General features: G+C 55.4%; 844 protein-coding genes, 21 tRNA genes, 1 other RNA gene, 10 pseudogenes, 3 riboswitches and 1 other annotated feature. Of the genes and pseudogenes, 466 read left to right on the top strand and 410 right to left on the bottom strand.

Translation table 11 applies throughout. The annotated features are described in order from the left end of the window. The first annotated feature begins 10 nt into the window (after positions 1 to 10). Together PYW49_RS09285 and dkgB are read left to right on the top strand one after the other, a co-directional pair. Positions 11 to 87, top strand: a tRNA-Asp gene (locus tag PYW49_RS09285). Between the two features lie 161 nt (positions 88 to 248). After that, the gene (dkgB, locus tag PYW49_RS09280; protein WP_134348985.1) at positions 249 to 1,052 is read left to right on the top strand and encodes a 2,5-didehydrogluconate reductase DkgB; all 804 of its coding nucleotides are present in this window, start codon (positions 249 to 251) and stop codon (positions 1,050 to 1,052) included. 29 nt (positions 1,053 to 1,081) lie between these two features. On the opposite strand, the gene yafC is transcribed toward dkgB, so the two are convergent. Continuing rightward, a complete protein-coding gene (yafC, locus tag PYW49_RS09275) occupies positions 1,082 to 1,987 on the bottom strand; it encodes a DNA-binding transcriptional regulator YafC (protein WP_134348986.1) in 906 nt (301 codons plus the stop codon). 104 nt (positions 1,988 to 2,091) lie between these two features. Here yafC and PYW49_RS09270 point away from each other — a divergent pair, with 104 nt between their 5' ends. The 3 genes from PYW49_RS09270 (at position 2,092) to PYW49_RS09260 (ending at position 5,053) form a co-directional block, all read left to right on the top strand. Next, a complete protein-coding gene (locus PYW49_RS09270) occupies positions 2,092 to 3,267 on the top strand; it encodes an MFS transporter (protein WP_320386299.1) in 1,176 nt (391 codons plus the stop codon). A gap of 136 nt (positions 3,268 to 3,403) precedes the next feature. Beyond that, on the top strand, positions 3,404 to 4,204 hold the full coding sequence (locus tag PYW49_RS09265; RefSeq protein WP_047347395.1) for an endonuclease/exonuclease/phosphatase family protein: 801 nt from the start codon (positions 3,404 to 3,406) through the stop codon (positions 4,202 to 4,204). 75 nt (positions 4,205 to 4,279) lie between these two features. Further along, positions 4,280 to 5,053 (top strand): class I SAM-dependent methyltransferase, encoded by a 774-nt coding sequence (locus PYW49_RS09260; RefSeq protein ID WP_320386298.1) that lies wholly within the window; start codon positions 4,280 to 4,282, stop codon positions 5,051 to 5,053. A 52-nt stretch (positions 5,054 to 5,105) separates the two neighbouring features. On the opposite strand, the gene mltD is transcribed toward PYW49_RS09260, so the two are convergent. Together mltD and gloB are read right to left on the bottom strand one after the other, a co-directional pair. Next, positions 5,106 to 6,470 carry a murein transglycosylase D gene (gene mltD / locus PYW49_RS09255; protein ID WP_134348989.1) on the bottom strand — a complete coding sequence of 455 codons (1,365 nt, stop codon included), beginning with the start codon at positions 6,468 to 6,470 and terminating at the stop codon, positions 5,106 to 5,108. 68 nt (positions 6,471 to 6,538) lie between these two features. Then, on the bottom strand, positions 6,539 to 7,297 hold the full coding sequence (gene gloB / locus PYW49_RS09250; RefSeq protein ID WP_320386297.1) for a hydroxyacylglutathione hydrolase: 759 nt from the start codon (positions 7,295 to 7,297) through the stop codon (positions 6,539 to 6,541). A 32-nt stretch (positions 7,298 to 7,329) separates the two neighbouring features. Between gloB and PYW49_RS09245 the strand changes: the two genes are divergently transcribed. Further along, complete coding sequence (locus PYW49_RS09245) at positions 7,330 to 8,049, top strand: class I SAM-dependent methyltransferase (RefSeq protein WP_134348991.1); 720 nt, start codon at positions 7,330 to 7,332, stop codon at positions 8,047 to 8,049. Here PYW49_RS09245 and rnhA read toward each other — a convergent pair. Then, complete coding sequence (gene rnhA / locus PYW49_RS09240) at positions 8,046 to 8,513, bottom strand: ribonuclease HI (protein ID WP_023310485.1); 468 nt, start codon at positions 8,511 to 8,513, stop codon at positions 8,046 to 8,048. The two genes, PYW49_RS09245 and rnhA, sit on opposite strands and share 4 nt — an antisense overlap. Positions 8,514 to 8,577: 64 nt before the next feature. Between rnhA and dnaQ the strand changes: the two genes are divergently transcribed. Together dnaQ and PYW49_RS09230 are read left to right on the top strand one after the other, a co-directional pair. Beyond that, a complete protein-coding gene (gene dnaQ / locus PYW49_RS09235; protein WP_029739690.1) occupies positions 8,578 to 9,309 on the top strand; it encodes a DNA polymerase III subunit epsilon in 732 nt (243 codons plus the stop codon). A 132-nt stretch (positions 9,310 to 9,441) separates the two neighbouring features. Beyond that, positions 9,442 to 9,518: transfer RNA gene (locus PYW49_RS09230), tRNA-Asp, on the top strand. Positions 9,519 to 9,555: 37 nt separating this feature from the next. Here PYW49_RS09230 and PYW49_RS09225 read toward each other — a convergent pair. Further along, positions 9,556 to 10,488, bottom strand: a complete 933-nt coding sequence (locus PYW49_RS09225; protein WP_320386296.1) for a DMT family transporter — start codon at positions 10,486 to 10,488, stop codon at positions 9,556 to 9,558. Between the two features lie 101 nt (positions 10,489 to 10,589). On the opposite strand from PYW49_RS09225, the gene PYW49_RS09220 reads away from it, so the two are divergent. Both PYW49_RS09220 and PYW49_RS09215 read left to right on the top strand, forming a co-directional pair. After that, entirely contained in the window at positions 10,590 to 11,504 is a 915-nt protein-coding gene (locus tag PYW49_RS09220; RefSeq protein WP_134348993.1) for a LysR family transcriptional regulator, read from the top strand. Positions 11,505 to 11,649: 145 nt separating this feature from the next. After that, positions 11,650 to 13,596 (top strand): TonB-dependent copper receptor, encoded by a 1,947-nt coding sequence (locus PYW49_RS09215; protein ID WP_320386295.1) that lies wholly within the window; start codon positions 11,650 to 11,652, stop codon positions 13,594 to 13,596. A gap of 76 nt (positions 13,597 to 13,672) precedes the next feature. Here PYW49_RS09215 and PYW49_RS09210 read toward each other — a convergent pair whose 3' ends face one another. The 3 genes from PYW49_RS09210 to PYW49_RS09200 form a co-directional block, all read right to left on the bottom strand. Next, positions 13,673 to 14,359, bottom strand: coding sequence for a response regulator transcription factor (locus PYW49_RS09210; RefSeq protein ID WP_320386294.1), 687 nt, complete (start codon positions 14,357 to 14,359; stop codon positions 13,673 to 13,675). An 85-nt stretch (positions 14,360 to 14,444) separates the two neighbouring features. Then, positions 14,445 to 17,783: an ATP-binding protein gene (locus PYW49_RS09205; RefSeq protein ID WP_320386293.1), complete on the bottom strand. Its 3,339-nt coding sequence runs from the start codon at positions 17,781 to 17,783 to the stop codon at positions 14,445 to 14,447. Positions 17,784 to 17,785: 2 nt separating this feature from the next. Continuing rightward, positions 17,786 to 18,382: a response regulator transcription factor gene (locus PYW49_RS09200; RefSeq protein ID WP_134348997.1), complete on the bottom strand. Its 597-nt coding sequence runs from the start codon at positions 18,380 to 18,382 to the stop codon at positions 17,786 to 17,788. A 555-nt stretch (positions 18,383 to 18,937) separates the two neighbouring features. Between PYW49_RS09200 and PYW49_RS09195 the strand changes: the two genes are divergently transcribed. The 4 genes from PYW49_RS09195 to PYW49_RS09180 all read left to right on the top strand — a co-directional run bounded on the left by PYW49_RS09195 (position 18,938) and on the right by PYW49_RS09180 (position 22,463). Beyond that, positions 18,938 to 19,675: a winged helix-turn-helix domain-containing protein gene (locus PYW49_RS09195; RefSeq protein WP_320386292.1), complete on the top strand. Its 738-nt coding sequence runs from the start codon at positions 18,938 to 18,940 to the stop codon at positions 19,673 to 19,675. Next, the gene (locus PYW49_RS09190; RefSeq protein ID WP_320386291.1) at positions 19,645 to 20,124 is read left to right on the top strand and encodes a hypothetical protein; all 480 of its coding nucleotides are present in this window, start codon (positions 19,645 to 19,647) and stop codon (positions 20,122 to 20,124) included. Before PYW49_RS09195 ends, PYW49_RS09190 begins: the two co-directional genes overlap by 31 nt. A gap of 148 nt (positions 20,125 to 20,272) precedes the next feature. Then, entirely contained in the window at positions 20,273 to 21,871 is a 1,599-nt protein-coding gene (locus PYW49_RS09185; RefSeq protein WP_320386290.1) for a glycosyl hydrolase family 18 protein, read from the top strand. 64 nt (positions 21,872 to 21,935) lie between these two features. Further along, complete coding sequence (locus PYW49_RS09180) at positions 21,936 to 22,463, top strand: cytochrome b (RefSeq protein WP_134349001.1); 528 nt, start codon at positions 21,936 to 21,938, stop codon at positions 22,461 to 22,463. On the opposite strand, the gene PYW49_RS09175 is transcribed toward PYW49_RS09180, so the two are convergent. Continuing rightward, on the bottom strand, positions 22,426 to 23,502 hold the full coding sequence (locus PYW49_RS09175; protein ID WP_320386289.1) for a hypothetical protein: 1,077 nt from the start codon (positions 23,500 to 23,502) through the stop codon (positions 22,426 to 22,428). The two genes, PYW49_RS09180 and PYW49_RS09175, sit on opposite strands and share 38 nt — an antisense overlap. A gap of 285 nt (positions 23,503 to 23,787) precedes the next feature. On the opposite strand from PYW49_RS09175, the gene PYW49_RS09170 reads away from it, so the two are divergent. Together PYW49_RS09170 and PYW49_RS09165 are read left to right on the top strand one after the other, a co-directional pair. Beyond that, a complete protein-coding gene (locus PYW49_RS09170) occupies positions 23,788 to 24,006 on the top strand; it encodes an ANR family transcriptional regulator (RefSeq protein ID WP_134349003.1) in 219 nt (72 codons plus the stop codon). A 45-nt stretch (positions 24,007 to 24,051) separates the two neighbouring features. Then, positions 24,052 to 24,801: a prepilin peptidase gene (locus PYW49_RS09165; RefSeq protein WP_320386288.1), complete on the top strand. Its 750-nt coding sequence runs from the start codon at positions 24,052 to 24,054 to the stop codon at positions 24,799 to 24,801. A 117-nt stretch (positions 24,802 to 24,918) separates the two neighbouring features. Here the strand turns inward: PYW49_RS09165 and PYW49_RS09160 are convergent, their stop codons facing one another. From PYW49_RS09160 to PYW49_RS09140, 5 genes are all read right to left on the bottom strand, one after another. Next, positions 24,919 to 26,685, bottom strand: coding sequence for a lytic polysaccharide monooxygenase (locus PYW49_RS09160; RefSeq protein ID WP_320386287.1), 1,767 nt, complete (start codon positions 26,683 to 26,685; stop codon positions 24,919 to 24,921). 16 nt (positions 26,686 to 26,701) lie between these two features. Continuing rightward, positions 26,702 to 27,139: a hypothetical protein gene (locus tag PYW49_RS09155; protein WP_320386286.1), complete on the bottom strand. Its 438-nt coding sequence runs from the start codon at positions 27,137 to 27,139 to the stop codon at positions 26,702 to 26,704. A gap of 324 nt (positions 27,140 to 27,463) precedes the next feature. Next, positions 27,464 to 27,838 carry a hypothetical protein gene (locus PYW49_RS09150; protein WP_320386285.1) on the bottom strand — a complete coding sequence of 125 codons (375 nt, stop codon included), beginning with the start codon at positions 27,836 to 27,838 and terminating at the stop codon, positions 27,464 to 27,466. 66 nt (positions 27,839 to 27,904) lie between these two features. Beyond that, the gene (locus PYW49_RS09145) at positions 27,905 to 28,666 is read right to left on the bottom strand and encodes a polysaccharide deacetylase family protein (protein WP_320386284.1); all 762 of its coding nucleotides are present in this window, start codon (positions 28,664 to 28,666) and stop codon (positions 27,905 to 27,907) included. A gap of 78 nt (positions 28,667 to 28,744) precedes the next feature. After that, positions 28,745 to 30,433 (bottom strand): endonuclease, encoded by a 1,689-nt coding sequence (locus PYW49_RS09140; protein ID WP_320386283.1) that lies wholly within the window; start codon positions 30,431 to 30,433, stop codon positions 28,745 to 28,747. A 740-nt stretch (positions 30,434 to 31,173) separates the two neighbouring features. Here PYW49_RS09140 and PYW49_RS09135 point away from each other — a divergent pair. The 3 genes from PYW49_RS09135 to PYW49_RS09125 all read left to right on the top strand — a co-directional run bounded on the left by PYW49_RS09135 (position 31,174) and on the right by PYW49_RS09125 (position 33,920). Further along, positions 31,174 to 33,024 carry an Ig-like domain-containing protein gene (locus PYW49_RS09135; protein WP_320386282.1) on the top strand — a complete coding sequence of 617 codons (1,851 nt, stop codon included), beginning with the start codon at positions 31,174 to 31,176 and terminating at the stop codon, positions 33,022 to 33,024. Beyond that, entirely contained in the window at positions 33,009 to 33,539 is a 531-nt protein-coding gene (locus PYW49_RS09130; protein ID WP_320386281.1) for a hypothetical protein, read from the top strand. Before PYW49_RS09135 ends, PYW49_RS09130 begins: the two co-directional genes overlap by 16 nt. A 141-nt stretch (positions 33,540 to 33,680) precedes the next feature. Continuing rightward, the gene (locus PYW49_RS09125; protein WP_134349011.1) at positions 33,681 to 33,920 is read left to right on the top strand and encodes a hypothetical protein; all 240 of its coding nucleotides are present in this window, start codon (positions 33,681 to 33,683) and stop codon (positions 33,918 to 33,920) included. Between the two features lie 44 nt (positions 33,921 to 33,964). Here PYW49_RS09125 and PYW49_RS09120 read toward each other — a convergent pair whose 3' ends face one another. Continuing rightward, positions 33,965 to 34,192, bottom strand: coding sequence for a hypothetical protein (locus tag PYW49_RS09120; RefSeq protein WP_134349012.1), 228 nt, complete (start codon positions 34,190 to 34,192; stop codon positions 33,965 to 33,967). Positions 34,193 to 34,258: 66 nt separating this feature from the next. Then, a complete protein-coding gene (locus PYW49_RS09115; protein ID WP_320386280.1) occupies positions 34,259 to 34,654 on the bottom strand; it encodes a hypothetical protein in 396 nt (131 codons plus the stop codon). A gap of 264 nt (positions 34,655 to 34,918) precedes the next feature. On the opposite strand from PYW49_RS09115, the gene PYW49_RS09110 reads away from it, so the two are divergent. Further along, positions 34,919 to 35,833, top strand: coding sequence for a hypothetical protein (locus tag PYW49_RS09110; protein WP_320386279.1), 915 nt, complete (start codon positions 34,919 to 34,921; stop codon positions 35,831 to 35,833). 226 nt (positions 35,834 to 36,059) lie between these two features. On the opposite strand, the gene PYW49_RS09105 is transcribed toward PYW49_RS09110, so the two are convergent. From PYW49_RS09105 to gspG (PYW49_RS09050), 12 genes are read right to left on the bottom strand one after another with little or no spacing between them, the layout of a single operon-like run. After that, complete coding sequence (locus PYW49_RS09105) at positions 36,060 to 36,548, bottom strand: type II secretion system protein (protein WP_134349015.1); 489 nt, start codon at positions 36,546 to 36,548, stop codon at positions 36,060 to 36,062. Then, positions 36,535 to 36,897 (bottom strand): type II secretion system protein, encoded by a 363-nt coding sequence (locus tag PYW49_RS09100; RefSeq protein WP_134349016.1) that lies wholly within the window; start codon positions 36,895 to 36,897, stop codon positions 36,535 to 36,537. The genes PYW49_RS09105 and PYW49_RS09100 overlap by 14 nt, the downstream gene beginning before the upstream one ends. Then, a complete protein-coding gene (locus PYW49_RS09095; RefSeq protein ID WP_320386278.1) occupies positions 36,884 to 37,360 on the bottom strand; it encodes a type II secretion system protein in 477 nt (158 codons plus the stop codon). Before PYW49_RS09095 ends, PYW49_RS09100 begins: the two co-directional genes overlap by 14 nt. Then, positions 37,360 to 39,201 (bottom strand): secretin N-terminal domain-containing protein, encoded by a 1,842-nt coding sequence (locus PYW49_RS09090; protein WP_286164325.1) that lies wholly within the window; start codon positions 39,199 to 39,201, stop codon positions 37,360 to 37,362. The genes PYW49_RS09095 and PYW49_RS09090 overlap by 1 nt, the downstream gene beginning before the upstream one ends. A 47-nt stretch (positions 39,202 to 39,248) precedes the next feature. Beyond that, entirely contained in the window at positions 39,249 to 39,761 is a 513-nt protein-coding gene (locus PYW49_RS09085) for a hypothetical protein (protein ID WP_134349019.1), read from the bottom strand. Further along, complete coding sequence (locus tag PYW49_RS09080; protein ID WP_134349020.1) at positions 39,758 to 40,276, bottom strand: hypothetical protein; 519 nt, start codon at positions 40,274 to 40,276, stop codon at positions 39,758 to 39,760. The genes PYW49_RS09085 and PYW49_RS09080 overlap by 4 nt, the downstream gene beginning before the upstream one ends. After that, positions 40,260 to 40,775 (bottom strand): hypothetical protein, encoded by a 516-nt coding sequence (locus tag PYW49_RS09075; protein ID WP_320386277.1) that lies wholly within the window; start codon positions 40,773 to 40,775, stop codon positions 40,260 to 40,262. The genes PYW49_RS09080 and PYW49_RS09075 overlap by 17 nt, the downstream gene beginning before the upstream one ends. Next, positions 40,753 to 41,469: a hypothetical protein gene (locus PYW49_RS09070; protein ID WP_320386276.1), complete on the bottom strand. Its 717-nt coding sequence runs from the start codon at positions 41,467 to 41,469 to the stop codon at positions 40,753 to 40,755. Before PYW49_RS09070 ends, PYW49_RS09075 begins: the two co-directional genes overlap by 23 nt. Then, positions 41,453 to 43,072, bottom strand: a complete 1,620-nt coding sequence (locus tag PYW49_RS09065) for a GspE/PulE family protein (RefSeq protein ID WP_320386275.1) — start codon at positions 43,070 to 43,072, stop codon at positions 41,453 to 41,455. The genes PYW49_RS09070 and PYW49_RS09065 overlap by 17 nt, the downstream gene beginning before the upstream one ends. Further along, on the bottom strand, positions 43,072 to 44,241 hold the full coding sequence (locus PYW49_RS09060; protein ID WP_320386274.1) for a type II secretion system F family protein: 1,170 nt from the start codon (positions 44,239 to 44,241) through the stop codon (positions 43,072 to 43,074). Before PYW49_RS09060 ends, PYW49_RS09065 begins: the two co-directional genes overlap by 1 nt. Next, positions 44,238 to 44,702 (bottom strand): lytic transglycosylase domain-containing protein, encoded by a 465-nt coding sequence (locus PYW49_RS09055; protein ID WP_134349025.1) that lies wholly within the window; start codon positions 44,700 to 44,702, stop codon positions 44,238 to 44,240. Before PYW49_RS09055 ends, PYW49_RS09060 begins: the two co-directional genes overlap by 4 nt. A 2-nt stretch (positions 44,703 to 44,704) precedes the next feature. Continuing rightward, positions 44,705 to 45,124, bottom strand: a complete 420-nt coding sequence (gene gspG / locus PYW49_RS09050; protein WP_134349026.1) for a type II secretion system major pseudopilin GspG — start codon at positions 45,122 to 45,124, stop codon at positions 44,705 to 44,707. 403 nt (positions 45,125 to 45,527) lie between these two features. On the opposite strand from gspG (PYW49_RS09050), the gene PYW49_RS09045 reads away from it, so the two are divergent. The 9 genes from PYW49_RS09045 to PYW49_RS09005 all read left to right on the top strand — a co-directional run bounded on the left by PYW49_RS09045 (position 45,528) and on the right by PYW49_RS09005 (position 55,889). Then, on the top strand, positions 45,528 to 47,357 hold the full coding sequence (locus PYW49_RS09045; RefSeq protein WP_320386273.1) for a glycosyl hydrolase family 18 protein: 1,830 nt from the start codon (positions 45,528 to 45,530) through the stop codon (positions 47,355 to 47,357). Positions 47,358 to 47,399: 42 nt separating this feature from the next. Continuing rightward, positions 47,400 to 47,777 (top strand): hypothetical protein, encoded by a 378-nt coding sequence (locus PYW49_RS09040; RefSeq protein ID WP_320386272.1) that lies wholly within the window; start codon positions 47,400 to 47,402, stop codon positions 47,775 to 47,777. A gap of 337 nt (positions 47,778 to 48,114) precedes the next feature. Continuing rightward, complete coding sequence (locus PYW49_RS09035; RefSeq protein WP_108090747.1) at positions 48,115 to 48,834, top strand: FadR/GntR family transcriptional regulator; 720 nt, start codon at positions 48,115 to 48,117, stop codon at positions 48,832 to 48,834. After that, the gene (locus PYW49_RS09030; RefSeq protein ID WP_134349029.1) at positions 48,831 to 49,844 is read left to right on the top strand and encodes an ABC transporter ATP-binding protein; all 1,014 of its coding nucleotides are present in this window, start codon (positions 48,831 to 48,833) and stop codon (positions 49,842 to 49,844) included. Before PYW49_RS09035 ends, PYW49_RS09030 begins: the two co-directional genes overlap by 4 nt. Further along, positions 49,841 to 50,923, top strand: coding sequence for an ABC transporter ATP-binding protein (locus PYW49_RS09025; protein WP_320386271.1), 1,083 nt, complete (start codon positions 49,841 to 49,843; stop codon positions 50,921 to 50,923). Before PYW49_RS09030 ends, PYW49_RS09025 begins: the two co-directional genes overlap by 4 nt. Before the next feature lie 2 nt (positions 50,924 to 50,925). Then, positions 50,926 to 52,440, top strand: coding sequence for an ABC transporter substrate-binding protein (locus tag PYW49_RS09020; protein WP_320386270.1), 1,515 nt, complete (start codon positions 50,926 to 50,928; stop codon positions 52,438 to 52,440). 18 nt (positions 52,441 to 52,458) lie between these two features. Then, positions 52,459 to 53,400, top strand: coding sequence for an ABC transporter permease (locus PYW49_RS09015; RefSeq protein WP_134349031.1), 942 nt, complete (start codon positions 52,459 to 52,461; stop codon positions 53,398 to 53,400). Positions 53,401 to 53,402: 2 nt separating this feature from the next. Continuing rightward, positions 53,403 to 54,278 carry an ABC transporter permease gene (locus PYW49_RS09010; RefSeq protein WP_134349032.1) on the top strand — a complete coding sequence of 292 codons (876 nt, stop codon included), beginning with the start codon at positions 53,403 to 53,405 and terminating at the stop codon, positions 54,276 to 54,278. A 9-nt stretch (positions 54,279 to 54,287) separates the two neighbouring features. Next, positions 54,288 to 55,889 carry a gamma-glutamyltransferase family protein gene (locus tag PYW49_RS09005; protein WP_320386310.1) on the top strand — a complete coding sequence of 534 codons (1,602 nt, stop codon included), beginning with the start codon at positions 54,288 to 54,290 and terminating at the stop codon, positions 55,887 to 55,889. A gap of 84 nt (positions 55,890 to 55,973) precedes the next feature. On the opposite strand, the gene PYW49_RS09000 is transcribed toward PYW49_RS09005, so the two are convergent. Together PYW49_RS09000 and fadE are read right to left on the bottom strand one after the other, a co-directional pair. Then, complete coding sequence (locus PYW49_RS09000) at positions 55,974 to 56,744, bottom strand: amidohydrolase (protein ID WP_134349033.1); 771 nt, start codon at positions 56,742 to 56,744, stop codon at positions 55,974 to 55,976. Positions 56,745 to 56,852: 108 nt separating this feature from the next. After that, complete coding sequence (gene fadE, locus PYW49_RS08995) at positions 56,853 to 59,297, bottom strand: acyl-CoA dehydrogenase FadE (RefSeq protein ID WP_134349034.1); 2,445 nt, start codon at positions 59,295 to 59,297, stop codon at positions 56,853 to 56,855. A gap of 239 nt (positions 59,298 to 59,536) precedes the next feature. On the opposite strand from fadE, the gene lpcA reads away from it, so the two are divergent. Together lpcA and PYW49_RS08985 are read left to right on the top strand one after the other, a co-directional pair. Further along, positions 59,537 to 60,115: a D-sedoheptulose 7-phosphate isomerase gene (gene lpcA, locus PYW49_RS08990; RefSeq protein WP_003863232.1), complete on the top strand. Its 579-nt coding sequence runs from the start codon at positions 59,537 to 59,539 to the stop codon at positions 60,113 to 60,115. Between the two features lie 48 nt (positions 60,116 to 60,163). Continuing rightward, positions 60,164 to 60,931, top strand: a complete 768-nt coding sequence (locus PYW49_RS08985) for a class II glutamine amidotransferase (protein ID WP_010427885.1) — start codon at positions 60,164 to 60,166, stop codon at positions 60,929 to 60,931. Here PYW49_RS08985 and dpaA read toward each other — a convergent pair. After that, positions 60,902 to 61,642 carry a peptidoglycan meso-diaminopimelic acid protein amidase gene (gene dpaA / locus PYW49_RS08980; RefSeq protein ID WP_134349035.1) on the bottom strand — a complete coding sequence of 247 codons (741 nt, stop codon included), beginning with the start codon at positions 61,640 to 61,642 and terminating at the stop codon, positions 60,902 to 60,904. The two genes, PYW49_RS08985 and dpaA, sit on opposite strands and share 30 nt — an antisense overlap. A gap of 298 nt (positions 61,643 to 61,940) precedes the next feature. Between dpaA and PYW49_RS08975 the strand changes: the two genes are divergently transcribed. The 8 genes from PYW49_RS08975 (at position 61,941) to dinB (ending at position 69,147) form a co-directional block, all read left to right on the top strand. Then, complete coding sequence (locus PYW49_RS08975; RefSeq protein ID WP_320386269.1) at positions 61,941 to 63,284, top strand: Na(+)-translocating NADH-quinone reductase subunit A; 1,344 nt, start codon at positions 61,941 to 61,943, stop codon at positions 63,282 to 63,284. 3 nt (positions 63,285 to 63,287) lie between these two features. Further along, the gene (locus PYW49_RS08970; protein ID WP_320386268.1) at positions 63,288 to 64,523 is read left to right on the top strand and encodes an NADH:ubiquinone reductase (Na(+)-transporting) subunit B; all 1,236 of its coding nucleotides are present in this window, start codon (positions 63,288 to 63,290) and stop codon (positions 64,521 to 64,523) included. Further along, complete coding sequence (locus PYW49_RS08965; RefSeq protein ID WP_134349038.1) at positions 64,516 to 65,310, top strand: Na(+)-translocating NADH-quinone reductase subunit C; 795 nt, start codon at positions 64,516 to 64,518, stop codon at positions 65,308 to 65,310. The genes PYW49_RS08970 and PYW49_RS08965 overlap by 8 nt, the downstream gene beginning before the upstream one ends. Beyond that, entirely contained in the window at positions 65,303 to 65,941 is a 639-nt protein-coding gene (locus PYW49_RS08960; RefSeq protein ID WP_008500256.1) for an NADH:ubiquinone reductase (Na(+)-transporting) subunit D, read from the top strand. Before PYW49_RS08965 ends, PYW49_RS08960 begins: the two co-directional genes overlap by 8 nt. A gap of 6 nt (positions 65,942 to 65,947) precedes the next feature. Next, positions 65,948 to 66,544, top strand: coding sequence for an NADH:ubiquinone reductase (Na(+)-transporting) subunit E (nqrE, locus tag PYW49_RS08955; RefSeq protein ID WP_044867920.1), 597 nt, complete (start codon positions 65,948 to 65,950; stop codon positions 66,542 to 66,544). 10 nt (positions 66,545 to 66,554) lie between these two features. Continuing rightward, entirely contained in the window at positions 66,555 to 67,778 is a 1,224-nt protein-coding gene (gene nqrF, locus PYW49_RS08950) for an NADH:ubiquinone reductase (Na(+)-transporting) subunit F (protein WP_320386267.1), read from the top strand. 2 nt (positions 67,779 to 67,780) lie between these two features. After that, a complete protein-coding gene (gene nqrM, locus PYW49_RS08945; protein ID WP_023293208.1) occupies positions 67,781 to 67,981 on the top strand; it encodes a (Na+)-NQR maturation NqrM in 201 nt (66 codons plus the stop codon). A 107-nt stretch (positions 67,982 to 68,088) separates the two neighbouring features. Further along, the gene (gene dinB, locus PYW49_RS08940) at positions 68,089 to 69,147 is read left to right on the top strand and encodes a DNA polymerase IV (RefSeq protein ID WP_320386266.1); all 1,059 of its coding nucleotides are present in this window, start codon (positions 68,089 to 68,091) and stop codon (positions 69,145 to 69,147) included. A gap of 55 nt (positions 69,148 to 69,202) precedes the next feature. Here the strand turns inward: dinB and pepD are convergent, their stop codons facing one another. After that, positions 69,203 to 70,660, bottom strand: a complete 1,458-nt coding sequence (pepD, locus tag PYW49_RS08935; RefSeq protein ID WP_134349041.1) for a cytosol nonspecific dipeptidase — start codon at positions 70,658 to 70,660, stop codon at positions 69,203 to 69,205. Between the two features lie 260 nt (positions 70,661 to 70,920). Here pepD and gpt point away from each other — a divergent pair, with 260 nt between their 5' ends. From gpt to crl, 3 genes are all read left to right on the top strand, one after another. Next, complete coding sequence (gene gpt, locus PYW49_RS08930; RefSeq protein WP_010427903.1) at positions 70,921 to 71,379, top strand: xanthine phosphoribosyltransferase; 459 nt, start codon at positions 70,921 to 70,923, stop codon at positions 71,377 to 71,379. Between the two features lie 104 nt (positions 71,380 to 71,483). Then, entirely contained in the window at positions 71,484 to 72,728 is a 1,245-nt protein-coding gene (frsA, locus tag PYW49_RS08925) for an esterase FrsA (RefSeq protein ID WP_134349042.1), read from the top strand. Positions 72,729 to 72,785: 57 nt separating this feature from the next. Beyond that, complete coding sequence (crl, locus tag PYW49_RS08920) at positions 72,786 to 73,187, top strand: sigma factor-binding protein Crl (protein WP_045330370.1); 402 nt, start codon at positions 72,786 to 72,788, stop codon at positions 73,185 to 73,187. A gap of 79 nt (positions 73,188 to 73,266) precedes the next feature. Here crl and phoE read toward each other — a convergent pair whose 3' ends face one another. Further along, positions 73,267 to 74,319 (bottom strand): phosphoporin PhoE, encoded by a 1,053-nt coding sequence (gene phoE, locus PYW49_RS08915; protein ID WP_320386265.1) that lies wholly within the window; start codon positions 74,317 to 74,319, stop codon positions 73,267 to 73,269. Positions 74,320 to 74,623: 304 nt separating this feature from the next. Here phoE and proB point away from each other — a divergent pair, with 304 nt between their 5' ends. From proB to PYW49_RS08890, 5 genes are all read left to right on the top strand, one after another. Next, a complete protein-coding gene (proB, locus tag PYW49_RS08910) occupies positions 74,624 to 75,727 on the top strand; it encodes a glutamate 5-kinase (protein WP_008501877.1) in 1,104 nt (367 codons plus the stop codon). Between the two features lie 11 nt (positions 75,728 to 75,738). After that, positions 75,739 to 76,992, top strand: coding sequence for a glutamate-5-semialdehyde dehydrogenase (proA, locus tag PYW49_RS08905; protein ID WP_320386264.1), 1,254 nt, complete (start codon positions 75,739 to 75,741; stop codon positions 76,990 to 76,992). Positions 76,993 to 77,103: 111 nt separating this feature from the next. Next, a tRNA-Thr gene (locus tag PYW49_RS08900) sits at positions 77,104 to 77,179 on the top strand. A 139-nt stretch (positions 77,180 to 77,318) separates the two neighbouring features. Then, on the top strand, positions 77,319 to 77,867 hold the full coding sequence (locus PYW49_RS08895) for a type IV secretion protein Rhs (RefSeq protein ID WP_320386263.1): 549 nt from the start codon (positions 77,319 to 77,321) through the stop codon (positions 77,865 to 77,867). After that, positions 77,864 to 78,220, top strand: a complete 357-nt coding sequence (locus tag PYW49_RS08890) for a putative T6SS immunity periplasmic lipoprotein (RefSeq protein ID WP_320386262.1) — start codon at positions 77,864 to 77,866, stop codon at positions 78,218 to 78,220. Before PYW49_RS08895 ends, PYW49_RS08890 begins: the two co-directional genes overlap by 4 nt. A gap of 421 nt (positions 78,221 to 78,641) precedes the next feature. Here the strand turns inward: PYW49_RS08890 and catA are convergent, their stop codons facing one another. The 5 genes from catA to PYW49_RS08865 all read right to left on the bottom strand — a co-directional run bounded on the left by catA (position 78,642) and on the right by PYW49_RS08865 (position 83,884). Further along, on the bottom strand, positions 78,642 to 79,319 hold the full coding sequence (gene catA, locus PYW49_RS08885; protein WP_320386261.1) for a type A chloramphenicol O-acetyltransferase: 678 nt from the start codon (positions 79,317 to 79,319) through the stop codon (positions 78,642 to 78,644). A 62-nt stretch (positions 79,320 to 79,381) separates the two neighbouring features. Continuing rightward, positions 79,382 to 81,313, bottom strand: coding sequence for a putative bifunctional diguanylate cyclase/phosphodiesterase (locus tag PYW49_RS08880; protein ID WP_320386260.1), 1,932 nt, complete (start codon positions 81,311 to 81,313; stop codon positions 79,382 to 79,384). A gap of 17 nt (positions 81,314 to 81,330) precedes the next feature. After that, positions 81,331 to 81,825: a molybdopterin-dependent oxidoreductase gene (locus PYW49_RS08875; RefSeq protein ID WP_134349054.1), complete on the bottom strand. Its 495-nt coding sequence runs from the start codon at positions 81,823 to 81,825 to the stop codon at positions 81,331 to 81,333. A gap of 407 nt (positions 81,826 to 82,232) precedes the next feature. Then, on the bottom strand, positions 82,233 to 82,814 hold the full coding sequence (locus PYW49_RS08870) for a cytochrome b (protein ID WP_320386259.1): 582 nt from the start codon (positions 82,812 to 82,814) through the stop codon (positions 82,233 to 82,235). Continuing rightward, the gene (locus tag PYW49_RS08865) at positions 82,811 to 83,884 is read right to left on the bottom strand and encodes a catalase family peroxidase (protein ID WP_320386258.1); all 1,074 of its coding nucleotides are present in this window, start codon (positions 83,882 to 83,884) and stop codon (positions 82,811 to 82,813) included. Before PYW49_RS08865 ends, PYW49_RS08870 begins: the two co-directional genes overlap by 4 nt. Before the next feature lie 304 nt (positions 83,885 to 84,188). On the opposite strand from PYW49_RS08865, the gene PYW49_RS08860 reads away from it, so the two are divergent. Continuing rightward, a complete protein-coding gene (locus PYW49_RS08860; RefSeq protein ID WP_320386257.1) occupies positions 84,189 to 84,482 on the top strand; it encodes a hypothetical protein in 294 nt (97 codons plus the stop codon). Here PYW49_RS08860 and PYW49_RS08855 read toward each other — a convergent pair. Further along, a complete protein-coding gene (locus PYW49_RS08855) occupies positions 84,479 to 86,263 on the bottom strand; it encodes a diguanylate cyclase (protein WP_320386256.1) in 1,785 nt (594 codons plus the stop codon). The two genes, PYW49_RS08860 and PYW49_RS08855, sit on opposite strands and share 4 nt — an antisense overlap. 120 nt (positions 86,264 to 86,383) lie before the next feature. Next, the gene (locus PYW49_RS08850; protein ID WP_320386255.1) at positions 86,384 to 87,493 is read right to left on the bottom strand and encodes an AI-2E family transporter; all 1,110 of its coding nucleotides are present in this window, start codon (positions 87,491 to 87,493) and stop codon (positions 86,384 to 86,386) included. A 365-nt stretch (positions 87,494 to 87,858) separates the two neighbouring features. On the opposite strand from PYW49_RS08850, the gene mmuP reads away from it, so the two are divergent. The 6 genes from mmuP to tauD all read left to right on the top strand — a co-directional run bounded on the left by mmuP (position 87,859) and on the right by tauD (position 93,815). After that, the gene (gene mmuP / locus PYW49_RS08845) at positions 87,859 to 89,259 is read left to right on the top strand and encodes an S-methylmethionine permease (protein WP_320386254.1); all 1,401 of its coding nucleotides are present in this window, start codon (positions 87,859 to 87,861) and stop codon (positions 89,257 to 89,259) included. Beyond that, positions 89,246 to 90,178 (top strand): homocysteine S-methyltransferase, encoded by a 933-nt coding sequence (gene mmuM, locus PYW49_RS08840; protein WP_320386253.1) that lies wholly within the window; start codon positions 89,246 to 89,248, stop codon positions 90,176 to 90,178. The genes mmuP and mmuM overlap by 14 nt, the downstream gene beginning before the upstream one ends. Before the next feature lie 224 nt (positions 90,179 to 90,402). After that, a complete protein-coding gene (tauA, locus tag PYW49_RS08835; protein ID WP_134349062.1) occupies positions 90,403 to 91,365 on the top strand; it encodes a taurine ABC transporter substrate-binding protein in 963 nt (320 codons plus the stop codon). Between the two features lie 10 nt (positions 91,366 to 91,375). Beyond that, positions 91,376 to 92,143: a taurine ABC transporter ATP-binding subunit gene (tauB, locus tag PYW49_RS08830; protein ID WP_320386252.1), complete on the top strand. Its 768-nt coding sequence runs from the start codon at positions 91,376 to 91,378 to the stop codon at positions 92,141 to 92,143. Further along, a complete protein-coding gene (tauC, locus tag PYW49_RS08825; RefSeq protein WP_134349064.1) occupies positions 92,140 to 92,967 on the top strand; it encodes a taurine ABC transporter permease TauC in 828 nt (275 codons plus the stop codon). Before tauB ends, tauC begins: the two co-directional genes overlap by 4 nt. Next, positions 92,964 to 93,815: a taurine dioxygenase gene (gene tauD / locus PYW49_RS08820; RefSeq protein ID WP_320386251.1), complete on the top strand. Its 852-nt coding sequence runs from the start codon at positions 92,964 to 92,966 to the stop codon at positions 93,813 to 93,815. Before tauC ends, tauD begins: the two co-directional genes overlap by 4 nt. A gap of 79 nt (positions 93,816 to 93,894) precedes the next feature. Here tauD and PYW49_RS08815 read toward each other — a convergent pair whose 3' ends face one another. Continuing rightward, on the bottom strand, positions 93,895 to 95,595 hold the full coding sequence (locus PYW49_RS08815; RefSeq protein ID WP_320386250.1) for a lysophospholipid acyltransferase family protein: 1,701 nt from the start codon (positions 95,593 to 95,595) through the stop codon (positions 93,895 to 93,897). A 72-nt stretch (positions 95,596 to 95,667) separates the two neighbouring features. Further along, a complete protein-coding gene (gene hemB / locus PYW49_RS08810; protein ID WP_021241687.1) occupies positions 95,668 to 96,642 on the bottom strand; it encodes a porphobilinogen synthase in 975 nt (324 codons plus the stop codon). A gap of 441 nt (positions 96,643 to 97,083) precedes the next feature. Here hemB and PYW49_RS08805 point away from each other — a divergent pair, with 441 nt between their 5' ends. Further along, positions 97,084 to 99,858, top strand: coding sequence for an autotransporter outer membrane beta-barrel domain-containing protein (locus PYW49_RS08805; RefSeq protein ID WP_320386249.1), 2,775 nt, complete (start codon positions 97,084 to 97,086; stop codon positions 99,856 to 99,858). Between the two features lie 86 nt (positions 99,859 to 99,944). After that, positions 99,945 to 100,568 carry a helix-turn-helix domain-containing protein gene (locus PYW49_RS08800; protein ID WP_134349068.1) on the top strand — a complete coding sequence of 208 codons (624 nt, stop codon included), beginning with the start codon at positions 99,945 to 99,947 and terminating at the stop codon, positions 100,566 to 100,568. Positions 100,569 to 100,570: 2 nt separating this feature from the next. Here PYW49_RS08800 and ampH read toward each other — a convergent pair whose 3' ends face one another. Beyond that, positions 100,571 to 101,731: a D-alanyl-D-alanine-carboxypeptidase/endopeptidase AmpH gene (gene ampH / locus PYW49_RS08795; protein WP_320386248.1), complete on the bottom strand. Its 1,161-nt coding sequence runs from the start codon at positions 101,729 to 101,731 to the stop codon at positions 100,571 to 100,573. 204 nt (positions 101,732 to 101,935) lie between these two features. Between ampH and PYW49_RS08790 the strand changes: the two genes are divergently transcribed. From PYW49_RS08790 to PYW49_RS08780, 3 genes are all read left to right on the top strand, one after another. Then, positions 101,936 to 102,469, top strand: coding sequence for an isochorismatase family protein (locus PYW49_RS08790; protein WP_320386247.1), 534 nt, complete (start codon positions 101,936 to 101,938; stop codon positions 102,467 to 102,469). 114 nt (positions 102,470 to 102,583) lie between these two features. Continuing rightward, complete coding sequence (gene sbmA / locus PYW49_RS08785; RefSeq protein WP_320386246.1) at positions 102,584 to 103,804, top strand: peptide antibiotic transporter SbmA; 1,221 nt, start codon at positions 102,584 to 102,586, stop codon at positions 103,802 to 103,804. Between the two features lie 14 nt (positions 103,805 to 103,818). Next, positions 103,819 to 104,916, top strand: coding sequence for a DUF1615 domain-containing protein (locus PYW49_RS08780; protein WP_320386245.1), 1,098 nt, complete (start codon positions 103,819 to 103,821; stop codon positions 104,914 to 104,916). On the opposite strand, the gene PYW49_RS08775 is transcribed toward PYW49_RS08780, so the two are convergent. Continuing rightward, positions 104,913 to 105,212: a DUF2755 family protein gene (locus PYW49_RS08775; protein WP_008503287.1), complete on the bottom strand. Its 300-nt coding sequence runs from the start codon at positions 105,210 to 105,212 to the stop codon at positions 104,913 to 104,915. The genes PYW49_RS08780 and PYW49_RS08775 overlap by 4 nt on opposite strands. A 248-nt stretch (positions 105,213 to 105,460) precedes the next feature. On the opposite strand from PYW49_RS08775, the gene PYW49_RS08770 reads away from it, so the two are divergent. Further along, the gene (locus PYW49_RS08770) at positions 105,461 to 105,697 is read left to right on the top strand and encodes a DUF2754 family protein (protein WP_025756225.1); all 237 of its coding nucleotides are present in this window, start codon (positions 105,461 to 105,463) and stop codon (positions 105,695 to 105,697) included. Here PYW49_RS08770 and ddlA read toward each other — a convergent pair. Then, the gene (gene ddlA / locus PYW49_RS08765) at positions 105,694 to 106,794 is read right to left on the bottom strand and encodes a D-alanine--D-alanine ligase (RefSeq protein WP_320386244.1); all 1,101 of its coding nucleotides are present in this window, start codon (positions 106,792 to 106,794) and stop codon (positions 105,694 to 105,696) included. The genes PYW49_RS08770 and ddlA overlap by 4 nt on opposite strands. A 103-nt stretch (positions 106,795 to 106,897) precedes the next feature. Between ddlA and PYW49_RS08760 the strand changes: the two genes are divergently transcribed. From PYW49_RS08760 to adrA, 6 genes are all read left to right on the top strand, one after another. Next, entirely contained in the window at positions 106,898 to 107,581 is a 684-nt protein-coding gene (locus PYW49_RS08760) for an extensin-like domain-containing protein (protein ID WP_320386243.1), read from the top strand. A 168-nt stretch (positions 107,582 to 107,749) separates the two neighbouring features. Continuing rightward, on the top strand, positions 107,750 to 108,964 hold the full coding sequence (locus PYW49_RS08755; RefSeq protein WP_134349076.1) for a multidrug efflux MFS transporter: 1,215 nt from the start codon (positions 107,750 to 107,752) through the stop codon (positions 108,962 to 108,964). Between the two features lie 208 nt (positions 108,965 to 109,172). Further along, positions 109,173 to 109,433, top strand: coding sequence for an anti-adapter protein IraP (iraP, locus tag PYW49_RS08750; protein WP_134349077.1), 261 nt, complete (start codon positions 109,173 to 109,175; stop codon positions 109,431 to 109,433). A 99-nt stretch (positions 109,434 to 109,532) separates the two neighbouring features. Then, entirely contained in the window at positions 109,533 to 110,948 is a 1,416-nt protein-coding gene (phoA, locus tag PYW49_RS08745; RefSeq protein WP_320386242.1) for an alkaline phosphatase, read from the top strand. 89 nt (positions 110,949 to 111,037) lie between these two features. Then, positions 111,038 to 111,358 (top strand): phosphate starvation-inducible protein PsiF, encoded by a 321-nt coding sequence (gene psiF, locus PYW49_RS08740; RefSeq protein WP_134349079.1) that lies wholly within the window; start codon positions 111,038 to 111,040, stop codon positions 111,356 to 111,358. A 102-nt stretch (positions 111,359 to 111,460) separates the two neighbouring features. Further along, positions 111,461 to 112,564 (top strand): diguanylate cyclase AdrA, encoded by a 1,104-nt coding sequence (gene adrA, locus PYW49_RS08735; RefSeq protein WP_320386241.1) that lies wholly within the window; start codon positions 111,461 to 111,463, stop codon positions 112,562 to 112,564. A 16-nt stretch (positions 112,565 to 112,580) separates the two neighbouring features. Here the strand turns inward: adrA and proC are convergent, their stop codons facing one another. Then, positions 112,581 to 113,390: a pyrroline-5-carboxylate reductase gene (gene proC, locus PYW49_RS08730; RefSeq protein WP_024906789.1), complete on the bottom strand. Its 810-nt coding sequence runs from the start codon at positions 113,388 to 113,390 to the stop codon at positions 112,581 to 112,583. A gap of 97 nt (positions 113,391 to 113,487) precedes the next feature. On the opposite strand from proC, the gene PYW49_RS08725 reads away from it, so the two are divergent. The 5 genes from PYW49_RS08725 to ppnP all read left to right on the top strand — a co-directional run bounded on the left by PYW49_RS08725 (position 113,488) and on the right by ppnP (position 116,125). After that, entirely contained in the window at positions 113,488 to 113,946 is a 459-nt protein-coding gene (locus PYW49_RS08725; protein WP_047347309.1) for a YaiI/YqxD family protein, read from the top strand. A 144-nt stretch (positions 113,947 to 114,090) separates the two neighbouring features. Next, positions 114,091 to 114,615, top strand: a complete 525-nt coding sequence (gene aroL / locus PYW49_RS08720; protein ID WP_008503273.1) for a shikimate kinase AroL — start codon at positions 114,091 to 114,093, stop codon at positions 114,613 to 114,615. Between the two features lie 44 nt (positions 114,616 to 114,659). Then, positions 114,660 to 114,851, top strand: a complete 192-nt coding sequence (gene yaiA / locus PYW49_RS08715; RefSeq protein WP_023334675.1) for a protein YaiA — start codon at positions 114,660 to 114,662, stop codon at positions 114,849 to 114,851. A 237-nt stretch (positions 114,852 to 115,088) separates the two neighbouring features. Next, positions 115,089 to 115,766: an AroM family protein gene (locus tag PYW49_RS08710; protein ID WP_008503271.1), complete on the top strand. Its 678-nt coding sequence runs from the start codon at positions 115,089 to 115,091 to the stop codon at positions 115,764 to 115,766. Between the two features lie 71 nt (positions 115,767 to 115,837). Continuing rightward, entirely contained in the window at positions 115,838 to 116,125 is a 288-nt protein-coding gene (gene ppnP, locus PYW49_RS08705) for a pyrimidine/purine nucleoside phosphorylase (RefSeq protein ID WP_025756214.1), read from the top strand. Between the two features lie 46 nt (positions 116,126 to 116,171). Here ppnP and rdgC read toward each other — a convergent pair whose 3' ends face one another. Then, positions 116,172 to 117,086: a recombination-associated protein RdgC gene (gene rdgC / locus PYW49_RS08700; RefSeq protein WP_023310540.1), complete on the bottom strand. Its 915-nt coding sequence runs from the start codon at positions 117,084 to 117,086 to the stop codon at positions 116,172 to 116,174. A gap of 123 nt (positions 117,087 to 117,209) precedes the next feature. Between rdgC and mak the strand changes: the two genes are divergently transcribed. Continuing rightward, the gene (gene mak / locus PYW49_RS08695) at positions 117,210 to 118,121 is read left to right on the top strand and encodes a fructokinase (protein ID WP_320386240.1); all 912 of its coding nucleotides are present in this window, start codon (positions 117,210 to 117,212) and stop codon (positions 118,119 to 118,121) included. 98 nt (positions 118,122 to 118,219) lie between these two features. Here mak and sbcC read toward each other — a convergent pair whose 3' ends face one another. Beyond that, positions 118,220 to 121,351 (bottom strand): exonuclease subunit SbcC, encoded by a 3,132-nt coding sequence (sbcC, locus tag PYW49_RS08690; protein ID WP_320386239.1) that lies wholly within the window; start codon positions 121,349 to 121,351, stop codon positions 118,220 to 118,222. After that, complete coding sequence (gene sbcD / locus PYW49_RS08685; protein WP_320386238.1) at positions 121,348 to 122,553, bottom strand: exonuclease subunit SbcD; 1,206 nt, start codon at positions 122,551 to 122,553, stop codon at positions 121,348 to 121,350. The genes sbcC and sbcD overlap by 4 nt, the downstream gene beginning before the upstream one ends. A gap of 187 nt (positions 122,554 to 122,740) precedes the next feature. Here sbcD and phoB point away from each other — a divergent pair, with 187 nt between their 5' ends. The 7 genes from phoB to PYW49_RS08650 all read left to right on the top strand — a co-directional run bounded on the left by phoB (position 122,741) and on the right by PYW49_RS08650 (position 134,002). Further along, positions 122,741 to 123,430 (top strand): phosphate response regulator transcription factor PhoB, encoded by a 690-nt coding sequence (phoB, locus tag PYW49_RS08680; RefSeq protein ID WP_008503265.1) that lies wholly within the window; start codon positions 122,741 to 122,743, stop codon positions 123,428 to 123,430. Positions 123,431 to 123,451: 21 nt separating this feature from the next. Beyond that, positions 123,452 to 124,747: a phosphate regulon sensor histidine kinase PhoR gene (gene phoR / locus PYW49_RS08675; RefSeq protein ID WP_320386237.1), complete on the top strand. Its 1,296-nt coding sequence runs from the start codon at positions 123,452 to 123,454 to the stop codon at positions 124,745 to 124,747. Positions 124,748 to 125,156: 409 nt separating this feature from the next. Beyond that, a complete protein-coding gene (gene brnQ / locus PYW49_RS08670) occupies positions 125,157 to 126,476 on the top strand; it encodes a branched-chain amino acid transporter carrier protein BrnQ (protein ID WP_134348646.1) in 1,320 nt (439 codons plus the stop codon). 81 nt (positions 126,477 to 126,557) lie between these two features. Next, on the top strand, positions 126,558 to 127,931 hold the full coding sequence (proY, locus tag PYW49_RS08665) for a proline-specific permease ProY (protein WP_320386236.1): 1,374 nt from the start codon (positions 126,558 to 126,560) through the stop codon (positions 127,929 to 127,931). A 164-nt stretch (positions 127,932 to 128,095) separates the two neighbouring features. Then, positions 128,096 to 129,913, top strand: coding sequence for a maltodextrin glucosidase (gene malZ, locus PYW49_RS08660; protein WP_320386235.1), 1,818 nt, complete (start codon positions 128,096 to 128,098; stop codon positions 129,911 to 129,913). A 91-nt stretch (positions 129,914 to 130,004) separates the two neighbouring features. Next, positions 130,005 to 132,620, top strand: a complete 2,616-nt coding sequence (locus PYW49_RS08655) for a DUF2339 domain-containing protein (RefSeq protein ID WP_320386234.1) — start codon at positions 130,005 to 130,007, stop codon at positions 132,618 to 132,620. Then, entirely contained in the window at positions 132,617 to 134,002 is a 1,386-nt protein-coding gene (locus PYW49_RS08650) for a DUF3999 domain-containing protein (RefSeq protein ID WP_320386233.1), read from the top strand. The genes PYW49_RS08655 and PYW49_RS08650 overlap by 4 nt, the downstream gene beginning before the upstream one ends. A gap of 45 nt (positions 134,003 to 134,047) precedes the next feature. On the opposite strand, the gene PYW49_RS08645 is transcribed toward PYW49_RS08650, so the two are convergent. Then, positions 134,048 to 134,650, bottom strand: a complete 603-nt coding sequence (locus PYW49_RS08645) for a peroxiredoxin (protein WP_014168840.1) — start codon at positions 134,648 to 134,650, stop codon at positions 134,048 to 134,050. 127 nt (positions 134,651 to 134,777) lie between these two features. Beyond that, positions 134,778 to 135,359 (bottom strand): ACP phosphodiesterase, encoded by a 582-nt coding sequence (gene acpH, locus PYW49_RS08640; RefSeq protein WP_320386232.1) that lies wholly within the window; start codon positions 135,357 to 135,359, stop codon positions 134,778 to 134,780. A gap of 92 nt (positions 135,360 to 135,451) precedes the next feature. Between acpH and queA the strand changes: the two genes are divergently transcribed. The 7 genes from queA to PYW49_RS08605 all read left to right on the top strand — a co-directional run bounded on the left by queA (position 135,452) and on the right by PYW49_RS08605 (position 142,120). Beyond that, positions 135,452 to 136,522, top strand: a complete 1,071-nt coding sequence (gene queA, locus PYW49_RS08635; RefSeq protein WP_134348641.1) for a tRNA preQ1(34) S-adenosylmethionine ribosyltransferase-isomerase QueA — start codon at positions 135,452 to 135,454, stop codon at positions 136,520 to 136,522. Between the two features lie 55 nt (positions 136,523 to 136,577). Then, a complete protein-coding gene (tgt, locus tag PYW49_RS08630) occupies positions 136,578 to 137,705 on the top strand; it encodes a tRNA guanosine(34) transglycosylase Tgt (RefSeq protein WP_134348640.1) in 1,128 nt (375 codons plus the stop codon). A gap of 22 nt (positions 137,706 to 137,727) precedes the next feature. Next, positions 137,728 to 138,060, top strand: coding sequence for a preprotein translocase subunit YajC (gene yajC / locus PYW49_RS08625; protein ID WP_042320789.1), 333 nt, complete (start codon positions 137,728 to 137,730; stop codon positions 138,058 to 138,060). A 27-nt stretch (positions 138,061 to 138,087) separates the two neighbouring features. Next, on the top strand, positions 138,088 to 139,935 hold the full coding sequence (secD, locus tag PYW49_RS08620; protein ID WP_134348639.1) for a protein translocase subunit SecD: 1,848 nt from the start codon (positions 138,088 to 138,090) through the stop codon (positions 139,933 to 139,935). Positions 139,936 to 139,945: 10 nt separating this feature from the next. Next, positions 139,946 to 140,917, top strand: a complete 972-nt coding sequence (gene secF / locus PYW49_RS08615; RefSeq protein ID WP_134348638.1) for a protein translocase subunit SecF — start codon at positions 139,946 to 139,948, stop codon at positions 140,915 to 140,917. A 142-nt stretch (positions 140,918 to 141,059) separates the two neighbouring features. Next, a complete protein-coding gene (locus PYW49_RS08610; RefSeq protein WP_134348637.1) occupies positions 141,060 to 141,425 on the top strand; it encodes a VOC family protein in 366 nt (121 codons plus the stop codon). Between the two features lie 14 nt (positions 141,426 to 141,439). After that, entirely contained in the window at positions 141,440 to 142,120 is a 681-nt protein-coding gene (locus PYW49_RS08605) for a helix-turn-helix transcriptional regulator (protein ID WP_134348636.1), read from the top strand. 118 nt (positions 142,121 to 142,238) lie between these two features. Here the strand turns inward: PYW49_RS08605 and PYW49_RS08600 are convergent, their stop codons facing one another. Together PYW49_RS08600 and PYW49_RS08595 are read right to left on the bottom strand one after the other, a co-directional pair. Beyond that, entirely contained in the window at positions 142,239 to 143,123 is an 885-nt protein-coding gene (locus PYW49_RS08600; RefSeq protein WP_025756198.1) for a nucleoside-specific channel-forming protein Tsx, read from the bottom strand. A gap of 270 nt (positions 143,124 to 143,393) precedes the next feature. Next, complete coding sequence (locus PYW49_RS08595) at positions 143,394 to 143,933, bottom strand: SadB/YajI family lipoprotein (protein ID WP_134348635.1); 540 nt, start codon at positions 143,931 to 143,933, stop codon at positions 143,394 to 143,396. A 152-nt stretch (positions 143,934 to 144,085) separates the two neighbouring features. Here PYW49_RS08595 and nrdR point away from each other — a divergent pair, with 152 nt between their 5' ends. The 5 genes from nrdR to thiL all read left to right on the top strand — a co-directional run bounded on the left by nrdR (position 144,086) and on the right by thiL (position 147,691). After that, positions 144,086 to 144,535 (top strand): transcriptional regulator NrdR, encoded by a 450-nt coding sequence (gene nrdR, locus PYW49_RS08590; protein WP_006176872.1) that lies wholly within the window; start codon positions 144,086 to 144,088, stop codon positions 144,533 to 144,535. 4 nt (positions 144,536 to 144,539) lie between these two features. Then, complete coding sequence (gene ribD, locus PYW49_RS08585) at positions 144,540 to 145,643, top strand: bifunctional diaminohydroxyphosphoribosylaminopyrimidine deaminase/5-amino-6-(5-phosphoribosylamino)uracil reductase RibD (protein WP_320386231.1); 1,104 nt, start codon at positions 144,540 to 144,542, stop codon at positions 145,641 to 145,643. Between the two features lie 87 nt (positions 145,644 to 145,730). Then, on the top strand, positions 145,731 to 146,201 hold the full coding sequence (gene ribH, locus PYW49_RS08580) for a 6,7-dimethyl-8-ribityllumazine synthase (RefSeq protein ID WP_006176874.1): 471 nt from the start codon (positions 145,731 to 145,733) through the stop codon (positions 146,199 to 146,201). Positions 146,202 to 146,222: 21 nt separating this feature from the next. Continuing rightward, entirely contained in the window at positions 146,223 to 146,642 is a 420-nt protein-coding gene (gene nusB, locus PYW49_RS08575; protein WP_006809908.1) for a transcription antitermination factor NusB, read from the top strand. 77 nt (positions 146,643 to 146,719) lie between these two features. Beyond that, positions 146,720 to 147,691, top strand: coding sequence for a thiamine-phosphate kinase (thiL, locus tag PYW49_RS08570; RefSeq protein ID WP_320386230.1), 972 nt, complete (start codon positions 146,720 to 146,722; stop codon positions 147,689 to 147,691). A 62-nt stretch (positions 147,692 to 147,753) separates the two neighbouring features. Here thiL and PYW49_RS08565 read toward each other — a convergent pair whose 3' ends face one another. From PYW49_RS08565 to xseB, 4 genes are all read right to left on the bottom strand, one after another. Beyond that, the gene (locus tag PYW49_RS08565; RefSeq protein ID WP_134348633.1) at positions 147,754 to 148,728 is read right to left on the bottom strand and encodes an aldo/keto reductase; all 975 of its coding nucleotides are present in this window, start codon (positions 148,726 to 148,728) and stop codon (positions 147,754 to 147,756) included. A gap of 63 nt (positions 148,729 to 148,791) precedes the next feature. Beyond that, positions 148,792 to 150,654 (bottom strand): 1-deoxy-D-xylulose-5-phosphate synthase, encoded by a 1,863-nt coding sequence (gene dxs / locus PYW49_RS08560; protein WP_320386229.1) that lies wholly within the window; start codon positions 150,652 to 150,654, stop codon positions 148,792 to 148,794. A 24-nt stretch (positions 150,655 to 150,678) separates the two neighbouring features. Next, positions 150,679 to 151,578, bottom strand: a complete 900-nt coding sequence (gene ispA / locus PYW49_RS08555) for a (2E,6E)-farnesyl diphosphate synthase (protein ID WP_320386228.1) — start codon at positions 151,576 to 151,578, stop codon at positions 150,679 to 150,681. Next, positions 151,579 to 151,821 carry an exodeoxyribonuclease VII small subunit gene (gene xseB / locus PYW49_RS08550; protein WP_008503331.1) on the bottom strand — a complete coding sequence of 81 codons (243 nt, stop codon included), beginning with the start codon at positions 151,819 to 151,821 and terminating at the stop codon, positions 151,579 to 151,581. It lies immediately after the preceding gene. A 191-nt stretch (positions 151,822 to 152,012) separates the two neighbouring features. Between xseB and thiI the strand changes: the two genes are divergently transcribed. Further along, a complete protein-coding gene (gene thiI / locus PYW49_RS08545; protein ID WP_134348630.1) occupies positions 152,013 to 153,461 on the top strand; it encodes a tRNA uracil 4-sulfurtransferase ThiI in 1,449 nt (482 codons plus the stop codon). 94 nt (positions 153,462 to 153,555) lie between these two features. Here the strand turns inward: thiI and yajL are convergent, their stop codons facing one another. Together yajL and panE are read right to left on the bottom strand one after the other, a co-directional pair. Then, entirely contained in the window at positions 153,556 to 154,149 is a 594-nt protein-coding gene (gene yajL, locus PYW49_RS08540) for a protein deglycase YajL (protein WP_134348629.1), read from the bottom strand. Continuing rightward, a complete protein-coding gene (gene panE, locus PYW49_RS08535; protein ID WP_320386227.1) occupies positions 154,112 to 155,023 on the bottom strand; it encodes a 2-dehydropantoate 2-reductase in 912 nt (303 codons plus the stop codon). The genes yajL and panE overlap by 38 nt, the downstream gene beginning before the upstream one ends. Positions 155,024 to 155,144: 121 nt before the next feature. Here panE and PYW49_RS08530 point away from each other — a divergent pair, with 121 nt between their 5' ends. Beyond that, positions 155,145 to 155,636, top strand: coding sequence for a YajQ family cyclic di-GMP-binding protein (locus PYW49_RS08530; protein ID WP_023334701.1), 492 nt, complete (start codon positions 155,145 to 155,147; stop codon positions 155,634 to 155,636). Positions 155,637 to 155,666: 30 nt separating this feature from the next. On the opposite strand, the gene PYW49_RS08525 is transcribed toward PYW49_RS08530, so the two are convergent. From PYW49_RS08525 to PYW49_RS08490, 8 genes are all read right to left on the bottom strand, one after another. Beyond that, positions 155,667 to 157,028, bottom strand: coding sequence for an MFS transporter (locus PYW49_RS08525; protein WP_134348627.1), 1,362 nt, complete (start codon positions 157,026 to 157,028; stop codon positions 155,667 to 155,669). Positions 157,029 to 157,177: 149 nt separating this feature from the next. Further along, positions 157,178 to 158,065, bottom strand: a complete 888-nt coding sequence (gene cyoE, locus PYW49_RS08520) for a heme o synthase (protein ID WP_013095848.1) — start codon at positions 158,063 to 158,065, stop codon at positions 157,178 to 157,180. Between the two features lie 11 nt (positions 158,066 to 158,076). Continuing rightward, complete coding sequence (locus PYW49_RS08515; protein ID WP_006176899.1) at positions 158,077 to 158,403, bottom strand: cytochrome o ubiquinol oxidase subunit IV; 327 nt, start codon at positions 158,401 to 158,403, stop codon at positions 158,077 to 158,079. Continuing rightward, positions 158,403 to 159,017 carry a cytochrome o ubiquinol oxidase subunit III gene (locus PYW49_RS08510; protein WP_023334703.1) on the bottom strand — a complete coding sequence of 205 codons (615 nt, stop codon included), beginning with the start codon at positions 159,015 to 159,017 and terminating at the stop codon, positions 158,403 to 158,405. The genes PYW49_RS08515 and PYW49_RS08510 overlap by 1 nt, the downstream gene beginning before the upstream one ends. Then, a complete protein-coding gene (gene cyoB / locus PYW49_RS08505; protein ID WP_063144774.1) occupies positions 159,007 to 160,998 on the bottom strand; it encodes a cytochrome o ubiquinol oxidase subunit I in 1,992 nt (663 codons plus the stop codon). Before cyoB ends, PYW49_RS08510 begins: the two co-directional genes overlap by 11 nt. A 16-nt stretch (positions 160,999 to 161,014) precedes the next feature. After that, the gene (gene cyoA / locus PYW49_RS08500; protein ID WP_134348625.1) at positions 161,015 to 161,962 is read right to left on the bottom strand and encodes a cytochrome o ubiquinol oxidase subunit II; all 948 of its coding nucleotides are present in this window, start codon (positions 161,960 to 161,962) and stop codon (positions 161,015 to 161,017) included. A 477-nt stretch (positions 161,963 to 162,439) separates the two neighbouring features. Further along, positions 162,440 to 163,915: a muropeptide MFS transporter AmpG gene (gene ampG, locus PYW49_RS08495; RefSeq protein WP_320386226.1), complete on the bottom strand. Its 1,476-nt coding sequence runs from the start codon at positions 163,913 to 163,915 to the stop codon at positions 162,440 to 162,442. Between the two features lie 46 nt (positions 163,916 to 163,961). Further along, positions 163,962 to 164,540, bottom strand: a complete 579-nt coding sequence (locus PYW49_RS08490; RefSeq protein ID WP_063144771.1) for a lipoprotein — start codon at positions 164,538 to 164,540, stop codon at positions 163,962 to 163,964. 302 nt (positions 164,541 to 164,842) lie between these two features. On the opposite strand from PYW49_RS08490, the gene bolA reads away from it, so the two are divergent. The 11 genes from bolA to PYW49_RS08435 all read left to right on the top strand — a co-directional run bounded on the left by bolA (position 164,843) and on the right by PYW49_RS08435 (position 175,912). Then, a complete protein-coding gene (gene bolA / locus PYW49_RS08485; RefSeq protein WP_021241655.1) occupies positions 164,843 to 165,160 on the top strand; it encodes a transcriptional regulator BolA in 318 nt (105 codons plus the stop codon). A gap of 330 nt (positions 165,161 to 165,490) precedes the next feature. Continuing rightward, a complete protein-coding gene (gene tig, locus PYW49_RS08480; RefSeq protein ID WP_134348623.1) occupies positions 165,491 to 166,789 on the top strand; it encodes a trigger factor in 1,299 nt (432 codons plus the stop codon). Between the two features lie 260 nt (positions 166,790 to 167,049). After that, complete coding sequence (gene clpP / locus PYW49_RS08475; protein WP_010428105.1) at positions 167,050 to 167,673, top strand: ATP-dependent Clp endopeptidase proteolytic subunit ClpP; 624 nt, start codon at positions 167,050 to 167,052, stop codon at positions 167,671 to 167,673. Positions 167,674 to 167,800: 127 nt separating this feature from the next. After that, entirely contained in the window at positions 167,801 to 169,075 is a 1,275-nt protein-coding gene (clpX, locus tag PYW49_RS08470) for an ATP-dependent protease ATP-binding subunit ClpX (RefSeq protein WP_023334705.1), read from the top strand. Between the two features lie 182 nt (positions 169,076 to 169,257). After that, entirely contained in the window at positions 169,258 to 171,603 is a 2,346-nt protein-coding gene (gene lon / locus PYW49_RS08465) for an endopeptidase La (protein ID WP_320386225.1), read from the top strand. Positions 171,604 to 171,813: 210 nt separating this feature from the next. Next, complete coding sequence (hupB, locus tag PYW49_RS08460) at positions 171,814 to 172,086, top strand: nucleoid-associated protein HU-beta (protein ID WP_002444653.1); 273 nt, start codon at positions 171,814 to 171,816, stop codon at positions 172,084 to 172,086. Positions 172,087 to 172,298: 212 nt separating this feature from the next. Beyond that, a complete protein-coding gene (gene ppiD / locus PYW49_RS08455; protein ID WP_320386224.1) occupies positions 172,299 to 174,170 on the top strand; it encodes a peptidylprolyl isomerase in 1,872 nt (623 codons plus the stop codon). A gap of 148 nt (positions 174,171 to 174,318) precedes the next feature. Next, the gene (locus PYW49_RS08450; RefSeq protein WP_320386223.1) at positions 174,319 to 174,699 is read left to right on the top strand and encodes a helix-hairpin-helix domain-containing protein; all 381 of its coding nucleotides are present in this window, start codon (positions 174,319 to 174,321) and stop codon (positions 174,697 to 174,699) included. Between the two features lie 99 nt (positions 174,700 to 174,798). After that, on the top strand, positions 174,799 to 175,197 hold the full coding sequence (locus PYW49_RS08445; protein ID WP_134348620.1) for a YbgC/FadM family acyl-CoA thioesterase: 399 nt from the start codon (positions 174,799 to 174,801) through the stop codon (positions 175,195 to 175,197). Positions 175,198 to 175,245: 48 nt separating this feature from the next. Continuing rightward, entirely contained in the window at positions 175,246 to 175,611 is a 366-nt protein-coding gene (locus PYW49_RS08440) for a type II toxin-antitoxin system RelE/ParE family toxin (protein ID WP_320386222.1), read from the top strand. After that, on the top strand, positions 175,583 to 175,912 hold the full coding sequence (locus PYW49_RS08435) for an addiction module antidote protein (RefSeq protein ID WP_214605303.1): 330 nt from the start codon (positions 175,583 to 175,585) through the stop codon (positions 175,910 to 175,912). Before PYW49_RS08440 ends, PYW49_RS08435 begins: the two co-directional genes overlap by 29 nt. A gap of 2 nt (positions 175,913 to 175,914) precedes the next feature. On the opposite strand, the gene queC is transcribed toward PYW49_RS08435, so the two are convergent. Next, on the bottom strand, positions 175,915 to 176,610 hold the full coding sequence (gene queC, locus PYW49_RS08430; RefSeq protein WP_320386221.1) for a 7-cyano-7-deazaguanine synthase QueC: 696 nt from the start codon (positions 176,608 to 176,610) through the stop codon (positions 175,915 to 175,917). A gap of 65 nt (positions 176,611 to 176,675) precedes the next feature. Next, entirely contained in the window at positions 176,676 to 178,376 is a 1,701-nt protein-coding gene (locus PYW49_RS08425; RefSeq protein ID WP_134348617.1) for an SgrR family transcriptional regulator, read from the bottom strand. 101 nt (positions 178,377 to 178,477) lie between these two features. Between PYW49_RS08425 and cof the strand changes: the two genes are divergently transcribed. Beyond that, positions 178,478 to 179,296, top strand: a complete 819-nt coding sequence (cof, locus tag PYW49_RS08420) for an HMP-PP phosphatase (protein ID WP_134348616.1) — start codon at positions 178,478 to 178,480, stop codon at positions 179,294 to 179,296. 40 nt (positions 179,297 to 179,336) lie between these two features. Here the strand turns inward: cof and PYW49_RS08415 are convergent, their stop codons facing one another. Continuing rightward, the gene (locus tag PYW49_RS08415) at positions 179,337 to 180,383 is read right to left on the bottom strand and encodes a PLP-dependent cysteine synthase family protein (protein ID WP_320386220.1); all 1,047 of its coding nucleotides are present in this window, start codon (positions 180,381 to 180,383) and stop codon (positions 179,337 to 179,339) included. Between the two features lie 115 nt (positions 180,384 to 180,498). On the opposite strand from PYW49_RS08415, the gene PYW49_RS08410 reads away from it, so the two are divergent. From PYW49_RS08410 to amtB, 5 genes are all read left to right on the top strand, one after another. After that, positions 180,499 to 180,957 (top strand): Lrp/AsnC family transcriptional regulator, encoded by a 459-nt coding sequence (locus PYW49_RS08410; RefSeq protein WP_008503307.1) that lies wholly within the window; start codon positions 180,499 to 180,501, stop codon positions 180,955 to 180,957. 30 nt (positions 180,958 to 180,987) lie between these two features. Then, the gene (locus tag PYW49_RS08405) at positions 180,988 to 182,760 is read left to right on the top strand and encodes a SmdA family multidrug ABC transporter permease/ATP-binding protein (protein ID WP_134348614.1); all 1,773 of its coding nucleotides are present in this window, start codon (positions 180,988 to 180,990) and stop codon (positions 182,758 to 182,760) included. Then, complete coding sequence (locus PYW49_RS08400; RefSeq protein ID WP_134348613.1) at positions 182,753 to 184,534, top strand: SmdB family multidrug efflux ABC transporter permease/ATP-binding protein; 1,782 nt, start codon at positions 182,753 to 182,755, stop codon at positions 184,532 to 184,534. Before PYW49_RS08405 ends, PYW49_RS08400 begins: the two co-directional genes overlap by 8 nt. A gap of 221 nt (positions 184,535 to 184,755) precedes the next feature. Then, positions 184,756 to 185,094 carry a P-II family nitrogen regulator gene (gene glnK, locus PYW49_RS08395; RefSeq protein WP_008503304.1) on the top strand — a complete coding sequence of 113 codons (339 nt, stop codon included), beginning with the start codon at positions 184,756 to 184,758 and terminating at the stop codon, positions 185,092 to 185,094. 35 nt (positions 185,095 to 185,129) lie between these two features. Further along, positions 185,130 to 186,419, top strand: coding sequence for an ammonium transporter AmtB (gene amtB, locus PYW49_RS08390; RefSeq protein WP_047347266.1), 1,290 nt, complete (start codon positions 185,130 to 185,132; stop codon positions 186,417 to 186,419). Between the two features lie 96 nt (positions 186,420 to 186,515). Here the strand turns inward: amtB and tesB are convergent, their stop codons facing one another. Then, entirely contained in the window at positions 186,516 to 187,376 is an 861-nt protein-coding gene (gene tesB, locus PYW49_RS08385; protein WP_134348612.1) for an acyl-CoA thioesterase II, read from the bottom strand. Between the two features lie 203 nt (positions 187,377 to 187,579). Here tesB and PYW49_RS08380 point away from each other — a divergent pair, with 203 nt between their 5' ends. Then, positions 187,580 to 188,107 (top strand): YbaY family lipoprotein, encoded by a 528-nt coding sequence (locus PYW49_RS08380; protein ID WP_029741632.1) that lies wholly within the window; start codon positions 187,580 to 187,582, stop codon positions 188,105 to 188,107. A 33-nt stretch (positions 188,108 to 188,140) separates the two neighbouring features. Here the strand turns inward: PYW49_RS08380 and PYW49_RS08375 are convergent, their stop codons facing one another. Further along, positions 188,141 to 188,452, bottom strand: a complete 312-nt coding sequence (locus PYW49_RS08375) for an MGMT family protein (protein ID WP_025204849.1) — start codon at positions 188,450 to 188,452, stop codon at positions 188,141 to 188,143. Positions 188,453 to 188,622: 170 nt separating this feature from the next. Between PYW49_RS08375 and ffs the strand changes: the two genes are divergently transcribed. From ffs to PYW49_RS08360, 3 genes are all read left to right on the top strand, one after another. Next, positions 188,623 to 188,719: signal recognition particle sRNA small type (gene ffs / locus PYW49_RS08370), an RNA gene on the top strand. Between the two features lie 246 nt (positions 188,720 to 188,965). Next, entirely contained in the window at positions 188,966 to 189,217 is a 252-nt protein-coding gene (locus tag PYW49_RS08365) for a hypothetical protein (protein ID WP_047347264.1), read from the top strand. Then, positions 189,214 to 189,429: a hypothetical protein gene (locus PYW49_RS08360; protein ID WP_008503298.1), complete on the top strand. Its 216-nt coding sequence runs from the start codon at positions 189,214 to 189,216 to the stop codon at positions 189,427 to 189,429. Before PYW49_RS08365 ends, PYW49_RS08360 begins: the two co-directional genes overlap by 4 nt. An 83-nt stretch (positions 189,430 to 189,512) precedes the next feature. On the opposite strand, the gene yczR is transcribed toward PYW49_RS08360, so the two are convergent. Beyond that, positions 189,513 to 190,934 (bottom strand): MocR-like transcription factor YczR, encoded by a 1,422-nt coding sequence (gene yczR, locus PYW49_RS08355; RefSeq protein ID WP_320386219.1) that lies wholly within the window; start codon positions 190,932 to 190,934, stop codon positions 189,513 to 189,515. Between the two features lie 86 nt (positions 190,935 to 191,020). Between yczR and yczE the strand changes: the two genes are divergently transcribed. The 3 genes from yczE (at position 191,021) to PYW49_RS08340 (ending at position 195,973) form a co-directional block, all read left to right on the top strand. Beyond that, positions 191,021 to 191,632 carry a membrane protein YczE gene (gene yczE / locus PYW49_RS08350; RefSeq protein WP_047347262.1) on the top strand — a complete coding sequence of 204 codons (612 nt, stop codon included), beginning with the start codon at positions 191,021 to 191,023 and terminating at the stop codon, positions 191,630 to 191,632. 77 nt (positions 191,633 to 191,709) lie between these two features. Next, on the top strand, positions 191,710 to 192,777 hold the full coding sequence (locus PYW49_RS08345; RefSeq protein ID WP_320386218.1) for a LacI family DNA-binding transcriptional regulator: 1,068 nt from the start codon (positions 191,710 to 191,712) through the stop codon (positions 192,775 to 192,777). A gap of 103 nt (positions 192,778 to 192,880) precedes the next feature. Beyond that, entirely contained in the window at positions 192,881 to 195,973 is a 3,093-nt protein-coding gene (locus tag PYW49_RS08340; RefSeq protein ID WP_320386217.1) for a beta-galactosidase, read from the top strand. A 35-nt stretch (positions 195,974 to 196,008) separates the two neighbouring features. Here PYW49_RS08340 and PYW49_RS08335 read toward each other — a convergent pair whose 3' ends face one another. Beyond that, complete coding sequence (locus tag PYW49_RS08335) at positions 196,009 to 196,818, bottom strand: nickel/cobalt efflux protein RcnA (RefSeq protein WP_134348606.1); 810 nt, start codon at positions 196,816 to 196,818, stop codon at positions 196,009 to 196,011. A 135-nt stretch (positions 196,819 to 196,953) separates the two neighbouring features. On the opposite strand from PYW49_RS08335, the gene PYW49_RS08330 reads away from it, so the two are divergent. After that, positions 196,954 to 197,226, top strand: coding sequence for a metal/formaldehyde-sensitive transcriptional repressor (locus PYW49_RS08330; protein WP_024906840.1), 273 nt, complete (start codon positions 196,954 to 196,956; stop codon positions 197,224 to 197,226). On the opposite strand, the gene PYW49_RS08325 is transcribed toward PYW49_RS08330, so the two are convergent. Next, entirely contained in the window at positions 197,219 to 198,784 is a 1,566-nt protein-coding gene (locus PYW49_RS08325; RefSeq protein ID WP_320386216.1) for an EAL domain-containing protein, read from the bottom strand. The two genes, PYW49_RS08330 and PYW49_RS08325, sit on opposite strands and share 8 nt — an antisense overlap. A 219-nt stretch (positions 198,785 to 199,003) precedes the next feature. Between PYW49_RS08325 and PYW49_RS08320 the strand changes: the two genes are divergently transcribed. Further along, positions 199,004 to 199,264: a type B 50S ribosomal protein L31 gene (locus PYW49_RS08320; RefSeq protein ID WP_134348604.1), complete on the top strand. Its 261-nt coding sequence runs from the start codon at positions 199,004 to 199,006 to the stop codon at positions 199,262 to 199,264. A gap of 2 nt (positions 199,265 to 199,266) precedes the next feature. Continuing rightward, positions 199,267 to 199,407 (top strand): type B 50S ribosomal protein L36, encoded by a 141-nt coding sequence (gene ykgO / locus PYW49_RS08315; protein ID WP_003859006.1) that lies wholly within the window; start codon positions 199,267 to 199,269, stop codon positions 199,405 to 199,407. Here ykgO and PYW49_RS08310 read toward each other — a convergent pair. After that, a complete protein-coding gene (locus tag PYW49_RS08310; protein ID WP_320386215.1) occupies positions 199,404 to 200,114 on the bottom strand; it encodes a GNAT family N-acetyltransferase in 711 nt (236 codons plus the stop codon). The two genes, ykgO and PYW49_RS08310, sit on opposite strands and share 4 nt — an antisense overlap. A 101-nt stretch (positions 200,115 to 200,215) precedes the next feature. Here PYW49_RS08310 and pdxR point away from each other — a divergent pair, with 101 nt between their 5' ends. Then, positions 200,216 to 201,676, top strand: coding sequence for a MocR-like pyridoxine biosynthesis transcription factor PdxR (gene pdxR, locus PYW49_RS08305; RefSeq protein ID WP_320386214.1), 1,461 nt, complete (start codon positions 200,216 to 200,218; stop codon positions 201,674 to 201,676). Here pdxR and PYW49_RS08300 read toward each other — a convergent pair. From PYW49_RS08300 to acrA, 6 genes are all read right to left on the bottom strand, one after another. Further along, positions 201,648 to 202,115, bottom strand: a complete 468-nt coding sequence (locus tag PYW49_RS08300) for a YlaC family protein (RefSeq protein WP_320386213.1) — start codon at positions 202,113 to 202,115, stop codon at positions 201,648 to 201,650. The genes pdxR and PYW49_RS08300 overlap by 29 nt on opposite strands. Positions 202,116 to 202,232: 117 nt before the next feature. After that, positions 202,233 to 202,784, bottom strand: coding sequence for a maltose O-acetyltransferase (gene maa / locus PYW49_RS08295; protein ID WP_134348600.1), 552 nt, complete (start codon positions 202,782 to 202,784; stop codon positions 202,233 to 202,235). A 208-nt stretch (positions 202,785 to 202,992) separates the two neighbouring features. Then, positions 202,993 to 203,211: an HHA domain-containing protein gene (locus tag PYW49_RS08290; protein WP_008499287.1), complete on the bottom strand. Its 219-nt coding sequence runs from the start codon at positions 203,209 to 203,211 to the stop codon at positions 202,993 to 202,995. A 27-nt stretch (positions 203,212 to 203,238) separates the two neighbouring features. After that, the gene (gene tomB / locus PYW49_RS08285; protein ID WP_008499288.1) at positions 203,239 to 203,613 is read right to left on the bottom strand and encodes an Hha toxicity modulator TomB; all 375 of its coding nucleotides are present in this window, start codon (positions 203,611 to 203,613) and stop codon (positions 203,239 to 203,241) included. A 512-nt stretch (positions 203,614 to 204,125) separates the two neighbouring features. Continuing rightward, positions 204,126 to 207,272 carry a multidrug efflux RND transporter permease subunit AcrB gene (acrB, locus tag PYW49_RS08280; RefSeq protein ID WP_320386212.1) on the bottom strand — a complete coding sequence of 1,049 codons (3,147 nt, stop codon included), beginning with the start codon at positions 207,270 to 207,272 and terminating at the stop codon, positions 204,126 to 204,128. A gap of 22 nt (positions 207,273 to 207,294) precedes the next feature. After that, on the bottom strand, positions 207,295 to 208,488 hold the full coding sequence (gene acrA, locus PYW49_RS08275) for a multidrug efflux RND transporter periplasmic adaptor subunit AcrA (protein WP_023310601.1): 1,194 nt from the start codon (positions 208,486 to 208,488) through the stop codon (positions 207,295 to 207,297). 141 nt (positions 208,489 to 208,629) lie between these two features. On the opposite strand from acrA, the gene acrR reads away from it, so the two are divergent. Beyond that, positions 208,630 to 209,283 carry a multidrug efflux transporter transcriptional repressor AcrR gene (acrR, locus tag PYW49_RS08270; protein ID WP_320386211.1) on the top strand — a complete coding sequence of 218 codons (654 nt, stop codon included), beginning with the start codon at positions 208,630 to 208,632 and terminating at the stop codon, positions 209,281 to 209,283. Positions 209,284 to 209,396: 113 nt separating this feature from the next. Continuing rightward, positions 209,397 to 212,744 (top strand): mechanosensitive channel MscK, encoded by a 3,348-nt coding sequence (gene mscK, locus PYW49_RS08265; protein WP_134348597.1) that lies wholly within the window; start codon positions 209,397 to 209,399, stop codon positions 212,742 to 212,744. Positions 212,745 to 212,781: 37 nt separating this feature from the next. On the opposite strand, the pseudogene rsmS reads toward mscK, so the two are convergent. Next, positions 212,782 to 212,953, bottom strand: a pseudogene (rsmS, locus tag PYW49_RS08260) (pleiotropic regulatory protein RsmS); the annotation flags it as partial. Between the two features lie 13 nt (positions 212,954 to 212,966). Continuing rightward, positions 212,967 to 213,494, bottom strand: coding sequence for a primosomal replication protein N'' (gene priC / locus PYW49_RS08255; RefSeq protein ID WP_320386210.1), 528 nt, complete (start codon positions 213,492 to 213,494; stop codon positions 212,967 to 212,969). Between the two features lie 50 nt (positions 213,495 to 213,544). On the opposite strand from priC, the gene PYW49_RS08250 reads away from it, so the two are divergent. The 9 genes from PYW49_RS08250 (at position 213,545) to PYW49_RS08210 (ending at position 222,914) form a co-directional block, all read left to right on the top strand. Beyond that, positions 213,545 to 213,922: a DUF454 family protein gene (locus PYW49_RS08250; RefSeq protein WP_134348594.1), complete on the top strand. Its 378-nt coding sequence runs from the start codon at positions 213,545 to 213,547 to the stop codon at positions 213,920 to 213,922. Positions 213,923 to 214,073: 151 nt separating this feature from the next. Further along, entirely contained in the window at positions 214,074 to 214,625 is a 552-nt protein-coding gene (gene apt, locus PYW49_RS08245; RefSeq protein WP_000127359.1) for an adenine phosphoribosyltransferase, read from the top strand. A gap of 88 nt (positions 214,626 to 214,713) precedes the next feature. Further along, a complete protein-coding gene (gene dnaX, locus PYW49_RS08240) occupies positions 214,714 to 216,642 on the top strand; it encodes a DNA polymerase III subunit gamma/tau (RefSeq protein WP_320386209.1) in 1,929 nt (642 codons plus the stop codon). After that, positions 215,972 to 216,036, top strand: a sequence feature (DnaX frameshifting element). Its footprint overlaps the gene before it by 65 nt. Before the next feature lie 54 nt (positions 216,643 to 216,696). Continuing rightward, positions 216,697 to 217,029: a YbaB/EbfC family nucleoid-associated protein gene (locus PYW49_RS08235; RefSeq protein WP_010428194.1), complete on the top strand. Its 333-nt coding sequence runs from the start codon at positions 216,697 to 216,699 to the stop codon at positions 217,027 to 217,029. Continuing rightward, the gene (gene recR, locus PYW49_RS08230; RefSeq protein ID WP_008499298.1) at positions 217,029 to 217,634 is read left to right on the top strand and encodes a recombination mediator RecR; all 606 of its coding nucleotides are present in this window, start codon (positions 217,029 to 217,031) and stop codon (positions 217,632 to 217,634) included. Before PYW49_RS08235 ends, recR begins: the two co-directional genes overlap by 1 nt. Positions 217,635 to 217,744: 110 nt before the next feature. Then, entirely contained in the window at positions 217,745 to 219,619 is a 1,875-nt protein-coding gene (htpG, locus tag PYW49_RS08225; RefSeq protein ID WP_134348592.1) for a molecular chaperone HtpG, read from the top strand. Positions 219,620 to 219,814: 195 nt separating this feature from the next. Further along, on the top strand, positions 219,815 to 220,459 hold the full coding sequence (gene adk / locus PYW49_RS08220) for an adenylate kinase (RefSeq protein WP_006809841.1): 645 nt from the start codon (positions 219,815 to 219,817) through the stop codon (positions 220,457 to 220,459). A 125-nt stretch (positions 220,460 to 220,584) separates the two neighbouring features. Next, positions 220,585 to 221,547, top strand: coding sequence for a ferrochelatase (gene hemH, locus PYW49_RS08215; RefSeq protein WP_134348591.1), 963 nt, complete (start codon positions 220,585 to 220,587; stop codon positions 221,545 to 221,547). A 62-nt stretch (positions 221,548 to 221,609) separates the two neighbouring features. Further along, on the top strand, positions 221,610 to 222,914 hold the full coding sequence (locus PYW49_RS08210) for an inosine/guanosine kinase (RefSeq protein WP_024906855.1): 1,305 nt from the start codon (positions 221,610 to 221,612) through the stop codon (positions 222,912 to 222,914). A gap of 81 nt (positions 222,915 to 222,995) precedes the next feature. On the opposite strand, the gene ybaL is transcribed toward PYW49_RS08210, so the two are convergent. Continuing rightward, complete coding sequence (ybaL, locus tag PYW49_RS08205) at positions 222,996 to 224,672, bottom strand: YbaL family putative K(+) efflux transporter (RefSeq protein WP_320386208.1); 1,677 nt, start codon at positions 224,670 to 224,672, stop codon at positions 222,996 to 222,998. Between the two features lie 229 nt (positions 224,673 to 224,901). Next, positions 224,902 to 226,122: an MFS transporter gene (locus PYW49_RS08200; RefSeq protein WP_134348589.1), complete on the bottom strand. Its 1,221-nt coding sequence runs from the start codon at positions 226,120 to 226,122 to the stop codon at positions 224,902 to 224,904. 169 nt (positions 226,123 to 226,291) lie between these two features. Here PYW49_RS08200 and ushA point away from each other — a divergent pair, with 169 nt between their 5' ends. Then, entirely contained in the window at positions 226,292 to 227,944 is a 1,653-nt protein-coding gene (gene ushA, locus PYW49_RS08195) for a bifunctional UDP-sugar hydrolase/5'-nucleotidase UshA (protein ID WP_320386207.1), read from the top strand. Between the two features lie 94 nt (positions 227,945 to 228,038). Here ushA and ybaK read toward each other — a convergent pair whose 3' ends face one another. From ybaK to copA, 3 genes are all read right to left on the bottom strand, one after another. Continuing rightward, a complete protein-coding gene (ybaK, locus tag PYW49_RS08190) occupies positions 228,039 to 228,518 on the bottom strand; it encodes a Cys-tRNA(Pro)/Cys-tRNA(Cys) deacylase YbaK (RefSeq protein WP_134348587.1) in 480 nt (159 codons plus the stop codon). 199 nt (positions 228,519 to 228,717) lie between these two features. Next, complete coding sequence (locus PYW49_RS08185; RefSeq protein ID WP_320386206.1) at positions 228,718 to 229,512, bottom strand: TraB/GumN family protein; 795 nt, start codon at positions 229,510 to 229,512, stop codon at positions 228,718 to 228,720. Between the two features lie 50 nt (positions 229,513 to 229,562). Beyond that, entirely contained in the window at positions 229,563 to 232,061 is a 2,499-nt protein-coding gene (gene copA, locus PYW49_RS08180; RefSeq protein WP_320386205.1) for a copper-exporting P-type ATPase CopA, read from the bottom strand. Between the two features lie 108 nt (positions 232,062 to 232,169). Between copA and cueR the strand changes: the two genes are divergently transcribed. After that, complete coding sequence (cueR, locus tag PYW49_RS08175; RefSeq protein ID WP_063429293.1) at positions 232,170 to 232,580, top strand: Cu(I)-responsive transcriptional regulator; 411 nt, start codon at positions 232,170 to 232,172, stop codon at positions 232,578 to 232,580. Here the strand turns inward: cueR and PYW49_RS08170 are convergent. Genes PYW49_RS08170 through PYW49_RS08160 form a run of 3 tightly spaced genes read right to left on the bottom strand, consistent with a single transcriptional unit; the run spans position 232,577 to position 234,836 of the window. After that, positions 232,577 to 233,029, bottom strand: coding sequence for an NfeD family protein (locus tag PYW49_RS08170; protein ID WP_320386204.1), 453 nt, complete (start codon positions 233,027 to 233,029; stop codon positions 232,577 to 232,579). The genes cueR and PYW49_RS08170 overlap by 4 nt on opposite strands. Continuing rightward, the gene (locus tag PYW49_RS08165; protein WP_320386203.1) at positions 233,026 to 233,940 is read right to left on the bottom strand and encodes an SPFH domain-containing protein; all 915 of its coding nucleotides are present in this window, start codon (positions 233,938 to 233,940) and stop codon (positions 233,026 to 233,028) included. The genes PYW49_RS08170 and PYW49_RS08165 overlap by 4 nt, the downstream gene beginning before the upstream one ends. Positions 233,941 to 233,984: 44 nt before the next feature. Then, entirely contained in the window at positions 233,985 to 234,836 is an 852-nt protein-coding gene (locus tag PYW49_RS08160) for a hypothetical protein (RefSeq protein WP_134348581.1), read from the bottom strand. A gap of 143 nt (positions 234,837 to 234,979) precedes the next feature. Between PYW49_RS08160 and fetA the strand changes: the two genes are divergently transcribed. Beyond that, on the top strand, positions 234,980 to 235,651 hold the full coding sequence (gene fetA / locus PYW49_RS08155) for an iron efflux ABC transporter ATP-binding subunit FetA (protein WP_320386202.1): 672 nt from the start codon (positions 234,980 to 234,982) through the stop codon (positions 235,649 to 235,651). Further along, a complete protein-coding gene (fetB, locus tag PYW49_RS08150) occupies positions 235,644 to 236,426 on the top strand; it encodes an iron efflux ABC transporter permease subunit FetB (protein WP_039265869.1) in 783 nt (260 codons plus the stop codon). Before fetA ends, fetB begins: the two co-directional genes overlap by 8 nt. Before the next feature lie 49 nt (positions 236,427 to 236,475). Here the strand turns inward: fetB and PYW49_RS08145 are convergent, their stop codons facing one another. Genes PYW49_RS08145 through tesA form a run of 3 tightly spaced genes read right to left on the bottom strand, consistent with a single transcriptional unit; the run spans position 236,476 to position 238,811 of the window. Further along, positions 236,476 to 237,330 (bottom strand): co-chaperone YbbN, encoded by an 855-nt coding sequence (locus PYW49_RS08145; RefSeq protein ID WP_320386201.1) that lies wholly within the window; start codon positions 237,328 to 237,330, stop codon positions 236,476 to 236,478. 58 nt (positions 237,331 to 237,388) lie between these two features. Continuing rightward, positions 237,389 to 238,159, bottom strand: coding sequence for an SDR family oxidoreductase (locus PYW49_RS08140; RefSeq protein ID WP_134348578.1), 771 nt, complete (start codon positions 238,157 to 238,159; stop codon positions 237,389 to 237,391). Positions 238,160 to 238,187: 28 nt separating this feature from the next. Continuing rightward, positions 238,188 to 238,811, bottom strand: coding sequence for a multifunctional acyl-CoA thioesterase I/protease I/lysophospholipase L1 (tesA, locus tag PYW49_RS08135; protein WP_166790924.1), 624 nt, complete (start codon positions 238,809 to 238,811; stop codon positions 238,188 to 238,190). Between tesA and ybbA the strand changes: the two genes are divergently transcribed. From ybbA to PYW49_RS08120, 3 genes are all read left to right on the top strand, one after another. Further along, complete coding sequence (gene ybbA, locus PYW49_RS08130) at positions 238,782 to 239,468, top strand: putative ABC transporter ATP-binding protein YbbA (protein ID WP_320386198.1); 687 nt, start codon at positions 238,782 to 238,784, stop codon at positions 239,466 to 239,468. The two genes, tesA and ybbA, sit on opposite strands and share 30 nt — an antisense overlap. Further along, the gene (ybbP, locus tag PYW49_RS08125) at positions 239,465 to 241,879 is read left to right on the top strand and encodes a putative ABC transporter permease subunit YbbP (protein WP_320386197.1); all 2,415 of its coding nucleotides are present in this window, start codon (positions 239,465 to 239,467) and stop codon (positions 241,877 to 241,879) included. Before ybbA ends, ybbP begins: the two co-directional genes overlap by 4 nt. A 183-nt stretch (positions 241,880 to 242,062) precedes the next feature. Next, a complete protein-coding gene (locus PYW49_RS08120; RefSeq protein WP_320386196.1) occupies positions 242,063 to 243,208 on the top strand; it encodes a porin in 1,146 nt (381 codons plus the stop codon). Between the two features lie 123 nt (positions 243,209 to 243,331). Here PYW49_RS08120 and mnmH read toward each other — a convergent pair whose 3' ends face one another. The 6 genes from mnmH to ppiB all read right to left on the bottom strand — a co-directional run bounded on the left by mnmH (position 243,332) and on the right by ppiB (position 247,804). Beyond that, complete coding sequence (mnmH, locus tag PYW49_RS08115; protein WP_320386195.1) at positions 243,332 to 244,402, bottom strand: tRNA 2-selenouridine(34) synthase MnmH; 1,071 nt, start codon at positions 244,400 to 244,402, stop codon at positions 243,332 to 243,334. 85 nt (positions 244,403 to 244,487) lie between these two features. Next, positions 244,488 to 245,555 carry a 5-(carboxyamino)imidazole ribonucleotide synthase gene (purK, locus tag PYW49_RS08110; protein ID WP_320386194.1) on the bottom strand — a complete coding sequence of 356 codons (1,068 nt, stop codon included), beginning with the start codon at positions 245,553 to 245,555 and terminating at the stop codon, positions 244,488 to 244,490. Then, positions 245,552 to 246,061 (bottom strand): 5-(carboxyamino)imidazole ribonucleotide mutase, encoded by a 510-nt coding sequence (gene purE, locus PYW49_RS08105; RefSeq protein WP_320386193.1) that lies wholly within the window; start codon positions 246,059 to 246,061, stop codon positions 245,552 to 245,554. Before purE ends, purK begins: the two co-directional genes overlap by 4 nt. 171 nt (positions 246,062 to 246,232) lie before the next feature. Next, entirely contained in the window at positions 246,233 to 246,442 is a 210-nt protein-coding gene (locus PYW49_RS08100; protein WP_125914596.1) for a YdgH/BhsA/McbA-like domain containing protein, read from the bottom strand. Between the two features lie 141 nt (positions 246,443 to 246,583). Next, a complete protein-coding gene (lpxH, locus tag PYW49_RS08095) occupies positions 246,584 to 247,306 on the bottom strand; it encodes a UDP-2,3-diacylglucosamine diphosphatase (RefSeq protein WP_320386192.1) in 723 nt (240 codons plus the stop codon). A gap of 3 nt (positions 247,307 to 247,309) precedes the next feature. Continuing rightward, complete coding sequence (gene ppiB, locus PYW49_RS08090; protein WP_010428247.1) at positions 247,310 to 247,804, bottom strand: peptidylprolyl isomerase B; 495 nt, start codon at positions 247,802 to 247,804, stop codon at positions 247,310 to 247,312. A 174-nt stretch (positions 247,805 to 247,978) separates the two neighbouring features. On the opposite strand from ppiB, the gene cysS reads away from it, so the two are divergent. Further along, positions 247,979 to 249,364, top strand: coding sequence for a cysteine--tRNA ligase (gene cysS / locus PYW49_RS08085; protein WP_023334763.1), 1,386 nt, complete (start codon positions 247,979 to 247,981; stop codon positions 249,362 to 249,364). Between the two features lie 90 nt (positions 249,365 to 249,454). Here the strand turns inward: cysS and PYW49_RS08080 are convergent, their stop codons facing one another. The 5 genes from PYW49_RS08080 to folD form a co-directional block, all read right to left on the bottom strand. Further along, positions 249,455 to 249,976, bottom strand: coding sequence for a metal-dependent hydrolase (locus PYW49_RS08080; RefSeq protein ID WP_320386191.1), 522 nt, complete (start codon positions 249,974 to 249,976; stop codon positions 249,455 to 249,457). A 72-nt stretch (positions 249,977 to 250,048) separates the two neighbouring features. After that, entirely contained in the window at positions 250,049 to 251,065 is a 1,017-nt protein-coding gene (gene malI, locus PYW49_RS08075) for a Mal regulon transcriptional regulator MalI (protein WP_134348568.1), read from the bottom strand. Between the two features lie 86 nt (positions 251,066 to 251,151). Beyond that, positions 251,152 to 252,651, bottom strand: a complete 1,500-nt coding sequence (locus PYW49_RS08070; RefSeq protein ID WP_320386190.1) for a PTS transporter subunit EIIC — start codon at positions 252,649 to 252,651, stop codon at positions 251,152 to 251,154. 283 nt (positions 252,652 to 252,934) lie between these two features. Then, complete coding sequence (ybcJ, locus tag PYW49_RS08065; RefSeq protein ID WP_010428256.1) at positions 252,935 to 253,147, bottom strand: ribosome-associated protein YbcJ; 213 nt, start codon at positions 253,145 to 253,147, stop codon at positions 252,935 to 252,937. Position 253,148: 1 nt separating this feature from the next. Then, a complete protein-coding gene (gene folD / locus PYW49_RS08060; protein WP_320386189.1) occupies positions 253,149 to 254,015 on the bottom strand; it encodes a bifunctional methylenetetrahydrofolate dehydrogenase/methenyltetrahydrofolate cyclohydrolase FolD in 867 nt (288 codons plus the stop codon). 310 nt (positions 254,016 to 254,325) lie between these two features. Between folD and fimA the strand changes: the two genes are divergently transcribed. From fimA to sfmF, 6 genes are all read left to right on the top strand, one after another. After that, positions 254,326 to 254,889 carry a type 1 fimbrial major subunit FimA gene (gene fimA / locus PYW49_RS08055; RefSeq protein WP_134348566.1) on the top strand — a complete coding sequence of 188 codons (564 nt, stop codon included), beginning with the start codon at positions 254,326 to 254,328 and terminating at the stop codon, positions 254,887 to 254,889. Between the two features lie 68 nt (positions 254,890 to 254,957). After that, positions 254,958 to 255,503 (top strand): type 1 fimbrial protein subunit FimI, encoded by a 546-nt coding sequence (gene fimI, locus PYW49_RS08050; protein ID WP_047347218.1) that lies wholly within the window; start codon positions 254,958 to 254,960, stop codon positions 255,501 to 255,503. 34 nt (positions 255,504 to 255,537) lie between these two features. Then, positions 255,538 to 256,230 (top strand): type 1 fimbria chaperone FimC, encoded by a 693-nt coding sequence (fimC, locus tag PYW49_RS08045; protein ID WP_134348565.1) that lies wholly within the window; start codon positions 255,538 to 255,540, stop codon positions 256,228 to 256,230. A 14-nt stretch (positions 256,231 to 256,244) separates the two neighbouring features. After that, complete coding sequence (locus tag PYW49_RS08040) at positions 256,245 to 258,806, top strand: fimbrial biogenesis usher protein (RefSeq protein ID WP_320386188.1); 2,562 nt, start codon at positions 256,245 to 256,247, stop codon at positions 258,804 to 258,806. Next, positions 258,799 to 259,806 (top strand): type 1 fimbria D-mannose specific adhesin FimH, encoded by a 1,008-nt coding sequence (fimH, locus tag PYW49_RS08035; protein ID WP_320386187.1) that lies wholly within the window; start codon positions 258,799 to 258,801, stop codon positions 259,804 to 259,806. The genes PYW49_RS08040 and fimH overlap by 8 nt, the downstream gene beginning before the upstream one ends. Before the next feature lie 9 nt (positions 259,807 to 259,815). Next, positions 259,816 to 260,337, top strand: a complete 522-nt coding sequence (gene sfmF, locus PYW49_RS08030) for a fimbria assembly protein (protein WP_320386186.1) — start codon at positions 259,816 to 259,818, stop codon at positions 260,335 to 260,337. Positions 260,338 to 260,388: 51 nt separating this feature from the next. Here the strand turns inward: sfmF and fimZ are convergent, their stop codons facing one another. The 3 genes from fimZ to PYW49_RS08015 form a co-directional block, all read right to left on the bottom strand. After that, the gene (fimZ, locus tag PYW49_RS08025) at positions 260,389 to 261,021 is read right to left on the bottom strand and encodes a fimbria biosynthesis transcriptional regulator FimZ (protein ID WP_134348561.1); all 633 of its coding nucleotides are present in this window, start codon (positions 261,019 to 261,021) and stop codon (positions 260,389 to 260,391) included. 800 nt (positions 261,022 to 261,821) lie between these two features. Continuing rightward, positions 261,822 to 262,550 (bottom strand): helix-turn-helix transcriptional regulator, encoded by a 729-nt coding sequence (locus PYW49_RS08020; protein WP_320386185.1) that lies wholly within the window; start codon positions 262,548 to 262,550, stop codon positions 261,822 to 261,824. Between the two features lie 24 nt (positions 262,551 to 262,574). Next, the gene (locus PYW49_RS08015) at positions 262,575 to 263,273 is read right to left on the bottom strand and encodes an EAL domain-containing protein (RefSeq protein WP_320386184.1); all 699 of its coding nucleotides are present in this window, start codon (positions 263,271 to 263,273) and stop codon (positions 262,575 to 262,577) included. Positions 263,274 to 263,552: 279 nt separating this feature from the next. On the opposite strand from PYW49_RS08015, the gene PYW49_RS08010 reads away from it, so the two are divergent. From PYW49_RS08010 to pheP, 9 genes are all read left to right on the top strand, one after another. Next, a tRNA-Arg gene (locus PYW49_RS08010) sits at positions 263,553 to 263,629 on the top strand. Positions 263,630 to 263,887: 258 nt separating this feature from the next. After that, a tRNA-Thr gene (locus PYW49_RS08005) sits at positions 263,888 to 263,963 on the top strand. Positions 263,964 to 264,042: 79 nt separating this feature from the next. Beyond that, positions 264,043 to 264,873 carry a CPBP family intramembrane glutamic endopeptidase gene (locus tag PYW49_RS08000; protein WP_320386183.1) on the top strand — a complete coding sequence of 277 codons (831 nt, stop codon included), beginning with the start codon at positions 264,043 to 264,045 and terminating at the stop codon, positions 264,871 to 264,873. A 356-nt stretch (positions 264,874 to 265,229) separates the two neighbouring features. Further along, on the top strand, positions 265,230 to 266,246 hold the full coding sequence (locus PYW49_RS07995) for an iron ABC transporter substrate-binding protein (RefSeq protein WP_134348557.1): 1,017 nt from the start codon (positions 265,230 to 265,232) through the stop codon (positions 266,244 to 266,246). Between the two features lie 24 nt (positions 266,247 to 266,270). After that, on the top strand, positions 266,271 to 267,845 hold the full coding sequence (locus tag PYW49_RS07990) for an ABC transporter permease (protein ID WP_063429328.1): 1,575 nt from the start codon (positions 266,271 to 266,273) through the stop codon (positions 267,843 to 267,845). 1 nt (position 267,846) lies between these two features. Then, on the top strand, positions 267,847 to 268,878 hold the full coding sequence (locus PYW49_RS07985) for an ABC transporter ATP-binding protein (RefSeq protein WP_320386182.1): 1,032 nt from the start codon (positions 267,847 to 267,849) through the stop codon (positions 268,876 to 268,878). A gap of 149 nt (positions 268,879 to 269,027) precedes the next feature. Then, on the top strand, positions 269,028 to 269,303 hold the full coding sequence (yahO, locus tag PYW49_RS07980; protein ID WP_023310654.1) for a DUF1471 family periplasmic protein YahO: 276 nt from the start codon (positions 269,028 to 269,030) through the stop codon (positions 269,301 to 269,303). A 185-nt stretch (positions 269,304 to 269,488) separates the two neighbouring features. Continuing rightward, a complete protein-coding gene (locus tag PYW49_RS07975; protein WP_320386181.1) occupies positions 269,489 to 271,675 on the top strand; it encodes a TonB-dependent receptor in 2,187 nt (728 codons plus the stop codon). Positions 271,676 to 271,778: 103 nt separating this feature from the next. After that, positions 271,779 to 273,167 (top strand): phenylalanine transporter, encoded by a 1,389-nt coding sequence (pheP, locus tag PYW49_RS07970; RefSeq protein ID WP_134348554.1) that lies wholly within the window; start codon positions 271,779 to 271,781, stop codon positions 273,165 to 273,167. Between the two features lie 98 nt (positions 273,168 to 273,265). On the opposite strand, the gene PYW49_RS07965 is transcribed toward pheP, so the two are convergent. After that, positions 273,266 to 273,565, bottom strand: coding sequence for a helix-turn-helix domain-containing protein (locus PYW49_RS07965; protein ID WP_211446115.1), 300 nt, complete (start codon positions 273,563 to 273,565; stop codon positions 273,266 to 273,268). After that, positions 273,553 to 273,915, bottom strand: coding sequence for a type II toxin-antitoxin system RelE/ParE family toxin (locus tag PYW49_RS07960; protein WP_320386180.1), 363 nt, complete (start codon positions 273,913 to 273,915; stop codon positions 273,553 to 273,555). Before PYW49_RS07960 ends, PYW49_RS07965 begins: the two co-directional genes overlap by 13 nt. A gap of 205 nt (positions 273,916 to 274,120) precedes the next feature. On the opposite strand from PYW49_RS07960, the gene PYW49_RS07955 reads away from it, so the two are divergent. The 4 genes from PYW49_RS07955 to PYW49_RS07940 all read left to right on the top strand — a co-directional run bounded on the left by PYW49_RS07955 (position 274,121) and on the right by PYW49_RS07940 (position 278,582). Beyond that, positions 274,121 to 275,359 carry an MFS transporter gene (locus PYW49_RS07955; protein WP_320386179.1) on the top strand — a complete coding sequence of 413 codons (1,239 nt, stop codon included), beginning with the start codon at positions 274,121 to 274,123 and terminating at the stop codon, positions 275,357 to 275,359. A 15-nt stretch (positions 275,360 to 275,374) separates the two neighbouring features. Next, entirely contained in the window at positions 275,375 to 276,400 is a 1,026-nt protein-coding gene (locus tag PYW49_RS07950; RefSeq protein ID WP_320386178.1) for a sugar phosphate isomerase/epimerase family protein, read from the top strand. After that, positions 276,393 to 277,535: a Gfo/Idh/MocA family protein gene (locus PYW49_RS07945; protein WP_320386177.1), complete on the top strand. Its 1,143-nt coding sequence runs from the start codon at positions 276,393 to 276,395 to the stop codon at positions 277,533 to 277,535. Before PYW49_RS07950 ends, PYW49_RS07945 begins: the two co-directional genes overlap by 8 nt. Positions 277,536 to 277,610: 75 nt before the next feature. After that, positions 277,611 to 278,582, top strand: a complete 972-nt coding sequence (locus PYW49_RS07940) for a LacI family DNA-binding transcriptional regulator (RefSeq protein WP_320386176.1) — start codon at positions 277,611 to 277,613, stop codon at positions 278,580 to 278,582. Here the strand turns inward: PYW49_RS07940 and PYW49_RS07935 are convergent, their stop codons facing one another. Then, entirely contained in the window at positions 278,583 to 279,827 is a 1,245-nt protein-coding gene (locus PYW49_RS07935; protein WP_320386175.1) for a mechanosensitive ion channel family protein, read from the bottom strand. Positions 279,828 to 279,892: 65 nt separating this feature from the next. Then, positions 279,893 to 281,329 (bottom strand): MFS transporter, encoded by a 1,437-nt coding sequence (locus PYW49_RS07930; RefSeq protein WP_320386174.1) that lies wholly within the window; start codon positions 281,327 to 281,329, stop codon positions 279,893 to 279,895. A 107-nt stretch (positions 281,330 to 281,436) separates the two neighbouring features. On the opposite strand from PYW49_RS07930, the gene PYW49_RS07925 reads away from it, so the two are divergent. The 3 genes from PYW49_RS07925 (at position 281,437) to PYW49_RS07915 (ending at position 283,043) form a co-directional block, all read left to right on the top strand. Beyond that, positions 281,437 to 282,306, top strand: a complete 870-nt coding sequence (locus tag PYW49_RS07925; RefSeq protein ID WP_320386173.1) for a helix-turn-helix transcriptional regulator — start codon at positions 281,437 to 281,439, stop codon at positions 282,304 to 282,306. 139 nt (positions 282,307 to 282,445) lie between these two features. Further along, positions 282,446 to 282,775, top strand: a complete 330-nt coding sequence (locus PYW49_RS07920; RefSeq protein ID WP_320386172.1) for a type II toxin-antitoxin system RelE/ParE family toxin — start codon at positions 282,446 to 282,448, stop codon at positions 282,773 to 282,775. Beyond that, positions 282,756 to 283,043 carry a helix-turn-helix domain-containing protein gene (locus PYW49_RS07915; protein WP_063432519.1) on the top strand — a complete coding sequence of 96 codons (288 nt, stop codon included), beginning with the start codon at positions 282,756 to 282,758 and terminating at the stop codon, positions 283,041 to 283,043. Before PYW49_RS07920 ends, PYW49_RS07915 begins: the two co-directional genes overlap by 20 nt. 36 nt (positions 283,044 to 283,079) lie before the next feature. Here PYW49_RS07915 and nfsB read toward each other — a convergent pair whose 3' ends face one another. The 3 genes from nfsB to PYW49_RS07900 form a co-directional block, all read right to left on the bottom strand. Next, positions 283,080 to 283,733 (bottom strand): oxygen-insensitive NAD(P)H nitroreductase, encoded by a 654-nt coding sequence (gene nfsB, locus PYW49_RS07910; protein WP_320386171.1) that lies wholly within the window; start codon positions 283,731 to 283,733, stop codon positions 283,080 to 283,082. A gap of 120 nt (positions 283,734 to 283,853) precedes the next feature. Beyond that, a complete protein-coding gene (locus tag PYW49_RS07905) occupies positions 283,854 to 284,222 on the bottom strand; it encodes an MmcQ/YjbR family DNA-binding protein (RefSeq protein ID WP_134348540.1) in 369 nt (122 codons plus the stop codon). Then, on the bottom strand, positions 284,212 to 284,802 hold the full coding sequence (locus PYW49_RS07900; protein ID WP_134348539.1) for a TetR/AcrR family transcriptional regulator: 591 nt from the start codon (positions 284,800 to 284,802) through the stop codon (positions 284,212 to 284,214). Before PYW49_RS07900 ends, PYW49_RS07905 begins: the two co-directional genes overlap by 11 nt. 190 nt (positions 284,803 to 284,992) lie before the next feature. Here PYW49_RS07900 and PYW49_RS07895 point away from each other — a divergent pair, with 190 nt between their 5' ends. Both PYW49_RS07895 and PYW49_RS07890 read left to right on the top strand, forming a co-directional pair. Continuing rightward, the gene (locus PYW49_RS07895; protein ID WP_320386170.1) at positions 284,993 to 286,096 is read left to right on the top strand and encodes an MBL fold metallo-hydrolase; all 1,104 of its coding nucleotides are present in this window, start codon (positions 284,993 to 284,995) and stop codon (positions 286,094 to 286,096) included. 32 nt (positions 286,097 to 286,128) lie between these two features. Then, positions 286,129 to 286,470: a RamA family antibiotic efflux transcriptional regulator gene (locus PYW49_RS07890; RefSeq protein ID WP_047347388.1), complete on the top strand. Its 342-nt coding sequence runs from the start codon at positions 286,129 to 286,131 to the stop codon at positions 286,468 to 286,470. 53 nt (positions 286,471 to 286,523) lie between these two features. On the opposite strand, the gene PYW49_RS07885 is transcribed toward PYW49_RS07890, so the two are convergent. Then, complete coding sequence (locus PYW49_RS07885) at positions 286,524 to 286,772, bottom strand: DUF1158 domain-containing protein (protein WP_013097677.1); 249 nt, start codon at positions 286,770 to 286,772, stop codon at positions 286,524 to 286,526. A 488-nt stretch (positions 286,773 to 287,260) separates the two neighbouring features. Here PYW49_RS07885 and PYW49_RS07880 point away from each other — a divergent pair, with 488 nt between their 5' ends. From PYW49_RS07880 to PYW49_RS07870, 3 genes are all read left to right on the top strand, one after another. Beyond that, complete coding sequence (locus PYW49_RS07880) at positions 287,261 to 289,969, top strand: cation-transporting P-type ATPase (RefSeq protein ID WP_320386169.1); 2,709 nt, start codon at positions 287,261 to 287,263, stop codon at positions 289,967 to 289,969. Positions 289,970 to 290,073: 104 nt separating this feature from the next. After that, positions 290,074 to 291,138, top strand: coding sequence for an efflux RND transporter periplasmic adaptor subunit (locus tag PYW49_RS07875; RefSeq protein ID WP_320386168.1), 1,065 nt, complete (start codon positions 290,074 to 290,076; stop codon positions 291,136 to 291,138). Between the two features lie 9 nt (positions 291,139 to 291,147). Continuing rightward, the gene (locus PYW49_RS07870; protein WP_320386167.1) at positions 291,148 to 294,282 is read left to right on the top strand and encodes an efflux RND transporter permease subunit; all 3,135 of its coding nucleotides are present in this window, start codon (positions 291,148 to 291,150) and stop codon (positions 294,280 to 294,282) included. Here PYW49_RS07870 and PYW49_RS07865 read toward each other — a convergent pair. Then, the gene (locus PYW49_RS07865; protein WP_320386166.1) at positions 294,233 to 295,354 is read right to left on the bottom strand and encodes a YbdK family carboxylate-amine ligase; all 1,122 of its coding nucleotides are present in this window, start codon (positions 295,352 to 295,354) and stop codon (positions 294,233 to 294,235) included. The two genes, PYW49_RS07870 and PYW49_RS07865, sit on opposite strands and share 50 nt — an antisense overlap. A 105-nt stretch (positions 295,355 to 295,459) precedes the next feature. On the opposite strand from PYW49_RS07865, the gene PYW49_RS07860 reads away from it, so the two are divergent. Then, positions 295,460 to 296,350, top strand: coding sequence for an oxidoreductase (locus PYW49_RS07860; RefSeq protein WP_320386165.1), 891 nt, complete (start codon positions 295,460 to 295,462; stop codon positions 296,348 to 296,350). Between the two features lie 51 nt (positions 296,351 to 296,401). On the opposite strand, the gene PYW49_RS07855 is transcribed toward PYW49_RS07860, so the two are convergent. The 4 genes from PYW49_RS07855 to PYW49_RS07840 all read right to left on the bottom strand — a co-directional run bounded on the left by PYW49_RS07855 (position 296,402) and on the right by PYW49_RS07840 (position 298,942). Beyond that, positions 296,402 to 296,836 carry a hypothetical protein gene (locus PYW49_RS07855; protein WP_320386164.1) on the bottom strand — a complete coding sequence of 145 codons (435 nt, stop codon included), beginning with the start codon at positions 296,834 to 296,836 and terminating at the stop codon, positions 296,402 to 296,404. Continuing rightward, entirely contained in the window at positions 296,833 to 297,189 is a 357-nt protein-coding gene (locus tag PYW49_RS07850) for a tlde1 domain-containing protein (RefSeq protein WP_320386163.1), read from the bottom strand. Before PYW49_RS07850 ends, PYW49_RS07855 begins: the two co-directional genes overlap by 4 nt. 10 nt (positions 297,190 to 297,199) lie before the next feature. After that, on the bottom strand, positions 297,200 to 297,691 hold the full coding sequence (locus PYW49_RS07845) for an Hcp family type VI secretion system effector (protein ID WP_320386162.1): 492 nt from the start codon (positions 297,689 to 297,691) through the stop codon (positions 297,200 to 297,202). Between the two features lie 456 nt (positions 297,692 to 298,147). Then, positions 298,148 to 298,942: an AraC family transcriptional regulator gene (locus tag PYW49_RS07840; protein ID WP_320386161.1), complete on the bottom strand. Its 795-nt coding sequence runs from the start codon at positions 298,940 to 298,942 to the stop codon at positions 298,148 to 298,150. A gap of 76 nt (positions 298,943 to 299,018) precedes the next feature. On the opposite strand from PYW49_RS07840, the gene PYW49_RS07835 reads away from it, so the two are divergent. From PYW49_RS07835 to PYW49_RS07790, 10 genes are all read left to right on the top strand, one after another. Beyond that, entirely contained in the window at positions 299,019 to 300,989 is a 1,971-nt protein-coding gene (locus PYW49_RS07835; protein ID WP_320386160.1) for an FUSC family protein, read from the top strand. Next, positions 300,979 to 301,194 (top strand): DUF1656 domain-containing protein, encoded by a 216-nt coding sequence (locus PYW49_RS07830; RefSeq protein WP_320386159.1) that lies wholly within the window; start codon positions 300,979 to 300,981, stop codon positions 301,192 to 301,194. Before PYW49_RS07835 ends, PYW49_RS07830 begins: the two co-directional genes overlap by 11 nt. Beyond that, positions 301,191 to 302,054: an HlyD family secretion protein gene (locus PYW49_RS07825; RefSeq protein WP_320386157.1), complete on the top strand. Its 864-nt coding sequence runs from the start codon at positions 301,191 to 301,193 to the stop codon at positions 302,052 to 302,054. Before PYW49_RS07830 ends, PYW49_RS07825 begins: the two co-directional genes overlap by 4 nt. A 72-nt stretch (positions 302,055 to 302,126) precedes the next feature. After that, entirely contained in the window at positions 302,127 to 302,564 is a 438-nt protein-coding gene (locus PYW49_RS07820; RefSeq protein ID WP_320386156.1) for a DUF1795 domain-containing protein, read from the top strand. A gap of 17 nt (positions 302,565 to 302,581) precedes the next feature. Then, a complete protein-coding gene (locus PYW49_RS07815) occupies positions 302,582 to 306,769 on the top strand; it encodes an RHS repeat-associated core domain-containing protein (protein WP_320386155.1) in 4,188 nt (1,395 codons plus the stop codon). A 2-nt stretch (positions 306,770 to 306,771) separates the two neighbouring features. Continuing rightward, complete coding sequence (locus PYW49_RS07810; RefSeq protein ID WP_320386154.1) at positions 306,772 to 307,329, top strand: imm11 family protein; 558 nt, start codon at positions 306,772 to 306,774, stop codon at positions 307,327 to 307,329. Positions 307,330 to 307,482: 153 nt separating this feature from the next. Next, positions 307,483 to 307,827, top strand: a complete 345-nt coding sequence (locus tag PYW49_RS07805; protein ID WP_320386153.1) for a DUF7716 domain-containing protein — start codon at positions 307,483 to 307,485, stop codon at positions 307,825 to 307,827. Positions 307,828 to 307,936: 109 nt separating this feature from the next. Beyond that, on the top strand, positions 307,937 to 308,521 hold the full coding sequence (locus PYW49_RS07800) for a hypothetical protein (protein WP_320386152.1): 585 nt from the start codon (positions 307,937 to 307,939) through the stop codon (positions 308,519 to 308,521). A gap of 158 nt (positions 308,522 to 308,679) precedes the next feature. Then, on the top strand, positions 308,680 to 309,066 hold the full coding sequence (locus PYW49_RS07795) for a hypothetical protein (RefSeq protein ID WP_320386151.1): 387 nt from the start codon (positions 308,680 to 308,682) through the stop codon (positions 309,064 to 309,066). A gap of 363 nt (positions 309,067 to 309,429) precedes the next feature. Next, complete coding sequence (locus tag PYW49_RS07790; protein WP_320386150.1) at positions 309,430 to 309,816, top strand: hypothetical protein; 387 nt, start codon at positions 309,430 to 309,432, stop codon at positions 309,814 to 309,816. A gap of 60 nt (positions 309,817 to 309,876) precedes the next feature. Here the strand turns inward: PYW49_RS07790 and PYW49_RS07785 are convergent, their stop codons facing one another. The 4 genes from PYW49_RS07785 to PYW49_RS07770 form a co-directional block, all read right to left on the bottom strand. Continuing rightward, complete coding sequence (locus PYW49_RS07785) at positions 309,877 to 310,284, bottom strand: helix-turn-helix domain-containing protein (protein ID WP_320386149.1); 408 nt, start codon at positions 310,282 to 310,284, stop codon at positions 309,877 to 309,879. Between the two features lie 452 nt (positions 310,285 to 310,736). After that, on the bottom strand, positions 310,737 to 311,432 hold the full coding sequence (locus tag PYW49_RS07780) for a DJ-1/PfpI family protein (protein ID WP_320386148.1): 696 nt from the start codon (positions 311,430 to 311,432) through the stop codon (positions 310,737 to 310,739). 276 nt (positions 311,433 to 311,708) lie between these two features. Continuing rightward, entirely contained in the window at positions 311,709 to 312,980 is a 1,272-nt protein-coding gene (gene fabF / locus PYW49_RS07775; protein WP_320386147.1) for a beta-ketoacyl-ACP synthase II, read from the bottom strand. Between the two features lie 97 nt (positions 312,981 to 313,077). Continuing rightward, entirely contained in the window at positions 313,078 to 313,635 is a 558-nt protein-coding gene (locus PYW49_RS07770) for a winged helix-turn-helix transcriptional regulator (protein WP_024359106.1), read from the bottom strand. A gap of 1,180 nt (positions 313,636 to 314,815) precedes the next feature. Between PYW49_RS07770 and cspE (PYW49_RS07765) the strand changes: the two genes are divergently transcribed. After that, complete coding sequence (cspE, locus tag PYW49_RS07765) at positions 314,816 to 315,028, top strand: transcription antiterminator/RNA stability regulator CspE (protein ID WP_134348520.1); 213 nt, start codon at positions 314,816 to 314,818, stop codon at positions 315,026 to 315,028. Between the two features lie 230 nt (positions 315,029 to 315,258). Here cspE (PYW49_RS07765) and PYW49_RS07760 read toward each other — a convergent pair whose 3' ends face one another. Both PYW49_RS07760 and PYW49_RS07755 read right to left on the bottom strand, forming a co-directional pair. After that, the gene (locus PYW49_RS07760; protein ID WP_320386146.1) at positions 315,259 to 315,714 is read right to left on the bottom strand and encodes a hypothetical protein; all 456 of its coding nucleotides are present in this window, start codon (positions 315,712 to 315,714) and stop codon (positions 315,259 to 315,261) included. Positions 315,715 to 315,979: 265 nt separating this feature from the next. Next, positions 315,980 to 316,864, bottom strand: coding sequence for a LysR family transcriptional regulator (locus tag PYW49_RS07755; RefSeq protein WP_320386145.1), 885 nt, complete (start codon positions 316,862 to 316,864; stop codon positions 315,980 to 315,982). Positions 316,865 to 316,984: 120 nt separating this feature from the next. Here PYW49_RS07755 and gstA point away from each other — a divergent pair, with 120 nt between their 5' ends. Next, a complete protein-coding gene (gstA, locus tag PYW49_RS07750; protein ID WP_320386144.1) occupies positions 316,985 to 317,590 on the top strand; it encodes a glutathione transferase GstA in 606 nt (201 codons plus the stop codon). Between the two features lie 56 nt (positions 317,591 to 317,646). Here gstA and PYW49_RS07745 read toward each other — a convergent pair whose 3' ends face one another. From PYW49_RS07745 to PYW49_RS07735, 3 genes are all read right to left on the bottom strand, one after another. Next, positions 317,647 to 317,901, bottom strand: a complete 255-nt coding sequence (locus tag PYW49_RS07745) for a hypothetical protein (RefSeq protein ID WP_134348516.1) — start codon at positions 317,899 to 317,901, stop codon at positions 317,647 to 317,649. Between the two features lie 82 nt (positions 317,902 to 317,983). Beyond that, positions 317,984 to 318,574: a hypothetical protein gene (locus PYW49_RS07740; RefSeq protein ID WP_320386143.1), complete on the bottom strand. Its 591-nt coding sequence runs from the start codon at positions 318,572 to 318,574 to the stop codon at positions 317,984 to 317,986. 102 nt (positions 318,575 to 318,676) lie between these two features. Next, positions 318,677 to 319,570, bottom strand: coding sequence for a LysR substrate-binding domain-containing protein (locus PYW49_RS07735; protein WP_320386142.1), 894 nt, complete (start codon positions 319,568 to 319,570; stop codon positions 318,677 to 318,679). A gap of 106 nt (positions 319,571 to 319,676) precedes the next feature. Between PYW49_RS07735 and PYW49_RS07730 the strand changes: the two genes are divergently transcribed. From PYW49_RS07730 to PYW49_RS07720, 3 genes are all read left to right on the top strand, one after another. Next, the gene (locus tag PYW49_RS07730) at positions 319,677 to 321,230 is read left to right on the top strand and encodes an MFS transporter (RefSeq protein ID WP_320386141.1); all 1,554 of its coding nucleotides are present in this window, start codon (positions 319,677 to 319,679) and stop codon (positions 321,228 to 321,230) included. Positions 321,231 to 321,314: 84 nt separating this feature from the next. Further along, on the top strand, positions 321,315 to 322,133 hold the full coding sequence (locus PYW49_RS07725; protein ID WP_320386140.1) for an AraC family transcriptional regulator: 819 nt from the start codon (positions 321,315 to 321,317) through the stop codon (positions 322,131 to 322,133). Positions 322,134 to 322,208: 75 nt separating this feature from the next. After that, the gene (locus PYW49_RS07720) at positions 322,209 to 322,571 is read left to right on the top strand and encodes a cupin domain-containing protein (protein WP_320386139.1); all 363 of its coding nucleotides are present in this window, start codon (positions 322,209 to 322,211) and stop codon (positions 322,569 to 322,571) included. Between the two features lie 285 nt (positions 322,572 to 322,856). Here the strand turns inward: PYW49_RS07720 and PYW49_RS07715 are convergent, their stop codons facing one another. Continuing rightward, the gene (locus tag PYW49_RS07715) at positions 322,857 to 323,252 is read right to left on the bottom strand and encodes a hypothetical protein (protein ID WP_320386138.1); all 396 of its coding nucleotides are present in this window, start codon (positions 323,250 to 323,252) and stop codon (positions 322,857 to 322,859) included. A 301-nt stretch (positions 323,253 to 323,553) separates the two neighbouring features. Between PYW49_RS07715 and PYW49_RS07710 the strand changes: the two genes are divergently transcribed. Then, on the top strand, positions 323,554 to 324,729 hold the full coding sequence (locus PYW49_RS07710; RefSeq protein ID WP_320386137.1) for an efflux RND transporter periplasmic adaptor subunit: 1,176 nt from the start codon (positions 323,554 to 323,556) through the stop codon (positions 324,727 to 324,729). Further along, the gene (locus tag PYW49_RS07705; RefSeq protein WP_320386136.1) at positions 324,729 to 327,836 is read left to right on the top strand and encodes an efflux RND transporter permease subunit; all 3,108 of its coding nucleotides are present in this window, start codon (positions 324,729 to 324,731) and stop codon (positions 327,834 to 327,836) included. Before PYW49_RS07710 ends, PYW49_RS07705 begins: the two co-directional genes overlap by 1 nt. A gap of 3 nt (positions 327,837 to 327,839) precedes the next feature. On the opposite strand, the gene PYW49_RS07700 is transcribed toward PYW49_RS07705, so the two are convergent. Both PYW49_RS07700 and PYW49_RS07695 read right to left on the bottom strand, forming a co-directional pair. After that, positions 327,840 to 328,499, bottom strand: a complete 660-nt coding sequence (locus PYW49_RS07700) for a helix-turn-helix domain-containing protein (protein ID WP_320386135.1) — start codon at positions 328,497 to 328,499, stop codon at positions 327,840 to 327,842. 108 nt (positions 328,500 to 328,607) lie between these two features. Next, on the bottom strand, positions 328,608 to 329,489 hold the full coding sequence (locus PYW49_RS07695) for a LysR family transcriptional regulator (protein ID WP_320386134.1): 882 nt from the start codon (positions 329,487 to 329,489) through the stop codon (positions 328,608 to 328,610). Between the two features lie 105 nt (positions 329,490 to 329,594). Here PYW49_RS07695 and budA point away from each other — a divergent pair, with 105 nt between their 5' ends. The 4 genes from budA (at position 329,595) to PYW49_RS07675 (ending at position 333,463) form a co-directional block, all read left to right on the top strand. After that, positions 329,595 to 330,374: an acetolactate decarboxylase gene (gene budA / locus PYW49_RS07690; RefSeq protein WP_320386133.1), complete on the top strand. Its 780-nt coding sequence runs from the start codon at positions 329,595 to 329,597 to the stop codon at positions 330,372 to 330,374. Positions 330,375 to 330,387: 13 nt separating this feature from the next. Then, positions 330,388 to 332,067 carry an acetolactate synthase AlsS gene (gene alsS, locus PYW49_RS07685; protein ID WP_320386132.1) on the top strand — a complete coding sequence of 560 codons (1,680 nt, stop codon included), beginning with the start codon at positions 330,388 to 330,390 and terminating at the stop codon, positions 332,065 to 332,067. 20 nt (positions 332,068 to 332,087) lie between these two features. After that, a complete protein-coding gene (locus PYW49_RS07680) occupies positions 332,088 to 332,858 on the top strand; it encodes a (S)-acetoin forming diacetyl reductase (RefSeq protein WP_134348508.1) in 771 nt (256 codons plus the stop codon). Between the two features lie 131 nt (positions 332,859 to 332,989). Then, positions 332,990 to 333,463 (top strand): cold-shock protein, encoded by a 474-nt coding sequence (locus PYW49_RS07675; protein WP_320386131.1) that lies wholly within the window; start codon positions 332,990 to 332,992, stop codon positions 333,461 to 333,463. A gap of 69 nt (positions 333,464 to 333,532) precedes the next feature. Here PYW49_RS07675 and PYW49_RS07670 read toward each other — a convergent pair whose 3' ends face one another. The 5 genes from PYW49_RS07670 to PYW49_RS07650 all read right to left on the bottom strand — a co-directional run bounded on the left by PYW49_RS07670 (position 333,533) and on the right by PYW49_RS07650 (position 338,567). Beyond that, positions 333,533 to 334,237 (bottom strand): ABC transporter ATP-binding protein, encoded by a 705-nt coding sequence (locus PYW49_RS07670; protein ID WP_320386130.1) that lies wholly within the window; start codon positions 334,235 to 334,237, stop codon positions 333,533 to 333,535. Beyond that, positions 334,224 to 335,060, bottom strand: a complete 837-nt coding sequence (locus tag PYW49_RS07665; RefSeq protein WP_320386129.1) for an ABC transporter ATP-binding protein — start codon at positions 335,058 to 335,060, stop codon at positions 334,224 to 334,226. The genes PYW49_RS07670 and PYW49_RS07665 overlap by 14 nt, the downstream gene beginning before the upstream one ends. Next, positions 335,053 to 335,886 (bottom strand): ABC transporter permease, encoded by an 834-nt coding sequence (locus tag PYW49_RS07660; RefSeq protein ID WP_237846178.1) that lies wholly within the window; start codon positions 335,884 to 335,886, stop codon positions 335,053 to 335,055. The genes PYW49_RS07665 and PYW49_RS07660 overlap by 8 nt, the downstream gene beginning before the upstream one ends. After that, positions 335,886 to 336,899, bottom strand: coding sequence for an ABC transporter permease (locus PYW49_RS07655; protein ID WP_134348503.1), 1,014 nt, complete (start codon positions 336,897 to 336,899; stop codon positions 335,886 to 335,888). Before PYW49_RS07655 ends, PYW49_RS07660 begins: the two co-directional genes overlap by 1 nt. A 99-nt stretch (positions 336,900 to 336,998) precedes the next feature. Then, positions 336,999 to 338,567, bottom strand: coding sequence for an ABC transporter substrate-binding protein (locus PYW49_RS07650; RefSeq protein WP_320386128.1), 1,569 nt, complete (start codon positions 338,565 to 338,567; stop codon positions 336,999 to 337,001). A gap of 201 nt (positions 338,568 to 338,768) precedes the next feature. On the opposite strand from PYW49_RS07650, the gene PYW49_RS07645 reads away from it, so the two are divergent. After that, the gene (locus PYW49_RS07645) at positions 338,769 to 339,467 is read left to right on the top strand and encodes a GNAT family N-acetyltransferase (RefSeq protein WP_320386127.1); all 699 of its coding nucleotides are present in this window, start codon (positions 338,769 to 338,771) and stop codon (positions 339,465 to 339,467) included. Between the two features lie 31 nt (positions 339,468 to 339,498). Here PYW49_RS07645 and PYW49_RS07640 read toward each other — a convergent pair whose 3' ends face one another. From PYW49_RS07640 to betI, 5 genes are all read right to left on the bottom strand, one after another. Further along, complete coding sequence (locus PYW49_RS07640; RefSeq protein ID WP_320386126.1) at positions 339,499 to 341,193, bottom strand: thiamine pyrophosphate-binding protein; 1,695 nt, start codon at positions 341,191 to 341,193, stop codon at positions 339,499 to 339,501. Between the two features lie 33 nt (positions 341,194 to 341,226). Continuing rightward, complete coding sequence (locus PYW49_RS07635) at positions 341,227 to 341,967, bottom strand: SDR family oxidoreductase (RefSeq protein ID WP_134348499.1); 741 nt, start codon at positions 341,965 to 341,967, stop codon at positions 341,227 to 341,229. 273 nt (positions 341,968 to 342,240) lie between these two features. Next, entirely contained in the window at positions 342,241 to 343,920 is a 1,680-nt protein-coding gene (gene betA, locus PYW49_RS07630) for a choline dehydrogenase (protein ID WP_320386125.1), read from the bottom strand. A gap of 13 nt (positions 343,921 to 343,933) precedes the next feature. Then, positions 343,934 to 345,406 carry a betaine-aldehyde dehydrogenase gene (betB, locus tag PYW49_RS07625; protein WP_320386124.1) on the bottom strand — a complete coding sequence of 491 codons (1,473 nt, stop codon included), beginning with the start codon at positions 345,404 to 345,406 and terminating at the stop codon, positions 343,934 to 343,936. Between the two features lie 13 nt (positions 345,407 to 345,419). Further along, on the bottom strand, positions 345,420 to 346,007 hold the full coding sequence (gene betI / locus PYW49_RS07620) for a transcriptional regulator BetI (RefSeq protein ID WP_320386309.1): 588 nt from the start codon (positions 346,005 to 346,007) through the stop codon (positions 345,420 to 345,422). A gap of 128 nt (positions 346,008 to 346,135) precedes the next feature. Between betI and betT the strand changes: the two genes are divergently transcribed. Beyond that, complete coding sequence (betT, locus tag PYW49_RS07615; RefSeq protein ID WP_134348496.1) at positions 346,136 to 348,169, top strand: choline BCCT transporter BetT; 2,034 nt, start codon at positions 346,136 to 346,138, stop codon at positions 348,167 to 348,169. Positions 348,170 to 348,549: 380 nt separating this feature from the next. Next, positions 348,550 to 349,005, top strand: a pseudogene (locus PYW49_RS07610) (SymE family type I addiction module toxin). 88 nt (positions 349,006 to 349,093) lie between these two features. Here the strand turns inward: PYW49_RS07610 and PYW49_RS07605 are convergent. From PYW49_RS07605 to PYW49_RS07585, 5 genes are all read right to left on the bottom strand, one after another. Continuing rightward, on the bottom strand, positions 349,094 to 349,594 hold the full coding sequence (locus tag PYW49_RS07605) for an Hcp family type VI secretion system effector (protein ID WP_320386123.1): 501 nt from the start codon (positions 349,592 to 349,594) through the stop codon (positions 349,094 to 349,096). Continuing rightward, complete coding sequence (locus tag PYW49_RS07600; protein WP_320386122.1) at positions 349,594 to 349,950, bottom strand: putative T6SS immunity periplasmic lipoprotein; 357 nt, start codon at positions 349,948 to 349,950, stop codon at positions 349,594 to 349,596. Before PYW49_RS07600 ends, PYW49_RS07605 begins: the two co-directional genes overlap by 1 nt. Next, entirely contained in the window at positions 349,947 to 350,507 is a 561-nt protein-coding gene (locus tag PYW49_RS07595; protein ID WP_320386121.1) for a type IV secretion protein Rhs, read from the bottom strand. The genes PYW49_RS07600 and PYW49_RS07595 overlap by 4 nt, the downstream gene beginning before the upstream one ends. A gap of 158 nt (positions 350,508 to 350,665) precedes the next feature. Beyond that, a complete protein-coding gene (entD, locus tag PYW49_RS07590) occupies positions 350,666 to 351,307 on the bottom strand; it encodes an enterobactin synthase subunit EntD (protein WP_320386120.1) in 642 nt (213 codons plus the stop codon). 112 nt (positions 351,308 to 351,419) lie between these two features. After that, positions 351,420 to 353,669 (bottom strand): TonB-dependent siderophore receptor, encoded by a 2,250-nt coding sequence (locus tag PYW49_RS07585; protein WP_320386119.1) that lies wholly within the window; start codon positions 353,667 to 353,669, stop codon positions 351,420 to 351,422. Between the two features lie 214 nt (positions 353,670 to 353,883). On the opposite strand from PYW49_RS07585, the gene fes reads away from it, so the two are divergent. From fes to entF, 3 genes are read left to right on the top strand one after another with little or no spacing between them, the layout of a single operon-like run. Further along, the gene (gene fes / locus PYW49_RS07580) at positions 353,884 to 355,083 is read left to right on the top strand and encodes an enterochelin esterase (protein ID WP_320386118.1); all 1,200 of its coding nucleotides are present in this window, start codon (positions 353,884 to 353,886) and stop codon (positions 355,081 to 355,083) included. Positions 355,084 to 355,093: 10 nt separating this feature from the next. Further along, complete coding sequence (locus PYW49_RS07575) at positions 355,094 to 355,306, top strand: MbtH family protein (RefSeq protein ID WP_134348485.1); 213 nt, start codon at positions 355,094 to 355,096, stop codon at positions 355,304 to 355,306. Beyond that, a complete protein-coding gene (entF, locus tag PYW49_RS07570) occupies positions 355,303 to 359,160 on the top strand; it encodes an enterobactin non-ribosomal peptide synthetase EntF (protein WP_320386117.1) in 3,858 nt (1,285 codons plus the stop codon). The genes PYW49_RS07575 and entF overlap by 4 nt, the downstream gene beginning before the upstream one ends. A gap of 87 nt (positions 359,161 to 359,247) precedes the next feature. Here the strand turns inward: entF and fepC are convergent, their stop codons facing one another. The 3 genes from fepC to fepD are packed head-to-tail and all read right to left on the bottom strand — an operon-like array spanning position 359,248 to position 362,032. Continuing rightward, positions 359,248 to 360,042, bottom strand: coding sequence for an iron-enterobactin ABC transporter ATP-binding protein (gene fepC, locus PYW49_RS07565; RefSeq protein ID WP_320386116.1), 795 nt, complete (start codon positions 360,040 to 360,042; stop codon positions 359,248 to 359,250). Beyond that, the gene (gene fepG / locus PYW49_RS07560; RefSeq protein ID WP_320386115.1) at positions 360,039 to 361,031 is read right to left on the bottom strand and encodes an iron-enterobactin ABC transporter permease; all 993 of its coding nucleotides are present in this window, start codon (positions 361,029 to 361,031) and stop codon (positions 360,039 to 360,041) included. Before fepG ends, fepC begins: the two co-directional genes overlap by 4 nt. Beyond that, entirely contained in the window at positions 361,028 to 362,032 is a 1,005-nt protein-coding gene (fepD, locus tag PYW49_RS07555) for a Fe(3+)-siderophore ABC transporter permease (RefSeq protein ID WP_320386114.1), read from the bottom strand. Before fepD ends, fepG begins: the two co-directional genes overlap by 4 nt. 108 nt (positions 362,033 to 362,140) lie before the next feature. On the opposite strand from fepD, the gene entS reads away from it, so the two are divergent. Next, positions 362,141 to 363,379, top strand: a complete 1,239-nt coding sequence (gene entS, locus PYW49_RS07550; protein WP_320386112.1) for an enterobactin transporter EntS — start codon at positions 362,141 to 362,143, stop codon at positions 363,377 to 363,379. Between the two features lie 77 nt (positions 363,380 to 363,456). Here the strand turns inward: entS and fepB are convergent, their stop codons facing one another. Beyond that, positions 363,457 to 364,416 carry a Fe2+-enterobactin ABC transporter substrate-binding protein gene (gene fepB / locus PYW49_RS07545; protein WP_320386111.1) on the bottom strand — a complete coding sequence of 320 codons (960 nt, stop codon included), beginning with the start codon at positions 364,414 to 364,416 and terminating at the stop codon, positions 363,457 to 363,459. A 187-nt stretch (positions 364,417 to 364,603) separates the two neighbouring features. Here fepB and entC point away from each other — a divergent pair, with 187 nt between their 5' ends. The 7 genes from entC (at position 364,604) to PYW49_RS07510 (ending at position 371,994) form a co-directional block, all read left to right on the top strand. Continuing rightward, entirely contained in the window at positions 364,604 to 365,779 is a 1,176-nt protein-coding gene (entC, locus tag PYW49_RS07540; protein ID WP_320386109.1) for an isochorismate synthase EntC, read from the top strand. A gap of 9 nt (positions 365,780 to 365,788) precedes the next feature. Continuing rightward, a complete protein-coding gene (gene entE, locus PYW49_RS07535) occupies positions 365,789 to 367,399 on the top strand; it encodes a (2,3-dihydroxybenzoyl)adenylate synthase EntE (RefSeq protein WP_320386108.1) in 1,611 nt (536 codons plus the stop codon). 10 nt (positions 367,400 to 367,409) lie between these two features. After that, a complete protein-coding gene (locus PYW49_RS07530) occupies positions 367,410 to 368,264 on the top strand; it encodes an isochorismatase (RefSeq protein ID WP_320386107.1) in 855 nt (284 codons plus the stop codon). Further along, on the top strand, positions 368,264 to 369,016 hold the full coding sequence (entA, locus tag PYW49_RS07525) for a 2,3-dihydro-2,3-dihydroxybenzoate dehydrogenase EntA (protein ID WP_407057606.1): 753 nt from the start codon (positions 368,264 to 368,266) through the stop codon (positions 369,014 to 369,016). Before PYW49_RS07530 ends, entA begins: the two co-directional genes overlap by 1 nt. Continuing rightward, the gene (gene entH / locus PYW49_RS07520) at positions 369,017 to 369,430 is read left to right on the top strand and encodes a proofreading thioesterase EntH (protein WP_320386105.1); all 414 of its coding nucleotides are present in this window, start codon (positions 369,017 to 369,019) and stop codon (positions 369,428 to 369,430) included. Positions 369,431 to 369,631: 201 nt separating this feature from the next. After that, entirely contained in the window at positions 369,632 to 371,737 is a 2,106-nt protein-coding gene (gene cstA / locus PYW49_RS07515; protein ID WP_320386104.1) for a pyruvate/proton symporter CstA, read from the top strand. 59 nt (positions 371,738 to 371,796) lie between these two features. Then, positions 371,797 to 371,994 (top strand): YbdD/YjiX family protein, encoded by a 198-nt coding sequence (locus tag PYW49_RS07510; protein WP_006809671.1) that lies wholly within the window; start codon positions 371,797 to 371,799, stop codon positions 371,992 to 371,994. Here PYW49_RS07510 and PYW49_RS07505 read toward each other — a convergent pair. From PYW49_RS07505 to PYW49_RS07490, 4 genes are all read right to left on the bottom strand, one after another. Beyond that, positions 371,991 to 372,395 carry a helix-turn-helix domain-containing protein gene (locus PYW49_RS07505; protein WP_320386102.1) on the bottom strand — a complete coding sequence of 135 codons (405 nt, stop codon included), beginning with the start codon at positions 372,393 to 372,395 and terminating at the stop codon, positions 371,991 to 371,993. The genes PYW49_RS07510 and PYW49_RS07505 overlap by 4 nt on opposite strands. Next, positions 372,376 to 372,672, bottom strand: a complete 297-nt coding sequence (locus tag PYW49_RS07500) for a type II toxin-antitoxin system RelE family toxin (RefSeq protein ID WP_023303272.1) — start codon at positions 372,670 to 372,672, stop codon at positions 372,376 to 372,378. Before PYW49_RS07500 ends, PYW49_RS07505 begins: the two co-directional genes overlap by 20 nt. A gap of 183 nt (positions 372,673 to 372,855) precedes the next feature. Beyond that, a complete protein-coding gene (locus PYW49_RS07495) occupies positions 372,856 to 373,599 on the bottom strand; it encodes an SDR family NAD(P)-dependent oxidoreductase (protein ID WP_320386101.1) in 744 nt (247 codons plus the stop codon). A gap of 57 nt (positions 373,600 to 373,656) precedes the next feature. Continuing rightward, entirely contained in the window at positions 373,657 to 374,745 is a 1,089-nt protein-coding gene (locus tag PYW49_RS07490; RefSeq protein WP_320386100.1) for an oxidoreductase, read from the bottom strand. A gap of 160 nt (positions 374,746 to 374,905) precedes the next feature. Here PYW49_RS07490 and PYW49_RS07485 point away from each other — a divergent pair, with 160 nt between their 5' ends. From PYW49_RS07485 to PYW49_RS07470, 4 genes are all read left to right on the top strand, one after another. Then, complete coding sequence (locus PYW49_RS07485) at positions 374,906 to 376,408, top strand: sugar ABC transporter ATP-binding protein (RefSeq protein WP_320386099.1); 1,503 nt, start codon at positions 374,906 to 374,908, stop codon at positions 376,406 to 376,408. After that, entirely contained in the window at positions 376,405 to 377,400 is a 996-nt protein-coding gene (locus tag PYW49_RS07480) for an ABC transporter permease (RefSeq protein WP_134348469.1), read from the top strand. Before PYW49_RS07485 ends, PYW49_RS07480 begins: the two co-directional genes overlap by 4 nt. A 19-nt stretch (positions 377,401 to 377,419) precedes the next feature. Continuing rightward, positions 377,420 to 378,484 carry a sugar ABC transporter substrate-binding protein gene (locus PYW49_RS07475; RefSeq protein ID WP_320386098.1) on the top strand — a complete coding sequence of 355 codons (1,065 nt, stop codon included), beginning with the start codon at positions 377,420 to 377,422 and terminating at the stop codon, positions 378,482 to 378,484. A gap of 93 nt (positions 378,485 to 378,577) precedes the next feature. Then, on the top strand, positions 378,578 to 379,819 hold the full coding sequence (locus PYW49_RS07470) for an LVIVD repeat-containing protein (RefSeq protein WP_320386097.1): 1,242 nt from the start codon (positions 378,578 to 378,580) through the stop codon (positions 379,817 to 379,819). Positions 379,820 to 379,909: 90 nt separating this feature from the next. Here the strand turns inward: PYW49_RS07470 and mtnK are convergent, their stop codons facing one another. Continuing rightward, on the bottom strand, positions 379,910 to 381,109 hold the full coding sequence (gene mtnK / locus PYW49_RS07465) for an S-methyl-5-thioribose kinase (RefSeq protein WP_320386096.1): 1,200 nt from the start codon (positions 381,107 to 381,109) through the stop codon (positions 379,910 to 379,912). A gap of 104 nt (positions 381,110 to 381,213) precedes the next feature. Between mtnK and mtnA the strand changes: the two genes are divergently transcribed. After that, on the top strand, positions 381,214 to 382,230 hold the full coding sequence (gene mtnA, locus PYW49_RS07460) for an S-methyl-5-thioribose-1-phosphate isomerase (protein ID WP_134348466.1): 1,017 nt from the start codon (positions 381,214 to 381,216) through the stop codon (positions 382,228 to 382,230). Between the two features lie 42 nt (positions 382,231 to 382,272). Further along, positions 382,273 to 382,743 (top strand): SRPBCC family protein, encoded by a 471-nt coding sequence (locus PYW49_RS07455; protein WP_134348465.1) that lies wholly within the window; start codon positions 382,273 to 382,275, stop codon positions 382,741 to 382,743. 53 nt (positions 382,744 to 382,796) lie between these two features. Here PYW49_RS07455 and PYW49_RS07450 read toward each other — a convergent pair whose 3' ends face one another. Genes PYW49_RS07450 through PYW49_RS07440 form a run of 3 tightly spaced genes read right to left on the bottom strand, consistent with a single transcriptional unit; the run spans position 382,797 to position 384,636 of the window. After that, positions 382,797 to 383,339 carry a 1,2-dihydroxy-3-keto-5-methylthiopentene dioxygenase gene (locus tag PYW49_RS07450; RefSeq protein WP_134348464.1) on the bottom strand — a complete coding sequence of 181 codons (543 nt, stop codon included), beginning with the start codon at positions 383,337 to 383,339 and terminating at the stop codon, positions 382,797 to 382,799. After that, entirely contained in the window at positions 383,336 to 384,025 is a 690-nt protein-coding gene (gene mtnC / locus PYW49_RS07445) for an acireductone synthase (RefSeq protein WP_134348463.1), read from the bottom strand. Before mtnC ends, PYW49_RS07450 begins: the two co-directional genes overlap by 4 nt. Then, a complete protein-coding gene (locus tag PYW49_RS07440) occupies positions 384,022 to 384,636 on the bottom strand; it encodes a methylthioribulose 1-phosphate dehydratase (protein ID WP_320386095.1) in 615 nt (204 codons plus the stop codon). Before PYW49_RS07440 ends, mtnC begins: the two co-directional genes overlap by 4 nt. Before the next feature lie 123 nt (positions 384,637 to 384,759). Between PYW49_RS07440 and PYW49_RS07435 the strand changes: the two genes are divergently transcribed. Beyond that, the gene (locus PYW49_RS07435) at positions 384,760 to 385,920 is read left to right on the top strand and encodes a pyridoxal phosphate-dependent aminotransferase (protein WP_134348461.1); all 1,161 of its coding nucleotides are present in this window, start codon (positions 384,760 to 384,762) and stop codon (positions 385,918 to 385,920) included. On the opposite strand, the gene PYW49_RS07430 is transcribed toward PYW49_RS07435, so the two are convergent. The 3 genes from PYW49_RS07430 to citR all read right to left on the bottom strand — a co-directional run bounded on the left by PYW49_RS07430 (position 385,921) and on the right by citR (position 388,827). Continuing rightward, the gene (locus PYW49_RS07430; RefSeq protein ID WP_320386094.1) at positions 385,921 to 386,547 is read right to left on the bottom strand and encodes an IbrB-like domain-containing protein; all 627 of its coding nucleotides are present in this window, start codon (positions 386,545 to 386,547) and stop codon (positions 385,921 to 385,923) included. Further along, on the bottom strand, positions 386,532 to 387,755 hold the full coding sequence (locus PYW49_RS07425) for a phosphoadenosine phosphosulfate reductase (RefSeq protein ID WP_320386093.1): 1,224 nt from the start codon (positions 387,753 to 387,755) through the stop codon (positions 386,532 to 386,534). The genes PYW49_RS07430 and PYW49_RS07425 overlap by 16 nt, the downstream gene beginning before the upstream one ends. Before the next feature lie 172 nt (positions 387,756 to 387,927). Next, positions 387,928 to 388,827: a DNA-binding transcriptional repressor CitR gene (gene citR, locus PYW49_RS07420; protein ID WP_320386092.1), complete on the bottom strand. Its 900-nt coding sequence runs from the start codon at positions 388,825 to 388,827 to the stop codon at positions 387,928 to 387,930. A gap of 642 nt (positions 388,828 to 389,469) precedes the next feature. On the opposite strand from citR, the gene ahpC reads away from it, so the two are divergent. Beyond that, positions 389,470 to 390,033, top strand: a complete 564-nt coding sequence (ahpC, locus tag PYW49_RS07415; RefSeq protein ID WP_008501015.1) for an alkyl hydroperoxide reductase subunit C — start codon at positions 389,470 to 389,472, stop codon at positions 390,031 to 390,033. Between the two features lie 188 nt (positions 390,034 to 390,221). Next, positions 390,222 to 391,787 carry an alkyl hydroperoxide reductase subunit F gene (gene ahpF, locus PYW49_RS07410; protein ID WP_134348457.1) on the top strand — a complete coding sequence of 522 codons (1,566 nt, stop codon included), beginning with the start codon at positions 390,222 to 390,224 and terminating at the stop codon, positions 391,785 to 391,787. Positions 391,788 to 391,847: 60 nt separating this feature from the next. Here ahpF and uspG read toward each other — a convergent pair whose 3' ends face one another. The 3 genes from uspG to rnk all read right to left on the bottom strand — a co-directional run bounded on the left by uspG (position 391,848) and on the right by rnk (position 393,072). Beyond that, positions 391,848 to 392,276, bottom strand: a complete 429-nt coding sequence (uspG, locus tag PYW49_RS07405) for a universal stress protein UspG (RefSeq protein WP_023310731.1) — start codon at positions 392,274 to 392,276, stop codon at positions 391,848 to 391,850. 156 nt (positions 392,277 to 392,432) lie between these two features. Beyond that, complete coding sequence (yldA, locus tag PYW49_RS07400; protein WP_286164258.1) at positions 392,433 to 392,522, bottom strand: small membrane protein YldA; 90 nt, start codon at positions 392,520 to 392,522, stop codon at positions 392,433 to 392,435. A gap of 139 nt (positions 392,523 to 392,661) precedes the next feature. Beyond that, complete coding sequence (gene rnk / locus PYW49_RS07395; protein ID WP_032641735.1) at positions 392,662 to 393,072, bottom strand: nucleoside diphosphate kinase regulator; 411 nt, start codon at positions 393,070 to 393,072, stop codon at positions 392,662 to 392,664. Between the two features lie 244 nt (positions 393,073 to 393,316). Here rnk and PYW49_RS07390 point away from each other — a divergent pair, with 244 nt between their 5' ends. Beyond that, positions 393,317 to 393,934, top strand: coding sequence for a flavin reductase family protein (locus tag PYW49_RS07390; protein WP_320386091.1), 618 nt, complete (start codon positions 393,317 to 393,319; stop codon positions 393,932 to 393,934). On the opposite strand, the gene rna is transcribed toward PYW49_RS07390, so the two are convergent. Both rna and dcuC read right to left on the bottom strand, forming a co-directional pair. Beyond that, positions 393,928 to 394,737, bottom strand: coding sequence for a ribonuclease I (gene rna, locus PYW49_RS07385; protein ID WP_134348455.1), 810 nt, complete (start codon positions 394,735 to 394,737; stop codon positions 393,928 to 393,930). The genes PYW49_RS07390 and rna overlap by 7 nt on opposite strands. A gap of 94 nt (positions 394,738 to 394,831) precedes the next feature. Next, complete coding sequence (gene dcuC, locus PYW49_RS07380) at positions 394,832 to 396,199, bottom strand: anaerobic C4-dicarboxylate transporter DcuC (protein ID WP_059310813.1); 1,368 nt, start codon at positions 396,197 to 396,199, stop codon at positions 394,832 to 394,834. A 392-nt stretch (positions 396,200 to 396,591) separates the two neighbouring features. Between dcuC and pagP the strand changes: the two genes are divergently transcribed. Further along, positions 396,592 to 397,209 (top strand): lipid IV(A) palmitoyltransferase PagP, encoded by a 618-nt coding sequence (gene pagP, locus PYW49_RS07375; protein WP_134348454.1) that lies wholly within the window; start codon positions 396,592 to 396,594, stop codon positions 397,207 to 397,209. A 190-nt stretch (positions 397,210 to 397,399) separates the two neighbouring features. Further along, positions 397,400 to 397,609 carry a transcription antiterminator/RNA stability regulator CspE gene (gene cspE / locus PYW49_RS07370; protein WP_002439184.1) on the top strand — a complete coding sequence of 70 codons (210 nt, stop codon included), beginning with the start codon at positions 397,400 to 397,402 and terminating at the stop codon, positions 397,607 to 397,609. Positions 397,610 to 397,828: 219 nt separating this feature from the next. On the opposite strand, the gene crcB is transcribed toward cspE (PYW49_RS07370), so the two are convergent. Continuing rightward, positions 397,829 to 398,212, bottom strand: coding sequence for a fluoride efflux transporter CrcB (crcB, locus tag PYW49_RS07365; RefSeq protein ID WP_134348453.1), 384 nt, complete (start codon positions 398,210 to 398,212; stop codon positions 397,829 to 397,831). 66 nt (positions 398,213 to 398,278) lie between these two features. On the opposite strand from crcB, the gene PYW49_RS07360 reads away from it, so the two are divergent. Both PYW49_RS07360 and tatE read left to right on the top strand, forming a co-directional pair. Next, the gene (locus PYW49_RS07360) at positions 398,279 to 399,067 is read left to right on the top strand and encodes a deaminated glutathione amidase (protein ID WP_320386090.1); all 789 of its coding nucleotides are present in this window, start codon (positions 398,279 to 398,281) and stop codon (positions 399,065 to 399,067) included. A gap of 125 nt (positions 399,068 to 399,192) precedes the next feature. Continuing rightward, a complete protein-coding gene (gene tatE, locus PYW49_RS07355) occupies positions 399,193 to 399,396 on the top strand; it encodes a twin-arginine translocase subunit TatE (protein WP_023310742.1) in 204 nt (67 codons plus the stop codon). Between the two features lie 80 nt (positions 399,397 to 399,476). Here tatE and lipA read toward each other — a convergent pair whose 3' ends face one another. The 14 genes from lipA to leuS all read right to left on the bottom strand — a co-directional run bounded on the left by lipA (position 399,477) and on the right by leuS (position 414,439). Next, positions 399,477 to 400,442: a lipoyl synthase gene (lipA, locus tag PYW49_RS07350; RefSeq protein ID WP_134348451.1), complete on the bottom strand. Its 966-nt coding sequence runs from the start codon at positions 400,440 to 400,442 to the stop codon at positions 399,477 to 399,479. 207 nt (positions 400,443 to 400,649) lie between these two features. Next, positions 400,650 to 401,603 (bottom strand): YbeF family transcriptional regulator, encoded by a 954-nt coding sequence (locus PYW49_RS07345; RefSeq protein ID WP_134348450.1) that lies wholly within the window; start codon positions 401,601 to 401,603, stop codon positions 400,650 to 400,652. 291 nt (positions 401,604 to 401,894) lie between these two features. Next, complete coding sequence (gene lipB, locus PYW49_RS07340) at positions 401,895 to 402,536, bottom strand: lipoyl(octanoyl) transferase LipB (protein WP_134348449.1); 642 nt, start codon at positions 402,534 to 402,536, stop codon at positions 401,895 to 401,897. 95 nt (positions 402,537 to 402,631) lie between these two features. Further along, the gene (gene ybeD / locus PYW49_RS07335; protein WP_006177135.1) at positions 402,632 to 402,895 is read right to left on the bottom strand and encodes a DUF493 family protein YbeD; all 264 of its coding nucleotides are present in this window, start codon (positions 402,893 to 402,895) and stop codon (positions 402,632 to 402,634) included. Between the two features lie 105 nt (positions 402,896 to 403,000). Beyond that, complete coding sequence (gene dacA / locus PYW49_RS07330; protein ID WP_014069323.1) at positions 403,001 to 404,212, bottom strand: D-alanyl-D-alanine carboxypeptidase DacA; 1,212 nt, start codon at positions 404,210 to 404,212, stop codon at positions 403,001 to 403,003. A 139-nt stretch (positions 404,213 to 404,351) separates the two neighbouring features. Then, positions 404,352 to 405,464, bottom strand: coding sequence for an endolytic peptidoglycan transglycosylase RlpA (gene rlpA, locus PYW49_RS07325; protein ID WP_320386089.1), 1,113 nt, complete (start codon positions 405,462 to 405,464; stop codon positions 404,352 to 404,354). A gap of 16 nt (positions 405,465 to 405,480) precedes the next feature. Continuing rightward, positions 405,481 to 406,593, bottom strand: coding sequence for a peptidoglycan glycosyltransferase MrdB (mrdB, locus tag PYW49_RS07320; protein ID WP_008501037.1), 1,113 nt, complete (start codon positions 406,591 to 406,593; stop codon positions 405,481 to 405,483). A gap of 2 nt (positions 406,594 to 406,595) precedes the next feature. Beyond that, positions 406,596 to 408,497 (bottom strand): peptidoglycan DD-transpeptidase MrdA, encoded by a 1,902-nt coding sequence (mrdA, locus tag PYW49_RS07315; protein WP_320386088.1) that lies wholly within the window; start codon positions 408,495 to 408,497, stop codon positions 406,596 to 406,598. Positions 408,498 to 408,525: 28 nt separating this feature from the next. After that, positions 408,526 to 408,993 carry a 23S rRNA (pseudouridine(1915)-N(3))-methyltransferase RlmH gene (gene rlmH / locus PYW49_RS07310; protein WP_003858701.1) on the bottom strand — a complete coding sequence of 156 codons (468 nt, stop codon included), beginning with the start codon at positions 408,991 to 408,993 and terminating at the stop codon, positions 408,526 to 408,528. A 3-nt stretch (positions 408,994 to 408,996) separates the two neighbouring features. Next, complete coding sequence (gene rsfS, locus PYW49_RS07305) at positions 408,997 to 409,314, bottom strand: ribosome silencing factor (protein WP_023334893.1); 318 nt, start codon at positions 409,312 to 409,314, stop codon at positions 408,997 to 408,999. Positions 409,315 to 409,583: 269 nt separating this feature from the next. Beyond that, a complete protein-coding gene (gene nadD / locus PYW49_RS07300; protein ID WP_134348446.1) occupies positions 409,584 to 410,249 on the bottom strand; it encodes a nicotinate-nucleotide adenylyltransferase in 666 nt (221 codons plus the stop codon). Beyond that, positions 410,242 to 411,273 (bottom strand): DNA polymerase III subunit delta, encoded by a 1,032-nt coding sequence (holA, locus tag PYW49_RS07295; RefSeq protein WP_320386308.1) that lies wholly within the window; start codon positions 411,271 to 411,273, stop codon positions 410,242 to 410,244. The genes nadD and holA overlap by 8 nt, the downstream gene beginning before the upstream one ends. After that, the gene (gene lptE, locus PYW49_RS07290) at positions 411,273 to 411,842 is read right to left on the bottom strand and encodes an LPS assembly lipoprotein LptE (RefSeq protein WP_320386087.1); all 570 of its coding nucleotides are present in this window, start codon (positions 411,840 to 411,842) and stop codon (positions 411,273 to 411,275) included. The genes holA and lptE overlap by 1 nt, the downstream gene beginning before the upstream one ends. 14 nt (positions 411,843 to 411,856) lie before the next feature. Next, entirely contained in the window at positions 411,857 to 414,439 is a 2,583-nt protein-coding gene (gene leuS, locus PYW49_RS07285) for a leucine--tRNA ligase (protein ID WP_320386086.1), read from the bottom strand. 214 nt (positions 414,440 to 414,653) lie between these two features. On the opposite strand from leuS, the gene PYW49_RS07280 reads away from it, so the two are divergent. Then, complete coding sequence (locus tag PYW49_RS07280) at positions 414,654 to 415,136, top strand: zinc ribbon-containing protein (RefSeq protein ID WP_025756340.1); 483 nt, start codon at positions 414,654 to 414,656, stop codon at positions 415,134 to 415,136. Between the two features lie 67 nt (positions 415,137 to 415,203). Here the strand turns inward: PYW49_RS07280 and rihA are convergent, their stop codons facing one another. The 10 genes from rihA to miaB form a co-directional block, all read right to left on the bottom strand. Then, positions 415,204 to 416,145, bottom strand: a complete 942-nt coding sequence (gene rihA / locus PYW49_RS07275) for a pyrimidine-specific ribonucleoside hydrolase RihA (protein ID WP_320386084.1) — start codon at positions 416,143 to 416,145, stop codon at positions 415,204 to 415,206. Positions 416,146 to 416,265: 120 nt separating this feature from the next. Further along, entirely contained in the window at positions 416,266 to 416,991 is a 726-nt protein-coding gene (locus PYW49_RS07270; protein ID WP_047347097.1) for an amino acid ABC transporter ATP-binding protein, read from the bottom strand. Beyond that, on the bottom strand, positions 416,991 to 417,665 hold the full coding sequence (gene gltK, locus PYW49_RS07265) for a glutamate/aspartate ABC transporter permease GltK (protein WP_023334900.1): 675 nt from the start codon (positions 417,663 to 417,665) through the stop codon (positions 416,991 to 416,993). Before gltK ends, PYW49_RS07270 begins: the two co-directional genes overlap by 1 nt. After that, positions 417,665 to 418,405 (bottom strand): amino acid ABC transporter permease, encoded by a 741-nt coding sequence (locus tag PYW49_RS07260; protein WP_134348441.1) that lies wholly within the window; start codon positions 418,403 to 418,405, stop codon positions 417,665 to 417,667. Before PYW49_RS07260 ends, gltK begins: the two co-directional genes overlap by 1 nt. A gap of 155 nt (positions 418,406 to 418,560) precedes the next feature. Next, on the bottom strand, positions 418,561 to 419,466 hold the full coding sequence (locus PYW49_RS07255; RefSeq protein ID WP_008501049.1) for an amino acid ABC transporter substrate-binding protein: 906 nt from the start codon (positions 419,464 to 419,466) through the stop codon (positions 418,561 to 418,563). 403 nt (positions 419,467 to 419,869) lie between these two features. Further along, positions 419,870 to 421,408, bottom strand: a complete 1,539-nt coding sequence (gene lnt / locus PYW49_RS07250) for an apolipoprotein N-acyltransferase (protein WP_320386083.1) — start codon at positions 421,406 to 421,408, stop codon at positions 419,870 to 419,872. 5 nt (positions 421,409 to 421,413) lie between these two features. Beyond that, the gene (corC, locus tag PYW49_RS07245; RefSeq protein ID WP_134348652.1) at positions 421,414 to 422,292 is read right to left on the bottom strand and encodes a CNNM family magnesium/cobalt transport protein CorC; all 879 of its coding nucleotides are present in this window, start codon (positions 422,290 to 422,292) and stop codon (positions 421,414 to 421,416) included. 89 nt (positions 422,293 to 422,381) lie between these two features. Further along, positions 422,382 to 422,849 (bottom strand): rRNA maturation RNase YbeY, encoded by a 468-nt coding sequence (ybeY, locus tag PYW49_RS07240; protein ID WP_112792613.1) that lies wholly within the window; start codon positions 422,847 to 422,849, stop codon positions 422,382 to 422,384. Next, positions 422,846 to 423,892: a PhoH family protein gene (locus PYW49_RS07235; RefSeq protein ID WP_029740142.1), complete on the bottom strand. Its 1,047-nt coding sequence runs from the start codon at positions 423,890 to 423,892 to the stop codon at positions 422,846 to 422,848. The genes ybeY and PYW49_RS07235 overlap by 4 nt, the downstream gene beginning before the upstream one ends. Positions 423,893 to 424,055: 163 nt before the next feature. Beyond that, positions 424,056 to 425,480 (bottom strand): tRNA (N6-isopentenyl adenosine(37)-C2)-methylthiotransferase MiaB, encoded by a 1,425-nt coding sequence (gene miaB / locus PYW49_RS07230; RefSeq protein ID WP_134348437.1) that lies wholly within the window; start codon positions 425,478 to 425,480, stop codon positions 424,056 to 424,058. Positions 425,481 to 425,615: 135 nt separating this feature from the next. Here miaB and ubiF point away from each other — a divergent pair, with 135 nt between their 5' ends. Then, positions 425,616 to 426,791 (top strand): 3-demethoxyubiquinol 3-hydroxylase, encoded by a 1,176-nt coding sequence (gene ubiF / locus PYW49_RS07225; RefSeq protein WP_320386082.1) that lies wholly within the window; start codon positions 425,616 to 425,618, stop codon positions 426,789 to 426,791. Positions 426,792 to 426,897: 106 nt separating this feature from the next. Here the strand turns inward: ubiF and PYW49_RS07220 are convergent. From PYW49_RS07220 to nagB, 12 genes are all read right to left on the bottom strand, one after another. Then, a tRNA-Gln gene (locus PYW49_RS07220) sits at positions 426,898 to 426,972 on the bottom strand. Between the two features lie 36 nt (positions 426,973 to 427,008). Continuing rightward, positions 427,009 to 427,083 (bottom strand) — tRNA-Gln (locus PYW49_RS07215). A 44-nt stretch (positions 427,084 to 427,127) separates the two neighbouring features. Beyond that, positions 427,128 to 427,204 (bottom strand) — tRNA-Met (locus tag PYW49_RS07210). Positions 427,205 to 427,221: 17 nt separating this feature from the next. Continuing rightward, positions 427,222 to 427,296 (bottom strand) — tRNA-Gln (locus PYW49_RS07205). 32 nt (positions 427,297 to 427,328) lie between these two features. Further along, positions 427,329 to 427,403, bottom strand: a tRNA-Gln gene (locus PYW49_RS07200). Positions 427,404 to 427,426: 23 nt separating this feature from the next. After that, positions 427,427 to 427,511, bottom strand: a tRNA-Leu gene (locus PYW49_RS07195). An 8-nt stretch (positions 427,512 to 427,519) separates the two neighbouring features. Beyond that, positions 427,520 to 427,596: transfer RNA gene (locus tag PYW49_RS07190), tRNA-Met, on the bottom strand. 227 nt (positions 427,597 to 427,823) lie between these two features. Next, positions 427,824 to 429,488 carry an asparagine synthase B gene (gene asnB / locus PYW49_RS07185; RefSeq protein ID WP_089598893.1) on the bottom strand — a complete coding sequence of 555 codons (1,665 nt, stop codon included), beginning with the start codon at positions 429,486 to 429,488 and terminating at the stop codon, positions 427,824 to 427,826. A 249-nt stretch (positions 429,489 to 429,737) separates the two neighbouring features. Then, positions 429,738 to 430,490, bottom strand: a complete 753-nt coding sequence (gene nagD / locus PYW49_RS07180; RefSeq protein ID WP_008501057.1) for a ribonucleotide monophosphatase NagD — start codon at positions 430,488 to 430,490, stop codon at positions 429,738 to 429,740. Between the two features lie 45 nt (positions 430,491 to 430,535). Then, positions 430,536 to 431,756 (bottom strand): DNA-binding transcriptional regulator NagC, encoded by a 1,221-nt coding sequence (nagC, locus tag PYW49_RS07175; protein WP_320386081.1) that lies wholly within the window; start codon positions 431,754 to 431,756, stop codon positions 430,536 to 430,538. 8 nt (positions 431,757 to 431,764) lie between these two features. Then, positions 431,765 to 432,913, bottom strand: coding sequence for an N-acetylglucosamine-6-phosphate deacetylase (gene nagA, locus PYW49_RS07170; RefSeq protein WP_134349086.1), 1,149 nt, complete (start codon positions 432,911 to 432,913; stop codon positions 431,765 to 431,767). Between the two features lie 55 nt (positions 432,914 to 432,968). After that, on the bottom strand, positions 432,969 to 433,769 hold the full coding sequence (gene nagB, locus PYW49_RS07165) for a glucosamine-6-phosphate deaminase (RefSeq protein WP_023310765.1): 801 nt from the start codon (positions 433,767 to 433,769) through the stop codon (positions 432,969 to 432,971). Between the two features lie 328 nt (positions 433,770 to 434,097). Here nagB and nagE point away from each other — a divergent pair, with 328 nt between their 5' ends. The 4 genes from nagE to chiQ all read left to right on the top strand — a co-directional run bounded on the left by nagE (position 434,098) and on the right by chiQ (position 440,195). Further along, on the top strand, positions 434,098 to 436,119 hold the full coding sequence (nagE, locus tag PYW49_RS07160; protein WP_047633829.1) for an N-acetylglucosamine-specific PTS transporter subunit IIBC: 2,022 nt from the start codon (positions 434,098 to 434,100) through the stop codon (positions 436,117 to 436,119). 169 nt (positions 436,120 to 436,288) lie between these two features. Continuing rightward, a complete protein-coding gene (gene glnS / locus PYW49_RS07155) occupies positions 436,289 to 437,956 on the top strand; it encodes a glutamine--tRNA ligase (RefSeq protein ID WP_320386080.1) in 1,668 nt (555 codons plus the stop codon). 446 nt (positions 437,957 to 438,402) lie between these two features. Then, positions 438,403 to 439,818, top strand: coding sequence for a chitoporin ChiP (gene chiP, locus PYW49_RS07150; RefSeq protein ID WP_320386079.1), 1,416 nt, complete (start codon positions 438,403 to 438,405; stop codon positions 439,816 to 439,818). 47 nt (positions 439,819 to 439,865) lie between these two features. Beyond that, on the top strand, positions 439,866 to 440,195 hold the full coding sequence (gene chiQ, locus PYW49_RS07145) for a ChiQ/YbfN family lipoprotein (protein ID WP_134349110.1): 330 nt from the start codon (positions 439,866 to 439,868) through the stop codon (positions 440,193 to 440,195). A gap of 96 nt (positions 440,196 to 440,291) precedes the next feature. Here the strand turns inward: chiQ and fur are convergent, their stop codons facing one another. From fur to ybfF, 4 genes are all read right to left on the bottom strand, one after another. Next, positions 440,292 to 440,738 (bottom strand): ferric iron uptake transcriptional regulator, encoded by a 447-nt coding sequence (gene fur / locus PYW49_RS07140; protein ID WP_023310771.1) that lies wholly within the window; start codon positions 440,736 to 440,738, stop codon positions 440,292 to 440,294. Between the two features lie 290 nt (positions 440,739 to 441,028). Beyond that, positions 441,029 to 441,559: a flavodoxin FldA gene (gene fldA, locus PYW49_RS07135; protein ID WP_008501067.1), complete on the bottom strand. Its 531-nt coding sequence runs from the start codon at positions 441,557 to 441,559 to the stop codon at positions 441,029 to 441,031. Between the two features lie 155 nt (positions 441,560 to 441,714). Further along, entirely contained in the window at positions 441,715 to 442,002 is a 288-nt protein-coding gene (gene ybfE / locus PYW49_RS07130; protein WP_023334913.1) for a LexA regulated protein, read from the bottom strand. 128 nt (positions 442,003 to 442,130) lie between these two features. Further along, a complete protein-coding gene (gene ybfF, locus PYW49_RS07125) occupies positions 442,131 to 442,904 on the bottom strand; it encodes an esterase (protein ID WP_320386078.1) in 774 nt (257 codons plus the stop codon). A gap of 183 nt (positions 442,905 to 443,087) precedes the next feature. Between ybfF and seqA the strand changes: the two genes are divergently transcribed. Then, the gene (seqA, locus tag PYW49_RS07120) at positions 443,088 to 443,636 is read left to right on the top strand and encodes a replication initiation negative regulator SeqA (protein WP_008501070.1); all 549 of its coding nucleotides are present in this window, start codon (positions 443,088 to 443,090) and stop codon (positions 443,634 to 443,636) included. A 24-nt stretch (positions 443,637 to 443,660) separates the two neighbouring features. Continuing rightward, positions 443,661 to 445,301 carry a phosphoglucomutase (alpha-D-glucose-1,6-bisphosphate-dependent) gene (pgm, locus tag PYW49_RS07115; RefSeq protein WP_320386077.1) on the top strand — a complete coding sequence of 547 codons (1,641 nt, stop codon included), beginning with the start codon at positions 443,661 to 443,663 and terminating at the stop codon, positions 445,299 to 445,301. A gap of 92 nt (positions 445,302 to 445,393) precedes the next feature. Here pgm and potE read toward each other — a convergent pair whose 3' ends face one another. The 9 genes from potE to kdpF form a co-directional block, all read right to left on the bottom strand. Next, entirely contained in the window at positions 445,394 to 446,707 is a 1,314-nt protein-coding gene (potE, locus tag PYW49_RS07110; protein WP_320386076.1) for a putrescine-ornithine antiporter, read from the bottom strand. Then, positions 446,704 to 448,902, bottom strand: a complete 2,199-nt coding sequence (gene speF, locus PYW49_RS07105; RefSeq protein ID WP_320386075.1) for an ornithine decarboxylase SpeF — start codon at positions 448,900 to 448,902, stop codon at positions 446,704 to 446,706. Before speF ends, potE begins: the two co-directional genes overlap by 4 nt. Before the next feature lie 254 nt (positions 448,903 to 449,156). Continuing rightward, positions 449,157 to 449,261 carry a leader peptide SpeFL gene (gene speFL / locus PYW49_RS07100; protein ID WP_003858645.1) on the bottom strand — a complete coding sequence of 35 codons (105 nt, stop codon included), beginning with the start codon at positions 449,259 to 449,261 and terminating at the stop codon, positions 449,157 to 449,159. 279 nt (positions 449,262 to 449,540) lie between these two features. Next, entirely contained in the window at positions 449,541 to 450,218 is a 678-nt protein-coding gene (kdpE, locus tag PYW49_RS07095) for a two-component system response regulator KdpE (RefSeq protein WP_134349094.1), read from the bottom strand. After that, a complete protein-coding gene (gene kdpD / locus PYW49_RS07090) occupies positions 450,215 to 452,902 on the bottom strand; it encodes a two-component system sensor histidine kinase KdpD (RefSeq protein ID WP_320386074.1) in 2,688 nt (895 codons plus the stop codon). The genes kdpE and kdpD overlap by 4 nt, the downstream gene beginning before the upstream one ends. Continuing rightward, positions 452,903 to 453,478 (bottom strand): potassium-transporting ATPase subunit KdpC, encoded by a 576-nt coding sequence (kdpC, locus tag PYW49_RS07085; RefSeq protein WP_320386073.1) that lies wholly within the window; start codon positions 453,476 to 453,478, stop codon positions 452,903 to 452,905. It lies immediately after the preceding gene. A 12-nt stretch (positions 453,479 to 453,490) separates the two neighbouring features. Further along, positions 453,491 to 455,539: a potassium-transporting ATPase subunit KdpB gene (gene kdpB, locus PYW49_RS07080; RefSeq protein ID WP_032641682.1), complete on the bottom strand. Its 2,049-nt coding sequence runs from the start codon at positions 455,537 to 455,539 to the stop codon at positions 453,491 to 453,493. An 18-nt stretch (positions 455,540 to 455,557) separates the two neighbouring features. Then, positions 455,558 to 457,237: a potassium-transporting ATPase subunit KdpA gene (gene kdpA, locus PYW49_RS07075; protein WP_320386072.1), complete on the bottom strand. Its 1,680-nt coding sequence runs from the start codon at positions 457,235 to 457,237 to the stop codon at positions 455,558 to 455,560. After that, complete coding sequence (gene kdpF, locus PYW49_RS07070; RefSeq protein WP_014069365.1) at positions 457,237 to 457,326, bottom strand: K(+)-transporting ATPase subunit F; 90 nt, start codon at positions 457,324 to 457,326, stop codon at positions 457,237 to 457,239. The genes kdpA and kdpF overlap by 1 nt, the downstream gene beginning before the upstream one ends. Positions 457,327 to 457,634: 308 nt before the next feature. Here kdpF and PYW49_RS07065 point away from each other — a divergent pair, with 308 nt between their 5' ends. The 7 genes from PYW49_RS07065 to nei all read left to right on the top strand — a co-directional run bounded on the left by PYW49_RS07065 (position 457,635) and on the right by nei (position 463,747). Then, positions 457,635 to 457,841, top strand: coding sequence for a YbfA family protein (locus PYW49_RS07065; RefSeq protein ID WP_013097552.1), 207 nt, complete (start codon positions 457,635 to 457,637; stop codon positions 457,839 to 457,841). Positions 457,842 to 458,445: 604 nt separating this feature from the next. Next, positions 458,446 to 459,858: a deoxyribodipyrimidine photo-lyase gene (gene phrB, locus PYW49_RS07060; protein ID WP_320386071.1), complete on the top strand. Its 1,413-nt coding sequence runs from the start codon at positions 458,446 to 458,448 to the stop codon at positions 459,856 to 459,858. Between the two features lie 10 nt (positions 459,859 to 459,868). Next, positions 459,869 to 460,612, top strand: coding sequence for a type 2 GTP cyclohydrolase I (locus PYW49_RS07055; protein WP_134349111.1), 744 nt, complete (start codon positions 459,869 to 459,871; stop codon positions 460,610 to 460,612). A gap of 14 nt (positions 460,613 to 460,626) precedes the next feature. Continuing rightward, the gene (gene pxpB, locus PYW49_RS07050; RefSeq protein ID WP_134349099.1) at positions 460,627 to 461,283 is read left to right on the top strand and encodes a 5-oxoprolinase subunit PxpB; all 657 of its coding nucleotides are present in this window, start codon (positions 460,627 to 460,629) and stop codon (positions 461,281 to 461,283) included. Next, positions 461,277 to 462,209: a 5-oxoprolinase subunit PxpC gene (pxpC, locus tag PYW49_RS07045; protein WP_320386070.1), complete on the top strand. Its 933-nt coding sequence runs from the start codon at positions 461,277 to 461,279 to the stop codon at positions 462,207 to 462,209. Before pxpB ends, pxpC begins: the two co-directional genes overlap by 7 nt. Beyond that, complete coding sequence (pxpA, locus tag PYW49_RS07040; RefSeq protein ID WP_320386069.1) at positions 462,196 to 462,933, top strand: 5-oxoprolinase subunit PxpA; 738 nt, start codon at positions 462,196 to 462,198, stop codon at positions 462,931 to 462,933. Before pxpC ends, pxpA begins: the two co-directional genes overlap by 14 nt. A 22-nt stretch (positions 462,934 to 462,955) precedes the next feature. After that, entirely contained in the window at positions 462,956 to 463,747 is a 792-nt protein-coding gene (gene nei, locus PYW49_RS07035; RefSeq protein WP_320386068.1) for an endonuclease VIII, read from the top strand. An 84-nt stretch (positions 463,748 to 463,831) separates the two neighbouring features. Here the strand turns inward: nei and PYW49_RS07030 are convergent, their stop codons facing one another. Beyond that, on the bottom strand, positions 463,832 to 465,115 hold the full coding sequence (locus tag PYW49_RS07030; RefSeq protein WP_134349103.1) for a citrate synthase: 1,284 nt from the start codon (positions 465,113 to 465,115) through the stop codon (positions 463,832 to 463,834). 639 nt (positions 465,116 to 465,754) lie between these two features. Here PYW49_RS07030 and sdhC point away from each other — a divergent pair. The 26 genes from sdhC to pnuC all read left to right on the top strand — a co-directional run bounded on the left by sdhC (position 465,755) and on the right by pnuC (position 487,676). Next, positions 465,755 to 466,159, top strand: coding sequence for a succinate dehydrogenase cytochrome b556 subunit (gene sdhC, locus PYW49_RS07025; RefSeq protein ID WP_020684965.1), 405 nt, complete (start codon positions 465,755 to 465,757; stop codon positions 466,157 to 466,159). After that, complete coding sequence (gene sdhD / locus PYW49_RS07020) at positions 466,153 to 466,500, top strand: succinate dehydrogenase membrane anchor subunit (RefSeq protein WP_008501088.1); 348 nt, start codon at positions 466,153 to 466,155, stop codon at positions 466,498 to 466,500. The genes sdhC and sdhD overlap by 7 nt, the downstream gene beginning before the upstream one ends. Next, positions 466,500 to 468,266: a succinate dehydrogenase flavoprotein subunit gene (gene sdhA / locus PYW49_RS07015; protein WP_320386067.1), complete on the top strand. Its 1,767-nt coding sequence runs from the start codon at positions 466,500 to 466,502 to the stop codon at positions 468,264 to 468,266. Before sdhD ends, sdhA begins: the two co-directional genes overlap by 1 nt. Before the next feature lie 15 nt (positions 468,267 to 468,281). Then, a complete protein-coding gene (gene sdhB / locus PYW49_RS07010) occupies positions 468,282 to 468,998 on the top strand; it encodes a succinate dehydrogenase iron-sulfur subunit SdhB (protein ID WP_010428707.1) in 717 nt (238 codons plus the stop codon). Positions 468,999 to 469,236: 238 nt separating this feature from the next. Next, complete coding sequence (gene sucA / locus PYW49_RS07005) at positions 469,237 to 472,044, top strand: 2-oxoglutarate dehydrogenase E1 component (protein ID WP_320386066.1); 2,808 nt, start codon at positions 469,237 to 469,239, stop codon at positions 472,042 to 472,044. 14 nt (positions 472,045 to 472,058) lie between these two features. After that, positions 472,059 to 473,279, top strand: coding sequence for a 2-oxoglutarate dehydrogenase complex dihydrolipoyllysine-residue succinyltransferase (gene odhB / locus PYW49_RS07000; protein ID WP_008501093.1), 1,221 nt, complete (start codon positions 472,059 to 472,061; stop codon positions 473,277 to 473,279). A gap of 83 nt (positions 473,280 to 473,362) precedes the next feature. Continuing rightward, the gene (gene sucC / locus PYW49_RS06995) at positions 473,363 to 474,529 is read left to right on the top strand and encodes an ADP-forming succinate--CoA ligase subunit beta (RefSeq protein WP_023310791.1); all 1,167 of its coding nucleotides are present in this window, start codon (positions 473,363 to 473,365) and stop codon (positions 474,527 to 474,529) included. Continuing rightward, entirely contained in the window at positions 474,529 to 475,398 is an 870-nt protein-coding gene (sucD, locus tag PYW49_RS06990) for a succinate--CoA ligase subunit alpha (protein ID WP_008501094.1), read from the top strand. The genes sucC and sucD overlap by 1 nt, the downstream gene beginning before the upstream one ends. A gap of 733 nt (positions 475,399 to 476,131) precedes the next feature. Then, positions 476,132 to 477,700 carry a cytochrome ubiquinol oxidase subunit I gene (gene cydA, locus PYW49_RS06985; protein WP_134349112.1) on the top strand — a complete coding sequence of 523 codons (1,569 nt, stop codon included), beginning with the start codon at positions 476,132 to 476,134 and terminating at the stop codon, positions 477,698 to 477,700. A gap of 15 nt (positions 477,701 to 477,715) precedes the next feature. Further along, the gene (cydB, locus tag PYW49_RS06980) at positions 477,716 to 478,855 is read left to right on the top strand and encodes a cytochrome d ubiquinol oxidase subunit II (protein WP_134349106.1); all 1,140 of its coding nucleotides are present in this window, start codon (positions 477,716 to 477,718) and stop codon (positions 478,853 to 478,855) included. Between the two features lie 14 nt (positions 478,856 to 478,869). Continuing rightward, positions 478,870 to 478,983 (top strand): cytochrome bd-I oxidase subunit CydX, encoded by a 114-nt coding sequence (gene cydX, locus PYW49_RS06975; protein WP_003858598.1) that lies wholly within the window; start codon positions 478,870 to 478,872, stop codon positions 478,981 to 478,983. After that, on the top strand, positions 478,983 to 479,273 hold the full coding sequence (ybgE, locus tag PYW49_RS06970; protein WP_010428735.1) for a cyd operon protein YbgE: 291 nt from the start codon (positions 478,983 to 478,985) through the stop codon (positions 479,271 to 479,273). Before cydX ends, ybgE begins: the two co-directional genes overlap by 1 nt. Positions 479,274 to 479,421: 148 nt before the next feature. Then, positions 479,422 to 479,826 (top strand): tol-pal system-associated acyl-CoA thioesterase, encoded by a 405-nt coding sequence (gene ybgC, locus PYW49_RS06965; protein ID WP_003858593.1) that lies wholly within the window; start codon positions 479,422 to 479,424, stop codon positions 479,824 to 479,826. Beyond that, on the top strand, positions 479,823 to 480,515 hold the full coding sequence (tolQ, locus tag PYW49_RS06960) for a Tol-Pal system protein TolQ (RefSeq protein ID WP_008501101.1): 693 nt from the start codon (positions 479,823 to 479,825) through the stop codon (positions 480,513 to 480,515). Before ybgC ends, tolQ begins: the two co-directional genes overlap by 4 nt. Positions 480,516 to 480,518: 3 nt before the next feature. Beyond that, complete coding sequence (gene tolR, locus PYW49_RS06955; RefSeq protein ID WP_003858589.1) at positions 480,519 to 480,947, top strand: colicin uptake protein TolR; 429 nt, start codon at positions 480,519 to 480,521, stop codon at positions 480,945 to 480,947. A 28-nt stretch (positions 480,948 to 480,975) separates the two neighbouring features. Next, a complete protein-coding gene (tolA, locus tag PYW49_RS06950; RefSeq protein ID WP_320386065.1) occupies positions 480,976 to 482,277 on the top strand; it encodes a cell envelope integrity protein TolA in 1,302 nt (433 codons plus the stop codon). 129 nt (positions 482,278 to 482,406) lie between these two features. Then, positions 482,407 to 483,699: a Tol-Pal system beta propeller repeat protein TolB gene (tolB, locus tag PYW49_RS06945; RefSeq protein WP_134349113.1), complete on the top strand. Its 1,293-nt coding sequence runs from the start codon at positions 482,407 to 482,409 to the stop codon at positions 483,697 to 483,699. A 35-nt stretch (positions 483,700 to 483,734) separates the two neighbouring features. Then, entirely contained in the window at positions 483,735 to 484,256 is a 522-nt protein-coding gene (gene pal / locus PYW49_RS06940; protein ID WP_003858578.1) for a peptidoglycan-associated lipoprotein Pal, read from the top strand. Between the two features lie 9 nt (positions 484,257 to 484,265). Then, positions 484,266 to 485,060, top strand: a complete 795-nt coding sequence (gene cpoB / locus PYW49_RS06935) for a cell division protein CpoB (RefSeq protein WP_134349109.1) — start codon at positions 484,266 to 484,268, stop codon at positions 485,058 to 485,060. Positions 485,061 to 485,221: 161 nt separating this feature from the next. Then, positions 485,222 to 485,297 (top strand) — tRNA-Lys (locus tag PYW49_RS06930). A gap of 27 nt (positions 485,298 to 485,324) precedes the next feature. Next, a tRNA-Val gene (locus PYW49_RS06925) sits at positions 485,325 to 485,400 on the top strand. 3 nt (positions 485,401 to 485,403) lie between these two features. Further along, positions 485,404 to 485,479 (top strand) — tRNA-Lys (locus PYW49_RS06920). 46 nt (positions 485,480 to 485,525) lie between these two features. Next, a tRNA-Lys gene (locus tag PYW49_RS06915) sits at positions 485,526 to 485,601 on the top strand. A 24-nt stretch (positions 485,602 to 485,625) separates the two neighbouring features. After that, positions 485,626 to 485,701, top strand: a tRNA-Lys gene (locus tag PYW49_RS06910). Positions 485,702 to 485,890: 189 nt separating this feature from the next. Next, the gene (gene nadA / locus PYW49_RS06905; protein ID WP_320386064.1) at positions 485,891 to 486,934 is read left to right on the top strand and encodes a quinolinate synthase NadA; all 1,044 of its coding nucleotides are present in this window, start codon (positions 485,891 to 485,893) and stop codon (positions 486,932 to 486,934) included. Positions 486,935 to 486,956: 22 nt separating this feature from the next. Next, the gene (pnuC, locus tag PYW49_RS06900) at positions 486,957 to 487,676 is read left to right on the top strand and encodes a nicotinamide riboside transporter PnuC (RefSeq protein WP_320386063.1); all 720 of its coding nucleotides are present in this window, start codon (positions 486,957 to 486,959) and stop codon (positions 487,674 to 487,676) included. Here pnuC and zitB read toward each other — a convergent pair. Together zitB and PYW49_RS06890 are read right to left on the bottom strand one after the other, a co-directional pair. After that, positions 487,673 to 488,611 carry a CDF family zinc transporter ZitB gene (gene zitB, locus PYW49_RS06895; protein WP_134349384.1) on the bottom strand — a complete coding sequence of 313 codons (939 nt, stop codon included), beginning with the start codon at positions 488,609 to 488,611 and terminating at the stop codon, positions 487,673 to 487,675. The two genes, pnuC and zitB, sit on opposite strands and share 4 nt — an antisense overlap. A 105-nt stretch (positions 488,612 to 488,716) precedes the next feature. Further along, the gene (locus PYW49_RS06890) at positions 488,717 to 489,097 is read right to left on the bottom strand and encodes a protein YbgS (protein WP_134349398.1); all 381 of its coding nucleotides are present in this window, start codon (positions 489,095 to 489,097) and stop codon (positions 488,717 to 488,719) included. Between the two features lie 304 nt (positions 489,098 to 489,401). Here PYW49_RS06890 and aroG point away from each other — a divergent pair, with 304 nt between their 5' ends. Then, complete coding sequence (aroG, locus tag PYW49_RS06885) at positions 489,402 to 490,454, top strand: 3-deoxy-7-phosphoheptulonate synthase AroG (RefSeq protein WP_320386062.1); 1,053 nt, start codon at positions 489,402 to 489,404, stop codon at positions 490,452 to 490,454. A gap of 59 nt (positions 490,455 to 490,513) precedes the next feature. Here aroG and gpmA read toward each other — a convergent pair whose 3' ends face one another. The 7 genes from gpmA to modE all read right to left on the bottom strand — a co-directional run bounded on the left by gpmA (position 490,514) and on the right by modE (position 498,261). Beyond that, positions 490,514 to 491,266, bottom strand: coding sequence for a 2,3-diphosphoglycerate-dependent phosphoglycerate mutase (gpmA, locus tag PYW49_RS06880; protein ID WP_023310804.1), 753 nt, complete (start codon positions 491,264 to 491,266; stop codon positions 490,514 to 490,516). Positions 491,267 to 491,472: 206 nt separating this feature from the next. Further along, on the bottom strand, positions 491,473 to 492,513 hold the full coding sequence (galM, locus tag PYW49_RS06875; RefSeq protein WP_134349382.1) for a galactose-1-epimerase: 1,041 nt from the start codon (positions 492,511 to 492,513) through the stop codon (positions 491,473 to 491,475). Then, positions 492,507 to 493,655 (bottom strand): galactokinase, encoded by a 1,149-nt coding sequence (gene galK, locus PYW49_RS06870; RefSeq protein ID WP_320386061.1) that lies wholly within the window; start codon positions 493,653 to 493,655, stop codon positions 492,507 to 492,509. The genes galM and galK overlap by 7 nt, the downstream gene beginning before the upstream one ends. A 3-nt stretch (positions 493,656 to 493,658) precedes the next feature. After that, on the bottom strand, positions 493,659 to 494,705 hold the full coding sequence (gene galT, locus PYW49_RS06865; protein ID WP_320386060.1) for a galactose-1-phosphate uridylyltransferase: 1,047 nt from the start codon (positions 494,703 to 494,705) through the stop codon (positions 493,659 to 493,661). Positions 494,706 to 494,714: 9 nt separating this feature from the next. Continuing rightward, on the bottom strand, positions 494,715 to 495,731 hold the full coding sequence (gene galE, locus PYW49_RS06860; protein WP_320386059.1) for a UDP-glucose 4-epimerase GalE: 1,017 nt from the start codon (positions 495,729 to 495,731) through the stop codon (positions 494,715 to 494,717). 201 nt (positions 495,732 to 495,932) lie between these two features. Beyond that, positions 495,933 to 497,405, bottom strand: coding sequence for a molybdate ABC transporter ATP-binding protein ModF (gene modF / locus PYW49_RS06855; protein ID WP_320386058.1), 1,473 nt, complete (start codon positions 497,403 to 497,405; stop codon positions 495,933 to 495,935). A 67-nt stretch (positions 497,406 to 497,472) separates the two neighbouring features. Beyond that, positions 497,473 to 498,261, bottom strand: a complete 789-nt coding sequence (gene modE, locus PYW49_RS06850) for a molybdenum-dependent transcriptional regulator (RefSeq protein ID WP_320386057.1) — start codon at positions 498,259 to 498,261, stop codon at positions 497,473 to 497,475. Positions 498,262 to 498,388: 127 nt separating this feature from the next. Between modE and PYW49_RS06845 the strand changes: the two genes are divergently transcribed. From PYW49_RS06845 to modC, 4 genes are all read left to right on the top strand, one after another. Then, positions 498,389 to 498,538 carry an AcrZ family multidrug efflux pump-associated protein gene (locus tag PYW49_RS06845; RefSeq protein WP_320386055.1) on the top strand — a complete coding sequence of 50 codons (150 nt, stop codon included), beginning with the start codon at positions 498,389 to 498,391 and terminating at the stop codon, positions 498,536 to 498,538. Between the two features lie 178 nt (positions 498,539 to 498,716). Further along, entirely contained in the window at positions 498,717 to 499,490 is a 774-nt protein-coding gene (gene modA / locus PYW49_RS06840; RefSeq protein ID WP_320386054.1) for a molybdate ABC transporter substrate-binding protein, read from the top strand. Continuing rightward, positions 499,490 to 500,179 carry a molybdate ABC transporter permease subunit gene (gene modB / locus PYW49_RS06835; protein WP_320386053.1) on the top strand — a complete coding sequence of 230 codons (690 nt, stop codon included), beginning with the start codon at positions 499,490 to 499,492 and terminating at the stop codon, positions 500,177 to 500,179. The genes modA and modB overlap by 1 nt, the downstream gene beginning before the upstream one ends. 2 nt (positions 500,180 to 500,181) lie before the next feature. Further along, positions 500,182 to 501,240, top strand: coding sequence for a molybdenum ABC transporter ATP-binding protein ModC (modC, locus tag PYW49_RS06830; protein WP_320386052.1), 1,059 nt, complete (start codon positions 500,182 to 500,184; stop codon positions 501,238 to 501,240). On the opposite strand, the gene PYW49_RS06825 is transcribed toward modC, so the two are convergent. After that, positions 501,241 to 502,059 (bottom strand): pyridoxal phosphatase, encoded by an 819-nt coding sequence (locus tag PYW49_RS06825; RefSeq protein ID WP_134349375.1) that lies wholly within the window; start codon positions 502,057 to 502,059, stop codon positions 501,241 to 501,243. It abuts the gene before it with no gap. 140 nt (positions 502,060 to 502,199) lie between these two features. Here PYW49_RS06825 and pgl point away from each other — a divergent pair, with 140 nt between their 5' ends. After that, positions 502,200 to 503,195: a 6-phosphogluconolactonase gene (pgl, locus tag PYW49_RS06820; RefSeq protein ID WP_320386051.1), complete on the top strand. Its 996-nt coding sequence runs from the start codon at positions 502,200 to 502,202 to the stop codon at positions 503,193 to 503,195. A 90-nt stretch (positions 503,196 to 503,285) separates the two neighbouring features. Here pgl and PYW49_RS06815 read toward each other — a convergent pair whose 3' ends face one another. Beyond that, complete coding sequence (locus PYW49_RS06815; protein ID WP_047347046.1) at positions 503,286 to 504,569, bottom strand: putative acyl-CoA thioester hydrolase; 1,284 nt, start codon at positions 504,567 to 504,569, stop codon at positions 503,286 to 503,288. Positions 504,570 to 504,795: 226 nt separating this feature from the next. Between PYW49_RS06815 and hutI the strand changes: the two genes are divergently transcribed. From hutI to hutH, 5 genes are all read left to right on the top strand, one after another. Further along, positions 504,796 to 506,019 carry an imidazolonepropionase gene (gene hutI, locus PYW49_RS06810; protein ID WP_320386050.1) on the top strand — a complete coding sequence of 408 codons (1,224 nt, stop codon included), beginning with the start codon at positions 504,796 to 504,798 and terminating at the stop codon, positions 506,017 to 506,019. Further along, a complete protein-coding gene (hutG, locus tag PYW49_RS06805; protein ID WP_320386049.1) occupies positions 506,016 to 506,954 on the top strand; it encodes a formimidoylglutamase in 939 nt (312 codons plus the stop codon). Before hutI ends, hutG begins: the two co-directional genes overlap by 4 nt. 19 nt (positions 506,955 to 506,973) lie before the next feature. Then, entirely contained in the window at positions 506,974 to 507,708 is a 735-nt protein-coding gene (locus tag PYW49_RS06800; protein WP_134349397.1) for a histidine utilization repressor, read from the top strand. 126 nt (positions 507,709 to 507,834) lie between these two features. Then, on the top strand, positions 507,835 to 509,520 hold the full coding sequence (hutU, locus tag PYW49_RS06795; RefSeq protein WP_320386048.1) for a urocanate hydratase: 1,686 nt from the start codon (positions 507,835 to 507,837) through the stop codon (positions 509,518 to 509,520). Further along, on the top strand, positions 509,520 to 511,040 hold the full coding sequence (gene hutH, locus PYW49_RS06790; protein WP_134349370.1) for a histidine ammonia-lyase: 1,521 nt from the start codon (positions 509,520 to 509,522) through the stop codon (positions 511,038 to 511,040). Before hutU ends, hutH begins: the two co-directional genes overlap by 1 nt. 84 nt (positions 511,041 to 511,124) lie before the next feature. Here the strand turns inward: hutH and PYW49_RS06785 are convergent, their stop codons facing one another. Further along, positions 511,125 to 511,601 carry a kinase inhibitor gene (locus PYW49_RS06785; RefSeq protein WP_047347040.1) on the bottom strand — a complete coding sequence of 159 codons (477 nt, stop codon included), beginning with the start codon at positions 511,599 to 511,601 and terminating at the stop codon, positions 511,125 to 511,127. Between the two features lie 48 nt (positions 511,602 to 511,649). Next, a complete protein-coding gene (gene bioA, locus PYW49_RS06780) occupies positions 511,650 to 512,939 on the bottom strand; it encodes an adenosylmethionine--8-amino-7-oxononanoate transaminase (protein ID WP_407057605.1) in 1,290 nt (429 codons plus the stop codon). Between the two features lie 86 nt (positions 512,940 to 513,025). Between bioA and bioB the strand changes: the two genes are divergently transcribed. Genes bioB through bioD form a run of 4 tightly spaced genes read left to right on the top strand, consistent with a single transcriptional unit; the run spans position 513,026 to position 516,653 of the window. Beyond that, the gene (gene bioB / locus PYW49_RS06775; protein WP_134349368.1) at positions 513,026 to 514,066 is read left to right on the top strand and encodes a biotin synthase BioB; all 1,041 of its coding nucleotides are present in this window, start codon (positions 513,026 to 513,028) and stop codon (positions 514,064 to 514,066) included. After that, on the top strand, positions 514,063 to 515,220 hold the full coding sequence (bioF, locus tag PYW49_RS06770; protein WP_320386046.1) for an 8-amino-7-oxononanoate synthase: 1,158 nt from the start codon (positions 514,063 to 514,065) through the stop codon (positions 515,218 to 515,220). Before bioB ends, bioF begins: the two co-directional genes overlap by 4 nt. Continuing rightward, entirely contained in the window at positions 515,204 to 515,959 is a 756-nt protein-coding gene (gene bioC / locus PYW49_RS06765) for a malonyl-ACP O-methyltransferase BioC (RefSeq protein ID WP_134349366.1), read from the top strand. Before bioF ends, bioC begins: the two co-directional genes overlap by 17 nt. Next, a complete protein-coding gene (bioD, locus tag PYW49_RS06760) occupies positions 515,952 to 516,653 on the top strand; it encodes a dethiobiotin synthase (protein ID WP_166790944.1) in 702 nt (233 codons plus the stop codon). Before bioC ends, bioD begins: the two co-directional genes overlap by 8 nt. Here the strand turns inward: bioD and PYW49_RS06755 are convergent. Continuing rightward, on the bottom strand, positions 516,616 to 517,338 hold the full coding sequence (locus PYW49_RS06755; protein WP_320386045.1) for an ABC transporter ATP-binding protein: 723 nt from the start codon (positions 517,336 to 517,338) through the stop codon (positions 516,616 to 516,618). The genes bioD and PYW49_RS06755 overlap by 38 nt on opposite strands. Before the next feature lie 751 nt (positions 517,339 to 518,089). On the opposite strand from PYW49_RS06755, the gene uvrB reads away from it, so the two are divergent. After that, positions 518,090 to 520,105 (top strand): excinuclease ABC subunit UvrB, encoded by a 2,016-nt coding sequence (gene uvrB / locus PYW49_RS06750; protein ID WP_134349363.1) that lies wholly within the window; start codon positions 518,090 to 518,092, stop codon positions 520,103 to 520,105. Between the two features lie 74 nt (positions 520,106 to 520,179). Here the strand turns inward: uvrB and yvcK are convergent, their stop codons facing one another. Next, entirely contained in the window at positions 520,180 to 521,088 is a 909-nt protein-coding gene (gene yvcK / locus PYW49_RS06745) for a uridine diphosphate-N-acetylglucosamine-binding protein YvcK (protein WP_134349362.1), read from the bottom strand. 226 nt (positions 521,089 to 521,314) lie between these two features. Continuing rightward, a riboswitch (molybdenum cofactor riboswitch) is annotated at positions 521,315 to 521,449 on the top strand. Here yvcK and moaA point away from each other — a divergent pair. From moaA to PYW49_RS06715, 6 genes are all read left to right on the top strand, one after another. Then, positions 521,437 to 522,426 (top strand): GTP 3',8-cyclase MoaA, encoded by a 990-nt coding sequence (gene moaA / locus PYW49_RS06740; RefSeq protein WP_320386044.1) that lies wholly within the window; start codon positions 521,437 to 521,439, stop codon positions 522,424 to 522,426. It overlaps the preceding riboswitch by 13 nt. A gap of 24 nt (positions 522,427 to 522,450) precedes the next feature. Continuing rightward, positions 522,451 to 522,963, top strand: coding sequence for a molybdenum cofactor biosynthesis protein B (gene moaB, locus PYW49_RS06735; RefSeq protein WP_047347031.1), 513 nt, complete (start codon positions 522,451 to 522,453; stop codon positions 522,961 to 522,963). A gap of 3 nt (positions 522,964 to 522,966) precedes the next feature. After that, entirely contained in the window at positions 522,967 to 523,452 is a 486-nt protein-coding gene (gene moaC / locus PYW49_RS06730) for a cyclic pyranopterin monophosphate synthase MoaC (RefSeq protein ID WP_049008689.1), read from the top strand. Beyond that, positions 523,445 to 523,690, top strand: coding sequence for a molybdopterin synthase sulfur carrier subunit (gene moaD, locus PYW49_RS06725; protein ID WP_134349358.1), 246 nt, complete (start codon positions 523,445 to 523,447; stop codon positions 523,688 to 523,690). Before moaC ends, moaD begins: the two co-directional genes overlap by 8 nt. A 1-nt stretch (position 523,691) precedes the next feature. Continuing rightward, positions 523,692 to 524,144 (top strand): molybdopterin synthase catalytic subunit MoaE, encoded by a 453-nt coding sequence (moaE, locus tag PYW49_RS06720; RefSeq protein ID WP_320386043.1) that lies wholly within the window; start codon positions 523,692 to 523,694, stop codon positions 524,142 to 524,144. 64 nt (positions 524,145 to 524,208) lie between these two features. Then, positions 524,209 to 524,916, top strand: a complete 708-nt coding sequence (locus PYW49_RS06715) for a Bax inhibitor-1/YccA family protein (protein ID WP_063430017.1) — start codon at positions 524,209 to 524,211, stop codon at positions 524,914 to 524,916. A gap of 89 nt (positions 524,917 to 525,005) precedes the next feature. On the opposite strand, the gene PYW49_RS06710 is transcribed toward PYW49_RS06715, so the two are convergent. The 3 genes from PYW49_RS06710 to PYW49_RS06700 are packed head-to-tail and all read right to left on the bottom strand — an operon-like array spanning position 525,006 to position 527,964. Further along, positions 525,006 to 525,968 carry a lysylphosphatidylglycerol synthase domain-containing protein gene (locus PYW49_RS06710; RefSeq protein WP_134349356.1) on the bottom strand — a complete coding sequence of 321 codons (963 nt, stop codon included), beginning with the start codon at positions 525,966 to 525,968 and terminating at the stop codon, positions 525,006 to 525,008. Continuing rightward, positions 525,968 to 527,206, bottom strand: a complete 1,239-nt coding sequence (gene clsB / locus PYW49_RS06705; RefSeq protein ID WP_134349355.1) for a cardiolipin synthase ClsB — start codon at positions 527,204 to 527,206, stop codon at positions 525,968 to 525,970. Before clsB ends, PYW49_RS06710 begins: the two co-directional genes overlap by 1 nt. Further along, positions 527,203 to 527,964, bottom strand: coding sequence for an endonuclease/exonuclease/phosphatase family protein (locus PYW49_RS06700; protein ID WP_134349354.1), 762 nt, complete (start codon positions 527,962 to 527,964; stop codon positions 527,203 to 527,205). Before PYW49_RS06700 ends, clsB begins: the two co-directional genes overlap by 4 nt. 133 nt (positions 527,965 to 528,097) lie before the next feature. Here PYW49_RS06700 and PYW49_RS06695 point away from each other — a divergent pair, with 133 nt between their 5' ends. Beyond that, positions 528,098 to 528,508 (top strand): YbhQ family protein, encoded by a 411-nt coding sequence (locus PYW49_RS06695; RefSeq protein ID WP_320386042.1) that lies wholly within the window; start codon positions 528,098 to 528,100, stop codon positions 528,506 to 528,508. On the opposite strand, the gene PYW49_RS06690 is transcribed toward PYW49_RS06695, so the two are convergent. From PYW49_RS06690 to cecR, 5 genes are read right to left on the bottom strand one after another with little or no spacing between them, the layout of a single operon-like run. Further along, positions 528,470 to 529,576, bottom strand: coding sequence for an ABC transporter permease (locus tag PYW49_RS06690; protein ID WP_039261395.1), 1,107 nt, complete (start codon positions 529,574 to 529,576; stop codon positions 528,470 to 528,472). The two genes, PYW49_RS06695 and PYW49_RS06690, sit on opposite strands and share 39 nt — an antisense overlap. Before the next feature lie 9 nt (positions 529,577 to 529,585). Beyond that, positions 529,586 to 530,719, bottom strand: coding sequence for an ABC transporter permease (locus tag PYW49_RS06685; protein WP_320386041.1), 1,134 nt, complete (start codon positions 530,717 to 530,719; stop codon positions 529,586 to 529,588). Beyond that, entirely contained in the window at positions 530,709 to 532,448 is a 1,740-nt protein-coding gene (locus PYW49_RS06680) for an ATP-binding cassette domain-containing protein (protein ID WP_320386040.1), read from the bottom strand. The genes PYW49_RS06685 and PYW49_RS06680 overlap by 11 nt, the downstream gene beginning before the upstream one ends. Further along, positions 532,441 to 533,436, bottom strand: a complete 996-nt coding sequence (hlyD, locus tag PYW49_RS06675) for a secretion protein HlyD (RefSeq protein ID WP_320386039.1) — start codon at positions 533,434 to 533,436, stop codon at positions 532,441 to 532,443. The genes PYW49_RS06680 and hlyD overlap by 8 nt, the downstream gene beginning before the upstream one ends. Continuing rightward, positions 533,433 to 534,110, bottom strand: coding sequence for a transcriptional regulator CecR (gene cecR / locus PYW49_RS06670; RefSeq protein ID WP_320386038.1), 678 nt, complete (start codon positions 534,108 to 534,110; stop codon positions 533,433 to 533,435). The genes hlyD and cecR overlap by 4 nt, the downstream gene beginning before the upstream one ends. A 205-nt stretch (positions 534,111 to 534,315) precedes the next feature. Between cecR and rhlE the strand changes: the two genes are divergently transcribed. Then, positions 534,316 to 535,701, top strand: a complete 1,386-nt coding sequence (rhlE, locus tag PYW49_RS06665) for an ATP-dependent RNA helicase RhlE (protein WP_320386037.1) — start codon at positions 534,316 to 534,318, stop codon at positions 535,699 to 535,701. A gap of 97 nt (positions 535,702 to 535,798) precedes the next feature. Continuing rightward, entirely contained in the window at positions 535,799 to 537,976 is a 2,178-nt protein-coding gene (gene dinG, locus PYW49_RS06660) for an ATP-dependent DNA helicase DinG (RefSeq protein WP_320386036.1), read from the top strand. Here dinG and PYW49_RS06655 read toward each other — a convergent pair. The 5 genes from PYW49_RS06655 to PYW49_RS06635 are packed head-to-tail and all read right to left on the bottom strand — an operon-like array spanning position 537,963 to position 543,313. Then, positions 537,963 to 538,442, bottom strand: a complete 480-nt coding sequence (locus PYW49_RS06655; RefSeq protein ID WP_407057607.1) for a fimbrial protein — start codon at positions 538,440 to 538,442, stop codon at positions 537,963 to 537,965. The genes dinG and PYW49_RS06655 overlap by 14 nt on opposite strands. Before the next feature lie 28 nt (positions 538,443 to 538,470). After that, entirely contained in the window at positions 538,471 to 539,451 is a 981-nt protein-coding gene (locus tag PYW49_RS06650) for a fimbrial protein (RefSeq protein WP_320386035.1), read from the bottom strand. Between the two features lie 23 nt (positions 539,452 to 539,474). After that, positions 539,475 to 542,018 (bottom strand): fimbria/pilus outer membrane usher protein, encoded by a 2,544-nt coding sequence (locus PYW49_RS06645; protein WP_320386034.1) that lies wholly within the window; start codon positions 542,016 to 542,018, stop codon positions 539,475 to 539,477. A gap of 26 nt (positions 542,019 to 542,044) precedes the next feature. Further along, positions 542,045 to 542,719 carry a fimbrial biogenesis chaperone gene (locus tag PYW49_RS06640; protein WP_320386033.1) on the bottom strand — a complete coding sequence of 225 codons (675 nt, stop codon included), beginning with the start codon at positions 542,717 to 542,719 and terminating at the stop codon, positions 542,045 to 542,047. Positions 542,720 to 542,779: 60 nt separating this feature from the next. Further along, entirely contained in the window at positions 542,780 to 543,313 is a 534-nt protein-coding gene (locus tag PYW49_RS06635; RefSeq protein WP_134349345.1) for a fimbrial protein, read from the bottom strand. 223 nt (positions 543,314 to 543,536) lie between these two features. Between PYW49_RS06635 and ybiB the strand changes: the two genes are divergently transcribed. Then, positions 543,537 to 544,499, top strand: a complete 963-nt coding sequence (gene ybiB / locus PYW49_RS06630) for a DNA-binding protein YbiB (protein ID WP_320386032.1) — start codon at positions 543,537 to 543,539, stop codon at positions 544,497 to 544,499. Between the two features lie 117 nt (positions 544,500 to 544,616). On the opposite strand, the gene ybiJ is transcribed toward ybiB, so the two are convergent. The 3 genes from ybiJ to mcbA all read right to left on the bottom strand — a co-directional run bounded on the left by ybiJ (position 544,617) and on the right by mcbA (position 545,818). Next, positions 544,617 to 544,877, bottom strand: a complete 261-nt coding sequence (gene ybiJ, locus PYW49_RS06625) for a DUF1471 family protein YbiJ (RefSeq protein WP_320386030.1) — start codon at positions 544,875 to 544,877, stop codon at positions 544,617 to 544,619. A 285-nt stretch (positions 544,878 to 545,162) separates the two neighbouring features. Continuing rightward, complete coding sequence (locus tag PYW49_RS06620) at positions 545,163 to 545,429, bottom strand: DksA/TraR family C4-type zinc finger protein (protein ID WP_320386029.1); 267 nt, start codon at positions 545,427 to 545,429, stop codon at positions 545,163 to 545,165. Between the two features lie 122 nt (positions 545,430 to 545,551). Next, positions 545,552 to 545,818: a DUF1471 family periplasmic protein McbA gene (mcbA, locus tag PYW49_RS06615; RefSeq protein WP_134349342.1), complete on the bottom strand. Its 267-nt coding sequence runs from the start codon at positions 545,816 to 545,818 to the stop codon at positions 545,552 to 545,554. Between the two features lie 243 nt (positions 545,819 to 546,061). On the opposite strand from mcbA, the gene rlmF reads away from it, so the two are divergent. Continuing rightward, positions 546,062 to 546,973, top strand: coding sequence for a 23S rRNA (adenine(1618)-N(6))-methyltransferase RlmF (gene rlmF / locus PYW49_RS06610; RefSeq protein ID WP_320386028.1), 912 nt, complete (start codon positions 546,062 to 546,064; stop codon positions 546,971 to 546,973). A gap of 45 nt (positions 546,974 to 547,018) precedes the next feature. Here the strand turns inward: rlmF and ybiO are convergent, their stop codons facing one another. The 6 genes from ybiO to rhtA form a co-directional block, all read right to left on the bottom strand. Further along, on the bottom strand, positions 547,019 to 549,232 hold the full coding sequence (ybiO, locus tag PYW49_RS06605) for a mechanosensitive channel protein (RefSeq protein ID WP_320386027.1): 2,214 nt from the start codon (positions 549,230 to 549,232) through the stop codon (positions 547,019 to 547,021). Positions 549,233 to 549,356: 124 nt separating this feature from the next. Further along, the gene (gene glnQ, locus PYW49_RS06600) at positions 549,357 to 550,079 is read right to left on the bottom strand and encodes a glutamine ABC transporter ATP-binding protein GlnQ (RefSeq protein WP_148242769.1); all 723 of its coding nucleotides are present in this window, start codon (positions 550,077 to 550,079) and stop codon (positions 549,357 to 549,359) included. Next, complete coding sequence (gene glnP / locus PYW49_RS06595) at positions 550,076 to 550,735, bottom strand: glutamine ABC transporter permease GlnP (protein WP_010428919.1); 660 nt, start codon at positions 550,733 to 550,735, stop codon at positions 550,076 to 550,078. Before glnP ends, glnQ begins: the two co-directional genes overlap by 4 nt. An 84-nt stretch (positions 550,736 to 550,819) precedes the next feature. Then, a complete protein-coding gene (glnH, locus tag PYW49_RS06590; protein WP_023310880.1) occupies positions 550,820 to 551,563 on the bottom strand; it encodes a glutamine ABC transporter substrate-binding protein GlnH in 744 nt (247 codons plus the stop codon). Between the two features lie 362 nt (positions 551,564 to 551,925). Next, a complete protein-coding gene (gene dps / locus PYW49_RS06585; RefSeq protein WP_134349338.1) occupies positions 551,926 to 552,429 on the bottom strand; it encodes a DNA starvation/stationary phase protection protein Dps in 504 nt (167 codons plus the stop codon). A 299-nt stretch (positions 552,430 to 552,728) separates the two neighbouring features. Next, on the bottom strand, positions 552,729 to 553,616 hold the full coding sequence (rhtA, locus tag PYW49_RS06580; protein WP_320386026.1) for a threonine/homoserine exporter RhtA: 888 nt from the start codon (positions 553,614 to 553,616) through the stop codon (positions 552,729 to 552,731). Positions 553,617 to 553,970: 354 nt separating this feature from the next. On the opposite strand from rhtA, the gene ompX reads away from it, so the two are divergent. After that, positions 553,971 to 554,489, top strand: a complete 519-nt coding sequence (ompX, locus tag PYW49_RS06575; protein WP_024908709.1) for an outer membrane protein OmpX — start codon at positions 553,971 to 553,973, stop codon at positions 554,487 to 554,489. Between the two features lie 91 nt (positions 554,490 to 554,580). On the opposite strand, the gene PYW49_RS06570 is transcribed toward ompX, so the two are convergent. Together PYW49_RS06570 and mntS are read right to left on the bottom strand one after the other, a co-directional pair. Continuing rightward, complete coding sequence (locus PYW49_RS06570) at positions 554,581 to 556,164, bottom strand: phosphoethanolamine transferase (RefSeq protein WP_134349336.1); 1,584 nt, start codon at positions 556,162 to 556,164, stop codon at positions 554,581 to 554,583. Positions 556,165 to 556,446: 282 nt separating this feature from the next. Beyond that, positions 556,447 to 556,575: a manganase accumulation protein MntS gene (gene mntS / locus PYW49_RS06565; RefSeq protein ID WP_111963843.1), complete on the bottom strand. Its 129-nt coding sequence runs from the start codon at positions 556,573 to 556,575 to the stop codon at positions 556,447 to 556,449. Between the two features lie 183 nt (positions 556,576 to 556,758). Here mntS and mntR point away from each other — a divergent pair, with 183 nt between their 5' ends. From mntR to PYW49_RS06520, 9 genes are all read left to right on the top strand, one after another. Then, positions 556,759 to 557,232 carry a manganese-binding transcriptional regulator MntR gene (mntR, locus tag PYW49_RS06560; protein WP_134349335.1) on the top strand — a complete coding sequence of 158 codons (474 nt, stop codon included), beginning with the start codon at positions 556,759 to 556,761 and terminating at the stop codon, positions 557,230 to 557,232. Next, positions 557,229 to 558,338, top strand: a complete 1,110-nt coding sequence (locus tag PYW49_RS06555; protein ID WP_320386024.1) for an anion transporter — start codon at positions 557,229 to 557,231, stop codon at positions 558,336 to 558,338. The genes mntR and PYW49_RS06555 overlap by 4 nt, the downstream gene beginning before the upstream one ends. A 101-nt stretch (positions 558,339 to 558,439) precedes the next feature. After that, complete coding sequence (locus PYW49_RS06550; RefSeq protein WP_320386023.1) at positions 558,440 to 559,534, top strand: HlyD family secretion protein; 1,095 nt, start codon at positions 558,440 to 558,442, stop codon at positions 559,532 to 559,534. Next, positions 559,531 to 561,102 carry a DHA2 family efflux MFS transporter permease subunit gene (locus PYW49_RS06545; RefSeq protein WP_320386022.1) on the top strand — a complete coding sequence of 524 codons (1,572 nt, stop codon included), beginning with the start codon at positions 559,531 to 559,533 and terminating at the stop codon, positions 561,100 to 561,102. Before PYW49_RS06550 ends, PYW49_RS06545 begins: the two co-directional genes overlap by 4 nt. Continuing rightward, positions 561,102 to 562,625 carry an efflux transporter outer membrane subunit gene (locus PYW49_RS06540; protein ID WP_320386021.1) on the top strand — a complete coding sequence of 508 codons (1,524 nt, stop codon included), beginning with the start codon at positions 561,102 to 561,104 and terminating at the stop codon, positions 562,623 to 562,625. The genes PYW49_RS06545 and PYW49_RS06540 overlap by 1 nt, the downstream gene beginning before the upstream one ends. 104 nt (positions 562,626 to 562,729) lie before the next feature. Next, entirely contained in the window at positions 562,730 to 563,770 is a 1,041-nt protein-coding gene (locus PYW49_RS06535; protein WP_320386019.1) for an aldo/keto reductase, read from the top strand. A 147-nt stretch (positions 563,771 to 563,917) separates the two neighbouring features. Next, positions 563,918 to 565,294, top strand: coding sequence for a glycoside hydrolase family 1 protein (locus PYW49_RS06530; RefSeq protein WP_134349329.1), 1,377 nt, complete (start codon positions 563,918 to 563,920; stop codon positions 565,292 to 565,294). Positions 565,295 to 565,345: 51 nt separating this feature from the next. Further along, the gene (locus PYW49_RS06525; RefSeq protein WP_134349328.1) at positions 565,346 to 566,668 is read left to right on the top strand and encodes a PTS sugar transporter subunit IIC; all 1,323 of its coding nucleotides are present in this window, start codon (positions 565,346 to 565,348) and stop codon (positions 566,666 to 566,668) included. A 15-nt stretch (positions 566,669 to 566,683) separates the two neighbouring features. Then, on the top strand, positions 566,684 to 567,400 hold the full coding sequence (locus tag PYW49_RS06520; protein ID WP_320386018.1) for a GntR family transcriptional regulator: 717 nt from the start codon (positions 566,684 to 566,686) through the stop codon (positions 567,398 to 567,400). A gap of 8 nt (positions 567,401 to 567,408) precedes the next feature. Here the strand turns inward: PYW49_RS06520 and PYW49_RS06515 are convergent, their stop codons facing one another. Together PYW49_RS06515 and ldtB are read right to left on the bottom strand one after the other, a co-directional pair. After that, positions 567,409 to 568,218 (bottom strand): glycosyltransferase, encoded by an 810-nt coding sequence (locus PYW49_RS06515; protein WP_320386017.1) that lies wholly within the window; start codon positions 568,216 to 568,218, stop codon positions 567,409 to 567,411. 243 nt (positions 568,219 to 568,461) lie between these two features. Next, a complete protein-coding gene (gene ldtB / locus PYW49_RS06510; protein ID WP_320386016.1) occupies positions 568,462 to 569,382 on the bottom strand; it encodes a L,D-transpeptidase in 921 nt (306 codons plus the stop codon). 223 nt (positions 569,383 to 569,605) lie between these two features. Between ldtB and PYW49_RS06505 the strand changes: the two genes are divergently transcribed. Beyond that, positions 569,606 to 571,201, top strand: a complete 1,596-nt coding sequence (locus tag PYW49_RS06505) for an ABC-F family ATPase (RefSeq protein WP_134349324.1) — start codon at positions 569,606 to 569,608, stop codon at positions 571,199 to 571,201. An 85-nt stretch (positions 571,202 to 571,286) separates the two neighbouring features. Here the strand turns inward: PYW49_RS06505 and PYW49_RS06500 are convergent, their stop codons facing one another. Both PYW49_RS06500 and PYW49_RS06495 read right to left on the bottom strand, forming a co-directional pair. Continuing rightward, positions 571,287 to 573,650, bottom strand: a complete 2,364-nt coding sequence (locus PYW49_RS06500; RefSeq protein ID WP_320386015.1) for a glycoside hydrolase family 31 protein — start codon at positions 573,648 to 573,650, stop codon at positions 571,287 to 571,289. Between the two features lie 17 nt (positions 573,651 to 573,667). After that, positions 573,668 to 574,969: an MFS transporter gene (locus tag PYW49_RS06495; protein ID WP_134349322.1), complete on the bottom strand. Its 1,302-nt coding sequence runs from the start codon at positions 574,967 to 574,969 to the stop codon at positions 573,668 to 573,670. 219 nt (positions 574,970 to 575,188) lie between these two features. Here PYW49_RS06495 and PYW49_RS06490 point away from each other — a divergent pair, with 219 nt between their 5' ends. Further along, complete coding sequence (locus tag PYW49_RS06490) at positions 575,189 to 576,331, top strand: LacI family DNA-binding transcriptional regulator (RefSeq protein WP_320386013.1); 1,143 nt, start codon at positions 575,189 to 575,191, stop codon at positions 576,329 to 576,331. On the opposite strand, the gene PYW49_RS06485 is transcribed toward PYW49_RS06490, so the two are convergent. From PYW49_RS06485 to PYW49_RS06470, 4 genes are all read right to left on the bottom strand, one after another. After that, positions 576,328 to 577,584: a DUF1479 domain-containing protein gene (locus tag PYW49_RS06485; RefSeq protein ID WP_134349320.1), complete on the bottom strand. Its 1,257-nt coding sequence runs from the start codon at positions 577,582 to 577,584 to the stop codon at positions 576,328 to 576,330. The two genes, PYW49_RS06490 and PYW49_RS06485, sit on opposite strands and share 4 nt — an antisense overlap. Positions 577,585 to 577,733: 149 nt before the next feature. Then, on the bottom strand, positions 577,734 to 578,549 hold the full coding sequence (locus PYW49_RS06480; protein WP_320386012.1) for a Cof-type HAD-IIB family hydrolase: 816 nt from the start codon (positions 578,547 to 578,549) through the stop codon (positions 577,734 to 577,736). Positions 578,550 to 578,769: 220 nt separating this feature from the next. Beyond that, positions 578,770 to 581,202 carry a formate C-acetyltransferase/glycerol dehydratase family glycyl radical enzyme gene (locus PYW49_RS06475; protein ID WP_320386011.1) on the bottom strand — a complete coding sequence of 811 codons (2,433 nt, stop codon included), beginning with the start codon at positions 581,200 to 581,202 and terminating at the stop codon, positions 578,770 to 578,772. 4 nt (positions 581,203 to 581,206) lie between these two features. Continuing rightward, positions 581,207 to 582,106 (bottom strand): glycyl-radical enzyme activating protein, encoded by a 900-nt coding sequence (locus PYW49_RS06470; RefSeq protein ID WP_320386010.1) that lies wholly within the window; start codon positions 582,104 to 582,106, stop codon positions 581,207 to 581,209. Positions 582,107 to 582,234: 128 nt separating this feature from the next. Here PYW49_RS06470 and fsa point away from each other — a divergent pair, with 128 nt between their 5' ends. Next, a complete protein-coding gene (gene fsa, locus PYW49_RS06465; protein ID WP_320386009.1) occupies positions 582,235 to 582,897 on the top strand; it encodes a fructose-6-phosphate aldolase in 663 nt (220 codons plus the stop codon). An 86-nt stretch (positions 582,898 to 582,983) separates the two neighbouring features. On the opposite strand, the gene moeB is transcribed toward fsa, so the two are convergent. Then, positions 582,984 to 583,736: a molybdopterin-synthase adenylyltransferase MoeB gene (moeB, locus tag PYW49_RS06460; protein ID WP_134349316.1), complete on the bottom strand. Its 753-nt coding sequence runs from the start codon at positions 583,734 to 583,736 to the stop codon at positions 582,984 to 582,986. A gap of 1 nt (position 583,737) precedes the next feature. After that, positions 583,738 to 584,970 carry a molybdopterin molybdotransferase MoeA gene (gene moeA, locus PYW49_RS06455; protein ID WP_320386008.1) on the bottom strand — a complete coding sequence of 411 codons (1,233 nt, stop codon included), beginning with the start codon at positions 584,968 to 584,970 and terminating at the stop codon, positions 583,738 to 583,740. A gap of 188 nt (positions 584,971 to 585,158) precedes the next feature. Between moeA and iaaA the strand changes: the two are divergent. The 5 genes and pseudogenes from iaaA to gsiD all read left to right on the top strand — a co-directional run bounded on the left by iaaA (position 585,159) and on the right by gsiD (position 591,381). Next, positions 585,159 to 586,122, top strand: a pseudogene (gene iaaA / locus PYW49_RS06450) (beta-aspartyl-peptidase). Beyond that, complete coding sequence (gsiA, locus tag PYW49_RS06445) at positions 586,109 to 587,980, top strand: glutathione ABC transporter ATP-binding protein GsiA (RefSeq protein ID WP_320386007.1); 1,872 nt, start codon at positions 586,109 to 586,111, stop codon at positions 587,978 to 587,980. The pseudogene iaaA and the gene gsiA overlap by 14 nt, the downstream one beginning before the upstream one ends. Positions 587,981 to 588,003: 23 nt before the next feature. Then, entirely contained in the window at positions 588,004 to 589,542 is a 1,539-nt protein-coding gene (gene gsiB / locus PYW49_RS06440; RefSeq protein ID WP_134349312.1) for a glutathione ABC transporter substrate-binding protein GsiB, read from the top strand. 5 nt (positions 589,543 to 589,547) lie between these two features. After that, positions 589,548 to 590,468, top strand: a complete 921-nt coding sequence (gene gsiC / locus PYW49_RS06435) for a glutathione ABC transporter permease GsiC (RefSeq protein ID WP_134349311.1) — start codon at positions 589,548 to 589,550, stop codon at positions 590,466 to 590,468. Position 590,469: 1 nt separating this feature from the next. Beyond that, on the top strand, positions 590,470 to 591,381 hold the full coding sequence (gene gsiD / locus PYW49_RS06430) for a glutathione ABC transporter permease GsiD (RefSeq protein ID WP_134349310.1): 912 nt from the start codon (positions 590,470 to 590,472) through the stop codon (positions 591,379 to 591,381). A 63-nt stretch (positions 591,382 to 591,444) separates the two neighbouring features. Here gsiD and rimO read toward each other — a convergent pair whose 3' ends face one another. Further along, positions 591,445 to 592,770 (bottom strand): 30S ribosomal protein S12 methylthiotransferase RimO, encoded by a 1,326-nt coding sequence (gene rimO / locus PYW49_RS06425; RefSeq protein ID WP_134349309.1) that lies wholly within the window; start codon positions 592,768 to 592,770, stop codon positions 591,445 to 591,447. A 216-nt stretch (positions 592,771 to 592,986) separates the two neighbouring features. Between rimO and bssR the strand changes: the two genes are divergently transcribed. Next, on the top strand, positions 592,987 to 593,370 hold the full coding sequence (gene bssR, locus PYW49_RS06420) for a biofilm formation regulator BssR (protein ID WP_134349308.1): 384 nt from the start codon (positions 592,987 to 592,989) through the stop codon (positions 593,368 to 593,370). Between the two features lie 106 nt (positions 593,371 to 593,476). Further along, positions 593,477 to 594,595 (top strand): PQQ-dependent sugar dehydrogenase, encoded by a 1,119-nt coding sequence (locus PYW49_RS06415; protein ID WP_134349307.1) that lies wholly within the window; start codon positions 593,477 to 593,479, stop codon positions 594,593 to 594,595. Here PYW49_RS06415 and PYW49_RS06410 read toward each other — a convergent pair whose 3' ends face one another. After that, entirely contained in the window at positions 594,596 to 595,222 is a 627-nt protein-coding gene (locus PYW49_RS06410; RefSeq protein WP_047346980.1) for a glutathione S-transferase family protein, read from the bottom strand. It lies immediately after the preceding gene. 241 nt (positions 595,223 to 595,463) lie between these two features. Between PYW49_RS06410 and dacC the strand changes: the two genes are divergently transcribed. After that, positions 595,464 to 596,669, top strand: a complete 1,206-nt coding sequence (gene dacC, locus PYW49_RS06405) for a serine-type D-Ala-D-Ala carboxypeptidase (RefSeq protein ID WP_134349306.1) — start codon at positions 595,464 to 595,466, stop codon at positions 596,667 to 596,669. A gap of 87 nt (positions 596,670 to 596,756) precedes the next feature. Here the strand turns inward: dacC and deoR are convergent, their stop codons facing one another. The 3 genes from deoR to PYW49_RS06390 form a co-directional block, all read right to left on the bottom strand. Continuing rightward, positions 596,757 to 597,515 (bottom strand): DNA-binding transcriptional repressor DeoR, encoded by a 759-nt coding sequence (gene deoR, locus PYW49_RS06400; RefSeq protein WP_134349305.1) that lies wholly within the window; start codon positions 597,513 to 597,515, stop codon positions 596,757 to 596,759. Between the two features lie 68 nt (positions 597,516 to 597,583). Further along, a complete protein-coding gene (gene ybjG, locus PYW49_RS06395) occupies positions 597,584 to 598,192 on the bottom strand; it encodes an undecaprenyl-diphosphate phosphatase (RefSeq protein WP_320386006.1) in 609 nt (202 codons plus the stop codon). Positions 598,193 to 598,199: 7 nt separating this feature from the next. Then, on the bottom strand, positions 598,200 to 598,925 hold the full coding sequence (locus tag PYW49_RS06390; RefSeq protein ID WP_320386004.1) for a phosphatase PAP2 family protein: 726 nt from the start codon (positions 598,923 to 598,925) through the stop codon (positions 598,200 to 598,202). A 168-nt stretch (positions 598,926 to 599,093) separates the two neighbouring features. Between PYW49_RS06390 and PYW49_RS06385 the strand changes: the two genes are divergently transcribed. Then, positions 599,094 to 600,326, top strand: coding sequence for an MFS transporter (locus tag PYW49_RS06385; RefSeq protein ID WP_134349302.1), 1,233 nt, complete (start codon positions 599,094 to 599,096; stop codon positions 600,324 to 600,326). A gap of 60 nt (positions 600,327 to 600,386) precedes the next feature. On the opposite strand, the gene PYW49_RS06380 is transcribed toward PYW49_RS06385, so the two are convergent. Further along, a complete protein-coding gene (locus tag PYW49_RS06380; RefSeq protein WP_320386003.1) occupies positions 600,387 to 601,199 on the bottom strand; it encodes a Cof-type HAD-IIB family hydrolase in 813 nt (270 codons plus the stop codon). Further along, positions 601,189 to 602,403 (bottom strand): MFS transporter, encoded by a 1,215-nt coding sequence (locus tag PYW49_RS06375; protein ID WP_134349300.1) that lies wholly within the window; start codon positions 602,401 to 602,403, stop codon positions 601,189 to 601,191. The genes PYW49_RS06380 and PYW49_RS06375 overlap by 11 nt, the downstream gene beginning before the upstream one ends. An 81-nt stretch (positions 602,404 to 602,484) precedes the next feature. Between PYW49_RS06375 and PYW49_RS06370 the strand changes: the two genes are divergently transcribed. Beyond that, positions 602,485 to 603,036: a TetR/AcrR family transcriptional regulator gene (locus PYW49_RS06370; RefSeq protein ID WP_063439190.1), complete on the top strand. Its 552-nt coding sequence runs from the start codon at positions 602,485 to 602,487 to the stop codon at positions 603,034 to 603,036. On the opposite strand, the gene PYW49_RS06365 is transcribed toward PYW49_RS06370, so the two are convergent. From PYW49_RS06365 to PYW49_RS23370, 10 genes and pseudogenes are all read right to left on the bottom strand, one after another. Next, a complete protein-coding gene (locus tag PYW49_RS06365) occupies positions 603,033 to 603,803 on the bottom strand; it encodes an SDR family NAD(P)-dependent oxidoreductase (protein ID WP_320386002.1) in 771 nt (256 codons plus the stop codon). The genes PYW49_RS06370 and PYW49_RS06365 overlap by 4 nt on opposite strands. 118 nt (positions 603,804 to 603,921) lie before the next feature. Beyond that, complete coding sequence (gene arsC, locus PYW49_RS06360) at positions 603,922 to 604,353, bottom strand: glutaredoxin-dependent arsenate reductase (protein ID WP_320386001.1); 432 nt, start codon at positions 604,351 to 604,353, stop codon at positions 603,922 to 603,924. An 11-nt stretch (positions 604,354 to 604,364) separates the two neighbouring features. After that, positions 604,365 to 605,654 carry an arsenic transporter gene (locus tag PYW49_RS06355; protein WP_320386000.1) on the bottom strand — a complete coding sequence of 430 codons (1,290 nt, stop codon included), beginning with the start codon at positions 605,652 to 605,654 and terminating at the stop codon, positions 604,365 to 604,367. Positions 605,655 to 605,694: 40 nt separating this feature from the next. Then, positions 605,695 to 606,015 (bottom strand): metalloregulator ArsR/SmtB family transcription factor, encoded by a 321-nt coding sequence (locus PYW49_RS06350; protein ID WP_320385999.1) that lies wholly within the window; start codon positions 606,013 to 606,015, stop codon positions 605,695 to 605,697. A gap of 182 nt (positions 606,016 to 606,197) precedes the next feature. After that, positions 606,198 to 606,920 (bottom strand): hypothetical protein, encoded by a 723-nt coding sequence (locus tag PYW49_RS06345; RefSeq protein WP_134349295.1) that lies wholly within the window; start codon positions 606,918 to 606,920, stop codon positions 606,198 to 606,200. Beyond that, positions 606,913 to 607,084 (bottom strand): annotated as a pseudogene (locus PYW49_RS23375) (site-specific integrase); the annotation flags it as partial. The gene PYW49_RS06345 and the pseudogene PYW49_RS23375, both read right to left, overlap by 8 nt. A gap of 47 nt (positions 607,085 to 607,131) precedes the next feature. Beyond that, a pseudogene (locus tag PYW49_RS06340) lies at positions 607,132 to 607,896 on the bottom strand (phage integrase); the annotation flags it as partial. A gap of 115 nt (positions 607,897 to 608,011) precedes the next feature. Then, complete coding sequence (locus PYW49_RS06335) at positions 608,012 to 609,463, bottom strand: KAP family P-loop NTPase fold protein (RefSeq protein ID WP_134349294.1); 1,452 nt, start codon at positions 609,461 to 609,463, stop codon at positions 608,012 to 608,014. 195 nt (positions 609,464 to 609,658) lie between these two features. Then, positions 609,659 to 609,856: a hypothetical protein gene (locus tag PYW49_RS06330; protein WP_320385998.1), complete on the bottom strand. Its 198-nt coding sequence runs from the start codon at positions 609,854 to 609,856 to the stop codon at positions 609,659 to 609,661. 1 nt (position 609,857) lies between these two features. After that, positions 609,858 to 610,050: pseudogene (locus tag PYW49_RS23370) on the bottom strand (helix-turn-helix domain-containing protein); the annotation flags it as partial. 107 nt (positions 610,051 to 610,157) lie between these two features. On the opposite strand from PYW49_RS23370, the pseudogene PYW49_RS06320 reads away from it, so the two are divergent. Both PYW49_RS06320 and PYW49_RS06315 read left to right on the top strand, forming a co-directional pair. Then, positions 610,158 to 610,351 (top strand): annotated as a pseudogene (locus PYW49_RS06320) (regulator). 204 nt (positions 610,352 to 610,555) lie between these two features. Further along, a pseudogene (locus PYW49_RS06315) lies at positions 610,556 to 610,772 on the top strand (ogr/Delta-like zinc finger family protein). A gap of 288 nt (positions 610,773 to 611,060) precedes the next feature. Here the strand turns inward: PYW49_RS06315 and PYW49_RS06310 are convergent. Beyond that, complete coding sequence (locus PYW49_RS06310) at positions 611,061 to 612,746, bottom strand: aspartate:alanine antiporter (protein WP_014169303.1); 1,686 nt, start codon at positions 612,744 to 612,746, stop codon at positions 611,061 to 611,063. A gap of 273 nt (positions 612,747 to 613,019) precedes the next feature. Between PYW49_RS06310 and PYW49_RS06305 the strand changes: the two genes are divergently transcribed. Continuing rightward, entirely contained in the window at positions 613,020 to 613,394 is a 375-nt protein-coding gene (locus PYW49_RS06305) for an inner membrane protein YbjM (protein WP_320385997.1), read from the top strand. A 30-nt stretch (positions 613,395 to 613,424) separates the two neighbouring features. On the opposite strand, the gene PYW49_RS06300 is transcribed toward PYW49_RS06305, so the two are convergent. Then, positions 613,425 to 613,694, bottom strand: coding sequence for a GrxA family glutaredoxin (locus PYW49_RS06300; protein WP_134349292.1), 270 nt, complete (start codon positions 613,692 to 613,694; stop codon positions 613,425 to 613,427). 184 nt (positions 613,695 to 613,878) lie between these two features. Between PYW49_RS06300 and nfsA the strand changes: the two genes are divergently transcribed. The 11 genes from nfsA to PYW49_RS06245 all read left to right on the top strand — a co-directional run bounded on the left by nfsA (position 613,879) and on the right by PYW49_RS06245 (position 624,646). Continuing rightward, positions 613,879 to 614,601, top strand: coding sequence for a nitroreductase NfsA (gene nfsA, locus PYW49_RS06295; RefSeq protein ID WP_320385996.1), 723 nt, complete (start codon positions 613,879 to 613,881; stop codon positions 614,599 to 614,601). 69 nt (positions 614,602 to 614,670) lie between these two features. Continuing rightward, positions 614,671 to 615,573, top strand: a complete 903-nt coding sequence (gene rimK, locus PYW49_RS06290) for a 30S ribosomal protein S6--L-glutamate ligase (RefSeq protein ID WP_134349290.1) — start codon at positions 614,671 to 614,673, stop codon at positions 615,571 to 615,573. A gap of 63 nt (positions 615,574 to 615,636) precedes the next feature. After that, on the top strand, positions 615,637 to 616,113 hold the full coding sequence (locus PYW49_RS06285; protein ID WP_014169308.1) for a YbjN domain-containing protein: 477 nt from the start codon (positions 615,637 to 615,639) through the stop codon (positions 616,111 to 616,113). 351 nt (positions 616,114 to 616,464) lie between these two features. After that, positions 616,465 to 617,577 carry a spermidine/putrescine ABC transporter substrate-binding protein PotF gene (potF, locus tag PYW49_RS06280; RefSeq protein WP_047346966.1) on the top strand — a complete coding sequence of 371 codons (1,113 nt, stop codon included), beginning with the start codon at positions 616,465 to 616,467 and terminating at the stop codon, positions 617,575 to 617,577. Between the two features lie 143 nt (positions 617,578 to 617,720). Next, positions 617,721 to 618,854 (top strand): putrescine ABC transporter ATP-binding subunit PotG, encoded by a 1,134-nt coding sequence (gene potG, locus PYW49_RS06275; protein WP_048339039.1) that lies wholly within the window; start codon positions 617,721 to 617,723, stop codon positions 618,852 to 618,854. A 10-nt stretch (positions 618,855 to 618,864) separates the two neighbouring features. Beyond that, on the top strand, positions 618,865 to 619,818 hold the full coding sequence (gene potH / locus PYW49_RS06270) for a putrescine ABC transporter permease PotH (RefSeq protein ID WP_320385994.1): 954 nt from the start codon (positions 618,865 to 618,867) through the stop codon (positions 619,816 to 619,818). Then, on the top strand, positions 619,815 to 620,660 hold the full coding sequence (potI, locus tag PYW49_RS06265; protein ID WP_029739447.1) for a putrescine ABC transporter permease PotI: 846 nt from the start codon (positions 619,815 to 619,817) through the stop codon (positions 620,658 to 620,660). Before potH ends, potI begins: the two co-directional genes overlap by 4 nt. 42 nt (positions 620,661 to 620,702) lie before the next feature. Then, on the top strand, positions 620,703 to 621,200 hold the full coding sequence (locus PYW49_RS06260) for a YbjO family protein (protein WP_320386306.1): 498 nt from the start codon (positions 620,703 to 620,705) through the stop codon (positions 621,198 to 621,200). 40 nt (positions 621,201 to 621,240) lie between these two features. Beyond that, complete coding sequence (gene rlmC, locus PYW49_RS06255) at positions 621,241 to 622,380, top strand: 23S rRNA (uracil(747)-C(5))-methyltransferase RlmC (protein WP_320385993.1); 1,140 nt, start codon at positions 621,241 to 621,243, stop codon at positions 622,378 to 622,380. A 105-nt stretch (positions 622,381 to 622,485) separates the two neighbouring features. After that, positions 622,486 to 623,193 (top strand): response regulator transcription factor, encoded by a 708-nt coding sequence (locus PYW49_RS06250; RefSeq protein ID WP_320385992.1) that lies wholly within the window; start codon positions 622,486 to 622,488, stop codon positions 623,191 to 623,193. After that, entirely contained in the window at positions 623,177 to 624,646 is a 1,470-nt protein-coding gene (locus PYW49_RS06245) for a sensor histidine kinase (RefSeq protein ID WP_320385991.1), read from the top strand. Before PYW49_RS06250 ends, PYW49_RS06245 begins: the two co-directional genes overlap by 17 nt. An 84-nt stretch (positions 624,647 to 624,730) precedes the next feature. Here PYW49_RS06245 and artJ read toward each other — a convergent pair whose 3' ends face one another. The 6 genes from artJ to PYW49_RS06215 form a co-directional block, all read right to left on the bottom strand. Further along, entirely contained in the window at positions 624,731 to 625,462 is a 732-nt protein-coding gene (gene artJ, locus PYW49_RS06240) for an arginine ABC transporter substrate-binding protein ArtJ (RefSeq protein ID WP_021240923.1), read from the bottom strand. A gap of 179 nt (positions 625,463 to 625,641) precedes the next feature. After that, complete coding sequence (gene artM, locus PYW49_RS06235) at positions 625,642 to 626,310, bottom strand: arginine ABC transporter permease ArtM (RefSeq protein ID WP_025756070.1); 669 nt, start codon at positions 626,308 to 626,310, stop codon at positions 625,642 to 625,644. Next, positions 626,310 to 627,026, bottom strand: coding sequence for an arginine ABC transporter permease ArtQ (gene artQ, locus PYW49_RS06230; RefSeq protein ID WP_134349284.1), 717 nt, complete (start codon positions 627,024 to 627,026; stop codon positions 626,310 to 626,312). The genes artM and artQ overlap by 1 nt, the downstream gene beginning before the upstream one ends. Positions 627,027 to 627,032: 6 nt before the next feature. Beyond that, the gene (gene artI / locus PYW49_RS06225; protein ID WP_008500032.1) at positions 627,033 to 627,764 is read right to left on the bottom strand and encodes an arginine ABC transporter substrate-binding protein ArtI; all 732 of its coding nucleotides are present in this window, start codon (positions 627,762 to 627,764) and stop codon (positions 627,033 to 627,035) included. A gap of 19 nt (positions 627,765 to 627,783) precedes the next feature. Beyond that, the gene (gene artP / locus PYW49_RS06220; protein ID WP_320385990.1) at positions 627,784 to 628,512 is read right to left on the bottom strand and encodes an arginine ABC transporter ATP-binding protein ArtP; all 729 of its coding nucleotides are present in this window, start codon (positions 628,510 to 628,512) and stop codon (positions 627,784 to 627,786) included. Positions 628,513 to 628,738: 226 nt separating this feature from the next. After that, positions 628,739 to 629,257: a lipoprotein gene (locus tag PYW49_RS06215; protein ID WP_320385989.1), complete on the bottom strand. Its 519-nt coding sequence runs from the start codon at positions 629,255 to 629,257 to the stop codon at positions 628,739 to 628,741. Positions 629,258 to 629,354: 97 nt separating this feature from the next. Between PYW49_RS06215 and PYW49_RS06210 the strand changes: the two genes are divergently transcribed. The 3 genes from PYW49_RS06210 (at position 629,355) to PYW49_RS06200 (ending at position 631,391) form a co-directional block, all read left to right on the top strand. Next, a complete protein-coding gene (locus PYW49_RS06210; RefSeq protein WP_023310944.1) occupies positions 629,355 to 629,678 on the top strand; it encodes a heavy metal-binding domain-containing protein in 324 nt (107 codons plus the stop codon). Continuing rightward, complete coding sequence (locus PYW49_RS06205; protein ID WP_320385988.1) at positions 629,675 to 630,505, top strand: N-acetylmuramoyl-L-alanine amidase; 831 nt, start codon at positions 629,675 to 629,677, stop codon at positions 630,503 to 630,505. Before PYW49_RS06210 ends, PYW49_RS06205 begins: the two co-directional genes overlap by 4 nt. A gap of 262 nt (positions 630,506 to 630,767) precedes the next feature. Continuing rightward, positions 630,768 to 631,391, top strand: a complete 624-nt coding sequence (locus PYW49_RS06200; protein ID WP_320385987.1) for a helix-turn-helix domain-containing protein — start codon at positions 630,768 to 630,770, stop codon at positions 631,389 to 631,391. Here the strand turns inward: PYW49_RS06200 and PYW49_RS06195 are convergent. Both PYW49_RS06195 and PYW49_RS06190 read right to left on the bottom strand, forming a co-directional pair. Next, positions 631,388 to 631,996 carry a hypothetical protein gene (locus PYW49_RS06195; protein ID WP_320385986.1) on the bottom strand — a complete coding sequence of 203 codons (609 nt, stop codon included), beginning with the start codon at positions 631,994 to 631,996 and terminating at the stop codon, positions 631,388 to 631,390. The genes PYW49_RS06200 and PYW49_RS06195 overlap by 4 nt on opposite strands. Next, positions 631,996 to 633,549 carry an ExeA family protein gene (locus tag PYW49_RS06190; RefSeq protein WP_320385985.1) on the bottom strand — a complete coding sequence of 518 codons (1,554 nt, stop codon included), beginning with the start codon at positions 633,547 to 633,549 and terminating at the stop codon, positions 631,996 to 631,998. The genes PYW49_RS06195 and PYW49_RS06190 overlap by 1 nt, the downstream gene beginning before the upstream one ends. Positions 633,550 to 633,806: 257 nt before the next feature. Here PYW49_RS06190 and gspC point away from each other — a divergent pair, with 257 nt between their 5' ends. The 15 genes from gspC to PYW49_RS06115 all read left to right on the top strand — a co-directional run bounded on the left by gspC (position 633,807) and on the right by PYW49_RS06115 (position 650,145). Next, complete coding sequence (gspC, locus tag PYW49_RS06185; RefSeq protein ID WP_320385984.1) at positions 633,807 to 634,580, top strand: type II secretion system protein GspC; 774 nt, start codon at positions 633,807 to 633,809, stop codon at positions 634,578 to 634,580. Positions 634,581 to 634,592: 12 nt separating this feature from the next. Beyond that, a complete protein-coding gene (gene gspD, locus PYW49_RS06180; RefSeq protein WP_320385983.1) occupies positions 634,593 to 636,521 on the top strand; it encodes a type II secretion system secretin GspD in 1,929 nt (642 codons plus the stop codon). Positions 636,522 to 636,534: 13 nt separating this feature from the next. Next, positions 636,535 to 638,013 (top strand): type II secretion system ATPase GspE, encoded by a 1,479-nt coding sequence (gene gspE, locus PYW49_RS06175; protein ID WP_320385982.1) that lies wholly within the window; start codon positions 636,535 to 636,537, stop codon positions 638,011 to 638,013. Beyond that, positions 638,013 to 639,221, top strand: coding sequence for a type II secretion system inner membrane protein GspF (gspF, locus tag PYW49_RS06170; protein WP_320385981.1), 1,209 nt, complete (start codon positions 638,013 to 638,015; stop codon positions 639,219 to 639,221). The genes gspE and gspF overlap by 1 nt, the downstream gene beginning before the upstream one ends. Positions 639,222 to 639,223: 2 nt before the next feature. Then, positions 639,224 to 639,673 (top strand): type II secretion system major pseudopilin GspG, encoded by a 450-nt coding sequence (gene gspG, locus PYW49_RS06165; RefSeq protein ID WP_042716894.1) that lies wholly within the window; start codon positions 639,224 to 639,226, stop codon positions 639,671 to 639,673. Further along, on the top strand, positions 639,673 to 640,158 hold the full coding sequence (gspH, locus tag PYW49_RS06160; protein ID WP_320385980.1) for a type II secretion system minor pseudopilin GspH: 486 nt from the start codon (positions 639,673 to 639,675) through the stop codon (positions 640,156 to 640,158). The genes gspG (PYW49_RS06165) and gspH overlap by 1 nt, the downstream gene beginning before the upstream one ends. Next, positions 640,151 to 640,525: a type II secretion system minor pseudopilin GspI gene (gene gspI, locus PYW49_RS06155; RefSeq protein WP_320385979.1), complete on the top strand. Its 375-nt coding sequence runs from the start codon at positions 640,151 to 640,153 to the stop codon at positions 640,523 to 640,525. The genes gspH and gspI overlap by 8 nt, the downstream gene beginning before the upstream one ends. Next, positions 640,522 to 641,163 carry a type II secretion system minor pseudopilin GspJ gene (gene gspJ, locus PYW49_RS06150; RefSeq protein WP_320385978.1) on the top strand — a complete coding sequence of 214 codons (642 nt, stop codon included), beginning with the start codon at positions 640,522 to 640,524 and terminating at the stop codon, positions 641,161 to 641,163. The genes gspI and gspJ overlap by 4 nt, the downstream gene beginning before the upstream one ends. Beyond that, the gene (gene gspK / locus PYW49_RS06145; RefSeq protein WP_320385977.1) at positions 641,160 to 642,176 is read left to right on the top strand and encodes a type II secretion system minor pseudopilin GspK; all 1,017 of its coding nucleotides are present in this window, start codon (positions 641,160 to 641,162) and stop codon (positions 642,174 to 642,176) included. The genes gspJ and gspK overlap by 4 nt, the downstream gene beginning before the upstream one ends. Before the next feature lie 15 nt (positions 642,177 to 642,191). Next, positions 642,192 to 643,322 carry a type II secretion system protein GspL gene (gspL, locus tag PYW49_RS06140; protein WP_320385976.1) on the top strand — a complete coding sequence of 377 codons (1,131 nt, stop codon included), beginning with the start codon at positions 642,192 to 642,194 and terminating at the stop codon, positions 643,320 to 643,322. Beyond that, positions 643,319 to 643,804 (top strand): type II secretion system protein M, encoded by a 486-nt coding sequence (locus PYW49_RS06135; RefSeq protein ID WP_134349269.1) that lies wholly within the window; start codon positions 643,319 to 643,321, stop codon positions 643,802 to 643,804. The genes gspL and PYW49_RS06135 overlap by 4 nt, the downstream gene beginning before the upstream one ends. Then, positions 643,801 to 644,598, top strand: a complete 798-nt coding sequence (locus PYW49_RS06130) for a prepilin peptidase (RefSeq protein WP_320385975.1) — start codon at positions 643,801 to 643,803, stop codon at positions 644,596 to 644,598. The genes PYW49_RS06135 and PYW49_RS06130 overlap by 4 nt, the downstream gene beginning before the upstream one ends. Before the next feature lie 262 nt (positions 644,599 to 644,860). Further along, positions 644,861 to 647,587 (top strand): glycosyl hydrolase family 18 protein, encoded by a 2,727-nt coding sequence (locus tag PYW49_RS06125; RefSeq protein WP_320385974.1) that lies wholly within the window; start codon positions 644,861 to 644,863, stop codon positions 647,585 to 647,587. Positions 647,588 to 647,723: 136 nt separating this feature from the next. After that, positions 647,724 to 648,176: a type III secretion system invasion protein IagB gene (gene iagB / locus PYW49_RS06120; RefSeq protein ID WP_320385973.1), complete on the top strand. Its 453-nt coding sequence runs from the start codon at positions 647,724 to 647,726 to the stop codon at positions 648,174 to 648,176. Positions 648,177 to 648,312: 136 nt separating this feature from the next. Continuing rightward, on the top strand, positions 648,313 to 650,145 hold the full coding sequence (locus PYW49_RS06115; RefSeq protein ID WP_320385972.1) for a glycoside hydrolase family 19 protein: 1,833 nt from the start codon (positions 648,313 to 648,315) through the stop codon (positions 650,143 to 650,145). Positions 650,146 to 650,291: 146 nt separating this feature from the next. Here PYW49_RS06115 and PYW49_RS06110 read toward each other — a convergent pair whose 3' ends face one another. The 4 genes from PYW49_RS06110 to poxB form a co-directional block, all read right to left on the bottom strand. Beyond that, the gene (locus PYW49_RS06110) at positions 650,292 to 651,305 is read right to left on the bottom strand and encodes an NAD-dependent epimerase/dehydratase family protein (RefSeq protein WP_320385971.1); all 1,014 of its coding nucleotides are present in this window, start codon (positions 651,303 to 651,305) and stop codon (positions 650,292 to 650,294) included. Between the two features lie 92 nt (positions 651,306 to 651,397). After that, on the bottom strand, positions 651,398 to 652,834 hold the full coding sequence (locus PYW49_RS06105) for an SDR family oxidoreductase (RefSeq protein ID WP_320385970.1): 1,437 nt from the start codon (positions 652,832 to 652,834) through the stop codon (positions 651,398 to 651,400). A gap of 10 nt (positions 652,835 to 652,844) precedes the next feature. Beyond that, a complete protein-coding gene (gene ltaE, locus PYW49_RS06100) occupies positions 652,845 to 653,846 on the bottom strand; it encodes a low-specificity L-threonine aldolase (RefSeq protein WP_320385969.1) in 1,002 nt (333 codons plus the stop codon). 38 nt (positions 653,847 to 653,884) lie between these two features. Further along, entirely contained in the window at positions 653,885 to 655,603 is a 1,719-nt protein-coding gene (gene poxB / locus PYW49_RS06095; protein WP_320385968.1) for a ubiquinone-dependent pyruvate dehydrogenase, read from the bottom strand. Positions 655,604 to 655,754: 151 nt separating this feature from the next. Here poxB and PYW49_RS06090 point away from each other — a divergent pair, with 151 nt between their 5' ends. Beyond that, a complete protein-coding gene (locus tag PYW49_RS06090; protein WP_320385967.1) occupies positions 655,755 to 656,189 on the top strand; it encodes a DoxX family protein in 435 nt (144 codons plus the stop codon). A gap of 91 nt (positions 656,190 to 656,280) precedes the next feature. On the opposite strand, the gene hcr is transcribed toward PYW49_RS06090, so the two are convergent. The 4 genes from hcr to aqpZ form a co-directional block, all read right to left on the bottom strand. Next, entirely contained in the window at positions 656,281 to 657,249 is a 969-nt protein-coding gene (gene hcr, locus PYW49_RS06085; protein ID WP_320385966.1) for an NADH oxidoreductase, read from the bottom strand. 10 nt (positions 657,250 to 657,259) lie between these two features. Continuing rightward, on the bottom strand, positions 657,260 to 658,912 hold the full coding sequence (gene hcp, locus PYW49_RS06080) for a hydroxylamine reductase (RefSeq protein ID WP_320385965.1): 1,653 nt from the start codon (positions 658,910 to 658,912) through the stop codon (positions 657,260 to 657,262). A 144-nt stretch (positions 658,913 to 659,056) separates the two neighbouring features. Further along, positions 659,057 to 659,956 (bottom strand): lysine exporter LysO family protein, encoded by a 900-nt coding sequence (locus tag PYW49_RS06075; RefSeq protein WP_134349258.1) that lies wholly within the window; start codon positions 659,954 to 659,956, stop codon positions 659,057 to 659,059. 177 nt (positions 659,957 to 660,133) lie between these two features. Beyond that, positions 660,134 to 660,829: an aquaporin Z gene (aqpZ, locus tag PYW49_RS06070; protein WP_134349257.1), complete on the bottom strand. Its 696-nt coding sequence runs from the start codon at positions 660,827 to 660,829 to the stop codon at positions 660,134 to 660,136. Positions 660,830 to 661,119: 290 nt separating this feature from the next. Here aqpZ and PYW49_RS06065 point away from each other — a divergent pair, with 290 nt between their 5' ends. Further along, entirely contained in the window at positions 661,120 to 662,778 is a 1,659-nt protein-coding gene (locus PYW49_RS06065) for an ATP-dependent endonuclease (RefSeq protein ID WP_134349256.1), read from the top strand. Here PYW49_RS06065 and PYW49_RS06060 read toward each other — a convergent pair. After that, complete coding sequence (locus PYW49_RS06060) at positions 662,775 to 663,731, bottom strand: VirK/YbjX family protein (protein ID WP_320385964.1); 957 nt, start codon at positions 663,729 to 663,731, stop codon at positions 662,775 to 662,777. The two genes, PYW49_RS06065 and PYW49_RS06060, sit on opposite strands and share 4 nt — an antisense overlap. A 159-nt stretch (positions 663,732 to 663,890) precedes the next feature. Here PYW49_RS06060 and macA point away from each other — a divergent pair, with 159 nt between their 5' ends. Then, positions 663,891 to 665,006 carry a macrolide transporter subunit MacA gene (macA, locus tag PYW49_RS06055; RefSeq protein WP_320385963.1) on the top strand — a complete coding sequence of 372 codons (1,116 nt, stop codon included), beginning with the start codon at positions 663,891 to 663,893 and terminating at the stop codon, positions 665,004 to 665,006. Beyond that, positions 665,003 to 666,943, top strand: a complete 1,941-nt coding sequence (gene macB / locus PYW49_RS06050) for a macrolide ABC transporter ATP-binding protein/permease MacB (protein WP_320385962.1) — start codon at positions 665,003 to 665,005, stop codon at positions 666,941 to 666,943. The genes macA and macB overlap by 4 nt, the downstream gene beginning before the upstream one ends. A 70-nt stretch (positions 666,944 to 667,013) precedes the next feature. Here the strand turns inward: macB and cspD are convergent, their stop codons facing one another. Then, on the bottom strand, positions 667,014 to 667,235 hold the full coding sequence (cspD, locus tag PYW49_RS06045) for a cold shock-like protein CspD (RefSeq protein WP_008499993.1): 222 nt from the start codon (positions 667,233 to 667,235) through the stop codon (positions 667,014 to 667,016). A gap of 267 nt (positions 667,236 to 667,502) precedes the next feature. Here cspD and clpS point away from each other — a divergent pair, with 267 nt between their 5' ends. Further along, on the top strand, positions 667,503 to 667,823 hold the full coding sequence (gene clpS / locus PYW49_RS06040; protein WP_006174393.1) for an ATP-dependent Clp protease adapter ClpS: 321 nt from the start codon (positions 667,503 to 667,505) through the stop codon (positions 667,821 to 667,823). Between the two features lie 27 nt (positions 667,824 to 667,850). After that, entirely contained in the window at positions 667,851 to 670,130 is a 2,280-nt protein-coding gene (gene clpA / locus PYW49_RS06035) for an ATP-dependent Clp protease ATP-binding subunit ClpA (RefSeq protein ID WP_023335109.1), read from the top strand. A gap of 205 nt (positions 670,131 to 670,335) precedes the next feature. Here clpA and infA read toward each other — a convergent pair whose 3' ends face one another. From infA to trxB, 5 genes are all read right to left on the bottom strand, one after another. Then, entirely contained in the window at positions 670,336 to 670,554 is a 219-nt protein-coding gene (gene infA, locus PYW49_RS06030) for a translation initiation factor IF-1 (protein ID WP_002211347.1), read from the bottom strand. A gap of 284 nt (positions 670,555 to 670,838) precedes the next feature. Further along, positions 670,839 to 671,543: a leucyl/phenylalanyl-tRNA--protein transferase gene (gene aat / locus PYW49_RS06025; RefSeq protein ID WP_134349252.1), complete on the bottom strand. Its 705-nt coding sequence runs from the start codon at positions 671,541 to 671,543 to the stop codon at positions 670,839 to 670,841. Positions 671,544 to 671,588: 45 nt separating this feature from the next. Further along, positions 671,589 to 673,310 (bottom strand): heme ABC transporter ATP-binding protein/permease CydC, encoded by a 1,722-nt coding sequence (cydC, locus tag PYW49_RS06020; RefSeq protein ID WP_320385961.1) that lies wholly within the window; start codon positions 673,308 to 673,310, stop codon positions 671,589 to 671,591. Then, positions 673,310 to 675,076, bottom strand: a complete 1,767-nt coding sequence (cydD, locus tag PYW49_RS06015) for a heme ABC transporter permease/ATP-binding protein CydD (RefSeq protein WP_320385960.1) — start codon at positions 675,074 to 675,076, stop codon at positions 673,310 to 673,312. Before cydD ends, cydC begins: the two co-directional genes overlap by 1 nt. 114 nt (positions 675,077 to 675,190) lie before the next feature. Continuing rightward, on the bottom strand, positions 675,191 to 676,159 hold the full coding sequence (gene trxB / locus PYW49_RS06010) for a thioredoxin-disulfide reductase (RefSeq protein ID WP_134349249.1): 969 nt from the start codon (positions 676,157 to 676,159) through the stop codon (positions 675,191 to 675,193). A gap of 544 nt (positions 676,160 to 676,703) precedes the next feature. On the opposite strand from trxB, the gene lrp reads away from it, so the two are divergent. From lrp to PYW49_RS05960, 10 genes are all read left to right on the top strand, one after another. After that, the gene (gene lrp, locus PYW49_RS06005) at positions 676,704 to 677,198 is read left to right on the top strand and encodes a leucine-responsive transcriptional regulator Lrp (RefSeq protein ID WP_002439523.1); all 495 of its coding nucleotides are present in this window, start codon (positions 676,704 to 676,706) and stop codon (positions 677,196 to 677,198) included. A 135-nt stretch (positions 677,199 to 677,333) separates the two neighbouring features. Continuing rightward, positions 677,334 to 681,032, top strand: coding sequence for a DNA translocase FtsK 4TM domain-containing protein (locus PYW49_RS06000; protein ID WP_320385959.1), 3,699 nt, complete (start codon positions 677,334 to 677,336; stop codon positions 681,030 to 681,032). A 128-nt stretch (positions 681,033 to 681,160) separates the two neighbouring features. Beyond that, complete coding sequence (gene lolA, locus PYW49_RS05995; RefSeq protein WP_320385958.1) at positions 681,161 to 681,772, top strand: outer membrane lipoprotein chaperone LolA; 612 nt, start codon at positions 681,161 to 681,163, stop codon at positions 681,770 to 681,772. 9 nt (positions 681,773 to 681,781) lie between these two features. Continuing rightward, entirely contained in the window at positions 681,782 to 683,125 is a 1,344-nt protein-coding gene (rarA, locus tag PYW49_RS05990) for a replication-associated recombination protein RarA (RefSeq protein WP_320385957.1), read from the top strand. 92 nt (positions 683,126 to 683,217) lie between these two features. After that, complete coding sequence (gene serS, locus PYW49_RS05985; RefSeq protein ID WP_134349244.1) at positions 683,218 to 684,510, top strand: serine--tRNA ligase; 1,293 nt, start codon at positions 683,218 to 683,220, stop codon at positions 684,508 to 684,510. 211 nt (positions 684,511 to 684,721) lie between these two features. Continuing rightward, positions 684,722 to 687,166: a dimethylsulfoxide reductase subunit A gene (gene dmsA, locus PYW49_RS05980; RefSeq protein ID WP_320385956.1), complete on the top strand. Its 2,445-nt coding sequence runs from the start codon at positions 684,722 to 684,724 to the stop codon at positions 687,164 to 687,166. Positions 687,167 to 687,176: 10 nt separating this feature from the next. After that, positions 687,177 to 687,794: a DMSO/selenate family reductase complex B subunit gene (locus tag PYW49_RS05975; protein WP_021240882.1), complete on the top strand. Its 618-nt coding sequence runs from the start codon at positions 687,177 to 687,179 to the stop codon at positions 687,792 to 687,794. Position 687,795: 1 nt separating this feature from the next. Further along, complete coding sequence (locus PYW49_RS05970; RefSeq protein WP_134349242.1) at positions 687,796 to 688,659, top strand: dimethyl sulfoxide reductase anchor subunit family protein; 864 nt, start codon at positions 687,796 to 687,798, stop codon at positions 688,657 to 688,659. A 276-nt stretch (positions 688,660 to 688,935) separates the two neighbouring features. Beyond that, positions 688,936 to 690,084, top strand: a complete 1,149-nt coding sequence (locus tag PYW49_RS05965; RefSeq protein WP_134349240.1) for an MFS transporter — start codon at positions 688,936 to 688,938, stop codon at positions 690,082 to 690,084. A 122-nt stretch (positions 690,085 to 690,206) separates the two neighbouring features. Beyond that, positions 690,207 to 690,731, top strand: coding sequence for an anti-virulence regulator CigR family protein (locus PYW49_RS05960; protein ID WP_320385955.1), 525 nt, complete (start codon positions 690,207 to 690,209; stop codon positions 690,729 to 690,731). Positions 690,732 to 690,766: 35 nt separating this feature from the next. On the opposite strand, the gene pflA is transcribed toward PYW49_RS05960, so the two are convergent. From pflA to ycaO, 4 genes are all read right to left on the bottom strand, one after another. Beyond that, a complete protein-coding gene (gene pflA, locus PYW49_RS05955; protein WP_134349238.1) occupies positions 690,767 to 691,507 on the bottom strand; it encodes a pyruvate formate lyase 1-activating protein in 741 nt (246 codons plus the stop codon). A gap of 204 nt (positions 691,508 to 691,711) precedes the next feature. Continuing rightward, on the bottom strand, positions 691,712 to 693,994 hold the full coding sequence (pflB, locus tag PYW49_RS05950; RefSeq protein WP_134349237.1) for a formate C-acetyltransferase: 2,283 nt from the start codon (positions 693,992 to 693,994) through the stop codon (positions 691,712 to 691,714). Positions 693,995 to 694,045: 51 nt separating this feature from the next. After that, entirely contained in the window at positions 694,046 to 694,903 is an 858-nt protein-coding gene (gene focA, locus PYW49_RS05945) for a formate transporter FocA (RefSeq protein WP_008499974.1), read from the bottom strand. A gap of 406 nt (positions 694,904 to 695,309) precedes the next feature. Beyond that, positions 695,310 to 697,070 (bottom strand): 30S ribosomal protein S12 methylthiotransferase accessory factor YcaO, encoded by a 1,761-nt coding sequence (gene ycaO / locus PYW49_RS05940; RefSeq protein ID WP_320385954.1) that lies wholly within the window; start codon positions 697,068 to 697,070, stop codon positions 695,310 to 695,312. 127 nt (positions 697,071 to 697,197) lie between these two features. Here ycaO and PYW49_RS05935 point away from each other — a divergent pair, with 127 nt between their 5' ends. From PYW49_RS05935 to PYW49_RS05875, 13 genes are all read left to right on the top strand, one after another. Continuing rightward, positions 697,198 to 697,890, top strand: a complete 693-nt coding sequence (locus PYW49_RS05935; protein WP_134349234.1) for a DUF421 domain-containing protein — start codon at positions 697,198 to 697,200, stop codon at positions 697,888 to 697,890. A 162-nt stretch (positions 697,891 to 698,052) separates the two neighbouring features. Then, entirely contained in the window at positions 698,053 to 699,141 is a 1,089-nt protein-coding gene (serC, locus tag PYW49_RS05930; RefSeq protein ID WP_134349233.1) for a 3-phosphoserine/phosphohydroxythreonine transaminase, read from the top strand. A 68-nt stretch (positions 699,142 to 699,209) separates the two neighbouring features. Further along, a complete protein-coding gene (gene aroA, locus PYW49_RS05925; RefSeq protein ID WP_320385953.1) occupies positions 699,210 to 700,493 on the top strand; it encodes a 3-phosphoshikimate 1-carboxyvinyltransferase in 1,284 nt (427 codons plus the stop codon). 185 nt (positions 700,494 to 700,678) lie between these two features. Next, positions 700,679 to 701,362, top strand: a complete 684-nt coding sequence (gene cmk / locus PYW49_RS05920; RefSeq protein ID WP_134349231.1) for a (d)CMP kinase — start codon at positions 700,679 to 700,681, stop codon at positions 701,360 to 701,362. Positions 701,363 to 701,472: 110 nt separating this feature from the next. Beyond that, entirely contained in the window at positions 701,473 to 703,146 is a 1,674-nt protein-coding gene (gene rpsA, locus PYW49_RS05915; RefSeq protein ID WP_014169387.1) for a 30S ribosomal protein S1, read from the top strand. A 170-nt stretch (positions 703,147 to 703,316) separates the two neighbouring features. After that, on the top strand, positions 703,317 to 703,604 hold the full coding sequence (gene ihfB / locus PYW49_RS05910) for an integration host factor subunit beta (RefSeq protein WP_008499965.1): 288 nt from the start codon (positions 703,317 to 703,319) through the stop codon (positions 703,602 to 703,604). Positions 703,605 to 703,819: 215 nt separating this feature from the next. Continuing rightward, complete coding sequence (locus PYW49_RS05905) at positions 703,820 to 706,084, top strand: ComEC family protein (protein WP_320385952.1); 2,265 nt, start codon at positions 703,820 to 703,822, stop codon at positions 706,082 to 706,084. 36 nt (positions 706,085 to 706,120) lie between these two features. Next, positions 706,121 to 707,872, top strand: a complete 1,752-nt coding sequence (msbA, locus tag PYW49_RS05900) for a lipid A ABC transporter ATP-binding protein/permease MsbA (protein WP_134349229.1) — start codon at positions 706,121 to 706,123, stop codon at positions 707,870 to 707,872. Continuing rightward, positions 707,869 to 708,846, top strand: coding sequence for a tetraacyldisaccharide 4'-kinase (gene lpxK / locus PYW49_RS05895; protein WP_134349228.1), 978 nt, complete (start codon positions 707,869 to 707,871; stop codon positions 708,844 to 708,846). The genes msbA and lpxK overlap by 4 nt, the downstream gene beginning before the upstream one ends. Before the next feature lie 44 nt (positions 708,847 to 708,890). Next, positions 708,891 to 710,120 (top strand): winged helix-turn-helix domain-containing protein, encoded by a 1,230-nt coding sequence (locus PYW49_RS05890; protein ID WP_134349227.1) that lies wholly within the window; start codon positions 708,891 to 708,893, stop codon positions 710,118 to 710,120. 45 nt (positions 710,121 to 710,165) lie between these two features. Continuing rightward, complete coding sequence (gene ycaR, locus PYW49_RS05885; protein ID WP_006174474.1) at positions 710,166 to 710,348, top strand: protein YcaR; 183 nt, start codon at positions 710,166 to 710,168, stop codon at positions 710,346 to 710,348. Next, entirely contained in the window at positions 710,345 to 711,091 is a 747-nt protein-coding gene (gene kdsB, locus PYW49_RS05880; RefSeq protein WP_320385951.1) for a 3-deoxy-manno-octulosonate cytidylyltransferase, read from the top strand. The genes ycaR and kdsB overlap by 4 nt, the downstream gene beginning before the upstream one ends. Positions 711,092 to 711,231: 140 nt before the next feature. Beyond that, on the top strand, positions 711,232 to 712,125 hold the full coding sequence (locus PYW49_RS05875) for a YcbJ family phosphotransferase (protein ID WP_134349225.1): 894 nt from the start codon (positions 711,232 to 711,234) through the stop codon (positions 712,123 to 712,125). Here the strand turns inward: PYW49_RS05875 and elyC are convergent. Further along, on the bottom strand, positions 712,102 to 712,881 hold the full coding sequence (gene elyC, locus PYW49_RS05870) for an envelope biogenesis factor ElyC (RefSeq protein WP_134349224.1): 780 nt from the start codon (positions 712,879 to 712,881) through the stop codon (positions 712,102 to 712,104). The genes PYW49_RS05875 and elyC overlap by 24 nt on opposite strands. A 124-nt stretch (positions 712,882 to 713,005) precedes the next feature. Here elyC and cmoM point away from each other — a divergent pair, with 124 nt between their 5' ends. The 7 genes from cmoM to PYW49_RS05835 all read left to right on the top strand — a co-directional run bounded on the left by cmoM (position 713,006) and on the right by PYW49_RS05835 (position 723,642). Then, positions 713,006 to 713,785, top strand: a complete 780-nt coding sequence (gene cmoM, locus PYW49_RS05865) for a tRNA uridine 5-oxyacetic acid(34) methyltransferase CmoM (RefSeq protein ID WP_134349223.1) — start codon at positions 713,006 to 713,008, stop codon at positions 713,783 to 713,785. A 3-nt stretch (positions 713,786 to 713,788) separates the two neighbouring features. Continuing rightward, entirely contained in the window at positions 713,789 to 715,111 is a 1,323-nt protein-coding gene (gene mukF / locus PYW49_RS05860; protein ID WP_320385950.1) for a chromosome partition protein MukF, read from the top strand. Beyond that, positions 715,092 to 715,796, top strand: coding sequence for a chromosome partition protein MukE (gene mukE, locus PYW49_RS05855; RefSeq protein ID WP_134349221.1), 705 nt, complete (start codon positions 715,092 to 715,094; stop codon positions 715,794 to 715,796). The genes mukF and mukE overlap by 20 nt, the downstream gene beginning before the upstream one ends. Then, positions 715,796 to 720,247, top strand: coding sequence for a chromosome partition protein MukB (gene mukB / locus PYW49_RS05850; RefSeq protein ID WP_320385949.1), 4,452 nt, complete (start codon positions 715,796 to 715,798; stop codon positions 720,245 to 720,247). Before mukE ends, mukB begins: the two co-directional genes overlap by 1 nt. A 177-nt stretch (positions 720,248 to 720,424) precedes the next feature. Further along, positions 720,425 to 722,248 (top strand): L,D-transpeptidase, encoded by a 1,824-nt coding sequence (gene ldtD, locus PYW49_RS05845; protein ID WP_320385948.1) that lies wholly within the window; start codon positions 720,425 to 720,427, stop codon positions 722,246 to 722,248. 174 nt (positions 722,249 to 722,422) lie between these two features. Further along, complete coding sequence (locus tag PYW49_RS05840) at positions 722,423 to 722,974, top strand: YcbK family protein (RefSeq protein WP_023335137.1); 552 nt, start codon at positions 722,423 to 722,425, stop codon at positions 722,972 to 722,974. Positions 722,975 to 722,994: 20 nt separating this feature from the next. After that, a complete protein-coding gene (locus PYW49_RS05835) occupies positions 722,995 to 723,642 on the top strand; it encodes an MBL fold metallo-hydrolase (protein WP_134349218.1) in 648 nt (215 codons plus the stop codon). A gap of 48 nt (positions 723,643 to 723,690) precedes the next feature. Here the strand turns inward: PYW49_RS05835 and aspC are convergent, their stop codons facing one another. From aspC to pncB, 4 genes are all read right to left on the bottom strand, one after another. Further along, the gene (aspC, locus tag PYW49_RS05830) at positions 723,691 to 724,881 is read right to left on the bottom strand and encodes an aspartate transaminase (protein WP_320385947.1); all 1,191 of its coding nucleotides are present in this window, start codon (positions 724,879 to 724,881) and stop codon (positions 723,691 to 723,693) included. 184 nt (positions 724,882 to 725,065) lie between these two features. Further along, entirely contained in the window at positions 725,066 to 726,154 is a 1,089-nt protein-coding gene (locus PYW49_RS05825; protein ID WP_134349216.1) for a porin, read from the bottom strand. A 605-nt stretch (positions 726,155 to 726,759) separates the two neighbouring features. Continuing rightward, positions 726,760 to 728,160: an asparagine--tRNA ligase gene (asnS, locus tag PYW49_RS05820; protein WP_320385946.1), complete on the bottom strand. Its 1,401-nt coding sequence runs from the start codon at positions 728,158 to 728,160 to the stop codon at positions 726,760 to 726,762. Positions 728,161 to 728,327: 167 nt separating this feature from the next. After that, positions 728,328 to 729,530, bottom strand: coding sequence for a nicotinate phosphoribosyltransferase (gene pncB, locus PYW49_RS05815; protein ID WP_320385945.1), 1,203 nt, complete (start codon positions 729,528 to 729,530; stop codon positions 728,328 to 728,330). Between the two features lie 254 nt (positions 729,531 to 729,784). On the opposite strand from pncB, the gene pepN reads away from it, so the two are divergent. Then, positions 729,785 to 732,397, top strand: coding sequence for an aminopeptidase N (gene pepN, locus PYW49_RS05810; protein ID WP_134349213.1), 2,613 nt, complete (start codon positions 729,785 to 729,787; stop codon positions 732,395 to 732,397). Between the two features lie 103 nt (positions 732,398 to 732,500). Here pepN and ssuB read toward each other — a convergent pair whose 3' ends face one another. Genes ssuB through ssuE form a run of 5 tightly spaced genes read right to left on the bottom strand, consistent with a single transcriptional unit; the run spans position 732,501 to position 736,741 of the window. Beyond that, a complete protein-coding gene (gene ssuB / locus PYW49_RS05805) occupies positions 732,501 to 733,271 on the bottom strand; it encodes an aliphatic sulfonates ABC transporter ATP-binding protein (protein WP_320385944.1) in 771 nt (256 codons plus the stop codon). Further along, positions 733,268 to 734,059: an aliphatic sulfonate ABC transporter permease SsuC gene (gene ssuC / locus PYW49_RS05800; protein WP_134349211.1), complete on the bottom strand. Its 792-nt coding sequence runs from the start codon at positions 734,057 to 734,059 to the stop codon at positions 733,268 to 733,270. Before ssuC ends, ssuB begins: the two co-directional genes overlap by 4 nt. Positions 734,060 to 734,068: 9 nt before the next feature. Beyond that, entirely contained in the window at positions 734,069 to 735,214 is a 1,146-nt protein-coding gene (gene ssuD / locus PYW49_RS05795) for an FMNH2-dependent alkanesulfonate monooxygenase (RefSeq protein ID WP_320385943.1), read from the bottom strand. Beyond that, positions 735,211 to 736,173 carry a sulfonate ABC transporter substrate-binding protein gene (locus PYW49_RS05790; RefSeq protein ID WP_320385942.1) on the bottom strand — a complete coding sequence of 321 codons (963 nt, stop codon included), beginning with the start codon at positions 736,171 to 736,173 and terminating at the stop codon, positions 735,211 to 735,213. Before PYW49_RS05790 ends, ssuD begins: the two co-directional genes overlap by 4 nt. Then, positions 736,166 to 736,741, bottom strand: coding sequence for an NADPH-dependent FMN reductase (gene ssuE, locus PYW49_RS05785; protein ID WP_320385941.1), 576 nt, complete (start codon positions 736,739 to 736,741; stop codon positions 736,166 to 736,168). The genes PYW49_RS05790 and ssuE overlap by 8 nt, the downstream gene beginning before the upstream one ends. Before the next feature lie 248 nt (positions 736,742 to 736,989). Here ssuE and pyrD point away from each other — a divergent pair, with 248 nt between their 5' ends. Together pyrD and zapC are read left to right on the top strand one after the other, a co-directional pair. Further along, the gene (gene pyrD / locus PYW49_RS05780) at positions 736,990 to 738,000 is read left to right on the top strand and encodes a quinone-dependent dihydroorotate dehydrogenase (RefSeq protein WP_320385940.1); all 1,011 of its coding nucleotides are present in this window, start codon (positions 736,990 to 736,992) and stop codon (positions 737,998 to 738,000) included. Positions 738,001 to 738,165: 165 nt separating this feature from the next. Then, the gene (zapC, locus tag PYW49_RS05775) at positions 738,166 to 738,708 is read left to right on the top strand and encodes a cell division protein ZapC (RefSeq protein ID WP_134349207.1); all 543 of its coding nucleotides are present in this window, start codon (positions 738,166 to 738,168) and stop codon (positions 738,706 to 738,708) included. Here the strand turns inward: zapC and PYW49_RS05770 are convergent. Continuing rightward, a complete protein-coding gene (locus PYW49_RS05770) occupies positions 738,705 to 739,814 on the bottom strand; it encodes a YcbX family protein (RefSeq protein WP_320385939.1) in 1,110 nt (369 codons plus the stop codon). The two genes, zapC and PYW49_RS05770, sit on opposite strands and share 4 nt — an antisense overlap. A 98-nt stretch (positions 739,815 to 739,912) precedes the next feature. Between PYW49_RS05770 and rlmKL the strand changes: the two genes are divergently transcribed. From rlmKL to rmf, 6 genes are all read left to right on the top strand, one after another. Further along, entirely contained in the window at positions 739,913 to 742,021 is a 2,109-nt protein-coding gene (gene rlmKL, locus PYW49_RS05765; protein WP_134349205.1) for a bifunctional 23S rRNA (guanine(2069)-N(7))-methyltransferase RlmK/23S rRNA (guanine(2445)-N(2))-methyltransferase RlmL, read from the top strand. Between the two features lie 12 nt (positions 742,022 to 742,033). Further along, complete coding sequence (locus PYW49_RS05760) at positions 742,034 to 743,941, top strand: ABC transporter ATP-binding protein (protein WP_320385938.1); 1,908 nt, start codon at positions 742,034 to 742,036, stop codon at positions 743,939 to 743,941. A 13-nt stretch (positions 743,942 to 743,954) separates the two neighbouring features. Continuing rightward, a complete protein-coding gene (gene pqiA / locus PYW49_RS05755; RefSeq protein WP_320385937.1) occupies positions 743,955 to 745,208 on the top strand; it encodes a membrane integrity-associated transporter subunit PqiA in 1,254 nt (417 codons plus the stop codon). A 4-nt stretch (positions 745,209 to 745,212) separates the two neighbouring features. After that, positions 745,213 to 746,853, top strand: coding sequence for an intermembrane transport protein PqiB (gene pqiB, locus PYW49_RS05750; protein WP_134349202.1), 1,641 nt, complete (start codon positions 745,213 to 745,215; stop codon positions 746,851 to 746,853). Beyond that, on the top strand, positions 746,850 to 747,416 hold the full coding sequence (pqiC, locus tag PYW49_RS05745; RefSeq protein WP_134349201.1) for a membrane integrity-associated transporter subunit PqiC: 567 nt from the start codon (positions 746,850 to 746,852) through the stop codon (positions 747,414 to 747,416). The genes pqiB and pqiC overlap by 4 nt, the downstream gene beginning before the upstream one ends. A gap of 256 nt (positions 747,417 to 747,672) precedes the next feature. Then, positions 747,673 to 747,840 carry a ribosome modulation factor gene (gene rmf / locus PYW49_RS05740; RefSeq protein WP_010429337.1) on the top strand — a complete coding sequence of 56 codons (168 nt, stop codon included), beginning with the start codon at positions 747,673 to 747,675 and terminating at the stop codon, positions 747,838 to 747,840. A gap of 70 nt (positions 747,841 to 747,910) precedes the next feature. Here the strand turns inward: rmf and fabA are convergent, their stop codons facing one another. Together fabA and PYW49_RS05730 are read right to left on the bottom strand one after the other, a co-directional pair. Beyond that, entirely contained in the window at positions 747,911 to 748,429 is a 519-nt protein-coding gene (fabA, locus tag PYW49_RS05735; RefSeq protein WP_047347377.1) for a 3-hydroxyacyl-[acyl-carrier-protein] dehydratase FabA, read from the bottom strand. Positions 748,430 to 748,497: 68 nt separating this feature from the next. Further along, positions 748,498 to 750,258: an AAA family ATPase gene (locus PYW49_RS05730; RefSeq protein ID WP_134349200.1), complete on the bottom strand. Its 1,761-nt coding sequence runs from the start codon at positions 750,256 to 750,258 to the stop codon at positions 748,498 to 748,500. Positions 750,259 to 750,444: 186 nt separating this feature from the next. Between PYW49_RS05730 and matP the strand changes: the two genes are divergently transcribed. Further along, on the top strand, positions 750,445 to 750,897 hold the full coding sequence (matP, locus tag PYW49_RS05725; RefSeq protein WP_008499929.1) for a macrodomain Ter protein MatP: 453 nt from the start codon (positions 750,445 to 750,447) through the stop codon (positions 750,895 to 750,897). Positions 750,898 to 750,960: 63 nt separating this feature from the next. Here matP and ompA read toward each other — a convergent pair whose 3' ends face one another. After that, positions 750,961 to 752,016 carry a porin OmpA gene (ompA, locus tag PYW49_RS05720; protein WP_134349199.1) on the bottom strand — a complete coding sequence of 352 codons (1,056 nt, stop codon included), beginning with the start codon at positions 752,014 to 752,016 and terminating at the stop codon, positions 750,961 to 750,963. A 354-nt stretch (positions 752,017 to 752,370) separates the two neighbouring features. Then, positions 752,371 to 752,880 carry an SOS-induced cell division inhibitor SulA gene (gene sulA / locus PYW49_RS05715; protein WP_134349394.1) on the bottom strand — a complete coding sequence of 170 codons (510 nt, stop codon included), beginning with the start codon at positions 752,878 to 752,880 and terminating at the stop codon, positions 752,371 to 752,373. Positions 752,881 to 753,097: 217 nt separating this feature from the next. Between sulA and PYW49_RS05710 the strand changes: the two genes are divergently transcribed. After that, positions 753,098 to 753,724, top strand: a complete 627-nt coding sequence (locus PYW49_RS05710; RefSeq protein WP_134349198.1) for a TfoX/Sxy family DNA transformation protein — start codon at positions 753,098 to 753,100, stop codon at positions 753,722 to 753,724. Here PYW49_RS05710 and yccS read toward each other — a convergent pair. Together yccS and PYW49_RS05700 are read right to left on the bottom strand one after the other, a co-directional pair. Beyond that, positions 753,681 to 755,843, bottom strand: a complete 2,163-nt coding sequence (yccS, locus tag PYW49_RS05705; RefSeq protein ID WP_134349197.1) for a YccS family putative transporter — start codon at positions 755,841 to 755,843, stop codon at positions 753,681 to 753,683. The genes PYW49_RS05710 and yccS overlap by 44 nt on opposite strands. A gap of 19 nt (positions 755,844 to 755,862) precedes the next feature. Further along, positions 755,863 to 756,309, bottom strand: coding sequence for a YccF domain-containing protein (locus PYW49_RS05700; protein WP_320385936.1), 447 nt, complete (start codon positions 756,307 to 756,309; stop codon positions 755,863 to 755,865). 123 nt (positions 756,310 to 756,432) lie between these two features. Here PYW49_RS05700 and helD point away from each other — a divergent pair, with 123 nt between their 5' ends. Beyond that, complete coding sequence (gene helD, locus PYW49_RS05695) at positions 756,433 to 758,487, top strand: DNA helicase IV (protein WP_320385935.1); 2,055 nt, start codon at positions 756,433 to 756,435, stop codon at positions 758,485 to 758,487. Between the two features lie 83 nt (positions 758,488 to 758,570). On the opposite strand, the gene mgsA is transcribed toward helD, so the two are convergent. Beyond that, positions 758,571 to 759,029 carry a methylglyoxal synthase gene (gene mgsA / locus PYW49_RS05690; RefSeq protein ID WP_134349194.1) on the bottom strand — a complete coding sequence of 153 codons (459 nt, stop codon included), beginning with the start codon at positions 759,027 to 759,029 and terminating at the stop codon, positions 758,571 to 758,573. 80 nt (positions 759,030 to 759,109) lie between these two features. Beyond that, positions 759,110 to 759,772, bottom strand: a complete 663-nt coding sequence (gene csgI / locus PYW49_RS05685) for a curli synthesis inhibitor (RefSeq protein WP_320385934.1) — start codon at positions 759,770 to 759,772, stop codon at positions 759,110 to 759,112. Between the two features lie 173 nt (positions 759,773 to 759,945). Here csgI and PYW49_RS05680 point away from each other — a divergent pair, with 173 nt between their 5' ends. After that, positions 759,946 to 760,359, top strand: coding sequence for a CoA-binding protein (locus PYW49_RS05680; protein WP_134349192.1), 414 nt, complete (start codon positions 759,946 to 759,948; stop codon positions 760,357 to 760,359). Positions 760,360 to 760,395: 36 nt separating this feature from the next. On the opposite strand, the gene hspQ is transcribed toward PYW49_RS05680, so the two are convergent. Both hspQ and rlmI read right to left on the bottom strand, forming a co-directional pair. Continuing rightward, positions 760,396 to 760,713 carry a heat shock protein HspQ gene (hspQ, locus tag PYW49_RS05675; RefSeq protein WP_008499919.1) on the bottom strand — a complete coding sequence of 106 codons (318 nt, stop codon included), beginning with the start codon at positions 760,711 to 760,713 and terminating at the stop codon, positions 760,396 to 760,398. Between the two features lie 60 nt (positions 760,714 to 760,773). Further along, a complete protein-coding gene (gene rlmI, locus PYW49_RS05670) occupies positions 760,774 to 761,964 on the bottom strand; it encodes a 23S rRNA (cytosine(1962)-C(5))-methyltransferase RlmI (protein WP_134349191.1) in 1,191 nt (396 codons plus the stop codon). 172 nt (positions 761,965 to 762,136) lie between these two features. Here rlmI and PYW49_RS05665 point away from each other — a divergent pair, with 172 nt between their 5' ends. The 3 genes from PYW49_RS05665 to yccX are packed head-to-tail and all read left to right on the top strand — an operon-like array spanning position 762,137 to position 763,786. Next, positions 762,137 to 762,694, top strand: coding sequence for a kinase inhibitor (locus PYW49_RS05665; protein WP_320385933.1), 558 nt, complete (start codon positions 762,137 to 762,139; stop codon positions 762,692 to 762,694). A gap of 10 nt (positions 762,695 to 762,704) precedes the next feature. Further along, positions 762,705 to 763,493 carry an AraC family transcriptional regulator gene (locus PYW49_RS05660; RefSeq protein ID WP_320385932.1) on the top strand — a complete coding sequence of 263 codons (789 nt, stop codon included), beginning with the start codon at positions 762,705 to 762,707 and terminating at the stop codon, positions 763,491 to 763,493. A gap of 11 nt (positions 763,494 to 763,504) precedes the next feature. Continuing rightward, on the top strand, positions 763,505 to 763,786 hold the full coding sequence (gene yccX / locus PYW49_RS05655) for an acylphosphatase (protein ID WP_059310384.1): 282 nt from the start codon (positions 763,505 to 763,507) through the stop codon (positions 763,784 to 763,786). Here yccX and tusE read toward each other — a convergent pair. Continuing rightward, a complete protein-coding gene (gene tusE / locus PYW49_RS05650) occupies positions 763,783 to 764,112 on the bottom strand; it encodes a sulfurtransferase TusE (RefSeq protein WP_059386452.1) in 330 nt (109 codons plus the stop codon). The genes yccX and tusE overlap by 4 nt on opposite strands. A gap of 87 nt (positions 764,113 to 764,199) precedes the next feature. Next, positions 764,200 to 764,859 carry an FtsH protease modulator YccA gene (gene yccA / locus PYW49_RS05645; protein WP_023335168.1) on the bottom strand — a complete coding sequence of 220 codons (660 nt, stop codon included), beginning with the start codon at positions 764,857 to 764,859 and terminating at the stop codon, positions 764,200 to 764,202. Positions 764,860 to 765,128: 269 nt separating this feature from the next. On the opposite strand from yccA, the gene PYW49_RS05640 reads away from it, so the two are divergent. The 3 genes from PYW49_RS05640 to PYW49_RS05630 all read left to right on the top strand — a co-directional run bounded on the left by PYW49_RS05640 (position 765,129) and on the right by PYW49_RS05630 (position 767,523). Beyond that, positions 765,129 to 766,757 carry an ABC transporter substrate-binding protein gene (locus tag PYW49_RS05640; protein WP_320385931.1) on the top strand — a complete coding sequence of 543 codons (1,629 nt, stop codon included), beginning with the start codon at positions 765,129 to 765,131 and terminating at the stop codon, positions 766,755 to 766,757. Positions 766,758 to 766,887: 130 nt separating this feature from the next. After that, positions 766,888 to 766,975: transfer RNA gene (locus PYW49_RS05635), tRNA-Ser, on the top strand. A gap of 290 nt (positions 766,976 to 767,265) precedes the next feature. Continuing rightward, positions 767,266 to 767,523 (top strand): YjhX family toxin, encoded by a 258-nt coding sequence (locus PYW49_RS05630; RefSeq protein WP_320385930.1) that lies wholly within the window; start codon positions 767,266 to 767,268, stop codon positions 767,521 to 767,523. A 44-nt stretch (positions 767,524 to 767,567) separates the two neighbouring features. Here the strand turns inward: PYW49_RS05630 and PYW49_RS05625 are convergent, their stop codons facing one another. The 6 genes from PYW49_RS05625 to PYW49_RS05600 form a co-directional block, all read right to left on the bottom strand. Continuing rightward, positions 767,568 to 768,404: an alpha/beta fold hydrolase gene (locus PYW49_RS05625; RefSeq protein WP_320385929.1), complete on the bottom strand. Its 837-nt coding sequence runs from the start codon at positions 768,402 to 768,404 to the stop codon at positions 767,568 to 767,570. 174 nt (positions 768,405 to 768,578) lie between these two features. Then, complete coding sequence (locus tag PYW49_RS05620; RefSeq protein WP_320385928.1) at positions 768,579 to 769,607, bottom strand: diguanylate cyclase domain-containing protein; 1,029 nt, start codon at positions 769,605 to 769,607, stop codon at positions 768,579 to 768,581. A 146-nt stretch (positions 769,608 to 769,753) separates the two neighbouring features. Next, on the bottom strand, positions 769,754 to 769,972 hold the full coding sequence (locus PYW49_RS05615; protein WP_008499867.1) for an acyl carrier protein: 219 nt from the start codon (positions 769,970 to 769,972) through the stop codon (positions 769,754 to 769,756). 17 nt (positions 769,973 to 769,989) lie between these two features. Next, positions 769,990 to 771,423 carry an AMP-binding protein gene (locus tag PYW49_RS05610; RefSeq protein ID WP_134349185.1) on the bottom strand — a complete coding sequence of 478 codons (1,434 nt, stop codon included), beginning with the start codon at positions 771,421 to 771,423 and terminating at the stop codon, positions 769,990 to 769,992. Continuing rightward, positions 771,420 to 772,538, bottom strand: a complete 1,119-nt coding sequence (locus tag PYW49_RS05605) for an MBOAT family O-acyltransferase (RefSeq protein WP_320386305.1) — start codon at positions 772,536 to 772,538, stop codon at positions 771,420 to 771,422. Before PYW49_RS05605 ends, PYW49_RS05610 begins: the two co-directional genes overlap by 4 nt. Positions 772,539 to 772,666: 128 nt before the next feature. After that, entirely contained in the window at positions 772,667 to 773,803 is a 1,137-nt protein-coding gene (locus PYW49_RS05600; RefSeq protein WP_134349392.1) for a D-alanyl-lipoteichoic acid biosynthesis protein DltD, read from the bottom strand. A gap of 278 nt (positions 773,804 to 774,081) precedes the next feature. Here PYW49_RS05600 and PYW49_RS05595 point away from each other — a divergent pair. Beyond that, positions 774,082 to 774,169: transfer RNA gene (locus PYW49_RS05595), tRNA-Ser, on the top strand. Positions 774,170 to 774,632: 463 nt separating this feature from the next. After that, entirely contained in the window at positions 774,633 to 775,538 is a 906-nt protein-coding gene (locus PYW49_RS05590) for a LysR substrate-binding domain-containing protein (protein ID WP_134349391.1), read from the top strand. 47 nt (positions 775,539 to 775,585) lie between these two features. Here the strand turns inward: PYW49_RS05590 and cobO are convergent, their stop codons facing one another. From cobO to glmS, 10 genes are all read right to left on the bottom strand, one after another. Next, a complete protein-coding gene (cobO, locus tag PYW49_RS05585; protein ID WP_134349184.1) occupies positions 775,586 to 776,188 on the bottom strand; it encodes a cob(I)yrinic acid a,c-diamide adenosyltransferase in 603 nt (200 codons plus the stop codon). 9 nt (positions 776,189 to 776,197) lie between these two features. Then, positions 776,198 to 777,850 carry a class I fumarate hydratase gene (locus PYW49_RS05580; protein WP_320385927.1) on the bottom strand — a complete coding sequence of 551 codons (1,653 nt, stop codon included), beginning with the start codon at positions 777,848 to 777,850 and terminating at the stop codon, positions 776,198 to 776,200. An 82-nt stretch (positions 777,851 to 777,932) separates the two neighbouring features. Continuing rightward, positions 777,933 to 778,934, bottom strand: a complete 1,002-nt coding sequence (gene glsA, locus PYW49_RS05575) for a glutaminase A (RefSeq protein ID WP_320385926.1) — start codon at positions 778,932 to 778,934, stop codon at positions 777,933 to 777,935. A gap of 54 nt (positions 778,935 to 778,988) precedes the next feature. Next, the gene (locus tag PYW49_RS05570) at positions 778,989 to 780,281 is read right to left on the bottom strand and encodes a dicarboxylate/amino acid:cation symporter (protein ID WP_320385925.1); all 1,293 of its coding nucleotides are present in this window, start codon (positions 780,279 to 780,281) and stop codon (positions 778,989 to 778,991) included. A 165-nt stretch (positions 780,282 to 780,446) separates the two neighbouring features. Then, a complete protein-coding gene (locus PYW49_RS05565; protein WP_320385924.1) occupies positions 780,447 to 780,764 on the bottom strand; it encodes a DUF4387 domain-containing protein in 318 nt (105 codons plus the stop codon). Further along, a complete protein-coding gene (locus PYW49_RS05560; RefSeq protein ID WP_134349179.1) occupies positions 780,761 to 782,131 on the bottom strand; it encodes an acyclic terpene utilization AtuA family protein in 1,371 nt (456 codons plus the stop codon). Before PYW49_RS05560 ends, PYW49_RS05565 begins: the two co-directional genes overlap by 4 nt. Before the next feature lie 3 nt (positions 782,132 to 782,134). Beyond that, positions 782,135 to 783,376, bottom strand: coding sequence for a methylaspartate ammonia-lyase (locus PYW49_RS05555; RefSeq protein WP_320385923.1), 1,242 nt, complete (start codon positions 783,374 to 783,376; stop codon positions 782,135 to 782,137). Then, positions 783,376 to 784,821 carry a methylaspartate mutase subunit E gene (locus tag PYW49_RS05550; protein WP_320385922.1) on the bottom strand — a complete coding sequence of 482 codons (1,446 nt, stop codon included), beginning with the start codon at positions 784,819 to 784,821 and terminating at the stop codon, positions 783,376 to 783,378. The genes PYW49_RS05555 and PYW49_RS05550 overlap by 1 nt, the downstream gene beginning before the upstream one ends. 18 nt (positions 784,822 to 784,839) lie before the next feature. Further along, positions 784,840 to 786,228 (bottom strand): methylaspartate mutase accessory protein GlmL, encoded by a 1,389-nt coding sequence (glmL, locus tag PYW49_RS05545; protein ID WP_320385921.1) that lies wholly within the window; start codon positions 786,226 to 786,228, stop codon positions 784,840 to 784,842. Beyond that, positions 786,228 to 786,677: a methylaspartate mutase subunit S gene (gene glmS, locus PYW49_RS05540; RefSeq protein ID WP_134349176.1), complete on the bottom strand. Its 450-nt coding sequence runs from the start codon at positions 786,675 to 786,677 to the stop codon at positions 786,228 to 786,230. Before glmS ends, glmL begins: the two co-directional genes overlap by 1 nt. Before the next feature lie 519 nt (positions 786,678 to 787,196). On the opposite strand from glmS, the gene cobA reads away from it, so the two are divergent. From cobA to PYW49_RS05525, 3 genes are read left to right on the top strand one after another with little or no spacing between them, the layout of a single operon-like run. Then, positions 787,197 to 787,967, top strand: a complete 771-nt coding sequence (gene cobA, locus PYW49_RS05535; RefSeq protein WP_134349175.1) for a uroporphyrinogen-III C-methyltransferase — start codon at positions 787,197 to 787,199, stop codon at positions 787,965 to 787,967. Positions 787,968 to 788,005: 38 nt separating this feature from the next. Continuing rightward, a complete protein-coding gene (gene cobD, locus PYW49_RS05530) occupies positions 788,006 to 789,076 on the top strand; it encodes a threonine-phosphate decarboxylase CobD (RefSeq protein ID WP_320385920.1) in 1,071 nt (356 codons plus the stop codon). A 4-nt stretch (positions 789,077 to 789,080) separates the two neighbouring features. Continuing rightward, on the top strand, positions 789,081 to 789,728 hold the full coding sequence (locus PYW49_RS05525) for a precorrin-2 dehydrogenase/sirohydrochlorin ferrochelatase family protein (RefSeq protein ID WP_320385919.1): 648 nt from the start codon (positions 789,081 to 789,083) through the stop codon (positions 789,726 to 789,728). Here PYW49_RS05525 and PYW49_RS05520 read toward each other — a convergent pair. Then, positions 789,720 to 790,586, bottom strand: a complete 867-nt coding sequence (locus PYW49_RS05520) for an L-threonine kinase (RefSeq protein ID WP_320385918.1) — start codon at positions 790,584 to 790,586, stop codon at positions 789,720 to 789,722. The two genes, PYW49_RS05525 and PYW49_RS05520, sit on opposite strands and share 9 nt — an antisense overlap. Before the next feature lie 453 nt (positions 790,587 to 791,039). Beyond that, a riboswitch (cobalamin riboswitch) is annotated at positions 791,040 to 791,214 on the top strand. 100 nt (positions 791,215 to 791,314) lie between these two features. On the opposite strand from PYW49_RS05520, the gene PYW49_RS05515 reads away from it, so the two are divergent. From PYW49_RS05515 to cobT, 21 genes are read left to right on the top strand one after another with little or no spacing between them, the layout of a single operon-like run. After that, positions 791,315 to 792,694, top strand: a complete 1,380-nt coding sequence (locus tag PYW49_RS05515; protein WP_320385917.1) for a cobyrinate a,c-diamide synthase — start codon at positions 791,315 to 791,317, stop codon at positions 792,692 to 792,694. After that, positions 792,691 to 793,650 carry an adenosylcobinamide-phosphate synthase CbiB gene (gene cbiB, locus PYW49_RS05510; protein ID WP_134349170.1) on the top strand — a complete coding sequence of 320 codons (960 nt, stop codon included), beginning with the start codon at positions 792,691 to 792,693 and terminating at the stop codon, positions 793,648 to 793,650. Before PYW49_RS05515 ends, cbiB begins: the two co-directional genes overlap by 4 nt. Before the next feature lie 12 nt (positions 793,651 to 793,662). Further along, entirely contained in the window at positions 793,663 to 794,295 is a 633-nt protein-coding gene (locus PYW49_RS05505) for a cobalt-precorrin-8 methylmutase (RefSeq protein WP_320385916.1), read from the top strand. Further along, positions 794,292 to 795,431 carry a cobalt-precorrin-5B (C(1))-methyltransferase CbiD gene (cbiD, locus tag PYW49_RS05500; protein WP_320385915.1) on the top strand — a complete coding sequence of 380 codons (1,140 nt, stop codon included), beginning with the start codon at positions 794,292 to 794,294 and terminating at the stop codon, positions 795,429 to 795,431. Before PYW49_RS05505 ends, cbiD begins: the two co-directional genes overlap by 4 nt. After that, the gene (locus PYW49_RS05495; RefSeq protein ID WP_320385914.1) at positions 795,425 to 796,030 is read left to right on the top strand and encodes a cobalt-precorrin-7 (C(5))-methyltransferase; all 606 of its coding nucleotides are present in this window, start codon (positions 795,425 to 795,427) and stop codon (positions 796,028 to 796,030) included. The genes cbiD and PYW49_RS05495 overlap by 7 nt, the downstream gene beginning before the upstream one ends. Beyond that, on the top strand, positions 796,020 to 796,589 hold the full coding sequence (locus PYW49_RS05490) for a decarboxylating cobalt-precorrin-6B (C(15))-methyltransferase (protein ID WP_121425800.1): 570 nt from the start codon (positions 796,020 to 796,022) through the stop codon (positions 796,587 to 796,589). The genes PYW49_RS05495 and PYW49_RS05490 overlap by 11 nt, the downstream gene beginning before the upstream one ends. Beyond that, positions 796,582 to 797,355 (top strand): cobalt-precorrin-4 methyltransferase, encoded by a 774-nt coding sequence (locus tag PYW49_RS05485; RefSeq protein ID WP_134349166.1) that lies wholly within the window; start codon positions 796,582 to 796,584, stop codon positions 797,353 to 797,355. Before PYW49_RS05490 ends, PYW49_RS05485 begins: the two co-directional genes overlap by 8 nt. Beyond that, the gene (gene cbiG / locus PYW49_RS05480; protein WP_320385913.1) at positions 797,336 to 798,391 is read left to right on the top strand and encodes a cobalt-precorrin 5A hydrolase; all 1,056 of its coding nucleotides are present in this window, start codon (positions 797,336 to 797,338) and stop codon (positions 798,389 to 798,391) included. The genes PYW49_RS05485 and cbiG overlap by 20 nt, the downstream gene beginning before the upstream one ends. Then, positions 798,391 to 799,116 carry a precorrin-3B C(17)-methyltransferase gene (locus PYW49_RS05475; RefSeq protein ID WP_024908221.1) on the top strand — a complete coding sequence of 242 codons (726 nt, stop codon included), beginning with the start codon at positions 798,391 to 798,393 and terminating at the stop codon, positions 799,114 to 799,116. Before cbiG ends, PYW49_RS05475 begins: the two co-directional genes overlap by 1 nt. After that, positions 799,113 to 799,898 (top strand): cobalt-precorrin-6A reductase, encoded by a 786-nt coding sequence (locus tag PYW49_RS05470; RefSeq protein ID WP_320385912.1) that lies wholly within the window; start codon positions 799,113 to 799,115, stop codon positions 799,896 to 799,898. Before PYW49_RS05475 ends, PYW49_RS05470 begins: the two co-directional genes overlap by 4 nt. A gap of 10 nt (positions 799,899 to 799,908) precedes the next feature. Then, a complete protein-coding gene (cbiK, locus tag PYW49_RS05465) occupies positions 799,909 to 800,703 on the top strand; it encodes a sirohydrochlorin cobaltochelatase (RefSeq protein ID WP_320385911.1) in 795 nt (264 codons plus the stop codon). Further along, positions 800,700 to 801,410, top strand: coding sequence for a cobalt-factor II C(20)-methyltransferase (locus PYW49_RS05460; protein WP_320385910.1), 711 nt, complete (start codon positions 800,700 to 800,702; stop codon positions 801,408 to 801,410). The genes cbiK and PYW49_RS05460 overlap by 4 nt, the downstream gene beginning before the upstream one ends. Continuing rightward, positions 801,410 to 802,147 carry a cobalt ECF transporter S component CbiM gene (gene cbiM, locus PYW49_RS05455; RefSeq protein WP_320385909.1) on the top strand — a complete coding sequence of 246 codons (738 nt, stop codon included), beginning with the start codon at positions 801,410 to 801,412 and terminating at the stop codon, positions 802,145 to 802,147. Before PYW49_RS05460 ends, cbiM begins: the two co-directional genes overlap by 1 nt. 1 nt (position 802,148) lies before the next feature. Then, positions 802,149 to 802,430, top strand: coding sequence for an energy-coupling factor ABC transporter substrate-binding protein (locus PYW49_RS05450; protein ID WP_024908226.1), 282 nt, complete (start codon positions 802,149 to 802,151; stop codon positions 802,428 to 802,430). After that, the gene (locus PYW49_RS05445; protein WP_320386304.1) at positions 802,417 to 803,094 is read left to right on the top strand and encodes an energy-coupling factor ABC transporter transmembrane protein; all 678 of its coding nucleotides are present in this window, start codon (positions 802,417 to 802,419) and stop codon (positions 803,092 to 803,094) included. Before PYW49_RS05450 ends, PYW49_RS05445 begins: the two co-directional genes overlap by 14 nt. 11 nt (positions 803,095 to 803,105) lie before the next feature. Beyond that, positions 803,106 to 803,924: an energy-coupling factor ABC transporter ATP-binding protein gene (locus PYW49_RS05440; RefSeq protein ID WP_134349159.1), complete on the top strand. Its 819-nt coding sequence runs from the start codon at positions 803,106 to 803,108 to the stop codon at positions 803,922 to 803,924. Continuing rightward, the gene (locus PYW49_RS05435; protein WP_320385908.1) at positions 803,921 to 805,444 is read left to right on the top strand and encodes a cobyric acid synthase; all 1,524 of its coding nucleotides are present in this window, start codon (positions 803,921 to 803,923) and stop codon (positions 805,442 to 805,444) included. Before PYW49_RS05440 ends, PYW49_RS05435 begins: the two co-directional genes overlap by 4 nt. Further along, a complete protein-coding gene (gene cobU / locus PYW49_RS05430) occupies positions 805,441 to 805,992 on the top strand; it encodes a bifunctional adenosylcobinamide kinase/adenosylcobinamide-phosphate guanylyltransferase (protein ID WP_134349157.1) in 552 nt (183 codons plus the stop codon). The genes PYW49_RS05435 and cobU overlap by 4 nt, the downstream gene beginning before the upstream one ends. After that, positions 805,983 to 806,741, top strand: a complete 759-nt coding sequence (gene cobS, locus PYW49_RS05425; RefSeq protein ID WP_320385907.1) for an adenosylcobinamide-GDP ribazoletransferase — start codon at positions 805,983 to 805,985, stop codon at positions 806,739 to 806,741. The genes cobU and cobS overlap by 10 nt, the downstream gene beginning before the upstream one ends. Before the next feature lie 3 nt (positions 806,742 to 806,744). Next, a complete protein-coding gene (locus tag PYW49_RS05420; protein ID WP_320385906.1) occupies positions 806,745 to 807,353 on the top strand; it encodes an adenosylcobalamin/alpha-ribazole phosphatase in 609 nt (202 codons plus the stop codon). A gap of 11 nt (positions 807,354 to 807,364) precedes the next feature. Further along, positions 807,365 to 808,420: a nicotinate-nucleotide--dimethylbenzimidazole phosphoribosyltransferase gene (cobT, locus tag PYW49_RS05415; RefSeq protein ID WP_320385905.1), complete on the top strand. Its 1,056-nt coding sequence runs from the start codon at positions 807,365 to 807,367 to the stop codon at positions 808,418 to 808,420. 111 nt (positions 808,421 to 808,531) lie between these two features. Here cobT and PYW49_RS05410 read toward each other — a convergent pair whose 3' ends face one another. Continuing rightward, positions 808,532 to 809,389, bottom strand: coding sequence for an AraC family transcriptional regulator (locus PYW49_RS05410; protein WP_320385904.1), 858 nt, complete (start codon positions 809,387 to 809,389; stop codon positions 808,532 to 808,534). A gap of 228 nt (positions 809,390 to 809,617) precedes the next feature. Here PYW49_RS05410 and PYW49_RS05405 point away from each other — a divergent pair, with 228 nt between their 5' ends. The 4 genes from PYW49_RS05405 to PYW49_RS05390 are packed head-to-tail and all read left to right on the top strand — an operon-like array spanning position 809,618 to position 814,541. After that, positions 809,618 to 811,456: a DUF2264 domain-containing protein gene (locus tag PYW49_RS05405; RefSeq protein ID WP_320385903.1), complete on the top strand. Its 1,839-nt coding sequence runs from the start codon at positions 809,618 to 809,620 to the stop codon at positions 811,454 to 811,456. Further along, positions 811,453 to 812,733: an oligosaccharide MFS transporter gene (locus tag PYW49_RS05400; RefSeq protein ID WP_320385902.1), complete on the top strand. Its 1,281-nt coding sequence runs from the start codon at positions 811,453 to 811,455 to the stop codon at positions 812,731 to 812,733. The genes PYW49_RS05405 and PYW49_RS05400 overlap by 4 nt, the downstream gene beginning before the upstream one ends. Before the next feature lie 13 nt (positions 812,734 to 812,746). Continuing rightward, the gene (locus tag PYW49_RS05395) at positions 812,747 to 813,937 is read left to right on the top strand and encodes a glycoside hydrolase family 88 protein (RefSeq protein WP_320385901.1); all 1,191 of its coding nucleotides are present in this window, start codon (positions 812,747 to 812,749) and stop codon (positions 813,935 to 813,937) included. Positions 813,938 to 813,959: 22 nt separating this feature from the next. Then, complete coding sequence (locus tag PYW49_RS05390; RefSeq protein WP_320385900.1) at positions 813,960 to 814,541, top strand: DJ-1/PfpI family protein; 582 nt, start codon at positions 813,960 to 813,962, stop codon at positions 814,539 to 814,541. 71 nt (positions 814,542 to 814,612) lie between these two features. On the opposite strand, the gene PYW49_RS05385 is transcribed toward PYW49_RS05390, so the two are convergent. The 17 genes from PYW49_RS05385 to hpxO all read right to left on the bottom strand — a co-directional run bounded on the left by PYW49_RS05385 (position 814,613) and on the right by hpxO (position 834,406). Then, on the bottom strand, positions 814,613 to 816,721 hold the full coding sequence (locus tag PYW49_RS05385; RefSeq protein WP_320385899.1) for a YjbH domain-containing protein: 2,109 nt from the start codon (positions 816,719 to 816,721) through the stop codon (positions 814,613 to 814,615). Next, positions 816,718 to 817,467: a capsule biosynthesis GfcC D2 domain-containing protein gene (locus PYW49_RS05380; RefSeq protein ID WP_320385898.1), complete on the bottom strand. Its 750-nt coding sequence runs from the start codon at positions 817,465 to 817,467 to the stop codon at positions 816,718 to 816,720. The genes PYW49_RS05385 and PYW49_RS05380 overlap by 4 nt, the downstream gene beginning before the upstream one ends. Beyond that, the gene (locus tag PYW49_RS05375) at positions 817,467 to 818,111 is read right to left on the bottom strand and encodes a YjbF family lipoprotein (RefSeq protein WP_320385897.1); all 645 of its coding nucleotides are present in this window, start codon (positions 818,109 to 818,111) and stop codon (positions 817,467 to 817,469) included. The genes PYW49_RS05380 and PYW49_RS05375 overlap by 1 nt, the downstream gene beginning before the upstream one ends. Before the next feature lie 64 nt (positions 818,112 to 818,175). Beyond that, positions 818,176 to 818,436: a hypothetical protein gene (locus tag PYW49_RS05370; RefSeq protein WP_320385896.1), complete on the bottom strand. Its 261-nt coding sequence runs from the start codon at positions 818,434 to 818,436 to the stop codon at positions 818,176 to 818,178. Between the two features lie 126 nt (positions 818,437 to 818,562). Next, complete coding sequence (locus PYW49_RS05365) at positions 818,563 to 819,729, bottom strand: nucleotide sugar dehydrogenase (RefSeq protein ID WP_320385895.1); 1,167 nt, start codon at positions 819,727 to 819,729, stop codon at positions 818,563 to 818,565. Between the two features lie 12 nt (positions 819,730 to 819,741). Continuing rightward, positions 819,742 to 820,884 carry a glycosyltransferase family 4 protein gene (locus PYW49_RS05360; protein ID WP_320385894.1) on the bottom strand — a complete coding sequence of 381 codons (1,143 nt, stop codon included), beginning with the start codon at positions 820,882 to 820,884 and terminating at the stop codon, positions 819,742 to 819,744. A gap of 43 nt (positions 820,885 to 820,927) precedes the next feature. After that, positions 820,928 to 822,022: a glycosyltransferase gene (locus tag PYW49_RS05355; protein WP_320385893.1), complete on the bottom strand. Its 1,095-nt coding sequence runs from the start codon at positions 822,020 to 822,022 to the stop codon at positions 820,928 to 820,930. Positions 822,023 to 822,177: 155 nt separating this feature from the next. Continuing rightward, positions 822,178 to 823,095 (bottom strand): polysaccharide pyruvyl transferase family protein, encoded by a 918-nt coding sequence (locus PYW49_RS05350; protein ID WP_320385892.1) that lies wholly within the window; start codon positions 823,093 to 823,095, stop codon positions 822,178 to 822,180. Positions 823,096 to 823,154: 59 nt separating this feature from the next. After that, entirely contained in the window at positions 823,155 to 823,787 is a 633-nt protein-coding gene (locus PYW49_RS05345; protein ID WP_320385891.1) for a hypothetical protein, read from the bottom strand. Between the two features lie 680 nt (positions 823,788 to 824,467). Next, a complete protein-coding gene (locus tag PYW49_RS05340; protein ID WP_320385890.1) occupies positions 824,468 to 825,490 on the bottom strand; it encodes an EpsG family protein in 1,023 nt (340 codons plus the stop codon). A gap of 245 nt (positions 825,491 to 825,735) precedes the next feature. Then, the gene (locus tag PYW49_RS05335; protein WP_320385889.1) at positions 825,736 to 827,877 is read right to left on the bottom strand and encodes a polysaccharide biosynthesis tyrosine autokinase; all 2,142 of its coding nucleotides are present in this window, start codon (positions 827,875 to 827,877) and stop codon (positions 825,736 to 825,738) included. Position 827,878: 1 nt separating this feature from the next. Then, positions 827,879 to 828,331, bottom strand: a complete 453-nt coding sequence (locus PYW49_RS05330) for an arsenate reductase/protein-tyrosine-phosphatase family protein (RefSeq protein ID WP_320385888.1) — start codon at positions 828,329 to 828,331, stop codon at positions 827,879 to 827,881. Between the two features lie 2 nt (positions 828,332 to 828,333). Next, entirely contained in the window at positions 828,334 to 829,464 is a 1,131-nt protein-coding gene (locus tag PYW49_RS05325; RefSeq protein WP_320385887.1) for a polysaccharide export protein, read from the bottom strand. 86 nt (positions 829,465 to 829,550) lie between these two features. Further along, complete coding sequence (gene wecA, locus PYW49_RS05320) at positions 829,551 to 830,597, bottom strand: UDP-N-acetylglucosamine--undecaprenyl-phosphate N-acetylglucosaminephosphotransferase (RefSeq protein ID WP_320385886.1); 1,047 nt, start codon at positions 830,595 to 830,597, stop codon at positions 829,551 to 829,553. A 655-nt stretch (positions 830,598 to 831,252) separates the two neighbouring features. Beyond that, the gene (locus PYW49_RS05315) at positions 831,253 to 832,188 is read right to left on the bottom strand and encodes a PDR/VanB family oxidoreductase (protein ID WP_320385885.1); all 936 of its coding nucleotides are present in this window, start codon (positions 832,186 to 832,188) and stop codon (positions 831,253 to 831,255) included. Between the two features lie 11 nt (positions 832,189 to 832,199). Continuing rightward, a complete protein-coding gene (gene hpxD / locus PYW49_RS05310) occupies positions 832,200 to 833,234 on the bottom strand; it encodes a molybdenum cofactor-independent xanthine hydroxylase subunit HpxD (protein ID WP_320385884.1) in 1,035 nt (344 codons plus the stop codon). A 17-nt stretch (positions 833,235 to 833,251) separates the two neighbouring features. Then, positions 833,252 to 834,406, bottom strand: a complete 1,155-nt coding sequence (hpxO, locus tag PYW49_RS05305) for an FAD-dependent urate hydroxylase HpxO (RefSeq protein ID WP_134349151.1) — start codon at positions 834,404 to 834,406, stop codon at positions 833,252 to 833,254. Between the two features lie 239 nt (positions 834,407 to 834,645). On the opposite strand from hpxO, the gene uraD reads away from it, so the two are divergent. Together uraD and uraH are read left to right on the top strand one after the other, a co-directional pair. Further along, positions 834,646 to 835,146, top strand: a complete 501-nt coding sequence (uraD, locus tag PYW49_RS05300; protein ID WP_320385883.1) for a 2-oxo-4-hydroxy-4-carboxy-5-ureidoimidazoline decarboxylase — start codon at positions 834,646 to 834,648, stop codon at positions 835,144 to 835,146. Further along, the gene (uraH, locus tag PYW49_RS05295; RefSeq protein WP_134349149.1) at positions 835,143 to 835,466 is read left to right on the top strand and encodes a hydroxyisourate hydrolase; all 324 of its coding nucleotides are present in this window, start codon (positions 835,143 to 835,145) and stop codon (positions 835,464 to 835,466) included. The genes uraD and uraH overlap by 4 nt, the downstream gene beginning before the upstream one ends. Here uraH and guaD read toward each other — a convergent pair. Then, positions 835,446 to 836,762 (bottom strand): guanine deaminase, encoded by a 1,317-nt coding sequence (guaD, locus tag PYW49_RS05290; protein WP_320386303.1) that lies wholly within the window; start codon positions 836,760 to 836,762, stop codon positions 835,446 to 835,448. The genes uraH and guaD overlap by 21 nt on opposite strands. A 104-nt stretch (positions 836,763 to 836,866) precedes the next feature. Continuing rightward, entirely contained in the window at positions 836,867 to 838,363 is a 1,497-nt protein-coding gene (locus tag PYW49_RS05285) for an NCS1 family nucleobase:cation symporter-1 (RefSeq protein WP_032649014.1), read from the bottom strand. Between the two features lie 144 nt (positions 838,364 to 838,507). On the opposite strand from PYW49_RS05285, the gene PYW49_RS05280 reads away from it, so the two are divergent. The 3 genes and pseudogenes from PYW49_RS05280 to puuE all read left to right on the top strand — a co-directional run bounded on the left by PYW49_RS05280 (position 838,508) and on the right by puuE (position 840,914). Next, complete coding sequence (locus PYW49_RS05280; protein ID WP_134349148.1) at positions 838,508 to 839,224, top strand: GntR family transcriptional regulator; 717 nt, start codon at positions 838,508 to 838,510, stop codon at positions 839,222 to 839,224. Then, positions 839,224 to 840,097: pseudogene (gene hpxA, locus PYW49_RS05275) on the top strand (allantoin racemase). Before PYW49_RS05280 ends, hpxA begins: the two are co-directional and overlap by 1 nt. Next, positions 840,015 to 840,914 (top strand): allantoinase PuuE, encoded by a 900-nt coding sequence (gene puuE / locus PYW49_RS05270; RefSeq protein WP_320386302.1) that lies wholly within the window; start codon positions 840,015 to 840,017, stop codon positions 840,912 to 840,914. Before hpxA ends, puuE begins: the two are co-directional and overlap by 83 nt. Positions 840,915 to 840,983: 69 nt before the next feature. Here the strand turns inward: puuE and hpxZ are convergent, their stop codons facing one another. Genes hpxZ through hpxW form a run of 4 tightly spaced genes read right to left on the bottom strand, consistent with a single transcriptional unit; the run spans position 840,984 to position 844,542 of the window. Next, complete coding sequence (gene hpxZ / locus PYW49_RS05265; protein WP_320385882.1) at positions 840,984 to 841,370, bottom strand: oxalurate catabolism protein HpxZ; 387 nt, start codon at positions 841,368 to 841,370, stop codon at positions 840,984 to 840,986. Next, entirely contained in the window at positions 841,367 to 842,764 is a 1,398-nt protein-coding gene (locus PYW49_RS05260; protein ID WP_320385881.1) for an AtzE family amidohydrolase, read from the bottom strand. Before PYW49_RS05260 ends, hpxZ begins: the two co-directional genes overlap by 4 nt. Next, positions 842,761 to 842,949, bottom strand: coding sequence for an oxalurate catabolism protein HpxX (hpxX, locus tag PYW49_RS05255; protein WP_126816790.1), 189 nt, complete (start codon positions 842,947 to 842,949; stop codon positions 842,761 to 842,763). The genes PYW49_RS05260 and hpxX overlap by 4 nt, the downstream gene beginning before the upstream one ends. Before the next feature lie 9 nt (positions 842,950 to 842,958). Next, positions 842,959 to 844,542 carry an oxamate amidohydrolase gene (gene hpxW, locus PYW49_RS05250; RefSeq protein WP_320385880.1) on the bottom strand — a complete coding sequence of 528 codons (1,584 nt, stop codon included), beginning with the start codon at positions 844,540 to 844,542 and terminating at the stop codon, positions 842,959 to 842,961. Between the two features lie 130 nt (positions 844,543 to 844,672). Between hpxW and hpxU the strand changes: the two genes are divergently transcribed. The 7 genes from hpxU to hpxK all read left to right on the top strand — a co-directional run bounded on the left by hpxU (position 844,673) and on the right by hpxK (position 851,011). Next, positions 844,673 to 845,512, top strand: a complete 840-nt coding sequence (gene hpxU, locus PYW49_RS05245; protein ID WP_320385879.1) for a MurR/RpiR family transcriptional regulator HpxU — start codon at positions 844,673 to 844,675, stop codon at positions 845,510 to 845,512. 191 nt (positions 845,513 to 845,703) lie between these two features. Next, positions 845,704 to 846,486 carry a transporter substrate-binding domain-containing protein gene (locus PYW49_RS05240; RefSeq protein ID WP_320385878.1) on the top strand — a complete coding sequence of 261 codons (783 nt, stop codon included), beginning with the start codon at positions 845,704 to 845,706 and terminating at the stop codon, positions 846,484 to 846,486. A 4-nt stretch (positions 846,487 to 846,490) separates the two neighbouring features. Further along, entirely contained in the window at positions 846,491 to 847,156 is a 666-nt protein-coding gene (locus tag PYW49_RS05235) for an amino acid ABC transporter permease (protein ID WP_134349140.1), read from the top strand. Further along, entirely contained in the window at positions 847,156 to 847,812 is a 657-nt protein-coding gene (locus PYW49_RS05230) for an amino acid ABC transporter permease (protein ID WP_049008460.1), read from the top strand. The genes PYW49_RS05235 and PYW49_RS05230 overlap by 1 nt, the downstream gene beginning before the upstream one ends. Beyond that, entirely contained in the window at positions 847,793 to 848,530 is a 738-nt protein-coding gene (locus tag PYW49_RS05225; RefSeq protein WP_134349139.1) for an amino acid ABC transporter ATP-binding protein, read from the top strand. Before PYW49_RS05230 ends, PYW49_RS05225 begins: the two co-directional genes overlap by 20 nt. A 13-nt stretch (positions 848,531 to 848,543) precedes the next feature. Further along, positions 848,544 to 849,785 carry a pyridoxal-phosphate-dependent aminotransferase family protein gene (locus PYW49_RS05220; protein WP_320385877.1) on the top strand — a complete coding sequence of 414 codons (1,242 nt, stop codon included), beginning with the start codon at positions 848,544 to 848,546 and terminating at the stop codon, positions 849,783 to 849,785. Next, complete coding sequence (hpxK, locus tag PYW49_RS05215; protein ID WP_320385876.1) at positions 849,782 to 851,011, top strand: allantoate amidohydrolase; 1,230 nt, start codon at positions 849,782 to 849,784, stop codon at positions 851,009 to 851,011. Before PYW49_RS05220 ends, hpxK begins: the two co-directional genes overlap by 4 nt. 85 nt (positions 851,012 to 851,096) lie before the next feature. Here hpxK and PYW49_RS05210 read toward each other — a convergent pair whose 3' ends face one another. Further along, complete coding sequence (locus PYW49_RS05210) at positions 851,097 to 852,098, bottom strand: magnesium transporter (RefSeq protein ID WP_320385875.1); 1,002 nt, start codon at positions 852,096 to 852,098, stop codon at positions 851,097 to 851,099. Positions 852,099 to 852,158: 60 nt separating this feature from the next. Next, a riboswitch (M-box (ykoK) riboswitch) is annotated at positions 852,159 to 852,328 on the bottom strand. Between the two features lie 284 nt (positions 852,329 to 852,612). Here PYW49_RS05210 and PYW49_RS05205 point away from each other — a divergent pair. Then, on the top strand, positions 852,613 to 853,116 hold the full coding sequence (locus PYW49_RS05205; protein ID WP_320385874.1) for a DedA family protein: 504 nt from the start codon (positions 852,613 to 852,615) through the stop codon (positions 853,114 to 853,116). A 1-nt stretch (position 853,117) separates the two neighbouring features. On the opposite strand, the gene PYW49_RS05200 is transcribed toward PYW49_RS05205, so the two are convergent. Beyond that, on the bottom strand, positions 853,118 to 853,867 hold the full coding sequence (locus PYW49_RS05200) for an SDR family oxidoreductase (RefSeq protein ID WP_320385873.1): 750 nt from the start codon (positions 853,865 to 853,867) through the stop codon (positions 853,118 to 853,120). Between the two features lie 100 nt (positions 853,868 to 853,967). Here PYW49_RS05200 and PYW49_RS05195 point away from each other — a divergent pair, with 100 nt between their 5' ends. Further along, positions 853,968 to 854,327, top strand: a complete 360-nt coding sequence (locus PYW49_RS05195) for a winged helix-turn-helix transcriptional regulator (protein WP_134349134.1) — start codon at positions 853,968 to 853,970, stop codon at positions 854,325 to 854,327. A 1-nt stretch (position 854,328) separates the two neighbouring features. On the opposite strand, the gene PYW49_RS05190 is transcribed toward PYW49_RS05195, so the two are convergent. Beyond that, the gene (locus PYW49_RS05190; protein ID WP_320385872.1) at positions 854,329 to 855,123 is read right to left on the bottom strand and encodes an SDR family NAD(P)-dependent oxidoreductase; all 795 of its coding nucleotides are present in this window, start codon (positions 855,121 to 855,123) and stop codon (positions 854,329 to 854,331) included. Positions 855,124 to 855,249: 126 nt separating this feature from the next. After that, positions 855,250 to 855,693: a winged helix-turn-helix transcriptional regulator gene (locus tag PYW49_RS05185; RefSeq protein ID WP_320385871.1), complete on the bottom strand. Its 444-nt coding sequence runs from the start codon at positions 855,691 to 855,693 to the stop codon at positions 855,250 to 855,252. 152 nt (positions 855,694 to 855,845) lie between these two features. On the opposite strand from PYW49_RS05185, the gene agp reads away from it, so the two are divergent. Continuing rightward, positions 855,846 to 857,087 (top strand): bifunctional glucose-1-phosphatase/inositol phosphatase, encoded by a 1,242-nt coding sequence (agp, locus tag PYW49_RS05180; protein WP_134349131.1) that lies wholly within the window; start codon positions 855,846 to 855,848, stop codon positions 857,085 to 857,087. Positions 857,088 to 857,121: 34 nt separating this feature from the next. On the opposite strand, the gene PYW49_RS05175 is transcribed toward agp, so the two are convergent. Then, entirely contained in the window at positions 857,122 to 857,349 is a 228-nt protein-coding gene (locus PYW49_RS05175) for a YccJ family protein (RefSeq protein ID WP_008499832.1), read from the bottom strand. Between the two features lie 20 nt (positions 857,350 to 857,369). Continuing rightward, on the bottom strand, positions 857,370 to 857,966 hold the full coding sequence (gene wrbA, locus PYW49_RS05170) for an NAD(P)H:quinone oxidoreductase (RefSeq protein WP_181622990.1): 597 nt from the start codon (positions 857,964 to 857,966) through the stop codon (positions 857,370 to 857,372). A 391-nt stretch (positions 857,967 to 858,357) separates the two neighbouring features. Here wrbA and PYW49_RS05165 point away from each other — a divergent pair, with 391 nt between their 5' ends. Next, positions 858,358 to 858,528, top strand: a complete 171-nt coding sequence (locus tag PYW49_RS05165) for a con-10 family general stress protein (RefSeq protein WP_023311077.1) — start codon at positions 858,358 to 858,360, stop codon at positions 858,526 to 858,528. 116 nt (positions 858,529 to 858,644) lie between these two features. Continuing rightward, a complete protein-coding gene (locus tag PYW49_RS05160; protein ID WP_134349129.1) occupies positions 858,645 to 859,568 on the top strand; it encodes a DMT family transporter in 924 nt (307 codons plus the stop codon). Here PYW49_RS05160 and rutG read toward each other — a convergent pair. From rutG to rutA, 7 genes are read right to left on the bottom strand one after another with little or no spacing between them, the layout of a single operon-like run. Then, positions 859,556 to 860,878: a pyrimidine utilization transport protein G gene (rutG, locus tag PYW49_RS05155; RefSeq protein ID WP_320385870.1), complete on the bottom strand. Its 1,323-nt coding sequence runs from the start codon at positions 860,876 to 860,878 to the stop codon at positions 859,556 to 859,558. The genes PYW49_RS05160 and rutG overlap by 13 nt on opposite strands. 21 nt (positions 860,879 to 860,899) lie before the next feature. Further along, positions 860,900 to 861,391, bottom strand: a complete 492-nt coding sequence (rutF, locus tag PYW49_RS05150) for an NADH-dependent FMN reductase RutF (protein WP_407057604.1) — start codon at positions 861,389 to 861,391, stop codon at positions 860,900 to 860,902. Between the two features lie 11 nt (positions 861,392 to 861,402). After that, on the bottom strand, positions 861,403 to 861,993 hold the full coding sequence (locus PYW49_RS05145; RefSeq protein WP_134349126.1) for a malonic semialdehyde reductase: 591 nt from the start codon (positions 861,991 to 861,993) through the stop codon (positions 861,403 to 861,405). 9 nt (positions 861,994 to 862,002) lie between these two features. Next, the gene (gene rutD, locus PYW49_RS05140; RefSeq protein WP_134349125.1) at positions 862,003 to 862,803 is read right to left on the bottom strand and encodes a pyrimidine utilization protein D; all 801 of its coding nucleotides are present in this window, start codon (positions 862,801 to 862,803) and stop codon (positions 862,003 to 862,005) included. Between the two features lie 7 nt (positions 862,804 to 862,810). Next, the gene (gene rutC / locus PYW49_RS05135; RefSeq protein ID WP_010429508.1) at positions 862,811 to 863,197 is read right to left on the bottom strand and encodes a pyrimidine utilization protein C; all 387 of its coding nucleotides are present in this window, start codon (positions 863,195 to 863,197) and stop codon (positions 862,811 to 862,813) included. Between the two features lie 11 nt (positions 863,198 to 863,208). Beyond that, positions 863,209 to 863,898 carry a pyrimidine utilization protein B gene (gene rutB, locus PYW49_RS05130; protein WP_320385868.1) on the bottom strand — a complete coding sequence of 230 codons (690 nt, stop codon included), beginning with the start codon at positions 863,896 to 863,898 and terminating at the stop codon, positions 863,209 to 863,211. After that, a complete protein-coding gene (rutA, locus tag PYW49_RS05125; protein WP_320385867.1) occupies positions 863,898 to 864,989 on the bottom strand; it encodes a pyrimidine utilization protein A in 1,092 nt (363 codons plus the stop codon). Before rutA ends, rutB begins: the two co-directional genes overlap by 1 nt. A 243-nt stretch (positions 864,990 to 865,232) precedes the next feature. On the opposite strand from rutA, the gene rutR reads away from it, so the two are divergent. After that, positions 865,233 to 865,871 (top strand): HTH-type transcriptional regulator RutR, encoded by a 639-nt coding sequence (rutR, locus tag PYW49_RS05120; RefSeq protein ID WP_029742089.1) that lies wholly within the window; start codon positions 865,233 to 865,235, stop codon positions 865,869 to 865,871. Here rutR and PYW49_RS05115 read toward each other — a convergent pair. After that, a complete protein-coding gene (locus PYW49_RS05115) occupies positions 865,868 to 866,263 on the bottom strand; it encodes a lysozyme inhibitor LprI family protein (RefSeq protein ID WP_320386301.1) in 396 nt (131 codons plus the stop codon). The genes rutR and PYW49_RS05115 overlap by 4 nt on opposite strands. A gap of 101 nt (positions 866,264 to 866,364) precedes the next feature. Then, the gene (gene putA / locus PYW49_RS05110; protein ID WP_320385866.1) at positions 866,365 to 870,327 is read right to left on the bottom strand and encodes a trifunctional transcriptional regulator/proline dehydrogenase/L-glutamate gamma-semialdehyde dehydrogenase; all 3,963 of its coding nucleotides are present in this window, start codon (positions 870,325 to 870,327) and stop codon (positions 866,365 to 866,367) included. Between the two features lie 423 nt (positions 870,328 to 870,750). On the opposite strand from putA, the gene putP reads away from it, so the two are divergent. Both putP and PYW49_RS05100 read left to right on the top strand, forming a co-directional pair. Further along, positions 870,751 to 872,259, top strand: coding sequence for a sodium/proline symporter PutP (putP, locus tag PYW49_RS05105; RefSeq protein WP_134349120.1), 1,509 nt, complete (start codon positions 870,751 to 870,753; stop codon positions 872,257 to 872,259). A gap of 116 nt (positions 872,260 to 872,375) precedes the next feature. Beyond that, on the top strand, positions 872,376 to 872,795 hold the full coding sequence (locus PYW49_RS05100; protein ID WP_032658073.1) for a DUF3574 domain-containing protein: 420 nt from the start codon (positions 872,376 to 872,378) through the stop codon (positions 872,793 to 872,795). 31 nt (positions 872,796 to 872,826) lie between these two features. Here PYW49_RS05100 and PYW49_RS05095 read toward each other — a convergent pair whose 3' ends face one another. After that, on the bottom strand, positions 872,827 to 874,011 hold the full coding sequence (locus PYW49_RS05095; protein WP_134349119.1) for a NupC/NupG family nucleoside CNT transporter: 1,185 nt from the start codon (positions 874,009 to 874,011) through the stop codon (positions 872,827 to 872,829). A gap of 251 nt (positions 874,012 to 874,262) precedes the next feature. On the opposite strand from PYW49_RS05095, the gene efeU reads away from it, so the two are divergent. From efeU to phoH, 4 genes are all read left to right on the top strand, one after another. After that, a complete protein-coding gene (gene efeU, locus PYW49_RS05090; protein WP_320385865.1) occupies positions 874,263 to 875,096 on the top strand; it encodes an iron uptake transporter permease EfeU in 834 nt (277 codons plus the stop codon). Positions 875,097 to 875,136: 40 nt separating this feature from the next. Then, entirely contained in the window at positions 875,137 to 876,264 is a 1,128-nt protein-coding gene (efeO, locus tag PYW49_RS05085) for an iron uptake system protein EfeO (protein ID WP_320385864.1), read from the top strand. A gap of 5 nt (positions 876,265 to 876,269) precedes the next feature. Next, entirely contained in the window at positions 876,270 to 877,553 is a 1,284-nt protein-coding gene (gene efeB, locus PYW49_RS05080) for an iron uptake transporter deferrochelatase/peroxidase subunit (RefSeq protein ID WP_320385863.1), read from the top strand. 500 nt (positions 877,554 to 878,053) lie between these two features. After that, on the top strand, positions 878,054 to 878,842 hold the full coding sequence (phoH, locus tag PYW49_RS05075; RefSeq protein ID WP_008503509.1) for a phosphate starvation-inducible protein PhoH: 789 nt from the start codon (positions 878,054 to 878,056) through the stop codon (positions 878,840 to 878,842). A gap of 220 nt (positions 878,843 to 879,062) precedes the next feature. Here phoH and PYW49_RS05070 read toward each other — a convergent pair. The 3 genes from PYW49_RS05070 to PYW49_RS05060 all read right to left on the bottom strand — a co-directional run bounded on the left by PYW49_RS05070 (position 879,063) and on the right by PYW49_RS05060 (position 880,856). Continuing rightward, positions 879,063 to 879,150 (bottom strand) — tRNA-Ser (locus PYW49_RS05070). 147 nt (positions 879,151 to 879,297) lie between these two features. Next, the gene (locus PYW49_RS05065) at positions 879,298 to 879,975 is read right to left on the bottom strand and encodes an isochorismatase family protein (RefSeq protein WP_134349789.1); all 678 of its coding nucleotides are present in this window, start codon (positions 879,973 to 879,975) and stop codon (positions 879,298 to 879,300) included. A gap of 20 nt (positions 879,976 to 879,995) precedes the next feature. Beyond that, the gene (locus PYW49_RS05060) at positions 879,996 to 880,856 is read right to left on the bottom strand and encodes a pirin family protein (RefSeq protein ID WP_320385862.1); all 861 of its coding nucleotides are present in this window, start codon (positions 880,854 to 880,856) and stop codon (positions 879,996 to 879,998) included. Positions 880,857 to 880,965: 109 nt separating this feature from the next. On the opposite strand from PYW49_RS05060, the gene PYW49_RS05055 reads away from it, so the two are divergent. Beyond that, the gene (locus PYW49_RS05055) at positions 880,966 to 881,871 is read left to right on the top strand and encodes a LysR family transcriptional regulator (protein WP_134349791.1); all 906 of its coding nucleotides are present in this window, start codon (positions 880,966 to 880,968) and stop codon (positions 881,869 to 881,871) included. A gap of 132 nt (positions 881,872 to 882,003) precedes the next feature. Here the strand turns inward: PYW49_RS05055 and PYW49_RS05050 are convergent. Then, positions 882,004 to 882,091 (bottom strand) — tRNA-Ser (locus PYW49_RS05050). Positions 882,092 to 882,323: 232 nt separating this feature from the next. On the opposite strand from PYW49_RS05050, the gene ghrA reads away from it, so the two are divergent. From ghrA to PYW49_RS05030, 4 genes are all read left to right on the top strand, one after another. After that, entirely contained in the window at positions 882,324 to 883,262 is a 939-nt protein-coding gene (gene ghrA / locus PYW49_RS05045) for a glyoxylate/hydroxypyruvate reductase GhrA (RefSeq protein WP_320385861.1), read from the top strand. A gap of 84 nt (positions 883,263 to 883,346) precedes the next feature. Then, entirely contained in the window at positions 883,347 to 884,084 is a 738-nt protein-coding gene (locus PYW49_RS05040; protein ID WP_134349793.1) for a phosphatase, read from the top strand. Between the two features lie 20 nt (positions 884,085 to 884,104). Continuing rightward, positions 884,105 to 884,659, top strand: coding sequence for a TorD/DmsD family molecular chaperone (locus tag PYW49_RS05035; protein WP_320385860.1), 555 nt, complete (start codon positions 884,105 to 884,107; stop codon positions 884,657 to 884,659). A gap of 96 nt (positions 884,660 to 884,755) precedes the next feature. Further along, a complete protein-coding gene (locus PYW49_RS05030) occupies positions 884,756 to 885,238 on the top strand; it encodes a DUF1097 domain-containing protein (protein WP_134349795.1) in 483 nt (160 codons plus the stop codon). Positions 885,239 to 885,281: 43 nt separating this feature from the next. Here PYW49_RS05030 and csgG read toward each other — a convergent pair whose 3' ends face one another. The 4 genes from csgG to csgD are packed head-to-tail and all read right to left on the bottom strand — an operon-like array spanning position 885,282 to position 887,623. Then, positions 885,282 to 886,115: a curli production assembly/transport protein CsgG gene (csgG, locus tag PYW49_RS05025; RefSeq protein WP_134349796.1), complete on the bottom strand. Its 834-nt coding sequence runs from the start codon at positions 886,113 to 886,115 to the stop codon at positions 885,282 to 885,284. 26 nt (positions 886,116 to 886,141) lie between these two features. Then, positions 886,142 to 886,555, bottom strand: a complete 414-nt coding sequence (gene csgF / locus PYW49_RS05020; RefSeq protein WP_134349797.1) for a curli production assembly/transport protein CsgF — start codon at positions 886,553 to 886,555, stop codon at positions 886,142 to 886,144. A 23-nt stretch (positions 886,556 to 886,578) separates the two neighbouring features. Continuing rightward, the gene (csgE, locus tag PYW49_RS05015) at positions 886,579 to 886,968 is read right to left on the bottom strand and encodes a curli production assembly/transport protein CsgE (protein ID WP_134349798.1); all 390 of its coding nucleotides are present in this window, start codon (positions 886,966 to 886,968) and stop codon (positions 886,579 to 886,581) included. A gap of 4 nt (positions 886,969 to 886,972) precedes the next feature. Continuing rightward, on the bottom strand, positions 886,973 to 887,623 hold the full coding sequence (csgD, locus tag PYW49_RS05010) for a biofilm master transcriptional regulator CsgD (protein WP_134349799.1): 651 nt from the start codon (positions 887,621 to 887,623) through the stop codon (positions 886,973 to 886,975). Between the two features lie 764 nt (positions 887,624 to 888,387). Between csgD and csgB the strand changes: the two genes are divergently transcribed. The 5 genes from csgB (at position 888,388) to ymdB (ending at position 890,861) form a co-directional block, all read left to right on the top strand. Next, positions 888,388 to 888,843 (top strand): curli minor subunit CsgB, encoded by a 456-nt coding sequence (gene csgB / locus PYW49_RS05005; protein WP_134349800.1) that lies wholly within the window; start codon positions 888,388 to 888,390, stop codon positions 888,841 to 888,843. Between the two features lie 41 nt (positions 888,844 to 888,884). Further along, complete coding sequence (gene csgA, locus PYW49_RS05000) at positions 888,885 to 889,337, top strand: curli major subunit CsgA (protein ID WP_134349801.1); 453 nt, start codon at positions 888,885 to 888,887, stop codon at positions 889,335 to 889,337. A 61-nt stretch (positions 889,338 to 889,398) separates the two neighbouring features. Then, complete coding sequence (csgC, locus tag PYW49_RS04995; protein ID WP_320385859.1) at positions 889,399 to 889,731, top strand: curli assembly chaperone CsgC; 333 nt, start codon at positions 889,399 to 889,401, stop codon at positions 889,729 to 889,731. A 160-nt stretch (positions 889,732 to 889,891) separates the two neighbouring features. Then, complete coding sequence (locus PYW49_RS04990) at positions 889,892 to 890,212, top strand: fimbrial protein (protein WP_320385858.1); 321 nt, start codon at positions 889,892 to 889,894, stop codon at positions 890,210 to 890,212. 106 nt (positions 890,213 to 890,318) lie between these two features. After that, positions 890,319 to 890,861, top strand: coding sequence for an O-acetyl-ADP-ribose deacetylase (ymdB, locus tag PYW49_RS04985; protein WP_134349804.1), 543 nt, complete (start codon positions 890,319 to 890,321; stop codon positions 890,859 to 890,861). 34 nt (positions 890,862 to 890,895) lie between these two features. Here ymdB and mdoC read toward each other — a convergent pair whose 3' ends face one another. Continuing rightward, positions 890,896 to 892,035, bottom strand: a complete 1,140-nt coding sequence (gene mdoC, locus PYW49_RS04980) for a glucans biosynthesis protein MdoC (protein WP_320385857.1) — start codon at positions 892,033 to 892,035, stop codon at positions 890,896 to 890,898. 254 nt (positions 892,036 to 892,289) lie between these two features. Here mdoC and mdoG point away from each other — a divergent pair, with 254 nt between their 5' ends. From mdoG to PYW49_RS04965, 3 genes are all read left to right on the top strand, one after another. Further along, positions 892,290 to 893,843 carry a glucans biosynthesis protein MdoG gene (gene mdoG / locus PYW49_RS04975; RefSeq protein ID WP_032638672.1) on the top strand — a complete coding sequence of 518 codons (1,554 nt, stop codon included), beginning with the start codon at positions 892,290 to 892,292 and terminating at the stop codon, positions 893,841 to 893,843. Continuing rightward, positions 893,836 to 896,364, top strand: a complete 2,529-nt coding sequence (gene mdoH, locus PYW49_RS04970) for a glucans biosynthesis glucosyltransferase MdoH (RefSeq protein ID WP_320385856.1) — start codon at positions 893,836 to 893,838, stop codon at positions 896,362 to 896,364. Before mdoG ends, mdoH begins: the two co-directional genes overlap by 8 nt. 82 nt (positions 896,365 to 896,446) lie before the next feature. Further along, positions 896,447 to 896,674, top strand: coding sequence for a YceK/YidQ family lipoprotein (locus PYW49_RS04965; RefSeq protein WP_047349021.1), 228 nt, complete (start codon positions 896,447 to 896,449; stop codon positions 896,672 to 896,674). A gap of 6 nt (positions 896,675 to 896,680) precedes the next feature. On the opposite strand, the gene PYW49_RS04960 is transcribed toward PYW49_RS04965, so the two are convergent. Next, positions 896,681 to 897,070 carry a MysB family protein gene (locus PYW49_RS04960; protein WP_320385855.1) on the bottom strand — a complete coding sequence of 130 codons (390 nt, stop codon included), beginning with the start codon at positions 897,068 to 897,070 and terminating at the stop codon, positions 896,681 to 896,683. 426 nt (positions 897,071 to 897,496) lie between these two features. On the opposite strand from PYW49_RS04960, the gene PYW49_RS04955 reads away from it, so the two are divergent. Beyond that, entirely contained in the window at positions 897,497 to 898,063 is a 567-nt protein-coding gene (locus PYW49_RS04955; protein WP_320386300.1) for a DUF2778 domain-containing protein, read from the top strand. A 283-nt stretch (positions 898,064 to 898,346) separates the two neighbouring features. Here the strand turns inward: PYW49_RS04955 and PYW49_RS04950 are convergent, their stop codons facing one another. After that, positions 898,347 to 899,093 (bottom strand): hypothetical protein, encoded by a 747-nt coding sequence (locus PYW49_RS04950; RefSeq protein WP_320385854.1) that lies wholly within the window; start codon positions 899,091 to 899,093, stop codon positions 898,347 to 898,349. Between the two features lie 275 nt (positions 899,094 to 899,368). On the opposite strand from PYW49_RS04950, the gene PYW49_RS04945 reads away from it, so the two are divergent. Next, positions 899,369 to 899,653 (top strand): hypothetical protein, encoded by a 285-nt coding sequence (locus PYW49_RS04945; protein ID WP_320385853.1) that lies wholly within the window; start codon positions 899,369 to 899,371, stop codon positions 899,651 to 899,653. A 47-nt stretch (positions 899,654 to 899,700) separates the two neighbouring features. Then, a complete protein-coding gene (locus tag PYW49_RS04940) occupies positions 899,701 to 899,994 on the top strand; it encodes a hypothetical protein (protein ID WP_320385852.1) in 294 nt (97 codons plus the stop codon). A gap of 280 nt (positions 899,995 to 900,274) precedes the next feature. Here PYW49_RS04940 and PYW49_RS04935 read toward each other — a convergent pair whose 3' ends face one another. The 3 genes from PYW49_RS04935 to PYW49_RS04925 are packed head-to-tail and all read right to left on the bottom strand — an operon-like array spanning position 900,275 to position 901,825. Further along, on the bottom strand, positions 900,275 to 900,658 hold the full coding sequence (locus tag PYW49_RS04935) for a hypothetical protein (protein ID WP_320385850.1): 384 nt from the start codon (positions 900,656 to 900,658) through the stop codon (positions 900,275 to 900,277). Between the two features lie 15 nt (positions 900,659 to 900,673). Continuing rightward, positions 900,674 to 901,483, bottom strand: coding sequence for a DUF2971 domain-containing protein (locus tag PYW49_RS04930; RefSeq protein ID WP_320385849.1), 810 nt, complete (start codon positions 901,481 to 901,483; stop codon positions 900,674 to 900,676). A 27-nt stretch (positions 901,484 to 901,510) separates the two neighbouring features. Further along, positions 901,511 to 901,825, bottom strand: coding sequence for a hypothetical protein (locus PYW49_RS04925; RefSeq protein ID WP_320385848.1), 315 nt, complete (start codon positions 901,823 to 901,825; stop codon positions 901,511 to 901,513). A gap of 887 nt (positions 901,826 to 902,712) precedes the next feature. On the opposite strand from PYW49_RS04925, the gene PYW49_RS04920 reads away from it, so the two are divergent. Beyond that, a complete protein-coding gene (locus PYW49_RS04920; protein ID WP_320385847.1) occupies positions 902,713 to 903,141 on the top strand; it encodes a cupin domain-containing protein in 429 nt (142 codons plus the stop codon). 263 nt (positions 903,142 to 903,404) lie between these two features. Here the strand turns inward: PYW49_RS04920 and PYW49_RS04915 are convergent. Continuing rightward, positions 903,405 to 903,700, bottom strand: a pseudogene (locus PYW49_RS04915) (IS3 family transposase); the annotation flags it as partial. Between the last annotated feature and the right edge of the window lie 93 nt (positions 903,701 to 903,793).

Raw genomic sequence — 903,793 nt, 5'->3', positions numbered from 1 at the left:
AGTCTTCGGTGGAGCGGTAGTTCAGTCGGTTAGAATACCTGCCTGTCACGCAGGGGGTCGCGGGTTCGAGTCCCGTCCGTTCCGCCACTTATTAAAAGCCCTGAGTTAACGCTCAGGGCTTTTTCTTATCTGTTGCCTCATTATTGCTAAATCAGCAAAAATCCTCTGCGTTTTACGATCTTTTTCTTCATAACCGCTACAGCGATAATTCTCCTCAGTTAGCAAACATTATGAATAACGAGGATTATATGACTCTCCCTGCATTTGGTCTGGGCACTTTCCGCCTGAAAGACGACGTTGTTATCGCATCGGTTAAAACCGCACTTGAACTGGGTTATCGCGCAGTTGATACGGCACAGATCTATGAAAATGAAGCTGCCGTTGGACAGGCTCTTGAAGAGAGTGGTGTGCCACGTAATGAGCTGTTCATCACCACGAAAATCTGGATTGAAAACCTCAGCAAAGACAAGCTGATCCCGAGCCTGAAAGAGAGCCTGAAGAAATTGCGCACAGACTACGTGGATCTGACGCTGATTCACTGGCCATCACCGAACGATGCCGTTTCTGTGGAAGAGTTCATGCAGGCACTTCTGGAAGCGAAAGCTCAGGGCTTAACCCGCGAAATTGGTATCTCCAACTTCACCATTCCGCTGATGGAAAAAGCCATTGCCGCTGTAGGTGCAGAAAATATTGCGACCAACCAGATTGAACTGTCTCCTTACCTGCAAAACCGCAAAGTCGTGGACTGGGCAAAACAGCACGGTATCCACATCACCTCATACATGACGCTGGCCTACGGTAAAGCGCTGAAAGATGAAGTGATTATGCGTATCGCTGAGAAGCATAGCGCGACTGCCGCGCAGGTCATTCTGGCATGGGCAATGGGTGAAGGTTATGCCGTGATCCCATCTTCAACTAAACGTGAAAACCTGGCCAGCAACCTGTTAGCAACGGATCTTCAGCTGGATGCGGACGATAAAAAAGCGATCGCAGCCCTGGAATGCAACGATCGCCTGGTAAGCCCGGAAGGTTTAGCCCCTCACTGGGATTAAGCTTGATCCACCCTCTGTAACCTAAACCCTCATACAGCTCCTCCGGGAGCTGTTTTTATATGTTCACTCAGGAAATCAATAAAGGCACGGATGCGCGTGCTTACCGCTCTGTCACTGTAATACACCGCGCTAAAAGGCATCTCTACCGGTAGACGCTTATCGGCCATTAACTCCACAAGCTCACCGCGCGCAATTTCTTTATCAATCATGTAATCCGACAAACAGGCGATGCCATTCCCGGTAAGGCACAGCTGTTTTAGCGTTTCCCCGCTATTAGACGATAACCCGCAGGTGATTTCATGCAACTGACCATCATGACAGGCGACAGGCCAGGTGTTTAGCGACACCGGCTCCGTAAAGCCCAGACATAGATGCTGCTTTAACTCTTCAACCGTCTCTGGTTTACCATGTTCAGCAATATAGTCTGGTGAAGCGATGATTTTGCGATAGCTGGCAAAAAGAGGGCGGGCACGCAAGCTTGAATCTGTCAGGGTTCCCGCCCGGATAGCAACATCCACTTTTCGTTCGATGAGGTTGATAAACGTCTCTGAGGAGACCAGCGAGAGCGTCATCTCCGGATAACGTTCGCGGAAAGGTTTGATCAGCGGCATCAGGAAGTGAAGCACAACCGGCGTGGCCGCATCAACGCGCAGCAATCCACGTGGCGTGCTGCGGGTCTCCATAATCTCCGTCTCCGCTGCGGCCATCTCCTGCAATATCGACTGCACACGGCGGAAATAACGCTCTCCTTCTTCTGTCAGGCTCAGCTGCCGCGTCGTTCGGTTGAGCAGACTCACCCCAAGCTTCATCTCCAGTTTTTTTACCGAGCGGCTAATGGCTGAGTTAGCCTGCCCCAGCTGTTCGGCCGCACGGCTAAAACTGCCGCTTTCGACGACGGCGACAAAGATTGTCAGCTCTTCCGACGTTGCTTTCATTGTTGCACCACCTGCAAAATTCAATTGATATTTTGACCATTTTTGTTATTTAAGCACTGGCGCATACTGCCTGTCATCTTAATCCTGATGATACGGAGTATTTTATGCCACTGGCGCTACTTGCCCTGACGATCAGTGCCTTTGCAATTGGCACGACCGAATTTGTTATCGTGGGACTGGTTCCCACCATTGCTAATCAGCTTGCCATCTCGTTGCCCTCAGCCGGGCTGTTGGTGTCTATCTACGCCCTGGGCGTCGCCGTCGGTGCACCCGTACTGACGGCCCTGACCGGACGTTTTCCACGTAAGCAGCTGTTAGTCGCGCTGATGGTGCTGTTCACTGCGGGCAACATTCTGGCCTGGCAGGCGCCGGATTACACCACCCTGGTGATTGCCCGACTGTTGACCGGCCTTGCACACGGTGTGTTCTTCTCAATTGGTTCCACTATTGCAACCAGCCTGGTACCCAAAGAGAAAGCAGCTTCAGCCATTGCGATCATGTTTGGTGGGTTGACCGTTGCACTCGTCACGGGCGTACCGTTGGGAACGTTTATAGGTCAGCATTTCGGCTGGCGTGAAACGTTCCTGGCCGTCTCCTTACTGGGGGCCATCGCCCTGGTGTCCAGCCTGCTACTCGTCCCCTCGAATATTCCTGGCCGGGCGAGTGCCAGCCTGCGCGATCAGCTGAAGGTGCTCACGCATCCGCGTTTGCTGATCATCTACGCGGTTACGGCACTGGGCTATGGTGGGGTATTCACCGCCTTCACTTTCCTGGCACCGATGATGCAGGACCTGGCAGGCTTCTCTCCCAACGCAGTGAGCTGGATTTTGCTGGGATATGGTATTTCCGTTGCCATTGGTAATATCTGGGGCGGCAAGCTTGCAGATAAGCACGGTGCGGTACCGGCGCTGAAGTTCATTTTCGCCGCCCTGGTTGTTCTGCTGATGATTTTCCAGTTCACGGCTTCGATACACTACGCCGCGCTGGTCACGGTGCTGGTCATGGGGATCTTTGCCTTTGGCAATGTGCCCGGGCTTCAGGTTTACGTTGTCCAGAAAGCCGAGCTCTATACGCCAAATGCGGTGGATGTGGCATCGGGCCTGAACATTGCCGCATTTAATATTGGCATTGCGCTGGGCTCCATCATAGGCGGGCAAACCGTAGCGCATGTTGGATTAACCCAGACACCGTGGATTGGTGCGGTGATCGTCCTGGTGGCCTTCCTGCTGATTGGCCTGAGTGGACGTCTTGATAAACCTGCTAGTGTCGCGCTGGGATAACATCAGTAAGTGCTTGCTTACAAAACTGGAAAGCGGTTTCTCAGAAATTGCGTTGAAAGTGTGACCTAAAGTCCCTATAACATTAGAACCAGTCCGTTTTCCGGGCTGGTTCATGTTACAGAGGCTGTTTCCAAAAGTGCGAAAAAATACCTATGCCATGCGTTATGTTGCCGGAATGCCCGCGGAGAGGATCTTGCCTCCGGGGTCGTTTGCGAGCATAAGCCAGGCATTACCCGCCGGCACTCCGTTAAGCAGCGATGAAAAAATCCGCGTGCTGGTGTGGAATATCTTTAAGCAGCAGCGTGCGGAGTGGTTATCGGTACTCAAGAATTTTGGAAAAGATGCCCACCTGGTTCTGCTCCAGGAGGCGCAAACCACCCCTGAGCTGGTGCGGTTTGCGACCACCAACTATCTTGCCGCCGATCAGGTGCCTGCATTTGTTCTGCCGCAACATCCCTCTGGAGTAATGACGCTTTCTGCGGCACATCCCGTCTATTGCTGTCCGCTGCGCGAACGCGAGCCTATCCTGCGTCTGGCGAAGTCGGCGCTGGTGACGGTCTACCCGCTGCCGGATACCCGAATGCTGATGGTCGTGAATATCCACGCGGTAAATTTCAGCCTGGGCGTGGATGTGTATAGTAAGCAGTTACTTCCCATTGGCGATCAGATTGCGCATCACAGCGGGCCCATCATTATGGCCGGCGATTTCAATGCCTGGAGTCGTCCGCGCATGAATGCGCTGTACCGCTTTGCGCGCGAAATGTCGCTGCGTGAAGTTCGTTTTAACGATGACCAGCGCAAAAAAGCCTTTGGTCGGCCTCTCGATTTTGTCTTCTATCGTGGTTTGAGCGTGCACGACGCTTCTGTTCTGGTGACGCGCGCCTCCGATCACAATCCTCTACTAGTTGAATTCAGTCCCGGCAAACCTGATAAATAATGGTGTGTCAGGTCTGCCGTGGGGCAGGCCTGCGCGGGTGCTGCCCTTTATTTTTCACTCACAAAGGACAGTACGATGACAACAACACACTCCCATCACGACAACGTAGAAAAACAGTTTGGTTCTCAGGCAAATGCTTATCTGAGCAGCGCCGTGCACGCTTCCGGCCGCGATCTGGTCCGTCTCGGTGAACGCCTGGCCGCATTCCCGCAGGCGCACGTGCTGGATTTAGGCTGTGGCGCCGGGCATGCCAGTTTTACGGCTGCGCAGCAGGTGGCGCAGGTCACCGCGTATGACTTATCCAGCCAGATGCTGGAGGTGGTTGCTGAAGCGGCCAAAGCGAAAGGGCTGGAGAACATTGATACGCGCCAGGGCTATGCCGAATCCTTACCTTTTGATGATGCGTCGTTTGAGGTGGTGATCAGCCGCTATTCAGCGCACCACTGGCATGATGTCGGCCAGGCATTACGTGAGGTCAAACGCGTCCTGAAGCCGGGTGGCATCTTCATCATGATGGATGTGATGTCGCCCGGGCATCCGGTGCGCAATATCTGGCTGCAGACGGTGGAAGCGCTGCGCGACACCTCGCATGTGCAAAACTACTCCAGCGGAGAGTGGTTTTCATTTATGACTGACGCAGGACTGATTGCGCGCGCGTTGATTACTGACCGCTTACCGCTGGAGTTCAGCTCGTGGATCGCGCGTATGCGCACCCCGGAAGCATTAAGCCAGGCAATCAGGCTGTATCAGGAGAGTGCGTCCGCTGAGGTGAAGGCGTACTTTGAACTGCAGGACGATGGCTCATTTACCAGCGATACCATCATGGCTGAAGCGCAAAAAGCGGGATAAATAAAAAAGGCACCGAGGGGAATCGGTGCCTTTTAATCTTTCGATCGTGTTATCAGGAATCTGGCGTAGCGCTGTTCTTCACAAACAACGTCAGCTGGTCGCCTGGTTTCAGATTGTCAGTATCATTGTTCCAGCGCATCACATCTTTGATGTTCACGCCGTGTCGTTTTGCGATACTGGACAGTGAATCGCCCTTGCGCACGCGATAGGTAATGCTATCGCTGTTGCTGGCGAGACGCTGTGCGCTGCTACCTGCACCCACCGTCAGCGTTTGACCGACTTTCAGGCCTGAACTGCGCAGATTATTCCACTGCTGCAGATCGTTTGCCGTCACGCCAAGACGTGATGCAATGCCCGAAAGCGTGTCACCTGAACGAACCTTATAACTGCGGCTGTTAACTGATGATGCATCCGCGATCAGCGTTGACTGAACGGCGGCGATTTCACCAGAAGCTAAAGACTCACGTAACTGCTCGGCATGTTTCTGCGGAACCATTACATACTGTGGGCCACTTGCCCCCAGGGTTGAGCCTTTAACGCCAGCATTAAAGGTTTTCAATTTACTTACCGACATACCCGTCATATCAGCGACCTGTTGAATATCAACCGGATTGCTGAGGCGGACACGCGCCAGTGCACGACTTTCGTCTGGTGTTGGCAGTTGTACGCCGTAACGCTTGCTGTTCTTGAGAATATCGCTCAATGCCAGCATTTTCGGTACGTAAATCTTTGTTTCCTGTGGCAGTGAGAGCGACCAAAAATCGGTGGATTTACCCCGTGCTTTATTCGCTTTCATTGCCTTCAGTACACGACCTTCGCCGCTATTGTACGCTGCGACCGTTAACAGCCAGTCGCCGTCAAACATCTTGTTCAGACGTTGCATCATGTCGAGAGCGGCTGTCGTTGAAGCGACAACATCGCGACGCGCATCATAGTTGCGGGTCTGTTTCAGACCATAGTTTCGCCCGGTGCTCGGAATGATCTGCCAAATGCCTGCGGCATTGGCGCCAGACGTCGCGTGTGGGTCAAAAGCGCTCTCCACTATGGGTAGGAGTACCAGCTCCATAGGCATGTTACGTTTCTTAACTTGCCCGGCTATCCAGTACATATACGGCTCTGCCCGTAACGTTACATCGTGGAGATAGCTCTTATTTCTTAAATACTTTTGTTTCTGTTCGCGAATCCGGGTATTTTCCGGAATTCCCATCTTTAGCTCGTCGCCAATAGAGGCCCACAAGTCTTGTTCCTGCGCGAAAGATGTCCCATCGTCCAACCATCGCGCCTGACTTGTAAACTTCCCTGCTTCCCCTTGACCAGCTGCAGAAAGGCTCTGTGCGTGCTGTTGTACGTTGCTGCCGTTCTGCGACTGGCAACCTACAAGCAGGACAGAGGCGAGTAATATCGCTTTTGCCTTCATGTGTGTGTCAATAGTTGCTTAAAAGACGAGCGATAATAACGGCGAAATTTTGAAAAGGCAACCCGCAATTATCTGAAGTTATCTTTCTTTGACCTCAACCATGCAAATCGCTGCTCTGGTTGTTGCAACTTTGTTTCTTGGTTAATTTTACTAATTAAATCAATATCATCTGTTCGTAAAAATAAATTAATTTGGCGCTCATTTTTCAGAATTACGGGTAGTGTTTTTTGGTTTTTTGCACGTAACTCCTTCACTTTGTGATAATAATCCTGAATCGCCCGATCCTCAGGTAAGATGTTCACGGCAAACTTCATATTTCCTAATGTATATTCATGAGCGCAACAAATGAGAGTCTCATCGGGTAGTGCGGTAATCTTCTGTAAAGACTGGTACATTTGAGAAGGTGTGCCTTCAAACAGTCTTCCGCAGCCTCCGGAGAAAAGCGTGTCGCCGCAAAAAAGATAAGGTTTACTGTAGAAACACAGATGTCCTGAAGTGTGACCCGGTGTAGCAAATACGGAAAACTCCCACTCGCGTATGAGGATATTTTCACCGTCTTCGACTACTTGTGTTGTTCCTTTATCTTGTGTCTCAGCTGGTCCGTAAACCACAAGATGCGGAAAGTGGGCGCGCAGATCGGTCACACCGCCAGTGTGATCGTGATGATGGTGGGTCAACAGAATGGCTTCAGGCTGCCAGCCATTTTCCTTAATGGCATGCAAAACGGGGGCGGACTCTCCGGGGTCGACAATGACGCATCGACGATCGTCGTCAACCAAAACCCAGATGTAATTGTCCTCAAAAGCAGGAATACTGATAAGATTCATACATTACCTCTTATAGCGTGGCGGGTGTGTTGATGAAACCGGCAAGGATACCTCAGACTGTCGCAGCACCGGAACGTTGGGCGGAATTGCCCTGGGGTGAATACTATCGCGAGGCGCTAGAACAGCAGCTGAAGCCCTGGCTCGCGAAAATGTATGGCTTTCACCTGCTTAAGATTGGCAATCTCAGCGCGGAAATCAATACCGAAAGCTGCGCTATCTCGCATCAGGTCAATGTCTCTCTCGGTGGATCGCCGGTTCAGGTGAAAGCAGACCCTTTACATCTGCCGTTTGCGGAAAAATCCGTTGACGCGTGTTTGCTCGCTCACACGTTACCCTGGTGCAGCGATCCGCACCGTCTGCTTCGGGAAGCCGATCGCGTGCTGATTGATGACGGCTGGCTGGTACTTAGCGGATTCAATCCGCTGAGCCTTATGGGTCTGCGTAAGCTGGTACCGGTGCTGCGCCGAACTCCGCCTTACAACAGCCGGATGTTCACCATGATGCGTCAGCTCGACTGGCTGTCACTCCTGAACTTCGAAGTGCTCTGCTACGGGGGCTTTCAGGTGCTGCCCTGGGCGCGGCAGGGGGGCGTCGTACTGAGCACCCATCTGCCCGCATTGGGCTGTTTGCAGTTTGTCGTTGCGCGTAAGCGAACCATTCCGCTCACGCTTAATCCCATGAAGCAGAGCAAGTCGAAAACGCCCATCCGCCAGACCGTGGGTGCCACGCGGCAATACAAAAAAACCGATTAGGCGTCGGGCTGATAGCCCGCATCTTCATGAGCGGGATTAGATGCCGCAGCGCGCGCGAGTTCGTCGCAGCGTTCATTTTCCGGATGGCCAGCGTGGCCTTTTACCCACTCCCACTTAATCTGGTGTTGTCCCAGGGCAGCATCAAGTCGTTTCCAGAGATCGACATTCTTGACCGGTTTCTTATCGGCGGTCTTCCAGCCGCGTTTTTTCCAGTTGTGGATCCACTGGGTGATCCCCTGACGCACGTACTGGCTGTCTGTGCTTAACACCACGTCACAATGTTCTTTTAACGCTTCCAGCGCCACAATGGCCGCCATCAACTCCATGCGGTTGTTGGTGGTCAGAAAATAGCCTTCGCTAAAGGTTTTTTCGTGCTGGCGATAGCGCATAATCGCACCGTAGCCGCCGGGACCTGGGTTACCGAGACAAGATCCATCGGTGAAAATTTCTACCTGTTTACGCATCTCTGGTAGACTTCCTGTATTCGAAACGTTCAGTTAAACGATAAGTCTGACATAAATGACCGCTATGAGCACTGCAATTACTCGCCAGATTGTCCTCGATACCGAAACCACCGGTATGAACCAGATCGGCGCGCACTACGAAGGGCATAAGATCATTGAGATCGGTGCCGTTGAAGTGGTGAACCGTCGTCTTACGGGGAACAACTTCCACGTCTACCTCAAACCCGATCGGCTGGTGGATCCAGAAGCGTTCGGCGTTCACGGTATTGCCGATGAGTTCTTGCTGGATAAGCCGACTTTTGCGGATGTCGCTGACGAGTTCCTGGAATACATCAAGGGCGCCGAGCTCGTCATCCACAATGCCTCGTTCGATATCGGCTTTATGGATTATGAATTCAGCAAGCTTAATCGTGATATCCCGAAGACAAACACCTTCTGTAAGGTGACAGACAGCCTGGCGCTGGCGAGGAAAATGTTCCCCGGCAAGCGTAACAGCCTTGATGCACTCTGTTCGCGCTACGAGATAGACAATACCAAGCGAACGCTACACGGGGCGTTGCTCGATGCCCAAATCCTGGCTGATGTCTATCTGACGATGACCGGCGGGCAGACGTCAATGAAGTTCAGTATGGAAAATGAATCTCAGCAGACGCAGGGCGAAGCGGGCATTCAGCGTGTTGTCCGTCAGGCCAGCCGGCTGCGGGTCGTTTTAGCCAGTGATGAAGAGCTTCTTAACCACGAGTCACGGCTGGATCTGGTGCAGAAGAAGGGCGGAAGCTGTATGTGGCGCGCCTGAAAAAACACCGGAATGCCTGTAAAATCATCGTTTGGGCGATTTTTGCAGCAAACGATTCAAAACGTGAGAAAAAGCGTTGACGAGATCGGAGGCACACCGTAATATGCGCCTCGTTCCCCAAGCGGGAACAGTGGAGCGGTAGTTCAGTCGGTTAGAATACCTGCCTGTCACGCAGGGGGTCGCGGGTTCGAGTCCCGTCCGTTCCGCCACTATTCAGGCCCACGTTATTTATAACGTGGGCCTTTTTCATATCTGTACTTTTCCCTCTGCGCGTTCGTCTTTTACGACTTTTCTTTGCGTGGCGCGTGAACAGAGCGCAATGCCACACAGAATCAATACCGTGCTGACCAGATGATACGAATGTAACGTAACGTGCAGGAACATCACGCTGAATAAGCCCCCGCTCAGTGGAATGAGATGTGAATAAATCTCCCCTCGGGTTGCACCGATAACCGCAATGCCTTTATTCCACAGCAGATAAGAGAGCCAGGAAGGAAACACCACCAGATAGAGCAAACCACTTAAAAAACCGGGCGTTGTATAGGCTGCCCAGTCAGGCAAACCAGTTTTCATCAGCGATATCGCCAGGACTGGTAACAGAACCAGTGCGCCAAAGATTGCGCTCACCGCGACAAACGCATTTCCGCCAACGTTACGGGGTTTCATCCGCAAGAAGGCACAATAAACAGCCCAGCTGGCGGCAGAGCCCATGGTCCAGATATCGCCTCGATTCAAATTCTTAAGCGTATCCAGGTGCAGAAGGTCGCCCTGCATCACCAGCCAGACGACACCTAATGAGCTGAGCACCACCCCTGCAATATTCTGTGTTGATATTTTCTCTTTAAAGATGAGTTTATTAATCAATAATACCAGTGCGGGTGTTGTGGATAAATAAATAGCCGCGTTAAGTGATGAGGTATATTGCAGGCCGATATACAGCGTGAGGGGGAACAGAACCTGCCCGCACAGCGCAAGAAATATAATTGTGCCGCCAGCCTTTTTCATCATCGGCCACTGGGCACGGATCTGCTTAATATAAAGCGCAGATAAGAGCAGAGCCGTGAATATCCAGCGTGCGGCGGATAATATAATCGGGTCTGCATGTGCCACCAGTAAATGACCAACGACATAATTGCCGCCCCAAAAACAGGCTGCGAGACTGAGTAAAAAATAAGGCATAGAAACTCCTGATAATACGCATTTTGTCTGTGTCAAGAGTACTGCCGGGGCGGAATTAAATGCTAATATAATATTTTCATTCCACGGTATTGGCTGAAACTATGAAGTTTACTCTCAGGCAACTTGAGTTCTACATTGCGTTAGCGGAAACATTACAAATTTCCAAAGCGGCCAGCCGTTGTCATATTTCGCAATCCTCCATGACGGTTTCCATGCGTAATCTGGAAGATGCGGTCAATGCCCCCCTCTTTATTCGCCATGCAAAGGGGATTCAGTTAACGCCCGTCGGCGAGCGATTTTTGAATCATGCCCGCAAGATCCTCCACGATAGCCGCGCAGCGGTGGAGGATCTCCATCAGCAGCCTGAGGCGATTAACGGCGTCGTGCGTATTGGTATTGCCGAAACCCTTTCCGCTTATCTGTTACCGGATCTCTGGGGGGATATGGCGCAGCGTTTTCCGCTGCTGGAGACGGTATTTCACGAGGCACCGGCATCGCAACTGCTTCAGGCCTTGCGCCAGGGAACGCTCGATTTTTGTCTTCTGCTGACCTCTAATATCAGCCACGACAGTACGCTTGAGATCGAAACCTGGATCCGCTCGCCGCGCAGGCTATGGACCTCCATCGGCCATCCTCTCCTTAGCGGGCCTGAGCTACGGCTAAAGGAGGTGGAAAAGGTACCGTTTTTGCTGCTGGTGACGGATGACTATCCCGATGTGATAACAGACTACTGGCAAAGCCGGGGCTGCCATCCTGACATCCATTTTCGCACCAACTCCTTTGAGGCAATTCGAAGTCTGGTCGCACAGGGAAAGGGTGTGACGATTTTATCCGATCTCGTCTATCGCCCGTGGGCGCTTAATGGTCAGCGTGTGATCCGGCGAACCATCGACGACTGCATTACCTATATGGACGTGGGCATCGTTAAAAACGCCGGGCAACCGCTCTCTCCGGCCTCTTTGCGGTTGATGGATTTTTTACGACAGCAAACGGCGCGGCTGGGCGAACAGTACTGAAACACGCCCCTGAGATTTCCGTTGTCTGCCAGATATTTCCTGATTTCCATGAAGGCATTCTTGCCCGCAGGTCGTGTATTCCGTTGCAGGGGGGGATGACAATAAGCGCCTTGCTTATCTGTCTTTATCGAAACGGAATTGTGTTATGTCTGGTATCACCGAGAGCGGTACTCGCTCCCTGATAACCTCCCGTCCATTGTTGTTAGCTTTCTGCTGCGCGGCCGCTTTACCGGTATACGCTGAAGAGTCGATCACCGTTGAGGGTCATTATAGCGATCCCGTGTCATTAATTGCCCCGGCCCATTCCCCTGCGCAACAGTTGCCCGCCAGCGATGGCGCGGACGCGCTAAAAACCATACCGGGTTTTTCCGTGCTGCGCAGCGGCGGAAGCAACGGCGATCCGGTGTTGCGCGGGATGTTCGGCTCCCGCCTGATGCTGCTTACGGATGGCGTCAGTACACAAGGTGGCTGCGGCTCGCGCATGGATACCCCAACGGCCTATATCACGCCACAAAGTTACGACACGATTACCGTCATTAAAGGCCCACAAAGCGTGCTCTGGGGCCCTATGGGATCCGCGGGTACGCTGCTTTTTGAACGCCAGCCGGACTATTACAACGCACCCGAGCTGAAAGGCAGCGCTGAGTTGCTGCAGGGCGCGAACGGAAGAGCGGATCAGAACCTTAATCTCGCGTTTGGTAACCCGCACGGCTATGTCCGTCTTGACGGTAATCATTCGGTCGCGGATGACTACCGGGATGGTTACGGCAACCGCGTGCCGGGGCTGTGGCGTAAATGGAATAGTGGCGTCACGGTGGGACTGACGCCTGATGACGACACTCTGGCAGAGCTTAGTGTGGGGGCCAGCGACGGCAAAGCCCGTTACGCCGGGCGGATGATGGACGGTAGCCGCTTTGCCCGTAAAAGCGCGGCGCTAAAGCTGGAGAAGTACCATCTGAGCGAGCGTTTCAGCAAACTTAGCTGGCAACTATATGCCAATGATACTGACCACATCATGGATAACTACAGCCTGCGCCAGCCGGTTGGCGCAAAGCGTAAATCCGAAGTCGGCGGTGTGGTCATGGGCAGTCGCCTTACCGGCGTGTGGGAGGATGAGAGCACCTCAGTCACCGCTGGAGCAGACGTCATGCGCAAAAACCACCGCAAAAAAAGCGCCGGAGCGTGGCGTGACGATGCTCGTTTTACCCAGGCCGGTTTGTTTAGCGAATGGCGTCAGTCTGTCACCGCGGACGATACGGTCGTCGTGGGTGCGAGAATAGATAGCGTACAGGCGGACGATCGGCGAGGCGCGCAGAATGCCACGCGGCATAGCGTTCTGCCGGGCATGTTTACCCGCTACGAGTATCGCATGCCGGATGTCCCCCTGACGTTTTACAGCGGCGTAGGCTATACCGAGCGTTTTCCTGACTACTGGGAGCTTTTTTCCGGGAAGGCCGGACAGCAAAGCTTCCGTCAGTTGAAAACGGAAAAGACCCTGCAATGGGATACCGGCGTGCAAATGCACGGCGATAAGGTCAGCGCCTGGGCATCGGCCTACGTCGGGCGGACTGCCGATTATATTTTGTTTGATTACAGCCGAACGCCGTCACAGGCCAGCAATATCGATGCGGCCGTAATGGGCGCGGAGACAGGCGCAAACTGGAATCTGACGCCAACCTGGGCACTGACGGGAAGCCTGAGCTACGCCTGGGGGGAGAACCGCACCGATAAACAACCTCTCCCGCAGATGCCACCGCTGGAAGGACGCCTGGCGCTGGACTATACCGGGCAAAAATGGCGCACCGGATTACTGTGGCGCGTGGTTGCGCCGCAGCATCGCGTGGCACAAAACAAAGGCAACGTTACCGGACAAGATCTCGGTCCGAGCGCGGGATTTGGCGTGCTGTCGTGGAGCGCTGGCTACATCTTTAACGACCACTTTGAGTCCCGAGTGGGTATCGAGAATCTGTTCAATAAATACTACAGCGAGCACCTCAATCTGGCGGGCGCCAGCCAGTTCGGATATGCCACAAATCAGCAAATCCCCGAACCGGGGCGTACCTGGTGGCTGGCCATGACATACCATTTCTGACCTTACATGTAATTGCTGAGAGCGACCGTTGAGGCACCCCTTTGCCTCTACCGCCTGTTTACAGGCGGTTTTTTTTTCAGATAGCAATATCGAACATTTGTGTTTTGGAAAGCAGGCAATAGAGTTGACAGTCGCTGTTTACCCCCAGTTTTTCCATCGCCCGCAGCTTATGGGCACTGACGGTTTTATTACTCAAGTGCAACTGTCTGGCGATCTCTGTCAAACTCATCCCTTTGCAGAGCATACGTAACACATCAATTTCGCGGGGAGAGAGCTCTTGATCCGTTTGCGCGCCAGTCTGAAACAGCGAGTGCATCAGTTCGCGCTCTATATAAACTTCGCCATTTATCACCGACGTCAGCGTCCTGCTCAGGGTTTTTTCACAGGTATCCCGACTTATATAGGCTTTGGCTCCTGCCTCCAGCGACATACGGATAAGTTGCGTATTTTTATAAGGCGAAAGCACAACAATTTTAAGCTGCGGATATTTACGGCTGAGCCATTTAATCAGCAATACGCCGTCCATTCCGTTGAGCGGATTAACGGTTTGGCTGGTGGCCAGCGAAAAGCCAAGAAACAGAATATCGACAGGATGTTGGGACAGTAGCGACAGCAGTTCTGACGGCGAAGCCGTATCGCCCTGGATGCAAAATTCCGGGCGGGGAGAACCATCGCTGGAAAGAGACGGCAAATTGGTGATCATGGATAAGACGCCACGACGAATAATGGTGTGCTCATCGGCGATAGCGATACGAATTTTCATGGTTTCTCCTTCGAAAATATGGACGACGGCAGGGAATAACGTCGCCGGATGACCAGAAAGATACAGATCCTATACAGAGCATTCTTTAGTACTTGTCAGATAATTCCTTCAGTGCGGCGTCGAGCTGCTGCAGATTCGCTTCCATTCGCGCGCAGAAACGCGATGTCAGGCTGGGCAAGGCGTCAGGGGGGATAACGCCTACCGCCAGCATTTCCGGCAGTATTTCAATGGCCTGACAGCTACGGGTGGCATTGTGCATGGCAAAGAGACTCCAGGAGGCCTTCAGACGATGGGCGACCTGGCTGAGCATTTGCGGGGACGGGGTATTTTCCTGTAACTGTCGGATATCAAGGGTAATGGCATCGCGCATTTGCTGGCGCATCAGGACCATGATCTCTGGTTGCCCATTGGCCAGACGCCGTAGCTCGCTGAGATCGGGCACCTGATTGTGCTGCCCATGATGATGCGCCAGCGCCTGATGCAGGGCATTAAGGGAAAGCGGTTTTCGCAATAGCGCGTCCATCCCTGCATGTTTTGCCCGATCGTCCTCCCCCTGCAGCGCGCTGGCGGTGTAGCCGAGGATAACAGGCGGCGCAGTGATGCTGCCGGCAATATCGCGCAGCAGTATTAGCGAGGTAAGCTGATAGCCGTCCATGACGCTCATCTGGCAGTCGGTTATCAGAACATCAACCGGCTCGTTTTCCAGGTGGGTAAGCGCCTCGCTTGCGTTTGCACAAGAGATAACCTCCTGACCCAGCTTCTGTAACTGAAGCGATAACACCGTCAGGTTAGCCGGAAAATCGTCGACAATCATGACGCGGTGCCGCGGGAGCGGCGTTAAGGCAGGCGTCTCATCGGCAATCGCAACAGCGCGTGTGGCCTGCAGCGGTATGCTCACCGTCGCCTGCGTACCTTTCCCCGCTTCGCTGGTGATAGCTAACGCCCCTCCCATTAACTCAACGAGCTGATAGCAGATCGCCAGGCCCAGCCCGCTGCTTTGCGGTGTGCTGCTGTCCGTCTGGAACCATGGCTGACCAAGATGTGGCAGGGCATCGTCCGGGATCCCAATGCCTGTGTCGCGGATCACGAGCTGCAAATTTTCGCCATGGATCCGGGCGTGGAAATCAATTTCGCCCTGCGGCGTATATTTAATGGCGTTACCCACCAGGTTGGCGATGATCTGATTCAGCCGCGCTTTATCGAACAGGAACCACCCGTCGTGCGGCACGTTCAGCTCGCTGCGCCAGTGCAGACCTTTAGCTTTTGCGCTGCTCGCAAAAATCTCCACGCTGGCATTGAGCGTCTGCCACAGGGGCCAGGCGTCTGGCTCCAGCCTTAATTCACCTGCTTCAATGCGCGACAGATCTAACACACCGCCAATTACGTCGCGCAGCGAACCTGCTGCCTGCCAGGCGATGTTCAGTGATTCGCTTTTATCGCGCTCCATTTCCAGCAGGCCCAGCATGGCGTTGAGTGGCGTGCGAATGTCATGGCTCATGCGGGCGAGAAAATTCGATTTTTCGATGCTGGCTTGCTCAGCCTGCGCAAGCGCCTGATTGAGCGCAGCGGTCAGCGCGGCTTTTTCAGTGATATCAACCCATCCCCCGACAACGCCCTGAGGCCGCCCCCGGGTATCGGTATAGCGACACAGCCACCAGTAGAGGGTCGTATTATCCTCGGTGATGGTTTCACCCGTTAACGGTGTCGCGGTATGAAGCAACAAGAGGCGATGCGGCAATGTAAAGCGTTGGGCAAGTTCGCCCAGCGGCAATTGGGAAAAGGGCGATCCCTCTTCGGGCAATGTCGCGAGTAAGGGGGAGTGAATAAAGGTGTCGTTATAACGGGTTAGTCGCCCGGCCGGATCGCAGACAAACAACGGCACCGGGACATTGTTCATCAGGGTTTGCCACAGGGAGAGTGCGTTGTGCAATTCTGCCGTGTCCCGCTCGCGCAGGCGACGCTGGCTCTGCGCGGCGCTAAAGGTCAGCAGCGCGATTAACGCTGCGCAAATCGCCACCACGGCGAGCATCACCAGCCATAGCGATCGCACCGGGGCAGAGGTGGGGGTCTGTTCGGCCAGCGACAGGTTAAGGCTCGCGTAAATATCCGCCTGCGTCACGGACGCCAGGACGGCATTGACCCTTCTGGCGTCCCTCGGGTCAGAGATATTCGGCACAAACCATAGCGGCACTTCCGGCAACGCCAGCGGCGTTAGCGACAGGTTGCTGGCGTTACGCTGGCGCAACAGGTGATGAAGGATAAAGGCATCACCCGCGAGCCCATCGGCCCCTCCAGCTTTCAGTAATTCAAACCCTTGATCAAGTGAATCAACCAGCACCAGGTTATCTGCCGGTAACGCCTGACGCAGTAACGTGACGAGAGGCGAGATGCGCATAACGGCAATCCGCTTATGCTGTAATGCGGATAGTGCGCCAGAAAGCGGGCTTATGTCGTGACTGAGCAGGGCCCAGCTCAGCGAGTCAAACGTGATGGCATTCATGGAAGGCGGCGTTGCGCTGGCGACAATGCGCAATGTGTCATGCGCATACCGAAGCGGGGGCGCGTCAAGGCTGAAGGTCAGGTTAAACAGGCTGGGTGGAAAGAGGTTTAGCAACAGATCGCGCCATACGCCCTGAATATGCCCGTCAGACGCGAGCGTCACCAGGGGCGGTGAAATGGCGGGAAGCAGAACATGCAGCGCTATTTTCGGGGCATCTTCCTGAACAGGCGAGTGGCGTGCGTCAAAGACGCTGCCATCCGGCAACAGCCACTTTTGTTCCAGCCATTCGGCGTCCTCCGGGTTAACGGCGTGAATGCGCTCGTTGAATATTTCCAGCGTGCTGGCCTGCTCAGGCAGCGCCCAGGCGCGAAAATGTAGCGGTGGCGTATCGTCCAGCCGCGTCAGCGTCAGCGTGGTGGCGGGGGAGTGGGTCAGCCAGTTGCGCAGAATAAATTCCGGGGCGATGAATTCCCGCGCCTTCCCTGCCACCAGTTGCCTGACGTTTTCACCCGGTGACGCGGAACCCGCAACAGCGCAGCGGGAAGTCACCTCTGAGGGTAATTCCGGAAAGCACAACGTACCGCCGCGGCCCTCTTTTATGCTCAGCGACGCCAGGGGGAAAGTGAGCATGGGCTCGCTGGACACCAGGCCGGCGGCAGGACGTTTGGCGGCAATTAATACATCGATGCGATGCTGGTTCAGCGCGTCCAGCGCCGACGCTGTGGTGCTAAAACGCTGGACGTTCGGCAGCGTCGTATTGCTAAACAGTATGCTGAGCTCATCATCCAGAATCCCCGGCGGCCGATCGATGACGAGAAAAGGCGGCGCGGCGCTCTGCAGGCCAACGCGCAGCGCACCAGCCGCCGCATGTCCGCTTATCAGCGTGAGGATAAACAGTAATGTTGCCAGCCACCCTCTGCGCATGCTCAGCTAACCAGCCCCAGGCTTTGCGCGCACTGGAGCAACTCAAAATCATTTCTGGCGTTAAGTTTGCTCATGGCACTCTTTTTTTGCGTGCTGATGGTCTGCTTCGTGCGATTAAGCTGCGCGCTGATCTCGTTAACGGTGAACCCGCGTACCAACAGACGCAGCACTTCCGTTTCCCGTTCGGTCAACTGCGCCTGAGGTTTTAACGGTTCGACCTGTCCCCGCAGGGTGCTACGCAGCGTGTGTAGCAGATTGTTGGACAAGCTGGCTTTGTTAAGAACGGCATGTACCCCGCTGCGACGCAGCGAGTCCAGAAGCTCAGGATTGGTGATCATCGTGACGACCACAATCATGCTTTGCGGATAATGGCGAATCAGCGCGCGGATCATGGTCAATCCGTCCGGGTTACGCGTGCCGGGCATACTCAGGTCGGTGATGATGATATCAACGGGTTCGCATGCCAGTTTATCCATGAGCTCATCAGAACTGAGCGCTTCGTGGACAATCCGATAAAGATCCGGGCGTGTTTGCAGCAATGTGCGCAAGCCCAACAAATAGACTGGGTGGTCGTCGGCAATCAGAACGGTTTTTTGCATGACATCCGGTCCGGTAAGGAAAAAACAGGCCTTCACAGCACGTCTTAGCGAATGGCGCTAGCAGAGTGAAGTGAAAAAAGAGTAGCTAAAAAGTGGTGGACTGTATAGCGGTAAGGCGTGACGTCAGCCGATCCTGAATGAAAACCGAAAGTCAAAGTGGCGAAATTTTCATAGACTAAAGAATAGATTTTTCTCTGAGCGCCTGAGTGGCTTGTTATTTATCGCGAAATAGCGGCATTCAGGGTGATATTTCTCAGGTGCAGCAAGGGATTTCTTATTGTTCAGGTTGGTTATCAGGTGTTGCTCAGGTGTTTCTCAGAATAAACTTTCTGAAATCATGATTTGGTTGCGAAAAAATCAGGATGGAATATAGCGCTAATGGCGAAGGCACTATCATTTATAGGGATACATTGTTAATTTGTGCCTGAATTAGATAACAGACACGTAACTGTCAATGTATTAACGCAGCATTCAGAACGCTCCTGTTGTGTTAATACCAGTACGTTTTCGTCATAACAATGTAAACGCTGTAATTTTAATATCCAGGACCTACCCGTGAATAGCGAAGAAATCTCTCTTTCAGCGTCAGTAACGTTCGTACCGGAAAAATCATCTCTGGCAACCGCGGATCACGGTGATATTCACCTGACGCCTAATGAGCGCCGTTTGCTGGAGTTGATCCTCAGCGGCAAGTGCAAAAAAGAGACCATATTTGAAGAGATATGGCTCAACCAGGGAATGATTGTTAGCGAATCCAGCTATCACCAGCTTATAAAAATGCTACGCCGCAAGCTGCAAAATGCCGGCCTGCCGGGCTCAATTATTAAAACCATTCCCCGTTATGGTGTGGTACTGGCACCCTGTGAAACCCAGGTGCCTGAGGCTGCGTGCCCGCCAGAAGCGCCAGAGAAAGAGCCTTTTAACCTACCCGTCGACTGCTCATCATTACCGCCTATCCCAGCGGAGCCGATAAAGGCGACGTCGCATAAAAATAGCTTGCTGCTGGCAGCACTGTGCAGCTTATTGATTATTCTGCCGCTGCTGGTGGTGGTATGGACGGCGGATACTCCCCAGGCCTTTCAGGAAAATATTTACCTGGACGGAGTAACATTTCATCTCTCTTCGTTGCGCAGTGTCGATCAGCAGGCGCTGGCGCGTAAGCGGCATGCACTGCCGGAGGGCATTAATAATGTTTACATCGCGTCGAACGGCCCGAAAGTGTTTGTTGCGCAATGTGAAGGCGAGTTATCTAAGGAGGGAAAATGCAGTTACGAATACTATTCGTCATACTGATGGTCTGCATCAGCGTTTTGCTGGGTGGCGCGTTGGCGTACCTGACCAGCGGCTATCTGGAGAGTGAAAAGGTGCCCATCGAACCCTGCAGCAGCGTCATTCGTAATGGCAAATTTATTGATGAGAGCCTGCAGCATTACCAGTTTAATGGCGTGATTACATGGTGGCCAAAGCTGCACCGGTTAACGTTATTTGGGGTAAAAACCGATGAGGCCGGGGATCGGGTATTTAACCGAGCCCTGCAGTTAAAATCGGTGACCCAGAAAGGAAATGTCATTAACGGTAAGGTGGCAGAACTCAAAATCGCCGTTGGCGATCAGCTCCCGGAGAAGACCTTTCTGATCAGTGAGGATAATCAGTATATGAATCTGTTATTCAAGCCGATTAATAAAAATAGCTGGCTAATGAAAATTAATGATAACTGGGTGGCGATGTGTGAGTATAAATAATGCCGCGCTGAGTTAATTATAAGAAATATCCAGGCTGGCGTGTTTTAAATCTGCTGCTGTAGTTAGCCATTCTCCTGTTTACAGAGTGATGAATATCCTATCTTGCGGGACAGGATTTCATTATTAAACCTGGAGCAGGATTTCTCCCATGTTAAAGCAAAAAAAAATATCTCTGAGCGCGATCGCCGCTGGCCTGGCGCTGAGCGGATTGCTGGTCAGCACGTTTAGCCATGCGGCTGACACAAATGCTGCCTCACTGATGCCGGATATCAGTCAGAAAAAAATCCTCGTAGGCTACTGGCATAACTGGGGAATCAACCCGGAAGAGATAGACAAGGCGCGAGGCTATCAGGGCGGGCTGCCTTCTGATATGTCGCTGCGTGAAGTGCCAAAAGGTTACAACGTCGTCAATGTCGCATTCATGAAAGTCATGGATGGGCAGGGCGAGATCCCTACTTTCAAACCCTACAACGTGAGCGATGATGAGTTTCGCGCTCAGGTGGCCGAGCTGAACGAGCAGGGGCGCGCGGTGTTGATTTCACTGGGCGGCGCTGACGCGCACATTGCACTGACAGAAAAGCAGACTGATGCGCTCGCGGCGGAGATTATTCGCCTGACCGAAAAGTATGGTTTTGATGGACTTGATATCGACCTGGAGCAGACGGCCATTACCGCCGCTGAAAACAGTACGGTGATCCCGGCTGCGCTGAAAATGGTGCGCGCCCATTATCAGCAACAGGGCAAGCATTTCATTATCAGCATGGCACCAGAGTTCCCTTATCTTCAGGCTAATCGCGATGTGAACTACAAAGCCTACCTGAAAAATCTTGAGGGGGTGTATGACTTTATCGCCCCTCAGTATTACAACCAGGCGGGCGACGGCGTGAACATGATGACGCCTGAAGAAAAGAACGAAGTGGGCGAGTGGTGGCTACCACAGGAGTGGGGTACGGGCTATAGCGATCGCCAAAAAGAGCTTTTTCTTTACTATCTCACCGACAGCCTGGCAAACGGAACGCGTGGGTATGTGAAGATCCCGGCAAATAAGCTGGTGATGGGGCTTCCTGCTAACCCGGATGCCGCGGGCACCGGCTATGTGAAAGATGCGCAGAGTGTCTTCAACGCGCTTGCGCGGCTGGAAGCGAAAAATGAAGCGATCAAAGGCCTCATGACCTGGTCGGTTAACTGGGATAACGGCAACACGAAAAACGGCCAGCATTACGGCTATGAGTTTCTGACCCGCTATCAGAGCATTGTTGATGGCAGTCTGCCGGGTGGGGGCGACGACACGGATACCGAGGCGCCAACGCCAGTTAAGGACGTGCAGGCGACACTAACGGGACAGGCTGTTTCGCTCAGGTGGCCAGCATCTGAAGATAATACTGGCGTGGCGGGTTACGACATCTGGCGCGGTCTGGAAAAGATCGGCGATACCCGTGAACTTAGCTTTACCGACAGCCAAACTACGGCGGGGATGACCTACCGTTACACGGTTATTGCCTATGACGCCGCCGGTAACTACGCCGCCCCGAGCCAGCCGGTGACCGTTACCGTGCCTGAAAGTGACGGAGGCACTGGCGAAGAGGGCGGTCAGGGTGGCAACGTCATCGCGTTCACGCCGGGGACCGTCTATGCGGTGGGGGATAAAGTGCTCTATGAGGGCAAAGTTTACCGCTGTCAGATTGGCCATACCGGTGCCAGCCATTGGTCGCCGGATCGGGCCCTTAACTTGTGGGTAGCTGAATAACCTCTTTTTTAAACAGCATGGCTCCCTGGGGAGCCATGCTGTTGTGTTTTACAGGACAACGACTATGCAAACTTCTCTGGTTATTGCCAAACGCTATGACCGATTCTCTCGTCTTCTTCACTGGGTGGTCGCCGCTGTTATTATCTACGCGATGTGCATGGGCTATATTCTGCACGCGCTGGAAGGAACCCGCTGGTTTACCTTCTTTTCAGTGCTGAATATGTCGCTTGGCACTGTCGCTACGCCCATCATGATGGTGCGTTTTATCTGGCGCTTCTTCCGCCCTTCGGTGCCTTATCCGGCAACGGTAGCCGGGCGTAAAAAACAGCTCGTAGTGTTTATTCATGAGCTGTTTTATCTGACCATTATGGTTGTGCTGGTCAGCGGTTTTCTGATGCTGCAAAAAGATTACAACCTGTTTGGTCTGATACCGATTTCTCGCCCGATTACGATCGCCGAAGTGAATGCCTTTTTCTTTCAGGTGCATCGCTATAGCTGCATTCTGCTGGGCCTAATTCTGCTCGGGCATGTCGCAGCGGTAATGAAATACACTCTTAGCGGGCAGCGGGAGATCCTGCGGCGGATGCTGTAACAAAGAGGCTTACTCCCCCCATCAGATGCGCGGTGTTGCTGATCCTTTGAAACATCACCATCCCGCGCATCTGCTTTCCATGCAGCGTTTGCAGGATAACTTCCTGGGTAAAGCTGTTTCCATGTTGATGTGAATACCATGCGTGAAAGCGGGGCAGGAAAGGTGTATCGCAGTGAGCATCCAGTAGCGTCAGGGTGCTGAGCGTGTGTTCCTCATCGGGAAACAGCGCTTCAGTGCTGCCCTGCCAGTGGAGCTCCTCCTCCGGCATCGTGAGGCGAAACACGACGCTTGCACCGGTTTGCGAAAGGCGGGAAAGGAGAGCATTAGTGCTGGCTGCACGGGCCTGCTGGTGTTGGATCCAGCGGCGATATTGATATAAGCAGTTGGCAAGGATCGCCGAAAATACCAGATACCACTGCGCCTGCCAGATAGCCGGGATCAGATCGGGTGTCAGCGTGTAAAAAATGCCTTCCCGCTGCTGGGTCGCCAGTACCACAATCAGGTATTGAATGAGCAGCAGAAGACCAACGCAGCGCCCGGAGAGCGTAAAGACGCTCAGCAAGACCACCGTGGTTTGTACCAGCAGAAGGTTTAGCCCCTGCCAGAGCGTCGGCAGGAAAAAATAGCCCGTCACCAGCAAAAGCGTGTTCAAGGCAAGGAGAATACCTTCTCGCCAGTTAAAATCGCGTACTGGCGTTTTACACTCCCGCAGCAGCGGCAGAATGGCGAGTATCCCGGTTAATGCGGCCAGTACCCAGGATAAAAAATGCAGCGGCGCAATGGGATAACCAGACAGCAACAGGGCCAGATTGAGCAGCATACTGCCGCAAAAAATACTGAGTATTAATTGCAGGGGATAGATCAGTTCTCGAATAATCGGCTTGCGCGCAAAACGCAGCGCAGGCAGTTGCGTATTCAGACGAAAGACAGCCACGCACAGCGGAAAGATCGCGACATCGAAGAGGGCGAACAGGCTTGCCATCGTCAGCGGGCGGCCTATCCAGACGCCAACAAACACGTGCAGCAAGCCAGCGGTCACCAGCCACAGCGGCCACTCTCGTGGAGCCGTCAGCCATAACGCGGCGAAGAGCAGCGGCGCCGGGAGCCAGAGCGTGGTGGAGAGGCTCCAGCTATCCCGCGTGTGAAAGCTCAGGAATGCCAGCAGGGTATAGAGACCTGAAAAGGCCAGCCAGCGGATAATGTTGATAATCAGCGTCGTTCTCCCGTCGGGGGCGCTCAGCGTTATTCAGGTATTTATCATTTTAATCTCAATTAATTTATCGTCGCTATTGCTACGCTGGTATTTTTTAAAAAAGGGCTAACTATGGACTGGCAAAGCGACAAACTTGATTTCGCATCCCTGTGGTTTTCACTTTCTTCGCGTGCGGCAGAGCATGAGCAGGGAAGGGAGTGGCATATCGCGGCATTATTGTGGAAAGAGGCGGCGCAATATGCAAAAGCGCATCTGAATATTGAATGGGCGAACCTGCGCGGCGATTTTTGTGCCTTACGCGCCAACCGGCTGCCTAAATATAACGAATAGCCTCTACTATTATCGGATATTGCATGTCCCTCAGAGTGTTGAACCATGGCAGAGAGTGTAATACTCGTTTTTAGCGTTTTAGTGGGCGCCGTAATTGGCAGCTTTTGTAACGTCATTATCTATCGGCTCCCTTTGATTCTCCACGGTGAAGCACTCTCTTTATCGTGGCCTGCTTCCCACTGCCCCCACTGCAAACATCCCATTAAGTTTCGCCATAATGTTCCGCTGCTCGGCTGGCTGCTGCTGCGCGGGCGCTGCGCCAGCTGTGGCCAGGCGATCTCGTGGCGCTATCCGCTGGTAGAAGGGTTGATGGCTCTGCTGTATGGCGTGATTGTCTGGCAGCAGAGCATTACGCCGCAAAGCGTGTTTGATGTGCTGGCTGTGACATTTTTGCTGCCGCTGCTGTTTATCGACCTGCGCACCATGCTCTTACCCGATCGTCTGACGCTCCCCCTGCTGGCATTGTCATTATTGTTTGCCATCAGCGGCTATAGCCACGTGGCTCCGACGCAGGCATTGATAGCCGCTCTGCTGGGTTTTGGTGTGCCCTGGACGCTCTCTTTGCTGTTTCGTTTGTTGCGCGGTCATGAAGGTATGGGGATGGGAGATATGAAACTGCTGGCAGCGCTCGGTGCGTGGCTTGGCCCGCTGGCACTGCTGGATGTTTTTGTAGCCTCTACGCTGCTGGCACTACTTACAGCGTTGATTCTGCTGCGGATTAAACCCGGTCAACCGTTTCCTTTCGGCCCCTATCCGATTATCGCCGCGATAGGTTGGGTGGTGTTATACCGATAAAAAAGCGCCGGAAGGAAGGGGCGATTTCCGGCGCAAACATGATAACGAAAGTGTGGGTGGGGAATGATAGTGTGAGGCGCGGGTCCATGGAGACCCGGCCAGAGTTAACTTACTGTATTATTTGCATTTTGCTGGCATGTTTGCAGCGCCTTCTTTTTTCCAGACGCCCCACTCGCCATCGGAGCCAGGCTTAACGCCTCGGGTTTCCCAGCTGTTCAGCCAGATGTTGCCCTCATAGCTCACTTTTTCACAGGCCGCTTTGTAGGTCTTGTTGTGATCCCATGCTTTCACGTCGGTTTGCGCCGGGCGCAGCTTGATCACCTTCGTTGCCGTGGAGACTTTACCGGTATCAGGCGCCGTCACTTTCACCTGCAGCGTCACGTCCACATTGTCGGTATACGGATGTTTACCCATGAGGTTGGTGCTGAAGTTATTCGGTGACGAAATCTGAATCTTATCGGCGTGATTCAGTGCGGACCATTCCACTTTTGATCCCTTTAAGGAATCATCGTTTTTTGACACGACTGATGCGGCAATAACGTCACTGCCAACAATGGTGTCCTGGTTGTTGCCGGTATTGATCTGCACATCAGAAGCCTGCTGGGCTTCCTTCACGGTCACCGTGATATCGTCGGAATGGGCTTTGCCATTTTTGGCCGTCACCGTCAGGCGATAGGTCACCTTACCGATTTTGCCGGGCTTAATCAGCGCACGGGCTTTTGCCGTGTGAATAGTCTCATGCCAGCCGCCGCCATCTGCGTTCTGCAAAGTACCAATGTCCCCACCAGAGACGACAGTCCACTGATATTTATCTGCATTTTCACTTGCGGATCCATCAATGGCGTAACCACGGGATTCACTGTTGCTGGTGACGGTGAAGTCATTGCCTGCTTTGGCCTTCGGTGCGGTGCTATCCGCTTCTGCTTTGGCTTTCAGGGTGACGGTTTTGGAATCACTCACGTTTTTATCGTTGGTGACGGTCAGCTTCACATTTACGCTAAAGTCACTCTCAGGTTTAGCCTTCAGGCGGATGCTGGCTTTGGCACTGGTGCTGTTTTCCAGAACGACCTTGTCGGCATTGCTGGTGACGGACCAGCTGTACTTCAGCTCTTTCCCCGTAGAGGCGCTTCCGTCCAGCGACAGCGTGCTGGTCGACAGGTCATGGCTGGACGGCGTGACGCTGGCCACCGGTTTGGTGATCACTTCTCCGCCAAAATCGACGTCGATCATCTGATAAAATGCATTATCGGTATCACGCACGCGCCAGACAGCATAAATTTTCTGCTTACCTTCACGCTCCGGTACGTCACAGGTGTGTGTTTCGAAGCCTGTCGGAATCGATATATCGGCCGACGGGTTGCCTGGCGCATAGGTATAAACCTTATGGCAGAAAGGCTTATCTTCAAACATCGCTCTGGTCAGGCGTGAATCTGCACCCGGAAGCGAATGCCAGTCCGGCTTAGTGATGTAATAGGTAAAATAGGTGGTGCGGTGTTTAGCCGGTAAATGCCATTTAAACTGATGCGGACCCGCAGACATCGGGTTGTTATAGGTATTCTGCTTTTCGTCATCCAGCTTGCTGAATTCAGGGGTTGCCGTTGAGCCGCCGCTTCCCAGTTTGCCGTCCGGTGGGAACTGGAACAGCTGCTCGTTGGCGATCGGGGTTGGGCTCATATCGTTGCCAGCCGGAAGCTTCGGTGCTTCTACGGCGTCAGCAGGCCAGACGTTACTATGTTCGCCTTTATCATTCATCGGTGGGAAATGGATCACCGAACGGGATTTTGGCTCGAAAACATAACCATGCGCCAGCGCACCCGTGGAGTACAGGCCAACTAATGCCACGGCTAGCGCCGACGTAATGTTGTTCATCTTGAGTAATTTCAAAATAATCTTCCCTGAATTAATTGAAGGACACTTCTACGTGACTGATGGGGTTGCTCTCGTTGGCATAAACGCTATTCGACTGCGACTCATCGGGAGTAATTTCACCGTTGCTGTGCTGGAAACCCGCATGCAGATCGGGGTGCTGCTGGTTGATAGCCTGGGCGAGTACGTAGGACCAGTGGGCCTCTTCGCCCGCAAGGATGGTGACGCGGGTTTCCAGGGCTGGCAGTTCGGTTGCATCGTTAAAGAAGCGCGCACGAATCGTTTGCCCTTCAACGACCTTCACTTTCTCACCGTTGATCTTGCGCTCCAGTGAGCCAAGCGCTTTCATGCAGTTCTGGTGACCCTGTTCGCAGTTTGCCGCTGGCGGGGTCGTGGTGGCGTTGGCTGAAACGCTGACGCCCGCCCCAGCCAGTAAAGTGGCAAGGACAAAAGCAGATCCTGTTAATTTCATAAGTTCCCTTATTAATTACTGAACAATAACGAAAGGTAAATCTCACCTGCGGTGCAGGTAAAAAGGCGTTATTACCGTGTGATAACAGGGGGGGATAGTACCGAGAGGAGGTAACCGGCTTGAATAAGAGACGTCTCTGAGCCATTAAGAGTTGGGGAGCTCAGGCAGAGAAGAGAGACCTGTAATGTTGAAATTGGGGATAATGGCGTGATATGGGCAGGAAATGGACTTATAGAGTCAGGCGATCGCCTGGGCGATCACCTTTAACGATTTAGCCGTGACGCAGAATAACTGACAGGCTCTCTCACCTGTTCAAGGCGGAGTTCATTTAACCTTGCGTTTGAGAATCAACTGCTCATTGTTATTGCCGATTAATTTATAATTTTTAAATCTTCTCAGCACGAGCACGCCCGTTGCGATGGCAATCAGAGCGACAACAAGCGCAACGACTGGAATCGCGTATTCAGAAAGTATCGAATACATATCATCATGGGCCATTGCTCGGGTCTTGCCTTTTTCCAGTATTGAAACCACGTAATAGATTGAAAGACCAATTGCTGCCAACGCAACAGCCCAGGCCACATGGCCCACAGCCTGGAGTCTGACAGTTTTATTGACTAAATCACCTTCGATAACTATCGAGGATTGTTTATTCTTAACTGCCTCCAGTAACTCCTTTTCTGACTTCACTGTACTCATTTTGGCACCTTCATTTCATATTGTCTTTTCCAAAAATATGCGACTTTTTCATGTGAGTTGACGAACTCAGGGAATGATTAACCGCAAACCGGCGTGAATAACATCAGGGTTGTCAATTTGCGAGTCATTGGCCTCATAAATGGCACGCCACCGGGAGGTCGTCTTGTAATATTTCAGGGAGATGGATGACAGCGTCTCTCCAGCGACAACCCGGTGATAGCGTCTACCCGGGGCGTGCCCCTCTCCGTTGGAGCCTCCTGGTGCAGGAATATTTATCACCGATTCCAGATCGCAAAAAGTGCCGCCTGCGTTTCTTATTTTTTCAATAAATGTCGAAAGACCCGCAGCTGTTGTGGAGTGAATATCGTGCATCAGTACCAGACTTTCTTTTCGCCTGTTAATTTGATTAACACCATAATCTATCCAGCCATCCGGTTTTCTTTTCCAGTCTTCAGAATCAACATCCCAGAGGACTATCGTGTAACCAAGGGATTCTATAATCTTATTAATTCGACTATTCCGTGAGCCATAAGGTGGTCGAAGAATAAAGTCTGGATTCACATGCTGTGAGATCGCCCGTTCTGTTGAGGTTATTTCGTTGATGACATCCCGATCTGCGAGCGTGGTTAAATTTTTATGATTGAAGGTGTGGTTCCCAACCCGGTGGCCTTCCGCAGTCATTCGCTTCAACAGTTCCCCTTTTGCCTTTATCCTTTCCCCTAACACGAAAAAGGTGGCTTTAATTTTATACTTTTCCAGCGTGTCCAGTATACGGGGCGTGTTGTTTTGATGCGGGCCATCATCAAAGGTTAAATGTATTTTTTCCATTGTCATATCCTTAGCATTACATTATGTGTTAAGAAGTGGATAGCCCAGAGCCTTTGTCGGAATCGCAATTATTTCAGTTTATCCAGCTGTCCTTCTCTTAAGCACATCAAGGCATCTGTCGCCATAAATGCTTTGTGCAAACTCAGGATGATCAATAAACGGGTTGCGGTTCCCTTGTCGTTCGTAAATTCGGTTGTTGCGCTCACGTTCACGCGCCGAAACCGGATAATCATTATGCCATTGCAGTAATGTACAAAGCTTGCCCATCAAGGGAGAGTCTTTGGCCGTTTCGGTTTGATCAACGAGCATCAGATTAGGTACGTTCGAAACATCGTTGCCGTCATAACGAACATCCATATACATCATCATGCGGGCTACTGCGCCTTTTGCGTCATCTGCAGGTTCAAATGCTTGTTTTCCAACTTTATTATTTTTCAGTGTGATCACGGGTGAAGAAACAGTATCAAAGTCCAGATTTCCTCTTCTTTCATTGATAATGCGATAACTTGGACGAAGATGGTGAAGGTCTGTATAAGCAGTCATAGACTCCTTCTTAAAGCCATGACTTTTTGGCCATGTATGCTCGCGATTCCAGGCATAAGGGTCATTCTTTCCTTCCCCTCCAATTCGGTAAGGTTTGGGGACTGATTCACCCGCATATTGCACAATAATGTTACTGGTGTTGTCAGTATCTTCATCGATGTATTTCAGTTGATCCCACACTGCCTTATAGCTAAAAACCACCTGATTAGTAATAATGGAATTTAGTGCCTCATGCAGTTCTGTACCAGTCTTCCCCTTTGCATCGCTATAATAGTCTTCACTGAGCGTAATCAGCTGCTCTTCCTGTATTTCCTCCCCAGACCTGGTTCGTGCCACGATCGAAAATTTATATTTCCCAGGTTTTGCTTTTATTCCATGTGGATAATCTAGATTCATTACCGTAGGCACGTTAGGTTGTGACAACGCTGATGCAACCACGCTTGGCCCACTGCACTCTTCAGGATTAATATTTTCGCAGTGAATTTTTGCAGAAATTACCGCTTCCTTTGAGGTTGTGACGGTAAAGTTGAAACTGAATTTCCCCTCGCTATTAATCCATATTGTTTTATTAACATTGCTTACTTCAAGATGTAAATCTTCTTCTTCGGTCGCGTCATCGCAATGCGGGCGGGGCAGATTACCTGTGCCCGGAGTGCCATAGGCAATATTGCCGCCAGAGTAGACTACCCAGTCAGTGGGTATTGTCGATCCGGTGATACTTTTTCGGATAAGTGACGTGTTTTTAGCCGTAAGATCCCAGCCTGGTTTGGCCTTTTCCCAGGAGACCAGGTCAACAGATTTGTTATTGTGATAAAGCGCAACAAAATCTCCAGAATTACCTAATTTGACACTCATATTATCCATGTCAGGGAACCGGTCAAAAAGTTTTACGAATCCATTACGATCGTTTGTGATTGTTTTGTACTGGCCCGGTGCTATCTCACCACTTAATATATAAGCATCTTTATTGCCGTTGTTGTCCTGAATGCGATACTCTGCCAGGTCAATTACAGAACAGCTGGGGTTGTATATTTCAATGAACTCTCCACGCTCACCACCTGCAGGCAAAGAGGATAATGGTGAATGATAAAGTACTTCACTTAGTACCACTTCAGGGGAAGTTGTGGGTACACTCGAAAAAGAATAGCCAGGTAATGTTAAGAAAATAAAGCACAAGATATAATGCCGAATTTTTGCATTGCGGAATATTACTCCTTCTTTCATTTTTTTTGTCCTTTTCATAGTAAAAGTTAATTGATACCTGCAGAAAAATATCGTTTATTTTATTGTGTATCATCGCTTAAATAAATTCTAACGAAGTGAAGACGGTAACATGCAAGACCGTGATGAGAAATAATGGCCTGTCCAGTATTTTATGATTTTAAACTGAACTTGTAACGGAGTGTGTTTTCTTCGTGAGCATAATGTTTATATATTTTCGTCCGCTACGCAGCGTTATGCAGTACCAGCCATAAAGCCCTGTAGGGCTTATGGAATAACAACCTGAGTGGCAATTTCAACCAAAATGCTCGCAGTGAAGAAGAATGTATGTGATTGCAATACGATGTTTCTGACAGGGGTTGAGAAAAATCTCCTCAGGGAAATATAAGGCTGAAGCAGGGCTGAGTAATTTATGAAATAGCTGAGTATCCTGTTATACGGCGTCGCTTAACTGCTTCATTTGATGAGGGTCAGGCAATTTCATGAACATATCCTGAGTTCTGTATAGAGTTTAAGAATTATCTGGATCCTAATATGCATAACCAGGGAGTTTATTTAATAAGGGATGCGTCAAAATGCCCGGTCTTTCGCACTATTCTTTGCGTCAAAAATTATCCGTGTGGGTAATCCTCTTACATTATTTATTTTCCATTTTTTTGCTTACGGTGCCTCCCGTTGCGCGGGCGCAAACTGAACCTCGTGAAAAGGTTGAAACAGAAAGCAATCAACCCCTGCGGGATAAAATGGCCGGCATGTGGGGAAGCGCCCAACAAAACGGTGCCGGTGATGCGCTGCGCGGCGCGGCAAACAGCGAAGTGAATGCCGCGTTAACGCAGGAGGTGGAAGGTGGGCACGGCGGTGTGATTCGCTACACCTCCTCCAGCACGGCGATCGCGACCGTGGAGCCTGGCAGTGGGCTGGTGAACCCAACGCATCGGGGGGATGTCACCATCACCGCGACGGAAACATCCCCTGTCGATCCTGAGCATGTACTGAGTTCCGCCAGCTATCACCTCACCGTTACGGCGGGCGATTTTGCGCCTTCCGTCGAGGACGTTGCCATCGCGGGTGAAATGTCTCCCGGCGAAATCCTGACGGGGAGCTACCGCTATAAAAACAATGAAGGGGAAGATGAAGATCTTAAGCAAACCCGGCTACGGTGGTATGACGCGGACTCAGGCGTGGTGCTGAAGGAAGGTCACGCAGATGAAAAGGATAGCGCGTCGTATGAGGTACAAACGCGTGATATGACCCGCAGCGTGGTCTTCGAGGTCACTCCGGTCAACAAAAAAGGGATCCCGGGGGAAAGCGGGACGGCGAAAATTGCCGGTAGCGCAGCGATTACCCTGCGTATCGATCATCTGCTGTCGCCTGGCGAGATCCGGCGTGACGGCAGCGTGAAGTTCTTCGAAGAGAGTCACGGTGCGCTGCGGCTGGCAGCAGAGGTAAAAGACGGGCAGGATGCTCCCCTGGCCGGGCAGATGGTTTACTGGCAGAGCAGGAACTCGCTTGGCTCGCTGTCACAAAACAGCGTGCTCACTGACGGGCGCGGCCGGGCGCTGGTAGAAATAGAAGACATCATGGCGGATGGAGAGGATGAAATTACGGCCTCGCTGAGCCCGCCAGGCGGGATCCAGAGCCAAAGTGCCACCACCAATGATAGCGTTAAGCAGGAGAAGATGGCGCTGGTTGTCGATTTTGCCCACCCGCTTGCCATTCGTTTTGTGGCATCGCCCGAGCGTGCTGAAGTTGCCACGGAGAAGACGTTCACCGTTGAAGTGACCGACCAGGATGGTAAACCTCTCACGGTTGAGAAAAACGTCACCTGGAGCAGTAACGGTGAAAGCCTCAGCAGCAAGACAGATAGTGAGGGAAGGGCATCCATTGCGCTCACCGCACCGCAAAAAACCACAGAGAAGTGGGTGGTGAGCGCCACGGTGGACGACGTCAGTAGCCCTTCAGAACCGGTACTCCTTGACCCGGGGGCAGTGGCAAAAGTCGTCCTGGACGTTCCGGAAAGTGCGGTTGCAGGCAGTGCGGATAAAACCGTCAGTGCTCAACTGTATGACCGATTTGATAACGCGGTTACCAGCCGTAAACAGGCGATCGCCTGGCGGATTGAAGGGAGCCAGTTCCGGGAAACGCCCACCGGAGACAGCGATGAGCACGGTAATGTCAGTGCAACCGTCGTTATGCCTCAAAAAGCACCCTCGCAGGTGAAGGTCTATGCCGGTGATGAGCAGAAAATCATAAACGTGAATGCCGGGAAGGTTGATCGCATCGAGCTTACAGGCTCGCCGGATACGCTGAATGCCAATGGGAGCAGTACCTCGACGCTGACCGCCATCGCACTGGATGAGCACAACAATGGCGTGCCGGACGCTCCCGTAACGTGGACGCTACTCACGCAGCAGTTTGGCGCGCTGAGTAAAGCGATTGAAAAAACGGATGCGGACGGGAAAGCGACGGCAACATTTACTACCGCATCAGCAGGCGGCAATGCACAAATTGAGGTCGACATTGACGGCCAAAAACAGACGACGCAGCTGACGCTCAACGGTTATCCGGTACCCCGGAGGTGGGGCAGACCCTGAGGGCGGAATACACCTTCACGGCAAACGGATCGGGTTCGGATGCCTCCACCTGGCAGTGGCAGTGGAAAGATGGTCAGACCTGGAGGAATGTCGCTGGCGGCACGGCAAGAACGTTTACGTTGCCGGACAGCTATGCGGGCTATGACGTGCGGGTGGCCGTAACGCCTAAAGGTTCAGGGCAGTCCGTGCCCGGTACTGAGGTCTTTAGTAATGCTATTACCGTAAGATCTAAGCCAGTGCCTTTTGTAACAAACCTGGGTTACAGCGGTAAAACCGGGGCCTGTAACAGAATAACGGCAACCTACACTTACAATGCTAATGGCGGTGCATCCGAAGGCAACACTATATTTCAGTGGAAATGGGGAAGCACCGTTGTTTCCAACGTTCAGGGCGTTACGTTAGGCTATTGGGGGGAAGTCACACTTTATGTGACGCCCGTTAATAAAGACGGTATCAGAGGAAAGACGGAATCAAAAACGTTTAAAAATACTGGTTCAAGCACCTGCGACTGGTAAACACGTTAGTCCAGTCTAATGTGATATCCATACACCAGGGGGGATTTCCCCCCTGAAACCTTACCGGTTTAACGTTTTAGATATGGATTATTTGAATATTACCCTGCTGGGTAGGGGGTTACGAAAAGGAGGCTAGCATCCATGAATAATGTCTATCCTGAAAAGCAAGCATCAATACTCATTGGTGATGCAGCCATGTATTTATCCTTGCGTGGCATGAGCATTGATCATGTTTCTCTCAGTCATTATCTGAGTAAAAAGCTGGAGTATGCCCGGAGTATTGATGATTGCTTGTATGCTGAGGTAATTTGCCTGGCACTTTCAATGTTGAAGGATAACGCGAAGTCAACTGAAGAGTGCTGCTGCAAATATAAAAAGTAGCTAGAGAAATCTATCGATTAACGGTATGACCTTTTATTGCGTTTTCAGTCCTGCCTTCTGCTGTATCGGGCAATTTTGAGTTCTTCAGCAAAATCTAACGCTTCTTTATAATCAAAATTACGCGTCTTTGCATTATGCCTGCCGGGTAGCGGGGCAGGGATTTTCACTCCGAACAGCTCTCCCGTCGTCATAAGCGCATAAACTAATTCAGCCTCGGTGACGCCGGCCAGCTGCGCGAGTACATGTGTCTTAATACAGAAACTTAATTTCACTTTCAATTCTCCTTTTGCAAAATGACACTAAAAGAAAACGGATGAATTTCATGAGATGTCGAAACGCTATGACTTACTCAGGCTATTCACCCTCATTTCATTTCGGTAAAAATCAATAATATCGTCGAGGTTTGGACCCATGAAATTCATGGCGTCAATGGATTCACGCCAGCACGAGAGCGATTCATTCGCTTTTACGTACCATGGATGCTGCTCTTCCTGAGCGAAATGACCCGTAACTAAAACAAGCATATCGGGCTTGATTCTTCTGATGAACTCCAGATATTTCACCAGATGCATCCTCGTGCCAAACGTATCAGCATCGATAATGCATAGCATTCTGCTTTTGGCGATAAAGTAACAGCGTGCTATTTCCGTTAGCCCTTTTTCGAATAAAAAAGAGTTCGTTCGAACGCAAACCCGAATTTTTACATGGCTGTGTTTAACCGATTCTTCCATCATAAGTCTCGCTCAGTAGGGGCAATATATACGATGGCTTTCAAGTCTACTGTTTCAGTCTGAATGCTGACAAGACAACATGTAAATTATTCAGAATAAAATGAGGTGGTACTGATATTCTGCAAGAAAGGATTTATTGTTGAGTTGTGAAATAAAAATTAATTAATCCTGATTTCATTTGTACGTGTATTTTACTGGCTGGATGTTTCAGGTATGGTCATTCCTGCGTGAACTTGTTGCTTTTTATTTCATCAAAGAGGGTTTCTCATGACAAAGACCGTTGTTGCTTTAGCAATGCTTAGTATTTTCTCAACAGCATCAGTATATGCCAGTGACTATGCGCGAATGATGAATATCGAAAACCCTGATCATCTGAAAATCAGAGTGAATAATGCTACCTATGAGGAAGGTTACAGTAATGATTTTATTCCTCATCTCTGGTTTGGTAATGAAGATAACGGCGTGATGAAGGTTGTTGTTGATAATGGCGTGGTGTTGGATGAATCCATTGAAAACGGTCTTAACTGTAACTATGCCATGATTGTTAGTAAAGATAATGGTGTCAACTTACAGGCAAACGGGAAAAACTGTAGTTATAAGCAAAAGAATTACCGTTCCGTTAACTCGCCTGTGGTGACCATTATTAATGATTCATCTTTAAATCTGCTCCCCTATTTTTCTGTTAACGGGAATGACTTTTTTGCCGCCCGCGGCTCTATTATCCCCAACGGGATCCGAATGTTCACCGGAGATAGTGGTACCTGGAAAAAACAGAGTGTGCGCCACGGTGATAGCCTGAAAGTGAAGTTGAGCTACACGCTGGCAGAATCAGGTTCACAAAGAGAAGTTGTGTGCCCGTCTCTGGACGCGTTAACTGAAAACCGGCTTTATCGTCTTCAGGGCGGAGAACAGAATGCGCTCTGTGTCCTCGAAAGTAACGAGATTCAGATTCAACACGATCGTATCGTGGCCGGATGGAACAAGCCCCTGACCAAAGCAGAGCTTCTGCAGCGGATCGACGCAACCGCCGCAGATGATGACGTCATCATTGATATGCCAGATGATAAATACAGAGCGCTCTATACCCAGCCGGGCGAATATAAAATCCCGCTGAAAGCAGGGGACGCAAAAGCGACAATTACCTTAGTGGTTATCAAAGGGACAATTCCCGTCTCGCAGTAAAACGGACATACGTTAGTGAAAAGCTGAGAAGACTGTCAGGCAACATCTCACAGAGCATGTTGCCTGACACATTGGGCATCAAGGATGTGCCGTTATTTTCTGCTCGCCTGAATGTACCTCACTCTCCAGTTTGTGTATCCCAGCACATCGAGAGTGATGGTAAATAGCGTGACCGCGCAGGCCTCGTGGGTAAGGAAATGACATATTTTTATTCCTAATCATTCCATTAACGACCACAGGCGGCAGGTAACGGTGCCTGTAGATCGCTTTCCACCTGAAATTTCCAGTCGTAATACGTTTTTGCATCGGCAAACTGCTTTGGATCATGACGAAATCCGGTTTTTTTTCGCGGCGTGCCTTTTCCGAGACTGCGTACGCCAATCCAGCGCCCCTGCGGGTCGAGGATCATTCCCCAGTTTTTACTTCCCGTTAGCGGGTCGGCGTAGTGCTGGCGCAGATGATAAAGTGGTTTTCGCCCGCGTTTATCGGTAAGCAACTGTTCAAAACGCACCGGGAAGCAGCCATCACCGTTGCCGCGGTAGGCTTGTATCGCCGCGCGGATTTGATCCCCGCGGGATAAAAGCTCTGCCTCCTGCTGTTCCTGATAACGCATCTGCACCTCGTCGCGACTTTTCAGCAGCGACAGCGCCAACGTGGAGAGCGCAATCAACAGCAGGAGATAGGTAAAACCTCCCTGTCGTTTAATAGAATGCATCACCCTGTTCCTGCCCGGGTTTGGGTGGCGTCTCGACGTCAATAATTTGCCCTTCGTCATCGGTCTTTGCTTCCCAGATATCGCGGCGATTGGTTACCGGATCCAGCGGCATCTGGCGCAGATAACCGGCCTCTATCAGATCCTCAAGGCTGTATGGCCCCGCCAGGCGATCGCGGCGGTAGTGATCGATCGCGCTGCGCAGGGTATGCAGGTTGTGCTCGCGTACCACCTCTTTGGCTTTATCCGCGTGCTGGAAAAAACGTGGAGCAACCAGCGTCATTAATGTGGCGATGATCGCCATCACCACCAGCAGCTCGATGAGCGTAAAGCCTTTTTCACCATTGCGCATAGGGCACTCCATTCAGACCGCTGATCGTACTGGTACTACTGACGTCAAACACATCTTTGCCGCCGCCGCTGAAATCGCCGGGCGGCTGTGTGGATGCGCGTAACCGCCAGGTCTCTTCGTCGTTTTTTCCGTCGCAATCACACATCGGATCGCGCGGAATATGGCGCAAAAAGTAGATCATCGCGCCAGTAGGTGACGACTTATCCCGGACGCCTTCCACCAGACTTTTTAGTGACGGCGGGTATCCCGATTCGCTGGTTTTTTTCTCAATGCGTCCCTCCACACTCGCCTGATGATAGCGGTCAATAGCATCGCGCAGCGTCCGTAGCGACTCGCTTAGCTGCGTCTCCTGCTGCCGCTGGTGATAGTTACGCATCAGCGGCGCGGCGGCGGCGGCAAGCGTGCCGAGTAGCGCCAGCGTGACGATCATCTCAATCAGGGTAAAACCGCGCTGGCGCTGCATTACGATGCTCCATTTCCCGTTTCTGACGTATCGATGATCGGCGGTGGTAGCGTTGCCGCCCGGTCCGGGAAATGGGCTGGAGGCGCAAGCGCTGGTGCGGTGAACCCACTGCCGGGCTCGTCGCGTTGCAGGTCGCGCAACTGAATGCTATCGCCCGTTAAATCGTCGCTTCCCATCTCAATGGTACTGACGTGGCTGCCGGGTAAATCGAGGTTGCGTTCAATGGTCGGCGTAATCAACAGCACAACCTCGGTGCGCTCTTTGTTGTCGGTATTGCTGCTAAACAGGCGACCCAGTCCAGGAATATCGCTCAATAAAGGCGTCCCTTTTTGGGTACTGGTTTCGTCCTGCTTAATCAGCCCTGCCAGCATCTGGGTTTCGCCGTTCATGCTGCTGAGGGTGGTATTGGCTTCGCGTTTGGTCGTGCGGTAATACTTTGCGCCGTTCTCTCCGGGCTCCTCGGCGCCCAGGGCGCTGAGCGTAAACTTCACTTCCATCGAGATATTGTCATCCATACTGACTTCCGGCGTGACTTCCAGCTTCAGGCCGACATCCTGATAATCCACTTTCTGTTGTGAGATCCCGTCATTCACGGTGGTGGTCAGCACCGGTATGGTTTGACCAATATCGACCAGCGCTTTTTTATTGTTTTTCACCCGGATCCGCGGGTTTGCCAGGACTCTGGCATTGCTCAACACCTTTTTCATGTCAATGGTCATGTTGTCGATATCGACCATGATATTTTTGGCGTTCAGATCGCCAATGGGGATCCCGCTCCCCTTTAAATCACCGTCCTTACTTTTGGCAAAGCCCGCGCTGATGGCCTGCGGCAGCTTCACGCCAAGCGCTTCAAGATCGTTGGTATTCACTTCCAGCACCTCGACGGCCAGCGTGACCTCCGCTTCAGGGCGATCGAGCGTCACTAACAGACGCTCCGCTTTTTCCACGCTCTCTTTTGGCCCGCGCAGGGTGACGGAGTTGGTTCGTTCATCAACGTGCACATCCTTCAGCTTGACCATATTGCGCAGGGCAACATTGACCTCTTTCGCTTTCGCGTAGCCCAGGAAGATGGTTTTGACGACTACGTCGCGATAGATCTTCTCCTTTTGCGCGGTAGCGGGGTAGATGAGTAACGTATTGCTGTTCAGTACTTTTTTACGCAGGTTATTCGACAATAACAGGACGTTGATGGCATCTTCCGCGGTGGTGCGTTTGGCGATCAGGCTGCCGGTGGTGCTGGATGAAATATCTTTGTCAAAGATGATATTTACCCCGGTCATCTGGCTGATGGTGTTAAAGATGGCCAGCAGGCTGTGTTCGCGAAAATTAAGCGAAATGGTTTTTTGTAGCTCCCGGTTCAGCCGTTGTTCTGGCTGGTTGATCCGCGCGACCTCGCGCATCAGGTGATCGCGCAGGGCGCGTGCCTGTGGCCAGTTAGGATCTTCTTCCAGCACCTGCTGGATTTTGTGCAACGCGCGCGCCGGATCGCGGGTGCTGTTAGCCACCGCGTCTCTGTACAACGCGTCCAGCGCCCGACGGGCGTCGAGTTTGCGTAACCCCTGCAAGGCGCGCAGGTTGCCTGGCTCATAGGTGAGCGCATCGCGCCACATCTGTGCCGCCTGGGTGTAGTTGTTCTGACGCACCGCGAGATCGGCGTTTTTCAGATAGTCATTCACCAGCTTTTTGCTGATGTCAGCCTGCTCGGCGCGAAGCGCGATATCCTGCGGACTCGCGATGCGCTGTTGGTCAATTTCCTTCAGTCGCTTAATCAATACCGGCGGAGAGGCGGTGACCGATTCCCGGACCGGAGGCGTCGTCGTACGTTGCGCACAGCCGCTCACGAACGCGCATGACAACAAAAAAGTGAGAGCAATTATTTTCTTCATAATTAGTGTGTCGGTTCCGATTGCAGCTCATCCAGTTCCAGGCGTTGCTGGATATGGCTGGGCTGCCATTCAAACAGGAGGTGGTCGTTCGCCACCGCTTTTAACATCCAGTCGTCGATCGGCGAACTGCCGATCCAGATCTTGCCGTCTGCTTTACAGCGTTCGCACACCGGCCAGGTCTCTTTGCCATCCGTCAGCACAATGATCCTTTGACGGTTTTCCCACCAGGCACCAAGTACCTGTAGCGGTAGCGGCGGCGCGGCAGGTTGCGCCTTTTCTGCCCGCTCGCTTTCCGGCTTTTTTTCTGCCGCGTCTTGCGCTCTGTTACGCAGTGTTGAAAAGAGATCGATGCGCGTTGAGTGCGCCGTCTCCTGTTTTGCCGGTGCGGGCCGTGGGCGCGAGACAGGCTGCACCTGGTGCGGCGCTTGCGACACCTCTTCCCCGGCAACCAGACTCCAGATCGTCGCGCCGGCGGTCAGCACCAGCGCCAGCTGTAAATAGCGCGGCAGTTTCATGGCGACTCCTTCAACAGACGAAGTTGTACGGTGGCGCTGAGCTGGGTGTCCGATGGGCCTGCGCGGCGCAGGCTTAGCTGCTCAATGCGTAACGGCAAGGTGCGACTGAGCTGCTCCAGTGCGTCAACCAGCGGCAGATATTCACCGCGCAGCGGAATATCCAGACGTAGCGCCGTTTTGCCGTCGTCTTTTTCCAGCTGATAGCGACTGGCGTCGACCTTCAGCCCGCGGCTCCTGAACTGGGTAAAAAGGAGCCTTACCTGCTGATATTCTCCAGGGCTGATGCGGCTTTGCAGTTCAGGCTGTTGTTTATCCAGTGGCAGCGCGGTCTGTAGCTGTGCATGGATCCGGGCAAGGTTCTCCTGCAGCTGAATGGTGTGCGGCCGGACAGCCCCAAGCCACAACACCAGCAACCCTGCGGGCAGCCCGGTGAGCAACAGCGGGATCGTTCCGATGCGTCCGGCAAGCAATGCGGCCTGCCAGCGCAATACGGCGGACTTATTCTGAAACCGCATGCTGCTCCTCCGCCGTAACGTTGACGTCGAGCACCGCGTTAATCGGCCAGGCAGGATCGCCCTGCGCCGACTGGCGATGGTTTTCCAGCACCACGCGCGCGGGTAACTGCTGTAGTCGCTCGCTAAAGGCGAGCAGGGCGTCAAGATTGCTGGCAGCCACCGTGAGGCGCGCGTCGTATTTGCTGGCAGTGACTTCAATGCTCAGGAGCGCAATATCGGGCGTCAGTACGCTGCCGATGTTGTCCAGCAGTTTGATGGCCGGTGGAACGGCCTGCAGTTGCTGAGACAGACGCAATCGCCGCTGTTCGGCTTCACGCAACTGGCGCAGCACCTGCTGACGTTCTGCAAGCTGCTGCTGCGCCCGGGACGTCTGTAGCTCAAGGTGCTGGTGCTGGAGCAGGCCATACGTCACGGTGACGGCGAGCGGTACACAGAGGAGGCTGGTTAATAACAACGCGCGTGAGGCCCACGGGGAGTTACGCGTAAACAGCGGTGTCATGTGGTCTCTCCTGTAGCGCTAATTCCTGATGGTGCTCACCGTCGGTATGAATGACGTAGCCAGGACAATCCCGCATTCCGCTTAGCCGGGCGATAACCCGCAACTGGGCGTCCATCTCCTGCTGTGGCAGAGTGAGCGTCCAGACGTCGCGCCAGTTGTGATGCTGACGGCTGGCAATCCGGCTATGGTGGGGACTCATTGCCACAAACAGGCCGTTTTCCGGTAGTGCGTGGCTGAAGTGGTTAAACAGCTTTTGAAACGGGGTGATAACACCGCGAAAACGCAGCCGCTCCCTGCGCGCCAGCGCGCCAAGCATTTGCCAGCAAGATTGTTTCAGGCAGGCGGCCATCGCCGACTGCTGCCAGTCAAGGGTCTCAAAGCGTACCTGCCACTCGACGGGAGGACTCACGCGATGAACCGCCTGCTGCCGGGCAAGCTGGAGCAGCTCCTGCGGTGTGGTTACGCCGTCATGCCAGAGCTGAATTAAAAACGTCAGATCGTCGGTATCGAGGTGAAATTCCACCGCATCACGCCAGGGTAAGACGGACGGACGCAGGCGCAGTAGCGTTTCGAGCGCGGCCTCAAGGGGGGCATCGGGCTGGCGTTCATGCGTGGCGATCACCATATTGTTGCGGCGCAATCGCACGGCATGGGGCCAGATGTCGCACTGCCAGGTATTAGTGAGTGATAACACGATTCACCTCCTCCCAGGTGGTTTTGCCTTCGACCACGGCGCGCAACGCGATGGTCGAGAGCGGAACAAAACCGTCATTCAGCGCCACTTCCTTTAATTTGCGGCGGGGCGAGCGGGCCAGCATCGCCTCTTTCATCGCGTCGCTGAAATGCAACACTTCCGCCAGCGCCAGCCTGCCGCGATAACCGCTGTCGCGGCAGGTATCGCAGCCCCGGCCTCGTCGCCAGCGGGGGGAAAGCTGCTGCAGCGGGCCGGATTGCCACGCCGCGAGAAGATCATCTGCGGGCGTGGCGTCATCAATGCAGTCCGGGCAGATCTGGCGTACCAGCCGCTGCGCCACCACGCCGTTGAGAGCGGTGATCAGGCTGGCGGGTTCTACCTGCATATATAAAAAACGTTCCAGGACGCTAAAGACATCGTTGGCGTGAACCGAGGAGAGCACGACGTGGCCGGTGAGCGCTGCCTGGACGGCAATGCCGGCGGTTTCGCCATCGCGGATCTCACCCACCAGGATGATGTCCGGGTCGTGACGCAAAATGGCACGCAACCCACGGGCGAAGGTGAGCCCTTTTTTATCGTTTACCGGAATTTGCAGTACGCTGTTGAGCTGATACTCCACGGGATCTTCAATGGTGATGATTTTGCATTCGCCGCTGTTGAGTTCGCTGAGTGCCGAGTAGAGGGTGGTGGATTTCCCGCTTCCCGTTGGCCCGGTCACGAGCACCATGCCGTGGGGCAGATGGGTCAACTGACGAATGGCATCCAGCGTGTGTTCATCAAAGCCGAGCGTCTCCAGACGCAGGTTCTGATCGTGAGATTTATCCAACACGCGCAGCACGGCATCCTCACCGTAGACCCCCGGCATAATGGAGACGCGAAAATCAACGGGACGCTGGAGGATTAACGCCTTAAAGCGTCCGTCCTGAGGCGTGCGTCGCTCGGAAATGTCCATGCAGCTTAATACTTTAAGACGGGAGATAACCTGTTCCGCCTGCTGAAGCCCGGCGCAGTGGCGAATGCTATGCAAGACGCCATCGATGCGGTACTTCACCATTAGCCCGTCTGCTACGGCGCAAAGATGAATATCGCTGGCGCGGCTTTGCAGGGCATCAAATAGCGTGGCGTTGACCAGCTTAATGACGGCATGGGGTTCGCTGGCGATGGCCGCAGGGGTTATCTCCAGCCATCGCGCCTCTTTATTCTCGTCACTCTGTTGCTGCTCTAACTGATCGAGCGTGCGTTGTTGTTTTGCCAGTTCATCAAGCCGGGCGTTGAGCCGGGAAAGTGGGGCCAGCGCGGGAAGGGCGTTCATGTTATAGGCCCACTGGCGTAGAGCCAGCGAAAACGGATCGCCCAGCGCAACGTGGAGTTGACCGTTAACACGCAGCGGCAGTGCACGCTGACTGAGGGATTCGGTCAGCGGTACGCTATTGAAATCCTCTTCACCGTCGACAAGGAGTGCGGGTGAGAGCGGCGTAAGCCCCAGGGCTTCGGCGGCGCCTTCTAACGCGTCGGGAATACTGTCCAGCAGTTCCGCCAGTGCCTGAAGGCGCTGCTCTTCTGGCAGGTCGAAAAGGGGTTCTACAGATGGTGAGTGAGACATTATTGCAATCCTCCTGCCAGTTCAAAAATGGGCATGTACAGTAAAAACACGACGAGCCCAACGATGCCGCCAACGACCATCATCAGAATCGGTTCAAAAATTTTGCTAAAGGTTTCAATCGCGCGTTCCAGCGATTCATCATAAAAAGCCGCGATCCGCTCGCACATCGCAGGCAGTTCACCGCTGCGTTCGCCGACCTGGAGCAGGCGGCTGGCGACCGGAGTCGTCATCTGTTGGGCTTCCAGCATGCGGGATAGCGACTCACCGGCGGCGACGTCGCGGATAACCTGTTCAACCTGCTGCCGATGGCTGGTGGGCAGGATTTCCCGGCTCAGCATTAATGCATCAGGCGCGGGAAGGCCGCCCTGCAACAGCAGGCCCAGCGTGCGGTAGAAACGCACCAGCACTGAAAGCTGATGCTGCTGGCGTAACGCAGGAATGCGTAGCAACACACCGAGCGCTCGCTGGCGCAGGCGCGGGCTACGAACTGCCATCACGATGCCTGCGACCGCTACCGCACATCCGGCCAGCAGAAGTGAACCGTGACTCTGCGTCAGGCGCCCCCACCAGAGGATTAGCTGCGCGCTGGCGGACGGGTTCTTCATTCCATCAAACACCACGGAAAATCGCGGAATAATAAAGCCGAGCAGAAAGAACAGAATCGCTCCCCCGGCGGAGAGCACAATTGTCGGGTAGAGCAGGGTTGATTTAATCCGCTTGCGCAGAATTTCCATTCTGGATTCGTAAAACTGAAAACGCTTCAGCGCTTCGGGTAAGTGTCCGGTTTGCTCTGAAGAGGCAACGGTATTAATCAGCAGAGGTGGAAATAGCGCAGGTAACGCCATCATGGCGTGAGACAGCTGTGCCCCTTCGTAGAGCTTTTTAACCAGCGTATCCAGGACCAGCGAGGTGCCACCGTCGCGGCTACTTTCGCGCAGCGCTTCGACGGCCTCGACCACGACCAGCCCGGCCTCCAGCAGGGCGATAAGCTCCTGCAAAAACAGATTTAATGGAAAGCGTTTCTCCTTACGGGCGGGGCGTTCCTGCACCTGTAAAACAATGCCGCCGCTGGCAATAATGCGGGCGCTGGCATCATCAGGTGACGCGGCAAGCACGGTCTGATTGACGCGTTTCCCCCCCTGGAGGATGGTGACGATATATGGTTTCATTTTGGCGACAGTGTATGGCTCTGCCTTTTAAGGCGGGCATAATGCGGAGCCACTTTTTTTATATATTGTTGACGAAGCGCGCGGCGCTGCGGGGTATTTGCCGTTCCGGCGTTATAAGCCCCCACAGCGTCCCAGGTATAACCAAAGCGCTGGATTTGACCTGCCAGGATCCAGGCGCCGGTCATGACACTTTGGCAAGGATCGTTAAGCAGATCTTTTTGACTAATACGAAATTTACGTAGCGTATCGAAGTGAATGCTGTTGATTTGCATCAGACCGACATCCATTGAGCCATCACGGTTTTTGTTGATGGCTCGGGTATCGCCGTTGGATTCCACTATCGCTATCGCCTGTAATAGCTCTGGCTCAATGCCGTAACGTTCTCCTGCCATTTGCCAGCAATCGGCACGGCAGGAAAATACGCTGAAGATAAACAGCGAATATAAGGACAGGCGTAGCATTTTCAGAATCCGTACGTGACAGGCTTACCGTCTTTACCACCGGAAGTAATTTCGACTTCATTAATGGCGTCTTTTGTCCGCGAGGGGTTATGAAACTGATAGGGATTTCCCCAGGGGTCTAACGGCACATGCTGGCTGAGATAAGGGCCATTCCAGTTTTGCACGTTGGACGGTTTCTCGGTCAGTGCTTTCAGCCCTTGCGTTTCACTTGGATAACTGCCGGTGTCGAGGCGATATTGCCCTAGTGCCTCAGCAAGTGAGCGCATCTGTCGGGCAGCGGTTTTCTCTTTAGCCGAGTCGACATTGGAGAAGACCTTAGGTCCGACAAACCCTGCCAGCAGCGCAATAATCATCAGTACGACCAGCAATTCAAGCAGGGTGAAACCACCCTGTTTTCGCATCACGTTTGTTGCGTATTTCATTGAGAGCGTCCTTATTGGATATAAGTTGTGATTAATTTCTGAATTTTCCCTGAAAAAAGCGTGGGCACATAGGTATGCCATCTTTTTTAAGTAGTGAAGATGGGAAAGTTAAATAAAGAAGCGTCTTACAGGATGCGAGAATTTTCTCGATTTGTCGTTGAGGAATTTATTATAAATACGGGAGATATCTCTGATTGATTTCGTATGTGTAAATAATGGCAGATGTCCTGCGGCGGAATAAATATAAATGGCGCGGACTTTTTTAGCAAAAGATATTTCTTATTTAATGCGGACGGTTTCCTGACTCTCTTCTCTTTTATCCCCAACGATCTTAGCGCTAAAAAAAAAGACAATTTGAGAGGTAATCCACAGGACTATCATCACAAAGCGATAAGGAACTTTGATGAAAAAACTCACATTATCTCTGTTAATTGGTAGCGCATTAATGGCGCAATCGGCTTTCGCGGCGCAGGCACCTCGAGCAGTCACCTATCTTACCTCCTGGGGCAATATTCAGCCGGGGCTGGTTGAAGATATGAAAGAGGTGAAAGCTGATACCTTCCTGCTTTCATTTGGCGGCTGGGACGCAAGCGGTAAAATTTCCAGTTCAGATAATATTGTTGCTGTACCGCAATATGATCCGTGGTACATCAATGCGCCAGCCTATGTGGTCTGGAGCCAGCTGAAGCAGGCGCAGCCTGAGAAAAAAATGATGCTGGCGCTCGGCGGTGAAACGTATTCATCCATGTGGGCCTACCTGAATAACGAACAAACGCGTGAAACGCTGGCGCAGAATCTAGTGAATCTGCTGAACACCAACTTCCCGGTTTATAAAAAGAATTTGAAGCCGGAAGAGATGGTCGGCGAATGTCTGGGCACCAACTGGGAGGGCAAGTGTGATATGACGCTCTACCAAAAGGCCGGTACGGTTCAGCTTGATGGCATCGATTTTGACTTCGAAAAATCAGAACGCGTGACGCCGCAGGAGAATGCAAACTTACTGGATCTGGCTGAACGGGTTCGTAACAAGCTCAATGCCGCTGGCAGTAAAAAACTGCTGAGTCTGACTACCTATCACGTTGGCGCTGACCCGGAAGACTGCTCCAACAGTGCGGTAACAGAGAATTGCTCCTTCGTTGAGACCGCTCGCTCTTCACACCACGGTGAAGTGCTGCCGCTGCTGACTCAGGGGAAAAACGTTTTCGATTTCTTCAACGTCATGGCCTATGACGCCGGCCCGCGCTTTAAGTATGACGTGGCGATGGCCAACTACGCCCGCGCGGTGGGTGATAAAAGCAAAATCGTTCTCGGTCAGACCATCAACTCCCAGTGGGGACCCGAAGGGCGTTTTGTTGAGAGCCGACAGAACAACGTAAACCGTGCGGGCTGGCAGGCGGAGAAAGGCTATGGCGGATTCTTTATCTGGACACTGGGTGCAAACGACCAACAGATGTCCATGCCGCAGCAGGTTGACTACTTCAATGAAATGAAAGAGCGCGCCGATCTGATGTCGCCCGATCGCCCGGTAGATACTGTTGCACCTACCGAGCCGACGAAACTCAAGGTGTTGGAAAACAATACAACAATCACCCTCGGCTGGAATGCATCCGAAGATGAGGTAGGGGTGACGGGATATGACATCTACCGTGATGACGCTCAGGTCGGTACCTCAACGGGTCTCAGTTGGACCGATAACGATGTGGTTACCAGTGGCGTGACCTACCACTATTTCGTGAAAGCGCGTGATGCGGCAGGCAATATCTCAAAAAGCAGTAATGTGGTTGAGGTGAAGACCATTGTCGTTGATGAAGGGCTCCCAGGTCAGCCAACTGGACTGGCGGTGGTTTCGAAGACGGAAAACAGCCTGACGGTGAAATGGAATGCGGTAGACAAGGCGGAGAAATACCGCGTACTGCGCGACGGGAAGGAGCTGCTTATCGAGAAAGGTACGCAGATTTACGACACAGGCCTGCGCGCGGGCACGACCTACATCTATCAGGTGATCGCAGAAAACGCCAAAGGTCAGTCGCAGGCGAGTGCGCCACTCAAGGCCACGACGGACGAAGGGACGGTGACACCTGGGCCAGAAGGCGAGTGGAAAGTCGGTGTGAACTACAAAGTGGGAGAGGTGGTGACGTATGAAGGCAAGCAGTATCGCTGCCTGCAGGCTCATCCTTCTATGGCTCACTGGGCGCCTTCTATGGCTCCGGCGCTGTGGCAGCCTGTCCCTTAATCTTTCACGGCCCTCGCATGGGGGCCATTTTCAGGAGCCAGAGTGATGATGTTAAGGACGCTGATTGCCGTGCCGTTGATTGTACTATTTTCCGCTCCGCTCACGCAGATGGCGAATGCGCAGGCCCTTCAGGCTGCGCAACAGCATGTCGCAGAAAAACAAAACTGGAAGACGCTGGTATGGCTGGCAAAAGGGGACAAACTGATGGTTACCAACACCGGTACAACCGCGGTTCACCTTAAAAAGTCGATCGTGTTGATGCCCGATGAGATGGGGTTAATGCTGCATACCGACACCATTTTACCGGGCGAGACGCTGCAGGTAATGGGCGCGTGTCCGCACCATTTGCCGTTACAGAAAGAGGTGATTATTCATCTGCCCTCATCGGATGTACCGCACCGGCTGGTGCTAAACCATTAAGTGAATACGACCGGTACAAGACTTGTATTACTTTTTGTTAATGCAATGTTGCTTAAAATGGTGCATTTAATTAACATTTGCACAACAATAGTGCGTTATTTGCACTATGGTTGTGCGTTTTATGTTCTTTTTCTCAGATGCCAGCTTCCGGCATCGGCTACATTTGTAACAACGTATTGCTGTAACCCGTTAATTTCTTATTCTTTTTCCAAAAGATTCATGAACCAATGAAAGATTGGTTCGTTTATTGCTTAATCATTAACACGGTAAGTAGAACGTCATATCAATAGCTTATCGTTAATAAAAATAAAGTAATGATGAAAGCGAGCGAACCAATATGGAAAAACCGTCACGGTTTCTGGCAAATTCCAGCACCGCGCTTGAACAGCTGCGCGGGCTAATCAACCAGCACGAGTCAACACCAGGCACTCCGCTGCCCACAGAACGTGAGCTATCGGAGACTCTCGGCGTAGGACGACGTGAAGTGCGTCGTGCGCTGGATGTGCTGGAAGAAGAGGGGCGCATCTGGCGTAAGCAGGGCAAAGGGACGTTTATCGGTCCGGCGGCACCTGTTGAACCCCTGGCCCTTCAGGGATTGGTTCAGCAAACCAACCTTCTGGAAGTGATGGAAGCTCGCCTACAGCTCGAACCCGGCTTAGCCCGGCTTGCGGCACTGCGTGCCACCAGGGAAAACCTCGCGCTTATGCAGCGCATGCTGGAACGCATTGATAAGGTCAGCCCGGATGACCGCGATCTCAACGAACTGTGGGATAGCGCCTTTCACCGCGCGATTGCGGAAGCGGCGGGTAATCGCCTGATGCTCGGCCTGTTTGATGCCATTGATGCCGTCAGACGTGAACCGGGCTGGCAGCATCTGCGTGAATTAGCCCGCACGCCCGAACGTGTCGATAGCTATAACGACCACCATCACAAGATCATGTCTGCGATTATCCATCGCCAGCCTAACGAGGCAGCGGCCGCCATGCGCGAACACCTGCTTAGCCTGCAAACCGCCCTGATTCATGCTATCCACCTTGAGGACGACTTCACGCTATGACGACGATCCCGTTTAAGGATTCCACGCCTGTACTGCGGCTGAATAATCTCAACGTCAAATTTTCCGGCTCTCCGGTGAGCGTACTGGACGGCATTTCCCTGACGGTCAAAGCGGGCGAAACGCTGGCGCTGGTGGGGGAGTCAGGCTGCGGGAAAAGTATCACCTCATTGGCGCTGATGGGATTGTTGCCTGCCAGCGCGCAGATTGTCAGCGGGGAGATGCAGTTTCGCCGTCACGATCTGCGCAAGCTCTCGCCGCGGGAATATGCCGATCTGCGCGGCAGCGAGCTGGCGATGATTTTCCAGGAGCCCATGACCTCGCTTAACCCGGCGTTTACGCTGGGCGATCAGCTTAGCGAAGCGGTAATGCGACACCAGAACGTCTCGCGCGCAGAGGCGATGAAGGTCGCGCTGCAGATCCTCGAGAAGGTACAGATCCCGGCCGCAGAGATGAGATTGAAAGCGTACCCTCACCAGCTATCCGGCGGAATGCGCCAGCGCGTGATGATTGCCATGGCGCTGATTAACCACCCCAAATTACTGATTGCGGACGAACCCACTACCGCGCTCGACGTCACCATCCAGGCGCAAATTCTCGCCTTGCTCAACACCCTTAAAGAAGAAACGGGCACGGCGGTGCTGATGATCACCCATGATTTAGGCGTGGTGGCAGAAGTCGCCCAGCAGGTGGCGGTGATGTATGCCGGGCAGGTGGTGGAGCAGGGAAGCGTGGAGGCCATCTTTGCCGACCCGCAGCACCCTTACACCATCGGCCTGATGGGGTCGATCCCCTCTCTGGGCGCACGTAAAGGCCCGCTTTCCACCATTCCCGGATCGGTGCCGCTGCCGGAATCCATGCCGAAAGGCTGCCGTTTTGCCACCCGTTGCCCCTTTGCGCAGGCGCGCTGCCATGATGAAAAACCGCAGCTCGCTACGCCTGGAACCGGTCATCAGGTTGCCTGCTTCCGCGTGCCGCTCGAACACCACATTGCCCTGGGAGAGACCGCATGACTACGCCCATTCTTGAAGCCCGCGACCTTAGCAAGCTGTTCCCTGGCCCCAAAAAACTCTTTACCCCGGCCCGGTTTGTCACGGCGGTCGATCGCGTTTCGCTTGCCGTGATGCCGGGCGAAACGCTGGCGATAGTGGGGGAGTCGGGTTCAGGAAAATCTACTCTCGGTCGTCTGCTGCTGCGTCTGCTGGAAGCCAGTGAAGGGCGCGTGTTTTACCAGGGGGAGGAGATCACGCATGCATCGGGGGCTCGCCTCAACCAGCTCCGGCGTGAATTGCAAATTATCTTCCAGGATCCCTTTGCCTCGCTCAACCCGCGCATGACGGTGGAGCAGATCGTTGGCGAGCCGCTGTGGCTGCACCAGAACATGAAAAAAGCCGATCGTCAGTATCGCGTCGCCGAGCTGCTTAAGACCGTTGGCCTGCCCGCCGCCTGGGCCGGACGCTATCCGCACGAGTTTTCCGGCGGGCAGCGCCAGCGTATCGGCATTGCGCGCGCGCTGGCTTCGGGGCCGAAACTGCTGCTGGGCGATGAGCCTGTATCCGCGCTGGACGTCTCCGTGCAGGCGCAGGTGGTCAACTTGCTTGAAAGCCTGAAGCATCAGTTCGGCCTGACGATGGTGATTGTCGCCCACGGTCTGGCGGTTATCCGCCATATGAGCGACCGCGTGGCGGTGATGTACCTCGGGCAAATCGTCGAGCTTGCCACCGTCGACGAGATTTTTGACGCGCCGCTGCACCCCTATACTCAGGCGCTGATCGCCTCGGCGCCGCAGATGCAGCCCGGCGTGGAACGCGACGCACTGCTGCTGCAGGGCGATTTGCCGAACCCGGCTAACCCACCGTCCGGCTGCCGTTTCCACACCCGCTGCCCGTACGTCACCGATGAATGCCGCCAGGTCGAGCCGATCAATCAGGTGCTCGACGGCGGACGTCAGGTTGCCTGCCACCGCTGGCAGGAGATTAACCGCGATCGCAGCGTTATCCAGATCGCACCGCCATCCGCCGCTTTTCTGCGCCGCCGCGCGCTGTTTGAACACGCGGCCACTCACTCGTCCCTTCCTTCAAGGAACTCATGATAATGACAATGCGTAATTCTCTTTTGACCGTACTGGGAAGTGTTATGTTGCTTGGCGCGGCGCTGCCCGCCCATTCTGAAAGCGTGCTGCGTATTGGTCTGGGCGCAGACCCGGACATGCTCGACCCGCATCTGGCGCGCACCTACTATGGCCGCTTCGTGTTTGCCTCCCTGTGTGACAGGCTGGTGGATGTGGATGAAAATCTGAAGGTCGTACCCGGTCTGGCCAAAGACTGGGCGTGGAGTGACGACGGTAAAACCCTGACGCTCAATTTGCGTGAAGGGGTTACCTTCCACGACGGTGAGAAATTCGATGCCGCTGCAGCGAAATACAACCTCGACCGCGCCCTGACCATGAAAGGCTCTCTGCGTAAAAGCGAGATCTCGTCGGTGGAGTCGATTGTCGTCACCGGCCCGATGCAGATTGCCCTGCACCTGAAAACGCCCGATGCCGCGCTGCTGATGCAGCTCACCGACCGCGCCGGGGCAATGATGGCCCCCGAAGCGGCGAAAAAGCCTGACTTTGCCGCTCATCCGGTCTGTTCCGGCCCGTATAAATTCGACAGCCGCGTGTCGCAGGACCGCATTGTTCTGACCCGTTTCGACAACTACTGGAACAAAGACGCCTACCACTTCGACAAAATTATCTATCTGCCGATCCCGGATGCTTCCGTGCGCCTGGCTAACCTGCGCGCGGGCGATCTCGACCTGACTGAAGGCATCGCCGCCAGCGACGTCAAAACCGTCGAAGCCGACAGCAAGCTGGCGCTGGCGAAGGTGACGGGCCTGGGCTATCAGGGGATCACCTTTAATATCAATAACGGCAAGGTACCCGCCAACGATCCGTTCAAAGATGCCCGCGTGCGCGAGGCGTTTTCTCAGGCCATCGACCGCGATGCGTTAAACCAGGTGGTCTTTGAAGGGCTTTACACCCCGGCAAACCAGGCGTTTTCGCCGGTCAGCCCGTATCACGTCAACCTGCCGGTGCCGCCGCGCGACGTCGACAAAGCCAAAGCCTTGCTGAAAGCCGCAGGCGTGAGCACGCCACTGACCGTCAATCTGTTGGTGCCGAACAACCCAACCTCTCAGCAGGTAGGCCAGGTGCTTCAGGCTATGGTGGCAGAGGCTGGCTTTACCCTGAACCTGCAGATGACCGAATTCGCCACGCTGCTGGATCGCCAGCAGAGCGGTGACTATCAGCTGAGCTTCTCCGGCTGGTCGGGTCGCCCGGATCCGGACGGCAGCATCTACGGCTTTATCAACAGCAAAGGCACCCTGAACGACGGTCGCTACAGCAACGCGCAGGTCGATGAGTGGCTGACCCAGGCGCGCCAGAGCACCGACCAGGCCGCACGCCAGCCGCTGTACGACAAAGTGGTGAAGCAGCTGCAGACCGATATGCCGATTGCCTACCTCTACTTCGAGCCGCGCATTTTTGGCCTGAACAAGAAAGTGCAGGGCTTTAAGCCTTATCCGGACGGCATCGTGCGTCTGGCCGGTTTGACGCTGGCGAAATAAACGTCCTGAGGAGAGCCCATGCTGGAACTGATTTGCAAACGTCTGCTGCTGGCCGTCCCAACGCTGTTGCTGGTGAGCATGATGGTCTTCGGGCTGCAAAAGCTGCTGCCCGGTGACCCGCTAATCGCCATGGCCGGGGAGGAGCGCGATCCGGCGGTCATCGCCCAGCTGCGTGCGGAGCTGAACCTCGATGCGCCGATCCCCGTGCAGTATTTCAACTGGCTGACGCGCGCGCTGCAGGGCGATCTGGGCGTCTCCTTACGCACGCATGAACCGGTAACGCAGCTTATTGCCAGCAAGCTGCCGGTCACGCTGGAGCTGTCGCTGCTGGCGATGATCATCGCGCTGGTGTTCGGCATCAGCATGGGGATCCTCGCCGCGGTGAACAAAAACAGCTGGGTCGATCACGGGGCAAACTTTGTGGCGATCTCGGGGATCTCGATTCCCCACTTCTGGCTGGGGATCCTGCTGATTCTGGTCTTCTCGGTGAACCTGCAATGGCTGCCCGCGTCTGGCTATGTGCCGTTCAGTGAAGATCCGCTTCAGAACCTGCGTACGTTACTGCTGCCCGCTGCCGTGCTCGGAACCGGTCTGGCGGCGACGCTGATGCGCCATACCCGCGCGTCGATGATTGCGGTACTGAAGGCGGACTACATCCGCACCGCGCGGGCCAAGGGGCTATTGCCGAAAGCGGTGATCTTAAAGCACGCGTTTCGCAACGCGCTGGTGCCGGTGATCACCCTCACCACGCTGCTGTTCGGCGAGCTGCTGGGCGGCGCGGTGCTGACCGAGCAGGTCTTCACCATTCCGGGCTTCGGCAAGATGATCGTCGATTCGGTATTTAACCGCGACTATGCGGTGGTGCAGGGCGTAGTGCTGATCGTGGCGATCGGCTTTCTGATGCTGAACCTGCTGGCCGACGTGCTCTACGTCCTTATCAACCCGAAAATGCGAGGTTAATCATGGCGGAACTGACCACTCAAACCGTTGCGCCCGCGCTACCGCGCGCGCAAAACCGGGTGCTGAAGAAATTCCTCGCCAATAAAAGCGCGGTGATTGGCGCGGTGGTGGTGGGCTTCTTTGTGCTGGTGGCGCTGCTGGCGCCGTGGATCGCCCCGTTCGACCCGGTTAAAGCCAACTTCCTTGCGGTGCGCAAGGCGCCGTCGGCGATGTACTGGTTCGGCACCGACGAGCTGGGGCGCGACATCTTATCGCGCATTATCTGGGGCGCGCGCACCTCGCTGATGGCGGGCTGTATGTCGGTTGTTATCGCGGTAGTCATCGGCGTGCCGCTGGGGCTGGTGGCGGGTTACTTCCAGAAGATGTGGGATGGCGTGATCTCGCGCTTTATCGAGGCGCTGCTGGCCTGTCCGTTCCTGATCATGGCGATCGCGCTGGGGGCATTTTTGGGCCCGAGCCTCACCAACGCGATGATCGCCATTGGCCTTTCGGCGATGCCGATCTTCGCCCGCCTGACGCGCGGGCAGGTGATCGCCATTCGTAACGAAGAGTACATCGACGGCGCGCGGGCGATTGGCCTGCCGGATCGCTGGATCATCATCAAATACATCCTGCCAAACGTGATGTCGCCGATCCTGGTGCAGGCCACGCTGGCCATCGCCTCGGCGATTATCGCTGAAGCCAGTCTGTCGTTTTTGGGGCTGGGGCAGCAGCCGCCAAATCCGTCCTGGGGCTCAATGCTCAACACCGCGAAAGGGTTTCTTGAGCAGGCGCCGTGGATGTCCGTTTTCCCCGGCGTGGCGATTTTCCTTGCCGTGCAGGGCTTTAATTTACTCGGCGACGGGCTGCGCGATGCGCTCGATCCGCGCCACGACTAAGGAGTCATGATGACCAAAGCGCTTGATTTTACCTCCGGCTACGCTTCACGCCGCCCGCCGATGATGGGCCATAACGCGGTTGCGACGTCTCAGCCGCTGGCGGCACAGGCGGGCATGAAGATGCTGCAGCTGGGGGGGAATGCCGTTGATGCGGCCATTGCCACCGCGATGGCGCTGACGGTTGTCGAGCCGACCGGCAACGGGATTGGCAGCGATGCCTTTGCCATCGTCTGGGACGGCGAAAAGCTGCACGGCCTGAACGCGTCCGGTCGTTCGCCTGCCAGCTGGCATGCGGATCTGTTTGCCGGAAAAACCGCGGTGCCGGAAATTGGCTGGGACGCGGTGACCGTGCCGGGTGCGGTATCCGGCTGGGTGGCCCTGGCAGAACGTTTTGGCACGCTGCCGCTGACCACGCTGGCGCAGCCTGCCGTTGACTACGCGCGCAATGGTTTCCCGGTCTCCCCGCTGATTGGGCATCTCTGGCAGCGCGGCTATAACAAGCTGAAAGATCAGCCGGGCTTTAGCGCCTGCTTCGCACCGGAAGGCCGCGCCCCGCGTGTAGGGGAGATCTTCCGTAACCCGGCGCAGGCAAACTCGCTGGAGCTGATTGCGAAAACCAACGGTGACGCGTTTTATCGCGGCGAACTGGCGCAGAAAATTGCCGCCTTCGCCAAAGAGCACGGCGCACATCTGACGGCTGAGGATCTGGCAAACCATCGCGTGGACTGGGTAGACCTGCTGTCGCGCGACTTCGCGGGCGGTTCGGTTCAGGAGCTGCCGCCTAACGGCCAGGGGATCGCCACGCTGATTGCGCTCGGCATCCTGGAGCAGTGCGGCATTGAGAAGCACCATCCAGATTCCGTGCAGTCTCTGCACCTGTCCATTGAGGCGATGAAGTTGGCACTGGCGGATCTCGATCGCTACGTGGCGGATGAAGACCACATGGCGTTCGCGGCGAAAGAGCTGCTTAGCGATCGTTATCTGAAGTCGCGCGCGGCGCTGATCAACCACGATAGCGCCTCTGATTTTGTCTACGGTTCCCCGACGCAGAGCGGCACGGTCTACATCAGCACTGCGGATGCCAGCGGGATGATGGTCTCGTTTATTCAGTCCAACTATATGGGCTTTGGGTCAGGCATTGTGGTGCCGGATACCGGGATCAGCCTGCAAAACCGGGGCTGCGGGTTTGTGCTGGATCCAGAACACCCGAACGCGCTGGCCGGCAGCAAGCGTCCGTTCCACACCATCATTCCGGGCTTTGCGATGGACGGCAACGGTAAGCCGCTGATGTCCTTCGGCGTGATGGGCGGGCCGATGCAGGCGCAAGGGCATATGCAGATGGCGCTGCGCATTATGCTGCACGGGCAAAACCCGCAGGCGGCAATTGATGCCCCGCGCTGGCGCGTGGTGCAGGGCAGGGAGGTGATCGTTGAATCAACGTTCGATCGCAATACTATCGCGGCGCTGCGCGAGCGCGGACATCAGATCGTGGTGGAAGATCCGCTGCAGGATTACAACTTTGGCGGGGCGCAGGTGATTTACCGTATGCCGGAAGGGCACTACGTGGCCGCAACGGAAAGCCGCAAGGACGGGCAGGCGTTGGTGAGTTAATTAACGCCCGGTGGCGCTGCGCTTACCGGGCCTACGCAGTGCTTTTTGTAGGCCGGGGACGGCGTAGCCGCCACCCGGCTTTATTCACCCAATACTAAACGGATCCGCATCCTGCCACGCCGGAAACTTCTCGCGATACTCCTGCAGCGCCGTCAATGACAGTTCGGCATCAATACGCGTTGCCTGATGCGGCTCGGCAGTCGCAATAATTTCGCCCTGTGGATTCACCACCCGGCTGTCGCCGCGATAGTGATGCCCGTTGCCGTCAGTGCCTACCCGGTTACAGCCCACCACGTATGCCTGGTTCTCAATCGCGCGCGCCACAAGCAGCGACTGCCAGTGCAGAGAACGCGGCGCAGGCCAGTTGGCGACATACAGCGCCAGGTCGTAATCATTGCGGTTGCGTGACCATACCGGGAAGCGCAGGTCGTAGCAGACCAGCGGCAGAATACGCCAGCCGCGCCACTCAAACACTACGCGCTCGTTACCCGCTTCATAGTGATGATGCTCTTCCGCCATGCGGAACAGGTGGCGCTTGTCGTAGAAATGCACTTTCCCTTCTGGCTCAACCAGCAGGAAGCGGTTCACCGGCCCGCGATCGGTTTGCAGGGCGGCGCTACCGGCAATCAGCGCGTTCGTCTGCTGCGCTTTGGTATGCATCCAGGCGACCACCTCATCCTGCGGCATCGACTGTGTCGCCGCTTCCATGGCGAAGCCGGTGGTGAACATCTCAGGCAGGACAATCACATCTCGCCCGGTAATCTCTTCCAGTTGACGATCGAAGTGGCGCAGGTTGGCGGGGCCATCCATCCACACTAAAGGTTGCTGCAAAATAGAAATCTTCAGACCAGGCACAATTCAGACTCCTCAAACGACCGCTTTTTGACACTGTAGCACGACATAACGAGAAAATGTGGCAATAAAAAACCCCGCGCGAGGCGGGGTTTGTGCAGGCAAAATGCGTTATGCCGCTTCAGGTTTGCGGTGCTTCTCCGGCAGCTTTACCGGCTGCGTCGCCAGCTCGTCCGGTTCGAAATCATCGACGTTAATACTGCGCAGACGGCTCTCTTCGGCTTTCACCAGCAGAGCAGCTTCATCTTTATTGATAATGCCACCTGCCAGCGCCTGTTTCGCCAGTTCGTCCAGACGGGTAAACGGCAGGTTTTTGCCCAGCTGCTTACAAATTTTCTGGTGAATCGGGTCGGCAGCCATCACGTCCAGCAGCGCCTCTTCCAGCAGACCCACCGGGTTGTGCGGCGTCGGTGCCAGATACTGACCGCGGCCGATACGGGAGCGGGTTGCGCTCGGTACCTGCAGGATCTTCGCCACTTTATGGTCCAGCTTGTCAGACGGTGCCAGATGATGACGACCGGTCGGGAAGATCACCACGCGCAGGGCACCTGCGACAAAGCGGTTCGGGAAGTTCGCCAGCAGATCGTCAATGGCCTGCTCTGCCTGATACATTGCATCCTGAACGCCCCAGTGCACCAGCGGCAGATCAGCTTCCTGACGGCCTTCGTCGTCGTAGCGTTTCAGGACCGCAGAGGCCAGGAAGATCTGGCTCAGCACGTCGCCCAGACGGGCAGAGATACGTTCGCGACGCTTCAGGCTACCGCCCAGCACCGCCATCGAGACATCAGACAGCAGCGCCAGGTTGGCACTCAGACGGTTAAGATGCTGGTAATAACGTTTCGTCGCATCGCCGGTCGGCGTCGCGCTGGTAAGACCGCGCGTCAGGCCCAGCCAGAAGCTGCGCACCTTGTTGCTACCTACGTGACCGATATGTTTGAACAGCAGCTTATCGAAGGCATCCACGTCGTTATTCTGCGCAGCGGCCATCTCTTCGAGCACGTACGGATGGCAGCGAATTGCCCCCTGACCGAAGATCATCATGCTGCGGGTCAGGATGTTTGCCCCTTCAACGGTGATGGCAATCGGTGCGCCCTGATAGCCACGCGCCAGGAAGTTGCCTTCGCCGAGCATAATGCCCTTACCGCCTGCGATATCCATCGCGTCAATGATCGACTGCTGCGCGCGGTGGGTACAGTGGTACTTCACAATTGCGGACAGCACGGCCGGTTTTTCACCCAGCATAATGCCGTAGGTAATCAGAGAAGCAGCGGCATCCATCACGTAGGCGTTGCCTGCGATACGCGCCAGCGGCTCTTCGATACCTTCCATCTTGCCGATGGAGATTTTGAACTGACGGCGGATGTGGGCGTACGCGCCAATCCCCATCGCCACGGACTTCAGACCACCGGTTGAGTTCGACGGCAGGGTAATGCCGCGACCCACAGACAGACATTCCACCAGCATACGCCAGCCCTGACCGGCCATTTTCGGGCCACCGATGATGTAATCAATCGGCACAAAGATATCCTGGCCGCGGGTTGGGCCGTTCTGGAACGGTACGTTCAGCGGGAAGTGACGACGACCAATTTCAACGCCAGGGGTAGAGGTTGGGATCAGCGCACAGGTAATGCCCAGATCTTCTTCGCCGCCCAGCAGTTTTTCCGGGTCAGAGAGCTTAAAGGCCAGACCCAGCACGGTGGCGATTGGCGCCAGAGTGATATAACGCTTGTTCCAGGTCAGGCGCATACCCAGCACCTGCTCGCCCTGCCATTCGCCCATGCAGACCACGCCGGTATCCGGAATCGCGCCCGCATCGGAGCCTGCTTCCGGGCTGGTCAGCGCGAAGCAAGGAATTTCCTGACCGCGAGCCAGACGCGGCAGGTAATGATCTTTCTGCTCTTCCGTACCGTAATGCTGCAGCAGCTCGCCCGGGCCTAAGGAGTTCGGTACGCCAACGGTGATCGCCAGGATCCCGGAAACGCCCGCCAGCTTTTGCAGTACGCGAGCCTGAGCGTAAGCGGAGAATTCCAGACCACCGTACTCTTTCTTAATGATCATCGCGAAGAAGCGATGTTCTTTCAGGTATGCCCACAGTTCTGGCGGCAGGTCAGCCATTTCATGGGTGATGGCAAAGTCGTTCGCCATACGGCACGCTTCTTCCACCGGGCCATCAATAAAGGCCTGTTCTTCAGCGGTCAGGCGCGGCTGCGGATAGTTATGCAGCTTCTTCCAGTCCGGGTTGCCCTGGAACAGGTCACCTTCCCACCAGGTGGTGCCCGCATCAATCGCTTCTTTCTCGGTACGCGACATCGGCGGCATCACTTTACGGAAGCCCTTGAACACCGGCGCGGAGATCATTGATTTACGCATCGGGGCAAAGTTAAACGGCAGAAGAATGATGGCAAGAGGGACTAAAAGCCAGATATTCCACAGACCGGCGACGCCAAGTGCAGCGGTCCAGGCCAGAAGAATCAGGCTGCTCAGGAATAAACTGACGCGGTGATAGAACAACACACCGAGCAGAACAACGGTTGCGAGAATGCTCAAAATCATCATAAAGAAAAGCTCCCTTGCTTGTAGGAGGTCTGACCACTTGTGATGATATGGTTGTAGTTGATGTTATTTCCTTTAGCAATGTGTTTACAAAATAATTACAACCTGGTTCACATTGTTCGCGTTTTAGTCGGCACGAAAAAACAAAACGCCGGGCGATTCGTATGGCTTTAGCTTCTCGCTTTTCCCGCTATCCGGTACACTCCACTGTGTTATTTCATCAATACTGAAGGATTATCCTCATGTACCAGGATCTTATTCGTAACGAACTGAACGAAGCGGCGGAAACGCTGGCTAACTTTCTGAAAGATGATGCCAATATTCACGCTATTCAGCGCGCGGCGGTCCTGCTGGCTGACAGTTTTAAAGCCGGTGGCAAAGTGCTCTCCTGCGGTAACGGTGGCTCCCACTGTGACGCCATGCACTTCGCAGAAGAGCTGACTGGACGCTATCGTGAAAACCGTCCGGGCTACCCGGCGATTGCGATTTCCGACGTGAGCCACATCTCTTGCGTAGGCAACGACTTCGGTTACGACCATATCTTTTCCCGCTACGTTGAGGCGGTAGGCCGTGAAGGCGACGTGCTGCTGGGGATTTCTACCTCCGGTAACTCCGCTAATGTGATCAAAGCGATCGCTGCCGCGCGTGAAAAAGGGATGAAAGTCATCACCCTGACCGGGAAAGATGGCGGTAAGATGGACGGTACGGCGGATATCGAAATTCGTGTTCCGCATTTCGGTTATGCAGACCGCGTTCAGGAAATTCACATCAAAGTGATCCACATCCTGATCCAGCTGATCGAAAAAGAGATGGTTAAGTAAGGCTTCGCTGGGGGGCACTGGTGCCCCCCGCTGTTGTGGAGGTGACGTATGTGCGAACTGCTCGGGATGAGCGCCAATGTGCCAACCGATATCTGCTTTAGTTTCACCGGGCTGGTGCAGCGCGGTGGGGGAACCGGGCCGCATAAAGACGGCTGGGGCATCACCTTCTACGAAGGCAAAGGGTGTCGCACGTTCAAAGATCCACAGCCCAGCTTTAACTCACCGATTGCCAAACTGGTGCAGGATTATCCCATCAAGTCGCGCTCGGTGATTGCGCATATTCGCCAGGCAAACCGGGGTGAAGTCGCGCTGGAAAATACCCATCCGTTTACCCGTGAGCTGTGGGGCCGTAACTGGACCTACGCGCATAATGGGCAACTCACGGGCTATAAGTCGCTGGAGACGGGCAATTTCCGCCCGGTCGGCGAAACCGACAGTGAAAAAGCCTTCTGCTGGCTGCTTCACAAACTGACGGAGCGCTATCCCCGCACGCCTGGCAACATGGCTGCCGTGTTTAAATACATTGCGACGCTGGCGTCGGAGCTACGCGAAAAAGGCGTGTTCAACATGCTGCTCTCTGACGGGCGCTATGTGATGGCGTTCTGCTCAACGAATCTGTTCTGGATCACCCGCCGTGCGCCGTTTGGCGTTGCGACGCTACTCGATCAGGATGTGGAGATAGACTTTCAGAAGGAGACCACACCGAACGATGTGGTCACTGTCATTGCAACGCAGCCGCTGACGGGCAACGAAACCTGGCAAAAGATTATGCCAGGCGAGTGGGTGCTATTTTGTCTCGGGGACCGTGTAATTTGACGCCAGCTGTGGATGGACGACTTCGTGGCTCAGCGGTTTGCTGACTACGTAACGACCATCTACGATAGAGACCACCGGTGGCTTGTGGGTCTGCTCAAAGTAGTCGTAACCCGGCTTAAGCTGTTTCCAGAAATCCGCGTAGTATGAGAACTTGTGACGGGCCATGTTGGCATCCGTCATGCGGAACGGATAAATGCTGACCTGAACGTTAGGCTGCCCAAAGACCAGCGCGCCCGTTACAAACTGGAAGATCTCATCAATACCGGAGTCGGTCATCGCATAACAGCCGATAGACACGCAGGCACCGTGGATCATCAGGTATTTACCTTCATAACCGTGGGCACGGTCGTAGGCATTCGGGAAGCCGATGTTAATGGCTTTATAGAAGCGGCTGTCGGGTTTGAGCTGGCTACGCTGAACGTTGTAAAAACCTTCCGGACTTTTGAAATCGCCCTGACGTTGTTTTGGCCCCAGCCCGCCGGAGTAGTTACAAATCTTGTAGCTATCAAGCAGTTGATAAGTCTCACCCATTTTTACAAACAGATCGAGAGTGCGCTCTTCCTTGAAGATCTGAATATAAACCGGCGATCCCATTAACTGCTGTTTATATTCCTTGCTGACCGGCGTCGTTGAGCTATTACTGCTGAGCAGTCCGGCAAACGACATGCACGGAATCAGAAGCATCGCAATGAACAATGCGATTTTACGCATACTACTAGTTCCTTGATAAAACCATGACCAACTTGCCAGGACGGCAAAAGAGACCCGAAATCAGATTATTCTGTTAGGAGCGCTCACATTAGCACCACCAGAGATTTTCGCAAGAGCCGGGCGGTGAGTTTACAAATTAGTTTTACTTTATAAACCATCAACGTTGCGATGGCTCCAGGAACTTTGCGTATTAGCTCGCAATTTGGCGCGCGCGACGGCGGATTCCCTGCCCGCGGGAAGGGGAAAATGTTACACTTCGCGCCCACTGGATTGTTGTTCATGGAAACCTGCTAACCACATGTTTAAAATAAAAAAAGGACTTGATCTGCCGATTGCAGGCGTGCCAGCGCAGCACGTTTCGACAGGCGCAAGTGTCCGTCATGTCGCCATTTTGGGCGATGACTACCTGGGAATGCGCCCTTCAATGCTGGTACAGGAAGGCGATCGCGTTATCAAAGGACAGGCGCTCTTTGAGGACAAAAAAAATCCCGGCGTGATGTTCACGGCACCCGCGAGCGGCATCGTTGTGGCGATCAACCGTGGCGAACGGCGCGTTCTGCAGTCGGTGGTTATCCGCATTGAAGGCAATGAACAGCGTGAATTTGCCCATTACGACGTCGCAGACCTCGCGTCGCTGAGCCGTGACGCTGTTCAGGCCCAACTTCTGGCATCCGGTTTATGGACCGCGCTTCGTACGCGTCCCTTCAGCAAATCACCTGTTCCCGGCGCGGAACCGGCCGCAATTTTCGTTACGGCAATGGACACCAACCCGCTCAGCGTGGACCCGCAGCCGGTTATCCTGGCGCAGCGCAAGGCCTTTGATGCCGGGCTGACCCTTTTAACCCGCCTGACGTCGGGGAAAGTCCACGTTTGTCAGGCCGGTGGCGGCAAGCTCGGCGGCCATCCGCAGGGGCAGGTCACGTTTAATGAGTTTGCTGGCCCGCATCCTGCGGGGCTGGTTGGGACGCACATCCACTTCCTTGAGCCGGTAAGCCTGACAAAACAGGTCTGGCATCTTAATTATCAGGACGTTATTGCCATTGGCCATCTCTTCACCACCGGTGAACTGAGCGCTGAACGGACTATCGCCATTGGCGGACCGCAGGCGAGCCATCCGCGCCTGGTGAAGACGCTGCTGGGCGCAGACATCAATGAACTGCTGGTGGGTGAAGTAAAAGAGGGCGAAAACCGCCTGATTTCCGGTTCGGTGCTCAGCGGCCGCCATGCTGTTGATGCGCACGCCTATCTGGGCCGTTTCCATTTGCAGGTCAGCATTGTGCAGGAAGGTCGCGAGAAGGAGCTGTTCGGCTGGGTGCTGCCCGGCGCGGAGAAATATTCCGTCACCCGGACCACGCTGGGTCACTTCCTGCGTAACAGGTTGTTTAACTTCTCGACCACTACGCACGGCGGAGAGCGCGCCATGGTCCCGATTGGCAACTACGAGCGCGTCATGCCGCTGGATATTCTGCCGACCATGCTGTTGCGCGATCTCCTCGCCGGCGATACCGACAGCGCGCAGGCGCTGGGCTGCCTGGAGCTGGACGAAGAAGACCTGGCGCTCTGTACCTATGTGTGTCCGGGAAAATACGAATATGGACCCGTATTGCGCGAGGTGTTAACCCGCATTGAGCAGGAAGGATAACTGATGGGCTTAAAACACCTCTTTGAAAAAATTGAGCCGCACTTTACCGAAGGGAAGCTCAAAAAGTACTACCCGTTGTATGAAGCAACAGCGACTATTTTCTACACGCCTGGGCTGGTGACTAAAGGGGCGGCGCACGTTCGCGATGCCATCGACCTCAAGCGGATGATGATTCTGGTGTGGTTTGCGGTCTTCCCGGCGATGTTCTGGGGAATGTACAACGTCGGCCTGCAGACCATTCCGGCACTGCACCATATGTACGATGCACAGCAGCTGGCGCAGGTGCTCCAGTCTGACTGGCACTACCGTCTGGCCCAGTCCTTAGGGGTGAGCTTCGCTGCAGATGCAGGCTGGATAAGCATGATGACGCTGGGTGCGGTTTTCTTCCTGCCGATTTACATCACGGTATTTATCGTGGGCGGCTTCTGGGAAGTGCTGTTTGCCATCATCCGTAAACATGAGATCAACGAAGGCTTCTTCGTGACCTCTATTCTTTTTGCCCTGATTGTTCCTCCGACGCTGCCACTCTGGCAGGCGGCGCTAGGCATCAGTTTTGGCGTGGTGATTGCCAAAGAGATCTTCGGCGGGACCGGGCGGAACTTCCTCAACCCGGCGCTGGCGGGGCGTGCGTTTCTGTTCTTTGCGTATCCGGCACAAATCTCAGGCGACCTGGTATGGACGGCGGCAGACGGTTTTTCCGGCGCTACGCCACTTTCGCAGTGGGCAGCACACGGCGGCGAAGCGCTGGTTAACAACGCGACAGGGCAGCCTGTCACCTGGTTTGAGGCTTTTATAGGCAACATTCCGGGCTCCATCGGGGAAGTCTCTACGCTGATGATTTTGCTGGGCGGCGCGATTATTCTTTTCGGTCGCGTAGCCTCCTGGCGAATTGTGGCGGGCGTGATGATCGGCATGGTGCTAACCGCCACGATGTTCAATGTTATCGGTTCGACCACCAACCCGATGTTCTCCATGCCGTGGTACTGGCATCTGGTGCTGGGTGGCTTCGCGTTTGGCATGATGTTCATGGCGACCGACCCTGTCTCTGCCTCGTTTACGGATAAAGGTAAATGGAGCTATGGCGTGCTTATTGGCGCGATGTGTGTCCTGATCCGCGTGGTCAACCCGGCATATCCAGAAGGAATGATGCTGGCCATTCTGTTTGCCAATCTGTTTGCGCCACTCTTCGATTATCTGGTGGTGCGGGCCAACATTAAGCGGAGGAAGGCGCGTGGCTGAAGTTAAAAATAACGACAGCATCAGCAAAACGCTGCTGGTGGTGTTGGTGCTCTGTCTGGTCTGTTCCATTATCGTGGCCGGTTCTGCCGTGGGGTTAAAACCCCTGCAGCAGGAGCAACGTGCCCTGGATAAACAGCGCAACATTCTGGCCGTGGCCGGCCTGATGCAGGAAGGAATGAGCGCAGATGACGTTTCGGCCGTCTTTGCCGAACGGATTTCGGCGCGTCTGGTGGATTTAAAAACGGGCCAACTGCTGGAGAAAGATCCGGCAAAATTCAACCAGGCACTGGCGCTGAAAGATCCGCAGATGAGCCTGACGCTCGAGGCATCGCAAGATCCCGCCGGCATTAAGCGCCGCAGCAATCTCGCCGAAATTTACCTGGTGCGCGACGAGCAAAAACGCGTGCAGGAAATGGTGCTGCCGATTTACGGCAACGGCCTGTGGTCAATGATGTACGCCTTTGTGGCCCTTGATACGGATGGCCGCACCGTAAAAGGCATTACGTACTATGACCAGGGAGAAACCCCGGGGCTGGGTGGCGAAGTTGAGAACCCTAACTGGCGGGCACAGTTTGTCGGCAAGAAAGTGCTCGACGATAACGGCCTACCCGCGCTGAAGGTGATGAAAGGGGCTGCACGTCCCGGTGACGACTACGCCGTCGACGGGCTTTCCGGCGCCACGCTCACATCAAAAGGCGTGCAGCACAGTTTTGATTTCTGGATGGGCGAGCTGGGCTTTGGTCCTTTCCTGAAAAACGTACGTGAAGGAGCGCTGAACAATGGCTGATACCGGTGAACTGAAAGAAGTCAAAAAGGTGCTCATTGGCCCACTGCTCGCCAATAACCCGATTACGCTGCAGGTGCTGGGCGTATGTTCAGCCCTGGCGGTAACGACCAAGCTGGAAACGGCGGTGGTGATGACGCTGGCGGTAACGCTGGTAACCGCGTTCTCCAGCATGTTTATCTCAATGATCCGCCACCACATTCCCAACAGCGTGAGGATCATCGTGCAGATGGCGATCATCGCCTCGCTGGTGATCGTGGTCGATCAGCTGTTGCGCGCCTTCGCTTATGAAACCTCCAAACAGCTCTCGGTGTTTGTCGGTCTTATCATCACCAACTGTATCGTCATGGGGCGTGCGGAAGCCTACGCCATGAAAATGCCCCCGCTGGCGAGCTTTATGGACGGTATCGGCAACGGCCTCGGCTACGGTGTGATCCTGCTGACCGTTGGGTTCCTGCGTGAGCTCATTGGCAGCGGCAAGCTGTTTGGCATCACGGTGCTGGACACGGTGCAGAACGGCGGCTGGTATCTGCCAAACGGGCTGTTCCTGCTGGCCCCTAGCGCATTTTTCATTATCGGTTTGCTGATCTGGCTGATTCGTACGTTGAGACCAGAACAGCAGGAAAAGGAGTAACCGACGATGGCTCATTACCTGAGTTTGTTTGTGCGTGCGGTGTTTGTTGAAAACATGGCGCTCGCGTTTTTCCTCGGCATGTGTACGTTCCTTGCGGTTTCCAAAAAAGTGTCGACGGCATTTGGACTGGGCGTGGCGGTGACGGTCGTGCTCGGGCTCTCCGTTCCCATTAACAATCTGGTGTACAACTTTGTGCTGCGGGACGGCGCGCTGGTGGAAGGCGTTGATCTCAGCTTCCTGAACTTCATCACCTTTATCGGGGTGATCGCGGCGCTGGTCCAAATCCTTGAGATGATCCTTGATAGGTATTTCCCGTCGCTTTACAACGCGCTGGGGATCTTCCTGCCGCTGATCGCGGTGAACTGCGCCATCTTTGGCGGCGTTTCGTTTATGGTTCAGCGTGATTACAACTTCAGTGAATCCGTAGTCTACGGTTTCGGCTCCGGTATCGGCTGGATGCTGGCGATTGTCACTATGGCGGGGATCCGCGAAAAAATGAAATATGCCAACGTGCCTGCGGGTCTGCGTGGCTTAGGGATCACCTTTATCACCACCGGGTTGATGGCGCTGGGCTTTATGTCCTTCTCCGGTGTGCAGCTATAAGGGCTAACAGATGGAAATTATCCTTGGCGTGGTGATGTTCACGCTAATTGTACTGGTGCTGTCAGGGCTCATTCTGGCGGCGCGCGCGAAGCTGGTGAATTCCGGCGACGTGGTGATTGATATTAACGACGAGCCGCAGAATCAGATCCGCACGCCGGCGGGGGATAAACTGCTCAACACGCTCTCCGGCAACGGCATTTTTGTCTCCTCAGCCTGCGGCGGCGGCGGCTCCTGCGGGCAGTGCCGCGTGACGGTAAAAGAGGGCGGTGGCGATATTCTGCCAACGGAGCTGGCGCATATCACAAAGCGTGAGGCAAAAGAGGGCTGCCGTCTGGCCTGCCAGGTCGCGGTGCGTCAGAACATGAAGATTGAGCTGCCGGAAGAGATCTTCGGCGTTAAAAAATGGGAGTGCGAGGTTATCTCTAATGATAACAAAGCCACCTTTATTAAAGAGCTGAAGCTGCGAGTACCGGAAGGGGAAGATGTCCCGTTCCGCGCCGGGGGATACATTCAGATTGAGTGTCCGGAGCACACTGTGGCGTATGCGGACTTTGACGTTCCGCAGGAGTACCGTGCCGACTGGGACAAGTTTAATATCTTCCGCTTTGTGTCGGAGGTGAAAGAGCCGACGCTGCGCGCTTACTCGATGGCCAACTATCCGGAAGAAAAGGGCATTATCATGCTCAACGTGCGTATCGCTACGCCACCACCGAATGTGCCGGACGCGCCGCCGGGGATTATGTCTTCTTATATCTGGTCGCTAAAACCGGGCGACAAAGTGACGATCTCCGGCCCGTTTGGGGAGTTCTTTGCGAAAGATACCGACGCGGAAATGGTCTTTATCGGCGGCGGTGCCGGTATGGCCCCGATGCGATCGCACATCTTTGACCAACTGAAGCGGCTTGGCAGCAAGCGTAAAATCAGCTTCTGGTACGGGGCGCGCTCGCTGCGTGAGATGTTCTATGATGATGAATTCGAACAGCTGGCGCGTGAAAACCCGAACTTTACCTTCCATGTGGCGCTCTCCGATCCGCAGCCGGAAGATAACTGGACCGGTTACACGGGGTTCATCCATAACGTGCTGTATGAAAACTACCTCAAACATCATGCCGCTCCGGAAGATTGCGAATTCTATATGTGTGGTCCACCGATGATGAACGCCGCCGTGATTAAGATGTTGAAAGATCTTGGTGTCGAAGATGAGAACATCATGCTCGATGACTTTGGAGGCTGACGATGCTGACGTTTCTGGCAACCTTTGTGGTTTTTGTGCTTGTCATCTTCGGTATGTCGTTAGGCTGGATCGTTAAGCGTAAAAGCATACAGGGCAGCTGCGGCGGGATATCCTCCATTGGGATGGAGAAGGTGTGCGACTGCCCGGAACCGTGCGATGCCCGTAAAAAACGCATGGCGCGCGAGCAGCAGCGCATTATTTAGTCTGGTAGGTCGGGTAAGGCGAAGCCGCCACCCGACAATTCTCACGCACACTTCTCAACCCTCATTTGTTTACTGTATACTTATCCAGTAATGAGTGAGGGCTTACTATGCGCAAAATTATCCATGTTGATATGGACTGCTTTTTTGCCGCAGTGGAGATGCGTGACAACCCGGCGCTGCGGGATATTCCCATCGCCATTGGCGGCAGCCGCGTGCAGCGGGGGGTCATCAGCACCGCAAACTACCCTGCGCGCAAATTTGGCGTGCGCAGCGCCATGCCCACGGCGATGGCCTTAAAGCTCTGCCCTCATCTCACGCTCCTGCCAGGCCGGTTTGACGCTTATAAAGAAGCCTCGGTTCATATTCGCGAAATCTTCTCCCGCTATACCTCTCTGATAGAGCCACTATCGCTGGACGAAGCCTATCTGGATGTGACCGACAGCGTGCATTGTCACGGCTCCGCTACGCTAATGGCTCAGGAGATCCGCCAGACGATTTTCAACGAGCTGAATCTGACCGCATCGGCGGGCGTGGCACCCGTTAAATTCCTCGCCAAAATTGCCTCCGATTTGAATAAGCCCAACGGCCAGTACGTCATCACGCCGGAAGAAGTACCTGCATTTTTAAAAACGCTGCCGCTCGGCAAAATCCCCGGGGTGGGAAAAGTCTCCGCCGCAAAGCTGGAAAGCATGGGATTACGCACCTGCGAAGATGTGCAGAGAAGCGATCTCGCTATGCTGCTCAAACGCTTTGGCAAGTTTGGCCGCGTGCTGTGGGAGCGCAGCCAGGGGATTGACGACCGTGACGTCAACAACGAGCGTCTGCGTAAATCCGTCGGAGTGGAACGCACGCTGATTGAAGATATTCACGACTGGCCGGAGTGCGAAACCATTATCACGGAACAGCTCTATCCTGAGCTGGAGCGACGCCTGGCAAAGGTAAAACCGGACCTGCTGATCGCGCGTCAGGGCATCAAGCTGAAGTTTAATGATTTCCAGCAGACCACGCAGGAGCACGTCTGGCCACGCCTGAATAAAGAAGATCTTATCGCTACCGCGAAAAAAGCGTGGGAAGAACGGCGGGGCGGGAGAGGGGTCAGGCTGGTGGGGTTGCACGTCACGTTGCTGGATCCGCAACTGGAACGACAGCTGGTATTAGGACTGTAGGTTGTATCCATCGTAGGCCCGGTAAGCGAAGCGCCACCGGGCATCAGACGGCGAATTACTTAGCAGGAATCGCTTTCAGCAGTTCAGTCAGCAGTGTCCAGTAATGGCCCACGCTTTCGATATGAACTTGCTCATCCGGCGAGTGCGGACCGGTAATGGTTGGCCCGATAGACACCATGTCCATGTCCGGATATGGTTTTTTGAACAGACCACATTCCAGACCCGCGTGGATAACCTGAATGTTCGGGGTGCTGTTGAACAGACGCTGGTAAGTTTCACGTACGAGTGCCATCACCGGAGAGCTTGCATCCGGCTGCCAGCCTGGGTAGCTGCCTTTAGCGGAGGTTTTTGCACCCGCCAGCGTACCCAGAGATTCAAGCATGCTCACCACATACTCTTTACCGCTGTCGATAAGCGAGCGGATCAGGCAGATGATTTCCGCGCTGTCGTCGCTCATGGTCACCACGCCCACGTTCAGAGAGGTTTCCACTACGCCTTTCGCCACGTCAGAGTTGCGGATCACGCCGTTTGGTGTCGCGTTCAGCAGCTGAACGAAGGTGTCACGGGACTGCGCGGTCAGCGCGGCTTTATCCGTGGAGACGGATTCCAGCACCACGGTCAGGTTCTTTTCTTTCGCTGACAGTTCGTTTTTCAGGATATCCAGGTACACGCTGGAAAGTTTTTTCAGCTCGTCCGCTTTTGCCGCCGGTACGGCCACGGTGGCGAATGCTTCACGTGGGATCGCGTTGCGCAGCGTACCGCCGTTGAAATCGACCAGACGCAGATCCAGCTCAGCCGCATGGCCTGCCAGGAAGCGTGCCAGCAGTTTATTGGCATTACCCAGGCCCAGGTGAATATCACCGCCGGAGTGACCGCCTTTCAGCCCTTTCAGCGTCAGCTTAAAGGTCTGGAAACCGGCTGGAATCGCTTCGCGTGACAGCGGCAGGGTAGAGATGAAATCAATCCCGCCCGCGCAGCCCATGTAGATTTCGCCTTCTTCTTCGGAGTCGGTGTTGATCAGAATATCCGCCTGCAGCCAGTTCGCCTGCAGACCGAATGCGCCGTCCATGCCCGCTTCCTCGGTCATGGTCAGCAGCACTTCCAGCGGACCATGCTCAACGCTGTCGTCAGCCAGCACGGCCAGCGCAGAGGCCATGCCGATCCCGTTGTCCGCACCCAGCGTTGTGCCGCGCGCTTTCACCCAGTCGCCGTCGATATACGGCTGAATCGGGTCTTTGGTGAAGTCGTGAACGGTGTCGTTGTTCTTCTGTGGCACCATGTCCAGGTGCGCCTGCAGCACAACCGGTTTGCGGTTTTCCATACCTGCGGTAGCGGGTTTGCGGATCAGAATGTTGCCAACCTGGTCACGTTCAGCGTGCAGACCTTTTTCCTTCGCCCAACCCATAATATGTTCGGCAAGCTGTTCTTCATGGTAGGAAGGGTGTGGAATGGAGCAGATTTTGGCAAAAATATCCCACAGCGGCTGCGGAGATAATTGAGACAGTTCAGACACGATAAGTCTCCTTGTCGAGGCGCTGCAAACAGGGTTGCAGGTCACAGGGTTAGCAGGTTAATAGTTACCACAAGTCAGGCTTGCGAGATGAAACTGAGAATACCACTTTCTCTGCTGGCTGGTAGCATAAAGCATGTAAAAACTCAGGCAGAGGGCGCTAAACACTGGTTTTTAGTGCGTCAGATCTCTATAATCTCGCGCAACCTATTTCCCCCTCGAACACTTTTTAAGCCGTATAAAAACAGGCTGGGACACTTCACATGAGCGAAAAATACGTCGTCACCTGGGACATGTTGCAGATTCACGCACGCAAACTGGCTGCGCGTCTGATGCCTTCCGAACAGTGGAAAGGCATTATTGCCGTCAGCCGTGGCGGTCTGGTACCGGGGGCGCTGCTGGCACGTGAGCTGGGTATTCGTCATGTCGATACCGTTTGCATCTCCAGCTATGACCATGACAACCAGCGCGAGCTGACCGTGCTGAAACGCGCGGAAGGCGACGGTGAAGGTTTCATCGTTATTGATGACCTGGTGGATACCGGCGGTACTGCGGTGGCCATCCGCGAAATGTATCCAAAAGCACACTTCGTCACCATCTTCGCTAAACCAGCGGGTCGCCCACTGGTTGACGATTACGTGATTGATATCCCGCAGGATACCTGGATTGAACAGCCATGGGATATGGGCGTGGTCTTTGTGCCGCCTATTTCAGGCCGTTAATACCAGTACGTAACTTTACACGCCCGGCTATGTCGGGCGTTGTTCTTTTTAGTCTGCACCGCGTTACAATAGACTCCATATGACGTATCCATGGAGGCAACGCAATGACGCAGGCGAATCTCACCGAAACTCTCTTCAAACCCCGTTTCAAACACCCTGAAACGTCGACGCTGGTGCGCCGCTTTAATCCGGGTACCCAGCCAGCCGTCCAGTCTGCGTTAGACGGTAAAAACGTGCCTCACTGGTATCGCATGATTAACCGCCTGATGTGGATCTGGCGAGGTATTGATCCCCGTGAAATCCTCGATGTGCAGGCGCGAATCGTGATGAGCGAAGCCGAACGTACCGACAGCGAACTGTACGATACGGTAGTGGGTTACCGTGGTGGTAACTGGATCTACGAGTGGTCTAAGCAGGCGATGCTCTGGCAGCAAAAAGCCAGTCAGGAAGAGGATGCCACGCGCAGCGGCAAGCACTGGCTGCACGCCGCTAACCTGTACGGGATTGCCGCCTACCCCCATTTAAAAGGCGATGAACTGGCCGAGCAGGCTCAGGCGCTGGCGAATCGCGCCTATCAGGAAGCGGCTCAGCGCCTGCCGGGCCGGATGCGTGAACTTGAGTTCACCATTTCTGGGGGGGCGTCCGTTACCGGGTTCCTGCATATGCCTGAAGGTGAAGGCCCGTTCCCGACCGTCCTCATGTGCGGGGGGCTGGATTCGCTGCAAATCGACTATTACAGCCTGTATGAGCGCTACTTCGCACCAAAAGGGATCGCGATGCTGACGCTTGATATGCCCTCCATCGGTTTCTCATCCAAATGGAAACTGACTCAGGATTCCAGCCTGCTGCACCAGCATGCGCTAAAAGCACTGGAAAATATTCCGTGGGTTGACCACACCCGCGTAGCGGCATTTGGCTTCCGTTTTGGGGCGAACGTCGCGGTGCGTCTGGCCTACCTTGAATCTTCTCGTCTGAAAGCCGTCGCCTGCCTTGGTCCGGTTGTTCACGCTCTGCTCAGCGATCCTGCTCGCCAAGGGAGCGTACCTGAAATGTACCTTGATGTACTGGCCAGCCGTCTTGGCATGCATGATGCATCAGACGAAGCGCTGCGCATTGAACTCAATCGCTACTCGTTAAAAACGCAAGGGTTGCTGGGACGTCGCTGCCCAACGCCGATGCTGTCGGGGTTCTGGAAAAACGATCCGTTCAGTCCGGAAGAAGAGTCGCGCTTAATCACTTCGTCATCTGCGGATGGCAAATTGCTTGAGGTGCCGTTCAGCCCGGTCTATCAGAATTTCGACAAAGCACTGAAAGAGATTACGCGCTGGATCGCTCAGAGATTGTGTTAAGAGATTGCTAAATTTTGCTGGTTTGGTAAAACAGTGGCTTCACAAAAGGAGATCGCAATGACGTTACCGAGTGGACACCCGAAAAGTAGACTGATTAAGAAGTTTATGGCTCTCGGCCCGTATATTCGAGAAGAGCAGTGTGAAGAGAATCGCTTTTTTTTCGACTGCCTGGCTGTATGCGTCAACGTGAAGCCTGCACCCGAAAAACGTGAATTCTGGGGCTGGTGGATGGAAATGGAAGCCGAGGAAAAACGCTTCACTTATAGCTACCAGTTTGGCCTGTTTAATAAAGACGGCAACTGGCAGGCCACTACCATTAAAGATCAGGAAGTGATTGATCGCCTCGAATATACGCTGAAAGAGTTCCACGCGAAGGCAAGCGCGTTGCTGGCAACCCTGGATCTCAAGTTCGAGCCTGCGGATGACTTTTCCAGCGAAGCGGTGAAGCTGACTGCCTGATGGTGTCACGACGCCGGGTGGCGGCTTCGCTTACCGGGCAAAAAAAACCGGCATCAAGCCGGTTTTTTATTTCGCATAATCAGAACTGGTAGGTCATACCCAGAGCAACGATGTCATCGCTGCTCACGCCCAGTTTATTTTTGTCGTCAATCTGGTTGATTTTATAATCTACAAACGTGGACATATTTTTGTTGAAGTAATAGGTCGCGCCAACGTCAATATATTTCACCAGATCTTCGTCACCAATACCTTCGATATCTTTGCCCTTAGACTGGACATAACCCAGGGATGGACGCAGACCAAAGTCGAACTGATATTGTGCGACGACTTCAAAGTTCTGTGCTTTATTTGCAAAACCACCCGAGATTGGGGTCATGTTGCGGGTTTCTGAATACATGGCGGCCAGATAAATATCGTTCGCGTCATATTTCAGACCGGTTGCCCATGCTTCGGCTTTGTCGCCCTGACCACGCGCCAGCAGGTTCTGAGCATTGGTGCGGTCAGAGTTGGTGTACGCGCCGCTGACTGCGAAATCGCTGCCGCCGAAGTCATAGGACAGAGAGGTACCAAAACCGTCACCGTTCTGTTTCTTGGCGTCACGGTTTTCGTTTTTACCCTGGTATTGCAGCGTCATGTCCAGGCCGTCAACCGCGCCGAAGAAGTCGGTGTTACGGTAGGTGGCAAGACCGGTAGCACGCTTGGTCATGAAGTTATCAGTCTGCGCGGAAGAGTCGCCGCCGAATTCAGGGAACATATCGGTCCATGCTTCGACGTCATACAGGGCACCCAGGTTACGACCATAATCCAGAGAGCCAAAGTTTTTCAGCTTCAGGCCCGCGAACGCCAGACGGGTTTTCTGAGAGGAGTCGCTTTCGGCTTTGTTACCTGCAAATTCAGATTCCCAACGGCCATAGCCCGTCAGCTGATCGTTAATCTGTGTTTCGCCTTTAAAACCGAAACGAACGTAAGTCTGGTCGCCGTCTTTAGTGTCATCATCACTGATGTAGTGCATGGCTTTAACTTTGCCGTACACGTCCAGTTTATTACCGTCTTTATTATAAACTTCAGCTGCGTGAACGGATGCAGAAGCCACTACGCCCATAACCACTAATGCCAGAGTGCTCTTTTTCATTTTCGATCCTGTCTTATAAACGCGCTAAAAAATTCGCTGGACGATAAGCTCATGCTTAAGTCCCGTGAAAAAACAGAAAGGGTTTTATCGTTCTGGAGTGAAACTTTTATGACAAACTAAGAATAATTTTAAAAAACTGTGATTTATTATTTCGGTAATAAATTTGTCAAATTCTCCCGCTACGCTTCCTGATCCCGCGCAACAAAGTGTTTCTCGATGTGCTAAGGCAGTTGGCAACGGGGCTCACTCCTGCTAAAACGTTCGTTCGACATTACTTTCCCTTATCGTTGAACGGCAGAGAATCATGAGTGACAGCCAGACGCTGGTGGTAAAACTCGGTACCAGTGTTTTAACAGGCGGATCGCGCCGCCTAAATCGCGCCCACATTGTTGAGCTTGTACGTCAGTGCGCTCAGTTGCATGCCGCAGGGCATCGTATTGTTATTGTGACCTCCGGGGCGATTGCTGCCGGGCGTGAACACCTGGGTTACCCCGAACTCCCCGCGACGATCGCCTCCAAACAGCTGCTGGCCGCCGTGGGGCAAAGCCGACTCATTCAACTCTGGGAACAGCTGTTCTCTATCTATGGCATCCACGTCGGGCAGATGCTGCTGACGCGTGCTGATATGGAAGACAGAGAGCGCTTCCTGAACGCCCGCGATACCCTGCGCGCGCTGCTGGACAACAATATCGTTCCGGTCATAAACGAGAACGATGCCGTTGCTACCGCTGAAATCAAAGTGGGTGATAACGATAACCTCTCTGCGCTGGCGGCGATTCTGGCCGGTGCCGATAAACTACTGCTTCTGACCGATCAGCAGGGGCTGTTCACCGCCGATCCGCGCTCCAACCCGGAAGCTGAGCTGATTACCGACGTTCACGGTATCGACGATGCGCTGCGCGCCATAGCCGGCGACAGCGTGTCTGGCCTGGGAACGGGCGGTATGGGGACCAAGCTGCAGGCCGCGGACGTGGCGTGCCGCGCCGGTATCGACACCATCATTGCAGCGGGCAGCCGCCCCGGCGTGATTGGCGACGTGATGGAAGGCATTTCCGTTGGCACCCGCTTCCACGCCCAGGAATCCCCGCTGGAAAACCGTAAACGCTGGATATTTGGTGCGCCACCTGCGGGCGAGCTGGTCGTTGATGAAGGGGCAACCGCCGCGATTCTGGAACGAGGAAGTTCATTACTTCCTAAAGGAATTAAAAGCGTGACAGGCAACTTCTCCCGTGGTGAAGTGATCCGTATCCGTAACCTCGAAGGCCGCGACATCGCTCACGGCGTAAGCCGTTATAACAGCGATGCCCTGCGCCGTATCGCGGGTCACCACTCGCAGCAGATCGACGCCATTCTGGGCTATGAATATGGCCCGGTTGCCGTGCATCGCGATGACATGATTATTCGTTAAGGAGCCAGAACATGCTGGAACAAATGGGCGCCGCCGCGAAGGCCGCCTCTTACAAACTGGCGCTCCTTTCCAGCCGCGAGAAAAACCGCGTGCTGGAAAAAATCGCTGATTATCTGGAATCACAGTCCCAGGAGATTTTGCTCGCCAACGAGCAGGATCTGCTGGAAGCCCGTCGTAACGGTTTGAGCGAAGCGATGCTCGACCGCCTGGCGTTGACGCCGGCGCGCCTGAAAGGCATTGCCGACGATGTCCGTCAGGTCTGCAATCTTGCTGACCCGGTAGGGCAGGTGATCGACGGTGGGCTGCTCGACAGCGGTTTACGCCTTGAGCGCCGTCGCGTGCCGCTCGGCGTTATCGGCGTTATTTATGAAGCTCGTCCAAACGTAACGGTTGATGTCGCTTCCCTGTGCCTGAAAACCGGTAATGCCGCTATTCTGCGCGGTGGGAAAGAGACCTGGCGCACTAACGCCGCGACGGTAAAAGTCATTCAGCAGGCGCTGGAAGAGTGTGGCTTGCCCGCGGGTGCCGTGCAGGCGATCGAGAGCCCTGACCGCGCGCTGGTCAACGAAATGCTGCGCATGGACAAATACATCGACATGCTGATCCCACGCGGCGGTGCGGGCCTGCACAAGCTATGCCGCGAGCAGTCGACGATCCCGGTGATCACCGGCGGTATCGGCGTGTGTCATATCGTGGTGGACGACAGCGCTGAGATTGAACCGGCGCTGAAGATTATCGTGAACGCGAAAACCCAGCGCCCAAGCACCTGTAACACCGTAGAAACGCTGCTGGTGCATCAGGGTATTGCGGGCACCTTCCTGCCGGCCCTGAGCAAACAGATGGCAGAGAGCGGCGTGACGCTGCATGCTGACGCCAACGCGCTCGCGCTGCTGCAGAATGGCCCGGCGAATGTCGTTCCTGTAAAAGCGGAGCAGTACGACGACGAGTTCCTGTCGCTGGATCTGAACGTGAAAATCGTTACCGATCTCGACGACGCCATTGCGCACATCCGCGAACATGGGACGCAGCATTCCGACGCGATCCTGACGCGCACCCTGCGCAATGCCGATCGTTTCGTGAACGAGGTGGATTCTTCCGCGGTATACGTCAATGCCTCAACGCGCTTCACCGACGGCGGCCAGTTCGGCCTCGGCGCAGAGGTGGCGGTCAGCACGCAGAAGCTGCACGCGCGTGGCCCGATGGGCCTCGAAGCACTCACCACTTACAAGTGGATCGGCTTCGGCGACGATACGATTCGTGCGTAAATAATCACGGGTGATGCAAAAATAGCCGTTTGATTCAAAAGGGCATTGACGCATCACCCGGATAGATCTAACCTTTTGCCCCGTGGTTACGCTCGTAACCGGCCTCTCAGGGCCGATATAGCTCAGTTGGTAGAGCAGCGCATTCGTAATGCGAAGGTCGTAGGTTCGACTCCTATTATCGGCACCATCTAAGAAAATCAATCACTTATCATAAAAATTCTAGCGAATTATATTTTCAATTATCAGTCAGTGGTACTTGTTCGCGTATAGACTATTCCCACTAATAGATTTTACGATGCAGATAAATCATATAAGAAGGGCAGTTTATGAGCGCACAGGCGGAGGAAGGAACTTTACGCCGAATGACGTTGGGCGAGATTGCAATGGCTCGGAGAGTGTTTGGTGATTCGATAGTTTATAGCCGTGTCTGGATTCATTGTGACAGCTATTTACCATTCGGCCTTCAGAAACAGAACTACGCGATGACCCCAAACGGGGAACTATGGTATAGAAAAACAATGTACAGAGAGGATTTCTCTGCGAACTCGGCTTTCGTCGAAGATAAATATGTTTTTATCCATGAGTTGGGGCATGTGTGGCAGCACCAACACGGGCAATGGGTGAAAATGCGCGGTGCTTTTAGCTGGGCTGCTGAATATACATATAGATTGAATAAAGACAAACTCACTGATTATTCTCTTGAACAACAGGCATCCATTCTTGCTGATTATTGGCTGCTGCTGGTCTATGGGATCAGTAAGTGGTCTTACTATCAGAGACCTGGGCGAATGGGAATGTACAGGGGCGTAGATATGTTGCAGGATGTCCCTTCGCTTTATCAGAAAATCGTAACAGGGAAGGGGCGTAAAACATGAAAAACAAAATGCTGCTGGGGGTCGTATTTCTCTTAACCGGATGCCCTGGGCCTGGTGATCGAATGGTAGATCGAGAATCTACAACGGCATTTATCAAAGACAATCAAGTTTGTGTGGTGTCACCGCTGGCGCCACATGAACGGATCGCTGCTATTCAAATCAACAGCGATAATAGCAACTCTCTTCACAAGATTTTCGATGACAAGCCTGTTTATGTACCGAAGGGTGAGTGTCTCCCTGTATTCGGATTTAAGTTTAAATCTGGAGAGCGGTATAACTTCGCGTATGACATCCAATCTGATAAATCAGAGTCACATTTAGTCACTGCTGAATTTTCTTATCCCAACGAATAGGGGGCAGAAAGCCCCCTTATTCTTAACGGCGCGTAAATGCCAATCTGAGACCTAATCCAATGAATGTCACACCAACAATCCGATCCAGTATTTTTTGTAATCTTCTGTTTTGTGAAACGGTTCCAGCAGCACTACCTGCAAGTACGGCGAATGTTAAATCAGTCATAAAAGCGATCTGTATTGGCACACTAAATTTGTATAAAAAAAAACAGCCCCTGATTGGATGCTAAAAACGTTAGCCAAAGAAGTGGATACTTTTATTGAGTGTTATAAAGACAGGCTGGATGAAGAGTTCAACATTCGATATGCATTTGATTTTTTCACCTGAGCTGTGGAATTCGACACCTTTCGATTTCCTGATGACAGTGCGCAGACTTGCTGCCCACTCTTGATAAAGGGAACCATCAAGGCTTCTTACGCATTATGCGCTAAGTTCCCCCGACAGCTCCGCTAAACCATCACACATCTCCTGCAGCTCATTAAACATCCTTGCTACATGGAAACCATCGCACACGGAATGATGAACCTGAACCGCGAGCGGCAACAGCACTTTTCCATCCTGTTCGTAGTATTTTCCAAACGTGAACATCGGGGAAAAGAAGTTCTTCATGTGCGCAATATTCATATTAAAGTTCGTAAACGTTACCCACGGAATAGACGATACGAAAAAGACATTTTCCCGGGACTCTTCCTTAGGCCAGTATGAAAGGTTATTTCCATAGCGGGCGACATCTTCTGCATACGTGTCCTGGAAGTGATGAATATTGCCATCGTAGTGGCTCCATAATGACGAAAACGTCTCCGTTTCTTGATGGAAAATCGTATAGCTTGGATGAATTTCATTCCATATGACAAGCTCATTGTCCTTTATGGCCATACGGAACTCAGAATGCCGGTTCATGATTTTAGACAGGAGGAAAATAATAGTCGGGTAAAACTTCCAGCCAACCTCTTTGATATGTTTTCGCAGCGCGGTAATATCGATCAGAACAGTTTGGTTAATTGTACATTCAGCAAATGACTGAAATACCTCAAAGTGTTCCTTCCTTGGCCAACGAGATAAGTCAACAGGCGTATATTCCGGGACGGTCTTTTTCATTTTTTAACCTTGATTCGCAATCATCTGAATGGTGTTGGGCCAGAAACAACCGCAAAACCCTTTCAACCGTATCTGATCTTCCTGTCAATCTCAGGCTGCGGCTTTCCGAACAGATATCCCTGCACCAGATCGCAGCCAAGCACCTGAAGACGTTCAAGCTGTGCTTCGGTTTCAACGCCTTCTGCAATGACCCTCATATTAAGGCTCTTCGCCATACCGGTAATCAGTTTGACGATATTAAGCGCATCATCCTGCGTGGATATCGGGTTCACGAAGGATTTGTCGATTTTAATTTTATCAAAATTAAGCTCACTCAGTCTGGAGAGCGACGAATATCCCGTTCCGAAATCATCGATAGAAATTTTCACACCCAGCGCTCGGAGCTTTTTGAGAATAGTGAGCGGGGTGTTGCTGTCACTGAAGAGCGAAGACTCTGTCACCTCTAACTCAAGTCGGCTAGCTGGCAGCCCTGTCTCTTTCAGGATGGACTGTACCATCGTCGTAAACGATTTATTACCCAACTGAATAGGCGAGACGTTCACAGAGATCCTTGCTGGAACCGCCCAGGAAACGGCTTCCCGGCAGGCAAGTTCAAGCACAGTTTTGCCGATCTCATTGATCATCCCCGTTTTTTCAGCGACAGAAATAAAGTAATCAGGTGACAGCATTCCCTTCACCGGGTGTATCCAGCGAATAAGGGCTTCATAGCCATAAATTTCATTGCTGAATGAATCGACAATAGGCTGGTAATAAACAACGAATTCATTGTGATCGATCGCCAGGGCCATATCATGTTCAAGGGTTCTGCTTTCCTGTAACCTTTGCAGCATCCACTGACGGAAGACTTTTATCTGCTGTGAACCTTCTTTTTTGGCTTCGTAGAGAGCCAGATCGGCAAATTTATAAAGATAATCAGAGCGCCGTTCATTATCAGATAAAACGATACCCACACAGGTGGCAATTTTTATCAGTTGGTTATTAATCGTGTAGGGCTGGCTGATTTGATCGCTAATTTCTTTGGCGCGCGAAACTGCCGCGTTTTCGGTCAGTCCGCTGGACAGAAGGGCAAACTCGTCTCCGCCCAAACGGTAAAAGGTATCTGAAGCACTGCTCATCGAGGTGAGTCGCCGGGATACCTGATTCAACAGTAAATCGCCGGCATCATGGCCATAGGTATCGTTGACCTCTTTGAACCGGTCTAAATCAAATAACATCACCGTGACGGGGATATGGTTTTTATCTGCCTGAAGATTAATTTTGTTGAGATCGTCCCAGAAGAAAAGGCGGTTTTTCATGCCGGTGAGGGAATCATGATAAACATCATATTCCAGCTTCGCATTCTGAATTTGCAGTGTTTCTTTTGATATCTGAAGTTCGTCAGCAAGGCTTTTAACCTGCATGTGAGCTTTGAGAATATTTTTATTCTGATAGATCATTAAAAACCCAAGAATGAAGCTTAATATCACCAGGAGTAATGAAAGGGCCGAGTAAATATAGTAAAGAATCTGTATTTTATGATTGGATTCATTAACCGTGTTAATGTCTTTTGTTAATGCCGTTGCAGAAAGTTGGCTTAGCGGCGCATCGAGAACATGCATGTTTGTTAGATATGCTTGTAACTCTGAGTGGCTCATTTTTTCAAGATTGCCATCCAGATAGGCCAGTATTTCCTCTAAGCGTGCAGCAAGTTCCTGATGCATTTTATCGCTGTCAATATAGCGACCTAAATCTCCCCCCTTCATTAAGTCGCTCTGGCTTAGCATAATTTCGAGACGCATGCGGACCTGGTCTATCGTAACGTCATCAGTATCCGTTGCGTATAGACCAAGCCATGATTCAAATCGATAGTACTCTGATACCAGTTGTGCCACGGACCAGGACTCAGTGTATTGAGTCAGTTTTTGCAATTCCTGCTGACGATCATAAACAAGGAATGCAATATATCCTGTCGTGATAAAAAGAGAAAAAATGATACCAACCAGTATCCTGTTCATTATGTTCTCCTGAACTGCTATTCAATCTTCATTTTGCTAACCTGCCATGCTGATCGCGAGTAATAAATCTGATTATTCAACTCTGGAAGACTGTCATAGGGGTATACAATGAATGATGGACCTTTATCGCGGATGCGCATATATTCGCCGTTGACCTTTAAGGCAAGTATGGCGTTGTATTTTTTGAAATCGCTGAGAGGGATCACGGTAGAGTAATCATTGAGCGCAATAACGTTAATGTTAGTACCCTTCGCACCCACATAATCCATGAGTTTGCTCATCGGGACACCCTCAAACTTAGTCCGACCATTATACCAGGGGGAGGTTGTCTCGAAACTCACCACACCCAGTTTTTCAAGGCTGGCGAGATCAAACACTGCTTTTCCATTTTCATTCGTATTTTCTATATTACCGTAAATCGTTAAAATGGGTTTACCAACTGGTTTTGGCAGTTCGCCAGCCCAGGTTACACTTTGTACCAGACAGCATAACAGCAGTAGGGTTAATCGCATTTTGGCCTCCACTTTTTTACAGAAGTATAAGAATTATAATTTAGATATCACACGAGTTGATATATTTTGTTGTGGAGCAAGGATTTTTATCGTTTTTATTGATGTAATGTGATTTTTATCAATGGGTTAGGTGTTTTTAGTGGCAGGGTGTTTGATGGTCGAACGACGCTTAACTTTTTGATAAAAGCTAAAATTGCGGGCATAAATGCACTTGTGTTTAAAAAATGTGCGCTTTAATTGATTGATATTATCTTCCACCACCATAGTGGGGCTTTCGTGGCTTTTTGGGGGGCGCGAGTTTTAAGACAAATTACGCGCCCCGGCTGTGTCCGTTGTTTCAGGATGACGACGATAAGCGAGGCCACGAACATTCCGATTACGGTATATCCAATACCGCTATCCTGACTTCAGCTTCTCCTGGGCGCTGACGTCGACTTACCCCCTTTCGCCATACTGGCAAAAACAGCGTCCCGGTAGATCCACGCATGAACTAATGCAGCAGAGAGATGGACCAGCACCACCGCAAAAAGTAACTTTGCCAGAAGGCTGTGGGCGTCGTGGCACCATGCATACAGTGCCGGGCTGGTAGGGGCAATCGGAGGCAGGTTGATACCGTCAAACATCACAATCGGCACGCCCGCCGCCGACAGCTGTGCCCAGCCCAACAGTGGCATTGCCAGCATTAACGCATACAGCACCCAGTGTGATGCTTTTGCAGCAAGCACCTGCCAGACGGGCAAGTCGGCAGGAAGAGGGGGCGTTCGGCTAATGAGCCGGTTGGCCAGACGAACCAGTGCCAGCAGTAAAATGGCGATACCCAATGGCCGGTGCAGGTCGATTAACCAAATCCGATGATGTAATGACGTCATCATGGCGGCGCCGATGAACAGCATGGCCAGGATCATCACCGCCATCAGCCAGTGAAGGCTTCGTGCCAGGGTATTGAAATGCTGCGGAGCGTGCTCACGCATGCGTTTATTCGAGCTCATTTTACCTCCTGCTTTTGCACGGCTTCGGTGGCCTTGCCGTAACCGATTTCCCGCTCGCGGCGACTGAAGGAGTGCGAGTAAGCTGCAGAACGGGCATTTAAGATGGGATCATCCGATACCGCAACGCCCGCCGGAACAATTGAGGGATCGAAGTTAACGTCGCGGCACGCGCCCACGGATTGCGCTTCGACACGCGTCACTTCCAGCGTGCCGGCCACCAATTGCTTGCGATCCTCCGGCCAGGGCTGTGAAGGGTCATCCACCGGATCGCCCGGCTGTGCGAGCTGCAAAACGTAATCCCAGTAGAGTGGCTTCTGTTCGAGACGCTGGCGCAGGTTTTCGAACAGGAAATTGTCATCCGCTTTCTGGCGCTGTTCATCGCTCAGCGAGAAGTAAGGATCGTGCGGATGCATCATCCAGCGAACGGGTTGTCGATCCCCCTGCGCGTTCACAAGGTAGAAGGCGTTGATGCTGTAAAACGTCGCGCCGGCGAAGCTGCCGGGGGCGGGTTTTTGCGCCGCCCATTTAAGGTATTTCTCTGCCTCCGGGTACGCTTTCAAAAAGTCTGCGATACGCTGCGGATCCGGCTTGCCGGTGGCTGCATCAACAGCAGTGGCTTTGCGCAAGGCCAGAAACCCTTCCGGGTTGTGTGTGGCGAAGTAAGGCTCGTTGTTCATCGCCATCCGCCATTGTTGCTTGTCATCCGTCTTCAGCAACAGTGCCATACTCAGAGTTTTGGTCGTGCTATCCGGGGCATGTGGATCGCCAGTACCAATAGAGAATCGGCCCACCACGGGGATTTCCGGCTGCGAGAAGAGGCGGGAGGTTGACAGAGAAACCGCTGAGCCGTTTGGCACAAAGGTTCCGGCAAAGCAGATGCCTTTACCATGCGCACGGCGAAAGCCAGGCGGGAAGGGTTTTGGTGTTTCACCTACCAGCGTCTGGCTGACGGTGCGTGACCCAAGCCAGCCCGCCGTCCACGCAAAAGCGGATGCCAACGTACCCGCGATCACAGCGATCGACGCCAGGGCACCCCAGGTTTTTTTGGACCTCAAATCCAGTTTCGACATAGACGTTTTTCCATAAAAAATATCATCACATGCCGGGCACAACGTATCGTGTGCGGTACGTGTTAATACAGTGGCGAATATGACTCGATTATATGAGGCCTGGGAAATAAAGAGAGAATATCACGAAAAGTTTAACACTCTCCGTCGTCACGAAGCCGGGGCTACTTATCACAACGGGAATTGTGACCGGTACATGTCCCCACTGAGAAAGAGTGACGAAATAGATCCATTGACTTAAATCATGATATTTCTTTCATTCGCCACTTATCGTGTGCATACCCCTTCCGTAAAACGAGTCAAGAAAATGAAAAAAAGGCCATCCTTGATGGTGCTTTGCGCTGTGTGCTGCTTATTTGCTGCGGACATTGCTATGGCAAAAAATAGTTCAGTTTCCAGTGAACAGGTTAAAGAGAACGTTATTGCAGAGTCGATTGCATCTTATCCCGGAGTATGCGCCTGCCCTTTTAACCAGGCCAGAAACGGAAGCGCCTGTGGAAGACGCAGTGCATGGAGCAAAGCAGGAGGCTATGCTCCGATTTGTTATAAAAACGAAGTGACGGATGAGATGGTAAAGCAGTGGCGTGAAAATAATAGCTAGCCCGCTTCCAGCATTCCAAAGCTTACTATCCGCGCCCGGCCCAGCTCTTTCGCCCGGTATAAAGCCACATCCGCTGCGCGCAGCAGGTTGTCAGTCTGGGTATGTTGCGGGTAGCTGGCAATGCCAATCGACACATCCACCGGTCCAATCTCTGTCAGCCCGTAGCGAATCGACAGCTCATGCACGCCGCTGTAAATCTTCTGCGCGCAGGCGTACGCCTCTGCTTCATCGGCACCGGAAAGCAGAACCAGAAACTCCTCACCCCCATAGCGGAATGCCAGCCCGTTATCATGTGCGGCCCGTTGAACAATCGACGCCACGGTTTTGATCACTAGATCGCCCGCTTCATGACCGAACCGGTCATTAATGCTCTTGAAGTGATCGATATCGATCATCATGCAGCTTAACGGCACGCCGCTGCGCATCGCCTGTGTCGTTTGGGTTTGCAGGGTATCTTCCAGATGATGACGGTTACGCAGCCCGGTGAGCGGGTCAAACAAGGCTTTTTCCAGCAACGCGTCGCGCAGTCGTTGGTTGGCCAGCGCCAGACCGAGCGCCTCAGCCATCAGTTCCAGATACGCGCGGGAAGGGGCATTGTCCGCAGTGATATTCTGGAAGGAGAGCAAACCAATGGCCTCGCCCTGGGCGATAAGCGGCACGCACAGCGAGGTTTCCGCCTGTGATGGCGGAAGATGGTAGCAGGCGATATCCGGCTCACCGTTTACCGGCGGGTGGCTCTGCCCGCGACGTACGGCCCAGCACTCGTCCGGGTGGAAGGTTGTCTCTTCACCAACCGGTGAAAGCCAGTGTGCGACGCAGCGCATCTGCCACGGATCGCGGTCAAGAATGTAGAGTCGGCCCGCTATCCCCGGCGCAATGTTGGGGGCAAACAGCTCCGCCACGTTAATCACATCGTTAAAGTTCTCACACCCCTGCAGCCGCTGGGTCATGCGCGCCAGCAGCTCGCGGATGGCCCAGTCGGCATCGCGCTCTCTTTCCAGACGCTGTCGCGCAAGGCCGTTTTCACGGAAGATGCTGATGGCCTGGGCCATATCGCCGATCTCATCAATCTGGTTGAAATTGGGCGTTTCAACCGCGTAATCCTGTGACGCCAGGCGGTGCACCACGTCGCTCAGGCGCACCACGGGGCGCAGCACGCGGCGTTTTAATATAAAGCCGAGAACAAACAGGAACAGCAGGGCGGTCAGGCCGACCATTACCTCAGAGGCCGTACGCAGCGCTTTCGATTTTTTTGTCGCATCTTTTACGGAGCCGATGACGCGTTTGTCGAGGATCTGGCGAAAGTGGTCGATCTGGTTCTGCGCGCGCTCCAGCTCCTGCTCATAGGGGGCGCCATAGAGCAGGGCAACAGCCTGAGCGTCTTCTCCTTGCTCAAGGCTGGCGAGCGCGGTTTGCTGCTCGTCCTGCAGTTCATCAACGATTTTTATCCCTTCATGCAGCAGGGACAGTTCTTCATCCGATGCGCCATTATCCTGCAACTTTTCCAGCCGTAGCTCGATGTTCTTCAGACTGTTTTCTGCCTGGCTATATTCCTTGAGAATCTGTGGATCTTTTTTAATGACGTACAGCCGTGCTAAATCGGACTGCGCCCAGATATCGGTTTCGATATCTTCGGTGAGCTGATCAAATTTCTGCCGTTGTTCAACGGCCTGACGTTCGATGGTATCAGCATTGGACGCCATCAGCATGATGATGCCGGAGGCGATGGTCAGGCAGACCGTGGCGCCATAGGCCCAGTTTGTTATCGTCGCGATTCGCACCAGATGATCCTTTTACGACATGAGTAGGATGGCGTTCTTCAAATTATAGAAAACGTTTGATTTAAGGCGAAAAAAAAAGGCGGCACAGTGCCGCCTGGTGTGGTCTATATCGTCACATCCCTACAAATCTGGAGGATTTTTTCCTTCTTCGATGAAATCCGCGTCCAGCTCTTCGGCGTTACCTTCGTGATCGCGCCCTGAGAAGAGGTTCCAGCAGGCGATAAACAGCGCGGCAATGAGCGGCCCAATCACAAAGCCGTTAATGCCGTACAGCTCCATACCGCCGAGGGTGGAGATCAGAATCAGATAGTCCGGCATTTTTGTGTCTTTCCCCACCAGCAGCGGACGCAGAATGTTGTCCACCAGTCCGACAATGATGACGAAGAAGCCGACAATAAACAGACCCTGCCAGAGCTGATGCGTGGCGAAGAGGAAAATGGCGGCAGGCACCCAGACAATCGCCGAGCCGATGGCGGGCACCAGGGAGAGGAACGCCATCAGCGCGCCCCAGAGCACGCTGCCGTCAATACCCGCAATAGCAAAGGCAATCCCGCCGAGTATGCCCTGAACCACGGCCACCGCCGCCGTCCCTTTTACCGTGGCACGCGACACGCCGACGAATTTGGCGAACAGGTGTTGCTTGGCGAAATCAGACAGGGGCAGGGAGTCGAGGATTTGGCGCACCAGATACGGGCCGTCTTTCAGCAGGAAGAACAGCAGATACAGCATGATGCCGAAGCTAATCGCAAAGCCAAACGTCCCCTTGCCAATCAGAAACGCGCTGCCGGCGAGATATTGCCCGCCCTGCAGGGCGACATCGGAGAGTTTTTTCTGGATTTGCGCCGCGTTGGTCAGGTTGTGATCCGCCAGGAAGCCGCTGACCCAGTCAGGCAGGTGATTGAAGATGCTCGCCACTACTTCCGGGAACTGGGTGTTGTTCTCCTGCAGTTTGGTGTAAACCACGTTCAGCTCAATGGCGAGCGAGGAGAGGATTACCATCAGCGGGATAAAGACGATCAGGCAGATAATACCGATGGTCAACAGCGAGGCCAGCCCGTTGCGATCCCCCAGCGCGGTGCGCAGCTTGTTTTTTACCGGGTTGAAGATGACGGTCAGAATAGCGGCCCACAGTATTGCGGAGAAGTACGGTGAGAGCACGTCGAAGAAGGCCCAGGTCACAAGGGCGAGAATGAAAATAAAGAAACCTTTGGTCAGTCCGTTAAAGCGCATCAGTCAGTCCTGGTTACTAAGAAACAGTGTCGACTATAGAACTGATTGCAGGATTTACCAACCCTTGCGCCGGGGGGGCGGCTGCGCCTTGCCCGGCCTACGGGCAGTGTTGCGGTATGAATCCGTTATTCACGGATACCACTTTCGACTGACCGAAGACTGCCTCTTCCCCCACCATGCTGTAAGTATCTGCTTGCGGAGGTGCTTATGGCCTGGCGTCCGATTCTCTATGTGATCCTCACAACCCACCCCAGACTCAGCGCGCGGCGCGCCCGTTTGCGTCTGGTCATCTAGCTTTTTATTAACATTCGCGGTATAACACACCTTCTTTGGATGTTTAGATGTCCATACGTATAGAAGGTAATATGCAAACACAACAAGAAAATGAGCAGCTTAAGCGCACCATGAAAACACGCCACCTGATTATGCTCTCGCTGGGCGGCGTGATTGGGACAGGGTTATTCTTCAATACCGGATACATCATTGCGACGACCGGGGCGGCGGGCACGCTGCTGGCGTACCTGATAGGCGCGCTGGTGGTCTGGCTGGTGATGCAGTGTCTGGGCGAGCTTTCCGTGGCGATGCCGGAGACCGGCGCGTTCCACGTCTATGCCGCCCGCTATCTTGGCCCGGCGACGGGCTACACCGTGGCGTGGCTCTACTGGCTCACCTGGACGGTAGCGCTCGGGTCGAGCTTTACCGCCGCCGGGTTCTGCATGCAGTACTGGTTCCCGCAGGTGCCCGTCTGGGCGTGGTGCGTCGTCTTCTGCGCGGTGATTTTTGGCCTTAACGTCATCTCCACGCGCTTCTTTGCGGAAGGCGAGTTCTGGTTTTCGCTGGTGAAAGTCATCACCATCATTGCCTTTATTATCCTCGGCGGCGCAGCAGTCTTTGGCTTTATCCCGATGAAGGACGGTACACCCGCACCGGGTTTAAGCAATATCACCGCCGAAGGCTGGTTCCCGCACGGCGGCCTGCCGATCCTGATGACCATGGTAGCGGTGAACTTTGCCTTCTCAGGGACGGAGCTCATCGGGATCGCGGCGGGTGAAACCGAAAATCCGCACAAGGTGATTCCGGTCGCTATCCGGACCACCATCGCGCGGCTGATAATCTTCTTTATCGGTACCGTGTTTGTGCTGGCGGCGCTGATCCCGATGCATCAGGCGGGCGTGGAAAAGAGTCCGTTCGTGCTGGTGTTTGAAAAGGTCGGTATTCCTTACGCGGCGGATATCTTTAACTTTGTGATCCTGACGGCGATCCTCTCGGCGGCGAACTCCGGGCTGTACGCCTCCGGGCGCATGCTGTGGTCGCTCTCTAATGAGAAAACGCTGCCGCGCTGCTTTGCCAGGGTGAACAAAAACGGCGTGCCGCTGACGGCGCTTTCGGTTTCCATGCTCGGTGGCGTGCTGGCGCTGTTCTCAAGCGTTGTGGCTCCGGACACGGTGTTTGTCGCGCTCTCGGCGATTTCTGGCTTTGCCGTGGTGGCGGTCTGGATCAGCATCTGCGCGTCGCACTTTGTTTTCCGTCGTCGTCATCTGCAGTCCGGCCAGCCGCTCTCTGCGCTGCAGTATCGTGCACCGTGGTATCCGCTGGTGCCGGTGCTCGGTTTTATCCTCTGCGTGGTGGCCTGTGTCGGCCTGTGGTTTGACCCAAGCCAGCGTATTGCCCTTTATTGCGGGCTTCCGTTTGTTGCCCTGTGTTATGGTGCCTACTACCTGACCCGAAATATGACATCGCAGGAGCCTGAACATGTCGCAGAATAATCCGCTTACCGCCATCCTTGAAAAACAGCCGTTTGTGGTGCTGGATGGCGCGATGGCGACGGAGCTGGAAGCGCGCGGCTGTAACCTTGCAGACAGCCTCTGGTCTGCCAAAGTGTTGGTTGAAAACCCGGATCTTATCCGCGAAGTTCACCTGGACTACTATCGGGCTGGCGCGCAGGTGGCTATCACCGCCAGCTATCAGGCGACGCCTGCCGGCTTTGCGGCGCGCGGCCTGGACGACGCGCAATCCCGGGCGCTGATTGGCAAAAGCGTGGAGCTGGCGCGTAAGGCGCGAGAAGCGTATTTGGCCGAAAACCCGCATGCGGGCACGCTGCTGGTGGCGGGATCCGTTGGGCCGTACGGCGCGTATCTGGCGGATGGATCTGAATATCGCGGCGACTATGTGCGCAGTGCCGATGAGTTTACGGCTTTTCATCGCCCGCGCGTGGAAGCATTGCTGGACGCGGGTGCGGACCTGCTGGCCTGCGAAACGCTGCCCTCGTTTGGGGAAATCAGGGCGCTGGCGGCACTTCTGGCTGAGTATCCTCGCGCCCGGGCGTGGTTCTCGTTTACCCTGCGAGACAGTGAACACCTGAGCGACGGCACGCCGCTGCGTGAGGTGGTCGACGCGCTGGCATGCTATCCGCACATTGTCGCGCTGGGCATTAACTGTATCGCCCTGGAAAACACCACGGAGGCGCTGAAACATCTGCAAAGCCTGACCGCGCTACCGCTGGTGGTCTATCCGAATTCGGGTGAGCATTATGATGCGATAACCAAAACCTGGCACCACCACGGTGAAGCGTGCGAGACGCTGGCGGGGTATCTGCCGCAGTGGCTGGAGGCCGGGGCGAAGTTAATTGGCGGATGCTGTCGCACTACGCCGAAGGACATTGCTGGGTTGACGGCTCAGCGCTGAGGTCTTTGCCGGGTGGCGGCTGCGCCTTACCCGGCCTACAAATTGCACTCACCGAAGGCCGGGTAAGCGCAGCGCCACCCGGCTAAAACGAACCGCACAAATTTCGCTATCTTTTCCCGCTTTTTATCTAAAAACGAATCGTTATTAGCGATTCGTTTTTATTCCTTTATCAAAATTCCTCTGCCGGAAATACTGCCCTCATAACAACAAGGGGAGCAGGCACTATGGCAATTTCATCGCGAATCACATTACTCGGCGCACTGGCGCTGTGGGCTTTTCAGGCGCAGGCGGTGGACGTCACCGTCGCGTATCAAACTTCTGCGGAACCGGCGAAAGTCGCCCAGGCGGACAACACCTTTGCGAAAGAGAGCGGGGCGAAAGTCGACTGGCGTAAGTTCGACAGCGGGGCGTCCGTGGTGCGCGCGTTAGCGTCCGGCGATGTGCAGATCGGCAATATCGGATCCAGCCCGCTGGCGGTGGCGGCCAGCCAGCAGGTGCCGATTGAAGTGTTCCTGCTCGCCTCGCAGCTCGGTAACTCTGAAGCGCTGGTGGTGAAGAAAAACATCACCAAACCGGAAGACCTGATCGGCAAGCGTATCGCCGTGCCGTTTATCTCCACCACCCACTACAGCCTGCTGGCGGCGCTCAAACACTGGGGCATCAAACCGGGTCAGGTGCAAATCCTTAACCTTCAGCCACCGGCGATTATCGCGGCCTGGCAGCGCGGCGATATTGACGGGGCTTACGTCTGGGCACCGGCAGTGAACGAGCTGGAAAAAGATGGCACCGTGCTGACCGACTCCGAAAAAGTGGGCCAGTGGGGGGCACCAACCCTCGACGTGTGGGTCGTGCGCAAAGACTTTGCCGAGAAACACCCTGACGTCGTGAAAGCGTTCGCCAAAAGCGCGATTGACGCCCAGCAGCCGTACATCTCTAACCCGGATGAATGGCTGAAGCAGCCCGCCAACCTGGAAAAACTGTCGCGCCTGAGCGGCGTGCCGCAAGCGGACGTGCCGGGACTGGTGAAAGGCAATACCTATCTGACGCCCGCGCAGCAGGTGCAGCAGCTGACCGGCCCGGTGAACAAAGCGATTGTTGATACCGCTACCTTCCTGAAAGAACAGGGCAAAGTGCCCGCGGTGGCGGCGGATTACAGCCAGTACGTGACCGACCGCTTTGTGAAATAAGGAGTTCGCCATGCTGAATATTACAAATCTCTCTGCCGATTACGGTGGCAAACCCGCGCTGGAGGACATCAACCTGACGCTGGACAGCGGTGAGCTGCTGGTGGTGCTGGGCCCGTCCGGGTGCGGAAAAACCACGCTGCTGAATCTGATCGCCGGGTTTGTACCTTACCAGCATGGCACTATTCAACTGGAAGGCATAAAGGTGGAAGGCCCGGGCGCGGAGCGCGGCGTGGTCTTCCAGAATGAAGGATTGCTTCCCTGGCGCAACGTGCAGGAAAACGTGGCGTTTGGGCTACAGCTTGCGGGTGTCCGCCGCGAACAGCGGCTGGAAACTGCACGAGAGATGCTCAAAAAAGTGGGGCTGGAAGGCGCGGAGAAACGCTTTATCTGGCAGCTTTCCGGCGGCCAGCGCCAGCGCGTAGGTATTGCCCGCGCGCTGGCGGCAAACCCGCAGCTGTTGCTGCTGGATGAGCCTTTCGGGGCGCTGGATGCCTTCACCCGCGAGCAGATGCAAACCCTGCTGTTGCGCCTGTGGCATGAGACGGGCAAGCAGGTTCTGCTGATCACGCATGATATTGAAGAGGCGGTATTTATGGCCACCGAACTGGTGCTGTTATCGCCGGGGCCGGGCCGCGTGCTGGAGCGCTTGCCTCTGGATTTTGCCCGCCGTTACGTTGCGGGAGAACCCGTGCGCAGCATCAAATCCGATCCGCTGTTTATTGAACAGCGTGAATACGTCTTAAGCCGCGTGTTTGAACGACGGGAGGCTTTCTCATGAGCATCGTCTTCAGTGAAAAAACGCGCCGCACGCGCCTCGCACTGCGCTGGCCGTTCTCCCGTCAGATAACCCTCAGCGTCGGCACGCTGCTGGTATTGCTGGCGGTGTGGTGGGCGGTTGCTGCCCAGCAGTGGGTCAGCCCGCTGTTTCTGCCGCCGCCGGGACAGGTGCTGACCAAACTCATAACCATTGCCGGGCCGCAGGGCTTTATGGACGCCACGCTCTGGCAGCATCTCGGCGCAAGCCTGACGCGCATTCTGGTGGCGCTGCTGGCGGCGGTCATCATCGGCATTCCCGTGGGGATTGCGATGGGGCTGAGCCCGACGGTGCGCGGCATCCTCGACCCGCTGATTGAGCTTTACCGCCCGGTGCCGCCGCTGGCGTATCTGCCGCTGATGGTGATCTGGTTCGGCATCGGCGAGACGTCAAAAATCCTGCTGATTTACCTGGCCATTTTTGCGCCGGTTGCTATGTCCGCCCTCGCGGGGGTGAAAAGCGCCCAGCAGGTGCGGATCCGCGCGGCGCAGTCGCTCGGGGCCAGCCGTACGCAGGTGCTGCTGTTCGTGATTTTACCGGGCGCGCTGCCGGAGATTTTAACCGGACTGCGCATCGGCCTTGGCGTGGGCTGGTCAACGCTGGTGGCGGCAGAGCTGATCGCCGCCACGCGAGGGTTAGGGTTTATGGTGCAGTCGGCGGGAGAATTTCTGGCGACTGACGTGGTGCTGGCAGGGATTGCGGTCATTGCTGCGATCGCCTTCGGATTAGAACTGGGGCTGCGCGCGTTACAGCGCCGTCTGACGCCCTGGCATGGAGAAATACAATGAGTGAACGTCTGACCATTACCCCGCTGGGGCCGTATATAGGCGCGCAGGTGTCGGGCCTGGATGTGACCCGTCCGCTGAGCGATAACCAGTTTGAGCAGCTGTACCACGCGGTGCTGCGCCATCAGGTGGTGTTCCTGCGCGAGCAGGCGATCACTCCGCAGCAGCAGCGCGCGCTGGCGCTGCGTTTTGGCGACCTGCACATTCACCCGGTCTATCCGCATGCGGAGGGCGTGGAGGAGATTATCGTCCTCGACACCCACAACGATAACCCGCCGGATAACGATAACTGGCATACCGATGTGACCTTTATCGAGACGCCGCCGGCCGGGGCCATTCTGGCGGCGAAGCTGCTGCCGGATACCGGCGGCGATACGCTGTGGGCCAGCGGCATTGCGGCGTTTGAGGCGCTGTCGGCGCCGTTGCGGACGCTGCTGAGCGGGCTGCGTGCAGAACACGACTTTAAAAAATCGTTCCAGGAATACAAGTATCGCAAGAGCGAAGAGGAGCATCAGCGCTGGCAGGAGGCTGTCGCGAAACATCCGCCGCTGCTGCACCCCGTCGTGCGCACCCATCCGGTGACGGGCAAGCAGGCGCTGTTTGTGAACGAAGGGTTCACGACGCGCATTGTGGACGTGACGGAAAAAGAGAGCGAGGCGTTGTTAAGTTTCCTGTTTGCGCATATCACCAAACCGGAGTTTCAGGTGCGCTGGCGCTGGCAGGAGAACGATCTGGCGATCTGGGATAACCGCGTAACGCAGCACTATGCGAACGCGGACTATCTGCCGCAGCGGCGGATTATGCAGCGGGCGACGATTTTGGGGGATAAGCCGTTTTACCGTGCGCCTTGATTGCCGGGTGGCGGCGTTGCCTTACCCGGCCTACGTTTCATTGTAGGCCCGGTAAGCGTAGCGCCACCGGGCAACGGGGTTAAAGGTGCGCCTCAATATACCGCTGATAGCGGTTCGCCTTCAGGTAACACAAGTCCACCAGCACCAGCCCGTCGACGCAGTCGTTGAATGCCGGATCGCTGCCAAAATCAATAAACTGTACGCCGCCGGGTTCGCAGAGTTCGGAATATTGCTTGTAGAGCGGCGGAATGCCGCAGCCAAGATTGCCGAGCAGGGATTTCAGCTTCGTCAGATCGTCCACGTAGTCCACTCCGCCAAACTGCGCGAGAACGTCCGGGAGCGATGCCGGATATGGCTGGCGCGAGGCGGCTAGCGGATGGCTGGCCGGGAACCACAGGCGGTAAAATGCTACCAGCAAATCCCGTGCGGCAGGCGGTAAGCCACCGGAAATGGAGACCGGGCCAAACAGGTAGCGATAGTGCGGATAGCGCGCCAGATAAGCTCCAATGCCGGACCACAGATAGTCCAGGCCGCGGCGTCCCCAGTAGCGCGGTTGAATAAAGCTGCGCCCCAGTTCAATGCCATGTTCCAGCACGTCCTGCATTTTATCGTCGTAGTGGAAAAGGCTATAGCTGTACAACCCTTCCAGACCCCGATGCTCAACCTGGCGGGCTGTGGGCATAAAGCGATATGCGCCGACGATCTCCAGATCCTCATCATCCCACAGGATCAGATGCAAATAATCATCATCGTAACGGTCGGTGTCCCGGCGTTTGCCGCTCCCTTCCTCCACCGCGCGAAAGGCAATCTCGCGCAGGCGGCCCAGCTCACGCAGCAGCGGGGCATCTTCCTGGCCGTTGCGCTGCCAAAGATAGATGGTTTTACCGTCGCTGGTTTTGCCCAGGCATTCGGCCTGCGCCAGCGCGCGTTTCAGCGTGGCGCGGTCTTCCGGGCGGGCAATGGCGCACTGGGTTTTAAAGACGCCAGGCACTCCCTTGCCAAGCCGCATCACGTGCTGACGGCACTGCTCGGCCATCTCACGCGACGAAAGGGTGGTGCTATGCCAGTTATGCCAGGCAATCTGCTGGCCGATTTTAACCGGCAGCTGGCTGTGGCGGCGGCGAAACATTTGCTGCATCAACAGCAGCATCGACAGCGTCGGAGATACTAGCGTGCTGGCATAAAAGAGCAGGCTGTTATGCGCCTGAATATGCACCGGCAGCAGCGGCGCGCGCAGCTTGCTGGCGAGTTTGATAAAGCCGGAGTGCCATTTCTTATCGCGAATACCTTTGCGCGTGGGGCGGGAAACTTCGCCTGCCGGGAAGAAGATCAGCACGCCCGCGTTTTGCAGATGCTGTTCCATCTGGACCAGGGACGATTTCGCCGTCCTGCCGCCCATATTGTCCACCGGAATAAACAGCGAGCTGAGGGGCTCAAGGTGGGTCAGCATCCGGTTAGTCACGACTTTAACGTCGCGCCGCACGCGGGAGACGGCATACATCAGCGCCAGCCCGTCCAGCGTACCCGTCGGGTGGTTGGCAATAATGACCAGCGGGCCATGTTCGGGGATTTGTTCGAGATCGCGAGTGGAAACGGTGCAGAGAATATCAAGGTGTTCCAGAACTTGCTCCACCATATCCAGTCCTTTCAGGTGGCGGTGTGCTGCGGCAAACTGCTGAAACTCGTCTTCGTAAAACAGTCTTTTTAACAGACTTTTTTGCCAGGGTGCAGGCCTCGCCTGAGGCCAAAGATCGTCGAGAACGCTATCGAGGCTAAACATGGTCACTCCTCCTGCCGTCTTGCCCAGACAGTAGAAGGAGGAGATGTCGGTTGTATTGCAGTTTGGTGAAGATTAGCGGAGGATTTTTTTCTCGGCCAGGTCCAGCGCGAAGTAGCTGAAGATCAGATCCGCGCCGGCGCGTTTGATCGCCCCCAGGCTTTCCAGGATCACTTTCTCTTCGTCAATCGCACCGGCCAGAGCAGCGAATTTGATCATCGCGTACTCGCCGCTGACCTGATAAGCGCCCAATGGCAGCTCGGTGCGCTCGCGGATGTCGCGCAGGATATCAAGATATGCGCCGGCTGGTTTCACCATCAGGCAGTCTGCACCCTGGGCTTCATCAAGCAGGGATTCGCGAATCGCTTCCCGACGGTTCAGCGGGTTCATCTGATAGGTTTTACGATCGCCCTTCAGTGCCGTACCGGCTGCTTCACGGAACGGGCCGTAGAAGGACGAGGCGAATTTGGTGGAGTAGGACATGATGGCGGTGTCGGTAAAGCCCGCCGCATCCAGTGCCTGACGGATCGCCTGAACCTGTCCGTCCATCGCGGCAGAAGGCGCGATGAAATCCGCACCTGCAGCGGCAGCGACGACAGCCTGCTTGCCAAGGTTAAGCAGGGTGGCATCGTTATCTACGCCATGATCGCACAGCACGCCGCAGTGGCCGTGAGAGGTATATTCACAGAAGCAGGTGTCTGACATGACCACCATTTCTGGCACGGTCTCTTTGCAGATACGCGACATGCGGGCGACGAGGCCATCTTCTTTCCACGCGTCGCTGCCGGTAGCGTCGGTATGGTGAGAGATGCCGAAGGTCATCACCGAGCGGATCCCCGCGTTGGCGATACGTTCGATCTCACGTGCCAGATACTTCTCCGGAATGCGCATCACGCCTGGCATGGCTTCGATGGCCTTATAGTCATCAATCTCTTCTTCGACAAAAATCGGCAACACCAGATCGTTTAAGGTCAGGGTTGTCTCTTCAAACATGGCGCGCAGTGCAGGTGACTTGCGCAGGCGGCGGGGGCGTGCAATTAAATCGGTCATGGTATGCCTGATGTTTGTGGAACAAAGAGGGCTAGTGTACCTCAAAGTGGAGGCTGTGGTTTTACGAAAGTGGGCTTTTTGTTTTTGCAAAATGCGGCAGGGCAGGCTTCATCTCATCAATATATAATTAAGTGAAATATCACTCTGAAAGAGTGATGATATATTCGTGCTGCTTTTATATTAAGGGGGATATATAATTAAAAATGATCCATTATCTATTGTGATTTTTTTAGTATGGGTTTGTCTGTGTTTTAAGGTTTTGTTTTTGTAATATTTATTTGTAATGATTCATGCTTTCGGTGTTATTAGTCTGGATACGGACTTAATGGAAACATTCATTGAACCTTTTCGAAATGAAAATGCATAATTCCCTCCGCAATTAAATATTGCCAAATGATTTGATGGACAAACTTGCTTACGTCCCTGAGGAGGGATGACCCAATGCAAACATGGAAAAAGAAACTTGTTGTATCTCAACTTGCATTAGCCTGCACTCTGGCTATCGCTTCTCAGGCCAATGCGAAAGATATTTCCGGTACGACATATAATACTTTTGGATATGATAATACCGCATCTACCCCCTGGTATTATGGTTACGCTGACTGGGATTACTCTGGTGCCAGCCACGACGGTGATATTTATCCGGTGATTAATAAATCCACCGTGAATGGTGTTATTTCAACGTATTATCTGGACGATGGCATCAATGGTCGGGCGAATGCGTTGAGTATTTCCAACAGCACCATTAATGGCATGATTACCTCTAAATGCATGACCAGCTCGTGTGCTGATGGTCTGGATACCGATGGTACCAACCATTCTCAATACGATCGTTTTAGCCTGACCGTTGATAACTCCACCGTTAACGATACGTACGAGCATTATGCGTATGATGTCGTGAATGGGGAAAATACGGAAAGACACTATCTGGACACATATGGTTTGGGTAATGCAATTACCCTGGATGTGGAATCAGATATTGTTATCCAGAATAATTCTCACGTTGCCGGTATTACCCTGACGCAGGGTTATCATGAACTGGACAATACCCCGTATGACGGTGTTGAAGGCGTAGCCAACAGCAGCAACATCTTTACCGACACGCTGCTGGTGAAAGATTCTGTGCTGACTTCCGGCGCATACAGCGACTTGGGTACCAGCGGATTCTACGGCCAAACCGCGAAACCGAGCGACTACGGTGAAAACAACGCCACAGCGGCGGATGATGCGGCACTGATTGTAGCAGCTGGCGCGTCTGATAACGCGATGCAGACGTCTGCCACGTTTGATCATTCCACCGTGACTGGCGACATTCTTTTCTCCAGCACCTTCGACAACAACTTCTACCCGAACGGCGACCCGGCAACTGATACCACAGAAGACGGTATCTATAATCCAACCACCAACGGTTGGGACGGCACGGATAAGCTGGATGTTACCCTGACCAACGGCAGCAAGTGGGTAGGTGCCGCTCAGTCCAGCGTCGAGGCTATCGGCACGGCTCAGATGTACGGCCAGGGCTACAGCAACGTAGACTGGAGCAGCTTGTCCCCTAACAGCATTTGGCCGGATTCCACCTATGACAGCAACGGACACGTTGCGGGTGAAGCGGTGTATCAGAGCGGTCTGTTTAACATTGCACTGGATAACGGCTCTGAGTGGGATACCCGCAAGGTTTCTAACATCGACACACTGACGGTAAACAACCGCTCTCAGGTCAATGTTGAAAACTCTGGCCTGCTGGCGGATACCATCACCCTGACCAATGCCTCATCATTGAATATCGGTGACAGCGGTGGCGTGGCGACCGACCATCTGTATCTGGACAGCTATAGCCGTGCGGCACTGACGGAAGAAACTGCCGATCTGTATGCCAACACCATCACCGTGGATAACGGTGCAGAGCTGGCGCTGGGGCTGGGTCAGGTTGATACGCACAACATGGTACTGACCGATGGTGGTGTGCTGAACGTTGCCAGCCGTGATTACGTGCTGAACAGCGATCTGAACAACGCACGCTATATCACTAACGATAAACACAATGCCGATTACGACTACGGCGTCGTGGCGATTAACTCTGACGGCCATCTGGCGGTGAACGGTGACGTCGCGGGCAATTACAAAGTACGTATCGATGATGCGACGGGTGCCGGTTCCGTTGCCGATTACAAAAATAAAGAGATTGTCCGTGTCTATGACAATAACGCGGATACTGCAGCCAGCTTTACTGCCGCAAACAAAGCCGATTTAGGTGCCTATACCTACCAGGCGCAGCAGCAGGGCGACACCGTTGTCCTCCAGCAGAAAGCGCTGACCGACTACGCGAATATGGCGCTGAGCATCCCTTCTGCCAATACCAATATCTGGAACCTGCAGCAGGATACCGTAGGCACGCGTCTGACCAACAGCCGTCACGGCCTGGCGGATAATGGCGGGGCGTGGGTAAGCTACTTCGGTGGCAACTTCGACGGTGACAATGGCGTTATCGGCTACGATCAGGACGTGAGCGGTATTATGGTGGGTCTGGATACCCAGATTGACGGTAATAACGCGAAGTGGATCGTCGGTGGTGCAGCTGGGTTTGCGAAGGGTGATATCAGCGATCGTACCGGTCAGGTCGACCAGGATAGCCAGACGGCGATGATCTATGCGTCAGCGAAGTTTGCGAACGATGTGTTCCTCGACAGCTCAGTGAGCTACACCCGCTTCAACAGCGATCTCTCTGCTAACATGAGCAACGGTCAATATGTTGATGGCAATACCACCAATGACGCTGTTGGTTTTGGGCTGAAACTGGGCTATGACTGGAAACCAAACCTCTCTGGCTATGTTACGCCATACGCAGCCGTGTCTGGCCTGTTCCAGTCTGGTGATGATTATCGTCTGAGTAATGATATGCGCATGGACGGGCAATCTTACGATAGCCTGCGTTATGAACTCGGTGTTGATGCTGGTTACACCTTCAACTACGGTGGCGATCAGGCTCTGACGCCTTACTTCAAACTGGCCTACGTCTATGACGACGCCGATAATAATGCTGATATTAACGGTGACAGCATCGATAACGGTGTAGAAGGTTCAGCCGTACGTGTAGGGCTGGGTACTCAGTTCAGCTTCACGAAGAACTTCAGTGCGTACACTGATGCCACTTATCTGGGCGGCGGTGACGTTGACCAGAACTGGGGCGCCAATGTAGGTGTGAAATATACCTGGTAATGCATAAAAGCGGGGGAGGATATCCCCCGCTTTTTTATCGATAAAAATAATATTGAACCGACAAATACGGATGCCTTGAGGTCTGCATGAACGTTAATGCGAAACCACTTTCTGAATTAAGCCGGCTCGAACAGTGTCTGAAAGTAGCCAGTACCCCATTTAAATCTGCGCCACAACAAATAATTACATCCGGTGAGTGTAATGAGCCCGGCACCATCGTATTACAAACCGGTATCATCGAAATCCATCGTCATTCAGATGAACTGCTGGTCGGCATCGCGAAGGCTCCTTTTATTCTGGGACTGTCCACCGTGATGATTAATCACTGTCAGGAATACAACGTCATCGCCAAAACACCCTGCACGGGTTTTTATTTGTCCGCTGAAACCACCCGTCAACTCATACAGCAGAATGCTCTCTGGAAAGAGGCCTTCAGTTGGTTATCGTGGATAAATTACATTCTTGCGAAACGCGATATGCAGCTGGTGGGAAATAATTCCTATCACCAGATCCGCGCCATGCTGCTGAATATGGCAGAGTGGGATGAAACGCTGCGTTCAAAAATTGGTGTGATGAATCATATTCAACAAAGCACGCGTATTTCACGCTCAGTTGTTGCAGAAGTGCTCGCTGCCCTGCGGCAGGGAAACTACATCAATATGAGCCGGGGCAAGCTGGTCAGCATTAACCGCTTGCCCACGGAATATTAAAATTAGTTAGACGCTGTGAGAACCTGCGCTTCATTGGCGCTCAGTTCAGCCACTAAATTATTAATACCGTCGCTCATATTAACGAAGCGCGTATTCGGAGAGCGGGTGACCACCACAAACGCGCCCACGTTTGACTGTGGGATCATTGCCATATAGGTAATGAATCCGCCGCCGCCGCCGGTTTTCTGAATAATACCTGGACGGCCATTTTTCGGCGCCATATAGACCCAGCCCATGCCGAGCGCATCGGCTTTACCGGGTACGTCCATCCCGATGACGCGGTGCAGCTGAGTTCGCTGATAAATCAGGGTCTGCATACGATCGGCCTGACTGCTGCGAGCGTAGAAATCCGATGAAAGGAACTGCTGCATCCAGCGCATCATGTCACCAGGGGTAGAATACACTCCGCCGCTGCCCACGGCTGCCAGCGTGTTATTACAGGGGCTTGCGCCTTTCTCTGCCACCATCAGGCGGCGGCACTGATCCGGGGAAGGGGTAAAGGTGGTGTCTTTCATACCCAGCGGACGGGTAATCTGCTCTTCAAACAGCTGCGTGTAGGGTTTGCCTGCCGCCGTCGAGAGGGCATCCGCCAGCAGATCAAACGCCAGATTTGAATAAGAGGCCTGCGAACCCGGGGCCGCCTTCAGCGTGGCGGTACTCAGGTAGCTCCAGCGCTGGTCGCGCGTTGGCCAGACAAATACGTCTCGATGCGCAGCCCCGCCAGGCTGCTCACGCGGCAGGGCGCTGGTGTGGGTGGCAAGGTTAACAAGCCGGATGGGCGTACCCTGATAAGTCGGAACCCGGGCGCCTGGAGGTGCGTATTTGCTGAGCGGGTCATCGAGTTTCACCACGCCCTGGTCGAGCAGTTTCACCAGCATTTCGCTGGTCATCAGCTTGGTTAAGGACGCGATGCGGATAACGGAATCCAGCTGCGGGTGAACGTTATTTCCCGGGCGCGTTTCGCCAAAGCTGCGGAATACACGCTGGTTGCCGTCGATCACGACCATCGCCATACCGGTCGCGCCGCTGCCGTAATAGATAAGATTCGCGTAGCGATCGGCAATGTCTGAAGCTAAAACAGGTGCCGTCAGCGGTTGGGCTGCCTGGGCGGTAGAAAAGCTCACCGCACACAGCGCGGCAAAAGAGAGCAGACAACGTTTCAACGAAAAGCATCCATGAAGTGTATGAGGAAAGTAATGGGTATTTATACTACTAATCGGTACCGTGCAATGCCCGGAATTGCATAACGATAGCGAGAAAAACGTAACCATGGGTAAATATGAACAATTTACTTGCGAGCCATCTCCCATTTTGTGACATCGGGCTTATGATAGGCATCAGTGTCACTCAATCTTACGGAGAACGGTATGTCTGAAAAGCGTGTGGTTATGGTTGTCGATATGCAGCAGGGGGTGTTTGAAACGCCTCGTCATCAGCGCGAAATATGTGTTTCGCGTATCAACCAACTTACGCAGGCGTCAGATACCGTTATTTTTATTCAGCACGCGGGAGACGGTGGGCTGGAGGAGGGGAGCGAAGGGTTTGCACTGCTTCCCGAGCTAAACCAGCCGGCAGGCGCGTTTTACGTGACGAAGACCGCCTGTGATGCCTTCTATAACACCGCGCTTGAGACGCTATTGCGTGAGCAGGGCATTCGCGAGTTTGTCATCTGCGGCTGCGCCACCGATTACTGCGTCGACGCGACGATTAAGAACGGCGTCAGTCGGGGCTACCACATCACCGTGGCGGAAGATGCCCATACCACCGCCAACCGCCCGGCGGCTGATGCGCAGATTCTGATTAACCACTACAACGACGTCTGGCGCGACTTCATCGCCCCAGCGAATCCTCTCTCGGTGAAACGCACCGAAACAATTCTCGAAAGCTGGAAAGCGAACTAATAATCAACCCTCGGGTCTGACCTTTTTGCCTGCGTCGGGTGGCTGACTCAGGCAGTTTTTCGTGTGGTGATGTGTTGTGCACAGCAACAGCCATAACAACAAGAAGGAAGCATTATGTTTAAGTCTTTTTTCCCAAAGCCGGGGCCTTTTTTCCTGTCGGCATTTATTTGGGCACTCATCGCTGTCATTTTCTGGCAGGCGGGCGGCGGCGCATGGCTGGCTCGCATTATGGGAGCAACGGGCGATGTACCGATTAGCGCCGCGCGCTTCTGGTCGCTGAGCTATCTGCTGTTTTACGCCTACTACATGGTATGCGTGGGGCTGTTTGCGTTGTTCTGGTTTGTCTATTCTCCGCACCGCTGGCAGTACTGGTCGATCCTCGGCACATCGCTGATTATCTTTGTAACCTGGTTCCTCGTGGAGGTGGGCGTGGCGGTTAACGCCTGGTATGCGCCATTCTACGATTTGATCCAGACCGCGCTAAGTTCGCCGCATAAGGTAACGATTAACCAGTTCTACCATGAAGTCGGGATCTTCCTTGGTATCGCCCTTATTGCGGTTATCATCGGCGTGATGAACAACTTCTTCGTTAGCCATTATGTTTTCCGCTGGCGTACCGCAATGAACGAACATTATATGGCGCACTGGCAGCACCTGCGCCATATCGAAGGTGCCGCGCAGCGTGTGCAGGAAGACACTATGCGTTTCGCCTCCACCCTTGAAGACATGGGCGTCAGCTTTATCAACGCCATCATGACGCTGATTGCCTTCCTGCCCGTGCTGGTGACGCTCTCCGCGCATGTGCCGGATCTGCCGATTGTTGGCCATCTGCCGTATGGTCTGGTCATTGCCGCAATCGTCTGGTCGCTGATGGGAACGGGTCTGCTGGCGGTGGTCGGGATCAAACTGCCGGGTCTGGAGTTTAAAAACCAACGCGTCGAAGCCGCATACCGTAAAGAGCTGGTTTATGGCGAAGATGATGCCAACCGCGCCTCGCCGCCGACCGTCCGCGAGCTGTTTGGCGCCGTGCGTCGTAACTATTTCCGACTCTACTTCCACTACATGTATTTCAACATTGCGCGTATTTTGTATCTGCAGGTTGATAACGTTTTCGGTTTGTTCCTGCTGTTTCCGTCGATTGTCGCGGGTACGATTACGCTCGGTCTGATGACACAGATCACCAACGTTTTCGGTCAGGTTCGTGGGTCGTTCCAGTACCTGATTAGCTCCTGGACTACGCTGGTAGAACTGATGTCCATCTACAAACGTCTGCGCAGCTTTGAACGCGAGCTGGACGATCGTGACCTGCAGGAAGTCACCAACACATTTAGCTAATACAGGAAGTTGCTATGTCTTTTGCCGTACCGCGCGCGTTACCGTTGTCCTTACTGGCCGCCCTCGTACTGGCGGGCTGTGCCGAAAAGGGTGCCGCTCCGCTCAAAAAGGGCGAAAAGCCCGTCGATGTGGCAAGCGTTGTGCGGCAGAAAATGCCCGCCAGCGTGAAGGATCGCAATGCGTGGGCAGATGCGCTGGCAAAAACCTTTGAAAGCCAAAAGATTGCGCCGACGGAGGAAAATATCTGCTCGGTGCTGGCGGTGGCGCAGCAGGAGTCGATGTACCAGTCAGACCCGGCCGTGCCGGGTCTGAACAAAATTGCCTGGAAAGAGATCGACCGCCGCGCGGAATCCATGCATATCCCGGTATTCCTCGTGCACACCGCGCTTAAAATCACCTCGCCAAACGGCAAAAGCTACAGCGAGCGGCTGGATACGGTGAAAACCGAAAAACAGCTCAGCGCTATCTTTGATGATTTCATCAGCATGGTCCCAATGGGGCAGAAGCTGTTTGGCTCGCTTAACCCGGTACACACCGGGGGCCCGATGCAGGTGAGCATTGCGTTCGCTGAGAAACATATCGACGGCTACCCGTGGAAAATTGACGGTACGGTGCGCCAGGAGGTGTTCTCCCTGCGCGGCGGACTGTGGTTCGGCACGTATCATCTGCTGAACTATCCGGCGAACTACAATGAGCCGCTGTACCGCTTTGCCGACTTTAATGCGGGGTGGTATGCCAGCCGTAACGCAGCATTTCAAAGTGCAGTCAGTCGCGCAAGCGGCGTCAAGCTGGCGCTGGACGGCGATCTCATCGCTTACGGCAGCAGCGAGGCGGGAGGCACAGAGCTGGCAGTACGCAAATTATCGACAACACTTGGCTTGAGCAACAGCGACATTCGCCGCCAGCTTGAGAAAGGCGATAGCCTGGCATTTGAGAAAACGGATCTGTACAGGAAGGTGTTTGCGCTCGCAGAGCAGAAAAGCGGGAAGACGTTACCGAGGGCTATTCTGCCGGGGATCCAGCTGGAAAGCCCGAAGATCACGCGTAACCTGACCACCGCATGGTTCGCTAAACGCGTGGACGATCGCCGGGCTCGCTGTATGGGCCTTTAACGACGACGGCGAAAGCGCAGAACTAACGCCACAACGCCCAGAATCATACATCCCGCGAGGAAGGGAATCAGACCGAACAGGGTGCTGACACCAAACCCAATCTCAACCCGCGGGCGTCCGTTGTCCTGGACCTGCATCAGGTGTTCATAAACGCCTGGCGCATGGACCAGCATATTGAGCAGCTGCGAGCCAGCCCAGAAGCAGAACAGGACAAACAGGGCATAAGCGATATTACCCGCCGTGGAGGTTTTTGGTTTGCCGCCAAAAATCGGTTTCGACAATGTAAAGTCAGCCATAAGACCTCCCGAAATATCACTCTGTTTCAATACGCTTCGTACAGGGTGAGTTTGACAGGTCATCGCATTTGTCAATATCAGAATCGTGGTAATTTACCCGCCGGAATCCTCCTGGATTGTCGATTTCTGCAGCACATCACAATTTCATCACTTAAGTGAAATTGCGTCGCGTTTCAGAATTTCCGTATCTGCCACAGACCTGGCCGTAAAACTGTGAGAGGATGTCTTTTTTTCCTGCCGGAGTTGTTATGAAGCTCACGTCCAAACTACGCCGCGACTGGCACTACTACGCCTTTGCTATCGGGCTCATTTTCATTCTTAACGGCGTCGTGGGCCTGCTGGGATTTGAAGCAAAAGGGTGGCAAACGTATGCCGTCGGGCTGGTGACCTGGGTAATCAGTTTCTGGCTGGCGGGTTTGATTATCCGCCGTCGTCCTGAAGAGACGACAGCGGATGAGACGGAAACGGCGAAGAGAGCCGATTAACCGTTTACGGAACTTTTAAGCGCGCTGTCGGCGGCGTGACGCTCCAGCGCCAGTTCGATCAGGCGGGTGATCAGCTCTGAGTAGCCCAGCCCGCTCGCCTGCCACAGTTTCGGATACATGCTGATGTTGGTGAACCCCGGCAGCGTGTTGATTTCATTGATCACCACGTCATTTTCCGGCGTCAGGAACACATCCACGCGTGCCATGCCGCAGCAGCCGAGCGTCTGATAAGCGCGAATGGCGATCGCCCGGATCTTATCGTTGATCGCCGGATCGATATCCGCAGGAACAACGACCTGAGCGCCTTTGTCATCAATGTATTTAGTATCGTACGAATAGAAGTCGCTGTTTAATACCACTTCACCGCAGGTGCTCGCCTGTGGAAAATCGTTGCCCAGTACGGCGCATTCAATTTCACGGCCTTTAATGCCCTGCTCAACCACCACTTTATGGTCGAACTCAAACGCCAGACGGACGGCTTCTGCAAATTGTGCTTCGTCTGTCACTTTGCTGACGCCCACGGAAGACCCCTGGTTTGCAGGCTTCACAAACAGCGGCAGACCCAGCTGTTCGCTAATTTGTGCGAAGCTGTGCTTGTCGCGGTTGGCGCGGGTCAGGGTAACGAACGGCGCAACATTCAGCCCTGCATCGCGCAGCAGGCGTTTGGTGACGTCTTTGTCCATGCAGGCGGCGGAGCCCAGGACGTCCGAACCGACGAACGGCAGGTTGGCCATGCGCAGCATTCCCTGCAGGGAACCATCTTCGCCAAGAGTGCCATGAACGATGGGGAAAACAACGTCGATCTGGGCGAGAGCCTGCGCATTGCCTGCGTCGATGAGCTGTCCCTTCACGACGCCGGGTACGGTAGCGACGCTAATTTCCGAAGGATTAAGGGCGATGTGCGCCGGATCGTGGGCATTAAGCAGATACTGGCTGGCATCGTTAACGTGCCACTGACCCTGTTTATCAATGCCCAGCAGAACCACGTCGAAACGGCTTTTATCGATCGCATCAACGATATTTTTGGCCGATTGCAATGAAACTTCGTGCTCCGCTGATTTTCCCCCAAAGACAATACCTACGCGCTGCTTAGCCATCTCACTCTCTTCCAGTCTGACGAAAAGCCAATAACATACCACGATGCCCGGCGGGTTTCGCGACCTTCTGCCATAATGTTTTGGGGAATGTTGAGGGGGGAGTGTGAAAGGAAAAACGCTGCTGACCGTTTTGATTATTGTCGTAGTCGCAACGGTGGGTTACCGCTGGTTGCCGCCTGACTACAACCCTTTCATACCGCTGACGCTTGACGACCCGCCTGGCCGAATCACCCAGTTCAAGCTTCGGCGTTTAACCCCCGAGGCCTGCACAAGCCTGTTATCCCAGGCTAACCAACGAGATCTTATCCGCACTCAACCGGTGGCTGACAGCGGCGGGGAGTGTCCGCTTAGCAACGTCGTGCGCGTGCGTAGCTTCGGCCCGGTCAGCCTCAACGGCAGTTTTCTTGCAAGCTGTCCGCTGGCGCTCAGCTCTGCGCTGTTTATCAGCCAGCAGGCCCGGCCGCTGACAAAACGCTATATGGGCAGCGACCTGGCGCGTATCGACCACCTCGGCAGCTTTGCCTGCCGCAATATTTACCACCGCCCAGATGCCCGCCGCAGTGAACATGCCACGGCAGAGGCGCTGGATATCGCCGCTTTTCGCCTGACGAACGGTGAACGCGTCACGGTGCTGAACGGCTGGAAGGCAGCAAACACGCAGCCATGGCTGAAGGCAATGCTGACGGCAAGCTGTGGCTACTACGGGAACGGTCTGGGGCCAGAGTATAACGCGGCACATGCCAACCACTTTCATCTGGGGATGCACGGTTTTGGGCTCTGCCGCTGAAGCATAATATTCCGCCAGAAAATGGATGATTTGTGACTTATTTCACAAATATGATGACTGGGAAGATAAAACACCAAAGTCAGTCAGGTCGCATCTCTGGTACGACGTCAAAACGCGTAACTTGCTAATCTGTAGGCGAATTCGCCTAAAAATGAAGACTATTTCTTTATGGAATCCTGGAAAGTTAATCTCATCTCGGTCTGGTTCGGTTGCTTCTTTACCGGGCTGGCCATCAGCCAGATCTTGCCGTTCCTGCCGCTGTACGTATCGCAGCTGGGGGTGACCTCGCATGAAGCGCTCTCCATGTGGTCCGGTCTGACGTTCAGCGTCACGTTTCTGGTATCCGCCATTGTGTCACCGATGTGGGGCAGCCTGGCGGATCGGAAGGGCCGGAAGCTGATGCTGCTGCGCGCCTCGCTCGGGATGGCGATCGCCATTCTGCTGCAGGCCTTCGCTACCAACGTCTGGCAGCTGTTTTTCCTGAGAGCGGTGATGGGGCTGACGTCCGGGTATATTCCCAATGCCATGGCGCTGGTTGCTTCTCAGGTACCGCGCGAGCGTAGCGGCTGGGCCCTGAGTACGCTCTCCACGGCGCAGATAAGCGGCGTCATCGGTGGCCCGCTGCTGGGGGGCTTTCTGGCGGACCACGTCGGGCTGCGCGCGGTGTTTATCATCACCGCGATCCTGCTGGTGGTCAGTTTTCTGGTGACGCTCTTTCTTATCAAAGAGGGGGGGCGCCCGGTTATCAGTAAATCTGAACGCCTGAGCGGCAAGGCCGTTTTCGCCTCGCTGCCTTATCCGGGGCTGATGATCAGCCTGTTCGTGACTACCATGGTTATCCAGCTCTGTAACGGTTCGGTTGGTCCGATTCTGGCACTGTTTATTAAGTCGATGGAGCCGGAGAGCAATAATATCGCTTTTCTGAGCGGCATGATTGCCGCCGTGCCGGGCGTATCCGCGCTGATTTCCGCGCCGCGTCTTGGAAAACTGGGTGACAGGATTGGCACGGCGCGCATTCTGATGGCTACGCTGATCTTTGCCGTCGTGCTCTTTTTCGCGATGTCGTTTGTCACCTCTCCGCTTCAGCTTGGCGTACTGCGCTTTCTGCTTGGCTTTGCCGATGGCGCAATGTTGCCTGCGGTACAGACCCTGCTGGTTAAATATTCCAGCGACCAGGTGACGGGGCGTATTTTTGGATATAACCAGTCATTTATGTATCTGGGGAATGTTGCCGGTCCGCTTATTGGCGCTTCCGTTTCCGCAATGGCTGGTTTTCGTTGGGTATTTGCTGCCACGGCGATTGTCGTTTTAATCAATATTATCCAGCTGGCTATTGCGCTGCGTCGTCGCAGGCAAATGGCGGAGGCGAAATCAGTGAGATAACCGTTTCGCTGATGCATTATATATTCTTATAGTAGCCGTATTTTATATAACAAAATGCGGCGTTTTTTTATAGAAAAACGTTTCGCTGACGGCACGAGTCATTTATTTTCGTTCCTGTATCAATTTTGCATACCATAATATATTTCTTCTCTTTGCATAACGGATTCAGAATGCTAACTTCAGACAAAACTGATAAGGAAATAGCACGATGAAAAATCTGATTGCTGAATTGCTGGTCAAGCTTGCACAAAAGGAAGAAGAGTCAAAAGAGCTGGTAGCCCAGGTCGAAGCGCTGGAAATTGTGGTTACCGCGCTGCTGCGGCAGATGGCGAAAACCGATCAACAGGCGTTGATTGAGAGCGTGGAAGGTGCGCTGGACAGCGTCAGGCCTGAATCGCAGGTGCCGGCTGAGGATGCTGAGATGCTCCACCAGTACGTAAAGAAGCTGTTAAGGCATCCGCGCAGCTAAACCGTCACAGGACGTAACGACGTGTCATAGAATTGTCATGCAGGATGCCTATAGTCGCTCTGTTTTTATTTTTATGTATTTGTACATGGAGAAAATAAATTGAAACAGAGCGCACTTTTCATCGCATTACTTCCCCTGTTAATTACCCCGGCCATTTATGCGGACACCGTCCAAACCAGCGTGCTGGATAATCGTGCCGCAAAAGGGGATATCACCGAGCCTGGCGGCGCACGCAGATTGTCGGAAGATCAAACCGCCGCTATTCGCGCTTCGCTGAATGATAAACCGGCAAAAAACATTATTCTGCTTATTGGCGATGGAATGGGTGATTCCGAAATCACAGCGGCGCGAAATTATGCTGAGGGTGCGGGCGGCTTTTTTAAAGGTATCGACGCATTACCGCTGACCGGACAATATACCCATTACGCGCTGGATAAAAAAACCGGCAAGCCGGATTACGTAACGGATTCAGCAGCCTCCGCCACGGCGTGGTCCACTGGCGTGAAAACCTATAATGGCGCGCTGGGCGTGGATATTCACGAAAAAGATCATCAAACCCTTCTGGAGATGGCAAAAGCGGCGGGGCTGGCGACCGGCAACGTTTCTACCGCTGAGCTTCAGGATGCAACGCCTGCGGCGCTGGTGGCGCACGTGACCTCGCGTAAATGCTATGGCCCGTCAGTGACCAGCGAAAAATGCCCAACGAACGCGCTGGAAAAAGGCGGCAAGGGTTCGATTACGGAACAGCTGCTGAATGCACGCCCTGATGTGACGCTGGGCGGCGGCGCGAAAACCTTCGCGGAAACCGCGACGGCGGGCGAGTGGCAGGGTAAAACGCTGCGCGAGCAGGCGCAGGCTCGCGGCTATCAGCTGGTGAGTGATGCCAGTTCTCTGGCGGCGATAACCGAGGCGAGCCAGGACAAACCGCTGCTGGGGCTCTTCTCGGACGGCAACATGCCCGTGCGCTGGGAAGGGCCTAAAGCCTCATATCACGGTAATATCGATAAACCTGCCGTGACCTGTACGCCGAACCCGAAACGTACTGACAGCGTACCGACGCTGGCGGCGATGACTGATAAAGCGATCTCTCTGCTGAGTAAGAGCGAAAAAGGGTTCTTCCTGCAGGTTGAAGGCGCGTCGATCGATAAACAGGATCATGCTGCCAATCCGTGCGGCCAGATTGGCGAAACGGTCGATCTGGACGAAGCGGTGCAGAAGGCGCTCGCGTTCGCGAAAAAAGACGGTAACACTCTGGTGATCGTCACCGCGGACCATGCGCACGCCAGCCAAATTATCCCGGCTGATACCAAAGCACCGGGCCTGACGCAGGCGCTGAACACCAAAGATGGCGCCGTCATGGTGCTGAGCTACGGCAACTCTGAAGAAGAGTCCATGGAGCACACGGGCACGCAGCTGCGCATTGCAGCCTACGGCCCGCATGCGGCAAACGTGGTAGGCCTGACCGATCAAACGGATCTGTTCTATACCATGAAGGCGGCGCTGGGTCTTAAATGATAAAACCCCGGCGGAAATCACATCTGCCGGGTGGTTTTTTTCCTGTCACGAACCAGACTTACAGGGAATGTTCACAAAAGGATGGTGCAATGAAAACAACATTACTGGTTACTCTGCTCTCTGGCCTGTTCCTGATCGCATCGGCGAACGCGGAAGAGAAAACGTTAACGCCTCAACAGCAGCGTATGACCACCTGTAATCAACAGGCGACGTCTCAGAGTCTGAAGGGGGACGCCCGTAAGACCTATATGAGCGACTGCCTCAAAAATGGCGCCTCGAAACCCGCTGAAAAAAGCCTGACGCCGCAGCAGCAAAAAATGCGCGAATGTAATGCGAAGGCAACCGAGCAGTCCCTGAAAGGGGACGACCGCAGCAAGTTTATGAGTGCCTGCCTCAAGAAAAAAGTGTAGTTCTAACGGGTGAGCGGCTCCGGCGGCTCACCCGAAATTTCATACTTTCCCCGCAGACCCCCTCTCTATAATTTGGGAAAATGTTTCAGAATATTCCCAAAAATGATGAATGATGAAACCTATTACAACAAAAAGCGCATTCGGGAAGAGTGGAATTTAACCCTTTCTCAGGATGACCCTCACCGCGCGGGCATTCAGTTTGCCCGGCGAGTTCGGCTGGCGCGCGCTGTCGGGCTGGCGGCAATGTTTTTCCCCATTGCCGGAATGCTGGTCACCCATTTTTTACCCGGCGGCTGGTGGCTTTTACTGGTGGGATGGTCGTTCGTCTGGCCCCATTTCGCCTGGCAGTTATCCTGCCGCGCCTCGTCACCTCATCAGCAGGAAATCTTTAATCTGAAGATCGATGCCATTATCGCCGGGCTGTGGATTGGCGTGATGGGGGTGAATGCGTTACCCACGGCAGCGCTGGTGATGATGGTGGGGATGAATATGATGGGCTCCGGCGGCTGTCGCCTGTTTATCCCCGGGATAATGTTGACCTTGCTCTCCGCGCTGGTGACGTTGCCATTCGTCGGGAGGGTGGCTGTCTTCAACCCCGATCCCGTGGAGTGGGGCTTCACGCTTCCCGTACTCGTGCTTTACCCCATGCTGTTTGCCTGGCTCAGCCACCGAACGGCCGTCAGGCTTGCGGAGCATAAACGGCGGCTGGAAATGATGAGCACCCGCGACGGAATGACCGGGGTCTTTAATCGCCGGCACTGGGAAATGTTGCTGCGAAATGAATTTGAGCATTGCCGGCGCAGCCACATCACCGCCACGATACTGCTGATTGATATTGACCACTTTAAGAACATTAACGACACATGGGGGCACGATGTGGGCGACGAGGCGATCATCGCCATTACGCGCCAGCTCCAGATGTCGGTGCGTTCAGGCGATGCTATCGGCCGGTTTGGCGGGGATGAGTTTGCGGTGATTATGTCGCAGACCGCGGCGGAAAGCGCCATCGACGTGATGTCTCGGGTGCACGAGCGGCTGGAAAAACTGTCGTTACCGTGCGCGCCAAAAGAAGCGCTGCGCATAAGCGTAGGCGTTGCCCCCTGGGGACCGCAGTTTGGACATTATCGTGAATGGCTGAAGGCGGCTGACGTGGCGCTGTACAGGGCGAAAAATGCCGGGCGCAGCCGTACCGAAGTGGCCGCCTGACGCCCGACTGAGACCATCAGGATTTACTCAGTTTCTCTGATTTTTCCATGCATTTTGCCATCGCCTCAATGACCGCCGAGCGGAACCCGCGCTCTTCCAGCACCCGCACCGCTTCGATGGTGGTACCGCCCGGAGAGCAGACCATATCTTTCAGTTCACCAGGGTGTTTGCCGGTCTCCAGCACCATTTTGGCTGAGCCCATAACGGCCTGCGCGGCGAACTTATACGCCTGCGCACGCGGCATACCGCCAAGCACAGCGGCATCGGCCATCGCTTCCAAAAACATAAAGACATATGCAGGAGCAGAACCACTGACACCGACCACCGGATGGATCATCGATTCGGCAATCACCTCCGCTTCACCGAAGCAGCGGAAGATGTTCAGCACATCGGCCACTTCTTCTGTGGTCACCAGCGCGTTAGGCGTTACGGAGGTCATGCCGGCGTTGACCAGCGAAGGGGTGTTAGGCATCGCGCGGACGATTTTACGGTCGTGGCCCAGCGCGCGCGCCAGCTGATCGAGCGTGACGCCAGCGGCAATCGACACGACCAGCGTCTCTTTGTTCAGGCTGGAGGTGATATCGCTCAGCACTTTGATCATGATGTTTGGCTTGACGGCACCAAAGACGATATCGGCGACCTGGGCCACTTCCTGCGCGCTTTCGGCGGCGTTGATCCCGTACTGATCGCGCAATGCGGCAACCTTGTCCGGTGACGGGGTATAGACCCAAATCTGACCCGGCAGAACCTGCCCGCTGGCGATCAGACCGCCCAGGATGGCTTTGCCCATGTTACCGCAGCCGATAAACCCGATTTTCTTGTCCATCACGATTCTCCGTCATTATGCGTTGTTTTCTCTGATTGATAGCTTAACAACGAAATGCAGGCGACAATAGTCGGCAGAATCATTATGGGGAGACAATATGGCGATTTGGGTTGATGCGGACGCGTGTCCGAATGTGATTAAAGAGATTTTGTTTCGCGCCGCCGAGCGCGTCCAGATGCCGATGACGCTGGTGGCGAACCAGAATATTCGCGTGCCACCTTCGCGGTTCATCCGCTCTTTGCGCGTTCCGGCCGGGTTCGACGTGGCGGATAACGAAATTGTGCGCCTGTGTAGCGCGGAAGATCTGGTGATCACGGCGGATATTCCGCTGGCCGCTGAAGTGCTGGAAAAAGGGGCGGCGGCGCTCAACCCGCGCGGTGAACGTTACTCGCCTTCGACCATTCGCGAGAAGCTCACCATGCGCGACTTTATGGATACGATGCGGGCCAGCGGCGTGCAGACCGGCGGGCCGGACAGCCTGTCCCAGCGCGACCGTCAGCAGTTCGCTGCCGAACTGGATAAATGGCTGCTGGAAGTGAAGCGCCGCACTGCGTAATGATAATTATTGTCAATTTGTGGTACAGTGTGGCCTCCACAGGGTTGTCATCCCGTACCGCTTTGCAGTAAAGTAATCGCAACATCTTCTGCAATTATTTCTTTACACTCTTCAGCCATCCGGCATCAAGGGGAACACCTGGCTATGACCCAACCCATCTTTTTAGTTGGCCCCCGCGGCTGTGGGAAAACCACCGTTGGCCTGGAGCTGGCACGCGTGTGTCATCGCCAGTTTGTTGACACCGACCACTGGCTGCAAACCGAGGCCGGAAAAACCATCGCCGACATTGTTGAGCAGGAAGGTTGGGAGAGCTTTCGCGCACGCGAAACGGCCGCGCTGAAAGCGGTCACCACACCCTCAGCCGTGATTGCGACAGGCGGAGGCATTGTGCTGGCAGAGTGTAATCGTCACTTTATGCGCGAAAAGGGGATTGTTATCTATCTCAGCGCGCCGGTGTCGGCTCTGGTAGGGCGTCTGGAGGCATTTCCGGAAGAGGGGCAACGCCCTGCGCTGACCTCCAGGCCGCTCAACGAAGAGGTGAGTGAAGTGCTGGCCGAACGTGATGCATTATACCGCGAAGCGGCTCACCACGTGGTGGATGCATCAGCGTCTCCCGAAGACGTTGTGATTCAGATTATTACCGCCCTGCGTTTGGCTTGTGCAAGCTAACCGGCGTCTATACTTATAGCTCAGACATAAAAAAAGGATGAGCTATGCCAACCAGACCCCCCTATCCCCGTGAAGCGCGCATTGTTACCGTCGAAAAAGGCCATACGGGTCATACCGTGACCTGGTATCAGCTGCGTGCCGATCACCCTAAACCGGACTCGCTGATCAGTGAACACGAGACTGAACAGGAAGCGCTGGATGCGAAGCGGCGCTACGAAGATCCCGATATAACCTGACCGTTTTCCTAAACGCTCCAATATCGTGCCTGAATCACACTTTTTACTCATCGAGAAAGTTAAGCAGGAGTTAATATTTAGTTATTACAAGTAACTCCGGTATCGGCAGGCGATCTTTACATTTCGATGTCGGGATCACCTGCTACGCTTGGTGCTGTTTTGTTGAAAAAATGAGCTGCGCAGCGTAGTAAGCCTGTACCTGTGTGCACGATGTTGGAGTAATGGAAGGCGATAAAGATGAAGGCAACGTTGGCGATCCTCACCATTGGTGTGGTCCCTGTAAGCGAAGTGTTACCGCTCTTAACCGAGCATGTATCTGAACAACAGATAACGCATCTCAGCCTGCTGGGGAAGATGAGTCGGGAAGAGGTCATGGAAGACTACGCTGTAGAGGCGGGGGAGGATCCCCTGGCGACGTTATTAAGCGACGGTAAACTGGCGCATGTATCACGCCAGAAAATCGAACGCTCGCTGCAGGGCGTAATAGAAGTACTCGATAATCAAGGTTATGACGTTATTTTGCTGATGAGTACCGCACCCATTAAGGGGCTCACGGCGCGCAATGCAATTTTGCTGGAGCCGATGCGGATCATTCCGCCGCTGGTTGCCTCCATCGTCGATGGTCATCAGGTGGGGGTGATTGTTCCTATCGAGGAGCTCATGGACAACCAGGAGGCAAAATGGCACGTGCTTGAAAAAGTGCCCTTGTATGCGCTGGCAAATCCGTTCTGGGACAGTGAGGCCAAACTCATTGCTGCCGGGAAGGAGCTGCTGGAGAGAGGGGCAGATGTGTTGATCCTGGACTGCCTGGGCTTCCACCAGCACCATCGTGATTTGCTGCAAAAAGCGCTGGATGTGCCCGTACTGTTATCCAACGTTCTGATGGCGCGCCTGGCCTCGGAACTCCTGATGTAATGATTTTGCGTGACAGGTGATGAGCATGGCCCCTATAGTGAATTTTTATCTAAAAATATAAGGGCTAGTTCATGCTTCAGAGTAACGAATACTTTTCCGGTAAAGTGAAATCCATTGGTTTTACCAGCAGCAGCACTGGCCGCGCCAGTGTCGGCGTGATGGCTGAAGGGGAATACACCTTTGGCACAGCGGAAGCTGAAGAAATGACGGTGGTCAGCGGCGCGCTGAACGTCTTACTGCCGGGTGAAACGGAATGGAAAGTTTACGCTGCCGGACAAGCTTTCAACGTTCCTGGCCACAGCGAATTCCATTTGCAGGTTGCTGAACCTACCTCTTATCTGTGCCGCTACCTGAAATAATCTTCTTCCCTCTCCCCGTTGGGGAGAGGGTCAGGGTGAGGGGAAATTATCTCTGCGCTTCGCCGCCGAGACCTTCCACCAGATTCTGAATCAACGCAGCCAGCTCTCCGGTCATCAGGATGAAGTCCGCGTCAAAGCGCTGAGCGTAGTCTTCCCTGTCGATATCTTCGTTCTGATCGCGCAGCTCGTCGCAGAACTTCAGACGTTTCACGGAGCCGTCGTCGCACATCACGAACTGAATGCGCTGCTGCCAGTCGAGCGCCAGTTTGGTGACCACTTTGCCCGCTTCGATGTGTACCGCGATCTCGTCGCTCACCAGATCCTGTTTTTTCGCACGGATCACGCCGCCATCTTCCAGCAACGCTTTCAGTTCGGCCTCATCAAGGATCTGGAAACCTTGTGCCGCAGCACCGCTGCGTACCCATTCGGTCAGCGTCAACTCGATTGGCGTTTCCAGTGCCAGCGGAACGACCGGTAAAGAGCCGATACTTTTGCGCAGCAGGGCAAGCGTATCTTCCGCTTTTTTTGCACTGGCGCAGTCCACCATGATCAGCCCGTTAACGGTATCGATCCACATCATGGTCTGGCTAAAGCGGCTGAAGGCGCGCGGCAGCAGGGAATGCAGAACTTCGTCTTTCAGCGAATCTTTTTCGGTTTTTTTCAGCTTGCGACCCTGCTCGGCTTCCAGCTTGAAAATTTTCGCTTCGAGCGCCTGCTTAACTACCGGCGTGGGCAGTATTTTCTCTTCTTTGCGGGCGCAGACGATGATTTGACCCGTGCTACTGGCGTGGGTCAGTGCATCGCTTTGTGAACCCATTGGAGGAACCCAACCGGTTTTTGCCATATCCTGGCTACCGCATGGGGAAAAGGTATAAGCGGCTAACTGTTTTTCCATCTCTTCTGCACGCAGCGAAACGTCGCGGCTGAGACGGTAAACCATCAAATTTTTGAACCACAGCATGATAATTTCCACGGCCTTGTCGTTAAATCAGCGGGCATGATAACGAATTGTCGCATCGCTTGCATTGCTAATCGGGAAGCGTGCTTCTACTCTGTTGATAATCAAAATAATGAGGAGAGTCTTGTGCGTATTGGGATTGATTTGGGCGGCACCAAAACAGAAGTCATCGCGCTGAGCGAGCAGGGGCAACAGCTGTTCCGCCATCGTCTGCCGACGCCGCGCGATGATTATCACCAGACTATCGAGACGATTGCCAGGCTGGTTGAGATGGCAGAGCAGGCGACAGGGCAAACCGGCAGCGTCGGGATGGGGATCCCGGGGTCGATCTCGCCATATACCGGGGTGGTTAAAAACGCCAACTCGACCTGGCTCAACGGTCAGCCTTTTGATAAAGATTTAAGCGCGCGCCTGAACCGGGAAGTGCGTCTGGCCAACGATGCCAACTGCCTGGCGGTCTCTGAAGCCATCGATGGCGCAGCCGCCGGCGCCCAGACCGTGTTTGCCGTTATCATCGGTACCGGCTGCGGCGCGGGCGTGGCGTTCGGCGGGCGCGCCCATATCGGCGGTAACGGTACCGCGGGCGAGTGGGGACATAACCCGCTGCCGTGGATGGATGAGGATGAGCTTAAATACCGCGCTGAAGTGCCGTGCTACTGCGGAAAACAAGGCTGTATTGAGACGTTTATCTCCGGCACCGGTTTTGCGACCGATTACCACCGCTTGAGCGGCCAGCCGCTCAAGGGCAACAAGATCATACGGCTGGTCGAGGAGCAGGATCCGGTGGCCGAGCTGGCCCTGAGCCGCTACGAAATGCGGCTGGCGAAATCTCTGGCACACGTGGTGAATATTCTCGATCCAGACGTGATTGTGCTGGGCGGCGGCATGAGCAACGTCGACCGGCTGTATGCCACAGTGCCGACCCTGGTGAAACAGTGGGTCTTCGGCGGCGAGTGTGAAACCCCGATCCGCAAAGCCGTCCACGGTGACTCCAGCGGCGTGCGCGGCGCGGCGTGGCTGTGGCCAGTAAATTCGTAGGCCCGGTAAGCGAAGCGCCACCGGGCGAATTCAGGCATCCGCAATAAAAAAGCCGGGTGGCGGCTACGCCTTACCCGGCCTACAGAATGGAGTGGCCTTTACTGCACGGCAAACTCCCTGTCCAGCCTGCTATACCCCAGCCCGTTAATTTTCTTCACTTTGATCTGCACTGGAATGCGCTCTTTCATCGCCTCAACGTGGCTGATCACACCGATGGTTTTTCCGGTGGCGTTCAGCGCGTCGAGCGCATCCAGCGCGGTATCCAGCGTTTCACTGTCGAGCGTGCCGAACCCTTCATCCAGGAACAGGGAATCAATCCGCGTCTTATGACTCACCAGATCGGAAAGGGCCAGCGCCAGCGCCAGACTGACCAGGAAGCTCTCGCCGCCCGAGAGCGTACGGGTATCGCGAACTGCATCTGCCTGCCAGGTATCGACCACTTCCAGCTCCAGCGCGTCGCTGGCCTTACGCTGCAACAGATAGCGCCCGTGCAGACGGTTAAGCTGCTGGTTGGCGAGCCAGACAAGATTGTCCAGCGTCAGCCCCTGAGCGAACTTACGGAACTTGTCACCGGTGCTGGATCCGATAAGCGCGTTCAGATACCCCCAGTCGTCTGCCTGACGTGCGGCTTCTTCAATTTGCTGCATCAACGCCATCTGGTGCTGTCGGTTATCGCTGTCCTGCTTAAGCTGCTGACGGATCTCGCCCTGATGCGTGGTGTTCTCCCGAAGCTGTTGCGCCAGCAGTTGCAGCTGGATTTGCAGTGTGGCGGCGTCGGCGTCGAGTCCTTCCGGACGCAGCGCCAGATGAGAGTGCAGCTGTTGGTTAGCTTGTCCACACAGAGTCGCGGCCTGCTGTAACTGGTTTTCCAGCGACTGTTTCAGCTGTTCGAGGTGGCGAATGGTGCCATCATCCAGCAGAGCGGCAAGAAACGCGTCCCGATCGGCAAAACAGCTTGCTGAGAGCGCCGTGGTGAATTGCGTCTGTGACTGCAGCAGGCGCTCTCGCTCCAGCGCTTCCTGTTGCTGCTGGGCGCTAAGCTGGCTTTGCAGCGACACGCATTCGTCGTGGATGTCGCGCCAGTCATCAGGAATAGCCGGTTCGACTTCTTCACCGTCCGTTACCGGAAGCGCGTCAAGCAGCGGCTTCAGGGTGTTCATACGTTCCTGAAGCACGCCGTGCTGCGTTTGCTTCTCCTGCCACTGCGCGAATTCGGCTTCACGGGCGTGTAGCCAGGCGGCTTCATTGCCGTCTTCAGGTACGTTAAGCGTTAGCGAGAGCAGGGTGTGTTCCAGCGCCTGGCGCGTGGTCGTCAGCTGCTGCTGATACTGTCGTTCCTGCACTTCCTGCTCGTTCAGCTGATTTTGCAGGGTCAGACGCTGGCTGAGCTGATAAAGCTGGCGCTCATAATGTTCCTGCTCGTTCATCCATGGCGCGATATCATCCTGAATAGTCAACGCGACATTCAGGGACGTGCAGGTTTCCAGCCACTCTTTAGTGAGTGCTTGCTCTTCCTGAGCCAGGGTCTGCGCTTCGTCTGTCTCACGCTGGATCTGCTGGGTGAGGGCGTTGACCTGTCCCAGCACCAGCAGGCCTTCCTCTTTGAGTGAGGCGACCTCTTTCTCCAGGGCATCACGGCGGCGCTGATTATCCGTCAGTTCAAGCGACTGGTATGTCTCCACAGCGGGGTGCTCGCTGGAACCGCACAGCGGACAGGGTTTGCCTGCCTCAAGCTGGGAACGAAAGCTTTCCAGGTCTTTAATCGTCGCTTCACGTTCGCAGAGGGTCTTCAGGTCCAGATAGTGCTGGTGTTTCTCTTTGTACTGCTGGCGGCGCAGCGTCAGCGTTTCGTTGAGTTTATTTTGATCGGCCTGGGCCTTCTGAACACTTTCACCGCTCTGGCGCAGGCGCTTTTGCAACGGCTGATAGCGGGCATGCAGCGACGTTAGCCGCTGGCGCAGCGTGCGTGACCGGGACTGCTGCTCCATGGCGACGCTGACCTCATCCGCCGTCAGCGCCAGCGCATTTTCCGGCATCTCAGCCAGCTTGTTACGTAATTCACTCATCCTCGCAGAAAGCGAGGCTAACTGCGTTTTATCGCGGTTTAGCTGTGAGAACTGCGCGCGCCAGCCGGCAATCTCCTGACCCAACAGACGATAACGCTCGTGCTCCGCCAGCCACTGCGCCAGCGCGGTCAGTTCGGTCTGAAGCTGCTCGTGGTTACGCAGGGCGGTGTTGCGGATCCGCGCGCGCAGCGCGGTTTTAGCTTGTAAGCGAGTATTTACTTCGATAATTCGCTGCTGTGTCTGCGTCAGGCGCGCGGTTTGCTCCTGCTGATGCTCCCAAAGCGGCCGAAGCTGGGCGGCGGGCTGAGCAAGCTGAAGTTTTGCCAGTTCAGGTGCTGCGTCCGTCAGCGCCTGTTGCGCCTGCTGTTGCATCGTGGTGACGCGCTGTTGCTCGCGCACAAGCTCATCATGGCGCGTAAGCCACTGAAAATCTTTCTGTTGGCTTTGCTGCTGTTCCAGCAGGGTTTTCTCTTCGTCAGTAAGTGCCTGCAAACTTTGCTGTAACTGCTGCTGTTGCTCTTCGCTCAACAGCACGACGCCCGCAGCCTGCGCCTCGCACTTTTCAAGCACGCTGCGGGCGGCCTTGTGTTTCTCAAATACCATGGCGGAAATCTGGCCGTAGATCTCGGTGCCGGTCAGCTCTTCCAGCAGTTCTGCACGATCGCTCGGTTTGGCATTGAGGAAGGCGGCAAATTGTCCCTGAGAGAGCAGCATGGAGCGGGTAAAACGGCCATAGTCCAGCCCGGTGAGCGCGGCGGTTTGCTCCAGTTTATCCGTCACTTTATCGGCCAGAATTTTGCCATCTTCGCAGCGCGCCAGCTCCACGCGCGGTGCCTGCAGGTTCCCGTCAGGCTGATTACGCGCGCGGTTCTGGCTCCAGAAGGCGCGATAGGCAGTTCCTTTCACTTCAAACTCCACTTCGGCCAGACACTCAGCGGTGTCGCGCGTCATCAGGTCGTTTTGCGCCTGAGAAACCTTCTGCAGGCGTGGGGTTTCGTGATAAAGCGCCAGACAGATGGCGTCGAGCAGGGTGGTTTTGCCTGCTCCCGTCGCGCCGGTAATGGCAAACAGCCCGTTGCTGGCAAAGGGCTCAGCGGTAAAGTCAATTTTCCACTCGCCCTTGAGGGAGTTAAGATTTTTCAGGCGCAGGCTCAAAATTTTCATGCGTTTTCATCCTCATCATTGAGCGCATGCAGGGTATGAGTGAACAGCTCGCTAAGCCTTATGCGCTTCGCGTCGTCTATCTCCTCCTGCGAGAGCCTGCGTTCAAACACTTCTTCTACCCTCAGCTCGCTGAGGGTTTCGCGCTGGGCGCTGAGCAGAATTTTCTCGCGCTGCTCGCGGCTGCGGCGTACCAGTAACACTTCAACCGGCAAGTCTTCGGTCAGCGCCTGGATTTTTCGCTGCATATCATGCAGGTATTCATCGGTGGTAATTTCGATATCCAGCCAGACGGGAGGATTAAGCGCCGCGCCGCGCCACTGCTCAAGCTGGGCGGTAATGGCGTCGAGATCGCCTTTTAGCACCGCCAACGGCTGGGTGACCGGCACCTCCAGCGTCTCCACGGCGCTGAGTTTGCCCTCGGTGAAGCTCACCAGATGCACGGATTTGGCTTTGCCCGTTTCATCGAAGCTGAGCGAAAGCGGCGATCCGCAGTAGCGGATGTGCTCACAGCCGCCGATAACCTGCGCGCGGTGGATATGCCCGAGTGCAATATAGTCTGCAGGCGGGAAGTTTTGCGCCGGAAAGGCGTCCAGCGTGCCGATATAGATGTCGCGGACGGCGTCACTTTTACTGGCTCCGACGGTGGTGAGGTGCCCGGTCGCAATCACCGGAATCGGCTGGTCGCCGCGCAGAGCACAAGCTTCGGCGTACTGCTGGTGATAATAGTCGGTGATGGCCTGTAACAGATGTTGCTGCTTTTCTGCACCCGACAGCCCCGCCTGGCTTTGCACGATGTCCCGCGGACGTAAAAACGGTATGGGACACAGCACGGCCCCCGGCGTACCGTCGCGTTTTTTCAGGATCTGCGGGGCGTGCCCGGCGCTGGCGACCACGGTGGTATTGAGAAATGCCAGGATGTCGCGGGATTCATTGAGCGTCGCGACGGAATCATGGTTGCCGGCGACAATCACCAGATGGCAGCCGGTTTGCTGCAAATTCACCACGAAGCGGTTATACAGTTCACGCGCATAGCTGGGGGGAGAGCCGGTATCAAAAATGTCACCCGCCACAATAATCGCGTCCACCTCGTGCGTCTGGGCCGTTTCCAGCAGCCAGCTCAGGAACGCTTCATGTTCAGCCGCACGGCTTTTGCTGTAAAAATTTTGACCCAGATGCCAGTCCGAGGTGTGAAGTATGCGCATAGCTGATCCGTGGCAAAAAAGAGAAAGCAGGATTATAAACCTTCAGCGACGGGAAAATAACCGCTGTAATAAAACAACAGTTTGCCCGCGAACGTGGTACTGTTTTTCATAAATCTGTCATAAATCTGACGCATAATGGCGCCGAATTACAAACTTGTAACTTAAATAAGATAAGACAGGGCAAAGTATGGCGAGACGTATTCTGGTCGTAGAAGATGAAGCTCCAATTCGTGAAATGGTGTGCTTCGTGCTCGAGCAAAATGGCTTCCAGCCGGTTGAAGCGGAAGATTATGACAGCGCAGTGAACCAGCTAAATGAACCCTGGCCCGATCTGATTCTGCTGGACTGGATGTTGCCTGGCGGTTCCGGACTGCAGTTTATCAAACACCTGAAGCGTGAAGCGCTGACCCGCGACATACCGGTGGTGATGCTCACGGCGCGCGGAGAGGAAGAGGATCGCGTCCGCGGTCTGGAGACCGGCGCGGATGATTACATTACCAAACCTTTTTCACCGAAAGAGCTGGTGGCCCGCATTAAAGCCGTGATGCGCCGTATTTCGCCGATGGCGGTGGAAGAGGTGATAGAGATGCAGGGACTCAGCCTTGACCCCACCTCACACCGCGTGATGACCGGTGAAAATCCCCTCGACATGGGGCCTACCGAATTTAAACTCCTGCACTTCTTTATGACCCACCCGGAGCGCGTTTACAGCCGCGAGCAGTTGCTGAATAACGTCTGGGGAACTAACGTGTATGTCGAAGACCGGACGGTTGACGTCCATATCCGCCGCCTGCGAAAAGCGCTGGAACTGAGCGGCCACGATCGCATGGTGCAGACGGTCCGCGGCACGGGTTATCGTTTTTCTACCCGTTTCTGAATAATGACAGGAGTGTGACGCGTGCTGGAACGTCTGTCATGGAAAAGGCTCGTCTTTGAACTGATCTTATGTTGTATTCCGGCCTTCATTCTGGGGGCCTTTCTTGGATACCTGCCGTGGTTTCTGCTGGCGTCGGTCACCGGGCTGCTGATCTGGCATTTCTGGAACCTGCTGCGCCTCTCCTGGTGGCTGTGGGTTGACCGAAGCATGACGCCGCCGCCGGGAAGCGGCAGCTGGGAGCCGCTGCTGTACGGTCTGCATCAGATGCAGATGCGTAATAAAAAGCGCCGCCGTGAGCTGGGAAGCCTGATTAAGCGTTTTCGCAGCGGCGCGGAATCGCTGCCGGATGCCGTCATTCTCACCACCGAAGAAGGGACCATCTTCTGGTGTAACGGCCTTGCGCAACAGCTGCTGGGCCTGCGCTGGCCGGACGATAATGGCCAGAATATCCTCAACCTTCTGCGTTATCCCGAGTTCACGCTGTATCTGAAAAAGCGTGATTTTACCCGTCCGCACAATCTGAAGATCAACAATGGTCGCCATCTGGAAATCCGCGTGATGCCCTACAGCGATAAGCAGTGGCTGATGGTGGCGCGCGATGTCACCCAGATGCACCAGCTGGAAGGGGCGCGTCGCAACTTCTTCGCGAACGTCAGCCACGAATTACGTACGCCGTTGACCGTGCTTCAGGGTTACCTGGAGATGATGCAGGAGCAAACGCTTGAAGGTGCGCCGCGTGAAAAAGCGCTGCACACCATGCGCGAGCAAACGCACCGGATGGAAGGGCTGGTGAAGCAGCTGCTGACGCTCTCGAAGATTGAAGCGGCACCAACGCTTGCGCTGAATGACACCATCGATGTGCCGATGATGCTGCGGGTGGTGGAGCGTGAAGCGCAGACGTTAAGCCACAAAAAGCATCACCTGACCTTTGAGGTCGACAGCACGCTGAAGGTGCTGGGTAGTGAAGATGAACTGCGCAGCGCCATCTCCAACCTGGTGTATAACGCGGTGAACCATACGCCGGAAGGGACGGACATCGTGGTGCGCTGGCACCATACCCCAACGGGAGCCGAGTTTAGCGTGGAGGACAACGGGCCGGGGATCGCCCCGGAGCATATTCCGCGCCTCACCGAGCGTTTCTACCGTGTGGATAAAGCACGATCGCGACAGACAGGAGGAAGCGGCCTGGGGCTGGCGATTGTTAAACACGCGGTGAATCACCATGAAAGCCGTCTCGATATCCAGAGTACGCTGGGTAAAGGAACCCGCTTCAGCTTCGTGATCCCGGAACGATTAATTGCCAAAAAGATCGCCTGACAGCAGGTGTGTCATTTTACCTTTCCACGGGTCAGCGTCTGCTGGCCCGTTTGCTTTGCAGTCAAGCGAAACGCGGATGAATTTTATACGGCTGACTGTTTTTTGTTCGCATGATTAGCCATGGGTTTTTCTTATAAATAGCGTATTGTGCTGGCGTGTATTTTCATGCTGGCATATTGTTCTGGTTTTACGATCCCACCTTGCCTTTAAACGTTATAAGCGTTTAAATTGCGCCCCAGATACTGTCAGACCGACTGTATTTGCGTGGTAAATCGAAAAACTATTCTTCTCCACGCCAGGACGGGAGCATTTCCCGCTGAAATTGAGCAAATTTTCGGCTGTATCGTCCCGTCAGGGGAATCGGAAATCTCAATGTTTTCAACACCACATCCACAGGCAGTAAGGTTTTATGACCCATCACTTAAAATCGCGTGACATCATCGCGCTGGGCTTTATGACATTTGCGCTGTTCGTTGGCGCAGGCAACATCATTTTCCCTCCAATGGTTGGCTTACAGGCAGGTGAACACGTCTGGACCGCCGCGTTTGGTTTCCTGATTACTGCCGTGGGTCTACCGGTACTGACCGTCGTCGCGTTGGCGAAAGTCGGCGGCGGCGTGGATAGCCTCAGCACCCCGATTGGCAAAGTGGCTGGCGTTCTGCTGGCAACCGTCTGCTATCTGGCCGTTGGCCCGCTGTTTGCGACCCCGCGTACGGCGACCGTTTCCTTCGAAGTGGGTATTGCTCCCCTGACCGGTGACGGCGCAATGCCGCTGTTTATCTACAGCCTGATTTACTTCGCGATTGTGATTCTGGTTTCCCTCTATCCGGGCAAACTGCTGGATACCGTGGGCAACTTCCTGGCTCCGCTGAAAATTGTGGCGCTGATTGTTCTGGCGGTAGCGGCCATTGTCTGGCCTGCAGGCCCGATCAGCGACGCGATGGACGCCTATAAAAACGCCGCGTTCTCTAACGGCTTTGTGAACGGCTATCTGACGATGGATACGCTGGGCGCCATGGTGTTTGGTATCGTTATCGTTAACGCCGCGCGTTCCCGCGGTGTGACTGAAGCGCGCCTGCTGACCCGCTATACCATCTGGGCTGGCCTGATGGCCGGTGTGGGCCTGACGCTGCTGTATCTGGCGCTGTTCCGCCTGGGCTCCGATAGCGCCATGCTGGTTGATCAGAACGCGAATGGTGCGGCTATCCTGCACGCCTACGTTCAGCACACCTTCGGTGGTGCGGGCAGTATGCTGTTGGCGGCGCTCATTTTCCTGGCATGTCTGGTGACCGCAGTGGGCCTGACCTGCGCTTGTGCAGAGTTCTTTGCGCAGTATCTGCCGCTCTCTTACCGCACGCTGGTGTTTATCCTCGGTATCTTCTCCATGGCGGTATCCAACCTCGGTTTGAGCCACCTGATTCAGGTCTCTATTCCGGTGCTGACGGCGATTTATCCGCCGTGTATCGTGCTGGTGGTACTGAGCTTCACTCGCCCGTGGTGGAACAATGCCTCACGAATTATTGCGCCAGCCATGTTTATCAGCCTGATTTTTGGTATCCTTGACGGCATTAAAGCATCAGCATTCGCAGGAATACTGCCTGCATGGACACAGCGTCTGCCGCTGTCCGAGCAGGGTCTGGCCTGGCTGATGCCTACCGTTGTTGCACTGGTTCTGGCCATTATCTGGGACCGTGCTGCAGGGCGTCAGGTCGCATCAAACGCCCATTAATCAACGGCAACAAACTGTTTAACCACGGGGCTTAAGGCCCCGTGGTTTTTTGTTTTTTTCGTGTTGAATGGCAAGATTTAAATGGAAAGCACTAACAAACTCAAACGTGGGCTCAGCACGCGCCACATCCGCTTTATGGCGCTGGGCTCTGCTATTGGAACCGGTCTTTTTTATGGCTCGGCAGATGCCATCAAAATGGCCGGCCCAAGCGTTCTGCTGGCTTACATCATCGGCGGCGTGGCGGCGTATATCATCATGCGCGCCCTCGGTGAAATGTCTGTTCACAACCCGTCAGCCAGCTCATTCTCCCGCTACGCGCAGGAAAACCTTGGCCCGCTGGCCGGGTTTATCACCGGCTGGACCTACTGCTTCGAAATCCTGATTGTGGCGATTGCCGACGTAACGGCGTTTGGCATCTACATGGGCGTCTGGTTCCCGGCGGTGCCGCACTGGATTTGGGTCCTTAGCGTGGTGCTGATCATTTGCGCCGTCAACCTGATGAGCGTGAAGGTGTTTGGCGAGCTGGAATTCTGGTTCTCCTTCTTCAAGGTCGCCACCATCATCATCATGATTGTGGCCGGTTTCGGCATCATCATCTGGGGAATAGGCAACGGCGGGCAGCCGACCGGCATCCATAATCTCTGGAGCAACGGTGGCTTCTTTAGTAACGGCTGGCTCGGCATGGTCATGTCGCTACAGATGGTGATGTTTGCCTACGGCGGTATCGAGATTATTGGTATCACGGCCGGTGAAGCGAAAGATCCGGAGAAATCCATTCCGCGCGCCATCAACTCGGTGCCGATGCGTATTCTGGTGTTCTACGTGGGTACGCTGTTCGTGATTATGTCCATTTACCCGTGGAACCAGGTGGGTACCAACGGCAGCCCGTTTGTACTGACCTTCCAGCATATGGGCATTGCGTTTGCTGCCAGTATTCTGAACTTTGTGGTGCTGACCGCGTCGCTCTCTGCAATCAACAGTGACGTCTTTGGCGTGGGTCGTATGCTGCACGGCATGGCGGAGCAGGGCAGTGCGCCGAAGGTGTTCGCCAAAACTTCACGTCGCGGTACGCCATGGGTGACGGTTGTGGTGATGACCGTTGCGCTGCTGTTCTCGGTTTACCTGAACTACATCATGCCGGAGAACGTCTTCCTGGTGATTGCGTCTCTGGCGACCTTCGCAACCGTCTGGGTGTGGATCATGATCCTGCTGTCGCAGATTGCGTTCCGCCGCCGTCTGTCACCGGATGAGGCGAAAGCGCTGAAGTTTAAAGTACCGGGCGGCGTCGCAACCACCGTCGTCGGGCTGATCTTCCTGGTGTTCATTATTGCCCTGATTGGCTACCACCCGGATACCCGTATTTCCCTGTACGTTGGCTGTGCGTGGATCGTGCTGTTGCTGGTGGGCTGGATGTTTAAATGCCGCCGTGACCGTCAGCTGGTGGAAGCACAGTAAGGTAAAAATGCCGGGTGGCGCTGCGCTTACCCGGCCTACACTTCCTTTTGCCCCGGAAAAAAATCTCCTCCTCCTTTCTCCTCCCCCAATAATCCCGATCGTGATGAGCTATCCTTAACCACCCTGTGGCAAGGTGACGTCAATTTCATCAAAGGGGATTCGTGATGTTAAACGCCTGGCACCTACCGGTTGCCCCATTTGTTAAGCAAAACAAAGACAACCTTGTGATTACGCTCTGGCTGGCGGGGGAAAACCAGCCTGAACGCGTGACGCTCCGCGCCGAAATAGATAACGAAGAGACCGCGCTGAAAATGCACAAGCAGCGCAGCCAGCCGCAGCCGGGGATCACGGCGTGGCGAGCGAATATCGACCTGAGTAGCGGACAGCCTCGCCGCCGGTACAGCTTCAAACTGCTGTGGAATAACCGCCAGCTGTGGTTTACCCCGCAGGGGTTTAGCCGTTTCCCGCCCGCACGGCTGGAGCAGTTTGCCGTTGATTACCCGGATAACGGCCCGCAGTGGGTTAACGATCAGGTCTTTTACCAAATCTTCCCGGACCGCTTTGCCCGCAGCCAGAAGCGGACTGCCGAACAGGATAAGGTCTATTACCACCACGCCGCTGGCCACGACATTATTCTGAAAGAGTGGGATGAACCGCTAACCGCGCAGGCTGGCGGCTCGACGTTTTACGGCGGCGATCTGGACGGCATTAGCGAGAAGCTCCCGTATCTGAAAAAACTGGGCGTGACGGCGCTGTATCTCAACCCGGTGTTTAAAGCCCCGAGCGTGCACAAATACGATACCGAAGATTATCGCCACGTTGACGCGCAGTTTGGCGGTGACGAGGCGCTGTTGCGCCTGCGTAAGAACACCCAAAAAGAAGGCATGCGCCTCATTCTGGACGGCGTGTTCAACCATAGCGGAGATTCGCACGCCTGGTTTGACCGTCATAACCAGTCGATGGGTGGGGCATGCCATAACCCGGGCTCGCCGCAGCGCGACTGGTATAGCTTTAACGAGGAGGGCCGAGCGCTGGACTGGCTGGGCTATGCGAGCCTGCCGAAGCTGGATTTCCAGTCGCCAACGCTGGTGGATGAAATTTATGGTGGCGAAAACAGCATCGTGCGGCACTGGCTGAGCGAGCCGTGGAATATGGACGGCTGGCGTCTGGACGTGGTGCATATGCTGGGGGAAGCGGGCGGCGCGCGGAATAATCTTCAGCACGTCGCCGGGATTACGCGCTCGGCGAAAGCGGCCCAGCCAGAGGCGTTTGTGTTTGGCGAGCACTTTGGCGACGCGCGCCAGTGGCTGCAGAACGATGCGGAAGATGCGGCGATGAATTATCGCGGCTTTACCTTCCCGCTATGGGGATTCCTCGCCAATACCGATATCTCCTACGATCCGAATCATATTGACGCGGAAACCTGCATGGCGTGGATGGAGAACTACCGCGCCGGCCTGTCGCATCAGCAGCAGCTGCGGATGTTTAACCAGCTCGACAGCCACGATACCGCGCGCTTTAAATCCCTGCTCGGCAAGGATGTCGCGCGCCTGCCGCTGGCGGTCACCTGGCTCTTCACCTGGCCGGGCGTACCGTGCATTTACTATGGAGACGAAGTGGGGCTGGACGGGAACAACGATCCGTTCTGCCGCAAAACCTTCCCGTGGGCGCCAGAGAAGCAGGACAAGGCGCTGTTCAGCCTGTATCAGCGGCTGGCGAAACTGCGTAAACAGAGTCTCGCCCTGCACTACGGCGGCTGCCAGGTGGTGTACGCCCACGATAACGTGGTGGTCTTTGTCCGTGTTTATAATCAGCAGCGCGTGCTGGTGGCGATTAACCGGGGTGAGGCCTGCGAAGTGGTGCTGGAAGATTCACCGCTGCTGGCGGGGAAAACGTGGAAGAGCAAAGAGGGAAAAGCGACGTTCCAGGACGGCGTGCTCACGCTTCCGGCAATCTCCGCTGCGGTCTGGTTCGCCAGTTAATCGCGGGCGGAAGGGTTTTCACCTTTTAAGATGGCGCAAATGCAACTATTTGTGTCAATCTTAACGGATCGTTTACGGTGAAGGTGGAAACATGGACGAGCTTTACATCCTTGGCTGTTTGTTCCTGGTTTTTGCACTGGGGGTTGCGCCGGTGCTTGCGGTTATCGGCTTTAATCGAAGCACGGCGGCGAGACAGGAGATCGCCCGGCTTCGCCAGCGCATTGAGGCACTCGAGCAGCGCGGCGTGGCGGAGAACGCACCGGGGCCTGAACAGGCCGCTGCGCCGGAGGTAGCGCCCGAGCCCGTGGTTGAGGACGCGCCCGCGCCTGTCGACCCCTGGCGCCCCGAGATTCCCGCTGCCGCGACAAAACCCGCTCCTGCTCCTGCGCCCGCGGCAAAACAGCCTTCCGCCTTTGGCGGCATACTGACGTCGCTGGTGCGCTGGTTCATGCAGGGCAATCCGCTGGCGAAGCTTGGGATCCTGCTGCTTTTCCTCGGGCTCTCTTTCCTGCTGCGCTATACCGTCGAACACTCCCTGTTCCCGCTTGAGCTTCGCCTTGCCGCGACGGCGCTGTTTGCTATGGTTTTGCTGGCCCTCGGGTGGCGGCTGCGGCACAAACAGCGTGTCTATTCGCTGATTCTCCAGGGTGGGGCGACAGGCATCCTCTATCTGACCGTCTTTGGTGCCTTCCGGCTCTGGCAGATGTTGCCGATGACGCTGGCCTTTGCGCTGCTGGTGGTCATTTGTGCGGCGAGCGTCGGGCTGGCGGTGCTGCAGAGGGCGCTGAGCCTTGCCATGCTGGCGAGCCTCGGCGGGTATCTTGCGCCGCTGCTCTTGTCTACCGGGGGCGGCAGCTTTGTGGCGCTGTTCTCTTTCTATCTCCTGCTTTCCATCGGCATTCTCGCGATTAGCATCTGGCAGCACTGGCGCGAGCTGAATCTGCTTGGACTGCTGTTTACGTTCGGCGTCGGCGGTCTGTGGGGGCTGAACGACTACCGGCCTGAAGACTATTGGGTTTGCCAGCTGTTTTTGATTGCTAATACGCTGATATTCGGCGTGCTGAGCGTGGCGCTGTCGCTGCGGGCGCAGGAGAAAGGGAAGCAGATTATTGACGGCGTACTGCTGTTTGCCCCGCCGCTGATAGGCTTCGGGATGCAGTACGGCATGACCCGGCACTGGGAATATGGCCCGGCGCTGAGCGCCCTCGGATATGGCGCATTTTATCTTACCCTCGCGTTCCTTGCGCTGCGGCGCTATCCCTCTATCGGACGACCGCTGGTCATGGCGGCGCTGGCCATCGGCGGCGGGTTCGCCACGCTCGCCATTCCGCTGGCGCTGTCGGCGCGCTGGACGGCGATGGCCTGGGCGCTGGAAGGGCTGGGTATCCTCTGGCTGGGCGTGCAGCAGAACCAGCGTCGCATGAGCTATAGCGGGACGGCGCTGCTGGTGCTGGCGCTCGGCAGCGCGCTGTGGGCGCAAACGAACGGCGTGACGTCGCTGAGCCTGCTGCTGATCTTCACTATCCTCAGCCTTTCCTGGCTGAGTGCGGCCTGGCTGTGGCGGACTCTCTTTATGCCGGTCAGTTGGGCGCTGCTGGCCGGTGGGCTGCTGTTCTGGCTCGTGGCGCTCTTGGGCGCATCGGGGCTGGTGATGACGCAGGAATTACCGATTCTGGCGGGCGTGCTGGCGATGACGGCGGCGTCGGTCTGGGGCTGGCGGCAGGTGGCTGCTCGTCTGGCGTGGCGGGAGCTGGATGCCAGCAAATGGCTGCTGTGGCCGGTTATGCTGCTGATGGTGGGGTATCAGCTCTGGCACCAGCAGATCTTTGCCGCTGGCTGGTCAAATCTCGCCTGGTGCGTTGCACTTCCTGCCGCACTGATGCTGCTGCGACGTGACGGTGAAAGACTCCTGCCGCGCATCGCGATGGGACTGCATCTGTCGCTGTTATGGATGATTTTACTGGCGCTAGCCGCCGAGCTTTACTGGTTTGCCCGGTCGTTGCCGTGGGGCATGGCGGCCTGGGGCAGCGGATTAGCGATGGCAGCAGGCGGCGGTTTGATTATGGCGCTCTCTGCAGCGGTACGGCGTCGCGGATGGCCGTTCCGGGAATGGCCCGCGCTTTACGCCTGCCTGGCTCCGATCCCTGTTGTCGCGGCGCTGCTGGTGTTGCTGGTCGTGACCAATTTCCAGGACGGTGTGGTCTATCGCCAGACATGGCTACCGCTGGTGAACCCGCTTGAGGAAGGTGCCGCGTTCGCGTTACTGGGGCTGGTGATCTTTTATCAGGCAGTGGAGCGCTACTACCCCGCGTTGCTTTCGCAAGCCCGCCCGTGGCCCGGCGTCGCGATTATGGCGTTTGGCTTCTGGTGGCTTAACGGTGCGCTAATGCGCGCCCTGGCCTGGTATGGCGACGTGGCCTGGAATATGGAATCGTTGTGGGATTCGCGGCTTGTCCAGACCTGTTTTGCCCTGTTCTGGATGTTGAGCGCGCTGGTGGTCATGATCCATGCCACCCGCCGGGTTTCCCGGCAGGAGTGGCTCTGCGGCGCTGCGCTGCTGGGTGTGGTAATGGTTAAACTGATGCTGGTAGACAGCGCGGGCGGAGGCGGTCTGTCGCGTGCGGTGGCGTTTATCGGCGTGGCGATACTGGTACTGATCGTGGGGTATTTCTCACCGCTACCGCCCAAAACAGGAGATGAAAAATGAAATGGATGAAAGCGGTAGCGTATACCGCGCTGCTGGCGCTTTCCGGCCCGGCGTTCTGCGACGAGGTACAAACGGAATCGCCCCGGGACTATGCCTTTGGCCGTTCACTGGATACGTCTGTTCCTTCCCAGTGGTATCGGGTGATGCTGCCGCTCGCCGTCTATGAGCAGAGCACGTCACCGGATCTGCATGATGTCCGCGTTTTTAACCAGTCGGGCGAGCCGGTTCCCTTCAGCCTGATCGCCGCTACGCGTCCGCAGCCGTCAGTGCAATCTACAGCACTTCGCCTCTTTCCTCTGGACGCCTCGCCGCTTGCGTCTTCGCGAAACGGCGGTGATAGCGATAAAATTCTGCTCCGTTCCGGAAACGGCGTGGAGATTGTGCTCGAGGGGCAAAAAGCCGCCGCAGCCGGGCAACATTATCTGCTGACCTTGCCGGAGCAGGCTACGGGGGAGATGTCCATATCCCAGCTGCAGCTGCTCTGGAATACCCCTCAGACGCCGTGGCAGGGAACGGCGTCGGTCTATTACAGCGAGGATCTTAAGCGCTGGTATACCCTGCGCGAGGATATGCCGCTGCTGGACGTCGTCAGCGGTCAGGATCGTCTTAAGCTCGATCGGATCGATACCGATACTGTTTTATCTCCCGATGCGAATCGCTATCTCATGGTAGTGCTGAATACGCAAAACCAGGGGTTAACCTTGACTGGCGTAAACGCAATTAGCGCACCTGAGCAGGCGGCCCCGGAAGAGATTAACCTTGAGGGGGAAGGGGAGCCGCTATCGGCAAGTGAAGCGCAGTGGCGGTGGGCACGACCGCAACCGCTAAGTGCTGTCAGCATCTCACTGAATGGCGATGGCGTCCTTCCCGTGGAGATAGCGTGGCGGAGTTCGGAAAAAGACACATGGCACCCGCTGAAAAAAGAGGTTCTGTACCGTCTGGAGGGAAAAACGTCCCTACCGGTTTCGCTTAACGGGGGCCTGGTCCAGGCGGTGAAAATCACGGCGCTGAATGCGCGTTTGCCAGAATACCTGCCGAGCGTCACGGGGCATCGCGACCGCTATGACCTGGTGTTCAACGCGCAGGGGAAAGCACCGTACGTGCTCGCCTGGGGCAACGGGGCCGCAAAGCCTGCAAACGTGGAGCCCGGCATGCTGATCCCTGCCGACCTGCGAAAAACCTATGATATGGCGAACCTGCCGCAGGCTGACATTCAGGATAATATCGCGTTAGGCGGTGAGGAGCGTCTGACCGCTACCTCTGCGGCCGAGCGGGAGAGCAGGATGAACACGCTGCTGGTGTGGGGCGTGCTGATCGCAGGGGTGATTCTGCTGGCGGGTATGGCCTGGCGCATCTGGCGGGAGACGCAGCGTAAGGCATAAAAAAAAAGGCCCGCATAAGCGGGCCTTTTTCGTAAACCGTGCCGATTACAGGCTGGATACGTTCTCAGACAGGTATTTAGCCACGCCGTCTGGAGACGCGTTCATGCCTTCTTTACCTTTTTCCCACTGAGCCGGGCACACTTCGCCGTGCTCTTCGTGGAACTGCAGCGCGTCAACCATGCGCAGCATTTCGTCGATGTTACGACCCAGCGGCAGATCGTTCACAACCTGGTGACGAACGATGCCGTTGGCGTCGATCAGGAAAGAACCACGCAGTGCAACGCCAGCGTCCGGATGTTCGATACCGTAAGCCTGCTGGATTTCGCGTTTGATGTCCGCAACCATTGCGTATTTCACCGCACCGATGCCGCCTTTGTCGACAGGGGTGTTACGCCATGCGTTGTGTACAAATTCAGAGTCGAAGGAGACGCCAACCACTTCCACGCCACGCTTCTGGAATTCTTCATAACGTTTGTCGAATGCGATCAGCTCAGACGGGCAAACGAAAGTGAAGTCCATTGGCCAGAAGAACAGAACGGTCGCTTTACCGTTGGTGTGCTGTTTGAAGTTGAAGTTTTCAACGATTTCACCGTTGCCCAGAACTGCTGCAGCTGTAAAATCCGGAGCCGGACGAGTTACCAGAACCATATGATTCTCCTGTAGATACTAAGGTTATTTGGAACGCAACGCGAGCCAGTATAGAGAGTGTTCATGGATAAGACAAAGAGGTGGTGACAATCGTTCCGCCAGCTTTTACCTATCAATGCGAATTCTGTCAGAGCTGTTTGTTTTTCGCCTGCGCCATCATGCGCGGGTAAAACTGCCAGAAACGCGTTTCCAGCGCATCGTAATGTTCGTCAAGGTCATACCAGGAGTCGCGCAGCGCATCAAGCCGCGGGCGACGACTCGCCATCCCATTCAACACATTCTGGATGAAGTCCATCTCACGATAGCGCTCCAGCCAGCGTTCGGACCACAGATAATTATTCAGATTCACAAAGCGCGGCGGTGAGTCGGGCAAAATGATCGACACCTGCCGGTGGGCATAGCGAACAAAATCCGGCAATGGCATCTCCGGCGACAGCTGCTCCCAGTGACGCGACAGGAAGTGGTCCCACATCACATCAAGCGTGATCGGCGCAACGCGGCGCGTTTCAGGGCGAAACCACGCTTTGGCTTCCGTCACTTCCGGCAGCTTATCGGTCAATACGTCGATGCGGCGGTGCATAAAAATCCCGTCGACAACCTCTGGGGAATAGTCTTCAGCGGGGTTGCCGCGCACGAAATCGGCCAGCAAATTACCGGAAAGAGAGCTGTCAGCGAGATGAGCGAGATGCAGGTGAGCGAGAAAATTCATGCGTTTTATTTGTCCGGGGGCGGCTAGTTGTTGCAGCAAAAGGGTGTGAGCACTAGACTATGCCGCCTGTTTTTAAGTCACGAGTATACGTCATGCGCGTCGCCGATTTCTCCTTTGAACTACCTGAATCCCTGATTGCTCACTATCCAATGCCTGAGCGCAGTAGCTGTCGTTTGCTGTCACTGGATGGGCCAACGGGCGAGCTGACGCACGGTACTTTCACCGATTTGCTCGACAAGCTCAACCCTGGCGATCTGCTGGTCTTTAACAATACCCGCGTGATCCCGGCACGCCTGTTTGGTCGTAAAGCCAGCGGCGGCAAGATTGAAGTGCTGGTCGAACGTATGCTCGATGATAAACGTATTCTGGCACATATTCGCGCATCCAAGGCGCCGAAACCGGGCGCGGAACTGCTGCTGGGTGATGACGAGAGCATCAAAGCGACGATGACCGCGCGCCACGACGCGCTGTTTGAAGTGGAATTCAACGACGAGCGCACGGTGCTCGACATTCTGAACGCCATTGGCCACATGCCGCTGCCGCCGTACATTGAGCGTCCGGACGAAGAGGCCGACCGCGAGCTGTACCAGACCGTCTACAGCCAGAAACCTGGCGCGGTCGCGGCGCCAACGGCGGGCCTGCACTTTGATGAACCGCTGCTGGAAAAACTGCGCGCGAAAGGGATTGAGATGGCGTTTGTGACGCTGCACGTCGGCGCGGGAACCTTCCAGCCGGTGCGCGTAGACAGTATCGAAGATCACATCATGCATTCTGAATATGCCGAAGTGCCGCAGGATGTGGTGGATGCGGTGCTGGCCGCGAAAGCGCGCGGTAGCCGCGTCATTGCGGTCGGTACGACGTCGGTGCGCTCGCTGGAGAGTGCCGCGCAAGCGGCGAAAAACGATCTTATCGAGCCGTTCTTTGGCGACACGCAGATTTTTATCTACCCGGGCTATCAGTACAAAGTGATTGACGCGCTGGTGACCAACTTCCATCTGCCTGAATCCACGCTGATTATGCTGGTGTCCGCGTTTGCGGGTTATCAGCATACGATGAATGCCTACAAGTCTGCGGTAGAACAAAAATATCGCTTTTTTAGCTACGGGGACGCGATGTTTATCACGTACAATCCGCTGGCTTTGAATGAGCGTGTCGGGGAATAAGTCCGCGGCACCAGAATAATGTGTCGGACTGTTTTTCTGGCACAGAGGAATGAAAATGAAATTTGAACTCGATACCACCGATGGCCGCGCGCGTCGCGGTCGCCTGGTGTTTGATCGCGGCGTGGTAGAGACCCCCGCGTTTATGCCTGTGGGCACCTACGGTACCGTCAAAGGGATGACGCCGGAAGAGGTGGAAGCCACTGGCGCGCAGATCATCCTCGGTAATACCTTCCACTTGTGGCTGCGCCCGGGTCAGGAGATCATGAAGCTCCACGGCGATCTCCATGACTTCATGCAGTGGAAAGGCCCCATCCTGACCGATTCAGGCGGTTTCCAGGTCTTCAGCCTGGGAGATATCCGCAAGATCACCGAGCAGGGCGTACACTTCCGTAACCCGATCAACGGCGATCCGATTTTCCTCGATCCTGAAAAATCGATGGAGATTCAGTACGACCTCGGCTCTGACATCGTGATGATCTTCGACGAATGTACGCCGTATCCGGCCGACTGGGACTACGCGAAACGTTCTATGGAGATGTCTCTGCGCTGGGCGCAGCGTAGCCGCGACCGTTTTGACTCCCTGCAGAACAAAAATGCGCTGTTTGGCATTATCCAGGGCAGCGTTTACGAAGATTTACGCGATATCTCTGTTAAAGGTCTGGTAGAGATAGGTTTTGATGGCTACGCTGTCGGCGGTTTGGCTGTGGGTGAGCCGAAGGAAGACATGCACCGTATTCTGGAACATGTCTGCCCGCAAATCCCGGCAGATAAGCCCCGTTACCTGATGGGCGTGGGTAAACCAGAAGATCTGGTTGAAGGCGTACGCCGCGGCATTGATATGTTCGACTGCGTCATGCCAACCCGCAACGCGCGTAACGGTCATCTGTTTGTTACCGATGGCGTGGTGAAAATCCGTAACGCGAAGCATAAAAGTGACACCAGTCCGCTCGATGCCGAGTGCGATTGCTATACCTGTCGCAATTATTCTCGTGCGTATCTGCATCATCTCGATCGTTGTAATGAGATTTTGGGTGCACGTCTCAATACCATTCACAATCTTCGCTATTATCAGCGCTTAATGGCTGGTTTACGTAAGGCTATCGAAGAGGGTAAATTAGAGAGCTTCGTGACCGATTTTTACCAACGTCAGGGCCGGGATGTCCCACCTTTGAACGTTGATTAATTTTAATAATGAGGGAATTTGAATGAGCTTTTTTATTTCTGATGCGGTAGCAGCAACTGGCGCGCCTTCTCAGGGCAGCCCAATGTCTCTGATTCTGATGCTGGTTGTGTTCGGTCTGATCTTCTACTTCATGATCCTGCGTCCACAGCAGAAGCGCACCAAAGAGCACAAAAACCTGATGAACTCTATCGCGAAAGGCGATGAAGTGCTGACCAACGGTGGCCTGGTGGGTCGCGTGACCAAAGTAGCGGAAAGCGGCTACATTGCTATCGCCCTGAATGACACCACTGAAGTGGTTATCAAACGTGACTTCGTAGCTGCCGTTCTGCCGAAAGGCACCATGAAGGCGCTGTAATCCCAACTTTTCCCAAAGGGAACTGCCGTGTTAAACCGTTATCCTTTGTGGAAGTACATCATGCTGGTCGTCGTGATTATCGTCGGCCTGCTGTACGCACTTCCCAACCTGTATGGTGAGGATCCGGCCGTTCAAATCACTGGCGCGCGCGGTGTCGCCGCCAGTGAGCAAACGCTGATCCAGGTCCAGAAAACGTTACAAGAAGAAAAAATTACCGCTAAGTCTGTGGCACTGGAAGAGGGCGCTATTCTTGCTCGCTTCGACACCACCGACACGCAGCTCCGCGCTCGTGAAGCGCTGATGGGCGTGCTGGGTGATAAATATGTCGTGGCGCTTAACCTTGCTCCTGCAACCCCGCGTTGGCTGGCTGCTCTGAATGCAGAGCCAATGAAACTGGGTCTTGACCTGCGTGGTGGCGTTCACTTCCTGATGGAAGTGGATATGGACACCGCGCTCGGCAAGCTGCAGGAACAGAATATCGATAGCCTGCGCAGCGATCTGCGTGAAAAAGGCATCGCCTATACCACCGTGCGTAAAGAAGATAACTACGGCATGAGCATCACGTTCCGCGACAGTGCGGCACGCGACCAGGCTGTAACTTACCTGTCTCAACGTCACCGCGATCTGGTGATTACCTCTCAGGGCAGCAACCAGCTGCGCGCGGTGATGACGGATGCGCGTCTGAGCGAAGCGCGTGAATACGCCGTTCAGCAGAACATCAACATTCTGCGTAACCGTGTAAACCAGCTGGGTGTAGCTGAGCCGTTGGTTCAGCGTCAGGGCGCTGACCGTATCGTGGTAGAGCTGCCGGGTATCCAGGATACCGCACGTGCGAAAGAGATTCTGGGTGCAACCGCTACTCTCGAATTCCGTCTGGTTAACTCCAATGTCGACCAGTCCGCTGCTGCCGCAGGCCGTATTCCGGGTGACTCCGAAGTGAAACAGACCCGCGAAGGTCAGCCAGTTGTGCTGTACAAACGCGTGATCCTGACCGGTGACCATATCACCGACTCCACTTCCAGCCAGGACGAATATAACCAGCCGCAGGTTAACATCTCGCTCGATAGCGCGGGTGGTAACATCATGTCTAACTTCACCAAGGACAACATCGGCAAACCGATGGCGACCCTGTTCGTGGAGTACAAAGACAGCGGTAAGAAAGATGCAAACGGTCGTGCGGTGCTGGTGAAAGAGGAAGAGGTGATTAACATCGCCAACATCCAGTCTCGTCTGGGTAACAGCTTCCGTATTACCGGTATTAACAACCCGAACGAAGCGCGTCAGCTCTCCCTGCTGCTGCGTGCCGGTGCGCTGATTGCGCCAATTCAGATTGTAGAAGAACGTACCATTGGTCCTACGCTTGGTATGCAAAACATCCAGCAGGGTCTGGAAGCGTGTCTGGCCGGTCTGGTTGTCTCCATCCTCTTCATGATCTTCTTCTATAAGAAGTTTGGTCTGATTGCGACGTCCGCGCTGCTGGCTAACCTGGTGCTGATCATCGGCATCATGTCCCTGCTGCCGGGCGCGACGCTGACCATGCCGGGTATTGCGGGTATCGTTCTGACCCTTGCGGTGGCGGTCGACGCCAACGTACTGATAAACGAACGTATCAAAGAAGAGCTGAGCAACGGTCGCTCTGTGCAACAGGCGATTGAAGAAGGCTACAAAGGGGCGTTCAGCTCCATCTTCGATGCGAACGTAACAACACTGATTAAGGTTCTTATCCTGTATGCAGTGGGTACTGGCGCTATCAAAGGCTTTGCGATTACAACCGGTATCGGTGTCGCAACGTCAATGTTTACCGCTATTGTCGGCACCCGTGCCATCGTGAACCTGCTGTATGGCGGCAAGCGCGTCAAAAAGCTGTCTATCTGAGGAGTGCGTTGTGGCACAGGAATATACTGTTGAACAATTAAACCACGGCCGTAAAGTCTGGGACTTTATGCGCTGGGACTACTGGGCCTTCGGCATTTCAGGTTTTCTGCTGATTGTGTCCATCGTCATCATGGGCGTGAAAGGCTTTAACTGGGGTCTCGATTTTACCGGTGGTACGGTAATTGAAATCTCCCTGGAAAAACCGATCGATATGGACCAGATGCGCGAGTCTCTGCAGAAAGCAGGCTTTGAAGAGCCGCTGCTGCAGAACTTCGGCAGCAGCCGCGACATCATGGTGCGTATGCCGCCGGTACACGATGCCAACGGCAGCCAGGAGCTGGGTAGCAAGGTTCTGAACGTCATCAACGAATCGACCAGCCAGAATGCGGCGGTGAAGCGTATTGAGTTCGTCGGCCCAAGCGTAGGTGCTGACCTGGCGCAGACCGGTGCGATGGCGCTGATGGTGGCGTTGATTTCCATCCTGATTTACGTTGGTTTCCGCTTTGAGTGGCGACTGGCGGCAGGTGTGGTTATCGCTCTTGCGCACGACGTGGTGATCACCATGGGCGTACTGTCGCTGTTCCACATTGAGATTGACCTGACGATTGTGGCATCCCTGATGTCCGTTATCGGTTACTCACTGAACGACAGTATCGTGGTATCTGACCGTATTCGTGAAAACTTCCGTAAGATCCGTCGCGGTACGCCGTACGAAATCTTTAACGTGTCGTTGACCCAGACGCTGCACCGTACGTTGATCACATCCGGAACCACTTTGATGGTTATCCTGATGCTGTATCTCTTCGGTGGTCCGGTACTGGAAGGCTTCTCGCTGACCATGTTGATTGGTGTCACCATCGGTACTGCGTCTTCTATCTACGTGGCATCTGCACTGGCATTGAAACTCGGCATGAAGCGCGAGCACCTGCTCCAGCAGAAAGTCGAGAAAGAAGGGGCGGACCAGCCGTCCATTCTGCCGTAAGGCGACGTTTAGCGCGTTATCGAAATCCCGGTCTGTTGGCCGGGATTTTTTTTATCTGCTCCTGACAAACACTCCTGACAGTATGCTGTCAGGAGCCCTGTCGTAGACTCTTTTCGAACCCAAACAACAGTCAGGAGAATGTATGAAAAGCGTAATTAACTGGTTTGAAATCCCGGTCACGGATATGGATCGTGCAATTAATTTTTATGAGCCAGTGATGCAGGTTTCATTAAAAAGCGAGAAAATGGACTGCGTCGAGCTGGCCGTATTCCCGCATGAGGATCCGGGTACCGGCGGGGCGCTGGCAAAATTTGAGGGCATTGTACCGTCTCACGAAGGCGCTATTATCTACCTGCATACTGACAATCTGGCGGCCACGCTCGATCGTATCGCTAGCGCAGGCGGCGAGTGCGTATTCGGGCCGCTGGAATTGCCGCGTGGCATTGGCACTATTGCTCTGTTTACCGACTGCGAAGGTAATCGCGTCGGCCTCCATCAACCTGCCTGAGAGCTGAATAAGATATGACCCGACGCGCTGACCGTTTGTTCCAGATTGTGCAGATCCTGCGGGGCAGGCGTCTGACAACGGCAGCGCATCTGGCAGACCGGCTTGGTGTATCTGAGCGCACGGTCTACCGCGATATCCGCGACCTTTCACTTTCCGGCGTGCCGGTAGAGGGTGAGGCAGGAAGCGGATATCGGCTGATGTCGGGTTTTGACCTACCGCCGCTGATGCTGACAAATAAGGAGTCAGAGGCGCTGATCGTCGCGATTCGCCTGCTCAAAACCTGGGGAGGTGAGTCGCTGTCGCGCGAGCTGGAGTCGGCTCAGGAAAAGGTGCTGGCTATCCTGCCCGAGGAGAGCCGGCGAAAGGCGGAGCAGACGCGGATCTACGCGCCGGACTTTTGCATGCAAAGCCACTCCCGCAGCGATTTTGACATGATTCATCAGGCGATTTCCGCCCAGCGCGTGCTGGTGTTGCATTATCGTGATGAAGCCGGACAGCTCTCTAAGCGCGAGGTTCAGCCGCTGGGGCTGTTCTTCTGGGGGGAGCGCTGGCTGCTGGCGGCGTGGTGCGAACGGCGCGATGACTACCGCTGTTTCCGGCTCGACAGATGCCTCAATATTATGCAGACGGAGAGACGGTTTAGCGAGAGTGCGGATAAGTCACTGGCGGATTTTTTGCGGAAGGTGAAGCAGTGAAAAGCCGGGTGGCGAGGTAAAAGCAAAACGGCAACGATGTTGCCGTTTTTTGTGTTTGCGCCCTCTCCCGTGGGAGAGGGAAGGGGTGAGGGCACCAGCCCGCACAATCTCGCACTGATTAGAAGTTGTAACCCACAACCAGGTAACCACCCCAACCGGTAGAACGAACGCTGAAGTCGCCGTTGCCGAAGTTCAGGCTGGCGTCGTCGTTCCACTGGCCACCGTTGTGCCAGTAACGCGCAACAACAGAGTAGTGCCAGTGATCGTAGTTCAGCGCCAGGATGTGGCTGGAGGCGATGGAGTCGTTGGTGCGCGCTTTCTTACCGTTCAGGTCGCGGAAGTCGTTGTCGCCCAGATCTGAACCCCAGTCAAAGTTGGTGAAGCCGATATAGCTCAGGTTGCCGCCCCACAGCTGGGTGATTGGCACAAAGTATTTCACTTTGAAACGGTAGCCATCCCACTCGTTTTCGTTTGCGGCACCGTAGTTCTGCCACTGGTACTTAGCGTACACGTTCAGAGACAGGCTCATTGGCAGGCCGGTGTCGATGTCCGTACCCAGACCCATGTACCAGGTGCTCTGGCGACCGGACTTGTTGCGGCCCATGTCGTAGATGTAGTTGTTCGCGAAATACCACTCTTTAAACGGACCAAACGCCAGGCTGGTACCGGTCAGTTTATCAATAGAGAAGCGCGGTTCGATCTCCATGAACAGTGGGGAACCGTGGTTCCAGATACCTTTCGCGTCGGTGTTACCACCGAAGAAGACCGGTGCATCCATATAGCCATAGAAATCAAACCAGTCTTTCTTGGCGAATGCTTCATATTCCAGGTAGGTATCGTTGCGGATCTGTGGTCCGAAGCGGGTGTGGTAGCTGCCGACCACGTTAACGCTCTGATGCCACCAGTCGGAGAGGTATTGCGGTTTATCGTTTTCCGCTGCGTTAACAGTGAAAGAGGAGGACAGTGCCAGCACGGCCCCAGCTGCGAGTAATGTTTTTTTCATAATCATGCCACTGATTGAAATTCCCTTCCGGGAGTGAAAAATGCGCGAATTGCGTTTCTAAATATTTCGTATTTCTGCGGTGCCTATTATAGGAATCCCTGCTCACAAAAATATGTGTTGTTTCACATATCTCTCACACACGTAATCGATTGCGTTCACGTTTGCGTACTTTAAACGGCCGGGATTGTAGCGGCAATCATTTATGTTGCCAATCCATACGAAATGTAAATGTTAGCGGAGTGACATTTCACTCCGCTTAAGAGGATGGAATTACTGCGCGGCGGGTTGAATGTCGTGAATGCGGATAAAGCCTAACTGTTCCGGCGTAAGGCCGCTTAACTGAAGAGGAATTTCCACATCGCTGGGTGCTAAAACGCTGGCCGGGGCGGTGAAAAGCTGATTCTTCACGTTCACCTCCTGGTAATTCTCCGTGGTGCCCTGGATCTGCCCCCATTCGACGGTGCCGCTGAAGGCCGGAAGCGGATCGTTGGATTCGCCCTGGATGCGTAATGTTGCGCGAGTACCATCTGCATTCGCCGCCACGTTCACCAGCGACATCTTCAGCGTGCCAACCTGGCTGTTCAGGCGCGCAGGCGTATTTGCTCCCGGCAGCAGATAGACTCCGCTACTGGATTTAGCGTTAAGCGCGTTTTGCTGGGTGATCTTCACCGTTTCTTTGTTCAGTTTGTCCATCGCCGTATTGAGCGTATTCACGCTCTGTTTCATTTGACGGACTTCGGTTTGCTGTGCACAGGCGCTAAGGGTGAAGAGGCTCCCCACCAGCAAAATTTTCAGGTAACGTCTTGTCATTGCGTTTATTTCCTTGAAATAACGGATCGCTCTAATGGTAGCCAGCATCATCGTGTCAGACATAGATCCTTTATCTCAAAAAGCTCTTCCTTTGTTGTCAGGCCAGATCAGGGTAAAATGAAAATCAGTTAACCGGATAACAGGGATACCGTATGCATTGCCCATTCTGCTCCGCTGTGGATACCAAAGTCATCGACTCTCGTCTTGTGGGCGAAGGGTCATCCGTACGCCGTCGTCGGCAGTGTCTGGTGTGCAACGAGCGTTTCACGACCTTCGAGGTTGCGGAGCTGGTTATGCCGCGCGTGGTAAAAAGTAACGATGTGCGCGAGCCGTTTAACGAAGAGAAGCTGCGCAGCGGGATGCTGAAAGCCCTCGAAAAACGTCCTGTAAGCGCAGATGACGTTGAAATGGCGTTAAATCACATCAAATCTCATCTTCGTGGCTTAGGCGAGCGTGAAGTGCCCAGCAAGATGATCGGCAACCTGGTGATGGAGCAGTTGAAAAAGCTCGATAAGGTCGCCTATATCCGCTTCGCCTCTGTGTACCGCAGCTTCGAAGATATCAAAGAGTTTGGCGAAGAGATCGCCCGCTTACAGGATTAAGCTCATGCACGATGAGATTTACATGGCGCGCGCCATGAAGCTGGCGCAGCGTGGTCGTTTTACTACCCATCCCAACCCGAACGTCGGGTGCGTGATCGTTAAAGATGGCGAGATCGTGGGAGAGGGCTTTCACTATCGTGCAGGCGAGCCACATGCTGAAGTTCATGCGTTGCGTATGGCCGGCGAGAAGGCGCGCGGTGCCACGGCCTACGTTACGCTGGAGCCCTGCAGCCATCACGGGCGTACGCCGCCGTGCTGCGAAGCGTTGATTGCAGCAGGTGTTTCACGCGTGGTCGCATCGATGCAGGACCCGAATCCGCAGGTGGCTGGACGCGGGCTGTATCGACTGCAGCAGGAAGGCATTGAGGTCAGCCATGGGCTGATGATGCAGGACGCGGAAGCGATCAATAAAGGCTTCCTGAAACGTATGCGCACCGGGTTCCCGTATATCCAGCTTAAGCTGGGCGCCTCGCTGGATGGACGTACGGCGATGGCAAACGGCGAGAGCCAGTGGGTAACCTCGCCGCAGGCAAGGCGCGATGTGCAACGTCTGCGTGCGCAAAGCCATGCTATCCTCACCAGCAGTGAAACGGTTCTGGCTGACGATCCGGCCATGACCGTACGCTGGGACGAACTGAATGCCGATACCCAGGCGCTTTACCCGCAGGAGAACCTGCGTCAGCCGCTGCGTATTATCATTGATAGACAGAACCGCGTGACGCCTGAACACCGCATTGTCCAGCAGCCCGGTGAAACCTGGATTGCCCGCACCAAAGAAGATACGCGCGAATGGCCGGAAGGTGTGCGCAGCATCATGGTGCCGGAGCATAACGGTCATCTGGATCTCGTGGTGCTGATGATGTTGCTCGGCAAGCAGCAGGTGAACAACATCTGGGTAGAAGCGGGGCCAACGCTTGCCGGTGCGCTCTTACAGGCCGGACTGGTGGATGAATTGATTGTTTACGTTGCGCCTAAACTGTTAGGTCACGACGCGCGCGGCCTGTTTGTGCTGCCCGGCCTTGAAAAACTGGCCGATGCACCACAGCTCAAATTTAGCGAGATTCGTCCGGTGGGTCCGGATGTCTGCCTCCACTTAACGACAGCGTAATTGCTCCCGAAATAGGGAAGCAGTGCGCAAAGTATTATGATAAAATCCGCCCCCCTGCGGGGCCAAATGAACCCGTAAAGGAAGAGTATGAACATTATTGAAGCTGCTGTAGCTACCCCGGACGCTCGCGTCGCCATCACCATTGCGCGTTTCAACAACTTCATCAACGACAGCCTGCTGGAAGGTGCCATTGACGCCCTGAAACGTATTGGCCAGGTTAAAGATGACAACATTACCGTTGTTTGGGTTCCAGGTGCTTACGAACTGCCACTGGCAGCGGGCGCGCTGGCAAAAACCGGTAAATACGACGCAGTGATTGCACTGGGTACTGTTATTCGTGGCGGCACTGCGCACTTCGAATACGTTGCGGGCGGTGCAAGCAACGGTCTGGCACACGTTGCGCAGGATGCTGAAATTCCTGTCGCGTTTGGCGTGCTGACCACCGAAAGTATTGAGCAAGCCATCGAACGTGCTGGCACCAAAGCCGGTAACAAAGGTGCAGAAGCTGCACTGACCGCGCTTGAAATGATCAATGTATTGAAAGCCATCAAGGCCTGATTTTTTTGTAAGGGGAATTCCGTGAAACCTGCTGCTCGTCGCCGCGCCCGTGAATGTGCCGTCCAGGCACTTTACTCCTGGCAGTTGTCCCAGAACGACATCGCTGATGTTGAATACCAGTTCCTGTCAGAACAGGACGTGAAAGATGTTGACGTTCTGTACTTCCGTGAACTGCTGTCGGGAGTGGCGACTAATAGCGCGTATCTCGATGGTCTGATGAAACCTTACCTGTCCCGTCTGCTCGAAGAGCTGGGTCAGGTAGAAAAAGCAGTGTTGCGTATCGCGCTGTTTGAGCTGTCAAAACGTGATGATGTGCCGTATAAAGTGGCCATCAACGAAGCGATCGAACTGGCGAAAACCTTCGGCGCTGAAGACAGCCACAAGTTTGTAAACGGCGTTCTTGATAAAGCAGCACCTGCGATCCGTCCCCACAAAAAGTGATCCGCAAACCGGAGTCCTGCGTTGCCTGACGGGCAGTGCGGCTCCGGTTTTTTCTTTTATTTGCTGAGGCATAACGTATGGCATGCGGCGAATTCTCCCTGATTGCCCGTTATTTCGACCGTGTCAGAACCTCTCGTCTTGATGTTGAAACCGGCATTGGCGATGACTGTGCACTTCTCAATATTCCCGAAAAACAGACGCTGGCAATCAGCACCGACACCTTAGTGTGCGGACGTCATTTCTTACCGGATATCGATCCTGCCGATCTGGCGTATAAAGCGCTGGCGGTTAACGTTAGCGATCTGGCGGCAATGGGCGCCGATCCCGCATGGCTGACGCTGGCCCTGACGCTGCCTGAGGTGGATGAAGCCTGGCTTGAAGTCTTCAGCGATGCGCTGTTTGAGCAGCTCAACTACTACGATATGCAGCTGATTGGCGGTGATACCACAGCCGGGCCGCTGTCGATGACGCTGGCGATCCACGGCTATGTCCCGCTCGGTCGCGCGCTGAAGCGCTCGGGCGCAAAACCCGGCGACTGGATCTACGTGACCGGTACGCCGGGCGACAGCGCGGCAGGGTTGGCTATTCTGCAGGATCGCTTAACCGTGAAGGACGCTGACGATGCGGCGTATCTGGTGAAACGCCATCTGCGCCCGACGCCGCGTATTCTGCACGGTCAGGCGCTGCGCGAGCGGGCAAGCTCGGCTATCGATCTCTCTGACGGTCTCATCTCAGACCTCGGCCATATTCTGAAGGCCAGCGGCGTCGGCGCGCGCGTTGACCTGGACCTGTTCCCGCTGTCAGAACAGCTGCTTCGCCACGTTGAACCTGAGCAGGCCCTGCGCTGGGCGCTCTCCGGTGGCGAAGACTATGAGCTGTGCTTCACGGTGCCTGAGCTGAACCGTGGGACGCTGGATGTGGCGTTAGCGCATCTCGGCGCGAAGTTTACCTGTATCGGTCAGATCATGCCGGAGAGCGAAGGGCTGAAGTTTGTGAAAGACGGTGCGCCCGTTACGCTGGACTGGAAAGGGTACGATCACTTCGCGTAAGTTTGCGCGCTCTGTATTGCCGGGTGGCGGCTTCGCCTTACCCGGCCTACAAAAGATGGAGCTTACTTAAACCCCACCACCGGATGCTGCTGATATGGCGTCTCCAGCTCGGCAATCTGCTCCGGCGTCAGCGTGATATCCACCGCATTCAGCAGTTCATCAAGTTGCTCTTCCCGGGATGTGCCGATAATCGGTGCCGCGACGCCGCGTTTACCCAGCAGCCACGCCAGCGCCACCTGGGCACGAGTTGCACCGGTATCGTCGGCGATCCCGGCTAAGCGTTCGGCAATTAGCGCATCGCTGGCCTCTGTTCCTTCGTACAGGTTTTTTCCCACTTCATCCGATACCAGGCGGGCCGTGGTTTCTCCCCATGGGCGGGTCAGGCGGCCGCGTGCCAGCGGGCTCCACGGGATCACCGCCACGCCCTCCTGATGGCACAGCGGCAACATTTCACGTTCTTCTTCACGATAGATCAGATTGTAGTGATCCTGCATGGTGACAAAGCGCGCCCAGCCGTGCTGCGCCTGGAGATCCAGCGCCTGTGCAAACTGCGATGCATGCATAGACGACGCGCCGATGTAGCGTGCTTTACCGGCTTTGACCACGTCGTTCAGCGCGTCAAGCGTCTCCTCGACTGGCGTGTTGTAATCCCAGCGGTGAATTTGCAGCAGATCGACGTAATCCATATTTAACCGTCTGAGGCTGTCATCAATGGAACGCAGGATTTGCGCGCGAGAAAGGCCCTCAGCCAGGTCGCCCACCGGGTAGTACACCTTGGTCGCGACGACGATTTCATCACGACGGGCAAAATCGCGCAGGGCACGGCCGACAATCTCCTCGCTGCTGCCGTCAGAGTAGCTGTTGGCGGTGTCAAAGAAGTTAATGCCGCCCTCGATAGCGCGTTTGATAATCGGACGGCTGCTCTCTTCCGGCAGCGTCCAGGCGTGGTTTCCCCGATCGGGCTCGCCAAAGGTCATGCATCCCAGACAAAGTCTGGAAATTTTAAGGTCGGTTTTTCCTAATGTAGTGTATTGCACGGTCCGCTCCTGCTGTTTAAACACCAGGTTTAAGCATAGCAGGAGCGGAAAAGGGGGAGGGGGTCAGTCCAGCCAGGTGCGGATTTTGGCTTCGATACCGGCAGCGTCCAGGCCAATAGCCGCACGCGCTTCGTCCTGAGTACCTTGCGGAATGAAATGATCCGGCAGGCCGAGGTTCAGCACCGGAACGGCTTTACGGTTTGCCATCAGCACTTCGTTCACGCCGCTGCCCGCACCGCCCATAATGGCGTTTTCTTCCAGCGTGACCAGTACGTCATGCATTTCAGCCATACTCAGGATGAGGGACTCGTCGAGCGGCTTCACAAAGCGCATATCCACCAGGGTTGCATTCAGCGTTTCAGCCACTTTCGCGGCCTCCGGCATCAGCGTACCGAAGTTCAGGATCGCCACTTTCTCACCGCGACGTTTTACCAGACCTTTACCTATCGGCAGTTTTTCCAGAGGCTGGAGCTCAACGCCTACCGCATTACCGCGCGGGTAGCGAACGGCGCTTGGACCATCCTGATAGTGGTAGCCGGTAAACAGCATCTGGCGACATTCGTTCTCGTCGCTTGGCGTCATGACAACCATATCCGGAATACAGCGCAGGAACGACAGGTCAAATGCACCCTGGTGCGTCTGACCGTCAGCACCGACGATGCCCGCACGATCGATAGCAAACAGTACCGGCAGTTTCTGAATGGCCACGTCATGGATCACCTGATCGTAGGCGCGCTGCAGGAAGGTGGAATAGATAGCGACAACCGGCTTGTAGCCGCCAATGGCCAGGCCCGCTGCAAACGTCACCGCGTGCTGCTCGGCAATGGCCACGTCAAAATACTGGTCAGGGTATTTTCTGGAGAACTCCACCATGCCAGAGCCTTCACGCATGGCCGGGGTGACCGCCATCAGCTTGTTGTCTTTCGCTGCGGTTTCGCACAGCCAGTCGCCGAAGATTTTTGAATAGCTCGGCATGCCGCCGCTGCTTTTTGGCAGACAGCCGCTGGACGGGTCAAATTTCGGTACCGCGTGGAAGGTAATCGGATCTTTTTCCGCCGGTTCGTAGCCACGCCCTTTTTTGGTCATGATGTGCAGGAACTGCGGGCCTTTCAGATCGCGCATGTTCCTGAGTGTGGTCACCAGACCCAGCACGTCATGGCCGTCAACCGGGCCAATATAGTTAAAGCCCAGCTCTTCAAACAGGGTACCCGGCACGACCATGCCTTTGATGTGCTCTTCGGTGCGCTTGAGCAGCTCTTTGATCGGCGGTACGCCGGAGAAGACTTTCTTGCCGCCTTCACGCAGCGAGGAGTAAAGCTTGCCGGAGAGCAGCTGAGCCAGATGGTTGTTCAGCGCGCCGACATTTTCGGAAATCGACATTTCGTTATCGTTAAGAATAACCAGCATGTCTGGCTTGATATCGCCCGCGTGGTTCATGGCCTCAAAGGCCATACCTGCGGTGATGGCACCATCGCCAATCACGCAGACGGTGCGGCGCTGTTTGTTCTCTTTTTCGGCGGCAACGGCAATACCGATACCCGCAGAAATGGACGTGGAGGAGTGGCCGACGCTCAATACGTCATACTCGCTCTCACCGCGCCACGGGAACGGATGCAGGCCGCCTTTCTGTCGAATGGTGCCAATTTTATCGCGACGTCCGGTCAGAATTTTGTGCGGATATGCCTGGTGCCCTACGTCCCAGATTAGCTGATCGAACGGCGTGTTATAGACGTAATGCAGCGCCACGGTCAGCTCAACCGTGCCAAGCCCGGAGGCGAAATGGCCGCTGGAACGGCTAACGCTGTCGAGCAGGTAGCGACGCAGTTCGTCGCACAGCTTCGGCAGGCTCTCTTTCGGCAACAGGCGTAACTCCTGGGTGGAGTCCACTAACGCCAGTGTCGGGTATTTGGCAATATCAAAACTCATCAAAGGCTCATCGAGATAGTGTGTTTATTTATCACGCTGGATTATATAGTCCGCTAGCGCTTCCAGTGCCGAGGTATCCAGCGATTGCGCGGCCAGCTGATTCAGAGACTGGCGGGCATCCTCTATCAGATCCCGGGCTTTACGTTGGGCTTGCTCAAGGCCCAGCAAGGCGGGGTAGGTACTTTTGCCAAGCTGCTGGTCCGCACCCTGACGTTTTCCCAATGTTGCAGTATCGCCCACCACATCCAGAATGTCATCCTGAACCTGGAATGCCAGACCGATACTTTCTGCGTATCTGTCCAGAATCGGCAGGGCTTTGCGCCCTTGTTCACCCGCGCTCAGCGCGCCCAGGCGAACGGCTGAACGAATCAATGCCCCTGTTTTATGGCGATGAATACGCTCCAGCTGTTCCAGATTAACCTGACGTCCTTCCGCGTCCAGATCCAGGGCCTGTCCGCCGCACATGCCGGCTACGCCGCTGGCCATTGCCAGTTCGGAGATCATTGCCAGGCGGTCGCGGTCAGCCACTTCCGACATCGGCGCGTCGCTCAGAATCGAAAATGCCAGCGTTTGCAGGGCATCACCCGCCAGAATGGCATTCGCCTCGCCAAACTTGATATGGCAGGTTGGTTGACCCCGACGCAAATCGTCGTCGTCCATGGCCGGTAAATCATCGTGGATCAGCGAGTAGGCGTGGATGCACTCAACGGCGGCTGCCGGGGCGTCCAGCGTGTTATCGCTGATACCAAACATATTGCCTGTGGCGTAGACCAGAAACGGGCGCAGGCGCTTTCCACCCAAGAGTGCGCCATAGTGCATGGCTTCAACCAGTGGAGTGTTCTGAAAAGGCTGTGGCGCAATAAAACGGCGCAGGGCGTCGTTGGCGCGCACGACACGCGCCTGAAGCTCGGTGGCAAAATCCATTTACTCGGCGTCCGGTGTGAAAGGCGTGGTTTTCGCATCTTCGCTGTCGGACAGCAGGATCTGCACACGCTGTTCGGCCTGCTGCAGTTTGACCTGCCCCTGGCGTGCCAGCTGTACGCCGCGCTCGAATTCGTTGAGCGCCTCTTCCAGCGGGAGATCGCCGCTCTCAAGGCGGGTGACAATTTGCTCCAGTTCACTCAGCGCAGTTTCGAAACTGGCCGGTGCGTCGTTCTTCTTCGGCATAGTGAATTGACTCTTATATTCTTCGCCCCGACATGGTAACGGACTCGGGCGGATAAGCAAATAACGCGCAATGTGCACAGGAGCGGCGCGATGGTGATATACTTGCGCGCCTGGATGCAGCCACGGGTGTGGGCTGCTGTACTCTTTTCCATTACAAGCCTTAATACGCTTGCCTAAGAAACATTGCCGCCATGAAGTTTATCATTAAATTGTTCCCTGAAATCACCATCAAAAGCCAATCTGTGCGTTTGCGCTTTATTAAAATTCTCACCGGGAACATTCGTAACGTATTAAAGCACTACGACGAAACCCTCGCCGTGGTGCGCCACTGGGACCACGTTGAGGTTCGAGCGAAAGACGAAAACAAACGTCAGGATATTCGCGACGCCCTGACCCGTATTCCGGGTATCCACCATATTCTGGAAGTGGAAGACGTCCCGTTCAGCGATATGCACGACATCTTCGAGAAAGCGCTGGTCCAGTACCGCGACCAGATCGAAGGTAAAACCTTCTGCGTACGCGTGAAGCGTCGCGGTAAGCACGAATTCAGCTCCATTGAAGTGGAACGTTACGTTGGCGGCGGCTTGAACCAGCACGTCGAGTCTGCGCGCGTGCGTCTGACCAACCCGGACGTGACCGTCAATCTGGAGATCGAAAACGATCGCCTGTTACTGGTGAAAGGCCGCTATGAAGGCATCGGCGGCTTCCCGATCGGGACCCAGGAAGATGTTCTGTCCCTGATCTCCGGCGGCTTCGACTCCGGCGTCTCCAGCTATATGCTGATGCGTCGCGGCTGTCGCGTGCACTACTGCTTCTTCAACCTGGGCGGCGCGGCGCACGAAATCGGCGTTCGTCAGGTGGCGCATTATCTGTGGAACCGCTTCGGCAGCTCCCACCGCGTGCGTTTTGTGGCGATCAACTTCGAACCTGTGGTCGGCGAAATCCTCGAGAAAGTGGACGACGGCCAGATGGGCGTCATCCTGAAGCGCATGATGGTGCGTGCGGCCTCCAAAGTGGCTGAACGCTACGGCGTGCAGGCGCTGGTCACCGGCGAAGCGCTGGGCCAGGTCTCAAGCCAGACGCTGACCAACCTGCGTCTTATCGACAACGTGTCTGATACGCTGATCCTGCGTCCGCTGATCTCCCATGATAAAGAGCACATCATCGACCTGGCGCGTGAAATCGGCACCGAAGATTTTGCCCGCACCATGCCGGAATACTGCGGTGTGATCTCAAAAAGCCCAACGGTGAAAGCGGTGAAGGCGAAGATCGAAGCGGAAGAAGAGAACTTCGATTTCAGCATTCTGGAAAAAGTGGTGGCGGAAGCGTCCAACATTGATATCCGCGAGATTGCCCAGCAGACCGAGCAGGAAGTTGTTGAAGTTGAAACCGTAAGCGGTTTCGGTGCCAGCGATGTGATTGTGGATATTCGTTCGATTGATGAACAGGATGCCAGCCCGCTGAACGTCGAAGGCGTTGAGGTGGTTTCTCTGCCGTTCTACAAGCTGAGCACGAAATTTGGCGATCTCGACAAGAGTAAAACGTACCTGCTGTGGTGTGAGCGCGGGGTGATGAGCCGCCTGCAGGCGCTGTACCTGCGCGAGCAGGGCTTTGCGAATGTGAAAGTGTATCGCCCGTAGTTCATTGCCCGGTGGCGCTTCGCTTACCGGGCCTACGGTACCGTGCACGTGTAGGCCGGGTAAGGCGTAGCCGCCACCCGGCTTTTTTTATGCACTACTCTTCATAGTAGTTATAAATTCCCGCCGGCATCACCAGCGATGACGCAACCTCGTACGCTTTTTCGCGCCCGACCAGCAGGTCAATAATCTTTAAGCCAAAATCAATCGCAGTGCCGGGGCCCTGGCTGGTCAGCAGGTTGACGCGCGGATCCCAGACCACGCGTTTATCTACCCACTGGTCTTTCGGAATGGTCTCTTTCAGCCCAGGGAAGCCGGTCATGTTGCCGATGGGAAAGATGTCATGCGGAACCAGAACCGTGCCGGCAGCGGCGCAGATGGCTGCGACGATCCGACCGGATAAATGGAACTGGCGCACGGTTTCGACCAGCAGAGTGCTGTCACGAAAATACTCCGCGCCCTTCAGACCACCCGGCAGGACGATGATGTCGTAATCTCCGTCCGCCACCTGCACAAGCGGGGCATCCGCGAGGAGCTTCACCCCGCGCGAGCAGGTGACGGCCAGATTACCGTCGCTGGCGACGCTGGCAGTTGTCACGTTAATGCCGCCGCGCACCATCAAATCAATGGTGGTTACCGCTTCTGTCTCTTCGCTACCAGGGGCGAGGCAGATCAGTGCCGACGCGCTCATATTCACTCTCCTTACGTTTAACCAGGTCATACAGACGGGCGTTTTCCGGCACGGCGATACCGTGCGCTCGGGCGCGTTTTAGCAGATAGCCGGTAATGTAGTCGATTTCTGTGTGGCGTAATGCCCGAACATCCTGCAACATCGAGGAGATGTTTTCTGCGGTACTCTCAATAACCTGCTCGACATAACAGCGTAAATCGTCTGCTGAGGTATGCAGGCCTTCCCGCTCAACGACCGCTGCGACTTCCGCACACAGCATCGCAATATCCTGCGGATGATTTTTCAGCTCCCCGTTCGGGCAGTCCCACAGCGCCGTCAGCGGATTAATGACGCAGTTGACGGCCAGCTTGCGCCAGAGTTGAGGACGAATATGGTTATGCCAGGCCACGTCCGGCAACACCTTTTGCAGTACATCGGCAAGATAACTGTAGTCGCCATCCTGCGTTCTGGCGGGGCCGATGTGCGTCACCCCGCTGGCGACATGCACGATGATGTTACCGTCCCGGCGGGCAGCGTGAGTGGTCGTCGCCATCAGCAGGGGTTGCGGGACGCTTTTCAGCTCATCAAGCGTCCCCATGCCGTTATGCAGCAGCAGTATGGGGGAAGTGGGGGGGAGCTGCGCGGCCAGTGTTTTTACCGCGTCTGAGACCTGCCACGCTTTGAGCGTCACCAGTAAAAGGTCGCTTTGCGCCAGGAAATCAGGATCGTTCGCGGTGAGGGATTCGTTAAAGATGCTTCCGTCTTCACCAATCAGGTTTACACTGCAATAGGGCTGGGGCACGCGCAGCCAGCCCTGAACCTCATGTCCGTGCTTGCACAGCGCGGTCAGCCACAGCTGACCAAGCGCTCCGCATCCGAGCACTGTAATTTTCATTGTTCCTCCTCACCTGCAACTGCGCCAGGTGTTACAGCTTAATTATACAGCTAAGCTTCTGTTGAGTTATGCCTCGTAGCGGGTATTATGCAACGCAACAAAAGTGAAGGGAGAAGAAAAGATGCCATCTTTCGATATTGTTTCCGAAGTTGATATCCAGGAAGTTCGCAACGGCGTTGAGAACGCAACCCGCGAAGTTGAGTCACGTTTCGATTTTCGTGGCGTTGAGGCGTCGTTTGAGCTGAACGATGCAAATAAGACTATTAAGGTGCTGAGCGAGTCTGATTTCCAGGTGAATCAGCTGCTCGACATTCTGCGCGCCAAGCTGTTAAAACGCGGCATTGAAGGGACATCTCTGGATGTGCCGGAAGAGTTCGTGCACAGCGGTAAAAACTGGTTTGTTGAAGCTAAGCTGAAGCAGGGTATTGAGAGCGCGGTGCAGAAGAAGATCGTTAAGCTCATCAAAGACAGCAAGCTGAAGGTACAGGCGCAGATCCAGGGTGAAGAGATTCGCGTCACCGGCAAGTCCCGTGATGACCTGCAGTCCGTGATGGCGCTGGTGCGCGGCGGCGATCTGGGGCAACCGTTCCAGTTTAAAAACTTCCGCGATTAATAAAAAAGCCCGGTTTAACCGGGCTTTTTTTCAGGCTTTGAGCGCCTGTTCGACCTCGAAGCGGTTGGTCATTTTACTGTCTATTTTGACGTAAGCGCTGCGTTCTTCCGGAACAATAAGTACTTCTGTCACACCCTCTTTGGCTTCCAGACGCTGCTTCAGCGCATCGCTAATTTCTACATCATCCGGAATTTCTACCCGCAGGCTGCTCACGTAGCGCGGCTCTTTCATGGTGCTGGCGACCAGCAGCCAGACGGTCGCCAGTAGCGCACCTGCCAGAAACACGGTTTGCGAATCAAACAGCCCGTCCACCCATCCGCCAAGCGAGCCGCCAATCGCCACGCCGAGAAACTGGCTGGTGGAGTAAATGCCCATTGCTGTGCCTTTGTAACCGGCGGGGGACTCTTTGCTTATCAGCGACGGGAGCAGGGCTTCCATCAGGTTAAAGGCCAGGAAGAAGAGCTGCACGCCGGCGATCAGTTCCCAGAAGTGCGGGCCGGAGCCCCAGAGCACGATCTCGGCAATCAGCAGGACCGCCACGCAGCCCACGAAGACGCGCTTCATTTTGCGCTTCACTTCGGCGTAGATGATAAACGGCACGACGGAGACAAACGAAATCAGCATCGTGACCAGATATATTTTCCAGTGCTCTGCCGCAGGGAAGCCCGCAGCGGCAAGCTGACCGGGCAGGGCGACAAAGGTCGACATCAGCAGGATGTGCAGGCACATAATGCCAAAATTGAGCTTCAGCAGGCGTGGTTCAACAAGCACTTTGCTGAAGCAACCTTTTACCATCCCCGATTCACGGTTGAGGACGTGGTTTTTGCTGTCCGGCACTACCCACAGGGTTAAGGCAATACCGAGGGTCGCCAGCAGGGCAATCATCCAGAACAGGGCATGCAGGCCAAGCGCATGGGTAATAATGGGGCCCAGCACCATGGCAATCGCAAAGGTGACGCCAAAACTCACGCCGATGAAGGCCATCGCTTTGGTGCGGTTCTGCTCGCGGGTTAAGTCTGACAGCAGTGCCATTACCGCGGCAGCAATCGCGCCGGAGCCCTGCAGGGCACGGCCAAGAATAATGCCCCAGATGGAGTGGGAGAGGGCGGCAATGATGCTCCCGAGTACAAAGATCAGCAACCCACCGACAATCAGCGGCTTGCGACCCACCCGGTCAGAGAGCAGGCCAAAGGGGATCTGGAATACCGCCTGCGCCAGACCGTAAATGCCAATGGCCAGGCCAATCAGCGCCTCGCTGGCTCCCTGCAGTGCCATACCGTACGTGGTCAGAACAGGCAGGACCATAAACATGCCAAGCATCCGTAGCGAGAAGACAGTCCCTAAGCCCCAGGTCGCGCGTAGCTCGCCTGGCGTCATTTTATAATCGTTCATTACCACCTCAGTTCAAAAGCAGGCCATAGTGTAGTGCGGGGAAGGGGCGGGGTAAATAAAGGGTTATTTAACAAATATTACATGCGTTATTAATAGATTCGGTGAATAAAAAAGGGTGCCGAAGCACCCCTTTATTCACCTGTTGTGGCTTACCAGACGTAAGTCAGCAGGTTGTGTGAATCTGGCACCATGAAGTCAACGGACATCATCACGGACAGAGAGGTGATGGCGACAATCGAGAACACAAACAGTTTGCGCGCCCAGACTTTGTCATCTTCCACTTTGTAACCGCGCAGCGCCATACCGAGCCACCAGACGCTCACTGCAGCCGCTACCGCCAGATATTTATATCCAGCGTAACCACCCAGAGAGAGCATCAGCGTTGCGACAGCAAAGGCGATGATGTAGAGCGTGATGTGGTTCTTGGCAACGGAAATGCCCTTCACGACCGGCAGAACCGGAATGTTCGCTGCCTGATAATCCTTAAAGCGGAAAATCGCGATGGCATAGGAGTGCGGCATCTGCCACAGGCTAAAGATAGCCAGCAGGATCAGCGCACCGCTGTCGAACTCGTTCGTGACCGCGCAGTAGCCAATCACCGGCGGCGCAGCGCCGGAGAGAGAACCAATCAGCGTGCCGTAGACGGAGTGACGTTTCATATACAGGCTGTAGACGCCCACATAGACCACGAACCCCATCACCCCCAGCCAGCAGGCCAGCGGGTTAGCACCAAACCACAGCAGCATAAAGCCAGCAATACCCAGCAAGGTGGCGTACACCAGCGAGACGGAAGGGGCGATCAGGCCTTTCACCAGCACCCGATTTTTGGTCCTTTCCATCTTCTTGTCGATATCCATGTCGATGTAGTTGTTAAATACACAACCGGACGCAACAACCAGTGACACACCGACCAGCGTGTAGATAAAGAGGGTGTAATCAATGCTGCCTTTAGAGGCCAGCAGGAACCCTCCGATCACGGAGATCAGGTTGCCAAAGATGATGCCTGGTTTCGTTACTTGCAGGTATTGCTTAAACATACTCGCCGCTCTTAGTGAACCATCATGTTGTAGTTGAGGTTCCACATAATCCAGATGGAACCGACTACCAGGATAGCGATGATAATCACGGTAAAGATGAAGGCCGTCATGTTCCAGCCTTCATCGGACTTGGTGTTCATGTGCAGGAAGCAAACCAGATGCACCAGAATCTGAATCACCGCGGTCACCAGGATTGCACCCAGAATAACCGGTTTAGACGCAGAACCGCTCATCACCATCCAGAACGGGATCACCGTCAGGATGATCGACAGGATGAAACCTGTCATGTAGGTTTTTACGCTACCGTGGGAAGCGCCATGATCGTTTGAATGACTCATTACATCGCCCCCATCAGATATACAACAGAGAACACACAGATCCACACCACGTCCAGGAAGTGCCAGAACAGGCTCAGGCACATGATACGGGTACGGTTAGTGCTGGTCAGACCGCGACGGGATACCTGGAACATCAGTACCGCCATCCAGATCAGACCAGAGGTTACGTGCAGACCGTGGGTACCTACCAGCGCGAAGAACGCGGACAGGAAGCCACTGCGATCCGGACCGAAGCCTTCCAGAATCAGGTGATGGAATTCATAGATTTCCATCCCGATAAATCCAGCACCAAACAACCAGGTCAACGCCAGCCAGGAAACCACCTGGCTCTTGTTGTTTTTGTACATGGCGATAGCCGCCATGCCGTAGGTGATGGAGCTGAATAACAGCAGTGCGGTTTCAACCAGAACGAACGGCAGTTCAAAGATGTCCTTGCCAGCCGGGCCGCCCGCCGTGCCGTTCACCAGAACGGCATAGGTCGCGAACAGACAGCAGAACAGAATGCAGTCGCTCATCAGGTAGATCCAGAAACCGAAGACTTTGGTCGGTCCTGTATCGTGGTGCGCATGTTCATGCGCGTGGGCAGTCGAGTGCGCCAGAGTATCAGTTGCCATTTTTCAGCCCCGCTTTAGAAATCTCGTCGAAATGCTGATTTTCCAGCTTTTCAACTTCACGGACTGGTACGTAGTAGTCCACGTCCTCGTCAAAGCTCTTCACAATCCAGCTGATTACGATGCCAGCGAAGCCAACAATCGCCATCCACCAGATGTGCCAGATCATTGCGAAACCAAATACCGTTGCGAAGGCGGCAATGACAATGCCCGCACCGCTGTTTTTCGGCATGTGGATCTCTTCGTAATGAGCAGGTTGCTTGTACGCTTCACCTTTTTCTTTCATTTCCCAGAATGCGTCGCGTTCATGAACCTGCGGCACGATGGCAAAGTTATAGAAAGGAGGTGGAGAAGAGGTTGCCCACTCCAGCGTACGGCCACCCCATGGGTCACCGGTCAGGTCACGGTTCTGGTCGCGGTCGCGAATAGACACGTAGAACTGAATCAGCTGAGACGCGATACCACAGGCAATCAGCACCGCACCGCCCGCTGCAACCATCAACATTGGGTGGAACTGCGGATCGATCTGCTGGCTCAGACGACGGGTCATACCCATGAAGCCCAGCACGTACAGCGGCATAAACGCCACGAAGAAGCCGATGATCCAGAACCAGAACGCGCGTTTACCCCATTTTTCGTTCAGCGTGAAGCCGAACGCTTTTGGCCACCAGTAGGTTACGCCAGCGAAGCAGCCGAAGACCACGCCACCGATGATAACGTTATGGAAGTGCGCAATCAGGAACAGACTGTTGTGCAGAACGAAGTCAGCACCCGGTACCGCCAGCAGTACGCCGGTCATCCCACCCACAGAGAAGGTGACGATGAAGCCGATGGTCCACAGCATTGCTGAGTGGAACACGATACGGCCCTGGTACATGGTGAACAGCCAGTTGAAGATCTTAACCCCGGTAGGGATTGCGATAATCATGGTGGTAATACCGAAGAAGGCGTTTACGTTCGCGCCCGCACCCATGGTGAAGAAGTGGTGCAGCCAAACGATGAACGACAGAACGGTAATACACACGGTTGCCCACACCAGAGAGGTGTAACCAAACAGACGTTTACGCGAGAAGGTTGCCGCGATTTCGGAGAACACGCCGAAGACAGGCAGAACCAGAATGTACACTTCCGGGTGACCCCAGGCCCAAATCAGGTTGATGTACATCATCATGTTGCCACCCATATCATTCGTGAAGAAATGGGTGCCCAGGTAGCGGTCCAGGGTCAGCAGCGCGACGGTGACGGTCAGAATTGGGAAGGAGGCAATAATCAGGATGTTGGCGCACAGAGATGCCCAGGTAAATACCGGCATCTTGAACATGGTCATGCCAGGGGCACGCATCTTGATAATGGTCACGAAGAAGTTGATACCGGTCAGGGTAGTACCGACACCGGAGAGCTGAAGCGCCCAAATCCAGTAGTCGACGCCAACGCCCGGACTGTACTCAATTCCTGACAGCGGCGGGTAAGCCAGCCAACCGGTCTGCGCGAATTCGCCCACGCCCAGTGACAGGTTAACCAGGATAACGCCGACAACCGTGAACCAGAAGCTCAGGTTGTTCAGGAACGGGAACGCCACGTCGCGCGCGCCGATTTGCAGCGGAACGACAACGTTCATCAGACCGATAACCAGCGGCATCGCCACGAAGAAGATCATGATAACGCCGTGGGCGGTAAAGATCTGATCGTAGTGGTGCGGCGGCAGGAAGCCGGCTTCACCCGCAGAAGCGAGAGCCTGCTGGCTACGCATCATGATCGCATCCGCAAAGCCACGAATTAACATGACGATACCGACGATGCAGTACATGATACCGAGTTTTTTGTGGTCAACCGAAGTCAGCCACTCGTTCCACAGGTAGCTCCACTTACCGAAGTAAGTGATAAGGGCCAGTAAGGCCGCGCCACCAATGATAATTGCAGCCACCGTAATCACGATAATCGGTTCGTGATACGGCACTGCATCCAGTGTCAATTTTCCGAACATTTTCTTCCTCGGCCCCTTAGTGAGCGGTTTCCGCGTGGCTCATGTCCATGCCTTCCATACCTTCATGCGCGCTGTGCTCGCCTTCAGGCTGGGTCATGTCCATGCTCTTACCGTGATCCATAAATTTGCCAATAACCTCTTTGAACAAATCAGGTTTCACGTTAGAGAAGTACTCCACCTTGTTGTATTCGCTAGGTGCAGCCACTTTATCGAACGCCGCCATGTCAGACATGGTGTTTGGAGACTGCTTCGCTTTTTCAACCCACTGGTCGAAAGCGGCACGGTCTGGCGTTGCAATAGCTTTGAACTTCATACCTGAGAAGCCCGGGCCGCTATAGCTGGCGGAGATACCATCATAGGTGCCTGCTTCATTCGCGATCAGATGCAGGTTAGTCTGCATACCGGCCATCGCGTAAATCTGGCTACCCAGACGTGGGATGAAGAAGGAGTTCATTACGGAGTTGGAGGTCACTTTGAACTGAACCGGAGTGTTCGCCGGGAAGGCGATTTCATTCACGGTAGCAATACCCTGTTCCGGATAGATGAAGAACCATTTCCAGTCCATGGAGACCACTTCGATGGTAATCGGTTTCTCATCGTGAACCAGCGGTTTGCTTGGCTCAAGTGCGTGAGTGGTTTTCCAGGTCAGTACGGCAAGGAACAGGATGATCAGAATAGGGACCGTCCAGACCACAGCTTCCACTTTATTGGAGTGTGACCAGTTCGGGCTATACTTCGCATCTTTATTGCTCGCACGATACTTCCAGGCGAAACCAACAGCCATCAAAATGGCTGGAATAACCACAATCATCATCAGGCCAAATGCCGTCAAAATCAGTGAACGTTGTTCCAGTCCAATCTGTCCTTTGGGGTCTAGTAGTGCAGAATCGCAGCCACTGAGTAATACAGTGCCAGCGAATAATGACAACCATCCCAAACTTTTATTGTATTTCCTGAGTCTCATTTAACGACCTCAATTCCACGGAGTCTGGTGGCGTTTAAAGTGTGCGGGCATTTTACGGGAAGGTTACATTACTGTAAACATCATTAGACCTGTGTCAGGAAGGTGTTACCGGGTTCTGCCGCACATGTCACAAGTGTTGCAAATTATGTCGCTTTTTAAGACAAAAGCCGCATGGCGCGGGCTTTATAACGAAAGGGCCCCCAAGCATACCCTAAAAGGGGCAATTGGTATAACCATTGTTAAAAATAAACAAAAAATTAACAATTAATTATCAATAAAAAGACATCTAAAAAACGAAAAATCAAACTTACGAATGCTGAATCGTTTAATGGAAAATAGTGTTGTGGAATTGGCGCTAATAATTTCCAAATCCTATCCCGCACAAAACAACAAATATTTTTTTAGCGGTTGATGGCTATTTCACCGTTATAATTTCGTTTAGTGATTACAACGGGAAATAACCTTTCGCATTTTTCTTCAGGTCATCTGCGTTTTACGCAACGCCATGAAATCGAGCAGACCCCCTGTCAGGATCCCGGCGATTGCCATCAGGGCTCCGGCATCCAGCAGAAGGGCTTCGAAGGGGAGCGCCAGAGAAGTGCAGGCGTTAATAATGAGCACGACTAGCCAGAGCGCCAGCGCAAAGCAGCCCACCATTAACAGACGTAACGCAAAACGGTAGGCGCGATGATATTCGGTACGCGGCATAAAGTGTTCTGTCCGCTGGGTATATTCCAGCGTCTGACGGCAGACCAGCAACAGTAAAATCCCCGGCACGGCAGCCACGACCGAGAAGAGATAAAACGTCGGCCAACCGTGAGCTTCAACAAACCAGCCGGCAATTGGGCCAACATAGACGCGGCCAACGGCGGAGAGCGCCGAGAGCAGAGCGAACTGCGTGGCGGAAAACGACTTGTTGCACAGGGTCATCAGCAGGGCGACAAATGCCGCTGTCCCCATACCGCCACAGAGATTTTCGAAGAACACCGCGGCGGCCATGCTGAACGTATGTTTATCGGTAATCGACAGCAGCCAGTAGCCTGCGTTAGAGACGCCTTGCAGGATGCCGAAGATCAGCAGCGCGCGGAACAGCGTCAGGCGCTGCATCAATACGCCGCCGTAGAGCGCGCCAACGATGGTCGCAAACAGCCCCAGCGTTTTATTCACCACGCCCACTTCACCGGCATCAAAACCGACGCCCCGGATCAGGAAGGTGGTAGTCAGGCTCATTGCAAAGGCATCGCCCAGCTTATAAAGGACGATAAGTAGCAGAATCAGCCAGGCGTTGTTGCGACCAAAGAAGTCGCGCAGCGGTTCGGCGACGGCTTGCTCCAGCGAGCGGGGGACCGGGATGACATCACTTGGTTCGGGCGCGAATAGCGTAGCGATAATGCAGGGAATAAGCAGGGCAGCCATCAGCCAGTACATGCCCTGCCAGCCGAGATAGCGGTCGGCCAGCCACAGCGCCAGCCCGCCGGAGACCAGCATCCCGAGGCGATAGCCCAGCACGCTGATTGCCGCACCGGCACCGCGCTCTTCCGCAGGTAACACGTCCGTCTTCCAGGCGTCAAAGACGATATCCTGCGAAGCAGAACAGAAGGCAATCACTACCGCGAGCGCGGCCATCCAGCGTAACTGTGTGGTGGGCTCAAGAAAACCCATCGCCGCAATGGCCAGCAGCAGCAGGATCTGCGTCATCACTAACCAGCCACGACGACGCCCCAGGAAAGGCGGAGTGTAGCGATCCATGACCGGCGACCACAGGAACTTAAAGACATAGGCCTGACCCACAAGCGAGAAGAAACCAATGGTTTTAAGATCGATGTTCTCGACCGTCATCCACGCCTGAAGCGTGCCTGAAGTGAGTGCGAGGGGTAAACCCGAGGCAAAGCCGAGGATCAGCAGAATGGCTGATTTCGGTTGCTGGAAAATGCGTAAGTAATGGCTGGACATGTTCTTATAAAACTGACCCGGCGATATACCGGGTCAGTTAGCTGGATTAACGCGCGTTTTGCTTGATGAAGTCGTGAATGCTGGTGTCCTGCGCCATATCGGCGATGGTATCGGTCAGCACGCTGTTCACGGCGTTAGCAATGTTCTGGTTTGAGGCCTGGAAAGCCCCCTCAACGGAGTAGCTAGCGCGGTAGTTTTTGTTCATCTTGTTGCCATTCTTCGCGGTGGCAATAATGGCAATATCGGCTTTGGTCGCGATGTTGTAGCGCACGTTCCCCTGGGAAACGTCAGCGTACAGGTTGTTCACGATGATCTGCAGATCAACCGCGCCGCTTGGGCCAATCATATAGCCGCGAGCCGTCATCTGTTTCTCCAGCACTTCCTGGAGCAGGAAGCGCAGGTCACGGGACGCGGTGAGCGTAACCTGCTGGTTATCGCGGGTCACTTTTGCCAGCGCCTGATCCTGACGCTGGTCGGCACCGTTAATGCTCACGGTGACGCCCATCAGGCTTGGGTCCTGCTGAGGCAGGGTAATTTTTGGTGAGACATCAATGGTGGTAGGCGGGGTAGCACAGCCTGCCAGCATAAAAAGGGCTACCAATGGAAAGAAGAGTTTTTTTAACATTTTAAGGTTCTCACGAATCGTAAGCATAGAGAGAAAAATTGCCGCCATCATAACATTGCCAACGGTCAGGGGAAGTGGTCAACGCATGTAAATTCATCGCCTTGTCTGAAAACTGACCAGCTCACCCTTTTTCTCCCCTTGCGAATGACAAAAGGTATGAGCCTCACAGTGAACTTCATTCCTTTGAATGAGAAAATCAGATGAAAGCTAAATATTTGTTGTCAAGGTGTAATGGAAACGGTAAAAGCGGCTAACATTTAAAGGGATGGGTGACATCCTGGCGTTGTCGGAGGAGTAATTTCATGATGATACGTGAGCATATAGAAGATAAATTAAGGGCAGCGTTCAACCCTGTGTTCCTCGAAGTCGTCGACGAAAGCTATCGTCATAACGTGCCGGCAGGTTCTGAAAGCCACTTTAAAGTGGTTCTGGTTAGCGATCGCTTCACGGGAGAACGTTTCCTGAACCGACACCGCTTGATCTACAGCACCTTGACGGAAGAGCTCTCCACAACCGTACATGCTCTGGCATTGCATACTTACACCATTAAGGAATGGGAAGGTTTGCAGGATACGGTTTTTGCATCGCCGCCTTGTCGCGGAGCAGGCACCATCGCCTGATAAATCGGATTTGCAACGGCTGGAGCTTTTCCAGTATGTTGCTAAGAGATTTCCTCAAAACGGCCTCCGGGCCGTTTTGTTTTGTCTGAGTTTTGAGCGGATGGAGCGATTTTAAGGCTAAAAATAGGCTTAAAGTGTGAAAAAAGCCGCAGCAACATGCCCCAACCGTTCTCGACTCACCTAAGTGATGCCGCTATAATGCCGCGTCTTATTGAATGTCTTCGGGATGATTCTGGCGACAGGGAATGTGAATCTGCACTAAGAGAGCATCCCGGTATAACAGACAGATTCAGAGTTGACCGAGCACTGTGATTTTTTTGAGGTAACAAGATGCAAGTTTCAGTTGAAACCACTCAAGGCCTTGGCCGCCGTGTAACGATTACTATCGCTGCTGACAGCATCGAAACTGCTGTGAAAAGCGAGCTGGTCAACGTAGCAAAAAAAGTACGTATTGACGGCTTCCGTAAGGGCAAAGTACCAATGAATGTTGTTGCTCAGCGTTATGGCGCTTCCGTGCGTCAGGATGTGCTGGGTGAACTGATGAGCCGCAACTTTATTGATGCGATCATCAAAGAAAAAATCAATCCGGCCGGTGCGCCGAACTACGTTCCAGGCGAATACAAACTGGGCGAAGACTTCACCTACTCCGTAGAGTTTGAAGTGTACCCGGAAGTTGAGCTGAAAGGTCTGGAGTCCATCGAAGTGGAGAAACCGGTTGTTTCTGTAACTGACGAAGACGTTGACGGCATGCTGGACACCCTGCGTAAGCAGCAGGCGAACTGGAAAGAGAAAGAAGGCGCTGTTGACGCGGAAGACCGTGTGACTATCGACTTCACCGGTTCTGTAGACGGCGAAGAGTTCGAAGGCGGCAAAGCGTCTGACTTCGTACTGGCAATGGGCCAGGGTCGTATGATCCCAGGCTTCGAAGACGGTATCAAAGGCCACAAAGCGGGCGAAGAGTTCACCATCGACGTGACCTTCCCTGAAGAGTACCACGCTGAAAACCTGAAAGGTAAAGCAGCCAAGTTCGTCATCAACCTGAAGAAAGTTGAAGAGCGTGAACTGCCAGAACTGACTGAAGAATTCATCAAGCGTTTCGGCGTGGAAGATGGTTCTGTCGCGGGCCTGCGTACCGAAGTGCGTAAAAACATGGAGCGCGAGCTGAACGGCGCTGTGCGTAACCGCGTTAAATCTCAGGCGATCGACGGTCTGGTTAAAGCGAACGAAATCGACGTTCCAGCAGCCCTGATCGACAGCGAAATCGACGTGCTGCGCCGTCAGGCTGCACAGCGTTTCGGTGGCAACCAGCAGCAAGCGATGGAACTGCCACGCGAGCTGTTCGAAGAGCAAGCTAAACGCCGCGTTGTTGTTGGCCTGCTGCTGGGCGAAGTGATTCGTACCCACGAGCTGAAAGCTGACGAAGAGCGTGTGAAAGGCCTGATCGAAGAGATGGCTTCTGCATACGAAGATCCATCAGAAGTGATCGAGTTCTACGGTAAGAACAAAGAGCTGATGGACAACATGCGCAATGTTGCCCTGGAAGAGCAGGCTGTCGAAGCGGTACTGGCGAAAGCGAAAGTGTCTGAAAAAGCGACCTCTTTCAACGAACTGATGAACCAGCAGGCGTAATTTCGCCCCAAAGGTTTAAAGTTTGAACAGAAAACCCGTTGCCTTGCGGCAGCGGGTTTTTTTTATCGCAGCATTAGCCCAGGAAGAGTGCTAAAACGCCCTTTCGGTGTTAGCGTAACAACAAAAGGTTGTTATGCTTGAAATAGGGCACTGTGAACCCCATAAGTACGTAATCACGATGAATGAGACTGGCTGATAATCCGTCCGTAAGGTTACAATCAGTACAGCAGGTGTTTTCAATTTTGATCCAGGAGACGGAAATGTCATACAGTGGCGAACGAGATAACTTTGCACCCCATATGGCTCTGGTGCCAATGGTTATTGAACAGACCTCACGTGGTGAGCGTTCTTTTGATATCTATTCCCGTCTGCTCAAGGAACGCGTTATCTTTCTGACCGGCCAGGTAGAAGACCACATGGCTAACCTGATCGTGGCGCAGATGCTGTTTCTGGAAGCGGAAAACCCGGAAAAAGACATTTACCTGTACATTAACTCCCCGGGTGGCGTGATTACAGCAGGTATGTCCATTTATGACACCATGCAATTCATCAAGCCTGATGTAAGCACTATCTGTATGGGTCAGGCTGCATCGATGGGTGCGTTCCTGTTAACGGCAGGGGCTAAAGGTAAGCGTTTCTGCTTGCCTAATTCCCGCGTGATGATTCACCAGCCGCTGGGCGGTTACCAGGGGCAGGCGACGGATATTGAAATCCACGCCCGCGAAATTCTGAAAGTAAAAGCGCGCATGAATGAACTTATGGCGCAGCATACGGGTCAACCACTCGAGCAGATCGAGCGCGATACCGAGCGCGATCGCTTCCTCTCTGCTCCAGAGGCAGTTGAGTACGGCTTAGTCGACTCCGTGTTGACCCATCGTAATTGATGCCCGCGACGCGAGTGTGCCGCTATACTAAGGTAGGGCGGCATTCTGCCTGAGAGCAGCTTGCGTCTTAGAATGGCATTTGCGTCGTCATGTGCGGCACAAAGAACTTAAAAAGAGGTTTGGACTCATGACAGATAAACGCAAAGATGGTTCGGGCAAACTGCTGTACTGCTCTTTTTGCGGCAAAAGCCAGCATGAAGTGCGTAAACTGATTGCCGGGCCGTCCGTGTATATCTGCGACGAATGTGTCGATTTATGTAACGACATCATTCGCGAAGAGATTAAAGAAGTCGCGCCACACCGCGAACGTAGCGCGCTGCCAACGCCGCATGAAATTCGTCATCACCTTGATGACTACGTCATCGGTCAGGAGCAGGCTAAGAAAGTGTTGGCGGTAGCGGTATACAACCACTACAAACGTCTGCGTAACGGCGATACCAGCAATGGCGTAGAACTGGGTAAAAGTAACATTTTGCTGATCGGCCCAACCGGTTCCGGTAAAACGCTGCTGGCTGAAACCCTGGCGCGCCTGCTGGATGTTCCGTTCACCATGGCGGACGCCACCACTCTGACCGAAGCCGGTTATGTGGGTGAGGATGTCGAAAACATCATTCAGAAACTGTTGCAGAAGTGCGATTACGACGTACAGAAAGCCCAGCGCGGGATTGTTTACATCGATGAGATCGACAAGATCTCCCGTAAGTCAGACAATCCGTCCATCACCCGCGACGTGTCGGGCGAAGGCGTACAGCAGGCACTGCTGAAGCTGATCGAAGGTACGGTTGCTGCCGTTCCGCCACAGGGTGGTCGTAAACATCCGCAGCAGGAGTTCCTGCAGGTTGATACCTCCAAGATCCTGTTCATCTGTGGTGGTGCGTTTGCCGGTCTCGATAAAGTCATCTCCCACCGTGTTGAAACCGGCTCCGGCATTGGTTTTGGCGCAACGGTGAAAGCGACGTCCGAAAAACCAAACGAAGGCGAACTGCTGTCGCAGGTTGAACCAGAAGATCTGATCAAATTCGGTCTGATCCCTGAATTCATCGGCCGTCTGCCGGTTGTGGCAACGCTGAATGAACTGAGTGAAGACGCGCTGATCCAGATCCTGAAAGAGCCGAAAAATGCGCTGACCAAGCAGTATCAGGCGCTGTTCAATCTGGAAGGCGTTGACCTGGAATTCCGTGACGAAGCGCTGGATGCCATTGCCAAAAAAGCAATGATTCGCAAAACCGGCGCGCGTGGCCTGCGTTCTATCGTTGAAGCGGCGCTGCTCGACACCATGTACGATCTGCCGTCGATGGAAGACGTTGAGAAAGTGGTGATTGACGAGTCCGTTATTAGCGGTCAAACCAAGCCGTTGCTGATTTACGGTAAACCGGAAGCACAGCAGGCATCTGGCGAATAATTCACCAAATCATACAAGCAGTTAATCAAAAAGGGGGGATTTTATCTCCCCTTTACTTTTTCCTTATTCATAGCGTTGAATGTGTGGGAAACATCCCCATATACTGGATACATGTTAATGGTTATGTGAAGCACAGTGACATGACCAGCTTACCTGGCGGACACTAACTAAGAGAGAGCTCTATGAATCCTGAGCGTTCTGAACGCATTGAAATCCCCGTATTGCCGTTGCGCGATGTGGTGGTTTATCCGCACATGGTCATACCCTTATTTGTAGGGCGGGAAAAATCTATCCGTTGCCTCGAAGCCGCTATGGATCATGATAAAAAAATCATGCTGGTGGCGCAGAAAGAAGCATCAACGGATGAGCCGGGTGTAAACGATCTTTTCACCGTCGGGACCGTGGCCTCTATTTTGCAGATGCTGAAGCTGCCTGACGGCACCGTGAAGGTGCTGGTAGAAGGCCTGCAGCGTGCGCGTATTACCACTCTGTCAGACGATGGCGAACACTTCTCTGCGAAGGCAGAGTACCTTGATTCGCCTGAGCTTGATGAGCGCGAGCAGGAAGTGCTTGTGCGCACCGCGATTAGCCAGTTTGAAGGCTATATCAAGCTGAACAAGAAAATCCCACCAGAAGTGCTGACGTCGCTGAACAGCATCGACGATCCTGCACGTCTGGCGGACACCATCGCTGCACATATGCCGCTGAAGCTGGCTGACAAACAGTCCGTGCTGGAAATGTCCGACGTTAACGAACGTCTGGAATACCTGATGGCGATGATGGAGTCTGAAATCGATCTGCTGCAGGTTGAGAAGCGTATTCGCAACCGCGTGAAAAAGCAGATGGAGAAATCTCAGCGTGAGTACTATCTGAATGAGCAAATGAAGGCCATTCAGAAAGAACTCGGCGAGATGGACGATGCGCCGGACGAAAACGAAGCGCTGAAGCGTAAGATTGACGCGGCGAAGATGCCGAAAGAGGCGAAAGAGAAAGCCGAAGCAGAACTGCAGAAGCTGAAAATGATGTCTCCAATGTCGGCTGAAGCGACCGTTGTTCGCGGCTACATTGAGTGGATGGTGCAGGTTCCGTGGAACGCCCGCAGCAAGGTTAAAAAAGACCTGCGTCAGGCGCAGGAAATCCTCGATACCGACCACTACGGCCTGGAACGCGTGAAACTTGAGTACCTCGCGGTACAAAGCCGTGTAAACAAAATTAAGGGCCCAATTCTGTGCCTGGTAGGACCGCCGGGGGTGGGTAAAACCTCTCTGGGTCAGTCCATCGCCAAAGCGACCGGACGTAAGTATATCCGTATGGCGCTGGGTGGCGTACGCGATGAAGCGGAAATCCGCGGTCACCGCCGTACCTACATCGGTTCTATGCCGGGTAAACTGATCCAGAAGATGGCGAAAGTGGGCGTTAAAAACCCGCTGTTCCTGCTTGATGAGATCGACAAAATGTCATCGGACATGCGTGGCGATCCGGCTTCTGCTCTGCTGGAAGTGCTTGATCCAGAACAGAACGTGGCGTTCAGCGATCACTACCTGGAAGTGGATTACGATCTGAGCGACGTCATGTTTGTGGCCACGTCGAACTCCATGAACATTCCGGCTCCGCTGCTGGACCGTATGGAAGTGATCCGTCTCTCCGGTTATACCGAAGATGAGAAGCTGAACATTGCTAAGCAGCACCTGCTGCCGAAACAGATTGAGCGTAACGCGCTGAAAGCCAACGAGCTGACCGTAGAGGACAGCGCAATTATTGGCATCATCCGCTACTACACCCGTGAAGCGGGCGTGCGTAGCCTTGAGCGTGAAATCTCTAAACTGTGTCGTAAAGCGGTAAAACAGCTGCTGCTGGATAAGAGCCTGAAACACATTGTGATTAACGGCGACAATCTGCATGCCTATCTCGGCGTTCAGCGTTTCGACTACGGTCGCGCGGACAACGAAAACCGCGTTGGTCAGGTGACCGGCCTGGCATGGACGGAAGTGGGCGGCGATCTGCTGACCATCGAAACCGCCTGTGTACCGGGTAAAGGCAAGCTGACCTACACCGGTTCTTTGGGTGAAGTGATGCAGGAATCCATTCAGGCGGCACTGACCGTGGTGCGCGCGCGTGCGGAAAAACTGGGTATCAACCCGGATTTCTACGAAAAACGCGACATCCACGTGCACGTACCTGAAGGGGCGACGCCAAAAGATGGTCCAAGCGCGGGTATTGCCATGTGTACCGCTCTGGTTTCTTGTTTGACCGGTAACCCGGTGCGCGCTGATGTGGCGATGACCGGCGAAATTACACTGCGTGGCCAGGTTCTGCCGATTGGTGGTTTAAAAGAAAAACTGCTGGCGGCACATCGCGGTGGGATCAAAACCGTATTGATCCCTTACGAAAACAAACGCGATCTGGAAGAGATTCCGGACAACGTGATCGCCGATCTGCAGATCCATCCTGTGAAGCGAATTGAGGAAGTTCTTACTCTCGCATTGCAGAATGAACCCTCCGGAATGCAGGTTGTAACCGCAAAATAGTGACCTCGCGCAAAGAGCGTCAATAAAAACAAGGCTGGTAAGTCATTTCGCACTTGCCAGCCTTTTTTTGTATAGCTAATTTAGATTGCTGATTAGGTCAGCCATCAACAACGGGTGTTGTAAGGTCATGGCAGGCCTGATATAACTGCTGCGCGGTCGCGTTGTGAAGGATTCAGGCGCGATATAAATTATAAAGAGAGGAAGAGAACAGTGAATAAATCTCAACTGATTGACAAAATTGCTGCTGGTGCTGATATTTCTAAAGCTGCAGCTGGACGTGCGTTAGATGCATTAATTGCTTCTGTTACTGAATCTCTGCAGGCTGGGGACGACGTTGCACTGGTAGGCTTCGGTACTTTTGCTGTTAAAGAGCGTGCTGCCCGTACTGGCCGCAACCCTCAGACCGGTAAAGAGATCACCATTGCTGCCGCTAAAGTGCCTGGTTTCCGTGCAGGTAAAGCGCTGAAAGACGCAGTAAACTGATTGCTTTCCCGTCTCAGGGAAGCCGTATAGTACAAGGGCGCATCTTCTGATGTGCCTTTTTTGTTTGTCCAGACCTGATTTGTGCGAGTTTATGCGAGTTGTGGGCTGACAATCGCCCCGTTTTCTTGTCACAATACGACCTTACGCGCGACGGGCAGGATTTTCCGTCAGCGTCAGGTAACCAGTCACCTACAGCGGAGTGTTGTTACACCATGATGGACAGCTTACGCACGGCTGCTAACAGTCTCGTGCTCAAGATTATTTTCGGTATCATTATCGTGTCGTTCATATTGACCGGCGTGAGCAGTTACCTTATTGGCGGTGGCGCGAACTATGCCGCAAAAGTGAATGGCCAGGAAATCAGCCGTGGTCAGTTCGAGAATGCTTTTGCCGGTGAACGTAACCGTATGCAGCAACAGCTGGGCGACCAATTCTCTGAACTGGCGGCGAACGAAGGGTACATGAAGACCCTGCGCCAACAGACACTGAACCGTCTTATCGACGAAGCGCTGCTGGATCAGTATGCCAAAAAACTGGGCCTTGGCATCAGTGATGAGCAGGTAAAAAAAGCCATCTTCTCCACGCAAGCCTTCCAGTCTAACGGTAAATTCGACAACGCGCGTTACAACAGTATCGTCAATCAGATGGGCATGACTGCCGATCAATACGCTCAGGCGCTGCGTAACCAGCTGACAACCCAGCAGCTCATCAATGCCGTTGTGGGCACTGATTTCATGCTCAAAGGTGAAACGGATGAACTGGCCGCGCTGGTGGCACAGCAGCGCGTTGTACGTGAAGCGACGATTGACGTGAACACCCTGGCGGCGAAACAGCAGGTAAGCGACGCTGACGTTAATGCCTGGTACGAGCAGAACAAGAATTCCTTTGTTTCTCCGGAGCAGTTCCGTGTGAGCTACATCAAGCTGGATGCGGCTGCGTTGCAGGAAAGCGCGTCTGACGCGGAAATCCAGTCTTACTACGACCAGCATCAGGACCAGTTCACTCAGCCGCAGCGTAACCGCTACAGCGTGATTCAGACCAAAACCGAGGCTGATGCCAAAGCGGTTCTGGATGAACTGAACAAAGGCGCTGATTTCGCGACCGTCGCGAAAGCGAAATCCACCGATATTATCTCCGCGAAAAACGGCGGTGATATGGGCTGGCTGGAAGAGGCAACCACGCCGGATGAGCTGAAAAATGCCGGTCTGAAAGACAAAGGCCAGCTTTCAGGCGTCATTAAATCCTCCGTTGGTTTCCTGGTTGTCCGTCTGGACGACATCATTGCTGCGAAAACCAAGCCGCTGGCTGAGGTTCATGATGATATCGCGGCGAAAGTGAAGCAGGAAAAAGCGCTGGATGCCTACTACGCACTGCAGCAGAAAGTGAGCGATGCTGCCAGCAACGACAACGAGTCTCTGGCGGGTGCAGAGCAGGCGGCTGGGGTGAAAGCGGTTGAGACGGGCTGGTTTGGTCGTGACAACCTGCCGGAAGAGCTGAACTTCAAACCGGTTTCTGATGCCATCTTTAACGGCGGACTGGTCGGCGAGAACGGCACGCCAGGCAGCAACTCTGACATCATTACCGTTGACGGCGATCGTGCATTCGTTCTGCGCGTGAGTGAGCACAAGCCAGAAGCGGTCAAACCGCTGGCGGAAGTGAAGGATCAGGTTGTCGCCCAGGTTAAGCACAACAAAGCGGAACAGCAGGCGAAACTGGATGCTGAGAAGATTCTGGTTGATCTGAAAGCGGGTAAAGAGGACGCGTTGAAAGCCGCTGGCCTGAGCTTCGGTGAGGCGAAAACGCTGAGCCGTACGAGTCAGGATCCTGTCAGTCAGGCAGCGTTTGGTCTGAACCTGCCGGCAAAAGATAAACCAAGCTTCGGTACCGCCACCGATATGCAGGGTAACGTCATTCTGCTGGCGCTGGATGAAGTGAAAGCCGGTACCCTGCCAGAAGCGCAGAAGAAAGCGATGGTTCAGGGCATTACCCAGAACAATGCCCAGATTGCTTTCGAAGCCATGATGAGCAACCTGCGTAAAGAAGCCAAAATTAAGCTGGGTGATGTGATAACTCAGCAGCAATAATTACGTATCTGCTCGCAGAATTTCGTAACGCTCTGCAAAAACTAAAGGCCGCTTTCGCGGCCTTTTCCATTTCTGCAATCTGCTGTTTGTGCCTGTTTTTTTCGGCGGTTATCGTGACATGGCTGTCAACTAACAAGGAGATAACAGCATGAAACGTGGAATCAAAGCACTGTTAATTACGCTGGCTATTGCCACCACCGGGATGAGCGCTGGCACGATGGCGGCGACACCTGCCGCCAAACCACAGACGGTACAGGGCAAGACCGACGCAGCCGCGCCGGTTCAGGGGCAAACCAAAGCGACCGACGCCGGTAAAAACGTGGATGATGACGGTACACGGGTGAGTATCAATTCGGCAACTGCAGAAGACCTGGCCCGCGCGATGAATGGTGTCGGCCTGAAAAAAGCGCAGGCCATCGTCAGCTACCGCGAAGAGTATGGTCCTTTCAAAACCGTCGACGATCTCAAACAGGTTCCGGGCATGGGCAGCGCGCTGGTTGAGCGCAACCTCTCACACCTGACGTTGTAATCTCACATTTACTTGCACTGCCGCGATAATTTGCCAGGATAAAGAGGTCATACCAGTTATGACCTCTAATCCTACAATAACAGTAAAGGCTATTGCGCTATGCAGACAAAAATCAAAGTACGCGGTTTTCACCTCGACGTTTACCAGCATGTGAACAATGCCCGCTATCTTGAGTTTCTTGAAGAAGCGCGCTGGGACGGGCTCGAAAATAGCGAAAGCTTTCAGTGGCTGAGCGCGCACAACATCGCGTTCGTGGTCGTCAATATCAACATCAACTACCGCCGTCCGGCCGTGCTGGGCGATGTGCTCACCGTGACCAGTCAGGTACAGCAGTTAAGTGGCAAAAGTGGGGTATTAAGCCAGGTGGTAACGCTCGATCCAGAAGGGCAGGTGGTGGCCGATGCGCTGATTACGTTTGTCTGTATCGATCTGAAAACCCAGAAGGCGCTGCCGTTTGAAGGGGAGTTGCGGGAAAAGCTGGAGCTGATGATCGCTTAGAAATTTTGTCTTTTATAAAAGACAAAAGGATTTTTCAGGGATAGAATAATGGACAGGGACTACGTTGTTGAACGTTACCGGACCCGTGACGGAAAAATTCCGTTCGAGGAATGGGTAGCAAGGATGAGGAGAAAGGATCCGGAGTTAGCGTTTCGGATCCTTCTGCGAATTGACCGTGCTGAGAAAGGGAATTTCGGCGATTACCGATATCTCAGAGAGGGTATCTGGGAATTAAAAATTGATCGTGGTCCCGGCTATCGAATCTATTTTGCAGTACAACATCGGAAGATCTTGTTGTTGCTGATCGGCGGTGACAAAAAGAGTCAAAAGACTGATGTGAAACTGGCAATAGATTACTGGAAAGAACATCAAAAGGATAAACCGGATGAGCAAGAGCCAACGAAAATTTTCTAGTTCCGTCAGCCATGATGAAGCCGTCGTAAAAATGCTTCGTGAAAACCCTTCCTACGCTCAGCTATATCTGCAGGTTGCGTTGGATGAGATTTATGAAGACCAGGGGATCCCTGCATACTTAATCGCGTTAAGACGTGTTATCGAATCCCGCGGCGGCATAGGTGAAATTGCTGCTAAATCGGGTCTTTCCCGTCAGCAGCTATACCGAACCTTGTCTGACAACGGCAACCCAACGCTGACGACGTTAATGAAAGTCACGCGTGCTGCCGGTGTAAAACTGTTCGACAGCACGGTCAAATAACCCTATTTAAGCCCGGTTTTTTTCTGCATCGCGGCCATCACACCGGCTTTATCGGCAAGATAGTGATTCAGCCCCTTAGCGCGCAGGTTACAGGCGGCGCACTGGCCGCAACCGTCGCCTTTGATGCCGTTATAGCAGGTGAGGGTTTCGCTGCGAACCAAATCCAGCTTGCCCCAGTAGTCCGCCAGCGCCCAGGTTTCTGCTTTATCCAGCCACATCAGAGGGGTTTCAAAGCGCGTATCTTTCGCCATCCCCAGATTGACGGCGTGGTTTAACGCTTTCACAAACTCGTCGCGACAGTCCGGGTAACCGGAGAAGTCGGTTTCACATACGCCGGTTATCACCGCTTCGGCTTTTACCTGGTAAGCGTAAATCGCTGTCAGGGTCAGGAAGAGGATATTACGGCCCGGCACGAAGGTGTTCGGAATGCCGCTGGCATCGGGTTCGTAGTCCGGGACGGGAATACTGTCGCGGGTGAGGCTGCTGACGGCCAGTTCATTTAACAGCGTAACATCCAGTACTTTGTGCGCGCGTGCGCCCAGTTTCAGGGCCAGTTCACGGGCAACGTCGATTTCAGCACGATGACGCTGACCATAATCGAAAGTAACACAGTGAACTTCATCGTACTGATGAAGAGCCTGGACCAGGCAGGTAGTAGAGTCTTGTCCTCCGCTGAACACGACGACGGCACGTTTCATAAATCATCTCGACAGTTACGTAAAAACGTTATGTTACCGTCTGACCACGACGGCGACCAGCTTCTTCACGATTTGGGGGCGGGCAGCCAGGCTTCGGTAAAATCAAACCAGCCGCGGGTGTTGAGGCGTATGCCGTTTACCCCCGGTGGGGCGCTGATTTGATACTGGTAGTTAAAAAGCGGTGTAAGGACCGCGTTTTCCATAAGCTGGCTAAATATCGCTTTCAAGCCAGCATGCCTATCCTGTTCATCGGCCTGGGTTTGTACCGCATCCAGGGTGGCCTGCAGATGAGCATACTGTGGCGCGCTCAGCAGATGTGGCCAGAGGGCATCACAGCGCAGCCATTGCTCAAGCGTGTATTCCGGGGCTTCGCCAATCAGCCTGTCGCCCATCATCATGTCCGCGTCCGCCAGTTGCTGGCATCCATCCCAGGTTTTCGCATCGAAAAAGATAACCGTAAGCGCGCAGCCTTGTTGAGCAAGGTACTGTTTTAGCTGTCGAGCCATCGTGTGTAACTCAACCGGCAAATGGTAAATCAGGGTTAATTTCTTCGGTAGAGGGACATGTGTTAAATCCGGCCACTGGGGGATCGCCCAGCCGGGCAGTAATTCCTCTGTTGGGGTAATCAGCCCTTCGTTTAGCCCAAGCGTATGCAGAAGCGTTGAGAGATGAATAATATTGATGAGCCGTCGCGCCTGCATTTCACTCAGACGCGGGCTTTGCTTCAGTGTGAGATAACAAAAGCCCAGACTGATGCTGTTGGTTACCAGGCGCAGGCTCTCAAGTTCATCCGGCTCGCCAATGGCAATCTGCACCGGATGACGACAGCTGGTACCCAGACCAGAGTCAAACAGCGCCGGTGTGATCCAGTATTCAATAGCCTTAAGCAGCGGATGGCTGAGATGGTACTGTTCGTGACTCTCCAGACGAACCAGGTCGGGTTCATAGACGCTGAGTCTGAAGGGCCCGCTGCCCGTCATGGGCTGTTCGGGATGGGCAAGACGGCTGCAGTAGGTGGCCAGACGGTGTGCCAGCCAGTAATCCGGCTGGTGCAAGGTAAATGTCAGACACTGAGGGTGAGTGACGTCAACGCGTAAGACGCTCTGAAATAGCTTACGCAGGGCGGGCAGGGCAAAAAGCGCGGTCAGGCTTTGCTGAAGCTGTCCGGTCTCGACTTTATCGCCGTTATGCCAGTGCAGAGTGGATCGAATATAAAAATGCCAGCGCAGGCCGTCCTCTGACACCTCCCAGTGGTGGGCGAGATCGCCCGTGGGTTCACTGGAGCTGCCATGAAAGCGCGTCAGCCCGGAAAAAATCTGTCCGGCCAGATGCTGTTCCGCACGACCGGGCAGAAAACCCGGATGAAGCGGGTCCAGCGAGCGGTAATAGGGGATGCGCAGCGTCGGCGTGTCGTTTTGCCACTGTCCGCCTAAAAATGGATGCAGCAATGACCGCAGCGCGTCTGGTGCAAGCTGGGCCAGCTCAAGCACGTTGTGCTGCTGCCCACGTTTTAACGCCTCTTCCATCATCGCATTGCGCAGCGACTCCGGAGCGACATGGAACGTCAGTTCACCCCGTTTACCGCGGCCAGACTGCGCTCGCCAGCTCAGCCAGCCCGCTTCCTGGGCCTGTCGTAGCAGCGTTCGGACATGCCGCTCGCTACAAAAACAGCGGGCGGCCAGCTCGCTGATGGTGACCTTTTGCGTCGCACCCTCGGAAGGTTGCCAGAGGCGGTGATACTGATTAAGTCGATTAAGCTGGCGCATGAGAAACCCGGAACAATAATTATCATCTATTCACTATTACTTCCGTATATCTCACACGATACTGATGCACAAGTTAATCGCATCACATTTCGGGAGTAATCATGGCTCGGCTCGCTGCATTTGATATGGACGGTACGCTGTTAATGCCGGATCACCGTTTGGGGAAGAAAACCCTGAACACGCTGAAGCGCCTGCACGAGCGTGATGTCACCCTGACGTTTGCTACCGGGCGTCATGTGCTGGAAATGCGCCATCTACTTGGCGCGTTTTCCCTCGACGCCTTTCTGATCACCGGCAACGGGACGCGAATTCATTCTGTAGAAGGTGATGTGCTGCACCGTCAGGATCTCAACCCGGAAGTGGCGGATATCGTGCTGCACAGCACCTGGGATACGCAGGCCAGCATCCACGTCTTTAACGATCAAGGCTGGTTTACCGGACGTGAAATTCCGGAACTGTTGCATGCGCACGTCTACAGTGGTTTTAAATACCAGCTTATCGACCTGCGTCGGATCCCCGCCCATGCGGTGACCAAGATCTGCTTCTGCGGCGATCACGACGATCTCTGTCGCTTACGCATTCAGTTGAATGAGGCGCTGGGTAACCGGGCGCATCTGACCTTCTCGGCGGTGGATTGTCTGGAGGTGTTACCTGTGGGCTGTAACAAAGGTTCCGCCCTGGCAGTACTGAGCGACCACCTGGGCTTAACGCTGCAGGACTGTATGGCGTTTGGTGACGCTATGAATGACCGGGAGATGCTGGGCAGCGTTGGCCGTGGTCTTATTATGGGAAATGCGATGGCGCAGCTAAAAGCAGAGCTTCCCCATCTGCCGGTTATTGGGCACTGCGGTAACGAAGCGGTGTCTCATTTTTTGACGCATTGGCTGGACAACAACAACCTCCCGTATTCCCCCGAATAGTGAGACCCTTCCAGCAAGCCAGACCGAGGTCTGGCTTTTTTTATTTCAGCAGCTCTGCAATCCGGGCTTTCCACGGGGCGATATCGCCGATGTTGGTCTGCACCCATTCCGCATTGTAGTAGGTTTCAAGGTAGCGTTCGCCGCTGTCGCACAGAAGCGTGACGATAGAGCCGGTGCGGCCCGCTTCACGCATGCGTGCGGCGAGATGTAAGGCACCCCACATGTTGGTCCCGGTAGACGCGCCAACTTTGCGGCCCAGCTGCGTCTCCAGCCAGTGCGCCGTTGCCACGCTTGCGGCATCCGGCACGCGAAGCATTTCATCCACCACATCCGGGATAAACGATGGTTCAACGCGCGGACGGCCAATCCCTTCAATTTTGCTGCCCACCGGGCTGCGCAGGCTGGCATCGCGGTTTTGCCAGTAGTCGAGGAACACGGAGTTCTGCGGATCAACCACCATCAGCTGGGTATCATAGCCCTGACAGCGAATGTAGCGTCCGATCGTGGCTGACGTGCCGCCAGTACCGGCGCTCATCACAATGTACGACGGAACCGGATGCGGTTCGTGGGTCATCTGGCGGAAGATACTGTCGGCAATGTTGTTATTGCCGCGCCAGTCCGTCGCGCGCTCGGCGAAGGTGAACTGGTCCATATAATGGCCGTTGAGCTCGCGGGCCAGCATTTCGGAGGCGTCGTAGATTTCGCAGGCGCTTTCCACAAAGTGGCAGCGACCGCCGTAAAATTCGATCTGTTCGATTTTGCGTCTCGCAGTGCAGGAAGGCATCACTGCGATAAACGGCAGGCCCAGCAGGCGAGCAAAATAAGCTTCGGACACCGCCGTTGAACCGGATGAGGATTCAATGACAGTGGTACCTTCTTTAATCCAGCCGTTACATAAACCGTATAAAAACAGAGAACGCGCCAGACGATGCTTCAGGCTGCCGGTAGGATGGGTGCTTTCATCTTTCAGATAGAGCTGAATACCGTCAAATCCCGGCAGGGAAAGGCGAATCAGGTGCGTATCCGCCGAGCGCTGATAGTCGGCATTGATTTCGCTGATCGCATGTTTAACCCAGGTGCTATTCATCGTAGTTATCCGTTTGTCATTTTGTGCCTAGCATAGCGAAAAGCACAGAAAAAATTGTTGCTATCTGGCCTTTAAAATAGAATGAAGGGAGAAAAATTTTCTCTGTGAGGTGGGTATGCTAGATAAAATTGACCGCAAGCTCCTTTCATTGCTGCAGAGTGACTGTACCCTCTCTTTGCAGGCGCTGGCAGATGCCGTTAATCTGACCACCACGCCGTGCTGGAAGCGCCTCAAGAAGCTTGAAGATGACGGTATTCTTCTGGGGCGCGTCGCATTATTAGATCCCGAAAAGCTGGGGCTTGGGTTGACGGCATTCGTCCTGATAAAAACTCAGCATCACAGCAGCGAGTGGTATTGCCGCTTTGTCACTCAGGTGTCTGAAATGCCAGAGGTGCTCGGCTTCTGGCGTATGGCCGGCGAGTACGACTACCTGATGCGCGTTCAGGTCGCAGACATGAAGCGCTATGATGATTTCTACAAGCGACTGGTGAACAGCGTACCGGGATTATCGGACGTTACCTCAAGCTTCGCCATGGAACAGATTAAATACACCACAGCGTTACCGATTGAATAACTTCGTAAAATACCTTCAGGAACAAACCGCGTGCGATTATTTGCCCAATTAAGCTGGTACTTTCGTCGGGAGTGGCAACGCTACCTCGGCGCTGTATTCCTGCTTATTATCATTGCCATTTTGCAGTTGATCCCGCCGAAAGTGGTGGGATACGTCGTGGATGGCGTCACCGAACAGCATTACACCACCGCACGGGTGTTGATGTGGGTTGGCACGCTGGTGCTGACGGCCGTCATTGTTTATCTGCTGCGCTACGTCTGGCGCGTGCTGCTGTTTGGCGCGTCCTATCAGCTGGCCGTTGAGCTGCGTGAAGATTTTTATCGCCAGCTGAGCCGGCAGCATCCCGAATTTTATCTGCGCCATCGCACCGGGGATCTTATCGCGCGCGCCACTAACGACGTCGATCGCGTGGTCTTTGCCGCCGGGGAAGGGGTGCTGACGCTGGTGGACTCGCTGGTGATGGGCTGTGCGGTGTTGATCGTCATGTCCACGCAGATCAGCTGGCAGTTAACCCTGCTTGCCCTGCTGCCGATGCCGCTCATGGCGCTGGCGATCAATCGCTACGGCGAACAGCTGCACGAGCGCTTTAAGCTGGCGCAGGCGGCGTTTTCGTCTCTGAACGATCGCACCCAGGAGAGTATGACCAGCATCCGCATGATCAAAGCGTTTGGCCTGGAAGACAGACAATCTGCTCTGTTTGCGGCCGATGCCGCAGACACGGGGGCGAAGAACATGCGCGTCGCGCGTATTGACGCCCGTTTTGACCCGACGATTTATATCGCAATTGGCATGGCAAACCTGCTGGCGATTGGCGGCGGAAGCTGGATGGTGGTGCAGGGCGCGTTGACCCTCGGCCAGTTAACCAGCTTTGCGATGTATCTGGGTCTGATGATTTGGCCGATGCTGGCGCTGGCGTGGATGTTTAACATCGTTGAGCGTGGCAGCGCGGCCTATAGCCGTATTCGCGCCATGCTGGCTGAGGCGCCGGTGGTCAATGACGGTAGCGAATCGGTACCGGAAGGACGCGGTGTTATGAAGGTCGACGTCCGTCAGTTTGTCTATCCGCAAGCGGAACATCCGGTACTGGAGAACGTCAGTTTTACGCTTCAGCCCGGCCAGATGCTGGGCATTTGCGGCCCGACGGGGGCCGGAAAAAGTACCGTGCTCTCTCTGCTCCAGCGTCACTTTGACGTCACGCAGGGTGATATTCGCTTCCATGATATTCCCCTGACCAGGCTGGTGCTGGATGAGTGGCGAGGTCGCCTGGCGGTGGTGAGCCAGACGCCATTTCTGTTTTCAGACACCGTGGCGAACAACATTGCCCTTGGAAAACCGTCGGCAACGCAGGAAGAGATAGAGCATGTGGCGCGGTTAGCCAGCGTACATGACGATATTTTGCGTCTGCCCCAGGGCTATGATACGGAAGTCGGAGAGCGGGGCGTCATGCTGTCCGGCGGGCAAAAACAGAGAATCTCCATTGCCCGCGCGCTATTGCTGAATGCTGAAATCCTGATCCTGGATGATGCGCTTTCCGCCGTGGATGGCCGTACCGAGCACCAGATCCTGCATAACCTGCGCCAGTGGGGCGACGGACGCACGGTGATTATCAGCGCCCACCGTTTGTCAGCGCTCACCGAAGCCAGCGAAATACTGGTATTACAGCACGGGCATATTGCCCAGCGCGGGCAGCATGAAACGCTTGCTGAGCAACCGGGCTGGTATCGCGATATGTATCGCTATCAGCAGCTTGAAGCGGCGCTAGATGATGCGCCGGAACACGTTGAGGAGGCCACTCATGCGTAAGCTCGGAACGATGTGGCCGACGCTTAAACGTCTGCTGGCCTACGGCTCGCCGTGGCGTAAACCGCTGTCCGTGGCCGTGCTTTTACTCTGGATTGCGGCGATTGCCGAGGTGAGCGGCCCGCTGCTCATCAGCTACTTCATCGATAATATGGTCGCTAAAAGCTACCTGCCGCTGGGGCTGGTGGCGGGCTTAGGCGTGGCCTACGTTGGCTTACAAGTGACGGCTGCCGGGCTGCACTATGCCCAGTCGCTGTTGTTTAACCGTGCCGCGGTGGGCGTCGTACAGCAGCTGCGTACGGATGTGATGGACGCCGCGCTTCGCCAGCCGCTCAGCGAGTTTGATACCCAGCCGGTCGGGCAGGTGATTTCACGGGTAACCAACGATACGGAGGTGATCCGCGATCTGTACGTCACCGTGGTGGCGACCGTGTTGCGCAGCGCAGCGCTGATTGGCGCAATGCTGGTGGCAATGTTCAGCCTCGACTGGCGTATGGCGCTGGTGGCAATCACTATCTTCCCGGCGGTGTTGATTGTCATGGTTATCTACCAACGTTACAGCACGCCGATTGTGCGTCGGGTGCGCGCCTACCTGGCCGACATCAATGATGGCTTCAACGAAGTGATCAACGGCATGAGCGTCATCCAGCAGTTCCGCCAGCAGGCACGTTTTGGCGAGCGGATGGGCGAAGCCAGCCGCTCGCACTACATGGCGCGCATGCAGACCCTGCGGCTTGATGGGTTCCTGTTACGCCCGCTTTTGAGCCTCTTCTCCACGCTGGTGCTGTGCGGGCTGCTGATGCTCTTTGGCCTGACCACACGAGGAACCATTGAGGTTGGTGTTTTATACGCCTTCATCAGCTACCTTGGCCGCCTGAACGAACCCTTGATTGAGCTTACGACACAGCAGTCGATGCTCCAGCAGGCCGTAGTGGCAGGGGAGCGCGTATTCGAGTTGATGGACAGACCGCGTCAGACCTACGGCAACGATGAGCGTCCTCTGCAAAGCGGGGCCATTGCCTTTGATAACGTCTCGTTTGCCTATCGCGACGACCAAATGGTGTTGCAGGACATCACGCTTGATGTCCCATCACGCGGGTTCGTGGCGCTGGTGGGGCATACCGGCAGTGGCAAGAGCACGCTCGCTAGCTTATTAATGGGATATTACCCGGTAAGCCGCGGTGAGATCCGCCTCGACGAACGCCCGCTCGCATCTCTCAGCCACACTGTGTTACGCAAAGGCGTTGCGATGGTGCAGCAGGATCCGGTCGTACTGGCCGATACCTTCTACGCCAACGTGACCCTGGGGCGAGATTATACCCAGGAGCAGGTCTGGGACGTGCTGGAAAAAGTACAGCTGGCAGCGCTGGCGCGCGGGTTTAGCGACGGGATCAATACGAAACTGGGCGAGCAGGGGAACAATCTCTCCGTCGGACAAAAACAGCTCCTGGCGCTGGCGCGGGTGCTCATTGAAACGCCGCAGATACTGATTCTGGATGAAGCAACGGCCAGTATTGACTCCGGCACCGAGCAGGCCATCCAGCAGGCGCTGGCTGCCGTACGCGACCATACGACGCTGGTGGTGATTGCCCATCGTCTTTCGACCATCGTCGAGGCAGATACTATTCTGGTGCTGCATCGCGGACAGGCCGTTGAACGCGGTACGCACCGCGAGCTGCTGGAAGCAAAAGGGCGGTACTGGCAGATGTATCAGCTGCAGCTGGCGGGCGAAGAGCTGGCGGCCAGCGTGCGAGATGAAGAGTCGCTTAGCGCCTGATGCACCAAAATGAGGCGGCGCGCTAACAGTCATTCCTGTTGGTGCAAAACGGAAACGCACCCTGCACCGGCATGGTGCGTTTTTTTTCACCGGTTCGTTTATCGGTACCGTGTAACGCTCATCGCACCGCTGTTCCCCCCTGGTTTTCATTTCTGGCACACCCCTTGCAATACCTTCTGCGTTAGCTGCGGCCATTACCGAATTCTGACTGGAGGGGATCTATGAAGCTGGTTACGGTTGTAATCAAACCATTCAAACTCGAAGACGTGCGTGAAGCGTTGTCTTCAATGGGTATTCAGGGACTGACTGTCACCGAAGTGAAAGGCTTTGGTCGTCAGAAGGGTCATGCCGAGCTTTATCGCGGGGCGGAATACAGCGTTAACTTTCTGCCAAAAGTAAAAATTGATGTCGCGATTGCTGACGATCAGCTAGATGAAGTCATTGATGTCATTAGCAAAGCGGCCTATACCGGCAAAATTGGCGACGGCAAAATTTTCGTTGCCGAACTGCAGCGCGTCATTCGCATCCGTACCGGCGAATCTGACGAAGCGGCACTGTAATTAACGCCTGGCACACAGTGATAGGGAACGAGAAAATGAAGATAGCAACACTTAAAACGGGTCTGGGTTCGCTGGCACTGCTGCCGGGCCTGGCGCTGGCTGCTGCACCTGCGGTGGCAGACAAAGCCGATAACGCCTTTATGATGATCAGCACCGCGCTGGTGCTGTTCATGTCCATCCCGGGCATTGCGCTGTTCTATGGCGGCCTGATCCGTGGCAAAAACGTTCTCTCCATGCTGACGCAGGTTGCCGTAACGTTCGCGCTGGTCTGCGTGCTGTGGGTGGTTTACGGTTACTCGCTGGCTTTCGGCACGGGCAACGCGTTCTTTGGTAACTTCGACTGGGTGATGCTGAAAAATATTGAACTGACCGCGCTGATGGGCAGTTTCTACCAGTATATTCACGTTGCTTTCCAGGGCTCGTTCGCCTGCATTACCGTCGGGCTGATTGTGGGCGCGCTTGCGGAGCGTATTCGTTTCTCTGCGGTCCTGATCTTCGTGGTGGTCTGGCTGACGCTCTCCTATGTGCCGATTGCGCACATGGTCTGGGGTGGCGGTCTGCTGGCGACGCATGGCGCGCTGGACTTCGCGGGCGGTACCGTTGTGCACATTAACGCCGCGGTAGCGGGTCTGGTTGGCGCATACCTGATTGGCAAACGCGTGGGCTTCGGTAAAGAAGCGTTCAAACCGCACAACCTGCCGATGGTCTTCACCGGTACCGCGATCCTCTACTTTGGCTGGTTTGGTTTCAACGCCGGCTCAGCAAGTGCCGCGAACGAAATCGCCGCGCTGGCCTTCGTGAATACCGTTGTGGCCACGGCAGGTGCAATCCTCTCCTGGGTCTTTGGCGAGTGGGCTGTGCGCGGTAAACCTTCTCTGCTGGGTGCCTGTTCGGGGGCGATTGCCGGTCTGGTCGGTATCACCCCAGCATGTGGTTATGTCGGTGTGGGTGGCGCGCTGCTGGTCGGCCTGGTGTCAGGTCTGGCGGGTCTGTGGGGCGTGACGGCGCTGAAACGTATTCTGCGCGTTGATGACCCTTGCGATGTGTTTGGCGTGCACGGCGTGTGCGGCATCGTCGGCTGTATCATGACCGGGATCTTTGCAGCGAAATCGCTGGGTGGCGTGGGCTACGCAGAAGGCGTCACCATGGCCCATCAGGTGCTGGTGCAGCTGGAAAGTATTGCTGTCACTGTGGTGTGGTCTGCCGTTGTCGCTTTCATTGGCTACAAACTGGCGGACATGACGGTTGGTCTGCGCGTACCGGAAGAGCAGGAACGCGAAGGTCTGGACGTCAACAGCCACGGCGAGAACGCGTATAACGCATGATCTGAGCGTTTTGCCGGGTGGCGGCTTCGCCTTACCCGGCCTACAACTGCACAATCCGTAGGCCCGGTAAGCGTAGCGCCACCGGGCTTTTTTTCATCAACCTCTATTACGCATCACCCCTTCCTGCACCGTCGAGGCGACCAGCACGCCATCCTGAGTATAAAACTCCCCACGCACAAACCCGCGCGCGCTCGATGCTGACGTACTTTCCACGCTGTAGAGCAACCACTCATTCATGTTGAATGGACGGTGGAACCACATGGAGTGATCGATCGTCGCGACCTGCATCCCTTTTTCGAGGAACCCGACGCCGTGCGGCTGCAGCGCCACCGGCAGGAAGTTGAAATCTGACGCATAGCCCAGCAGATACTGATGAACGCGGAAGTCCTCCGTTACGGTACCGTTAGCCCGGATCCAGACCTGGCGCTTCGGTTCCGCGGTGTGACCTTTCATCGGGTTGTGGAACTCGACGGGGCGGATCTCAAGCGGCTTATCGCAGAGAAACTTCTCTTTGACCTGCGGCGGAAGCAGATGCGCCAGCGCACGGGCGATATCGGTCTCTGATTTGAGCTCGTCTGGCGACGGCGCCGGAGGCATCACTTTCTGGTGCTCGTAGCCGGGCTCAGGCGCCTGGAAAGAGGCGGTCATGTAAAAGATCGGCTTACCGTTCTGGATGGCCGCTACGCGGCGCGCGCTGAAACTGTTGCCATCTCTCAGGACTTCAACGTCATACACGATCGGTTTTGCGCTATCACCAGGACGTAAGAAGTAGCTGTGGAATGAGTGCACCAGACGGTCTGCAGGGACAGTCTCCTTTGCAGCGTACAGCGCTTGTCCAACGACTTGTCCTCCGAAGACCTGGCGTAAGCCTAAATCTTCGCTCTGTCCGCGAAAGAGTCCTTCCTCAATTTTTTCCAGATTCAGTAATGTCAGCAGATTGTTCAGTGCCTGACTCATAGTTGTCCTCAATAAACGCCGTAGCGAAAGATAGGCAGAGTATAACGCAGAAATGAAAGTGGTCCGATGGGTAGAATAATCTGAATATCGGGACGATTTCAGGCATTAATCAGTGATTTGTGCCACACTTGAATACGTTATGTGATTGAAACGACATCGGATGGGATCGATCCCGCTGGTGCATTGATGATAAGGAGACTTCAATGAAACTCGTGCCCATGCTAAGTGGTGTAGCTATTGCGGTGGCGTTGTCCGCCTGTGCCGGTAAGAGCGCCCAGGTGCCTGTACCAGCAGCCGATCCGAACGGGATTAATACCCTTTCGCAGCAATCCATTCAGCAGCCTAACGTTTCCGGTACCATCTGGATTAAACAGAAAGTCGCGTTACCGCCGGATGCGGTATTAACGGTGACGCTGTCTGATGCTTCCCTGGCCGACGCGCCATCGAAGGTTGTGGCTCAGCGCGCCGTCCGCACTGAAGGCAAGCAGGCGCCGTTTAGCTTCGTGTTACCGTATAACCCGTCGGACGTGCAGCCTAATGCCCGTATCCTGCTGAGTGCAGCGGTAACGATCAACGGTAAGCTGGTGTTTATCACCGATACGGTCCAGGAAGCGATTAACAACGGTGGGACAAAAGTCGACCTGAATCTGGTACCTGTGCAGCAGACCGAAGTGCCGGTCGCACCGCAGACCAATCAGCCGTCCCTGCCAACCCCACCAACTCAGATGTAATGATGGTATTTCCCCTCTCCTCCGGGAGAGGGGTCAGTACACCCAGCGGTACTTCTGCAAATCGATCTGACCCGAGCCTGACACCTGCACGCCCTCTGAAAGTAACGCCTGACGCTGACGCTGGAGATCCGGTCCGGTGAGCGAGATGGCGCCATGACGATTCACCACCCGATGCCAGGGCAACGTGCTTCCTTCCGGTAGCCGTTTCAGGACGCCTCCAACCTGTCGTGCCGCGCGCGGAGAGCCTGCCAGACGCGCGACATCACCATAGGTGGTGACATAGCCTTCCGGCACAGAGGCCACAATTTGCCATACGCGCTGTGGAAAGGAGTCGTGTTCGTCCATACCTTCACCTGTGGGGATTTTCTGGAGAGCCATGGTAAACGAAGATCGTGATGATTGCTGCGCCTGTTTGCGCAAGAAACCAGCATCCAGTTCCTGGCAGCTTGCAATTGGGCGTTAGCACAGGGATAATGCGCCAGCGCGTTGGTTATCAACGCTCTCAATGGGGGCTCTGTTGGTTCTCCCGCAACGCTACTCTGTTCACCAGGTCAGGTCCGGAAGGAAGCAGCCAGGGCAGACGACGTGTGTGCCGGGATGTAGCTGGCAGGGCCCCCACCCATTTCTGGCCTCATAGCGTCTTCCTCTTTAGCCTTATTCCACACAAATACAAAGCCTATATCGTGTAATATATATTTCATTTCACTGAAATATTAATGTCATAAACTTGTAATAATAGACTGGCATTTTATATTTGGATGTCTATTTTCTTCCATAACTCAAACAAATATATATCTGGATAACATTGTTAACTTCGTGTATTAAATAAAGTACTTATTCCGAAGGGAAGTGACAAACATGGCTACAGCGGTATTAAATGTTAAGATTGATGACGCGCTAAAAGAAAGACTTCGCCACTATGCGGAAGACAATAACGAGAATTTAAGCGTGACGACAGAGAAACTGCTGCTGCTGGCGTTTGAAGCAGTAGAAGAGGCGGGAGTATCGGAAGAGGATATTGATAATCAGCATACGGAAGAAGAGAGTATTTCTCCTTTTACTCCTAAAGAAATCAAAGCTCTACGTAAACTTCTGAAGAAGAGAAAATGAAACAACAACTGTCAACTGCCAGTGACTACAAAGAGGCCTGCGATCTGTTGCGTTCAGGCTACGTGAAGCACGTACGTCTTGGCTGGAATGTCGGTAGTGATGAGTTCTTTCGTATTGCGTCTGACTGGTGTGATACCGGCGCAAAAATAAAGAAAGATGGTGAAAACTTCGTTATTTCACTTAAAGGTTTTCCTATTCCTGCTCAGCATTAACTCCTGACTGGTGAAAGCTGCTGACTGCCTCCGTGACAGTCAGCAGCTTTTATTTTTTATGATCGGCTTCAAACTTTTTAATATTAAATCACGCTGCGTTTTACCGGCTGTACGTTTTTATTCAGAGCAAGCCATAGCGGTTTGATCCTCAGCAACGCCTGCTCAAGCTCTGTCGGTTCGAGCGAGAATGGCATTCGTAAATAGCGATCAAACGCGCCTGATAAACCAAACCGCGTCCCGGTCCCCAGATTGATCCCCAGAATTTCAGCCCGCGCGGCAAGCTGTGTCGCCAGCATGCCCGGGAGTTCTATCCAGTAAGAGAGCCCGCCTTCCGCTTCATGGAATGTCCACTCCGGGAAATGTTCGCGCAACAGTTCACCGCATCGATCGCGTCGTTCTGCCAGCATCTTCCGGCGTGCGGGCAGAAATGTCTCGCTGTTGTTCATGAGCCACAGCATCGCCAGCTGTTCCAGCAGCGGCGACCCTAAATCCAGGGTATCCCGCGTCTGGGCAAGCGTGGCGATAGTACGCGAAGAGGCGCGGATCCAGCCGAGACGCAGTCCTCCCCAGAAGCTTTTTCCCGCAGAGCCTAACGTGATGACGGTGGCCTGCGGGTTAAAGGATGCGAGAGGCGGCGGTGGCGGCGAGTCAAACCAGAGATCCACCATCGTCTCGTCTACCACCAGCGCCGTACGGGTTTGTGCAGCAATATCGGTGATGGTCTGACGGGTAGCGATGTCCATGCATCGTCCGGTCGGGTTATGAAAATCTGGCATCAGATACGCCAGCCGCGGCGCTGTCTGGGCAAGCGTTGCCGCGAAGCCGTCCGTATCCCAGCCGGTTTCCGGCAGTGACACCCCCACGGGCCGACACTGCGCCCCCTGAATGGCGGCAATCGCCAGCGGATAGGTGGGATGATCAACCACGACGCGATCCCCCGGCCCGGTCATCATCCTCAGTACCAGCGCAAAGCCGCTGACAGCGCCATTGACCACCATCACTTCTTCAGCGCGAGTGGGAAGACCGCGTGCGGTGTAGCGCGCAGCGATGGCCTCCCGCAGCGCCGGCAGTCCAAGCTGATCGTAGCCCGTCAGCGAGAGGTGTTGCGTAATGGCCGTGAGCGCATGGGTATACGCCTGGTGGATCTCCGGACCGGCATTCAGGGCGGCAGTGGAGAGGTCCAGTGCGGCACTCGCCGCTGAAAGAGTGGGAACAGCGCGCGTATCCGGGAGGATCACTCGTGACCCGCTGCCGTGACGGCTTTCAAGGTAACCCTCCTCACGCAGATGGGCGAGGGCGCTGCTGATGGTGGTCCGGCTCACGTCGAGTGCAGAGGCCAGCTCACGTTCGCCCGGCAGCCGCGTATTGAGTGCCAGCCGGCCATCAAGGATGAGCAGACGCAGCGCATCGGCCAGCTGACGCCAGAGCGGAGTGCGGGAAGAGGTTTGCTGCCAGTGGCCTAAAAGGCGTATCAGAGACTGGCTTCCGAAGCGGCGTGATGACATATGCAGTCCACTATTTGAAAACTGGACATTAATCATAGTGCCATTTTAGGTCAGGATGAAAGCCTGGTTCACTGGAGAAGATAAAAATGGTACGTCGTCTGCTACAACTTTATGTCGGTTTAGGGCTGTATGGCCTTTCCACCGCGATGTTTATTCGTTCCGATTTGGGCGTCGATCCGTGGGATGTTTTCCATCTTGGGGTGGGGATGCAGCTGGGGATGAGCATCGGGACGGTGATCATTTTAGTCGGCGCTGCGGTACTGCTGCTGTGGATCCCACTGCGTCAGATGCCGGGGCTTGGCACGATCAGTAACGTGATTTGTATCGGTCTGGCGGCAGATGCCAGCATGGCGCTTATCCCCGAACTGAGTTCGTTGCCCCTTCGAATCACGCTATTAGTCGGGGGCATTGTGATGAACGCAATTGCGACCAGCATGTATATCGGTGCCGGTTTCGGGCCTGGCCCGCGCGACGGCCTGATGACCGGTATTCATGCCCGGCTGGGATGGTCCATTCGCAGCGTACGTACCTCTATTGAGGTGTCTGTCCTGCTGATTGGCTGCGTGCTTGGCGGCACGTTTGGGGTGGGGACCGTATTATATGCCCTGACCATTGGCCCGCTTATCCAGCTCTGTTTGCCCTGGTTCCGCCAGAAGCCGCGCATTGCGGAAATTCCCCAGCCGGAGCGGGTTGTTTAATTTTGCGAAGCGCTCACATGTTTTAATGGCGTCGCTGTGCCAGAATAGAAACCCCGAAACACGCGATGCCAGAATGCATGAAAGCTATCACTCTCTATGATGTCGCCCTCCTTGCGGGGGTTTCTTATCAGACCGTTTCCCGCGTCATTAACGACGCGGAACATGTGTCTGCCCGCACGCGGGAAAAGGTGCAGCAGGCGATGGCGGAGCTGCACTACGTTCCTAACCTTCGGGCACAGCAGCTGGCGGGTAAACGCACCCGTACGCTGGGCCTCATCACTACCGATCTGGCCCTGCACGCGCCTTCGCAAATTGTATCGGCGGTAAAATCCCGTGCAGCAGAACAGGGGGCGAGCGTCCTCATTTCCATGGTGGAGCAACCACAGCAGTGTCAGACCGCGCTTCAGGCGTTGCTGGCGCAGCGCGTGGAAGCCCTGCTGGTGAATGTTCCGCTTGACGATGAACATGCCGAACAGCTCAGGGCGCTGGCGTCGCCTGTTCCGGTGCTGTTCCTTGATGTATCGCCCTCCGCGCAGGTAAACAGCCTTGTGTTTAACGCAGAACAGGGCGCGCGTCTGGGCGTTGAGCATCTGATTTCGCTGGGGCATCAGCGTATTGCCCTGCTGAGCGGGCCGGAAAGTTCTGTTTCAGCACGGGCGCGTCTGGCGGGATGGAAAGCCACCCTGACACGCGCGGGTCTGGAAGCCGTTGCAGTGGCATACGGTGACTGGAGCGCGGCCAGCGGATATGAGAAGGGGCATCTGCTGCTGTCTGGGGCATTACCGGATGCGATTCTGGTGGCGAACGATCAAATGGCGCTCGGGGTGATGCGCGCCTGCGCGGAAAAAGGGATCGCGGTGCCGGGCCAGATTTCCGTGGTCGGGTTCGACGATACGGCTGACAGCGCCTGGTTTTCCCCGCCGCTGACGACCATTCGTCAGGCCTTTCGCGAGGCGGGCGAGCGCAGCGTGGAGTGGCTGCTGGCCCCCACCGGGGGCGAAACGTGCTGGCAGGTTCAGCTGCCGGTTACGCTTGTTACCCGTCATTCCAGCGCGCGCCATGCTCCCCAGCAGGCTGAACGAGAGGAGCTGGCCCAGCAGCTCAGAAGTCTGGCACTGCTGGCCGAGCAGCTTGCCCGCAAATAAGACTTTTGTGATCTGACTCGCTACCCCGCGATTGAACGCTTTACCGTCGCAGAGTGCCAGGGCATGTTAACCAAAATTGTGAGCGCTTCGCAAAGAGGTTGATATGTCCAATACCCCATCGCTGACCCTCAGCGCCATTCTGGCCCGACGAGACTGGGAAAATCCGGGAGTTACCCAGTGGAATCGCCTGGCCGCACACGCGCCTTTACACAGCTGGCGTAATGAACACTCTGCCCGGGACGACACTGGATCCGTCAGCAGGCGCACTCTCAACGGGGTGTGGCGATTCAGTTTTTTTGCTGCGCCCGAGCAGGTTCCTCAGGCATGGGTAACCAAAGATTGCGACGATGCCGTTGCGATGCCCGTGCCGTCTAACTGGCAGATGCAGGGGTTCGATACGCCCATCTACACCAATGTGACCTATCCCATACCCGTTAACCCGCCTTTTGTGCCGCAAGAAAACCCGACCGGCTGTTACTCGCTCACATTTGACGTGGAGGAGGCCTGGTTACAGAGCGGGCAAACCCGCGTTATCTTTGACGGCGTGAACTCGGCGTTTCATCTGTGGTGCAACGGAGAGTGGATAGGCTATTCCCAGGACAGCCGACTGCCCGCCGAATTTGACCTCTCGGCGGCATTGCGCCCCGGGCAGAACCGCCTGGCGGTCATGGTATTGCGCTGGAGCGACGGCAGTTATCTGGAAGATCAGGACATGTGGCGCATGAGCGGCATTTTCCGCGATGTGACCTTACTGCATAAACCCGAGACGCAGATTGCCGATTATCACGTCCTGACAGACCTGAATGCGGAACTGGACCGCGCGGTGCTGAAGGTTGACGTCGCCCTGCAGGGAGCGCAATTTTCGACGTGTGAAGTGGCCTTTACCCTGTGGCGCAAGGGGGAGAAATGCGCCAGCGTTGTCCAGCGCCCGGGATCTGCCATTGTTGACGAACGCGGCAGCTGGGCCGAGCGCTTAAAGGTAACGATCCCCGTGGTGTCCCCCGCGCTCTGGAGCGCGGAAACGCCAGAACTGTATCGCCTGACGATGGCGCTGCTTAACCCGCGGGGGGAAGTGCTGGATATTGAGGCGTGCGATGTTGGCTTCCGCCGCGTTGAAATCTGCAACGGCCTGCTGAAGCTCAACGGTAAACCGCTGCTGATTCGCGGGGTTAACCGGCACGAGCATCATCCGGAAAACGGCCAGGTGATGGACGAAGCGACCATGCGTCGTGATATCGAAGTCATGAAGCAGCATAACTTCAACGCCGTGCGCTGCTCGCACTACCCGAACCATCCGCTGTGGTACCGGCTTTGCGATCGCTACGGGCTGTACGTCGTTGACGAAGCCAATATCGAAACCCACGGCATGGTGCCGATGAGCCGCCTGGCTGACGATCCCCGCTGGCTGCCCGCCATGAGCGAGCGCGTGACCCGCATGGTGCAGCGCGATCGTAATCACCCCTCAATTATCATCTGGTCGCTGGGCAATGAGTCTGGTCACGGCGCAAACCACGATGCATTGTACCGCTGGGTGAAGTCCACGGATCCGACGCGCCCGGTACAATACGAAGGCGGTGGAGCGAATACGGCGGCGACCGATATCGTCTGCCCGATGTACGCCCGTGTCGATCGGGATCAGCCCTTCCCGGCGGTGCCTAAATGGTCAATCAAGAAATGGATCGGCATGCCGGATGAAACGCGTCCGCTGATCCTCTGTGAATACGCCCACGCGATGGGTAACAGCTTCGGTGGGTTCGCGAAATACTGGCAGGCGTTTCGCAGCCATCCTCGCCTGCAGGGAGGGTTTGTCTGGGACTGGGTCGATCAGGCCCTGACGAAGAAAGACGAAAATGGTAACGCGTTCTGGGCCTACGGTGGGGACTTTGGTGATAAACCGAACGATCGGCAGTTCTGCCTTAATGGCCTGGTCTTCCCCGATCGCACGCCGCACCCGGCGCTGTACGAAGCGCAACGCGCGCAGCAGTTTTTTACCTTTACACGTGTAAGCACCTCTCCGCTGGTGATAGAGGTACAAAGCGGCTACCTGTTCCGCCACACCGATAACGAAGTACTGAGATGGACGCTTGCCCGTGACGGGGAAGTGCTGGCCGCGGGCGAGGTTACGCTCGCGATGGCCCCTGAAGGCGCTCAGCGTGTTGAGATCGCCCTGCCAGAGATGAAGGCCGAACCGGGTGAGGTCTGGCTGAACGTTGAAGTCCGCCAGCTGCTGGCAACGCCGTGGTCACCGGCTAATCATCGCTGCGCATGGGAGCAGTGGCCGCTTCCGGCTCCGCTCTTTATTGCGTCACCAGTGTCTGCGGGCGAACCTCCGGTTTTGATGCAAAACGAGCGCATGCTGGAGGTCACGCATCGTCAACAGCGCTGGCAGTTCGACTGCACCTCAGGCAACCTGACGCAATGGTGGCACGAGGGCGTTGAAACGCTGCTCGCCCCGGTGACGGATAACGTGAGCCGTGCACCGCTGGACAATGACATTGGCGTGAGTGAAGCGACGCAAATCGATCCGAACGCGTGGGTTGAACGCTGGAAAGCGGCGGGCATGTACGATTTCACCTCGCGCGTGCTGCACTGTGAGGCAGAGCAGCACGCGGGCGACGTCGTGGTCACCACCCTGCACGTCGGGGAGTATCACGGCAAAGCGCTGTTCCTGAGCCGCAAAACCTGGCGGGTGGACGATCGGGGGAGGCTGCACGGTGATATTCAGGTCGATATTGCGTCCGATATTCCGGAGCCTGCGCGCATTGGACTGAGCATTCATCTTGCCGAAACGCCGGAAAACGTTCACTGGCTGGGGCTGGGACCGCATGAAAACTACCCGGACAGAAAGCTGGCAGCAGAACAGGGGCGCTGGACATTACCCCTGGAGGCCATGCATACGCCGTATATCTTCCCGACGGAAAATGGTTTGCGCTGTGATACCCGCGAACTCGTGCTTGGAGCGCATCAGCTGAATGGCGCGTTCCATTTCTCAGCGAGCCGCTACAGCCAGCAGCAGCTGCGTGAGACAACCCATCATCATCTGCTGCGGGAAGAGCCGGGATGTTGGCTCAACCTTGATGCGTTCCATATGGGTGTGGGTGGCGATGACTCCTGGAGCCCCAGCGTTTCGCCGGAATTTATCCTCCAGAAACGCCAGCTTCGTTATTCCTTCTGCTGGCAGCAAAGCCTTAACTGACCATTGAGAGGCGGCCACGCGGCGTGGCCGCTGGCTTACGCCAGAATTCCGCTCAGGCCATGCAGGCTCATGTAAATCCCTACTACGGTTATCAGCGCTGCGGAGATCCACGGCGCTTTGCGGGAGAATTCGCTAAAGCCGGGCCAGCGTTTTGTCGCATGTTTGAGGCTTAAGGCGGCTATTGCGCCGGAAGCGACCAGCGTTAACGCCAGACCAATACTGAAGCTGAACACCAGCGTCGCGCCGAGGGCAAAATGCTTTAGCTGCAGGCAGATGAGTAGAACGGTGATGGACGCCGGGCAGGGAATGAGTCCTCCCGTCAGGCCAAACATCACGATCTGTCCGGTGGTGACGTTTTGACCGTTGAAACGCCGGTTAATATCCTGCGCGTGCGCGCGCTGGTGGGCGTCCTGCCACTCGTCATCAACCAGCGGGTGTTCGTGGTGGTGATGATCGTGATGGTGGTCATGGTGATGATCATGGTCGTGATGATGATCGTGCGGCTGGCTCTCTTTCCAGGTTCGCCACGCCATCCACAGAGCGATTGCAACGATTAATACGCCAGAGATCAGCTGGAACCAGGGCTCGGACGTATGCGCATCCCAGCCCCGTCCGAACCATAATCCTGCCATGGCAATAATCCAGACCACCGCCGTATGGGAAAGCGTTGCCGCAAGACCGAGCAGTACCGCCTGCTTCAGCGTGCCGCGGATGGCCACGATAAAGGCGGCCATCATCGTTTTCGAGTGGCCCGGCTCCAGGCCATGTAGCGCACCGAGCAGAATAGCGCTGGGGACAAACAGCCAGGCATTGCCCTGCTGCAGGAGTGAAGCAAAATCGTTCATGGAAAATTCCGGAGTGGAAAGCGTGACCTGATACTACTCCCCCCCAGTAGATTAATACTACCCCCCAGTAGAAAAATACTCAGGGGGAGTAGAGCGTGATATGCTTTAAATGCCAAAAAGATAAGGGTTGAAGAGATGTCACATACCGTTCGCGACAAGAAAATGTTATTGACTCGCCTGAAGAAAATTCAGGGGCAGAGTAACGCTCTGGAGAAAATGCTGAATAGCGATCACGAATGCGCCGAGGTATTACAGCAGCTGGCGGCGATCCGCGGGGCGGTCAACGGCATGATGATGCAGGTGATCGAAGGGCACTTAACCGATCATGTGGTGAAAGAGCCTGAAGAAGCGCAGCGTGAAGCCGATCTTGGCGTGGTGTTGCAGGTGATCAAATCCTATCTTAAGTAGAGTGCGTTCCGAGGTTATTTTCTGCCCAAAGAATAAATTCCGTTTTTGGCAGCGCTTTGCTGTAGTACCACCCCTGCCCATATTGCACGCCGTGTCGGTGCAGCCAGGCGAGCTGCCCTGCGGTTTCGACACCCTCTGCCACCATCGCCAGCTTCAGCGACTTCGCTATTTCAATGATGTGTGGCGTCACGTTTTTATATTCCAGCGCATCCACGAACGACTTATCGATTTTTAGCGTGTCGACGTCCAGATCCTGCAGATAGCTCAGGCTGGAATAGCCCGTGCCAAAATCATCAATATAGACAGGGTGTCCCGCGCGACGGAATGCGGCGATAGCCGGTGCGCTTATTTTGGGATCGGCAAAACCGCGCTCGGTTAACTCAAGGGCGATCTGTTTTGGATGGACTTTCCACTTATTCAGCAATTGACTCAGCAGAGGCGGCAGGATGCCGGTGGTTAAATCGGCAGGCGCGAGGTTGATGGAGATATGCTGATCCGGATGATGTTGTAGCCAGTGGCCCATATCTTCAAACACCTTTTCGATGACTAACTGCGTGAGCTGCGAGATGAGCCCCGTTTGCTCGGCAAGGGGAACAAAGATATCAGGCGACAGACTACTTCCGTCTGGCTGGGGCCAGCGCGTCAGCGCTTCTGCACCCACGATTTTTCCGCTGCACAGCGCCACGATGGGCTGGTAGTGAACCACAAAATCGCGGCTGTTAATGGCGTCAAGCAGGCGATTGCGCGGCGACTGGATACGGCGCAGTATCCGCAGGACAAAGAGCGCGGCAAGCAGGCTCATCAACATGCCGAACGGTAACCAGAAAAGAAGCTGCCGGTGCCAGGTTTCAGCCAGCGGTTTAAGCGTTGCCCATGCGACGACGGTAAACCCCAGTTCAGGTACAGACTTCATGACGTACATTGAACCGTTGTACTGAACGCTGGTCACACCCTGCTCCTGAATCATGTCGCGGATATGCGGATCGAGCTTATTGCTGCTGGCGAATATGCGGTGTGTTGTGCTTCCTACCAGGGCGGCATCAATCGCTATCTCACCGAAAGGGATCACATCCACAAGTGAGGCTGGATCGATCATGACAAGGTAATGACCTTTTCCCAGCACGGCCATGTAGTGGTGAAAACCAAGATCGTTTTGCGTGGTCAGCCAGGCACTGTAACCATCTTCGGTAATGCGCATCGGCGGTGGGAAAGGGGAGGCATGGCTGGTTTGCTCCAGGGAGGAGCAGAGCGGTTGAAGGTTGTCGATATAAATCACTTCCTGGACGTATCGCCACGAGAAAGCGACCCTGCGCATCTCCCTTAACTGCAGAGGGCTACACGGAACCCCCTCAAATGCCTGCAGGTGATTGAGCGCTTCTTTTGCCTGCTCCACGACCCTGTCGGTTCGTACCAGAACGCGCGAGGCATAGTTCTCCAGCGCATCGACAAATTTATCTTCCGCCTGGCGATGGGCCAGCCAGATGCTCAGGCAAATGGGGACCAGTATAGAAAAGATAAGTACGCCAGTCACCAGACTGACCAGATGTCGGGTTTTCATGCCGTCGTGTCCTTCCTCGTATACCCATTCCTGGGCGCTGAGTTCCCTGCCTGAAGAGAAAGATTTTACCGCGAAATGATATAGTTATAGCACGTGGATGGCGTGGCTATCATTTTATCTAAGGCAAACCCGAAAATATCGTCAGCAGAGAGGGGTTGTTTTTTCAGTCTGGCCTGGATATTATTTTGTTATGTTATAACAAAACATAAGGGATTTACGATGAAGCCAGATATCCACCCTGCCTATCGCACCGTGGTCTTTCACGACACCAGCGCCAATGAGTATTTTAAAGTTGGCTCAACCATTAAAACCGAGCGCGAAATTGAACTCGACGGTGAAACGTATCCGTACATCACCATCGACGTCTCATCAAAATCGCATCCGTTTTATACCGGTAAGCAGAAAACATTCTCCACGGACGGCAGCACAGCGCGCTTCCGCAAGCGTTTTGGCGGCTTTCTCAATGCGAAGCGGGGCTAACCATGCAGGTACTTAACTCATTGCGCAGTGCAAAACAGCGTCACCCGGATTGCCAGATAGTCAAACGCAAGGGACGCTTATACGTGATTTGCAAATCCAATCCGCGCTTTAAGGCGGTTCAGGGACGTAAAAAAAGACGCTAGGCGCGTGTTTCTCGCCAGCTTTCCAGGGATCTTTTTTGTTTGCCATCGGCAGTAAAATTGTCGGTGGCAAGCCAGTTTTCAAAGGCGCTTGCCAGCGCTGGCCACTCTTTGTCGAGAATTGAAAACCAGTCGGTATCCCGGTTATGACCTTTAATGACCAGCGCCTGGCGAAAACGCCCTTCAAACTGAAAACCCAAACGCAGTGCCGCTTTGCGGGAAGGCTCGTTCAGACTATTACACTTCCATTCATAACGCCGGTAGCCAAGGGTATCGAACGCATACCGCATCAGCAGATACTGTGCTTCTGTCGACATTGGCGTGCGGCTTAACAGCGGAGAAAAGTGAACGTGCCCCACTTCCATAACCCCGTTTTTGGGATCGATCCGCATCAGGGACAGCGTCCCGACCGGAGACTGGGTCTGGTTATCCATAACGGTAAAGTGGATAGGATCGGATAATTCGCTCACGCTTGCCACCCATTCGGCAAACTCCTCCGCGGTGGCATCGGGTTCACGCAGTAGCCATGTCCAGCTGCGAGTATCTTCGGCCAGGGAATACGCGGAGAACAGTGCGTCGGCATGCTCCACTCGCAGCGGCTCAAGCCGACAATAGCGACCCTGAAGTACCACCCGGGACGGGTGCTGGCGAGGTTGCCAGTCGTTAAGGGGTTCGCCCACTGGCTGTCCGAACTGATTGAATGTCTTCATCTTAATTTCCGTGACGTTGAAAAGAGCTTCAGACTAGTGAATTGATGGTTCCTTAAAAAGAACCACTGCGCTATGTTTTGATGGTGCCACGAGGAGTTAAGATGAATATACCGGGTGATGAATTTTATACCTTGCTCAATGCTGCCCTGAAAACACGTGGGGAAGAGACGCTCCAGCGCACGCTCTATCTCGCTTTGCGGGAAGCCATACTGTGCGGAAGGCTACGGTCCGGCAGCCAGCTTTCCGGTTCGCGAACGCTGGCTCTGCAGCTCTCCCTTTCCCGCAATACCGTCAATGCGGCGCTGGATCAGCTCACGCTCGAAGGGTATTTGCAGCGTAATCGCCAGGGAACGCGGGTGGCACAGTTAGCTCACCGTTCTGTCACCCAAACATTGCCGGACCCTGCCATCACGCTGGCAAAACGGGTCGGCCTGCTGCCTGCGCCAGTGCCCCGGGACACGCCGGTTCTGGCGTTTACCCCAGGGACGCCGGCCATCAACTATTTTCCTCTGCCGCTGTGGCGGCGAATTTACGACCGCGTGATGCGGGAGGAGGGATATGCCCTGTTAGGGTATGGCGACCCGGCCGGCGAGCCGTCGCTGCGGGCAGCGATTGCCCGACACCTTGCACTGTCTCGCGGCATTGACTGCGACGCCAGCCAGATTGTAATAACGGAAGGGGCGCTTGAGGGCGTTAACCTGTGCACGATGCTGTTGAGTGAGCCAGGCGATGTCGCCTGGGTAGAAAACCCCGGCTATAGCGGGGCAAAGAGCGCGTTTGTTAAAACCGGCCTGACGATGACGGGAATACCGGTAGATGATGAGGGAATGTGCTGGGAAGGGCTGGATACACCTACTCCCTCGCTGATTTTTACCTCGCCTTCACACCAGTTTCCTTACGGGAGCGTGCTCAGTGCACGGCGGCGTCTGGCGTTGCTGGAACTGGCCAGACAGCATAACGCCTGGATTATTGAGGACGATTACGACAGCGAGTTCCGCTATACCGGTGAACCGGTGCCGGCCATGCTGGGCATGGTCGCTAACGCGCCCGTTGTGTATCTGGGGACGTTCAGCAAAACGCTGTTTCCGTCGCTCAGAATGGGGTTCATGGTATTGCCGCCAGCGCTGGCGAAAGCGGCTCGCCCGGCCATCGGCTCGCTGTTGCGCGGTGGGCATCGTGCTGAGCAGCGCACCCTGGCGCTGTTCATTGAAGAAGGTCACTACGCCCGTCATCTTGCCGCCATGCGTCGGCTCTACCGTAAACGCTACCGCCAGCTGCGTGAGGTGTTGGGCACAGAGCTTCGCACGCCGCACCGTATTCTCGCTGGTGAGGGCGGGATGCATCTGACGCTGGCGATAGACGGTATTGATGACCAGAAGCTGGTGGAGCAGGCGAGGGCGTTTCAGCTGGCACCCGCTGCACTGAGCGGGTATTACCTGGAGACGAAGCAGGGGCAAACCGGTCTGGTTTTAGGCTACGGTAATACCTCTGCTTCTCAGTTTGTGCCGGGGATCCGACGTCTGCAGGCGTTAATTACGCAGCAGCAGGGCGGGAAAGGGTAAAGACATCATAGAAAGAGAGCTGACCTTTGGTGGAGACCATTTTCTGCAGCTTCTCTTTTTGCCCGGTTTCCACTGCCGGAGAGTGCAGGATGCTCTCGATCAGCTCCGTAGGCACGAAACGCGTGTTGTACCACTCGCCGTTGTAGCAGACCCGGAAATCGAGGACGTCGATATCTTCGTAACGGTAGCGCGGATTTACGTCGAAAAAGAAAAAGGCGTTAAAGACGATAAACAGTACAACCAGCAGCCAGACAGAGTCCACCAGCGTTTCGGACTGCAGCATCACAATAAGCGTCGCCAGCCAGGCGGCATACATTGCGACAAACAGCCCAGGATGTTTGCGAATAAAGCTAATGCTAAAGCGCGGGCGATTATCGCGCTTTTCGCGGAGGTTAAGATCGTTGATGGTGGCGGTAAGCAGGCGCTGTATCTCGGTCATTATTTGCCTTCATGAGAGTTGACAATACAGGGTGTCTGCCAATTTTAGGGGAGCCATCAGAGTGAAAAAAGTAACAGTCTGGCGCTAAAAGACCATAACAGTTGGCTCCCTGATACTTCACAGCGTTTTGATGATTCTTGCCGGATTGCCGCCAACGACGACGTTTGCCGGGACGTCTTTCGTCACGACGGCGCCGGAGGCCACCACCACATTATCACCGAGGGTGACGCCAGGATTAATGACCGCCCGGCCGCCAATCCAGACATTATTTCCAATGTTGACGGGTTTTCCAAACTCCACGCCGCTATTACGTGCCTCTGCATCCAGGGGATGGGTTGCCGTATAAATATGAACACCCGGCGCAAGCATGCAGTTATCGCCAATATGAACAGGACAGACATCCAGTATCACGCAATCAAAGTTAGCGTAAAAGTTTTTGCCCAGATAAATGTTATATCCATAGTCACAGCGGAAGCTCGGTTCTATATAAGCCCCTTCGCTTTGCCCCAAAAGTTCCGCCAGAATGTTCTGGCGTTCTGTTTTTTCATCAGGGGCGGTGTGGTTATAGCGGTAAACCAGATGGCGGGCCCGCAGTCGATCGGCCCGTAACGTCTCATCGCCGGGACAGTAATGTTCACCTGCAATCATTTTCTGTTTTTCTACGCTCATGGGAAACCTCTCTGGATATGATTACTGCAGGGTAATCGTAACAGACCGGCAGGGGAACGTTCCCGAAAAGCTGATGTGACTGGTGTCACAACATTATTGCTGATGAACACGTTTTACACGGAGACCTGGCCTGGGCACAGGGAGCATAACGGGATAGGTAAATACAACTTAGAACGTGGCGTAGAACTCTACAGACACCCTTCAAAGATTAACGGACAAATTTCCACACAGAAGTAGGGATTTTGTCATACAGTTTATTCATTGTCAGCTCAGCAAGACGATGGTCAGCAGCTGAATAAAATACCGCCAGTTCATTATCCGAAAGCTCGTATTTATTCTTTTCAATGACGCGTTCGAGCGTGTCAATTGACTGACAACGTCGCAAGCGCATCAAATAATCGATCTTTGTGAGTGGTTTATCAGACATAAATTCACCTTAGTAATTGTAATAATTTTAACAGGAAAGACTAACCGGGTTAGCTCTGCTCACGTTGACGAAACAGCGGAATAGCCGGTTTCCCGATTTACGCCATTTTTGCAAATCCTGGGCGTTAATGCCGTAACTGCTGAACAACATAAAGGTGTCGTCCAGGTATTCATCAATTTGCTCAATGAGCTTATTATCTTCATTGTACTTAATTTTATAATTAAGTGCGAAGGTTGCGATATGCTCAATCAGCTCATTCAACTGTAAATTGATGGCAGACGTTGGGTCGTTTACCCAGCCATGGTTACTTTCATCAAGATTGGCAAGGCAGTCATGGTACAAGGATTCGCAGAGAAATTTCAACTGCGCGATATCATGCCTTTTTGGCGAGTACTCGTCCATAGCGCATCCCCTTCTGAGTGATTTCTTACTCACCGAACATCAATGTCGGGATGGATACAACATACTTAGCCGCACGGGTGCTGTGTTCCTGATAACTCTAACTATAAGCCACTCGCTTCAAGATTTCATCGCGCTATTACGAAAAATTACAAATAAAACCGCAGACTGCGAGTGTTTACGCAATTGTTCGTCCAGGACTGAACTTTTTTATCCAAATGAAGAATGATTTTTTTATCGCTTCCTTACGTTTCATCGGCTTAGCTTAAACGATCAGAAAAGTTCAGATCCGGAGTTCTCTTTGTCTGAACTTGTTGTTAGGAATATTCCTAATAACTTAAGCGGGGAAATGAAATTAAAAAAATCCTGAATTCACCGATTAAGTTATCAGTTAATTATGATATGTCTTATTAAGATGGCAGAAAATAAATAGAACCACAATAAGCGTAATTTATGATTTTTTCTGTAAATGAAAAAGGCCGCTAATGCGGCCTTTTTATCACATGAAACCGGTATCAGTGAGGTTCTACCGAATGACTGTGTTCAACATCTTCATTCTTACGGCTGAAGCGGCGGCGAACCACCACGAAGAACACCGGTACGAAGAAGATAGCCAGTACGGTTGCGGTAACCATACCGCCCATTACGCCTGTACCTACTGCGTTCTGCGCGCCGGAGCCCGCACCAGAGCTGATAACCAGCGGCAGTACGCCGAGGATAAACGCCAGTGACGTCATCAGGATTGGGCGCAGACGCATACGAACTGCCTCAAGCGTCGCCTCAATCAAGCCTTTGCCTTCTTTCTCCATCAGATCTTTGGCGAATTCAACGATAAGTATCGCGTTCTTCGCCGACAAGCCAATGGTTGTCAGCAGGCCTACCTGGAAGTAAACGTCGTTGGTCAGTCCACGGAACGTTGCGGCAAGCAGCGCACCGATAACCCCGAGTGGAACCACCAGCATAACGGAGAACGGAATCGACCAGCTCTCGTACAGTGCCGCCAGACACAGGAAGACCACAATCAGTGAAATGGCGTACAGAGCAGGGGCCTGGTTACCGGACAGCCGTTCCTGATAGGACATACCGGTCCAGTCATAGCCGATACCCGAAGGCAGTTTGCTCGCCAGTTCTTCCATCAGGTTCATGGCTTCACCAGTGCTTCGGCCCGGCGCTGCCTGACCCAGGATCTCCATAGACGGCAGACCGTTGTAGCGTTCCAGACGTGGTGAACCGTATTCCCAGCGTGACGTTGAGAACGCCGAGAACGGTACCATCTGACCATTGCTGCCGCGCACGAACCAGCTGTTGATATCGTTTGGCAACATACGGTACTGCGCCTCTGACATCACGTACACTTTCTTCACACGACCGCGGTCGATGAAGTCGTTAACGTAGCTACCGCCCCAGGCTGCGCCCAGCGTGGTATTGATGTCACTGATGGACACGCCCAGCGCCTGGGCTTTCTCCTGATCGATATCGATTTTGTACTGCGGCGTATCTTCCAGACCGTTTGGACGTACGCCGACCAGCAGGTCAGGGTGTTTCGCCACTTCACCAAACAACTGGTTACGTGCCTGCGTCAGTTTTTCGTGACCCAGACCGCCCTGGTCGATCAGCTGGAAGTCGAAGCCGGTCGCGGTACCCAGTTCAACAATCGCGGGCAGGTTAAAGGCGAAGACCATCGCATCTTTAATCTGCGAGAAGGTGCCCATTGCACGGCCGGTGATGGCTTCAACCTTGTTCTCTTTGCCCGGACGTTCAGACCAGTCTTTCAGAGAGACGAAGGCAATACCGGTGTTCTGACCGCGACCCGCAAAGCCAAAACCGTTAACCGCAAACACGGATTCAACGTTGGCTTTCTCTTTGGTGAGGTAGTAATCGGTCATCTCATCCAGCACTTTCTGGGTACGCTCTTGCGACGCCCCCGCCGGAAGCTGAGCCATACTCAGGAATACGCCCTGGTCTTCATCCGGCAGGAACGAGCTTGGCAGACGAACGAACAGGAAAGCCATGCCCACCACGATGATGATGTAGAGCAGCAGGTAACGACCGGTGCTGCGCAGGATGTTACCCACGCTGTCGGTGTAGTGGTGCGTGCTCTTATCAAACATGCGGTTAAACCAGCCGAAGAATCCTTTATGCTCGCCATGGCCGCCTTTCTGAATCGGCTTCAGCATGGTCGCACACAGGGCTGGCGTCAGAATCAACGCCACCAGCACTGACAGCGCCATCGCAGAAACGATGGTGATGGAGAACTGGCGGTAAATCGCACCGGTGGAGCCACCGAAGAAGGCCATCGGGATAAATACCGCAGACAGTACCATCGCGATACCGACCAGCGCGCCCTGGATCTGACCCATTGACTTACGGGTTGCTTCCTTCGGCGGCAGACCTTCCTCCGCCATGACGCGCTCGACGTTTTCGACCACGACGATGGCGTCATCCACCAGCAGGCCGATGGCGAGCACCATCCCGAACATCGTCAGGGTGTTTATCGAGTAGCCAAATATCGACAGGATCGCAAAGGTCCCGAGCAATACCACCGGCACGGCAATCGTTGGGATAAGCGTTGCGCGGAAGTTTTGCAGGAACAGGTACATCACCAGGAATACCAGGATGATCGCCTCAACCAGCGTCTTAACCACTTCATGAATCGAGATTTTGACGAACGGCGTGGTGTCATACGGGTAAACGATTTTCAGACCTGACGGGAAGAACGGTTCCATTCTCTTCAGTTCTGCACGGATAGCCGTGGCGGTGTCCAGGGCGTTAGCGCCTGTCGCCAGTTTAATACCCAGACCGGAAGCCGGTTTACCGTTAAACTTCGCAATGATGTCGTAGTTCTCACCACCCAGTTCCACTTTCGCCACGTCACGCAGGCGAACCTGCGAACCGTCCTGATTCACCTTCAGCAGAATTTTGCTGAACTCATCGGCGGAGGTCAGACGGGTCTGCGCGATGATCGAGGCGTTAAGCTGCTGGCCTTTCACCGGCGGCGTACCGCCTAACTGACCGGCTGCAACCTGGGCGTTCTGGGCTTTGATGGCGCTGATGACGTCAACCGGCGTCAGCTGGAAGTTGTTCAGTTTATTCGGGTCCATCCAGATACGCATCGCGTACTGGGAGCCGAACAGCTGCACGTCACCCACACCGGAAGTACGGCTGATAGCGTCCTTCATGTTGGCGCCTACGTAGTCGGAAATATCCTCCTGCGTCATGGTGCCGTTGGTGTTGATAACGCCGACAACCATCAGGAAGCTACTGGACGATTTCTCGACGCTCACGCCCTGTTGTTGTACTTCCTGCGGCAGCAAAGGCATCGCCAGCTGCAGTTTGTTCTGCACCTGAACCTGCGCGATGTCGGCATCAGTACCTGACTGGAAGGTCAGGGTGATCTGAACCGTACCGGTGGAGTCACTGTTTGAGGACATGTACATCAGGTTATCGATACCGTTCATGTTCTGTTCGATAACCTGGGTAACGGTGTCCTGCACCGTTTTCGCATCAGCCCCCGGGTAGGTTGCGGAAATTGTCACCGCCGGTGGCGCAATCGTTGGATATTGCGCGACAGGCAGCTTCAGGATCGCAAGTCCCCCGGCCAGCATGATGATTATGGCGATCACCCACGCAAATATGGGGCGATCGATAAAGAAATTAGGCATGTCTTAACGGCTCCTGTTTAAGTTAAGACTTGGTTTGTTCTGACTGGCCAGCGGCCGAAGCTTGTTGTTTATCGTCAGATTTCACTTCCTGTGCTTTAACCTGCGCGCCAGGACGAACTTTTTGCAAACCAGTAACAATCACGCGATCGCCATCTTTCAGACCTTCCGTCACCAGCCATTTATCGCCAATCGCCTGGGTGGCGGTGATATTGCGCGTTTCGACTTTGTCATCTGCCCCGACAACCAGTGCACTCGCATCGCCGCGTGGCGTACGGGTCACACCCTGCTGTGGAACCAGAAGTGCGGTTGGGTTCGTTCCTTCTTCCAGACGCGCGCGAACAAACATACCTGGCAGCAGGTTTTTATCAGGGTTCGGGAAAATCGCACGTAAGGTGATGGAACCGGTGGTCTGGTCGACCGTCACATCAGAGAATTCCAGCGTACCTTCCTGCGGGAACTTGATACCGTCATTAGTAATCAGCTCCACTTTGGCTTTGCCGTTTTCCTGTTTCAGGGTGCCGTTAGCCAGCTCCTGTTTCAGACGCAGGAAATCATTGCTGGACTGCGTCACGTCGACGTAGATCGGATCAAGCTGCTGCACGGTCGCCAGCGCAGTGGTCTGACCGTTCTGCACCAGTGCCCCTTCCGTGACGGAAGATTTACCAATACGACCGCTGATAGGGGAGGTCACTTTGGTATAGGCCAGGTTAATGCGGGCGGTTTCGACTGCCGCTTTGGCTGCCACGACGGCTGCGTTAGCCTGCTGTGCATCGGCCAGGGCGGTATCGTAATCCTGTTGACTGATGTACTTGGTACCGAGCAGTTTCTGGTAGCGGTTCAGCGTCAGCTGGGCGATTTTGGCTGCAGCCTGTGCTTTCGCCAGGTCACCTTTGGCGCTTTCATAAGATGCCTGATAGGTTGCTGGATCAATCTGATACAGAGACTCACCGGCCTTCACATCACCGCCTTCGGTGAAGTTACGTTTCAGGATAATGCCGCTAACCTGAGGACGGACTTCCGCAATGCGGTAGGCATTTGTACGGCCTGGTAATTCGGTGGTGATTTGTAGAGGTTCAGATTTGAGCGTCACGACGCCTACTTCTGGCGCCTGCTGAGCTCCTTGTTGAGCCGGTTTGTCGTCACATCCTGTTAGCGCTAAGCTGCCTGAGAGCATCAGAACGACCGCCAGAGGCGTTAACCCTCTGTTTTTGTTCATATGTAAACCTCGAGTGTCCGATTTCAAATTGATCAAGGGTCCTGAGTCTAAAAACCCATTGCTGCGTTTATATTATCGTCATGCTATGGTACATACATTCACAAATGTATGTAAATCTGACTCCTGTAAATTCACTCACCTATGGCACGAAAAACCAAACAACAAGCGCTGGAAACCCGACAACACATTCTGGATGTGGCAATACGATTGTTTTCTCAGCAAGGTGTTTCGTCAACCTCGCTGGCGCAGATTGCTCAGGCTGCCGGCGTAACGCGAGGAGCGATTTACTGGCATTTTAAAGACAAGTCAGATCTGTTCAGTGAAATCTGGGAGCTTTCAGAGTCCAGCATTAGCGATCTCGAGAGTGAGTATCGGGCAAAATTCCCCGACGATCCACTCTCAGTATTGAGAGAAATATTAGTATATATCCTTGAAGCGACTGTAGTTGAAGAACGTCGTAGATTAATGATGGAAATTATCTTTCATAAATGCGAGTTCGTGGGCGAAATGGCGGTGGTGCAGCAGGCGCAACGCAGCCTCAGCCTTGAGAGCTATGACCGCATTGAACAGAACCTGAATCACTGCATGCAGGCAAACCTGTTACCGGCCAATCTCTTGACCCGCCGGGCGGCTATCCTGATGCGCAGCTACATTTCAGGCCTGATGGAAAACTGGCTGTTTGCCCCACAATCCTTTGACCTGAAAGCGGAAGCCCGCAGCTACGTGGCGATTTTACTGGAAATGCTCCAGCTCTGCCCCACGCTGCGCAGTGATACATCTTCTCTGACTGCCTGAGTCATTTCCAGGATTTATCTCAGAGGCTCACGTTCGCGCTATTCTGCTTCAGGCGAGCGTGATATTCTTCACGCCGGACTATTTTCGGTCATCTTCTGACATCATTCACAACTATGCTGCCCATCAATCGCTCGCAACATCCTGTTTTTGCATTGCTCTTTGCGATGCTGTTTTTCTTCGCCACGGCGCCGCTGACCTGGGCCCGCGCCGATAACAGCAATGATATTCCCTCGCGCGGCGATGTTCAGTCGCAGCTCGACACGCTGAACAAACAAAAAGACCTTTCTCCTCAGGAGAAACTTACCCAGCAGGATTTGACGGAAACGCTGGAAACGCTTGATAAAATTGAGCGCGTCAAAGCTGAAACCGCACAGCTTCGTCAGAAGGTGGCGCAGGCCCCTGAAAACATGCGCAAAGCGACGGAATCGCTGAACGCCCTGAGTGACGTGGATAACGACGACGAAACGCGCAAGACGCTCTCGACGCTCTCCTTGCGCCAGCTGGAGTCGCGCGTTGCGCAATTACTCGACGACCTGCAAACCGCGCAATCCGATCTCGCAACGTATAACAGCCAGCTTGTCTCCCTGCAAACCCAGCCTGAGCGCGTGCAAAACGCGATGTACACCGCGTCACAGCAGCTGCAGCAAATCCGCAACCGCCTGAACGGCACAACGGTGGGGGAAGGCACGCTACGTCCGACGCAGCAAACCCTGCTGCTGGTTCAGCAGACGTTGCTCAACGCGCAAATCGAACAGCAGCGTAAAAGCCTGGAAGGGAATACGGTGCTGCAGGATACGCTCCAGAAACAGCGTGATTACGTCACCGCGAATATTAATCGCCTGGAACATCAGCTCCAGCTGTTGCAGGAGGCGGTAAACAGTAAACGCCTGACCCTGACGGAAAAAACTGCTCAGGAGGCTGTATCACCTGACGAAACCGCCCGCATTCAGGCGAATCCGCTGGTGAAGCAGGAGCTTGAGGCTAACCATCAGCTTAGCCAGCGCCTGATACTGGCGACGGAAAACGGCAACTCGCTGGTTCAGCAAAATATCAAAGTCAAAAACTGGCTGGATCGCGCGCTGCAGGCTGAGCGCAATATCAAAGAGCAGATAGCAGTCCTGAAAGGCAGCCTTCTGCTGTCGCGTATTCTCTACCAGCAGCAGCAGACGCTCCCGTCCGCCGATGAGCTGGAGGACATGACCAACCGCATTGCGGATTTACGTCTGGAACAATTTGACGTCAACCAGCAGCGCGATGCCCTTTTCCAGAGCGATAACTTTGTCGCCAAAATTGAAGAGGGGCACTCCAGCGACGTGAACCCGGAAGTGCACGACGCGCTGCTCCAGGTCGTTGATATGCGCCGCGAACTGCTGGACCAGCTCAATAAACAGCTGGGCAACCAGCTGATGATGGCGATTAACCTGCAAATCAACCAGCAGCAGCTGGTGAGCGTCTCGAAAAGTCTGCAGGAGATTTTGACCCAGCAGATTTTCTGGGTAAACAGCAACAAACCGATGGACTGGGACTGGATTAAATCCTTCCCTGAGACGCTGAAAACGCAGATCAAGAGCATGAAAATCACCGTGAACTGGGAGAAAGCCTGGCCTGCGGTGACGATTGCCTTGCTGGCGGGTTTACCGCTGCTGCTGATTGCTGGCCTGATTCGCTGGCGTCTGGGCTGGCTGAAAAAATACCAGGCGAAGCTGGCGTCCGAAGTAGGGCAACTGCGAAACGATAGCCAGCTTCATACGCCGAAAGCGATTCTGATCGATCTCATTCGCGCCCTGCCGGTGTGTCTGATTATTCTGGCTGTGGGCCTGATTCTGCTCACGATGCAGCTCAACGTCAGCGATCTGCTGTGGGCGTTCAGTAAAAAACTGGCGCTGTTCTGGCTGGTGTTCGGCGTGTGCTGGAAAGTACTGGAAAAAGACGGTGTGGCCGTGCGCCATTTCAACATGCCTGCACAGCTGACCAGCCACTGGCGTCGTCAGATTGTACGCATAAGCCTGGCGCTCCTGCCGCTGCACTTCTGGTCGGTGGTCTCTGAACTTTCCCCGCTGCATCTGATGGATGATGTGCTGGGGCAGCTGGCCATCCTGTTGAACCTGCTGCTGATTGCTATCCTGATGTGGCCAATGTGCCGCGACAGCTGGCGTGATAAAGAGTCTCACAATATTCGTCTGGCCACCGTGACGGTGCTGGCGATCATTCCGTTGGCGCTGATGGTGCTTACGGCGACGGGTTACTTCTATACCACGCTGCGCCTGTCCGGTCGCTGGATTGAAACAGTCTATCTGGTGATCGTCTGGAACCTGCTTTATCAGACCGTGCTGCGCGGCCTGAGCGTAGCGGCCCGCCGCATTGCCTATCGCCGCGCCATAGCGCGTCGTCAGCATCAGGTGAAAGAGGGGGCCGAAGGGGCAGAGCCACAGGAAGAGCCGACCATCGCGCTGGAGCAGGTTAACCAGCAGACGCTGCGTATCACCATGCTGGTGATGATCGCTCTGTTTGCCGTGATGTTCTGGGCTATCTGGTCCGATCTTATTACCGTTTTCGCCTATCTCGACAGTATTACCCTCTGGCAATACAACGGAACCGAAGCCGGCGCGGCGGTCATGAAAAGCGTGACCATGGGCAGCCTGCTGTTTGCCCTGGTATCGTCGGTCGTGGCCTGGGCGCTGATTCGCAACCTGCCAGGCCTGCTGGAAGTGCTGGTCCTGTCGCGTCTGAACCTGCGTCAGGGGGCGTCGTACGCCATTACCACGATCCTCAACTACGTCATCATTATCGTTGGGGCGATGACGGTCTTTGGCTCGCTTGGCGTCTCGTGGGATAAACTGCAGTGGCTGGCGGCCGCCCTCTCGGTTGGTCTTGGTTTTGGCCTGCAGGAGATCTTCGGTAACTTTGTGTCCGGCCTGATCATCCTGTTCGAACGTCCGGTACGTATTGGCGATACCGTCACCATCGGCACCTTCTCCGGTACGGTCAGTAAGATCCGTATTCGTGCTACCACCATCACCGACTTCGATCGCAAAGAGGTGATCATCCCGAACAAAGCGTTTGTGACCGAGCGTCTGATCAACTGGTCGCTCTCCGATACGGTGACGCGCGTGGTGATCCGCCTCGGCGTAGCCTATGGATCGGATCTGGAGAAGGTGAAAGAGGTACTGCTGAAGGCGGCGTCAGAACATCCGAAAGTGATGCACGATCCTGCTCCGGCGGTATTCTTCACCACCTTTGGGCCGAGTACGCTGGATCACGAGCTGCGTTTATACGTGCGTGAACTGCGTGACCGCAGCTACACGGTGGATGAGCTGAACCGTTCTCTCGATCGTCTGTGTCGTGAAAACGATATTAATATCGCCTTCAACCAGCTTGAGGTTCACCTGCGTAACGAGAAAGGTGATGAGCATACAGAAGTGAAGCGCGAGATTAAGGGTGACGATCCCACTCCTGCCTAATCTGTTTCCCTCTGCCCTCAGGGGCGAGGGAACGATTTTCTCCCTCTCCCTCAGGGAGAGGGCTGGGGTGAGGGTAATTTCCCCTCAAAATCTCTTCGCACAATCTCCAGCGCCTTAAGTACCGTTTCTGCGGGGATCTCATGATTTTCCAGCAGCATGATCAAATCGACGGCCAGTTTGACCTCATCGGGTGCATTTTCCAGTGACATACGGATTCCTTATTTAGCGGGTCAGGCGTTCAATTACGCGCTCAATCTCATCCAGCGCCTGACGGCAGCGAACGATACGTCCTTCCAGCGCGCTAATCTCGCGCATCAATAGCTGCTGCTCTTCCAGCGTTTCGCTGTTGTTCAGCCTCGCTTCGCGTTCGCGCTTCATCTCAAATAGCCGGCGTTCAAACTCCTGGTTCTCCAGCCGCTTGCGCTGCCATTTGCCGAGACCGGGCGAGGGGCTGTCCCAGGCGCGCAGTGGCCAGGCGATGATTTCGCGATGCAGGGCGGTCATCTGCTCAGTGAGATGCTCAGCAAGCCACGCCACCTGTTCCTGCTGCTCGTTCTCTACCGCATGGCGTAACTCATCAAGATTTGTCTGCGCTTCGCCAAGGTAATCCTGTATGCGCGTGCTGCGGGTACGAAAAAGCTGCCGGTCAAAGCGCGGCTTCAGCGTGGCGTGCCCCAGCAGGGGGGTGGCCTCGGCTCGCAGGGTGGTCAGCTGTTTTTGCAGCATCTCCAGAAGCAAGTCTGTTTTCAAGGCGCTCTCCAGTGGTAAAGTAGCCGTTCAGTTTGATAACGATTCGCATTATGCAGCGTACTATTTTAATCATCATTGGCTGGATCGCGGTAGTGCTTGGCACGCTGGGTGTGGTTTTACCCTTACTGCCGACCACGCCGTTTATCCTGCTGGCGGCCTGGTGCTTCGCCCGCTCGTCACCGCGTTTTCACCACTGGCTGCTGTATCGCTCATGGTTTGGCGGCTATCTGCGGCACTGGCAAAAACACCGGGCCATGCCGCCCGGCGCGAAGCCGCGCGCGATCGCGGTGATCCTCATCACCTTCGCTATTTCATTATGGCTGGTGAAAATGATGTGGGTGCGGATCCTGTTGCTGGTCATCCTCACCTGTCTGCTTATCTTCATGTGGCGGATCCCCGTGGTTGATGAAAAGCAACAAAAGCACTGAAGCCTTATCAAGGCTGTTGCAATTATTGCGTACAGCCAGTAAATTCGACCGTTTTCGAGCACAGGTGCGCCTGGTTAAAGGTTAAACAATTGTTGCCTTGACCGACTCGTTGCGCGCTGTGAGTAACACTGTTTCATTTAGGCACAAACCGATGACCGCAACTGCACAGCAGCTTGAATATCTGAAAAACAGCATCAAAAGCATCCAGGACTATCCAAAGCCTGGCATTCTTTTCCGTGATGTCACCAGCTTGCTGGAAGACCCGAAAGCGTACGCGCTCAGCATTGAACTGCTGGTCGAACGTTATAAAAACGCCGGGATCACCAAAGTAGTAGGTACCGAAGCCCGTGGCTTCCTGTTTGGCGCACCTGTTGCGCTGGCAATGGGCGTGGGTTTTGTACCGGTGCGTAAGCCGCGCAAACTGCCGCGTGAAACCATCGCTGAGAGCTACGAACTGGAGTACGGCACCGATCAGCTGGAGATCCACGTTGATGCGATCAAGCCTGGCGACAAAGTGCTGGTGGTCGACGATCTGCTGGCAACCGGCGGTACCATTGAAGCGACCGTGAAGCTGATCCGTCGTCTGGGTGGTGAAGTGACCGACGCGGCCTTCATCATCAACCTGTTCGATCTCGGCGGTGAACAGCGTCTGGAAAAACAGGGTATTACCAGCTACAGCCTGGTGCCTTTCCCGGGTCATTAATCCCGGTTTTCACAACCTCGCTCAATGGGTGAGGTTGTGATAGCATTCCCCTCCATAAATTCACCTTCCAGCGTTGCAGAGCCTGCCCATGAGTTATCAGGTGTTAGCCCGTAAATGGCGACCACAAACCTTTGCTGACGTTGTCGGTCAGGAACATGTGCTGACGGCCCTGGCGAACGGCTTGTCGCTAGGTCGCATCCATCACGCTTATCTTTTCTCCGGCACCCGCGGCGTCGGTAAGACTTCTATTGCCCGTTTGCTGGCAAAAGGTCTCAACTGTGAAACCGGGATCACCGCCACGCCGTGCGGCGTGTGTGATAACTGCCGGGAGATCGAGCAGGGGCGATTTGTCGATCTGATCGAGATCGACGCCGCCTCGCGCACCAAAGTTGAAGATACCCGCGACCTGCTGGACAACGTGCAGTATGCCCCGGCGCGCGGCCGCTTCAAGGTCTACCTGATCGATGAAGTGCACATGCTGTCGCGCCACAGCTTCAACGCCCTGCTGAAAACGCTGGAAGAGCCGCCCGCGCACGTGAAGTTCCTGCTGGCGACTACCGATCCGCAAAAGCTGCCGGTCACCATTCTGTCGCGCTGTCTGCAGTTCCACCTGAAGGCGCTGGACGTTGAGCAGATCCGTGCGCAGCTTGAGCACATTCTTGATGAAGAGAAAATTGTCCACGAACCGCGCGCCCTGCAGCTGCTGGCCCGCGCGGCGGACGGTAGCCTGCGTGATGCACTCAGTCTGACCGATCAGGCAATTGCCAGCGGTGACGGCAAGCTCTCCACCGAGGCGGTCAGCACCATGCTCGGCACGCTGGATGACGATCAGGCGCTTTCGCTTATCGAAGCGATGATTGCCGCCAACGGCGAACGCGTGATGTCGCAGGTGAATGCTGCCGCTGCCCGGGGTATTGAATGGGAAGGACTGCTGGTTGAGATGCTCAGCCTGCTGCACCGCGTGGCGATGCTGCAGCTTTCTCCGTCCGCCATCGGTGCGGATATGGCCGCCATTGAACAGCGGATGCGTGAACTTGCCCGCACCGTGCCGCCTGCCGACGTGCAGCTTTATTACCAGACGCTGCTGATTGGCCGCAAAGAGCTACCGTTCGCACCGGATCCGCGGATGGGCGTTGAAATGACGCTGCTGCGCGCGCTGGCGTTCCACCCGCGCATGCCATTGCCGGAGCCTGAAGTGCCGCGGCAGTCTTTCGCGCCGGTCGCCCCTACGGCTGTGATGTCGCCGCAGCAGGTGCCACCGCAGCCGACACCGCCGCCACAGCAAGACGTGCCGCTGTCGGATGCCACCAGTTCGGTGCTTGCCGCACGCAGCCAGCTGCAGCGTGCCCAGGGAGTAACCAAACCAAAAAAGAGTGAACCGGCAGCGCCAGGAAGAGCGCGGCCGGTGAACAACGCCGCGCTTGAACGACTGGCCTCGGTAACGGAGCGCGTACAGTCGCGTCCTGCACCGTCCGCGCTCGAGCAGAAAGCCCCGGTGAAAGAAGAGGCTTACCGCTGGAAGGCAACCACCATCATCGAAACGGTGAAGGAAGAGGTCGCCACGCCGAAAGCGCTGAAAAAGGCGCTGGAGCATGAGAAAACGCCGGAGCTTTCCGCGAAGCTTGCCGAAGAATCTATTGCACGCGACGCCTGGGCCGCCGAGGTCAGCCAACTCCAGCTGCCGAAGCTGGTCGAGCAGGTCGCGCTGAATGCCTGGAAAGAGCAGGACGGCAATCAGGTGCGTTTACACCTGCGTCCGGGTCAACGCCACCTGAATTCGCCCGGTGCGCAAAAAGTGCTGGCGGAGGCGCTTGGCGCTTTACAGGGTTCACCGGTTGAATTGACTATCATTGAAGATGATAATCCGGCAGTGAAAACGCCGCTGGAGTGGCGTCAGGCCATTTATGAAGAAAAGCTCGCGCAGGCGCGCGAGGCGATTATTGCGGATAACAACATTCAGACCCTGCGCCGTTTCTTCGACGCCGATCTGGATGAAGAGAGTATTCGCCCCATTTGATCGTGAGTCTGACTTACGGTTGTAATCCTTAAACGTGAAAGAAGAGAGAAGCCTATGTTTGGTGGAAAAGGCGGTCTGGGTGGCCTGATGAAGCAGGCTCAGCAGATGCAGGAAAAAATGCAGAAGATGCAGGAAGAGATCGCTCAGCTGGAAGTCACGGGTGAGTCCGGCGCCGGTCTGGTCAAAGTGACCATCAACGGTGCGCACAACTGCCGTCGCGTTGAAATCGACCCGAGCCTGCTCGAAGACGACAAAGATATGCTGGAAGATCTGGTTGCAGCCGCGTTTAACGATGCTGCTCGCCGTATCGACGAAACTCAGAAAGAGAAAATGGCCTCTGTTTCCAGCGGTATGCAACTGCCGCCTGGCTTCAAGATGCCATTCTGATGCAAACTAGTCCGCTGCTCACGCAGTTAATGGAAGCACTGCGCTGCCTGCCGGGCGTTGGCCCGAAGTCGGCGCAGCGCATGGCGTTTACGCTATTGCAGCGCGACCGCAGCGGCGGGATGCGCCTGGCGCAGGCTTTAACCCGCGCCATGTCAGAAATTGGTCACTGTGCGGATTGCCGTACCTTTACCGAGCAGGATGTGTGTAACATTTGTACGAACCCGCGTCGCCAGGAAAACGGTCAGATTTGCGTGGTGGAGAGTCCGGCGGACATCTACGCCATCGAACAAACCGGGCAGTTTTCCGGCCGCTACTTCGTGCTGATGGGGCATCTCTCCCCGCTGGACGGTATTGGCCCGGATGATATCGGTCTTGATCGCCTTGAACAGCGTCTTGAGTCCGAAACCATCAAAGAGGTGATCCTCGCCACCAACCCCACGGTGGAAGGGGAAGCAACCGCCAACTATATCGCCGAACTGTGCTCGCAGTACGGTGTTGACGCCAGCCGCATCGCCCACGGCGTGCCGGTGGGCGGCGAGCTGGAGATGGTGGACGGCACCACGCTGTCCCACTCTCTGGCCGGACGTCACAAGATTATTTTCTGACCAAACGGAGGCTGCGTAAGCCGCCTCCGCTTGAAAATTCCTCCTCTTATCCCCATCTCTCACTCAACGTTTTACAACCCCATTAAATGGCATTGTTGAGGTCGACATAGATGAAAGGACAAGAAACCCGTGGTTTCCAGTCAGAAGTAAAACAGCTTCTGCACCTGATGATCCATTCCTTGTATTCCAACAAAGAAATTTTCCTGCGTGAGCTGATTTCCAACGCCTCGGATGCGGCGGACAAGCTGCGCTTCCGCGCGCTGTCTAACCCGGATCTGTACGAAGGCGACGGCGAGCTGCGCGTGCGCGTCTCGTTTAATAAAGAGAACCGCACCCTGACCATCGCCGATAACGGCATTGGGATGAACCGCGACGAAGTGATCGACCACCTCGGGACTATCGCGAAATCCGGCACCAAAGCGTTCCTTGAGTCCATGGGCTCAGACCAGGCGAAAGACAGCCAGCTGATCGGTCAGTTCGGCGTTGGGTTCTACTCGGCATTCATCGTGGCGGACAAAGTCACCGTGCGCACCCGCGCCGCGGGCGATAGCGCCGAGAACGGCGTGCTGTGGGAATCTAAAGGTGAAGGCGAATATACCGTTGGTGACATCACCAAAGCGGATCGCGGGACTGAAATCACCCTGCACCTGCGTGAAGGGGAAGATGATTTCCTGAACGACTGGCGCGTTCGCTCCATCATCAGCAAGTATTCCGATCATATCGCGCTGCCGGTTGAGATTGAAAAACAGGAAGAGAAAGACGGTGAAACCGTGGTCTCCTGGGAGAAAATCAACAAGGCGCAGGCGCTGTGGACGCGCAACAAGTCTGAAATCAAAGACGACGAGTACAACGAATTCTACAAGCACATCGCCCACGACTTTACCGACCCGCTGACCTGGAGCCACAACCGTGTGGAAGGTAAGCAGGAGTACACCAGCCTGCTGTACATCCCGGCACAGGCTCCGTGGGACATGTGGAACCGCGATCACAAGCACGGCCTGAAGCTGTACGTGCAGCGCGTCTTCATCATGGACGACGCCGAGCAGTTCATGCCGAACTACCTGCGCTTTGTGCGCGGTCTGATAGATTCCAACGATCTGCCGCTGAACGTCTCGCGTGAAATTCTGCAGGACAGCACCGTCACCCGTAACTTGCGCAACGCTCTGACCAAACGTGCGCTGCAGATGCTGGAAAAACTGGCGAAAGACGATGCGGAAAAATATCAGACCTTCTGGAAACAGTTCGGCCTGGTGCTGAAAGAAGGCCCGGCAGAAGACACCGCGAACGTTGAAACGATCGCCAAACTGCTGCGCTTCGCCTCAACGCATACCGACTCTTCCGCACAGACCGTGTCGCTGGAAGAGTACGTCTCGCGCATGAAGGAAGGGCAGGAGAAGATCTACTACATCACCGCCGACAGCTACGCGGCGGCGAAGAGCAGCCCGCATCTGGAGCTGTTGCGCAAGAAAGGCATCGAAGTGCTGCTGCTGTCTGACCGCATCGACGAGTGGATGATGAACTACCTGACCGAGTTCGACGGTAAGGCATTCCAGTCTGTCGCTAAGGCGGACGAGTCTATCGACAAGCTGGCGGATGAAGTGGACGAAAGCGCGAAAGAAGCCGAGAAGGCGCTGGAGCCGTTTGTTGAGCGCGTGAAAACGCTGCTGGGCGAGCGCGTGAAGGAAGTGCGTTTCACCCACCGTCTGACCGACACCCCGGCCATTGTCACCACCGATGCCGATGAAATGAGCACCCAGATGGCGAAGCTGTTCGCTGCTGCAGGCCAGGCGGTTCCGGAAGTGAAATATATCTTTGAGCTTAATCCGGATCATCCTCTGGTGAAACGCGCGGCGGATACCCAGGACGACGCCCGCTTTGCCGAGTGGGTTGAACTGCTGCTGGATCAGTCTCTGCTGGCCGAACGCGGTACGCTGGAAGATCCTAACCTCTTCATTAAACGTGTGAATGCGCTGCTGCTGGCGTAACTGACCACGCCTCCCCTGGTCTTCTCCCTCAACCCGTGGGAGAGGGCCGGGGTGAGGGCACCAGACCGCACTAACCCAAATAATCTCCTCCCATTAACCGTTTCAGCCCTCCCGCCTTCCTTGAGCGATACCCGTTCTGGTGGTATTGTTTAGCGCTTTTGAAAAATTGAATCGACTTTTGAGGGGATTTTCGCAATGCGTATTATTCTGCTTGGCGCTCCGGGCGCGGGTAAAGGAACTCAGGCTCAGTTCATCATGGAGAAATACGGTATTCCGCAAATCTCCACCGGTGATATGCTGCGCGCCGCTGTTAAATCTGGCTCAGAGCTGGGTAAACAAGCGAAAGACATCATGGACGCAGGCAAGCTGGTGACCGACGAGCTGGTTATTGCTCTGGTCAAAGAGCGCATTGCTCAGGAAGACTGCCGTAACGGTTTCCTGCTGGACGGTTTCCCACGCACCATTCCTCAGGCTGATGCCATGAAAGAAGCGGGCATCAACGTGGACTACGTTCTGGAATTCGACGTACCGGACGAGCTGATCGTTGACCGTATCGTTGGCCGTCGCGTACACGCTGCTTCTGGCCGCGTTTACCACATCAAATTCAACCCACCTAAGGTTGAAGGTAAAGACGACGTGACCGGCGAAGAGCTGACCACCCGTAAAGATGACCAGGAAGAGACCGTGCGTAAGCGCCTGGTGGAATACCATCAGATGACCGCGCCGCTGATCGGTTACTACACCAAAGAAGCGCAAGCGGGTAACACCAAATACGCGAAAGTTGACGGCACCAAAGCCGTGGCTGACGTGCGTGCAGAGCTGGAAAAAATCCTCGGCTAATCGCGCACCTCTCACCCGGGTTCTCCGGGTGAGAAATATTCTCATTTTATCTATCGCAGCAATGGGTTTCGTTTAAACGCATTTCCGCTACAATTGACAACCATTCAAATGGTTAAGAGGCGTGAATGAGTCAGGCGAAAACCGGCATCCTGCTTGCCAATCTGGGCACTCCAGAAGCACCTACATCAGACGCGGTAAAACGCTACCTGCGACAATTTTTAAGCGACACGCGCGTTGTGGATTTTCCACGACTGCTGTGGTGGCCGCTGCTGCGTGGCGTCATTCTGCCGATCCGTTCTCCGCGCGTCGCTAAGCTCTATCAGTCCGTCTGGATGGAAGAGGGCTCGCCGCTGATGGTCTACAGCCGTCGTCAGGAAAAAGCGCTGGCTGCCCGCCTGCCGGATGTGCCCGTCGCGCTTGGCATGAGCTACGGAAAACCGTCCCTGGAAAGCGCGGTGGAATCACTGCTGGCGCAGGGCGTGGACCATATCGTCGTACTGGCGCTCTACCCGCAGTACTCCTGCTCGACGGTGGCTGCCGTTTGGGACGAACTGGCGCGCATTCTCGCGACCCGCCGTCGTATACCGGGCGTGACCTTTATTCGCGATTACGCGGATAACGATCTCTACATCAAGGCGCTTGCCAACAGCGCGCGCGCGTCGTTTGAAAAACACGGCGAGCCGGATCTGCTGCTGCTCTCCTATCACGGGATCCCGCAGCGTTTTGCCAATGAAGGCGATGATTACCCGCAGCGCTGCCGCGATACCACCCGCGAGCTGGTTTCCGCCCTCGGCCTGCCGCCGGAGAAGGTGATGATGACCTTCCAGTCGCGCTTTGGCCGAGAGCCGTGGCTGACGCCGTACACTGATGAAACCCTCAAAATGCTCGGTGAGAAAGGCGTGAAGCATGTTCAGGTGATGTCGCCGGGGTTCTCGGCAGACTGTCTGGAAACGCTGGAGGAGATCGCGGTGCAAAACCGGGAGTTTTTCCTTGAGGCTGGCGGTGAGAAGTACGAGTACATTCCGGCACTTAACGACTCGCCTGAACACATCGACATGATGGTGTCGCTGGTGACAAACAGCCGCTGATCGCACTCAGAGCCGGGTTTGTGCTACCATTCCCGGCTTCTATTCCTTGCACAGTTCAGACCATGAAATTTCCCGGTAAACGTAAATCTAAGCACTACTTCCCCGTTGATGCCCGCGATCCGCTCCTGCAGCAAATCCAGCCAGAAAATGAAACCAGCGCGGCATGGGTCGTCGGTATCGATCAGACGCTGGTGGACATTGAAGCGAAAGTGGATGATGCGTTTGTCGCCCGTTACGGTCTGAGCGCCGGGCACTCGCTGGTGATCGAAGATGACGTTGCCGAAGCGCTGTACCAGGAACTGGTGCGTGAAAATCTGATCACCCATCAGTTCGCCGGTGGCACTATCGGCAATACCATGCACAACTACTCCGTGCTGGCAGACGACCGCTCGGTCCTGCTCGGCGTGATGTGCAGCAATATTGAAATTGGTGGATACGCCTACCGCTATTTGTGCAACACCTCCAGCCGCACCGATCTGAACTACCTTCAGGGCGTCGACGGGCCCATTGGCCGCTGCTTTACGCTTATCGGTGAATCCGGCGAGCGCACCTTTGCCATCAGCCCGGGGCATATGAACAAGCTGCGTGCCGAGAGTATTCCGGAAGAGGTAATTGCGGGCGCCTCGGCGCTGGTGCTGACGTCATACCTGGTGCGCTGTAAACCGGGTGAGCCCATGCCGGAAGCGACCATGAAGGCGATTGAGTACGCGAAGAAATACAACGTGCCCGTCGTTCTGACGCTGGGTACTAAATTCGTGATTGCCGATAACCCCGAGTGGTGGCAGGCCTTCCTGAAAGAGCACGTCTCCATTCTTGCGATGAATGAAGAAGAGGCCGAAGCGCTGACCGGCGAGAGCGATCCGCTGCTGGCTTCTGATAAAGCGCTGGACTGGGTGGATCTGGTGCTCTGCACCGCCGGCCCTGTCGGGCTGTATATGGCGGGCTTCACGGAAGAAGAAAGCAAACGCAAAACTCAGCACCCGCTGCTGCCTGGGGCGATTGCCGAGTTCAACCAGTACGAGTTCAGCCGCGGTATGCGCCATCAGGATTGCATCAACCCGCTGCGGATCTACTCTCACATCGCGCCATATATGGGCGGACCGGAGAAGATCATGAACACCAACGGCGCGGGCGACGGTGCGCTGGCCGCGCTGCTGCACGACATTACCGCCAATGCCTACCACAAAACCAACGTACCGAACTCCAGCAAGCACAAGTTCAGCTGGCTGACCTATTCGTCGCTGGCGCAGGTATGCAAATACGCGAACCGCGTGAGTTATCAGGTGCTGAACCAGCACTCACCGCGTTTAACGCGTGGCCTGCCGGAACGGGAAGACAGCCTCGAAGAGGCTTATTGGGATCGTTGATTGCTAAAAGAAAACCCCGGTGGCGCTGCGCTTACCGGGGCTACTTGTAGGCCTGCTAAGCGTAGCGCCAGCAGGCTTTTTTTAGCCCGTTACCGCCTCTTCAACCGGCGGTTTCTCCAGTAGCGTCAGCATCGTGTTCGCAATCTCGCGCTCGCCCATCACCACCTTATTCGCACCGCGCTCGGTGATATACTCCACTTCGTCGTCATAATGCGCCCGGGCAATAATCTCAATATTTGGGCACTTCTCGCGCGCGGAGGCCACAATCTCACCCGCTTCATAGCCGTTTGGTATGGTCAGCAGCAGCCAGCGCGCGCACTCCAGATGCGCCAGGCTCATGATCTCTTCGTTCGCCGCATTGCCCAGCACCGCACGAATACCGCGCTCGCGCAGCTCGTCGACGCGGGTGCGTGACGTTTCAATCACCACCAGCGGAATGTCCTGTGCCATCAGCTTCTCGCCGAGCAGGCTGCCCACGCGGCCAAAGCCGACCAGCAGGGCGTGATTGCAAATATCCACCGGGATCTGCTTCTCTTCTTCGATGGCTTCTTCCAGGGTCTGTTCTTCCAGCGTTTCGGTTTTATCGAGGTATTTTTCCAGCAGGGCAAACAGCACCGGGTTCAGCATAATCGACAGGATCGCGCCTGCCAGCACCAGGTTTTGCCCGGCCTGCGGCAGCAGGTTCAGGGCCATGCCCAGGCCGGCCAGAATAAAGGCGAACTCACCAATCTGCGCCAGGCTGGCGGCGATGGTCAGCGCCGTACGCGGGGAGTGACCGAACATCCGCACCAGGAAGAAAGCGGCGAGCGACTTACCAAAAATAATGATCGCCAGCGTGCCCAGCACGGCCAGCGGCTGGTGAATCAGGACCATCGGATCAAACAGCATTCCGACGGAGACGAAGAACAGCACGGCGAAGGCGTCGCGCAGCGGCAGGGTGTCGTGTGCTGCGCGGTGGCTCAGCTCGGATTCGTTCAGCACCATCCCGGCGAAGAACGCGCCCAGGGCAAAGGAGACATCAAACAGCTCAACGGCACCAAACGCGATACCCAGCGCCAGCGCCAGCACGGAGAGGGTAAACAGCTCGCGTGAGCCGGTCGCCGCACTGCGGGACATGATCCACGGCACCAGACGGCGGCCTACCAGCATCATGATGGCGATAAACGCCACCACTTTCCCGATGGTGATGCTCATATCCAGCGCCAGCGAGGCGAAGCCGACATTGTCTTTTTCCATCATGCCGGCGACGGCAGGCAGCAGCACCAGCGTCAGGACCATGACCAGGTCTTCAACAATCAGCCAGCCTATCGCGATTTGCCCACGCTGGCTGTCTATCAGCTGTCTCTCTTCAAGCGCACGCAGCAGCACCACGGTACTGGCGGTTGAGAGACACAGCCCAAATACGATGCCGGTCATTAACGACCAGCCCAGCACTGCCGAAAGTGCCATCCCCAGCAGCGTCGCCACCCCTATCTGGGCGATCGCTCCCGGTATGGCAATCGACTTTACCGCCATCAAATCCTTCAGGGAGAAATGCAGGCCGACGCCAAACATCAGCAGAATCACGCCCAATTCCGCCAGTTCAGGGGCCAGTTTGGTATCCGCAACGAAGCCTGGCGTAAACGGTCCCGCCAGTACGCCCGCTAACAGATAGCCGACAAGAGGAGAAATACGCAGTTTATTAGCAATCATGCCGAGGATAAAAGCGAGCACAAGTCCACCAACAATGGTGGTGATAAGCGGTGTGGCGTGGTGCATTCCGTCTCCTTTCGTTGTGGGTGTTCCTTTTTGGTGAAAAACCAAAAACTGAGTAATAGTTTATGACAATTTTTGCCCTTATGTTTATGAATAATTGTTGAAGTTTGAATAAAACAGCAATATGCGCCAAAAAAAGCGCATTTTGATAAATTCAGCGAGGGGAGGAAGAAGAAACCCTTATGGCATCAGGGTGTCAGGTAGCCAAAGTTAAACTTTGGCTACCTGTTATTTACGCTTTGTGGCGGTTATCAGGCAGGAATATGGTCAACATCCCAAGAAGTGGCAGGAAAGCGCAGATTTTATAAACCAGGAAGATGCTGGTGTGATCCGCAACCATCCCTAACACCGCGGCACCAAGCCCTCCCATACCGAAGGCGAAACCGAAAAAGAGCCCGGAAACCATACCGATACGTCCAGGCAGCAGCTCCTGGGCATAGACCAGAATCGCGGAAAAAGCGGATGCGAGGATAAAACCAATAATCACGGTTAAAATCCCCGTCCATTCAAGGCTGGCGTACGGCAAAATAAGGGTAAACGGCGCGACGCCGAGGATAGAGCCCCAAATGACATATTTACGCCCAATCTTATCCCCCACAGGCCCGCCAATGACCGTACCGGCCGCAACCGCGAACAGGAAGGCAAACAGGTGAATCTGGGCATTCTGTACCGATAATCCGAATTTTTGCATCAGATAAAAGGTGTAATAGCTGCTGATGCTTGCCATATAGAAGTATTTCGAGAAAATCAGTACCAGCAGCACGGAAACCGCCAGGATAACCTTATTGCGCGGAAGGGGATTGATAACCTTCGCTTTAGGTTTACCTTTATTCACGCGATGCTGAGCGGCATACCAGCGGCTGATCTGTGCCAGCACGATAATGGCCAGCAGTGCGGCCAGGACAAACCATGCCACGTTGCCTTTACCGTAAGGGGCAATAATCACCGCGGCCAGCAGCGGGCCCAGAGAGCTACCAAAGTTACCGCCGACCTGGAAGAGCGACTGCGCCAGACCGTGACGACCACCAGAGGCCATACGCGCCACGCGGGAAGACTCTGGATGGAAAACAGACGAGCCGGTGCCCACCAGCGCGGCGGCAATCAACACGGCTTCAAAGCTCCCCGCCATGGCCAGCAGCACCAGCCCGCTTAAGGTAAAGCACATGCCTATTGGTAGCGACCACGGCATCGGGTATTTATCCGTCCAGTAGCCCACCACCGGCTGCAGCAGTGAGGAAGCCAGCTGGAAGGTCAGGGTGATCATCCCGATCTGCACGAAGGTTAATGAGAACTCGGACTGCAGCAGCGGATAAATGGCCAGAATCAACGACTGGATCATGTCGTTGAGCAGGTGCGAGAGACTGATTGCGCCTAATACTTTAAAGGATGTGCGCGATGCTGGCGGAGACGCCGGCGCGCCCGGAACAGGCTGGGTTGATTCACTGATTGCCATAGAGAGAATTACCACGTCTTTAGTTATTAGAGATGCAGGGTGTAATTATTATCCGACTAACATACCCGCCCGGGACATTTGAAGAAAGTCGCAATTATGAAAACTTATTTGTCTATTCTTGTTAGTCACTGTAATTTTTGCCTTTGTCTATTGGTCAGGGAGAGAGAAGATGAAGTTAATGAAGCGGGGCGTCGCGCTGGCGCTCATCGCCGCATGGGGCCTGGTAAGCCTGCCCGCGCAGGCGTATGAAAAAGACAAAACGTATAAAATCACCATTCTGCATACTAACGATCACCACGGTCACTTCTGGCGCAGTGAATACGGCGAATATGGCCTGTCGGCACAAAAAACGCTGGTGGATGGCATCCGCAAAGAGGTTGCCGCCGAAGGTGGCAGCGTGCTGCTGCTGTCGGGTGGCGATATCAATACCGGCGTGCCGGAATCCGACTTACAGGACGCTGAACCCGATTTTCGCGGTATGAACCTGATTGGCTACGATGCCATGGCCGTGGGGAACCATGAGTTCGATAATCCGCTGAGCGTGCTGCGTCAGCAGGAGAAGTGGTCAAAATTCCCGTTCCTCTCTGCCAATATCTATCAGAAAAGTACCGGCGAGCGCCTGTTTAAACCGTGGGCGCTGTTTAAGCGTCAGGACCTGAAAATCGCGGTGATTGGCTTAACCACGGATGACACAGCAAAAATCGGCAACCCCGAGTTCTTTACCGATATCGAATTCCGCAAACCGGCAGACGAAGCGAAGCTGGTGATTCAGGAGCTGCAGCAAAACGAGAAGCCGGACGTGATTATTGCCACCACCCATATGGGGCACTACGACAACGGTGAGCACGGCTCTAACGCGCCCGGCGACGTGGAGATGGCGCGCAGCCTGCCTGCGGGCTCGCTGGCGATGATTGTGGGTGGTCACTCACAAGATCCGGTTTGTATGGCCTCGGAGAACAAAAAGCAGGTGGATTACGTGCCGGGCACGCCGTGCGCGCCAGACCGTCAAAACGGCATCTGGATTGTTCAGGCGCACGAGTGGGGCAAATACGTGGGCCGCGCGGACTTTGAGTTCCGTAACGGCGAGATGAAGCTGGTCCATTATCAGCTCATTCCGGTCAACCTGAAGAAGAAAGTCACCTACCCGGACGGGAAAAGTGAGCGCGTACTTTACACGCCAGAGATCGCAGAAAACCAGCAGATGCTCTCCCTGCTGACGCCGTTCCAGAACAAAGGCAAGGCGCAGCTGGACGTGAAAATCGGCACGATGAACGGTCGTCTGGAAGGGGATCGCAGTAAGGTTCGCTTCGTGCAGACCAACATGGGCCACCTGGTGCTTGCGGCGCAAATAGCGCGCACCGGCGCTGACTTCGGCGTGATGAGCGGCGGCGGCATTCGTGACTCTATCGAAGGCGGAAACATCACCTATAAAGACGTCCTGAAGGTGCAGCCGTTCGGTAACGTGGTGGTCTATGCCGATATGAGCGGGAAAGAGGTCATTGACTACCTGACCGCCGTGGCGCAGATGAAGCCGGATTCCGGGGCCTATCCGCAGTTTGCCAACGTCAGCTTTGTGGCGAAAGACGGCAAGCTTAACGATCTTAAAATCAAAGGCGAACCGGTCGACCCTGCCAAAACCTACCGTCTGGCGACCTTAAGTTTTAACGCCACCGGCGGTGACGGCTATCCGCATATTGATAATAAACCGGGCTATGTGAATACTGGCTTTATTGATGCGGAAGTGCTGAAGCAGTTCATCGAGCAGAATTCGCCGATTGACGTGAATGCGTATGAGCCGAAAGGTGAGGTGAGCTGGCAGTAGTGCGGGGCGTTTTTGCCCGGTGGCGCTGCGCTTACCGGGCCTACGGGCGCAAAATGTAGGCCGGGTAAGGCGTAGCCGCCACCCGGCTTTTCTTTTAATCCCGGCGCGCTATATCCGCAAATTTCGCGTCCAGCATTTTCGCCAGATCGCCCGCGGACAGCTCAATATCCAGCCCGCGTTTGCCACCGGATATAAAGATGGTTTCAAATTCCTGAGAAGGGGCATCAATCAGCGTCGGCAGGCGTTTTTTCTGCCCGAGAGGGCTGATCCCGCCCACCAGGTAGCCCGTGGTGCGTTGCGCAACCATCGGATCGGCCATATCCACCTTCTTCGCCCCCAGTGCTTTGGCGACTTTCTTCAGATCCAACTGTCCCGCTACCGGGGTGACCGCGACGGCGAGGTGTTTCATATCGCCATTCATCGCAACCAGCAGCGTTTTATACACCTGGTCCGCGTTCAGCCCTAGCTTGCGCACCACTTCATCACCAAAGTTGGTTTCATTCGGATCGTGATCGTAAGTGTGGATCCGGAAAGAAATATTGTTTTTTTCGAGTAATTTAACGGCGGGAGTCATAGCTATCCTTCTTACGACAGACAAATCATGCCAACAGCATACGCCTGACGTTTGTCTAAAAAATAGCACCATCTTGCGCAATAGTATTGGCAGTGATGGTCACTTTGAGCGACAATCGGCTCAACCGAAGGTCTCCTTCGGCATAATAAAAACGATGAAATTCCTCTTTGACGGGCCAATAGAAATATTGGCCACTTTTTTATTTCAGCAGCGACGGCAAATTCCCTTCTCCGTACAAATGTAACGCCCCGACCGCCACCACGTAATGCCCCGCAGGTAACGCATGCAGCGTTTCCCGCCAGGCTTTGTTGCGCGCGTTCATCAACACATCATATAACGATTCGCTGAACGTCGACGGTAGGGCCAGTTTGCCGTCCGCAGGCGGCGCATCCAGCCACCAGCCAATCATGGTCTGGAGCAGGCGCGCGTTGGTGTGCCAGTGGGTCAGCGTATCATCCAGCAACGTAAGGCCGTCGTCGGGAAGCTGTCGCAGGAGCGCAATCTGGCTGTCCGTCCCTTCCAGCTCGATGATGGGCAGACTGCGCGCCCTTGCCACGTTCAGCAGCTGGTAATCAATGCCGTAATCACCACGCAGGCCCAGACGTTGCGCCTGCGTGGCCTGCAGCACCATCGCAATTTGCCAGAGCGGCAGGGTGTCAATCATGGAGAGCGAGACGCCCGTTTCATCGGCGACGCGCGTCAGCTCCGCAAGCTGGTTTTCATCCAGACGTTCGGCCAGCGAGCGATCGCTCTCCAGTCCGGCAAACGGCGACTCGTGGCCCGAAATGTCTGCCTCAACGACCAGCGCATCGGCGTGTTTCAGCAGTTTAACCAGCGCGGGTGGCAGGGGAGACATATCCTGCGTACCCATATGAATACTGCCGACCAGATGCAGGTGTTGCCCACCGGGGAGGGAGATATCCAGACCCGGCCAGGCGTAACGGCGAGGAAAGAGGGCGCGAAACGATGTTTTTATACGATTAAACAGACCCATACGCGCTCCATGAATGGAAAGGTTCATGCTAGCGCGTACGAGTATAAGGTTCAATCCTTCGGTTTAAAGCGCAGCAGCCGGTTGGCGTTGCTCACCACGGTAATGGAGGAGAGCGCCATCGCCGCACCTGCGACCACCGGGTTCAGCAGCGTGCCGGTCAGGGGCCACAAAATGCCGGCAGCAATCGGGATCCCGAGCGAGTTATAGATAAACGCTCCCAGCAGGTTCTGCTTCATGTTGCGCAACGTGGCTTTCGAAATGGCCAGCGCATCGGCAACGCCCATCAGGCTATGGCGCATCAGCGTAATAGCGGCGGTTTCAATGGCCACGTCGCTCCCGCCACCCATGGCAATCCCCACATCCGCCTGGGCCAGCGCCGGGGCATCGTTGATGCCGTCGCCGACCATCGCCACCTGACGACCCTGACTTTGCAGTTTTTTGATGGCGTCTGCTTTACCGTCCGGCAGTACGCCCGCAATCACCTCATCAATTCCGGCTTCTTTCGCAATGGCGTTGGCGGTGGTCGGGTTATCCCCGGTCAGCATGACCAGGCGATAGCCCGCGCGGTGCAGACGCGCCAGGGCATCCACGCTGTCCTGGCGCAGCGGATCGCGAACGGCCAGCAGCGCGGCGGCTTTGCCACCTACCGCCAGCAGAACCGGCGTGGCGCCTTGCGACGCCTGCGCTTTCAGCTCGCTTTCCAGCGCGGAGGTATCAATACCGTTTTCATTGAGCAATGCCTGGTTGCCCAGCAGGAGCGCGTGGCCTTCTGCTTCACCGCTTACGCCGAGCCCGCGCAGAGTACGGAAGTTACTGACCTGCGGCAGGGCAGAAGCATTCGCTTTATCGAGGATGGCGCGCGCCAGCGGATGGCTGGAGCCTTGCTCAAGCGCGGCGGCGAGACGCAGCGCGTCCTCTTCCGCGATGCCTGCCGTAGTGACGGCCACCACCTGCGGTTTGCCTTCGGTCAGCGTGCCGGTTTTATCAAACACCAGCGTGTCCAGCGTGCTGGCCCTCTGCAGCGCGTCCGCATCCCGCACCAGCACGCCAAATTCGGCAGCGCGGCCTACGCCGGAGATAATCGACATCGGCGTCGCCAGGCCAAGCGCGCAAGGACAGGCGATGATCAGCACCGTGGTGGCGATCACCAGGGTGTAAACAATCTGCGGTGCGGGGCCGAAAACGTACCAGATAGCCGCGCTCAGCAGGGCAATGCCGACCACCACCGGCACAAAAATGGCAGAGATTCTGTCGGCGAGCTGGCCAATTTCCGGCTTGCTGCTCTGCGCCTGGCGCACCATGCGAATAATACGCGACAGCGTAGTGTGGCTGCCGACGGCGCTGGCGGTGAACAGCACGCTGCCGTCCTGTACCACCGTCCCGGCATGAACGGCGTCGCCGTCTGATTTCTGCTGGGGGATAGGCTCGCCGGTCAGCATCGCTTCATCCAGCCAGGCCTCGCCCTGCGTTATCTTACCGTCAACGGGAACGCGATCGCCCGTGGTCAGACGCAGCGTCATACCGGGTTGAACCTCTGCCAGCGGGACGCTCTTTTCCCCCTCGTTCGTGACCACGCGCGCGGTTGGCGGGGTTAAATCGAGCAATCTTTCCAGCGCTTTCGAGGAGCGCTGGCGGGCGTGGGCTTCCAGCATATGGCCTAAGTTAATCAGGCCGATAATCATCGCGCTCGCTTCATAATAGAGATGCCGCGCTTCCATCGGGAACCACTGGGGCCAGACGTTCACGCTCATGGAGTACAGCCATGCCGCACCCGTGCCGAGGGCGACCAGCGTATCCATCGTCGCGGTGCGATTTTTCAGGCTCTTCCAGGCGCTGGTATAGAAATGACCGCCCGCGAAGATCATCACGCCCAGGGTAATGACGCCAATCACCAGCCACAGCGTGCGGTTGTCGTCGGTGACCATCATGTTGTCGCCGATCATCCCCCACACCATCACCGGAATACCCACCAGCAGGGCGACAATCGCCTGCCAGCGGAAGCGCTTCATGGTGGCGATAGCCGTTTCCTGCTGGCGCTCGCGGCGTTCGGCATCATCTTCGATGGCCTCCGCCCCGTAGCCCGCTTTTTCAACGGCCTGCACTAAATCTGCTGCGGAGGCGCTGCCCATCACAAGCGCAGTGCGCTCCGCGAGGTTGACCCGTGCCTGCGCGACGCCCGGCACCGCCTGCAAGGCGTTTTGTACCCGGGAGACGCAGCTGGCGCAGCTCATGCCGTTGATCAGCAGCTGTTGGCTGTCATCAATATCATCAGCTGCCGGAAGCTCAGGAGTGGCCGCTGTCAGTGCTTCCGACGGGGATGATGACTCTGCCAGCGGTTTAGCCTTTGGGTGGCTTAGCTCCGCCCCGTAGCCGGCCTGCTTGATGGTATCAATCAGCGCATCCGCGCTGGCGCTGCCGGTGACGGCGGCATGATCGATACTCACTTCAGCGCTTTCGACATCAGGACGCTGTTCCAGACTTTCTTTAACGCGTTTGACGCAGTGGCCGCAGGAAAGGCCGTCCAGCGTCAGGTCAATAGTGTGAGACATAACAAAACTCCCGTATAATATTTTGGTCAGTTGTTGACCGGAGTAACGCTTTTCACTAACTGTTATAAAGGTTAAACCTTCCATCAAGGGGAAGGTCAAGGGGGAAATGTGAATATCAGCGATGTGGCAAAAAAAACCGGTTTAACCAGCAAAGCGATTCGCTTTTATGAAGAGAAGGGGCTGGTGACGCCGCCGCTGCGCAGTGAAAACGGCTACCGCAGCTACACGCAGCTGCATCTGGATGAACTTACGCTGCTGCGCCAGGCAAGACAGGTGGGTTTTAATCTGGAAGAGTGCGGCGAGCTGGTTAATCTGTTCAACGATCCGAAGCGTCACAGCGCAGACGTGAAAAAACGCACCCTGGAAAAAGTGGCCGAGATTGAACGCCATATCACCGAGCTGCAGGCGATGCGCAAACAGCTGCTACAGCTCGCGGAATCCTGTCCGGGGGATGACAGCGCCGACTGCCCGATTATCGATAATCTTGCCGGCTGCTGTCATCGTAAAGCCTCTGCTTAGCAGGCTTTAACCCGCAGGGTAATGCCTTCCACCGCAATGACCTCAACCCGCGTGCCGGCGTTGAGGTCGTCGTCGGCGACCACCGGCCACGAGCTGTCGCCCACGCGCATATGCCCCCGCCCGTTTACCAGCGCGGCATCGAGCGTAAAACGCTGGCCGACAATCTGTTGTCCGCGCTGGTTGAGATGCGCGTCCACCGGTTTCTGCTCGTTAACCCGTCGGTTAAGCCAGCGCCACCACAGCCACGCGGCCACCAGCGTCAGCACGGCAAACAACGCGCCCTGCCACGCCCAGTCAAGCGGCAAAATCCACACGAGCAGCCCGGTGATGACCGCGGCGACACCGCTCCAGAGCAGGTAACCATTGCCGCCCAGCATCTCAGCGGCCAGCAATAAACCCCCAAGGCTTAGCCAGAAAGCGTGAGGATGTGCGACGATGAGCTCAATCATTTTTTACGCTCGTTTCCGCTGTCTTTGATAAGCTCTGCAATACCGGCGATAGAGCCCATCAGGCTGCTGGCCTCCAGCGGCATCATCACCACTTTGCTATTGTTCGCGGAGCCGATCTCTTTCAGCGCATCGGTATATTTTTGCGCGACAAAGTAGTTCACGGCCTGGATATCACCAGCGGCAATCGCCTCTGACACCATCTGGGTGGCACGGGCTTCTGCCTCGGCTGAACGTTCACGCGCTTCCGCCTGTAAGAATGCAGACTGACGCTCGCCTTCCGCTTTCAGGATCTGCGACTGTTTTTCCCCCTCCGCTTTGAGGATCTCAGCCTGACGTACCCCTTCGGCTTCCAGAATGTAGGCACGCTTGGTTCGCTCGGCCTTCATCTGCGCGTTCATGGAGGCAATCAGCTCCGCCGGCGGGCGCACGTCGCGGATCTCAATACGGGTGACTTTGATCCCCCACGTGTTCGTCGCCTCATCGACAATGTGCAGCAGGCGCGTATTGATGCTGTCGCGCTGGGAAAGCATCTCGTCCAGCTCCATAGAGCCCAGCACGGTACGGATGTTGGTCATCGTCAGGTTAACGATCGCCAGCTCCAGGTTGCTCACCTCATAGGCCGCTTTAGGCGCATCAATCACCTGAATAAAGCAGACGGCATCAATGGTGACGTTGGCGTTATCTTTGGAGATGATCTCCTGAGACGGGATATCCAGTACCTGTTCCATCATGTTGATCTTGCGACCAATCCGATCCATGAACGGGACAATCAGGCTTAAGCCAGGCTGGAGCGTGTTGGTGTAACGACCGAAACGCTCGACGGTCCACTGATAACCCTGTGGGACAATTTTGACGCCTGCGCCCACAATAACCAGCGCAACGAAAATAAGGACAGGAATAACGATAAGCATAAAAACCTCCTGTTTTGCATGCTGTGATGAGTGAAAGTGTGTGTTTATTGCTCGTAAGTATAGGTAAAGTCAGAGATGAATCCATCACCCGCCTTCGCGATGGCTTTGGATAATCCCTGGTAGTACTTCTCCAGCCCCAGCGCTTCGATATGCTGGATTTGTTCGCGGATTGGGGCGCAGAACAGAACGGCATTCCCCGCCTCAACGCGCTTGTTATTGGGAGGAAGGTCGCCCGCGATGGCTTTGAACCACGTTCGGATACCCTGCTTTAAGCTGTGCGGCGCTTTTGCCAGGTTATCCATTCCCGTCAGGACCTGCAGGGTGGGAAACTCATCGGCCAGCACGGCGGTTTTCATGCGTGCAAAAAACTGGCTGAACAGCTCGAACGATCCCAGATCGGTGACGCGGGGCTTGGTGGTTTTACCGTTTTTATTGCCAATTTTGCCCGCTTTTGACGCTGCGGCCGGAACCGCATTCACCTTTTCCAGCTCCAGCCCGAATAGCAAATTGCAGTGTGCGCGGCGGGCTTTCAGCGGGTAGGACATCAGAACGTCAATGAACTGGGTCGCTTTCACTTCCGCAAGGTCATGGTTGATGAGCCACTGGGTGCGAGAAAATTCAGCCGGGGAGACGAACCAGTCGGGCACCTCATTGAAACGTTTTGATTTTCCTTTGCCGTCAAATTCCAGGAAGTGCGTCCCGTTGTCGAAGGCGAAATAGCAATTTTTGAAACTGCCGATCGTGGTGTTCACGATGAGCGCCTTCTTAACAAAATCGACCACCTCTGCACCAATGACAAAACGTGTGAGTTCCGAAGATTTGATGACTTCCATTAATGTTTCGACATCAGGAACACCAGGCTTCAGGGAAGGGAACTCATAAAAGATATGTGCCATGTTGCATACTTCCTGTAGTGATGGTGATGACAAATGACAAACAAAAAGTTTAACACTTGCTTTAGCGTGAGGCTATTCGCTCTGTGTGGACGAAAGGATTATGCTACAGACGGTTATGACAAAAAGCGGTTAACGAAAGCGCAATGAACGATAAAAAAAACGTATTACATCTCAGGGATGTCGGGTTTCGTGTCGGGGAAAACACTATCCTTCAGCACGTCGGGTTTTGCCTGTCGCCGGGCGAGTTTAAATTAATAACGGGCCCCTCAGGCTGCGGTAAAAGCACGCTGCTGAAGATTGTGGCCTCCTTGCTCAGCCCCACAGAGGGCACCATTCTGTTTGAAGGTCACGATATTGCGTCACTTTCACCGGAAAGCTATCGCCAGCAGGTTTCGTATTGTGTGCAAACCCCCACGCTTTTTGGCGATACGGTCTATGACAACCTGATTTTCCCGTGGCAAATCCGTCAAAAAACGCCGGAACCGGAAAAATTTATCAACGATCTGGCCCGCTTTGGCCTGGCGCAGGAGACGCTGACCAAATCCATCAATGCGCTGTCGGGCGGAGAAAAGCAGCGCGTCTCGCTGATCCGCAACCTGCAGTTTTTACCGAAGGTATTGTTGCTGGACGAAATCACCAGCGCGCTCGATGACGCCAACAAACGCAACGTTAACGAGATTATTCATCGTTACGTCCGCGAGCAGAATATTGCCGTGCTGTGGGTGACGCACGACGCCAACGAAATTACCCATGCGGATGACGTAATTACGCTCCAGCCGCACGGCGGAAAAATGCAGGAGGCAAACCGTGGGTGAGCATAATATTACGAACGAATCCCTGGCGTTTTCGATGGTGCTGGTGCTGATTGCGATTGTGGTCAGCTACCGCGAAAAGCTGGGGCTGGAAAAAGATATTGTGTGGAGTATCTGCCGCGCGGTGATTCAGCTCATCATCGTCGGCTATGTGCTGAAGTATATTTTCAACGTCAACCACGCGGTCCTGACGCTGCTGATGGTGCTCTTTATCTGCTTTAATGCGGCGTGGAATGCGCAAAAACGCAGTAAATACATTGATAAGGCGTTTATCTCATCGTTTATCGCGATTACCACCGGGACGGCGCTCACGCTGGCGGTGCTGGTGCTCTCCGGCTCGATTGAATTTACGCCGATGCAGGTTATTCCTATCTCCGGGATGATTGCGGGGAACGCCATGGTGGCCGTTGGGCTGTGTTATAACAACCTTGGCCAGCGTTTCAGCAGTGAACAGCAGCAGCTGCAGGAGAAATTAAGCCTGGGGGCGACGCCTAAAGTGGCCTCGGCGCGGCTAATTCGTGAGAGCATTCGTTCATCGCTGATCCCGACGGTGGATTCAGCCAAAACGGTTGGGCTGGTGAGCCTGCCGGGCATGATGTCGGGACTGATTTTTGCCGGTATCGATCCGGTAAAAGCGATTAAGTATCAGATCATGGTGACGTTTATGCTGCTTTCCACGGCAAGCCTGTCAACCATCATTGCCTGTTACCTGACCTATCGGAAGTTCTACAACGCGCGCCACCAGCTGGTGGTGACGCAGTTGAAAAAGACGGGGTAATATCGGCTTTTGTAGGCCCGGTAAGGCGAAGCCACCGGGCTTTTTTTTATCAATACAGCAGTGCGTACAGCTGACGACGGTACTTCGACGCCAGCGCGTCTCCGGTGCCCAGCGCGGCCAGGATCTCCTGGAACATCTTGCGCGCCTGGCCGTCTGCGGCAGCGAGGTCTTTTTGCAGATGGCTGAACAGCAGCTCAAGCGCCTCTTCGTTACGCCCCACCTGATGCAACTGCAGCGCCAGCTGGCTTGCCAGGCCCGCATCGGCCGGATTGTCAGCAACCTGCTGCTGCAACTGCTGAATCTCCGGGGTGTCCGCGGCCTGTTTCAGTAGTTCGATTTGCGCGACCAGGCCCTGATAACGGGTGTCCTGGTCCTGCAGCGGTACGGTTTTGAGTACGGCTTCCGCGTCTTCTGAACGGTGCAGGGCGATTTGCGTTTCCGCCAGCAGCAGGCCAATCTGGCTGTTCTGATTCGACAGCTGCCACGCGTCTTTGAGCAGCGGCAGCGCCTCGTCATATTTGCCTTCCTGCATCAGCGCCATGCCTTCCTGCGCTTTCAGCTCTTCTTCGCGCGGCAGCACTTTATCCAGCAGGGCACGGATAGCCTCTTCCGGCTGCGGCCCCTGGAAGCCATCAACAGGCTGCCCGTTCTGGAACAGATAAACGGTAGGAATGGCGCGCAGACCAAACTGAGACGCGACCATCGGCTCTGCGTCACAGTCCAGTTTGGCGAGAATGAACTGACCATTGTACTGGGCAGCAAGGCTTTCCAGCACCGGCGTCAGCTGCAGACAGTGTTGGCTGCGCTCAGACCAGAAGTAGAACAGGACCGGTTTGGTCATCGACTGTTCAAGGGTCTGTTGCAGGTTTGCTTCAGTAATATTGACGATATTCTGTACGGACATGCGGCTTTCTCTTTTGTCGGTTTGTTCTTTACATGGGGATGCGCGACGTCGCTTCAACTCAACCGTGTAAAATTTTGTCCATTATCCGGCCCGGCAGCAGGCGTTTTAACCAGCCTACGGCGTGGGTGACCAGCGTCACCGGATAGCGCATTTTGGGATGTTCACTCTCAAAAGCATGGCGCACTTTGGCAACAACCGCTTCGGGCCCGAGGGTAAAACGTGCGGCAATGCCGGGGTTCTCGACCGGTTTATCCGCCTGCGTCTGGTTCACGTTGTCGGTAAAGCGGGTGCGGATCGGGCCGGGTTCAATCAGGCTGACCTTAATGCCGCTGTGGCGTAGCTCCATGCGCAGGGCGTCGGACCAGGCCTCCAGTGCATATTTGCTGGCTGCGTAGGCGCCGCGGCCTGGGGTTGAAATCAGCCCCATCACAGACGATGTCATCACGATGCGCCCTTCACCGTGCGGCAGCATCGCGGGGAGCAGACGCATGGTGAGCTGATGTACGCCGAAGAAGTTGGTCGAAAACTGCTTCTCCAGCGTTTCGCGGGAGAGCGTATCCAGCGGACCATACACGCCGTAACCGGCATTGTTAAAGAGTCCGTACAGACGATTGTCGGTCAGCGCGATGACCTCATCGGCGGCGCGCTCAACGCTCTCCGGCGAGTCCATATCCAGCAGCACGCCGGTCAAGCCCAGCCCGTTCATGCGTTCGACATCGTCGGGTTTGCGGCAGGCCGCCAGCACCCGAAATCCCTGGCGCTTTAATTCAAGCGCGCTTTCAAGGCCGATTCCACTGGAACATCCTGTAATTAAGACCGATTTTTGCATAACTTTACCTGTCAGGATCTCCGCTTAATCAGGAGTCATGGTTAACTAAAGGAGCCAGCCGCGTTGCCATCCAGTCGGCAATAAACGGCTGAGCATCGCGATTGGGGTGGATCCCGTCGTCTTGCATCCATTGGGGTTTGAGATAGACCTCTTCCATGAAAAATGGCAGCAGCGGAATATCAAACTCTTTGGCAAGCTTAGGGTAGATCGCGCTAAAGGTCTCATTATACCGACGACCGTAGTTGGCGGGCAGGCGAATTTGCATCAGCAGCGGCTGGGCGTTTGCCGCCCTGATGTCCTGCAAAATGGTGCGCAGCGTTTGCTCCGTTTGCTGAGGCTGAAAACCGCGCAGGCCGTCATTACCGCCAAGCTCAACCAGCACCCAGCGCGGCTGATGCTGTTTGAGTAGCGCGGGCAGGCGCGATAAACCTTGCTGAGAGGTATCGCCGCTGATGCTGGCGTTGATTACAGACGTCTTGCTCTGCCATTTGTCATTGAGCAGGGCGGGCCAGGCCGCGCTGGCCGCCATGCGATAGCCCGCGCTCAGGCTGTCGCCAAGAACCAGTAACGTGTCCGCTGCCGCCGCGCGGAAGGTCATCAGAATCAAAAACAGGAAGGGCAAATGCCAGCGGAAAACAGTGTTGAAGTTCATCATCTTAAGAAGTCCGTCGGTCAGGGGGAACACGAGCTTTCCATCCTTACTGGAGTTGAACTCGTTGTCAAACGCGCCGAAACCATCGCGCTGATTGGCGAATCCGGTTCCGGTAAGTCCACGCTGCTGGCGATTTTGGCCGGTCTGGACGATGGCAGCAGCGGCGAAGTCAACCTTGTCGGGCAACCGCTGCATCAGCTTGATGAAGAGGCGCGGGCCGCGCTGCGCGCGCGTCACGTTGGTTTTGTCTTTCAATCTTTTATGCTGATCCCGACCCTGAACGCGCTGGAAAACGTCGAACTTCCGGCGCTTCTGCGCGGTGAAAATAGCCGTGAAAGCCGCGCTCACGCGAAGGCGCTGCTGGAACAGCTCGGCCTGGGGAAACGTCTCGACCATCTTCCCGCACAGCTTTCTGGCGGTGAGCAGCAGCGCGTGGCTCTGGCGCGGGCGTTTAACGGCCGCCCGGAAGTGCTGTTTGCCGATGAGCCCACCGGTAACCTTGACCGTAAAACCGGAGACCGAATTGCGGACCTGCTGTTTTCGCTCAACCGCGAGCACGGCACCACGCTGATCCTCGTGACCCACGATCCGCAGCTTGCCGCCCGCTGTGACCGTCGCCTGCGGCTGGTGAACGGTATGCTTCAGGAGGAGGTATGATTACCCGCTGGTTCTGGCGCGAGTGGCGTTCGCCCTCGCTGCTGATTGTCTGGCTGGCGTTAAGCCTGGCGGTGGCCTGCGTGCTGGCGCTCGGCAGCGTCAGCGACCGTATGGAAAAAGGGCTTAGCCAGCAGAGCCGGGAGTTTATGGCGGGAGACCGGGCGCTGCAAAGCTCGCGCGCCGTTCCTCCGGGCTGGATTGACGAGGCGCGCACGCTGGGGCTGAAGGTGGGAGAGCAGATTACCTTCCAGACAATGACCTTCGCGGGCGACACGCCACAGCTGGCGAGCGTCAAAGCTGTGGATGACATCTACCCGATGTACGGCGAACTGCAGACCAGCCCGCCCGGTCTGAAGCCAGATCCCGGCACGGTGCTGCTGGCCCCGCGGCTGATGGCGCTCCTGAATCTGAAAACCGGCGACAGTATCGACGTGGGCGATGCCACGCTGAAGATCGCCGGGGAAGTGGTGCAGGAACCCGACTCCGGCTTTAATCCCTTCCAGCTTGCGCCACGCCTGCTGATGAACACCGCGGATGTCGCGGCAACCCATGCGGTACAGCCGGGCAGCCGCGTCACCTGGCGCTATAAGTTTGGCGGCACGCCTGCCCAGCTTGATGCCTATGAAAAATGGCTTCTGCCGCAGTTAAAACCTGAGCACCGCTGGTACGGGCTGGAGCAGGATGAGGGGGCGCTCGGTAAATCTCTGGAGCGTTCTCAGCAGTTCCTGCTGCTGTCGGCACTGTTAACCCTGCTGCTCGCGGTGGCGGCGGTGGCCGTGGCGATGGGGCACTACTGCCGCAGCCGCTACGATCTGGTGGCGATCCTCAAAACCCTGGGGGCGGGCAGAGCGCAGCTGCGTAAGCTGATTGTCGGCCAGTGGCTAATGCTACTGATCCTGTCCGCGCTGACCGGCGGGATAATGGGGCTGCTGTTTGAAAAACTGCTGATGGTGATGCTGAAACCGGTGCTCCCGGCCGCATTGCCGCCGGCCAGCTTCTGGCCGTGGCTGTGGGCGATGGGCGCGATGACGGTGATCTCGGTGCTGGTGGGGCTACGGCCCTACCGCCTGCTGCTCGCCACGCAGCCGCTGCGCGTGCTCCGCAACGATGTGGTGGCGAACGTCTGGCCGCTGAAGTTCTACCTTCCGGTGATTATGGCGGTGGCGGTGGGGCTGCTGGCCTGGCTGATGGGGGGCAGTACGCTGCTGTGGGCGGTGCTGGCCGGAGCGGTTGTGCTGGCGCTGCTGTGCGGCGTGCTGGGCTGGATACTGCTCAGCGTCCTGAAACGACTGACGGTAAAATCGCTTCCGGTGCGCCTGGCCGTCAACCGTCTGCTGCATCAGCCCTGGTCTACGCTGAGCCAGCTTTCGGCCTTTTCGCTGTCGTTTATGTTGCTGGCCCTGCTGCTGGTGCTGCGCGGCGATCTGCTCGACCGCTGGCAGCAGCAGCTGCCGCCGGAAAGCCCGAACTATTTCCTGATCAATATCGCCCCTGAACAGGTCACGCCGCTGAAGGGCTTCCTGTCTGAGCACCATATTATCCCGGAGTCGTTCTATCCCATCGTTCGCGCGCGTCTGACGCAGATCAATGGCCAGCCAACGGAGGGAAGCAAGGACGAGTCGCTTAACCGCGAGCTCAACCTGACCTGGCAGGAGAAACGCCCGGATCACAACCCGATTACCGCCGGCACCTGGCCGCCGAAAGCGGGAGAGGTGTCGATGGAAGAGGGGCTGGCGACGCGCCTGAACGTGAAGCCGGGAGACAGCGTCACTTTTACCGGCGATACCCAGGATTTTACCGCGAAGGTTACCAGCTTGCGTAAAGTGGACTGGGAAAGCCTGCGGCCGAACTTCTTCTTTATCTTCCCGCCCGGCGCGCTGGACGGGCAGCCGCAGAGCTGGCTGACCAGCTTCCGCTGGGAAAACGGCAACGGTATGTTGACCCAGCTGAACCGGGAATTCCCGACGGTCAGCCTGCTGGACATCGGCGCGATCCTGAAGCAGGTCGGTCAGGTGCTGGAGCAGGTGAGCCGCGCGCTGGAGGTGATGGTGGTGCTGGTGACGATTTGCGGCGTACTGTTGCTGCTGGCCCAGGTGCAGGTGGGTATGCGCCAGCGGCATCAGGAACTGGTGGTCTACCGCACGCTGGGGGCCGGTAAGCGGTTGCTGCGGATGACGCTCTGGAGCGAGTTTGCGCTGCTGGGGCTGGTGGCCGGTCTGGTGGCGGCCGTTGGCGCAGAGACGGCGCTGGCGGTGTTGCAGACAAAAGTGTTCGACTTCCCGTGGGAGCCTGACTGGCGCCTTTGGTTGATACTGCCTCTGTGCGGCGCGGTGCTGCTTTCTCTTTGCGGAGGTTGGCTCGGTACGCGGTTGTTAAAGGGTAAAGCCCTGTTCCGTCAGTTTGCGAATTGATTTACCAGAGTGATAATTGCGCGCCGGGTTTTAATGCCGGCGCGCAATGTTTAAATAGCACAAAGTGATAATACCCACTCATTTAGTAGCACAAAACATTAAAAACCCGTCCACACAGCCCGATTATTTCCAGTTAATATTCACTCGCTAAATATTTAGCAGCGTGTCTATTAAGGAAAAATAATGACTATAAAAAAATCAGCGCTGGCGGTAACGATCGGCGCGGCAGTGGCATTAACAACCTTCGCATCTCAGGCGGAAATTACCGTTCTTAAACAGGATCCTCAGGCGGGCGATCCGCTGAGCCGCCTGAACTTCACCGTGGGCGGCAGTATCCGTCCGCAGTTCAACATGATGACCGGTGACGGCGACAAAGGTTCCTACAAGCGTAACGGCTTTGACGGCGGCACCCGTTTCCGTTTCGCAGCAGATTACTACCTGTTTGATGACATCAGCTGGATCAGCTACTACGAGCTGGGTGTGAACATCCCTGCGCTGTTCAACTGGGATAACCACTATGCCGAAGGTGCACACGACACCACGCGTCGTATGCTTTACACCGGTCTGAAGAGCGATACATGGGGTACGCTGACCTTCGGTCAACAGAACAGCGTTTACTATGATGTGGTTGGCGCGAAAACCGATATCTGGGACTACGACATGATTGGTCAGGCACCAGGTAACGGGATCAACGGCGACTACGACGGTTCTTATCGTTCACGCCAGATGCTGAAATATAAGAAAACCGTGGGCGATGCCGATATCTATGCATCCTACCTGTTTGAAGACAGCGAATACCTGCCGGGCAACGGCCTGCGCTACAAGCGTAAAGGCGGCGGTTCACTGGGTGTGGATTACCACCTGACCACCGATCTGACCTGGGGCGCTGCGTGGAACTATACCCGTGCGGATATGCGTAACCCGGACAACGGCGACAGCAAAACCTACGACCAGAACATCCTCGGTACCGCGCTGAGCTGGACGCCGGATAACTGGACCTTCTCCGCAGGCGGCGGCTGGTATCAGAACTTCCTGACCACCAAAAAAGTGTCTGTTAACGACTACTTTGCGGGTGATGCGTGGGGTATTGAATACTTCGCAGGGTACAAATTCCCAATCGGTCAGTACGCGGTTAAATCCATCCAGCCTTACTTCATGGGCGACCGTATTGAGTACGTGAACGGCCGTAACTACCAGCGCATCGACAACGGCGTGGGTATCAGCTTCCAGCTGGATTACGGTTTCCGCGTGGATTACGAACACGTGTTCACCTCCAGCACCGACGACCTGGGCGACATGAACCTGGTGCGTCTGCGTTACGACTTCTAAGTCGTCATGTAGGGTGCGGTCTGATGCCCTCACCCTGACCCTCTCCCACGGGGAGAGGGAACAAACATTAAAAACGGCAACCCTGGTTGCCGTTTTGCTTTTAACTCGCCACCCGGCTTTCTTTTAGCGATTAAGCCAGTCAGCGACCTCGCCATACGTCCCGCGATACACAATCTTCTCCGCTTTCTTCTCCAGCTGATAGCCATACATCGGGTCGTAATAATCCTTCAGCAGCGGCGCAAGCCAGCTGAAGTGCGCGTCCGTGCTGCCAGAGCGTTGCTGTTCTGACAGCGCGGAATCTAACAGCGCGGTGAATTCTGCATACCGCTGCAGCCCCAGACGGCGGCGAATGGCGAACAGGCCGTGGTGCAGGTACTCGCTGTATTCTTTCCAGCCCGCTTCCTCGCCGTATGCGGCAGAAAAGTCGGCCCACATATGGTCGAAATACTCTTCGCGAAGGCGTTCAAGCCGAATTTCAAACGGATCCTCTACCACGACGATCGGGGCTTCAACCATGCGATCGCGCAGGCATTCCGGCAGATGGTTGGAGCCAATCATCCGACCTTCATCTTCGAGCACCCAGCGCGCGGCATCTTTTTTCAGCAGCTCGACCGCAAGGTGGTTTTCAAAGCTTGCCTGGGATAGCTGCGGTGTCAGCGTGCGCCCAAACGACGAACCGCGATGGTGCGCGAGTCCTTCCAGATCGATTCCCTGCGCGTGCTGCTTCACCAGCAGCGTTTTACCGTTTCCGGTACAGCCGCCGATAAGCACCATCGGTTTTTGCGACTGCTCAATGGTCACCTGTATCGCCGTCTGGCGCAGGGCCTTATAGCCCCCGCGGATCAGCGGGTAATCGACACCCGCCTCTTTTAGCCAGGCCTGGGAGATATGTGAGCGCTGGCCGCCGCGCGCGCAGCAGAGAAAGCCCTCAGGACGGGCAAGGCTGGCTTCGCGCCAGGCGTTGATGCGTGCCTCACGCGTATCGCCGTTCACCAGACTATGGCCGAGCGCCAGCGCGGCGTCCGGACCCTGGCGTTTATAGCAGGTGCCCACGGCGGCGCGTTCGTCGTCATTCATCAACGGCAGGTTCAGGGCGGCGGGCATCGCGCCCTGGGCAAATTCGATCGGCGCGCGAACGTCGATTAAAGGGGTATCAGACGCGAGGATCGCGCGATAATCCGTTCCATCGTTCATGGGTATTCCAGAAGAAAGCTAAGCAGCAATGGGCGGGAATTGTACGCCGGGGAAAGAGGAGGTCAACTCCCCGGCGGAGGGAGAACTAGTTAAGCTTTGATTGTGCCCAGACAATACCGCTCGCATATTCTGGCGGCAGGAGCGGGATCATGGCTTCCAGGGTGGCGCTCAGGCGATCCGTGTCGGTGTCGCTCAGGTTGAGGTGACCCACTTTACGACCCGCGCGAACCTCTTTGTCATACCAGTGCAGGTGCACCAGCGGCAGTTTCAGCCAGTCGTAGTTCAGATCGGTGCCGATCAGGTTGATCATCACCGACGGGCTGTTCACCACCGGCTGCGGCAGCGGCAGGTCGGTGATGGCGCGCAGATGCAGTTCGAACTGGCTGATGGACGCACCGTTTTGCGTCCAGTGGCCGCTGTTGTGCACGCGCGGCGCAAGTTCGTTGATCAGCAGACCGGACGGGGTGATAAAACACTCCATCGCCATCACACCAACATAGCCCAGCTCGTGCATGATGGCAGAGAGCATATCTTCCGCCTGCGCCTGCTGGTCGGCATTGGCGTGCGGGAAGGCCACGCTGGTGCGCAGGATACCGTCCTGATGCAGGTTATGCGTCAGAGGGTAAAACACCGTGCGGCCATCGTGCCCGCGCGCGCCAACCAGCGACACTTCGCCGCTGAAGTTGATGCCCTGCTCAACGATGCACTCGCCGTAGCAATCATCCGGCAGCTCGGCGGTGTCGTTCGCGCGCAGACGCCACTGGCCGCGGCCGTCGTAGCCGCCCACGCGGCGCTTCACGATTGCCAGGTCGCCCAGCATCGCGAAGACGTCATTCCACTCGCTTTTATCGGACAGAAGCTGCCACGGTGCGGTCGCGAGGCCGAGCTTGTCGAACAGCTGCTTTTGCGTCAGGCGGTCGGCAATGATCGGGAACACATCGCGGTTAACAAAGGCGTTGTGACGCGCCAGCTCGCGCGTCAGGGCCGTCTCCGGCCAGCGTTCGATCTCGGCGGTAATCACGCTCTGGTGGAACGGTACGGCTTCAGGTTCGGCATCCAGCCCGACGGGCCAGACGGAAATACCCAGCGGTTCACCGGCCTGGCGCAGCATGCGGCCTAACTGGCCGTTACCGAGGACGCAAACCTGCTTCATGCCGCACCCCGCGGGTCCGGATTGTCCAGCACCTCGTCGGTCTGGGCTTTACGCCAGTCCGCCAGGCGCTGATGTAACGCTTTATCGTGGCTCGCCAGGATCTGCGCGGCCAGCAGGGCGGCGTTTGCGGCACCCGCTTTACCAATCGCCAGCGTGCCGACAGGAATACCGCGCGGCATCTGGACGATGGAATAGAGGCTATCAACACCGCTTAACGCGGCGCTTTGTACCGGAACGCCGAGAACCGGCACCAGCGTTTTGGCGGCAATCATGCCTGGCAGATGTGCTGCGCCGCCCGCACCGGCAATGATCACCTCATAACCGTTCTCTTCGGCACTTTCGGCGAAGCTGAACAGTTTGTCTGGTGTACGGTGCGCGGAGACCACTTCAACGTGGTGCGGAACATTCAGGATTTCAAAGATTTCGGCGGCGAACTGCATGGTAGCCCAGTCGCTTTTGGACCCCATCACGATGGCGACACGCGCCGGATTATTGCGGGAAGACATGCGTCTTAAAACTCCTGTGGTGCGAAACACACTGCTTTCGAGGGCACAGAGAATAGCATGTTATACGGGCAAGGAAAACGGTTGCGCGGTTAAAAGGTGAGCCGTTGTTGCCATCCATTCATAACAAAACAGACCGCATTCTGGCGGTCTGTTTTCGTCGTTCGGCAATCATTATTTAGTCAGTTCTGCGGTCATGTGCACGCGGTTGTTGAACTGTGCGCTGGTGATTTTGTAAGACGCGCCTTGTTCAGCGGCCTGTGCAGCAATTTTCGCTTCTGCGCGGTCAAGGGTTGAACCGGTTGCGCTCACGCTCTGAGCGAAAGAACCGAAAGAAACCAGAGAAAGAGCGGCAACTGCAACGAAAGTTTTGATGGATTTCATGGTCGTATTCCTTAAGTAATTTATCTGGGATAGGGCGTGTTGCCCTGATGTGATAAATAATAGACCGACCACGGACTGATTAAAATCAAAACAATTTGCCGATATCATTCAGTAAATTTGAATAAGTGTTGCGAGGGAGGATTAAAACGGAAAAGCGATCAGCTCTACGCCCTCAGGCGTGACTTTGACCATGGATCCTTCGCTGTGCCAGGCACCCAATACTACGCGGTGTGCGGGCTGGCCGTTGGCGATAAGGGAATGCACGTCAGGACGATGGGTATGGCCGTGGATCAACCACTGGACGCGATGCTTTTCCATCACGCTGACGACCGCCTGTGGGTTAACGTCCATGATGGTCATGGATTTGCTGCTGTTGGCGGCTTTACTGCCCGCGCGCATTCTGGCGGCGATTCGGTTGCGAATAAACAGCGGCAGAGCAAGGAACAGCGTTTGTATCCACGGGGTGTGGACTTTGGCGCGAAACGCCAGGTAGCCGGTATCGTCGGTGCAGAGCGTATCGCCGTGCATGATCAGCACCTTTCGGCCGTAGAGGTCGAGCACCTGTTCTTCCGGCAGCAGCGTCATACCGCTTTCGCGGGCGTAGCGCTTGCCGAGCAGGAAATCTCTGTTGCCGTGAATGAAGTAGCAGGGGACGCCAGACTCAACCAGCGCTTTTATGGCCGCAGCCATTTCACGGTGCAGCGGGTTAGGGTCGTCGTCGCCAATCCAGGCTTCAAAGAGATCGCCCAGGATGTACAGCGCGTCGGCGCTTTTCGCTTCACCGCGTAAAAAACGCAGAAAACCGGCGACGATCGCCGGTTCTTCTGTTTGCAGATGCAGATCTGCAATAAAGAGTGTCGCCACGAATTACTCGCTGACGGTCACGCTTGTAATCACAACGTCTTCTTTCGGAACGTCCTGGTGCATACCGCTGCGGCCAGTAGAAACGGCTTTGATCTTGTCAACCACGTCCATACCTTCAACCACTTCTGCGAATACGCAGTAGCCCCAGCCCTGCAGGCTTTCGCCAGAGAAGTTCAGGAAGTCGTTATCAGCCACGTTGATGAAGAACTGCGCGGTCGCGGAGTGAGGCGCCTGAGTACGGGCCATCGCCAGCGTGCCACGGGTGTTTTTCAGGCCGTTGTTCGCTTCGTTTTTGATCGCTTCTTTGGTTTCTTTCTGGTTCATGCCAGGTTCAAAACCGCCGCCCTGGATCATAAAGCCGTTGATCACACGGTGGAAGATGGTGTTGTTGTAGAAACCTTCGCGGCAGTAGTCCAGGAAGTTTTTAACTGTTTCAGGCGCTTTGTCATCAAAGGTTTTGATTACGATATCGCCATGATTAGTGTGGAAAGTAACCATTTTTGCATCCTGTTCCGTTATTGTGGTACATCGACCCGCGTTCGGGTCATATATAGGGGCTTGTTATAGCATAACCACAGGATGCGATCACCTTGCATTGTGTGCTGCTTCGGGTTTGAATTACGGGTAGAATACCCGGTTTTCAACCACACACGTGTTTACATGGAATCTTCGATGTTAAAAATCTTTAATACAATGACGCGCCAAAAAGAGGAATTTAAACCTATTCATGCCGGGGAAGTCGGCATGTACGTGTGTGGTATTACGGTTTACGATCTCTGTCACATTGGCCATGGCCGTACTTTTGTTGCCTTCGACGTGGTTTCGCGCTACCTGCGTTTTCTGGGCTATACCCTGAAATACGTGCGTAATATCACCGACATCGACGATAAAATTATTAAGCGCGCTAATGAGAACGGCGAAAGCTTTGTTGCGCTGGTCGATCGTATGATCGTGGAGATGCACAAAGATTTCGACGCCTTAAATATTCAGCGCCCGGACAGCGAGCCACGTGCGACCCACCATATTCACGAAATTATCGAGATCACGGAAAAGCTGATCGCGCGCGGTCACGCCTATGTGGCGGACAACGGTGACGTGATGTTCTCGGTGCCGACCGATCCCACCTACGGTTCTCTTTCCCGTCAGGACCTGGACCAGCTCCAGGCCGGCGCGCGCGTTGACGTGGTCGACGTAAAGCGCAACCCGATGGACTTCGTGCTCTGGAAAATGTCCAAAGAGGGCGAACCAAGCTGGCCATCCCCGTGGGGCGAAGGCCGCCCGGGCTGGCACATTGAATGTTCGGCGATGAACTGCAAACAGCTGGGCAAGCACTTTGACATCCACGGCGGCGGTTCGGACCTGATGTTCCCGCACCACGAAAACGAAATCGCGCAGTCCACCTGTGCCCACGGCGGCGAGTACGTTAACTACTGGATGCACTCCGGGATGGTGATGGTTGACCGCGAGAAGATGTCTAAATCGCTGGGTAACTTCTTCACCGTGCGCGACGTGCTGAAGTATTACGACGCGGAAACCGTGCGCTACTTCCTGATGTCCGGCCACTATCGCAGCCAGCTGAACTACAGCGAAGAGAACCTGAAACAGGCGCGCTCGGCGCTGGAGCGTCTGTACACCGCGCTGCGCGGTACCGACAGGTCTGTTCCTGCGGCAGGCGGCGAAGCGTTCGAAGCACGCTTTGTTGAGGTGATGAACGACGACTTCAACACCCCGGAAGCCTACTCCGTGCTGTTCGACATGGCGCGCGAAGTGAACCGCCTGAAGTCAGAAGATATGGCCGCGGCGAATGCGCTGGCGTCCCATCTGCGTAAGCTCTCTTCCGTGCTTGGCCTGCTTGAGCAGGATCCTGACGTGTTCCTGCAGAGCGGTGCGCAGGCGGACGACGGTGAAGTGGCGGAAATTGAAGCGTTGATCAAAGCGCGTCTGGAAGCGCGTCAGGCGAAAGACTGGGCTGCGGCAGATGCGGCGCGTAACCGTCTGACCGAGATGGGTATTATTCTGGAAGACGGCCCGCAGGGCACGACCTGGCGCCGTAAGTAAGTCTGTAATGCCCGGTGGCGCTTCGCTTACCGGGCCTACAAAAGCACGACCGTAGGCCGGGTAAGGCGTAGCCGCCACCCGGCTTTTCTTTTATCTCCGTTTCCACCACAGCAACCCCATCAGCACCACACCCGGTAGCCACACCCACATTAGTTCAGAGAGAATGACCTGGTGCCCGTACGGCGTGGTATAGCGTGACAGCGCAAACGGCGCGACCTTAATCACCTGCCATGGCGCAAAGAAGCGTTCATCTGACCACGGCCACAGCCAGCCGACGCCTTTCCCGCCTGTTGTAATTGAGTCCAGCAGGCTGTGCGAGAGCAATGACATGGTTAAAAACAGCCAGCACCGGGTCAGGCTGGCCCTGAACCATCGTCGGCCGATCAACACGCAGAGTATCGGCACCACAAAGGCAAACAGCAGGGAGTGGGTAAAGCCGCGATGGCCGAAAACGTTGCCGTAAGCGACGCCGAACTTAAACGCCAGCACGTCGGCGTCCGGCAGCATGGCGAGGACAATTCCGGCGAACAGCAGGCGGGGAGGAATAACTTTTGTTCCCAGACCTAAGCCCAGGCAAAGCGGAACAGCAGCGTGAGTAATAACGGTAGGCATCGTATTTATCCGTGGCAAATCATGGAACTATAGCAGTGAATGCTTCACATCCGACCCGTGCTAAATTCTGATTTACGCCGACTCGCGTGCGATAAGCTGTCCGGAGAGCGTAATACGCTGCGTTTGCAGCGTCGGCTCCTTCAGCGTGCGAATAATCAGCCCGGCCGCCTGACGCCCTGTCTCTTCGCTGGCGGACGAGACATAGGTAAATGACGGCGAGGTGAGGTTAACGTGCAGCATATCTTCGAAACCGACCAGCGCAACCTGCTGCGTCAGAAACACATCTTTACCGACCGTACGTCCTACCTGATGAATACCGGAGATGGAGCCTATCATCGCATCCGGCGAGTGGCAGAGCAGGGCGGTGATGGTGTTGTTTTTTTCCAGCAGCTGGCGGGTGGCGAAACCCGCTGCCAGCGTATCATCGCTGCAGGCCGGCGAGTATTCATCGCGCCAGACCAGACCGTTTTGCGTCATCGCGCTGCGAAAGCCGAGCAGACGCTGCTCGCGGATAAGACAGCCTTCACGCCCGCCAATGTAGGCGATATTGCGGTGGCCGCGCTCGATAAGATAACGCACCGCCAGATTTGCCGCCTGACGGTTATCGCGCATCACCAGGTTGCATTTTTCATCCAGTAGCGACTGAGAGACCACCACCAGCGGCAGCGGGCAGTGGCGAATCTGTTCCGGCAGGGTGGACGTGCGGGTGTCCGAAGCCAGATAGATAACCCCGGCGACGCCCTGCTGCTTAAACGACAGCATACAGCGCTCAAGATGGTCAGCGTCATTCTGCGGCTGGCCGAGAAAAACCATATATCCCTGTTTTTCCAGCTCCTGGACGATGCTCGCCATCACCTTGATGGAGAAGCTGTCGCTAAAGTCGCGGAGGATCAGACCAATTAGGTTGGAGGTGTTGGCGCGGAGGTTGGCAGCGGCGACGTTATGAACATAGCCCAGCGTATTGATGGCAGCGTTGACCTTCCCGATCGTTGCCTCTGAGATTTTCCCTTTCTGGCGCAGCACCAGCGAGACGGTTGAGACCGAAACGCCCGCGTGCTTTGCGACATCAATAATGCTGACTTTCTTCAAAACCGCTCCCTGAAATTAACCGATTATCAGCCAGATACGACAATGCGTCTCCCAGCGTACAGGAGACGCGTCGTTCAGGCATCTAATTATTTGCCGATCATGGTGGACATGGTCTGGGCGATAAACTGTGCTCTGGCACCGAAAATCACCTGAATACCGTTGTCGCCGACGAAGACCACGCCGCGCGCGCCGAGTCCGTTCAGTCCGTCTCTGTCTACCACCTCGCTTTTTGCCACTTCCAGGCGCAGGCGGGTGATACAGGAGCCAACGGAGTCGATGTTATGCGCTCCGCCCAGCAGGGTGATGATCTCGGTTGCGAGTTCTGAGTCAGACTTCTCATCCGCGTTGGCGGTCACCTCAGTACGGCCCGGCGTTTTCACGTCGAAACGGCGGATCACAAAGCGGAACGTGAAGTAATAAATCAAGCCCATTGGAATGCCGATGATAATGGCATTCAGGAAGTTGGTCTTGTAACCGTTAAAGGACGGCAGGATCCCGAATGACAGGTAGTCGATAAAGCCCGCGGAGAACGACTTGGCGATATGCGCATGCAATAAATACATGGTCATGTAGGCCAAACCCGCCATGATGGCGTTAAAGACGTACAGAATCGGCGCCACGAAGATAAAGGTAAACTCAACCGGTTCGGTGATCCCCGTCAGGAAGCAGGTGAGCGCCGCGGAGAACAGAATACCGGCCGCGATTTTTTTATTCTTCGTATGGGCTTCGTGATACATCGCCAGGCACGCGGCGGGCAGCGCGAACAGCATCAGCGGGAATTCACCCTGCATGAACTTACCGGCGTTCTGGTAGGTGTCGCTGCTGAAGGATTTCACCCCTTCTTCCAGCATCTTGAACCAGATGGTCTGGTCGCCGTGGATCACCTGGCCTGCCTGGGTGGTGTAGTCCCCAAACGAATACCAGAACGACGGATACCAGATATGGTGCAGGCCGAGCGGAATCAGCGCGCGTTCAACCAGCCCGAAGATAAAGGTCGATGCCGCCTGATTATCGCCGTTAACGACCACCGAGAGCGCGTCGATACCGGCCTGAATATGTTGCCAGACATACGGCAGCAGCAGCCCCATCAGGAATGAGAGGAACGCCGTTGCAATCGCCACGAAGCGCTTACCGGAGAAGAAGCCGAGGAATTCCGGCAGCTGCATGGTGTGGAAGCGGTTATAGCACCAGGCTGCGAGAATACCGCAGATCAGGCCGCCGAAGACGCCCATCTGCAGCGTCGGGATGCCGACGACCATGGCGTATTTTCCGCCTTGAGAGGCCATTTCCGGCGTGATGCTCAGTACGGTGCTGATGGTGATATTTGTGACAAACACCGAGACCGCCGCAGACAGCGCCGCAATGCCGGATTCCGATGCCAGACCGACGGCAGAGCCAATGGCAAACAGCATCGGCAGATTATCAAAGATAACCCCACCCGCGTTCATCATCAGCGGCAAATGAAACTTATCGCCGAAGGCCAGCAGCAGGCCCGCAGCGGGAAGCAGTGAAATTGGCAGCATTAAGGCGCGACCAATCATCGATAACTTAGACAGCGATTTAACAAACCCTGATATCAGACTCATGCTGATTTCCCCCGAGAAGCGCTTTTTTTGGCGCTGTTATTGTAAGTAGAACGTTTTAGTAGAACGTTCTACTTATCGTGGGCAAAGAGTGAAAAACGCGCAACTGAATTTTCATTTTTCAACAGAGGAAATAGTGATTATTTGAAGTTGATCGATAAATAACCGTGATGGGTATGAGGGGATTGTGAGAGAAATTGCCGGGTGGCGGCTTCGCCTTACCCGGCCTACAAGCGGAGATGGTACGTAGGCCCGGTAAGCGCAGCGCCACCGGGCGTCAAACGGCTCAGGCCGTAACGGTCACGCTCTGTCCTTCAAAGCTCACGGTCTGGCCCGCGACAATCTTGCAGCGCTTGCGGGTTTCCACCGCGCCGTCCACTTTCACCCGCCCGTCGGCGATAACGATTTTCGCCTGCGCGCCGCTTTCGCTCCAGCCTTCCAGCTTCAGCAGATCGCACAGCTCAACGTGCGGATGTTTACCTAATGAAAAAGTCGCCATCTTACGCGTCCTCTACGTCGTGATATTCTTCGCATGCCTGCAACGTATTCTGAATCAGTGTTGCAACGGTCATCGGGCCTACGCCGCCTGGTACTGGCGTGATGTAAGAGGCGCGAGCCGCGGCAACTTCATACACCACGTCGCCGACCACTTTGCCGCTTTCCAGACGGTTAATCCCGACGTCCACGACAATCGCACCCTCTTTAATCCATTCGCCCGGAATAAAGCCCGGCTTACCGACCGCGACGATCAGCAGATCGGCGTTTTCTACGTGGTGACGCAGGTTTTTGGTGAAGCGGTGGGTGACGGTGGTGGTGCAACCGGCCAGCAGCAGCTCCATGCTCATCGGACGGCCCACGATGTTGGAAGCACCAATAACCACGGCGTTCAGGCCGTAGGTGTCGATGTTATAACGCTCAAGCAGCGTCACGATACCGCGCGGCGTGCACGGACGCAGACGCGGCGCGCGCTGGCACAGGCGGCCAACGTTGTACGGATGGAAACCGTCAACGTCTTTATCCGGTGCGATACGCTCCAGCACCTTCACGTTGTCGATACCTGCTGGCAGCGGCAACTGAACCAGAATACCGTCGATCTCTTTATCGGCATTCAGGGTGTCAATAAGTTCCAGCAGTTCTGCTTCGCTGGTGGTTTCCGGCAAATCGTAAGAGCGGGAGACGAAGCCCACCTCTTCACACGCTTTGCGCTTGCTGCCGACATAAATCTGCGATGCCGGGTTGCTACCAACCAGCACAACGGCCAGCCCGGGGGCGCGTTTTCCGGCAGCTTTACGCGCCTTCACTTTTTCCGCGACCTCAGAGCGCACCTGCTGCGCAATCGTTTTACCGTCAATAATCTTTGCTGCCATCAGAGAGAAGATTCCGTCTGTAACGTTTGAAAGGGGGGATTGCCTGTATTTTGTCAGAAGCGAGCGCCGCTGTCAGTCACCCTTTACGCGTTTTTATCAGTGAGGCACAAAAACCCTTCTTAGCGGATGGTCAATTTCTTAGGCGGGATTAGGATGTGACCTGGCGAAATGGCAGCGTTTTGACATATTTAAAAAACGCGTCCTGAGCTACTTTGTCTCCTCCGAAATAAGCTTTCAATTAATCAATTGAACGTATTTCTTATTCCCGATTATTCGCGGGAAGGGTTATTTACATTTTAAAGGAATAGACATGAAACTCAGCAACATTGCTTCTACTGTTATTGCTACGTTGGCCCTGGTTGCGGGTGCCGCAAATGCAGCAGATCCTGCCACCCCGGTTTCCGTAAATGGCGGTACCGTACATTTTAAAGGTGAGCTGGTTAATGCTGCTTGTTCAGTAAATACTGATTCTTCCGAGCAGACCGTTAATCTGGGTCAGTATCGTACCGCGAAATTCACTAAAGTGGGCGACACCACCTCCAATATTCCATTCAACATTGAACTGAACGATTGCGATCCGCTGGTAGCGAAAACCGCCGCCGTTGCGTTCACCGGTCAGATCGACCCAACTGACAAAACTCTGCTGGCAGTGACCTCCGGTAGCAACGACAACACCGCGAAAGGCGTAGGTATCGAGATCCTCGACAGCAAATCCAGCGTTCTGACGCCGGACGGTGCAACCTTCTCTGCCGCGCAGAACCTGATCGAAGGGACTAACACCCTGAAGTTCACCGCGCGTTATAAATCAACGGCTGCGACCACCGAGCCGGGCCAGGCAAACGCTGACGCCACCTTCGTAATGAAATACGAGTAATTCCTCCGCACAGGGATGTTCAGGCCTCACGGATGAGGCCCGTCATACGCAAATGCCAGGAACGAAGGATGACAAGGACTGGAACACTACTGCTGTTAACCCTTGCGATGGCTGGCCCGGTATCGGCGCATACCGTGGTGATTGAAGGCGGCAAAGTGCATCTCAGAGGTGAACTGGTGAACGGCGGCTGCGCCGTGGCGCCGGACAGCCAGAATATGCGCATCGACATGGGGCAGTACCGAACCAATTCATTTTCCGGTGTGGGCAGTTTTTCCACGGTAAATGTGCCTTTCACCGTGCGGCTGCTGGACTGCAGCGTTGATGTCTCGCGCACCGTGGGGATCCAGTTTCAGGGTGTCACTCCCGCAGAAGATCCGCAGGTCTTTCTGGCGACATCGCGGCCGGGTGAAACACCTGTCAGCAGCGGCGTTGGGCTGGCGCTCTTTGACGAACAGCAGCGTCAGATTATCCCGAATGCCACGGCCGTCAGCTGGCTGCCGGTCGATACCCGCGAGCTGGCGTTCCATTTTAGCGCCCGCTATCGGGCTATTTCCGAACACCTCGAGCCAGGCAAAATTCAGTCGGATGTCTGGTTTACGCTGATTTATCCATAACACCTGCGAACACATTATTAAAGGTACGGTTGTGATGAATACCCTAATTAAACCAGGACTTTTTTTATCGTTTATTTTAATGATGGTTTCTGCATGCGCGAATGCGTCCGGCGGAATTGCGCTGGGGGCCACGCGCGTTATTTACCCGGCCGATGCGAAGCAAACGTCGCTGGCGATCACCAACAGCAACAAACAAGAACGCTATTTAATTAACGCGTGGATCGAAAATGCGAACGGGCAAAAAGAAAAAACCTTTGCCGTTACCCCGCCATTGTTTGTGAGCGAGCCGGACAGCGAAAACACGCTGCGTATTATTTATGCCGGGCCCGCACTGCCTGCCGATCGCGAATCGCTCTTTTACATGAACGTGAAAGCGATCCCGTCAGTGAACAAAGCGAAAACCGAAAACAATAACGTGCTGCAGCTGGCGATCCTCTCGCGCATCAAGCTGTTTGTGCGCCCGAACAACCTGGCGATGCAGCCGGAAGAGGCACTTTCCCAGCTGCGGTTTGAGCGTGCCGGCAACCATCTCAAAGTCAGCAACGCGTCCCCGTACTACATCACTTTGGTCAATCTGAAACTGGGCGGGCAGACGCTGGATAACCTGATGGTTGCGCCGAAAAGCTCGGCGCAGCAGGTGCTGCCAGCCGGTGCCGGCGGCACGCTTTCCTGGCAGAGCGTGAATGACTATGGTGCCATCACGCCGGCGCGTAGCGTTAACCTGTGAGCAGAGTCAGGGCGATGAAAAACCACCAGGGACGTTACTGCCCGGTTGCACTGGCGCTGATGGCGGCGCTCTGGCCGCAGGCTGGCTGGAGCGAAAGTTATTTCAACCCGGCCTTCTTGTCCGACGACGCCGCCAGCGTGGCGGATTTGTCGCGTTTTGAACAAGGGCACCAGCAGGCACCTGGCGTTTATCGCGTGGATATCTGGCGTAACGATGAGTTTATCGGTACCCAGGACGTGCGTTTTGAGCAGGCCGAGAACACGCCGCCGGTGGCGGGCGGGTTATCGCCGTGTATTACCCGCGCGATGCTCGATCGCTTTGGCGTCAACGCTGCGGCGTTTCCCGAGCTGGCTAACGTGCAGGGCGAGACCTGCGTTCCGCTGACCACGGCCATTCCCGGCAGCGAAACGGTATTCAACTTTGCCTCGCAGCGTTTGAACGTCAGCCTGCCGCAGGTGGCGTTGCAAAACAGCGCCCGGGGCTACATTCCGCCTGAACAGTGGGATGAAGGCATCCCCGCCGCACTGGTGAACTACAGCTTCTCGGGCAACCGGGGAAGCGAAGACGACAGCTACTACCTGAACCTGCAGAGCGGGTTGAACTACGGCGCCTGGCGTTTACGTAACAACGGCGCATGGCGGTACACGCAGAATAACGGGCAGCGGCACAGCGAGTGGCAGAATATCGGCACCTGGGCGCAGCGCACCGTCATTCCGTTAAAAAGTGAACTGGTGCTGGGCGACAGCAATACCGGGAATGACGTCTTCGACAGCGTGGGCTTTCGCGGCGGTCGGCTTTTCTCGTCTGACAGCATGTACCCGGACAGCCTGCAGGGCTACGCACCGACCGTGCGCGGGATTGCCCGGACGCCCGCCAAAGTGGTAGTGCGTCAGAACGGCTACGTTATCTATCAAAGCTATGTGCAGCCCGGCGCATTTGCCATTACCGATCTCAACCCGACCTCCTCAAGCGGTGACCTGGAAGTGACGGTCGAAGAGAAAGACGGCACCCAGCAGCGCTATACCGTGCCGTATTCCACCGTGCCGCTCCTGCAGCGTGAAGGGCGCTGGAAGTACGACCTCGTCGCGGGGGATTACCGCAGCGGTAACAGCGATCAGGATACACCGTTCTTCACCCAGGGAACGCTGATTACCGGCCTTGCCAACGGTTACACGCTCTACGGCGGCACGCAGCTGGCGTCACGCTATACCGCGGTGGCCATCGGGGCCGGAAAAAACCTCGGCGACTGGGGCGCGGTTTCGCTTGATATCACCCACGCCCGCAGCCAGCTCGCGGACGACAGCAAACATGAAGGCCAGTCTCTGCGCTTCCTCTATGCGAAATCCCTTAACGGCTTCGGCACCAACTTCCAGCTGCTGGGCTACCGCTACTCCACAAAAGGGTTTTATACCCTGGACGATGTCGCCTGGCGCTCAATGGAAGGCTATCAGTATGCCGACAGTCAGGACGATAACGATGTGCCGGACGTGCAGAGTTATCACAACCTGACGTGGAATAAAAAAGGCCGCTTTCAGCTCAACGTTTCTCAGTCGCTGGGGGATTACGGCTCGGTGTACATCTCCGGTAGCGAGCAGACCTACTGGGGAACGGACGAGACGAACCTCTGGTATCAGCTGGGGTATGCGGGGGGCGTGAAGGGGGTTAACTACTCCGTTTCGTGGTCGTGGAACAAATCCGTCGGGATCGACGGTACCGACCGGATCGCGTCGTTTAACGTCTCCGTGCCGTTCAGCCTCTTTACCCGTCAGGGCTATCGCCGGGACAGCGTCATTGACAGGGCCTACGCCACGGCGTCCGCCAGCCGAAACAGCGATGGCGACACAAGCTGGCAAACCGGGGTCAGCGGAACGTTGCTGGAGGATCGCAACCTGAACTACAGCGTGACCCAGGGACACGCCAGCACCAACGGCTCAAGCGGAAGCGCCAGCGCCAACTGGCAGGCCACCTACGGCACGCTGGGCGTGGGCTACAACTACAGCCGCGATCAGCACGATCTCAACTGGCAGCTCTCCGGCGGGGTGGTCGGCCATGCTGACGGCGTGACCTTCAGCCAGCCGCTGGGCGACACCAACGTGCTGATCAAAGCGCCGGGGGCATCAGGCGTCAGCGTCGAAAACCAGACCGGCGTGAGAACCGACTGGCGCGGCTATGCGGTGATGCCGTATGCCACCGTCTATCGCTACAACCGCGTGGCGCTGGATACCAACACCATGAGCAACAATACCGATATCGAAAACAACGTGAGCAGCGTGGTGCCGACCAAAGGCGCGCTGGTGCGTGCCAGCTTTGATACCCGCATTGGCGTGCGCGCGCTGCTGACGGTGACGCGCGGCAACCAGCCCGTGCCGTTCGGCGCGGTGGTCCGTGAAACCCAGAGTGGCGTGACCAGCATGGTGGGGGATGACGGACAAATTTACCTGAGTGGGCTGCCGCTGGAGGGCGAGCTGCTGATCCAGTGGGGCGACGGGGCACAATCCCAGTGTCGTGCGCCTTACAGCTTGCCTGAACAGAGCCTGCAACAGGCAATCACGCTTAAGGGGATTCGCTGTGATTAAAACTCAATACCTTGCCTTGTCGCTGCTGGCATTACTGCCTGCGACAAACGCATTCGCGACCGTGTGCGTCAATGAAAAAGGCGTGCCGACAGAGGTGCATTACAACCTGACGGATAAATTCAATAGTTCGAATAATCAGATTGGGCAGGTCGTGACGCTCAGCGAGAAGTCGCAGTGGGTAGGGGTGAATGCCGTCTGCCCGAAGGGCACGACCGGAAATACCACCAAGCGTAGCTATGTGACGGATTACCCGATCACCGGAACCAGCGATGGCTACCAGTATCTGAAACTTAACGACTATCTGGACGGGGCCATGAAAATCACGGACAGCTTTGCTGGCGTGTTTTATCCGCCCAAAAGCTATATTCAGATGGGCAGCCATCCTAACGTCTCCAAAAACAAACCGTTTGGCGTTCAGGACTCCAGCCTTGTCTTCCGTCTGAAAGTGACCCGGCGTTTTATTAATATGGTGGTGATCCCGCGTGCCACCATGTTCCGCGTTTATGTGACCACCACGTCTTCCGATCCGTTAACCTCGCCGGTCTATACCATCAGCTACAGCGGAACCATACAGGTGCCGCAAAGCTGTGCCATTAATGCCGGTAACGTAGTGGAGTTTGACTTCGGTGACATTGGCGCCTCCTTGTTCAGCAAAGCGGGCGTGGGTAATAAACCGGAGGGGGTCACATCGCAAAGCAAAACCATCGCGATCAAATGCACCAACGTGGAGGCGAACGCCATGCTGACGATGCGCGTCGAGGCGGAAAAAGTCTCTGATAACGTGCTGGTGTCGGATAACCCGGACGTGGGGTTCATCATTGCCAACGAGAGCGGTGCGCCGCTCACGCCCAATAACCTGACAAGCAAAATTCCGTTCCGCCTGGACGACAGCGCGCAGGCACAGGTAGGGATCCGGGTCTGGCCGGTGAGCGTGACGGGCAATAAGCCTGCGGAAGGGCGTTTCACCTCGCGCGGGTATTTGCGCGTGGATTACGACTAAGGAGCCGATATGCGAAACGGGATCCGTTTTATCACCGTGGCGCTCTTTGCGCTTTGCACCCAGGCTCAGGCGGACACCGCATTGGGTGAAATTAACATTCGGCTCTACGGCAATATTGTCGATTTCACCTGCGTTGCCGAAGGCAGCGACAGCGACAAGGCCGTCCCGCTGGGTACCTGGCCGACGAAACAGCTCAGCACCACCGGGAGCCGCACGCAGCCCATGCCGTTTACGCTCAAGCTGACCGGCTGCCCGCCAGGGGCGGCATCCATTACGTTTTCGGGTAAAGCCGATGGGAGCAATAACGGTTTGCTGGCGCTAAATGACGCCAGTACAGCAAGCCGTGTCGCGGTGGAGATCAGGGATGCGGATAAAACGCGTCTGGCTCTCCAGCAGGCCAGCCAGCCGGTTTCGGTTGATGCGCAGGGGAATGCGACATTGTCGTTTTATGCCAATTATATCGCCACTGCCGATAACCCTCAGCCCGGCCGAGCTGATGCAGATGCTACCTTCATGATTAATTATAATTAGCACTGACCGCACTCCCTGAAGCTCAGATAAGCTGCAGGGAGTGAATTCAGGTTATAGCAGTTCGTGCGCTTTGGCGTAATCAATTAATTCCACGATGCTTTGCACACCTAGCTTGGAATAAATATTGGATTTGTGCGCGCTAATGGTCTTGTTGCTTAATAGTAGCTGCTCAGCAATTTCCTTATTGGATAATCCATTCGCCAGATACCGTAATACCGTAACCTCGCGGTTCGATAATGGCATATCTACTGCCATCCCTTTCCCTGAACCCAAATGGTTTATAAAATTCAGCGTTTCCGACGGGAAAAAAGAATAGCCCATCAGAATCATTTCTACGGCGTTGTAGATCTCACCCAAATCTTTTCGTTTGCTGACAAAACCGTTTGCCCCGGCGCGAATGGCGCGACCCGAGTAAAATAACTCTGATTTAGACGAGAGGAACAGAACCTTGATGTTCTTGTTTAAATTTTTGATTCTCTTAAGTAAAGAGAAAGCATCCGTGCCCGTGAGTTCAATGTCAAGGATCACCAGATCGATAGGGTGATTGCGGATACAGTCAAGGACTTCATGGCTATCGCCAGACTTGAGCTTGACTGTGATATTCTTATTTTTCTGTAGCAGGACTTCTATCGACATTCTGACGATAGGATGTTCGTCCATAATGATAACGGATGCCGGTTTCATTTTTAATGCCTCAGATTGTTAAAAGCGTTATGCAGAGTTTGGTAAAACTCTCGAAATGCCGGAAGGATATAATGTGCAGATCCCTATACCGTAGTATTTCCCTGGAAAGAGCGAAAGCATCCCTGTTAACGTAATGAAAAGAACTATGCCTCAGCGCGGTCATCTCATTTGGCTGGTGTTGGCAAAAAGATTTTTCTTATTCAGATTTGGTACGCATCTTATTATACAGAGTAAGTTTTTTCCGAAAACCCTGTAAATTAATATCCGCTTAAGGGTTTGTATTATCTTCTGGATCTGAATCGCTATTTTTTTAAAATTAGCGGAAATATCCTGTTATCCCATTTACCGCATATTTTCATCTTTATGTAATAACAAAAAATAACAGATATCTCTGTATGTTGATCAATTGTTAACAAAAATACACCTCATTTCGGGGGACGACCCTACGGCGGTGAGGTGATAAATTGCCCTCGCAGGCCGTCAGGCCTTCATCTGAAAGTACCCCGGTTGACCAGGGTAACGGCGTCTGCTGCACAGGAGAACATGCTGCCCGCTTTGCTTTTTACTCCTGGGAGGTGTCGCTAAGCTGCTTGTTTTTACATCATTATCATCTTATTAACGCTTTCTGCATTCACTTAACGGATGGAGGAAAGTGCTGCCGTTCCGTCAATCTGTGGCATTTCACAAGGTTCGTGCCCATAAATTAGGAATAGTTGTAATTTCGTTTTTAATGTTAAGAAATAACATTTCTGTAACGCTGCTGGTAAGTAAATTCCTAAACCGCTTTAGGAAATAAGGGGTTAGGACGTGAGTGAAAACGTGCAGTCCGAAAGGTTATTAAGAAGATGCAGCAATTCCTGGCGATGGCTTAGCCCGAGTTTCAGCAGGATGCAGCTGAGACGATAAATAATGCGGCTATAGGGACGATTCTGCATAAGGGCAATCTGACGCAATGTCCTGCCCCGTGAGAGCTCCTGCAGGATGGGCCATTCGTTGCGAGAGAACCAGTCTTTGTCGGAACCCTGTGGAGGGCTGGTATCCAGCAGGCTGTGCTGGAGAGCCGCGGCGTTCAGCTGACGTTCGAGCACATGAAAGGGACCGGCCGCTTTGCAGAAGAGGCGGGTGTCGTAATTGTCGGCCCGAATTAACAGCCAGGGCGTAAGGAAAGGAGGAAACAGGCTATGCCTTCTCAACTGATCCAGGTTTTCCAGAAGCCCCGTGGACCGGCTCTCAATATCCACGACCAGACGGGCTGATGGCCACTGCGTTTGAGCGATAAGGGCGTCGTCCAGCGTGGCGTAGTCGCAGCAGCTGCTCAGGGGAAACTGCCCGTTGAGAAAACCGGTGCGCAGGAAGTGATCCTCCGTCACCAGAATGATAAACGGAGCGTCTGTTTTGCGGGGCTGGCTGATGGACTGGCTCAAAAATTCGAGCCGGTCGAAAAAGGGGGGAGCAAAAGGTGAGCGCGTAAATCCCAGTGCATCACTTCCGGTACGCCGCCGCCGGTAACGGCGCACTGTCATTCGCATGGTCTCCCTCCTGGAAATGGCGTTTTAATCCTCCGGCCATGTCCAGGACGGCCAGTAATATCCCTGGCCGAGATCTGCGCCTGCCTGCAGTGCCCAGGTACGATCGCGTTCAGTCTCAATACCTTCGATAAGCACTTTCCCGGCAAGCTGAAAGCAAAGGGAAACCAGTTGCCTCAGCGCAGGGGTATCGCGTAAACGCCAGAATGCTTCCTTATCTATTTTGATGCCGCTTAACGGGAGTCGGCAGGCTAAAAACGACTGCGCTAAGACTTCATCCACGTCATCCAGCCAGATTGCGTGTCCCTGTTTTCTGAGCTGCTGCAGATTCTGAATGACGCGCTGCTTCTGCGCGACGGGCAGCGCCAAAAAGGACGCGAGGTCGACAATCTCAATACTGAGCGGCGCGGCTGACAACCTGATAAGCCGCTGAAAAGACGCAGGCTCTGTCAGGACGGTTATCGGCAGATTAATAAAAAGGTTATGACCGTGCGGCGTATTTTTTAACGCGGCAAGCTGCGCTTCAAGCAGCGTTATCGACCAGCCTGCAGACCGATCGCAAAAAAAATCCTCGCTGTGCCGCGTGTCTGACAGAACGCTAAGTACCTCCACACCCACCAGGCGCAAGGAGGCGAGGGCGACGATAGGCTCAAGCTTAATGCCGACGATGTCCTGAGAAATGTACTGCAACCGGGGGGGCGTATCGATCGGGTTTTGCGCTGTCACTCCATTGTCCTGTTGTCTGTCAGCCTCCAGGGGGCCGGGATACCAGGCTCTAGTGTGACGAGCTGACGTACAGGAAAACAGCAGGCGTTACTTAAATGCAACTAAGCCTTTTCGCAGCACGAAATTGTACGGGAGAAAATCGGGGGGATGGAGAAAAAACAGCCATATTTACAATCAACTAGCCCTAATCAGGCCAGAAAACGGAAAAGGCATTGACTCACCTGCCATTGACCGTATAATTCTTCGCGTTTCATCGCCGCGAAGTTCACTCTTCTCAGTGCGCCCTTAGCTCAGTTGGATAGAGCAACGGCCTTCTAAGCCGTAGGTCGTAGGTTCGAATCCTACAGGGCGTGCCATTTAGTCTCAGCGCAATTCTTCCCCAGACCTACCAGCCACTACCGTTCCTTCACCCTGTGCCTGAATTTAACCGTCGGATTTGCATGGTTAATTCTGGATGTGTATCATCTTGCTCCCGGCTCTATAGCCTGTCGGTGAGTACCTTTGTTCCATCATCGACCGGTCAGCAAGGGCCACCATACCGCCACTAGCTCATCGGGAAGAGCGACAACCAGGATGTTGTAGTACGGGGTTCGAGGCTCCGGTGGCGGACCAACGCCGACTTAGCTCAGTAGGTAGAGCAACTGACTTGTAATCAGTAGGTCACCAGTTCGATTCCGGTAGTCGGCACCATATTTATGGCTTCCCCGCGGGATGCCTCCGGCACGACATTCCTTTTCACTGTTGTTCATACCGGTCATGAAGGACATTTATGTGGTATTTACTCGCAGCATCGCTTGCCGCACTCTCCCTTAATAAAAGCCTGGCTTACCTGATGCTGGGGTTAACGGCATTTCTCGGCTGGAAACAGAGCATTCTTGACGCCCCTGCGCTGCTGGTTATTGCATCAATCGTTGTTGGCTGGTCTGTTGTTGAATGGCTCCGCAATAAAAATAATAAATATACTTATCTGGTCGAAGTCCTGTGCGTGGTCATCGCCGTTGCCCTGGTTTTGCATGCGATCCCGGGCTTCCATAACCCCAAAGTGCTTGATGCTGTCGTCGTTGGTCCGCAAAGCATACCGTTCAGTATGTACTTTAATATGGACAAGGCCGTGGTGCCGTTCTTTTTAATTACATGCATGTCAACGTTATTCGTAGCAAAACCCCTCTATAAAGCGGGTAAGGTCAGCTGGGGAATATTGATTCTTGCGATACCCGCTCTGTTACTTCTTGCTGTTGCGTTGGGGGGGCTGAGAATTGAGCCGCATGCGCCAGAATGGTTCGCTCAATTTGCCCTTGCGAATATTTTCTTCGTCTCTTTGGCCGAGGAAGCCTTGTTCAGAGGCTACCTGCAGCAACGCTTGTCCCGGATTATTCATCCTGTTGTCGCGCTGTTGATTGCCTCAGTCATCTTTGGGCTGATGCATTATAGCGGCGGTTTACTATTGATTATTTTTGCCAGCCTCGCCGGTATTATTTACGGCCTGGCGTGGATGTGGAGCGGCAGGCTCTGGGTTGCAACGTTATTCCATTTTGGGCTGAACTGCGTGCATTTATTGTTCTTCACCTATCCGATGTATGCCCCTCACGCGGCTACGTGATGCGTTTTTTAATAGTAGCCTTATAATTTGGCTACTTCTGGATAAGCATAAAAAGCCCCGAAATATCGGGGCTTTTTTATATATGCCGGGCGCGTAAATAACAAATTTCACTTCGCGTCAGAATGAATAGAAGGCTAATTAATTTCATTGCGGGCAGGCTTAAGGCTTTCTTAATCTAAAAATTATCTCGGATTAAAATTTGGGTTTTTATCATTCTAAAACCTGCAATAAAGAAATTTTACACTTTTACGTCTAAACTCGATTGATACTAATTATCATTAGCGTTGTTGTATGATTTAATCCTCTCCCACAAAGCTATGAGTGGTTACTCCCGTTGGTCTATTAAGGATATGTTCATGAATTCTCGCCTGCTGTCCTGCTTCTCGCTTGCCTTGTTGTCTTCATCACTTTTCCTTTCTACACAATCGGTTGCTGCCGAAAACAACGAAGGTATCGTTGTCTATAACGCGCAGCATGAAAACCTGGTGAAGTCGTGGGTTGACGGTTTTACCAAAGAAACCGGCATCAAAGTGACTTTGCGTAACGGCGATGACAGCGAGCTGGGTAACCAGCTGGTTCAGGAAGGCAGCGCATCCCCGGCTGACGTATTCCTGACCGAGAACTCGCCGTCAATGGTGCTGGTGGATAATGCCAACCTGTTTGCGCCGCTGGAGGCAGACACCCTGAAGCAGGTACCGGCGGAATATCGTCCGGCGCACGGTCGCTGGATCGGCATCGCCGCCCGCAGCACGGTGTTTGTCTATAACCCGGAAAAACTGAGCGAACAGCAGCTGCCTAAATCGCTGATGGATCTGGCAAAACCCGAGTGGAAAGGCCGCTGGGCGGCATCACCGTCAGGCGCGGATTTCCAGGCCATCGTGAGCGCAATGCTGGCCCTGAAAGGCGAGCAGGCTACCCTGGAATGGCTCAAGGCGATGAAAGCCAATTTCGTTGCCTATAAAGGCAACAGCACCGTGATGAAAGCGGTCAATGCCGGCCAGATTGATGGCGGCGTGATCTATCACTATTACCGCTTTGTCGATCAGTCCAAAACGGGCGAAAACAGCAAAAACACCAAACTCTATTACTTCAAACACCAGGATCCGGGCGCGTTTGTTAGCCTCTCTGGTGGTGGTGTGCTGGCGTCCAGCAAACACAAAGCGCAGGCGCAGGCCTTCATCAAATACATTACCGGTAAAGAAGGTCAGGAAAGTCTGCGTACCAACAATGCCTTTGAATACGCCGTGGGCGTGAACGCGGCCTCAAACCCGAAACTGGTTCCGCTGAAAGATCTTGATGCACCGAAAGTTGAACCTTCAGCGCTCAACAGTAAAAAAGTTATCGAGCTGATGACGCAAGCCGGCCTGCTGTGATCCTGAGAGTGAAGTGAAGGTCTTATGTCTGGTCTGAGTCTCGACATCGGAAAAAACAGAGTGCAGGAGCCTGCTCGCAGGCGTCCTGCACTGCCGATGGTTGCGTTAGCTGTATTGTTTTCATTAATGGCGCTTCTGCCTTTGGGTTTTATCATTGCCATTGGCATTGAGACGGGCTGGGAAACCATTAAGGCGCTGGTGTTCCGCCCGCGTGTTGCTGAACTCCTCAGCAACACGCTGTGGCTGACGGCTTTAGCGGTACCGCTCTGTATCGTGACGGGTGTGGCGATCGCCTGGCTCACCGAGCGCACGCAGCTTGCCGGGCGGGGGATCTGGTCTGCGCTGGCGGTGGCCCCGCTGGCGATCCCGGCGTTTGTGCAAAGCTATGCCTGGGTGAGCGTTGTCCCGTCGATGCACGGGCTCTCCGCAGGCGTTTTCCTCTCCGTTCTTGCCTACTATCCATTTATCTACATGCCGGTTGCGGCTGTGCTGCGCCGCCTTGACCCGACGCTCGAAGATGTTGCCGCGTCGCTCGGCACGCCGCCGTGGCGGGTCTTTTTCCGCGTGGTGCTGCCCCAGCTCAAGCTGGCTATCTGCGGCGGCGCGCTGCTGGTGGCGCTGCACCTGCTGGCAGAATATGGCCTGTACGTGATGATCCGCTTTGATACCTTCACCACGGCGATTTATGACCAGTTCCAGTCTACCTTCAGCGGCCCGGCAGCGAACATGCTGGCGGGCGTGCTGGCCTTGTGCTGCCTGGCTATTTTAGTGCTGGAAGGCGTGACGCGCGGAAAAGCACGCTACGCGCGCATTGGCGCGGGGGCCGCGCGCGAGCAGAAACGCTGGCCGTTGAAGCCTGCGGCCGCCGCGCTGGGTCAGCTGTTTTTCATCGTGCTGATCGTGCTGGCGCTGGGCGTGCCGTTAATTGTTCTGTGCCGCTGGATTTGGCTCGGCGGCGTACAAAACTGGATGAGCGCCGATCTCTGGCACTCGCTGCGCCAGACGCTGATGCTCGGCGTGGGCGGAGCCCTGCTGACTACCGCATGCGTGATCCCCATTGCGTGGCTCGGTATTCGCTATCCGCACCGCATCTTCCGGATGCTGGAAGGGTGCATCTATATCACCAGCTCACTGCCGGGGATTGTCACGGCGCTCGCCCTGGTCACCGTCACCATTCATTACGCCCGTCCCATTTACCAGACGGAAATAACCCTGTTCCTTGCCTACCTGCTGATGTTTATGCCCCGTGCGCTCATCAACCTGCGGGCGGGGATTGCGCAGGCGCCGGTCGAGCTGGAAAACGTGGCGCGCAGCCTGGGCAGCACGCCCGCGAAGGCGCTCTGGAGCGTCACGATGCGGCTGGCCGCGCCGGGTGCGGCGGCGGGGGCAGCGCTGGTTTTCCTCGGCGTCAGCAACGAATTGACCGCCACGCTGTTGCTCTCTCCACTGGGCACGCGCACGCTCTCCACCGGATTCTGGGCGCTGACCAGTGAAATCGATTATGTGGCTGCCGCGCCTTACGCGATGCTGATGATCCTGATTTCACTCCCGCTGACCGCCATTCTCTATATGCAGTCGAAGAAAATTGCAGGGCTCTGACATGCTTGAATTAACCGCCATTTCTAAATCGTTTTCTGATGTGCAGGTGCTCGACAGCTTAAACCTGAGCGTTGCGCCGGGGAGCAGGACGGCCATTGTCGGGCCGTCCGGGTCGGGTAAAACCACGCTGCTGCGTATTCTTGCCGGGTTTGAAACGCCAGACACCGGGCGCATTGTCATGCAGGGGAGAACGCTGTTCGATGAAAACAGTTTTGTTCCCGCCCACCTGCGCCGGATCGGTTTTGTGCCTCAGGAGGGCGCGCTGTTCCCCCACCTCAATGTGGCAGATAACATTGCCTGGGGGCTGGACGGTACCCGCCACGAGAAGCGCCAGCGCGTTGAGGCGCTGATGGAGATGGTCTCTCTGGACAAGCAGCTCGCGACGCACTGGCCCCATGAGATTTCTGGCGGACAGCAGCAGCGCGTGGCCCTTGCCCGCGCGCTGGCCCAGCGTCCTTCAGTGATGCTGCTGGATGAACCGTTCTCGGCGCTGGATACCGGCCTGCGGGCCATGACGCGTAAAGCCACGGCCGATCTGCTGGCTGAAGCGGGCGTGGCCTCGATTCTGGTCACCCACGATCAGAACGAAGCGTTGTCCTTTGCCACTCAGGTTGCCGTCATGCGTTCCGGACGCTTCACGCAGGTCGGGACGCCTTATGAGGTTTACACCCGTCCCGTTGACGAAGAGACGGCGCTATTTCTTGGCGATGCGCTGATCCTGCCGGCAGAGCTCACCGCGGGTTACGCCGTGTGCGCGCTGGGCGAGGTGCCCACGGATAATGCCCATGCGACAGGACAGGGCAGAGTGATGCTGCGCCCGGAACAACTGAGCGTGACGGCATGTGCCTCGCATGAAAGCCCGATCTCCATTCTTGACGTGGACTTTACCGGCCAGCTGTCGACGCTCACCCTTGCGTTAGCCGGGGAGCAACAACCCGTTATTCTGAAGACCGTAAGCCAGCCAGGATGGAACCCCGGCACGGCGGTACGCATTGATATTGCTGGCTCCGCGCGGGTATTCGAATATTCTTAATATTCGTTAGTAATTTCATGCAACGGGTTGTTATAAAAGAATTTTCCCGAACGTATGGCATTTCCTCAGATTCTCTACCATGCTCATAAAACCTCACCATCCAGTGTGAGGTTTTTTGTAGTTGCTGATTAATCTCAAGGAAAAAGGTTATGAAAAAGACGACTGCTATTTTGTTGGGAACGGCATTACTGTTTACGACCAATGCTTTTGCTGCACAGCTACTGACTAAAAGCGAGTTCAAGAAAGTTGCGTCTCAGTATAAAAAAATCGGTACGGTAAACACCTCGAATGAGGTATCGGTTGATGATGCAAAAAAAGAACTGATTGAGAAAGCCGATAAAAAAGGCGCGGATGTCCTGGTGCTCACTTCCGGGAACACCAACAATAAAATTCACGGTACGGCCAATATTTACAAGAAAAAATAACGTTATTGCGGCCACCCCATTATGGGGTGGTTGTTCTTCATCTTCTCTCGCCACGCTTCCCTCCCGTACCCGGTTATACTTGCTAACGCATAGATAATGCGTATAGTTCTCATTTGCATTGCAACCAATATATTCTAAGGCCCGATAACGGGCCATTTTTGCGCGCACTTTCGAATGAGTTAACGATGAACAACACCAAAATACACAAAACGCTGCTGGCGCTCGCCGTTGGCGCGGTGACACATTCCGCCTTCGCAGCGGACGATAAAAAAGAAGACACCATTGTTGTGCAGTCTGCACCTGCCAGCGATTTTAAACCCGGCGGTGACCAGCCAGTGCCAGCCTTCCTTGACGGACAGGTCGCGAACGGCGGGCGTATGGGGATGCTCGGCCAGCAGAACGCCATGGATGTGCCGTTCAACATCATCAGCTACACCTCGAAGCTGGTGGAAGATCAGCAGGCGAAAACCATCGCTGACGTTGTCGCCAACGACGCGGGGGTACAGTTCGTTCAGGGCTACGGCAACAGCGCGGAAACTTACCGCATCCGCGGCCTGAAGTTCGACGGCGACGACATGACCTTTGGCGGGCTGTCCGGCGTTCTGCCGCGCCAGGTGGTGGATGCCCAGATGGTCGATCGCATTGAGATCTTCAAAGGGGCAAATGCCCTGATGAACGGCGCGGCGAGCTCCGGCGTGGGCGGGATGATCAACCTTGAGCCAAAACACGCGGGCGAGATCCCGCAGGCGAAAGTCGGGGTCGACTACACCTCGGATTCACAGATTGGTACCACGCTGGATGCGGGTCGTCGCTATGGTGACAACGACCAGCTTGGCGCGCGGGTGAACCTGGTGCATCGTGAAGGGGAAACCGGCGTACCGAACGATCGCCGACGCACCACGCTGCTTTCAACCGGCCTCGATTACAAAGGTGACCGCTTGCGCACCTCGCTGGATCTGGGCTATCAGAAAAAGACCTTCCACGGCAGCCCGACCAGCGTCAATATTTCGGCGGTGGATTTTGTGCCCGAGCCGCCGAAAAACGATCGCAACATCTCGCAGAAGTGGGCCTACAGCAATATCGAGAACGAGTTTGGGATGTGGCGCAGCGAGTACGACATCAGCGACAGCTGGACGGTCTATACCGGCCTGGGGGCCCAGCACGCGCACGAGGAAGGCACCTACAGCGCACCGAAGCTGGTTGATAAAAGCGGTAAGGCGACGGTCAGCCGCCTCGACACCAACCGCATCAGCGACGCCGTCAGCGGGATGGCGGGTATTCGCGGTAACTTTACTACCGGCTTTGTGTCGCATAAGGTGAACGTCGGCTATTCAGCGATGACGAAAAACGAAAAAATCGCGTGGAAAATGTCGGCAGCGAAGGATAACCCGACGACCAACATCTACCACAACACCGGCGTCGATATGCCGGACAGTACCAACTTCAACGGCTCTGGCGGAAAGTACAGCGATCCGCTGACCAGCGGACGCACCCGAACCCAGGGCTGGCTGCTGAGCGATACGCTGGGCGTACTGGACGATAAGCTGTTGTTCACCGCCGGGGCGCGCCACCAGAAAGTGGTCATCCGCGGGTATAACAAAATCACCGGTGCGGAAAACGACGCGGACGGCTTCGACGGCAGCCGCTGGATGCCAACCTACGGCGTCGTCTACAAGCCGTGGGAGCAAATCTCCCTCTATGCTAACCATACCGAAGCGCTGCAGCCGGGTAAAAACGCGCCTGACAGCGCCACTAACTACGGGCAGAGCACCGGTATCGTTCACTCTAAGCAGAATGAAGTGGGCGTGAAGGCCGACTTCGGTCGCGTAGGCGGCTCTCTGGCGCTGTTCGAAATCAAAATGCCTTCCGCTATTCTCGACAGCCAGACGAAGCATTACGGCCTGGACGCCGAGCAGCGCAACCGCGGCGTTGAGCTGAATGTGTTTGGCGAGCCGGTGCTGGGGATGCGTCTCAACGCCAGCGCCACCTGGCTACAGGCGGAGCTGACCAAAACCAATAACGGTCTCAACCAGGGTAATGACGCGATCGGTGTCCCGAACTTCTACGCCGTGCTGGGTGCGGAATATGACATTAAACCGATTGATGGCCTGACCGCGACCGCGCGCGTAAACCACTCCGGCACGCAGTATGCCGACCTCGCGAACAGCAAAAAGCTCGACAGCTACACCACGCTGGATCTGGGGATGCGCTATCGCTTCGCGGTGAACCACAATGCAAACCAGATGACGGTTCGCGCCGGCATCGACAACGTGACCAACGAAAACTACTGGGCCAGCGTGGACGATTCCGGCACCTACATCACTCAGGGTGAACCGCGGACCTTTAAGGTCTCGGTTGGCTACGAGTTCTAAGCGTTCCACCTCGTTATCCGGGGCAGGGATGCCCCAATCCCTTGCTACCTCCAGCATGAAGTGTTAAAACGTGCCCCTTCTAAAAAAGAGACAGGGGTAGGACGTGAAAGACGCGTCATCCGCTTCAGGCCATGGTAGCGCTGAAGCCTCGTCGGATCAGAATCCGACGCTGCAACGTGGTTTGCAAAATCGACATATTCAGTTAATTGCCCTTGGCGGCGCGATCGGTACCGGGCTTTTTCTCGGCATTGGCCCCGCTATTCAGATGGCTGGCCCGGCGGTTCTGCTGGGTTACGGTATCGCCGGGGTTATCGCCTTCCTGATCATGCGCCAGCTTGGCGAGATGGTTGTTGAAGAGCCGGTTTCAGGCTCCTTCGCGCACTTTGCTTATAAATACTGGGGCCCGTTTGCAGGCTTCCTTTCCGGTTGGAACTACTGGGTGATGTTCGTGCTGGTGGGGATGGCGGAGCTGACCGCCGCAGGTATCTATATGCAGTACTGGCTGCCGGATGTCCCGACGTGGATCTGGGCGGCGGCCTTCTTCATCATTATTAACGCCATTAACCTCGTCAACGTGCGCCTGTACGGTGAAACCGAGTTCTGGTTTGCGCTGATTAAAGTGCTGGCGATTATCGGCATGATCGGCTTTGGTCTCTGGCTGCTGTTCTCCGGCCACGGCGGCGAGCGCGCCACGATCGACAACCTGTGGCAGCACGGCGGTTTCCTCGCCACCGGCTGGAAAGGGCTCATTCTCTCCCTGGCGGTGATCATGTTCTCCTTCGGTGGGCTGGAGCTGATTGGCATTACCGCCGCCGAAGCGCGCGACCCGCACAAGAGCATTCCAAAAGCGGTTAACCAGGTGGTGTACCGTATTCTGCTGTTCTACATCGGCTCGCTGGTGGTGCTGCTGGCGCTCTATCCGTGGGTGGAAGTGAAATCCGACAGCAGCCCGTTCGTGATGATTTTCCACGATTTGAACAGCAACGTGGTCGCTTCTGCGCTGAACTTCGTTATCCTGGTCGCGTCACTGTCGGTCTACAACAGCGGCGTCTACTCTAACAGCCGCATGCTGTTTGGCCTCTCCGTACAGGGCAACGCGCCGAAGTTCCTCACCCGCGTCAGCCGTCGCGGCGTGCCGGTGAATTCCCTGCTGCTTTCTGGTGCCATTACGTCGCTGGTAGTGCTGATCAACTACCTGCTGCCGAAAGAGGCCTTTGGCCTGCTGATGGCGCTGGTTGTCGCTACGCTGCTGCTGAACTGGATAATGATCTGCCTGGCGCACCTGCGCTTTCGCGCCGCGATGCGCCGCAAGGGACGCGAAACGCAGTTCAAGGCGCTGCTCTATCCGGCGGGCAACTATATCTGTATCGCTTTCCTGGGGCTGATTCTGGTGCTGATGTGCACCATGGATGACATGCGTCTGTCGGCGATGCTGCTGCCGGTGTGGGTGGTGTTTCTGTTTATCGCGTTTAAGCTCTCGCGTAAAAAGTAGCACGGTTTTCTCCCTCTCCCTGTGGGAGAGGGCCGGGGTGAGGGCACCAGACCGCACCCGCCTTCACGCCCGGTCAGGCGAAGCAGCCACCTGCAGTATCAAATCTGAAACGCTATCCGTTTCCCATTCGGTAACGTCACATCAATGCTCATTTCACCGCCGAGCGCACTAACGTAGCGTTTGAGCGTTGAAAGCCGGGGATCGTTTCCCGGTTGTTCGATTTTCGCTACAGTGGGTTGTTTTACCCCCATTGCCTCGGCGAGTTCTGTCTGAGAAACCTTGAGCTCTTCCCGCAGTTGGTTCAGGGCAACAATTCTGCGCATCACGTCAACTTTAGCCGCAATACGCTCCTGACTTTCCGCGCTCTGTTGCGCCATGAGTTCTTTTAGCGTTGCCATATGGCCTCCTTATCCGCCAGATGTCTGCTGTACTCAACATCAGCCAGCGTAATCATTTCTTTATAAAACCGTTTTTGATTGCAACCGGTTTTGTCTCCAGCACAGAGCACAATTGCTTTACGTTCAGGATCAAAAGCAAAAAAGGCTCTGATGGGATTTCCCGCATGCTGAATACGTAACTCTTTCATGTTCGCATAGGCTGAAGCCTTAACGGTGTCTACGAATGGCCGCCCAAGCGTTGGGCCAAACTCGGCAAGGATATGCATCGCCGCCAGCACATCTTCTTTCAATGCCGTTGTTTGTTCAAAGAACCATTTGTCAAATTTGTCCGTTGTCTCGACGTTCCACATCGTTTCTCCTGTAGCTTCCTCGCTGCTTTAATTTATAGCCTATTGGCTATAATGACAATCAGAACATCTCGTTTTGTCATCCAGCGATCTTTATCGTGACTCCCCTCCCAAATCTGTTTTGATCCACAGGATCTTTAATTTGTAATCGATTACTTTTTATTTGAACTGTTTTGTAATCGATTACTTTTTCTGGGTGAGGCTCATCATGGTGTCAACAACTGAAAGTAGTGGAAAGGCGATAGCACAGCACCGGCTGCTGGTTCCGCGGCTGTCGTTAATGATGTTTTTGCAGTTTTTTATCTGGGGTAGCTGGTCGGTTACGCTTGGCCTGGTGATGACCCAGCACAACATGTCTTTGCTGATTGGCGATGCGTTCTCCGCTGGGCCAATCGCCTCTATTCTCTCGCCGTTTGTGCTCGGCATGCTGGTGGATCGCTTCTTTGCCTCACAGAAGGTGATGGCGGTGATGCATCTGGCGGGTGCGGCGATTCTGTGGTTCGTGCCGGGCGCGCTCGTTGCTGAAAACGGCGCGCTGCTGATCGGCCTGCTGTTTGGCTACACGCTCTGCTACATGCCGACGCTGGCGTTGACCAACAACATCGCGTTTCACAGCCTGGCGAACGTGGATAAAACCTTCCCGGTGGTGCGCGTGTTCGGCACCATCGGCTGGATCGTCGCGGGCATTTTCATCGGCGTGACCGGCGTGGCGTCCAGCGTGACCATCTTTCAGGTGGCGGCGGCCAGTTCCGTACTGCTGGCGCTTTACAGCCTGACGCTGCCGCACACCCCAGCCCCCGCTAAAGGGCTGCCGGTTAAGGTGCGCGATCTGTTCTGTGCGGATGCCTTCGCGCTGCTCAAAACCCGCCACTTTTTCGTCTTCTCCGTCTGCGCGATGCTGATATCCGTCCCGTTGGGCACCTACTACGCCTATACCGCCTCATACCTGGCGGATGCCGGGATTGCCGACGTCAGCACCGCCATGTCCTTCGGGCAGATGTCGGAGATCGTCTTCATGCTGGTGATCCCGCTGCTGTTCCGCCGTCTGGGCGTGAAATATATGCTGCTGATCGGCATGCTGGCGTGGTTCGTGCGTTACGCCATGTTTGCCCTCGGCGTGAGCGAAGAGTGGCGATTCCTGCTGTATATCGGCATTCTGCTGCACGGCGTGTGCTATGACTTCTTCTTTGTGGTGGGTTTTATCTATACCGACCGCGTGGCGGGCGAAAAAGTAAAAGGCCAGGCGCAGAGCATGATTGTGATGTTCACCTACGGCATCGGGATGCTGCTCGGCTCGCAGATTTCCGGTGCGCTCTACAACCGCCTGGTGGCGGGTCAGACCGTGCCGCAGGCGTGGGTGACATTCTGGTGGATCCCGGCGGTGGCCGCCGCGGCGATCGCGCTGATTTTCCTTCTCACGTTCAGGTATGACGATGACAAGGCGTAATGTTCAGGAGGTGGTATGAGGACGATGAAAGGACCTGGTATTTTTCTGTCGCAGTTTATTGGCGAAAAGGCACCGTTTAACTCGCTCGACGGGCTGGCTGGGTGGGCGGCAGGTAAAGGCTATAAAGCGGTGCAGATCCCCTGCAACCATCCGCACATTTTTGATGTGGAGAAAGCCGTAGAGAGCCAGACCTACTGCGATGAAGTCACCGCTAAGCTGGCCGCACAGGGGCTTGTCATCAGCGAGCTGTCGACCCATCTGGAAGGGCAGCTTGTGGCGGTAAACCCGGCTTACAGCGACGCGTTTGACCATTTCGCGCCCGCGTCAGTGCGCGGTAACGATGCGGCCCGCCGGGCGTGGGCCACGGAGAAACTGAAGCAGGCGGCGATTGCCTCCGCCAGATTGGGCCTGAAAGCGCACGCAACGTTCTCCGGCTCGCTGGCCTGGCCGTTTTTCTACCCGTGGCCACCGCATAACGAGCAGTGTTTCCAGGACGCGTTCGGGGAGCTGGCAGCCCGCTGGTGGCCGATTCTGGATACCTTCGATGAACAGGGCGTTGACGTCTGTTTTGAGCTGCATCCGGGAGAAGATCTGCACGATGGGGTGACCTTTGAGCGTTTTCTGGCGCTGGTGGATAACCACCCGCGCTGCAACATCCTCTACGACCCGAGCCATATGCTGCTGCAGCAGATGGACTACCTGGCCTTTATCGACATCTATCACGCGCGCATCAAAGCATTCCACGTGAAGGATGCCGAATACCGCGCCAGCGGGCGCAGCGGCGTGTATGGCGGCTATCAGCCGTGGATCAACCGTGCCGGTCGCTTCCGCTCGCTGGGCGACGGGCAAATCGACTTCAAAGGTATCTTCAGCAAGCTGACCCAGTACGACTATGACGGCTGGGCGGTACTGGAGTGGGAGTGCTGCCTGAAGGACGGTGATACCGGCGCGAGTGAGGGCAGCGCGTTTATCCGTCGCCACATTATCCCGGTCTCCGGGCGCGCGTTTGACGATTTCGCTGCAGGAGGCAAGCATGATTAACGTCGGGATTATCGGCAGCGGGTTTATCGGCCCGGCGCATATCGAGGCGCTCAGGCGCATGGGTTTTGTCCAGGTCGTCGCGCTGTGCGACAGCACGCTGGCGCAGGCGCAGGAAAAAGCGCGTCGGCTGAACATACCGCACGCCTACAGCAGCGTGGAGGCGTTACTCGCCCATCCCGATCTGCACGTGGTGCACAACTGCACGCCAAACCACCTGCACGCCGAGATTAACCGCCAGATCCTGCGTGCGGGAAAGCACGTCTTTTCCGAGAAGCCGCTGTGCATGACCCCGGACGAGGCGCGCGAGCTGGTGGCGCTGGCCGAGCAGGCGGGCGTGGTGCACGGCGTCAGCTTTGTTTATCGCCAGTTCGCGATGGTGCGCCAGGCGGCAAGCATGATGCGCGGGGGCAGCATCGGGCGGCTGTTTGCCGCGCACGGTAGCTACCTGCAGGACTGGATGCTGCTGGAAACCGACTACAACTGGCGGGTGGATGCCGCGCTCGGCGGCGCATCGCGCGCGGTGGCGGACATCGGCTCCCACTGGTGCGATACGGTGCAGTTCGTCACCGGGCGACGCATCACCGAGGTGATGGCCGATCTCGCCATCGTCTGGCCGACGCGCAAAGCCAGTATGTCGGGCAATCAGACCTTTACCCATGATGCGCACGCGCAGTATGAAGACAAGCCGGTCACCACCGAAGACTTCGGCTCGGTGCTGTTCCGCTTCGACGACGGCAGCAAGGGCAGCTTCAGCGTCTCGCAGGTGAGCGCGGGTCGCAAAAACCGCCTGACGTTTGAGATCAACGGCAGCGAGCGGTCGGTGGCGTGGGATCAGGAGATCCCGCAGCGGCTGTGGATTGGCCATCGCGCGCAGGCGAATCAGACGCTGAGCGACGACCCGAGCCTGATGAACCCTGACGTGGCCGACAGCGCCCATTTCCCCGGCGGGCATATTGAAGGCTGGCCGGATGCCTTTAAAAATATGATGGCGCAGTTCTACCGCGCCGTGCAGGCGGGCGCAATGCCGGATCGGCCTGCGTTTGCCACCTTCCATGATGGCGAAAACGTGATGTATATCATTGATGCAATAGTAAAAAGCCATCAGCAACAGCGCTGGGTTCGCGTGGCGCAATGACGCGTTGCCCGGTTCGCCGGGCAGCGAATTTATGGTAGCCTGCACAAAACGCTAACCGCAGGATGTGTCGTCGCTATGTCAATTCAGAAAATCGCCCAGCTGGCCGGGGTCTCCGTGGCGACGGTTTCCCGCGTGCTCAACAACAGCGATACCGTGAAAGCAAAAAACCGCGATCGCGTCCTGCAGGCGATTAAAGAGAGTAACTACCAGCCTAATCTGCTGGCGCGCCAGCTGCGCACGGCCCGCAGCTATATGATCCTGGTGATGGTCTCGAACATTGCTAACCCGTTCTGCGCCGAGGTGGTGAAAGGCATCGAAGAAGAGGCCGAGAAGAACGGCTACCGCATTCTGCTGTGCAACTCTGGCTCTGACATTGAACGCTCCCGCTCGGGCTTAAGCCTGCTGTCGGGCAAAATCGTCGACGGCATTATTACCATGGACGCCTTCTCGAAGCTGCCGGAACTGGCCGCGCTGATAGGTTCTGCCCCCTGGGTGCAGTGCGCCGAATACGCCGATGCCGGGACGGTTTCCTGCGTGGGGATTAACGACGTCGATGCGTCGCAGCATGCCGTCAGCCAGCTTGCTGAAGGTGGCCGCCAGCGCATCGCCATGATCAACCACGATCTCAGCTATAAATACGCCCGGCTGCGCGAGCGCGGCTACAAGAGCGTGATCCACCTTAAAGACCTGGAGTATCAGGCGGTGGAGTACGCGAGCGAACTCAGCTCCCGCGCGGGAATGGCCGCCATGCAAAATCTGCTGAAGGAAAACCCGCCGGACGCGGTATTTGCCGTTTCCGACACGCTGGCGGCAGGGGCCTTGCGCGCTATTCAGCAGGCGGGGCTGCGCGTGCCGGAGGATATCGCAGTTGTCGGTTTTGACGGCACCGAGCTGGCGGACATGATTTCGCTGACCACCATTGAGCAGCCGTCGCGGGATATCGGGCGCAAGGCGGTCGATCTGCTGATGAACAAAATCGACAACCCGGATGCGCCCACGGAAAGGGTGATGCTGGACTGGCGCTTTATTTCCCGCGCCAGTGCCTGATTATTTCGCCATCACGCCCGCCAGGGAGCGAATATCGTTCCCGGTCGGCGACTGGTGAATACGCAGACCAAATTCATCCACTACCGCAAAAATATGGTCGAAGATGTCGGCCTGAATCTCCTCATATTCCGCCCATACCACCGTATTGGTGAAAGCATATATTTCAATCGGTAAACCCTTCGCGTCAGGCGCTAGCTGGCGCACCATCAGCGTCATATCTTTACGAATACGCGGATGGTTACGCAGATATTCATTCAGGTAGGCGCGGAAGGTGCCAATATTGGTCATCTTGCGCAGGTTTAATACCGATTCGCCTTCGCCGTTCTGCTGATTCCACAGGTTAATTTCTTCATGTCTCGCGGCCAGATAGGGCTTCAGCAGCTTCGCCTGAATCAGCTTCTGCTGCTCCTGCTCGTCGAGAAAATGAATGCTGGTGGTATCAATATTCAGGCTGCGCTTAATGCGTCGCCCGCCGGAGGCAGACATGCCGCTCCAGTTGATAAAGGCGTCAGAGACCAGCGCCCACGTCGGAATGGTGGTGATGGTATTATCGAAGTTGCGCACCTTAACGGTGGTCAGGCCGATGTCCGTCACCGTGCCGTTAGCGCCGTATTTTGGCATCTCCAGCCAGTCGCCAAGCTTGAGCATATCGTTGGCGGAGAGCTGAATACCGGCGACTAGCCCCAGTATCGGGTCTTTAAAGACCAGCATTAACACCGCCGCCATGGCGCCCAGGCCGCTTATCAGAATCGCCGGAGACTGGCCGATCAGCAGGGAGATAATCAAAATCCCCACCAGAATGGCGCTCACCAGCTTGATACCCTGGAAGATCCCTTTCAGCGGCAGCTGCGACGCGGTGGCCATTTTCTGCGACAGATTGAAAATCACGTCCAGCAGCGAGAAGAAGGAGAGCAGGGCATATACCATGACCCAAAGTTTCGCGCAGGTGGTGAGAATTTCCGCCGCTTCGCTGCCTTTTTGCAGCCACAGCACCGCCTGAACGTTAACGATTATCCCCTGCAGGGTAAAGGCCACCCGATGAAATAACTTGTTCTGCGTGATGATCTGCAGCCATAAATGGCTGCTGGCCTGCGCGCGCTTCTCGAAGGCCCGCAGCACCAGCTTGTGCAGAATAAAATGAACGATGATGGCGGTAAGAAAAATAATACCAAAGATAATCACTAAAGAGGTTGTGTGATTAATTTCAATCCCTAACTCTTCAACCTGAGCAATTAATTCCTGCATAACGTCTCCTGTATTGATGCAGCCCCATAATGGCGGCTGCGGATCTATTATGCAAATTCACGGGCTTATTTGGCGGCCTGACAGACCTTCACTACCGGCAGGCTCAGGCGATGGCGCATGCGCAGCGTCGCCAGCGCCAGCACCACCATCATGGCCGTTTCCACCATCAGGAAGGTGTTAACCGCCTGGGTGTAATCCCCGTGATGGTGTTGCAGCGCGTGCAGCAAGATTGCGCCAAAGATGGCCGGACCCAGCCCCAGCGCGGCCTGCTGCAGCGTGCTCAAAATAGCGCTCGCGGCCCCTGCGTCGTCAGGCTGAATATCGCGCATCCCGATGCGATAGAAGCTGTTCACGATCAGCGCCTGCCCGTAGCCCACCAGCCCGGTCGCGGGGGCCAGCGTCAGCGCGGTGTTGTTCATGCCCCACAGCCGGAACGTCGCCATCAGCGCCAGCAGGCCGGCAATCTGGATCGCCAGGCCCGTCAGCAGAATGGTGCTGGTGCTGTAGCGGGCAATCAGACGCGGCGCGAACCACGCGGAAATAAAGTAGGTTACCCCCAGCGCAATAAAGCTGTTCCCGGACTGCCACGGCGCCATCCCCAGACCGGTTTGCATGGTCAGCGCCATGCAAAACATAAACCCGGACCAGACGCTGAAAAAGAGCATCGCAATCAGTACGCCAAAGCGAACGCTGCGAAGCGAAAGCAGGCGCGGTGGGATCAGCGGGTGGGCATTCTCACGCTCTTTTTTGCGCGCATTCAGCGCCATCAGCCAGGCCAGCGGGATAAGGGCGAGAAGCATCGCCTTCAGCGGCCAGGACCAGTGCCACTGTGGGCCAAGCGCCATCGGGAACAGCAGGCAGCAAAGCATGATGGCCAGCATCACGGTGCCAGCCCAGTCGATGCGAGACGGCGTCTCACGACGGGTTTCCGGTACGAAACGGCGGCTCAGCGCCAGTACCACCAGGCAAATCGGTACGTTGATAAAAAAGGCGTTACGCCAGCCCAGCCCGGCGATATCCGCCGACACCAGCCAGCCGCCGCCCATCTGGCCGACGATAAACGCAATCCCGCCGATGCCGCCAAACAGGCTGATGGCTTTTGCGTGAGCGGTACCTTTCAGCGTCACGTGCAGCGTGGCAAGAATTTGCGGCATGATCAGTGCGGCTCCTGCACCCTGAACGATGCGCGCGGCCAGCAGTTGTTCAATGTTCCCCGCCATGCCGCACAGCAGCGAGGTCAGGCCAAAGATCCCCACGCCCCACATAAACAGACGACGACGGCCAAAATTATCCCCCAGCTTGCTGCCGAGGGCGAGGCAGACGGCGAAGGCCACGCCGTAGAGGGCGACGATCAGCTCCAGCTCGGTGGCGGTGGCGTGCAGTGAATGGGTGATAGCGTCCAGCGCCACGTTGGTGATTGAGGTATCAATCATCGGCAGCATCTGTCCGGTTAACAGCAATATCAGGCCAGCGCGACCCGGTGAAACAACTGACGTATTCATGGTAACTCCATTGCGTCATTCAACAGATGGTCGTAGCATCAACCATCTAATAAACGGGTACCAGTTCTTGCTTATACTGGTACTGGCACTACCATGCAGGGGGATTTATGGCGCTGATGTCTGAACCTGTCGTCTCACTTAAGGACGACACCCGAAAACAGCTGGGGGCATTTTTGCGTGCCCGTCGGGAAAGCCTCGATCCGCAGCGCCTCGGTTTACCGCGCAGCGGCCGCCGCCGCACGCCGGGCCTGCGCCGGGAAGAGGTGGCGATGCTCGCGGATGTGGGCGTGACCTGGTACACCTGGCTGGAGCAGGGCAGGGACGTCAATCCTTCCAGCGTGGTGATGGCCGCTGTCGCAAAAGCGCTGCAGTGTACTCCAACCGAAGCCCGACACCTGTTTGTGCTGGCGGGGTTACCGCCGGGTGAAGCGCCGCAGGCGGTCTGCTGCGAGGGCATTAGCGAAGGCACGCGCCGCCTGCTGGATACGCTGATGCCGAAACCTGCCAGTATTCAGAAACCAAACTTCGATATCGTGGCGTGGAACGACAGCTTTGGGCACCTGATGGGCGTGGATTTCAATGAAATTCCACCAGAAGACCGCAACTGTATTTACCTGTTCCTCACGCATCCTGCGTGGCGCGCGCGTCTCGGCAGACGCGACGATGTGCTGCCGATATTTGTCTCCTATTTCCGGGCGGCGATGGCCGAGCACCGGGGCGACCCGCTGTGGGAGGCCAAGCTGGCGCGCTTCTTTGCAGTGTCAGAAGAGTTTAAGACCCTGTGGCACCAGCGCAACGACGTGCGCGGCGTGGAGAACCAGCTCAAGCTGTTTACCCATCCTGAGCTGGGGGAATTTACGCTGCAGCAGATGTACTGGTACTCCGCGCCGCGAAACGGGTCGCGGCTGCTGGTGTATTTACCGGTGGATGAAGCGGGGGAGCGGGCGATGGAATGGCTGGCGGAGCAGGGTAAATAAGTTTTTTGCGAGACGCTTTCAGGGAATCAACGCGGATCCGGTTCTGCCTGTTTAAAGCGCGTAAGGTGAGACACGAGAGGCTAAATTAGCCTTTAATACAAATTGCCTTATATGCTAATATCATCAGGGATGAAAAACCGTGTTCAGACTTATTGTTCATGAGGCGGTCAGGGAAGAGATTCTCTCACTGCCTGCTGGGGTACAGGCGAAGCTGATTCGCCAGATTGATAAATTACGCTCTAACCCGACAGTACTGAGAGAACCTGACAGCAAACCCTTACCCTATGGTTTGTTTGAAATCAGAACCGTCGGGCTGATCCACACCCGTGGGATCTACGTATATCAGCGGGAAAAGACAATTTTTCTGCTGCGGGTATTTATCAAGAAAACGCAAAAAATGCCCTCTGCTGAACTCCGTCTGGCATTGAAACGACAACAGGAGATGTTGGATGAGCAAAAAGATTATTGACTGGGATGAACTAAGAGCGGAGCTGTTAAGCGATTCAGACGTTCAGGCTTCTTTTGATGCCGAAGAACGCAAAGAGCGCTTGCGCGAAATGTTGGCGCAATGGCGAAACCAGGCTGGCCTGACGCGTGCTCAGGTTGCAGAAAGAATGGGCGTCAGCGCACCAACGGTTTCCAGAATGGAAGCGAATATTACCCGGGCGAGCCTTGATACGTTAACGCGCTATGCGCTGGTGTGTGGGGTGAAGCATCCGCAGATTACGCTTTATTGAAAACTGGCACGCCGGAACCCAGCGTGCCAGAAGGGATTAGCACTCGGTCACAATCGTGCTCAGCGGCAGGCGGGATTTCGGCAGCGTGGCGTTGAAATCTTCCACGCTGTGATGCCCAACTGGCACCACCACCAGGCTGGTAAAGCCTTTCTCTTTCAGGCCAAACTCTTCGTCGAGGATCGCGGCGTTGAAACCTTCAATCGGTACCGCGTCCAGACCCATTGCGCCAACGCCCAGCAGGAAGTTGCCGACGTTCAGGTAAACCTGCTTCGCCATCCACTGGTCGTCATCTTTCAGATCCACACGGTGCATGTCGGCAAAGTAGGTACGGCCCTTGTGGTTTGCGGCTTTGGCTTCCGGCGTGTTGAAACGACCATCTGCTTCTTCCTGGTCTACGACGCGTTCCAGCCAGGCGTCATCCAACGCGGTTTTCGCGCAGAACACCACCACGTGAGAAGCATCCAGCATTTTGCGTTCGTTGAACACGAAGGTGCCCGCGGCGGATTTCGCCACACGCGCTTTACCTTCCTCGGTGCTGGCGACAATAAAGTGCCACGGCTGGGAGTTGGTGCTGGACGGGCTGTACTGCAGCAGGGTTTTGATTTTTTCCGCTTCTTCAGCGGTCAGTTTTTTGGCTGGGTCGAACGCCTTGGTGGAGTGGCGTTTCAGGGCGACAGAAATGATATCCATAACAACTCCTGGTGATGAAATTCGCCCGCGTGCGGGCGCGAAAGGGGAGCAGATTACAGCGGGACGCGGAAAAAGATAAGTGCAATTCGAGCGTTTACTCTGTTCGTCTCAGACGAACAATCAGACCGGCCTGATCCACTTCTGGTCTTTTTTGGGCAGTTTATCCACCACCAGATTCCAGGAATCATTGATGAGGTCGGTCACCAGTTCCGGGGTCACATCGTCAGTGCCGTAAAGGGAAATCCAGTGCTTTTTACTCAGATGGTAACCCGGCTCTATCCCGCGATAGATCTGCTGATTGAGCAGGGATTTCTCCGGGTCTGACTTCAGGCTGACGTGCGGCCGTCCGTGCGCGAGCGCCATAATCATGAAAATTTTTCCGCCCACTTTGAAGACATCAAACTCCGGCCCAAACGGCCAGCAGTGTTCGGTGAACGGCAGCTCCAGCGCCACGCGTTTTGCGTGCTCCTGCAATGTCTTATTGTCCATCGCTCTCTTCCTGGGCAAGCCCGCGCCACATCACCTCAAAACCGAGCGCTTTAAAATCAACGGCGCGGGAAGGGTCGCGAGTGGCAAATTCCATCGTAGATTCGGCCAGCGATAAGAAAAGCGCATCGCCGAACGTTTTAAATTCATCTGACATAAACACCTGACGCACCGAGCGGCGGCAGAGTTCATGCAGCTCGGGGAACATCTCTTTCACGGCGTGTTCGGTCTCGGCGTTGATCTTCTCGCTGACGCCAAGCTGGCGAATAGCGGCGTGCGAGAGAGGGTTTTTGATCCCCCAGTCAACATAGCTGTTCCAGATGTTTCGCGTATGCTCTTTCGGTGTGGTGAGGCTGCGATCCAGGTTGGACAGCATTGCCTGGCAGAGATCCTGCTTCAGGTGCAGGTAGAGGGCATTCAGCAGATCGTCTTTCGTAGCAAAGTAGCGAAACAGAGTCCCTTCGGCGACGCCCGCGTTTCGGGCGATTAACGCCGTTGAGGCGGCAATACCTGACTGTGCAAATGCCACCGTTGCGGCTTCCAGTAAGGCCTGTTTTTTATCTTCACTCTTCGGACGTGCCACTAAATTTTTCCTCCTGTCAATTATAAAAACCCCGATTGAAACACGTGCTTTGACACGCTGCAACGCGGAATGTCAAAGATCGAAAACGTCTTGACGACTTTATCATCATATCTATAATGAGTGCTTACTCACTCATAATCAAGTTTACCCCGCGCAAACTATCGGATGGCGCGCGTTTTCGGGTCAGGATATGAAAAAACCTCTCTTCATCTGCGTGGTGTTAATCATGATTATTGCTTCAGTTGCGAGTTTGCCGTTTGTTCTGAATGCCGGATTTGGCCAGCCGCCGCAGGGTGAGCAGCTCACTGAAGTGGAGGCCTCCCCGCAGTATCGCGAGGGAAAATTCCACAATACGCTACCGACGCCGGGCTATAACGGTGACAAAAGTATGCTGGTTGCGACGTGGGATTTTCTCACCAAAAAAACCGAAAACGCCCGCCCGGCCCAGCCGCTGCCGCTGGTGAAAACCGATCTTGCAAGCCTGCCGCTGGAGCAGGATACCCTGGTGTGGCTCGGTCACTCCTCGTGGTACCTGCAGCTCGCGGGCAAACGCATCCTGATTGACCCGGTTCTTGGCAACTATGCCGCGCCGTTCTCGTTCCTTAATAAAGCCTTTGCCGGCGAGTATCCATGGCGCGCTGAAAGCATGCCGGAAATCGACCTGCTGATTATCTCGCACGATCATTACGATCATCTGGATTACGCCACTATCAGGGCGCTACTGCCGAAGGTGAAGCGCGTGGTGACGCCGCTGGGCGTCGGATCCCACCTGCGCTACTGGGGAATGAAGCCTGAGATTATCGACGAGCGTGACTGGAACCAGTCGGTGCGCATCAGCGATGAACTGACGGTGCATGTTCTGCCGGCGCGTCACTTCTCGGGGCGCGGTATCAAACGCGATCGGACCTTGTGGGGCAGCTTTATGTTCGTCACGCCAGAGCAGAAGGTTTACTACAGCGGTGATTCCGGTTACGGCCCGCATTTTAAAGCCATCGGCGAGCAGTTTGGCAGGGTTGACCTGGCCATCATGGAAAACGGGCAGTACGACCAGGACTGGAAGTACATCCACATGCTGCCGGAGGAAACGGCGCTGGCTTCGGCGGATCTGAACGCGAAAGCCGTGGTGCCCGGGCATAACGGACGCTTCGTGCTGGCGAAACACGCCTGGAACGACCCGCTGATCCAGCTGGCCAACGCCAGCAAGGGTAAAAATTATCGGCTGCTGACGCCGGAGCTGGGCGAGCCCGTCCGGGTGAGTGACACCACACAAACATTTCGTGCGTGGTGGGAATAATGTTTAAGCGAGAAGCAGAGGGGGAGAGCTGTATGACCATTTCCGCTCAAGTCATCGACACTATCGTCGAATGGATCGACGACAACCTGCACCAGCCATTACGGATTGAAGAGATTGCCCGCCACGCGGGTTACTCAAAATGGCACCTGCAGCGGTTGTTTATGCAATACAAAGGGGAGAGTCTGGGGCGTTATATCCGTGAACGCAAGCTGCTGCTGGCGGCGCGAGACCTGCGTGAGTCGGACGAGCGCGTGTATGAGATCTGCCTGCGCTACGGGTTTGACTCACAGCAGACGTTTACCCGCATCTTCACCCGCACGTTCAACCAGCCGCCTGGGGCGTACCGCAAAGAGAACCACAGTCGGACGCATTGAACGCAAACGCAAGCCGGGTCAGGCGTAGCCGCCACCCGGCTTTTTTTATTGGCTTACGACGCCAGTGAAAACCAGCGACGCCAGACGAAACGCAGCACAAAGAATTCGATGGCACCCAGCAGTAAAAACCACACGCAAAACAGAATAGTATAGAGCTGGTTAAGGTCGACCATATGAAAGGTCTGAACCAGCTTCTGGGCCAGCACCAGCCCAAGCGAGGGTGCAGGAAGCAGCAGGCACGAAAGCAGCGCCAGCAATAAAATGCCGCCTGCTGTGAGCAGCGATTCTAACGGGTGTTTCATCGTAATGTTAATCGTCAGTTAAAAATGTCATTGTCCGGCATCCCGGAACGTAAAGCAATATCAACCCGGCGTACGTTTTTTGAATAAACGAACGCGCTATTCTGCGAATAAATAACAGAAAAAATAATAATTCGACTAAAGCGATAAGATTATTATCGCGTAATGTAAATAAACGTCTGTATCAGGAAAATAATTTTACAAACGTATAGGTGCTATATCCAATTAACGTGGCAATAACAATGGCCACGATAACGTATAACACCAGTCGACGTCCGCGATAAATACCCATCATGGTTTCCCCTCGTTTAGTGTTGGTTTAGACATATTTTGTAAAAATCAGCTCATCGAAATAGTTTTAAACAGTTTTGAATAACCGAGAAGTCATTATATTGCGGTAGATCAATTTTACCCGCAAGACTTTAAAATGAATTTATTTAAGTCCGAAAGGAATTCAGACTTCTGTTCACCGGATATTGAAGGAAAATAAGATGACCGAAAAAAAGATTTCTCCAAACATGCCGCCTTCCGGCGGGTTGGCATACCAGCAGACCGTAGAGCAGGTGCTTGCTCACACGCAGAGCCAGGCCAGCGGCCTGGACCGTGCAGAAGCACAGGCGCGTCTGCAAAAAGTGGGGCCGAACGCGCTGCCGGAGAAAAAAGGTAAACCCGCCTGGCTGCGTTTTTTAGCCCATTTTAATGATGTTCTGATTTATGTCCTGCTGGCCGCCGCCGTATTAACGGCAATAATGGGCCACTGGGTTGATACGCTGGTTATTTTGGGCGTGGCGGTGATTAATGCCTTAATTGGCCACATTCAGGAAAGTAACGCGGAAAAATCCCTGAAGAGCATTCGCAATATGCTCTCCAGCGATGCGCGCGTTATTCGCAACGGCAGTCACGAAACTATCCCCACAACTGAAATAGTCCCGGGCGATATTATTGTATTACGCGCAGGGGATCGTATTCCGGCAGATATGCGTTTAATCGAGGCGCATAATTTACGCGTGGAAGAGGCTATTCTGACCGGTGAATCCACCGTCGTGGATAAACACACCGGCCCGCTGAGCGGAGAATTGCCGCTGGGTGACCGCACGAACCTGGTCTTCTCCGGAACCACCGTGAGCGCGGGCGGAGGCGTCGGCGTGGTGATTGCCACCGGGCAGGAGACCGAGCTTGGCCACATTAACCAGATGATGGCGGGCATTGAAAAGCACCGCACGCCGCTGCTGGTGCAGATGGACAAGCTGGGCAAAGCGATCTTCGCCATTATCCTCGTCATGATGGCTGCGCTGTTTATCTTCAGCCTGGTGTTCCGCGAGATCCCGATGGGCGAGCTGCTGCTCTCCCTGATTAGCCTGGCAGTGGCGTCCGTACCGGAAGGGCTGCCGGCCATTATCTCCATCATCCTCTCCCTGGGCGTGCAGGCGATGGCGCGCAAGCGGGCTATCATCCGCAAGCTGCCGACGGTTGAAACCCTTGGCGCGATGACCGTGGTCTGCTCGGATAAAACCGGCACCTTGACCATGAACGAAATGACGGTCAAAGCCATCATCACCGCCGACACCTGCTACCGCGTGGACGGCAACAGCTACGAGCCGGCGGGTAACATTTACCTGGAGGGCAGCGACGAGCCGGTGCAGATCCAGCCGGGCACCGTGCTGGAGCAGTACCTGCGCACCATCGACCTGTGTAACGACAGCCAGCTGATTCAGGACGAGCGCGGTCTGTGGGGTATCACCGGTGGGCCAACCGAGGGGGCACTGAAGGTGCTGGCAGCGAAGGCCAACCTTGAGCCGGTCATGACCACGCTGGTTAACAAGATCCCGTTTGACTCGCAGTACAAGTACATGAGCACCCACTATCGGATTGACGGTGAGGAGCAGATACTCATCACCGGCGCGCCGGACGTCCTTTTCGCCCTGTGCGCGCAGCAGCAGACCCGCCACGGCGCGGAAGCTTTCAACCGTGCGTACTGGGAAACCGAGATGGAGCGCTATGCGCGTCAGGGGCTGCGCATGGTCGCGGCGGCGTTCAAGCCGGCCAACGGCGAGCAGACATTAACGCACGACGATCTGAGCCACGGCCTGATCTTCCTCGGCATCGCCGGGATGATGGATCCGCCGCGTCCGGAAGCGATTGACGCGATTAACGCCTGCCAGCAGGCGGGGATCCGAGTGAAGATGATCACCGGCGATCATCCACAGACGGCAATGAGCATCGGCCAGATGCTGGGGATCGTCAACAGCGAGCAGGCGGTGACCGGCTACCAGCTGGAGAAGATGGACGACGCCGAGCTGGCGGACGCGGCGGTGAAATATGACATCTTCGCCCGTACCAGCCCGGAGCATAAGCTGCGCCTGGTGAAAGCGCTGCAGGACAAAGGCGAAATCGTCGGCATGACCGGCGACGGCGTGAACGATGCGCCGGCGCTGCGTCAGGCGGACGTGGGCATCGCGATGGGCATCAAAGGCACGGAAGTGACCAAAGAGGCGGCGGACATGGTCCTGACGGACGATAACTTCGCCACCATCGCCAGCGCGGTAAAAGAGGGGCGTCGCGTTTACGACAACCTGAAGAAGACCATCCTCTTCATCATGCCGACCAACCTCGCGCAGGGTCTGCTGATTGTGATTGCGCTGCTGGCGGGGAACATCATTCCGCTGACGCCGGTGCTGATTTTGTGGATGAACATGGCGACCTCCGCCACGCTCTCCTTCGGCCTGGCCTTTGAAGCCGCCGAGCGCAACATCATGCGCCGTCCGCCGCGCCAGACCGGGCAGCACGTGATGGACGCCTACGCCGTCTGGCGCGTGGCCTTCGTCGGCACCATGATTGCCATCGCCGCCTTTGCGCTGGAAGCCTGGCTGGCCCCGCGCGGCCACAGCGCGGAGTTCATCCGCACCGTGCTGCTGCAGATGCTGGTCTGCGCCCAGTGGGTGTACATGATTAACTGCCGCAACACCGAAGGGTTCTCCCTGAACCGCGGCCTGCTGGCGAACAAAGGGATCTGGCTGGTCACGGGCGTGCTGTTCCTGCTGCAGGCGGCCATTATCTACCTGCCGTTTATGCAGATGCTGTTCGGTACCGAAGCGCTGCCGCTGCGCTACTGGTTTGTGACCCTGGCGGTGGCGGGCGTGATGTTCTTCGTCGTCGAAATCGAGAAGCGACTGACCCGCAGGTTCCGCAAGGCTGCATAACTTTTTGCCCTCACCCTAACCCTCTCCCGCAGGGAGAAGGAACTCAGACCTCCCTCTCCCTGCGGGAGAGGGAGGTCTGAGGGGAACACATCTGAGGTACTCCCATGAAACTCCCACTCCTTTTCGCACTCCTCGCCAGCACCCTGCAACCCGCCTTTGCCGCCGCGATCCCCGTTCGCGTTGCCGCCGTGGAGCAGACCGCCCACGCCGCCGAGCGCCAGATCCCGGGCCGCATCGAAGCCATTCACACCATTGAGCTGCGCGCGCGTACGGAAGGTGTGATAACCAAAATCAACTTCCGCGACGGGCAGTACGTGAAAAAAGGCGACCTGCTGTTTGAGCTCGACGACGCCGAGCCGCGCGCGGCCCTGCGTCTGGCGCAGGCCGAAGTCAACAGCGCCGAAGCCACGCTGCGTCAGGCGCAGCAGCAGCTTTCGCGCTTTGAAAGCCTGGGCAACAGCAACGCCATCAGCCGTCACGACGTGGACAATGCGCGCATGCAGCGGGACGTCGCCCGCGCCGCGTTGGAGCAGGCCAAAGCCCGGCTTGAGGCCCGACAGGTCACCCTGACGTACACGCGCATTACCTCCCCGATTGACGGCCGCGTGGGGCACAGCCAGTTCCACGCGGGCAGCCTGGTTAATCCTGCAAGCGGCGTGCTGGTGGAGGTGGTGCAGCTCGATCCGATACGCATCGCCTTTGCGCTGGAAGAGGGCGCGTTTGCCGCTAAAGCCGGCCAGCATGCGGATATCAGCGCCATGAAGCGTGCCTGGCAGGCGCTGATCGACAGCAACGGCCAGCGCATCTCCGGTGAACTGACGTCCGTGGATAACCGCATCGACCCGCGCACTGCCAGCGTGATGCTGCGCGCCGAGTTCGCCAACCCGCGCCATCAGCTCCTGCCCGGCGGCAACGTAAATGTGTATTTGCGACCGATGAGCGAGAAGGCGGTACTAACCCTTCCTGCCGCGGCGGTCCAGCAGAACGGCGACGGGTTCTTTGCCTGGATGGTTAACGCCGACGGCAAAGTCGAAATGCGCCCGCTGACGGTCACCGGACAGATTGGCCAGCAGTTCCAGATTGCATCCGGCGTTAAGCCCGGTGAGCGAGCGATTACTGACGGCGCGCAGCGCGTGCAGCCAGGCGCTGCCGTCCAGATACTGAATTAAGGAGCCATCATGCTGACGTTTTTCATCAAACGCCCGCGCTTCGCGATGGTCATTGCGCTGGTCATCACCCTGCTGGGGGCCATCGCGCTGAAGATTATTCCGGTGGAGCAGTACCCGCAGATTACGCCGCCGGTCGTGAATGTGTCAGCGTCATGGCCGGGCGCGAGCTCGGCTGACGTGGCGGAAGCCATCGCCACGCCGCTGGAGACCCAGCTGAACGGCGTGGACCACATGCTCTACATGGAGTCCACCAGCTCGGGCGAAGGCAGCTACAGCCTCAACATCACCTTTGCGGCAGGCACCGATCCGGACCTTGCCGCCATCGACGTGCAAAACCGCGTGTCGCAGGCCGTGGCGCAGCTTCCCGCCGAGGCGCAGCAAAACGGCGTGCAGGTACGCAAGCGCGCCACCAACCTGATGATGGGGGTAAGTCTTTACTCACCGAACAATACCCACACGCCGCTGTTCGTCAGCAACTACGCCAGCACCCAGGTGCGTGAGGCGCTGTCTCGCCTGCCGGGCGTCGGGCAGGTGCAGATGTTCGGCGCGCGCGACTACAGCATGCGCATCTGGCTGCGTCCGGACCGTATGAACGCTCTGAACGTGACGACCGACGACGTGGCGCAGGCGCTGCGCGAGCAGAACGTGCAGGGTGCGGCGGGCCAGGTCGGCACGCCGCCGGTGTTTAACGGCCAGCAGCAAACCCTGACCATCAACGGGCTGGGGCGCTTAAGCCAGGCTGAAGACTTTGCCGACATCATCATCCGCGCGGGTGAGATGGGCCAGCTGGTGCGCCTGAAGGATGTCGCCACCATCGAGCTTGGCTCGCGCAGCTACAGCTCTGGGGCGCAGCTGAACGGGCATGATTCCGCCTACCTCGGCATCTATCCGACCCCGTCCGCCAACGCCCTGCGCGTGGCCGACGCGGTGCGCGCGGAGCTGGAACGACTCTCGACGCGCTTCCCGGACGATCTGGTCTACGAGGTGAAGTTCGATACCACCTCCTTTGTTGCCGCCACCATCAAGGAGATCGGCGTCTCGCTGGCGCTGACCATGCTGGCGGTGGTAGTCGTGGTTTCCCTGTTCCTGCAAAGCTGGCGTGCGACGCTGATTGTTGCGCTTGCCATTCCGGTGTCGCTGGTGGGCACTTTTGCGGTGCTCTACACGCTGGGCTATTCCGCCAACACGCTCAGCCTGTTCGCCATTATTCTGGCGCTGACCATGGTGGTGGATGACGCCATCGTGGTGGTGGAGAGCGTCGAAACGCTGATGGCGGAAGGGCAGAGCCGCACGGCGGCCACCGCGCTGGCGCTGCGCCAGATCGCCGGGCCGGTAATTGCGACGACGCTGGTGCTGCTGGCGGTGTTTGTGCCGGTGGCGCTGCTGCCGGGGATTGTTGGCGAGCTGTACCGCCAGTTTGCGGTGACGCTCTCGACGGCGGTGACGCTCTCAAGCCTGGTGGCGCTGACCCTGACCCCCGCGCTCTGCGCGCTGCTGCTGCGCCCGCGTCCGGCACGCCAGGCGGCTGTGTATCGCGTTTTCAATCGCGGACTGGATACTACGCGCAATGGCTATACCCGCATCGTCAATTTCTTCAACCTTCGCCCGTGGCTGGCGCTGCTGGCTACCGCAGGCGCGGCGGCCGTGGTGGCGTTCAGTTTTACGTCGATGCCAAAAGGCTTCCTGCCGCAGGAGGATCAGGGCTATTTCTTCGCCAGCGTTCAGCTGCCGGAAGCTGCCTCGCTGGAGCGGACCGAAGCGGTGATGACCACCGCGCGCGAGCTGATCGCCAAAAACCCGGCGGTGGAAGACGTGATTCAGGTCTCCGGGTTTAACATTCTCAACGGCACCAGCGCCTCCAACGGCGGGTTTATCTCCATCATGCTGAAGGACTGGAGCGAGCGGCCGCCGCTGGATGAGGTGATGGGCACCCTGCAGCGCCAGCTGCTGGCCCTGCCGGAAGCGACCATCATGACCTTCGCGCCGCCGACGCTGCCGGGTCTGGGCAACGCCTCCGGCTTCGATCTGCGCATTCAGGCGCAGGCGGGGCAGAGCCCGGCTGAGCTGGAGCGCGTCACGCGCGAGGTGCTGGCGAAGGCCAACCAGCACCCGCAGCTGAGCCGCGTGTTCACCACCTGGAGCAGCAACGTGCCGCAGCTGACGCTGACCGTTGACCGTGAGCGCGCCGCGCGTCTCGACGTGCCGGTATCGCGTATATTCAGCAGCCTGCAGACCGCCTTTGGTGGCACGCGCGCCGGGGATTTCAGCGTCAACAACCGCGTCTATCACGTGGTGATGCAAAACGAGATGCAGTGGCGCGAGCGCGCCGGGCAGATCAGCGAGCTGTTTGTCCGCAGCAACAGCGGCGAGCGGGTGCGTCTGAGCAACCTCGTCACCATCACCCCGACCGTCGGCGCGCCGTTCCTGCAGCAGTACAACCAGTTCCCATCGGTATCGGTGAGCGGTTCGGCGGCGGAAGGGGTGAGCAGCAGTACCGCGATGGCGGCGATGGGGCAACTTCTTGAGGATAACCTGCCCGCCGGATACGACTACGCCTGGAGCGGCATGTCGTATCAGGAGCAACAGACGGGTAATCAGGCGATCTGGATTGTGCTGGCGGCGGTGGTGATGGCGTGGCTGTTCCTCGTTGCCCAGTACGAGAGCTGGACGCTCCCGGCAAGCGTGATGCTCTCGGTGCTGTTCGCCCTCGGCGGATCGCTGGTCTGGCTGTGGTTGGCGGGATACGCCAACGACGTGTACGTGCAGATAGGTCTGGTGCTATTGATAGCCCTCGCCGCCAAGAACGCGATCCTTATCGTGGAGTTTGCCCGCGCGCGGCGCATGGAGGGGATGGCGATTGTCGATGCGGCGCGTGAAGGGGCATCGCGCCGCTTCCGCGCGGTAATGATGACCGCCGTGTCGTTCATTATCGGCGTACTGCCAATGATGCTGGCGACCGGAGCCGGTGCCCAGAGCCGCCGTATCATCGGGACCACGGTGTTCAGCGGCATGCTGGTGGCCACCGTGGTGGGGATTATCTTCATCCCCGCGCTGTTTGTGTTGTTCCAGCGCCTGCGCGAATGGGGCCACGGCCTTACGGACTCGTCGCCCACAGCTCGCAGTGCTTCTGAACCAGAGAAATAAGCGAGCCGCCATCGGCAATAAAATCGCGCATGCGCTGCGCCTCGCTCTTGCCCTGCTTTAACAGCAGGGCAATTTCATTGATTGCGCTTGTCGCGCCGAGCTTCCCGGCCGACGGCGCAACCTGCTCCAGCAGCCAGGCGATATCCTCCGCCACGGTCTTGTGCTCGCCGGTATGCACGTCCGTCAGGATCCCCTCCAGCCCGTAGCGGCAGGCCTGGAAACGGTTAAAGCGATACAGCAGAAAATCCTTTTCCTGATGCTTATACGGCCGCGTGGTCAGCAGCCAGTGGGATGTCGCCTGGATCAGCCCGGCGATGTTTATAGCGTGGCCGAGCGTCAGCGGCGTATCCATCACCCGCACCTCCACGGTGCCAAAGTGCGGGCTGGGGCGAATGTCCCAGTGCAGATCTTTAATGCTGTCGATCATGCTGGTCGCGCTCAGGCGGCGGAACAGCCCTTCGAACTCCTGCCAGCTGTTGACCCACGGCATCTGGCCGTTATCCGGGAACCCTGAAAAAATATTTAGCCGCGACGAGGAGAATTTCGTGTCCGTGCCCTGCATATACGGCGACGCTGCCGCCAGGGCGATAAAGTGCGGCACAAAGCGCGACAGGCCGTGCAGCAGGTAGATGGCGTCGTCGCCGGTCCGACAGCCGACGTGCACGTGCTGGCCGAACACCGTCGCCTGCAAAATCAGATAGCCAAAGCGCTCCAGCGTAATGTTATAGCGCTCATCGTCGCACACCTCCTGCCGCTGCCACTTCTGGAACGGATGCGTCCCGCCGCCGCAAATCTGGATATGCTGCTCCGCCGACGCGCGCAGGATGCTCTGCTGCATCATGGAGAACTGCGCGGCCGCCTGGTCGATGTTCTGGCACACGCCGGTGGCGATTTCGAGCATGCTTTCGGTAATGTCGTGCTTCACTTCGCCGCCTTTGATGTCGTCTTTGACGGCGGCGATAAGCGCGGAGGAGTCCTGGCTGAGATCGTACCCCGGCGGGTTAACCACCTGCAGTTCGAGTTCGATGCCGAGCGTAAAAGGTTCAGAGGATTTGAAATCAGGTAAAGGCATGGCGCACTCCGTTGTCTGTTGTGTGTTGAGTATAGACAACGACGTGGCGCTCACTTTTCAGGGTGGTATAACTGTTAGCAGGCTTAGCGAAAAGGGGAGTTAACCATGTCTGACAATCCAGTGATTGCGCTGATTGGGCCTGGCGCAATTGGTACCACCATTGCCGCGGTGCTGCACGACGCGGGCCGCACGCCGCAGTTGTGCGGACGCACCGCGCATCCTGAACTGCGTTTACGCCACGATGAGGGCGAAATAGTCGTGCCGGGTCCGGTATTAACCGATCCGAGCGTCATCACGCGCCCCGCCGATCTGGTTTTTGTGGCGGTAAAAACGACGCAAAATGCCGACAGCGCCGGGTGGCTGCGCGCGCTGTGTGATGAAAACACGGTGGTCTGTGCCCTGCAAAACGGCGTGGAGCAGAAAGCCCAGCTTGAGCCGTGGGTCAACGGTGCGGCGGTGCTGCCGTCGGTGGTCTGGTTCCCGGCGCAGCGCGAGCCGGATGCCTCCGTTTGGCTGCGCGCCAAACCACGTCTGACGCTGCCGGACGTGCCGCAGGCAGAAAGGGTGGTTGAGGCGCTTCGCGGTACGCGCTGCGCGGTTGAGCTCTCGGCAGACTTCTCAACGGTGGCCTGGCGCAAGCTGCTGCAAAACGCGGTTGCCGGGCTGATGGTACTGGCCAACCGACGCGCAGGGATGTTCAGGCGCGAGGATATCAGCGAGCTTGCGCTGGCCTATCTGCGCGAGGGGCTTGCCGTCGCCCGCGCCGAAGGGGCGAAGCTGGACGATGCTGTGGCTCAGGACATTCTGGCGAACTTCCAGCGTGCGCCAGCAGATTTAGGCACCTCGATCCTTGCCGACCGTCAGGCCGATCGCCCGATGGAGTGGGATATCCGCAACGGCGTGATCCAGCGCTACGGCCGCAAACACGGTATTGCGGTACCCATCAGCGACGTGGTGGTCCCGCTGCTGGCGGCGGGGAGCGAAGGGCCTGGGTGAGATACGGTCTGGAGCGATGAAAAGACCCGGCCGTTGTGCGCCGGGTGACTCTTACTTAGGCTGATGGGCTTTGTCTGCTTTTAGCTCTTCCATTGTTGCCTCCAGGATCCAGAGGCAATGAGCACCGTCTATGCTTTCCAGTAGCGCCTGGCGTGTGAGTTGATAGAATGCGTCGATTTCTGCGGGTGATTTTTCTAAAGGCGGGGTGCAGACGATATCACTGCCTACCATGTGCGGCCATTTTCCGGCGTCAATGGTGCGGAGCGCTTTCAGCGTGGCGTTCGTGTTTGTTGTGAGCGCTGCGGCCAGGGCATCCTCTAGCCGCTGCGCCTGGTTCCCATTAGCCACGGCAGCCAGCGCTGGGGCTTGCTCAATCCAGTGTTCATCACCTGAGGCGATTCCCTTAAGTGCTGAAGACCAGTCAGTAACGCCAGCTATTGCCGGGGCTATAAAAGCAGATAGCAGCAGTACGATCGGGTATTTCATCGTACAACCTCAAGCTTGCCGCCGTCGCGAAGGATCTTACGCCTTGTTGACGGTGAGAGAATGATGCATCCCTCGGATGCAAAACCGGCGGGACCATACTTGTGGTCACCATGAATGCGAAATTCTGAGCGTCCAAAACTTTCTCCCGAGGTTTGCTCAAGAATAATGGTTATCGGCCCTTTAGAATTCGAATGCCCCGCAATTTTATACGTACCGCGAGGCAGTGGCCCCAGTCCCTTCACATGCTGACGGTCCGGGTTGTTTTTATTTGTAAGAGCACCGGAATACCCGGTCTCAATTAATTTACCGTCTTTATACATCTTGCCGGTAGATTGCTCATACTTCCATCCCATAACACTCTCCTTATGCCGTCTTGCGGTCGTTCCAGCTATCTGAATGCATGATGTTACCGTCCACATAGCGCCAGGTAATTTTTTCATACAGCAGTTCTACCAGCTCAATATGGTTATGTTTCTCATAGTCAGGATCTTTGACGTCAAGCATCATTGGACAGACGCTGACGATCGTCACGCCTTCCATGCAGGTGGAAAAATATTCTACTTCCTGTCCTGCATCATTGATGTGATAAAATTTTACCTCTGCGGATTTAAACTTCTGGCCTGTGCTGACAGCCTTGTACAAATAGGGGCTGGAGGCATCAACCTCTTTATCGAAAGAATAGGGGGAATGGACGCGAAGACTGGTTGCCTTGCCGTTATGCTTATCGGTTGGTTGCGCCACGCCGTGATTCAGTCCGATTATCTCGATACTTCCTTCACGACCATATATATCGACAGAGCCTTTGATATCGGCACCGCTGTCATCTTTAAGCCATAAATAAGCGGGAATAGCCATTTGTATAAACTCCATTTAAGGAAATTCTGGAAAATCCTTTTGGTTTAGTGGGTTATGTAACTATGGCAACGCTAGCGCTTACAAGATGGTCAGTCAATTTTTGTACGGCATGGATATAAGACGATCTGCGGTTTCGTTGATGAAAATTAAGAAATGATGGGATCTTACGGTTTGGATCTGGATAAAGGGTTAATGATTAATATCGTTGTTTAACTTAAAATTTAATTAAGTGAATAATGATTGTAAGTGTAATAAATAGTTGATCTGTTATTAGGGTGACATCAATTTGACGATTTATGTATTGAGCAATAGTTCCTGATAGCTCGTCAGAATACCCGCCAGCCAGTAGGGACAGGTCTGAAAACGGTTAAAGCGGGAGAGCAGAAATACTTTTCCTAGTGTTTAAATGGCCACAATAAGCGCGGAGGAATCCTGGCTAAGAACGTACCCGCCGGGCTAACGGCCGCTGTTTTTCCGTTCGGCAAAGTAATGCGCGGGCGTGCTGCCCATCGCTTTTCTGAACATGGTGATAAACGCATTCACGGATTCGTACCCGAGCGTTGTCGCCACGTTCTGGACCGGCACGCCGCTTGCCAGCTCCCGCAGGGCAATAATCAAATGCAGCTGCTGGCGCCATCGCCCGAAGCTCAGCCCGGTCTCGCGCTGCATCAGGCGGGCAAACGAGCGCTCACTGAGGGCCAGCCGTTTCGCCCACGCCTTCAGGGTGCTTCTGTCCTCCGGGCGGCTGACCAGCGCGTCGGCCATGGCGCGAATTTTCGGGTCGGATGAGACCGGCAGGCTCAGCTTCTGCTGCGGCATGCTGGCGAGCTCATCCAGCGTGACCCGGGTCAGCCTGGCGACGTGGCCGTCGGGAGGATAATCAACGCCCTCATGCGTCAAACGATCGACCAGCTCCTTAATCAATGGCGAGATCGCTAACGTGCAACACTTCTCCGGCAGCGCCGCCGCACCGGGCTCAATAAACAGATAGTTCAGGTGTGCGTTCCAGGTTGCTTTTGCGCTGTGCGGGATCCCGCCCGGGATCCAGACGGCGCAGTCCGGCGGCACGATCCAGATATCGTTTTCCGCATAGCAGCTGACCGCGCCATAGCGGGCAATAATCAGCTGGCCCTTGCGGTGGGTATGTACCGGCACTTCCGCGGCGTAATCCACGAAGTCCAGATGACGCGCCACGGCAGGAGAGGCGCTAGAGTCAGGGTCGTACAGCGTATGAGCAAGTTGAGGCTTCACGATTCTGGCAGCTTTTAGGTATTTTTTGACAGAATAGAGTATTTAAGCGGGTCTGCAAGCCGGTAATAATCCCGGCATGAATAAAATCTTCTCTCATCCCGCGCTGCGAAACGACGCGGGGGCGCTGATCTACGCCGCAAAGAGTTTTGCTGCGGCGATGCTCGCGTATTACATCGCGCTGTCGATCGGCCTCGAACGTCCCTCGTGGGCCATTATTACGGTTTACATCGTGTCGCAGACGTCGGTGGGGGCATCGCTCAGCCGAAGCCTCTATCGTCTGGCCGGTACGGTTGTCGGGGCCAGCGCGACCGTTCTGATTGTGCCCACCTTCGCGAATACGCCGATCCTGTGCAGCTTGGTGCTGACGGGCTGGATCGCGTTCTGCCTGTGGCTCTCTCTGCTGGAACGCACGCCGCGAGCGTACGCTTTTGTGCTGGCGGGCTATACCGCGAGCCTGATTGGCTTTCCGGCGGTGTCCGATCCCGGCGGCATCTTCAACGTCGCCATTGTTCGCGTGCAGGAGATCGCGATTGGAATTTTCTGCGCGGCGCTGATTCACCGCTACGTGCTGCCCGCGCGGGTATCAGGTCAGTTCAACGCAAAGCTGTCCCAGACGCTACGGGCCGCCCGCGGGCGGGTGGCGGATACCTTAGCGGGTAAACCCGCTGCGGCTTCCGGCCCGCTGCATCTGGCCCTGGCGCTGCAGTTTCTGCAGGGCATCAGCCACCATATTCCCTATGATTTTGCCCTGTCCGCTCCGGTACGGCAGGCCAGAAACGCCATCCACGACCGGCTGGCGCGGCTCGTTATCGTCAACTGTGAATTACACGATCGCCTGCCGGCGAGCGGAACCCTGCCCGCCGACGTGCAGACGCTGCTGGGCGACGTTCAGGACTGGCTTGCCGGTGAAGACGCCAGCCGCAGCGGCACGGCGGAGGCGTTGCGGCACCGCAGCGCGCATCTTATCGCGCGGTATGCTGCGCAGGCGCAGACGTTTGAAGACGCGCTGCAGGTCAGTTTTATCCACTATCTCTCGGAGGCCGTCACCCTTCTGCAACAGTGCGAGCGCCTTTCCGGGGCCATTCGCCACGCGAAGCCTGTCTTCGGGGAGATACATACCCGTGCGGCAAAAGGCTACGTGTTCCACCGGGATCCCCTTACCGCAGCCCGCACGGCGCTGGGGGCTTTCGCCATTATCCTGAGCGGCTGCCTGGTCTGGATCTTCTCTGCATGGCCGGACGGCGGAACGGCGGTTTCAATACTCGGCGTCTGCTGCACGCTGTTTGGCAGTTTCGACACCCCGGCACCGCACATCGTGAAGTACATCATTGGCTCGTTCTGGGGCGTGGTGATTAGCCTGTTCTACAGCTTTGCGCTGCTGCCGCAGGTGAGCGATTTCCCGGTGCTGGTGGCGGTGCTTGCCCCGGCGTATCTGCTGGCCGGGTCGCTTCAGGCGCGCCCGCCCACCACGTTTATGGCGATGGGGATCACCCTGACGCTGCCCATTCTGTGCGAGCTGGGCGCGCGCTACAGCGGAGACTTCGCCATCGCCGCCAACACCGCCATTGCGCTCTTTGCTGCCACCGGCTTTGCCGTCGTCACTATGAGCCTGCTGCAAACCGTGCAGGCGGATGCCGCCATCGCGCGTCTGCTGAGCCTGTGCCAGCGCGACATTCGCCGTAGCGTGAAAGGTACGCTGCGGGTTGATGAAACGCACTGGATCAACCTGATGATGGACCGCACCGCCCTGTTGCTGCCGCGCCTGCAGCGCAGTGAACATGCGCCAGAGCTGGCGCTCGATCGGCTGCTGCACTCGCTGCGTCTGGGGCTTTCGGTTATGCATTTACGCCGCGGTGATATACCGCCTGGCGGCGAAATGGACGGGCTTTTTCATCAGATCAATACCGCAGACCGCAGCCCCTTACGCGAACGCATCGCCGACATCATCGAACACCACCTGCCTGCGGCAGATGAACGCTCGCGCGAGTTTGTCGGCAGGCTGGTGGATCTGCACTGTGCATTAGAGGGGCCAGAACGTGGTGAATGATTTCAATATTGGGGGGGTATTTATCCCCGGACTGCTGATGGTCGCCCTCGCGGCGCTGGTCTGCACGCTGGGCCTCGTGGCGCTTTTCTCTCTCAGCAGGGTTTACTGGCGCTTGCCGTATCGCCCGCTGCTGGATGTTTCAACCTGGATTGTCACCTTTTTCCTGCTGATGCAGGGCCTGACCGCGTTGGGGTTATTGTCATGAAATCACTGCTCTCTTTACTGGCTCGCTATGCGCTGACGCTCGGTTCCGCCGCAGCCGCAGCGCTACTGGCGTTTATGATGTGGAAACACTATGCCCAAACGCCGTGGACCCGCGACGGCCGCGTGCGGGCGGACGTGGTGCAGATTGCGCCGGACGTCTCCGGGCCGGTCATCAGCGTGGCCGTGCGGGACAACCAGTGGGTGAACCGGGGTGATGTGCTCTACGCCATCGATCCGCGCTGGCTCAAGCTGGCGGTGGCCAGCGCGCAGGCTGACGTGGAGTCAAAACGCCATGAGATGCTGATGCGCCAGGATGCGGCCCACCGACGCACGCTGATTAAAAACGCCATCTCCAGCGAAGATCTGCAGCAAACCGGCAGCGCGGCGAACGTCGCGGCGGCCAACTATCACGGTGCGCTGGCCGCGCTGGATCTGGCAGAGCTTAATCTGGCGCACGCCACCGTTCGCTCGCCGGTCTCGGGGTACGTCACGCATCTGCGGCTTCGCCCCGGAGACTATGCGACGGCGGGGGAGACAAAGGTCGCCATCGTTGATGCCCAAAGCTTCTGGGTGGTGGGGTACTTTGAGGAGACCAAGCTGCGCCATATTCGCGTTGGGGATCGCGCGCGGGTCTCGCTGATGGGCTTCGAGCCTGAGATTGCCGGGCACGTGGAGAGCATCGGTCACGGGATCGGGGACAGCAACGATGAGACGGGCGGGCTGGGTCTGCCCGACGTCGAGCCCACGTTTAGCTGGGTGCGGCTGGCGCAGCGCGTACCGGTGCGCATTCATATCGACACGTTACCTAAGGGGGTTGAACTGGTGGCGGGCCTGTCGGCGAGCGTGGCGGTGGGGCATTAATCTGGGGATAGTCAGCCTTAAACACATATGCGAAACTTACCGCTTCTGAAAATATGTGGTGGGACCCGCTCAATGTCAGAATCATCTTCGCAGTGCCTGTTCAATGAAGGACTGATCAATTTTCCTGAGGGCTATCAGGATCGTACCGTCAACGTTTTCGCGCCGCCCGCTGCGGATGCGCCAGCGTTCAACATTTCTCGCGACGCCCTCAACCCCGGCGAAGCGCTTGCCGCGTATATCGATCGCCAGCTCGCCCTGATGGAAAAACACATCAAGGGCTGGAAGCAGGGTGAGCGCAGCGCCGCTACGCTGGGCGACAGCCTTTTACAGGGTGAAACCGTTCATGCCAGCTACCTGCGCGACGGGAAACGCATCTGGCAGCAGCAGGCCGTGTTTAACGTCGACGGCAATAAAATTCTGGTATTCACCATGACCTGCACCCGCGCGTTGGGCGATGTCGACGGCGCGCTGTTTGGCGAACTTCTCAGGAGCTTCCGCTTCCACCATTAACTTCAGGGACCGTTGTTATGTTTGAAGCAGCACGCGTTGGTGATGATATCGGCCACTCCGGTGCGCTGGCCGGGATGATTGCCGGAACGATTGTCGGTGGCCTGATTGCCGCCGCCGGGGGCATTCTGGCAGGGGCCATGTTTATTGCGGGCCTTGGCGCATCCTGCCTTGGCGTGGGCGTCCTGCTCGTCGGCGCCAGCCTGGCCGTGGGGTATTACACCGGGGAGCTGGCGACCGCCGCCCGGGACAGCATCGCGGACGCCGGGGCATCCAGCATGACGAAGAAAGGCGTCATCACCTCCGGCTCGCCCAATGTGTTTATCAACGGCAAACCTGCCGCCATAGCCACGGACAGCGCGGTGAAGTGCTCTGACGACGGCTCGCAGCAGATGGCCGAAGGCTCTAAGCGTGTTTCTATTAACAGCCAGCCTGCGGCCCGCATTGGGGACCGCACCACCTGCGACGCGAAGGTAATGACCGGTTCGAACAACGTCATTATCGGCGGTGACCCGCAGCAAACCCTGCCTATTCAGTCTGAAGTCCCCGAGTGGCTCTACAAAGTCTCCGATCTGACCCTACTGTTCGCCGGGCTTATCGGCGGCTGGGGCGGTGCCGCTGGCAAAGTCGGGGCGCTGTCTAAGCTGCTGGGCAAAATTCCAGGGATCAATAAGCTGGCCCGTATCGCATGCCGCGCCGGCACGCTGATGACCGGCGTGGCGGCCGCGGGGATCATCGCCCGCCCGGTGGATATCGTCAGCGGACAGAAGTTTCTCAGCGGGGATGATGAACTCGATTTCGTTCTGCCTTCCCGTCTGCCGGTGCGCTGGCAGCGCTACTGGCGCAGCGGCAACCCCGGCGACAGCGTGCTGGGCCGCGGCTGGAGCCTGTTCTGGGAAAGCCGCCTGGAATCTTATCAGGATGGCCTGGTGTGGCGCGCGCCGTCCGGCGATTACGTCGCCTTCCCGAAGGTCCCGAAAGGGCTGCGCACCTACTGCGAAAGTGAAAAAAACTGGCTTGAACATCATCAGGACGACAGCTGGTCAGTGTATGACGTCAGCGGCGAGCGCTGGCACTATGCGCCGCTGCGGGATGATGCCCCTTCGCTGCTCCAGCGCATCTCTGAACCTTGCGGCAACGATATCCTCTTCGAGTGGAATGCGGATAATACCCTGCATGCCCTGACCGACAGCGCGGGCCAGCGGGTAGTCTGCCGCTACGACCGTGACAGGCTCGTCGGCGCCTGGCTGGATGACGAGATCTGCCTGGTCAGTTACGCTTATGATGAACAGCGCCAGCTGGTCTCCGTGACCGGCCGGGGCGGTAGCGTGCGCCGACGCTTCCGCTGGCAGGACGGGCTGATGAGCGCCCACGAGGACGCCAACGGCCTGCTGAGCGAATACCGCTGGCGGGAGATTGACGGCCTGCCGCGCGTGGTCGGTTTCCGCCACAGCGGCGGTGAACAGCTAACGTTCGAATACGATTTTGATAACGGCACCCGCCGCGCGACCCGCGAAGACGGCGCGCAGGCGCACTGGCTGGTGGATGACGACGACAACGTCGCGCGCTTCACGGATTACGACGGTCGCCAGACGACGTTTGTTTACCGCGACGGCGAGCTCTGCGACGTCATCCTGCCCGGTGGCGCAATGCGCCGCAGCACGTGGGACAAATACGGCCGCATGACCAGCGAGACGGACCCGGCGGGCCGCCACACGGAGTATCACTGGCATCGCCTGACCGACCGTATCACCCGCACGGTGTACCCGGACGGCACCTCAGCGCAGGCCATGTACGACCTTCGCGGTCGCCTGCTGTCGGAAACGGATCCGGCCGGTAGCACCACCGCGTATCACTATCCCGATGATGAAGAAAACCTGCCGGAGAGCATTACCGACGCCATTGGCGGCGTGGTGCGCCTGGTCTGGAACCACCAGGGGCTGCTGACGCAGCGCACCGACTGCTCCGGCAGCGTCACCCGCTTCACCTACGATCGCTTCGGGCAACTGGTTGCCAGCGAGGATGCAGAAGGGAATATCACGCGGCGGGAGTGGAGCCGTGCCGGGCTGCTGAGCGCTGTGATCCATCCGGACGGCAGCCGCGAGTCGCTGGTGTGGAACGAACGCGGCCAGCTCACGGGCTGGCGCGACCCGCTGGAAAGCGAAGTGAGCTGGGCCTATAACGCGCTCGGCCTCCCGGTCAGCCTTACCGACCGTATTGGTCGCGTGCGCCAGTGGCGCTACGACCCGCGCGGTAACCTGCTGCGGCTCGATAACGGCAACGGGGCGGAATACCGCTTCACCTACGACGCCGTGGGTCGCCCGCTCAGCGAAATGCGGCCGGACGAGACCGTGCGCCATATGGAATGGGACGCGCGAGGGTTCCTCTGCGCGCTCGAAGAAAACGGACGGCCTGCCGCCGACGGCGGCATTGCCCGTCGCATCCAGCAGTTCAGCTATGACGACAGCGGGCTGCTGATCGGGCGCACTCAGCGCCACGCGGAGTACCGCTACTTCCGCGACCTGAGCGGCCAGATTACCCGCATCCGCCGTACGCCGACGGCCGAAGGCGTTGCCCTGGGTATCGAAAGCGATGAGATCGCTTACCGCCACGATGCCGCCGGACGCGTACTGAGCGAGTCCGGCATTAACGGCGAGGTGGGCTACGAATGGGATGCCCTGAGCAACCTGACCGGCCTGACGCTGCCCGGCGAGCAAAAGCTGGCCTGGCTGCACTACGGCTCCGGCCACGTCAGCGCCATCCGCTTCGGGCAGCAGCTGGTGACCGAGTTCACCCGCGACCGCCTGCACCGCGAGGTGCGCCGCACTCAGGGCGCGCGCGAGCAGCTCCGCCAGTATGACAGCCTCGGCAGACGCACCCTGCAGCGCAGCGAGCTAAGCACGGACGTGACCCTGCCGGAGCAGGCGCTACTGGAACGCCTGTATCGCTACACCGCACGCGGCGAGCTTTCCGGCGTCAGCGACACCCTGCGCGGTGAGGTGGACTACGGCTACGACGCCGAAGGGCGTCTGCTGAAGCACTACGAGGCCCGACAGGGGCACAGCCGCGCGCAGTTCAGCTATGACGCCGCGGATAACCTCGCCGCCAGTGACGATGCGGTACCGGTCACAGATAACCGCCTGCAGCACTGGCAGGCGCTGTTTATGAAATACGACCACTGGGGCAACCTGGTCAGCCGCCGCAACGGGCTGTATGAACAGCATTATGCGTATGACGCCGAGAACCGTCTGGTGTCCGCCCGTGGAACCGGGCCGGAAGGGCGGTTTGAGGCGCGCTATCACTACGACGCGCTGGGCCGCCGCACGCGTAAAATCGTCACCACGACGCACGGCACCACCGACACCCGCTTCCTGTGGCAGGGCTACCGCCTGCTGCAGGAGCAGCAGGAGACCGGGCTGTGCAGCACCTATGTATACGACCCGAATGAAGCCTGGAGCCCGCTGGCGCGGGTGGATCACCTTCGTGACCAGAGCAGCGGTGAGATTTACTGGTTCAATACCGATCTGAACGGCGCGCCGCTGGAAGTGACCGACGAGCGCGGCGCGGTGCGCTGGAGCGGCCAGTACGGCAGCTTTGGCGAGGTGCGCCATCAGAGCGAAGGGTTCTCACGGGCTGTGAATCGCACGGCGATGGCTCACCAGCCGCTGCGCTATGCCGGGCAGTACGCTGACGGTGAAACCGGGCTGCACTATAACCTGTTCCGCTACTACGACCCGCAGGTCGGGCGGTTTATTGTGCAGGATCCGATTGGGCTGAATGGTGGGTGGAACCTTTATCAGTATGCGCCGAACCCGTTGGGGTGGATTGATCCGCTTGGATTGCTGACCTATAACACGATGCCGAGTATTACTGGTTTCCAAAAGCATCATATTATTCCACAACAGTTAAAAGGCCATGATTTAATAAAAGCGGCTGATTTTAATATCCATGATATTAAAAACGTTATTTATTTACCTAAGTCAGCTGATTACCATCCGACAAGAACAATCCATAGTGGGTCTCATCCTGTTTATACAAAAAATATAGGTGACCAGATGGATGCTATATATGAATACGGGAAGGAAAACGGCTGGAAACAAGCAGAGTATAAACAAGCTGTTAGTGAAATTATAAAAAATGAACGTGCCGATTTACGCGGTGGGAAAACTATTCTTAACAAAAACTCGGTTAGAAAAGCGAGGTGCTAAGTATGTATGAGCTACGAATTGCTTCTGATTACCCCAATAGTTATTGGTTTGAATACCAGCACCCTGACATATCTGGAAGTGCTTTTTCTCAATGTAAATCAATTGAAACTAACGAGGGGTATTTTTTTAAATTAAAATCTAATGTGAGTGAGAAGGCACTGCTTGCATATGATTTTTATTATAGTGATGGGCCTATATTCATATCACCCAGACTAGCATCACTAATTTCTTGTCACGATGTTTTTCGGACTGATGTTCAACTTATTGACGCAACTGTATCTGTAAATGAAACCCAACATCAAGGGTATAAAATAATTAATATACTAAGAGAGCTTTCATGCATCGATATGGAAGCTTCAGAAAGCCAACCTATATTAAGTTATTTACCTAATGGTCCAAGGAAGTTTAGTAAAATAGTTTTCAAAGAAAATGTTATTGAGGATTTTAGTATGGCAAGATGTAGTGAATATAAATCTTGCATAATTATTTCAAATGAATTTAAAGAGTTCCTTTCTAACCATAACGTGAAAGGAATCGACTTTGTTGACCCTATTTATTAATATGAGTAAGATTTAAATTAGCCAAAATGGTCCGGGGAATGATTTTCCCGGATTATAAAAATTAATTTAAATTACAGTTCAATGGAATATATGATCCTATCATTAACTACTTGCTTTGCAAAGTATGAAAGATAAACCTCAAGGATCGTGTGTATGAGTCAGTTAGAATACAGAAAAGCTTATGGTTTAGATGATATAATAAATAAAATCATGGGTGGGTATACATTGGGTGATTTTTGCGTGTATACAAAAGAATATGAATTATCTGCAAAAGCAGATCTTGTTTGTTATTTGGAAAGCTATCCTGTCATTAGTGATGACGATGAGGAAGTATACCCTGATTTTGTTGTCGATAATTTGCTGGAGTTGTTTTTCTATGGAGATCAATTTATAGATGTATTACATAATATTTCTAATCAAAGAGAAAAACCATCTGTAGAAGATTTCATAGCAGGTTTGAATTTTTATCTCGAGAATGATAACTTCATAGAGCTTTGATTTAAAGAACAAGAGGGTAATTGAAACTGATTTACTTAGCTTGTTAGAAGGTTATATATATCTAGGGATATTACACTAAATCAATGAATTATTACTGAGGGCTATATTTATGGATGCGCCTGAAACCATGGTGAATGAGTTTGAAAAAGCATTAAAACAACTTATTGTCATTTGCAATAAATACTCGCTGTCAGGGAGTTTCAGCACCGTCAATGATCTGGACAATGCCTTCCCGTCCAACTTACCTCGTTCGACAGAGGTGGAATTTTTATATGAAAATTATAATCCTGAAAACTTAAAGATTGAAACAGGCTTCACGCCAATTAAACTTCACTCAGTCAGTGAGCTCTTGAAGGCTCAAAGTGGTTATGAATACTTACCAGATAATTATCTTGTTATTGGCGATGATTTAGGTGGAGGTAAACCGATAATTGCGGTTATCGATGATGGGAGTTCCTCTGTTTCTGCAGGTTATGATGTAATTGAACCGTTTCAGATAGCTAGTAGTCTCTCTGGGTTCATATTTTCTCTAGCTGAGCTTATTGATTTGGTATATGGCCAATACGATATCTTTGATATAGCAGATGATAATGACGAAGTAAAAGATGATTTTATTGATGAGTTGCGGGAAAGGATTATGCCACTTATCGGTAATGAAAACTTCAATGCGTTTTATAATTATTTTTATGGATAGATTTTTTCTTTAAAAGGAAACCCTCACGATAAAATATTCTTTTATAGCGAGGTGATGTTCTCTTTTTTCTTACGGGTATTTTAAACAAGATTTAAAAGAGTAATGCTGTGTATTTATTTAAGTGGAATTAATCTAATGTACGAAAGGAGAAGGATTATATGCATACTACACGAGTAATGGGAGAAGGATATGAACCTTACGTTGAGCAATTAGGTGAAAAACTGATCTATTCATTACCTGTTGAATCGGGATTTGTCAGTTTTCATTTTGAGTTCGATATTCGTCAGACCGATCTTGACGTCCTGTTGTCCGATCATTACCGGCGGGCGGTCCTGGAGGTGTCCGCACACACTTTGCTCCAGTGCTCGACATTGAAGGGACATAAACGATTTACTCAGAGCGATTTTGATCACCTTATTGCCACTACCCTTCATGCATCGCAAGAGCATCTTAGCGCATTCATTTCTCAGATTAATCGGGAGCACAATATTTCGATTGAACATTATGTGAATGACATAGTGAATAGACGCATAACCAAAGGATGAATATACCGATCCCAGATAAGGTCAACATTCATCTTAAAATCAGGCTGTATCTACTGCTCTTTTCAACCTCGTGCTGCCGAAAGCGGCCAAATCGATTTCGTGATAACCTACGAATGCGGCTCGGTGCGCTGTGAGGTACATCATCAGAGCGAAGGGTTCTGATGTGTTGTGAATCTCACGGCGATGGCACATCAGCCGCTTCGCTATACCGGAAATATATACTTTGCTTTTAAAAGGAACAATATTAAAAATATTTGTGCGGATGCAATCTTCGACTGCTCTTACGATACTAACATATTAATGAATGCCAGGCTTTCGGTAAAAATTTGTCAGGAGCAAAACGGTTCAATATAAGGATAACTGATGAGTAATGTTAAAAATATTATTGCAGCGAGTATTAACTGCTATGAAGAAAATGGTGTCCTCACCATCGGAATAGGGGATGACAATCATGATCCAAAAAATTTTATCATTATCGGACGATTCGACGAAGATGAATTACCCGTTAACGAATGCATTGGATTCCAGAGTGAGTCAACGGAATATGAGTTAACAGACTCTATTCGTTCCGTTCAGCTCACTGAAGACAAACTTGTGATCGTGCTTAATGAAGATGCCGTAAAAATGATTGGTATCAGGGAATATCATGTGGTCATTCCTGCAGGAAAAGACTCTAAATCGCTTGGAAAGTGTTTGAGGGAAGTGTTTGAAGGCAGTGACGTGCCTCTACAATTATCACAGGAGTTTTAGCCGCGACATGGCCAGCTTGGCTGCGTCACTTTTTTCTTAATATAAAAAAAATCATCCTCATCAATTACCCACAAATGCACTTACCGGCACGCCAAAACGCTTCGCCAGCGCGCGCATATGATCCAGCGTTAACGTGCGCTGTCCGTTAAGGATCCGACTCACCAGAGACTTCTTGCCTATCTCGTTCTCAGTGAGATGGTACTGATCCATCAGCGTTCGCAATAACGCAACGCCTGACGGAATGCTGGCAACACGCGCGTTAAATTCTGCAAACTCCGGAGACTCGTTTTCGTATTTATCGATTTTCGCGGTGAGCATCTCTACCAGCGGACTATCGGGGTCATGCTCAATCAGATACTCCACCAATCCCAGAGCATCATCGTAATCTTGACGCGACGGGCTTGATCCCAGGAAAGGGAGCTTGCTTGTCAGATCGTTTGCCGTTTTGATGGCTGCTGCATAATTCATTCTTTCGTTCTCCGGTAGAGGTCTGTCAGCTTGTCATAAGCTGCGTGAGTGCTTGATTAGGAAATTGTTTGGTGGCCGCTTCGAAAGGCGCTCTTGAACTACGTATATCCTTGCCCCTTGTTTCCAGACTGGAAACATTATTGGTGGTAGGTGAGTTGGCAATGTGGAAACTACGATGAAATTACAGTTTCTACATGACCGTGAAAATGGAACTCGTGTATTCAGTGCGAGCACTTTAAGTAGTGGTGGCTTGAGATTAAAGTGGCAGGTATAGCCCGGCTTGGGGTATTTGTTTGATTTGCGTAGCGTATTCAGGAATTTTTTGCTGAGAAAGAGTGCGGTAGACGATGATTTTGCTCACAACCCTATATGGAAGTGTGTGAAAGATGCGTCCGCTTTGTTCCAGACGCAGACGTTGAAAATGAAAAGGGAAAACGCCTTTCGCTACTCCCTTATTTATGAAGTTTGGCTGCTGCTTTCAACGTAGTCTGTAGCCTCTTTTCAATAAATGGCGCAACTTGTTGCTGGGCTTTTTTTAGCTGTTCTTCAGATGCGGAGCGGGGCGAGCCACAGTTAAAGGGAGGGGCTGGGTCATATTCCATATGCAACTGAATATTTTGTGCAATATCAGGTCCGAATATTTCTGATACGACATTAAGGGCAAAATCGATACCTGAAGTCACTCCTGCGCCCGTGATACGGTTGCGGTCACGTACTACGCGCTCATTTACCGGCTCTGCGCCCAACAACTCCAGCTGCCCCAGTGAAGCCCAGTGCGTCGTCGCTTTATATCCATCCAGAAGCCCTGCGGCGCCCAGCACAAGCGCTCCGGTGCAAACAGAGGTTATCAGCTTTGCTTGTTTACTTTGAGCCCGGATAAACGAAAGGACTTCTTCATCCTCCATCAGGTTTATCTGGCCAGGCCCTCCGGGGACACAAATTACATCCAGTGCGGGACACGCATTGAATGTGGTGGTTGGTTGAATCGCCATACCACGATCTGAAACCACAAGGTCCAGGTTTTTCCAGATGAGATGAACCTTTGTATCTGGAGCCCGTGTAAAGACTTCATACGGACCGGTCAAATCAAGCTGAGTAAGAGCAGGGAACAGGAGCAGACCGATTGATATATCTGTGGAATGACTCATAAAAGTCCTTTCTCTAAAAATGAAAAATGATTGTTTCAATAGGTTTGTCAATGCACTGAAGCATGTCTAGACAGGACGAATGCCTGTCTGTTTTGACGAGGGGATCGTAATGTGCTCATCAAATGATCTTAGCTACCTTTCGCCAGTTGGTCAGGCGAACTTCTTTATGTTTTCTCAAGGATACATTTCTGAGTATTAGCTGGAAATCAGTGACTGAATATTTTGCTCTGGTGGAAGTCCCCCACCGACCTTTCCAGAGGGGGAGCTGAACTATTATTACCAGCGTTTCAGCAGCAGGCTGGCGTTGACACCGCCAAAACCAAAACCGTTCGAAAGCGCATAACGCATCTTCTGTGGGCGGGCCACCAGCGCCACCAGGTTCAGACCTTCCGCGTTTTCATCGGGGTGATGCAGGTTCAGCGTCGGCGGCACCATCTGGTCGCGCAGCGCCTGAATGGTGAAAATAGCCTCAATTCCGCCAGCTGCGCCTAATAGATGGCCGGTTGCTGATTTCGTCGAGGTAATGGCGACGGGATGCGCGCCAAACAGTTTTTTAATCGCCGCAAGTTCACCTTTGTCTCCAACCTGAGTCGAGGTGGCGTGAGCGTTGATATGGTCAATCTCTTCTGCTGAGATGCCCGCCTGACGAATGGCCATTTCCATGGCCCGACGTGCGCCATCACCATCTTCCGGGCCAGCGGTCAAATGATAAGCATCAGCGCTGGTGCCGTAGCCGACAAGCTCGGCCAGCGGCGTGGCGCCTCGCGCTAGCGCGTGCTCCAGCGACTCAATCACGATAAGCCCGGCACCTTCTCCCATTACAAAACCATCGCGGTCGCGGTCAAAGGGGCGGGAAGCGGCTTCCGGCTGGTCGTTAGAGGAGCTGGAAAGCGCCTTTGCTGCAGCAAACCCGGCAAGACTAACACGATGAATTGCCGCTTCTGCACCACCGCAGAGGGCGATATCTGCCTCGCCGCTGTGGATCATCCGTGCAGCATCGCCAATGGCCTGCGCGCCTGCCGCGCAGGCGGTTACCGGCGCGCCTATGGGGCCACGGAAACCGTGGGCGATAGACACATGCCCGGCGGCCAGGTTGGCAAGAAAAGAGGGGATGGTGAACGGAGACAGGCGACGCGGCCCGCGCTCATCCGTCGTATGTACCGCATTGGCGATCTCGCCGAACCCGCCGATCCCGGTGGCAATGACCGTTGCGGTGCGTTCTTGTTCTGTCGCTGATTCAGGCGACCACCTGGCCTGCGTTAGCGCCTCATGCGCGGCAACCAGCGCAAACTCGATAAAGCGATCCATCTTTTTGCGCTCTTTGGCCGGGATGATCGCTAGTGGATCGAAGCCGTGCAACGCATCGTGTTCGATGGACGGAACCAGTCCAGCCACTTTGCAGGGAATATCCGCGACCAACTGCTCGCTAAGCTTTGTAATACCTGACTTCCCTGCCAGCAGAGATTGCCAGACATGCTGTACGCCGCACCCCAGAGGGCTGACAATCCCCATCCCGGTTATGACAATGCGTTTAACTGAAACGCCCATAATCAACTCTCCTGTAATATTAGTGTTCCGGCGGTATTTCCATCAATAGAACCAGCAGCGTGGCAATCAAAAAACGATCATGATGAGGGCTCTTTTGTTACTGGCCGGATTCATCGCTGGCATCTCTATAAGACTCGGGTTGGAATTTTTGCCCACTATAACCTTCGCGTTTGCGCTGCAAATATTCGTGACGGTATTTCATCATCGGCGAGGCTGCGGGTCCCGGCACCATGGTGTATTTATCCGGTATAATCTCTTCACCGGTCGCTTTATCGACCAGGATCGGCTCCACGTGCCGCAGGGTTTCACTTTCCACCAATTGCATCTGACGGCCTTCGGGTGCGAAGTTGCGGTTACCCCATTCCGCCAACGCCAGCAGCACCATGCGAAAATCGCGGCCGCTTTGCGTGAGGTGGTATTCGTAACGAGGCGGTGTGCTGCTGTAGCAAATCTTCTCCAGTAGTCCATCGTCTACCAGTGACTTCAGGCGGCGCGAAAGAATATTGGGCGCGACGTTACTGCTTTTCTGGAACTCGTCAAAGCGGGTAAAGCCCGCAAAGGCGTCGCGCAGGATCATTATGCTCCAACTGTCACCGATGCGGCCAAGACTACGGGCGATGGGGCAGGGAGCGTGAAAAAGTGGTTCATTTTTCATGGGCAGGCCTGAATGAATTGGTGGCTTTCAGAAGCAAATTGACATAGTAACTATCAAAATGCAAGTCACTTAAAGAATGTTCTCTTAGAGGTTCATGGCGCAGTAGTTAAGGTAGACCGCGATATACCAATACAGGGTGGCAATACGGCTTAGCGGAAAGCGGCGGTGTACCGGGCAAATGCATTGAAAAGTACCGGATGAATACTGATTAAGTCGAGTTACTGCATTCCAAATACACATGCTGCATCGCGGCAGATAGGTGTAAGACTGAGTAAACCGGTGGTGAGGGCTGCAACGGCAGCCCTGTGCCAGAAGCATCGATACAATGAATAGCGGGATGCAGCACAGCCACTATCGCTGTTAATAAAAACATGTTTTAAAAAACAGTATTGACCGCAAATCTCAAATAAGTAAATTAGTACTTAGCAGCACAATGAAAGTGGTTAGTCAGTTAGTGAATAGAAAGAAGTTCTGGGTTAAGCCATTTTGCTATACAGGCCAGGAAGTTTGTTGTTTGGGATGTAGTTAGCTTTCAGGCCTCGTAGTGATTGTGCTGATTCGCAAAATGGTAGTGTTAGCGCGACGATGTAAGGCCTTGTTTTTTTTAGTTTATGCTGGCGGTTTCGTTTTTTGATGGCAACCGTATCAGTAAAGGGCAACGCATCAAAGAGTATATGTCGCGATGGGGGATGTGCTTGTTTAAGTTGCCACGCTTAGGTTTTGAAAGCGTAGGCGGTGTATAACGAGATAAATAGAGGGAGGTTTTTTAGTATTAATGCCCAATATTATCTGTAGTGAACGGGTACATTTAAAAGCAGTATAAATAGCAGTATCACTTTATTAAGTCCATTAATGTTAAATCTGAAGTCTGTAGTACCTTAAAAGCCCTGGCTGCAATGGTCAGGGCTTTTAATATTACTGCCCCTTTTGAATTGTAAGTTTTCCCACCAGATTACTGACAAAAATAATCTTGCTTATCAACTCATATGAGTCCACCATGCGTCATCGGTTTGGCATACAGACCTTATGAAAGCAGTTTTAGTAAAGCAGTCCTCATTTCAAGCGTTATCCTTAGATACTCTTCTGCATGAGCCTCCTCCTAAGTGCCCAATAAGTCCTCATCTGCAAGCAGGCCATGTTCGCCACAACGTGTGGCTCAAGAAAATTAAAGGAAGTATCTATGTCAAATAAAATGACTGGTTTAGTAAAATGGTTTAATTCTGAAAAAGGTTTCGGCTTCATTACGCCAACTGACGGCAGCAAAGATGTTTTTGTTCATTTCTCTGCCATTCAGAGCAATGATTACAAAACGCTCGACGAAGGTCAGAAGGTTGAGTTCTCGATTGAGAATGGTGCCAAAGGCCCGGCTGCAGGAAATGTTGTCGCGCTTTAATTGCCGATAACGACACAGACGCTTACGACAGCGATGACGGCACTGGCCTGAGCAGATAAGTGAATGTGATAAAAAACCCGCCCTGAGCGGGTTTTTGTGTTTCATGGATGACATGCAACAAGGATGTCTGCTCTTCGCTCTTAACGGACATTCAACAAACAACGTTGTACTTTGCGTAAGGCCGAAATCCTGATTTTTATCCAGCGGAACCCCGGCCCCCATTACCCGCCTCAGTGCGCCGTAATATACGGCTCCTTCACAAACTCCGCCATCAGCCAGACCATATCATGCAGCAGCCCGGTGAGTTCTTTCGCCACGCCCGCAGGCAGTGTCCCGCCCATCACCGCCAGCGTTAACGCTACGGTATAGTCCACTTGCAGCGTCGTCTCTTGCCAGCAGTCCGGCACGCAGGAGGTAATTTTTTCCCCTGCGATCAACTGTTCAACCAGATACGAAGGCAGTTCGGCATCGCAGCATTCCCGCAGCCGCTTAAGCGCAGCCAGCAATCGCTTGCAGAGAGTTGTAAACGTCACTGCATCGTCAGTTTCCACCAGCACGCTTACATACGCAGCGCAGGTGTCAGCCAGTTCGAAGAGATCTGCGGAATCGCAAAGCTGAAGATTAATGAGGTGATGAACGGCGCTTTCTTCAGAGAGCGCATAAGAAAATTTAGGGGTAGTAGCCATTTAGCATCCTCGTTGTGCAAAAAAATGTCTTGTTATGCTAACGGGTTCCTACGCCCGGTTACGGATGTGCCGCAACGCAGGCACTTTACGGCGGCGAAAAAAGGAAGGAAAGGGATGCTAATGAATTACATAAGGTTGTTTGCAGGTTTGCGAGGCGGCTTCCAGAATGGCATTGCCGGGTGGCGGCTACGCCTTACCCAGCCTACGAAAACACCAAACCTCCTCACGCCACGGGGTATGAATGTGGAATCATCAATAACTCCCTTCACGCAGACCTTTTCATTTTGCTCAACCCTTCTAATAACGTCTGCGTCGCGCGGGAAGATTTTCCTCCCGGCGAACAAACAACCCCAAACTCCCGGCACAGCGAAGGCGTCACGGGCACGACGCACAAACCGCGTAATTCACCCGGCAGGGCGGATTCCGGTATCAGCGCGACGCCCATGCCTTCGCGTACCAGCAGGCAGGCGCTGATCCAGTCGCGGACGGTCACGCGTACGTCAGACAACCGCAAGCCTGCCTGTTCCATCAGGCTTTTTCCATTAACGGCACAACCGCCTGTAGCGAGTACAAAAGGCTGGTCTGCCAGTTCCTCAAGGGTGATGCCGCGCGCGCGTGCATCACGAGCCTGACGGTGGCCGGCCGGCAGCACCGCGACCCACGCATCTTGACCCAGGATCGCATCCGCGCGTCCGGGAGTAGGGTTCATGACCACGCCCAGATCAACCGTATCTGCTGCAATCCATTCCTCGACTTCCTGGTCCGTCCCTTCCAGTACAACCACCTCGATTTCAGGATGCAGGCGCTTAAAGTCCCGCAGCAGTCCTGGCAAAAATGTGGATGTCACCGAAGGAAAGCTGGCAAGACGAATGCGCCCGCCATTCAGCCCCCGGCTCTCATCCGCCAGGACGCGGATGGCGTCCAGCCGCGCCAGCATACTTCTTGCTTCTTTAACAACCCGCTCACCCAGGGCAGTCACGCCGATGTGCCGACGCTCACGCGTGAATACTGCAAATCCTAATGAGGCCTCTAACTGGGCGATCGCCTGGCTGGCACCAGACTGCGTCATGCCAACCTCTTCAGCGGCACGCGAAATATTACTGGCATCGGCCACTGCAACCAGCAAGCGCCAGTGTATAAGATTCATCATATGTATCAGTAGTTCAGCTAATAGCTAATTTATGAATCATTAATTTTACAGCGAGAGCGGCTTTAAGCACAGTGTGTTCAAACCGAATCTTCACCACTCAGCCGCTTTAAAGGAGAGATTATGAAACTCTATTACGCCCCGGACACCTGTTCACTCTCACCCCATATCGTGCTTCGCGAACAGGGGATTGAGTTTGAGCTGGTTAAAGTGGACAACAGGCGCAAGCTTACCGCTGACGGGCGCGACTTCCTGACCATTAACCCTAAAGGTTATGTCGCTGCGCTTGAACTGGATGACGGGAAAATCCTCACCGAGGGGCCAGCCATTTTGCAGTACCTGGCAGACCTCAGGCCAGAAAGTGGGCTGGCACCGCGAGCAGACAGTTGGGAGCGAGTGCGGCTTCAGGAATGGCTAAACTTTATTACCAGCGAAATACACGCTGGATTGGCACCTCTCTTCAACAATACGTTGCCGGAAGAGGCCAAATCGATTTTTCGTGAGAAGCTGTTCAGGCGGTTCAGTTTTCTTCAGGCAACGCTCTCCACAAACGCTTATCTGACAGGCTCGTCGTTCAGCGTGGCGGATGCCTATCTTTTCACCGTTCTGGGCTGGTGCAAATTCTTCGCCATTGAACTGAATAACTGGCCCGCGCTACTGGCGTACTGGGAAAAAATCAGTGCCCGTCCTGCTGTGCGGGCCGCATTACGTGCGGAGGAGAACGTTTAGTTCTGCCTGAATGAGGAGAAGAGTGAGGATGCGTTAGCGTACCGTCACGCCTTATCTCATTGCCTGGCGCTTTTCACTGCATCCTGCTTCCCCGGATTGCATTGCTGTTTTGTTCCGGGAAGATAAAATTTTCCCGACGGGTCCGGGTCTGTTCCGCCCGGACAACCCGCACGGCCCGGCGCTGAGGCGGTACCATCGGAACCGTTACCGCCATCAGAGCCATTTCCTCCATCACCACCGTTACCGCCATCGGCAGCGTTTACAGCAAATGCGCTGAGTAAGAGCAAACAGGCAATAGCATGCTTATTCATCAAAACCTCCAGTGTTTAACCCTCATACGTTCAGGAAAATATCCCCGCGTGGATCCCTTTCAGGACATGTCACAGGTGTACCTCACACCTGGCTTTCAATATTCGCTTTAACAGCCTCAAGGGTCCTTTTACGGATCCAGCCGCTGCCTGCCCGTATTGCCAGCCAGTAAGCTGTCATTTTTAGCCGAGTGCTTTTGTCCGGACAATGGATGAAGGTTTCCGTACAGAGTTCATGTTGACCAGGCGCCAGTTCTGTTACCCGATAGCGAAACAACAGTTTCGCGCTGCCCGGCGCGGCTGGCGCCTGAAAAGCACCGGCATCCGGCACGTTTTCCAGACCGAAGCCTGCACGCCAGAATTGTCCTCTTAAGCCATAGCAGAGCTCAGATGCTGAGCTTTTCAAAAGCGTAAAGCTGTGCAACCCAAAGTTGTCTATCGCGTTAGCCTGCTGATTGCGCAGAAATTTCTGCGGAAATTTTCGCAAAGACATTAACCGCCGAATCACGGGGTCTTGCTGGACGTCAAATTTTGCAATCAACGGCAGAATATTTTCAGCGCGGGTAGTGTGAATGACCGCTCGGTGTTTTTCATGGAACTGGAACTGGGGTAGAAAAGCGGGAATATCCTGCCAGCTAGCAAGCGCTTTGCGGGTCACAAATCCGGGGTTCAGCATCTCTCTTCCTTGTCATCCTTTGAGCCCAGCCAGAGTAACAGATGGCTTGCCGCAGACAATTACCAGGAAAAAGTAGTGCCGAAGCGCGCATCAATAAAACCTTTACGGCTTTAAGAGCCCGTTCTCAGACACGAAATCAATAAAACAGCGAATTCTTGGCGAAAGGTGGCGTCTGGTTGCCCACAGTGCAGAAAACTGCCCTTGCCGGATACACGAACCCGGTAAAACTTCTCTTAACTCTCCCTTCTCCAGCGCTTCACGGACGACAAAATCCGGGACGTAACTGATACCCATGCCCGCAGTGCTCATGCGGATCACGGCTTCAATATTGTTGGCGGTTAAAACAGAAACCGGCGTAAAGTCACTTATCCCATCCACACCCTGCAGCTCCCAGGGCTGGAGTAATCCTGTTGAGGGAAAGCGGTAGAGAATGAATTCATGGTTGTTTAAATCCTGCGGGGACACCGGCGAACCATACTCCAGCAGATAAGCGGGGCTGGCGCAGAGAACAAACCGGAAGCTGCCGAGCTTCTTCGATGTGAGCCTGGAGTCCGCAATTTCACCGCTGCGTATCGCCACATCGAACCCTTCATCAATGATGTTTACCAGCCGGTCACTGAAGTCCAGATCCAGCTCTATATCCGGGTAGCGGCGGGTGAAGGAAGGAAGAAGAGGAAGCAGTAATCGATAGCCCGTTACCGGAAGAGAAACCCTGAGTTTACCAGAGGGCTGGGCAATATGGCTGGTCAGCTCTGCCTCTGCGTCCTGCAGCTGTTCAAGGATCTGCTGGCAGCGAACCAGTAATACCGCACCCTCTGCCGTCAGGCTGACGCTCCGGGTGCTGCGATTGAAAAGCCTTACGCCCAGTTTTTGTTCAAGCCTGGCGACATTTTTGCCAACGGCTGACGCTGAAATACCAAGTATCCTCGCTGCCTGAACAAAGCTCAGCGTCTCCGCAGTCCTTACAAACGAGGTGAGGGAAGTCAAACTATCCATTGATTATGAACTTTATCTCTATTCAGTCGGTATTTTCAGTCTATTTATCTTAGTAATTGTCCGCAATAACATGGCTCACGAATTTCACGCGAACCAGGGTAACCAGATGCGCTCTTTCATAACTTCATTTCTCCGGCTTGCCGGAAGCCCGGCCGCCGCCTCCATTTTTCTGGCGGCCATACTGCTGCCGGTCAGTTTTACCGGTGGCGTGGTGACCACCCCGGCAATCAGCCATGCACTGGGCGGTTCCGCTGCCGCACTCTCATGGCTGACGAATGGATTCATGCTGACGTTCGGTAGCTTTCTGCTGTCAGCAGGCGTAATGGCAGATGCAGCAGGCAGAAAACGTGTATTCATCCTCGGGTTATTTATCTTTGCTCTTAGCAGTTCGCTCATTTCCGTAGCCGATAATATCTTCTTAATCGGCGTGCTCCGGTCACTACAGGGCATCGCTGCAGCGATGACTTTAGCGGGCGGCAGTGCTGCACTGGCTCAGCTCTATGAGGGCGCTGCCCGAACCCGGGCATTCAGCATTCTGGGGACGATGTTTGGCGCAGGATTAGCCTTCGGCCCTCTGGTGATTGGGTTTATTACAGATGCTCTCGGCTGGCGGTGGGTGTATGCCTTGATGGCGCTGATCTCAGGAACGGTCATGCTGACGGGCACATTGTTCATTCCCGTGTCGGAAAAAAGCGCACATCGAGTGGTGGATTACGCAGGCTTAACGCTGTTTACAGCGGCACTGGTTCTGTTTACTGCGGGGATAATGCTGGTGCCGGTCTGGGGATGCTTATCCCTTCCCGGCCTGGCTCTGTTTGCTACCGCTTTACTGCTGTTCATCGCGTTTATGGCGCGCTGCCTGAACGTCGAAAATCCCGTATTCGACTTATCTCTTGTACGTGCCCCGCGTTTTGCTGGCGTCCTGTTACTGCCGATAGCAACCTGCTATTGCTATGTTGTGCTGCTGATTATCCTCCCGCTGCGTTTTATGGGCGGTGACGGCCTGAGCGAGACCCAGAGCGCGTTTTATCTCATGGCGCTGACGACACCGATGCTGATCGTTCCCTCGCTCTCTGCCTTACTGACCCGGTGGTTTAATCCGGGCTCTGTTTCAGCCGCAGGACTGATGTTATCCGCAGCCGGGTTGCTCATTCTCGGGCAGGCTTTACAGAGCACCAGCAGCATTCTGCTTCTGTTTTCGCTGGTCCTGACTGGCGCAGGCGCCGCACTTCCCTGGGGGCTTATGGATGGCCTGGCCATTTCCTCCGTACCCGTCGAAAAAGCCGGTATGGCGGCAGGTCTGTTTAATACTGTTCGTGTTGCGGGGGAAGGCATTGCGCTTGCCATGGTGTCAGCATTTTTAGTGGAAATGAACGCGCTCAATCTCAGAGAAAACCTCTCCGGTTATGCGCCAGAGAGTATCGATGGTGCCGCTTCATGGCTGGGAAGTGGAAATACTGAACGGGCCGCTGCGCTCTTGCCGGGTCTTTCACATCAGTTGCTCAGGGAAAGTTTTGACTCGGCCTATGTATGGTTATTTCGTCTCCTCGCCGCAATCACTGTGCTTTGTGCGTTCATGGTCTGGCGGGTGTTAGGACGGAGTCGTCCCGTTTATAGCGCCTTACCTTCAGCGGTATCCCGGGCCCGACCCCCGCGTTAGCCGCGTTGCCAACAACGACTTTCCAAACTGCACCCGATGCGTTTAAGGTGTTGTTTCACCCTCAAAGGGCATCAGGTGTCATACATGTCGAATGCAAAAGCTAACAAAGACTGGGTCAGACTGGCGCAACAACCCGGGAAAATAGAGCGTATAGAGGCGTATTTCAGCGGACATGGCTATGAGCCGCATCGTCATGACACCTACGCCATAGGCAGAACCTTGTCCGGGGTGCAGAGCTTTCACTATCGGGGCAGTCAACAACACAGCCTGCCGGGCGGGACGATGGTCCTGCACCCGGACGAAGTGCATGACGGGGAAGCGGGGACGACGGAAGGGTTTCAGTATCGGATGCTGTATGTCGATCCTGCAGACATTCAGAAAATCCTGGGCGGAAAACCGCTGCCGTTTATTCCCGGCGGGATCTCATCCGATCCCCGACTTTTCGCGGCGACGGAATCACTACTGAGAGCGCCGGAAGAGCCTGTTGATACGCTGGAAGAAGAGGATGCGCTCTACGATCTGGCTAACACTCTGGCCATTGTGGGAGGGCAACGCTTTCGCCGATGCGTATTCGATTATCCCTCCGCAGAGAGAGCGCGCGAGTATATACAAACAGAATTCTGCCTGAACATTACGCTGGATACGTTATCGGCCGTCAGCGGAAGGGACCGCTGGAGCCTGAGCCGGGATTTTCGCGCACTTTACGGCACAAGCCCCTATCGCTATGTGACAATGCGCCGTCTGGAATATTGCCGACGTTTGATTGAGAAAGGCCTCTCTCTTGCAGAAGTGGCCGTGGAGGCAGGGTTTTCCGACCAAAGTCATATGACGCGCCAGTTTATAAAAACGCTGGGGATCTTTCCGGGACGCTGGCAGAAATTCATCCAAAACAGCCGTGCCTGAGCTGCACGATCGTTCAAGACTGGCGCAGCGGCCTCACTCTATTCTGAACACTTCTCAACCGTAGGGAGTGTCACCATGTATCAAGCTGTTAATTTAGAAAATAAATTTTCCCTCTTCGACGCGCACTGGCAGCCGAAAGTCATCGCCCAGATGAATGACTACCAGTTTAAGATTGTGAAAATCGAGGGGGATTTTATATGGCACGCGCACCCTGAAACTGACGAAGCATTTATCGTTGTTGAGGGCGTGTTGCGTATCGATTTTCGTGACGGGCATGTGCTCGTCAATCCGGGGGAAATGTACGTAGTGCCAAAAGGCATTGAGCACAAAACCTCTGCTGAGAAGACCGTAAAAATGATGATGATAGAACCTTGCGGGGTCTTAAATACCGGGCATGAAGGCGGGGAGCGCACCGCAGAGAACGATGTCTGGATTTGACGCCTGTGGCTGACTTGCCGGGTGGCGGCTACGCCTTACCCGGCCTACAAAAAAACAAAACTCCCCGCGACACGAACCGTAGGCCCGTGCAAGCGCAGCGCCGCCGGGCGCAGCAGCACTGCATTAATGTGGGATCATGCCCCCGGTTACGACTGATAAAAAGGGAAGAAAAGCAGAAACCCTGAGTTGTACAAGGTTGCGAGGCGGCTTCAAGAAAAGGCACGCCGGGTAGGATTTTCCCGGCCTGCAATAACGTTAATAACGAGCGGGTAAATAACGACACCCTTATCCCGCTGCGTGCTGCTTATACATTTCCAGTAGTTTATTCTTTTGCTCCTGCGTAAGCATTTTACTGATGTTAGTATAATAGGTAATACGACAATGCGCAGCCTGCTCATGTAACCCATTCTCGATAGCCATTTGCTGTTTAAATATTTTTTCATCCATGGTGCCTGATTTAATCATTTTCAAAAAATCCTGCGGATGGAATTGACTCGCATCGATATTATTCATGCACTCCTGCGCATCTGCATGCAGATTTATGAGCTGTGTTTTTTGCGACTTATCTAACTGCAACACGCTACCAAAGGTTTCAGGTTGAGGGGTAAGTGGCTCTGCAGCCAGCGTCATGCCTGAAAAAATAAAGGTAGATAAGCCTAATGCGATAGTCGGAAATTTCATAGAATAGTGCTCCATTCGAATAAGTGATTTCACTGTAGCAAACACGGCAGCCTAAAAAAGTCTCATTTGGAACTTTCACCCAGGCTATTGGGGTAAAAAACTCTGCCACCAATATGTCGTGGCAGAGAAACCGGACTTTCAAGGTTGGAACGTATCTGACGATACGCAATAAACAGTAAAGTGAAATGATTATCCAGGTCAATTTTTGCAAAGTATCAAATGACACTCCAGTTATTTATTCAGGTCGGTATAGTTCGTCGCGATATTAAAAAAACAAACTTCGGACTTAAAGGCTTAACAGATGAAAAACAATTATCCCGGTTTATTCGGAGGGCTGGTCATATCCTGCTCTCTGTTACTCACCGCGTGTGACCGCAACGCGCCTGCACCCAGCGCACAGGCTCCCCATCCGGTGGGCGTGGTTAGGCTGCGCAGCCAGTCACTTCCTGTACAAAGCGAACTCCCCGGCAGGGTATCGGCGTTTCGCATGGCAGACGTACGCCCGCAGGTCAGCGGTATTATTCAGAAGCGTAACTTCGTGGAGGGCAGCCATGTGCATGAGGGCGAATCTCTCTACCAGATTGACCCGGCGACGTATCAGGCTGCGCTGAATAGCGCCAGAGGCGACCTCGCCAGGGCCACCGCTGCGGCAACGCAGGCTCACCTCACTGCCAACCGCTACCGGGCGCTGATCAAAACGCACTATGTCAGTCAGCAAGACTGCGACACGGCAGTGGCGAACGCGCAGCAGGCCGATGCCCAGGTTGTAGCCCAAAAAGCGGTTGTCGAGCAGGCGCAAATCAACCTCAACTACACCAAAGTCACGTCACCGATTTCAGGGGTTATTGGTAAATCCTCCGTGACCGAAGGGGCGCTGGTCACAGAGAGTCAGTCTTCTGCGCTCGCGACAGTGCAGCAACTGGACCCGGTTTATATCGATGTGACTCAGTCCAGCGACGATTTTCTGGAGCTGAAAAGCGAGATGGAAAAAGGGCAGATTAAACAGCAGAACGGGCAGGCTGACGTCATGCTGCAACTGGATAATGGTCGTCTGTATCCTCGTAAGTGCCAGCTTGAGTTTTCTGATGTCACCGTAGACCAGACGACGGGCTCGATCACGGTGCGGGCGGTTTGTCCAAACCCGGACAACACGCTGCTGCCAGGGATGTTTGTTCGTGCCCATCTCACTGAAGGCGTGCGCAAAGATGCCTTGCTGGTGCCTCAGCAGGCTATAACCCGTACACCGCGCGGTGATGCAACGGCGATGGTCGTGGACAACCACAACAAAGCGCAGGTTCGTCGTGTTCAGGCTGCGCAGGCCACGGGGAATCAGTGGCGCGTCACGGCAGGGTTATCGGCGGGCGATCGGGTGATTGCTACGGGTCAACTGATGCTGCGACCGGGGATGACCGTGATGCCAACTGAAGATGACAGCATGGCGGCCTGGGCGCCGGGCAACAGTGCGGGGGGCAAATAATGTCGAATTTCTTTATTAGCCGCCCGATTTTCGCCTGGGTGATTGCCATTGTGCTGATGCTTGCCGGTGGCCTGTCGATCCTGAAGCTGCCCGTGTCGCAGTATCCGACCATCGCGCCACCCGCAGTGCAGATCACCGCCAGCTATCCGGGCGCTGACGCCAAAACCGTGGAAGACACGGTGACGCAGGTTATCGAACAGAAAATGAATGGTCTGGACGGGCTGATGTATATGTCTTCCAACAGTGACGCGATGGGCAATACTACCGTGACGCTGACGTTCAAAAACGGCACCGACCCTGATATCGCACAGGTTCAGGTGCAGAATAAGCTTCAGCTGGCGATGCCGCTGCTGCCTGCTTCGGTGCAGAGCATGGGCATTAACGTTCAGAAAGCCAGCAGCAGTTTTTTGATGGTGGTGGGGTTTACGGGTGAGAAGGACAGCGCTTTAACCCAGGCCGATCTGGCAGATTATGTGGCGTCGACCGTGCAGGATCCCATTAGCCGGACACAGGGCGTAGGGCAGGTGCAGTTGTTCGGTGCGCAGTATGCGATGCGCATATGGCTTGATCCAAACAAGCTGAACAACTATCAGCTCACCACGCAAGAGGTGGTAAAAGCGATAAAATCCCAGAATAACCAGATTGCGGGTGGACAGCTCGGGGCATTACCGGCGCCGTCATCCCAGCGTCTGAATGCCTCTATCATCGCCCAGACCCGCTTAAGCACGCCGGAACAGTTTGGCAATATCATTCTGCGCGTCAATGAAGATGGCTCTGAAGTTCGCCTGCGCGATGTGGCACGTGTTGAACTGGGCAGTGAAAACTACAGTTCCAGTGCAGAATACAATGGCCAGGCGGCGGCCGGTCTGGGGATCAAGCTGGCCACCGGCGCGAACGCGCTCGATACGGCGAAAGCCATCAAAGCTGAAATCAATACCCTGAAACCGTTTTTCCCGGCGGGGATGAAGGTGGTGTATCCGTACGACACCACGCCGTTTGTCAAAATATCCATCCACGAGGTGGTGAAGACGCTGCTTGAAGCGATCGTGCTGGTCTTCCTGGTGATGTACCTGTTTATGCAGAACATCCGGGCCACATTGATCCCGACCATCGCGGTACCGGTAGTCCTGCTGGGGACCTTCGGGGTGCTGGCCGCCTGCGGGTTTTCCATCAATACGCTGACTATGTTCGGCATGGTGCTGGCGATAGGCCTGCTGGTTGACGATGCCATTGTGGTGGTGGAAAACGTCGAACGCGTGATGACCGAAGAGGGGCTTTCCCCCGTTGAGGCGACCCGCAAATCCATGGGGCAGATCCAGGGGGCTCTGGTCGGCATTACAATGATGCTCTCGGCCGTGTTTGTGCCGATGGCCTTTTTTGGTGGCTCGACGGGCGCTATCTATCGCCAGTTCTCCGTCACCATCGTGTCGGCGATGGTGCTGTCCGTGACCGTTGCCATGATCCTGACGCCTGCGCTGTGCGCCACCCTGCTCAAGCCGGGCAGTCATGTGCCGCAACGCGGTTTTTTCGCCTGGTTTAACCGGGTGTTCGACACTAATGCCGATCGCTATCAGAACGGTGTGGCACGTATCGTCAACAAGACCGGGCGCATGATGGCGATTTACCTGCTGATTGTCGCTGGCATGGCTGCGATGTTTGTCTTCCTGCCTACCGCTTTCCTGCCTGATGAGGATCAGGGCGTGTTTATGAACATGGTGCAGTTGCCTGCAGGGGCAACGCAATCCCGCACGCAGGCGAGCCTGGATAAGGTGACGCACTACTATCTGCATAATGAAGCGGCGAATGTGAATTCGGTGTTTACCGTGGCGGGTTTTGGCTTCAACGGCAACGGCCAGAACAACGGTATTGCGTTTGTCAGCCTCAAAGACTGGTCGGTTCGTCACGGAGCAGAAAACCGCGTGGAAGCGATTATTCAGCGCGCCAACCGCACGTTTGCCCGTACCATCCATGACGGCGTGGCTTTCGCCTTTAACCTGCCAGCCATTACGGATCTGGGCACCGCGACCGGTTTCGACTTTGAGCTGATTGATAAAGCCAACCGCGGTCATGCCGCGCTGACGCAGGCACGAAATCAGTTGCTGATGATGGTGCACAAGTTCCCCAATGTGGTGACCAAAGTCCGGCCAAACGGGCTGGAGGATGCCCCGCAGTTAAAACTGGATATCGATCAGCAAAAGGCGGAGGCGCTGGGTGTGAGCAATGACGCCATTAACAACACGATCTCCACCGCCCTGGGGGGAACTTATGTGAATGATTTCCTCGACAGGGGACGTGTGAAAAAGGTGTACGTACAGTCCGATCAGGCCTATCGCATGCTGCCGGATGACATTGATAGCTGGTACGTGAAGGGAAACCACAACCAGATGGTACCGTTCTCGGCCTTTGCCAGTGCTCACTGGGAATACGGTTCACCGCGCCTTGAACGCTACAATGGTCAGTCGTCGATGGAAATTCTGGGTGAGCCCGCACCAGGACGCAGTTCCGGGCAGGCAATGATGCTGATGGAAAAACTGGCAGCAAAACTGCCGACCGGGTTTGGCTACCAGTGGACCGGCATGTCCTGGCAACAGCAACAGTCAGGAAACCAGGCGCCCGCGTTGTATGCCATCTCATTGATCGTGGTGTTCCTCTGCCTGGCCGCCCTGTATGAGAGCTGGTCTGTACCGTTTGCGGTAATGCTGGTGGTTCCGCTGGGCGTCATTGGCGCGCTGGCGGGGGCTACGTTGCGAGGGCTTAATAATGACGTTTACTTTCAGGTGGGGCTGCTGACCACCATCGGCTTGTCGGCTAAAAACGCCATCCTGATCGTCGAGTTCGCCCGGGATCTGATGTTAAAAGAGGGGATCCCCTTGCTGGAGGCCACGCTGCAGGCAGTACGCATGCGACTGCGGCCCATCCTGATGACCTCGCTGGCCTTTATTCTTGGGGTTCTGCCGCTGGTGATCAGCAACGGCGCGGGAAGCGGAGCCCAGAATGCTGTCGGCACCGGGGTGATGGGCGGGATGATCAGTGCGACGCTGCTTGCCATCTTCTTCGTTCCGGTGTTTTACGTGGTGGTCATGCGCCTGACCACCCGCAAGAAATAGCCCTTAATAGCGTGGCGGCAGGTGAACGATACGGATCAGTTTCCCTCGCTGCGCTTCCACGTATCCGCCGTCGGTCAGGTCCTTGAGGATCCGCAGTACCGTGCTGCGGGACAGTTTGGTCGTGGACTGGATATAGCTGAGGATTGAATGCGTTTGACGAAAGGCATCGTCTTTTGTCTCCAGCTCCAGCAGTTTGCCACGGACGGTATCGTAGGCATTGTCGTTATGCAGATGCAGATCTCGCCAGGTGGAGAAGTGCAGATGAAACGCCAGCACGGTGGCGGCATCCTTCCAGAGTAAAGGCTGCTCACTGAACACCTGCAGCGCTTTTTGGCCGGACAGCACATAGACTTCGCTCTGTGGCGAAAAGCGAACGTAGGTGGTATCCCGCACGGGCATCAGCAATTCTGCAAGCCCGAAGATATGCGGCGCGACAGCCATGCTCAGTTCCAGACTGTCCTGCTTACGGTGAAGCCAGAAATGGCCCTCGGTCAGCAGGTAGATTTCCGGCCCGTTTTTATGAAAACTCCGGGGACGATGAACCAGTATCTTTTCAGCCAGCGGAAGCAGCGCATCCAGCAGACGCTGAATATTCTCCTTCGGCTTGAGCGCCAGTATTTTGTTCAGTGTGAGCTGGAAGGTATCGGCGTTCGGTGTGGTCATGGCGATGTGTGTTTATTTACGGGTTAGCAAACCAGTATTGCAGAACGCAAAATTATCGTCCACACAGGCGGTGGTGCCTTGCCCGCAAATGCAGGTACCACATCAACGTCACTTTTCATTCATCATCGCCAGAAACCGCTTCACCGTCCGCGAGCGTTCAAAACGCCGCCAGCAGAGCGCGATATCGGTATAAAGCTCCGGTGAGCTCAGTGCGTGATAGGTGACATTCGGCGGAGAAATGGCCGCCATCGATTTCGGTACCAGCGCAAACCCGCCGCCCGCGGAAACCATGCTCAGGGAAGACGAAAGCTGTGATGACTGCAGCGCGTGCTGCACGTCAATCCCGGCCCGTTCGCAGCAGCCGTAAACCCGGTCGTACAGGCCGGGCGCGACCTCCTGCGGGAACAGCACCACCGGCGTATCACGCAGTTGGTCCAGCGCCAGATCGCCGCTTGCTGCCAGCGGATGGTCGCGATGCAGCGCCACCACCATCGGCTCCCGGTCGAGGATTTTTAACTCGAACGCCTTGCTGCTCTCGCAGGGCAGGCGCACGAAGGCGATATCCAGCTCACCCTCCGCCAGCTTCGTCGTTAGCGAAGACATATTGGCTTCCACCTGGTGAACCTGCACCGCCATGTTCTGCACCTGAAACTGACGGATCAGCGCGAAAATTTTGGGATGAAAAGCGTCGGAGCTGGTAATCCCAATCGACAGGTTGCCGTTCAGCCCGCGCGCAATGCCCCGGGCTTTCTCCAGCGCGGCGTCGCTCAGCGCCAGGATCTTACAGGCGTCCTCGTAGAAGGCTTCTCCCGCTTCGGTCAACTCCACGCCCCGCGTCAGGCGTCTGAACAGCGGCGTGCCCACTTCCTCTTCGAGCCGTTTGATCTGCTGACTCAGAGGAGGCTGTGAAATACCCAGCGCTTCGGCCGCCCTGGTGAAGTGTCGCTCGCGTGCAACCGCGACAAAATACCGCAGATAACGAAGTTCCATATCTAAAACGTCTCAAACCACCATGGATTCTATATTGGAACTCTCTGCTGAATCGGGTCAACATTTATTTAACCTTTCTAAATAAAGTTGAAGAGGACGAGCGTGATGATGCATACATCTGCCTGCGACTGTGAGGCCAGTTTGTGCGAGACCCTGCGCGGGTTCTCCGCCCAGCATCCTGACAGCGTGATCTATCAGACATCGCTAATGAGCGCCCTGCTAAGCGGCGTGTACGAGGGGGAGACAACCATCGCCGATCTGCTGGCGCACGGTGATTTTGGTCTGGGCACCTTCAACGAGCTGGACGGCGAAATGATTGCCTTCAGCAGCAAAGTGTACCAGCTGCGCGCCGACGGCAGCGCCCGGGCCGCGAAGCCAGAGCAGAAAACGCCGTTCGCGGTAATGACCTGGTTTCAGCCGCAGTATCGTATCACCTTCAATGCGCCGGTCAGCCGTCAGCAGATCCACGACGCGATCGACCAGCAAATCCCCTCCGATAACCTGTTCTGCGCGCTGCGCATCGACGGCAACTTCCGCCACGCCCACACCCGCACCGTACCGCGCCAGACGCCGCCGTACCGCGCGATGACCGACGTGCTGGACGACCAGCCGGTGTTCCGCTTCAACCAGCGCGAGGGTGTGCTGGTTGGGTTCCGCACGCCGCAGCATATGCAGGGTATTAACGTGGCTGGCTATCACGAACATTTCATCACCGACGACCGTCAGGGCGGGGGCCATCTGCTCGACTACCAGCTGGAGAGCGGCGTGCTCACCTTCGGTGAAATTCACAAGCTAATGATTGACCTGCCCGCCGACAGCGCGTTTTTACAGGCCAACCTTCACCCCAGCAATCTTGATGCAGCGATCCGTTCCGTCGAAAACTAACAGGAGAACTACCGTGAACAGTGAGAAACAGTCACGTCAGTGGGCGCACGGCGCCGATATGGTTGTCGGCCAGCTGGAAGCGCAGGGCGTGAAGCAGGTGTTCGGGATCCCGGGTGCGAAAATCGACAAGGTCTTTGACTCCCTGCTGGACTCATCCATCGAGATCATCCCGGTGCGCCACGAGGCGAACGCGGCGTTTATGGCGGCGGCGGTAGGGCGGTTAACCGGCAAGGCCGGGGTCGCGCTGGTCACCTCCGGGCCGGGCTGTTCGAACCTGATCACCGGCATCGCCACCGCCAACAGCGAAGGCGACCCGGTTGTGGCGCTGGGCGGGGCGGTGAAGCGGGCGGATAAAGCCAAGCTGGTGCACCAGAGCATGGACACCGTTGCCATGTTCAGCCCGGTCACCAAATACGCTGTAGAAGTCAGTTCACCGGATGCGATTGCCGAAGTGGTATCGAACGCGTTTCGCGCGGCCGAGCACGGCAGGCCGGGGGGCGCGTTCGTCAGCCTGCCGCAGGATATTGTCGACCAGCCCGCCACGGGCGCGATTTTACCCGCCAGCGGCCCGGCGCTGATGGGCCCGGCGCCGGAATCCGCCATTAACGACGTGGCGAAGCTTATCGAAAAGGCCAAAAACCCGGTCATCCTGCTGGGGCTGATGGCGAGCCAGCCGGCCAACAGCGCCGCGCTGCGCAAGCTGCTGGAGAAAAGCCGTATTCCGGTCACCAGCACCTATCAGGCTGCCGGGGCGGTGAACCAGGAGCACTTCACCCGTTTTGCCGGACGCGTCGGCCTCTTTAATAACCAGGCAGGCGATCGTCTGCTCCATCTGGCAGACCTCATTATCTGCATCGGCTACAGCCCCGTGGAGTACGAGCCGTCCATGTGGAACAGCGGCGACGCTACGCTGGTGCACATTGATGTGCTGCCGGCCTATGAAGAACGTAACTATGTGCCGGATCTGGAGCTGGTGGGGGACATCGCCGAAACGCTGAACCTGCTCGCTAACCGCATCGAGCACAAGCTGGAGCTGAGCCAGCGGGCGTCAGAGATTCTGGTCGACCGCCAGCATCAGCGCGATCTGCTCGATCGCCGCGGCGCGTCGCTCAACCAGTTTGCGCTGCATCCGCTGCGCATCGTCCGGGCCATGCAGGACATCGTCAATAACGACGTGACGCTCACCGTGGATATGGGCAGCTTCCACATCTGGATCGCCCGCTACCTCTACAGCTTCCGGGCGCGTCAGGTGATGATCTCCAACGGTCAGCAGACCATGGGCGTCGCGCTGCCGTGGGCGATTGGCGCGTGGCTGGTCAACCCGGGGCGCAAGGTGGTGTCGGTATCCGGCGACGGCGGCTTTTTGCAGTCAAGCATGGAGCTGGAAACCGCGGTGCGCCTCAACGCCAACGTGCTGCACATCATCTGGGTGGATAACGGCTACAACATGGTGGCAATCCAGGAAGAGAAAAAATACCAGCGTCTTTCCGGCGTCGAGTTCGGGCCGGTCGATTTCAAAGTGTATGCCGACGCCTTCGGCGCGAAAGGCTTTGCCGTGGAGAGCGCCGAGGCGCTTGAACCGACGCTGCGTGCGGCGATGGATGTGGATGGGCCGGCCGTGGTGGCCATTCCCGTCGACTACAGCGATAACCCGCTGCTGATGGGCCAGCTCCATCTCAGCCAGATTTTGTGACTCACGATAAGGACAGAGAAATGCAAAAAGTTGCTCTCGTAACAGGCTCAGGCCAGGGGATTGGTAAAGCGATTGCGCTGCGCCTGGTGAAAGATGGCTTTGCCGTCGCCATCGCCGACTATAACGTTGAGACGGCGAGAGCCGTAGCCGACGAAATCATCCGCAACGGCGGCAACGCCGTCGCCGTGAAGGTGGATGTCTCTGACCGCGAGCAGGTATTTGCGGCGGTGGAAAAGGCGCGCACCGCGCTGGGCGGTTTCAACGTGATCGTGAATAACGCCGGGATTGCACCGTCTACCCCCATCGAATCCATCACGCCGGACATTGTCGACAAGGTCTACAACATCAACGTGAAAGGGGTGATCTGGGGCATTCAGGCCGCGATTGACGCGTTTCGCAAAGAGGGGCACGGCGGCAAGATCATCAACGCCTGCTCCCAGGCGGGCCACACCGGTAACCCGGAGCTGGCCGTCTACAGTTCCAGTAAATTCGCGGTGCGCGGCTTAACCCAGACCGCCGCACGGGATCTCGCCCCGCTGGGGATCACCGTTAACGCCTACTGCCCGGGCATTGTGAAAACGCCGATGTGGGCGGAGATCGACCGTCAGGTGTCCGAGGCGGCGGGTCAACCGCTCGGCTACGGGACCGAAACCTTTGCCAAACGCATTACGCTTGGCCGCCTGTCAGAACCGGAAGATGTCGCCGCCTGCGTTTCATACCTTGCCGGGCCAGACTCTGACTACATGACCGGCCAGTCGCTGTTGATTGATGGTGGGATGGTGTTCAACTAAATTCTAATAAGCTCTGACATGAGTTTTCCCCTGCCCCCGTGCAGGGGCTTTTTTTTGTCTCCTCCGCCATTGTGCATTACACTGCGCGCTGCAAAACTTTAGTCATTACGATCTGACAGGCGGTAACAGCGATGAACGGTACAATCACAACGTGGTTTAAAGATAAAGGCTTTGGATTTATCAAAGATGAAAACGGCGATAACCGCTATTTTCATGTGATTAAGGTCGCGAACCCCGATCTGATTAAGAAAGATGCCGAGGTGACCTTTGAGCCGACCACCAACAACAAAGGCCTTTCCGCCTATGCGGTGAAGGTGATCCCGGAAAGCAAGCACCTCTATATTGCGGGCGAGCGCGTGAAGCTCACCTCGATCAAATCCTTCGTGGTGTTTAACGAAGAAGAACCGGCGGATACCAAAATCGACAAAGAGAACGCGGTGCTGTCGGTTGGGCTGCTGATGAACAGCATCAAGCCGAAATCTGACAAAAAGCCGGGCGAAATGCGTACGGTGAAGAAGCTGGCGATCACCACCTTCCAGAACACGACGCTGATCTTCACCGAAGATGAGATCGACATCGATGCCACGGTGAAGCTGCTGAAGTGATTTTTTGCCGGGTGGCGGCTACGCCTTACCCGGCCTACGAAACCCGTGCGACGCTCGCCGCCACACGGTTTACCCCATCCTGTGCTCACCCCTTAACATCGCCTCCCGGTCAAACACCCGCTGGATCTCCCCGTGCGCCATAAACGCCGCCCGGTCAGACATGTGCGCAACCACGTCCGCGTCGTGGCTCACCAGCAGATAGGTCATGCCGTGCTCGGCTTTCAGACGGTTGAGCAAGTTCAGGATTTCCGCCTGCACCGACATATCCAGCGCCGAGGTCGGCTCGTCCAGCAGGAGTAGCTGCGGGCGCAGCAGCAGCGCGCGGGCAATCGCCACGCGCTGACGTTGCCCGCCGGAAAGCTGGTGCGGGTAGCGTTTCCCCGCGTCGGCGGAAAGCCCCACCTGCCGCAGCGCATCCGCGACCTTCTCCGCGACCTGCGTCTCGCCGTGGATATTCAACGGTTCAGACAGCGTGCGAGAAATCGTGTGGTTCGGGTGCAGCGAGGCCCACGGATCCTGAAAAACCATCTGCACGTTGCGGCGCAGCGGGCCGGTAAAACGCTGTCCCGGCCGTACCGCATTGCCCAGCAGCGAGAGGCTACCGCGCCACTCGCGCTGGAGCCCCGCCAGCACGCGCAGAAGGGTCGATTTCCCGCAGCCGGATTCGCCAATCAGGCTGAAGGTTTCCCCTTTTTCAATGGCAAAGCTGGCGGCTGAAACCGCCGTTTTCTCCCCGAAGCTCACGTGGAGCTGATTCACCTCAACGAGCGCCATTGTCGGCCTCCTTCCACGGCTGCGAACGGTCAAGCGTCGGCAGCATCTGCCCATAGGTACTGGCGTTCGGACGACAGGTCCACAGGGTGCGCGTGTACGGATGCGTCGCCTGCGGGAGCTGGCTTGCCGCCATCTCATCGACCTTTTCGCCCTGATACATCACCAGCACGCGGTCGCAGTGTTCCGCCACCAGCGGCAGGTCATGGCTGATGAGCAGCATCGCCATCTGACGTTCTTCGCACTGCTGCACCAGCAGCTCGAGGATCTGGTTACGCAGGCGGGCGTCCAGCGCTGACGTCGGTTCGTCGGCAATTAACACCTGCGGGTTGTTGATCAGCGCCATCGCTATCATCACCCGCTGGCCCATGCCGCCCGAGAGCTCGCCGGGGTAACGCTGAAGCATCTGTTCGCTCAGCCCGACGGCGTGGATAATCTGGTGAATGCGTTCGAGGCGTTCTGAACGGGGCAGGCGCTGATGCAGCGTGAGCGCCTCGTCGAGCTGGGCGGTAACGCTTTTCACGGGATTGAGCGCGTAGCGCGGGTCCTGCAGGACCATTGCAATCCCGTTGCCGCGCAGAGCCTGCCAGCGGCGGCTGTTCAGGGTCAGCAGGTCGTTGCCGAGTACGTTAAGCCGGTTCGCGCTCACGATGCCGGGCTTACGCACCAGCCCCATCAGGGCGCGGGCGGACATCGACTTGCCCGAGCCGGATTCCCCCACCAGCGCCAGCCGCTCGTTGCCAAGCGTGAAGCTCAGGTTGTTGACCACGCGTGCGGCGGGGTAGTCGATATTCAGCGCATCGACGATGACACGTTGTTCAGTCATGCTGTGGCTCCAGTACGTCGCGCAGGCCATCGCCTAAAAGGTTAAAGGCCAGGCTGGCAAACAGAATGGCTCCGCCCGGAATGGCGGCAATCCACCACTGGTCGAAAATCACCTGCATGCCGTCGGCAATCATCGCCCCCCATTCGGCCATAGGCGGACGTGCGCCAAGGCCGAGGAAGCCGAGACCGGCGGCGGCCAGAATAATGCCTGCCAGATCCAGCGCCAGCCGCACAATCGCGGACGGTAGACACAGGGGCAGAATATGGCCGACCAGCAGGCGCAGGCCGCGAATGCCCATCATCTCGGCGGCGGCCAGGTAATCGCTGTGGCGCAGGCGCTGAATTTCACTCCGGGCCTGACGCGCATAGGCCGGCCAGGTGGTTAAGGCCAGCGCCAGCGCGCCGTTAACCAGCCCCGGGCCAAGCATCGCCACAAACGCGAACGCGAGGATCAGGCGCGGCATCGACATCACCACGTCGGTAAAACGCATCAGGATGCGCTCCAGCCAGCCGCCGTAGTAGCCGGACAGGATCCCCACCAGCAGCCCGGCGGGCAGGGTAATGACGGTAACCAAAGCGACCAGCCCGAGCGCCGGGCGGGTGCCGTAAATTAAGCGTGAGAGCAGGTCGCGCCCGTAGCTGTCGGTGCCCAGCCAGTGCTGGCCGTTCGGTGCCTGCAGGCGCGCGGCGGCGTCCTGCCAGTTTGGGTCTAGCGGGGCAAGCCAGGTTGCGAACACGGCGATAAACACCAGCAGCGCGATGGCGATCAATCCGCAAAAGGCGGCAGGGGAGCGGCGCAGGCGGCGTAAGAAAATATAAAACGGCATCAGCGCACCCTGGGATCGGTTGCCCGCACAAGCAGGTCGGTAAGGTTATTGATCAGTACAAAGCTCACGCCAATCAGCAGCGTGCCGCCCATGATGGCGGTGGTGTCTCCGGCGAACAGGGCGGTAGTGAGGTAACGCCCGATGCCCGGCCACGAGAAGACGGTTTCTGTTAATACCGCCCCCTCCAGCATGCTGGTGTAGGCCAGCGCAATCACCGTCAGTAAAGTGCTGCGAATATTCGGCAGCACGTGGCGCAGCAGAATGGTCATCTCCCCGGCCCCCTTGGCGCGGGCGAGCAGGATGTACTCTTTGTTCATTTCGCTCAGGCAGGCAGAGCGCGTCAGGCGGGTAATGCTTGCCAGCGAATAATAGGCCAGCAGCAGCACCGGCAGCACCAGGTGGCTGATGGCGTTGCGAAATGCCTCCCGGTCGCCGGAAAGCCAGGTATCAATCAGCGCAAAACCGGTGCGTGGCTCCACGGTAAACTGCCAGATGTCGTCCAGCCTGCCGGGGCCCGCGCTCCACTGCAGCTTCGCGTAGAACAGGGCCAGCATCAGCAGGCCAAGCCAGAAAATCGGCACCGAGTTGCCGAGCAGGGTGAGCGTTCGGAGGGCTAAATCGAGCGGTGAACCGGCGTAGCGGGCGCACAGCACCCCGGCAATCACGCCGAGTACGGCACCGATGATTAAGGCCAGGGTTGCCAGCTCTAGCGTGGCGGGAAAGGCGTGCAGCAGATCCTGCAGCACCGGCTGTCCGGTGGCGCTGGCGGTACCTAAATCACCGTGAGCAAGGTTTTGCAGATAGTGCCAGAACTGCACGGGCAGGGGCCGATCCAGCCCGAGCTGGTGACGAACCTGATCGTAGGTGGACTGACTGGCATGATCGCCGACGATCTGCAGCACGCGATCGACCGGAGAAAACGCCGAAAGCGCAAACGTGACGAGCAGCAGCCCGAAGAGCGTGAGCAGCAGGGTCAACAGACCCTGGAGCACGCGGGTGGAAAGATGTGGCATGGGAAATCTCTTCATGCCGGGTGGCGGCTTCGCCTTACCCGGCCTACAAAAACCAGGAACGTAGGCCGGGTAAGCGCAGCGCCACCCGGCAAAAAAGGGCTACTTCGTGACGCGATCGTACCAGACCATATCCGCGTTCAGCCCCTGCTGATACCCCTTCACGTTATCGCGCACCACGATCTGGGTTTTGCCCTGATCGACGAACACGTACGGCGAGCTATGCTGCAGCTGTTCCTGCATTTTCTTGTACAGATCCAGACGCTTCGCCGGATCCGGCTCGGCCACCGCCGCCAGCGTGGCTTTGTTTAATTCCGGAATTTTCCAGCCGTTCAGACCGGCCACGGTACTGGATTTGCCGTCGTTCCACGCGAAGGCGCTGGCGTTGGAGTGTGCATCGAAGTAGTCCGGGATCCACAGACGAATCGCCGCCTGATGCTGCTTCGCGCGCACGCGGGCGTACACCTGGCTACCCGCCGCAGGCAGCAGATCGACCTTCACGCCACCCTGAGCAAAGCTCGCCTGCATCGACTGGGCGATGGTGATAAACGGCGGCTTGTTCTCCACGTCCAGCGTGAAGTGCGCGTCTTTAATGCCCGCTTTCTCGAGGATCGCTTTCGCTTTCGCCGGGTCAAATTTAAACGGATTGTCTTCCAGCGCGCCCGGCAGGCCGACCGGCAGGAAGCTCTGATGGACAAAATACTGACCTTTCAGCAGGTTTTTGGTGATGCCTTCATAATCCACCAGCCAGCGCGAGGCCTCCCAGAATGCCGGGTTGTTCAGCAGCGGGTTGGCGCTGTTGCCGGTGTTGAACACCAGGTAATTTTGCTCCGCAGACGGGATGCTCAGCACCTTGACGCCGGGCTTGCCGTCCAGGGCGCTAATCTGGTCTGCTCCCAGATCGCGCGCCACGTCGGCATCCCCCTGCTGGATCAACAGGCGGCGCGAGGCCGGATCGGGAACGTTTTTAATAATGATGCTTTTCAGCTTCGGCGCGCCACCGGGCGCGGAGTCGTTGGCTTCCAGCACGATAGCCTGATGCGGCTGATAGACGCGCATTTTGAACGCGCCGCTGCCCGCCGAGTGCATTTTCAGCCACGCGTTGCCGAAGTCGTTATCCTTCACGTTCGCCGCGACCTGCTTTTCATCCACGATGGAGGCAATCGGCGTGGAGAGAATATTCAGCGCCACCGACGGGCTAACGTCCGCCGTCCAGTGAAGCGTGAGGGTATGGTCATCCACCTTTTTCAGCTGGTTGGCGATGTTGCTGGCGTCCCAGCCCAGCACGTTGAGGATAAAGGCCGGGGATTTGTTCAGCGTCACGGCGCGGGTATAGGAGAAGATCACGTCTTCCGGGCGCAGCGGGTTGCCGGAGGCAAATTTTGCATCGGGCTTGAGTTTGATGGTCAGGGTTTTTGCTGCCGCGTCGGCCTCCCAGCTTTCCGCCAGAATCGGGGTGATTTTTTCCGGGTTATCGCGGTCCGGCTGCACCAGGCGCTGATACAGGCTCGGCACGGTCTGGATGCTGGAGAGCTCGTTGGCTTCAGCCGGGTCGAGGCTCACGATGTCATCAAGCCCCTGGGCCACAACCAGCGTGTTGGACGGAGTAGCAGCGTGGGCGGCGCCTGAGAGCGCAGCCAGCACCAGTAACGGCAGCAATTTTTTAGTCATAGCGATCCCTGAGAAGAATATATTGTGATTGTTTTATGCTCCGCTACGTTAGGTCGTCTCTGAAATTACGCAAAGTCGAAATTCAGCTTTGCTTATGCCTTCCGGGAATATTGCATGCGTTAGGGCTATTAGAATGCGCTGCTTTTCGCCCGCTTTTTAACCTGCTATAACAAACTCCTTACCTTTCAGGGAGTCAACGCCGTGCCAGAAATCAATCAACATGGTCAAACCGTTAACGATATCGTGCCTGGCTGGACCGGCGCGCGCGTCTTAACCCGCGCGCCGCTGTTCGGGCAGTACTGCCGTCTGGAGGTGCTGGATGCCGATCGCCACGCGGCCGATCTCTATGAGGCGTATGCCCTGGGCGACGACAGCGACTGGACGTGGCTTGCCAGCATGCAGCCAGCGAGCGTGGAGGCCACCGCGCACTGGGTCATGGCGAAGGTGAGGGACGATGAGCTGGTGCCGTTTGCCGTCATTGATTTACGCACCGAACGTGCCGTGGGGCTGGTGAGCTATATGGCCATCGAACGGCTGCTGGGGTCGGTCGAGATTGGTCACGTAACCTGGTCACGCAAAATGAAAGGGTCCCGCATCGGCACTGAAACGGTGTGGCTGCTGCTGAAAAATGCCTTCGAATACGGCTACCGGCGGCTGGAGTGGAAGTGTGATTCGATGAACATTGCGTCGCGTAAGGCGGCGGAGCGGCTCGGGTTTGTCTGGGAAGGGCGCCTGCGCCAGAAGCTGGTGCGCAAAGGTCGCAACCGCGACAGCGATATGCTTTCGATTATTGACGGCGAATGGCCGCAAAGAGATGCGGAGCTGCGCGCCTGGCTGGCGGCGGAGAATTTTGACGACGAAGGGCGGCAGATTAAGCGGCTTGAGGCGTTTCGTTTATAAGTGTTGTGTAGGGTACATCTGAAACGGTCGATCAATCTGCGGAAATGGCAATTTCAATCAAATTGGTTTTTCCAGACTGCAGCCCCTGCGTCACCGCCGTGGCGATATCCGCGGCCTGGGTAACCCGGCAGCAGCGGATGCCCAACGCGGTGCCCAGCGACTGGAAATCAATTTGGGGGTTAATCAGATCCATCCCGATAAAACGTCCCAGCTTTGTCGAACTGTAGCCCGGCTGTCCTTTCATAAAGTTCTTCAGGATGTTGTACTCCAGGTTATTCATTACGATAAAGGTGACGGGCAACTCTTCGTGTGCTGCCGTCCAGAGTGCCTGCGGTGAATAGAGTGAAGCGCCGTCGCCAACCAGACACACTACCGGCTCACGCCCCAGCCCCAGCGAGTGACCTACTGCTGCGGGCATCCCCCAGCCCAGACCGCCGCCGCGCATAAAGTAATACCGCTGATGCTGACGATCGGAAATAAACTTGCGGACGTGTCTGGCTGTGGCAATGGCCTCATCGACAATTGTCGTGCCTGCCGGAATGGCGCGGATGACTTCCCAGGCCGCCACCATAGGGGAGATAGCCGGGCGTAGCCGTTCGGCGGCCAGGCGTTCTTCCTGCTGCCGCCACTCGTTTTCCCGCTCCTCGCGCGCCTGAGCCAGCAATTGCTGGTGGCGCAGCTTGCTGGCAGCCCGGTGCTGGTCCAGTCTCGGCAGCAGGTCGTGCAGAGAGAGCTTGATGTCCCCCATCACCGAGAGGCGAGTGGCATACGTGCGGCCAAGCTCGTTCATATCCGCCGAGAGCTGATACACCGCACAGGTTGCCGGAATGGCCTCGCCCTCGCTATACAAAATGGTGATCAGGCTTCTGCCGCCGATGATAAACACGGCATCGTAGGCGTTGATGATGCTGGCGATTTCACTTGCGGTGGTGGGCATGTTGCCCCGCCAGAGCGCGTGCTGCGTGGGAAAAGGCAAATTCAGCGGCCAGGAGGAGCCGTAAACGTGGGCGCTGAGCGCTTCGGCAAGCTGAACAATCTCCTGCGTCGAGCCGCTGGAGTGAACTTCATCTCCCGCCACAATCATGATCCTGCCGGGGGTGACCTCGCTCAGCGCCTGCGCCAGCTCGTCGAGCGAGCCCGCGACGGTGTGATAGTCCACTCTGGACGCCGTTTGTATCCCGGCGTCGCTCAGTTCTTCCATGACGTTCATCGGCAGAGAGAGCAGGACCGGGCCTGCCGGAGGATAGCTGGCCGCGTGAAATGCGCGTCGCACCAGCACCGGGAGCTGGTCGGCGCTGGTGACTTCCTGCGCCCATTTCATGACCGGGGAACCAATGGAAACAATATCATCATACAGAAGCGGGTCGCGGACGTAGTGCCGCGTGTCCTGCTGCCCGACGGTGACCACCAGCGGGGTTTTCATGATCCGCGAGTTTATGAGATTCCCCATGCCGTGTCCCAGACCGCTGGCGGTATGCAAATTGATAAAACCGGTTTTGCCGGAGGCTTTCGCATAGCCGTCAGCAATGGCGACCACGCTGCTCTCCTGGAGGGCCAGAATATAGTGAATATTTTCATGACGAAGCAGAGCATCGATGAGCGGAAGTTCGGTGGTGCCGGGGTTGCCAAAAATATATTCCACGCCTTCACTCTCCAGCACTTCAAGGAGAATATCAGCGCCCGAACGCATATTTAAATCTGATAAGGACGTTAGTGATTTAATCATAATGACACCTCACTCAGTATTATTTAACGCATGCTAAAATTCTTCCTGCGTCGGACGAACAACAATTTCATTAATATCAACGTCGCCAGGCTGTTCGATGGCAAATAAAACGGAGCGGGCAATCGCGTCAGCCGAAATAGCCTGCTTATAAAACTCATGAAGAAATTTTTTACTCTCTTCGTCAGAGCTGCCGAACTGCAGCTCGCTGTCGACCGCGCCGGGAGAGATAAGCGTGGTGCGAATCGTTTTACCGGCTTCCTGGCGCAGACCCTCGCTTAGCGCGCGAACGGCGAATTTTGTCGCGCTGTACACCACGCCGCCGGGGGCCAGGACCTTGATGCCCGCCACCGAAGCAACGTTAATAAAGTGCCCACTTCCCTGACGCTGGAACACCGGCAATGCAGCAGCGATGCCGTACAGCACGCCTTTCAGATTGGTATCAATCATCTTGTCCCATTCGTCGGTTTTCAGCTCGCTAAGGGGGGCGATAGCCATAAAACCAGCGTTGTTGATCAGCACATCCACGCGCTGGTAGGCGGCGATGGCGGCGTCAATTACGTGCTGAACCTCGTCCTGACGGGTCACATCAGCCTTAACGGCGATGGCCTTACCGCCTTGCTGGATTATCCTGTCCACGAGGGCATTAATTCTGTCCAGGCGGCGCGCCACCAGCACCAGCGAAAACGCGTTATTCGCTAAATGGAGGGCAATGGCCTCACCAATCCCGCTGCTGGCACCGGTGATAACGACAACCTTGTTTGCACTATTATTCATGATCTTATCTCACTGTTGTGTGATTCAGAAAATAAAAGGCAGGGAAGAATGAAAGAATAATGAAAAATCCCTTCATTCTGGATTTGAATATATTGTATATGTCGGGATAAATAATCTTCGATTAAAACTTAATGGAGTTCAGGAGAGAGTGTCAACACTGTTTTAAATAATAAAACGTATTGCAGGGTAATAGTTAATTCTTATAGGTTACAGCAACGGTTTACCCGCGCTTTAATAGTGAAAACCCTCTCCTTTACGGAGAGGGCGTGACAATTATGCCTTCTGCGTTATCTGACGAACCGGCGCGCCGTTCGCCACGTAATACGCCGCCGTGCTCTTCGCCAGCGGCTCGCGCCCGCGAATGGCGTCGGCAACTTTCTCACCAATCATAATGGTGGTGGCGTTCAGGTTACCGGTGATGATCTGCGGCATAATTGACGCATCCACCACGCGTAACCCTTCCAGCCCGTGAACGCGGCCTTCGCCGTCGACCACCGCCATCTCGTCATAGCCCATCTTGCAGGTGCCGCACGGGTGGAAGGCGGTTTCGGCGTGGTTACGCACGAACTCGTCGAGCTGCTCGTCGGTCTGGCAGTCAATGCCCGGGCTGATTTCGCGGCCACGGTATTTGTCCAGCGCCGGCTGGTGCATGATCTCGCGGGTGATGCGGATTGCGTCGCGGAACTCCTGCCAGTCCTGCTCGTGAGACATATAGTTGAACAAAATCGCCGGATGCTGGTGCGGATCGCGTGACGCGATGCGCACGTGCCCGCGGCTCGGCGAGCGCATGGAGCCAACGTGGCACTGGAAACCGTGCTCTTTTACCGCGTTGGAGCCGTTGTAGTTAATCGCCACCGGCAGGAAGTGGTACTGAATGTTCGGCCATTCGAACTCTTCGCGGCTGCGGATAAACCCGCCCGCCTCGAAGTGGTTGCTCGCGCCCACGCCGGTGCCGTTAAACAGCCACTCCGCGCCAATCTTCGGCTGGTTCCACCACTGCAGGGCAGGGTAGAGGGAGACCGGCTCTTTGCATTCGTACTGAAGATACATCTCCAGGTGATCCTGCAGGTTTTCGCCCACGCCGGGTAAATCATGCACCAGCGGGATATCGAACTGCTTCAGCAGCTCTGCACTGCCCACGCCGGAGCGCTGCAGGATCTGCGGGGAGGCGATCGCGCCTGCACACAGCAGCACCTCTTTATTCGCCGTCGCTCTGGACGGAATGGTGCTTTCGCCTTCCAGCCACTCGACGCCTGCCGCGCGTTTGCCTTCGAAGAGGATGCGATCGGTCATGGCATGGGTGCGGATGGTCAGGTTCGGGCGTTTTTTGGCCTGGTCCAGGTAGCCGCGCGCGGTGCTGGCGCGTCGACCCTGCGGCGTCACCGTGCGGTCCATTGGCCCGAAGCCTTCCTGCTGATAGCCGTTAAGATCGTCGGTGCGCGGGTAGCCCGCCTGCACGCCGGCTTCGACCATCGCTTCAAACAGCGGGTTCACGCCTGGTTTCGAGGTGGTGACGCTCACCGGACCGTCGCCGCCGTGGTAGTCGTTCGGGCCCACGTCGCGCGTCTCTGCCTTGCGGTAGTAGGGCAGGCAGTTGAGGTAGCTCCAGTGCTCCAGGCCCGGCTCTTTAGCCCAGTTGTCCAGATCCATCGCGTTGCCGCGCACGTAGCACATGCCGTTAATCAGCGACGAGCCTCCCAGCCCTTTGCCGCGTCCGCACTCCATGCGGCGGTTGTTCATGTATGGCTCGGGCTCGGTTTCGTACGCCCAGTTGTAGCGTTTGCCCTGCAGCGGAAATGCCAGCGCGGCAGGCATCTGGGTGCGAAAATCCATGCGGTAATCCGGGCCGCCCGCCTCAAGCAGCAGCACGGTGGTGTTCGGTTCTTCAGTCAGTCGCGTCGCCAGTACGTTGCCGGCAGAGCCGGCACCAATAATGATGTAGTCAAATTGCAAATAAACCTCCCGGTTAAAATATGGACTGGAATTTACCCATCTCAACCTGGATGGACTTCACCTGGGTGTAGCTCTGGAGTGTCATGACGCCGTTCTCGCGGCCAATGCCGGAGTGCTTGTAGCCGCCAACCGGCATCTCTGCGGCGGATTCACCCCAGGTATTGATCCAGCAGATGCCCGTTTCGAGCTGATGAATGGTGCCGTGGGCGCGGTTCAGATCGGTGGTGACGATCCCCGCCGCCAGGCCGTAGTCGGTGTCGTTGGCGCGACGAATGGCTTCTTCATCCGTCTCGTAGGTGAGGATGGACATCACCGGGCCGAAGATCTCCTCGCGCACGATGGTCATCTCGTCGGTGCAGTCGGTAAACACGGTCGGGGCAACCCACGCGCCGCTGTCAAAGCCTTCGCCCTTCAGCACGTCGCCGCCGCACAGCACGCGCGCGCCTTCTTCTTTGCCTTTGGCGATGTAGCGCAGCACGCTGTCGCGGTGCGGGAAGCTGACCATCGGGCCAAAGTTGGTGTTTTCATCGAACAGATCGCCCGCGCGGATGCGGCCCACGCGCTCAACGATTTTCTGCTCAAACGCGGCCTTGAACGTAGCGGGCACGAACACGCGGGTGCCGTTGGTGCACACCTGGCCGGAGCTGAAGAAGTTGGCCATCATGGCGATGTCTGCCGCGAGATCGAGATCCGCGTCGTCGAAAATAATCAGCGGAGATTTACCGCCCAGCTCCATCGTCACCTCTTTCAGGGACGAGGCCGCCGAGTTGGCCATCACCTTTTTGCCGCTGGCGACGCCGCCGGTAAAGGAAACTTTGGCAATGCCCGGATGCTCGGTCAGGAACTGGCCGGTTTCCGCGCCTACGCCAGGCAGGACGTTAAACACGCCGTCAGGCAGGCCCGCTTCGGTGTAGATCTCCGCGAGCTTGAGCGCGGTGAGCGGGGTCACTTCGCTCGGCTTGAAGATCATCGCATTGCCCGCCGCCAGCGCCGGGGCGGATTTCCACAGGGCGATCTGGATCGGGTAGTTCCACGCGCCGATACCCGCCACTACGCCCAGCGGTTCGCGACGGGTGTAGACGAACGAGGTCTCACGCAGTGGGATCTGGCTGCCTTCCAGCGCCGGGATCAGCCCCGCGTAATACTCCAGCACGTCCGCGCCGGTGACGATATCCACGGTTGAGGTTTCGGAATACGCTTTACCGGTGTCGAGGGTTTCCAGCTTTGCCAGCTCGTCGTTGCGCTCGCGCAGGATATCGACGGCGCGGCGCAGAACGCGAGAACGCTCCATGGCGGTCATCGCCGCCCAGATCTTCTGCCCGCGCTGTGCGCTTTCCACGGCGCGGTCGACATCTTCGCGCCCGGCGGCCTGCACGGTCGCCAGAACTTCACCGTTGGCCGGGTTGATGGTCTCGAAGGTGCGACCGCTGGTGGCCGATGTATAACCACCATTGATATAAAGCTGCTGTTCTGCCATTCGGGACATAAATTCTCCTCGGTTAATCGGTCGGTAAATGCTGGCTGATAAAGTGGCTGGTAAGCGACTGGGCCAGCGTCTTATCCAGCGGTTTGCCGCTCAGGGCGGCGCGCAGCCATAGTCCGTCAATCAGTGCCGCCAGCCCGTAGCCCGCTTCCTGCGCCTGTTTGCGCGGCAGTTCGCGGCGGAACTCGTACACCAGGTTTGATAATAAGCGGCGGCTGCTCACCTGCTGCAGGCGGTAGAGCATCGGCTGGTGCATGCTGCTCGCCCAGAAGGCCAGCCAGGCCTTCATCGCCGCGCTGCTGATCTGGGTCTCATCAAAATTGCCGCCGACAATCGCCTGCAGGCGCTGCTCCGCGCTGCCGTTCGGCAGGGCGTGCAGGCGGCTCAATACCGCGTCGCGCAGCTGGCCGGTGATGTCGCGCATGGTCGCTTCCAGCAGACCATTTTTGTCTTTGAAGTAGTGACTGATGATCCCCGTGGAAACGCCCGCCCGACGGGCGATCTGCGCGATCGTCGCGTCATGCATTCCCACTTCATTTATTGCTTCCAGCGTGGCGTCGATAAGCTGCCTGCGCCGGATTGGCTGCATCCCCACTTTGGGCATTGTTGCCACTCCATTCATCAGCGTTGGTTAACCATTAAAGCGGTTTTTGATTGGACGTTCAATATAAAATGTGTCTTAATTGTTGCGGATTTGGATTTTAATAGTTACAAAAACAGTGGGGATACTGGATGACAGACCTTTCACAGGACAGAGAAAAAGACAAAATCAATCCGGTCGTTTTTTATACTTCCGCCGGGCTGATTTTGTTGTTTTCCCTGACGACGATTTTCTTTCGTGATTTTTCTGCCGAGTGGATTGGGCGCACCCTGAACTGGGTGTCGAAGACCTTCGGCTGGTACTATTTGCTGGCGGCGACGCTCTATATCGTCTTCGTGGTCTGCATTGCCTGCTCGCGCTTCGGTTCCGTAAAGCTCGGCCCTGAGCAGTCAAAACCCGAGTTCAGCCTGCTGAGCTGGGCCGCGATGCTGTTTGCCGCCGGCATCGGCATCGACCTGATGTTCTTCTCCGTGGCGGAACCGGTCACGCAGTATATGCAGCCGCCGGAAGGGGCAGGGCAGACGATGGAGGCCGCGCGCCAGGCGATGGTCTGGACGCTGTTCCACTACGGTCTAACCGGCTGGTCGATGTACGCCCTGATGGGCATGGCGCTCGGATACTTTAGCTATCGTTATAATTTGCCCCTCACCATCCGCTCCGCGCTGTACCCGATTTTCGGCAAAAAGATTAACGGCCCGATTGGCCACAGCGTCGATATCGCGGCGGTGATCGGTACCATCTTCGGTATCGCGACCACGCTCGGTATTGGCGTGGTGCAGCTCAACTACGGGCTGAGCGTGCTGTTTGATATTCCGGATTCGATGGCGGCGAAAGCGGCGCTGATTGCGCTCTCCGTCATTATCGCCACCATCTCGGTGACGTCGGGCGTGGATAAAGGCATCCGCGTGCTGTCCGAGCTGAACGTGGCGCTGGCGCTGGGTCTGATCCTGTTTGTGCTGTTTATGGGCGACACCTCGTTCCTGCTCAATGCCTTAGTGCTGAACGTGGGCGACTACGTGAACCGCTTTATGGGCATGACGCTGAACAGCTTCGCCTTTGACCGTCCGGTGGAGTGGATGAATAACTGGACGCTGTTCTTCTGGGCGTGGTGGGTGGCATGGTCGCCGTTTGTCGGCCTGTTCCTGGCGCGTATTTCGCGTGGCCGCACCATCCGCCAGTTTGTGATGGGCACGCTGATTATCCCGTTCACCTTTACGCTGCTGTGGCTGTCGGTGTTCGGCAACAGCGCGCTGCACGAGATCATTCACGGCAACGCGACCTTCGCGCAGGAAGCGATGGTGCATCCGGAGCGCGGCTTCTACAGCCTGCTGGCGCAGTACCCGGCGTTTACCTTCAGTGCGTCCGTGGCGACCATTACCGGCCTGCTGTTTTACGTTACTTCGGCGGATTCCGGCGCGCTGGTGCTGGGCAACTTCACCTCGAAGCTCAAGGACATCAACAGCGACGCGCCGAACTGGCTGCGCATCTTCTGGTCCGTCGCCATCGGCCTGCTGACGCTCGGCATGCTGATGACCAACGGTATTTCCGCCCTGCAGAACACCACGGTGATAATGGGGCTACCGTTCAGCTTCGTTATCTTCTTTGTGATGGCCGGGCTGTATAAATCGCTCAAGGTGGAAGACTACCGCCGCGTCAGCGCCAGCCGCGACACCGCGCCGCGTCCGATGGGCGCGCAGGACAGGCTGAGCTGGAAGAAACGTCTGTCGCGCCTGATGAACTACCCGGGCACGCGCTACACCAAACAGATGATGGAGACGGTCTGCTTCCCGGCGATGGAAGAGGTGGCGCAGGAGCTAAAGCTGCGCGGCGCGTACGTGGAGCTGAAAAACTTGCCGCCGGAGGAGGGCGAGACCCTGGGGCACCTGGATCTTCTGGTACACATGGGCGACGAGCAGAACTTTGTCTATCAGATCTGGCCGCAGCAGTATTCGGTGCCCGGTTTTACCTACCGGGCGCGCAGCGGGAAGTCGACCTACTACCGGCTTGAGACCTTCCTGCTGGAAGGGAGCCAGGGGAATGATCTGATGGATTACAGCAAGGAGCAGGTGATTACGGACATTCTGGACCAGTATGAACGGCACCTGAACTTTATCCATCTGCACAGGGAAGCGCCGGGGAATAGCGTGATGTTCCCGGATGTTTGAGGTTTGATCTGAAGAACGTACAAAGGCATCGCCGCTGCCCTCATGCCGGGTGGCGGCGATGCCTTACCCGGCCTACAAAACCGGTTTATCGTAGGCCTGATAAGCGAAGCGCCATCAGGCGTTTAATGAGCATTGGATCTGAAGGGCAATATTTCCTTTCTTTATATTCACCATTTTATTTTTCTTTATTTATTCGAGCAGCCTCGCATTTCCCTAATATTCGACCCCTGTACATTTATCCATGGCAGTATAATAGCGGCAGTTAAGCCAGCACTGAGATCTTGAAAGAATATGTAAAAAGGTAAGAAAAGGAATCGCGGTACAAAGGTGTGCGACCACCTCCATACCGCTAACCACAAACAACTAAACAGGAGTTGATTATGGCTGCGAAGAATTCTATGCCAGAGCGGGCTATTGCCCAAACAGAAAATGCAGAATGAGCTATTCAGCAAGAAAATCGCGAAAAGCTACGCAAAAAACGCATCCGGGCGTTGCATGACGAGCCGGTTCACTCTGCGTATCTTCATGAAAGAGGAGAGGCGGATTCCGCCTGTGTGGAACTTTATACTCGAATGGAGCGCAACCATCTTCCGTTATCCGGTGAGTGGTTAACCCGCGCCGGCTTCAGGGCGGGCATTGCAGTGAAGATCCGCGTGATGCCGGATTGTATTGTGATTACGCCGCAAAATTCCCGTGAGCTGTGGGGCTGTCTGGAAGGTGTCAGTGCAACGTATACCAACAAACTGAAGATGATGAAGTGGCTGGAGACGTTTCCGGGAGCGTTAATTGATACGGGGGATTTGCCAGTGAACGAAAGTGGAAAAGGGGTGCGGTAAATATCACGAGGCGATCCTGGGAATGCCAGGATCGCATTTCTGAGCAGCCACATACATTAATGTTTATTAATTAGATGAATCAGGATAGTTATGTGCTCGTTTTTTCTTTCTGCGCAGGTTTCATCCATGAATCATCATATCTGATATTTCCTTTCACATAGTTCCATTGAATGCCCCGAAATCGCAGGCCTACTACTTCATGCATGTTAGGCGCAGAACTACCTGGATAGTATACATGTGTAAAATCTAAAGATGAGATTACCACGCTATCAAGCGTAATAGTGTAGATCTCTCTTTCTGCTCCTGCTTCAATAATTTCATAATATTTGATGATGGCTTTCTGCAGCCGTTTTCCCTCGCAAGCGGCAACGGCAAGATAAGGGCTGACTTTATCTAATTGCTTATGCAGCGTAAACGGGCCATGCTGTCGTGTTCCGGTCATATTTCCGGTATGGCTATCGACGGCTAGTTTTATGCCGTAGCTGCTGTTCATGATTTCTATAGCACCTTCTCGACCTGGCATCATACATTCGCCCTGTACGAGCATTCCGTGCTCATCGTAGAGAAATAGGTAAGCGGGTAGTGACATTATCGTTCTCCTAAATTTATTAGCTTGCCATTTTTATCGATATCGAACTGATGTACATATTCTTTGTCATTTAAGCCGTAGTGAATTACGTAAGTATGTTCATTCTCCCATTTAATATTCTTACAGGTATCAGGATAGGAAGCGTTTAAATCACCGTATCCGGAACCCGTCAGTATGCTTATCTGATGGGCTTTGCTTGAGTAAATTGTATAATATTTCAAAATGTCATTTTTATTTATGCTGAAACAAATATGATTGCCGTTAATAAAAGTTAGTCGTGTTTTGGGGGCTCTTTTACCACCGGGACAACCGGTAATTGAAATACACATCGCAATAATAAACAGCAGTTTTTTCATCCGGGAAATCCTTTTAAAACTGTTTTGTATTTATTCAGGAGGCAATAGATTGTTTCTTTAAGATGCAGATCCCGGTATTGTAATAAACTCTGATTTTTGTCCAGACCAAAGTATTTCAATAACCAGTAATCACTTACAATTGATGCTTGCTGCTCTAACCCATAATGCAATAAATCTACTTTATCTAAGCTATAAGTATAGTCAGCAATACCGGAAAATAATCCTCTGGTCCTGACAAACATCCTCTTTTGTGTTTGCCAGACGTGCATCATCTCATGCATAAATCTATGTTTCTTAACTAAGTCGTCCTCTAATGAGAAATCAGGTGAATAAGTTTCTTCTCTAAACCACATTTCACCATTGGGACTCATCGCTATATCGACAGGCTGGAGATTAAAAGGAAGATAACTTTCCCTGTGCACCCACACCAGATGATAATGGATACTGTAACCGTAAAGCGTCTTCGCGAGGGCTATCTCACCGATGGTGAGTTGTCGGATACCGCCTGGGTTAATCGGGGTTCCTGAGGTAGGAATAATGCGTTCATTTACCGGCATTATAAATCCATTTTAATGTTATGATTATTGGGGTTTTATCCTACTCTTGCAGAAATGGAAAAGAAGATTGATATATTCCTAAAAAGTGTTTTTTGCATTGCGAGAAATAAAAGAACTTAAATAGTGGCTGAATAAAGATTTTCGATGCCTGACGCGCGTTACAGCAAAGTGATGACTTGATTACCATCAAGTAACCAGTGAACTGTAAATAACGTGTTTTCCTTAAACTCCGCCTGTGGTCGGGTCAGTGCCAGCGTAAGTGTTTTCTCATTGAGTCTTGTTATGCGGGCACAGTCAAAACCCATGTACGTCTTCACCCGCGGAAAGAGGGCCTTAAACAAACTCTCTTTGGCGCTAAACGCCAGCGTCAACCCCAGCGCGAAAGGGTAGTCCGAACGCGTCAGGCACATTGCCTCCTGCGAATCAATGATGCCGTCCTGGATTTCACGTGCTTCACGCTCCGGAAGAATGGCTTCGCAATCAATACCCACCAGCGCATCTGGAGCACGAACCACTACCGCCATCGCCTGTGTGCCGCTGTGGGTGATGCTCCCTGAAACCCCATCCGGCCAGAGCGGTTCGCCGCTGGGGCCAATGCCGGAAACGGTATGGTCAGGTAAGGCATGGGCGGCGGCGATGCGGCCAGCCAGATGCTCGGCTTTGCGTTTGCGCCCGGCGTTTGAAAGCTCAGCGTGGTGGGGGAGCCAGAGGAGATCGGTGTCGGTGAAGGTGGTGGGGTCGAAGGTGACGCGATGGACGGTGTGGCCGGCGAGAGAAAATGTGCTGTGGATGGTGTGCATGGTTTTCCTCTATCAGCAAATAGCGCGGACTGATGCCCTCACCCCGACCCTCTCCCACAGGGAGAGGGAGCAAACACTAAAAACGGCAACGGGGTTGCCGTTTTGCTTTTACCTAGAATCGCGTATTCACGCTCATATACCAGGTACGACCCGGCTCATTATACGTATACGCTCCCGCACCGTACATATACGCACCGGTAGTGGCATTTCCGGTGGTCTGGGCATTACCCGCACGCCACTGGCGCTTGTCGAAGACGTTATCCACGCCGCCGGTCAGGCTGACGTTTTTGGTCATGTCCCAGGTCGCGCTCAGGCCAACGATGCTGTACGGGCTGACTTCGTCTTTCTCCGAGCCGGTTACCGGCTGACCTTTGTAGTTGTACTTCTTCGGCTGCTGCTTGCCGTACCAGGTGAAGGTTGACTGGAGCGACACGTCCTGATGGACCTGCCAGCTCAGGGTCGAGTTCAGCGTGTACTCCGGGATGATCGACAGACGGTCGCCGGTCTCCTTGTTCTTGCTCTGCAGCATGTACGTAATATTGTTGGTCCAGTTAATCGTGTCGCTGACCGGCACGTTCAGGGAGCCTTCCAGACCTTCAACTACCGCCTTCGGCACGTTTTCCCACTGGTAGATATCGGTCTGCACCTTACCGGAAGAGGTGTGGCCAATCGGCGCGTAGCCCGCTTCAATCTTGTCACGATAGTCGTTACGGAACCACGTTACGCCCGCCAGCCAGCCGTCGCGCTTCCACTCCAGGCCAATCTCTTTGTTGATGCTGGTTTCAGCTTTCAGATCGTCGTTACCCATCATGTAGCAGCCCACGCCGTCGGAGCTTGCGTAGCAGCCCTGGCCTTTGCTGTAGAGCAGGTAGTTCGGGTTAGTCTGGTACAGGCTCGGCGCCTTATAGGCCCGCGCGATTCCCATCTTCAGCGTGAAGTTATCCCCCAGACCTTGCGACAGGTTCAGGGACGGGCTCCAGTTGTTGCCGACGATGGTGTGATGATCGAAGCGCAGTGCCGGGGTCAGCATGGTGCTGTCGGTCAGCTCCATGTTGTTCTCGGCGAACAGCGAGAAGATCTCTGCCGACGTGTACGGGCTTCGATCGTTACTCACGCCCGGAATAGTGCCGCCCTGTTGGGTTTGCGTGAAGGAGGTCGAGTCCTTCATGCGCTGCTGGTTCCACTCGGTGCCCAGCGTCAGGTTCTGGTTGACGAGGAAATCAATCGGCAGGTTGATTTCGCTGTGCAGCATCACGTCGGCCAGGTCGGTGTCGGTGAATTTGTTGCTGTTGAACAGCCCTTCCAGACCACCCGCCAGCCCTTCGCCCAGACGGGAGTTGCGGGTGTGCTCGTACTGCGCCCAGTTGCTGGTGGTGATGCCGTTATCCCAGCCGCCGTTCCAGGTCACCGCGAAGTTCTGGCGATAGATACGGTTGGTCTCTTTGCCGTAGTTTTTCTTCACCAGGCCGCTGGAGCTGTTGTCGTTGTTGGTATTCTGGGTATCGCCGGCGTAGAGGTTATTCTGACGGCTGTAGCCTGCTTCAAACTCCAGGGACTGCATTGGCGCGAAGTCCCAGCGAACCACGCCGTTAATGTCTTTGTTTTCCACACCCTCGCGGCCTGCAGGCAGCGTGTCGGCGTAGGCACCGGTACGATCGGACTGGTGACCCTGGTTGATGTCCCACGCGTCGGCCTGCGTTTTGTCCAGATTACCGAACATGCGGAAGCTGAAATCGCCGCCGAGCGGGCCGCTCAGGCTGAAGTTGGTGCGTTTGGTGGAACCTTCGTCCTTGTGTTCTGGCGCATTCAGGTAGGTGTTCCAGGAGCCGTGCCACTGGTCGTCGAACTTTTTGGTGATGATGTTCACCACCCCGCCTGCCGCACCGTTGCCGTAGCGTGCGGCCGCCGGGCCGCGGATTACTTCGATGCGCTCGATCATCTCAGGCGGCACCCAGCCGGTATCGCCGCGCGTATCACGCTCTCCGCGCCAGCCCAGACGGATGGAGTTACGGCTGGTCACCGGCTTGCCGTCGATCAGGATCAGGGTGTTTTCCGGCCCCATGCCGCGGATGTCAATCTGACGGTTATTCCCGCGCTGGCCGCTGGTGGAGTTCCCGGTCAGGTTAACGCCCGGCATGGTTCGGATGATTTCAGCCACGTCGCGCGCGGGCGGGTTTTTACGGATCTCATCGGCGGTGATGGTCGATACACCCGGTGCCTGCAGGTTCTGCTCGGCGGCGGTGATAACCATCGTATCTTCGTGCTGCGCGGAGGCGGTGTTGTCGTCTGCCAGGGCTGGCAGCGCGACGCCGTAAATCCCTAAGTTGACCAGCAAGGCCAGGGAGTGAATCTTCTTATTCATTGTACGTCCTGCTTTTCGCGCCGCATCCCCTGGCTCCATTCCCGAAGGGGAGAGGAGGCGGCATGGTGTCACCCGCAAGTGGGCATGATTGTTTTTTGAGCGCGCTTCCCACAGCGCGGCCACTACGCTATTGCAAATGCAAATAGTTATCAATAATATTATCAATAAAGTTTGTCTTGAAACAAAAAAGACTGTTAAACATGAGGTTATAAGGGTGACGACGTTAACAACGGGAAGTGAAGCGTGGTGGCAGTCGAAAAAAGGGCCTGAATGGACACCGGAAAAGAGACAATATCGCGTCACGTTCTGGTGGCGTGACCCGGCAGGAACGCAACATTCGTCACCGATCAAACGCGTCTGGCTCTATATCACCGGCGTGACCGATCACCATCAAAATGCCCGCCCGCAGTCCCTCGAACGCATCCCGGATACCGACGTCTGGCAGTGGCAGGGCGAGTTCAGCCCCGAGTGGCGCGGGAGCTACTGTTTTATCCCCTCTGTGAATGAAGACGATTTTGCCGACGCGGTATTTGAAGGCCAGCAGCCGGAACGCATGGCGCTGCGCGAAGGCTGGCGCAAACTGCTGCCGCATGCGGTGTCTGACCCGCTGAATCCGCAGAGCTGGCGCGGCGGCCGCGGTCATGCCGTCTCGGCGCTGGAGATGCCGGAAGCCCCGGTTCAGCCGGGCTGGCATCATCCGGATACGCTCCACAACGCGCCGGCCTGCATTGAATGGGAAAGCGCGCGCCTGAAAAACCGCCGTCGCGTATGGATTTTCACCACCGGGGACGATAACCCGGAACGCCCGCTGGCGGTGCTGCTCGACGGCCAATTCTGGGCTGAAAGCATGCCTGTCTGGCCTGCGCTGGCGTCGCTCACCGCCGAGCGCAAACTGCCGCCAGCCGTTTACGTGTTAATCGATGCGATCGACATGGAGCATCGCAATCACGAGCTGCCGTGTAACCCCGATTTCTGGCGGGCGGTACAGGAGGAACTTCTCCCTCTTGTCAAAAACCACGCGCCGTTCAGCGACCGCGCCGACCGTACCGTGGTCGCTGGGCAAAGCTTTGGCGGCCTCTCTTCCCTTTATGCCGCGCTGAACTGGCCCCGGCGTTTTGGCTGCGTGCTGAGCCAGTCCGGCTCCTACTGGTGGCCGCACCGCGGCGGAAAGCAGGAAGGGCTGTTAATCGAACAACTTAAAGCGGGTGAGATAACCGCGCGCGGGCTGCGCATCGTCCTTGAGGCCGGGCGCAACGAGCCGCTGATTTTCAATGCTAATCAGGTGATTTACGCCGAGCTATGCGCGCAGCAGCAGGTTTACTGGCGTCAGGTCGACGGCGGGCACGACGCGCTTTGCTGGCGCGGAGGGCTGACGCAGGGGCTGATGACCCTCTGGCAGCCGCTTATTCAATAACGGAGTCTGTATGGAATTCAGCAACCCTTTCGATAACCCGCAGGGACAGTTCGCCATTTTGCAAAACGATCAGGGGCAGTACAGCCTGTGGCCGCAACAGTGCGAGCTGCCGGCAGGGTGGCGCGTGGTATGCGAAGCGCAATCGCAGGACGCGTGCCAGCAGTGGCTGGCGGAACGCTGGCAAACGCTGGAACCGTCTCATTTTGCGGAGGGGAACGCATGAATCGTCTTCCTCTCGTTGCCGCCCAGCCGGGGATCTGGATGGCGGAACAGCTGTCAACATTGCCAAACGCCTGGAGCGTGGCGCACTACACCGAACTGAACGGCGATATTGACGCGCCGCTGCTGGCAAAAGCCATTGCGAAAGGCATGATGCAGGCCGATACCCTGCGGATGCGTTTCAATGAGGACAACGGCGAGGTGTGGCAGTGGGTGGATGAAACCTTAATTCTGCCTGAGCCGTCCATCGTTCGCGTTGATTCCCACGCCGCCGCCGTGGCGCTGATGGAAGCCGATCTCAACCAGAACCTGCGCGTCGACAGCGGCCAGCCGCTGGCGTTTCACCAGCTGATTCAGGTCGGCGAGCGTCAGTGGTACTGGTACCAGCGCTATCATCATCTGGTGGTAGATGGCTTCAGCTTCCCGGCCATTACGCGTCAGATTGCCGCGATTTATGCCGCCTGGAAAAAGGGCGAACCGACGCCGACCTCCCCGTTCACGCCGTTTGCCGAGGTGGTGGAAGAGTATCAGCGCTATCGCGACAGCGAGGCATACGCGCGCGACGGTGCCTTCTGGGCTGAGCAGCGCAAGCAGCTGCCTTCTCCGGTCTCGCTCTCTTCCGCGCCGCTGCCGGGGCGCGCCGCCACTACCGATATTCTGCGCCTGAAAATTGCCGCCGACGGCCGTGCCTTTAGCCAGCTTGCGCAGTCGGCAGGGCAGGTGCAGCGCACCGATCTTGCGCTTGCGCTGGTGGCGCTGTGGCTCGGGCGCCTCACCGGACGGCTGGACTACGCCGCCGGGTTTATCTTTATGCGTCGCATGGGTTCCGCCGCGCTGACCGCGACCGGGCCGGTGCTCAATGTCCTGCCGCTGGCGGTGAATATCAATCCGCAGGAGAGCCTGCCCGCGCTGGCGCTGCGCCTGGCTAACCAGCTGAAAAAAATGCGTCGCCACCAGCGCTACGACGCCGAGCAGATCGTACGCGACAGCGGGAAGGCCGCAGGCGACGAAGCCCTGTTTGGCCCGGTGCTGAACATAAAGATGTTCGATTATCAGCTGGATATCGACGGCGTGGAGGCCATCACCCACACGCTGGCGACCGGCCCGGTGAACGATCTGGAGCTGGCGCTGTTCCCGGACGAGCAGGGCGATCTCCGCATTGAGATCCTCGCCAGTAAACAGCGTTACGATGAAGCAACGCTCACCCGCCACGTCGCGCGCCTGAACGCGATGCTGATGCAGTTTGCGGCCAACCCGGACCTGCGCTGCGGCGAAGTGGAAACCGTTTCAGTACAGGAATACGCGCAGCTTGTGTGCATCAACGATACCGGGCTGGCGCTGCCGTCCACCACGCTCGCGGAGCTGGTGGCGGAGCAGGCGAACAAAACGCCGGACGCCCCCGCGCTGGCTGATGCAAACGTTGAGCTGAGCTACCGTCAGATGCGCGAGCAGGTCGTCGCGCTGGCAAACTTACTGCGCGAACGCGGCGTGAAGCCCGGCGACAGCGTGGCGGTGGCCCTGCCGCGCTCGGTGTTCCTGACGCTGGCGCTGCACGGCATTGTGGAGGCGGGCGCCGCGTGGCTGCCGCTGGACACCGGCTACCCGGACGACCGTCTGCGGATGATGCTGGAGGACGCGAAGCCGTCCCTGCTGATCACCACCGACGAGCAGCTTCCGCGCTTTAGCGATCTTCCGGTGACTACCTTTAGTTACAACACTCTGTTACCGACTGCGGGTACTGAACCGATGCGGCTGGCGAAGCCGGAGCAGACGGCGTACATCATCTTTACCTCCGGTTCGACGGGGCGTCCGAAAGGCGTCATGGTGGGCCATACCGCTATCGTTAACCGTCTGAAGTGGATGCAGGATCGCTACCCTCTGAACGCGAGCGACGTAGTGGCGCAGAAAACACCGTGCAGCTTTGACGTGTCGGTGTGGGAGTTCTGGTGGCCGTTTATCGCCGGGGCGAAGCTGGTGATGGCCGAGCCGGACGCGCACCGCGATCCGCAGGCGATGCAGAGCTTTTTCGCACGGTACGGCGTGACCACCACCCACTTTGTGCCATCGATGCTGGCGGCGTTTATCGCCTCGCTGACGCCGGAAAACGTCGACTGCTGCCGGACGCTTAAACAGGTGTTTTGCAGCGGCGAAGCGTTGCCGACGGAGCTGTGTCGCGAGTGGGAACATCTGACCCATGTGCCACTGCATAACCTCTACGGCCCGACGGAAGCGGCGGTGGACGTCAGCTGGTATCCGGCGTATGGCCCTGAGCTGGCGGCGGTGGAGGGCAATAGCGTGCCGATCGGTTTCCCGGTGTGGAACACGGGGCTGCGTATTCTGGACGCGATGATGCGCCCGGTGCCGTTCGGCGTGGCGGGCGATCTGTATCTCACCGGCATTCAGCTGGCGCAGGGGTATCTGGGCCGTCCGGATCTCACCGCCAGCCGCTTTATCGCCGATCCGTTTGCCCCTGGCGAGCGGATGTATCGCACCGGCGACGTGGCCCGCTGGCTGGACAACGGTGCGGTGGAGTATCTGGGCCGCAGCGACGATCAGCTAAAAATTCGCGGTCAGCGCATTGAGCTGGGTGAAATCGACCGGGCGATGCAGTCGCTGCCGGACGTGGCCCAGGCCGTGGCGCACGCCTGCGTGTTCAACCAGGCGGCGGCAACCGGCGGCGATGCCCGTCAGCTGGTGGGATACGTCGTCTCTGAATCGGGTCTGCCGCTGGACCGCGACGCGCTGCTGGAATCGCTCAAAGCCCAGCTGCCGCCGCATATGGTGCCGGTGGTCTTATTGCAAATCAGCGCACTGCCGTTAAGTGCAAACGGCAAGCTCGATCGTAAGGCGCTGCCGCTGCCTGAACTGAACCGTAAAACCTCGGGACGTGCGCCGGAAAGCGAAACCGAAGTCGCCGTGGCGCAGGCGTTCTCGGCGCTGCTGGGCTGCGAGGTCAACGACATTGAGGCCGACTTCTTTGCCCTCGGCGGCCACTCGCTGCTGGCGATGCGCCTGGCGGCACAGCTTAGCCGCGCGTTTGCCCGCAAGGTTACGCCGGGACAGATTATGGTCGCCTCCACGGTCAACAAGCTCAGCGCGCTGCTGGACTCGCAGATGAGCGACGAGCAGGCTCAGCGTCTGGGGTTTGAAACCCTTCTTCCGCTGCGTGAAAGCAGCGGTCCGACGCTGTTCTGCTTCCATCCGGCGTCCGGTTTTGCGTGGCAGTTCAGCGTACTGGCGCGCTACCTCAGCCCGCGCTGGTCCATCATGGGCATTCAGTCGCCGCGCCCGGACGGGCCAATGCAGCAGTGTGCGGACCTGGATGGGGCGATCGAACATCACCTGAACACGTTGCGTATACAACAGCCGCAGGGGCCATACTATCTGTTCGGTTATTCTCTCGGCGGCACGCTGGCGCAGGGCATTGCGTCGCGTCTTTGCCAGTTGGGTGAAGAAGTGGCGTTCCTGGGCCTGCTGGATACCTGGCCGCCGGAAACCCAGAACTGGGCGGAGAAAGAGGCCAACGGCCTTGACCCGGAGGTGCTGGCGGAAATCGAGCGCGAGCGCCAGGCGTTTATTGCCGCGCAGCAGGGGCAGGGCTCCAGCGAGCTGTTTAACGCCATTGAGGGCAACTACGCTGATGCGGTGCGGCTGCTGACTACTGCGCACAGCGCGCGGTTTGAGGGTAAAGCGACGCTGTTTGTTGCCGAGCGCACGCGCACCATGGATCCGCAGGTTGCGTGGTCGCCGTGGGTAGCGGAGCTTGAGGTGTACAGTCAGGATTGCGCCCACGTGGATATCATTTCACCGCAGGCGTTTGAGTCGATTGGGCCGGTATTGAGGGAGATATTGGGATAACGTCAAAAGCGCCGGGTGGCGGCTACGCCTTACCCGGCCTACACTCGGCTCCCGTAGGCCGGGTAAGGCGTAGCCGCCACCCGGCAATTACCGCCGACCTAACGGAACCACCAGCGGCGTGCCCGCCACCGGATCGTCAATAATCATGCAGCGCATACCGTAGATCCGCTCGATCAGCTCCGGCGTCACAATCTCCTTTGGCGCACCCTGCGCCACAATCTCGCCGTTGCGCAGCGCAATCAAATGCGTGGCGTAGCGGCACGCCTGGTTCAAATCATGCAGCACCGCCGCCAGGGTATATCCCTGCGTACGGTTCAGCTCGCTCAGCAGCTCCAGCAGGTCAATCTGGTGGCTGATGTCCAGCCAGGTCGTCGGCTCGTCCAGCAGCATGATGGAGGTTTCCTGCGCCAGCACCATCGCGATCCACGCCCGCTGGCGCTGCCCGCCGGAGAGGGTATCCACGCTTTGCAGGGCGAGCTCGGTAATTCCTGTCGCCCGCATCGCCCGGTTGACCGCCTCGTCATCCTCTTTACGCCAGCGGGTAAACAGCGGCTGGTGCGGGTAGCGCCCGCGCGAGACCAGCTCCTGCACCGTGATGTCCCCTGGCGTGGTGGCATTCTGCGCCAGCAGCCCGATGCGCCGGGCAACCTCTTTGCTGGCGAAGCGCTGGATCTGCTCGCCGTCGAGAAACACGCTGCCCTCAACCGGCGTCATCAGGCGGCTCAGCGTGCGCAGCAGGGTCGATTTACCGCAGCCATTCGGGCCGATAATTGCCGTAAAGTGGCCGTCAGGTATCGCAACGGTTAAATCACGGACAATGATTTTTTTGCCGTAGCCGAGGGTGAGGTTGTCGCCGCGCAAGCGGGTGGTGGTATCGGTCATTTCTTGCGTGACTCCTGAACGAGCAAGACGATGAGGTAAATCCCGCCAAGGCTGACGGTCACTACGCCCACCGGAAGTTGATAAGGCATAAACAGCCGCTGGGCGCAGAGATCGGCGGCCAGCAGGAGCAACGCGCCGCAGAGCGCCGCCTGAGTGAGTCCCCAGCGCGCCGTCCCGCTAAGACGACGCGCGATATGCGGCGCCACGAGCGCGATAAACGAGATCGGCCCGGCGATGGCCGTAGAGGCTGCGGTCAGTAATACCGCCACCAGCATCAGCATCAGGCGTGAACGCTCAACGCCCACGCCCAGCGCGCAGGCGCTGTCGTCGCCCATCTCCAGCAGCCGCATGCGCCGTACCAGCAGCAGCGCGCCGATAAACATCAGCAAAATCAGCGGCGCGGCGGGCCAGGTTTTGCCCCACGTCAGGCCGTTGAGCGAGCCGGCGTACCACAGCCCGGCGGAGAGCGCGGTTTCCAGCGAGGCCTGCAGCAGGAGCCAGGTATTAAAGGCCATCAGCATGGCGCGGATGCCGATACCAATGATGATCAGGCGGAAGGTGTCGATACCGTTGCGCCAGGCAAGCGCCCAGATAAGCAGGGAAGTGAGAATGCCGCCCGCCATCGCCGTAAAAGTGATGGCCGTCAGGTGCTGACCAAACAGCACCATCGCCACCAGCACGCCGCTCCAGGCCCCGGTGTTGAGGCCCATCACGTCCGGGCTGCCGAGCGGGTTACGCATCAACGACTGGAAAATCGCACCACTGACGCCGAGCGCCGCGCCCACCAGAATTGCCATCGCCACGCGCGGCAGTCGCCACTCCGTCACCACCAGGGTGATAGTGCGCGGTGCGCTGCCGGTAAGGGCGTTAAAGACCTGGGCAACGTCGAGCGTGACCGCGCCGCTGCGCAGGCCCCAGACCGCCAGCAGCAAAATGACGACGGTCAGCAGGAAAACGCTGATGATTAACCGACGGGACGGGGCTATCATGCGCCACCTCCGCGCTTACGGCGCACGAGGAAAATCAGTACCGGCGCGCCGATAAAGGCGCTGACCACCGAAACGCGCAGTTCGCCGGGCACCAGCAGGCGGCCCAGCACGTCGGCAAACAGCAGCAGTGCAGGAGTGGCAAGCAGCGTCACTGGCAATGACCAGCGGTGATCCGCTCCCACCAGCCAGCGCGCCATATGCGGCATCATCAGGCCGATAAAGGCTATCGGGCCGACCACGGCGGTCGCGCTGCCGCACAGTACGGTGATGGCAAGAAGGCCAATGAGCTGCGTGCGCGCGACGCGGTTGCCAAGCGCGGTAGCGGTGTCGCTGCCGAGGCTCAGGCTGTTGAGCGAACGGCTTAAAAGCAGCGCCACAGCAGCGGCAATCATCACTGGGGTCGCCACCACTTTCAGGGTTTCAAGGGTGCGGATATCCAGCGAGCCGGCCTGCCAGAAGCGCAGCTGATCGTAAACGTCCGGGTTGAGCAGGGCGATGCCGTTAGACAGCCCTTCGAGCACCGCGCCGAGCGCCACGCCCGCCAGCGTCAGGCGGACCGGACTCAACTGGCCGCCGCCCTGGCTGCCGGTAAAGGCCACCACCAGCGAGGCGGCCAGCGCGCCGCAGAAGGCCATCGCCAGCTGTTCGGAAGGTGAGGTCAACCCGAACAGCGCCGCGCCGAGCACGATGGCAAAGCTGGCGCCGGAGTTAACGCCGAGAATACCGGGGTCCGCCAGCGGGTTACGGGTGAGGGTTTGCATCAGCGCCCCGGCAAGGCCGAGCGCGCCACCGGCAAGCAGCCCGGCAAGGGTGCGGGGCAGGCGGGCGTCGAGCACGATAACGCAGTCGGCGCTCCGGCAGGTGCCGGTGAGCGCATCAACGATAACGGCCGCGGGCAGCGGCTTCGCGCCGACCAGCAGACTGAGCGTAATCGCAAGGATCAACAGCAGCAATAAAACGGGCACGGCAGTGGCGCGCACCGAAGAAGAGGGAAACGACATAGCAACATCCATGATTTGATAATGATAGTGATTATCGTTATCTATCTTATTTGGCTATGTTAGCATGTGCGTCCATGGAATGGGTAGAATTACACTCAAGGCTTTGTCATGAATCAAAAATCCTGGCTGCTCAACCTCAGCCTGCTCAAAACGCACCCGGCGTATCGCGCCGTTTTTATCGCTCGCTTTATCTCCATTTTATCCCTTGGCCTGCTTGGCGTGGCCGTGCCGGTACAGATCCAGACCATGACGCACTCCAGCTGGCTGGTGGGGTTATCCGTCACCTTAACCGGTGGCTCGATGTTTATCGGCCTGATGATCGGCGGCGTGCTGGCGGACCGCTACGAGCGTAAAAAGCTGATCCTGCTGGCGCGCGGCACCTGCGGAGTGGGCTTTATCGGGCTGTGTCTGAACGCCATGCTGCCGGAGCCGTCGCTGATCGCCATTTACGTCCTTGGCCTGTGGGACGGCTTCTTTGCCTCGCTAGGTGTGACGGCGCTGCTGGCGGCCACGCCCACGCTGGTCGGGCGCGAAAACCTGATGCAGGCGGGAGCCATTACCATGCTTACCGTGCGTCTGGGATCGGTGATTTCGCCGATGGTCGGCGGCCTGCTGCTGGCGACGGGCAATGTGGCGTGGAACTACGGGCTGGCGGCGGCGGGGACCTTTATCACCACGCTGACGCTGCTGCGCCTGCCGCTCCTGCCACCTCCGCCGCAGCCGCGCGAGCATCCGCTGAAATCGCTGATGGCCGCTATTCGTTTTCTGTTCAGCAACCCGCTGATTGGCGGCATTGCGCTGCTCGGCGGCCTGCTGACCATGGCGAGCGCGGTGCGCGTGCTGTACCCGGCGCTGGCGGGAGAGTGGCAGATGAGCGCCTCGGAGATTGGCATTCTCTACGCCGCCATTCCGCTCGGCGCGGCGTGCGGGGCGCTGACCAGCGGCAACCTGGCGCAAAGCGCACGGCCGGGGTTGATTATGCTGCTTGCCACGCTGGCCTCGTTTATCGCCATTGGCTTCTTTAGCCTGATGCCGGTGTGGGTGCTGGGCGTGTTGTGCCTGGTGATTTTCGGCTGGCTGAGCGCCATCAGTTCGCTGTTGCAGTACACCCTGATCCAGACCCAGACGCCGGAAGGAATGCTCGGGCGCATCAACGGCCTGTGGACCGCGCAGAACGTCACTGGCGATGCCATTGGCGCGGCGATCCTCGGCGGCCTGGGGGCGATAATGACCCCGGTGGCGTCGGCGAGCAGCAGCGGGTTTGTACTGGCGATGGTTGGCGGGATCCTGTTAATGGTATTAGCAGAATTACGCCGGTTCAGGCAGGAGGGGGTGTTGACCCTGTAGGTCGGGTAAGGCGTAGCCGCCACCCGACAAAACGCCCGGTGGCGCTGCGCTTACCGGGCCTACTGGGAAGGAACCTCTTATTTAAAAATTGAATTCAAACGCTGCAACACCAACATCGCGCTGTAATAATCCAGACGGAACGTCTCCGTTCCCAGCGCCCAGACGCGCTTGTTCTTCACCGACGGCAGATGCGCCAGCAGCGGGTTGGCGTAAATCGCATCCACGTCTTTCTGGTCGCCGGCAAACACAAACAGCCCTTCGCCGTTGAGTCCCGTCGCCAGATTTTCACCGCCTAACTGAATAATGTCGTGGCGTTTGCCCTGGCTTTTCGAGGTCTGTAACCCGGCAGGCAGCTCCGCCAGCGTAAAGCCCAGCTGGTGCAAAAGCTTGCCCTGGGCCGATTCTGCGGTCCACAGGTTGGCGGAATGCGCGGCGGCGGTGTAGACGATGGCGTTCACCGGCTGCGGCGGCAGTTTCATCTGCTGTTTCACCTGCGCAAGCTGTTTATCAAAGGCGGCAATGCGCTCTGCGGCCTGCTTTTCCTGACCCGTAATGGTGCCCAGCTGGGTGAGCAGCGCCTGCCAGCTCTTGTCGTCGTAGTTGATGATGAGCGTCGGGGCGATGGCGGAGAGCTGGTCGTACAGCGCCAGGGCGGAATCCCCGCCGGTGGCGCTAATCAAAATCAGGTCAGGCATCTGGGCCGCGACCGCTTCGGCGCTCGGCTCGCCAATGTACAGCCGCGCGACCTTGCGCTGTTTAGCAATATCACCCCACTGGCGCAGGAACCCCTGCGCGTCCGCCACGCGGTTGTTCGGCGCGGTTGCACCGCTGGCGACGACCGGGGCGTCAATCGCCAGCAGGGAGCCGGTTAAGGTCACGCTGGTAGAGACAATGCGCGTCGGTTTGCTCTCCAGGGTATGCACGCCGCGGCTGTCGGTGACCTGACGGGGCCAGTCGGCAGCGGTGGCTGAGGTAAGTCCTAAAACAAAAAGTCCGATTAAAAGCAGGGGAGTACGGCAAACGGCAGGGAATTTCACAGCGCGATATCCTGTTTTTGTTGAAGATAATGCTTCTCATTTTCATTGTTGCCGCGAAGGGATGCAAGTTTTTGTCACACAAGTTATTTGCCCGACGGTTGACAGCGAAGCGATGTGGGATTAGGTTAGCCGACGAAAATATAAATGATAATCATTATTGCTTCTTTTATCATTTGAGGAGGATGATATGGATACGTCCCTGGCTGAGGAAGTTCAGCACACCGCAACCACGCTGCAATCAGACCGCTTTTTCTTTATGTCGCCTTACCGCAGCTTTACCACGTCCGGCTGTTTTGCCCGCTTCAATGAACCTGCCGTCGGCGGCGACGATCCGGCAGGTCACTTCCAGCAGAAATTAGCTCAGGCCTTCCGGAATGCAAAAGCCAACGGCATTGCTCACCCGGTGATGGTGGGGGCGATCCCGTTCGATACCCGCAAGCCCTCATCGCTGTTTATTCCGCAACGCTGGCAGACCTTTTCACGTCCCGCACGTCAGCAGTCCGCACGCTATTTCACCGGCTCGCAGGCGCTGAAGGTGGAACAACGCACTGAGATCCCGCCGCAGCCCGTGTTCGAAGAGATGGTCGCTCGCGCCGCGTCGCTCACCGCCACGCCTCAGGTGAACAAGGTGGTGCTGTCGCGCCTGATTGATATCGCGACCGACAAACATATGGATAGCGGTGCCCTGTTAGAGCGGCTGATCGCCCAGAACCCGGCGAGCTTCAACTTCCACGTGCCGCTGGAAGACGGCGGGGTGCTGCTGGGGGCAAGCCCGGAACTGCTGCTGCGCAAAGAGGGCGCGCACTTTAGCTCGCTGCCGCTGGCGGGCTCGGCGCGCCGCCAGCCGGACGACGTGCTGGATCGTGAAGCGGGCAACAAGCTGCTGGCTTCCGAAAAGGACCGCCACGAGCATGACCTTGTGACCCAGGCGATGAAAGCCATTCTCGCGCCCCGGAGCCATCATCTCAGCATGCCTGACTCTCCGCAGCTCATCACCACGCCGACGCTGTGGCATCTGGCGACGCCCGTGGAAGGGGAAGCGCGTGAAAACGAGAACGCCCTGACCCTGGCCTGCCTGCTGCACCCGACGCCAGCGCTGAGCGGCTTCCCGCATCAGGCGGCAAAAGATCTGATTGCCGAGCTGGAGCCGTTCGACCGCGAGCTGTTCGGCGGTATCGTCGGCTGGTGCGACAGCGAAGGCAACGGTGAGTGGGTGGTGACCATCCGCTGCGCGCGTCTGCATAAAAATAGCGTTCGCCTGTTTGCCGGTGCGGGCATTGTGCCCGCCTCCTCCCCGGTGGGCGAGTGGCGCGAAACCGGTGTGAAGCTTTCCACCATGCTCAACGTTTTTGGTTTGCACTAAGGAAGACTCATGACCATTACCTTTACCCGTTGGCCCGAGGAATTCGCCCGGTACTACCGTGAAAAAGGCTACTGGCAGGATTTGCCGTTAACCCACATTCTGACGGATCGCGCGGACAGCGATGCGGTGGCAATTATCGACGGCGAACGTCGTGTGACCTACCGCGCGTTTAATGAGGCCGTTAACAACCTGGCGTCTGCCCTTCAGGCGCGCGGGCTTCAGCGCGGCGAGACGGCGCTGGTGCAGCTTGGCAACGTAGCCGAGTTCTACATCACCTTCTTCGCGCTGCTGCAAATTGGCGTCGCACCGGTCAACGCGCTCTTCAGCCACCAGCGCAGCGAGTTGAATGCCTACGCCACGCAAATCAAACCCGCTGTATTGATTGCCGATCGCGACCACGCGCTGTTCGCGGGCGATGATTTCCTCAATGCTTTCGTGGATGAACACCGTTCGGTACGCGTCGTCCTGCTGCGCGGCGACAGGGGCGAGCATGCGCTGGAAACCGCGATCGCGCGCCCGGCAGACAATTTTATTGCCAACCCGACGCCCGCCGACGAAGTGGCGTTTTTCCAGCTTTCCGGCGGCAGCACCGGCACGCCCAAGCTTATCCCGCGTACGCATAATGATTACGACTACAGCATCCGCCGCAGCAACGAAATCTGCGGCATTACCGCCGAAACGCGTTATCTGAACGCGCTGCCCGCGGCGCATAACTACGCCATGAGCTCGCCGGGGTCGTTAGGCGTCTTTAGGGCAGGCGGTTGCGTGGTACTGGCAAACGACCCGAGCGCCACGCTCTGCTTCCCGCTGATTGAAAAGCATCAGATTACCGTCACCTCGCTGGTTCCCCCAGCGGTCAGCCTGTGGCTGCAGGCCATCGCCGACGGGGCGGGCAACGCGCAGCTAACGTCCCTCAAATTGCTGCAGGTGGGCGGCGCACGCCTTTCCGCCACGCTCGCGGCGCGTATTCCGGCCGAGATTGGCTGCCAGCTGCAGCAGGTGTTTGGCATGGCGGAAGGGCTGGTGAACTACACCGCGCTCGACGATACGCCGGAACGCATCATCAACACCCAGGGGCGCCCGATGTGCCCGGACGACGAAGTGTGGGTGGCGGACGAGCACGGCAACCCGCTGCCACGCGGGGAGGTCGGGCGTCTGATGACGCGCGGACCTTATACCTTTCGCGGCTATTACAACAGCCCGGAACACAACGCCAGCGCCTTCGACGCCGACGGCTTTTACTGCTCCGGCGATCTGATCGCCATTGACGAGCAGGGTTACATCACCGTGCAGGGGCGCGAGAAAGATCAGATCAACCGCGGTGGCGAGAAGATCGCCGCCGAGGAGATCGAGAACCTGCTGCTGCGCCACGAGGTGGTGATCCACGCCGCGCTGGTGAGTATGGAAGACAGCCTGCTGGGCGAGAAGAGCTGCGCGTATCTGGTGGTGAAACAGCCCCTGCGTGCGGTCGAGGTGCGTCGCTTCCTGCGCGAGCAGGGCGTTGCCGAATTCAAGCTACCGGACCGCGTGGAGAGCGTGGATGCGCTCCCGCTGACGCCGGTCGGCAAAGTCGATAAGAAACAGTTGCGCCTGTGGCTTGCTGAACGCGCCCGGGGCTGAGGAACAGAGTATGGCCATTCCAAAATTAACCGCTTACGCGCTGCCAACCGCCGCAGAGCTGCCGACCAGCAAAGTGAACTGGGCGTTTGAGCCTGAACGTGCCGCGCTGTTGATCCACGATATGCAGGAATACTTCCTGAACTTCTGGGGCGAAAATAGCGCGATGATGCAGCAGGTGGTGGCGAACATCGCCAGACTGCGCGCGTACTGCAAAGAACATAACATTCCGGTTTACTACACCGCCCAGCCAAAAGAGCAGAGCGACGAAGACCGCGCCCTGCTCAACGACATGTGGGGGCCGGGCCTGACCCGCTCGCCGGAACAGCAGCGTATCGTCGCTCAGCTGACGCCGGATGAAGCCGACACCGTGCTGGTGAAATGGCGCTACAGCGCTTTCCACCGCTCGCCGCTGGAGCAGATGCTGAAAGAGACGGGCCGCAACCAGCTGCTGATTACCGGCGTTTACGCCCACATCGGCTGCATGACCACCGCCACCGATGCGTTTATGCGCGACATCAAACCGTTCTTTATTGCCGACGCGCTGGCGGATTTCACCCGCGACGAGCATCTGATGTCCCTCAACTATGTGGCCGGGCGCTCTGGCCGCGTGGTGATGACCGACGAGCTGCTGCCGTCGGTTCCGGCCTCAAAGGCCGCGCTGCGTGAGATGATCCTGCCCCTGCTGGACGAGTCCGACGAGCCGATGGATGACGAAAACCTGATCGACTACGGTCTGGACTCGGTGCGCATGATGGCGCTGGCCGCCCGCTGGCGCAAAGTGCATGGCGATATCGACTTCGTGATGCTGGCCAAAAATCCCACCCTCGACGCCTGGTGGGCGCTGCTCTCCCGCGGGGTGAAGTGATGGGATTTGATTTCACCGGTAAAACCGTCTGGGTGACGGGGGCGGGTAAAGGCATTGGCTACGCGACGGCGCTGGCGTTCGCTGAGGCGGGCGCGCAGGTGACCGGGTTCGATCTGGCGTTTCCGCTGGGGGATTATCCGTTTACCACCGAAACGCTGGACGTGGCGGATGATGCGCAGGTCAGCGAGGTGTGCGGTCGCGCGCTCGGCACGATTGAACGTCTGGACGTGCTGGTGAACGCGGCGGGGATCCTGCGTATGGGGGCAACCGACCAGCTATCGCAGGAGGACTGGCAGCAGACCTTCGCGGTCAACGTTGGCGGCGCGTTTAACCTGTTCCAGCAGACGATGGGCCAGTTCCGTCGTCAGCAGGGCGGCGCGATTGTGACGGTAGCGTCAGATGCGGCACACACGCCGCGCATCGGCATGAGCGCCTACGGCGCGTCGAAAGCGGCGCTGAAAAGCCTGGCATTGACCGTCGGGCTGGAGCTGGCGGGCAGCGGCGTGCGCTGTAATCTGGTGTCGCCCGGCTCAACGGATACCGACATGCAGCGCAACCTGTGGAAAAGCGACGATGCGGAGCAGCAGCGCATTCGCGGCTTTGGTGAGCAGTTTAAGCTCGGCATTCCGCTCGGTAAAATCGCCCGTCCGCAGGAGATTGCCAGCACGGTGCTGTTCCTCGCCTCCGATGCCGCCAGCCATATTACCCTGCAGGATATCGTGGTGGACGGCGGCTCCACGCTGGGGACATAGATGATCTGGAAACGTCATTTACCGCTCGAGGAGCTGAACGCGACCAGCCTGAACTCCCTGGTGGCGCATCTCGGCATCGTCTATACCCGCCTCGGGGACGACACGCTGGAAGCGGAGATGCCGGTGGATGCGCGTACCCACCAGCCGTTTGGCCTGCTGCACGGCGGGGCCTCCGCGGCGCTGGCAGAAACGCTCGGCTCGATGGCCGGGTATCTGATGACCCGGGACGGGCAGAGCGTGGTGGGCACGGAGCTGAACGCCACGCATCATCGCGCGGTGTCGCACGGCAAGGTGCGCGGAGTATGCCAGCCGCTGCACGTCGGGCGCTCCAGCCAGAGCTGGGAGATTGTGGTCTTCGACGAGCAGGGACGGCGGTGCTGTACGTGTCGGTTGAGTACGATGGTGTTGGGTTAGAACGTGCCGGATTGCCGGGTGGCGCTGCGCTTACCCGGTCTACAAAACCAAAGCGTGAGTCCAGGAAGTGATCGGGTTAACAATGTGGTGTAAATCTCTGGTTTGACCACACATTATTGCGTTTCAAAGTTGTTAAATTTTTGCGGTTGTTCTAGAAACAAAATGTAACATCTCACTGTTTCATAACAACGGATAACCACGATGAACAACTCAGGGAAATACCTTATATGGGCAGGGCTCTCCGTTGTGGGAGCCTTTGCCCTGGGCTATATCGCCCTCAACCGGGGGGAACAGATCAACGCGCTGTGGATCGTTGTCGCCTCCGTCTGCATTTATCTGATCGCATATCGTTTTTATGGCCGCTTTATCGCGAAGAACGTCTTAGGGGTTGATGCCACGCGCATGACGCCCGCTGTTCGTCATAACGACGGGCTGGACTACGTTCCGACCGATAAAAAAGTGCTGTTCGGTCACCATTTTGCGGCGATTGCCGGAGCGGGTCCGCTGGTGGGACCGGTGCTGGCGGCGCAGATGGGCTACCTGCCGGGGATGATCTGGATCCTCGCTGGCGTAGTGCTGGCGGGCGCGGTGCAGGACTTTATGGTGTTGTTCGTCTCCACCCGCCGCGACGGTCGCTCGCTGGGCGAGCTGGTGAAAGAGGAGATGGGGGCAAAGGCCGGGGTTATTGCGCTGGTGGCGACCTTTATGATCATGGTGATCATCCTTGCGGTGCTGGCGATGATCGTGGTGAAAGCGCTGACCCACAGCCCGTGGGGGACGTATACCGTTGCCTTTACCATTCCGCTGGCGCTGTTTATGGGGATCTACATTCGCTATCTGCGTCCGGGCCGCATTGGTGAAGTGTCGGTGATTGGCCTGGTGTTCCTCGTGTTCGCCATTATCTCCGGCGGCTGGGTAGCAGAAAGCCCGACCTGGGCACCGTTCTTCGACTTCACCGGCGTACAGCTCACCTGGATGCTGGTGGGATACGGCTTTGTGGCGGCGGTGCTGCCGGTGTGGCTCCTGCTGGCCCCGCGCGACTACCTCTCCACCTTCCTGAAAATTGGTACTATCGTCGGGCTGGCGATCGGCATTCTGATTATGCGCCCGACCCTGACCATGCCCGCGCTGACCAAATTCATTGACGGCACCGGTCCGGTCTGGACCGGCAACCTGTTCCCGTTCCTGTTTATCACCATCGCCTGCGGTGCGGTGTCGGGCTTCCACGCCCTGATTGCCTCCGGCACCACGCCGAAGATGCTGGCGAATGAAAATCAGGCTTGCCTGATTGGCTACGGCGGCATGCTGATGGAGTCTTTCGTGGCCATCATGGCGCTGGTCTCCGCCTGTATCATCGACCCGGGCGTGTACTTCGCGATGAACAGCCCGATGGCGGTACTGGCCCCGGCCGGCACCGTTGACGTCGTGGCGTCTGCCGCGCAGGTCGTGAGCGGCTGGGGCTTTGCGATTACGCCAGACACGTTAACCAGCATTGCGAATGAGGTGGGCGAGCAGTCGATTATCTCCCGCGCAGGCGGGGCGCCTACGCTTGCGGTGGGCATGGCCTACATTCTCCACGGCGCGCTGGGGGGGCTGATGGACGTGTCGTTCTGGTATCACTTCGCCATTCTGTTTGAAGCGCTGTTTATCCTGACGGCGGTGGATGCGGGCACCCGTGCGGCGCGCTTTATGCTGCAGGATCTGCTGGGCGTGATCTCCCCGAACCTGAAGCGTACCGATTCGCTCCCGGCTAACCTGCTGGCAACGGCGCTGTGCGTGCTGGCGTGGGGCTATTTCCTGCATCAGGGCGTGGTGGATCCGCTGGGTGGGATTAACACCCTGTGGCCGCTGTTCGGTATCGCCAACCAGATGCTGGCAGGCATGGCGCTGATGCTCTGCGCGGTGGTGCTGTTCAAGATGAAGCGCCAGCGTTATGCATGGGTGGCGTTGCTGCCAACGGCGTGGCTGCTGATTTGTACCCTGACCGCGGGCTGGCAGAAAGCCTTCAGCCCGGACAATAAGGTGGGCTTCCTGGCGATTGCCAACAAGTTCCAGGCGATGATCGACAGCGGCAAGATCCCGGCGCAGTATACGGAATCACAACTGTCACAGCTGGTGTTTAACAACCGTCTGGATGCCGGGCTGACCATCTTCTTTATGGTGGTGGTCGTGGTGCTGGCGTTGTATTCTCTGAAGACCGCGCTGGCGGCACTGAAAGAAGACAAGCCGACGGCGAAAGAGACACCGTACGAGCCAATGCCTGAGAACCTGGATGTAATCGTGACCCAGGCGAAAGGGGCACATTAACCGGTAAGCCGGGTGGCGCTAGCGCTTACCCGGCCTACATAACCTGTGAGACCTGAAAGATGTTCGACACCCTCTCTAAAGCAGGTAAATACTTAGGCCAGGCCGCCAAAATGATGATTGGCGTGCCGGACTACGACAACTACGTCGAGCATATGCGGGTTAACCATCCGGACCAGACGCCAATGACGTACGAAGAATTTTTCCGCGATCGTCAGGACGCGCGCTACGGCGGCAAGGGCGGGGCGAAGTGCTGTTAACCCTCTTTCGGTAAATAGAGGCTGATCTGCTCCTGCTTACAGCCGTAAATGGCCGCCAGTTTTTCGCGGGTGCGCCTTTGCGGACGGGAGTCCAGCGCCTCTAGCTGTGACACGGCAGACTGGCTGATGCCGAGTTTCTCCGCCACCTCCTGCTGGGACATGCCGCGAAGAATGCGCCACGCGGCCTGCAGGCTGACGTTCTCGTTATGCATGACGTCGCACACTTCGCCAGGTAATCCTACGTCATCATAACAATCGTGTTCGACTTCAATATCCTCTAGATCATCATCGGTTTCGTCGTCAATTTCTGCCATCTGTAAGCACATACGAACGTATTCATCATAGGGAATAACGACGTACTGCGCTTTTCCGTCATCGTCCTTAATTAGCTGAACAGCCATAGGGGGCTTTCTCCTCGTGAAGGTAGGTCGTTGATGTTCTGCGCTTGACGGCCAAAACATAACAATGATTATCGGGATCGTCCCGAAGTGTAATCAGAATGCGGTAATCGCCAACGCGTAGCCGGAAATGATTTTCTGTTGCCGATATTTTTTTGATATCGGGCCGGGGAGCTGAGCGATCGTCCAGCTCAGCAAGTTTTGCTTTGATTCTTCGCTGATATCGGCCATCGATCTTGGAAAACTCTTTCTTTGCATTCTTTGACCAGACAATCTTCATCCGTACCTCCACTGTACGCCCACACAAAATATAAGGAAATAATAAGGCTATTAGATAAATTCCGAATTTCTTATGGGGTACTGTAGAGCGGAGAAAAAACGCAGGTAAGAGGCAAAACACAAACCGTCGAGGCGGCTCGAAAACGCCTCTGCCAGGCGACAGAGGCTTGCAGAAAATGTGCGATCAGGCGTTCAGACCGCCATCCACGTCCAGCCCTGTGCCGGAGATCTGCCCGGCGGCCGGGCTGGCAAGGAAGGTGACCGCCGCCGCGATGTCTTCCGGCTGGCCGTAGTGACCGACGGCAATCATCTGGCGCTGGGCTTCCGCCTGTTCCCCGTCCTCCGGGTTCATATCGCTGTTTGTCGGTCCTGGGTGAACAAGGTTAACGGTGATGCCGCGCGGGCCTAAATCGCGCGCCAGGCCGCGGGTGAGGGAGTTGAGGGCGGATTTCGTCATTGAGTAAACGGCAATACCCGGCATGGCCACGCGGTTAGCCAGACAGCTGCCGATGTTGATAATGCGCCCGCCGTCGGACATATGCACCAGCGCTTCCTGGATGGCGATGACCACCCCACGAATATTGACGTTGATAAGGGCGTCAATGTCCGCCAGCGTCATGGACTCCAGCGGGCCGCCGCGCGCGATCCCGGCGTTGTTGACCAGAATGTCCAGCCCGCCGAGAGAACGCGCCGCATGGGTGACGGCATCCTGAATCGCCTGCGCGCTGGCGCTGTCGGCCTGCACCGCTTCACCGTGCCGTCCAAGCGCCTTTATTTCATCGGCAACCGCCTGGGCTTTGTCGGCTGATTTTTCATACGTAATAACCACGTCGGCACCGGCGCGTGCCAGCGACAGCGCGATAGCGCGACCCAACCCACGGCTGGCGCCGGTAACCAGCGCCTTCTTACCTGTTAAATCGATCTGCATGATGACCTCGTTGCGAGAGTGATGAGAATCATCATTAGGTATAGACGGTCGGGGCGATTAACGGCTGAAGTATTCCACCTTCTCAAACGCCGCGCGCAGAACCTCAGGCGTTAACGTCACCGGCAGATAATGAATCGACTCCACCGGGCGCAGGGTGTGGGCAATAACCTTATCCAGTTCGTCGCGGTTATGGATATCGACCTCCAGCGCGCGAAGCGTGGTCGGCAGGTTAAAACGCCGATACGCCGAGACCAGCTGGCCCAGCACGTCATCCTGGCCGAGCAGGGCGCTTTGCACCAGAATGCCGTAGGCCACTTTGGTGCCGTGCAGGTATTTTTCCGTCTGCGGCAGCACGGTTAAGCCGTTGTGCACCGCATGCGCCGCCGCCACGCGCGTATAGCGTTCGCCCAGCCCGCCGACCATCCCGCCACCGGCAATAATGGCATCCACCACGTCCCTGAACGCCTGGGTTTGTTCGCCGCGCTGCTGGTCAGCCAGCGCTTCCTCGCTGTGCTCCAGCAGCACGTCGCGGATCGCCAGCGCGCCGTTAATGCCCAGACGCACGGTCAGCGGCAGGTTTTCAGGCTGCGGCGCGAGAACCACCGCTTCGTACCACTTCGCCAGCGTATCGCCAATTCCCGCCAGCAGATACTCCGCTGGCGCGTTGAGGATGATTTGCGGCTCCACCAGCGCCAGGAAGTTGGCGTCGTTGAATATCTCAAACTGCAGCGCCTGACCGGCATCGTTGTACCAGACGGAGAGCGGCGTCCACGCCGCACAGGTGGCAGCCACGGTGGGGATACCCACGAACGGAACACCTAAACGACGCGCCACGGCTTTCACCGTATCCATCACCGCGCCGCCGCCAACGCCGATCACCACGCTCGCACCGCTGCCGGCTTCGTTCACCAGGTGGGTGACGTCGCGCTCGCTGCAGTGGCCTTTAAACAGCAGGTGCTTTGCGCCCGGGGTGTTAAAGCTCTCCGGCAGGAAAGGGCGCGCGCCTTCGATGGCGCGCTCGCCGTAAATCCACACCGCGCGGGAAAGCTGTTCCGGGGTAAAGAAGTCATGCAGACGCGCAAGGCTTCCGGGATGAGAGAAATAGTTCGCCGGGCCTGGAACGACGCGGATGTCGGTGTTGCTCATGAAGGTGTCCTTTTTTAGGGAAGCGCTAACCCGATGTTATGTCTGGACATCCGGATGGCTAATAATATTTCGCTTTATCTTATGCCTTTTCCGTCGTTGTCAGTCAACCGGAGCTGTGAAAAATTCGATAAATCAGAGGAGTAATGAAGGATTTACGCGGATGGTTTCCAGTCGCCTTGAGATGCGTGGTATCAGCCTGGCCTTTTCCGGCTTTCAGGCACTGTCGCGCGTCAATTTCACCTTAACCGGCGGTTCCGTGCATGCGCTGACCGGTGCCAACGGCGCGGGGAAATCGACGCTGATGGCGGTGCTGTGCGGAACGCACGACCACTATGAGGGTGAAATCTGCATTAACAACCAGCCGGTGAGCATTCGTGAACCGCTGGACGCCAAACGGCTGGGGATCCACCTTGTGCAGCAGGAAGTGGACGTAGCGCTGATCCCGGGATTAACCATTGCCGAAAATATCATGCTCGACAGGCTGGCGCAGCCGGGGCACCGCTTCAGCTGGCGCACCGTTCGTCAGCAGGCGAGACAGGCGCTGTCGCAGCTGGACGTCTCCCTGGACGTGCGTCGCGTTATCGACAGCTGCTCGCTTGCCGAAAAGCAGCAGATTTTACTGGCGCGGGCGCTGTCCCACCACTGCCGTTTTTTAATTCTCGATGAGCCCACCGCGCCGCTGGACGCGCACGAAAGCGAGCGTCTGTTTGCCGTGGTAAAACGCTTAAAGCAGCAGGGCATCGGCGTGGTGTTTATCTCGCATCGTATTCACGAGCTAAAAGCCATCTGCGACACCCTGACGGTGCTGCGTGACGGGAAGCTGATAGAGTCCGGCCCGATGGCGGACCTCAGCGGCGAAGCGATTGTCGAGAAGATGCTCGGCCACGTGCTGAGCGATATCTACCCGCCCGCACGGCCCCCGCACGGCGGCGAAACGCTGCTGCGCGTGGAGGGGCTGCACGACGACGCGCTGCTGAAAGATATCTCCCTGCACCTGCGCAAAGGCGAAATTCTCGGCATCGCCGGGCTGGCGGGCGCGGGCAAAACCGAACTCTGCAAGGCGCTGTTTGGCGCCAGCAAAAGCCGCGTGGCGCGCGGTGAGCTGAATCATCAGCCCTGGAAACCGCGCGACCCGGCGGATTCCGTGCTGCGCGGGCTGGCGCTGGTGCCGGAAGAGCGACGCAAAGAGGGCATCTTTATCGACGAGCCGGTAAGCATGAACCTGGCGGTGACGGCGGATAACAGCTTCTCGCGCTGGAGCCTCTTTGGCCATCGTCAGGCGTGGAGATGGGCGGAGGAGGTCATTGCCCGCATCGGCGTTCGGGCGCGCGGCCCAGGCCAGGTGCTGCGCCGTCTGTCCGGCGGTAACCAGCAAAAAGTCGCCATCGGCAAATGGCTGCGCAATGACGCCAGCGTGTTGATATTCGACGAGCCGACTAAAGGCGTAGACGTGAAGGCCAAAACCGATCTGTTCCAGCTGATTGATGGCCTGGCGCGCGAGGGCAAAGGGGTCATTTACGCTTCCGGGGAATTTGCCGAGCTGGTGGGATTGTGCGACCGCATCTGCGTGCTGTGGGACGGACGTATCGTGGCGGAAATCGCCGGGGCCGAGGCCCGTGAAGAGACACTACTTTATTATTCAACCGGAGGAACGGCGCCGTGAGCAAGGCCCTTTCAGTGAACGCGGCGGCGTCTGGCCGTCAGCAGATTTTCGATTTTCTCTACAAGTGGGGCATGTTGCTGACCGTCGTCGCGCTGGTGGCCGTTTTTGGCCTGGCGTCGGACAGCTTCCTCGATCCGAACAACATCATCAATATTCTGCGCTCGATTGCCATCGTGACGGTCATTGCCATTGGCGTGTCGATTTCGCTGACCATCGGCGGGTTCGATCTCTCCGTGGGGTCAACGGCGTCGCTGGCGAACGCGCTGGTGATTTCGCTGTTCGTCTGGCACGGCTTCGGCACCACTGAGTCGATCCTTATCACCCTCGCGCTCTGCACGCTGGTGGGGCTGTTTAACGCTTTTCTGATCGTCATCCTGCGTATTCCGGACATGCTCGCGACGCTTGCCAGCCTGTTTGTGATCCAGGGCGTGGCAATGACCTACAGCTACGGCGGGTCGATTACCGAGAACATGGTGCTGCCGAGCGGCGACATGGCGGAAGGCACCATTCCGGCGGCGTTTAGCCTGCTGGGGCAGGTGCCGACCATCGTCATCATCATGCTAGTGGTGACGATTCTGGCGCAGCTTGGGCTGTCGCTCACTACTCATGGTCGTCGGATGTACGCCATTGGCGGTAACCCGGAAGCAGCGCGCCTCTCCGGGATACGCACCACGCGCTACAAGGTAGCGGCCTACGTGATTGCCTCGCTGCTGGCGGGCCTGGGCGGGATTTTGCTGGCGTCGCGCATCGGGTCGTCGCAGGTGAATGCGGGCGGCGGGTATCTGATGGATGCGGTAGCCGCGGCCTGGATTGGCTTCTCGCTGGCCGGATCCGGCAAGCCGAACGCGCTGGGAACGCTGGTCGGGGCGATCATTCTTGGCGTGCTGTCGAACGGGCTGGTGATGCTCTCGGTGCCGTATTACGCCATGGACATTATAAAAGGGCTGGTGCTCGCTGCAGCGCTGGCCATTACTTACATACAAAAACGCTGACAACACAACGGGATAAAAAATGAAAAAGATTGCACTCTCTTTGGTGGCACTTGGGTTACTCACTTCTTTGCCAGGCTTTGCGGCCACGCCCGCGCCGCTTCCGGCTGCCATTGCGAACCACGACGGCCCGATCCGCATCGCGGTGATCCGTAACCTTGGCTCCGACGACAACACCACGCAGTTTATTGCCGGGGCGATTCAGGAAGGGAAGAAGCTCGGCTTTAAGGTCAGCACCTTTTTAAGCAACGGGGACGATGCCAAATTCCAGGACTTCGTCAACCAGGCGATCAGCCAGAAATATGACGGGATTATTCTCTCTCAGGGGCGCGATCCGTACTCCACCGCGCTGGTGAAGAAGGCGGTGGATGCCGGGATTAAAGTTGCAGTATTTGATACCGCAGTAAATGGCGAGATTCCGGGCGTGACCGTTACCCAGCAGGACGATGCCTCCCTGACGAATCTCTCCTTCGGCCAGCTGGCGAAAGATTTCAACGGCAAAGCCAATATCGTCAAGCTGTGGGTCGCCGGCTTCCCGCCGATGGAGCGTCGTCAGGCGGCCTATAAAGAGCTGCAAAAGCAGTATCCGGACATCAAAGAGCTGGAGTCTATCGGCGCGGTCTCGTCTGACGTGCAGGGTGACACCGCCAACAAGGTGGGGGCGATCCTGGCGAAATACCCGAAAGGCAAAATTGACGCCATCTGGGGCACCTGGGACGCCTTCAGCCAGGGGGCCTATAAGGCGCTGAAAGAGAACGGCCGCACCGAGATCAAACTCTACAGCATCGACATCTCCAACCAGGATCTGCAGCTGATGCGCGAGCCGGGCAGCCCGTGGAAGGTGAGCGTGGCGGTGGATCCAAAGCTGATAGGTGCAACCAACGTGCGTCTGGTGGCGAACAAGATTGCCGGGGAAGCCACGCCAGCGACTTACGATTTCAAAGCAGCGGCCATTCCGCAGGCGCTGCTGACCGCCCAGCCGGGCGCGGTGAACGTAGCGTCGCTGGGGAAAATCATTCCGGGCTGGGGCCAGACCGAAGATTTTATCGCCCCGTGGTTTGCGACGCTGGAAGCGAAAAATAAATAAAACCAAGCCGGGTGGCGGCTGCGCCTTACCCGGCCTACATTTCGCACCTGTAGGCCTGGTAAGCGCAGCGCCACCGGGCGAAAGGAGTATAAGGTGTCTCAGTTACCCACCCCTGAATACAGCCGCAATATGCGGCTGATTGGCCATAGCGACCAGGGCGGTCGCCCTGACGGCGTACAGCTGATGGTGCACCGCGGTTTTGCTTATATCGGCCATATGGTGTCGCAGGGCTTTTCCATTGTGGACGTGCGCGACCCGAAAAACCCGAAACCCGTGGGCTATGTGCCCGCGCCGCCCGGCACCTGGAACGTGCACCTCCAGGCGCATGACGATCTGCTGCTGGTGATCAACGCCCGGGATCTGTTTGCCGATGCGCGTTTTGCCGACGAGAAGGTCTACTACACCCGGCAGGTGGGCGAGACCGTCAGCGACGTGCAGGGTAAAGGCTGGAGCGCAGGCTTGCGGGTATTTGATATCTCCACGCCGGATAAACCGCGCGAAATTGGCTTTCTGTCACTCAGCGGCATTGGCATTCACCGCATCTGGTACGTCGGCGGGCGCTGGGCGTATGTCTCGGCGCTGATCGACGGTTTTACCGACTACATTTTCCTGACCATCGATCTGGCCGATCCGCGCAAGCCTGAAGTGGCAGGGCGGTGGTGGCTGCCGGGCATGAACCAGGCCGAGGGCGAGCAGCCGGACTGGCCGGAAGGGAAACGCCACGCGCTGCACCACGCGATTATCGCCGGCGATACGGCGTACGGCAGTTGGCGCGACGGCGGGCTGACGCTGCTGGACGTGAAAGACCGCACGCAGCCGAAGCTGATTAGCCATCGCAACTGGAGCCCGCCGTTTGGCGGTGGGACGCACACCGCGCTGCCGCTGCCGGACCGCTCCCTGCTGGTAGTGCTCGACGAAGCGGTGCTCGACAATCAGGAAGACGGTGAAAAGCTGATCTGGCTGTTTGATATTCGCGAGCCGGCGAACCCGGTGAGCATCTCTACCTTCCCGCAGCCGGATGAAATCGACTACGTGGCGAAAGGCGCGCACTTTGGGCCGCATAACCTGCATGAAAACCGGCCGGGGAGCTTTGTCAGCTCAACGCTGATTTTTGCCACGTACCAGAATGCAGGCGTGCGGGCGTACGATATTTCCAATCCGTATCGCCCGGTTGAAACCGGTGCGCTGGTGCCCGCCGCGCCGGAGAAGATGATGGATACCCGGCCGAATCGCCCGCAGGTAATCCAGTCGTGCGATGTGTTTGTGGATGCGCAGGGAATTATTTACAGCACGGATTATAACGGCGGGTTGTCGGTGATTGAGTATCTGGGGTGAGTTTTTGCCGGGTGGCGGCTTCGCCTTACCCGGCCTACATTCGAATCGTAGGCCCGGTAAGCGCAGCACCACCGGGCACAAAGCCGGCACTCAGCTGTACTGACGCACCCTTGCCACCAGCTCTTCCGCGCTGTCGATACGGTCGGCAATAACAATCAGCGCCTTGCCGAGCGTAATGGCGTGGCGCAGGCATTCGTGGCGCATGGCGTCGTCCTGAATGGTGTCGATATCCGCCACGTGAGAAAGCCCCACGCTGCGGCGAATCAGCTCGGTACCGCAGAAGCCGATAGCATCGTGCCAGACCTTTTTCAGAAACGCGGAGGCGTAGCCTGGTGCGCTGAGCGCCGTATCGCGCGTTTTTTCGTTTGCCAGCGTCTGGAAGCGTTCCGCGAAGGTGTTCCAGAGCTCCTGAATATCGGTCAGGCGCTGCTCGCGTGCGGCGGCAGCATCGCGAATGCCCAGATGTCCCGGCAGGCCGCAGAAATTGAGCAACAGGTTGCCGATGGCGGTGCCCACGTCAAAGCCAATCGGACCGACGTAGCCGAACTCGGCATCGATGGCCTTCAGGCTGCCGTCGGCTACGAAAATTGAACCGCTGTGAATATCGCCGTGCAGGAGTGCTTCGGCGTGCGAGAAGAAGCGATGCTTCAGGGAGGCCACGGCAATCTTCAGCTGGACGTCGTCGCGCAGGGCGGCAACATCGTTTTCCAGCTCGGCCGGGTAGCTGTTGCGCTCGTGGATCTGGTACGGATCGTTAAAGAACAGATCTTCGGTGATCTCGCACATCTCCGGGTTGATGAATTTTGCCACCTGCGTTTTTTTCTCGTGCGGGTGCAGGTAGAAATCGCTGGTGTGGAACAGCGCGTGAGCGAGGTATTCGCCCAGCTGCTGCGCCGCCTGCGGGTAGTAAATGTTGTTGATAAGCTCGCCGCGCCAGATGCGATGGCTGGAGAGGTCTTCCATCACCATCACCGCCAGTTCCGGGTCATAGTGGTGGATTTTCACGGTGTGCTGCGGGCTGTGCTGGTAATGTTCGACCAGCGTTTGCGCCTCAAGACGGGCGCGGTCCAGCGTCAGCGGCCAGGACTCGCCGACGCAGCGCACGTAGGGCAGCGCCTGCTTGACGATGATGCGGCTCACGCCTGCGCTGTCGAATATTTTAAACACCAGATTGAGGTTACCGTCGCCCACCTCCTGCGCCTCCACCAGCGATGAAGGATCGTCAAGGCCGCCGAACTGCTTTGCATATTCCACGGCGTCCTGGGCGGTAAAGGTACGGTATTGCGACATGGCCTGTTCCTCACGGGTTTGCTAATAAAGACATGTAGACGTCTATACATCTGGATTTCATCCTGACACAATGTGCTACAACAACGCAACAGGGAATTAACGACATGCAGACATTACAGACGACCAGCCTGCGGGTGACGGAAAACCAGCTCTTTATTCTCGACCAGCAGGCCCTTCCGCAGGAGAAACGCTGGCTGGACGCCTCTACCGTAGAGGCGCTGGTGGGGCATATTCACGCCCTGCGGGTGCGCGGCGCGCCGCTGATTGGTCTCTCTGCAAGCCTGCTGCTGGCGCTGCTGGCGGAAAGCGGTAAAAGCCGCGACGAGCTGGCCGTGGCGCTGGACACCCTGCGCGCCTCTCGCCCCACGGCCGTGAACCTGATGAACAACCTCGACCGCATGAAGCTGGCGCTGTGGCAGGAAGATTTCGTTCCGGCACTGACTGCAGAAGCGCTGCGTCTGATTGACGAAGATAAACAGCTATGCGACGCGATTGCGAAAGCCGGTAGCGCGCTGGTAAAACCCGGCAGCCGTCTGCTCACCCACTGCAACACCGGCGGGCTGGCAACCGCGGGTGTTGGTACCGCGCTGGGCGTTATTGCCCGTGCGCATCAGGAAGGAAACGTCAGCAACGTCTGGGTGGATGAAACCCGTCCGCTGCTGCAGGGGGGCAGGCTGACCGCATGGGAACTTGGTGAGCTGGGCGTTCCGTATCAGCTCATCACCGATTCCATGGCTGCCAGCCTGATGGCAAAAGGACAGGTCGACGCCGTATGGGTGGGCGCAGACCGTATTGCCGCTAACGGCGATGTGGCGAATAAAATTGGAACCTACTCGCTGGCGGTGCTGGCGAAATTCCACGGCATTCCGTTCTACGTCGCCGCGCCGCATACCACGCTCGACCCGGACTGCCCGAACGGCGACGCGATCCCGATTGAGCAGCGTGCGGCCAGTGAAGTGACGGGCGTGGCGGGAAGCTTTGGCGCGGTGCAATGGGCACCGGAGAACGCACGGGTCTATAACCCGGCCTTTGACGTCACGCCTGCCTCGCTAATTAGCGGCTGGGTACTGGATACGGGCGTGGTCACGCCGCAAGAGGTGGCAAACGGGAAATTCGCCTGAGTCCGGCTATCCTTTAAGGGGTTCCCCTGAGAGGACAACATCGTGACGCTCGATCCTGAAACTGACTTAAAACTGGAGCGCGTGGTGGATGCACCGCGCGACCTGCTGTGGCTGTGCTGGACCACGCCGGAACATATCAAAAACTTTTTCATTCCTGCTCCCCATAAGGTGACCGAGTGCGACCTCGACCTGCGCGTGGGCGGGCGGTTCAACACCGTCTTTGAGGTAGACGGTCAGCGGATGGATAACCGCGGTGTCTTCCTTGAAATCGATCCCGGCAAAAAGCTGGTCTTTACCGACGGTTATACCGAAGGCTGGAAACCGGCCGAAAAGCCGTTTATGACGGCGATTTTACTGCTGGAAGATGTGGGGGAGGGGAAGACTCGCTATACGGCGATTGCGCGCCATCCAACGAAGGACATCCGCGAGCAGCATGAACAGATGGGCTTTCACGAAGGGTGGGGCATTGTGCTGGATCAGCTGGTGGGGTATGTGAAGGGATTGAAGGGGTAATGCGCGCTGATGCCCTCACCCCAGCCCTCTCCCACAGGGAGAGGGAGAAAGGATCAGGCCAAGCGGGGATACGCATCCGCAATTGCATCACCGGTAAACTGGGCCACCCAGCCTTCCGGGTTGTCGAAAATACGAATGGCCGTAAAGTTTGGCTCTGAGCCCATATCAAACCAGTGCGGCGTGCCCGCCGGCACGGAAATCAGGTCGTTTTTTTCGCACAGGACCTGATACACCTCATCGCCAATGTGCAGGCAGAACAATCCCGCGCCTTCCACGAAAAAGCGCACTTCATCTTCGCCGTGGGTGTGCTCGTTCAGGAATTTTGCGCGCAGCGCTTCTTTCTGCGGGTTGTCTGCGCGCAGGCTGATCACGTCCCAGCTCTGGTACCCTTTTTCCGCCACCAGTTTATCGATAGCATGCTGATAGGCTTCGATCACCGCCTCTGGCGCAGGATCCTGGCCTAAATCGCGATCGGCCGCCCAGCGTTCAAACCGCACGCCTTTGGCGTTGAGCTGTTGGGCGATTTCGGCGGCGTTGGTGCTGTGCCACTGGTATTGACTGGCGTCTTTATCAGAATAAATAGTCAATGCGCTCATGAAGGGATCTGCTCCGGGTTAATCTCGTCAAACTGGTGGATCTGATGGTGGTGGCTTGCGCCGTCATCATCACCGCGAATCAGCTGCAGGGTGCGAAAACCTGCCTGTTCAGCCGCGTCCAGCTCCTGATGAATATCCGACAGGAACAGGATCTGCGACGGGGCAATGCCCGTGTGTGCCGCAATGTTCTGATAAGACTGCACCTCGCGCTTGGCGCCGATGTGGGTATCAAAATAGCCGCTGAACAGATGAGTAATATCACCTTCGTCGCTGTAGCCAAATAACAGTTTCTGCGCAGCGACGGAGCCAGAGGAATAAACATAGAGATCAATGCCTTGCGCTTTCCATTTTTCCAGCGCTGGCAGCACGTCCGGGTAGAGGTGGCCGGTAAAGTCGCCGTTCACGTAGCCGTCCTGCCAGATAATTCCCTGAAGGGCCTTCAGCGCCGTGGATTTACGATCTTCATCCATAAAGGTGAACAGCGTATTGATAAGGTCGCTGACGCTGGCGTGTGGAGCGTTAATTTCTTCACGCAGGTTGTCCAGAATGGATTTGACCGGCTCGGCGTACTGCTGGGCGGTAACAAAAGCCGCCAGTCGCTCACGCGCGTAGGGGAACAAAACGTCATGGACAAAACGAATATCGCTGGTGGTCCCTTCAATATCCGTCACAATCGCGCGAATCATACTCTCTCCAGTTGTCGTAAACGCATTTCGCATTCAAATAAGAATTCTAGTCCTTCCAGATGACGGCGGGCTTCGGCCACATTGCGTCCCCAGCAGGTTAAGCCATGACCGCGCAGAAGAAAACCATAATTAAGCGGGCGTTCCTGGGCGTAATGGGCGATTCGCGAGGCGAGGGCGTCGATATCCTGGTCGTTATCAAACACCGGGATAGCCACCGTATCCTGATGCGTGGTCTGCCCGGTGAGGGATTTTTGCATCTCGAAGCCGCTGATGTTCAGTTCAGCCTCTTTCACCAGACGTGACAGCACCGTCGCGTTCACCGTGTGAACGTGCAGGACGGCATTGGCCTCCGGGAACAGACGATAAATGAGGGTGTGTAGCCCGGTCTCCGCCGAGGGCGTGCGGCCAGACGGTGCACGGTTGGTGGCGATCTCCACCTGCAGAAAATCCTTCGTTGTCAGGCTGCCTTTGTCTTTACCGGATTCGCTGAGCCAGCAGAGGTGTTCATCCTGACGTACCGACATGTTGCCGCCGGTGGCGGGGGCCCAGCCTTTGGCGCCAATCCAGCGGCAGGCGTCGACCAGATGCGTGAGTTGCAGGTTGTCTGTCATTTTCCTTTTACCCTCTCGGCCAGGAATATTGATATGGTTTAGACGTCTAAGCGTCTTGATTGCCAAAGACTAACATCGTGTTATAGTGGCAGCAACATAAGTATTACAAGCAGGCACAACACAATGAGTAATAACGCATTGATTCCGCAGAGTAAACTTCCCAACCTCGGTACGACTATCTTTACGCAGATGAGCGCCCTGGCGCAGCAGCACAATGCGATAAACCTCTCGCAGGGGTTCCCGGATTTTGACGGACCGTCATATTTGCAGGAGCGCCTGGCGTACCACGTTGCGCAGGGGGCGAATCAGTACGCACCGATGACCGGCGTGCTGGCGCTGCGGGAAGCCATTGCGGACAAAACGGCGGAGCTGTATGGCTATAAGCCCGATGCGAACACCGACATTACGGTGACGGCAGGGGCAACCGAAGCGCTGTATGCGGCCATTACTGCGCTGGTGCGCGCGGGTGATGAGGTCATCTGCTTTGACCCGAGCTACGACAGCTATGCGCCTGCGGTTGAACTTTCCGGCGGCGTGGTGAAACGCGTGGCGTTACAGCCACCGCATTTCCGTCCTGACTGGCAGGCGTTCGCCGCACTGCTGAGTGACAAAACCCGTCTGGTGATTCTGAATACCCCGCACAACCCGTCCGCTACGGTGTGGCAGAAAGCCGATTTCGCCGCGCTGTGGCAGGCTATTGCTGAACGTGAAATTTATGTCCTGAGCGACGAAGTGTACGAGCATATCTGCTTTGCAAAGGATGGGCACGCCAGCGTGCTGGCCCATCCGCAGCTTCGCGAGCGGGCTATCGCCGTGTCGTCATTTGGTAAAACCTATCATATGACCGGCTGGAAAGTGGGTTACGCCGTAGCGCCGGCTGCCATCAGCGCTGAACTGCGCAAAGTGCACCAGTACCTGACGTTTGCCGTGAATACGCCTGCCCAGCTGGCGCTGGCGGATATGCTGCGCGCGGAGCCCGGGCACTATCGCGAGCTGCCGCATTTCTACCGTGAACGACGGGATCTGTTTGTGTCTGCGCTGAGTCAAAGCCGTCTGGAGATCTTGCCTTCAGAGGGGACCTACTTCCTGCTGGTGGACTATAGCGCCATTTCCGATCTGGATGACGTCAGCTTCTGCCAGTGGTTGACCAAAGAGGTGGGCGTTGCGGCGATACCGCTCTCTGTTTTTTGCGCCGATCCCTTCCCGCATAAGCTGATTCGCCTCTGCTTTGCGAAACAGGAATCGACGCTGCTGGCGGCGGCAGAGCGCCTTAACGCGCTCTGATTATTTTACCGTCCAGGCTTCGGAGTAACGACGGTCTGTGAACAGTTCCAGCAGACCGTTGATTTGCTTGAGGCGCAGGACCTCGTCGCTGTCCATGCCCAGCTCCTTGCCGATTTTCTCGTCATTCCAGCCAAGCTGAGCCAGCTCGCGGACGATTTCGGACATCGCATTAATCTGATGTCGACCTCGCGCCCGGTTATGGCGGATGGTCGCCGCAATCCGGTCGAACTTTTTCTGCCGCTCTTTACGCAGGCAGGTGACCGGCAGGTAGCCTTTCAACTGGCGCTTTAATATCGCCCGGTTTGAACCAATTTCGTGGCGATGAAAACCGTCGACGATTTCATAATGCTGAGCGTCGTTTTCCGTCACCACGATGGGCTGGGTGAAGCCGTCCATCTCCAGCGATTTACAGAGCAACCGTTTTTCCGGCGGGGCGACGTTATTGGGGTTGTAATCGTTAGCAGTAATCTCGTCCTGTTTGATCCACAGCACGCAGTCGACAGGCTGCTCGCGAAAAGGGCTATTTTCATGGATGGCCTGGCGAAGGGCGTTGATGGCTTCAATGCGTTGGTCTTCGGGTAGAGACTGAAGATAGCGCGCCATTTCGTTTATCAATCGTTGCTGCATAAGATCCCCCATTCCTTGCGTTTTGACTTTATCCGTTCGCTGTAACGTTGATAGTGCTTTGGTTTGTTAGGACTGAATGAAAGGGCACGACACCAGTAGTCATTATTGAGTAATACCTTGGATACGCGTCGCCAGGACGGAATATCTTTTGCCCCGATATCGCCCTCCTGGGTGTCGGGAATATCGGCCATGCCTCTCTTCTGATACCAGTGCAAATAAATCGCGATTTTATTGCGGTAATGTTCCGCCGTGGTTTGCGGCATGCTGTCGAGCAGCAGCATGGCGTATTCGCGCCAGCTGAGCGTGTCGGGTTTAAGGATTTTACGGTGGCCATAAAAGTGATTGTCCTGGCCCGCGTAAATGCCGCCGCTGCGCACGCCGCTGGCGCGTTCGCACATCGCGGCCCAGCGGTCCGGCTCGACAACGTGATAAAGCCACAATCCCTGTCGCTGTTCCGGGCCAAAAGGTTCGCAGATGCGCATATAGCGCGGTGGCACGCCTGCCTGAAACATCAGGTCGTACAAGGGGTTATAGCTGGAGCCCGTTTTGGCAAACCATGTCCAGATGTCGGCGGTTTTCCAGTCGTAAAGCGGATAGACATACCAGGCGTGGCCGCCCGGGGCAACGGTGGTCCAGGGTTTGTCATCGGCAAAGCGTCGTTTACGCGCGTTAGCGATAGTCAAAAAACGATTGTAGGATTCATCGGCGCGAATGCCGACCATCATCGCGGCAGGGCGCTTTTGGGCAAACCAGTCAGAAAAGGCGCGGACAAAGGCTTCAAACGTCATGCCCGGCTGATAAAAGTCAAAATAATCAGGGTTGGTCACCGCCTCTATGGGGGGCTGACGAACCCAGTTTTTGCCCGGCTCCCAGCACTGCCATTCGGGCTGAAATTGTGAGAGCGCGTTTTGCGTGGTCAGCGGCAGGGCCACCCACCAGCTTTTCTCAATAACATCAGCGTATTGCGCGATCATGTTATTCACATGCTCAATAGTGCAGGTGAACTGTGCTTCCCAGTCGATAAAGAGTAAATGAATTTTCTTTCCCATTTTTCGGGCCTGCCGGGCCGTTAAATGGAGCATGATGGTGGAATCTTTTCCCCCAGAAAACGACACACAGACCCTGGGTAAATGCTCAAGAGCCCAGGTAATGCGCTCTGTCGCTGCCTCAAGGACATTTTGATTAAGCGGATACTTATACATTGACATAGCCAAACTCCTCCCTGGATATAAATACCGGATGGGTGTCAATAATGGCGAGAGGATAATAGTAGTGAAAAATAATAGCAGGTAAATGAAAAAGAGAAATGTTTTTATTATCTATAAATGAGAGTTATCTTTTAACAAAAAAGGAGGCTGTGGGAAACACAGCCTTTTATCTTTATTTTTCTGCAATTTGTTCAATAAAGGTCGAGAAAACCGAACTGTTAAGCGCTGAGCGGTTATAAATCATAAACACCTCCAGAGGAGGAAGCGTAAAAGGCGCATCTATTTTTTTTAATCTCAGTACGTCTTTGTATTTTTCATACAGGACTTCTGGCACATAGCCGATTAAATGTGAGGCGCTGATCATCGCGAGAAGGGTGAATATGGAGTCACAGCGAAAACCGATGTTTTTTTCTGCGTGCACTTTTGCCGCCATGGACTGGTAGTTCTTCACGCCGGGTTCATCGCTGAGGAATATCGTAAATTTCTCCTCCTGCAGCTCTTCCATCGTGGCCACCTCTTTCATGCGCGGATGATCCTGACTGCACACCAGCAGCATGGAATAGGTTGCATAAGGGACACACACCATTGAACGGTTGTTAACCGCCGCCATAGAGAAAATCAGATCCGCTTTACGGTACGCCAGCAGGTCTTCTGCGGAATCAGCCGTCAGCAGCATATCGTGAAGTTCTATCTGATAATTATGATTTCTCATCAATAGCTTAAGCGGGGAAAGCAAATTATCCGTTGTCAGGATCTGAGGACTATAAACGACAAAATTCTTTTGTAGCGCAGACGCATTCATGATGTTAATCGTCTGCTCAAGTTGATTGAGGTTTTGCTCAAGATGATGGTGAAGATTGACGCCCACCGTGGTGGGGGTAATGCCTTTTCCCGAACGTATAAAGAGAGGATCGCTGAGCTGGTTGCGCAGCCGCTGCAGAGATTGACTGACCGCCGACGGTGTAATGTAGAGCGTTTCTGCTGCCTTACTGATGCTCAGGTGCTGGTAGATACATTCGAAAATGACCAGCAGGTTGAGATCGAATTTTTTGAGGTCGTAAAGATTTGCCATGTTTCATCCTGAGTGCGCTGCGGTGCGTTATCACATCACTGATAACTATAGAACTAAGTTAACTATTTACCATCCATGATAGTTAACTAACTTAATTGTTATTGAAAACCAGCTTAATATATCACGAACGTAGATTAATGAAATAGAGCTTCAATAATGCTTAAGGTATTTTTATCTTTAAAAGAGAAAATAAAATTGAATAAAAATAGTTTAATTTATATATCGACAAGGAATTATCACGCATTTCTATTTTTAATGCCCGGTTGCGATGACGATGATGCCACCTGCACCGTTTGGTAAAACCTATCACAGCCATAGATAAGATTACCCCTTGCATCCATTGCCCTGCGTCAGTACGGGTGTTGTAATCAGTGGGCTGTTACGACCTTGATATAAAGGTATGTAGAGCGCAACGCAACGCCGGTAGTATTACCGGCACTGAAAGTTCCTGTGGAAAGTTCAGGTATCAGGGCCGCCCACCAGGGCGGCCTTTTTACTTTCGGGCTTTTGTTTATTCGGTTCACAACGGTGTCTTGTTCGGGTTGTTAGGTTTGGCTGATTGATTTGATAAAGCATACGCATTAGCCCCGATGAACAAAGTTGGTTACCTTACATCTCAACGAAAACACGGAGGAAGTACAGATGTCTTTGATTAATACCAAAATTAAACCTTTCAAAAACCAGGCGTTCAAAAACGGTGAGTTCATCGAAGTCACTGAGAAAGATACTGAAGGCCGCTGGAGCGTGTTCTTCTTCTATCCTGCTGACTTTACCTTCGTTTGCCCGACTGAACTGGGTGACGTGGCAGACCATTACGACGAACTGCAGAAGCTGGGCGTAGACGTTTACTCTGTGTCTACCGATACCCACTTCACGCACAAAGCATGGCACAGCAGCTCTGAAACCATCGCCAAAATTAAATACGCGATGATCGGTGACCCGACTGGCGCCCTGACCCGTAACTTCGACAACATGCGTGAAGATGAAGGCCTGGCAGACCGCGCGACCTTCGTCGTTGACCCGCAGGGCATTATCCAGGCTATCGAAGTTACCGCTGAAGGTATCGGCCGTGATGCTTCTGACCTGCTGCGTAAAGTGAAAGCGGCTCAGTATGTGGCTTCTCACCCAGGCGAAGTGTGCCCGGCAAAATGGAAAGAAGGCGAAGCGACTCTCGCTCCATCTTTAGACCTGGTCGGCAAGATCTAAGTCTGTAAAGCCTGGCGGCGCTGCGCTTGCACAGGCCTACAGTATCGTAGGCCGGGTAAACGAAGTGCCACCCGGCAATCAATGGGCGCCCCCCGCGCCCATTTCATTCCAGCACCATGATGCAAGTTGCATTCAGGCCGCCCGTAAAAGGCAGCTTGCATGATGACGTTTTAAGAGAGGGAAGAACAATGCTCGACACTACGATGAAAACCCAGCTCAAGGCCTACCTTGAGAAACTGACCAAACCTGTTGAGCTGATTGCCACGCTGGACGACAGCGCGAAATCGGCAGAAATCAAGGAGCTGCTGGCAGAGATCGCTGAACTGTCACCGAAAGTGACTTTCAAAGAAGATAATACGCTGGCAGTTCGTAAGCCTTCTTTCCTGATAACTAACCCAGGCTCTGACCAGGGACCGCGCTTTGCCGGTTCTCCGCTGGGGCATGAATTTACGTCGCTGGTGCTGGCGCTGCTGTGGACCGGCGGTCACCCGTCAAAAGAGGCGCAGGCGCTGCTGGAGCAGATCCGCGATATCGACGGCGATTTTGAGTTTGAGACCTATTATTCACTCTCCTGCCACAACTGCCCGGACGTGGTGCAGGCGCTGAACCTGATGTCGGTTCTGAACCCGCGTATCAAGCACACGGCGATTGACGGTGGCACCTTCCAGAATGAAATCACCGATCGCAACGTGATGGGCGTTCCGGCGGTCTACATGAACGGCAAAGAGTTTGGCCAGGGCCGTATGACCCTGACGGAAATCGTGGCCAAAGTGGACACCGGCGCTGAAAAACGTGCGGCAGAAGAGCTGAACAAACGTGATGCGTATGATGTCCTGATTGTCGGTTCCGGCCCTGCGGGTGCGGCGGCGGCAGTTTACTCCGCGCGTAAAGGTATCCGTACCGGCCTGATGGGCGAACGCTTTGGTGGCCAGGTGCTGGATACCGTGGACATCGAAAACTACATCTCTGTACCGAAAACGGAAGGTCAGAAACTGGCTGGCGCACTGAAAGCGCACGTCAGCGACTACGACGTGGACGTGATCGACAGCCAGAGCGCCAGCAAGCTGGTTCCGGCTGCGGTTGAGGGTGGTTTACACCAGATTGAAACCGCCTCCGGCGCGGTGCTGAAAGCGCGCAGCATTATCATTGCCACCGGCGCGAAATGGCGCAACATGAACGTCCCGGGTGAAGATCAATATCGCACCAAAGGCGTGACCTACTGTCCGCACTGCGACGGCCCGCTGTTCAAAGGTAAACGCGTGGCGGTGATTGGCGGCGGTAACTCCGGCGTGGAAGCGGCTATCGACCTCGCGGGCATCGTTGAACACGTCACTCTGCTGGAGTTCGCTCCAGAAATGAAAGCCGACCAGGTTCTGCAGGATAAAGTGCGCAGCTTGAAAAACGTCGATATCGTGCTGAACGCGCAGACCACGGAAGTGAAGGGCGACGGCAGCAAAGTGACGGGTCTGGAATACCGCGACCGCGTGAGTGGCGACGTTCACAGCGTTCAGCTTTCGGGGATTTTCGTGCAGATTGGTCTGCTGCCAAACACCACCTGGCTGGAAGGGGCGATTGAGCGCAACCGCATGGGCGAGATCATCATCGATGCGAAATGCGAAACCAGCGTGAAGGGCGTGTTTGCGGCCGGCGACTGTACCACCGTGCCGTACAAACAGATCATCATTGCCACCGGCGAAGGTGCGAAGGCGTCTCTGAGTTCGTTTGACTACCTGATTCGCACCAAAACCGCATAATAAAAGAAAGTAAGACGACATCTGCAATAGCAAGAGGCCACCGTAAGGTGGCCTCTTTTTTTATCTTACGACCATCACCGGTATGTGGGTGTGGCGGATGACGCTGGAGGCGTTAGACCCCAGCAGATGCGTAGTAATGGAAGGGTTGCGCGAACCGATGACCACCACGTCTGCTTTCAGCTCGTTCGCCAGTTCGTTTACCGCATCGCGTACGCTGCCAAATCTGACGTGCGTTTTGATGCGTGAAGGGTCGATGCTGAAATGGCTGACCATGGTTTGCAGGCGAGTTTCCGCTTCGTGCTGCAAGTGCTCCTCGAAGCGACGCACATCGGCTGCAAAGCGGTGAAGGCTCAGGCTGGCGGAACCCGGCAGGACGTGCAAAAGATGGATGACACCGTCCTGTTGCGCCAGGAACTCCGCATGGCGTACGGCCTTGTCGCTCAGCTCCATCTCAAAAACATCAACCGGCATAATGATTCTCTGATACATACCCGTTTCTCCTTGTTTATAAACGCTGAACTCATTCAACCACAAAATATAAATGGTTTCTGTAAGCTCCCCGGCAGTTTTCCTGTCTCGCCAGGATAAATCTCAAAAGAGCGCTTTTCCCGCAAAGCTTTTCCAGGAAGGGGTGAGGATGCGCACTCACCAGTGGCGTTCAAGGTAGATCACGGCCGTGACGATAATCGCCACAAAAATCAGAAAAATAAGTGTGATAGCCAGTATCTCACTCATGACCGTCCCCGCGGCACCAAAACAGATTAAGCGTGGATTAAGGTCTTTTCGCGCGATATAGGAAAATGGGGTGAATTTGCGGAAAGAGGATGCGGCAGCATCCTCTGTGCAAAGCGGGTGGGCGCTTGTTCAGAAGAGGTTAACGCAGGTAATCACCCGCGGCTTCTGGCTGATAAAGCAACGCCAGCACTTCCAGATGGGCAGAGGCGCCGCCCGGCAATTCCCAGTGGATGGTATCACCCGTGCGCAGCCCCAGCAGTGCGGCACCCACAGGAGCAAGGACAGAAAGCTGTGCGCTGCTGTCAGTCATCTGCGACGGGTAAACCAGTGTACGGGTCAGCTCTTCGCCGGTGGTCAGGTTGCGGAATTTTACCTGGCTGTTCATGGTGACCACGTCATGCGGCATCGACTCAGGGGTGCACATCTGCGCCCGGTCAAGCTCTTCATTCAGGGCGTCGGCCACCGGAAGTGAGGCAAATTCTGCTTTTTCCAGCAGCCTGTCGATACGTTCTGCGTCGAGCTCATTGATGATAATTGTAGGTCTGGACATTTTTACTCCATGTCGTTAATGCTGCGTGTCACGCAGAAACCAATCCAAAAGAAAACCCTCGCCGTCTGGCAGCGAGGGTTTAACTCTCCCGATGATACTGGCTGAGCGCGCAAGTTTGAAGTGATGAAGGTCACATTCATGGTCCATATGAATTTTCGCTGAAATTTATTCAGTCATCATTCCGGGCGGATTGCGTTACGCTGAGATCCTGAACCAGGGCGTTGCCCACCAACGAGAGAGAACTATGTACTTCTACCAACCGTCTCAGGGACACGGCCTGCCGCATGACCCGCTGAACGCCATTATTGGTCCACGCCCGATCGGCTGGATCTCCTCATGCGATAACGCCGGTCAGCTGAATCTCGCACCTTATAGCTTCTTTAACTGCTTTAACTATCGTCCGCCGATCATCGGTTTTTCCAGTAACGGCTGGAAGGACAGCGTGCGTAATATTACCGAAACAAAAGAGTTTGTCTGGAACCTGGCGACGCGCGATCTCGCACAAGCCATGAACCAAACCTCTGCAATGCTTCCCCACGACCGGGATGAATTTAGCTTTGCCGGGCTAACGCCAGCGGCCAGCCAGCTGGTTAAGGCGCCCCGTGTCGCAGAAAGTCCGGTGAATTTTGAGTGCCGCCTGTCGCAGTGCATTCAGCTTACCGGAGCCGACGGTACGCCGGTGGATACGTGGCTGGTGATGGGGGAAGTGGTCGGTATCCATATTGCCGAAACGCTGCTGGAAGAGGGGATATACCAGACGGCTAAAGCGCAGCCCATCCTGCGTGCGGGTGGGCCGACGGCTTACTACGGCATCAGCGACGAAAACCGGTTTGACATGGTACGTCCGACAGTGAGTCAGTAACCGGCTTTATCAATCACGAATTGTTTTCCGCAGTTACCCGGATGTGGCTGCGGTGCAAACGACGTTGCTGAAAGCGGATTATTAATGGTGTCTGCCTTCAGCGAAATTTGCATCTCGGTCAGATAAGCCGGATTGCCGTTGCAGGTCAGCTTGAACGCTTTGACATTTTCCCTGCCCCAGGTTTTGGCAACGGCACTGTCAAAGTCACTACGACTGACGGTTTTCCCATAGTTATCGGCGAGGAATTTACCGATCGCGCTGTTTTTAACTTCCTGATTCATCCGCACCATGGTGCCGAAATAGGCATCGGGATCAAAACCAAAGCAGACGCCATGTTTGGCATATTCGTAACGTTCCAGGCAGGAATTACCGCCCGCGCCAGGCATAACGCTGTTGAGCTTTGCGGCACCGGAAAGCGACAGTCCGGTTTCGGCGGCGGCACATTTGCGGCTGGCCTTCACTTCCGGCATGTTCGGGATCGGACGCGTGGCACAGCCAAAGCGCATCCAGCGACGTTCATCCACGCCGCGTGCGGCAATAGATTTCGGCAGGCCTGGCCATAATCCGTGCACGGTCAGAAAATCGGTTTTATTTTCGGCCTCTTTTTGCAGGCGACACTCGTCAGGTTCATTGCGGTTGCGCTCAACCATGCTTTGACAAAACCCGGTTTGCCAGGACAGAGCCAGCACATAGCGATCGAAATCGCCATACTGCGTTGCCTTGAGCGGTTCGGCCTGCGTGGAGAAGACACAGAGGGCAAGCGCCATTGCGCCAGATGGGATAACGATATCCTTCCTGAACATATGATTTCCTGATCGAATGAACACGATTAATTTCTGGAAGTTATTAAAGCACAAAAAGCGCCCGCAGGCGCTTTTTGGATATCAGTAATTTAGCTTAGGCTGCGCCGGGAACCAGCACTTCCGTGGCGATAATCACGATAATCAGCCCCACAAGAACGGGCACTGAGGTGCGTTTTACCACTTCAAATGGCGAGATTTTCGCCATCCCGGCAACGGCGACGACGACACCCGATACCGGCGAAATGGTACGACCCAGGTTTGAGGCCTGCAGCATGGGAATGGAGAGATATGCCGGGTTAATACCGGAGGAGTGGGCCAGTTTTGGGATCATCTCAACGAATGCGTAGAACGGCGCGTTACCGGAGCCGGTGGTCATGGCCGCCAGCATGGTGAGCACTACCAGAACCAGCATCAGGATAATACTGGCCGAGCCGAACGAGGTGGCAATGGAGATGAGGCTCTGGATAAAGCCGATCGTACTCAAACCCTGAGCAAAGACGCCTGCTGCCACCAGCAGCATAACCACGCCAGCGAAGGCATCCGCCATACCGCGATACGCCACTTCCAGACCCGTAAACACTTTTTGCGTGTTAAAGCCGCGCACAAATTCCAGTACGGCGGCCAGCAGCATACAGATGACCAGAATGGTGATGATGTGCAGCTGTGGACCCCATTTCCCGTCAAAAATCAGCACCCCGATAATCGGCGTGAACGGCAGAATGGCGTAAAACGCGGGAGCCGTCGTAGTGATTTCACTCACATCCATCATTTCATGGCTGATGTTTTCTTTCTTATCGAGATAGCGCTGCCAGAAGAAATGCGCGATACCCATTCCGACAATGGCAACAATCGAGATCGGCAACGTGGTTTTAAAGGCGAAGTCAATGAGGGACATCTCCGCAGCCTTTGCTGCCAGCACAACGTCGCCAGAGGTCGGGGAGAGAATAATGGCTGCCGGAGACGCGCAAATTGCCGCTGCCGCACCGCGGCTGATACCGACGTTCACCATGACCGGGAACAGCGTGGCCATGAGCAGTACGCCAAGTCCGGTTGCTGACGACACGGCCAGCGACATCAGGCAGGCGAGGAAATAGGCGGCGACCATCAGCAGATACGGCGAGTTGATGTACTGCAGGGGTTTCGAGGCAAGTTTAACCACCATGTCATTGGCGCCGATATGGGTCATGTAGGCCGCAAAACCGCACAGCATCATGATCATCATACCCAGGTCACCACCGCGGCTCATGAGCAATATTTTAATGTATTCAACAATATCAGTTGCGGTGTAACCCGTGCTGGTTGCGCTGGCAGGTAATACCTGATGCCCCATTATTGCGCTGATAATCAGCAGTGTTAACCCGCCAACAAATAATACGCCCGTGGCCGAGTAGCCTTTAATGATGTAGCGTGCGACACCGACAATGACGACGACTCCAATAAGGAGTTCGATTAACGTAAGCATGATTTCCCCTGTATCTTTGCTGCACTGGAGCACAAAAAATCAATAAAAAAAGAAGGATGAAATGTGCCCAATAAATGGGCTGTTCTTGCTGATTAAAATCAATAAACAGACGACTAGAGAACAGAACAATCGTGTTTTTGCCATAACCCATACATTTATGTCATGAGGATCTTGACCGTCAGAAATAGCACGATATGTCCTTATAATGATAACAAATTGTTAATGTTTTGTGTGATTTTGCATGTTGTTGATAAAGAAGGTTAAACGATAAAAGGCGCACTCTTAATGTGATTATTCGGACATGTTGTCAGATTTTATTAAGAATATTCCCGAAAAAAGGGTGGATAATTAGGAATAACGCCGATGCCGTTAAGCCTTGATTCAACTATTTTATGGTAAACTTTGCCTCGAATACTAAGAATGGTAATTGCATTGTGATCGCACGTAATACATTTTTCTCTATTTTGTTGTTTATTTTTGGGCAGTTAACGTTTTCTTCTGTTGCGCAGGCAGGGGACAACGCGACAGATAAAGGCTGGTTCTCAACCTTTACAGATAATGTATCCCAAACCTGGACGGCTCCTGAACACTATGACCTCTATGTTCCGGCGATAACGTGGCATGCGCGTTTTGCTTATGACAAAGAGAAAACAGATAAATACAACGAGCGTCCCTGGGGCGCGGGTTTTGGCCAGTCGCGCTGGGATGAAAAGGGAAACTGGCACGGCATCTATCTGATGGCCTTTAAAGACTCGTTTAATAAATGGGAACCGATTGGGGGTTACGGCTGGGAGAAAACCTGGCGACCGTTAGCGGACGAGAACTTCCACATCGGTTTGGGCTATACCGCTGGGGTCACTGCACGTGATAACTGGAACTACATTCCGATTCCAGTGCTGCTGCCGCTGGCCTCTATTGGATACGGTCCTGCAACGTTCCAGATGACCTACATCCCGGGCACCTATAACAACGGTAACGTTTACTTCGCCTGGATGCGTTTTCAGTTTTAACTGAAAAAACTTTACATGATGGTGGAAAAATGCGCAGTCGTTGATTCATAAACGATAAAAATCTGTCAGTGATAATTAACGCGACTTTAGTCACTTTTTATCAAAGATCCGCTGGACAAAAGGTCCCACAATTGATGTACTGGTAACCGACACAGCATTTGTGTCGTTTTTTAATGTAAAGGTAATTTTGATGTCTAAGATTAAAGGTAACGTTAAGTGGTTTAATGAGTCCAAAGGATTCGGTTTCATTACTCCTGAAGATGGCAGCAAAGATGTGTTCGTACACTTCTCTGCAATCCAGTCTAATGGTTTCAAAACTCTGGCTGAAGGTCAGCGTGTAGAGTTCGAAATCACTAACGGTGCCAAAGGCCCTTCTGCTGCTAACGTAATCGCTCTGTAATTCAGACGCGTCAGCAAGAATTTCAAAACCCGCTCACTGAGCGGGTTTTTTTCGTTTTCAATCAGCCAAGCAGATACATTTTCAGGAAGCTGGCAACGATCAGCACGCTCAACAACACCATTCCTGCGCTCATCAGACTCTGTTTCATTCTGTCACCCTCGTTCAGTATTACACTCAGAGTGACAGAGAAAAATTAAGCCAACATTAACGTTCAGGCTGTTAATGCGTACTGGCAGAGGAAAACAGCCAAAATGCGATCCCCGTCATCGCAAAGGAACCGAGCATGTTAATCGCGATATTCATCAGCGCCCAGCCGATACGGCCTTCCTGAAAGAGAAACACCACTTCGGCAGAGAATGTGGAAAAGGTGGTTAACCCGCCGCAGAAACCGGTCGTAATCAATACCTTCCACATTGGGTCGATGTGCGTCATTCGGTTAAACCAGGCCAGCCCCATGCCAATGATAAAGGCACCAATCAGGTTTGCGGCAAGTGTCCCCATAGGAATCGCCTGATGCAGGGGATTAAACCGCATACTCAGAAACCATCGCGCAACGCTACCCGTTCCCCCACCAATAAAAACGGCTAAAAGTAGTTGTAACACGCTTAATACCTGCTATTTGATTGTAAGAGTGACGAGTTTAACGCCGTTTATGATGAGGGGACAAATATGTATGTTGCGGTAGGGCAATTTGCGGTCACGCCTGACTGGCGTGAGAATGCGATTAAATGCGTCAACCTGATGATGCAGGCCCGGCAGAAGGGGGCGTCGCTGTTAGTTCTCCCCGAGGCGCTGCTGGCGAGGGACGATAATGACCCGGATCTGTCGGTGAAGTCGGCGCAGCCGTTGGATGGCGAGTTTTTACAGCAATTACTGTCCCAGAGCGCCGGCAACGAGATGACCACCCTTTTCACGGTGCATGTTCCCTCCACGCCGGGTCGTGCGGTGAATACGCTCGTGGCGATTCGTGGCGGGGTAATTGTCGCACGTTACGCCAAGCTACATCTCTATGACGCGTTCAGCATTCAGGAGTCGCGGCGCGTTGACCCAGGAGACCGTGTTCCGCCGCTGCTGGAAATTGACGGGTTTAAGGTTGGGTTGATGACCTGCTACGACCTGCGTTTTCCGGAGCTGGCGCTCCATCTGGCGTTACAGGGCGCGGACGTGCTGGTATTGCCTGCCGCGTGGGTCAAAGGGCCGTTAAAAGAGCACCACTGGTCAACGCTGCTTGCGGCGCGTGCGCTGGATACGACTTGTTATGTCGTTGCCTCAGGAGAATGCGGCACTAAAAACATTGGGCAAAGCAGGGTGGTTGATCCGCTGGGGGTAACGATCGCCGCCGCCGCTGAAGCCCCCGTTTTGCTGATGGCGGAGATAAACGCAGAAAGAATTGCTCTTGCGCGTCAGCAATTACCCGTTCTCCGCAATCGTCGATTTGCGCCACCGCAATTATTGTGACGTTTTTTTCAACAATGCTTGATTCACCTTGTTACAGATTGCTATTGTGTGCACGCGCTAAATGACCGTTAATACAATCAGGTTTTGGCGCTGAATGCAGCCTGTTTTAAGTAAAGAAGGTATCTATGGGTGAGATTAGTATTACCAAACTGCTGGTGGTTGCCGCACTGGTCGTCCTGCTGTTTGGTACCAAGAAGTTACGCACGCTGGGTGGTGACCTGGGGGCTGCCATCAAAGGCTTTAAGAAAGCGATGAACGACGATGATGCGGCTGCGAAGAAAAGCGCCGAGGATGACGTCCCGGCGGACAAGCTTTCTCACAAAGAGTGACAGCAATGCCTGAGGGCTTGCAAAAAAAACCGGCTCATGGGGCCGGTTTTTTTGTATTACTGTAAGTGAATATTACAGCATTATTTAACTTCTTCGCCTTTCGCCTGCATATCGGCGTGATATGAGGAGCGAACAAATGGGCCGCATGCTGCGTGGGTAAAGCCCATCGCCAGCGCTTCGGCTTTCATTTCATCAAACTCGTCCGGGCTCACGTAGCGCTGTACCGGCAGGTGATGGCGGCTTGGCTGCAGATACTGTCCCAGAGTCAGCATGGTCACACCGTGGCGGCGAAGATCGCGCATCACCTCGATGATTTCCTCATTGGTTTCACCCAGACCCACCATCAGACCTGACTTGGTCGGGATATGCGGATGCGCTTCTTTGAAACGCTCCAGCAGTTTCAGAGACCAGTTATAATCTGCACCCGGACGCACCTGGCGGTAAAGACGCGGCACGTTCTCCAGGTTGTGGTTAAACACATCTGGCGGCGTCGCGGTCAGGATGTCCAGCGCACGGTCCATACGGCCGCGGAAGTCTGGAACCAGCGTCTCAATTTTAATGGTCGGGCTTTTCTCGCGAATGGCCGTAATACAATCAGCAAAGTGCTGAGCGCCACCATCACGCAAATCGTCACGGTCAACGGACGTGATAACCACATAACGCAGCGCCATGTCAGCAATGGTCTGCGCCAGTTTTTGGGGTTCGTTAGCATCAGGTGCAACTGGACGGCCATGAGCTACATCGCAGAACGGGCAGCGGCGGGTACAGATAGCACCCAGAATCATAAACGTCGCGGTACCGTGGTTGAAACATTCAGCAAGGTTGGGGCAAGAGGCTTCTTCACAGACGGAGTGAAGGCCGTTTTTGCGCATCGCCGCTTTGATCCCCTGGATACGCGAAGAGTCGGCCGGAAGTTTGATTTTCATCCATTCCGGTTTTCTTAACAGCGCCTCGCGCTCTGTAGCCACGTTTTTAACCGGGATAAGGGCCATTTTATCGGCATCGCGGTATTTAACACCGCGTTCCATCACAATGGGTTTACTCATAGCGTGCGTGTTCCAGTTGCGAATATCGAAGGAAAGCGTTTCAATTCAAGGGAATGTTGTATTTATCAACTATTTTTGAACGAACGACAGGCAGTATATCATTGAAACGGTCGTTAAAGCAGCCTGCCACGTCGCCAATTTGTAAAATAGTTGTTGTTTTGTGCCTTTTGCCCTGCATAGCGCAGGGGCTTATGCTGGCTTAACCTGTCAGAAGGCCTGGCGGATAATGCGGATGACGTTTTCCAGAACCGGATCGCGCAAACTCAGTTTGTTGTAATGCAGTGAAATCTCGATAGATTCCGCATTAAGCTGACTGAGCGGGATGTTTTCCAGTGGCCAGCATTTCCGCAGCAGGCTATACAGGCGTGCCGGCATGATGCACAGCATATCGCTGCTGCCGATCAGGGATGCAGTGGTGAACATATTGTAACTACTGAAGCTGATCTGACGCTCCGGGAAAATTTCATCAATACGCTGGCGCAGGGCATGATTAGACTGCCCCTCGGTGATGAAAGAGGAGTGATCGTAGTTGCGCAGGTTTTCGAGAGTCAACGGCTCGCTGAGAGCAGGATGCTGCTGGCGGCACACCAGGACCAGGTTATCCGCATAGAGCACATTTTGCCCCAGCGCTCTGGCACTGAAGTTACCGCTTTCGATAATCAGGTCTGTCTGGAACTGGGCAAGCTGAATGTCAGGCTCATTGAGCGGCACATTGCGAAGCAGGAGTTGTGGCGCATGCTCTTTCACGGCCTGGAAGATTGCAGGCATCACCAGTACACCCACCGAAGGGGAACAGCCGATGGTGATGGTTCTCTGCTTATCGTAGCTCCCGGTTAAATCCAGTGCGCCAAGAATCGACTCCAGGCCCTGGCTGATGAACTCATGGAGGTGCGTGGCGTAAGCCGTCGGTGTCACACCCTGGCCCTTACGGATAAATAACGGGTCGGGAAATATAGCGCGTAGCTTTTGAATTGACTGGCTTATTGCTGATGGCGTGAGATTAAGAATTTTCGCAGCGTTAACGATACCCTTGTGGACATATACTGCCTCAAAAATAGTCAGTAAATTGAGATCAATATTACGTAAAGTCCGAAAAATTTGCGGCTTGTCTTCGCCACCAGAGTCATTCAGGCGTTTGGCTGGTAAATTATTATACTCCACGCTTTCACTCCGTATACATTCACAATATGAATGATAGTTGAATTTATTTATTATGCTTGTAGAGATTCGTAAAGTGTTGGTTTTGTTTCACTTGTTTATCGAAAACAAACAGTTGTGTGATTATCACTCACGTTACTTAGACCGTGTTTGCCGCGCTTGCTTAAGGCTAAATAATATGTAACGGTAATATTCGGGCGCTTCGAAAATATAGAATCTGGGGTTTATTGTAAAGCGCAAAAGCGGTAAATAAACAGTGGCTCGTCAAATTAGCGAGCCATGTTGTACGATATATTAAGCAGGGATATATTCGTGCGGGGGATTGTTAAGTAGTGCTAACACATTCTTCAAAAGCACAGGACGAATATTTTCTGGCGTAGCGGTTTCAACCCACTGACGCATGTGCGTCATTTCCATGCCGGCGTAGCCGCAGGGGTTTATGCGCTGGAAAGGCGCGAGATCCATATTAATATTCAATGCCAGGCCGTGGAAGGAGCAGCCTTTACGGATACGCAGCCCCAGAGAGCAGATCTTCATTTCCCCAACGTAGACGCCCGGAGCATCGGCCCGTGGGTGCGCGTCAATACCATATTCCGCCAGCGTGTTGACGACGGTTTGTTCCAGTAAGGTAACCAGTTCACGCACGCCAAGCTTTCTGCGCTTCAGATTAAGCAGGACGTACATCACCTGCTGCCCGGGCCCGTGGTAAGTGACCTGTCCACCGCGATCGCTCTGAATAACCGGGATATCTCCCGTCATCAATAAATGTTCCGCTTTTCCCGCCTGACCCTGCGTAAATACAGGCAGGTGTTCGACCAGCCAGATCTCATCTGGGGTGCTGTCATCGCGTGAATCAGTGAAGTCATGCATAGCCTGGGAGACAGGCTCATAAGGTTGCAGCCCGAGGTGACGGACCAGAATTTTATCCTGATACAAAACTGCGTCTCCGAAGACGAGGGACAAAAGGTGTGCGGGAGTATATCACCGCGGGGAGAGGGGGTTACCCGGCAAACCGGGTAACCGCAAAGGGACTACAGCACCATACGAACAATTTCGATATTGCCAAGCTCTTCGTACAGCGTCTCAACCTGCTCAATGTGAGTCGCAGTTATGGTAATAGAAACCGAGTGGTAGTTGCCCTTGCTGCTTGGTTTTACTGACGGAGAGTAGTCACCCGGCGCATGGCGCTGTACCACTTCAACCACCTGATCAACCAGCTCAGGTTTCGCCAGACCCATTACTTTGTAGGTAAATGAGGTAGGGAATTCAAGCAGTTCGTTAAGTTTGGTTTTCATGTCAGCTCCGGCGTAACGTCAAAAAGAATAACTCCCACGTCAGGTGGGAGTTATCAGGATACTTAGTATATGGGGATCAAAATCACACTTTCAAGTGTTCAATTTTTAACCAAACCAGTGATGGAACATCAATTTAATGTAATCAATGATTTTGCCGAAGAAATTGCCTTCAGGAATTTCTTGCAGAACAACCAGCGGACGCTGATCGATCGTCTTGCCATCCAGCTGGAAGTTGATGGTACCTACAACCTGGTTTTTCTGCAGCGGGGCATGCAGCTCTGTGCTGTTCAGTACGTAGCTGGCTTTCAGATCCTTCATACGACCGCGTGGAATGGTCAGGTACAGGTCCTTATCTACGCCGAGGGAAGCACGGTCATTGTCGCCGAACCAGACGGGTTCTGAAGCAAACTCTTTACCTGCTTTCAGTGGATTCACGGTTTCGAAGAAACGGAAGCCCCAGGTCAGCAGTTTCTTGCTTTCTGTTTCACGACCTTTAAAGGTACGACCGCCCATCACGGCAGAGATCAGACGCATCTGACCTTCAGTAGCTGAAGCCACCAGGTTGTAGCCCGCTTTGTCGGTGTGACCGGTTTTGATGCCGTCAACGTTCAGGCTGTTATCCCACAGCAGGCCGTTACGGTTGGTCTGACGAATACCGTTGAAGGTGAACTCTTTCTCTTTATAGATGGAGTATTCATTGGGTACGTCGCGGATCAGCGCCTGACCAATCAGGGCCATGTCACGTGCGGAACTGTACTGACCGTCTGCGTCCAGGCCGTGTACGGTCTGGAAATGGCTGTTTTTCAGGCCCAGCGCAGTCACGTAGCTGTTCATCAGACCTACGAACGCATCCTGGCTACCGGCGGCGAAATCGGCCATCGCCACGCAGGCATCGTTACCTGACTGCAGGTTGATGCCGCGAATCAGCTGAGAAACAGGAACCTGCATACCCGGTTTCAGGAACATCAGAGATGAACCTTTGAAGACTGGGTTCCCGGTTGCCCACGCATCGTTACCGATGGTAACCAGGTCCGATTCTTTGAATTTGCCTGCCTTCATCGCCTGGCCGATAACGTAACTGGTCATCATTTTGGTCAGGCTGGCCGGGTCACGGCGGGCATCGGCATTCTGTTCTGCCAGCACTTTGCCAGAGTTGTAATCGATCAGGATGTAGGATTCCGCGTCGATTTGCGGAACGCCAGGGATCATGGTCTTGATATTCAGGTCATCGGCGTGAGCTGCAGAGAGCGCAGCAGCGCAAAGGGCCGTGGTCAGCGCCATGCGCTGCACAAAACGAGCAGAAAAAGTGGTCTTCATGGTCAGAACTACGACATCCGTGATGGAATTAAAAAAAGTGCCTTACTATAGCAAATGCTATTCAGGCAGGCATCCGACTTTAAGCATGAGTTTGTGAATCTGTTTTACACAAACTGACATTTCGGACACCGCTGATTAATTACTTTGCAACAGCGATAAATGACTGAAGCTGAGCTTCATTCTGCAGGCGCTGCTGAAGGGTCGTTGCCTGCGATTTGCTGGCAAACGGCCCCATCTGAATACGCCACACCGCGCCGTTCTGCTCAACGCGTCCTGGTACCCCAAACTGCTGGCTCAGACGTTGTTGATACTGTTTGGCTCGTGCCTGATCGCTCACTGCGCCAACCTGAACCACATAGCTGCCGCTGGCCGCAGCCGGAGCCGCCACCGCAGCACTTTGCGTAGTCGCTGGCGCCGTTACGGGAGCCGGTTGGGTCGCTGGTGCTGTAACAGGAGCAGGGGCTGGCGTAGGCTCGCTGCCTTCAAGTACGCCCGAGGCTAAGGTCGTCGGTGCGCCCAGAAAGCCGCTGCTCTTTACCGGTGCGCCCGTTGAATCATCGCTTTGGAGCGTGTCATTGCTGATCGGGCGAATTTCTCCCCCCGGCTCAGAAGGTGCTGCCGGAGAAGAGGCACTTCCCATTCCACCGTCAAGATTTGGGCGGTCGGGAAGGGCGTAGGTCTGTTTTGCCACTGTCGTACACGCGGTACCCGGCCCGGAGAGAGAACCATCCTGCGCCACGATAATCGGGTCAATACGGACTTTGGAGTTGTTCGAGGTGTTCAGGCGGTCGGCGGACGCGCGCGACAGGGAAATCACCCGGTCATTCCCGTACGGGCCGCGGTCGTTGATGCGCACAACGATCATACGACCGTTCGCCAGGTTGGTGATACGGGCGTAGCTCGGAATCGGCAGCGTTGGGTGTGCCGCAGTCAGTTGCATTGGGTCGAACGCTTCGCCGGAGGCCGTCAGGTTACTGCCTGGCTCGGCATCATAAATGGCGGCAAAGCCAGCCTGACTGAAACGGGACGGATCCTGAACAATTTTGTAGCTTTTGCCGTCGCGCTCGTAATCCTGATTGGCACTGGCATTAAGCGGTTCATAAACGGGATCGGCGCCGCTGATTTCAACGTTCGGGCCATTACACACCGCAGGCTGCGGCGGCGCGACGGTTGCCTGTTGCTGACCATCATCACTTGTGCAGGCCGCAAGTAAACTTGCCGCGATGCAGATCCCCAGCCACTGCTTACGCATTCCGATCCCCTTATTTTTATACGCTTTTTGACAACATTTTTCTGTGGGTATGGATCGACATCACGATACCAAACCCGGCCATCAACACGATCAGTGCCGAGCCTCCGTAACTCACCAGCGGCAGCGGTACGCCTACCACCGGCAGAATACCACTCACCATACCAATATTTACGAAGACATAAACGAATAAAATCAGCATCAACCCGCCAGCCATGACGCGACCAAAGGTGGTTTGCGCGCGTGCTGCAATCCATAATCCTCGCATGATCAGCAGGACGTACAGTGCCAGCAATATTAAGATGCCAACCAGCCCCAGCTCTTCCGCCAGCACGGCGAAGATAAAGTCGGTGTGGCGCTCCGGTAAAAATTCCAGCTGCGACTGCGTGCCGTGCAGCCAGCCCTTACCGCGCAGGCCGCCAGAGCCAATCGCAATCTTGGACTGAATAATATGATAGCCCGCCCCCAGCGGATCGGTTTCCGGATCGAGCAGCATCATGACGCGCTGGCGCTGGTAATCATGCATCAGGAAGAACCAGAGGATAGGGATGAACGCCGCGATCAGCACCACTGCGATACCAATCAAACGCCAGCTCAGACCTGACAGGAAAAGGACAAACAGGCCGGAGAGGGCGATAAGGATTGAGGTGCCAAGGTCAGGCTGTGCCGCAACCAGCAGCGTTGGCAGGAAAATCAGCACCAGCGCGATGGCGGTATTTTTTAAAGACGGCGGACAGACGTCGCGGTTGATAAAGCGAGCCACCATCAATGGAACGGCGATTTTGGCAATTTCCGAGGGCTGGAAACGGACGATACCCAGATCCAGCCAGCGCTGCGCCCCTTTTGAAATGGCGCCAAACGCATCAACCGCAACCAGCAAAATGATACAGAAGATGTAGAGGTAGGGCGCCCAGCCTTCGTAGACGCGCGGCGGGATCTGCGCCATCACTACCATAATAATCAGCCCCATCGCGATCTGGCCGATTTTGCGCTCCATCATGCCGATGTCCTGGCCACTGGCGCTCCAGATAACCAGAGCGCTGTAAACCAGCAGAGCCAGCAGGATCAGCAGCATGGCTGGGTCGATGTGGATTTTATCCCACAGCGATTTTTTGTTTGGATTATCCGTCATGATTATTGGTCCTCCGCCGCAGCGGCGGCCGGGTTTTCAGCCGGCAGTTCGGTGTTGTTATCACCCAGCATAATGTGGTCAAGGATCTGGCGCATGATGGTCCCTACTGCTGGCCCGGCACCGCCGTTCTCCAGAATCATCGCCACCGCGACCTGCGGGTTATCATAAGGGGCAAACGCCGTCATCAACTTATGGTCACGCAGACGTTCGGCAATGCGGTGCGCGTTATAGGTTTCGTTGGCTTTCAGACCAAACACCTGCGCAGTACCGGATTTTGCGGCTACTTTATACGGCGTACCGGCGAAATACTTGTGCGCGGTACCGTTCGGGCGGTTTGCCACGCCGTACATACCGTCTTTCGCAATTTCCCAGAAGCCGGAATGAATGTCACCCACCGGGGCCTCGTGCGGCTGGTTCCACGGCACTTTTTTGCCGTCTTCAACCGTACTTTGTAGCAGATGAGGTACTTTCACCACACCGTCATTGATGAGGATCATCATGGCTTTGTTCATCTGAATCGGCGTCGCCGTCCAGTAGCCCTGGCCGATACCCACCGGAATGGTATCACCCTGATACCAGGGTTTTTTAAAGCGCTTCAGCTTCCATTCACGCGTCGGCATGTTGCCAGAACGTTCTTCTGAAAGGTCAACGCCGGTGTAATGTCCGTAGCCAAATTTGCTCATCCACTCTGACAGGCGGTCGATCCCCATGTCATAAGCCACCTGATAGAAGAAGGTATCCGCAGATTCCTCCAGCGATTTGGTGACGTTCAGATGACCGTGGCCCCATTTTTTCCAGTCACGATAGCGCTTGTCTGAACCCGGCAGCTGCCACCAGCCCGGGTCAAACAGGCTGGTATTACGGTTGATAACGCCCGCACTCAGTGCCGAGACCGCCACGTACGGTTTAACCGTTGATGCCGGTGGGTAAACCCCCTGCGTCGCGCGGTTCACCAGCGGCGTGTTGGGGTCATTAAGCAAACCGGAATAGTCTTTACTGGAGATACCGTCAACAAAGAGGTTCGGGTCATAGCTAGGCATGGAGACCATTGCCAGGATGCCGCCGGTACGAGGATCGGTGACCACAACGGCTGCACGGCTGCCCGCCAGTAAGGTTTCAATGTACTGCTGCAGTTTCAGGTCGAGCGTGAGATAGACGTCATGCCCCGCCTGAGGCGGCACTTCTTTCAGCTGGCGAATAACACGGCCACGGTTGTTAACCTCAACCTCTTCATAGCCGGTTTGCCCGTGCAGAACATCTTCGTAGTAGCGCTCAATTCCCAGCTTACCGATGTCGTGCGTTGCAGCGTAGTTTGCCAGCTTACCGTCTTTATCGAGGCGGTCGACGTCTTTGTCGTTAATCTTGGAAACGTAGCCAATCACATGCGTCAGCGCGGAGCCGTAAGGGTAGTAGCGACGCTTGTAACCCTTCACTTCCACGCCGGGGAAACGGTACTGGTTCACCGCAAAGCGGGCCACCTGAACTTCCGTCAGATTGGTTTTAACCGGAATGGAGGTGAAACGGTGAGAGCGGGCGCGCTCTTTTTTAAAGGCGGCGATATCGTCATCGTTAAGGTCGACAACGCTCTTCAGCGCTTCCAGCGTGTTCTGAACGTTATCAACTTTTTCCGGCATCATCTCGATTTGATAGATGGTGCGGTTTAACGCAAGCGGGGTGCCGTTACGATCGTAAATAATGCCGCGGCTGGGCGCGATAGGCACCAGCTTAATACGGTTTTCGTTTGAACGCGTCTGGTAGTCGGTAAAGCGGACAATTTGCAGATTATAAAGGTTGGCGATCAGCACGCCAGTAAGCAGCAAAATCCCCGTAAAGGCGACCAGCGCCCGGCGCACAAACAGCGCGGACTCAGCCGTATAGTCGCGAAAAGAATTCTGTAGTTTCATCCGCTGCTTAATCTACCCTGGTCAGTCGTTACTCGCGGTGATAGGGGTGGTTGGTAGTAATGCTCCACGCACGATACAGGCTTTCTGCTACCAGTACCCGAACGAGCGGGTGGGGAAGCGTCAGCGCGGAGAGAGACCAACTTTGTTCTGCTGCCGCTTTACAGGCAGGGGATAACCCTTCAGGCCCGCCAATCAACAGACTGACGTCACGGCCATCCTGCTTCCAGCGCTCCAGTTCGTGCGCCAGCTGCGGCGTATCCCAGGGCTTACCTGGAATATCGAGGGTGACGATGCGGTTTTTGCCTGCGGCAGCCAGCATCAGTTCACCCTCTTTATCGAGAATACGTTTGATATCAGCGTTCTTGCCGCGCTTGCCGGCGGGGATCTCCACCAGTTCGAACGGCATGTCTTTTGGAAAACGACGCAGATATTCAGTAAAACCGGTTTGTACCCAGTCCGGCATTTTGGTGCCGACGGCGACCAGCTGCAACTTCACGCATTAACCCCAGAGTTTTTCCAGCTCATACAGGCGACGGCTCTCGTCCTGCATGACATGGACAATCACATCGCCGAGGTCGACAACCACCCAGTCAGCCGTCGCTTCACCTTCAACACCCAGCGGCAACAGTCCTGCTGCACGCGATTCCTGGACCACGTGATCGGCAATCGAAACAACATGACGCGTAGAGGTACCGGTGCAGATGATCATGCAGTCGGTAATACTGGATTTACCCTTAACGTCGATAGCGATGATGTCCTGACCTTTCAGGTCATCAATTTTGTCAATAACAAAATCCTGGAGTGCTTTACCCTGCAAGTTTTCCCCCTGGGGTGAATGAGATTGTAAAACGTTGAATTCGTAGCCAGGCAGTATACCTGAACTCACGCCTGTATCGGGACAAATGTCTCCTGCCAGGCTTTTGAAGGCGGGTATCATCCCACCCTCCGCCTGAGATTGCATCGCCATTTTTGTAAAACAATTTCTGTAAAGCAATGATCGGCGGGAAAGTCTGGCAGCGGAGAATAACAGTATGGCTTACCCTGTCAAGGCAGGATAAACAATAAGCCGCTTTTTATGCCCTCCGGCTATTCATCTGCGCTTTTCTGATACAAACCGTGCGTATGGATATACGCCAGTACCGGGGCCGGTAGCAAATCGTCACACGCTAAACCTTGCTGTAAACGCTCGCGAATGAGGGTCGCTGAGATATCGAACCACGGCGTTTCCGCCAGATATATCTTCCCGGCAGGCTGATTGTGGAGATCTTCAACATTATCGGTGAGATGATCTTCCAGCCACTGCTGGTACTGTGCATCGCGCATGGTCAGCGGGTAGCCTGGACGGCGGCAGACGAGCAGATGGCTGTTCTCCAGAATGGTTTCATACTGATGCCATGTGGGGAAATTCAGCAGGGAATCCTGGCCGATGATAAAGGCCAGCGGCTGGTCTGGCCCTTGCTCGGCTCGCCACTCCTGCAGCGTCTGAGACGTCCAGGAGGGCGTGTCGCGACGCAGCTCACGCTCATCAAGTCGGAAGAGCGGTTTATCTGCGATAGCAAGGGCGAGCATCTCTTTTCGCTGCTCGCTGGTCGCCTCGGGCTGCGGGCGATGGGGCGGGACGTTATTGGGCATGATGATAACGCGCTGAAGGCCGATCAGATTCGCCAGAATTTCAACCGGCTTCAGATGCCCGTAATGTACTGGGTCAAAGGTGCCGCCATACAAGGCCTGTAAAGAATGCATACTATCCATCAATAAAAACGTCTGCCAGCGCCTTATGGCAGAGCAGCAGAGAAAGGCTTTCCAGTTCTGCCCAGACCGACTGACCATAATCTTGTTTTAACGTGAGCTCAGCGCGCATCAGAAGCTGTACAGCCTGACGAAGCTGTTCATGACTCAGGCGGTTGATGGCCTCGGTGGTCAAAGCCCTGCGATTTTGCCACACCCGATGTTTATCAAACAGCGAGCGCAATGGCGTATGGGCAGACTGTCGCTTGAGCGTAACCAGCAGCAACAGCTCGCGCTGCAGCGTACGCAGCAGAATGACGGGTTCGCTCCCTTCCAGGCGTAGCTGCTGCAGAATATGCAGGGCGCGTTTGCTTTTCGCCGACAGCAGCGCGTCCACCCAGTGGAACGGCGTGAAGTGCGCCGCGTCGTTAACGGCCTGCTCAACGCGCGGTAAAGTCAGCTTGCCATCCGGCCACAGCAGGGAGAGTCTGTCCAGCGCCTGCGCCAGTGCCAGCAGATTACCTTCATAGCAGTAGCAGAGAAGTTGATTTGCCGCATCATCCAGTTGAAGGTTGTTCTGCTTCGCTCTCGCTGCCACCCATTTAGGCAGATGCGCCTGCTCAGGCGTTTGACAGGTGACCAGCACCGCGTGGGTTGCGAGCTGGGAAAACCATGCTGCGTTTTCCTGCGCTTTAGTCAGCTTGTTGCCACGTACAATGAGGAGCAGATCGCTGTGTAACAGGCTGACCAGCGTGGCGAGCTGCTCATTCATGGCCGCGTTAGGACCGTTATCCGGCAGCAGGATCTGAATCGTCTGGCGTGAAGCAAAAAGGCTCATCGCCTGACACAGCGAGAAGAGGGCGTTCCAGTCGGTGTTGTTATCCAACTGGACGGTGTGGTGTTCATCAAAGCCCTGCGCGGCGGCTGCAAGTCGCACGGCATCCAGGCTTTCCTGAAGTAAGAGCGGATCGTTTCCAAGAAGCAGATACGCCGCGCGCAGCCCTTCATTGAGCTGCGCGCGGAGTTGTTCAGGATACAGCCTGATCATCATTTACCCAGAGAGGTAGCAGCAGGAAGCGTGCCGGCATCTGGTTTTTCAACAATGTCAGATCCTTGTTTGGTTGACGCTGCAATACTTGGCAGTTTACGGATCAGCTGTTCCGCCGCCTTGTCGTACATTTCGTTGATGATAATCTGCTGTTCAGCATCTTTTGCCAGCGCCGTCTGCGGGTTATCGAAGAACGAACGGTACACTTTCGTGCTGATCGGGTAGATATCTTTACCCGGGATCAGCACCGCCGCGTCGACCGTCAATACCATCTGATACTCTGCGGTACGGCCATCCTGGAAGATAGAGGCTGTATCTCTCGACAGACCTCCACCTATAACACGCAGAGATGGTACATCCTGGCGCAGTGTTTGTTTTTCGACAATCTCCACACCGTTCAGACGCAGCTGATTACGAATTGCCCGGCTGAGTGGACCATTCGGATCCCCGGAATCGAAGATCATTGTTTTCATCTGAGCAGGCACCGCCGTAGTATTGCGCAGGTGCCAGCCACAGCCAGCGGTGACAAGCACCGCCAGAGATAAGAGTATTGTTGCCAGTTGTCGCACGTTTCCTCCCGCGCTTAGCCAACGACCAGATTCAGCAGTTTACCCGGTACGTAGATCACTTTACGCACGGTAACGCCCTCAAGATATTTTGCGACCAGAGTTTCCTGGCCCGCGCGCTCGCGAACCTGTTCTTCGGTTGCATCGACCGCCACGGTAATTTTACCGCGGACTTTGCCGTTTACCTGGACCACGACCAGCGTCGTGTTTTCCACCATCGCTGCTTCGTCAGCCTGTGGCCACGGCGCGTTGTCGATATCGCCTTCGCCTTTCAGTTCCTGCCACAGAGTGAAGCTGACGTGCGGAGTGAACGGGTTCAGCATGCGAACAACAGCCAGCAGCGCTTCACGCATTAAGGCACGATCCTGCTCGCCGTCCTGCGGGGCTTTCGCCAGTTTGTTCATCAGTTCCATAATAGCCGCAATTGCGGTATTGAAGGTCTGACGACGACCAATATCATCGGTCACTTTTGCAATCGTTTTATGAACATCACGACGCAGCGCCTGCTGATCTTCAGTCAGTGCGGCGGCGTTCAGTGCCGGGGCATCGCCCAGAGCGGTGTGTTCGTAAACCAGTTTCCAGACGCGTTTCAGGAAGCGGTTCGCGCCTTCAACGCCAGACTCCTGCCACTCCAGGGTCATGTCTGCCGGAGAAGCAAACATCATGAACAGACGCACGGTATCCGCGCCGTAGCGCTCAACCATCACCTGCGGGTCGATGCCGTTGTTTTTAGACTTGGACATCTTGCTCATGCCGGTATAGACCAGCTCATGACCTGCGGCGTTTTTCGCCTTCACGATACGGCCTTTCTCGTCACGCTCAACGATAGCATCGACCGGAGAAACCCAGTTACGCTCGCCGTTTGCGCCGACGTAGTAGAAGGCATCCGCCAGCACCATGCCCTGGCACAGCAGCTGTTTTGCTGGTTCGTCAGAGTTCACCATGCCGGCATCGCGCATCAGCTTATGGAAGAAGCGGAAGTAGAGCAGGTGCATAATGGCATGTTCGATACCACCGATGTAGATATCTACCGGCAGCCAGTAGTTTGCCGCATCGGAATCCAGCATACCGTCCTGATACTGTGGGCAGGTATAACGCGCGTAGTACCAGGATGACTCCATAAAGGTGTCAAAGGTGTCGGTTTCACGCAGCGCAGGCTGGCCGTTGACGGTGGTTTTTGCCCACTTAGGATCGGCTTTGATCGGGCTGGTGATACCATCCATGACCACGTCTTCCGGCAGGATCACCGGCAGCTGATCTTCCGGCGTTGGCATTACGGTGCCATCTTCAAGCGTTACCATTGGGATTGGCGCCCCCCAGTAACGCTGACGGGAAACGCCCCAGTCGCGCAGACGGAAGTTAACTTTACGCTCGCCCACGCCAAGGGAGGCCAGCTTATCGGCGATGGCGTTGAAGCCTTCTTCGAAGCTCAGACCGCTGAACTCGCCGGAGTTGAACAGCGTACCTTTTTCGGTCAGCGCCTGTTCGGACAGGTCTGGTTCAGAACCATCGGCGGCCAGAATAACGGCTTTAATCGGCAGGTTGTATTTGGTGGCAAACTCATAGTCGCGCTGATCGTGACCCGGAACAGCCATTACTGCACCTGTACCGTACTCCATCAGAACGAAGTTTGCGGCCCAGACAGGGATGGCTTCGCCAGTCAGTGGATGCTTAGCGTAGAAGCCTGTCGCAACGCCTTTTTTCTCCATCGTCGCCATGTCGGCTTCGGCCACTTTGGTGTTGCGGCATTCGTCGATGAAGATGGCCAGTTCCGGATTGTTTTCTGCCGCTTTCTGCGCCAGCGGGTGACCTGCGGCCACGGCCAGGTAGGTCGCGCCCATGAAGGTGTCCGGACGGGTGGTGTAGACGGTCAGAGTCTGGTCATAGTTCTCAACGTTGAAGGTAATTTCCACACCTTCAGAACGGCCGATCCAGTTGCGCTGCATGGTCTTAACGGTATCTGGCCAGTGGTCCAGATTATCCAGATCGTTCAGCAGCTCATCAGCGTAAGCGGTGATTTTAATAAACCACTGCGGGATCTCTTTACGCTCAACTTTGGTGTCACAGCGCCAGCAGCAGCCGTCGATAACCTGTTCGTTTGCGAGAACGGTCTGGTCATTCGGGCACCAGTTAACGGCAGAGGTTTTCTTGTACACCAGGCCTTTTTTGTACAGCTCGGTGAAGAACTTCTGTTCCCAGAGATAGTATTCCGGGGTACAGGTCGCCAGCTCGCGGCTCCAGTCATAGCCAAAGCCCAGCATTTTGAGCTGGTTTTTCATGTACGCGATGTTGTCGTACGTCCACGGTGCCGGAGCCGTATTGTTTTTTACCGCTGCGCCTTCCGCGGGCAGACCGAACGCATCCCAGCCGATAGGCTGCAGGACGTTTTTGCCCAGCATGCGCTGGTAGCGTGCAATCACATCACCTATGGTGTAGTTACGCACGTGGCCCATGTGTAGTCGACCAGAAGGATAGGGAAGCATCGACAGGCAGTAATACTTCTCTTTGCTCTCGTCTTCGGTTACTTCAAAGGTGCGCTTCTCGTCCCAGTGTTGCTGGACTTTTGATTCTATCTCTTCCGGGCGGTATTGCTCTTGCATGGCAGCCAGTGGTCCTGTTTTCAATACAGCTACAAATGTAGCCAATGGATGTGGTCATTCAGATCCGCATAGCATAGCCCAAACGTCCGCGTCAAAACAGCCTTTCGCACAAATGCGCTTTGCAGGAATTTACCGGGTCTGTGCTTCACCTGACAAAGCGGCGATGAAATAAGGTCTATTATTAGAAATAGTTACTTACCCGGGAGGCAAAATGATGAACAAGGTTGCTCAATTTTACCGCGAACTGGTGGCGACACTGACGGAACGGCTGCGTAACGGCGAGCGCGATATTGACGCGTTAGTCGAACAGGCGCGTGCACGGGTGACGCAAACGGGTGAGTTAACGCGAACCGAAGTGGAAGAGGTGACCCGCGCCGTACGTCGTGACCTGGAAGAGTTTGCGCGCAGCTACGAAGAGAGTCAGGACGAGATCGCCGACAGCGTGTTCATGAGGGTGATAAAAGAGAGCCTGTGGCAGGAGCTGGCGGATATCACCGACAAAACGCAGCTGGAGTGGCGCGAGGTCTTTCAGGATTTGAACCACCACGGCGTCTACCAGAGTGGCGAAGTTGTGGGACTGGGCAACCTGGTGTGTGAGAAGTGCCATCACCATATTGCGGTCTATACGCCTGATGTACTGCCGCTGTGTCCGAAATGTGGGCACGATCAGTTCCAGCGCCGGCCGTTTGAACCCTAGGTAAAAGCAAAACGGCAACGACGTTGCCGTTTTTAGTGTCTGCTCCCTCTCCCCGTGGGAGAGGGCATCAGGCCGCAGAATAGTAAGCCAGTCTCTCCGCCAGTAAATCCACAAACGCCTGACGGTCGATATCCACCATCACCGTTGTATTCGGTTGATTCCCCGTCAGCGAGTAGTAATCCACCACCGTCATGCCCTGGGTGTATTTTCCCTGCGTCTCAACGCCAACCCATCTGTCCACCGTGGTAAACATCTCCGGTTTTAACAGCCAGGCAATCGTGCAGGGATCATGCAACGGCGCACCGTGGAATCCCCATTTCTCGGCTTTATGATACTCCATAAAGAAATCGAGTAGCTCAGCCACCGTTGTCGCGACCGGATTACCCACGGAACGGAAGCGCTCAATGTCGTCAGCCATAATCTGCGCGCGATGGGTCACGTCCAGCCCCGCCATCACAACTGGCAAACCGGACTGGAAGACGATCTCTGCGGCCTCGGGATCGACAAAAATGTTGAATTCGGCAGCCGGCGTCCAGTTCCCGAGCCCCATTGCGCCGCCCATCAGCACAATACGGGCAATATTGTGATGCAGTTCCGGATGGCTGTTCAGCAGCAGCGCGACGTTGGTTTGCGGTCCGGTGGCAACCAGCGATACTGGCTCAGGGCTTTCACGCAGCACCTTCGCCATCAGCTCCACGGCGGTGCAGTTTTGCGGTGCGAAGCCCGGATCCGGCAGCGCAGGACCATCCAGCCCACTTTCGCCATGCACGTTATCCGCAATAATTAACTTGCGCATCAGGGGCTTGACGGCTCCGCCGGCGACGGGAATATCGGGGCGGTTAAGCAGCGTCAGCATGCGCAAAACGTTACGCAGGGTTTTATCCGGCGTCTGGTTTCCGGCAGAAGAGGTGACGGCTTTGACGTCGAGTTCGGGGGAGGCAAGTGCAAGGACGAGTGCGATCGCGTCATCATGACCCGGGTCGCAATCGATAATGATAGGTTGTGCCATAGCGTTCTCCATTCATAGCGTTATTTTGTGACAAGGTTAACGCTGCAATGTGACGCCGACGAGAAGAAGTGAGCGAAAGCGTGAGGCAGTGCGCAATCCGCGGATTGCGCACTGAGAAGATTAGTGCAGGATTTTCGCGAGGAAATCTTTCGCACGTTCTGATTTCGGATTCGCGAAGAACTCCTCTTTCGGCGAGTCTTCCACGATTTTCCCTTCATCCATAAAGATCACGCGGTTCGCCACTTTACGGGCAAAGCCCATTTCGTGGGTCACCACCATCATGGTCATTCCTTCGTGCGCCAGTTCGACCATGACGTCCAGTACTTCATTGATCATCTCAGGATCGAGCGCCGACGTTGGCTCATCAAACAGCATCGCAACGGGATCCATGCACAGCGCGCGGGCGATCGCCACGCGTTGCTGCTGGCCGCCAGAAAGCTGCGCCGGGAACTTATCGGCGTGCGCCGAGAGCCCAACGCGTTCCAGCAGTTTCAGACCTTTCTCGCGCGCCGCTTTTTTATCACGCTTAAGTACTTTTACCTGCGCCAGGGTCAGGTTCTCAATAATGGAGAGGTGAGGGAACAGCTCAAAATGCTGGAACACCATTCCAACGTGAGAACGAAGCTGGGCGAGATTGGTTTTCTTGTCGTTGACTTTGGTGCCGTTGACGACGATCTCACCCTGCTGCACCGGCTCCAGTCCGTTGACGGTTTTGATCAGCGTCGATTTACCGGAACCGGACGGCCCGCATACCACTACTACGTCACCTTTTTTCACTTCGGTGGAGCAGTCGGTCAGCACCTGAAAGTGCCCATACCATTTAGAAACATTTTTCAGGGAAATCATTATACCGTCCTTTTCTTCAGCCAGCTGACCAACAGCGACGCGCTTAAACTAATCACAAAATAGACCGCACCCGCGAAGAGCACCATCTCGACCTGCGTACCATCACGTTCACCGATGGTTGACGCGGTACGGAAGAAGTCTGCCAGACTCAGAACGTAGACCAGTGAGGTATCCTGGAACAGCACGATACCCTGGGTCAGCAGGAGCGGAACCATGGCGCGAAACGCCTGCGGCAAAATAATGAGCTGCATGGACTGCCAGTGCGTCATCCCCAGTGCCAGTGCGGCGCTGGATTGCCCACGGGAGATACTCTGAATACCCGCACGGATAATTTCCGAGTAGTAAGCAGCCTCAAACATTGAGAAAGCCACCATGGCGGAGATCAGGCGGATATCGGTTTTCGGCGACAGCCCCAGCACGTTTTGCAGGAAGCCGGGCACAATCAGATAAAACCACAGCAGCACCATCACCAGCGGGATGGAACGGAAAACGTTAACGTAGGCGGTCGCGAACCAGGCGAAAGGCTTAAAGCTCGACAGGCGCATGACGGCCAGCAGGGTGCCCCAGACGATACCAATGATGATGGCAATCACGGTGATTTTTAAGGTAATCACCAGGCCATCAAGCAAGTATGGCATGGATGGAACAATAGAACTCCAGTCAAATTCGTACATTATTTGCCCCCCAGATTACCCGGCAGGCGGATTTTACGTTCAACCAGGTTCATCACCAGCATGATGAAAGTGTTAATCAGAACATACGCGAGCGTGATTGCAGTGAAGGATTCCCACGCGTGTGCGGAGTAATCCAGCAGTTTGCCCGCCTGTGCGGCCATATCGACCAGGCCGATGGTCGAGGCGATGGCCGAGTTTTTCACCAGGTTCATCATCTCAGAGGTCATCGGTGGAACGATAACGCGGTAGGCGTTAGGCAGCAGCACATAGCGGTAGGTTTGCGGCAGGGTCAAGCCCATTGCCAGGCCCGCATTTTTTTGTCCGCGGGGTAATGACTGAATGGCGGCACGCACCTGCTCGCAAACGCGCGCAGCGGTAAACAGCCCCAGACACATCATGGAAGAGACGAAGAACTGTACATTCGGATCCAGTTCCGACTTGAACCACATGCCAATATTTTCCGGCAGCAGTTCCGGGATAACCAGATACCAGGTAAAGAATTGCACGATCAGCGGAACGTTACGGAACAGTTCCACATACAGAGTGCCAAGTGTTGAAAGAAAACGGTTAGGGACGGTGCGCAGAATACCGAACAGAGAACCGACAAGAAACGCGATAATCCACGCCGTTATCGATAATGCTACGGTGACCTGAAAGCCGCTCCACAGCCAGCCAAGATAGGTGGTGTTGCCGAACGGGGCTTGTTGCAGGAATATGCCCCAGTTCCAGTCTATTGACATAATAAACTCCAGAAAAAAAAGGGTAGCAGCGCTACCCTCGAAGATTGGTGAGAAGCTCATTTTTCGCGCTGAGTGGGGAACGACCACTCAACGTATAGTCTGTCCATGCTTCCCGACAATCGAGAGGGCAGGAGATCCCGCCCCTGTTGTTCTAATTAGTTAAGAGCTTTGTCATTTGGAGATTTGAACAGCGCTTTCATGTCGTCAGACAGTTCAAAATTCATGTTCAGGTTTTTTGGTGGAATTGGGTTTTTGAACCACTTGTCGAACCATTTTTCCGCTTCGCCAGAGGTCTGCACCTGAGCGATGGTGTCATCGATCAGCTTTTTGAACTGCGGATCGTCTTTACGCAGCATACAGCCGTAGGCTTCTTTAGACTGCGCGGTCCCGACGATATCCCAGTTGTCTGGTTTTTTCGCTTTCGCACGCTCGCCCGCCAGCAGGGCGTCATCCATCATAAACGCGACGGCACGGCCGCTTTCCAGGGTTCGGAAGGAGTCGCCATGGTCTTTCGCGCTGATGATGCGCATATCCATTTTCTTCTCGTCGTTCAGTTTGTGCAGCAGCACTTCTGAGGTGGTTCCGGAGGTGACAACGACCGCTTTGCCTTTCAGGTCAGCGAAATCTTTGATCTCACCGCCTTTCTTCGTCAGCAGGCGGGTGCCTACGACAAAGATGGTGTCCGAGAAGGCAGCCTGTTTCTGGCGCTCGAGGTTGTTGGTGGTGGAGCCACACTCGAAATCAAAGGTGCCGTTCTGCAGCAGTGGAATACGGTTCTGTGAAGTGATTGGGATCAGCTTCACCTGCAGGTCAGGTTTGTTCAGCTTTTTCTTCACAGCTTCAACGATGGCGTTGGAGTAATCCTGTGAATAGCCCACGACTTTTTGCGTGTTGTCGTAGTAAGAGAACGGGACTGAAGATTCACGGTGGCCGACCACGATGACGCCGTTTTTGGCAATCTTGTCGAGAGTGCTGCCTGCTGCCGGAGCATCTTCAGCGTGAACCACGCCTGCAGACATTCCCATAACCAGCATTGCTGTGGCCAGTTTACGTAATTGCATACCCAACTCCTTTTTTATCAGCGCCAGTGACGCATTGATACCCATTGTGATGTTGTTATATCTCGCGCAATGCGAGTGCAGTGTTATGCAAGCTTGTTAACATTTAGTCTGGCTTAATGTAAAGATTTTGCTGCGTTATTGTTTATTTTTGCGAAGCGCGCCGCACCATTCAGAGGCAAATATCTCCCGTTGCACCGTTACGGTGCTACCGATGATCTACGCTGGTGCGACTAAGTTGCACGTTAAGCCAAACTGCGTTTACCTGAATAAACAAAGCAATAGGCGTGCCAGATTTGGGGTTGGGAGGGATTTATCGGGTGGCGGCTTACGCCTTACCCGACCTACGGGAGCAAAAATGTAGGCCGGGTAAGGCGTAGCCGCCACCCGGCAGGAAGAGGTGAGATTATCGACGACGCTGACGCAGGCTCATCAGTACCGCGCCAAAGCCGAACAGCACGGTCAAAATCCACAGCGGCCAGTTGCCGGTACGGGCGTATGGCGTCAGGCCGGTTGTCGGTGTGACGCGGGTGGTCAGCACTTCACGGGTAAACTGTGGGATCATGGCCTGGATTTCACCCTGCGGTCCAATCACGGCGGTGATGCCGTTGTTGGTGCTTCGCAGCAGCGGACGCGCCAGCTCCAAAGAACGCATCCGCGCCATCTGGAAGTGCTGCCACGGGCCAATCGACTTACCAAACCAGGCATCGTTAGAGATAGTCAGCAGGAAGTCCGTGTCCGGGCGGAAGTTATCGCGTACCTGCTCGCCGAGGATAATTTCGTAGCAAATGGCCGGCGTCAGGGCAAAACCGTGCGCATGCAGCTGGGGCTGAACGTATGGCCCGCGGCTGAAAGAGGACATCGGCAGGTCAAAGAACGGTGCCAGCGGGCGCAGAATCGATTCCAGAGGAACAAACTCACCAAACGGTACCAGGTGGTTCTTGTTGTACCGGTCAGTGGAGCGGTAACTGTATTCGCTGCCTTTGCCGAGCGTAATGATGGTGTTGTAGGTGTCGTAGCGGTTCTGCTGATTCAGACGCGCATCGACAATCCCGGTGATTAGCGTGCTGCCACGCGAAAGCAGCAGATCGTTCATCATGTTGAGGAACGGCTGCTGGTTAATCTCCAGATCGGGAATCGCAGACTCCGGCCAGATAATCAGCTGTGATTTACCCATCACCTCTTCCGTGGCGTTGGCGTAGATCTTCAGCGTATTCAGCAGCTCTTTCTCGTCCCACTTCATGGACTGCGGGATATTTCCCTGAACCATAGAAACCTGCGTGGCGCGCTCGGGCTCAAGCGTGAACCACTGGATATAGCGCAGCGGGAAGGGCAGAGCGAACAGCACCAGCGCCACAGCCAGCGGCTTCCAGCCGCGCGTAACCAGTGCCAGTACCAGCAGGCCGCTGACAACCATCAGCAGGAAGTTGATGGCCTCAACGCCCATCACCGGCGCCAGGCCTTTCAGCGGGCCGTCAATCTGACTGTAGCCGAACTGCAGCCATGGGAAGCCCGTCAGCACCCAACCGCGCAGGAATTCGGTGAGTTGCCAGACCACCGGCGCGGCAATAGCGACACGCAGCCAGCTGGTTTTTGGCCACAGGCGAGAAAGGATACCTGCGAACAGACCGGTATACAGCGAGAGGTAGGCAGCGAGCAGTACCACCAGGAAGATGTTAACCGGGCCCGGCATACCGCCAAACTGGGCGATGCTGACATAAACCCAGTTGATGCCGGAACCAAACAGCCCCAGCCCCCAGAAGTAACCGATGGCGGCAGCCTGTACCGGACGACGATTCAGGGTCAGACCCTGTAGCCCCATCAGGGAAAGAATGGCCGCAGGCCAGATGTCGTAAGGAGAAAAAGCCAGCGTACCGCTGGCTCCGAGTAACAGCGCCAGCAGCAAACGGACGCGCTGACGTTCAAAGAGTGGGGCAAATGCCATTTACATTAATCTTCCAGTTTTGGCACCGGTGAATCGTCCGGCGTTCTGACGTGAACCTGTATAATACGTCGGCTGTCGGCCATTGCCACTTTGAACTGGTAACCGTCAATGTCAACGGTCTCGCCGCGCGCCGGAAGATGACCAAAGGCCTGCATCACCAGCCCGCCAATGGTATCAACCTCTTCATCGCTGAAGTGGGTACCGAAGGCGTCGTTGAAGTCTTCAATTGAGGCCAGCGCACGCACGGTCCAGCTGTGGCGGCTGAGCTGACGGAAGTCGATATCTTCTTCTTCGTCATACTCATCTTCGATTTCACCGACGATCAGCTCAAGAATATCTTCGATCGTGACAAGACCGGAAACGCCACCAAATTCATCAATAACAATCGCCATGTGGTAACGCTGAGAGCGGAACTCTTTCAGCATCCGATCCACACGTTTACTCTCCGGCACAACCACGGCCTGGCGTAACACTTTTTCCATGCTGAAGGCTTCGGCATCGCTGCGCATAAACGGCAGCAGATCTTTCGCCATCAAAATCCCTTCGATGTGATCTTTGTCTTCGCTGATGACCGGGAAACGCGAGTGGGCAGATTCGATGATGACATCGAGGCACTCGTCCAGCGTCTGGTTGCGTTTCAGGGTGATCATCTGCGAACGGGGGATCATGATATCGCGAACGCGCTGGTCGGCGATGTCCATAACCCCTTCGAGCATTTCGCGCGTATCTTCGTCGATAAGGTCGTTCTGCCCGGAATCACGAATCAGCTCCAGCAGTTCATCACGGTTTTTCGGTTCACCGTGGAAAAGCTGGTTCAGAATGAGGGAGAAAAATCCCTTTTTACTGGTTGTCGTGTCGCTACTGTGTGAATTGTCGTCGCTCATGGCGTTTGTTAAGGGTTCTCTTGTTAGTTCAATGTTTACCGCCACGCGATGTCCTTTCGTGGCGGCATGTTAGTCAGTCAGGTGACGGACTATTCTTTCTCGGCAATGTACGGATCCTCATAGCCCAGAGCAAGCATTATCTCTGTCTCGAGGGACTCCATCTCTTCCGCTTCGTCGTCTTCGATATGATCGTAGCCGAGCAGGTGCAGGCTGCCGTGTACCACCATATGCGCCCAGTGGGCATCAAGAGGTTTTTGCTGCTCTTTGGCTTCCTGTTCAACCACCTGGCGGCAGATGATCAGATCGCCCAATAGCGGCATCTCAATACCCGGCGGCGCTTCGAATGGAAAAGAGAGCACGTTGGTCGGCTTATCTTTCCCACGATAAGTCAGGTTAAGCTCATGGCTTTCTGCTTCATCCACCAGGCGAATCGTAACTTCTGATTCTTCCTGAAACTGGGGGATAACGGCATCCAGCCATTTCTGAAACTGTGCCTCTTCTGGCATGCCGGAATTGTCTTCACAGGCCAGCTGTAAATCGAGGATCACCTGACTCATTTCTGTTCTTGCTCCTGCGCTTCGCGCTTACGTTCTGCGGCCAGTTCGGCCTTACGCTTCTGATCCGCCTCTTCCCAGGCTTCATAGGCGTTAACGATACGCGCGACCACCGGGTGGCGTACCACGTCTTCACTGTGGAAGAAGTTAAAGCTGATTTCGTCGACCTCTGCCAGCACCTCAATGGCGTGGCGCAGGCCCGATTTGGTGCTGCGCGGCAGGTCAATCTGCGTCACGTCACCCGTAATGACCGCCTTAGAGTTAAAGCCGATACGCGTCAGGAACATCTTCATCTGTTCGATGGTGGTGTTCTGGCTTTCATCGAGGATGATGAACGCATCGTTCAGCGTACGGCCACGCATGTAAGCGAGCGGAGCAACTTCGATAACGTTACGCTCAATGAGCTTCTCGACCTTCTCAAAGCCCAGCATCTCAAACAGCGCATCGTATAAAGGCCGCAGATACGGGTCGACCTTCTGGCTCAGATCGCCCGGCAGGAAGCCCAGTTTTTCACCCGCTTCAACGGCAGGGCGGGTCAGCAGGATGCGCCGGATGTCCTGGCGTTCCAGGGCATCAACCGCAGCGGCAACGGCGAGATAGGTTTTACCCGTACCTGCCGGACCCACGCCAAAGGTGATGTCATGGTCAAGAATGTTGGCGATGTACTGCGCCTGGTTTGGCGTACGCGGCTTAATCACACCACGTTTGGTCTTGATGTTAATGGCTTTGCCATAGTCCGGCACGCTTTCCGCGCTCTGTTCCAGCACGCGTGCCTCTTTAATGGCGAGGTGGATCTGTTCCGGTTCAATATCCTGTGTTTCGCCGCGCATCGGAGCGGTATCGACATACAGGCTACGCAGAATGTCCGCAGCGGCGTTGACGCAGATAGGGCGTCCGGTAAGTTTGAAATGATTATCGCGACGATTGATTTCGATACCCAGACGTCGCTCCAGTTGTTTGATGTTGTCATCAAACGGCCCGCACAGGCTCAGCAGGCGAGCGTTGTCTGCTGGCTCAAGGCTAATTTCACGCGTATCTATGTTCAAACTGTTCCTCTTTGATTGGTTAACTGAACCGTTGCGACAGGGCGTAATAAAACGGTCATTACCGAAATTATTCACGCCATAGAATAAAGGCGCAAGCGTTGCGGATGATATTGGGGACGATAAGAGGAAATACAAGGCCTGCCGAAGAGGCAGGCCAGAAGGATTAAGGCTGGTAAATCCCAACGCCAGAATCGTTTTCTTTGCGGGTACGCGAAATCACGGATTCCGGTGACTCTGCAATACGCAGGCCCATTTCGTCTTCGGTGCGTACCACTTTCGCGCGCAGCGAGTTGGTCAGGACTTCGACAATCTCAACGTCCACAAATTTACCGATCATGTCCGGGGTGCCTTCAAAGTTCACCACGCGGTTGTTCTCGGTACGGCCGGAGAGTTCCATGATGCTCTTACGCGAAGTACCTTCCACAAGTATGCGCTGGACGGTGCCGAGCATGCGGCGGCTCCAGGCGCTGGCCTGCTGGTTTATGCGCTCCTGCAGAATATACAGACGCTGTTTTTTCTCTTCTTCCGGTACATCGTCAACCATATCGGCCGCGGGCGTTCCCGGACGTGCGGAGAAGATGAAGCTGTAGCTGACGTCAAAATTCACTTCGCCGATGAGCTTCATGGTACGTTCGAAGTCATCAGCGGTTTCGCCAGGGAAACCGACGATAAAGTCGGAGCTTATCTGAATATCCGGACGGGCTTCACGCAGCTTACGGATGGTCGATTTGTACTCCAGCACCGTGTGCGGACGACCCATCAGGTTCAGCACGCGGTCAGAGCCGCACTGAATCGGCAGGTGCAGGAAGCTCACCAGTTCTGGCGTATCGCGGTATACGTCGATGATGTCGTCGGTAAATTCCATCGGATGGCTGGTGGTAAAGCGAATGCGGTCGATGCCGTCAATCGCGGCCACCAGACGCAGCAGTTCGGCAAAGCTGCCGGTTGTGCCGTCGTAGTTCTCACCGCGCCAGGCGTTAACGTTCTGGCCCAGCAGGTTCACTTCGCGAACGCCCTGTGCGGCAAGCTGCGCGATTTCAAACAGAATGTCATCTGCCGGGCGGCTGACCTCTTCACCACGGGTGTACGGCACCACGCAGTAGGTACAGTACTTGTTGCAGCCTTCCATGATGGACACGAAGGCGGTCGGGCCATCAGCGCGCGGCTCCGGCAGACGGTCAAATTTTTCGATCTCCGGGAAGCTGACGTCAACGACCGGGCTACGATTGCCGCGAACCTGATTGATCATCTCAGGCAGGCGGTGCAGGGTCTGCGGGCCAAAGACAATATCCACATAGGGGGCTCTCTGGCGGATCAGCTTGCCTTCCTGCGAGGCGACGCAGCCACCCACGCCGATAATCAGGTCCGGATTTTTTCGTTTGAGAAGTTTCCAGCGACCTAACACGTGAAAGACTTTTTCCTGCGCTTTTTCACGAATGGAACAGGTGTTCAGCAGCAGCACGTCCGCTTCTTTCGCATTTTCAGTCAGCTGGTATCCGTGGGTGGTATCCAGCAGATCGGCCATCTTGGATGAATCGTATTCGTTCATCTGACAGCCCCAGGTTTTTATATGGAGTTTTTTAGTCATCGACTTGCTCAGCTCAGGATTGCAAGCCGCGTATTGTAATGCTTTGGTGGGGTTGTGACCAGTATGAAGGTTATGTGTCTCAGGACCGAAAAAATCCGGTAAACTTAAAGGATTCTCCAATAAGGAAAATTGACCATGACACTCCAACACACCGAAGTTGCCGTTGTCGGCGGCGGTATGGTCGGCGGCGCGCTGGCGCTGGGGCTGGCGCAGCAGGGATTTGAGGTAACGGTAATTGAACAGTCGGCGCCTGCGCAATACGATCCGGCGGCCAAACCGGATGTGCGCATTTCCGCTATCAGCGCGGCTTCCGTTGATCTGCTGCGCGGGCTGGGCGTCTGGGAGGCAGTGCTGGCGATGCGCGCTCATCCTTACAACCGTCTTGAAACCTGGGAGTGGGAAAATGCCCACGTCGCGTTTGATGCCGCGGAGCTGAAGCTACCGCGCCTGGGCTATATGGTGGAAAACAACGTGCTCCAGCTGGCGCTCTGGCAGGCGCTGGAGGCACACCCGAAGGTGACGTTGCGAGTTCCTGCGTCACTTAAGGCGCTTCATGCTCACGATAGCGGCTATTTGCTGACGCTCGACAGCGGCGATGAACTGGCCGTGAGACTGGTCGTCGGGGCGGATGGTGCCAACTCGCAGGTCAGACAGATGGCGGGTATCGGGATTCATGCCTGGCAGTATGAGCAGTCCTGTATGCTGATTACCGTCCAGTGCGAGAATGCGCCGGGAGAGAGCACCTGGCAGCACTTTACCCCGAATGGCCCGCATGCCTTTTTACCGCTGTTTGATCACTGGGCATCTCTGGTGTGGTACGACAAGCCGGCGCGCATTCGCCAGCTGCAGGGGCTTTCAATGGAGCAATTGCAGCAGGAAATTCACCTGCATTTCCCGGGCCGTCTTGGCAACGTTACTCCGGTCGCTGCAGGGGCGTTCCCTCTCACGCGTCGGCACGCTTTGCAGTATGCCCGCGAAGGGCTGGCGCTGGTGGGAGATGCAGCACACACCATTCACCCGCTGGCCGGGCAGGGTGTGAACCTGGGGTATCGTGACGTTGAGGCGTTGCTGGATGTGCTGGGTAGCGCCCGTGGGCACGCGGAAAACTGGTCAAGCCAGCAGGTTCTGAAGCGTTACCAGACGCGACGCATGGCGGACAATTTCATCATGCAGTCGGGGATGGATCTGTTCTATGCCGGGTTCAGCAATGACTTAGCCCCGGTGCGCATTCTGCGTAATATTGGCTTGATGGCAGCGGAGCGTGCCGGTGGGTTGAAACGTCAGGCCCTGAAATACGCCCTGGGACTCTAAACTTTATCCCTCTCCCTGTGGGAGAGGGCCAGGGTGAGGGCATCAGGCCCACGGTACTGACGACAAAAGCAAAAAAGCCCGCAGAGCGGGCTTTTTTGTTACTAAGTGGCTGGGGTGCAGGGATTCGAACCCCGGAATGCTGGTATCAGAAACCAGAGCCTTACCGCTTGGCGACACCCCAATTGCGTTAAACAAACTGCTTAACGACTTTTTAAATTGGCTGGGGTACGAGGATTCGAACCTCGGAATGCTGGTATCAGAAACCAGAGCCTTACCGCTTGGCGATACCCCAACAATTTTTTCTAGTCTACCGAATAATTCGATAGTTTACTAATTTGGTGGCTACGACGGGATTCGAACCTGTGACCCCATCATTATGAGTGATGTGCTCTAACCAACTGAGCTACGTAGCCAGTACTGCAATCTTCGATGGCTGGGGTACCTGGATTCGAACCAGGGAATGCCGGTATCAAAAACCGGTGCCTTACCGCTTGGCGATACCCCAATACCGCGGAGAACCGCAAAATCGAAGAAATATGGCTGGGGTACCTGGATTCGAACCAGGGAATGCCGGTATCAAAAACCGGTGCCTTACCGCTTGGCGATACCCCATCCGTGCAACGCTTTCCTGGGAATGGTGCGGGAGGCGAGACTTGAACTCGCACACCTTGCGGCGCCAGAACCTAAATCTGGTGCGTCTACCAATTTCGCCACTCCCGCAAAAAAGATGGTGGCTACGACGGGATTCGAACCTGTGACCCCATCATTATGAGTGATGTGCTCTAACCAACTGAGCTACGTAGCCATCTTTTTTCGCGTTACCTTATCGGCGTTGCGGGGCGCATTATGCGTATAGACCCTTGCAGCGTCAATACCTTTTTCAACGAAAATAGCCGGAATGTGACTGTTTGGTTAGGTTGCGAACAGCGTGGCCGAATATTCGGCAATTATTGGTTATTAATCGGTTTTAAGCGGTGAAATGTGAGGCAAAAAAAATCAGGCCCCTGAGGGGCCTGATCGCGATCTGAGTGATTATTTGTAGGCTGACTGGTGCACGCCTACCGCACGTCCTGATGGGTCGTTCATGGATTTGAACGATTCATCCCATTCAATCGCTTTGGCAGAAGAGCAGGCGACGGATGGGCCACCTGGTACGCACTCCGCAGCACTTGGAACCGGGAACAGCTCTTCAAAAATTTCACGGTACAAATACGCCTCTTTCGAGCCTGGCGTGTTATACGGGAAGCGGAAGCTTGCGGTTTCCAGCTGTTGGTCTGAAACCTGTTTCGCCGCGACCTCTTTCAGGGTGTCAATCCAGCTATACCCTACGCCATCAGAGAACTGCTCTTTCTGACGCCACGCAACGCTTGCCGGCAGGTAGGATTCAAAACATTCACGCAGGATATGTTTTTCCATTTTACCGTTGCCGCACATTTTATCCTGCGGGTTGATGCGCATCGCCACGTCGAGGAATTTCTTATCCAGGAACGGCACGCGCGCTTCCACGCCCCAGGCGGACATCGCTTTGTTGGCACGCGCGCAGTCGAACATATGCAGTGCCTGCAGTTTACGCACCGTCTCTTCGTGCAATTCTTTGGCGTTCGGCGCTTTGTGGAAGTACAGGTAGCCGCCAAACACTTCGTCTGAGCCTTCGCCGGAGAGCACCATCTTGATGCCCATCGCTTTGATCTTACGCGACATCAGGTACATCGGCGTCGAGGCGCGGATTGTCGTTACGTCATAGGTTTCGATGTGATAGATCACATCGCGGATCGCATCCAGGCCTTCCTGCACGGTGAAGTGAATTTCATGGTGCACGGTCCCAAGGTGGTTTGCCACTTCCTGCGCGGCTTTCAGGTCAGGCGCCCCTTCCAGGCCAACGGCAAAGGAGTGCAGCTGTGGCCACCAGGCTTCCGAGCGCTCCTGATCTTCCACGCGGCGCGCGGCGAATTTCTTAGTGATCGCGGAGATCACGGAGGAGTCCAGACCGCCGGAGAGCAGCACGCCGTATGGCACGTCAGACATCAGGTGGCTTTTCACGGAATCTTCCAGTGCCTGACGCAGCTCGGTTTTGTCCGTGACGTTGTCTTTTACCGCGTCGTAGTCGAACCAGTCACGCTGATAATACTGACGGATCTCGCCGTCTTTGCTCCACAGGTAGCTGCCCGCCGGGAACTCTTTAATGGTACGGCAAACCGGCACCAGGGCTTTCATTTCAGACGCAACATAGAAGTTGCCGTGTTCATCGTGGCCCATGTACAGCGGGATAATACCGATATGGTCACGGCCAATCAGGTAAGCATCTTTTTCGCTGTCGTACAGGGCGAACGCGAACATGCCCTGCAGGTCGTCCAGGAACTCGGGGCCTTTCTCCTGATACAGCGCCAGGATGACTTCACAGTCAGAACCGGTCTGGAACGCATAGCGGTCGCCGTACTCGGCGCGCAGCGCCTGGTGGTTGTAGATCTCACCGTTGACAGCCAGCGCGTGCGTTTTTTTCTCGTTATACAGCGGCTGTGCGCCTGCGTTGACGTCAACAATAGACAGACGTTCGTGGGCCAGAATCGCTTTGTCGCTGGCGTAAACGCCGGACCAGTCCGGGCCGCGATGGCGCATCAGGCGGGACAGTTCGAGTGCCTTTTTACGCAGTTCGCCCGCGTCAGTTTTAATATCCAGTACGCCAAAAATTGAACACATAACCTTCTCCGTTAACCCTGTTGCTTTGTAATGTTGCTTGCTTATGAAAATGCCGCAAAGGGGCAGGGGGCGCAAGCGTTTTACGGGTGAAAACGGAAATAGTGCAATAGTGGTTGCCGATCAGTGAAAAACACGTATGTCATAAGCGCATTTATTGATGATTATGCAATGAAAGTGCTTTTTTGTTAGATGGCGTTGCAATCTGCAGGCGTGAAAATAAAAAAACCACGCCTGAGGCGTGGTTCGGCATCAGATGATGTCAATTTCATCGACGGAGGGGTAGATCCAGCTTGGCCGGAACGGCATTGAGTCAATGTCATCAAGCTGAGAGACGCCGGAGAGCACCAGAATCGTTTCCAGACCCGCCTGGAAACCGGCCAGAATATCAGTGCGCAGATTGTCGCCGACAATAACGGTTTCTTCAGAGTGGGCCTGCATCTTGTTGAGCGCGGCACGGATGATCCACGGGCTTGGCTTGCCGACATAGAATGGCTTGCGCCCGGAGATCTTCTCGATACCGGCACACAGCGCGCCACAGGCGGGATAAAAACCACGGCCATGAGTATCCGGATTGGTGGCAATAAAGCGCGCGCCGTTAGCCACAAAAAAGGATGCCTTATGCATCATCTCCCAGTTATAGGAGCGCGTTTCACCCACAATCACAAAGTCCGGGTTGACATCGGTAATGGTAAAACCTGCTTTATACAGCTCGTGGATCAGCGCGCCTTCACCGACCACGTAGGCTTTTTTTCCTTCCTGACGTTTCAGAAAATCCGCTGTGGCCATCGCCGAGGTATAAAACACGCTGTCCGGGACGTCGACGCCCGCCGTCGCAAAACGGTTTGCCAGATCCTGACCGGTCTGAGAAGGGTAGTTCGTGAGAAGAACCAGAGGCATTCCTTTGTCGATGATGCGGTGAAGAAACTCCGCAGCACCCGGCACGGCAACGTTGTCGTGCATCAGCACGCCGTCGATATCACAAATTACGTTCTTAATGGTCATGGACAGTCCGACATCAAAAAAAGAAGGCGTTACTATAAGGTTCGATCAACTTTCCAGCAAATGCTGCAGCAGAATTCCGTTGAGCATGGCGCGTTTGACCAGTGCGAACGCGCCAATCGCCGAGCGATGGTCAAGTTTTGAACGAACCACCGGGAGGTTCTGACGGAATGCTTTCAGCGCCTGGGTGTTAATACAACCTTCAATGGCGGGGAGCAGTACCTTTTCCGCCTCCACAATTTCGCCTGCGATCACCACTTTTTGTGGGTTAAACAGGTTAATGGCAATGGCGATGGTTTTCCCCAGATGGCGTCCCACCTGCTCGATCACTTCGCAGGCCAGCGCGTCGCCTTTATTGGCGGCTTTGCAGATGGTGCCTATCTTGCAATCATCCAGCGTGACGCGGCTTTGATAACCCTGTTCAAGGAGATGGCGAACGCGCTGCTCAATGGCCGTGTTGGCGGCAATGGTTTCAAGGCAACCGAAGTTTCCGCAGTGGCAGCGTTCCCCAAGAGGTTCAACCTGAATGTGGCCGATCTCACCGACGTTGCCGTTGCGGCCAATAAAAATTCGGCCGTTAGAGATAATGCCAGCACCCGTACCGCGGTGAACGCGCACCAGAATAGAGTCTTCGCAGTCCTGGCTCGCACCAAAATAGTGCTCTGCCAGTGCCAGAGAGCGAATGTCATGGCCTACAAAGCAGGTCACTTTGAAACGTTTCTCCAGCGCGGCGACCAGCCCCCAGTTTTCAACCTGAATGTGCGGCATATAGCGGATCACGCCGCTTTCCGGGTCGACCAGGCCGGGCAGAATCACGGAGATGGCGATGAGTTCACGGATTTTGCGCTGACAGCTTTCAATAAACTGCGCGATGGTATTCAGCAGCGCATGCTCCAGCGTCTCCTGGGTGCGCTCCGGAAGGGGATAGTGTTCTTCCGCAATGGCTTTGCTGCTCAAATCGTAGAGCGTGAGCGTGGTGTCATGACGACCCAGCCGGACGCCAATGGCCTGAAAATTGCGGGTTTCGGTGATAATGGAGATCGCGCGGCGACCTCCGGTGGAGGCCTGCTGATCGACTTCTTTGATCAGACCGCGCTCAATGAGCTGGCGGGTAATTTTTGTCACGCTGGCGGGAGCAAGCTGGCTTTGTTCGGCTATCTGAATACGTGAGATTGGACCGTGTTGGTCAATCAGGCGATATACCGCCGCACTGTTAAGTTGTTTAACGAGATCGACATTACCAATTTGAGCTTGTCCGCCAGGTGTCATACTTTTACTTACTCAGTGACGACCTCGTTACCATTAACGATGGTCTTAATAATTTTATAATCGTGTGTGAATGCCGTCAGGTTTGCAACCATACCTGGTGCAATTCCGCCGAGCTGTTTATCCACGCCCATTGCGCGAGCCGGATAAAGGGTGGCCATCCGCAGGACTTCATCAAGCGCAATCCCGCAATGTTCAACCAGGTTACGCACCCCTTCGATCATGGTCAAAGAGGAACCACTCAGCGTACCGTTTTCATCCACACACAGTCCATTGCGGTAGTATATTGTTTTACCGGCAAAAATGAACTGCTCAATATTTGCACCTGCCGGGGCGGTAGCATCCGTCACCAGACAGAGCTTGTCACCTTTCAGCCGCTTGGCATTACGAATGTTGGTGTAATCGACGTGCAAACCGTCCGCAATAATACCGCAGTAAACGTCTGGCTCATCCAGAATCGCACCGACCAGACCCGGTTCACGCCCCGTGATGTACGGCATGGCGTTGTAAAGGTGCGTTGCGAAGGTAATGCCCGCACGGAAACCGGCTTTTGCCTCTTTCAGCGTCGCGTTTGAGTGGCCTGCTGAAACGATAATCCCGGCGGCAGCCAGTTTGCTGATGACCTCCGTGCCCGTCATTTCAGGCGCCAGCGTCACTTTGGTAATGACATCGGCGTTCGCGCACATGTAGTCAACCAGTTCCGCATCCGGTTTACGCACGTAATTAGGGTTATGTGTCCCTTTCTTGACCATATTCAGCCATGGCCCTTCAAGGTGCAGGCCCAGCGCCTGATTCGGGTATTTGGCCAGGTATTCACGCATCACGCGGATACCCTGTTTCATGAGATCATCACTGCTGGTAATGAGCGTTGGCAGATAGCTGGTGCAGCCTGATTTCTCGTTGGCTTTCTGCATAATCTCCAGCGTTTCGACCGTCACCGCATCGGCGGAGTCATTAAATTGCACACCACCGCAGCCGTTTAGCTGTACGTCGATGAAACCGGGGGAGATTACTGCTCCATTGAGTGAGCGCTGTTCAATCTCCGGCGGCAGCTCTGCCAGCGGGCAAACACGTTCAATCAGGCCATTGGCGATAACAATCGCATGGTCATCCAGAATATCATGGCCGGTATAAATCCGACCGTGGGTTAAAGCGTACATAACGACCCCCGGTTAAAAAAAGCGGCCGCCTCTTGATGAAGAGGCGGTTATTCAATTACAGACCTTTGATGTTCTCAGCTTCTAACTCGTTGAAGTATTTCAGCGTTTTTACTTTCAGCTCCATCGTGGACGGCTCGTCACAGACGATGACCGACTTAGGATGCAGCTGCAGGCAGCTGATGGTCCACATATGGTTCACGTTGCCTTCAACGGCAGCCTGCAGCGCCTGCGCTTTCACGCCGCCCAGAACCAGAATCATCACTTCTTCGGCATCCAGCAGGGTGCCCACGCCTACGGTCAGGGCGTATTTTGGAACCTGGTTAACGTCACCGTCAAAGAAGCGGGAGTTTGCCACGCGTGTGTCATGGGTCAGCGTTTTAATACGTGTACGGGAAGCCAAAGATGACGCCGGTTCGTTAAACGCGATATGACCGTCATTGCCTACGCCACCCATGAACAGGTGGATTTTACCGTAGGAACGGATTTTTTCTTCATACTGACGGCATTCTGCGTCAATATCCGGCGCGTTTCCATTCAGCAGGTTAATATTTTCAGATGGAATATCAACGTGATCAAAGAAATTGCGGTGCATAAAGCTATGGTAGCTTTCCGGATGGTCTTTCGGTAAGCCGACGTATTCGTCCATATTGAAGGTCACAACATGTTTGAAGCTAACCTGGCCTGCTTTGTGCATCTCCACCAGTGCTTTATACGCGGTCAGCGGTGTGCCACCCGTTGGAAGGCCAAGTACGAAAGGACGATCGGCGGTCGGTTTAAACGCGTTAATGCGGTTAACGATATGGCGAGCGGCCCATTTACCGACTTGTTCAGCAGTTGCCAGGGGAATCAGTCTCATTGTTCACCTCAAGAGTTAAAGTAGAAGAGTGGGCGGATGGCTATCGGAACCTGAAACTTAAGCGTAACCTGGAACCTTTCAGGCCGGATCAATCCGTCTTGATTTTTCGAATGATAAAATAAGTTTTCGTTGTTAGCCAGTGAAAGGGAGGGTAATAAACGATATTTGGTGACAAAAATCACAAAAAGTACGCTTTTAATTTGCGATACGAATTAATTTTTCACACACTCACAATGCCAGTGAATCATCAACTGTATATATAGTTCGTGACACAATAAAAAACAGAGCTGAGAACATGCCTTAAACGGGGTCTCATAGGGGGAAGAAAGTGAGTATTCTAGGTTATTTACAAAAGGTTGGTCGCGCACTTATGGTGCCGGTCGCCACGCTGCCTGCCGCAGCCATCCTGATGGGTGTCGGCTACTGGATCGACCCCAACGGCTGGGGTAACACCAGCGCGCTGGCGGCGTTCTTTATCAAGTCCGGCTCCGCCATTATCGACAACATGTCCGTGTTGTTTGCGATTGGTGTGGCTTACGGTATGTCCAAAGACAAAGACGGTGCCGCTGCGCTGACCGGTTTTGTCGGTTTCCTCGTGTTAACCACTCTCTGCTCACCTGCAGCGGTGGCCATGATCCAAAAAATCCCGGCGGACCAGGTTCCGGCGGCATTCGGTAAGATCAGCAACCAGTTTGTCGGTATCCTCGTCGGTATTATCTCTGCGGAACTGTACAACCGCTTCAGCAGCGTTGAGCTGCCAAAAGCGCTGTCGTTCTTCAGCGGCCGTCGTCTGGTGCCTATCCTGACGTCCTTCGTGATGATCGTTGTTGCGTTCATCATGATGTACGTCTGGCCGATGATCTTCGACGGTCTGGTTAACTTCGGTGAGCATATTCAGAAGCTGGGCTCCGTTGGTGCGGGCGTGTACGCGTTCTTCAACCGTCTGCTGATCCCGGTTGGTCTGCACCACGCGCTGAACTCCGTGTTCTGGTTCGACGTTGCGGGTATTAACGATATTCCTAACTTCCTGGGTGGCGCACAGTCCATCGAAGCAGGTAAAGCGGTTGTCGGTATTACCGGTCGTTACCAGGCAGGCTTCTTCCCAATCATGATGTTTGGTCTTCCGGGTGCTGCGCTGGCTATCTACCACTGCGCGCGTCCAGAGAACAAAGCGAAAGTGCTGGGTATTATGATGGCGGGCGCGTTTGCGGCCTTCTTCACCGGTATCACCGAGCCGCTGGAATTCTCCTTCATGTTCGTGGCACCTGTGCTGTATGTGATCCACGCTGTGCTGACCGGTATCTCCGTATTTATCGCGGCAAGCATGCACTGGATTGCGGGCTTTGGCTTCAGTGCGGGTCTGGTGGATATGGTGCTTTCTTCCCGTAACCCGCTGGCAACCCACTGGTGGATGCTGATCCCACAAGGTCTGGTGTTCTTCGCGATCTACTACATGGTGTTCCGTTTCACTATCACCAAATTCAACCTGATGACCCCGGGTCGTGAACTGGCCGTGGCCGGTAGCGAAGCAGATGGTCAGGATGTGAACGTGAGCGGTGCTCAGGATCAGGACGTATCAGGTCTGGCGCGTCAGTACATTGCCGCTGTCGGTGGTTCTGACAACCTGACCGGCATTGATGCCTGTATCACCCGTCTGCGTCTGAACGTAAAAGATTCTTCTCTGGTGAACGAGGCGCTGGCAAAACGCCTGGGTGCGTCCGGTGTTATCCGCCTGAACAAAACCAGCGTGCAGATTATCGTCGGCTTCGTTGCTGAGAAAATTGCCAACGCAATGAAAACGACCGGCCCGGTCGCAGCCGCTGAAGCAAGCGCTGCTCCCGCTGCCGCCCCTGCAGCTGCGAAACCGCAGGCAGTACCTAACGCAAAAACAGTTGCCGCGCTGGTTTCACCCGTTACCGGTGAGGTCGTTGCGATTGAGCAAGTGCCTGATGAAGCGTTCGCCAGCAAAGCTGTAGGCGACGGTGTGGCGGTGAAACCAACGGATAAAACCGTTGTGTCTCCTGCTGCAGGTACCATCGTGAAAATCTTCAACACCAACCATGCGTTCTGCCTCGAAACCGAAAATGGCGCGGAGATCGTTGTCCACATGGGTATCGATACCGTTGCGCTGAATGGTCAGGGCTTTACTCGTCTGGTGGAAGAGGGCGCTGAAGTGGTGGCCGGTCAGCCGATTCTGGAAATGGATCTGGACTTCCTGAACGCCAACGCGCGCTCCATGATAAGCCCGGTTGTTTGCAGCAACATCGATGACTTCAGTGGCCTGGTCATTCAGGCGAAAGGTCAGGTTGTTGCGGGTCAAACGCCGCTGTATGAGATTAAAGGCAAGTAATCGCTCCTGAGTAGAGTCATGCCTTAAGCGGCGGGGGATATCCTCCGCCGCTTTTTTTTGCAGCAAACGCCCCCATTATTTTCTTCAGAGCCGTTTTAAGGGTTGTCACTACGTCCGGCTTATAAGATCATATGCCGTTATACGTTGTTTACGCTTTGAGGAATCCACGATGAGTGAGGCAGAAGCCCGCCCGAGTAACTTTATTCGTCAGATCATCGATGAAGATCTGGCCAGTGGTAAGCACACCACAATTCATACCCGCTTCCCGCCGGAGCCGAACGGCTACCTGCATATTGGGCATGCAAAATCTATCTGCCTGAACTTTGGCATTGCCCAGGACTATCAGGGACAGTGCAACCTGCGTTTCGATGACACCAACCCAGTAAAAGAAGACATCGAATACGTTGAGTCCATTAAGAACGACGTGCAATGGCTGGGCTTCAACTGGTCTGGCGATATCTGCTACTCCTCTGACTATTTCGATCAGCTGTACGCCTATGCGGTAGAGCTTATCAACAAAGGTCTGGCGTATGTCGACGAGCTGTCTGCTGACGAAATCCGTGAATATCGCGGTACGCTGACCGCGCCGGGCAAAAACAGCCCGTTCCGCGATCGCAGCGTGGAAGAGAACCTGGCGCTGTTTGAAAAAATGCGTGCGGGTGGCTTCGAAGAAGGCAAAGCCTGCCTGCGTGCCAAAATCGATATGGCGTCTCCGTTCATCGTGATGCGCGATCCGGTGCTGTACCGTATAAAATTTGCTGAACACCACCAGACCGGTAACAAGTGGTGCATCTACCCGATGTACGACTTTACCCACTGCATCAGCGATGCGCTGGAAGGCATCACTCACTCGCTGTGTACGCTGGAGTTCCAGGACAACCGTCGTCTGTACGACTGGGTGCTGGATAACATCACCATTCCTGTGCATCCGCGCCAGTACGAGTTCTCTCGTCTGAATCTGGAATACACTGTGATGTCCAAGCGTAAACTGAACCTGCTGGTCACCGACAAGCACGTTGAGGGCTGGGATGACCCGCGTATGCCGACCATCTCTGGTCTGCGCCGTCGCGGTTATACTGCCGCGTCTATTCGTGAGTTCTGCAAACGTATCGGCGTCACCAAGCAGGACAACACCATTGAAATAGCTTCTCTGGAATCCTGCATTCGCGAAGATCTCAACGAAAACGCACCGCGCGCGATGGCGGTCATCGACCCGGTGAAACTGGTTATCGAGAACTATCCGCAGGGTGAAAGCGAGCTGGTCTCCATGCCTAACCATCCGAGCAAACCGGAGATGGGAACCCGCGACGTGCCGTTCAGCGGTGAAATCTGGATCGATCGTGCTGACTTCCGCGAAGAAGCCAACAAGCAGTACAAGCGTCTGGTGTTGGGTAAAGAGGTGCGTCTGCGTAATGCCTACGTCATCAAAGCCGAGCGCGTAGAGAAAGATGCGGAAGGTAACATCACCACCATCTTCTGTTCTTATGACGCAGAAACGCTGAGTAAAGATCCGGCGGACGGTCGCAAGGTGAAAGGCGTTATTCATTGGGTGAGCGCATCCCACGCGCTGCCGGTAGAAATTCGTCTGTACGATCGTCTGTTCAGCGTGCCTAACCCGGGGGCTGCTGAAGACTTCCTGGCGACCATCAACCCGGAATCTCTGGTTATCAAGCAGGGTTATGCGGAGCCTTCCCTGAAAGCCGCTGAAGCGGGTAAGGCGTTCCAGTTCGAGCGTGAAGGTTACTTCTGCCTGGACAGCCGATACAGCACGGCAGAAAAACCGGTATTTAACCGTACCGTGGGTCTGCGTGATACCTGGACCAAAATCGGCGAATAATAACGCTGCATTGGTCAATGAGAGACAAACGCCGCTTATTGCGGCGTTTTTTTATTTAATGATCATATCGTTAAAGCAGGGGAGTAATAATATCGAGGAAAATATCAGGTCAATGTGGTGCTACTTATTTTTCTGAAAAAAGTTTGTTTTTTATCATCAATGCGCAATTTGTAAAAAGTAACGGCAATTAACGATCTTACCCTCTAAAATTTAATGGCTTACCTCGCCAAACCTCGCTCTCCGGCAAATGTTACAAATCACTACCAATTATGTGCACTTCGTCATAATCCTGACTTTTGTCCGCTGAAAAGCATTGATAATTCGCGTCGCGAAAAATAACCTAAAGGCGGTAGTTAATTCGAGGGTATTTATAACTACCCCTGACCGTTTGGTCTTTTTTATTTTCGCCGTTTCAGGCGTTTTAATTCGTCAAAGAGGAATAATCTATGCGTACGTTCAGTGGCAAACGTAGTGCGCTGGCGCTGGCTATTGCCGGTGTGACAGCAATGTCGAGCCTGGTTATCACACCTGAAGCGAAAGCTGCGGGTTTCATCGATGATTCTACCCTCACGGGCGGTATTTATTACTGGCAGCGTGAGCGTGATCGTAAAGACGTTACCGAAGATAAATACAAAACCAACCTTTCTCACTCCACCTGGAACGCCAACCTGGACTTCCAGTCAGGCTATGCCGCGGATATGTTCGGTCTGGATATTGCTGCATTCACCGCGATTGAAATGGCGGAAAACGGCGACAGTGCCCACCCGAACGAAATTGCCTTCTCCTCCAGCAACAAAGCGTATAAAGAAGACTGGTCCGGGGATAAGAGCGGAATCAGTCTTTACAAGGCCGCTGCGAAATTTAAATACGGCCCGGTATGGGCGCGCGGTGGTTATATTCAGCCAACCGGCCAGACGCTGTTAGCACCGCACTGGAGCTTTATGCCGGGCACCTATCAGGGTGCAGAAGCCGGGGCTAACTTTGACTACGGTGATGCGGGTGCGTTGAGCTTCTCTTATATGTGGACCAACGAATACAAAGCACCGTGGCACATCGAAATGGACAAGTTCTACCAGGGCGATCGTAAAACACGGGTAGATTATCTGCATTCTCTTGGTGCTAAGTACGATTTCAAAAATAATCTGGTGCTGGAAGCGGCATTTGGTCAGGCACAAGGATACATGGATCAGTATTTTGCCAAAGCGTCTTATAAGTTCGATATCGCCGGAAGCCCACTTTCGACCAGCTATCAATTCTATGGTGCGCGAGATAAAGCAGATGCGCAAAATAACCTGAAGACTAACGATGAAGTGGCCCTTGCCAGGGACTTATATGACGGCACGGCTTGGCTGCAAGCTTTAACCTTTGGCTACAAGATTGGCCAGGTGGATCTACGTCTCGAAGGCACGTGGGTCAAAGCTGACGGTAATCAGGGCTTCTTCTTACAGCGCATGACACCAACCTATGCTTCTTCTAATGGTCGCCTGGATATCTGGTGGGATAACCGTTCTGACTTTAACGCCAATGGCGAAAAAGCGGTCTTCTTCGGGGCGATGTACGATCTCAAAAACTGGAACCTTGCAGGTTGGTCAGTGGGTGCTTCCTATGCTTACGGTTGGGATGCTAAACCAAGTAGTGCCCCAATCTACGATCAGAGTCAGCGCCTGAAAGAATCCGCCTATAGTCTGGATGCCGCATATGTATTGCAGGAGGGAAGAGCCAAAGGCACGATGTTCAAACTGCACTTCACCCAGTATGACAACCACTCCGATATCCCGAGCTATGCGGGCGGTTACGGCAACATCTTCCAGGATGAACGTGACGTGAAATTCATGGTTATCGCCCCATTCACCATCTTCTGATGAACGCACCGGCGGGCTGAGTCCCGCCGGTATGGAGACTGCATATGATGAAAAAAATCGTAATCGTCGCGTTGCTGGCATCAGGGCTGGTGGCGTGTGCTCAGACACAGGCGCCGAAAGAGGACACCCGTCTGAAGGAGGCCTATAGCGCGTGTATCAATACCGCTGAAGGCTCGCCGGAGAAGATTGAAGCCTGTCAGAGCGTGTTGAATGTGCTGAAAAAAGAGAAAGCGCATGAGCAGTTCGCGACGCAGGAAAATGTTCGCGTGATGGATTACCAGGCCTGTATCCAGGCGCGTAAAACCGGTAACGATCAGGAAGTGGCGAAGCGTTGCGACCAGATCTGGAAAGAGATTCGCAGCAATAACAGTCATTAACTCGCTGTTATCATGCCCGGTGGCGCTGCGCCACCGGGCTTTTTAACGGCAAAAAAAAAGCCAACCTCGCGGCTGGCTCAGAGTATAAACACTCACTTATTTCGCGTCGTGCGCGTGATCATCTTCGCGGCAGTCACCTTCAGCACAGTGACCGTAAAGGTACAGGCTGTGGTTGGTCAGGCGGATGCCATGACGCGCCGCGATTTCACGCTGGCGTGATTCAATCGAATCATCGCTAAATTCAATGACCTTGCCGCAATCGAGGCAGATCAGGTGATCGTGGTGCTGCTGCTGGGTCAGTTCGAAAACAGATTTACCGCCTTCGAAATTATGACGGGTAACAATGCCCGCGTCATCAAACTGGTTCAGCACGCGATAGACGGTAGCCAGCCCAATCTCTTCACCCATGTCGATAAGACGTTTATAAAGGTCTTCCGCACTGACATGGTGATTGTCTGGACCCTGAAGCACTTCAAGGATTTTTAACCGAGGAAGCGTAACTTTCAGGCCAGCCTTCTTTAATGCGGTATTGTTGTCAGTCATGCGGAATCTGTCCTGTTGCTAAACGATTCACTTCTGTAGGAAGTGACAGAAAATGCACCTGGGATATTGCGTCTCATTATAGAACTGCCATGGCTAAATGAAAACTGCAAGTCTCAGGCAAAATATGCTTATAAAAACGTGGTATCACCAACAAACTTGCTCAATGGAAAACCACGTTTATCAGGGAGACATTGTACAGGTCTGGGCGAAAAAGTTAAAAGATTGTAGCGATTAATTTAATCGGTTTGACCTGGAGCACGGGCGCAACCGCCGTTGCGCCGCGATAAAAATCAGGCGTTAAGAATATCGTCCAGGTGCAGTTCTTCACGGATCTGCTTCACCCATTTCTCAACGCGCTCTGCCGTCAGCTCTGGCTGACGGTCTTCGTCAATGGCCAGACCCACGAAATGATCGTCATCAGCCAGGCCTTTAGACGCTTCGAAGTGGTAACCGGCGGTCGGCCAGTGGCCTACGATCACTGCGCCATTCGGCTCAATGATGTCGCGGATAGTTCCCAGTGCGTCACAGAAGTACTCGGCGTAGTCTTCCTGATCGCCACAGCCAAACAGGGCGACCAGCTTACCGTTGAAGTCGACTTCTTCCAGCGTCGGGAAGAAATCATCCCAGTCGCACTGGGCTTCACCGTAGTACCAGGTTGGAATACCCAGCAGAAGAATGTCATAGCCTTCGAGATCTTCTTTGCTGCTCTTGGCGATGTCATGCACATCAGCAACGTCTTTACCGAGCTGTTTTTGAATGTTTTTTGCGATATTTTCGGTATTGCCGGTATCACTGCCAAAGAAAATGCCGATGATTGCCATGAGTAAAATAACCTCTTGAAACTTAATAGTATGGTGGCGCAATTCGGCCACGGATAAGGGCAATAATAGCAGAACTGGCAACCCTGCGGAAACAGCTATCGCGCAGGACTGCACTCTGTGCTACATGAAAAGGGCGATAAAGGGGATTTTCAGACTTATGCCTGGCTGCGTAACGTCTCAAGCTGGGCGATCAACATCTCTTCAATGAGCTCGCTACGGCTGATGTTTCTCGCGTCAGCCAGCTCGTTAAGCGCATCGACGGCGTCAGCATTCAGCTTCAGTTCGACACGCTTAAGCCCACGATTTTTATCGCGTTTAAGCTGATTGCGTTTATTGATACGCAGCTGTTCATCGCGCGAAAGCGGATTCGTCTTGGGTCGTCCCGGTCGACGCTCATTCGCGAACAGATCTAGTGTCGTACGGTCCGTTTGTTCTTTGGCCATGATTCTGAGACTTCGGGGGAAACACGCCGCCCTGCTAATGCCCGGGCGATAAGCGCGCCATCATACATCAGCAAAAACGGCACGCCAACGACTGGAAGCCCGCAGCCTTCCAGTCGCTCTCTTTTTAATCAATTTGCAGTATCAGCGAGATAGCGGCGAATGGCGCGCAACACGGCGTCAGGTTTTTCTGCGTGAACCCAGTGCCCGGCCCCGGCAATGACATGGGCACGCGCCTGAGGGAATTGTGCCAGCAAGGTGTCGCGGTACGCGTCGGTAACGTAAGGAGAGTTACCGCCACGAATGAAGAGGGTAGGGTGTGGCCAGGCAGGTACCGTTTCCCAGCCCACAATGTTGTTGTATTGCTCCCAGAGCACCGGCACGTTAAAACGCCATTGCCCGTCAACAAAGGATTTCAGCAGGAACTGCACGACGCCTTCTTCATCAAGATGGTCACGCATGACCGCAGCCGCCTGTTGGCGGGTTGCGACACCCGCGTCAGTGACCGCATTGATGGCGGCAAAAATCTCGTCGTGACGGCGAACGTCGTAGTCCACGGGCGCGACATCAATCACCACCAGGCCGTTAATGCGCTCCGGCGCCAGCGCCGTCAGGGCCATCACCGCTTTGCCGCCCATTGAATGCCCGATGAGCGTCACTTTCTGCAGGCCGTTGGCGTCCAGCGTATCCAGCAGATCCTGTGCCATCGCGGCGTAGGTCATCTCGTCTGAACGTCCGGAAAGACCGTGATTGCGCATATCGACCTGTAAAATATCGTGGTCGGTAACCAGATCGCGCGCCAGCACGCCCAGGTTATCCAGGCTGCCAAAAAGCCCGTGAACCAGTACGATGGGAGAATTATTGTTCGGCGATTGTGCAGTTTGCGCTCGGGTATTCAATTTCATGGCAAAGTTCTTTTTTTACGTATGTCAGGTTAGGGTATCATGTTGACCATTCTGCCGCCCGGCTGCAAGGTTCCAGTTTAATCTGACTTTTGCCGCCAACCTGGTTTGACGCTATCCGCTGTTGGGATTTGACCTTATAATCCCAATGACTTGTATTCAGATATGATATCGCACTGGATTAAGATGAAAACAATCGAAGTTGATGACGAACTCTATCAGTATATTGCCAGCCAGACGCGGCATATCGGGGAGAGCGCGTCCGACATTTTACGGCGCATGCTTAAAATTTCCGCCGCTTCACAGCCTGCTACCCCAGTCACCAAAGATGTCGTGTCTCAGCCGAGCGTTGTTGCACAGGCAAAACCTGCCGTGACGCCGGCAAAAGATAAAGTGCGCGCGATGCGCGAGCTGCTGCTGTCCGATGAATATGCGGAGCAGAAAAAGGCGGTTAATCGCTTTATGCTGGTGCTGTCTACACTTTATTCACTGGATAACAAAGCGTTTGCAGAAGCGACCGAGTCGCTGCACGGTCGTACTCGCGTCTATTTCGCGGGTGACGAGCAGACGCTGCTGCAAAATGGCAATCAAACCAAACCCAAACATGTTCCTGGCACCCCTTACTGGGTGATCACCAATACCAATACGGGCCGCAAGTGCAGCATGATTGAACATATCATGCAGTCCATGCAGTTCCCGGCGGAATTGATTGAAAAGGTTTGCGGTACAATTTAACCCTTGCATCAGAAGGACCCGGTAATGGCAAATCACAGCCGTGCAGGCCAACCTGCACAACAAAGCGATTTGATTAACGTCGCTCAGCTGACCGCGCAGTATTACGTGCTGAAACCGGTCGTGGGCAACGCAGAACACGCAGTGAAGTTTGGTACATCTGGTCACCGTGGGAGCGCGGCGCGCCACAGCTTTAACGAACCGCACATTCTGGCTATTGCTCAGGCCATTGCGGAAGAGCGCGCTAAAAATGGCGTTACCGGTCCGTGCTACGTGGGGAAAGACACCCATGCGCTGTCTGAACCGGCGTTCATTTCTGTTGTGGAAGTGCTGGCCGCAAACGGCGTTGATGTGATTGTTCAGGAGAACAACGGTTTCACCCCAACCCCTGCGGTGTCTAACGCAATCCTGGTGCACAATAAAAAAGGTGGCGCGCTGGCAGACGGGATCGTTATCACTCCGTCTCATAACCCGCCGGAAGACGGTGGCATCAAATACAACCCACCTAACGGTGGCCCGGCAGACACTAACGTCACCAAAGTGGTGGAAGATCGTGCTAACGCCTTGCTGGCAGACGGTCTGAAAGGCGTGAAGCGCATCTCACTGGATGCTGCCATGGCGTCCGGCCACGTCAAAGAGCAGGATCTGGTTCAGCCATTCGTGGAAGGGCTGGCGGATATCGTCGATATGGCGGCGATTCAGAAAGCCGGCCTGAAGCTGGGTGTGGATCCGCTGGGCGGCTCCGGTATTGAATACTGGAAGCGTATCGCTGAGCATTACAAGCTGGACCTGACCATCGTGAACGATCACGTTGATCAGACCTTCCGCTTTATGCACCTCGATAAAGACGGCGCGATCCGTATGGACTGCTCCTCAGAGTGTGCCATGGCGGGCCTGCTGGCGCTGCGCGATAAATTCGACCTGGCGTTTGCTAACGATCCGGATTATGACCGTCACGGTATCGTCACCCCTGCCGGGCTGATGAACCCGAACCACTATCTGGCCGTCGCGATTAACTACCTGTTCCAGCACCGTCCGCAGTGGGGCAAAGAGGTAGCGGTCGGGAAGACGCTGGTCTCTTCAGCCATGATCGACCGCGTGGTCGACGCGCTGGGCCGTCGGCTTGTGGAAGTACCGGTTGGCTTTAAATGGTTTGTTGACGGTCTGCACGACGGCAGCTTCGGTTTTGGCGGTGAAGAAAGCGCGGGCGCGTCATTCCTGCGCTTCGACGGCACGCCGTGGTCAACTGACAAAGACGGCATCATCATGTGCCTGCTGGCGGCGGAAATCACCGCGGTCACCGGTAAGAACCCGCAGGAACATTACAACGAGCTGGCCGCACGCTTTGGTGCGCCAAGCTATAACCGAATTCAGGCTGGCGCAACATCAGCCCAGAAAGCGGCACTGTCCAAACTCTCTCCAGAGATGGTCAGCGCAAGCACCCTGGCGGGCGACCCGATCACCGCGCGTCTGACGGCGGCACCGGGCAACGGCGCATCCATTGGTGGTCTGAAAGTGATGACCGACAACGGCTGGTTCGCCGCGCGTCCATCCGGTACGGAAGATGCGTATAAAATCTATTGCGAAAGTTTCTTAGGCTCTGAGCATCGTCAGCAGATTGAGAAAGAAGCGGTAGAGATTGTCAGCGAAGTGCTGAAAAACGCGTAAATGCGGTTTGTGTGCCGGGCGGCACTGCGTTTGCCCGGCCTACAACAGCGATCGTAGGCCCGGTAAGCGCTAGCGCCACCGGGCTTTTTTTTTTAACTATGCTTATTCTTCAATTCAAATCTCGGTGACACCAGACCGTACAGCGTCCAGCCCATAAAGGTCACCATCGCGCCATACAGCATCGCTTCCTGGCCGGATGAGTAAAGCGCGTAGAAGCTGTAAATCGCCCCTATCAGCGCCACGATATTCGCCGCGCGCGCTTTGCGTGGATCCACCTTGGCCACCTTCTGAATAATCACCAGCGCTGCCATCGACAGAATATACGGAATGATATTCGTCACTACCGCCAGGTTGACCAGCACGTTGAACTGGCTGTTCAGCGACGGGCTAATGGTCATCAGCGACAATCCACTCTGGAAGATGACAATCGCCAGCATGCCCTGTACTGGCGCATCGGCTTTGGTCACGCGGGAGAAGATTTTCGGGAAGTAGCCTTCGTCAGCCGAAGATTTAAACACCTGTGCGATGGTAAACTGCCAGCCGAGGAGCGAACCGCAGCAGGACATGACCATCAGCCCCATGATCACTTTCCCGACTTCCGGGGTGAACATCTGGGCGAAGGCCAGCCCGAACGGCGCCGTGGAGTTAGCCAGATCCATGTTTGGTACGATACCGGCAATAACGTTAGTCGAGACGATATAGATCACCGCCGCGCCCAGCGTTCCGCCCAGAACGGCAATCGGGACGTTCTTTTCCGGGTTCTCTACCACTTCCGCGTTTGCACAGGCCGATTCCAGACCGAGGAAGGCCCACAGCGTCATGGCGATGGAGGACCCGACAGCGGTAAAGAACGGCACATGGTGCGGGTTCCAGGAGTTCGCGTACAGGGTCGGGCTGAACCAGAACCAGCCGATGATGCACAGGCCGACAACCGGGATAATCACGCCCCAGACGGTGATGCTGCTGAGCTGTCCGGTGATGCGCGCGCCGCCAAAGTTGGCCACGGTGCAGAGCCACAGCACGCCGATGGTTGCCAGTCCAATTTGTACCGGGCTGAGCGTCGCGCCAAACAGCTCTGTACCGTAACCCACGGCGGAGATGGCAATCGCTACGTTAGCGATCAGCAGCGACACGCCGTAAGTATAGTTGGCCATAAAGTTGCCGGATTTGCCAAAGGCATATTCGGCATAGCCACCCATCCCGCCTGACTTACGGCTGAACATCCCGCACTTGGCAAATGCCCATGCCAGCGCCATTGAGCCTACAGCGGTCACCATCCAGGAGATAATCGAAATGGTTCCTACTTCTGCAAGCTTGGTGGGCAGCATGATGATCCCGGAACCCATCATATTCACCATGGTGAGGATGGTCAGCTGCACCACGCCCATCTTATTGGACTTACTCATAATTTCTCTCCTTTCAGCAGCGCGGGCTGAGCGGCGGGTTGTTTGATGACATTGCAGCGAACCTGTTTGCGACCCTCACACTCTTCGACGTACACACCCTGCAGCTCCGGCGCAAAGCCCGGTAACAGGTTGATGCCTTCTTCCAGCGCGGCAAAGTAGCGCAGTACGGAACCGCCCCAGACTTCCCCCGGGACAACACACAACACCCCTGGCGGATAAGGAAGGGCGCCTTCGGCGGCGATACGGCCTTCCGCGTCGCGCAGGGACACGAGTTCAACCTCACCGCGCAGATAGGCGTAGTTCGCGTCCTGCGGGTTCATCATCACGCGTGGGAAGTGAGACTTGCGGAACATCTCTTTCTGTAACTGTTTCACGTTGTGGCGGGCGTACAGGTCATGCATTTCCTGGCAGATCTGGCGCAGGGTGTAATCCGCGTAACGCTCCGGATGTTGTTTGTAGAGAGAAGGCAGGACGTCTTTCAGCGGAACATCGCTCTCGAGCAGTTTTTCAAAGCGCACCAGCTGCGCCACCAGCTGCTGCAGTTTGCCCATATCTTCGGCAGGCGTGAGCAGGAACAGGATCGAGTTGAGATCGCATTTCTCCGGCACAATGCCATTTTCACGCAGGAAGTTGGCGAGGATGGTGGCGGGAACGCCGAAATCCTCATACTCGCCGGTACGGGCGTTAATGCCCGGTGTGGTCAGCAGCAGTTTGCAAGGGTCGATAAAGTATTGATGCTCAGCATAACCCTCAAAAGCGTGCCAGTTTTCACCCGGGACGAAGTGGAAGAAGCGCAGGTCGGTCGCTATGTCTGCCGTCTCCCAGCTTTCCCACGGACGGCCATCCACCGTATCCGGCACGAAGGGGCGCAAATACTGGCAGTTCTGCAGGATAAGCTTGCGCGCTTCAATACCGTTCACCACGCAGTCCATCCACATGTTGCGTCCACTCTGACCTTCATGCATCCGGGCGTTGATATCCAGCGCGGCAAACAGCGGATAGAACGGGCTGGTAGAGGCGTGCATCATAAAGGCATTATTTAGCCGCTTATGTGGGACATAGCGCTGTTGGCCTTTGATGTGGCTGTCTTTCTTGTGGATTTGCGAGGTCTGTGAGAAGCCCGCCTGCTGTTTATGCACGGACTGGGTGACCAGGATCCCCGGATCGTTTTCGTTCAGCTCCAGCAGCAGCGGAGAGCAGTCGGCCATCATCGGAATAAACTGCTCGTAACCCACCCAGGCAGAGTCAAACAGGATGTAGTCGCACAAGGGTCCAATCTTATCTACCACCTGACGGGCGTTATAGATGGTGCCATCGTAGGTCCCCAGCTGGATCACCGCCAGACGGAACGGACGCGCATCGCGTGCACGGTCAGGTGCGACCTCTGTCACCAGCTCGCGCAGATAACGTTCTTCAAAGCAGTGGGCATCAATGCCGCCAATAAAGCCGTACGGGTTGCGCGCGGTTTCCAGATAGACCGGCGTAGCCCCTGCCTGGAGAAGAGCTCCGTGATGGTTGGATTTGTGGTTGTTACGGTCGAACAGGACCAGGTCGCCCGGCGTGAGCAGGGCATTAAGCACCACTTTGTTGGATGACGAGGTGCCGTTCAGCACGAAGTAGGTCTTATCGGCGTTAAAGACTTTTGCCGCGTGTTGCTGCGCAATGCACGGCGCGCCTTCGTGGATCAGCAGATCGCCCATCGCCACGTCGGCGTTACACAGGTCGGAGCGGAAAAGCGTCTCACCAAAGAAATCGACAAACTGGTTACCGGCAGGATGACGGCGGAAGAACTGCCCACCCTGATGCCCCGGGCAGTCGAACGCGCTGTTGCCCTGTTTCACATAGTCGACCAGGGCGCGGAAAAACGGCGGACGCAGCTGGGTTTCATACTTCTGGGCTGCCGCTTCCAGCTGACGTCCATAAAAGTCGCTGCTGGTGTCTGAATACTCAAATACGCCGTGAATGCGCGATAAATAGTCTGCCGGAATGATCTCTTCTTTGTGCGTCGCAACAAAAACAGGAATACCAAAGCCGGTGGCTTCTATTTCTTCCAGGATGCCGCCGGTAATATCGCTGACCGCCAGAACAATGGCGGCAACATCAATATAATCCGAGGCCCGGACATCCACCAGTTCACGCTGGGTGGTAAAGCAATCCGGACATGCACGGCTGGCTGCGATTTTTAAACTTTTCATCTTTCTCTCTTTATTTTAGGTAATATGCGTCCCTCGATTTCTTGCAAGAAAGAAATCGATAATTTTCCGGAAAAAAAGCAAAGGGTGGCCGCTGATTAAAATCAGTAAATTGCTTTTTTGATGATTGAAATTCAGTCCGCCCGGTGCGGATGTGTCTGAATCAAGATGAATGAACGCACGAGTTCACAGGCAATAGCCTGTAAAATAAGATGTTTCAGGATGGCCTGTAAGCGGGTGCGCCAGAAGTCGAGGGACTACCGGGCATTAAAGAGATGAAAGTCGAAGCAGTTTCGGTGGGCAAACATCATGATATGTGTTGTCCGCCTTATATGGGGCATTAAACGATTGTTGTTTTCCATGTTTCATTTTCCTTTCAGTAATTGAAAGCATGGTCATTTTATCCAGGAAAAGGTGATTAACCGTGAAGCAGATCACCGTTAACCGATCAAATCAGAAATAAATATTCGTTTTTGATGAATATCGCAGATCAAAATTCTGATTTGTTGGTGGTTGGTTAATGGATTGTTTTGCTAATGTTTTAAATGAGCGAAAATAACCCGAAGAAATAATGTCTGGGTTATTTGTGAAATATTATCTGAGTGATTTTGTTTTTATTTAAAAATAAAATGAATAGTTATTCAAAGCATGAACCGATAACCGATACCGGTTTCAGTTAATAAATGGCGAGGGCGAGCGGGATCAACTTCGAGTTTCTGACGAAGATGTCCCATATATATGCGCAAATAGTGACTATGCTCCACAGCGTTAGGCCCCCACACCTGATTTAACAGCTGGCGTTGGGTGAGTACCTTACCGTGGTTGTTGAGCAGCACGGCGAGCAGCCGAAACTCAATGGGCGTGAGATGGATCTCCTCTTCACCGCGCACAATGCGCCGCGCGGCAAGGTCAACCTGGATATCACTAAACGTGTAGGTTGGGTCGGCTGGCGTGGTTGCGCTGTGGCGACGCAGCGCCACGCGAAGGCGAGCCTGCAACTCGCCGATACCAAAAGGTTTAATCAGGTAGTCATCCGCCCCGGCATCCAGCGCGGCGATTTTATCCGTCTCTTCAGTGCGGGCGGAGAGCACCAGAATCGGCATCTGGCTCCACTGACGGACCTCACGAATAAAATCGATGCCGTCGCCATCCGGCAGCCCAAGATCGAGGATCACCAGGTCCGGCTTGCGGGTGGCGGCTTCAATTAAACCCCGTTGAAGCGTACCCGCGTCATGAACGCGCAGACCATCTCCTTCCAGCGCTGCGCGCAGAAACCGGCTAATGGCGATCTCATCTTCGACAATCAGAACGTTGATCACAAATCCTCTGGTAATTCATTAAGTTCTGGCGGGGTTTCCAGAGGAAGTGTAACACAAAAACGCGCGCCGCCTTCCGGACGATTCTCCGCAGCAATGGACCCGCCGTGGACGTCAATGATCGCCTGGCAAATCGCCAGCCCCAGCCCGACGCCCGGAATGGCCGACTCCTTATTGCCGCGCGCGAATTTTTCAAAGATAGCCAACTCCTGCCCGGCAGGAATGCCCGGACCGGTATCCCAGACGTTAAGATGAAGCGTTCCATCTTCCACCGTCGCATCCACGCCAATCCGCGCGCTGGCACCCGCATATTTACCGGCATTTTCCAGCAGGTTAATCAGCACCCGTTCAAACAGCGGGCCATCAACATGAATCAGGGTCAGGGGCTCGGGCATGTTCAGCGCGATATGTCGCCCACCCAGACCGGGCTCGAGCATTTTCAGGGCGCTGCCCACCACCTCTTCAAGCGTGAGCCACTCTTTTTTGAGGTTAAAGCCGCCTGACTGAATACGCGCCATATCAAGCAGGTTATTCACAAGACGCGTGGTATTCAGCACGTGCTGGCGGATCTCGCTGGCCTGAAGGGCGTGCTTAGAGCCTTCTGCCGCCAGGTCCAGCGTCAGGATTTCAGACTGACCAAACAGGACGGTGAGAGGGGTCCGAAGGTCGTGAGACAGCGCTGCCAGCAGCGAGTTACGTATGCTTTCACGCTCGCTTGCCAGCCGGGCCTGCTCTTCGCTGGTGGTGAGCGCCAGCCGCTCCAGCGCGCTGGCAACCAGCAGGGTGAAAGTCTCGAGCAGCCGCTGCTGTTCGGGGATCATCAGCTGGCGCAGATTGGAGGGCTCAACGATGACCAGCCCCTGATTTTTATCGGCACTGCGCAGCGGCAGAATTTGATAAGGTACGCCGGGCAGGGTGTCGGTCCCTGCGCCAGCCGGTAAGCCCTTGTCAAAGCTCCAGCGCGCGATGGCTTCGTCCCAGGGCGTCATGCCTGAGGCCGACGTCAGCGGGCGCAGCTTGCCGTGTTCGTCCGGGAGTAAAATCAGGTTGCTGGCATGAAACGTCGAGCGGATGAACTGCTCGCTGGTCTGCACAATATCCAGCGGGGTACGGCCAACCGCCAGCGATTTTGACATCTCATAGAGATGGCGCGTGCGCTGTTCGCGGTAGCGGGCGATACGTGCCTGATAGCGCACACCCGCGGTCAGATTCCCGATCACCAGCCCGACGGTAAGCATCACGGCGAAGGTGAGAATGTACTGTACGTCCGAAACGGCGAGCGTCCCGCGGGGGGCAATAAAGAACAGATCGAAGCTGATGACGTTGACAACCGTCGCCAGTACTGACGGCCAGCGCCCGTAAAAGAGCGCCACCACCACCACGCCAAGGAGGTAAATCATCACCAGGTTGGCGGCATCAAACGCAATCAGCCACTGGCTGGCAATCACGGTAATCAGGGCGCAGAGCACGACGGCGACAAGACAGCCGCGGAGCTGAATGCGCCATTTATCGCTGAAGGTGCGGCTGTCCGGCGCGCGAGTCGGTAAGGGGGTGGGTTTATCATCCAGCGCCACGATCACCAGGTCCAGATCCGGTGCGCGGCGGGCCAGTTTGTCGGCAAAGGATTCGCGGCTAAACCAGCGGCGATGCTGGCGACGGCCAATCACGATTTTCCCCAGGTTATGCTCGCGCGCGTAGCGCAGAATAGCTTTATCTTCCTGAGGATCGGAAAGGGTGGCGGTTTCCGCGCCCAGCTCCTGCGCCAGGCGAAGCGAACTCAGAATAGCGCGCCGCTGGTTTTCAGGCAGAGCGTGGAGATGGGGCGTTTCGACATACACCGCATGCCAGACGCTGCCAAATTTGGCAGCCAGACGAGCGGCGGTGCGGACAAGCTTTTCATTGCCGCTGCTGTGACCCACGCAGAGCAGGATGGCATCCCGCGTGTGCCAGACGCGTTCCTGGCCCTGCAGGTCACGCCAGGCGCGCATCTGATCGTCCACCCGGTCGGCGGTTCGGCGCAGGGCCAGTTCGCGCAGAGCAATCAGGTTACCTTTACGGAAGAAATGTTCGATGGCGCGCTCGGCCTGGCCGGCGATATAGACTTTGCCCTCATGCAGGCGCTGGCGCAAATCATCGGGGGGGAGGTCGACCAGCACCACCTCGTCGGCGGAATCGAAGAAGGGATCGGGCACCGTCTCACGTACCTGGATACCGGTCACGCCGCTGACTACGTCGTTCAGACTTTCGAGATGCTGAACATTGACCGTCGTGAAAACATCGATGCCAGCTTCAAGTAACTCTTCAACGTCCTGCCAGCGTTTTGGATGGCGTGAGCCTGGCGCATTGCTATGCGCCAGTTCGTCCATCAGGATCAGGGCGGGGCGTCGGGCGAGGGCGGCATCGAGATCGAATTCGGTGACTAACCGACCACGATGGCTGATGCGTCGGGGCGGCTGGGTGGCCAGCCCCTTCAGCAGTGATGCCGTCTCTTTACGTCCGTGGGTTTCTACCACGCCGATCAGTATATCGAGCCCCTGCGCCCGAAGCCGCTGGGCTTCTGTCAGCATGGCGAAGGTTTTCCCGACGCCTGCGCAGGCGCCAAAGAAAATTTTCAGTTTGCCGCGATGGGCTTCAGCCGTTTGTTCAAGCAGCCTGTCCGGATCCGGGCGCATGGGCTCGTCGGTCATTTAGTTTTTCCTTAGCGCGTCCAGCGCCAGATTCAGCTCAACAATATTCACCACGGGCATGCCGATGAAGCTGACCAGCGGCTTTTGCGTGTGTTCTGCAACCAGCTGGCTAACCTGTTCGACGGTCAGCTGACGGGCGGCGGCAACGCGCGGGATCTGCCATGCCGCTGCTACCGGCGTCAGGCTGTAGTCCAGCCCGCTGGCCGAGGCGGTCACCAGCTCCACAGGAACGTCGCGGCTGGCCTGCGGATTGGCGGCGCGCAGGGCTGCCACACGTTCGGCGACGGCTTTGTCCAGCTCAGGGTTGCTGCCCGCCAGGTTACTGCCGCCAGATGCCATCGGATTATACGGGCTTTCGGCAGTGGCGGAAGGGCGTCCCTGGAAGTAACGGGCATCCGTAAAGTTCTGTCCAATCAGGCGCGAACCGCGGTTTTCACCGTTTTGCATAATCAGCGAGCCGTTGGCCCGATCTTTAAACCACCACTGGCCCAGCGCGGTGGTCACCAGCGGGTACAGCCCGCCAGTAATGAGAGACAGCAGAATAAACAGAAGTATAGCGGGGCGTAACATCGTCATTTGATTCACCTTTTAAACCAGGCCGAACAGCGTCAACAGCAGGTCGATAACCTTGATACCGATGAAAGGCACCACCAGCCCGCCCAGACCGTAAATCCACAGGTTGCGGCGCAGCATGGCGGCCGCGGTGAGCGGCTTATAGCTCACGCCTTTCAGCGCCAGCGGGATCAGGAAGACAATAATCAGGGCGTTAAAAATCACCGCACTGAGAATGGCCGAAGCCGGGGAGTGCAGGTGCATCACGTTCAGCGCGTTTAATTGCGGATAGGTCGCAGCAAACGCGGCCGGAATGATGGCGAAATACTTCGCCACATCGTTGGCGATACTGAACGTCGTTAGCGAACCGCGCGTCATCAGCATCTGCTTGCCAATGTGCACCACTTCAATCAGCTTGGTCGGGTTGGAGTCGAGGTCGACCATGTTGCCCGCCTCTTTTGCTGCCTGCGTACCGGAGTTCATCGCTACCGCCACGTCGGCCTGCGCCAGGGCAGGGGCATCGTTGGTACCGTCACCGGTCATCGCCACCAGACGGCCTTCCGCCTGATACTGACGAATCAATGCCAGCTTGGCTTCCGGCGTTGCTTCGGAAAGAAAATCATCCACGCCCGCTTCGGCGGCAATCGCCGCGGCGGTAAGACGGTTATCCCCGGTGATCATCACCGTTTTGATCCCCATTTTACGCAGCTGGGCAAAGCGCTCTTTGATGCCGCCTTTGACGATATCCTTCAGGGCGATGACCCCCAGCACACGTGAGCCTTCGGCCACCACCAGCGGCGTTGCCCCCTGACGGGCCACGCTCTCGACCAGGCTGTCCACTTCCGGTGGGAAGTGGCCGTTGTTAGCCTCAATGTGGCGACGGATCGCGTCAACAGAGCCTTTACGGATCATGCGATCCTGAATGTTAATTCCGCTCATGCGGGTTTGCGCCGTGAAGGGCACGAAAGTGGCATGCAGGCTCTGCACGTCGCGCTGGCGCAGGTTAAAGCGCTGCTTGGCGAGAATCACAATACTACGGCCTTCCGGGGTTTCATCGGCAAGGGAGGAGAGTTGTGCCGCATCCGCCAGCGTTTTTTCATCCACGCCTGGGGCGGGTAAGAAATCTGACGCCTGGCGGTTACCGAGGGTAATGGTCCCGGTTTTATCCAGCAGTAAGACATCTACGTCACCGGCAGCTTCAACCGCACGTCCGCTGGTGGCGATGACGTTTGCACCGAGCATACGGCTCATACCGGCCACGCCGATTGCAGACAGCAGGCCACCAATGGTGGTTGGGATCAGGCAGACCAGCAGAGCCACCAGAACCGTAATGGTGACCGCGGTGCCGCCATAGGCGGAGAACGGCCACAGCGTTGCGGTTGCCAGCAGGAAGACGATGGTCAAGGCCACCAGCAGGATGGTGAGGGCAATTTCGTTGGGTGTTTTCCGACGCTGCGCGCCTTCCACCATGGCGATCATCCTGTCCAGGAAGGTTTCACCTGGGTTAACGCTACACTGGATCACCAGCCAGTCGGAGAGAATGCGCGTCCCGCCCGTCACGGAGGCGAAATCGCCGCCGGATTCACGGATAACCGGCGCGGATTCCCCGGTGATGGCGCTTTCGTCCACTGATGCGCCCCCTTCAATAACTTCCCCGTCGCATGGGATGATGTCGCCGGCTTCCACCAGCACCACATCGCCTTTACGCAGTTCATCCGCCGGAACGTGGTCCATCTGCGCGCCGTATTTGGGTTCACGTAACTTGCGCGCGAAGGCGGTTTTTTTGACGCCTTTCAGGCTGTTGGCCTGGGCTTTACTCCGGCCTTCCGCCAGCGCTTCCGCAAAGTTGGCGAACAGCACGGTGAACCACAGCCACAGGCTAATGGCCCCGGTAAACATCGCATTTCCCGGCATGTGGCCTGTTCCCATGGCTATCGCCAGGGCGGTGGTCAGGACGCTTCCCGCCCAGACAATAAACATTACCGGGTTGTGCCACTGCACGCGCGGGCTCAGTTTTTTCACCGCATCCATGAGCGCCTGGCGAACTAATGACGGTTCGAACAGGGCCAGTTGTTTACGACTCATGACAATTTCTCCGCAAAATCAGCGTAAAGAGAGGTATTCCGCGACCGGGCCTAACGCGAGGGCGGGGATAAAGGTCAGGGCGCCGACCAGTAACACGGTGCCCATCAGCAGGCCGATAAACAGCGCGCCATGGGTTGGTAATGTCCCGGTGGTGGTCGGTTGAATTTTTTTATTTACCAGCGATCCGGCAATCGCCATGACCGGCACAATGATCCCGAAACGACCCACAAACATGCAGAACGCCAGCAGACAGTTCCAGAACGGTGAGTTGGCGCTTAGGCCTGCAAAGGCGCTGCCGTTGTTGTTGGCGGCCGAGGAGACGGCATACAGCACTTCACTAAAGCCGTGAATCCCAGGGTTGAAGATGCCGCTACGTCCGGCCTGGGTCATCAGCGCCAGCGCGGTGCCGAGCAGCACAAGGGCAGGGGTGACCAGAATCGCCAGCGCGGTTAATTTCATTTCGCTAACGTCAATTTTTTTACCCAGGTATTCCGGGGTGCGGCCAATCATCAGACCGGCAATAAACACCGCAAGCAGCACGAACAGCAGCATGCCGTAAAGACCCGAGCCCACGCCGCCAAACACCACCTCACCAATCTGCATCAGCCACATCGGGATCATGCCACCCAGTGCCGTAAAGGAATCATGCATGGCATTGACTGCGCCGCACGAGGCCGCCGTGGTGACTACCGCATACAGGCTGCTGGCGAGAATGCCGAAGCGGCTCTCTTTACCTTCCATGTTGATTGCGCTATCGGCGCCCAGCGAGAGGAAGTGCGGGTTTCCCTGCCATTCGGCCCACATCACCAGCGCGACACAGACCACAAAGATAAGTGACATGCTCCAGAGCAGGGTGCGCCCCTGACGGCGATCGTTGACCACGTCGCCAAAGGCAAAGCAGAGCGCGGCGGGGATCAGGAAAATCGCCAGCATCTGCACAAAGTTGGTCAAGGCAGTAGGGTTTTCAAACGGATGCGACGAGTTGGCGTTGAAGAAACCACCCCCGTTTGTCCCGAGCATCTTGATGGCTTCCTGCGAAGCCACTGGCCCCATCGGCAGGAGCTGTTTTGCCCCTTCCAGCGAGGTATATGGCGCGTAAGGCATCAGGTTTTGCAAGGTTCCCTGCTGAATAAAGAAGAGTGCGATCAGCAGCGCAATCGGCAGCAGGATCCACAGCGTAATGCGCGTCAGATCCACCCACGCATTACCCAGCGTACTCACTTTCTGGCGCGCAAACGCACGCGTCAGCGCGAAGATCACCGCAATGCCGCTGGCAGCAGAGAGGAAGTTCTGCACGGTTAACCCGACCATCTGGCTGAAATAGCTGAGCGTGGTTTCACCAGAATAGGACTGCCAGTTAGTGTTGGTGACAAAACTGACCGCTGTGTTCAGCGCAAGATGCCAGGACAGGCCCGGTAATTGTTGCGGATTCAGCGGCAGACTGCCCTGCAGCATCAGCATGGCAAAAAGCGCAATGAGCCCAACGATATTCAGCAGCAGAATGGCAATCAGATATTCACGCCAGTTCATCTCCCGATCGTGTATTCCCAGTACGCGCCAGATCCCTTTTTCAACGCTTCCCGTGCCAGGCAAGGGGACGTTGTTGATCAATCGTGCCAGTCCTGTTCCCAGTGGCCTTGCCAGAACGAACAATACCACTAAGAAGCTGGCAATAAGCAGAAACGCCTGAGCAGCCATCAGAAGGCCTCCGCATTAATCAGGGCATAAACCAGATAACCCAATAACAGGAACACCAGCACGATGCCGGCAATAAGACCTGCACTCACAATCCACCTCCGGGTGACTTTCGTTGTTGTACTAACGGTAGGATTTTCGGCGCAAAGATTTCGCAAAAATGGGGAGGGTGGGTGTAAAAAAAGTATAAAAATGGCAAAGCCCACAATTTAACTATTGATAAGTAAATCGTTAACTTTTTTGTAACTTAGTTACGGCGTGAATGTAAATATTCACTAAATGGATAAAAATAAGTGGTCGGATGAGTAGTAAAATTACAAACAAAGCGATATTATTTTAGCCAGGTCACAGATTTTGAATTTTCCGGATGACGTTTCCGGCCAACTATAGGGGAGAAAATATGGATCTTTATAAAGAGTATCCGGCTCATATCGTGTTCATGCGTCGCGCTTTCGCCGTAGTTGCTGGCGTGCTGGCTCTGCCGGTGATGCTGTTCTGGAAAGATCGTGCACGTTTTTACAGCTATCTGCACCGCGTCTGGGCGAAAACCAGCGAGAAGCCGGTGTGGATGGATCAGGCCGAGAAAGCGACCTGCGATTTTTACTGATACTAAGACTACACACAGCAATAAAAAAAACCGCCAACAGGAATGTGGCGGTTTTTTTTGTCCCTCAGGATTCGCGGTCCGTTGGGTGGTCTTGCAGCCCCTACCCGGGATTTTTATCATACCCTCCTGCAAACAGATGGCAATCCCTCTAAGCCTTTATAAAATCCTAATCTTATTCGAATATCTTACCTTTGCTGTTGATGTTAATTATGATGCTTCGTCCCTTTCCGCCATCTCGCACATGGGCATCGGTCCAGGGAAAGGTGTATTTACAGCCGTAAAGCAGCCCACCTACCCGGGCTTGTGTCCACCGACTTATCACCGGTGGTGAACGGTGGAGCGGTTAGCTGCAGGGACCGCATAATGAAACGCTATATATGCATTGCGTTCATTGTCGCCAGCGTACTTGTTGTTAAGCGTGATGAACCGACCGGGTTTGTTGCATTGACCACGATAGCGCAGGACAAGTAGCGTTAAGGCCGCCTCGGGCGGCCTTTTTTATTTCATCCCGTCTACACTTCATGGCAAAGTACAGTAAAAACCCGCCGCTTTTTCCTTTGGTGGCGTGCCCTTACGGACATAATGGATATTTGCCTGGAGTTTTATGCCCACCCATCTGGTTTGGTTTCGCGCGGACCTGCGCGTGCATGACAACATCGCTCTTGCGGCAGCCTGCCGCTCTCAGGATGCCAGAGTGCTGGCGCTGTTTATCGCCACGCCCGGACAGTGGCAGCAACATGATATGGCGCCGCGACAGGCGGCTTATCTCAACGCGCATCTCAACGATCTGCAATGCTCGCTTGCCGAAAAAGGCATTCCTTTGATTTATAAAGAGGTTAGTGATTTTGCCGCGCAGCTTCTGACGGTGCAGGAGATATGTCAGCAGAACCATGTCACGCATCTTTTTTATAACTATCAGTACGAAGTGAATGAACGCCAGCGGGATCGCCAGCTGGAAACATCACTGAAAGATGTACAGTGCCAGGGATTTGATGACAGCGTGATGCTGGCACCGGGCAGCGTCATGACCGGCAGTCATGAAATGTACAAAGTGTTTACGCCCTTTAAAAACGCCTTTGTTAAACGCCTTAAAGAGGCGCTGCCGGAGTGCGTGGCCGCACCCGCAGTCCGCGGGGAAGCGATAACGGACCTGCCGGAACTGACGTTTAATTATCCCCAGGCGGCGTTCGATGCGCTTCTGTTCCCCGAAAACGAAAAATCCGCTATCGCGAAGCTGCGCCAGTTTTGTAAACAGGGCGCGGGTGACTATGACGCTCGCAGGGATTTCCCGGCCATTGAAGGGACCAGCCGTTTATCCGCGTGCCTGGCGTTGGGCGTCCTTTCTCCTCGCCAGTGTTTACATCGTCTGCTGGCCGAGCAGCCTCAGGCGCTGGACGGTGGGGCCGGTTCGGTCTGGCTTAACGAACTTATCTGGCGCGAGTTCTATCGTCATCTGATGACGTATCACCCTGATTTATGTAAGCATCGTCCATTCATTCCCTGGACCGATAACGTAAAATGGCAGCACGATGAGGCGCTTTTACAGGCCTGGCAGAAAGGTGAAACGGGCTACCCCATTGTGGATGCCGCGATGCGCCAGCTAAATGAAACCGGGTGGATGCACAACCGTCTGCGAATGATTACCGCCAGCTTTCTGGTAAAAGATCTGCTTATCGACTGGCGTGTCGGGGAGCGCTATTTTATTTCTCAGTTGATAGATGGCGATCTGGCGGCGAACAATGGCGGCTGGCAGTGGGCCGCCTCTACCGGTACCGATGCGGCGCCCTATTTCCGGATTTTTAATCCCACCACCCAGGGGCAAAAATTTGACGCAGACGGCGACTTCATTCGCCGCTGGTTGCCCGCACTCAGGAATGTTCCTGCGAAAGCGATCCACGAACCGTGGACATGGGCGGATAAACAGGGCGTGAAGCTCGATTATCCCCGTCCGATTGTTGACCATAAACAGGCGCGCGTCGCCACGCTGGCAGCCTATGAAACCGCCCGCAAAGCTTGAGAGAGTCATGATGAAAAACAGCGAACTGGAAAGCCTGATTAACGAAAAACTGAACAGCACCGCCTTCAGCGATTACGGCCCGAACGGGCTTCAGGTTGAAGGACGTGAGACGGTGCAAAAAATTATTACTGGCGTGACGGCAAGCCAGGCGCTGCTGGACGAGGCTGTTCGTCAGGAGGCCGACGCGGTGATTGTCCATCACGGTTATTTCTGGAAAAACGAATCACCGATTATTCGCGGTATGAAGCGCAACCGCCTGAAAACGTTGCTGGCAAATGACATCAACCTGTACGGCTATCACCTGCCGCTGGATGCGCACCCGGAGCTGGGCAACAACGTACAGCTGGCGCAGCTACTGGGAATTACCGTGATGGGCGAAATTGAGCCGCTGGTGCCGTGGGGCGAACTGGCGATGCCGGTTCCGGGGCTGGAGCTGGCCTCATGGATCGAAGCGCGCCTCGGGCGTCGTCCACTGTGGTGCGGTGATACCGGACCGGATCTGGTGAAGCGTGTTGCCTGGTGCACCGGGGGCGGGCAGGGCTTTATCGATAGCGCAGCGCGCTTCGGTGTCGACGCGTTTATTACGGGTGAAGTCTCTGAGCAGACGGTTCACTCCGCCCGCGAGCAGGGGCTCCATTTCTACGCCGCAGGCCACCATGCCACGGAACGTGGCGGCATTCGTGCCCTCAGCGAGTGGCTGACGGAAAATACCGATCTGGATGTGACCTTTATTGATATCCCTAATCCGGCCTGATGAGAGGTAGTTAAGTGCAGCGAGCGCGTTGTTATCTTCTGGGTGAAACCGCAGTGGTACTGGAGCTGGAGCCGCCCGTTACGCTGGCCACACAGAAGCGTATCTGGCGGCTGACCCAGCGTCTGGCCGACATGCCTGAAGTGGTTGAGGCCATTCCGGGTATGAATAACATTACCGTCGTGCTGCGAAGCCCGCATACGCTGGCTCTGGATGCCATTGAACGTTTGCAGCGTTGGTGGGAAGAGAGTGAGGCGCTGGAGCCGGACTCCAGAACGATTGCGATCCCGGTGGTGTACGGTGGCGCGGGGGGACCCGATCTCTGCGTGGTCGCTCAGCACTGCGGGTTAACGGAAAAACAGGTTGTCGAGCTACACGCCTCCGTTGACTACGTTGTCTGGTTTTTAGGATTTCAGCCGGGCTTTCCGTATCTTGGTGGGCTTTCCCCGAGGCTGCATACGCCGCGTCGCGCGGAGCCGCGCCTGAGCGTGCCGGCAGGCACCGTCGCGATTGGCGGCGAGCAGACCGGCATTTATCCACTGGCTTCGCCTGGCGGCTGGCAGCTTATCGGACACACGTCCACGCCGTTATTTGAACCCGGTCAGGCATCGCCGGTCCTCCTGCGTCCTGGCGATACCCTCCGCTTTATCCCGCAGAAGGAGGGCGTATGTTAACGCTTATTCGTGCCGGGCTTTACACCTCCGTTCAGGATGCGGGCCGCTTTGGCATGCGCCAGTCTGGCGTGAGCTACTGTGGGGCGCTGGACAGGCCTGCGCTTGAGATTGCTAACGTGCTGGTGGGCAACCCCGGCAATACGGCTGCGCTCGAAATTACGCTGGGGCAGTGTGTCATTGAGTTTAGTCAGGAGACCTGGTTTGCGTTAACCGGCGCAGGGTGCGATGCCACGCTTGATGGCAAAGCGGTCTGGACCGGCTGGCGGCTGCGGGCGAAAGCCGGGCAGCGTTTAACGCTTAAGCGTCCTCTGCACGGGGTACGCAGCTATCTTGCGGTGGCGGGCGGTATTGACGTGCCGGAGGTGCTGGGCTCATCCAGTACCGATCAGAAAGCCGGTATTGGCGGTCACGAAGGACGCTTGTTGCGCGATGGCGATCGTCTGGCGATCAAGCCCTCTGCGCGTCACTTCTCGACGACTCAGGGCGTGAAGCAACTCCTCTGGGGAAACCAGATCCGCGCCTTACCGGGGCCGGAATATCATGAGTTTGACGAGGCCTCTAAAGAGTCCTTCTGGCGCTCGCCGTGGAAGCTCAGACCACAAAGTAACCGTATGGGGTATCGTTTGCAGGGGCAGCCGCTGACCCGCACGACTGACCGTGAATTGCTTTCACACGGTTTGTTGCCCGGCGTCATCCAGGTGCCGGGTAACGGTCAACCTATTGTGTTGATGAACGATGCGCAGACAACGGGTGGTTATCCGCGTATTGCCTGCATCATTGAGGCCGATCGCTATCATCTGGCGCAAATTCCCCTCGGACAGCCGATCCACTTCGTGCAATGTTCGCTGGAAGAGGCGCTAAAGGCGCGTCAGGATCAGCAGCGTTATCTGGAACAGCTGGCGTGGAGGCTAGATGGTAAAGATTGATTTAAACGCCGATCTGGGCGAGGGCGGCAGTGCCGATGCCCAACTGATGACACTGGTCTCTTCGGTCAATATCGCCTGCGGCTTTCACGCGGGTGATGCACAGATCATGCTGGAGAGCGTGCGCAATGCCCTTAAAAACGGCGTAGCGATTGGCGCTCATCCGAGCTTTCCCGACCGGGAAAACTTTGGCCGCACCGCGATGGAGCTGCCACCGGAGACGGTCTACGCCCAGATGCTGTACCAGATTGGCGCGCTGGAGGCGATTGTGCAAGCTCAGCAGGGCGTGTTACGCCACGTGAAGCCGCACGGCATGCTCTACAACCAGGCGGCGAAAGATCCCGCTCTGGCTGACGCCATTGCCCGCGCGGTACGGGATTGTAATCCGCAGTTGATACTGGTTGGCCTGGCGGGAAGCGAGCTTATTCGCGCCGGACAGCGTCTGGGGTTAACCACGCGTCAGGAAGTGTTTGCCGACAGAGGGTATTTGCCTGATGGCAGTCTGGTTCCCCGGACCCAACCCGGCGCGTTAATCACCGATGAATCTCAGGCGCTCGCGCAGACGCTTCAGATGGTGCGTGAGGGCAGAGTCAACGCGACTGATGGCTCAACGGCCAGCGTGCAGGCGGATACGATCTGTTTACACGGTGATGGCGAGCATGCGCTGCAGTTTGCGCGCCGCTTACGGGCGGCCTTTGCAGAACAGGGGATCCTCGTCAGCGCCTGACAATCACGATAAGGACAGAAAAATGCCTGAAGGCCCGAAGATCCGCCGCGCGGCGGATAGCCTCGAGGCGGCGATAAAGGGCAAAACCCTGACGGATGTCTGGTTTGCTTTTCCTCAACTGAAAGCGTTTGAAACACAGCTGGTGGGCCAAACGGTGACGCATATTGAAACGCGCGGAAAAGCGTTGCTTACGCATTTTTCCCATAACCTGACGTTATATAGCCATAACCAGCTTTATGGCGTCTGGCGAGTGGTTAATGCGGATGAGCAGCCGCAAACCACCCGCGTATTGCGCGTCAGGCTGCAAACGGCGGATAAAGCTATTCTGCTCTACAGCGCGTCGGATATAGAAATGTTAACGCCCGAGCAACTGCTTACGCACCCGTTTTTACAGCGGGTCGGGCCGGACGTGCTGGATATGCGCCTGACGGCGAGCGATGTCAAAGCCCGATTGTTATCACCCAAATTCCGCAACCGGCAATTTTCCGGGTTACTGCTCGATCAGGCGTTCCTGGCAGGGCTAGGTAACTATCTGCGGGTAGAAATTCTGTGGGAAGTGGGGCTGGCACCGCAGCACAAAGCGTCTCAGTTAAGCGATGAACAGCTGGAGGCGCTGTCCCATGCGCTGCTGGATATTCCGCGGCTATCCTATAACACGCGCGGCGTGGTGGATGAGAACAAGCATCACGGGGCGCTGTTCCGCTTTAAGGTGTTTCATCGGGCGGGAAAAAAGTGCGAGCGGTGCGGCGGGATTATCGACAGGATAATGCTCTCTTCACGACCGTTTTACTGGTGTCCACACTGTCAGAAATAAAAAAACCGGGTGGCGGCTACGCCTTACCCGGCCTACATTTCGCACTCGTAGGCCCGGCAAGCGTAGCGCCGCCGGGCATCTCTGTTAGCGTTTAATATCAGACTTAAAATCACGCTGCTCGTAGCCGGTGTACAGCTGGCGAGGACGCGCAATTTTCATGCCTTCGCTGTGCATTTCGTTCCAGTGCGCAATCCAACCTACGGTACGCGCCATCGCGAAGATCACGGTGAACATGGAAGACGGAATACCCATCGCTTTCAGGATGATACCGGAGTAGAAATCGACGTTCGGGTAGAGTTTCTTCTCGATGAAGTACGGGTCGTTCAGCGCGATGTGTTCCAGCTCCATCGCCACTTCCAGCAGGTCATCTTTGGTACCCAGCTCTTTCAGTACTTCATGACAGGTTTCACGCATGACGGTTGCGCGTGGGTCATAGTTTTTATAAACACGGTGACCAAAGCCCATCAGGCGGAAGGAATCATTCTTATCTTTCGCGCGACGCACGAATTCAGGAATGTGCTCAACGGTGCTGATCTCTTCCAGCATCTTCAGTGCTGCTTCGTTCGCGCCGCCGTGCGCCGGTCCCCACAGGGAGGCGATGCCCGCAGCGATACAGGCGAACGGGTTCGCGCCTGAAGAGCCTGCGGTACGGACGGTAGAGGTCGAGGCGTTCTGTTCGTGGTCAGCGTGGAGGATCAGAATACGGTCCATCGCGCGTTCCAGTACCGGGTTCACTTCATACTCTTCGCACGGCGTGGAGAACATCATGCGCAGGAAGTTACCGGCATATGAGAGGTCGTTACGCGGATACACAAACGGTTGACCGATAGAGTATTTGTAACACATCGCTGCCATGGTCGGCATTTTGGACAGCAGACGGAAGGCTGCGATATCACGGTGACGTGGGTTATTCACGTCAAGGGAGTCGTGGTAGAACGCCGCCAGCGCACCGGTAATCCCGCACATCACCGCCATCGGGTGAGAGTCACGACGAAACGCATGGAACAGACGGGTAATCTGCTCATGGATCATGGTGTGACGGGTCACGGTGGTTTTGAATTCATCGTATTGCGCCTGCGTCGGTTTTTCGCCGTTCAGCAGGATGTAGCACACTTCCAGATAGTTGGATTCGGTGGCTAACTGATCGATGGGGAAGCCGCGATGGAGCAGGATACCTTCGTCACCGTCAATGAAGGTGATTTTGGATTCGCAAGATGCGGTAGAGGTAAATCCAGGGTCAAAGGTGAATACCCCTTTGGAACCCAGCGTACGGATATCAATAACATCCTGACCGAGCGTGCCTTTTAGCACATCCAGTTCAATAGCATTGTCACCACCCAGGGTGAGCTTTGCCTTTGTATCAGCCATTTACGGTCTCCTTAGCGCCTTATGCTTAAGACTGCGCTTTACCGGATTTGCTTTCAGCTGTTAATCACCGTTACCAGATTGTTATTTGGCTTACCGCTCAGCTCACGAGGACAAACCAGGGTACAGAGCTATGGCGCCTTGCAGGTAAACGAATGAAATATCAGTGAAACAACAGCAAATCAGCGTTTTTGCAGTCCGAATTATTCAAACCTGTATATCACTAATAACTGTCCTGATAACTTCGGTCAATACCATCACACTGTTACATAACTATTTGTCAGGTGAAAGTGAGACCTCATAACTTTTGCGCATTATATGCCTTTTCTGATGACGTTTGTAACAATATTGTTTAACATTTGTCAAATCAGATGATTAAAAATTAAAAAGATGTTGTTATCGTGACCCTGATCACTGTTCCAGAGAAAACCCGACAAACTGTATGTAGGTTAATTGTAATGATTTTGTGAACGGCCTATACTGCCGCCAGGTCTCCGGAACACCCTGCAATCCCGAGCCACCCAGCGTTGTAACGTGTCGTTTTAGCATTTGGAAGCAATGTTTTGCATGACGCGCAGTTATAGAAAAGGAACGCTGCTTGACCCGCATCGCAGTCCGGAGGAAGGAAACAATAAGAACAGCATGTGGGCGTTATTCATGATAAGAAATGTGAAAAAACAAAGACCTGTCAATCTGGATCTCAAAACGATCCGGTTCCCTGTAACAGCAATAGCGTCCATTCTGCACCGTGTATCCGGTGTGATTACGTTTGTGGCGGTCGGTATTCTGCTGTGGTTACTGGGCACCAGCCTCTCTTCTCCTGAAGGATTCCTCCAGGCCTCTGCCATCATGAACAGCTTCTTCGTGAAATTTATCATGTGGGGCATTCTGACTGCGCTGGCGTACCACGTTGTTGTGGGTGTTCGCCATATGCTGATGGACTTTGGCTACCTGGAAGAAACGTTCGAAGCCGGGAAACGCTCCGCTAACATTTCATTTGTGATTACTGTCGTGCTTTCACTTCTCGCAGGAGTTCTCGTATGGTAAGCAACGCCTCCGCATTAGGACGCAACGGCGTACATGACTTCATTCTTGTCCGTGCTACCGCTATCGTTCTCACCCTTTACATCATCTATATGATCGGTTTCTTCGCCACCAGCGGCACGCTGACGTGGGAAATCTGGAGTGGGTTCTTCGGATCTGCCTTCACCAAAGTGTTCACCCTGCTGGCGCTGTTCTCCATCCTTATTCATGCCTGGATTGGTATGTGGCAGGTGCTGACCGATTACGTTAAACCTCTGGCGATTCGCCTCCCTCTGCAGCTGGCCATTGTTGTTGCTCTGGTGGTTTACGTTATTTATGGATTCGTTGTGGTGTGGGGTGTGTAATGAAACTGCCAGTCAGAGAATTTGATGCTGTTGTGATTGGTGCGGGTGGCGCAGGTATGCGTGCCGCACTGCAAATTTCCCAGAGCGGCCAGAGCTGTGCGCTGCTCTCAAAAGTGTTCCCAACCCGTTCCCACACTGTGTCTGCGCAGGGCGGTATCACCGTTGCGCTGGGTAATACCCACGAAGATAACTGGGAATGGCACATGTACGACACGGTAAAAGGTTCCGATTACATCGGAGACCAGGATGCCATCGAATATATGTGTAAAACTGGCCCGGAAGCGATTCTGGAGCTGGATCACATGGGCCTGCCGTTCTCCCGTCTGGAAAATGGCACCATCTATCAGCGTCCGTTTGGCGGCCAGTCGAAAAACTTCGGCGGCGAGCAGGCGGCACGTACCGCGGCAGCGGCTGACCGTACCGGTCACGCTCTGCTGCACACCCTGTATCAGCAGAACCTGAAAAACCACACCACCATCTTCTCCGAGTGGTATGCGCTGGATCTGGTGAAAAATGCCGATGGCGCAGTGGTGGGTTGTACCGCGCTGTGCATCGAAACCGGTGAAGTGGTTTACTTCAAAGCGCGTGCAACCGTGCTGGCAACCGGCGGTGCAGGGCGTATTTATCAGTCTACAACTAACGCCCACATCAACACCGGTGACGGCGTTGGTATGGCTATCCGCGCTGGCGTGCCGGTGCAGGATATGGAGATGTGGCAGTTCCACCCAACCGGTATCGCCGGCGCGGGCGTTCTGGTGACAGAAGGCTGCCGCGGTGAAGGTGGCTACCTGCTGAACAAACACGGCGAGCGCTTCATGGAGCGTTATGCCCCGAATGCGAAAGACCTGGCGGGTCGTGACGTGGTGGCGCGTTCCATCATGATCGAAATTCGCGAAGGCCGCGGCTGTGACGGCCCATGGGGTCCACACGCGAAGCTGAAACTCGACCATCTGGGTAAAGAGGTGCTGGAATCCCGTCTGCCGGGCATCCTGGAGCTGTCCCGCACCTTTGCACACGTCGACCCGGTGAAAGAGCCGATTCCGGTTATCCCAACCTGCCACTACATGATGGGCGGTATTCCGACCAAAGTGACCGGTCAGGCGCTGACCGTGAACGAGCAGGGCGAAGACGTGGTCATCCCAGGCCTGTTCGCGGTAGGCGAAATCGCCTGTGTATCCGTTCATGGTGCAAACCGCCTGGGCGGCAACTCCCTGCTGGATCTGGTGGTGTTTGGCCGTGCAGTCGGTCTGCATCTGCAGGAATCCATTGCCGAGCAGGGCGCGCTGCGTGACGCGACCGACGACGAAATTGATGCTTCTCTTGAGCGCCTCAACCGCTGGAACGGTAACCGTAACGGCGAAGATCCGGTGGAAATCCGTAAAGCGCTGCAGGAATGTATGCAGCACAACTTCTCGGTATTCCGTGAAGGTGACGCGATGGCCAAAGGTCTTGAACAGCTGAAAGCGATCCGTGAGCGTCTCAAAAATGCCCGTCTGGACGATACCTCCAGCGAGTTCAACACCCAGCGCGTGGAGTGTCTGGAGTTGGATAACCTGATGGAAACCGCGTTCGCGACCGCGATGTCGGCAAACTTCCGTACCGAAAGCCGTGGCGCGCATAGCCGCTTCGACTTCCCGGATCGTGATGACGAAAACTGGCTGTGCCATTCCCTGTATCTGCCAGAGTCGGAATCCATGACGCGTCGTAGCGTCAACATGGAACCGAAACTGCGTCCGGCGTTCCCGCCGAAGATTCGTACTTACTAATGCGGAGACAGGATAATGAAACTCGAATTCTCAGTTTATCGTTATAACCCGGATGTAGACGACGCTCCGCGTATGCAGGATTACACCCTGGAAGCGGAAGAAGGTCGCGACATGATGCTGCTGGATGCCTTAATGCAGCTGAAAGAAAAAGATCCAACGCTGTCGTTCCGCCGCTCCTGCCGTGAAGGGGTCTGTGGCTCTGACGGTGTGAACATGAATGGCAAAAATGGTCTGGCCTGCATCACGCCAATTTCAGCGTTGCAGCGTCCTGGCCAGAAAATTGTTATCCGTCCTCTGCCAGGCCTGCCGGTCGTGCGTGATTTGGTGGTAGACATGGGGCAATTCTATGCACAATATGAGAAGATTAAGCCTTACTTATTGAATAATGGGCAAAATCCACCTGCGCGTGAGCACTTACAGTCTCCTGAGCAGCGTGAAAAACTCGATGGATTGTACGAGTGTATTCTCTGCGCATGTTGTTCTACGTCCTGCCCGTCGTTCTGGTGGAACCCGGACAAGTTTATCGGCCCGGCCGGTCTGCTGGCTGCCTATCGCTTCCTGATCGATAGCCGCGACACCGAAACCGATAACCGTCTGGAAGGACTGAGTGACGCTTTCAGCGTATTCCGCTGCCATAGCATCATGAACTGCGTCAGTGTGTGTCCTAAGGGGCTGAACCCGACGCGCGCCATCGGCCATATTAAGTCGATGCTGCTGCAGCGCAGTGCGTAAGTAAAAACGCCGGATGGCGCTGCGCTTATCCGGCCTACGTAACAGTAGGCCCGGTAAGCGCAGCGCCACCGGGCAAATTGCAGAAACCTTTAAAAACTGCCCTGAAGTCTAGACAGTTTCTAAAGGTTCCTTCGCGGGCCAAATGAAAAGAGCTCGCAGGTGAACCCCGGCACGTACACGTGGTGTACGTGGTAGTTTCTACGGCGAAAGTAAGCATAAAAATGCTTAAGGGATCACGATGCAGAACGGCGCAATGAAAGCCTGGCTGGACTCTTCTTTCCTTTCTGGTGCGAACCAGAGCTGGATAGAACAGCTCTATGAAGACTTCTTAACCGATCCTGACTCAGTGGACGCAAACTGGCGTTCCATGTTCCAGCAGTTGCCTGGCACAGGGGTCAAACCGGATCAATTCCATTCCAAAACACGTGATTATTTCCGTCGTCTGGCGAAGGATGCCTCACGTTACTCTTCTGCGATTTCCGACCCTGACACCAATGCGAAGCAGGTTAAAGTCCTGCAGCTTATCAACGCTTATCGCTTCCGCGGTCACCAGCATGCGAATCTCGATCCGCTGGGACTGTGGCAGCAAGAACGTGTGGCCGATCTCGATCCGGCGTATCACGATCTGACCGAGGCCGATTTCCAGGAAAGCTTTAACGTAGGTTCCTTTGCCATCGGCAAAGACACGATGAAGCTGGGCGAGCTGATTAACGCGCTCAAGCAAACCTACTGCGGCTCCATCGGCGCGGAATACATGCACATTACCTCTACCGAAGAGAAACGCTGGATCCAGCAGCGTATCGAATCCGTAGCGGGCCATGCGACCTTCTCGGCTGACGAGAAAAAACGCTTCCTGAACGAACTGACTGCAGCTGAAGGGCTTGAGCGTTATCTCGGCGCGAAATTCCCGGGCGCAAAACGCTTCTCGCTGGAAGGCGGTGATGCGCTGGTGCCGATGCTGAAAGAGCTGATTCGTCACGCAGGCAAGAGCGGTACCCGTGAAGTGGTACTGGGCATGGCGCACCGTGGTCGTCTGAACGTACTGGTCAACGTGCTGGGTAAAAAACCGCAGGACCTGTTCGACGAATTCGCGGGCAAACATAAAGAACACCTCGGCACCGGCGACGTGAAGTACCACATGGGCTTCTCGTCGGATATCGAAACCGAAGGCGGTCTGGTTCACCTGGCGCTGGCGTTTAACCCGTCGCACCTGGAAATCGTCAGCCCGGTGGTTATCGGTTCCGTGCGTGCGCGTCTGGATCGTCTGGACGAGCCGAGCAGCAATAAAGTACTGCCAATCACCATCCACGGTGATGCGGCGGTAACCGGGCAGGGCGTGGTTCAGGAAACCCTGAACATGTCGAAAGCGCGTGGTTATGAAGTGGGCGGTACCGTTCGCATCGTGATCAACAACCAGGTGGGCTTCACCACCTCTAACCCGCTGGATGCGCGTTCTACCCCGTACTGCACCGACATCGGTAAGATGGTTCAGGCGCCGATCTTCCACGTTAACGCGGACGATCCGGAAGCCGTTGCTTTCGTGACCCGTCTGGCACTGGACTTCCGTAATACGTTCAAACGCGATGTGTTCATCGATCTGTTCTGCTACCGCCGTCACGGCCACAACGAAGCGGATGAGCCAAGTGCAACCCAGCCGTTGATGTATCAGAAAATCAAAAAACACCCGACGCCGCGCAAAATCTATGCTGACAAGCTGGAAAGCGACAAAGTGACGACGCTGGAAGATGCGACCGAAATGGTCAACCTCTACCGCGACGCGCTGGATGCGGGTGAATGCGTGGTGAAAGAGCTGCGCCCGATGAACATGCACTCCTTTACCTGGTCGCCGTACCTCAACCACGAGTGGGATGAGAGCTACCCGAACAAGGTCGAGATGAAGCGCCTGCAGGAGCTGGCTAAACGCATCAGCACCGTACCGGACGCTATCGAGATGCAGTCTCGCGTGCAGAAAATCTATGCTGACCGTCAGTCCATGGCGGCAGGCGAGAAGCTGTTCGACTGGGGCGGCGCGGAAACGCTGGCTTACGCGACGCTGGTTGACGAAGGCATTCCTGTTCGTCTGTCCGGTGAAGATGCGGGCCGTGGCACCTTCTTCCACCGTCACGCGGTTGTTCACAACCAGTCTAATGGTTCAACCTATACCCCTCTGCAGCACGTGCACAACGGCCAGGGCCAGTTCAAGGTCTGGGACTCCGTGCTGTCTGAAGAAGCGGTACTGGCATTCGAATACGGTTACGCCACCGCAGAACCTCGTACGCTGACCATCTGGGAAGCGCAGTTCGGTGACTTCGCCAACGGTGCGCAGGTGGTTATCGACCAGTTCATCTCTTCTGGTGAGCAGAAATGGGGCCGCATGTGTGGCCTGGTGATGCTGCTGCCGCACGGTTATGAAGGCCAGGGTCCGGAGCACTCCTCCGCGCGTCTGGAGCGTTATCTGCAGCTCTGCGCTGAGCAGAACATGCAGGTCTGCGTGCCGTCCACCCCGGCTCAGGTGTACCACATGCTGCGTCGTCAGGCGCTGCGCGGTATGCGTCGTCCGCTGGTGGTAATGTCGCCGAAATCCCTGCTGCGTCATCCGCTGGCGGTCTCCAGCCTGGATGAACTGGCTAACGGCACCTTCATGCCGGCCATCGGTGAGATTGACGAGCTGGATCCGAAAGCCGTGAAGCGTGTCGTAATGTGTTCTGGTAAGGTTTATTACGACCTGCTGGAACAGCGCCGCAAGAATAATCAGAAAGATGTCGCCATCGTGCGTATCGAGCAGCTTTATCCATTCCCGCATCAGGCGATGCAGGAAGTGCTGAAACAATATGCTCACGTACATGATTTTGTCTGGTGCCAGGAAGAGCCGCTTAACCAGGGCGCATGGTACTGCAGCCAGCATCATTTCCGTGAAGTGATTCCATTTGGGGCAGCCCTGCGTTACGCAGGTCGCCCGGCCTCCGCCTCTCCGGCGGTAGGGTATATGTCCGTTCACCAGAAGCAGCAACAAGATCTGGTCAATGACGCGCTGAACGTCGATTAATTAAAGGATACAAAATGAGTAGCGTAGATATTCTTGTTCCCGACCTGCCTGAATCTGTAGCAGATGCGACCGTCGCTACCTGGCACAAAAAACCAGGCGATGCCGTTAAGCGCGATGAAGTGCTGGTAGAAATCGAAACTGACAAAGTGGTACTGGAAGTACCGGCTTCGGCGGATGGCGTTCTGGACGCGGTGCTGGAAGATGAAGGCACAACCGTAACCTCTCGTCAGATCCTGGGTCGCCTGCGTGAAGGCAACAGCGCGGGCAAAGAGTCCAGCGCGAAATCTGAAGAGAAAGCCTCTACGCCGGCTCAGCGCCAGCAGGCTTCTCTGGAAGAACAGTCTAACGATGCCCTCAGCCCGGCGATCCGTCGCCTGCTGGCTGAACACAGCCTTGATCCGGCAGCCATCAAAGGCACCGGTGTGGGTGGTCGTTTGACCCGCGAAGACATCGACAAGCACCTGGCGAAAGCGCCTGCTCAGGCAGAAGCGAAAGCCCCTGCGGCGGCACCGGCAGCACAGCCTGCGCTGGGCGCCCGCAGCGAAAAACGTGTACCAATGACTCGCCTGCGTAAGCGTGTGGCCGAGCGTCTGCTGGAAGCGAAAAACTCCACCGCGATGCTGACCACCTTCAACGAAGTGAACATGAAGCCAATCATGGACCTGCGTAAGCAGTACGGTGACGCCTTCGAAAAACGTCACGGTATCCGTCTGGGCTTTATGTCCTTCTACGTGAAAGCGGTTGTTGAAGCGCTGAAACGCTATCCGGAAGTGAACGCCTCTATCGATGGCGATGATGTGGTTTACCACAACTATTTCGACGTCAGCATGGCGGTTTCTACTCCACGTGGCCTGGTGACCCCGGTTCTGCGTGATGTGGATACCCTGGGTATGGCTGACATCGAGAAGAACATTAAAGAGCTGGCTGTTAAAGGCCGCGACGGCAAGCTGACCGTAGACGACCTGACCGGCGGTAACTTCACCATTACCAACGGCGGCGTATTCGGTTCACTGATGTCTACCCCGATCATCAACCCGCCGCAGAGCGCGATCCTGGGTATGCATGCCATTAAAGATCGCCCTATGGCGGTTGACGGTAAAGTGGAGATCCTGCCAATGATGTACCTGGCGCTCTCTTACGATCACCGCCTGATCGACGGCCGCGAATCCGTGGGCTTCCTGGTTGCAATTAAAGAGCTGCTGGAAGATCCAACCCGTCTGCTGCTGGACGTCTAGTTTTGCAGTCTTGCCCGGCGGCGTATTGCTGCCGGGCCAATAAAAGCACGACCTAACGATTACCTGAAGGATGGATAGAACACATGAACTTACATGAATATCAGGCCAAACAGCTGTTTGCCCGGTATGGCTTACCGGCTCCGGTGGGTTATGCCTGTACTACCCCGCGTGAAGCAGAAGAAGCCGCATCTAAAATCGGTTCCGGCCCTTGGGTAGTTAAATGTCAGGTTCACGCTGGTGGCCGTGGTAAAGCGGGCGGTGTGAAGGTTGTTAAGAGCAAAGAAGAGATTCGCGCGTTTGCTGAACATTGGCTCGGAAAACGTCTGGTGACCTACCAGACAGATGCAAACGGCCAGCCGGTCAACCAGATCCTGGTTGAAGCAGCGACCGACATCGCAAAAGAGCTGTACCTGGGCGCGGTTGTTGACCGTAGCTCCCGTCGCGTGGTGTTCATGGCGTCTACCGAAGGCGGCGTGGAAATTGAAAAAGTGGCGGAAGAGACTCCGCACCTGATCCACAAAGTGGCTATCGATCCGCTGGCAGGCCCAATGCCTTACCAGGGGCGCGAGCTGGCGTTCAAACTGGGTCTGGAAGGTAAGCTGGTTCAGCAGTTCACCAAGATCTTCATGGGTCTGGCGAACATCTTCCTGGAACGCGATCTGGCGTTGATCGAGATTAACCCGCTGGTGATCACCACCCAGGGCGACCTGATCTGCCTCGACGGTAAACTGGGCGCTGACGGCAACGCGCTGTTCCGCCAGTCAGATCTGCGTGAAATGCGCGATCAGTCTCAGGAAGACCCGCGTGAAGCGCAGGCTGCACAGTGGGAACTGAACTACGTTGCGCTGGATGGCAACATCGGCTGCATGGTTAACGGCGCGGGCCTGGCAATGGGCACCATGGACATCGTTAAGCTGCACGGCGGTGAGCCAGCGAACTTCCTCGATGTAGGCGGTGGCGCAACCAAAGAGCGCGTCACTGAAGCGTTCAAAATCATCCTCTCTGACGACAACGTGAAAGCTGTTCTGGTGAACATCTTCGGCGGTATCGTACGTTGCGACCTGATCGCTGACGGCATCATTGGTGCGGTAGAAGAAGTGGGCGTTAACGTTCCGGTTGTCGTACGTCTGGAAGGTAACAACGCTGAACTCGGCGCGAAAAAATTGGCTGACAGCGGCCTGAATATTATTGCAGCGAAAAGTCTGACGGATGCAGCTCAGCAGGTTGTTGCCGCAGTGGAGGGGAAATAATGTCAGTTTTAATTAATAAAGATACCAAGGTTATCTGCCAGGGCTTCACCGGTAGCCAGGGGACTTTCCACTCCGAACAGGCAATTGCCTACGGTACGCAGATGGTTGGCGGTGTTACGCCAGGTAAAGGCGGTACCACGCACCTGGGTCTGCCAGTATTTAACACCGTGCGTGAAGCCGTAGAAGCGACGGGCGCAACCGCGACCGTTATCTACGTTCCGGCACCGTTCTGCAAAGACTCCATTCTGGAAGCGATCGATGCAGGTATTAAACTGATCATCACCATCACTGAAGGCATCCCGACGCTGGACATGCTGACCGTGAAGGTGAAGCTCGACGAAGCTGGCGTGCGCATGATCGGCCCGAACTGCCCGGGCGTTATCACCCCAGGCGAATGCAAAATCGGCATCATGCCGGGTCACATTCACAAGCCGGGCAAAGTGGGTATCGTTTCCCGTTCCGGTACTCTGACCTATGAAGCGGTTAAGCAGACTACCGATTACGGTTTCGGCCAGTCCACCTGTGTGGGCATCGGCGGTGACCCGATCCCGGGCTCTAACTTCATCGACATCCTGAAACTGTTCCAGGAAGATCCACAGACCGAAGCGATCGTGATGATCGGTGAGATCGGTGGTAGCGCGGAAGAAGAAGCGGCTGCTTACATTAAAGAACACGTGACTAAGCCGGTTGTGGGCTATATCGCGGGCGTGACTGCACCGAAAGGTAAACGTATGGGTCACGCAGGCGCGATTATCGCCGGTGGTAAAGGTACGGCTGATGAGAAATTTGCAGCGCTGGAAGCCGCAGGCGTGAAAACCGTTCGCAGCCTGGCGGATATCGGCGAAGCTCTGAAATCCATCATTAAGTAAGTCCTCTCTGCTCCCCGGAAGGGGGGCGTTGCAGTATAAAAATGTCCGTTTCGACATGGTTGGCCGCTGAGAAGCGGCCTTTTTTATTGCGTCCCGGACGTCATGCAATAGTCACAGATAGGTGTTAATTAGTAAGGCGTGAAAGGTAAAATTATTGTTATTTATTTAACTTAAAGAGAGTTGATGGAAAAAAACAGAAAACGCACTAAAATTTATGTCCTGAATAAATCAGCTATTCCGCGCTTCCTGAGTTAATAGAAATCACTTCTGTTTATATTAAACATTCGATTCGATAACCTTGGTTGTATTTTATATACATATCTTTAACATGGTTTTTACTATGTTCACTACATCAAAACACAATTAACATAACGGGTTGTTTTTGATTTAAATCAATGTTTAATGTTTGGAAAAACGCACCAAAAGGCGTTAAATTGTTCCCGATCAAAATGGCTGAAAAGTGGTAATTTTGCTATAAATTGATCGCCGTCGAAAAACGTAAATATGATTCAATAAAAACCTGTTTATTGTAAGGGTTTTGCAGCGTATTATATTTGCGGGATCAATTTGAATTTTTTATTAACGTATTTGTAACCTCACGTCATCGTTTTTATCCTCCTTTAGGGTAATAACGACGACAAGGATGCGAATAATTTGTATTGGGGCATGCGTGTGAATCTCTCTCTGACGGGGTTCACTCTCGGAGTCTTCATGCGATGAGCAAGGAGTCATGATGTTAGATATAGTCGAACTGTCGCGCTTACAGTTTGCCTTGACCGCGATGTACCACTTCCTGTTTGTGCCACTGACGCTCGGTATGGCGTTCCTGCTGGCCATCATGGAAACGGTATACGTTCTCTCCGGCAAACAGATTTATAAAGATATGACCAAGTTTTGGGGCAAGTTGTTTGGTATCAACTTCGCACTGGGCGTGGCAACCGGTCTGACCATGGAGTTCCAGTTCGGGACTAACTGGTCTTACTATTCCCACTATGTAGGGGATATCTTCGGTGCGCCGCTGGCTATTGAAGGTCTGATGGCCTTCTTCCTCGAATCCACCTTTGTAGGTCTGTTCTTCTTCGGCTGGGACCGTCTGGGTAAAGTCCAGCATATGGCAGTGACCTGGCTGGTCGCATTAGGTTCGAACCTGTCCGCGCTGTGGATCCTGGTCGCGAACGGCTGGATGCAGAACCCTATCGCGTCTGATTTCAACTTCGAAACCATGCGTATGGAGATGGTCAGCTTTGCTGAGCTGGTCCTGAACCCGGTTGCACAGGTTAAATTCGTTCACACCGTAGCTTCTGGCTATGTGTGCGGCGCGATGTTTATCCTGGGTATCAGTTCTTACTACATGCTGCGTGGTCGTGACTTCGCGTTTGCTAAGCGTTCCTTTGCTATCGCTGCAAGCTTCGGTATGGCTGCAATCCTCTCTGTTATCGTTCTGGGTGATGAATCCGGTTACGAAATGGGTGACGTGCAGAAAACCAAACTGGCCGCAATCGAAGCCGAATGGGAAACGCAACCGGCACCTGCTGCCTTTACGCTGTTCGGTGTTCCCGATCAGGACGCGCAGGAAAACCGCTTCGCTATTCAGATCCCTTACGCGCTGGGTATCATCGCAACCCGTTCAGTCGATAAGCAGGTAACGGGTCTGAAAGAGCTGATGGTTCAGCACGAAGAGCGTATTCGTAACGGTATGAAGGCCTACTCGCTGCTGGAACAGCTGCGCGCTGGCTCTACCGACCAGGCTGTTCGCGACCAGTTCAACACCGTGAAGAAAGATCTGGGTTACGGTCTGCTGCTGAAGCGTTATACCCCGAACGTTTCTGATGCGACGGAAGCGCAAATCCAGATGGCCACCAAAGACTCTATTCCGCGTGTTGCGCCGCTGTACTTTGCATTCCGTATCATGGTGGGCTGCGGCATCATCATGCTGCTGATCATTGCGGCATCCTTCTGGTCCGTGATTCGCAACCGCATTGGTGAGAAAAAATGGCTGCTGCGCACCGCGCTGTACGGTATTCCACTGCCGTGGATCGCTATCGAATCCGGCTGGTTTGTTGCGGAGTATGGCCGTCAGCCATGGGCGATTGGTGAGGTACTGCCAACGGCGGTAGCGAACTCTTCCCTGACAGCAGGCGACCTGATCTTCTCCATGCTGCTGATTTGTGGTCTGTACACCCTGTTCCTGGTGGCTGAACTGTTCCTGATGTTCAAGTTCGCGCGCCTTGGCCCAAGCAGCCTGAAAACCGGTCGCTATCACTACGAGCAGTCCACTGCGACTACTCAGCCGGCACGCTAAGACAGGAGTCATCAAATGATCGATTATGAAGTATTGCGTTTTATCTGGTGGCTGTTGGTCGGCGTTCTGCTGATCGGTTTCGCCGTCACGGATGGTTTCGACATGGGCGTAGGGATGCTCACCCGTTTCCTCGGTCGCAATGACACCGAGCGTCGAATCATGATTAACTCCATCGCCCCGCACTGGGACGGTAACCAGGTGTGGCTGATCACCGCAGGCGGCGCGCTGTTCGCGGCCTGGCCGATGGTCTACGCGGCTGCGTTCTCCGGTTTCTATGTGGCGATGATTCTGGTGCTGGCCTCTTTATTCTTCCGTCCGGTCGGTTTCGACTACCGTTCCAAGATTGAAGACACCCGCTGGCGCAACATGTGGGACTGGGGCATCTTTATCGGTAGCTTCGTTCCACCGCTGGTAATCGGCGTGGCGTTCGGTAACCTGCTGCAGGGCGTACCGTTCCACCTGGACGAATACATGCGTCTTTACTACACCGGTAACTTCTTCCAGCTGCTGAATCCGTTTGGTCTGCTGGCAGGTGTTGTAAGCGTGGCGATGATCATCACTCAGGGCGCAACCTATCTGCAGATGCGTACTGTAGGTGAACTGCACCTGCGTTCTCGCGCGACTGCTCAGGTTGCTGCGCTGGTTACGCTGGTCTGCTTCGCCCTGGCCGGCGTGTGGGTGGTGTACGGAATTGATGGCTACGTGGTGACGTCTGCTATCAACCATGCTGCGCCGTCTAACCCACTGACCAAAGAAGTGGCGCGTCAGGCGGGTGCATGGCTGGTGAACTTCAACACGACGCCTGCGCTTTGGGCTATTCCTGCTCTGGGTGTGTTGCTGCCGCTGCTGACCGTGCTGACGTCTCGTCTGGAAAAAGGCGCTCTGGCGTTCGTGTTCTCTTCACTGACGCTGGCGTGCATCATCCTGACCGCGGGTATTGCAATGTTCCCATTCGTCATGCCATCCAGCACCATGCTGAATGCTAGCCTGACCATGTGGGATGCGACCTCCAGCCAGCTGACGCTGAACCTGATGACCTATGTTGCTTGTGTGTTCGTACCGATTATCCTGCTCTACACCACCTGGTGTTACTGGAAAATGTTCGGTCGTATCACTAAAGAACATATCGAAAGCAACACCCACTCTATGTATTAAGTAAGGAGCTGAATATGTGGTATTTCGCATGGATTTTAGGGACGCTTCTTGCCTGTGCATTTGGTGTCATCACTGCCCTGGCGCTTGAGCACGTAGAAGCGACCAAAGCGGGTGAAGAAAAACACTAATGAATATTATCGCAACGTTATATGCGGTAATGGATAAGCGCCCGTTACGGGCGCTTTCTTTAGTGATGGCATTACTGCTGGCAGGTTGTATTTTCTGGGACCCTTCGCGCTTTGCAGCGAAAACCAGCGAGCTTGAAATCTGGCACGGCTTCCTCATTATGTGGGCGGTGTGCGCAGGTGTGATCCACGGCGTGGGCTTTCGTCCGAAAGCCGTTCACTGGCAGGGAATTTTTTGCCCGCTCATTGCCGATCTGGTGCTTCTCGCTGGATTGATTTTCTTCTTCTTCTGAATAAGAAATGTCCGTTAACGTTATGGGCTTACCCTAGCCCATAAAAATTTACTCTCCGTTTACTTTCTCCCATTCCCAACCCTCTTTCCCGCGCGTATAGTAGCGAAGTTTAAAAGCTCTAACTTTTGTTGCATTACTGGGATGTAAAGTGAATACAACGCTGTTTCGATGGCCGGTTCGTGTCTATTACGAAGATACCGATGCCGGTGGTGTGGTTTACCACGCCAGCTACGTTGCTTTTTATGAACGGGCACGCACAGAGATGCTGCGCCATCATCACTTTAGTCAACAGGTGCTGTTGGCTGAGCGAGTTGCCTTCGTGGTACGCAAGATGACGCTTGAGTATTTTGCGCCTGCCAGACTCGACGATATGCTCGAAGTCCAAACTGAAATTACATCAATGCGCGGGACCTCACTGGTTTTCACGCAGCGGATAGTCAACGCAGAGAACACTGTACTGAACTCAGCTGAAGTACTGATTGTTTGTGTTGATCCAACCATAATGAAGCCTCGTGCGCTTCCTAAGTCTATTGTCGCGGAGTTTAAGCAGTGACTGACATGAATATCCTTGATTTGTTCCTGAAGGCAAGCCTTCTGGTTAAACTTATCATGTTGATTTTGATTGGTTTTTCAATCGCATCCTGGGCCATTATCATCCAGAGAACGCGTATCCTCAATGCCGCTGGCCGTGAAGCTGAAGCGTTTGAAGATAAGTTCTGGTCGGGTATTGAGCTTTCTCGTCTGTATCAGGAAAGCCAGGGACGCCGTGAAAACCTTACTGGCTCCGAGCAAATTTTTTATAGCGGTTTCAAAGAGTTTGCCCGTCTGCATCGCGCAAACAATCATGCGCCGGAAGCGGTCGTTGAAGGTGCCTCGCGTGCGATGCGTATCTCGATGAACCGTGAGCTGGAAAACCTCGAAACGCATATTCCTTTCCTCGGCACAGTAGGTTCCATCAGCCCGTATATCGGCCTGTTTGGTACCGTGTGGGGGATCATGCACGCCTTTATCGCGCTTGGCGCGGTGAAGCAGGCGACGTTGCAGATGGTTGCCCCGGGCATTGCAGAAGCACTGATTGCGACCGCTATCGGTCTGTTTGCGGCAATCCCGGCGGTTATGGCTTATAACCGTCTGAACCAGCGCGTGAACAAACTGGAACTGAACTACGACAACTTTATGGAAGAGTTCACTGCGATTCTGCACCGTCAGGCGTTTACCAGCACCGAGAGCAACAAGGGGTAAACCATGGCCAGATCGCGTGGACGAGGTCGTCGCGAGCTCAAGTCCGAAATCAATATTGTTCCACTGCTGGATGTCCTGTTGGTACTGCTGCTGATCTTTATGGCGACAGCGCCAATCATTACCCAGAGTGTGGAAGTGGATCTGCCGGATGCGACAGAATCACAGGCGGTGAGCACCAATGACGATCCTCCGGTTATCATTGAGGTTTCCGGCGTAGGGCAATACAGCGTAGTGGTAGAAAAAGATCGTATGGATCAGCTTCCACCCGAGCAGGTTATTGCTGAAGCGCAGCGTCGCCTGGAGTCAAATCCGAAAACGGTCTTCTTAATCGGTGGCGCGAAAGACGTACCATACGATGAAATTATTAAAGCACTGAACTTGCTACATAGTGCGGGTGTTAAGTCAGTTGGCTTAATGACTCAACCTATTTGATCATCCGCGTAGTTTTTGGGAACCGATAGTGTCAAAGGCAACCGAACAGAACGACAAGCTTAAGCGAGCGATAATCGTCTCCGCAGTGCTGCACGTTATTCTCTTTGCAGCGCTGATCTGGAGTTCGTTCGACGAGCATATTGATGCATCAGGCGGCGGTGGGGGATCCTCCATCGATGCCGTTATGGTGGATCCTGGTGCGGTAGTGCAGAACTATAATCGCCAGCAACAGCAGCAGGCGAGTGCAAAACGTGCGGAAGAGCAGCGTGAAAAACAGGCGCAACAGCAAGCGGAAGAACTGCGTGAAAAGCAGGCCGCAGAGCAGGAACGTCTGAAGCAGCTTGAGAAAGAACGTTTGCAGGCGCAGGAAGCCGCGAAAGAGCAGGCAGAACAGCAGAAACAAGCCGAAGAGGCCGCGAAGAAAGCACAGGAACAGCAAAAGCAGGCGGAAGAGGCGGCAGCAAAAGCCGCGGCGGACGCCAAAGCGCAGGCTGATGCCCAGGCAAAATTAGCGGCCGAAGCGGCGAAGAAAGCCGCTGCTGATGCTCAGAAGCAAGCTGAAGCGGAAGCCGCGAAAAAAGCCGCTGCTGACGCCCAGAAGAAAGCCGAAGCGGAAGCCGCGAAGAAAGCGGCTGCTGATGCCCAGAAGAAAGCTGAAGCAGAAGCGGCGAAGAAAGCCGCTACTGATGCTCAGAAGAAAGCTGAAGCCGAAGCCGCGAAGAAAGCCGCTCAGGAAGCAGAGAAGAAAGCTGCTGCCGAGGCTGCGAAGAAAGCGGCCGCCGCTGAGAAAGCTGCTGCAGAAAAAGCGGCAGCAGCAGAAAAAGCCGCCGCTGACAAAAAAGCTGCAGCTGAGAAGGCCGCTGCCGATAAGAAAGCTGCGGCTGAAAAAGCGGCTGCGAAAAAGGCTGCCGCCGCTGAAAAAGCCGCAGCAGCTGCCGGTGTTGACGATCTGTTGGGCGACCTGAGTTCTGGTAAGAATGCGCCGAAAACTGGCGGTGGGGCGAAAGGTAGTGGTCAGCCGTCGAAAGACAGTGGCACCTCTGGTGCTAACGGTGGTGCGACAGGTGCAGATATCAGCGCTTACGCTAAGCAGATCCAGGTTGCGATTCAGAATCGCCTGTTCGATGCGGGTCTTTATCAGGGCAAGCAATGCGTATTGCATATCAATCTTGAGCCGGACGGTAGATTGAAAAATGTGACGTCTGAAGGTGGCGATCCTGCGCTTTGCCAGGCAGCGTTGGCCGCAGCAAGATCGGCGAACATTCCTAAACCGCCTAACGAGGCTGTTTATGAAAAGATAAAAGATGCCAAACTAGACTTTAAGCTGTAACCACTCTTCTCACAGAAGAATGAAAAACAGTCTATTGTCGTAACCAGGCTTTAGTAGTTTTGTGTATTTGGGTTTGTTAACATTCTGCTAAATTATCGTGGGTAAGGTTACCCGGATAAGGGAGATATGATGAAGCAGGCATTACGTGTAGCATTTGGTTTTTTAATGCTGTGGGCAGCAGTACTGCACGCAGAAGTACGTATCGAGATCACCCAGGGGGTGGACTCGGCACGCCCAATCGGTGTTGTTCCGTTCCAGTGGGCCGGTCCTGGCGCTGCACCTGAAGATGCCGGTGGCATCGTGGCGGCTGACCTGCGTAACAGCGGTAAATTCAACCCGTTAGATCGTTCTCGTCTGCCTCAGCAGCCGGGTAGCGCGCAGGAAGTACAGCCTGCGGCATGGTCTGCACTGGGTATTGATGCCGTGGTTGTGGGTCAGGTTACCCCTAACCCGGACGGTTCTTACAACGTGGCGTGGCAGCTGGTTGATACCGGCGGTGCACCTGGTACCGTACTGGCACAAAACTCTTATAAGGTCACTAAACAGTACCTGCGCTATGCGGCACACGCAGCCAGCGATGCGGTATTCGAAAAACTGACCGGCATCAAAGGTGCATTCCGTACCCGTATTGCTTATGTGGTACAGACCAACGGTGGTCAGTTCCCGTATGAGCTGCGCGTATCTGACTACGACGGCTACAACCAATTCCTGGTGAAACGTTCTTCACAGCCTCTGATGTCTCCAGCCTGGTCTCCGGATGGCTCTAAACTGGCCTACGTAACCTTCGAAAGCGGACGTTCTGCGCTGGTTATCCAGACGCTGGCTAACGGTGCTGTTCGTCAGGTGGCGTCGTTCCCTCGCCACAACGGTGCGCCTTCGTTCTCTCCGGACGGGTCTAAATTGGCCTTTGCGCTGTCTAAAACCGGTAGCCTGAACCTGTACGTGATGGACATTGGCTCTGGTCAGATCCGTCAGGTGACCGATGGTCGTAGCAACAACACCGAACCATCATGGTTCCCGGACAGTCAAAACCTGGCGTTTACCTCTGACCAGGCTGGCCGTCCACAAATCTATAAAGTAAACATTAACGGCGGTGCTCCGCAGCGTATTTCCTGGGAAGGTTCTCAGAACCAGAACGCAGACGTGAGCAGCGACGGTAAATTTATGGTAATGGTGAGCTCCAACGGTGGGCAGCAGCACATTGCCAAACAAGATCTGGTAGCGGGTGGCGTTCAAGTTCTGTCGTCAACGTTCCTGGATGAAACGCCAAGTCTGGCACCTAACGGCACTATGGTAATCTACAGCTCTTCTCAGGGGATGGGATCTGTGCTGAATCTGGTTTCTACAGATGGGCGTTTCAAAGCGCGTATTCCGGCAACTGATGGACAGGTAAAATCACCTGCCTGGTCGCCGTATCTGTAAATAATAATTAATTGATTACTAAAGGAATCATAGAAATGCAACTGAACAAAGTGCTGAAGGGGCTGATGATCGCTCTGCCTGTAATGGCAATCGCAGCGTGTTCTTCTAACAAGAACGCCAGCAATGACCAGAGCGGCGAAGGCATGATGGGTGCCGGCACCGGTATGGACGCGAACGGCAATGGCAACATGTCTTCTGAAGAGCAGGCGCGTCTTCAGATGCAGCAGCTGCAGCAGAACAACATCGTTTACTTCGATCTGGATAAATACGACATCCGTTCTGACTTCGCTGCGATGCTGGATGCTCACGCTAACTTCCTGCGTAGCAACCCATCTTACAAAGTCACCGTAGAAGGTCACGCGGACGAACGTGGTACTCCAGAGTACAACATCTCCCTGGGTGAACGTCGTGCTAACGCTGTTAAAATGTACCTGCAGGGTAAAGGCGTTTCTGCTGACCAGATCTCCATCGTTTCTTACGGTAAAGAAAAACCTGCAGTACTGGGTCACGACGAAGCGGCTTACTCCAAAAACCGTCGTGCCGTACTGGTTTACTAAGAGAATTGCATGAGCAGTAACTTCAGACATCATCTGTTGAGTCTGTCGTTACTGGTTGGAATAGCGGCCCCCTGGGCCGCTTTTGCTCAGGCACCAATCAGTAGTGTCGGCTCAGGCTCGGTAGAAGACCGGGTCACTCAACTCGAGCGTATTTCTAACGCTCACAGCCAGCTTTTAACCCAACTCCAGCAACAACTTTCTGATAACCAAAACGATATTGACTCTCTCCGCGGTCAGATTCAGGAAAGCCAGTATCAGCTTAACCAGGTTGTAGAACGTCAGAAGCAAATCTTGTTGCAGATAGATAGCCTGAGCAGCGGCGGTGGTGCAGCACAAGCACAGCCAGCAGCGGGCGATCAGAGCGGTGCAGCAGCAACTGCACCGGCAGCGGATGCATCAGCTTCAACAGGTGCGCCTGTACAGAGCGGTGACGCGAATACGGATTACAACGCTGCCATTGCCCTGGTGCAGGATCAATCTCGTCAGGATGACGCGCTTGCTGCGTTTCAGAGCTTTGTTAAGAAATACCCTGATTCCACTTACCAGCCCAATGCGAATTACTGGCTCGGTCAGCTGAATTACAACAAGGGTAAAAAGGACGATGCGGCGTTTTATTTTGCCTCCGTGGTGAAAAACTACCCGAAATCGCCAAAAGCGCCTGATGCGATGTACAAAGTGGGCGTCATCATGCAGGACAAAGGCGACACTGCGAAAGCCAAAGCGGTTTATCAGCAGGTGGTCTCTAAATTCCCCGGTACCGAAGGTGCTAAGCAGGCGCAAAAACGTCTGAATTCGATGGGATGATTATCGCATGACCAGAAATCGCGTTATTTCTGGTCGTGCAGCATGATTACTAAGCAGTTAAGTGATCTTCATCGAAATTTTTGTTGCGCTGAATTCTTAAATCAGTAATATATGCCGCCGTTGCCACGGGATATCAAACAACGTGAAAACAGCGTAAAAGTGGGTCGTTAGCTCAGTTGGTAGAGCAGTTGACTTTTAATCAATTGGTCGCAGGTTCGAATCCTGCACGACCCACCACTTAACGCATTACCGGCAGTACAGAGTGGGTGATTAGCTCAGTTGGTAGAGCATCTCCTTTACACGGAGGGGGTCGGCGGTTCGAGCCCGTCATCACCCACCACTCGGGTCGTTAGCTCAGTTGGTAGAGCAGTTGACTTTTAATCAATTGGTCGCAGGTTCGAATCCTGCACGACCCACCACTTCAAAGTGGTACCGAGTAAAAATCTTCGAAGTCAGCACCCGAATGGGTCGTTAGCTCAGTTGGTAGAGCAGTTGACTTTTAATCAATTGGTCGCAGGTTCGAATCCTGCACGACCCACCACTTCGAAGAAAAAAATCCCGCAAGGGGTCGTTAGCTCAGTTGGTAGAGCAGTTGACTTTTAATCAATTGGTCGCAGGTTCGAATCCTGCACGACCCACCAGTGTAAAAAAGCGCCCTAAAGGCGCTTTTTTGCTATCTGCAACAACAAATGCTCCGCACATCTATTCCCGGTGACTTTTCACTCCAGATTCGCTATCTTGTTTAGTATACAAAACACAATTGCCGTGCGTTTTGCTATGTCAGGCAAAAGAAAGGCAATATTGTTAAGCCAGTAAAACGAGAAGCCATAATGAGCGTGATGTTTGATCCTGAAGCCGCAATCTATCCGTTTCCGCCAAAACCTGTCCCGCTGAGCCGGGATGAAAAGCAATTCTACCGTGAAAAGATCAAGCGTCTTCTTAAAGAGCGAGATGCGGTGATGGTGGCGCATTACTACACCGATCCGGAAATTCAGCAGCTGGCGGAAGAGACCGGCGGCTGTATTTCTGACTCACTGGAGATGGCGCGCTTCGGTGCAAGACATCCGGCCTCCACGCTACTGGTTGCAGGCGTGCGCTTTATGGGCGAAACGGCAAAGATCCTCAGCCCTGAAAAAACCATTCTGATGCCAACGCTTAATGCGGAGTGTTCACTGGATCTCGGCTGCCCGATTGACGAATTCACGGCCTTCTGTGATGCCCATCCTGACCGTACCGTGGTGGTTTATGCCAACACCTCCGCGGCGGTAAAAGCGCGGGCAGACTGGGTGGTCACGTCAAGCATCGCCGTTGAATTGATTGAACATCTGGACAGTATGGGTGAGAAAATTATCTGGGCGCCTGACCGCCATCTCGGAAATTATGTCCAGAAGCAGACGGGGGCTGACGTTCTCTGCTGGCAGGGTGCCTGTATTGTGCACGACGAATTCAAGACCCAGGCGCTGGCCCGTATGAAGGCGCTTTATCCTGACGCTGCCATTCTTGTTCACCCTGAATCACCGCAGTCGATCGTTGACATGGCGGATGCTGTGGGTTCAACCAGCCAGCTTATCAACGCTGCCCGGACGTTGCCTCACACGCAGCTTATTGTGGCGACCGATCGCGGTATCTTCTACAAGATGCAGCAGGCCGTGCCGGAGAAGGAGCTCCTCGAAGCGCCAACGGCAGGCGAGGGCGCAACGTGTCGCAGCTGCGCGCATTGCCCGTGGATGGCGATGAACGGCCTGAAGGCAATTGCCGAAGGACTCGAGACCGGCGGCGCAGCACATGAAATCCATGTGGATGCTGCTCTGCGTGAAGGTGCGTTAATTCCGCTTAACCGCATGCTGGATTTTGCAGCTACACTACGTACGTAATTCAACACGCCCTGGGGAAAAGATGGATTTTTTTAGCACACAGAACATTCTGGTTCATATACCGATTGGTGCAGGTGGCTATGACCTGTCATGGATTGAGGCCGTTGGCACGCTGGCGGGATTACTGTGTATCTGGCTCGCAAGCCTGGAGAAGATCAGTAATTACGCGTTCGGGCTCATAAACGTCACGCTGTTTGCGATTATCTTCTTCCAGATCCAGCTCTACGCAAGCCTGCTTTTGCAGCTGTTCTTCTTCGCAGCCAATATTTACGGCTGGTATGCGTGGTCGCGCCAGAACAGTCAGCAGGAGGCCGAGCTTCAAATCCGCTGGCTGCCGTTGCCGAAAGCGATCGCTTGGCTTGTCGCCTGCGTGGTTGCCATTGGTTTAATGACCGTCTACATCAACCCGGTGTTTGCGTTCCTGACCCGCATTGCTGTGGCGGTCATGTCCGGCATAGGGTTGAATGTGACGATGCCAGAGCTCCAGCCAGATGCCTTCCCGTTCTGGGATTCCTGCATGATGGTGCTGTCGATTGCGGCGATGATCCTGATGACCCGTAAATACGTTGAGAACTGGCTGCTGTGGGTCATCATCAACGTCATCAGCGTGGTAATTTTCGCGCTACAGGGCGTCTATGCCATGTCGCTGGAATATCTGCTGCTGACCTTCATTGCGCTGAACGGCAGCCGAATGTGGATTAACAGCGCGCGTGAGCGAGGCTCTCACGCGCTTTCCAGCTAGTGGTGATGATGATGCGAATGGCCGGACTGCGCCTCGTTAAGGTGGCAGTCCGGGCCGTTACAAGGCTGATACTCCATCTGAATGGTGACGTGGCCAATTTCGTAGTGATGTTCAAGAAAATGCTGGATACGTTCAAGCAGCGCATCATGGTCGTTAGGCGGGATCACCTGGACGTGCAAGGTCATGACCGGTTTCTCCCCCACCAGCCAGACGTGTACATGATGAACATTGCGGACTTCCGGGACAGAACGGCGCAGGTTACGTTTCAGCTCGTCAATATCCATGGATGCCGGTGCCCCTTCAAGCAGTTCATTGACGCTCTCCTTCAGCAACCGCCAGGCGCTGCGCAAGACCAGACACGATACCAACACGGAAAGAATCGGATCGACAGGCGTCCAGCCGGTATAGAGGATCACCAGCGCGGCCACAATCGCCCCGACTGAACCGAGCAAATCACCCAGGACATGCAGAGCCGCAGCCCGCACGTTGAGGTTCTTCTCCCCGCTGCCGCGGTGCAAAATCCAGAATGCCAGGATATTCGCCAGCAGCCCTGCCACGGCTATCACCATCATTGTCGCCCCGGCGATCGGCTGAGGGTGTCTAAAACGCTGTACCGCCTCCCAGACGATAAGAACGGTAATGACCACCAGCGCAATAGCGTTAACAAACGCGGCAAGGGTTGTCAGCCTCAGCCAGCCGAAGGTATGGCGCGCATTCGGAGGTCGACGCGCAAACTGCACGGCCAGCAGGGCGAAGAGCAACGCGGCTGCATCGGTCAGCATATGCCCGGCATCAGCCAGAAGCGCCAGAGAGCCGGAAACCAGCCCGCCAATGACTTCGATAACCATAAACGTTGCCGTGACGCCAAAGGCCAGCATAAGTCGTTTAGCGTTGTCGTTGCCCGGAGTTTGTGAGTGTGAGTGGGTATGCGCCATGTCTGCTTTCCTGATTTATTATTGTTTTTAGTGTAGCGTTTTTAATGGGTTGCTCCAAAAAGAAAGGAGAGCCTGAGCTCTCCTTTTTCTTCCGATCACAGCGGATTATTGGGTAGTGCCATCGGTTTTGGTATTGGCGTCATTACCCACCTTGTCGTTAGGATTCGGGCATTTGCCGTCTTTGCACATAGAGTTCTTATGAACCTCATCCGAACTCATATTGTCATGATTCATAGTGCCGGAACCGCTACCGTTCGGATGCAGCATGGTGCCGCCGGTATTGGTATTGCCGGTGTTGATCTGGTTATTATCGACATTATTCGGGGCGATATTTTGTTTCGCATCAGGGGCGACCTGGCCTGCTGACGCTGCCGCATTGGCATCACCGTTGTTGTCTGAGCTACCCGTTTCCGCAGCAAGGACGCTGCCGCTTGCCAGGGTAAGTGTGGCTGTCAGGAAGAGGGTTGCCAGTTTTGTCATTTTCATCATGGTGCTCCTGTTCTTGTCGTTACGCTGGATAACATTCTCCAACAGTGCATCTTTTTCAGAGGCGAAAGCTCCCGCATTACCGACTTATGTCAGTAGGGAATCGCGTTTAAGCGTGTAAAATTGGTTGTTACAGTTAAAAAGCTTAGGTTAGATCTCATTTTTCGCTATTTTGTGGCGATTTTTAGGCTAATTCCAGGAATTATCTGCGTGAAGTGTAAAACCGTGTTTACACTTCCTGGTCGACAAGATAGATTGAAAGGATTGCTTTCATTACAAAAGATATGGCAGAGCTGGAAAGAAAATGAATTATCAGAACGACGATTTACGTATTAAAGAGATCAATGAGTTATTACCTCCTGTAGCACTCCTTGAGAAATTCCCCGCCACTGAAAATGCCGCAAACACGGTTTCTCATGCTCGTAAAGCGATCCATAAGATCCTGAAAGGTAATGACGATCGTCTTCTGGTGGTGATTGGCCCGTGCTCTATTCACGATCCTGCGGCGGCAAAAGAGTATGCAGCAAGACTGCTCCAGTTACGTGAAGAGCTGAAGGGCGAGCTTGAAATCGTGATGCGCGTTTACTTTGAAAAACCGCGTACCACCGTGGGCTGGAAAGGGCTGATTAACGATCCGCACATGGATAACAGTTTCCAGATCAACGACGGTCTGCGCATCGCGCGCAAGCTGCTGCTGGAGATCAACGACAGCGGCCTGCCTGCGGCCGGTGAGTTTCTGGACATGATTACGCCTCAGTATCTGGCAGACCTGATGAGCTGGGGCGCAATTGGTGCCCGTACCACCGAATCTCAGGTTCACCGCGAGCTGGCTTCCGGTCTCTCTTGCCCGGTTGGTTTTAAAAACGGGACGGATGGCACGATGAAGGTGGCCATTGATGCCATCAATGCTGCTGGCGCACCGCACTGCTTCCTGTCGGTGACAAAATGGGGTCACTCCGCCATTGTTAACACCAGCGGGAACGGCGACTGCCATATCATTTTGCGCGGCGGCAAAGAGCCAAACTACAGTGCAAAGCATGTCGCAGAAGTGAAGGTCGGGCTGGAAAAAGCCGGGCTGCCACCGCAGGTCATGATCGATTTCAGCCATGCCAACTCCAGCAAGCAGTTCAAAAAGCAGATGGAAGTGGGTGCAGACGTCTGTCAGCAGATTGCCGGCGGTGAGAAGGCGGTGATTGGGGTGATGATCGAAAGCCATCTGGTTGAAGGTAACCAGAACCTGGAAAGCAGCGAACCGCTGGTTTATGGTAAGAGCGTGACGGATGCCTGCATTGGCTGGGAAGATACCGACACGATCCTGAGTCAGCTGGCGAATGCGGTAAAAGCGCGTCGCGGTTAATCCGATGCGGAAATAAAAAAGCGCGGAAGGTTCCGCGCTTTTTTTATGTCTTGCGAAAATTACTTCGCTTTACCCTGGTTCGCGACAGCCGCTGCTTTCGCCGCGATTTCTTCTGCGTTACCCAGATAGTAATGTTTGATTGGTTTGAAGTTTTCGTCGAACTCATATACCAGCGGTACGCCAGTCGGGATGTTCAGTTCGAGGATTTCGTCTTCACCCATGTTGTCCAGGTATTTTACCAGCGCACGCAGGGAGTTACCGTGAGCGGCGATAATCACGCGCTCACCGCTTTTCAGGCGTGGCAGAATGGTTTCGTTCCAGTAAGGCACAACGCGGTCGATGGTCAGCGCCAGGCTCTCGGTGGTTGGCAGCTCAGCGTCGGTCAGTTTTGCATAACGTGGGTCGTGGCCCGGGTAGCGCTCGTCATCTTTGGTCAGCTCCGGTGGCGTAATTGCGAAACCGCGGCGCCACTGTTTAACCTGCTCGTCGCCATATTTTTCAGCGGTTTCTGCTTTGTTCAGACCCTGCAGCGCACCGTAGTGACGTTCGTTCAGTTTCCAGGATTTCTCAACCGGCAGCCAGGCCTGATCCAGTTCGTCAAGAACGTTCCACAGGGTGTGGATGGCACGTTTCAGCACAGAGGTGTAAGCAAAATCAAAGCTGAAGCCTTCTTCCTTCAGCAGTTTACCTGCTGCTTTTGCTTCGCTTACGCCTTTCTCGGACAGATCAACGTCGTACCAACCGGTAAAGCGGTTTTCGTTGTTCCACTGACTTTCGCCGTGACGCACCAGGACCAGCTTAGTTATAGCCATCTCTTACTCCTCAAGCATTTTTAGAATGATAACAATTCTCATTATATTGCCGTGGCTATGCCAGCAGCAACGCTTAACCCTAACCATAGCGAAAATAGTCTCTGAGTGTAAGATGCTTGTGAATCCAGGGTTATGATTTTGTCTGCGATCGGCGCTATTTTCAGCAAGGCGTGCAGAAAAAAGCCCTCCGATGGGAGGGCTTAAAATCAATGCGGAATAAAATGATATTCCGTCACGCTAACATACTCTTCACCCGGGCGCAGCACACAGTCTGGCTGCGGCCATTCCGGATGATTCGGGCTGTCCGGGAGGAACTCGCTCTCCAGCGCCAGGCCTTGCCAGTCGCTGTACTCATCGTGTTCGCGCGCCGTCGTGCCGCCAAGATAGTTGCCTGAGTAGAATTGCAGCGCAGGTGCGGAGGTATAAACCGTCATCTGCAGCTTTTCATCCGCAGACCAGACCTGTGCTGCAGGTTGCTTCACATCACCTTTTGCCTGCAGCAGGAAAGCGTGGTCGTAGCCTTTCACCTTGCGCTGATCGTCATCGCTCAGGAAATCCTGTGCGATGGTTTTCGCACTGCGGAAGTCAAAGCTGGTGCCGCTCACGCACTTCAGCCCCTGATACGGAATGCCCATCTCGTCAACCGGCAAATAGTCATCCGCAAAGATTTGCAGCTTATGGTTACGCACGTCGCACTGGTTACCGTCCAGATTAAAATACGCGTGATTGGTCAGATTGACCGGACATGGCTTGTCGACTGTCGCACGGTATTCAATAGCGATACGGTTGTCGTCGGTCAGCGTAAAGCGTGCGGAGGCGATAAGGTTCCCCGGGAAACCCTGATCCCCATCAAGCGAATCCAGTGAGAACTGCACTTCGCTGTCGTTTTGGCGGACAATTTTCCAGCGACGTTTGTCAAAGCCTTCCGGGCCGCCGTGCAGCTGGTTCTCACCCTGGCTTGGGAGCAGGTCGTACTGCACGCCGTCGAGTTCAAAGCGGCTTTTCGCGATGCGGTTAGCATAGCGCCCTACGGACGCGCCCAGATAGGCGGACTGATTGATATACTGCTCAGGCGAGGCGCAGCCGAGAAGGGTTTCGCGTACGCTGCCATCCGGCATGGGAACGCGGGCGGAAAGCAGCGTGGCTCCCCAGTCCATCAGCGTAACCACCATCCCTGCGCTGTTGCGCAGGGTTAACAGGCGATACGGCAGACCATCCGGTGCAAGGGTGGGTGTTTCATTTAGCACTGTCCGGCTCCTTGTGATGCTTTACACACGTAGAAAGTTTCTTTAATACCCGTTTTCGCTTCGTACTGTTTTTCTACCGCCTGCTGGACGGCAGGAACAAGTTCTTCCGGCACCAGGGCAACGATGCAGCCCCCGAAACCGCCGCCGGTCATGCGCACGCCGCCTTTATCGCCAATTGTTGCTTTTACGATCTCAACCAGCGTGTCGATTTGCGGCACGGTGATTTCAAAGTCGTCGCGCATGGAGGCATGAGATTCCGCCATCAGCTCACCCATACGTTTCAGGTCGCCTTTCGCCAGCGCGGACGCGGCTTCAACGGTACGGGCGTTCTCTGTCAGTACGTGACGAACGCGTTTGGCAACGACCGGATCCAGCTCGTATGCCACTTTGTTAAATTCATTGAGCGTTACGTCGCGCAGGGCGGGCTGCTGGAAGAAGCGAGCGCCGGTCTCGCATTGTTCGCGGCGCGTGTTGTATTCGCTACCCACCAGCGTGCGTTTAAAGTTGCTGTTGACGATCACGACAGCCGCACCTTTTGGCAGGGGAACGGCTTTGGTGCCAAGAGAACGGCAGTCGATCAGCAGCGCGTGTTCTTTTTTGCCCAGCGCAGAGATCAGCTGGTCCATGATGCCGCAGTTACAGCCCACGAACTGGTTCTCTGCTTCCTGACCATTCAGGGCGATTTGCGCGCCGTCCAGCGGCAGATGATAAAGCTGCTGGAAGACGGTTCCTACGGCGACTTCCAGAGAAGCCGAGGAGCTTAAACCCGCACCCTGCGGCACGTTGCCGCTAATAACTAAATCCGCACCGCCAAAGTTCTTGTTACGCTTCTGCAGATGCTTCACCACGCCGCGCACGTAGTTAGACCACTGCTGGCTGTCGTGCGTCACGATCGGGGCATCGAGGGAAAACTCGTCCGTCTCATTACCGTAATCCGCGGCAATGACGCGGACTTTACGGTCGTCGCGCTTCGCACAGCTGATGACGGTCTGGTAATCGATGGCGCAGGGCAGAACAAAGCCGTCGTTGTAGTCGGTGTGTTCACCGATCAGGTTGACGCGGCCAGGCGCCTGGATAACGTGAGTGGCAGGGTAGCCAAATTTTTCAGCAAACAGGGATTGTGTTTTATCTTTCAGACTCATTTATTAGACTCCTGATTCGCGATAATGGACGTCGCTAACGGCCCGCAGACGTTCTGCCGCCTGTTCCGCCGTCAGGTCACGCTGCGTTTCCGCCAGCATTTCATAGCCCACCATAAATTTACGTACTGTCGCAGAGCGCAGCAGCGGCGGATAGAAATGGGCGTGCAGCTGCCAGTGCTGATTCTCTTCCCCGTTAAACGGTGCACCGTGCCAGCCCATTGAGTACGGGAAGGAGCACTGGAACAGATTGTCGTAACGGCTGGTCAGTTTTTTTAGCGCCAGAGCAAGGTCGTCGCGCTGCGCGTCGTTGAGTTCGGTAATGCGCTGTACGTGCGCTTTCGGCAGCAGCAGCGTTTCAAACGGCCAGGCGGCCCAGTAAGGTACGACGGCCAGCCAGTGTTCGGTTTCCACCACGGTACGGCTGCCGTCGGCCAGCTCACGGCGGGTGTAATCCACCAGCATTGGGGAACCGTTTTCCGCGTAATACGCTTTTTGCAGGCGGTCTTCACGCTCGGCTTCGTTGGGCAGGAAACTGTTTGCCCAGATCTGACCGTGCGGATGCGGGTTAGAACAGCCCATGGCTGCGCCTTTGTTTTCGAACACCTGCACCCACGGATAAGTCTGACCCAGCTCTGCGGTTTGCGTTTGCCAGGTGCTTACGACCTCTTTTAGCGCCTCAACGCTCAGTTCAGGCAGCGTTTTGCTGTGATCGGGCGAGAAGCAGATCACGCGGCTGGTACCGCGTGCGCTTTCGCAGCGCATCAGCGGATCGTGGCTTTCCGGCGCGTCCGGCGTGTCGGTCATCAGGGCCGCGAAATCATTGGTGAAAACGAAGGTGCCTTTGTAATTCGGGTTTTTATCTCCCGTCACGCGCGTATTGCCCGGACACAGGAAGCAGTCCGGGTCGTGCTGTGGAAGCGTTTGTTTCGCAGGCGTCTCTTGCGCCCCCTGCCAGGGGCGCTTTGCGCGATGCGGAGAAACCAAAATCCATTGCCCGCTTAACGGGTTAAAACGACGATGCGGATGATCGACGGGATTAAACAAAGTCATGACGGATCCTTAGTCCGGATAACCCTGCGGATGGCGCGACTGCCAGTGCCAGGTATCCTGTGCCATTTCATCAAGCGTGCGGGTGACACGCCAGTTAAGCTCTTTGTCAGCTTTGGAGGCATCGGCCCAGTACGCCGGGAGATCGCCTTCACGACGTGGAGCAAAGTGGTAGTTCACCGGCTTGCCGCAGGCTTTGCTGAAGGCGTTAACCACATCCAGCACGCTGCTGCCGATCCCGGCGCCAAGGTTGTAAATATGCACGCCAGGTTTGTCAGCCAGCTGCTGCATCGCCGCCACGTGGCCGTCGGCCAGATCCATCACGTGGATATAGTCACGCACGCCGGTGCCATCTTCGGTTGGATAGTCGTTACCAAAAATAGCCAGCGAGTCGCGGCGGCCTACGGCAACCTGGGCGATATACGGCATCAGGTTATTTGGAATGCCCTGCGGGTCTTCACCCATATCGCCAGACGGATGGGCGCCGACCGGGTTGAAGTAGCGCAGCAGGGCGATGCTCCACTCAGGCTGTGCTTTTTGCAGGTCGGTCAGGATCTGCTCCACCATCAGCTTGCTTTTGCCATACGGGCTTTGCGGCGTACCGGTAGGGAAGCTCTCAACGTAAGGAATTTTGGGCTGATCGCCGTAGACGGTGGCGGAAGAACTGAAGATGAAATTCTTCACGTTTGCGGCGCGCATAGCAGAGATTAAACGCAGCGTACCGTTAACGTTATTGTCGTAATACTCAAGCGGTTTCGCTACCGATTCGCCGACCGCTTTCAGACCGGCGAAGTGGATCACCGCTTCAATAGCGTGGTCGTGAAGGATCTCTGTCATCAGCGCTTCGTTGCGGATGTCGCCTTCCACGAAAGTCGGCTGTTTACCGCCAAGACGTTCAATCACAGGCAGCACGCTGCGCTTACTGTTGCACAGGTTATCGAGGATGATGACATCGTGGCCGTTTTGCAGCAGCTGCACGCAGGTATGACTACCTATGTAACCGCTACCACCTGTTACCAGAACTCGCATATTTAGCTCCATTGGGCTTATGGTATGTAATAACCATAGCATAACAGAGACGCGAAAAGTGTGACATGGGATAAAATAGTGGAATCGTTTACACTGTTTTTAAAATCCGATTTTCAACCGTAATGGGGCATTGTAGATCAACGGGATAGAGATGTCTTAGTGCAGGTTATCTGAAAAACGGAGGGCGGGGCCCTCCGGAGGCTAATCGATTTTGCTTTGCAGATAATGGTAGTTGTCACCGTCCGGAATAAACTCCAGGCGATGGGTTATGCAGGAGGGGGCATCTTCGGCATGGTGTGAAACAAACAGCAGCTGCGTTTCGCCTTCGCCAATCAGCACATCGACAAAGCGGCGGATCAGCTGGCGGTTTAGCGGATCCAGCCCCTGCAGCGGTTCATCCAGAATAAGCAGCGTAGGATGTTTCACCAGCGCGCGAACGATAAGCGCCAGGCGCTGCTGCCCCCACGACAGGCTATGAAACGGCGCGTCAGCGACCCGGTTGTCCATGCCGAGAATATCCAGCCACTGCTGAGCCAGCTTGCGCTGTTTGTCCGACACCGCCTGATAAATGCCGATGGAATCAAAATAGCCGGAAAGGATCGCGTTGCGTACCGTGGTACTGACCCGGTAGTCCAGATGCAGGCTGCTGCTGACGTAGCCGATATGTTTTTTAATATCCCAGATGGTTTCGCCGCTGCCGCGACGCCGGCCAAACAGCGTGAGATCGTTGCTGTAGCCCTGCGGGTGATCGCCGGTTATCAGGCTCAGCAGCGTCGATTTTCCCGCGCCGTTGGGGCCGACAATCTGCCAGTGTTCGCCAGGATTGACCGTCCAGCTGAGGTGGTTAAGGATCGGGCGATCGTCATAAGAGACCACCCCGTCACGCAGCACGATGCGTGGCTGGTGGGGATCGAGCGCGTGGCGGGCCGAAGGGGCGTCAGGCTCCGGAAGGGTAATACCGTCAAGCCGTTCGCTATGGGCGAGCTGGGCAATGAGCGCCTGCTTAAGGAGCGCCGATTTTTCGCCAGTCTCTGTCAGGTTACAGTCGGCCAGTACGCCTGCGTGCTGGATAAAATCCGGAATTTCATCAAAACGGTTAAGCACCAGCACGAGGGTATATCCCTGCTGATTAAGCGACTCCAGCAGGGATGCCAGCTGCGCACGGGATTGCACGTCAAGGCCGTCGAACGGTTCGTCGAGGATCAGCAGCTCAGGCTCGCTCATTAGTGCCTGACAAAGCAGCGTTTTTCGCGTCTCGCCGGTAGAAAGGTATTTAAAGCGCCGGTCCAGCAGGCCGGTGATGCCGAACCGTTCTGCCAGGCGCTGACAGCGGGCAGGATCTTTCACCTCATCCTGAATAATTTCCGCCGTCGTGCGGCCGGTATCTTCTTCACCAGGGCTGAGCAAATCGGTGTTGTTGCGCTGCCACTCGTCGCTCACCAGCTTTTGCAGTTGTTCAAATGACAGACGCGTCAGGCGAGTAACGTCACGCTGATAGTCACCCTTGAGGAGGGTGAGCTCGCCGGCCAGCGCGCGGGCCAGCGCAGATTTACCGCTGCCGTTAGTGCCGACAAACGCCCAGCTTTCACCCGCGCGTATTGTCAAATCAGCAATCGTCAGCGTTCGGGTATCGCCAAGACGAAACGTGCCTTGCGAAATATGCAATGATGACATGATTTATCCCTGTTTTTGCAGCAACAGATATCAGGGATACGCACTGTTGGTACGATTGTCAATGCGCTCAGCACAATGTGGCGATAATCACCCGGTCTGCGTTGAACCAGGCGGTGACAACATCCCCTTCTTCTAAACCGTCCGCATCGCTGAGCGGTATCGTCGCGCAAAGCTTTTGTCCGTCTGCCAGAGTCATCAACACTTCGCACTGCTCCTTGCCGCGTTCGATATGGCTGATTGCGCCCTGGAGCTGGTTATCTGCTGCTTTTGCCGCGTCGGCATGGCGTGTGATATTGACCCACGGCGCTTTCAGCAACACCAGCACCTCTTTACCTTCATCCAGTGCAAGCCGTTCTGCGCTTTGTGCCGTTATCGCGGCTTTCAGACGGGTGGTGCCATCTGCAAGCAGGATCTCTATATGCTGCTGTACCTGGAGATTATCGCGCGCCGTCACCGTACCAAACCACTGGTTGCGGGCGCTGGTTTGCAACGAGAAGCGGGAAATGGCGGCCAGCAAACTGTCCAGCGGCACGTTATCGTCATCGCTTAACGCATCGAACGCTTTTTGCTGGATCTGGCCCAGGAGATCGTAAAGCTGAATAAGACGCTGGCCATAGCGTGTCACGATTGCACCACCGCCGCCTTTGCCGCCTGTGGCTCTGTCTACCAGCGGTTGCTCGCTCAGGGTGTTCATGTCGTTGATGGCATCCCAGGCGCTTTTATAGCTAATCCCGGCGTTTTTCGCCCCCTGGCTAATCGAGCCGGTTTGTTCTATTTGTTTAAGCAGGGCGATACGTCGCGGATCGGCGAAAAGCTTTTGCTGAAGTCTGAGAGTGAGGAGAATTTCGGCCTGCATAACAGTATCCTGGCAAAAAGAGTATTGTGACCCAAATGGTGCAGGGCGCAAAGGGTACCGCACAAAAGGGGATGTTTTTCTCACTTGAAAGGGTAGAATAAGCCATTCACAATATCTGGAGAAAACCATGTTAGAGTTGTTGAAAAGTCTGGTATTCGCCGTGATCATGGTACCAGTAGTGATGGCCATCATCCTCGGTGCCATCTACGGCCTGGGTGAAGTGTTCAACCTCTTTTCGAACATTGGTCACAGAGACCAGGCTAAAAAGCAGCATTGATTCCCCACAAAACGCCCGGCTTGTCCGGGCGTTTTGCTCTCAAGGTTTTCTCACTTTCGCCGATATCATTTAATGTATCACGCCGATTTACCCCTTGAGCGGTACGATTAAACGCTGGGATCTCCCTGACGTTACCGTTATATTGGTATGTATATAACGATACTCACAGGAGCTACAAATGGCACGTACATGGGTACGCCTTTTCGCAGGGGCAACGCTGACACTTTCACTTACCGGACACGCGCTGGCGGACGACGGTAAAATTACGGTCTTTGCGGCGGCGTCGTTGACCAATGCAATGCAGGATATCGCGGCGGCGTATAAAAAAGAGAAAAACGTCGAGGTGGTCTCCTCGTTTGCGTCTTCCTCTACGCTGGCGCGCCAGATAGAAGCGGGCGCACCGGCGGATCTGTTCATTTCGGCTGACCAGAAGTGGATGGATTACGCAGCGGAGAAGAAAGCGATTGATGCGGCAACCCGCGAAACGCTGCTGGGCAATAGCCTGGTCGTTGTGGCGTCAAAAGCCAGCTCACAGGCCGACATCACCATCAACAAAGAGACAAACTGGACCCGCCTGCTGAACGGCGGTCGTCTGGCGGTGGGGGACCCGGAGCACGTTCCGGCCGGGATTTACGCCAAAGAAGCGCTACAAAAGCTGGGCGCGTGGGAGACCCTGTCGCCGAAACTGGCGCCAGCGGAAGACGTTCGCGGCGCGCTGGCGCTGGTGGAACGCAACGAAGCCCCGCTGGGCATTGTCTATGGCTCTGATGCCGTTGCCAGCAAGGGTGTTAAAGTGGTCGCAACCTTCCCGGAAGACTCCCACAAGAAAGTGGAATACCCTGTTGCGATTGTTGATGGACATAAAAATGCGACCGTGACGGCCTTCCGCGATTATTTGAAGGGGCCACAAGCGTCCGCAATCTTTAAACGTTATGGATTTACGACTCACTGATGATATTGACCGATCCTGAATGGCAGGCTGTTCTGCTGAGCCTGAAAGTCTCCTCCCTGGCGGTTGCGCTGAGCTTGCCCTTTGGGATCTTCTTTGCCTGGCTGCTGGTGCGCTGTCGGTTTCCCGGCAAAGCGCTGCTCGACAGCGTGCTTCATCTTCCGCTCGTATTGCCGCCCGTAGTGGTCGGTTATCTGTTGCTGATTTCGATGGGGCGACGCGGTTTTATCGGCGAGAAACTCTACGACTGGTTTGGGTTGACGTTTGCGTTTAGCTGGCGCGGTGCGGTGCTGGCGGCGGCGGTAATGTCATTCCCGCTGATGGTGAGGGCGATCCGCCTCGCGCTGGAAGGCGTGGACATGAAACTCGAACAGGCGGCCCGCACGCTGGGCGCCGGGCGCTGGCGCGTCTTTTTCACCATCACGCTTCCCCTAACGTTACCCGGCATTATTGTCGGCACGGTGCTGGCCTTCGCCCGCTCGCTCGGCGAGTTTGGCGCGACGATCACCTTTGTGTCGAATATTCCCGGCGAGACGCGAACCATCCCGTCGGCGATGTATACTCTGATTCAAACTCCGGGCGGTGAAGGCGCGGCGGCGCGGCTGTGTATTATTTCAATTGTGCTGGCGCTGGTATCGCTAATGGTGTCTGAATGGCTGGCGCGGCTCAGCCGCGAGCGGATGGGGAAATAGACATGCTTGAGCTTCATTTTACCCAGACGCTGGGAAACCATACCCTGACGCTTAGCGAGACGCTGCCTGCAAGCGGCATCACCGCCATCTTTGGCGTGTCGGGAGCGGGGAAAACGTCGCTGATTAATGCCATCAGCGGTCTGACCCGCCCGCAGTCAGGACGGATTGTATTGAACAACCGCGTCTTAAACAACGTGGAAAATAAGGTGTATCTGTCGCCTGATAAACGCCGTATTGGCTATGTTTTCCAGGATGCGCGCTTATTCCCGCACTACAGCGTGCGCGGCAACCTGCGTTACGGCATGGCGAAAAGCATGGCTTCGCAGTTTGATAAGCTGGTAGCGCTTTTAGGTATCGAACCTCTGCTGGACAGACTGCCTTCTTCGCTTTCCGGCGGAGAAAAACAGCGCGTGGCGATTGGCCGCGCGTTGCTGACCGCACCCGAGCTGCTGTTGCTCGACGAACCACTTGCCTCGCTGGATATTCCGCGTAAACGTGAGCTCCTGCCCTACCTGCAGCGCCTGACGCGTGAAATTAATATTCCGATGCTCTACGTCAGCCATTCGCTGGATGAGATCCTGCATCTGGCCGATAACGTGCTGGTGCTGGAAGAGGGCAGCGTTAAGGCCTTCGGCAAACTGGAGGAGGTATGGGGCAGCAGCGTGATGCACCCCTGGTTACCAAAAGAACAGCAGAGCAGCATTCTTAAAGTGAGCGTTCTGGAACATCACCCGCACTACGCGATGACCGCGCTGGCGCTGGGTGACCAGCATCTTTGGGTCAATAAGATCGACAAACCGCTGCAGTCAGCTCTGCGGATCCGTATCCAGGCGTCTGACGTCTCGCTGGTGCTGCAACCCCCGCTGCAGACCAGTATTCGAAATATTCTGCGCGCCAAAGTGGCGGAGTGTTTTGATGATAACGGTCAGGTGGAAGTGAAGCTTGAGGTGGGAAGCCGAACGCTCTGGGCGCGCATCAGCCCGTGGGCCAGGGATGAGTTAGGGATCAAACCCGGCCTGTGGCTTTACGCGCAAATCAAGAGCGTCTCTATCACCACCTGATTACAGCAGATGGGTATAAATGTACTGCGCGATGCTGTCGGTGGTGTTGTCGCCAATCACCACGTTGGCGCGCGCCTTCACGGCGTCATCGGCGTTACCCATCGCCACGCCCGTACCGGCGGCTTCCAGCATGCTGATGTCGTTGTAGTTATCGCCAAAGGCAATCACATCCTGCATCGACCCGCCCTGTGACGCCACATACTGCGTCAAACGCTTGCCTTTGCTGTTGCCTTTGCGGGCAATATCGACCTGGTCGTGCCAGGACCACTCGCACTCCAGACCCAGCGTCTGTTCCACATGTTTCGCGAAGGCATTCAGTTTGGTGGTATCTTCATCCGTCAGGGCGAATTTCCAGATAGCCTCAACGTCCTGGGCTGCCTGACGCAGGGAAGAAACCTGGGTAAAGACCGGACGCTGCGCTTCAGGCAGGGACAGCGCCCAGTTGCTGGTGCGTACCACATGGCCAGTAGGGCGCTCGTACACCATCGCGTTGTCCACGTACATCAGACCGTGAACGTCATGCTCATCAAGCAGATCAATCAGTTGCAGCGCCTGGGGAACCGGCAGCGGGTCGGATTCTAAAACCTTTTTTGCCTGATAATCATACAAATAAGTGCCATTACAGCAAATTGCAGGTGTATCTAACGCCAGTGCCTGATAAAAAGGGTGAATGGCAACGTGATGTCGACCCGTTACGATAAGGAGTTGATATCCCACTTCCTGCGCGCGTTTTAGTGCTTCAAGGGAGGAGGGGAGAAGGGTTTTTTGCGGCGTCAGTAAGGTACCGTCTAAATCCAGAGCAATCACACGCGAGGTCATCTGTTTTCCCGGGTTAATATTGAATTTACGTTTTGATGGGATGGTACACCGAGAGGCGGACGCTTCAAAATTCCTGTCGACAATTCAGCATTCACCGTCAAAAGTTAATTACTTTCATGCGCAGTGAGGAGTGAATATTCATGAAACAAACCGTTTATACCGCCAGTCCTGAAAGCCAGCAGATCCACGTCTGGCGTTTAAATACCGAAGGGTCACTCACGCTGGTTCAGGTTGTAGATGTGCCAGGTCAGGTGCAGCCGATGGTCATCAGCCCGGATAAACGTTTCTTGTACGTGGGTGTGCGCCCGGAGTTCCGCGTGCTGGCCTATCGCATTTCTCCGGACGATGGCGCGCTGACCTATACTGCCGAAGCGCCATTGCCGGGCAGCCCAACCCATATCTCTACCGATCGTAAAGGCAACTTTGTCTTCAGCGGCTCGTATAACGCGGGCTGCGTCAGCGTAACGCGTCTGGAAGATGGCATTCCGGTCGAAACCGTGGATGTGGTGGAAGGGCTTGAAGGCTGCCACTCGGCGAATATCTCTCCGGATAACCGCACGCTGTGGGTGCCTGCGCTGAAGCAGGATCGTATCTGCCTGTTCACCCTGAGCGACGATGGTCACCTGGTGGCGCAGAATCCTGCTGAAGTCACTACCGTTGAGGGCGCGGGCCCGCGTCATATGGTCTTCCATCCGAACCAGCAGTACGCCTACGTGGTCAATGAACTGAACAGCTCAGTGGACGTATGGGAACTGAAAGATCCTAACGGCCAGATTGAGTGCGTGCAGACGCTGGATATGATGCCGTCTGACTTCTCCGACACCCGCTGGGCGGCTGATATTCACATTACGCCGGATGGCCGTCATCTGTACGCCTGTGACCGTACCTCCAGCCTGATTACCGTCTTCAGCGTCTCCGAGGATGGCAGCGTGCTGGCCATTGAAGGTTTCCAGCCAACGGAGACCCAGCCGCGCGGCTTTAACATCGATCACAGCGGTAAATACCTGATTGCGGCAGGGCAGAAATCCCACCACATCGCGCTGTATGAAATCAAAGGTGAGCAGGGGCTGCTGGAAGAGAAAGGGCGCTACGCCGTCGGCCAGGGGCCGATGTGGGTTGTCGTTAACGCTCACTAAGCTGCTTAAAACAAAAAACCTCGCAAATGCGAGGTTTTTTTTATTTCTGTAGGCCGGGTAAGGCGAAGCCGCCACCCGGCAAAAAACAGATTACTGCTTAGGCTCAGCAACCACTTTGCTACCCAGACCGCGGTTGTTGTATTCCCACATGCGGTTGAAGTTAGCGTCGTTCAGGTTGCGCTGCACGTTCCCTTTATCATCCACCGCGCCGGTATTGCCGGAGAACGGACGTTTAGAGATTGCGGCATCAGCCCACGGCTTCGCCATGTTGAAGCCTTCGTTGATCACGCTGTCGCGGATCACCACCTGGCCGTTGGTCGCAGAGTCCACATCCAGGGAGCGACCCAGCTGGGCCACACCGTCACCGGCAGCGTTAAAGCGGCTGTTTACAGCCAGGAAGCCGTAGAACAGGTTAGACTGGGTTGCCGGAGCAAACACATAGCCTTCCTGCTGGGTACGTGAATTCACCACGCGGAAATCGGTATTATCAAACACCACCGCGCCGCGACCGGACACCAGATCCACGTCGCCTTCAACGTAGCTGTTGGTTACCAGCGTACGGGTCAGACGGTTATTCTGCAGGGTGTTCTGCACGCCGCTGTTGGTCACGAAGAAGGTGTTCTGACGGCCGAGAATGTTCACGTTGTTAATCTGAACCTGGTCGCCATCGCTACGCAGCGCTACCGCCTGATGGTTACCGGCATCAACGCTGTCACCCAGGGTATTCTGAATGGTCAGGTTCTGCAGCTGCAGACCGTTATTCTGAGACCAGAATACCGCGGAGCACATCACGCCAATGGTGGCGGAACGCTTGCTCTGGCAGTTATCAAACATGTACCACGCCGGTTTGCCCGGCATATATTTACCGGCCGGGTTCACCAGACGACGCCAGGTATTGCTGTCGATTTCAGAGTCAATCGCCAGACCAATTTTCACGTCGATCGCTTTTTCGCCCAGACCGTACAGCGTAATGCTGCCTGGTGCCGCCGGAACATACACGGTGCCTTCATATTCGCCTGGCAGGATCGCGATGTACTGGCGAGACGCGCTGTGTTTAGTGATGGCAGCATCAACCGCAGCCTGAATAGAGGTATGCGTTACGCCCTGCGCCCCCGCCGGGCCAACCACGAAGTCTGGCTGTTTAGGCAGGTTAATAGAAGACGGTGTCCACGGCGCAGCGTTTGGATCCATCGCCGAGAAGTAGTGGGCACGGTCGAAATTCTTCGCTTCATCAGCGGACAAAACCGGGCGGGAGGCGGTACCGGGTGCAACCTGCTCAGAAGGTCGCTGATCCGGTGGTGTTGAACTGCATGCGGATAAGGTCACGCCAAAGGCGAGTGCTAACGCCAGACGGGAAATCCTGGAAATGTTCAAGGTAGAGCTCCTGGGTATGCAAGTCTTAAACGGGATAGACGAAATAGCCTGCTTTTTTATACTAAGTTGAGCGAAACGGGAAGATAAAAAGGGTAAAAGTTGCATTTTTAGCCCTGGAGCGGCAGGTAAGTGATCACAAATAAATAACAATTTCCATAAAGTCGGTTGACAGCAGACAGCAGATGAAAATAAATGTCTATACAACCCATGACAAGTGGAATGCCCCATGCAGCAGCTTCATCCCGACGATGTAATATGGCGAAATGCGCGACTGGCGACGATGGCTCCGGATGTCCATGCGCCTTATGGACTAAAAGAGCAACACGCCCTGGTCGTGCGCGGCCACACCATTGTTGCCGTGATTCCTGAATCTGATATTCCTGGCGGACACCGTAACTGCGTCGATCTTCAGGGGCGTCTGGTGACGCCGGGCCTGATTGACTGCCATACCCACCTGGTGTTCGGCGGCGATCGCGCGGCGGAGTGGGAGCAGCGTCTGAACGGCGTCTCTTATCAAACCATCAGCGCACAGGGGGGCGGGATTAACGCTACCGTGACGGCGACGCGCAGCAGCACGCCCGAAACCCTGCTTAAACTGGCGCAGCAGCGGTTGCAGCGGCTGATGAATGAAGGCGTCACTACGGTTGAGATCAAGTCCGGATACGGGCTTAACGCCGACGCTGAAGAGAAGATGCTGCAGGTCGCACGCCAGCTGAGCCTCAATAACCCGATCGATATCAGCCCAACGCTGCTGGCTGCGCACGCGGTGCCGGCGGAATACAGACAGGATCCGGATGCGTACCTCACGCTGGTCTGCGAGCAGATCATGCCTGCACTGTGGCAAAAAGAGTTGTTTGAAGCGGTGGACGTGTTTTGTGAAAACGTCGGCTTTACGCCGTCGCAAACCGAGCGCCTCTTCCAGGCGGCGACTGCGCTCGGTATCCCGGTAAAAGGTCATGTGGAGCAGCTTTCAAATCTGGGCGGAGCGGCGCTGGTCAGCCGATATCACGGGCTGTCGGCCGATCATATCGAATATCTTGATGATGCAGGCGTTCAGGCGATGGCGCAAAGCGGTACGGTGGCGGTACTGCTACCCGGCGCGTTCTATTTTCTTCAGGAGCGTCAGCGTCCGCCGGTGGAACTGCTCAGAAAACAGGGCGTGCCGATGGCCGTTGCCACCGACTATAACCCGGGCACCAGCCCGTTTGCGAGCCTGCACCTGGCGATGAATATGGCCTGCGTCCAGTTTGGTCTGACGCCTGAAGAAGCCTGGGCTGGCGTCACGCGGCATGCCGCGCAGGCGCTGGGCCGTGGCGCAACCCACGGGCAGCTGCGGGCAGGGTTTGTTGCTGATTTCATCGTCTGGGATGCACACCATCCGGTAGAGATGGTCTACGAACCGGGACGCAATCCGCTGTATCAACGTATTTTCCGTGGGGAGGCAGTATGAAGCTATGGCGGCCCGTTGCAGAAACGGTCTGGCAGGGGCGAGACGACAGCGCTGAGGCCAGCAATGCAAAGCGTATTTTTCAGACGATACAACAGCAGGCGCAATTTATTCCCCTGCCATCCGGCATCGCGCTGATAGGATTTGAGTGTGATGAAGGGGTCAAACGCAATCAGGGCAGGCCCGGCGCCGTGCAGGCACCGGATATGCTGCGAAAAGCGCTGGCGAATATGGCCAGCCATCAGGGACATGACCGGCTGGCGGATATGGGCTCGGTGTACGTTGAAGGTGAAGAGCTGGAAGCGGCGCAGCAGGCGTTAAGCGATGCCGTCACGGCCTGTCAGCAGTCCGGCATGCGCACGCTGGTCTTTGGCGGCGGGCATGAAACCGCCTGGGCGCACGGCCGGGGGATTCTGGATGCCTTCCCTGACGAGCGCGTGGCGGTGATTAACCTGGATGCACACCTTGACCTGCGCAGGGCCGACCGCGCGACGTCCGGCACGCCGTTTCGCCAGCTGGCAAACTACTGTGAAGCAGGCGGGCGGGAATTTCGCTACGCCTGCTTTGGCGTGAGCCGGGCGGCGAACACCCAGGCATTATGGGATGAGGCCGAACGCCTGAACGTCACGCTGGTGGAAGATCTCCATTTCAGGCGCGATGCGTTGTCTGCGCTGGAAAAGGTGCTGGCGCAGGCCGATCGCATCTACCTGACAATCGATCTGGACGTCCTGCCCGCCAGCGAAATGCCCGCCGTTTCCGCACCGGCAGCGTTAGGCATACCGGCCCTGGATCTCTTGCCCATCATCGAACATATCTGTCGTAGCGGTAAGCTACAGGCCGCCGATCTGGTAGAGTTTAACCCGCAGTACGATCGGGACGGACAGGGCGCAAAGCTTGCCGCCCGTCTGGCCTGGCAAATTGCTCACTGGTGGGCATAACACCCTTTAAGGAGTCATGATGTTTTCACGCTCACCGCTGCCGCAGTCGAGCCCTCCCGCGCCTTTCTACGAGAAGGTGAAGCAGGCGATAAGCGAAAAAATCGCCACCGGCGTCTGGCGGCCGCACGATCGTATTCCGTCGGAGGCCGAACTGGTGGCGCAGTTTGGTTTTAGCCGAATGACCGTCAACCGGGCGCTGCGCGAACTGACCGACGAAGGTCTTCTGGTGCGTCTGCAGGGCGTCGGAACGTTTGTGGCGGAACCGAAAGGGCAATCCGCTCTGTTTGAAATCCGCAGTATTGCGGACGAGATTGCCGCACGTAATCATCAGCACCGCTGTGAAGTGCTGGTGCTTGAGGAAACCCAGGCCAGCGCCGAGCAGGCCACAGAGCTTAACGTCAAGGAGGGAAGCCGCATCTTCCACTCCGTGATGGTGCATTTCGAAAACGACATTCCGGTGCAAATTGAAGATCGCTGCGTTAACGCTGAACGGATACCGGACTATCTGGACCAGGATTACACCCAAACCACGCCGCACGCGTATCTCTCGCTTGTCGCACCGCTGACGGAAGGGGAGCACATTGTGGAAGCGGTGCGCGCCACGCCGCAGGAGTGTGAACGGCTGCGCATTAAAGAGCACGATCCGTGCCTGTTGATCCGCCGTCGAACCTGGTCCTCGTCGCACATTGTGTCGCATGCCCGGCTGCTTTTCCCGGGTAATCGCTACCGGCTGCAGGGCCACTTTATGTCATAAGTTTTAAAAGCGTGATAGCTAACGCAATATAACAAAATTGTATCTTTTTTGTTAAATCTGACCTTGTGTGTGCTTGTCTATACAAGTATATCTAAATGCATCACTGTCCCGTATGAGGAGCACACAATGTCGTCAGGTAAATACCGCCAGCAGGATGTCCGCGCCGCGCGCGGCACCACACTTACCGCCAAAAGCTGGCTCACCGAAGCACCGCTGCGCATGTTGATGAACAACCTTGATCCTGAGGTGGCGGAAAACCCCCACGAGCTGGTGGTCTACGGCGGCATAGGCCGCGCCGCGCGCAACTGGGAATGCTATGACGCAATTGTAAAATCCCTGACCGAACTCGAACACGACGAAACCCTGCTGGTGCAGTCCGGCAAGCCGGTGGGCGTGTTTAAAACGCACAAGAACGCGCCGCGCGTGCTGATTGCCAACTCTAACCTCGTGCCGCACTGGGCCACCTGGGAACATTTCAACGAACTCGACGCCAAAGGGCTGGCGATGTATGGCCAGATGACCGCGGGTAGCTGGATCTACATCGGCAGCCAGGGGATTGTGCAGGGCACCTATGAGACCTTCGTGGAAGCCGGCCGCCAGCACTATAACGGTTCGCTGAAAGGACGCTGGGTGCTGACCGCCGGTTTGGGCGGCATGGGCGGCGCGCAGCCGCTGGCCGCCACGCTTGCCGGTGCGTGTTCGCTGAACATTGAGTGCCAGCAGAGCCGTATTGATTTCCGTCTGCGTACCCGTTACGTCGACGAGCAGGCGACCAGCCTGGATGATGCGCTGGCGCGTATCAAAAAATACACCGCCGAAGGCAAAGCGGTCTCGATTGCCCTGTGCGGCAACGCGGCGGATGTTCTTCCTGAGCTGGTTGCTCGCGGCGTGCGTCCTGATTTAGTGACCGACCAGACCAGCGCGCACGACCCGCTCCACGGTTACCTGCCGAAAGGCTGGAGGTGGGAAGCCTATCAGCAAAAAGCGGAAACCGACCCGGAAGGCACGGTGCTTGCCGCTAAACGTTCCATGGCAGAACACGTCTCCGCCATGCTCGCCTTTAGCCGGATGGGCATTCCGACCTTTGATTACGGCAACAACATCCGCCAGATGGCGAAAGAGATGGGCGTGAGTAACGCCTTCGACTTCCCGGGGTTCGTCCCGGCCTATATCCGCCCGCTGTTCTGCCGCGGCATCGGTCCGTTCCGCTGGGTTGCCCTGTCCGGCGATCCGGAAGATATCTACAAGACCGATGCCAAAGTGAAGGAGATCGTCGCGGATGACGAGCACCTGCACCACTGGCTGGACATGGCCCGCGAGCGCATTAATTTCCAGGGCTTACCGGCGCGTATCTGCTGGGTAGGGCTGGAGTGGCGGCAAAAGCTGGGTCTGGCTTTTAACGAAATGGTACGCAGCGGCGAAGTCTCCGCGCCGATTGTTATCGGCCGCGACCATCTGGACTCCGGCTCCGTCGCCAGCCCGAACCGCGAAACGGAAGCCATGCGCGACGGCTCCGATGCGGTCTCCGACTGGCCATTGCTGAACGCCCTGTTGAATACCGCCAGCGGCGCGACCTGGGTATCGCTGCACCACGGTGGCGGCGTAGGAATGGGCTTCTCCCAGCATTCCGGGATGGTTATTGTCTGTGACGGAACGGATGAAGCCGCCGCGCGTATCGCTCGCGTACTGCACAACGACCCGGCAACCGGCGTGATGCGTCATGCGGATGCGGGCTATGAGATTGCGATTGACTGTGCCAAAGAGCAGGGCCTTAACCTGCCGATGATCCCTGCCACACAAGGAAAGCATTAATGAACGCGTTAACACTTACTCCCGGCTCACTGACGCTCAAACAGCTGCGTAACGTCTGGCGTAAACCGGTCACCCTTTCGCTGGATGAAAGCGCCCACGCCGCCATTAACGACAGCGTCGCCTGCGTCGAAGCCATCGTTGCCGAAGGGCGCACGGCCTACGGGATTAACACCGGCTTTGGACTGCTGGCGCAGACCCGCATCGCGACGCATGATCTGGAAAATTTACAGCGTTCGCTGGTGCTGTCACACGCGGCGGGCGTCGGCCAGCCGCTGGATGATGAGATTGTCCGTCTGATGATGGTACTCAAAATCAACAGTCTGGCGCGCGGCTTCTCCGGCATTCGCCTGAGCGTCATCCAGGCGCTGATGGCGCTGGTCAATGCGCAGGTCTATCCGTGGATCCCGGCGAAAGGTTCCGTCGGCGCTTCCGGGGATCTGGCCCCGCTGGCGCACATGTCGCTGCTGCTGCTGGGTGAAGGTAAAGCGCGCTGGCAGGGCGAATGGCTCCCCGCAAAAGAGGCGCTGAAAAAAGCCGGGTTAAACCCGATTACGCTGGCGGCGAAAGAGGGGCTGGCGCTGCTCAACGGCACGCAGGCGTCGACCGCTTTCGCGCTGCGCGGCCTGTTTGAAGCTGAAGACCTGTTTGCCTCGGCGGTAGTGTGCGGCGCGCTGACCACCGAAGCCGTGCTGGGCTCGCGTCGACCGTTCGATGCCCGCATCCACGACGTGCGCGGCCAGCGCGGGCAGATTGACGCGGCCAGCATGTACCGTCACGTGCTTACCGACAGCAGTGAAATTGCGGATTCACACCACAACTGTGACAAGGTGCAGGATCCGTATTCACTGCGCTGCCAGCCGCAGGTGATGGGCGCGTGTCTGACCCAGCTGCGCCAGGCGGCAGATGTACTGCTGGTGGAAGCCAACGCGGTATCCGATAACCCGCTGGTGTTCGCCGAGGAAAACGAGGTGGTCTCCGGCGGTAACTTCCACGCCGAGCCGGTGGCAATGGCGGCGGACAATATCGCGCTGGCGATTGCCGAAATCGGTGCGTTGTCCGAGCGTCGCATTGCGCTGATGATGGATAAACATATGTCCCAGCTGCCACCGTTCCTGGTGCGTAACGGCGGGGTCAACTCGGGCTTTATGATTGCGCAGGTGACCGCGGCGGCGCTGGCAAGCGAGAACAAAGCCCTGTCGCACCCGCACAGCGTGGACAGCCTGCCTACCTCTGCGAATCAGGAAGACCATGTCTCGATGGCACCGGCTGCCGGGCGTCGCCTCTGGGAGATGGCCTCCAACACCCGTGGCGTGCTGGCGGTAGAATGGCTGGCGGCGTGTCAGGGTATCGATCTGCGTGAAGGGCTAAAATCCAGCCCGCTGCTCGAGCAGGCGCGTCAGACGCTGCGCGAGCACGTATCGCATTACGATGATGACCGCTTCTTTGCGCCGGATATTGATAAGGCGATGCAGCTTCTGGAAGAAGGGCGCCTGGTGGGGTTGTTGCCTTCCATACTGTGATTTTTTGCCCGGTGGCGCTGCGCTTACCGGGCCTACGAATCCGAAATGTAGGCCGGGTAAGGCGTAGCCGCCACCCGGCTTTTTTTACGAGTACATCGCCGTAATCGACGCGCTCCCAAGCGTATGGAAATGCACGTTAAACCCTACCATCGCGCCGCTTGCGCCTTCATCGACCTCAATCTTGTCCACATCCAGCGCGTGCACCGTGAAGATATAGCGGTGGGTTTCCCCTTTTGGCGGCGCTGCGCCGCCGTAGCCCGCTTTACCAAAATCAGTGCGCGTCTGAATGGCGCCTTCAGGCAGGGCAACCAGGTCAGAGCCAGAACCCTGTGGCAGGACGCGCGTATCGGCAGGCAGGTTCGCCACAATCCAGTGCCACCAGCCGGAGCCGGTAGGGGCATCCGGGTCGTAACAGGTGACGACAAAGCTTTTGGTGCCAGCCGGAACATCGTCCCACGCCAGATGGGGGGAGATATTGTCTCCCTGATACCCCATGCCGTTGAATACGTGGCGTTCTGGCAGTTTTTCGCCGTCGCGCAAATCTTTACTGATGATTTTCATACGGTTTGCCCTCGTTAATCACGCGTACAGAAAGTGTAACCCATGGGGTTAAATCGTGAAATGCGCGGGGTTGTTAACGGCTTCGACAACCGCGGCGGTGAGCTTGCGCAGCTGAACGGGCGTAATGATATACGGCGGCATCAGGTAGATAAGCTTGCCGAAAGGTCGTACCCACACCCCCCGATCCACGAAGAAGCGCTGCAGCGCCGCCATATTCACCGGATGGGTGGTTTCAATCACCCCGATGGCGCCCAGCACGCGAACGTCCGCCACGAAATTCGCCCCCGAGGCGGCGGTCAGTTCCTCTTTCAACTGCGCTTCAATTGCCGCAACCTGCGTTTGCCACTCGCCGCTCGCCAGAATCGCCAGGCTTTCACTCGCGACCGCGCAGGCCAGCGGGTTGCCCATAAACGTTGGGCCATGCATGAAACAGCCCGCTTCGCCGTCGCTGATGGTATCGGCAACGTGACGGGTTGTCAGCGTGGCGGAGAGCGTCATGGTGCCGCCGGTGAGCGCTTTGCCCAGGCACAGAATATCCGGCGTAATACCCGCATGCTCACAGGCGAACAGCTTGCCCGTGCGGCCAAACCCGGTCGCGATCTCATCGGCAATCAGCAGAATGCCCTCGCGGTCGCACATCTTGCGAATACGCTTCAGCCATTCCGGGTGGTACATCCGCATTCCGCCTGCGCCCTGCACAATCGGCTCAAGGATCACCGCGGCGATGTCATGACGATGCGCCGCCATCAGCCGTGCGAAACCGACCATGTCCATCTCGTTCCACTCGCCGTCAAAGCGGCTCTGCGGGGCCGGGGCAAACAGGTTTTCCGGCAGATACCCTTTCCACAGGCTGTGCATGGAGTTGTCCGGATCGCAGACCGACATGGCACCGAAGGTATCTCCGTGATAGCCATTGCGGAAGGTGAGGAACCGCTGGCGCGTTTTGCCCTTTGCATGCCAGTACTGCAGCGCCATTTTCATCGCCACTTCTACGGCCACGGAGCCGGAGTCGGCAAGAAACACGCACTCCAGCGCGTCAGGCGTCATCGCCACCAGACGGCGGCAGAGGTCCACGGCGGGCTGATGGGTGATCCCGCCGAACATGACGTGCGACATCTGGTCAATTTGCGCTTTCATCGCCGCATTCAGACGCGGGTGGTTGTACCCGTGAATGGCCGCCCACCAGGAGGACATTCCGTCAACCAGCAGCTCGCCGCCGGCGAGGTGCAGCTCGCAGCCGTGGGCCGAAGCCACCGGATAGACGGGCAGGGGACGGGTGGTGGAGGTGTAAGGGTGCCAGATATGCTGCTTGTCGAAGGCGAGATCGTCCTGGGTCATAATCGACTTGTAAACCATTTTGAAAAGTTTTAGGTTTACGAGTATAAACCGAACCGAAAATTAACAAAACCCTTTGGAGAAGCCCAATGGCTCACCACGCACGCTGGACGATGTCGCAAGTTACTGAATTATTTAATAAACCTTTCCTTGAGCTGATGTTCGAAGCCCAACAGGTGCACCGTCAGCACTTCGATCCTCGCCATGTTCAGGTCAGCACGCTGCTGTCGATCAAGACCGGTGCCTGCCCGGAAGACTGCAAATATTGCCCGCAGAGCGCGCGCTATAAAACGGGCCTTGAATCCGAACGGCTGATGGAAGTTGAGCAGGTGCTCGACTCCGCGCGTAAGGCGAAAAATGCCGGCTCGACCCGCTTCTGCATGGGGGCGGCGTGGAAGAACCCGCACGATCGCGACATGCCGTATCTGGAGCAGATGGTGAAGGGCGTGAAAGAGATGGGTCTCGAAGCCTGTATGACGCTGGGCACGCTGAACGACGAGCAGGCGCAGCGCCTCTCGGCGGCCGGGCTGGACTACTACAATCACAACCTCGACACTTCGCCGGAGTTTTACGGCAACATCATCACTACCCGTACCTATCAGGAGCGTCTGGACACGCTTGATAAAGTCCGTGATGCGGGGATCAAGGTGTGCTCGGGCGGCATCGTGGGCTTAGGTGAAACGGTGAAAGACCGCGCCGGTCTGCTGCTGCAGCTGGCTAATCTGCCGACCCCGCCGGAAAGCGTGCCGATCAACATGCTGGTGAAGGTCAAAGGCACGCCGCTGGCGGATAACGAGGACGTCGATGCGTTTGACTTTATCCGCACCATCGCGGTGGCGCGCATCATGATGCCGACCTCTTACGTTCGCCTCTCTGCGGGTCGTGAACAGATGAGCGAGCAGACCCAGGCGATGTGCTTTATGGCCGGGGCCAACTCCATCTTCTACGGCTGCAAGCTGCTGACCACGCCGAACCCGGAAGAGGACAAAGACGTTCAGCTGTTCCGCAAGCTGGGGCTGAACCCTCATCAGACCGAGGTGTTGACCGGCGATAACGAGCAACAGCAGCAGCTGGAGCAGCAGATTTTCAACGCCGACACCGACCAGTTCTACAACGCGGCAGCCGTATGATCTGGGAGGCACGTATCCATTCCGCGCTCGACGAGCGGCGGGCGGCAGATGCGTTTCGCGTACGCAGGGTAGTTGAAAACGGCGCAGGCCGTTTTCTTACCCGTGAGAACCGGCAGTTTTGTAATTTCTCCAGCAATGATTATCTCGGGCTGAGCCAGCATCCGGACATTATCCGCGCCTGGCAGCAGGGCGCGGAGCAGTATGGCGTGGGCAGCGGCGGCTCTGGGCACGTCAGCGGATACACCACGGCGCACCGGGCGCTGGAGGAGGCGCTTGCCGACTGGCTGGGCTACCCGCGCGCGCTGCTGTTTATCTCGGGTTTTGCGGCCAATCAGGCGGTCATTGCAGCCCTGATGGGCAAGGACGACCGCATTGTCGCTGACCGCTTAAGCCACGCCTCTCTGCTGGAGGCGGCAAATTTAAGCCCGGCTCAGCTGCGCCGCTTTGCCCATAACGATGCGGGGCAACTCGCTGCGTTGCTGGATAAACCCTGTGACGGGCAGCAGCTGGTGGTCACGGAAGGGGTGTTCAGCATGGACGGCGACAGCGCGCCGCTTGCCGCGCTGCACGAGGCAGCAAAACGGCAAAATGCCTGGCTGCTGGTCGATGATGCCCACGGCATCGGCGTGATGGGCGACGAAGGGCGCGGCAGCGCGCATCTGCAAAACGTGAAGCCGGAGCTGCTGATTGTCACTTTCGGCAAAGGCTTTGGCGTGAGCGGGGCCGCCGTGTTGTGCAGCGAGCCCGTTGCTGACTATCTGCTGCAGTTTGCCCGGCATTTGATCTACAGCACCAGCATGCCGCCTGCGCAAGCCGTGGCGCTGTCAGCGTCCATGCGGGTGATCCGCAGCGCAGAAGGGGGTGAACGCCGGGCGCGTCTGGCGGAACATATCCTGCGTTTTCGTCAGGGCCTGGCTCAGCTTCCCTTCCGGAGCACCGATTCGCAGAGCGCAATCCAGCCGGCAATCGTCGGTGAAAACAGCCTGGCGCTCACGCTGGCACACGCGCTGCGCGAGTGGGGGATGTGGGTGACGGCCATTCGCCCGCCCACCGTGCCGCCGGGTACTGCCCGCCTGCGCCTGACGCTCACGGCGGCGCACGAAGCAGACGATATTGATGCACTTCTGGAGGCGCTGCATGTCGCCAGTCAATAAGCAGGCCATTGCGGCGGCGTTTGGCCGGGCCGCGCGCAGCTATTCACAGCACGATGAGCTTCAACGCCAGAGCGCAGAGGGACTGCTGGCGTTGCTCGGCGAGACGCGCTTTGCCCGGGTGCTGGACGCCGGGTGTGGCCCCGGCGGGAATAGCCGCTACTGGCGCGAAGCGGGAAGCCTGGTTACGGCTCTCGACCTGTCATCCGACATGCTTGCGGAGGCACGTCAGCGGCAGGCCGCGCACCACTATCTGGTCGCGGATATCGAAGCGATCCCGCTGGCGGATGCGCAATTCGACCTGGTCTGGAGCCATCTGGCCGTGCAATGGTGTAGCAGCCTGCAGCAGGCCTTAAGCGAGCTGTACCGCGTGGCGCGTCCGGGCGGGAGAGTGGCGTTTACCACCCTGCTGGAAAGCTCGTTACCGGAGCTGAATCAGGCCTGGCAGGCGGTAGATCGCCAGCCGCACGCCAACCGGTTTTTATCACACGAGCGGGTCACGCAGGCGCTGGCTGGTCTGCGCTATCGCAGTACGGTGCAGACCATCACCCTCAATTTCAGCGATGCGCTCAGCGCCATGCGATCGCTGAAGGGCATTGGCGCCACGCATTTGCATACCGGACGCGAGAAAAAACCGCTCACCCGGGGTCAGCTGCAGCGTCTGGAGCTGGCCTGGCCGCAGGAGCGAGGACAGTTCCCGCTCTCTTATCAACTTTTTCATGGGGTTATCGAACGTGACTGAACGCTATTTTGTCACCGGAACGGATACGGAAGTGGGTAAAACGGTTGCCAGCGCTGCGCTGCTGCAGGCGGCGCGACTGCTGGGAAAAAACACCGCCGGTTATAAGCCGGTTGCTTCCGGCAGCGAGATGACGGCGGAAGGATTACGCAACACCGATGCGCTTGCGCTCCAGCGGAACAGCACGCTTGAACTCGCCTATTCAGCGGTGAATCCGTATACCTTTGCCGAGCCGACCTCGCCGCACATTATCAGCGCCGACGAAGGTCGTCCGATTGATTTCGCCGTGCTGTCTTCCGGATTACGCACGCTGGAAAGCCAGGCGGACTGGGTGCTGGTGGAGGGCGCAGGCGGCTGGTTTACGCCGCTTTCGGACACGCAGACCTTTGCTGACTGGGTGCAGCGCGAGCAGCTCCCGGTCATTCTGGTCGTAGGGGTGAAGCTCGGCTGTATCAACCATGCGATGTTAACCTCGCAGGCCGTTTCGCAGGCAGGGCTGCGTCTGGCGGGCTGGATAGCCAACGACGTGGTTGCCCCCGGCAAGCGGCATCAGGAGTATCTGGCGACGCTCCTGCGGGTTCTTCCTGCTCCATTCCTCGGGGAGATCCCGTGGCTTGCGGACAATGCCGAACGTGCCGAAACCGGGCGCTATCTCGACCTCAGCGCCTTGCTTCCAGCGACATCCAGTGGGCAATAAGCTCATCATCCAGCTCGTTAACGTGGCCCTGGGCCACGTTACGCCCGCGATAAAGCATGCAAAAACGATCCGCGACCCGGCGAATAAACGACAGTTGCTGTTCAGCCAGCAGCACCGTCATCCCCAGCTCGCGGTTTAAGCGCACTAACAGTTGCCCCAGCTTATGCGTGAAACCGTGACCTGCGCCGTGCAGGGGCTCATCCAGAATCAGCATCCGCGGACGGTTTACCAGCGCATTGGCCAGCGCCAGCTGGTACTGATCGTCTGGCGAAAGGGCGTTTCCCCGGGTTTGACGTAACGCGTAGAGTTCCGGGAACAGATCATATATCTCACTTTTCGCTTCCGGATCGGGCTTGCCCATCGCCCGCATGGCGATATGCAAATTCTCCTCAATCGTCAGCTGGGAGAAGATCCGCCTGTCCTGCGGGACGTAGCCTATCCCCGGCCCTGAACGCTGCTCTGGCACCTGGCTGAGCAAATCACGCGGCGGTGCGCCTGCCTCATGCCAGATGATGGTGCCGCTTTCGACAGGCACTTTCCCGGCGATGCAATTCATGAGGGTGGTTTTACCCATACCCGGCAGGCCAACGACGCCTGTACACATCCCTTGTGGAAAATCTAAATCCACGTTCCATAGCGTATGTTGGCTTCCGTAAAACTGATTCACTGCACGCAGACTCAACATCTTTCTCTCCTTAAAAATGTGTGTAGGTGAGGCACGTTTGGGATAGTGCAAAACCCCTGCCAGAAAGCGCAAAGTGATTAAAAAAGCGACTTTTTTAGGAATAAGTCACAGGAGCGCGGTGTAAAACCTGCGGGATTGCACATCGACGGTGCTGGCGGTGTTGAGTTGTGGTGCAGGGCTATAAATGATGAAAATGTGAGCAAGATCCCATCGGTTGGTTATGAATGACTCAACTGTTAATCATCAAAAAATAGCTATAAAAATTTTTTCCTGCCGTTTCGTGGGAAAATCCGGGAATTTGCCGAGCGCCAGTCTGTATGGGCTGGAAGCAGTTATCCACTATTCCTGTGGATAACCATGTGCATTAGAGTTAGAAAACACGCGATAAGCGAGAGAAGACGCGGCTTTCGCCCAAATTGACGCGAAACGCGGCTTTAGAAAATATCGTTTATAATTTAACTGCTTAGATAAAAGCAATTCCCGTCATGAAAGTGTCACTCGTTGCCATAAAACTATCATTACCTGGCTTGACAAATGTTAAAAAAGAAAAAGTTCTGGGGATAACCTGACCTGACTGGTGTTTTATGTTGTCACAGTCCAAATTTTGGCCGCTATCGCGCTAATCATTCAGGCGCTACTCTAAATATCGTGACATGCTACTGGTTTTTCATCCAGTGTTTTTTACTGGCATTCCTGGCCACAAGGAGTAAAATTACTCCCTGCCGCTTATAACGTCATCAGGTTGTCGCCCATGAGTAAACCGTTCAAATTGAGTTCTGCTTTCCGTCCTTCGGGGGATCAGCCCGAGGCCATCCGCCGTCTGGAAGAGGGGCTGGAAGACGGGCTGGCACACCAGACGCTGCTGGGGGTAACCGGCTCCGGCAAAACGTTTACCATTGCCAACGTGATCGCTGACCTGCAGCGCCCCACGATGGTGCTGGCACCCAACAAAACCCTGGCCGCACAGCTTTACGGTGAGATGAAAGAGTTCTTCCCGGACAACGCGGTGGAGTATTTTGTCTCCTACTACGATTACTACCAGCCCGAAGCCTATGTCCCGAGCTCTGACACCTTCATTGAGAAAGATGCTTCGGTAAACGAACACATTGAGCAGATGCGTCTGTCCGCCACCAAGGCGCTGCTTGAGCGTCGTGATGTGGTTGTCGTCGCGTCGGTTTCCGCTATCTACGGTCTGGGCGATCCGGACCTGTACCTGAAGATGATGCTCCACCTGACGCAGGGGATGATCATCGATCAGCGCGCCATTGTGCGCCGTTTGGCTGAACTGCAGTACGCCCGTAACGATCAGGCATTCCAGCGCGGGACGTTTCGCGTGCGCGGCGAAGTCATCGACATCTTCCCGGCGGAATCGGACGACATGGCGCTGCGCGTTGAGCTGTTTGACGAAGAGGTCGAGCGCCTCTCGCTGTTCGACCCGCTGACAGGACACATTGAGTCGGTGATTCAGCGTTTCACCATTTACCCGAAAACGCACTACGTGACGCCACGCGAGCGTATCGTGCAGGCGATGGAAGAGATTAAAGTGGAGCTGGCAGACCGCCGTAAGGTGCTGCTGGCGAACAATAAGCTACTGGAAGAACAACGACTGAGTCAGCGTACCCAGTTTGATCTGGAGATGATGAACGAACTGGGCTACTGCTCCGGCATTGAAAACTACTCCCGCTTCCTCTCCGGACGCGGGCCGGGCGAGCCACCGCCGACGCTGTTTGACTATCTTCCGGCAGACGGTTTACTGGTGATTGACGAATCCCACGTCACTATCCCGCAGATTGGCGGGATGTATCGCGGTGACCGCGCGCGTAAAGAGACGCTGGTGGAGTACGGATTCCGCCTGCCGTCAGCGCTGGATAACCGCCCGATGAAGTTTGAAGAGTTCGAAGCGCTGGCTCCGCAGACCATCTACGTGTCGGCAACCCCGGGAAACTACGAGCTGGAGAAATCCGGTGAAGACGTTGTCGATCAGGTTGTGCGTCCAACGGGGCTGCTCGACCCGATTATTGAAGTTCGTCCGGTGGCGACGCAGGTGGACGATCTGCTCTCCGAGATCCGTATCCGTGCCGCCATCAACGAGCGCGTGCTGGTGACCACGCTCACCAAGCGTATGGCGGAAGACCTGACCGAGTACCTCGAAGAGCACGGCGAGAAGGTGCGTTATCTGCACTCGGATATCGATACCGTAGAGCGAATGGAGATTATCCGCGACCTGCGTCTGGGCGAGTTTGACGTGCTGGTGGGGATCAACCTGCTGCGAGAAGGTCTGGATATGCCTGAAGTCTCGCTGGTGGCGATTCTGGATGCGGATAAAGAGGGCTTCCTGCGTTCTGAACGTTCTCTGATCCAGACCATTGGGCGTGCAGCGCGTAACGTCAACGGGAAAGCGATTCTGTACGGTGACAAAATCACCCCGTCGATGGCGAAAGCGATTGGCGAAACGGAGCGCCGTCGCGAGAAACAGCAGCGCTACAACGAAGAGCACGGTATTACACCGCAAGGGCTGAACAAGAAAGTGGTGGATATTCTGGCGCTGGGTCAGAACATTGCCAAGACCAAAGCGAAAGGCCGCGGCAAGGCGCGTTCAGTGGTGGAAGAAGATACCGTCGTGCTGACGCCGAAAGCCCTGCAGCAGAAAATCCACGAGCTGGAAGGGCAGATGATGCAGCACGCACAGAACCTGGAGTTCGAAGAGGCGGCGCAGATCCGCGACCAGCTTCATCAGCTGCGGGATCTTTTCATCGCCGCATCCTAGTAAAAGCGGCGTGTTTTCTCCCTCTCCCGGTGGGAGAGGGCCGGGGTGAGGGCATCAGGCCGCACAAAACGAGCCTAACCCAGCGCCTGAATCGCCTTCTCCAGCGCTTCGCGCAGCAGATGGCGGTCATGGCGATATTTTATATCGCTGGCCTCCAGCGGCTCCTGCACCACCAGGCGATCGCCAATCCCTGATACGTCGACTTTCGGTCCTACCACCACGCCGTCGATAATTTTCTTCCCGACGTACTGCTCCATCAGGCTCAGTTTATCCGCCAGCGACAGACTTGCGGCTGCCGGGCTCAGTTCACGTCCCAGGTTACCGATGTAGACCATCGGGGCAGGGGTGCGGCGCAGCGCCTGCGCCAGCTCTTTCACCAGCAAAATGGGCATCAGGCTGGTGTAAAAACTGCCCGGGCCTATCAGGATCACATCCGCCTCGGCGATAGCCTCAACCGCTTCGCGCGTGGCGGGAACGCTTGGGTAGGTCATTAGCTCTTTTGGCGGCAGGATGAGCTGATCGATATTCACTTCGCCGTAAACTTCATGGCCTTCCACGTCAATAGCCATCAAATCAACCGGCTGTTCAGACATCGGGATCAGAAACGCATCCACTTTCAGCAGATTTCGTATCAAATTGATGGCTTCCAGCGGGCGCACGCTCAGGTGATCCAGGGCTTTAAGCATTAAATTTCCGAGGTTATGCCCGGAAAGTTCTCCATTACCCCCGAAACGGTACTCAAACATTGCTGATGCAACGCTCGGTTCGGTAATCAGCTGGTTCAGACAGTTGCGCATATCGCCCCAGGCGATACCCCCTTCTGCACGTCGGATACGCCCCGTAGAGCCGCCATTATCCGTTGTTGTCACTATCCCTGTCAGCCTTGAACCGAGTGAAGACAAAGAGGACATCACTCGCCCGAGACCGTGGCCTCCGCCGAGTGCGACCACACGGTCAAGATCCGCAAAAGTGCGATTGCGCATACACATTCCTTATCACGTTCAATCTGCGTAACACTACCTTAACTACCCCTAAAAGACGATGCCTCACCGGACGCAAAATGACGCATATCAATGCGAAGATGCTGTTTTTGAGTATTCTGTAGTGAAAATACACAATTATGTCGTTATGTATTTGTTTATATAGCGTTAAGCGAGAATAGCGAAGAGTCGATTTACGCGCTACTATCGCCATAACCACGTTTTCAAATTTGAAAACATACACTCTAGCCCTTGTGCCTGTGTCGAAAGATATGGCGCTCTGGCCGTGGCGACTATGCCACCAGGGTACAGAAAGAAATGACTGTGCCTCCCGTATCTGGAAAGGTGTACATGGCTTCACAACTTACTGATGCTTTCGCGCGTAAGTTTTATTACTTACGTCTGTCGATTACCGACGTGTGCAACTTCCGTTGCACCTACTGCCTGCCCGACGGCTACAAACCGGGCAGCGTCACCAATAACGGCTTTCTCTCCGTAGATGAAGTGCGCCGCATCACGCGCGCCTTCTCTGAGCTCGGCACCGAAAAAGTGCGTCTGACCGGCGGAGAACCTTCTCTGCGACGCGATTTCCCCGACATCATTGCCGCCGTGCGTGAAAACGAACGCATTCGCCAGATTGCGGTAACCACCAACGGATACCGTATGGCCCGCGATGTGGCCTCCTGGCGTGATGCGGGCTTAACCGCCATCAACGTCAGCGTGGACAGCCTTGATGCCCGCCAGTTTCACGCCATTACCGGCCAGGATAAATTCCGCCAGGTGATGGACGGCATCGACGCGGCGTTTAGCGCCGGGTTCGAGAAGGTCAAAGTCAACACGGTGCTGATGCGTGACGTCAACCACCATCAGCTGGACACCTTCCTGGCGTGGATCAAATCCCGACCCATCCAACTGCGTTTTATCGAGCTGATGGAAACGGGCGAGGGGAGCGAGCTGTTCCGTCGCCATCATATCTCCGGCATGGTGCTGCGCGACGCGCTGCTGAAACGCGGCTGGATCCATCAGATTCGCCAGCGCAGTGACGGCCCGGCGCAGGTCTTTTGTCACCCCGACTACGACGGGGAAATCGGGCTGATCATGCCCTATGAGAAAGACTTCTGCGCCAGCTGTAACCGTCTTCGCGTCTCCTCCGTGGGCAAGCTGCATTTATGTCTGTTTGGCGATGGCGGCGTCGAGCTGCGCGATCTGCTGGAAGATGATGCCCAGCAGAGTGCGCTTGAAGCGCGTATCTCAGAGGCTCTGACGCATAAAAAACAGACCCACTTCCTGCATCAGGGCAACACCGGCATTACTCAAAACCTGTCCTACATCGGCGGGTAATCAGGCTTAAGAGGGAATCATAAGATGAGTCAGGTCAGCGCGGAATTTATCCCGACACGCATTGCCATTCTTACCGTTTCCGACCGCCGTGGCGAAGAGGATGATACCTCCGGCCACTGGTTGCGCGAGGCGGCCCATGACGCGGGGCATCAGGTAGTCGATAAAGCGATCGTCAAAGAAAACCGCTATGCCATTCGCGCGCAGGTTTCGCAGTGGATCGCCAGTGATGAGGTGCAGGTGGTGCTGATCACCGGCGGCACCGGCTTTACCGCAGGCGACCAGGCGCCCGAAGCGCTGCTCCCGCTGTTCGACCGCGAGGTGGAAGGCTTCGGCGAAGTGTTCCGTATGCTCTCATTTGAAGAGATTGGTACCTCCACGCTGCAGTCTCGCGCGGTGGCTGGCGTGGCAAACAACACGCTGATTTTCGCCATGCCTGGCTCGACGAAAGCCTGCCGCACCGCATGGGACAATATTATTGCCCCGCAGCTGGATGCCCGTACCCGTCCGTGTAATTTCCATCCTCATTTAAAGAAATAAGTTATGTCGCAATTGACCCACATTAACGCCGCTGGCGAAGCGCATATGGTGGATGTCTCCGCCAAAGCGGAAACGGTGCGCGAGGCGCGTGCCGAAGCGTTCGTCACCATGCTGCCGGAAACCCTGGCGATGATTATCGACGGCAGTCACCACAAGGGTGACGTGTTTGCTACCGCGCGCATTGCGGGGATTCAGGCCGCCAAGCGCACCTGGGATCTCATCCCGCTGTGCCATCCGCTGATGCTGAGTAAAGTGGAAGTAAATCTTCAGGCGCAGCCGGAGCACAGCCGCGTGCGCATTGAATCGCTCTGCCGCTTAACCGGGAAAACCGGCGTGGAGATGGAAGCTCTGACGGCGGCCTCTGTCGCCGCGCTGACCATCTACGACATGTGCAAAGCGGTGCAGAAAGATATGGTGATTGGCCCGGTTCGCCTGCTGGCAAAAAGCGGCGGCAAATCCGGCGATTTTAAGGTGGACAGCCATGATTAAGGTGCTCTTTTTTGCGCAGGTGCGCGAGCTGGTCAACACCGACAGCCTGACGCTGGATGCCCCTTTTGAAAACGTTGCCGCCCTGCGCGCGCATCTGGCGGCACAGAGCGACCGCTGGGCGCTGGCGCTGGACGAAGGCAAGCTGCTGGCCGCCGTTAACCAGACGCTGGTGGAGTTCACCCATCCGCTGAAGGCAGGGGATGAAGTGGCCTTCTTCCCGCCGGTAACAGGGGGCTAAGATGGCTGAGACCCGAATTCTGGTCGGTCCTGAGCGCTTCAGTGTCGGTACAGAATACAGCTGGCTGGCAGAGCGTGACGAAGATGGTGCAGTCGTGACCTTCACCGGTAAAGTGCGCAACCACAACCTCGGCGACAGCGTGAAGGCGCTGACGCTGGAGCACTATCCAGGCATGACCGAGAAATCGCTGGCGGAGATTGTGGTCGAGGCGCGAGGCCGCTGGCCGCTCGGACGCGTCACGGTGATTCACCGCATCGGCGAGATGTGGCCCGGCGAGGAGATTGTTTTTGTCGGAGTGACCAGCGCACATCGCAGCAGCGCGTTTGCGGCAGGTGAGTTCATTATGGATTACCTCAAAACCAGAGCGCCGTTCTGGAAGCGTGAGGCCACGCCGGAAGGCGATCGGTGGGTTGAATCCCGCGACAGCGATAAACAGGCCGCCAGCCGTTGGTAGTCGGTTTATGTGGATGTGTTAATCTTAACGTGTGTGTCTACTTAATCTTAATCAGGAGTGAATCATGGACCGATTTCCGCGTTCCGATTCAATAGTACAGCAGACCCGTAGCGGGCTGCAGACGTATATGGCTCAGGTCTATGGCTGGATGACGGTCGGCTTACTGCTTACCGCATTTATCGCGTGGTATGCGGCCAATACGCCTGAGCTGATGATGTTTATTTTCTCCAGTAAAATCACCTTCTTTGGGCTGATTATCGCGCAGCTGGCGCTGGTGTTTGTGCTTTCGGGCCTGGTGCAAAAGCTGAGTGCCGGAATGGCGACTACGCTGTTTATGCTCTATTCGGCGCTAACGGGGCTGACGCTTTCCAGCATTTTCATCGTTTACACCTACTCTTCCATCGCCAGCACCTTCGTGGTGGCCGGCGGGATGTTCGGTGCGATGAGCCTCTACGGTTACACCACTAAGCGCGATCTGAGCGGCTTCGGCAGCATGCTGTTTATGGGGCTGATCGGGATTGTGCTGGCGTCGCTGGTGAACCTGTGGCTGAAGAGCGAAGCGCTGATGTGGGCCGTGACCTACATCGGGGTGGTGATCTTCGTTGGTTTGACGGCGTATGACACCCAGAAGCTGAAAAACATCGGCGAGCAGATTGACGTACGCGACAGTTCGAACCTTCGCAAATACTCAATTTTAGGTGCGCTGACGCTGTATCTGGACTTCATCAACCTGTTCCTGATGCTGCTGCGGATTTTAGGCAACCGTCGTTAAGGTTGCTTTGCCGGGTGGCGGCTTCGCCTTACCCGGCCTACGAAACGCGAACCGTAGGTCGGGTAAGGCGAAGCCGCCACCCGACTTATTTACTTCGCCATTACTTTTTCGTTCTTCGCCCTCAGCTTCTTCGCCCGACCCTCCAGCACCAGATAACAGACCGTTGCCAGCGCCAGCGGCAGGAAGTAATAGATCATGCGGTACGCCAGCAGGGCGGCGATAATCGTTCCCTGAGAGACATGCTCCCCCGCAAGCAACGCGATAAACACCGCCTCCAGCACGCCGATCCCCGCCGGAATATGCACGATCACCCCGGCAATACTGCTCACCAGCAGTACGCCCAGCACGAAGAAGTAATTCACGTCTTCACCAATCAACAGCCAGATAATCGCCCCCATCGCCATCCAGTTGGCGCTGGAGACGACCATCTGCAGCACCGCGAACTTCCACGAGGGTAATACCAGCTTTTGTCCTTTGATGGTCATATGACGACGTCTGGCAAACGCGCAGGCCCAGAGATAAACGGCGATAATCAGCAGCAGTACGATGCCCAGAATGCGTAGCGTGGTTTCGTCGATATACCAGTGCGCGGGCAGCTGTACCACGCCGATAGTAAAGATCACCCCGCCAAGCAGAATATAGCCCAGCCAGTTGGTGGTGATGCTCAGGGAAAAAATGCGCGTAATCGTCCCGCCAGGCAGCCCCAGACGCGAGTAAAGGCGATAGCGCATGCCAATCCCACCAACCCAGGTGCTCAGCGTCAGGTTAAAGGCATAGCAGATAAACGACACCAGCATCACCTGCCGTTTGGCCAGCTTGTGGCCGCAGTAGGCCCGGCCAAGCAGGTCATAGCAGCCGTACATCAGGTAGCTCACAATAACCAGCCCAAGCGCCCCCAGCAGCACCAACCGGTTATAGTTGCGGATAACTTTCCACACCTCTTCCCAGTCAACTTTCTGCGCGTAGACCACCAGCAGAACCGCGACGGCGATGAAAAACAGCCAGGTCAGGATCTTTTTTGCCAGCCGCCAGCGCGGATGTGATTTCGACATCAGGGTTTGCCTCCATCTTCCGCTTCAATACGGTCCTGGGTTTCCATTTCGGGTTGTACCGGCGGGTCCACTTGCGCGAGCTTCGGCGTATGTGCCGGCAGCCAGCCGACCATCGCCGGGAAGTGACGCAGGAAGTGGAACACCACCACGCTGATGCCCAGGTTCCACCAGGTGCGTTTGGGAACCATGGATTCATCCACGCGCACGCAGTCGTTGACGATCAAGGCCTGCAGGTTATCCCGCAGGGTTTGATTAAACTGGCGATCGTGAATGATCAGGTTAGCTTCAAGGTTGAGCGATAAGCTCAGCGGATCGAGGTTACTGGAGCCCACGGTAGCCCAGTGATCGTCCATCAGCGCGACTTTGCCGTGCAGCGGCCGACGGCGATATTCGTAAATCTGTACGCCGCCCTTCACCAGGTAGTTATACAGCAGCCGAGCGCCGACTTTGACGATTGGCATATCCGGCTCGCCCTGCACAATCAGCTTCACGCGTACGCCGCGTCGGGCCGCATTGCGCATGGCATGCAGCAGGCGATAGCCCGGGAAAAAGTAGGCGTTAGCGATGATGACCTCTCGCTTCGCGTTGGCAAGCATCTTGAGATAATGACGTTCAATGTCGTCCCGGTGCTCACCGTTATCCCGCCAGACGAAAAGCGCCTGCGCTTCGCCGGGCTTGCGGTTCTCTTCCGGTCGATGGCGGCGTTTCCACCAGCGGCGAACGGCCTCTTTACCCGGCAGGTTCTCCAGTTCAAACAGTAAGATGTCCTGAACCACCGGGCCTTCGATGCGAATCGCGTAATCCTGCTTCGCTTCCGGACCGAAGTCGGACATATGTTCAGCGGAGTAGTTGATGCCGCCGACAAACGCCACCGTCTCATCTACCACCACAATTTTGCGGTGCATCCGGCGGAAAAGATTGGTACGCATGCCGAACAGGCGAGGGCCGGGATCGTAGTAGCGGAACACCACGCCCGCGGCGGTCAGTTCATTGACAAACGCGTCGCTGAGGTCCGGCGAGCCATAGCCATCAAGCAGCACTTCAATTTTGACGCCGCGCCGGGCGGCGCGCAGCAGCACGCTGTGCAGTTGTTTGCCGACGTTGTCTTCGAACCAGATAAAGGTTTCGAGGATCACTTTCTGCTGAGCGTTATCAATCGCTTTGAACACGGCCGGGTAATACTCGTCCCCATTGACCAGCAGCGTGATCCGGTTGCCTTCCTGCCAGGAACATTTCATAAGTGGATCTCCGCGCTGAGCGGGGCATGGTCGGAAAGATGCCGCCAGTTGAGGAGTGCCAGGGCGGTGGGGCTGCTGGCGTGTGCATTTTTCACGTAGATGCGGTCAAGCCGAAGCAGCGGGAAACGTACCGGAAAGGTGCGCGCAGGCCTGCCGTTCGCGCGGGTGAAAATTTCCTCCAGTCCGGCATTCACTTTCAACGGATGGTTGGCCCGCTGTCGCCAGTCGTTGAAATCGCCGGCCACCACCACCGGTTCACCCTCGGGAAGTGCATTGGCCCATTCGGCCAGCATGTTCAGCTGCGCCTGACGATGGGCTTCGCGAAGGCCCAGATGGACGCAGCCGACATGGATGGGCAGCGCAAGATCGGGCGGTGTAATACGGCAGTAAAGCAGCCCGCGTTTTTCGCTCTCCCCGACGGAAACGTCGCGGTTCTCGTAGTGTTCAATGGGATAGCGGGACAGTACCGCATTCCCGTGATGCCCTTCCGGATAGACCGCGTTGCGGCCGTAGGCGTAATCACTCCACATGGTGTCGGCCAGAAATTCATAGTGCGGCGTGTCGGGCCAGTTTTCGAAATGCATCGGATGAACTTCGTGTGCGCCCATTACCTCCTGCAGACAGACGATGTCCGCGCTGACGGTGCGCACGGCGTCGCGCAGCTCCGGTAAAATGAAGCGGCGGTTAAATGCTGTGAAGCCTTTATGAATGTTTATCGTCAGCACTTTAAGCGAGAAATGCTGCATTTTTTTCGTCATAAGCTCCTTCCTGAGTGACTATCCCAATGAAAATAAAGTGTAGTCGGCGTCACAAAAAGATGCGGCGTTACGGAATTTTCCGTAAAGTGCGGTAGTCTGATTAAGCAGAGAAAAATCCTTCAGGAGAGAAGCCATGAAGTGGCAACAACGTGTTCGTGTCGCAACTGGCCTGAGTTGCTGGCAGATAATGTTGCATTTACTGGTCGTGGCCGTACTGGTGATGGGCTGGATGAGCGGCACGCTGGTGCGTGTTGGCCTGGGACTATGCGTCCTTTATGGCGTCACCGTGCTGTCGATGCTGTTTTTACAGCGACACCATGAAGCGCGCTGGCGCGAGGTGGGTGATGTGCTCGAAGAGCTCACCACCACCTGGTATTTTGGTGCAGCGATGATTGTGCTTTGGCTGCTGTCGCGGGTGTTGCAAAACAACCTGCTGCTGGCCCTGGCCGGTCTGGTTATCCTTGCAGGGCCTGCGGTAGTCTCGTTGCTGACCAAAGAGAAAAAGCTACGCAATGTTGCGTCTAAACATCGCGTACGCCACTGAGCCCGTCGTGGCCGCGATGACCAGTAGCGGCCACAAACTTCCCCAGACAATATCCAGACTTGCATCCTTCAGATAGATTTGCTTGGTGATGTCCGTAAAGTGCCGAATCGGATTTACCCACGTCAGATCCTGTAACCACACCGGCATATTCTCAACCGGCGAGACATAGCCCGAGAGCAGGATCGCGGGCATCATAAAGACGAATACCCCGATAAACGCCTGCTGCTGCGTCGAGCAGAGCGCCGAGATCAGCAGCCCAAACCCCACCAGCGACAGCCCGTAAATCACCATCGTGAAGTAAAACAGCGCCAGCGAACCGGCGAACGGGATCTGATAGGCCCAAATGCCCACCCCCAGCACGATAGTGGCCTGGAAGGTGGCGACAATCAGCGCCGGCACCGCTTTGCCGACGAAGATTTGCCAGGTGGCGAGCGGGGAAACCAACAGCTGATCCAGCGTGCCTTGTTCGCGCTCGCGGGCAACGGACAGGGAGGTCACGATCATCACACCAATGGTGGTGATCATGGCGATCAGCGACGGTACCACAAACCATTTGTAGTCCAGATTCGGGTTGTACCAGTTACGCACCACCAGTTCGCTGTTGTTGGGCTTCGGTTTACCGTCCATCAGCTCCTGCTGGTAATCCTTCACCACCTGCTGCAAATAGTTGGCCGCTATCTGGGCGCTGTTGGAGTTACGTCCGTCGAGGATCAGCTGCATCGGCGCGGTCTGGAAGGTGTCCAGATTGCGGGAAAAATCCGCCGGGAAACGGACCAGCAGCAGCGCTTTTTGCGTGTCGATAGTGGGCTGGATCTCCTGCGGGCTTTTCAGCAGCAGGATGTGGGTAAAGGCTTTCGCACGGGCAAAGCGCTGCGTCAGCTCGACGGAATGTTTGCCGTTGTCTTCGTTGTAAATGGCGATGGTGGCGTTGGTCACCTCAAGGGTGGCGGCAAACGGGAACAGTAAAACCTGGATCAGCACCGGCAATACCAGAATGGCGCGCGTCTGGGGCTCGCGCAGCAGGGACTGCAGCTCTTTGCGTATTAACGTCCATAAACGGTGAAACATGCGTGCTCCTTAATCTAATCGCCGTTTGGTTTTCATCCACGTCAACCCGATAAACATTACCGCCGACGCCATCAAAAACAGGGTGTTGATAATCAGCACCACCGGAATATTCCCCGCCAGGAACAGGCTTTGCAGCGTGCTCACAAAATAGCGAGCCGGAATAATATAGGTCACGGCGCGGATCACGGCAGGCATGCTGTCTATCTGGAAGATAAACCCGGACAGCATAATCGACGGTAAAAAAGCGGCATTGAGCGCCACCTGCGCGGCGTTAAACTGGTTGCGGGTAATGGTGGAGATGAGCAGCCCCATGCCCAGCGTGCTGAGTAAAAACAGGCTGGTGATAAAGAACAGCACGACCAGCGAGCCGCGGTACGGCACGCCGAGGATAAAGACTGCGACAAGCATACAGAGCAGCATCGCCAGCATGCCGAGGAAGTAATAAGGGATGAGTTTACACAGCAGCAGCTCGACGCGCGTCACTTCGGTTGAAAGCAAGGCCTCCATGGTGCCGCGTTCCCACTCGCGGGCTATCACCAGCGAGGTCAGAATCGCGCCAATCACCGTCATGATAATCGTCACCGCGCCCGGAATAATAAAGTGCTGGCTGATGGCTGCCGGGTTAAACCAGTAGCGCGTCTGCACGTCGATCAGCGGTTTAAATTCTTCGCCCCGATCTTCCGCCCGCTGCATCTGCCACAGCTGCCAGATCCCCTCCACGTAGCCCTGCACAAAGTTCGCGGTGTTCGGCTCGCTGCCGTCGGTGATCACCTGGATCGGGGCATCGGTATTCGCACGCGCCATATTGGCGGCGAAATCCACCGGGATCACCACCAACCCGCGAATTTTCCCGGCCTGCATTTTCTGGATTAATTCCTGCCGGTTATCGCTGATGGTGGCATTGATGTAGGGCGAACCGGTCATGGCGTGGGTGAAGTCCAGCGCCTCTTCGCTCTGCTGTTCCAGCAATATCCCGACCCGCAGTTTGCTCGAGTCGAGGTTGATCCCGTAACCGAAGATAAACAGCAGCAGCAGGGGGATTACCACCGCAATCAGCCAGCTGCTGGGATCGCGCACGATCTGACGCGTCTCTTTGATACACAGCGCGCGTACCCTGCGCCACGAAATCGCGTTATTGCGCATGGGCGTTCTCCTTATCCCAGTCGTGGATGAGGGTGATAAAGGCCTGCTCCATGGTCGGGTCCGGAACCTCATCGTCGGCGGCCTGTTCTTTCAGGTCATCCGGGGTTCCGTGGGCAATCAGCTTGCCGCGGTACACCAGCCCGATACGGTCGCAGTACTCCGCCTCGTCCATAAAGTGCGTGGTGACCATCACCGTCACGCCTTTTTCCACCATGCTGTTGATATGCAGCCAGAACTCGCGGCGGGTGAGGGGGTCAACGCCGGACGTCGGCTCATCAAGAAAAAGAATATCGGGCTCGTGCATCAGCGAACAGGCCAGCGCCAGCCGCTGCTTAAAGCCGAGCGGCAGTTCGTCGGTCGCGTGGGAGGCAATGCTGGTTAATCCAAAGGCGTCGCTCATGCGGCGGATTTTCTCGCTCTGCGCGCGCCCGCGCAGGCCGTACACCCCGGAGAAAAAGCGCAGATTCTGCTCGACGGTCAGGTTGCCATACAGCGAGAACTTCTGTGCCATATAGCCCAGATGCTGACGCGCTTTGCCAGAGCTGACCTTCAGGTCCATATCCAGCACCAGCGCTTTGCCGGAGGTGGGGACCAGCAGGCCACACATCATCTTAAAGGTGGTGGATTTTCCCGCACCGTTCGGCCCGAGCAGGCCGAAAATCTCGCCGCGCTTCACCGCAAAATTGACGTTGTCGGTGGCGGCGAAATCCCCGAACTTCTTGGTCAGGGCTTTGGCTTCGATCACCGTTTCGCCGGGCGTGCCTTCCACCGTGTGCAGGATTGCGCCGAGGGGGGACTCCGACGTTCCCGCACCGCCCAGCAGGTCAATAAACGCATCTTCAAAACGCGGCGCGGTTTCTTCCATCTCGAGCTCAGGCATGCCTGGCGCACGGCGAATGTCGTCGACGGTGGCCTCTTTTTTGAGGATCACCCGCACCGAGCGGCCCTGGATCATCCCGTCGCTGACCTGGGGCAGTTTCAGCACCCGCTGCAGCAGCGTGCGGTTGGATTCCTGCGGGCTATGCAGCAGGAAACTGCGCCCGGCCATGCTCTGCGTCAGCGTCGTCGGCTCGCCCTGATAAAGCAGTTTGCTTTCGTTCATCAGCAGCACGTCCCGGCACTGCTCGGCTTCGTCAAGGTAGGAGGTGCTCCAGAGGATCAGCATGCCGTCGCCCGCCAGCTCGTGCACCATCTGCCATAGCTCGCGGCGCGAAATCGGGTCCACGCCGACGCCGGGCTCATCCAGCAGCAGCACCTTCGGTTCCCCCACCAGCGTGCAGGCCAGCCCCAGCTTCTGCTTCATCCCGCCGGAAAGCTTGCCCGCCAGGCGGTCGGTGAACGGGCCGAGCGAGGTGAACTCCAGCAGGCGGGCGAAAGTCTTCTGTCGGGTTTCGCCGGTGACGCTGCGCAGATCGGCATACAGGTTAAGGTTTTCCATCACCGTCAGATCTTCATACAGACCAAACTTCTGCGGCATATAGCCGAGCATGGCGTGGAGCGCACCGTCATCCTCGATCGGGTCAAGCCCGAGCACGCGGGCCGATCCTTCATCCGGTTTCAGCAGACCGGCCAGCATGCGCATCAGCGTGGTTTTGCCTGCGCCGTCCGGGCCGACCAACCCGGTGACATAGCCTTTCTGGATGGTGCAGTTCAGCGGCGCGACGGCCGGTTTCTCCATCCCTCTGAAGCGTTTAACGAGATCGTTGAGCTGAATAACCGCGTCATTCATGTCGTTCCCCGTTGTTCACTTTTACGGTGACAGGCATGCCCTGACGCAGCGCGTCGTCCGCATCAGTCACGATAATGCGCAGGCGATACACCAGGTCGGTACGCAGGTCCGGTGTTTCAACGGTTTTCGGCGTGAACTCGGCAGTTGGCGAGACAAAGCCCACTTTGCCATGGTACGGCTTGTCCGGGCGGCCGTCGGTATAGAGCAACAGCTCGCGACCCGGCTGCATCTGGCCGAGATTCGGCTCGTCAATGTAAGCGCGTACCCAGACCGGGCGGGTCAGGGAGAGCGTTAAGACGGTGCTGCCCGCGCTGAGCATGCTGCCCGGCTCAACGGCGCGGGTCATCAGCGTGCCGTCAGACGGGGCGATTAAGGTAGTGTCGTGCAGGTCCAGTTCCGCCTGGGCCAGCTGCGCCTGCGCCTGTTCAAGGCTGGCTTTGGCCTGGGCAATATCCTGCGGGCGGTTACCGGTGCGGTACTGGCTCAGTTTGTCCTGGGCGGATTTCAGCGTCGCCTGGGCCTGGTCGCGCGAGGAACGGGCATTTTCCAGATCGTTAGCGGAAATGGTGCGGCTTTTCCACAGTCCCTGCTGGCGGGCATAGAAGTTCTGCGCGTAGTCATAGGCCGCCTGTGCCTGTTTGACCGCCGCAGCGGCCTGGGCAATCTCTTCGTCGCGATAGCCAGCCAGCATCAGGTCATATTGTGCCTGGGCGACCGACACGCCTGCTTTGGCCTGCTGCAGCGCATTTTCAAAGGGCGCTTTGTCCAGCATACCCAGCGTCTGCCCCGTCTTAATGGCATCCCCTTCGTCAACGCTCAGCGAGGCGAGACGCCCGCCGACGCGGAAACTCATATTTACCGTGCGAATATCAACATTACCGTACAGCGTCAGGCCCCGGTCCTGATGGCTCTGATACCACAGCCAGCCACCGATTCCCGCAGCAAGCAAAACAACAACCACCAGAATGATGGCGACAGGTTTTTTCATGACTTCAGGCTCCTTTGCGTTAAGCCTTGCAGGATCAGATCGAGATGACAGGCGATGACCTGGCTAATCTGCGCGGCTTTATCCTCATCAAATTGTGTCCAGCCGGTGCGTAACAGGATGGTTTCCCGGCCCAGACGGAAGGCCAGGATTTCACCCAGCAGGGCGTGGGTATGCAAAACTGTCTCGGTATCGTTGGCATCTCGCCCGGTATAGGCGGCGATCAGCCGGGTCAGGTGGGTATGCATCGGGTCAATCACCCGATCGTGTACCCGCTGGTAGGCGGCAGTGGGGGAGAGCTGCTCGCGGGAGATAAACTTGCTCAGGTTGAGCGTATCGTCATGCGTCAGCAGGCGGATCATGTTGTGGCAGGCATTGAGGATCAGCTGGCGGATGGTCTCGCGATCGGGCGACGGCTGGCTCAGCAGCGCGGTCGCTTCCTCAACGTGTGGGCGAAATTGCGTGCCAATAAAATCGGCGATCCACTCGGCGCAGGCGAGATATAAATCCTCTTTTGAGCCAAAATAGTAGGTAATGGCCGCAATGTTCTGGCCTGCCTGCGCCGCGATATCCCGCGTGGTCGCATGCAGTCCGTACTCGCCAAACTGCGCCAGCGCGGCGGCAATAAGCTGGCTTTTGGCCTGTTCACCTTTTGATGTTATCGGGGTCGTATTCATCGCGGCATTAAAAATTAATCAATCGATTGATTAAGACTATGCCTGATTCTCGCCCTCGTCGAGGGAGCTGAGGGATATTTTATGCGCCACGTCACAAAAGCTGCTACACTCCGCTCCTTCGCGACATTGTGGTTTTTGTCCTCCCCTATTCGTTATATCTCCCTGAAAACTACACCTGTGATGGTCGGGGCGGTTCGGAGTTTTTATGTCTTTTGATTCCCTTGGCCTGAACCCGGAAATTCTGCGCGCGATCGCAGAACAGGGCTACGTTGAGCCAACCCCAATCCAGCAGCAGGCTATTCCTGCCGTCCTGCAGGGCCGAGACCTGATGGCCAGCGCCCAGACCGGTACCGGCAAAACCGCCGGTTTTACCCTGCCGCTGCTGGAACTGCTGGTAAAAAACCAGCCGCACGCCAAAGGCCGTCGTCCGGTTCGGGCCCTGATCCTTACCCCAACCCGCGAGCTGGCAGCCCAGATTGGTGAGAACGTGCGTGAGTACAGCCGCTATCTCAACATTCGCTCGCTGGTGGTCTTCGGCGGAGTCAGCATCAACCCGCAGATGATGAAGCTGCGCAGCGGCGTCGACGTTTTGGTTGCTACCCCGGGTCGCCTGCTGGATCTGGAACATCAGAACGCGGTTAAGCTGGATCAGGTTGAAATTCTGGTGCTGGACGAAGCCGACCGCATGCTCGACATGGGCTTTATTCACGACATTCGCCGCGTGCTGGCTAAACTGCCGTCACGCCGTCAGAACCTGCTCTTCTCCGCGACCTTCTCCGACGAGATTAAGGCGCTTGCTGAAAAGCTGCTGCATAACCCGCTGGAAGTGGAGGTCGCGCGTCGCAACACCGCCTCCGAGCAGGTGACGCAACATGTTCACTTTGTCGATAAAAAGCGTAAGCGGGAACTGCTCTCCCAGATGATCGGTCAGGGCAACTGGCAGCAGGTGCTGGTCTTTACCCGCACCAAGCACGGCGCTAACCACCTGGCGGAACAGCTTAATAAAGACGGCATCCGCAGTGCGGCCATCCACGGCAACAAGAGCCAGGGTGCGCGTACCCGTGCGCTGGCTGAATTCAAATCTGGCGACATCCGCGTGCTGGTGGCAACTGACATTGCTGCGCGTGGCCTGGACATTGAAGAGCTGCCGCACGTGGTGAACTACGAGCTGCCAAACGTGCCGGAAGATTATGTTCACCGTATCGGCCGTACCGGTCGCGCGGCGGCCACCGGTGAAGCGCTTTCTCTGGTCTGTGTGGATGAACACAAACTGCTGCGGGATATCGAACGCCTGCTGAAAAAAGAGATCCCACGCATCGAAATCCCGGGCTACGAAGTGGATCCGTCCATCAAAGCCGAGCCGATTCAGAACGGCCGTCAGGGCGGCGGTGGTCGTGGCCAGGGCGGCGGCGGCCGCGGTCAGCAACCGCGTCGTGCTGAAGGTGGCGCGCCAAAATCATCAGGCAAACCGCCGCGTCGTAACAACGACGCAAAACCGGCGGGTGAAAACCCGTGGCGCAGCGGCGAAGGGAAACCGGCAGGGGAAGGCCAACGCCGACGCCGCCCGCGTAAACCTGCTAGCCCACAGTAATCTGGAAGCCCGGTCGTAAAGCCGGGCTTTTCTTTTTGCGACAGCCAACAGAAAGTGCCACAATAGTGGCTGTTTATACAGTATTTCAGGTTTTCCAATGGCTTTAACCGCTGCGCTCAAAGCGCAAATTGGCGCATGGTACAAGGCGCTACAGCAGCAGATCCCCGATTTTATCCCCCGAGCGCCACAGCGTCAGATGATTGCTGACGTGGCAAAAACGCTCGCCGGGGACGACGGACGACATCTGGCGATTGAAGCCCCGACCGGCGTCGGGAAAACCCTGTCGTATCTCATTCCCGGCATCGCGATTGCGCGGGAAGAGGACAAAACGCTGGTGGTCAGCACCGCCAACGTGGCGCTGCAGGATCAGATCTTCAGCAAGGATTTACCGCTGCTGCGCAAAATTATCCCCGACCTGCGGTTTACGGCGGCCTTTGGGCGTGGACGCTATGTTTGTCCGCGTAACCTGGCGGCGCTCGCCAGCAGTGAGCCTAATCAGCAAGATTTGCTGGCGTTTCTCGACGACGAGCTGACGCCGAACAACAAGGCCGAGCAGGAGCAGTGTGCAAAACTTAAAGCCGAGCTCGATGGCTATAAGTGGGATGGCCTGCGCGATCACACCAGCCTGGCGATTAACGACGACCTATGGCGCAGGCTCAGCACCGATAAAGCGAGCTGTCTGAACCGCAACTGCCACTACTACCGGGAGTGCCCGTTCTTTGTCGCCCGGCGTGAGATTCAGGAAGCTGAAGTCGTGGTCGCCAACCATGCGCTGGTGATGGCCGCGCTGGAGAGCGAAGCCGTTTTGCCTGAGCCCAAGAACCTGTTGCTGGTGCTCGACGAAGGCCATCATTTGCCGGACGTGGCGCGGGACGCACTGGAGATGAGCGCCGAAATTACCGCCCCCTGGTTCCGTCTTCAGCTCGATCTCTTCTGCAAGCTGGTGGCAACCTGCATGGAGCAGTTCCGCCCGAAAACGACTCCGCCGCTGGCGGTACCCGAGCGGCTGAGCGACCACTGTGAAGAGGTCTACAGCCTTATCTCGTCGCTGAATAACATCCTGAATCTTTATCTTCCGGCCACGCAGGAGGCGGAACATCGCTTTGCGATGGGCGAGTTACCTGAAGAGGTCATGGAGATTTGCCAGCAGCTGGCGAAGCACCTGGAAAAACTGCGCGGTCTGGCGGAGATGTTCTTAAACGATCTCAGCGAGAAGACAGGCGCTCACGACGTCGTGCGTCTGCACCGTATTCTGCTGCAGATGAACCGCGCGCTGGGCATGTTTGAAGCGCAGAGCAAACTCTGGCGGCTGGCCTCGCTGGCGCAGGCGTCTGGTGCGCCGGTGACCAAATGGGCCACCCGCGACGTGCGAGACGGGCAGGTCCATCTCTTTTTCCACTGCGTGGGCATTCGCGTGGCCGATCAGCTGGAAAAGCTGATCTGGCGCAGCGTGCCGCACGTGGTAGTCACCTCTGCGACGCTGCGTTCTCTCAATAGCTTCTCCCGTTTGCAGGAGATGAGCGGCCTGAGAGAGAAAGCGGGTGACCGCTTTGTGGCGCTGGACTCACCGTTTAACCACTGCGAGCAGGGTAAGCTGGTTATTCCCCGCATGAAATATGAGCCGCTGATCGACAACGAGGAGCAGCACATCGCGGAGATGGCGGCCTACTTCCGCGAACAGGTCGAGAGCAAAAAATACCCCGGCATGCTGGTGCTATTTGCCAGCGGACGCGCCATGCAACGCTTCCTCGAGCACGTCACCGATCTGCGTTTGCTTTTGCTGGTGCAGGGCGATCAGCCGCGCTACCGGCTGGTGGAAACACACCGCAAGCGGATCGATAACGGCGAGCGCAGCGTGCTGGTGGGGTTACAGTCGTTTGCTGAAGGTCTGGATCTGAAAGGTGATTATCTGACGCAGGTGCATATTCATAAAATCGCCTTCCCGCCTATCGACAGCCCGGTGGTGATCACCGAAGGGGAGTGGCTGAAAAGCCTCAACCGCTATCCGTTTGAAGTGCAAAGCCTGCCGGCGGCGTCGTTTAACCTGATTCAGCAGGTCGGGCGTTTGATTCGTAGCCACGGCTGCTGGGGCGAGATTGTGATTTACGACAAGCGTCTGCTGACGAAAAACTACGGTCAGCGGCTGCTGAATGCGTTACCGGTATTCCCGATTGAACAGCCAGAGGTGCCGGAAGTGAAAAAACGCCCGGCAAAACCGGCCGCCGGGCGTAAAAAAAGCATCCGTGCTAAGGGGCGCGGTCCTACTGGTAAGTAAAGGTGGCCTGAACAACGCTCTCGAACGTGCCAGCGGTCACCGGCATGGCGGTAGCGTAATAGCGTGCAGCCATTGGAAAATCAGCGGTATGGGTTCCGTTGTTTATTAAGGCATTAAAGCTGGACTGCGGGGCGAGAGTGATATAATCCGTCCTGTCCGCCAGCTCAAGCGCGATCCCTTTTGCTGTACCCGTGCTGGCAAATTTTGTCGGATGCTGCTCATCAGGCTGCCCATCTACGGTGATAGTGGCTAACATCAGGCTTGCGGGACAATTTGAGAGCGTAATGTCGAAGTTTTTCCACTTTCCCGTATCACCCACCGATTTAAAGTCTCCCGAAATTGCCTGACCTAAATCCACGACCATATTCTGACTGGCACTGTCGACCTGACAGGTGGTGTCATAGATATTGCCCTCTATGTTTAGCGTCACGTCAGTCGCAAAGCTGGCTGTGCTGGCAAGCATCATTACTAAAATTAATTCTCTTTTCATACAATTACTTATACTCAATATCGATTGTCATTACCGTATTGGCTTTTCCCGCCGTGACGGTAGAGGCTGTCTGGTAATACTGGATTGAGAAGGGAAGCGCCATCGGTACGCCGGGTTCGGCTGTGCCGCCAAAGGGGAGCGGGTAGTTGTACATTAAGTCAACACCGTCTATCAGCATACGCACGCCGACGCCCGTAGCGCTGTCGCTACCCGGCGTCAGGTTGATGACATCGCCGTACTGGCTGTTAACCCCGTTGGCGCTGGTGACAGAGGCCGTCAGATTCACTTCTTCTGAACATGTTGCCGTAATAGTGAATGTCTTCCAGGCTGAGTAGCTACCGACATGAGTAAACTGGGTTACCGGGAAATTACCTAGCGTAACGGTTAGGTTAAGCGGATCGATGGAACAGGTGGCCGTTCTTTGCGAAAGGGTGGCTGAGTAGTGGCTCACGTTGTTGGCGCCGTTAATCCCGTTAGAGGCATAGTCACCAAATCCATAAACATTTAAAGCCTGAGAGAGGGTACCGCTACCGACAGATGGCCCTGTCTTGATGAGTTTTATCGTATAACTAAACGAAAATGTCTGATTACTGTCAGTGCCGATCGTCCCCATCGGGGTGGATGTAGTATTACATCCCATCCCTTTGCCCCGTATGATCTGTCCACTGTTGTTAAGCAATTCAATTCCCACACCTGCTACCCCCGTTGCGTAGACGCCCGGAAAACCGTCGACTTCATTTCCGGTTCCGTAGTAGCAGGAAATAATGGTGCGGTTCGAAACAGTTCCCGTGCAGCTGCCGTTGACGATATGCGTCTGCGTTGAACCCGGTATCACACTGCCGGTGGACAGGGTTGTTGGAACGGCAAGGGTGCCGGCGTTGAGTGTGTAGGGCAAATCGGCGCTGGTGCAGTTTTCCGCATGGGCGCGCGGCATCATAAATGTACATGACACCAGCAGGAGTAGCGTGAAAGCATATTTGAACATCTTCTGTTGTTCCTGAAAAAGGGTTACACGCACTGCGCAGTAACGTTAAGGATTTGACTGTTATCAGTCCCCGGCAGACGGTAAGACGCCGTACAGTGAGCATCACTCGATTTACCCCAACTGACGTTGAGAGTTCCCTTTGGATGCATTCCGGTCAGATAGACCTGTCCACCGTCTCCAACGATGAATTCACCGTCTTCATGCGCTTGCGAAGCGGTTGCCCCAAACGGGATTGGACGTCCGTCGGCGCGCTGCAGGGTCATCAGAACACGGCTGCCCACATGGGTTGTGTAATGCGCGCGCACCACCGCTCCGCGTGTTGGCGTGACGGTTTTTGCCGCCTGGTCTATGTCTGCGTTACCCGGCAGGGTTTCGGTATTCAGGGCGAGCGTGTTATGGCGATATGGCGAAACATAGGGCACGATGGCGTAGCCGCGGAAATCGGTACTGACTCCGGTCTGGTTGGTGATGTCGGTACCACTTGCGCCTGGCGCTTCAACCAGCGCCACGGTTTCCCCCATTGGCTGACCCAGCGTGACGCCGTGCGCATGGGCGATCATGCTTCCCTGAAGGCCGACGTTGAGCTGCTGCTGTTGGTTATCCTGCGAATACCCGGCGTTCACTTCACCGTAGGTACCTTTGTAATCGGCATTCAGACTGGTGCTGTCGCCGCTGCTCTGACTGTGGCCCTGCTGAACGCCCCAGCTGAGGTTATTGCCAGCAAGCGCGGTGCCGTTCAGGCCAACACTTTGGGTCGTGTCGTGTTTCGTGCTGCTCAGGTTGTAGTTCACCCAGGTGTTGCTGAGCCAGCGATCGAGCGGTACAGAGACGTTGAAGGCGATGGTCTGCTCGCTGGTTTTTTCGCTATTGTTGTCGCTGCCGTCACGGGTGTTTTTATCCAGCCCGTAGCTCAGGCCGTAGCTGATCCCGTGCCAGGAATTGTTGTAACCCAGGTTCATTGAGGTCATCCCCTGGCTTGCATTCCAGTAGCTCTCTTTGACCAGGCTTAAGGTCAGCGAACCAAACGAACCGCCCAGGGACTGGTCGACAGTGGCCTCCTCGCGGCTGCGTCGGGTGTCCGGCGTTTCCCAGTCGTCATTGCGGGTATGCGAGTCCAGGGTGTCCTGCAGGGTGTAGAATCCCTTGCTGTTATAGCGATAGCCGGCAAGGGAAAAATGGGTGCCGGTGGTGGCAAAATCTTTGCTGTAGCGAATGCGCCAGGCGCGGCCGTGAGTCGGATCCTTGTCCTGCATCTCTGACTTCGCGTCGGTAACGTCCACCGAAAACGCGCCGAGATCGCCAATGTTCTTACCGACCCCCAGCGCCAGGGCATCGTAGTACTGGCTGGCCTGCACGCCGCCGTAGGCCGTAAAGCCGTAAGGCAACCCGTAGATTGCCGTGCCCTGCATGAAAGGCGTTTTCTCAACGTCACTGTCGTAACTGCGATAGCGCCCAGCGGTAAGGCTGTATTTAAAGCGGCCTTCACGCTGCAAGACCGGCACCGACGCGTAGGGCACCACAAAATGTTGTTCGCTGCCGTCCGTCTCTTTAACGGTGACGTTCAAATCGCCGCTGCCGCCGGTGGGGTAGAGATCGTTAATTTCAAACGCGCCGGGGGCGACATAGTTCTGATAAATGACGTAACCGTTCTGGCGGACGATGACCTGGGCGTTGCTGTGCGCTGTTCCGCGGATCACCGGTGCAAAGCCTTTCATGCTGTCCGGGAGCATGTCGTCGTCCGAAGCGATCTGCGCCCCGGTGTATGAGATGCTGTCGAATACATCGGAGGGGGACGAGCTTTGCCCGAATTTGACGTTGCTGCCAAGGGCGATGATATCGCGTTGGGCATAGGTGTAGACCGACGAAAACTCACTTTCTGCGTCACCGTCACCGCTGGTTTTGCTCCAGGTGGAGTAGTTACGCAAGCGCCACGCCCCAAGGTTAAGACCCGGGCGCAGATTAAGAAATTCGCTGCGCTGGTCGGTACCGTTTTCGCCCTTGCCGTGGTTGTCCCCGGCGGTGAAGCTGTAGTTCAGCAGCAGGGCATTTATCCCTTCGTCGTACTCCTGAGGGTCGACGTAATCGCGCGGTACCTGGGTGATAGCGGTCTGGGGGATGGTTAACAGCAGCTGCTGCGGATTTACGTGAAACGTGGCGCTGGCGGAAGGGATAAGGCTCAGGTCAATACACTGAGCCTTATCATCCGGCACGAATTTATCAATGTTAACGCCGAAGCTTTTTAGCTGGACCGCGCTCAGGCACGGCTGCAGGATCGATTTTCCGCTGGCATCTTTTTTCAGCGTAAACGTAATTTCTTTGCTTGCCACTTTATTATTGTTCACGAAGACGTCGACGTGATATTTACCCGGCGCCTGGCCGGGGCCGATCTCATAAATACTGAGATCCGTCTTCCCCTGACTGGGGTTGTCGATATCCAGCAGCGCCGGGTTGAAATAATCTTCGGCCAGAACTTTTTGCGCGCAAACACCCAGCAAGGTACACCCCAGTGCAATAAGCATTGAGCGTCCGTGTTGTTTGGGTGGTTTGGTGGTATATTCCCAGCTCATAATTATTTCCAGCTATCCCTGGATGATTATTTAATTTGCGCGGTATATGACTGGCTGATACCGCCGTAGTCATTAATGATTTTCCAGCTTACCGAGTGTGCGGTGATATTTCCCGGCGTGGTGAAATGTGTTTCACTTTTAGGTGCGGCATAGGTGGTTTTGTCGACTTTTTTACCGTCCAGCTTTATCTCCTGGAAGTTCATATAAAACGGCGTGGGGTTTTCTACAATAAGCTGGTTACCCTGTGCGTGCCAGGATAATTGCGTGGTGACATCTTCCGGTTTTCCGGTAATACTTGTCGGGCGATAGAGGAGCTTAATTCGGGTTTTAATCGCGATCTGCAGCGTGTTGGTGTTTTCATTGCGCGCGGAAGAGGGAATAGATTTAATATTCAACCAGAACAGGGATTCACGATCTCCAGGTAAATCCCCCCCGGTTCTGATGATGCGCAGAACGTTGTCCTGCTTCGCATCAAGGCGGAACAGAGGTGGTGTAATCAGGAACGGTGCTTTCTCGCGTGCTTTATCTTCCGTTTCGACCCATGACTGAACCAGATAATCGAGATTGTCCGGGTTTGCGATCCCAATGGAGGATTCTTTTTTATTTTCCGGGTAAACCACGCGCGTGCCGCCGATGGTAATACCTGCATGGGCGACAGAAGCGATGAATAAAAAGGATGAGGCCAGAAGATATTTTCGCATAGTGAAACCGTAATAAAAAATAACAGATATTAACTACCGGAGTAGCTAATATCTGTTTTATTAGTTGTAAACAATGGTGAAGGTTGATGCGGCATTCGCCAGTCCGGCAGAAATAGTCTGTCCGGTCTGGATATAGCGTGCGCCAAACTGCAGATCGTTCGTTGTTGTTCCTGAGGTGAGGGTATATGCGGCGGAAGCCGTATATAAACTCAGTGGGTTTTCTGTTTTATCCAGCAACTGAATACCCACACCGGATGCAGCACCGGTACCGGACGTCACAGCAAGGACATCCTTATTGCCACTATCCGGCGTCCCGCCGAACGTCACCGAGGCGCTGGTAACGGTTTCGGGACAATCTTTAAGCTGAATACTAAAGCGGGTTGTCGACGTCGTCGAACCACTTCCGGTAAATGCAGATTTAGCAACCTTACCTAATGAAACATCAAGTGGGTTACTTAAACCATTTACGACCGTGCATGCAGAGTCAATAATTTCACCTGTGAAATTAATTTGCCCTTCACCACCGGATGCAAATGCAGAAACCGAAGCACACGCCATCCCGGCAGCGATGCCCGCAATAATAATTTTTTTCATTTTAATCCTCTGAATGAAAGTAAGACACTTATGACTTTAATCATCACGTGGCTGATTAATTCGGTGTGAACTATCGCTGAGAATTATTTTTTGCTCAATTTAACTTCAGACCATTTTTATCCTTATTGCGTGTTGCGACCGTTTCCCGGTGTCTGGGAAATGATTACCCGCTCGACATTTATCGGCGCTATAGTAACTGCAAAGAGCCGCAAGGAGAGATGTCGTGGATTATCGTAAAATTATCAAAGAGGTGGGGCGCGGAAAGAACCACGCCCGTGACCTGGATCAGGAAACGGCCCGTGCCCTGTACACCCATATGCTGAACGGTGATGTGCCCGATCTGGAGATGGGTGGGATCCTTATTGCGCTACGTATTAAAGGTGAGGGTGAAGCGGAGATGCGCGGCTTCTATGAAGCCATGCAGGTGCAAATGCTGCGCTTAACGCCACCGGTGGCAAAACCGATGCCGATCGTTATCCCTAGCTATAACGGTGCGCGTAAGCAGGCAAATTTAACCCCGCTGCTCGCTATCTTATTACACAAGCTGGGTTTCCCGGTGGTGGTGCACGGTGTAAGTGAAGATCCCACGCGCGTGCTGACGGAAACTATCTTCGAGCTGCTGGGCATTGAGCCAACGCTGCATGCCGGACAGGCGCAGGCGAAGCTGGACGGGCACCAGCCGGTCTATATTCCGGTCAAGGCGCTGTGTCCGCCGCTCGAAAAGCAACTTGATATGCGCTGGCGCATGGGCGTGCGTAACAGCGCGCATACCCTGGCGAAGCTGGCAACACCGTTTGGCGAAGATAATGCCCTGCGTCTTTCCAGCGTCTCGCACCCGGAATACGTGGCGCGCGTGGGGCAATTTTTTGACGACATCGGCGGCAGAGCATTGCTGATGCATGGCACAGAAGGCGAGGTTTATGCTAACCCGCAGCGCTGCCCTCAGGTGATGCTGATTGATTCTGCGGGTACGCGCGTCCTTCTGGAACGTGGGGAAGAGAATACCGGTGTGATATTGCCTGAGGCAAAAGATCCGCATACGACGGCACACTGGATTGAGCAGTGCCTTGCCGGGAATGTGCCTGTTCCACATTCGATCAAACTCCAGATGGCCTGCTGTTTGCTCGCCACAGGCGAAGTTGACTCGGTGGAAGCCGGGTTGAAACGCGTTAATGATGCTTTTTAAGTAAAAAAAAGCCCGTCCAGTGGCGGACGGGCAAGCAAGGGTAACAACAACAGGGTCAATGAGGGTTGGAGCAGCTCACCAGAGGGTATGGCGAGGGTACAGCATTCATTCGGTCGATTATTTGTAGATAACCGCAGTACCGCTCAACTTGTTATTGGTGTTCGCGGAGGTGATGCTGTATCCGCTTGCACCGGCAGCTGCGGCTTTCTCAGCCAGTTTGGCTTCCAGACCGTCCAGCGTGGTCGCGCCTTCTGCACTTACCACACCGATTTTATTCATACTTTGCGCCTGAGCAGATGAAACAGGCTCTGCAGCGAAAGCGCCGAAAGACAGAGCGGACAGGGCAACAGCAGCAACAGCATATTTGATGGTTTTCATAATTAATCTCTCGCAGGTTATTCTGTTAAGGGGACGATGTTCCGTCGATGTGATAAGTATCACGTTTTTCTGCGGAAGATAAAATCGAAGAGAATTGACGTGATTGCTCAAAAAAATTGAATGACAAATAACTTATTGAATATTAATAAATTCAGAGCATTGCTTTACACTTCTTGTTGATGCGCTTTACAGAAGCGAGATCAACGGCACGTTTTGCTACGCGTGTGGCTAAAAATCGTGAGCGTAAAGCAACGCAGTTACGCGGTTAGCTTACGTAAAGGAAGGTCAACGTAACTGGCTGTCTTTCGATCCTCTGCGATTATATCCTGAGTGTGATAAATTTTTTGAGTCTTTATCCTGCTGACAGGTTATACAAAGCCGTACGCCGGGGATGGCTTTTCTGCGCGCCTCCGGAATAGGTTCCCCACATTCTTCGCATTCAGATAAGCTTTCCCCGCGCGGGATTTCACCGCGAGCGCGTGCAACCGCATCTTCAATCGTACTGTTGATCTGTTCGTTGACGGCATCGTCATTTGCCCAACCGGAAGCCATGAAGTCCTCCATCACTTGTTTAAGTCATACATTTCACTATGGGGTCAAAAAATGAACAGTCAAGGCGAGGGGGGAAGAGAACTGCATCCGTTGGGCAGATGCAGTCTGATAGAACAGGCAGGTTATTTATAGATGGTCGCTGTACCGTACATATGGTTATCTCCGCCAGCGGAGTTGACCACGAATCCTTTTGCACCTTCCTGGCGGGCTTTTTCGGCCAGTTTATCCTGCAGATCGTCAAGGTTGCTTGCACGGCTTACCGAGACGGTGCCCGCAGGTCGCAGCTGGCTGGTATCGGTACTCTGGTTAAGGGACTGAACGGCCATGGCAGAGAATGACGCGGCCGCCAGGACGCCGGCGAGAACAGCAAGGGTCAGATACTTTTTCATAATCACATCCTCATGAGGAAACAACAGGTGATTCCCTTTAAGTTTAGAAGCCCGACGAGTGTGACTTAGCGCAAATATTTGATGATGATCTGCTTATTTTTTGAACGATATTAATTGACAATTCGCTGACAGATCATAGACATAAAGGTGTTTGATTTATGGTGAGTTTTTGAGCTTTGCAGAGAAAGATTTACCGTTGGGTCAGCAAAGGGTATCTTACGCCGCTGTTTAAAGGAGAATGCCATGACTTCCCAAAAGCCGGGATTGCACCCGCGAAATCGCCACCGCAGCCGCTACGACATGAATGCGTTATGCCTGAGCTGCCCTGCGCTGCAGGATTACATTGTCCAGACCCCAGCGGGTGAACCGTCGGTCAACTTTTCTGACCCGCAGGCAGTTAAAATGCTGAACAAAGCCCTGCTGGCGCATTTTTACGGTGTGGCTCACTGGGATATTCCGGAAGGCTTTCTCTGCCCGCCCGTGCCGGGCCGCGCTGATTACGTCCATCATCTTGCCGATCTCCTCGCAGACGATCGTGACGGAGCGGTTTCCCAGCAAGCCTCCGTGCTGGATATCGGTACCGGGGCGAACCTGATTTACCCGCTAATCGGCGCGCATGAATACCACTGGCGCTTCACCGGAAGTGAAATCGGTGACGAGGCCTTTGCCAGCGCCCAGGCGATTATCAGCGCAAACCCTGGATTAAGCCGCGCCATTCGCCTGCGCCGTCAGAAAGATGCGGCCTCGATTTTCAACGGCATTATTCACAAAAACGAAAGTTATGACGCGACGATGTGCAATCCGCCGTTCCATGATTCGGCGGCAGCGGCCCGCGCGGGCAGCGAGCGCAAGCGTCGCAATCTGGGTCAGGCTGAAGACGCCGCGCTGAACTTCGGCGGACAGCAGCAGGAGCTCTGGTGTGAAGGGGGCGAAGTGGCGTTTATCCTGCGCATGATTGCGGAAAGCAAGCAGTTTGGCCGCCAGGTGAAATGGTTCACAACGCTGGTTTCCCGGGGGGATAACCTGCCGCCACTCTACCGCGCCCTGACCGAAGCGGGTGCCGTTAAAGTGGTGAAAAAAGAGATGGCGCAAGGCCAGAAACAGAGCCGCTTTATCGCATGGTCGTTTATGGACGATAACAAACGTCGCAAATAACACTCCGTCGTAGGCCGGGTAAGGCGAAGCCGCCACCCGGCTCGGTTACAGCGTCGGCTCCTGCGGAGGGAGCGGCGAGGCGGGCGGCGGCAACACCTGGTACGTCTGCACCGGCATCCGCACGTTCGCCAGATCAAAGTGCTTTTTCACCATGCTGTCGAGGGCAAAACGCACCGTCCACTGCTTCAGCGGCTGCGTGGTGAACGACACGCGCAGGGTAAATGCCGTGTTCGTCAGCCCGACAATGCCGGCAAACGACGGTTCTCCAATCACCAGCCCGCGAATATCATCCATCTGCATTAGCTCTTCTACCGCATCCCGCAGCGCCTGCTTCGCTTTATCTGCATCCTCATGACGATCCACATCGTAGTTCGCCACGACGGAGCCAATACCGCGCACAAAGTTGGCGAAGGTGGTGATCGAAGACCAGGGAATAATATGGTACGCCCCGGTATCCTGGCGCACGCCGACAGAACGAATGGACATCCGCTCTACCGTGCCGGTTAACGGCCCAATCGTGACCAGATCCCCCGTGTTCATCCCGTTCTCAAACTGGATAAAGATGCCGGTAATAATATCCTTCACCAGCGTTTGCGAACCGAAGGAGATTGCCAGCCCCAGCGCACCAGCACCCGCCAGCAGCGGGGCGATATTCACCCCGATTTCCGACAGCACAATCATGATGGTAATGGTGCTGATAATCACCGCCAGCGCGTTGCGGAACAGGGTCAGTAACGTACGGGCGCGGGCGCTGGGCAGCGGTCTGCCGTGAATATCCGATACCAGACGGTTCTCGATAAGACTCGCCAGCAGCGTCCAGCCGACGGCGGAGAAAAACAGGATCAGGGCGATACGAATTAAAATATCGACGGTCTTTTCGCCTGCGCCGTTATGCAGCCAGTTCCAGAAATCAAACAGGCTCCACGCATTCAGGAGCAGCATAATCGCCACGCAGACGGTGAGAATGCGCGCCACCTTAAGCGAAACCGACATCCAGCCGTTGACCCGTTTTTGCAGTTCAGGGTAGCTACGCTGCACCTGCGGCGACAGGGTGATGGTTTTCGAGATCCAGCGGGACAGCAGCCCCGACACAAAGGCCGCGATACCGATAATGGCCAGGCTTTTGAACGTCGCCCCCATCATAAATTTCAGGCTATTTCCCGGGTCAAACAACGAGAAGAAGCACAGTACGATGAAGTAAGCGCTTGCCAGCCAGTGCCACACCAGGGCGAACGCGCGAATAAAGAGGCTAAAGAACGAGAGGGAGCGGTCGGCCAGATTCAGCAGGCTTTGGGTAATGGTTTTTTTATTGTGGAAGATAAGATACAGCGACCAGACGGTAATGCAGATCATGATAATCACGTTTGCCAGGGCACCAAACTGGACGTTCACCTGGTTGGAAATGATCGGCACCGCCACCAGCAGACCGTAGCCAATCAGCCCGCTGAGCACGCTCAGACGCAGTGCCCAGTATTTTGCGCTCTCATCCCGTATGGAGAAAGGACGCAACGCTGGGACGTGTGGACAAAAGAGTAACCGCAGCAGCGCCTTGAAGAACTCAATCAGCGCAAAGGCATTCAGGAAAAGCGATTGCTGGAAGGCGATGGTTCTGTTGCCTGCATTCAGCCTGTCGGCCAGCATCTGGCCTAAAAACAGCGTCAACGCCAGCAGCAGTAAATCGATGATAAATGCTGAGGCGATCATCAACGGCAGGTGTAGCCAGCTGCTTTTCTGCTGATTCTTCCTGCGTCCCCATTGCCCCATTTTGCGGTACAGCGGCCACGCGCACAGACGCACCAGCCAGTAAAAAAGAAATACCGCACCCGCAAGCATCAGGAACTGCGTGGCGGCGGCGGTAAATGTTTGAGGGTTAAATGCCTTATGCGGTGAGCCAATCAGGTTGCGATAGAGCTGCGCAAAGCGCGAGGAGAGCGCTTCACCATAGTGGCGGCTGACGTAGGTGACGTTTTCGAGCACCGTTTTTTGCTCCTCAACCTGCGCAGGAGTGAGAGTGGGCACCGGCTCTTGCGGTGGTGTGGCGGCGGCTTTTCGCAGCTGGCCGATGAGCTCCTGCCGGGAGGTGTCGTTCTCCAGGACATCGGCAAGGGCGCTGTAGGCGGCTTTTTTCTGTTCGACATCGGGCTCCGGTGGCGGCGTGCTGCTCTTCGTCGCAGTGGTTCCGGTGGTAACGCCGGGGATCGCGACGGCGAACGATGGCGCACTAAACAGGCTAATCAACAGCAACAGGATCCACGGCACGGCGTCCTCCGGTGAAAATGTCGAACAAAATGATAAGTATAGAAGTCGGGGCGAGGAGGGGGATTTTTGGGAACAATCTGGCGTAAAAAAGCCGGGCATGCCCGGCTTAGCGTGAAGCGATGGATCAGGAGACGTGCTGCAGGAACTCCTGCAAGCGCTGGCTCGGCGGATTCGCAATTAATTCCTGCGGGTTACCGTCTTCGGCGATACGGCCTTTATCAATAAAGATCAGGCGGGAAGCCACTTTCTCAGCAAAGCCGATTTCGTGGGTCACGATAACCATCGTCATCCCTTCTTCTGCCAGATCCTGCATGACTTTCAGCACCTCGTGGCGCAGCTCCGGGTCGAGTGCAGAGGTTGGCTCATCAAACAGCATCATTTTCGGTTTGACCGCCAGCGCGCGGGCAATCGCCACGCGCTGCTGTTGGCCACCGGACAGCTCGGATGGGTAATGATGCGAACGCTCGGCGAGGCCCACTTTCGCCAGCAGATCTTTCGCCAGCACTTCCGCTGCCGCCTTGTTGGCACCGCGCACGCGCAGCGGGCCAAACATCACGTTTTCCAGTGCCGTCAGGTGCGGGAAGAGGTAGAACTGCTGGAATACCATGCCCGCTTCCTGACGAATCAGGCGCTCATCCACTTTCGGATCATTCACCTTCAGGCCATCGACGATCAAATCGCCGCTGGTTATCTCTTCCAGCTTGTTAATGCAGCGCAACAGGGTGGATTTACCGGAGCCGGACGGCCCAATGATGACCACCACTTCACCCTGCTTAATGTTCAAATCAATATTGTGCAGCACCTGGGTTGGGCCAAAGTGCTTGGAAACGTTTTTAAATTCAATCACAGGATTTTCATCCTTCTTTCAAGACGACGCAGAACGAAGCTCAGAACCAGAGTAATAATCAGGTAGACAACGGCCACCGCACTCCAGATTTCCAGCGCGCGGAAGTTGCCAGCAATGATCTCCTGCCCCTGACGGGTCAGCTCAGCCACGCCGATAACGATGAACAGCGACGTATCTTTAATGCTAATGATCCACTGGTTACCGAGCGGTGGCAGCATGCGACGCAGCGCCAGCGGCAGAATAACGTGGCGGATCGTTTCGCGACGAGAAAGGCCTAACGCCAGACCGGCTTCGCTGAAACCTTTATGAATCGACAGCACCGCACCGCGGGTGATTTCCGCAATATAGGCGCCTGAGTTGATCATAATGGTGACGACGGCTGCGCTGAACGGGTCGATGCGCAGGTCATTGAATGCCATTGGCAGGGCGAAGTAGATGAACATGACCTGCACGACAATAGGAGTGCCGCGGATCACTTCGATGAAAACCAGTGCGATGTGGTTTGCGATCCAGCCGCCGTAGGTGCGGGCGAAACCGGCGACAAGACCGATAATCAACCCACCAACCAGACCCAGGACCGAAATCCACAGGGTCATTTTAGCGCCTTCAAGCAAGAGTGGAATGGCAGGCCAGATGGCGCTCCAGTCAAACTGCATGATAATTTCCTGTTACTGTTACCGTGTTTCAAAAATATCAGGGGCGAAAGGTCGCCCCCGAGTGAACGTCATTTTTACGTCTTATTATTTAGGCTCGGTACCGAACCATTTTTTGTAGATTTCGTTATAGGTGCCGTTCTCTTTCAGTGTTTTCAGCGCGCCGTTAACTTTCGTGCGCAGATCGTCGCTGCCTTTCGGGAACGCGATACCGTACTGCTGTGCTTCCAGAGACTCGCCAACAGCTTTGAACTTGCCGTTGCCCGCAGTTTTGATGAAGTACAGGATGTTAGGCGTGTCGTGCAGAACCGCGTCAGCGCGGTTGGTGCCGAGTTCCATATACGCGTTGTCGATGTTCGGGAACTGGCGCAGATCTTTGGTTTTGATATTCGCTTTTGCGTAATCAACAGAACCGGTGCCGCTCTTCACTGCAACCACTTTGCCGTCGAGATCTTTCACGCTTTTTACGTCGTTATTATCGGCTTTGACCATGACCAGCAGGCCGCTTTTGTAATAACCGTCAGAGAAGTCGATCGCTTTTTTACGTTCATCAGTGATGGTGATACCCGCCAGCGCCAGATCAACGTTTTTGGTTTGCAGTGCCGGGATGATGCCGCTGAAGTCCATTGGCTTCAGGGTGTAATCCAGTTTGAGTTCTTTTGCGACAGCGGCCCACAGATCCACATCAAAACCAACGTACTTATCACCCTGTTTGAATTCAAACGGAACGAACGCCGTGTCGGTCGCCACAACCAGTTTGTCGGCAGCCTGAGAGGACACCGCAAAAGCCAGGGTAAGTGCAGCCAGTGAAACTTTTAATACAGACTTCATAGCATTTCCTTTTATATCCACGGGGCGATCCCCTGCGAGAACAGGTGGCACAATGAAAAAATCGTGCCAACTTTACAAGCTATTGTTTTGCAAAGGGGATGATGTCATGCATTGCACAATAAATGGGGCAATGAGGTTTTATTGCACCAAAGTGGAGCACTGTTTTGGTGCGCTTCGTTTGGCTCAACTGACGGGGAGATATTTAGCGTAAATTCTGACGAAAAAACAATCTTCCGTTAACGGTTGTGTGAAGTGATTATTACATTTCGTTCACTTTTGCAGGTGTGCAGACAAAAACTGTGCACCATAGATGTGCAAAACCCTCACCGGAGGGCGAGGGTTTGATAGAAAATTCGTATGAATTATTCGATGTTAGATTCGATAAACCACAGGAACTGATCAAGGTCGCGGGACGCGGCGGTGAAAATGTCTGCGGTATCTTCGTCTTTGGCTTCGCCAATCGCTTTGCGCACGTCATTGGCCACAATGGCGTAGCGATCCGCCAGCTCTTTCAGGTGATCCTGAACGGTATGGATATCCAGCGGATAACTCTTCAGTGGCGTTTTGCTGTTGAGCACCTGCGTGGTACCCAGCGCTACGCCGCCTAACTGAACGGCACGTTCGGCCATCGTATCGAGGTGGGTAACCAGTGCTGTGCGGAAGCCATCGAGCATTTCATGAACGGCAATAAAGTTTGCACCGCGCATATTCCAGTGGGCCTGTTTGGTGATCAGCGAAAGATCGATGAACTGGATCACCTGGCGATTCAGCAACTCAATAGTCGCTTTTTTGTCGCTATCCGATACATCGTTACGGGTATAAAGCAGATTAGACGCTTTCGTTTTCACCAGTTTAGCGGTACTCATAATCTCATATCCTCTTGATGTTTATGTCCCAGGTAATTACGGAACTAAGTATAGCACCGGATTTTTTCTCTGCGGTCTGGCTGTACCTATCGGTTTAATAGCGAAAAGGAGGTTGAGAATTTAATTTATTGAAATGAATGGTGATTTTAAAAATTGATGCAGATCAATCTTAATTTCTGAACGGGGAAGTTAATGCGGGTGGATATTTCGCTAATATGACAAAGTATGTAAGAAATTATAATGTACCACTTTCTGGCCTTTATTCTGCATGGCATGGAAGCCATGCAGAATATATGGCCTTAGTTGATATCAACCTTCTCAACTTTAGGTTCAGGTCGCATGGTGAGCGTTGAGCCCATTGATGCCGCGATAATTGAGCAGAGCGCCAGCGTCTGGGTCAATGTCAGGGTTTCGCCGAGAAAGACCATCCCGGAAATCGCGGCAAGCGCAGGCTCCATGCTCATCAGTGTGCCAAAAATGCGTGTCGGCAGACGCGTGAGGGCAATCATCTCCAGAGAATAGGGGAGTGCGGTAGAGAGAATCGCGACCGCCAGCCCGATGGGCATGACGGACCATTGCCAGATAGATTCCGTCGCCTGCGCCATGCCGATGGGCACAAAGACGATAGCGGCGATGAGTGAACCCAACGCGACTGTCGCCGGTCCATGCTCTTCCCCTGCGCGCTGGCCCGTTAATATATAGATAGCCCAGCAGGCGCCTGCACCCAGTGCCAGCGCTGCGCCCGTCATATCAATCTCAGAGACATTCTGGCCCAGCGGGAGCAAGAACCATAAGCCCAGCACGGCTAATACGACCCAGATGAAATCAACCGGACGTCGTGAGGAGAAAAGCGCCACCGCCAGCGGGCCGGTAAACTCCAGCGCGACGGCAATCCCGAGCGGTATCGTCTGGATGGAAAGGTAGAACAGATAGTTCATCGCCCCGAGGGACAGTCCATAAAACAGCAGAGGCAAACGCTGCTCTTTTTTGAAGCGCAGACGCCAGGGTTTGAAAATGACCACCAGTATCGCCGTACCCAGAACGATTCGCAGGGCGGTGACCCCAGGCGCGCCAACCAGCGGAAAAAGCGATTTTGCAAGCGAAGCGCCGCTTTGAATGGACAACATGGCAATGAGTATGACGGCTACCGGTAACCAGACCGACGACGTGCGGGATAACCCAGGCATCCTTTCTCCTGTCAGCTTATGTCAAATGAGGTAAAGGTTGCAGTGTAAAGGAAATAAGCGGCAACGGTTGAGGCGCTGTTGAAAAAAAACCACGTGAAATCCGTAAAATGGTTAAGCGCTGGTGGATTTATCGCCTGATAGATTAGGAATAATCTGGATGAATGTAACGGCGCGTACGCGCACTATGCGCATTTAGTAGTGAAAATTGCATGTGATTTGAAAGAGATAGCTTAGGCTGGAAACGTTCTGTTACAGGAAAGGTTTCATTAGACATCACGAATCACAAAGAGTTTCGCAAATTTTTTTGATATATTTAAAACTTACGGACTTACTTGAAGCACATTTGAGGTGGTTATGAAAAAAATTGCATGTCTTTCAGCACTGGCCGCTGTACTGGCTGTTTCCGCAGGTACCGCTGTAGCTGCTACTTCTACTGTTACTGGTGGTTACGCTCAGAGCGACTATCAGGGCGTGATGAACAAAGCTAACGGTTTCAACCTGAAGTATCGCTACGAGCAGGATAACAACCCACTGGGCGTGATCGGTTCTTTCACCTACACCGAGAAAGATCGTTCTGAAAACGGCGCATACAACAAAGGCCAGTACTACGGTATCACTGCTGGTCCAGCTTACCGTCTGAATGACTGGGCAAGCATCTACGGTGTTGTAGGTGTTGGCTACGGTAAATTCCAGCAGACCGAAAACCAGGGTCTGAACCGTACTGCAAGCAACAGCGACTATGGCTTCTCCTATGGCGCAGGCCTGCAGTTCAACCCAATCCAGGACGTTGCTCTGGACTTCTCCTATGAGCAGAGCCGTATCCGCAACGTTGACGTTGGCACCTGGATCGCGGGCGTAGGTTACCGCTTCTAATCACTCCGGTGAACTAATAAAAAATCCGCCCAATGTGGCGGATTTTTTTTGTGTTTTGTTCCCCCTCCCTGTGGGAGAGGGCAACAGACCGCTACTTACTCTTAATATCAAAAATATCCGTACCCAGATGGTTGTAGTCAACTTTCTGTAACTTGAAGTTGGTAACGTACACTGGGGAAGCTTTCTTGTTTGAGACAAACGGGTAAGCACTTTTTATCTGCTCGGCCTTAATCCCCGTCCACTGCGAGAAGAACTGCAGGAAATCATTAGCTGAACGACGCGCTTTAATGATGCGATGCGTTTTATCGTCACTCGACAGCACCATAAACGGCACCTGGAAGTTCTGCTGGAACTTGTCATCGTGCGCCAGATACTGCACCTCTTTACCACGCTCTTTAAACGCCAGTCCGTGATCCGAGAAATAGACCATGGAGAAGCTGTCGCCCGTATTGCGTAGCTGCTCGTACAGCTTGCTGAGCAGGTCGTCGGTTTGCGTCATGGTGTAGAGATAGCACGAGGTCTCTTTAGACTGCACAAACTCCGCGTACTTTCCGCCAGTTCGATCGCAGGCTTGCGGGTGTGACCCCATCAGGTGCAGGACGATGAGCTGAGGCTGGGTGCGCGGGGTGGCGAAGACCTGTGCCGTCATTTTCAGCAGCGCTTCGTCTTTGGTGTTTTTGTCGGCTTCAAAGTCGCCGTTCTTCAGGAACTGCACTTCGTCAGCACGCTTGGCGATGCTGGCGATGGCCGTATCGTATTCGCCAATCTGCCCCTGATTGGAGAACCACCAGGTCTGATAACCCGCGCGGTTTGCCAGGGTCACAAAATTATCCTGATACTGCGGTTTACCATCCACCACGCGGTTGAGCGTCAGGCCGAGCGATTTCTGCGTCGAGCCGCTGGCCGCAACATAATCGGTAAACAGGGTGCCTTTGACCGTGTTCGCAAACGGTGTGTTATCCCAGTGTCCGCCAAACGCCCCCATGGCATCGCGACGTGCGCTTTCGCCAATCACCACTACATAGGTGTGATATTTCGGCTTCACGGCCAGCACGTTCCAGGTGTCTTTCATATTGGAAAGCTCAGCCATGCGCGCCTGTTCGTCGAGAACCTCTTTATTATTTACAACGACGTCTTTCACGAAGCGGAAAACCGGATAGCCGATATTGATGAGCCTTAGCTTACCGTCCCAGGGAATGTTCTGGATAGGGGCGACAAACGCCACGGCAATGCTGAACACCAGACAGAGTATTTCGATCTTACCCCAGGATTTTTTCTCGCCCGGCTGACGGCGGATGGCGATAACGCCCAACGCGAAGATAAAGAGCCCTACCACGTAGCTGTACCACGGGAAGATCGTCAGGATCTCCGTCGACTCTTCCATATTGGTGGAGTGCAGCGCCAGCAGGGTATTAAAGTTTGGCGCGCCGTAAGCCTGACCAAACGGGAAATAGAGTGCAGCGACCAGCGAACAGATCCCGATAAACGTTTTTTGCACGCGCGGTGCGGCTCGCCACAGCACATGCAGAACGCAGGTGAAAGCCACCGCGTAGAGCAGACTAAAGGGATAACCCAGCGCAAAGTTAATCAGTAATGACTGTAAAAAGTAAAAACCCGTCCACGGGCTTAAGGCCCGGCTGCGGGTCACAACGGTATCTATCAGGGTTACATTCATAGGTCACTATCATGGATGAAAACGCCATGTGCTCACCCTGGCGTCAAGGGTCATAACCTGCCTGACAGTGCGTGGAGAGGGAATAGGGTCCGCTTCAGCGAGCCGCAAATTGTGCAGGGCTGCAAGAAGATAGTGCGAGCGCTAAATAATATCAACAGTTGCTAAGCAGATGTTTTGCGAAGGGGACTGCAAATCCGTAAAAAAGATCGGGAATAAGGCGGCTGGAGGCCAGTTTACAGCGAGATTGTGACGGGAAAATGACGCGGCGTACCGCAACGCCGCTTAGTTGGAAGGTTTGTCGTCCTGATGCGGTTTGTTGTTAAACATATCGCACAGCATGTTCAACAGCATCAAGCGCACTTTAAAGGGAGAGTGGGTAAACACGGTCATACACCTCTTGAATTCGTTCATAAGACCTCCTGATTTTTGATCCCTTCGATCCGTGAAGGGTGACTGCATTACATACAGATATAGCACAGGCTATATTGTATAGCTATGGCTATTTCGTTAATTTTTTGTGCTTGCAGAGCTATGGTTTACAATGTGCGCTCTCGAAACCGGGCGCTGGAAGCGTCACCCCACTGAGGAAGTACAATGAACCGTCGCGCAGGTAATCCGACAATGAGGAAAACGACGCAACTGGTGAATGTTGAAGAACATGTCGAAGGTTTTCGCCAGGTCCGTGAAGCGCATCGGCGTGAACTGATTGATGACTATGTTGAACTCATTTCCGATCTGATCCGTGAGGTTGGTGAAGCGCGCCAGGTCGATATGGCCGCCAGACTGGGGGTTTCGCAGCCTACTGTCGCTAAAATGTTAAAACGTCTGGCCTCCGTGGGCTTAATTGAAATGATCCCCTGGCGCGGTGTTTTTCTGACGCCGGAAGGGGAGAAACTCGCGCAGGAGAGCCGCGAGCGCCATCAGCTTGTCGAGAATTTTTTACTGGTGCTGGGCGTCAGCCCGGAAATTGCCCGCCGGGATGCGGAAGGAATGGAGCACCACGTTAGCGAAGAGACGCTGGTGAAGTTTCGTGAATTTACGCTTAAATATGGTTCCTCCGCTGAATGAAAATCCCTGGACTGCAGGCCCTGGCACGCGATCGTTTCTTCCATCTCTTATTACTCACTGGCGCAGGGTTAAGCCTCTTTGTGCCATTCGCGCCACGCGCCTGGCCTGCCGCAATTGACTGGCGCACCATTATTACCCTGAGCGGTTTAATGATGCTCACCAAAGGGGTTGAGCTGAGCGGCTATTTCGACGTGCTGGGACGTAAAATGGTGCGCCGCTTTGCCACCGAGCGCAGGCTGTCCCTGTTTATGGTTTTCTCCGCCGCGGTACTGTCGACGTTTCTGACCAACGATGTGGCGCTGTTTATCATCGTGCCCCTCACGCTGACGCTGCGTAAGCTTTGCGAGATCCCGGTAAGCCGGCTGATCATCTTTGAAGCACTGGCCGTCAACGCAGGCTCGTTGTTAACGCCTATCGGCAACCCGCAAAACATCCTTCTCTGGGGACGTTCCGGGCTGTCGTTCGCCGCGTTCACCTGGCAGATGGCCCCGCTGGCGCTGGCGATGATGCTGTCGCTGCTGGCAGTTTGCTGGTTTGCGTTTCCGGATAAAAAACTGCAATACCACAGCGGAACAACCGGCCCGCAGTGGCAGCCTCGTCTGGTCTGGAGCTGTCTTGGGTTATACATTGTCTTTCTGTTCGCGCTGGAGCTGAAGTACGAACTGGCGGGCGTCCTGCTCGTTGCTGCGGGGTTTGTCGTGCTGGCGCGTCGCGTGCTGGTGAGCGTGGACTGGACGCTTTTGCTGGTCTTTATGGCGATGTTTATTGATGTGCATCTCCTTATCCAGCTTCCGGTGCTGCAAAACGTTCTGCACAGCGTCAGTACGCTGTCTCAGCCGGAATTATGGCTGACGGCAATTGGCCTGTCGCAGTTTATCAGCAACGTGCCTTCCACCATTCTGCTGCTCAACTATGTTCCGCCGGACACCCTGCTGGCCTGGGCCGTTAACATTGGCGGGTTTGGGCTGCTGCCCGGTTCGCTGGCCAACCTGATTGCCCTGCGGATGGCTAACGACCGTCGTATCTGGTGGCGCTTCCATCTCTGGTCGATCCCGATGCTGATATGGGCCGCGGCGATCGGTTTCGGAATATTCCTTCTCATATAGTGCGCAATTTGTCAGTTTTTCCTGGCAAACGTATAGCAACGTCCTAGCTTTAGTGAACGGCATTGTGTGATGCCGCTCACTGACAGGACCGTTGCTGACCTATGGCTGAAGATCAAAATCCGCCTGCTGACGAGCAGGTCAAAAACAATAATGAGCGTAAGCGCCCGGGCAAAAAACCGTTAATTATCCTCGGCATTGTCGTGGTGGTAATGGTCGTCGTGGCGCTCGTCTGGTGGTTTTTAACCCGTAACGAAGAGACGACTGACGACGCCTTTACCGACGGCGACGTGGTGACGATTGCCCCCAAAACGGCAGGCTATGTCACCGAGCTGCGCGTGCGCGATAACCAGCACGTGAAAAAGGGCGATCTGCTGGTGGTCATCGATCCGCGCGATACCACCGCACAGCGCGATCAGGCTCAGGCCCAGCTTGGGCTGGCCATCGCGCAGCTGCACCAGGCCCAGGCGCAGCTCGCGCTCTCAAAAGTGCAGTATCCCGCGCAGCGTGACGAAGCCAAAGCACAGGTACTAAAAGCGCAGGCCGATCTGGCGAACGCGCAGGCTGAGTATCGTCGCCAGCGCGGTGTGGACCCTCGCGCAACCACTCAGCAAAGTATTGATTCCGCGAACGCTCAACTGCGTAGCGCACAGGCAGGGCTGGCTAGCGCCCAGGCGCAGCTGGAAGTGGCGGAGCAGGTACAGCTGCAAATCCGTCAGCAGGAAACCAACGTTGAAGCGCGCGAGCGTCAGGTCGATCAGGCTAAAGCCCAGCTGGAAACGGCAAATCTGAACCTCTCCTATACCGAAGTTCGCGCCCCGTTCGACGGCGTTGTCACTAAACGCAACGTTCAGCCCGGTACGCTGGTGCAGGCGGGAACGGCGCTATTCTCGCTGGTTTCCCCGAACGTGTGGGTGGTGGCGAACTTTAAAGAGTCGCAGCTCGAGCGCATGAAGCCGGGTGATAAGGTCACCGTGTCCGTTGATGCGTGGCCGGATATGGAACTTGAGGGGCACGTTGACAGTATTCAGCAGGGCAGCGGCTCGCGTTTCTCTGCCTTCCCGGCAGAAAATGCCACCGGCAACTTCGTCAAAATAGTGCAGCGCGTGCCGGTCAAAATCGTGATTGATAAAGGCCTCGATCCGAACAAACCGCTGCCGCTTGGGCTGTCGGTTGCACCGAAGGTGACGGTGGAATGACCGATCACAGCCACGACAGCTGGAAACCCGCCAGTAATCCGTGGGCGGTGGCGATTGTCGTCACCCTGGCGGTGTTCATGGAAATTCTGGACACCACCATCGTCAACGTGGCGCTGCCCCACGTGGCGGGTTCGCTCTCGTCCAGCTATGACGAATCCACCTGGGTATTAACCAGCTATCTGGTCGCGAACGGCATTGTACTGCCCATCTCTGCGTTTCTGAGCCGAGTGTTTGGGCGCAAGCAGTTCTTCCTGATTTGCATCGTCATGTTCACCGTCTGCTCGTTCCTGTGCGGGATCGCCACCGAGCTGTGGCAGATCATCCTGTTCCGCGTGATGCAGGGCTTTTTTGGCGGTGGACTCCAGCCCACGCAGCAGTCGGTGCTGCTCGACTACTTCAAACCCGAGGATCGCGGCAAAGCGTTTGGGCTTTCCTCCATTGCGATCATCGTTGCGCCGGTCCTCGGCCCGACGCTGGGGGGCTGGATCACCGATAACTACTCGTGGCGCTGGGTGTTCTTTATCAATATCCCGGTGGGAATTGTCACGGTGCTGGCGATTTACCAGCTGCTGGAAGATCCGCCGTGGGAGAGCAAATCAAAAGAGAAATTGACCATCGACTGGACCGGGATCGGCCTGATCGCGTTGGGGCTGGGCTGCCTGCAGGTGATGCTCGACCGGGGAGAAGACGAAGACTGGTTTAACTCGAACTTTACCCGCACTTTCGCCGTGTTGACGCTTGTCGGCATTATCGGCGCCATCTACTGGCTGGTGTATGCCAAAAAGCCGGTGGTTGATCTTCATTGCATGAAGGATCGAAATTTTACCGTCTCCAGCCTGTTAATGGCAGGAATGGCGATGATTTTGTACGGCAGCTCGGTGGTGATCCCGCAGCTGGCGCAGCAGGACCTGGGCTATACCGCCACCTGGTCCGGGCTGGTGCTGTCGCCCGGGGCGGTGCTGATCGTCTTAACGATCCCGCTGGTATTGAAGCTGATGCCGGTGGTGCAGACGCGCTGGATTATTGCCTTTGGCTTTACCTGTCTCGCGGTGTCGTTCTTCTGGTCGCGCACGCTCACCCCGGATATTGACTTCGAAACCCTGGTGCTGTTCCGCAGCGCCCAGTCGATAGGTCTCGGGTTCCTGTTTGTGCCGCTGACTACCATTGCCTTTATTTCGATTCCAAGGCGGCTGAACGCCGATGCCGCAGCGTTATTTACCATGTTCCGCAACGTCGCGGGCTCGGTTGGGATATCGCTGTCGACGGCGGCCATCACCGAGCGCTCGCAGGCGCACAGCGCGCACCTTGCGTACCACGCCTCGCCGTTTAACGAGCAATTCCAGCAGGCGATACGCGAAAGCGCCCAGGCAATCCAGAACTTCACCACCCAGGCGGGGGACCCAACCGGGATTGCCACCGGGCGCATGTACCAGACCATGATTGAGCAGTCGCGCTTTCTGGCCTACATCGACGTCTTCACCATTCTGAGCGCGGTGGCCTTGTTATTGATTCCGTTTTGTTTGTTGCTCTCGCCGGTTAAGAGCGAGGGGAGTGCAGGAGCACATTGATGATACACAGACGTTTACACCCTCTGATGATAATGATGCTACTGGCGGGCTGCGCCGTCGGGCCGGATTATCAGCAGCCCGCGCCACCTGCCGTCACGCACTGGAACGATAAGGGCGACAGCACGGTGAAATCGCAAACCATCTCAGCCGCGACCAACCCGCGCTGGTGGAAAACATTCGGCTCCCCGCAGCTCGACAGCCTGGTTGAACGCGCCATCGCCGGAAACCTGACGCTGCAGCAGACGGTGCTGCGCATCGCGGGAGCGCGCGAACAGATTAACCAGGCGGGCGGGGCGTTTTATCCGTCGGTGAACGGCAATTTGCAGGCGACGCGTCAGCAGCTCGGCCTGGAAGGTGAGCTGAAATCCCACGGCGTGTATGACCAGCTTGATAATGTCGACCCTGAACTGCGGGGCGCGTTAGGCCCGCTGACGCAGCCGATCAACCTCTACCAGGGCAGCTTTGACGCCCAGTGGGAAATCGACCTGTGGGGCAAGGTGCGCCGGCAGGTGGAGGCGGCGGAAGCGCAGCAGAAGGCGGCGATAGAGCAGCGTAACGACGCCCTGGTGTCGCTGGAAGCGGAAGTGGCGCGCGCCTGGCTGCAGCTGCGCGGGGCGCAGAGCATTATCGCCACGCTGAATACCCAGATTAAAAGCGCCCAGCAGACGCTGGATCTGACCGAAAGCCGCCAGCGCGGCGGGCTGTCGCCGCAGATGGACGTGGAAAACGCCCGGGCGCAGCTGGGGAATCTTGAAGCACAGCTGCCGCAGTATCAGGCGCAGGAGCGGCAGGCGATGAACGGCCTGGCGATCCTGCTCGGCAAGCCGCCCGGCGCGCTGGATGCGGAATTGCAAAGCGTGCAGCCGATGCCAGACCTGCCGGATATCGTGCAAACGGGCATTCCGTCGACGCTGGCGCGACGCCGCCCGGACGTGCGTGAAGCAGAGGCGAATCTTCATGCCGCCACGGCGCAAATCGGCGTTTCAGTGGCGGAGCTGTTTCCGAGCTTTACCCTATCCGGGCAGTTTGGCCTGCGAAACAGCGAAACCAACTGGCTCACCGACTGGAGCAGCCATTTCTATAGCTTTGGCCCGCAGGTCTCTATCCCTATCTTCCAGGGGGGCAGGCTGGTCTCCAGCGTGAAGGTCGCGCGTGCGCAGCAGGGGGCGGCGGTGCTGGACTATCGCCAGACGGTGCTGACAGCGCTCGGTGATGTCGAAAACGCGCTGGTGAGCTATCGCACCGACCAGCAGCGTGAAGCGGGCCTCGCGAAGACCATCGACGCGCTGCAAAACGCGTTCGACCTGGCAAGCGACAGCTACCGACAGGGGATCGCCAGCTTTATCGACGTGCTGGACGCCCAGCGTCAACTGGCGCAGGCCCAGCAGCAGCGCGCCCAGGCGCAGGTGCAAAGCGCGCTCGATCTGGTCGCGCTCTACAAGGCGCTTGGCGGAGGCTGGGAGCCGTATCAGCAGGTACAGTTACCGGACTACAGCGTCTTTGGCGACGCCCCGCGCGGATAAACTTTCAGAGGATTGGGCAAGAAACGGACAGGAACGCCACATTCGCGATGGGCGCGGGGCGGGTATAACTATCGGGTACCCAATCGACATGCGAGGAATCACTTATGCGTTATCAAAAACTGGGCAATACCGGACTGTTTGTTTCTGAACTCTGCCTCGGCACCATGACGTTCGGTGGTGAAGGCGGCATGTGGGGCAAGATTGGCCAGCTCCAGCAAAATGAAGCCGAGCAGCTGGTGGGCCGCGCGCTGGACGCGGGCATCAACTTCATCGATACCGCCGACGTCTACTCTGAAGGCCGCTCGGAAGAGATCACCGGGCAGGCGCTGAAAAACCTGAAAATCCCGCGTGAGAATGTGGTGGTTGCCACCAAAGTGTTCGGCGAAACGGGAACTGCAGGGGTGAATTCGCGCGGCAGCTCGCGCTATCACATCATTAGCAGCGTGAAGGAGAGCCTGCGCCGCCTGCAGCTCGATCATATCGATCTCTATCAGCTGCACGGCTTCGACCCCGCAACGCCGATTGAAGAGATGCTATACGCCCTGGATAACCTGGTGCAGCACGGCCACGTGCGCTATATCGGCGTTTCAAACTGGGCGGCGTGGCAAATCACCAAAGCGCTCGGTATTTCTGAACGTCTCGGCCTTGCGCGTTTCGCATCACTCCAGGCGTATTACACCATCGCCGGACGCGATCTGGAGCGCGAACTGGTGCCGATGATGCAGAGCGAAGGCGTCGGGCTGATGGTCTGGAGCCCGCTGGCGGGTGGCCTGCTGAGCGGAAAATATGGCCGCGACGGGCAGAGTGAAGCCGGTGGTCGTCGTCTGGAGTTTGACTTCCCGCCGGTGGATAAAGAACGTGCCTTCGACTGCGTGGATGTGATGCGCATCATTGCCGAGCGTAAAGGCGTCTCCGTGGCGCAAATCGCGCTGGCGTGGCTGCTGCACCAGAAAGCGGTGACCAGCGTCATCATCGGTGCCAAGCGTGTCGATCAGCTGGATGACAATATCGCCGCGACCGGGATCCGCTTAAGCGAAGACGAGCTAAAACAGCTTGATGCGGTCAGCGCGCTGCCGCGCGAATATCCCGGCTGGATGCTGGAGCGGCAGGGGGAATATCGCCGCAATCAGCTCGCGCAACAATAACCTTCCTTGCCCCGGTAGCGCTTCGCTTACCGGGGCTTTTTTTCCGCATTGCTCACAAAAAACGATCCTCCTCTTTGATCGACCTTTCATCTTCGCCTATATGACTAGTCATGAAATTTTAAATGACTAGTCATATAGGGAGGGAACATGAACAATCAGCTGCCGGCCAACTTTTTATGGGGCAACTCGGTGTCCAGCATGCAGACGGAAGGTGCCTGGAATGAGGGTGGGAAGGGGATGTCGGTGTATGACATTCGGGAAGCCGGGGAGAACATCTCCGACTGGAAAGTCGCGACAGACTCCTACCACCGCTACCGGGAAGATTTCGACCTGATGCAGGATCTGGGCATGAACTGCTACCGCTTCCAGATCTCATGGAGCCGCGTCTGCCCGCAGGGTGACGGCGAGTTTAACGACGAAGGCATCGCGTTTTATGACCGTTTTATCGACGATCTGATCGCTCGCGGCATCGAGCCGATGATCTGCCTCTACCACTTCGATATGCCGCTGGCGCTGGCGCAGGAGTACAACGGCTTCAATGACCGCCGGGTAATGGACGCCTTTATCCGCTACGGCAAAAAGATGATCGACTGCTTTGGCGACCGCGTGAAGTACTGGCTGACCTTTAACGAGCAGAACATCTTCCATATGCCGGAAGCATTCCGCATTTCCGGCTACATGAAAGGCGAGAAAACCCTGCGCGAGCTGTACGAGTTACAGCATCACACCATGGTGGCGCACATGGCGCTCACCGAGTACCTGCACCAGACCAAACCGGGCCAGCTGATGGGCGGTATGCTGGCGCACCAGCTGATTTACCCGGCCACCTGCAAACCGCGCGATATCTTCTGTGCCCAGCAGTACGACGAGTTCCTCAACCAGAACCTGCTGCGCGTCTTTGCCGGTCAGGGCTACAGCCCGGCGGTGATGGCGGTGGTGGAGCAGGAAGGCTTTGGCGATATCTATCGCGCCGAAGATTTAGCTCTGTTTGCGCGCACCAAAAACGACTATATGGCCTTCAGCTATTACGCCAGTAAAACGCTGGACAGCGATGCGATCCCGGAAGATACCCCGGTTAACTACTACCTGCTGCACGGTGAAAAAAACAACCCGTACCTGCAAGCCACCGAGTGGAACTGGCAGATCGATCCGCTGGGCTTTCGCACCATCATTACCCGCTACGCCAACGACTGGCGCCTGCCGGTATTCCCGATCGAAAACGGTATTGGCGTCATTGAGTCCTGGGACGGCGTAAACCCAATAGAGGATACCTACCGTATCGACTACCACCGGGCGCACATCGAGGCGATGAAAGCGGCGATGTTCGAAGACGGGGCAGAGGTGATCGGCTACCTCGGCTGGGGCTTGATCGACATTCTCAGCTCCCAGGGCGATATGCGTAAGCGCTACGGCGTGGTCTATGTCAACCGTGAAAACCATGACCTGAAAGACCTGAAGCGCGTGCCGAAGAAGAGCTACGCGTGGTTAAAACAGGTTATCCATACCAACGGACGCGAGATGTAAGCCGTACGCTGCCGGGCCGTTTTTGTGACTGATTGATGGGAACTATCCGCTATGTCTGAAACAAAAATAACACCGCATATGCAGTCCTTTGTCGACAAATTTGTAGAGTTCTCGGCGCGCCTGGCAAACCAGGTGCACCTGCGTTCCCTGCGCGACGCTTTCGCCACGGTGATGCCCATTTTCATCCTCGCCGGTCTGGCGGTGCTGGTGAACAACGTGGTATTCCCGTGGATTTTTCACGGTGACACGCTGGCGCACTTCAAGGTGTGGGGTGAGGCGATTATCAACGGTACGCTGAACATCGCCGCGCTGCTGCTGGCGCCGATGATTGCCTGGTCGCTGGCGCGCAACAAAGATTTCGACAATCCGGTCTCGGCAGTGGTTATCGCCGTCAGCAGCTTTATTATCATGATGCCGATGCGCTTACAGATTACGCCCGTCGGCAGCGATACCACGGTGAACGTCACCCAGGTGCTGACGTTCGCCAATATCGGCTCCACCGGGATTTTTGCCGGCGTGCTGATTGGCCTGCTCTCCACGGAAGTGTTTATCGCCATTTCGCGGCTGAAGAGGCTGCACATTTCGCTCGGTGAAAACGTGCCGCCAGCGGTGAGCAAATCCTTTACCGCGCTGATCCCGACCATTCTCACGCTCTCCCTGTTTGCGGTGCTGGCGGCCATACTGGCAAACGTGCTGCATACGGATCTGATCCATCTCATTACGACCTTTATCCAGCAGCCCCTGCGGCTGATCAACACCAGCCTGCCGGGGACGATTTTTATCTACAGCTTCGGTAATTTCCTTTTCACGCTAGGGATTCATCAGTCGGTGGTGAACAGCGTGGTGCTGGAGCCGTTCCTGCTGATTAACACCAATGAAAACATGCTGGCCTTTGCCAACGGCCAGCCTATCCCGCATATCATCAACAACATCTTCGTGCCGACGTTTGGCATGGTGGGCGGCACGGGCAGCACCATCTCGCTGCTGATCGCCATCTTTATCTTCTCCCGACAAAAGTCGGCGAAGCAGGTGGCGCGTCTGTCGCTGGCGCCTGGTTTGTTCAACATCAACGAGCCGGTGATCTTCGGTCTGCCGATTGTGTTTAACCTGCCGCTGATGATCCCGTTCGTGCTGCTGCCCGCCATTGGTATTTACTTCGCCTGGCTATGTACCACGCTGGGGTTAATGTCGCGCTGTGTGGTGATGATCCCGTGGACAACGCCCCCGATCCTGAGCGCCTGGCTGGCGACGGCGGGGGACTGGCGGGCGGTGGTGGTGCAGTTGGCAATCATCGTATTTGGTGTATTCTTCTACCTGCCTTTCCTCAAGATTGCCGAGAGAGTGGCATTAAAAAACAGCGGGATAGAAAACTAACTGAAAGGAAGGACGATGGCGGCGAAGTACATCACCATAGCGCGGGAAATTAAGAAACGCATCATCAGCCAGCAGTACGCCGCCAATGAACCACTGCCGGACCAGTTTGCGCTGGCAGCGGAGTTCAACTCCAGCCGGATGACCATTCAGCAGGCCATGCGCCAGCTGATCGTCGAAGGACTGGTCTACACCCGTCAGGGGCAGGGGACGTTCATCCGCAAAAATTTTCTCCAGCTCTCGCAGTGGGATCTTTCCGGCAGCGACTACTTTGGCGCAACCAAAACCTGGGAACACCTGGGTAAGGTGACCAGCCAGGTGGTGCATTTCGAACTGCGCTTCCCGAACGAGAAAGAACAGGCGTCGCTGATGATTAGCGCCGATGCGCCCGTGTATGACTTTATCCGTCTGCGTTTGCTCAACGGCGAACCTATGTCGCTGGATTCCACTGTAATGCCGATGAATCTGGTGCCCGGCCTGACGAAAAGCCACCTTGAAGGTTCAGTGTTCCAGTACGTTCAGGAGACGCTGGGGCTGAAAATTATGGGGTCGTATCGGGTGGTGCGGGCGCTAAAACCGAGCGAGCTGGACAGACAACATCTTGTCTGCGAGCAGACCGATCCGGTACTGGAAGTGGAGCAGGTGATTTATCTTGAGGATGGCACACCGCTGGAGTATGCCCACTGTCACTATCGATACGACCACGGCGGGATCGTGATCGTGAATAACGGATAATCAGACTTTCAGGCGCATGACTCGAAATAGCTGTCCGTGTCTTTTATGTAAAGATCGTTCTGACACAGATGCTGGATTTGACCAGGCTTAAAAGTAAAACGGATTTTTTGAAGCCAGGAACGTTTTATTTTGCTGGTATTGTCGCGTGATAATCCATAATCATGGATTATTTCATGAACAAAACGAATACTTTGCGCAGAAACATAGACTGGTGTTTTGGTTAGCTGAATCAGTTTACTGATCCAAATATCATCCGCGCGAGGACAGACCTTAATAAAATCTTCGTTAAAATGGAAATATTCCGGGATCATACTTTTCTTGAGCACAACGCCACCAAGGCCAGTGATGATATAGTTTTGCTCAACAACTTTCGGCACGGTTATAAGCGGAAAATTACGATAGGTATCAAGAAGTTCTTTCTTCTTCTTTACTGTTTCACGCACGCGTGCAGCAACGACATATTCCTGATTGTGGCGGTAAAAATCATCCAGCAGGGTTTCTGCCCAAACTTCGTTATAAATAGCGTCATCGTCGGCATAAATCAGAATATCGTCTTCGGTTGCTGCTTGTAGCGCCGGAAATAATTTACGATAAGGCCCGGTGTTTTTAACCCATTTAAAAACCAGGTTTGTACCCGTCTGGCGAATTTTCTGCGCCCATTCAGGTTCTTCAGTGATGCCTTCGTCACTGAGATAAGGTGTGCTGGAGACCCACACAACAATTTGATCGACCTTCTTACTCTGGTTCGCCAGTGACCACACTGTTTGCGAACAGAGATAAAGGCGCGATTTTGTTGTTGTTAAGTTAATGCTGATCATCGAACTAAGTGTGCTCCAGGAAATAAAAAAGACCCTATAAATACAGATAAAACTGATTTTATAAGTAGGCGCATCATAACACTTAGAGGATCAGATGTAACCCCGCTGACTTAGCAGAAAATGGCAAGAATGGGACTTACGGCAATAATTGCTGTTCAGAAAAGAGGAGCGTGGTGGATATTGCGGAGTAATAAGACCCCGATGATTCGGGGTCTTATTAGATACTTTAATGATTCTGATTGATCAGTTCAAACGCACTGGCATACCGGAGCGGTTCTGAACGGCCTGATCAACAATCGTCGTTTCTACGTCAGGCTGAGAGGTCACCGACTGCACCGCGCTGTTCAGCGTAACCGGTACGATTTCGTTGTTGTTGATCTGGTCTTCGCTGGTGGACAGCGGGTTGTGCACTTCGATGTAACGGCTGCCGTCTGGCTCAGACGTCGCTTTCACCGGTTCGTTGATGAACTGCACACGCGTACCGACCGGCACGTTTTCGAACAGGAATTTGATGTCGTCGTTACGCAGACGTACGCAGCCGTGGCTTACGCGCAGGCCGATACCGAAGTTAGCGTTGGTGCCGTGAATAGCATACAGACGGCCAATGTACAGCGCGTACAGACCCATTGGGTTATCCGGGCCTGCCGGAACAACGGCTGGCAGCGGTTCACCCGCGGCAATGTATTCCGCGTGCATTTTGGCAGTCGGCGTCCAGGTTGGACCCGCTTTCTTACGCTCAACTTTGGTCGTCCAGTTCATTGGGGTGTCTTTACCCAACTGGCCGATACCAATTGGCAGCACGATAACGGTGTTGGTGCCTTTCGGATAGTAATACAGACGCATTTCGGCGCTGTTAATCACGATACCTTCGTGAACGGTATCCGGCAGGATCAGCTGCTGAGGAATATTCAGCACGGTACCCGCTTTCGGCAGATACGGGTCAACACCCGGGTTCGCTTCCAGCATGTTAGACAGACCCAGCTGGTACTGCGCAGCGAAATACTCGAGTGGCTGAGAGTTACCTTCAGGAACTGTTACCACCTGGTTTTGGCCCACCAGACGGCTACCGTCTGTTGGCAGCGGATAAGTCACCGCAGACGCGGTCTTACAAAAACCTACTACGGCTAACGCCGCCGCAAAAAGCGTTGTTAATTTCATGTTCATGTTATGCGAGGTATCTGAGCCACTCTGGCGATTAGTTGAATAAGTCTGAATCTGTGATGGGAGCGCATTATATGTGCATTCCCGCTAACAGGGAATTCAGATGTGTACGAAATCACACTTTTTTCGATTTTGTTAAAGTTTAGTGGAGAGCCGCAACACGGGATCTCAATTCGGAATTGTGGCATAATGCCGTGTTTATCACATTTTTCGCAGGAATCTCCCCGTGTTAGTTACCAGCAACGTCACTATGCAGTTTGGCAGTAAGCCGCTGTTCGAAAACATTTCCGTCAAATTTGGCGGCGGCAACCGTTACGGCCTGATTGGTGCCAACGGTAGCGGTAAATCCACCTTTATGAAGATCCTCGGCAGCGATTTAGAGCCGACGCTTGGCAACGTATCGCTCGATCCTAACGAGCGCATCGGTAAGCTGCGTCAGGATCAGTTCGCCTTCGAAGAGTTCACCGTGCTTGATACGGTGATCATGGGACACGGAGAGCTGTGGGAAGTGAAGCAGGAGCGCGATCGTATTTACGCTCTGGCTGAAATGAGCGAAGAAGATGGCTACAAAGTGGCCGATCTTGAAGTGCTGTACGGTGAGATGGACGGTTACTCTGCTGAATCTCGTGCGGGTGAGCTGCTGCTGGGCGTGGGTATTCCTGTTGAACAGCATTACGGCCCGATGAGCGAAGTCGCGCCAGGCTGGAAGCTGCGTGTGCTGCTGGCTCAGGCCCTGTTCTCTAACCCGGACATTCTGCTGCTCGATGAACCGACGAACAACCTGGACATCGACACCATCCGCTGGCTGGAGCAGACGCTGAACGACCGCGACAGCACCATGATCATCATCTCGCACGACCGTCACTTCCTGAACATGGTCTGTACGCACATGGCGGATCTGGACTACGGCGAGCTGCGCGTGTACCCGGGCAACTACGACGAATACATGACGGCGGCCACCCAGGCGCGCGAGCGTCTGCTGGCCGATAACGCCAAGAAGAAAGCGCAGATTGCTGACCTGCAATCCTTCGTCAGCCGCTTCAGCGCCAACGCCTCTAAATCACGTCAGGCGACCTCGCGCGCCCGTCAGATTGACAAGATCAAGCTCGACGAAGTCAAAGCCTCCAGCCGTCAGAACCCGTTCATCCGCTTCGAGCAGGACAAAAAACTGTTCCGTAATGCGCTGGAAGTGGAAGCCCTGGCAAAAGGTTTTGAGAACGGCCCGCTGTTTAAAAAATTCAACCTGCTGCTGGAAGTCGGAGAGAAGATTGCCATTCTGGGTGCCAACGGCGTGGGTAAATCCACCATGCTGAAAACCCTGGTCGGCGAACTGCAGCCGGACCACGGCACCGTGAAGTGGTCTGAAAACGCGCAAATCGGTTACTACGCGCAGGATCACGAGTATGAGTTCGAAAACGATCTGACGGTCTTTGACTGGATGAGCCAGTGGAAGCAGGAAGGCGACGACGAGCAGGCGGTGCGCAGCATTCTCGGACGTCTGCTGTTCAGCCAGGACGACATCAAAAAGCCTGCTAAAGTGCTCTCCGGTGGTGAGAAGGGCCGTATGCTGTTCGGCAAGCTGATGATGGAAAAACCCAACATCCTGGTGATGGACGAACCGACCAACCACCTGGATATGGAATCTATCGAATCGCTGAACATGGCGCTGGAGATGTACCAGGGCACCCTGATCTTCGTCTCTCACGACCGTGAGTTTGTCAGCTCGCTGGCAACCCGCGTGATCGAAATTACGCCAGAGCGCGTGGTGGACTTCACCGGTAACTACGAAGATTACCTGCGTAGTAAAGGGATCGAAGGCTAAAAACCTTGCCCGGTGGCGCTAGCGCTTACCGGGCCTACGGGTCAGTTTGTAGGCCGGGTAAGGCGTAGCCGCCACCCGGCAATGTTCAGAGCATCCACTCTTCCCCTTCAACCCCATTCACCAGCAGCTTGCGTTTTTCCCCCGCCGGTAACGACACCTTCAGCGCTTTCCACGCCGGACGATAATCCCCGCGCGCGTTCACCTTCAGGTTAATGGTTGCTCCGTCGCACACCATTTCCCATTCCACCCACAGCGCATTGCCGTTCTGGTAGCCCCAGCTTTCGCCGTCATCTTCAAACAGCATGCCAGAGGTTGTTCCGACGCCTTTTACCGGGAACAGCTTCAGCTCACGGGTGTCGTCTTTTTCTGCGGATACGTGGGTAATGCGCTCGCTGAGCGGCAGACCGGCACCGGCGCGCACCAGCAGCGGCAGTTTTTCCAGCGGCGCGTCGAGGACGATCGATTGTCCACCGGCGAACCATTCGTGGGTGTAAAAATCGTACCAGCCGGTTTCGTTATCCGGCAGCCAGAGGCGACGCTCGCGCTGTCCGGCCTCGACCACGCTTGCGACCAGCAGGTCACGACCCAGCAGGAAGTCATCACACTCTTCGAAAGTCTGCGCATCGTGCTCGTGGTCGAGGAAGGTCGGGCGCAGCATCGGTTCATCATCAGCATGCGCCTGCCAGAGCAGGGTGTAGAGATACGGCAGCAGGCGGTAGCGCAGCTCAATCGCACCGCGAATAGCAGGGGTTACGCCCGGATACATCCACGGCTCGTTCACCGTGCAATCATCATTCCATGAGTGAATGGTAAAGCGCGGATGCATCACGCCGTTTTGCACCCAGCGCACGAACAGCTCGGCATCCGGCTTATCTCCGGAGAACCCGCCGACGTCATGCCCGACGTTAAACAAACCGGATAAGCTCATCCCCAGCCCCATGCGGATGTTATAGCGCAGGGTCTGCCAGTTGGTGCGGTTGTCGCCGCTCCAGGTCTGAACGTAGCGCTGCATCCCGGCGCAGCCGGAGCGGGAGATCAGGTACGGACGCTTTTCCGGCGCGAAACGTTGCTGTGCTTCAAGCGAGGCGCGCATCATCAGCAGCGGCATTACCGGGCGAATATGCTTGATGGCGATCTCCTTGCCAAAGCCGTGACAGCGGGCTTCCCCGTCCCACACTTCATATTCGTTGTTGTCGTTCCAGGTGGAATCGATGCCCATCTCCAGCAACTGCGTGGTGACGCCGTTCTGCCACCACTGCACCGTCTGCGGGTTGGTAAAGTCGAGGTGCGATCCTTCGTCATCCCAGAAGCTGGAACGTTCTGGTGCATCGGTTTCTGAATCGCGAATGAACAAGCCGCTCTCCGCCACTTCGTTATAGCGCGGATGGTCCTGCAGCAGGCACGGCTTGATATTTGCCGCAAGTCGCAGCCCCGCGTCGTGGAACGCCTGACTCATCACCTTCGGCTGCGGCACTTTGTCATGGTTCCAGTTAAAGACGTAGCGCTTGCCGTTGATCGAGGTATAGCCAGAAGAGAGCTGGAACGAGTCGCACGGAATGGCGTGTTCTTCGCACAGGCGGATGAAGTTCATCAGCTGGTTTTGCGCGTCCGGCGCGTCGGTGTAATGCATAGTCGAGCCGCTGTAGCCCAGGCTCCATTTTGGCCCGAACAGCGTTTTTCCGGTCAGGCGGACGAAGGCCTTGGTGACGTCCAGCACGCGCTTGCCGGTAAAGATGTAGTAATCGATATCGCCCGCTTCCGCCTGCCAGCGGCGGTAGGCGGTGTGGTAATTGTCTATCTCGTTGCCCAGATCCAGCCAGCAGCTGCTCAGGTTGTCGTAGAACAGCCCGTAGCTCACGTCGTCGCGGCGGGTGAGGGTGAACGGAATATGCTTGTACAGCGGATCGGTGCTGGCGGCGTTATAGCCCATCGCATCGAGGTTACGCATCTCGTAGCGTTTACCGTTGCGCTGCAGATTGCCCGCTTTCTCACCCAGACCGTAAAAACGCTCGTCCTTGCGACGGCTCAGGTAGTGCGCCACGCCGTCGCCGTGGGCGTTGAGCAGATAAGCGCTGGTCGGACGGTCGTTGACCAGCGGCTGCCACTCGCCCGCGTCATTGCGGTAGTGCCACTCCAGCCACAGCGGCTGGTGCACGGTGACGCGCAGCTGTTCGGTTGCCACGGTTAACGTGCCGTCCTGCTGCACCAGCGTCCATGTTGGGCAGGTGAAACCGCTTAAATCGTCACGATGGCGACCTTCCCACGGCACGTCTTTTCCCGGGGCGATGCTCCAGGTGCGGTCCAGCGCCAGCTCGCCTTTGCGTTTGATCAGCACGCGGAACAGGTTCTCTTCCAGTACGTACAGGCACAGGTGGTGCTGGTTATCGACCAGCAGTTCCAGATGGTTCGCCGACTGCGTATCAAGGGTCCAGTTTTTCAGGGTTTTCATATGCAATACATCCACTATCAGGCGCGCTTGGCGCGACGTTCAGCAATAAATGCTACCAGGAAGACAGCGCCAATCAGGTCAAAGAAGCCCATGGCAATAAAGAGCGGGTTAAAGCCGATTTTGTCGGCGGTCACGCCGATTAACAGAGAGAACAGGAAGCTGGCGATCCACGCCGCCGAGCCGCGCATGCCGTTGACCGTCGCCATCTGGCCTTTATCGAACGACTCCACGACCAGGGCGCTCAGCATGCAGGAGATAATCTGGTGCCCGAAACCGCCGATGGAGATCAGCACGATGGTGATATACGGGTCGCGGGTAATGGCCACGATGCCCAGAGAGATCATCAGGAACGCGCCGGTCACGGAGCTTGCCACCACCGAGTTCACGCGGGAGCAGCCGAACCAGCGGGTATAGAGACGGGTGAGGTAGCCACTCGCGACGCTACCAAGATCGGCGGCGAGGAACGGCAGCCAGGCAAACATCGCAATTTGCTTCAGATCCATACCGTGCTCTTTGGCGAGATACAGCGGCACCCAGAAGCTCAACACCGCCCAGGCCGGTTCCGCCATAAAGGCCGGGATGGCGATACCGTAGAAACGTTTGTTTTTCGACACGGTTTTCAGTGCGGTCAGGAAGGGCAGTTTCACCGCAGGCGGTTCGTTATCCTGCTTGATAAATGCCAGCTCATCTTTACCCAGGTTCGGGTGTTGCTCCGGGTTGTGGTAGAACGCCCACCACAGGATCACCCACAGCAGGGCCAGAACGCCGGTGAACATAAACGCGCCCTGCCAGCCAAACGACGCGTGCGCGAAGTAGATAATAGGCGGAGCCAGCATCGCACCGATGGAGAAGCCCACGCCCGCCCAACCGGCGGCAACAGGACGCTCTGATTTCGGGAACCATTCGCCAATCGTTTTGGCGTTCGCCGGTGTGGCGGCGGCCTCAGACGCGCCCATAAAGAAGCGCAGAATAGCGAGGTGCAGCCAGCTTCCGGCACCCGCGTGGAAAATACACATCAGCGCCCAGAGCCCGGCGCAGACCATAAAGCCAATCTTCAGACCAATCACGTCAATCAGCCAGCCGCACAGGGGCTGGAAAATGGTGTAGGCGATCTGGAAGGCGCCGACGATCCAGGAGTACTGCTCGGTGGTGATCCCGAGGCTCTCTTTCAGTTCGGGGGCGAGGATCCCGAGTGAATTTCGGGTGATGTAGTTAACGGTGACGCCAAGTAAGAACAGCACCAGCACGTACCAGCGCAGGTTCTTGATGACGCGACGGGTCTTGCTTGTCGCAACGGTATTATTGATGTCCTGACTCATTTTACTCTCCACAAGACGGACGCTAAGGGGACGGAGGTTCAGGTGTCACACAGATTTTTATGCCTTTGATTTCTATCCGTTTAGAATGCTTAAGTTGCTATACAACTAGTATGGAAGTTGTGTGACAAGTTCACCTTAAGGGAGAAAATGAGTGGGCAATAGTGGATTTTGTGCAAAATTTCTCATAACTGACCTTATCCCTCTGGCATGATGGCTTTTATGTCAGTTATTGCCTGGCAGATACGCTATGAAAAAATTTTCATTTCGCAAATGGAGCCAGATCACAAAATGGACAAAAGGCTAAAAATCACAGAAATTGCCGCCCGAACGCAGCTCTCCATCAGCACCGTGTCGCGGGTGCTGGCGGGTAAAGCGAACACCAGTGAAAAAGCGCGCGCAAAGGTGCTGGCATGCGCGCGGGAGCTGGGGGTGATGGACGGTTTGGCGGCAGGACGATTGCTGCTTAACAGCCTCGTTGTCTTTGCGCCCCAGCGGGCGTTTGATGAGCGATCGGACATCTTTTACTACCGCGTGATCCAGAGCGTGGGTAAAGGGCTGGCGTCCCACGAAGTGCGGTTACGCTACTGCGCGCTGGAAGAGAACGACAGCGACGCCCAGCTTTTTCTGGCACGCATGAACGAGCCGGATACGCAGGCAGCGATTCTGCTCGGTATCGACGATCCCCATATCCACGATCTGGCGGTGGATGTGGGCAAACCCTGCATGCTGATTAACTGCCGTGACCGCCATATGCGCCTGCCGGCCGTCGCGCCGGATCATCGCGCCATTGGCGAGCGGGCGGCAGAATACCTGTTTGAGATGGGGCACCGCGAGGTCATGACGGTGCTTTGCCTGCGACGCTACACCATGGAACAGCGCCTGTCGGGGATCCGCGATGCGTGGCAATCCCACAACCTGACGTTCAACGATAAACGCGATCTGCTGGTGGTGCCGAGCTTCAGCGCACGCGAAACGGAACATGTGGTCAGCAGCTGGCTCAGTGAAATGCAGGGGAAAGATTTGCCGACCGCGTTTCTGGTCGGCGGCGACTTTATGGCGGCGGGCACCATTAGCGCATTACAACATCACGGTCTGCGCGTACCGCAGGATATCTCGGTGATGAGCATCGACGGTTTTAACCTGGCAGCGATTCAGGATGTGCCATTAACGGCGGTGCATGTCCCGCGCGATGAGCTGGGAACGGAAGCGGTGCATATGCTTCAGCACCGGCTGATGCGCCCGGACGCGCCGGTGGGAACGTTGCTGCTTAACGGCACGCTGGCCGTGCGGGAATCGGTCCGGCGGATACGTCAGGGGAAACGACGCACCGCCGTTGAGCGGGAAGGGTTGTATGACAGTTAGACCATGCCCAGCGCGCGCTTGCCGTGGATGTTCAGGTCGGCCACGGTAAAGCGGTCCTGCCAGCTCTTTTCATAATCTTCGCGTGGGAAATCCCCCGGCGACGCGCCGGTTTCCAGCGCTTCCTTGACCTTCTTCGCATAGGCGAGGTTTTTCTCGCACATCGGCGCGGCAGGAATGTACATCACGTTACCCCAGCCCTGCTGGTTCTCAACCGGTGCAACGGAGTGGATTACATCGCAGTGCCACCACACCGAATCACCCGCGTCCAGCGCCGGAATGCTGCTTAATGCTTCGATGAGCAGCGGGTGCCACTTCTCGGAAACCGGCAGCACGCGTCCCGGTGCGACGCCGCACAGCTCGTCTTCCGGCACGTCATCCAGCAGGGGGCGCAGCAGAATGTAGGCCATCGCCTCCGGGATGGGCACCACGTGCAGCAGCCCCTGGCCTGGGATCATATCAGACAGCGCCGTCCAGCCCTGGAAGGTGCGGAACACGGAGCATTTGGTGGTGTTATCCACGGTGTACTCTTCCACTTCAGTGCGGTGCGCGGCGTTCCACGGGTCGTATTTTTCGACGTTGCCGTCAAACACGCGGGCAAAGACCTGCTGGTAGGCCGGCAGGAGCCAGCGCTCCAGCGCGCCGGAGTCGGTATGCGCACCCAGTCCTTTCGAGGTGGTTCCTGGCGGACGGCGGCGGATACGATCCGGATAAATGACGCTCACATCCGGATTGAACCACTGCTTACCGTTACTCTCGAATGTCCATAAACGGTTCAGGAACGACTGCACCTGCGCCATCTCTTCACTCTGGCGCGCCTGCATTTGCGCCTGTGACCAGTAGATCGGGTAAATCTCCGGGCGGGAGGCGGTTAAGGTACCGAAGAAGTTATCGCCCGGACCTTTATACACCTCGTCAAACTTGTTGAGATCGAGGTAATCGAGCATCGACTGATCCCACGCCAGGGCCTGCTCGCGCGGGAAATGACCTTTAATCACCGCGCAGCCGCGGCGTTTTACCGCTTCGCGCTGTGCGTCGGTAATGGTGCCGTTTTTCACATCGGCAAACGGAATCACCGGCCAGACGGATTCGCCTTTATTTTTAAGGGCGTTGATCTCCGCCACGCGGGTGGCGATTTTATCGCTTAGCTTATTGAACACCGCCTGCACGTCGCCGATCTGCGCGCGTAACTCACGTTTTAACTGACGGATTGCCGCTTTGTGATCCGCCGGCAAGGTTTCACTGGTAAAGGTCATAACTGCCTCGCATCTTTCATTCGAAAGTAAAAGTATCTACAAGTGATACTTTAAGTTAAAAATAAGTTAATGCAAGTTTAAAAACTTGACGTGCGCCACAGGATGGAAAAGAAGAGAAGAGCCGGAGCGAGGCTCCGGCGAGGAAAGGATTACGCGTCGAACGGGGAATGGGCGTCGAGCACGGCCTGAATGACGTTCAGCGCGCCCTGATGATTGTTGTCGTCGGTGCTGTAGCGGGCGATCTCTTTGATGCTTTCTGCCGCGTTGCCCATCGCAAACGAGTATTTCACCAGCTTCAGCATCTCTGCGTCATTGCCGCTGTCACCAATACCCACGCACGCCTGCGGGGAAACATTCCAGCGCTTCAGCAACCGGCTGATGCCGTTGGCTTTGTGCAGGCCAGGGATAATCAAATCGACAAAGCCGAAGCCGCTGGTGACCGGCTTCATGATGCCGTCGAGCGACACGTGCAGTTTGTCGATCAGGTTCGGGATATCGCTGTCCGGCAGGTTCAGGGAGAACTTAAACAGCACGTCGTCGATGTCGTGATAATCGCTGATGCGTTTTAAGCGGTGATAGTGTTTGGACATGAGCGCCACGAACGCGTCCGGCGCTTTATCGCTGACGTAGGCGCTCTCCAGTCCGCAGGCCACAAAGTTCAGCCCTTTGTCTTTCAGCAGTTCGCCAATGACGATTTGCGATTCATGGCGGGTCAGCTCGCCGTGGAAAATTTGCTCGCCGTGATCGAACACCAGCGCGCCGTTTTCCGCCACGAAGGAGATTTGCTCTTTCAGCTCCGGGAAGAAGGAGATGAGCTGATAATACTGGTTGCCGCTGGCGACAACGAATTCAATATTACGGGCTTTAAGCTGCTCAAACTGTGCCTGAAAGCGGTCCCGATCGTACTGCTTGGCATCATCAAGGAAAGTTCCGTCCATATCGGTGACGATAACTTTTACGGTCATACATTGCGCTCCTGGGTCACTGCGTTTTGAAACATTCTAATAACAAGGTGACGGGGAGCACAAATTTAATTTCATTCGAAAGTAAAAGCAAAGCGGCAACCGAAGTTGCCGCTTTTAGTGTTTTCTCCCTCTCCCCGTGGGAGAGGGCCGGGGTGAGGGCATCAGCGTGCGCATTTCCCCTCACCCTAACCCTCTCCCTCAAGGGAGAGGGGATACACCGTTAAAGCGTATGCTCTGTACGCGCAATAATATCGTCCTGCGCATCCGGCGACAGGGCGGTGAAGAACGCCGAGTAGCCCGCGACGCGCACGACCAGGTCACGATACTGGTCCGGGTGTTTCTTCGCCTCGAGCAGGGTTTCGCGAGAAACAATGTTGTACTGAATATGCCAGCCTTTATGCACCTCGAAGAAGGTGCGCAGCAGCACCATTAGCTTCTGGCGATCGCTGTCGTTTTCCAGCGTCGACGGGTTCAGCTTCTGGTTAAGCAGCACGCCGCCCAGAATCGCCTCGGTAGGCAGTTTACCCACGGAGCCGATCACCGCCGTCGGGCCGAGATGGTCCGTACCGGACGCCGGGCTTGCGCCTTCTGCCAGCGGGGTGTGCGCTTTGCGTCCGTCCGGGGTAGCCATCGTCGCCGCACCAAATGGCACGTTTGCAGAGATTGAGGATGTCCCGGCGTAGTAGTTACCGCCGATCGGGCCACGACCGTAGCGCGGGTTGTGGTACTGCTTCAACTCTTCAATGTAGGTCTGATAGGCACGCGTCAGCAGCATGTCCACGCTATCGTCGTCGTTGCCGTACTTCGGCGCACCGTTAATCAGGCGCTGACGCAGCTGCTCATGGGTCAAGCCGTCGAAGTCATCCGCCAGCGCGGCCGCCAGCTGCTGCTGACCGATTACGCCCTGATCGAACACCAGTTTTTTCACCGCCGCCAGGCTGTTGCCGAGGTTGGCGATCCCCACCTGCAGGCCGGAGACCCAGTCATACTTCGCGCCGCCCTGTTTGATGCTTTTCGCGCGTTCGATGCAGTCGTCCACCAGCGCCGAGCAGAGAATATCGTGGACGTTCTCTTCCAGCATGGTATCCACCACGTACTCGATCTCGATGGATTTACGGGTGTAGTAACGGATCTGGGTATCCCAGGCCGCCATCACCTCTTCAAAGTTATCGAAGTTACCGGCAGAGAGCGCTTTCTCCTGCGGCAGGAACACCTTGCCGCTGGTGGCGTCGCGGCCGCCTTCCAGCGCGGCCAGCATCACGCGGGCGAAGTTGATAAAACTCATGCCGGTGCAGCGATAGCCCCACTTGCCGCCGACGGCGGTTTCAATGCAGCCGATGGCGGCATAGTCATAGGCGTCTTCTTTCTCGATGCCAAGCTTGATGAATTCCGGGATCACGATTTCATCATTGTTAAACGCCGGCATCCCAAAGCCGCAGCGGATCACCTGCACGCAGGCGTCGAGGAAGTCGTTGCTCATGCCCGCATGGTAACGCACGCTCAGGTTCGGCTGGGTGGAGCGCAGGCGGCCGCAGGATTCCAGAATGGCATAGGAAAGCGGGTTCACCGCGTCCATCGGCTCACCGTTCACCAGCTTCTGGCCGCCGATGGTCACGTTCTGGTAAAGCGGGCTACCGGCAGAGGCTTTTGAGTGCGAGCCGGAGCGGATTTTGTTCACTTCCAGCAGCTTCAGCCAGCAGCTGTGCAGCAGCTCGATGGCGTGCTCGCGGTCGAGGCTCTGGTTCAGCTCCACGTCGCGACGGTAGAACGGATAGAGATACTGGTCCATCCGGGCAAACGATACAGAGTGGCCGTTGGACTCAATCTGCAGGATCAGCTGGATGAAGTAGCACAGCTGCAACGCCTGCCAGAAGGTTTTTGGCGGCTCATGGGCAATCACGTCGCAGTTTTCCGCCATGGCCAGCAGTTCGTCGCGACGGCTTTCGCGGGTTTCGGTGGAGGCCATTTCACGCGCCAGGTCGGCAAAGCGTTTGATGTGCAGGCTCACCGCGTCCAGCACGATATCAATTGCTTTCAGGAACTGGTCGCCGTGCAGGTCTTCCAGCACCGTCAGGTTGATGCGCGAGCGGCGTTCGGCCACCTTGGCGCGCAGGCCGTCGAGACCTTTCTCCAGCACCAGCGGGAAGTTAACGGCCAGATGCGCATCGCCGGAGGTCATATTGCCTTCGGCTTTGATAATGCCGGTTTCCAGCAGGCCTTTCTGCTCGTCGGTGAACATGCCGTAGCAGCGATCCTGCACCGTCTGGCCGCGCCACCACGGGCAAATCGCATGCAGAACGCGCTTGTTCTCTTCGCTCACCGCAAAACCCGCGCCCGGACGGTCGGCCAGATCGTCGATCTCTTTCTCAATCCAGGAGACGGTGTATTCCGGGAAGATTGGCGCGGCGCGCACTTCGCTTGCCTGGTTACCGATGATGAGCTCATCGTGTTTGATCCAGATGGTACGCTCAGCCAGGTGGTGCGCCAGCGCCAGGGCACGACGCACCGGGATCGGTTTGTCCATGTGCTGCTGATACATTTCGGTGTAATGCTGCGCGCGCTCGGTACAGACCGGCGGCTTGACGATATGTACGAGGGCCGTTTTGTGCGCTTTGATGCGCTCGCTGAGGGTGTTGAGATTCAGGGTTGTCATAAGTTTATCCTCGTAAGGTCGCGGTTAACCCTTTCTGGCAGGCGTACTGCTGCGCGAAGTCCAGCAGGGCAGGGTTATCCAGCGGTTTGTCAGGGGCAGAGTAGGCTTGGCCGAGCAGGGTGTACTTGTTCATGCCCAGCGTGTGGTATGGCAGAAAATGAATATCGTCGACGCCGAGTTCGTCGGCAGCGAAATTGGTAATGGCGGTTACGGACGCTTCATCGGCGTTAAAGCCCTGGATCAGCGGCACGCGGATGGTGATTTTTTTCCCGGCCGCGGCAAGGCGTTTCAGGTTGTCCAGGATCCGCTTAGCCGAACCGTCCGTCCACTGCTTGAACACCTCACCGTCCACGTGCTTCAGGTCGGCGAGGAACAGGTCGACGTACGGTAAAGAGGGCTCGATATAGCGCCACGGGACGTGAAGACAGGTTTCAACCGCGGTATGGATACCTTGCTCATGACTGGCTTTAAACAGGGCATGTGCAAGCTCCGGGTTCATAAAGGGCTCGCCACCCGAGAGGGTGATCCCGCCGCCGCTGCGATCGTAAAAGGGCTTGTCGCGCAGCACGGTTGCCATAATGTCTTCCACCTGCTGCGCTTCACCGCAGACGGTGAGCGCCTGCGTCGGGCAGCAGTCGGTGAGGGCGTCGAGCGTGGCGTCATCAAGTTTCTCACGATGAATGACCATCCCGTTCAGCGCGCGTTCGATACAGCCCGGTGCCGCCTGCTGGCACAGGTCGCAGCCGTCCAGGCACAAACGGGCATCAAACAGCACGTCCCGGCTGCGGGAGCGGCTTTCCGGGTTCTGGCACCAGCGACAGCCCAGCGAGCAGCCTTTCAGGAACACCACGGTACGAATACCGGGGCCATCGTGGGTAGAGTAACGCTGAATATTGAAGATCATGATTTCGCCTCTCATCTTGCATATGAAGATTAAATTACTTTCGAATGAAAGTTATCTTGATGCAGGTCAACTCTTGAGCAGGTTTTGTCGTGATAGGGTAAGTGCAGGCTAATTTTGAGGGTGACATCATGGAACTTTATCTCGACACATCTGACGTTGCGGCAGTCAAAAAGCTGGCGCGTATTTTTCCGCTGGCAGGCGTGACCACCAACCCAAGCATCGTTGCGGCTGGTAAAACGCCGCTGGACGAGCTGCTGCCGGCGTTGCACGACGCGCTGGGCGGCAAAGGTCGTCTGTTCGCTCAGGTGATGGCGACTACCGCGGAAGGTATGGTGGAAGATGCGCGTAAGCTGCGCGCCATCATCAACGATCTGGTGGTGAAAGTGCCGGTGACCGCAGAAGGGCTGGCGGCAATCAAGATGCTGAAAGCGGAAGGGATCCCGACGCTGGGCACGGCAGTGTATGGCGCAGCCCAGGGGATGCTGTCGGCGCTGGCGGGCGCAGAGTATGTTGCCCCATACGTTAACCGCGTGGACGCGCAGGGCGGGGACGGGATCCAGACCGTAGTGGAATTACAGCAGCTGCTGACGCTGCATGCCCCGCAGTCAAAAGTGCTGGCCGCGAGTTTTAAAACCCCGCGTCAGGCGCTGGACTGCCTGCTGGCAGGCTGTGAGTCGATTACGCTGCCGCTGGACGTGGCGCAGCAGTTTATTACATCACCCGCCGTGGATGCGGCGATTGTGAAGTTTGAGCAGGACTGGCAGTGGGCGTTTGGACGGACGTCTATCTGATGCTGTTGCCGGGTGGCGCTGACGCTTACCCGGCCTACGTTCGAGCTGCTGTAGGTCGGGTAAGGCGAAGCCGCCACCCGACTTTTTTACTGGCTGCAAACCTCACATCCCGGATTACGCATCAGCTTCATCTCGCGGAACTGGCAGGTCATCGCGTCGTACATCACGATTTTCCCCGCCGCTGGCGTACCGTAATGTGCCAGAACCTTGATCGCTTCCATCGCCTGCAGTGAGCCAATCACGCCGACCAACGGCGCCATCACGCCTGCCTCGACGCAGGTCAGCGCATTTTCGCCAAACAGACGGCTCAGGCAGCGGTAGCAGGGTTCACCCTCAGCGTACGTGAAGACGCTAATTTGCCCCTCCATGCGGATCGCCGCCCCGGAAACCAGCGGCGTTTTATGGGCAAAACAGCCCGCGTTTAGCTGATTGCGGATAGCCACGTTATCGGTGCAGTCGAGCACCAGATCGTGCAGGGCAATCTGCGCAAACAGCGCGTCGTCATCCAGCATCGCGTCAATCAGGGTGAATTCACAATTAGGGTTGATGCGGGCCAGCGCCGCGCGGGCAGAGTCCACCTTCGGCTGGCCAACCGTCGCGTCGCTGTGCAGCGTCTGGCGCTGCAGGTTAGACACCGACACGGTATCAAAATCCAGCAGCGTCATCCTGCCCACGCCCGCCGCAGCGAGGTACTGCGCGGCGGCGCAGCCCAGACCGCCCAGACCGACGACCAGCACGCTCGCTGCCTTAAGCGCTTCCTGACCCTCGAAGTCAAACCCGCGCAGCACAATCTGGCGGTTGTAGCGCATCATCTCCTGGTCGCTCAGCTCCACCGTCATGTCAGCCTCCGAACAGGTGGTTAAAGCGCTCGATCTCAACCCATTCGCCCGCTTCCACGATGCCGCGTTCGCGCTCCAGCACGATAAAGCAGTTGCCCTGGCTGAAGGAGCTGAAAATATGTGAGCCCTGATGTCCGGTGGTGCTCACTTCGAGCTCACCGTCCGCGTTGCGCGCCAGAATGCCGCGCTGGAAATCGAGACGGCCCGGTGATTTTTTCAGGCGCGTGGCGGCACGCACGCGCTGGCGTTCCGGCAGCGGGTTAGCCTTGTTGCCGGAAAGCTTCGCCAGCAGCGGGATCACCAGCTGGTAGAAGGTGAGTGCCGCAGAGACCGGGTTACCCGGCAGGCCGCAGAACCAGCTGTGCGTGAGCTTACCAAAGGCGAACGGTTTGCCCGGCTTGATAGCCAGCTTCCAGAAGGCGATTTCGCCCAGCTCTTCAAGAATGGTTTTGGTGTAATCCGCTTCGCCAACCGATACGCCACCCGAGCTGATGACCACGTCGGCAGCCTTATCCGCCTCGATAAACGCGGCGCGCAGTTTTTCCGGATCGTCAGGAATGATGCCGAGGTTAATCACGTCGCAGCCCAGCTGCTCCAGCATCAGGTGTACCGCCAGGCGGTTGGTGTCGTAAATCTGGCCGTCCTGCAGCGGCTGCCCCGGAAGCTGCAGTTCGTCGCCGGTGGAGAAAACGGCGACGCGCACCTTACGGATAACGTCGATTTCAGCGATGCCGAGGGAGGCCAGCACGGGCAGTTCACCTACCGTCAGCTTCTGTCCGGCGGCAAAGACCGTTGCGCCAAGCGTGATATCTTCGCCCGTGCGGCGGATGTTCTGGCCCGCTTTAACGTTCGCGGTAAAACGCACGCCGTCGTCGGTCTGTTCGGTCTCTTCCTGCATTACTACGGCGTCGCAGCCAGCCGGAACCGGCGCGCCGGTCATGATACGCACGCAGGTGCCCGCAGGCCATTCACCGCTAAACGGCTGACCGGCAAAGGCTTTACCTGCCACAGGCAGGGCGTTACCCGTCTGGAGATCCGCCAGTCGCACCGCATAACCGTCCATCGCTGAGTTATCGAATCCCGGCACGTTAAGCGGAGAGACGATATCGCGCGCGGCAATACGCCCAAAACAGCGCACGAGGGGCAGCGTCTCAACGTCCTGCAGCGGAGAAAGTCGGTCAAGCATCTGCGTGAGTGCCGTCTCAAGCGGCATCAGTCCGGCGGTAAAATCCATGGTGGGCTCCTGCACAGTAACAACGAAAGCGCTCATTATGGCAGAAAAGTGCGGCTAACTGTATGACCCGATGGGTGTACGCTTTACATCACAGTTGCGTCTTTCTATATTCAAAAATCATCTGAAGTTTCATCGACGATAATGATATTTATAGAAAAAGCCGCAAATCAGGCTAACGGGTGATGCGAATGGTTAATGCGGTAATCGCAATTCATGGTGGCGCCGGGGCAATCACCCGAGCACAGCTCAGTCCCGAGCAGGAAAAGCGTTACATTGACGCACTGTACGCCATTGTGGAAACGGGCCAGAAAATGCTGGAGGCGGGCGAAAGCGCGCTGGATGTGGTTACCGAGGCGGTGCGGCTGCTGGAAGAGTGTCCGTTATTTAATGCGGGGATCGGTTCGGTCTTTACCCGGGATGAAACGCACGAGCTGGATGCCTGCGTGATGGACGGTATCACCCTGAAAGCGGGGGCCGTGGCGGGCGTTAGTCGCCTGCGTAATCCTGTGCTGGCGGCGCGTCTGGTGATGGAAGAGAGCCCGCACGTGCTGCTCACGGGCGCTGGCGCAGAGCGGTTCGCCTTCGAACACGGGATGGAATCGGTATCCCCCGATCTTTTTTCCACGGAAGAGCGCTACCAGCAGCTGCTGGAGGCCCGTTCGGCGGGCATGACGCAGCTTGACCACAGCGCGCCGCTGGATGAAACCACCAAAATGGGCACGGTCGGCGCGGTGGCGCTCGATAAAGCGGGCAACCTTGCGGCGGCGACGTCAACGGGCGGCATGACCAACAAACTGCCCGGACGCGTCGGCGATAGCCCGCTGCCGGGGGCCGGGTGCTATGCCAATAACGCGACGGCGGCGGTGTCGTGTACCGGCACCGGGGAAGTGTTTATTCGCACCCTCGCGGCCTATGACATCACCGCGCTGATGGATTACGGCGGTTTGAGCCTCAGTGAAGCCTGCGAGCGGGTGGTGATGGAAAAACTGCCAGCCCTGGGCGGCGTCGGCGGACTCATTGCGGTGGATCGCGAGGGCAACGTGGCCCTGCCGTTTAACAGCGAAGGGATGTATCGCGCCTGGGGATATGCCGGCGATGAGCCGAGCACGGGGATCTATCGTGAATAAGGGGGCAACGCGTGCCGCACAGTGAAGAGCTGGACAACCGCGAGGTGCTGGCTGTCCATCAACTGAATATTGCGTTTCAGGAAGAGCGGCAGTTCATCCCCGCAGTACAGAATTTATCGTTCTCGCTCAGGCGCGGCGAGACGCTGGCGATTGTTGGCGAGTCTGGCTCCGGTAAATCGGTTACCGCGCTGGCGCTGATGCGCCTGCTGGAGCAGACGGGCGGGCAAATCAGCAGCGAAAAAATGCTCCTGCGCCGCCGCAACCGTCAGGTCATTGATTTAAATGAGCTGAGCGGCTCGCAGATGCAGGGCGTTCGCGGGGCGGATATTGCCATGATCTTCCAGGAACCGATGACGTCCCTGAATCCGGTGTTCCCGGTGGGGGAACAAATTGCCGAGTCCATCCGCCTGCATCAGGGGCTGAGCGGCGATGAGGCGCTCAGTGAAGCCAGACGGATGCTGGAGCTGGTGCGCATTCCGGAAGCGCAGGCCATTCTTGGGCGCTACCCGCATCAGCTTTCCGGCGGCATGCGCCAGCGGGTGATGATTGCCATGGCGCTCTCCTGCCGTCCGGCGGTGCTGATCGCCGATGAACCGACGACGGCGCTGGACGTGACGATTCAGGCGCAAATCCTGCAGCTCATCAAAGTGCTGCAGCAGGAGATGGAGATGGGGGTGATATTCATCACCCACGATATGGGCGTGGTCGCCGATATCGCCGATCGCGTGCTGGTCATGCACAAGGGCAACGCGGTGGAAACCGGCCCGGTTGAGCAGATTTTTCACGCGCCCGTCCATCCTTATACCAAAGCGTTGCTGGCGGCGGTCCCGCGTCTTGGGGCCATGAACGGCCGTGATTTGCCGCGCCGCTTCCCGCTGATTTCTCTCGATGCGACGGGGCAGGAGGAGGACGAACGCGAGCAGGACACCGTGGTGCCGGGTAAGCCCATTCTGGAAGTGCGCGATCTGGTCACCCGTTTCCCGCTGCGCAGCGGCGTGTTGAACCGCGTGAAGCGCGAAGTGCATGCGGTGGAAAACGTCAGTTTTGATTTATGGCCGGGCGAAACGCTGGCGCTGGTGGGGGAGTCCGGCTGCGGTAAGTCCACCACAGGGCGCGCGTTGCTCCGTCTGGTGGAATCACAGGAAGGCAGCATTACCTTTAACGGTGAACGCATTGATACCCTTCCGGACAGCAGGCTGCAGGCGGTACGGCGGGATATTCAGTTTATTTTTCAGGATCCGTATGCCTCCCTCGACCCGCGCCATACGGTGGGGTACTCGATCATGGAGCCGCTGCGGGTACATAACCTGCTCGACGGCGAGGCGGCACAGCGTCGCGTGGCCTGGCTGCTGGAGCGCGTCGGCCTGAAGCCGGAACACGCCTGGCGTTATCCGCACGAGTTTTCCGGCGGACAGCGGCAGCGTATCTGCATCGCCCGCGCGCTGGCGCTGAACCCGAAAGTGGTGATTGCCGATGAATCCGTTTCGGCGCTGGATGTCTCTATCCGGGCGCAAATCATCAACTTATTGCTCGATTTACAGCGGGATATGGGCATCGCTTTTCTGTTTATCTCGCATGATATGGCGGTGGTCGAGCGCATCAGCCATCGCGTGGCGGTGATGTTCATGGGGCAGATCGTGGAGATCGGGCCGCGAAGAGCGGTGTTTGAGAACCCACAGCATCCGTACACCCGCAAGCTTATCGCGGCGGTTCCGGTCGCCGATCCGGCGCATCGTCACGGCCAGCGCGTGCTGCTGCAGGATGAAATGCCGAGCAATATTCGTAAACGCGGCGAGGCCGTGGAGCGTGTCACGCTGCGCGAGGTCGGGCCGGGGCATTTTGTGGCGCCTCCGCGTCAGGACAACGCCTTTTCGCGGCTATAACTTACAACAGGCAGGAGAACACAATGGTTACATTTGTAGCGCGTAGATGGTTGTTAGCCGCGAGCGTGACGGCAGCCCTGGCCGCTGCCCCCGCGTTCGCTGCCAAAGATGTGGTGGTCGCCGTCGGCTCTAATTTCACCACGCTCGATCCGTATGACGCCAACGACACGCTGTCGCAGGCGGTGGCGAAATCTTTCTACCAGGGGCTTTTTGGCCTGGATAAAGAGATGAAGCTGAAAAATGTGCTGGCGGAGGGATACACCGTCTCCGACGACGGGCTGGTGTATACCATTAAGCTCAGAACCGGCGTGAAGTTCCAGGACGGTACCGATTTCAACGCGGAAGCGGTGAAGGTTAACCTCGATCGCGCCAGCAATCCGGAAAATAGCCTCAAGCGCTATAACCTGTATAAAAACATCGCCAGCACCGAGGTGGTTGACCCGACGACGGTAAAAATCACCCTGAAAGAGCCGTTCTCCGCGTTTATCAATATTCTGGCGCATCCGGCAACGGCGATGATTTCTCCTGCCGCGCTGAAAAAATACGGTAAAGAGATTGGTTTCCACCCGGTGGGTACCGGCCCGTATGAACTGGTGACCTGGAATCAGACCGACTTTGTGAAGGTGAAGAAATTCAGCGGCTACTGGCAGCAGGGGCTGCCGAAGCTGGACACCATCACCTGGCGTCCGGTGGTGGATAACAACACCCGCGCGGCGATGCTGCAAACCGGCGAAGCGCAGTTTGCCTTCCCGATCCCGTATGAGCAGGCCGCGATTCTGCAGAAAAACAGCAAGCTGGAGCTGGTCGCCAGCCCGTCGATCATGCAGCGCTACATCAGCATGAACGTTACGCAAAAGCCGTTTGATAACCCGAAGGTGCGTGAGGCCATCAACTACGCCATTAACCGCCAGGCGCTGGTGAAAGTGGCCTTCGCAGGCTATGCCACTCCGGCCACCGGCGTGCTGCCGCCGGCTATCGCGTATGCCCAGAGCTATCAGCCGTGGCCGTACGATCCGGCCAAAGCGCGCGAGCTGCTGAAAGAGGCAGGCTTCCCGAACGGGTTTAGCACCACGCTGTGGTCGTCGCATAATCACAGTACTGCGCAGAAGGTGCTGCAGTTCACCCAGCAGCAGCTGGCGCAGGTGGGTATTAAGGCGCAGGTCACCGCGATGGATGCCGGGCAACGTGCGGCAGAAGTGGAAGGGAAAGGGCAGAAAGAGAGCGGCGTGCGGATGTTCTACACCGGCTGGTCGGCCTCCACCGGCGAAGCCGACTGGGCGCTGTCGCCGCTGTTTGCCTCGCAGAACTGGCCGCCAACCCTGTTCAATACCGCATTCTACAGTAACCCGCAGGTGGACAAAGACCTGGCCGATGCGCTGAAAACCACCAAATCGGAAGAGAAGGCACGCCTCTACAAAGACGCTCAGGACATTATCTGGAAAGAGTCACCGTGGGTGCCGCTGGTGGTGGAGAAACTGGTGTCAGCCCATAACAAAGCGTTGACCGGGTTTTACATCATGCCGGACACCGGCTTTAGTTTTGACGATGCGGATTTAAAATAAACCTCATGCTGAATTATGTTTGTAAACGCCTGCTGGGGCTTATCCCGACGCTGCTGATTGTGGCGGTCCTGGTGTTTTTGTTTGTCCATATGCTGCCAGGCGATCCGGCGCGTCTGATTGCAGGACCAGAAGCGGACGCCACCGTCATTGACCTGGTACGTAAACAGCTTGGCCTCGACCAGCCGCTGTATATCCAGTTCCTCCATTATATTTGCAACGTTTTGCAGGGTGACTTTGGTATCTCCATGGTGTCACGTCGCCCGGTGTCGGAGGAGATTGCCAGCCGCTTTATGCCAACGTTTTGGTTGACGATTGCCAGTATGAGCTGGGCGGTCGTGTTTGGGCTTGGCGCCGGGATTGTCGCAGCCGTCTGGCGCAACCGCTGGCCGGACAAGCTCGGTATGGCGCTGGCGGTGACCGGTATCTCTTTCCCGGCGTTCGCGCTGGGGATGCTGCTGATGCAGATCTTCTCCGTCGAACTGGGCTGGCTGCCAACCGTCGGGGCCGATACCTGGAAGCATTACATTCTGCCTTCGATGACGCTGGGGGCTGCCGTTTCGGCGGTGATGGCCCGCTTCACCCGCGCCTCGTTCGTTGACGTGCTGAGCGAGGATTATATTCGCACCGCGCGGGCGAAAGGGGTCAGCGAGAAGTGGGTCATTCTGAAACACGGGTTTCGCAATGCGATGATCCCGGTGGTGACAATGATGGGGCTGCAGTTTGGCTTCCTGCTGGGTGGCTCTATCGTCGTGGAAAAGGTCTTCAACTGGCCGGGGCTGGGACGCCTGCTGGTCGATTCCGTCGAGATGCGCGACTACCCGGTCATTCAGGCGGAAGTCCTGCTTTTCTCGCTGGAGTTTATTCTTATCAACTTAGTGGTGGACGTGCTTTACGCCGCCATTAACCCGGCCATCAGGTATAAGTAAGATGCGATTGTTGAACTGGCGACGTCAGGCCGTTTTAAACGCTATGCCGGGGCTCAAACCGGAACATATCCGCACGCCGTGGTCTGAATTCTGGCGGCGTTTTCGCCGTCAGCCGGTCGCGATGACGGCGGGGCTGTTTGTGCTGCTGCTGATCGCACTGGCGATCGTTGCGCCGTGGGTAGCGCCGTTTGATGCGGAAAACTATTTTGACTACGACCGTCTGAACGACGGACCCTCGATGCTGCACTGGTTCGGCGTGGACTCCCTCGGGCGCGATATCTTCAGCCGCGTGCTGGTTGGGGCGCAGATCTCCCTTGCCGCCGGGGTTTTCGCGGTGCTGATCGGCGCGGCCATCGGTACCGTGCTGGGTCTGGTTGCCGGGTATTACGAAGGCTGGTGGGACCGCATTATCATGCGCATCTGCGACGTGCTGTTTGCCTTTCCCGGCATTCTGCTGGCGATTGCGGTGGTGGCAATAATGGGCAGCGGCATGGCGAACGTCATCATCGCGGTGGCGGTCTTTTCGATTCCGGCGTTTGCGCGTCTGGTACGCGGCAACACGCTGGTGCTGAAGCAGCAAACCTTTATCGAATCTGCCCGCAGTATGGGCGCCAGCGACGCCACAATCCTGTTCAGCCATATTCTGCCGGGTACGGTGTCGTCCATCGTGGTCTATTTCACCATGCGTATTGGTGTTTCGATAATCTCGGCGGCCAGCCTGTCATTTCTGGGACTAGGCGCGCAGCCACCAACACCGGAATGGGGGGCGATGCTGAACGAGGCGAGGGCGGATATGGTGATTGCGCCGCACGTGGCGCTCTTCCCGAGTCTGGCGATTTTCCTGACCGTGCTGGCGTTTAACCTGCTGGGGGATGGACTGCGCGACGCGCTGGATCCGAGGATTAAGGGATAGTGCAGGGGAATGTGCCGGGTGGCGGCTACGCCTTACCCGGCCTACAAATGAGGTGTAGTGAGATTAAACCCGGCTACCCCACAGGTCATACTCATCCGCGTTTTCAACTTTCACGCGAATAATATCACCCGGCTTAACGTTGGTTTCGCCGTTCAGGTACACCGCGCCGTCGATTTCAGGGGCATCCGCCATGCTGCGGCCAATCGCGCCTTCTTCGTCAACTTCGTCCACAATCACCATGATCTCGCGGCCGACTTTCTCCTGCAGGCGTTCAGCAGAGATCTGCTGTTGCAGCTGCATGAAGCGGTTCCAGCGCTCTTCTTTCACCTCTTCCGGCACCTGCTCCGCCAGCTCGTTGGCGGTTGCACCTTCTACCGGGCTGTACTTGAAGCAGCCGACGCGGTCCAGACGCGCTTCTTTCAGGAAGTCGAGCAGCATCTGGAAATCTTCTTCGGTTTCACCCGGGAAGCCGACGATAAAGGTGGAACGCAGAGTCAGGTCAGGGCAGATTTCACGCCATTGCTTGATGCGCGCCAGCTGGCGGTCAACGGAGCCAGGGCGTTTCATCAGCTTCAGGATACGCGGGCTGGCGTGCTGCAGCGGGATATCCAGATACGGCAGGATTTTACCTTCCGCCATCAGCGGGATTACATCGTCAACGTGCGGGTAAGGATAGACGTAGTGCAGACGCGTCCAGATACCGAGTTTAGACAGCTGCTCGCACAGGCCCACCATGCTGGTTTTCACCGGCTCGCCGTTGTGGAAACCGGAGCGGTGTTTAACGTCCACGCCGTAAGCCGAGGTATCCTGAGAGATGACCAGTAGCTCCTTCACGCCCGCGTCAGCCAGACGTTTCGCTTCCGCCAGCACTTCGCCAATCGGACGGCTTACCAGATCGCCACGCATGGACGGGATGATGCAGAAGGTGCAGCGATGGTTGCAGCCTTCGGAAATTTTCAGGTAAGCGTAGTGACGCGGCGTCAGCTTCACGCCCTGTTCCGGCACGAGGCTCAGGAACGGGTTGTGCTTTGGTTTGGGCACGTAGTGATGAACATGTTCCAGCACCTGCTCGTAGCTGTGCGGGCCGGTGATCTCCAGCACCTTCGGGTGTACTTCGCGGATCTGGTCTTCTTTCGCGCCAAGACAGCCGGTAACAATCACTTTGCCGTTTTCTGTCAGGGCTTCACCGATGGCTTCCAGTGACTCCTGAACCGCGCTGTCGATAAACCCGCAGGTGTTAACGATCACCATATCGGCGTTGTCGTAGCTTGGCACCACGTCATAGCCCTCGGTGCGCAGTTCGGTCAGGATGCGTTCTGAATCCACCAGGTTTTTCGGGCAGCCCAGGGAGACGAAGCCGATTTTCGGCTGGTGCGTAACATTGCTCATAGGTTAAAAATTCATCAATTATGGAGTTATCAGGGCGGGATTTTACAGCGTATCGCGGGGGATTTATACACTCTTTGCAAGGCGGATGCGCCGGGCAGACGTTGTAACATTGTAAATAATGTTAATCAGTTAAGAATAATTGATCTCAGGCATTACACTGTACAAAAAATGTACTTATTCTGACTATGCACAATGGCTGACAGAGGAGGAAAGAGCATGACCGTTGACAGACTAAAACGCGATCTGCTGAACAAGCTGATCAACGCCCGAATCGACCTGGCCGCGTACCTGCAGTTGAGGAAGGCAAAAGGGTATATGTCAGTCAGCGAAAGCGAACATCTGCGTGATAACCTGTTTGAACTTTGCAATTACATGCGTGAAAAAGCACCGACCCTTGAGGAGAAATACGGCGAAAGTGAGCTTATCGCACTGCGCCGCGCCGCTGAAGTGCTCTCCATCGCTGGGGTATGTTTGATGAATGGACGCCACGACTGCCCGAATTTTATCGCTGTTAACGCGGAGAAGCTTGAAAACTGCCTGACCACGCTCTCTCTATGCATCATGTGTCTGAACGAGCACGAGAAGCTTGAACAGCACTGATTCCGGGGGAGGCAACTCCCCCTTCTGATTAAGCTTTTGTAAAAGTGATAACGCCTCCGGACGCAGTGGCTAACCTTTATGCCATATGCCGATAAAGGAGCGCGTTATGCATCGATCCTCGCTGATTTTCCTGCCTGCGTTGTTATTTCCCTTTTCGCTGATTGCTGCGCCAGAAGCGGTCAAGGTTGAGGTGCTGCAAAACAGACTCGATCATCCCTGGTCCCTGGCGTTCCTGCCGGACAATCAAGGGCTGCTGGTGACCCTGAAGGGCGGTCAGCTCAAACGCTGGCAGGCCGGAAAAGGGCTTTCCGATCCTATCGTCGGGGTACCGAAGGTCTGGGCAAACGGTCAGGGAGGATTGCTGGACGTGGTCCTCGCCCCGGATTTTGAAAAATCACGCCGCATCTGGCTGAGCTATGCCGAAGCAGGGGATGACGGCAAAGCCGGAACGGCAGTGGGCTATGGCCGTTTAAGCGACGATTTTACGCGCATTGAAGCCTTCCAGGTGGTGTTCCGCCAGATGCCGAAACTCTCGACCGGTAACCATTTTGGTGGGCGACTGGTGTTCGACGGCAAAGGCTACCTCTTTATCGGACTCGGTGAAAACAACCAGCGTTCGACGGCCCAGGATCTGGACAAATTACAGGGCAAAGTGGTGCGCCTCACCGACGACGGGAAAGTGCCGCCGGATAACCCCTTTGTGCATACTCCCGGCGCGCGGCCTGAAATCTGGTCTTACGGCATTCGCAACCCGCAGGGAATGGCGATGAACCCCTGGAGCGACACGCTGTGGCTGAACGAGCACGGCCCGCGCGGCGGGGATGAGATCAACATCCCGGAGAAAGGGAAAAACTACGGCTGGCCGCTGGCGACGCACGGCATTAATTACAGCGGTCTGAAAATTCCCGAAGCCAAAGGTGAGCACGTTGAGGGAACCGAAAAACCGCTGTTCGTCTGGAAAGTGTCACCCGCCGTGAGCGGCATGGCGTTTTACCACAGCGACGTTTTCCCGCAGTGGAAAAACAAGCTGTTTATCGGCGCGCTGAAGGAGAAGGACGTTATCGTGCTGAGCGTGGAGGGTAACAAGGTCACGGAGGATGGGCGAATTCTGGGCGACCGGGATAAACGTATTCGTGATGTGCGGGTGGGGCCAGATGGTTATCTGTACGTCCTGACCGATGAGACGGACGGGCAGCTGTTAAAAGTCAGCCCGTCCGGCGCGTGATCAGGTGACCGGGATCATCACGACGTTACGGTACGCCGGGCGCTCGCTCAGCTGTTTAAGCCAGCGCTCAAGGTGAGGGCGCGGCGTCCACTTCAGGCCCATGTTGGTCAGGTTCCAGACGAACGGCGCAACGGCGATATCGCCTGTGCCGAACGCGTCACCGGAGAACCAGGCGTGCTTCGCCAGCTCGTCATCCATCATCGCAAACAGATTTTCGCAGGCATCCTGCGCGGCATGAATGGCGGGATAGTCACGTTCGGCTTCCGGCGTGCGGATAAGCCCCATCAGGATCACGCGGTGGGTGGGTGAAAGCGTCTGGTTCGCCCAGTCCATCCACTTTTCTCCCTGGGCGCGGCGGGCCGGGTTTTCTACCCACAAACGACCTTGTCCGTACTGGGCTGCCAGATAACGAACAATGGTGTTGGATTCCCAAAGCGTGGCGTCTGTTTCATCATCGCGCAGCAGCGGCACCAGCCCGTTCGGGTTCATGGCCAGATAGTCGGCCTCTTTATTCACGCCAAACGACATGCCTGCCATGATTTGATTGAACGGTAAATCCAGCTCTTCCAGCGTCCAGAGTACTTTCTTAACGTTGGTCGAATTATTCCTGCCCCACAGCGTAATCATATTTACTCCCGATGAGATGTGAATCCGAATCAGCTTTTCGCCATGGTGAGATAAACCTAACAATTACGCAACAGAAGACAAAAAAATCGTCTTAATCAAAGCGTATCTGAATGTTATTGCATAAACTTTAATAACTTTACCCTGGTTGGGTTTCTTTAACGGTTTTAGTGCGCTATTACTCATCGCTTCTTGCGACACGGTGATGTGACGTAATTTTTGAATGGACACTCGGGTGGCATTTATGACGCGAAAAATGACTTCTCTGCGCAGCCTGGCGGCAGGCTCTGCGCTCCTTTTCCTGTTTGCACCAACTCTCTACGCGGCTGAGCAGGCTGCGCCAGAAGCGCCACCTGTGGATGCGCGCGCCTGGATCCTGATGGACTACTCCAGCGGTAAAGTGCTGGCGGAAGGCAACGCGGATGAGAAACTCGACCCGGCAAGCCTGACCAAAATCATGACCAGCTATGTGGTAGGCCAGGCGATAAAAGCGGGCAAGATCAAGCTTGACGATATGGTCACCATCGGGAAGGACGCCTGGGCGACCGGCAACCCGGCGCTGCGCGGGTCATCGGTGATGTTCCTGAAGCCGGGCGATCAGGTTTCCGTATCGGATTTAAATAAAGGGGTGATTATCCAGTCCGGCAACGACGCCTGTATCGCGCTGGCGGATTACGTTGCGGGAAGTCAGGATTCATTTATCGGCCTGATGAATGGCTACGCGCAAAAGCTGGGCCTGACCAACACCACCTTTAAAACCGTTCACGGCCTGGATGCGCCGGGCCAGTTCAGCACCGCGCGCGACATGGCGCTGCTGGGGAAAGCGCTGATCCACGACGTACCGGATGAATACGCCATCCACAAAGAGAAAGAGTTTACCTTCAATAAAATCCGTCAGCCGAACCGCAACCGCCTGCTGTGGAGCAGCAACGTCAATGTGGACGGGATGAAAACCGGCACCACGGCCGGCGCGGGTTACAACCTGGTGGCTTCCGCGACGCAGGGCGATATGCGCCTGATCTCGGTGGTGCTGGGGACCAAAACCGACCGCATCCGTTTTAACGAATCAGAAAAGCTCCTGACCTGGGGATTCCGCTTCTATGAAACCGTGACGCCGATTAAACCGGATGCCACGTTCGTCAGCCAGCGCGTCTGGTTTGGTGACAAGAGCGAAGTGAATCTGGGCGCCGGTGAAGGCGGGTCAGTGACCATTCCGCGCGGCCAGCTGAAAAACCTGAAGGCCAGCTACACCCTGACCGATCCGCAGCTCACCGCGCCGCTGAAAAAAGGCCAGGTGGTCGGGACAATTGATTTCCAGCTTAATGGGAAGTCGATTGAACAGCGTCCGCTGATTGTGATGGAAGCGGTCGAAGAGGGCGGCTTCTTCAGCCGGATGTGGGACTTCGTGATGATGAAATTCCACGGGTGGTTTGGCAGCTGGTTCAACTAAGTTTTTTGCCGGGTGGCGCTGCGCTTACCCGGCCTACGTTCGAGCCGTTGTAGGCCGGGTAAGGCAAAGCCGCCACCCGGCATAACCTCAATACATCAACTTCACCTGCTGCGCCTTCGCATGGGCCACAATGTCGTCATCCGGACGGCAATCGCTGACGATGGCATCAAACTGCGCCAGCTCACCCATTCTCGCCGAACGCACCTTGCCAAACTTGCTGTGGTCAACCACCAGCACATGGTACTGCGCTGCGCTTAGCGCCCAGTGCTTCACCGGCAGCTCTTCCAGGTTAAAGCAGGTCGCCCCCTGGCGCACGTTCACGCCCGCGGCGGAATAAAACGCGATATCCGGGCAGAGATTGCTGAGCGTGTCCTGCAGGTTAAGCGGCTTAAAGATCGCGTTGCTGGCGTGAAACTCACCGCCGCAGAGGATCACCCGGCACTCGGGTTTCTCCTGAAGCGCCAGAAAGGTGTTCAGGGAGTAACACACGGCGGTAAAGGGAATGCTGCTGTCGATGGCTTCGATAACCCACGGCGTGGTGGTACCACAGTCAAAAAACAGGGTCTGGTGCGGCTGTACCAGTGAAGCCGCAAGCCGTGCGGCTTTGCGCTTCTCTTCAACCAGGCGCGTCTTCTGGTCACTGATCAGATAATGGCTGGCGCTGCGCGGCTCAAGCACAATATACCCGCCCAGCAGCACGACGGGCGCGCTTTCGCTGTTCAGATCCCGACGAATGGTCATCTCTGAGACGCCGAGGAGGTTGGCGGCTTCCTTAAGATGCAGCTTATCGCTGCGCTTCAGCGCCTGTAGCAGCTGAGCAATGCGGTCATCGCGACGTGTTTCCATAGTTCCTCGGGATAAAAAAAGTGAACCCCCGCAGGGCGGGGGTTCAAGTGTAACCTGTCAGGTCGGGGTTAGTCACGTATCCAGCCTTTGCGGATCGGGATAGCGAAAATGGCGCGATAGAGTGAAGAGAGCCCGCGGTAGAGCGCGTCACCGAAGAGACTCCACAGGATCGCTGCGCTCACGCAGCCAATCAGCCCGACCAGGAAACCGCCCACCATATCCAGCGGCCAGTGGACGCCCAGGTAAATGCGAGACCAGGCGATTGCCAGGGCCGCCACCATCAGGACCGCACCCGACCACAGGCGATGCCAGAACAGGAAAGCCAGCGCGAAGGTGAAGATAACCGTACCGTGATCGCTCGGGAACGAGTCATCTGGCGCATGATGCAGGAAGGTGTAGCCCACGTGAGCAACAAAAGGACGGGGGTGTGGGAACACATGGCCCAGAGCGAAGCTGACCAGAATGCTCACGCCCAGGGCCATTGCCACTTTGATCACCAACTGGCGCTGCGCTTTTACCTGGCTACGGGGACCCCACAGCCAGAGGATGGCTGCCAGCGCAGGCACGATACTGATCAGATCCTTTGCCAGAAAGGTGGCGAAATCAATCATCGCCTCTGGCGAGGCCGGGGTGGCGTTGATCAGATAAAACAGCTGATAATTCAGATTCTCTAACATAGCGTTATCACTCTTTAGCAAACCGGGTGGAAATAAGGCCATAGACCGCCACCTGGGAAAACCAGACCCACCACCCAGCCCACAGGTTGTGAGAGAAAAAATGTGCCCCGCGCATGACCTGGCCGTAACCCATCACCAGACCTAACACCACGCCCAGCGCGACGAAGCACCAGGCGAGACGTGGACGCTCGCGCCAGAAGGCAAAAAACAGCCCCATCACCATAAAGCCGCTGGAGGCATGACCGCCGGGGAAACAGCGCCCCGGGCCGCTGTCTGCAGGGGCGGAACTGAACAGGGGATAAGACATGGCTTTCCCGCCGTATTCCACCAGATCCCACGGGCAGCTGTGATGGCTCACGCTTTTCAATATGCCCACCACCAGCGCGCCAACGCCCATCAGCAGCGCCGCGGTGACCAGCCTTGCGTTACGCTTGTAAGCACCGTAAAACAGCGCCACGGCACCTAAGGCGATGGCGATGTACTTCGCCAGGCGATGGTTCAGCAGATCCAGCAGGTGGTCTTTCTGCAGCGGGAAGCTTTGCGTTGCCGCGTCATACCAAAAGCCGGTTACCCATCTGTCGAGCGCTTCATCGCGCGATAGCCACGTAAACACCACGGCAAGGGCAATCAGCACGAAAAGCTGATAACCATAAAAGCGGGCCGGTAAGCGGTAAAGGCGTTTTGTCTTATTTGTCTGTAAGTTAGACAATTCTGAACGGGAGGTGAGTGCCATAATTTGGGGTCGTTGACGAGTAATCGGGCTATCATAAATCTGTCAACTTAAGGAAACCTTAAACAAAGACGATATGTGCTTTATTTCTGTTTCTCCTCGATAATTCACTATCTCGGGCTGCGGCATTTCATTAAACTCGTCGCGATTTTGTCATTATAAAGAGATTGCATGTTAAACCGTTCTTCTTCTGGTTCACGTCTGGGTCGTCAGGCGTTGCTTTTCCCTCTGTGTCTGGTGCTCTACGAATTCTCAACCTATATCGGCAACGATATGATCCAGCCCGGTATGCTGACCGTTGTGGCGCAGTACAACGCGGGAATCGAGTGGGTACCGACCTCCATGACCGCCTATCTGGCAGGCGGTATGTTTTTGCAGTGGCTGTTAGGCCCGCTGTCGGATCGTATTGGCCGTCGTCCGGTGATGCTGACGGGCGTGGTGTGGTTCATCGTGACCTGTCTCGCCACGCTGCTGGCGCAAAACATTGAACAATTCACCCTGCTGCGTTTCCTGCAGGGGGTCAGCCTGTGCTTTATCGGTGCCGTGGGGTATGCCGCCATTCAGGAGTCGTTTGAAGAGGCGGTGTGTATCAAAATTACCGCGCTGATGGCGAACGTGGCGCTGATCGCCCCGTTACTCGGGCCGCTGGTGGGGGCCGCGTGGGTCCATGTTGCGCCCTGGGAAGGGATGTTCGTGCTCTTTGCGGTTCTCGCCGCCTTCGCGTTCTTTGGCCTGCACCGTGCGATGCCGGAAACGGCCACCCGCATCGGCGAGAAACTCTCGCTGAAAGAGCTGGGGCGGGATTACAAAGAAGTGCTGAAGAATGTCCGCTTTGTTGCGGGCGCGCTGGCGACCGGGTTCGTTAGCCTGCCGCTGCTGGCCTGGATCGCGCAGTCGCCGGTCATTATCATCAGCGGTGAAAAGCTCAGCAGCTATGAGTATGGTCTGCTGCAGGTGCCGATCTTTGGCGCGTTGATTATCGGCAACCTGGTGCTGGCACGTTTGACGTCACGACGCACCGTGCGTTCACTGATTATCATGGGCGGCTGGCCGATTGCGGCAGGGCTGATTCTGGCTGCGGTGGCGACCGTCGCGTCATCCCATGCTTATTTGTGGATGACGGCAGGGTTGAGCATTTACGCCTTCGGGATTGGCGTGGCGAACGCCGGGCTGGTGCGCCTGACGCTGTTTGCCAGCGAGATGAGCAAAGGTACGGTGTCAGCAGCGATGGGGATGCTGCAGATGTTGATTTTTACCGTCGGAATCGAGGTGAGCAAACATGCTTACGCGATGGGCGGCAACGGTCTGTTCAGTCTGTTTAACCTCGCCAACGGCGCGCTATGGGTTGGACTGATGGTGGTGTTCCTGAAAGACAAACGCGTCGGGAACGCCCTGCAACCTTAACCTGTTTATTCCCTCTCCCCGTGGGAGAGGGTCAGGGTGAGGGCACCAGACCGCACGCGGTCAATTAAACGGTGCCTCCCCGTTCAACACCTTCTCAACCACATCCAGTACGCCTTCGTCGTTATTGTGCGGCGCTTCAAAACGCGCCACCGCTTTAATATGCGGTCTGGCATTCGCCATCGCAAAGCTGAACCCGGACTGACGCAGCATCTCCACGTCGTTGCCGCTGTCGCCGAAGGCCACCACTTCGCTGTCGTCAATGCCCCAGCGCTGTTGCAGGATCCGCAGACCGTTGGCTTTATGCACGCCGGGGATAATCAGATCGATACTGCCGTGACCGGTGGTGACGGGCACCATGATGTCACTCAGTTTTTCATGCAGCAGCGCCTGAATACGCGGAATTTCATCGTCAGACACGTTGAGCCCGAACTTGAAGAAAATATCGTTCAGGTTGTCGAAATCGCTGACCATTTCGAGGCGGTGGTAGTACTTCGCCGCGATATCTTTAAAGCCCTCGTCATAGCATTTCAGCGTGTATGCGCTGCTTTTGCCGCAGGCGATGATCTCAATACCCGGCACGTCGTTTAACACGTTCGCGACGGTGGCGAAATGGGCTTTCGACAGTTCACCGTTAAAGACGTCTTCACCTTCGCTCACGACCCAGCCGCCGTTTTCGGCGACGAAGGCAATCTCATGCGCGATCTCCGGGAAAAAGGAGATGAGCTGGTAGTATTGGTTACCGCTGGCAACCACGAAGCGAATGCCTTGCGCCTTCATGCGGGCGTACTGCGCCAGAAAGCGCGGGCGATTGTAGGTCTTGGCATCGCTCAGAAAAGTACCATCCATGTCGACGGCGATCAGTTTAACGCTCATATCCCTTCTCCAGTGTCGTTTGTTTCGTTTCCGGCTTTGCCACCGCGCGCGCCACCAGCGCCGCGATGATGACCAACCCTAATACCACCAGCATGGCGCTGCGCAGCCCGTAGTGCTCACCGAGGAAGCCGAGCAGCGGCGGCCCGACCAGGAAGGCGAGATAGCCCGTGGTCGCCACCACGCTGACGCGCGTCGGGGCATCCGGGCCGGTGTCGCTGGCGGCCGAAATGGTCAGCGGGAAGCCGAGCGACGCGCCCAGCCCCCAGAGGATCACCGAGACGCCGGCAATCCAGTCCACATCCACAAAGATGATCATCGCGATACCCAGGCCGCCGAGCAGGGCACTGGCACGCACTACCGCCACGCGGCTGTAGCGGTCGATAAACCAGCCGCCGGTGAAGCGCCCTACGGTCATCCCCAGCGTAAACCCGGCGTAAATCAGCGAGCCGGAGGTCGGGCTAAAGCCGTGACCGTCCACCATCAGCAGCGGCAGCCAGTCGTTGGCGGACCCTTCCGCGAACGCCATTGCCAGCACCACCACGCCGATCAGCATCAGCTGAAAATCGCGGTAGAAGGGCAGCCCTTTTTCGGCCGAATGCTGTTCGTCAGCGGAGTTCTTACCGGTGCCGTCCGGGATCGCCCGGATGCCGGTCAGAATCGGAATGATGCACACCAGCGCCGCCAGCAGGATATGCAGATTCGCGCTCACGCCAGTGGCCGTCAGCGCCATGCCCACGCCGGCACCGGCCAGCGTGCCGAGGCTATAAAAGCCGTGCATCATTGGCAGCACGGTTTTGTTCATCTCGCGCTCGACCGCCGCTCCTTCAACGTTGATGGCAACTTCCGCCGAGCCGAAGCTACCGCCAAATACCGTCAGCCCCAGGGCAAACAGAACCGGTGACGCACACCACAGCGCGGCGCTCAGCACGAACATCCCGACCACCGCGAAGCACATGGTGGTGCGGATCACCGCTCGCGTACCGAAGCGCTTCACCAGCCACGCGGAGCAGAGGATGCCGCTCATCGAGCCTATCGACAGGCCAAACAGCACGATGCCCATCTCAGCAGTAGAGACGGACAAAATATCGCGAATGGCGGGCGTGCGCGTGGCCCAGGAGGCCATCAGCAGGCCGGGAATAAAGAAGAACATAAATAGCGCCCACAGGCGTAGCTGCAGGGCTTTACGGGGAGAGGTAAGCGTCATTGGGGTAGCACCAGAAGTACAACAATAGCGACAACACTAGCAAGTTTGTGTACATTTGTACATAAACCACGTGAGGAATTTATGAGCAGACCACCGAACGATCCGCATCGCCGGGAGAAGATCCTGCAGGCAACGCTCGATACCATTGCCGAGCACGGTATTCACGCCGTCACGCACCGTAAAATCGCCACCTGCGCGGGCGTGCCGCTGGGGTCGATGACCTACTATTTCGACGGCATGGAGCCGCTGCTGGAGGAGGCCTTCACGTGGTTTACCCGGCAGATGTCGCAGCAGTATCGCGATTTCTTCGCCGGCGTTACCGGGCCGGAAATGGCGTGCGAATCCATCACCACGCTGATCCACAGCTCGCAGGTGACCACGCCGCACAACATGGCGCTGATGTATCAGCTCTACGCCTTTATGCACCGCAGCGCGGCGCTCAAAACGGTGATGCAGGACTGGATGAAGATGAGCCAGACCACGCTGGAGCAGTGGTTCGACCCGGTCACCACCCGCGCGCTGGACGCGTTTATCGAAGGGATGACGCTGCACTACGTTACTGACCGGGTGCCCTTAACCCGCGAAGAGATCCGGGCGATGGTGGGCAGGATTGCGGGCGAGGGCGGCTGCTAGGTTGCGCCCGCGGTCATATTGACGGTAGTTCCCGTGATGGCGCTTGCCGCATCTGAGGCCAGAAACGTAATGGTGTCTGCCACCTGTGCCAGCGTCGGCAGGCGATGCGTCAGGGTGCTTTGCGCGGCACCGCCGAGAAACTGCTCAACCGTAATCCCCATTGCCTGCGCCTTTTCGGCAAAAATGGCACCCACATACGAACCCGCCTGCACCGCGTCGGCTATCGCGTGCGAACGCACGCAGAGTACGCGAATATTTTGTGTCCCCAGCTCAGCCGCAAGCGCTCGGGTCAAGGCTTCCGTTCCCGCGCAACCGACGATATGCCCGAGGTGGCCCGCCATTATCATGTTGGCGGCGGGGGCGACGACGGTAATTATGGTCCCGCCATGCTCGCCGCCCATACGGGGCGACGCGGCTTTCGCAATGTTAAAATACGCGGCCAGGAAGGGATCGAAACCCTGCCTGAACTCGTCGAGCGTTAATGCCTCAAGGCGTTTACCCTGATCGTGCATAAAGCCCGTGGCGTTGACGACGATATCAATGCGGGCAAGGTCCGGGAGCCGCGAGGCATCATCGAGCGCATCGAAAGCAAACGTGCTGACAGACCCTCCCGCGGCGCGAATACGGTTGGCGACCTGCTCCAGCCTGGCGTGGTCACGTGCAGCGAGGTATACATCCGCCCCCTCACGCGCAAGAGCGTGCGCCACTGAACTGCCGATGGCGCCGCTGCCGCCGAAGATGACGGCGGTTTTGTTTTTAAGACCCATACCTGCATACCCTCACCAGACTTAACCCTCAAAAGTATGTGCCGGGTTTCGGCTGATGCAACCCGGCCGGCGGGTGGGGGATGTCGTTGGCAGGTTTTACTGTGACATTTTCAATGGGTTACTTTGGCGAGATTTTTTTCCCGCTGGCGTCCACAACGGCTTCGCCATCCTCTTTGGCAAACGCTCCTTTTTGCGCGTCCGGCAGGATGTCGAGGACGACTTCAGACGGACGGCACAGGCGCGTGCCCAGCGGCGTCACCACGATCGGACGGTTAATCAGAATCGGGTGCTGCAGCATAAAATCGATAAGCTGGTCGTCGGTGAAGCTATCTTCGGCAAGACCGAGCTGTTCATAGGGCTCCACGTTTTTACGCAGCAGATCCCGCACTGAAATGCCCATCTCAGCAATCAGGGTGGTCAGCTTATCGCGCGACGGTGGGGTTTCCAGATAGAGGATAATCTCTGGTTCCGCGCCGCTGTTGCGGATCATCTCCAGCGTATTGCGCGAGGTGCCGCAGGCCGGGTTGTGATAAATGGTGATGTGGCTCATATCAGTGCTCATTACAGTGTGAAGGAGAGACGTAGCGCCAGCGCGGCGAGCGTCACAAACAGGACCGGCAGCGTCATAATGATGCCCGTCCGGAAATAGTAGCCCCAGGTAATCGTCATGTTTTTCTGCGCCAGCACGTGGAGCCAGAGCAGGGTGGCAAGGCTGCCGATGGGCGTGATTTTCGGCCCCAGATCGCAGCCAATCACGTTGGCATAAATCATCGCTTCCTTTATCAATCCTGTTGCCGTGCTGCCATCAATGGAGAGCGCGCCAATCAGCACCGTGGGCATATTGTTCATTATGGATGACAGGAACGCGGTGATGAACCCGGTACCTAGCGTGGTAGCCCACAGCCCGTGTCCGGCCAGGCTGTTCAGTACGCCTGAGAGATATTCCGTCAGCCCGGCATTGCGCAGGCCGTACACCACCAGATACATCCCCAGCGAGAAGATAACGATCTGCCACGGTGCGCCGCGCAGCACTTTTCCGGTGTTTATCGCATGTCCGCGTTTTGCGACAGCGAATAAAATTAGCGCGCCGACGGTCGCAATGGCGCTGACCGGAATGCCGAGAGGTTCAAGCACAAAGAAGCCGACGAGCAGAAGCAGCAGGACGATCCAGCCCGTTCTGAACGTCGGGAGGTCGTGAATGGCCCGCGCGGGCTCGCGGAGTTTTGCCAGGTCATATTCCGGGGGGATTTCCTTGCGGAAGAAGAGATGCAGCATCACCAGCGTTGCGGCAATCGCGGCAATATCTACCGGGATCATCACCGAGGCGTATTCGCTGAACCCCAGCTTAAAGAAGTCTGCCGACACGATGTTGACCAGGTTCGACACAATCAACGGCAGGCTGGCGGTATCGGCGATAAAACCTGCCGCCATCACAAACGCCAGCGTGGCCTGCTTGCTGAACCCCAGCGCCAGCAGCATGGCGATAACGATAGGGGTCAGGATCAGCGCCGCGCCGTCATTGGCAAACAGCGCCGCCACGGCTGCGCCCAGCAGCACGATATAAGTAAACAGCAATCGCCCGCGACCGTTTCCCCAGCGAGCAACGTGGAGCGCCGCCCACTCGAAAAAGCCGGACTCATCCAGCAGCAGGCTGATGATGATGACGGCGATAAACGTTGCCGTGGCGTTCCAGACGATATCCCACACCACAGGTATATCGTTAATGTGGATCACCCCGCTGGCCAGCGCCAGCACGGCACCGATGGTGGCGCTCCATCCGATACTGAGCCCTTTGGGCTGCCAGATGACCAGTACCAGCGTAAACAGAAAAATAGCCCCTGCCAGAAACATCTTCTACTCCATTATATCTGTTTTTGTGAATGTGTTTTGCTTAGCAGGAGCCCGGAAGTCGGTTTTTCAGCTTCAGGCGCGTCTCTTCCCGCAGGCAGTTCCAACTGGTGTCGATAACGGTAGCTGCCCACGCAGGCATGTTCGGGGACAAACGGTAATAGACCCATTTCCCCTCACGGCGATCGATAACCAGCCCGGATTCGCGCAGCAGGGCCATATGGCGGGAGACTTTCGGCTGAGATTCGGTGGTGGCGGAGCAGAGATCGCAGACGCACAGCTCGCCCGCTTCACGGAGCAGCATAACGATGGCGAGCCGCGTTTCGTCGGATAGGGTTTTGAAGAGTTGGAGCGGGTGAACCATGGGGTTTCCTGCTGGTGTGATTTTTATATATGTTTAATCATATATGTTTTGATGGTAAGAGAGAAGGTGGGATTAGAGGGAGGGGAATTTCAGGCAACAAAAAACCATTTATGTAAATGGGTTAGTGAAAACAATGACTTGCAAGATAATCAATAAGTTAGGTTGGTGGTAAGGGGGGACGATTACGGGGTAATGCCAACCGCTGCCGCCACTTTGTCGCCACTAGAGCTGCGCTGTTCATACTTCTCTAATGCCTGTTCCACTTCATTAAGATACTCTTTAAAAGATTCTAAAATCATAGATAAAGAGCCACTCATGAATAGAACTTGTTTCAAGTCTTTTTTGAAAAGGTCCGGGTGTGCATCCATTAGGTCAGTGATTAGTTTGATATTTTGTCCGTCGTTCTCTACATATCTGGCATCATTGTGTGCACAACTGTTTCTCAACTTAGTTATCTTTTTTATATTATTATACTGAACTGTAGTCTCCATTCCCACTATTTTCTGAATGAAAAGGTGGCTTCGTTCAAATCCACTCCCCTTGAGATCTGTAATGTTTATTGGAATGAGATGTTTATTCGCAAAGTTTTTACAGAATTTCTCAATTTCATGCTCAAACATCCCAAAGATAGTTAAAAAAACTGACCTGCGAAATACGCTTGGGTAATACTCTATAAACATTTCATCAAGATCAACAGATGAACTATCAAGGCCCATGTAGTAATCTATTGAATTATAATATCCTTCATCTGGTGATATATCGATTACATATTCCTCTGGTCCTTTCTCCATATATTCTTTTATCCCTTTATCAATAGATGATTCACTGTGAATGATTAATGTATTGATTATCTCAAAAGTTAAGGAAAAATCGTAAATTGGAAATTGAAAAGAAAGCTTAACCATTGTTTGACCTTTTAATTGCATCAGAAAGCGTTAATATTCCAATTGGATTGAAACGAAGTGCTTTTTCTAAGTGATCAGGCACTAAGTGAGCATAACGCATTGTCATTTTGATGTCGTCGTGTCCTGCTGTTTTTTAGCAGAACAAGAATATTCCCATCAGAAATGATGAAAAGTGGCACAGAAGTTGTGTTAGTTGCCCACAAGGAAGAATAATCGGTCACGGAAAGATACTGGAAATAGCAGTCCATAAAGAACCTAAAGCCGTCCAGAGCAATTATTTACTCGTACAGCTCTTTGCTGTGTGGGATACTGCGGTTCTTAGTACCTTTGGTTCTGATGAAAGCGATCCGGTATTTTGTAACCTTAGAACGGGTCAGGTTAACGGCTTTACCCCTCATTCCCCTTTGCTCAGGCAGATTTTAACAACGAGGGTGAGTAGGGATCTTGGGCGATTACAGTCGTACAAAAGTTAAGTGATTTGCTCATGTGTCAGTCAAGCCATTCCATTTTTGCAATCGTGAACTTACGCACGTTCTCCAGCGGGTCTGGTGTCGTGCAATAGCCGAGTTGAGCCAACTCGCTAAATAATCCGCTGAGATAACTTTGTTCAAGGTTGATGGTTAGCGGGCTGGCACCTTTCTTCCATAATTTCTCATAAAAAAATTTCACCCTTCAGGCGTTTATCACGGTAATGCATGAATAATTTCGAACTGAGATCAGTAGCGAGAGTATTTCCCATGCATCAATGAGGAACATTCTGTAGTAAACAGGCTCTCCGGCGGTCAGTGATTTGCCGTGCAGCTTGAACCAAAGTTCAACCACGTCTTTTAGAGTCCGACGGTCTACCGATTCACCCAGCGAGGGCTTTGCCTCTGCCTCATCTATTATGTGACGCAAAAGCTAGAGCTTCCCCTTTGGTGGCGTACTGCTTACGTACACGATGACCGCTACGACCGGTGGGGTAGCATTCGCAAATCCATTTTCCTGTGTCAAGCTTTTCGTTCTACCATAAATAAGCCTCCATGTATGAGAATGAAATTTAACTGTTTATTTAGCCAGTGGTTAATGTCCGATATTTTTTTGTTCGAACATTATTCGAATGTTGTACTAAGTTCAATCAATTCAAAATATTGGTTGAGGTTAAGAGACAAGTCATGTGTTTTAGTACTGGCCCAGCCAATTTTTAGGAAATTATTTACAGTGTTATTTAGAGGTAATCCGCCATCAATCCATTCTTCTGGGTAATGTGAGCCATTACTGGATACAGGACTTTTTATTTCTATTACTGAACGCGCTGTGAAAATGTAATCAGAAATATCTACAGTAATAATTTCATCGCGAAGTTCATTTACAAGTCTCACACCATTACTCATCAAAACATTAACCAATGTCGTCGATCTTGACAGGTCAAAGCATAAAGTTATTGATGAGTCCATTTTGCTCAATATTGTTTTATCTGTTTTTTTAGCTTTAAGTAATGAATAAATTTCATTATCTTTATTGTTTATTATTGATAATAATAAGAGGAAGGTAGGGTCAAAGTTTTTTTGGGCTGTTATAAGTATATCAATTAATTTTTCATATAATTTAATTGAGTCTCGAAGGTTCATGCGTAAAGATTCAAAAATATTAGCACAATTTTCGATAAAAATATCGAAGTTGGGAGGTTGGGGAGACATACGAGTTTTTAATTTGTCAAATTCTTCAATAACATTATCCGCAGAGATAGTCTTAAGAAAATCTCTCATAATTGGTGTGGGAAGTAAAAACCTTCTATCAAAAAAACGACTCAAATAATGGCTTGCAGAAAATTCATTCCCATATACAACTTTAATTGAGTGTTGTAATTGCTCTGTATCTGTCGCAATAATGAATACTACGCCAGGAATGTTAAATATATGCTTTGTAATTTCTAATAAATTAATTGCAAAGTCTGGTCTGCATCGATCTAGCTCATCAATTATTACGAAAAGAGGCAGGCTCTTATTGATGAGATCTTTGTTCTCTATATGATTTACCCACGTACTGATGCCTTTTTTTACTGCCGAAATACTTGATGCTTTTTCAGTATGAAGATCTAATAACTTAGTTGATAAATCTTTTGTTAATTCAGCTATATCCTCAATACCAGTTAGTTTCTTTACCAGCCCATTAATGATAACAGGTGTTGCAGACTTCAGAAGAGGGCCTATTTTCTCAACAGTTTCATTAATCTTACGAGTAAAGTCATCAGATTGTCCTGATAATTGTTCTTTGATTGAACTGAAGACTGTAAGTAATGGGTCTTCTGAAAAATCATCTTTCCAGGCATCAATATATACAGTAGGGTGAAACGCTGATATGGAATTGGCTAAACGCTTTGTAAAATAGCTTTTCCCCGCCCCCCATTCCGCATTTATGTTTACAACCAGGTTTGATTTTTCTCCGCGGGCTGCACAAATTTTATACAGGTAAGTTGCATATTTCTCGCGATCTAAAGTGTCGGCAGGAAATTGCTCATCAAGAAAATGATCACTTTGCGCCCAGTTCCACTCAATATCCATTCAATCCTCACTAATCACATTATAAAATTAAGATATATGTTTAAGGGGGTTAACATAGAACTCAAAAGAAAAAATATCTCCTGACACCATAGCTTTTTTACGGGTATAAAATTTATTCTCTTCATGCTCGTTTTTTATTCACTCTGAGTCAGTGAAATGATTGGATCTTAACAATCACAAACGTAGACATGCTAGTCAAATTTTACAGCTAATGGATACTTTATTTTCATTAATAATTAAAGAAGGGTCGATACAATACTTTTTCCGAACCACTGCTTCAATATCTCTTAATTCGTGAGCTTCAATATTCATTAACTTTTTAGCAGCAATCATCATCAACGCACTCTTACTAGAAACAAACCATTCAACGGAAACACTGGTTACATAATGCATTTAAGCCCCCAGTCTGTCGGAAAGATGTCACGCATGTATTGGGTCGCCATTGTGCTCTTAGAGACACCCAAGCGATTGCAGAGAGCCTGTCGAGTGATGAAATCATACACCTCAACCAAACGCTCAATCACTTTCTTTCCGCTGTTATTGAAATCTAAAAGACCTTCTAAGCAATCAAAATTGCATTGAAGGATTCCAAAAGGGAACTTTGAGTACACCTCTCAGTGTTCTTTTGCAGCCTACACTAATAACGATTAACAACGGTTTGCCGCAAGTCGAACTAATCAAGGAATGTTGCACTATGACCCCAAACATTTCAATCCCTCTGAATACACCGCTCGTCACAATTAAGCATTATAGCGAACTTACAGGCCTTTCAGTCGATACGCTCAATGACATGCTGGTTGAGGTCGCCTTCCTCTGCATAAAGATAAAAAGTGCGTAAAGGTCATGATTAGCATGGCTGCTTTGCATGTAGATGCGCTATCAGCTTAAGAAACGTATGCTTTCCGTAGTTAGTTTTAGAGTTCGATTTTGCGATACATTCGGATATCAAATTTATGTTTGATTATAAAGTTCCTAAACAAAAGCACGTTGATGAAGCCTGTTGGTTTTTTGCTCGACGTTACATATTTGTTCGAAATGGAGAACAATTATGTTTCGTTATTGTGAACTGGTTAAGAGTGAGGGCTGAACGAAATGATGAATTGCCCGGTGTGCGGCCAGGCCGCTCATAAACGCAGTAGCTTTCAGGTTTCCAGCGAAACCAAAGAACGATACAACCAGTGTACCAATATTGAGTGCGGGCATACGTTCGTGACGCATGAGACTTTTGTGCGGTCCGTCTGCCGTCCGGAAAAAAATCAGCGCCGCCCCACCTCATCCGAAAGGAATGCGGGAACAATTAGCTTACTGATTCTGACGCGCCGCTGGCGGGTTTTTTATTACCTGTTGCCGCCATGGCAAAAGCGCTGCCGCCATTTTATCGCCATACAGGGGAATGAGGTGTTGTAAGTGATTGATTTAATGGATGGTAAAGTTCAGGCAACAAAAAACCCATCAACCTTGAACCAAAACGGCGGGGTTGATGGGCTCCACAAATTGGGGACATCAAAGAAAAGCAGTGGCACTAGTTATGACTGCCCCCTGATAAAAAAGTTCTGCGCGTAACGAAAATATTTTCCACTACGCGCAAACTTAGGAGTTATCCGAGTCCCGGCCAGATGATGATGATCAGCGTACCCGCCAGCGTGAGCAGTACGTTCGCGATGGCGTAGGTTCCCGCATACCCCAGCGCCGGGATATTGCTGCGCGCGGTGTCGCTGATGATTTCCATGGCCGGCGCGCAGGTACGCGCCCCCATCATCGCCCCGAAAAGCAGGGCGCGGTTCATGCGCAGCACGTAGGCGCCGAACAGGAAGCAGATCACCACCGGCACCAGGCTGACGATAAGTCCGGAAACCAACATCTGCCAGCCGACGGCGCCCAGGCTGTGGCCAATGCCGCTGCCGGCGCTTAAGCCGACGCCTGCCATAAAGACCATCAGACCGAACTCTTTCACCATGTTCAGCGCGCCCTGCGGAATGTAGCCGAAGGTTGGGTGGTTTGCTCGCAGGAAGCCCAGCATGATCCCTGCGAACAGCAGCCCGGCGGCGTTACCGATGCCGAAGCTAAAGTTGCTGAACTGGAAGGTGATCATCCCGATCATCAGGCCAACAATAAAGAAGGCGCAGAAGGCCAGCAGGTCGGTGACCTGGCTGTGAATGGAGATAAAGCCGATACGATCGGCAACGGTTTTCACGCGGCGGGCGTCGCCGCTGACCTGGAGAACGTCGCCTTTATTAAGCACAACGTTATCATCGATCGGCATTTCAATCTGGCTGCGGATCACGCGGTTGAGGAAGCAACCGTGGTCGGTCAGCTTCAGCTGCGCCAGACGGCGGCCAACGGCGTTATGGTTTTTCACCACGATCTCTTCGGTGACGATACGCATATCGAGCAGATCGCGGTCGAACACCTCTTTGCCGTTACGGAAGCTCGGGTCGAGACGGGCGTGGGCGTCCGGGTAACCCACCAGCGCAATGTCGTCGCCCATCTGGAGCACCGCGTCGCCGTCCGGGTTCGCCAGAATGCCGTTGCGGCGGATACGTTCGATATAGCAGCCCGTCTGGCGGTAAATCCCCAGTTCGCGCAGGTTTTTGCCGTCTGCCCATGCCACCAGCTCCGGCCCGACGCGATAGGCGCGGATCACCGGGAGATAGACTTTACGTTTGGAATCGGTATCCAGGCCGCGCTCGCGGGCGATTTGCTGAGCGCTGGTCTGCAGATCCTGGTGCTGAAGTTTTGGCAGGTAGCGCGCGCCAACGATCAGGCTCACCAGACCAATCAGATAGGTCAGGGCATAGCCCAGGCTCAGGTGGTCGAGGGCGGTCGAGAGCTGCGCGCCGGCCATGCCGGAATGGCGCAGGGTATCACCGGCCCCCACGAGCACAGGGGTGGAGGTCATGGAGCCCGCCAGCATACCGGCCGTTAACCCGATATCCCAGCCAAACAGTTTGCCCAGCCCTAAGGCGATCAGCAGCGCGCTGCCGACCATCACCAGCGCCAGCATCAGATAATTTTTGCCGTCGCGGAAGAAAATTGAAAAAAAGTTAGGTCCCGCTTCCACGCCAACACAGAAAATAAACAGCATAAAACCTAAGTTGAGCGCGTCCGTGTTAATGCTGAAGTGCTGCTGGCCTAATAATAAGGAGACGACTAAAACGCCAATGGAATTACCAAGTTGAACTGAACCCAGGCGCAATTTACCCAGGCAAAGACCCAGCGCCAGTACCACAAATAATAACAGGATGTAATTCCCATTTAACAAGTCTGCGACGTTTATATTCACGGAGGCTAACTTCTTGTTTACCAGTAAGTTGTTGAATGAAAGGACTTTTTGGGCTACTGTTTTCTGGGTCAGGGAAAGGCGTTAACGCTCCCTGTTTCCTGCTTTATTCCCTAAAACATTAGCTGGCGTGTAGTTTAATCGCATTAGCTACTGACAGCTACTTATTATCGCATCACCCTGTGCGTGCTTTGGCAAGGATTGCCGCATTGCTTTATCTGACTGGGCGTCTACCCGACGAATGTGTATTTGATAGAGATAAGTCAGGAGGATAGTTTGAACATTAAACGAAACTGGGCGGGGGTGATCAGCTGCTTTTTGCTGTTCACGGTCGTATGCATGTCGCTCGCTTTTAATGTGAAAGGGGCGTTCAGGGCTTCGGGTCATCCGGAGCTGGGTTTGCTCTTTTTCACGCTGCCGGGTGCCGCGGCCAGTTTTCTCTCCCGTAAAGGGGAGGTGGTAAAACCGCTACTGGGGGCCATGCTTGCCGCGCCGCTGTGTCTGCTGCTGATGCGCTTGCTGTATGTATCAACGCGGAGTTTCTGGCAGGAGCTGGCGTGGTTGCTGAGCGGCGTGTTCTGGTGCGCGCTTGGGGCGCTCTGCTATTTGTTTGTGTGCAGTCTGTTTCAACACCGACGACACCACAAATAAAAACGCCCTCAGGGTGAGGGCGTCTTCGCATTACTGGGCGGCAAACAGGCCCAGATGCTCTTTGGCGTAAGCTTCAAAGTCAGTGCAACCGCCGATGTGTTGCTGATCGAGGAAGATCTGCGGTACGGTTTCAACCGGCTTGCCGACGGTTTTTTCGAGATCCGCTTTCGTGATGCCTTCCGCGTGAATATCCACGTAGCGGAAGTTGAAGTCATCGCGCTCTTCAGTCAGTTTCTCAGCCAGCTCTTTTGCGCGCACACAGTAAGGGCACCCTGGACGACCAAAAATTACTGCAAACATTTCTCTCTCCTCAAAAAACAAGCCTGACGGCGAATAAGACATATAGTGCCCGATAACCTGCCGCCATTAAAGAAGGTTTCGCCTGTCGCTTTGATACAGTCAGGCTATGTTTCGCCAATTACACCGCGCAAATCATTGCCTATACTGGCTGCCATACGGTTTAAGCAAGACAAAGAGAGAGAAGATGACGCCAACAATAGACCTGCTCACATCCCACCGTTCCATTCGCCACTTCACCGGTGAGCCGATTACCGAGGCGCAGCGTACCGCGATTATTGACAGCGCCAGGGCGACCTCCAGCTCCAGCTTTCTGCAGTGCAGTTCCATTATTCGCATTACCGACCCGGCCATGCGCGAGCAGCTGGTTACGCTGACCGGCGGGCAAAAGCATGTGGCCCAGGCCGCGGAGTTCTGGGTGTTCTGCGCCGACTTTAACCGCCACCTGCAGATCTGCCCTGAGGCCGAGCTGGGGCTCGCCGAACAGCTGCTGCTGGGCGTGGTAGATACCGCGCTGATGGCGCAAAACGCCTTTACGGCGGCGGAGTCGCTGGGGTTAGGCGGCGTCTACATCGGCGGCCTGCGTAACAACATTGAAAGCGTCACCGAGCTGCTGAAGCTGCCAAAACATGTGCTGCCGCTGTTCGGCCTGTGCCTCGGCTGGCCGGCGGATAACCCGGATCTCAAGCCGCGCATTCCTGCCGCCATGCTGGTGCATGAAAACCACTACCAGCCGGTCGACCAGGAGGTTCTGAATCACTATGACGAAGAGCTGGCGAACTACTACATGACGCGCGGCAGCAATAACCGTCGCGATACCTGGACCGACCATATTCGCCGCACCATCATCAAAGAAAATCGCCCGTTTATTCTCGATTATCTGCACAAACAGGGCTGGGCGACGCGATAGTCCATTTATCCTGCGCCTGCCTGCGTATATGATACGCAGGCTTTTTCCATGTCTTTAGCGAGGTGCAGGGTGAAAATTGCCATATTGTCCCGGGATGGAACGCTCTATTCATGTAAGCGCCTGCGAGAAGCGGCGGCGAAACGCGGGCATCAGGTTGAGATCCTCGACCCGATGTCCTGCTATATGAACATCGACCCGGCCGCCTCGTCGATTCACTACAAAGGCCGCAAGCTGCCGCACTTCGATGCTGTCATCCCCCGCATCGGCTCCCAGATAACCTATTACGGCACCGCCGCGCTGCGCCAGTTTGAAATGCTGGGCAGCTATCCGCTCAATGAGTCCGTCGCCATTTCCCGCGCCCGCGACAAGCTGCGCTCGCTACAGCTGCTCGCCCGTCAGGGGATCGACCTCCCCGTCACGGGGATTGCCCATTCGCCGGACGACACCAGCGATCTCATCGACATGGTGGGCGGGGCACCGTTAGTGATCAAACTGGTCGAAGGCACGCAGGGCATTGGCGTGGTGCTGGCTGAAACGCGGCAGGCGGCGGAAAGCGTGATTGATGCCTTCCGGGGGCTCAATGCCCACATTCTGGTGCAGGAGTATATCGAAGAGGCTAAAGGATGCGATATTCGCTGCTTCGTGGTCGGTAACGAAGTGGTGGCGGCCATTGAGCGTCAGGCAAAAGAGGGCGATTTCCGCTCTAATCTTCACCGCGGCGGCGTGGCGCGGGTAGCCAATATCAGCGACCGGGAGCGGGAGATTGCCGTGAAAGCGGCGCAAACGCTGGGGCTGGACGTGGCGGGCGTAGACCTTCTGCGGGCGACGCGCGGTCCGCTGGTCATGGAGGTTAATGCCTCACCGGGGCTGGAAGGCGTGGAAAAAACCACCGGGGTCGATATTGCGGGTAAAATGATCTCATGGATCGAGCGTCATGCCACGCCGGGTTACTGTCTTAAAACGGGCGGTTAAATGGTATTGAGCACGCTTTTTGCGTAATCTATGCGAAGTTTTTATTTAAGAGGCTGCACAGCGATGGATTTACAGGTCGTTCCAACACTGGATACGTTACGTCAATGGCTCGATGATGCCGGTATTACGTTCTTTGAATGTGATTCCTGCCAGGCGCTGCATCTGCCTCATATGCAGAATTTCGACGGTATTTTTGATGCCAAAATCGATCTCATTAACGACGTGATCCTTTTCTCCGCGCTGGCCGAAGTGAAGCCGTCTGCGCTGCTGGCGCTGGCCTCCGACCTGTCAGCAATCAACGCCAGTTCTTTGACGGTGAAAGCATTTCTCGACATACAGGATGATAATCTGCCAAAACTGGTCGTTTGCCAGTCTTTATTCTCCGGTGCCGGGCTGTCGTTCAAGCAGTTCTCCTGGTTTATGCGCTTGAGTGAAGAGCAAATTTCCATGGTCATGATGGAAGCCAATGCACACCATCTGCTGTATAGCGCGGAAGATGATGCAGAGAATAATGATGCATCTCCCAATTTTCTTCACTAAGCCTGTCTGACTTTTGCGCAGTCGCTGCCATAGCGGCTGCAGAAGGCCATTTTTTCTGCTGCTTTTAACCTTTCTTTAAAGAATTTTTCACCTCCCTGAGGGCCGTTTCGGCTTATCACGTAGACATAACCTGCATAAAAAATTGATAAAAGGCGTTTTTTCGTCCGGGCTATAGCCGGAGACTCGGGCTACAGTTATTCTTGCGATGCTTAAAAAAGCGAGCGGAAGCTGCCGGGTAAAGAGGTTTCTTTTTATTTCGGGCAGAGCGACAAACTATGCATGATTATTGCATATCTTCAGATTGCACAGTTTTAGTTCGTTTGTTAACGAGCTTTCAGAAGGAATAAAGATATGATCGCCTTGAATAAAAAATGGTTATCGGGTCTGGTTGCGGGTGCTCTGATGGCCGTCTCTGCCGGCACGCTCGCTGCGGAACAAAAAACGCTGCACGTTTACAACTGGTCTGACTATATTGCGCCGGACACGGTCGCGAATTTTGAAAAAGAGACCGGCATTAAAGTGGTCTACGACGTTTTCGATTCCAACGAAGTGCTGGAAGGAAAACTGATGGCGGGCAGCACCGGGTTTGACCTCGTGGTGCCTTCCGCAAGCTTCCTGGAGCGTCAGCTGACGGCAGGCGTTTTCCAGCCGCTGGATAAGAGCAAGTTACCGAACTGGAAAAATCTCGATCCAGAAGTGCTGAAGCTGGTGGCTAAACACGACCCGGACAACAAATACGCGATGCCTTATCTGTGGGCGACCACCGGTATCGGCTTTAACGTCGATAAAGTGAAAGCGGCGCTGGGCCCGGACGTTAAGCTGGACAGCTGGGACGTGGTGCTGAAGCCGGAAAACCTTGCGAAGCTGAAAAGCTGCGGCGTTTCTTTCCTCGATGCGCCGGAAGAGATTTTCGCCACCGTGCTGAACTACCTGGGCAAAGATCCGAACAGCAGCAAGGCTGATGACTACACCGGCCCGGCGACCGATCTGCTGCTGAAGCTGCGTCCAAACATTCGTTACTTCCACTCGTCCCAGTACATTAACGACCTTGCAAACGGCGACATCTGCGTCGCGATTGGCTGGGCAGGGGACGTATGGCAGGCGGCTAACCGCGCGAAAGAGGCGAAAAACGGTGTGAACGTGTCTTACTTCATTCCGAAAGAGGGGGCGCTGGCCTTCTTTGACGTCTTCGCGATGCCGGCTGATGCAAAAAACAAAGACGAAGCATATCAGTTCCTCAACTACCTGATGCGTCCTGACGTGATCGCCCACATCAGCGACCATGTTTACTACGCAAACGGTAACAAGGCCTCCGTGCCGCTGGTGAGCGAAGAAATCCGTAATAACCCGGCTATTTATCCGCCAGCGGATGTGTTCGCCAAGCTCTTCACCCTGAAAGTTCAGGATCCAAAAATTGACCGCGTGCGTACCCGTGCGTGGACCAAGGTGAAAAGCGGTAAATAACGGCGTTTGGTATTGTTGCCCGGTGGCGCTATCGCTTACCGGGCCTACAAAACCCGTAGGCCGGGCAGGCGTTAGCGCCGTCCGGCGATGCGCACCCTGAAGGTGCGTTTGCACCAGTATTGATCTATGCCGGAGAACACCCCGTGAATGACGCGATCCCCCGCCCGCAGGCGAAAGTCCGTAAAGCGCTGACCCCGCTTCTTGAAATTCGTAACCTCACCAAATCTTTCGATGGCCAGCATGCCGTGGACGACGTCAGCCTGACTATCTATAAAGGCGAAATTTTTGCCCTTCTGGGGGCATCTGGCTGCGGTAAATCGACCCTGCTGCGTATGCTGGCCGGTTTTGAACAGCCCACGGCCGGGCAAATCATGCTCGATGGCGTGGATCTCTCCAGCGTGCCGCCGTATCAGCGCCCGATTAACATGATGTTCCAGTCCTACGCGCTGTTCCCGCACATGACGGTGGAGCAGAACATCGCCTTTGGCCTTAAGCAAGACAAGCTGCCGAAGGCCGAAATTACCGCGCGCGTGGCCGAAATGCTCAGTCTGGTACACATGCAGGAGTTTGCGAAGCGTAAGCCGCATCAGCTTTCTGGCGGCCAGCGGCAGCGCGTGGCGCTGGCAAGAAGCCTGGCGAAACGCCCGAAACTGCTGCTGCTCGATGAACCTATGGGCGCGCTGGATAAAAAACTGCGCGACCGTATGCAGCTTGAAGTGGTGGATATCCTCGAGCGCGTGGGGGTGACCTGCGTGATGGTCACCCACGACCAGGAAGAAGCGATGACCATGGCCGGACGTATCGCGATCATGAACCGCGGCAAGTTCGTGCAGATCGGCGAGCCGGAAGAGATTTATGAGCACCCGACCACCCGTTACAGCGCGGAGTTCATTGGCTCGGTTAACGTTTTCGAAGGGCTGCTGAAAGACCGTCAGGAGGATGGCCTGGTCATTGAATCGCCGGGGCTACAGCATCCCCTGAAGGTCGATCCAGATAACTCCGTGGTGGATAACGTGCCGGTCTACGTCGCGCTGCGTCCGGAGAAGATCATGCTCTGTGACGATCCGCCTGCCGATGGCTATAACTTTGCCGTGGGCGAAGTGGTCCACATTGCCTATCTGGGCGATCTGTCCATCTACCACGTACGCCTGAAAAGCGGGCAGATGCTCAGCGCGCAGCTACAGAACGAACATCGCTATCGCAAAGGCCAGCCGACATGGGGCGACGAAGTGCGCCTGTGCTGGGATGCTGACAGTTGCGTTGTGCTGACGGTATAAGGAGCGGCCAATGAGTACACTTGAACCTCCAGCCCGCGCGGGCAAACCGGGCGCCGTTGCCAACTGGCTGACGCGCATGCAGATGAAACACGGCCGCAAGCTGGTGATCGCCATGCCGTACGTGTGGCTGATCCTGCTGTTCCTGCTGCCGTTCCTGATTGTTTTCAAGATAAGTCTGGCGGAAATGGCGCGGGCGATCCCGCCCTATACCAACCTGCTGGACTGGGCCGACGGGCAGCTGACGCTGACGCTTAATCTCGGTAACTTCCTGCAGCTGACGGACGACCCGCTCTATTTCGAAGCGTATCTGCAGTCGCTGCAGGTGGCGGCGATCTCGACGCTCTGCTGCCTGGTGATGGGCTACCCGCTGGCGTGGGCCGTGGCGCACAGTAAACCGTCGACGCGGAATATTCTGCTGCTGCTGGTGATCCTGCCGTCGTGGACCTCGTTCCTGATCCGCGTTTACGCCTGGATGGGGATCCTGAAAAACAACGGCGTGCTGAATAACGTTCTGATGTGGCTTGGGGTTATCGATCAGCCGCTGACGATCCTGCACACCAACCTCGCGGTCTATATCGGCATTGTGTACGCCTATCTGCCGTTTATGGTGCTGCCGATCTACACGGCGCTGACGCGTATCGATTACTCGCTGGTGGAAGCGTCGCTCGATCTCGGTGCCCGTCCGTTGAAAACCTTCTTTAGCGTCATTGTCCCGCTGACCAAAGGAGGCATTATCGCCGGGTCAATGCTGGTCTTTATCCCGGCGGTGGGGGAGTTTGTGATCCCGGAACTGCTCGGCGGGCCAGACAGCATCATGATTGGCCGCGTGCTATGGCAGGAGTTCTTCAATAACCGCGACTGGCCGGTGGCGTCTGCGGTGGCGATTGTCATGTTACTGCTGCTGATCGTGCCGATCATGTGGTTCCACAAGCATCAGCAGAAACAGATGGGAGATCACGGATGAATAACTTACCGGTAGTGCGCTCCCCGTGGCGTATTGCGATCCTCGTGATCGGCTTTACCTTCCTGTATGCGCCGATGCTGATGCTGGTGATCTACTCGTTCAACAGCTCCAAGCTGGTGACGGTCTGGGCGGGCTGGTCGACGCGCTGGTACAGCGAGCTGTTCCACGATGATGCGATGATGAGCGCGGTGGGGCTGAGCCTGACCATTGCGGCGCTGGCGGCCACAATGGCGTCCGTGCTGGGTACGATTGCCGCGCTGGTGATGGTGCGCTTCGGCCGTTTTCGCGGTTCGAATGGGTTCGCCTTTATGATCACCGCACCGCTGGTGATGCCGGACGTGATCACCGGTCTTGCGCTACTGCTGCTGTTCGTGGCCCTGGCGCACGCCATCGGCTGGCCGGCGGATCGCGGAATGCTCACCATCTGGCTGGCTCACGTCACCTTCTGTACCGCGTATGTCGCGGTGGTGATCTCCTCGCGCATGCGCGAGCTGGATCGCTCCATTGAAGAGGCGGCGATGGATCTTGGCGCGACGCCGCTGAAGGTCTTTTTCATCATTACCCTGCCGATGATTATGCCGGCGGTGATCTCCGGCTGGCTGCTGGCGTTTACGCTGTCGCTGGACGATCTGGTTATCGCCAGCTTTGTCTCCGGCCCGGGGGCGACGACGCTGCCGATGCTGGTCTTCTCCAGCGTGCGTATGGGGGTGAATCCGGAGATTAACGCCCTGGCCTCAATCATCCTCGGCGTGGTCGGAATTGTCGGATTTATCGCCTGGTATTTGATGGCGCGCGCGGAAAAACAGCGTGTGCGCGATATCCAGCGTGCAAGACGCGGCTGAAGGATTTAAAATTTCCAGTGATGTGCCGCGCATGACGCGGCACTGTTTTTCAGGGAAGTAAAAACATTGGGATTATTAAAAAAATCACGTATTACGCACGCGCGTCCTAACGTCCCTGCGCTGGTTCAGGTGGCGGCGCTCGCCATTATTATGATCCGCTGCCTCGATGTGCTGATGATTCTCAACACTCTGGGCGTGCGCGGCATCGGTGAATTCATTCACCGCAGCGTGCAGACGTGGAATCTGACGCTGGTCTTTTTGAGCAGCCTGGTGCTGGTGTTTATCGAGATTTACTGCGCCTTTTCGCTGATCAAAGGACGCAACTGGGCGCGCTGGGTGTATCTGCTTACGCAGGTGACCGCCGCCAGCTATCTGTGGGCCGCCTCGCTGGGATACGGCTACCCGGAGCTGTTCAGCATTGCCGGGGAATCCAAACGCGAGATCCTGCGCGCGCTGTTTATGCAAAAATTGCCGGATATGCTGGTCCTGTTCCTGCTTTTTATCCCCGCCTCCAGTCGGCGGTTCTTCCGCTTGCAATAATGTGTATAATCGCAGCCCTCGTGATTCTTAAGGTTTTCATATGCAGTGCGCACTCTATGACGCCGGACGCTGCCGCTCCTGTCAGTGGATAGAACAGCCGGTCTCTCAACAACTCACCGCCAAAATGGCCGACCTGCAACAGCTGCTGGCAGCACACGCGGTGGGCGAGTGGTGCGCACCCGTCAGCGGCCCGGAGCAGGGCTTTCGCAACAAAGCCAAAATGGTGGTCAGCGGCAGCGTGGAAAAACCGCTGCTGGGAATGCTGCATCGCGACGGCACGCCGGAAGATTTAACCGACTGCCCGCTGTATCCCGCCTCCTTTGAGCCCGTCTTTGCCGCACTGAAACCTTTTATCGCGCGTGCGGGCTTAACGCCTTACAACGTCGCCCGCAGGCGCGGGGAGCTGAAATATCTTCTGCTGACGGAAAGCCAGGTCGACGGCGGCATGATGCTGCGTTTCGTGCTGCGTTCGGAAGCCAAGCTGGAGCAGCTTGGCGCGGCGCTGCCGTGGCTTCAGCAGCAGCTTCCGCAGTTGAAGGTGATTACCGCAAACATTCAGCCGGTGCATATGGCGATCATGGAAGGGGAGAAAGAAATCTTCTTCACCGAACAGCACGCGCTGGCCGAGAATTTCAACAGTGTGCCGCTGTGGATCCGCCCGCAAAGCTTCTTCCAGACTAACCCGGCCGTGGCAAGCAGTCTGTACGCCACCGCCCGCGACTGGGTGCGTGCGTTAAACATCCAGCATATGTGGGATCTGTTCTGCGGCGTGGGCGGCTTTGGCCTGCACTGCGCGACGCCAGAGATGCAGCTGACAGGGATTGAGATCTCCGCCGAAGCGATTGCCTGCGCGAAACAGTCCGCCGCCGAACTGGGTCTGACGAACCTGCGCTTCCAGGCGCTCGACTCCACGCAGTTCGCCACCGGTCAGGGCAACGTGCCGGAACTGGTGCTGGTCAACCCGCCGCGCCGCGGCATCGGAAAGGCGCTGTGCGACTATCTGAGCCAGATGGCACCGGAGTTCATTATCTACTCCAGCTGTAATGCGCAGACCATGGCAAAGGATATCGCCAACCTGCCTGGCTACCGCATTGAACGCGTTCAGCTTTTCGATATGTTCCCGCATACCGCGCATTATGAAGTGTTGACGTTGTTAATCCGTAGGCCGGGTAAGGCGTAGCCGCCACCCGGCACGAACCCCGCACAATGTTCAACAAAATGTGAACTCTTCATCCCTGCGAAATCAGGTAAGCTTACGTCATAAGAAATGATTGAAGGCTTACCCATGAAGCAGATCCTGCTGGTGGAAGACGACCACGATATCGCGGCGCTTCTGCGACTCAATTTAGAAGATGAAGGCTATGCCATCACCCACGAGCCCGACGGGGGCAACGCCCTGCAGCGTCTTGAAAAACAGCCGTGGGATGCGGTGATCCTTGACCTGATGCTGCCCAACGTTGACGGTCTGGAGATTTGCCGCCGCATCCGTCAGATGACGCGCTACCTGCCGGTCATTATCATCAGCGCCCGCAGCAGCGAAACTGACCGCATCACCGGGCTGGAAACCGGCGCCGATGATTATCTGGCTAAGCCGTTTTCGGTGCAGGAATTGATTGCACGTATCAAAGCACTGTTCCGCCGCCAGCAGGCGATGGGGCAGGCGCAAACCGACGGTCAAATTCAGGCCCACGGTTTGACCATCGATCCGCTGGCGCGCAGCGTGCTGCTTCACGGCCTGGTGGTGGATCTCACGCCGCGTGAATTCGAGCTGCTCTACTTCTTTGCCCGCCATCCAGGCGAGGTATTTTCTCGTCTGGCGCTGCTGGAGCAGGTCTGGGGCTATCAGCACGAAGGCTATGAGCACACCGTTAACACCCACATCAACCGCCTGCGCATCAAGATTGAGAAGGACGCCGCCGAGCCGGAGATCATTCGCACCGTCTGGGGCAAGGGTTACAAATTTGCGGAGCCGCACCATGATGCGCCGCTTTAGTCTGAGCCAGCGGCTGACGCTGCTGTTCATCCTGTTGATGATGCTCTGCGCCACCGTCGCCTGCGCGGTACAGCTCTACAGCAGTACGCAATACGGTAACGCGATGGTGCAACGGCTGTCGGGCGGGCTGGCGCAGCAGATAGTCCAGCGTGAACCGATTCTGGACGCGCAGGGCAGAGTCGACCGCAGCGCGCTGAAGCCGCTGTTTGACCGGCTGATGACCTTTAATCCGAGCGTTGAGCTGTACGTCATCTCGCCGGACGGCGATATCCTGGCCGATGCCGCACCGCCGGGCCATATTCAGCGGCAAAAAATCGACCTGGCGCCGGTTCAGACCTTCCTGAGCGGTACCGCTATTCCGGTATTGGGCGACGATCCGCGCAGTCAGAATAAAAAAGTCTTTAGCGCCACGCCACTGCGGCAGGACGGCGAGCTACAAGGTTATCTGTACATTATTTTGCAGGGCGAGGAGTCGAACGCGCTGGCGGACATGGCCTGGCATAAGGCGCTGTGGAGCACGGTGCTGTGGTCGCTGCTGTGGGTCGCGCTGTTTGGGCTGCTGGCGGGCCTGCTGGTCTGGTACTGGGTCACGCGCCCGGTAAAAGAGCTGACGGTCGAGGTCGCCGGGCTGGATCAGGACAGCATGAGCGCAATCAGACAACTGGCGGTACAGACGCCGGACGCGGCGGCAAAGGATGAAGTGGCGCTCCTGCGCAACAGTTTTATCGAGCTGGCACGCAAAATCACCCAACAGTGGGATCAGCTGGCCGACAGCGATCGCCAGCGCCGGGAGTTTATCGCCAATATCTCGCACGACCTTCGCACGCCGCTCACCTCGCTGCTCGGCTATCTGGAAACCCTGTCGCTAAAATCGGCGACTCTGACCCCGCAGGAGCACCAGCAGTATCTCGCTACCGCGCTGCGTCAGGGGCAAAAAGTACGCCATCTTTCACAGCAGCTGTTTGAGCTGGCGCGCCTTGAGCACGGCGGTATTAAGCCGCAGCGAGAGCGTTTCGCGATGGGGGAGCTGATTTCCGACGTGGCGCAGAAGTTTGAGCTCACCGCCCGCACGCGTGAGGTGAATCTGCATATTGACGTGCCGGGACCGCTGCCGCAGGTGTTTGCTGATGTATCAATGATTGAGCGCGTGGTGACCAACCTGCTGGATAACGCAATGCGCCATACGCCGACCGGCGGGGAAATTCGTCTGGCGGTCTGGCAGGAGAATCAACAGCTTCAGGTCGAAGTGGCGGATAACGGAACGGGCGTCGATGCCGCGCTGCGAGAGGATCTGTTCCAGCGACCGTCGGCGTTGACGACCCAGGCATCGCGAGAGAATCGCGGCGGGTTAGGGCTGCTGATTGTGAAAAGGATGCTGGAGCTGCACGGGGGAGGGATCAGGCTGATGGAGTCGGTGAGCGGGGCGCGTTTTCGCTTCTTTGTACCGCTGTAGAATTGCCGGATGACGCTATGCTTATCCGGCCTGCAATTCCCCCCGTAGGCCGGGTAAGGCGAAGCCGTCACCCGGCAAAAGACATTACTGCGGGAACCACTGCTCGCTGATTTTCTGGTACGTACCGTCGGCTTTAATCGCCTTCAGCGCGCCGTTCAGTTTCTCCAGCAGGGCTTTGTTATCCGGACGTACCGCGATACCCAAACCCGTGCCGAAGTACTGTGGATCGGTCACTTTTTCCGTGGCGGTGCCCAGCTGAGGGTTGGTTTTCAGCCACTCGTTCACCACGGCGGTGTCACCGAATACGCCATCGATACGGCCATTTTTCAGGTCGATAATCGCGTTCTGGTAGCTGTCATAGGCCACGGTCTTCACCTCAGGATGTTTGTCCTGCAGGTATTTCTGGTGCGTGGTGCCGTTTTCCATCCCGATGCGTTTGCCTTTCAGCTGGTCAAAAGAGGTGTATGCCCCTTTCTTCGCAATCACCACCGCCGAGTTGGCGTAGTACGGGTCGGTGAACGCAACCTGTTTGCTGCGCTCAGGCGTGATGTCCATCCCGGAGATCACCGCATCGTATTTTTTGAATTTCAGCGACGGGATCAGGCTGTCGAAGGCATGGTTGGTAAAGGTGCAGTCGGCCTGCATTTGTTTGCACAGCGCTTTCGCCAGATCGATATCGAAACCGACGATCTGGTTGCTGGCATCCAGCGATTCAAACGGCGGATAGGTGGCGGAAACGCCAAAATTGATTTTATCCGCAGCGGATGCGCCAGCGGCGAACGTTGCCAGTAATGCGGCCAGAACTAACTTTTTCATTGTAATGCTCCCGTCTGTCTATCTTGTCATTATGCGCCGTGTCTGCGGCATGGATGTACAATGCCAGTTAATGAATTTATATGCAATAAATATGATTAAATATTATTTATTCCAATAAAAAAAGCGGATAACCCATTGGGTTACCCGCTTTTAAAATACAGATTTATGCATTTTTCTGGTTAATTTCTGCGCTCAAACGCCAGCGCTTTACGCTCGATCAGGCGCATCATCAGCGTCAACAGACCGTTAACCACCAGATACACCACGCCTGCCGCGCCGAACACCATCACGTCATAGGTGCGTCCGTACAGCAGCTGTCCGTGTCCCATCACTTCCATCAGGGTGATGGTGTAGGCCAGAGAGGTACTCTTGAACACCAGCACCACTTCGTTGGAATAGGAAGAGAGCGCGCGCTTAAAGGCGTACGGCAGCAAAATTGCCAGCGTGTCTTTCTTGCTCATGCCCAGCGCCCCGCAGGACTGCCACTGTCCTTCAGGGATGGCACGGATCGCCCCGTAGAACAGCTGGGTGGTATAGGCCGCACTGTTCAGCGAAAGGGCAATCAGGGCACACAGCCACGGCTCAGAGAGCAGATGCCAGATGACCGGATACTCCTGCAGCGACGGGAACTGCCCCGGGCCGTAGTAAATCAGGAATATCTGCACCAGCAGCGGCGTACCGGTAAACAGGGTGATATAAGCGCGCACAATCCACACCAGAACCGGCGTTTTCAGCGTCAGGATGATGGTGAAAATAAGCGCCAGGATCAGGGCCACGATAATGGACGCCACGGTCAGCGTCAGGCTGGTGTGCAGCCCTTTCATTAGCTCGGGAAAATATTCAAGCATCAGCCTGGTCTCCGTTCAAAACGCGTCGCTCGCAGGTCAATACGCTTGAGGATGTACTGACTGAGCAACGTGATTACCAGGTAGATAGCCGCCGCCACAATGTACCAGGTAAAAGGCTCTTGAGTACGGGTGGCGATACTTTTGGTTTGCAGCATCAAATCGTTAACGCTTATCAGGCTCACCAGCGCGGTATCTTTCAGCAGCACCAGCCACTGGTTGCCGAGGCCCGGCAGGGCATGACGCCACATCTGCGGCATCACCAGACGGAAAAAGATCGCTGATTTCGACAAGCCTAGCGCCTGACCCGACTCCCACTGTCCCTGCGGCACGGCTTTCAGCGCACCGCGCAGGGTTTGCGACGCGTACGCGGAGTAGAGCAGGGAGAGGGCAATCACGCCGCACAGGAACGGACTGACGTCAAAGTTTTCAATCTGCATCTGCACCGGGATCTGTGCAAAACCGAGATTCAGAGTGAAGCCGTCAGACAGCGTGAGCAGCAGCTGTGAAGAGCCGAAATAGATAAACAGGACCACCAGAATTTCCGGTAGCCCACGCAGCACGGTGACCAGCGCGGAGCCTGCCCAGGCGACGGGGAACCATTTTGCTGATTCCCACACCGCAAAGAACATTGCCAGCACGAGGCCGATAACCAGTGCGCAAACGGCAAGGCCGACGGTCATCCCGGCGGCGCTTGCTAAAGGAAAAATTTCATTCATCAGGAATTACTTCTGGAACCATTTTTTGTAGATGGTTTCGTAGGTGCCGTCTTTCTTCACTTTTTCCAGCGCAGCGTTGAATTTCTGCTGCAGCTCAGTGTTGCCCTGACGAACGGCAATCCCCAGACCGGTACCGAAGTAATCCTTATCGGTCACTTTGTCGCCCACTGGCGCCAGTTTGTCGTTGGCTTTCAGCCACTCGGTCACAACCGCGGTATCACCAAATACGCCATCGATACGGCCATTTTGCAGATCCAGCTTCGCGTTCTGGTAGCTGTCATACGGAACGGTGGTGATTTCCGGATGTTTATCCATGATGAATTTCTGGTGCGTGGTGCCGTTCTGCACGCCGACTTTTTTGCCTTTCAGCTGATCAACAGAGGTGAATTTACCTTTCTGACCAATGAACAGGGCGGAGTTGTCGTAGTAAGGGGTAGTAAACAGCACCTGCTTTTCACGCTCAGGGGTGATGTCCATACCGGCCATCACGGCGTCGATACGGCGGAACTTCAGGCTTGGGATCAGGCTGTCGAACGCCTGGTTGCTGAAGGTGCAGGTCGCGTCGATCTCTTTACACAGGGCGTTAGCCAGGTCCACGTCGAAGCCCACAATTTTGTTGTTCGCATCAATAGACTCAAACGGAGGATAAGACGCTTCCGTGGCGAAACGAATGGTCTGGGCTGCGGTAGCGGAAAGGGTAACGCCAGCAAGCAGCACGGCAAGTAATACTTTTTTCATTATATTTCCCCTGACACAATCAATGAGATAAATAGTTTTTGAAGGCATCGGTTTGCGGGTGAGCGAAGCAGCCCGCATCACCTTGCTCAACGATATAACCGTTTTCCATGTAAACCACTCGGCTGGCGGTTTTACGCGCCACTTCCACCTCGTGGGTGACGATAACCTGCGTAATATTGGTTTCCGCCAGCTCGCGAATGATGCTGACGATCTGGGCGGTGATTTCCGGGTCCAGCGCAGCCGTCGGTTCATCAAACAGCAGTACTGCGGGCTCCATCATCAGCGCGCGGGCAATCGCCACGCGCTGCTGCTGACCACCGGAAAGATGCAGCGGATAACGGTCGCTATAGGGCTTCAGGCGCAGACGCTCCAGCAGCTTTTCAGCACGCGCTATCGCCTGATCCTTGCTTAACCCCAGCACGCGGCACGGGGCTTCAATCAGGTTTTGCAGTACGGTCAGATGCGGCCAGAGATTGTATTGCTGGAAGACCATGCCGACGTTTTGACGCAGTTCGCGAATCGCTTTATCAGACGGCGTTTTCGCAAAATCAAAGTGGTTACCGGCGATAGCCAGCGTACCTGAACGGGGCATTTCAAGCAGATTAAGGACACGCAGAAGGGAGCTTTTGCCTGCACCGCTTGGGCCAAGCAAAACCAGCGTTTCGCCTTCCGGGCAGTTCAGCGTGATGTCAAACAGCGCCTGGTGTGCGCCGTAGAAGCAGTTAATGCCGTTTAGTTTAATACTCATCGGGGCAGTCTTTACTCATCCAGGCAATCTATAGCAATTGAGGCCGCAGATAGTACCGTTGACAGAATAGTTATGCAATATTTATGCGTTAAAAGTTAAATATAACCCGTGTTTCTACTTAAACATAGCACAAAATAGCGAACGGAAAGGTCGGCGAGTATAAATGTCGGCATTCCGCAAGAAATGCCGCACATTTTACGGGGGTAACCGCGTGGTATCGGCGGATTTAGCGATTCTCAATCGACTGGCGAAGCGTGCCTGCCGGGGCGTGAACGCTGCCGCCAACGTAGCGCACGTCGTCCACCGCCCAGCATTGACCTTCGCGGATCATCAGCACTTCATCCTGCCAGGTTTGGGTACCCTGCGTCAGCTTCACGCGCAGTGGTATATTGCGGGCATCCGTGTTCGGTATGGTTGACGCGCTGGCTACTTCGGCGCTGTCTGGCAGCGTGGTACGGCTGGAGAACGGGTCGGACTTCAGCAGCGTGTTGTGCTGTGGATCGCGGGTGGCGTCGTTAAGCAGTTTTGCCAGGCCGTCGCTCAGATAGGGGCGCAGGCCGGTGAGATCGTTGCTGCGGTGCTGAATGCGATAATCATAGAACTGCTGCGCCACGGTGTCCGGGCCGCCCTCAATGCAGGGGCCGCTGCGGGTACCGATATCCTTAAAGGCTGGCGTGACCGTGGTGGTACAGGCGCTGAGCACCAGCGCGCAGGGCACGAAAAGTGTTAAAGCAGAATAGCGCATGTTGATTTCCTTATTTATTAACTATCCTTTCAATCATAGCGTAACGAACCGATAATGCTGTGCCTAAGGCATTGAACGCTAAAGAAGGAGAGAAACCATGCAGTTTTCAACAACGCCAACCCTGGAAGGGCAGACCATAACCGAGTATTGCGGCGTGGTCACCGGTGAAGCGATTCTCGGCGCCAATATTTTCCGCGACTTTTTTGCCGGTATCCGCGATATCGTTGGCGGCCGTTCTGGCGCATATGAAAAAGAGCTGCGCAAAGCGCGCGAGATCGCCTTTAAAGAGCTCGGCGAGCAGGCGGAAGCCCTCGGCGCTGATGCGGTCGTGGGGATCGATATCGACTACGAAACGGTCGGGAAAGATGCCAGCATGCTGATGGTGAGCGTAAGCGGTACGGCGGTGAAAACCCTCCGATGAGGCGTGCGTTTGCCACACTCCTGCTGGCGCTGTTGCTGGCAGGATGCGTCACGGAAAAAGGGATTATCGATAAAGGTGCCTACGAGCTGGATACACGTCATCAGGCGCAGGCGGCATACCCGCGCATAAAGGTGCTGGTAATCCACTACACCGCGGATGATTTTGACAGCTCGCTGGCCACGCTGACGGATAAAAACGTCAGCTCTCACTATTTGATCCCTGCCAACCCCCCTGCACCGGACGGTAAGCCGCGTATCTGGCAGCTGGTGCCAGAAAGCGAACTGGCCTGGCATGCGGGGATCAGCTTCTGGCGCGGCACCAACCGGATTAATGATACGTCGGTGGGCATTGAGCTGGAGAACCGTGGCTGGCAGAAAACGGCCGGGGTGAAGCATTTTACGCCGTTCGCACCTGCGCAAATTGCGGCGCTGATGCCGCTCGCCAAAGACATCATCTCCCGCTACAGCATCAAACCTGAGAACGTGGTGGCCCATGCGGACATTGCGCCGCAGCGCAAAGACGACCCTGGCCCGCTGTTCCCGTGGCGCGAGCTGGCGCAGCAGGGGATTGGCGCCTGGCCCGATCCCGATCGCGTCACGTTCTATATCAATAGCCGACCGCGCTATCAGGCGGTAGATACCGCCGCGTTACTCGATCTGCTGGCGCGTTACGGCTACGAGGTGCCCGAAAATAGCACCCCCGCGCAGCAGAAACGGGTCATCATGGTGTTCCAGATGCATTTCCGTCCTCAGCTGTGGAACGGCGTCGCTGATGTCGAAACGATGGCTATCGCAGAAGCCCTTTTAGATAAGTACGGGCAGGGGTAATCCTTCAGGAATACCCTGAACAAATAGATTAGCTATGAATGCTCTTCAGATTAATCTTAAGTACATTCTCAATTCATTTTAAGTTAATTGATTTAAAATCGCCCTCAATTAAGATGGACCCATCGATTCACTACATGAATCAATTTAAAAAAACAGCGTTGATTTGGTTTTTTTAATTTTAAAAGAATGCAAGATTAACTTTTCGGCAACATTAATGTTTGCCGCACAATTTCTCATTTAAACATCTTAATTAGGTATAACAATGTTAACTATTTTTGGTAAAAGCACGCGTCCCCACAATGAAATGAAAGCCATTATTGAAGCAACCTCAGGGTATGAGGAAAAAACGTTAAAGAAATGGCAAAAAATTTCAACGGCTAATTCAGATGACATTCATATTATTGTTAGCGGTGAAGTTGAATTTCGGCGTTCCTCTGATGATTTATGTATGTTTACCCTGCAGGGACAATGTATTTTTGGTCTCTCCGCCATTTTTTATAACTCTGCATATATGCACGGCGTGGTTCGCAGTAATACGGTTATCCGTACAATTAATAAAGAAGATTTCCACCGTTTAATGACCCAGCATAGTCTGTGGCCTGAGTTAACCAAAGTGCTGGCATGGTATATCTGTTTGCTCAGCAAGCGTGACGATGTTTTAGTTGCCCGCAGTGCCTATTCCGTGGTGCGTGAATTCCTGATCGAAATTAACGATCTGATTGTTCAGCATCAGCGTGATATTAATATTTACGATTACATTCAGGAATACACCAACCTGGCACGCAGCACCATTATTAAAATCCTTTCTGACCTGAAAAAGGGTCAATATATTGTGGTGGAAAAAGGGCGACTGCTCAGCCTGACGACCTTACCTGAAAAATATTAATCCCCTCCGGCGTCTCCTTTTATTACAGAAGGAGACGCCTTCTGCGTTTCATCAACCGGTGGCGCGGGCATTTTTCCCTTCGACATATCATCCTGCTGCTGTTTTAGCGCCTGCATAAACAATTCTTTTAATGAGCTGTCGTCATCTGATTTCATCGCCTGTTCGTGTGCCTCGGTGCCGGGTAAGGTATCGCGCGAGGTGTCGTGCGCGACGGGGCTATCCGGTAACGCGCCATCGGGTGCCTGCTGCCAGTCATTTTCGTCGCTATTAATGGGCATATTGTCCATCGGTGGCAGATTTTCCTGCATTTTTACCGGCTGAGGTTTTGAATGCGGGTGCGGGAACGGCTTCGTCACGTACACGTAATGCATATCAGAAAGCGTGGTTTCCGGTTTCGCCGCGCTCACCTTTTTTATCACGGGCGCCGGGTGGCGCAAATTCCAGTAAACGTGCGCATAAAGGCCGGCCGCGATCAGCGCACACAGCCCAAGACACCACAGCGTAGTCACGCTGAGGATTTTGCTGAATGACGGTAAACGCCATGAGAACCAGACCGGCTCCCCGGTGGTATAGCTGCGCTGGGCAGCAAGGCAGATGGTAGACATTATGCGTGTTTCTCTTGCGTAGTCGGGTTGGCCTGGGTTGACTGGATCAACACGCTCGGCGTGGTATGTGTTTCGCGCATCAGCTGCATCAGCGTGTCTTCGCCCGGAATACCGTCAACGTGAAGGTGCATTTTCTGCTGGAATTCACGGGTGCGTTTCATCAGCTCCGCCGTCCAGTTTTTATCGTGCGTTTCGCTTTCGCCCAGCGCCACGCTCAGCTGCTGATCCAGCCACTCGAGATCTTTGCTGTCGCTGGCGGCGGTGATTTCGTCTTTACCTTCCGGCGTCAGGCGATGCAGGACGGTGTAATTGCCCGTCGCGTGCTGGTTATACCAGGTGCGGCTCACCTGCCAGGTTCGGTTATTCATCAGCAGGTCGAGGGACTCTTTCCCTGCTCGCGCCACCACGGCGTAGTTAATATGATCGCCCGTTTTCATTTCGCTGACCCACGGATACCCTTCATTCGCTAGGGAATCCAGGGTGGCATTTCCCTGTTTACACATCAGGTTCACTTTACCGGCATTCTGACACAGCGCGTCATCTGCTGAAGCGTCATACCCCCACATGGCGTAAAGCTGATGCATGGCATCTGGCTGGTTTACCACTTCATGTTCGATGACCGGCAATACCGGCGCGTCTGGCGTTTTAGCCTGCTGTTTCCAGCTGGCCGGTACCGGCAGCGCGACCGGCAGTTTTGCCGTGATGGAAGGGGTCATCATCCAGCCGCAGGCGGCGAACAGCACGGAGGCGAACAGCCCGAGGGAGGCCAGCGTTTTTCCGCGTTTCGGCGCCGGAAGCACTTCACCGGCGGCCAGACGCAAATGACGCGGTCCGACGTTTGGCGCGCGTTCGGTCCACGCGGCCAGCATGGAAAGGTGCGCCAGCTCGTTCAGCTTGCTGACGTTGCCTTTGGTCAGGGCGTGGATCTTTTTCATGCGAGCGGGCGTCAGCGGGGAGACGTCAGCGCCGTGCTCCTGGCACTGGGCGTCAACATAGCTCAGGAATTCGCGGCAGGTCAGGTTGCGCAGGGTGTGGCTGGTCAGAACAAATTCCTGCAGCGCGGAGTCTGTCAGCATCGTCTCCCGATCTTCACTGCCCATCAGGATGACCGACAAACGCACGTCCAGCTCCTGAGCACGCGTCAGCAGCATGGCCAGCACATCATAGCTGTTGTTCTTCATCGCCTCAGCGTGCGTGATGACCAGCACCTTTTGCGTTGCGCGGGTATCGCGCCACTGGCGCAGCACGGCATCCACGGCCTGCAGTTTATTTTTGCTCTCTTTCGCCGACGGGTTGAGCTTATACAGCAGGCTGTTGGCGCTCAGCTTTGGAAACGCGTTAATTGAGACGACGGTGCTGCTGCTCTTCAGCGCATCGCTGAACTGCCCCAGCAGTTCACTGTCGTGGTAAAAGAGCACGGTGATCCCTGCCTGCTGGCTTTTTTCTTTCAGAAGATTGAACACATCCTGATGATAAGGCACCAGAAAATCGCCCGATTTGCGGGTGACTGTTCTGAACGGAGGGGTACTGAATTTAAAATGACTCTGATACATAGCGACTGACCGTCTCTTCTCTTTAATAGCAATGGGCGAAAAGTACGGGATGCACCAGTCCTGGTCAATTTAACACCAGAGTAAAAATAACCTGCCGTCGGGCTCTAACATTCCTCTTTTTTCCGGTCAATCATTTTCTTTATTAAAGTTAATAGCGAAGCAGATAGTCGATATTAAAAGGGCTGATTATTATTAGCTCCCTGAGTGATGCAGCACATCGCTGCGAATGACTGCTTTGCTAAAAGGCCGGATAAATAATGAGGAATACACTCCTTTCCCGTGTAATGACACCCTGCATTATACTTGTCATGCTGATATTTTGCAGCCAGCAGGGGTATGTCGTTTATAAAGATTATAAGAAAGTTACGAATAAGTTAGCGAATGCGGATAAGCCGGCGCTAAAAAAAACGAATGCGGAAAAATCTTTTGGGCTTTTCACTGCCGCAGTGCGTCAAAGCGATACGCCAGCGGCGGTAAAAGCGCCGCTTTCAGCGGAAATCGAAGGCATTATTCGTAGCGATGAATCCTGGCTGTCGTTTGCCGTGATCAAGACTCCTGCGGGGCAGCAGAGCTACCGGGAAGGGGAGCCTATTGCGGGCTTCAACGACGCTTATGTTGATGAAATTAATAAAGATAGTGTGGTTGTGCAGTACGAGGGGGCGAAACAGACGCTGGCCCTCAAGAAACCGGCTTATTTTAAGGGCGGCGTTGACAGCGGCCCGGTCACCAAATCGAAAAAAGATGCCGGCGCCGACAGTCTGCATCTCGATGATTATCTGGTGTTAAAACCGTTAATCGATAAGGGCCAACTGGAAGGCTTTAATATTAACCCACGGAATGCGTCTCCTTTTTACAGCGATACAGGGCTGGAAAAAGGAGACGTGGTGGTGAAAGTCAACGACGTCGATATGACGAAAGAAGCGCAGGCGAAAAATATCATCGCCAACTGGTCGAAAATGAAAGAGGCGGAGGTCGTCGTAAGGCGGCACGCTCACCTTGAAAATATTCGGGTTAATGTTTTAAACAATTAACAAGTGTACATCATGAAGAAATTTCCGTGGGCGTGCGTGGCGCTGACCGCACTGTCGTTATATTCCAGTTCGCTGCTTGCAGCCAACTTTAGCGCCAGCTTTAAAAATACTGATATTCGCGAATTTATCGATACGGTAAGTCGCAATCTGAATAAAACTATTCTCGTCGACCCGTCCGTTCAGGGCACCGTGTCGGTGAGAACCTATAACGTGCTGTCGGAAGATGAATATTATCAGTTCTTCCTGAGCGTGCTGGATCTCTACGGTCTGTCGGTCATCCCGATGGATAACGGCATGGTCAAAGTGGTGCGCTCCAGCGTGGCACGTACCGCCGGCGTGCCGGTGGCCGACAGCAAAAACCCGGGCAAAGGGGATGAGATCATCACCCGCGTGGTGCGCATGGAAAACGTGCCGGTGCGCGAGCTGGCCCCGCTGCTGCGCCAGCTGAACGATGCCTCGGGCATTGGCAACGTGGTGCACTTTGAACCCTCCAACGTGCTGCTGTTAACCGGTAAAGCCTCGGTGGTGAACCGCCTGGTGGACCTGGTTGAGCGTGTGGATCGTTCCGGCATGCAGCGTCGTGAAATTGTGCCGCTGCGCTATGCCTCCGCCAAAGAGCTCTCCGACATGTTGAACAACCTCAACAACGAAGAGCAGAAAGGGCAGAACGCGCCGCAGCTGGCGACCAAAGTGGTGGCTGATGATGAAACCAACAGCCTGGTGATCAGCGGCACCGAAGATGCGCGGGCGCGTACCCGTACGCTGATTGGCCAGCTCGATCGCGAGCAGAATAACGAGGGCAACACCCGCGTCTTCTACCTGAAATACGCCAACGCCTCGAAAGTGGTGCCGGTGCTGACCGGTATTGGCGAACAGCTGAAAGACAAAGCCGGGACGCCGAAGAGCAAAACAGCCCCAACGGCAAGCGACCTGAATATTACCGCCGACGAGTCGACCAACTCGCTGGTGATCACCGCCCAGCCAAACGTGATGAACTCGCTGGAGAAGGTGATCGACAAGCTGGATATTCGCCGTCCGCAGGTGCTGGTGGAAGCCATCATTGCTGAAGTGCAGGACGGTAACGGCATGGATTTAGGCGTGCAGTGGACCGGCAAGCACGGCGGCGTGCAGTTTGGTTCGACCGGTCTGCCGATCAGCCAGATCAAAAACGGCACGATCAAAGGTGCCTCGTTTACGGGCCTGGCGACCGGCTTCTTTAACGGCGACTTTGGTGCGCTGATGACCGCGCTGTCGACCACCGGCAAGAACGACATTCTTTCCACGCCAAGCGTGGTCACGCTGGATAACAAAGAAGCGTCGTTCAACGTCGGTCAGGATGTACCGGTGCTGTCCGGTTCCCAGACCACCAGCGGCGACAACGTGTTTAACTCGGTTGAGCGTAAAACCGTCGGTACCAAGCTGAAGATTGTTCCGCAGATCAACGACGGAGACATGATCCACCTGAAAATTGAGCAGGAAGTGTCCAGCGTTGACGCCAGCGCCACCGAAGACGCCAGCCTTGGTCCAACCTTCAACACCCGTACCATCAATAACGAAGTGATGGTCCACAGTGGACAAACGGTCGTGCTGGGTGGGTTGATGGAAAACGTCAACAAACAGAACGTCTCGAAGGTGCCGCTGCTGGGCGACCTGCCGCTGGTGGGCCAGCTGTTCCGCTACACCTCGCAGGACACGTCGAAACGCAACCTGATGGTATTTATCCACACTACCGTGCTACGTGATGACGACAACTACAGCGCGGCGACGAAAGAGAAATACGATCAGATCCGCGCACGTCAGCAGCAGCGTATGGAAGAGCAAAAGCTCGGCATTCTCGAAAACTCGGATAACCCTGTTCTGCCGGCTTATCCGAAGCAGAGTCATGCGACGCCCGCTGGCGTAACCTCGACGTCCGCGTCCCGCAACCCCTTCAAAGAGTAAGCGGAGGTGATGCGTGGATGAACTGACGAAACAGCTTTGCACCAGCAGCTTTGCGAAAGACAACGGCATCCTGTACTGGAACGACGTGGTCTATATCCGTGAAGACGTGCCCGCGTTCGCCCTGCTGGAGATGCGCAGGGTGCTGGGGCGCGCCTTTGTGCCCGAGACGCTGAGCGCCGAAGCGTTCGATGAAATGCTGGCCAAAATCTGGCAGCAGAACAGCGGCGTTTCGCAGCAGCTGGTGGACGACATGGATGCGGATATCGATCTGATGGCGTTAACCGAGGAGATCCCGGACAACGAAGATCTGCTCGATAACGACGAAAACTCGCCGGTGATCCGCCTGATCAACGCCATTCTCGGCGAGGCGGTGAAAGACGGCGCATCGGATATCCATATCGAAACCTTTGAGCGCACGCTGAGCATCCGTTTTCGCGTTGACGGCGTGCTGCGCCCGGTGCTGCAGCCTGCTCGTAAACTGGCGCCGCTGCTGGTATCGCGCATTAAAGTCATGTCGAAGCTCGACATTGCCGAAAAGCGTCTGCCGCAGGATGGACGTATTTCGCTGCGCATTGGCCGTAAAGCGATCGACGTGCGCGTGTCGACCATTCCCTCGCAGTACGGCGAGCGCGTGGTCATGCGTTTGCTCGATAAGAGCAACCTGAAGCCGGACATCAACAAGCTCGGACTGATTGATGAAGAGCTGGAAAAACTGAAAGGGCTGATTGGTCGCCCCCACGGCATTATCCTGGTCACCGGGCCGACAGGCTCCGGTAAAAGTACCACCCTGTACGCCATCCTTTCGGCGCTGAACGGGCATGAACGCAACATTCTGACCGTCGAAGACCCGATTGAGTATGAGCTGGAAGGGGTGGGGCAGACGCAGGTCAACCCGCGCGTGGACATGACCTTTGCCCGCGGCCTGCGCGCCATTTTGCGTCAGGATCCGGACGTGGTGATGATCGGGGAAATTCGTGACGGCGAAACCGCGCAAATTGCGGTGCAGGCGTCGCTCACCGGTCACCTGGTCATGTCTACGCTGCACACCAACAGTGCGGCGGGGGCGATCACCCGCCTGCGGGATATGGGCCTCGAATCCTTTTTGATCGGTTCGTCGCTACTCGGCGTCATTGCCCAGCGTCTGGTGCGTCGGCTGTGTCCGCACTGCCGTACCACCAGTCCGCTGGATGACAATGAAAAAGCGCTGTTTAGCTTTATGGATACGCCGCCGAAGGCCATCTATCGCGCCATCGGCTGCGAGCACTGCCGCCAGAGCGGGTATCAGGGACGCGCGGGCATTCACGAGTTTCTGGTGGTCGACAGCACCATGCGCCGCGCCATTCATGAAGACAAAGATGAAATGTCCATTGAAACCGAGCTTTTCAAACAGGCCTACAGCCTGCGCGAAAACGGCCTGATGAAAGTCATCAGCGGCATCACCTCGCTGGAAGAGGTGATGCGCGTGACCGCCGAGCGTGGAGGCGATGAATAATGGCTTTCTACGCGTGGACCGCCACCGATGCCGCCGGGAAAACCCAGCGCGGCACGCTGCAGGCGGAAGGGCCAAAGCAGGTGCGCCAGACGCTGCGCGAGCAGAAGCTGATGCCGCTCACCATCACCGAAACCCGTGAAAACGCGGCCAGCACAAAAGCCAAAACCGGGGCCAAACTCTCGGTGCCGGTGCTGTCGATGTTTACCCGTCAGCTGTCGACGCTGGTCAATGCGTCGCTGCCGCTGGAAAGCGCCCTGAAGGCCATTTCGAAGCAGACGGAAGACAAAAAGCTGGCGGCGATGGTGGTCGAAATCCGCGAGAAAGTGGTGGAAGGCCATACCCTTTTTGACGCCTTCAGCCAGTTCCCGCGCACCTTCGACAAGCTCTACTGCACGCTGGTGATGGCCGGGGAGAAAACCGGCCACCTCGGCGATGTGCTGGAGAAGCTGGCGGAGTACAACGAGCAGCGTCAGAAGATGAAAAGCAAGCTGACGCAGGCGATGGTTTACCCGATTACCCTGACGGTGGTCGCCGTAGCGGTCATCAGCATCCTGCTGGTGGCGGTGGTGCCGCAGGTGATCGAGCAGTTTGTGCATATGAAGCAGCAGCTGCCGATCACCACCCGCACGCTGATCGCGGTGAGCGATTTCCTGCAGGCGTACGGGATCTACATTGCGGGTGGTTTCTTTGGCGCGGCTGTGGGCTTTAAGGCGTGGGTGAAGAAAAAAGCAAACCGTTTTCGCTGGAACAGCTGGCTGGTGAACGGCTCGCCGATCAAAAAGCTGGTCTGCGCCATCAACAGCGCGCGCTATATCCGCACGCTCAGCATTCTGCAGGCCAGTAGCGTGCCGCTGCTGGAAGGGATGTATATCGCGATGGACGGGATCGAAAATCTCTATGCCCGGCAGGTGCTGGAGCAGGCGGCGGATACCGTGCGTCAGGGGGCATCTCTGTATAACGCGCTGGACCAGGCGAAACTCTTTCCGCCAACCATGCTGTACATGATTGCCTCCGGCGAAGAGAGCGGGGAATTGGGTTCATTAATGGATCGCGCCGCGGAAAACCAGGAATCGGCATTACAGCATCGAATTACTTTAACACTGTCGGTATTTGAACCGGCACTGGTGGTAACAATGGCGACAGTCGTCTTATTTATCGTGCTGTCAATATTACAACCACTTCTTCAGCTCAATAATATGGTGGGTTAACTATGTCTTTAAAACGAAATAGCCTGAAGCGTCAGGCCGGGTTTACTTTGCTCGAATTAATGGTGGTCATCGTTATTCTTGGCGTCCTCGCCAGTATGGTGGTGCCAAATTTAATGGGTAACAAAGAGAAAGCGGACAGCCAGAAAGCGACCAGCGATATCGTGGCGCTGGAAGGTTCGCTGGATATGTACAAGCTGGATAACCACCGTTATCCCACCACCGAACAGGGTTTACAGGCGCTGGTCACCAAACCTGAAATCGCGCCGATCCCGAAAAACTACCGTGACGACGGCTATATTCGCCGCCTGCCGGAAGATCCGTGGGGCAATGATTATATTCTGGTCAGCCCGGGTGAACATGGCGCGGTGGATGTTTTCTCTGCGGGTCCGGATGCCGAAGCTAATACGGCTGATGATATTACCAACTGGTCTTTAGATAAAAAAGAGAAGTAATGAATAAGCAACGTGGGTTTACTTTGCTGGAAATTATTCTGGCGCTGGTGATATTTGCCAGCTGCGCCATGATGGTCGTTTCGACTATTCCCTCACGCAGCGGTGCGGATATTTTCGGTCAGCAGTTAAAAGCCCTCGTTGAATATGGTTCAGACCGCGCGGTGATGGACGGCAATATCGTCGGACTGGTGGTCACAGCGTCTGAATATCAGCTGGTCGCCTGGGCCGAAAAAGACGGCGAGCGTCACTGGGAGCCGTTGACCGCCGGGCGCATTGTCACCCACGGCGCGTTCCCGGAAGAGATGCACGTCTCGCTGTCGCCGCAGCGCATTGCTGCCACAACGGACGCGACGCCGCAGATAGTCTTTTTACCGGACGGGGAGATCAGTCGTTTCAGGCTTGAGCTGCAGAGTTTCGACAAAAAGCAGCGCTTTAGCGTGGTGTCGCAGGGCGCATCACCGGTGTCGGTAGAGAACGATGACTAAACGCAAAGAACAGGGGATGACCCTGCTGGAAGTGATGGTCGCGCTGGTCATCTTCTCCACCGCCGCGCTGGCGTTGATGAACTCCGTCTCGCTGAACGTGCGCTTCACCCATGGTCTGGGCGACTCGCTGCAGGCGAGCTGGGTGGCGGAAAACCAGCTGGCGGAGGCAAAACTGAGCAACACGCCGTTTCCGGATACCCTGCAAACGGGTACGGAAACGATGGGCGGCAGAAACTGGACCTGGCGCAAGCAGCGGGTAAAAACCGCGGAAAATCGCTATGCCGATGAGGTGAAGGTGTACGCCGAGGGCGATGAAGATAAGCCGGTGATTACTCTGCAGGTGATGGAACCCGGAGAGGCGAAATGAGTAAGCACACTCAGCGTCAGCAGGGCTTTACGCTGCTGGAGATCATGATTGCGCTGACCATCTTTGCGGTCATCAGCTTGCTCGCCTGGCAAATCCTTGACGGGGCGATGCGCACGTCTAATGCCACCGACGTGGCTGCCACCCGGTTAAATCAGCTTCAGCGCGCCTATAACCTGCTGGAGCGGGATTTCTTCCAGCTTCAGGCGCGTGCCCCGCGCAACGAGCCTGACGTATTTGCCCTGGGTGATGATGGCCTGGAACTGACCACGCTGAACGGCGTGAGCGGTCAGGTTCAGCTGGAGCGCGTGCGCTGGCGGTTAAAAGATAAAACGCTGTGGCGGGACATCTGGCCAGTCATCGACGGTCCTGCTGACGCGAAACCGGAAGAGGTGCCGATCCTCAGCGATATTAAAGAGATGTCGTGGCGTTTCTGGAAAGCAGGCTGGCAGAGCAAATGGACCGATACGGCGCACCAGCCGGACGGCGTGGAGCTGCTGCTGACCATGGAGAACGGCGATACCTGGCGCTGGGTGTTCACCACACCGGGGGATCTGCCGGACGCGCCAGCGGCGCCGACCGATGCGGCGACGCCTGCGCAACCGCAGCCGGTTCCCGCCCCGTCAGGAGAGAATAAATGAGCGGAAAATCGGTACAAAAACAGCGCGGTGTCGCGCTGCTGGTGGTGCTAATTTTGCTGGTCATGATGTCGGCCCTGGCCGCCAACATCAGCCAGCAGTTCTGCCGCAATCTGCAGAAAACCCGCTATCAGGTGAGCCAGCAGCAGCTGCGCTGGTCCATTCAGAGCCAGCAAAAAACGATTGAAGATCGGCTCCAGACGTATGCCAGCGGCGAGAGCAAAGGGCTGTCGCCGAAGGGCGAATGGACGGAGCCGGTGGAGACCAGGGGGGAAAACTACACCGTGGTGAGCCAGGCTGAGGATGCCCAGACCTGTTTTAACGTCAATAACCTGCTGGCGGCAGATCAAACGCCAGCGGTACAGACCGCAGGTGCCCTGCCGGAAAAACCGGTGAAAGAACGCATCGTCGAGCAGCTCCTGGCCGACAGCGGCATTTCCGCGGGTGACGCTGAAGAGATTTACCAGCAGCTGCTGGACTATCTCGACGGCGATACCGCGACGGCAAAAGAGGGGCTGGAGACGGATGCCTGGGCTGGCGTGCAGCCAGCGCGCCAGCCCGCGAATCAGATGATGCGCACCCCGGGCGAACTCAAGCTGTTGCCCGCGTTTCCGGCGGCGGCCTACGGGAAGGTCAGCAAAGTGCTGTGTGCCTTACCCGACAGCGCCAGCAAGGTGGACGTGAATACGTTGACCAGGGAACAGGCGCCGCTGCTGGCCGCGCTGTTTATCGGCTCGCTGAGTGAGGACGAGGCCGCCCGGCTTATCGCCTCCCGCCCGGAAGAGGGCTGGGAGTCGATGGAGGCGTTCCTGAAAGAGCTTGAGACAAATTATCCGCAGACCAAAGACGCCCTCAAGCAGGTTCAGGCGTTGCTTGCGGTGAACAGTCGCTATTTCCGGGTCAACAGTACCGGCAATACCGACGATTTAACGCTGCGCGTCGTCAGCCAGCTTCATGTTGATAATGAAGCCGGGAAGGTTATTACCTGGCAACGCCGCTACCGAATGGTTGAATAACACAAGACGAACTCTATGAAACAGGTGCTTTTTATTCGTCCCGACACGCATGAGGACGGGAACATAATGTGGTGCGAGTCCGGTAGCGACCAGGTGGAACAACGCCAGGGACTGGCGTCACTGGCGGAACTCGCCGGTCACGCGTTAGCGGCCAGGGTATGTCTGCTGCTGCCCGCCAGCGAGATGATTTTCCGTCATTTCACGTTGCCAAAAAAAGGGAATGTTGAATTCTCGTGGCTGGCAGAAGAAACGCTGATTGGCGACGTGGACAACCTCCACTGGACGGTGCTCAACAAGAAAGGACGGGACGTCGACGCCGTCGCTATCGATGCCGACCTCTTCCATCACTGGCTCAACCGCTGTGCCGATGCCGGGCTGACGGTGGTGCAGGTGCTGCCGGATGCGATCCTGCTGCCGGTTGCCGAGGGCGGGAGCACGCTGGTTTCCACCGACAGCGGCTACTGGATGCGCTACTCACCGTTTGGCGCCTGTGAAACCGACGCCGCGCTGCTGCCGCTGCTGCTGAGCCAGCAGTGCACAGGTGACATCGTCTGCTACGGCGATGCGCCAGCGGGCGTTCAGGTGGATGAGCAGCTGGCCTGGCAGCATCCGCTGGTGCTGATCCAGCCGCAGTGGAAAAGCTGCAAAGCCAATCTGCTGCACGGTGATTTTTCTGCCAAAGGCGAGAGCGTCGGTTTCCGCTATGCGAAATCGGCCATCGCCGCCGCGGTGGTGCTGAGCCTGGGGCTGCTGATTGGCCCCCGCGTCGGCATGGCCTGGATGCTGACCAACCAGGAAAACCTGGCCCAGCAGCAGATGGTTGAGCTGGCCCAGCACTACTTCCCGACGCTGCGCCAGACCACCAACCTGAAATACCACTTCGGGCAGAACATTAAGAAAGAGAAGAAAGGATTCTTTCTTCAACTGGACGCGTTGGATCAGATTAAGCAAACGCTCCCTTCTGTCGAGCTGAGCGAAGTCGGATACGACGACACGCAGAATCAGCTCACGCTGAACATCAGCTCAATGGATCCCACGGCGTTGCAGGCGTTCGTTAATAAGGCGAGTGATACCTTCGACTTTACGCTGCAGCCGATCTCCAGTGAAGCGCCTTATACCGCTATCATCACAGGGAAATATAAATGAAAGAGAAAATGGGACAATTAAAGGCGCGTTATTTGCGTTACAGCCCGCGCGAGCGAAATCTGTTTAAACTGTGCGGCACGGCGCTCTGTTGCGCCTTTATCTGGTACGGGGTGATGACCCCGCTGGATGGCATTATAAAAAACGAACAAAGCACGCTGCAAAAACAAAAACAGACCCTGAACTGGATGCGCGAAGAAATTAATAAAAACCATCTTCAGGCCAAAGTATTAAAAACCAGTAACCCACGAAGCGTGGTGGAAGAGAGCGCCAAAGAGATCCATGTTGCGCTGAGTAATATTCAGCAGGATGGTCAATCCATGTCGTTTAATATCGACCGGATAAACGTGTATGAACTTAAGGGCTGGCTCAGGGAGGTGAATTTAACCTCCGGTGTGCGTCTGGAAAAAATGGATCTTACCCCGGTGGATCATCTCAGCGACGTTAAGGCGCAGATTAAACTCTCGTGGGCGAAAGCGGCATGAACTCATTGACGCTGCTTCAGGGCAGCCAGATGCCTGCCCTGTGCCTCCTGAGCGGTGCGCTTGGCGGCATTCTCGGCAGCTTTCTTGGCGTGGTGGTCGAACGCATACCTCCGCTCATCAAAGAAGAGGTGGGGGCCGGGAACCTGCTGTTTCCGGCATCCCACTGCCCGGCGTGTTCCCATCCGCTCTCCTGGTGGGAAAATATTCCTGTTCTGAGCTGGTGCTGCCTGCGCGGGCGCTGCCGTTGCTGTCAGACCGCGATCCCGCTGCGCCTGCTGTTACTTGAGCTTTCCAGTGCCCTGTTTTTTGCCCTGACGGCGGCGTATGCCCCGTCTGCGGCCGCGCTGATTTCGCTGTGGGTTCTCTGGTGTGGGCTGTTGCCGCTGGCGGCGATAGACGCGAAACACCTGCTGCTGCCGGATTGTCTGACGCAGCCGCTGCTGTGGGCAGGGCTGTTAAATCATGCGCTTTTTCAGACCTTACCGCTGTCGGATGCGCTGTACGGCGCGACGGCGGGTTACCTGTCGCTGTGGCTGATCTACTGGGCATTTCGCCTGACCACCGGTCGTGAGGGATTGGGCTACGGTGATTTCAAACTGCTGGCTGCGTTGGGGGCGTGGTGCGGCTGGCAGGCATTGCCTTCATTATTGCTGGCAGCTGCATTGAGCGGTATCGCATTGTATTTTCTTTTTTATAAAGCTGTTAAAGAAAATAGCGTTATTCCGTTTGGTCCGATGTTGTCACTGGCTGGATTGACTATTTTTATTCTCCAGACGCTGCAATTCACATTCTGATTTGCGCGGTCAAGTTTTTTTTGAAATTTTTTCGATAAGGGAATGGAAGGATTTAATTTAATTCCCGGCGTATTGTAAGAAACATAAGCTGTAAGGATTATCGCTCATGTCTTTTTATGGAGGATATTTTAGCGTACTACATGTTTTTCATAATTAAGTATTATCCGCAGTTTTATTGAACTGACTTATTCACGACTCGCCCATGTTATATGGAATACATGGTTATTTTAATTTTCACAAATAATGTTATCAGGAATTAATAATGAAATTTATGAAGCCTAAATATCTGGCCCTTTTTGTTGCGGCTGTCTCCGGCTCCGCATTCGCCGCAGCGCCAGGTACGCCTTCAATTAGCAGTGGTAATGATAAGTTTGCCCTCGTTGAAGTAGACCAGGCCGCACAGGATTACGGCACGCTCGTTAAAGTACACAACGATGGTGTGGACGTGAAGGTTGAGTGGAACGTCTGGAGCGGCGATGCGCCAACCTCCGGTAAAGTTCTGCTCGACGGTCAGACCGTGTGGTCAGGCGCTGCCGGTGCGTCCGGCTCCGCGACCTTCAAGGTAAAAAAAGGTGGCCGCTATCAGGAACAGGTTGAACTCTGTAACACCAGCGGTTGCTCCAAAAGTGCAAGCAAGCTGGTTATCGTTGCGGATACCGACGGTAGCCACCTGCTGCCGCTCAACGGTGCGATGCAGGAGAACAACAAAACCTTCGCGAAGCACACCGATAAAGTGGTCGGCGCATACTTCCCGGAGTGGGGCGTATATGGCCGTAACTTCCCGGTTGATAAAATCCCTGCCTCTAACCTGAACCATATCCTGTATGGCTTCATTCCAATCTGTGGCGGTGACGGCATTAACGACGGTCTGAAAACCGTTGAAAATGGTAACAGCTTCGCCGCGCTTCAGCGCGCGTGTGCTGGCCGCCAGGACTTCACCGTGGCGATCCACGACCCGTGGGCGGCGCTGCAGAAACCGCAGTCCGGCGTCTCTAACTGGGACGACCCGTACAAAGGTAACTTCGGCCAGCTGATGGCGCTGAAAAAAGCGCATCCAGACCTGAAAGTGCTGCCATCTATCGGCGGCTGGACCATGTCCGATCCGTTCTTCAAAATGAACGATCCGGCTATCCGTGCGCGCTTTGTCTCCTCAGTGAAAGACTTCCTGACAACCTGGAAATTCTTCGACGGCGTGGATATCGACTGGGAATTCCCTGGCGGCGGCGGTGTGAACGAAGCGCTGGGCAACGCACAGCTGGACAAAGCGACCTATACCGTACTGATGCACGATCTGCGTGCCATGCTGAACGAACTGTCAACACAAACCGGTCGTACCTATGAGCTGACTACCGCAATTGGTTCCGGTAAAGATAAGATTGAAGACGTGGATTACACCACGGCGCAGCAGTACCTCGACCATATCTTCCTGATGAGCTATGACTTCTACGGCTCATGGAGCAACACCGAACTGGGTCACCAGGCGGCACTGCACGCACCAGCGTGGCGTCCGGATACCAACTACACCACCTCTAACGGCGTTGACGCGCTGCTGGAGCAGGGCGTACAGCCAGGCAAAATCGTTGTCGGTGCGGGCATGTATGGCCGCGGCTGGACAGGCGTTCACGGCTACACCGGCAACAACCCGTTCACCGGCACCGCGACTGGCGCAGTGAAAGGGACCTGGGAACCAGGCGTGGTTGACTATCGTCAAATTGTGAACGAGTACAAAGGCAAGCCAGGCTGGGAATACGGCTATGATGCGGATGCGGAAGCACCGTACGTATTTAACAAATCCACCGGCGACCTGATCTCCTATGAAGATGCCCGTTCTACCACCGCGAAAGGTAAGTACGTGCTGGCGAAAAACCTGGGAGGTCTGTTCTCCTGGTCTATCGATTCCGATAACGGCGATATCCTGAACGCGATGAACGAAAGCCTGCTGGGTAGCTCAACGCCGGTTGATCCGGTTGTGACCAACCACGCGCCAGTTGCTGCTGCAGTGGATCAGTCCGTGACCGGTCCGGCAAGCGTTACCCTGGACGGTTCAGCGTCTACCGATCCTGATGGCGATGCAATCACCTACAAATGGACCCAGATCTCTGGCCCATCCGTCACGCTGACCAACAGCACCAAAGCGAAAGCGACCTTCTCCGTTGGCGCTGTCACCAGCAATCAGACGCTGGCATTCCGTCTGACCGTGACCGATGCGAAAGGGCTGAGCAGCACCGCTGACGTGCAGGTTCTGAACAAAGCACCTAAGGCTAACCAGGCACCGGTTGTGAACCAGATGCAGGCCGTGACCCTGGAAGCTGGCCAGTCTTATGCGCTGAACGTGCAGGCTGCGGATCCAGACGGTGATGCGCTGACCTATACCTGGAGCATTCCATCCGATATGCACGCCACCGGTACCAATACCTCAAGCGTACAGATCACTGCACCAGAGGTTACCACTGACTCAAGCTATACCCTGAGCGTGGTGGTGAGCGACGGTAAAACCAGCGTACAGTCCAACGTACAGATTACCGTGACGCCGAAAGCGACCCCGGTTGTGCCTGATGAAGAGACTCCTCCGGCTGACGAAGGTACCAACCCATCCGATGAAGGCACCAACCCATCAGACGAAGGCACCAATCCATCTGACGAAGGGACTGCCACAGGCAGCTGCGACAACCCGGTTGATGCCAACGCCAGCAAATATGCTGCGTGGGAATCCAGCAAAGTCTACAACAATGGCGATCTGGTAAGCGCTGATAACCTGGTCTGGAAAGCGAAGTACTGGACTCAGGGCAACAAGCCAGGCTTTGGTGCAGATGCATGGGAACTGGTCAGCCAGGTGAAAATGAACTGGCGCGCTGACACGGTCTACAACGGCGGCGACAAGACGACCTACCAGGGCTTCGAGTACCGTGCGAAATGGTGGACCCAGGGTGATAAACCAGGTAACAGCGATGTATGGGTGAAAGAAGGCGCGTCAGCTGACTGCAAATAATCTTCTGAGCCTGAAATTGTGGGTGTGATATCCGCCCACAATCACAGACCACACCCCGCTTCGGGTGTGGTCTGTAACTAAAATATTTAACAGGACGTGTTTGAGGAGAAATAAAACGTACCACCGCAGGTGAATGATGAAGCGATTACTGTTGCTGTTATTGATATTAAGCCAAAGCGCATTGGCGAATTGCTGGGATAAGGCGGCGCATTATTATCATGTTGACCCTTATTTACTTTATGCCATTGCGAATGTGGAATCAGGAATGAATCCCTACGCTGTCGGGAAAAATCATGATGGCACAATTGACGTAGGATTAATGCAAATTAACAGCTCGCACTTTTCGGAGCTTGAACGACGCGGTATCAGCGAAAGTAGACTTATGACAGAACCTTGTACTTCTATTATGGTGGGCGCATCGATTCTGTCAGGCATGATTAAAGTCTACGGATATAACTGGGAAGCCGTCGGTGCTTATAACGCCGGGATTAAAAAAGAAAATTATCCAAAGCGCATGGTGTATGCCCATAAAGTCTGGGCGAAGTATCAGCAATTAAAATCTGTTGCACGCGAAAGAAATGACTGGTGAGTTTTTTCTTTTTTGAAGCGTACCGTTAAGTATGCTTCAGAAAGTGAAAAGCAGCTGTCTGGAGTTTATTTATTAACGGATTAATAAATAAGCTGGGATTTTATTTTAAACCATCGAATTAACAGGAATAACCGAAATGAATAAAAGGACATTACTGAGCGTGTTGATTGCGGGTGCTTGCATTGCACCTGTTATGGCTCAGGCCACCATGTTGAAGGCAGAGAGCAGCGAGCCTTACACCATGAAAGCCAGCGATCTGGCGAAAAAGGAGAAAGAACTCACTGACTTCCCTCTGATGCAGTCCGTGAAGGATACCATCCGTACGCTGGACAACGCTTCAGTTGAGCAGATTGAGCCAGGCCGTGCGTCAAACCCGGTTAACGTAAAACGCGTTGAAGGGATCCTGAAAGAGAGCGACTGGGAATACCTGTTCCCACTGCGTGCAAAGGATTACAGCTACAGCAACTTCCTGAAAGCGGTGGGTAAATTCCCGGCGCTGTGCGACACCTACAAAGACGGCCGCGACAGCGACGCCATCTGCCGTAAAGAGCTGGCAACCATGTTTGCCCACTTTGCGCAGGAAACCGGCGGTCACGAAAGCTGGCGTCCGGAAGCCGAATGGCGTCAGGCGCTGGTCTACGTGCGCGAAATGGGCTGGAGCGAAGGCCAGAAGGGCGGCTATAACGGCGAATGTAATACCGACGTGTGGCAGGGGCAAACCTGGCCGTGCGGTAAAGACAAAGACGGTGACTTCCTGAGCTACTTCGGTCGCGGTGCGAAACAGCTGTCCTACAACTATAACTACGGTCCGTTCTCCGAAGCGATGTACGGCGACGTGAAAGTTCTGCTGGAAAAACCCGAGCTGGTGGCGGACACCTGGCTGAACCTGGCGAGTGCGATCTTCTTCTTCGCCTATCCACAGCCGCCAAAACCAAGCATGCTGCAGGTTATCGACGGCACCTGGCAGCCGAACGATCGCGACAAGGCTAACGGCCTGGTCCCTGGCTTCGGCGTAACCACCCAGATCATCAACGGCGGCGTAGAGTGCGGTGGCCCGACTGAAATTGCGCAGTCTCAGAACCGTATCAAGTACTACAAAGAGTTTGCTAACTACCTGAAAGTTCCTGTTCCGGCTAACGAAGTACTTGGCTGTGCCAACATGAAGCAGTTCGACGAAGGTGGTGCGGGCGCCCTGAAGATCTACTGGGAACAGGACTGGGGATGGAGTGCGGATACGCCTGACGGCAAAACCTACTCTTGCCAGCTGGTGGGCTACCAGACGCCATTCAGCGCGTTTAAAGACGGCGACTACACCAAGTGTGTACAGAAATTCTATAACGTGAACATCGTGAATGATGACGGTTCAGCGACCAAACCGGATGAAACACCGGTAAACCCAACGCCAACGCCATCTGAAGATGAAACCCCGGTCACTCCAACGCCAACACCGGACGAAACGCCGGCAGAACCGGCAGCCGTTAACCATGCGCCAGTGGCGCAGATTGCCGGTCCAATCGGTGCAGTTGAAGCGGGTGCGCAGGTTTCTCTGAGTGCTGAAGGCTCTACCGATGAAGACGGTAACAAACTGACCTACACCTGGCGTTCCCAGGATGGCCAGACCGTCACCGGCGACGACAAAGCGGTTGTCACCTTCACGGCACCTGAAGCGGCAACAGCGCAGCAGTACGAAGTGAGGCTGACCGTCAGCGATGGCGAGCTGAGCAGCACCACGTCCTACCTGCTGAACGTGAAGGCGAAAGAAGCGGCTCCATCTAAGGATGAGGGCACTTCCGGCGATTACGCAGCATGGAGCGCGAACAGCAAGTACAAGGCAGGCGATATCGTGAACAATCACGGTAAACTGTTCCAGTGCAAACCGTTCCCGTACAGCGGCTGGTGTAATAACGCCCCGGCATACTATGAACCAGGCGCAGGTCTGGCATGGTCTGATGCCTGGACGGCTCTGTAAAAGCAAAACGGCAACCTTTCGGTTGCCGTTTTAGTCTTTCCTTCCTCTCCCGATGGGAGAGGGCCGGGGTGAGGGCATCAGGCCGCAGAGCTCTGTTTTTTTGCCGGGTGGCGCTGCGCTTACCCGGCCTACATGGGGCAGGGCGCTTACCTGTGCAACTTCCCATGATCCCGCAGCCACGCCGCCGTGCGCACAATCCCTTCATCCAGCGATACAATCGGCTTATACCCCAGCTCGTTCTCAGCGCGCGTAATATCCAGCGTGAAATCAAAATTAAGCTTTGATACCCCATAGTGGGTTAGCGCAGGCTCTTTAGCTGATTTACTGCCAAAACGCTCCATGCTGCGGGCGATCATATCCAGCATCGGATAAGGCACCGAACGGATGCGGCAGTTGATCTGCAGCTCGTCAATCAGGCGCTGCACAATGCTGCGCAGCGTGCAGGGTTCGCCATTGGTGATGTTATAGGCGCGACCGGAAACCAGCTTATCGCAGTCCGTCTGGCTTGCCAGCCACATGGCGTGGACCGCATTTTCGTAATAGGTCATATCCACCAGGGCATCGCCGCCGCGTGGCAGCAGCACGCTGCCGTAATGGTGCATCATCTGCGCCAGACGGGGAATAAACACTTTGTCGTGCGGCCCGAACAGGCTCTGCGGACGCAGTACCGTAAAACGGGTATGCGGGTTCGACTGCGCCAGCAGGTCAATCACCTCTTCGCTGGCTGCCTTGCTGCGGGCAAACTCACACGCAAAGCGGGCCGGACGGAAATCTTCCTGCACGTCACGATGGTGGTGGTAATCGAAATAGAGTGACGGGGACGAGATATGGATAAAGTTACGCACGCCCCAGGCGACGGCCCATTCGCCCAGACGGCGGGTTGCCCGCACGTTGGCGAGATCAAAGGCTTCCTGGGTACCCCACGGGGAGGTGAAACTGGAGCAGTGCCACAGCGTATCGATACCGGCGAGCATCACTTTGGCCTGAGAGGAGACCAGCTCCGTCAGGTCAGCATGGACGAACTCGGCGCCCATTTTTTGCAGCAGTTTCCCCATCGCTTCGTTGCGACCGGTAGCCCTGACGCTGATGCCCTTGTTGCGCAGAAATTCGACCGCATTTCGGCCTAAGCCGCTGGTCGCCCCGGTAACCAGTACCTTCATATCAATCCACTGTGTTGAAAAGAATTTCGTGCGCATTCTTTCGTGAATTACGGCGCTATGCAATGGGAAAGGTGAAAGAAAGAGAGTTTTATTTAGATCTTTTCCGTCTTTTGTTCTGCCCGTTGCGCAATCCGCTTTGCCATCCCGCGGAAGATAAACAGGTGCGCAGGGATCATGAACAACCAGTAGAACAGACCGGGCATTCCGTGCGGATGCCACCAGGCGCGGACGTCCAGTTCACGATGGTCGCCTTTGTCTTTCAGGGTAAAGCAAAGCCGGCCCAGACCGGGGGCCTTCATGCCGAACAGCAGCGCCAGCTGTTTTTCCGGTTCGACGATGATCACCTTCCAGCTGTCGACCGCATCGCCCACTTCAAGATACGGGCGAGCAGGGCGGCCTTTTGCCAGCCGGTGGCCCACCAGCAGATCCATCGCACCGCGCGTTTTCCAGAGTACATTGCCGAAGAAATAGCCCTCTTTGCCGCCGATCTGGTTTACCACCTCCCACAGCGCGGCCAGGCTGGCCGTGGTTTTCACCGTACAGCCCGCCTGTTTCGGGAAATAGCCGTACTCCGGCCGCCAGCGGGCAAACGCCTGGGCGTCGTAGCCCCAGTCGCTGGAGTTCACCAGCTTCTCTTCTTCTTTCAGGGTATTGCGCACCGCGTCGTCAAAGCGGATCAAATCCTGCGGGATCAGCACGCGCAGCGCGCGGTCGTCTGCCAGCAGATCGTGTTTCAGCCCCTGGATCAGCGCTTTGGCGGTCGTCGGGGGCACTGATGTGATCACATTCAAAAACCACACCGAGATCCAGCGGGTCGGGAAGGGAATCGGCAGCAGCCAGCGTCGGCGGCCGCTCACGCGCATGAAATGCTCAAACTGCTCCTGGTAGCTCAGCACTTCAGGACCGGCGGCCTCCAGCACGCGGTGTTGCTCCGCCGGATGATCCAGCAATGCCACCAGATAATGCAGAAGATTCTCCAGCGCAATCGGCGTGGTCCGCGAGCGGACCCAGCGCGGCGGCGTGAGCACCGGCAGGTTGTAGACCATATCGCGCATCACTTCGAAGGCGGCGGAACCGGCGCCGACGATAATGCCGGCGCGCAGTTCGGTGACGGGAATATTCGCACCGCGCAGGGTGTCAGCCGTCAGCTGGCGTGCGCGCAGATGATCGGACTGCTCGTTTTCGGGTGCCTGTAGCGAGCTTAAGAAAATCACCTGCTTAACCGGCGCTTGCAGCAGAGCATCGCGGACGTTCATCGCCACCTGACGCTCGTGGGCGATAAAATCGCCACCTTCACCCATGCTGTGGACAAGGTAGTAAAGCGTATCGACCCCGGCCAGCAGCGCAGGCAGCGCGACAGGCCAGTTGAGATCGACGTTGTGACAGGTCACGCCGGGCAGGTTTTGCTTTTGCAGACGCTCGGTGCTGCGTGCCGCTGCCAGCACCTGGTGTCCCTGCTGACTTAACGCCGTGGTCAGGTGCTGACCGATATATCCGCTGGCGCCAAGCACCAGAATACGCTGCGGCACGTGATGCTCCTTAACGCTGTAAAAAGGCCTGCCAGTGTTTCACCACGTCCGCCAGCTGTTCGCGGCTCACGTCGAGATGCATCACCAGACGCACGACAGGTGACGCGTTGATCAGCACGCCACGCGCTTTCATAAATTCGCCAAGCGCAGCGGCGTGGTCATCGCCCACGCGAACGAACAGCATGTTGGTGTCGTGGCGCATCACGTCGGCACCCACTTCGCGCAGCTGCGCCGCCATCCACGCGGCGTTGTCGTGATCGTCTTTCAGACGCGTGACGTTGTTTTTCAGAGCATACAGCCCGGCAGCCGCCAGAATGCCCGCCTGACGCATGCCGCCGCCGGTCATTTTGCGCCAGCGGTTAGCGCGCTTGATGTAGTCCGCATTGCCCACCAGCAGGGAACCTACAGGCGTGCCCAGCCCTTTCGAGAGGCAGATGGTGAACGAGTCGCAGTATTGCGCGATCTCTTTCAGCTCGCAGCCGTATTCCACCACGGCGTTGAAGATGCGCGCGCCGTCCACGTGCAGCCCGAGCCTGCGCTCGCGGGTGAATTCCCACGCTGCTTTCAGATACTCGCGCGGCAGGACTTTGCCGTTATGGGTGTTTTCGAGGCTGAGCAGTCTGGTGCGGGCGAAATGGATATCGTCGGCTTTGATTTTTGCGGCAACCTTGTCGAGCGGGAGCGAGCCGTCCGGCGCGGCGTCGATTGGCTGCGGCTGAATGCTGCCGAGCACCGCGGCACCGCCCGCTTCGTACAGGTAGTTATGTGCGCCCTGGCCGACGATATACTCTTCGCCGCGCTCGCAGTGGCTGAGCAGCGCGACCAGGTTGGCCTGTGTTCCGGTGGGCAGGAACAGGGCGGTCTCTTTACCGCTGAGCTCTGCGGCATAGCGCTGCAGTTCGTTTACCGTCGGATCGTCACCGTAGACGTCGTCCCCGACCGGGGCGGCCATCATCTCTTCGAGCATGGCGCGACTCGGGCGGGTTACGGTATCACTGCGTAAATCAATCATGGCATGTCCTTATATTTAAAAAGGCGATGCCAGATGTTTTACCTGAGCCAGTTGGTTTTTGCCAGTTCGATCACTTCGTCACCGCGGCCGCTGATGATTGCGCGCAGCATATAGAGGCTAAAGCCTTTGGCCTGCTCCAGCTTGATCTGCGGCGGGATCGCCAGCTCCTCTTTGGCGACGACGACATCCACCAGCACCGGACCGTCGATGGAAAAAGCGCGCTGCAGGGCTTCATCCACCTCGGACGCTTTTTCAACGCGGATACCGGTGATGCCACAGGCCTCTGCAATGCGCGCGAAGTTGGTGTCGTGCAACTCGGTGCCGTCCGTCAGATAACCCCCGGCCTTCATCTCCATCGCCACAAAGCCCAGTACGCTGTTGTTAAAGACCACGATTTTGAGCGGCAACTTCATTTGTACGACCGACAGGAAATCTCCCATCAGCATGCTGAACCCGCCGTCGCCGCACATCGCCACCACCTGGCGCTCCGGTGCCGTCGCTTTTGCCCCCAGCGCCTGCGGCATGGCGTTCGCCATCGAGCCGTGGTTAAACGAGCCGAGCAGGCGGCGTTTGCCGTTCATCTTCAGATAGCGCGCCGCCCAGACTGTTGGCGTGCCCACGTCGCAGGTAAAGATGGCATCGTCGTCAGCGAAATGGCTGATCTGCTGGGCCAGGTACTGCGGGTGGATCGCTTTGTCGCTCGGTTTGGCAAGGTCGTCCAGCCCCTTGCGGGCATCGCGATAATCGCTCAACGCTTTATCGAGGAACTTGCGGTCCGTTTTTTCTTCCAGCAGCGGCAGCAGTGCGGTAAGGGTGGATTTGATGTCGCCCACCAGCGCCATATCGACCTTGCTGTGCGCGCCGATACTGGCCGGGTTGATATCAATCTGAATGATTTTCGCATCCGCCGGATAGAACGGACGATACGGGAACTGGGTACCGAGCAAAATCAGCGTGTCGGCGTTCATCATGGTGTGGAAACCGGACGAAAAACCGATCAGCCCGGTCATGCCCACGTCATAGGGATTGTCGTACTCGACGTGCTCTTTGCCGCGCAGGGCATGAACAATGGGGGCTTTCAGCTTGCCGGCAAATTCAAGTAGCTCCTTGTGCGCACCAGCGCAGCCGCTGCCGCACATCAGGGCGATATTGCTGGAGTAACGCAGCAGCTGAGCCAGCTTTTTCAGCTCCTCTTCGGCAGGCGTAACGACCGGCTGCGGCGCGTGGTACCAGTGCGTGCTGGCCCCTTCAGGCGCAGCCTTGAGGGCCACATCGCCCGGGATGACGACCACGGAAACGCCGCGGTTCAGCACCGCCTTGCGCATGGCTATCGCCAGGACCTGCGGGATCTGCTCCGGGGATGAAACCAGCTCGCAATAGTGGCTGCATTCACGGAACAGCTCCTGCGGATGCGTCTCCTGAAAATAGCCGCTGCCGATTTCGGATGAGGGAATGTGGGCGGCAATCGCCAGCACCGGCACATGATTGCGGTGGCAGTCGAACAGACCGTTGATCAGATGCAGGTTACCCGGCCCGCAGGATCCGGCGCAAACGGCCAGTTCACCTGTGAGCTGTGCTTCGGCACCGGCGGCAAAGGCGGCGACCTCTTCATGACGGGTCGGCATCCATTCAATGGTTTTCATCTTGTTGAGGCTATCGCTCAGTCCGTTCAGGGAATCGCCGGTCACGCCCCAGATACGTTTCACGCCTGCCTGTTCAAGGGTCTTCGCTATATATGCAGCCACGGTTTGTTTCATGGGTGTCCATCTCCTTTTTGTGATATCGCTAACAAGCTTAGAAGAAAGTCTCTGTCTTGCCCGCTTTACCCCCTTATTAAAAGGTGCTTTTCAAATCTAACTATTCGGCATAATCTGGCTGTACATTGGGTAAAAACAGGAATAATTTCAAATGGTTAAATCATTGTTAACTGCTGTTAATGAAAAGCTATCGTGCGACGATCTCGGCAAACTCTTGTTACGACTTGCCGTCGGCGGGCTGATGCTGTTTCACGGTTTGCACAAGTTATTCGGCGGCGTGGGGTTTATTAGCGGCATGCTGGTGGAAAAAGGGTTACCGGGGTTTATCGCCTACGGCGTGTTGGTTGGCGAAGTGGTGGCACCGATCCTGATTATTGTCGGGCTCTTTACGCGCCCGGCCGCGCTGGTGCTGGCCTTTACCATGATCGTGGCATGGCTGATGGTGGGAATGGGGGAAACGCTTGCCCTCGACAAGGTAGGCGCATGGGCGATTGAAAGCCTGGTGTATTTCTTTATCGGCTCGCTGGCGGTCGCGTTTTTAGGAGCAGGGCGGTTTGCGGTGGGGAAAGCGCCCGCGTGGCGGTAATGTCGTTGTAGGTCGGGTAAACGCAGTGCCACCCGACAAAAAAGCCCGGTGGCGCTGACGCTTACCGGGCCTACAAGTGAACGTTTATCGTTTATGCGAGTACCAAATCGCCCTGCGGGTGGCACGAACACGCCAGCACGTAGCCTTCAGCAATTTCCGCGTCGGACAGCGTCATGGTGCTGGTGACGCTGTACTCCCCGGAAACCACCTTCGTCTTACAGCAACCGCACACGCCTGCACGGCAGGCCGCTACCACCGGCACCTTGTTACTTTCCAGCGCCTCCAGCAGCGTGGTCCCCACGCGGCCAAAGAAAGTCTGCGCCGGCTGCAGCTTAGTAAACTGAATCCCGCTGGTTGCCGCTTCCGCTACCGGCGTGAAGAACTGCTCTTTGAAGAAGCGGGTTACGCCGAGCGCTTTCACTTCCTCTTCCACGAAAGCCATATACGGCGCCGGGCCGCAGGTCATCACGGTACGATGAGCAATATCCGGCACGCTTTGCAGCAGCTCGCGGCTCAGACGCCCCGCGACAAAACCGGGCATCGCGTTGTGTTCTGCCACCAGCGTCACCGGATAGTTGCGCCATTCATCAGCAAAAATGACGTCTTCCGGCGAACGCACGCTGAAGATCGCCTGCACGTCGGCCTGCGGGCGGTTTTTGGCCAGCCAGCGGCGCATCGATATAATCGGCGTCACGCCACAGCCCGCCGCCAGCAGCAGGAATTTATCGTCTGCTTTGTCGTCACAGGTGAAATCGCCCTGGGCGTCGGACAGCCAGATATAATCCCCGCGCTTCACGTCCCGGGTCAGCCACCGGGAGCCTGCGCCGTCATCAATCCGGCGGACGGTGAGCGTGATGTACTCGCTCACGCCCGGCGTTGAAGAGATAGTGTAGGCGCGCAGGGTGTCCGCCGCGTTACGGACGCTGACCAGCGCATACTGGCCCGCGCGGTACGGATAATAGTCATGGCACAGCAGCGACAGCGTCCACACATCCGGCGTCTCCTGCTGGATGTGGTGAACCTGCATCCGCCACGGACATTGTGAGGTTGGCATGGTCATGAGTTCCTCCTTACGCGCTCAGCAGCTGCTTCATGTCATCTTCAACGTTGGTCACGGAACGCAGGCCGAATTTTTCATTCAGCACCGCCAGCAGGTCCGGTGTCAGGAAGCCTGGCGCAGTCGGGCCGGTTACGATGTTGGTCACGCCCAGCGAGAGCAGGGTCAGCAGGATGACAATCGCTTTCTGCTCAAACCATGACAGCACCAGCGACAGCGGCAGATCGTTTACGCCGCAGCCCAGTTTTTCCGCCAGAGTAACGGCAAGAATGATGGCCGAGTAAGCATCGTTACACTGACCGGCATCTACCAGGCGCGGCAGGCCTTCGATGTTGCCGAAATCCAGCTTGTTGAAACGGTATTTACCGCATGCCAGCGTCAGGATCAGGCAGTCTTCCGGCACGCGGGTGGCGAAGTCGGTGAAGTAGTTACGTTCACCGCGCGCGCCGTCGCAGCCGCCGATCAGGAAGATATGGCGCAGTTTTTCACGGCTGACGAGATCAATCAGGGAATCTGCGGCGCCGAGCAGGGTTTCACGGCCAAAGCCCACGGTGATGAGATGCGGGATCTCGCTGTACGGGAAGCCTGCCATCTGCTGCGCCTGGGCAATCACCGGCCCGAAATCGTCACCTTCGAGGTGGCTCACGCCCGGCCAGCCGACGATGCTGCGGGTCCAGATGCGGTCATCGTACGCCCCGACGGTAGGGTCGATGATGCAGTTAGAGGTCATCACGATAGGGCCCGGGAAGCGGGCGAACTCGACCTGCTGGTTCTGCCAGCCGCTGCCGTAGTTACCGATCAGGTGTTTGAATTTACGCAGCTCCGGGTAGCCGTGTGCGGGCAGCATTTCGCCGTGGGTATAGACATTAACGCCGGTGCCTTCGGTTTGCTTCAGCAGGTTGTAGAGATCTTTCAGGTCATGACCGGAAATCAGGATGCATTTACCTTCGGTCGCTTTGACGTTGACCTGGGTTGGCGTTGGGTGGCCGTAGGTACTGGTTTCACCCGTATCCAGGATGCTCATCACGCGGAAGTTCATCTGGCCGATTTCCATTGAGCATTCGAGCAACGCGTTCATATCGGCAGGCCAGGTTCCCAGCCACGCCATGATGTTGTGGTACTGCGCGTAAATCTCATTGTCGTACTGACCCAGAACGTGCGCGTGCTCCATATATGCCGCGGCGCCTTTCAGGCCATACAGGCACAGCAGGCGCAGGCCGAGAATGTTCTCGCCAATTGCCGCTTTGTCTTTGTTAGGGGTGAATTCTGCCGCCTGACGCTGCAGGTCGCCCAGATCGTCACTCACCAGCTGGAGTTCTGACATCGGGTTGTCCACGCGGGCGCCGGCATCTACCTTCAGGCACTGTGCTTTCAGCGCTTCACGCAGGGAGATAGCCTCGCGGGCATACCCGACGATGCGCGGGGAATCGAAGTTGACGTTAGTCAGCGTGGAGAAAAATGCGCGCGGGGCGAAGCTGTCGACGTAGTGGTCGACAATGCCGTATTCGCGGGCTTTGAATGCCCATGCGGAAAGGCCTTGCAGGGCGGCGATCAGCAGGTCCTGCAGGTCAGATGTTTCTGCGGTTTTGCCGCACATACCCTGTGCGTAAGAGCAGCCATTGCCTGCCGGGGTACGGATGGTTTGTTCACATTGCACACAAAACATAATCACACCTGTTAAAGTTATATTTGATATACATGTTTAAGGTTATGCTCGTGCCGGAACGGTGAAAAGGGCTTTCTGCGACAAAATAGAGGGAGATTGATTTAGCGCAATTTTGGCGGCAGGTTCGCTACCGCCAAAGAAGTATCAGGCAGAGAAGAATGCCATCAGAACGGGAACCAGCAGGCTCAAAATAAAGCCGTGAACGATAGCGGCAGGCACCATCTCCAGTCCCCCGGAGCGTTGCAATACCGGCAGGGTAAAGTCCATCGACGTCGCGCCGCACAGACCCAGCGCGGTGGAACGGCTGCGGCGAACCAGCCCCGGGATCAGCATGATGGCAATCAGCTCACGCGCCAGATCGTTAAAGAAGGCGGCGCTGCCAATCACCGGGCCGAAAGATTCGGTCAGCAGAATGCCGGAGAGGGAGTACCAGCCAAAACCTGACGCCATGGCCAGCCCGGTTTTCAGGGGCAGGTCGAGCACAAAGGCATTAATAACGCCTGCCACCATTGAACTGGCGACAACGATGACGGCAACAATCATTCCCCGACGGTTCAGGACAATTTGTTTCAGCGTCATGCCATTATTTCGCAGCTGGATACCAATCAGGAACAGCAGGAAGATCAGGGTATATTCGCTGGCCTCCGTAGCGTGCTGTAAAAACGCCCAGCCGGTCAGTCCAAGAAGAAAACCGAGCAGCACGACGCCACACAGTTTTAATGATTCCAGCGCCATTGCGATTCGTGAAGGCAGTTTTTCCTGATGATGGTGATTTTTCCACGGAATTGTGCGCTCAAGCCAGAAGAGTGCAGCAATATTACACAACAAAATAACCACAACGGTGACGACAGAATAATGCAGGATTGCCAGCAGATTGGTTGCCAGATTATCCAGGAAGGCCAGGCTTATCCCCATAAAGAAAAGAATGACGTAAACAATCCAGCTGAGAAAACGGTTGATAAGCCGTAATGCCGATTCCTGATGCAGCGGGATGAGATAGCCCACAATCAGGGGCAGCAGAATAATGAGGAGTCCTGAAAACATGAACAGCCGGTCCTTTTGAGTATCTGTTGAGCGCCAGAGACACTACCCAATAAAGGTTGTTCAGTAAAGCGACAAAAGAAAGCCGGGTGGCGGCTGCGCCTTACCCGGCCTGGAAAGTGCACACTCAGCTAGGTCGGGTAAGCGTTAGCGCCACCCGACATTACAGGCCGCACGTAATTAGTCGCGTTTTTCCAGCAGGGTGCGATACAGCACGCCGCCCAGAATACCGCCGACGATTGGCATCACCCAGAACAGCCACAGCTGCTCAAGCGCCCAGCCGCCCTGGAAAATGGCGACTGCGGTACTGCGCGCCGGGTTAACGGACGTGTTGGTGACCGGAATAGAAATCAGGTGGATAAGCGTCAGTGCCAGACCAATGGCAATCGGGGCAAAACCGGCTGGTGCATGTTTGTCGGTTGCGCCGTGAATCACCAGCAGGAAGCCTGCGGTCAGCACAATTTCAATCACGATGGCAGACAGCATGGAATAACCACCCGGAGAGTGTTCGCCGAAGCCGTTAGAGGCGAAACCACTGGCTGTCGCATCGAAGCCAGCTTTACCGCTGGCAATTACGTACAGAACAGCAGCGGCAATAATACCGCCAACCACCTGGGCGACGATATAACCAATGACTTCTTTCGCCGGAAAACGACCGCCCGCCCATAAACCTAACGTCACGGCCGGGTTAAAATGACCGCCGGAAATATGCCCCACGGCAAAGGCCATGGTTAATACGGTTAAACCAAATGCCAGCGCGACGCCGACAAAACCAATGCCTAATTCCGGGAATGCTGCTGCCAGAACGGCGCTACCGCAACCACCAAATACCAGCCAGAATGTACCAAAGCATTCTGCTGCTAATTTTCTAAACATAACCACCTCAAAATAATTTTCCGCACGCTTTCCTGCGTGTGGGTTATATCGTCAAAAAGGGATGACGACTCAAAGAGTCTCTATTTTAAAAATAACGACACCCCTTCGCCACTTAAATAAATTCGATTGGTTTGATTTCAGGCAATATGTAGTCATTCCTTGTTCGAGCCGGCGGTAAATAGAGCATAGACCAATTCTCGCAAGGGTGAATGTTGTGCTGTCGCGACAGGATGCCTGCCGCTATACTGCTGATAACTTGAAGGAAAAAGTGGTCATTTGTCGGGGGAATTATGCTTCTCGAACGTGTGGAAATTGTCGGATTTCGCGGTATTAACCGTCTGTCGCTGCAGCTGGAGCAGAACAACGTCCTGATCGGCGAGAACGCGTGGGGTAAGTCCAGCCTGCTGGATGCGCTGACGTTACTGCTTTCGCCCGAAGACGATTTGTATCATTTCGTTCGCGACGATTTCTGGTTCCCGCCCGGCGACGTGACGGGCCGCGAGAAGCATCTGCATATCATCCTGACGTTCCGGGAGTCCGAGCCCGGTCGTCACCGCGTGCGTCGCTTCCGTCCGCTGTCCCCCTGCTGGGTGCCGTGCGATGACGGCTTCCACCGGATTTTCTATCGGCTGGAAGGGGAGATGGCGGAGAACGAAGGGGTACTGACCCTGCGTGATTTTCTTGATGAGAAAGCCAACCCGATCCCGCTGGACAATATCGACGATTTGGCTCGCCACCTGATCCGCCTGACGCCGGTATTACGCTTGCGCGATGCGCGTTTTATGCGGCGTATTCGTAACGGTACCGTACCGAATATGCCAGACGTAGAAGTTACCGCCCGCGAGCTGGATTTCCTGGCACGAGAGCTGGTGTCGCGTCCGCAGAATCTTACCGATGGCCAAATCCGTCAGGGGTTGTCCGCAATGGTACAACTCCTGGAGCACTATTTTTCCGAGCAGGGGACGTCGGAGTCACGTCATCGTCTGATGCGCCGTCGCTCTCATGATGAGCAGCGAAGCTGGCGTTATCTGGACATCATTAACCGGATGATCGATCGGCCCGGCGGGCGTACGCACCGGGTGATTTTGCTGGGGCTGTTTTCAACGCTTCTGCAGGCCAAAGGCACCGTTCGTCTTGACCGGGACGCCCGACCGCTGCTGTTGGTGGAAGATCCTGAAACGCGCCTGCACCCCATCATGCTCTCCGTGGCATGGCATCTGCTGAATTTACTGCCGCTCCAGCGTATTACCACCACCAATTCCGGTGAGTTACTTTCGCTAACGCCGGTAGAGCACGTCTGTCGTCTGGTACGAGAATCTTCCCGTGTTTCCGCTTTCCGGCTGGGGCCGGGTGGTTTGAACGCGGAAGACGGGCGGCGCATTGCGTTTCATATTCGCTTTAACCGGGCGTCGTCCCTATTTGCTCGCTGCTGGCTGCTGGTGGAGGGGGAAACGGAAACCTGGGTCATCAACGAGCTGGCGCGCCAGTGCGGCCACCATTTTGATGCGGAAGGCATTAAGGTGATCGAGTTCGCCCAGTCGGGATTAAAGCCGCTGATAAAATTTGCTCGCCGGATGGGGATCGAGTGGCACGTGCTGGTCGACGGCGATGAGGCGGGCAAAAAATATGCCTCAACCGTGCGTGGCCTGCTGAATAACGAGCGAGAAGAAGAGCGCGACCATTTAACCATGCTGCCCGCGATGGACATGGAGCATTTTATGTACCGTCAGGGGTTCGACGACGTTTTCCACCGAATTGCGATGGTGCCGGTCGATGTCCCGATGAACATGCGGCGCGTGATCGCCAAAGCGATTCATCGTTCTTCAAAACCGGATTTGGCCATCGAAGTGGCGACGGAAGCGGGGCGGCGGGGCGTGGAGGCGGTACCGACTCTGCTGCGCAAGATGTTCTCCCGCGTGCTGTGGCTGGCACGCGGGAAAGCGGATTAGCGTTGGGTAGCCTGATTCACCTGCTGAATCAGGTTATCCAGCAGCTCGTAGCGGCGGCGATATTCGGAGCGTTTTTTACTGGCGATCTCTTCCATCGGTTTACGCGGCATGACAAGCGGCAGCATAAAGTTACCGTTATCCTGTTTTTCACCCCCGATCGAGATCCAGAAACTGTCGTAGTCGGCCAACAGTTTTCCCTCTTTTTTCTTGCGATAACGCCAGCTGCGATAGATATGGGTGGCGTTACTGACGGCAACAATCTGCTCTACCGGGAAAGCGGTGCCGAGCGTCATCGCGGCTTCCACCAGCAGGCGTTTCGGGAACAGGCCATGACAGGCCTTCGTTGCGCCCTGGATCAGCTCATGCGGAACATGCGCTTTTGCGCCCTGCAAACCGCCAATGAACAGCGTCGCTTTTCCTTCAAACTGGCATAGCGTAAAGGTCATCTCCGCCAGCACCGTGTTTTGACTGTCGCAGAACGCGAGGGTGGCTTCCCCTTCTTTATCCAGGAATGCATCAGCGCACAGACGAACGGTAAATTGCTGTTCATCTTTGCCGGTTAAGGTCAGCAGGGTAAAGCCCTGCTTAGATAGATAACCCATAAGCAGCGTCGCGGGAAGCTGGCGGCTCATCGTCTGATAGTGCCAGTTGAGCGATTCCAGCGCATGCTGACGATCCATATTCACCGTCAACCAGGGGCGATGCAGCCGGCACGGCAGTCCTGGCTGTACCTGCAACATCTGCATCAGACGCGGTTGTTTAGCAAGACTCGTTAACAGGCGCGCGGTGCTAAGGGGGGTCGCCAGCGAACGTAACATGAATTTACGTCGATAGGAGGGATTTTGCCACGCCAGCCCTGGTGTGAGCTTTCCGAAAGCCAGATTTTTGAAAAGCTGCCAGCCTGATTTAGGCTGCGGCAGGTCTGAAAAAGGTGTATCGACGATGGAAGACATGATAGATCCTGCTTCTTGATGAAGATCTCCATTTCAGCAGGCAAACTCTCAACGTCTCGTAAACAAATTATGACGATTTCGGGAAGTGGGGGTTTCGTTGAGGAGTCGTTTAGATAGAATCAACTGTTATCATTGCCAGAACATTTATTTGGAATATTTATGAACCTCAAGGGAAAACGCAGAACGCTGTTTCTGCTGCTGGCGGTCGTGGTTTTAGCCGGTGGGTACTGGCTATGGCAAGTGCTTAATGCACCTGTGCCACAGTACCAGACATTGATTGTTCGCCCGGGCGAACTGCAGCAAAACGTGCTCGCGACGGGCAAACTTGATGCCCTGCGCAAGGTTGACGTGGGCGCCCAGGTGAGCGGCCAGTTGAAAACGCTGTCGGTAGAGATTGGCGACAAGGTGAAAAAAGGCCAACTGCTGGGGGTTATCGATCCTGAACAGGCTGAGAACCAGATTCGGGAAGTGGAAGCCACGCTGATGGAGCTGCGCGCGCAGCGTGCGCAGGCGCAGGCGGAGCGTAACCTTGCCCAGGTCACGCTGACCCGCCAGCAGGCGCTGGCTAAAACCCAGGCCATTTCGAAACAAGATTTGGATACCGCCACCACGGAACTGGCGGTAAAACAGGCGCAGATTGGCACTATCGACGCGCAAATCAAACGCAATCAGGCCTCTCTGGATACGGCGAAAACCAACCTCGACTACACCAAAATCGTCGCGCCGATGGCCGGCGAAGTTACTCAGATCACTACGCTGCAGGGCCAGACGGTGATTGCCGCGCAGCAGGCGCCAAACATTCTGACGCTGGCGGACATGAGCACCATGCTGGTCAAAGCCCAGGTTTCCGAGGCGGACGTTATTCATCTGAAGCCGGGGCAGAACGCCTGGTTTACAGTGCTGGGAGACCCGCAGACGCGTTACGAAGGCGTGCTGAAAGACATTCTGCCAACGCCGGAAAAAGTTAATGACGCTATCTTCTACTATGCCCGCTTTGAGGTGCCGAACCCGCAGGGCGTGCTGCGTCTGGACATGACCGCCCAGGTGCATATCCAGCTGACCGGCGTGAAGAACGTATTGACCATCCCGCTCTCAGCGCTGGGAGAATCCGCCGGGGAGAGCCGTTATAAAGTGAAAGTGCTGCGCAACGGGGAAACGCGCGAGCGAGAAGTGGTAATTGGCGCGCGCAACGATACCGATGTGGTGGTGGTGAAAGGGCTGGAAGAGGGTGAGGAGGTTGTCACCAGCGAAAGCCTGCCCGGAGCCGCTAAATGACGGCGCTGCTTGAGCTGAACGATATCCGTCGCAGCTACCCCTCCGGCGATGGCCCGGTGGAAGTGCTGAAAGGCATCTCCCTGCGCGTGGAAGCGGGAGAGATGGTGGCGATTGTCGGGGCGTCAGGTTCCGGTAAATCGACGCTGATGAACATTCTCGGGTGTCTGGATAAACCGACCAGCGGCACCTACCGCGTGGCCGGGACGGATGTCTCCACCCTGGACGGCGACGCGCTGGCGAAACTGCGACGCGAACACTTTGGCTTTATCTTCCAGCGTTACCATCTGCTTTCTCACCTCAATGCGGCGCAGAATGTGGAAGTGCCCGCGGTGTATGCAGGCGTCGAGCGGAAAAAACGTCTTGAGCGTGCGCAGATGCTGCTGACGCGTCTGGGTCTGGCGGAGCGGGTGGAATACCAGCCCTCGCAGCTTTCCGGCGGTCAGCAGCAGCGCGTGAGTATTGCGCGTGCCTTGATGAACGGCGGCCAGGTGATCCTCGCGGATGAGCCGACCGGAGCGCTCGACAGCCATTCGGGTGAAGAAGTGATGGCGATCCTCCATCAGCTGCGCGATCAGGGGCATACGGTCATCATCGTGACCCACGACCCGCAGGTCGCGGCGCAGGCGGAGCGGATCATTGAGATCCACGACGGTGAGCTGGTCAGCAACCCGCCGCCACGCCACGCCAGGGCAGCCGCGCCGAAAGAAGTGCTACCAGCATCAACCGGCTGGGGGCAGTTCTCCAGCGGCTTTTGTGAAGCGCTGACCATGGCCTGGCTGGCAATGGCGGCCAACAAGATGCGCACCCTGCTGACCATGCTCGGCATCATTATTGGTATCGCCTCGGTGGTGTCGATTGTGGTGGTGGGCGACGCGGCCAAGCAGCTGGTGCTGGCAGATATCCGCGCCATCGGCACCAATACCATTGACGTCTATCCCGGCAAAGACTTTGGCGACGACGAGCCGCAGTATCAGCAGGCGCTGAAATATGACGATCTGGCGGCGATTCAGAAGCAGCCGTGGGTCAACTCCGCCACGCCCGCGGTTTCGCAAAACCTGCGTCTGCGCGTGGGCAATGTTGACGTTGCCGCCAGCGCTAACGGCGTAAGCGGGGACTACTTCAACGTCTACGGCATGACTTTCAGCGAAGGGGCGACCTTTAACGCCGAACAGCTGGCGGGCAGGGCGCAGGTAGTGGTACTGGACGCTAACTCGCGCAGGCAGCTCTTCCCCAATAAAGCGAACGTAGTGGGTGAAGTGATCCTGGTCGGCAACATGCCCGCTACGGTGATTGGCGTGGCGGAAGAGAAACAGTCGATGTTTGGCAGCAGCAAGATCCTGCGCGTCTGGCTGCCCTATACCACCATCTCCGGGCGGATCATGGGGCAGTCCTGGCTGAACTCCATTACCGTGCGCGTGAGGGAGGGCTACGACAGCGCGATGGCCGAACAGCAGCTTGAGCGGCTGTTATCCCTGCGCCACGGGAAGAAAGATTTCTTCACCTGGAATATGGATGGCCTCTTGAAAACGGCGGAAAAGACCACACGTACTCTTCAGTTGTTCCTCACGCTTGTGGCGGTCATTTCACTGGTCGTTGGCGGTATCGGGGTGATGAATATCATGCTGGTGTCGGTGACCGAACGCACCCGTGAGATTGGCATCCGCATGGCGGTGGGTGCCAGAGCCAGCGATGTCCTGCAACAGTTTTTGATTGAGGCAGTGCTGGTGTGTCTGGTGGGGGGCGCGATGGGTATTGCGCTCTCGATGATGATCGCGTTCGCGCTCCAGCTCTTTTTACCCGGCTGGGAGATCGGTTTCTCGCCGGTTGCCATCATGACCGCTTTTTTGTGTTCGACCTTTACCGGCATTTTGTTTGGCTGGCTGCCCGCCCGCAATGCGGCACGGCTGGATCCGGTGGATGCACTGGCTCGCGAATAGGCTGAAAATAAAAATGCCAGCCGATCGGGCTGGCATTTTGACTGCGGGATGTACACAATAAAACAGAGAGCTATGCAACCGTCTCTGCTTCAATGGGTACGATGAGGCTTGCATGATTGCCTTTTGGTCCCTGGTGTACATCGAACCGGACGGACTGCCCGGCTTTGAGCGTTCTGTAACCATCCATCTGAATGGTGGAATAGTGAGCGAAGATATCCTCGCCGCCGCCTTCGGGGCAGATGAAGCCAAACCCTTTGGCGTTGTTGAACCACTTAACAGTACCCATTTCCATGCTTCGACATCCTTCGTAAATCTTATAAGTTAAGATGGAATGAACCGGTGGTGGAGTGGGGGCTGTTCAAAACCTCGCCATCTCACGCTTGTACAATTTAGAGAAACGAAAGAAGTCGTCAAGCGTTAGGCGCTGGAGATGGGACAATAATCAACCAAAGTTTGAAGCAGTTAACGCTATTGCAACAGTTTGTGACAGACATCGCGGATGACAGTAATAGATGATTGTTATCTAACATCTGAGGTAGATTCAAAGTGGTTATGCAAAATGGGTAAGACCAACGACTGGCTGGATTTTGACCAGCTGGCGGAAGACAAAGTGCGTGACGCGCTAAAACCGCCATCTATGTATAAAGTTATGTTAATGAACGATGATTACACGCCGATGGAATTTGTTATTGACGTGCTACAAAAGTTCTTTTCTTATGATGTAGAACGTGCAACGCAACTGATGCTTACCGTTCATTATCGTGGCAAAGCTATCTGCGGCATCTTCACAGCCGAAGTGGCAGAAACCAAAGTAGCGATGGTGAACGATTATGCGAGGGAGAATGAGCATCCGTTGCTGTGTACGCTGGAAAAGGCCTGATAAGGCATAAAATTGGGGGAGGTGCCTATGCTCAATCAAGAACTGGAACTCAGTTTAAACATGGCTTTCGCCAGAGCGCGTGAGCACCGACATGAGTTTATGACCGTCGAGCACCTGCTGCTCGCACTGCTTAGCAACCCATCTGCCCGCGAAGCGCTGGAAGCCTGCTCCGTGGATCTGGTGGCGCTACGTCAGGAACTCGAAGCCTTCATCGAACAAACCACACCGGTGCTGCCAGCCAGTGAAGAGGAGCGCGACACGCAGCCGACGCTCAGCTTCCAGCGCGTGCTGCAGCGCGCGGTTTTCCACGTCCAGTCTTCAGGACGTAGCGAAGTCACTGGCGCAAACGTCTTAGTCGCCATCTTCAGCGAGCAGGAGTCACAGGCTGCCTACCTGCTGCGTAAACACGAAGTCAGCCGACTCGATGTGGTTAACTTTATTTCTCACGGAACGCGTAAAGACGAGCCTAACCAGGCATCGGATTCCAGCAATCAGGTCAATAACAATGAAGAGCAAGCAGGCGGGGAGGATCGTATGGAAAACTTCACCACCAACCTTAACCAGCTTGCTCGCGTTGGCGGTATCGACCCGCTGATTGGTCGCGATAAAGAGCTGGAGCGCGCGATCCAGGTGCTGTGCCGTCGCCGCAAAAACAACCCGCTGCTGGTGGGGGAATCAGGCGTGGGTAAAACCGCGATTGCCGAAGGTCTTGCCTGGCGCATTGTGCAGGGCGACGTGCCGGAAGTGATTGCTGATTGCACCATCTACTCGCTGGATATCGGCTCGCTGCTGGCGGGCACCAAATACCGCGGCGATTTTGAAAAACGCTTCAAGGCGCTGTTAAAACAGCTGGAGCAGGATACCAACAGCATCCTGTTTATCGATGAAATCCACACTATCATCGGCGCAGGTGCGGCCTCCGGTGGCCAGGTGGATGCCGCGAACCTGATCAAACCGTTGCTCTCCAGCGGCAAGATCCGCGTGATTGGCTCCACGACCTACCAGGAATTCAGCAATATCTTTGAGAAAGACCGTGCGCTGGCGCGCCGCTTCCAGAAAATCGACGTGACCGAACCGTCCGTCGAGGAAACGGTGCAAATCATCAACGGCCTGAAACCGAAGTACGAAGCGCACCACGATGTGCGTTATACCGCGAAAGCGGTGCGTGCGGCGGTGGAGCTGGCGGTGAAATACATCAACGACCGTCATCTGCCGGATAAGGCGATTGACGTCATTGATGAAGCGGGTGCGCGTGCGCGCCTGATGCCGGCCAGCAAGCGTAAGAAAACCGTTAACGTGGCGGATATTGAGTCCGTGGTGGCCCGCATCGCGCGCATCCCTGAGAAGAGTGTTTCTCAGAGTGACCGCGATACGCTGCGCACCCTTGGCAATCGCCTGAAAATGCTGGTCTTTGGTCAGGATAAAGCCATTGAGGCCTTAACCGAAGCGATCAAGATGGCCCGTGCCGGACTGGGGCATGACCACAAGCCTGTCGGTTCCTTCCTGTTCGCCGGCCCGACCGGTGTGGGTAAAACCGAGGTAACGGTTCAGCTCTCCAAAGCGCTGGGCATTGAGCTGCTGCGCTTTGATATGTCCGAGTATATGGAGCGTCACACCGTCAGCCGTTTGATTGGTGCGCCTCCGGGATACGTGGGCTTTGACCAGGGCGGCCTGCTCACCGACGCGGTGATCAAGCATCCGCACGCGGTACTGCTGCTCGATGAAATCGAGAAAGCGCATCCCGATGTGTTCAACATCCTGCTGCAGGTGATGGACAACGGGACGCTGACCGACAACAACGGGCGCAAGGCGGACTTCCGCAACGTGGTGCTGGTGATGACCACCAACGCCGGGGTACGTGAAACCGAGCGTAAATCCATCGGCCTGATCCACCAGGATAACAGCACCGATGCGATGGAGGAGATCAAGAAGATCTTCACGCCGGAGTTCCGTAACCGTCTGGACAACATTATCTGGTTCGATCACCTGTCTACCGACGTGATCCATCAGGTAGTGGACAAGTTCATCGTCGAGCTGCAGGTTCAGCTTGATCAGAAAGGCGTGTCGCTGGAAGTGAGCCAGGAGGCCCGTAACTGGCTGGCCGAGAAAGGCTATGACCGCGCGATGGGAGCTCGTCCGATGGCGCGCGTGATTCAGGACAACCTGAAGAAACCGCTGGCGAACGAACTGCTGTTTGGCTCGCTGGTGGACGGCGGCCAGGTGACGGTGGCGCTGGATCAGGCGAAGAACGAACTGACGTACGATTTCCAGAGTGCGGCGAAGCACAAACCGGAAGCGGCTCACTGACGCAACTTAAATAAAAAGCCGGGTTTTTTAACCCGGCTTTTTTGTGCCTGTTTTTCTCCCTCTCCCGGTGGAAGAGGGTCAGGGTGAGGGCATCATGCCGTACTGAAATACATCTTCCCGCACAGCCACATTAATGCCACAAATAAAAAAGGCCGGGATTATCCCGACCTTTTAAATATTCATCTGCCATTACAGGCGAAAACAATTAGCGACTACGGAAGACAATGCGGCCTTTGCTCAGGTCGTACGGGGTCAGTTCAACAGTCACTTTGTCGCCCGTTAAAATGCGGATGTAGTTTTTGCGCATTTTACCGGAGATGTGCGCAGTTACCACGTGACCGTTTTCCAGCTCTACGCGAAACATGGTATTAGGCAACGTATCAAGTACGGTACCCTGCATTTCAATATTGTCTTCTTTGGCCATCTAATCCTCTGGGGTATCACTACCAAGTTTTGAACCGGCAAGATAATGCCGAAATTCATCAATTAAGTAAAGAATTGCGCGATTAAAACGCAGCAAAACAGTTTCGGCGCATTGCCCAAGCGTCACGGTACAACCGAACAGGAAGCGCATTCGTAAAGGGGAGACGACAGGATAAACGTCAGGACGTTATCTGAAGCGAGGGTCCCAAACGGCGGCGGGGCAACAGGCAGAAGCTACTCTGCGGCATAATTATAACACCCTCAAAAAAAATATGCGGAAAACATTTAGGCATTGGGCATAAAGAGCGTTCTTGGTATCCAGAAGTCGCGCGGGAGCTTCTCCTGACGGCTGGTATCCAGATGTTCGATGTACTGGCGTCGCGGGATTTCAACAGCACCCAGGGAGGCCGTGTGCTCGTTGAGCACCTGACAATCGAGCAGGCGTCCGCCGCGTTGGGCAAACGCCTGGCAGAAGACCAGCAGCGCGGTTTTCGATGCGTTAACCGCACGGGAGAACATCGACTCGCCACAAAACAGCGTCCCTTGCGCCACGCCGTACATGCCGCCGACGAGTGCTCCACCTTCCCATACCTCGATGGAGTGGGCGTAGCCAAGCTCATGGAGCTGATGGTAGGCGGTAATGATATCGTGGGTTATCCATGTCCCTTCATAGCGGTCTTCGGCACAGCCTTCAATGACCTGACCAAAGGCGTGGTTGAGGGTGACGCGGTACGGTGATTTCGCATGGAAACGCTTCATGCTGCGGCTCAGATGAAACTGCTCCGGCCACAGCACGGCACGTGGATCGGGAGACCACCATAAAATCGGGTCGCCGGGGGAAAACCAGGGGAAGATACCGCGCTGGTAAGCCATCAATAGCCGCGCAGGACTGAGGTCACCGCCAAGTGCCAGCAGCCCATTGGGCTCACGCAGCGCCCCCTCTGGAGAAGGGAACGCGATATTATGACGAGAAAGCTGGACCAGGCGCATGACAGCAGAACTCCAGTACGCGAGTGAGGACGCTACAAATATAGTCTACAGACGCTGTTTAAACTGGTAGTAGCGACCCTGTTTCGCCAACAGTTCTGTGTGACTACCTTGCTCAATAATGTGTCCGTTGTCCATCACAATTATCCGATCAAAACTCGCCAGCCCGCGCAGGCGGTGTGTGACCATCAGCACGGTTTTTCCGCTCATCACATTCGCCAGCAAATCAAGGATTTGGCTCTCAGTGGTAGCGTCCAGCCCTTCAGTAGGTTCGTCGAGCAGCATCAGCGGGGCATCGTGCAACAGCGCACGCGCAATCGCCAGACGACGCAGTTCGCCGCCGGAGAGTTGACGGCCCCCTTCACCCAGCCAGCTGTTTAACCCATCGTCCTCAAGCAGCTTATGCAGACCGACCTGTTCCAGCATGGCGCGAAGCGCATCATCAGAGGCGTCCGGTGCGGCCAGCAGCAGGTTATCGCGCAGGGTGGCGCTAAACAGATGCACGCGCTGGGGAACGACGCTGACGGTTTGGCGCAGGGCCTGCTCGCTGAAATCTGTCAGCAACGTATTATTGAAACGAATCTGGCCGCGCTGCGGATCCCAGGCGCGCGTCAGCAGCTGTAGCAGCGTTGATTTACCGCAGCCGGTACGGCCGAGGATCGCAATTCGCTGACCGGCATTAACAGATAGGGTGATGCCGTCCAGTGCATTCTGCGCCTGTTTGTCGTAGGCAAAGGTGACATCATCAAGCGCGAGTGCAACCTGCTCTGGCACAGCGGTCTGCCCGGCACTGAACGTGACTTCAGGCTCTTGCTCGGCAATCTGCGTGATGCGCAGGGCAGAGGCGATGACCTGCCCCAGATGCTGGAAGGCGCCCGTTACCGGTGCCAGCGCTTCAAACGCGGCCAGAGCACAAAAAACGAAGAGGGCAATCAGGGGACCTGGCTGTGCATTACCCCCGACATTGCCGGAAGCCAGCCACAGCATGGCAATCACGGCCACGCCTCCGATCAGCATCATCAGTGCCTGGGAAAAGGCCGTCAGTTCCGACTGGCGGCGCTGGGCTTCATGCCAGTTCAGCTCGGTACTTTCCATACGCGCGCGGTAGCGCTTGCTGGCACCAAAAATGGTCAGCTCGGCCTGCCCCTGAAGCCAGGAGGTCAACTGCTGACGATAGTCTCCGCGCAGACGCGTCAGGTTTTCCCCGGTGGATTTGCCGGCGCGGTAAAACAGCGGCGGCAGAATGATGAGCGTCAACAGCATGATCCCGCCCAGCGTGAGCGCAACGGAAACATCCAGCACAGACAGCCCCAGTGTGACCACCACAATCACTACAAACGCGCCCACTATCGGGGAGATCACGCGCAGGTAAAGGTGATCCAGCGTGTCGACATCCGCAACGACACGGTTAAGTAACTCACCCTGACGAAAACGCGCCAATCCGGCAGGGGAGAGGGGTAGCAGTTTGCTGAAGGTGTAGATGCGCAGATGCTGTAGCACGCGGAAAGTGGCGTCGTGGCTGACGAGCCGCTCGAAATAGCGTCCTGCAGTACGGGTGATGGCGGTACCGCGAACACCGGCAGCCGGGAGCATGTAGTTGAAGCTGTACAACCCGGCAACGCCCGCGACGGCCGAGGCCGACAAGAACCAGCCGGAAAGCGTGAGCAGGCCAATGCTGGCGAGCAGGGTCACAATTGCCAGCACAATTCCCAGCGTCAGCATCCACTTGTGGCGTTTATAGAGCGCAAGATAGGGCAGCAGAGCGCGCATCAGATGTCCTCCTGACGGTTCGCCAGCAGAGTGGCAAACGGCCCCTGCGCAGCAACAAGAGAGGCGTAATCGCCTTGCTCAACGATACGGCCATTTTCCATGACCCAGATCTGGTCCCAGTCGGCAATACCTTCAAGTTGATGGGTGACCATCAGGGTGGTTTGCTGCAGAGAGGCGGCGTTCAGGGCCTCCATTACGCGCTGCTCGCTGTGTGCATCCAGGCTGGCAGCGGGCTCATCCAGCAGCATCAGCTGGCATGGGTTCAGCAGCGCGCGGGCAACAGCCACACGCTGCGCCTGTCCAACCGACAGCCCGGCGGACTGGTCGCCGACAACGGTATCCACCCCGTGCGGGAGCAGCGGCAGAAACTCGCTGACCCAGGCGCGGTCGAGAACCGATTGCAGCTCCTCTTCACGCGCATCCGGGCGTGCCAGAAGAACGTTTTCCCGCAGCGTGGAGGCCGGAAGCTGCGGGTTTTGGCCTACCCAGCTGAGCTGTTTACGCCAGGCATCAGGATCGAGTTTGCGCAGTTCGGTTTTGTTTATCCGCAGTGAACCGGTGTAGGCCATAAAACCGGACAGTGCATTCAGCAGTGAACTTTTCCCTGAACCGCTGATGCCGACGAGCACCACGCGCTTTCCGGCCGGTAGGGTAAAGTTCAGCGGGCCTGCCAGCACCTTACCTTCAGGCGAGAGGATGCAAAAATCACTCGCTTCGAGAGTCACCGGCTCTTTAGCGTTCAGCGTCACGTCGCCCCGCTCCGGGTGCGCCAGCGGTGTTTCCAGGAACGTTTTCAGACTGTCGGCTGCGCCAACCGCCTGCGCTTTAGCGTGATAGAAGGTCCCCAGATCGCGAAGCGGCTGGAAAAACTCCGGGGCCAGGATCAGCGCCAGGAAACCGGCGGAAAGGGTTACCGCGGTACCGTAATGGCCGAAATCGAGCGCGCCGAGATAGGAGAAGCCGAAGTAGACCGCCACAAGGGCAATCGACAACGAGGTAAAGAATTCCAGTACGCCTGAAGACAAGAAAGCGAGGCGTAACACTTCCATGGTTCGCTGGCGGAAGTCCTGTGATGCCTGGCGAATGTTTTCGGTTTCCGCTTCACCGCGGCCAAAAATGCGTAACGTCTCCATGCCGCGCAGACGGTCAAGGAAATGGCCGCTTAAACGACCCAATGCCAGGAAGTTACGGCGGTTGGCATCCGCTGCACCCATTCCGACCAGCGCCATAAACAGCGGGATCAGCGGGGCGGTGCCCATCAGAATCAGCGCTGCCATCCAGTTAACCGGGAAGATGGCGATCACAATCAGCAGCGGAACAAAGACGGCAAGGGCCATTTGCGGCAGATAGCGCGCGTAGTAGTCGTGCATATCGTCAATTTGCTCGAGGATCAGCGTCGCCCAGCTTCCGGCCGGTTTACCCTGGATCCACGCGGGCCCGGCTTCCTGAAGACGATCGAGCACCTGACGGCGGATCTCGTAGCGGATATGCTGTCCGGCGTGGAAACCGACACGCTCACGCAGCCACACCACCCAGGCGCGCAGGACAAAAATCAGGATCAGGACAATAAAGGGCAGCAGGAGCGCTTCGCGCGGAATGTTCTCCATGATCATGTGATTAAGAATGCGGGCCAGCAGCCATGCCTGGGCAACAATCAACAGACCGCTGACGAATCCCAGGAGACGGGAAATCGTAAGCCAGCGGCGGGAAATAACGCTTTGCTGTTTCAGCCAGCGTGTTAACTCTTGTTGACGGGTTTTTTCCATTGCGTACTTTGCAGGTGACGTTATTAGAAATTGGGCAGCGCAATGTTACAACGGGGAGACAATAAAGGCGACTTATCGCCGCCTTTATTTACGTTTGTTACTGACTTGTAAAGATTATTTACTTTGTTCAGCCAGTCCATCGAGGTAGCGTTCAGCGTCCAGCGCGGCCATACAACCGGTGCCAGCAGAGGTAATCGCCTGGCGGTAAATGTGGTCCATCACGTCGCCGGCTGCGAACACGCCCGGGATGCTGGTCTGGGTTGCGTTACCGTGAATGCCGGATTGCACTTTGATGTAGCCGTTTTCCAGCTCCAGCTGACCGTCGAAGATAGCGGTGTTCGGGCTGTGGCCGATCGCCACAAACAGGCCCGCCACGTCCAGCGTTTCGACGTTATCGGTGTTCTGAGTATCACGAATACGCAGACCGGCAACGCCCATCTGGTCGCCCGTTACTTCTTCGAGGGTGCGGTTGGTGTGCAGCACGATGTTGCCGCTTGCCACTTTATCCATCAGACGTTTGATCAGGATCTTCTCCGCGCGGAAGGTATCGCGACGGTGGATCAGGTGCACTTCTGAGGCAATGTTCGCCAGATACAGCGCTTCTTCGACTGCTGTGTTGCCGCCGCCGATGACCGCGACCTTCTGATTACGGTAGAAGAAACCGTCACAGGTTGCGCAGGCTGAGACGCCGCGACCTTTGAACGCTTCTTCAGATGGCAGACCGAGGTAACGGGCAGAGGCACCGGTGGCGATGATCAGCGCGTCACAAGTGTATTCGCCGCTGTCACCCGTCAGGCGGAATGGACGGTTCTGCAGATCGACCTTGTTAATGTGATCGAACAGAATTTCGGTTTCGAATTTAGCGGCATGCTCGTGCATGCGTTCCATCAGTAGCGGCCCGGTGAGGTCGTTCGGGTCGCCTGGCCAGTTTTCCACTTCGGTGGTGGTGGTCAGCTGACCGCCTTTTTCCATGCCGGTGATTAATACCGGTTGCAGGTTAGCGCGTGCAGCATAGACCGCTGCGGTATATCCCGCAGGTCCAGAACCAAGGATTAGCAGCTTACTGTGTTTGGCCGTGCCCATGAGATCCCCATTGTTGTTGGCAGACATTTGGCTGGATTGTAGGGAATTTGTTGTCGTAAAAAAAGAGCGCAGCAATTTTGTTATCAATCCGTGTAATAGCTACGGACGATGAATGACGCGCGATAGCATCAGGCTTTCTCCTGAAAATCGGTCGTTTGTAAGGCAATAAAATGAGGATTAATACCCTGCCGTAATGAATATCCGGCATGTTGTACTAAAAAACGATGTTTTGCTTTGACAATCCCCTGCGCTTTTGCGAAAACATTCAAGGAAGAAAAAAAACCGCGTTAACCGTATGCCGCATAGGCATGCACGTAAATGCCATTTTTACCGGGTCAGTGAAATCTACGCATGGCGTGGACAGACGCCATACGTGATGTCGGTGACTGCCTTCGGGCAACGGTCTTCTTACCAACAGAACCCGAATCCGCATCGCGTCTAATACAAAACCAGGCGATGCGATGACTAACGGGTACAGGCTCTGAACAGTGATGTGCACAGGGTCCAGGCAGGAGTAGGGAAGGAATACAGAGAGACAATAATAATGGTAGATAGCAAGAAGCGCCCTGGCAAAGATCTCGACCGTATCGATCGTAACATTCTTAATGAATTGCAAAAGGATGGGCGTATTTCCAACGTCGAGCTTTCAAAACGTGTGGGACTTTCCCCGACGCCGTGCCTTGAGCGTGTGCGCCGACTGGAAAGACAGGGTTTTATTCAGGGCTATACAGCTCTGCTGAACCCGCATTATCTGGATGCCTCACTTCTGGTATTTGTTGAGATTACTCTGAATCGTGGTGCGCCGGATGTGTTTGAGCAATTTAACTCCGCTGTACAAAAACTTGAAGAAATTCAAGAGTGTCACCTGGTTTCCGGTGATTTCGACTACCTGTTGAAAACCCGTGTACCTGATATGTCCGCCTACCGTAAGCTGCTGGGGGAAACCCTGCTGCGTCTGCCAGGCGTGAACGACACCCGTACGTATGTGGTGATGGAAGAGGTCAAACAAAGCAATCGTCTGGTTATTAAGACGCGCTAACACGGAACAGGTGCAAAATCAGCGTAGTTTGATTACACTCCTGTTAATCCATACAGCAACAGTGCCGGGGACTCCCGGCGCTGTTGTCCGTTTTAGCAAACAGGCAGGACATGCCTGATACCTGGAGAGCCTTTTTTGAGCCAGGAATACACTGAAGACAAAGAAGTCACACTATCGAAGCTAAGCAGCGGACGTCGTCTCCTCGAGGCTTTGCTGATTGTTATTGCCCTTTTTGCCGTCTGGCTGATGGCAGCCTTACTCAGTTTCAACCCCTCAGATCCCAGCTGGTCACAAACTGCATGGCATGAGCCTATCCATAATTTAGGCGGCGTACCCGGTGCCTGGCTTGCGGACACGCTGTTTTTCATTTTCGGTGTGATGGCTTACACCCTTCCGGTCATTATCATTGGCGGATGCTGGTTTGCGTGGCGTCATCGTCAGAACGATGATTACATCGACTATTTCGCGGTTTCGCTACGCCTGATTGGTGCACTGGCGCTGATCCTTACCTCATGTGGGCTGGCGGCGATCAATGCGGATGATATCTGGTACTTCGCTTCAGGCGGGGTGATCGGTAGCCTGTTGAGTTCTGCGCTGCAGCCGATGCTTCACAGCAGCGGCGGCACGCTGGCGCTGCTGTGCATCTGGGCGGCTGGGCTGACGTTATTCACCGGCTGGTCATGGGTGAGTATTGCCGAAAAAATTGGCAGTTTTATCCTCACCATCCTGACCTTCGCCAGCAACCGTACCCGTCGTGACGATACGTGGGTTGATGAAGATGAGTACGAAGATGAAGAAGACGATGCTCCTGTGCAGCGTCGCGAGTCTCGTCGTGCGCGTATTCTGCGCGGCGCGCTGGCGCGTCGTCAGCGTGTTGCCGAGAAATTTGCTAACCCGCTAGGCCGTAAAACCGATGCAGCGCTCTTCTCCGGTAAACGCATGGATGAAGACGAGCAGGTGGCGTACCGCGCTGCGGGCGCTGCAGTCGATCCTGACGATGTACTCTTCTCCGGTAGTCGGGCCACGCCTGGTGACTTTGACGAATACGATCCGCTGTTAAACGGCCACTCGGTCACCGAGCCGGTTGCAGCAGCCGCAGCCGCGACGACCGCAGCCCAGGCCTATGCCGCGCCTGTTGAAGCCGTGATGCCATCAGCACCAGTTTCACCGCCGGAATCCGTTATTCAGCAGCCTCAGGTTGACTGGCAGACTGCACCCGGTGTTCACACCCCGGAACCGGTTATTGCGCCTGAACCTGAAAGCTACATCCCTGTGCAGCAGGAGCAGTGGCAGCAGCCTTATCAGCCGCAGCAGCCTGCGTATGAACCGCAAGATTACCCGCACTATGAACAACCTGTGGCCCAACCTTATCAGGAGTATGTGCCTGAACCGGTTGAACCTGTTCAGCCTTATGTTGAGCCGCAGCCTGAACCTGAAATCGTGGAAGAGGTAAAACCTTCTCGTCCACCTATGTACTATTTTGAAGAAGTTGAAGAGCGTCGTGCGCGTGAACGCGAGCAGCTGGCGGCCTGGTATCAGCCTGTGCCTGAACCGGTGCAGGAGCCGGTTACGAAAGCGCCTTCTGTTTCCGTTCCACCAGTCGACCCGACGCCTGCAATTGCTCCCGTAGCGGAAAGCGTGAAGCAGGCTACTGCGGCCGCTGCCGTGGCTGCACCTGTCTTTAGCCTGGCAACAGGGGGGGCGCCACGTCCTCAGGTGAAGGAGGGGATTGGTCCGCAACTGCCTCGCCCTAACCGCGTTCGCGTTCCAACCCGCCGCGAGCTTGCCTCTTATGGTATCAAGCTGCCTTCCCAGCGTATGGCCGAAGAGAAAGCGCGCGAGCCAGAGTACGAAGATGACGCCGATGAAATGCAGCAAGACGAACTGGCCCGCCAGTTTGCTGCGCAGCAGAATCAACGCTACGGTGAGGAATATCAGCATGATGAGCCTGTGCCGGAAGACGAAGATGACGCGGCAGAAGCCGAATTAGCGCGTCAGTTTGCCGCTACCCAGCAGCAGCGCTATTCCGGTGAACAACCTGCTGGCGCAAATGCGTTCTCGCTGTCGGATTTTGAATTCTCGCCGATGAAAGATCTGGTGGATGATGGCCCGAGCGAGCCTTTATTTACGCCGAGCGTGATGCCGGAAGCTGAGCCTGTGCGCCAGCAACCTGCTCCTGCGCAACAGTCATATGCGCCGCAGCCTCAGCAGCCGGCTCCGCAGGTTTATGCACAGCCCCAGCGGCCGCAACAACAGCCGCCGCAGTTCCAGCAGCCTGCGCCACAGCCGCAGGAGAGTCTGATTCACCCGCTGCTGATGCGTAACGGTGACAGCCGTCCGCTGCAGCGTCCAAGCACGCCGTTGCCGTCTCTGGATCTGTTAACACCGCCGCCGTCAGAGGTGGAACCGGTCGACACCTTCGCGCTTGAGCAGATGGCGCGTTTAGTGGAAGCCCGCCTGGCTGACTTCCGTATCAAGGCGGATGTGGTGAATTATTCTCCGGGTCCTGTGATCACCCGTTTTGAACTGAACCTGGCGCCTGGCGTAAAAGCCGCGCGTATTTCCAACCTGTCCCGCGACCTGGCGCGTTCTCTGTCGACCGTTGCGGTGCGTGTGGTGGAAGTGATACCGGGCAAACCGTATGTTGGACTGGAGTTGCCGAACAAGAAACGTCAGACCGTCTACCTGCGTGAAGTGCTGGATAACACCAAATTCCGCGACAACCCATCTCCGTTGACCGTGGTACTGGGTAAAGATATTGCCGGCGATCCGGTCGTGGCAGACCTCGCGAAAATGCCTCACCTGCTGGTAGCCGGTACCACCGGTTCTGGTAAGTCCGTCGGTGTGAACGCCATGATCCTCAGCATGCTCTATAAAGCGCAACCGGAAGATGTGCGTTTCATCATGATCGACCCGAAAATGCTCGAACTGTCGGTCTACGAAGGCATCCCACACCTGCTGACCGAAGTGGTAACCGACATGAAAGACGCCGCCAACGCCCTGCGCTGGAGCGTCAATGAGATGGAACGCCGCTACAAGCTGATGTCTGCGTTAGGCGTGCGTAACCTGGCAGGTTATAACGAGAAAATCGCCCAGGCAGTGCGCATGGGACGTCCGATTCCGGATCCTTACTGGAAGCCGGGTGACAGCATGGATGCCCAGCATCCGGTGCTGGAAAAACTGCCTTATATCGTCGTGCTGGTGGATGAGTTTGCTGACCTGATGATGACCGTCGGTAAGAAAGTAGAAGAGTTGATTGCCCGTCTGGCGCAGAAAGCGCGTGCGGCCGGTATTCACCTTGTGCTGGCGACCCAGCGTCCTTCCGTGGACGTTATTACTGGTCTTATCAAAGCGAACATTCCGACGCGTATCGCCTTTACCGTATCGAGTAAAATTGACTCTCGTACCATTCTTGACCAGGGCGGCGCAGAGTCGCTGCTGGGTATGGGTGACATGCTCTATTCCGGCCCGAACTCCACCTCTCCGGTGCGTGTCCACGGTGCGTTCGTCCGTGATGAGGAAGTTCACGCCGTGGTGCAGGACTGGAAAGCGCGCGGTCGTCCACAATACGTTGACGGTATTACCAGCGATACGGAAAGTGAAGGCGGCGGCGGTGGTTTCGACGGCGGTGAAGAGCTGGATCCATTATTCGATCAGGCGGTTAACTTCGTTACCGAAAAACGTAAAGCGTCCATCTCTGGCGTACAGCGCCAGTTCCGCATCGGCTATAACCGCGCGGCGCGTATCATCGAACAGATGGAAGCGCAGGGCATTGTGAGTGAGCAGGGGCATAACGGTAACCGCGAGGTGCTGGCACCGCCGCCGTTTGATTAACCTTCCGCGATTGCAAAGAAGGGTAAATCAGCCAAAATTAAGCATTTTCTTCTGTCGCCTGCCCTCGGGCAGGTCCAGAATAGAAGACGGAAACCCCATATCGGGAAGACGTATTTTAAGGAATAACAATGAAAAAAATCGCCATCGCCTGTGCATTACTCACCAGTTTTGTCGCCAGCAGCGTCTGGGCTGATGCAGCCAGCGACCTTAAAAGCCGACTGGATAAAGTAAGCAGCTTCCACGCCAGCTTCACGCAAAAAGTGATTGACGGCAGCGGCAATGCGGTGCAGGAAGGCCAGGGAGATTTGTGGGTGAAACGCCCAAATCTGTTTAACTGGCACATGACCCAGCCGGATGAAAGCATCCTGGTGTCTGACGGGAAAACGCTGTGGTTCTTCAACCCGTTCGTTGAGCAGGCAACCGCGACCTGGCTGAAAGATGCCACCAGCAATACACCCTTTATGCTGATTGCCCGCAACCAGTCCAGCGACTGGCAGCAGTACAATATTAAACAGACCGGTGACGAGTTTGTCCTGACGCCGAAAGGCAGCAACGGCAACCTGAAGCAGTTCACCATTAACGTAAGCACCAACGGTACCATTAATCAGTTCGGCGCGGTTGAGCAGGACGATCAGCGCAGCAGCTACCAGCTCAAATCTCAGCAGAACGGCGCCGTTGATGCATCGAAATTCACCTTTACCCCGCCGAAGGGCGTAACGGTGGACGACCAACGTAAGTAAGAGGCGTGAGTGAGCAATCTGTCGCTCGATTTTTCAGATAACGCGTTTCAACCTCTGGCCGCTCGTATGCGGCCAGAAAATTTAGCGCAGTATATCGGCCAGCAGCACCTGCTGGCTGCCGGTAAGCCATTGCCGCGCGCCATTGAGGCCGGACATCTTCACTCCATGATCCTCTGGGGACCGCCCGGCACTGGCAAAACCACGCTTGCGGAAGTGATCGCCCGCTATGCAAACGCGGACGTTGAACGCATCTCAGCGGTCACGTCCGGCGTGAAAGAGATCCGCGAAGCGATCGAGCGTGCACGGCAGAACCGCAATGCCGGGCGTCGGACCATCCTCTTCGTGGACGAAGTCCACCGATTCAACAAAAGCCAGCAGGATGCCTTCCTGCCGCACATTGAAGACGGCACGATCTTCTTCATTGGTGCGACCACCGAAAACCCGTCGTTTGAACTCAACTCAGCGCTGCTTTCCCGCGCGCGCGTTTACCTCCTTAAATCGCTGACCACAGAGGATATCGAAAAGGTCCTTACTCAGGCGATGGAAGATAAAGCGCGTGGTTACGGTGGGCAGGATATTGTTCTGCATGACGACACGCGTCGTGCGATTGCGGAGCTGGTCAACGGTGATGCGCGTCGGGCGCTGAACACGCTGGAGATGATGGCCGATATGGCCGAAGTCGACGATGCCGGCAAGCGGGTGCTGAAGCCTGAACTGCTTACCGAAATTGCTGGTGAACGCAGCGCGCGCTTCGATAATAAAGGCGATCGTTTTTACGATTTAATTTCGGCGCTGCATAAGTCCGTGCGCGGCAGCGCACCGGATGCGGCGCTGTACTGGTACGCGCGCATTATCACTGCCGGTGGCGATCCACTGTATGTTGCGCGCCGCTGCCTGGCGATTGCTTCAGAAGATGTCGGCAATGCTGACCCTCGCGCCATGCAGGTCGCGCTGTCGGCCTGGGACTGTTTCACCCGCGTAGGTCCGGCGGAAGGTGAACGTGCGATTGCGCAGGCGATTGTCTATCTGGCCTGTGCGCCGAAAAGCAATGCCGTCTATACCGCGTTTAAAGCGGCGATGTCTGACGCGCGTGAACGTCCGGACTACGATGTGCCGGTGCACTTGCGTAACGCGCCGACCAAACTGATGAAAGAGATGGGGTATGGGCAGGAGTACCGTTACGCTCATGATGAACCCAATGCCTACGCTGCTGGCGAGGAATATTTCCCGCAGGAGATGGCACAAACGCGCTATTATCACCCCACAAACAGAGGTCTTGAAGGCAAGATTGGTGAAAAGCTCACCTGGCTCGCCGGACAGGATCAAAATAGCCCTATAAAACGCTACCGTTAGTTCAATCGTTGCGGTAATGTTGGCAATGTATCCTTGTGGCCGCAGGCTGTGGTCACATTTTCCTATTTTAATTCGATAAGCACAGGATAAGCATGCTCGATCCCAATCTGCTGCGTAATGAGCCAGACGCAGTCGCTGAAAAACTGGCACGCCGGGGCTTTAAGCTGGATGTAGATAAGCTGCGCGCTCTTGAAGAGCGTCGTAAAGTTCTGCAGGTACAAACTGAAAATCTGCAGGCAGAGCGTAATTCTCGATCGAAATCCATTGGCCAGGCGAAAGCGCGCGGGGAAGATATTGAGCCATTACGCCTGGAAGTGAACAAGCTGGGTGAAGAACTGGATCAGGCGAAAGCTGAGCTGGATGTTCTTCAGACCGAAATTCGTGATATTGCCCTGGCTATTCCGAATATTCCTGACGACAGCGTCCCTGTCGGCAAAGATGAAAACGACAACGTTGAAGTGAAACGCTGGGGTACGCCTCGTGAGTTTGACTTTGACGTGCGCGATCACGTGACGCTGGGCGAAATGCACGCGGGTCTGGACTTTGCGGCAGCGGTTAAGCTGACCGGCTCTCGCTTCGTGGTGATGAAAGGCCAGATTGCTCATCTGCACCGCGCGCTGGCGCAGTTCATGCTGGATCTGCACACCGAGCAGCATGGCTACAGCGAAACCTATGTCCCGTATCTGGTCAACCACGATACGCTGTACGGTACCGGTCAGTTGCCGAAATTTGCCGGCGATCTGTTCCACACCCGTCCGCTGGACGAGGAAGCGGACAGCAGCAACTACGCGCTGATCCCAACCGCTGAAGTGCCGCTGACTAACCTCGTTCGTGATGAGATCATCGACGAAGACGACCTGCCAATTAAACTGACAGCACATTCACCGTGCTTCCGTTCTGAAGCGGGTTCTTACGGTCGCGACACCCGCGGTCTGATCCGTATGCACCAGTTCGATAAAGTTGAAATGGTGCAGATCGTCCGTCCTGAAGAATCCATGGACGCGCTGGAAGAGATGACCGGCCACGCTGAAAAAGTGCTGGAGCTGCTGGGTCTGCCGTACCGTCGTATGGCCCTGTGTACGGGTGATATGGGCTTTGGCGCCTGCAAAACCTTCGATCTGGAAGTGTGGGTCCCTGCGCAGAACACCTACCGAGAAATCTCCTCCTGCTCAAACGTCTGGGATTTCCAGGCGCGTCGTATGCAGGCACGCTGCCGCAGCAAATCTGACAAGAAAACCCGTCTGGTGCATACCCTGAACGGTTCTGGTCTGGCTGTTGGCCGTACGCTGGTTGCCGTGCTGGAAAACTACCAGCAGGCAGATGGCCGCATCGAGATCCCTGAAGTGCTGCGTCCATACATGAAAGGCCAGCAGTACATCGGCTAATTATTTGCTTCAAAACAAAAAAGCGCCTGCGGGCGCTTTTTTTATGCCTCTCAATTGATACGACGCAATACCCCCTCCCTCTAAAGTAGTAATACTGCTGCGAATGAAAGTCAGCATAAAAAGCTGATAACGAAGAAATTCGATATATATAAAACTATATAGCGGTTCGCGCCGCCTCTCTTTTCTTTGTGAGCAACCAAAGTGAGTCTCTATGAAAATCAACGCGCCTGAAGCATTAATGGCTGCCGAGGTCACTCGCCGTGGGTTGATGAAAACCACGGCAATAGGCGGCCTGGCCGTCGCCAGCAGCGCCTTCACGCTTCCTTTCACCCGACTGGCGTCGGCGGCAGATGCACTGTCTCCGGCCACTTCGCCGGAAAAAGTGGTGTGGAGTGCCTGTACCGTAAACTGCGGTAGCCGTTGTCCACTGCGTATGCATGTGGTGGATGGCGAAATTAAATATGTCGAAACCGATAATACCGGCGACGATAACTATGAAGGGTTACATCAGGTTCGTGCTTGTCTGCGCGGACGCTCCATGCGTCGTCGCGTGTATAACCCGGATCGCCTGAAATACCCGATGAAGCGTGTCGGTAAGCGTGGGGAAGGTAAGTTCGAGCGGATAAGCTGGGATGAAGCCTACGATATCATCGCCACCAATATGCAGCGTCTGATTAAAGAGTACGGCAACGAATCCATCTACCTGAACTACGGTACCGGGACGCTCGGCGGCACGCTGACCCGTTCCTGGCCACCGGGAAAAACGCTGGTCGCACGCCTGATGAACTGCTGCGGTGGTTATCTTAATCACTATGGTGACTACTCTTCTGCGCAGATCGCTGCTGGCCTGAACTACACCTACGGTGGCTGGGCGGACGGCAACAGCCCGTCCGATATCGAAAACAGTAAGCTGGTCGTCCTGTTCGGTAACAACCCGGGTGAAACGCGTATGAGCGGCGGCGGGGTGACTTACTACCTGGAACAGGCCCGCGCCAAATCCAATGCCCGGATGATCATCATCGATCCGCGCTATACCGATACCGGTGCAGGGCGTGAAGATGAGTGGATCCCGATTCGTCCTGGTACCGATGCGGCACTGGTCTCTGCGCTGGCGTGGGTAATGATCACCGAAAACCTCGTCGATCAGCCGTTCCTGGATAAATACTGTGTCGGTTATGACGAGAAAACGTTGCCAGCCGGTGCGCCTGCCAATGGTCACTACAAGGCGTATATTCTCGGTCAGGGCAGCGACGGCGTGGCGAAAACGCCTGAGTGGGCGTCCACCATTACCGGTATTCCGGTCGAGCGTATTGTTCAGCTGGCGCGTGAAATTGGGTCAGCCAAACCGGCTTACATCAGTCAGGGCTGGGGTCCGCAGCGCCACGCAAACGGCGAAATCGCGACCCGTGCCATCTCCATGCTCTCCATTTTGACCGGCAACGTGGGCATCCATGGTGGGAATACCGGCGCCCGTGAAGGCTCGTATTCGCTGCCGTTTGAACGCATGCCGACCCTGGACAACCCCGTGCAGACCAGCATCTCCATGTTTATGTGGACGGATGCAATCGAACGTGGTCCTGAGATGACCGCGCTGCGCGACGGGGTACGAGGCAAAGACAAGCTGGATGTGCCGATCAAGATGATCTGGAACTATGCCGGTAACTGTCTCATTAACCAGCACTCCGAAATCAACCGTACCCATGACATCCTGCAGGACGACAAGAAGTGCGAAATGATTGTGGTGATCGATTGCCACATGACCTCCTCGGCAAAATATGCCGATATTTTGCTGCCAGACTGCACCGCCTCTGAGCAAATGGACTTCGCGCTGGATGCCTCCTGCGGCAACATGTCCTACGTGATTTTCACCGATCGGGCCATCAAGCCACGCTTCGAATGTAAAACTATCTATGAGATGACCTCCGAGCTGGCGAAACGTCTTGGCGTTGAGCAGCAGTTTACCGAGGGAAGAACGCAGGAAGGATGGATGCGCCATCTGCACGAACTTTCCCGTAAAGCGATTCCGGACCTGCCGGACTTCGATGCCTTCCGCCAGCAGGGAATGTACAAACAGCGTGACCCGGAAGGGCACCACGTGGCGTACAAAGCCTTCCGTGAAGATCCGCAGGTGAATCCGCTGACCACGCCGTCGGGAAAAATCGAAATCTACTCTGAAGAACTGGCAAAAATTGCGTCTACCTGGGAGCTGCCGGAAGGAGATGTTATCGATCCGCTGCCGATCTACACGCCAGGCTTTGAAAACTACAACGATCCGCTGACGGCGAAATTCCCCCTGCAGTTGACCGGTTTCCACTACAAAGCGCGTGTCCACTCCACCTACGGTAACGTCGACGTACTGAAAGCTGCCTGCCGACAGGAGATGTGGATAAACCCGATGGATGCCAAAGCGCGCGGCATCAGCAATGGCGACCGCGTGCGAATCTTTAACGGCCGCGGCGAGGTCCATATTGAAGCCAAAGTGACACCGCGTATGATGCCCGGCGTTGTGGCGCTGGGGGAAGGTGCCTGGTACAGCCCGGATGCAAACCGCATGGATCAGGCTGGCAGTATCAACGTACTGACCACGCAGCGTCCGTCGCCGCTGGCGAAAGGCAACCCATCCCACACAAACCTTGTCCAGGTTGAAAAGGTTTAAGGAGTAACCGATGACAACCCAGTATGGATTTTTTATTGATTCCAGCCGTTGCACCGGGTGCAAAACCTGCGAGCTGGCCTGTAAAGATTACAAAGACCTGACCCCGGACGTGAGCTTCCGCCGCATCTACGAATACGCCGGAGGCGACTGGCAGGAAGATAACGGCGTCTGGCATCAGAACGTCTTTGCGTATTATCTGTCGATTGCCTGCAACCACTGTGAAGATCCCGCCTGCACGAAGGTCTGCCCGAGCGGAGCGATGCACAAGCGCGAAGACGGTTTTGTGGTGGTCGATGAAGATGTCTGCATCGGCTGTCGCTACTGCCATATGGCCTGTCCGTACGGCGCGCCCCAGTACAACGCCGCGAAGGGCCATATGACAAAATGCGACGGCTGCCACACCCGCGTAGCGGATGGCAAAAAGCCGATTTGCGTCGAGTCCTGTCCACTACGCGCGCTGGACTTCGGTCCCATTGAAGAACTGCGTCAAAAACACGGTCAACTTGCTGCAGTGGCACCGCTGCCGTCTGCGCACTTCACGAAGCCGAGTATTGTGATTAAACCTAACGCCAACAGCCGTCCTACAGGTGATACCACCGGCTATCTGGCAAATCCGAAGGAGGTGTGAGATGGGAAGTGGATGGCATGAATGGCCGCTGATGATCTTCACGGTCTTTGGTCAGTGCGTGGCGGGCGGTTTCATTGTGCTCGCACTGGCGTTGTTGAAAGGCAATCTGAATGCCGAGCAGCAACAGCGTCTGGTGCTGAGCATGTTTGGCCTGTGGGTGCTCATGGGGATTGGCTTCATTGCTTCTACGCTGCACCTGGGCTCACCGATGCGCGCGTTTAACTCCCTGAACCGCGTAGGCGCCTCGTCTCTCAGTAACGAGATTGCCAGCGGGGCAATTTTCTTTGCCGTCGGTGGGCTGGGCTGGCTGCTGGCTGCAATGAAGAAGTTGCCGGCGGGTCTGCGCAGCCTGTGGCTGATAGTGACCATGGTGCTGGGCGTGGTGTTCGTGTGGATGATGGTGCGTGTTTATAACACCATCGATACTGTCCCCACCTGGTACAGTGTCTGGACGCCAATGAGCTTCTTCCTGACGATGTTTATCGGCGGGCCGTTGCTGGGTTATCTGCTGCTGCGCGTAGCGGGTGTCGATGGCTGGGCAATGCGTTTGCTGCCTGCCGTTTCGCTGCTGGCGCTGGTGGTGAGTGCTGTCGTTGCCCTGATGCAGGGGGCCGAACTGGCAACCATTCACAGTTCGATTCAGCAGGCCTCTGCCCTGGTGCCGGATTACGGTTCTCTGATGGCCTGGCGTATCGTTCTGCTGGTCGCGGCGTTGGTATTCTGGATTACCCCTCAGCTTAAAGGTTACCAGCCCGCGCTGCCGCTGTTGTCACTGGCCTTCGTGCTGGTACTTGCGGGGGAACTGATTGGTCGTGGGGTATTCTACGGGTTACATATGACCGTGGGTATGGCTATCGCCAGTTAACTTTGTATTTGATTATACAAAGCCGGGCCTGAGCGCCCGGCTTTTTCTTTTTTTCGATCATGAAATTTTTCGACTGTCGTTTTGTTTTAATTTTGGCCATTAATAAATAAAAACAGATACATAATTAATATCTATAGCAGGCGTGGCATTAGCAGGATAAGTTTTTTAAATCGACAGGGAACATATTGTGCGAGCCCGCTAAATCAGTGGATTGACTTTGTTTTTGCCAGTGGCATGATGCGCACGAAATCTGAACTTCCTCACGGCTTTTAATCCATGACCACCTATACCCGGCCAGTGCTTCTGCTGCTCTGTGGCCTGCTGCTGTTGACCCTGGCGATCGCAGTGTTAAATACGCTCGTCCCGCTGTGGCTCGCCCATGAAAACTTACCAACCTGGCAGGTGGGTATGGTCAGCTCGTCCTTTTTTACCGGGAACCTGCTGGGCACGCTATTGACCGGAAGCCTGATTAAGCGCTTTGGCTTTAATCGCAGCTATTATCTGGCCTCGCTGATTTTCGCCGCCGGTTGCGCGGGACTCGGCCTGATGGTCGGCTTCTGGAGCTGGATGGTATGGCGCTTTATCGCTGGCGTAGGCTGCGCGATGATTTGGGTGGTCGTTGAAAGTGCGCTGATGTGCAGCGGCACGTCGCGTAACCGCGGACGTCTGCTGGCGGCCTATATGATGGTTTACTATGTGGGTACCGTGCTGGGACAACTGATGGTCAGCAAGCTGCCAACCGACCTGATGAGCGTTCTGCCGTGGGTAACGGGCATGGTGCTGGCCGCTATCCTGCCTCTGCTCTTTACGCGCATTGTTAACCAGAACAGCGAACATCAGGAAGCGAGCCACATTTGGCCGATGCTGAGACTTCGTCAGGCGCGTCTGGGCGTTAACGGCTGCATTATCTCCGGGATTGTACTGGGCTCGCTCTATGGCCTGATGCCGCTTTATCTGAATCATCAGGGCGTCAGCGATTCCGGTATAGGCTTTTGGATGGCGGTCATGGTCAGCGCGGGTATTGTCGGACAGTGGCCGATTGGCCGTCTTGCCGATCGCTTCGGTCGCCTGCTGGTGCTGCGCGTTCAGGTCTTCGTGGTGATCATGGGATGCCTCGCCATGCTCAGCAACGCCGCGATGGCACCTGCGCTGTTTATTCTGGGGGCTGCCGGTTTTACGCTCTATCCGGTCGCGATGGCCTGGGCCTGTGAGAAAGTTGAACATCACCAGCTGGTGGCAATGAACCAGGCGCTGCTACTGAGCTATACCATCGGCAGTTTATTAGGGCCGACGTTTACCGCGATGCTGATGCAGAATTATTCCGACAATTTATTATTTATCATGATCGCCAGCGTCTCCTTTATTTATCTCCTGATGCTGCTGCGCAAAGCGGGCGAACACCCAACGCCTGTGGCACATGCCTGATCAATTAAAAGCCAGTCATCGACTGGCTTTTTTGTCCCCATCACATATAAGAGTTTTACGCATTGTTTGTTTATTGCGCCAGGCGATAATTCAGGTGAGTCTATCACTTAAAGGCAGCAATCATGTTTACACGTCGTTTTTCCACTACCGCACTGGCAGTATTGTTGTCTTTGACGTTTGCTACAGCGCCGGTCATGGCTAACCCTGGAAACGGGAATGGCGGAGGTGGTCACGGTAACAGTGGCGGGCAAGGTAATGGCGGCAATCATGGCAATTCCGGGAGTCATGGTAACGGAAATTCCGGTACCCATGGCAATAAACAAAATAATGGACAAGACAATCCGGGTAAATCGAATAAAAGCGTCAGTGATGATGTTAATGCTCGCGTGAGCTTCGATCACGCACGTCATCTGGCACTGAACTATGGGTTAACGGGGTATGAATCACTGCCTCCTGGCATTGCGAAAAACCTCGCACGCGGTAAACCGCTGCCTCCGGGCATTGCGAAGAAAACCGTGCCGGCTTCTATGTTGGGCCAGCTTCCTTCCTATCCTGGCTATGAATGGCGGGTAGTGGGTGACGATCTGGTCTTAATTGCGCTGAGTACTGCAATTGTGACTACCGTTATTAACGGCGTCTTTAAATAGAATATAAAAAGGCCCGGTTTTCACCGGGCCTTTCTTTAATACATCACCTTGTGGCCGTACTGTTCAAGAATACCTTTGACGCGTTCCATCGTCTCTTTCTTCGGCGGCTTCACGCCATCGAGTTTGTACTCTTCGCCCATTGCTACCCATTTATGTTTACCCAGCTCGTGATAGGGCAGAAGTTCGATTTTCTCGACGTTGCCCATGTCGCGGGTAAATTCTCCCAGACGGTGTGCGGAGTCGTCGTCATCTGACCAGCCAGGAACCACCACATAGCGGATCCAGGTTTTGATGCCTTTATCGGCAATGTATTTGGCGAATTCCAGCGTGCGGTGGTTAGAGACGCCAACCAGGTTCTGGTGGATCTCATCGTTCATTTGCTTGAGATCGAGCATGACCAGATCGGTCACTTCGAGCAATTCGTCAATAACCGGGTCGTAGCGGCGCACAAAGCCATTGGTATCCAGGCAGGTATGAATACCTTCTTTGCGGCAGGCGCGGAACCAGTCGCGAACAAACTCGGCCTGAAGAATAGCCTCGCCGCCGGATGCGGTTACACCGCCGCCGGACGCGTTCATAAAGTGGCGATAGGTCACCACCTCTTTCATCAATTCTTCAACGGTCACTTCTTTCCCGCCATGCGTATCCCAGGTGTCACGGTTATGGCAGTACAGGCAGCGCATCAGGCAGCCCTGGAAAAAGGTAATAAAGCGGATACCCGGGCCATCGACGGTGCCACAGGATTCAAAGGAGTGAATGCGACCAATAGTTGACATTGCGGTGATATCTCCAGCATCGGCCCGTCCGGGGCCTGAGTATGCACAGCTCAAAACCGGCTGTGTTGAAGTCTGTTTTGGCTGATATCCATTGAGTATAGATAGCGGACAAAAGAGACTGAGGTGGAGAGGGTGCTAAAAAGGCCCCACTGACGTGGAGCCTTTATTGTACGCTTTTTAACGCGTGATTTCAGTCAATTCCAGTTAAATGGACTGAGTGAAAGTACGGGTGATAACGTCCTGCTGCTGTTCTTTAGTCAGGGAGTTAAAACGTACTGCGTAGCCAGATACGCGGATGGTCAGCTGAGGATATTTCTCAGGATGTTCCATCGCGTCGAGCAGCATTTCACGGTTCATCACGTTCACGTTCAGGTGCTGACCACCTTCGATGGACGCTTCGTGGTGGAAGTAACCATCCATCAGACCCGCGAGGTTAGTTTTACGCACTTCGTCGTCTTTACCCAGCGCATTTGGAACGATAGAGAAGGTGTAAGAGATACCATCTTTCGCGTAAGCAAACGGCAGTTTAGCAACGGAAGTCAGAGAGGCTACAGCACCTTTCTGGTCACGACCGTGCATTGGGTTAGCACCTGGGCCGAATGGCGCGCCAGCACGACGACCGTCTGGGGTGTTACCTGTTTTCTTACCATACACTACGTTAGAGGTGATGGTCAGAACAGACTGAGTCGGGATAGCGTTACGGTAAGTAGTCAGTTTCTGAATTTTCTTCATGAAACGTTCTACCAGGTCAACCGCCATGTCATCAACGCGAGAATCGTTGTTACCAAACTGCGGGTATTCGCCTTCGATTTCGAAGTCTACAGCCAGGCCGTCTTCGTCACGAACTGGTTTAACTTTCGCATATTTGATAGCAGACAGGGAGTCAGCAGCAACGGACAGACCTGCGATACCACACGCCATGGTGCGAACGACGTCACGGTCGTGCAGCGCCATCAGTGAGGCTTCGTAGCTGTACTTGTCGTGCATGTAGTGGATAACGTTCAGTGCAGTGACGTACTGTTTAGCCAGCCAGTCCATGAAGTGATCCATACGCTCCATCACTTCGTCGAACTTCAGAACGTCGCCTTTGATTGGTTCAGACTTAGGACCAACCTGCATTTTCAGTTTTTCATCAACGCCGCCGTTGATTGCATACAGCATGGTTTTCGCCAGGTTTGCACGCGCACCGAAGAACTGCATTTGTTTACCAACGACCATTGGGCTTACGCAGCAAGCGATAGCGTAGTCATCGTTGTTGAAGTCCGGACGCATCAGGTCATCGTTCTCGTACTGCAGAGAAGAGGTGTCGATAGACACTTTAGCGGCGAATTTCTTGAAGTTCAGAGGCAGTTTTTCAGACCACAGAACGGTGATATTTGGCTCCGGAGAAGGCCCCATGGTGTACAGGGTATTCAGGAAGCGGAAGCTGTTTTTGGTAACCAGCGTACGGCCGTCAACGCCCATACCACCGATTGATTCAGTTGCCCAGATTGGGTCACCGGAGAACAGCTCATCGTATTCAGGAGTACGCAGGAAGCGAACCATACGCAGTTTCATGACCAGGTGGTCAATCATTTCCTGAGCGTCTTGCTCGGTGATTTTGCCTGCTTTGATGTCGCGTTCGATGTAGGCATCCAGGAAGGTGGATACGCGACCGAAGGACATTGCTGCGCCGTTCTGAGACTTAACCGCGGCCAGGTAGCCGAAGTAGGTCCACTGGATAGCTTCCTGAGCGTTGGTAGCAGGACCAGAGATATCGCAGCCATACTTCGCAGCCATCTCTTTGATCTGACCCAGCGCGCGGTGCTGTTCAGCGATTTCTTCACGCAGACGGATAGTCGCTTCCAGGTTTACGCCGTTTTCCAGGTCAGACTGCAGGGAAACGAATTGGGCGTATTTGTCTTTCAGCAGGAAGTCGATACCGTACAGTGCAACACGACGGTAGTCACCGATGATACGGCCACGGCCATATGCATCTGGCAGACCAGTCAGAACACCAGATTTACGGCAGTTCAGAATGTCTTTGGTGTAAACATCAAATACACCCTGGTTGTGGGTTTTGCGGTATTCGGTGAAGATTTTTTTCAGCATTGGGTCCAGCTCGCGGTTATACGCTTTGCAGGAACCTTCAACCATTTTGATACCACCGAACGGAATAATTGCGCGTTTCAGTGGTGCTTCAGTCTGCAGACCAACGATTTTCTCAAGGGCTTTGTTGATGTAGCCAGCATCGTGAGAAGTGATGGTGGAAGCAACGGAGGTGTCAAAATCAACTGGCGCGTGAGTGCGGTTTTCCAGTTTAACGCCTTCCATTACGCTGTCCCACAGCTTGGTGGTCGCATCAGTTGCGCCAGCCAGGAAGGATTCGTCACCTTCATACGGGGTATAGTTTTTCTGAATGAAGTCACGTACGTTTACTTCATTCTGCCAGTCACCTTTCGCAAAACCTTCCCAGGCTGTGGCTAACTTTTCATTAAGCTCGGACATGTAACACCTACCTTCTTAAGTGGATTTTTTATTTACTGCCTGAGAAAACCATCAATGATGATCGTCGCCACGCAGGTAAATGACCCAGTATGTCAACCCAACTAACAGACCCCCACCGATAATGTTCCCGATAGTGACAGGGATCAGGTTATCAGTAATGAAATTCATAATAGTCAGGTGAGAGAAACTTTCCGGGGATGAACCAACTGCGGTCCAGAACTCCGGGCTCGCAAAGTCGCGGATGACAATGCCCATTGGGATCATGAACATATTCGCGATACTGTGCTCAAAGCCGCTGGCAACAAACATCGCAACCGGCAGAACCATAATTAAGGCTTTGTCCATCAGGCTACGACCCGAGTAGCTCATCCATACAGCCAGGCAGACCATGAGGTTAGCGAGGATGCCGAGAGCAACGGCTTCGATAAATGTGTGGTGCATTTTGTGGTCGGCGGTTTGCAGGACGTTGAGCCCCCAGCCACCGTTGGCGGTCATGTACTCGCCAGAAAGCCACATCAACAAAACAAAGAGCAGACAGCCAACCAGGTTACCCACGTAGACGTTAAGCCAGTTACGTGCCAGCTGACCCCAGGTAATTCTTCCGCTGGCCTTTGCCACGACAATCAGCACCGTTGAGGTGAAGAGGTCGGCACCGCAGATAACGCAAAGAATCAGACCCAGTGAGAAGCATATGCCGCCAATCAGTTTGGCCATGCCGAAAGGCATACCAGCAGTACCGGTGGTGGCGGTGATGTAGAAGACGAAAGCGATAGAGATGAACACACCAGCCGTGATCGCCAGATAGAACGTCTTCATCGGGTGTTTCGTTGCTTTATAGACACCCGCTTCTTCGGCAACTTTGGCCATCGCAGCGGGGAGTAAAAGATCAAAAGGGTTGTCAGCTTTCACACTAACTCTCTCTTTATTAAGTCGGCGACGAGATACTAACAAAGCATTATAGAAGAGAAATTGATATAGATCATATCTCGCCTGGCTTATAGGCCCGCAGTATGTATGGTTTTACAACAAATGCGGAGTAAGTATTTGATTATCCGTAAAAAAATAAATTTTAAAAGTTATGAAAAGAGTTGAATTTTTTCGTTCAGCCACCTCTGAAACAGTTAATTAATATGGAGTATTTACCATAAATAGTAACAGTAAAGCTCAGGTAAATATTATTATATTTACCCATGTTTAACTTTATTATTACAATCAACAGTCATTGCCGAAGAAAATAAAAAACGGGGCAATGAAATTGCCCCGTAATATAGCCCAGACGATTGAATACGCCTACTGCTGGTAATGTTATGTGCGCTTATTTTGACCAGTAAGCGGTTTTCGCTTTCTGCAGCTTTTCGTAGGCCTTCAACAGTGACTGATGGGCAGGGAAGGCTTTCAGATCGCTATCAACAGCCTGCAGACCATAGAATGGCTCTTCGCCACTCAGGGCCGCGCTAGCTGCTTCCACGGCCTCTGCACCGTACATACGCACGAAAGCATTCAGATATTGCAGCGGCTCGCGATCGTCTTCCTGTGCCAGCAGCAACAGCGTTTGCAGGCAGCGGTAATAATTGGTGCGCTCGGCAGAGAAAACTGACTGATTGAACTCCATGGTCCACTCGGTCCAAGCCAGGGCCTGATCCAGGTCGCCACCCGCCAGGGCCAGCATCGCTTTCAGCTCACCGATACGCAGGGTATACCAGCCGTTGTCTTTACCGGTCGCCAGACCCAGCAGTTCACGTACGCGTGTGAAGTCATCGTGGCCTTCCTCGTCCAGCTGGGCGATCAGGTTCAGATAATCTTCTTTCTCCCATTCACTGCCTGGGAGAGCCAGCAGCGTTTCACGCAGATGCGCGCCCATGCTGTTATTCGCCAGCCACAGATCTTCAGCCGGGTAGATGTCGGACATGCCAGGAACAATAATGCGGCACGCGTAGACGCCAAGGTGCTCGTAGTCGGCGATATAGACGTCCTGGTCTTCGGCTTTGAAAATAGCCATCAGCGTAGCGAACTCTTCTTCCGTGGTACCGGCAAAGCTCCAGTCCACAAACGGATAGTCGGCGTCCTGTTTGAACATATCCCAGGAGATCAAACCGCTGGAGTCGATGAAGTGGGTTTCGAGGTTGGTATGCTCGGCCACTTCTTCATCGTCGAACGTTGGCGGGGTGAAGACGTCGAGATCTTTCAGGCTACGGCCCTGCAGCAGCTCGGTAACGGTACGCTCCAGCGCCACGCCGAAGTCCGGGTGCGCGCCGAAGGAGGCGAAACAGGTGCCGTTGGCCGGGTTAAACAGCACAACGCAGATAACCGGATATTTACCGCCCAGCGAGCCGTCATAGGCAAAGATTGGGAAACCTTCTGCTTCCAGTTTGGCGATGGATTCCACCACGCCCGGATAACGCGCCAGCACGTCTGCCGGAATTTCAGGCAGGCTGATGGATTCGGCAATAATGCGGTTTTTAATGTGGCGTTCGAAGACTTCAGACAGACCCTGCACGCGGGCTTCATTGCGGGTGTTACCGGCGGACATGCCGTTGGACACATACAGGTTGCCGACGATGTTCATCGGAATATAGACGGTCTGCTCATCAGACTGACGGGTAAACGGCAGGGCGCAAATACCGCGATCTTCGTTACCGGACTGCAGATCGATCAGCATGCTGGCGGTCAGTTCGCTGTCTGGATCGTAGAAGGCACGCAGGCGCGCGTCGAGAATACCTTCCGGCAGTTCGTCGTCTTCGGTCAGCGGGAACCATTTTTCATTTGGATAGTGAACGAACGGGCCGTTAGCGATAGTCTCGCCCAGCCAGAAGTCAGCGAAGAAATAGTTGGTGGACAGACGCTCAAAGTACTCACCCAGCGCAGAGGCCAGTGCCGCTTTTTTTGTCGCGCCTTTACCGTTGGTAAAGCACAGGGCACAGTCTTTATCGCGAATATGCACGGACCAGACATGAGGCACCGGATTGAGCCAGGAGGCTTCTTCGATGTTAAAACCCAGGTCGGTCAGTTTCTGCTGGAAGCGAGCGATGGAATCTTCCAGAGCGGCGTCTTTGCCGGGGATAAACGTTTGAGTCATGGCGTTCACTTTTATCGTACGTAAAGCGCGCAATGATACGGGTTTTGCGTGACAGGTGCTATCTTCGGCGAAAATAAAAGCCTGAGCTATGCTTACATTCAGTAACCTACTGTTAAGGCATAGAAAAATGAAAGCGTTTGATCTCCAGCGGATGGCATTTGATAAAGTCCCACCTGAGTTTTTAGGCGAAGTCGCTCTGCGCAGTCTGTATACCTTCGTCCTGGTCTTTCTGTTTCTCAAGATAACGGGGCGTCGTGGCGTACGACAGATGTCGCTCTTTGAGGTGTTGATCATCCTGACGCTGGGTTCAGCGGCGGGGGACGTCGCCTTTTATGATGATGTGCCGATGGTGCCGGTATTTATCGTCTTTGTCTCACTTGCGCTACTTTACCGCCTTGTGATGTGGCTGATGTCGAAAAGCGAAAAGCTGGAAGATCTGCTTGAAGGGAAGCCGGTCGTTATCGTCGAGGACGGACAGCTGGCCTGGGAAAATGTTCAGAGCGCCAATATGACCGAGTTTGAGTTCTTTATGGAGCTACGCCTGAATAGCGTTGAACAGCTCGGGCAGGTGCGTCTGGCGATAATGGAAACCAACGGGCAGATCAGCGTCTATTACTATTCTGACGACGAGGTGAAGCCTGGGCTTTGTATCCTGCCAGATATGTTGGTCGAGCGTTTCAGAACCGTACCCGAAGCGGGCGAGTATGCCTGCGTGAGATGCAGCCACGTAGTTGCGATGCTGCCAGGGGATCGTCAATTATGCCCTCGCTGTGCAAATCCGGAATGGACGAAGGTTAGCCGGGCTAAACGCATCACCTGACAGCCATTTTGTCGGTTTTGTCTTAGCGAGGCGGCAGATTGTTTTGTGTGACGCAGGGCACATTTCACGGGTCATAAGTTTTAGACATTGCGGCGCGTGTCACTGAATGATAAAACCGATATCCACAGTTATAACTTATGGCTTTTAGCGTGGTGAGGGGAAATGGCTCAAGTCTTTAATTTCAGTTCAGGTCCGGCGATGTTACCGGCAGACGTGCTTAAACAGGCTCAACAGGAACTTTGTGACTGGAATGGTCTCGGTACGTCGGTGATGGAAATCAGCCACCGGGGTAAAGAGTTTATTCAGGTGGCGGAAGAGGCAGAAAAGGATTTTCGCGATCTGCTGAATATCCCCTCGAACTACAAAGTATTGTTCTGTCACGGCGGTGGACGCGGTCAGTTTGCTGGCATCCCACTCAATCTGCTGGGTGACAAAACCACCGCTGATTACGTTGATGCGGGCTACTGGGCGGCCAGTGCGGTAAAAGAAGCGCACAAATACTGCACGCCGAATGTTATCGATGCCAAAGTGACCGTTGACGGTCTGCGTGCCGTAACGCCGATGAGTGAGTGGAAACTTTCCCGTGATGCGGCTTATCTGCACTACTGCCCGAACGAAACCATCGACGGCATCGCTATCCACGAAGAGCCAAACTTTGGTGATAACGTGGTGGTTACCGCGGATCTCTCTTCGACCATCCTTTCCACACCGCTGGATGTCAGCCGTTATGGTGTGATTTACGCTGGCGCACAGAAAAATATCGGTCCTGCTGGCCTGACGATTGTTATCGTACGTGAAGACCTGCTGGGTAAAGCGCATAAATCCTGCCCGTCGATTCTCGATTACACCGTCCTGAACGATAACGATTCCATGTTCAACACCCCACCAACATTTGCCTGGTATCTTTCCGGCCTGGTCTTCAAATGGCTGAAGCAAAACGGCGGCGTGGCGCAGATGGACAAAATTAATCAGCAGAAAGCCGAACTGCTGTATGGCGTGATCGACAAGAGCGATTTCTACCGCAACGATGTGGCGAAAGCTAACCGTTCTCGCATGAACGTGCCGTTCCAGCTGGCGGACAGCAATCTGGACAAAGTGTTCCTGGAAGAGTCCTTCGCGGCAGGCCTGCATGCGCTGAAAGGCCACCGTGTCGTTGGTGGCATGCGTGCTTCTATCTATAATGCGATGCCGCTGGAAGGCGTTAAAGCCCTGACGGATTTCATGATCGATTTCGAACGTCGCCACGGTTAATTGCGCTGTTTTCACCCCCGCAGCGCTGCTGCGGGGTTTTTATTATGTTGAGTTGAGAGTTAAGTTTCATGGAATCCCTGACGTTACAACCTATCGCGCGGGTAGATGGCACCATCAATCTGCCTGGTTCAAAAAGTGTCTCGAACCGCGCTCTGCTGCTGGCAGCTCTGGCAAACGGCACCACCGTCCTTACAAACCTGCTGGACAGCGATGACGTGCGCCATATGCTCAATGCGCTGAAAGCGTTGGGTGTTCATTACACTCTCTCCGACGATCGTACCCGCTGCGAAGTGACCGGCAATGGCGGCGCGCTGCACGCGGGTGAAGAGCTTGAGCTATTTCTGGGTAACGCCGGTACGGCGATGCGCCCGCTGGCGGCAGCCCTGTGTCTGGGTAGCAACAACATCGTGCTGACCGGCGAGCCTCGCATGAAAGAGCGTCCGATTGGCCATCTGGTGGATGCCCTTCGTCAGGGTGGCGCACAGATTGAGTATCTGGAGCAGGAAAATTATCCGCCACTGCGTCTGCGCGGGGGCTTTACCGGCGGTAACGTTGAGGTGGATGGCAGTGTGTCCAGCCAGTTCCTGACGGCGCTGCTGATGACCGCACCGCTGGCACCGCAGGATACGGTGATCGCTATTAAAGGTGACCTGGTCTCCAAACCGTACATTGATATCACGCTGCACCTGATGAAAACCTTCGGTGTCGAGGTTGAAAACCACTCTTATCAGCGCTTCGTTGTTCGCGGTGCCCAGCAGTACCAGTCTCCGGGCAACTATCTTGTTGAAGGTGATGCTTCATCCGCGTCCTATTTTCTCGCCGCTGGTGCAATTAAAGGTGGCACGGTAAAAGTGACCGGCATTGGCCGTAACAGCGTGCAGGGCGACATCCGTTTTGCGGACGTGCTGGAAAAAATGGGCGCCATTGTTACCTGGGGCGATGACTTCATCTCCTGCACCCACGGCGAGCTGAATGCCATCGATATGGACATGAACCATATCCCGGACGCGGCGATGACCATTGCCACGGCGGCGCTGTTTGCCAAAGGCACCACCACGCTGCGTAATATCTACAACTGGCGCGTAAAAGAGACTGACCGTCTGTTCGCGATGGCGACAGAGCTGCGTAAAGTCGGTGCTGAGGTGGAAGAGGGCGAAGACTACATTCGTGTGACCCCTCCGGCAAAACTACAGTTTGCGGAAATCGGAACCTACAACGATCACCGTATGGCGATGTGCTTCTCGTTGGTGGCGCTGTCAGACACCCCTGTCACTATTCTTGATCCGAAATGTACGGCGAAAACGTTCCCGGACTACTTCGAACAGCTGGCACGCATTAGTACTCTGGCCTGATCTCGTGTTGCCGCATCACCCGATGCGGCATTTGCTTACGCTTCATTACGAACACCTCCGCTCATTTCTTCTACACTCTGCTTCAATCATTCCGTAATTTGCACGCAAAGGTAACAGTTGCGCACGTTGGCGCGTATAATGCGCGGCGTTCATGTAAACGGTATGCCTTATTTAAGGAGAAAAAGATGACGGCAGTTGCCCCGGTAATCACCATTGATGGGCCTAGTGGCGCAGGGAAAGGTACTCTGTGCAAAGCGATGGCGGAAGCATTGCAATGGCATCTTTTAGATTCGGGAGCAATCTATCGCGTGCTGGCTCTGGCTGCGCTGCATCATCATGTGGATGTGGCCTCTGAAGAAGCGCTGGTTCCGCTGGCTGCGCATCTGGATGTGCGTTTCGTTTCGACCGATGGCAACCTGGAAGTCATCCTTGAAGGGGAAGACGTGAGCGGCGAAATCCGTACTCAGGAAGTGGCTAATGCAGCCTCCCAGGTGGCGGCCTTCCCGCGCGTTCGCGAGGCGCTGTTACGTCGTCAGCGAGCTTTCCGTGACGCCCCGGGTCTGATTGCTGACGGACGTGATATGGGAACCGTGGTATTCCCTGATGCGCCTGTGAAAATTTTCCTTGACGCCTCTTCGGAAGAACGTGCTCAACGCCGCATGCTTCAGTTGCAGGAAAAGGGGTTTAGTGTTAACTTTGATCGCCTTTTATCCGAGATAAAAGAGCGCGATGACCGCGATCGTAACCGCGCCGTCGCCCCACTTGTTCCTGCAGAAGATGCATTAGTTCTGGATTCAACCAGTTTAACTATTGAGCAAGTGATTGAAAAAGCGCTACAATATGCGCGCCAGAAACTGGCACTCGCGTAATCGCGACCGATTTAGTAGTACCCCCGCTGCAATGGATTGACGGCGGGTATGTGAAACAACCCCATCCGGCACGGAGCCAGGTGGACGTTATATTAACCTGAAGATTAAACATGACTGAATCTTTTGCTCAACTATTTGAAGAATCCTTAAAAACAATCGAAACCCGTCCGGGTTCCATCGTTCGTGGTGTTGTTGTTGCTATCGACAAAGACGTAGTACTGGTTGACGCCGGTCTGAAATCTGAGTCCGCCATTCCGGCAGAGCAGTTCAAAAACGCCCAGGGCGAGCTGGAAATCCAGGTTGGTGACGAAGTTGACGTTGCTCTGGATGCAGTGGAAGACGGCTTCGGTGAAACCCTGCTGTCCCGTGAGAAAGCTAAGCGTCACGAAGCTTGGATCACGCTGGAAAAAGCTTACGAAGAAGCTGAAACTGTAGTCGGTGTTATCAACGGCAAAGTTAAAGGCGGCTTCACTGTTGAGCTGAATGGTATTCGTGCGTTCCTGCCAGGTTCACTGGTAGACGTTCGTCCAGTCCGTGACACCCTGCACCTCGAAGGCAAAGAGCTTGAGTTCAAAGTAATCAAGCTGGACCAGAAGCGTAACAACGTTGTTGTATCCCGTCGTGCCGTTATCGAATCCGAAAACAGCGCAGAACGCGATCAGCTGCTGGAAAACCTGCAGGAAGGCATGGAAGTCAAAGGTATCGTTAAGAACCTCACTGACTACGGCGCATTCGTTGACCTGGGCGGCGTTGATGGCCTGCTGCACATCACCGACATGGCGTGGAAACGCGTTAAGCACCCAAGCGAAATCGTGAACGTGGGCGACGAAATCACTGTTAAAGTGCTGAAGTTCGACCGCGAGCGTACTCGTGTATCCCTCGGCCTGAAACAGCTGGGCGAAGATCCATGGGTAGCTATCGCTAAGCGTTACCCAGAAGGTACTAAACTGACTGGTCGCGTAACCAACCTGACTGACTACGGCTGCTTCGTTGAAATCGAAGAAGGCGTTGAAGGCCTGGTGCACGTTTCCGAAATGGACTGGACCAACAAAAACATCCACCCATCCAAAGTTGTTAACGTTGGTGATGTAGTGGAAGTGATGGTTCTGGATATCGACGAAGAACGTCGTCGTATCTCCCTGGGCCTGAAGCAGTGCAAAAACAACCCATGGCAGCAGTTCGCGGAAACCCACAACAAGGGTGACCGTGTTGAAGGTAAAATCAAGTCTATCACTGACTTCGGTATCTTCATCGGCCTGGACGGCGGCATCGATGGCCTGGTTCACCTGTCTGACATCTCCTGGAACGTTGCAGGCGAAGAAGCAGTTCGTGAATACAAAAAAGGCGACGAAATCGCTGCAGTTGTTCTGCAGGTTGACGCAGAGCGTGAGCGTATCTCCCTGGGCGTTAAACAGCTCGCAGAAGATCCGTTCAACAACTGGGTTGCACTGAACAAGAAAGGCGCAATCGTAAACGGTAAAGTGACTGCAGTTGACGCTAAAGGCGCAACCGTAGAACTGGCTGACGGCGTTGAAGGTTACCTGCGCGCTTCTGAAGCTTCCCGTGACCGCGTTGAAGATGCCACTCTGGTTCTGAACGTAGGCGACGACGTTGAAGCTAAGTTCACCGGTGTTGACCGTAAGAACCGTGCAATCAGCCTGTCTGTTCGTGCTAAAGACGAAGCTGATGAGAAAGATGCAATCGCAACTGTTAACAAACAGGAAGATGCAAACTTCTCTAACAACGCAATGGCTGAAGCTTTCAAAGCAGCTAAAGGCGAGTAATATCAGGTTCTCAGCATCATTTGACCTGTAACATATTTACAGTGCGAAGGATGAGGAGCAAACTTGACAGATTGCAGGATTCGTCCTGTAATCAATAACAAAGGGCGGCTACGGCCGCCCTTGTTTAATGAGCTGTTCAGCTAATTGGTTTGAAAGGAACCGGAGGAATCATGACCAAGTCAGAATTGATTGAAAGACTTGCCAGTCAGCAACCGCATATCCCTGCCAAGGCAGTGGAAGATGCCGTAAAAGAGATGCTGGAGCATATGGCCTCCACTCTTGCCCAGGGCGAGCGCATTGAAATCCGCGGTTTCGGTAGTTTTTCTCTGCACTATCGTGCTCCACGCACCGGGCGTAACCCGAAAACTGGCGATAAAGTCGAACTGGAAGGTAAGTACGTTCCACACTTTAAACCGGGTAAAGAACTGCGCGATCGCGCCAATATTTACGGCAACTGAGTTTAACCATCGGGTTAAACTGGGTTCAAAAGAAAGCACCTGCGGGTGCTTTTTTTATACTTAACGTTATCGCATCTGAAGATGTCCCGCATTTTTCGTTTCAGTTTCTGCAAACCGATAAAAATAGTACAGCGCTTCCCGTAAAACGCATTCTTCTCACCTGACAACACGATCTGCTGGCTTACATACTGCCACCCTGAAACAGGGAGGTAGCAATGGGCATACCCGCGCTGAGTATCTGCGCCATTCTGGCGATAACCCCTTTACTTTGGTTACCTGAACTGCCGTCACGTCATGCCGTGTGGATAATGATTGTGGCTGGGATAGGGCTGGCCGCACTGCGAAACGTACGATTGAAATATGTGGGGATCGGGTTGTTATTTTGTGTATGGGGTATTCTTGCGGCGCAAGAGAGCGTCTGGCCGATGGCGCATTTAACCTCAGGTGCGGTGCAGGCTGAGGTCGAGATCACAGCGACCGATGGCGCAACCCTGCATAAGGGAAACATTCTCAGTGTTGATGGTCAACGCTGGTGGGCGTCCACTGGTGTAACGTTGTATGGCAATTATCTGCCACAGAAAGTGTGTGCTGGTCAGCGCTGGGACATGACGCTCAGGCTCAGGCCTGCTCACGGCGAATTGAATGACGGAGGTTATGATGCCCAGCGAAGCGCTTTTGCTCAACACCAAACGCTGAGCGGGCGCTTCACCCATGCGGAACTCGTCGATGGACGCTGCAGTTTGCGAGCACAATACCTGATGTCACTGCAAAACCGACTTTCTGCTTATCACTGGAGAGCGGTTATCCTTGGGTTGGGGATGGGAGAACGTCTGGATGTACCCCAGGAAATAAAAGACCTGATGCGGGAAACCGGCACACTGCATCTCATGGCGATTTCGGGTCTGCATATCGCACTGGCGGCATCCATCGTCTGGTTACTTGCACGTGGATTCCAGTTTTTATTACCTGGCCACCGGGTCCACTGGCAAATGCCTCTCCTGGCCGGGTTGTTCTTTGCTGCTTTCTACGCCTGGCTTACCGGTTTGCAACCTCCAGCGTTGCGAACCGTCATCGCGCTTGCTGTGCTCGCGACGTTGCGGATTGCTGCCCGTCAATGGTCTCCCTGGCAGGTATGGTTTTGCTGTATCGCGGCAATACTGATAAGCGATCCATTAGCCATACTCTCGCAGAGTCTGGCCCTGTCAGCATTTGCCGTAGTCGCGCTGATTTTCTGGTTTCAGTGGTTGCCGCTTCCTCACTGGCACAAGGTACGCTGGATAAGGCCGCTACTGAACCTCATTTATCTGCAGGTTGGCATGTTGCTGTTGCTCTTGCCATTGCAGGTTCTGATTTTCCATGGCTTCAGCATATCCTCTCTGGTCGCTAATCTTTTTGCCGTTCCACTGGTAACGTTTATCTCCGTGCCGCTGATTCTGCTCGGTATGCTGCTCCATCTGCTGCCGCTTGCCGCAGTAGAAAATGCCATCTGGTTTGCAGCCGATAGGTCACTTGCGGGACTTTTCTGGCTGCTGATGCGCCTGCCTGATGGCTGGCAAAATGTGGATCAACGCTGGCAGTACACGACATTGCTGCCCTGGCTTAGCATCATTGGCTGGCGCTTCCGTGCCTGGAAAACCGTTCCTGCCGTTTGTCTGGCAGGAAGTGTCCTGATGGCATTTCCTCTCTGGCGAACGGCAAAAAGCGATAGCTGGACCCTGCATATGCTGGATGTGGGGCAGGGGCTGGCAATGGTCATTGAACGACAGGGAAAAGCCATTCTCTATGATACCGGGCTCGCCTGGCCGGGCGGAGATAGCGCACAGCGGTTAATTATTCCGTGGCTTCGCTGGCATCACCTGCGGCCAGAAGGCGTTATTCTCAGTCATGACCATCTGGACCATGCGGGAGGACTGGCCTCGCTCAAAAAAGCATGGCCAGATGTGTGGATAAGAAGCGCATTACGTCAGGCAGGGCACCGTCCTTGTTTCCGGGGGCAAAGCTGGAGATGGCAGGGACTCACCTTCACCGTCCACTGGCCGCCTGAGCGTTACTCCACACAGGGGAATAACGCATCCTGCGTGGTAAAAGTTGACGACGGTGAGCAGAGTGTACTGCTCACAGGCGACATTGAAGCGCAGGCGGAACAGGCTATGCTTAGCCATTACTGGCGTCATCTGACCTCCACGCTCATACAGGTCCCCCATCATGGCAGCAATACGTCTTCGTCGTTGCCGCTGGTACAACGGGTGGCAGGACAGATCGCCCTTGATTCTGCGGCCCGCTATAACGCATGGCATTTCCCCTCGGCGAAAGTTGTCCGACGTTATCGAAAAGAGGGGTATATCTGGCATGATACGCCTCATTCTGGACAAATATCGGTGACATTCTCGCAACATTACTGGCAAATCCGGCGCTTGCGAGAGCAATATTTACCCTTTTGGTATCATCAGTGGTTTGGCGCGCCCGTAGATAACGGGTAGAATATGCGGCTATTTCAACGAATGCTGGTTTTTTGAATGCATAACGACAAAGATCTCTCCACGTGGCAAACGTTCCGCCGACTCTGGCCGATGATTGCGCCCTTTAAACCAGGCTTGATCGTGGCGGGTGTAGCGTTAATCCTCAACGCAGCCAGCGATACTTTTATGCTATCGCTTCTCAAACCGTTACTGGACGACGGTTTTGGTAAAACGGATCGCTCAGTGTTGCTATGGATGCCTCTGGTGGTTATCGGACTGATGATCTTACGCGGTATCACCAGCTATATCTCCAGCTACTGTATCTCCTGGGTATCAGGGAAAGTGGTAATGACCATGCGCCGTCGTCTGTTCAGTCACATGATGGGCATGCCGGTCTCATTCTTTGACAAACAGTCTACCGGTACGCTGCTGTCTCGCATTACCTACGACTCAGAGCAGGTCGCCTCCTCGTCCTCAAGCGCGCTGATTACCGTTGTGCGTGAGGGCGCATCAATCATCGGCCTGTTCGCGATGATGTTCTATTACAGCTGGCAGCTGTCGATCATCCTTATTGTGCTGGCTCCGATTGTTTCCATTGCTATTCGCGTCGTATCAAAACGCTTCCGCAATATCAGTAAGAATATGCAGAACACGATGGGGCAGGTGACGACCAGCGCGGAGCAGATGCTGAAAGGACATAAAGAAGTTCTGATTTTCGGTGGTCAGGAAGTCGAAACCAAACGCTTTGATAAAGTCAGCAACAAAATGCGTCTGCAGGGAATGAAAATGGTTTCGGCCTCTTCAATTTCTGACCCTGTCATTCAGCTTATTGCCTCTCTGGCGCTGGCGTTCGTTCTGTATGCGGCAAGCTTCCCGAGCGTGATGGAGACGCTGACGGCGGGTACCATCACGGTGGTCTTCTCTTCCATGATTGCCCTGATGCGTCCGCTAAAATCGCTGACGAACGTTAACGCCCAGTTCCAGCGCGGGATGGCCGCCTGCCAGACCCTGTTCAGCATTCTGGATTCCGAGCAGGAAAAAGATGAAGGTAAACGCGTCATTGAGCGTGCGAACGGCGACCTTGAATTCCGCAACGTGACCTTTACCTATCCGGGCCGCGAAGTGCCTGCACTGCGTAATATCAACCTGTCTATTCCGGCAGGTAAAACCGTTGCGCTGGTAGGTCGTTCCGGTTCGGGTAAATCGACCATTGCCAGTCTGATCACCCGTTTCTACGATATTAACGAAGGCGAGATCCTGTTAGATGGTCACGACCTGCGGGAGTATACCCTGCAGTCGCTGCGTAACCAGGTTGCGCTGGTCTCTCAGAACGTCCACCTGTTCAACGATACGGTTGCCAACAATATTGCTTACGCACGCACTGATGAGTACAGCCGCGAGCAGATCGAGAATGCCGCACGCATGGCGTATGCGATGGACTTTATCAACAAGATGGATAACGGTCTGGATACCATCATTGGTGAAAACGGCGTGCTCCTCTCCGGAGGTCAGCGTCAGCGTATTGCGATTGCGCGTGCGCTGCTGCGTGACAGCCCAATCCTGATCCTGGACGAAGCGACCTCCGCGCTGGATACCGAATCTGAACGCGCTATCCAGTCCGCGCTGGATGAACTGCAAAAGAACCGCACATCGCTGGTGATTGCGCACCGTCTGTCGACTATCGAGCAGGCTGATGAAATCGTCGTGGTTGAGGATGGGATCATTGTTGAACGCGGAAGCCATGCTGATTTGCTGGAACACCGCGGCGTTTATGCCCAGTTGCATAAGATGCAGTTCGGTCAACAATGATTGCACGCATCTGGTCCGGTGAATCCCCGCTGTGGCTGCTGCTTTTGCCGCTCTCCTGGCTGTATGGCCTGGTGAGCGGTGCGATTCGTCTGTTGTACCGTCTGGGGCTGAAGCGAGCCTGGCGTGCGCCGGTTCCGGTTGTAGTTGTGGGCAACCTTACTGCGGGTGGCAATGGTAAAACACCTGTGGTTATCTGGCTGGTTGAACAACTGCAAAAACGCGGTATTCGCCCTGGGGTTGTATCTCGCGGTTATGGTGGTAAAGCAGCGCAGTATCCTCTTCTTCTGACGGCGGAAACCGCGACTGCCGAAGCGGGAGATGAACCCGTACTGATTTTCCAGCGTACCGGCGCACCGGTCGCGGTCTCTCCGGTGCGCAGCGACGCCGTGCAGGCTCTGGTTGCTAAACACGCGGTGCAAATCATCATTACGGATGATGGGCTGCAACATTACGCCCTGGCGCGTGATAAAGAGATTGTGGTGATCGACGGGGTTCGCCGTTTCGGTAACGGCTGGTGGCTGCCGGCGGGGCCAATGCGGGAACGCGCTTCGCGTCTGAAGTCCGTTGATGCGGTGATTGTGAACGGTGGTGAGGCAAAAGCGGGTGAAATCCCCATGCGTCTCCTGCCGGGAATGGCGGTCAACCTGGTGACGGGTGAACGTCGGTCGGTTTCTCAATTACCTGCGCTGGTGGCGATGGCGGGTATTGGCCATCCTCCGCGTTTCTTCGCTACGCTTGAACAGTGCGGTGCTCGCCTTGAAAAGCGTGTTCCGTTGGCTGACCATCAGGCGCTGGTAGAAGGGCAGGTAGATTTGCTCACCGTGCCCGGACAGACCCTGATCATGACCGAAAAAGATGCGGTGAAATGCCGTGCCTTTGCGAAAGAAAACTGGTGGTATCTGCCGGTTGACGCTGAGCTCAGCGGCGAGCAGCCGGAACAATTGCTCAAGGAACTGATTGCGTTGGTGCAATAAACGCTTACGCGGTTCTGGTGGCGCTTTGACTGACAGGAAAACGCATGTCTTTACCGCAACTCTCGCTTTCAGCCGCACGTCATTTACACCTTGCCGCGCAGGGGCTGCTCAAAAAGCCCCGCCGCCGCGCGCAGCCTGCCGATATTCTCTCTACCGTCCAGCGCATGTCGCTACTTCAAATCGATACCATTAACATTGTGGCCCGCAGCCCTTACCTGGTGCTGTTTAGCCGTCTGGGGAGTTATCCATCGCAGTGGCTGGATGAGGCGCTCAGCAAGGGGGAGTTAATGGAGTATTGGGCGCACGAAGCCTGCTTCCTGCCCCGCAGCGATTTCGCACTGGTCCGTCACCGCATGCTCTCACCGGATAAGATGGGCTGGAAGTACCGCCAGGCGTGGATGCTGGAACATGCGGCTGAAATCGAGCAGCTCATCGCGCACATTCAGGAAAACGGTCCCGTACGTTCCGCCGATTTTGAACACCCGCGCAAAGGCACAAGTGGCTGGTGGGAGTGGAAGCCGCACAAGCGTCATCTCGAAGGGCTGTTCACGTCAGGCAAAGTGATGGTGATTGAACGGCGTAATTTTCAGCGCGTATACGACCTGACGCATCGCGTGATGCCGCACTGGAACGACGAGCAGGACTTGCTCTCCCAGGAAGCGGCTGAGGCCATCATGCTGGAAAATAGCGCCCGCAGCCTGGGCATTTTCCGTTCACAATGGCTGGCTGATTATTATCGTCTGCGCCAGCCCGCCCTAAAACCGCTGCTGGAAATGTGGCAGCAAGAACAGCGAATCATTCCCGTCATGGTGGAAACACTGGGCGAAATGTGGCTGCATGAGGATCTTCTCCCGCTTTTGCCTCTGGCCCTGGAAGGAAAATTGCAGGCAACCCACAGCACGGTGTTGTCGCCTTTCGATCCGGTGGTCTGGGACAGAAAACGCGCCGAGCAGCTGTTCGATTTCAGCTACCGGCTGGAATGTTATACCCCGGCGCCAAAGCGTCAGTATGGCTACTTCGTTTTACCTCTGCTGCATAAGGGACAGCTGGTCGGGCGTATGGATGCCAAAATGCACCGCAAGACTGGCACGCTTGAAATCATTGCCCTTTATCTGGAAGAGGGCGTCAGGGTGACGGCGACGCTGGAAAAAGGGCTGACGTTTGCCATTAGCGAATTCGCGCGCTGGCAGGGGGCCCGTGACGTGACGCTGGGTCGGGTACCCGACGGGCTGTTTGCATCATGTCGAAGTGGCTGGGAAACAGGCACGCCCTGAAAAAGGAATGTGTTAAGCTTTAGCGATTACCCATACGGAGGAACTATGGATCACCGTTTACTTGAAATTATTGCCTGCCCGGTATGCAACGGCAAACTCTACTACAGCCAGGACAAACAAGAGCTGATTTGTAAGCTGGACAGTCTGGCCTTCCCGCTGCGCGACGGTATTCCGGTATTGCTGGAAAATGAAGCCCGTTCCCTGGTGGCAGAAGAGAGCAAACCATGAGTTTTGTTGTCATTATCCCTGCGCGCTACGCGTCTACGCGTCTGCCCGGTAAGCCGCTGGTGGATATCAACGGCAAGCCAATGATTGTACATGTCCTTGAGCGGGCGCGTGAATCCGGTGCCGAGCGCGTCATTGTCGCCACCGATCATCCGGATGTCGCCCGTGCGGTTGAGGCAGCAGGCAGTGAGGTGTGCATGACTCGCGCCGATCACCAGTCCGGCACTGAACGCCTGGCGGAAGTGGTTGAGAAATGCGGTTTCAATGATGATACGGTCATCGTGAACGTGCAGGGTGACGAGCCGATGATCCCGGCGGTCATTATCCGTCAGGTGGCAGAAAACCTGGCTCAGCGTCAGGTTGGTATGGCGACGCTTGCGGTACCTATTCACCATGCTGAAGAGGCATTTAATCCGAATGCGGTGAAGGTGGTTATGGATGCCGAAGGCTATGCGCTCTATTTCTCCCGCGCCACGATCCCATGGGATCGCGATCGCTTTGCGCTCTCTAAAGAGACCATTGGTGATTCTTTCCTGCGTCATATTGGGATCTACGGCTATCGCGCTGGCTTTATTCGCCGTTATGTCACCTGGGCACCCAGTCCGCTGGAGCATATCGAAATGCTGGAGCAGCTTCGCGTGCTTTGGTATGGCGATAAAATCCATGTTGCCGTTGCCCGAGAAGTGCCTGGAACGGGCGTAGATACGCCGGAAGATCTTGAGCGCGTTCGCGCCGAATTGCGTTAATACCGCCTGCATCCCTCCTTTCGGGGGGATGTCTTTCTCCACGCCTTTCCCTTTCTTTTCCATAATTGATCTCTTCCGGGTGACATCTTCATCCAGGACGCTCATTATAAAAGCAGTAGTCTTAATGGGGGTAATCTCATATGGAACAGCTGCGTGCCGAACTTAGCCATCTGCTTGGTGAGAAGTTAAGCCGGGTCGAATGCGTGAGTGAAAAGGCCGATACCGCGCTCTGGTCGTTGTACGACAGTCAGGGCAACCCAATGCCGCTGATGGCCAGAAGTTTTACCTCGCCGGGTGTCGCCAGGCAGCTCGCATGGAAAATGTCGATGCTGGCACGGGAGGGAACGGTCCGTATGCCGACGGTGTACGGTGTGATGACGCATGAGGAACACCCCGGGCCGGACGTGCTGCTGATTGAGCGTTTACGCGGTGTGTCTGTTGAAGCCCCGGCGCGTACGCCGGAGCGCTGGGAACAGTTGAAAGACCAGATTGTTGAGGCGCTGCTGGCCTGGCATCGTCAGGATAGCCGTGGACTCGTGGGGCCGGTCGACAGTACCCAGGAAAACCTGTGGCCGCTGTGGTATCGCCAGCGGGTTGAAGTGCTGTGGGGAACGCTTAATCAGTTCAGTAACACCGGTTTAACCATGCAGGACAAACGTATTCTGTTTCGCACCCGCGAGTGCTTACCGGCGTTGTTCGAAGGCTTTAATGACAATTGCGTGCTGATCCACGGTAATTTCACCCTGCGCAGCATGCTCAAAGACTCCCGCAGCGATCAGCTCCTGGCGATGGTCGGACCGGGGATCATGCTCTGGGCGCCGCGCGAATATGAGCTGTTCAGGCTCAGCGACAGCGGGGCGGCGGAAGGTTTACTGTGGCACTACCTTCAGCGCGCGCCGGTTGCAGAAGCGTTTCTCTGGCGGCGCTGGCTCTACCTGCTCTGGGACGAAGTCGCGCAACTGGTCAATACCGGACGTTTCAATCGCGCAAACTTCGATCTGGCGACAAAATCACTCTTGCCCTGGCTCGCCTGAGGAGCCTTTCAGCCACTGCCAGAGGCGTCCGAGCGTCTCATAGCCGACGCGGTCGCTATGCATCAGCCATGCGGGGGACGGGATTGCCCGTTCCCATGGGTTGAGCGGTGCGGCGATGGCCATCTGGTTTGCCGGTGCGGGAAGTGGGTGCAGGCCTTGTTTTTCAAAGAAAATCATCGCTCTTGGCAGGTGTGAGGCGGATGTCACCAGCAAGAACGGCACATCGCCAATCGCCTGCTTCACCGCTGCAGCCTCTTCTTCGGTATCTTTTGGACTGTCCAGCGTAATGATTGAGGAACGCGGCACGCCGAGTGATTCCGCGACTCTGGCGCCTGCCTCAGCCGTACTCACCGGGTTCGTTTTTGCCGCCGCGCCGGTGAAGATCATTTTTGATCCCGGGTTCGCCAGCCACAGGCGAATACCCTCGTTTAGCCGTGGCAGGCTGTTGTTGATCAGGTTCGAGCTGGGTGCCCAGTCCGGATCCCAGGTATACCCGCCGCCCAGCACCACGATGTACGCCACTTTCTGATTTCCCTGCCATGTCGGGTATTTGTTTTCGATAGGGCGTAACAGACCATCCGCGACCGGTTGCAGGCTTAACAGCAGCAAGACAAACCAGCCGAGCGTGATAAGCGTTTTGCCACTTTTCTGAAAGCGACTGAACCAGACCAGCGCCAGCCCCAGCGCGATCGTGATGAGCAGCAGCGGAAGGGGAAGCATCATCCCTCCAATGTATTTCTTAAGGGTAAAAAGCATCCTTTTTGGTTCCTTTTTTGACCATATAGCAGGTGATTACCCGTGATATTACACCAGAGAGGTTCATTCTCCGCGCGGGTGTGACAAAATAGCGGTTTTGCAGTTAGCGAGTGGAACTCTCCCAATGCGGGATCGCAATTTTGATGACATCGCGGAAAAGTTTTCGCGCAACATTTATGGCACCACGAAAGGACAGCTCCGTCAGACGATCCTCTGGCAGGATCTGGACAAGCTGCTTGCTGATTTCGGTGACCGCAAGTTGCGCGTGCTGGATGCCGGTGGCGGGGAAGGCCAGACAGCCATTCTTATGGCGCAACGCGGTCATCACGTCACGCTTTGCGATCTTTCTGCAGAGATGGTTGCGCGCGCCCAACGCGCGGCAGAAGAGAAAGGTGTGAGCGACAACATGCATTTTATACATTGCGCCGCTCAGGACATCCCGCAGCATTTGGAAACTCAGGTTGATCTGATATTGTTTCATGCTGTGCTGGAATGGGTAGCCGAACCGCAAGCCATGTTAAAAACGCTGTGGTCGATGTTGTGTCCGGGCGGTGCGTTATCGCTGATGTTCTACAATGCTAACGGCCTGCTGATGCGTAACGTGCTGGTAGGCAATTTCGGCTACGTGCAGCAGGGTATGTATAAAAAGAAACGGCGCACGCTATCGCCGGATTTCCCGCGAGAACCGCAGCAGGTCTATGGCTGGCTGGAGGAGATTGGCTGGGAGATCACCGGTAAAACAGGCGTGAGGGTGTTTCATGATTATCTGCGTGATAAACAAAAACAGCATGACTGTTTAGACGCCTTAACAGAAATAGAAACGCGGTATTGCCGCCAGGAGCCTTACCTGAGCCTTGGCCGCTATATACACGTCACCGCGCGCAAGCCGCAGATGCAAGGATAATCTATGAGTGAATTTTCCCAGACAGTCCCCGAACTGGTTGCCTGGGCCAGGAAAAACGATTTCTCCATCTCGCTGCCGGTAGACAGACTCTCTTTTCTGCTGGCGGTTGCCACGCTGAACGGCGAACGGCTGGATGGCGAAATGAGCGAGGGTGAACTGGTGGATGCGTTCCGCCATGTCAGTGATGCGTTTGAGCAAACCAGCGAAACCATTAGCGTGCGTGCCAACAACGCAATCAACGATATGGTGCGTCAACGTCTGCTGAACCGCTTTACCAGCGAGCAGGCGGAAGGAAACGCCATTTATCGCCTGACGCCACTGGGCATCGGTATCACCGATTACTATATTCGCCAGCGTGAATTTTCCACGCTGCGTCTTTCTATGCAGCTCTCGATCGTGGCGGGTGAGCTTAAGCGTGCCGCCGACGCGGCAGATGAAAACGGTGACGAATTCCACTGGCACCGTAACGTCTACGCGCCGCTGAAATATTCGGTGGCGGAAATCTTCGACAGTATCGATCTGACCCAGCGTCTGATGGACGAACAGCAGCAGCAGGTGAAAGACGATATCGCGCAGCTGCTGAATAAAGACTGGCGTGCCGCCATCTCCAGCTGTGAACTTCTGCTGTCAGAAACCTCCGGCACGCTGCGTGAGCTGCAGGATACGCTGGAAGCGGCAGGGGATAAGCTTCAGGCGAACCTGCTGCGCATTCAGGATGCGACCCTGGCGCATGACGATCTGCATTTTGTCGATCGTCTGGTCTTCGATCTGCAAAGCAAACTCGACCGCATTATCAGCTGGGGCCAGCAGTCGATCGACCTGTGGATCGGCTACGACCGTCACGTGCATAAATTTATCCGTACCGCGATTGATATGGATAAAAACCGCGTCTTTGCTCAGCGTCTGCGTCAGTCGGTACAGACCTATTTCGATGCGCCGTGGGCGCTGACCTACGCCAGTGCCGATCGTCTGCTGGATATGCGCGACGAAGAGATGGCCCTGCGCGATGAAGAGGTGACCGGTGAACTGCCGCCGGATCTGGAATATGAAGAATTTAACGAAATTCGCGAGCAGCTTGCCGCGATGATCGAAGAACAGCTTGCCGTCTACAAAACCAGACAAGTGCCGCTGGATCTGGGGCTCGTGGTGCGCGACTATCTGGCGCAATATCCTCGCGCGCGCCACTTCGACATTGCCCGCATTGTGGTAGACCAGGCGGTGCGCCTGGGCGTCGCGCAAGCAGATTTCACCGGACTGCCGCCGAAGTGGCAGCCAATTAACGATTACGGAGCCAAGGTACAGGCGCATGTCATTGACAAATATTGAACAAGTGATGCCAGTTAAGCTGGCACAGGCGCTGGCGAATCCGTTATTTCCGGCGCTGGACAGCCAGCTGCGTGCCGGTCGTCACATTGGCTTAGACGAGCTGGATAATCACGCCTTTTTGATGGATTTCCAGGAGTACCTGGAAGAGTTTTACGCACGCTATAACGTGGAGCTGATCCGCGCGCCGGAAGGTTTTTTCTACCTGCGCCCACGCTCCACGACCCTGATTCCGCGTTCCGTGCTCTCCGAGCTGGATATGATGGTCGGCAAAATTCTTTGCTACCTCTATCTCAGCCCTGAACGTCTGGCGAATGAAGGTATCTTCACCCAGCAGGAACTTTACGATGAGCTGTTGACGCTGGCAGATGAGAGCAAGCTGCTCAAGCTGGTGAACAACCGTTCCACGGGGTCGGATCTTGACCGTCAGAAATTACAGGAAAAAGTACGCTCTTCCCTGAACCGTCTGCGTCGTCTGGGTATGGTCTGGTTTATGGGGCACGACAGCAGCAAATTCCGCATTACGGAATCGGTCTTCCGCTTCGGCGCCGATGTGCGTGCGGGCGATGACGCGCGAGAAGCTCAGCTTCGCATGATCCGCGACGGTGAAGCGATGCCGGTCGAAAACCATTTGCAGCTCAATGACGAGCATGAAGAGAATCAGCCGGATAGCGGGGAGGAAGAGTAATGATTGAACGCGGTAAATTTCGCTCACTAACGCTGATTAACTGGAACGGCTTCTTTGCCCGAACCTTCGATCTGGACGAGCTGGTTACGACGCTCTCCGGCGGCAACGGTGCGGGTAAATCCACCACCATGGCGGCATTTGTCACAGCGCTTATCCCCGATCTGACGCTGCTGCACTTCCGTAACACCACCGAAGCGGGGGCGACAAGCGGCTCTCGTGATAAAGGTCTGCACGGTAAGTTAAAAGCCGGCGTCTGTTATTCGGTGCTGGACGTTATCAACTCCCGTCACCAGCGTGTGGTGGTGGGCGTGCGCCTGCAGCAGATTGCGGGCCGTGACCGTAAAGTGGATATCAAACCCTTTGCGATCCAGGGCTTGCCAACCTCCATGCAGCCAACGGCATTGCTGACAGAAACGCTGAACGAGCGTCAGGCTCGCGTGCTAACGCTGCAGGAGCTGAAAGACAAGCTCGAAACCATCGAAGGCGTACAGTTCAAGCAGTTCAACTCGATTACCGATTACCACTCCCTGATGTTCGATCTGGGTGTGGTTGCCCGTCGTCTGCGTACCGCGTCCGACCGTAGTAAATACTACCGTCTGATTGAAGCGTCCCTGTACGGCGGTATCTCAAGCGCCATTACCCGCTCTCTGCGCGACTACCTGTTGCCGGAAAATAGCGGCGTGCGTAAGGCTTTCCAGGATATGGAAGCTGCGCTGCGTGAAAACCGCATGACGCTCGAAGCCATTCGCGTTACCCAGTCCGACCGTGACCTGTTTAAACATCTGATCAGCGAAGCCACCAACTATGTGGCGGCAGATTATATGCGTCACGCCAACGAGCGCCGCATTCACCTCGATCAGGCGTTAGAGTATCGCCGGGAGCTCTTTACCTCACGTAAACAGCTGGTGGCTGAGCAGTATAAGCACGTTGAAATGGCGCGTGAGCTGGGCGAACAGAATGGTGCCGAAGGTGACCTGGAAGCTGATTATCAGGCCGCCAGCGATCACCTGAATCTGGTGCAAACCGCGCTGCGTCAGCAGGAGAAAATCGAGCGCTACGAAGCGGATCTCGATGAGCTGCAAATTCGTCTTGAAGAGCAAAACGAAGTGGTGGCAGAAGCCGCTGACAAGCAGGAAGAGAACGAAGCCCGTGCCGAAGCCGCCGAGCTGGAAGTGGATGAGCTGAAAAGCCAGCTTGCTGATTACCAGCAGGCGCTGGACGTGCAGCAGACGCGCGCGATTCAGTACAACCAGGCTTTGCAGGCATTACAGCGTGCAAAAGAACTGTGTCATCTCCCTGACTTAACGGCAGAAAGCGCTGAAGAATGGCTGGATACGTTCCAGGCCAAAGAGCAGGAAGCTACTGAGAAACTGCTATCTCTCGAACAGAAGATGAGCGTCGCGCAAACTGCGCACAGCCAGTTTGAGCAGGCCTATCAGCTGGTGGTGGCGATTAACGGCCCGCTGGCGCGTAACGAAGCGTGGGATGTTGCCCGTGAACTGCTGCGCGACGGCGTGAACCAGCGCCATCTGGCCGAGCAGGTTCAGCCGCTGCGTATGCGCCTGAACGAGCTTGAGCAGCGCCTGCGCGAGCAGCAGGAAGCCGAGCGTCTGCTGATCGAATTCTGCAAGCGTCAGGGCAAAAATTACGATTTCGACGAGCTCGAGGCCCTGCACCAGGAACTCGAAGCCCGTATTGCAGCACTTTCTGACTCCGTATCGAACGCAAGCGAACAGCGTATGACGCTGCGACAGGAAATGGAGCAGCTCCAGTCTCGTTCACAGACGCTGTTGCAGCGTGCGCCGATATGGCTTGCGGCGCAAACCAGTTTGAGCCAGCTCAGCGAACAGTGCGGTGAAGAGTTTGCATCCAGTCAGGACGTCACCGAATACCTGCAGCAGTTGCTGGAGCGCGAGCGTGAAGCGATTGTAGAGCGTGACGAAGTGGGCGCACGTAAGCGTGACGTCGACGAAGAAATTGAGCGCTTAAGCCAGCCGGGTGGTTCGGAAGATGCGCGCCTCAACACGTTGGCGGAGCGTTTCGGCGGCGTACTGCTGTCAGAAATCTATGACGATGTAGGTCTCGATGACGCGCCGTACTTCTCCGCGCTGTATGGCCCATCGCGTAACGCGATTGTGGTGCCGGATTTGTCGCTGATTTCTGAACAGCTTGCTGGCCTGGAAGATTGTCCGGAAGATCTCTACCTGATCGAAGGTGATCCGCAGTCATTCGATGACAGCGTGTTCAGCGTAGATGAGCTGGAAAAAGCGGTTGTGGTGAAAATCGCTGACCGTCAGTGGCGTTATTCACGCTTCCCGGAACTGCCTCTCTTTGGCCGCGCCGCGCGTGAAAATCGTATTGAAACCCTGCATGCAGAGCGTGAAACGCTCTCTGAACGTTTTGCGACGCTGTCGTTTGACGTGCAGAAAACCCAGCGTCTGCACCAGGCCTTTAGCCGCTTTATTGGCAGCCATCTGGCCGTAGCCTTTGACGCTGACCCGGAAGCCGAAATTCGTAAGCTCAACACCCGTCGGGGTGAACTGGAACGTGCGCTGGCCAATCATGAAAATGACAACCAGCAGAGTCGCGTTCAGTTCGAGCAGGCGAAAGAGGGCGTTGCAGCCCTTAACCGCATTCTGCCTCGCCTGAATCTGCTGGCAGACGACACGCTGGCTGACCGTGTGGATGAGATCCAGGAACGTCTGGATGAAGCTCAGGAAGCCGCACGCTTTGTGCAGCAGCACGGCAATCAGTTAGCGAAGCTGGAGCCGGTTGTTTCGGTTCTGCAGAGCGATCCGGAGCAGTACGAGCAGTTAAAAGAAGATTATGCCTGGTCGCAGCAGGTTCAGCGTGAAGCGCGTCAGCAGGCGTTTGCCCTGACGGAAGTGGTACAGCGTCGGGCCCACTTCGGCTACTCCGATTCGGCTGAAATGCTAAGCGGGAATAGCGACCTTAACGAGAAGCTGCGCCAGCGTCTTGAGCAGGCTGAAGCAGAACGTACCCGCGCCCGTGAAGCGATGCGCAGTCATGCGGCTCAGCTGAGCCAGTACAGCCAGGTGATGGCCTCGCTGAAAAGCTCCTACGACACCAAAAAAGAGCTGCTAAACGATCTGCATAAAGAACTGCAGGACATTGGCGTGCGTGCCGACAGCGGTGCCGAAGAGCGCGCGCGAATTCGTCGTGATGAGCTGCATAGCCAGCTCAGCAACAACCGCGCCCGTCGCAATCAGCTGGAAAAAGCGCTGACCTTCTGTGAAGCGGAGATGGACAACCTGACCCGTCGGCTGCGTAAGCTTGAGCGCGACTATCACGAGATGCGTGAGCAGGTTGTCACCGCGAAGGCGGGCTGGTGTGCGGTCATGCGCATGGTGAAAGACAACAACGTTGAACGTCGTCTGCACCGTCGCGAGCTGGCCTATCTCTCCGGCGACGAGCTGCGCTCCATGTCGGATAAGGCATTGGGTGCGTTGCGTCTGGCGGTGGCGGATAACGAACATCTGCGCGACGTGCTGCGTATGTCAGAAGATCCAAAACGTCCTGAACGTAAAATTCAGTTCTTCGTTGCCGTGTATCAGCACCTGCGTGAGCGAATTCGTCAGGACATCATCCGCACCGACGATCCGGTTGAAGCTATCGAACAGATGGAAATCGAACTGGGCCGTCTGACGGAAGAGCTGACCTCGCGCGAGCAGAAGCTGGCGATCAGCTCCCGCAGCGTGTCGAACATTATCCGCAAAACCATTCAGCGTGAGCAGAACCGTATTCGCCAGCTGAACCAGGGGCTGCAGAATGTTTCGTTTGGTCAGGTTAACAGCGTACGTCTGAACGTGAACGTGCGTGAAGCCCACTCCACGCTGCTGGATGTGTTGTCTGAACAACATGAACAGCATCAGGATCTGTTCAACAGCAATCGCCTGACCTTCTCGGAAGCGCTGGCGAAGCTGTACCAGCGCCTGAACCCGCAGATTGATATGGGGCAGCGTACGCCGCAAACCATCGGTGAAGAGCTGCTGGATTACCGCAACTACCTGGAAATGGAAGTTGAAGTAAACCGTGGGTCCGACGGCTGGCTGCGTGCGGAGTCAGGCGCACTGTCTACCGGTGAAGCTATCGGTACAGGTATGTCGATTCTGGTGATGGTGGTTCAAAGCTGGGAAGATGAAGCGCGTCGCCTGCGCGGCAAAGACATCTCTCCATGTCGCCTGCTGTTCCTGGATGAAGCCGCACGTCTTGATGCCCGCTCCATCGCCACACTGTTTGAGCTGTGCGATCGTCTTGATATGCAGCTCATCATTGCGGCACCGGAAAACATCAGCCCGGAAAAAGGCACAACCTATAAACTGGTGCGTAAAGTGTTCCAGAACAGCGAACACGTACACGTCGTTGGGCTGCGTGGCTTTGCCCCGCAGCCACCAGAGTCCTTGCAGGAAACCACGGTGGACGCGTCCTGACGCGTCTCCTGAACGGGAGCGGCGCTATGGCGCCGCTTTTTTTTTAAACTTAACTTGTGCTTAGGACTGCGTTATCTTTAAACTTCTTTACATAAGGTAAGGCAACAGGTTTGCCGGCTACCTATAATAAAGAAAGCCCCACCGTGATGGGCATGTCGTGAAAACAGGGGGCAAGGGATGTTGCTAAAGAAAAAATGTGGTCGTCAGCTGTCTGCGCTCAGTTTATGCCTGGCAGTGATATTTGCTCCACTGTTAACCGCCCAGGCCGACGAGCCTGAAATTGTGCCGACTGACAGCTCTGCAACGACAGGCGCGCAGCCAACGTCGCTGTCTGAGCCGCTGGAGCAGTCTCCAGCGACGGCTGTCATGGCCGGTATTAAGCCGCTGCCGGAAGGCATCGACGCCGAATCTCTCAGTCAGCAGCTGAAGTTGGGGCTACCGTCAGGCTACACGCCTGTCTATCTCAATCAGCTCACGCTGCTTTATGCTGCCCGTGATATGAAACCGATGTGGGAAAACCGCGATGCCGTGCGCGCCTTCCAGCAGCAGCTGGCGGAAGTGGCCATTGCCGGGTTTCAGCCGCAGTTTACAACATGGGTTGAGCTGTTAACCGATCCCGCCGTCACCGGACAGGCGCGGGACGTGGTGCTTTCCGATGCCATGATGGGCTATCTGCAGTTTGTTGCGGGTATTCCGGTCAACGGCAACCGCTGGTTGTACAGCGATAAGCCTTATAAGCTGGCGACGCCGGCGCTGTCGGTCATAAACCAGTGGCAGTTAGCCCTGGATAATGGCGAACTGCCGCGCTTTATTGCCAGCCTGGCACCGGCACATCCACAATATGCCACTCTGCACCAGTCGCTTCTGGCGCTGGTGGGGGACTCGCGTCCCTGGCCGCAAATGCGCGGTACCGCGACGCTGCGTCCGGGGCAGTGGAGCAGCGATGTTCCTGCCCTGCGCGAGATCCTGATGCGTTCCGGTCTTCTGGACGGCGGGCCACATATAGTCTTGCCTGGCGACGATCCGCAAAACGCAGTGGTCAGCCCGTCAGCTCCCGTGAAAGAGAAGAAAGCCGTTATCCTGAGCGACAAACCCGCAGCTTACGATCGCGAACTGGTTGCGGCAGTTAAACAGTTCCAGGCCGCTCAGGGGCTGGGGGCCGATGGTGTCATTGGCCAAACTACGCGTGACTGGCTGAACGTGTCCCCTGCGCAGCGGGCAGGGGTGTTGGCGCTGAATATCCAGCGTTTGCGCTTGCTGCCGGGCACGCTCTCTACCGGGATTATGGTTAACATCCCGGCGTATTCTCTGGTCTATTATCAGGATGGTAGCGAAAAACTGGCGTCGCGCGTGATTGTCGGGCGTCCGGATCGTAAAACACCTATGATGAGCAGTGCGCTGAATAACGTTGTGGTTAACCCGCCGTGGAACGTACCGCCGACCCTGGCGCGAAAAGACATTCTGCCGAAGGTCTGGAACGATCCGGGTTATCTGGAACGTCATGGCTATACGGTGATGCGTGGATGGAACAGCAAAGAGGCGATCGATCCTTATATGGTCGACTGGTCGACGATCACGGCGTCGAATCTGCCGTTCCGCTTCCAGCAGGCTCCGGGCGCGCATAATTCGCTGGGGCGCTACAAATTCAATATGCCGAGTTCAGAAGCTATCTATCTGCACGATACGCCGAACCACAACCTGTTCCAGAAAGATACTCGTGCGCTAAGTTCTGGCTGCGTGCGCGTGAACAAAGCCTCGGAGCTGGCTAATATGCTGTTGCAGGATGCGGGCTGGAACGATACGCGCATCTCGGATGCCCTGAAGCAGGGGGATACGCGTTACGTGAATATTCGGCACAATATTCCGGTCAATCTTTACTATCTGACTGCGTTTGTTGGCGAAGACGGGCGTACTCAGTATCGTACAGATATTTACAATTATGATCTCACCGCGCGATCCGGCGCACAAATTTTGCCAAAAGCGGAACAATTAATCAGGTAAATGAAGTAGTTCGGGAAAAATGATTGTCGTAAGTTATGGTGAATGCGGGGCAATATGGCTGTAAGCCGCGTATTTGCTGGGGTTGGGCGCCTTGACGTACCCGGTTTTGCCAGTTAAGGTGCCCTTCGTGCGCTAAGCATATTACGATTTCTTTTACCTGTAGACCTGATTATCATGGACAAATTTGACGCTAATCGCCGCAAACTGCTGGCGTTAGGTGGTGTTGCGCTTGGCGCAGCGGCCATCTTGCCGACGCCAGCATTTGCCACCCTCTCGACACCTCGTCCGCGAGTTTTAACGCTCAACAATCTTCATACCGGTGAGTCGCTAAAAGCGGAGTTTTTCGATGGCAGAGGCTATATTCAGGATGAATTAGCAAGACTTAACCATTTTTTCCGTGATTTCCGCGCGAATAAAATAAAAGCCATCGATCCAGGACTGTTTGATCAGATTTTCCGCCTTCAGGGCCTGCTGGGCACCAGCAAGCCGGTGCAGCTCATCTCTGGCTATCGTTCGATTGATACCAATAATGAACTGCGCGCCCATAGTCGCGGGGTAGCCAAAAAAAGCTATCACACCAAGGGACAGGCAATGGATTTCCATATTGAAGGCGTTTCGTTAGCCAATATTCGCAAAGCTGCGTTATCTATGCGTGCAGGTGGTGTAGGATATTACCCCAGCAGCAACTTTGTGCATATTGATACCGGTCCGGTTCGGCACTGGTAATAACGAAACACAGGAGCAGTATGAACTATCGTATTATTCCGGTTACCGCGTTCTCCCAGAATTGTTCACTCATCTGGTGCGAACAAACTAAACTGGCCGCGCTTGTCGATCCCGGTGGCGACGCTGAGAAAATCAAGCAGGACGTCGCTGACAGCGGTGTCACGCTGATGCAAATTTTACTGACGCATGGTCACCTTGACCATGTTGGCGCAGCGGCGGAACTGGCGCAGCATTATGGTGTGCCGGTGATTGGTCCGGAAAAAGAAGATGAGTTCTGGCTTCAGGGGTTACCCGCCCAAAGCCGCATGTTTGGCCTTGATGAATGTCAGCCTCTGACACCCGATCGCTGGCTGAACGAAGGAGAGCGCGTTAACGTAGGGAATGTGACTTTACAGGTGTTGCATTGTCCTGGGCATACGCCAGGCCATATTGTCTTCTTTGACGACCAGTCCCGTCTGCTGATTTCCGGCGATGTGATTTTCAAAGGTGGCGTAGGACGCAGCGATTTTCCGCGCGGCGATCACGGGCAGCTGATTCAGTCGATTAAACAGAAGTTATTGCCGCTGGGTGATGACGTGACGTTTATCCCTGGACACGGTCCGATGTCGACGCTGGGCTATGAACGGCTCCATAACCCGTTCCTTCAGGATGAAATGCCTGTCTGGTAACCCGAATAAAAAAAGCCTGCTTAACGCAGGCTTTTTTATGGGCGCAAATTACAGTACGGCGACAATCGCTTCGCACAGTGGCGCCATGTTGTCAGGCGTCATGCCTGCAACGTTCACGCGGCCAGACGCCACGGCGTACACGCCAAACTCTTCACGCAGACGCAGAACCTGCTCTTTGGTCAGGCCGCTGAACGAGAACATGCCGTTCTGTTTGATGATAAAGCTGAAGTCGCGGTCCGCGCCTTTCTCAGCCAGGGTGTTCACAAACAGCAGACGCATGCGCTGAATACGCTGACGCATATCGTTCAGCTCTTGTTCCCAGATTGCGCGCAGCGCATCGTTGCTCAGGATAGTGGCAACGACAGACGCACCGTGTGCCGGTGGGTTAGAGTAGTTCGCGCGGATAACCGATTTCATCTGGCTGAAAGCACGGTCAACGGTCTCTTCGTTTGCCGCAACCAGCGTACAGGCACCCACGCGCTCATTGTACAGGCCGAAGTTCTTGGAATAGGAACTCGCCACGATCAGTTCCTGATGCACGGCTGCGAACGCGCGCAGGCCTTCTGCATCTTCTTCCAGACCACGGGCGAAGCCCTGATAGGCGAAGTCAAACAGCGGCAGCCAGCCTTTCTCCACGGACAACTTAGCCAGCTGTTCCCACTGCTCAAGCGTCGGATCGATACCGGTTGGGTTGTGGCAGCAGCCGTGGAACAGCACTACGTCGCCCGCCTGCGCTTCGTTCAGGCTTGCCAGCAGACCGTCAAAGTCGAGAGAGTGGTTTGCCGCGTCGTAGTAAGTGTATTCGCGCACTTCGAGGCCCGCAGAGTTAAAGACGCTCTTGTGGTTCGGCCAGCTTGGGTTGCTCACCCAGACGCGCTTCACAGAGGTGTTTTTCGCAAGGAAATCCGCCGCCACGCGCAGCGCACCGGTACCGCCAGGGGTCTGTGCTGTACGGGCACGTTTGTCACTCACAATTGCGCTGCCTTTACCGAACAGCAGCTCCTGGGTGCAGCGACCAAATTCAGGGATACCATCAATACCGAGGTAGTTTTTGGTGGTTTCGTTTTCCAGCAGATACTGCTCAGCTTTCTTAACGCTGGTCAGTACCGGAGTTTTGCCGGTTTCATCTTTATATACACCAATACCCAGGTTGATTTTGCCAGGGCGGTCGTCGGCACGAAACAGATCGGCCAGGCCCAGAATAGGGTCGGCAGGAGCGGCGGTAATGTTCTCAAACATGACGAAGTTCCATTGTGATTACAGAAGTGAAATCCGCTATCAGGTTAACGGTAGATTTACAAAATGCCAACCGTTTGCGACGAAAAGCGTGCGGCTTTTCAAAAGTCGCCATTATTTTCTGTCGGGCATAAAAAAACAGGGCCGAAGCCCTGTTCATTAAGCATATAACAAAGTGGTGTTCTGATTAGAACTGGTAGGTAACAGCCATTGCAACCTGGTCGTCTTTACCGTTCACGATACCCACGCTACGAGAGTAGTCGGTGTCGTCGATCAGGTTCAGCTGGTAGTCAACATAGACGTTGAAGTTTTTGTTGAAGTAGTAAGTTGCACCCAGTTCAACAAATTTCTGCAGATCAGCATCGCCGCCAGAGAAGGTGCCACGCTGTGCCAGGTTTTTACCTTTAGACTGAACGTAGGACACGGACGGACGCAGGCCGAAGTCGAACTGGTACTGAGCGATCACTTCGAAGTTCTGAGTTTTGTTCGCGAATGAACCGTCATCTTCACGGGTCATGTTGCGGGTTTCAGCGTAGGTGGTAGCCAGGTAGATGTTGTTCGCGTCGTATTTCGCGCCAACTGCCCATGCTTCAGCTTTGTCGCCTTTACCGTCAGCGGTCTGCAAGTTAGTACGGTCAGAGTTGCTGTATGCGCCGATCAGGCCGAAACCTTCGCCGAATTCATAGCCTACAGAAGTACCGAAGCCGTCACCGTTAGCGGTTTTAACGTCGGTACGCTCGTTTTTACCCTGGTACTGCAGACCCAGGCTCAGACCGTCAACCAGACCGAAGAAGTCAGAGTTACGATAGGTCAGAACGCCAGTGGTACGGCCGGTCATGAAGTTATCAGAGTAGTTAGCCCAGGTCATACCGGAGTAGGATGGGGCCATATCGGTATAGGATTCCACATCGTATACGATACCGTAGTTACGGCCGTAGTCGATTGAACCTGCGTCACCGGCTTTCAGACCAGCGAACGCCAGACGGGTACGCTGAGTCTGGTTGCTTTCTGGCTGGCTTGCCAGAGCACGGTATTCCCACTGACCGTAACCAGTCAGTTGGTCATTGATTTGAGTTTCGCCTTTGAAACCGATCTGAGCATAGGTTGCATCGCTGCTGTCAGTGTTGTCACCTGAAGTCACGAAGTCGTGTTCACCAACCACTTTCCCGTACAGATCCAGTTTGTTGCCGTTTTTGTTATAGATTTCTGCAGCGTTAGCTGCACCGGCTACCAGCAGAGCAGGGATAACCACTGCCAGAATATTGCGCTTCATCATTATTTATTACCCTCATTGGTTTTTTTATGACACTCGCCACTGCCGTCAATAAATTCTGTCAATAAATATTTCCGGAACTATTGATGAGAGTTTGGTGTCTTTATGTATCTGTCAGGCATCTTTCCATTCGCCGAAGCGTTTCGCTAGCCTCAAAGTGCTACAATTCTCAAGATTAAGTAACAACAAGAAAATATGTGTAACTAAATATGTATTTTCGGGAACTTTGTGAACCATCTCAAACTTCGGACCTCACTGGCGAATTAAGCGACAGTGTGATTCCTATATATATGAATTCCTTATGATTAATTTGGATAAAGGCAATTCATATAAACAGACGTTAAACGACTCGTTTTTTCTTATATCCCCAAAAAGACTTCTGGATGTCTGAAAAAGTGGTTGAAATTTGTGCTATCGCTTGAGGATGTAATAATCGCAATAAGAATGGGGTTTATTTTTTGTGGCTGGATATTTCACGGAAACAAAACGTAACAGCTAGTGGTTGTGACGGGATGAAGGTTTAAAGATGCTGACTTTACGCTGACGAAAACTGACAATGCAGAATAAAATAATGGCCAGCATAAGCTGGCCATTTACTGTTTTACTGATTAGAAGCTGGCGTTACGCGGGGTGCGTGGGAACGGAATCACATCGCGTACGTTCTGAACGCCTGTAACGTAGGCAATCAGACGCTCGAAGCCCAGACCAAAACCGGCGTGCGGTACGGTACCGTAACGACGCAGATCGCGGTACCAGCTGTAATCAGCTGGGTTGAGCCCCATCTCTTCCATACGCGCGTCCAGCACGTCAAGACGCTCTTCACGCTGAGAGCCACCGATGATTTCACCAATGCCCGGCGCCAGAACGTCCATCGCTGCCACGGTTTTACCGTCTTCGTTAAGGCGCATATAGAAGGCCTTAATGTCTTTCGGGTAGTTTTTAACGACAACCGGCGCTTTGAAATGCTTCTCGGCCAGATAGCGTTCGTGCTCAGACGCCAGGTCAACGCCCCAGTAAACCGGGTTCTCGAACGTCTCACCGCATTTCTCGAGGATTGCCACCGCGTCGGTATAGTCCACCTGCGCAAAGTCGGCGGACACGAAACGCTCCAGACGCGCCACTGCATCGCTGTCTACGCGCTCAGCGAAGAATTTCATGTCGTCAGGACGCTCTTCCAGCACCGCTTTGAAGACATACTTCAGCATCGCTTCCGCCAGGCCGGCAACATCATCCAGGTCGGCGAAGGCCACTTCAGGCTCCAGCATCCAGAATTCCGCCAGGTGACGGCTCGTGTTGGAGTTTTCGGCGCGGAAGGTTGGACCAAAGGTGTAGATTTTGGACAGTGCGCAGGCATAGGTTTCGCCGTTGAGCTGGCCAGATACCGTCAGGAAGGCTTCTTTACCAAAGAAGTCTTTGTCATAGTCCACTTTACCTTCTGGCGTACGCGGCAGGTTTTCCATGTCCAGCGTTGAGACGCGGAACATTTCACCTGCACCTTCCGTATCAGAAGCGGTGATCAGCGGGGTAGACACCCAGAAATAACCCTGCTCATCAAAGAAGCGATGCAGCGCCTGAGCCAGCGTATGGCGCACGCGTGCAACCGCACCGATCAGGTTGGTACGCGGGCGCAGGTGTGCGACTTCACGCAGGTATTCGATGCTGTGACGTTTTGCCGCCATCGGATAGGTGTCCGGATCGTCAACCCAGCCGGTGACTTCAATCGCAGAAGCCTGAATTTCGAAGCTCTGGCCCTGACCCGGTGATGCCACAACCACGCCGGTCACAATGACGGAACAACCCGTCGTCAGGCGCAGAACGTCATCATTGTAATTGGGCAGAGAATTATTAATGACGGCCTGTACAGGATCAAAGCAGGAACCGTCATAGACGGCAAGGAAGGAGATGCCAGCTTTAGAATCTCGGCGGGTACGCACCCATCCGCGCACGGTGACTTCTGAGTCAACGGCGACACGGCCCTGGAGTACGTCGGCTACAGGCACAACGCTCATAATATTCTCTCTGTTAATAGTCGGAAAAAATAAACACTTGCCCACCCTTATGGGGGGGATATCTATGTTACCTGCCATCCGCTATCAGACAAGCAAATTTCGCAGTCAAAGGAGAAGAATTAAGAAATAAATAAGAAGAGGGGAGCCATGAGGGCTCCCTTAAGCGCTTAACTGGCTTTTTTAATCTGCGGGAGATCGAAGGCTTCGCGCAACGCGCGGACAAACGCTTTGTCATGGCAGATGGTTTTACCCGGGCTATCGGAGAGTTTTGCCACCGGCTTACCGTTACATTCCACCAGCTTGATAACGATATTCAGAGGTTTTACCTGAGGAATGTCGCAGGTCAAACGGGTACCGATCCCGAAGCTCAGGTTCACCCTGGTGCTGAAATGGCGATAGAGTTCGACCGCTTTCGCCAGGTCGAGGTTATCGGAGAAGACCAGCACCTTGTTCAGCGGGTCAATGCCGAGTTTTTGGTAATGGGCAATCGCCTTTTCGCCCCATTCAACCGGATCTCCGGAATCATGGCGTAACCCCTGGTAACGCTCAGCGAACTCGGGACCAAAGTCGCGCAGGAAGGCATCCATCGTAATACAGTCGGTGAGGGCGATCCCGAGTTGATTTGGGTACTCCTCAAGCCATGCGGCCAGTGCCGCACGCTGGCTGTTAGCCAGATCGGGGCTTATCTGCTGATGCGCCTGGAACCACTCGTGCGCCTGGGTGCCCATTGGCGTCAGGTTGAGGCGACGGGCCAGATCGTAGTTACTGGTGCCCACGAACCACGGCTCCTGCTGCAGACGTTTAACGATGGCCTCCTGAACGTCGCGAGAGAAACGGCGACGGGTGCCAAAGTCCATCAGGCGGAAGCGGGACATGTCCAGCCCTTCGGTCAGCGTGGAGAAGGCAGACAGTTTGTTTTCCAGCGAAGCGACCGCCTGCTCTACGCCCGTTTCCGGTGAACGGTAGCGGTGAGCCAGTTCACTGATCACCGCCAGAAGCGGCACTTCCCACATGATCACTTCCCGCCACGGGCCTTCAAGGCGAATATCCAGCTTGCCATTATCGTTAACCACGGTGACCTGCTCCGGCTTGTAGCGGAAATCGCGCAGCCAGTTCAGGTAGTCGGGTTTGAAGAAAGGCAGGCCAGAAAGCCATTGATATTCGTCGTCCTGCAGCGTCAGATGCTGCATAGCATCGACCTGTTCTCGAATGGAATCTGCGTAGATACCGAGCAAGTCGTCGCCACGGCAGCGGAATTCCGCTGCGACATGCACGTCATAGTAGTGGTGGAAAACGGCTTGCTGCATATGCAGTTTATACGCGTCGGTATCCAGCAACGTATGCAGAACAGGGGAAGCGAATTGAGTCATAGGTGCGCAGTAGCATCCTCTCACAGGAGCGTTTAGTACAATAAACAACTCCGGAGTATACCTTGTTTAGTGATTTATTGAACCCCGATCACAACATAAGCGCGTTTTATGGTCGAGGGCATTTTGTGCCCCGTGTTATATAAATGTAGCAAAAAAGGGTTTTGTACCTGAAAAGATGAACATTCTGCATAGCGCGTTTTACACAACAGGAATATATTGAAACGTTACTCGACAAACGATGCATAAGGTTTTCTATGACACAACAGCCACAAGCCAAATACCGCCACGACTACCGTGCGCCGGATTACCTGATTAGCGATATCGATCTGACTTTTGACCTGGATGCCACTAAAACCGTTGTGACGGCGGTGAGCCAGGTAACGCGCCATAGCGCTACTGCCGTACCGCTGCGTCTGGATGGCGAAGACCTGACGCTGGTCTCCCTACATATTAATGATGAAGCGTGGTCTGACTATAAAGAAGAAAACAACCAGCTGGTCATCGACAACCTGCCGGAACATTTTACGCTGCGCATCGTGAATGAAATCAGCCCTGCCGCCAACACGGCGCTGGAAGGGCTTTACCAGTCTGGCGTGGCGCTGTGCACCCAGTGTGAAGCGGAAGGGTTCCGTCACATTACCTGGTATCTGGACCGCCCGGACGTTCTGGCGCGCTTCACCACCAAAATCATTGCCGATAAAACGCTCTACCCATTCCTGCTCTCCAATGGTAACCGCGTGGGTGAAGGGGAGCTGGAAAATGGCCGTCACTGGGTTCAGTGGCAGGATCCGTTCCCGAAACCGTGCTACCTGTTTGCGCTGGTGGCGGGTGATTTCGACGTGCTTCGTGATACTTTCAAAACGCGCTCAGGTCGCGAGGTGGCGCTGGAGCTGTTTGTTGACCGCGGCAACCTGGACCGCGCACCGTGGGCGATGACCTCGCTCATCAACTCCATGAAGTGGGACGAAGAGCGCTTCGGCCTCGAATATGACCTCGACATCTATATGATCGTCGCCGTCGATTTCTTCAACATGGGGGCAATGGAGAACAAAGGCCTTAACGTCTTTAACTCCAAATACGTGCTGGCGCGTACCGATACTGCCACTGATAAAGATTATCTCGATATCGAACGCGTCATCGGGCACGAGTATTTCCATAACTGGACTGGTAACCGCGTCACCTGCCGCGACTGGTTCCAGCTGAGCCTGAAAGAGGGCCTGACCGTCTTCCGTGACCAGGAGTTCAGCTCCGATCTGGGTTCACGCGCGGTGAACCGCATCAACAACGTGCGTACCATGCGCGGCCTGCAGTTTGCGGAAGATGCCAGCCCAATGGCGCACCCGATCCGCCCGGATAAAGTCATTGAGATGAACAACTTCTACACCCTGACGGTGTATGAGAAAGGCGCTGAAATTATCCGCATGATCCACACCCTGCTGGGGGAAGAGAACTTCCAGAAAGGGATGCAGCTTTACTTTGAGCGTCATGACGGCAGCGCGGCCACCTGCGACGATTTTGTTCAGGCGATGGAAGATGCCTCTAATGTCGATCTCTCTCATTTCCGCCGCTGGTACAGCCAGGCCGGTACGCCAGTTGTCACCGTCAAAGACGATTACAATCCGGAAACCGAGCAGTACACCCTGACGATTAGCCAGCGCACGCCGCCGACGGCCGAGCAGGAAGAGAAATATCCGCTGCACATTCCGTTCAGTATTGAGCTGTATGACAACGAAGGTAAAGTGATCCCGCTGCAGAAAGGGGGCCACCCCGTACATCACGTACTCAACGTGACCCAGGCCGAGCAGACCTTTATCTTCGATAACGTCTACTTCCAGCCGGTGCCGGCGCTGCTGTGCGAATTCTCAGCGCCAGTCAAACTGGAGTACAAGTGGAGCGATCAGCAGCTAACGTTCCTGATGCGTCACGCGCGCAACGACTTCTCCCGCTGGGATGCGGCGCAAAGCCTGCTCGCGACCTACATCAAGCTGAACGTGAATCGTCATCAGCAGGGCCAGCCGCTGTCGCTGCCAGTTCATGTGGCTGACGCGTTCCGCGCGATCCTGCTGGATGAGAAGATTGACCCGGCACTGGCGGCTGAAATCCTGACGCTGCCGTCTGCCAGCGAAATCGCCGAGCTGTTTGATATTATCGACCCGATCGCTATCGTGGCGGTGCGTGAAGCACTGACCCGTACACTGGCGACCGAGCTTGCCGATGAGTTCCTGGCAATCTATAACGTCAACAAGCTGGATGAGTATCGCGTAGAACATGCGGACATCGGTAAACGTTCTCTGCGTAATACCTGCCTGCGCTATCTGGCGTTTGGTGAAACTGAGCTGGCGAACACCCTGGTGAGCAAGCAGTATCACGAAGCGGATAACATGACCGACGCGCTGGCTGCGCTGGGTGCAAGCGTCGCCGCCGAACTGCCTTGCCGTGATGCGCTGATGCAGGAGTACGACGATAAGTGGCATCAGGATGGTCTGGTGATGGATAAGTGGTTCATTCTGCAGGCAACCAGCCCGGCGGAAGATGCACTCAGCACCGTTCGTAGCCTGCTGAAGCATCGTTCCTTTACCATGAGCAACCCAAACCGCGTGCGCTCCCTGATTGGTGCGTTTGCCAGCAGCAACCCGGCCGCGTTCCACGCCGAAGATGGCAGCGGTTATCAGTTTATGGTGGAAATGCTGACCGAGCTGAACAGCCGTAACCCGCAGGTGGCGTCGCGCCTGATTGAGCCGCTGATCCGTCTGAAACGCTACGACGCGAAGCGTCAGGCGAAGATGCGTGCCGCGCTTGAGCAGCTGAAAGGGCTGGAAAATCTGTCTGGTGATTTGTACGAGAAGATTGCTAAAGCCTTAGCGTGATAAAAAATTGCCCGGTGGGCAGGTAAAAGCAAAACGGCAACCTCGGTTGCCGTTTTTAATGTTTTCTCCCTCTCCCCATGGGAGAGCGCCGGGGGTGAGGGCATCAGGCATTAGCTTTAATCAACGCGCGCTCATTCACCCCACGCTTCATCACCCGATCCAGCACTTCTGCCTCCAGCTCCGCCAGTCTTGCCGAACCGACACGACGAGGGCGAGGAAGATCGACCGTCACATCCAGACCAATTTTTCCTTCTTCTATTAACAGCACCCGGTCAGCCATCGCGACGGCTTCGCTCACGTCATGGGTGACCAGCAACACCGTAAAACCATGCTCCTGCCACAGCGATCCAATCAAATCCTGCATTTCGATCCGCGTCAGGGCATCGAGTGCGCCGAGCGGCTCATCAAGCAACAGCAGGCCGGGGCGATGGATTAACGCCCGGGCGAGTGCCACACGCTGCTTTTGTCCACCCGACAGCGCCGCAGGCCATTCACCTGCACGGTGTTCCAGCCCTACGGCGGCCAGCGCCCGACGGGCTTCGTCCCGCCAGTTGCCCTTCAGTCCCAGTCCGACGTTATCCATCACGGTCTTCCAGGGCAGCAGACGCGCATCCTGAAACATCATGCGGGTATCGTCCTGAATATTGGCCAGCGGCGTCGTGCCTGCCAGAATTTCGCCGCCGTTGGGGGACTCCAGCCCCGCTAAAAGACGTAACAGCGTACTCTTGCCGCCGCCGCTGCGCCCGACAACGGCCACAAATTGCCCGGCTGGAATATGCAGATCCAGCCCGTTAAGAACGGTGTTTTCACCGTAGCGTTTGGTCACGCCGCTGAGCAACAGCGGTGTACCCTGAGTCAGTCGGGCAGTGTTCATGCTTTCGCCTCCTGAGTGGTGTAGGCCGGATTCCAGCGCAGCCAGCTGCGCTCCAGCCACTGGGCGCTGACGTCGGCAAGCTTGCCGAGCAGGGCGTAAAGGATAATGGCGACCACGACCACGTCCGTTTGCAGGAACTCGCGGGCGTTCATCGCCAGATAACCAATGCCAGAGTTGGCTGAAATGGTTTCCGCGACAATCAGCGTCAGCCACATCAGGCCGAGCGCAAAACGCACCCCAACCATAATGGAGGGCAGGGCACCGGGGAGAATGACGTGGGTAAAAAGCGCGAAGCCTGATAAACCGTAGCTGCGCGCCATCTCGACCAGGCCGCGATCGATATTGCGGATGCCGTGCCAGGTATTGATGTAAATCGGGAACAGCGTGCCCAGCGCCACGAGGAAGATCTTGGCGCTCTCATCAATACCAAACCACAAAATCACCAGCGGGATCAGCGCCAGATGCGGAACATTACGCAGCATCTGAATGGACGTATCCAGCAGCCGCTCGCCCCAGCGGGAAAGACCACTGATCAAACCCAGAACCAGGCCGATGCTGCCGCCGATGGAAAATCCAATCACGGCGCGCCAGGAGCTGATCGCCAGATGCTGCCACAGCTCCCCGCTGACGCTCAGCGACCAGAAGGCTTCGACGACGCCCTCCGGAGAGGGCAGAATACGGCTCGACAGCCAGCCGGTGGACGACGCGAGCTGCCAGAGAGCCACAATGCCGACGGGTAAAAACCACGGCGCGGCGCGCAGCAGCCATTTTTGTGAGGTGGCAGACATGGTCACTCCTTAGCTCTGTGCGGCTTTTCGGGGGATAAATTCATTTGCCACGGCTTCGCCCTGAAGCTGAAGCCGCTGCGGCTGCGGAATTTCCGGAATGGCAACATCCAGATGCGGGAATAACAGCTCGCCCACTTTGTAAGCCTCTTCCAGGTGTGGATAACCAGAGAGAATAAAGCTGTCGATCCCAAGGTCTGCGTATTCATTAATACGTGCTGCCACGGTCGGACCGTCGCCGACCAGCGCTGTGCCCGCGCCGCCGCGCACCAGACCGACGCCCGCCCACAGGTTCGGACTGATCTCCAGATTCTCGCGCTTGCCGTTGTGCAGGGACGCCATCCGGTGCTGTCCAACGGAGTCGGTTTTGGCAAACACGGCCTGGGCTTTCGCGATGGTCTCATCATCCAGATGGGAAATCAGACGGTCGGCCGCCTGCCAGGCTTCTTCATTAGTTTCACGCACAATCACATGCAGGCGAATGCCGAAGCGCACCTTGCGGCCATGGGCGGCCGCTTTAGCGCGTACCTGGGCAATTTTTTCTTTCACCAGCTCGGGCGGTTCGCCCCAGGTCAGATAAAGGTCGACTTGCTCTGCCGCCAGGTCCTGCGCCACATCCGACGATCCGCCAAAGTAGAGGGGCGGGCGCGGTTGCTGCACCGGTGGGAAGTAGAGTTTCGCGTCACGAACGTGAATATGCTTGCCTTCAAAGGTGACGGTTTCACCTTCCAGCAGACGCCGCCAGACGCGGGTGAACTCGGCGGAGGCTTCATAGCGCTCGGTATGGTCGAGGAACACGCCATCACCCGCCAGCTCCTGCGGATCGCTGCCCGTCACCAGGTTAAACAGGGCTCGTCCGTTGGAAAGCCTGTCCAGAGTTGCCGCCTGACGCGCCGCCACGGTGGGGGAGACGACGCTCGGGCGTAACGCGACCAGGAACTTCAGACGCTGGGTGACCGGGATCATCGACGCGGCGACCAGCCAGGCATCTTCACATGACCGTCCGGTCGGGATCAGCACGCCGGTAAAACCGATTCGGTCCGCCGCCTGCGCAATCTGCTGCAAATAGCCATGGTCAACCGGGCGTGACCCCTCTTCTGTACCAAGATAGTGTCCATCACCGTGGGTGGGTAAAAACCAGAAAAGATTCAGACTCATGATTTTGTTCCTTCTTTGCCTGCGGGTTGCCAGATACGTTCACGAATATCCACCTGCTTAGGAACCAGGTGATTTTGATAGAAGAGGTCAGCGGTTTGTTGCTGAAGTGCGGCGACGTGCGCGTCCACAGGCGTAATGGTGGTCGGCGGACGATGGCTGAGATAGCTCGCAATCACCGGTTCAGGCAAGCCCATGGTTTTCGCCAGCAGGGCAATACTCGCCTGACGCTGGCTCTGGGTCAGCGCATCGGCCTGGGTAAAGGTATCAAGGACACCCTGAATAAATGCACCGTTCTTTTCCGCATACGGCCTTGCGGCAAGGTAGAACGAACCGGTCTGTTTCAGCGTGGTGCCATCTTTAAGTACCCGCACGCCGCCCTGTAGCAGTGCGGCGGAGTAGTACGGATCCCAGATGGCCCAGGCATCAACGTTCTTCTGCTGGAACGCGGCGCGGGCGTCGGCGGGCGTCAGGTAAACAGGCTGAATATCAGTGAACTTGAGCCCGGCTTCCTGCAGGGCGCGCAGCAGCAGGTTATGCGAGCTGGAACCTTTCTGGAACGCGACTTTATGACCTTTAAGATCGGCGACGCTTTTAATGTCGCTATTTTCAGGGACAAGAATCACTTCTGCCTTCGGTTTGGGCGGCTCAACGCCGACATAGACGAGGTCCGCCCCCGCGGCCTGGGCGAATATCGGCGGGATATCGCCTGTACTGCCGAGATCGATACTGCCAACGTTCAGGGCCTCCAGCATCTGGGGACCTGCAGGGAACTCAACCCAGGAGAATTTGGTGTCCGGGAAGCGTTTTTCCAGAAGCTGGTGGCTTTTTGCCAGCACCATGCTCACGCTGCCTTTTTGATAACCAATGCGTAAACTTTCAGGTGATGTTTCTGCAGCATGGGCCAGCGACGTAAGCGCCATCAGACCTGCCAGCCCGATACGGGTTAACGTTTTAAACATGGGCGACTCCTTGAGGCTGATCAAACGCCGGGGCCTGGATATCCCTGCGGTGCAGGGCATGCCAGAAGGTTTCCAGAGCGTTATCGAGGCGGGTTTGCAGATTTGGCGTAAAGTGAGGTTTGTGCTGATAGTCAATGACCTGGGAGTCATCCGCGAAGACGCCGTGGAGGATCTCCTGCGCTTTCAACGCGTTCAGGACCGGCTTCAGGGCATAATCCACCGCCAGTAAATGGGCCACTGTGCCGCCTGTGGCCAGGGGCAACACCACTTTGCCATCCAGCGCGCGTTCGGGAAGCAGGTCAAGCAGGGTTTTCAGTGCACCGGAAAAAGAGGCTTTATAAATAGGCGTTGCCACGATTAAACCGTCAGCGCCTTTAAGCTGTTCCGTCAGGGTTTTGAGCGCGGGGCTGTCAAAACGAGCGTAGAGCAGATCCTCAGGTTCGAAGTTATGCAGGTTCCAGTGGCACACTTCCACATCCAGGGCATGGAGCTTTTCACGGGCATATTCCAGCAGGGCGCTGGAACGCGAAGGGAATCGTGGACTTCCGGCCAGAGTAATGACGCGCATACTTCCTCCTTATAACTAATTGTTTGCTTTTATCTAACATTCATAACAATTTTCAGGAGTGTGACACCGCGCGGTTATTCCACTAAATGATTTATCTGCAATTAAAATGCGAAAAAGAGCATAAGAAATGCCTCACCAGGTAAACGATTGCGTTTTACGCGGGTTTTTTGCCGCAGGTCAATTCCCTTTCGCGCTGCGATCGCCCATAATCCCCTCCCGGTTTGCACACCGGGAATCCAGGAGAGTTCATGTACTACCCCTTCGTTCGTAAAGCCCTTTTCCAGCTCGACCCTGAGCGCGCTCATGAATTTACATTCCAGCAATTACGTCGTATTACCGGAACGCCGCTGGCCGCTCTGGTGCGTCAGAATGTGCCGGAAAAACCTGTGCAGTGCATGGGTCTGACCTTTAAAAACCCGCTGGGTCTGGCGGCCGGTCTGGACAAAAATGGCGAGTGCATTGACGCCCTGGGCGCAATGGGCTTTGGCTCCCTCGAAATCGGTACCGTCACCCCGCGCCCGCAGCCGGGAAATGACAAGCCGCGCCTGTTCCGTCTGGTTGAAGCCGAAGGGCTGATCAACCGCATGGGTTTCAACAACCACGGTGTTGATTACCTTGTTGAGAACGTAAAAAAAGCCCATTTTGATGGGATATTAGGTATCAATATCGGCAAAAATAAAGATACGCCGGTTGAACAAGGTAAAGATGACTATCTGATTTGTATGGAAAAAGTCTACGCCTATGCCGGTTATATTGCGGTGAATATTTCCTCACCCAATACCCCGGGGCTGCGTTCCTTACAATATGGCGAAGCGCTGGACGATCTTCTGAGTGCCATTAAAAATAAACAAAATGAGCTCCAGGCGATCCACCATAAATATGTTCCGGTGGCGGTTAAGATCGCCCCGGATCTTTCTGCTGAAGAATTGATCCAGGTTGCCGACAGTTTAGTTCGTCATAATATTGATGGCGTGATTGCAACCAATACCACGCTCGATCGTTCCCTCGTTCAGGGAATGAAAAACTGTGACGAAGCGGGTGGGTTAAGTGGCCGCCCGGTACAATTAAAAAGCACCGAAATTATTCGCGCCCTGTCTGCTGAATTAAAAGGACGCCTGCCGATTATTGGCGTTGGCGGCATTGACTCAGTGATTGCTGCACGCGAGAAGATGGCGGCGGGAGCATCGCTGGTGCAAATTTATTCCGGCTTTATTTTTAAAGGGCCGCAGTTGATTAAAGAAATCGTTACGCATATCTAATCTTTTTTCCTAATCAGACAACCAGGGCTTTATTTCCAGCCCTGGTTGTTTTATATTCCGTCATTGTTGCTTATTTAGACATTATGGTCTTTTATTAATGTTGTTATAAACGAGGCGGCAAACAGGACATTTTTAGAACAGGACGTTTGGGGACGGGAGAGAGACATGCGTATTAAACCTGACGATAACTGGCGCTGGTATTTTTGCGACGAGCATGACCGAATGATGCTTGATTTAGCCAATGGCATGTTGTTTCGTTCTCGTTTTGCCCGTCGAATGTTAACCCCGGACGCGTTTTCCCCGTCAGGCTTTTGCGTTGATGACGCTGCGCTTTATTTCTCCTTTGAGGAAAAATGCCGCGATCTGGTTCTCTCTAAAGAGCAGCGTGCCGAACTGGTATTAAATGCCCTGGTGGCTATCCGTTTCCTGAAACCGCAAATGCCAAAAAGCTGGCATTTCCTTGCGCACGGTATGAACTGGACCCCGGCAACGGGTGATGCAGCCAGCGTAAATCTGAGCGATACCGCAGAAGAGGTGAGCCTGCTGGTGGTAGAGCCAGGAGACAATGCCGCGCTCTGTTTGCTGGCGCAGCCCGGCGTGACGATTGCCGGGCGGACGATGCAGCTAGGAGATGCCATTAAGGTGATGAACGACAGGCTGAAGCCCCAGCTTCGCGTGGATGCCTTCAGCCTGGAACAGGCTGTTTAAGCCTCCAGCTGTACCGATGTTTTTGGGATACAGCTGCAGCACAGAATGGTCCCGTCTTCAGCAATCGCAGATTTTTTCAGCGCACTGACCTCGCCCTCTACCAGCTTGATTCGACAGCAGCCACAGATCCCAGCGCGACAGGAATACGGTATGCGGATCCCCGCTTGTTCCAGTTGCTCAAGCAAAACCTGCTGGTTATTACCCCGAATGACGTTGCCCTGCCAGTGAATATCAACCGCTGAGCTGATCGGCGTCTCAACGTCGACGAATTCCTCCTCCTGACCTGAGCCGTACACTCTTGCTGGCCCTCGGGCAAGTATCTCTACCTCATCACCAACGCGGATAGCGCCGCTGGAGCGCGGGATCAGGTTCTGACCGAAATCAACATCGCCGTTGTCCTGCGCGGTACGGAATGACTGTAATGTTTTCAGCGGCTCGCCGGAAGGGTGCTTCAGGCCTTTCTCCGGGCTCACGGTGGTAAAGATACAGCGGCTGCATGGCTTAACCACGTCGAAAATGACGCTGCCGATGCGGATCACTTTCCAGGTGTCTTCTTCCCAGGCGTCGGCACCCGTCACCACCAGGTTCGGACGGAACTGTTCCATCTGAACGCTGGCTTTGCAGCGGTGCTGCAGGTCGCGCAGTGAAGCTTCATTGGTGAGCAGGAAAGGGAAACCATCTGCAAAGGAGAGCGGAACCGCATCGTGACGCTTAACGCGGCGCGTGAGCGACGGACCGACCCAGCGCAGCTGCACGTCGCGGGAGAAGAAGCCGCTGAGCCAGCGGTTAGTCTCTTCCGGGGCGATGCGCGCGGTAAAATGATTGCCCCACACTTCCGTTGGCGCATCGACAGGCGCAAAATCAGCAAAGCGAATCACCCGGCTTTCGCCGTCCGGCGCGGTAAGATGCAAACCGTCATGAAGCGGGGAAGGGGTAAAGCGAACCATCTGCGGGAACTGGCGTGCGGTAATAAACGTACCGTCCGGCTCGGTGACCATGAAGATACGATCGAAGGCGAATCCGCTCATGTCGGCCAGCGCGTGAGAGACGCCGATGCCGCGCATGGATTTCACCGGATGAATAAAAAGCCTGGATAACGTCGCCACTGCACAGTCCCTCGAATGAAAATAAGCCTTCAACTTTATGACATACACGCCATATTAGCTATAATGCGCGACAATTTTCTAAGAGTAAAAGTGACGATATGAATTCTCTGTTTGCCAGTACGGCCCGTGGGCTGGAAGAGCTGTTAAAAACTGAACTGGAAAGCCTTGGCGCGAAAGAGTGCCAGGTGGTTCAGGGTGGTGTCCATTTTGAGGGCGACACGCGGCTTATTTACCAGAGCCTGATGTGGAGCCGTCTGGCGTCGCGCATCATGCTGCCGATGAAGGAGTGCAAGGTCTATAGCGACCTTGATCTCTATACCGGCGTACAGATGATCGACTGGACAGAGATCTTCACGCCAAATGCCACCTTTGCGGTGCATTTCAACGGCGTGAACGACGAGATCCGCAACAGCCAGTACGGTGCCCTGCGCGTCAAAGACGCCATTGTGGACTGCTTCACCCGTAAAAATAAGGAACGACCTAACGTCGATCGTGAAAATCCCGATCTGCGTATTAACGTCTGGCTGAACGGTGATACCGCAAGTATTTCCCTCGATCTGAGCGGGGCGGGTCTGCATCTTCGCGGCTACCGCGATCGCACCGGTATGGCGCCAATCAAAGAAACCCTGGCCGCTGCCATTGTGATGCGCTCCGGCTGGCAGCCGGGCACGCCGCTGCTCGACCCGATGTGTGGTTCCGGTACATTGCTGATTGAAGCGGCAATGCTGGCCACCGACCGCGCGCCGGGCCTGCACCGCGGGCACTGGGGCTTCAAAGGCTGGGCACAGCACGATGAAGCACTCTGGAAAGAGGTCAAAGACGACGCGCAGACTCGCGCGCGTAAAGGCCTGGCGGAGTACACCTCTCACTTCTACGGCTCTGATAGCGACCCTCGCGTTATTGAACGCGCGCGCAGCAACGCCCGTCGCGCCGGTATCGGTGAGCTGGTCACCCTCGAAGTAAAAGACGTGGCTAACCTGACTAACCCGCTGCCAAAAGGCCCATACGGTACCGTGATCAGCAACCCGCCATATGGCGAGCGTCTGGACAGCGAACCGGCGCTGATCGCCCTGCATAGCCTGCTGGGCCGCAACATGAAAGACTATTTCGGCGGGTGGAATCTTTCTTTGTTTAGCGCCTCACCGGAACTGTTGAGCTGCCTGCAGCTGCGTGCCGATCGCCAGTTTAAGGCGAAAAACGGCCCGCTGGACTGCGTGCAGAAAAACTATCATCTGGCGGAGAAAGCCGCGGACAGTAAGCCGTCGGGCGTGGCGGAAGATTACGCTAACCGTCTGCGTAAGAACCTGAAGAAATATGAAAAATGGGCGAAGCAGGAAGGGATTGAATGCTACCGCCTGTACGATGCCGACCTACCGGAGTACAACGTGGCGGTTGACCGCTACGCGGACTGGGTGGTGATTCAGGAGTATGCTCCACCGAAAACCATTGATGCGCAAAAAGCGCGTCAGCGCATGCTGGACGTTATTGCGGCGACCATCGCCGTGCTGGGCATTGCGCCAAACAAACTGGTACTGAAAACCCGCGAGCGTCAGAAAGGGAAAAATCAGTACCAGAAGATGGGCGAGAAGGGCGACTTTATCGAAGTGGGCGAGTACAACGCACGCCTGTGGGTAAACCTGACCGACTATCTGGATACCGGCCTGTTCCTCGATCACCGTATCGCCCGCCGCATGCTGGGCCAGATGAGCAAGGGTAAAGACTTCCTTAACCTGTTCTCCTACACCGGCAGCGCCAGCGTGCATGCAGGTCTGGGCGGGGCGCGCAGCACCACCACGGTGGATATGTCTCGCACCTATCTGGAGTGGGCGGAGCGCAACCTGCGTCTGAACGGCCTGACCGGACGCCAGCATCGCCTGATGCAGGCCGACGTGCTGGGCTGGCTGCGTGATACCGACGAGCAGTTCGATCTGATCTTTATCGATCCGCCGACCTTCTCCAACTCCAAGCGTATGGAGGATAGCTTTGATGTTCAACGCGATCACCTGCGCCTGATGACCGACCTGAAACGCCTGCTGCGTAAAGGCGGCACCATTATGTTCTCGAACAACAAACGCGGCTTCCGCATGGATCATGAAGGCTTAGCCACGCTGGGACTGAAAGCGCAAGAAATCAGCCAGAAAACGCTGTCTCAGGACTTTGCCCGTAACCGTCAGATCCATAACTGCTGGTTAATCTCAGCGGTCTGAAAGGAAATATAAATGTCATTAATTAGCATGCACGGCGCGTGGCTCTCTTTTAGCGATGCGCCACTTCTCGATGATACTGAACTGCATATTGAAGACAACGAACGCGTCTGTCTTGTAGGCCGTAACGGCGCGGGTAAATCCACGCTGATGAAAATCCTCAACCGTGAACAGGGGCTGGATGATGGCCGTATCGTTTACGAGCAGGATCTGATTGTCTCCCGTCTGCAGCAGGATCCTCCTCGTAACGTGGCGGGTACCGTTTATGATTTCGTTGCAGAAGGGATTTCTGAGCAAGCTGAATACCTGAAGGGCTATCACGAAATTTCACATCTTGTGATGACCGACCCAAGTGAAAAAAATCTCAATGAGATGGCACGTCTGCAGGAGCTTCTGGATCATCACGGTCTGTGGCAGCTTGAAAGCCGTATCACCGAAGTGCTGGATCAGTTAGGTCTGGATGCGGATATGGAGCTGTCGGCGCTCTCCGGCGGCTGGTTGCGTAAAGCGGCGCTTGGGCGTGCTCTGGTCAGCGGCCCAAAGGTGCTGTTGCTGGATGAACCGACCAACCACCTGGATATCGAAGCGATTGACTGGCTGGAAGGGTTCCTGAAAACCTTTAACGGCACCATCATCTTTATCTCGCACGACCGTTCGTTTATCCGCAATATGGCGACGCGTATTGTCGATCTCGATCGCGGCAAACTGGTGACTTATCCTGGCGATTACGATACCTATCTGCTGGAAAAAGAAGAAAACCTGCGCGTGGAAGAGCTGCAAAATGCTGAGTTTGACCGCAAGCTGGCACAGGAAGAGGTCTGGATCCGTCAGGGCATCAAAGCCCGCCGTACCCGTAACGAAGGCCGCGTGCGTGCCCTGAAAGCGATGCGTAACGAGCGCAGCGCTCGCCGTGAAGTGATGGGAAGTGCGAAGATGCAGGTCGAAGAGGCATCCCGTTCCGGTAAAATTGTCTTTGAAATGGAAAATGTGGATTACCAGGTCGATGGAAAAGTTCTGGTGAAAGACTTCTCCGCTCAGGTGCAGCGTGGCGATAAAATTGCCCTCATTGGCCCGAACGGCTGTGGTAAAACCACGTTGCTCAAGCTGATGCTCGGTCAGCTGCAGGCTGACAGCGGCCGTGTTCACTGCGGCACAAAGCTGGAAGTAGCCTACTTCGACCAGCACCGTGCAGAGTTGGACCCAGACAGAACGGTGATGGATAACCTCGCCGAAGGTAAGCAGGAGGTCATGGTAAACGGTAAGCCGCGCCATGTGCTGGGCTACCTGCAGGACTTCCTGTTCCATCCTAAACGTGCGATGACGCCGGTGCGCGCGCTGTCAGGCGGTGAGCGAAATCGTCTTCTTCTGGCGCGTTTGTTCCTGAAGCCAAGCAACCTTTTGATCCTCGATGAACCGACGAACGACCTGGATGTCGAAACGCTGGAACTGCTGGAAGAACTGATTGACGGTTATCAGGGTACCGTGATGCTGGTCAGCCACGATCGTCAGTTCGTTGATAACACCGTGACCGAGTGCTGGATCTTCGAAGGTGAAGGCCGAATTGGCCAATATGTAGGCGGTTATCACGATGCAAAAGGGCAGCAGTCACAGTCTCTGGCGCAGAAACAGTCAAAGTCCAAAATAAGTTCTGAACCTGCTGTAACAAAAGCAGAAACTGTCAAGAAAACATCGGCTAAACTAAGCTATAACCTGCAGCGCGAACTGGAGGGGCTACCGCAGCGTCTTGAAGAGCTGGAGGCCGCGCTTGAGGATCTGCAAAAACAGGTTGCTGATGCGTCATTCTTTACCCAATCGCATGACTATACTCAAAAAGTACTGGCTGATATGTCCGCGGCTGAAAAAGCCCTGGAGGAAGCCTTTGAGCGCTGGGAGTACCTTGAGTCTCTGAAAAACGGCGCGTAAACAGGGATAAAATATGTGTGACCAGCACCATGCCGACAGGCATATATTATGCTCGCAATGCGATATGCTCGTGGCGTTGCCAGAGCTTGGTCACGGACATAAAGCCCTGTGTCCACGTTGCGGCGCGACGTTGACAACCGAGTGGGACGCGCCGCGGCAGCGTCCCACTGCTTACGCTCTGGCAGCATTGTTTATGCTGCTGCTCTCCAATCTCTTCCCCTTTATCTATATGAAGGTGGGCGGGATGACCAGCCAGGTGGATTTACTCGAAATTCCGGGCGTGATGTTCTCAGAAGATTACGCCAGCCTCGGCACCTTTTTTCTCCTGTTTGTCCAGATAGTCCCGGCTTTTTGCCTGGTCGTTATCCTGATGCTGGTGAACCGCGTCAGGTTGCCGACATCACTAAAAGTCAGGCTCGCGCGTATCCTCTTTCAGCTAAAAAGCTGGGGGATGGCCGAGATCTTTCTGGCGGGCATTCTGGTCAGCTTCGTGAAGCTGATGGCGTACGGCGACGTGGGGATTGGCAGCAGCTTTATTCCCTGGTGTTTGTATTGCGTCCTGCAGTTGCGCGCATTCCAGTGCGTAGACAGGCGTTGGGTGTGGGACGATATCGCCCCGGCACCGACCCTTTCGCAAACGGTGAAAGTCGGCGTTCCGGGTATTCGTCAGGGGCTGCGTTCTTGCCCATGCTGCACCGCCGTGCTTCCCGCCGATCTCGACGTTTGTCCGCGCTGCGAAACGAAAGGTCACGTACGCCGTAAAAATAGTCTTCAGTGGACGATGGCGCTGTTAGTCACGTCCATCATGCTGTACTTACCGGCCAATATTCTGCCGATCATGATCACCGATTTGCTCGGCGACAAAATGCCCTCGACGATCCTGGCCGGGGTGGTATTGCTGTGGGGGGAAGGTTCTTATCCGGTTGCCGGCGTCATTTTTATCGCCAGTATTATGGTGCCAACCTTAAAAATGATCGCGATCGCCTGGCTTTGTTGGGATGCGAAAGGCCACGGTAAACGCGACAGCGAACGTATGCACCTGATCTATGAAGTTGTCGAGTTTGTCGGACGCTGGTCAATGATTGACGTGTTTGTCATCGCCGTTCTTTCTGCACTGGTGCGGATGGGCGGTTTGATGAGTATTTATCCCGCGATGGGGGCTTTAATGTTTGCGCTGGTCGTGATTATGACCATGTTTGCGGCCATGACCTTCGACCCTCGTTTATCGTGGGATCGTGAGCCTGAATCAAGCCATGAGGAAGAGTAAGAGCATGGAAAATAAGAGTGGAGAGGCGAAAGTGCAGAAGGTCAAAAACTGGTCACCGGTGTGGATTTTTCCCATCGTGACGGCGCTGATTGGTGCATGGATCCTGTTTTATCATTACAGCCATCAGGGACCGGAAGTTACGCTTATTACCACCAATGCCGAGGGGATTGAGGGCGGTAAAACGACCATCAAAAGCCGTAGCGTGGATGTGGGCGTGGTCGAAAGCGCAACCCTGACCGACGATTTAACCCATGTGGAGATTAAGGCGCGCCTTAATGCCGGCATGGAAAAACTGCTGCATGGCGATTCCGTTTTCTGGGTCGTTAAACCGCAGGTGGGACGTGAAGGGATCAGCGGCTTAGGAACGCTGCTCTCGGGGGCCTATATTGAGCTGCAGCCCGGCACGAAGGGTAACCAGCCTGGCCAATACCAGCTTCTGGATTCGCCACCGCTTGCGCCGCCTGATGCCAAGGGTATCCGCGTGATCCTCGACAGCAAAAAAGCGGGCCAGCTCACGGCAGGCGATCCGGTACTGTTCCGCGGCTACCGCGTCGGGTCGGTAGAGAAAAGCACGTTTGATCCACAGAAAAGAGCGATCAGCTATCAGCTCTTCATCAATGCGCCAAACGATCGACTGGTCACCAGCAACGTCCGTTTCTGGAAAGACAGCGGTATTGCGGTGGATCTCACCTCGGCGGGTATGCGCGTTGAAATGGGCTCGCTGACCACGCTGTTTGGCGGTGGCGTGAGTTTTGACGTCCCGGAAGGCCTGGATTTGGGGCAGCCGGTTGCAGAGAATACCGCTTTCCGCCTGTTTGACGATCAGCGAAGCATTCAGGATGCGCTCTATACCGACCACGTTGACTTCCTTATGTTCTTTAAAGACTCCGTGCGTGGCCTGCAGCCGGGGGCGCCTGTTGAGTTCCGCGGTATTCGTCTTGGTACGGTTGGACAAGTTCCGTTCTTTGTACCTGGCCTGAGCCAGATGCTGGACGATGATTATCGCATTCCGGTGCTGATTCGCATCGAGCCGGAACGTCTGCTTAACCAGATTGGCGAGAATCAGGATATTGCCACCCATATCTCCCAACTGATGGAGCGCGGTCTGCGCGGGTCGCTGAAGACGGGCAACCTGGTGACCGGTGCGCTGTATGTGGATATGGACTTCTATCCAAAAGCGCCGCCGATTACCGGTATCCGTGAATTTGGTGGTTACAAAATCATTCCAACGGTGAGTAGCGGTCTGGCCCAAATCCAGCAGCGTCTGATGGAAACACTGGATAAGATTAATAATCTGCCACTGAATCCGATGATTGAAGCGGCAACGAACTCGCTCAGCGAAAGCCAGGCAACGATGCGCCGCCTGCAAACGACGCTGGATAACATCAACAAGATCACGGCAAGCCAGAGTATGCAGCAACTGCCGCAGGACATGCAGAAAACGCTGCGTGAACTGAACCGCAGCATGCAGGGCTTCCAGCCAGGCTCAGCGGCATACAACAAGATGGTGGCGGATATGCAGCGTCTTGATCAGGTCTTGCGTGAACTGCAGCCAGTTCTGAAAACGCTTAACGAGAAGAGCAACGCGCTGGTATTCGAAGCGAAAGATAAAAAGGATCCTGAGCCGAAGAGGGCAAAAGAATGAATAAGTGGCTATTGATGGTTGGCGCTCTGCTGTTAACGGCGTGCAGTTCAGGTGTAGAAAACAAAAGCTACTATCAGCTGCCTGTTGCTACCCAAAGTGGTGGACAAAGCACGGCCAGTCAGGGAAACCGTCAGCTGTGGGTTGAGCAGGTTGCCGTGCCGGATTATCTGGCAGGAAACGGCGTGGTCTACCAGACCAGCGACGTAAAATACGCGATTGCAACAAACAACCTGTGGGCCAGCCCGCTGGATCAGCAGCTGCGCAACACGCTGGTGGCTAATCTGGGCAGTCAGCTTCCGGGTTGGGTTGTCGCTTCGCAGCCGCTGGGCAACGATCAGGATACGCTGAACGTTACGGTAACGGGCTTCCACGGGCGTTATGACGGTGCGGTAGTGATCAGCGGGGAGTGGTTGCTGAATCATCAGGGCCAGCTCATCAAGCGTCCTTTCCATCTGGAGCTCAAGCAGCAGAAAGATGGCTATGATGAAATGGTGAAAGTGCTGGCTCAGGGTTGGGCGCAGGAGTCAGCCAGCATCGCAAGGGAAATTTCCCGGATGCCATAAGTAAAATTCATCATCAAAAACCGCAATTGGCCTGTCGCTGATTGCGGTTTTTTTTTCGTTTTCACTTCAGATTGTTACTTGTGCCGCGTCACAATTTTTGTACAAATGATCTTCCAGCTAGCTCACAAATATGACACCCGTATGAATTTTGAACATTGACGCTGCGACTAATTCGGGGTATTCGTTATCTGTGCCTGTGCATTTAGTGCAGACACTGTTTTCTTTCCACCAGACAAAAGAATGAGGGAAACGAGGCATGAAGAGACAGAAACGAGATCGCCTGGAACGGGCTCATCAACGTGGTTATCAGGCTGGCATCGCCGGACGTTCTAAAGAAATGTGTCCCTATCAGACTTTGAACCAAAGGTCTCAATGGTTGGGGGGCTGGCGAGAAGCCATCGGAGACAGGGCAGTACTTGCTTGATAGCGTCTCTTTAAAAAAGAAACCTCCGCAATGCGGAGGTTTCGCCTTTCCGGGGTCGCGATAAGCAATATCAGAACGCGGAAGTGTCCTGGAACAGGCCCACTTTCAGGTCGCTTGCGCTGTAGATCAGACGACCATCTACCAGCACTTCGCCATCCGCCAGGCCCATAATCAGGCGACGGTTAACGATGCGCTTGAAGTGAATACGATAAGTCACTTTCTTCGCTGTAGGCAGAACCTGGCCGGTGAATTTCACTTCGCCCACGCCCAGTGCGCGACCTTTACCTTCACCACCCAGCCAGCCCAGATAGAAGCCAACCAGCTGCCACATTGCATCCAGGCCCAGACAGCCAGGCATTACCGGATCGCCAATAAAGTGGCAACCGAAGAACCACAGGTCCGGGTTAATATCGAGTTCTGCTTCTACGTAACCCTTATCGAAGTTGCCGCCGGTTTCGGTCATTTTCACGACACGGTCCATCATCAGCATGTTCGGGGCCGGTAACTGCGGGCCATTAGCGCCAAACAGTTCACCGCGACCAGAGGCAAGAAGATCTTCTTTTGTATAGGATTCGCGTTTATCTACCATGTTCTCAATAAGCCTTATTTTAGTGAAGGACGCAGGATAGCTAACACGTGTACGCTGAACAAGTCCGATCAGTTCGAACTGAACCAGCCCAACCAGCGTAACGGCCATGGATAACGATGACGAGCATCCTGCTGTGTCGCCTGAGCAATTCGCTCCTGGATAGTCTGCATCAGGGTGGTCTGCCCTTCGCCATCCCATACCAGGTTTGTCAGTAAGGGTAGTGCATCCTCAATCCCTTCGATGGCCCAGATGGTGAATTGCGCTTGTTCAACCGCCTCCAGAATTTCCTGGCTGAGGCTTAAATGGCGTGCGTTGGGAGCAGGAATGATCACACCCTGTTTGCCGTTTAAACCGCGCTGCTGGCAGATGGAGAAGAAACCTTCAATTTTTTCATTGAGGCCTCCTACTGGCTGAGCACGACCGAATTGATCCACCGAGCCGGTGATGGCGATGTTCTGATTGATCGGCACTTCCGCCAGGGCGCTGATTAAGGCGCACAGCTCTGCCATAGAGGCGCTATCGCCATCCACTTCGCTGTAGGACTGCTCAAACGTCAGCGAGGCGGAGAAGGGGATTTGTTGCTCGAGCTGCAGCTCTGACATCAAAAACGCCTGCATGATCATCATGCCTTTCGCGTGGATGTTTCCGCCCAGTTCGGCTTTGCGTTCGATATCGGTGAATTCACCATCGCCAATATGCACAACGCAGCTGATGCGGGACGGCTCCCCGAATGCGCGCGGATGGCCAGGGAACTCAATCACTGACAGGGCGTTGATCTGCCCAACGCGTTCGCCTTCGGTCTCCACCAGAATTTGTTCCAGCAGAATTTCATCCTGCATACGATCTGCAAGATAGCCTTCTCGCCACTCTCGCTGAGCCAGCATCTGTACAAGCTGTTCTCCGCTGAAAGCACCGTTACCGCTGATAACACCCACTTCACGCAGCTGTTTGCCGATCCAGAGCGGGCAGAGTGGCAGCGTTTCCTGGTCACCGGTATAGCGCACCGCTTCGCGAATCAAGCCTGGCCACGCGTCAGCCGCTGGCGTTGGCAACGCAAAACGTTCAGCAACGGCCATCACCCACTGGCACCACTGCGCCATATCGTCGGCATCGGCAATCTGGATGTTGTCTTCGTATTCGCTATACACCGCCTGCTCAGCCAGTTCCGGCTCCATTTCCTGGAAGTCCGCGAGAGATTCACGATCGCCCGTCAGTACGACGGTCAGAGACAGCGGCATAGACGGAACAGAGACAGGCAGAGGACGAGACTCATCGTAGCCGACCCAGTCGAAACGTTGCTGGTGCACGATGGTTTTCAGACGCATCCACAGCAGCGGCTGCGAGAGCAGGGTGCGCAGTGAGATGATGAGAACACCGCCATTTGCGCGATGTACCAGCCCCGGCTGCAGCGACAGTTCACCGTTAAACTGGCGCAGACAACCAAAGAGTTGTTCAGCCTCGGCCCAGTTAGCTGTAACCACCTCGCCCTTAACGGCAAAACGGCCATCAGCCTGAGCGGTGGGTTCGAAAGTGACATCATGTCCCGCGATACGATATTGGCCGCCAAAGACTGCGTTCGATTCCGGCTGCAGCTGACGCACGGCATCCCCAAGCAGCGTCAGGTATTCCGCTTCTTCCGGGGCTTTGAGCAGCATGAAGGGGGCTGTTGCCCACGGGCTTAACACCTGCTCCAGCGCATAATGCAAACGTGGCTGCGTATCGCTAAGGATGAATTCGTGTTCTTTTGCGAGATCTGGCTGTGCAAACAGTTCTTGATAACTTTCGGTATCCGGAACAAGGTCACGCCATGCAAGTTTCGTAATGGTCAAAGTTGATGTTTTTTAGTCAGATGTAAAAGCGTGGAGTATACCGTAAGCGGGGGGCACTACCCAAGCAGGATTGGGGATTTCGAGAGGGGGATTGGCTGCATTCACTCACAGGATATGATTTCTTTTCAGCAGATTGCTAAAAAACTGATATTCTGAACAGAGTTACGTGGTAACACTGAGATCGCAATGAAATATCAACAACTGGAAAATCTCGAAAGCGGCTGGAAATGGAAGTACCTGGTCAAAAAGCACCGTGAAGGGGAGCTGATCACCTGCTACATCGAAGCCAGCGCTGCGCAAGAAGCCGTGGATATTTTGCTGACCCTCGAAAATGAACCGGTACAGGTCAACGGCTGGATTGAGAAACACATCAATCCTGCGCTGTTAAACCGCATGAAGCAAACTATCCGCGCGCGGCGCAAACGGCATTTTAACGCTGAGCATCAGCACACTCGAAAAAAATCAATCGATCTGGAGTTTGTTGTCTGGCAGCGCCTGGCAGGGCTGGCGCAACGCCGTGGCAAAACGCTGTCGGAAACTATCGTGCAGTTGATTGAGGATGCCGAACATAAAGAGAAGTACGCCAACCAGATGTCGACACTGAAGAACGATCTTCAGGCTCTGTTGGGTAAAAAGTAGATTTTTGTTTTCTTCAGATAATAAAAAACCCCGCATTGCGGGGTTTTTTTATAAGACGATAACTTATGCCGCTGGCTGAGTTACAACGTCTTTGATGCCTTTAACTTCGATCTCTACGCGACGATCTGGAGCCAGGCAGTCGATCAGTGCAGCGCGAGCTTTCACGTTGTCACAGGTGTTGCCAGTAACTGGGTTAGATTCGCCCATACCACGTGGGGAGATCTTGTTAGCTGGAATACCTTTAGAGATCAGGTAATCAACAACAGACTGAGCACGTTTCTCAGACAGTTTCTGGTTGTAAGCGTCAGAACCGATACGGTCGGTGAAGCCCAGAACCACTACAGAACCATCTTTAGGATCCAGGTTGCTCAGCTGGGAGTACAGCTGATCCAGTGCCTGCTGACCTTCTGGTTTCAGGGTAGCTTTGTTGAAGTTGAACAGAACGTCAGACTTCAGAGTGAAGTGCTTGGTCTGTACTTCTGGAGCTGGAGCCGGCGCTGGAGCAACAACTGGTGCTGCTTCTTCCTGCTGGCCGAAACGGTAGGAAACACCTACGCTCAGCATGCCGTTGTCTGGACGAACACCAACGGTGTTGCCGTCGCCGATGTTGTTAACCCACTGGTATTCCAGACGGGTAGCGATGTCACGGGTCATAGCCCACTCAACGCCACCAGCGAATACTGGGGAAACACCGGTGTCATGGTCGTCGCCAGCGATGCTGTTGCTGGAGTCAGCGCGCCATACCATGCCGCCCAGACGGGTGTACACGTCCAGATCGTCAGTAACTGGGTAACCCAGTTTAGCGGTCAGCTGAACGCCCTGTGCTTTGAAAGCGCCGTTTACGGTGTCGCCTTTGTATGGCATACGACCTAACCAGTCGTAACCCATTTCAAAACCAACATACGGGTTAACCTGATAGCCACCGAACGCACCTGCACCAAGCTGGCTCTCGTGAGTAGGGCCATCATTGTTCAGTTTGCTGTTGTACCAGCCGGTGTCGTGGAACTGAGACCAGCCCAGTTTACCACCTGCATACCAGGTATTATCTTTCGGAGCGGCCTGCGCTACGGTAGCGAAGCCAGCCAGTGCCACTGCAATCGCGATAGCTGTCTTTTTCATTTTTTGCGCCTCGTTATCATCCAAAATTCGCCATGAAAGTCTCAAGAGAGAATCACGGTTAAATCCTTCACCGGGGGGCGTGGTCAAATATAAATCTACCGATATCTTCGGCTTAGGCCGAGCACCCCTGGCGATGTAAAGTCTACAACGTAGCTGAAAACTTACAAGTGTGAAGTCCGTCAGGCATATGAAAAAAAAAGTTCCGTATACATATTATTTAACATTTCTTGAACGAATTTTGTGCAATAAAATTAAGGAGAACCGCACCAGACAAGCCTTGCCGCAATTTTGAGGCCGGGAACTAAAACCGCATCTTGAGGTCAAAAAAAATTCCAGGAAAAATCTTAATTTCACTCAATGATACAAATTCGAGTGAATTTTTAGCCCAGAAAGTTGTCCTCTGCGGTAAGAATCCGATCGAACCGGACGCATAATAAACCCGATCGCACTCCCTTCTTCAGCAGCTTCAGTCAGACGGAAATGTTCCTCTTCCGTCAACTCTTCCGATAACCATCCAATCACTACGCTGTAATTTCCTGTGCGTAAAGCGCGGATCATCGAGTCAACAGTATCGCAAGGCGAGAGTTGATTAATTTGCATGACCTTCGTCAGCGGCAGGCCGGCGGACTGAACCCACTCACGGCTCAGCTTTTGCTGTGGCGTTAGCCAAAGCTGCCAGCGCGATTGCTGACCGAGCTGTTGTAATAACGGCAACAATAGAAGTTGCGTTAACAGGGGCTGGTCTTCACGATAAACCACTTCACTGATAAGCCCTGTGGAAACACGCTCGACGGAATTCTGCGAGACATTGCCTGCGGCAGAAGAGAGAGAGATTGCGCGATTTGCATAGCCTGAAGTGTGCATATTCATTCCAGCCCTGTAGTTACTGTATGGATATACAGTAACCCCTGTATGCATAAAGATCAACCTCATTTTCGGAAAGCGACTCGCAAAATTCATTCAATCTTGATGCCCCTCGAAAAATCATCTTGCTCAACGGCGATAAGTTGCCTATTTTCCTGCTAACGGATCCGCTAGTAAGAAATTTCGTTGTTACTTTATGATTTTGAAGGGAAATATCATGAAAAAGATATCTTATGAACGGATTTATAAATCCCAGGAATACCTCTCCCCGTTGGGGGAGATCCATCATCGCGCGCTGTTTGGCGGTTACACCCTGGCGGTGGATGATGCGGTCTTTGCCATGGTGTCAGACGGCGAGCTTTATCTTCGTGCCTGTGAGGAGAGTGCAAAATACTGTGTAAAAAATGCCGCCTCTTTTTTGACGCTGATGAAGCGAGGCCGCCCGGTGCTACTCAACTATTATCGTGTGGATGACGGATTGTGGCAGGACAGGGAGCGGCTGCTTCAGCTCTCCTCGTTTGCGCTCAGTGCGGCAAGAAAAGAGCGCTACCAGCGTCATCAACGAAATCGGCTTAAGGACCTGCCGAACCTGACGTTTCAGCTTGAAGTCTTGCTTTTTGAAGCGGGTATTACCAATGAAGAAACACTCCGGGCGCTGGGCGCCAGAGCGAGCTGGCTGAAGATGCGGGCGAAAAATAAAGCGCTCAGTATTAAAGTGCTTTTCGCGCTTGAAGGGGCTATCGAGGGTCTGCATGAGGCGGCGCTCCCGGCAGGCATTCGCCGGGAGCTGACGGAGTGGTTTAATGCGCTGTCTGAGCCACAGGAGAATCATTCCTCCAGGTAGCGATTTGCTGTTGCAGCCGGCAAATTTCAGGCAGCAAAGCGATAAGCAGGCCTATTTGCTGCAGAACCAGCGGCGCTTTGCTGTCGTTTCCCGGGTCCAGATGCGCAATGCGTTGAGCCAGTTCATCCAGAGCCTGCTGAACGCGTGGCTCATCGGCTGGTCGGTGATGAAGTGCGTCATCGACATAACAGACGGCGTCATCGAGCAGGTTGAGAATACCCGGGTTGGTGAGTTTCTCACGGTGGGCACCCAGCGTCGAAATGTAGCTGGTGAACGTATGGTTCAGGCAGAGCAGGCGGAAAGCTGTCTCACGAATCTCTGCCGTGGCGCGGGGCTCCGTTGACATGTTAGAGACAACTGAGGCCAGTTCTGCATCACTGTTGTGCGCATCGCGACGTGCTATCCGGTAAGCCAGGCGGTTATCGCGGCCCTGGTGATACTGCTCCAGGATCGCGTCAAGGTATCGACAGTTGGCGTTCATCGCCCTGTCTACCACACGCGGCAAATTGCGGAAACGCCAGTCCGGCCAAATAAAGCTGACCGCGGCCCAGGCAATCGCGCAGCCAATCAGCGTATCGATCACGCGGGGCAGGGCGACTTCAAACCCTTCACCCAGCAGGTTGAAGCAGAGCAATACCAGCAACGTGATGAACATGGTGGCATGGGCATACTGAACGTTGCGAAACGCGAAGAACAACACGCCGGTGATCACGATCAGGATCAATTGACCTTCAACGGAGGGCACAAAATAGAGCACCGGCAGGCCAATCGCGACGCCGACCAGCGTACCGATAATACGCAGCGCAAGTCGGTGACGGGTGGCGTTATAGTTCGGCTGGCAGACGAACAGGCTGGTCAACAGGATCCAGTAGCCGTGGTGCAACCCGGTTATCTGAATAAAGGCATAACCTACGCACAGCACCAGCGACATTCTCACCGCGTGGCGAAAGAGAGCCGATTCCGGCGTAAAGTTTCGGCTCAGCCGTAGCCACATATCGCTAGCGCTGTGCACGCTGTCATCAGCAAGCTGATTGTCCACCTCGCTGCCCGGAAGCGCCATTGCTTGTTCGGACTCAATGGTCGCCAGTTGAGCATCAATTGCCCGCAGGTTGTTCAGCAGAAACCCAAGTGCTTTGATGTGTTCAGGTGACGTTCCGCTGGCCTGAACGCGGTCGAGGGCCGCATCAAGATGGCTGAATACGCGTTCAAAGCGCGGGTCATGCTGATAGGGCGTGCGCAGCAGAATGGAGCGTGAGAGCTGCTGGCACGCCTGGGACTGCATGGACAGCAGACGCTGGAAGCGAAACATCACGTCGCTGTAGCGGAACTTTTCGCGCAGAGCGGCATACTGAACATGTGAGGAGCTGGCGCGTTCATGAATGTCCTGCGCGGCAAAATAATAGTGTAAGGTCCGTCGCGTTCCGCGCTGACCACGATCGCCGCGTAGACGGGTAAGCAGAGAAGCTTTCGTCTGGTTTAGGGTGGCGACCAGTTGACCGTTTGCCAGTGCCAGATCGTAGAGCGGTGCCTGGCTTTCTTCCTCGATATCCGGGTCGAACAGCCGGGATTTCAGTTCCAGATAGTGGGCTAGCTGCTCAAAGCTGCGGGCAAGGTTATCCTGCAGAGGGCGAACCGGGAAGATCAGATGACCGGTTAACGTCAGCAGGTTATACCAGATGGCACCCAGCAACAGCAGAACCGGCTGCTGGTACCACTGGTCGTAAAGGGAAACGCCCAGCATGGTGTAGATGGCGATCAGCAATGCCCCAAACGCGATGGTGGCATAGCGCTGCCCAAGGCCGCCCAGCAAAATGAACCCGCTGGTTGAGAGCGTAAGACCCAGGGCAAACAGCCAGGGCCACGGAAAAAGCAGCTCAACGGAAGCTGACGCAATAAAAAAGCAGATGAGCGTAATAACCAGGTTACGTAAACGCCCGGCCAGACGATCGTCGAGGTCCGCAAGCGCCCCGGCTACCACCCCCAGCGTGAGCGGAATGGTGAGTTTGACATCATTCAGCCACCAGGGCAGGGCAACCGTGCCGCAAAGCGCGATAAAAATCCTGACGTTATAAAGCCAGGTGCTGTTCCAGGTATAACGGCGAAGCAGTGGGCTTAGCATAAACGCGGCCAGTCCTTATTTACTGAAAACGACGACGCGCGTTTGCTTCACGTGCCGCCTGGGCCACTTCTACCGGAACAACCCTGCGCCCGACGGGCCAAAGAGCGATAGCGGCGATCTTAAAGTTCGCGATCCCCACCGGAATACCAATAATCGTGATGCACTGCGCAATACCGGCAAAAATATGCATGATGCACAGCCACCAGCCGAAGAAAATCAACCAAAGAATGTTCAGCAGGGTCCCACCCGTATTCATCAGGCTGCTTTTGCTCTCCGGGTTCAGCTCGTCAACGTGGATGGCTTCATTCCCGTAGGGAATTAAGGAGAGTTTAGTGATTTCCCAGCAGGAACGAGTCAGGGGGAGCGTGAAAATCAGGACGATGCTCACCAGCGTGGCAAAAAGCCAGGAAAGGGTGGTGGCAAAACCGCCCAGCACAAAATTCAACACATTCAGAACGGTACGCATAAACCCTCACTTCCTTTCGATAAAATTAACGCCCAATGATTGTAACGTTTTTTTAGGCTGGAGCACCTTAAAACTGGCAGTTAAACTGTCAGGTAAATTATCTCTTCGTGGATTTGGCGGGACATGGAACTGAAAGCAACTTCGTTAGGCAAACGCCTGGCGCAACACCCTTACGACAGGGTTGTTCTCCTTAATGCCGGGGTGAAAGTCTCCGGAGAACGCCACGAATACCTTATTCCGTTTAATCAGCTTCTGGCTATCCACTGCAAACGTGGGCTGGTGTGGGGCGAACTGGAGTTCGTTCTGCCTGACGATAAAGTCGTGCGTCTTCATGGCACCGAGTGGGCGGAAACCCAGCGCTTCCATCATCACCTGAACGCGCTCTGGCAACAGTGGAGCCAGGATATGAGCGTGATTGCCGCCCGGGTGCTGCAGCAGGTGCTGGACGACATCGCGCAAAGCAACGCACAGCACGCGTGGCTGACCCGTCAGCAGACCGCCGGGTTACAGCAAAAAATCAGGCAGGCGCTCGCGGCGCTGCCGTTATCGGTGACGCGTCTCGATGAATTTGACAATTGTCGCGACGCCTGGCGCCAGTGTCAGGCGTGGCTGAATGACAAGGATAAAAGTCGGCTTGCCCATAACCAGGCCTGGACGGACGCCATGCTCACCCGATACGCCGATTTCTTCAGTACGGTGGAATCTTCACCGCTTAATCCGGCCCAGGCGCGTGCGGTGGTGAACGGCGAGCAATCCCTGCTGGTGCTTGCGGGTGCCGGTAGCGGTAAAACGTCGGTGCTGGTGGCGCGTGCAGGCTGGCTGCTGACGACCGGGGAAGCGGTCGCCGATCAAATCCTGCTTTTGGCCTTTGGCCGTAAGGCTGCCCAGGAGATGGACGAACGTATCCAGGAACGCCTGCACACCCGGGATATCACCGCCAGAACCTTCCATGCGCTTGCGCTGCACATTATTCAGCAGGGCAGTAAAAAAGTGCCTTCCATCAGTAAACTGGAAAATGACACGCAGGCGCGTCAGGCTCTGTTTATCAAAACGTGGCGCCAGCAGTGCAGTGAGAAAAAGGCGCAGGCGAAAGGATGGCGTCAGTGGCTGGAGGAGGAACTCAACTGGGAGATACCTGAGGGCAGCTTCTGGCAGGATGACAAACTGGCGCGTCGGCTGGGTTCGCGTCTTGACCGCTGGGTGAGTCTGATGCGAATGCACGGCGGATCGCAGGCGGAGATGATTGAGAGCGCGCCGGAGGATGTCCGCGATCTGTTTTCGAAACGGGTCAAGCTTATGGCTCCGCTGCTGAAGGCCTGGAAAACCGCGCTGAAAGCGGAAAATGCCGTCGATTTCTCCGGTTTGATCCATCAGGCCATCATCATTCTTGAGAAGGGGCGTTTTGTCAGCCCCTGGAAACATATTCTGGTGGATGAGTTCCAGGATATCTCTCCGCAGCGTGCCGCATTGCTCTCGGCGCTGCGGGCGCAAAATAAACATACGTCGCTGTTTGCGGTGGGGGACGACTGGCAGGCCATCTATCGCTTTAGCGGGGCGCAGCTCTCCCTTACGACCGCGTTTCACCACTATTTTGGCGAAGGGGATCGCAGCGATCTGGACACCACCTATCGCTTCAACTCACGGATTGGTGAAATCGCCAACCGCTTTATCCAGCAGAATCCACATCAGCTGGCAAAGCCGCTTAATAGCCTGCGGCCAGGGGATAAAAAAGCCGTCAGCCTGCTGGCGGACGATCAGCTGGAGCCGCTGCTGGACAAGCTCAGCGGCTATGCGAAGCCTGATGAACGTATCCTGGTGCTGGCGCGTTACCACCACCTCAAGCCTGCTGCGCTGGAAAAAGCCGCCACCCGCTGGCCGAAGCTGCAGCTTGAATTTATGACCATTCACGCCAGCAAAGGGCAGCAGGCCGACTATGTGATTGTGGTGGGGCTGAAAGAGGGGAGCGACGGTTTCCCGGCTCCGGCCCGTGAGTCGGTCATGGAACAGGCTTTGCTGCCGGTGCCGGAAGACTTCCCGGATGCCGAAGAGCGGCGTTTGCTGTATGTGGCAATGACCCGCGCGCGGCATCGCGTGTGGCTGCTGTTCAACAAAGAGGAGCCATCCGCGTTTGTCGATATTCTGAAGAGTATTGATGTGCCGGTGGCGAGGAAACCATAGCGGAATTGCCGGGTGGCGGCTTCGCTTGACCCGGCCTACAAAATCTGTAGGCCCGTGCAAGCGTAGCGCCGCCGGGCAAACAGCTACTTCAGTCTCTCGGAAAGATAGCGCTGATAGTCCGGAATAAGGATATCAACTGGTGCGTTAAACTGCGGAGATTCGATGATGAAATCCGCCGTAGACAGGTTCGTCGCCACCGGGATATTCCACACCGTCGCCAGGCGCAGCAGCGCTTTGACATCTGGATCGTGCGGAACCGCGTTCAGCGGGTCCCAGAAGAAGATCAGCACATCAATCTTTCCTTCGGAAATCTGTGCGCCGACCTGCTGATCGCCGCCCATCGGGCCGCTCAGCATGGCATTCACCTGCAGACCCGTTTCGCGCTGGATCAGGTTACCGGTTGTGCCGGTCGCCGACAGAGCGTGCTTTTCCAGCGAGGGCTGATGGCGGCGAACCCAGTTAAGCAGCATTTGTTTACAGTGATCGTGCGCCACCAGAGCAATGTGTTTGCGTTCAGGCAGCGTGCGTGTTGTCAGTTCCATAATCATATCCATCAGGTTAACTGACTACACGATGACGGGAACCGCCTGAGGCTGCAAGAGAAAGGCGTAAAAAATGTGGCTTATGATGAGGGTTGTTGTTTTGCCCACTGTAAAAACCGGGCTCGCGTGTCGGGATCGGCCTGCTGGAACCAGAATTTGAGGCGCTGTTCCGTCAGGGTCTGGGATTGAGGTGGGATAACGTCCAGCTCAGACACACCGGACAACAGCGTACTGTCGTCAGCCATCATGGTGGCAAACTGCGGAAGCGAGGCGCGTTTACCCGCTTTGTTATAGGTCTGGGTCGCAGCCTCGTAATCCGGGCCTTTCGGTGAGGTCGTCAACGCCAGAATATCAAGCTTCACCGGAATCGGCATTGCATCGCCATCCAGTAGTTCAACGCGCGGCGCAGTGTCAAAGACCGCAGACTCTTTCTCCGTTTCAAGACGAGGCAGGGTAATGTTCACCTGACTGATTTGCCGGGTATTAAAGCTGACGATCAGCGGCGGGGAGATGTACATCCGTTGCTCATGATTAGCCAGGCCGATCGATTTCTCTACCCTGAATACCAGCTGATGTGGCCCGTTATCTAACTCGATGCTGTCCGCACCGCGCAGTAACGAGCTGGAAACCTTTTTTCCGTCCAGGACCAGGAGGTCAATGTCGGTAGAGAGCCGAAGCGTGGTCGCAAAAACGCAGACCGGCATCACTAACGCAATCAGAGCAGTGGCAATACCGGTTCTCATAGAAGGCTCCCGTCAGAAATCCTGTCGCCGCATTAATGTATCTAAATTTTTCGATAATCACGTTTACTAACATATAGACATATTTCGCCGTTTTGCCCTCATGCATCTGTATGGGATGGATGGTTGAGATGTGCGGTTTGGCGTACACTTTTAAAAAAGCCAGGAGAAAAACCATGAAAGAGAATGATATTGCCGAGATTCTGACATCCACGCGTACCATTGCGCTGGTGGGCGCGAGCGACAAACCCGATCGTCCAAGCTATCGGGTGATGAAATACCTTCTCGATCAGGGCTATCACGTCATCCCGGTGTCGCCAAAAGTGGCGGGGAAAACCTTACTGGGTCAGCAGGGTTATGCCACGCTCGCCGACGTGCCGGAAAAAATTGATATGGTCGATGTCTTCCGTAATTCCGAGGCGGCATGGGGAGTGGCGCAGGAGGCCATCGCGATCGGTGCAAAAACCCTGTGGATGCAGCTAGGCGTCATCAACGAGCAGGCCGCCGTGCTGGCGCGGGATGCGGGGTTGAAGGTCGTCATGGACCGCTGTCCGGCGATTGACATCCCCCGTCTGGGACTGGCGAAGTAATAAAAAAAAGCCCGTTATCGGGCTTTTTTTACACGCTTAGTTCCGCAGGCGCGGAGCCTGTAACTGTTTGCGGATAGTCTGGGCAAGTTCATCCATTGTGGGTTGCTCCGGATGCTCTTCCTGCAGTTCACTGCTCAGCTGCGCTTCAGCCAGATAGGTGTGAACGGGTTGTCCATCATCACCTTCCATCACCACATGGTACCAGGGCGCGGCGCGAAGCTCTGCGTTCACCGCCAGCTCGTCTGCTGACGGTTCATCAAGGGAATACTCCGGGTCGATATCCACGACCACACCCAAATATCCGAGCAAAGTGTGGCGGACCTGCTGGCCGATACCGAATTTGCTGGCAATCATAGTCACCTCCCGGGAAATACGACTTACACGTTATGTGCGGGCAATATTTCTCTTTTCAAGTTACATGACGCGACAGGCAAACCCTTTCAGATACAGTCCTTCCGGGTAGGTAGCAATCACGGGGTGATCGGCTGCCTGACGGAACTGCTCTATAAATTGTACATCACGGCCAGCATCTATTGCGGCATCGGCGATGATTTTCTGAAATAAATCTGTGGTCATCAGGCCTGAGCAGGAGAACGTGAGCAGAACCCCGCCCGGGTTCAGCAGCTGGATGGCCAGCATGTTGATATCTTTATACCCACGGCACGCGCCCATCAGCTGGCTTTTGTTTTCCACAAACTTTGGTGGATCCATCACGATGACGTCGAACTTCTCGCCCTGATCGCGATATTTACGCAGCAGCTTGAAGACATCATCGCGTACAAACTCGGCTTTGCTCAAATCCAGCTTGTTGAGTTCGACGTTCTGTTTTGCCACGTCCAGCGCTTCCTGTGAGGTGTCCACGCTAACAACCTGGGCACAGCCGCCCATCAGCGCTGAAACGGCAAAACCACCGGTATAGGAGAAGCAGTTCAGCACGCGTTTGTCGGCAACGTACTGACGCGTAGCCAGACGGCTGTCGCGCTGGTCGAGGTAGTAACCCGTTTTGTGTCCGCCCTGAATATCCACCAGCAGCTTCATGCCGTGCTCTTCAATCGGCAGCAGGGCAGGAGGAAGTTCGCCCGTTACGGGACCCTGAGTCAGCTCCATGCCTTCTTTTTTGCGCACCGCCACATCGCTGCGATCGTAAATGGCACACTGCGGGAACTGCGTTTGCAGTGCGCTAATCAGCGCGGCACGCTGATATTCCGCCCCGGCGCTCAGGAGCTGCAGCACCAGGAAGTGACCGAAGCGGTCAATGGTGACGCCCGGCAGACCGTCTGACTCACCGGCAATCAGGCGGTAGCTGTCCAGCCCATCGCGTTTTGCCAGCCACTCGCGCCACTGCTGCGCCTGCTGCAGGCGGCGAACGAAGAAGTCGATATCAATGGTTTCATCTTTATCGAAGGTCCAGACGCGGGCGCGGATCTGGGACGCTGGCGAGTAAGCGCCTCGCGCTAACCATTTCCCCTGATGGTCAACGATATCAATGGTTTCACCGAGGCTGGCTTTGCCTTCCATACGGGCAACCGCGCCGGAAAAGACCCAGGGATGACGGCGCAGTAATGACTTCTCACGCCCTTTGGCTAACACTAAACGTACACTCATAATTTGCTGTTCTGTCGATTTCAGGAAATGGCGCGTAGATTACCACATTCAGCAAGTCGCAATCATCTGCGGATGCCGTTGAGCGTTTCGGCACAAAATCAAATCGCTTAGGCACATTACGGCACTGCGGCGGGATATACAGTGGGCTTTCGGTTCAGCAAAGGAAACCCCCATGAAAAAACGCAGTGTAATCACAGTAGCCGCTCTGACAGCAATGAGTTTTCAGATTTTAGCCGCAACGCCTTTCAGCATGACCAGTCAGGATATTTCCGGCGAACGGCGGTTGGCGCAACAGCAGGTGTTTGAGGGATTTGGCTGCCACGGTGGGAATACCTCACCGCAGCTGGCATGGACCAATCCGCCCGCCGGTACGAAAAGTTTTGCCGTCACGGTCTATGACCCGGATGCGCCTACCGGCAGCGGCTGGTGGCACTGGACCGTAGCCAATATTTCCGCGAAGACGCAGACGCTGCCTGCCGATGCGGGTAACCCGAACGGCGAAAAATTACCCGCGGGCGTTGTGCAGGGGCGTAATGATTTCGGTTATTCTGGCTTCGGCGGCGCTTGTCCCCCCGCAGGGGACAAGCCTCACCGCTATCAGATTACCGTCTGGGCGCTGGACGTGGATAACCTGCCCGTCGATAAAAATGCCAGCGGCGCGCTGGTCGGCTTTATGCTCAATAGTCACGTTCTGGCAAAGGCTCAGTTGACAGCAACCTACAGCAGATAAGGATGGCGTGGTGCAGGAGTTTCATTTTCGACATAAACATCTCACGGCGGGTGAAGTGAGTGCCAGCAAAATGCATCGCCTGCACCAGGTTAAACTCTTTTTTCCGGCGATTTGTCATATCACTCACGGCAGTAAGGTGATTGTGCAGGATGACAACCGCCTGGTGGCAACCCGGGATGAGCTCATCATTATCCCTGCCAATACGGCGATGGAGATTATCAACCAGCCTGCAAACGGTCTGTTTCACTCGGATTTGCTGATGTTATCGCCGGAAATTGTTGCCGAGTTTAAAGCGCATTATCTGAAATCCTGGCCGCGCACGACGCTGCATTCGCTTTGCGCCCCGCTGAGCGAGGGGCTGGCGTTTATGTGGGATAACCTGCTGCACGCCGTGCGTCAGGATTTACCGGAGGCGCTGCAAAAACATCAGGCCTTCGGGCTTTTGCTGGCACTGCTGCATGACGGCGTGGCAGGTCCGCTGCTTATTGAGCGAAACAATAACCTGACCGAGCAGGTGCGGCAGTTCATTATGCTGTCGCCCGCCAGAGCCTGGACCGCGCAGGATGTCGCCAGCCGTCTGGCCCTGAGCGTGCCGACGCTGCGCAGACGGCTACGTGAAGAGTCGCAGAGTTTTCGCCAGATTGTGGAGGAGGTGAGGATGGCCGTTGCTTTGTCACAGCTACAGTCAACCCGATTACCGATTGGCGAAATCGCATTACAATGTGGGTATCTTTCCAGCTCTCGTTTCACCGCCCGTTTCCGGCAACACTTTGGCTGTTTGCCGAAAACGCTACGTTAAGGAGAAGAAATATGTCAAAAGTCTGCACCATCGCCTGGGTTCACGGCGTCGTTCAGGGGGTCGGATTCCGCTACAGTACCCAGCGCGAAGCGATTGAGCTTGGGCTAACGGGATACGCGCGAAACATGGATGACGGCAGCGTTGAGGTTGTCGCCTGTGGCGAAGCAGAGCAGGTCGACAAGCTGGTGGCGTGGCTAAAAGCGGGTGGGCCGCGCAGCGCGCGGGTTGATAAGGTCTTAACGGAACCGCATCAACCCGGTCGGGAATATATGAACTTCGGTATTCGCTATTAAATACACTTCACCGGTTTAGGCAGGCCTGCAATTTTGGTGGCCTGTTTGGCCGGGCCTTTCGGAAACAGACGATAGAGATAGCGGCTGTTACCTTTCTCTTCACCGAACTTATTGGCCATCGCTTTGACCAGCATGCGGATGGCCGGAGAGGTGTTGAATTCAAGATAGAACTCGCGGACAAAACGCACCACTTCCCAGTGTTCGGGGGAGAGGGCTATCCCTTCTTTCTCAGCAATCACTTCTGCCAGCGCTTCGCTCCACTGGCCACTCTCTTTCAGATAACCGTCGTTATCGGTCTCGATCTCTTTGCCTTCAAAACTCAACATAATCATTCACGCGTCAGTCAAAAACCGCAGCAGTGTACCAAAAAACAAAGCCCCGCATAAGCGGGGCCAGGTTCACAGCGCTGCGACTTAATCGCGGCTGGCGAAGCCCAGGATGCTCAACAGGCTGACGAAGATGTTGTACAGCGACACATACAGGCTCACGGTGGCGCGGATATAGTTTGTCTCACCGCCGCGAATGATGTTGCTGGTTTCGAACAGGATCGCGCCTGAAGAAATCAGAATAAACACGGCGCTGATCGCCAGATGCAGGGCCGGCAGCTGCAGGAAGATGTTTGCCACCATACCCACCAGCACCACCACGACACCCGCCATCAGCATACCGCCGAGGAAGGACATATCCTTACGCGTGGTCAGCACGTAGGCCGAGCAGCAGAAGAACACCAGCGCGGTACCGCCCAGCGCCATACCGATAAGGTCGCCCATTCCGGCAGACAGATACGCGTTCAGCATTGGCCCCAGGATGTAGCCCAGGAAGCCGGTGAAGGCGAACGCGGACAGAATACCGACCGGTTTGTCAGCGGTTTTGTAGGTCAGGAACATCAGACCATACATGCCTACCAGCGTCAGGATCAGCCCCGGGGACGGCAGCATCAGCACGGTGCTGGCGGTTGCGGTGATCGCTGAAAACGCCAGCGTCAGGCTGAGCATGAAATAGGTATTGCGCAGTACCTTGTGGGTACTGAGTAGCGATGTGCGGTCGCGTGAAGAAGTAATTATACGATCCATGAGTCACTCTCTTATGACAGATGTAATTAGCGGAAAGAATAGGAAACGGCACGCCAGTCTCAAAGTGGTTTTACCCATCTTTACTCAGCACGTTAGCGCTGGAGGTGGTTGTTTCTTCTGCAGAAGCTCGTTTCACTAGTATGAACAGCGGTTTGCGACAATTTACCAGATCAAGCTCTTATAGGTTACTGAAAAATATTGCGTTATTACCATTCGAGCGCTAAGAGTTATTTCCGGATCGTCATAAAACAGACAATAAGGCGAAGGAAATGAAACCACAAGCACGCACTCACTTTACGCTCTCTTTACTCACCGCAGGGATCCTGTGCGCCAGCACGGCAACCTGGGCGGCTAACGTGCCGGCAGGAACCGCGCTGGCCGATAAACAGGAGCTGGTCAGGAATAATGGCAGTGAACCGGCTTCGCTCGACCCTCACAAAGTCGAAAGCGATGTCGAATTCAATATTATCAGTGATTTATTCGAAGGGCTGGTGAGCGTTTCACCGGCAGGAGAAGTCCAACCCCGACTGGCGGAAAAATGGGAAAACAAGGACAACACCGTCTGGACGTTCCATTTGCGTCCGGGCATCACCTGGAGTGACGGCACGGCGATTACCGCAGAGGATGTGGTCTGGAGCTGGCAGCGTCTGATCGACCCGAAAACAGCTTCGCCGTATGCCAGCTATCCAGGCAACATGCACATCGCCAACGCGGCTGATATCGCCCAGGGAAAAAAAGCGCCCGATACGCTGGGTGTAAAAGCGATTAACGACACCACGCTGGAAGTGACGCTCACGCAGCCAAACGCGGCTTTCCTCGCGATGCTGGCGCACCCGTCGCTGGTGCCGGTAGATAAAGTGCTGATTGGTCGTTTCGGCGAGAAGTGGACCAAACCGGAACATTTCGTCAGCAGTGGGGCGTACAAGCTTTCGCAGTGGGTGGTCAACGAACGCATCGTGGCGGAGCGCAACCCGCGTTACTGGGATAACGCGCACACCGTGATTAACAAGGTCACCTACCTGCCCATCACGTCCGAGGCCTCGGATGTGAACCGCTACAAAGCGGGCGAAATTGATATTGTGTACACGGTGCCGATTAACCAGTTTGCCCAGCTCAAGAAAACCCTGGGCAGCCAGCTGGATGTCTCCCCGCAGCTTGCGACCTATTACTACGAATTCAATACCACCCGACCGCCGTTCAACGACGCACGCGTGCGTAAGGCGCTGAACATGGCGCTGGATAAAGACATCATTGCCGGGAAAGTATTAGGGCAGGGGCAGCGCCCGGCGTGGCTCATCAGCCAGCCGGATATCGGCGGCGTTAAGCTACAGAACCCGGATTACGCCAGCTGGCCGATGGACAAGCGTATCGCTGAGGCGAAAAAGCTGCTTAAAGAGGCCGGGTATGATGCCAGCCATCCTCTGAGCTTCAACCTGCTCTATAACACCTCTGAATCGCACCAGCGTATCGCGATCGCGACCAGCTCCATGTGGAAGAAAAACCTTGGCGTGGATGCAAAACTGCAAAATCAGGAGTGGAAAACCATGCTGGATACCATGCATACCCACAATTTTGACGCGGTGCGCTACGCCTGGATTGCCGATTACGACGATGCGGCGACCTTCCTGAATAACTTCCGCACGGGCGACAGCGAAAACACCAGCCAGTACAGCAATCCGGAATACGATGGGGCGCTGGTGAATGCCGCAAAAGCAAAAACAGCGGAAGAGCGGGGTAAGTTCTACCAGCAGGCGGAAGATCTCCTGGGACGCGATGTGCCGGCCATTCCGGTTTATCACTACGTTCGTACGCACCTGGTGAAACCGTGGGTGGGCGGATTTACGCCGGATAAGCTGGGGTACTATTTCACGAAGGACATGTACATCAAAAAACACTAAGCCGGTGCTGATAAAATCGTCGATGTGTCGTCAGTTCAACCGATTAAACACGTTTTGACTATTTTTACAGCGAACGAGTGCAGCCACTCTTTACAGCACGCGGTGAGGTGTTTATAGTTCGCCTCACTTAGGAAGCGTGGCCGAGCGGTTGAAGGCACCGGTCTTGAAAACCGGCGACCCGAAAGGGTTCTAGAGTTCGAATCTCTACGCTTCCGCCAAACATAAACCCCAGGTTACTCGTTAACCTGGGGTTTTTCTTTTGGATTGAACGATCCGATTCACACTTTTAAACCCCCGCTATTCCCCTGTAAAAACCAGGTGTTATCATTCAGCCCGTAAATATCTTTTCATCTCTCACCGAGGCTTTGATGCTGGAGAATGTTTTCATCAGATAATCAGTTTCCCGCTCTTTTCAGGACGGACTGGTTATCGCTGCGCTTAAACCTTACGCACGCACCTGCGGGTGTGGGCTCGTTTTTACGCATGATGATTACACAGGTTTTCCAGTATGAATTTATCCCGTCAGGAACAACGTACCTTACACGTTCTCGCCAAAGGTGGACGTATTGTGCACGTCCGCGACAGTTCTGGCCGCGTCACGTCCGTTGAGTGCTACACCCGTGAAGGGCTGGTGCTGAGCGACTGCACGCTTAACGTCTTCAAAAAACTCCGCACCAAAAAGCTGATCCGATCCGTTAACGGGCAGCCTTACCGCATCAATACCACCGGGCTGAACAACGTTCGCTCCCAGCTGGATAATCGCTAAGCGGAATAAACAACGCCACCCTCGGGTGGCGTTGAACGTGACGTCTAAGAGCGGATAAAGGCCAGAATGTCCGCGTTGATGGTATCCGCATGGGTGGTATGCATCCCGTGTGGGAAGCCCGGATAAATTTTCAGTACGCTGTTCGCCAGCAGCTTGTCCTGCAGAAGGGCGGCGTTTTTATACGGCACGACCTGATCGTCGTCGCCCTGCAACACCAGAACGGGAACCGTGATGGTTTTCAAATCTTCCGTCTGGTCGGTTTCTGAAAACGCCTTAATCCCCTCATAGTGAGCTTTGGCGCTCCCGATCATCCCCTGACGCCACCAGTTCTGGATCGTACCCTGCGAAATGTCGGCTCCGTCCCGATTAAAACCGTAGAAAGGACCGCTGGCGACGTCGAGGTAAAACTGGGCGCGGTTAGCCGCCAGCGCTTTGCGGAAGCCGTCGAAAACCTCGATAGGCGTTCCGCCGGGGTTAGCATCCGTTTTTACCATCAAAGGCGGTACGGCACTGACGAGCACCGCTTTGGCGACGCGCCCCTGCGGTTGGCCGTACTGCGCAACATAGCGGGCGACCTGGCCGCCGCCGGTGGAGTGACCGACGTGCACGGCATTACGTAAGTCCAGGCTTTCAACCACGGCCGACGCATCGGACGCATAATGATCCATATCGTGGCCTTCACTCACCTGGTCTGAACGTCCATGACCACGGCGATCGATAGCGATAACACGATAACCTTCCGCAAGGAAGAAGAGCATCTGGTTATCCCAGTCATCGGCACTCAACGGCCAGCCATGGTGGAAAACAATGGGTTGAGCCTCTTTTGGACCCCAGTCTTTGTAGTAAATATTGACGCCATCTTTCGTTGTTACGAATGCCATACCGCAGACTCCTCTGTTAAAGGCAAAGCGATCGCCAGCTGAGCGCACAGCAAATCATAATGCCTTAATTAAGTTGGCTTTTTTCTGTTTCCCGTACCGACAGTACCCCTAAAGTGTAGGAGAAACAGGAAAAGCAGTTGGTTTCATTCCTGTTAAAGGCATTCATAAACCCTGTCACCGTTCCCCCGGCGTTACCCGCTTACGGGTATACATTGCCTTGTCTGCGCTATTGAGCAACGTATCGGCATCGACAGCGTCATGAGGAAAATGTGCGATGCCAATACTGCCGGAGATGGTAATTACCTGCTCGTTAATCAAAAAAGACTGTGCCAGCGCAGCGCTGACCTTTTCCGCCGTTTGTAGAGGTAATGGATCGCTGGTCGTTAAATCGGGGAGCAGGGCGACAAACTCATCGCCGCCGAGGCGGGCAACCGTGTCACCTTCGCGCAGTACGCTTTGCAGACGAAATGCCACCAGCCGCAACAACTCATCACCGACGGCATGACCGTGGAGATCGTTCACCGGTTTAAACCGGTCGAGGTCGATAAACAGCAGTGCCACTTCCCGGTCGTTGGCGATAGCCTGTGTGATTGCCTGCTCCAGACGGTTAACGAATAATCTCCGGTTCGGTAACCCCGTCAGGGCATCAAAGTTGGCGTGCAGCCAGGCGATATGTTCACGCTGTTTGCGATCGGTAATATCGCGGATAAATGCCGAAAATATTTGCTTACCGGCTTGTTGGTGTGGCCATATCGACAGCTCAATAGGGAACTCACCTTTGGTGCGATGCAGCGCAGCGATCTCGATAGTGCGGTTGAGAATATTCGACGGTTGGGCGGCCTTAAAGCGCTTCAGGCCTCGCGCGTGCTGCTCACGAAATTCTTCGGGTACGATCATATTGCCAAGACTGTTGCCTATCGCTTCTTCGGCTGACCAGCCGAACATGCGTTCTGCCGCCTGGTTCCAGTTCACTACGATCCCGGCATGATCGATGGTGATCACTGCATCCTGTGCGGTCTCAACCAGCTGGCGATGGTACTCTTCACTCTCTTCCAGTGCCCGCTTCATTGACTCAATCTGGCTGATGCTCTCCTGCAGTTCGCGGTTCATTTCCGCCAGCGAAAGGGAGAAGAAGCGGATCCGTTCTTCAACGGACATATTTTTCATTTCTGAATAGAGGTCGCTGGCGGTACGTGGAGGCATACACTGTTCCTGCCAAAAGGGTTAAGCACTTATCAATTATGGTGCTTTAGATAACTTTTTGTACCTGGATTGTGGCTGGACAGCGGTAGGGGGCTTACAGGTAATCTGGAAACGGGCTCTGGAGCATGCCTCCAGAGCCTTACGGTTTAGCGGTTTTCTTCAATATAGCGGGCCAGGTCCGCCGGGGTTTTCAGCACCGTTGCCACGTCTGTTGGCGGGATCATACAGCCATAAACGTCCTGCACTTCCAGCACCATATCGACTGCCAGGATGGAGTCGAGAATGTCGGATTCAATCAGTTCATCGTGAAAGCCCACCTTACGGGATAACACTTTTTCGAACAGGGCGAGAATTTCTTGTTCCATAATTTTTCCTGGGGTCATTAATTTGTGCGGGCGTAAGCGTCCAGCAGCTTGCGGTCAATTTTGCCGTTAGGATTCAGCGGCAAAGCGTCTTTTACGATAATTTGTGAAGGCACCATATAGTGTGGAACCACCTTCGACAGCGAGGTTTTGATCGTATCCGGTGCCATATCCGTCACGCAGAACGCGGCAATGCGCAGCACGCTGCCGCAGGATTTCATCAGCGGCAGAACCACCGCTTCATTGATGCCGGATATGGCCAGCAGGCGGTTTTCAATCTCATTGATTTCAATACGGTAGCCATTAAGTTTGACCTGGCTATCGTTGCGGCCCTGGCAATAGATGAGCCCCGCTTCATAACCCAGATCGCCGGTCCGGTAGCCGCGAAACGCTTCATTTTCCCGATGGAGTAATTTTGCTGCGTTCTCCTGGGGCAGGCCGAGGTAGCCGCGCATGACGTTTTTACCCCAGATAATCAGCTCGCCCTCGGCGGAAATTTCCATTTTGCTCTCAGGCATCATGACCCCCACTGGCAGCACGGCGCTGTCGCCGTTGAGGATCTCATCCGTTATCTCAACCACGGTTGTCGCGATGGTCGCTTCCGTTGGGCCATAGGAGTTAATGATTTTGGCCTGCGGGAAACGGCGGCGTAGCTGTTTAACCAGCGCTTTATTGAGTACTTCACCAATGAAGATAAAGACATTGAGCGCAGGTAAATACTCGCTGTTGAACTGCGGGGAAAGCAGCTGCTGGTAAGCAAAAGAGGGGGTAGAAACCCAGGCGGAGACCGCGTTGATTTTCAGTCTATCCAGCCAGTTCGCTTTCTGGATATCGTCTTTGGCGTTCAGCACGATGTGTCCGCCCATCGCCAGATTCGCCAGCAAAGGGATCAGGGAGAGGTCAAAACTGAACACCGCGTGGTTCATCAGCACCGGTTTTTCCGGCAGAGAAAAGTCCTGGCTGACCCATTTCATGAAGTGCCATACGCTCTCACGCCCAATCTGCACGCCTTTAGGTTTGCCAGTACTGCCTGAGGTAAACATGATATAAGCGAGATCCTGTTCCTCCAGCACCTTGCCTGCCTCACCGGTGGCGATGAACTGCCTGGTGTCGACGTCGTAATAATAAGGGGCACTGGCCAGATGGCAGATTTCCCGCAGGCGCTCCTGCGGGTAAATGCAGTCGACCGGGATGTACGGAATGTTGTGCAGCAGACAGCTATAAATCGCCACGGCGAACTCGGCCTGCTGATGACCATACAACACAACCGGGGTGCCCTCGGTGGGCTGGCAGCGACGATAACGCTGCGCCCACTCCGTCACGGCAGAGGAAAGCTGTAGCCAGCTTAAGGCTTCGTCGCTACCGCTGATGGCCAGTTGCTGCGGACAGGCGGGGTCGCATAATGCCGCACGTAAGAAATCCTGCAGTTCCTGAAGATCGGAGTGATTTTTCATAGAGGTGACATTCCACTAAAGATGTAAAGGGATCCCGCAGCGCTTCCCAGCGTCAGAATTCGCCCTAAAAACGCAACAGCCGGATACTGCAATCCCCGGTGTAACGCCGGGCTGCGTTTGGCTGACCACAGCAGCATGTTATGTGCGACAGAAATCGCGCCGAACAGCGCGCCGCTGATGACATAATGGCGTTCCAGGCCATTCCATGCGCCCATGCAGAACAGGGTGCAAAAAATACCGATATTCTGCGCCAGCGTTTTGTTCTGGCGGAAAAAATTGAACTTCATCAGGTTCATATAAACGGGCATAAAGACCACATCGCGTAGCCATTCAGACAGGCTGATGTGGAAGCGTCGCCAGAAATCCTGCGGATTCTTAGCCAGAAGCGGCATATTGAAGTTTGCCGGAATGTTCAGCCCAAATAAGCGGCCTGCGCCGATGGCCATATTGCTGTAACCCGCAAAATCAAAGTAGAGGTAGGCGCTATAGGCGATCGACATCACCACGCCTACGGTCAGCGTAAACGGTTTATGGCTCCACGGCTGCACAACGAACGTGTCGACAAGCATGGCAAACAGGAACTTCTGGATAATGCCGGTAATAATTTGCTCTAACGCCACTAAAAACTGCTCGCGGTTAAGGGCAAATACGGGCTTGCTGACGTCGCTCATCCATGTCCGCCAGCGGTACATTGGGCCGGCCAGGATAATAAAGGGCATAAACAGATAACAGAAATAGTGCAGGAAATTATGATCTTCTTTTTTACTGCGATAGAGCAATACATCCACCGCACGGAACGTCATAAAAGAGAGGCCGATCATTCCCCAGTGGTTATTTAAATGCAGCTTCACTAAAAATAAGGGCAGCAACGTTAAAATGATCGCCTGCCAGGTTTTTAACCAGCCTTTCTCTTTTAAGGTTGCGAGCACATAAAAGCTGACAAATACGGCAGCCGGGACAATATAATCACCCTGAAATATATAGCCCCAGCCGACGGCCGTCAGTAGCGACAGCGCCGATAACCAGGTCAGGCGATGGCGTAATACGCGATTGACCAGCGCAAACACCAGGGCGGATGAAAACAAATAGACAAAAAACATTCCTGAGCTGTACATCATTCGGCCTCAGAACTTTTGATATTCAAAATGCAGCTGCATACTCATGCTGTCATCGACAGAGGTCCACGCGACGATGGTGATCGCCAGCAGGAGATAAAGGAAAAAAAGACGGATCGCAATTTTCATTATTTAAAACTCTGTGCAATAAAGCGAATCATAGGAACCCAGGCCAGTTCGGAAGGATGTAAACGATCCCAGTTCCAGCCATTCTGATAAGGCATTGCGTACATATCTAAATAAGGGATCTGGTTGTCTTCCAGAATGGTTTTAATTTGCTTATCCACCGGGCGGAAAGTATCGGTATTGTAAAGCGCCCACGGGTTAACCGGGTCGACGATAGCAATGACCTGCACGTGACGGTCTTTCAGCAGCTGGACGGTTTTCCTGAACGCGGCGATTTGCGCAGGCACTACCGGCGTGTCATCCCACTGTTGCGGCTTACCGTCCTCCTCGTAAATCGTTTTGTCCATCCACAGGGTGGCCGCGCTCTGCTGGCGTTTTTTATTTAACTCGCGCGCATTCGCCAGCTCTTTATCCCAGTCAGGGACAATGTGGGTGGTTGGCTGCTGCGGCCAGGGCTGTACCGTCTGGGGCGTGACGTGCAGCAGCGCCAGCCAGTCGTTTTTGATCATGGTGCAGACGTTCGCAAACTGGAAACTCAGCTCGTCCCACATCAGATCGGGGTGCCAGCCAAAGACACGCATTTGGCCAAAGGTTAAATGGCTTATCTCTTTAGCATCAATATGCTTTAAGTAATTAACCAGTATCGGGCGCGCCTGCGGATCCTTCATCAGAGGATTAAAAATGGAGCCTGGGAAATTATCTGCATAGATAGCCGGTGGCAGACCTTTTGAGTAAAAGCTGTCAGGTGCCAGAAGCAAAACAACTTTACTGTTTGCGTTAAGGCTATTTTTAAAACGTGAGAACAGTAAAAATTGCGTTTCGTCATCGACAAACGCATCGCCATACGCCACGACGGGTTTGTGCAATTGCTTATTAAAGTAGTTATATACAGCGTAATGTTCATCTTCTGAGGTGGCAACCTCAGACGCGCCAATGAAGAAAATAGCATTCCCGTCCAGAGCATGAGAAATGGTGGCAATTTTTTCCGCTTGTTCTTTCGGCGTGCCCGCCATTGATTTAATCAGCGGCTGGAAAGTGAGGGGCGGATCGAAGCTCGTCACCAGCGGGTGAACACACAGGAACAAAATGGCCAGGGTCGCCATCAGGATATGTAAGCAAAGCGTATTTTTGATTTTCATCATCAACCAGTAACACTGCATGGCAGTAATTTCTAAAATCTGTAGGCACTCAGATTTATAACAATTACACAACAAATGGCCGTCTATTTTTGTGGCATTCTATACCAGAGCGATTTAAAAGGATGAGCGTTGCTGTGTTACGGTATGTACAAGGGCGCAGAGAGGGATGTGAGGTAAGCGTGCGGGTGACTTTTTGCGCAGTCAAACGGCTGTGGGTAAAAATAGAAAAATTCCTGCTTTACAAGGCGCTAATAGATGTTTATAGTGCGCCTCACTTTGGAAGCGTGGCCGAGCGGTTGAAGGCACCGGTCTTGAAAACCGGCGACCCGAAAGGGTTCTAGAGTTCGAATCTCTACGCTTCCGCCAAATTCGAAACCCAGGTCGTTATGCGACCTGGGTTTTTTGTTTTGAGCCGGTTTCAGCATGTATGCTGAAGAGACGCTGAAACGGCGTTCTGGCATCCGTCCCGCTGGTGCGCCTGTTATCAAAAGGACACGCAAAACCCTGCTCTATTTTTTAGCACAACGTTTTGTTTTATATTTTTTAACGTCCTGCACTATGCTATTCCGGTTTTTAATGGCCATACGGTTTTTCGTATAATAAGACGCTGTCTCCACTACGTAAGACACAAAAGAGAACAGGTTCTTAATAATCTTTCATGTTTTATTTCATTTTCTGCAAATAGTTTGGCCTGACGCGCAAAACTGATTAAATCATGGTGTGGATCACTGCCGACAGAGTTTAACTAAAATATAATGGCGTTATCGTTCTGAAGCAGGGTTTATTCGCTTCAAAAAATTAGTGTTACCCACCATGAATGGAAGACATGATGAGAGGAAAAATCCCCAAGAGCGAGTTGCTGGTGACGTTCGAAGTTGTAGCGCGTCACGAAAGCTATACCCGCGCGGCAGAAGAGCTGGCGTTAACGCAGAGTGCAGTGTTCAGACAGGTGACGGCCCTGGAAGAATTTTTACACACCTCATTATTCAATCATGCCAAAAAGCGGATTTTTCTGAATGCAGCAGGAAAGCATTATCTAAATATCGTCAAAGAGACGCTTAATAAGCTGGAACGCGATACAAATATGATAATGACCTGGCAACCTGCCGTTCAGGTTGTGGAGCTGGCGGTAAATCCCACCTTCAGCACACATTGGCTGATCCCCAATTTATGGGAGTTTAATAAATTAAATCCTGATATTATTGTCAATATTCACTCGTTGGCTAATATCGGTGATTTTTTAAATCGTGAATACGATGCGGCTATTATGCGCGCAGATTTTTGTCCTCCGTGGTCGGAAGTCGATTATTTATTTGAAGAGGAGATCCTGCCGGTCTGCAGCCGAAGCTTGCTCCCCAGTGCGGAGCAGAAACTAGGGGTTGAGGAGCTGCTAAGGGAGTTTCCGCTGTTACACCAAAGCACTCGCATCAATGGCTGGCAGGAGTGGTTTGCGCTGTCCGGTATCACCAGTCCGGACGTGAATCTTGGCCCGCGTTTTGACCTCCTCTCGATGCTGATTGCCGCAGTACGATCGAATCTTGGTGTCGCGCTGCTTCCCCGCTTCGCTATCCAGCATGACCTGGACTGCGGCGAGATGGTTATCCCCTGTGATGTTCCTATCCGCACCGGCAACCGTTTTATCATGACGTGGCGGGAGGAAAAGGCTCAGTCCCTGCCGTTACAGACTTTCCGCGAATGGTTATTACAAAAATCAGTCGTATCTCCGGTGGAGTAACAATACCGGATGGCGGCTGTGCAGCATGCCATCCGGTACAGACACGCTTACCAGTCAATGCCCTCCTGCGCCTGAATACCGCTGTCAAATGCGTGTTTTACCGGGCGCATTTCGCTGACCGTATCGGCAAGTGCCAGTAACTGCGAGTGACAGCCGCGTCCGGTGACGATCACGGTCTGCTGCACCGGACGGTTCTCAACCGCCGCGATCACCTCCTGAGTATCCAGATAGTGATAAGCCAGCATATAGGTGAGCTCATCCAGAACCACCAGGTCGTAACTCGGATCAGCCAGCATGCGTTTGCTCTCTTGCCACACCGCCGTTGCGGCCTGAATATCCGTCTCCCGGTTTTGTGTTTCCCAGGTAAAGCCGGTGCCCATAATGTGAAACTCGACGCCGAGCGGATGTAGGGTGTTGTATTCGCCATTATCCCACTGGCCTTTAATAAACTGCGCGACGCCCACGGTTTTACCGTGTCCGACGGCACGCGTTGCCGTGCCGAAGGCGGCGGTGGATTTTCCTTTTCCGTTGCCGGTGAAGACGATCAGAATGCCTTTCTTCTCTGTTGCTGCCGCCACGCGGAGATCAACCTGCTCTTTGCGCTTTTGCTGTCGTTGGCGGTGTTTGTCTGCGTTAGCTCGCGCTTCCATAAAGGCTCCTTAATGTCCGGTAGGGCAGGATGCGCAGCGATGCTGCTGCTCAAACTGGCTGAAGAAATTATTCCCTTTGTCATCCACCAGCACAAAGGCGGGCAGATTTTCGACCTCCATCATCCATACCGCTTCCATGCCCAGTTCGGGATACTCAAGGCAGCGCAGGCTTTTCACATACTGCTGCGCCAGCAGTGCCGCCGCACCGCCGATACTGCCGAGGTTGAAGCCGCCGTGCTTATGGCAGGCATCGGTGACCTGCTGGCTGCGGTTACCTTTGGAAAGCATGATCAGGCTCCCACCCGCGGCCTGGAAAGTATCGACGTAGCCGTCCATGCGCCCACCGGTAGTCGGACCGAGGGAGCCGCAGGCCTGATTCTCCGGAGTTTTCGCCGGACCGGCGTAATAGACGATATGGTTTTTCATGTACTCCGGCATCGGTTCGCCGTTATCCAGCCGCGCTTTGATTTTTGCGTGGGCGATATCGCGGGCGACCACGATCGGGCCGCTTAGCGACAGCCGGGTGCCTATCGGCAGGGCGGACATATCGCGCAGGATCTCGCGCAGCGGGCGGTTCAGGTTGATCTGTACGGCTCGGGCGTCGTTATCATCACGGCTTGCCTCCGGGATATATTTCCCTGGGTTATGTTCCAGTTTCTCCAGCCAGATACCGTGCTTGTTGATTTTCGCTTTGATATTGCGGTCGGCGGAGCAGGAGAGCGCCATGGCGACAGGGCAGGAACCGCCGTGGCGCGGCAGGCGGATGACGCGAATATCGTGCGCGAAGTACTTGCCGCCAAACTGGGCGCCGATGCCGAATTCGCGGCTGGCGTTGAGCAGCGTGGCTTCCAGCGCCGTATCGCGGAACGCCTGGCCCAGCTCGTTCCCGCTGATGGGCAGGTTGTCATAATATTTTGTTGAAGCCAGCTTCGCCACCTTCAGCGCTTGGTCTGCAGAGAGGCCGCCGACCACAAAGGCAATGTGATACGGTGGACAGGCCGCGGTACCGAGCGACTTCATCTTCTCAATCAGGAACGCGGTGAGCTTCTCCGGCTGCAGAATGGATTTCGTTTCCTGGAACAGCGCGGCTTTGTTAGCCGAACCGCCGCCTTTATTGACAAACAGGAAGCGATATTCGCTACCCGGCGTGGCGCTGATGTCTATCTGTGCCGGCAGGTTGGTTTGGGTGTTGACCTCGGTATACATGTCCAGCGGTGCGTTTTGCGAGTAGCGCAGGTTACACTCGTTAAACGTGGCGTAAATCCCTTTGCTCAGCGCTTCGGCGTCATCCCCACCTGTCCAGACGTGCTGGCCTTTGCTCGCCACAACGGTGGCCGTGCCGGTATCCTGACAGTTTGGCAGGACGCCTTTTGCCGATACTTCGGCGTTGCGCAGCAGCTGGAGGGCGACATACTTATCGTTACTGCTGGCCTGTGGATCGTGCAGGATGCTGGCTATCTGCTTTAAATGTCCTGCGCGCAGGAAAAATGAGGCTTCATAAAAAGCCTGCTGGGCCAGCAGGGTCAATGCCTCAGGCGCCACCTTAATGACCTCCTCGCCCTCTAACTCCGTCACCGTAACGTGTTGCGTGCTGAGGAGTTCATATTCCGTCGTATCTTGACTCTGAACAAACAGTTCCTGCCAGACAAATGGTTTAGACATAATACTTCTCACTTTGTGGTTGTTTTTGCCGGGCATTGGCGCAGCTGCCGCGCCCGGCTTACAAAATCACAGTCGGTTGGGATCAATGTGCTAAAAAGAGATTGGCCTGCGTTGCCTCGGCGACATACGCAATTGTTTGCTGGGCGCGGACGCTATTCCCGGCGGCATCCAGCGGTGGCGAATAGACCGCGATGGCGTATTGTCCAGGCACGATGGCAACCATGCCGCCGCCGACGCCGCTCTTCGCCGGGATCCCAACGGTGTACAGCCATTTGCCGCTGCCGTCGTACAGACCGGCAATTGCCATTTCCGCCAGAACCTGCGGCACGTAGCGTTCATTCAGCAGTTGCTTACCGTTGAAAGGCGATTTGCCCTTGTTCGCCAGCACCGCGCCCATCTTGGCGAGCTGCTCAACGGTGATGTCTACGGAACACTGGCGGGTATAGATCTCGACGGCTTCCTGGGTATCGCCATAAAAGCTGTTGTAGGACGCCATCAGCATCGCCAGGGCCTGGTTATGCTGATTAGTCTCCATTTCTGATTTGAACACCGGTTCGTTGACGGTCAGCGAGGCATCGGCCCACGCGTTCAGGTTATTGAGAATTTTGTTCCAGCGGTCAGTCTTATCTTTCGCCTCAACCAGGCTCACCGCACTCATCGCGCCCGCATTAACCAGCGGGTTTTCCGGCGCACCTTTGGTCAGTTCAACCGCTAAGCCGGAGTTGAAGGGCAGACCGGTCGCGCTGGCGCCAAGTTTATCCAGCACATCCTGCGGACCGCGCTGCTCCATCGCCAGCGCCAGGGTGAAAACTTTGCTCAGCGACTCCATTGGAAACGCTTTTTTCACATCGCCGACCTGGTAAATGTTGCCGTCAACCGTGGCGAGGGTGATGGCGAAATGGTCGGGGCTATAGCTTGCCAGGGCAGGGATGTAGTCGGCGACTTTCCCCTCGTGATTACCTTTAAATTTTTGGTGAGCCTGCTCAAGCAGCTGAGCGTAGTCCGGCGCGGGTTGCGCCAGCGTGGCGGCGCTAAACACCAGGCTGACGGATAAGAGGCTTACGCCGAAAATATTCATCTTCATGGGGCTATCCTGTACATGGGAAGGCGAAAGGCCAACGAGGGTTGGCCTTTGTGATCAATACATGGCGATTTCAGTTTCTGAAGCGGTGCTTTCTTTGGCCGGAACCTTGCCGCGGCAGCCGGCGCCGAAGTGCTCGCCTTCCCAGCGACCGACGATAGCGGCACCCATCGCGTTACTCATCACGTTGGTGGCGGAACGGCCCATGTCGAGGAACGGATCGACGCCCATCAGCAGAATCAGGCCCGCTTCCGGAATATTGAACTGGTTGAGCGTGGCGGCAATAACCACCATCGATGCACGCGGCACGCCCGCCATTCCTTTTGAGGTCAGCATCAGGATCAGCAGCATGGTGATCTGCTCGCCAATGCTCAGTTCGATGTTGCACGCCTGGGCGATAAACACGGTAGCAAACGAACAGTAGGCCATTGAGCCGACCAGGTTAAAGGAGTAGCCGATGGGCAGCACAAAGCTGGCAATCCTGGAGGAGACGCCGAATTTTTCCAGTTTGTTCAGCGTGCCCGGGAAAGCCGCTTCTGAACTTGAGGTCGTAAAGGCCAGCAGCGCAGGTTCGAGGATAGCTTTAGTCAGACGACTGATGCACGGACCGACAATCATCGTGGAGAGGCCAATCAGCATCGCCCACAGCAGGCCGAGCGTCATGTAGAACTCGCCCATGAAAATACCTGCGCTGACCATCACCCCCAGACCGCGTTCGGCAATCAGTCCGGAGATCGCGGCAAATACGGTCAGCGGTGCAAACAGCATGACGTAGCCCGTCAGCTTCAGCATCACATGCACCAGAGAGTCGAGCACCTTAATGATGGGCTCGGCTTTCTCGCCAATGGCCGCCAGGCTACACCCGAGGAAAATCGAGAACACCACGATTTGCAGAATCTCGTTGCGGGCCATGGCATCAACGATGCTGGTCGGTACCGCGTGAGAGATAAACACTTTCAGCGTGAACGGCTCGGACTGAACGGCCGCAACGGCCCCGGCGTCATGGGGAACAAAGTTAATGCCTGTGCCAGGCTGGAAGATGTTGACGATAACCAGTCCCAGCGCGATCGACAGCAGCGAGGCACAAATAAAGAGGAAAAAGGTTTTGGAGAATATACGGCCGAGCGTTTTAGCATCACCCATTTTGGCTATGCCGACCACCAGGGTTGAAATGACCAGTGGGGCGATAATCATTTTCACCATGCGTAAGAATATGGTGGTGAAAATAGAAATATCCTGTGAGTACGATTTTGCTGTATCTGCTGATGCCATATTATTAATGACCACCCCGGCTATCATGCCGAGTATCAAACCTAATATGATCATTTTCGTTAAGCTTATTTTTTTCATGTTTACTCCATCGGATAAAGGTTGGTTAATGTGTAGGGTGGCGTGCGCCTGAGTCCTGACGAACCGCTCAGACGCACGTTTGTTGTGACCAACCGCATGAATTATCTGGAATACAGTGATACAGCAAATATCTATATCCCAATGGACGTTGTTGTATTTGTAGTGTTACAGATCGAACTCGATACTTAATAATGGTGCATGTTGCTGGGCGCCATAAACATCATTGTCACCGACGTTGCCGGAGATAATATCGCGAGGCATGACGATTTTGACCGCATTCGCCGGGTCGAACCAGATAATACGATGTATAAAGTCAGGCTTAACGTTATATAAACGGGCAATAAGCTGCGGCGTTAACTGCTCCGAGGCTTTGACCCGCTGATAGTCTTCATGCGTTTTAAATAAAATATCCAGAACCAGCTCATACGGCCCGGCGTTTTTAGAACGAATGACCTGCGCCAGTGAGCAAATACCGTGTTTCATAACCGAACTCCTTCTGGCGTGACCTGCTCGATGTGGAAATCAAAACGCAGTGCGTCGCTCGCTTCGATCAGGTGATAGATTGAGAACTCATACACCGGACCGCTCTGAATGTCGGAAGGGGAAAACGGGAACGCGAGGTTGCCCGCCGTTGCGATCCGGTTTTCATAGCCGTAATGCAGTAGGGTAGAGCGCACCAGCGAACAGACGCTGTTGGCGATATCCTGCGTGGGCGCGACTACATCCAGCAAAATACCCAGCTCGTGCCCGGCAGACTGCATCGGCTCATGGTTGCCCATCACGCCATTTTTACCGTACAGATGGAACGTCATGCGGATGCTGTCGTCATTCAGCGAGAGATTGCGCTTCACGCTGACCTGGACTTCTTCGAGGATGTTATCGATCCCGGCAATCATGATCGGGTCGCGCGTACCGGCAATGGTCAGGCAGCGGAAGCCGACCCGGCGGGCGCCTTCCAGCTTCAGCGCATACGGCGTTTCTTCGTGGCGGGAACCGCTGACGTACACTTCGCCCTCGTTGACCGCTTTGAAGCTGCACCCTTTCAGGTTCAGAACGCCGCCCGGCCCCGGCAGGAAGTACGGGTCGGATTTCTCATAAAGGGTGTGCGCCGCGGCCGACGTTTCGGTAAATTTACGCTTCGGATTAAACGTTTTCAGCGTAAAGCCATTATCGTCAATGATGCCCATCGCACAGTCGGAGCCGGACCCTGGCGTAGCGGCAATCGCCGCGCACTCAAGGATCTTACCGCAGTGCAGCGCCAGACCCTCATCGAAGCCCTGCATAATAGGCAGTGCGGCAAAGCAGGCCGGATCGTACGCCCGTCCGCCCAGTACCACCTGCGCCCCGGCCGCCAGCGCCCGCTGGAAAGGCTCGATACCCATCTGCGCGACAATATAGGTGCTCTCTTCGATGGCCTCGTGGGTCAGCGCCGGAACGAAATCCAGGGCGGTGATTTTCCCGTTATCCAGCGCCTGATGCACGGTGGCTTTATCGACATCCGACGGGATCAGCGCCATAGAGAATGACAGCTTCTCTTCCTGCGCAATCTCAAGGATTATCTGGCGGCACCACTCCAGATGCGGCGCGGCACCGGACCCACCGGCGGTACCGATCACCACCGGAATGTTGTGCTTAACGCCAGCCACGATCATATAGCGCAGATCGCGTTTTACCCCCGCCCGGTCGGTGAAAGGCTTACCTGCCCCCAGATAGTGGGGGCCCGGGTCGGAAGAGCCCGCGTCAACCGCAATAAGATCCGGCGACGCTTCCATGGCCTTACGAAAACTCTCTTCAGGGAAGCCATAACCCAGGATAGCCGTTGGCGATAAGATCTTAAATGTACGTGCCATCTTTTAATCCTTAGTTTGCAACAGTGCGATGGTGCGGTTCATTTCGTTAAACACGATGTTAAGACCTTCATCGAAGCCCATGCCCGGTTTGATCAGCATGCGCATCGGGCGAGCCGCGAGGGCGACGTGCACGCAGGTGCGGGCGCTGATTTCCGTCTCGTTACAGGTACCGCCCTGATAGGCTTCCATGCCGTGTTTGTTGCAATACAGCACCGCATCAACGATGTTGTGAATACCGCCCAGATCCGGGGTTTTTATCTGCACCATGTGGCAGCTGCCTGCATCGGTGAAGTCCACAATGTCCTGATAGGTGTTACACCACTCATCGGCAACGATTTTCACGCCGGAACCCAGACGCATCAGCTCGTGGGTGATGGCGGTCAGCAGGCGGATCTGATCCGGCTTGTTACCCGCATCCACCGGCCCCTCGATGTACAGCGGCAGGCCCTGGGCCTCTTTTTCGAGGCTGGCGATATACGCGGCGCAACGTACCGGATCCATATCGAAAATCAGACCGATAGTGCCGTACACGTCGATGTGCAGCGTCGGGCGATAGTGCGGGCTGGTGCGCAGGCTTAAGATGCGGTCGGATAACCAGCGCACATACTCACGCAGTTTTTCCCCCTTCAGGCCCAGCTTCTCTTCCACGTTGTTGATAAGCGCATGCGGCAGTACGTCAACGCCTTTGAGGATCATCTTGTCGACGGCGATATAGCGGTCGTCGCCGCTCTGACCAAATAACGGAATGGCTTCCGGGACGCATGGCAGTTGCCATTCATCACAAACAACTTCCGTTTTCAGACGGCCGGTCGCCAGTGCCGCCGCGTCGAGCAGCGCCTGCGACAGGCCATAACGGACGGCGGTATGCAGCAGATGGCCGTCAATACGCAGTTCGTCAAAGAAGCGGGCGTTCGTCAGGAACCGGTCAACGTCACGGCCTTCCAGCAGCGGCTTGATGTGATCGTTGAGGAACGGAATGAAGTGTTCAGCCAGGAACAGCGGATCGCGACCGCCTGCGCCTGAGTATTGCACCGCTGCGCAATCGCCCACCGCCACCGCACCGTTTTCCAGAATCAGCTGTACGGATACGCATTCACCCGCCTGACGAACGGACGTAAATCCAGGCGTTACCGGATTGCCGGTATAGATAAAACCGTCATGCCCGGCGCCGTTTTTGATGGCCTGCTGATCGTCGAAATAGAACGAGGAGTAGCCTGCGGTGAAAAGGGCCTGTTTAATTTTCATTATGGTCTTCCTATTAATTTACTGTGGGATACCGCGTTGATGTCATCAACAACCATCTGGAATGAGGGCTTACGGCCTTCAAAACGCGCGCGCTCGGCGACGTAATCGTGATGCAGGGCGAGGATATCTTTCGGCAGCGGAACCGCGCCGGCCTCCAGCACGCGAATGGCACCGGAGTTATCACGAACCGGCAGAATTTTGCCCGCGTTGCAGGAGGCGGGCGCGAACGGTACGTCCAGCACGCCAGCTTCAAACGCCAGCACCGTTCCGCGCGCGACATCGCCGTTGCCCAACTCGAAGACTTTCTTCAGCACGGCGCGGACTTCGCTCTTAATGAGCTCGACTTCCTGCTCGACGGCGGCACACGGCGGGAATTTCTGATCGCTGACCATGTTGAGCATCTGGCGCGAGGCCTTCAGCCCCTGGGCGTTTGCGGCGGCGGTCGGAATACCGAAGGCTTCGTGCGGGCTCTTGGTGATCACTTTGGTCGCCCCGGACATACCGGCAACCGCTGCGCCCCAGGAGATAATGGCAAACGCTTTCGACTCATCTTCCGGGAAGCCGCCCATCCACTGGTGGAAGACGGTACTCAGCTCGTAATCGTCAAATCCGTGGTTATGGAAATATTCGTGGGACAATTCACGCAGAGCCTGAATCGCGGCGATATCCTGCGTCAGGCTACCGACCTGGCCGTAGCCAACGGTAATTGACTTCACGCCCTGTTCCAGCGCCAGCAGACCTTCGATAATCGCCACCGAGTGGGACACAAACGGCGGGATCAGGGTGCCGGTCAGCGGGCCAAACGGTTCACGGTTAATGCGAATACCTTGTTCTTCATACAGGCCCATCAGGCGGTCACAGTACTGCCAGTCGCGGATGGATTTTTCCAGGGTGACGCGCTTAGCGTACGGAATGTTGTAGGAGATACCGCCGCCTTCATAGCTGGTAAAGCCGCTGGCCATAGCGATCTCCGCCAGCAGGCGCGCATCTGGCGTGCCGTGACGTACCTGAATCGGTTTCTCCAGCGCTTCAGTCATGCGACGGCAGGCGGCGACGCCGTGGTTGACGACCGGTAAGCCGTTAAGTTTGGAGGTGTCCGCTTCGATGGATTTTTGGATCCCTACCGCCGCCTCTTCATAGCGATTCAGACGGGTGTAGGCATCGATGGTGCTGGGCAGCAAATCGCACTCTTCCTGCAGCGTTTTGAGCAGGGCGATGTGTTCATCCATTAGCGCTACGCCTGCGCGCGGCTGGCTCAGGGTTTTACCTTCCTGGTCGGCCTTCAGTAGTGCGTGAGAAAAGCGTTTTTGCTCAGGAATGGTTTGCTGGTACTTCACGCCATCTTCGAAGTTCTCAACGTCCTTGCCGGTATGCCAGGTTTGCAAGACCTGTTGCCGCTCAGTCATGAATTCGTCATGGGTTAGCTTTTTATTTCGAAGTTCCATTCGTTGCTGCCTTAGGTTTTATAGGGTTAAACAATGAATACTGGTGCGAGCCGCCGCCTGCGGGTCCAGCCTGGCGACATTCGCCAGCAGAGGAAGCAGACCTTTTGCATCGCGGTAATAGTCAAACTGCCCAGGTAAAAGAACGCGTCTGCTGCTGTCGTCCAGCTCTCGGTACTTCAGCCAGCGATGAACATCGAACTGGCTGGCGCGGGAGAGCCACCCTCCGGAGCCCACCACTTTGCGCACGGTGGTCAGATCGCGCCCCGTCTGCAAATCGACGTTGCCTACGCAGGTACAAACCTGTTTTTTGGTGCCCGCATGGCGCTCGCTGGCGTACCCAACGCACAGCCCGGCCAGCAGCGTGTCGAAATGCTTTTCTTCTTCGGTGACAGGCAGATAGTCCGGATGTGCGACCAGATGGCGCAGATAGCCATAAAAAGCTTCCTGGCGCTGAGGCTGCTGGGCGAACACCACGTTCACCAGTTCCTGTGTACTTTCGCCGACTACCATCGCCGAGACGCGCATGCCGAGGTCTCCCTCTACGGTGCGTTTCACAAACGGCTCAGGCACGCCGTGCAGAACGGTATCCGGGGAGAGCATGTTGGCGCTGGCGGAATAGACGTCGGTGGTGGCACCGCCCATGTCGATCAGCATGAATTCTTTCCACGCGCTGTCGACATCGCTGATCGCTTTCACCAGCTCGTAGACGGTCCACGGTGTGGGCATCGGCTCTTCGCCGGTTTCCCCGACGATAACGTCCAGTCCTTTCCCCTTCACGATGCGGGACAGAAAGACATCGCAGATGGCCTTGCGGGCGGCATACGGATTCGGGTGATCGAGGTCAGGCAAAACGTTGTCGACCACGATCAGATCCTTGTGGCCAAGAATGGCCTGCACGTCGTCCTGAATATCGCGATTTCCGGCGTAGATAATGGCGCAATCCAGCTTTGACGCTGCCAGCGCGCGGGCATTGGCAAGACCGTAGCTCTCTTCTCCTCCGTCCGTACCGCCCGTGAACAGCAGGATGTCCGGCGGGGAGTCCTCCAGCGTCTGGATATCGTGGCGGTTCAGTTTGTAGGAGTAATACTGGGCGATTTTGGCGCCCGCTGAATGGGCAGTGACTTTGGCTGACTCCAGGGTTATCGATGGCACCAGACCCATTGCGGCAACGGCGAGCCCGCCTTTTGCTGACGAAGAGTATTTCAGCGTAACGTCCCCGCTGTTCAGCAAAGGTCGCGCATCGGCAACGTTTAGCACCTGGTTCAGGCTGGTAAAGAAACCTTCTGCCAGATGGTGGGTCGTCGTCGGGGTCAAAACGTGGTTGACCAACGTTAGCCCATCACCCTCCGGCGTGAAGAGCGCGGCTTTGGTCCACGTCGAGCCTATGTCGACAGAGACGATTTGCATCAGAAGCCCTCTTCAAGACAGAGCTCTTCAACGCGCTGACGCTGCTGTATATCGTTCGCCATCAGCTGGCAGACGTCTTCCAGGTCGTGGCTTGGGGCGAAAACGCGGTTGAAGCCCATCTCTTTGAATTTGGCTTCGATGTCGGCAAAATCGTGCTTGCCCACGACCAGATTACCGCCCACAAAAAGCAGAATGTCGCCGATACCGCGTTCGATGCAGCGCTCGCGCAGCCCCAGGCAGTCGATGTCGCCATGGCCGTAGATGGATGACACGACAATAGCATCAGCACCCGTTTCGATGGCCGCATCAATATATTCATCCTGGCTCACCATCACACCAAGATTGATGACGTGAAAATCATGGGAAGTAAAAACGCGGTCCAGAACTTTATTGCCTACCGCATGGCAGTCAGCACCAATGACGCCAATAACAAGTGTTGATTTCTTCATGGGTAATCCTCTGTAGGGCTGATAGTGAAAATAAAGTGGGTATTAAAAACGGTTAATGTACATTGGGTCTGTTAATGGTGTTGGAGTGTGTTTTGAAGATGAAAGGGAAGCAATTGATCTATTTTCAAAAAATCCTTCCAAAAATGATGATGGTAATGGTGCTGCATTTAAAGCTCTTTTGTATCAATCATTTGCGAGTCATTCTTTTTAGGTTTGATATTTATCTGTAAACGTTATTGACAAAACCATTGTAATATTTGTGATCGCGCGCCTGTTTTATTGTCGAAGGTGGTTAATATGTTTTTTTAAGCATAATGGACAAAGCAATAATGTCGTAATGGCAAAGGGAAGGCGGTATTCACTGTTTTATTGATATTGGTCATAAACACCATTCGTAAAATTAAGAAAGAGTGATGAATACATCAAATTTTTGACGTGCAGAGGGGATGTATAATTCAGCGCTAATTTTAATTATCCGCTTTCTTGCGTCTTTAAATATTTAAACCTGAGGATATAACGATGAGTAAAGGGAAAGTTTGGCTTGTAGGGGCCGGGCCTGGCGATGCGTCTTTGATTACGGTAAAAGGTCTGCACTGTATCCGCCATGCGGAGGTGATTGTTCACGATCGCCTGGTTAACCCCGAACTCCTGGCTCAGGCTCCGGCAGGCTGTCTGATTATTGATGTCGGTAAAACCCCAAGCCATCATCCGGTGCCTCAGGAACAAATTAATGCCTTGCTGGTCAAGCATGCCGGGGAGGGGCGGCAGGTGGTGCGCCTGAAAGGTGGTGATCCCTACGTTTTCGGTCGCGGGGGCGAAGAGGCCGAGCAGCTGGCGAAAGATGGCCTGGCGTTCGAAATTGTGCCGGGGATCAGTTCTGCGATTGGCGGGCTGGCCTATGCCGGGATCCCGGTCACACACCGTCATTACGCCTCCAGTTTTCATATTGTGACCGGTCATATGTGCCAGGGGAACGATCCGCAAAACTGGCATGCCCTGGCGCAAATCAACGGAACGCTGGTCATTCTGATGGGAATGACCCGGCTAACGGAAATCTGCCAGCAGCTCATCGAGGGAGGCATGTCCGCCGGGACGCCGGTGGCGGTGGTGATGTATGCCAGCCAGTCTCGTCAGCAGATGGCCAAAGGTACGCTGATCGATATCCACCTCGAAGTTGAACGTCAAAAACTGCATGCTCCTGCGCTTATCGTCGTCGGTGAAGTGGTCAACCTGCAGGAGATACTGGCGTTTTCCGCATCACATATCGCCCTGAATCAGGTTGTTGTCTGATGTTATCCTGACATTTTCGAAATGACCGAGTGAAACGAATGAGTGAGCATGGTGGTAACGTCCTGGAAACGGGGCTGCAGTTGGGGATCGATCCCGAGTTGCTGTTGGACTTTAGTGCGAATATCAATCCGTTAGGGCTACCCGAGCGCGTCAGGTCGCTCATTGTGTCCCATCTGGATATCATCATGCAGTACCCGGACGTTGAATACCGTCATCTTCATCAGGCGTTGGCCAGCGCCAGTCAGTGTGACTATGACCAGACGATTGCCGGCAATGGCGAAACGGAGCTGATCTATGGCCTGGTGCGAACGCTTGCCCCTCGCCGGGCGATGCTGCTGGTGCCGGGCTTTGCCGAATATCGCCGGGCATTACAGCAGCAGGGTTGCGAGATAATCGACTATGCGCTGAGTGAGCAGAACGGCTTCCAGGTCGATGCCTCTCTACTGGACGCCGTTCGTGCACACAGGCCCGATTGCCTGTTCATCGCGACGCCAAACAACCCTACCGGACTCATGCCTGATGCCGATCTTCTCGACAGGCTGGCCTCGCTGTGCGAAGCGCAGCAGATTTCGCTGATTGTTGATGAAGCTTTTATCGATTTTCTGCCGCAGGGCTCCACGCTGGTGCCACGGCTCGCCGAGTCACGCTATCTTTACCTGCTGCGTTCCCTGACAAAATTCTTTGCCATTCCCGGACTGCGTCTTGGGTATCTGCTGAGCGGAAATACGCAAACCATTCGCCAGCTGAAAAGCACCCGTGAGCCCTGGTCCGTGAATGCCTTCTCGGCGCTTGTGGGGCAACATTTGCTGCTGGATGAGGACTATATTGCTCGCAGCCACGCCTTTATCGCCCGGGAGCGGGATTTCCTGTGGCAGGCGATGACGCGCTTTTCATCGCTGGCGGTCTGGGAGCCGCAGGCCAATTTTATTTTCTTCCGCTCCCTGCGTCAGGGGTTCGACCTGAAGGCGGCGCTGCTCGGCCATCATATCCTTATTCGCCACTGCGAAAACTACCCAGGGCTCGATCGCGACTACTACCGGATTGCCGTGCGTACCGAAGCGGAGAACCGCCGGTTTATTGACGCGCTGACTCACGTTTTACAAGGCTAAAGCGATGGACTATTTCCCGATTTTTTGCAACCTGAAGGAGAAACGCTGTCTGATCGTCGGTGGCGGGCAGGTGGCGACGCATAAGGCAAAGGGGCTGCTGGCCGCCGGGGCGGTGCTGCATCTGGTTGCGCCCACCCTGACGCCGGAACTCGCCAGCCTGCACGCGTGCGGTGACATCGAGTGGTTCCCGGCGACGTTTTCGCCGCGGTATCTGCAGTCATGCTGGCTGGTCATTGCCGCAACCAGCGATCCGCAAGTTAACCTTCAGGTCGCCGGTGCCGCCAGCGCGGAGCGCATCTTTTGCAATGTCGTGGACGACCCTTCTGCTGCCACCTTTATCTCACCGGCCATTATCGACCATTCGCCGGTCATTATTGCGCTGAGCTGCGGAGGCAACGCGCCAGTGTACAGCAAGATCCTCAAAGCGCATGTCGCCGCCCATCTTCCTGCGGGCATGCGGGAAAGCGTGCGGCTGGCGGGGGCGCTTCGTGAAAGGGTAAATGGCGCATGCGGTGACCGGGAGCGCAAGCGTGCATTTTGGGGCGCGTTCTTCCGGCATGTTCCGCTGCAGCAGGCCTTAGTGAAGGAACACGAGCAGGAGATTAAGCAGCAGGTCGAGTGGCTCATTGAGCACAGGCTGCTGTCAGAGTAGCGTCACGCCGCCTTTTACCATTCGCAGCAGGTGTTGTTCAGGCCAGTGGCGGGTGAGCTGTTTTTTCGCCAGCAGCCATTTCACATAATCGACATCGTCTTTATTTCTGTCCAGCATCAGTCCCACGACGCTGCCGCTGTGCGCCACGTTCACACCGTAGATGCCGCACTCCTCAACCAGTGAGAGCAGGGCGTCAAAATCCGGTTTAGGCAACAGCGTCTGGCTGGCGATGGCGCTGAGGGTTGCCGCTTCGCCCAGCCGGTAAGGGTTTTGCGTTATACAGGATTCCTGTACTTTTTCCCATGCGCGTTGCAGCGCTGGTGCACCGGCATGTAACCCCGCCTGACGCGGGATGCGGTGGTAATCTGCCGTGCGCAGCGTTTGCGGACTTTCAAGAACAAGCAGGTCGAGATCGGGCTGGGCGTCGCAGGCAATCTGCGTGGAAGCGTCGTTATGATCGAAAAGAGTCAACTGGCGAAACACGGTACTGTCGGTGGGTTCGAGCGAAACGCAGAGTGTTGCCAGCGTGCTTTCGTCGAGCTGGTGCCCCAGATGGTGGGCGGTGGCGACGGCGGTGGCGGCAATATCTGCGGTGCTGCTGGCCATCCCTTTGGCAATCGGGATGGTCGAGTGCACGTCAATGCGGATATCCTGGCTCAACTGCGCCGGGTAGTGCCAGTGCTGCAATAACCGTTCGACCATCGCGCGCGACAGCGGGCGTTCATCCGCCAGGGCCGCGCCCTGGCTCACCTCAACGGTGCTGTACCATTCGACAGGGCAGGAGACCAGCTTTTCACTGCCCAAAATCCAGCCCTGGATAAGCTCACCGCACGACGCGGGGCATTGCGCAACAGCCACCTTTCCACCTTTCTGGTCAGCAATTTCTGGAGCATAGTGTCATGAGGATCTCGCGCTTGCCATGATATACCGCAAATTCCCCCCTGGATTATCTACATATTATTCGGCGATCCTGCTGAACGCGTAACGCCTCAATAAAATCACACGGACCTGTGTTGAATAGCAATATTATGTTATTGCCGGGTTTTAATATCCTGATGAATTTTGATCACGATAAAATGAAAAAATATCAAGTGGTGCAATAACTTGTCATAGCGCAATAAATGTCGAGATTTTAAGCGCAATTATCTTTGCTTTTTATTTTTTGTGATAAAACGTTGAGTTATTGAGAAAGACGTCAATTATTCTGACGCCACGTTGTACTCAGCATGTATTTCATTTGCGGTTAAGTATTTGCCTAAGATGAATTGAAGCGCCGTAAATAGCGTTGCTGTTTTGATAATGTGCTGTTTCTCATAATGTAAGCCGACAGGTTTGCCACATTTGTGGTAGGGAAGGGGGTGACAATCCCCCGCAGCCCCCGCTGCTGTGATGCTGACGACCCCGTAATGACCACTGATCGTGAGATTGGGAAGGACGGGCGAGGAGGACGCTAAGCCAGAAGACCTGCCTGTCGGGAACGTTCAACAACTTCGGTGGGAAGTGGGTTGTACTGATGCATCATACAGTCGAAAGACTGGGACTACGTGTATCTTTACCTCCCTACCACCCTGGACAGGATCAGGGCCATGGCGGCAAAGCAGTACGCGTTTGTTCTGGCAGGTACCGGAAGCGGTTGTGGTAAAACCACAGTGACGCTTGGCCTGTTGAGTCTGTTAAAACAGCGTGGGTTACGCGTCCAGCCATACAAAGTGGGCCCTGACTATCTTGATACCGGCTGGCATACCAAAGTCAGCGGTACGTCCTCCCGCAACCTCGACAGCTTCATGCTTCCTGAACCGATACTTAATGCGCTGTTTTGCGAGCATATGCAGCAGGCGGATATCGCGGTCATTGAAGGCGTGATGGGGCTGTATGACGGCTACGGCACCGATCCGAATTATTGCAGCACCGCCGCGATGGCAAAACAGCTGGGTTGTCCGGTGATTCTTCTGGTGGACGGCAAGGCGGTTTCTACTTCTATTGCCGCTACCGTGATGGGCTTTCAGCGATTTGATCCCTCCCTCAATATTGCGGGGGTGATTGTCAATCGCGTCAATAGCGAATCGCATTATCAGTTGCTCAAAACGGCAATTGAGCACTACTGCACGGTGCCCGTCCTGGGCTATGTGCCGCGCGTTGAGGGCGTCGGTTTGCCCGAGCGCCATCTCGGATTGGTCACCGCCCGGGAGTCGGTCGCGGACCCGCAGACCTGGCAGAATTTTGCCGCCGTTCTCGAACGTACGCTGGATATCGGGCAACTTCTCGCGCTCAGCCAGATGGCGTCGCTGCCGCAGGGCACATGGCCCGCGCTTCCTGACGGGGACGCCGGGCGCGGTTTAACGCTCGCGATGGCCGATGACAACGCCTTCAACTTCTATTACCCGGATAACATCACGCTGCTCGAACGTACCGGGGTCGACATTATCCGCTTTAGCCCCCTGCGCGATAGCCATTTACCTGACTGCCAGATGGTCTGGCTCGGGGGCGGTTACCCGGAACTGTACGCGGCACGGCTTACGGAAAACACCAGCATGCTCGCCAGCCTGCGGGAGGCGCATCGTCGCGGCGTGGCGATCTACGCCGAGTGTGGTGGGCTGATGTATCTCGGCAGCACGCTGGAAGATAGCGAGGGTGTCACTCACCGGATGGCTAACATTATCCCCGGCCACAGCAGGATGGGTAAACGGCTGACCCGTTTTGGCTATTGTGAGGCGCAGGCGCGCCAGCCCACGCTGCTGGCCGATAGCGGCGAGGTGCTGCGTGGGCATGAATTTCACTATTCCGACTTCTCTCCCCAAACCCCTGCGGTACTGGCGTGCCGCAAAGTGCGCGATGGTGTAACGATGCAGGAATGGGCGGGCGGCTGGCAGGTTGGTAACACGTTCGCAAGCTACCTGCACCTCCACTTTGCCCAACGCCCCCTGATGCTCAGTCGCTGGCTGACCGCGGCGAGGGGAGCGTTATGACCCTGATTGCCTGGTGCGTCGCGTGGCTGCTCGATGTCATCATCGGCGACCCGCAAAACTGGCCGCATCCGGTGCGCTGGATAGGTAACCTGATCAACGCGGTGCAGCGGGGTATTCGCCGCTGCTGCCATAGCGACGCGGCGTTACGCGTTGGCGGCGGCGTCATGTGGCTGGTGGTCGTGGGACTGACCTGGGGCATGGCCTGGGGCGTGCTGGCGCTTGGACGGATGGTTCATCCCTGGCTGGGTTGGGCAATTGAGGTGTGGATGACGTTTACCGTGCTGGCCGGGCGCTGTCTGGCAAACGCCGCACGGGACGTTGAACGCCCTCTGCGAGCGGGCGACCTTAATGAAAGCCGCGAAAAACTCTCATGGATAGTGGGGCGCGATACGTCTCAGCTTCAGCCGGAACAGATCAACCGGGCGGTGGTGGAGACCGTCGCGGAGAACACGGTTGACGGCGTTATCGCCCCGCTGTTCTTCCTCCTGCTGGGCGGTGCGCCGCTGGCGATGGCCTATAAAGCGGTGAATACCCTCGATTCAATGGTGGGCTACAAGCACGAAAAATACCGCGCGATCGGCATGGTCAGCGCCCGTATGGATGACGTGGCGAACGCCATCCCCGCGCGCCTGAGCTGGCTCTTGCTGAGCATTGCGGCGTGGCTATGCCGTGACAATCCCTCCCGCGCGCTGCGCGTCGGCTGGCGCGACCGCTACAACCACAGCAGCCCCAACTGCGCGTGGGCTGAAGCGACGGTCGCCGGTGCGCTGGGCATCCGGCTTGGTGGACCCAACACCTATTTTGGCCAGCGCGTGGAAAAGCCGTGGATTGGCGACGCGCTGCGCCCGATTGCGGTAGACGACATTTCCCGAACGATTCGACTGATGTGGGTTTCCTCCATCCTGGCGCTGGCGCTGTTTATTGCAGCACGCTGGCTGATGGCTGGCGTGGCCTGAGGACAAAAGACTATGCAATACATCCAGCAACCCCAGGCGATTGAAGCCAAAAGTTTCGACATCATTGGCGAGATAATCCGCGAAACGCGGCCGGAATACCGGTTCGCCAGCCCGCTGCATGAGGCGATCGTCAAGCGGGTGATCCATACCACCGCAGATTTTGACTGGCTGGATATTCTCTGGTTTTCAGATGACGCGCTGGAGCAGCTTTGCGCGGCGTTCCGTCGCCCGTCCGTTATCTATACCGATACCACGATGGCGCTCTCCGGGATCAACAAAACGCTGCTGGCCACGTTCGGGGGGGAATGCCGCTGCTATATCAGCGACCCGCGGGTGGTGGCGCAGGCAAAAGCACAGGGAATCACCCGCTCGATGGCGGCAGTGGATATCGCGGTGACGGAAGAGAGCGAGAAGGTCTTCGTCTTTGGCAATGCGCCAACGGCGCTGTTTCGCCTGCTTGAGCATGATGTTGCCGTCAGCGGCGTGGTGGGGGTACCGGTGGGGTTTGTGGGGGCGGCGGAATCGAAAGAGGCGCTGACGCACAGCAATTTGCCCGCTATTGCGGCGCTTGGGCGCAAAGGCGGCAGCAATGTGGCGGCGGCGATCGTGAACGCCATGCTTTATTACCTGCAGGGGGCGCGATGAGCGATTCAACCTTCGATGCCCCGGTATGGCATAACGGGAAGGCATTACGTAAAGGCTACACCACCGGTTCCTGTGCGACCGCAGCAGCGAAAGTCGCCGCACTGATGGTGCTTCGCCAGCACCTCATTCATCAGGTCTCCATTGTGACGCCCTCCGGCGTCACGCTGTGCCTGAACGTGGAGTCGCCGCACATTGAAGGGCAGCAGGCAATTGCGGCCATCCGCAAAGACGGCGGAGATGACGTTGACGCCACGCACGGCATGCTGATTTTCGCCCGCGTGACGCTCAACGACAGCGGCGAGATTACGCTGGCGGGTGGCGAAGGCGTGGGGACCGTGACGCGCAAAGGAATTGGCCTGCCTATCGGCAGCGCGGCGATCAACCGCACGCCGCGTCACACTATTGAATCCGCAGTGCGTGAGGCGATTGGCCCGACGCGCGGGGCCAACATTGAAATCTTTGCGCCTGAAGGCGAAGTACGGGCGCAGAAAACCTACAACTCACGCCTCGGCATCCTCGGCGGTATTTCGATCATCGGCACCACCGGCATTGTCACACCGATGTCAGAGGAGAGCTGGAAACGCTCGCTTTCTCTGGAGCTGGAGATTAAACGCGCGGCCGGGCTGGAGCGGGTTGTGCTGGTGCCGGGTAATCATGGCGAGCGCTTTGTGCGCGAGCAGATGGGCATCGATGAAGATGTCGTGGTCACCATGAGCAACTTTGTCGGCTACATGATCGAAGAGGCGGTGCGGTTGGGGTTTCGCCAGATAGTGCTGGTCGGCCATCCTGGCAAACTCATCAAAATTGCCGCCGGGATTTTCCACACCCACAGCCATATCGCCGATGCGCGCATGGAAACGCTGGTGGCGCATCTGGCGCTGCTCGGCGCGCCGCTGGAATTACTCACCGTTGTCAGCGAATGCGATACCACCGAAGCGGCGATGGAGCATATCGAAACCTACGGTTTTCAGCCTATTTACAGCCACCTCGCCGAACGGATCTGCCTGCGCGTAATGCAGATGCTGCGCTTTACCAAAAATCCGCCGACCTGTGACGCCATTATGTTTTCCTTTGATAACCAGGTGCTGGGCAGCAACCGCCCGGTCGAGGCGATAGCCCGGGAGCTGCAATGTTAACGGTCGTGGGAATGGGGCCTGCGGGATTGCACCTGATGACGCCCGCTGCGCGTGAAGCCATCGATCGCGCCGATGCGCTGGTCGGCGGAAAACGCCATCTGCTGCAGTTTCCGGCGTTTTGCGGCGAGACGTTTGTCCTGGGCACCAACATTCCGGAGCTGCTGGCCTGGGTTGAGGCGCGTCAGGAGAAAAAGGTGGTGATTGTCGCCTCCGGCGATCCGCTCTTTTACGGCATTGGGTCGCGGATGGTGGCGCATTTCGGCATTGCGCGCGTACGCATTATTCCCGGCATCAGCGCGGTGCAGTACCTGTGCGCGCAGGCGGGCATTGATATGAATGAGATGTGGCTCACCAGCAGCCACGGCCGCAGCGTAAACGTTGATGAGCTGGCACGGCATCGCAAAGTGGCGATGGTCACCGACAGCCAGTGCGGGCCGAAAGAGATTGCCGCGCAGCTGGTGGCACGCGGTAAGGGCCATCGCTGGATGGTGATTGGTGAAAATCTGGCGATGGAAAACGAACGGATCCACTGGCTGCCCGTCAGTGCGGTCAGTGCCGACTATGAAATGAATGCGGTGGTGATCCTCGATGAAAGATGAACTGTTTCTGCGCGGCGAAACGGTGCCGATGACCAAAGAGGCGGTACGCGCGCTGGCCCTCACTAAGCTCGAGCTGCACCGCGCCAGCCACCTGATTGATGTAGGCGCGGGGACAGGGAGCGTGTCGATAGAGGCGGCGCTGCTGTTTCCCTCGCTGCGCGTGACGGCCATTGAGCGTAACCCTGCGGCTCTGCAGCTGCTTGCGGAAAATCGACAGCATTTTGCCTGTCGCAATATCGCTATTTTGCCCGGCGTTGCGCCGTTGCCGGTGGCGGATAAGGCCGATGCGGTATTTATGGGCGGCAGCGGCGGCCATCTGACCTCGCTTATTGACTGGTCCCTGCGCCAGTTACATCCAGGCGGACGTCTGGTCATGACGTTTATCCTGATGGAAAACCTCCATACCGCGCTGGCCCATCTGCAGCAGATCGGCGTTCAGGACATTGATTGCCTGCAAATGCAGGTCTCCGCGCTGACCCCGCTCGGCAGCGGTCACTATTTCAAACCAAATAATCCCGTTTTTGTTATCGCCTGTCAGAAGGAAGAACACCATGTCTGAGACGTTTGATTCCCGTTGCGTGTGGTTTGTCGGTGCAGGTCCCGGTGACCGTGAGCTCATCACGCTCAAGGGCTACCGGCTGCTGCAGCAGGCGCAGGTGGTTATCTATGCCGGTTCGCTTATCAATACCGAACTGTTGGCCTATTGCCCGCAGGGAGCCGAATGCCACGACAGCGCGGAACTCCATTTAGAACAGATAATCGACCTGATGGCGGCGGGCGTGAAGGCCGGAAAAACGGTGGTGCGTTTACAAACCGGTGATGTCTCCCTCTACGGATCCGTCCGTGAGCAGGGTGAAGAGCTGACCAAACGCGGCATCGCCTGGAAGGTGGTGCCTGGCGTCAGCGCCTTCCTTGGCGCCGCGGCGGAGCTTGGGGTGGAATACACCGTGCCTGAAGTCTCGCAGAGCCTGATTATTACCCGCCTCGAAGGCCGTACGCCGGTGCCGGCGCGTGAACAGCTGGAGTCATTTGCCAGCCATCAGACCTCAATGGCGATTTATCTCTCGGTCCAGCGTATTCACCGGGTGGCGGAACGTCTGATTGAAGGCGGTTATCCGGCCACCACGCCCGTTGCCGTCATTTATAAAGCGACCTGGCCGGAAAGCCAGACCGTACGCGGCACGCTGGCGGATATCGCCGACAAAGTACGCGAGGCGGGGATCCGCAAAACGGCGCTCATTCTGGTCGGGAAATTCCTGGGCGAGGAGTATCACTACTCAAAACTCTATGCCGCGGATTTTAGCCATGAATACCGTAAAGCCTGAGTCCATCGCGCTGTTTTGCCTGACGCCGGGCGGCGTGCGGCTGGCGAAGCGCCTGGCGGCGATGCTGCCGGTAACCTGCTTTACCAGCGAGCGCCTGCAGGAAGAGGGCTTTGTCTCCTTCGGCGGCGGCTTTGCCCCGGCGGTTCGCGAGGCGTTCACGCACTACCCGGCGCTGGTTTTTATCGGCGCAACCGGCATTGCGGTACGCGTCCTGGCGCCTCTCATCCACGACAAACTGAGCGACCCGGCGGTGGTGGTGATCGATGAGCGCGGGCAGCACGTGATTAGCCTGCTTTCCGGCCATGCTGGCGGGGCGAATGCGCTGACCCGCTACCTGGCGGGGATTCTGGGGGCTGACCCGGTGATTACCACCGCCACGGACGTCAACGAGATGTCCGCGCTGGATACCCTTGCCTTCCAGCTGAACGCCCGAATGAGCGATTTCCGAACGACGGTAAAAATCGTCAACCAGATGCTGGTGAGCCATCAGCGGGTAGGGCTGTGGTGGGATGCGGAACTCGATGACGACGTCAGTCAGTGCGACAGGCGCGGGTTTATCACCGTGAACGACCTGCAGCACCTCCCGGAACTGGACGCGCTGGTGTGTATCACGCTGCGCAACACGCTGCCGGAACTGCCGTTGCCGCACTGGAAGCTGGTCCCTCAGCGGGTCGTGGCGGGCATCGGCTGTCGACGCGACACGCCGTTTCCGCTGCTGGCGACGCTGCTGACGCGTCAGCTTGAGGCGCAGCAGTTCGACCCGCTGGCCCTAAAAGCGATTGGCAGCGTCTCCCTTAAAAAAGACGAAGCGGGCCTGCTTCAGCTTGCCGCCTGCTGGCGTGTACCGTTTGAAACCTTTACCGCTGACGCGCTGCGTGAGCACGAACATCGCTTTCCGGCTTCACCGTTTGTACGCCAGACGGTTGGGGTGGGGAGCGTCTCGGGTCCGGCAGCGTGGCTGCTGAGCCATGGGCAACTACGAGGAGAAACCCTGCGCGAACAGGGCGTCACTATCACTTTGGGAGTTTCACACTGATGTTAACCGTAATTGGAATCGGCCCGGGCTCGCAGGCCATGATGACCATGGAAGCCGTAGACGCGCTCCAGGCGGCAGAAATCATCGTTGGCTACAAAACCTATACCCATCTGGTGAAGGCCTTCACCGGCGACAAACAGGTGATCAAAACCGGTATGTGCAAAGAGATTGAGCGCTGTCAGGCGGCGATCGAACTGGCGCAGGCCGGGCATAACGTCGCGCTTATCAGCAGCGGCGACGCCGGTATTTATGGGATGGCGGGGCTGGTGCTGGAGTTGGTCAGCAAACAGAAGCTGGACGTTGAGGTTCGCCTGATCCCCGGGATGACGGCCAGTATCGCCGCCGCGTCTCTGCTTGGCGCGCCGCTGATGCACGATTTTTGCCACATCAGCCTGAGCGATCTGCTGACGCCGTGGCCGGTCATCGAAAAACGCATTGTCGCCGCGGGAGAAGCGGACTTTGTCATCTGTTTCTATAACCCGCGCAGCCGGGGTCGCGAGGGCCATCTGGCGCGCGCGTTCGAGCTCCTGTCCGCCAGCAAAAGTCCGCAAACGCCGGTAGGGGTAGTGAAGTCTGCCGGGCGTAAAAAGCAGGAGAAGTGGCTGACCACGCTGGGCGACATGGACTTTGAACCGGTCGATATGACAAGCCTGGTGATTGTCGGAAATAAGGCCACCTATGTGCAGGAGGGGCTGATGATCACTCCGCGGGGCTATGTGCTGTGAACTATGGCGACGTGCTGGTCATGGGCGGCACCAGCGATGCCCGCGCGATCTGCCAGCAGCTGGATGCGGCCGGCGTGGCCTATACCCTGTCGGTGGCGACGCCCACCGGGGAGCGGCTGGCGGGCGACATTAACGGCCGGGTGCGCTGTGGCCGTCTGGAGCCGCAGCAGATGGTTGACTGGCTTGCAAAAAACAGGACCCGCTGGGTGATTGACGCTTCGCATCCCTACGCTGAGGTGGTCAGCCGCAACATCCTGACGGCCTGTGAAACGGTGGGCGTGCTGCTTAGCCGCTATCAGCGCCCCGAACAGCTCAGCGAGCTGACGCATCCGCTGCTCTACAGCGTGCCGGGAATTGAAGAGGCCTGCGACATCGCGCGGCGGCTGGGTGAACGCGTGCTGCTGACCACCGGCAGTAAAGATCTGGCGCGCTGGCGCGCCGGGCTGCCGGAGAAAACGCTGCTGGCCCGGGTGCTGCCGGTGCCGGAGGTCCTTGAGCAATGCGCCGGGCTTGGCTTTGGCGTTACCGAGATCTTCGCTATGTGCGGGCCATTCAGCGCTGAGTTTAACGCGGCGTTTTATCGCCAGTGCCGGGCTGACGTGATGATAACCAAAGCGTCAGGTGCGGAAGGCGGTTATCGGGAAAAGGTTCAACCCTGTCTGGATGCGGGTATCCCCTGTATTGTGATTACACGCCCGGCGCCGCTGGTGACGGGAGACGAGTTACTGGAAAGTCAGGCCGCATTCGCCGGGCGTTTAGCCCGCTGGCTGGCCGCTGCTTAGGGAGTTAGAGATGAAAAAGGCACTTCTGGTGGTCAGCTTTGGTACCAGCTACCACGATACCTGCGAGAAGAACATTGTGGCCTGCGAGCGTGCGCTGTCGGAAAGCTGCCCTGACCGCGAGCTGTTTCGGGCATTCACTTCCGGGATGATTATTCGCAAGCTCAAACAGCGTGACGGCATTGAGATCGATACGCCGCTGCAGGCGCTGAAAAAGCTTGCGGCTCAGGGATATCAGGACGTGGCGATTCAGTCTCTGCACATCATCAACGGCGATGAGTACGAGAAAATCGTCCGTGAAGTGCAGAGCCTGCGCCCGCTGTTTACCCGCCTGACGCTGGGGGTACCGCTGCTGAGCAGCCACGACGATTACGCGCAGCTGATGCGTGCGTTGCAACAGCAGATGCCGACGCTTGGGGCAACGGAAAAAGTGGTGTTTATGGGCCACGGCGCCAGCCATCACGCCTTTGCGGCCTATGCCTGCCTCGACCACATGATGATGGCGCAGGGCTTCCCGGCCCGCGTCGGCGCGGTGGAGAGCTATCCGGAAGTCGACATCCTGATTGAGAGCCTCGGTAAAGAAGGCGTCACCGCCGTGCATCTGATGCCGCTGATGCTGGTGGCCGGCGATCACGCCATCAATGATATGGCCTCTGACGACGAGGACTCCTGGAAAACATTGTTTAACGCAGCCGGGATCCCGGCAACGCCGTGGCTGAGCGGGCTGGGAGAAAATCCGGCGGTGCGCGCGATGTTCGTCGCCCATTTACAGCAGGCGTTGGACATGGCGATGGAGGAGGCAGCATGAGCGGCAAACTGTACGCCCTGAGCACCGGGCCGGGCGCGCCGGACCTTATCACCGTGCGCGCCTCACGGATCCTCGGTTCGCTGGATATTCTCTACGCCCCGGCGGGCCGCAAAGGCGGTGATAGCCTGGCGCTTTCTATCGTCCGGGCGTTTATCGGCGAACAGACTGAAATCCGCTGCTGCCACTTTCCCATGAGCGCCGATAGCGCTGAAAAGGAGGCGGTATGGGATGCGGTGGCCGACGCGTTAGTAAGGGAGGTGAACGACGGAAAACAGGTTGGTTTTATCACCCTGGGCGACGCCATGCTGTTCAGCACCTGGGTGTTCTTACTTCAGCGCATCGGCAGCCCGGACTGGCTGGAAATTGTGCCCGGCGTGACGTCGTTTGCCGCGATTGCCGCGCGGTCAAAAACGCCGCTGGCGATGGAACAGCAGTCGCTGGCGGTGATCGCCTGTACCGCGCCGGAAGCGGAGATTGCGCAGGCGCTGCAGCAACACGACAGCCTGGTGCTGATGAAGGTCTATGGCCGGTTTGCGCGCATCAAAGCGCTGCTGACGCAGGCCGGGCTGCTGAACTGCGCGCTGATGATGTCAGAGGCCACGCTCCCCGGTGAGCAGTGCTGGCGGCATCTGGACGAGGTTGCTGATGACCAGCCGTTACCCTATTTCTCGACCATTCTGGTCAACAGACAGTGGGAGTATGCGTAATGAAACTCGAACAACAGCTTAAACAGCTGTCATTAAGTGGCCTGGCTGCGGCGCTATTGCTGATGGTGGTGCCGGAGCAGGCGTTCGCGATGCACATCATGGAAGGGTTTTTACCGCCGATGTGGGCGCTGGCGTGGTGGCTGATCTTCTTACCGTGTCTGTGGTATGGACTGGTGCGCCTGCGTCGTATCGTGCAGGAGGATAGCCACCAGAAAGTCCTGCTGGCGCTGTGCGGGGCGTTTATTTTCGTGTTGTCGGCGCTGAAGATCCCCTCGGTGACCGGCAGTTGCTCGCATCCGACCGGCGTGGGGCTTGCCGTTATTCTGTTCGGGCCGGGGGTCGTCGCCATTCTCGGCGCCATCGTGCTGCTGTTTCAGGCGCTGCTGCTGGCACACGGCGGGTTAACCACGCTTGGCGCGAACGGCATGTCGATGGCGGTGATTGGGCCGGTTGTCGGGTACATGGTGTGGAAAATGGCCTGCCGTGCCGGGATCCGTCGTGACGTCGGGGTATTTTTGTGCGCGATGCTGGCAGATCTGGTGACCTATTTTGTCACCTCGGTCCAGCTTGGCGCGGCGTTCCCGGACCCGGCGACGGGTGCCGCGGGCTCGATTGTGAAATTCATGGGCATTTTCTGCCTGACGCAGATCCCCATCGCCATCGCGGAGGGGCTGTTAACCGTCATGATTTATGACCAGTTGACCAAACGTCAGCTGATTACCGCACAAGGACACTGAGATGAAAAAGACGCTGATGCTGTTGGCGATGGTGCTCGCCCTGATCGTACTGCCATTTTTTATCGATCACGGTGGGGAATTTGGCGGCTCGGATGGTGAAGCCGAAAATCAAATTCAGGTTGTGGCGCCTCATTACACGCCGTGGTTCACGCCGCTCTATGAGCCCGCCAGCGGCGAAATTGAAAGCCTGCTGTTTACGTTACAGGGGTCGATTGGTGCAGCGGTGATTTTCTATATTTTGGGCTACACCAAAGGCAGACAGCGCCGTGATGACCGGGCTTGACAGGCTTAGCTACCAGAGCCGCTGGGCTCACGTTGCGCCGGAGCGCAAGTTTCTGCTCTGGCTGGCGCTGATGATGCTGGCGTTTGCGCTGCCGCCGCTGGGGCAGGGGATCGTCCTGGCGTTGACGGCGGGACTGACCTGCTGGCTGCTGCGGATGACCTTCTGGCGCTGGTGCCGCTGGATGGCGCTGCCGTTTGGCTTTCTGCTGGTCGGCGTGCTGACGATCCTCTTTAGCGTCACCCGTGACCCGCACACGCTGGCGGCAGGCGTCCCGGTGGGACACTACTGGCTGGGGATAACCGCTTCCGGGCTGACCGTCGCCAATGAAACCTTCTGGCGCAGCCTTGCCGCGCTGGCGGCGACCTTCTGGCTGGTGCTGAACCTGCCGTTTCCGCAGCTGATTGTGCTGCTTAAGCGGGCGCGCGTGCCGCGCCTGCTTACCGAGCAGATCCTGCTGACCTGGCGCTTTATTTTTATTCTGTTAGACGAAGCGCTGGCGATTCACCGCGCGCAGACGCTGCGTTTTGGCTATCGTAGCCTGCCAAAAAGTTATCGCTCGCTGGCGATGCTGGTCGGTTTGCTGTTTACCCGGGTGCTGATTCGCTATCAGCAGATGGCGACCACGCTGGATATTAAACTCTACCAGGGTGATTTTCCCCTGTAAGGAATCGCACCATGCTGACCACCGCCGATCTCTGGTTTCGCTATCAGGAGGCGCAGGTACTGAAAGGGCTGACGCTGGATTTTTCGACCCATCCGGTCACCGGGCTGGTCGGGGCTAATGGCTGCGGAAAGTCGACGTTATTTATGAATCTGAGCGGCCTGCTGAAGCCGCAGCAGGGTGCGGTGCTGTGGCAGGGGAAGCCGCTGGACTACAGCAAGCGTGGACTGCTGGCGCTCCGTCAACAGGTCGCAACGGTGTTTCAGGATCCCGATCAGCAGATCTTTTATACCGATATTGATAGCGACATCGCCTTCAGCCTGCGCAACCTGGGCGTGGCGGAAGCGGAGATTGCGCGGCGCGTCGACGATGCGCTGACGCTGGTCGACGCGCAGCATTTTCGCCAGCAGCCGATCCAGTGTCTGAGCCACGGGCAAAAGAAGCGGGTTGCCATTGCCGGGGCGCTGGTGCTGGGGGCCCGTTATCTTCTGCTGGACGAGCCCACGGCCGGGCTTGATCCTTCAGGACGCACGCAGATGATCGAGATTATCAGGCGTATTGTGGCGCAGGGGAACCATGTGGTGATCTCCAGTCATGATATTGACCTGATTTACGAAGTCAGCGATGCCGTCTACGTGCTGCGCCGAGGAGAAGTGCTGGCGCACGGCGCGCCGGGTGAGGTCTTTGCCCGCGGCGAACTGATTGAACGGGCCGGATTAACGCAGCCCTGGCTCGTCAAACTGCACGCGCAGCTTGGCCTGCCGTTATGTAAAACCGAAGATGAATTTTTCAGCCGTATGCGACAAAAAAACGTAATGAAGGAGGCCTCATGACGCAGGCAATTATGTTGCAGGGAACTGCTTCCGACGTCGGTAAAAGCGTCCTGGTGGCAGGGCTGTGCCGGATTTTTTATCAGGATGGCCTGCGTACCGCGCCGTTTAAGTCGCAGAATATGGCGCTCAATTCCGGTATCACCCCGGAGGGAAAAGAGATGGGCCGCGCGCAGATTTTTCAGGCCCAGGCGGCGGGGATAACGCCGGACGTACGGATGAATCCGGTGCTGTTAAAACCGACCAGCGACCGTAAAGCGCAGGTGGTGCTGATGGGGCAGGTGGCGACCGATATGGACGCGGTCAGCTACCACGAGTACAAACCGCGTCTGCGGGAGCAGATCCGCGAAGTCTATAACAGCCTGGCCGGGGAGTTTGACGTGCTGGTGCTGGAAGGCGCGGGCAGCCCGGCGGAGATTAACCTGCGCGATCGCGATATCGTCAACATGGGGATGGCCGAAATGGCGAAGTGCCCGGTGCTCCTCGTGGCGGACATTGACAGAGGCGGCGTATTTGCCGCCATCTACGGCACGCTGGCGCTGCTGCATGACCACGAGCGGGCGCGCGTGAAAGGGGTCATCATCAACAAATTTCGTGGCGATGTTGCGCTGCTTTACTCGGGCATTGAGCAGATAGAAAACCTGACCGGCGTGCCGGTGCTGGGCGTTATGCCGTGGCTGGATGTGGATCTGGAAGATGAAGACGGCGTGGCGCTGCAAAAGGGAAAATACCTGCGAACCGCAGAGCGCGATATCGACATCGCCGTGGTGCAGGTGCCGCATATCTCCAACTTCACCGATTTTAACGCGCTGGCGGCGCAGCCGGACGTTCGCGTGCGCTATGTCCGTTATCCCCAGGAGCTGGCGGGGGCTGACCTCGTGATTCTACCCGGCAGTAAAAATACGCTGGGCGATCTGGCCTGGCTGCGGGAAAGCGGCATGGCGCACGCGGTGCTGCGGTCCCACCAGCAGAACGTGCCCGTCATGGGCATTTGCGGCGGCTACCAGATGCTTGGCGACACCATCATTGATGAGGTGGAGTCGGGTATGGGAACCCAGCCAGGGTTGGGTCTGCTCCATACCGTGACCCGCTTCGCGCAGCGAAAAACCACGACGCAGGTTTCCGCGCAGATGGCGTCGCCGCTGCCGGCGTGGATGACGTCGGCATCTGGCATTAAGGTGCAGGGCTATGAGATTCATATGGGAGAGACCCGGCTGACATCCGACGATGCCCCGGCGCTGTTTCTGGAAAAAGAGGGCGAGCGCATAGCGGACGGTGCCATCAGCGCTGACGGCCAGGTGATAGGGACGTATCTCCACGGGCTATTCGATAACGATGCCTTCACGCGCGCGATGGTGGATGGCTTACGCCAGCGCAAAGGACTGGCGCCCTTAGACGTTGTGGTGGATTACGCCGCCTGGAAAGCGCAACAGTTTGATATCCTGGCGAGCGCGATGAGAAAGCATATTGATATTAAAAAGATCTATCAAATAATGCGGGAGCATCAGGAGGAGGGCGCATGATTTTGGTCACCGGAGGCGCGCGCAGCGGGAAAAGCGCGCACGTCGAGAAACTGGCGGCGCAGCAATGCGAGCGCGTGCTGTATATCGCGACGTCAGTGATTACCGATGAAGAGATGGCGCTGCGCGTTGACAAGCACCGCGCCCAGCGTCCTGCGCACTGGCGAACCTGGGAAGGGTATCGCGATTTGGGCGACGTGATTCGCCACCAGGTGCAGCCGGGCGAAGGCGTGGTTCTGGAATGCGTCACCACCCTGCTGTCGAACCTGCTCTATGACGCCAGCGGCGGCGCTTCGCCGGAGACCCTCGATTTTTCCGCGCTTGAGGCGGTGCTGCAACAGCAGGTAGACGACCTGATTGCAGCCTGTCAGCAGTCGGCGGCGCCGGTTTATATTGTGACCAATGAGCTGGGCATGAGCATCACGCCAGAGAATCGGCTGGCGCGTCATTTTGTTGATATTGCCGGGCGCGCGAACCAAAGGCTGGCGCAGGCGGCGCAGGAAGTGTGGCTGGTTGTCTCGGGAATTGGAGTAAAGATTAAATGCCGTTAAAAATGTTGTGGGCGACGCTGGGATTTATTACCCGCATCCCGGTGCCGCAAAAATGGAGCGACGGCGTTGAATTTTCGCAGTATGGCCGTGGCGTCCCCTGGTTCCCCGTGGTGGGCCTGATCGTTGGCGTCCTCGCCGCCTTAGGCTATCTGGCGGTGAGCCAGACCGGCGGGGGGATCTATATCGGCGCGGTCGCCTGGGTACTGGCGCTGGTGCTGCTGACCGGCGGGTTTCATCTGGACGGTCTGGCGGACACCTGCGATGGCGTGTTTTCTGCCCGCACCCGCGAACGAATGCTGGAGATTATGCGCGATAGCCGGTTGGGGACCTACGGCGGTCTGGCTATCGTATTCTGCATCCTTATCAAAGTCGCTACGGCGATCTCCCTGGCTCACCTTCCGGTTAATACCCTGGTTGCGCTGCTGGTGTGTGCGCCGATCGTCGGGCGAACGGGAATGGTGTTGGCCATGTACCGGCAGCACTATGCGCGCGAAGGTGCAGGAATGGCAAACGCGTATCTCGGCCATATCAGCGGCAAAGAGACGGTCATCACCCTCTGCATCGGCGTGGCGCTCGTGGGGCTGCTGGCGGGGATGCATGGGCTTGTCGCCAGCGTCATCACCTGGATTGTCGTCAATGCGGTAAAAACCTTTTTAAGCCGCCGACTGAACGGGCTGACGGGGGATACTCTGGGCGCGATGGAGGAGATCGGCGAAATGGTCTTCCTGCTGGCGCTACTGTGGGTCTGATGTATGCGTATTTTTCTGGTCCGACACGGTCAAACAACCGCTAACATCAGCGGCGTATTTTACGGGCGCACCGATTTGTCACTCTCGCCGCAGGGCATTGCGCAAAGCCAGCGTGTTGCCGGTTACCTGTCCGGGGTCGCGTTCGGGCAAACGCGCGTCAGCGCGCTGCAGCGTTCGCAGCAAACGGCGCGGCTTATCGTGCCGACAGCCCATGATGCCCATGTTGATGCGCGACTTAACGAGCTGGATTTTGGCGAATGGGAAATGCGGCACTTCAGCGACATCGAAAAAGAGAGTCCCACGTCGTGGCAGCGCTGGATGGATGACTGGCAAAACGCAACGCCCGACGGCGGCGAGGCGTTTCCGCATTTCGCCGCGCGCGTCAGGGCGGCGGCGGATGAGCTGAGTCAGCTACAGCAGCGTGAAGACACGCTCATTGTGGCGCATCAGGGCGTGCTGAGCCTGCTGCTGGCAACCTGGTTAGGGATGCCCGTGGCGGCGATGTGGCATTTCCCGTTCAGTCACGATGCTTACACGGTCGTTGAAAATCGGTCCGGGTATTGGGTATTACGCGTATTTAATGGCAGAAGCGTTTGGCAAACTGAAGAGTGAGGGTGATGAGGATGGGGACAGTGAAGGCGCTGGCGGCGGCTATCAGACCGCTTGATAAACAGAAGATTCAGGCGGCCTCGCGGCATGTTGATGGCTTAATAAAGCCGACAAACAGCCTCGGTCGGCTGGAGAGTCTGGCAATACAGCTTTCGGGAATGTGGGGAATCGACAGGCTCGATAATCTGCAAAAAGAGATTATCGTCATGTGCGCCGACCATGGCGTGTTTGATGAAGGTGTGGCCGTGACGCCGAAAGTGGTGACCTGGCTTCAGGCCGTCAATATGCAAAAGGGGTTGACCGGTGTGTGCGTGCTGGCCCGCAATAGCCAGACGTCGGTACTGCCCGTTGACATCGGTATTGACGGTGAGCCTATCGACAATATGCTCAGCCTTAAACTCTCTCGTGGCTGCGGTAATATCGCTCAGGGACCGGCGATGAGCCGTCAGGATGCCGAGCACCTGCTGCTGGCGAGCGCCAGCCTCGTTAAAAAACGCGCTCAGGAGGGGATCTCCGTCTTTGGCGTTGACGAGCTGGGTATTGCCAATACGACACCGGCCTCGGCAATCATCAGCGTGCTGACCGACAGCGATCCGCATGATGTGGTGGGGATTGGGGCCAATTTGCCGCAGGACCGGGTGCAACATAAGGAAACCATTGTCCGGCAGGCGATACGCATTAACCAGCCGGATGCGCACGATGCGGTTGATGTTCTGGCCAAAGTCGGCGGCTACGACCTGGTGGGCATGACCGGGGTGATTTTAGGCGCTGGCGCATGCGGGCTGCCCGTTGTGTTAGACGGTTTTCTCTCGTATGCCGCGGCCATCGCCGCCTGCCAGATTGCGCCAGACGTTAAGAACTACTGTATTCCCTCTCATTTTTCCGCCGAAAAGGGGGCCAGGCGTGCGCTGGAATACCTTGGACTGGCGCCGTTTATCCATCTTGACATGCGTCTTGGCGAAGGGAGCGGTGCCGCGCTGGCAATGTCTATCGTCAGTGCGGCATGCGCGATGTATTGTGAGATGGGGCAACTGGCGCAAAGCGGCATTGAGTTGCCCGTTCCTGCGTGACGGAAAGGCAAAAACCTGCGATAGCAATACCGCAGGTTTTTTTATGTACAGGAACCCCAGCCAGGCTGGTAGCCGGAAAGCGTTCAGCGTTGGGCCAGTAATCAAAACCCGTTAACAGGGCATTCTGGTGCAGAGGAGACTACGTCGATACTGCAGTGGCGTCTGGCGCATCATCTTTTTAAAGCAGGTAATGAAATAGGTCACCTCGCTAAACCCGACCGACAGCGCAATGGCGTCAATACTCTCATCGCTGTACCGTAACAGATCGCAGCTGCTCTTTATCCGCCGGGTCAGTAAATATTCGTGGATGCTACCGCCGGTCTGCTGGCGGAAAATTCGTGAGGTATAGCTGCGCGAAAGCCCCAGGTCGTGGGCTAACTGGTCGAGCGAAAACTTGCTGGCATAGTGGGCTTCTACCCAGCTCATAATCCGCGAGGCGACGGTCTGCTGGCGCGGCGGGTAGGGCTGCGGCTGCTCGGGCAGAAACGTCATGAGCTGCATTACCAGAAATGCCACCTCGCAGGCCTCGGTCTGCTCGTTGCCCTCCAGGCGCTGAAACTGTTCAAGGATCCTTTCGATAAACGCCGCGTGCTCGCTGAGATCGTAGATTTGCGCCGGCAGATTGCTGGCGGCCAGCGCGGCGAACCGGGCCTGATGGCGCGGGAAAGTGCTGAGTGCACTCTCGATGACCGATTGCTCAATGTGCATGGTGGTGCGGTGATAGGGATTGTTATCGCTATGATCGACCTGCACTTTGTGCAAACGGAAGGGCGGGAAGATAAATAATCGCCCCGGACGGGCGGTGTAGTGCTGATTATCCACCACCACGATGCCGTAGCCGCTGGAAATATAGAGCAATTCAACGCATTGATGCCAGTGGTAGTAAATCGCGCTGGTGGTATACATCCGGTTAAATGAAATGGCCTGCCGATCGAGCGTAATGCGTTCCAGCAGCTGCGTTTCACCCATTTTACCTCCAGGACAACAGATTTAAATTTTTAGGCCATCATTTGTAATTTATCCCCCTCGCGACCGACAAAATCCAGATAAAATGAAATGGCGGTTCAATTTTGTGAGTCTGCTCACTCAGCACCGGGAATAAAAGCAGTTACCCTTCATCCAGACGTCGCACACGTGGCTTGAAAAAGCCTAATAATAATAACTTATCTCTACCCTCGTGTAATGCGGGAGGACCCTGTGCAACCTGAAAACATTAATCTGGATAATCCACTGATAAGCCGGGAAGAGGTGCTACGGCTGGTCAACGACATGCTGAACGCGGTGGCGCCCTGGTTTAAAAACGACGCCAGCCGTATTGATTTAGCGAACTTTACCGCTCACTACGGCCAGCAGGTCGCGAGCATGGAAACGTTTTCCCGCCTGCTGTGGGGCGTGACGCCGTTGCTGGCAGGCGGCAGTGAGCCGCAACGCTTCTCTTTCTATTTACAGGCAATAAAAAACGGCACCAATCCGCAGCACGCCGATTACTGGGGCGACGTCGGGCCTTACGATCAGCGAATCGTCGAGATGGCGGCCTACGGAGTGCTGCTGGCGCTGGCGGGCGAAACCGTACTGGCACACTTCACTGAGACGGAGAAAGCGAATTTATGGCGCTGGTTAAAGCAGTGCGAGACCCTGGAGATCCCCGATAACAACTGGCACTTCTTTCCGATTCTGGTTCAGGTCGGCTTCCATTATTGCGGCATGCCCACCAACCCACAGGCGCTGGAAGACCATTTTGCTGCCATGGAGCACTACTATCTCGGCGATGGCTGGTACTCCGATGGTCCGGGCCGGCCGCGCGACTATTACATCTCGATGGGCTTCCATTTCTATGGCCTGATTTACGCGAAGCTCATGGTCGAGGTCGATCCAAAGCGTTGTGCAACGCTGCGTCAACGGGCCGCGCGTTTCTCCTCTGACTTCATTCACTTCTTTGCCGAAGACGGCGCGGCGATCCCGTTTGGCCGTAGCCTGACCTACCGCTTTGCCGAGGCGGCGTTCTGGAGTGCGGCGGCCTTCGCCGGGCTGGAGGTCTTTTCGCCTGGCGTGATTAAGGGCATCGTTCTGCGCCATCTGCGCTGGTGGCTGAAACAGCCGATGTTCGACCGCGACGGCGTACTGAGCGTCGGTTACAGCTACCCGAATCTGGTGATGGCGGAAGACTACAATGCGCCGGGTTCGCCGTACTGGGGCCTGAAGACCCTGTTAGTGCTGGCATTAGATGAGGGCGATGCCTTCTGGCAGGCGGCTGAGCTGCCGCTGCCGCCGTTGCCCGCACAGCACACGATAGCCCACGCGGATCAGGTGGTGGTGCATCAGGCCGATCACCTGTGGATGCTGACTTCCGGCCAGCTGGAGCTGAACAACTTCGTGAATACCGAAGCGAAATACTGCAAGTTTGCCTATTCCACCCGCTTTGGCTTCACCCTCGAACGCGGGCGCTACGGCCTGAACCATGCCGCGCCCGATTCGATGCTGCTGCTGGCCGAAAAGGATAACTACTGGCGTGGCCGCCCCGAATGCCAGCACGTGGTCACCGCTGACGGCACTATTTACAGCCGCTGGCTGCCGTGGCACGACGTGGTGATTGATAGCTGGCTGCTGGCGCTGGGCGACTGGCAACTGCGCGTTCATCGTATCAATACCCGGCGCGCGCTGGATTGCGCGGAGGGAGGCTTTAGCCTGGCGAACCGCCCGCAGCCGCAGGTACACGAGAGTGACAGCGCCTGCTGGTTACGCAATGCCCGGGATGTATCAGCCATTTTCTGTTTATATCCGCACGCCCGCCGCGGCGAGACGGTGCTGACGCCGCCAAACAGTAATCTGCTGTTCGCCGAGCGCGCGGCGGTGCCGGTGCTGCGCGGCGAACTCGACCCCGGCACGCATGTGTTAATAAGCGCGGTGTGGGCGGGAAATGCCGCCGACTTCAATTCGCAGCACTGCCCGCAGGCCTTCATTCGCGATGACGCGGTTCGCTTCGTGACGGCACGACAAGAAACGACGCTCGTTCTGGCCCCGGAGGCATCGCTATGAGCACATCATCGTCCGTACGCGCCGCGCAGTACAAAATGAGTACCTTTATTTTTCTTTACTTCTTCACCTGGTCATCCAGCTTTGGCCTGTACGCCTTGTGGCTGAGCCAGAAAGTGGGCCTCGACAGCATCACCATCGGCAGCGTGTTCGCCATCAATGGCGTCTTCGCGGTGGTCCTGAAGCCGGTGTACGGCTACATCATGGACAAAATCGGCATGAGCAAGTGGCTGCTCTATTTTGTCTGCGCCATTTCTGCGCTGATGGCGCCGTTCTTCGCGCTGGTGTACCAGCCGCTGCTGCAAAGCCATGCGATGGCTGGGATTATCATCGGCGCGCTGTATCTGAGCCTGGGCTGGTACGCCGGCGTGGCGGCGTCTGAATCATACGCCGACCGTTTTAGCCGCCTGTACGGGCTGGAGTTTGGCCGTATCAGAATGTGGGGTTCGCTGGGCTGGGCGATGGCGGCTTCGGTCTCCGGGCTGTTGTTTAACTTCACGCCGCTGGCCAACTTTCTGCTCAGCAGCGGTACCTCGGTACTGATGCTGCTGGTGCTGATTAGCCTCAAAATCGGCGATGAGCAGCTGCGCAATAACAGCGTCATTTCCGCGAATAAGATCGTCTTTGCCGATGTGCTGATGCTGCTGAAAAACCGCAAATTCTGGATGTTCAGCCTCTACGTCGCCGGGGTAGCGTGGATGATGTTTATCGCCGAGCAGCAGTTTCCGCGCTACTTCGTGTCGTTCTTCGCCACCAAAGAGCAGGGAAATGCCTGGTACGGCTACCTGAGCACCGTCCAGTCGGGGATGGAGTTCGTTATGATGATGTTCATCCCGTGGCTGGTGAACCACTACGGCGCGAAGCGCGGCCTGCTGTTCTGCGGCTGTGTGGTAGGGGCACGGCTGATCGCCTCCGGACTGACCAGCGACCCGATTGTTATCTCCATCATCAAACCGTTTTACGGCGTTGAGATCGCGCTGCTGCTGATTTCGGTCTTCAAATACATCGCCGAACATTTCCATCGTCGGGTTAACGCCACGATGTACCTGCTGGGCTACCAGGCGATGATTTACGTTGGCTCGATTGTGGTCGCGCCACCTGCCGGCTATCTGTACGACAGGATAGGCTTTGAGCATACCTATCTGCTAATGGGCTGCTGCGCCCTGATATTTACGCTGATTTCCGCCTTTACGCTGTCGCGCTGCCAGTCGACGCGCGATGTCTCACGACCCTTTGCTCCGGCTTTAGATACCGCCCCGGTTGAACCGGCCAAACATTAATTCAGGAGTTGTTATGACCAAATCTGTTATCACCGAAGCGCTGCGGCCGATCGAACTGCATCAGGTCGACCGCCTGGCACTGAGCCAGAAGCTGGAAGCGGCGTTAACCCGCGTAGCGCGCAAGCTCGACAACAATATTGTCGCCTTCGGCGATAAGTTCCCCGGCGAAGCCTGTGAGAAGGGTGTCTGGCCGCGCACCGAAAACGTGGAGTGGACCACTAGCTTTTGGCCGGGCCAGCTGTGGCTGGCGTGGGAGATGACCGGCAAAGCGCATTATCGCGAGGCCGCCGAGCGCTATTTACCGTCGTTCGCCCGGCGTATTGAGCAGCGTATCGACACCGCAACGCACGATCTCGGGTTCCTCTACTCGCTCTCCTGCATCAGCGCCTGGCGGCTCACCGGCAACGAAGCCGCTCGCCAGTCGGCGCTGCTGGCAGCCGGGCGCCTGATGGAGCGTTTTAACCCGACGGCCAACATTATTCAGGCATGGGGCGATTTAAACGACCCGGAGCAGCAGGGGCGAATGATCATCGACTGCAATATGAACCTGCCGCTGCTGTACTGGGCCAGCGAACAGACCGGCGACCCACGTTACGCGCAGGCGGCGACGGCTCACGCCGGGCAGGCTGCGAACTATATCGTGCGTGAAGATGCCTCGACTTATCACACCTGGTATATGGACGTGCAGACGGGCGAGCCGCGCTTTGGCAACACCCATCAGGGCTACAGCGATACCTCGTGCTGGTCGCGCGGCCAGGCGTGGGGCATCTACGGCTTCCTGCTCAGCTATCAGCACACCGGCGATAAGCAGATGGTTGAGCTGTCGCGCAGCCTGGCGCACTACTTCCTCAACCGTCTGCCGGAAGATGACGTTTGCCACTGGGATCTGGCGCTGCTCGGTACCGACGCCGTGCGCGACAGTTCAGCGGCGGCTATTGCTGCCTGTGGCCTGCTGGAGCTGGTCAAGGCGTTGCCGACGCTCGACGCAAACCGTGCGTATTATGAAGAGATGGCGCTGCGTATTGCGCTGTCGCTGACCGATAACTACCTTGCTCACGAAGACGATCCGACTGAAGGGCTGCTGCTGCACTCGGTTTACCATATGGGCAGCGGTAAGGGCGTCGATCAGTGCTGTAGCTGGGGGGACTATTTCTATCTTGAGCTGCTGGCGCGGCTGCGACAAATTTGGCACCCGTACTGGTAACCCTAAAGCAATGGAGAGCAAGATGAAAAGCGTAGCCGTGCTATTAGCCCCCGGTTTTGAAGAGGGGGAAGCGATCGTCACCATCGATATCCTGCGCCGCCTGAATATTACGGTGCAGACAATTGCCTGCGGCGAGCGTCGCGAAGTGGTGAGCTATCACGACATCCCAATGATGGCGGATAGCACCCTGAAGGCCAGCCTCGAGCAAACCTTTGACGCCGTAGTGTTACCGGGCGGTCCGGAAGGCGGCATCAACCTGAGGAAAAGCACGGAGGCGATCGCCTTCATTCGCCGACATGATGAAGCGGGCAAATATATCTGCCCGATTTGCTCCGCCGCCGCCCGCGTGCTGGGCGGCAACGGACTGCTCAAGGGGCGCCGCTATGTCTGTTCCGGCGATTTGTGGAAAACAGTCAGCGATGGCATTTACGTTGATGCCGACGTGGTGGAAGACGGCAATCTGCTAAGCGGCCGCGGGCTGGGCAACGTGTTTGATTTCGCCTTCACCCTGGCGGCGCGATTACAGGGCGATTCAGCACTGGCGCGCGAGCAGGCCAGCCATATTGATTACGCGTGGCAGGATAGCGAACCCTTATCCGGGTAACCCGTTTACGGGCGTATCTGAAAAACCTCCGGCGATGCCGGAGGATATTTATGGCGGGATGACGGGAAGGATTAATCCAGGCCTCTGGCCCCGGTGAGGTCATACAGTGAATAACGTTTTTGCAAAGGCTGCCCGCCATCGCGGGTGAGCGGTTCCCAGTTGAGTTTCGCGTGGGTGTTGGTGGGACGCGTACTCATCAAATCCAGTGGAATGGAAACGTAAAAGCCTTTGGTGAAACTGCCTTCACCGTAATCGTGGGATGAAACATTGGTAAGCGTGGCATAGGCTCCGGCCGTAATGCCGCTGGCGAAGCGCCGCGAAATATCCACCGTGCCGCCTTTGTCGCCAGCGAGATAACGTCCCACGCTCATCTTCACCAGAAACTCATCGGCAAACTGCGGCTGCCAGTACCCGGTTATATGACCGGTCGTGACGCTGTAATCCGCCATTTTCATCGGATCGTTCCAGTCTCGCTGCTTCACCTGATTGAGATCGGCACCGAGGGCCCACTGCTTTTTGAGGGGACGATAGAGCACTTCGCTGCCGACGCCCGCGAACATCATCTCAAGATAACCGCCGTAGTTTTGCATGTACCAGCCGCTGCCCAGCGTGCTGGTATGCGTCAGCTGTAAATTGTTCAGATAGACATCGCTGGTGCTGACGTAAGAACGAATATGGGTTCTCACCTGCGGGATATGGCTGTCAGCAGGGGGGGCGGTGTAGTTGAATTTGTTGTAGTTATTATGCAGGTTGAGTAAGCCCACGCCGCCGACTTTCCAGTTATCGGAAATCTGATAGCTGGCGCTGCCGCTCAGGGCAATCTGGTACATATAGAACGACTCGGGCCCACCGAACGACTGGTTGAGCACCGGCGACCAGTTGAACTGCCATGGGGATTTTTCCAGGGCATAGCCCGCCAGAGTTGATGCAGGTTGCTTTGGCTCCTCGACCCTTTCCACATTCGAGGGCTGCGGGACTCCCGGCGGCATACCACGCATCACTTCCGCGAGAGACAAGGTTTCGCTGCGATAGCTCACCATCGGTAAATTATCACGCTCTTCGGTGATGACAATCTGGCGCGTTCCCGCTGGCAGGGCGTTCATGATGATGCGGTTAGCGCGATCCACGCCTTCACTCCAGTCACGATAATCGGTCTGCATACCTGTGACATACACGGTATCACCCACACGATCGATGCGCGGCGAAGCAAAACCGGCGTTATCGCGCAGGGCAGTCAACTGGGTCGCGGCGACATGAGGGTCGAAGTTTGCCGGTTGTTCCGAGGGACGGTATTCCGGCTTTGGTGGTATATATGCCTGACTGCGCAGCGTTTCGAAATTGGTGTTGAGCGTGATGCCGAAGGTGAGGGTATTTCCACGCTCGTAGCCAACGGAGAAGTCACTCCAGTCATTCAGACGGTACAGCACCCCGACGTTCACCGGTGAATCTTGTTTTAGCCGTCCGGCCCGGTCATTGCGATAGTAGTTGGCATCGTATTCAGCTTTAATGCGCAGAGGTTGCCAGGGCGTCTGGTACTCCACGCCGCCGAACAGCGCTGCCGGGCCATGGAAAAAGCGATTGGCATCAACCGAACCGCCGCGGCCGCTGTAGCTTTCGCTTCGCTGGCAGAAACTGTTGCTCGTCTGACAAAGTGGATTTGCGATGTTGCCGCTGTTGGCGAGGTAACCCCAGCCGGCTCCCACCGTGAAATCAAATGGTCCTGCGGCTTTGCTGGCGACCAGGTATTCGCTATCAAACAGTCCTGTTCCGCCGATATCCCGAAACCCCAGTGAAATATCGGGCGTCCAGCGCGTCTCCTGCCACAGCCGGGCTTTGAGGTCGATGGCTTTGTCTTTGTATGTCTGATCGCCGCTGAAATTTTTATCACCGTACTGGCGGGTGCGAACGTCAGTATAACGAATCGTGGTTTCAAGCCACGGCATGAGCTGCAGCGACAGGGCCCAGAATCGGTACTGGCTGTTGTCCCGATAGTTCATGCTGAATTCCCCTGACGGGGCCATTCGCGCGCTCGGGGTTTGCAACAATCCCACACCGCCAAAGTCGGACTGGGAAGGGGAGACATAGGGAAGATACAGCGGGGTGCCGACATCTGCGCTGGCAACAGTGCTGATGCCGCTAAATAACAGCGCGATGCTGTAGCTGAGAGGGGTGAATTTCATGGTTTGTCAGTCCGTTGGCTAAGCAACTGAACGATGCGTTGGTTCAGTGTCTGATAGTGCGGTGATAAAGCGTTGAGCTGCAGGTTCAGCCAGATTTGGCTGCCGGGTTGCGGTTCACGATAGCGGCGGTTCCAGTAGCCTGTCGGTACTGTTGCGACAGTGCCGTCCGGCGCGATGACCGTAACATTATCCGGGTCGATACCGGGCTGCTGCCGATCTGCGGCAGTCCAGGTCGCCGTTTGCTGGCCGGCAATCCACGGTGTGCTCTCGCGGCTACCGTTCCATATTGTCAGGTTTTGTGCCGGCAACGTGCGGAGGTACAGGCGATAATCACCCTTGAGTCGGGTTGAGTTCTCTGGTTTCAGGCGCACCCGGTCGGGATCCAGCTGCAAAGCAAAACCACCAATGATTTTCAGTGCCTGAAGACGCTGGCTTAACAACACGATACGCTGGGCCTGGCGCGTATCACCTTGCTCTCGTAATTCCTGAGCTGCCGAGGTGAGTGCCTCAAGAATCTGCTGCTGACGAAGCTGCTGTTCAGCATCGCTTGCAGGTGTAGAAAGACGGGCACTGTTCCAGTCGATGTTTTTGGGGAGTGCCGGGTGGGTCACCAGTTCGCTCAGGTCATGAGCGGTAACGTCAGTTACGGCGCAGGCTGGCTGGCAAATGAGCGAGATTTTCCCCTGGCTATAGCCTGGCGGGGTCGCTGCCAGAAGCATGGCGACCAGTATGATTTTTTTTTTCATCAGGAATACGGCTTAAGCAGGGTAAGAGACCACTTCTGGCCATGAGGATGCAAAATTTGTTTGCTGTGAACGATGCGTCCGGACTGTGGATCGACCCAGTAACGTTGCTGCCAGGTCGTCCCGTCGGTTTCAGCCGTCACGGTTTCTTCCAGAACGCGGTAGCGATGCGTTACGCCCAGTACGGTAAAGTCCTGCGAATCCGCCCAGTGGAATCTCGAAATGATGTTGGCAGCGTGAAATCCGGTATCCTCCCACCGTGCCTGCGCATGCCATTGCTGGCCTTCCTGAATGGTGAGCGGAGCTTCAAGCGGATCTTGTATATTGCTCTCCAGACTCAATAAGTTAGCGCTGAAGCCGAGCGTTTTTATGAGGCGTCCGCTTCGCGTGGCGATCATCTTTGCATCGGCAGTGAGCCACTTTTGCGTGTTGTCCTCATCCCAGGCAAGCACGATAAACGCCTGCGGGCCATCGGCAACGGTGAGGGCCATCGAGGCATACGGCACCTGATCGACCTTAGCGCGGTCGATGAAGGCATCCTGCGAAGAAAGAGACTGAACAATCGTCTGGGAGAGGATCCCGGGGCGATGCTGGCTGCATGCGCTGATAAAGAACACTGCACCCGCCAGACAAAATTTTTTGTACATAATAGATGTCATAGTGAAACAGAAAAAAATGGGGCTCAGAGGAGCCCCATGAAAGTATTGTCAATTAACGCGTAGACGTGGTGGTTCCGGTGTTGCCGCTACCGTTGCTGCTGTCGCTGGCTGCAACAGCTGCGATAGCGACGGCACCAACCACACCAGCACCAACAGCAACGGCTGTGCCAGTCGCCACACCTGCTGCAGCGGCAGAAGAGCCCGCCGCAGTGCCTGTGGCGCTACCCGCAGCAGCGGTTTCGGTGGCGGCGAAAGAAGCCACTGGCGCGGACAGGACGCAGAGCAGCAGGGCAGATAATTTAATAAATTTCATATTATTTCCTTATGGTTTATTACAGTGGTGTATTTCTCAAAGGGCATATAAATGCCGTACGGAGAAATAAGGGGAACCCCAAACAGTGAATGTTTGTAAGTTAACTATTTTCAGCGCGTGGTGTTTTTAGTTATCGCCAAAAACATCGCGCGTATAAACTTTGCTTTGTACATCGAGAAGTTCGCTGGCCATACGATTAGATATAATTACGTCGACGCTGCTCTTAAACTCGCTGAGATCGGCAATGACACGTGAGTGGAAAAATTCATTTTCCTTAAGCGCTGGCTCGTAAATAACAACGTCAATACCTTTAGCTTTAATGCGCTTCATAATGCCCTGAATAGACGAAGCACGGAAATTGTCCGAGCCCGCTTTCATAATTAACCGGTATATGCCAACACGTTTTGGTGAGCGGCTAAGAATGGCATCGGCAATAAAATCTTTACGCGTGCTGTTAGCCTCGACGATTGCGGCAATAAGGTTGTTTGGTACGTTGCTGTAGTTGGCTAAGAGCTGTTTTGTATCCTTGGGCAGGCAGTAACCGCCGTAGCCAAATGATGGATTGTTATAATGATCGCCGATACGAGGATCCTGGCAGACACCTTCAATAATCTGGCGTGAGTTCAGGCCATGGGCTTCGGCATAGCTGTCCAGTTCGTTGAAGTAGGCGACACGCATTGCCAGGTATGTATTGGCAAACAGCTTGATCGCTTCGGCTTCTGTTGAGTCAGTGTAAATGACCGGGCAGTGTTTATTGACCGCGCCTTCCAGCAGCAAACTGGCGAATAGCGAGGCACGTTCGGATCGTTCACCTACGACAATTCGTGATGGGTACAGGTTATCGTGCAGGGCTCGCCCCTCACGCAAAAATTCCGGGGAGAAGAGAATGTTTTGAATACCCAGCTGCTGTTTGATGTGCTTTGTGTAACCCACCGGAACCGTAGATTTAATGACTATCACCGCCTGCGGATTAATGGTGACGACATCTTTAATGACCGCCTCAACGGAGGCAGTATTAAAGTAGTTTGTCTTTGGATCGTAATCTGTTGGTGTGGCGATAATCACGAAGTCAGCATTCATGTAGGCATCGTGTTTATCGGTTGTCGCCCGAAGGTTTAAATTCTCATTTTTTAAATAACGTTCAATATCATTATCAATAATGGGCGACTTTTTATCGTTCAGTAAATCAACTTTGTGTTGAAGAATATCAAGGGTAACAACTTCATGATGTTGAGCAAGCAGGATACCATTGGATAAACCTACATATCCGGTGCCGGCGATGGCGATTTTCATAATAGTTTAGCTCTAAGGATGAATAAGCAACTTGCTGCGATGCTTAGTGACCTGACTGATGGATGATAAATATTTATTGATGACGATGGCTTCATCAAAATGGCTGGCGATATGCATACGACTGTTTTTACCTAACTGAGCAAGCTCATGCTCCGTCGCATCAATAATCTTTTCGATGGCTTCAATTAAACTTGACAGACAGCCGGGTTCACAGAGATAGCCGTTAAATCCGTCCACCACGGTTTCACGGCAGCCGACGTTGTCCGTCGTAATGATAGGTTTACCCATGGCTCCGGCTTCGAGTAGCGACCTGGGCACGCCTTCCCGGTAGAAGGAAGGAAGGACAACACAGTGTACGTCCTTAAGTACACTTTCGACCTTATCCGTCACGCCCAGATAATTGATAATACCTTCATCAACCCATGTGCTGATTTCATCAATGTTCACACCTGAAGGGTGTTGAGCTTCGCAAAAACCTAATAGAGAAAAGTCGACTTTATTACCGTATTTTTGTTTAAAGTGCCTTGCTGCATCGGCAAACAGATAAACGCCTTTTTCCTTCAGCATTCTTGCTGAGAGAAGGAATTTAATTGTCTTTTGTTTCTGTACTGGCGTGAACGCAAAACGTGTGAGATCGGCACCTGAGCCGGGTATCCGCTTTTTAATTGCTGCTGTGCCAATGTTATGCTTTCGGAAAACGGCCATGTCCTCTTCATTCTGGAAGAAGATATACTCTGCTTTTCTTTGGCTTATTTTATAGAGTGCACGCACTATTTTATTTAAAAAACCGTCACAAATAAATGCATGACCCAGTCCGGCAATGTTATTGATTACAGGAATATTGAGCGGGGCTGCCGCAAGTGAACTGTAAATGTTATTTTTGGGGGTGAAGTTTAAAATCGTTTGTGGCTTTATTTTCAAAAACAGACGGAAGAAACTGAGACACGTCAAAGTATCAGTCACGGGGTTCATTCCTCGTCCGTCAATTTTTATATCATGCACCCGGCATCCTAACACACGGAGTTTATCAGTATAGTCGTCAAAAGGAGAAATAACATGGACATTGATTCCTCTGTTAATGAGCTCTACGATAGTGTTTTTTCTGAAATTATAAATATACCAACTGGTATTGGCTGTGATAGCAATATTATTCATGGGTTATCAGTAATAAAAACAGAGGTATTTCTGTATGGAAGTATTAAAGAGAGCGGTATAACGCAATCCATTTTTGAGCAATGGCGCTCATCGAGAAATGTTGTTCAATATGGCAACGGGAAGCTGCCCCCATTTGCCGCGCTTCTTCAGGAGAAAGATTCAGCGCCTTGATAATGGCCTCAGCCAGGGCAGCGGAAGAGTGCGGTGGAACTAAGAAACCGTTGCCGCTGAGAGCTTCTCGGATCCCACCGCAGTCAGTCGCAACAACCACGCGTTCTGCTGCCATCGCTTCAATAATAACTAATGGAAAACCTTCCCAGGCAGATGACATAACGAAAATATCTCCAGCGCTTAACCATTCGTGGACGTTGGTTTTCATGCCAAGCCAGTGCACACGGTCAGCAACTCCAAGCTCGATTGCCAGGGTTTTCAATTCGGTTTCAAGTGCACCACTGCCAATAATGGCTAACTGGGGTTCGACTGGAGTGCTATTTTTTATTGCGGCAAATGCACGTAATAAGTTTGGGTAATCTTTTGCAGGAGCTAACCGACCGACTGAGAGCAGTAAAGGTGTCTGCGGATCGACGCCGATTTCACGGCGTAATTTTTCCCTGTTAACTTCATTAAAACAGAAGTTTTCAATCTTAATTCCATTGTGAATGGTGGCGACTTTATTTTTATTAACGCTTCCGCGATTTATGATGCTTTTAGTTGCTGCCAGACTGACATTAGTAGAGAGCGTCGATAACGGGTCGGTGATTCGGCAGATAAAGGCCCGTAACGATCCTCCTTCGTAGGAATTATGGGATGTGGAAATTAGCTTTGGTATTGGTGTAGTGATTCTAAGCAAGCGGGAAAAAATGTTAGCATGTACCATATGGCTATGGACGATGTCTGGTTGAAACTCTCTGATCGTCTTACGTGCCTGGAAATATGCTTTAAGAAACGAGAGTGAATTTTTCAGCATTAATAGTTCAACCAAATGAATTGCGCTATTTTTAGGTCGCCGCTGTGAGTTACCGGAGATGGAAATGAGCTGCACATTGTTTCCAGCATCTGATAACTCATCTGCCAAATTACATACTTGTATTTCAGCCCCGCCAATATTCAGGCCTGTAATAACAAAGGTTATTCGCATAATACTTCCTTATAATAGGGTATATAGAGTGGTGCTGTTAAAGGATTTTGTTAGCTTAAGATTAGTTTTATTTGTTTGGTGTGTCAGGTATTATGCTCATGAGGTGTAATTTGATAATGAAAACTCTTGTTATTAATCGATGCAGGCAAGAAGTTTTAGGAAAACTGATTTTTCCAGTTTTGTATATTATCCAATGGAAGGCTGATATTTGTGGTCATATTTCCATTAAAAATATGTATGTACTCCTCCAGAGATAAATCTCTTGAAATTACAGGCAGATTGAAGTCTTTCTTTTTTTCTTCCGCTCTATTATCAACTGATAAAATTATGCTGCGTTTAAATTTCTGCATTGCGCGTATCCCCGCGTGGAGTCTCGTTCCTGCATAATCTACTGAGTGCGTGTTTGACAATGCTGCATCAAAATCCGAAAGGTTTGCAGGAATGATTTTAATATCCTGAATTAGATTGCCAAGAGACTGAAGGTAAGCATAGTCGTTGGCTCCCTGAATCCAAAAATATATATCTTCATATGATTTTTTTAGTGCTCTGATGAAGATAGAATCCTTGATAGAATCCTTTCTGTAATCCGTTAAGGTGAAAATGACATTTTTCGATTTTCTGGAGGGGATTTGAGTGCAATGATCGTTATTAAGATCCCACATGGTTGGACAACCGGTGTTCAGTATATTCTGTACCCCTGTACTCCTTAATAATTTCTCCGTATAAGAGTCTCTTACCGAGTGTATATGCTTTTTGCTAAGAATATTTCGAAGAAGTAAAGATGTATAAATATCCGGGTTATTTTGATAGTTGGCCCATCCGACTCCAAGCGTTACAGTATCTTTCATAAATAATGTGTTTAGCATGCCGATATTCCATTGCCTATGAAATAGCATTGAAGAGTTTAAGCAATTCGTTCCGCAAAGAAAATTCAAAGATATTTGTCTTTGCCTTTTAATGCCCACTCTGGTTATTCTCTCATGGGTAGGGAAATGTACCTTTTGAGTGTGCGGAAACGTTTTGCAAATTTGCTTGTAAGCTGAGTCCATGATGATGAAATCACCAACATTCATTGAGCAAATACTTGTGTCAAGAATCCCTATTTTCGATGAATGAGTGTTAATAAACAAAATTATAAGCCTTTTCTGGAGGTTAAAAATAAGCGGTAGAGTAGTGAGCAAAGCAGTCCGTTTAACAATATGATTATAGGTAGTAAATATTCAGTGTTAGTAAGTTGAGAACTCGTGATTGTATAAAAAATTGGAATATAAACTATACCTGCTGATATAAAATTGCTAAAGAAAATTACTTTGTGGAATTTCATTGCTTTAAGGACATAAGCGTCGAATCTAAAAATGCCCGTTATCGATTGATAAAAGCACATTAAAAATAAAATACTTAAGTGGTGATAATTTATACCAAATATCTGCGAGTAAAAAGTCAATGTTGAAATTGAAAATAATATTGATACAATAACTCCATTTTTATAATATTTCTTCTTCGCCGTTTGTAAAGCATCAGTTCTACTTTCTAAGATAAGCCCTCTGAGCTCAGGCATCATTTTGTTTTCAATGGATGTATAATATATTGCAATAATTCCAGAAAGGCTTAGTGCAAGACGTGAAAACACAAGTTGCTCATCGCTAATACATTTCTCAAGAAAAATGAAACTGCCTTGCGTTATGCTCCAAAAGCAAATCATGGATGCAGCAGACCATTTTCCTATGTCCCAGTATTCATATGTTTTTCTTTTTATGTTAGCCATGCCAGACATTACTTTAAAATGTTTTCTGTTATAGATGCCTATACATATTGCTATTATGGCTGTGCATGATGCTAACGTTAATAGATATATCCTGGCATCATTAAGGCGGTAGTAGTGCAATAAAAAATATGACAAGGAAGTAGCTATTAATAACGAGAGCGACATTACTGCTGATGTTTTTTCATTTTTACTTATATATAAACTTTTGCGTAAAAAATCGTATGATGAGGAACTCACCGAGGCTACCAATAAAAGTCCACTATAGACCCAGTCTCTTTCGTTAAGATAGAAAACCACTGACAATATTAATGAAAAAAAAGTTGATAGTATTAACAATGATTTTATCGAGAATTTGTAATAACTTGCTTGAGTCGATTTATCTGCGCCGAATATCCAAAATGGGCCAACAATAAAAGCTGATGTTACGATTAATGAAAGAGAGGAGTACGAGTTAAAAACAATGTACCTGGAAGCCTGTTCGTTACTTAAAAATCTTGATGCGAATAAAACCACTCCGATATTTAAAAATGAAAATGAAAATTGATCTATGTATTTACTTGAACTTTGGATGTTTTTTTTGTTGGCGATTATTGAATTTAGAAAGGTTTTCATGCTTATGACTGGTGTATTAGAATCATCTTTATTGCCTTCGGAGGATGTGTATTGCAATGGGCAAGCTATTATTTTAACCATTCTATAATGTGGCTTTCATAAAAGTAATGATGAGTATATTTACTATACATTACCCACAAAAACAACGTCAGTATTGAGAAAGAGAAAATAATGATAGCCATGATTGAATCTAAGTTTTTTTTACTGGATGAGACGGTTTTTATTGTAATTAATGTCGATAGAACAATAAAGTAATATGACACTCTGTCAGCTATTGTGCTGCTAATGAATGATAATAATATCATGGCTAATGGGGAGGAAATACATGCTAAGTATATTCTTTTGGTTAGTGGTGGGCTATATTTACAATTATGGAGATTGAAAAGTAAATATACACCTGGAATAAAGAGATATCCAATGCGCAAATAAACTCCAGAGCTTTCCATATTAGATGTTATATAATGTTGATATCTATCCATTGGCAGGTATAGTATAGCTGCTATCAGCGATACTAATCCCAAAAAAATAAAAATGATATTTAAATCTATGGCAATAAAGAAAATAAGCAACATTGCCGATGTATGAAACAAACCGGCCAGTAAAGTGTAGATAAAGAATTTTATCTTATCTCCATTAAGAAGATGTGCAAATGCGATGACCATAATGGCCAGTGCCACACCCTGGCGAATATAATTCACTCCCGCCATGACAAAAATATAACCACCACTTAAGGCGAAAAAATAATAAGGGTTTATTTCTGCCGTTTCTGCTCCTTTGATGATAGCCATGATAAAAATAGCGGACGTGAGAAATATGACGAAGCCGAACCCTATATCTGACTGAAAACCGAGTATGTTGACCAGTTTATACAGAAGTTCATGCGTATCGTAACGCCACGGATCGGAATTGAACCGGTTATACATTCTGACATAATTATACCAGTCGACGCCCACTTTATCTCTTAATCCAATGATTAACGTAAAGTAAAGAGTAAAGAGGGCGTTCATTACCGCTCGAGCGTCTTTATCTATTTTTTCGTAGATATACCCTAAAATACCCGCCGTGAGTATTATTACAAAATAAATGGTCATTGCGTTATCCAGGTCTTGTATTGCTATGAGCGGTATACCCGTAATACTTCAAGTTGCATGTGCGTTGGCTGCACTCGTTCACCCCAGTCACTTACTTATGTATGCTCCTGGGGATTCACTCCCTTGCCGCGTTACTCGGCCTGTGGCCTCGCCCCTTTGGGGCCAGCGCAAGCGCTGTTCAAAACGGCAAGCCGTTTTGTCCTGCAACTCGAATTATTTAGGGTATATATAACAGAGATATCAGATTAGCTATACGAGTAGGCATTATACTCATAGGCATTACTTGCTGTTTTTTCCACACCGTTTAGGATAACGCCGTTGACGGTAATATCATTCTGTACAAAGCGTTTCACGGAAACTTCAACTTCTTTTATCGAGTTTTTCTGGAAGCGAGCAACAAGCATAACGGTACCGGCATATTTCGCGGCGACGCAGGCATCGCTGACGGCTAATACTGGAGGGGTATCAACAATCACGATGTCATAATTATGCTGTGCCCATTCCATCAGGTTCGAAAAGGCCTCGGTCATTAGCAACTCCGATGGATTCGGGGGAATATGGCCGCGGGAAATGAAATTAAGATTTTCAATCTCAGTTTTCTGAATAACCTTTTCATATTCGCTCGTGCGATGCAGAATTTCAGAGACGCCATGCTTGATCTCGCTTCCCAGGACGTGGTGCATCTGGCCCTTACGCAAATCGGCATCAATAAGCAGCACCCGCTTGCCGGATTGCGCAATCACTGTTGCAAGGTTGCAGCTGACAAACGTTTTACCGGCTTCTGGCGTCGCCCCGGAGATAAGCAAAATGTTGTTTCTGGCCTGCATCATCGCAAAGTGCAGGCTGGTTCTCAGGCTGCGCATCGCCTCAACGGCTAAGTCTGAAGGATTATCCCGGGCAAGCAAATGTACGGAGCGCATCTGCTTTCGTTTACTTCTGGTAATGGTCTGATTTTTATTACTCAACCATTTTGATACCGGGATGGTGGCATAAACATTTACCCCTAAGTTTTCAATTTGCTCGCTGTTTTCAATCCCGGTGTGCAAGAGCTTGCGGAAAATACAGTAAGTGACAGAGGTAAACAGACCAAGCATAAAGCTTATCAGTATAATCAATGGCTTAATGGGCGCGACGGGTTTTTTCTCTGTAACGGCGTGGTCGATAATTCGCACGCTGCCAATGGCGCTGGCCTTATTGATGTTCAGCTCCTGCTGTTTGCTCAGAAGCTGCATATAAACTTCCTGACCCGCCTGAACATCACGCGTCAGGCTTAAGACTTCCTGCTGCGTTTTCGGCATGGCGCTAATACGCGCATTGAGCTTATCGCGCTCCTGAGTCAGCACCGCTTTTTGTTCCAGGAGGGTTCGATAGGCCGGGTGATCGCGGGTATAGAGCTTTGAGATTTCGGCTTCTTTAAAAATCAGTTCGTTAATTTGTGCCTCAAGACCCACTGCCGTTTCCAGAACGGATTTGGCCTCCAGCGATAAATCGACAGAGTCGTTTTTCTGGCGGAACTGATGGAGGAGATTTTCGGATTTATTCAGGTTATTCAGAACCAGCGGTAGCTGCTCTTTAAGAAATTCCAGACTTTTGGACGCTTCTTCTGATTTGCGCTCGACGTTCTGCTTCAGGTAGTTGTTGCTGATGCTCCTTAAAATCTCCGCTGTTTTCTTTTTATCTTCACCCCGAAAGGCCAGCTGCAGCATGCCGCTGTCGTTACTCATATCTTTAGCAGTGAAGCTATTAAGAAGCTGATTCACCGCTGTCAGCTTATCGAGCTTAGTCAGTGTAAAGTCCGTTCCTTCGTCGGCATTAATCTCACGGATAACAAAGCTGATGCCATTTTGAGAAAAATGCTCTCCGGTTTTACCGGTGTATGCCGTGCCGTCAATCTCGATCTGATAGGTGTTTGCAGCAGTCACGGTAAGCTGCAGAGGGATATCTAAAAAGTCCTCAGGGACGGTCAGGTTTTCTACTTTAACACTGCTGTCCTGTTTCCCCAGTAGGTTGACAATAGCCTTGCCGACGAGCAGGAAGTGCTTTTCCTCTACGGCGTTGTCGAGATGTAAATCATCCACCGTCTGACCCAGGACCATTCGTGATTGCAACAGGCCAATTTGCGGCTGCGACTCCTGCTTGCCACCCGGAATAGCATCCGACAGCTGGCTGAAAATACTTTTGCCGGCGTCTTTTTCAACCTGAATCAATGCTGTGGCCTGGTAAATCGGTGTCGCCGTAAAGACATAGGCCACACTTGCCAGTGTGAAAATTGACGTAATAGCGATAATTCTCCATTTGCCATCGCGCAGAATGCCGATGACGTCTGCCAGGCTCAGTAGCTTCTCTTTTTCGCTGGCGTTCTTTGAAATGTGGTATGAGTCAGACACGTTATCGAATCTCTTTTCTGTTCTTATTCAACGCCAGTTCCCAGCGCGCAGCGCTCTGAGCCAGTTGTTTGTAAACCAGTTCAAACATTTCACGGCTTTTTTTATAGGGATCGGCAATTTCAAGCTGATCCTGCCAGTGACCGAAGAGCATGGCTTTCCCGCTCACTTCCGGATAGCTTCTTTTAATTCGCTCAAGGTGTGATTTTTCCATCACCAGGACCAGGTCGTACTGCCTGGCGAGTTCAGAGGTGAACGCCTGCCCACGGTGCCCGGCAAGCGATACGCCGTGCGCTGCAGCAACTTCCGTTGCGGTGGCATCGGCTTCTTTTCCCACCAGTGCACCTAATCCGGCGGAATCAATTTTCTTATCCGGAAGAGCCTTGCGTAATAACCGCTCCCCGGTGGGGGAGCGACAAATATTGCCAATGCAAACGACTAAAATTGAGTCAAACATGGTTACCACTGCTTAATCATTCGGGCGGTATTGGTCATATCATTGATACCGGAAATGGTAGGGACGAGCTGGCTTAACACGCGGTTCCAGCGGGTGACTGGCGCCGTGGTGACATACACCACGTCATAAGGCTGGAGCCTGAACTCTGTACCCATCACCAGAGCGGTAGCGTCGGAAATATTAAGCTGATAGACGTTAGCCAGCTTGCCACTGGCATCTTTTCCGCCGGTTGAGCGAATCACAAAAATGCCGGTTGCATCGGCACTCATCTGGTCGATACCTTCGGCATTACCCAGCGCCTCGGTCAGCGTCATGCCGCTACGGTCCATCTTCAGGGTGGTTTGCTTTTTCACTTCGCCCATGACGAACACTTTCAGGTCGTCGTTGCGCGGGACGAAAAGAATGTCGCCGTTATAAAGCAGACGGTTTTGCTGCAGATCGCCATTCTTCATCAGCGCCTGAAGTGAGATTCGCTCATCTTTACCGTTGTGCGTCAGCACCGCGTTATTCCAGTCGGCACCTTCGGCCAGGCCACCCGCCTGATTAATGGCGTCGATGATGGTCAGCGGAATATTGGTGATAGCCTGCTGACCGGAACGGGTCACCTCACCGGTGATGTAGGCTTTTTGCGAACGGAAGGCGGCAACGCTGACGTCTACCTGTGGCGACTCAATAACTGTTGCCAGTTTTCGGGTTAACTCGCTGCGGACCTGAGCCAGCGTTCGGCCTGCGACTTTGATCTTGCCTGCGTACGGGTAAAAGATGGAACCGTCGGACTTAACCCAGTTCCCGGTGTCAGAGGCGCTACGATATTGCCCGGCAGGGGTGGTAAGCTCAGGGTGATCCCAGACTGTGACCATTAAGACGTCGCCGACGCCAATGCGGTATTCGTAGCGGCGGATTTCGTCGGCCAGATCGGTGTTTGGGCGAGCGACTACCGGTGAGGGTTTCAGCGATTCAATCAATTTGGGTGTAACGCGGTAAACGTTCACTTTATCGCTAATATCTGCGCTGGCGTCATTCGCATTAATAATGGTTTTGCCTGATGTCGACAGGTTACTGCCGGGCGTGAGGGTGCATCCGCTGAGCAGAACAGCAGACAGGGCTATCGCCCCAAACTTAACGGTTATCATAGTGAAAACTCGATTCATCAAAGGAGGTGAAAGCGCGGCTGGCGCGCTTTCACTAACAAAGCATGAGGACGCATGGCTGCAGGTTTTTATCGGGCCGCGTGGACTTTCGGGTCGGGATTCCGTTGCTGCAATGCGTTATTCATCAACACGTAAATGCCAAAAACGGCAAGATACAGAGCCATGGACAAACTTTCTGTGGCGCCCATTTTTGCCAGCGTCATCCCCATTCCTGCCAGCGCGGCGGTGAGCAGTACCATCACAAAGACAGTCTGGCGACTGGATAAACCGCAACGTAATAAAATATGGTGCAGGTGATCCCGGTCGGCATGAAATGGGCTTTGCCTGCGGCGCAGACGACGGATCATAACGGCGACCATATCCATCAGCGGCAGGGCGATAATCCAGAGTGCGGTGACCGGTGCCATAATGGCTTTACTGCCCTGGCTGGCATTCAGAATCAGCCAAAGCATGGTGAAACCAATAACCATACTTCCGGCATCACCCATAAAGACCTTTGCGCCCACCACACCAAGATTGCTGATCAGGTAAGGGAGCAGGGCCATTATCATCAGTAAACACCACAAAGCAGACTGCTCTGCACCCGCAGACAGGAAGGCGACCATTAGTGCTGCAAATATTACGGCGGAAACAGAGCCCAACAGCCCGTCAATACCATCAATCATATTGAACGCGTTGATGGCAGCCCATCCGGCAAAAAGGGTTATCAGGTATCCGGCCGATCCCAACAGAAGTTCATACTCGCCGAGGACGAACCCAAACGTATTGAGATAGACATCATCGAGGATAATAACAAGTGCAGCTAACGCCTGCGCCAGTATTCGTGGTATGACCGGGAGATCGTAATAATCATCTGCAATGCCAACTGCCAGTAATATTGATATGCCGACAATGTATGCTATGAAATTTGCGTCGACAAATGGGGCAATATTGAGGTGCAGTACATGAAATATGACTATACTGCAATACACTGAAATGCCGCCTATTAAAGGTATCTCACCTTTGTGCTGTTTTCGACCACCGGGTTTATCTACCAGACTGTATTTTCTGGCTAAAGGGTGAGCAATAATTAAGGTTGTCATTGCTATACAAAACATGATGATAGCTTCAGTCATGACGGCTCCTGTAACCTTCGCTCCACGCTACCGCCCATGGTGAACAGGAAACATGCCCTGTGCCATTCAAATAAATCATTTCATTTATACTTCCCGAATTTCATTGTTCCCGTCGCGATAACGTCAGGCGCGGAAATTAACCGGTATAGTATATTTGTCTTGCTGGAAATATTTAAAACACGATAAGCCATCATAAATGGCCGTATAGGAAGGTGTTATCTGGAAGCGATTTATTCTATTTTGATAATTGACGTCATTGTTGGTCGTAATTCTATTTTTTGTTACTGTCGTGCTAATGGTTTACTTCAACAATAAAGGTGGTGTGCCGAATTTAGATAAGGGGGAGGGAGTAAACTGAAATAAAGAGAAGGCTAAGCTAGCAGACATTTGTATACCCGTCATACTTCAAGTTGCAGGACAAAACGGCAAGCCGTTTTGTCCTGCAACTCGAATTATTTTGGGTATAGAGCGAAGTCAATAGAGGTCAACACTTGCGCCAAACCCCGTCCTCAACATTTTATTCGCAACGATATCAATTAACTGCACAATTCATTGTTGCCCCGTGCAAGCGTAGCGCCGCAGGGCGAAACTCGCAAATCGCACTTTGTCAGCAGTCTGAAACCCTGCGATAGTAATATCGCAGGGTTTGTTCGTTTTACAGCGAAATCACCAGCTCCCCGGAATGGCTCCGCGAACAGCACAGCGCCACCTGCTGGTCCGTCGCGCTTTTTTCCGCCTCTGACTGAACGCTATCCCGGTGATCCACCACGCCGTCAATGACTGGCGTCAGACAGGCACCGCAGATCCCCATCTCGCAGGAGAGGGGGACCGCCACGCCATTTTCCTGCAGCACCTGGGCGATGGTTTTATCCGCAGGAACAGGCCAGCGCTCCCCGGTGGAGGCCAGTTTGACCGTAAAGATCTCGCCGGTTTCACCGCCTGCGGCAGGGGCGGCGGGCTGAAACGCCTCGCTGTGAAGATGGGCGTCATCCCATCCCTTCGCCGTTGCCACCTCACGCACTTTTTCCATAAATCCTGCGGGTCCGCAGACCCAGGCGTGAAGCCCCGCCTCTGCCATCGGAAGATGCTCTGTCAGCGTTGTGCGCGGGCTGTCGGTATGAATGGTGCACTCACCGCACTGTGAGAGTTCGCGCATAAACGCCGCGCTTTCCCGGCGTCTGACGTAATAGTGCAGCGTAAACGGCGTTCCGGCGGCCTTCAGCTGCAGGGCCATCGCATACAGCGGTGTAATACCGATCCCCGCCGCCAGCAGCAAAACCCGCTCTGCCTGACGAAGCGGAAACAGATTGCGCGGAGTTGAGATCATCAGCTTCTGTCCGGGACGCAGCGTCTCGTGCACATAGCGCGACCCGCCGCGCGAGGCCGTTTCCCGCCCCACGCAGATAAGGTAGCTCTCGCCATCAGTTGCCCCGGTCAGGGAATACTGGCGCACCACGCCGCAGGGCAGGTGCACATCAATGTGCGCGCCGGGCTGCCACGACGGCAGCGCTTCGCCGTCTTCAGCCACCAGCCTGACGGCGAGGCTTTTATCGCCCTCACGCCACAGCCCGTCAACAATTACGCTCAGCATATCGGCCTCCGTCATACCAGGAAAAATTCGCCAAAGCCCATTTTTTTCAGTCCCCGACGGTAGGCAATCGAACTTTTATCCGCGGGGATATGGGCTTCCAGGGTGAGATCCAGCGGCAGGTTTTCCGGGCGCTGGGTTTCGACCATCAAACGATCTTCTTCAAAGATGCGCAGGTTAAAGGCATGCACATCCTCCACCGGAATATGCAGGTCAAAATTGCGGGCGATAGGGGCGAACATGCGGGTCACGCGTGAAGAAACGGGTGACGCAGCGTTCATGATCGCCAGTCGGGATTCACCCGGAAAATGAATCGTCAGGGTGGCGGTAAACGGCAGGTGCATTTCAAAATGGCGTAACCACTGGAACCCTTCTGGCGCCTGCACGTCCGAGCTGGCGGGATAGTTGCTCACCGAACTCCAGTAATCCGCCACGAAGCCGAACGGCGTCTCCTGCGGCTGGTAGGCCGGCACGAGCGGGTTATTCGGATCCGCAAAGGTATCGGTGTGGATCCACGCAAAGTGCGCCACGTCCAGAAACCCTTCCACCTGGCGCCCGGCAAAGCCATTCACCTCAAACGCCGGGCAGTTAATCTGCTGAAATCCGTCATCATCCCAGTGCGGCATGGTGGGCAGCGGCGCGGGGTTTTCCGGATCAAACGCCAGGCAGGTCCAGATCAGGCCAAAGCGTTCCTCAACGGCGTAGTTAATCAGGTTCAGCTTCGCCGGAACGGGCTGGTCGGGGCTGGACGGAATACGGTTGCAGCGCCCGTCCTCCCCAAAGCGTAAACCATGATAGGGGCAGATAATCCCGTGCTCATCGTGAAAGCCGAGCGTCAGCGGCACGCCGCGGTGCGGACACACGTCCCGGGCGACCACGGCCTGGTCGTTGATCCGGTAAATCACCAGCTGTTCATCCAGCAGGGTCGCTTTGACCGGTGCCGGGCCGATGTCGCAGGCGCGCGCGACCGGATGCCAGCATTTCGCCAGACGCAGCCAGTCCTCGGGCTCAAACGTGCAGTGGGCGGGTGGAGTCGGTTCTCTTTTCATCGTTGTCCCTCTTACGTTCAGCCTAGCGGGCCGCCCTGAATGGTGTCGCACAGACCGTTGATAATGCGCTCTCCGGTCTCCTCTTTGAGTTCCTGATACCAGGCTTCCGTTAATGCCATGTCTTTGCCGTGGGTGACGTCGCAGCGTTTACGCGCCTTCAGCACCAGGTCGCGCACCCGGTCGCAGCGCAGCGCTTCGTACTGTCGCAGCGCCAGCGTCATGTTGTGGTTTTCACGCAGGCATTGACCCAGCACCACGGCATCTTCCATGGCCGCACAGCCGCCCTGGCCGATATCCGGCGTGGTGCTGTGCGCGGCATCGCCGAGCAGGGCGACGTTGCCGCGCACCAGGATGTCGAATGGCTCAATGTCGTGGATTTCAATGCGGTTGGTGGTCTCGGGGTCAAGTGCCGCGATAAGCTTTTGCACCGGCGGCGCCCACCCGCGGAAGTAGCCCGTGAGGTCGGCGCGCAGGGTGGTGCGATCCTCCGCGAGGCCAGCAGGGAGCGGCACGTCAAAAAAGAAATAAAACCGTCCACTGGAGACGGGCATCAGCGACACGCGTTTGCCTTCGCCAACGAAGGTGGTCCACTGGTGAGCCGGGGCGATCTCTTCGTCAATCTTCACCAGTCCGTTCCAGTTGACGTAACCGGCGTAGCGGCGCTCCGGGGTGTAGCCCAGCACGTAAGGGCGAACCGCCGAGTGGCTGCCGTCAGCGGCAATCAGAAAATCCCCGGTTGCCGTGGTGCCATCGCTGAAGGTTACGCTCACGCCCGCGTCGTCTTCACTTACGCGTTCGACGCGCTTGCCAAACTGCACCTTGTCGCGCCCCCAGAAGTCCAGCATTTCGCGCTGGAGCTCAGCGCGCGAGACGGGGCAGGGACGCCCTCCGGTACGCTCAACCAGTGGGGCAAGGCTAAAGCGGGTCAGGGTCTCGCCGCGCCGGAAGTCTTTGTAGGCCATAAAACGCATCGGACCACCGTAAGTCTCGATGATGTCGCCCATGCCGAGATGCTGCATGCATTTCACGCCGTTAGGCCAGATGGAGATGGCCGCCCCGACGGGCCGGATCTCTTTTACGGCTTCAAATACGGTACAGTCGATTCCAGCTTTCTTCAGTGCGACGGCGGCGCTCAGGCCGCCAATACCCGCGCCAATGACGATTGCTCTCATGCTTCTCTCCTTTTGCAGGGTGTAAAGACATTCAGCAATTTGCGTACCAGGCTGCAGAGCGGCGAAAACGGCGTTGTGAGAGAGATGTTTGCACTGCTAAGGTGCGCAAACGCGGTGAGCGTGCCTTTTTTTGAATCAAAAATTTCCGTCTGGCGCATGCAGAATCAACTGTTTCACGCCTGCGACAAGAGTGGCGTGCTTTGTGCAACGACCCGTAAGAGGACAACTCAGGAGACGCTATGATTGCACTGCACGACTTTAATCATCTTCCGGACAGCGACGCGATGGCGTTGATCCACCCCTGCGTGGCGATCCCCGGCTGGGCCGACGCGCTGGTTCGCGGGCGGCCTTATCCGAGCCGGGACGCCTTGTTCCTCACGGCGCAGGCCCTGACGCAACGCTGGGATGATGCGGCATTAGCGCAAGCCCTGAGCGCGCATCCGCGTATCGGAGAAAAGCCCGCGGGCTCACAGGCGGAGGCGGCGCTGTCGCGTCAGGAACAGGGCGCGGTGAATGACCGCGATGCCGCCCTTGTGCAGGCGTTGCGCGAGGGCAATGCCCGCTATGAAGCCCGCTTTGGACGGGTCTTTCTGATCCGCGCGAAAGGCCGCAGCGGTGAGGACATTTTACAGGCGCTGCACGCGCGGCTGGAGAACAGCGATGCGCAGGAAGTCCGTGCCGCACTGGAACAGCTGCGGGAAATAACGCTGCTACGGCTGGAAGGAGTCATTAGCGAATGAGTACGTTAAGCACGCATATTCTGGATATCTCGACGGGCAAACCGGCACAGGGCGTGACGGTCCATCTTCAACAGGAGGGGAAGACGCTCGCCACGGGCGTGACCAACGCGCAGGGGCGCATCGCCGCGTTCGTTCCCTCTCTGCCCGCAGGCCGTTACCGGCTGGTGGCGGAGATCGGCGAGTGGTTTAGCGAAACCGGTCGCGACACGCTCTACCCCTGCGCGCAAATTGATTTTGTGACGGGAGAAACGGCAGACGAGCACTTCCATCTGCCGTTTGTGATTGCGCCTGGCGGGTGGTCAACCTACCGGGGCAGTTGACCACACCTGCACGCCGTTGACCCAGGTCTCGCTGATGTTGCGCTCGTCGCCCAGGGTCATCAGTACAAAAAGCTGCTCGTAAATATCCTTGCAGCGGCGATTGCGCAGGCGCTGCAGCGGGGTCACGTCGGGGTCGATAACCACGAAATCCGCCTCTTTGCCGGGCGCGAAGTTGCCAATCTTATCGTCGAGCCTGAGCGCGTGCGCGCCGCCCAGCGTGGCATGGTAAAACGCCTCGCTGGCGCGCAGGCGGTAGCTCTGGAGCTGGCCCACCTTGTAGGCTTCCCCCAGGGTGCGCAGCATGCTGAAGGTGGTGCCCGCGCCGACGTCGGTGCCGATGCCCATCCGCACCTTATGCTGCCAGCAGGCGGGCAGGCGAAACAGCCCGCTGCCGAGAAACAGGTTAGAGGTGGGGCAAAACGCCACCGCCGAACCGGTATCATGCAGGCACTGCCACTCGCTGTGGTGAAGATGGATCGCGTGGGCAAACACGCTGCGCTCGCCGGTCAGGCCGTAGTGGTGATACACGTCCAGATAGCGCTCGTGCTCCGGCCAGAGATCGCTCACCCAGGCCACTTCGTTGGGGTTTTCGCTCAGATGAGTCTGCATCCAGGTATCCGGGAACTCCTCTCTGAGCAGGCTGACCGCGGCGAGCAGTTCGGGGGATGAGGTCGGGGCAAAACGCGGCGTAATGGCATAGCCCAGGCGCCCCCGGTGGTGCCAGCACTGGATCAGCGCCCGCGTCTGCCGGTAGCTCTGCTTTGCGTCTTCGCTCAGGTAGTCCGGCGCGTGTCTGTCCATCATCACCTTGCCGGCGATAAGGCGCATGTTCAGGCGCAGGGCTTCGGTAAACAGCGCCTCGACCGATTCCGGATGTAACGTACAAAACACCAGCGCGGTGGTGGTGCCATTGCTTACCAGCTGGTTAATGAAAAATTCGGCGATCTCTTTCGCGTAGGCTTCATCGGCAAACTGGCTCTCCACCGGAAAGGTGTAGGTGGTCAGCCACTCCAGCAGCTGCTCGCCAAAGGCGCCGATCATCTCCGTTTGCGGGTAATGGACGTGAGTGTCGACAAAACCGGGCAGCAGCAGCCTGCCGCGCAGGTCGGTATAGCCTTTGTGAGGGTCAAGATACTGCTCGCCCTCCTGCCACGCCATGTGCGCCAGAATTTTTCCGTTCTGTATAAACAGCACCCCGTCCTCAAGATAGCGCGCGTGCCGGGCAATCGCGTCTGCGCTGTCGCTGACCTGGGCTATATCAAAAAATGCGCCGCGGATCGCTGTCTGGTAATCCATCATGGTTCCTGCCTTAGTGGTTGCATAGCGGGGTGATAAGGCTCAGCAAGAACGGTGCCAGAATGAACAAGCCGCAGATAAACTGCGGCCGGTAAGGGAGGGGGTTACTCTTTTTGCGTCGCCACGCGGGAGCTAAACGACGTCGCACCTGCCGTCTCGCGCTCTTCCCGCGCCAGCCAGCGGTAGGTGACGCCGCCGAGGAAGACGCCGATGAACCAGCTGAAGTTCGCCACTTCGTGCAGGGCCGGGATAAAGCTAATCACCAGACCCACGGCAACGGACGGGATCAGCGCGCCAATGGCTTTCGGGTTAAAGCCGTTGCGATACCAGTATTTACCCTTTGGCGTGTCATCGAACAGATCGTCAACCGACACCTTGCCGCGTTTAATCAGGTAGAAATCGGCAATCAGAATGCCGAACAGCGGGCCGATGAACGCCCCGAGCACGTCCAGGGTGTAGTGGATAAGCTCCGGCGAGTTGAACAGGTTCCACGGCGTTAGCAGAATTGAGCCGACGGCGGCAATCATGCCCCCGGTGCGGAAGCTGATTTTCTGCGGCGAGCAGTTAGAGAAATCAAACGCCGGGGAAACGAAGTTCGCCACAATGTTGATCCCGATGGTGGCGGTGATCATCGTCAGCAGGCCAATCGCCACCGCCAGATCGTTACCCACGCGGCTGACGGTTTCAATCGGGTCGGTGATCATGCGGCCAAACAGCGACTGGGTACCGGAAACAATCACCACGGTGACAATCGAGAACAGCAGGAAGTTAAACGGCAGTCCCCAGCGGTTACCGCGGCGGATTTCCCCCATGCTTTTCCCGTAGCGGGAGAAGTCACCAAAGTTGAGCAGCGGGCCGGAGAAATAGGAAACCACCAGCGCGGTCGCGGTGATCATCTGCCAGGTCTGCTCGCCCGCGCTCAGGGATTTGCTGGCGAGGGTAAAGGAGATTCCGTCAAAACCGGTCTTGTATACAATCCAGCCTGCGAGGGCCAGCATCACCACGTAGACCGCCGGACCGGCGATATCAATAAAGCGCTTGATGGCGCTCATGCCGTGCCAGAAGACCATCGCCTGCAGGACCCACATAATGGCAAAGCAGATCCAGCCCAGATGCGACAGGCCCAGGAAAGCGCCGGTGGTGAGCGAAGAGAGCGACGGCCAGAACTTCAGCGCCACCAGCATCAGCGCGTTGGCTGCGAGATAGGTCTGAATGCCGTACCACGCAAAGGCGATAAGTCCACGGATCACCGCCGGTATATTGGCCCCGAAGACGCCAAACGCCTGACGGCTGATCACCGCATAGGGCACGCCCGCCATCTGGCTAGGTTTGGCCACCAGGTTGGCGCACAGTTGCACAATGCAAATCCCCACCAGCAGGCAAAGCAGCACCTGCCAGCTTGCCAGCCCGAGCGTAAAGAAGCTCGCGGCGACAACATAACCCCCCATGCTGTGGACGTCCGACATCCAGAACGAAAAGATGTTGTACCAGCTCCAGTTCTGGTCACGCGTCGGTGCCAGATCCTCATTGCAAAGACGTGGGCTGTAAACCGCACCGGAATCAGCGGCCGTACCCTGTTGCGCGTTTTGACTGTTTGGCATGAAACCTGCTCCTGTGAATGAAAACCCGTTGAGTGGGAGTGCAAACGGTGTTGCAGGATCCAGGCCAAAATAATAAATCTTGTATGCAATATTTTATTTTTATGTATACGATTCGATAACGAAGAGTAAAAGACGGAGTGGTGAATGAACAACATAAACGCCCTGCAGACCGCGCCAGACCTGCATGACAAGGACGAATCCATCTTTCAGGCGCTGATGACCGCGATTGTCGAACATCAGCTGCTGCCGGGGAGCAAGCTGCCGGAAGAGGCGCTGGCCGAGGTCTTTGGCGTGAGCCGCACGGGCATCCGCAAGGTGCTGCAGCGACTCGCCGCTGTGCAAATGGTCACCTTAACGCCCAAGCGTGGTGCACACGTCGCCAGCCCGACGGTTGAAGAGGCGCAGCATATCTTCCGCACCCGCGCGCTGCTGGAGGTCGCCAACCTGCCGGACGTGCTGGCGCATTGTCAGCCGCCGCATCTTGCCGCGCTGGAGGCCATTATTCGCCAGGAGCAGCAGGCGCACGAGGCGTACGACGGCCCGGCGGCGATTCGCCACTCCGCCAATTTTCACATTCAGCTGCAGGCCATCTCCGGCAACCAGGTGCTGACGGAGATGGTGACCGGCCTGAGCCAGCGCTCCTCGCTGGTGATTGCTACCTGGGGCGCGCCGTGGCGTCAGGGTTGCCGCTGCAACGATCACGAACAGCTTGTGGATCTGCTGCGTCAGAAAGCGCTCCAGCCGCTAAGCGAAGCCTTAATGCACCATTTTGAACATATCGTCGCCAGCCTCTGCTTCGAGCGGGCAGGTGAGTGTCTGCCTGATTTCGCCCGGCTGTTTGCCGGTCACAAGGAGTCGTAATGCCCTCTGTTTGTATACAAGTGATCAACCCCAACACCAGCCTCGCGATGACCGAAACCATCGGCGCGGCGGCCCGCGCGGTGGCGGCACCGGGCACGGAAATCCTCGCGGTCTGCCCGAGCGCGGGCGTGCCGTCTATCGAAGGCCATTTTGATGAGGCCATCGCTGCCGTGGGGGTGCTTGAACAAATCAAACTCGGCAGGCAGCAGGGCGTGGACGGTCACGTCATCGCCTGCTTTGGCGATCCGGGTCTGCTGGCGGCGCGCGAGCTGGCGCAGGGGCCGGTTGTGGGCATTGCGGAAGCCGCCATGCATATGGCGACGCTGGTGGCGACGCGCTTTTCAGTGGTCACCACGCTGCCGCGCACGCTGATTATTGCCCGTCATCTGCTGCATCAGTATGGCTTTCAGGATCGCTGCGCGGCGCTGCACGCTATCGATCTCCCGGTGCTGGCACTGGAAGACGGTAGCGGTCTGGCGCAGGAAAAAGTGCGCGCGCGCTGTATACAGGCGCTGAAAGAGGACGGATGCGGTGCCATTGTGCTGGGCTGCGGCGGTATGGCGACGCTGGCGCAGGAGCTGACGCGCGAGCTGCGCGTACCGGTGATCGACGGCGTCAGCGCCGCGGTGAAGATGGTGGAATCGCTGGTGGCGCTGGGGCTGTCGACCAGCAAGCATGGCGATTTGGCCTTCCCGGAGAAAAAAGTATTAAGCGGACCATTTCAGGCATTAAATCCATTTTAAATTAAGGGGTGGCTATGGCGCATTTTGAACAGGATTACCCGCGGGATCTGCGCGGTTACGCGGGCAACCCGCCGCACGCGCAGTGGCCAAATCAGGCGCGCATCGCGGTGCAGTTTGTCCTCAATTATGAAGAGGGGGCGGAAAACCACGTTCTGCACGGCGATGCCGGGTCTGAGCAGTTCCTGTCGGACATCATCGGTGCGGCCAGCTACCCTGACAGACACATGTCGATGGACTCCCTCTACGAATACGGCGGCCGTGCAGGGTTCTGGCGGATCCACAATGAATTTCAAAAGCGCGGCCTGCCGCTGACGGTCTTCGGCGTGGCGATGGCGCTGGCGCGTCACCCGGAGATCGTCGAGGCGATCAAAGCGGCAGACTACGACGTGGTCAGCCACGGCTGGCGCTGGATCCACTATCAGAGCATGGACATCAACCAGGAGCGCGAGCATCTGCATAAAGCGGTGCATGTCCTGACGGATCTGTTCGGCAAGCCGCCAGCGGGCTGGTACACCGGGCGCGACAGCCCCAATACGCGTCAGCTGGTGGTGGAGCACGGCGGCTTCGACTACGACAGCGACTACTACGGCGACGACTTACCCTTCTGGACGGAAGTAGCCTGCAGCGACGGCACCCGCAAACTGCACCTGATTGTGCCCTACACGCTGGATGCAAACGACATGCGCTTTGCCACCGCGCAGGGGTTTAATACCGCCGAGCAGTTTTATACCTATCTGAAGGACAGTTTTGACGTGCTGTACGAAGAGGGGGAAAGCGCGCCGAAGATGATGTCCATCGGCATGCACTGCCGTCTGCTGGGGCGGCCGGGGCGTTTTCGCGCGCTGCAGCGGTTTCTTGATTACGTGCAGCAGCATGAGCGGGTGTGGGTCTGTACCCGCCAGCAGATTGCTGAGCACTGGCGGGAAGTGCATCCGTTTCAGAAATAATTGTGCCGTGTTTTGCCGGGTGGCGGCTGCGCCTTACCCGGCCTACAGGACGTCGCATGCCCGTTGGTGTTACACCATCAAACTCACCTGCGCCGCCACAATGCGCCACCCGTAGGCAAACCGCACCCACGTCTGCTGCTGGCGGCCAATGCGTTCCGTGCCCTCGCGGGTAAATTCGGTGCTGCACACCGCGTAATCTTCCCCGAAGGTGGTAATCACGGTGTGACGCAACGTCCTCTGTAACCCAGTGGACGGGCGCGCCGTGCGAAAGGCGCGGATTTCATCAATACCGTACAGATTCTCACCCGCCCCCAGACGCACCGTGTTTTTGTCGTGCCAGAACAGCTCGTCCAGTACCGCAACGTTGTTGCTCACCAGCGCGTCTTCATAGCGGTAAAACGCGGCCGTCACTTCCGCCACGACCCACGGGAGGTTAATGTCATCGTGATTCATCATGCTGCAATCTCCGCCGGACGGGCATCGGTGATTCCACTCTCCTCCAGCACGCGCGCGACGCGCAGGCAGGCCTGCTCGTTAAACGGCGCGGCAATCAGCTGCAGGCCAATTGGCATTCCCCGCGTGGTGCGCAGCGGAACGGTGGTAACGGGTAAGCCTAAAAACGAAATCGGCTGGGTCAGCATCCCCATGCTGGCGCGAATGGGGAGCGGCTGGCCGTTAATTTCCATGGATTGCTCGCCCGCCAGCGTGGCGCTGCGCGGGGTGGCCGGGGCGATCAGCACGTCGGCCTGCGCGAATAAGGTTTTAAACGCCTGCCGGGCGTGCGCGCGAAACCGCTGGGCCTGAATGTACCAGGCGGAGGGGATCATTGCGCCTGCCAGCAGTCTTTCCCTGGAGTGCGGCTCAAAACGCTCAGGCTCGCGGCGAAGCGCGGGCAGGTACTGGTTTCCCCCTTCGGAGGCGCTGATGATAAACGCCGCGGCGCGCGCCAGCTCGGCGTCCGGGAACTGCAGCTCATCCTGCACGTCGAGCGCCTTCGCCACCCGCGCCAAGGCGTCTCTGGCCTCTGTGTCGCACCAGGTGGTGAAATAGCCGCCGAGCACCGCGCAGCGCAGGCCCTCCAGGCCGCGGTCGAGCAGGGGACGCGTCAGTTCGCGCGGATGTTCAGCCTGAAAACCGTCGCTGCCGTCACGCCCCTGCAGCGCGTCGTACACGGATGCCAGATCGCATACGCGGCGGGCAAAGGGGCCGATGTGATCCAGACTCGCGACAAACGGATGGCTGCCGGAGCGCGACAGGCGACCAAAGGTTGGCTTCAGGCCATATATTCCGCATAGGGACGCCGGGACGCGAATCGAGCCGTTGGTGTCGGTGCCGAGCGAAAAGTGCACCAGCCCGGCGGCCACGGCGGCGGCCGAACCGCCGGATGAACCGCCCGCAATACGCGCCAGGTCGTGCGGGTTACGCGTCGTGCCGTAGTGGCTGTTTTCAGTGGTAAAGCCGTAGGCGTAGGCGTCCATATTCACCATGCCGGTCAGCAGCCCGCCCGCGCTGCGCAGCTGGCGCACCGCGAAGCTGTCAGCGGTCGCGGCAGTGTGCTGGCTGAACAGCTCAGCACCGGCCAGGGTGGTATGGCCGGCAACGTCAAACAGGTTTTTCACCGCATAGGGCACGCCCGCCAGCTGCGGCAGCGGGCGCTTTTCGCGTCGCAGGGTGTCGATATTCCCGGCCTCGGCGAGCATGCGTTTTTCCGTCACGGCGGTCCAGGCGTTGATCTGCGGATTAACGCGCGCAATCGCCTCCAGCGTCTGGCGGGCAATCTCGCGAGCGCTCAGCTCGCCTGCGCCAAGCGCCTGCTGAATATCGCCGATACTCATCTCGTGTAGCCTCATGCTTTATACACTCCTGCGATCTCCAGACGGTCATCGAGCGGCAGCGCCATCAGCGGCGCGGCCAGGGTGGCAATGCGGCTGAACTGCAATTGCAGCTCGGCGCGGCGGGTATCGTCCAGCGTCACGCCGAGCACGGACTCCATCTGCGCCAGATAGGCTTGCCAGTCGGGTTGTGGTGTCGTCATTGTTTCTCCTCAGAATCCGGCGGCCGCGCCGTTGCTGCGCGGGTCAAATGCTCCTTCGAACAGGCCGTTGGGGTGGCGAACAATCGCCCCCGCGTGGCCCATGGCTTCGCTAAAGTCAGGGAAGATTTCCACCTCATGTCCGAGTTCCTGAAGCCGTGAGACCGTCTCAGCGGTAAAGCGTCCTTCCAGTTTTAACGTGTCCGAGGTTTGTCCCCAGGTCCGTCCCAGCAGCCAGCGCGGGCGGGAGATGCTCTCCTGCAGGGGCACGCCCTGAATCGCGTAGCGGGTAAAGAGCGTGGCCTGGGTTTGCGGCTGCCCGTCGCCGCCCATCGAGCCGTAAACCATCACGCGTCCGTCACGAAGGCGTGCCGCCGCCGGGTTCAGGGTGTGGAAAGGCTGTTTGCCCGGCGCGAGAGCCAGAAGATGGTCGGGATCGAGGCTGAAAGACGCGCCGCGGTTCTGCCAGACGATGCCGGTATCGGGCAGCACCACGCCGCTGCCGAACTCGTGATAAATGCTCTGGATAAACGACACGGCAAGGCCGCTGCTATCCATCACGCCCATCCACACCGTATCGCCGGGGCCTTTTCCGCTGCCCCACGGCGCGGCGCGGCCGTCGTCAACCTTGTCGGCAAGCGCCTGAAGGGCAGCGGGGTCCAGCAGGCTCTGGATATCGGTTTTCAGCTCGCGCGGGTCGGTGATATGGGCATCGCGCAGGCCAAAGGCCAGCTTGGTGGCTTCAACGATGCGGTGAATGGTGTCGGCATCGTCGGCCTCCGCCATGTTCAGCCGGTCGGTGATGCCGAGGATCGCCAGCGAGACCAGCCCCTGCGTCGGCGGGGCGAGGTTAAACACCTCACCTTGCTGGTGCTGCAGCGTCAGCGGCGCGGTGCGTCGGGCAGCGTGCGCGTGTAAATCGTCCAGCGTCACGGGCAGGCCCAGCGCCTCCATGCCGTGTGCCAGCACGTCCGCCAGCGGGCCGCGATAAAAGCTGTCCAGACCGTCTTCCACCAGGCGCGTAAGGGTAGACGCCATGGCCGGTTGATAAAAGCGGCTGCCGACCTCTGGCGGTTTACCGTCTACCAGCCAGGTTTCCGCAAAACCGGGGATATCTTTCAGCTCGTCAAATTTGCTCGCCGTGGCATGGGCCTGAGACGGCGTGACCGGCGTGCCGTTTTGCGCATACTCAATGGCGTCGGCCAGCAGGCGGGCCAGCGGCAGCGCCTTGCCGGTCATCTCGCGCGAGACCTTAAGCGCCTCGTCCCAGCCGCTCACCGTGCCGGCGACGGTTAGCGCCGCCTGAGGCCCGCGATGGGGGATCTGTGCCAGCCCGTTGTAGGCGGCGAACGTTGCGCGCGATCCCGCCGCCCCGCTGGCATCAATGGCGATCGGGTCGCCCTGCGGGGGGACAATAAGCCAGAAGCCATCGCCACCCAGCCCGTTCATGTGCGGATAAACTACGGCGATGGTGGCCGCAGCCGCCACCATCGCTTCGATGGCGCTGCCACCTTCGCGCAGCACCGCCAGCGCGCTCTGGCTGGCAAGGTGGTGAGGCGCAACGGCCATCCCGCGTGTGGAAACATTACTGTGCATGAAGAATCCTCATAACCCTGAAAGTCACAAGGTGCTGCAAAAGCTGTTCCAGTTCTGAAAGAAAAGTTTCAGTAAACTGGCACGTATAATGAAAGGCAAAATATGATGAAACAAAAGTTACAGAGGCGCTATGGAACAACTGGATGAACGTTTGAAGGCACAATACCCGTCGCTGTCGCCGCAGGAGCAGCGGGTGGCGGATTTTATTTTCGATCATTTTGACGACCTGATTAGCTACAACAGCGCCGAGCTGGCGCAGCTGAGCGGAGTATCGAAAGCCACGGTCAGCCGTCTGTTTAAGCGGCTGGGCTATGAGAAATATAAGGATATGCGCGACGAGCTGCGCACCCTGCGCCAGAGCGGGATGCCGCTCACCGATAACCGCGATGCGGTGCAGGGCAACACGCTGCTGGCGCGCCACTATAAGCAGGAGATGGCGAACCTGACCCAGTGGGTCAATGCCCTCGACGCGCAGCAGTTTGCCGAGGCGATGGCCTGCATGGTGAAGGCGCGGCGCATTGTCATCATCGGCATGCGTAACGCCTATCCGGCGGCGCTGCACCTGCGCCAGCAGCTGCTGCAGGCGCGCGGTCAGGTGCTGGTGCTGCCGCAGCCGGGGCAGAGCCTGAGTGAAGAGCTGGTGGATTTAACGCCGGACGATCTGGTGGTCATGATGGCGTTTCGCCGCCGCCCGCGCATTATCCGCCCGCTGATGCAGCAGCTTCAGAGCAGCGGCATTCCGGTGCTGCTGATGTGCGAGCCGCAGGCCCACAGCCTGTTTCCGCTGGCGAGCTGGCAGCTCTGCGCGCCGCTGGACAGCGTCTCGGCCTATGACAGCTATTCGTCGGTCAATAGCCTAATCAACCTGCTGGCGAACGCTTTTCTGCATGAGATCCTCGATAAAGGCCGTCCGCGCATTCACGAGATTGCCTCTCTCTATCAGCAGCTGGACGAACTGGAACAACGATAATGGGGCATCAGGCTGGTGCTTTGCATTAAAATGGTGCGAAAGGTCGGGGCGAAAATGGAGAGTATTTTCGCCCAGACCGCGTTATAACAGGCTTTATAAGAAAATTCCCCGCTTCGCTTTATCTGGCACATTAGTTGCAAAATCACTATCAAAGAATCTTTTGTTTCATGTTAACGTTACGGGGAAGAACCATGAAAAAACTGTTAATTGCGCTGGCCGGGGCCGTCTGTCTGTTCACCAACCTGCCGGCAAAAGCTGACCAGCTTCAGGATATCGAGAAGCGCGGCACCATCCGCATTGCCGTTCCGCAGGACTTCCCGCCGTTTGGCTCGGTCGGGACCGATCTCCAGCCGCAGGGCTATGACATCGACATGGCGCGTTACCTGGCCAAACAGATGAAGCTCAAGCTGCAGCTGGTGCCGGTGACCAGCGCCAACCGCGTGCCGTACCTGCAAACCGATAAGGTGGACCTGGTCATTTCAAGCCTCGGTAAAAACCCGGAACGCGAGAAGGTGATCGACTTTAGCCGCGCCTATGCGCCGTTCTTCCTCGGCGTATTTGGCCCGAAAGGAGCCGAGCTGAAAGACGCCGCCGCGCTGAGCGGAAAAACCATCGGCGTGACGCGCGGAGCCGTGGAGGACATGGTGCTGACCGGCCTGGCGCCGAAAGACGCTGACGTGAAGCGCTATGAAGACAATAACACCACGCTCTCCGCTTACCTCTCCGGCCAGGTGCAGTACGTGGCAACCGGCAATCTTGTGGTGGCGGCTATTTCGCGTCAGAACGCGGCTAAAGCCCCGGTGCCGAGCTTTATGCTGAAAGACTCGCCGTGCTTTATTGGCCTGAAGAAGAACGAAGCGGCCCTGAAGGCAAAAGTGGATGCGCTGATTGAACAGGGCATTAAGGACGGCACGCTGAACGGCCTGTCTGAGCAATGGCTGAAGGCTCCGCTGCCGGCAAATCTTGGCGCCTGAGCCGATGACGGAGCAACTTGATTTCTCCGCGCTCTGGCCGCACTGGCCGGAGCTGCTGGCGGGGCTGTGGGTCACCATTCAACTGACGGTGATGGCGACCGTCGGCGGCCTGGCGATAGGCATTTTCGGGGCGGCGATCCGCAGTGGACACACAACGTGGTACAGCCGGATCTGGGGCGGCTACGTGGAAATCATCCGCAACACGCCGTTTGTGGTACAGCTGTTTTTCATCGTCTTCGGCCTGCCGAATCTGGGGCTGAAGATGACGGCGGGGGAAGCGGCGCTGCTGGCCATGGTCGTGAACCTCGGCGCGTACAGCACCGAGATTATCCGTGCGGGCATTCAGGTCACGCCGAAAGGGCAGTGGGAAGCCGGACGCGTGCTGGGCCTGACCCGGCTGCAGACCTTTATCCGCGTGGTGCTGCCGCCCGCGCTGCAGCGCATTTACCCGGCTCTGGTGAGCCAGTGCATTATTGTGATGCTCGGCTCGTCGGTGGTGTCGCAGGTCTCGTATGAAGAGCTGACCTTCGCCGCCAACCTGATCCAGTCGAGAACGTTTCTGAGCTTTGAGGTCTATCTGGTGACCACCGGGATCTACTTAGCGCTGTCGATTACCCTGCGCCAGCTGATGATGGCGGCAGGACGGAAATGGCTGGGGGTGCAGGCATGATGACCACCTTTACCGACTGGGACATTATTCGCAACCTGCTGCTGGCCGGACGCTGGACGGTGCTGCTGTCGCTCGTGGCCTTCGTCGGCGGCGCGGTGGTGACGCTGCCGCTGTTGCTGCTGCGCCTGACGGGCGGACGCACGGTAAAGCGCATCATCCGCGGCTATATTGAGCTGTTTCAGGGCACGCCGCTGCTGATGCAGCTGTTCCTGGCCTTCTTCGGCGTGGCGCTGTTCGGCATTGACGTTTCGCCGTGGACCGCCGCGTCGCTGGCGCTCACGTTCTACACCAGCGCGTTTCTGCTCGACATCTGGTTTGGCAGTATTCGCGCCTTGCCAAAAGGGCAGTGGGAAGCGTCGCGCTGCCTTGGGCTGACCTTTGGCCAGACCCTGTTTCGCGTGGTCGCCCCGCAGGCGCTGCGCATCGGCATCGCCCCGACGGTCGGCTTTGCCGTGCAGGTGATCAAGGGCACCGCCCTGGCGTCGATTATCGGCTTTATCGAGCTGACCAAGGCCGGCACCATGCTGACCAACGTGACCTATCAGCCGTTTAAGGTCTTTGCGCTGGTGGCGCTGGGCTACTTTATTCTGTGTTATCCGCTGTCCCGCTACAGCCGCTATCTGGAGACGAAATTCAATGCCTCTCATCACCATTAATCAGGTGCAGAAGTACTACGGCGATAACCACGTGCTCAAGGGCGTCGATCTGGATATCGACATGGGCCAGGTGATTTCCATTATCGGGCGCAGCGGGTCGGGCAAAAGCACTCTGCTGCGCTGCATCAACGGTCTGGAAGGGTATCAGGACGGCAGCATCAAGCTTGGCGGTATGACCATTACGGACCGGGATTCCCAGGCGCGTGAAATCAGCCGCTCGGTCGGGATGGTGTTCCAGAGCTTCAACCTGTTCCCGCACATGACGGCGCTGGAGAACGTGATGCTCGCCCCGCGCCGGGTGCTGAAGAAAAGCGCCGCCGAATGCCGGGCGCTGGCGCAGCAGATGCTGGAGAAAGTGGGCTTAGGCGATCGCCTGGACTACTACCCGTCGAGCCTCTCCGGCGGCCAGCAGCAGCGCGTGGCAATTGCCCGGGCGCTGGCGATGTCGCCTAAAGTGTTACTGTGTGACGAGATCACCTCCGCGCTCGACCCGGAGCTGGTGGGCGAAGTGCTCAGGGTGCTTGAGCAGCTGGCGGCCGAAGGGATGACCCTGATCCTCGTGACCCATGAAATGAATTTTGCCCGCGAAGTGGGCGACCGCGTGGTGTTTATGCACCAGGGGAAAGTCTGGGAGCAGGGCGACAGCAAAACGCTGTTCGCCAACCCGCAGACCACCGAGCTGAAGCAGTTCATCTCCTCCGTGCGCGGCCTCAACTGATAAGGACTTAACAATGGATATCGCACACTTTCCGCAAATCAATCCGCCGCAGCGCCTGCTGATGGGGCCGGGCCCGATCAACGCCGACCCGCGCGTGCTGCGCGCCATGTCGAGCCAGCTGATCGGCCAGTACGATCCGGCCATGACCCACTACATGAACGAAGTGATGGCGCTCTATCGCGGCGTGTTTCGCACCGAAAACCGCTGGACGATGCTGGTGGACGGCACCTCCCGCGCGGGGATTGAAGCGATACTGGTCTCCGCCATCCGCCCGGGCGATAAAGTGCTGGTGCCGGTCTTTGGCCGCTTCGGTCACCTGCTGTGCGAAATTGCCCGCCGCTGCCGGGCTGAAGTGCATACCATCGAGGTGCCGTGGGGCGAGGTGTTTACCCCGGACCAGGTGGAGGATGCCATCAAACGTATTCGCCCGCGCCTGCTGCTGACCGTGCAGGGCGACACCTCCACCACCATGCTGCAGCCGCTCGCGGAGCTCGGGGCCATCTGCCGCCGCTACGACGTGCTGTTTTATACTGACGCCACCGCGTCGCTCGGCGGCAACGCGCTGGAGACCGACGCCTGGGGGCTGGACGCGGTTTCCGCCGGGATGCAGAAGTGCCTCGGCGGCCCGTCGGGCACGTCGCCGATCACCCTGAGCGCGCGCATGGAGGAGGCGATCCGCCGCCGTAAATGCGTCGAGGAAGGCATTCGCACCGACGCCCACCGCGACGGCGACGAGGAGATGATCTACTCCAACTACTTCGATCTCGGCATGGTGATGGACTACTGGGGGCCGGAACGCCTGAACCACCACACGGAAGCCACTACCGCGCTGTTTGGCGCCCGGGAATGCGCGCGGCTGATCCTGCAGGAAGGGCTGGATAACGGTATCGCGCGCCACAAGCTCCACGGCGATGCGCTGCTGAAGGGGATTCAGGCGATGGGGCTGGAGACCTTCGGCGACCTAAAGCACAAGATGAACAACGTGCTGGGCGTGGTCATCCCGCAGGGCGTTAACGGTGACCAGGTGCGCAAGCTGATGCTGGAGGATTTCGGGATTGAAATCGGCACCTCGTTTGGCCCGCTGCACGGCAAAGTGTGGCGCATTGGCACCATGGGCTATAACGCGCGCAAAGACTGCGTGATGACCACCCTGAGCGCGCTGGAGTCGGTGCTTAACTACCTGAAATTCACGACCACGCAGGGGGCGGCGATGCAGGCCGCGTGGGACCACTATCGCCTCGAGACGCCGCAATGAGCCCGGCGGCAGAACGGGTGATGGCGCGCGCCGACGCGCTGGCCGCCATCAGCGAAACCCCGGATGCGCTGACGAGGGTATATCTCTCCACGCAGCATCTGCAGGCCAACCAGCTGGTCGGAGAGTGGATGCGCCAGGCGGGAATGACCGTCTGGCAGGACAGCGTGGGCAATATCTGCGGACGCTATGAAGGCGCGCAGGAAGGGGCGCAGGCGGTGCTGCTCGGCTCGCATCTGGATACCGTGCGCAACGCCGGGCGCTACGACGGCATGCTCGGGGTGCTCACGGCCATCGAAGTGGTGGACAGCCTGCATCAGCAGGGGCTGCATCTGGCCCAGGCGATTGAGATTGTCGGCTTTGGCGACGAAGAGGGAACCCGTTTTGGGATCACCCTGTTAGGCAGCCGCGGCATCACTGGCACCTGGCCGCAGGGCTGGCTGGAGACCTGTGATGCTCACGGAATCAGCGTGGCGCAGGCGATGGTGCAGGCCGGGCTCGATCCCGCCCGCGTGGCGCTGGCGGCACGCCATCAGGACGATTTCAGCGCCTGTCTGGAGCTGCACATCGAACAGGGACCGTGTCTGGAGCAGGAAGGGCTGGCGCTGGGGGTGGTGGAAGCCATTAACGGCGCGCGCCGCCTTAACTGCCGCTTTACCGGCGAGGCCGGGCATGCGGGCACCGTGCCGATGAACCACCGCAAAGATGCGCTGGCCGCCGCCGCCGAATGGATGGTACTGATTGAAAACACCCCCCGACAACGCGGCGGCAATCTGGTGGCGACGGTCGGTGAGCTGCGCTGCCTGCCGGGTGCGGTCAACGTGATCCCCGGGGAGGTTACGCTCTCGCTGGATATTCGCGGCCCGCAGGATGCCCCGCTTGACGCGCTGCTCACTGAACTGCTGGCGCAGGCGCAGACGATAGCTGCCCGGCGAGGGATGCGTTTTACATCCGAAGAGTTTTACCGGATCGCCGCCACGCCGTGCGATGCGCGTTTGCAGCATCTGCTGGGGCAAGCCGTTGAATCGGTGCAGGGGCGCTCATTATCGCTGCCCAGCGGCGCCGGGCATGACACCATTGCTCTGGCGGAACGCTGGCCGGTCGGAATGCTGTTCGTACGCTGCAAAGGAGGCGTCAGCCACCATCCGGCGGAATCGGTGATGGCTGAGGATGTTGCCCTGGCGATTGAGGCGTTTGGGCGGGCGGTAAGAACGCTTGGTGCGATCTGAGTGTTGCCCGGCGGCGCTGCGCTTGCACGGGCCTACGGGATGGGTAGGCCGGGTAAGCGGCAGCGCCACCCGGCAAGGAATCACATCACTCCAGCCCCAGCGTATATTGCGCGATTTTAAAGTAGATAATCAGCCCGGTACCGTCGATAAGCGTCGCGATAAACGGCGCGGAGACGACCGCCGGGTCAATGCCGCAGCGCTTAAGCACCATGGGGATCACGGACGAGACGATGGCGCTCCACAGCGTAATGCACACCAGCGTCAGGCTGACGATAAGCGTGATTTCCAGCCCAATCCCCATCATCCAGGCGCGAATACACCCGGCAATCCCTAGCGTGGCGGCAATCATCAGCGACGTGGTCATCTCTTTTCGCAGCACGCGGGCAACGTCGCGCAGGTGTACTTCCCCCAGCGCCATGGCGCGCACCAGCGTGGAGGTGATCTGTGTCCCGCTGTTGCCACCCGTACCTATCAGCAGCGGAATAAAGAACGCCAGCGCGATGGCGGACTCCAGCGCCTCTTCAAAATGCTGAATGACCGAGCTGGTATAGGCTTCGGCGACAAACAGCAGCAGCAGCCAGACGGAGCGTTTCTTCCACAGGCTGTACGGGCTGGTTTCCAGATAGGGCTTCTCCAGCGGCAGCGTCGCCCCCTGAAGCTGGGCATCTTCGGTGACGTCATCTTCCAGCAGATGCGCAATTTCACGTTCGGTGAGGCAGCCGACGAGCTTGCCGTGGGTGACCACCGGCACGACATCTGCGCCGCCGTGCGCCAGCAGTCCGGCAACATCGGCACGTTCATCCTCCGGTTTGACCTGCAAAAACTGCGAAATCATCAGCGATTTCACCGGCTGTACCGTCTCGGCGGTTTGCAGCAATTTGCGCACGGCAATCATGCCCTCCAGGCGGCCATTGTCTTCAATAAAAATATGCGACGGAATATCATCGTCTTTTAATTTTTCGAAGAATTGCTCGCGCGCCAGCGCCACGCATAATGAAATATCGAGGACGATAAAATCGGTATTCATATATTGCGCGATAGCGCTGTCATTGAATGCCAGATTTTGGTTGTGAATAGCGTAAGACATAGTGAATTCCCTTTGAATAATAAAATCTCTCAGGGGCGAGCAAGACAGGGCATGTCGAAGAGGAGATCCCCACGTCCTGGGTTCAGCACTGTACACCGTATCCCGCAAGGGAAGTTATACTGACAAAGCCTTGATTCGACAGTGCCTGTTTTACCCTGTGTCGGTTCTCTCGAACCCACCAGAGCGATAACGTGTATTTGTACAGGAGCCTCGCCATAACGAGATCGTTGTATACCCGTCATACTTCAAGTTGCAGGTGCGTTGGCTGCACTCACTCACCCCAGTCACGTACTTATGTACGCTCCTAGGGATTCGTTCCCTTGCCGCCTTCCTGCAACTCGAATTATTTAGGGTATAAAACGAGAGAAATAATACGCTTATTTGATATTGCCGCTCAGGAAATTAAATAATGTTTAAGAACGGTTTAGGAGAATCTTATTAATAAAGCGTTGACGGTTTATTTAAGATAATTCATTTCTAATGGAGGATTAAATAATCAACGGAGGAGAGGGAAATGGCGTGGTTTGATAATCTGCTGAATCATTTTGCGCTGTATCCGGCACATCTGTTCGCGCTGTTATTTATGATGGCGCTGAGTAAATCGACGGTGCTGATCTCCTCCGTGCTGCCTCCCGCCTCGGTGATGCTGCTGACGGGCATTACCGTTAGCCAGGCGAGTATGCATCCGGCGCTGGCGTGGCTGGCCGTGGTGATGGGGGCAACGGCGGGGTCGGTGCTGAACTACCACATCGGCCAGCTGATGGGGCACACCCGGCTGGTCACGCGTTTCACCTCAAAGCATGCCGATAAGTTCTTACGGGTACAGCATCAGCTGCAAAAGAACGGTGTCATCGTGCTTTTTACGTCGCGTTTTCTGGCGGTATTGCGTTACATCGTCCCGCTGGCGGCGGGGATGCTCAGGCTGAATGCAGTCAAGGTCTACGCCGTCAGCCTGCTTTCCGCCTGCGTATGGGCGGCGCTGTATGTCGGCGCGGTCACCGGCATCAGCGCCCTTTGAGTTACAAACTTCCCATTCCGCCGTCTACCAGCAGCTCCGTTCCTACCGTATAGCTCGACTCGTCGGAGGCCAGATAGAGCGCGGCTTTTGCCAGCTCCGTCGTCGAGCCCATTCTGCCCAGCGGCACCAGCTTAATGACCTCTGACATCATTGCGTTAAGCGCCTCCTCGCTTAAGCCCGTTTTGGTAAAGGCCGGGGTTTCCACCGGGCCGGGGCTCAGGCCGTTGACGCGGATCCCGCGCGGCAGCAGCTCCGCCGACAGCGTACGCGCCAGCGACAGCAGGGCGGCCTTGCTCGCGGCATATACGCTGCTGGTGGGCAGGCCGATGCGCGCGCTGACGGAGCCGCAGAGGATCACCGAGGACGGATTATTCAGCAGCGGCAGCAGCGCCTGAATTAAAAAGAACGGTCCCTTCAGGTTGATGCCCAGCAGACGATCCCAGGCATCCTCCTGCCACGCTTCCAGCGGGGCGTGCGTCACGTCGCCGGCGTTGAGAAACACCGCGTCCAGGCGCGGCCAGCGGGCGGCGAGGGTCTCCGCCAGCGCTTTTTGCGAAGCAATATCTCCCGCATCGGCCGGGATCACCCAGGCCTTATCGCCCAGAATGCGCTCTGCTTCGGCGAGGGTGTCCGGGTTGCGCCCGGTGACGGCAACGCGTGCGCCTTCGGCGATGAACGCCTGCGCGGTGGCAAGACCGATGCCGCTGGTGCCGCCGGTAATCAGCGTATATTTATCTGTTAAACGACCCATGTTCTTCTCCTGAAATGTCTCTGGAGAAAGCACTATAGAAACGTTAGTATCGAAAGGAAACCAGGTACCAAATGGATACTAACGAGGCAAGAGGTGTGCTATGGCAGAAATGCTGGATGTGGCCTGCGAAAAAAAATCTGAGGCCTATACCTGCCCGATGACGCAGTTTGTAAACCTGATCTCCGGCAAATGGGCGATCCCCATTCTCTATCGTCTGATTGTGTTCAATACGCCCGTTCGCTTTGGCGATCTGCTGCGGGCGGCAGCGCCAATTACGCAAAAAGAGCTGACGAAGCAGCTTAGGCTGTTTGAGCAGCGCGGGCTGGTGACGCGTACGGTCTACCCGGAAATTCCGCCGCGCGTGGAATATCAAATCACCGCGCTCGGGTTAACCCTGCAAAATGCGCTCTCACCGCTGGCCGCCTGGATGAGCGAGTACGGCGACCAGCTGGAGCGTTAGGCTACTGTTTCACGTAGCGCGGTGCCGGAATACCGGTACGCGCGCTGTTAAACAGCTCAAGACGTGCCGTTTCGTAGCGATCCCACAGGCCAGCGTCATGCATCGGTGGGATGGTGATCGGTTCGCCCTGATCCAGACCCGCCAGCGAGGCATCCACCATATCGTCAGTGGTCATTACCGAGCCTTCCGGCAGATCGTTAACCGTGACGCCCGAATGGCTCCAGATCTCCGTCGCGGTGGCGGCAGGCAGCACGGCCTGAATGCGCACGTTGCTGTCGGCAAACTCTTCCTGCAGCCCGCGGGTAAAGCTAAGTACCCACGCCTTGGTAGCGCTGTAGAGCGCGCTGCCCGCCCGCACGTGCAGGGCCAGCACGGACGCGATACTGATCAGCGTGCCGCGGTTATTCTGCGCCAGGCGCGGCAGGATAGCGTAGGTTAAACGCATCAGCGCCGTGGTGTTCAGCGTGTTAATTGCCTGATGCTGCGCCACATCACCTGCGAGGAATGGTGCCATCTGCGCGGTGCCCGCGTTGTTAACCAGCGTATCGATGGCGGTATTGCTGCGCAGTTCCTCTTCCACGGCGCGGATCCCGGCTTCATCCGTCAGATCGGCCACCAGAACATCGACCGCGACGCCATAGCGCTCGCGCAGGTCGGTGGCCAGCGCCTGCAGCCGTTCCTCACGACGGGCGACCAGCACCAGGTTGACCCCGCGTGCGGCAAGACGATCGGCATAAACGGCACCAATTCCGGAAGACGCACCCGTGATCAGGGCGGTAGTGATTTGCGTAGTCATCGTGTGTTACCTCAAAGCAGAGTGGGTTATTTGGTTTCAATATGAAACTTAATTAACTCTCTGTGATTTGGTTTTATAATGCAACCATTTCTTGCGATCATTTTGTGCTTTTGCCGTCGGGCGCGATCAGGAGGGGAGTTTTGCCACGATCTGCTCAGGCGTCAGTTCGCGCCCGTCGTCGGCGATAAGCGCCAGTTTACGCAGGGGTTTACGCTTTTCGGTATCGACCAGTACGGTGCCGCATTCGTTTTCAGCAAACAAAAATTCATTGCCCCACTGCGACAGGGCAACCAGCACCGTCTGCAGGGCGCGCCCCTTATCGGTCAGGACATACTCCTGCCAGGCGCTACCGTCGGAGGCGGGACGCAGCGTGAGGATGCCTTCGTCAACCAGCAGCTTTAGCCGCGCGGTCAGCATGTTTTTCGCAATACCGAGGCTTTTCTGAAACTCGCCGAAGCGCGTCACCCCGCGGAGCGCGTCGCGAACAATCAGCAGCGACCACCAGTCGCCGATGATATCCAGCGAACGGGCGACGGGGCAGGTGCTCTCTTCAAGGCGGGTACGTTTCACAGCAAATTCTCCGGTGGGGTATGGTTTTATTATAAAACTAATCGGCACACACCGTAAGCAGGTTAATCATCAGTTTGAGAAATGCTTCCCGGAAAATTGTCACGAATCTGTCACACTGAACGCGACATTTTAAAACGAGTGAGGAATTAGGGATGAGAAAAGCACTACTCGCGCTGGCAGTCGCCGGTTCCATTTCAGCAACGTTTGGCGTGCAGGCGCAAGAGACGCCGGAAGGGTATCAGCTGGAGCAAGTTTTAATCATGAGTCGTCACAACCTGCGCGCGCCGCTTGCCAACAACGGCAGCGTGCTGGAGCAATCGACGCCGAAGCAGTGGCCAGAGTGGGAGGTGCCGGGCGGTCAGCTCACCACCAAAGGCGGCGTGCTGGAGGTCTATATGGGCCATTACATGCGCGAGTGGCTGGCACAGCAGGGAATGATCAAGACCGGCGAATGCCCGCCAGCGGATAGCGTTTATGCTTATGCCAACAGCCTGCAGCGTACCGTCGCGACCGCGCAATTCTTCATTACCGGCGCGTTCCCGGGGTGCGATGTGCCCGTACATCATCAGGAAAAAATGGGCACCATGGACCCGACCTTCAACCCGGTGATTACCGATAGCTCGCCTGAGTTCCGCGAAAAAGCGCTGAAGGCGATGGAGGCCGAGCGGCAGAAAATGCAGCTTACAGAAAGCTATAAGCTGCTGGAGCAGATGACGAACTACGCCGATTCCCCGTCGTGCAAAGAGAAAAAGGTCTGTTCGCTGGCGGACGCGAAAGATACCTTCAGCGCCGATTATGAAAAAGAGCCAGGTGTATCCGGGCCGCTGAAAGTGGGTAACTCGCTGGTCGATGCGTTCACGCTGCAGTATTACGAAGGTTTCCCGGCCGACCAGGTGGCCTGGGGTGAAATCAAAACTGACCAGCAGTGGCGTGTGCTGTCGAAGCTGAAAAACGGTTACCAGGACTCGCTCTTTACCTCCACCGAGGTGGCGCAAAACGTGGCGAAACCGCTGGTGAAATATATTGATAAAACGCTGGTCACCGAACAGGCAAAAGCGCCGAAAATCACCCTGCTGGTGGGGCATGATTCGAACATTGCTTCCCTGCTCACCGCGCTGGATTTCAAACCGTACCAGCTGCACGACCAGCAGGAGCGCACCCCGATTGGCGGCAAAATTGTCTTCCAGCGCTGGCATGACAAAAATGCCAACCAGGAGCTGATGAAAATTGAGTATGTTTATCAGAGCTCGGAGCAGCTGCGTAACGCCAGCGTGCTGTCGCTGCAATCTCCGGCGCAGCGCGTGACGCTGGAGCTGAAAGGTTGCCCGGTGGATGCGAACGGTTTCTGCCCTGTCGATAAATTCAATGCGGTGATGAACAACGCGGCGAAGTAAAAAGAGAACCCCCCGCTGCGGCGGGGGGAAACGTTTAGACGTTTTTACGTTCGATGGTTTGCTCGCCCCAGAAGAGCGAGTCTTTGTCCGTCTTTTCGAAGGCGCGGACCAGCACCTCATCGTTACCTTCCTCCCAAATCTGCTCGGCCAGCTTCTCATCGTACTTCGCGACTTCAAAGATAGCTTCGGCAATCTCCGGAGAGGTGTTGCGTAAACTTGCCCATTCGCCCACGTGGTGAGCTTTGGATTCTTGAGTTGGCATGCTTGTCCTCCTGTTGGGTGTTAGCCGTTCAGTTTTTTGGCCAGACCCGCGACGTGTTCACCCTGATAGCGGGCGATAGACAGTTCTTCATTGCTGGGCTGGCGTGAGCCATCCCCACCGGCAATGGTGGTTGCACCGTACGGTGTGCCGCCACGTACCTGAGAAACATCAAATAACTCCTGTGCACCGTAGCCAATCGGCACGATCACCATTCCGTGGTGAGCAAGGGTAGTCCAGGTGGAGGTAATGGTCTGTTCCTGGCCGCCGCCAGTCCCGGTGGAGCTGAAGACGCTGGCGAGTTTGCCGTATAGCGCGCCTGAAGCCCACAGGCCGCCCGTCTGGTCGAGGAAGGTACGCATCTGGCCGGACATATTGCCGAAGCGGGTTGGGGTGCCAAAGATAATGGCATCGTAGTCAGCCAGTTCCTGCGGGGTGGCAACCGGGGCATTTTGCGTTTTCCCCCCGGCCTTCGCGAAGGCTTCTGCCTGCATGGTTTCCGGTACGCGCTTCACCACAACCTCAACGCCGTCCACCCTGTTTGCACCCTCTGCTACCGCGTGAGCCATGGTTTCAATGTGTCCATACATGGAATAATAGAGCACCAGAACTTTTGCCATTTTGCATCACTCCTCGTTTGTTTTTTCTGACAGCGGATCGCTGCGCTCATTTAAAGATATGCCATCACGGCCAGACTGCAAAAATGAACGCCATTTCTTTGATTTATAACAATATGGTTACAAAAAGCCTTTGTAGCAAAGTGAAACAACTTTTTGGCGGCGCATTTTTAAAATGATAAGAAAGGTTTATGAATTACCGCCGCGTCATCTCACCCGAAAGAGTGAGATCATGTTGCAGAATATTACCTGTGGCTTGCCGGATAACCTCAGTCCACTAAGCTTAGTTTCACGCGGCAGAGATAAAGGGTTTGTCCCTGGGCCGCGAGGTGAAAGGATCCTCTTTTACTGAATGCAATATGATGTCTAATGTTTCACACACTGGAGGTTAGAGATGGCAAACCATCGTGGTGGTTCAGGTAATTTCGCTGAAGATCGTGAAAGAGCATCAGAAGCAGGCCGTAAAGGTGGCCAGCATAGCGGGGGTAATTTTAAAAATGATCCTCAACGCGCATCTGAGGCTGGCAAAAAAGGGGGTAAAAACAGCCACGGCAGCAGTAAGTAACACGCCGGGTTGAACCCCAGCCGCCGGGTTTTCCCGGCGGTTTTTTATTTCTGCAACATTGAACTGTAACCAAAGGCAACGCACACTAGAGAATTGATGTTAACTGCGAGTGCCGCATGTCTGTTTCACGCTTCAAATTTTCCGTTAAACCGCAGGAAGCCATCCTGATTCTCATCACCATGTTCTGGGGTGGGACGTTTTTGGCCGTCCAGTACGCGGTGACCCTCAGCGATCCGTTCTTTTTTGTTGGCCTGCGCTTTGCGACGGCGGCGATTGTCGTGGGGCTTTTCTCACTTAACACGCTGCGGGGCCTGACGCTCAAAGAGCTGAAGGCCGGCGTGGCGATTGGGGTGGCGATAGCGATGGGCTACAGCCTCCAGACCTGGGGATTGCAGACTATTTCCAGCAGCAAATCGGCGTTTATCACCGCCATGTATGTGCCTCTGGTGCCGCTACTGCAATGGCTGTGTCTGGGGCGGCTCCCGGGGCTGATGTCCTGCATCGGTATTGTGCTGGCGTTTATCGGCCTGATCCTGCTGGCCGGGCCGGAAAACAACCTGCTGGCGCTGGGGCCGGGCGAGATCATTACCCTGATCGGGGCGATTGCCATCGCGGCGGAAATTATTCTGATTAGCGCCTGGGCGGGCAAGGTGGACGTCAAGCGCGTGACGGTGGTGCAGCTCGCCACGGCGTCGCTGGTGGCGTTTGCGACGATGGTGCCGGCAGGGGAGTCCGTGCCGCCGATGTCCACCGGCCTGATCGTGGTCGCGCTGGGGCTGGGCATCTTTAGCGCCATTATTCAGGTCACCATGAACTGGGCGCAGCGCAGCGTGTCGCCGACGCGGGCGACGGTGATCTACACCGGTGAGCCGGTCTGGGCAGGGATTTTTGGACGACTCGCCGGCGAGCGTTTGCCGCTGCTGGCCCTGGTGGGCGCGGCATTTATTGTCGCCGGGGTGCTGGTGAGCGAGCTGAAGCTCAAGCGGAAGAAAAACGCGCTGCCAGAAGATGACAGCGCGACGTTAAATCACGAATCCTGATGCACCACCTCGCCCTGCTGCGCGGTCGCTTCCCGGCGGCTCAGCAGGGCGTTAAGCAGGATTGCCCCAAAGGTTGCCGTACCAATCCCGCCAATCGTAAATCCGCCCAGCGTCAGGGCGAAATCGCCTGCGCCCAGCACCAGCGTGACCGCCACCATAATCAGGTTGCTGTTCTGGCTGAGATCGACGCGGTGCTGCACCCAGATACGCGCCCCGGCCACGGCGATCAGACCAAACACCACAATCGATGCCCCGCCGATAACCGGCGACGGAATGGTGTGGATCAGCGCGCCGAATTTCGGTGAGAAACCGAGCAGCATCGCCATCACCGCCGCCGCCACGAACACCAGCGTCGAGTAGACCTTGGTCACCGCCATCACACCGATATTTTCGGCATAGGTGGTGACGCCGCTGCCGCCCACGGAGCCCGAGAGCATGGTCGCCAGACCGTCACCGACGAACGCGCGGCCCATGTACGGGTCCATACTGCGCCCGGTCATCCCCGCCACGGCCTTCAGGTGGCCCAGGTTCTCCGCCACCAGGATTACCGCGACAGGCGCGATAAGCATCATCGCCTGGGTGTTGAAGGTGGGGGAGGTGCTCTTCGGCAGACCGAACCAGGCGGCCTGATGAAGCAGCGTAAAATCAACCGGCTTGCCGAGGCCAAAAACGTTCGCCAGCAGGGCATAAACCAGACAGGCGACAATCAGCCCGACCAGAATCAGCAGCCGCTGGATCATCCCCCGCGTAAACACCGCCACCAGGCCGATGCACAGCACGGTGATCACCGCCATCCAGCTTTCAAACGGCGAGGCGGAGACGCTCCTGACCGCAATCGGTGCGAGGTTCAGGCCTATCGCCATCACCACGGCGCCGGTCACGACCGGGGGCATCATGCGCTCTATCCAGCGCGTGCCAATTTTCATCACCACCAGACCAATCAGGGTATACACCAGACCACAGGCGATGATGCCGCCGAGGGCCACGCTCAGGTTGGGGTTGATCCCCTGTCCGTTAAAACCGGTGGTGGCGATGACCACCCCCACGAAGGCGGCGCTGGATCCGAGATAGCTCGGCACGCGCCCGCCGGTGACAAAAAAGAACAGCAGCGTGCCGATACCCGACATCAGAATCGAGAGGTTGGGATCCAGGCCCATCAGCATCGGCATCAGCACCGTGGCGCCAAACATAGCGACCGCGTGCTGGACGCCCATGACCAGGGTTTGCCCGAGCGGGAGCCGTTCATCCGGCGCGACCACGCCTGTTTCTGTGGAGGTCGATTTCAACTGCCAGTGGGGAAATCCGAACATGGTCTGTCTCCTTAAGGCGGGTTAACAGGCGGGTCGCATAAGTGCGTGGTAGCCACGGTCAAACCACACCAGCCCTTGCGGCGCCGGGTGGCGAATAATCGAAACGATGTCGCAAAACAGAATGTCATGAGTACCGACGCTGACCACCTGGCTAATGCGGCAGTCAAACGAGGCCAGCGCATCCTCCAGGCGCGGGCAGCCCGTGTCGCCCGTCTCCCAGCGGGCGGCGGCGAAGCGTTCCTCCATCGGCGTTTTGCCGCCAAACAGGTTAGAAAGCGGCTCCTGCCCGGCGCTGAGGGTATTCACGCACAGCGTGCGGTTTTCGCTAAACGTCGGCCAGACGGACGCGCCGCGGTTCAGGCACACCAGCAGGGTGGGCGGTGAATCGGTGACGCTGCACACCGCGCTGGCGGTGAAGCCTGCCAGCCCCGCCGGGCCGTCGGTGGTGATGATGTTGACCGCCGCGCCGACGCAGGCCATGGCATCGCGAAAGGTTTGTTTATCCGGTGTCATCACTAACCTCCTTACGCCAGCCCGCAGGCATCGTCGAAGTCCAGACGCGGCAGGCGCCCGTACAGTTTGTTGGTATCGCCGTAGCCAATGTTGATCAGCAAATTGCTTTTAAGCGTTGTGCCGGTGAAAAAGGCGTCGTCAACTTTTTGTCGGTCAAAGCCCGACATCGGGCCGGTGTCCAGCCCCAGGGCGCGACAGGCGAAAATCAGGTAGGCGGCCTGCATTGAGCTGTTGCGAAAGGCGGTCTCTTCGGCATGCGCGGGGCTGGTGGTAAACCAGCTTCTGGCATCGCCGTGCGGGAACAGCGCGGGCAGGCGCTCGTAGAACTCGCTATCCCAGGCCACGATGGCCGTGACCGGGGCCGTGAGCGTTTTCTCCAGATTGCCGCTGGAGAGCGCAGGGCGCAGCTTCTCTTTTCCCTCCGCGCTTCGCACAAACACAATCCGCGCCGGGGAACAGTTGGCGGAGGTTGGCCCCCATTTCATCAGGTCGTAGATCTCGCGCAGCGTGTCGTCGCTGACCGGCAGATCCTGCCAGCCGTTATGGGTGCGTGCGCCGGTGAACAGCGTCTCCAGCGCGGTGGGATTAATGGCTTCGCTCATTACAGCTCCTTATAAAGCGGGTTCATGGCTGTGCAGCAGGCTGGCAAGCCCGTTCAGCAGCAGGGTGTTAAAGGTGTCCGGCTCGGTGACGTTGCAGGCATGCCCGCCCTGGCGCATCACCGCGCTGCGGCTGTGCGGGATCGCGTCCTGCAGCTCAGTCGAGCAGACAGAAGGCACCAGCATGTCGTCGGCGGAACAGATAATCTGTACCGGGCAGCGGATGCGCGCGGCATGGCGGCTGAAGTCGGCCTTTTTCAGGGCGCTGAGCCTGTGCAGCAGGTTGGTTTTTCCCTGGAAATGGGCCAGCGCCAGCGCCTCTTCTGCCTCCAGGCGGGGGGCGCGGGCGGCCATCCAGTCTGCCGGGTAGAGAAACAGCGGCTGCGCCTCAACCCACGCCTGCGGGCCACCGGAATGCAGCAGGCGCTCGCGGATCTGAAAGCAGCGGCGGGTGTGGGCGTTAAGGGTCAGCCAGCCGTTGACGCACACCAGCGCGGTGAGGGCGTCAGGCCTGTCGAGGGCCAGCTGCAGGCCAACCAGCGCCCCCAGCGCATGGCCCACGACGCTGTAGCGGGTAATCCCGGCATCCGCCAGCGCCCGGGCCAGTTCGTCCGCCATCTGGGCAAGGCTGTAACCCTCCGGCAGGGTGTCGGGGTTATTCCCCGTCCCCCGCTGGTCATAACAGACCACCTGATACTCCTGCTCCAGCGCGGCCAGCTGGGGCAGCCAGTAGCTGCCGCTGCCGCCGAGACCGGCAATGAGGACTACCGCGGGCGCACCCTCATACGGGGGCGGTGAGACGGAGAGTTTCATGGCCGCCTCACTTCGCGATGTGCGCAACGGTGGCGATCTCAACCAGCGCCTCCGGCTTCACCAGCCCGCACTGAATGCAGAACCGCGCCGGTTTATCGCCGGGGAAAAACTCCGCGTAGATTTCGTTAATCGCGGCGTAGTTTTTCCAGTCGGTGATAAAGATGCTGTTGAAGGTCACATCCTCCATGGTGCCACCCGCTGTTTCGATCACGGTTTTGATCGTCTCCAGCACGTGGCGGGTTTGCGCCTTTGGGTCGTTGATAAACACCACGTTGTTGTCTTTGTCGAACGGCAGCGTGCCGGAGACGTACACCACGCCGTCGGCGAGCGTGCCGGGCACGAACGGGGCGATGGGGGTGCTGGTGCCCGGCGGAATAATCACGGATTTCGGCATCGTATGTCTCCTCAGGCGATACGGGCGAGCGGAGGATTCAGGGCGTCGCAGAAATCGGCAACGTTACTGACCCAGCCAAAAAAGGTTTCGATATTGAACAGGGCAGCTCTCTGGGCGAATTCCGGCCCGGCCTGATGAGTCGCGTCTTCCAGCACCACGCCGAAATACTCGAGGAAAAAGCCGTCGCGCAGGGTCGACTCCACGCAGACGTTGGTGGCGATGCCGGTGAATACCAGATGGCGAATGCCCCGGCTGCGCAGCAGGCTGTCGAGCGGGGTGTTGAAAAAGCCGCTGTAGCGCGGTTTGGGCAGGACAATATCGCCCGCCTGCGGGACCAGCTCATCCACCAGCTGATAGTCCCAGCCGCCTTTCGCCAGCAGCTTGCCCTGCAGTTCGGGCCGCTTGCGCATGGTTTTCAGGGCGTTCGACTTGTGGAAGTTGGGCGAGCCGGGGCCGCCTGCCTCGACGTACTGGTCATCCCAGCCGTTCTGGAACCATATAATGAGCATGCCGGCGGCGCGCGCGGCGGCCACGGCGGTTTTGATGTTCTCAATCACCGGCCGGGTGGCGGAGACGTCGAACCCAGCCAGATCCAGATAACCGCCCTGGCTGGCGTAGGCGTTTTGCATGTCCACCACGATCAGCGCGCTCTGCTCTGACGCAAAGGTAATGGCTTCCGGGCGAGCGTTAAGGGTCGTCATTACGCCACCTCCTTGGTAACGGCAGGGATGTGGGCGCGGCACTGCATCAGCGGCTGGATGCGCTCGCCGAAGGTTTCCACGCCGGTGAGGAAATCATCGAAGGTCAGCAGGACGCCTTCCGCGCCGGGAACGGCCGCCACTTCGTCGAGCATTCTGGCGACGCTGTCGTACGAGCCGACCAGCGTGCCCATATTGATATTGACGGCGGAGGTCGGGTCGGCCATCTGGCGCACGTTGGTATCCGCGCCGGAGCGGGTATCCTTCTGGCTCTGTTCGGTAAGCCAGCTCAGTGCCTCCTCGTCGGCACCGTCCTTATAGCGCTCCCATTTGGCGCGCGCGGCGTCGTCGGTCTCGTCGGCGATCACCATAAACAGCACGTAGGAGCCCACGTCGCGCCCGGTTTTGTCGGCAGCCTCTTTCATCCGCGCGGCGGTGGGAGCGAAGGCGGCAGGCGTGTTAACGCCTTTACCGAAGCAGAAGTTGAAGTCGGCGTATTTCGCCGAGAATTCCATACCCGCGTCGCTCTGCCCGGCGCAAATCACCTTCATGGGGACCGAAGGCTGCGGGCTGACGCGGCAGTCGTTCATGGTGAAGAAGTCACCTTTGAAATCGCTCTTGCCGGTACCCCACAGGTCGCGCAGGACCTGCACGTATTCGGTCAGGTAGTCGTAGCGGCGAGAGAAGTAATCGTCCCCTGGCCAGAGCCCCATCTGCTCGTACTCCGGCTTTTGCCAGCCGGTGACCAGGTTGACGCCAAAGCGCCCGCCGGAGATGGAGTCGATGGTCGAGGCCATGCGCGCCACGATGGCCGGGGGCAGGGTGAGCGTGGCGGCGGTAGCATAAATCTGAATACGCGAGGTAACCGCGGCCAGCCCGGCCATCAGGGTGAAGGACTCCAGGTTGTGATCCCAGAATTCGGTTTTGCCACCAAAGCCGCGCAGCTTGATCATCGAGAGCGCAAAGTCGAAATGGTAGTGCTCCGCTTTTTGCACAATGGCTTTATTCAGCTCAAAGGTGGGCATGTATTGCGGGGCGGTGGTCGAGATAAGCCAGCCGTTGTTGCCGATGGGTACAAATACGCCAATTTTCATCACGAACCTCTCTTCACTACATTGCAGGTGAATACGTTTTTGCAAAGGCAGTGCCACTTTTGAAAATGGTAGTGTTATTAATGTGTTAATCAGAAGTTGGTGAGTTGATGCGCGTGAAAGTGGACTAAATGGTCAAAAACATTGCACAGAAAACAGGCACTCATGCGCGATAGGAGTGCAGGATGTCGTGGCGAGACGGGGGTTTTGCTATGCTGAGGGCAACGCAGAATAAGGAGAGCGGGAATGACACAAGGCGCAGTGAAAACACCAGGTAAACGTTCGCAGGCCGTGAGTGCCAAGAAGCAGGCGATCCTCAGCGCGGCGCTGGAGACCTTTTCGCAGTTTGGGATTCACGGCACGCGCCTGGAGCAGGTGGCGGAGCAGTCCGGGGTGTCTAAAACCAATCTGCTCTACTATTACCCGTCGAAAGAGGCGCTCTATATTGCGGTGATGCAGCAGATCCTCGATATCTGGCTGGCGCCGCTGAAAGCCTTCCGCGCAGAGCTGGCCCCGCTGGTGGCGATCAAGGAGTATATTCGCCTGAAGCTGGAGGTGTCGCGCGATTACCCGCAGGCATCAAGGCTGTTCTGTCTGGAGATGCTGCAGGGCGCGCCGCTGTTGCAGGCGGAACTTACCGGAGATTTAAAACAGCTGGTGGACGATAAATCGGCGATTATTGCCGGATGGGTCGCCAGCGGAAAGCTGGCCCCGGTCGACCCGCATCACCTGATCTTTATGATTTGGGCCTCCACCCAGCATTACGCTGACTTTGCGGCCCAGGTTGAGGCGGTGACCGGTAAAACGCTCCAGGACGAGGCGTTTTTCCACAGCACTCTGGAAAACGTGCAGCGGATGATTATCGAAGGGATCCGCCTGCGCTAGTTTCCCGGCGGGAGAGGGCAGCTTAAGTCGCCCTCTTCACACTGCATCAGCGAGGCCAGAAACGCTTCACGCTCTGCGGTTTTCTCCGCCAGGCACTGGTTAACAATCATTGGCTGGACGCTTCCGCCTTCCGTACCCGAACCGATAAACGCGCAGTCCGCATCGCGCAGGGTAATCCACGCCTGCTGCGCCTTTTTCAGCAGTTCGCGCTGAGGAGTTGCCGCACGCTTGATGGCGGCCTGATAGGTCTGGTTGAGCTTTTTATCGGCAGCCTGGTACTGCTGCGCGCTACAGGTGTTCAGTTCAAGCTGGGTAGTCGCCTTGTCGCACTCGTCGGCCAGCGCGCTGGCGCTGAGCAGCAGTGCGGCACCTGCGAGAAATACTCTTTTCATCATTCCCTCCGTGTAAAAAAGCCGGATGCGCTTCGCTTATCCGGCCTGTGGTTCTTTTGTAGCCCCGGTAAGCGTAGCGTCACCGGGGAAAGTTTACACGATTAACCGATGGTCATCAGGCTGGCGTTACCACCTGCCGCCGCGGTATTGACGCTGAGGGAGCGCTCAACGTACAGGCGCTCCAGCAGCAGGTTGGTTTCACCGCGGGCGAAGCCCTGCACGGAAACGATGGCACCGCTGCGGGCCGCAACCTGCTCGCACAGTTCGCGCAGCTGGTCAGAATCACCGTGGTAGATCACCGCATCAAACGGCTGCGTCAGCAGCGCATCGGCTTTCGCGAAGTGAATGCGGGACGAGACCACTTTCGGCAGCTGTTTGGCGAGATCGCGATGCAGCGCATCTTCCGGCCACAGCACTTCACAACCGGTTGCCATAGCTGCGGCCAGCTGTACCAGCGCATCCTGCTCGTTATCCGCCACGCACAGCACGCGCTCGCGCGGCATCAGCGTCCAGGTGTTGCGCTCGCCGGTTGGTCCCGGCAGCAGACGCTGCGTACCGGCCTGCGCCAGCTCGCCGTACTGCTGTGCAACGGCACGCAGCTCAGGACGTTTTTCCGCCCATGTGATGAGGGCTTCCAGCGGCTGCATCAGCACGGTTTTCAGCTGCGTATCCACCGGATACTCCGCGTCCTGGCGCGCCAGCGTCACGCCCAGGGCGTTCTCCGGACGGTTCGCCAGCAGACGGTACAGGTAGAGCGGACCGCCCGCTTTCGGACCGGTGCCGGAGAGGCCTTCGCCGCCGAACGGCTGCACGCCCACGACCGCGCCGACCATGTTGCGGTTAACGTACAGGTTGCCGACTTTGGCGCTGCCGGTCACCTGGGCGATGGTCTCGTCGATACGGGTATGCACGCCGAGCGTCAGGCCATAGCCGGAGGCGTTAATCTGCTCAACCAGCTCGTTCAGGTTGTTACGGTTGTAGCGCACCACGTGGAGCACCGGGCCGAAGACCTCTTTTTTCAGCTCGTCGAAGCTTGCCAGCTCAATCAGCGTTGGCGGCACAAAGGTACCGGTCCGCCATTCGCGGGTATCTTCGCTGTTTTCACGCACCGCCTGGAATACCGGACGGCCTTTCGCGCGCATGGTCTGAATGTGGTTTTCGATGTTGGCTTTGGCTTCCGCGTCGATCACCGGTCCGATGTCGGTGGTGAGACGGCCCGGGTTGCCCATGCGGCATTCCGCCATAGCGCCGCGCAGCATCTTCAGGGTGTGGTCCGCCACGTCGTCCTGCAGGCACAGCACGCGCAGGGCGGAGCAGCGCTGACCGGCGCTGTCAAACGCTGAGGCGAGCACGTCGACCACCACCTGCTCGGTGAGCGCGGAGGAGTCAACGATCATGGCGTTCATCCCGCCGGTTTCCGCGATGAGCGGCGTAGGACGACCCTGCGCATCCAGACGGGTGGCAATGTTGCGCTGCAGCAGAGACGCCACTTCGGTCGAACCGGTAAACATCACGCCGCGCACGCGGTTATCGGCGGTCAGCTTAGCGCCGACGGTTTCACCGCGGCCCGGCAGCAGCTGAACCACGCCCGCAGGCACGCCGGCTTCCAGAAGAATGTTGATACCCTGTGCGGCAATCAGCGGAGTTTGCTCTGCCGGCTTGGCCAGCACGCTGTTGCCTGCGGCAAGGGCGGCGGCAATCTGGCCGGTGAAGATCGCCAGCGGGAAGTTCCACGGGCTGATACACACGACCGGACCCAGCGGACGGTGGGTTTCGTTATCGAAATCATCGCGTACCTGGCCCGCGTAGTAATGCAGGAAGTCAACGGCCTCGCGCACTTCGGCGATGGCGTTGCTGAAGGTTTTGCCCGCTTCGCGTACCAGAATGCCGATGAGCGACTGCATCTGATCTTCCATCAGCACTGCGGCGCGTTCAAGAATGGCGGCACGCTCCTGCGGCGGCGTGGCGAACCAGATTGGCGCGTTGTTCACCGCGCTGTCCAGGGCCCGATCCACTTCTGCTTCGGTGGCTTCACGCACGTAGCCGACGATGTCTTTTGGCTCTGCCGGGTTAATGACCGGCTGCATTTCGCCGTCAGCAACGGACTGTTCCAGGATCGGTTTGGCCTGCCATTTCTGCAATGCGCTGTTGAGCAGGGCAGAGGAGAGCGACGCCAGACGGTGTTCGTTGGCGAGGTCCAGACCCGCCGAGTTGACGCGGCCTGCGCCATACAGCTCGCGCGGCAGGGCAATCTTCGGATGCGGCAGGCCAATCTGGCCTTCCTGCGCCGCCATCTTCTCAACGGCCTGCACCGGGTCGGCCACCAGCTCGTCCAGCGGCAGGGTGGTGTCGGCGATGCGGTTAACGAAGGAGGTGTTCGCGCCGTTCTCCAGCAGACGACGCACCAGGTACGCCAGCAGGGTTTCGTGGGTGCCCACCGGGGCGTAAATACGACATGGGCGGTTCAGCTTGCCGTCCGCCACTTTACCGGTCACCTGCTCGTACAGCGGTTCGCCCATGCCGTGCAGGCACTGGAACTCGTACTGGCCCGGATAGTAGTTCTGCCCGGCCAGGCTGTAGATCGCCGCCAGGGTGTGGGCGTTGTGGGTGGCGAACTGCGGATAGATCAGGTTCGGCACGCCGAGCAGCTTTTTCGCACAGGCGAGGTAAGAGACGTCGGTGTAAACCTTGCGGGTATACACCGGATAGCCTTCCAGCCCTTCCATCTGGGCGCGTTTGATTTCGCTGTCCCAGTAGGCACCTTTCACCAGACGGATCATCAGGCGGCGACGGCTGCGGCTGGCCAGGTCAATCAGGTAATCAATGACGAACGGGCAGCGCTTCTGGTAGGCCTGGATAACGAAGCCAATGCCGTTCCAGCCCGCCAGCTCCGGCTCGAAGCACAGTTTTTCCAGCAGATCGAGGGAGATCTCCAGGCGGTCGGCCTCTTCGGCGTCGATGTTGATGCCAATGTCATACTGGCGCGCCAGCAGGGTCAGGGACTTCAGGCGCGGGTAGAGCTCTTCCATCACCCGGTCGTACTGCGCGCGGCTGTAGCGCGGGTGCAGGGCGGAGAGCTTAATGGAGATGCCCGGGCCTTCATATATGCCGCGACCGTTGGACGCTTTACCGATGGCGTGGATCGCCTGCTGGTAAGAGACCATGTAGGCCTGCGCGTCGGCGGCGGTCAGAGCCGCTTCGCCCAGCATGTCATAGGAGTAGCGGAAACCTTTATCTTCCAGCTTGCGGGCGTTCGCCAGCGCTTCGGCAATGGTTTCCCCGGTCACAAACTGCTCGCCCATCAGGCGCATCGCCATGTCCACGCCTTTGCGGATCAGCGGCTCGCCGCTTTTACCGATAATGCGGTTCAGGGAGCGGGAGAGGTTGGCTTCGTTATGGGTCGAGACCAGCCTGCCGGTAAACAGCAGACCCCAGGTCGCGGCGTTAACGAACAGCGACGGGCTGCGGCCAATGTGTGAATGCCAGTTGCCGTTGCTGATCTTGTCGCGGATCAGCGCATCGCGGGTGGCTTTATCCGGAATACGCAGCAGCGCTTCCGCCAGACACATCAGCGCTACGCCTTCCTGTGAAGAGAGGGAAAACTCCTGCAGCAACCCCTGAACCATGCCGGCACGGCCGGTCGCGGTTTTCTGGTTACGCAGTTTGTCAGCAAGCTGGTACGCCAGGCTGTGCGCCTGGGCGGCAATCGCCTCGGGCAGGCGGGCCTGCTCCAGCAGCATCGGCACGGCGTCGGTTTCGGCGCGGCGGTATGCGCCGGTAATGGCGGCACGGCTGACGGACTGCGGTAGGATCTGCTCGGCGAATTCGAGGAACGGCTGATGGTTCTCGTCGCCAGCGGCAGGTGCTTCCTCGCTTTCATTGGCCGCGCCGGCCAGCAGGGCAGGCAGTTCTGGCAGGTCCTCATCGCTCTCGAGTCTTTCGAGATAGTTAAAAATCGCCTGCTTAATTAACCAGTGCGGCGTGCGGTCAATGCGGGTTGCTGCGGTCTTAATCCGTTCGCGGGTTGCGTCATCCAGCTTAACCCCCATGGTGGTCATACCCATGCCAAAGCTCCTGTTGTGCTTTCATCTTGTTTGGTCGTTAGCGTGAAATATCCACCATGTTGCAACTTTGTGCAACCGTGTTAAATGTGACCTGGTTTGCAACCCCGAAAATGAATGGATTGTTAACGAATGGTTAGCTGGAAAAACGCGCTGGCTTTTGTGCGGAAAGCCTGTTTTTATGCGGGAGTTAACACTTTTAAAAGGTGCAACCCGCAAAAGCGTGAGCGAGTGCAACCTATAGGAAACTCGTATCAACCCAGGGATGAAATTGATGTAAATGCAGTGTTAAATCGTTTGTCAGCGGAAGGCGCATACGGCAGGATAGCGCGCCCAACCGAAACACAAGATACATTCACCTCGTTCCGGTGATCATATAACAAGGCAACCCGGACGGTTGTCGCTCGACACTTTTGGAGAATTTGAATGGCAATTAGCACACCGATGCTGGTGACATTTCTCGTTTATATTTTTGGCATGATCCTGATAGGGTTTTTGGCGTGGCGATCAACGAAAAACTTTGACGACTACATTCTGGGCGGACGCAGTTTAGGCCCGATGGTCACCGCACTCTCTGCGGGCGCATCGGACATGAGCGGCTGGCTGCTGATGGGTCTGCCGGGCGCGATTTTCATCTCCGGTATCTCGGAAAGCTGGATCGCCATCGGCCTGACCGTGGGCGCGTGGATCAACTGGAAGCTGGTGGCGGGCCGCCTGCGCGTGCATACCGAGGCCAACAATAACGCCCTGACGCTGCCGGATTACTTCACCGGACGCTTTGAAGATAACAGCCGCATCCTGCGCATTATCTCTGCGGTGGTTATCCTGCTGTTCTTTACCATCTACTGTGCCTCCGGCATTGTGGCCGGCGCGCGCCTGTTCGAAAGCACCTTCGGCATGAGCTACGAAACCGCCCTGTGGGCCGGTGCGGCGGCGACCATCCTTTATACCTTCGTGGGCGGTTTCCTGGCCGTCAGCTGGACCGACACCGTGCAGGCGAGCCTGATGATCTTCGCCCTGATCCTGACCCCGGTGATTGTGATTTTCACCGTTGGCGGCTTTGCCGATTCGCTGGAAGTGATTAAGCAGAAGAGCATTGAAAACGTCGACATGCTGAAAGGGCTGAACTTTGTCGCCATCGTATCGCTGATGGGTTGGGGTCTGGGCTACTTCGGTCAGCCGCATATCCTGGCACGCTTTATGGCCGCGGATTCTCACCACACCATCGTTCATGCCCGTCGCATCAGCATGACGTGGATGATCCTCTGTCTGGCAGGGGCGTGTGCGGTAGGCTTCTTCGGTATTGCTTACTTCAATAACAACCCGGCGCAGGCCGGTGCGGTGAACCAGAACGCCGAACGCGTGTTTATCGAACTGGCGCAGATTCTGTTTAACCCGTGGATCGCCGGTATTCTGCTCTCCGCAATCCTGGCAGCGGTGATGTCCACCCTGAGCTGCCAGCTGCTGGTCTGCTCCAGTGCGATCACCGAAGACCTCTACAAAGCCTTCCTGCGCAAGAATGCGAGCCAGAAAGAGCTGGTGTGGGTAGGGCGCTTTATGGTGCTGGTGGTGGCGCTGATTGCCATCGCGCTGGCGGCCAACCCGGAAAACCGCGTGCTGGGCCTTGTGAGCTACGCATGGGCGGGCTTCGGTGCGGCATTTGGTCCGGTGGTCCTGTTCTCCGTCATGTGGTCACGTATGACCCGTAACGGCGCGCTGGCGGGGATGATTATCGGTGCAGTGACCGTTATCGTCTGGAAGCAGTTCGCCTGGCTGGGCCTGTACGAAATCATTCCTGGCTTCATCTTCGGCAGTATCGGCATCGTGGTCTTCAGCCTGCTGGGTAAAGCGCCGTCTGCCTCCATGCAGAAACGCTTTGCTGAAGCAGATGCGCATTACCACTCCGCGCCGCCGTCTAAGCTGCAGCCTGAGTAATTTTCCTCACGGAACACCGTAGGCCGGGCAAGCGCAAGCGCACCCGGCTTTTTTCTTGCCAAAATCCGTATTTTCCTGTGATATCCATGTGCTTATAACAATGAGGATAGCGAAGCATGACAATCAAAACAGGGTTAATGGCGGCGGCATTATTGATGCTGGCTGGCTGTAATGCGCCATCGCAACACGCGGCGGTGGAGACTTGCAAAGCGGATAACCAGATGCAGCAGACCACGCTCTATTTCGGACTGAATCGTCCGGCCGGGGCGCAGATTACCGGCAACGAATGGCAGCAGTTTGTTGACCAGGACGTGACGCCACGTTTTCGCGATGGCTTAACGGTATTTGATGCCCGCGGACAGTGGCTGGGGAACGACGGAAAAGTGGCGCGTGAGCCCAGCAAAGCGCTGATGCTGATCCACGGTAAAGATGCGCAGAGCGAGAAGAATATCGAAGCGTTGCGTGGGATTTATAAATCACGCTTCGCCCAGGAGTCGGTAATGCGTGTCGACCAGCCGGTGTGCGTGCAGTTTTAATAAAAACGGCGGGATAACCCGCCGTTCTCCGTTATAACACTAACCCCGCAAAGCTCGCCGACAGCAGGCTCACCAGCGTCGCGCCGTACACCAGACGCAGACCGAAACGCGATACCACGTTCCCCTGCTGCTCGTTCAGGCCCTTAATCGCCCCGGCCACAATGCCGATTGACGCGAAGTTCGCGAATGACACCAGGAAGACGGATAAAATGCCCATCCCGCGCGGGGACATCTGATGCGCTATTTTTTGCAGCTCAATCATCGCCACAAATTCATTCGCCACCAGTTTGGTTGCCATAATGCTGCCCGCGTTTAAGGCATCGCTCAGCGGAATCCCCACCAGCCACGCCAGGGGATAAAATACATAGCCCAGGATCTGCTGGAAGCTCATGCCAAATACGCTGGAGAAGAGGGCGTTAACGGCGCTAATAAGGGCAATAAAGCCAATCAGCATCGCCAGAATAATCATCGCCACTTTAAAACCGGCCAGAATATACTCGCCGAGCATCTCGAAGAAGCTCTGCGATTCATGCAGTTTTTCAAGCCGGATATCCGGCTCCGCTTCCGGGCGCGCCGGGTTGATGACGGAGAGAATAATAAAGGTGCTGAACATGTTCAGAATCAGCGCCGCGACGACAAATTTGGCGTCGAGCATGGTCATATACGCGCCGACAATCGACAGGGAGACCGTCGACATCGCCGTGGCTGCCATGGTGAACAGACGGCGAGAGGAGAGATCGCCCAGCACGCCTTTGTAGGCAATGAAGTTTTCTGACTGGCCGAGGATCAGCGAACTCACCGCGTTAAAGGATTCCAGCTTGCCCATACCGTTCAGTTTTGACAGCAGCGTGCCAATCACCCGAATAAAAATCGGCAGGATCCGCCAGTGCTGAAGAATACCAATCAGCGCGGAAATAAAAATAATCGGGCAAAGCACGCCGAGGAAAATGAACGCCAGCCCTTTTTCTCCCATTCCGCCAAAGACGAAATTGGTGCCTTCACCGGCAAATTTAAGCAGTGACTCAAAAAATCCCGAGACGTATTTAATCACGAATAACCCGCTTTCGGCGTGCAGGAAAAAGAACGCCAGAGCAATTTCTATGACAATCAGCTGTAAAACAAAACGAATGCGAATTTTTCGGCGGTCGAAACTCACCAGCCAGGCAAGCGCAAGAATAATGACCAGCGCCAGCAGGAAATGGACAATTTTAAACATAATTAATTTTCACCAGATGTTTGAGGCGGATATTTAGCCACAGCCCTGAATCAGCGTAAATGGGCATTTTCGTTATAACTTATAAACTTGAACGTTACGCACGTAACTATTATCAGGCTGGGCTTTTACATCTCGTCATCAAAACACCACACATTTCGCTTGTGTTTCTTTCCGCCGTAATGATAATCACTATCACAAGAATTTACCTTTCTTTGCATCAGTTGACCGCGATAAACATTTAAGGTGTCGGCATGTTTGTTCCATTTCTCATTATGTTACGTGAAGGGCTCGAAGCCGCCCTCATCGTTAGCCTCATCGCCAGTTATCTGAAGCGAACCCAGCGCGGACGCTGGATTGGCGTCATGTGGGTCGGTGTATTCCTTGCCGCGGCGCTCTGTCTGGGCCTGGGGGTTCTCATCAACGAAACCACCGGGGAGTTCCCGCAGAAAGAGCAGGAGCTGTTTGAGGGGATCGTCGCCGTGATTGCGGTAGCGATCCTCACCTGGATGGTGTTCTGGATGCGTAAAGTCTCGCGTAACGTGAAGGTGCAGCTGGAGCAGGCGGTGGATAACGCGCTGCAAAAGGGCAATAACCACGGCTGGGCGCTCATTATGATGGTCTTTTTCGCCGTGGCGCGTGAAGGGCTGGAGTCGGTTTTCTTCCTGCTGGCGGCGTTTCAGCAGGATGTGGGGATCTGGCCTCCGCTGGGTGCGGTGCTGGGTCTTGCCACCGCGGTGGTGCTTGGTTTCCTGCTCTACTGGGGCGGTATTCGCCTGAACCTGGGGGCCTTCTTCAAGTGGACCAGCCTGTTTATTCTGCTGGTGGCGGCGGGTCTGGCGGCGGGGGCGATTCGCGCCTTCCATGAAGCGGGCCTGTGGAACCATTTCCAGGACGTGGCGTTCGATCTCAGCAACGTCCTCTCCACGCACTCACTGACCGGCACCCTGCTCGAAGGTATCTTCGGCTATCAGGAAACGCCGAGCGTCAGCGAAGTGGCAATGTACTTTATTTATCTGGTTCCGGCGCTGGTGCTGTTCGCCATGCCGCCGCGTACTGGCTCGCAGGCGTCGCGCGTTACGCCATAATTTTTGTTTTAGTTACAACATACTTTTAAAGGGAAGAGTTATGGCAATTCAGTTCCGTCGTAGTGCGTTATGCGCAGGCATTGCCGCGCTGTTCGCTTCCGCATTCTCCGCCTGGGGCGCGGATGTTCCTCAGGTTAAAGTGACCGTCAATGACAAGCAGTGTGAGCCGATGACCCTCACGGTGAACAGCGGCAAAACCCAGTTCATTATTCAGAACCACAGCCAGAAAGCGCTGGAATGGGAGATCCTGAAAGGGGTTCTGGTGGTGGAAGAGCGCGAAAACATCGCCCCTGGCTTCAGCCAGAAGATGACCGCCAACCTGCAGCCGGGCGAGTATGAGATGACCTGCGGCCTGCTGACCAACCCCAAAGGGAAGCTGATCGTCAAAGGTGAAGCAACGGCCGATGCGGCGAAAGGCGCTGCGGTGCTGAGCCTGGGTGATGCCATTACCGCGTATAAAGCGTATGTCACGAAAGAGACGGCGGACCTGGCGGCAGCAACAAAAGCCTTTACCGATGCGGTGAAAGCCGGTGACATCGAAAAAGCGAAATCCCTCTATGCGCCAACCCGCCAGCACTACGAGCGTATCGAGCCGATTGCCGAGCTGTTCTCTGACCTTGATGGCAGCATTGATGCCCGCGAAGATGATTTCGAGCAGAAAGCCGCTGATCCGAAATTCACCGGTTTCCACCGTCTCGAGAAAGCCCTGTTTGGCGATAATTCTGCCAAAGGGATGGAGAAATATGCCGATCGGCTGAACAGCGACGTGCTGGAGCTGCAAAAGCGCATCAGCGAGCTGGCCTTCCCGCCGTCAAAAGTGGTGGGCGGCGCGGCCGGTCTGATTGAAGAAGTGGCCGCGAGCAAAATCAGCGGCGAAGAGGATCGCTACAGCCATACCGACCTGTGGGACTTCCAGGCTAACGTCGATGGCGCGCAGAAAATTGTTAACCTGCTGCGTCCTCAACTGCAGAAAGAGAACGGTGAACTGCTGGCCAAGGTGGATGCGAACTTCAAAAAAGTCGACACCATTCTGGCGAAGTACCGTACCAAAGACGGGTTTGAAACCTACGACAAGCTGACCGAGGCCGACCGTAACGCGCTGAAAGGCCCGATTACCGCCCTGGCGGAAGATCTCTCTCTGCTGCGTGGCGTACTGGGTCTGGACTAAGCACGATGAATAAGCATAGCGAGAACGACGTGGTTGAGCCTTCACGTCGTCGATTGTTAAAAGGGGTAGGGGCGCTGGGAGGCGCCCTTGCGCTGGCTGGCGGGTGTCCGGTAGCCCATGCGGCGAAACCGCAAAGCGCGCCCGGCACGCTGTCACCCAATGCCCGCATGGAGACGCAGCCGTTTTATGGCGAACATCAGTCGGGCATTCTGACGCCGCAGCAGGCGTCGATGATGCTGGTAGCCGTCGATTCACTGGCCAGTGATAAAGCCGATCTGGAGCGCCTGTTCCGCCTGCTGACGACGCGCATCGCGTTTCTCACGGCCGGCGGACCGGCGCCCGATACGCCGAACCCGCGTCTGCCGCCGATGGACTCCGGCATTCTGGGGCCGTTTATCGCCCCGGATAACCTGACCATTACCGTTTCGCTCGGTGAGTCGCTGTTTGACGCGCGCTATGGGCTGGCAAAACAGAAGCCGAAAGCGCTGCAGAAAATGACGCGTTTCCCGAATGACTCCCTGGACGCCGCTCTTTGCCATGGCGACCTGCTCCTGCAGATTTGCGCCAATACCCAGGACACGGTGATCCACGCCCTGCGCGATATCATCAAGCACACGCCGGATCTGCTGAGCGTGCGCTGGAAGCGGGAAGGGTTTATCTCGGACCATGCCGCCCGCAGTAAAGGGAAAGAGACGCCGGTGAACCTGCTGGGCTTTAAGGACGGTACCGCCAACCCGGACAGCCACAACGGTGAGCTCATGAAGGAGGTGGTTTGGGTCACTGCCGAACAGGGCGAACCGGCATGGGCGGTGGGGGGAAGCTATCAGGCGGTGCGAATTATTCAGTTCCACGTCGAGTTCTGGGACCGCACGCCGCTCAAAGAGCAGCAGACGATCTTCGGGCGTGATAAGCAAAGCGGCGCGCCGCTCGGCATGAAGAATGAGCATGACGTGCCCGATTACGCCCGCGATCCAAATGGCGACGTGATTGCGCTGGACAGCCATATTCGTCTGGCCAATCCGCGTACCAAAGAGACGCAGTCCAGCCTGATGATGCGCCGCGGATACAGCTACTCGCTCGGCGTGACCAACGCCGGCCAGCTCGATATGGGGCTGCTGTTCGTCTGCTATCAGCACGATCTGGAAAAGGGCTTCCTGACCGTGCAGAAGCGCTTAAACGGCGAAGCGCTGGAAGAGTATATTAAACCTATCGGCGGCGGCTATTTCTTTGCCCTGCCAGGCGCGCGCGACAGCAACGCGTATCTCGCTCAGGGTCTTATTGAAGCCTGATAATCGTCCCCGCAACCGTTCGCGGGGACATTATTTTTTCATATGACTATCCTGCTGTTATATTTCTGTAATATTTCTATATGAGACTGATTTCAACTGTAGGGACAGTCTTAAAAGTTGCACTCAGGTAAAATAAATGTTGCATTTATGATAACTCCTGATGTACTTAAGATAAGACAGCGGTAGTTCCCGGCAGTGATGCTGAATCACTATGGAGATCGCGAATGGTTGCGTCCTGTACTGGACAAGGTAAACATAACAACCGCAGCACCCGGCGCGGAGGCTCAGACTCCGGCAGCGATTTCCTCACCACTAAATTCTCCCCCCTCCCTCAAGAATCTGATTCGACCGACGTGCAGAACAGTGCGCGTAGCTGTTCCGTATCGTCATCCGATAAAGCAAGCAATGGCTTACAAGGAAGCCAACCCTCTGATGTTCGTGCGCATAATCGTGCCGAAGCTGGCGCGTGTGATGAATACCAACAACTCAAGGTGCTATCCATGGGAAGACAAAAAGCAGTGATCAAAGCTCGTCGCGAAGCAAAACGTGTGCTGAGACGGGATTCACGTAGCCATAAACAGCGTGAAGAAGAATCGGTCACCTCGCTTGTGCAGATGAGTGGCGTAGAAGCAATTGGCATGGCCCGAGACAGCCGTGATAATTCTCCAATTGTGGCGCGCAATGAGGCTCAGGCGCACTACCTGAATGCTATCGAGAGTAAACAGCTCATCTTTGCAACCGGTGAAGCCGGATGCGGGAAAACCTGGATTAGTGCGGCTAAAGCGGCGGAAGCGCTGATCCATAAGGACGTGGAGAGAATCATTGTTACCCGTCCGGTACTGCAGGCTGATGAAGATCTCGGTTTCTTGCCCGGCGATATTTCGGAGAAGTTTGCCCCGTACTTCAGGCCCGTCTATGACGTCCTGGTAAAACGTCTGGGCGCATCCTTTATGCAGTACTGCCTGCGACCAGAGATTGGCAAGGTGGAAATCGCGCCGTTCGCCTATATGCGCGGACGTACATTTGAAAATGCGGTCGTCATTCTTGACGAGGCTCAGAACGTGACCGCTGCGCAAATGAAGATGTTTTTAACGCGCCTCGGGGAGAACGTGACGGTTATCGTTAACGGCGATATCACCCAGTGCGACCTGCCGTCCGGCGTGAAATCCGGGCTGAGCGACGCGATGTCACGTTTTGAGGAAGATGAGATGATTGGGGTGGTACGCTTCACAAAAGATGACTGCGTGCGTTCGGCGCTCTGCCAGCGGACGTTGCAAGCGTATTATTGAGATTGCGGTTGTGTTCAAGGCCCGGGAAACCGGGCTTTGTTTTTTGTGCGGGCTTTTTGTCGGGTGGAGCTGCGCTTACCCGACCTACAATACCCGTAGGCCTGGTAAGCAGCGCCACCAGGCATAAAGAGCGCAGGGAGTCTCAAGGTTCGAATCCCCCCTTTTCGGAGAATATAAAAGAAAAAAGCCCGTACTTTCGTACGAGCTCTCATCTCAAATATGGCGGTGAGGGGGGGATTCGAACCCCCGATACGTTGCCGTATACACACTTTCCAGGCGTGCTCCTTCAGCCACTCGGACACCTCACCATATTGTTTTGCTGCCTGACCGCTTGGGGGGCAACGGGGCGCTACTATAGGGAGTTGCGCTAACACGGTCAAGCAGATTTTCAGCTTTAGTGCCTGTTCGGTTAAGCAATAATCAGCTCCACGGTTTTTACGCCATGGAGCAGGGGATTAACGCTGTGAATCGAGCACTTCGCTGTTTTTAACGACTTCCTGCGCTTTGCCGTAGCTCTCAATCAGCAGCTTGTAAGCCGGGAAGATGTGGGTGTATACCTCCGCCCACTCCGCCGCATCTTCACGGTTCCATGTCCGCTGGATCTCAGAGGCTACCGCTGCCGTATCCATCGGCACTACACCGGCCTGTACAACACGCGCCAGGGTGATCTCTTGCGCCATTTTGCTGTAGGTGCCGGAGGCATCAATCACCGCAAACACTTTATACCCATCCGCCACCGCGCTGATCGACGGGAAGGCCATGCAAACGCTGGTGATCGTGCCCGCAATAATCAACGTCTTGCGTCCGGTCGCTTTTACCGCTGCCACAAATTCCGGGTTATCCCAGGCGTTGATCTCGCCTTTACGGGCAACATATTGCGCATGCGGCGCGTTGGCGTGGATCTCCGGGATAAGCGGTCCGTTCGGCCCTTGTGGGACGGATGCGGTGGTGATCACCGGGATCTTCGCCAGGGTCGCGATTTTTGCCAGCGCTGCCGCACGGGCACGCAATTCCGGCATTGGCATATCGCCAACGGTCTGGAACAGGCCGCTCTGGTGATCGATAAGCAACATCACCGCATCGTTCACATCAATGACCGGACGGGTACCATTAAAATTCGCAGGTGTAGACATCTTCTTCTCCTTTATTACGTTCAGATCTGGCCGAAGCGGCCGGAGTTGAAATCACGAATGGCTTCGTTGATTTCGGTTTTACTGTTCATCACAAACGGGCCATAGCCCACAATAGGTTCATTCAACGGCTCGCCGGCCATCAGCAGCACTTTTGCATCGCTGCTGGCTTCGAGGTGCAGTTTGTCGCCCTCCTGACTTAACACGACCAGCTGGGCTTCACCTGCCTGAGCGGTACCGTTCACCGAGATACTGCCTTCAAGCACAACCAGCGCCGTGCTCCAGCCTTCGGGCTGATTAAGCGTGACGTGACTGCCCTGATTGAGGGTGATATCCCAGACGTTCAGCGGCGAGAAGGTGTGCGCCGGGCCGGTAGCCGTGTCGTAGCGACCGGCAATCACCCGCAGGGAACCGCTGTTGTCCGGTAGCGTTACCGCCGGGATCGCGTCCTTCGTGATGCTCTGGTAGCCCGGCGTCGCCATCTTGTCCTTCGCCGGCAGGTTGACCCAAAGCTGCATCATTTTTAGTTCCCCGCCTTTTTGCGAGAACGCGCTGGAGTGGAACTCCTCGTGCAAAATGCCTGCGCCTGCGGTCATCCACTGCACGTCGCCGGGGCCAATGACGCCGCCTTTGCCCGTAGAGTCGCGGTGCTCCACTTCACCGGAATAGACGATGGTGACCGTTTCAAAACCCCGGTGAGGGTGCTGGCCAACGCCGCGTTTCGCACCATCTGCCGGAAAGGTGTACGGGCCCGCGTAGTCCAGCAGCAGAAACGGGCTGAGCGGCTCGCCGTGCGTCTGATAAGAGAACATTGAACGGACCGGGAAACCATCGCCAACCCAGTGCTGACGAGGAGCGGTATAAACGCCTGCTACGTTTTTCATGATTAACTCCTGATGCTCTGTTGATGTAATTAGCTTATATTCAGAGTTAATATCCCGGTAGATAGTGAAAATGGCATTCACTGTTCTGAAAATGGAACGATGAGGATTTATGCAGGATCTCAACGACTTTGTCTGGTTTGTGAAGGTGGTCGACTACGGTGGCTTTGCGGCGGCGGGAAGGGCGCTTGACCTGCCCAAGTCCAGGCTAAGCCGCCGGATAGCCCAGCTTGAAGAGCGCCTTGGCGTGCGGCTCATCCATCGAACAACCCGACAGTTCACGGTGACCGAGGTCGGGCAGACCTTCTATCAGCACTGTAAAGCGATGCTGGTGGAGGCGGAGGCCGCTGAGGAAGCCGTGGCGGCGCTGCAGGCTGAACCGCGCGGCATCGTCAGGATCACATGCCCAATAACGCTGCTGCATGTCCACGTTGGCCCGATGCTGGCGCGATTTATGGCGCGCTATCCCGGGATCAATCTTCAGCTTGAGGCGACCAACCGGCGGGTAGACCTGGTGGGTGAGGGGGTGGATATCGCAATCCGCGTCCGCCCGCGGCCGTTTGATGACAGCGACCTGGTGCTACGGGTGCTGGCTGACAGGGGGCATTGTCTGGTCGCCGGTCCGGCGTTGATTCAACGCATGGGAAAACCGGCAGCCCCGTCTGAACTCAGCGCCTGGCCTGGGCTAAGCATGAACGAGGGTAAACACATCCATAAATGGGAGCTGTCCGGTCCTGGAGGTGCCAGAGCAGAGATCCATTACCATCCCCGGCTGATCACCACCGATATGCTCGCGCTTCGTGAAGCTGCGATGGCAGGCATCGGCGTGGTGCAGCTGCCGATTTTGATGGTGAAGGATCAGCTGGCGTCAGGGGCGCTGGTTCGGCTGCTTGAGGCGTGGGAGCCGCGGCGGGAAGTGATTCATGCCGTTTATCCCTCCAGACGCGGTTTGCTGCCGTCCGTCAGAACGCTGGTGGATTTTCTGACGGAAGAGTATGCGAAGATGGTTGAAGAGTAGCTTTTTGTGGGTCGGGTAAGCGAAGCGCCACCCGACATAAAGAGCGCAGGGAGTTTCAAGGTTCGAATCCCCCTTTTCGGAGAATATAAAAGAAAAAAGCCCGTACTTTCGTACGAGCTCTCATCTCAAATATGGCGGTGAGGGGGGGATTCGAACCCCCGATACGTTGCCGTATACACACTTTCCAGGCGTGCTCCTTCAGCCACTCGGACACCTCACCATATTGTCATCCCGATGTTGTCGGGACGGGCGCTAATGTAAGGAAAAGCCGAACTGACGTCAACTCACTTTTTCAGTAATTTAGCGCGTTTAGACAAACTTCAGGCAACATGATTCTTAAATGTGCTGAAAGCGCCTTTTTTATCAGCAACACAGCCGCGCAATAAATTTGTTATGCTGACAATCCAGTTAAAAAGCAAAATAAATCAGCGCAATGAAAGGCAGGAATGACTATGGATATACTTTTCTATCACCCAACATTTGATACGGCTTACTGGATCAAGGCGCTTACGGCGGCGTTACCCGGGGCACGCGTTCGCGAGTGGAAGCGCGGTGATAACGAACATGCTGACTACGCGCTGGTCTGGCATCCACCGGTAGAAATGCTGCAGGGGCGTAAGCTGAAGGCCGTTTTTGCCCTGGGAGCCGGCGTGGATTCCATTCTGAGCAAGCTGAAGGCACACCCTGAGATGCTGCCGGAAGAGATTCCCCTGTTCCGTCTGGAAGATACCGGAATGGGCCAGCAAATGCAGGAGTATGCCGTGAGCCAGGTGCTGCACTGGTTCCGCCGCTTTGATGATTATCAGGACTTTAAACAGCAGGCCCGCTGGGAGCCGCTGCCGGATTATCAGCGCGATGAGTTTACCATCGGTATTCTCGGCGCCGGCGTGCTGGGCTCAAAAGTGGCCGAAGCCCTCGCCCCGTGGGGCTTCCCGCTGCGCTGCTGGAGCCGCAGCCGCAAAGATTATTCGGGCGTAGAGAGCTTTGCCGGAACGGATGAACTCCCGGCCTTTCTGAACGGTACGCGCGTGCTCATCAACCTGCTGCCAAACACGGCGGAAACGGTTGGGATCATTAATGAAGCCCTGCTCAGCCAGTTAGCCGATGGGAGCTATCTGATGAACCTGGCGCGCGGGGTGCATTTGGTGGAGGCCGATCTGCTGAAGGCGCTGGACAGTGGAAAGCTAAAGGGCGCGATGCTGGATGTCTACAGCCGCGAGCCGCTGCCGGCGGAAAGCCCGCTGTGGGCGCACCCGCGCGTGGCGATGACGCCGCACGTGGCCGCCGTGACGCGTCCGGCAGAAGCGGTGGCCTATATATGCCATACCATCAGCGAAATGGAAAAGGGCAACGCGGTCACCGGCCAGGTCGACAGACAGCGCGGCTACTGAGAGAAACCCGGCGTTCGCCGGGTTTTTGCTAATATTCGCCGCTGATAACTGCTATCCTTTGGAAAAACCGCAGAGGAGAGAGAGATGTATCCCGTTGACCTGCATATGCACACCGTCGCCAGTACCCACGCGTATAGCAACCTCCATGATTATATCGCCCAGGCGAAGCTCAAAGGCATCACGCTTTTTGCGATCACCGATCATGGTCCGGACATGGCGGATGCGCCGCACTACTGGCATTTTGTGAATATGCGGATCTGGCCACGTCTGGTGGACGGCATTGGGATACTGCGCGGCATTGAGGCGAACATCAAAAATACCGACGGTGAGATCGACTGCACCGGGCCGATGCTAACATCTCTTGACCTGATTCTTGCCGGTTTTCACGAGCCGGTTTTTGCACCTCAGGATAAAGAGACCAACACCGCGGCAATGATTGCCACCATTGCCAGCGGCAACGTGCATATTATCAGCCATCCCGGCAATCCGAGGTACCCGATTGATATTCAGGCTGTCGCGCAGGCGGCAGCGAAGCACCGCGTCGCGCTGGAGATTAACAACTCCTCCTTCGTTCATTCACGCAAGGGCAGTGAAGCCAACTGCCGCGAGGTGGCGGCCGCGGTACGCGATGCGGGCGGCATGGTGGCGCTGGGCTCAGATTCCCATACCGCGTTTACGCTGGGTGATTTCAGCGAGTGCCTGAAAGTGCTGAATGACGTTAACTTCCCGGAAGCGCAAATCCTGAACGTGACTCCGCGCCGCATGCTCGATTTTCTCGAGTCGCGCGGAATGGAACCGATTGCCGAATTCGCCGATCTTTAATTGTGTAATGGAATAATAAAATGAATGAGTTCTCCATCCTTTGTCGCGTGCTGGGTACGCTCTATTATCGCCAGCCGCAAGACCCGCTGTTGGTTCCGCTCTTTACGTTAATTCGTGAAGGTAAGCTGGCGCAGAACTGGCCGCTGGAACAGGATGATTTACTGGAGCGTCTGCAAAAAAGCTGCGACATGCAGCAGATTGCGACCGATTACAATGCGCTTTTCGTCGGCGATGAGTGCCGCGTGTCGCCATACCGTTCTGCCTGGCAGGAAGGGGCAACGGAAGCGGAAGTCCGCGCTTTCCTCTCCACGCGCGGTATGCCGCTGAGCGATACGCCAGCCGATCATATCGGTACGCTGCTGTTGGCGGCGTCCTGGATCGAAGACAACGCCGGAGATGATGAGAACGAAGCCATCGAAATCCTGTTCGAAACGTACCTGCTGCCGTGGGTCGGGACATTCCTTGGTAAAGTTGAAGCGCATGCCACCTCGCCATTCTGGAGAACGCTGGCACCGATAACCCGCGACGCTATCGCAGCAATGTGGGATGAGCTGGAAGAAGAGAATGAAGAGTGATTTAGATCACATAAATTCTGCAACTCCATATTTTGATTTGCACGTAATGTGCGGATGATCTCATTTCCATGGTGCGCTTCTGCTAAGATGCGCGCCATGAACATATTACTTTGTATCGCTTTAACGACGGGTATTCTCTCCGGTCTCTGGGGATGGGTGGCCGTGTCTCTAGGACTGCTCAGCTGGGCCGGGTTCCTCGGCTGCACGGCCTACTTCGCCTGCCCGCAGGGCGGTGTCAAAGGGCTCTTTATCTCAGGCTGCACGCTGATGAGCGGTGTCATCTGGGCGCTGGTAATCATGAAAGGCAGCGCACTGGCGCCTCATATGGAGTTGCTGGGGTATATCATGACGGGCGTCGTCGCCTTCCTGATGTGCATTCAGGCTAAGCACCTGCTGCTTTCGTTTGTGCCGGGAACCTTTATGGGGGCGTGCGCGACCTTTGCAGGGCAGGGTGACTGGAAGCTGGTTGTCCCCTCCCTGGCGCTGGGCCTGCTGTTTGGCTATGCCATGAAAAACAGCGGTCTATGGCTGGCGTCGCGGCGGGAAAAAGCGCAAAACATCACTGCGGTGAGTGAATAAAAAAAGGCGAGATAGGTATCTCGCCTTTTTTATGCGCTTCCTGTCAGGATTCCGGAGGTACTGACATATCGCGGTATTTCACCAGTATCGGGTTCTGTACTTCTGCTTTGTTTTGCAGATCCCACAGCCCGCGATCGATACCGTCGTTGATTAAGAAGATCACGCCGGTTTCGATGGCTGACATCAGACACATCATGACCGGTTCGTTAGAGGTATAGCCAATTTCACCCTCCAGCAAACGCTGGTAATCGATGAAGCGGAACACCCCGGCCTGGACTTCATATGACAGTATGGTTTTGCTGGTGTTCACCGAAGAGAGCACTTCACCCGTACTGACGTTGACCACACGCAGGTTAACGGCGATTTGGTCGAGCTGATACTGGGTATCCGCGCCGATACCAAAGTACCGCGCTCCCGCACCGCCCGATTTAACGTTACTTTCGTAACCAATAATCGATCCTTCAATCATTACGTTCGCCGCCGCCAGTGATTGCAGAGGCGAGCGGTTATTGTCCGCGACGGTGCCATTTTCCTGGGCGGCACGAATAATTTTCCGTTCATTCAACAGGTTTTGTAGCCCCTGACGTTCCAGAGGAATAAACCAGTGCGAATCCTTGAGCGCGGTAACCAGCATGGCGGTGGCGCTTTGCGGCACTGCCGTGGAGAAGTTACTTGCCGGATAAGGTTTGAATTGTCCGGTTTCATCCTGAATGTTATACACGGAGACAAATATTTTCCCCGTAGGGGAAGGTAAATGCGTTAAATCACGATAACTCTGGGCCCGAGGCATTAATGTAGGTTTTGCAGCTTCTTTAGGTGGAGCAGTTAAACAACCGCTCAATAAGCACACTGCAACAAATATCAGGAAGCGCTGCATGATCGTTGTCCTTATTTAGCTATTGTTTAGAAGTCAGTTGAATTATTTTGTAGACCGGAAACCTGAATGGTGGAGAGTTTTCCGGTTTTACGATCGGTAACGTTCAACTGGAGCTGTCCATCCCTGTTGGCGATGTCGACAATAAAGTCGTTGGTCACCATTCGGCCGGGTTTCCCGGTATTAATGTTGGTTAGCAACCCCCCTAAAATCTGCGACTGGATAGCCTGGGTGAAGTTGTCCAGCGCGGACGGGGTATCAACATTGAAATCCTTAAAGCTTGGATCTTTATAAGAGTTTTGCGCCTGAGCTTCATTCAGCAGGAACGCGCCATTGTTAGGGTTACCGCCAAAGTTAGGGTTACGGAACTGAAACGTCATGTTTCCGGCCCAGCTTATGGGTGTGATCAGCATTATCGAAACAACTGCATATGCAATACGCATGACAGCCTCCAGATATCGGTTCGCTAGAACTCATCTTTTGCTAAATCGCGGGTGCTTAATAGCGCTTTATCTATTTGCAGGCGATTAATAGCGTCTTCTGATTGTGCCAGTGCTAAAACTACGTTTTTATCGAAGTCTAATTTCGTTGGGAATAAAAATGTTTGATAAATAACGTCCTGATTAGCCGTTATTGTTATCCAACTTCCCCATCGTGCACTGGGCCGCTCGTTGATTGTTATATTTCCAGTGTAGGTACTGTCCCATTTGTCACTGAAGGCACGGTAAAAACTGTGCCCGACCGAAGTGACAGTATGGTCTGTTAACAATCCGGGAATTTCGACCTCGACGGCCTTCAGATTCCCTGCAGCGAGCAGGAAACTCGCTGCGGCGATCCAACTCAACGTGCGCTTCATGTGATTAACGCCTGAGGTTATCGTTTGCCCACGAAACAGCCTGAGTTCGGTTTTTAACAGCTATCTTCTTGAAAAGATTATAAAGGTGCGTCTTTACCGTATTTTCGCTGATAAATAACGAACGGGCGATTTCAATATTTGAAGCACCAATGCGTAATTTGTTCAGGATCTCTTTCTCTCTGTGCGTGAGCAGGGCGGACTCTGAACTGTTATAGCGATAATTTCCAGAATGTGTGATGAGATAGCTGGCAAGTTTTTGCGAAAAATAACACTCTCCGCGCATTATACCTTGCAGGCCCTCTACCACCCGGTCTTCTTCTTCAGTGACGTAGAGCACGCCATTGATATGCGGCCAGCTTTCAATATCTCTGAAAGGATACTCATCAGGTGTATTCAACAATAGCACGCGGATATTGTTGTTTTTCCTGCTTAAAATATCTTGCCAGTAATGGATAAGCTTTTTATCTGCTTCCATCATATCAAACAGAATGATGCTGCCAGGTGCAATATCATCAAAAGAACGTTGAATATTATGCAGTTTCCCGTTCAGTGATAAAGATTGCTTTAAATGTTGTAATAAAGCTGTCGCTTGCAAAGAAGGTTTTGTGATCAACAGTAATGTATGACCATGTAAACTATGGACTTCATTATACATGATGAAACCCCACTTTTTTTGGCACCTGGCAGCTGTTCTCCTGTTTAAAAGAGAACCCCAGAAGTACTGACAGATGTTGCACTGCTGTGTGTAGAATCTAACCATAACCTCCACAGGGAGGTAAATATAAAACCAATTTCGTACATCTAATTTCAATCTAGCTTTTACGAAGTTTAAAGCAAGTGTTAAACATGTAACTGAATGTAAAAATCAATATTAATTTGTTAAAACGTGTCTTTTTGAAAGCCTTTTTTTGATAGAAAAGTTGTACACCTAAATATAGGTGCACACATTTTAAAAATCATACAAATATTTTTATATGATTGATTTTTAATGTTATTTGTTATTTTATTTTAACTGAAGTCAAGTATGAGTTACAGATTGTTTCTAAGGCAACGAATGAGTGAGTTTAGAGCTTAAGAAAACAAGCCTCGTGTCACGCACTGTGAAAAAATGTCTTCCTGCCGTTACGTTTAAACAACGCGCGAGGAAGCGTGGACAGCCTTCCTCCTGTTGTACAACCTGATCTGAAAAACGGTGTAATAAGAAATATAAGCTGGCCTGCTTAAAGTGTTTTTTACTGTAAATTACGACTTTGTGGTGACCCGATAAATAAAAATAAGCCGCGCGGGTGAGATATTTAAAATGTTTCAGCGGACATACTCTTCACCGTAACGACGCGTTAACACAATACGAGTCGTTTTAACAAGTAGCATTGCTATATGGTTATGGAGTGATTAAATAACCAGGTCCAGGGTGACAACATGAAAAACACATCGTTATTTATGATGTTTACATTACTGGGTGCGCCTGGATTTGTAACCGCGGCTAATTCAGATTTGGCAAACTCTGAATATAACTTTGCGGTTAACGAATTGAGTCTTTCATCACTAAATCAGGCAGCCATTATTGGTCAACAGGGCGTGCTTAATAATGCCCAGGTTCGCCAGGACGGTTCAAAACTCTTGTCAATTGTTTCCCAGGATGGGGCTGGCAACAGAGCGAGAGTTGATCAATCAGGGAGTTACAATATTGCCTGGATCGATCAGAGCGGTAACGCGAATGATGCAGGTATTACGCAAGATGGTTACGGTAATAGCGCGAAAATTATCCAGAAAGGGTCGGGTAATAGAGCAAATATTACGCAGTACGGTACGCAGAAAACCGCAGTTGTAGTGCAGAAACAGTCGCAAATGGCCATTCGCGTTATTCAACGCTAGCGCTTTCGCGACGACTTTAATCAATCCGATGGGGGTTTACCATGAAATTTATCAAAGTGGCAGCACTTGCAGCAATCGTAGTTTCTGGTAGTGCTATGGCTGGTATGATTAATCAGGGCGGATGGGGTCATGGACATGGTCATGGCGGATACGGCGGCCCAAATTCAACCCTGAATATCTATCAGAACGGTGGCGGTAACTCCGCGGTTGCCCTTCAGACCGATGCCAGAAATTCAGTCCTGAATATTAGCCAGACAGGTGGCGGTAACGGCGCTGACGTTGGTCAGGGCTCTGATGACAGTAAAATCAACCTGACCCAGAACGGTTTCGGCAACAGTGCAACACTTGATCAGTGGAACAGTAAAAAGTCCGTTATGAATGTTAGCCAGTATGGTGGCCTCAACGGTGCACTCGTAGACCAGACTGCTTCTAACTCTACTGTCAACGTTACCCAGATTGGTTTTGGTAACCACGCGACAGCTCATCAGTACTGATACTGAAATCTGTGCTACAAAAAAACAGGGCATGCGCCCTGTTTTTTTTCGGGAGTTCATCATGAATACCTTAATTCTCCTTGCCGCGCTTTCCAGCCAGATAACCTTTAAAACGTCTCAGCAGGATAATATGACCACCATTATTCCGCAGGTCATGCTGACGGAACCGTGTGATTGTCAGGTCCAGATTGTCTCCGTGCGGGAAGGGCAGGGAGGGCAAAGTTCTTCCCGACAGCAAAACACACTTTTTATACCCGCTAATCAGACGATTGATTTGATGCGATTGAGTTTAAATATTGACGCAGGAGACACGGTAAAAATCGTTGTCACCGTTACTGATGGTAAATCGCTTCATCTATCACAACAGTGGTCGCCAGCGGGAAGCTCGCTGTAATCATTCATTAAATCAATGAATTGCGAATGTGGCGGGGCTGTGCCGTTGAGCTATGCTGATATCAGGGATCAAGTCATTATGGTCCTTAACGTGAGACTTCGTTTGTCATAATGAAGTGCGTTTACCCCTCAAGGACGATTTTCATTGAGGAGTACCTGTAATGAACAACTCTTTCGCTCAGCTCGCGATGGGACTGGGCCTGATCGTTTCTGCTTTTAGTTTCCCCGCATATTCAGCCACCCTTGCTGAGGGCGGTGTCATTCATTTTCGCGGTGCTATTGTCGCCGACCCCTGTGAAGTCACACCGCAAAAGCGGCAGTTTGCTATGTCATGTCCGGAAAATAACCGTATGCAAACGCGTATGGTTAGCTACGAAGAGGCGCTTAATGGCAAGGCGTCCGAGTCGAACCAGGCGACGCTAAGCATGAAATACCTTAATCCTGAAAAAATGCTCGCGGTTGTCGAAATCCAGTATCGCTAATGCTCTCTCTTCCGCCCTGCGGCGGAAGAGGATTTTTTCTGATAGTTTTTTCTCCCGGGCTCCTCTGCGATACACTTAAAAAAATGGCGGGTTGCAGAGGGGTTTTATGAAACCGCAAATTGAAGTTATCCATGGCGATATTACGACCATGCACGTCGACGTCATCGTCAATGCGGCCAACCCTTCCCTGATGGGGGGAGGCGGTGTGGATGGAGCCATCCACCGGGCGGCCGGACCGCAGCTGCTGGAAGCCTGTAAAACCGTGCGGCAACAGCAGGGTGAATGTCCTCCCGGCCATGCGGTGATTACGCTTGCGGGCAATCTGCCTGCCAGAGCGGTTATTCATGCGGTAGGCCCCGTATGGCACGGTGGCGATCGCCACGAAGCGAGTATTCTGGAAGAGGCTTACCGAAACTGTCTGCGGCTTGCCGCCGACAACGGCTACAAAACCATGGCGTTCCCGGCCATCAGCACCGGCGTGTATGGCTACCCTAAAGCGGCCGCTGCAACGATCGCTGTCGAAACCGTTTACCGCTATCTGTCGTTAAAACCGATGCCGGAAAAAGTTATCTTTGTCTGTTTCGATGAAGAAACCACGCACCTCTATCAGCGGTTGCTGACCCAGCGTGGGCAGGAACTGGATACCTGAAACAAACGCGGCGCACTCTGTGCGCCGCGTTTGTTTATGAGGCTTTCGCCTGTGGTTTTCCTGAAAAGAGGAAACGCAGGAGCGGGATCCGCAGATGGATTTCGTAGAGCACAATCGCAATCCCCACCACAAATACCAGACCGGTAAAGAAGCCCAGCGTGTTAGAAGCGATATGCGGCGTGATGTAAGCCCCGAAGAACAGTGTCAACGGGTGATGCACCAGATAGATAAACAGCGAGGCGTTAACGAAGTAGGTCACGCGGCTGGACTTGAAGTTCAGCAAACGGTGGCCCAGCGCGAATACCACGTTCACCATCCACAGGCCCAGCAGCATAGTGATCACGCTTTCTGTTTCATACATCCAGGCGTCGCCGCTGCCGTAGCGCTGGTTCAGCAGATAGGCCGCGAACGCGAGGGTGGCCCCCAGTGCACACCACGGTGACGGCGTGGTAAACAGCGATTTCAATTTCGGATGAATAAAGGCCAGCGCGCCGATTAAAAAGAACGGAATGTAGAACAGCGATTGCATCACCACAAAATTAAACAACCCATCGCTCAAAATCGGCGGATAGACGATAAACAGGGTCCGTCTCACGGCGGCATAGGCAATCCCGAGCAGCAAAAAGAGCACCGTCAGTTTGCCCATCGTGATGTTGGCGAAAAAGGTGTCGGCTTTATGACTCAAATGGCGACGCAGGCGGCTGAAAATCAACATGCTAACCGTTGTTAGCACCACCAGGACCAGCAGGAACCACAGGTGAGACACCAGCTCCCAGACCAGCGTATTGTACTTTTCGTACAGCGACAGGTTCGGCCAGTTCTCGGCCTTGCCCTTGACGTATTGCAACATAATGAATTGCGGCAGCGTCAGTAGAGGAATAGCGGTCAGCATGGGGATCCCCACGCGCTCCACGCGCACCTTCCACCAGCGTTTGAGCGGATAGCGCAGAAACAGCATGTAAGAGAAGTAGCCGGATATGACAAAAAACACCTGCATACGGAAGGCGTGAATAAAGTCATTAAACAGCGTCAGCCACCAGGAGGGCATCTGACTATTAACATGCCAGGTGTGGCTGGAGTAAATCAGCGAGATGTGAAACGGGATCCCCAATAGCATCAGCCATGCCCGGATCGAGTCGAGGAAATATTCACGTTCTGTTGGTGATGTGCTCATATAACTTTGTGCATTCTCAGACTTTTCGCCTTATCCCTAAGACTCATAATGGTTACATTCGAAGGCAACCCTACACCAAGACCGACACCCTGTCTCCAGGATAAGCACGCAAAGTGAATAGCGGGTTCTTTCATTTGCTTATTCCATGAGCCAGCAGCTGAACAAAGCAGTGATAATGTTGTCGGATTGCCTGAGTTTCCATTAAAATGGATCGGATCGATATAAGCACACAAAGGGGGAAGTGCTTACTTATTATGAAACATAAACCACAGATGATGAAAATGCGTTGGTTAGGTGCTGCAGTGGTGTTATCACTGTATACCTCATCGGCACTGGCCTTTAACATCGACGATGTCGCAAAACAGGCAAAATCGATGGCAGGCAAGAGCTACGAAGCGCCGAAAAGCAACTTGCCCTCCGTTTTCCGCGACATGAAGTATGCGGACTATCAGCAGATCCAGTTCAATCACGACAAAGCGTACTGGAGCAATATTAAGACCCCGTTCAAGCTTGAATTTTATCATCAGGGTATGTACTTCGACACGCCTGTTGCCATCAATGAAGTGACGGCAACAGCGGTACGTAAGATCAAATACAGCCCGGATTACTTCAATTTTGGCAATGTGCAGCACGACAAAGATACGGTGAAAGACTTGGGCTTCGCAGGCTTTAAGGTGCTTTACCCAATCAACAGCAAAGATAAAAACGACGAAATCGTCAGCATGCTTGGCGCCAGCTATTTCCGCGTGATTGGCGCGGGACAGGTGTACGGGCTTTCTGCGCGCGGACTGGCCATTGATACCGCGCTGCCATCAGGTGAAGAGTTCCCACGTTTCCGTGAGTTCTGGATTGAACGTCCAAAACCAACGGACAAACGTCTGACTATTTATGCGCTGCTGGATTCCCCGCGTGCAACCGGTGCCTATCGCTTTGTGATTATGCCGGGTCGTGACACGGTGGTTGACGTGCAATCTAAGGTTTACCTGCGTGATAAAGTAGGCAAACTGGGCGTTGCGCCGCTGACCAGTATGTTCCTGTTTGGGCCGAACCAGCCGTCGCCGGCAACCAACTTCCGCCCGGAACTGCATGACTCCAACGGTCTGTCTATTCATGCCGGTAACGGCGAGTGGATCTGGCGTCCGCTGAATAACCCTAAACATCTGGCCGTTAGCAGCTACGCGATGGAAAACCCGCAAGGTTTCGGCCTGCTGCAGCGTGGTCGTCAGTTCTCCCGCTTTGAAGATTTGGACGATCGCTACGATCAGCGCCCAAGCGCCTGGGTTACGCCAAACGGTGACTGGGGTAAAGGTAAGGTCGAGCTGGTTGAAATCCCAACCAACGACGAAACCAACGATAACATCGTCGCTTACTGGACGCCGGATCAGCTGCCGGAAGCCGGTAAAGAGATGAACTTCAAGTACACCATTACCTTCAGCCGCGATGAAGATAAGCTGCATGCGCCGGATAACGCGTATGTGATGCAGACTCGCCGCTCTACGGGCGATGTGAAGCAGTCTAATCTTATCCGTCAGCCTGACGGTACCGTGGCCTTTGTCGTGGACTTCACAGGCCAGGATATGAAGAAACTGTCGCCGGATACTGCCGTTGCCGCTCAGGCCAGCATCGGTGATAACGGTGAAATCGTTGAGAACACCGTGCGTTACAACCCGGTAACTAAAGGCTGGCGTCTGACCCTGCGCGTGAAAGTGAAAGATCCGAAACAGACCACTGAAATGCGTGCTGCGCTGGTCAGTGACGATCAGCCGCTGAGTGAAACCTGGAGCTATCAGCTACCTGCCAATGAATAATACATCTGAATATATCGATGCCATGCCGCTGACGGATATTGAGAAAGCGGCGCTGCCTAAGAGCGACATCCGCGCGGTTCACACCGCGCTGGATGGTGAACATCGTCAGTTTTCCCGTGATGATGATACGCCGCTGGGGTCAGTAAAGGCGCGTCTGGAGCAGGCATGGCCAGACTCGCTGGCAGAAGGGCAGTTGATTAAAGACGACGAAGGACGCGATCAGCTTCAGGCGATGCCGAAGGCCACGCGTTCCTCAATGTTCCCCGATCCATGGCGCACCAACCCGGTTGGTCGCTTCTGGGATCGCCTGCGCGGGCGTGATGTGACGCCGCGCTATCTGTCACGCCTGACGAAAGAAGAGCAGGCGTCTGAACAGAAATGGCGTACCGTGGGGACCATCCGTCGCTACATCCTGCTGCTTCTGACGCTGGCGCAGACGGTCGTCGCGACCTGGTACATGAAAACCATCCTGCCTTACCAGGGCTGGGCGTTTATCAATCCGACGGACATGATGGGCCAGGATCTCTGGGTATCCTTCATGCAGCTGCTGCCGTATATTCTGCAGAGCGGCATCCTCCTGCTGTTTGCTGTCCTCTTCTGCTGGGTATCGGCCGGTTTCTGGACCGCGCTGATGGGCTTCCTGCAGCTGCTGATGGGGCGTGACAAATACAGCATTTCGGCGTCAACGGTCGGGGATGAACCCCTCAATCCTGAGCACCGTACCGCGCTGATTATGCCTATCTGTAACGAAGACGTTGACCGCGTATTTGCGGGCCTGCGCGCGACCTGGGAGTCCGTAAAGGCCACCGGCAACGCGGAGCATTTCGACGTTTACATCCTGAGCGACAGTTACAACCCGGATATCTGCGTTGCAGAACAAAAAGCGTGGATGGAACTGATTGCAGAAGTGCAGGGCGAAGGGCAGATCTTCTACCGTCGCCGCCGCCGTCGTGTGAAGCGTAAAAGCGGTAACATCGATGACTTCTGCCGTCGCTGGGGCAACCAGTACAGCTACATGGTGGTACTGGATGCTGACTCCGTCATGAGCGGTGACTGCCTGAGCGGTCTGGTGCGTCTGATGGAAGCCAACCCGAACGCGGGCATCATTCAGTCTTCGCCAAAAGCGTCCGGTATGGACACCCTTTATGCGCGCTGCCAGCAGTTCGCCACCCGTGTTTACGGGCCGCTGTTTACGGCGGGTCTGCACTTCTGGCAACTGGGTGAATCCCACTACTGGGGTCACAACGCCATTATCCGCGTGAAGCCGTTTATCGAACACTGTGCGCTGGCGCCGCTGCCGGGTGAGGGTTCGTTTGCGGGCTCTATTCTGTCGCACGACTTCGTGGAAGCGGCGCTGATGCGTCGTGCCGGATGGGGCGTCTGGATTGCTTACGACCTGCCGGGATCGTACGAAGAGCTGCCGCCGAACCTGCTGGACGAGCTCAAGCGTGACCGCCGCTGGTGTCATGGTAACCTGATGAACTTCCGCCTGTTCCTTGTTAAAGGAATGCACCCGGTTCACCGTGCGGTGTTCCTGACGGGCGTGATGTCTTATCTCTCCGCACCGCTGTGGTTTATGTTCCTCGCGCTCTCGACCGCGCTGCAGGTCGTCCATGCCCTGACGGAGCCGCAATACTTCCTGCAGCCGCGCCAGCTGTTCCCGGTGTGGCCGCAGTGGCGTCCGGAGCTGGCGATTGCGCTGTTTGCTTCCACCATGGTGCTGCTGTTCCTGCCTAAGCTGCTCAGCATCATCCTGATCTGGTGCAAGGGCTCGAAAGAGTACGGTGGTTTCTTCCGCGTGACCCTTTCACTGCTGCTGGAAGTGCTGTTCTCCGTGCTGCTGGCACCGGTGCGTATGCTGTTCCACACCGTGTTTGTGGTCAGTGCGTTCCTGGGCTGGGAAGTGGTCTGGAACTCCCCGCAGCGTGATGACGACTCCACGCCGTGGAGTGAAGCCTTTATGCGCCACGGTTCTCAGCTGCTGCTGGGTCTGGTGTGGGCGGCCGGAATGGCCTGGCTGGATCTGCGCTTCCTGTTCTGGCTGGCGCCGATTGTCTTCTCGCTGATCCTGTCGCCGTTTGTGTCCGTCATCTCAAGCCGTTCAACGGTTGGGCTGCGGACCAAGCGCTGGAAATTGTTCCTGATCCCGGAAGAGTATTCCCCGCCGCAGGTGCTGGTGGATACCGATACTTATCTCGAGCAGAACCGCAGTCGCTCGCTGGATGACGGCTTCATGCACGCCGTGTTTAACCCGTCATTCAACGCCCTGGCAACGGCAATGGCGACAGCGCGTCACCGTGCCAGCCACGTGCTGGAGATTGCCCGCGATCGTCACGTTGAGCAAGCGCTGAACGAGACCCCGGAAAAACTCAACCGCGACCGTCGTCTGGTGCTGTTGAGCGACCCGGTCACCATGGCGCGTCTTCACTATCGGGTGTGGTCTGCTCCGGAGAGATACTCTTCGTGGGTAAACTACTATAAAGAACTGAAGCTCAATCCGCTGGCATTGAAGGCGAAGTAAGTTGTTAAGTAGGGTGGGTGCGAAGCGCCACCCGCCAAATAAAATACCGGCTTAATCGCCGGTATTTTTTTAGAGGTCATTGATGAGAATAATCATCGTCGTCATGATGGCATGCCTGCTGAGCGGCTGCGGCAGTATCATCAGCCGCACCATTCCAGGGCAAGGCCACGGAAATCAGTATTACCCGGGCGTAAAATGGGATGTTCGCGATTCAGCATGGCGCTACCTGACCGTGCTCGACCTGCCGTTCTCGCTGATTTTCGACACGCTGTTGCTGCCCATCGATGCCAGCCACGGTCCTTACGAGTAGCGTAAATTAACGCTCGTCCCATTCGTCGGCTGCGGTTTGACCTTCTTCCGTATCCAGCGGTGGCTCGAGCTGAAATTCGCCCTCATCCCACTCGTGCAGGGTATTTTCTTCCAGCCATTCCTGCCGTAGCTCGATTTCATCATAGTCACCATCAAAGACGGCCTGTGCACCTTCACCGCTCAGGATCGGCAAACATTCCCCTTCTTCACCGTCATCGGCAAAGAATTCGGCCTGCCACATAATATCCCCATCCTGCAAAACGTATTTTTGGATATTAAGCTGCTGCACGTCAGCATTTTCTTCCTCAACGCCGGGGTTGTCGGCGAGGAACTCTTCACGAGCGGCATCAATAGCTTCTTCCAGCGTGCTATAAAAAACATATTCTTTAGGGGCCATAATCAGTGCCTCGTCGGTTAATGTTAACAAATGTATAGGTTGGGGTATGCGGATTGTCAAAGCGTATGTCTATAGTAGGATAACCTGCAAGTAACAGGTTGATGCTTTTGGCTTAGATTGATGATTACCCAAGCATCAAGCATCAAGCATCAAGCATCAGAGAAGGGCTAAATAGGGCTAAATGCTCCGACTTCAAGAGTAGTTTACATACCTGACAGAAGCGATCTAAGTGCATTTATAATACATAGATGATTAATCTACCTCTTTTCAGAGTAACGGAACGACATGTATCAAATTGCCGATTAATAGTAGATATATTTAGAATGGCCTATAACTTGTTCCGTTAAAGAACGAGTGCTTTTTCAATACTACCTTCAGAAAATAATTTGGCAATTATTCCTACGGTGCTGTTTGTATTTCTCACGTATGGTAGACTTCCTCTATGCAAACATCAGGGAAAACAGTATGCAAATAATGAGGATGACATACGACGACATTGATAAAAATGGCTATGCCAAACTACACGTCTATGGAATAGGAACTTTCTCGGTATTCAGTGGGCAAAACCCATATACCAATGATCCCAGTTGTGCGTTTATGCCTAACAGTGCAATCCCTACTGGACGGTACTGGATCGTTGATAGGCCTACGGGTTCTACTCTTAATCAGATCCGGGCATGGGGGATAGATACAATCACTGGTAACGATCGCTCCGAATGGTTTGCACTCTTCAGTGCTCAAACCATGACAGATAGCATTCTGATTAATGGTGTATCGCGTGGTAGTTTCCGTTTGCATCCATTACGGCCAGATGGAACGGGTGTATCAGAGGGATGCATAACATTTGTCAATCGCCCTGATTTCTATACTGTACGTAGTCAGTTGCTACCTACTAAAAAGGTTAAAGTACCAGGTTCCAGAACTGGATTAATGGCGTATGGCTGGGTGGACGTACAAGGGGGTAGCAACTATGCGAACTGTAGGATTCGTTAAGTATGCAGCCTTATATAGTATCTGCATCATCTTTTCATGGTGGCTATCAAGTTTTGGTAAGCCCCTGAATGGCATAACACAATGGGCTATGGATACCGCCTATAGTACTTTCGGTTCCGGCCTTAGTGGGTCATATGAAACTGATGCAGATCCGGTAAGGTTCATTGCCTTAATCGTGATGATACTCATCTACGCTACGGTACTGTTCCTGCTCATACGCTTAGCCCTCAGAAAGTTCCAGAACAAAAGAAATTAATTGCAAAAAGAAGCCTCAAAAGGGGCTTTATTTCTTTTTGCGGTTTATAAAATTTTTTATTGGTAGATTTTGTGAGTAAACTTTATTTATTTTATCTAATAACTGTTTGTTATTTTTTACTGCGGCATGACGAATATCATTTATTTCTTTTTCAAAGGTGTCTTTTGCTATTTTATCAGCGAAGTAAAGGCTCTCGTATTCACCAAGAGCTATATAAATTCGAGTGAAAATATCATCATATTCTTTTGTTGTCTTTTGAACGAAGTTTTCAATTTCACTTGTGTGTTCACTAATATCATAATTAGTACGTGAAATTGATTTGAATTGATTTATGATACCATATGATAAACGATGATATTCATCATTTTTGTTTTCCAACTCTTGATTTAGCTCATCAATATGTGATTTGATTTTAACATCATTACCATCGATTCTAACAGCTTCGACAATTTTTTTTGTTAAAGCTAATACCGTATTTTTAGCTCGAAAGCTTATTGTGCGGATATCAGAAAGATCTTTATATACAGCGTTTTCAATAATAGTATAAGCTATATCATAATGTTTCTGAGCCATCCAATCAGGTACTTTCATTAACGCGATTATAGCAATTATGAAAGTACCAAATGTCCCAACGGCACTTAACCAATCCGTAAATGATCCCCATTCAAATCCCTTGACATCAGCGAAGAGAACCTTAATGAGTACCAAAATTGCTATAATTAATAGTACTCCAACAATAGATATAAGGATGATATTTGTTTTCCTGCAAACCATCTATAAATGATCCTGTTATCATGATAATCAGCACAAAGATTTTACCACTGTAAACGAAATCAAGTACACTCACAACCTCATGCCCCCCACGGTGGGTATGTTTGTTGAAGGTGTGGGTGTGGCGTGAAGCTATCATATGATAATCCTCAGTACTGATTTACTCCCTTCAGTTCACATGTAAGTAAAGAAATTCTACTTAAGGCCGATACTACCCATGATGGGATATCTGTTGTTGATTTCCTAACTATCATTACTGATAGATTATAAGGGCCAAAATGAAAAAACTATTATTAGCAACATTATTCATGGCGAGTACATCACAGGCCGCTACTATCTCTGAGGGTTTTTACTGCGACAGCTACGGCAATCTGATGAAGATGATTAGTGCTATCTCGACTAAAGATCAGGGTGTGATGTTGAAGATGGTCAAAGCTGGTAGTTGCGTTACGGTTGAAGAACCTATGACGATACGTAACGTACAGGTTATGGAGCATGGGTTCATGTCGTTCGGTCATTCCGGCGAAGTAGGTTATTCAGTACAACAATTCATTAAGGACTGATGAAAACAGTTACGGTATAAAATACAGATAATTTATAAGGTGTAACAATGGGAAGGGTTATAGCTGTTGTCATGGTGTTGATAGCATTATTGATCAAACTGGCGGGTGATGATGGCAAGCATGAAGCACAAGCCGAAGAACCGTCTAACCAGCTCACAGATCAGGAGTTACAGGACGCTAAGGATTTCGCTCAGGCTCTTATCCAGCGTGATTACACATGCGATAAAGTCACTACGTTTAGCAATTCGAACTTCTCAGGCCGTATAGATGTGTGGTGTGATGATCAGTACCAGTATGAGATAACAAAGCCTGGTGGACGCTGGTTAGTCGAAGCGAAATAACCTACAAAGCCCACTATCATAGTGGGCTTTTATTCATTTGGGAAATGTGAAATAGTCGTGCATATTACTTTTGATATTATCTGAATCATGTTTAATGTAATCTTTTAGATCTTCTAATTCCTTATGAACCTCTAATATCTTTTCATCATCTTGCATGTAAATGCGACCTTGTAATTGATATGAGATATCACAGAATTGCTTCAACCTTTCGAAACACCTGAATGTCTCAGGTAATACGGAAACATTGAATCTTTGACAAGCAAAAAGATTTCCTTTTAGACTAATCGGCCCTATATGCTAGTGTTTCAATTTCTCCCCATGTTTGAGATGTGCGAGAATTGCTTGGTTTAATACTTATAACATCCCAATACAACCTTTGAATATTATCTTCAATCGAATCATATTCACTGATTAAATTGTTAACATGGTTAAAACCTGCTTCATAAGTCTTTTGTTTAAACCAATTGGGGGCAGCCTTATACGCAAGGAAGGCTATATAAGTTGTCGCTATAGACGACCCTGTACTCACCCAATCTGATACGCTACCCCATTCTAAGCCGCTCATACTATTAAAAACCACCTTTGAAAAAGCAATGATAGCGAAGGAGAATAAAATTATAACTAGCGAAATTAATATTGTATTCGTCCGTTTTAAATAATCCATGGTCATATCCACTTTTCATAAGCGGAATTGGATTTTTGATAGTTCAAATTTATCATAAGCCATAACTACATCATGCTTACGTATTTTTGTGCCAGTATAATTATTTGAGCCATCTATAATTCTTGATAAGTCTGTTTTATCTTTTTTATCAATTTTCATGCCAAAATATAACCCTGTCATTTGTGATCTTTCAAATGAGTAGATCCCTTCAGGCTGTTTTGTTACAACACGCATTTCTTGCTCATACTCCCATTCTTTAGCTTTAGTTAAACAAGCTTGGAAACCAGTATTAGGGCCGTCAGTACGTCCATTCTCATCAAAAAGCGGAGGTCGATCCTCAGAATAGTTCACATCAAAAGGAATAAGAATTTGTGATAGTTGATTAATACCCAAGCTAAAATACTCTACTACTAGAGGGCTGTCTGTTTTGAATTCAAACTCAATGACACAACCTTCATGGTTATCAGCATAGTGTGCCCACATCGGGAGTATGAAAGGTGACTTACTGAAACAGCTTATGGACATGTTGCGGGTATAAAGATCTCTAAATGCACCACTGCGTAGAGACTGGAGATGCTTAGAAGTCTCACGATGATTGGTCTTGTAACGCTTAACCCCACCACCAATTTCATCGTTAATGCGGCGTGTAAATTTCCTTAATCCCTCTTCTTGCACCGCAGGGAAATAGTCAAAGGGATCGTTGAAATTCACAGGAGAAGTGAACTTTAACGTTGAATTTTGAATGATGATTTTTGCTGTTTCAGCACCAACATACTTATAAAACTTCATGATTCCGATTGTTCTTATTGATATCCCAAGTGGCATGATAATAGCCACCTTTTAAACAACAATCTAGAACGGTAGTTCTTTTTGTGCACAGAACCAATCATCATCATGTTGTTCAATCACACGTTGTTCAGCATGTAGATAACTCACAGCGTCCAGAACATCTTTGAATGGCGTTTCGCTAAGCAAAACGAAACAATTCGGTTGCACCGTACCAATCCAGAACACCCCGCCTACAGAACCTTCAAAAATCACCTGATCACCAAACTTGAATTGCTCAAGAGTACTTCCACGATAACAGACCGTGAACCATACCCCGTTGTTGGAGAACTGGTGAACACCTCTACGTATGGATGGATCGTAACCGTTCTTATTACCCATTTCTTAGCTCTCCCATAAATAACTGTGTATACGCATAGTGTTGCAAGCAAAAACCACAAAATCCTGTACCGAAAAAATCCCTTTAAGCTCATGTACTTTTTAAACCACTAAAAGTGGTAGGTTTTTAAAAATCGATCGATTCCTAATGATTAATAGGTAAAGCGATCAATTATCAATAAGTTAACTTAAAAAGGATTACTTAATGACTATTGATCATTGGGCTATTCCCATAACTAGCATTGAGGGAAAATTATTGGGTATTGACATTGAGAGCTACGTTGAAAGGGATGGTGTAAGGCTATTGGCCGGGATAGAAGAGGAAGTACTAAGCAGTCAGTTAAGGCTAGTTGAACGCAAGACGGCCGGGTTCACGGATAACAATCTGTTTTGCCTTATTGGTAAAGGAACTATCAGTGCTACAGAGTACCTACCATTCCTACGACAGATGACCACAACGACTCATAAACATGAATACGAGTAGCTTGATGATCTTGGTGTGTATGGCGGTTCAGCTATCCCGCTCGTAACCGGTGCTTTCGAAGTAGCAAGGCTAAATAGGCGATATACAGAAGAGAATATAGGTCGTCTGATCTTTCCGGTGCTGCTCAAGAGCATTAGACCGGCAACTACAATCCGATATACCAGATGGATAATGGCAGTACTGGTTGCTTGATATGGGAAGAACAGGTGACAACTATGCATGTTTATTGACGAAAAATAGCTACACGCTATGGCAGAACTTAACTGGAGATTAAGAATATATTAGCCACACTGAATTCTAATCAATTTCTATCAACACCAATGCGTTTAATACGACATTTATACTAATGCACGAGTACTTTAATAGATCATACTGACTCTTGATACTAACTGTGATCGGAGGATATATGACATTTAAACCCAATAAACTTACTTTTGCAGAGGGACTCAAAAGAATCGAGAATGCCTTTGCTAAAGAGAAAATGAAGTATCCGACATCTATAATTACCTCTCGTGATGCTAATCTGGCAAAAGTTTGTAATGCATTGAAGGTTGACAATGTACCATTAGGATTTAAAAAATGGCAACTACCCGTTCATCTTGAAATGGCTTCACAATTTTTTATTTCAGTTGGGGTTGCTGATACTGCTGTCCCACTACATTCTCATGATGAAGGTGATGGGTTCAGATTAATTATGTCAGGTACAATAATATATAATGGTATTGAATTAACAGAGGGCGATTGGATGTTCATTCCCAAAGGTAAAAGTTACGACTTCAAGGTTGGAGAAAAAGGAGTGACATTGTTCTACTGCTATAGTTGTTGTTGTGCATAGCTTATATTTTTCTTTGCCATGGATGGTAAGAAGTTTTGCTGAGAAAATGTATGCTTTTGAACTGAAACTAACAATAAAAATTTTAAGTCAATCTATTCGGTAATTTTTTTTTAAAAAAAAGGTACTTTTGTTATATTGTGGGGCAGGTGAGTTTAGTTTTCGGCAGCGAATTATTCTAAATATATGTGACATTAGAACAATGCCCCGAACCTAAGATGAATAGGAATTGAATAAAGAATGAATAATGAATCGCCACGGATAATCTAGACACTTCCGAGCCGTTGATAATACTGGTTTTCATATTCTGCCGGCGACATCTGATCGCTAGAACCATGCCGACGCTTACTGTTATAAAACATTTCGATGTAATCAAAAATATCGCTGCGGGCTTCTTCCCGCGTTCCGTAGATCTTTTTCTTTATCCGTTCGCGTTTCAGCAACTGGAAAAAGCTTTCTGCAACCGCATTATCATGGCAGTTACCGCGACGGCTCATGCTGCCCTCCAGGCCGTGTGATTTCAGGAACGATTGCACTCATGGCTTGTGTACTGACTGCCTTGGACGCCCTTCTAAGAGTCAAGTTGTTATTTGAGTACTGTTGATCAGCCGATTTTGATTACGTAGCAGCGTAAAAACTTCACGCGAGATATAAC

This window comes from Enterobacter chinensis (genome assembly GCF_034008295.1).
Lineage (GTDB): Bacteria > Pseudomonadota > Gammaproteobacteria > Enterobacterales > Enterobacteriaceae > Enterobacter > Enterobacter chinensis.
Note: the sequence above shows the minus strand (reverse complement) of the source record. Positions and strands in the feature narration are given on the sequence as shown.

What these genes read in the sequence shown, in the direction of transcription:
- dkgB (WP_134348985.1), top strand. Translation starts at nt 249, where the DNA reads ATGACTCTCCCTGCATTTGGTCTGGGCACTTTCCGCCTGAAAGACGAC.
- yafC (WP_134348986.1), bottom strand. Translation starts at nt 1,987, where the DNA reads ATGAAAGCAACGTCGGAAGAGCTGACAATCTTTGTCGCCGTCGTCGAA.
- PYW49_RS09270 (WP_320386299.1), top strand. Translation starts at nt 2,092, where the DNA reads ATGCCACTGGCGCTACTTGCCCTGACGATCAGTGCCTTTGCAATTGGC.
- PYW49_RS09260 (WP_320386298.1), top strand. Translation starts at nt 4,280, where the DNA reads ATGACAACAACACACTCCCATCACGACAACGTAGAAAAACAGTTTGGT.
- mltD (WP_134348989.1), bottom strand. Translation starts at nt 6,470, where the DNA reads ATGAAGGCAAAAGCGATATTACTCGCCTCTGTCCTGCTTGTAGGTTGC.
- gloB (WP_320386297.1), bottom strand. Translation starts at nt 7,297, where the DNA reads ATGAATCTTATCAGTATTCCTGCTTTTGAGGACAATTACATCTGGGTT.
- PYW49_RS09245 (WP_134348991.1), top strand. Translation starts at nt 7,330, where the DNA reads ATGAAACCGGCAAGGATACCTCAGACTGTCGCAGCACCGGAACGTTGG.
- rnhA (WP_023310485.1), bottom strand. Translation starts at nt 8,513, where the DNA reads ATGCGTAAACAGGTAGAAATTTTCACCGATGGATCTTGTCTCGGTAAC.
- dnaQ (WP_029739690.1), top strand. Translation starts at nt 8,578, where the DNA reads ATGAGCACTGCAATTACTCGCCAGATTGTCCTCGATACCGAAACCACC.
- PYW49_RS09225 (WP_320386296.1), bottom strand. Translation starts at nt 10,488, where the DNA reads ATGCCTTATTTTTTACTCAGTCTCGCAGCCTGTTTTTGGGGCGGCAAT.
- PYW49_RS09220 (WP_134348993.1), top strand. Translation starts at nt 10,590, where the DNA reads ATGAAGTTTACTCTCAGGCAACTTGAGTTCTACATTGCGTTAGCGGAA.
- PYW49_RS09215 (WP_320386295.1), top strand. Translation starts at nt 11,650, where the DNA reads ATGTCTGGTATCACCGAGAGCGGTACTCGCTCCCTGATAACCTCCCGT.
- PYW49_RS09210 (WP_320386294.1), bottom strand. Translation starts at nt 14,359, where the DNA reads ATGAAAATTCGTATCGCTATCGCCGATGAGCACACCATTATTCGTCGT.
- PYW49_RS09205 (WP_320386293.1), bottom strand. Translation starts at nt 17,783, where the DNA reads ATGCGCAGAGGGTGGCTGGCAACATTACTGTTTATCCTCACGCTGATA.
- PYW49_RS09200 (WP_134348997.1), bottom strand. Translation starts at nt 18,382, where the DNA reads ATGCAAAAAACCGTTCTGATTGCCGACGACCACCCAGTCTATTTGTTG.
- PYW49_RS09190 (WP_320386291.1), top strand. Translation starts at nt 19,645, where the DNA reads ATGCAGTTACGAATACTATTCGTCATACTGATGGTCTGCATCAGCGTT.
- PYW49_RS09185 (WP_320386290.1), top strand. Translation starts at nt 20,273, where the DNA reads ATGTTAAAGCAAAAAAAAATATCTCTGAGCGCGATCGCCGCTGGCCTG.
- PYW49_RS09180 (WP_134349001.1), top strand. Translation starts at nt 21,936, where the DNA reads ATGCAAACTTCTCTGGTTATTGCCAAACGCTATGACCGATTCTCTCGT.
- PYW49_RS09170 (WP_134349003.1), top strand. Translation starts at nt 23,788, where the DNA reads ATGGACTGGCAAAGCGACAAACTTGATTTCGCATCCCTGTGGTTTTCA.
- PYW49_RS09165 (WP_320386288.1), top strand. Translation starts at nt 24,052, where the DNA reads ATGGCAGAGAGTGTAATACTCGTTTTTAGCGTTTTAGTGGGCGCCGTA.
- PYW49_RS09155 (WP_320386286.1), bottom strand. Translation starts at nt 27,139, where the DNA reads ATGAAATTAACAGGATCTGCTTTTGTCCTTGCCACTTTACTGGCTGGG.
- PYW49_RS09150 (WP_320386285.1), bottom strand. Translation starts at nt 27,838, where the DNA reads ATGAGTACAGTGAAGTCAGAAAAGGAGTTACTGGAGGCAGTTAAGAAT.
- PYW49_RS09145 (WP_320386284.1), bottom strand. Translation starts at nt 28,666, where the DNA reads ATGGAAAAAATACATTTAACCTTTGATGATGGCCCGCATCAAAACAAC.
- PYW49_RS09140 (WP_320386283.1), bottom strand. Translation starts at nt 30,433, where the DNA reads ATGAAAGAAGGAGTAATATTCCGCAATGCAAAAATTCGGCATTATATC.
- PYW49_RS09135 (WP_320386282.1), top strand. Translation starts at nt 31,174, where the DNA reads ATGGCCGGCATGTGGGGAAGCGCCCAACAAAACGGTGCCGGTGATGCG.
- PYW49_RS09125 (WP_134349011.1), top strand. Translation starts at nt 33,681, where the DNA reads ATGAATAATGTCTATCCTGAAAAGCAAGCATCAATACTCATTGGTGAT.
- PYW49_RS09115 (WP_320386280.1), bottom strand. Translation starts at nt 34,654, where the DNA reads ATGATGGAAGAATCGGTTAAACACAGCCATGTAAAAATTCGGGTTTGC.
- PYW49_RS09110 (WP_320386279.1), top strand. Translation starts at nt 34,919, where the DNA reads ATGACAAAGACCGTTGTTGCTTTAGCAATGCTTAGTATTTTCTCAACA.
- PYW49_RS09105 (WP_134349015.1), bottom strand. Translation starts at nt 36,548, where the DNA reads ATGCATTCTATTAAACGACAGGGAGGTTTTACCTATCTCCTGCTGTTG.
- PYW49_RS09100 (WP_134349016.1), bottom strand. Translation starts at nt 36,897, where the DNA reads ATGCGCAATGGTGAAAAAGGCTTTACGCTCATCGAGCTGCTGGTGGTG.
- PYW49_RS09095 (WP_320386278.1), bottom strand. Translation starts at nt 37,360, where the DNA reads ATGCAGCGCCAGCGCGGTTTTACCCTGATTGAGATGATCGTCACGCTG.
- PYW49_RS09085 (WP_134349019.1), bottom strand. Translation starts at nt 39,761, where the DNA reads ATGAAACTGCCGCGCTATTTACAGCTGGCGCTGGTGCTGACCGCCGGC.
- PYW49_RS09080 (WP_134349020.1), bottom strand. Translation starts at nt 40,276, where the DNA reads ATGCGGTTTCAGAATAAGTCCGCCGTATTGCGCTGGCAGGCCGCATTG.
- PYW49_RS09075 (WP_320386277.1), bottom strand. Translation starts at nt 40,775, where the DNA reads ATGACACCGCTGTTTACGCGTAACTCCCCGTGGGCCTCACGCGCGTTG.
- PYW49_RS09065 (WP_320386275.1), bottom strand. Translation starts at nt 43,072, where the DNA reads ATGTCTCACTCACCATCTGTAGAACCCCTTTTCGACCTGCCAGAAGAG.
- PYW49_RS09060 (WP_320386274.1), bottom strand. Translation starts at nt 44,241, where the DNA reads ATGAAACCATATATCGTCACCATCCTCCAGGGGGGGAAACGCGTCAAT.
- PYW49_RS09055 (WP_134349025.1), bottom strand. Translation starts at nt 44,702, where the DNA reads ATGCTACGCCTGTCCTTATATTCGCTGTTTATCTTCAGCGTATTTTCC.
- gspG (WP_134349026.1), bottom strand. Translation starts at nt 45,124, where the DNA reads ATGAAATACGCAACAAACGTGATGCGAAAACAGGGTGGTTTCACCCTG.
- PYW49_RS09045 (WP_320386273.1), top strand. Translation starts at nt 45,528, where the DNA reads ATGAAAAAACTCACATTATCTCTGTTAATTGGTAGCGCATTAATGGCG.
- PYW49_RS09035 (WP_108090747.1), top strand. Translation starts at nt 48,115, where the DNA reads ATGGAAAAACCGTCACGGTTTCTGGCAAATTCCAGCACCGCGCTTGAA.
- PYW49_RS09030 (WP_134349029.1), top strand. Translation starts at nt 48,831, where the DNA reads ATGACGACGATCCCGTTTAAGGATTCCACGCCTGTACTGCGGCTGAAT.
- PYW49_RS09025 (WP_320386271.1), top strand. Translation starts at nt 49,841, where the DNA reads ATGACTACGCCCATTCTTGAAGCCCGCGACCTTAGCAAGCTGTTCCCT.
- PYW49_RS09020 (WP_320386270.1), top strand. Translation starts at nt 50,926, where the DNA reads ATGACAATGCGTAATTCTCTTTTGACCGTACTGGGAAGTGTTATGTTG.
- PYW49_RS09015 (WP_134349031.1), top strand. Translation starts at nt 52,459, where the DNA reads ATGCTGGAACTGATTTGCAAACGTCTGCTGCTGGCCGTCCCAACGCTG.
- PYW49_RS09010 (WP_134349032.1), top strand. Translation starts at nt 53,403, where the DNA reads ATGGCGGAACTGACCACTCAAACCGTTGCGCCCGCGCTACCGCGCGCG.
- PYW49_RS09005 (WP_320386310.1), top strand. Translation starts at nt 54,288, where the DNA reads ATGACCAAAGCGCTTGATTTTACCTCCGGCTACGCTTCACGCCGCCCG.
- fadE (WP_134349034.1), bottom strand. Translation starts at nt 59,297, where the DNA reads ATGATGATTTTGAGCATTCTCGCAACCGTTGTTCTGCTCGGTGTGTTG.
- lpcA (WP_003863232.1), top strand. Translation starts at nt 59,537, where the DNA reads ATGTACCAGGATCTTATTCGTAACGAACTGAACGAAGCGGCGGAAACG.
- PYW49_RS08985 (WP_010427885.1), top strand. Translation starts at nt 60,164, where the DNA reads ATGTGCGAACTGCTCGGGATGAGCGCCAATGTGCCAACCGATATCTGC.
- dpaA (WP_134349035.1), bottom strand. Translation starts at nt 61,642, where the DNA reads ATGCGTAAAATCGCATTGTTCATTGCGATGCTTCTGATTCCGTGCATG.
- PYW49_RS08975 (WP_320386269.1), top strand. Translation starts at nt 61,941, where the DNA reads ATGTTTAAAATAAAAAAAGGACTTGATCTGCCGATTGCAGGCGTGCCA.
- PYW49_RS08970 (WP_320386268.1), top strand. Translation starts at nt 63,288, where the DNA reads ATGGGCTTAAAACACCTCTTTGAAAAAATTGAGCCGCACTTTACCGAA.
- PYW49_RS08960 (WP_008500256.1), top strand. Translation starts at nt 65,303, where the DNA reads ATGGCTGATACCGGTGAACTGAAAGAAGTCAAAAAGGTGCTCATTGGC.
- nqrE (WP_044867920.1), top strand. Translation starts at nt 65,948, where the DNA reads ATGGCTCATTACCTGAGTTTGTTTGTGCGTGCGGTGTTTGTTGAAAAC.
- nqrF (WP_320386267.1), top strand. Translation starts at nt 66,555, where the DNA reads ATGGAAATTATCCTTGGCGTGGTGATGTTCACGCTAATTGTACTGGTG.
- nqrM (WP_023293208.1), top strand. Translation starts at nt 67,781, where the DNA reads ATGCTGACGTTTCTGGCAACCTTTGTGGTTTTTGTGCTTGTCATCTTC.
- dinB (WP_320386266.1), top strand. Translation starts at nt 68,089, where the DNA reads ATGCGCAAAATTATCCATGTTGATATGGACTGCTTTTTTGCCGCAGTG.
- gpt (WP_010427903.1), top strand. Translation starts at nt 70,921, where the DNA reads ATGAGCGAAAAATACGTCGTCACCTGGGACATGTTGCAGATTCACGCA.
- frsA (WP_134349042.1), top strand. Translation starts at nt 71,484, where the DNA reads ATGACGCAGGCGAATCTCACCGAAACTCTCTTCAAACCCCGTTTCAAA.
- crl (WP_045330370.1), top strand. Translation starts at nt 72,786, where the DNA reads ATGACGTTACCGAGTGGACACCCGAAAAGTAGACTGATTAAGAAGTTT.
- phoE (WP_320386265.1), bottom strand. Translation starts at nt 74,319, where the DNA reads ATGAAAAAGAGCACTCTGGCATTAGTGGTTATGGGCGTAGTGGCTTCT.
- proB (WP_008501877.1), top strand. Translation starts at nt 74,624, where the DNA reads ATGAGTGACAGCCAGACGCTGGTGGTAAAACTCGGTACCAGTGTTTTA.
- proA (WP_320386264.1), top strand. Translation starts at nt 75,739, where the DNA reads ATGCTGGAACAAATGGGCGCCGCCGCGAAGGCCGCCTCTTACAAACTG.
- PYW49_RS08895 (WP_320386263.1), top strand. Translation starts at nt 77,319, where the DNA reads ATGAGCGCACAGGCGGAGGAAGGAACTTTACGCCGAATGACGTTGGGC.
- PYW49_RS08890 (WP_320386262.1), top strand. Translation starts at nt 77,864, where the DNA reads ATGAAAAACAAAATGCTGCTGGGGGTCGTATTTCTCTTAACCGGATGC.
- catA (WP_320386261.1), bottom strand. Translation starts at nt 79,319, where the DNA reads ATGAAAAAGACCGTCCCGGAATATACGCCTGTTGACTTATCTCGTTGG.
- PYW49_RS08880 (WP_320386260.1), bottom strand. Translation starts at nt 81,313, where the DNA reads ATGAACAGGATACTGGTTGGTATCATTTTTTCTCTTTTTATCACGACA.
- PYW49_RS08875 (WP_134349054.1), bottom strand. Translation starts at nt 81,825, where the DNA reads ATGCGATTAACCCTACTGCTGTTATGCTGTCTGGTACAAAGTGTAACC.
- PYW49_RS08870 (WP_320386259.1), bottom strand. Translation starts at nt 82,814, where the DNA reads ATGAGCTCGAATAAACGCATGCGTGAGCACGCTCCGCAGCATTTCAAT.
- PYW49_RS08865 (WP_320386258.1), bottom strand. Translation starts at nt 83,884, where the DNA reads ATGTCGAAACTGGATTTGAGGTCCAAAAAAACCTGGGGTGCCCTGGCG.
- PYW49_RS08860 (WP_320386257.1), top strand. Translation starts at nt 84,189, where the DNA reads ATGAAAAAAAGGCCATCCTTGATGGTGCTTTGCGCTGTGTGCTGCTTA.
- PYW49_RS08850 (WP_320386255.1), bottom strand. Translation starts at nt 87,493, where the DNA reads ATGCGCTTTAACGGACTGACCAAAGGTTTCTTTATTTTCATTCTCGCC.
- mmuP (WP_320386254.1), top strand. Translation starts at nt 87,859, where the DNA reads ATGCAAACACAACAAGAAAATGAGCAGCTTAAGCGCACCATGAAAACA.
- mmuM (WP_320386253.1), top strand. Translation starts at nt 89,246, where the DNA reads ATGTCGCAGAATAATCCGCTTACCGCCATCCTTGAAAAACAGCCGTTT.
- tauA (WP_134349062.1), top strand. Translation starts at nt 90,403, where the DNA reads ATGGCAATTTCATCGCGAATCACATTACTCGGCGCACTGGCGCTGTGG.
- tauB (WP_320386252.1), top strand. Translation starts at nt 91,376, where the DNA reads ATGCTGAATATTACAAATCTCTCTGCCGATTACGGTGGCAAACCCGCG.
- tauC (WP_134349064.1), top strand. Translation starts at nt 92,140, where the DNA reads ATGAGCATCGTCTTCAGTGAAAAAACGCGCCGCACGCGCCTCGCACTG.
- tauD (WP_320386251.1), top strand. Translation starts at nt 92,964, where the DNA reads ATGAGTGAACGTCTGACCATTACCCCGCTGGGGCCGTATATAGGCGCG.
- PYW49_RS08815 (WP_320386250.1), bottom strand. Translation starts at nt 95,595, where the DNA reads ATGTTTAGCCTCGATAGCGTTCTCGACGATCTTTGGCCTCAGGCGAGG.
- hemB (WP_021241687.1), bottom strand. Translation starts at nt 96,642, where the DNA reads ATGACCGATTTAATTGCACGCCCCCGCCGCCTGCGCAAGTCACCTGCA.
- PYW49_RS08805 (WP_320386249.1), top strand. Translation starts at nt 97,084, where the DNA reads ATGCAAACATGGAAAAAGAAACTTGTTGTATCTCAACTTGCATTAGCC.
- PYW49_RS08800 (WP_134349068.1), top strand. Translation starts at nt 99,945, where the DNA reads ATGAACGTTAATGCGAAACCACTTTCTGAATTAAGCCGGCTCGAACAG.
- PYW49_RS08790 (WP_320386247.1), top strand. Translation starts at nt 101,936, where the DNA reads ATGTCTGAAAAGCGTGTGGTTATGGTTGTCGATATGCAGCAGGGGGTG.
- sbmA (WP_320386246.1), top strand. Translation starts at nt 102,584, where the DNA reads ATGTTTAAGTCTTTTTTCCCAAAGCCGGGGCCTTTTTTCCTGTCGGCA.
- PYW49_RS08780 (WP_320386245.1), top strand. Translation starts at nt 103,819, where the DNA reads ATGTCTTTTGCCGTACCGCGCGCGTTACCGTTGTCCTTACTGGCCGCC.
- PYW49_RS08775 (WP_008503287.1), bottom strand. Translation starts at nt 105,212, where the DNA reads ATGGCTGACTTTACATTGTCGAAACCGATTTTTGGCGGCAAACCAAAA.
- PYW49_RS08770 (WP_025756225.1), top strand. Translation starts at nt 105,461, where the DNA reads ATGAAGCTCACGTCCAAACTACGCCGCGACTGGCACTACTACGCCTTT.
- ddlA (WP_320386244.1), bottom strand. Translation starts at nt 106,794, where the DNA reads ATGGCTAAGCAGCGCGTAGGTATTGTCTTTGGGGGAAAATCAGCGGAG.
- PYW49_RS08755 (WP_134349076.1), top strand. Translation starts at nt 107,750, where the DNA reads ATGGAATCCTGGAAAGTTAATCTCATCTCGGTCTGGTTCGGTTGCTTC.
- iraP (WP_134349077.1), top strand. Translation starts at nt 109,173, where the DNA reads ATGAAAAATCTGATTGCTGAATTGCTGGTCAAGCTTGCACAAAAGGAA.
- psiF (WP_134349079.1), top strand. Translation starts at nt 111,038, where the DNA reads ATGAAAACAACATTACTGGTTACTCTGCTCTCTGGCCTGTTCCTGATC.
- adrA (WP_320386241.1), top strand. Translation starts at nt 111,461, where the DNA reads ATGATGAATGATGAAACCTATTACAACAAAAAGCGCATTCGGGAAGAG.
- proC (WP_024906789.1), bottom strand. Translation starts at nt 113,390, where the DNA reads ATGGACAAGAAAATCGGGTTTATCGGCTGCGGTAACATGGGCAAAGCC.
- PYW49_RS08725 (WP_047347309.1), top strand. Translation starts at nt 113,488, where the DNA reads ATGGCGATTTGGGTTGATGCGGACGCGTGTCCGAATGTGATTAAAGAG.
- aroL (WP_008503273.1), top strand. Translation starts at nt 114,091, where the DNA reads ATGACCCAACCCATCTTTTTAGTTGGCCCCCGCGGCTGTGGGAAAACC.
- yaiA (WP_023334675.1), top strand. Translation starts at nt 114,660, where the DNA reads ATGCCAACCAGACCCCCCTATCCCCGTGAAGCGCGCATTGTTACCGTC.
- PYW49_RS08710 (WP_008503271.1), top strand. Translation starts at nt 115,089, where the DNA reads ATGAAGGCAACGTTGGCGATCCTCACCATTGGTGTGGTCCCTGTAAGC.
- ppnP (WP_025756214.1), top strand. Translation starts at nt 115,838, where the DNA reads ATGCTTCAGAGTAACGAATACTTTTCCGGTAAAGTGAAATCCATTGGT.
- rdgC (WP_023310540.1), bottom strand. Translation starts at nt 117,086, where the DNA reads ATGCTGTGGTTCAAAAATTTGATGGTTTACCGTCTCAGCCGCGACGTT.
- sbcC (WP_320386239.1), bottom strand. Translation starts at nt 121,351, where the DNA reads ATGAAAATTTTGAGCCTGCGCCTGAAAAATCTTAACTCCCTCAAGGGC.
- sbcD (WP_320386238.1), bottom strand. Translation starts at nt 122,553, where the DNA reads ATGCGCATACTTCACACCTCGGACTGGCATCTGGGTCAAAATTTTTAC.
- phoB (WP_008503265.1), top strand. Translation starts at nt 122,741, where the DNA reads ATGGCGAGACGTATTCTGGTCGTAGAAGATGAAGCTCCAATTCGTGAA.
- brnQ (WP_134348646.1), top strand. Translation starts at nt 125,157, where the DNA reads ATGACCCATCACTTAAAATCGCGTGACATCATCGCGCTGGGCTTTATG.
- proY (WP_320386236.1), top strand. Translation starts at nt 126,558, where the DNA reads ATGGAAAGCACTAACAAACTCAAACGTGGGCTCAGCACGCGCCACATC.
- malZ (WP_320386235.1), top strand. Translation starts at nt 128,096, where the DNA reads ATGTTAAACGCCTGGCACCTACCGGTTGCCCCATTTGTTAAGCAAAAC.
- PYW49_RS08655 (WP_320386234.1), top strand. Translation starts at nt 130,005, where the DNA reads ATGGACGAGCTTTACATCCTTGGCTGTTTGTTCCTGGTTTTTGCACTG.
- PYW49_RS08650 (WP_320386233.1), top strand. Translation starts at nt 132,617, where the DNA reads ATGAAATGGATGAAAGCGGTAGCGTATACCGCGCTGCTGGCGCTTTCC.
- PYW49_RS08645 (WP_014168840.1), bottom strand. Translation starts at nt 134,650, where the DNA reads ATGGTTCTGGTAACTCGTCCGGCTCCGGATTTTACAGCTGCAGCAGTT.
- acpH (WP_320386232.1), bottom strand. Translation starts at nt 135,359, where the DNA reads ATGAATTTTCTCGCTCACCTGCATCTCGCTCATCTCGCTGACAGCTCT.
- queA (WP_134348641.1), top strand. Translation starts at nt 135,452, where the DNA reads ATGCGCGTCGCCGATTTCTCCTTTGAACTACCTGAATCCCTGATTGCT.
- tgt (WP_134348640.1), top strand. Translation starts at nt 136,578, where the DNA reads ATGAAATTTGAACTCGATACCACCGATGGCCGCGCGCGTCGCGGTCGC.
- yajC (WP_042320789.1), top strand. Translation starts at nt 137,728, where the DNA reads ATGAGCTTTTTTATTTCTGATGCGGTAGCAGCAACTGGCGCGCCTTCT.
- PYW49_RS08610 (WP_134348637.1), top strand. Translation starts at nt 141,060, where the DNA reads ATGAAAAGCGTAATTAACTGGTTTGAAATCCCGGTCACGGATATGGAT.
- PYW49_RS08605 (WP_134348636.1), top strand. Translation starts at nt 141,440, where the DNA reads ATGACCCGACGCGCTGACCGTTTGTTCCAGATTGTGCAGATCCTGCGG.
- PYW49_RS08600 (WP_025756198.1), bottom strand. Translation starts at nt 143,123, where the DNA reads ATGAAAAAAACATTACTCGCAGCTGGGGCCGTGCTGGCACTGTCCTCC.
- PYW49_RS08595 (WP_134348635.1), bottom strand. Translation starts at nt 143,933, where the DNA reads ATGACAAGACGTTACCTGAAAATTTTGCTGGTGGGGAGCCTCTTCACC.
- nrdR (WP_006176872.1), top strand. Translation starts at nt 144,086, where the DNA reads ATGCATTGCCCATTCTGCTCCGCTGTGGATACCAAAGTCATCGACTCT.
- ribD (WP_320386231.1), top strand. Translation starts at nt 144,540, where the DNA reads ATGCACGATGAGATTTACATGGCGCGCGCCATGAAGCTGGCGCAGCGT.
- ribH (WP_006176874.1), top strand. Translation starts at nt 145,731, where the DNA reads ATGAACATTATTGAAGCTGCTGTAGCTACCCCGGACGCTCGCGTCGCC.
- thiL (WP_320386230.1), top strand. Translation starts at nt 146,720, where the DNA reads ATGGCATGCGGCGAATTCTCCCTGATTGCCCGTTATTTCGACCGTGTC.
- dxs (WP_320386229.1), bottom strand. Translation starts at nt 150,654, where the DNA reads ATGAGTTTTGATATTGCCAAATACCCGACACTGGCGTTAGTGGACTCC.
- ispA (WP_320386228.1), bottom strand. Translation starts at nt 151,578, where the DNA reads ATGGATTTTGCCACCGAGCTTCAGGCGCGTGTCGTGCGCGCCAACGAC.
- xseB (WP_008503331.1), bottom strand. Translation starts at nt 151,821, where the DNA reads ATGCCGAAGAAGAACGACGCACCGGCCAGTTTCGAAACTGCGCTGAGT.
- thiI (WP_134348630.1), top strand. Translation starts at nt 152,013, where the DNA reads ATGAAGTTTATCATTAAATTGTTCCCTGAAATCACCATCAAAAGCCAA.
- yajL (WP_134348629.1), bottom strand. Translation starts at nt 154,149, where the DNA reads ATGAGCGCGTCGGCACTGATCTGCCTCGCCCCTGGTAGCGAAGAGACA.
- panE (WP_320386227.1), bottom strand. Translation starts at nt 155,023, where the DNA reads ATGAAAATTACAGTGCTCGGATGCGGAGCGCTTGGTCAGCTGTGGCTG.
- PYW49_RS08530 (WP_023334701.1), top strand. Translation starts at nt 155,145, where the DNA reads ATGCCATCTTTCGATATTGTTTCCGAAGTTGATATCCAGGAAGTTCGC.
- PYW49_RS08525 (WP_134348627.1), bottom strand. Translation starts at nt 157,028, where the DNA reads ATGAACGATTATAAAATGACGCCAGGCGAGCTACGCGCGACCTGGGGC.
- cyoE (WP_013095848.1), bottom strand. Translation starts at nt 158,065, where the DNA reads ATGTTTAAGCAATACCTGCAAGTAACGAAACCAGGCATCATCTTTGGC.
- PYW49_RS08515 (WP_006176899.1), bottom strand. Translation starts at nt 158,403, where the DNA reads ATGAGTCATTCAAACGATCATGGCGCTTCCCACGGTAGCGTAAAAACC.
- PYW49_RS08510 (WP_023334703.1), bottom strand. Translation starts at nt 159,017, where the DNA reads ATGGCAACTGATACTCTGGCGCACTCGACTGCCCACGCGCATGAACAT.
- cyoB (WP_063144774.1), bottom strand. Translation starts at nt 160,998, where the DNA reads ATGTTCGGAAAATTGACACTGGATGCAGTGCCGTATCACGAACCGATT.
- cyoA (WP_134348625.1), bottom strand. Translation starts at nt 161,962, where the DNA reads ATGAGACTCAGGAAATACAATAAAAGTTTGGGATGGTTGTCATTATTC.
- ampG (WP_320386226.1), bottom strand. Translation starts at nt 163,915, where the DNA reads ATGTCCAGCCATTACTTACGCATTTTCCAGCAACCGAAATCAGCCATT.
- PYW49_RS08490 (WP_063144771.1), bottom strand. Translation starts at nt 164,540, where the DNA reads ATGTTAAAAAAACTCTTCTTTCCATTGGTAGCCCTTTTTATGCTGGCA.
- bolA (WP_021241655.1), top strand. Translation starts at nt 164,843, where the DNA reads ATGATGATACGTGAGCATATAGAAGATAAATTAAGGGCAGCGTTCAAC.
- tig (WP_134348623.1), top strand. Translation starts at nt 165,491, where the DNA reads ATGCAAGTTTCAGTTGAAACCACTCAAGGCCTTGGCCGCCGTGTAACG.
- clpP (WP_010428105.1), top strand. Translation starts at nt 167,050, where the DNA reads ATGTCATACAGTGGCGAACGAGATAACTTTGCACCCCATATGGCTCTG.
- clpX (WP_023334705.1), top strand. Translation starts at nt 167,801, where the DNA reads ATGACAGATAAACGCAAAGATGGTTCGGGCAAACTGCTGTACTGCTCT.
- lon (WP_320386225.1), top strand. Translation starts at nt 169,258, where the DNA reads ATGAATCCTGAGCGTTCTGAACGCATTGAAATCCCCGTATTGCCGTTG.
- ppiD (WP_320386224.1), top strand. Translation starts at nt 172,299, where the DNA reads ATGATGGACAGCTTACGCACGGCTGCTAACAGTCTCGTGCTCAAGATT.
- PYW49_RS08450 (WP_320386223.1), top strand. Translation starts at nt 174,319, where the DNA reads ATGAAACGTGGAATCAAAGCACTGTTAATTACGCTGGCTATTGCCACC.
- PYW49_RS08445 (WP_134348620.1), top strand. Translation starts at nt 174,799, where the DNA reads ATGCAGACAAAAATCAAAGTACGCGGTTTTCACCTCGACGTTTACCAG.
- PYW49_RS08440 (WP_320386222.1), top strand. Translation starts at nt 175,246, where the DNA reads ATGGACAGGGACTACGTTGTTGAACGTTACCGGACCCGTGACGGAAAA.
- PYW49_RS08435 (WP_214605303.1), top strand. Translation starts at nt 175,583, where the DNA reads ATGAGCAAGAGCCAACGAAAATTTTCTAGTTCCGTCAGCCATGATGAA.
- queC (WP_320386221.1), bottom strand. Translation starts at nt 176,610, where the DNA reads ATGAAACGTGCCGTCGTCGTGTTCAGCGGAGGACAAGACTCTACTACC.
- PYW49_RS08425 (WP_134348617.1), bottom strand. Translation starts at nt 178,376, where the DNA reads ATGCGCCAGCTTAATCGACTTAATCAGTATCACCGCCTCTGGCAACCT.
- cof (WP_134348616.1), top strand. Translation starts at nt 178,478, where the DNA reads ATGGCTCGGCTCGCTGCATTTGATATGGACGGTACGCTGTTAATGCCG.
- PYW49_RS08415 (WP_320386220.1), bottom strand. Translation starts at nt 180,383, where the DNA reads ATGAATAGCACCTGGGTTAAACATGCGATCAGCGAAATCAATGCCGAC.
- PYW49_RS08410 (WP_008503307.1), top strand. Translation starts at nt 180,499, where the DNA reads ATGCTAGATAAAATTGACCGCAAGCTCCTTTCATTGCTGCAGAGTGAC.
- PYW49_RS08400 (WP_134348613.1), top strand. Translation starts at nt 182,753, where the DNA reads ATGCGTAAGCTCGGAACGATGTGGCCGACGCTTAAACGTCTGCTGGCC.
- glnK (WP_008503304.1), top strand. Translation starts at nt 184,756, where the DNA reads ATGAAGCTGGTTACGGTTGTAATCAAACCATTCAAACTCGAAGACGTG.
- amtB (WP_047347266.1), top strand. Translation starts at nt 185,130, where the DNA reads ATGAAGATAGCAACACTTAAAACGGGTCTGGGTTCGCTGGCACTGCTG.
- tesB (WP_134348612.1), bottom strand. Translation starts at nt 187,376, where the DNA reads ATGAGTCAGGCACTGAACAATCTGCTGACATTACTGAATCTGGAAAAA.
- PYW49_RS08380 (WP_029741632.1), top strand. Translation starts at nt 187,580, where the DNA reads ATGAAACTCGTGCCCATGCTAAGTGGTGTAGCTATTGCGGTGGCGTTG.
- PYW49_RS08375 (WP_025204849.1), bottom strand. Translation starts at nt 188,452, where the DNA reads ATGGACGAACACGACTCCTTTCCACAGCGCGTATGGCAAATTGTGGCC.
- PYW49_RS08365 (WP_047347264.1), top strand. Translation starts at nt 188,966, where the DNA reads ATGGCTACAGCGGTATTAAATGTTAAGATTGATGACGCGCTAAAAGAA.
- PYW49_RS08360 (WP_008503298.1), top strand. Translation starts at nt 189,214, where the DNA reads ATGAAACAACAACTGTCAACTGCCAGTGACTACAAAGAGGCCTGCGAT.
- yczR (WP_320386219.1), bottom strand. Translation starts at nt 190,934, where the DNA reads ATGTCATCACGCCGCTTCGGAAGCCAGTCTCTGATACGCCTTTTAGGC.
- yczE (WP_047347262.1), top strand. Translation starts at nt 191,021, where the DNA reads ATGGTACGTCGTCTGCTACAACTTTATGTCGGTTTAGGGCTGTATGGC.
- PYW49_RS08345 (WP_320386218.1), top strand. Translation starts at nt 191,710, where the DNA reads ATGAAAGCTATCACTCTCTATGATGTCGCCCTCCTTGCGGGGGTTTCT.
- PYW49_RS08340 (WP_320386217.1), top strand. Translation starts at nt 192,881, where the DNA reads ATGTCCAATACCCCATCGCTGACCCTCAGCGCCATTCTGGCCCGACGA.
- PYW49_RS08335 (WP_134348606.1), bottom strand. Translation starts at nt 196,818, where the DNA reads ATGAACGATTTTGCTTCACTCCTGCAGCAGGGCAATGCCTGGCTGTTT.
- PYW49_RS08330 (WP_024906840.1), top strand. Translation starts at nt 196,954, where the DNA reads ATGTCACATACCGTTCGCGACAAGAAAATGTTATTGACTCGCCTGAAG.
- PYW49_RS08325 (WP_320386216.1), bottom strand. Translation starts at nt 198,784, where the DNA reads ATGAAAACCCGACATCTGGTCAGTCTGGTGACTGGCGTACTTATCTTT.
- PYW49_RS08320 (WP_134348604.1), top strand. Translation starts at nt 199,004, where the DNA reads ATGAAGCCAGATATCCACCCTGCCTATCGCACCGTGGTCTTTCACGAC.
- ykgO (WP_003859006.1), top strand. Translation starts at nt 199,267, where the DNA reads ATGCAGGTACTTAACTCATTGCGCAGTGCAAAACAGCGTCACCCGGAT.
- PYW49_RS08310 (WP_320386215.1), bottom strand. Translation starts at nt 200,114, where the DNA reads ATGAAGACATTCAATCAGTTCGGACAGCCAGTGGGCGAACCCCTTAAC.
- pdxR (WP_320386214.1), top strand. Translation starts at nt 200,216, where the DNA reads ATGAATATACCGGGTGATGAATTTTATACCTTGCTCAATGCTGCCCTG.
- PYW49_RS08300 (WP_320386213.1), bottom strand. Translation starts at nt 202,115, where the DNA reads ATGACCGAGATACAGCGCCTGCTTACCGCCACCATCAACGATCTTAAC.
- maa (WP_134348600.1), bottom strand. Translation starts at nt 202,784, where the DNA reads ATGAGCGTAGAAAAACAGAAAATGATTGCAGGTGAACATTACTGTCCC.
- PYW49_RS08290 (WP_008499287.1), bottom strand. Translation starts at nt 203,211, where the DNA reads ATGTCTGATAAACCACTCACAAAGATCGATTATTTGATGCGCTTGCGA.
- tomB (WP_008499288.1), bottom strand. Translation starts at nt 203,613, where the DNA reads ATGGACGAGTACTCGCCAAAAAGGCATGATATCGCGCAGTTGAAATTT.
- acrB (WP_320386212.1), bottom strand. Translation starts at nt 207,272, where the DNA reads ATGCCTAATTTCTTTATCGATCGCCCCATATTTGCGTGGGTGATCGCC.
- acrA (WP_023310601.1), bottom strand. Translation starts at nt 208,488, where the DNA reads ATGAACAAAAACAGAGGGTTAACGCCTCTGGCGGTCGTTCTGATGCTC.
- acrR (WP_320386211.1), top strand. Translation starts at nt 208,630, where the DNA reads ATGGCACGAAAAACCAAACAACAAGCGCTGGAAACCCGACAACACATT.
- mscK (WP_134348597.1), top strand. Translation starts at nt 209,397, where the DNA reads ATGCTGCCCATCAATCGCTCGCAACATCCTGTTTTTGCATTGCTCTTT.
- PYW49_RS08250 (WP_134348594.1), top strand. Translation starts at nt 213,545, where the DNA reads ATGCAGCGTACTATTTTAATCATCATTGGCTGGATCGCGGTAGTGCTT.
- apt (WP_000127359.1), top strand. Translation starts at nt 214,074, where the DNA reads ATGACCGCAACTGCACAGCAGCTTGAATATCTGAAAAACAGCATCAAA.
- dnaX (WP_320386209.1), top strand. Translation starts at nt 214,714, where the DNA reads ATGAGTTATCAGGTGTTAGCCCGTAAATGGCGACCACAAACCTTTGCT.
- PYW49_RS08235 (WP_010428194.1), top strand. Translation starts at nt 216,697, where the DNA reads ATGTTTGGTGGAAAAGGCGGTCTGGGTGGCCTGATGAAGCAGGCTCAG.
- recR (WP_008499298.1), top strand. Translation starts at nt 217,029, where the DNA reads ATGCAAACTAGTCCGCTGCTCACGCAGTTAATGGAAGCACTGCGCTGC.
- htpG (WP_134348592.1), top strand. Translation starts at nt 217,745, where the DNA reads ATGAAAGGACAAGAAACCCGTGGTTTCCAGTCAGAAGTAAAACAGCTT.
- adk (WP_006809841.1), top strand. Translation starts at nt 219,815, where the DNA reads ATGCGTATTATTCTGCTTGGCGCTCCGGGCGCGGGTAAAGGAACTCAG.
- hemH (WP_134348591.1), top strand. Translation starts at nt 220,585, where the DNA reads ATGAGTCAGGCGAAAACCGGCATCCTGCTTGCCAATCTGGGCACTCCA.
- PYW49_RS08210 (WP_024906855.1), top strand. Translation starts at nt 221,610, where the DNA reads ATGAAATTTCCCGGTAAACGTAAATCTAAGCACTACTTCCCCGTTGAT.
- ybaL (WP_320386208.1), bottom strand. Translation starts at nt 224,672, where the DNA reads ATGCACCACGCCACACCGCTTATCACCACCATTGTTGGTGGACTTGTG.
- PYW49_RS08200 (WP_134348589.1), bottom strand. Translation starts at nt 226,122, where the DNA reads ATGGCAATCAGTGAATCAACCCAGCCTGTTCCGGGCGCGCCGGCGTCT.
- ushA (WP_320386207.1), top strand. Translation starts at nt 226,292, where the DNA reads ATGAAGTTAATGAAGCGGGGCGTCGCGCTGGCGCTCATCGCCGCATGG.
- ybaK (WP_134348587.1), bottom strand. Translation starts at nt 228,518, where the DNA reads ATGACTCCCGCCGTTAAATTACTCGAAAAAAACAATATTTCTTTCCGG.
- PYW49_RS08185 (WP_320386206.1), bottom strand. Translation starts at nt 229,512, where the DNA reads ATGGGTCTGTTTAATCGTATAAAAACATCGTTTCGCGCCCTCTTTCCT.
- copA (WP_320386205.1), bottom strand. Translation starts at nt 232,061, where the DNA reads ATGTCTCACACTATTGACCTGACGCTGGACGGCCTTTCCTGCGGCCAC.
- PYW49_RS08170 (WP_320386204.1), bottom strand. Translation starts at nt 233,029, where the DNA reads ATGATTGAGCTCATCGTCGCACATCCTCACGCTTTCTGGCTAAGCCTT.
- PYW49_RS08165 (WP_320386203.1), bottom strand. Translation starts at nt 233,940, where the DNA reads ATGCTTATCGTTATTCCTGTCCTTATTTTCGTTGCGCTGGTTATTGTG.
- PYW49_RS08160 (WP_134348581.1), bottom strand. Translation starts at nt 234,836, where the DNA reads ATGGCACATATCTTTTATGAGTTCCCTTCCCTGAAGCCTGGTGTTCCT.
- fetA (WP_320386202.1), top strand. Translation starts at nt 234,980, where the DNA reads ATGAACGATAAAAAAAACGTATTACATCTCAGGGATGTCGGGTTTCGT.
- PYW49_RS08145 (WP_320386201.1), bottom strand. Translation starts at nt 237,330, where the DNA reads ATGTCCGTACAGAATATCGTCAATATTACTGAAGCAAACCTGCAACAG.
- PYW49_RS08140 (WP_134348578.1), bottom strand. Translation starts at nt 238,159, where the DNA reads ATGCAAAAATCGGTCTTAATTACAGGATGTTCCAGTGGAATCGGCCTT.
- ybbA (WP_320386198.1), top strand. Translation starts at nt 238,782, where the DNA reads ATGCCAGCGGAAAACAGTGTTGAAGTTCATCATCTTAAGAAGTCCGTC.
- tesA (WP_166790924.1), bottom strand. Translation starts at nt 238,811, where the DNA reads ATGAACTTCAACACTGTTTTCCGCTGGCATTTGCCCTTCCTGTTTTTG.
- ybbP (WP_320386197.1), top strand. Translation starts at nt 239,465, where the DNA reads ATGATTACCCGCTGGTTCTGGCGCGAGTGGCGTTCGCCCTCGCTGCTG.
- PYW49_RS08120 (WP_320386196.1), top strand. Translation starts at nt 242,063, where the DNA reads ATGACTATAAAAAAATCAGCGCTGGCGGTAACGATCGGCGCGGCAGTG.
- mnmH (WP_320386195.1), bottom strand. Translation starts at nt 244,402, where the DNA reads ATGAACGATGGAACGGATTATCGCGCGATCCTCGCGTCTGATACCCCT.
- purK (WP_320386194.1), bottom strand. Translation starts at nt 245,555, where the DNA reads ATGAAGCAGGTTTGCGTCCTCGGTAACGGCCAGTTAGGCCGCATGCTG.
- purE (WP_320386193.1), bottom strand. Translation starts at nt 246,061, where the DNA reads ATGTCTTCCCGCAATAATCCGGCGCGTGTCGCCATCGTGATGGGGTCC.
- PYW49_RS08100 (WP_125914596.1), bottom strand. Translation starts at nt 246,442, where the DNA reads ATGAAATCCATCAAAACTTTCGTTGCAGTTGCCGCTCTTTCTCTGGTT.
- ppiB (WP_010428247.1), bottom strand. Translation starts at nt 247,804, where the DNA reads ATGGTTACTTTCCACACTAATCATGGCGATATCGTAATCAAAACCTTT.
- cysS (WP_023334763.1), top strand. Translation starts at nt 247,979, where the DNA reads ATGTTAAAAATCTTTAATACAATGACGCGCCAAAAAGAGGAATTTAAA.
- PYW49_RS08080 (WP_320386191.1), bottom strand. Translation starts at nt 249,976, where the DNA reads ATGCCTACCGTTATTACTCACGCTGCTGTTCCGCTTTGCCTGGGCTTA.
- PYW49_RS08070 (WP_320386190.1), bottom strand. Translation starts at nt 252,651, where the DNA reads ATGAGTCTGATATCAGGGTTTGTTAAATCGCTGTCTAAGTTATCGATG.
- ybcJ (WP_010428256.1), bottom strand. Translation starts at nt 253,147, where the DNA reads ATGGCGACTTTTTCATTAGGTAAACATCCGCACGTTGAGCTGTGCGAT.
- folD (WP_320386189.1), bottom strand. Translation starts at nt 254,015, where the DNA reads ATGGCAGCAAAGATTATTGACGGTAAAACGATTGCGCAGCAGGTGCGC.
- fimA (WP_134348566.1), top strand. Translation starts at nt 254,326, where the DNA reads ATGAAACTCAGCAACATTGCTTCTACTGTTATTGCTACGTTGGCCCTG.
- fimI (WP_047347218.1), top strand. Translation starts at nt 254,958, where the DNA reads ATGACAAGGACTGGAACACTACTGCTGTTAACCCTTGCGATGGCTGGC.
- fimC (WP_134348565.1), top strand. Translation starts at nt 255,538, where the DNA reads ATGAATACCCTAATTAAACCAGGACTTTTTTTATCGTTTATTTTAATG.
- PYW49_RS08040 (WP_320386188.1), top strand. Translation starts at nt 256,245, where the DNA reads ATGAAAAACCACCAGGGACGTTACTGCCCGGTTGCACTGGCGCTGATG.
- sfmF (WP_320386186.1), top strand. Translation starts at nt 259,816, where the DNA reads ATGCGAAACGGGATCCGTTTTATCACCGTGGCGCTCTTTGCGCTTTGC.
- fimZ (WP_134348561.1), bottom strand. Translation starts at nt 261,021, where the DNA reads ATGAAACCGGCATCCGTTATCATTATGGACGAACATCCTATCGTCAGA.
- PYW49_RS08020 (WP_320386185.1), bottom strand. Translation starts at nt 262,550, where the DNA reads ATGCGAATGACAGTGCGCCGTTACCGGCGGCGGCGTACCGGAAGTGAT.
- PYW49_RS08000 (WP_320386183.1), top strand. Translation starts at nt 264,043, where the DNA reads ATGTGGTATTTACTCGCAGCATCGCTTGCCGCACTCTCCCTTAATAAA.
- PYW49_RS07995 (WP_134348557.1), top strand. Translation starts at nt 265,230, where the DNA reads ATGAATTCTCGCCTGCTGTCCTGCTTCTCGCTTGCCTTGTTGTCTTCA.
- PYW49_RS07990 (WP_063429328.1), top strand. Translation starts at nt 266,271, where the DNA reads ATGTCTGGTCTGAGTCTCGACATCGGAAAAAACAGAGTGCAGGAGCCT.
- PYW49_RS07985 (WP_320386182.1), top strand. Translation starts at nt 267,847, where the DNA reads ATGCTTGAATTAACCGCCATTTCTAAATCGTTTTCTGATGTGCAGGTG.
- yahO (WP_023310654.1), top strand. Translation starts at nt 269,028, where the DNA reads ATGAAAAAGACGACTGCTATTTTGTTGGGAACGGCATTACTGTTTACG.
- PYW49_RS07975 (WP_320386181.1), top strand. Translation starts at nt 269,489, where the DNA reads ATGAACAACACCAAAATACACAAAACGCTGCTGGCGCTCGCCGTTGGC.
- PYW49_RS07965 (WP_211446115.1), bottom strand. Translation starts at nt 273,565, where the DNA reads ATGGCAACGCTAAAAGAACTCATGGCGCAACAGAGCGCGGAAAGTCAG.
- PYW49_RS07960 (WP_320386180.1), bottom strand. Translation starts at nt 273,915, where the DNA reads ATGTGGAACGTCGAGACAACGGACAAATTTGACAAATGGTTCTTTGAA.
- PYW49_RS07955 (WP_320386179.1), top strand. Translation starts at nt 274,121, where the DNA reads ATGGTGTCAACAACTGAAAGTAGTGGAAAGGCGATAGCACAGCACCGG.
- PYW49_RS07950 (WP_320386178.1), top strand. Translation starts at nt 275,375, where the DNA reads ATGAGGACGATGAAAGGACCTGGTATTTTTCTGTCGCAGTTTATTGGC.
- PYW49_RS07945 (WP_320386177.1), top strand. Translation starts at nt 276,393, where the DNA reads ATGATTAACGTCGGGATTATCGGCAGCGGGTTTATCGGCCCGGCGCAT.
- PYW49_RS07940 (WP_320386176.1), top strand. Translation starts at nt 277,611, where the DNA reads ATGTCAATTCAGAAAATCGCCCAGCTGGCCGGGGTCTCCGTGGCGACG.
- PYW49_RS07935 (WP_320386175.1), bottom strand. Translation starts at nt 279,827, where the DNA reads ATGCAGGAATTAATTGCTCAGGTTGAAGAGTTAGGGATTGAAATTAAT.
- PYW49_RS07930 (WP_320386174.1), bottom strand. Translation starts at nt 281,329, where the DNA reads ATGAATACGTCAGTTGTTTCACCGGGTCGCGCTGGCCTGATATTGCTG.
- PYW49_RS07925 (WP_320386173.1), top strand. Translation starts at nt 281,437, where the DNA reads ATGGCGCTGATGTCTGAACCTGTCGTCTCACTTAAGGACGACACCCGA.
- PYW49_RS07915 (WP_063432519.1), top strand. Translation starts at nt 282,756, where the DNA reads ATGAGCAAAAAGATTATTGACTGGGATGAACTAAGAGCGGAGCTGTTA.
- nfsB (WP_320386171.1), bottom strand. Translation starts at nt 283,733, where the DNA reads ATGGATATCATTTCTGTCGCCCTGAAACGCCACTCCACCAAGGCGTTC.
- PYW49_RS07905 (WP_134348540.1), bottom strand. Translation starts at nt 284,222, where the DNA reads ATGGACAATAAGACATTGCAGGAGCACGCAAAACGCGTGGCGCTGGAG.
- PYW49_RS07895 (WP_320386170.1), top strand. Translation starts at nt 284,993, where the DNA reads ATGAAAAAACCTCTCTTCATCTGCGTGGTGTTAATCATGATTATTGCT.
- PYW49_RS07890 (WP_047347388.1), top strand. Translation starts at nt 286,129, where the DNA reads ATGACCATTTCCGCTCAAGTCATCGACACTATCGTCGAATGGATCGAC.
- PYW49_RS07885 (WP_013097677.1), bottom strand. Translation starts at nt 286,772, where the DNA reads ATGAAACACCCGTTAGAATCGCTGCTCACAGCAGGCGGCATTTTATTG.
- PYW49_RS07880 (WP_320386169.1), top strand. Translation starts at nt 287,261, where the DNA reads ATGACCGAAAAAAAGATTTCTCCAAACATGCCGCCTTCCGGCGGGTTG.
- PYW49_RS07875 (WP_320386168.1), top strand. Translation starts at nt 290,074, where the DNA reads ATGAAACTCCCACTCCTTTTCGCACTCCTCGCCAGCACCCTGCAACCC.
- PYW49_RS07870 (WP_320386167.1), top strand. Translation starts at nt 291,148, where the DNA reads ATGCTGACGTTTTTCATCAAACGCCCGCGCTTCGCGATGGTCATTGCG.
- PYW49_RS07865 (WP_320386166.1), bottom strand. Translation starts at nt 295,354, where the DNA reads ATGCCTTTACCTGATTTCAAATCCTCTGAACCTTTTACGCTCGGCATC.
- PYW49_RS07860 (WP_320386165.1), top strand. Translation starts at nt 295,460, where the DNA reads ATGTCTGACAATCCAGTGATTGCGCTGATTGGGCCTGGCGCAATTGGT.
- PYW49_RS07855 (WP_320386164.1), bottom strand. Translation starts at nt 296,836, where the DNA reads ATGAAATACCCGATCGTACTGCTGCTATCTGCTTTTATAGCCCCGGCA.
- PYW49_RS07850 (WP_320386163.1), bottom strand. Translation starts at nt 297,189, where the DNA reads ATGGGATGGAAGTATGAGCAATCTACCGGCAAGATGTATAAAGACGGT.
- PYW49_RS07845 (WP_320386162.1), bottom strand. Translation starts at nt 297,691, where the DNA reads ATGGCTATTCCCGCTTATTTATGGCTTAAAGATGACAGCGGTGCCGAT.
- PYW49_RS07835 (WP_320386160.1), top strand. Translation starts at nt 299,019, where the DNA reads ATGAATAAAATCTTCTCTCATCCCGCGCTGCGAAACGACGCGGGGGCG.
- PYW49_RS07825 (WP_320386157.1), top strand. Translation starts at nt 301,191, where the DNA reads ATGAAATCACTGCTCTCTTTACTGGCTCGCTATGCGCTGACGCTCGGT.
- PYW49_RS07820 (WP_320386156.1), top strand. Translation starts at nt 302,127, where the DNA reads ATGTCAGAATCATCTTCGCAGTGCCTGTTCAATGAAGGACTGATCAAT.
- PYW49_RS07815 (WP_320386155.1), top strand. Translation starts at nt 302,582, where the DNA reads ATGTTTGAAGCAGCACGCGTTGGTGATGATATCGGCCACTCCGGTGCG.
- PYW49_RS07810 (WP_320386154.1), top strand. Translation starts at nt 306,772, where the DNA reads ATGTATGAGCTACGAATTGCTTCTGATTACCCCAATAGTTATTGGTTT.
- PYW49_RS07805 (WP_320386153.1), top strand. Translation starts at nt 307,483, where the DNA reads ATGAGTCAGTTAGAATACAGAAAAGCTTATGGTTTAGATGATATAATA.
- PYW49_RS07800 (WP_320386152.1), top strand. Translation starts at nt 307,937, where the DNA reads ATGGATGCGCCTGAAACCATGGTGAATGAGTTTGAAAAAGCATTAAAA.
- PYW49_RS07795 (WP_320386151.1), top strand. Translation starts at nt 308,680, where the DNA reads ATGCATACTACACGAGTAATGGGAGAAGGATATGAACCTTACGTTGAG.
- PYW49_RS07790 (WP_320386150.1), top strand. Translation starts at nt 309,430, where the DNA reads ATGAGTAATGTTAAAAATATTATTGCAGCGAGTATTAACTGCTATGAA.
- PYW49_RS07785 (WP_320386149.1), bottom strand. Translation starts at nt 310,284, where the DNA reads ATGAATTATGCAGCAGCCATCAAAACGGCAAACGATCTGACAAGCAAG.
- PYW49_RS07780 (WP_320386148.1), bottom strand. Translation starts at nt 311,432, where the DNA reads ATGAGTCATTCCACAGATATATCAATCGGTCTGCTCCTGTTCCCTGCT.
- fabF (WP_320386147.1), bottom strand. Translation starts at nt 312,980, where the DNA reads ATGGGCGTTTCAGTTAAACGCATTGTCATAACCGGGATGGGGATTGTC.
- PYW49_RS07770 (WP_024359106.1), bottom strand. Translation starts at nt 313,635, where the DNA reads ATGAAAAATGAACCACTTTTTCACGCTCCCTGCCCCATCGCCCGTAGT.
- cspE (WP_134348520.1), top strand. Translation starts at nt 314,816, where the DNA reads ATGTCAAATAAAATGACTGGTTTAGTAAAATGGTTTAATTCTGAAAAA.
- PYW49_RS07760 (WP_320386146.1), bottom strand. Translation starts at nt 315,714, where the DNA reads ATGGCTACTACCCCTAAATTTTCTTATGCGCTCTCTGAAGAAAGCGCC.
- PYW49_RS07755 (WP_320386145.1), bottom strand. Translation starts at nt 316,864, where the DNA reads ATGATGAATCTTATACACTGGCGCTTGCTGGTTGCAGTGGCCGATGCC.
- gstA (WP_320386144.1), top strand. Translation starts at nt 316,985, where the DNA reads ATGAAACTCTATTACGCCCCGGACACCTGTTCACTCTCACCCCATATC.
- PYW49_RS07745 (WP_134348516.1), bottom strand. Translation starts at nt 317,901, where the DNA reads ATGAATAAGCATGCTATTGCCTGTTTGCTCTTACTCAGCGCATTTGCT.
- PYW49_RS07740 (WP_320386143.1), bottom strand. Translation starts at nt 318,574, where the DNA reads ATGCTGAACCCCGGATTTGTGACCCGCAAAGCGCTTGCTAGCTGGCAG.
- PYW49_RS07735 (WP_320386142.1), bottom strand. Translation starts at nt 319,570, where the DNA reads ATGGATAGTTTGACTTCCCTCACCTCGTTTGTAAGGACTGCGGAGACG.
- PYW49_RS07730 (WP_320386141.1), top strand. Translation starts at nt 319,677, where the DNA reads ATGCGCTCTTTCATAACTTCATTTCTCCGGCTTGCCGGAAGCCCGGCC.
- PYW49_RS07725 (WP_320386140.1), top strand. Translation starts at nt 321,315, where the DNA reads ATGTCGAATGCAAAAGCTAACAAAGACTGGGTCAGACTGGCGCAACAA.
- PYW49_RS07720 (WP_320386139.1), top strand. Translation starts at nt 322,209, where the DNA reads ATGTATCAAGCTGTTAATTTAGAAAATAAATTTTCCCTCTTCGACGCG.
- PYW49_RS07715 (WP_320386138.1), bottom strand. Translation starts at nt 323,252, where the DNA reads ATGAAATTTCCGACTATCGCATTAGGCTTATCTACCTTTATTTTTTCA.
- PYW49_RS07710 (WP_320386137.1), top strand. Translation starts at nt 323,554, where the DNA reads ATGAAAAACAATTATCCCGGTTTATTCGGAGGGCTGGTCATATCCTGC.
- PYW49_RS07705 (WP_320386136.1), top strand. Translation starts at nt 324,729, where the DNA reads ATGTCGAATTTCTTTATTAGCCGCCCGATTTTCGCCTGGGTGATTGCC.
- PYW49_RS07700 (WP_320386135.1), bottom strand. Translation starts at nt 328,499, where the DNA reads ATGACCACACCGAACGCCGATACCTTCCAGCTCACACTGAACAAAATA.
- PYW49_RS07695 (WP_320386134.1), bottom strand. Translation starts at nt 329,489, where the DNA reads ATGGAACTTCGTTATCTGCGGTATTTTGTCGCGGTTGCACGCGAGCGA.
- budA (WP_320386133.1), top strand. Translation starts at nt 329,595, where the DNA reads ATGATGCATACATCTGCCTGCGACTGTGAGGCCAGTTTGTGCGAGACC.
- PYW49_RS07680 (WP_134348508.1), top strand. Translation starts at nt 332,088, where the DNA reads ATGCAAAAAGTTGCTCTCGTAACAGGCTCAGGCCAGGGGATTGGTAAA.
- PYW49_RS07675 (WP_320386131.1), top strand. Translation starts at nt 332,990, where the DNA reads ATGAACGGTACAATCACAACGTGGTTTAAAGATAAAGGCTTTGGATTT.
- PYW49_RS07670 (WP_320386130.1), bottom strand. Translation starts at nt 334,237, where the DNA reads ATGGCGCTCGTTGAGGTGAATCAGCTCCACGTGAGCTTCGGGGAGAAA.
- PYW49_RS07665 (WP_320386129.1), bottom strand. Translation starts at nt 335,060, where the DNA reads ATGACTGAACAACGTGTCATCGTCGATGCGCTGAATATCGACTACCCC.
- PYW49_RS07660 (WP_237846178.1), bottom strand. Translation starts at nt 335,886, where the DNA reads ATGCCGTTTTATATTTTCTTACGCCGCCTGCGCCGCTCCCCTGCCGCC.
- PYW49_RS07655 (WP_134348503.1), bottom strand. Translation starts at nt 336,899, where the DNA reads ATGCCACATCTTTCCACCCGCGTGCTCCAGGGTCTGTTGACCCTGCTG.
- PYW49_RS07650 (WP_320386128.1), bottom strand. Translation starts at nt 338,567, where the DNA reads ATGACTAAAAAATTGCTGCCGTTACTGGTGCTGGCTGCGCTCTCAGGC.
- PYW49_RS07640 (WP_320386126.1), bottom strand. Translation starts at nt 341,193, where the DNA reads ATGATTAAATCACTAACGTCCTTATCAGATTTAAATATGCGTTCGGGC.
- PYW49_RS07635 (WP_134348499.1), bottom strand. Translation starts at nt 341,967, where the DNA reads ATGAATAATAGTGCAAACAAGGTTGTCGTTATCACCGGTGCCAGCAGC.
- betB (WP_320386124.1), bottom strand. Translation starts at nt 345,406, where the DNA reads ATGTCCCGAATGGCAGAACAGCAGCTTTATATCAATGGTGGTTATACA.
- betI (WP_320386309.1), bottom strand. Translation starts at nt 346,007, where the DNA reads ATGCCCAAAGTGGGGATGCAGCCAATCCGGCGCAGGCAGCTTATCGAC.
- betT (WP_134348496.1), top strand. Translation starts at nt 346,136, where the DNA reads ATGACAGACCTTTCACAGGACAGAGAAAAAGACAAAATCAATCCGGTC.
- PYW49_RS07605 (WP_320386123.1), bottom strand. Translation starts at nt 349,594, where the DNA reads ATGTCACTACCCGCTTACCTATTTCTCTACGATGAGCACGGAATGCTC.
- PYW49_RS07600 (WP_320386122.1), bottom strand. Translation starts at nt 349,950, where the DNA reads ATGAAAAAACTGCTGTTTATTATTGCGATGTGTATTTCAATTACCGGT.
- PYW49_RS07595 (WP_320386121.1), bottom strand. Translation starts at nt 350,507, where the DNA reads ATGCCGGTAAATGAACGCATTATTCCTACCTCAGGAACCCCGATTAAC.
- entD (WP_320386120.1), bottom strand. Translation starts at nt 351,307, where the DNA reads ATGCACACCATCCACAGCACATTTTCTCTCGCCGGCCACACCGTCCAT.
- PYW49_RS07585 (WP_320386119.1), bottom strand. Translation starts at nt 353,669, where the DNA reads ATGAATAAGAAGATTCACTCCCTGGCCTTGCTGGTCAACTTAGGGATT.
- PYW49_RS07575 (WP_134348485.1), top strand. Translation starts at nt 355,094, where the DNA reads ATGGAATTCAGCAACCCTTTCGATAACCCGCAGGGACAGTTCGCCATT.
- entF (WP_320386117.1), top strand. Translation starts at nt 355,303, where the DNA reads ATGAATCGTCTTCCTCTCGTTGCCGCCCAGCCGGGGATCTGGATGGCG.
- fepC (WP_320386116.1), bottom strand. Translation starts at nt 360,042, where the DNA reads ATGACCGATACCACCACCCGCTTGCGCGGCGACAACCTCACCCTCGGC.
- fepG (WP_320386115.1), bottom strand. Translation starts at nt 361,031, where the DNA reads ATGATAGCCCCGTCCCGTCGGTTAATCATCAGCGTTTTCCTGCTGACC.
- fepD (WP_320386114.1), bottom strand. Translation starts at nt 362,032, where the DNA reads ATGTCGTTTCCCTCTTCTTCGGTGCGCGCCACTGCCGTGCCCGTTTTA.
- entS (WP_320386112.1), top strand. Translation starts at nt 362,141, where the DNA reads ATGAATCAAAAATCCTGGCTGCTCAACCTCAGCCTGCTCAAAACGCAC.
- entC (WP_320386109.1), top strand. Translation starts at nt 364,604, where the DNA reads ATGGATACGTCCCTGGCTGAGGAAGTTCAGCACACCGCAACCACGCTG.
- entE (WP_320386108.1), top strand. Translation starts at nt 365,789, where the DNA reads ATGACCATTACCTTTACCCGTTGGCCCGAGGAATTCGCCCGGTACTAC.
- PYW49_RS07530 (WP_320386107.1), top strand. Translation starts at nt 367,410, where the DNA reads ATGGCCATTCCAAAATTAACCGCTTACGCGCTGCCAACCGCCGCAGAG.
- entA (WP_407057606.1), top strand. Translation starts at nt 368,264, where the DNA reads ATGGGATTTGATTTCACCGGTAAAACCGTCTGGGTGACGGGGGCGGGT.
- entH (WP_320386105.1), top strand. Translation starts at nt 369,017, where the DNA reads ATGATCTGGAAACGTCATTTACCGCTCGAGGAGCTGAACGCGACCAGC.
- cstA (WP_320386104.1), top strand. Translation starts at nt 369,632, where the DNA reads ATGAACAACTCAGGGAAATACCTTATATGGGCAGGGCTCTCCGTTGTG.
- PYW49_RS07510 (WP_006809671.1), top strand. Translation starts at nt 371,797, where the DNA reads ATGTTCGACACCCTCTCTAAAGCAGGTAAATACTTAGGCCAGGCCGCC.
- PYW49_RS07505 (WP_320386102.1), bottom strand. Translation starts at nt 372,395, where the DNA reads ATGGCTGTTCAGCTAATTAAGGACGATGACGGAAAAGCGCAGTACGTC.
- PYW49_RS07500 (WP_023303272.1), bottom strand. Translation starts at nt 372,672, where the DNA reads ATGAAGATTGTCTGGTCAAAGAATGCAAAGAAAGAGTTTTCCAAGATC.
- PYW49_RS07495 (WP_320386101.1), bottom strand. Translation starts at nt 373,599, where the DNA reads ATGCAGATCGATTTAACAGGTAAGAAGGCGCTGGTTACCGGCGCCAGC.
- PYW49_RS07490 (WP_320386100.1), bottom strand. Translation starts at nt 374,745, where the DNA reads ATGAGCAACACCGACATCCGCGTCGTTCCAGGCCCGGCGAACTATTTC.
- PYW49_RS07485 (WP_320386099.1), top strand. Translation starts at nt 374,906, where the DNA reads ATGGTTTCCAGTCGCCTTGAGATGCGTGGTATCAGCCTGGCCTTTTCC.
- PYW49_RS07475 (WP_320386098.1), top strand. Translation starts at nt 377,420, where the DNA reads ATGAAAAAGATTGCACTCTCTTTGGTGGCACTTGGGTTACTCACTTCT.
- mtnK (WP_320386096.1), bottom strand. Translation starts at nt 381,109, where the DNA reads ATGTCGCAATACCGTACCTTTACCGCCCAGGACGCCGTGGAATATGCA.
- mtnA (WP_134348466.1), top strand. Translation starts at nt 381,214, where the DNA reads ATGCAGACATTACAGACGACCAGCCTGCGGGTGACGGAAAACCAGCTC.
- PYW49_RS07450 (WP_134348464.1), bottom strand. Translation starts at nt 383,339, where the DNA reads ATGAGCGCATTGACTATTTATTCTGATAAAGACGCCAGTCAATACCAG.
- mtnC (WP_134348463.1), bottom strand. Translation starts at nt 384,025, where the DNA reads ATGATTCGCGCGATTGTGACGGATATTGAAGGGACCACCAGCGATATT.
- PYW49_RS07440 (WP_320386095.1), bottom strand. Translation starts at nt 384,636, where the DNA reads ATGACAGACAACCTGCAACTCACGCATCTGGTCGACGCCTGCCGCTGG.
- PYW49_RS07435 (WP_134348461.1), top strand. Translation starts at nt 384,760, where the DNA reads ATGAGTAATAACGCATTGATTCCGCAGAGTAAACTTCCCAACCTCGGT.
- PYW49_RS07430 (WP_320386094.1), bottom strand. Translation starts at nt 386,547, where the DNA reads ATGCAGCAACGATTGATAAACGAAATGGCGCGCTATCTTCAGTCTCTA.
- PYW49_RS07425 (WP_320386093.1), bottom strand. Translation starts at nt 387,755, where the DNA reads ATGTCAATGTATAAGTATCCGCTTAATCAAAATGTCCTTGAGGCAGCG.
- citR (WP_320386092.1), bottom strand. Translation starts at nt 388,827, where the DNA reads ATGGCAAATCTTTACGACCTCAAAAAATTCGATCTCAACCTGCTGGTC.
- ahpC (WP_008501015.1), top strand. Translation starts at nt 389,470, where the DNA reads ATGTCTTTGATTAATACCAAAATTAAACCTTTCAAAAACCAGGCGTTC.
- ahpF (WP_134348457.1), top strand. Translation starts at nt 390,222, where the DNA reads ATGCTCGACACTACGATGAAAACCCAGCTCAAGGCCTACCTTGAGAAA.
- uspG (WP_023310731.1), bottom strand. Translation starts at nt 392,276, where the DNA reads ATGTATCAGAGAATCATTATGCCGGTTGATGTTTTTGAGATGGAGCTG.
- yldA (WP_286164258.1), bottom strand. Translation starts at nt 392,522, where the DNA reads ATGAGTGAGATACTGGCTATCACACTTATTTTTCTGATTTTTGTGGCG.
- rnk (WP_032641735.1), bottom strand. Translation starts at nt 393,072, where the DNA reads ATGTCCAGACCTACAATTATCATCAATGAGCTCGACGCAGAACGTATC.
- PYW49_RS07390 (WP_320386091.1), top strand. Translation starts at nt 393,317, where the DNA reads ATGTACTTCTACCAACCGTCTCAGGGACACGGCCTGCCGCATGACCCG.
- rna (WP_134348455.1), bottom strand. Translation starts at nt 394,737, where the DNA reads ATGTTCAGGAAGGATATCGTTATCCCATCTGGCGCAATGGCGCTTGCC.
- dcuC (WP_059310813.1), bottom strand. Translation starts at nt 396,199, where the DNA reads ATGCTTACGTTAATCGAACTCCTTATTGGAGTCGTCGTCATTGTCGGT.
- pagP (WP_134348454.1), top strand. Translation starts at nt 396,592, where the DNA reads ATGGTAAACTTTGCCTCGAATACTAAGAATGGTAATTGCATTGTGATC.
- cspE (WP_002439184.1), top strand. Translation starts at nt 397,400, where the DNA reads ATGTCTAAGATTAAAGGTAACGTTAAGTGGTTTAATGAGTCCAAAGGA.
- PYW49_RS07360 (WP_320386090.1), top strand. Translation starts at nt 398,279, where the DNA reads ATGTATGTTGCGGTAGGGCAATTTGCGGTCACGCCTGACTGGCGTGAG.
- tatE (WP_023310742.1), top strand. Translation starts at nt 399,193, where the DNA reads ATGGGTGAGATTAGTATTACCAAACTGCTGGTGGTTGCCGCACTGGTC.
- lipA (WP_134348451.1), bottom strand. Translation starts at nt 400,442, where the DNA reads ATGAGTAAACCCATTGTGATGGAACGCGGTGTTAAATACCGCGATGCC.
- ybeD (WP_006177135.1), bottom strand. Translation starts at nt 402,895, where the DNA reads ATGAAAACCAAACTTAACGAACTGCTTGAATTCCCTACCTCATTTACC.
- dacA (WP_014069323.1), bottom strand. Translation starts at nt 404,212, where the DNA reads ATGAAGACCACTTTTTCTGCTCGTTTTGTGCAGCGCATGGCGCTGACC.
- rlpA (WP_320386089.1), bottom strand. Translation starts at nt 405,464, where the DNA reads ATGCGTAAGCAGTGGCTGGGGATCTGCATCGCGGCAAGTTTACTTGCG.
- mrdB (WP_008501037.1), bottom strand. Translation starts at nt 406,593, where the DNA reads ATGACGGATAATCCAAACAAAAAATCGCTGTGGGATAAAATCCACATC.
- mrdA (WP_320386088.1), bottom strand. Translation starts at nt 408,497, where the DNA reads ATGAAACTACAGAATTCTTTTCGCGACTATACGGCTGAGTCCGCGCTG.
- nadD (WP_134348446.1), bottom strand. Translation starts at nt 410,249, where the DNA reads ATGGATAGTATGCATTCTTTACAGGCCTTGTATGGCGGCACCTTTGAC.
- holA (WP_320386308.1), bottom strand. Translation starts at nt 411,273, where the DNA reads ATGATCAGGCTGTATCCTGAACAACTCCGCGCGCAGCTCAATGAAGGG.
- leuS (WP_320386086.1), bottom strand. Translation starts at nt 414,439, where the DNA reads ATGCAAGAGCAATACCGCCCGGAAGAGATAGAATCAAAAGTCCAGCAA.
- PYW49_RS07280 (WP_025756340.1), top strand. Translation starts at nt 414,654, where the DNA reads ATGAACAAGGTTGCTCAATTTTACCGCGAACTGGTGGCGACACTGACG.
- rihA (WP_320386084.1), bottom strand. Translation starts at nt 416,145, where the DNA reads ATGGCACAACCTATCATTATCGATTGCGACCCGGGTCATGATGACGCG.
- PYW49_RS07270 (WP_047347097.1), bottom strand. Translation starts at nt 416,991, where the DNA reads ATGATTTCCCTGAAAAATGTTTCTAAATGGTATGGGCACTTTCAGGTG.
- gltK (WP_023334900.1), bottom strand. Translation starts at nt 417,665, where the DNA reads ATGTACGAATTTGACTGGAGTTCTATTGTTCCATCCATGCCATACTTG.
- PYW49_RS07260 (WP_134348441.1), bottom strand. Translation starts at nt 418,405, where the DNA reads ATGTCAATAGACTGGAACTGGGGCATATTCCTGCAACAAGCCCCGTTC.
- PYW49_RS07255 (WP_008501049.1), bottom strand. Translation starts at nt 419,466, where the DNA reads ATGCAATTACGTAAACTGGCCACAGCAATGCTGGTTATGGGAATGTCT.
- lnt (WP_320386083.1), bottom strand. Translation starts at nt 421,408, where the DNA reads ATGGCATTTGCCCCACTCTTTGAACGTCAGCGCGTCCGTTTGCTGCTG.
- corC (WP_134348652.1), bottom strand. Translation starts at nt 422,292, where the DNA reads ATGAGCGACGACAATTCACACAGTAGCGACACGACAACCAGTAAAAAG.
- ybeY (WP_112792613.1), bottom strand. Translation starts at nt 422,849, where the DNA reads ATGAGTCAGGTGATCCTCGATTTACAGCTGGCCTGTGAAGACAATTCC.
- miaB (WP_134348437.1), bottom strand. Translation starts at nt 425,480, where the DNA reads ATGACTAAAAAACTCCATATAAAAACCTGGGGCTGTCAGATGAACGAA.
- ubiF (WP_320386082.1), top strand. Translation starts at nt 425,616, where the DNA reads ATGACACTCCAACACACCGAAGTTGCCGTTGTCGGCGGCGGTATGGTC.
- asnB (WP_089598893.1), bottom strand. Translation starts at nt 429,488, where the DNA reads ATGTGTTCAATTTTTGGCGTACTGGATATTAAAACTGACGCGGGCGAA.
- nagD (WP_008501057.1), bottom strand. Translation starts at nt 430,490, where the DNA reads ATGACCATTAAGAACGTAATTTGTGATATCGACGGCGTGCTGATGCAC.
- nagC (WP_320386081.1), bottom strand. Translation starts at nt 431,756, where the DNA reads ATGACACCTGGCGGACAAGCTCAAATTGGTAATGTCGATCTCGTTAAA.
- nagA (WP_134349086.1), bottom strand. Translation starts at nt 432,913, where the DNA reads ATGTACGCTTTAACCCACGGTCGGATTTATACCGGCCATGATATTCTG.
- nagB (WP_023310765.1), bottom strand. Translation starts at nt 433,769, where the DNA reads ATGAGACTGATTCCCCTGGCAACTGCTGAACAAGTCGGTAAATGGGCC.
- glnS (WP_320386080.1), top strand. Translation starts at nt 436,289, where the DNA reads ATGAGTGAGGCAGAAGCCCGCCCGAGTAACTTTATTCGTCAGATCATC.
- chiP (WP_320386079.1), top strand. Translation starts at nt 438,403, where the DNA reads ATGCGTACGTTCAGTGGCAAACGTAGTGCGCTGGCGCTGGCTATTGCC.
- chiQ (WP_134349110.1), top strand. Translation starts at nt 439,866, where the DNA reads ATGAAAAAAATCGTAATCGTCGCGTTGCTGGCATCAGGGCTGGTGGCG.
- fur (WP_023310771.1), bottom strand. Translation starts at nt 440,738, where the DNA reads ATGACTGACAACAATACCGCATTAAAGAAGGCTGGCCTGAAAGTTACG.
- fldA (WP_008501067.1), bottom strand. Translation starts at nt 441,559, where the DNA reads ATGGCAATCATCGGCATTTTCTTTGGCAGTGATACCGGCAATACCGAA.
- ybfE (WP_023334913.1), bottom strand. Translation starts at nt 442,002, where the DNA reads ATGGCCAAAGAACAAACGGACCGTACGACACTAGATCTGTTCGCGAAT.
- ybfF (WP_320386078.1), bottom strand. Translation starts at nt 442,904, where the DNA reads ATGAAATTGAATACCCGAGCGCAAACTGCACAATCGCCGAACAATAAT.
- seqA (WP_008501070.1), top strand. Translation starts at nt 443,088, where the DNA reads ATGAAAACAATCGAAGTTGATGACGAACTCTATCAGTATATTGCCAGC.
- pgm (WP_320386077.1), top strand. Translation starts at nt 443,661, where the DNA reads ATGGCAAATCACAGCCGTGCAGGCCAACCTGCACAACAAAGCGATTTG.
- potE (WP_320386076.1), bottom strand. Translation starts at nt 446,707, where the DNA reads ATGAGTAAGTCCAATAAGATGGGCGTGGTGCAGCTGACCATCCTCACC.
- speF (WP_320386075.1), bottom strand. Translation starts at nt 448,902, where the DNA reads ATGAAAAGTTTAAAAATCGCAGCCAGCCGTGCATGTCCGGATTGCTTT.
- speFL (WP_003858645.1), bottom strand. Translation starts at nt 449,261, where the DNA reads ATGGAAAACAACAATCGTTTAATGCCCCATATAAGGCGGACAACACAT.
- kdpD (WP_320386074.1), bottom strand. Translation starts at nt 452,902, where the DNA reads ATGACCGACGAGCCCATGCGCCCGGATCCGGACAGGCTGCTTGAACAA.
- kdpC (WP_320386073.1), bottom strand. Translation starts at nt 453,478, where the DNA reads ATGACGATGTTACGCCCCGCTATACTTCTGTTTATTCTGCTGTCTCTC.
- kdpB (WP_032641682.1), bottom strand. Translation starts at nt 455,539, where the DNA reads ATGAGTCGTAAACAACTGGCCCTGTTCGAACCGTCATTAGTTCGCCAG.
- kdpA (WP_320386072.1), bottom strand. Translation starts at nt 457,237, where the DNA reads ATGGCTGCTCAGGCGTTTCTGCTTATTGCCAGCTTCTTAGTGGTATTG.
- PYW49_RS07065 (WP_013097552.1), top strand. Translation starts at nt 457,635, where the DNA reads ATGGATCTTTATAAAGAGTATCCGGCTCATATCGTGTTCATGCGTCGC.
- phrB (WP_320386071.1), top strand. Translation starts at nt 458,446, where the DNA reads ATGCCCACCCATCTGGTTTGGTTTCGCGCGGACCTGCGCGTGCATGAC.
- PYW49_RS07055 (WP_134349111.1), top strand. Translation starts at nt 459,869, where the DNA reads ATGAAAAACAGCGAACTGGAAAGCCTGATTAACGAAAAACTGAACAGC.
- pxpC (WP_320386070.1), top strand. Translation starts at nt 461,277, where the DNA reads ATGTTAACGCTTATTCGTGCCGGGCTTTACACCTCCGTTCAGGATGCG.
- pxpA (WP_320386069.1), top strand. Translation starts at nt 462,196, where the DNA reads ATGGTAAAGATTGATTTAAACGCCGATCTGGGCGAGGGCGGCAGTGCC.
- nei (WP_320386068.1), top strand. Translation starts at nt 462,956, where the DNA reads ATGCCTGAAGGCCCGAAGATCCGCCGCGCGGCGGATAGCCTCGAGGCG.
- PYW49_RS07030 (WP_134349103.1), bottom strand. Translation starts at nt 465,115, where the DNA reads ATGGCTGATACAAAGGCAAAGCTCACCCTGGGTGGTGACAATGCTATT.
- sdhC (WP_020684965.1), top strand. Translation starts at nt 465,755, where the DNA reads ATGTGGGCGTTATTCATGATAAGAAATGTGAAAAAACAAAGACCTGTC.
- sdhD (WP_008501088.1), top strand. Translation starts at nt 466,153, where the DNA reads ATGGTAAGCAACGCCTCCGCATTAGGACGCAACGGCGTACATGACTTC.
- sdhA (WP_320386067.1), top strand. Translation starts at nt 466,500, where the DNA reads ATGAAACTGCCAGTCAGAGAATTTGATGCTGTTGTGATTGGTGCGGGT.
- sdhB (WP_010428707.1), top strand. Translation starts at nt 468,282, where the DNA reads ATGAAACTCGAATTCTCAGTTTATCGTTATAACCCGGATGTAGACGAC.
- sucA (WP_320386066.1), top strand. Translation starts at nt 469,237, where the DNA reads ATGCAGAACGGCGCAATGAAAGCCTGGCTGGACTCTTCTTTCCTTTCT.
- odhB (WP_008501093.1), top strand. Translation starts at nt 472,059, where the DNA reads ATGAGTAGCGTAGATATTCTTGTTCCCGACCTGCCTGAATCTGTAGCA.
- sucC (WP_023310791.1), top strand. Translation starts at nt 473,363, where the DNA reads ATGAACTTACATGAATATCAGGCCAAACAGCTGTTTGCCCGGTATGGC.
- sucD (WP_008501094.1), top strand. Translation starts at nt 474,529, where the DNA reads ATGTCAGTTTTAATTAATAAAGATACCAAGGTTATCTGCCAGGGCTTC.
- cydA (WP_134349112.1), top strand. Translation starts at nt 476,132, where the DNA reads ATGTTAGATATAGTCGAACTGTCGCGCTTACAGTTTGCCTTGACCGCG.
- cydB (WP_134349106.1), top strand. Translation starts at nt 477,716, where the DNA reads ATGATCGATTATGAAGTATTGCGTTTTATCTGGTGGCTGTTGGTCGGC.
- cydX (WP_003858598.1), top strand. Translation starts at nt 478,870, where the DNA reads ATGTGGTATTTCGCATGGATTTTAGGGACGCTTCTTGCCTGTGCATTT.
- ybgE (WP_010428735.1), top strand. Translation starts at nt 478,983, where the DNA reads ATGAATATTATCGCAACGTTATATGCGGTAATGGATAAGCGCCCGTTA.
- tolR (WP_003858589.1), top strand. Translation starts at nt 480,519, where the DNA reads ATGGCCAGATCGCGTGGACGAGGTCGTCGCGAGCTCAAGTCCGAAATC.
- tolB (WP_134349113.1), top strand. Translation starts at nt 482,407, where the DNA reads ATGAAGCAGGCATTACGTGTAGCATTTGGTTTTTTAATGCTGTGGGCA.
- pal (WP_003858578.1), top strand. Translation starts at nt 483,735, where the DNA reads ATGCAACTGAACAAAGTGCTGAAGGGGCTGATGATCGCTCTGCCTGTA.
- cpoB (WP_134349109.1), top strand. Translation starts at nt 484,266, where the DNA reads ATGAGCAGTAACTTCAGACATCATCTGTTGAGTCTGTCGTTACTGGTT.
- nadA (WP_320386064.1), top strand. Translation starts at nt 485,891, where the DNA reads ATGAGCGTGATGTTTGATCCTGAAGCCGCAATCTATCCGTTTCCGCCA.
- pnuC (WP_320386063.1), top strand. Translation starts at nt 486,957, where the DNA reads ATGGATTTTTTTAGCACACAGAACATTCTGGTTCATATACCGATTGGT.
- zitB (WP_134349384.1), bottom strand. Translation starts at nt 488,611, where the DNA reads ATGGCGCATACCCACTCACACTCACAAACTCCGGGCAACGACAACGCT.
- PYW49_RS06890 (WP_134349398.1), bottom strand. Translation starts at nt 489,097, where the DNA reads ATGAAAATGACAAAACTGGCAACCCTCTTCCTGACAGCCACACTTACC.
- aroG (WP_320386062.1), top strand. Translation starts at nt 489,402, where the DNA reads ATGAATTATCAGAACGACGATTTACGTATTAAAGAGATCAATGAGTTA.
- gpmA (WP_023310804.1), bottom strand. Translation starts at nt 491,266, where the DNA reads ATGGCTATAACTAAGCTGGTCCTGGTGCGTCACGGCGAAAGTCAGTGG.
- galK (WP_320386061.1), bottom strand. Translation starts at nt 493,655, where the DNA reads ATGAGTCTGAAAGATAAAACACAATCCCTGTTTGCTGAAAAATTTGGC.
- galT (WP_320386060.1), bottom strand. Translation starts at nt 494,705, where the DNA reads ATGACTTTGTTTAATCCCGTCGATCATCCGCATCGTCGTTTTAACCCG.
- galE (WP_320386059.1), bottom strand. Translation starts at nt 495,731, where the DNA reads ATGCGAGTTCTGGTAACAGGTGGTAGCGGTTACATAGGTAGTCATACC.
- modF (WP_320386058.1), bottom strand. Translation starts at nt 497,405, where the DNA reads ATGTCATCATTGCATATTTCGCAAGGCACGTTTCGTCTTGGCGATACC.
- modE (WP_320386057.1), bottom strand. Translation starts at nt 498,261, where the DNA reads ATGCAGGCCGAAATTCTCCTCACTCTCAGACTTCAGCAAAAGCTTTTC.
- PYW49_RS06845 (WP_320386055.1), top strand. Translation starts at nt 498,389, where the DNA reads ATGTTAGAGTTGTTGAAAAGTCTGGTATTCGCCGTGATCATGGTACCA.
- modA (WP_320386054.1), top strand. Translation starts at nt 498,717, where the DNA reads ATGGCACGTACATGGGTACGCCTTTTCGCAGGGGCAACGCTGACACTT.
- modB (WP_320386053.1), top strand. Translation starts at nt 499,490, where the DNA reads ATGATATTGACCGATCCTGAATGGCAGGCTGTTCTGCTGAGCCTGAAA.
- modC (WP_320386052.1), top strand. Translation starts at nt 500,182, where the DNA reads ATGCTTGAGCTTCATTTTACCCAGACGCTGGGAAACCATACCCTGACG.
- PYW49_RS06825 (WP_134349375.1), bottom strand. Translation starts at nt 502,059, where the DNA reads ATGACCTCGCGTGTGATTGCTCTGGATTTAGACGGTACCTTACTGACG.
- pgl (WP_320386051.1), top strand. Translation starts at nt 502,200, where the DNA reads ATGAAACAAACCGTTTATACCGCCAGTCCTGAAAGCCAGCAGATCCAC.
- hutI (WP_320386050.1), top strand. Translation starts at nt 504,796, where the DNA reads ATGCAGCAGCTTCATCCCGACGATGTAATATGGCGAAATGCGCGACTG.
- hutG (WP_320386049.1), top strand. Translation starts at nt 506,016, where the DNA reads ATGAAGCTATGGCGGCCCGTTGCAGAAACGGTCTGGCAGGGGCGAGAC.
- PYW49_RS06800 (WP_134349397.1), top strand. Translation starts at nt 506,974, where the DNA reads ATGTTTTCACGCTCACCGCTGCCGCAGTCGAGCCCTCCCGCGCCTTTC.
- hutU (WP_320386048.1), top strand. Translation starts at nt 507,835, where the DNA reads ATGTCGTCAGGTAAATACCGCCAGCAGGATGTCCGCGCCGCGCGCGGC.
- hutH (WP_134349370.1), top strand. Translation starts at nt 509,520, where the DNA reads ATGAACGCGTTAACACTTACTCCCGGCTCACTGACGCTCAAACAGCTG.
- PYW49_RS06785 (WP_047347040.1), bottom strand. Translation starts at nt 511,601, where the DNA reads ATGAAAATCATCAGTAAAGATTTGCGCGACGGCGAAAAACTGCCAGAA.
- bioA (WP_407057605.1), bottom strand. Translation starts at nt 512,939, where the DNA reads ATGACCCAGGACGATCTCGCCTTCGACAAGCAGCATATCTGGCACCCT.
- bioB (WP_134349368.1), top strand. Translation starts at nt 513,026, where the DNA reads ATGGCTCACCACGCACGCTGGACGATGTCGCAAGTTACTGAATTATTT.
- bioF (WP_320386046.1), top strand. Translation starts at nt 514,063, where the DNA reads ATGATCTGGGAGGCACGTATCCATTCCGCGCTCGACGAGCGGCGGGCG.
- bioC (WP_134349366.1), top strand. Translation starts at nt 515,204, where the DNA reads ATGTCGCCAGTCAATAAGCAGGCCATTGCGGCGGCGTTTGGCCGGGCC.
- PYW49_RS06755 (WP_320386045.1), bottom strand. Translation starts at nt 517,338, where the DNA reads ATGTTGAGTCTGCGTGCAGTGAATCAGTTTTACGGAAGCCAACATACG.
- uvrB (WP_134349363.1), top strand. Translation starts at nt 518,090, where the DNA reads ATGAGTAAACCGTTCAAATTGAGTTCTGCTTTCCGTCCTTCGGGGGAT.
- yvcK (WP_134349362.1), bottom strand. Translation starts at nt 521,088, where the DNA reads ATGCGCAATCGCACTTTTGCGGATCTTGACCGTGTGGTCGCACTCGGC.
- moaA (WP_320386044.1), top strand. Translation starts at nt 521,437, where the DNA reads ATGGCTTCACAACTTACTGATGCTTTCGCGCGTAAGTTTTATTACTTA.
- moaB (WP_047347031.1), top strand. Translation starts at nt 522,451, where the DNA reads ATGAGTCAGGTCAGCGCGGAATTTATCCCGACACGCATTGCCATTCTT.
- moaC (WP_049008689.1), top strand. Translation starts at nt 522,967, where the DNA reads ATGTCGCAATTGACCCACATTAACGCCGCTGGCGAAGCGCATATGGTG.
- moaD (WP_134349358.1), top strand. Translation starts at nt 523,445, where the DNA reads ATGATTAAGGTGCTCTTTTTTGCGCAGGTGCGCGAGCTGGTCAACACC.
- moaE (WP_320386043.1), top strand. Translation starts at nt 523,692, where the DNA reads ATGGCTGAGACCCGAATTCTGGTCGGTCCTGAGCGCTTCAGTGTCGGT.
- PYW49_RS06715 (WP_063430017.1), top strand. Translation starts at nt 524,209, where the DNA reads ATGGACCGATTTCCGCGTTCCGATTCAATAGTACAGCAGACCCGTAGC.
- PYW49_RS06710 (WP_134349356.1), bottom strand. Translation starts at nt 525,968, where the DNA reads ATGTCGAAATCACATCCGCGCTGGCGGCTGGCAAAAAAGATCCTGACC.
- clsB (WP_134349355.1), bottom strand. Translation starts at nt 527,206, where the DNA reads ATGAAATGTTCCTGGCAGGAAGGCAACCGGATCACGCTGCTGGTCAAT.
- PYW49_RS06700 (WP_134349354.1), bottom strand. Translation starts at nt 527,964, where the DNA reads ATGACGAAAAAAATGCAGCATTTCTCGCTTAAAGTGCTGACGATAAAC.
- PYW49_RS06695 (WP_320386042.1), top strand. Translation starts at nt 528,098, where the DNA reads ATGAAGTGGCAACAACGTGTTCGTGTCGCAACTGGCCTGAGTTGCTGG.
- PYW49_RS06690 (WP_039261395.1), bottom strand. Translation starts at nt 529,576, where the DNA reads ATGTTTCACCGTTTATGGACGTTAATACGCAAAGAGCTGCAGTCCCTG.
- PYW49_RS06685 (WP_320386041.1), bottom strand. Translation starts at nt 530,719, where the DNA reads ATGCGCAATAACGCGATTTCGTGGCGCAGGGTACGCGCGCTGTGTATC.
- PYW49_RS06680 (WP_320386040.1), bottom strand. Translation starts at nt 532,448, where the DNA reads ATGAATGACGCGGTTATTCAGCTCAACGATCTCGTTAAACGCTTCAGA.
- hlyD (WP_320386039.1), bottom strand. Translation starts at nt 533,436, where the DNA reads ATGAAAAAACCTGTCGCCATCATTCTGGTGGTTGTTGTTTTGCTTGCT.
- cecR (WP_320386038.1), bottom strand. Translation starts at nt 534,110, where the DNA reads ATGAATACGACCCCGATAACATCAAAAGGTGAACAGGCCAAAAGCCAG.
- rhlE (WP_320386037.1), top strand. Translation starts at nt 534,316, where the DNA reads ATGTCTTTTGATTCCCTTGGCCTGAACCCGGAAATTCTGCGCGCGATC.
- dinG (WP_320386036.1), top strand. Translation starts at nt 535,799, where the DNA reads ATGGCTTTAACCGCTGCGCTCAAAGCGCAAATTGGCGCATGGTACAAG.
- PYW49_RS06655 (WP_407057607.1), bottom strand. Translation starts at nt 538,442, where the DNA reads ATGATGCTTGCCAGCACAGCCAGCTTTGCGACTGACGTGACGCTAAAC.
- PYW49_RS06650 (WP_320386035.1), bottom strand. Translation starts at nt 539,451, where the DNA reads ATGTTCAAATATGCTTTCACGCTACTCCTGCTGGTGTCATGTACATTT.
- PYW49_RS06645 (WP_320386034.1), bottom strand. Translation starts at nt 542,018, where the DNA reads ATGAGCTGGGAATATACCACCAAACCACCCAAACAACACGGACGCTCA.
- PYW49_RS06640 (WP_320386033.1), bottom strand. Translation starts at nt 542,719, where the DNA reads ATGCGAAAATATCTTCTGGCCTCATCCTTTTTATTCATCGCTTCTGTC.
- PYW49_RS06635 (WP_134349345.1), bottom strand. Translation starts at nt 543,313, where the DNA reads ATGAAAAAAATTATTATTGCGGGCATCGCTGCCGGGATGGCGTGTGCT.
- ybiJ (WP_320386030.1), bottom strand. Translation starts at nt 544,877, where the DNA reads ATGAAAACCATCAAATATGCTGTTGCTGCTGTTGCCCTGTCCGCTCTG.
- PYW49_RS06620 (WP_320386029.1), bottom strand. Translation starts at nt 545,429, where the DNA reads ATGGCTTCCGGTTGGGCAAATGACGATGCCGTCAACGAACAGATCAAC.
- mcbA (WP_134349342.1), bottom strand. Translation starts at nt 545,818, where the DNA reads ATGAAAAAGTATCTGACCCTTGCTGTTCTCGCCGGCGTCCTGGCGGCC.
- rlmF (WP_320386028.1), top strand. Translation starts at nt 546,062, where the DNA reads ATGACTTCCCAAAAGCCGGGATTGCACCCGCGAAATCGCCACCGCAGC.
- glnP (WP_010428919.1), bottom strand. Translation starts at nt 550,735, where the DNA reads ATGCAGTTTGACTGGAGCGCCATCTGGCCTGCCATTCCACTCTTGCTT.
- glnH (WP_023310880.1), bottom strand. Translation starts at nt 551,563, where the DNA reads ATGAAGTCTGTATTAAAAGTTTCACTGGCTGCACTTACCCTGGCTTTT.
- dps (WP_134349338.1), bottom strand. Translation starts at nt 552,429, where the DNA reads ATGAGTACCGCTAAACTGGTGAAAACGAAAGCGTCTAATCTGCTTTAT.
- rhtA (WP_320386026.1), bottom strand. Translation starts at nt 553,616, where the DNA reads ATGCCTGGGTTATCCCGCACGTCGTCGGTCTGGTTACCGGTAGCCGTC.
- ompX (WP_024908709.1), top strand. Translation starts at nt 553,971, where the DNA reads ATGAAAAAAATTGCATGTCTTTCAGCACTGGCCGCTGTACTGGCTGTT.
- PYW49_RS06570 (WP_134349336.1), bottom strand. Translation starts at nt 556,164, where the DNA reads ATGAATGTAACCCTGATAGATACCGTTGTGACCCGCAGCCGGGCCTTA.
- mntS (WP_111963843.1), bottom strand. Translation starts at nt 556,575, where the DNA reads ATGAACGAATTCAAGAGGTGTATGACCGTGTTTACCCACTCTCCCTTT.
- mntR (WP_134349335.1), top strand. Translation starts at nt 556,759, where the DNA reads ATGAACCGTCGCGCAGGTAATCCGACAATGAGGAAAACGACGCAACTG.
- PYW49_RS06555 (WP_320386024.1), top strand. Translation starts at nt 557,229, where the DNA reads ATGAAAATCCCTGGACTGCAGGCCCTGGCACGCGATCGTTTCTTCCAT.
- PYW49_RS06550 (WP_320386023.1), top strand. Translation starts at nt 558,440, where the DNA reads ATGGCTGAAGATCAAAATCCGCCTGCTGACGAGCAGGTCAAAAACAAT.
- PYW49_RS06545 (WP_320386022.1), top strand. Translation starts at nt 559,531, where the DNA reads ATGACCGATCACAGCCACGACAGCTGGAAACCCGCCAGTAATCCGTGG.
- PYW49_RS06540 (WP_320386021.1), top strand. Translation starts at nt 561,102, where the DNA reads ATGATACACAGACGTTTACACCCTCTGATGATAATGATGCTACTGGCG.
- PYW49_RS06535 (WP_320386019.1), top strand. Translation starts at nt 562,730, where the DNA reads ATGCGTTATCAAAAACTGGGCAATACCGGACTGTTTGTTTCTGAACTC.
- PYW49_RS06530 (WP_134349329.1), top strand. Translation starts at nt 563,918, where the DNA reads ATGAACAATCAGCTGCCGGCCAACTTTTTATGGGGCAACTCGGTGTCC.
- PYW49_RS06525 (WP_134349328.1), top strand. Translation starts at nt 565,346, where the DNA reads ATGTCTGAAACAAAAATAACACCGCATATGCAGTCCTTTGTCGACAAA.
- PYW49_RS06520 (WP_320386018.1), top strand. Translation starts at nt 566,684, where the DNA reads ATGGCGGCGAAGTACATCACCATAGCGCGGGAAATTAAGAAACGCATC.
- PYW49_RS06515 (WP_320386017.1), bottom strand. Translation starts at nt 568,218, where the DNA reads ATGATCAGCATTAACTTAACAACAACAAAATCGCGCCTTTATCTCTGT.
- ldtB (WP_320386016.1), bottom strand. Translation starts at nt 569,382, where the DNA reads ATGAACATGAAATTAACAACGCTTTTTGCGGCGGCGTTAGCCGTAGTA.
- PYW49_RS06500 (WP_320386015.1), bottom strand. Translation starts at nt 573,650, where the DNA reads ATGAAAACCCTGAAAAACTGGACCCTTGATACGCAGTCGGCGAACCAT.
- PYW49_RS06495 (WP_134349322.1), bottom strand. Translation starts at nt 574,969, where the DNA reads ATGAGTCAGGACATCAATAATACCGTTGCGACAAGCAAGACCCGTCGC.
- PYW49_RS06490 (WP_320386013.1), top strand. Translation starts at nt 575,189, where the DNA reads ATGTCAGTTATTGCCTGGCAGATACGCTATGAAAAAATTTTCATTTCG.
- PYW49_RS06485 (WP_134349320.1), bottom strand. Translation starts at nt 577,584, where the DNA reads ATGACCTTTACCAGTGAAACCTTGCCGGCGGATCACAAAGCGGCAATC.
- PYW49_RS06480 (WP_320386012.1), bottom strand. Translation starts at nt 578,549, where the DNA reads ATGACCGTAAAAGTTATCGTCACCGATATGGACGGAACTTTCCTTGAT.
- PYW49_RS06475 (WP_320386011.1), bottom strand. Translation starts at nt 581,202, where the DNA reads ATGACAACCCTGAATCTCAACACCCTCAGCGAGCGCATCAAAGCGCAC.
- PYW49_RS06470 (WP_320386010.1), bottom strand. Translation starts at nt 582,106, where the DNA reads ATGATCTTCAATATTCAGCGTTACTCTACCCACGATGGCCCCGGTATT.
- fsa (WP_320386009.1), top strand. Translation starts at nt 582,235, where the DNA reads ATGGAACTTTATCTCGACACATCTGACGTTGCGGCAGTCAAAAAGCTG.
- moeB (WP_134349316.1), bottom strand. Translation starts at nt 583,736, where the DNA reads ATGACGGTGGAGCTGAGCGACCAGGAGATGATGCGCTACAACCGCCAG.
- moeA (WP_320386008.1), bottom strand. Translation starts at nt 584,970, where the DNA reads ATGGATTTTACCGCCGGACTGATGCCGCTTGAGACGGCACTCACGCAG.
- gsiB (WP_134349312.1), top strand. Translation starts at nt 588,004, where the DNA reads ATGGTTACATTTGTAGCGCGTAGATGGTTGTTAGCCGCGAGCGTGACG.
- gsiC (WP_134349311.1), top strand. Translation starts at nt 589,548, where the DNA reads ATGCTGAATTATGTTTGTAAACGCCTGCTGGGGCTTATCCCGACGCTG.
- gsiD (WP_134349310.1), top strand. Translation starts at nt 590,470, where the DNA reads ATGCGATTGTTGAACTGGCGACGTCAGGCCGTTTTAAACGCTATGCCG.
- rimO (WP_134349309.1), bottom strand. Translation starts at nt 592,770, where the DNA reads ATGAGCAATGTTACGCACCAGCCGAAAATCGGCTTCGTCTCCCTGGGC.
- bssR (WP_134349308.1), top strand. Translation starts at nt 592,987, where the DNA reads ATGACCGTTGACAGACTAAAACGCGATCTGCTGAACAAGCTGATCAAC.
- PYW49_RS06415 (WP_134349307.1), top strand. Translation starts at nt 593,477, where the DNA reads ATGCATCGATCCTCGCTGATTTTCCTGCCTGCGTTGTTATTTCCCTTT.
- PYW49_RS06410 (WP_047346980.1), bottom strand. Translation starts at nt 595,222, where the DNA reads ATGATTACGCTGTGGGGCAGGAATAATTCGACCAACGTTAAGAAAGTA.
- dacC (WP_134349306.1), top strand. Translation starts at nt 595,464, where the DNA reads ATGACGCGAAAAATGACTTCTCTGCGCAGCCTGGCGGCAGGCTCTGCG.
- deoR (WP_134349305.1), bottom strand. Translation starts at nt 597,515, where the DNA reads ATGGAAACACGTCGCGATGACCGCATTGCTCAGCTGCTACAGGCGCTG.
- ybjG (WP_320386006.1), bottom strand. Translation starts at nt 598,192, where the DNA reads ATGTTAGAGAATCTGAATTATCAGCTGTTTTATCTGATCAACGCCACC.
- PYW49_RS06390 (WP_320386004.1), bottom strand. Translation starts at nt 598,925, where the DNA reads ATGGCACTCACCTCCCGTTCAGAATTGTCTAACTTACAGACAAATAAG.
- PYW49_RS06385 (WP_134349302.1), top strand. Translation starts at nt 599,094, where the DNA reads ATGTTAAACCGTTCTTCTTCTGGTTCACGTCTGGGTCGTCAGGCGTTG.
- PYW49_RS06380 (WP_320386003.1), bottom strand. Translation starts at nt 601,199, where the DNA reads ATGAGCGTTAAACTGATCGCCGTCGACATGGATGGTACTTTTCTGAGC.
- PYW49_RS06375 (WP_134349300.1), bottom strand. Translation starts at nt 602,403, where the DNA reads ATGACGCTTACCTCTCCCCGTAAAGCCCTGCAGCTACGCCTGTGGGCG.
- PYW49_RS06370 (WP_063439190.1), top strand. Translation starts at nt 602,485, where the DNA reads ATGAGCAGACCACCGAACGATCCGCATCGCCGGGAGAAGATCCTGCAG.
- PYW49_RS06365 (WP_320386002.1), bottom strand. Translation starts at nt 603,803, where the DNA reads ATGGGTCTTAAAAACAAAACCGCCGTCATCTTCGGCGGCAGCGGCGCC.
- arsC (WP_320386001.1), bottom strand. Translation starts at nt 604,353, where the DNA reads ATGAGCCACATCACCATTTATCACAACCCGGCCTGCGGCACCTCGCGC.
- PYW49_RS06355 (WP_320386000.1), bottom strand. Translation starts at nt 605,654, where the DNA reads ATGTTTCTGGCAGGGGCTATTTTTCTGTTTACGCTGGTACTGGTCATC.
- PYW49_RS06350 (WP_320385999.1), bottom strand. Translation starts at nt 606,015, where the DNA reads ATGGTTCACCCGCTCCAACTCTTCAAAACCCTATCCGACGAAACGCGG.
- PYW49_RS06345 (WP_134349295.1), bottom strand. Translation starts at nt 606,920, where the DNA reads ATGGTTAAGCTTTCTTTTCAATTTCCAATTTACGATTTTTCCTTAACT.
- PYW49_RS06335 (WP_134349294.1), bottom strand. Translation starts at nt 609,463, where the DNA reads ATGGATATTGAGTGGAACTGGGCGCAAAGTGATCATTTTCTTGATGAG.
- PYW49_RS06330 (WP_320385998.1), bottom strand. Translation starts at nt 609,856, where the DNA reads ATGCATTATGTAACCAGTGTTTCCGTTGAATGGTTTGTTTCTAGTAAG.
- PYW49_RS06300 (WP_134349292.1), bottom strand. Translation starts at nt 613,694, where the DNA reads ATGTTTGCAGTAATTTTTGGTCGTCCAGGGTGCCCTTACTGTGTGCGC.
- nfsA (WP_320385996.1), top strand. Translation starts at nt 613,879, where the DNA reads ATGACGCCAACAATAGACCTGCTCACATCCCACCGTTCCATTCGCCAC.
- PYW49_RS06285 (WP_014169308.1), top strand. Translation starts at nt 615,637, where the DNA reads ATGGATTTACAGGTCGTTCCAACACTGGATACGTTACGTCAATGGCTC.
- potF (WP_047346966.1), top strand. Translation starts at nt 616,465, where the DNA reads ATGATCGCCTTGAATAAAAAATGGTTATCGGGTCTGGTTGCGGGTGCT.
- potH (WP_320385994.1), top strand. Translation starts at nt 618,865, where the DNA reads ATGAGTACACTTGAACCTCCAGCCCGCGCGGGCAAACCGGGCGCCGTT.
- potI (WP_029739447.1), top strand. Translation starts at nt 619,815, where the DNA reads ATGAATAACTTACCGGTAGTGCGCTCCCCGTGGCGTATTGCGATCCTC.
- rlmC (WP_320385993.1), top strand. Translation starts at nt 621,241, where the DNA reads ATGCAGTGCGCACTCTATGACGCCGGACGCTGCCGCTCCTGTCAGTGG.
- PYW49_RS06250 (WP_320385992.1), top strand. Translation starts at nt 622,486, where the DNA reads ATGAAGCAGATCCTGCTGGTGGAAGACGACCACGATATCGCGGCGCTT.
- PYW49_RS06245 (WP_320385991.1), top strand. Translation starts at nt 623,177, where the DNA reads ATGATGCGCCGCTTTAGTCTGAGCCAGCGGCTGACGCTGCTGTTCATC.
- artJ (WP_021240923.1), bottom strand. Translation starts at nt 625,462, where the DNA reads ATGAAAAAGTTAGTTCTGGCCGCATTACTGGCAACGTTCGCCGCTGGC.
- artM (WP_025756070.1), bottom strand. Translation starts at nt 626,310, where the DNA reads ATGCTTGAATATTTTCCCGAGCTAATGAAAGGGCTGCACACCAGCCTG.
- artQ (WP_134349284.1), bottom strand. Translation starts at nt 627,026, where the DNA reads ATGAATGAAATTTTTCCTTTAGCAAGCGCCGCCGGGATGACCGTCGGC.
- artI (WP_008500032.1), bottom strand. Translation starts at nt 627,764, where the DNA reads ATGAAAAAAGTATTACTTGCCGTGCTGCTTGCTGGCGTTACCCTTTCC.
- artP (WP_320385990.1), bottom strand. Translation starts at nt 628,512, where the DNA reads ATGAGTATTAAACTAAACGGCATTAACTGCTTCTACGGCGCACACCAG.
- PYW49_RS06215 (WP_320385989.1), bottom strand. Translation starts at nt 629,257, where the DNA reads ATGCGCTATTCTGCTTTAACACTTTTCGTGCCCTGCGCGCTGGTGCTC.
- PYW49_RS06210 (WP_023310944.1), top strand. Translation starts at nt 629,355, where the DNA reads ATGCAGTTTTCAACAACGCCAACCCTGGAAGGGCAGACCATAACCGAG.
- PYW49_RS06205 (WP_320385988.1), top strand. Translation starts at nt 629,675, where the DNA reads ATGAGGCGTGCGTTTGCCACACTCCTGCTGGCGCTGTTGCTGGCAGGA.
- PYW49_RS06200 (WP_320385987.1), top strand. Translation starts at nt 630,768, where the DNA reads ATGTTAACTATTTTTGGTAAAAGCACGCGTCCCCACAATGAAATGAAA.
- PYW49_RS06195 (WP_320385986.1), bottom strand. Translation starts at nt 631,996, where the DNA reads ATGTCTACCATCTGCCTTGCTGCCCAGCGCAGCTATACCACCGGGGAG.
- PYW49_RS06190 (WP_320385985.1), bottom strand. Translation starts at nt 633,549, where the DNA reads ATGTATCAGAGTCATTTTAAATTCAGTACCCCTCCGTTCAGAACAGTC.
- gspC (WP_320385984.1), top strand. Translation starts at nt 633,807, where the DNA reads ATGAGGAATACACTCCTTTCCCGTGTAATGACACCCTGCATTATACTT.
- gspD (WP_320385983.1), top strand. Translation starts at nt 634,593, where the DNA reads ATGAAGAAATTTCCGTGGGCGTGCGTGGCGCTGACCGCACTGTCGTTA.
- gspF (WP_320385981.1), top strand. Translation starts at nt 638,013, where the DNA reads ATGGCTTTCTACGCGTGGACCGCCACCGATGCCGCCGGGAAAACCCAG.
- gspG (WP_042716894.1), top strand. Translation starts at nt 639,224, where the DNA reads ATGTCTTTAAAACGAAATAGCCTGAAGCGTCAGGCCGGGTTTACTTTG.
- gspH (WP_320385980.1), top strand. Translation starts at nt 639,673, where the DNA reads ATGAATAAGCAACGTGGGTTTACTTTGCTGGAAATTATTCTGGCGCTG.
- gspI (WP_320385979.1), top strand. Translation starts at nt 640,151, where the DNA reads ATGACTAAACGCAAAGAACAGGGGATGACCCTGCTGGAAGTGATGGTC.
- gspJ (WP_320385978.1), top strand. Translation starts at nt 640,522, where the DNA reads ATGAGTAAGCACACTCAGCGTCAGCAGGGCTTTACGCTGCTGGAGATC.
- gspK (WP_320385977.1), top strand. Translation starts at nt 641,160, where the DNA reads ATGAGCGGAAAATCGGTACAAAAACAGCGCGGTGTCGCGCTGCTGGTG.
- gspL (WP_320385976.1), top strand. Translation starts at nt 642,192, where the DNA reads ATGAAACAGGTGCTTTTTATTCGTCCCGACACGCATGAGGACGGGAAC.
- PYW49_RS06135 (WP_134349269.1), top strand. Translation starts at nt 643,319, where the DNA reads ATGAAAGAGAAAATGGGACAATTAAAGGCGCGTTATTTGCGTTACAGC.
- PYW49_RS06130 (WP_320385975.1), top strand. Translation starts at nt 643,801, where the DNA reads ATGAACTCATTGACGCTGCTTCAGGGCAGCCAGATGCCTGCCCTGTGC.
- PYW49_RS06125 (WP_320385974.1), top strand. Translation starts at nt 644,861, where the DNA reads ATGAAATTTATGAAGCCTAAATATCTGGCCCTTTTTGTTGCGGCTGTC.
- iagB (WP_320385973.1), top strand. Translation starts at nt 647,724, where the DNA reads ATGAAGCGATTACTGTTGCTGTTATTGATATTAAGCCAAAGCGCATTG.
- PYW49_RS06115 (WP_320385972.1), top strand. Translation starts at nt 648,313, where the DNA reads ATGAATAAAAGGACATTACTGAGCGTGTTGATTGCGGGTGCTTGCATT.
- PYW49_RS06110 (WP_320385971.1), bottom strand. Translation starts at nt 651,305, where the DNA reads ATGAAGGTACTGGTTACCGGGGCGACCAGCGGCTTAGGCCGAAATGCG.
- ltaE (WP_320385969.1), bottom strand. Translation starts at nt 653,846, where the DNA reads ATGATTGATTTACGCAGTGATACCGTAACCCGCCCGAGTCGCGCCATG.
- poxB (WP_320385968.1), bottom strand. Translation starts at nt 655,603, where the DNA reads ATGAAACAAACCGTGGCTGCATATATAGCGAAGACCCTTGAACAGGCA.
- PYW49_RS06090 (WP_320385967.1), top strand. Translation starts at nt 655,755, where the DNA reads ATGGTTAAATCATTGTTAACTGCTGTTAATGAAAAGCTATCGTGCGAC.
- hcr (WP_320385966.1), bottom strand. Translation starts at nt 657,249, where the DNA reads ATGACCATGCCAACCTCACAATGTCCGTGGCGGATGCAGGTTCACCAC.
- hcp (WP_320385965.1), bottom strand. Translation starts at nt 658,912, where the DNA reads ATGTTTTGTGTGCAATGTGAACAAACCATCCGTACCCCGGCAGGCAAT.
- PYW49_RS06075 (WP_134349258.1), bottom strand. Translation starts at nt 659,956, where the DNA reads ATGTTTTCAGGACTCCTCATTATTCTGCTGCCCCTGATTGTGGGCTAT.
- aqpZ (WP_134349257.1), bottom strand. Translation starts at nt 660,829, where the DNA reads ATGTTTAGAAAATTAGCAGCAGAATGCTTTGGTACATTCTGGCTGGTA.
- PYW49_RS06065 (WP_134349256.1), top strand. Translation starts at nt 661,120, where the DNA reads ATGCTTCTCGAACGTGTGGAAATTGTCGGATTTCGCGGTATTAACCGT.
- PYW49_RS06060 (WP_320385964.1), bottom strand. Translation starts at nt 663,731, where the DNA reads ATGTCTTCCATCGTCGATACACCTTTTTCAGACCTGCCGCAGCCTAAA.
- macA (WP_320385963.1), top strand. Translation starts at nt 663,891, where the DNA reads ATGAACCTCAAGGGAAAACGCAGAACGCTGTTTCTGCTGCTGGCGGTC.
- macB (WP_320385962.1), top strand. Translation starts at nt 665,003, where the DNA reads ATGACGGCGCTGCTTGAGCTGAACGATATCCGTCGCAGCTACCCCTCC.
- cspD (WP_008499993.1), bottom strand. Translation starts at nt 667,235, where the DNA reads ATGGAAATGGGTACTGTTAAGTGGTTCAACAACGCCAAAGGGTTTGGC.
- clpS (WP_006174393.1), top strand. Translation starts at nt 667,503, where the DNA reads ATGGGTAAGACCAACGACTGGCTGGATTTTGACCAGCTGGCGGAAGAC.
- clpA (WP_023335109.1), top strand. Translation starts at nt 667,851, where the DNA reads ATGCTCAATCAAGAACTGGAACTCAGTTTAAACATGGCTTTCGCCAGA.
- infA (WP_002211347.1), bottom strand. Translation starts at nt 670,554, where the DNA reads ATGGCCAAAGAAGACAATATTGAAATGCAGGGTACCGTACTTGATACG.
- aat (WP_134349252.1), bottom strand. Translation starts at nt 671,543, where the DNA reads ATGCGCCTGGTCCAGCTTTCTCGTCATAATATCGCGTTCCCTTCTCCA.
- cydC (WP_320385961.1), bottom strand. Translation starts at nt 673,310, where the DNA reads ATGCGCGCTCTGCTGCCCTATCTTGCGCTCTATAAACGCCACAAGTGG.
- cydD (WP_320385960.1), bottom strand. Translation starts at nt 675,076, where the DNA reads ATGGAAAAAACCCGTCAACAAGAGTTAACACGCTGGCTGAAACAGCAA.
- trxB (WP_134349249.1), bottom strand. Translation starts at nt 676,159, where the DNA reads ATGGGCACGGCCAAACACAGTAAGCTGCTAATCCTTGGTTCTGGACCT.
- lrp (WP_002439523.1), top strand. Translation starts at nt 676,704, where the DNA reads ATGGTAGATAGCAAGAAGCGCCCTGGCAAAGATCTCGACCGTATCGAT.
- lolA (WP_320385958.1), top strand. Translation starts at nt 681,161, where the DNA reads ATGAAAAAAATCGCCATCGCCTGTGCATTACTCACCAGTTTTGTCGCC.
- serS (WP_134349244.1), top strand. Translation starts at nt 683,218, where the DNA reads ATGCTCGATCCCAATCTGCTGCGTAATGAGCCAGACGCAGTCGCTGAA.
- dmsA (WP_320385956.1), top strand. Translation starts at nt 684,722, where the DNA reads ATGAAAATCAACGCGCCTGAAGCATTAATGGCTGCCGAGGTCACTCGC.
- PYW49_RS05975 (WP_021240882.1), top strand. Translation starts at nt 687,177, where the DNA reads ATGACAACCCAGTATGGATTTTTTATTGATTCCAGCCGTTGCACCGGG.
- PYW49_RS05970 (WP_134349242.1), top strand. Translation starts at nt 687,796, where the DNA reads ATGGGAAGTGGATGGCATGAATGGCCGCTGATGATCTTCACGGTCTTT.
- PYW49_RS05965 (WP_134349240.1), top strand. Translation starts at nt 688,936, where the DNA reads ATGACCACCTATACCCGGCCAGTGCTTCTGCTGCTCTGTGGCCTGCTG.
- PYW49_RS05960 (WP_320385955.1), top strand. Translation starts at nt 690,207, where the DNA reads ATGTTTACACGTCGTTTTTCCACTACCGCACTGGCAGTATTGTTGTCT.
- pflA (WP_134349238.1), bottom strand. Translation starts at nt 691,507, where the DNA reads ATGTCAACTATTGGTCGCATTCACTCCTTTGAATCCTGTGGCACCGTC.
- pflB (WP_134349237.1), bottom strand. Translation starts at nt 693,994, where the DNA reads ATGTCCGAGCTTAATGAAAAGTTAGCCACAGCCTGGGAAGGTTTTGCG.
- ycaO (WP_320385954.1), bottom strand. Translation starts at nt 697,070, where the DNA reads ATGACTCAAACGTTTATCCCCGGCAAAGACGCCGCTCTGGAAGATTCC.
- PYW49_RS05935 (WP_134349234.1), top strand. Translation starts at nt 697,198, where the DNA reads ATGAAAGCGTTTGATCTCCAGCGGATGGCATTTGATAAAGTCCCACCT.
- serC (WP_134349233.1), top strand. Translation starts at nt 698,053, where the DNA reads ATGGCTCAAGTCTTTAATTTCAGTTCAGGTCCGGCGATGTTACCGGCA.
- aroA (WP_320385953.1), top strand. Translation starts at nt 699,210, where the DNA reads ATGGAATCCCTGACGTTACAACCTATCGCGCGGGTAGATGGCACCATC.
- cmk (WP_134349231.1), top strand. Translation starts at nt 700,679, where the DNA reads ATGACGGCAGTTGCCCCGGTAATCACCATTGATGGGCCTAGTGGCGCA.
- rpsA (WP_014169387.1), top strand. Translation starts at nt 701,473, where the DNA reads ATGACTGAATCTTTTGCTCAACTATTTGAAGAATCCTTAAAAACAATC.
- ihfB (WP_008499965.1), top strand. Translation starts at nt 703,317, where the DNA reads ATGACCAAGTCAGAATTGATTGAAAGACTTGCCAGTCAGCAACCGCAT.
- PYW49_RS05905 (WP_320385952.1), top strand. Translation starts at nt 703,820, where the DNA reads ATGGGCATACCCGCGCTGAGTATCTGCGCCATTCTGGCGATAACCCCT.
- msbA (WP_134349229.1), top strand. Translation starts at nt 706,121, where the DNA reads ATGCATAACGACAAAGATCTCTCCACGTGGCAAACGTTCCGCCGACTC.
- lpxK (WP_134349228.1), top strand. Translation starts at nt 707,869, where the DNA reads ATGATTGCACGCATCTGGTCCGGTGAATCCCCGCTGTGGCTGCTGCTT.
- PYW49_RS05890 (WP_134349227.1), top strand. Translation starts at nt 708,891, where the DNA reads ATGTCTTTACCGCAACTCTCGCTTTCAGCCGCACGTCATTTACACCTT.
- ycaR (WP_006174474.1), top strand. Translation starts at nt 710,166, where the DNA reads ATGGATCACCGTTTACTTGAAATTATTGCCTGCCCGGTATGCAACGGC.
- kdsB (WP_320385951.1), top strand. Translation starts at nt 710,345, where the DNA reads ATGAGTTTTGTTGTCATTATCCCTGCGCGCTACGCGTCTACGCGTCTG.
- PYW49_RS05875 (WP_134349225.1), top strand. Translation starts at nt 711,232, where the DNA reads ATGGAACAGCTGCGTGCCGAACTTAGCCATCTGCTTGGTGAGAAGTTA.
- elyC (WP_134349224.1), bottom strand. Translation starts at nt 712,881, where the DNA reads ATGCTTTTTACCCTTAAGAAATACATTGGAGGGATGATGCTTCCCCTT.
- cmoM (WP_134349223.1), top strand. Translation starts at nt 713,006, where the DNA reads ATGCGGGATCGCAATTTTGATGACATCGCGGAAAAGTTTTCGCGCAAC.
- mukF (WP_320385950.1), top strand. Translation starts at nt 713,789, where the DNA reads ATGAGTGAATTTTCCCAGACAGTCCCCGAACTGGTTGCCTGGGCCAGG.
- mukE (WP_134349221.1), top strand. Translation starts at nt 715,092, where the DNA reads ATGTCATTGACAAATATTGAACAAGTGATGCCAGTTAAGCTGGCACAG.
- mukB (WP_320385949.1), top strand. Translation starts at nt 715,796, where the DNA reads ATGATTGAACGCGGTAAATTTCGCTCACTAACGCTGATTAACTGGAAC.
- ldtD (WP_320385948.1), top strand. Translation starts at nt 720,425, where the DNA reads ATGTTGCTAAAGAAAAAATGTGGTCGTCAGCTGTCTGCGCTCAGTTTA.
- PYW49_RS05840 (WP_023335137.1), top strand. Translation starts at nt 722,423, where the DNA reads ATGGACAAATTTGACGCTAATCGCCGCAAACTGCTGGCGTTAGGTGGT.
- PYW49_RS05835 (WP_134349218.1), top strand. Translation starts at nt 722,995, where the DNA reads ATGAACTATCGTATTATTCCGGTTACCGCGTTCTCCCAGAATTGTTCA.
- aspC (WP_320385947.1), bottom strand. Translation starts at nt 724,881, where the DNA reads ATGTTTGAGAACATTACCGCCGCTCCTGCCGACCCTATTCTGGGCCTG.
- PYW49_RS05825 (WP_134349216.1), bottom strand. Translation starts at nt 726,154, where the DNA reads ATGATGAAGCGCAATATTCTGGCAGTGGTTATCCCTGCTCTGCTGGTA.
- asnS (WP_320385946.1), bottom strand. Translation starts at nt 728,160, where the DNA reads ATGAGCGTTGTGCCTGTAGCCGACGTACTCCAGGGCCGTGTCGCCGTT.
- pncB (WP_320385945.1), bottom strand. Translation starts at nt 729,530, where the DNA reads ATGACTCAATTCGCTTCCCCTGTTCTGCATACGTTGCTGGATACCGAC.
- pepN (WP_134349213.1), top strand. Translation starts at nt 729,785, where the DNA reads ATGACACAACAGCCACAAGCCAAATACCGCCACGACTACCGTGCGCCG.
- ssuB (WP_320385944.1), bottom strand. Translation starts at nt 733,271, where the DNA reads ATGAACACTGCCCGACTGACTCAGGGTACACCGCTGTTGCTCAGCGGC.
- ssuC (WP_134349211.1), bottom strand. Translation starts at nt 734,059, where the DNA reads ATGTCTGCCACCTCACAAAAATGGCTGCTGCGCGCCGCGCCGTGGTTT.
- ssuD (WP_320385943.1), bottom strand. Translation starts at nt 735,214, where the DNA reads ATGAGTCTGAATCTTTTCTGGTTTTTACCCACCCACGGTGATGGACAC.
- PYW49_RS05790 (WP_320385942.1), bottom strand. Translation starts at nt 736,173, where the DNA reads ATGTTTAAAACGTTAACCCGTATCGGGCTGGCAGGTCTGATGGCGCTT.
- ssuE (WP_320385941.1), bottom strand. Translation starts at nt 736,741, where the DNA reads ATGCGCGTCATTACTCTGGCCGGAAGTCCACGATTCCCTTCGCGTTCC.
- pyrD (WP_320385940.1), top strand. Translation starts at nt 736,990, where the DNA reads ATGTACTACCCCTTCGTTCGTAAAGCCCTTTTCCAGCTCGACCCTGAG.
- zapC (WP_134349207.1), top strand. Translation starts at nt 738,166, where the DNA reads ATGCGTATTAAACCTGACGATAACTGGCGCTGGTATTTTTGCGACGAG.
- rlmKL (WP_134349205.1), top strand. Translation starts at nt 739,913, where the DNA reads ATGAATTCTCTGTTTGCCAGTACGGCCCGTGGGCTGGAAGAGCTGTTA.
- PYW49_RS05760 (WP_320385938.1), top strand. Translation starts at nt 742,034, where the DNA reads ATGTCATTAATTAGCATGCACGGCGCGTGGCTCTCTTTTAGCGATGCG.
- pqiA (WP_320385937.1), top strand. Translation starts at nt 743,955, where the DNA reads ATGTGTGACCAGCACCATGCCGACAGGCATATATTATGCTCGCAATGC.
- pqiB (WP_134349202.1), top strand. Translation starts at nt 745,213, where the DNA reads ATGGAAAATAAGAGTGGAGAGGCGAAAGTGCAGAAGGTCAAAAACTGG.
- pqiC (WP_134349201.1), top strand. Translation starts at nt 746,850, where the DNA reads ATGAATAAGTGGCTATTGATGGTTGGCGCTCTGCTGTTAACGGCGTGC.
- rmf (WP_010429337.1), top strand. Translation starts at nt 747,673, where the DNA reads ATGAAGAGACAGAAACGAGATCGCCTGGAACGGGCTCATCAACGTGGT.
- fabA (WP_047347377.1), bottom strand. Translation starts at nt 748,429, where the DNA reads ATGGTAGATAAACGCGAATCCTATACAAAAGAAGATCTTCTTGCCTCT.
- matP (WP_008499929.1), top strand. Translation starts at nt 750,445, where the DNA reads ATGAAATATCAACAACTGGAAAATCTCGAAAGCGGCTGGAAATGGAAG.
- ompA (WP_134349199.1), bottom strand. Translation starts at nt 752,016, where the DNA reads ATGAAAAAGACAGCTATCGCGATTGCAGTGGCACTGGCTGGCTTCGCT.
- sulA (WP_134349394.1), bottom strand. Translation starts at nt 752,880, where the DNA reads ATGCACACTTCAGGCTATGCAAATCGCGCAATCTCTCTCTCTTCTGCC.
- PYW49_RS05710 (WP_134349198.1), top strand. Translation starts at nt 753,098, where the DNA reads ATGAAAAAGATATCTTATGAACGGATTTATAAATCCCAGGAATACCTC.
- yccS (WP_134349197.1), bottom strand. Translation starts at nt 755,843, where the DNA reads ATGCTAAGCCCACTGCTTCGCCGTTATACCTGGAACAGCACCTGGCTT.
- PYW49_RS05700 (WP_320385936.1), bottom strand. Translation starts at nt 756,309, where the DNA reads ATGCGTACCGTTCTGAATGTGTTGAATTTTGTGCTGGGCGGTTTTGCC.
- helD (WP_320385935.1), top strand. Translation starts at nt 756,433, where the DNA reads ATGGAACTGAAAGCAACTTCGTTAGGCAAACGCCTGGCGCAACACCCT.
- mgsA (WP_134349194.1), bottom strand. Translation starts at nt 759,029, where the DNA reads ATGGAACTGACAACACGCACGCTGCCTGAACGCAAACACATTGCTCTG.
- csgI (WP_320385934.1), bottom strand. Translation starts at nt 759,772, where the DNA reads ATGAGAACCGGTATTGCCACTGCTCTGATTGCGTTAGTGATGCCGGTC.
- PYW49_RS05680 (WP_134349192.1), top strand. Translation starts at nt 759,946, where the DNA reads ATGAAAGAGAATGATATTGCCGAGATTCTGACATCCACGCGTACCATT.
- hspQ (WP_008499919.1), bottom strand. Translation starts at nt 760,713, where the DNA reads ATGATTGCCAGCAAATTCGGTATCGGCCAGCAGGTCCGCCACACTTTG.
- rlmI (WP_134349191.1), bottom strand. Translation starts at nt 761,964, where the DNA reads ATGAGTGTACGTTTAGTGTTAGCCAAAGGGCGTGAGAAGTCATTACTG.
- PYW49_RS05665 (WP_320385933.1), top strand. Translation starts at nt 762,137, where the DNA reads ATGAAAAAACGCAGTGTAATCACAGTAGCCGCTCTGACAGCAATGAGT.
- yccX (WP_059310384.1), top strand. Translation starts at nt 763,505, where the DNA reads ATGTCAAAAGTCTGCACCATCGCCTGGGTTCACGGCGTCGTTCAGGGG.
- tusE (WP_059386452.1), bottom strand. Translation starts at nt 764,112, where the DNA reads ATGTTGAGTTTTGAAGGCAAAGAGATCGAGACCGATAACGACGGTTAT.
- yccA (WP_023335168.1), bottom strand. Translation starts at nt 764,859, where the DNA reads ATGGATCGTATAATTACTTCTTCACGCGACCGCACATCGCTACTCAGT.
- PYW49_RS05640 (WP_320385931.1), top strand. Translation starts at nt 765,129, where the DNA reads ATGAAACCACAAGCACGCACTCACTTTACGCTCTCTTTACTCACCGCA.
- PYW49_RS05630 (WP_320385930.1), top strand. Translation starts at nt 767,266, where the DNA reads ATGAATTTATCCCGTCAGGAACAACGTACCTTACACGTTCTCGCCAAA.
- PYW49_RS05625 (WP_320385929.1), bottom strand. Translation starts at nt 768,404, where the DNA reads ATGGCATTCGTAACAACGAAAGATGGCGTCAATATTTACTACAAAGAC.
- PYW49_RS05620 (WP_320385928.1), bottom strand. Translation starts at nt 769,607, where the DNA reads ATGCCTCCACGTACCGCCAGCGACCTCTATTCAGAAATGAAAAATATG.
- PYW49_RS05615 (WP_008499867.1), bottom strand. Translation starts at nt 769,972, where the DNA reads ATGGAACAAGAAATTCTCGCCCTGTTCGAAAAAGTGTTATCCCGTAAG.
- PYW49_RS05610 (WP_134349185.1), bottom strand. Translation starts at nt 771,423, where the DNA reads ATGAAAAATCACTCCGATCTTCAGGAACTGCAGGATTTCTTACGTGCG.
- PYW49_RS05605 (WP_320386305.1), bottom strand. Translation starts at nt 772,538, where the DNA reads ATGTACAGCTCAGGAATGTTTTTTGTCTATTTGTTTTCATCCGCCCTG.
- PYW49_RS05600 (WP_134349392.1), bottom strand. Translation starts at nt 773,803, where the DNA reads ATGAAAATCAAAAATACGCTTTGCTTACATATCCTGATGGCGACCCTG.
- PYW49_RS05590 (WP_134349391.1), top strand. Translation starts at nt 774,633, where the DNA reads ATGAGAGGAAAAATCCCCAAGAGCGAGTTGCTGGTGACGTTCGAAGTT.
- cobO (WP_134349184.1), bottom strand. Translation starts at nt 776,188, where the DNA reads ATGGAAGCGCGAGCTAACGCAGACAAACACCGCCAACGACAGCAAAAG.
- PYW49_RS05580 (WP_320385927.1), bottom strand. Translation starts at nt 777,850, where the DNA reads ATGTCTAAACCATTTGTCTGGCAGGAACTGTTTGTTCAGAGTCAAGAT.
- glsA (WP_320385926.1), bottom strand. Translation starts at nt 778,934, where the DNA reads ATGAAGATGAATATTTTCGGCGTAAGCCTCTTATCCGTCAGCCTGGTG.
- PYW49_RS05570 (WP_320385925.1), bottom strand. Translation starts at nt 780,281, where the DNA reads ATGAAAAAAATAAGCTTAACGAAAATGATCATATTAGGTTTGATACTC.
- PYW49_RS05565 (WP_320385924.1), bottom strand. Translation starts at nt 780,764, where the DNA reads ATGAAACACGGTATTTGCTCACTGGCGCAGGTCATTCGTTCTAAAAAC.
- PYW49_RS05560 (WP_134349179.1), bottom strand. Translation starts at nt 782,131, where the DNA reads ATGGCACGTACATTTAAGATCTTATCGCCAACGGCTATCCTGGGTTAT.
- PYW49_RS05555 (WP_320385923.1), bottom strand. Translation starts at nt 783,376, where the DNA reads ATGAAAATTAAACAGGCCCTTTTCACCGCAGGCTACTCCTCGTTCTAT.
- PYW49_RS05550 (WP_320385922.1), bottom strand. Translation starts at nt 784,821, where the DNA reads ATGGAACTTCGAAATAAAAAGCTAACCCATGACGAATTCATGACTGAG.
- glmL (WP_320385921.1), bottom strand. Translation starts at nt 786,228, where the DNA reads ATGCAAATCGTCTCTGTCGACATAGGCTCGACGTGGACCAAAGCCGCG.
- glmS (WP_134349176.1), bottom strand. Translation starts at nt 786,677, where the DNA reads ATGAAGAAATCAACACTTGTTATTGGCGTCATTGGTGCTGACTGCCAT.
- cobA (WP_134349175.1), top strand. Translation starts at nt 787,197, where the DNA reads ATGAGTAAAGGGAAAGTTTGGCTTGTAGGGGCCGGGCCTGGCGATGCG.
- cobD (WP_320385920.1), top strand. Translation starts at nt 788,006, where the DNA reads ATGAGTGAGCATGGTGGTAACGTCCTGGAAACGGGGCTGCAGTTGGGG.
- PYW49_RS05525 (WP_320385919.1), top strand. Translation starts at nt 789,081, where the DNA reads ATGGACTATTTCCCGATTTTTTGCAACCTGAAGGAGAAACGCTGTCTG.
- PYW49_RS05515 (WP_320385917.1), top strand. Translation starts at nt 791,315, where the DNA reads ATGGCGGCAAAGCAGTACGCGTTTGTTCTGGCAGGTACCGGAAGCGGT.
- cbiB (WP_134349170.1), top strand. Translation starts at nt 792,691, where the DNA reads ATGACCCTGATTGCCTGGTGCGTCGCGTGGCTGCTCGATGTCATCATC.
- PYW49_RS05505 (WP_320385916.1), top strand. Translation starts at nt 793,663, where the DNA reads ATGCAATACATCCAGCAACCCCAGGCGATTGAAGCCAAAAGTTTCGAC.
- cbiD (WP_320385915.1), top strand. Translation starts at nt 794,292, where the DNA reads ATGAGCGATTCAACCTTCGATGCCCCGGTATGGCATAACGGGAAGGCA.
- PYW49_RS05495 (WP_320385914.1), top strand. Translation starts at nt 795,425, where the DNA reads ATGTTAACGGTCGTGGGAATGGGGCCTGCGGGATTGCACCTGATGACG.
- PYW49_RS05490 (WP_121425800.1), top strand. Translation starts at nt 796,020, where the DNA reads ATGAAAGATGAACTGTTTCTGCGCGGCGAAACGGTGCCGATGACCAAA.
- PYW49_RS05485 (WP_134349166.1), top strand. Translation starts at nt 796,582, where the DNA reads ATGTCTGAGACGTTTGATTCCCGTTGCGTGTGGTTTGTCGGTGCAGGT.
- cbiG (WP_320385913.1), top strand. Translation starts at nt 797,336, where the DNA reads ATGAATACCGTAAAGCCTGAGTCCATCGCGCTGTTTTGCCTGACGCCG.
- PYW49_RS05475 (WP_024908221.1), top strand. Translation starts at nt 798,391, where the DNA reads ATGTTAACCGTAATTGGAATCGGCCCGGGCTCGCAGGCCATGATGACC.
- cbiK (WP_320385911.1), top strand. Translation starts at nt 799,909, where the DNA reads ATGAAAAAGGCACTTCTGGTGGTCAGCTTTGGTACCAGCTACCACGAT.
- PYW49_RS05460 (WP_320385910.1), top strand. Translation starts at nt 800,700, where the DNA reads ATGAGCGGCAAACTGTACGCCCTGAGCACCGGGCCGGGCGCGCCGGAC.
- cbiM (WP_320385909.1), top strand. Translation starts at nt 801,410, where the DNA reads ATGAAACTCGAACAACAGCTTAAACAGCTGTCATTAAGTGGCCTGGCT.
- PYW49_RS05450 (WP_024908226.1), top strand. Translation starts at nt 802,149, where the DNA reads ATGAAAAAGACGCTGATGCTGTTGGCGATGGTGCTCGCCCTGATCGTA.
- PYW49_RS05445 (WP_320386304.1), top strand. Translation starts at nt 802,417, where the DNA reads ATGACCGGGCTTGACAGGCTTAGCTACCAGAGCCGCTGGGCTCACGTT.
- PYW49_RS05440 (WP_134349159.1), top strand. Translation starts at nt 803,106, where the DNA reads ATGCTGACCACCGCCGATCTCTGGTTTCGCTATCAGGAGGCGCAGGTA.
- PYW49_RS05435 (WP_320385908.1), top strand. Translation starts at nt 803,921, where the DNA reads ATGACGCAGGCAATTATGTTGCAGGGAACTGCTTCCGACGTCGGTAAA.
- cobU (WP_134349157.1), top strand. Translation starts at nt 805,441, where the DNA reads ATGATTTTGGTCACCGGAGGCGCGCGCAGCGGGAAAAGCGCGCACGTC.
- cobS (WP_320385907.1), top strand. Translation starts at nt 805,983, where the DNA reads ATGCCGTTAAAAATGTTGTGGGCGACGCTGGGATTTATTACCCGCATC.
- PYW49_RS05420 (WP_320385906.1), top strand. Translation starts at nt 806,745, where the DNA reads ATGCGTATTTTTCTGGTCCGACACGGTCAAACAACCGCTAACATCAGC.
- cobT (WP_320385905.1), top strand. Translation starts at nt 807,365, where the DNA reads ATGGGGACAGTGAAGGCGCTGGCGGCGGCTATCAGACCGCTTGATAAA.
- PYW49_RS05410 (WP_320385904.1), bottom strand. Translation starts at nt 809,389, where the DNA reads ATGGGTGAAACGCAGCTGCTGGAACGCATTACGCTCGATCGGCAGGCC.
- PYW49_RS05400 (WP_320385902.1), top strand. Translation starts at nt 811,453, where the DNA reads ATGAGCACATCATCGTCCGTACGCGCCGCGCAGTACAAAATGAGTACC.
- PYW49_RS05395 (WP_320385901.1), top strand. Translation starts at nt 812,747, where the DNA reads ATGACCAAATCTGTTATCACCGAAGCGCTGCGGCCGATCGAACTGCAT.
- PYW49_RS05390 (WP_320385900.1), top strand. Translation starts at nt 813,960, where the DNA reads ATGAAAAGCGTAGCCGTGCTATTAGCCCCCGGTTTTGAAGAGGGGGAA.
- PYW49_RS05385 (WP_320385899.1), bottom strand. Translation starts at nt 816,721, where the DNA reads ATGAAATTCACCCCTCTCAGCTACAGCATCGCGCTGTTATTTAGCGGC.
- PYW49_RS05380 (WP_320385898.1), bottom strand. Translation starts at nt 817,467, where the DNA reads ATGAAAAAAAAAATCATACTGGTCGCCATGCTTCTGGCAGCGACCCCG.
- PYW49_RS05375 (WP_320385897.1), bottom strand. Translation starts at nt 818,111, where the DNA reads ATGTACAAAAAATTTTGTCTGGCGGGTGCAGTGTTCTTTATCAGCGCA.
- PYW49_RS05370 (WP_320385896.1), bottom strand. Translation starts at nt 818,436, where the DNA reads ATGAAATTTATTAAATTATCTGCCCTGCTGCTCTGCGTCCTGTCCGCG.
- PYW49_RS05365 (WP_320385895.1), bottom strand. Translation starts at nt 819,729, where the DNA reads ATGAAAATCGCCATCGCCGGCACCGGATATGTAGGTTTATCCAATGGT.
- PYW49_RS05360 (WP_320385894.1), bottom strand. Translation starts at nt 820,884, where the DNA reads ATGAATAATATTGCTATCACAGCCAATACCAGTTGGTATATTTATAAT.
- PYW49_RS05355 (WP_320385893.1), bottom strand. Translation starts at nt 822,022, where the DNA reads ATGCGAATAACCTTTGTTATTACAGGCCTGAATATTGGCGGGGCTGAA.
- PYW49_RS05350 (WP_320385892.1), bottom strand. Translation starts at nt 823,095, where the DNA reads ATGAATGTTGGTGATTTCATCATCATGGACTCAGCTTACAAGCAAATT.
- PYW49_RS05345 (WP_320385891.1), bottom strand. Translation starts at nt 823,787, where the DNA reads ATGGCTAACATAAAAAGAAAAACATATGAATACTGGGACATAGGAAAA.
- PYW49_RS05340 (WP_320385890.1), bottom strand. Translation starts at nt 825,490, where the DNA reads ATGACCATTTATTTTGTAATAATACTCACGGCGGGTATTTTAGGGTAT.
- PYW49_RS05330 (WP_320385888.1), bottom strand. Translation starts at nt 828,331, where the DNA reads ATGTTTGACTCAATTTTAGTCGTTTGCATTGGCAATATTTGTCGCTCC.
- PYW49_RS05325 (WP_320385887.1), bottom strand. Translation starts at nt 829,464, where the DNA reads ATGATAACCGTTAAGTTTGGGGCGATAGCCCTGTCTGCTGTTCTGCTC.
- wecA (WP_320385886.1), bottom strand. Translation starts at nt 830,597, where the DNA reads ATGACTGAAGCTATCATCATGTTTTGTATAGCAATGACAACCTTAATT.
- PYW49_RS05315 (WP_320385885.1), bottom strand. Translation starts at nt 832,188, where the DNA reads ATGCTGAGCGTAATTGTTGACGGGCTGTGGCGTGAGGGCGATAAAAGC.
- hpxD (WP_320385884.1), bottom strand. Translation starts at nt 833,234, where the DNA reads ATGAAAAGAGAACCGACTCCACCCGCCCACTGCACGTTTGAGCCCGAG.
- hpxO (WP_134349151.1), bottom strand. Translation starts at nt 834,406, where the DNA reads ATGAGAGCAATCGTCATTGGCGCGGGTATTGGCGGCCTGAGCGCCGCC.
- uraD (WP_320385883.1), top strand. Translation starts at nt 834,646, where the DNA reads ATGATTGCACTGCACGACTTTAATCATCTTCCGGACAGCGACGCGATG.
- uraH (WP_134349149.1), top strand. Translation starts at nt 835,143, where the DNA reads ATGAGTACGTTAAGCACGCATATTCTGGATATCTCGACGGGCAAACCG.
- guaD (WP_320386303.1), bottom strand. Translation starts at nt 836,762, where the DNA reads ATGGATTACCAGACAGCGATCCGCGGCGCATTTTTTGATATAGCCCAG.
- PYW49_RS05285 (WP_032649014.1), bottom strand. Translation starts at nt 838,363, where the DNA reads ATGCCAAACAGTCAAAACGCGCAACAGGGTACGGCCGCTGATTCCGGT.
- PYW49_RS05280 (WP_134349148.1), top strand. Translation starts at nt 838,508, where the DNA reads ATGAACAACATAAACGCCCTGCAGACCGCGCCAGACCTGCATGACAAG.
- hpxZ (WP_320385882.1), bottom strand. Translation starts at nt 841,370, where the DNA reads ATGATGAATCACGATGACATTAACCTCCCGTGGGTCGTGGCGGAAGTG.
- PYW49_RS05260 (WP_320385881.1), bottom strand. Translation starts at nt 842,764, where the DNA reads ATGAGGCTACACGAGATGAGTATCGGCGATATTCAGCAGGCGCTTGGC.
- hpxX (WP_126816790.1), bottom strand. Translation starts at nt 842,949, where the DNA reads ATGACGACACCACAACCCGACTGGCAAGCCTATCTGGCGCAGATGGAG.
- hpxW (WP_320385880.1), bottom strand. Translation starts at nt 844,542, where the DNA reads ATGCACAGTAATGTTTCCACACGCGGGATGGCCGTTGCGCCTCACCAC.
- hpxU (WP_320385879.1), top strand. Translation starts at nt 844,673, where the DNA reads ATGGAACAACTGGATGAACGTTTGAAGGCACAATACCCGTCGCTGTCG.
- PYW49_RS05240 (WP_320385878.1), top strand. Translation starts at nt 845,704, where the DNA reads ATGAAAAAACTGTTAATTGCGCTGGCCGGGGCCGTCTGTCTGTTCACC.
- PYW49_RS05235 (WP_134349140.1), top strand. Translation starts at nt 846,491, where the DNA reads ATGACGGAGCAACTTGATTTCTCCGCGCTCTGGCCGCACTGGCCGGAG.
- PYW49_RS05230 (WP_049008460.1), top strand. Translation starts at nt 847,156, where the DNA reads ATGACCACCTTTACCGACTGGGACATTATTCGCAACCTGCTGCTGGCC.
- PYW49_RS05225 (WP_134349139.1), top strand. Translation starts at nt 847,793, where the DNA reads ATGCCTCTCATCACCATTAATCAGGTGCAGAAGTACTACGGCGATAAC.
- PYW49_RS05220 (WP_320385877.1), top strand. Translation starts at nt 848,544, where the DNA reads ATGGATATCGCACACTTTCCGCAAATCAATCCGCCGCAGCGCCTGCTG.
- hpxK (WP_320385876.1), top strand. Translation starts at nt 849,782, where the DNA reads ATGAGCCCGGCGGCAGAACGGGTGATGGCGCGCGCCGACGCGCTGGCC.
- PYW49_RS05210 (WP_320385875.1), bottom strand. Translation starts at nt 852,098, where the DNA reads ATGTCTTACGCTATTCACAACCAAAATCTGGCATTCAATGACAGCGCT.
- PYW49_RS05205 (WP_320385874.1), top strand. Translation starts at nt 852,613, where the DNA reads ATGGCGTGGTTTGATAATCTGCTGAATCATTTTGCGCTGTATCCGGCA.
- PYW49_RS05200 (WP_320385873.1), bottom strand. Translation starts at nt 853,867, where the DNA reads ATGGGTCGTTTAACAGATAAATATACGCTGATTACCGGCGGCACCAGC.
- PYW49_RS05195 (WP_134349134.1), top strand. Translation starts at nt 853,968, where the DNA reads ATGGCAGAAATGCTGGATGTGGCCTGCGAAAAAAAATCTGAGGCCTAT.
- PYW49_RS05190 (WP_320385872.1), bottom strand. Translation starts at nt 855,123, where the DNA reads ATGACTACGCAAATCACTACCGCCCTGATCACGGGTGCGTCTTCCGGA.
- agp (WP_134349131.1), top strand. Translation starts at nt 855,846, where the DNA reads ATGAGAAAAGCACTACTCGCGCTGGCAGTCGCCGGTTCCATTTCAGCA.
- PYW49_RS05175 (WP_008499832.1), bottom strand. Translation starts at nt 857,349, where the DNA reads ATGCCAACTCAAGAATCCAAAGCTCACCACGTGGGCGAATGGGCAAGT.
- wrbA (WP_181622990.1), bottom strand. Translation starts at nt 857,966, where the DNA reads ATGGCAAAAGTTCTGGTGCTCTATTATTCCATGTATGGACACATTGAA.
- PYW49_RS05165 (WP_023311077.1), top strand. Translation starts at nt 858,358, where the DNA reads ATGGCAAACCATCGTGGTGGTTCAGGTAATTTCGCTGAAGATCGTGAA.
- PYW49_RS05160 (WP_134349129.1), top strand. Translation starts at nt 858,645, where the DNA reads ATGTCTGTTTCACGCTTCAAATTTTCCGTTAAACCGCAGGAAGCCATC.
- rutG (WP_320385870.1), bottom strand. Translation starts at nt 860,878, where the DNA reads ATGTTCGGATTTCCCCACTGGCAGTTGAAATCGACCTCCACAGAAACA.
- rutF (WP_407057604.1), bottom strand. Translation starts at nt 861,391, where the DNA reads ATGACACCGGATAAACAAACCTTTCGCGATGCCATGGCCTGCGTCGGC.
- PYW49_RS05145 (WP_134349126.1), bottom strand. Translation starts at nt 861,993, where the DNA reads ATGAGCGAAGCCATTAATCCCACCGCGCTGGAGACGCTGTTCACCGGC.
- rutD (WP_134349125.1), bottom strand. Translation starts at nt 862,803, where the DNA reads ATGAAACTCTCCGTCTCACCGCCCCCGTATGAGGGTGCGCCCGCGGTA.
- rutC (WP_010429508.1), bottom strand. Translation starts at nt 863,197, where the DNA reads ATGCCGAAATCCGTGATTATTCCGCCGGGCACCAGCACCCCCATCGCC.
- rutB (WP_320385868.1), bottom strand. Translation starts at nt 863,898, where the DNA reads ATGACGACCCTTAACGCTCGCCCGGAAGCCATTACCTTTGCGTCAGAG.
- rutA (WP_320385867.1), bottom strand. Translation starts at nt 864,989, where the DNA reads ATGAAAATTGGCGTATTTGTACCCATCGGCAACAACGGCTGGCTTATC.
- rutR (WP_029742089.1), top strand. Translation starts at nt 865,233, where the DNA reads ATGACACAAGGCGCAGTGAAAACACCAGGTAAACGTTCGCAGGCCGTG.
- PYW49_RS05115 (WP_320386301.1), bottom strand. Translation starts at nt 866,263, where the DNA reads ATGAAAAGAGTATTTCTCGCAGGTGCCGCACTGCTGCTCAGCGCCAGC.
- putA (WP_320385866.1), bottom strand. Translation starts at nt 870,327, where the DNA reads ATGGGTATGACCACCATGGGGGTTAAGCTGGATGACGCAACCCGCGAA.
- putP (WP_134349120.1), top strand. Translation starts at nt 870,751, where the DNA reads ATGGCAATTAGCACACCGATGCTGGTGACATTTCTCGTTTATATTTTT.
- PYW49_RS05100 (WP_032658073.1), top strand. Translation starts at nt 872,376, where the DNA reads ATGACAATCAAAACAGGGTTAATGGCGGCGGCATTATTGATGCTGGCT.
- PYW49_RS05095 (WP_134349119.1), bottom strand. Translation starts at nt 874,011, where the DNA reads ATGTTTAAAATTGTCCATTTCCTGCTGGCGCTGGTCATTATTCTTGCG.
- efeU (WP_320385865.1), top strand. Translation starts at nt 874,263, where the DNA reads ATGTTTGTTCCATTTCTCATTATGTTACGTGAAGGGCTCGAAGCCGCC.
- efeO (WP_320385864.1), top strand. Translation starts at nt 875,137, where the DNA reads ATGGCAATTCAGTTCCGTCGTAGTGCGTTATGCGCAGGCATTGCCGCG.
- efeB (WP_320385863.1), top strand. Translation starts at nt 876,270, where the DNA reads ATGAATAAGCATAGCGAGAACGACGTGGTTGAGCCTTCACGTCGTCGA.
- phoH (WP_008503509.1), top strand. Translation starts at nt 878,054, where the DNA reads ATGGGAAGACAAAAAGCAGTGATCAAAGCTCGTCGCGAAGCAAAACGT.
- PYW49_RS05065 (WP_134349789.1), bottom strand. Translation starts at nt 879,975, where the DNA reads ATGTCTACACCTGCGAATTTTAATGGTACCCGTCCGGTCATTGATGTG.
- PYW49_RS05060 (WP_320385862.1), bottom strand. Translation starts at nt 880,856, where the DNA reads ATGAAAAACGTAGCAGGCGTTTATACCGCTCCTCGTCAGCACTGGGTT.
- PYW49_RS05055 (WP_134349791.1), top strand. Translation starts at nt 880,966, where the DNA reads ATGCAGGATCTCAACGACTTTGTCTGGTTTGTGAAGGTGGTCGACTAC.
- ghrA (WP_320385861.1), top strand. Translation starts at nt 882,324, where the DNA reads ATGGATATACTTTTCTATCACCCAACATTTGATACGGCTTACTGGATC.
- PYW49_RS05040 (WP_134349793.1), top strand. Translation starts at nt 883,347, where the DNA reads ATGTATCCCGTTGACCTGCATATGCACACCGTCGCCAGTACCCACGCG.
- PYW49_RS05035 (WP_320385860.1), top strand. Translation starts at nt 884,105, where the DNA reads ATGAATGAGTTCTCCATCCTTTGTCGCGTGCTGGGTACGCTCTATTAT.
- PYW49_RS05030 (WP_134349795.1), top strand. Translation starts at nt 884,756, where the DNA reads ATGAACATATTACTTTGTATCGCTTTAACGACGGGTATTCTCTCCGGT.
- csgG (WP_134349796.1), bottom strand. Translation starts at nt 886,115, where the DNA reads ATGCAGCGCTTCCTGATATTTGTTGCAGTGTGCTTATTGAGCGGTTGT.
- csgF (WP_134349797.1), bottom strand. Translation starts at nt 886,555, where the DNA reads ATGCGTATTGCATATGCAGTTGTTTCGATAATGCTGATCACACCCATA.
- csgE (WP_134349798.1), bottom strand. Translation starts at nt 886,968, where the DNA reads ATGAAGCGCACGTTGAGTTGGATCGCCGCAGCGAGTTTCCTGCTCGCT.
- csgD (WP_134349799.1), bottom strand. Translation starts at nt 887,623, where the DNA reads ATGTATAATGAAGTCCATAGTTTACATGGTCATACATTACTGTTGATC.
- csgB (WP_134349800.1), top strand. Translation starts at nt 888,388, where the DNA reads ATGAAAAACACATCGTTATTTATGATGTTTACATTACTGGGTGCGCCT.
- csgA (WP_134349801.1), top strand. Translation starts at nt 888,885, where the DNA reads ATGAAATTTATCAAAGTGGCAGCACTTGCAGCAATCGTAGTTTCTGGT.
- csgC (WP_320385859.1), top strand. Translation starts at nt 889,399, where the DNA reads ATGAATACCTTAATTCTCCTTGCCGCGCTTTCCAGCCAGATAACCTTT.
- PYW49_RS04990 (WP_320385858.1), top strand. Translation starts at nt 889,892, where the DNA reads ATGAACAACTCTTTCGCTCAGCTCGCGATGGGACTGGGCCTGATCGTT.
- ymdB (WP_134349804.1), top strand. Translation starts at nt 890,319, where the DNA reads ATGAAACCGCAAATTGAAGTTATCCATGGCGATATTACGACCATGCAC.
- mdoC (WP_320385857.1), bottom strand. Translation starts at nt 892,035, where the DNA reads ATGAGCACATCACCAACAGAACGTGAATATTTCCTCGACTCGATCCGG.
- mdoG (WP_032638672.1), top strand. Translation starts at nt 892,290, where the DNA reads ATGAAACATAAACCACAGATGATGAAAATGCGTTGGTTAGGTGCTGCA.
- mdoH (WP_320385856.1), top strand. Translation starts at nt 893,836, where the DNA reads ATGAATAATACATCTGAATATATCGATGCCATGCCGCTGACGGATATT.
- PYW49_RS04965 (WP_047349021.1), top strand. Translation starts at nt 896,447, where the DNA reads ATGAGAATAATCATCGTCGTCATGATGGCATGCCTGCTGAGCGGCTGC.
- PYW49_RS04960 (WP_320385855.1), bottom strand. Translation starts at nt 897,070, where the DNA reads ATGGCCCCTAAAGAATATGTTTTTTATAGCACGCTGGAAGAAGCTATT.
- PYW49_RS04955 (WP_320386300.1), top strand. Translation starts at nt 897,497, where the DNA reads ATGGTAGACTTCCTCTATGCAAACATCAGGGAAAACAGTATGCAAATA.
- PYW49_RS04950 (WP_320385854.1), bottom strand. Translation starts at nt 899,093, where the DNA reads ATGGTTTGCAGGAAAACAAATATCATCCTTATATCTATTGTTGGAGTA.
- PYW49_RS04945 (WP_320385853.1), top strand. Translation starts at nt 899,369, where the DNA reads ATGAAAAAACTATTATTAGCAACATTATTCATGGCGAGTACATCACAG.
- PYW49_RS04940 (WP_320385852.1), top strand. Translation starts at nt 899,701, where the DNA reads ATGGGAAGGGTTATAGCTGTTGTCATGGTGTTGATAGCATTATTGATC.
- PYW49_RS04935 (WP_320385850.1), bottom strand. Translation starts at nt 900,658, where the DNA reads ATGGATTATTTAAAACGGACGAATACAATATTAATTTCGCTAGTTATA.
- PYW49_RS04930 (WP_320385849.1), bottom strand. Translation starts at nt 901,483, where the DNA reads ATGCCACTTGGGATATCAATAAGAACAATCGGAATCATGAAGTTTTAT.
- PYW49_RS04925 (WP_320385848.1), bottom strand. Translation starts at nt 901,825, where the DNA reads ATGGGTAATAAGAACGGTTACGATCCATCCATACGTAGAGGTGTTCAC.
- PYW49_RS04920 (WP_320385847.1), top strand. Translation starts at nt 902,713, where the DNA reads ATGACATTTAAACCCAATAAACTTACTTTTGCAGAGGGACTCAAAAGA.